Source organism: Rahnella sp. EDr1-12 (assembly GCF_049206505.1).
Classification (GTDB): Bacteria; Pseudomonadota; Gammaproteobacteria; order Enterobacterales; family Enterobacteriaceae; genus Rahnella; species Rahnella rivi.
The window spans coordinates 55,941-974,984 of record NZ_JBLZNY010000002.1 but is presented as its reverse complement, the minus strand read 5'-3'; the positions used below and the strand labels follow the sequence as shown (position 1 = coordinate 974,984).

At 53.7% G+C, this 919,044-nt stretch carries 800 protein-coding genes, 15 tRNA genes, 1 rRNA gene, 1 pseudogene, 1 riboswitch and 1 other annotated feature; of the genes and pseudogenes, 495 read left to right on the top strand and 322 right to left on the bottom strand.

The window, feature by feature from the left end:
- From rrf to ACO0U8_RS13755, 19 genes are all read left to right on the top strand, one after another.
- A 5S ribosomal RNA gene (gene rrf / locus ACO0U8_RS13845) occupies nucleotides 1–101 on the top strand; the annotation flags it as partial.
- A gap of 87 nt (nucleotides 102–188) precedes the next feature.
- A tRNA-Asp gene (locus tag ACO0U8_RS13840) sits at nucleotides 189–265 on the top strand.
- Between the two features lie 437 nt (nucleotides 266–702).
- On the top strand, nucleotides 703–1,428 hold the full coding sequence (locus ACO0U8_RS13835; RefSeq protein WP_421670987.1) for a beta-ketoacyl synthase chain length factor: 726 nt from the start codon (nucleotides 703–705) through the stop codon (nucleotides 1,426–1,428).
- On the top strand, nucleotides 1,425–2,240 hold the full coding sequence (locus ACO0U8_RS13830; protein WP_421670986.1) for a lysophospholipid acyltransferase family protein: 816 nt from the start codon (nucleotides 1,425–1,427) through the stop codon (nucleotides 2,238–2,240). Before ACO0U8_RS13835 ends, ACO0U8_RS13830 begins: the two co-directional genes overlap by 4 nt.
- Nucleotides 2,241–2,243: 3 nt before the next feature.
- Nucleotides 2,244–2,501, top strand: a complete 258-nt coding sequence (locus ACO0U8_RS13825; RefSeq protein WP_056781640.1) for a phosphopantetheine-binding protein — start codon at nucleotides 2,244–2,246, stop codon at nucleotides 2,499–2,501.
- Between the two features lie 10 nt (nucleotides 2,502–2,511).
- Entirely contained in the window at nucleotides 2,512–2,766 is a 255-nt protein-coding gene (locus ACO0U8_RS13820; protein ID WP_122097331.1) for an acyl carrier protein, read from the top strand.
- A 5-nt stretch (nucleotides 2,767–2,771) separates the two neighbouring features.
- On the top strand, nucleotides 2,772–3,350 hold the full coding sequence (locus tag ACO0U8_RS13815) for a hypothetical protein (protein WP_056781636.1): 579 nt from the start codon (nucleotides 2,772–2,774) through the stop codon (nucleotides 3,348–3,350).
- Nucleotides 3,347–4,684, top strand: a complete 1,338-nt coding sequence (locus tag ACO0U8_RS13810) for an AMP-binding protein (RefSeq protein WP_421670985.1) — start codon at nucleotides 3,347–3,349, stop codon at nucleotides 4,682–4,684. The genes ACO0U8_RS13815 and ACO0U8_RS13810 overlap by 4 nt, the downstream gene beginning before the upstream one ends.
- Complete coding sequence (locus ACO0U8_RS13805; RefSeq protein ID WP_056781631.1) at nucleotides 4,681–5,025, top strand: 3-hydroxyacyl-ACP dehydratase FabZ family protein; 345 nt, start codon at nucleotides 4,681–4,683, stop codon at nucleotides 5,023–5,025. Before ACO0U8_RS13810 ends, ACO0U8_RS13805 begins: the two co-directional genes overlap by 4 nt.
- Nucleotides 5,016–6,743, top strand: coding sequence for a glycosyltransferase family 2 protein (locus tag ACO0U8_RS13800; protein WP_421670984.1), 1,728 nt, complete (start codon nucleotides 5,016–5,018; stop codon nucleotides 6,741–6,743). The genes ACO0U8_RS13805 and ACO0U8_RS13800 overlap by 10 nt, the downstream gene beginning before the upstream one ends.
- 1 nt (nucleotide 6,744) lies before the next feature.
- Nucleotides 6,745–7,188, top strand: coding sequence for an acyl-CoA thioesterase (locus tag ACO0U8_RS13795; RefSeq protein WP_122097344.1), 444 nt, complete (start codon nucleotides 6,745–6,747; stop codon nucleotides 7,186–7,188).
- Nucleotides 7,185–7,790 carry a LolA family protein gene (locus ACO0U8_RS13790; RefSeq protein ID WP_421670983.1) on the top strand — a complete coding sequence of 202 codons (606 nt, stop codon included), beginning with the start codon at nucleotides 7,185–7,187 and terminating at the stop codon, nucleotides 7,788–7,790. Before ACO0U8_RS13795 ends, ACO0U8_RS13790 begins: the two co-directional genes overlap by 4 nt.
- Nucleotides 7,780–10,086 carry an MMPL family transporter gene (locus ACO0U8_RS13785; protein WP_421670982.1) on the top strand — a complete coding sequence of 769 codons (2,307 nt, stop codon included), beginning with the start codon at nucleotides 7,780–7,782 and terminating at the stop codon, nucleotides 10,084–10,086. The genes ACO0U8_RS13790 and ACO0U8_RS13785 overlap by 11 nt, the downstream gene beginning before the upstream one ends.
- On the top strand, nucleotides 10,083–10,658 hold the full coding sequence (locus tag ACO0U8_RS13780; RefSeq protein WP_056781621.1) for a DUF3261 domain-containing protein: 576 nt from the start codon (nucleotides 10,083–10,085) through the stop codon (nucleotides 10,656–10,658). The genes ACO0U8_RS13785 and ACO0U8_RS13780 overlap by 4 nt, the downstream gene beginning before the upstream one ends.
- 1 nt (nucleotide 10,659) lies before the next feature.
- Nucleotides 10,660–11,832: a beta-ketoacyl-[acyl-carrier-protein] synthase family protein gene (locus tag ACO0U8_RS13775; RefSeq protein WP_421670981.1), complete on the top strand. Its 1,173-nt coding sequence runs from the start codon at nucleotides 10,660–10,662 to the stop codon at nucleotides 11,830–11,832.
- Nucleotides 11,829–12,308, top strand: a complete 480-nt coding sequence (locus tag ACO0U8_RS13770) for a 3-hydroxy-fatty acyl-ACP dehydratase (RefSeq protein WP_136376874.1) — start codon at nucleotides 11,829–11,831, stop codon at nucleotides 12,306–12,308. The genes ACO0U8_RS13775 and ACO0U8_RS13770 overlap by 4 nt, the downstream gene beginning before the upstream one ends.
- Complete coding sequence (locus ACO0U8_RS13765) at nucleotides 12,305–13,036, top strand: 3-ketoacyl-ACP reductase FabG2 (protein ID WP_217204667.1); 732 nt, start codon at nucleotides 12,305–12,307, stop codon at nucleotides 13,034–13,036. The genes ACO0U8_RS13770 and ACO0U8_RS13765 overlap by 4 nt, the downstream gene beginning before the upstream one ends.
- Nucleotides 13,033–14,262, top strand: a complete 1,230-nt coding sequence (locus ACO0U8_RS13760; protein ID WP_421670980.1) for a beta-ketoacyl-ACP synthase — start codon at nucleotides 13,033–13,035, stop codon at nucleotides 14,260–14,262. Before ACO0U8_RS13765 ends, ACO0U8_RS13760 begins: the two co-directional genes overlap by 4 nt.
- A gap of 3 nt (nucleotides 14,263–14,265) precedes the next feature.
- Nucleotides 14,266–14,958: a 4'-phosphopantetheinyl transferase family protein gene (locus ACO0U8_RS13755; protein WP_421670979.1), complete on the top strand. Its 693-nt coding sequence runs from the start codon at nucleotides 14,266–14,268 to the stop codon at nucleotides 14,956–14,958.
- Between the two features lie 39 nt (nucleotides 14,959–14,997).
- Here the strand turns inward: ACO0U8_RS13755 and yafC are convergent, their stop codons facing one another.
- Nucleotides 14,998–15,897, bottom strand: a complete 900-nt coding sequence (gene yafC, locus ACO0U8_RS13750) for a DNA-binding transcriptional regulator YafC (protein WP_421670978.1) — start codon at nucleotides 15,895–15,897, stop codon at nucleotides 14,998–15,000.
- A 250-nt stretch (nucleotides 15,898–16,147) separates the two neighbouring features.
- On the opposite strand from yafC, the gene ACO0U8_RS13745 reads away from it, so the two are divergent.
- On the top strand, nucleotides 16,148–16,948 hold the full coding sequence (locus ACO0U8_RS13745) for an endonuclease/exonuclease/phosphatase family protein (RefSeq protein WP_072158198.1): 801 nt from the start codon (nucleotides 16,148–16,150) through the stop codon (nucleotides 16,946–16,948).
- A gap of 74 nt (nucleotides 16,949–17,022) precedes the next feature.
- On the opposite strand, the gene mltD is transcribed toward ACO0U8_RS13745, so the two are convergent.
- Nucleotides 17,023–18,411: a murein transglycosylase D gene (gene mltD, locus ACO0U8_RS13740; RefSeq protein ID WP_056781602.1), complete on the bottom strand. Its 1,389-nt coding sequence runs from the start codon at nucleotides 18,409–18,411 to the stop codon at nucleotides 17,023–17,025.
- Nucleotides 18,412–18,480: 69 nt separating this feature from the next.
- The gene (gene gloB / locus ACO0U8_RS13735) at nucleotides 18,481–19,236 is read right to left on the bottom strand and encodes a hydroxyacylglutathione hydrolase (protein WP_056781599.1); all 756 of its coding nucleotides are present in this window, start codon (nucleotides 19,234–19,236) and stop codon (nucleotides 18,481–18,483) included.
- A gap of 43 nt (nucleotides 19,237–19,279) precedes the next feature.
- Between gloB and ACO0U8_RS13730 the strand changes: the two genes are divergently transcribed.
- The gene (locus tag ACO0U8_RS13730) at nucleotides 19,280–20,005 is read left to right on the top strand and encodes a class I SAM-dependent methyltransferase (protein ID WP_122097352.1); all 726 of its coding nucleotides are present in this window, start codon (nucleotides 19,280–19,282) and stop codon (nucleotides 20,003–20,005) included.
- Nucleotides 20,006–20,063: 58 nt separating this feature from the next.
- Here ACO0U8_RS13730 and rnhA read toward each other — a convergent pair whose 3' ends face one another.
- Complete coding sequence (gene rnhA / locus ACO0U8_RS13725; protein WP_056781594.1) at nucleotides 20,064–20,531, bottom strand: ribonuclease HI; 468 nt, start codon at nucleotides 20,529–20,531, stop codon at nucleotides 20,064–20,066.
- A 69-nt stretch (nucleotides 20,532–20,600) separates the two neighbouring features.
- Here rnhA and dnaQ point away from each other — a divergent pair, with 69 nt between their 5' ends.
- Both dnaQ and ACO0U8_RS13715 read left to right on the top strand, forming a co-directional pair.
- Nucleotides 20,601–21,332: a DNA polymerase III subunit epsilon gene (gene dnaQ, locus ACO0U8_RS13720; RefSeq protein WP_056781591.1), complete on the top strand. Its 732-nt coding sequence runs from the start codon at nucleotides 20,601–20,603 to the stop codon at nucleotides 21,330–21,332.
- A gap of 140 nt (nucleotides 21,333–21,472) precedes the next feature.
- Nucleotides 21,473–21,549 (top strand) — tRNA-Asp (locus ACO0U8_RS13715).
- A gap of 83 nt (nucleotides 21,550–21,632) precedes the next feature.
- On the opposite strand, the gene ACO0U8_RS13710 is transcribed toward ACO0U8_RS13715, so the two are convergent.
- Nucleotides 21,633–23,135 (bottom strand): NCS1 family nucleobase:cation symporter-1, encoded by a 1,503-nt coding sequence (locus ACO0U8_RS13710; RefSeq protein WP_056781589.1) that lies wholly within the window; start codon nucleotides 23,133–23,135, stop codon nucleotides 21,633–21,635.
- Between the two features lie 176 nt (nucleotides 23,136–23,311).
- Here ACO0U8_RS13710 and ACO0U8_RS13705 point away from each other — a divergent pair, with 176 nt between their 5' ends.
- The 3 genes from ACO0U8_RS13705 to puuE are packed head-to-tail and all read left to right on the top strand — an operon-like array spanning nucleotide 23,312 to nucleotide 25,735.
- On the top strand, nucleotides 23,312–24,046 hold the full coding sequence (locus ACO0U8_RS13705; protein ID WP_056781586.1) for a GntR family transcriptional regulator: 735 nt from the start codon (nucleotides 23,312–23,314) through the stop codon (nucleotides 24,044–24,046).
- Nucleotides 24,046–24,804 carry an aspartate/glutamate racemase family protein gene (locus ACO0U8_RS13700; protein WP_421670977.1) on the top strand — a complete coding sequence of 253 codons (759 nt, stop codon included), beginning with the start codon at nucleotides 24,046–24,048 and terminating at the stop codon, nucleotides 24,802–24,804. Before ACO0U8_RS13705 ends, ACO0U8_RS13700 begins: the two co-directional genes overlap by 1 nt.
- Nucleotides 24,797–25,735, top strand: coding sequence for an allantoinase PuuE (gene puuE / locus ACO0U8_RS13695; RefSeq protein ID WP_056781581.1), 939 nt, complete (start codon nucleotides 24,797–24,799; stop codon nucleotides 25,733–25,735). Before ACO0U8_RS13700 ends, puuE begins: the two co-directional genes overlap by 8 nt.
- A 326-nt stretch (nucleotides 25,736–26,061) precedes the next feature.
- Here puuE and ACO0U8_RS13690 read toward each other — a convergent pair whose 3' ends face one another.
- The 5 genes from ACO0U8_RS13690 to ACO0U8_RS13670 form a co-directional block, all read right to left on the bottom strand.
- Nucleotides 26,062–26,217: a hypothetical protein gene (locus tag ACO0U8_RS13690; RefSeq protein ID WP_168734181.1), complete on the bottom strand. Its 156-nt coding sequence runs from the start codon at nucleotides 26,215–26,217 to the stop codon at nucleotides 26,062–26,064.
- A gap of 451 nt (nucleotides 26,218–26,668) precedes the next feature.
- Entirely contained in the window at nucleotides 26,669–27,052 is a 384-nt protein-coding gene (gene hpxZ / locus ACO0U8_RS13685; protein ID WP_056781578.1) for an oxalurate catabolism protein HpxZ, read from the bottom strand.
- Between the two features lie 39 nt (nucleotides 27,053–27,091).
- Nucleotides 27,092–28,495, bottom strand: coding sequence for an AtzE family amidohydrolase (locus ACO0U8_RS13680; RefSeq protein ID WP_421670976.1), 1,404 nt, complete (start codon nucleotides 28,493–28,495; stop codon nucleotides 27,092–27,094).
- Nucleotides 28,492–28,686 carry an oxalurate catabolism protein HpxX gene (hpxX, locus tag ACO0U8_RS13675; RefSeq protein WP_056781572.1) on the bottom strand — a complete coding sequence of 65 codons (195 nt, stop codon included), beginning with the start codon at nucleotides 28,684–28,686 and terminating at the stop codon, nucleotides 28,492–28,494. The genes ACO0U8_RS13680 and hpxX overlap by 4 nt, the downstream gene beginning before the upstream one ends.
- A 36-nt stretch (nucleotides 28,687–28,722) precedes the next feature.
- On the bottom strand, nucleotides 28,723–30,309 hold the full coding sequence (locus tag ACO0U8_RS13670; protein WP_122097356.1) for a gamma-glutamyltransferase family protein: 1,587 nt from the start codon (nucleotides 30,307–30,309) through the stop codon (nucleotides 28,723–28,725).
- 191 nt (nucleotides 30,310–30,500) lie between these two features.
- On the opposite strand from ACO0U8_RS13670, the gene ACO0U8_RS13665 reads away from it, so the two are divergent.
- The 9 genes from ACO0U8_RS13665 to uraH all read left to right on the top strand — a co-directional run bounded on the left by ACO0U8_RS13665 (nucleotide 30,501) and on the right by uraH (nucleotide 37,979).
- Entirely contained in the window at nucleotides 30,501–31,340 is an 840-nt protein-coding gene (locus ACO0U8_RS13665; protein ID WP_056781567.1) for a MurR/RpiR family transcriptional regulator, read from the top strand.
- 264 nt (nucleotides 31,341–31,604) lie between these two features.
- Nucleotides 31,605–32,390: a transporter substrate-binding domain-containing protein gene (locus ACO0U8_RS13660; protein ID WP_056781677.1), complete on the top strand. Its 786-nt coding sequence runs from the start codon at nucleotides 31,605–31,607 to the stop codon at nucleotides 32,388–32,390.
- Between the two features lie 24 nt (nucleotides 32,391–32,414).
- Nucleotides 32,415–33,080 (top strand): amino acid ABC transporter permease, encoded by a 666-nt coding sequence (locus ACO0U8_RS13655; protein WP_421670975.1) that lies wholly within the window; start codon nucleotides 32,415–32,417, stop codon nucleotides 33,078–33,080.
- A 2-nt stretch (nucleotides 33,081–33,082) separates the two neighbouring features.
- Complete coding sequence (locus ACO0U8_RS13650) at nucleotides 33,083–33,733, top strand: amino acid ABC transporter permease (RefSeq protein WP_122097357.1); 651 nt, start codon at nucleotides 33,083–33,085, stop codon at nucleotides 33,731–33,733.
- The gene (locus ACO0U8_RS13645) at nucleotides 33,733–34,494 is read left to right on the top strand and encodes an amino acid ABC transporter ATP-binding protein (protein ID WP_421670974.1); all 762 of its coding nucleotides are present in this window, start codon (nucleotides 33,733–33,735) and stop codon (nucleotides 34,492–34,494) included. The genes ACO0U8_RS13650 and ACO0U8_RS13645 overlap by 1 nt, the downstream gene beginning before the upstream one ends.
- A gap of 131 nt (nucleotides 34,495–34,625) precedes the next feature.
- Nucleotides 34,626–35,864, top strand: coding sequence for a pyridoxal-phosphate-dependent aminotransferase family protein (locus tag ACO0U8_RS13640; protein WP_217204661.1), 1,239 nt, complete (start codon nucleotides 34,626–34,628; stop codon nucleotides 35,862–35,864).
- Nucleotides 35,864–37,138, top strand: a complete 1,275-nt coding sequence (hpxK, locus tag ACO0U8_RS13635) for an allantoate amidohydrolase (protein WP_056781552.1) — start codon at nucleotides 35,864–35,866, stop codon at nucleotides 37,136–37,138. The genes ACO0U8_RS13640 and hpxK overlap by 1 nt, the downstream gene beginning before the upstream one ends.
- Entirely contained in the window at nucleotides 37,135–37,629 is a 495-nt protein-coding gene (gene uraD, locus ACO0U8_RS13630; protein WP_421670973.1) for a 2-oxo-4-hydroxy-4-carboxy-5-ureidoimidazoline decarboxylase, read from the top strand. The genes hpxK and uraD overlap by 4 nt, the downstream gene beginning before the upstream one ends.
- A complete protein-coding gene (gene uraH / locus ACO0U8_RS13625; RefSeq protein ID WP_421670972.1) occupies nucleotides 37,629–37,979 on the top strand; it encodes a hydroxyisourate hydrolase in 351 nt (116 codons plus the stop codon). Before uraD ends, uraH begins: the two co-directional genes overlap by 1 nt.
- Nucleotides 37,980–37,992: 13 nt before the next feature.
- On the opposite strand, the gene ACO0U8_RS13620 is transcribed toward uraH, so the two are convergent.
- Nucleotides 37,993–39,261, bottom strand: a complete 1,269-nt coding sequence (locus ACO0U8_RS13620; RefSeq protein ID WP_122097362.1) for a glutamine amidotransferase-related protein — start codon at nucleotides 39,259–39,261, stop codon at nucleotides 37,993–37,995.
- Between the two features lie 212 nt (nucleotides 39,262–39,473).
- On the opposite strand from ACO0U8_RS13620, the gene ACO0U8_RS13615 reads away from it, so the two are divergent.
- Together ACO0U8_RS13615 and ACO0U8_RS13610 are read left to right on the top strand one after the other, a co-directional pair.
- Nucleotides 39,474–39,980 carry a DUF1993 domain-containing protein gene (locus ACO0U8_RS13615; protein WP_421670971.1) on the top strand — a complete coding sequence of 169 codons (507 nt, stop codon included), beginning with the start codon at nucleotides 39,474–39,476 and terminating at the stop codon, nucleotides 39,978–39,980.
- A 397-nt stretch (nucleotides 39,981–40,377) separates the two neighbouring features.
- Nucleotides 40,378–41,664 carry a nucleoside deaminase gene (locus ACO0U8_RS13610; RefSeq protein ID WP_421670970.1) on the top strand — a complete coding sequence of 429 codons (1,287 nt, stop codon included), beginning with the start codon at nucleotides 40,378–40,380 and terminating at the stop codon, nucleotides 41,662–41,664.
- 125 nt (nucleotides 41,665–41,789) lie between these two features.
- Here ACO0U8_RS13610 and ACO0U8_RS13605 read toward each other — a convergent pair whose 3' ends face one another.
- The gene (locus tag ACO0U8_RS13605; RefSeq protein WP_056781534.1) at nucleotides 41,790–42,563 is read right to left on the bottom strand and encodes an amidohydrolase; all 774 of its coding nucleotides are present in this window, start codon (nucleotides 42,561–42,563) and stop codon (nucleotides 41,790–41,792) included.
- Nucleotides 42,551–43,711 carry a pyridoxal phosphate-dependent aminotransferase gene (locus ACO0U8_RS13600; protein WP_421670969.1) on the bottom strand — a complete coding sequence of 387 codons (1,161 nt, stop codon included), beginning with the start codon at nucleotides 43,709–43,711 and terminating at the stop codon, nucleotides 42,551–42,553. The genes ACO0U8_RS13605 and ACO0U8_RS13600 overlap by 13 nt, the downstream gene beginning before the upstream one ends.
- Nucleotides 43,712–43,915: 204 nt before the next feature.
- Between ACO0U8_RS13600 and ACO0U8_RS13595 the strand changes: the two genes are divergently transcribed.
- From ACO0U8_RS13595 to rbsK, 12 genes are all read left to right on the top strand, one after another.
- The gene (locus ACO0U8_RS13595) at nucleotides 43,916–44,530 is read left to right on the top strand and encodes a methylthioribulose 1-phosphate dehydratase (protein WP_421670968.1); all 615 of its coding nucleotides are present in this window, start codon (nucleotides 43,916–43,918) and stop codon (nucleotides 44,528–44,530) included.
- Nucleotides 44,527–45,213 carry an acireductone synthase gene (gene mtnC, locus ACO0U8_RS13590; protein ID WP_421670967.1) on the top strand — a complete coding sequence of 229 codons (687 nt, stop codon included), beginning with the start codon at nucleotides 44,527–44,529 and terminating at the stop codon, nucleotides 45,211–45,213. Before ACO0U8_RS13595 ends, mtnC begins: the two co-directional genes overlap by 4 nt.
- An 11-nt stretch (nucleotides 45,214–45,224) precedes the next feature.
- Nucleotides 45,225–45,770 (top strand): 1,2-dihydroxy-3-keto-5-methylthiopentene dioxygenase, encoded by a 546-nt coding sequence (locus ACO0U8_RS13585; RefSeq protein WP_056781525.1) that lies wholly within the window; start codon nucleotides 45,225–45,227, stop codon nucleotides 45,768–45,770.
- A gap of 95 nt (nucleotides 45,771–45,865) precedes the next feature.
- On the top strand, nucleotides 45,866–46,609 hold the full coding sequence (locus ACO0U8_RS13580; RefSeq protein WP_056781522.1) for an SDR family oxidoreductase: 744 nt from the start codon (nucleotides 45,866–45,868) through the stop codon (nucleotides 46,607–46,609).
- 440 nt (nucleotides 46,610–47,049) lie between these two features.
- Nucleotides 47,050–47,922: a DeoR/GlpR family DNA-binding transcription regulator gene (locus ACO0U8_RS13575; protein WP_056781519.1), complete on the top strand. Its 873-nt coding sequence runs from the start codon at nucleotides 47,050–47,052 to the stop codon at nucleotides 47,920–47,922.
- Nucleotides 47,923–47,924: 2 nt separating this feature from the next.
- Nucleotides 47,925–48,911: a substrate-binding domain-containing protein gene (locus ACO0U8_RS13570; protein ID WP_421670966.1), complete on the top strand. Its 987-nt coding sequence runs from the start codon at nucleotides 47,925–47,927 to the stop codon at nucleotides 48,909–48,911.
- 2 nt (nucleotides 48,912–48,913) lie between these two features.
- Entirely contained in the window at nucleotides 48,914–50,446 is a 1,533-nt protein-coding gene (locus ACO0U8_RS13565; protein ID WP_421670965.1) for a sugar ABC transporter ATP-binding protein, read from the top strand.
- Nucleotides 50,439–51,428: an ABC transporter permease gene (locus ACO0U8_RS13560; RefSeq protein ID WP_122097370.1), complete on the top strand. Its 990-nt coding sequence runs from the start codon at nucleotides 50,439–50,441 to the stop codon at nucleotides 51,426–51,428. The genes ACO0U8_RS13565 and ACO0U8_RS13560 overlap by 8 nt, the downstream gene beginning before the upstream one ends.
- 11 nt (nucleotides 51,429–51,439) lie before the next feature.
- Nucleotides 51,440–52,525, top strand: a complete 1,086-nt coding sequence (locus tag ACO0U8_RS13555) for an ABC transporter permease (RefSeq protein WP_421670964.1) — start codon at nucleotides 51,440–51,442, stop codon at nucleotides 52,523–52,525.
- Between the two features lie 38 nt (nucleotides 52,526–52,563).
- Nucleotides 52,564–53,244 carry a D-allulose 6-phosphate 3-epimerase gene (alsE, locus tag ACO0U8_RS13550; protein ID WP_183848033.1) on the top strand — a complete coding sequence of 227 codons (681 nt, stop codon included), beginning with the start codon at nucleotides 52,564–52,566 and terminating at the stop codon, nucleotides 53,242–53,244.
- A 15-nt stretch (nucleotides 53,245–53,259) separates the two neighbouring features.
- Nucleotides 53,260–54,204: an allose kinase gene (alsK, locus tag ACO0U8_RS13545; RefSeq protein ID WP_421670963.1), complete on the top strand. Its 945-nt coding sequence runs from the start codon at nucleotides 53,260–53,262 to the stop codon at nucleotides 54,202–54,204.
- A complete protein-coding gene (gene rbsK, locus ACO0U8_RS13540) occupies nucleotides 54,201–55,133 on the top strand; it encodes a ribokinase (protein ID WP_421670962.1) in 933 nt (310 codons plus the stop codon). Before alsK ends, rbsK begins: the two co-directional genes overlap by 4 nt.
- 75 nt (nucleotides 55,134–55,208) lie before the next feature.
- Here the strand turns inward: rbsK and mtnA are convergent, their stop codons facing one another.
- On the bottom strand, nucleotides 55,209–56,237 hold the full coding sequence (gene mtnA, locus ACO0U8_RS13535; RefSeq protein ID WP_421670961.1) for an S-methyl-5-thioribose-1-phosphate isomerase: 1,029 nt from the start codon (nucleotides 56,235–56,237) through the stop codon (nucleotides 55,209–55,211).
- 117 nt (nucleotides 56,238–56,354) lie between these two features.
- Here mtnA and mtnK point away from each other — a divergent pair, with 117 nt between their 5' ends.
- The 3 genes from mtnK (at nucleotide 56,355) to ACO0U8_RS13520 (ending at nucleotide 59,813) form a co-directional block, all read left to right on the top strand.
- Nucleotides 56,355–57,554 carry an S-methyl-5-thioribose kinase gene (gene mtnK / locus ACO0U8_RS13530; RefSeq protein WP_421670960.1) on the top strand — a complete coding sequence of 400 codons (1,200 nt, stop codon included), beginning with the start codon at nucleotides 56,355–56,357 and terminating at the stop codon, nucleotides 57,552–57,554.
- Between the two features lie 95 nt (nucleotides 57,555–57,649).
- Nucleotides 57,650–58,120 (top strand): DUF1456 family protein, encoded by a 471-nt coding sequence (locus ACO0U8_RS13525; RefSeq protein WP_056781497.1) that lies wholly within the window; start codon nucleotides 57,650–57,652, stop codon nucleotides 58,118–58,120.
- Between the two features lie 295 nt (nucleotides 58,121–58,415).
- Nucleotides 58,416–59,813, top strand: coding sequence for a carbohydrate porin (locus tag ACO0U8_RS13520; protein WP_122097376.1), 1,398 nt, complete (start codon nucleotides 58,416–58,418; stop codon nucleotides 59,811–59,813).
- Between the two features lie 81 nt (nucleotides 59,814–59,894).
- Here ACO0U8_RS13520 and fadE read toward each other — a convergent pair whose 3' ends face one another.
- Nucleotides 59,895–62,363, bottom strand: coding sequence for an acyl-CoA dehydrogenase FadE (gene fadE / locus ACO0U8_RS13515; protein WP_421670959.1), 2,469 nt, complete (start codon nucleotides 62,361–62,363; stop codon nucleotides 59,895–59,897).
- Nucleotides 62,364–62,631: 268 nt separating this feature from the next.
- Between fadE and lpcA the strand changes: the two genes are divergently transcribed.
- A complete protein-coding gene (gene lpcA, locus ACO0U8_RS13510; protein WP_122097592.1) occupies nucleotides 62,632–63,213 on the top strand; it encodes a D-sedoheptulose 7-phosphate isomerase in 582 nt (193 codons plus the stop codon).
- A 26-nt stretch (nucleotides 63,214–63,239) separates the two neighbouring features.
- Nucleotides 63,240–64,007, top strand: a complete 768-nt coding sequence (locus tag ACO0U8_RS13505; RefSeq protein WP_056781487.1) for a class II glutamine amidotransferase — start codon at nucleotides 63,240–63,242, stop codon at nucleotides 64,005–64,007.
- Here ACO0U8_RS13505 and dpaA read toward each other — a convergent pair.
- Nucleotides 63,978–64,703 (bottom strand): peptidoglycan meso-diaminopimelic acid protein amidase, encoded by a 726-nt coding sequence (dpaA, locus tag ACO0U8_RS13500; RefSeq protein ID WP_217204645.1) that lies wholly within the window; start codon nucleotides 64,701–64,703, stop codon nucleotides 63,978–63,980. The genes ACO0U8_RS13505 and dpaA overlap by 30 nt on opposite strands.
- Before the next feature lie 281 nt (nucleotides 64,704–64,984).
- Between dpaA and dinB the strand changes: the two genes are divergently transcribed.
- Nucleotides 64,985–66,043, top strand: a complete 1,059-nt coding sequence (gene dinB / locus ACO0U8_RS13495) for a DNA polymerase IV (protein ID WP_122097379.1) — start codon at nucleotides 64,985–64,987, stop codon at nucleotides 66,041–66,043.
- A gap of 130 nt (nucleotides 66,044–66,173) precedes the next feature.
- On the opposite strand, the gene pepD is transcribed toward dinB, so the two are convergent.
- Together pepD and ACO0U8_RS13485 are read right to left on the bottom strand one after the other, a co-directional pair.
- The gene (gene pepD / locus ACO0U8_RS13490) at nucleotides 66,174–67,634 is read right to left on the bottom strand and encodes a beta-Ala-His dipeptidase (protein ID WP_056781478.1); all 1,461 of its coding nucleotides are present in this window, start codon (nucleotides 67,632–67,634) and stop codon (nucleotides 66,174–66,176) included.
- A gap of 76 nt (nucleotides 67,635–67,710) precedes the next feature.
- The gene (locus ACO0U8_RS13485) at nucleotides 67,711–67,854 is read right to left on the bottom strand and encodes a hypothetical protein (protein ID WP_421670958.1); all 144 of its coding nucleotides are present in this window, start codon (nucleotides 67,852–67,854) and stop codon (nucleotides 67,711–67,713) included.
- A 72-nt stretch (nucleotides 67,855–67,926) separates the two neighbouring features.
- Here ACO0U8_RS13485 and gpt point away from each other — a divergent pair, with 72 nt between their 5' ends.
- From gpt to ACO0U8_RS13455, 6 genes are all read left to right on the top strand, one after another.
- On the top strand, nucleotides 67,927–68,385 hold the full coding sequence (gene gpt, locus ACO0U8_RS13480; protein ID WP_056781475.1) for a xanthine phosphoribosyltransferase: 459 nt from the start codon (nucleotides 67,927–67,929) through the stop codon (nucleotides 68,383–68,385).
- A 201-nt stretch (nucleotides 68,386–68,586) separates the two neighbouring features.
- On the top strand, nucleotides 68,587–69,837 hold the full coding sequence (gene frsA, locus ACO0U8_RS13475; RefSeq protein ID WP_056781472.1) for an esterase FrsA: 1,251 nt from the start codon (nucleotides 68,587–68,589) through the stop codon (nucleotides 69,835–69,837).
- Between the two features lie 63 nt (nucleotides 69,838–69,900).
- A complete protein-coding gene (gene crl, locus ACO0U8_RS13470) occupies nucleotides 69,901–70,302 on the top strand; it encodes a sigma factor-binding protein Crl (RefSeq protein ID WP_183848027.1) in 402 nt (133 codons plus the stop codon).
- A 151-nt stretch (nucleotides 70,303–70,453) separates the two neighbouring features.
- On the top strand, nucleotides 70,454–71,557 hold the full coding sequence (gene proB / locus ACO0U8_RS13465; RefSeq protein ID WP_056781467.1) for a glutamate 5-kinase: 1,104 nt from the start codon (nucleotides 70,454–70,456) through the stop codon (nucleotides 71,555–71,557).
- A 10-nt stretch (nucleotides 71,558–71,567) separates the two neighbouring features.
- Nucleotides 71,568–72,821, top strand: a complete 1,254-nt coding sequence (gene proA, locus ACO0U8_RS13460; protein ID WP_122097382.1) for a glutamate-5-semialdehyde dehydrogenase — start codon at nucleotides 71,568–71,570, stop codon at nucleotides 72,819–72,821.
- Nucleotides 72,822–72,980: 159 nt separating this feature from the next.
- Nucleotides 72,981–73,056: transfer RNA gene (locus tag ACO0U8_RS13455), tRNA-Thr, on the top strand.
- A 73-nt stretch (nucleotides 73,057–73,129) separates the two neighbouring features.
- On the opposite strand, the gene ACO0U8_RS13450 is transcribed toward ACO0U8_RS13455, so the two are convergent.
- Nucleotides 73,130–73,357, bottom strand: coding sequence for a hypothetical protein (locus tag ACO0U8_RS13450; RefSeq protein WP_421670957.1), 228 nt, complete (start codon nucleotides 73,355–73,357; stop codon nucleotides 73,130–73,132).
- A gap of 169 nt (nucleotides 73,358–73,526) precedes the next feature.
- On the opposite strand from ACO0U8_RS13450, the gene ACO0U8_RS13445 reads away from it, so the two are divergent.
- Nucleotides 73,527–73,763 (top strand): DUF333 domain-containing protein, encoded by a 237-nt coding sequence (locus tag ACO0U8_RS13445; protein ID WP_056781450.1) that lies wholly within the window; start codon nucleotides 73,527–73,529, stop codon nucleotides 73,761–73,763.
- A 107-nt stretch (nucleotides 73,764–73,870) separates the two neighbouring features.
- Here ACO0U8_RS13445 and fumA read toward each other — a convergent pair whose 3' ends face one another.
- A complete protein-coding gene (gene fumA / locus ACO0U8_RS13440; protein ID WP_183848023.1) occupies nucleotides 73,871–75,517 on the bottom strand; it encodes a class I fumarate hydratase FumA in 1,647 nt (548 codons plus the stop codon).
- Between the two features lie 191 nt (nucleotides 75,518–75,708).
- Nucleotides 75,709–77,220: an anion permease gene (locus ACO0U8_RS13435; protein WP_056781442.1), complete on the bottom strand. Its 1,512-nt coding sequence runs from the start codon at nucleotides 77,218–77,220 to the stop codon at nucleotides 75,709–75,711.
- A gap of 700 nt (nucleotides 77,221–77,920) precedes the next feature.
- On the opposite strand from ACO0U8_RS13435, the gene ACO0U8_RS13430 reads away from it, so the two are divergent.
- A complete protein-coding gene (locus ACO0U8_RS13430) occupies nucleotides 77,921–80,698 on the top strand; it encodes a flavocytochrome c (RefSeq protein WP_421670956.1) in 2,778 nt (925 codons plus the stop codon).
- A gap of 61 nt (nucleotides 80,699–80,759) precedes the next feature.
- Complete coding sequence (locus tag ACO0U8_RS13425) at nucleotides 80,760–81,719, top strand: FAD:protein FMN transferase (RefSeq protein ID WP_421670955.1); 960 nt, start codon at nucleotides 80,760–80,762, stop codon at nucleotides 81,717–81,719.
- Here ACO0U8_RS13425 and dcuR read toward each other — a convergent pair.
- Together dcuR and ACO0U8_RS13415 are read right to left on the bottom strand one after the other, a co-directional pair.
- The gene (dcuR, locus tag ACO0U8_RS13420) at nucleotides 81,713–82,432 is read right to left on the bottom strand and encodes a two-component system response regulator DcuR (RefSeq protein ID WP_122097384.1); all 720 of its coding nucleotides are present in this window, start codon (nucleotides 82,430–82,432) and stop codon (nucleotides 81,713–81,715) included. The two genes, ACO0U8_RS13425 and dcuR, sit on opposite strands and share 7 nt — an antisense overlap.
- Complete coding sequence (locus tag ACO0U8_RS13415; protein WP_421670954.1) at nucleotides 82,429–84,054, bottom strand: sensor histidine kinase; 1,626 nt, start codon at nucleotides 84,052–84,054, stop codon at nucleotides 82,429–82,431. The genes dcuR and ACO0U8_RS13415 overlap by 4 nt, the downstream gene beginning before the upstream one ends.
- 233 nt (nucleotides 84,055–84,287) lie before the next feature.
- Here ACO0U8_RS13415 and ACO0U8_RS13410 point away from each other — a divergent pair, with 233 nt between their 5' ends.
- Nucleotides 84,288–85,445: a M20 aminoacylase family protein gene (locus tag ACO0U8_RS13410; protein ID WP_421670953.1), complete on the top strand. Its 1,158-nt coding sequence runs from the start codon at nucleotides 84,288–84,290 to the stop codon at nucleotides 85,443–85,445.
- A gap of 170 nt (nucleotides 85,446–85,615) precedes the next feature.
- Here ACO0U8_RS13410 and ACO0U8_RS13405 read toward each other — a convergent pair whose 3' ends face one another.
- Both ACO0U8_RS13405 and ACO0U8_RS13400 read right to left on the bottom strand, forming a co-directional pair.
- Complete coding sequence (locus ACO0U8_RS13405; protein WP_122097387.1) at nucleotides 85,616–86,398, bottom strand: CatB-related O-acetyltransferase; 783 nt, start codon at nucleotides 86,396–86,398, stop codon at nucleotides 85,616–85,618.
- Between the two features lie 176 nt (nucleotides 86,399–86,574).
- Entirely contained in the window at nucleotides 86,575–88,362 is a 1,788-nt protein-coding gene (locus ACO0U8_RS13400; RefSeq protein ID WP_421670952.1) for a methyl-accepting chemotaxis protein, read from the bottom strand.
- Nucleotides 88,363–88,688: 326 nt separating this feature from the next.
- Here ACO0U8_RS13400 and ACO0U8_RS13395 point away from each other — a divergent pair, with 326 nt between their 5' ends.
- From ACO0U8_RS13395 to ACO0U8_RS13370, 6 genes are all read left to right on the top strand, one after another.
- Complete coding sequence (locus ACO0U8_RS13395) at nucleotides 88,689–89,669, top strand: TIM barrel protein (RefSeq protein WP_122097389.1); 981 nt, start codon at nucleotides 88,689–88,691, stop codon at nucleotides 89,667–89,669.
- 94 nt (nucleotides 89,670–89,763) lie between these two features.
- Nucleotides 89,764–90,807, top strand: a complete 1,044-nt coding sequence (locus tag ACO0U8_RS13390) for a substrate-binding domain-containing protein (RefSeq protein WP_056781419.1) — start codon at nucleotides 89,764–89,766, stop codon at nucleotides 90,805–90,807.
- Nucleotides 90,808–90,839: 32 nt separating this feature from the next.
- On the top strand, nucleotides 90,840–92,333 hold the full coding sequence (locus tag ACO0U8_RS13385; RefSeq protein ID WP_217204637.1) for a sugar ABC transporter ATP-binding protein: 1,494 nt from the start codon (nucleotides 90,840–90,842) through the stop codon (nucleotides 92,331–92,333).
- Nucleotides 92,334–92,379: 46 nt separating this feature from the next.
- Complete coding sequence (locus ACO0U8_RS13380; protein WP_056781414.1) at nucleotides 92,380–93,351, top strand: ABC transporter permease; 972 nt, start codon at nucleotides 92,380–92,382, stop codon at nucleotides 93,349–93,351.
- Entirely contained in the window at nucleotides 93,351–94,208 is an 858-nt protein-coding gene (locus tag ACO0U8_RS13375; RefSeq protein WP_056781410.1) for a MurR/RpiR family transcriptional regulator, read from the top strand. The genes ACO0U8_RS13380 and ACO0U8_RS13375 overlap by 1 nt, the downstream gene beginning before the upstream one ends.
- A gap of 1 nt (nucleotide 94,209) precedes the next feature.
- Nucleotides 94,210–95,070 (top strand): ribokinase, encoded by an 861-nt coding sequence (locus tag ACO0U8_RS13370; protein ID WP_414070575.1) that lies wholly within the window; start codon nucleotides 94,210–94,212, stop codon nucleotides 95,068–95,070.
- Between the two features lie 51 nt (nucleotides 95,071–95,121).
- Here ACO0U8_RS13370 and ACO0U8_RS13365 read toward each other — a convergent pair whose 3' ends face one another.
- Nucleotides 95,122–95,427 carry a SelT/SelW/SelH family protein gene (locus ACO0U8_RS13365; protein WP_056781404.1) on the bottom strand — a complete coding sequence of 102 codons (306 nt, stop codon included), beginning with the start codon at nucleotides 95,425–95,427 and terminating at the stop codon, nucleotides 95,122–95,124.
- 59 nt (nucleotides 95,428–95,486) lie between these two features.
- The gene (locus tag ACO0U8_RS13360) at nucleotides 95,487–96,389 is read right to left on the bottom strand and encodes a LysR family transcriptional regulator (protein ID WP_421670951.1); all 903 of its coding nucleotides are present in this window, start codon (nucleotides 96,387–96,389) and stop codon (nucleotides 95,487–95,489) included.
- A 122-nt stretch (nucleotides 96,390–96,511) separates the two neighbouring features.
- Here ACO0U8_RS13360 and ACO0U8_RS13355 point away from each other — a divergent pair, with 122 nt between their 5' ends.
- The 5 genes from ACO0U8_RS13355 (at nucleotide 96,512) to recD (ending at nucleotide 108,374) form a co-directional block, all read left to right on the top strand.
- Entirely contained in the window at nucleotides 96,512–97,609 is a 1,098-nt protein-coding gene (locus ACO0U8_RS13355) for an NADH:flavin oxidoreductase/NADH oxidase (protein WP_122097392.1), read from the top strand.
- Between the two features lie 190 nt (nucleotides 97,610–97,799).
- Nucleotides 97,800–98,303, top strand: a complete 504-nt coding sequence (locus tag ACO0U8_RS13350) for an SRPBCC domain-containing protein (RefSeq protein WP_183848001.1) — start codon at nucleotides 97,800–97,802, stop codon at nucleotides 98,301–98,303.
- A gap of 878 nt (nucleotides 98,304–99,181) precedes the next feature.
- On the top strand, nucleotides 99,182–102,628 hold the full coding sequence (gene recC, locus ACO0U8_RS13345) for an exodeoxyribonuclease V subunit gamma (protein WP_421670999.1): 3,447 nt from the start codon (nucleotides 99,182–99,184) through the stop codon (nucleotides 102,626–102,628).
- Nucleotides 102,625–106,323 carry an exodeoxyribonuclease V subunit beta gene (recB, locus tag ACO0U8_RS13340; protein WP_421670950.1) on the top strand — a complete coding sequence of 1,233 codons (3,699 nt, stop codon included), beginning with the start codon at nucleotides 102,625–102,627 and terminating at the stop codon, nucleotides 106,321–106,323. Before recC ends, recB begins: the two co-directional genes overlap by 4 nt.
- Complete coding sequence (gene recD / locus ACO0U8_RS13335) at nucleotides 106,320–108,374, top strand: exodeoxyribonuclease V subunit alpha (RefSeq protein ID WP_390972915.1); 2,055 nt, start codon at nucleotides 106,320–106,322, stop codon at nucleotides 108,372–108,374. Before recB ends, recD begins: the two co-directional genes overlap by 4 nt.
- Here the strand turns inward: recD and ACO0U8_RS13330 are convergent, their stop codons facing one another.
- The 3 genes from ACO0U8_RS13330 to ACO0U8_RS13320 form a co-directional block, all read right to left on the bottom strand.
- Nucleotides 108,375–108,617 (bottom strand): hypothetical protein, encoded by a 243-nt coding sequence (locus ACO0U8_RS13330; RefSeq protein ID WP_072158192.1) that lies wholly within the window; start codon nucleotides 108,615–108,617, stop codon nucleotides 108,375–108,377.
- 45 nt (nucleotides 108,618–108,662) lie between these two features.
- Nucleotides 108,663–108,770: a small membrane protein YniD gene (yniD, locus tag ACO0U8_RS13325; protein WP_112164783.1), complete on the bottom strand. Its 108-nt coding sequence runs from the start codon at nucleotides 108,768–108,770 to the stop codon at nucleotides 108,663–108,665.
- A gap of 305 nt (nucleotides 108,771–109,075) precedes the next feature.
- On the bottom strand, nucleotides 109,076–110,287 hold the full coding sequence (locus ACO0U8_RS13320; protein ID WP_421670949.1) for an MFS transporter: 1,212 nt from the start codon (nucleotides 110,285–110,287) through the stop codon (nucleotides 109,076–109,078).
- 114 nt (nucleotides 110,288–110,401) lie between these two features.
- Between ACO0U8_RS13320 and ACO0U8_RS13315 the strand changes: the two genes are divergently transcribed.
- Nucleotides 110,402–111,310, top strand: a complete 909-nt coding sequence (locus ACO0U8_RS13315) for a LysR family transcriptional regulator (RefSeq protein ID WP_421670948.1) — start codon at nucleotides 110,402–110,404, stop codon at nucleotides 111,308–111,310.
- 71 nt (nucleotides 111,311–111,381) lie between these two features.
- Here ACO0U8_RS13315 and ACO0U8_RS13310 read toward each other — a convergent pair whose 3' ends face one another.
- On the bottom strand, nucleotides 111,382–111,654 hold the full coding sequence (locus tag ACO0U8_RS13310) for a hypothetical protein (RefSeq protein ID WP_056781372.1): 273 nt from the start codon (nucleotides 111,652–111,654) through the stop codon (nucleotides 111,382–111,384).
- 91 nt (nucleotides 111,655–111,745) lie between these two features.
- Nucleotides 111,746–112,471 carry a DUF3053 domain-containing protein gene (locus ACO0U8_RS13305; protein ID WP_421670947.1) on the bottom strand — a complete coding sequence of 242 codons (726 nt, stop codon included), beginning with the start codon at nucleotides 112,469–112,471 and terminating at the stop codon, nucleotides 111,746–111,748.
- 133 nt (nucleotides 112,472–112,604) lie between these two features.
- Between ACO0U8_RS13305 and ACO0U8_RS13300 the strand changes: the two genes are divergently transcribed.
- Together ACO0U8_RS13300 and cspE (ACO0U8_RS13295) are read left to right on the top strand one after the other, a co-directional pair.
- Nucleotides 112,605–113,720 carry a DUF1615 domain-containing protein gene (locus tag ACO0U8_RS13300; protein ID WP_136375094.1) on the top strand — a complete coding sequence of 372 codons (1,116 nt, stop codon included), beginning with the start codon at nucleotides 112,605–112,607 and terminating at the stop codon, nucleotides 113,718–113,720.
- 377 nt (nucleotides 113,721–114,097) lie between these two features.
- The gene (cspE, locus tag ACO0U8_RS13295; protein WP_056781364.1) at nucleotides 114,098–114,310 is read left to right on the top strand and encodes a transcription antiterminator/RNA stability regulator CspE; all 213 of its coding nucleotides are present in this window, start codon (nucleotides 114,098–114,100) and stop codon (nucleotides 114,308–114,310) included.
- Between the two features lie 562 nt (nucleotides 114,311–114,872).
- On the opposite strand, the gene ACO0U8_RS13290 is transcribed toward cspE (ACO0U8_RS13295), so the two are convergent.
- Complete coding sequence (locus ACO0U8_RS13290) at nucleotides 114,873–115,010, bottom strand: hypothetical protein (RefSeq protein ID WP_162997923.1); 138 nt, start codon at nucleotides 115,008–115,010, stop codon at nucleotides 114,873–114,875.
- A gap of 696 nt (nucleotides 115,011–115,706) precedes the next feature.
- On the opposite strand from ACO0U8_RS13290, the gene ACO0U8_RS13285 reads away from it, so the two are divergent.
- Nucleotides 115,707–117,044, top strand: coding sequence for an MFS transporter (locus ACO0U8_RS13285; protein WP_056781358.1), 1,338 nt, complete (start codon nucleotides 115,707–115,709; stop codon nucleotides 117,042–117,044).
- On the top strand, nucleotides 117,037–118,383 hold the full coding sequence (locus tag ACO0U8_RS13280) for an enolase C-terminal domain-like protein (RefSeq protein WP_421670946.1): 1,347 nt from the start codon (nucleotides 117,037–117,039) through the stop codon (nucleotides 118,381–118,383). The genes ACO0U8_RS13285 and ACO0U8_RS13280 overlap by 8 nt, the downstream gene beginning before the upstream one ends.
- 10 nt (nucleotides 118,384–118,393) lie before the next feature.
- Here the strand turns inward: ACO0U8_RS13280 and ACO0U8_RS13275 are convergent, their stop codons facing one another.
- Together ACO0U8_RS13275 and ACO0U8_RS13270 are read right to left on the bottom strand one after the other, a co-directional pair.
- Entirely contained in the window at nucleotides 118,394–118,597 is a 204-nt protein-coding gene (locus ACO0U8_RS13275; protein WP_056781351.1) for a hypothetical protein, read from the bottom strand.
- Between the two features lie 135 nt (nucleotides 118,598–118,732).
- Nucleotides 118,733–119,983 carry an L-lactate MFS transporter gene (locus tag ACO0U8_RS13270; protein ID WP_056781348.1) on the bottom strand — a complete coding sequence of 417 codons (1,251 nt, stop codon included), beginning with the start codon at nucleotides 119,981–119,983 and terminating at the stop codon, nucleotides 118,733–118,735.
- A gap of 474 nt (nucleotides 119,984–120,457) precedes the next feature.
- On the opposite strand from ACO0U8_RS13270, the gene ACO0U8_RS13265 reads away from it, so the two are divergent.
- Nucleotides 120,458–120,688: a hypothetical protein gene (locus tag ACO0U8_RS13265; RefSeq protein ID WP_217204629.1), complete on the top strand. Its 231-nt coding sequence runs from the start codon at nucleotides 120,458–120,460 to the stop codon at nucleotides 120,686–120,688.
- Between the two features lie 49 nt (nucleotides 120,689–120,737).
- Nucleotides 120,738–121,301, top strand: a complete 564-nt coding sequence (locus ACO0U8_RS13260) for a helix-turn-helix transcriptional regulator (protein WP_056781342.1) — start codon at nucleotides 120,738–120,740, stop codon at nucleotides 121,299–121,301.
- A gap of 1 nt (nucleotide 121,302) precedes the next feature.
- Here ACO0U8_RS13260 and ACO0U8_RS13255 read toward each other — a convergent pair whose 3' ends face one another.
- Nucleotides 121,303–122,079 carry an alpha/beta fold hydrolase gene (locus ACO0U8_RS13255; protein ID WP_421670945.1) on the bottom strand — a complete coding sequence of 259 codons (777 nt, stop codon included), beginning with the start codon at nucleotides 122,077–122,079 and terminating at the stop codon, nucleotides 121,303–121,305.
- Nucleotides 122,080–122,304: 225 nt separating this feature from the next.
- Here ACO0U8_RS13255 and ACO0U8_RS13250 point away from each other — a divergent pair, with 225 nt between their 5' ends.
- From ACO0U8_RS13250 to glnB, 7 genes are all read left to right on the top strand, one after another.
- Nucleotides 122,305–122,670 (top strand): hypothetical protein, encoded by a 366-nt coding sequence (locus ACO0U8_RS13250; RefSeq protein ID WP_056781661.1) that lies wholly within the window; start codon nucleotides 122,305–122,307, stop codon nucleotides 122,668–122,670.
- A 225-nt stretch (nucleotides 122,671–122,895) separates the two neighbouring features.
- Entirely contained in the window at nucleotides 122,896–124,842 is a 1,947-nt protein-coding gene (mrdA, locus tag ACO0U8_RS13245; protein WP_136375088.1) for a penicillin-binding protein 2, read from the top strand.
- A gap of 85 nt (nucleotides 124,843–124,927) precedes the next feature.
- Entirely contained in the window at nucleotides 124,928–125,548 is a 621-nt protein-coding gene (locus ACO0U8_RS13240; RefSeq protein WP_421670944.1) for a GGDEF domain-containing protein, read from the top strand.
- A 576-nt stretch (nucleotides 125,549–126,124) separates the two neighbouring features.
- Nucleotides 126,125–127,561, top strand: coding sequence for a sensor histidine kinase (locus ACO0U8_RS13235; RefSeq protein ID WP_056781659.1), 1,437 nt, complete (start codon nucleotides 126,125–126,127; stop codon nucleotides 127,559–127,561).
- Nucleotides 127,562–127,592: 31 nt separating this feature from the next.
- Nucleotides 127,593–128,366, top strand: coding sequence for a two-component system QseEF-associated lipoprotein QseG (gene qseG / locus ACO0U8_RS13230; RefSeq protein WP_136375086.1), 774 nt, complete (start codon nucleotides 127,593–127,595; stop codon nucleotides 128,364–128,366).
- Nucleotides 128,363–129,700, top strand: coding sequence for a two-component system response regulator GlrR (gene glrR / locus ACO0U8_RS13225; RefSeq protein WP_122097407.1), 1,338 nt, complete (start codon nucleotides 128,363–128,365; stop codon nucleotides 129,698–129,700). The genes qseG and glrR overlap by 4 nt, the downstream gene beginning before the upstream one ends.
- A gap of 154 nt (nucleotides 129,701–129,854) precedes the next feature.
- Nucleotides 129,855–130,193, top strand: a complete 339-nt coding sequence (gene glnB / locus ACO0U8_RS13220; protein WP_013574351.1) for a nitrogen regulatory protein P-II — start codon at nucleotides 129,855–129,857, stop codon at nucleotides 130,191–130,193.
- 72 nt (nucleotides 130,194–130,265) lie between these two features.
- Here glnB and hmpA read toward each other — a convergent pair whose 3' ends face one another.
- On the bottom strand, nucleotides 130,266–131,507 hold the full coding sequence (hmpA, locus tag ACO0U8_RS13215) for an NO-inducible flavohemoprotein (protein ID WP_421670943.1): 1,242 nt from the start codon (nucleotides 131,505–131,507) through the stop codon (nucleotides 130,266–130,268).
- Nucleotides 131,508–131,785: 278 nt separating this feature from the next.
- Here hmpA and glyA point away from each other — a divergent pair, with 278 nt between their 5' ends.
- On the top strand, nucleotides 131,786–133,039 hold the full coding sequence (gene glyA / locus ACO0U8_RS13210) for a serine hydroxymethyltransferase (RefSeq protein ID WP_056781325.1): 1,254 nt from the start codon (nucleotides 131,786–131,788) through the stop codon (nucleotides 133,037–133,039).
- Nucleotides 133,040–133,202: 163 nt separating this feature from the next.
- Complete coding sequence (locus ACO0U8_RS13205; RefSeq protein ID WP_421670942.1) at nucleotides 133,203–134,357, top strand: 3-phenylpropionate MFS transporter; 1,155 nt, start codon at nucleotides 133,203–133,205, stop codon at nucleotides 134,355–134,357.
- Here ACO0U8_RS13205 and csiE read toward each other — a convergent pair.
- The gene (gene csiE, locus ACO0U8_RS13200; protein ID WP_421670941.1) at nucleotides 134,354–135,649 is read right to left on the bottom strand and encodes a stationary phase inducible protein CsiE; all 1,296 of its coding nucleotides are present in this window, start codon (nucleotides 135,647–135,649) and stop codon (nucleotides 134,354–134,356) included. The two genes, ACO0U8_RS13205 and csiE, sit on opposite strands and share 4 nt — an antisense overlap.
- A gap of 301 nt (nucleotides 135,650–135,950) precedes the next feature.
- Here csiE and ACO0U8_RS13195 point away from each other — a divergent pair, with 301 nt between their 5' ends.
- Together ACO0U8_RS13195 and ACO0U8_RS13190 are read left to right on the top strand one after the other, a co-directional pair.
- Nucleotides 135,951–136,502: a DUF1007 family protein gene (locus ACO0U8_RS13195; protein WP_390975682.1), complete on the top strand. Its 552-nt coding sequence runs from the start codon at nucleotides 135,951–135,953 to the stop codon at nucleotides 136,500–136,502.
- Complete coding sequence (locus ACO0U8_RS13190) at nucleotides 136,493–137,512, top strand: nickel/cobalt transporter (RefSeq protein ID WP_421670940.1); 1,020 nt, start codon at nucleotides 136,493–136,495, stop codon at nucleotides 137,510–137,512. The genes ACO0U8_RS13195 and ACO0U8_RS13190 overlap by 10 nt, the downstream gene beginning before the upstream one ends.
- Before the next feature lie 66 nt (nucleotides 137,513–137,578).
- Here ACO0U8_RS13190 and suhB read toward each other — a convergent pair whose 3' ends face one another.
- Entirely contained in the window at nucleotides 137,579–138,382 is an 804-nt protein-coding gene (gene suhB, locus ACO0U8_RS13185; RefSeq protein WP_056781311.1) for an inositol-1-monophosphatase, read from the bottom strand.
- 127 nt (nucleotides 138,383–138,509) lie between these two features.
- Here suhB and trmJ point away from each other — a divergent pair, with 127 nt between their 5' ends.
- The 16 genes from trmJ (at nucleotide 138,510) to ACO0U8_RS13105 (ending at nucleotide 154,928) form a co-directional block, all read left to right on the top strand.
- Nucleotides 138,510–139,247: a tRNA (cytosine(32)/uridine(32)-2'-O)-methyltransferase TrmJ gene (gene trmJ / locus ACO0U8_RS13180; RefSeq protein ID WP_056781309.1), complete on the top strand. Its 738-nt coding sequence runs from the start codon at nucleotides 138,510–138,512 to the stop codon at nucleotides 139,245–139,247.
- Between the two features lie 204 nt (nucleotides 139,248–139,451).
- Nucleotides 139,452–139,946, top strand: coding sequence for a Fe-S cluster assembly transcriptional regulator IscR (iscR, locus tag ACO0U8_RS13175; protein ID WP_056781306.1), 495 nt, complete (start codon nucleotides 139,452–139,454; stop codon nucleotides 139,944–139,946).
- Between the two features lie 207 nt (nucleotides 139,947–140,153).
- Complete coding sequence (locus ACO0U8_RS13170) at nucleotides 140,154–141,323, top strand: IscS subfamily cysteine desulfurase (protein ID WP_421670939.1); 1,170 nt, start codon at nucleotides 140,154–140,156, stop codon at nucleotides 141,321–141,323.
- 67 nt (nucleotides 141,324–141,390) lie between these two features.
- The gene (gene pepB / locus ACO0U8_RS13165; RefSeq protein WP_421670938.1) at nucleotides 141,391–142,701 is read left to right on the top strand and encodes an aminopeptidase PepB; all 1,311 of its coding nucleotides are present in this window, start codon (nucleotides 141,391–141,393) and stop codon (nucleotides 142,699–142,701) included.
- 77 nt (nucleotides 142,702–142,778) lie between these two features.
- Nucleotides 142,779–143,642, top strand: coding sequence for an enhanced serine sensitivity protein SseB (gene sseB, locus ACO0U8_RS13160; protein WP_421670937.1), 864 nt, complete (start codon nucleotides 142,779–142,781; stop codon nucleotides 143,640–143,642).
- A gap of 223 nt (nucleotides 143,643–143,865) precedes the next feature.
- A complete protein-coding gene (gene ndk / locus ACO0U8_RS13155) occupies nucleotides 143,866–144,291 on the top strand; it encodes a nucleoside-diphosphate kinase (RefSeq protein WP_056781291.1) in 426 nt (141 codons plus the stop codon).
- Nucleotides 144,292–144,528: 237 nt separating this feature from the next.
- Entirely contained in the window at nucleotides 144,529–145,728 is a 1,200-nt protein-coding gene (locus tag ACO0U8_RS13150) for a bifunctional tRNA (adenosine(37)-C2)-methyltransferase TrmG/ribosomal RNA large subunit methyltransferase RlmN (protein ID WP_056781288.1), read from the top strand.
- A 94-nt stretch (nucleotides 145,729–145,822) separates the two neighbouring features.
- Entirely contained in the window at nucleotides 145,823–146,584 is a 762-nt protein-coding gene (gene pilW, locus ACO0U8_RS13145; protein ID WP_056781284.1) for a type IV pilus biogenesis/stability protein PilW, read from the top strand.
- Nucleotides 146,574–147,572, top strand: coding sequence for a cytoskeleton protein RodZ (rodZ, locus tag ACO0U8_RS13140; RefSeq protein WP_056781282.1), 999 nt, complete (start codon nucleotides 146,574–146,576; stop codon nucleotides 147,570–147,572). The genes pilW and rodZ overlap by 11 nt, the downstream gene beginning before the upstream one ends.
- Before the next feature lie 42 nt (nucleotides 147,573–147,614).
- Nucleotides 147,615–148,736 carry a flavodoxin-dependent (E)-4-hydroxy-3-methylbut-2-enyl-diphosphate synthase gene (gene ispG, locus ACO0U8_RS13135; RefSeq protein ID WP_056781278.1) on the top strand — a complete coding sequence of 374 codons (1,122 nt, stop codon included), beginning with the start codon at nucleotides 147,615–147,617 and terminating at the stop codon, nucleotides 148,734–148,736.
- 132 nt (nucleotides 148,737–148,868) lie between these two features.
- The gene (gene hisS / locus ACO0U8_RS13130; RefSeq protein ID WP_217204622.1) at nucleotides 148,869–150,143 is read left to right on the top strand and encodes a histidine--tRNA ligase; all 1,275 of its coding nucleotides are present in this window, start codon (nucleotides 148,869–148,871) and stop codon (nucleotides 150,141–150,143) included.
- Between the two features lie 13 nt (nucleotides 150,144–150,156).
- Complete coding sequence (locus ACO0U8_RS13125) at nucleotides 150,157–150,777, top strand: YfgM family protein (protein WP_056781272.1); 621 nt, start codon at nucleotides 150,157–150,159, stop codon at nucleotides 150,775–150,777.
- A gap of 11 nt (nucleotides 150,778–150,788) precedes the next feature.
- Entirely contained in the window at nucleotides 150,789–151,970 is a 1,182-nt protein-coding gene (bamB, locus tag ACO0U8_RS13120) for an outer membrane protein assembly factor BamB (RefSeq protein WP_056781269.1), read from the top strand.
- A gap of 209 nt (nucleotides 151,971–152,179) precedes the next feature.
- On the top strand, nucleotides 152,180–153,664 hold the full coding sequence (der, locus tag ACO0U8_RS13115; RefSeq protein ID WP_122097413.1) for a ribosome biogenesis GTPase Der: 1,485 nt from the start codon (nucleotides 152,180–152,182) through the stop codon (nucleotides 153,662–153,664).
- A gap of 64 nt (nucleotides 153,665–153,728) precedes the next feature.
- Nucleotides 153,729–154,685 carry an AEC family transporter gene (locus ACO0U8_RS13110; RefSeq protein ID WP_056781265.1) on the top strand — a complete coding sequence of 319 codons (957 nt, stop codon included), beginning with the start codon at nucleotides 153,729–153,731 and terminating at the stop codon, nucleotides 154,683–154,685.
- A 12-nt stretch (nucleotides 154,686–154,697) separates the two neighbouring features.
- Nucleotides 154,698–154,928 carry a zinc ribbon domain-containing protein gene (locus ACO0U8_RS13105; RefSeq protein WP_421670936.1) on the top strand — a complete coding sequence of 77 codons (231 nt, stop codon included), beginning with the start codon at nucleotides 154,698–154,700 and terminating at the stop codon, nucleotides 154,926–154,928.
- Here ACO0U8_RS13105 and ACO0U8_RS13100 read toward each other — a convergent pair.
- From ACO0U8_RS13100 to ACO0U8_RS13090, 3 genes are all read right to left on the bottom strand, one after another.
- Nucleotides 154,913–155,257 (bottom strand): protealysin inhibitor emfourin, encoded by a 345-nt coding sequence (locus ACO0U8_RS13100; RefSeq protein WP_122097415.1) that lies wholly within the window; start codon nucleotides 155,255–155,257, stop codon nucleotides 154,913–154,915. The two genes, ACO0U8_RS13105 and ACO0U8_RS13100, sit on opposite strands and share 16 nt — an antisense overlap.
- Nucleotides 155,258–156,292: a M4 family metallopeptidase gene (locus tag ACO0U8_RS13095; protein WP_421670935.1), complete on the bottom strand. Its 1,035-nt coding sequence runs from the start codon at nucleotides 156,290–156,292 to the stop codon at nucleotides 155,258–155,260.
- Between the two features lie 171 nt (nucleotides 156,293–156,463).
- Nucleotides 156,464–157,543: a LacI family DNA-binding transcriptional regulator gene (locus ACO0U8_RS13090; protein ID WP_421670934.1), complete on the bottom strand. Its 1,080-nt coding sequence runs from the start codon at nucleotides 157,541–157,543 to the stop codon at nucleotides 156,464–156,466.
- A gap of 214 nt (nucleotides 157,544–157,757) precedes the next feature.
- Between ACO0U8_RS13090 and ACO0U8_RS13085 the strand changes: the two genes are divergently transcribed.
- The gene (locus ACO0U8_RS13085) at nucleotides 157,758–159,071 is read left to right on the top strand and encodes an MFS transporter (protein ID WP_056781257.1); all 1,314 of its coding nucleotides are present in this window, start codon (nucleotides 157,758–157,760) and stop codon (nucleotides 159,069–159,071) included.
- Nucleotides 159,068–161,431 carry a TIM-barrel domain-containing protein gene (locus tag ACO0U8_RS13080; RefSeq protein WP_421670933.1) on the top strand — a complete coding sequence of 788 codons (2,364 nt, stop codon included), beginning with the start codon at nucleotides 159,068–159,070 and terminating at the stop codon, nucleotides 161,429–161,431. The genes ACO0U8_RS13085 and ACO0U8_RS13080 overlap by 4 nt, the downstream gene beginning before the upstream one ends.
- A 50-nt stretch (nucleotides 161,432–161,481) precedes the next feature.
- Here ACO0U8_RS13080 and xseA read toward each other — a convergent pair whose 3' ends face one another.
- Nucleotides 161,482–162,855 carry an exodeoxyribonuclease VII large subunit gene (gene xseA, locus ACO0U8_RS13075; protein ID WP_421670932.1) on the bottom strand — a complete coding sequence of 458 codons (1,374 nt, stop codon included), beginning with the start codon at nucleotides 162,853–162,855 and terminating at the stop codon, nucleotides 161,482–161,484.
- A gap of 168 nt (nucleotides 162,856–163,023) precedes the next feature.
- Between xseA and guaB the strand changes: the two genes are divergently transcribed.
- Together guaB and guaA are read left to right on the top strand one after the other, a co-directional pair.
- Nucleotides 163,024–164,490 carry an IMP dehydrogenase gene (gene guaB / locus ACO0U8_RS13070; protein WP_421670931.1) on the top strand — a complete coding sequence of 489 codons (1,467 nt, stop codon included), beginning with the start codon at nucleotides 163,024–163,026 and terminating at the stop codon, nucleotides 164,488–164,490.
- Nucleotides 164,491–164,594: 104 nt separating this feature from the next.
- Nucleotides 164,595–166,172, top strand: coding sequence for a glutamine-hydrolyzing GMP synthase (gene guaA / locus ACO0U8_RS13065; RefSeq protein ID WP_056781247.1), 1,578 nt, complete (start codon nucleotides 164,595–164,597; stop codon nucleotides 166,170–166,172).
- A gap of 273 nt (nucleotides 166,173–166,445) precedes the next feature.
- Here the strand turns inward: guaA and ACO0U8_RS13060 are convergent, their stop codons facing one another.
- The 4 genes from ACO0U8_RS13060 to ACO0U8_RS13045 form a co-directional block, all read right to left on the bottom strand.
- Nucleotides 166,446–166,778, bottom strand: coding sequence for a type II toxin-antitoxin system HicB family antitoxin (locus ACO0U8_RS13060; protein ID WP_122097420.1), 333 nt, complete (start codon nucleotides 166,776–166,778; stop codon nucleotides 166,446–166,448).
- A complete protein-coding gene (locus tag ACO0U8_RS13055) occupies nucleotides 166,775–167,038 on the bottom strand; it encodes a type II toxin-antitoxin system HicA family toxin (RefSeq protein ID WP_122097421.1) in 264 nt (87 codons plus the stop codon). Before ACO0U8_RS13055 ends, ACO0U8_RS13060 begins: the two co-directional genes overlap by 4 nt.
- 136 nt (nucleotides 167,039–167,174) lie before the next feature.
- Nucleotides 167,175–167,834 carry a DUF3313 domain-containing protein gene (locus ACO0U8_RS13050; protein WP_122097422.1) on the bottom strand — a complete coding sequence of 220 codons (660 nt, stop codon included), beginning with the start codon at nucleotides 167,832–167,834 and terminating at the stop codon, nucleotides 167,175–167,177.
- Nucleotides 167,835–167,973: 139 nt separating this feature from the next.
- Nucleotides 167,974–168,411, bottom strand: a complete 438-nt coding sequence (locus ACO0U8_RS13045; RefSeq protein ID WP_183847949.1) for a GNAT family N-acetyltransferase — start codon at nucleotides 168,409–168,411, stop codon at nucleotides 167,974–167,976.
- A 77-nt stretch (nucleotides 168,412–168,488) separates the two neighbouring features.
- Between ACO0U8_RS13045 and ACO0U8_RS13040 the strand changes: the two genes are divergently transcribed.
- The 5 genes from ACO0U8_RS13040 to thiD all read left to right on the top strand — a co-directional run bounded on the left by ACO0U8_RS13040 (nucleotide 168,489) and on the right by thiD (nucleotide 174,642).
- Nucleotides 168,489–170,192, top strand: coding sequence for a LytS/YhcK type 5TM receptor domain-containing protein (locus ACO0U8_RS13040; RefSeq protein WP_421670930.1), 1,704 nt, complete (start codon nucleotides 168,489–168,491; stop codon nucleotides 170,190–170,192).
- On the top strand, nucleotides 170,170–170,889 hold the full coding sequence (btsR, locus tag ACO0U8_RS13035; RefSeq protein WP_414070606.1) for a two-component system response regulator BtsR: 720 nt from the start codon (nucleotides 170,170–170,172) through the stop codon (nucleotides 170,887–170,889). The genes ACO0U8_RS13040 and btsR overlap by 23 nt, the downstream gene beginning before the upstream one ends.
- Before the next feature lie 116 nt (nucleotides 170,890–171,005).
- The gene (locus ACO0U8_RS13030; protein WP_217204612.1) at nucleotides 171,006–172,811 is read left to right on the top strand and encodes a carbon starvation protein A; all 1,806 of its coding nucleotides are present in this window, start codon (nucleotides 171,006–171,008) and stop codon (nucleotides 172,809–172,811) included.
- Nucleotides 172,812–172,900: 89 nt separating this feature from the next.
- Nucleotides 172,901–173,002: riboswitch (TPP riboswitch) on the top strand.
- A gap of 34 nt (nucleotides 173,003–173,036) precedes the next feature.
- Complete coding sequence (thiM, locus tag ACO0U8_RS13025; protein WP_421670929.1) at nucleotides 173,037–173,855, top strand: hydroxyethylthiazole kinase; 819 nt, start codon at nucleotides 173,037–173,039, stop codon at nucleotides 173,853–173,855.
- Entirely contained in the window at nucleotides 173,842–174,642 is an 801-nt protein-coding gene (thiD, locus tag ACO0U8_RS13020) for a bifunctional hydroxymethylpyrimidine kinase/phosphomethylpyrimidine kinase (RefSeq protein ID WP_183847943.1), read from the top strand. The genes thiM and thiD overlap by 14 nt, the downstream gene beginning before the upstream one ends.
- Nucleotides 174,643–174,660: 18 nt before the next feature.
- On the opposite strand, the gene ACO0U8_RS13015 is transcribed toward thiD, so the two are convergent.
- From ACO0U8_RS13015 to ACO0U8_RS13005, 3 genes are all read right to left on the bottom strand, one after another.
- A complete protein-coding gene (locus tag ACO0U8_RS13015; protein ID WP_414070609.1) occupies nucleotides 174,661–175,509 on the bottom strand; it encodes a hypothetical protein in 849 nt (282 codons plus the stop codon).
- Nucleotides 175,510–175,643: 134 nt separating this feature from the next.
- Nucleotides 175,644–176,330 carry a GntR family transcriptional regulator gene (locus ACO0U8_RS13010; RefSeq protein ID WP_421670928.1) on the bottom strand — a complete coding sequence of 229 codons (687 nt, stop codon included), beginning with the start codon at nucleotides 176,328–176,330 and terminating at the stop codon, nucleotides 175,644–175,646.
- A 112-nt stretch (nucleotides 176,331–176,442) separates the two neighbouring features.
- On the bottom strand, nucleotides 176,443–177,270 hold the full coding sequence (locus tag ACO0U8_RS13005; RefSeq protein WP_421670998.1) for a helix-turn-helix domain-containing protein: 828 nt from the start codon (nucleotides 177,268–177,270) through the stop codon (nucleotides 176,443–176,445).
- A gap of 281 nt (nucleotides 177,271–177,551) precedes the next feature.
- Between ACO0U8_RS13005 and ACO0U8_RS13000 the strand changes: the two genes are divergently transcribed.
- A complete protein-coding gene (locus ACO0U8_RS13000; RefSeq protein ID WP_421670927.1) occupies nucleotides 177,552–178,961 on the top strand; it encodes an MFS transporter in 1,410 nt (469 codons plus the stop codon).
- A gap of 25 nt (nucleotides 178,962–178,986) precedes the next feature.
- Entirely contained in the window at nucleotides 178,987–180,963 is a 1,977-nt protein-coding gene (locus ACO0U8_RS12995) for a glycoside hydrolase family 127 protein (RefSeq protein ID WP_421670926.1), read from the top strand.
- A gap of 71 nt (nucleotides 180,964–181,034) precedes the next feature.
- Here the strand turns inward: ACO0U8_RS12995 and ACO0U8_RS12990 are convergent, their stop codons facing one another.
- The 11 genes from ACO0U8_RS12990 to mdtD all read right to left on the bottom strand — a co-directional run bounded on the left by ACO0U8_RS12990 (nucleotide 181,035) and on the right by mdtD (nucleotide 194,605).
- Entirely contained in the window at nucleotides 181,035–182,324 is a 1,290-nt protein-coding gene (locus ACO0U8_RS12990; RefSeq protein WP_056781197.1) for an MFS transporter, read from the bottom strand.
- Nucleotides 182,325–182,445: 121 nt separating this feature from the next.
- Complete coding sequence (locus tag ACO0U8_RS12985) at nucleotides 182,446–183,459, bottom strand: Zn-dependent oxidoreductase (protein WP_421670925.1); 1,014 nt, start codon at nucleotides 183,457–183,459, stop codon at nucleotides 182,446–182,448.
- Nucleotides 183,460–183,470: 11 nt separating this feature from the next.
- On the bottom strand, nucleotides 183,471–184,685 hold the full coding sequence (gene manD, locus ACO0U8_RS12980) for a D-mannonate dehydratase ManD (protein WP_056781191.1): 1,215 nt from the start codon (nucleotides 184,683–184,685) through the stop codon (nucleotides 183,471–183,473).
- A 202-nt stretch (nucleotides 184,686–184,887) separates the two neighbouring features.
- Nucleotides 184,888–185,901: a 3-dehydro-L-gulonate 2-dehydrogenase gene (gene yiaK / locus ACO0U8_RS12975; RefSeq protein WP_421670924.1), complete on the bottom strand. Its 1,014-nt coding sequence runs from the start codon at nucleotides 185,899–185,901 to the stop codon at nucleotides 184,888–184,890.
- On the bottom strand, nucleotides 185,888–187,450 hold the full coding sequence (locus ACO0U8_RS12970) for an MFS transporter (protein ID WP_056781651.1): 1,563 nt from the start codon (nucleotides 187,448–187,450) through the stop codon (nucleotides 185,888–185,890). Before ACO0U8_RS12970 ends, yiaK begins: the two co-directional genes overlap by 14 nt.
- 248 nt (nucleotides 187,451–187,698) lie before the next feature.
- Complete coding sequence (yegS, locus tag ACO0U8_RS12965) at nucleotides 187,699–188,586, bottom strand: lipid kinase YegS (RefSeq protein WP_122097436.1); 888 nt, start codon at nucleotides 188,584–188,586, stop codon at nucleotides 187,699–187,701.
- Nucleotides 188,587–188,955: 369 nt separating this feature from the next.
- A complete protein-coding gene (yegQ, locus tag ACO0U8_RS12960) occupies nucleotides 188,956–190,341 on the bottom strand; it encodes a tRNA 5-hydroxyuridine modification protein YegQ (protein ID WP_122097437.1) in 1,386 nt (461 codons plus the stop codon).
- A gap of 186 nt (nucleotides 190,342–190,527) precedes the next feature.
- Complete coding sequence (locus ACO0U8_RS12955; RefSeq protein WP_122097438.1) at nucleotides 190,528–190,875, bottom strand: YegP family protein; 348 nt, start codon at nucleotides 190,873–190,875, stop codon at nucleotides 190,528–190,530.
- A 156-nt stretch (nucleotides 190,876–191,031) separates the two neighbouring features.
- Nucleotides 191,032–191,751 carry a two-component system response regulator BaeR gene (gene baeR, locus ACO0U8_RS12950; RefSeq protein ID WP_056781176.1) on the bottom strand — a complete coding sequence of 240 codons (720 nt, stop codon included), beginning with the start codon at nucleotides 191,749–191,751 and terminating at the stop codon, nucleotides 191,032–191,034.
- Nucleotides 191,751–193,136: a two-component system sensor histidine kinase BaeS gene (baeS, locus tag ACO0U8_RS12945; RefSeq protein WP_217204604.1), complete on the bottom strand. Its 1,386-nt coding sequence runs from the start codon at nucleotides 193,134–193,136 to the stop codon at nucleotides 191,751–191,753. Before baeS ends, baeR begins: the two co-directional genes overlap by 1 nt.
- Nucleotides 193,133–194,605 (bottom strand): multidrug transporter subunit MdtD, encoded by a 1,473-nt coding sequence (mdtD, locus tag ACO0U8_RS12940; RefSeq protein ID WP_421670923.1) that lies wholly within the window; start codon nucleotides 194,603–194,605, stop codon nucleotides 193,133–193,135. Before mdtD ends, baeS begins: the two co-directional genes overlap by 4 nt.
- A gap of 263 nt (nucleotides 194,606–194,868) precedes the next feature.
- Between mdtD and ACO0U8_RS12935 the strand changes: the two genes are divergently transcribed.
- Complete coding sequence (locus ACO0U8_RS12935) at nucleotides 194,869–195,822, top strand: aldo/keto reductase (protein WP_136374774.1); 954 nt, start codon at nucleotides 194,869–194,871, stop codon at nucleotides 195,820–195,822.
- Between the two features lie 72 nt (nucleotides 195,823–195,894).
- Here ACO0U8_RS12935 and yegD read toward each other — a convergent pair whose 3' ends face one another.
- The 3 genes from yegD to tal form a co-directional block, all read right to left on the bottom strand.
- Nucleotides 195,895–197,247, bottom strand: a complete 1,353-nt coding sequence (gene yegD / locus ACO0U8_RS12930) for a molecular chaperone (RefSeq protein ID WP_136374775.1) — start codon at nucleotides 197,245–197,247, stop codon at nucleotides 195,895–195,897.
- Nucleotides 197,248–197,388: 141 nt separating this feature from the next.
- Nucleotides 197,389–199,383 (bottom strand): transketolase, encoded by a 1,995-nt coding sequence (gene tkt / locus ACO0U8_RS12925; RefSeq protein ID WP_056781162.1) that lies wholly within the window; start codon nucleotides 199,381–199,383, stop codon nucleotides 197,389–197,391.
- 62 nt (nucleotides 199,384–199,445) lie between these two features.
- The gene (gene tal / locus ACO0U8_RS12920; RefSeq protein ID WP_217204601.1) at nucleotides 199,446–200,396 is read right to left on the bottom strand and encodes a transaldolase; all 951 of its coding nucleotides are present in this window, start codon (nucleotides 200,394–200,396) and stop codon (nucleotides 199,446–199,448) included.
- Nucleotides 200,397–200,777: 381 nt separating this feature from the next.
- On the opposite strand from tal, the gene maeB reads away from it, so the two are divergent.
- Nucleotides 200,778–203,057 (top strand): NADP-dependent oxaloacetate-decarboxylating malate dehydrogenase, encoded by a 2,280-nt coding sequence (gene maeB / locus ACO0U8_RS12915; protein WP_056781154.1) that lies wholly within the window; start codon nucleotides 200,778–200,780, stop codon nucleotides 203,055–203,057.
- 59 nt (nucleotides 203,058–203,116) lie between these two features.
- On the opposite strand, the gene ACO0U8_RS12910 is transcribed toward maeB, so the two are convergent.
- The 4 genes from ACO0U8_RS12910 to amiA form a co-directional block, all read right to left on the bottom strand.
- Complete coding sequence (locus ACO0U8_RS12910) at nucleotides 203,117–204,064, bottom strand: nucleoside hydrolase (protein ID WP_421670922.1); 948 nt, start codon at nucleotides 204,062–204,064, stop codon at nucleotides 203,117–203,119.
- 47 nt (nucleotides 204,065–204,111) lie between these two features.
- Nucleotides 204,112–204,561: a YaiI/YqxD family protein gene (locus ACO0U8_RS12905; RefSeq protein ID WP_421670921.1), complete on the bottom strand. Its 450-nt coding sequence runs from the start codon at nucleotides 204,559–204,561 to the stop codon at nucleotides 204,112–204,114.
- A complete protein-coding gene (gene hemF / locus ACO0U8_RS12900) occupies nucleotides 204,545–205,540 on the bottom strand; it encodes an oxygen-dependent coproporphyrinogen oxidase (RefSeq protein ID WP_421670920.1) in 996 nt (331 codons plus the stop codon). Before hemF ends, ACO0U8_RS12905 begins: the two co-directional genes overlap by 17 nt.
- Before the next feature lie 140 nt (nucleotides 205,541–205,680).
- Nucleotides 205,681–206,565, bottom strand: a complete 885-nt coding sequence (amiA, locus tag ACO0U8_RS12895) for an N-acetylmuramoyl-L-alanine amidase AmiA (protein ID WP_056781140.1) — start codon at nucleotides 206,563–206,565, stop codon at nucleotides 205,681–205,683.
- 289 nt (nucleotides 206,566–206,854) lie between these two features.
- Here amiA and ACO0U8_RS12890 point away from each other — a divergent pair, with 289 nt between their 5' ends.
- Nucleotides 206,855–207,280 (top strand): GNAT family acetyltransferase, encoded by a 426-nt coding sequence (locus tag ACO0U8_RS12890; RefSeq protein WP_056781138.1) that lies wholly within the window; start codon nucleotides 206,855–206,857, stop codon nucleotides 207,278–207,280.
- 77 nt (nucleotides 207,281–207,357) lie between these two features.
- Here ACO0U8_RS12890 and ACO0U8_RS12885 read toward each other — a convergent pair whose 3' ends face one another.
- On the bottom strand, nucleotides 207,358–207,756 hold the full coding sequence (locus ACO0U8_RS12885; RefSeq protein WP_056781648.1) for a YgiW/YdeI family stress tolerance OB fold protein: 399 nt from the start codon (nucleotides 207,754–207,756) through the stop codon (nucleotides 207,358–207,360).
- A gap of 170 nt (nucleotides 207,757–207,926) precedes the next feature.
- Here ACO0U8_RS12885 and ACO0U8_RS12880 point away from each other — a divergent pair, with 170 nt between their 5' ends.
- From ACO0U8_RS12880 to ACO0U8_RS12770, 23 genes are all read left to right on the top strand, one after another.
- Nucleotides 207,927–208,370 (top strand): DUF2919 domain-containing protein, encoded by a 444-nt coding sequence (locus ACO0U8_RS12880; RefSeq protein ID WP_421670919.1) that lies wholly within the window; start codon nucleotides 207,927–207,929, stop codon nucleotides 208,368–208,370.
- A 157-nt stretch (nucleotides 208,371–208,527) separates the two neighbouring features.
- The gene (locus tag ACO0U8_RS12875) at nucleotides 208,528–209,157 is read left to right on the top strand and encodes an RpoE-regulated lipoprotein (RefSeq protein ID WP_136377195.1); all 630 of its coding nucleotides are present in this window, start codon (nucleotides 208,528–208,530) and stop codon (nucleotides 209,155–209,157) included.
- Between the two features lie 115 nt (nucleotides 209,158–209,272).
- Nucleotides 209,273–210,172: a Dyp-type peroxidase gene (locus tag ACO0U8_RS12870; protein WP_122097448.1), complete on the top strand. Its 900-nt coding sequence runs from the start codon at nucleotides 209,273–209,275 to the stop codon at nucleotides 210,170–210,172.
- 210 nt (nucleotides 210,173–210,382) lie between these two features.
- Nucleotides 210,383–211,405: a thiosulfate ABC transporter substrate-binding protein CysP gene (cysP, locus tag ACO0U8_RS12865; protein WP_421670918.1), complete on the top strand. Its 1,023-nt coding sequence runs from the start codon at nucleotides 210,383–210,385 to the stop codon at nucleotides 211,403–211,405.
- The gene (gene cysT, locus ACO0U8_RS12860) at nucleotides 211,405–212,235 is read left to right on the top strand and encodes a sulfate/thiosulfate ABC transporter permease CysT (protein ID WP_421670917.1); all 831 of its coding nucleotides are present in this window, start codon (nucleotides 211,405–211,407) and stop codon (nucleotides 212,233–212,235) included. Before cysP ends, cysT begins: the two co-directional genes overlap by 1 nt.
- Nucleotides 212,235–213,110 carry a sulfate/thiosulfate ABC transporter permease CysW gene (gene cysW / locus ACO0U8_RS12855; RefSeq protein ID WP_122097450.1) on the top strand — a complete coding sequence of 292 codons (876 nt, stop codon included), beginning with the start codon at nucleotides 212,235–212,237 and terminating at the stop codon, nucleotides 213,108–213,110. The genes cysT and cysW overlap by 1 nt, the downstream gene beginning before the upstream one ends.
- Nucleotides 213,100–214,194 carry a sulfate/thiosulfate ABC transporter ATP-binding protein CysA gene (gene cysA / locus ACO0U8_RS12850; protein WP_217204594.1) on the top strand — a complete coding sequence of 365 codons (1,095 nt, stop codon included), beginning with the start codon at nucleotides 213,100–213,102 and terminating at the stop codon, nucleotides 214,192–214,194. Before cysW ends, cysA begins: the two co-directional genes overlap by 11 nt.
- A gap of 685 nt (nucleotides 214,195–214,879) precedes the next feature.
- Nucleotides 214,880–215,236 (top strand): hypothetical protein, encoded by a 357-nt coding sequence (locus ACO0U8_RS12845; RefSeq protein WP_217204593.1) that lies wholly within the window; start codon nucleotides 214,880–214,882, stop codon nucleotides 215,234–215,236.
- Between the two features lie 260 nt (nucleotides 215,237–215,496).
- Entirely contained in the window at nucleotides 215,497–216,237 is a 741-nt protein-coding gene (locus ACO0U8_RS12840) for a type IV pilus major pilin (RefSeq protein ID WP_238485242.1), read from the top strand.
- Nucleotides 216,238–216,293: 56 nt separating this feature from the next.
- Nucleotides 216,294–217,916, top strand: a complete 1,623-nt coding sequence (locus ACO0U8_RS12835) for a type II secretion system protein (protein ID WP_421670916.1) — start codon at nucleotides 216,294–216,296, stop codon at nucleotides 217,914–217,916.
- Between the two features lie 63 nt (nucleotides 217,917–217,979).
- Nucleotides 217,980–218,510 carry a TcpQ domain-containing protein gene (locus tag ACO0U8_RS12830; protein ID WP_421670915.1) on the top strand — a complete coding sequence of 177 codons (531 nt, stop codon included), beginning with the start codon at nucleotides 217,980–217,982 and terminating at the stop codon, nucleotides 218,508–218,510.
- Nucleotide 218,511: 1 nt separating this feature from the next.
- A complete protein-coding gene (locus ACO0U8_RS12825) occupies nucleotides 218,512–220,005 on the top strand; it encodes a type II and III secretion system protein (protein WP_421670914.1) in 1,494 nt (497 codons plus the stop codon).
- A 3-nt stretch (nucleotides 220,006–220,008) separates the two neighbouring features.
- Entirely contained in the window at nucleotides 220,009–220,563 is a 555-nt protein-coding gene (locus tag ACO0U8_RS12820; RefSeq protein WP_421670913.1) for a hypothetical protein, read from the top strand.
- A gap of 6 nt (nucleotides 220,564–220,569) precedes the next feature.
- Nucleotides 220,570–221,394, top strand: coding sequence for a hypothetical protein (locus ACO0U8_RS12815; RefSeq protein WP_421670912.1), 825 nt, complete (start codon nucleotides 220,570–220,572; stop codon nucleotides 221,392–221,394).
- Nucleotides 221,376–221,888: a hypothetical protein gene (locus tag ACO0U8_RS12810; protein WP_421670911.1), complete on the top strand. Its 513-nt coding sequence runs from the start codon at nucleotides 221,376–221,378 to the stop codon at nucleotides 221,886–221,888. The genes ACO0U8_RS12815 and ACO0U8_RS12810 overlap by 19 nt, the downstream gene beginning before the upstream one ends.
- Nucleotides 221,885–223,411 (top strand): ATPase, T2SS/T4P/T4SS family, encoded by a 1,527-nt coding sequence (locus ACO0U8_RS12805; RefSeq protein ID WP_421670910.1) that lies wholly within the window; start codon nucleotides 221,885–221,887, stop codon nucleotides 223,409–223,411. Before ACO0U8_RS12810 ends, ACO0U8_RS12805 begins: the two co-directional genes overlap by 4 nt.
- On the top strand, nucleotides 223,398–224,426 hold the full coding sequence (locus ACO0U8_RS12800) for a type II secretion system F family protein (RefSeq protein WP_421670909.1): 1,029 nt from the start codon (nucleotides 223,398–223,400) through the stop codon (nucleotides 224,424–224,426). Before ACO0U8_RS12805 ends, ACO0U8_RS12800 begins: the two co-directional genes overlap by 14 nt.
- A 22-nt stretch (nucleotides 224,427–224,448) precedes the next feature.
- Nucleotides 224,449–225,546, top strand: a complete 1,098-nt coding sequence (locus tag ACO0U8_RS12795) for a hypothetical protein (protein ID WP_217204587.1) — start codon at nucleotides 224,449–224,451, stop codon at nucleotides 225,544–225,546.
- A 29-nt stretch (nucleotides 225,547–225,575) separates the two neighbouring features.
- Nucleotides 225,576–226,415 (top strand): prepilin peptidase, encoded by an 840-nt coding sequence (locus ACO0U8_RS12790; RefSeq protein WP_217204586.1) that lies wholly within the window; start codon nucleotides 225,576–225,578, stop codon nucleotides 226,413–226,415.
- Entirely contained in the window at nucleotides 226,415–227,170 is a 756-nt protein-coding gene (locus ACO0U8_RS12785) for a M23 family metallopeptidase (protein WP_421670908.1), read from the top strand. Before ACO0U8_RS12790 ends, ACO0U8_RS12785 begins: the two co-directional genes overlap by 1 nt.
- Nucleotides 227,171–227,310: 140 nt before the next feature.
- Entirely contained in the window at nucleotides 227,311–228,195 is an 885-nt protein-coding gene (gene cysM / locus ACO0U8_RS12780) for a cysteine synthase CysM (protein ID WP_421670907.1), read from the top strand.
- Nucleotides 228,196–228,295: 100 nt separating this feature from the next.
- Entirely contained in the window at nucleotides 228,296–228,979 is a 684-nt protein-coding gene (locus tag ACO0U8_RS12775; RefSeq protein ID WP_056774073.1) for a response regulator transcription factor, read from the top strand.
- A gap of 4 nt (nucleotides 228,980–228,983) precedes the next feature.
- Entirely contained in the window at nucleotides 228,984–230,309 is a 1,326-nt protein-coding gene (locus ACO0U8_RS12770; RefSeq protein ID WP_056774076.1) for a HAMP domain-containing sensor histidine kinase, read from the top strand.
- A 100-nt stretch (nucleotides 230,310–230,409) separates the two neighbouring features.
- Here ACO0U8_RS12770 and crr read toward each other — a convergent pair whose 3' ends face one another.
- The 5 genes from crr to cysZ all read right to left on the bottom strand — a co-directional run bounded on the left by crr (nucleotide 230,410) and on the right by cysZ (nucleotide 235,387).
- Nucleotides 230,410–230,919 carry a PTS glucose transporter subunit IIA gene (gene crr / locus ACO0U8_RS12765; RefSeq protein WP_056774079.1) on the bottom strand — a complete coding sequence of 170 codons (510 nt, stop codon included), beginning with the start codon at nucleotides 230,917–230,919 and terminating at the stop codon, nucleotides 230,410–230,412.
- Nucleotides 230,920–230,966: 47 nt separating this feature from the next.
- Nucleotides 230,967–232,694: a phosphoenolpyruvate-protein phosphotransferase PtsI gene (ptsI, locus tag ACO0U8_RS12760; protein ID WP_056774083.1), complete on the bottom strand. Its 1,728-nt coding sequence runs from the start codon at nucleotides 232,692–232,694 to the stop codon at nucleotides 230,967–230,969.
- 49 nt (nucleotides 232,695–232,743) lie between these two features.
- Nucleotides 232,744–233,001, bottom strand: a complete 258-nt coding sequence (gene ptsH, locus ACO0U8_RS12755) for a phosphocarrier protein Hpr (RefSeq protein ID WP_003038086.1) — start codon at nucleotides 232,999–233,001, stop codon at nucleotides 232,744–232,746.
- Nucleotides 233,002–233,401: 400 nt separating this feature from the next.
- Nucleotides 233,402–234,367, bottom strand: coding sequence for a cysteine synthase A (gene cysK, locus ACO0U8_RS12750; protein ID WP_056774087.1), 966 nt, complete (start codon nucleotides 234,365–234,367; stop codon nucleotides 233,402–233,404).
- 234 nt (nucleotides 234,368–234,601) lie between these two features.
- Nucleotides 234,602–235,387, bottom strand: a complete 786-nt coding sequence (cysZ, locus tag ACO0U8_RS12745) for a sulfate transporter CysZ (RefSeq protein ID WP_421670906.1) — start codon at nucleotides 235,385–235,387, stop codon at nucleotides 234,602–234,604.
- Between the two features lie 223 nt (nucleotides 235,388–235,610).
- Here cysZ and zipA point away from each other — a divergent pair, with 223 nt between their 5' ends.
- The 3 genes from zipA (at nucleotide 235,611) to ACO0U8_RS12730 (ending at nucleotide 238,941) form a co-directional block, all read left to right on the top strand.
- Entirely contained in the window at nucleotides 235,611–236,603 is a 993-nt protein-coding gene (zipA, locus tag ACO0U8_RS12740) for a cell division protein ZipA (protein WP_122097465.1), read from the top strand.
- Between the two features lie 70 nt (nucleotides 236,604–236,673).
- The gene (ligA, locus tag ACO0U8_RS12735; RefSeq protein WP_056774099.1) at nucleotides 236,674–238,695 is read left to right on the top strand and encodes an NAD-dependent DNA ligase LigA; all 2,022 of its coding nucleotides are present in this window, start codon (nucleotides 236,674–236,676) and stop codon (nucleotides 238,693–238,695) included.
- A 3-nt stretch (nucleotides 238,696–238,698) separates the two neighbouring features.
- The gene (locus ACO0U8_RS12730; RefSeq protein WP_421670905.1) at nucleotides 238,699–238,941 is read left to right on the top strand and encodes a DUF3820 family protein; all 243 of its coding nucleotides are present in this window, start codon (nucleotides 238,699–238,701) and stop codon (nucleotides 238,939–238,941) included.
- A 50-nt stretch (nucleotides 238,942–238,991) separates the two neighbouring features.
- Here the strand turns inward: ACO0U8_RS12730 and ACO0U8_RS12725 are convergent, their stop codons facing one another.
- Entirely contained in the window at nucleotides 238,992–239,984 is a 993-nt protein-coding gene (locus tag ACO0U8_RS12725; protein WP_421670904.1) for a bile acid:sodium symporter family protein, read from the bottom strand.
- 98 nt (nucleotides 239,985–240,082) lie between these two features.
- On the opposite strand from ACO0U8_RS12725, the gene ACO0U8_RS12720 reads away from it, so the two are divergent.
- A complete protein-coding gene (locus ACO0U8_RS12720; RefSeq protein WP_056774109.1) occupies nucleotides 240,083–241,009 on the top strand; it encodes a LysR family transcriptional regulator in 927 nt (308 codons plus the stop codon).
- 31 nt (nucleotides 241,010–241,040) lie between these two features.
- On the opposite strand, the gene ACO0U8_RS12715 is transcribed toward ACO0U8_RS12720, so the two are convergent.
- A complete protein-coding gene (locus ACO0U8_RS12715; RefSeq protein WP_217204582.1) occupies nucleotides 241,041–241,382 on the bottom strand; it encodes a FlxA-like family protein in 342 nt (113 codons plus the stop codon).
- A 103-nt stretch (nucleotides 241,383–241,485) separates the two neighbouring features.
- Nucleotides 241,486–242,034 carry a nucleotidyltransferase family protein gene (locus ACO0U8_RS12710; RefSeq protein ID WP_421670997.1) on the bottom strand — a complete coding sequence of 183 codons (549 nt, stop codon included), beginning with the start codon at nucleotides 242,032–242,034 and terminating at the stop codon, nucleotides 241,486–241,488.
- A gap of 269 nt (nucleotides 242,035–242,303) precedes the next feature.
- Between ACO0U8_RS12710 and eat the strand changes: the two genes are divergently transcribed.
- From eat to eutC, 3 genes are read left to right on the top strand one after another with little or no spacing between them, the layout of a single operon-like run.
- Nucleotides 242,304–243,713, top strand: coding sequence for an ethanolamine permease (gene eat / locus ACO0U8_RS12705; RefSeq protein WP_056774116.1), 1,410 nt, complete (start codon nucleotides 242,304–242,306; stop codon nucleotides 243,711–243,713).
- A gap of 21 nt (nucleotides 243,714–243,734) precedes the next feature.
- A complete protein-coding gene (locus tag ACO0U8_RS12700) occupies nucleotides 243,735–245,117 on the top strand; it encodes an ethanolamine ammonia-lyase subunit EutB (RefSeq protein ID WP_056774120.1) in 1,383 nt (460 codons plus the stop codon).
- Between the two features lie 9 nt (nucleotides 245,118–245,126).
- Nucleotides 245,127–245,939, top strand: coding sequence for an ethanolamine ammonia-lyase subunit EutC (gene eutC, locus ACO0U8_RS12695; protein WP_421670903.1), 813 nt, complete (start codon nucleotides 245,127–245,129; stop codon nucleotides 245,937–245,939).
- Between the two features lie 102 nt (nucleotides 245,940–246,041).
- Here eutC and ACO0U8_RS12690 read toward each other — a convergent pair.
- The 4 genes from ACO0U8_RS12690 to ACO0U8_RS12675 all read right to left on the bottom strand — a co-directional run bounded on the left by ACO0U8_RS12690 (nucleotide 246,042) and on the right by ACO0U8_RS12675 (nucleotide 246,439).
- Nucleotides 246,042–246,117 (bottom strand) — tRNA-Lys (locus ACO0U8_RS12690).
- A 7-nt stretch (nucleotides 246,118–246,124) separates the two neighbouring features.
- Nucleotides 246,125–246,200: transfer RNA gene (locus ACO0U8_RS12685), tRNA-Val, on the bottom strand.
- 43 nt (nucleotides 246,201–246,243) lie between these two features.
- Nucleotides 246,244–246,319 (bottom strand) — tRNA-Val (locus tag ACO0U8_RS12680).
- 44 nt (nucleotides 246,320–246,363) lie between these two features.
- Nucleotides 246,364–246,439, bottom strand: a tRNA-Val gene (locus ACO0U8_RS12675).
- 263 nt (nucleotides 246,440–246,702) lie between these two features.
- On the opposite strand from ACO0U8_RS12675, the gene gltX reads away from it, so the two are divergent.
- Complete coding sequence (gene gltX / locus ACO0U8_RS12670) at nucleotides 246,703–248,121, top strand: glutamate--tRNA ligase (RefSeq protein WP_056774124.1); 1,419 nt, start codon at nucleotides 246,703–246,705, stop codon at nucleotides 248,119–248,121.
- 88 nt (nucleotides 248,122–248,209) lie between these two features.
- On the opposite strand, the gene ACO0U8_RS12665 is transcribed toward gltX, so the two are convergent.
- Nucleotides 248,210–249,001 (bottom strand): formate/nitrite transporter family protein, encoded by a 792-nt coding sequence (locus ACO0U8_RS12665; RefSeq protein ID WP_056774127.1) that lies wholly within the window; start codon nucleotides 248,999–249,001, stop codon nucleotides 248,210–248,212.
- 352 nt (nucleotides 249,002–249,353) lie between these two features.
- On the opposite strand from ACO0U8_RS12665, the gene ACO0U8_RS12660 reads away from it, so the two are divergent.
- Both ACO0U8_RS12660 and ACO0U8_RS12655 read left to right on the top strand, forming a co-directional pair.
- Nucleotides 249,354–249,429, top strand: a tRNA-Ala gene (locus tag ACO0U8_RS12660).
- Nucleotides 249,430–249,500: 71 nt separating this feature from the next.
- Nucleotides 249,501–249,576 (top strand) — tRNA-Ala (locus ACO0U8_RS12655).
- Between the two features lie 137 nt (nucleotides 249,577–249,713).
- Here the strand turns inward: ACO0U8_RS12655 and ACO0U8_RS12650 are convergent.
- Nucleotides 249,714–250,901 (bottom strand): NupC/NupG family nucleoside CNT transporter, encoded by a 1,188-nt coding sequence (locus tag ACO0U8_RS12650; protein ID WP_056774132.1) that lies wholly within the window; start codon nucleotides 250,899–250,901, stop codon nucleotides 249,714–249,716.
- Between the two features lie 409 nt (nucleotides 250,902–251,310).
- Between ACO0U8_RS12650 and ACO0U8_RS12645 the strand changes: the two genes are divergently transcribed.
- A complete protein-coding gene (locus ACO0U8_RS12645) occupies nucleotides 251,311–252,540 on the top strand; it encodes an Nramp family divalent metal transporter (RefSeq protein ID WP_056774135.1) in 1,230 nt (409 codons plus the stop codon).
- Between the two features lie 70 nt (nucleotides 252,541–252,610).
- Here ACO0U8_RS12645 and ACO0U8_RS12640 read toward each other — a convergent pair whose 3' ends face one another.
- Nucleotides 252,611–253,036, bottom strand: a complete 426-nt coding sequence (locus tag ACO0U8_RS12640; protein WP_072158081.1) for a DUF2502 domain-containing protein — start codon at nucleotides 253,034–253,036, stop codon at nucleotides 252,611–252,613.
- Nucleotides 253,037–253,194: 158 nt separating this feature from the next.
- The gene (mgrA, locus tag ACO0U8_RS12635) at nucleotides 253,195–254,184 is read right to left on the bottom strand and encodes an L-glyceraldehyde 3-phosphate reductase (protein ID WP_217204580.1); all 990 of its coding nucleotides are present in this window, start codon (nucleotides 254,182–254,184) and stop codon (nucleotides 253,195–253,197) included.
- Nucleotides 254,185–254,506: 322 nt separating this feature from the next.
- Here mgrA and ACO0U8_RS12630 point away from each other — a divergent pair, with 322 nt between their 5' ends.
- Nucleotides 254,507–256,165, top strand: coding sequence for an alpha-keto acid decarboxylase family protein (locus ACO0U8_RS12630; protein ID WP_421670902.1), 1,659 nt, complete (start codon nucleotides 254,507–254,509; stop codon nucleotides 256,163–256,165).
- On the opposite strand, the gene ACO0U8_RS12625 is transcribed toward ACO0U8_RS12630, so the two are convergent.
- On the bottom strand, nucleotides 256,154–257,041 hold the full coding sequence (locus ACO0U8_RS12625) for a LysR family transcriptional regulator (RefSeq protein WP_122097472.1): 888 nt from the start codon (nucleotides 257,039–257,041) through the stop codon (nucleotides 256,154–256,156). The genes ACO0U8_RS12630 and ACO0U8_RS12625 overlap by 12 nt on opposite strands.
- A gap of 145 nt (nucleotides 257,042–257,186) precedes the next feature.
- Between ACO0U8_RS12625 and ACO0U8_RS12620 the strand changes: the two genes are divergently transcribed.
- Both ACO0U8_RS12620 and ACO0U8_RS12615 read left to right on the top strand, forming a co-directional pair.
- A complete protein-coding gene (locus ACO0U8_RS12620; RefSeq protein WP_136376826.1) occupies nucleotides 257,187–257,660 on the top strand; it encodes a multidrug/biocide efflux PACE transporter in 474 nt (157 codons plus the stop codon).
- A gap of 102 nt (nucleotides 257,661–257,762) precedes the next feature.
- On the top strand, nucleotides 257,763–258,461 hold the full coding sequence (locus ACO0U8_RS12615; RefSeq protein ID WP_421670901.1) for an aspartate/glutamate racemase family protein: 699 nt from the start codon (nucleotides 257,763–257,765) through the stop codon (nucleotides 258,459–258,461).
- On the opposite strand, the gene ACO0U8_RS12610 is transcribed toward ACO0U8_RS12615, so the two are convergent.
- Nucleotides 258,458–259,720, bottom strand: a complete 1,263-nt coding sequence (locus ACO0U8_RS12610; RefSeq protein WP_056774160.1) for an ion channel protein — start codon at nucleotides 259,718–259,720, stop codon at nucleotides 258,458–258,460. The genes ACO0U8_RS12615 and ACO0U8_RS12610 overlap by 4 nt on opposite strands.
- A gap of 319 nt (nucleotides 259,721–260,039) precedes the next feature.
- Between ACO0U8_RS12610 and glk the strand changes: the two genes are divergently transcribed.
- Nucleotides 260,040–261,005 carry a glucokinase gene (gene glk / locus ACO0U8_RS12605; RefSeq protein ID WP_056774369.1) on the top strand — a complete coding sequence of 322 codons (966 nt, stop codon included), beginning with the start codon at nucleotides 260,040–260,042 and terminating at the stop codon, nucleotides 261,003–261,005.
- 29 nt (nucleotides 261,006–261,034) lie between these two features.
- On the opposite strand, the gene ACO0U8_RS12600 is transcribed toward glk, so the two are convergent.
- Both ACO0U8_RS12600 and ACO0U8_RS12595 read right to left on the bottom strand, forming a co-directional pair.
- Complete coding sequence (locus ACO0U8_RS12600) at nucleotides 261,035–261,790, bottom strand: LytR/AlgR family response regulator transcription factor (RefSeq protein ID WP_056774163.1); 756 nt, start codon at nucleotides 261,788–261,790, stop codon at nucleotides 261,035–261,037.
- 72 nt (nucleotides 261,791–261,862) lie between these two features.
- Nucleotides 261,863–263,566 carry a sensor histidine kinase gene (locus ACO0U8_RS12595; RefSeq protein ID WP_056774166.1) on the bottom strand — a complete coding sequence of 568 codons (1,704 nt, stop codon included), beginning with the start codon at nucleotides 263,564–263,566 and terminating at the stop codon, nucleotides 261,863–261,865.
- 157 nt (nucleotides 263,567–263,723) lie between these two features.
- On the opposite strand from ACO0U8_RS12595, the gene ACO0U8_RS12590 reads away from it, so the two are divergent.
- Both ACO0U8_RS12590 and alaC read left to right on the top strand, forming a co-directional pair.
- Entirely contained in the window at nucleotides 263,724–264,257 is a 534-nt protein-coding gene (locus ACO0U8_RS12590) for a GNAT family N-acetyltransferase (protein WP_056774372.1), read from the top strand.
- A 132-nt stretch (nucleotides 264,258–264,389) separates the two neighbouring features.
- Complete coding sequence (gene alaC / locus ACO0U8_RS12585; RefSeq protein WP_421670900.1) at nucleotides 264,390–265,649, top strand: alanine transaminase; 1,260 nt, start codon at nucleotides 264,390–264,392, stop codon at nucleotides 265,647–265,649.
- Between the two features lie 100 nt (nucleotides 265,650–265,749).
- Here the strand turns inward: alaC and ACO0U8_RS12580 are convergent, their stop codons facing one another.
- Complete coding sequence (locus tag ACO0U8_RS12580; protein ID WP_421670899.1) at nucleotides 265,750–267,558, bottom strand: DUF4153 domain-containing protein; 1,809 nt, start codon at nucleotides 267,556–267,558, stop codon at nucleotides 265,750–265,752.
- Between the two features lie 187 nt (nucleotides 267,559–267,745).
- Here ACO0U8_RS12580 and ACO0U8_RS12575 point away from each other — a divergent pair, with 187 nt between their 5' ends.
- Nucleotides 267,746–268,204, top strand: coding sequence for a nuclear transport factor 2 family protein (locus ACO0U8_RS12575; protein WP_421670898.1), 459 nt, complete (start codon nucleotides 267,746–267,748; stop codon nucleotides 268,202–268,204).
- Nucleotides 268,205–268,270: 66 nt separating this feature from the next.
- Here the strand turns inward: ACO0U8_RS12575 and csgG are convergent, their stop codons facing one another.
- From csgG to csgD, 4 genes are all read right to left on the bottom strand, one after another.
- Entirely contained in the window at nucleotides 268,271–269,104 is an 834-nt protein-coding gene (gene csgG, locus ACO0U8_RS12570) for a curli production assembly/transport protein CsgG (protein ID WP_056774181.1), read from the bottom strand.
- 72 nt (nucleotides 269,105–269,176) lie between these two features.
- Nucleotides 269,177–269,569 carry a curli production assembly/transport protein CsgF gene (gene csgF, locus ACO0U8_RS12565; RefSeq protein WP_056774376.1) on the bottom strand — a complete coding sequence of 131 codons (393 nt, stop codon included), beginning with the start codon at nucleotides 269,567–269,569 and terminating at the stop codon, nucleotides 269,177–269,179.
- A 60-nt stretch (nucleotides 269,570–269,629) separates the two neighbouring features.
- On the bottom strand, nucleotides 269,630–270,025 hold the full coding sequence (gene csgE, locus ACO0U8_RS12560; RefSeq protein ID WP_056774379.1) for a curli production assembly/transport protein CsgE: 396 nt from the start codon (nucleotides 270,023–270,025) through the stop codon (nucleotides 269,630–269,632).
- 4 nt (nucleotides 270,026–270,029) lie between these two features.
- Nucleotides 270,030–270,680, bottom strand: a complete 651-nt coding sequence (csgD, locus tag ACO0U8_RS12555; protein ID WP_421670897.1) for a biofilm master transcriptional regulator CsgD — start codon at nucleotides 270,678–270,680, stop codon at nucleotides 270,030–270,032.
- Between the two features lie 878 nt (nucleotides 270,681–271,558).
- Between csgD and ACO0U8_RS12550 the strand changes: the two genes are divergently transcribed.
- The 3 genes from ACO0U8_RS12550 to csgC all read left to right on the top strand — a co-directional run bounded on the left by ACO0U8_RS12550 (nucleotide 271,559) and on the right by csgC (nucleotide 272,993).
- Nucleotides 271,559–272,047 (top strand): curlin, encoded by a 489-nt coding sequence (locus tag ACO0U8_RS12550; RefSeq protein ID WP_122097480.1) that lies wholly within the window; start codon nucleotides 271,559–271,561, stop codon nucleotides 272,045–272,047.
- 49 nt (nucleotides 272,048–272,096) lie between these two features.
- The gene (gene csgA / locus ACO0U8_RS12545; protein ID WP_056774191.1) at nucleotides 272,097–272,573 is read left to right on the top strand and encodes a curli major subunit CsgA; all 477 of its coding nucleotides are present in this window, start codon (nucleotides 272,097–272,099) and stop codon (nucleotides 272,571–272,573) included.
- A gap of 90 nt (nucleotides 272,574–272,663) precedes the next feature.
- Complete coding sequence (gene csgC / locus ACO0U8_RS12540; RefSeq protein ID WP_056774196.1) at nucleotides 272,664–272,993, top strand: curli assembly chaperone CsgC; 330 nt, start codon at nucleotides 272,664–272,666, stop codon at nucleotides 272,991–272,993.
- A 17-nt stretch (nucleotides 272,994–273,010) separates the two neighbouring features.
- Here the strand turns inward: csgC and ACO0U8_RS12535 are convergent, their stop codons facing one another.
- The 13 genes from ACO0U8_RS12535 to ACO0U8_RS12475 all read right to left on the bottom strand — a co-directional run bounded on the left by ACO0U8_RS12535 (nucleotide 273,011) and on the right by ACO0U8_RS12475 (nucleotide 287,673).
- The gene (locus ACO0U8_RS12535) at nucleotides 273,011–274,036 is read right to left on the bottom strand and encodes a HoxN/HupN/NixA family nickel/cobalt transporter (protein ID WP_217204574.1); all 1,026 of its coding nucleotides are present in this window, start codon (nucleotides 274,034–274,036) and stop codon (nucleotides 273,011–273,013) included.
- Nucleotides 274,037–274,050: 14 nt separating this feature from the next.
- Nucleotides 274,051–276,348 carry a carbamoyltransferase HypF gene (hypF, locus tag ACO0U8_RS12530; protein ID WP_421670896.1) on the bottom strand — a complete coding sequence of 766 codons (2,298 nt, stop codon included), beginning with the start codon at nucleotides 276,346–276,348 and terminating at the stop codon, nucleotides 274,051–274,053.
- A 146-nt stretch (nucleotides 276,349–276,494) separates the two neighbouring features.
- Entirely contained in the window at nucleotides 276,495–278,666 is a 2,172-nt protein-coding gene (gene fdhF, locus ACO0U8_RS12525; RefSeq protein ID WP_056774208.1) for a formate dehydrogenase subunit alpha, read from the bottom strand.
- A 23-nt stretch (nucleotides 278,667–278,689) separates the two neighbouring features.
- Nucleotides 278,690–279,235, bottom strand: a complete 546-nt coding sequence (gene hydN / locus ACO0U8_RS12520) for an electron transport protein HydN (RefSeq protein WP_056774212.1) — start codon at nucleotides 279,233–279,235, stop codon at nucleotides 278,690–278,692.
- A gap of 218 nt (nucleotides 279,236–279,453) precedes the next feature.
- On the bottom strand, nucleotides 279,454–279,939 hold the full coding sequence (gene hycI / locus ACO0U8_RS12515) for a hydrogenase maturation peptidase HycI (protein ID WP_122097486.1): 486 nt from the start codon (nucleotides 279,937–279,939) through the stop codon (nucleotides 279,454–279,456).
- The gene (locus tag ACO0U8_RS12510; protein WP_414070652.1) at nucleotides 279,932–280,411 is read right to left on the bottom strand and encodes a formate hydrogenlyase maturation HycH family protein; all 480 of its coding nucleotides are present in this window, start codon (nucleotides 280,409–280,411) and stop codon (nucleotides 279,932–279,934) included. Before ACO0U8_RS12510 ends, hycI begins: the two co-directional genes overlap by 8 nt.
- Nucleotides 280,411–281,208: an NADH-quinone oxidoreductase subunit B family protein gene (locus ACO0U8_RS12505; protein WP_183847861.1), complete on the bottom strand. Its 798-nt coding sequence runs from the start codon at nucleotides 281,206–281,208 to the stop codon at nucleotides 280,411–280,413. Before ACO0U8_RS12505 ends, ACO0U8_RS12510 begins: the two co-directional genes overlap by 1 nt.
- A complete protein-coding gene (locus ACO0U8_RS12500) occupies nucleotides 281,205–281,762 on the bottom strand; it encodes a formate hydrogenlyase complex iron-sulfur subunit (protein ID WP_122097488.1) in 558 nt (185 codons plus the stop codon). The genes ACO0U8_RS12505 and ACO0U8_RS12500 overlap by 4 nt, the downstream gene beginning before the upstream one ends.
- 14 nt (nucleotides 281,763–281,776) lie before the next feature.
- Nucleotides 281,777–283,501: an NADH-quinone oxidoreductase subunit C gene (locus ACO0U8_RS12495; protein ID WP_421670895.1), complete on the bottom strand. Its 1,725-nt coding sequence runs from the start codon at nucleotides 283,499–283,501 to the stop codon at nucleotides 281,777–281,779.
- 44 nt (nucleotides 283,502–283,545) lie between these two features.
- A complete protein-coding gene (locus tag ACO0U8_RS12490) occupies nucleotides 283,546–284,499 on the bottom strand; it encodes a respiratory chain complex I subunit 1 family protein (protein WP_421670894.1) in 954 nt (317 codons plus the stop codon).
- A 10-nt stretch (nucleotides 284,500–284,509) separates the two neighbouring features.
- Nucleotides 284,510–286,414, bottom strand: coding sequence for a proton-conducting transporter membrane subunit (locus tag ACO0U8_RS12485; protein WP_421670893.1), 1,905 nt, complete (start codon nucleotides 286,412–286,414; stop codon nucleotides 284,510–284,512).
- Entirely contained in the window at nucleotides 286,411–287,034 is a 624-nt protein-coding gene (locus ACO0U8_RS12480; RefSeq protein WP_421670996.1) for a 4Fe-4S dicluster domain-containing protein, read from the bottom strand. The genes ACO0U8_RS12485 and ACO0U8_RS12480 overlap by 4 nt, the downstream gene beginning before the upstream one ends.
- Before the next feature lie 168 nt (nucleotides 287,035–287,202).
- Nucleotides 287,203–287,673: a formate hydrogenlyase regulator HycA gene (locus ACO0U8_RS12475; protein ID WP_136375700.1), complete on the bottom strand. Its 471-nt coding sequence runs from the start codon at nucleotides 287,671–287,673 to the stop codon at nucleotides 287,203–287,205.
- A 334-nt stretch (nucleotides 287,674–288,007) separates the two neighbouring features.
- Between ACO0U8_RS12475 and hypA the strand changes: the two genes are divergently transcribed.
- The 7 genes from hypA (at nucleotide 288,008) to ACO0U8_RS12440 (ending at nucleotide 295,378) form a co-directional block, all read left to right on the top strand.
- The gene (gene hypA / locus ACO0U8_RS12470; protein ID WP_056774386.1) at nucleotides 288,008–288,352 is read left to right on the top strand and encodes a hydrogenase maturation nickel metallochaperone HypA; all 345 of its coding nucleotides are present in this window, start codon (nucleotides 288,008–288,010) and stop codon (nucleotides 288,350–288,352) included.
- A 28-nt stretch (nucleotides 288,353–288,380) separates the two neighbouring features.
- The gene (gene hypB / locus ACO0U8_RS12465) at nucleotides 288,381–289,184 is read left to right on the top strand and encodes a hydrogenase nickel incorporation protein HypB (protein WP_122097493.1); all 804 of its coding nucleotides are present in this window, start codon (nucleotides 288,381–288,383) and stop codon (nucleotides 289,182–289,184) included.
- Nucleotides 289,175–289,453, top strand: a complete 279-nt coding sequence (locus ACO0U8_RS12460; protein WP_056774253.1) for a HypC/HybG/HupF family hydrogenase formation chaperone — start codon at nucleotides 289,175–289,177, stop codon at nucleotides 289,451–289,453. Before hypB ends, ACO0U8_RS12460 begins: the two co-directional genes overlap by 10 nt.
- Nucleotides 289,453–290,607: a hydrogenase formation protein HypD gene (hypD, locus tag ACO0U8_RS12455; protein WP_421670892.1), complete on the top strand. Its 1,155-nt coding sequence runs from the start codon at nucleotides 289,453–289,455 to the stop codon at nucleotides 290,605–290,607. The genes ACO0U8_RS12460 and hypD overlap by 1 nt, the downstream gene beginning before the upstream one ends.
- Entirely contained in the window at nucleotides 290,604–291,626 is a 1,023-nt protein-coding gene (gene hypE / locus ACO0U8_RS12450) for a hydrogenase expression/formation protein HypE (protein WP_421670891.1), read from the top strand. The genes hypD and hypE overlap by 4 nt, the downstream gene beginning before the upstream one ends.
- A gap of 128 nt (nucleotides 291,627–291,754) precedes the next feature.
- The gene (gene flhA / locus ACO0U8_RS12445; RefSeq protein WP_421670890.1) at nucleotides 291,755–293,836 is read left to right on the top strand and encodes a formate hydrogenlyase transcriptional activator FlhA; all 2,082 of its coding nucleotides are present in this window, start codon (nucleotides 291,755–291,757) and stop codon (nucleotides 293,834–293,836) included.
- Between the two features lie 252 nt (nucleotides 293,837–294,088).
- Nucleotides 294,089–295,378, top strand: coding sequence for a glycoside hydrolase family 68 protein (locus tag ACO0U8_RS12440; RefSeq protein WP_122097495.1), 1,290 nt, complete (start codon nucleotides 294,089–294,091; stop codon nucleotides 295,376–295,378).
- A gap of 57 nt (nucleotides 295,379–295,435) precedes the next feature.
- On the opposite strand, the gene ACO0U8_RS12435 is transcribed toward ACO0U8_RS12440, so the two are convergent.
- Both ACO0U8_RS12435 and ACO0U8_RS12430 read right to left on the bottom strand, forming a co-directional pair.
- The gene (locus tag ACO0U8_RS12435) at nucleotides 295,436–295,834 is read right to left on the bottom strand and encodes a tautomerase family protein (RefSeq protein WP_421670889.1); all 399 of its coding nucleotides are present in this window, start codon (nucleotides 295,832–295,834) and stop codon (nucleotides 295,436–295,438) included.
- A 15-nt stretch (nucleotides 295,835–295,849) separates the two neighbouring features.
- Nucleotides 295,850–296,173: a carboxymuconolactone decarboxylase family protein gene (locus tag ACO0U8_RS12430; protein ID WP_421670888.1), complete on the bottom strand. Its 324-nt coding sequence runs from the start codon at nucleotides 296,171–296,173 to the stop codon at nucleotides 295,850–295,852.
- Between the two features lie 105 nt (nucleotides 296,174–296,278).
- On the opposite strand from ACO0U8_RS12430, the gene ACO0U8_RS12425 reads away from it, so the two are divergent.
- Complete coding sequence (locus ACO0U8_RS12425) at nucleotides 296,279–297,160, top strand: LysR substrate-binding domain-containing protein (protein ID WP_136375692.1); 882 nt, start codon at nucleotides 296,279–296,281, stop codon at nucleotides 297,158–297,160.
- A gap of 10 nt (nucleotides 297,161–297,170) precedes the next feature.
- On the opposite strand, the gene ACO0U8_RS12420 is transcribed toward ACO0U8_RS12425, so the two are convergent.
- Nucleotides 297,171–297,371, bottom strand: coding sequence for a DNA polymerase III subunit theta (locus ACO0U8_RS12420; RefSeq protein WP_056774278.1), 201 nt, complete (start codon nucleotides 297,369–297,371; stop codon nucleotides 297,171–297,173).
- Nucleotides 297,372–297,414: 43 nt separating this feature from the next.
- Nucleotides 297,415–298,353 carry a hypothetical protein gene (locus ACO0U8_RS12415; protein WP_421670887.1) on the bottom strand — a complete coding sequence of 313 codons (939 nt, stop codon included), beginning with the start codon at nucleotides 298,351–298,353 and terminating at the stop codon, nucleotides 297,415–297,417.
- A 221-nt stretch (nucleotides 298,354–298,574) separates the two neighbouring features.
- Here ACO0U8_RS12415 and yghX point away from each other — a divergent pair, with 221 nt between their 5' ends.
- Nucleotides 298,575–299,480, top strand: coding sequence for a YghX family hydrolase (gene yghX / locus ACO0U8_RS12410; protein ID WP_056774285.1), 906 nt, complete (start codon nucleotides 298,575–298,577; stop codon nucleotides 299,478–299,480).
- 68 nt (nucleotides 299,481–299,548) lie between these two features.
- On the opposite strand, the gene yghU is transcribed toward yghX, so the two are convergent.
- From yghU to ACO0U8_RS12360, 10 genes are all read right to left on the bottom strand, one after another.
- On the bottom strand, nucleotides 299,549–300,394 hold the full coding sequence (yghU, locus tag ACO0U8_RS12405) for a glutathione-dependent disulfide-bond oxidoreductase (RefSeq protein ID WP_056774288.1): 846 nt from the start codon (nucleotides 300,392–300,394) through the stop codon (nucleotides 299,549–299,551).
- Nucleotides 300,395–300,500: 106 nt separating this feature from the next.
- The gene (locus ACO0U8_RS12400; protein ID WP_122097501.1) at nucleotides 300,501–301,274 is read right to left on the bottom strand and encodes an SDR family NAD(P)-dependent oxidoreductase; all 774 of its coding nucleotides are present in this window, start codon (nucleotides 301,272–301,274) and stop codon (nucleotides 300,501–300,503) included.
- Between the two features lie 15 nt (nucleotides 301,275–301,289).
- On the bottom strand, nucleotides 301,290–302,186 hold the full coding sequence (locus ACO0U8_RS12395) for a dihydrodipicolinate synthase family protein (protein WP_183847835.1): 897 nt from the start codon (nucleotides 302,184–302,186) through the stop codon (nucleotides 301,290–301,292).
- 2 nt (nucleotides 302,187–302,188) lie between these two features.
- Nucleotides 302,189–303,898 carry a dihydroxy-acid dehydratase gene (ilvD, locus tag ACO0U8_RS12390; RefSeq protein WP_421670886.1) on the bottom strand — a complete coding sequence of 570 codons (1,710 nt, stop codon included), beginning with the start codon at nucleotides 303,896–303,898 and terminating at the stop codon, nucleotides 302,189–302,191.
- Complete coding sequence (locus ACO0U8_RS12385) at nucleotides 303,895–305,283, bottom strand: MFS transporter (RefSeq protein ID WP_235533424.1); 1,389 nt, start codon at nucleotides 305,281–305,283, stop codon at nucleotides 303,895–303,897. Before ACO0U8_RS12385 ends, ilvD begins: the two co-directional genes overlap by 4 nt.
- Before the next feature lie 30 nt (nucleotides 305,284–305,313).
- A complete protein-coding gene (locus tag ACO0U8_RS12380; protein ID WP_217204558.1) occupies nucleotides 305,314–306,717 on the bottom strand; it encodes a sugar porter family MFS transporter in 1,404 nt (467 codons plus the stop codon).
- A gap of 65 nt (nucleotides 306,718–306,782) precedes the next feature.
- Complete coding sequence (locus ACO0U8_RS12375) at nucleotides 306,783–307,454, bottom strand: 2-dehydro-3-deoxy-6-phosphogalactonate aldolase (RefSeq protein ID WP_421670885.1); 672 nt, start codon at nucleotides 307,452–307,454, stop codon at nucleotides 306,783–306,785.
- Nucleotides 307,451–308,350: a 2-dehydro-3-deoxygalactonokinase gene (locus ACO0U8_RS12370; RefSeq protein ID WP_217204556.1), complete on the bottom strand. Its 900-nt coding sequence runs from the start codon at nucleotides 308,348–308,350 to the stop codon at nucleotides 307,451–307,453. The genes ACO0U8_RS12375 and ACO0U8_RS12370 overlap by 4 nt, the downstream gene beginning before the upstream one ends.
- 117 nt (nucleotides 308,351–308,467) lie before the next feature.
- A complete protein-coding gene (locus tag ACO0U8_RS12365) occupies nucleotides 308,468–309,199 on the bottom strand; it encodes a FadR/GntR family transcriptional regulator (RefSeq protein WP_421670884.1) in 732 nt (243 codons plus the stop codon).
- Nucleotides 309,200–309,278: 79 nt separating this feature from the next.
- Nucleotides 309,279–310,346 (bottom strand): LacI family DNA-binding transcriptional regulator, encoded by a 1,068-nt coding sequence (locus tag ACO0U8_RS12360; protein WP_122097508.1) that lies wholly within the window; start codon nucleotides 310,344–310,346, stop codon nucleotides 309,279–309,281.
- 282 nt (nucleotides 310,347–310,628) lie between these two features.
- Here ACO0U8_RS12360 and ACO0U8_RS12355 point away from each other — a divergent pair, with 282 nt between their 5' ends.
- From ACO0U8_RS12355 to ACO0U8_RS12340, 4 genes are read left to right on the top strand one after another with little or no spacing between them, the layout of a single operon-like run.
- Nucleotides 310,629–311,804, top strand: a complete 1,176-nt coding sequence (locus ACO0U8_RS12355; RefSeq protein ID WP_421670883.1) for a Gfo/Idh/MocA family protein — start codon at nucleotides 310,629–310,631, stop codon at nucleotides 311,802–311,804.
- Nucleotides 311,805–311,806: 2 nt separating this feature from the next.
- Entirely contained in the window at nucleotides 311,807–312,883 is a 1,077-nt protein-coding gene (locus ACO0U8_RS12350; RefSeq protein ID WP_421670882.1) for a Gfo/Idh/MocA family protein, read from the top strand.
- 14 nt (nucleotides 312,884–312,897) lie between these two features.
- On the top strand, nucleotides 312,898–313,932 hold the full coding sequence (locus ACO0U8_RS12345; RefSeq protein WP_122097511.1) for a Gfo/Idh/MocA family protein: 1,035 nt from the start codon (nucleotides 312,898–312,900) through the stop codon (nucleotides 313,930–313,932).
- Nucleotides 313,933–313,972: 40 nt separating this feature from the next.
- Nucleotides 313,973–315,508: an MFS transporter gene (locus tag ACO0U8_RS12340; protein WP_421670881.1), complete on the top strand. Its 1,536-nt coding sequence runs from the start codon at nucleotides 313,973–313,975 to the stop codon at nucleotides 315,506–315,508.
- A 36-nt stretch (nucleotides 315,509–315,544) separates the two neighbouring features.
- Here ACO0U8_RS12340 and ACO0U8_RS12335 read toward each other — a convergent pair whose 3' ends face one another.
- On the bottom strand, nucleotides 315,545–316,066 hold the full coding sequence (locus ACO0U8_RS12335) for a GNAT family N-acetyltransferase (protein ID WP_056774342.1): 522 nt from the start codon (nucleotides 316,064–316,066) through the stop codon (nucleotides 315,545–315,547).
- Nucleotides 316,067–316,298: 232 nt separating this feature from the next.
- On the opposite strand from ACO0U8_RS12335, the gene nlpA reads away from it, so the two are divergent.
- Complete coding sequence (gene nlpA / locus ACO0U8_RS12330; RefSeq protein WP_421670880.1) at nucleotides 316,299–317,117, top strand: lipoprotein NlpA; 819 nt, start codon at nucleotides 316,299–316,301, stop codon at nucleotides 317,115–317,117.
- Nucleotides 317,118–317,188: 71 nt separating this feature from the next.
- Here nlpA and phoC read toward each other — a convergent pair whose 3' ends face one another.
- A complete protein-coding gene (gene phoC, locus ACO0U8_RS12325) occupies nucleotides 317,189–317,926 on the bottom strand; it encodes an acid phosphatase PhoC (protein ID WP_421670879.1) in 738 nt (245 codons plus the stop codon).
- Nucleotides 317,927–318,063: 137 nt separating this feature from the next.
- Nucleotides 318,064–318,342, bottom strand: coding sequence for a DUF3761 domain-containing protein (locus ACO0U8_RS12320; protein WP_072158082.1), 279 nt, complete (start codon nucleotides 318,340–318,342; stop codon nucleotides 318,064–318,066).
- Between the two features lie 802 nt (nucleotides 318,343–319,144).
- On the opposite strand from ACO0U8_RS12320, the gene ACO0U8_RS12315 reads away from it, so the two are divergent.
- The 3 genes from ACO0U8_RS12315 (at nucleotide 319,145) to ACO0U8_RS12305 (ending at nucleotide 320,916) form a co-directional block, all read left to right on the top strand.
- Nucleotides 319,145–319,903 carry a DUF2971 domain-containing protein gene (locus ACO0U8_RS12315; protein WP_421670878.1) on the top strand — a complete coding sequence of 253 codons (759 nt, stop codon included), beginning with the start codon at nucleotides 319,145–319,147 and terminating at the stop codon, nucleotides 319,901–319,903.
- A gap of 8 nt (nucleotides 319,904–319,911) precedes the next feature.
- Nucleotides 319,912–320,319 (top strand): hypothetical protein, encoded by a 408-nt coding sequence (locus ACO0U8_RS12310; RefSeq protein ID WP_421670877.1) that lies wholly within the window; start codon nucleotides 319,912–319,914, stop codon nucleotides 320,317–320,319.
- Nucleotides 320,320–320,541: 222 nt separating this feature from the next.
- Nucleotides 320,542–320,916 carry a hypothetical protein gene (locus tag ACO0U8_RS12305; protein ID WP_421670876.1) on the top strand — a complete coding sequence of 125 codons (375 nt, stop codon included), beginning with the start codon at nucleotides 320,542–320,544 and terminating at the stop codon, nucleotides 320,914–320,916.
- 181 nt (nucleotides 320,917–321,097) lie between these two features.
- On the opposite strand, the gene ACO0U8_RS12300 is transcribed toward ACO0U8_RS12305, so the two are convergent.
- Nucleotides 321,098–321,172, bottom strand: a tRNA-Arg gene (locus tag ACO0U8_RS12300).
- Nucleotides 321,173–321,283: 111 nt separating this feature from the next.
- Nucleotides 321,284–322,201, bottom strand: coding sequence for a formate/nitrite transporter family protein (locus ACO0U8_RS12295; RefSeq protein WP_421670875.1), 918 nt, complete (start codon nucleotides 322,199–322,201; stop codon nucleotides 321,284–321,286).
- A gap of 249 nt (nucleotides 322,202–322,450) precedes the next feature.
- Here ACO0U8_RS12295 and ccmA point away from each other — a divergent pair, with 249 nt between their 5' ends.
- The 10 genes from ccmA (at nucleotide 322,451) to mlaA (ending at nucleotide 330,489) form a co-directional block, all read left to right on the top strand.
- Nucleotides 322,451–323,092 carry a cytochrome c biogenesis heme-transporting ATPase CcmA gene (ccmA, locus tag ACO0U8_RS12290; RefSeq protein WP_421670874.1) on the top strand — a complete coding sequence of 214 codons (642 nt, stop codon included), beginning with the start codon at nucleotides 322,451–322,453 and terminating at the stop codon, nucleotides 323,090–323,092.
- A 21-nt stretch (nucleotides 323,093–323,113) separates the two neighbouring features.
- Nucleotides 323,114–323,773 carry a heme exporter protein CcmB gene (ccmB, locus tag ACO0U8_RS12285; protein ID WP_056782086.1) on the top strand — a complete coding sequence of 220 codons (660 nt, stop codon included), beginning with the start codon at nucleotides 323,114–323,116 and terminating at the stop codon, nucleotides 323,771–323,773.
- Nucleotides 323,774–323,989: 216 nt separating this feature from the next.
- Nucleotides 323,990–324,727 carry a heme ABC transporter permease gene (locus ACO0U8_RS12280; protein WP_421670873.1) on the top strand — a complete coding sequence of 246 codons (738 nt, stop codon included), beginning with the start codon at nucleotides 323,990–323,992 and terminating at the stop codon, nucleotides 324,725–324,727.
- Nucleotides 324,724–324,984: a heme exporter protein CcmD gene (gene ccmD, locus ACO0U8_RS12275; RefSeq protein ID WP_056782089.1), complete on the top strand. Its 261-nt coding sequence runs from the start codon at nucleotides 324,724–324,726 to the stop codon at nucleotides 324,982–324,984. The genes ACO0U8_RS12280 and ccmD overlap by 4 nt, the downstream gene beginning before the upstream one ends.
- Nucleotides 324,981–325,475: a cytochrome c maturation protein CcmE gene (gene ccmE / locus ACO0U8_RS12270; RefSeq protein WP_056782091.1), complete on the top strand. Its 495-nt coding sequence runs from the start codon at nucleotides 324,981–324,983 to the stop codon at nucleotides 325,473–325,475. Before ccmD ends, ccmE begins: the two co-directional genes overlap by 4 nt.
- Nucleotides 325,472–327,445 (top strand): heme lyase CcmF/NrfE family subunit, encoded by a 1,974-nt coding sequence (locus ACO0U8_RS12265; protein WP_421670872.1) that lies wholly within the window; start codon nucleotides 325,472–325,474, stop codon nucleotides 327,443–327,445. The genes ccmE and ACO0U8_RS12265 overlap by 4 nt, the downstream gene beginning before the upstream one ends.
- The gene (locus ACO0U8_RS12260; RefSeq protein WP_056782095.1) at nucleotides 327,442–327,993 is read left to right on the top strand and encodes a DsbE family thiol:disulfide interchange protein; all 552 of its coding nucleotides are present in this window, start codon (nucleotides 327,442–327,444) and stop codon (nucleotides 327,991–327,993) included. The genes ACO0U8_RS12265 and ACO0U8_RS12260 overlap by 4 nt, the downstream gene beginning before the upstream one ends.
- A complete protein-coding gene (locus ACO0U8_RS12255) occupies nucleotides 327,990–328,475 on the top strand; it encodes a cytochrome c-type biogenesis protein (protein ID WP_056782097.1) in 486 nt (161 codons plus the stop codon). The genes ACO0U8_RS12260 and ACO0U8_RS12255 overlap by 4 nt, the downstream gene beginning before the upstream one ends.
- Nucleotides 328,472–329,686: a c-type cytochrome biogenesis protein CcmI gene (ccmI, locus tag ACO0U8_RS12250; protein WP_421670871.1), complete on the top strand. Its 1,215-nt coding sequence runs from the start codon at nucleotides 328,472–328,474 to the stop codon at nucleotides 329,684–329,686. The genes ACO0U8_RS12255 and ccmI overlap by 4 nt, the downstream gene beginning before the upstream one ends.
- A 35-nt stretch (nucleotides 329,687–329,721) precedes the next feature.
- The gene (gene mlaA / locus ACO0U8_RS12245; protein ID WP_056782103.1) at nucleotides 329,722–330,489 is read left to right on the top strand and encodes a phospholipid-binding lipoprotein MlaA; all 768 of its coding nucleotides are present in this window, start codon (nucleotides 329,722–329,724) and stop codon (nucleotides 330,487–330,489) included.
- A 68-nt stretch (nucleotides 330,490–330,557) separates the two neighbouring features.
- On the opposite strand, the gene fadL is transcribed toward mlaA, so the two are convergent.
- The gene (fadL, locus tag ACO0U8_RS12240; protein WP_136376842.1) at nucleotides 330,558–331,835 is read right to left on the bottom strand and encodes a long-chain fatty acid transporter FadL; all 1,278 of its coding nucleotides are present in this window, start codon (nucleotides 331,833–331,835) and stop codon (nucleotides 330,558–330,560) included.
- Nucleotides 331,836–332,252: 417 nt separating this feature from the next.
- Between fadL and ACO0U8_RS12235 the strand changes: the two genes are divergently transcribed.
- From ACO0U8_RS12235 to sixA, 4 genes are all read left to right on the top strand, one after another.
- Nucleotides 332,253–332,585 carry a YfcZ/YiiS family protein gene (locus ACO0U8_RS12235; RefSeq protein WP_421670870.1) on the top strand — a complete coding sequence of 111 codons (333 nt, stop codon included), beginning with the start codon at nucleotides 332,253–332,255 and terminating at the stop codon, nucleotides 332,583–332,585.
- A gap of 211 nt (nucleotides 332,586–332,796) precedes the next feature.
- Nucleotides 332,797–334,110, top strand: a complete 1,314-nt coding sequence (fadI, locus tag ACO0U8_RS12230) for an acetyl-CoA C-acyltransferase FadI (protein WP_217204542.1) — start codon at nucleotides 332,797–332,799, stop codon at nucleotides 334,108–334,110.
- Complete coding sequence (fadJ, locus tag ACO0U8_RS12225) at nucleotides 334,107–336,290, top strand: fatty acid oxidation complex subunit alpha FadJ (RefSeq protein ID WP_421670869.1); 2,184 nt, start codon at nucleotides 334,107–334,109, stop codon at nucleotides 336,288–336,290. Before fadI ends, fadJ begins: the two co-directional genes overlap by 4 nt.
- 402 nt (nucleotides 336,291–336,692) lie before the next feature.
- A complete protein-coding gene (gene sixA / locus ACO0U8_RS12220; RefSeq protein WP_056782111.1) occupies nucleotides 336,693–337,181 on the top strand; it encodes a phosphohistidine phosphatase SixA in 489 nt (162 codons plus the stop codon).
- Between the two features lie 88 nt (nucleotides 337,182–337,269).
- On the opposite strand, the gene smrB is transcribed toward sixA, so the two are convergent.
- Nucleotides 337,270–337,809, bottom strand: coding sequence for an endonuclease SmrB (gene smrB / locus ACO0U8_RS12215; RefSeq protein WP_056782366.1), 540 nt, complete (start codon nucleotides 337,807–337,809; stop codon nucleotides 337,270–337,272).
- 202 nt (nucleotides 337,810–338,011) lie between these two features.
- Here smrB and prmB point away from each other — a divergent pair, with 202 nt between their 5' ends.
- From prmB to ACO0U8_RS12185, 6 genes are all read left to right on the top strand, one after another.
- Entirely contained in the window at nucleotides 338,012–338,944 is a 933-nt protein-coding gene (gene prmB / locus ACO0U8_RS12210) for a 50S ribosomal protein L3 N(5)-glutamine methyltransferase (protein ID WP_056782114.1), read from the top strand.
- Between the two features lie 70 nt (nucleotides 338,945–339,014).
- A complete protein-coding gene (aroC, locus tag ACO0U8_RS12205) occupies nucleotides 339,015–340,100 on the top strand; it encodes a chorismate synthase (protein ID WP_056782117.1) in 1,086 nt (361 codons plus the stop codon).
- Between the two features lie 7 nt (nucleotides 340,101–340,107).
- On the top strand, nucleotides 340,108–340,965 hold the full coding sequence (gene mepA / locus ACO0U8_RS12200; protein ID WP_421670868.1) for a penicillin-insensitive murein endopeptidase: 858 nt from the start codon (nucleotides 340,108–340,110) through the stop codon (nucleotides 340,963–340,965).
- 42 nt (nucleotides 340,966–341,007) lie between these two features.
- Nucleotides 341,008–341,808: a sulfite exporter TauE/SafE family protein gene (locus tag ACO0U8_RS12195; RefSeq protein ID WP_056782123.1), complete on the top strand. Its 801-nt coding sequence runs from the start codon at nucleotides 341,008–341,010 to the stop codon at nucleotides 341,806–341,808.
- Between the two features lie 102 nt (nucleotides 341,809–341,910).
- Nucleotides 341,911–342,468: an elongation factor P hydroxylase gene (locus tag ACO0U8_RS12190; protein WP_056782125.1), complete on the top strand. Its 558-nt coding sequence runs from the start codon at nucleotides 341,911–341,913 to the stop codon at nucleotides 342,466–342,468.
- Between the two features lie 32 nt (nucleotides 342,469–342,500).
- Complete coding sequence (locus ACO0U8_RS12185) at nucleotides 342,501–342,779, top strand: YfcL family protein (RefSeq protein WP_056782127.1); 279 nt, start codon at nucleotides 342,501–342,503, stop codon at nucleotides 342,777–342,779.
- An 81-nt stretch (nucleotides 342,780–342,860) separates the two neighbouring features.
- Here ACO0U8_RS12185 and mnmC read toward each other — a convergent pair whose 3' ends face one another.
- Nucleotides 342,861–344,891: a bifunctional tRNA (5-methylaminomethyl-2-thiouridine)(34)-methyltransferase MnmD/FAD-dependent 5-carboxymethylaminomethyl-2-thiouridine(34) oxidoreductase MnmC gene (gene mnmC / locus ACO0U8_RS12180; RefSeq protein ID WP_421670867.1), complete on the bottom strand. Its 2,031-nt coding sequence runs from the start codon at nucleotides 344,889–344,891 to the stop codon at nucleotides 342,861–342,863.
- A gap of 169 nt (nucleotides 344,892–345,060) precedes the next feature.
- On the opposite strand from mnmC, the gene fabB reads away from it, so the two are divergent.
- From fabB to ACO0U8_RS12150, 6 genes are all read left to right on the top strand, one after another.
- Nucleotides 345,061–346,281: a beta-ketoacyl-ACP synthase I gene (fabB, locus tag ACO0U8_RS12175; RefSeq protein WP_056782131.1), complete on the top strand. Its 1,221-nt coding sequence runs from the start codon at nucleotides 345,061–345,063 to the stop codon at nucleotides 346,279–346,281.
- 130 nt (nucleotides 346,282–346,411) lie between these two features.
- Nucleotides 346,412–346,888: a DUF2946 domain-containing protein gene (locus ACO0U8_RS12170; RefSeq protein WP_421670866.1), complete on the top strand. Its 477-nt coding sequence runs from the start codon at nucleotides 346,412–346,414 to the stop codon at nucleotides 346,886–346,888.
- Between the two features lie 93 nt (nucleotides 346,889–346,981).
- On the top strand, nucleotides 346,982–348,436 hold the full coding sequence (locus ACO0U8_RS12165; RefSeq protein ID WP_421670865.1) for a PepSY-associated TM helix domain-containing protein: 1,455 nt from the start codon (nucleotides 346,982–346,984) through the stop codon (nucleotides 348,434–348,436).
- 272 nt (nucleotides 348,437–348,708) lie between these two features.
- On the top strand, nucleotides 348,709–350,046 hold the full coding sequence (gene adiC, locus ACO0U8_RS12160) for an arginine/agmatine antiporter (protein WP_421670864.1): 1,338 nt from the start codon (nucleotides 348,709–348,711) through the stop codon (nucleotides 350,044–350,046).
- A gap of 49 nt (nucleotides 350,047–350,095) precedes the next feature.
- The gene (locus ACO0U8_RS12155; RefSeq protein ID WP_056782141.1) at nucleotides 350,096–352,402 is read left to right on the top strand and encodes an Orn/Lys/Arg decarboxylase N-terminal domain-containing protein; all 2,307 of its coding nucleotides are present in this window, start codon (nucleotides 350,096–350,098) and stop codon (nucleotides 352,400–352,402) included.
- A gap of 192 nt (nucleotides 352,403–352,594) precedes the next feature.
- On the top strand, nucleotides 352,595–353,722 hold the full coding sequence (locus tag ACO0U8_RS12150; protein ID WP_421670863.1) for an SLC13 family permease: 1,128 nt from the start codon (nucleotides 352,595–352,597) through the stop codon (nucleotides 353,720–353,722).
- Here the strand turns inward: ACO0U8_RS12150 and ACO0U8_RS12145 are convergent.
- On the bottom strand, nucleotides 353,676–355,202 hold the full coding sequence (locus ACO0U8_RS12145; RefSeq protein ID WP_421670862.1) for a PLP-dependent aminotransferase family protein: 1,527 nt from the start codon (nucleotides 355,200–355,202) through the stop codon (nucleotides 353,676–353,678). The genes ACO0U8_RS12150 and ACO0U8_RS12145 overlap by 47 nt on opposite strands.
- 99 nt (nucleotides 355,203–355,301) lie before the next feature.
- Here ACO0U8_RS12145 and ACO0U8_RS12140 point away from each other — a divergent pair, with 99 nt between their 5' ends.
- Nucleotides 355,302–355,757, top strand: a complete 456-nt coding sequence (locus ACO0U8_RS12140) for a rhodanese-like domain-containing protein (RefSeq protein WP_421670861.1) — start codon at nucleotides 355,302–355,304, stop codon at nucleotides 355,755–355,757.
- A gap of 36 nt (nucleotides 355,758–355,793) precedes the next feature.
- Here the strand turns inward: ACO0U8_RS12140 and flk are convergent, their stop codons facing one another.
- Nucleotides 355,794–356,843 (bottom strand): flagella biosynthesis regulator Flk, encoded by a 1,050-nt coding sequence (gene flk, locus ACO0U8_RS12135; RefSeq protein WP_122097525.1) that lies wholly within the window; start codon nucleotides 356,841–356,843, stop codon nucleotides 355,794–355,796.
- Between the two features lie 252 nt (nucleotides 356,844–357,095).
- Nucleotides 357,096–357,992: a DMT family transporter gene (locus ACO0U8_RS12130; RefSeq protein ID WP_421670860.1), complete on the bottom strand. Its 897-nt coding sequence runs from the start codon at nucleotides 357,990–357,992 to the stop codon at nucleotides 357,096–357,098.
- 137 nt (nucleotides 357,993–358,129) lie between these two features.
- Here ACO0U8_RS12130 and ACO0U8_RS12125 point away from each other — a divergent pair, with 137 nt between their 5' ends.
- The 15 genes from ACO0U8_RS12125 to hisP all read left to right on the top strand — a co-directional run bounded on the left by ACO0U8_RS12125 (nucleotide 358,130) and on the right by hisP (nucleotide 372,717).
- The gene (locus tag ACO0U8_RS12125; RefSeq protein ID WP_421670859.1) at nucleotides 358,130–358,939 is read left to right on the top strand and encodes an AraC family transcriptional regulator; all 810 of its coding nucleotides are present in this window, start codon (nucleotides 358,130–358,132) and stop codon (nucleotides 358,937–358,939) included.
- A gap of 100 nt (nucleotides 358,940–359,039) precedes the next feature.
- Entirely contained in the window at nucleotides 359,040–360,167 is a 1,128-nt protein-coding gene (pdxB, locus tag ACO0U8_RS12120) for a 4-phosphoerythronate dehydrogenase PdxB (RefSeq protein WP_217204535.1), read from the top strand.
- Between the two features lie 119 nt (nucleotides 360,168–360,286).
- A complete protein-coding gene (locus ACO0U8_RS12115; protein ID WP_056782155.1) occupies nucleotides 360,287–361,297 on the top strand; it encodes an aspartate-semialdehyde dehydrogenase in 1,011 nt (336 codons plus the stop codon).
- Nucleotides 361,298–361,299: 2 nt separating this feature from the next.
- Nucleotides 361,300–362,130 carry a tRNA pseudouridine(38-40) synthase TruA gene (gene truA, locus ACO0U8_RS12110; protein ID WP_056782156.1) on the top strand — a complete coding sequence of 277 codons (831 nt, stop codon included), beginning with the start codon at nucleotides 361,300–361,302 and terminating at the stop codon, nucleotides 362,128–362,130.
- Between the two features lie 35 nt (nucleotides 362,131–362,165).
- Complete coding sequence (locus ACO0U8_RS12105; protein ID WP_217204534.1) at nucleotides 362,166–362,834, top strand: DedA family protein; 669 nt, start codon at nucleotides 362,166–362,168, stop codon at nucleotides 362,832–362,834.
- A 262-nt stretch (nucleotides 362,835–363,096) separates the two neighbouring features.
- Entirely contained in the window at nucleotides 363,097–364,014 is a 918-nt protein-coding gene (accD, locus tag ACO0U8_RS12100) for an acetyl-CoA carboxylase, carboxyltransferase subunit beta (RefSeq protein WP_056782162.1), read from the top strand.
- Between the two features lie 205 nt (nucleotides 364,015–364,219).
- Nucleotides 364,220–365,506, top strand: a complete 1,287-nt coding sequence (gene folC, locus ACO0U8_RS12095; RefSeq protein ID WP_421670858.1) for a bifunctional tetrahydrofolate synthase/dihydrofolate synthase — start codon at nucleotides 364,220–364,222, stop codon at nucleotides 365,504–365,506.
- Nucleotides 365,496–366,293: a cell division protein DedD gene (gene dedD / locus ACO0U8_RS12090; protein ID WP_056782168.1), complete on the top strand. Its 798-nt coding sequence runs from the start codon at nucleotides 365,496–365,498 to the stop codon at nucleotides 366,291–366,293. Before folC ends, dedD begins: the two co-directional genes overlap by 11 nt.
- 264 nt (nucleotides 366,294–366,557) lie before the next feature.
- Nucleotides 366,558–367,049 carry a colicin V production protein gene (gene cvpA, locus ACO0U8_RS12085; protein WP_034791821.1) on the top strand — a complete coding sequence of 164 codons (492 nt, stop codon included), beginning with the start codon at nucleotides 366,558–366,560 and terminating at the stop codon, nucleotides 367,047–367,049.
- A gap of 30 nt (nucleotides 367,050–367,079) precedes the next feature.
- Nucleotides 367,080–368,597 (top strand): amidophosphoribosyltransferase, encoded by a 1,518-nt coding sequence (purF, locus tag ACO0U8_RS12080; protein WP_056782171.1) that lies wholly within the window; start codon nucleotides 367,080–367,082, stop codon nucleotides 368,595–368,597.
- A 127-nt stretch (nucleotides 368,598–368,724) separates the two neighbouring features.
- Nucleotides 368,725–369,297 carry a UbiX family flavin prenyltransferase gene (locus ACO0U8_RS12075; RefSeq protein ID WP_122097531.1) on the top strand — a complete coding sequence of 191 codons (573 nt, stop codon included), beginning with the start codon at nucleotides 368,725–368,727 and terminating at the stop codon, nucleotides 369,295–369,297.
- Nucleotides 369,298–369,620: 323 nt separating this feature from the next.
- The gene (gene argT, locus ACO0U8_RS12070) at nucleotides 369,621–370,403 is read left to right on the top strand and encodes a lysine/arginine/ornithine ABC transporter substrate-binding protein ArgT (protein ID WP_056782177.1); all 783 of its coding nucleotides are present in this window, start codon (nucleotides 369,621–369,623) and stop codon (nucleotides 370,401–370,403) included.
- A gap of 105 nt (nucleotides 370,404–370,508) precedes the next feature.
- Nucleotides 370,509–371,195 (top strand): histidine ABC transporter permease HisQ, encoded by a 687-nt coding sequence (locus ACO0U8_RS12065; RefSeq protein ID WP_421670857.1) that lies wholly within the window; start codon nucleotides 370,509–370,511, stop codon nucleotides 371,193–371,195.
- A complete protein-coding gene (locus tag ACO0U8_RS12060; RefSeq protein ID WP_056782183.1) occupies nucleotides 371,192–371,908 on the top strand; it encodes an ABC transporter permease in 717 nt (238 codons plus the stop codon). The genes ACO0U8_RS12065 and ACO0U8_RS12060 overlap by 4 nt, the downstream gene beginning before the upstream one ends.
- Before the next feature lie 35 nt (nucleotides 371,909–371,943).
- On the top strand, nucleotides 371,944–372,717 hold the full coding sequence (gene hisP / locus ACO0U8_RS12055) for a histidine ABC transporter ATP-binding protein HisP (RefSeq protein ID WP_056782185.1): 774 nt from the start codon (nucleotides 371,944–371,946) through the stop codon (nucleotides 372,715–372,717).
- A gap of 50 nt (nucleotides 372,718–372,767) precedes the next feature.
- Here the strand turns inward: hisP and pepT are convergent, their stop codons facing one another.
- A complete protein-coding gene (gene pepT, locus ACO0U8_RS12050) occupies nucleotides 372,768–374,000 on the bottom strand; it encodes a peptidase T (RefSeq protein WP_421670856.1) in 1,233 nt (410 codons plus the stop codon).
- A 158-nt stretch (nucleotides 374,001–374,158) separates the two neighbouring features.
- Here pepT and ACO0U8_RS12045 point away from each other — a divergent pair, with 158 nt between their 5' ends.
- Nucleotides 374,159–375,754: an ABC transporter substrate-binding protein gene (locus ACO0U8_RS12045; RefSeq protein ID WP_136376803.1), complete on the top strand. Its 1,596-nt coding sequence runs from the start codon at nucleotides 374,159–374,161 to the stop codon at nucleotides 375,752–375,754.
- Nucleotides 375,755–376,153: 399 nt separating this feature from the next.
- Here the strand turns inward: ACO0U8_RS12045 and ACO0U8_RS12040 are convergent, their stop codons facing one another.
- Together ACO0U8_RS12040 and ACO0U8_RS12035 are read right to left on the bottom strand one after the other, a co-directional pair.
- Entirely contained in the window at nucleotides 376,154–377,050 is an 897-nt protein-coding gene (locus ACO0U8_RS12040; protein WP_122097536.1) for a TIGR01777 family oxidoreductase, read from the bottom strand.
- Between the two features lie 155 nt (nucleotides 377,051–377,205).
- The gene (locus tag ACO0U8_RS12035) at nucleotides 377,206–377,850 is read right to left on the bottom strand and encodes a glutathione binding-like protein (protein ID WP_122097537.1); all 645 of its coding nucleotides are present in this window, start codon (nucleotides 377,848–377,850) and stop codon (nucleotides 377,206–377,208) included.
- 313 nt (nucleotides 377,851–378,163) lie between these two features.
- On the opposite strand from ACO0U8_RS12035, the gene yfcD reads away from it, so the two are divergent.
- On the top strand, nucleotides 378,164–378,775 hold the full coding sequence (yfcD, locus tag ACO0U8_RS12030) for an NUDIX hydrolase YfcD (RefSeq protein WP_056782198.1): 612 nt from the start codon (nucleotides 378,164–378,166) through the stop codon (nucleotides 378,773–378,775).
- A gap of 81 nt (nucleotides 378,776–378,856) precedes the next feature.
- Here the strand turns inward: yfcD and ACO0U8_RS12025 are convergent, their stop codons facing one another.
- Nucleotides 378,857–379,873, bottom strand: coding sequence for a LacI family DNA-binding transcriptional regulator (locus tag ACO0U8_RS12025; protein WP_122097538.1), 1,017 nt, complete (start codon nucleotides 379,871–379,873; stop codon nucleotides 378,857–378,859).
- A 332-nt stretch (nucleotides 379,874–380,205) separates the two neighbouring features.
- Between ACO0U8_RS12025 and ACO0U8_RS12020 the strand changes: the two genes are divergently transcribed.
- The 5 genes from ACO0U8_RS12020 (at nucleotide 380,206) to ACO0U8_RS12000 (ending at nucleotide 384,368) form a co-directional block, all read left to right on the top strand.
- Entirely contained in the window at nucleotides 380,206–380,649 is a 444-nt protein-coding gene (locus tag ACO0U8_RS12020) for a PTS sugar transporter subunit IIA (protein WP_217203172.1), read from the top strand.
- A 119-nt stretch (nucleotides 380,650–380,768) separates the two neighbouring features.
- Nucleotides 380,769–381,050: a PTS sugar transporter subunit IIB gene (locus tag ACO0U8_RS12015; RefSeq protein ID WP_056782206.1), complete on the top strand. Its 282-nt coding sequence runs from the start codon at nucleotides 380,769–380,771 to the stop codon at nucleotides 381,048–381,050.
- A 56-nt stretch (nucleotides 381,051–381,106) separates the two neighbouring features.
- Nucleotides 381,107–382,483, top strand: coding sequence for a PTS ascorbate transporter subunit IIC (locus tag ACO0U8_RS12010; RefSeq protein WP_056782209.1), 1,377 nt, complete (start codon nucleotides 381,107–381,109; stop codon nucleotides 382,481–382,483).
- Between the two features lie 105 nt (nucleotides 382,484–382,588).
- A complete protein-coding gene (locus tag ACO0U8_RS12005) occupies nucleotides 382,589–383,422 on the top strand; it encodes a transketolase (RefSeq protein WP_421670855.1) in 834 nt (277 codons plus the stop codon).
- Nucleotides 383,415–384,368: a transketolase family protein gene (locus ACO0U8_RS12000; RefSeq protein WP_056782214.1), complete on the top strand. Its 954-nt coding sequence runs from the start codon at nucleotides 383,415–383,417 to the stop codon at nucleotides 384,366–384,368. The genes ACO0U8_RS12005 and ACO0U8_RS12000 overlap by 8 nt, the downstream gene beginning before the upstream one ends.
- Nucleotides 384,369–384,446: 78 nt before the next feature.
- Here the strand turns inward: ACO0U8_RS12000 and pta are convergent, their stop codons facing one another.
- Together pta and ackA are read right to left on the bottom strand one after the other, a co-directional pair.
- Nucleotides 384,447–386,591 carry a phosphate acetyltransferase gene (gene pta / locus ACO0U8_RS11995; RefSeq protein ID WP_056782218.1) on the bottom strand — a complete coding sequence of 715 codons (2,145 nt, stop codon included), beginning with the start codon at nucleotides 386,589–386,591 and terminating at the stop codon, nucleotides 384,447–384,449.
- A gap of 183 nt (nucleotides 386,592–386,774) precedes the next feature.
- The gene (gene ackA / locus ACO0U8_RS11990; RefSeq protein WP_217203174.1) at nucleotides 386,775–387,977 is read right to left on the bottom strand and encodes an acetate kinase; all 1,203 of its coding nucleotides are present in this window, start codon (nucleotides 387,975–387,977) and stop codon (nucleotides 386,775–386,777) included.
- 463 nt (nucleotides 387,978–388,440) lie between these two features.
- On the opposite strand from ackA, the gene yfbV reads away from it, so the two are divergent.
- The 4 genes from yfbV (at nucleotide 388,441) to ACO0U8_RS11970 (ending at nucleotide 392,221) form a co-directional block, all read left to right on the top strand.
- Nucleotides 388,441–388,896, top strand: coding sequence for a terminus macrodomain insulation protein YfbV (gene yfbV, locus ACO0U8_RS11985; protein WP_056782222.1), 456 nt, complete (start codon nucleotides 388,441–388,443; stop codon nucleotides 388,894–388,896).
- Nucleotides 388,897–389,094: 198 nt separating this feature from the next.
- Complete coding sequence (locus ACO0U8_RS11980) at nucleotides 389,095–389,589, top strand: YfbU family protein (protein WP_421670854.1); 495 nt, start codon at nucleotides 389,095–389,097, stop codon at nucleotides 389,587–389,589.
- A gap of 27 nt (nucleotides 389,590–389,616) precedes the next feature.
- Nucleotides 389,617–390,270 carry a sugar phosphatase gene (locus ACO0U8_RS11975; protein WP_421670853.1) on the top strand — a complete coding sequence of 218 codons (654 nt, stop codon included), beginning with the start codon at nucleotides 389,617–389,619 and terminating at the stop codon, nucleotides 390,268–390,270.
- Nucleotides 390,271–390,388: 118 nt separating this feature from the next.
- Complete coding sequence (locus ACO0U8_RS11970; protein WP_072158211.1) at nucleotides 390,389–392,221, top strand: SLC13 family permease; 1,833 nt, start codon at nucleotides 390,389–390,391, stop codon at nucleotides 392,219–392,221.
- Between the two features lie 27 nt (nucleotides 392,222–392,248).
- Here the strand turns inward: ACO0U8_RS11970 and yfbR are convergent, their stop codons facing one another.
- Both yfbR and ACO0U8_RS11960 read right to left on the bottom strand, forming a co-directional pair.
- Complete coding sequence (gene yfbR, locus ACO0U8_RS11965) at nucleotides 392,249–392,848, bottom strand: 5'-deoxynucleotidase (protein ID WP_056782229.1); 600 nt, start codon at nucleotides 392,846–392,848, stop codon at nucleotides 392,249–392,251.
- Between the two features lie 111 nt (nucleotides 392,849–392,959).
- Complete coding sequence (locus ACO0U8_RS11960) at nucleotides 392,960–394,174, bottom strand: pyridoxal phosphate-dependent aminotransferase (RefSeq protein ID WP_136375755.1); 1,215 nt, start codon at nucleotides 394,172–394,174, stop codon at nucleotides 392,960–392,962.
- A gap of 983 nt (nucleotides 394,175–395,157) precedes the next feature.
- Here ACO0U8_RS11960 and lrhA point away from each other — a divergent pair.
- The 14 genes from lrhA (at nucleotide 395,158) to nuoN (ending at nucleotide 411,947) form a co-directional block, all read left to right on the top strand.
- A complete protein-coding gene (gene lrhA / locus ACO0U8_RS11955) occupies nucleotides 395,158–396,102 on the top strand; it encodes a transcriptional regulator LrhA (RefSeq protein ID WP_056782235.1) in 945 nt (314 codons plus the stop codon).
- A gap of 703 nt (nucleotides 396,103–396,805) precedes the next feature.
- Nucleotides 396,806–397,249 (top strand): NADH-quinone oxidoreductase subunit A, encoded by a 444-nt coding sequence (locus ACO0U8_RS11950; protein WP_072158212.1) that lies wholly within the window; start codon nucleotides 396,806–396,808, stop codon nucleotides 397,247–397,249.
- Between the two features lie 22 nt (nucleotides 397,250–397,271).
- A complete protein-coding gene (locus ACO0U8_RS11945; RefSeq protein ID WP_056782240.1) occupies nucleotides 397,272–397,946 on the top strand; it encodes a NuoB/complex I 20 kDa subunit family protein in 675 nt (224 codons plus the stop codon).
- 88 nt (nucleotides 397,947–398,034) lie between these two features.
- Complete coding sequence (gene nuoC / locus ACO0U8_RS11940) at nucleotides 398,035–399,834, top strand: NADH-quinone oxidoreductase subunit C/D (RefSeq protein ID WP_056782243.1); 1,800 nt, start codon at nucleotides 398,035–398,037, stop codon at nucleotides 399,832–399,834.
- Between the two features lie 2 nt (nucleotides 399,835–399,836).
- Complete coding sequence (gene nuoE, locus ACO0U8_RS11935; RefSeq protein WP_238485086.1) at nucleotides 399,837–400,373, top strand: NADH-quinone oxidoreductase subunit NuoE; 537 nt, start codon at nucleotides 399,837–399,839, stop codon at nucleotides 400,371–400,373.
- Nucleotides 400,370–401,740, top strand: a complete 1,371-nt coding sequence (gene nuoF / locus ACO0U8_RS11930) for an NADH-quinone oxidoreductase subunit NuoF (RefSeq protein WP_056782245.1) — start codon at nucleotides 400,370–400,372, stop codon at nucleotides 401,738–401,740. Before nuoE ends, nuoF begins: the two co-directional genes overlap by 4 nt.
- 143 nt (nucleotides 401,741–401,883) lie before the next feature.
- Nucleotides 401,884–404,610, top strand: coding sequence for an NADH-quinone oxidoreductase subunit NuoG (gene nuoG / locus ACO0U8_RS11925; protein WP_421670852.1), 2,727 nt, complete (start codon nucleotides 401,884–401,886; stop codon nucleotides 404,608–404,610).
- Nucleotides 404,607–405,584, top strand: a complete 978-nt coding sequence (gene nuoH / locus ACO0U8_RS11920; RefSeq protein WP_056782249.1) for an NADH-quinone oxidoreductase subunit NuoH — start codon at nucleotides 404,607–404,609, stop codon at nucleotides 405,582–405,584. Before nuoG ends, nuoH begins: the two co-directional genes overlap by 4 nt.
- 14 nt (nucleotides 405,585–405,598) lie before the next feature.
- A complete protein-coding gene (gene nuoI, locus ACO0U8_RS11915) occupies nucleotides 405,599–406,141 on the top strand; it encodes an NADH-quinone oxidoreductase subunit NuoI (protein WP_056782251.1) in 543 nt (180 codons plus the stop codon).
- Nucleotides 406,142–406,153: 12 nt separating this feature from the next.
- Nucleotides 406,154–406,711, top strand: a complete 558-nt coding sequence (gene nuoJ, locus ACO0U8_RS11910; protein ID WP_056782253.1) for an NADH-quinone oxidoreductase subunit J — start codon at nucleotides 406,154–406,156, stop codon at nucleotides 406,709–406,711.
- On the top strand, nucleotides 406,708–407,010 hold the full coding sequence (nuoK, locus tag ACO0U8_RS11905) for an NADH-quinone oxidoreductase subunit NuoK (protein ID WP_056782255.1): 303 nt from the start codon (nucleotides 406,708–406,710) through the stop codon (nucleotides 407,008–407,010). The genes nuoJ and nuoK overlap by 4 nt, the downstream gene beginning before the upstream one ends.
- Nucleotides 407,007–408,854: an NADH-quinone oxidoreductase subunit L gene (gene nuoL / locus ACO0U8_RS11900; RefSeq protein WP_122097549.1), complete on the top strand. Its 1,848-nt coding sequence runs from the start codon at nucleotides 407,007–407,009 to the stop codon at nucleotides 408,852–408,854. The genes nuoK and nuoL overlap by 4 nt, the downstream gene beginning before the upstream one ends.
- Nucleotides 408,855–408,950: 96 nt before the next feature.
- Complete coding sequence (gene nuoM, locus ACO0U8_RS11895) at nucleotides 408,951–410,480, top strand: NADH-quinone oxidoreductase subunit M (RefSeq protein ID WP_122097550.1); 1,530 nt, start codon at nucleotides 408,951–408,953, stop codon at nucleotides 410,478–410,480.
- A gap of 6 nt (nucleotides 410,481–410,486) precedes the next feature.
- Nucleotides 410,487–411,947 carry an NADH-quinone oxidoreductase subunit NuoN gene (gene nuoN / locus ACO0U8_RS11890; protein ID WP_056782262.1) on the top strand — a complete coding sequence of 487 codons (1,461 nt, stop codon included), beginning with the start codon at nucleotides 410,487–410,489 and terminating at the stop codon, nucleotides 411,945–411,947.
- A 65-nt stretch (nucleotides 411,948–412,012) separates the two neighbouring features.
- On the opposite strand, the gene ACO0U8_RS11885 is transcribed toward nuoN, so the two are convergent.
- Nucleotides 412,013–414,409: a putative mucin/carbohydrate-binding domain-containing protein gene (locus ACO0U8_RS11885; protein WP_421670851.1), complete on the bottom strand. Its 2,397-nt coding sequence runs from the start codon at nucleotides 414,407–414,409 to the stop codon at nucleotides 412,013–412,015.
- 422 nt (nucleotides 414,410–414,831) lie between these two features.
- Between ACO0U8_RS11885 and ACO0U8_RS11880 the strand changes: the two genes are divergently transcribed.
- The 8 genes from ACO0U8_RS11880 (at nucleotide 414,832) to menE (ending at nucleotide 423,045) form a co-directional block, all read left to right on the top strand.
- Nucleotides 414,832–415,347: a DUF1097 domain-containing protein gene (locus ACO0U8_RS11880; RefSeq protein ID WP_056782267.1), complete on the top strand. Its 516-nt coding sequence runs from the start codon at nucleotides 414,832–414,834 to the stop codon at nucleotides 415,345–415,347.
- Nucleotides 415,348–415,450: 103 nt separating this feature from the next.
- Complete coding sequence (locus ACO0U8_RS11875; protein ID WP_056782270.1) at nucleotides 415,451–415,759, top strand: DUF883 family protein; 309 nt, start codon at nucleotides 415,451–415,453, stop codon at nucleotides 415,757–415,759.
- Nucleotides 415,760–416,013: 254 nt separating this feature from the next.
- Complete coding sequence (gene menF, locus ACO0U8_RS11870; protein ID WP_122097553.1) at nucleotides 416,014–417,351, top strand: isochorismate synthase MenF; 1,338 nt, start codon at nucleotides 416,014–416,016, stop codon at nucleotides 417,349–417,351.
- Between the two features lie 23 nt (nucleotides 417,352–417,374).
- The gene (gene menD, locus ACO0U8_RS11865) at nucleotides 417,375–419,045 is read left to right on the top strand and encodes a 2-succinyl-5-enolpyruvyl-6-hydroxy-3-cyclohexene-1-carboxylic-acid synthase (protein ID WP_421670850.1); all 1,671 of its coding nucleotides are present in this window, start codon (nucleotides 417,375–417,377) and stop codon (nucleotides 419,043–419,045) included.
- Nucleotides 419,042–419,839 (top strand): 2-succinyl-6-hydroxy-2,4-cyclohexadiene-1-carboxylate synthase, encoded by a 798-nt coding sequence (gene menH, locus ACO0U8_RS11860; protein ID WP_421670849.1) that lies wholly within the window; start codon nucleotides 419,042–419,044, stop codon nucleotides 419,837–419,839. Before menD ends, menH begins: the two co-directional genes overlap by 4 nt.
- On the top strand, nucleotides 419,826–420,683 hold the full coding sequence (gene menB / locus ACO0U8_RS11855; protein ID WP_056782282.1) for a 1,4-dihydroxy-2-naphthoyl-CoA synthase: 858 nt from the start codon (nucleotides 419,826–419,828) through the stop codon (nucleotides 420,681–420,683). Before menH ends, menB begins: the two co-directional genes overlap by 14 nt.
- Nucleotides 420,683–421,684 carry an o-succinylbenzoate synthase gene (gene menC / locus ACO0U8_RS11850; RefSeq protein ID WP_421670848.1) on the top strand — a complete coding sequence of 334 codons (1,002 nt, stop codon included), beginning with the start codon at nucleotides 420,683–420,685 and terminating at the stop codon, nucleotides 421,682–421,684. The genes menB and menC overlap by 1 nt, the downstream gene beginning before the upstream one ends.
- Entirely contained in the window at nucleotides 421,669–423,045 is a 1,377-nt protein-coding gene (menE, locus tag ACO0U8_RS11845; RefSeq protein ID WP_421670847.1) for an o-succinylbenzoate--CoA ligase, read from the top strand. Before menC ends, menE begins: the two co-directional genes overlap by 16 nt.
- A 49-nt stretch (nucleotides 423,046–423,094) precedes the next feature.
- Here menE and ACO0U8_RS11840 read toward each other — a convergent pair whose 3' ends face one another.
- Nucleotides 423,095–424,528, bottom strand: coding sequence for a catalase (locus tag ACO0U8_RS11840; RefSeq protein ID WP_056782287.1), 1,434 nt, complete (start codon nucleotides 424,526–424,528; stop codon nucleotides 423,095–423,097).
- Nucleotides 424,529–424,864: 336 nt separating this feature from the next.
- Here ACO0U8_RS11840 and ACO0U8_RS11835 point away from each other — a divergent pair, with 336 nt between their 5' ends.
- Complete coding sequence (locus ACO0U8_RS11835; RefSeq protein ID WP_056782289.1) at nucleotides 424,865–425,410, top strand: YfaZ family outer membrane protein; 546 nt, start codon at nucleotides 424,865–424,867, stop codon at nucleotides 425,408–425,410.
- Nucleotides 425,411–425,539: 129 nt separating this feature from the next.
- The gene (locus tag ACO0U8_RS11830) at nucleotides 425,540–426,745 is read left to right on the top strand and encodes a nicotinamide mononucleotide deamidase-related protein YfaY (protein ID WP_421670846.1); all 1,206 of its coding nucleotides are present in this window, start codon (nucleotides 425,540–425,542) and stop codon (nucleotides 426,743–426,745) included.
- Between the two features lie 641 nt (nucleotides 426,746–427,386).
- On the opposite strand, the gene yfaE is transcribed toward ACO0U8_RS11830, so the two are convergent.
- The 4 genes from yfaE to ubiG all read right to left on the bottom strand — a co-directional run bounded on the left by yfaE (nucleotide 427,387) and on the right by ubiG (nucleotide 432,386).
- The gene (gene yfaE / locus ACO0U8_RS11825; protein ID WP_056782296.1) at nucleotides 427,387–427,647 is read right to left on the bottom strand and encodes a class I ribonucleotide reductase maintenance protein YfaE; all 261 of its coding nucleotides are present in this window, start codon (nucleotides 427,645–427,647) and stop codon (nucleotides 427,387–427,389) included.
- On the bottom strand, nucleotides 427,648–428,778 hold the full coding sequence (gene nrdB, locus ACO0U8_RS11820; protein WP_056782298.1) for a class Ia ribonucleoside-diphosphate reductase subunit beta: 1,131 nt from the start codon (nucleotides 428,776–428,778) through the stop codon (nucleotides 427,648–427,650). It lies immediately after the preceding gene.
- Nucleotides 428,779–428,850: 72 nt separating this feature from the next.
- On the bottom strand, nucleotides 428,851–431,133 hold the full coding sequence (gene nrdA, locus ACO0U8_RS11815; RefSeq protein ID WP_421670845.1) for a class 1a ribonucleoside-diphosphate reductase subunit alpha: 2,283 nt from the start codon (nucleotides 431,131–431,133) through the stop codon (nucleotides 428,851–428,853).
- A gap of 503 nt (nucleotides 431,134–431,636) precedes the next feature.
- Nucleotides 431,637–432,386: a bifunctional 2-polyprenyl-6-hydroxyphenol methylase/3-demethylubiquinol 3-O-methyltransferase UbiG gene (gene ubiG / locus ACO0U8_RS11810; protein WP_421670844.1), complete on the bottom strand. Its 750-nt coding sequence runs from the start codon at nucleotides 432,384–432,386 to the stop codon at nucleotides 431,637–431,639.
- A 260-nt stretch (nucleotides 432,387–432,646) separates the two neighbouring features.
- Between ubiG and gyrA the strand changes: the two genes are divergently transcribed.
- Both gyrA and rcsC read left to right on the top strand, forming a co-directional pair.
- Entirely contained in the window at nucleotides 432,647–435,298 is a 2,652-nt protein-coding gene (gene gyrA, locus ACO0U8_RS11805; protein WP_056782304.1) for a DNA topoisomerase (ATP-hydrolyzing) subunit A, read from the top strand.
- A 143-nt stretch (nucleotides 435,299–435,441) separates the two neighbouring features.
- On the top strand, nucleotides 435,442–438,318 hold the full coding sequence (gene rcsC / locus ACO0U8_RS11800; RefSeq protein ID WP_217203192.1) for a two-component system sensor histidine kinase RcsC: 2,877 nt from the start codon (nucleotides 435,442–435,444) through the stop codon (nucleotides 438,316–438,318).
- A 78-nt stretch (nucleotides 438,319–438,396) separates the two neighbouring features.
- On the opposite strand, the gene rcsB is transcribed toward rcsC, so the two are convergent.
- Nucleotides 438,397–439,047, bottom strand: a complete 651-nt coding sequence (rcsB, locus tag ACO0U8_RS11795; RefSeq protein WP_056782307.1) for a response regulator transcription factor RcsB — start codon at nucleotides 439,045–439,047, stop codon at nucleotides 438,397–438,399.
- A 4-nt stretch (nucleotides 439,048–439,051) separates the two neighbouring features.
- Nucleotides 439,052–441,742 (bottom strand): phosphotransferase RcsD, encoded by a 2,691-nt coding sequence (rcsD, locus tag ACO0U8_RS11790; protein ID WP_421670843.1) that lies wholly within the window; start codon nucleotides 441,740–441,742, stop codon nucleotides 439,052–439,054.
- A 623-nt stretch (nucleotides 441,743–442,365) separates the two neighbouring features.
- Here rcsD and ACO0U8_RS11785 point away from each other — a divergent pair.
- The 4 genes from ACO0U8_RS11785 to ACO0U8_RS11770 all read left to right on the top strand — a co-directional run bounded on the left by ACO0U8_RS11785 (nucleotide 442,366) and on the right by ACO0U8_RS11770 (nucleotide 461,173).
- Nucleotides 442,366–456,231, top strand: coding sequence for an Ig-like domain-containing protein (locus ACO0U8_RS11785; RefSeq protein WP_421670842.1), 13,866 nt, complete (start codon nucleotides 442,366–442,368; stop codon nucleotides 456,229–456,231).
- Nucleotides 456,232–456,381: 150 nt separating this feature from the next.
- Entirely contained in the window at nucleotides 456,382–457,758 is a 1,377-nt protein-coding gene (locus ACO0U8_RS11780) for a TolC family outer membrane protein (RefSeq protein ID WP_122097565.1), read from the top strand.
- 50 nt (nucleotides 457,759–457,808) lie between these two features.
- Nucleotides 457,809–459,986 carry a type I secretion system permease/ATPase gene (locus ACO0U8_RS11775; protein WP_421670841.1) on the top strand — a complete coding sequence of 726 codons (2,178 nt, stop codon included), beginning with the start codon at nucleotides 457,809–457,811 and terminating at the stop codon, nucleotides 459,984–459,986.
- A 17-nt stretch (nucleotides 459,987–460,003) separates the two neighbouring features.
- A complete protein-coding gene (locus ACO0U8_RS11770; RefSeq protein WP_421670840.1) occupies nucleotides 460,004–461,173 on the top strand; it encodes an HlyD family efflux transporter periplasmic adaptor subunit in 1,170 nt (389 codons plus the stop codon).
- Between the two features lie 205 nt (nucleotides 461,174–461,378).
- Here ACO0U8_RS11770 and ACO0U8_RS11765 read toward each other — a convergent pair whose 3' ends face one another.
- The 4 genes from ACO0U8_RS11765 to ACO0U8_RS11750 all read right to left on the bottom strand — a co-directional run bounded on the left by ACO0U8_RS11765 (nucleotide 461,379) and on the right by ACO0U8_RS11750 (nucleotide 466,849).
- Nucleotides 461,379–462,374, bottom strand: a complete 996-nt coding sequence (locus ACO0U8_RS11765) for an ABC transporter permease (RefSeq protein WP_056782371.1) — start codon at nucleotides 462,372–462,374, stop codon at nucleotides 461,379–461,381.
- Nucleotides 462,375–462,385: 11 nt separating this feature from the next.
- A complete protein-coding gene (locus ACO0U8_RS11760) occupies nucleotides 462,386–463,867 on the bottom strand; it encodes a sugar ABC transporter ATP-binding protein (protein ID WP_122097568.1) in 1,482 nt (493 codons plus the stop codon).
- 927 nt (nucleotides 463,868–464,794) lie between these two features.
- Nucleotides 464,795–465,661, bottom strand: coding sequence for a deoxyribonuclease IV (nfo, locus tag ACO0U8_RS11755; RefSeq protein ID WP_217203198.1), 867 nt, complete (start codon nucleotides 465,659–465,661; stop codon nucleotides 464,795–464,797).
- Nucleotides 465,662–465,745: 84 nt separating this feature from the next.
- Entirely contained in the window at nucleotides 465,746–466,849 is a 1,104-nt protein-coding gene (locus ACO0U8_RS11750) for a YeiH family protein (RefSeq protein ID WP_421670839.1), read from the bottom strand.
- A gap of 190 nt (nucleotides 466,850–467,039) precedes the next feature.
- On the opposite strand from ACO0U8_RS11750, the gene yieE reads away from it, so the two are divergent.
- The 6 genes from yieE (at nucleotide 467,040) to cirA (ending at nucleotide 475,055) form a co-directional block, all read left to right on the top strand.
- Nucleotides 467,040–467,912 (top strand): DNA-binding transcriptional regulator YeiE, encoded by an 873-nt coding sequence (gene yieE, locus ACO0U8_RS11745; RefSeq protein WP_056782324.1) that lies wholly within the window; start codon nucleotides 467,040–467,042, stop codon nucleotides 467,910–467,912.
- Nucleotides 467,913–468,043: 131 nt separating this feature from the next.
- Nucleotides 468,044–469,537, top strand: coding sequence for an amino acid permease (locus tag ACO0U8_RS11740; RefSeq protein ID WP_056782328.1), 1,494 nt, complete (start codon nucleotides 468,044–468,046; stop codon nucleotides 469,535–469,537).
- 229 nt (nucleotides 469,538–469,766) lie between these two features.
- A complete protein-coding gene (locus ACO0U8_RS11735; RefSeq protein WP_421670838.1) occupies nucleotides 469,767–470,930 on the top strand; it encodes an ABC transporter substrate-binding protein in 1,164 nt (387 codons plus the stop codon).
- 45 nt (nucleotides 470,931–470,975) lie between these two features.
- Complete coding sequence (locus tag ACO0U8_RS11730) at nucleotides 470,976–472,058, top strand: FecCD family ABC transporter permease (RefSeq protein WP_056782332.1); 1,083 nt, start codon at nucleotides 470,976–470,978, stop codon at nucleotides 472,056–472,058.
- Nucleotides 472,058–472,894 carry an ABC transporter ATP-binding protein gene (locus ACO0U8_RS11725; protein ID WP_421670837.1) on the top strand — a complete coding sequence of 279 codons (837 nt, stop codon included), beginning with the start codon at nucleotides 472,058–472,060 and terminating at the stop codon, nucleotides 472,892–472,894. Before ACO0U8_RS11730 ends, ACO0U8_RS11725 begins: the two co-directional genes overlap by 1 nt.
- A gap of 187 nt (nucleotides 472,895–473,081) precedes the next feature.
- Entirely contained in the window at nucleotides 473,082–475,055 is a 1,974-nt protein-coding gene (gene cirA, locus ACO0U8_RS11720) for a catecholate siderophore receptor CirA (RefSeq protein WP_183847723.1), read from the top strand.
- Nucleotides 475,056–475,220: 165 nt separating this feature from the next.
- Here the strand turns inward: cirA and ACO0U8_RS11715 are convergent, their stop codons facing one another.
- Together ACO0U8_RS11715 and ompC (ACO0U8_RS11710) are read right to left on the bottom strand one after the other, a co-directional pair.
- Nucleotides 475,221–476,027, bottom strand: coding sequence for a 5'-nucleotidase, lipoprotein e(P4) family (locus tag ACO0U8_RS11715; protein ID WP_056782339.1), 807 nt, complete (start codon nucleotides 476,025–476,027; stop codon nucleotides 475,221–475,223).
- 204 nt (nucleotides 476,028–476,231) lie between these two features.
- A complete protein-coding gene (gene ompC, locus ACO0U8_RS11710) occupies nucleotides 476,232–477,341 on the bottom strand; it encodes a porin OmpC (protein ID WP_217203208.1) in 1,110 nt (369 codons plus the stop codon).
- A gap of 302 nt (nucleotides 477,342–477,643) precedes the next feature.
- On the opposite strand from ompC (ACO0U8_RS11710), the gene dinG reads away from it, so the two are divergent.
- The 4 genes from dinG (at nucleotide 477,644) to ACO0U8_RS11690 (ending at nucleotide 483,426) form a co-directional block, all read left to right on the top strand.
- Entirely contained in the window at nucleotides 477,644–479,818 is a 2,175-nt protein-coding gene (gene dinG / locus ACO0U8_RS11705) for an ATP-dependent DNA helicase DinG (RefSeq protein WP_421670836.1), read from the top strand.
- A 44-nt stretch (nucleotides 479,819–479,862) separates the two neighbouring features.
- Nucleotides 479,863–480,825, top strand: coding sequence for a DNA-binding protein YbiB (gene ybiB, locus ACO0U8_RS11700; protein WP_421670835.1), 963 nt, complete (start codon nucleotides 479,863–479,865; stop codon nucleotides 480,823–480,825).
- A 285-nt stretch (nucleotides 480,826–481,110) separates the two neighbouring features.
- Complete coding sequence (locus tag ACO0U8_RS11695; RefSeq protein WP_390972630.1) at nucleotides 481,111–481,452, top strand: zinc ribbon domain-containing protein YjdM; 342 nt, start codon at nucleotides 481,111–481,113, stop codon at nucleotides 481,450–481,452.
- A gap of 111 nt (nucleotides 481,453–481,563) precedes the next feature.
- Nucleotides 481,564–483,426, top strand: coding sequence for a M3 family metallopeptidase (locus ACO0U8_RS11690; RefSeq protein WP_390972628.1), 1,863 nt, complete (start codon nucleotides 481,564–481,566; stop codon nucleotides 483,424–483,426).
- Nucleotides 483,427–483,498: 72 nt separating this feature from the next.
- Here the strand turns inward: ACO0U8_RS11690 and ACO0U8_RS11685 are convergent, their stop codons facing one another.
- A complete protein-coding gene (locus ACO0U8_RS11685; protein ID WP_122094634.1) occupies nucleotides 483,499–484,128 on the bottom strand; it encodes a flavin reductase family protein in 630 nt (209 codons plus the stop codon).
- Between the two features lie 205 nt (nucleotides 484,129–484,333).
- Here ACO0U8_RS11685 and rlmF point away from each other — a divergent pair, with 205 nt between their 5' ends.
- Together rlmF and ACO0U8_RS11675 are read left to right on the top strand one after the other, a co-directional pair.
- On the top strand, nucleotides 484,334–485,299 hold the full coding sequence (gene rlmF, locus ACO0U8_RS11680; protein WP_122094636.1) for a 23S rRNA (adenine(1618)-N(6))-methyltransferase RlmF: 966 nt from the start codon (nucleotides 484,334–484,336) through the stop codon (nucleotides 485,297–485,299).
- 336 nt (nucleotides 485,300–485,635) lie between these two features.
- On the top strand, nucleotides 485,636–486,940 hold the full coding sequence (locus ACO0U8_RS11675) for a methyl-accepting chemotaxis protein (RefSeq protein ID WP_421670834.1): 1,305 nt from the start codon (nucleotides 485,636–485,638) through the stop codon (nucleotides 486,938–486,940).
- A 155-nt stretch (nucleotides 486,941–487,095) separates the two neighbouring features.
- On the opposite strand, the gene ybiO is transcribed toward ACO0U8_RS11675, so the two are convergent.
- The 4 genes from ybiO to glnH form a co-directional block, all read right to left on the bottom strand.
- Nucleotides 487,096–489,294 carry a mechanosensitive channel protein gene (gene ybiO / locus ACO0U8_RS11670; RefSeq protein ID WP_421670833.1) on the bottom strand — a complete coding sequence of 733 codons (2,199 nt, stop codon included), beginning with the start codon at nucleotides 489,292–489,294 and terminating at the stop codon, nucleotides 487,096–487,098.
- 321 nt (nucleotides 489,295–489,615) lie between these two features.
- Nucleotides 489,616–490,338, bottom strand: a complete 723-nt coding sequence (gene glnQ / locus ACO0U8_RS11665; RefSeq protein WP_056782351.1) for a glutamine ABC transporter ATP-binding protein GlnQ — start codon at nucleotides 490,336–490,338, stop codon at nucleotides 489,616–489,618.
- A complete protein-coding gene (gene glnP / locus ACO0U8_RS11660; RefSeq protein ID WP_013574682.1) occupies nucleotides 490,335–490,994 on the bottom strand; it encodes a glutamine ABC transporter permease GlnP in 660 nt (219 codons plus the stop codon). The genes glnQ and glnP overlap by 4 nt, the downstream gene beginning before the upstream one ends.
- Before the next feature lie 110 nt (nucleotides 490,995–491,104).
- Nucleotides 491,105–491,848, bottom strand: coding sequence for a glutamine ABC transporter substrate-binding protein GlnH (gene glnH / locus ACO0U8_RS11655; RefSeq protein ID WP_056782352.1), 744 nt, complete (start codon nucleotides 491,846–491,848; stop codon nucleotides 491,105–491,107).
- A gap of 38 nt (nucleotides 491,849–491,886) precedes the next feature.
- On the opposite strand from glnH, the gene ACO0U8_RS11650 reads away from it, so the two are divergent.
- Nucleotides 491,887–492,222 (top strand): hypothetical protein, encoded by a 336-nt coding sequence (locus ACO0U8_RS11650; RefSeq protein WP_421670832.1) that lies wholly within the window; start codon nucleotides 491,887–491,889, stop codon nucleotides 492,220–492,222.
- Between the two features lie 44 nt (nucleotides 492,223–492,266).
- Here the strand turns inward: ACO0U8_RS11650 and ACO0U8_RS11645 are convergent, their stop codons facing one another.
- Nucleotides 492,267–492,533: a DksA/TraR family C4-type zinc finger protein gene (locus tag ACO0U8_RS11645; protein ID WP_421670831.1), complete on the bottom strand. Its 267-nt coding sequence runs from the start codon at nucleotides 492,531–492,533 to the stop codon at nucleotides 492,267–492,269.
- Nucleotides 492,534–493,041: 508 nt separating this feature from the next.
- Here ACO0U8_RS11645 and ACO0U8_RS11640 point away from each other — a divergent pair.
- The 7 genes from ACO0U8_RS11640 (at nucleotide 493,042) to ACO0U8_RS11610 (ending at nucleotide 502,403) form a co-directional block, all read left to right on the top strand.
- Nucleotides 493,042–494,010 carry a KpsF/GutQ family sugar-phosphate isomerase gene (locus ACO0U8_RS11640; protein ID WP_421670995.1) on the top strand — a complete coding sequence of 323 codons (969 nt, stop codon included), beginning with the start codon at nucleotides 493,042–493,044 and terminating at the stop codon, nucleotides 494,008–494,010.
- Nucleotides 494,011–494,116: 106 nt separating this feature from the next.
- On the top strand, nucleotides 494,117–495,280 hold the full coding sequence (locus ACO0U8_RS11635) for a capsule biosynthesis protein (protein WP_122094644.1): 1,164 nt from the start codon (nucleotides 494,117–494,119) through the stop codon (nucleotides 495,278–495,280).
- Between the two features lie 54 nt (nucleotides 495,281–495,334).
- Nucleotides 495,335–497,011, top strand: a complete 1,677-nt coding sequence (locus ACO0U8_RS11630; protein ID WP_421670830.1) for a polysaccharide biosynthesis/export family protein — start codon at nucleotides 495,335–495,337, stop codon at nucleotides 497,009–497,011.
- Complete coding sequence (locus tag ACO0U8_RS11625) at nucleotides 497,011–499,050, top strand: capsular polysaccharide biosynthesis protein (RefSeq protein WP_421670829.1); 2,040 nt, start codon at nucleotides 497,011–497,013, stop codon at nucleotides 499,048–499,050. Before ACO0U8_RS11630 ends, ACO0U8_RS11625 begins: the two co-directional genes overlap by 1 nt.
- A 37-nt stretch (nucleotides 499,051–499,087) precedes the next feature.
- Nucleotides 499,088–500,359 (top strand): capsule biosynthesis protein, encoded by a 1,272-nt coding sequence (locus ACO0U8_RS11620; RefSeq protein WP_421670828.1) that lies wholly within the window; start codon nucleotides 499,088–499,090, stop codon nucleotides 500,357–500,359.
- A gap of 37 nt (nucleotides 500,360–500,396) precedes the next feature.
- Entirely contained in the window at nucleotides 500,397–501,368 is a 972-nt protein-coding gene (locus ACO0U8_RS11615; RefSeq protein ID WP_421670827.1) for a right-handed parallel beta-helix repeat-containing protein, read from the top strand.
- Between the two features lie 252 nt (nucleotides 501,369–501,620).
- On the top strand, nucleotides 501,621–502,403 hold the full coding sequence (locus ACO0U8_RS11610; RefSeq protein ID WP_421670826.1) for a capsular polysaccharide synthesis protein: 783 nt from the start codon (nucleotides 501,621–501,623) through the stop codon (nucleotides 502,401–502,403).
- Nucleotides 502,404–502,470: 67 nt separating this feature from the next.
- Here ACO0U8_RS11610 and ACO0U8_RS11605 read toward each other — a convergent pair whose 3' ends face one another.
- The 9 genes from ACO0U8_RS11605 to rhtA all read right to left on the bottom strand — a co-directional run bounded on the left by ACO0U8_RS11605 (nucleotide 502,471) and on the right by rhtA (nucleotide 513,588).
- Nucleotides 502,471–506,277 carry a CDP-glycerol glycerophosphotransferase family protein gene (locus tag ACO0U8_RS11605; protein WP_421670825.1) on the bottom strand — a complete coding sequence of 1,269 codons (3,807 nt, stop codon included), beginning with the start codon at nucleotides 506,275–506,277 and terminating at the stop codon, nucleotides 502,471–502,473.
- 1 nt (nucleotide 506,278) lies between these two features.
- Complete coding sequence (locus tag ACO0U8_RS11600) at nucleotides 506,279–507,376, bottom strand: Stealth CR1 domain-containing protein (RefSeq protein WP_421670824.1); 1,098 nt, start codon at nucleotides 507,374–507,376, stop codon at nucleotides 506,279–506,281.
- Between the two features lie 144 nt (nucleotides 507,377–507,520).
- Nucleotides 507,521–508,186, bottom strand: a complete 666-nt coding sequence (locus tag ACO0U8_RS11595; protein ID WP_421670823.1) for an ABC transporter ATP-binding protein — start codon at nucleotides 508,184–508,186, stop codon at nucleotides 507,521–507,523.
- Nucleotides 508,183–508,959 carry an ABC transporter permease gene (locus tag ACO0U8_RS11590; protein WP_421670822.1) on the bottom strand — a complete coding sequence of 259 codons (777 nt, stop codon included), beginning with the start codon at nucleotides 508,957–508,959 and terminating at the stop codon, nucleotides 508,183–508,185. The genes ACO0U8_RS11595 and ACO0U8_RS11590 overlap by 4 nt, the downstream gene beginning before the upstream one ends.
- A 642-nt stretch (nucleotides 508,960–509,601) precedes the next feature.
- On the bottom strand, nucleotides 509,602–510,105 hold the full coding sequence (gene dps / locus ACO0U8_RS11585; protein WP_056769114.1) for a DNA starvation/stationary phase protection protein Dps: 504 nt from the start codon (nucleotides 510,103–510,105) through the stop codon (nucleotides 509,602–509,604).
- A gap of 412 nt (nucleotides 510,106–510,517) precedes the next feature.
- Nucleotides 510,518–511,195, bottom strand: a complete 678-nt coding sequence (locus tag ACO0U8_RS11580) for an anti-sigma factor (protein WP_421670821.1) — start codon at nucleotides 511,193–511,195, stop codon at nucleotides 510,518–510,520.
- Complete coding sequence (locus tag ACO0U8_RS11575; protein ID WP_056769116.1) at nucleotides 511,192–511,773, bottom strand: RNA polymerase sigma factor; 582 nt, start codon at nucleotides 511,771–511,773, stop codon at nucleotides 511,192–511,194. The genes ACO0U8_RS11580 and ACO0U8_RS11575 overlap by 4 nt, the downstream gene beginning before the upstream one ends.
- Nucleotides 511,774–511,927: 154 nt before the next feature.
- Nucleotides 511,928–512,491, bottom strand: a complete 564-nt coding sequence (locus ACO0U8_RS11570; protein ID WP_056769118.1) for a fasciclin domain-containing protein — start codon at nucleotides 512,489–512,491, stop codon at nucleotides 511,928–511,930.
- A 188-nt stretch (nucleotides 512,492–512,679) separates the two neighbouring features.
- Nucleotides 512,680–513,588 carry a threonine/homoserine exporter RhtA gene (gene rhtA / locus ACO0U8_RS11565; RefSeq protein WP_414071816.1) on the bottom strand — a complete coding sequence of 303 codons (909 nt, stop codon included), beginning with the start codon at nucleotides 513,586–513,588 and terminating at the stop codon, nucleotides 512,680–512,682.
- Between the two features lie 486 nt (nucleotides 513,589–514,074).
- Here rhtA and ompX point away from each other — a divergent pair, with 486 nt between their 5' ends.
- Nucleotides 514,075–514,608: an outer membrane protein OmpX gene (gene ompX / locus ACO0U8_RS11560; RefSeq protein WP_056769121.1), complete on the top strand. Its 534-nt coding sequence runs from the start codon at nucleotides 514,075–514,077 to the stop codon at nucleotides 514,606–514,608.
- A 113-nt stretch (nucleotides 514,609–514,721) separates the two neighbouring features.
- Here ompX and ACO0U8_RS11555 read toward each other — a convergent pair whose 3' ends face one another.
- From ACO0U8_RS11555 to ACO0U8_RS11545, 3 genes are all read right to left on the bottom strand, one after another.
- Entirely contained in the window at nucleotides 514,722–515,486 is a 765-nt protein-coding gene (locus tag ACO0U8_RS11555; RefSeq protein WP_056769123.1) for a molybdopterin-dependent oxidoreductase, read from the bottom strand.
- Entirely contained in the window at nucleotides 515,479–516,144 is a 666-nt protein-coding gene (locus ACO0U8_RS11550) for a cytochrome b/b6 domain-containing protein (protein ID WP_421670994.1), read from the bottom strand. The genes ACO0U8_RS11555 and ACO0U8_RS11550 overlap by 8 nt, the downstream gene beginning before the upstream one ends.
- A gap of 146 nt (nucleotides 516,145–516,290) precedes the next feature.
- Nucleotides 516,291–516,914 (bottom strand): hypothetical protein, encoded by a 624-nt coding sequence (locus ACO0U8_RS11545; RefSeq protein ID WP_056769125.1) that lies wholly within the window; start codon nucleotides 516,912–516,914, stop codon nucleotides 516,291–516,293.
- A 212-nt stretch (nucleotides 516,915–517,126) separates the two neighbouring features.
- On the opposite strand from ACO0U8_RS11545, the gene ACO0U8_RS11540 reads away from it, so the two are divergent.
- The 5 genes from ACO0U8_RS11540 to ACO0U8_RS11520 all read left to right on the top strand — a co-directional run bounded on the left by ACO0U8_RS11540 (nucleotide 517,127) and on the right by ACO0U8_RS11520 (nucleotide 523,315).
- Nucleotides 517,127–517,801: a heavy metal response regulator transcription factor gene (locus ACO0U8_RS11540; protein WP_056769126.1), complete on the top strand. Its 675-nt coding sequence runs from the start codon at nucleotides 517,127–517,129 to the stop codon at nucleotides 517,799–517,801.
- Complete coding sequence (locus ACO0U8_RS11535) at nucleotides 517,794–519,230, top strand: heavy metal sensor histidine kinase (RefSeq protein WP_238485161.1); 1,437 nt, start codon at nucleotides 517,794–517,796, stop codon at nucleotides 519,228–519,230. Before ACO0U8_RS11540 ends, ACO0U8_RS11535 begins: the two co-directional genes overlap by 8 nt.
- A 233-nt stretch (nucleotides 519,231–519,463) precedes the next feature.
- The gene (gene eptB / locus ACO0U8_RS11530; RefSeq protein WP_421670820.1) at nucleotides 519,464–521,140 is read left to right on the top strand and encodes a kdo(2)-lipid A phosphoethanolamine 7''-transferase; all 1,677 of its coding nucleotides are present in this window, start codon (nucleotides 519,464–519,466) and stop codon (nucleotides 521,138–521,140) included.
- 145 nt (nucleotides 521,141–521,285) lie between these two features.
- On the top strand, nucleotides 521,286–522,398 hold the full coding sequence (locus tag ACO0U8_RS11525) for an endonuclease/exonuclease/phosphatase family protein (protein ID WP_421670819.1): 1,113 nt from the start codon (nucleotides 521,286–521,288) through the stop codon (nucleotides 522,396–522,398).
- A gap of 2 nt (nucleotides 522,399–522,400) precedes the next feature.
- Complete coding sequence (locus tag ACO0U8_RS11520; protein ID WP_183847691.1) at nucleotides 522,401–523,315, top strand: LysR substrate-binding domain-containing protein; 915 nt, start codon at nucleotides 522,401–522,403, stop codon at nucleotides 523,313–523,315.
- Between the two features lie 21 nt (nucleotides 523,316–523,336).
- On the opposite strand, the gene leuD is transcribed toward ACO0U8_RS11520, so the two are convergent.
- Together leuD and leuC are read right to left on the bottom strand one after the other, a co-directional pair.
- The gene (leuD, locus tag ACO0U8_RS11515) at nucleotides 523,337–523,945 is read right to left on the bottom strand and encodes a 3-isopropylmalate dehydratase small subunit (protein WP_421670818.1); all 609 of its coding nucleotides are present in this window, start codon (nucleotides 523,943–523,945) and stop codon (nucleotides 523,337–523,339) included.
- A 9-nt stretch (nucleotides 523,946–523,954) separates the two neighbouring features.
- The gene (gene leuC, locus ACO0U8_RS11510) at nucleotides 523,955–525,361 is read right to left on the bottom strand and encodes a 3-isopropylmalate dehydratase large subunit (RefSeq protein ID WP_421670817.1); all 1,407 of its coding nucleotides are present in this window, start codon (nucleotides 525,359–525,361) and stop codon (nucleotides 523,955–523,957) included.
- A gap of 170 nt (nucleotides 525,362–525,531) precedes the next feature.
- On the opposite strand from leuC, the gene ACO0U8_RS11505 reads away from it, so the two are divergent.
- Complete coding sequence (locus ACO0U8_RS11505; protein WP_421670816.1) at nucleotides 525,532–526,407, top strand: alpha/beta fold hydrolase; 876 nt, start codon at nucleotides 525,532–525,534, stop codon at nucleotides 526,405–526,407.
- Between the two features lie 63 nt (nucleotides 526,408–526,470).
- Here the strand turns inward: ACO0U8_RS11505 and ACO0U8_RS11500 are convergent, their stop codons facing one another.
- On the bottom strand, nucleotides 526,471–528,525 hold the full coding sequence (locus ACO0U8_RS11500) for a choline transporter (protein ID WP_122094677.1): 2,055 nt from the start codon (nucleotides 528,523–528,525) through the stop codon (nucleotides 526,471–526,473).
- Between the two features lie 235 nt (nucleotides 528,526–528,760).
- Here ACO0U8_RS11500 and betI point away from each other — a divergent pair, with 235 nt between their 5' ends.
- The 4 genes from betI to ACO0U8_RS11480 all read left to right on the top strand — a co-directional run bounded on the left by betI (nucleotide 528,761) and on the right by ACO0U8_RS11480 (nucleotide 533,117).
- Entirely contained in the window at nucleotides 528,761–529,342 is a 582-nt protein-coding gene (betI, locus tag ACO0U8_RS11495; RefSeq protein ID WP_122094679.1) for a transcriptional regulator BetI, read from the top strand.
- Nucleotides 529,343–529,386: 44 nt separating this feature from the next.
- Nucleotides 529,387–530,856 carry a betaine-aldehyde dehydrogenase gene (betB, locus tag ACO0U8_RS11490; protein ID WP_421670815.1) on the top strand — a complete coding sequence of 490 codons (1,470 nt, stop codon included), beginning with the start codon at nucleotides 529,387–529,389 and terminating at the stop codon, nucleotides 530,854–530,856.
- Nucleotides 530,857–530,880: 24 nt separating this feature from the next.
- Nucleotides 530,881–532,566, top strand: coding sequence for a choline dehydrogenase (gene betA, locus ACO0U8_RS11485; protein WP_421670814.1), 1,686 nt, complete (start codon nucleotides 530,881–530,883; stop codon nucleotides 532,564–532,566).
- A gap of 89 nt (nucleotides 532,567–532,655) precedes the next feature.
- Entirely contained in the window at nucleotides 532,656–533,117 is a 462-nt protein-coding gene (locus tag ACO0U8_RS11480; protein WP_421670813.1) for a GNAT family N-acetyltransferase, read from the top strand.
- Between the two features lie 739 nt (nucleotides 533,118–533,856).
- Here the strand turns inward: ACO0U8_RS11480 and ACO0U8_RS11475 are convergent.
- A complete protein-coding gene (locus tag ACO0U8_RS11475) occupies nucleotides 533,857–534,786 on the bottom strand; it encodes a LysR family transcriptional regulator (protein WP_122095602.1) in 930 nt (309 codons plus the stop codon).
- A 102-nt stretch (nucleotides 534,787–534,888) separates the two neighbouring features.
- On the opposite strand from ACO0U8_RS11475, the gene ACO0U8_RS11470 reads away from it, so the two are divergent.
- Together ACO0U8_RS11470 and ACO0U8_RS11465 are read left to right on the top strand one after the other, a co-directional pair.
- A complete protein-coding gene (locus tag ACO0U8_RS11470) occupies nucleotides 534,889–535,323 on the top strand; it encodes a DMT family transporter (RefSeq protein ID WP_056769148.1) in 435 nt (144 codons plus the stop codon).
- A 3-nt stretch (nucleotides 535,324–535,326) separates the two neighbouring features.
- Nucleotides 535,327–535,779: a DMT family transporter gene (locus ACO0U8_RS11465; protein WP_136377113.1), complete on the top strand. Its 453-nt coding sequence runs from the start codon at nucleotides 535,327–535,329 to the stop codon at nucleotides 535,777–535,779.
- A gap of 33 nt (nucleotides 535,780–535,812) precedes the next feature.
- Here the strand turns inward: ACO0U8_RS11465 and ACO0U8_RS11460 are convergent, their stop codons facing one another.
- Together ACO0U8_RS11460 and parS are read right to left on the bottom strand one after the other, a co-directional pair.
- Nucleotides 535,813–536,271 carry an RES family NAD+ phosphorylase gene (locus tag ACO0U8_RS11460; protein WP_421670812.1) on the bottom strand — a complete coding sequence of 153 codons (459 nt, stop codon included), beginning with the start codon at nucleotides 536,269–536,271 and terminating at the stop codon, nucleotides 535,813–535,815.
- On the bottom strand, nucleotides 536,268–536,729 hold the full coding sequence (parS, locus tag ACO0U8_RS11455; protein ID WP_122094690.1) for a type II toxin-antitoxin system Xre/ParS family antitoxin: 462 nt from the start codon (nucleotides 536,727–536,729) through the stop codon (nucleotides 536,268–536,270). Before parS ends, ACO0U8_RS11460 begins: the two co-directional genes overlap by 4 nt.
- 349 nt (nucleotides 536,730–537,078) lie before the next feature.
- Between parS and ACO0U8_RS11450 the strand changes: the two genes are divergently transcribed.
- The 5 genes from ACO0U8_RS11450 (at nucleotide 537,079) to ACO0U8_RS11430 (ending at nucleotide 541,830) form a co-directional block, all read left to right on the top strand.
- Nucleotides 537,079–537,966 (top strand): nucleoside-specific channel-forming protein Tsx, encoded by an 888-nt coding sequence (locus ACO0U8_RS11450; RefSeq protein WP_056769154.1) that lies wholly within the window; start codon nucleotides 537,079–537,081, stop codon nucleotides 537,964–537,966.
- A gap of 186 nt (nucleotides 537,967–538,152) precedes the next feature.
- Nucleotides 538,153–539,748 carry an ABC-F family ATPase gene (locus ACO0U8_RS11445; protein ID WP_072158016.1) on the top strand — a complete coding sequence of 532 codons (1,596 nt, stop codon included), beginning with the start codon at nucleotides 538,153–538,155 and terminating at the stop codon, nucleotides 539,746–539,748.
- 245 nt (nucleotides 539,749–539,993) lie between these two features.
- Nucleotides 539,994–540,473: an Hcp family type VI secretion system effector gene (locus ACO0U8_RS11440; protein ID WP_421670811.1), complete on the top strand. Its 480-nt coding sequence runs from the start codon at nucleotides 539,994–539,996 to the stop codon at nucleotides 540,471–540,473.
- 13 nt (nucleotides 540,474–540,486) lie between these two features.
- Nucleotides 540,487–541,293, top strand: a complete 807-nt coding sequence (locus ACO0U8_RS11435; RefSeq protein ID WP_421670810.1) for a hypothetical protein — start codon at nucleotides 540,487–540,489, stop codon at nucleotides 541,291–541,293.
- 81 nt (nucleotides 541,294–541,374) lie between these two features.
- Entirely contained in the window at nucleotides 541,375–541,830 is a 456-nt protein-coding gene (locus tag ACO0U8_RS11430) for a DUF1240 domain-containing protein (RefSeq protein WP_421670809.1), read from the top strand.
- 529 nt (nucleotides 541,831–542,359) lie between these two features.
- Here ACO0U8_RS11430 and moeB read toward each other — a convergent pair.
- Together moeB and moeA are read right to left on the bottom strand one after the other, a co-directional pair.
- The gene (gene moeB / locus ACO0U8_RS11425) at nucleotides 542,360–543,121 is read right to left on the bottom strand and encodes a molybdopterin-synthase adenylyltransferase MoeB (RefSeq protein ID WP_421670808.1); all 762 of its coding nucleotides are present in this window, start codon (nucleotides 543,119–543,121) and stop codon (nucleotides 542,360–542,362) included.
- A gap of 2 nt (nucleotides 543,122–543,123) precedes the next feature.
- On the bottom strand, nucleotides 543,124–544,365 hold the full coding sequence (moeA, locus tag ACO0U8_RS11420) for a molybdopterin molybdotransferase MoeA (protein ID WP_421670807.1): 1,242 nt from the start codon (nucleotides 544,363–544,365) through the stop codon (nucleotides 543,124–543,126).
- A 245-nt stretch (nucleotides 544,366–544,610) separates the two neighbouring features.
- On the opposite strand from moeA, the gene ACO0U8_RS11415 reads away from it, so the two are divergent.
- Nucleotides 544,611–544,844, top strand: a complete 234-nt coding sequence (locus tag ACO0U8_RS11415; protein ID WP_056769160.1) for a DeoR family transcriptional regulator — start codon at nucleotides 544,611–544,613, stop codon at nucleotides 544,842–544,844.
- A gap of 69 nt (nucleotides 544,845–544,913) precedes the next feature.
- On the opposite strand, the gene tsgA (ACO0U8_RS11410) is transcribed toward ACO0U8_RS11415, so the two are convergent.
- Together tsgA (ACO0U8_RS11410) and xapA are read right to left on the bottom strand one after the other, a co-directional pair.
- Entirely contained in the window at nucleotides 544,914–546,110 is a 1,197-nt protein-coding gene (tsgA, locus tag ACO0U8_RS11410; RefSeq protein WP_421670806.1) for an MFS transporter TsgA, read from the bottom strand.
- Nucleotides 546,111–546,119: 9 nt separating this feature from the next.
- A complete protein-coding gene (gene xapA / locus ACO0U8_RS11405) occupies nucleotides 546,120–546,953 on the bottom strand; it encodes a xanthosine phosphorylase (protein ID WP_056769164.1) in 834 nt (277 codons plus the stop codon).
- 159 nt (nucleotides 546,954–547,112) lie between these two features.
- Between xapA and ACO0U8_RS11400 the strand changes: the two genes are divergently transcribed.
- A complete protein-coding gene (locus tag ACO0U8_RS11400) occupies nucleotides 547,113–548,033 on the top strand; it encodes a LysR family transcriptional regulator (RefSeq protein WP_136375748.1) in 921 nt (306 codons plus the stop codon).
- A gap of 36 nt (nucleotides 548,034–548,069) precedes the next feature.
- On the opposite strand, the gene tsgA (ACO0U8_RS11395) is transcribed toward ACO0U8_RS11400, so the two are convergent.
- Nucleotides 548,070–549,269 (bottom strand): MFS transporter TsgA, encoded by a 1,200-nt coding sequence (gene tsgA, locus ACO0U8_RS11395; RefSeq protein WP_056769167.1) that lies wholly within the window; start codon nucleotides 549,267–549,269, stop codon nucleotides 548,070–548,072.
- 278 nt (nucleotides 549,270–549,547) lie between these two features.
- Between tsgA (ACO0U8_RS11395) and ACO0U8_RS11390 the strand changes: the two genes are divergently transcribed.
- The 5 genes from ACO0U8_RS11390 to gsiD all read left to right on the top strand — a co-directional run bounded on the left by ACO0U8_RS11390 (nucleotide 549,548) and on the right by gsiD (nucleotide 556,015).
- Nucleotides 549,548–550,561, top strand: a complete 1,014-nt coding sequence (locus ACO0U8_RS11390) for an isoaspartyl peptidase/L-asparaginase family protein (RefSeq protein ID WP_421670805.1) — start codon at nucleotides 549,548–549,550, stop codon at nucleotides 550,559–550,561.
- A gap of 8 nt (nucleotides 550,562–550,569) precedes the next feature.
- Nucleotides 550,570–552,426, top strand: a complete 1,857-nt coding sequence (gene gsiA / locus ACO0U8_RS11385; RefSeq protein ID WP_421670804.1) for a glutathione ABC transporter ATP-binding protein GsiA — start codon at nucleotides 550,570–550,572, stop codon at nucleotides 552,424–552,426.
- 71 nt (nucleotides 552,427–552,497) lie between these two features.
- Complete coding sequence (gsiB, locus tag ACO0U8_RS11380) at nucleotides 552,498–554,054, top strand: glutathione ABC transporter substrate-binding protein GsiB (RefSeq protein ID WP_183847662.1); 1,557 nt, start codon at nucleotides 552,498–552,500, stop codon at nucleotides 554,052–554,054.
- A 111-nt stretch (nucleotides 554,055–554,165) separates the two neighbouring features.
- Nucleotides 554,166–555,086: a glutathione ABC transporter permease GsiC gene (gsiC, locus tag ACO0U8_RS11375; protein WP_056769173.1), complete on the top strand. Its 921-nt coding sequence runs from the start codon at nucleotides 554,166–554,168 to the stop codon at nucleotides 555,084–555,086.
- Nucleotides 555,087–555,094: 8 nt separating this feature from the next.
- A complete protein-coding gene (gene gsiD, locus ACO0U8_RS11370; protein ID WP_122094707.1) occupies nucleotides 555,095–556,015 on the top strand; it encodes a glutathione ABC transporter permease GsiD in 921 nt (306 codons plus the stop codon).
- Between the two features lie 147 nt (nucleotides 556,016–556,162).
- Here gsiD and fghA read toward each other — a convergent pair whose 3' ends face one another.
- From fghA to ptrR, 3 genes are read right to left on the bottom strand one after another with little or no spacing between them, the layout of a single operon-like run.
- Nucleotides 556,163–557,020: an S-formylglutathione hydrolase gene (fghA, locus tag ACO0U8_RS11365; RefSeq protein WP_421670803.1), complete on the bottom strand. Its 858-nt coding sequence runs from the start codon at nucleotides 557,018–557,020 to the stop codon at nucleotides 556,163–556,165.
- 10 nt (nucleotides 557,021–557,030) lie between these two features.
- Nucleotides 557,031–558,155 carry an S-(hydroxymethyl)glutathione dehydrogenase/class III alcohol dehydrogenase gene (locus ACO0U8_RS11360; protein WP_122094711.1) on the bottom strand — a complete coding sequence of 375 codons (1,125 nt, stop codon included), beginning with the start codon at nucleotides 558,153–558,155 and terminating at the stop codon, nucleotides 557,031–557,033.
- 27 nt (nucleotides 558,156–558,182) lie between these two features.
- The gene (gene ptrR / locus ACO0U8_RS11355; RefSeq protein WP_056769180.1) at nucleotides 558,183–559,112 is read right to left on the bottom strand and encodes a putrescine utilization regulator PtrR; all 930 of its coding nucleotides are present in this window, start codon (nucleotides 559,110–559,112) and stop codon (nucleotides 558,183–558,185) included.
- A 190-nt stretch (nucleotides 559,113–559,302) separates the two neighbouring features.
- Between ptrR and ACO0U8_RS11350 the strand changes: the two genes are divergently transcribed.
- The 7 genes from ACO0U8_RS11350 (at nucleotide 559,303) to mglC (ending at nucleotide 567,842) form a co-directional block, all read left to right on the top strand.
- The gene (locus ACO0U8_RS11350) at nucleotides 559,303–560,427 is read left to right on the top strand and encodes a YbfB/YjiJ family MFS transporter (protein WP_421670802.1); all 1,125 of its coding nucleotides are present in this window, start codon (nucleotides 559,303–559,305) and stop codon (nucleotides 560,425–560,427) included.
- A gap of 128 nt (nucleotides 560,428–560,555) precedes the next feature.
- A complete protein-coding gene (gene folE / locus ACO0U8_RS11345) occupies nucleotides 560,556–561,221 on the top strand; it encodes a GTP cyclohydrolase I FolE (protein WP_122094715.1) in 666 nt (221 codons plus the stop codon).
- 112 nt (nucleotides 561,222–561,333) lie between these two features.
- Nucleotides 561,334–562,488, top strand: coding sequence for a DUF418 domain-containing protein YeiB (yeiB, locus tag ACO0U8_RS11340; RefSeq protein ID WP_421670801.1), 1,155 nt, complete (start codon nucleotides 561,334–561,336; stop codon nucleotides 562,486–562,488).
- Between the two features lie 269 nt (nucleotides 562,489–562,757).
- Complete coding sequence (galS, locus tag ACO0U8_RS11335) at nucleotides 562,758–563,801, top strand: HTH-type transcriptional regulator GalS (protein WP_056769186.1); 1,044 nt, start codon at nucleotides 562,758–562,760, stop codon at nucleotides 563,799–563,801.
- A gap of 250 nt (nucleotides 563,802–564,051) precedes the next feature.
- Nucleotides 564,052–565,050, top strand: coding sequence for a galactose/glucose ABC transporter substrate-binding protein MglB (mglB, locus tag ACO0U8_RS11330; RefSeq protein WP_056769188.1), 999 nt, complete (start codon nucleotides 564,052–564,054; stop codon nucleotides 565,048–565,050).
- Between the two features lie 227 nt (nucleotides 565,051–565,277).
- Complete coding sequence (mglA, locus tag ACO0U8_RS11325; protein WP_056769190.1) at nucleotides 565,278–566,813, top strand: galactose/methyl galactoside ABC transporter ATP-binding protein MglA; 1,536 nt, start codon at nucleotides 565,278–565,280, stop codon at nucleotides 566,811–566,813.
- Nucleotides 566,814–566,831: 18 nt separating this feature from the next.
- Nucleotides 566,832–567,842: a galactose/methyl galactoside ABC transporter permease MglC gene (gene mglC / locus ACO0U8_RS11320; protein WP_056769191.1), complete on the top strand. Its 1,011-nt coding sequence runs from the start codon at nucleotides 566,832–566,834 to the stop codon at nucleotides 567,840–567,842.
- A 107-nt stretch (nucleotides 567,843–567,949) separates the two neighbouring features.
- On the opposite strand, the gene sanA is transcribed toward mglC, so the two are convergent.
- The 9 genes from sanA to ACO0U8_RS11275 all read right to left on the bottom strand — a co-directional run bounded on the left by sanA (nucleotide 567,950) and on the right by ACO0U8_RS11275 (nucleotide 576,664).
- Nucleotides 567,950–568,873, bottom strand: a complete 924-nt coding sequence (gene sanA, locus ACO0U8_RS11315) for an outer membrane permeability protein SanA (RefSeq protein WP_056769193.1) — start codon at nucleotides 568,871–568,873, stop codon at nucleotides 567,950–567,952.
- Nucleotides 568,874–569,091: 218 nt separating this feature from the next.
- On the bottom strand, nucleotides 569,092–570,789 hold the full coding sequence (locus ACO0U8_RS11310) for an NAD-dependent malic enzyme (RefSeq protein WP_421670800.1): 1,698 nt from the start codon (nucleotides 570,787–570,789) through the stop codon (nucleotides 569,092–569,094).
- A 150-nt stretch (nucleotides 570,790–570,939) separates the two neighbouring features.
- Complete coding sequence (cdd, locus tag ACO0U8_RS11305; RefSeq protein ID WP_056771803.1) at nucleotides 570,940–571,824, bottom strand: cytidine deaminase; 885 nt, start codon at nucleotides 571,822–571,824, stop codon at nucleotides 570,940–570,942.
- 174 nt (nucleotides 571,825–571,998) lie between these two features.
- Complete coding sequence (locus ACO0U8_RS11300; protein ID WP_122094725.1) at nucleotides 571,999–572,733, bottom strand: arginine ABC transporter substrate-binding protein; 735 nt, start codon at nucleotides 572,731–572,733, stop codon at nucleotides 571,999–572,001.
- A gap of 224 nt (nucleotides 572,734–572,957) precedes the next feature.
- Entirely contained in the window at nucleotides 572,958–573,626 is a 669-nt protein-coding gene (artM, locus tag ACO0U8_RS11295; protein WP_056769198.1) for an arginine ABC transporter permease ArtM, read from the bottom strand.
- A complete protein-coding gene (gene artQ / locus ACO0U8_RS11290; protein ID WP_056769200.1) occupies nucleotides 573,626–574,342 on the bottom strand; it encodes an arginine ABC transporter permease ArtQ in 717 nt (238 codons plus the stop codon). Before artQ ends, artM begins: the two co-directional genes overlap by 1 nt.
- A 12-nt stretch (nucleotides 574,343–574,354) precedes the next feature.
- Nucleotides 574,355–575,086 carry an arginine ABC transporter substrate-binding protein gene (gene artJ / locus ACO0U8_RS11285; RefSeq protein WP_056769202.1) on the bottom strand — a complete coding sequence of 244 codons (732 nt, stop codon included), beginning with the start codon at nucleotides 575,084–575,086 and terminating at the stop codon, nucleotides 574,355–574,357.
- A 48-nt stretch (nucleotides 575,087–575,134) separates the two neighbouring features.
- A complete protein-coding gene (gene artP, locus ACO0U8_RS11280; protein ID WP_122095604.1) occupies nucleotides 575,135–575,863 on the bottom strand; it encodes an arginine ABC transporter ATP-binding protein ArtP in 729 nt (242 codons plus the stop codon).
- 219 nt (nucleotides 575,864–576,082) lie between these two features.
- Nucleotides 576,083–576,664, bottom strand: coding sequence for a lipoprotein (locus tag ACO0U8_RS11275; protein ID WP_122094727.1), 582 nt, complete (start codon nucleotides 576,662–576,664; stop codon nucleotides 576,083–576,085).
- 177 nt (nucleotides 576,665–576,841) lie between these two features.
- Here ACO0U8_RS11275 and ACO0U8_RS11270 point away from each other — a divergent pair, with 177 nt between their 5' ends.
- Together ACO0U8_RS11270 and ACO0U8_RS11265 are read left to right on the top strand one after the other, a co-directional pair.
- Nucleotides 576,842–577,168, top strand: coding sequence for a heavy metal-binding domain-containing protein (locus ACO0U8_RS11270; protein ID WP_056769207.1), 327 nt, complete (start codon nucleotides 576,842–576,844; stop codon nucleotides 577,166–577,168).
- Complete coding sequence (locus tag ACO0U8_RS11265) at nucleotides 577,165–578,013, top strand: N-acetylmuramoyl-L-alanine amidase (RefSeq protein WP_421670799.1); 849 nt, start codon at nucleotides 577,165–577,167, stop codon at nucleotides 578,011–578,013. The genes ACO0U8_RS11270 and ACO0U8_RS11265 overlap by 4 nt, the downstream gene beginning before the upstream one ends.
- Nucleotides 578,014–578,035: 22 nt before the next feature.
- Here ACO0U8_RS11265 and ACO0U8_RS11260 read toward each other — a convergent pair whose 3' ends face one another.
- The 7 genes from ACO0U8_RS11260 to ACO0U8_RS11230 all read right to left on the bottom strand — a co-directional run bounded on the left by ACO0U8_RS11260 (nucleotide 578,036) and on the right by ACO0U8_RS11230 (nucleotide 587,495).
- Entirely contained in the window at nucleotides 578,036–579,070 is a 1,035-nt protein-coding gene (locus ACO0U8_RS11260; RefSeq protein WP_056769211.1) for an NAD-dependent epimerase/dehydratase family protein, read from the bottom strand.
- 154 nt (nucleotides 579,071–579,224) lie between these two features.
- A complete protein-coding gene (locus tag ACO0U8_RS11255; RefSeq protein ID WP_056769213.1) occupies nucleotides 579,225–580,667 on the bottom strand; it encodes a DUF2867 domain-containing protein in 1,443 nt (480 codons plus the stop codon).
- Nucleotides 580,668–580,745: 78 nt separating this feature from the next.
- The gene (gene ltaE, locus ACO0U8_RS11250; protein WP_072158017.1) at nucleotides 580,746–581,759 is read right to left on the bottom strand and encodes a low-specificity L-threonine aldolase; all 1,014 of its coding nucleotides are present in this window, start codon (nucleotides 581,757–581,759) and stop codon (nucleotides 580,746–580,748) included.
- Nucleotides 581,760–581,845: 86 nt separating this feature from the next.
- On the bottom strand, nucleotides 581,846–583,567 hold the full coding sequence (poxB, locus tag ACO0U8_RS11245) for a ubiquinone-dependent pyruvate dehydrogenase (RefSeq protein WP_421670798.1): 1,722 nt from the start codon (nucleotides 583,565–583,567) through the stop codon (nucleotides 581,846–581,848).
- Nucleotides 583,568–583,746: 179 nt separating this feature from the next.
- Entirely contained in the window at nucleotides 583,747–584,760 is a 1,014-nt protein-coding gene (hcr, locus tag ACO0U8_RS11240; RefSeq protein ID WP_421670797.1) for an NADH oxidoreductase, read from the bottom strand.
- Between the two features lie 6 nt (nucleotides 584,761–584,766).
- A complete protein-coding gene (gene hcp / locus ACO0U8_RS11235) occupies nucleotides 584,767–586,419 on the bottom strand; it encodes a hydroxylamine reductase (protein WP_217204034.1) in 1,653 nt (550 codons plus the stop codon).
- Between the two features lie 176 nt (nucleotides 586,420–586,595).
- A complete protein-coding gene (locus ACO0U8_RS11230) occupies nucleotides 586,596–587,495 on the bottom strand; it encodes a lysine exporter LysO family protein (RefSeq protein ID WP_122094736.1) in 900 nt (299 codons plus the stop codon).
- Between the two features lie 188 nt (nucleotides 587,496–587,683).
- Here ACO0U8_RS11230 and ACO0U8_RS11225 point away from each other — a divergent pair, with 188 nt between their 5' ends.
- On the top strand, nucleotides 587,684–589,417 hold the full coding sequence (locus ACO0U8_RS11225; RefSeq protein WP_390972563.1) for a DUF2813 domain-containing protein: 1,734 nt from the start codon (nucleotides 587,684–587,686) through the stop codon (nucleotides 589,415–589,417).
- Here the strand turns inward: ACO0U8_RS11225 and ACO0U8_RS11220 are convergent.
- A complete protein-coding gene (locus tag ACO0U8_RS11220) occupies nucleotides 589,414–590,403 on the bottom strand; it encodes a VirK/YbjX family protein (protein ID WP_390972562.1) in 990 nt (329 codons plus the stop codon). The genes ACO0U8_RS11225 and ACO0U8_RS11220 overlap by 4 nt on opposite strands.
- Nucleotides 590,404–590,690: 287 nt before the next feature.
- Nucleotides 590,691–590,912 carry a cold shock-like protein CspD gene (gene cspD / locus ACO0U8_RS11215; protein ID WP_056769224.1) on the bottom strand — a complete coding sequence of 74 codons (222 nt, stop codon included), beginning with the start codon at nucleotides 590,910–590,912 and terminating at the stop codon, nucleotides 590,691–590,693.
- A gap of 382 nt (nucleotides 590,913–591,294) precedes the next feature.
- On the opposite strand from cspD, the gene clpS reads away from it, so the two are divergent.
- Both clpS and clpA read left to right on the top strand, forming a co-directional pair.
- Nucleotides 591,295–591,615 (top strand): ATP-dependent Clp protease adapter ClpS, encoded by a 321-nt coding sequence (gene clpS, locus ACO0U8_RS11210; RefSeq protein ID WP_056769226.1) that lies wholly within the window; start codon nucleotides 591,295–591,297, stop codon nucleotides 591,613–591,615.
- Nucleotides 591,616–591,642: 27 nt separating this feature from the next.
- Nucleotides 591,643–593,925: an ATP-dependent Clp protease ATP-binding subunit ClpA gene (clpA, locus tag ACO0U8_RS11205; RefSeq protein WP_056769228.1), complete on the top strand. Its 2,283-nt coding sequence runs from the start codon at nucleotides 591,643–591,645 to the stop codon at nucleotides 593,923–593,925.
- Nucleotides 593,926–594,144: 219 nt separating this feature from the next.
- On the opposite strand, the gene infA is transcribed toward clpA, so the two are convergent.
- From infA to trxB, 5 genes are all read right to left on the bottom strand, one after another.
- Complete coding sequence (gene infA / locus ACO0U8_RS11200) at nucleotides 594,145–594,363, bottom strand: translation initiation factor IF-1 (RefSeq protein ID WP_002211347.1); 219 nt, start codon at nucleotides 594,361–594,363, stop codon at nucleotides 594,145–594,147.
- A 93-nt stretch (nucleotides 594,364–594,456) separates the two neighbouring features.
- Complete coding sequence (gene aat, locus ACO0U8_RS11195; protein ID WP_217203990.1) at nucleotides 594,457–595,191, bottom strand: leucyl/phenylalanyl-tRNA--protein transferase; 735 nt, start codon at nucleotides 595,189–595,191, stop codon at nucleotides 594,457–594,459.
- Nucleotides 595,192–595,243: 52 nt separating this feature from the next.
- Nucleotides 595,244–596,965, bottom strand: coding sequence for a heme ABC transporter ATP-binding protein/permease CydC (gene cydC / locus ACO0U8_RS11190; RefSeq protein ID WP_056769231.1), 1,722 nt, complete (start codon nucleotides 596,963–596,965; stop codon nucleotides 595,244–595,246).
- Nucleotides 596,966–596,967: 2 nt separating this feature from the next.
- Complete coding sequence (gene cydD / locus ACO0U8_RS11185) at nucleotides 596,968–598,734, bottom strand: heme ABC transporter permease/ATP-binding protein CydD (protein ID WP_421670796.1); 1,767 nt, start codon at nucleotides 598,732–598,734, stop codon at nucleotides 596,968–596,970.
- 137 nt (nucleotides 598,735–598,871) lie between these two features.
- The gene (gene trxB, locus ACO0U8_RS11180; RefSeq protein WP_122094749.1) at nucleotides 598,872–599,840 is read right to left on the bottom strand and encodes a thioredoxin-disulfide reductase; all 969 of its coding nucleotides are present in this window, start codon (nucleotides 599,838–599,840) and stop codon (nucleotides 598,872–598,874) included.
- A 729-nt stretch (nucleotides 599,841–600,569) separates the two neighbouring features.
- Here trxB and lrp point away from each other — a divergent pair.
- From lrp to ACO0U8_RS11120, 12 genes are all read left to right on the top strand, one after another.
- Nucleotides 600,570–601,064, top strand: coding sequence for a leucine-responsive transcriptional regulator Lrp (lrp, locus tag ACO0U8_RS11175; protein WP_013574775.1), 495 nt, complete (start codon nucleotides 600,570–600,572; stop codon nucleotides 601,062–601,064).
- Between the two features lie 122 nt (nucleotides 601,065–601,186).
- The gene (locus ACO0U8_RS11170) at nucleotides 601,187–604,684 is read left to right on the top strand and encodes a DNA translocase FtsK 4TM domain-containing protein (RefSeq protein WP_421670795.1); all 3,498 of its coding nucleotides are present in this window, start codon (nucleotides 601,187–601,189) and stop codon (nucleotides 604,682–604,684) included.
- A 195-nt stretch (nucleotides 604,685–604,879) separates the two neighbouring features.
- Nucleotides 604,880–605,491 carry an outer membrane lipoprotein chaperone LolA gene (gene lolA, locus ACO0U8_RS11165; RefSeq protein ID WP_122094753.1) on the top strand — a complete coding sequence of 204 codons (612 nt, stop codon included), beginning with the start codon at nucleotides 604,880–604,882 and terminating at the stop codon, nucleotides 605,489–605,491.
- A gap of 7 nt (nucleotides 605,492–605,498) precedes the next feature.
- Entirely contained in the window at nucleotides 605,499–606,842 is a 1,344-nt protein-coding gene (locus ACO0U8_RS11160) for a replication-associated recombination protein A (RefSeq protein ID WP_421670794.1), read from the top strand.
- 106 nt (nucleotides 606,843–606,948) lie between these two features.
- The gene (gene serS, locus ACO0U8_RS11155) at nucleotides 606,949–608,241 is read left to right on the top strand and encodes a serine--tRNA ligase (protein ID WP_122094757.1); all 1,293 of its coding nucleotides are present in this window, start codon (nucleotides 606,949–606,951) and stop codon (nucleotides 608,239–608,241) included.
- 285 nt (nucleotides 608,242–608,526) lie between these two features.
- The gene (ynfE, locus tag ACO0U8_RS11150; protein ID WP_421670793.1) at nucleotides 608,527–610,983 is read left to right on the top strand and encodes a selenate/tellurate reductase subunit YnfE; all 2,457 of its coding nucleotides are present in this window, start codon (nucleotides 608,527–608,529) and stop codon (nucleotides 610,981–610,983) included.
- A 104-nt stretch (nucleotides 610,984–611,087) separates the two neighbouring features.
- Nucleotides 611,088–613,523, top strand: coding sequence for a dimethylsulfoxide reductase subunit A (gene dmsA / locus ACO0U8_RS11145; RefSeq protein WP_421670993.1), 2,436 nt, complete (start codon nucleotides 611,088–611,090; stop codon nucleotides 613,521–613,523).
- Between the two features lie 11 nt (nucleotides 613,524–613,534).
- Nucleotides 613,535–614,152, top strand: coding sequence for a DMSO/selenate family reductase complex B subunit (locus ACO0U8_RS11140; RefSeq protein ID WP_056769245.1), 618 nt, complete (start codon nucleotides 613,535–613,537; stop codon nucleotides 614,150–614,152).
- 1 nt (nucleotide 614,153) lies between these two features.
- Complete coding sequence (locus tag ACO0U8_RS11135; RefSeq protein WP_421670792.1) at nucleotides 614,154–615,011, top strand: dimethyl sulfoxide reductase anchor subunit family protein; 858 nt, start codon at nucleotides 614,154–614,156, stop codon at nucleotides 615,009–615,011.
- Between the two features lie 73 nt (nucleotides 615,012–615,084).
- Nucleotides 615,085–615,693 (top strand): Tat proofreading chaperone DmsD, encoded by a 609-nt coding sequence (dmsD, locus tag ACO0U8_RS11130; protein WP_217203997.1) that lies wholly within the window; start codon nucleotides 615,085–615,087, stop codon nucleotides 615,691–615,693.
- Nucleotides 615,693–616,247: a ferredoxin-type protein NapF gene (gene napF / locus ACO0U8_RS11125; RefSeq protein WP_217203998.1), complete on the top strand. Its 555-nt coding sequence runs from the start codon at nucleotides 615,693–615,695 to the stop codon at nucleotides 616,245–616,247. The genes dmsD and napF overlap by 1 nt, the downstream gene beginning before the upstream one ends.
- A gap of 133 nt (nucleotides 616,248–616,380) precedes the next feature.
- The gene (locus ACO0U8_RS11120; protein WP_421670791.1) at nucleotides 616,381–617,526 is read left to right on the top strand and encodes an MFS transporter; all 1,146 of its coding nucleotides are present in this window, start codon (nucleotides 616,381–616,383) and stop codon (nucleotides 617,524–617,526) included.
- Between the two features lie 99 nt (nucleotides 617,527–617,625).
- Here ACO0U8_RS11120 and pflA read toward each other — a convergent pair whose 3' ends face one another.
- From pflA to ycaO, 4 genes are all read right to left on the bottom strand, one after another.
- A complete protein-coding gene (pflA, locus tag ACO0U8_RS11115) occupies nucleotides 617,626–618,366 on the bottom strand; it encodes a pyruvate formate lyase 1-activating protein (protein ID WP_056769253.1) in 741 nt (246 codons plus the stop codon).
- 269 nt (nucleotides 618,367–618,635) lie between these two features.
- Complete coding sequence (pflB, locus tag ACO0U8_RS11110; protein ID WP_122094770.1) at nucleotides 618,636–620,918, bottom strand: formate C-acetyltransferase; 2,283 nt, start codon at nucleotides 620,916–620,918, stop codon at nucleotides 618,636–618,638.
- 74 nt (nucleotides 620,919–620,992) lie between these two features.
- The gene (focA, locus tag ACO0U8_RS11105) at nucleotides 620,993–621,850 is read right to left on the bottom strand and encodes a formate transporter FocA (protein ID WP_056769256.1); all 858 of its coding nucleotides are present in this window, start codon (nucleotides 621,848–621,850) and stop codon (nucleotides 620,993–620,995) included.
- Between the two features lie 474 nt (nucleotides 621,851–622,324).
- Nucleotides 622,325–624,088, bottom strand: a complete 1,764-nt coding sequence (ycaO, locus tag ACO0U8_RS11100) for a 30S ribosomal protein S12 methylthiotransferase accessory factor YcaO (RefSeq protein ID WP_056771810.1) — start codon at nucleotides 624,086–624,088, stop codon at nucleotides 622,325–622,327.
- Between the two features lie 306 nt (nucleotides 624,089–624,394).
- Between ycaO and serC the strand changes: the two genes are divergently transcribed.
- From serC to ACO0U8_RS11030, 14 genes are all read left to right on the top strand, one after another.
- Nucleotides 624,395–625,480 (top strand): 3-phosphoserine/phosphohydroxythreonine transaminase, encoded by a 1,086-nt coding sequence (gene serC, locus ACO0U8_RS11095; RefSeq protein WP_056769258.1) that lies wholly within the window; start codon nucleotides 624,395–624,397, stop codon nucleotides 625,478–625,480.
- Between the two features lie 104 nt (nucleotides 625,481–625,584).
- The gene (gene aroA, locus ACO0U8_RS11090; RefSeq protein ID WP_421670992.1) at nucleotides 625,585–626,868 is read left to right on the top strand and encodes a 3-phosphoshikimate 1-carboxyvinyltransferase; all 1,284 of its coding nucleotides are present in this window, start codon (nucleotides 625,585–625,587) and stop codon (nucleotides 626,866–626,868) included.
- A 197-nt stretch (nucleotides 626,869–627,065) separates the two neighbouring features.
- The gene (gene cmk / locus ACO0U8_RS11085; protein WP_056769261.1) at nucleotides 627,066–627,764 is read left to right on the top strand and encodes a (d)CMP kinase; all 699 of its coding nucleotides are present in this window, start codon (nucleotides 627,066–627,068) and stop codon (nucleotides 627,762–627,764) included.
- A gap of 120 nt (nucleotides 627,765–627,884) precedes the next feature.
- Nucleotides 627,885–629,597: a 30S ribosomal protein S1 gene (gene rpsA, locus ACO0U8_RS11080; protein ID WP_056769263.1), complete on the top strand. Its 1,713-nt coding sequence runs from the start codon at nucleotides 627,885–627,887 to the stop codon at nucleotides 629,595–629,597.
- Between the two features lie 60 nt (nucleotides 629,598–629,657).
- Nucleotides 629,658–629,942: an integration host factor subunit beta gene (gene ihfB, locus ACO0U8_RS11075; protein WP_013574835.1), complete on the top strand. Its 285-nt coding sequence runs from the start codon at nucleotides 629,658–629,660 to the stop codon at nucleotides 629,940–629,942.
- A 244-nt stretch (nucleotides 629,943–630,186) separates the two neighbouring features.
- A complete protein-coding gene (locus ACO0U8_RS11070; protein ID WP_421670790.1) occupies nucleotides 630,187–632,466 on the top strand; it encodes a ComEC family protein in 2,280 nt (759 codons plus the stop codon).
- A 38-nt stretch (nucleotides 632,467–632,504) separates the two neighbouring features.
- Nucleotides 632,505–634,253: a lipid A ABC transporter ATP-binding protein/permease MsbA gene (msbA, locus tag ACO0U8_RS11065; RefSeq protein WP_056769265.1), complete on the top strand. Its 1,749-nt coding sequence runs from the start codon at nucleotides 632,505–632,507 to the stop codon at nucleotides 634,251–634,253.
- Nucleotides 634,250–635,239, top strand: a complete 990-nt coding sequence (lpxK, locus tag ACO0U8_RS11060; protein ID WP_421670789.1) for a tetraacyldisaccharide 4'-kinase — start codon at nucleotides 634,250–634,252, stop codon at nucleotides 635,237–635,239. Before msbA ends, lpxK begins: the two co-directional genes overlap by 4 nt.
- Nucleotides 635,240–635,580: 341 nt before the next feature.
- On the top strand, nucleotides 635,581–635,790 hold the full coding sequence (gene cspE / locus ACO0U8_RS11055; protein ID WP_056769269.1) for a transcription antiterminator/RNA stability regulator CspE: 210 nt from the start codon (nucleotides 635,581–635,583) through the stop codon (nucleotides 635,788–635,790).
- 261 nt (nucleotides 635,791–636,051) lie between these two features.
- Entirely contained in the window at nucleotides 636,052–636,264 is a 213-nt protein-coding gene (locus ACO0U8_RS11050) for a cold-shock protein (protein ID WP_056769270.1), read from the top strand.
- 96 nt (nucleotides 636,265–636,360) lie between these two features.
- Nucleotides 636,361–637,587, top strand: a complete 1,227-nt coding sequence (locus ACO0U8_RS11045) for a winged helix-turn-helix domain-containing protein (protein WP_421670788.1) — start codon at nucleotides 636,361–636,363, stop codon at nucleotides 637,585–637,587.
- A gap of 373 nt (nucleotides 637,588–637,960) precedes the next feature.
- On the top strand, nucleotides 637,961–638,143 hold the full coding sequence (locus tag ACO0U8_RS11040; RefSeq protein ID WP_056771818.1) for a Trm112 family protein: 183 nt from the start codon (nucleotides 637,961–637,963) through the stop codon (nucleotides 638,141–638,143).
- Nucleotides 638,140–638,889 carry a 3-deoxy-manno-octulosonate cytidylyltransferase gene (gene kdsB / locus ACO0U8_RS11035; protein ID WP_056769274.1) on the top strand — a complete coding sequence of 250 codons (750 nt, stop codon included), beginning with the start codon at nucleotides 638,140–638,142 and terminating at the stop codon, nucleotides 638,887–638,889. Before ACO0U8_RS11040 ends, kdsB begins: the two co-directional genes overlap by 4 nt.
- 189 nt (nucleotides 638,890–639,078) lie before the next feature.
- Nucleotides 639,079–639,972 (top strand): YcbJ family phosphotransferase, encoded by an 894-nt coding sequence (locus ACO0U8_RS11030; RefSeq protein ID WP_217204004.1) that lies wholly within the window; start codon nucleotides 639,079–639,081, stop codon nucleotides 639,970–639,972.
- A gap of 1 nt (nucleotide 639,973) precedes the next feature.
- Here ACO0U8_RS11030 and elyC read toward each other — a convergent pair whose 3' ends face one another.
- Nucleotides 639,974–640,753: an envelope biogenesis factor ElyC gene (gene elyC, locus ACO0U8_RS11025; RefSeq protein WP_421670787.1), complete on the bottom strand. Its 780-nt coding sequence runs from the start codon at nucleotides 640,751–640,753 to the stop codon at nucleotides 639,974–639,976.
- 169 nt (nucleotides 640,754–640,922) lie between these two features.
- Here elyC and cmoM point away from each other — a divergent pair, with 169 nt between their 5' ends.
- The 7 genes from cmoM (at nucleotide 640,923) to ACO0U8_RS10990 (ending at nucleotide 651,817) form a co-directional block, all read left to right on the top strand.
- Nucleotides 640,923–641,708 (top strand): tRNA uridine 5-oxyacetic acid(34) methyltransferase CmoM, encoded by a 786-nt coding sequence (gene cmoM / locus ACO0U8_RS11020; RefSeq protein ID WP_056769279.1) that lies wholly within the window; start codon nucleotides 640,923–640,925, stop codon nucleotides 641,706–641,708.
- Nucleotides 641,705–643,027 (top strand): chromosome partition protein MukF, encoded by a 1,323-nt coding sequence (gene mukF, locus ACO0U8_RS11015; protein WP_421670786.1) that lies wholly within the window; start codon nucleotides 641,705–641,707, stop codon nucleotides 643,025–643,027. The genes cmoM and mukF overlap by 4 nt, the downstream gene beginning before the upstream one ends.
- Nucleotides 643,008–643,739 carry a chromosome partition protein MukE gene (gene mukE / locus ACO0U8_RS11010; protein ID WP_056769283.1) on the top strand — a complete coding sequence of 244 codons (732 nt, stop codon included), beginning with the start codon at nucleotides 643,008–643,010 and terminating at the stop codon, nucleotides 643,737–643,739. The genes mukF and mukE overlap by 20 nt, the downstream gene beginning before the upstream one ends.
- Nucleotides 643,736–648,184, top strand: a complete 4,449-nt coding sequence (gene mukB / locus ACO0U8_RS11005; protein ID WP_421670785.1) for a chromosome partition protein MukB — start codon at nucleotides 643,736–643,738, stop codon at nucleotides 648,182–648,184. The genes mukE and mukB overlap by 4 nt, the downstream gene beginning before the upstream one ends.
- Before the next feature lie 352 nt (nucleotides 648,185–648,536).
- A complete protein-coding gene (gene ldtD / locus ACO0U8_RS11000) occupies nucleotides 648,537–650,387 on the top strand; it encodes a L,D-transpeptidase (RefSeq protein ID WP_421670784.1) in 1,851 nt (616 codons plus the stop codon).
- A 179-nt stretch (nucleotides 650,388–650,566) separates the two neighbouring features.
- Nucleotides 650,567–651,118 (top strand): YcbK family protein, encoded by a 552-nt coding sequence (locus ACO0U8_RS10995; RefSeq protein WP_056769288.1) that lies wholly within the window; start codon nucleotides 650,567–650,569, stop codon nucleotides 651,116–651,118.
- A gap of 51 nt (nucleotides 651,119–651,169) precedes the next feature.
- Entirely contained in the window at nucleotides 651,170–651,817 is a 648-nt protein-coding gene (locus ACO0U8_RS10990) for an MBL fold metallo-hydrolase (protein WP_056769290.1), read from the top strand.
- Nucleotides 651,818–651,897: 80 nt separating this feature from the next.
- Here ACO0U8_RS10990 and ACO0U8_RS10985 read toward each other — a convergent pair whose 3' ends face one another.
- From ACO0U8_RS10985 to pncB, 4 genes are all read right to left on the bottom strand, one after another.
- Entirely contained in the window at nucleotides 651,898–653,088 is a 1,191-nt protein-coding gene (locus ACO0U8_RS10985) for an amino acid aminotransferase (protein ID WP_217204007.1), read from the bottom strand.
- Between the two features lie 244 nt (nucleotides 653,089–653,332).
- The gene (gene ompC / locus ACO0U8_RS10980) at nucleotides 653,333–654,445 is read right to left on the bottom strand and encodes a porin OmpC (protein WP_390972529.1); all 1,113 of its coding nucleotides are present in this window, start codon (nucleotides 654,443–654,445) and stop codon (nucleotides 653,333–653,335) included.
- Between the two features lie 300 nt (nucleotides 654,446–654,745).
- The gene (gene asnS, locus ACO0U8_RS10975) at nucleotides 654,746–656,146 is read right to left on the bottom strand and encodes an asparagine--tRNA ligase (protein ID WP_056769297.1); all 1,401 of its coding nucleotides are present in this window, start codon (nucleotides 656,144–656,146) and stop codon (nucleotides 654,746–654,748) included.
- A gap of 276 nt (nucleotides 656,147–656,422) precedes the next feature.
- Complete coding sequence (gene pncB, locus ACO0U8_RS10970) at nucleotides 656,423–657,628, bottom strand: nicotinate phosphoribosyltransferase (RefSeq protein WP_390972528.1); 1,206 nt, start codon at nucleotides 657,626–657,628, stop codon at nucleotides 656,423–656,425.
- A 481-nt stretch (nucleotides 657,629–658,109) separates the two neighbouring features.
- Between pncB and pepN the strand changes: the two genes are divergently transcribed.
- The gene (gene pepN, locus ACO0U8_RS10965; RefSeq protein WP_136375740.1) at nucleotides 658,110–660,725 is read left to right on the top strand and encodes an aminopeptidase N; all 2,616 of its coding nucleotides are present in this window, start codon (nucleotides 658,110–658,112) and stop codon (nucleotides 660,723–660,725) included.
- 85 nt (nucleotides 660,726–660,810) lie between these two features.
- On the opposite strand, the gene ssuB is transcribed toward pepN, so the two are convergent.
- From ssuB to ssuE, 5 genes are read right to left on the bottom strand one after another with little or no spacing between them, the layout of a single operon-like run.
- Nucleotides 660,811–661,593, bottom strand: coding sequence for an aliphatic sulfonates ABC transporter ATP-binding protein (gene ssuB / locus ACO0U8_RS10960; RefSeq protein WP_421670783.1), 783 nt, complete (start codon nucleotides 661,591–661,593; stop codon nucleotides 660,811–660,813).
- On the bottom strand, nucleotides 661,590–662,381 hold the full coding sequence (gene ssuC, locus ACO0U8_RS10955; RefSeq protein ID WP_421670782.1) for an aliphatic sulfonate ABC transporter permease SsuC: 792 nt from the start codon (nucleotides 662,379–662,381) through the stop codon (nucleotides 661,590–661,592). Before ssuC ends, ssuB begins: the two co-directional genes overlap by 4 nt.
- A gap of 11 nt (nucleotides 662,382–662,392) precedes the next feature.
- Nucleotides 662,393–663,547, bottom strand: a complete 1,155-nt coding sequence (gene ssuD, locus ACO0U8_RS10950; protein WP_421670781.1) for an FMNH2-dependent alkanesulfonate monooxygenase — start codon at nucleotides 663,545–663,547, stop codon at nucleotides 662,393–662,395.
- 56 nt (nucleotides 663,548–663,603) lie between these two features.
- A complete protein-coding gene (locus ACO0U8_RS10945) occupies nucleotides 663,604–664,590 on the bottom strand; it encodes a sulfonate ABC transporter substrate-binding protein (RefSeq protein WP_136375742.1) in 987 nt (328 codons plus the stop codon).
- A gap of 16 nt (nucleotides 664,591–664,606) precedes the next feature.
- Nucleotides 664,607–665,188: an NADPH-dependent FMN reductase gene (gene ssuE / locus ACO0U8_RS10940; protein WP_056769309.1), complete on the bottom strand. Its 582-nt coding sequence runs from the start codon at nucleotides 665,186–665,188 to the stop codon at nucleotides 664,607–664,609.
- Nucleotides 665,189–665,500: 312 nt separating this feature from the next.
- On the opposite strand from ssuE, the gene pyrD reads away from it, so the two are divergent.
- Together pyrD and ACO0U8_RS10930 are read left to right on the top strand one after the other, a co-directional pair.
- Entirely contained in the window at nucleotides 665,501–666,511 is a 1,011-nt protein-coding gene (gene pyrD, locus ACO0U8_RS10935) for a quinone-dependent dihydroorotate dehydrogenase (RefSeq protein ID WP_056769311.1), read from the top strand.
- A 186-nt stretch (nucleotides 666,512–666,697) separates the two neighbouring features.
- Nucleotides 666,698–667,246 carry a cell division protein ZapC gene (locus ACO0U8_RS10930; protein WP_217204009.1) on the top strand — a complete coding sequence of 183 codons (549 nt, stop codon included), beginning with the start codon at nucleotides 666,698–666,700 and terminating at the stop codon, nucleotides 667,244–667,246.
- Between the two features lie 69 nt (nucleotides 667,247–667,315).
- Here ACO0U8_RS10930 and ACO0U8_RS10925 read toward each other — a convergent pair whose 3' ends face one another.
- Nucleotides 667,316–668,419: a YcbX family protein gene (locus tag ACO0U8_RS10925; protein ID WP_421670780.1), complete on the bottom strand. Its 1,104-nt coding sequence runs from the start codon at nucleotides 668,417–668,419 to the stop codon at nucleotides 667,316–667,318.
- A gap of 110 nt (nucleotides 668,420–668,529) precedes the next feature.
- Between ACO0U8_RS10925 and rlmKL the strand changes: the two genes are divergently transcribed.
- The 6 genes from rlmKL (at nucleotide 668,530) to rmf (ending at nucleotide 676,556) form a co-directional block, all read left to right on the top strand.
- The gene (rlmKL, locus tag ACO0U8_RS10920) at nucleotides 668,530–670,650 is read left to right on the top strand and encodes a bifunctional 23S rRNA (guanine(2069)-N(7))-methyltransferase RlmK/23S rRNA (guanine(2445)-N(2))-methyltransferase RlmL (RefSeq protein ID WP_122094804.1); all 2,121 of its coding nucleotides are present in this window, start codon (nucleotides 668,530–668,532) and stop codon (nucleotides 670,648–670,650) included.
- 5 nt (nucleotides 670,651–670,655) lie between these two features.
- Complete coding sequence (locus ACO0U8_RS10915) at nucleotides 670,656–672,560, top strand: ABC transporter ATP-binding protein (protein ID WP_421670779.1); 1,905 nt, start codon at nucleotides 670,656–670,658, stop codon at nucleotides 672,558–672,560.
- A gap of 81 nt (nucleotides 672,561–672,641) precedes the next feature.
- Nucleotides 672,642–673,907, top strand: a complete 1,266-nt coding sequence (pqiA, locus tag ACO0U8_RS10910) for a membrane integrity-associated transporter subunit PqiA (protein WP_421670778.1) — start codon at nucleotides 672,642–672,644, stop codon at nucleotides 673,905–673,907.
- Nucleotides 673,894–675,546, top strand: coding sequence for an intermembrane transport protein PqiB (gene pqiB / locus ACO0U8_RS10905; protein ID WP_082465669.1), 1,653 nt, complete (start codon nucleotides 673,894–673,896; stop codon nucleotides 675,544–675,546). Before pqiA ends, pqiB begins: the two co-directional genes overlap by 14 nt.
- Nucleotides 675,546–676,115 (top strand): membrane integrity-associated transporter subunit PqiC, encoded by a 570-nt coding sequence (pqiC, locus tag ACO0U8_RS10900; protein WP_056769326.1) that lies wholly within the window; start codon nucleotides 675,546–675,548, stop codon nucleotides 676,113–676,115. The genes pqiB and pqiC overlap by 1 nt, the downstream gene beginning before the upstream one ends.
- A gap of 273 nt (nucleotides 676,116–676,388) precedes the next feature.
- Nucleotides 676,389–676,556, top strand: a complete 168-nt coding sequence (gene rmf, locus ACO0U8_RS10895) for a ribosome modulation factor (RefSeq protein ID WP_072158021.1) — start codon at nucleotides 676,389–676,391, stop codon at nucleotides 676,554–676,556.
- A gap of 187 nt (nucleotides 676,557–676,743) precedes the next feature.
- Here the strand turns inward: rmf and fabA are convergent, their stop codons facing one another.
- The gene (gene fabA / locus ACO0U8_RS10890; RefSeq protein WP_056769330.1) at nucleotides 676,744–677,262 is read right to left on the bottom strand and encodes a bifunctional 3-hydroxydecanoyl-ACP dehydratase/trans-2-decenoyl-ACP isomerase; all 519 of its coding nucleotides are present in this window, start codon (nucleotides 677,260–677,262) and stop codon (nucleotides 676,744–676,746) included.
- Between the two features lie 68 nt (nucleotides 677,263–677,330).
- Complete coding sequence (locus ACO0U8_RS10885; RefSeq protein WP_421670777.1) at nucleotides 677,331–679,097, bottom strand: AAA family ATPase; 1,767 nt, start codon at nucleotides 679,095–679,097, stop codon at nucleotides 677,331–677,333.
- Nucleotides 679,098–679,306: 209 nt separating this feature from the next.
- Here ACO0U8_RS10885 and matP point away from each other — a divergent pair, with 209 nt between their 5' ends.
- A complete protein-coding gene (matP, locus tag ACO0U8_RS10880) occupies nucleotides 679,307–679,765 on the top strand; it encodes a macrodomain Ter protein MatP (protein WP_056769334.1) in 459 nt (152 codons plus the stop codon).
- Nucleotides 679,766–679,896: 131 nt separating this feature from the next.
- Here the strand turns inward: matP and ompA are convergent, their stop codons facing one another.
- The gene (gene ompA / locus ACO0U8_RS10875) at nucleotides 679,897–680,973 is read right to left on the bottom strand and encodes a porin OmpA (RefSeq protein WP_056769336.1); all 1,077 of its coding nucleotides are present in this window, start codon (nucleotides 680,971–680,973) and stop codon (nucleotides 679,897–679,899) included.
- Between the two features lie 356 nt (nucleotides 680,974–681,329).
- Complete coding sequence (sulA, locus tag ACO0U8_RS10870) at nucleotides 681,330–681,836, bottom strand: SOS-induced cell division inhibitor SulA (RefSeq protein WP_056769338.1); 507 nt, start codon at nucleotides 681,834–681,836, stop codon at nucleotides 681,330–681,332.
- A gap of 112 nt (nucleotides 681,837–681,948) precedes the next feature.
- Here sulA and ACO0U8_RS10865 point away from each other — a divergent pair, with 112 nt between their 5' ends.
- Nucleotides 681,949–682,692, top strand: coding sequence for a TfoX/Sxy family DNA transformation protein (locus tag ACO0U8_RS10865; protein WP_414070791.1), 744 nt, complete (start codon nucleotides 681,949–681,951; stop codon nucleotides 682,690–682,692).
- Nucleotides 682,693–682,726: 34 nt separating this feature from the next.
- Here ACO0U8_RS10865 and yccS read toward each other — a convergent pair whose 3' ends face one another.
- Nucleotides 682,727–684,868 carry a YccS family putative transporter gene (yccS, locus tag ACO0U8_RS10860; RefSeq protein ID WP_421670776.1) on the bottom strand — a complete coding sequence of 714 codons (2,142 nt, stop codon included), beginning with the start codon at nucleotides 684,866–684,868 and terminating at the stop codon, nucleotides 682,727–682,729.
- Nucleotides 684,869–684,923: 55 nt separating this feature from the next.
- Nucleotides 684,924–685,385, bottom strand: coding sequence for a YccF domain-containing protein (locus tag ACO0U8_RS10855; protein ID WP_056769344.1), 462 nt, complete (start codon nucleotides 685,383–685,385; stop codon nucleotides 684,924–684,926).
- Nucleotides 685,386–685,591: 206 nt separating this feature from the next.
- On the opposite strand from ACO0U8_RS10855, the gene helD reads away from it, so the two are divergent.
- Nucleotides 685,592–687,646, top strand: coding sequence for a DNA helicase IV (helD, locus tag ACO0U8_RS10850; RefSeq protein ID WP_421670775.1), 2,055 nt, complete (start codon nucleotides 685,592–685,594; stop codon nucleotides 687,644–687,646).
- Between the two features lie 39 nt (nucleotides 687,647–687,685).
- On the opposite strand, the gene mgsA is transcribed toward helD, so the two are convergent.
- Both mgsA and ACO0U8_RS10840 read right to left on the bottom strand, forming a co-directional pair.
- Nucleotides 687,686–688,147 (bottom strand): methylglyoxal synthase, encoded by a 462-nt coding sequence (gene mgsA, locus ACO0U8_RS10845; RefSeq protein WP_421670774.1) that lies wholly within the window; start codon nucleotides 688,145–688,147, stop codon nucleotides 687,686–687,688.
- A 121-nt stretch (nucleotides 688,148–688,268) separates the two neighbouring features.
- Nucleotides 688,269–688,925, bottom strand: coding sequence for a DUF2057 family protein (locus ACO0U8_RS10840; RefSeq protein ID WP_421670773.1), 657 nt, complete (start codon nucleotides 688,923–688,925; stop codon nucleotides 688,269–688,271).
- 191 nt (nucleotides 688,926–689,116) lie between these two features.
- On the opposite strand from ACO0U8_RS10840, the gene ACO0U8_RS10835 reads away from it, so the two are divergent.
- A complete protein-coding gene (locus ACO0U8_RS10835) occupies nucleotides 689,117–689,527 on the top strand; it encodes a CoA-binding protein (RefSeq protein ID WP_056769352.1) in 411 nt (136 codons plus the stop codon).
- 80 nt (nucleotides 689,528–689,607) lie between these two features.
- On the opposite strand, the gene hspQ is transcribed toward ACO0U8_RS10835, so the two are convergent.
- Complete coding sequence (hspQ, locus tag ACO0U8_RS10830) at nucleotides 689,608–689,925, bottom strand: heat shock protein HspQ (RefSeq protein WP_217204014.1); 318 nt, start codon at nucleotides 689,923–689,925, stop codon at nucleotides 689,608–689,610.
- 123 nt (nucleotides 689,926–690,048) lie between these two features.
- Entirely contained in the window at nucleotides 690,049–691,242 is a 1,194-nt protein-coding gene (gene rlmI / locus ACO0U8_RS10825; protein ID WP_421670772.1) for a 23S rRNA (cytosine(1962)-C(5))-methyltransferase RlmI, read from the bottom strand.
- A 98-nt stretch (nucleotides 691,243–691,340) separates the two neighbouring features.
- Here rlmI and yccX point away from each other — a divergent pair, with 98 nt between their 5' ends.
- Nucleotides 691,341–691,619, top strand: coding sequence for an acylphosphatase (gene yccX / locus ACO0U8_RS10820; RefSeq protein WP_056769357.1), 279 nt, complete (start codon nucleotides 691,341–691,343; stop codon nucleotides 691,617–691,619).
- Nucleotides 691,620–691,629: 10 nt separating this feature from the next.
- Here yccX and tusE read toward each other — a convergent pair whose 3' ends face one another.
- Nucleotides 691,630–691,959, bottom strand: a complete 330-nt coding sequence (tusE, locus tag ACO0U8_RS10815) for a sulfurtransferase TusE (RefSeq protein ID WP_056769359.1) — start codon at nucleotides 691,957–691,959, stop codon at nucleotides 691,630–691,632.
- A 122-nt stretch (nucleotides 691,960–692,081) separates the two neighbouring features.
- Complete coding sequence (gene yccA / locus ACO0U8_RS10810) at nucleotides 692,082–692,744, bottom strand: FtsH protease modulator YccA (protein WP_056769361.1); 663 nt, start codon at nucleotides 692,742–692,744, stop codon at nucleotides 692,082–692,084.
- 260 nt (nucleotides 692,745–693,004) lie between these two features.
- On the opposite strand from yccA, the gene ACO0U8_RS10805 reads away from it, so the two are divergent.
- Both ACO0U8_RS10805 and ACO0U8_RS10800 read left to right on the top strand, forming a co-directional pair.
- Nucleotides 693,005–693,092, top strand: a tRNA-Ser gene (locus tag ACO0U8_RS10805).
- A gap of 195 nt (nucleotides 693,093–693,287) precedes the next feature.
- Nucleotides 693,288–693,375, top strand: a tRNA-Ser gene (locus ACO0U8_RS10800).
- Between the two features lie 96 nt (nucleotides 693,376–693,471).
- On the opposite strand, the gene ACO0U8_RS10795 is transcribed toward ACO0U8_RS10800, so the two are convergent.
- A complete protein-coding gene (locus tag ACO0U8_RS10795; protein WP_421670771.1) occupies nucleotides 693,472–694,389 on the bottom strand; it encodes an AraC family transcriptional regulator in 918 nt (305 codons plus the stop codon).
- Nucleotides 694,390–694,526: 137 nt separating this feature from the next.
- Between ACO0U8_RS10795 and ACO0U8_RS10790 the strand changes: the two genes are divergently transcribed.
- From ACO0U8_RS10790 to ACO0U8_RS10770, 5 genes are all read left to right on the top strand, one after another.
- Nucleotides 694,527–695,417, top strand: a complete 891-nt coding sequence (locus tag ACO0U8_RS10790) for an SDR family oxidoreductase (RefSeq protein ID WP_421670770.1) — start codon at nucleotides 694,527–694,529, stop codon at nucleotides 695,415–695,417.
- Between the two features lie 196 nt (nucleotides 695,418–695,613).
- Complete coding sequence (locus ACO0U8_RS10785) at nucleotides 695,614–696,702, top strand: ABC transporter substrate-binding protein (RefSeq protein WP_056769367.1); 1,089 nt, start codon at nucleotides 695,614–695,616, stop codon at nucleotides 696,700–696,702.
- Nucleotides 696,703–696,777: 75 nt separating this feature from the next.
- Nucleotides 696,778–698,547: an ABC transporter permease gene (locus tag ACO0U8_RS10780; RefSeq protein ID WP_183847580.1), complete on the top strand. Its 1,770-nt coding sequence runs from the start codon at nucleotides 696,778–696,780 to the stop codon at nucleotides 698,545–698,547.
- The gene (locus ACO0U8_RS10775) at nucleotides 698,540–699,610 is read left to right on the top strand and encodes an ABC transporter ATP-binding protein (RefSeq protein ID WP_056769371.1); all 1,071 of its coding nucleotides are present in this window, start codon (nucleotides 698,540–698,542) and stop codon (nucleotides 699,608–699,610) included. Before ACO0U8_RS10780 ends, ACO0U8_RS10775 begins: the two co-directional genes overlap by 8 nt.
- Before the next feature lie 83 nt (nucleotides 699,611–699,693).
- The gene (locus ACO0U8_RS10770; RefSeq protein WP_082465670.1) at nucleotides 699,694–700,194 is read left to right on the top strand and encodes a GNAT family N-acetyltransferase; all 501 of its coding nucleotides are present in this window, start codon (nucleotides 699,694–699,696) and stop codon (nucleotides 700,192–700,194) included.
- Here ACO0U8_RS10770 and ACO0U8_RS10765 read toward each other — a convergent pair.
- Nucleotides 700,172–700,369 (bottom strand): hypothetical protein, encoded by a 198-nt coding sequence (locus ACO0U8_RS10765; RefSeq protein ID WP_217204040.1) that lies wholly within the window; start codon nucleotides 700,367–700,369, stop codon nucleotides 700,172–700,174. The genes ACO0U8_RS10770 and ACO0U8_RS10765 overlap by 23 nt on opposite strands.
- Here ACO0U8_RS10765 and ACO0U8_RS10760 point away from each other — a divergent pair.
- Nucleotides 700,302–701,930 carry a methyl-accepting chemotaxis protein gene (locus ACO0U8_RS10760; protein WP_421670769.1) on the top strand — a complete coding sequence of 543 codons (1,629 nt, stop codon included), beginning with the start codon at nucleotides 700,302–700,304 and terminating at the stop codon, nucleotides 701,928–701,930. The genes ACO0U8_RS10765 and ACO0U8_RS10760 overlap by 68 nt on opposite strands.
- 25 nt (nucleotides 701,931–701,955) lie before the next feature.
- On the opposite strand, the gene ACO0U8_RS10755 is transcribed toward ACO0U8_RS10760, so the two are convergent.
- On the bottom strand, nucleotides 701,956–702,555 hold the full coding sequence (locus tag ACO0U8_RS10755) for a cupin (protein WP_421670768.1): 600 nt from the start codon (nucleotides 702,553–702,555) through the stop codon (nucleotides 701,956–701,958).
- 237 nt (nucleotides 702,556–702,792) lie between these two features.
- Between ACO0U8_RS10755 and osmE the strand changes: the two genes are divergently transcribed.
- Nucleotides 702,793–703,125 (top strand): osmotically-inducible lipoprotein OsmE, encoded by a 333-nt coding sequence (gene osmE, locus ACO0U8_RS10750; RefSeq protein WP_056769377.1) that lies wholly within the window; start codon nucleotides 702,793–702,795, stop codon nucleotides 703,123–703,125.
- Nucleotides 703,126–703,199: 74 nt separating this feature from the next.
- Here the strand turns inward: osmE and ACO0U8_RS10745 are convergent, their stop codons facing one another.
- Nucleotides 703,200–704,927 carry a potassium/proton antiporter gene (locus ACO0U8_RS10745; protein ID WP_056769379.1) on the bottom strand — a complete coding sequence of 576 codons (1,728 nt, stop codon included), beginning with the start codon at nucleotides 704,925–704,927 and terminating at the stop codon, nucleotides 703,200–703,202.
- Nucleotides 704,928–705,121: 194 nt separating this feature from the next.
- Between ACO0U8_RS10745 and ACO0U8_RS10740 the strand changes: the two genes are divergently transcribed.
- Entirely contained in the window at nucleotides 705,122–705,316 is a 195-nt protein-coding gene (locus tag ACO0U8_RS10740; protein WP_056769381.1) for a hypothetical protein, read from the top strand.
- Between the two features lie 35 nt (nucleotides 705,317–705,351).
- On the opposite strand, the gene ACO0U8_RS10735 is transcribed toward ACO0U8_RS10740, so the two are convergent.
- From ACO0U8_RS10735 to puuD, 3 genes are read right to left on the bottom strand one after another with little or no spacing between them, the layout of a single operon-like run.
- The gene (locus ACO0U8_RS10735) at nucleotides 705,352–706,665 is read right to left on the bottom strand and encodes an NAD(P)/FAD-dependent oxidoreductase (protein WP_056769383.1); all 1,314 of its coding nucleotides are present in this window, start codon (nucleotides 706,663–706,665) and stop codon (nucleotides 705,352–705,354) included.
- A gap of 50 nt (nucleotides 706,666–706,715) precedes the next feature.
- Nucleotides 706,716–707,273: an HTH-type transcriptional regulator PuuR gene (gene puuR / locus ACO0U8_RS10730; RefSeq protein WP_056769385.1), complete on the bottom strand. Its 558-nt coding sequence runs from the start codon at nucleotides 707,271–707,273 to the stop codon at nucleotides 706,716–706,718.
- A gap of 4 nt (nucleotides 707,274–707,277) precedes the next feature.
- Nucleotides 707,278–708,081, bottom strand: a complete 804-nt coding sequence (puuD, locus tag ACO0U8_RS10725; RefSeq protein ID WP_056769388.1) for a gamma-glutamyl-gamma-aminobutyrate hydrolase — start codon at nucleotides 708,079–708,081, stop codon at nucleotides 707,278–707,280.
- Between the two features lie 369 nt (nucleotides 708,082–708,450).
- On the opposite strand from puuD, the gene ACO0U8_RS10720 reads away from it, so the two are divergent.
- Together ACO0U8_RS10720 and ACO0U8_RS10715 are read left to right on the top strand one after the other, a co-directional pair.
- Nucleotides 708,451–709,875: a glutamine synthetase family protein gene (locus ACO0U8_RS10720; protein ID WP_421670991.1), complete on the top strand. Its 1,425-nt coding sequence runs from the start codon at nucleotides 708,451–708,453 to the stop codon at nucleotides 709,873–709,875.
- A gap of 504 nt (nucleotides 709,876–710,379) precedes the next feature.
- On the top strand, nucleotides 710,380–711,756 hold the full coding sequence (locus tag ACO0U8_RS10715; RefSeq protein WP_056769390.1) for an APC family permease: 1,377 nt from the start codon (nucleotides 710,380–710,382) through the stop codon (nucleotides 711,754–711,756).
- Nucleotides 711,757–712,473: 717 nt separating this feature from the next.
- On the opposite strand, the gene sbcB is transcribed toward ACO0U8_RS10715, so the two are convergent.
- The gene (sbcB, locus tag ACO0U8_RS10710; protein WP_056771830.1) at nucleotides 712,474–713,901 is read right to left on the bottom strand and encodes an exodeoxyribonuclease I; all 1,428 of its coding nucleotides are present in this window, start codon (nucleotides 713,899–713,901) and stop codon (nucleotides 712,474–712,476) included.
- Between the two features lie 225 nt (nucleotides 713,902–714,126).
- On the opposite strand from sbcB, the gene ACO0U8_RS10705 reads away from it, so the two are divergent.
- The gene (locus ACO0U8_RS10705) at nucleotides 714,127–715,224 is read left to right on the top strand and encodes an FUSC family protein (RefSeq protein WP_056769392.1); all 1,098 of its coding nucleotides are present in this window, start codon (nucleotides 714,127–714,129) and stop codon (nucleotides 715,222–715,224) included.
- A 179-nt stretch (nucleotides 715,225–715,403) separates the two neighbouring features.
- Nucleotides 715,404–715,736, top strand: a complete 333-nt coding sequence (locus ACO0U8_RS10700) for a DUF496 family protein (protein WP_013574907.1) — start codon at nucleotides 715,404–715,406, stop codon at nucleotides 715,734–715,736.
- 72 nt (nucleotides 715,737–715,808) lie between these two features.
- Here the strand turns inward: ACO0U8_RS10700 and ACO0U8_RS10695 are convergent, their stop codons facing one another.
- Nucleotides 715,809–716,912, bottom strand: coding sequence for an ABC transporter ATP-binding protein (locus tag ACO0U8_RS10695; RefSeq protein ID WP_136376448.1), 1,104 nt, complete (start codon nucleotides 716,910–716,912; stop codon nucleotides 715,809–715,811).
- A gap of 275 nt (nucleotides 716,913–717,187) precedes the next feature.
- Here ACO0U8_RS10695 and ACO0U8_RS10690 point away from each other — a divergent pair, with 275 nt between their 5' ends.
- From ACO0U8_RS10690 to ACO0U8_RS10665, 6 genes and pseudogenes are all read left to right on the top strand, one after another.
- On the top strand, nucleotides 717,188–718,414 hold the full coding sequence (locus tag ACO0U8_RS10690) for an extracellular solute-binding protein (RefSeq protein WP_056769396.1): 1,227 nt from the start codon (nucleotides 717,188–717,190) through the stop codon (nucleotides 718,412–718,414).
- A gap of 78 nt (nucleotides 718,415–718,492) precedes the next feature.
- Nucleotides 718,493–719,794, top strand: coding sequence for a carbohydrate ABC transporter permease (locus tag ACO0U8_RS10685; protein WP_056769398.1), 1,302 nt, complete (start codon nucleotides 718,493–718,495; stop codon nucleotides 719,792–719,794).
- Nucleotides 719,795–719,808: 14 nt separating this feature from the next.
- A complete protein-coding gene (locus ACO0U8_RS10680; RefSeq protein ID WP_122094837.1) occupies nucleotides 719,809–720,660 on the top strand; it encodes a sugar ABC transporter permease in 852 nt (283 codons plus the stop codon).
- Between the two features lie 106 nt (nucleotides 720,661–720,766).
- Nucleotides 720,767–721,876, top strand: a pseudogene (locus ACO0U8_RS10675) (glycoside hydrolase family 53 protein); the annotation flags it as partial.
- A gap of 67 nt (nucleotides 721,877–721,943) precedes the next feature.
- On the top strand, nucleotides 721,944–724,007 hold the full coding sequence (locus ACO0U8_RS10670) for a beta-galactosidase (RefSeq protein ID WP_421670767.1): 2,064 nt from the start codon (nucleotides 721,944–721,946) through the stop codon (nucleotides 724,005–724,007).
- 73 nt (nucleotides 724,008–724,080) lie between these two features.
- Complete coding sequence (locus tag ACO0U8_RS10665) at nucleotides 724,081–724,398, top strand: glucose PTS transporter subunit EIIB (protein WP_056771833.1); 318 nt, start codon at nucleotides 724,081–724,083, stop codon at nucleotides 724,396–724,398.
- 263 nt (nucleotides 724,399–724,661) lie between these two features.
- Here the strand turns inward: ACO0U8_RS10665 and ACO0U8_RS10660 are convergent, their stop codons facing one another.
- A complete protein-coding gene (locus ACO0U8_RS10660; RefSeq protein ID WP_056769407.1) occupies nucleotides 724,662–725,918 on the bottom strand; it encodes a maltoporin in 1,257 nt (418 codons plus the stop codon).
- Nucleotides 725,919–726,198: 280 nt separating this feature from the next.
- Between ACO0U8_RS10660 and ACO0U8_RS10655 the strand changes: the two genes are divergently transcribed.
- Both ACO0U8_RS10655 and ACO0U8_RS10650 read left to right on the top strand, forming a co-directional pair.
- A complete protein-coding gene (locus ACO0U8_RS10655) occupies nucleotides 726,199–727,269 on the top strand; it encodes a LacI family DNA-binding transcriptional regulator (RefSeq protein ID WP_421670766.1) in 1,071 nt (356 codons plus the stop codon).
- Nucleotides 727,270–727,320: 51 nt separating this feature from the next.
- On the top strand, nucleotides 727,321–727,803 hold the full coding sequence (locus ACO0U8_RS10650) for a DUF805 domain-containing protein (protein ID WP_122094843.1): 483 nt from the start codon (nucleotides 727,321–727,323) through the stop codon (nucleotides 727,801–727,803).
- Between the two features lie 78 nt (nucleotides 727,804–727,881).
- Here ACO0U8_RS10650 and ACO0U8_RS10645 read toward each other — a convergent pair whose 3' ends face one another.
- The 3 genes from ACO0U8_RS10645 to ACO0U8_RS10635 form a co-directional block, all read right to left on the bottom strand.
- Nucleotides 727,882–728,592, bottom strand: coding sequence for a YopT-type cysteine protease domain-containing protein (locus ACO0U8_RS10645; RefSeq protein WP_421670765.1), 711 nt, complete (start codon nucleotides 728,590–728,592; stop codon nucleotides 727,882–727,884).
- Nucleotides 728,593–728,913: 321 nt separating this feature from the next.
- Nucleotides 728,914–730,344 (bottom strand): EmmdR/YeeO family multidrug/toxin efflux MATE transporter, encoded by a 1,431-nt coding sequence (locus tag ACO0U8_RS10640; protein ID WP_056769414.1) that lies wholly within the window; start codon nucleotides 730,342–730,344, stop codon nucleotides 728,914–728,916.
- 114 nt (nucleotides 730,345–730,458) lie between these two features.
- Entirely contained in the window at nucleotides 730,459–731,943 is a 1,485-nt protein-coding gene (locus tag ACO0U8_RS10635; RefSeq protein WP_256370263.1) for an AMP nucleosidase, read from the bottom strand.
- 91 nt (nucleotides 731,944–732,034) lie between these two features.
- Between ACO0U8_RS10635 and ACO0U8_RS10630 the strand changes: the two genes are divergently transcribed.
- The gene (locus ACO0U8_RS10630) at nucleotides 732,035–732,676 is read left to right on the top strand and encodes a glutathione S-transferase family protein (protein ID WP_421670764.1); all 642 of its coding nucleotides are present in this window, start codon (nucleotides 732,035–732,037) and stop codon (nucleotides 732,674–732,676) included.
- A gap of 65 nt (nucleotides 732,677–732,741) precedes the next feature.
- Here the strand turns inward: ACO0U8_RS10630 and shiA are convergent, their stop codons facing one another.
- From shiA to ACO0U8_RS10615, 3 genes are all read right to left on the bottom strand, one after another.
- Nucleotides 732,742–734,061: a shikimate transporter gene (gene shiA, locus ACO0U8_RS10625; RefSeq protein ID WP_421670763.1), complete on the bottom strand. Its 1,320-nt coding sequence runs from the start codon at nucleotides 734,059–734,061 to the stop codon at nucleotides 732,742–732,744.
- Nucleotides 734,062–734,279: 218 nt separating this feature from the next.
- On the bottom strand, nucleotides 734,280–736,970 hold the full coding sequence (locus ACO0U8_RS10620) for an AAA domain-containing protein (RefSeq protein ID WP_421670762.1): 2,691 nt from the start codon (nucleotides 736,968–736,970) through the stop codon (nucleotides 734,280–734,282).
- Between the two features lie 236 nt (nucleotides 736,971–737,206).
- Nucleotides 737,207–737,282: transfer RNA gene (locus ACO0U8_RS10615), tRNA-Asn, on the bottom strand.
- A gap of 469 nt (nucleotides 737,283–737,751) precedes the next feature.
- On the opposite strand from ACO0U8_RS10615, the gene nac reads away from it, so the two are divergent.
- Nucleotides 737,752–738,678: a nitrogen assimilation transcriptional regulator NAC gene (gene nac / locus ACO0U8_RS10610; protein ID WP_217204029.1), complete on the top strand. Its 927-nt coding sequence runs from the start codon at nucleotides 737,752–737,754 to the stop codon at nucleotides 738,676–738,678.
- Nucleotides 738,679–738,751: 73 nt separating this feature from the next.
- Here nac and ACO0U8_RS10605 read toward each other — a convergent pair whose 3' ends face one another.
- The 4 genes from ACO0U8_RS10605 to ACO0U8_RS10590 all read right to left on the bottom strand — a co-directional run bounded on the left by ACO0U8_RS10605 (nucleotide 738,752) and on the right by ACO0U8_RS10590 (nucleotide 742,906).
- Nucleotides 738,752–740,551, bottom strand: coding sequence for a glycoside hydrolase family 19 protein (locus tag ACO0U8_RS10605; protein WP_421670761.1), 1,800 nt, complete (start codon nucleotides 740,549–740,551; stop codon nucleotides 738,752–738,754).
- 191 nt (nucleotides 740,552–740,742) lie between these two features.
- Entirely contained in the window at nucleotides 740,743–741,687 is a 945-nt protein-coding gene (locus ACO0U8_RS10600; protein WP_122094854.1) for a LysR family transcriptional regulator, read from the bottom strand.
- Between the two features lie 198 nt (nucleotides 741,688–741,885).
- Nucleotides 741,886–742,437 carry a glycoside hydrolase family 108 protein gene (locus ACO0U8_RS10595; protein WP_056769422.1) on the bottom strand — a complete coding sequence of 184 codons (552 nt, stop codon included), beginning with the start codon at nucleotides 742,435–742,437 and terminating at the stop codon, nucleotides 741,886–741,888.
- A 28-nt stretch (nucleotides 742,438–742,465) separates the two neighbouring features.
- The gene (locus ACO0U8_RS10590) at nucleotides 742,466–742,906 is read right to left on the bottom strand and encodes a winged helix-turn-helix domain-containing protein (RefSeq protein ID WP_056769424.1); all 441 of its coding nucleotides are present in this window, start codon (nucleotides 742,904–742,906) and stop codon (nucleotides 742,466–742,468) included.
- Nucleotides 742,907–743,415: 509 nt separating this feature from the next.
- On the opposite strand from ACO0U8_RS10590, the gene ACO0U8_RS10585 reads away from it, so the two are divergent.
- Nucleotides 743,416–745,521, top strand: a complete 2,106-nt coding sequence (locus ACO0U8_RS10585; RefSeq protein WP_421670760.1) for a glycosyl hydrolase family 18 protein — start codon at nucleotides 743,416–743,418, stop codon at nucleotides 745,519–745,521.
- A 289-nt stretch (nucleotides 745,522–745,810) separates the two neighbouring features.
- Here ACO0U8_RS10585 and ACO0U8_RS10580 read toward each other — a convergent pair whose 3' ends face one another.
- The 4 genes from ACO0U8_RS10580 to spy all read right to left on the bottom strand — a co-directional run bounded on the left by ACO0U8_RS10580 (nucleotide 745,811) and on the right by spy (nucleotide 749,700).
- Entirely contained in the window at nucleotides 745,811–746,155 is a 345-nt protein-coding gene (locus ACO0U8_RS10580) for a phage holin family protein (protein WP_056769428.1), read from the bottom strand.
- A gap of 371 nt (nucleotides 746,156–746,526) precedes the next feature.
- Nucleotides 746,527–746,832, bottom strand: coding sequence for a YbdD/YjiX family protein (locus tag ACO0U8_RS10575; RefSeq protein WP_056769431.1), 306 nt, complete (start codon nucleotides 746,830–746,832; stop codon nucleotides 746,527–746,529).
- Nucleotides 746,825–748,909 (bottom strand): carbon starvation CstA family protein, encoded by a 2,085-nt coding sequence (locus tag ACO0U8_RS10570; RefSeq protein WP_056769432.1) that lies wholly within the window; start codon nucleotides 748,907–748,909, stop codon nucleotides 746,825–746,827. Before ACO0U8_RS10570 ends, ACO0U8_RS10575 begins: the two co-directional genes overlap by 8 nt.
- A 290-nt stretch (nucleotides 748,910–749,199) precedes the next feature.
- Nucleotides 749,200–749,700, bottom strand: coding sequence for an ATP-independent periplasmic protein-refolding chaperone Spy (gene spy, locus ACO0U8_RS10565; protein WP_122094860.1), 501 nt, complete (start codon nucleotides 749,698–749,700; stop codon nucleotides 749,200–749,202).
- 367 nt (nucleotides 749,701–750,067) lie between these two features.
- On the opposite strand from spy, the gene ACO0U8_RS10560 reads away from it, so the two are divergent.
- Nucleotides 750,068–751,489 carry a PLP-dependent aminotransferase family protein gene (locus tag ACO0U8_RS10560; protein ID WP_056769435.1) on the top strand — a complete coding sequence of 474 codons (1,422 nt, stop codon included), beginning with the start codon at nucleotides 750,068–750,070 and terminating at the stop codon, nucleotides 751,487–751,489.
- A gap of 11 nt (nucleotides 751,490–751,500) precedes the next feature.
- Here ACO0U8_RS10560 and ACO0U8_RS10555 read toward each other — a convergent pair whose 3' ends face one another.
- From ACO0U8_RS10555 to ACO0U8_RS10525, 7 genes are all read right to left on the bottom strand, one after another.
- A complete protein-coding gene (locus ACO0U8_RS10555) occupies nucleotides 751,501–752,109 on the bottom strand; it encodes an SIS domain-containing protein (RefSeq protein ID WP_421670759.1) in 609 nt (202 codons plus the stop codon).
- Nucleotides 752,106–753,746 (bottom strand): FGGY-family carbohydrate kinase, encoded by a 1,641-nt coding sequence (locus ACO0U8_RS10550; protein WP_056769439.1) that lies wholly within the window; start codon nucleotides 753,744–753,746, stop codon nucleotides 752,106–752,108. The genes ACO0U8_RS10555 and ACO0U8_RS10550 overlap by 4 nt, the downstream gene beginning before the upstream one ends.
- Before the next feature lie 29 nt (nucleotides 753,747–753,775).
- Entirely contained in the window at nucleotides 753,776–754,729 is a 954-nt protein-coding gene (locus ACO0U8_RS10545; protein ID WP_122094864.1) for an ABC transporter permease, read from the bottom strand.
- A gap of 1 nt (nucleotide 754,730) precedes the next feature.
- On the bottom strand, nucleotides 754,731–755,720 hold the full coding sequence (locus tag ACO0U8_RS10540; RefSeq protein WP_056769443.1) for an ABC transporter permease: 990 nt from the start codon (nucleotides 755,718–755,720) through the stop codon (nucleotides 754,731–754,733).
- On the bottom strand, nucleotides 755,713–757,251 hold the full coding sequence (locus ACO0U8_RS10535) for a sugar ABC transporter ATP-binding protein (RefSeq protein ID WP_421670758.1): 1,539 nt from the start codon (nucleotides 757,249–757,251) through the stop codon (nucleotides 755,713–755,715). Before ACO0U8_RS10535 ends, ACO0U8_RS10540 begins: the two co-directional genes overlap by 8 nt.
- A gap of 158 nt (nucleotides 757,252–757,409) precedes the next feature.
- The gene (locus tag ACO0U8_RS10530) at nucleotides 757,410–758,396 is read right to left on the bottom strand and encodes an autoinducer 2 ABC transporter substrate-binding protein (RefSeq protein WP_056769447.1); all 987 of its coding nucleotides are present in this window, start codon (nucleotides 758,394–758,396) and stop codon (nucleotides 757,410–757,412) included.
- 281 nt (nucleotides 758,397–758,677) lie between these two features.
- On the bottom strand, nucleotides 758,678–758,932 hold the full coding sequence (locus tag ACO0U8_RS10525) for a hypothetical protein (protein WP_421670757.1): 255 nt from the start codon (nucleotides 758,930–758,932) through the stop codon (nucleotides 758,678–758,680).
- Nucleotides 758,933–759,171: 239 nt separating this feature from the next.
- Here ACO0U8_RS10525 and ACO0U8_RS10520 point away from each other — a divergent pair, with 239 nt between their 5' ends.
- The 5 genes from ACO0U8_RS10520 to astE are packed head-to-tail and all read left to right on the top strand — an operon-like array spanning nucleotide 759,172 to nucleotide 765,324.
- On the top strand, nucleotides 759,172–760,392 hold the full coding sequence (locus tag ACO0U8_RS10520; RefSeq protein ID WP_056769450.1) for an aspartate aminotransferase family protein: 1,221 nt from the start codon (nucleotides 759,172–759,174) through the stop codon (nucleotides 760,390–760,392).
- Between the two features lie 28 nt (nucleotides 760,393–760,420).
- Nucleotides 760,421–761,494, top strand: a complete 1,074-nt coding sequence (gene astA / locus ACO0U8_RS10515; protein ID WP_390972456.1) for an arginine N-succinyltransferase — start codon at nucleotides 760,421–760,423, stop codon at nucleotides 761,492–761,494.
- Nucleotides 761,491–762,969, top strand: a complete 1,479-nt coding sequence (gene astD / locus ACO0U8_RS10510) for a succinylglutamate-semialdehyde dehydrogenase (protein WP_421670756.1) — start codon at nucleotides 761,491–761,493, stop codon at nucleotides 762,967–762,969. The genes astA and astD overlap by 4 nt, the downstream gene beginning before the upstream one ends.
- Nucleotides 762,970–762,979: 10 nt before the next feature.
- Nucleotides 762,980–764,323: an N-succinylarginine dihydrolase gene (astB, locus tag ACO0U8_RS10505; RefSeq protein WP_390972452.1), complete on the top strand. Its 1,344-nt coding sequence runs from the start codon at nucleotides 762,980–762,982 to the stop codon at nucleotides 764,321–764,323.
- Nucleotides 764,324–764,343: 20 nt separating this feature from the next.
- A complete protein-coding gene (gene astE, locus ACO0U8_RS10500; protein WP_421670755.1) occupies nucleotides 764,344–765,324 on the top strand; it encodes a succinylglutamate desuccinylase in 981 nt (326 codons plus the stop codon).
- Between the two features lie 317 nt (nucleotides 765,325–765,641).
- On the opposite strand, the gene ACO0U8_RS10495 is transcribed toward astE, so the two are convergent.
- The 3 genes from ACO0U8_RS10495 to ACO0U8_RS10485 all read right to left on the bottom strand — a co-directional run bounded on the left by ACO0U8_RS10495 (nucleotide 765,642) and on the right by ACO0U8_RS10485 (nucleotide 766,016).
- Nucleotides 765,642–765,731 (bottom strand) — tRNA-Ser (locus tag ACO0U8_RS10495).
- Between the two features lie 94 nt (nucleotides 765,732–765,825).
- Nucleotides 765,826–765,969, bottom strand: a complete 144-nt coding sequence (locus tag ACO0U8_RS10490; RefSeq protein ID WP_217203949.1) for a hypothetical protein — start codon at nucleotides 765,967–765,969, stop codon at nucleotides 765,826–765,828.
- A tRNA-Ser gene (locus tag ACO0U8_RS10485) sits at nucleotides 765,927–766,016 on the bottom strand. The genes ACO0U8_RS10490 and ACO0U8_RS10485 overlap by 43 nt, the downstream gene beginning before the upstream one ends.
- Nucleotides 766,017–766,409: 393 nt before the next feature.
- Between ACO0U8_RS10485 and ACO0U8_RS10480 the strand changes: the two genes are divergently transcribed.
- The 4 genes from ACO0U8_RS10480 (at nucleotide 766,410) to ACO0U8_RS10465 (ending at nucleotide 770,410) form a co-directional block, all read left to right on the top strand.
- On the top strand, nucleotides 766,410–767,891 hold the full coding sequence (locus tag ACO0U8_RS10480) for a peptide MFS transporter (RefSeq protein ID WP_056769461.1): 1,482 nt from the start codon (nucleotides 766,410–766,412) through the stop codon (nucleotides 767,889–767,891).
- Nucleotides 767,892–768,016: 125 nt separating this feature from the next.
- Nucleotides 768,017–768,958, top strand: coding sequence for a glyoxylate/hydroxypyruvate reductase GhrA (gene ghrA / locus ACO0U8_RS10475; RefSeq protein WP_421670754.1), 942 nt, complete (start codon nucleotides 768,017–768,019; stop codon nucleotides 768,956–768,958).
- A gap of 66 nt (nucleotides 768,959–769,024) precedes the next feature.
- Nucleotides 769,025–769,765: a phosphatase gene (locus tag ACO0U8_RS10470; protein WP_421670753.1), complete on the top strand. Its 741-nt coding sequence runs from the start codon at nucleotides 769,025–769,027 to the stop codon at nucleotides 769,763–769,765.
- Between the two features lie 60 nt (nucleotides 769,766–769,825).
- On the top strand, nucleotides 769,826–770,410 hold the full coding sequence (locus ACO0U8_RS10465; protein ID WP_122094880.1) for a TorD/DmsD family molecular chaperone: 585 nt from the start codon (nucleotides 769,826–769,828) through the stop codon (nucleotides 770,408–770,410).
- Between the two features lie 64 nt (nucleotides 770,411–770,474).
- Here ACO0U8_RS10465 and ACO0U8_RS10460 read toward each other — a convergent pair whose 3' ends face one another.
- From ACO0U8_RS10460 to mdtH, 3 genes are all read right to left on the bottom strand, one after another.
- The gene (locus ACO0U8_RS10460; RefSeq protein WP_056769470.1) at nucleotides 770,475–771,038 is read right to left on the bottom strand and encodes a lipoprotein; all 564 of its coding nucleotides are present in this window, start codon (nucleotides 771,036–771,038) and stop codon (nucleotides 770,475–770,477) included.
- Nucleotides 771,039–771,185: 147 nt separating this feature from the next.
- On the bottom strand, nucleotides 771,186–771,833 hold the full coding sequence (gene grxB, locus ACO0U8_RS10455) for a glutaredoxin 2 (RefSeq protein WP_056769471.1): 648 nt from the start codon (nucleotides 771,831–771,833) through the stop codon (nucleotides 771,186–771,188).
- A gap of 156 nt (nucleotides 771,834–771,989) precedes the next feature.
- Nucleotides 771,990–773,195 carry a multidrug efflux MFS transporter MdtH gene (gene mdtH, locus ACO0U8_RS10450; RefSeq protein ID WP_122094882.1) on the bottom strand — a complete coding sequence of 402 codons (1,206 nt, stop codon included), beginning with the start codon at nucleotides 773,193–773,195 and terminating at the stop codon, nucleotides 771,990–771,992.
- A 212-nt stretch (nucleotides 773,196–773,407) separates the two neighbouring features.
- Between mdtH and rimJ the strand changes: the two genes are divergently transcribed.
- From rimJ to murJ, 4 genes are all read left to right on the top strand, one after another.
- Nucleotides 773,408–773,995 (top strand): ribosomal protein S5-alanine N-acetyltransferase, encoded by a 588-nt coding sequence (rimJ, locus tag ACO0U8_RS10445; protein WP_056769474.1) that lies wholly within the window; start codon nucleotides 773,408–773,410, stop codon nucleotides 773,993–773,995.
- 9 nt (nucleotides 773,996–774,004) lie between these two features.
- Nucleotides 774,005–774,658 (top strand): YceH family protein, encoded by a 654-nt coding sequence (locus tag ACO0U8_RS10440; RefSeq protein WP_421670752.1) that lies wholly within the window; start codon nucleotides 774,005–774,007, stop codon nucleotides 774,656–774,658.
- Nucleotides 774,659–774,670: 12 nt separating this feature from the next.
- Nucleotides 774,671–775,582, top strand: a complete 912-nt coding sequence (locus ACO0U8_RS10435; RefSeq protein ID WP_421670751.1) for a Gfo/Idh/MocA family protein — start codon at nucleotides 774,671–774,673, stop codon at nucleotides 775,580–775,582.
- A 167-nt stretch (nucleotides 775,583–775,749) separates the two neighbouring features.
- A complete protein-coding gene (gene murJ, locus ACO0U8_RS10430) occupies nucleotides 775,750–777,285 on the top strand; it encodes a murein biosynthesis integral membrane protein MurJ (protein WP_056769481.1) in 1,536 nt (511 codons plus the stop codon).
- Nucleotides 777,286–777,351: 66 nt separating this feature from the next.
- On the opposite strand, the gene argS is transcribed toward murJ, so the two are convergent.
- Nucleotides 777,352–779,085 (bottom strand): arginine--tRNA ligase, encoded by a 1,734-nt coding sequence (gene argS / locus ACO0U8_RS10425; protein WP_056769482.1) that lies wholly within the window; start codon nucleotides 779,083–779,085, stop codon nucleotides 777,352–777,354.
- Nucleotides 779,086–779,303: 218 nt separating this feature from the next.
- On the opposite strand from argS, the gene ACO0U8_RS10420 reads away from it, so the two are divergent.
- Nucleotides 779,304–779,864 carry a VOC family protein gene (locus tag ACO0U8_RS10420; RefSeq protein WP_217203943.1) on the top strand — a complete coding sequence of 187 codons (561 nt, stop codon included), beginning with the start codon at nucleotides 779,304–779,306 and terminating at the stop codon, nucleotides 779,862–779,864.
- Here the strand turns inward: ACO0U8_RS10420 and ACO0U8_RS10415 are convergent.
- The gene (locus tag ACO0U8_RS10415) at nucleotides 779,861–781,009 is read right to left on the bottom strand and encodes a MalY/PatB family protein (RefSeq protein WP_421670750.1); all 1,149 of its coding nucleotides are present in this window, start codon (nucleotides 781,007–781,009) and stop codon (nucleotides 779,861–779,863) included. The genes ACO0U8_RS10420 and ACO0U8_RS10415 overlap by 4 nt on opposite strands.
- Nucleotides 781,010–781,130: 121 nt before the next feature.
- Here ACO0U8_RS10415 and cutC point away from each other — a divergent pair, with 121 nt between their 5' ends.
- On the top strand, nucleotides 781,131–781,889 hold the full coding sequence (gene cutC, locus ACO0U8_RS10410) for a copper homeostasis protein CutC (protein ID WP_421670749.1): 759 nt from the start codon (nucleotides 781,131–781,133) through the stop codon (nucleotides 781,887–781,889).
- 463 nt (nucleotides 781,890–782,352) lie between these two features.
- Here the strand turns inward: cutC and ACO0U8_RS10405 are convergent, their stop codons facing one another.
- The 6 genes from ACO0U8_RS10405 to ACO0U8_RS10380 all read right to left on the bottom strand — a co-directional run bounded on the left by ACO0U8_RS10405 (nucleotide 782,353) and on the right by ACO0U8_RS10380 (nucleotide 786,547).
- Nucleotides 782,353–782,496: a hypothetical protein gene (locus ACO0U8_RS10405; protein WP_421670748.1), complete on the bottom strand. Its 144-nt coding sequence runs from the start codon at nucleotides 782,494–782,496 to the stop codon at nucleotides 782,353–782,355.
- Between the two features lie 225 nt (nucleotides 782,497–782,721).
- A complete protein-coding gene (gene cmoB, locus ACO0U8_RS10400; RefSeq protein WP_421670747.1) occupies nucleotides 782,722–783,693 on the bottom strand; it encodes a tRNA 5-methoxyuridine(34)/uridine 5-oxyacetic acid(34) synthase CmoB in 972 nt (323 codons plus the stop codon).
- The gene (cmoA, locus tag ACO0U8_RS10395) at nucleotides 783,690–784,433 is read right to left on the bottom strand and encodes a carboxy-S-adenosyl-L-methionine synthase CmoA (protein WP_056769494.1); all 744 of its coding nucleotides are present in this window, start codon (nucleotides 784,431–784,433) and stop codon (nucleotides 783,690–783,692) included. Before cmoA ends, cmoB begins: the two co-directional genes overlap by 4 nt.
- Before the next feature lie 124 nt (nucleotides 784,434–784,557).
- On the bottom strand, nucleotides 784,558–784,953 hold the full coding sequence (locus ACO0U8_RS10390; RefSeq protein ID WP_122094898.1) for an MAPEG family protein: 396 nt from the start codon (nucleotides 784,951–784,953) through the stop codon (nucleotides 784,558–784,560).
- A gap of 110 nt (nucleotides 784,954–785,063) precedes the next feature.
- The gene (locus tag ACO0U8_RS10385; RefSeq protein WP_217203963.1) at nucleotides 785,064–785,882 is read right to left on the bottom strand and encodes a DUF72 domain-containing protein; all 819 of its coding nucleotides are present in this window, start codon (nucleotides 785,880–785,882) and stop codon (nucleotides 785,064–785,066) included.
- A gap of 89 nt (nucleotides 785,883–785,971) precedes the next feature.
- Entirely contained in the window at nucleotides 785,972–786,547 is a 576-nt protein-coding gene (locus ACO0U8_RS10380) for a hydrolase (protein ID WP_421670746.1), read from the bottom strand.
- A gap of 335 nt (nucleotides 786,548–786,882) precedes the next feature.
- Between ACO0U8_RS10380 and aspS the strand changes: the two genes are divergently transcribed.
- The 6 genes from aspS (at nucleotide 786,883) to ruvB (ending at nucleotide 792,242) form a co-directional block, all read left to right on the top strand.
- A complete protein-coding gene (aspS, locus tag ACO0U8_RS10375) occupies nucleotides 786,883–788,679 on the top strand; it encodes an aspartate--tRNA ligase (RefSeq protein ID WP_421670745.1) in 1,797 nt (598 codons plus the stop codon).
- The gene (nudB, locus tag ACO0U8_RS10370; RefSeq protein WP_056769502.1) at nucleotides 788,679–789,125 is read left to right on the top strand and encodes a dihydroneopterin triphosphate diphosphatase; all 447 of its coding nucleotides are present in this window, start codon (nucleotides 788,679–788,681) and stop codon (nucleotides 789,123–789,125) included. Before aspS ends, nudB begins: the two co-directional genes overlap by 1 nt.
- Nucleotides 789,126–789,150: 25 nt before the next feature.
- Nucleotides 789,151–789,894: a YebC/PmpR family DNA-binding transcriptional regulator gene (locus tag ACO0U8_RS10365; RefSeq protein WP_056769504.1), complete on the top strand. Its 744-nt coding sequence runs from the start codon at nucleotides 789,151–789,153 to the stop codon at nucleotides 789,892–789,894.
- Between the two features lie 108 nt (nucleotides 789,895–790,002).
- Nucleotides 790,003–790,524 (top strand): crossover junction endodeoxyribonuclease RuvC, encoded by a 522-nt coding sequence (gene ruvC, locus ACO0U8_RS10360; protein ID WP_056769506.1) that lies wholly within the window; start codon nucleotides 790,003–790,005, stop codon nucleotides 790,522–790,524.
- A gap of 87 nt (nucleotides 790,525–790,611) precedes the next feature.
- A complete protein-coding gene (gene ruvA / locus ACO0U8_RS10355; RefSeq protein WP_013575037.1) occupies nucleotides 790,612–791,226 on the top strand; it encodes a Holliday junction branch migration protein RuvA in 615 nt (204 codons plus the stop codon).
- A gap of 8 nt (nucleotides 791,227–791,234) precedes the next feature.
- Complete coding sequence (gene ruvB, locus ACO0U8_RS10350; protein WP_056769508.1) at nucleotides 791,235–792,242, top strand: Holliday junction branch migration DNA helicase RuvB; 1,008 nt, start codon at nucleotides 791,235–791,237, stop codon at nucleotides 792,240–792,242.
- 130 nt (nucleotides 792,243–792,372) lie between these two features.
- Here ruvB and ACO0U8_RS10345 read toward each other — a convergent pair whose 3' ends face one another.
- A complete protein-coding gene (locus tag ACO0U8_RS10345; protein ID WP_056769510.1) occupies nucleotides 792,373–792,639 on the bottom strand; it encodes a helix-turn-helix domain-containing protein in 267 nt (88 codons plus the stop codon).
- A gap of 732 nt (nucleotides 792,640–793,371) precedes the next feature.
- Between ACO0U8_RS10345 and bglF the strand changes: the two genes are divergently transcribed.
- The 6 genes from bglF (at nucleotide 793,372) to ACO0U8_RS10315 (ending at nucleotide 800,503) form a co-directional block, all read left to right on the top strand.
- A complete protein-coding gene (bglF, locus tag ACO0U8_RS10340; RefSeq protein ID WP_414070888.1) occupies nucleotides 793,372–795,246 on the top strand; it encodes a PTS beta-glucoside transporter subunit IIABC in 1,875 nt (624 codons plus the stop codon).
- 36 nt (nucleotides 795,247–795,282) lie between these two features.
- Nucleotides 795,283–796,680 (top strand): glycoside hydrolase family 1 protein, encoded by a 1,398-nt coding sequence (locus ACO0U8_RS10335; RefSeq protein WP_421670744.1) that lies wholly within the window; start codon nucleotides 795,283–795,285, stop codon nucleotides 796,678–796,680.
- 85 nt (nucleotides 796,681–796,765) lie between these two features.
- Nucleotides 796,766–797,614: a BglG family transcription antiterminator LicT gene (gene licT / locus ACO0U8_RS10330; RefSeq protein ID WP_421670743.1), complete on the top strand. Its 849-nt coding sequence runs from the start codon at nucleotides 796,766–796,768 to the stop codon at nucleotides 797,612–797,614.
- 230 nt (nucleotides 797,615–797,844) lie between these two features.
- Nucleotides 797,845–799,326, top strand: a complete 1,482-nt coding sequence (gene ansP / locus ACO0U8_RS10325; protein WP_056769517.1) for an L-asparagine permease — start codon at nucleotides 797,845–797,847, stop codon at nucleotides 799,324–799,326.
- Between the two features lie 173 nt (nucleotides 799,327–799,499).
- Nucleotides 799,500–799,697, top strand: coding sequence for a hypothetical protein (locus ACO0U8_RS10320; RefSeq protein WP_056769520.1), 198 nt, complete (start codon nucleotides 799,500–799,502; stop codon nucleotides 799,695–799,697).
- A complete protein-coding gene (locus tag ACO0U8_RS10315; RefSeq protein ID WP_122094910.1) occupies nucleotides 799,697–800,503 on the top strand; it encodes a hypothetical protein in 807 nt (268 codons plus the stop codon). The genes ACO0U8_RS10320 and ACO0U8_RS10315 overlap by 1 nt, the downstream gene beginning before the upstream one ends.
- Nucleotides 800,504–800,523: 20 nt before the next feature.
- Here ACO0U8_RS10315 and ACO0U8_RS10310 read toward each other — a convergent pair whose 3' ends face one another.
- From ACO0U8_RS10310 to ACO0U8_RS10300, 3 genes are all read right to left on the bottom strand, one after another.
- A complete protein-coding gene (locus ACO0U8_RS10310; RefSeq protein WP_421670742.1) occupies nucleotides 800,524–801,213 on the bottom strand; it encodes a fumarylacetoacetate hydrolase family protein in 690 nt (229 codons plus the stop codon).
- Between the two features lie 202 nt (nucleotides 801,214–801,415).
- Entirely contained in the window at nucleotides 801,416–802,348 is a 933-nt protein-coding gene (locus ACO0U8_RS10305) for a hypothetical protein (protein WP_421670741.1), read from the bottom strand.
- Between the two features lie 257 nt (nucleotides 802,349–802,605).
- Nucleotides 802,606–804,024, bottom strand: coding sequence for a PLP-dependent aminotransferase family protein (locus ACO0U8_RS10300; RefSeq protein ID WP_421670740.1), 1,419 nt, complete (start codon nucleotides 804,022–804,024; stop codon nucleotides 802,606–802,608).
- Between the two features lie 168 nt (nucleotides 804,025–804,192).
- Here ACO0U8_RS10300 and ACO0U8_RS10295 point away from each other — a divergent pair, with 168 nt between their 5' ends.
- Nucleotides 804,193–804,465 (top strand): DUF1127 domain-containing protein, encoded by a 273-nt coding sequence (locus tag ACO0U8_RS10295; protein ID WP_056769531.1) that lies wholly within the window; start codon nucleotides 804,193–804,195, stop codon nucleotides 804,463–804,465.
- Between the two features lie 43 nt (nucleotides 804,466–804,508).
- Here ACO0U8_RS10295 and metG read toward each other — a convergent pair whose 3' ends face one another.
- Complete coding sequence (gene metG, locus ACO0U8_RS10290; protein WP_421670739.1) at nucleotides 804,509–806,539, bottom strand: methionine--tRNA ligase; 2,031 nt, start codon at nucleotides 806,537–806,539, stop codon at nucleotides 804,509–804,511.
- A gap of 161 nt (nucleotides 806,540–806,700) precedes the next feature.
- Between metG and apbC the strand changes: the two genes are divergently transcribed.
- From apbC to asmA, 4 genes are all read left to right on the top strand, one after another.
- Nucleotides 806,701–807,813, top strand: coding sequence for an iron-sulfur cluster carrier protein ApbC (gene apbC, locus ACO0U8_RS10285; RefSeq protein WP_056769534.1), 1,113 nt, complete (start codon nucleotides 806,701–806,703; stop codon nucleotides 807,811–807,813).
- Nucleotides 807,814–807,959: 146 nt separating this feature from the next.
- The gene (udk, locus tag ACO0U8_RS10280; protein WP_056769536.1) at nucleotides 807,960–808,601 is read left to right on the top strand and encodes a uridine kinase; all 642 of its coding nucleotides are present in this window, start codon (nucleotides 807,960–807,962) and stop codon (nucleotides 808,599–808,601) included.
- Between the two features lie 38 nt (nucleotides 808,602–808,639).
- On the top strand, nucleotides 808,640–809,221 hold the full coding sequence (gene dcd, locus ACO0U8_RS10275) for a dCTP deaminase (protein ID WP_056769537.1): 582 nt from the start codon (nucleotides 808,640–808,642) through the stop codon (nucleotides 809,219–809,221).
- Between the two features lie 43 nt (nucleotides 809,222–809,264).
- Nucleotides 809,265–811,115, top strand: a complete 1,851-nt coding sequence (asmA, locus tag ACO0U8_RS10270) for an outer membrane assembly protein AsmA (protein ID WP_421670738.1) — start codon at nucleotides 809,265–809,267, stop codon at nucleotides 811,113–811,115.
- Between the two features lie 59 nt (nucleotides 811,116–811,174).
- Here asmA and ACO0U8_RS10265 read toward each other — a convergent pair whose 3' ends face one another.
- Complete coding sequence (locus ACO0U8_RS10265) at nucleotides 811,175–812,764, bottom strand: TerC family protein (protein ID WP_421670990.1); 1,590 nt, start codon at nucleotides 812,762–812,764, stop codon at nucleotides 811,175–811,177.
- Between the two features lie 462 nt (nucleotides 812,765–813,226).
- Between ACO0U8_RS10265 and galU the strand changes: the two genes are divergently transcribed.
- The 18 genes from galU to wzzB all read left to right on the top strand — a co-directional run bounded on the left by galU (nucleotide 813,227) and on the right by wzzB (nucleotide 832,806).
- Nucleotides 813,227–814,114 (top strand): UTP--glucose-1-phosphate uridylyltransferase GalU, encoded by an 888-nt coding sequence (gene galU, locus ACO0U8_RS10260; protein WP_421670737.1) that lies wholly within the window; start codon nucleotides 813,227–813,229, stop codon nucleotides 814,112–814,114.
- Between the two features lie 891 nt (nucleotides 814,115–815,005).
- The gene (wecA, locus tag ACO0U8_RS10255) at nucleotides 815,006–816,046 is read left to right on the top strand and encodes a UDP-N-acetylglucosamine--undecaprenyl-phosphate N-acetylglucosaminephosphotransferase (RefSeq protein ID WP_421670736.1); all 1,041 of its coding nucleotides are present in this window, start codon (nucleotides 815,006–815,008) and stop codon (nucleotides 816,044–816,046) included.
- 54 nt (nucleotides 816,047–816,100) lie between these two features.
- Nucleotides 816,101–817,186 (top strand): dTDP-glucose 4,6-dehydratase, encoded by a 1,086-nt coding sequence (rfbB, locus tag ACO0U8_RS10250; protein WP_421670735.1) that lies wholly within the window; start codon nucleotides 816,101–816,103, stop codon nucleotides 817,184–817,186.
- Nucleotides 817,186–818,085 carry a dTDP-4-dehydrorhamnose reductase gene (gene rfbD, locus ACO0U8_RS10245; RefSeq protein ID WP_421670734.1) on the top strand — a complete coding sequence of 300 codons (900 nt, stop codon included), beginning with the start codon at nucleotides 817,186–817,188 and terminating at the stop codon, nucleotides 818,083–818,085. The genes rfbB and rfbD overlap by 1 nt, the downstream gene beginning before the upstream one ends.
- A gap of 48 nt (nucleotides 818,086–818,133) precedes the next feature.
- Nucleotides 818,134–819,012 (top strand): glucose-1-phosphate thymidylyltransferase RfbA, encoded by an 879-nt coding sequence (gene rfbA / locus ACO0U8_RS10240; protein ID WP_122094931.1) that lies wholly within the window; start codon nucleotides 818,134–818,136, stop codon nucleotides 819,010–819,012.
- A 3-nt stretch (nucleotides 819,013–819,015) separates the two neighbouring features.
- Complete coding sequence (rfbC, locus tag ACO0U8_RS10235; RefSeq protein WP_122094933.1) at nucleotides 819,016–819,576, top strand: dTDP-4-dehydrorhamnose 3,5-epimerase; 561 nt, start codon at nucleotides 819,016–819,018, stop codon at nucleotides 819,574–819,576.
- A gap of 7 nt (nucleotides 819,577–819,583) precedes the next feature.
- Nucleotides 819,584–820,834 (top strand): flippase, encoded by a 1,251-nt coding sequence (locus ACO0U8_RS10230; protein ID WP_217203927.1) that lies wholly within the window; start codon nucleotides 819,584–819,586, stop codon nucleotides 820,832–820,834.
- A complete protein-coding gene (locus tag ACO0U8_RS10225; RefSeq protein WP_217203926.1) occupies nucleotides 820,821–821,732 on the top strand; it encodes a glycosyltransferase family 2 protein in 912 nt (303 codons plus the stop codon). Before ACO0U8_RS10230 ends, ACO0U8_RS10225 begins: the two co-directional genes overlap by 14 nt.
- Nucleotides 821,729–822,910 (top strand): EpsG family protein, encoded by a 1,182-nt coding sequence (locus tag ACO0U8_RS10220; protein ID WP_217203925.1) that lies wholly within the window; start codon nucleotides 821,729–821,731, stop codon nucleotides 822,908–822,910. Before ACO0U8_RS10225 ends, ACO0U8_RS10220 begins: the two co-directional genes overlap by 4 nt.
- A gap of 30 nt (nucleotides 822,911–822,940) precedes the next feature.
- Entirely contained in the window at nucleotides 822,941–823,987 is a 1,047-nt protein-coding gene (locus ACO0U8_RS10215) for a glycosyltransferase family 4 protein (protein WP_217203924.1), read from the top strand.
- Nucleotides 823,984–825,090, top strand: coding sequence for a GDP-mannose 4,6-dehydratase (gene gmd / locus ACO0U8_RS10210; RefSeq protein WP_122094942.1), 1,107 nt, complete (start codon nucleotides 823,984–823,986; stop codon nucleotides 825,088–825,090). Before ACO0U8_RS10215 ends, gmd begins: the two co-directional genes overlap by 4 nt.
- 2 nt (nucleotides 825,091–825,092) lie before the next feature.
- Entirely contained in the window at nucleotides 825,093–826,055 is a 963-nt protein-coding gene (fcl, locus tag ACO0U8_RS10205) for a GDP-L-fucose synthase (protein WP_217203923.1), read from the top strand.
- A 4-nt stretch (nucleotides 826,056–826,059) separates the two neighbouring features.
- The gene (locus ACO0U8_RS10200; RefSeq protein WP_217203922.1) at nucleotides 826,060–826,518 is read left to right on the top strand and encodes a GDP-mannose mannosyl hydrolase; all 459 of its coding nucleotides are present in this window, start codon (nucleotides 826,060–826,062) and stop codon (nucleotides 826,516–826,518) included.
- Nucleotides 826,519–826,525: 7 nt separating this feature from the next.
- Nucleotides 826,526–827,941 carry a mannose-1-phosphate guanylyltransferase/mannose-6-phosphate isomerase gene (locus ACO0U8_RS10195; protein WP_217203921.1) on the top strand — a complete coding sequence of 472 codons (1,416 nt, stop codon included), beginning with the start codon at nucleotides 826,526–826,528 and terminating at the stop codon, nucleotides 827,939–827,941.
- A gap of 2 nt (nucleotides 827,942–827,943) precedes the next feature.
- Complete coding sequence (locus tag ACO0U8_RS10190) at nucleotides 827,944–828,687, top strand: glycosyltransferase family 2 protein (protein WP_217203920.1); 744 nt, start codon at nucleotides 827,944–827,946, stop codon at nucleotides 828,685–828,687.
- A 4-nt stretch (nucleotides 828,688–828,691) separates the two neighbouring features.
- The gene (gene cpsG, locus ACO0U8_RS10185; protein ID WP_217203919.1) at nucleotides 828,692–830,062 is read left to right on the top strand and encodes a phosphomannomutase CpsG; all 1,371 of its coding nucleotides are present in this window, start codon (nucleotides 828,692–828,694) and stop codon (nucleotides 830,060–830,062) included.
- A gap of 146 nt (nucleotides 830,063–830,208) precedes the next feature.
- Nucleotides 830,209–831,618: an NADP-dependent phosphogluconate dehydrogenase gene (gene gndA, locus ACO0U8_RS10180; RefSeq protein WP_217203918.1), complete on the top strand. Its 1,410-nt coding sequence runs from the start codon at nucleotides 830,209–830,211 to the stop codon at nucleotides 831,616–831,618.
- A 195-nt stretch (nucleotides 831,619–831,813) separates the two neighbouring features.
- Complete coding sequence (gene wzzB, locus ACO0U8_RS10175) at nucleotides 831,814–832,806, top strand: LPS O-antigen chain length determinant protein WzzB (RefSeq protein WP_217203917.1); 993 nt, start codon at nucleotides 831,814–831,816, stop codon at nucleotides 832,804–832,806.
- Between the two features lie 71 nt (nucleotides 832,807–832,877).
- Here the strand turns inward: wzzB and hisIE are convergent, their stop codons facing one another.
- From hisIE to hisG, 8 genes are read right to left on the bottom strand one after another with little or no spacing between them, the layout of a single operon-like run.
- A complete protein-coding gene (hisIE, locus tag ACO0U8_RS10170) occupies nucleotides 832,878–833,492 on the bottom strand; it encodes a bifunctional phosphoribosyl-AMP cyclohydrolase/phosphoribosyl-ATP diphosphatase HisIE (RefSeq protein ID WP_421670989.1) in 615 nt (204 codons plus the stop codon).
- A 23-nt stretch (nucleotides 833,493–833,515) separates the two neighbouring features.
- On the bottom strand, nucleotides 833,516–834,289 hold the full coding sequence (hisF, locus tag ACO0U8_RS10165; protein ID WP_056769579.1) for an imidazole glycerol phosphate synthase subunit HisF: 774 nt from the start codon (nucleotides 834,287–834,289) through the stop codon (nucleotides 833,516–833,518).
- Nucleotides 834,271–835,008: a 1-(5-phosphoribosyl)-5-[(5-phosphoribosylamino)methylideneamino]imidazole-4-carboxamide isomerase gene (hisA, locus tag ACO0U8_RS10160; protein WP_122094958.1), complete on the bottom strand. Its 738-nt coding sequence runs from the start codon at nucleotides 835,006–835,008 to the stop codon at nucleotides 834,271–834,273. Before hisA ends, hisF begins: the two co-directional genes overlap by 19 nt.
- Nucleotides 835,009–835,013: 5 nt before the next feature.
- Nucleotides 835,014–835,604 carry an imidazole glycerol phosphate synthase subunit HisH gene (gene hisH, locus ACO0U8_RS10155; RefSeq protein ID WP_056769583.1) on the bottom strand — a complete coding sequence of 197 codons (591 nt, stop codon included), beginning with the start codon at nucleotides 835,602–835,604 and terminating at the stop codon, nucleotides 835,014–835,016.
- On the bottom strand, nucleotides 835,604–836,686 hold the full coding sequence (gene hisB, locus ACO0U8_RS10150; protein WP_056769584.1) for a bifunctional histidinol-phosphatase/imidazoleglycerol-phosphate dehydratase HisB: 1,083 nt from the start codon (nucleotides 836,684–836,686) through the stop codon (nucleotides 835,604–835,606). Before hisB ends, hisH begins: the two co-directional genes overlap by 1 nt.
- On the bottom strand, nucleotides 836,683–837,810 hold the full coding sequence (gene hisC, locus ACO0U8_RS10145; protein ID WP_421670733.1) for a histidinol-phosphate transaminase: 1,128 nt from the start codon (nucleotides 837,808–837,810) through the stop codon (nucleotides 836,683–836,685). The genes hisB and hisC overlap by 4 nt, the downstream gene beginning before the upstream one ends.
- Entirely contained in the window at nucleotides 837,807–839,123 is a 1,317-nt protein-coding gene (gene hisD, locus ACO0U8_RS10140) for a histidinol dehydrogenase (protein ID WP_217203914.1), read from the bottom strand. The genes hisC and hisD overlap by 4 nt, the downstream gene beginning before the upstream one ends.
- Nucleotides 839,124–839,127: 4 nt before the next feature.
- Entirely contained in the window at nucleotides 839,128–840,027 is a 900-nt protein-coding gene (hisG, locus tag ACO0U8_RS10135; RefSeq protein ID WP_056769589.1) for an ATP phosphoribosyltransferase, read from the bottom strand.
- A 95-nt stretch (nucleotides 840,028–840,122) separates the two neighbouring features.
- Nucleotides 840,123–840,244: a sequence feature (His leader region), on the bottom strand.
- Nucleotides 840,245–840,571: 327 nt separating this feature from the next.
- On the opposite strand from hisG, the gene ACO0U8_RS10130 reads away from it, so the two are divergent.
- From ACO0U8_RS10130 to cheW, 7 genes are all read left to right on the top strand, one after another.
- Entirely contained in the window at nucleotides 840,572–841,396 is an 825-nt protein-coding gene (locus ACO0U8_RS10130; protein ID WP_136377239.1) for an SDR family oxidoreductase, read from the top strand.
- Between the two features lie 1,263 nt (nucleotides 841,397–842,659).
- Nucleotides 842,660–843,004 carry a flagellar transcriptional regulator FlhD gene (gene flhD, locus ACO0U8_RS10125; protein ID WP_056769592.1) on the top strand — a complete coding sequence of 115 codons (345 nt, stop codon included), beginning with the start codon at nucleotides 842,660–842,662 and terminating at the stop codon, nucleotides 843,002–843,004.
- 22 nt (nucleotides 843,005–843,026) lie between these two features.
- Complete coding sequence (flhC, locus tag ACO0U8_RS10120; RefSeq protein ID WP_056769593.1) at nucleotides 843,027–843,635, top strand: flagellar transcriptional regulator FlhC; 609 nt, start codon at nucleotides 843,027–843,029, stop codon at nucleotides 843,633–843,635.
- Nucleotides 843,636–843,816: 181 nt separating this feature from the next.
- The gene (gene motA / locus ACO0U8_RS10115) at nucleotides 843,817–844,707 is read left to right on the top strand and encodes a flagellar motor stator protein MotA (protein ID WP_056769595.1); all 891 of its coding nucleotides are present in this window, start codon (nucleotides 843,817–843,819) and stop codon (nucleotides 844,705–844,707) included.
- Nucleotides 844,704–845,858 carry a flagellar motor protein MotB gene (gene motB, locus ACO0U8_RS10110; protein WP_421670732.1) on the top strand — a complete coding sequence of 385 codons (1,155 nt, stop codon included), beginning with the start codon at nucleotides 844,704–844,706 and terminating at the stop codon, nucleotides 845,856–845,858. Before motA ends, motB begins: the two co-directional genes overlap by 4 nt.
- 4 nt (nucleotides 845,859–845,862) lie before the next feature.
- The gene (cheA, locus tag ACO0U8_RS10105) at nucleotides 845,863–847,890 is read left to right on the top strand and encodes a chemotaxis protein CheA (protein WP_217203913.1); all 2,028 of its coding nucleotides are present in this window, start codon (nucleotides 845,863–845,865) and stop codon (nucleotides 847,888–847,890) included.
- Nucleotides 847,891–847,987: 97 nt separating this feature from the next.
- Nucleotides 847,988–848,485, top strand: a complete 498-nt coding sequence (gene cheW, locus ACO0U8_RS10100) for a chemotaxis protein CheW (RefSeq protein WP_056769601.1) — start codon at nucleotides 847,988–847,990, stop codon at nucleotides 848,483–848,485.
- Between the two features lie 547 nt (nucleotides 848,486–849,032).
- On the opposite strand, the gene ACO0U8_RS10095 is transcribed toward cheW, so the two are convergent.
- Nucleotides 849,033–850,043: a helix-turn-helix domain-containing protein gene (locus ACO0U8_RS10095; protein WP_421670731.1), complete on the bottom strand. Its 1,011-nt coding sequence runs from the start codon at nucleotides 850,041–850,043 to the stop codon at nucleotides 849,033–849,035.
- 116 nt (nucleotides 850,044–850,159) lie between these two features.
- Here ACO0U8_RS10095 and ACO0U8_RS10090 point away from each other — a divergent pair, with 116 nt between their 5' ends.
- The 12 genes from ACO0U8_RS10090 to ACO0U8_RS10035 all read left to right on the top strand — a co-directional run bounded on the left by ACO0U8_RS10090 (nucleotide 850,160) and on the right by ACO0U8_RS10035 (nucleotide 863,314).
- Complete coding sequence (locus tag ACO0U8_RS10090; RefSeq protein ID WP_421670730.1) at nucleotides 850,160–851,635, top strand: MFS transporter; 1,476 nt, start codon at nucleotides 850,160–850,162, stop codon at nucleotides 851,633–851,635.
- 197 nt (nucleotides 851,636–851,832) lie between these two features.
- Nucleotides 851,833–852,129, top strand: coding sequence for a hypothetical protein (locus ACO0U8_RS10085; protein WP_056769698.1), 297 nt, complete (start codon nucleotides 851,833–851,835; stop codon nucleotides 852,127–852,129).
- 8 nt (nucleotides 852,130–852,137) lie between these two features.
- Entirely contained in the window at nucleotides 852,138–852,731 is a 594-nt protein-coding gene (locus tag ACO0U8_RS10080) for a hypothetical protein (RefSeq protein ID WP_122094977.1), read from the top strand.
- A 192-nt stretch (nucleotides 852,732–852,923) separates the two neighbouring features.
- Nucleotides 852,924–854,618 (top strand): methyl-accepting chemotaxis protein, encoded by a 1,695-nt coding sequence (locus ACO0U8_RS10075; protein WP_183847410.1) that lies wholly within the window; start codon nucleotides 852,924–852,926, stop codon nucleotides 854,616–854,618.
- Nucleotides 854,619–854,686: 68 nt separating this feature from the next.
- Nucleotides 854,687–856,357, top strand: a complete 1,671-nt coding sequence (locus ACO0U8_RS10070; protein WP_122094981.1) for a methyl-accepting chemotaxis protein — start codon at nucleotides 854,687–854,689, stop codon at nucleotides 856,355–856,357.
- Between the two features lie 69 nt (nucleotides 856,358–856,426).
- On the top strand, nucleotides 856,427–857,299 hold the full coding sequence (gene cheR, locus ACO0U8_RS10065) for a protein-glutamate O-methyltransferase CheR (RefSeq protein ID WP_056769706.1): 873 nt from the start codon (nucleotides 856,427–856,429) through the stop codon (nucleotides 857,297–857,299).
- Entirely contained in the window at nucleotides 857,299–858,348 is a 1,050-nt protein-coding gene (locus ACO0U8_RS10060) for a protein-glutamate methylesterase/protein-glutamine glutaminase (RefSeq protein ID WP_056769709.1), read from the top strand. The genes cheR and ACO0U8_RS10060 overlap by 1 nt, the downstream gene beginning before the upstream one ends.
- A 46-nt stretch (nucleotides 858,349–858,394) precedes the next feature.
- On the top strand, nucleotides 858,395–858,784 hold the full coding sequence (gene cheY, locus ACO0U8_RS10055) for a chemotaxis response regulator CheY (protein WP_056769710.1): 390 nt from the start codon (nucleotides 858,395–858,397) through the stop codon (nucleotides 858,782–858,784).
- Nucleotides 858,785–858,792: 8 nt separating this feature from the next.
- Nucleotides 858,793–859,437: a protein phosphatase CheZ gene (gene cheZ, locus ACO0U8_RS10050; RefSeq protein WP_056769712.1), complete on the top strand. Its 645-nt coding sequence runs from the start codon at nucleotides 858,793–858,795 to the stop codon at nucleotides 859,435–859,437.
- A gap of 221 nt (nucleotides 859,438–859,658) precedes the next feature.
- Nucleotides 859,659–860,810, top strand: coding sequence for a flagellar biosynthesis protein FlhB (gene flhB, locus ACO0U8_RS10045; protein WP_056769714.1), 1,152 nt, complete (start codon nucleotides 859,659–859,661; stop codon nucleotides 860,808–860,810).
- Nucleotides 860,803–862,884 carry a flagellar biosynthesis protein FlhA gene (gene flhA / locus ACO0U8_RS10040; protein WP_056769715.1) on the top strand — a complete coding sequence of 694 codons (2,082 nt, stop codon included), beginning with the start codon at nucleotides 860,803–860,805 and terminating at the stop codon, nucleotides 862,882–862,884. Before flhB ends, flhA (ACO0U8_RS10040) begins: the two co-directional genes overlap by 8 nt.
- A gap of 4 nt (nucleotides 862,885–862,888) precedes the next feature.
- Entirely contained in the window at nucleotides 862,889–863,314 is a 426-nt protein-coding gene (locus tag ACO0U8_RS10035; RefSeq protein WP_205965071.1) for a flagellar protein FlhE, read from the top strand.
- Here the strand turns inward: ACO0U8_RS10035 and ACO0U8_RS10030 are convergent.
- Genes ACO0U8_RS10030 through ACO0U8_RS09995 form a run of 8 tightly spaced genes read right to left on the bottom strand, consistent with a single transcriptional unit; the run spans nucleotide 863,295 to nucleotide 871,374 of the window.
- Nucleotides 863,295–864,416 (bottom strand): fatty acid desaturase family protein, encoded by a 1,122-nt coding sequence (locus ACO0U8_RS10030; RefSeq protein WP_421670729.1) that lies wholly within the window; start codon nucleotides 864,414–864,416, stop codon nucleotides 863,295–863,297. The two genes, ACO0U8_RS10035 and ACO0U8_RS10030, sit on opposite strands and share 20 nt — an antisense overlap.
- Nucleotides 864,413–865,516: a fatty acid desaturase family protein gene (locus ACO0U8_RS10025; protein ID WP_421670988.1), complete on the bottom strand. Its 1,104-nt coding sequence runs from the start codon at nucleotides 865,514–865,516 to the stop codon at nucleotides 864,413–864,415. The genes ACO0U8_RS10030 and ACO0U8_RS10025 overlap by 4 nt, the downstream gene beginning before the upstream one ends.
- A 22-nt stretch (nucleotides 865,517–865,538) precedes the next feature.
- Entirely contained in the window at nucleotides 865,539–866,663 is a 1,125-nt protein-coding gene (locus tag ACO0U8_RS10020; RefSeq protein WP_122094987.1) for a sterol desaturase family protein, read from the bottom strand.
- Nucleotides 866,656–867,264 (bottom strand): phosphatase PAP2 family protein, encoded by a 609-nt coding sequence (locus tag ACO0U8_RS10015; protein WP_421670728.1) that lies wholly within the window; start codon nucleotides 867,262–867,264, stop codon nucleotides 866,656–866,658. Before ACO0U8_RS10015 ends, ACO0U8_RS10020 begins: the two co-directional genes overlap by 8 nt.
- Nucleotides 867,257–868,549, bottom strand: a complete 1,293-nt coding sequence (locus tag ACO0U8_RS10010) for a F390 synthetase-related protein (protein WP_421670727.1) — start codon at nucleotides 868,547–868,549, stop codon at nucleotides 867,257–867,259. The genes ACO0U8_RS10015 and ACO0U8_RS10010 overlap by 8 nt, the downstream gene beginning before the upstream one ends.
- Nucleotides 868,546–869,352, bottom strand: coding sequence for an MBL fold metallo-hydrolase (locus ACO0U8_RS10005; RefSeq protein ID WP_056769723.1), 807 nt, complete (start codon nucleotides 869,350–869,352; stop codon nucleotides 868,546–868,548). The genes ACO0U8_RS10010 and ACO0U8_RS10005 overlap by 4 nt, the downstream gene beginning before the upstream one ends.
- Complete coding sequence (locus ACO0U8_RS10000) at nucleotides 869,345–870,361, bottom strand: NAD-dependent epimerase/dehydratase family protein (protein WP_421670726.1); 1,017 nt, start codon at nucleotides 870,359–870,361, stop codon at nucleotides 869,345–869,347. The genes ACO0U8_RS10005 and ACO0U8_RS10000 overlap by 8 nt, the downstream gene beginning before the upstream one ends.
- Complete coding sequence (locus ACO0U8_RS09995) at nucleotides 870,358–871,374, bottom strand: 3-oxoacyl-[acyl-carrier-protein] synthase III C-terminal domain-containing protein (protein ID WP_421670725.1); 1,017 nt, start codon at nucleotides 871,372–871,374, stop codon at nucleotides 870,358–870,360. The genes ACO0U8_RS10000 and ACO0U8_RS09995 overlap by 4 nt, the downstream gene beginning before the upstream one ends.
- Nucleotides 871,375–871,796: 422 nt before the next feature.
- Between ACO0U8_RS09995 and ACO0U8_RS09990 the strand changes: the two genes are divergently transcribed.
- Nucleotides 871,797–872,000, top strand: a complete 204-nt coding sequence (locus ACO0U8_RS09990; RefSeq protein WP_056769729.1) for a helix-turn-helix domain-containing protein — start codon at nucleotides 871,797–871,799, stop codon at nucleotides 871,998–872,000.
- Between the two features lie 123 nt (nucleotides 872,001–872,123).
- Here ACO0U8_RS09990 and ACO0U8_RS09985 read toward each other — a convergent pair whose 3' ends face one another.
- From ACO0U8_RS09985 to flgA, 5 genes are all read right to left on the bottom strand, one after another.
- A complete protein-coding gene (locus tag ACO0U8_RS09985; RefSeq protein ID WP_217203901.1) occupies nucleotides 872,124–873,098 on the bottom strand; it encodes a GlxA family transcriptional regulator in 975 nt (324 codons plus the stop codon).
- Between the two features lie 129 nt (nucleotides 873,099–873,227).
- Nucleotides 873,228–874,007 carry an MBL fold metallo-hydrolase gene (locus ACO0U8_RS09980; RefSeq protein ID WP_421670724.1) on the bottom strand — a complete coding sequence of 260 codons (780 nt, stop codon included), beginning with the start codon at nucleotides 874,005–874,007 and terminating at the stop codon, nucleotides 873,228–873,230.
- Nucleotides 874,008–874,324: 317 nt separating this feature from the next.
- Entirely contained in the window at nucleotides 874,325–874,762 is a 438-nt protein-coding gene (locus tag ACO0U8_RS09975; protein ID WP_056769734.1) for a flagella synthesis protein FlgN, read from the bottom strand.
- A 21-nt stretch (nucleotides 874,763–874,783) separates the two neighbouring features.
- A complete protein-coding gene (gene flgM, locus ACO0U8_RS09970) occupies nucleotides 874,784–875,086 on the bottom strand; it encodes a flagellar biosynthesis anti-sigma factor FlgM (RefSeq protein WP_056769736.1) in 303 nt (100 codons plus the stop codon).
- Nucleotides 875,087–875,290: 204 nt separating this feature from the next.
- Nucleotides 875,291–876,016, bottom strand: a complete 726-nt coding sequence (gene flgA, locus ACO0U8_RS09965) for a flagellar basal body P-ring formation chaperone FlgA (RefSeq protein WP_421670723.1) — start codon at nucleotides 876,014–876,016, stop codon at nucleotides 875,291–875,293.
- Nucleotides 876,017–876,180: 164 nt separating this feature from the next.
- On the opposite strand from flgA, the gene flgB reads away from it, so the two are divergent.
- From flgB to flgL, 11 genes are all read left to right on the top strand, one after another.
- Nucleotides 876,181–876,591: a flagellar basal body rod protein FlgB gene (gene flgB / locus ACO0U8_RS09960; RefSeq protein ID WP_056769737.1), complete on the top strand. Its 411-nt coding sequence runs from the start codon at nucleotides 876,181–876,183 to the stop codon at nucleotides 876,589–876,591.
- Between the two features lie 6 nt (nucleotides 876,592–876,597).
- Nucleotides 876,598–877,002: a flagellar basal body rod protein FlgC gene (gene flgC, locus ACO0U8_RS09955; protein WP_056769739.1), complete on the top strand. Its 405-nt coding sequence runs from the start codon at nucleotides 876,598–876,600 to the stop codon at nucleotides 877,000–877,002.
- A gap of 11 nt (nucleotides 877,003–877,013) precedes the next feature.
- Entirely contained in the window at nucleotides 877,014–877,703 is a 690-nt protein-coding gene (gene flgD, locus ACO0U8_RS09950) for a flagellar hook assembly protein FlgD (protein ID WP_056769742.1), read from the top strand.
- Between the two features lie 177 nt (nucleotides 877,704–877,880).
- The gene (gene flgE, locus ACO0U8_RS09945) at nucleotides 877,881–879,128 is read left to right on the top strand and encodes a flagellar hook protein FlgE (RefSeq protein WP_183847389.1); all 1,248 of its coding nucleotides are present in this window, start codon (nucleotides 877,881–877,883) and stop codon (nucleotides 879,126–879,128) included.
- Between the two features lie 29 nt (nucleotides 879,129–879,157).
- Entirely contained in the window at nucleotides 879,158–879,913 is a 756-nt protein-coding gene (locus tag ACO0U8_RS09940) for a flagellar basal body rod protein FlgF (RefSeq protein WP_056769745.1), read from the top strand.
- A 21-nt stretch (nucleotides 879,914–879,934) separates the two neighbouring features.
- Nucleotides 879,935–880,717, top strand: coding sequence for a flagellar basal-body rod protein FlgG (flgG, locus tag ACO0U8_RS09935; protein WP_056769747.1), 783 nt, complete (start codon nucleotides 879,935–879,937; stop codon nucleotides 880,715–880,717).
- A gap of 138 nt (nucleotides 880,718–880,855) precedes the next feature.
- The gene (locus tag ACO0U8_RS09930; protein ID WP_122095614.1) at nucleotides 880,856–881,572 is read left to right on the top strand and encodes a flagellar basal body L-ring protein FlgH; all 717 of its coding nucleotides are present in this window, start codon (nucleotides 880,856–880,858) and stop codon (nucleotides 881,570–881,572) included.
- A gap of 10 nt (nucleotides 881,573–881,582) precedes the next feature.
- Entirely contained in the window at nucleotides 881,583–882,689 is a 1,107-nt protein-coding gene (locus tag ACO0U8_RS09925; protein WP_056769751.1) for a flagellar basal body P-ring protein FlgI, read from the top strand.
- A complete protein-coding gene (flgJ, locus tag ACO0U8_RS09920; RefSeq protein ID WP_056769753.1) occupies nucleotides 882,689–883,639 on the top strand; it encodes a flagellar assembly peptidoglycan hydrolase FlgJ in 951 nt (316 codons plus the stop codon). Before ACO0U8_RS09925 ends, flgJ begins: the two co-directional genes overlap by 1 nt.
- A 187-nt stretch (nucleotides 883,640–883,826) precedes the next feature.
- Nucleotides 883,827–885,482 carry a flagellar hook-associated protein FlgK gene (gene flgK, locus ACO0U8_RS09915; protein WP_056769754.1) on the top strand — a complete coding sequence of 552 codons (1,656 nt, stop codon included), beginning with the start codon at nucleotides 883,827–883,829 and terminating at the stop codon, nucleotides 885,480–885,482.
- Nucleotides 885,483–885,546: 64 nt separating this feature from the next.
- On the top strand, nucleotides 885,547–886,509 hold the full coding sequence (gene flgL / locus ACO0U8_RS09910) for a flagellar hook-associated protein FlgL (protein ID WP_421670722.1): 963 nt from the start codon (nucleotides 885,547–885,549) through the stop codon (nucleotides 886,507–886,509).
- 180 nt (nucleotides 886,510–886,689) lie between these two features.
- Here flgL and ACO0U8_RS09905 read toward each other — a convergent pair whose 3' ends face one another.
- The 4 genes from ACO0U8_RS09905 to xylA form a co-directional block, all read right to left on the bottom strand.
- Complete coding sequence (locus ACO0U8_RS09905) at nucleotides 886,690–887,382, bottom strand: CidB/LrgB family autolysis modulator (RefSeq protein WP_056769757.1); 693 nt, start codon at nucleotides 887,380–887,382, stop codon at nucleotides 886,690–886,692.
- The gene (locus ACO0U8_RS09900) at nucleotides 887,375–887,779 is read right to left on the bottom strand and encodes a CidA/LrgA family protein (RefSeq protein WP_122095003.1); all 405 of its coding nucleotides are present in this window, start codon (nucleotides 887,777–887,779) and stop codon (nucleotides 887,375–887,377) included. The genes ACO0U8_RS09905 and ACO0U8_RS09900 overlap by 8 nt, the downstream gene beginning before the upstream one ends.
- 822 nt (nucleotides 887,780–888,601) lie before the next feature.
- On the bottom strand, nucleotides 888,602–890,053 hold the full coding sequence (xylB, locus tag ACO0U8_RS09895) for a xylulokinase (protein ID WP_421670721.1): 1,452 nt from the start codon (nucleotides 890,051–890,053) through the stop codon (nucleotides 888,602–888,604).
- Between the two features lie 106 nt (nucleotides 890,054–890,159).
- The gene (xylA, locus tag ACO0U8_RS09890; protein ID WP_056769763.1) at nucleotides 890,160–891,479 is read right to left on the bottom strand and encodes a xylose isomerase; all 1,320 of its coding nucleotides are present in this window, start codon (nucleotides 891,477–891,479) and stop codon (nucleotides 890,160–890,162) included.
- A 381-nt stretch (nucleotides 891,480–891,860) separates the two neighbouring features.
- Between xylA and xylF the strand changes: the two genes are divergently transcribed.
- The 4 genes from xylF to xylR all read left to right on the top strand — a co-directional run bounded on the left by xylF (nucleotide 891,861) and on the right by xylR (nucleotide 897,023).
- Nucleotides 891,861–892,853 (top strand): D-xylose ABC transporter substrate-binding protein, encoded by a 993-nt coding sequence (gene xylF, locus ACO0U8_RS09885; protein WP_056769764.1) that lies wholly within the window; start codon nucleotides 891,861–891,863, stop codon nucleotides 892,851–892,853.
- A gap of 68 nt (nucleotides 892,854–892,921) precedes the next feature.
- Entirely contained in the window at nucleotides 892,922–894,463 is a 1,542-nt protein-coding gene (locus tag ACO0U8_RS09880; RefSeq protein ID WP_421670720.1) for a xylose ABC transporter ATP-binding protein, read from the top strand.
- On the top strand, nucleotides 894,456–895,655 hold the full coding sequence (gene xylH / locus ACO0U8_RS09875; RefSeq protein ID WP_122095009.1) for a xylose ABC transporter permease XylH: 1,200 nt from the start codon (nucleotides 894,456–894,458) through the stop codon (nucleotides 895,653–895,655). The genes ACO0U8_RS09880 and xylH overlap by 8 nt, the downstream gene beginning before the upstream one ends.
- A gap of 180 nt (nucleotides 895,656–895,835) precedes the next feature.
- Nucleotides 895,836–897,023, top strand: coding sequence for a D-xylose utilization transcriptional activator XylR (xylR, locus tag ACO0U8_RS09870; protein ID WP_421670719.1), 1,188 nt, complete (start codon nucleotides 895,836–895,838; stop codon nucleotides 897,021–897,023).
- A 62-nt stretch (nucleotides 897,024–897,085) separates the two neighbouring features.
- On the opposite strand, the gene yicI is transcribed toward xylR, so the two are convergent.
- The 3 genes from yicI to ACO0U8_RS09855 form a co-directional block, all read right to left on the bottom strand.
- Entirely contained in the window at nucleotides 897,086–899,410 is a 2,325-nt protein-coding gene (gene yicI, locus ACO0U8_RS09865; protein WP_421670718.1) for an alpha-xylosidase, read from the bottom strand.
- 31 nt (nucleotides 899,411–899,441) lie between these two features.
- The gene (locus ACO0U8_RS09860) at nucleotides 899,442–900,809 is read right to left on the bottom strand and encodes a glycoside-pentoside-hexuronide family transporter (protein ID WP_056769772.1); all 1,368 of its coding nucleotides are present in this window, start codon (nucleotides 900,807–900,809) and stop codon (nucleotides 899,442–899,444) included.
- A 180-nt stretch (nucleotides 900,810–900,989) separates the two neighbouring features.
- Complete coding sequence (locus tag ACO0U8_RS09855) at nucleotides 900,990–902,063, bottom strand: sugar ABC transporter substrate-binding protein (RefSeq protein ID WP_136376193.1); 1,074 nt, start codon at nucleotides 902,061–902,063, stop codon at nucleotides 900,990–900,992.
- A gap of 301 nt (nucleotides 902,064–902,364) precedes the next feature.
- On the opposite strand from ACO0U8_RS09855, the gene ACO0U8_RS09850 reads away from it, so the two are divergent.
- A complete protein-coding gene (locus ACO0U8_RS09850; RefSeq protein ID WP_421670717.1) occupies nucleotides 902,365–903,516 on the top strand; it encodes a PQQ-dependent sugar dehydrogenase in 1,152 nt (383 codons plus the stop codon).
- 50 nt (nucleotides 903,517–903,566) lie between these two features.
- On the opposite strand, the gene ACO0U8_RS09845 is transcribed toward ACO0U8_RS09850, so the two are convergent.
- From ACO0U8_RS09845 to ACO0U8_RS09835, 3 genes are all read right to left on the bottom strand, one after another.
- Nucleotides 903,567–904,187 (bottom strand): glutathione S-transferase family protein, encoded by a 621-nt coding sequence (locus ACO0U8_RS09845; protein ID WP_421670716.1) that lies wholly within the window; start codon nucleotides 904,185–904,187, stop codon nucleotides 903,567–903,569.
- A gap of 148 nt (nucleotides 904,188–904,335) precedes the next feature.
- Nucleotides 904,336–905,619, bottom strand: a complete 1,284-nt coding sequence (locus ACO0U8_RS09840) for an MFS transporter (protein ID WP_056769779.1) — start codon at nucleotides 905,617–905,619, stop codon at nucleotides 904,336–904,338.
- Nucleotides 905,616–907,049, bottom strand: a complete 1,434-nt coding sequence (locus ACO0U8_RS09835) for a M20 family metallopeptidase (RefSeq protein WP_136376195.1) — start codon at nucleotides 907,047–907,049, stop codon at nucleotides 905,616–905,618. The genes ACO0U8_RS09840 and ACO0U8_RS09835 overlap by 4 nt, the downstream gene beginning before the upstream one ends.
- A 156-nt stretch (nucleotides 907,050–907,205) precedes the next feature.
- Here ACO0U8_RS09835 and ACO0U8_RS09830 point away from each other — a divergent pair, with 156 nt between their 5' ends.
- Complete coding sequence (locus tag ACO0U8_RS09830; protein WP_056769786.1) at nucleotides 907,206–908,129, top strand: LysR family transcriptional regulator; 924 nt, start codon at nucleotides 907,206–907,208, stop codon at nucleotides 908,127–908,129.
- Nucleotides 908,130–908,433: 304 nt separating this feature from the next.
- Nucleotides 908,434–909,645, top strand: a complete 1,212-nt coding sequence (locus tag ACO0U8_RS09825) for a serine hydrolase (protein ID WP_056769787.1) — start codon at nucleotides 908,434–908,436, stop codon at nucleotides 909,643–909,645.
- Nucleotides 909,646–909,718: 73 nt separating this feature from the next.
- Here the strand turns inward: ACO0U8_RS09825 and ybjG are convergent, their stop codons facing one another.
- Nucleotides 909,719–910,324 carry an undecaprenyl-diphosphate phosphatase gene (gene ybjG / locus ACO0U8_RS09820; RefSeq protein WP_217203890.1) on the bottom strand — a complete coding sequence of 202 codons (606 nt, stop codon included), beginning with the start codon at nucleotides 910,322–910,324 and terminating at the stop codon, nucleotides 909,719–909,721.
- Between the two features lie 333 nt (nucleotides 910,325–910,657).
- Here ybjG and ACO0U8_RS09815 point away from each other — a divergent pair, with 333 nt between their 5' ends.
- From ACO0U8_RS09815 to ACO0U8_RS09780, 8 genes are all read left to right on the top strand, one after another.
- Nucleotides 910,658–911,173 (top strand): GNAT family N-acetyltransferase, encoded by a 516-nt coding sequence (locus tag ACO0U8_RS09815; protein ID WP_217203889.1) that lies wholly within the window; start codon nucleotides 910,658–910,660, stop codon nucleotides 911,171–911,173.
- Complete coding sequence (locus tag ACO0U8_RS09810) at nucleotides 911,166–911,453, top strand: hypothetical protein (RefSeq protein WP_056769791.1); 288 nt, start codon at nucleotides 911,166–911,168, stop codon at nucleotides 911,451–911,453. Before ACO0U8_RS09815 ends, ACO0U8_RS09810 begins: the two co-directional genes overlap by 8 nt.
- Nucleotides 911,454–912,053: 600 nt before the next feature.
- Entirely contained in the window at nucleotides 912,054–913,163 is a 1,110-nt protein-coding gene (ompC, locus tag ACO0U8_RS09805) for a porin OmpC (RefSeq protein ID WP_122095019.1), read from the top strand.
- 137 nt (nucleotides 913,164–913,300) lie between these two features.
- A complete protein-coding gene (locus ACO0U8_RS09800) occupies nucleotides 913,301–913,702 on the top strand; it encodes a bleomycin resistance protein (RefSeq protein ID WP_421670715.1) in 402 nt (133 codons plus the stop codon).
- A gap of 28 nt (nucleotides 913,703–913,730) precedes the next feature.
- Nucleotides 913,731–913,952, top strand: a complete 222-nt coding sequence (locus tag ACO0U8_RS09795) for a DUF6434 domain-containing protein (RefSeq protein WP_122095023.1) — start codon at nucleotides 913,731–913,733, stop codon at nucleotides 913,950–913,952.
- 258 nt (nucleotides 913,953–914,210) lie between these two features.
- The gene (locus tag ACO0U8_RS09790) at nucleotides 914,211–914,702 is read left to right on the top strand and encodes an Hcp family type VI secretion system effector (RefSeq protein ID WP_421670714.1); all 492 of its coding nucleotides are present in this window, start codon (nucleotides 914,211–914,213) and stop codon (nucleotides 914,700–914,702) included.
- An 11-nt stretch (nucleotides 914,703–914,713) separates the two neighbouring features.
- On the top strand, nucleotides 914,714–915,106 hold the full coding sequence (locus ACO0U8_RS09785) for a polymorphic toxin type 44 domain-containing protein (protein WP_421670713.1): 393 nt from the start codon (nucleotides 914,714–914,716) through the stop codon (nucleotides 915,104–915,106).
- Nucleotides 915,084–915,515 (top strand): hypothetical protein, encoded by a 432-nt coding sequence (locus tag ACO0U8_RS09780; protein ID WP_421670712.1) that lies wholly within the window; start codon nucleotides 915,084–915,086, stop codon nucleotides 915,513–915,515. The genes ACO0U8_RS09785 and ACO0U8_RS09780 overlap by 23 nt, the downstream gene beginning before the upstream one ends.
- A 585-nt stretch (nucleotides 915,516–916,100) precedes the next feature.
- Here the strand turns inward: ACO0U8_RS09780 and ACO0U8_RS09775 are convergent.
- A complete protein-coding gene (locus tag ACO0U8_RS09775; protein ID WP_056769816.1) occupies nucleotides 916,101–917,783 on the bottom strand; it encodes an aspartate:alanine antiporter in 1,683 nt (560 codons plus the stop codon).
- 327 nt (nucleotides 917,784–918,110) lie between these two features.
- On the opposite strand from ACO0U8_RS09775, the gene ybjM reads away from it, so the two are divergent.
- Nucleotides 918,111–918,482 (top strand): inner membrane protein YbjM, encoded by a 372-nt coding sequence (gene ybjM, locus ACO0U8_RS09770; protein ID WP_056769819.1) that lies wholly within the window; start codon nucleotides 918,111–918,113, stop codon nucleotides 918,480–918,482.
- Between the two features lie 106 nt (nucleotides 918,483–918,588).
- Here ybjM and ACO0U8_RS09765 read toward each other — a convergent pair whose 3' ends face one another.
- Nucleotides 918,589–918,855 carry a GrxA family glutaredoxin gene (locus ACO0U8_RS09765; RefSeq protein ID WP_056769821.1) on the bottom strand — a complete coding sequence of 89 codons (267 nt, stop codon included), beginning with the start codon at nucleotides 918,853–918,855 and terminating at the stop codon, nucleotides 918,589–918,591.
- Nucleotides 918,856–919,044 lie beyond the last annotated feature (189 nt).

Genomic DNA, 919,044 nt, shown 5'->3' with positions numbered 1-919,044 from the left:
GCGGTGGTCCCACCTGACCCCATGCCGAACTCAGAAGTGAAACGCCGTAGCGCCGATGGTAGTGTGGGGTCTCCCCATGCGAGAGTAGGGAACTGCCAGGCATAAAATTAGTTCCTTTTCCCCTGACAAGGAAAATAACAGGAACAAACACGCATCAGACGATTTCTGATGGGTGTGAAAGAACCGGTGGAGCGGTAGTTCAGTTGGTTAGAATACCTGCCTGTCACGCAGGGGGTCGCGGGTTCGAGCCCCGTCCGTTCCGCCACTTATTGCATAGACCCTGAATCGAAAGATTCAGGGTTTTTTTGCGTCTGCTTTCAGCGGATTGTGCGCATTTTGCTCGGAAATTTTAAGCTCGTATGCGCTTTTTAACCAATACTGACCTTAAACGTTTATTAAGTTAACCTCTGCGATTTATCTGATGCGGGAGTTAAGTGAAATTTAATATCAGTTTTGGCTAATAAACACTAAAAGAATAATAACCAATCTCGTTTATGTTTTGTTTGAGAAATACCCGTGGGTATTTTCTATATTAATGAACATGCTCGGTTTATTAAAACTGATATTAAATGCTAATATTTCTTACGTTTTAAAATATAAACCAAAATAAATTTAGCGATGACGATTTCATAGATTGCAGATGCCATCCTCAGTCAAATGTCATAGAATCTTAACCCGGCAAATTTATTAAGATAAGTCACCATGAAATTCTCACTGGATATACTTGACTGGCAGGCTCTCGCTCCGGGAAAAGACAGTTGTGAACATTGGATCCAGTGGGCTAATCAGTCTGATATTGTTCACTTTTCCGGTGAACATCCCAAGACGCCGCAGATCCCGATGATGGCTGCACGGCGTATGAGTATCGGAAGTCGATTTGCCGTTGAAACGGGCCTTTCGTTACTCGCTGCGCATGATATCGATGCGGCTATTTTTACCAGCCGTCATGGTGAGCTTGAGCGCTCAGGGCGAATTCTGAATGCCCTGGCCGAAAATCTCCCTACTTCGCCGACTGAATTCTCAATGTCAGTGCATAATACTGCCGCTGGCTGGCTGACCATTATCAGTAAAAAACCGCTGCCTGTGACGTCATTAGCGGCTGGCGGCAATAGTTTTCAGCAAGGAATAATCGAAGCACAATCAATGCTGGCTGGCGGGGCAGCGCGTGTCATGTTGATCGACTTTGACGGTGAAATACCTGCTATTTATGACAAATCGGTAAATTCTGAGTTTTTACCTTATGCTGTAGGAATATTATTAGCCGCTGGTGATGGCTGGCAATGTAGTGACATACTTTCCACGGGCAATGACTGTGTGCAGAACGTTCCTCAGAGTCTGCAATTCTTGCGCGGTTATCTCACTTCGTCTCCTTCCTTTTATGTTGATATGAATAATGGCCGACGCTGGCAATGGAAGCATAATTTGTGAGAAGAGTCTCTGGGTTGCCCTATGATGCGTTTTGTCTTGTGAACCGGGTGTGGCGATGGGGGGTAACAGGCCTCTTTTTTGCGCTTTTCGGAATCGGCGGACTGCTGCTTTCAATCATATGGTTTAACCTGTTGCGGCTCGTCATTCGTCAGCCTGAAACTTTGCACCGTATGACGCTAAACAGTATCCGTAACAGCTTCCGTTTTTTTCTGGGTGGATTACGGCTATTTGGAGTGATGGATTTTTGCTTCATCGGTGATGAGAAGTTTAAGCAGGATGCGGGCTGTCTGGTCGTGGCTAACCATCCAAGCCTTCTCGACTATGTGATCCTTGCGTCGCGAATGCCGCGCTGTGATTGCATCGTCAAGCAGGCTTTATTACAGAACCCGTTTTTGCGCGGCGTGATTAAAGCGGCGGGGTATCTGGTGAATGCCGGTTCGGAAACATTACTGCTTGCCTGTGAAGCCCGATTGCAAGCCGGTGGAACCCTGCTGATTTTCCCGGAAGGCACGCGATCTTTGCCAGGCCAGGAAATCACCTTGCAACGCGGGGCCGCAAATATTGCGGTGAGGGCGGGTTGTGATGTGCGGATTGTCCATATCTCCTGTCAGCCTCCGATGCTGACCAAGCAGGGGAAGTGGTATCAAATTCCGCGGGTCAAACCTCAATTTATTATTACGGTTGCCGATAAAGTTAACGTTATCGATTTTATGGATGACCATGATCTTTCGCCAGCGTTGGCAGCAAGACGCCTGACACAGCATTTACGCACCGAGCTGATGCGCAGCAATATTCAAAATAACGAGAAATAAGTCATGGATCCATTAAGCCACGAGATAAAAGAACTTATCATCACCACCCTCAATCTTGAGGGTATGACGCCTGATGAGATAGAGACTGAGGCGCCACTTTTCGGTGATGGTTTAGGACTAGACTCTATTGATGCCCTTGAATTAGGTTTGGCTTTCAAAAAGCAATACGGCGTGACCCTTTCGGCAGAAAGTCAGGAAATGCGTGAGCATTTTTATTCTGTTGAAACCCTCGCCCGGTTTATATCAGTGCAGCGTGGTTAAAGAGATTCCTATGCAGAAGCAAGAAATTTACAATCAAATTAGCGAGTTATTAATCAAGCTGTTTGAAGTGGATGAAAGTGATATCAAACCAGATGCAAAATTATATGAAGATCTGGAATTAGACAGCATTGATGCTGTGGATTTGGTTGTTCATTTGCAGAAGACCACCGGACGAAAGATTAAACCTGAAATGTTTAAATCGGTGCGCACCGTTCAGGATGTTGTGGATGCCATTGATGAATTACTTAACACGCCTGCGCAGTAATCGCCGTGTCTGAAGCCCGTAACAGGGTCGCCACGATTATCCGCTGGGTAACGATCGTGGCGATAGTTGCCTATCCCGTCGCGGTGTGGAGCGGTTTAAAAACCTGGGGGATCGGCATTCTTGCCCCGTTACTGGGGCTGGTTTTTATTCTGCGCCTGCTGACTTTTCGCGGTAAGCTCAGCCAGCTCACCTTCTTTGGTAAAGCGATTGCGGCGGCGGGCATTGTCCTGGTGGCGATCAGTGCGCTGTTACGCGAAACATCCTTGCTGTTGTATTACCCGGTTGCGGTAAATACCTTGCTGTTTATTCTGTTTTTCAGTTCATTACGCGCGCGGCAATCTGTTGTTGAGCGCCTGGCCAGACTCAGTGAACCGGATTTATCCCCTGCAGGTGTCATTTATACCCGGCGCGTCACGCAAGTCTGGTGCCTCTTTTTTGTGTGTAACGGTTTTCTCGCTTTATATACCTGCCTTAAAGGCGATGTGGCTCTTTGGGCGCTGTATAACGGCGGGGTAAGTTATCTGCTAATCGGCTTATTGATGGGTATTGAATGGATAGTCAGAAAGCGTCTGCAACGGTTATGACGCTCCCAATGGGCCAGTGGCTGAGTGCACAGAGAGCCGATGATCATCTGGTTGCCTGGAGCGAAACCCGGTCATGGCGCCAGGGTGAGTTACGCCACGATGTGCTCTCACTCATCAGTCAGATAACCGTCACCCCACATCAGCGCTGGGCGATTTGCCTGCAAGACAATTACGCCTTCGCCGTTGCTTTGCTGGCGGTGATTTACAGTGGAAGAACGCCGGTGTTGCCCGGCCATTTTCGTCAGGCCGTCCTGGCAGAGCAGTTGAAAGAATTCGACGCGCTGATCACCGATCTCCCGCTGTCACCCGGGTGCCCGACACTGACCTTTCCCTGTGATACCAGCCCCTCCTTTTCATCTTTACCGGCATGGCCGGAAAATGCATCGCTGATTTTATTTACCTCAGGCTCAACCGGCAAACCGCAAAAAATCATTAAACTGGTATCCTCTCTCGAATGTGAAAGCCGGTGGCTTGCTGCGCTTTGGGGTGACGATCTCCGGGGCAGTTATTTTGCGGCGACCGTTGCCCCGCATCATATGTATGGGCTGACTTTTGCCTTCATGTTGCCCCTGACGCTGGGGCTGCCTTTTTATGTGAAAAGTGTCGAATACCATGAGCAGTTGGTGACGCTTTCCCGCGTCCGCCCTTTAGTGCTGACCAGCAGCCCGGCGTTTCTTAAACGACTGGACCCTGCGCTGGAACCGGCCAGCCTGCGTTGCGTCTTTTCTGCCGGAGGTCCGCTGACCCGCCATGGTGCGCAATTAACAGCGACAACCTGTGGTGGTTTTCCGCGGGAGATTTACGGGACGACAGAAACGGGGGTGATCGCCCATCGCCAGTCTGATGAGCCCTGGACGCTGTTCAGCGACATCGCTTTCGAACACCGTCGGGATGGCCACGTTGCACTGATGTCTCCGCTAATCCCGCAACCTGAAGGCATGATTCTCAGTGATGAGGTGGACATTCTGCCAGACCAGCGGCATTTCCATTTGCTGGGACGCAAAGATCGGATTGTGAAAATTGCCGAGCAGCGAATCTCGCTCAGTGAAATAGAGCAACGCCTGTGCGCACTGGAGGCGGTGTCCGAAGCCTGTATCATGACCATAGAAAAGCAGGGCAGAGTTTGCATCGCGGCAGTGCTGGTTCTGAGCCCTGCGGGTGACCAACAACACAGGGCGCAGGGGCACAACCCTTTTATCGGCCAACTTCGGCAAGCGCTGCGTGACTGGTTGTCGCCGGTGTCTCTGCCGCGTTACTGGCGCATTGTCCCGGCCATCCCTCTCAACCAGCAAGGCAAGCGCGCTGCGGCTGAATTACAGGAAATGTTTTTATGAAGATGCCTGAAGTGCTCAGTCAGCAAAAAATCAGCGACAGCAGCCTGATCCTCGAATTACGGCTTCCGGCAGATTTATTCTGGTTCAAAGGTCATTTTCCCTCCTCGCCGATTTTGCCGGGCGTCACGCAGATAAACTGGGTGATGGAATACGCCAGTGCCGTTTTCGGGCTGGACAACAGGTTTTCCGGTATGGAAGTGGTGAAATTCCAGCGGCCTCTGTTGCCCGGTGAAACCGTCAGGGTGCAGATTGACTGGCTGAAAGAAAAACACCGGCTGGTTTTCCGATACAGTCTGGGCGACGTGGTCGCCAGCAGCGGGAAAATCAGCTTATGTCCCTGAATCAGCACCAGGCTTTTTCTCCCTGCCTGATTATTCCGTGCTACAACCACGGCGCAATGATGGCACGGGTGCTGGAAAATCTCCGGCCTTTGGGTTTGACCTGTCTCGTCGTCGATGACGGCAGTGATGCGGCGACTGCCGATGAGCTGCAACGGCTGGCTGCCGTGATGCCGTGGATGAGCCTGACGCGTTTGCCGTCGAATCAGGGCAAAGGGATGGCGGTCATGAAGGCGTTGCGGCTGGCAGCCGAAAAAGGCTTCACTCACGCCATTCAGGTTGATGCCGACGGTCAGCATCAGCTGTCAGACGTTCCCGCCATGCTGGACGAAGCCCGGCGTCATCCGGATTGTCTTATCTCCGGTCAGCCGGTTTACGATGACAGCGTGCCTAAATCGCGATTGTATGGCCGTTACATCACGCATTTTTGGGTGTGGGTCGAAACCTTGTCGTTTTCGCTCAAAGACAGCATGTGTGGTTTTCGTGTTTACCCTCTCAAACCCTGTCTGGCGCTGATGGACAGTCATGCCCTCGGGCAGCGGATGGATTTCGACACCGAGATTATGGTGCGCCTTTACTGGCAAGGCACCCGCAGCCGCTTCCTGCCGACGAAGGTGACCTATCCAGCTGACGGCCTTTCGCATTTCGATGCCGTAAAAGACAACATCAAGATTTCATGGATGCACACCCGGCTGTTTTTTGGCATGTTGCCGCGCGTGGGGTTTTTACTGCGTCAGCGACAAAATCTGCCGGCCGGTCAGCACTGGTCAGCCACGCCTGAACGTCAGGGGCTGTGGGGCATTCGCCTGATGATGAAGGTGTATCGCCTGCTGGGATACCGCGCATTTCGTCTGCTGCTTTACCCGGTAATCGCGTATTTCTGGCTGACCGGCCAGACTCAGCGCAGGGCATCAGCCCGTTACCTTGACCGTATCCGCCACACCGCCGCGCAGCGAAACCTGACCTTGCCTTATCCCACCGGCACGTTCCGTCATTTCATGCGTTTTGGTGAATCCTTGCTGAGCAAGCTGGCGAGCTGGCAGGGCGATAAAACCCTGACCGACGCCGTGCTGGTCAATCCTGAGGTTTGCGAGGCACACATCGCGTCGGGGCGTGGAACGCTTATTCTGGCCTCGCATCTGGGCGATATCGAATCCTGCCGCGCATTGGGTGCGCTCAACCACCGGATCATCGTCAATGCGCTGGTTTTCACCGACAATGCCGAGCGCTTTAATCAGGTGATGAAAGAGATCAATCCGCAGGCGGTGGTGAACCTGATCCAGGTGAGCAAGATGGGGCCGGATACGGCGATGCTGTTGCAGGAAAAGCTCGATGCAGGAGAATGGGTGGCGATCGTCGGCGATCGTACCTCCGCCAGCAGCCATCAGCGCGGTGAACACGCCCGCGTGATCTGGAGTGATTTTCTTGGCAAGCCGGCCGCGTTTCCGCAGGGGCCTTTTATTCTGGCGGCAGCGCTGCGTGCGCCGGTGATGCTGATGTTTGGCATCATGCAGCAACGGCAGCTGCACATTTACTGTGAAAATTTTGCCGACCCGCTGATCCTGCCACGCGCTCAGCGCCTGCCCGCGTTGCAGGACGCCGTCGATCGTTACGCCGCTCGTCTTGAGCATTACAGCCTGCTGGCGCCTCATGACTGGTTCAATTTTTATGATTTCTGGCAGCATCCAGCGGATGACGCCCCTGAAGGGAAACCTGACTGATATGACGTCCAAACTTGACCCACAATTTAACGATCCGCGATTTTCCACCCGCGTGGAAATCACCGTGCCTTTTCACGATGCTGATTCGATGGGCGTGGTGTGGCATGGCAACTATTTCCGTTATCTGGAAGTCGCGCGCGAGCAATTGCTGAAGCAGTTTGATTACGGTTACCGTCAGATGCTGGCGTCAGGCTATGTCTGGCCAATCGTCGATACCCGCCTGAAATACATCGCGCCGGTTGTCTTCGAGCAACGCATTGAAGTGCGCGCACAGCTGGAGGAGATCGAAAACCGTCTGCGGATCGGCTATCAGATTTTCGACATCGAAACCGGTAAGCGCACCACCACCGGTTACACCTTGCAGGTGGCGGTAGATGCCACCACCAAAGAGATGTGCTTTGTCTCGCCACAGGTGTTGTTCGATAAAACGGGAGTCAGCCTGTGAGATCACTGTTATTTATCCTGCTGGCGGTGTTCAGCGTGGCAGCTCAGGCCGTCACGCTGGAAGAGTTACAGCAGCGTTTTAGTCAGGTGCCGGTACTCAGAGCCGAGTTTGCCCAGCAGCGGACCATCAGCGGCATGGCGCAACCGCTCAATTCCAGCGGAAATCTGGTGATCGCCCAGCAGCAAGGGCTGTGGTGGCAGCAGGAGAAACCGTTCAGCCTGACGTTATTACTGACCGAAAATCGCATGGTGCAGATCATGGCGGGGCAGGATCCGCAGGTCGTCACCGCGCAAAGGAACCCGCAGATGTTTCAGTTCAACTCGCTGCTGAGCGCCTTATTTCATGCCGATCGCCGCGTGCTGGAGCAGAATTTCACGCTCGGTTTCACCGATCAGGGCAAGGGCGCCTGGACGCTTGTCCTGACGCCGAAAGTCTCGCCGCTTAACCGTCTTTTCCGCAGCATCACGCTGCATGGCGAAACTTACCTGAACAATATCGATATTAATGACATGCAGGGCGACGCCACGCATATCCGCTTCTTCAACCAGCAAACGGCGCCAGCCCAGCTGACTGACGCCGAGAAACGCCATTTTGCGTCCTGAACTTCATCGTCGCCTCGCACTAGGCTGGCTGCTGATCATCGCCTTGCTGGTCGCCGCCTTATTCTGGCTGCTGCCGCGCAGTCAGATTAACAGCAGCGTGCTGGCGCTCCTGCCGCAACAGCAGAACACCACCGTTCCGCCGGAGTTTGTAAAAGGTTTCACGCAGCGCCTCGATCGTCAGCTGATGTGGCTGGTCAGCCCGCCGCAGGGCGCAGGCATTGCGCCGCTTGACGACTGGCTGAAACAGCTGCGGGCGTTGCCTGAACTGAGTCAGGTGGAAGGGCCGATGGATGCTCAACGCCAGCAGGAGTGGGGCACGTTCTTTTTTCAACACCGTAACGCTTTGCTCGATGAAGCGACCCGCCAGCGGCTGACAACCGGGGCAGAGGCGCAAAGCCAGTGGATCCTCGGTCAGCTCTACTCGGCGTTTGCCGGCGTCAGTGGCAAAGAACTGGCTCACGACCCGCTGTTGCTGGTCCGCGCGTCCCAGATGGCGCAGCAGCAAAACAGCAGCGGCATGACGCTCGATCAAGGCTGGCTGATGGCCCGTGATAAGCAGGGGCGCAGCTGGTATTTAGTGCACGGTGAGCTGAAAGCCTCTTCGTATGACATCACCACCGGCAGGCAGACGGTCGCCAGCCTGAATGCGGTGAAACAGGCTTTTGAAACCCGCTGGCCGGGGGCGAAAGTGCTGGCGCGCGGCACAATTTTCTACAGCAACTATGCCAGCCAGCAGGCTGAACACGATCTTTCCACCATTGGCGCGGCGTCGGTGATCGGCGTATTCGTGCTGATTTTAGTGATGTTCCGCTCGGTGCTGCCGTTGTTGCTCAGCCTGCTTTCTATCGCCATTGGCGCATTATCCGGCACCGTCTTTACCTTATGGGTATTTGGCGAAATTCACATAATGACGCTGGTGCTGAGTACCAGCATTGTCGGGATCTCCGCTGACTACACCCTTTATTTCCTCACCGAGCGGCGGGTTCACGGCGACACGACCACGCCGCTGGACAGCCTGAAAAAACTGTTCCCGGCATTATCCATGGCCCTGCTGACCACGGTAGCCGCCTATCTGATGCTGCTGATCGCGCCCTTTCCGGGCCTGCAACAGCTGGCGGTATTCGCCGCGGCCGGGCTGAGCGCCGCCTGTATGACGGTGATGTGCTGGTATCCGTATTTATCAAAACGCCTGCCGGTAGGGCCGACACCGGGGCTTGCCCTGATTTTCCGCTGGTTGCTGGCGTGGCGCAGCCAGAAAGCGGTGCGCATCGGCTTACCCGTCCTGATTTTACTGGTGGCAGCGGGCGGAATAGCTCAGCTTAAAATCAATGATGATATTGCTGACTTACAATCGCTGCCCGCCGCGTTACAGCAGCAGGAACAGCAGATTGCCGCGCTGACCGGGCAAACTAACGATCAGAAATGGCTGGTGGTGTATGGCGAAAATGCCGAGCAAACGCTGCAACGCCTCGAAGCATTACGGCCAAAGCTGGCGCAGGCCAAGACGGGCGGCGTGATTGACGGCTACCGGATGCTCGGGCTGCCCTCCCAGGCACAGCAGCAGCGCGATTTAACCTTGCTCAGGCAGCGTGCGCCGCAGATTGTGGCTCAGTTAGAGCAGGCGGGTATCCGCGTTTCTGTGCCCGATTTACGTCCGCAAACGGTCGATGTTCCGATGTGGCTTAACAGCGTCATCAGTCAGGGCTGGCGGTTATTATGGTTGTCCCTGCCGGACGGGAGCAGCGCGACACTCATTCCTGTCAGTGGCGTTCACGACAGCGCCGCGATGGCAGCGCTGGCGGACTCCTCGCCGGGCGCGGGCTGGATTGACCGTAAAACGGAGTTCAGCGAGCTCTTTTCCCAGTACCGGGTTTATCTGACCGGCCTTCTGGCGCTGGCCGTGGCAGTGATTGCCGTCATGTATCTCTGGCGTTTCCGCCTGCCGCACGGGCTGATTTGTCTGGTGCCGACTGTTTTATCACTGGCGACGGGCATCGCGGCGCTCGGCTACAGCGGGCATAATCTCAATCTGTTTTCTTTGCTGGCGCTGATCCTGGTGCTGGGCATTGGCATTAACTACACGCTGTTTTTCACCAATCCGCACGGCACACCGACCACCTCGATGTTTGCGATATTTATGGCAGTAGTGACGACGCTGCTGACTTTCGGGATGCTGGTATTCAGCGCCACGCAGGCGATCAGCAGTTTTGGCATTGTGCTGAGTTTTGGCATTCTGACGGCCTTCCTGCTCTCACCGCTGACCCTGCCGGTTAAAAAACGAGGACGTAGAAAATGAGTCGATTCACGTTGCCACTTCTGGCCTGGCTGGTGCTTAGCCTCGGCGGGTGTGCCACGCAGCCTCCGGCCAGTACGCTGCCGCAAGCCTGGCTGAAACCCGGCGTTCAGGTGAAATTACCCTCGCCGCTGCTGGAAAAGCCGGTGAGTCAGCAACAGTTGCTGACGGCCACCGTGAAGGGCAAACAGCAGTCGCTGCTGGTCTTACTTAATGCCGATGGCAAATCGCTGCAACTGGCCGGGCTCTCTCCGCTGGGGATCCGTCTGTTCAAAGTGGTCTACGATCAACAAGGGATCCACACCGAGCAGGCCATAAAAATTGACGGTTTACCTCCTGCAAATCAGGTTCTGGCCGATATTATGCTGAGCTACTGGCCGGTCGAACGCTGGCAGCCGCTGCTTCCGGCAGGCTGGAGGCTGGACGATCAACCGCTGCGCCGCACGTTGCTGGATAACCACGGGGCGACGATCACCCGCATCGACTATCTGCCGAAAGGCGCGACCCGCCAGCCAGTGTCGATCACCCAGCAGGCTTTTCATTACCAGATAACTATCCAGAACGTCGGTGGCTAACATGATTTACTTTTCGGCCGTGGGCATGGTGAACGCGCTGGGCAACGATCTTGTCCAGATCGCACAAAACCTCACGGCGGGCGCTGCGCCTGGCATGTCATTGCAGGAAGGCTGGTTGACGGAAAACCGTCCGGTCTGGCTTGGCACCGTCACGGGCGACCTGCCGGCGATCCCTGGTGATCTGATGGCGCACCGCAGCCGGAATAATCAGCTGTTGCTGGCCGCCCTGGCGCAGATCGAATCTCAGGTCAGCGCGGCGATCGCGCAGTACGGCAAAGATCGCGTTGCGGTGATCATGGGCACCAGCACCTCTGGCATTGCTGAGGGCGAAGAGGCAGTGCGCTATTTACATCAGCACGGTGAATTCCCGCCGGGCTTCGATTACCGCCAGCAAGAGCTTGGCGATCCGTCGCAGTTTATGGCTGAATTGCTGGATCTGAGCGGCCCTGCGTACACGTTGTCTACCGCGTGTTCCTCCAGTGCGCGGGCGATCATCAGCGGCAAGCGACTGATCGAAGCCGGGCTGGTGGACGCGGCCATTGTCGGCGGTGCTGACAGCCTTTGCCGCATGCCCGTGAACGGCTTTAACAGTCTGGAATCGTTATCGCATGGGCGGTGCGCGCCATTCGGACAGAGGCGCGACGGCATCAATATCGGTGAAGCCTCCGCGCTGATTTTACTGACCCGCGAACCGGCAGAGGTCGCACTGCTCGGCGTCGGTGAATCTTCCGATGCGTGGCACATGTCTGCGCCACATCCGGAAGGGCTCGGGGCGGAAAGGGCGATCACGATGGCGCTGAAAATGGCCGGGCTGACCGCGAGTGACGTGGGGTACATCAACGCTCACGGCACGGCGACGCCGCTCAACGATCAGGTGGAGGCCGCTGTCATACATCGTCTGTTTGGCAACAACACGCCGTGCAGTTCGACCAAGCATCTCACCGGCCATACGCTGGGTGCCGCCGGCGCGACGGAAGCCGCGCTCAGCTGGCTGATCCTGACGCAGGCTCTTCATCTGCCGCATCAGGATTTTTCACAGATTTCGCGCGATGTCAGCCTGCCGGATATCTGGCTGGCCACGACCGGGCAACCGCTCGCCAGACCGGTGATCCTGTCTAATTCTTTTGCCTTTGGCGGCAACAATGCCAGCATTCTGATCGGGAGGCCGTCATGAGTTATCAAAACGCGGCGGATTTTTTACCTCACGCTGAGCCGATGGTCTTGCTGGAAAACGTGATTGAAGTGACCCGCGACACCGCGTTGTGCAGCGTTGTGGTGAGCCAGGACAGCGTACTGGCCCCCTTTCTGAATGCGGACGGTGCGTTGCCTGCGTGGTATTCCCTCGAGCTGATTGCGCAGACGATTGGCGTGTGGAGTGGCTGGCATGGCGCACAATCCGGCGAGCCGCCACAATTAGGCATGCTGCTGGGCGGACGTGGTCTTAAATGCGCCGTCCCGGAATTTGCGGCGGGCAGTGAATTATTAATCAGAGTATCGATGGTATTACGCGATGAAAAAATCGCGAGTTTTGAAGGTGTTATCAGTATTAAGGGTGAACAAGACAACCTACAGGTTGCACAGGGACGGCTGAATACTTATCAGCCAGACAAGGACGAAATAATAAAATTAACTCAGGGGATGCAGGCATGACGCGTTCAGTATTAGTCACCGGCGCCAGTAAAGGGATCGGTAAAGCCATTGCCATCCGGCTGGCGAAAGACGGTTTTGAGGTAGCGATTCACTACCACAGCGATAAAACAGGCGCTGAAGATACCTTGCAGCAGATCGCCGGATTCGGCGGCAGTGGCCGTATTGTGCAATTTGATATCAGCCACCGTGCGCAGTGCCGCGAGGTAATTGAGCGTGATATTGAGGCGCACGGCGCGTATTACGGCGTGGTTAATAACGCCGGTATTACCCGCGATGCGGCGTTTCCGGCACTCACCGATGAAGACTGGGATGGCGTGATCCATACCAATCTCGACAGTTTCTATAACGTGTTACATCCCTGCGTTATGCCGATGATCGGGCTGCGTCAGGGCGGGCGCATTATTGCGCTGTCCTCTGTTTCGGGTATCACCGGTAACCGCGGGCAGGTCAATTACAGCGCGGCCAAAGCGGGCATTATCGGTGCCTGTAAGGCGCTGTCGCTGGAGCTGGCAAAACGCAAAATCACCGTGAACTGCATTGCGCCGGGGCTTATCGATACAGGCATGCTGGAGATGGAAAAACCGGCGTTCGACGCGGCGATGAGTATGATCCCGCTCAAACGTATGGGCAATGCCGATGAAGTGGCGGGCCTGGCGAGCTATCTGATGTCAGATATTGCCGGCTATGTTACCCGTCAGGTGATTTCCATCAACGGAGGCATGGTATGACACACCGTGTAGTCGTCACCGGCATGAAAGGAATTACGGCGTTCGGTAATCACTGGCACGACGTCAGCGCCCGCCTGCTGCAAGGGCGTAACGCGGTTCGCCACATGGACGAATGGCTGATTTATCAGGGGCTGAATACGCATCTTGGTGCGCCGGTGGATGACTTTGTTATCCCGGCGCATTACACCCGCAAGCGTATCCGTTCAATGGGGCGCGTCTCGCTGCTGTCCACCCGTGCGGTGGAACTGGCCCTGGAACAGGCGGGTTTACTTGATGATCCGATCCTGACCAACGGCGAAACTGGCATTGCCTTCGGGTCTTCCACCGGCAGTACCGGGCCGGTCAGCGAATTCGCCACCATGCTGACGGAAAAGCACACCAACAACATCACCGGCACCACGTACGTGCAGATGATGCCGCACACCACGGCAGTGAATGCCGGTCTGTTCTTTGGTCTGAAAGGGCGGGTGATCCCGACGTCCAGTGCCTGCACATCGGGCAGCCAGGGCATCGGCTATGCGTATGAAGCGATCAAACACGGCTACCAGACCGTGATGGTGGCGGGCGGCGCGGAAGAGTTATGCCCGTCGGAAGCCGCGGTTTTTGACACGTTGTTCGCTACCAGCCAGCAAAACGATCACCCTGAATTATCTCCCCGTCCGTTCGATGCGCAGCGTGACGGGCTGGTGATTGGCGAAGGTGCTGGCGCGCTGATCCTTGAATCCCTCGAACACGCCAGCGCGCGGGGGGCGAAAATTTATGCCGAGATCGTCGGGTTCGCCACCAACTGCGACGCTGCGCACATCACTCAGCCGCAGCAATCCACCATGCAAATTTGCATTGAAAAAGCGCTGAAAAACGCCGGTATTTCTGCGGCGGAGATTGGCTACATCAGTGCGCATGGCACGGCGACCGATCGCGGGGATATCGCGGAAAGTCAGGCGACGGCGGCGGTCTTTGGCGACAGAACGCCGATTTCGTCGCTGAAAAGTTACTTCGGCCATACGCTCGGCGCCTGTGGCGCGCTGGAAGCCTGGATGTCGCTGGAAATGATGCGCGAAGACCGCTTTGTTCCAACCATCAACCTGACGCAGCCGGATCCGCTGTGCGGCGAACTGGACTACATCATGGGCGAATCGCGTCATATTCAGACCGAGTTTATTCAGTCGAATAACTTCGCGTTTGGCGGCATTAATACGTCGCTGGTTTTCCGTCGCTGGCCATAACTGATGACGTCTGCGTATTTCGTGACGGCACAGCTGAACGACCGCTTCCCGCTGTCGCGTTTGCCCGCAGACCTCCTCGCGCGAAGTGAAAGCATGAACCCCGCCCGCAGGCAGCAATGGCTTGCGGGAAGGGCGCTGCTGGCGCAAGCGATGTGGGCTTTTAAAGGCTGTGAGATGCTGCCCGCTATGCAGATTTCCGCCACGGGCAAACCGTCGTTTGTCGATCCCTCCCTGCCGCATTTTTCCCTCAGCCACAGTAAAAACTGTCTGCAACTGGTTCTGTGCGACGCCGGACAAACCGGATGCGACGTCGAGCAGATGCGCCCGCGTCCGCGTTATCTGGCTATCGCACAGGCGGCCTTCAGCGCTGGCGAATTCCGGTGGATGGTAGAGCAGACCGATCCGCAGACTGCCTTCTGGCAGCTCTGGTGTTTACGTGAGGCGTGGCTGAAACAGCAGGGCGCAAGCGTCTGGCAAATGGACCGCCTTCGTCTCGACCCCGCCGCAAGACGTTTTACCTCACAACCAGCGACCGGCAGCCGGTTATGGTGTGGAAGGCGGGGCACGGTGATGAGCGCGGTGGCCGTTCCGCAAGGCGCCGGGGCGCCGCAGGAATACCGGTTTGAACCCGCCAGCGAAATGCTTATTTCTCAGCGTCAGCGCGACTGGACTTCCTTTGATGCCGGGAGCCGGTGAACCGACATTTCCGCGAAACCGGCATCACCTGATCGCGAATTATTTCCTGTCAGAATCCCCGAGCTTCTCGCTTAAAAAATCAATGAAACTCCGAATCCGGGTACTGACCCGCTGGTCGCTGTAATACACCGCGTGCAGCGGCATCGCGATGCGCATGACATCCGGCACCAGCAGTTTGACTAAATCCCCGCGCTGCACATCTTCATCGGTCATGAAATCCGACAGACAGGCGATACCGTTGCCCTGCAAACACAGCCTGCGCAGCGTTTCGCCGCTGCCGGAACTGATAAACGGGGTGATCGTCAGTTGCTGGCCATCGGCGCACAGCAGCGGCCATTTGTTCAGCGCGACCACTTCGTTAAACCCCAGACAACGGTGCTTCAGTAACGCGTCGACGCTGTCCGGCGTTCCCCATTTTTTCAGGTATTCCGGCGAGGCCAGCACGCTGCGGTAGCTGAGCATCAGTTTGCGGGCGCGCAGGCTTGAATCCTCAAGCTCACCGACGCGGATCGCCACATCAACTTTGTGGTCGATCAGATTGATGTTGCTCTCGGAAGAAAACAGCGCCAGCGACATCTTCGGAAAGCGTTCGGTGAATTCAGCCACCAGCGGGGTAATGACGTGCAGGATCACCGGCGTGGCGGCGTCTACGCGCAGCAATCCCTGCGGATCGTCGCGGTTTTCCAGTAAGTCGTCTTCGGCGGCAGCCATGTCATGCAGGATTTTCTGCACGCGAAAAAAATACCGTTCGCCTTCATGCGTCAGGCTGATCTGGCGCGTAGTTCGGTTAAGCAGGGTGATCCCAAGCTTTTGCTCCAGCCGTTTCAGCGTCCGGCTGACGACTGAATTATCCTGCCCAAGCTGTTCCGCCGCACGGCTAAAACTGCCACTTTCCACCACGGTCACAAAGGTCATCAACTCTTCAGAACTGGCTCGCATTGATGTTACTCCAGCATAAATCATCTGATACTTTGGTTATTTCTGTCATTTAAGCACAAGCAGATCAACGCCGCCATCGAATCAGGTCCGGTGATGGGCGGGGCTTTTTTTATGCTAGCCTTTAGGGGAACAGGCGGGTTGTATACCCTTGTAAACAGATTTGGCCTGAGCGCCTGCGGGCGTATACTGAACTTTCGTTGAGAGATGATCTCTCACATAGCATCATTGAATGAGTGAACAGGCGATTAGCGTGCGAAAAAAAACATATGCAATGAGGTATGTGGCAGGTCAGCCCGCTGAGCAAATTTTCCCAGGCGCCCTCGCACATTTGGGGCCAGATTTGCCGCCGGGTGCCGCACTTCCCAACTCGAATATTTTGCGCGTCATGGTGTGGAATATCTTCAAACAGCAGCGTGCTGACTGGTTGTCAGTCCTGCGTGATTTCGGCAAAGATGCGCAACTGGTATTACTTCAGGAAGCGCAAACCACTCCGGAACTGATCCGTTATGCCACGTCCAACTATCTGGCCGCCGATCAGGTGCCTGCGTTTATGCTGCCTCAGCACCCCTCTGGCGTGATGACACTGTCTGCGGCACACCCGGTCTATTGTTGCCCTCTGCGTGAGCGTGAGCCGCTGCTCAGGCTGGCAAAATCGGCATTAGTCACCGTCTATCCGTTACTGGATGGCCGTCTGCTGATGGTTGTAAACATTCATGCGGTCAATTTCAGTATTGGGATCGACGTTTACAGCAAGCAACTTGACCCGATTGGTGAGCAGATTGCGAATCATAAAGGGCCGGTGATCATGGCGGGGGATTTCAATGCCTGGAGCAAACAACGTATCAACGCGCTGTTTGGTTTTGCGGGAAATATTCATCTGGAAGAAGTGCGTTTCCCGGCGGATTACCGCAAACGCGCCTTTGGCAGACCGCTCGATTTCATCTTCTATCGCGACCTGAGCGTGACTCACGCTTCCGTCATGGAAACCCGTGCGTCTGACCATAATCCGCTGCGCGTAGAGTTTCTGGCCGGTAAACCTCTGGTGCAGTAAAAAAGCCCTTCCCAAATTTTGGATAAAAAAAAGCACCCGGAATGTTCAGGGTGCTTTTTTATGGTCCAAACCTGTCAGGTTTCCGGGCTCATTTTGTTGCTAACAAACAGCGTTAGCTTTTTGCCTGGCTGAAGGTTGTCTGCTGACGCGTTCCAGCGCATGACATCTTTGATGTTCACGCCGTGACGCCTGGCAATGCTCGACAACGAATCGCCTTTACGTACCTGATAAGTGATGCTGCCACCGTTTACGCTGGTATCGCTGACGCTGTTATCCGCCACCTGCAGTGTTTGCCCAACTTTTAACGCGCCTGCTGAGCGCAAATTGTTCCAACGCTGTAGATCACGGGTTTTCACATTCAGTCGGGCTGCAATACCAGACAAGCTGTCGCCGGAGCGAACCTTGTACTGTTTTGCCCCTGACGGAGTGTTGCTGGCCAGTTGGGTTTGCTGCACTGCGGCGATATCGCCATCAGCCAGAGAATCCTTTAACTGGTCGGCATGCGCCTTCGGCAGAACAATGTAATGCGGGCCATTCGGCGCGGTCACATTCTTCTTGTAGCCAGTGTTAAACGACTTCAGCTTGGTCAGTGACATACCTGACATTTCAGCGGCCTGCGTTAATTGCATTTGCTGTCCGACTTCAACACGCGCCAGAGCACGGTCTTCACTCGGTTTCGGCAGGTTGATGCCATACTTCTTGCTGTTCTTTAAGAGGTCACTCAGCGCTAACATCTTCGGAACATAAATCGATGTTTCACGCGGCAGTGCCAAAGACCAGAAATCCGTAGGTCGACCTTTTGCTTTATTCGCTTTCACCGCTTGCATCACGCGGCCTTCACCACTGTTATACGCAGCCACGGTCAGTAACCAGTCGCCGCCAAACATCTTGTTCAGGCGTTGCATCATATCAAGCGCAGCAGTCGTCGAAGCAACAACATCGCGGCGTCCGTCATACCACTGGTTTTGTTTCAGACCATAGTTGCGACCCGTCTGCGGCACAATCTGCCACAACCCAGCAGCGTTAGCTGATGAGGTTGCTTTGGGGTCAAAAGCGCTCTCCACTATGGGTAGCAGTACCAGTTCCATCGGCATCTTACGTTTCTTAATCTGCTCGGTGATCCAGTACATGTACGGCTCTGCCCGTAATGTTACATCGTGGAGATAGCTCTTATGTTTTAAATATTTAACTCTTTGCTCGCGGATCCGGGGGTTATCCGGAACCTTCATCTTCAGCTCGTCGCCAATGAAGTTCCACAGGTTTTGCTGAGAGGCGGCGTCGTTTCCATCCAACCATCCCCCAGAGGCCGCTCGGCCATCACCTGTGAACTGTCCTGCTTCTTCACTTTGACTTGCTGAAGACAAACTCTGTGCATGTTGCTCGGGTACCTTCGCGCCCTGCCTGGACGCCTGGCAACCGGTGAGCAACATGGAGGCGATTATTAGGATCGCATATGCCTTCATGTGTGTGTCATAGTTGCTTAAAAGACGAGCGATAATACTTTGCTAAGAAGAAAAACACAACCTTTGGGTTCAGAAGCTATCCTTGAGAGCCCTTAAATGGGCGAAAACGTGCCAGGCGGGTTTTAAGGGATCGTTAAGGTTTAATTTGTTTTGTAAATCAAGATCATCACATCGTAAAAATAGGTTAATTTTCCGTTCAAGACCGAGGGTAGAAGGCAGGGAAGATTGTCCCTTTTCGCGCATTTGTTGCACTTTGTGCTCATGAGAATGAATATCATGATCCTCGGGCAAAATGGACCGCGCAAACTTAAGATTTGAGAGAGTATATTCATGCGCGGCACAGACGAATGTTTCGTCAGGCAGTGCAGCTAACCGTTGAAACGACTGGTACATTTGTTCGGGGGTCCCTTCGAACAAACGGCCGCATCCGGCTGAAAACATCGTGTCCCCGCAGAAAAGATAAGGTGCGCTATAGTATGAAATGTGACCGAGAGTGTGCCCGGGGGTAGCAAAGATTTGCCATTCCAGACCGCCAATTTCCAATTTGTCACCGTTTTTAAGACTAATCTGACTAAATTTGTTCTCAGTTTCGTGAGGTCCGTACACTTTCAGAGCAGGAAAATGGCTGCAAATCTCGTTTACTCCCCCCACATGGTCATGATGATGGTGGGTGAGAAGGATCGCATCAGGGGTTAAATTGTGCGATTTTAACGCGGCCAATACCGGCGCCGCTTCGCCCGGATCGACGATCAGACAATGCCCTTTCTGGTCATCCAGCAACCAAATGTAATTGTCCTGTAACGCAGGAATACTGATAAGATTCATGGCAACCTCTCTTTGGCAACTGCTTGAAAGAAGATAATAAAATATGCGACCCGCCCGCGCCCGTAAGAACATTGTTGCTCCGGCTTCATGGGATGAAATCCCGTGCGGCGACTACTACCGTGCCGCGCTTGAGCAACAACTGCAACCCTGGTGGGGAAAACTGTACGGTTTTCACCTGCTGAAAATCGGCGCATTGAGTGCCGAACTCAATGCCGAAGCCTGTCCTATTTCGCATCAGGTCAATTTCGCCTCGCAGGGAGAAGGGATGCACGTCAGAGGCGACCCTTACTCTCTGCCGTTCGCTGCAAAATCTGTCGATGCCTGCCTGCTCAGCCATACGCTGGCCTACGCCGAAGACCCGCACCGCATATTGCGTGAAGTGGATCGCGTGCTGATTGATGATGGCTGGATAGTGTTAAGCAGCTTCAATCCCCTGAGCCTGCTGGGGCTGGGCAAACTGATGCCGTTCTTTCGCAAACGTCAGCCCTACAGCAGCCGCCTGTTCACCCAAATGCGGTTACTTGACTGGCTGTCTTTACTGAATTACGAAGTGATGGTTCACCGGCGTTTTCATGTACTGCCGTGGAGAAAAAACGGGGGGAAACTGCTGAGTACGCATCTGCCCGCGCTGGGCTGTATGACGCTGATTATTGCGCGCAAGCGGACTTTCCCGCTGACGCCGATGGCGAAAAAAGTGCCCGCGCAGAAACAAAAAATACCCCAGGCGGTGGGGGCAACGAAGAGTTACCGGGAAGAACATCGGGACTAAAACACTACACCGTCCCTCTGATGAGGGGCGGCGGGGACAGGGTGTGGTTCCTGCGGCGTTAATTCTCGGCCTGATAACCGACATCTTCCAGCGTCGGATTGCCCGCCGCTTCTTTTGCCAGCACGTCACAGCGTTCGTTTTCCGGATGACCGGCGTGGCCTTTCACCCACATCCAGTTCAGCTGATGTGTCTGAATGGCGGCGTCGAGACGCTTCCACAAATCGACGTTTTTCACCGGTTTTTTATCCGCTGTTTTCCAGCCGCGTTTTTTCCAGTTATGGATCCAGGTGGTAATGCCCTGGCGCACATACTGGCTGTCAGTGCTCAGCGTGACTTCGCACGGCGTGGACAAGGCTTCCAGTGCCACAATTGCCGCCATCATTTCCATGCGGTTATTGGTGGTCAGCCGGAAACCGGCGCTGAACTCTTTTTCATGCTGCTTATAGCGTAAAATCGCACCGAAACCGCCGGGGCCGGGATTGCCCAGGCAGGAGCCGTCGGTGAAAATTTCTACCTGTTTGGTCATCTCTGGTAGACTCTTCCATCAAATGTAAAAGCCAAGTCTGACATAAACGAGCGCTGCGAGCACTGCAATATGATTTCTTCTCCTACCAGACAGATTGTTCTCGATACCGAAACCACCGGTATGAACAAACTCGGCGTCCATTACGAAGGGCACCGGATTATTGAAATCGGTGCCGTTGAGGTGGTGAACCGCCGCCTGACCGGCCGCAATTTTCACGTTTATCTCAAGCCCGATCGCCTGATCGACCCGGAAGCCTTTGGCGTTCACGGCATCAGCGATGAATTCCTCGCCGACAAACCGACGTTTGCCGAGGTCGCGGACGATTTTATCGAATACATTCGTGGCGGCGAACTGGTCATCCACAACGCGACGTTCGATATCGGCTTTATGGATTACGAGTTCGACATGCTGGGCCGTAACCTGCCGAAAACCGAGACGTTCTGTAAAATCACCGACAGTCTGGCGATGGCGCGTAAGCTGTTTCCCGGCAAACGTAATAACCTCGATGCCCTGAGCGATCGCTACCTGATCGACAACAGCAAACGTACGCTGCACGGCGCACTGCTTGACTCCGAAATCCTGGCCGAAGTGTATCTGATGATGACCGGCGGCCAGACCAGCATCAAGTTTACCCACGAAGGTGAGCAAAACACCGGTGCGGACGGGCAGGGGATCCAGCGGATCGCGCGTCCGGCGTCCGGCCTCAAAGTGATCAACGCCAGCGAGCAGGAGCTGGCGTGGCATGAAGAGCGTCTTGATCTGGTCGTGAAAAAAGGCGGCAGTTGTTTGTGGCGTTCCTGAGCCGAATTTTTCAGGCGGTTGCACTTAAAATATGCAGGATGCAGAAAAACTGTGCAGTTGTTTGAAAACGAGAGAAAAAGCATTGACGGCGTCGCGGGGATTCCTTACTATCCGCTCCGTTCTTAACCAGAACAAAACGCGGAGCGGTAGTTCAGTTGGTTAGAATACCTGCCTGTCACGCAGGGGGTCGCGGGTTCGAGCCCCGTCCGTTCCGCCACTATTCAGAAGCCCTGAGTGAGAAATCACTCAGGGCTTCGTCGTTTCTGCCGTCCTGGCATTTTCCTTCCTTCTCTGTTCTGTTTATTCCGCTTCGGCTTTCAGATACCCCAGCTCATGGCGGCTTACACGATCGTGACGTGCAATAAATCGGTAACAGCCACCGGACAACAGTGCGCCAATGAACCAGCTAAAGTTCGCCACCTGATGCAGGCCCGGTGTAAAGCTGATGACCAAACCAATCACCACAGCAGGCACCAGCGCCGCGATCGCTTTCGGGTTAAAGCCGTTGCGGTACCAGTAACGTCCGGAAGGTGTGGCGTTGAACAGCGCATCGACATCCATCTGGCCGCGTTTGATCAGGTAATAATCCACCAGCAAAATCCCGAAAAGTGGCCCGATAAACGCCCCCAACACGTCCAGCGTGTAGTGAATCAGTTCCGGTGACTGGAACAGGTTCCACGGCGTCAGCAGAACAGAGCCGACGGCCGCGATCATCCCGCCGGTGCGGAAGCTGATTTTTTGCGGCGAGCAGTTAGAGAAATCGAAAGCCGGCGAGACAAAGTTCGCAACGATATTGATCCCGATGGTAGCGATGATCATCGTCAGCAGGCCGAGCGCCACGGCCACGCTGTTGCCCACGCGGCTGACCGTTTCGATAGGATCGGTGATCATCTGGCCGAACAGAGATTGTGTCCCTGACACGATAACCACGGTCACAATGGAGAACAGCAGGAAGTTAAACGGCAGGCCCCAGCGGTTACCGCGACGGATTTCGCTCATACTTTTGCCATAACGCGAGAAGTCGCCGAAGTTCAGCAGCGGGCCGGAGAAGTAAGACACCACCAGCGCGGTGGCCGTCAGCATTTCCCAGCCCTGCTGGCCGACGGTCAGCGTTTTAGTCGACAGCGTGAAAGAGATATTGCTCAGGCCGGTTTTATACAAGATCCAGCCCGCGAGCATCAGCATGACGACATACACTGCCGGGCCCGCCACGTCGATGAAGCGTTTGATCGCGCTCATGCCGTGCCAGAACACCATGGCCTGTAACACCCACATAATGCCAAAGCAGATCCAGCCCAGCGCCGACAGCCCCAGCCAGTGCGGCACGGTCAGCGGAGTGATTGACGGGAAAAACTTCAGCAATACCAGCATCAGCGCGCTGGCGGCCAGATAGGTCTGAATGCCGTACCAGGCGAAGGCGATCAGCCCGCGGATCACCGCCGGAATGTTTGCCCCGAACACGCCAAACGCCTGACGGCAAATTACCGCGTAAGGCACACCGGCCTGCTGGCTCGGTTTCGCCACCAGGTTGGCGCAAATCTGCACAATACAAATCCCGCATAACAAACACAGCAGCACCTGCCAGCTGGTCAGCCCGAGTGTGAAGAAACTCGCCGCCACCACATAGCCTCCCATGCTGTGCACATCGGACATCCAGAAAGAAAAGATGTTGTACCAGCTCCAGTTTTGGTGACGCGTTGGCGCTAAATCATCATTGCACAGCCGCGGGCTGTAATAAGGCTTGATGATCCCGGCGCTCTGTTCAGAAGACGCCGTGGCGGAGGTGATTTCCTGATTTGGCATAAATCGTGCTCCTGTCATAAACAACATGTGAAAGTCGGAAGCCGGATCTCCGGCTGCCAAAAGATGAAAGCAGTCACAGGAGCACTGCATGAATCAGGCCAAACTTCACTTTTTGTATACAAAAAATCTATTTCATGTATACGATTAATACACGAACGGTATACGGAGTAACGGCAATGACCAGTTGGAACGGGCTGAATACGGCCTATTTTACCGAGGATAAGGACGACCATATTTATAACGCGCTGGTGAAATCGATCGTCGAACATCAGCTGTTACCGGGCAGTAAATTGCCGGAAGAAGCGCTGGCGGACGTGTTTTCCGTCAGCCGCACCGGCATTCGCCGTGTGTTGCAACGCCTTGCCGCAGTGCAACTGGTGACGTTATTGCCCAAGCGTGGTGCGCACGTCACCACGCCGGACGCTGAAGAATCCCGCGATGTTTTCGCCACCCGTAAAATTCTCGAATGCGCCAACCTGCCGCTGGTGATCGCCCGCTGTCAGTCCACCCATCTGGTGGCCATGAAAAAGCTGGTGCAGGAAGAAAAGCGTGCCCACGAAGAACGCAATGGTGAGGCCGCAATCCGCCTTTCTGCCGCCTTTCATGTCCAGCTGCAGGCCATTTCCGGCAATAAAGTGCTGACCGAATCTGTCTCCCAGCTGACGCTGCGGTCTTCCCTCGCCATTGCCGCCTGGGGCGCGCCGTGGCAGCAGGGATGCCGCTGTCACGATCACGACGATCTTCTCGACTTGCTGAAAAAGCGCGATGTCACCGCGCTGACCGCGAGCATGGCGCAGCACTTTGACAGCATTGTTTCCAGCCTGCGTTTTGAGCAGAACAAGGGGCAGATGCCCGATTTCGCGCAGATCTTTTCCTCGCAACGGACAGCCAACAATGAGGAGAAACGCTGATGTCGCGCGCGCTTTGTATACAACTGATCAACCCGAACACCAGCCAGGCGATGACCGCAGTGATGGCGCAAACGGCCCGCTCGGTGGCCGCGCCGGAGACACAGATTCTGGCCGTCTGCCCTGAAGAGGGGGCACCGTCTATAGAAGGGCATTTTGATGAGGCGATTGCCACGCTGGGCGTTTTACAACAGGTGAAGGCGGGGCGGGATGCCGGTGCTGACGGGCACATTATTGCCTGTTTCGGCGACCCCGGATTACTGGCCGCGCGCGAGCTGGCACGCGGGCCGGTGGTGGGTATTGCGGAGGCGGCGATGCACCTGGCGACCATGCTGGCGACACGGTTTTCCATCGTGACGACCCTGCCGCGCACGCTGACCATCGCCCGGCATTTGCTGCATCAGTACGGTTTTGAACGCCACTGCGCAGCGCTGCATGCCATCGATCTGCCGGTGTTATCACTGGAAGACGGCAGCGGTCTGGCGCAGGAAAAAGTGCGTGAACAGTGTATCGCGGCGAAAAAATCCGACGGCAGCGGGGCGATCGTGCTCGGTTGCGGCGGCATGGCCGATCTGGCGCAGGAACTGACGCTGGAGCTGAACATTCCGGTGATCGACGGCGTCAGCGCGGCAGTCAAAATGGTGGAGTCACTGGCCGCATTGCGCCTGACCACCAGTAAACACGGCGATCTGGATTATCCGCTGGAAAAAACCCTGTCTGGTCGATTTGCCGGACTGAATCTGAGAGATCACTATGTCTGATGTTGAGCACGGTTTTACCGACGCGTATCCGCGTGACCTGATCGGCTATGCCGGACGCCCGCCGCACGCCAACTGGCCGGGCAACGCCCGCATCGCGGTGCAGTTTGTCCTCAATTATGAAGAGGGCGCAGAGAACAACGTGTTGCATGGCGACGCCGGTTCCGAGCAATTTCTGTCTGATATCATCGGTGCTGCCAGTTTCCCTGCCCGGCATATGTCGATGGATTCGCTGTACGAATACGGCTCCCGCGCCGGTTTCTGGCGCATCCACAATGAGTTTCAAAAACGCGGCCTGCCGCTGACCGTTTTCGGCGTGGCGATGGCGCTGGCGCGTAACCCGGAAATCGTCAATGCCATCAAAGCGGCGGATTACGATGTCGTCAGCCACGGCTGGCGCTGGATCCACTATCAGGACATGAGCAAAGCCGAAGAGGCGCAGCACATGCAAAAAGCCGTCACCGTGCTGCGCGATTTATTCGGCAAAGCGCCGTCCGGCTGGTACACCGGCCGCGACAGCCCGAACACCCGCCAGCTGGTGGCCGAATCGGGCGGATTCCAGTATGACAGCGATTACTACGGCGATGACCTGCCGTTCTGGACACCGGTCAAACTGGAAAATGGTGAGACAAAACAGCATCTGGTGATCCCGTACACGCTGGAAACCAACGACATGCGCTTTGCCTCCCCGCAGGGTTTCAACACCGGCGAGCAGTTCTATACCTACCTGAAAGACACGTTTGACGTGCTGTATGAAGAGGGTGAAACCTCACCCAAAATGATGTCGATCGGGATGCACTGCCGGATACTTGGCCGACCGGGGCGGTTCAGGGCTTTGCAGCGGTTTCTGGATTACGTGGAATCGCATGAACGCGTTTGGGTTTGTAAGCGGCAGGAAATAGCGGATCACTGGGTTAAACATTTCGGTGTTTAATCTCGACATTCAATTTCAAATTCAAAACCTTGGGTTGCCACCCAAACTGGCCTTAAGGGGCGCCTATCGCCGCACCCCTTAAGAATCCCGGGCTCTTTCACTGTGCGCTGTCGCTCGCTGGCTATGTTTCAGCAGCCGCAGCGACAGGCTGGAAATCTTGCCGCTGCGCGGTGCCCTCTCTCGGTCCTGAAGCCTTAGGTCTTCAGGCCGCTCCGTTCGGCAAGATTTCTGAATCGGCCCGAAACCTTTACTTCGTAACCTCACCCACGATGAATTCATAAATTAAACAAAGTGAGTGGGATGTTAAGGTGATCGAAAATTAACAGTTAACGCTCTGTTTTTTGGCTGGTCACATGACGGGTTCGCAGCGTGCCGTTACGCTTAGCCTGGTCATACGATGCTTTTAACTGGCGCATCGTTTCAACTTTGTATTCTGTTATGGTCATTTTTTTAAGAACTGAAATATCGTGTTCTGAGTACATAACCCATTCCTTTTTCGCCGTGTCCATTGGTCGCTTTGTATAGGTTTCCCCGCAGCAAAAGAACTGTACACCGAAGAAAATTTTAAAAAAGAGGCTAATTATAAGACTGGAAGGCATTACGCAGGAAAAAAATGTAACGAATGTAAGTCGTAGAAAGGGAATGTTTTTGCCGACGAAATGTTTTAAAAAACCTTCAAAGCGCGCTCAACACCATTGCTGAATGAGAGTTTGCAGCCTGTCTCTGTGATCTCTGAAACATAGCCAGCGAACAGAGCGCGTGTTGAAAAAGCGGGGAGAGATCCAAGAGGGGCCCGTCCTGGCCCCTTTTGGGCGGTTTCGGCGCAGCGCGACAAGTGATCACCGCAATTGAGAAACCGAAACTTCCCCCGTCCAATCCTGGAAAAAGAACAGTTTCCTCAACTCTCCAAAGCTGAACCGCCCATTGGTTCGGTCAAACCATCAGACTCACATGGGCTGCCACAATCTTCCATCCACTTGCCATCTTCACCCAGGTTTGCTGCTGACGCCCCACACGGTCGGTCCCTTCGCGGCGAAACTCGGTGCTGGCGACCGCCATGTCATCGCCAAAGGTGGTGATGGTGGTGTTGATCAGTTCGCGATCCAGACCCTGCGCCGGGCGGGCGGCGCGAAATGCGCGGATGGAGTCGATGCCGTAAAGATTTTCCCCTGCGCCGTAGCGCACGGTGCGCGGATCGTGCCAGAACAGCTCGTCGAGAACCGCAGTGTCATTGGTGATCAGCGCCTGCTCATAACGATAAAATGCCGCGTTCATTTCGGCGAGGATCGCCGGGCGGTCAATATTGTCAGTTTTCATGTTTACTCTCTTTACCCTGGAAAACGGTGGCCTGTTAATTCAGGTATACATCACCGGAGAACTGCTGACGTTCACGATGCCCTGTTGCTCCAGCGCCCACGCAGCACGCAGGCACAGGTCTTCCCGCCACGGCGGTGCAATCAGTTGTAATCCTATCGGCAGGCCTGTTGCCGTCGTCACGGGAACGGTCACCACCGGCAGACCAAGGAACGAAACCGGCTGTGCCAGCATACCCATGCTGGCGCGCGTTGGCAGATCCTGACCGTTGATGTGAATCGTCTCCTGACCGATTAACGTCGCCGGACACGGCGTCGCTGGCGCAATCAAGATGTCCCAATGGTCAAACAATGGCAACACCTGTTGCTGAAACTGATGACGGAAACGCTGCGCCTGCACGTACCAGGCCGCCGGGATCATCGCCCCGGCCAGCAAACGCTCGCGGGAAAGCGGTTCAAACTGCTGCGCAATGCTGCGCAGTTTTGGCAAATACTGATTGCCCCCTTCCGAGGCGCTGATGATGAACGCGGCGGAACGGGCCAGTTCAGCCTGCGGCATATCAATTTCTTCCTGCGCCTCCAGCGCTTGGGCTATCTGACGCACCGCCTCTTTGGCGTGGCCGTCGCACCAGGTGGAGAAATAGCCGCCGAGGACCGCGGTGCGTAAACCTTGCTGGCCGCGTTTTAACTGAGAAAACGTCTCGGTGTTAGGTTTGTCTGCCTGAAAATGATCCTGCGGATCGGTGCCCTGAATGGCGTCATACACCTGTGATAAATCCTCGCTGCATCGCGCCATCGGGCCAAGATGATCGAGGCTGGCGACAAATGGCTGGCTGCCGCTGCGTGAGATCCGCCCGAAGGTGGGTTTCAGGCCGAGAATGCCGCTCAGGGAGGCGGGCACGCGGATCGAGCCGTTGGTGTCGCTGCCCAGCGTGAAATGCACCAGACCGGCGGCCACCGCGGCGGCAGAACCGCCGGACGAACCGCCCGCTACACGGGTCAGATCGCGCGGGTTGCGCGTCGCGCCGTAATGGCTGTTTTCCGTGGTGAAACCGTAGGCGTACGCATCCATGTTCAGCATGCCGGAAAGCATCGCGCCCTGTGCGGCGAGGCGTGAAACTGTCCACGCATCATGACGTGCGGCGGCGTTGCTGCTGTTAAGGCTCGCACCTGCCAGCGTCACCTCACCGGCCACGTCCAGCAGGTTTTTCACCGCGTAGGGAATGCCGGCCAGTGGCGATAAGGTTGCGCCGCTGGCACGGGTTTTATCCACTTTTGCTGCTTCACTCAACATGCGTTCGCGGGTGATATGCGTATACGCGTTGATGACAGGATTGGCCTGTTCAACGGCGCTGAGCGTCGCGGTGGCGATTTCCGTGGCGGAAAGCTCGCCCCGTGTGAGGGCCTGGTGCAGCTGGCTGATGGTGAAATGATCGAACGATTTCATGCGCGATACACCCCGGCGATTTCCAGACGCGAATCGAGCGGTAAATCCATCAGCGGTTGCGCCATCTGCGCGATGCGGCTGAACTGTATCAGCAATTCCTGACGACGCGCGTCGTCGAGATCCAGTGCCAGAACGGACTCCATCTGACGGACATAAGCGGCCCAGTCGGTCGCTGCGGGTGGCGTTTTCATGTTGCTTCCTTATCCATTCTTATGAGCGAACTCTGATTAAAATCCGGCGGCGCTGCCGTTGCTGCGCGGGTCGGAGGCACCTTCAAACATGCCGTTGGTGTGGCGCACAATCGCCCCAGCATGGCCGACGGCCTCGCTGAAATCCGGTAATAATTCGACGTCGTGGCCGCGCTGCCTCAGCCCGGCCTGTGTCAGATAGTCGAAGCGGCCTTCCAGTTTCAGGGAATCCGAACTTTCGCCCCAGGTCCGGCCCAGCAGCCAGCGCGGCCCGCTGATCGCCTGTTGTAAGGATTGCCCCTGCACCACGTGGCGGATAAACACTGCCGCCTGCGTTTGCGGTTGTCCGTCGCCGCCCATCGAGCCATACACCAGCGTGCGGCCATCGTATAAACGTGCGGCGGCGGGGTTCAGCGTGTGGAACGGTTGTTTGCCCGGCGCCAGCGCCAGCAGATGATCGGGATCGAGGCTGAAAGAGGCGCCGCGGTTTTGCCACAGCACGCCGCTTTCCGGCAGCACGACACCGCTGCCAAACTCGTGATAGATGCTCTGGATAAACGACACCGCCAGCCCGCTGCTGTCCATCACGCCCATCCAGACCGTATCGCCGGGGCCTTTACCTTTGCCCCAGTCGGCGGCGCTGTGGGGTTTGATTCGGGTTGCGAGAGCATCGAGATACTGCGGATCCAGCAGGCTCTGGGCGTCCTGCGTCATCATGCGCGGGTCGGTGATGAAACGATCGCGCAGGCCGAACGCCAGTTTGGTGGCCTCGACGATGCTGTGAATGGTGGCGCTTTCGTCCATGCCTTCCAGCGGCAGACGGTCAGTCAGGCCGAGGATCGCCAGTGAAACCAGCCCCTGCGTCGGCGGTGTCAGGTTGTAGATTTCGCCTTTGCTGTGTTTGAGGCGCAGCGGCACGCGGCGCTGTGGCTTATACGCCGCGAGATCGGCACGGGTGACCGGCATACCCAGTTTTTCCATGTCGGCGGCCATGCTGTCGGCCAGTTCGCCACGGTAAAAACTGCCCAGTCCGTCTTCGCACAACATGGAGAGCGTCTGCGCCAGCTGCGGCTGGGTAAAGCGGTTGCCGGCGCGCGGCACTTCGCCGTTTGGCAGAAAGACGTCGGTAAATGAGCGGATGTCTTTCAGTTCGTGTTGTTTGGCGCGGGTGGCGGCTTCCTGAGAGGCGGTGACCGGTATGCCGTCGGCCGCATAGCGAATGGCATCGCGCAGCAGGCGCGACAGGGGTTTTTGCTCGCCGCCAAATTCAGCGGAAATGTTCAGCGCTTCCTGCCAGCCGCCGACGGTGCCCGCGACGGTCAGGGCAGATTTCGGGCCTCGATGCGGAATATGCGTTTCACCGGCGTAGAACCCGATCGATGCCAGCGATCCGGCGGCACCGCTGGCGTCGATGGCCACCGGATTGCCCTGCGGTGGCACAATCAGCCAGAAACCGTCACCGCCGAGCCCGTTCATGTGCGGATACACCACGGCAATCGTGGCAGCGGCGGCGACCATGGCTTCAATGGCATTGCCGCCTTCACGTAATACCGCAAGCGCACTCTGGCTTGCCAGGTGATGAGGCGTCACCGCCATACCGAGCGGTGCGCTGTTACTGTTAATCATGCGATGTCCTTTTTGAGACGCTTTTTTATGCTGCCCGTGTTTGCAGGGTTTTGGGCGCGTAGGGATAACGTTAAGCAAGAGGTGTTCCACATCGGCAGATTTCTCACGCTTTCCTGCATAATTTCGCTTGCATTGGCAAGCATAGTGCATGCCATGATAGGTGCTGAAACATTGGTTACAGAGGCGGTGAGATGAAACAAATTGATGAGCGTCTGCGGGATCATTACGCAGAGCTGACGCCGCAGGAACAGCGCGTCGCCGACTTTATATTTGCCAGTATCGATGATCTGATGAGCTACAACAGCGCAGAGCTGGCGCGGCTTAGCGGCGTGTCGAAGGCCACGGTCAGCCGCCTGTTTAAGCGTCTCGGCTACCCGAGTTATCGCGATATGCGCGATGAAATGCGCACCCTGCGCCAGAGCGGGATGCCGCTGACCGACAGCCGCGACGCGGTGCAGGGCAACACCCTGTTATCCCGCCACTATAAGCAGGAAATGGCTAATCTGACCCAGTGGATTAACCAGATCGACGGCGCTCAGTTTGGCGCGCTGATCACCGCCCTGAGTCAGGCGCGGCAGGTGCGTCTGCTGGGCTTTCGCAACAGCTATCCGGTGGCGCTGCACCTGCGCCAGCAGCTGATTCAGGTGCGCGCAGGGGTGATGATGATGCCGCAACCAGGGCAAACGCTGGCGGAAGAACTGGTGGATCTCACCGCGCAGGACGTGGTGATTTTCGTCGCTTTCCGCCGCAGGCCGCGTATGGCGAAAGCGATTCTCACGCAGTTGCAGTCGCTTGGCGTGCCGGTGCTGCTGATTTGCGAGCCGCAGGCGCAGACGCTTATCCCGCTGGCCGCCTGGCATCTGGCCGCACCGCTCGACAGCGTCTCGGCGTTTGACAGCTATTCCTCCGCCATGAGTCTGGCGAATCTTCTCAGCAATGCGTTACTGCACGATACCCTGGCCTCGGGCCGTCAGCGCATTCATCAGATTAGCGATCTGTATACCGATCTGGATGAGCTGGAGCAGCGCTGATTCCCGTTTACAGAACAAATTGAGCGCTTTTCTGGTGCTTTCGCACAATTTCAGTGCATCCTGCTTTTCCGTATTACCTTCTTTTTGCCCTGATACAGGGCAAAAAAAACGCTTCTGAATGCCTCCGTATTCGTCTGATCCCTTGTCGTACCGTGACTTAGCGCACAATTTTTCCGCTGAAACGTTTTTGGCACATTCGTTGCAGAGTCATGTTTATAAGAATCTATCGTTCCAAAAACCTTTCACCGGAGATAATCTATGAACATGAACAAACGGCTGTTGGCGTGGGCAGGTGCTGCAATGCTGGTGCTTCAGGCATCCGGCGCGATGGCCGATCAGTTGCAGGATATTCAGAAACGCGGCGTGCTGCGCGTGGCCGTGCCTCAGGATTTCCCGCCGTTTGGTTCGGTGGGAAAAGATCTGCAACCTGAAGGTTATGACATCGATATGGCGCAATACCTGGCCGATAAAATGAAACTTAAGTTGCAACTGGTGCCGGTGACCAGCGCCAACCGTGTGCCTTATCTGCAAACCGATAAAGTGGATCTGGTGATTTCCAGCCTCGGTAAAAACGCCGAGCGTGAAAAAGTGATCGATTTCAGCAACGCCTACGCACCGTTCTTCCTCGGCGTATTTGGCGCGAAAGGCGACAAACTGGCGGATCTGAAAGCACTGTCCGGCAAAACCATCGGCGTGACCCGTGGCGCGGTGGAAGATCTGGCGCTGACCGATGTGGCACCTAAAGACGCCAAAATTCAGCGCTACGAAGATAACAACACCACGCTGTCGGCGTACCTGTCCGGTCAGGTGGAATACATTGCTACCGGTAACCTGGTGGTGGCGGCAATTGCGCGTATGAACCCGGCCAAAGCGCCTGAGTCGAAAGTGATGCTGAAAGATTCGCCGTGCTTCGTTGGCCTGCGTAAAGACGAACCGGCGCTGAAAGACAAAGTGAATGAACTGATTGCCGAAGGCGTGAAAGACAAGACGCTCAACGCGCTGTCCGAAAAATGGATGAAGGCTCCGCTTCCGGCGTCCATCGGCGCGTAATCCACGTTTTCACGGAGATCTTTCATGACCTATCAGCTTAACTTTAGCGCGCTGTGGCCTTATATGCCGGAGCTGTTGGCCGGCTTATGGATCACCATTGAGCTGACGGTGATGGCAACGATTGGCGGCGTCGCGATCGGTATCTGCGGCGCGGCCATTCGCTGCGGCAACCATAAAACCCTGCGGGCGGTGTGGGGCGTTTATGTCGAAGCCATCCGTAATACGCCGTTTGTGGTGCAGCTATTTTTCATTGTTTTTGGTCTGCCCGCCATCGGTCTGAAAATGACCGCCGGTGAGGCGGCACTGCTGGCGATGCTGATTAATCTCGGCGCGTACAGCACGGAAATCATCCGCGCCGGTATTCAGGTGACGCCGAAAGGCCAGTGGGAAGCCGGGCGCGTGCTCGGATTAACGCGCAGCCAGACCTTTCTGCGCATCGTGCTGCCGCCGTCGCTGAAACGTATTTATCCGTCGCTGGTCAGCCAGTGCATTATCGTGATGCTCGGATCGTCCGTGGTATCGCAGGTGTCTTATGAAGAACTGACGTTTGCGGCCAACTTAATTCAGTCACGCACTTTCCTCAGTTTCGAAGTGTATCTGGTCACCACGTTGTTCTATTTAATGCTGTCGGTCGCGATGCGTCAGCTGTTGCTGCTGGCCGGACGCCGCTTCTTTGGGAGTGAAAACTGATGATGACCTTCACTGACTGGGACATTGTGCGCAATCTGTTGCTGGCGGCGCGCTGGACGCTGTTGCTGTCGCTGACCGCGTTTGTCGGTGGCACGCTGGTCACGTTACCGCTGCTGCTGATGCGCCTGACCAAACGCCGCTGGCCGTCGCGTTTTGTGCGCTTATATTCCGAGCTTTTCCAGGGCACACCGCTGCTGATGCAGCTGTTTCTGGCATTCTTTGGCCTCGGGCTGTTTGGCATCAACGTCAGCCCGTGGACAGCAGCCGCGCTGGCGCTGACCCTCTACACCAGCGCGTATCTGGTGGATATCTGGAGTGGCAGCATTGCCGCGTTACCGAAAGGCCAGTGGGAAGCGTCGCGCTGCCTTGGCCTGAATTTCGGCCAGACATTATGGCGGGTGATCACCCCGCAGGCGCTGCGGATTGCCATCGCACCGACCGTCGGGTTTTCCGTTCAGGTGGTGAAAGGCACGGCGCTGGCGTCGATTATTGGTTTTGTCGAGCTGACCAAAGCGGGCACGATGCTCAACAACGTCACCTTCGAACCCTTCAAAGTGTTCGGACTCGTGGCGCTCGGCTACTTCCTGATGTGCTACCCGCTGTCGCGTTACAGCCAGCATTTAGAGAAATCGTTGCGTGGAGATAAACAGTAATGCCGTTGATCACAATTAATCAGGTTCAAAAATTTTACGGCCAGAACCACGTACTGAAAGGTGTGGATCTGGATATCGACAGCGGTGAAGTGATCTCCATCATTGGCCGCAGCGGCTCCGGGAAAAGCACGCTGTTGCGCTGCATAAACGGGCTGGAAGGCTATCAGGAAGGCAGCATCAAACTGGGTGGCATGACCATCACCGACCGCGATTCGCAGGCGCGTGATATCAGCCGTTCCGTCGGCATGGTGTTCCAGAGTTTCAATCTTTTCCCGCACATGACCGCGCTGGAAAACGTCATGCTGGCCCCGCGCCGCGTGCTGAAAAAGTCCGCCGCCGAATGCCGCGAACTGGCGGCACAGATGCTGGCGAAAGTCGGCCTGGCGGATCGCATGGATTATTACCCGTCGAACCTGTCCGGCGGCCAGCAGCAACGTGTGGCGATTGCCCGTGCGCTGGCGATGAACCCGAAAGTGCTGCTGTGTGATGAAATCACTTCGGCGCTGGATCCGGAATTAGTCGGCGAAGTATTGAAAGTGCTCGAGCAGCTGGCGAAAGAGGGCATGACGCTGGTGCTGGTGACGCACGAAATGAATTTTGCCCGTGAAGTGGGCGACCGCGTGGTGTTTATGCATCAGGGCACCGTGTGGGAACAGGGCGAAAGCCGGGCGCTGTTTTCCAATCCGCAAACTCCCGAGCTGAAACAGTTTATCGCCTCCGTACGCGGCTTAAATGAAGAGACGCTGCCTCTTTCAGTGTGAAGCGGCGTTGGCTGCTTTCTCTCACCCCGGTCACTGAGTGAGCAAAGTGAACGGGGATTCGTTCAATTGCCGCCTTGCTGCGCATTGAAATCTATTGGGTATCAGTTCTTAAAGAAATTAAAGGATCCACTATGTCAGATTTCATCTCTCCCGGACAAATCAACCCGCCGACCCGTCTGCTGATGGGGCCGGGGCCGATCAATGCCGATCCGCGCGTGCTGCGGGCGATGGCGAGCCAGCTGGTCGGGCAATATGATCCGGTGATGACCGGTTACATGAACGAAGTCATGGCGCTGTACCGTGCGCTGTATAAAACCGAAAACCAGTGGACGTTCCTGATCGACGGCACCTCGCGCGCCGGTATCGAAGCCGTGCTGCTTTCCGGTATCCGTCCGGGCGACAAAGTGCTGGTGCCGGTGTTTGGCCGTTTCGGTCATCTGCTGTGTGAAATTGCCCGCCGCTGCCGTGCCGAAGTGCACACCGTCGAAGTGCCGTGGGGCGAAGTGTTTGATCCGCAGCAAATCGAAGATGCGATTAAATCGGTGAAACCCCGCTGGCTGCTGACCGTGCAGGGCGATACCTCCACCACCATGTTGCAGCCGCTGGAACAGCTGGGCGAAATCTGCCGCCGCCACGGCGTACTGTTCTATTCAGACGCCACGGCGTCATTCTGCGGCAACCCGCTGGAAACCGACGCCTGGGGTTTAGACGCCGTGTCAGCCGGCTTGCAAAAATGCCTCGGCGGCCCGTCCGGCAGCTCACCGGTGACCATCAGTCCGCGCTTTGAAGAACAAATCCGCCGCCGTAAATGCGTGGAGGAAGGTATCCGTACCGCCGACCACGCCGACGGCGACGAAGAGATGATCTACTCCAACTATTTCGATCTGGGCATGATCATGGATTACTGGGGGCCGGAGCGTCTGAACCACCATACCGAAGCCACCAGTATGCTGTTCGCCTCGCGCGAATGCGCACGCATCATTCTGGAAGAAGGGCTGGATACCGGCATCGCCCGTCACAAACTGCACGGCGGCGCGCTGCTGGCCGGTATTCAGGGAATGGGGCTGGAGGTGTTCGGTGACCTCAATAACCGCATGAACAACGTGCTCGGCGTGGTCATTCCGCAGGGCGTGCATGGCGAACAGGTGCGTCAGATGATGCTTAACGATTTCAGTATCGAAATCGGCACCTCATTTGGCCCGCTGGCTGGGAAAATCTGGCGTATCGGCACCATGGGCTACAACGCCCGTAAAGACTGCGTATTGCAGACACTGGTGGCGCTGGAAGCGGTGCTTAACCGTCTGGGCTTTGCGTCGAAATACGGCGCAGGGGCGCAGGCTGCGTGGGATCACTACGCAGGAGGTCAGTAATGGCAGAAGCCTTTACGCTGGCTGCGGTTTCCGGCAGCGCAAAACTGGCCGCTGAACGGGTGATGGCGCGCTGCGACGCACTGGCCGCCATCAGTGAAACACCGGGGCAACTGACCCGCGTGTATCTCTCGGCAGAACATTTGCAGGCCAACCGTCTGGTGGGGGAGTGGATGGCGCTGGCCGGTATGCGCGTCTGGCAGGACAGCGTCGGCAATATTTGCGGGCGCTATGAAGGGCTTGATGCGTCAGCACCTGCTCTGCTGCTCGGCTCACATCTTGACAGCGTGCGCAACGCGGGGCGTTACGACGGCCCGCTCGGCGTGCTCACCGCGCTGGAAGTGGTGGCGCATTTGCATCAGAACGCCATCCGTTTGCCGATGGCGGTGGAAATTGTCGGCTTCTGCGATGAGGAAGGTACGCGTTTTGGCATCACGCTGCTGGGCAGCCGCGGGCTGACCGGCACCTGGCCCGCGCAGTGGCTGGAACGCGAGGATGCGCAGGGCATCACGGTGGCACAGGCGATGCACAACGCCGGGCTGGATCCGCTGAAAATCGGCGCGTCACAGCGTGCGGTCAGCGATTTTTGCGCTTATCTGGAACTGCATATCGAGCAGGGCCCGTGCCTGCAAACGGCCAATGTGCCGCTCGGTGTGGTCACGGCGATTAACGGCGCGCGTCGTCTTAATTGTGAATTTACCGGTCACGCCGGCCATGCCGGCACCGTGCCGATGGGGCAGCGTCAGGACGCCCTGACTGCCGCCGCCGAATGGACGCTGGCGATTGAAAGCATCACCACCGCCACAGGCCGCAATCTGGTGGCGACCGTCGGTACGCTGGAATGCCTGCCGGGCGCGGTCAACGTCATTGCGGGGCAGGTGAAACTGTCGCTGGATGTGCGCGGCCCCCGTGATGAGGATTTATCCGCTTTACTGGAAACGCTGCTGGCGAAAGGCCGGGATATCGCGGCGCGTCGCGGGCTGACCTTCGCGGCCGAACAGTTTTACGGCATCCGCGCCACCGCCTGCGACGCCGGTTTGCAGCATCGTCTTAATCAAAGTGTTTTACACTTACAGGGGCAGGCGATGTCGCTGCCAAGCGGCGCGGGGCACGACGCCATTGCTATCGCCGAATGCTGGCCGGTCGGCATGCTGTTTGTGCGCTGTAAAGACGGTATCAGCCATCATCCCGATGAATCCGTCACCACCGGCGACGTGGCTTATGCGGTGCAGGCGTATATCAACACCGTGCTGAGTTTTAAAGAAGGGCATTTATGACGCTGGATGAGTTTAACGCGCTGTCTGAATTCGAAGCCGTTGCGCTGCTGCGCCCGCTGGTGAATATTCCGTCCTGGGCGACGCAACTCACTGACGCACGGCCTTATTCTTCGACGCAACGCCTGATGCAATGCGCCGAAGCAGCCTGTCAGCATTGGCAGCCGGATGACATCGCCCGTGCACTGTCGGCGCACCCGCGCATTGGCGAGCGTGCCAGCGGTGCCAGTAAGGAAGCACAGCTTTCCCGTGGCGAACAGGCGACGCTCAATATCAGCCAGCAGGCGGTCATCGATGCGCTGCACGAGGGGAACCTGCGTTATGAACAACGTTTCGCACGGGTGTTTCTGATCCGCGCCAAAGGGCGCAGTTCTGAAGACATTCTGCATAATCTGCAACGCCGTCTTGAAAATTCGCCGGACGCTGAAGATCAGGAAACGGCGCAACAACTCCAAGAAATTACCCTGCTGCGCTTAAAGGAGATTTTCCAATAATGACCACGGTTTCTAAAACGAAAGTCACCACCCACATTCTCGATACCTCCTCAGGGCAGCCTGCGGCCAACGTGCGCGTCTGGCTGGAAAGCCTTGACGGGCAGAACGTAACGCTCATCAGCGAAACCCAAACCGATGCCGATGGCCGCGCCGCGAAATTAACGCCGGAACCTGTCGCCTCCGGGCATTACCGGCTGTGTGCGGATATCGGCGCGTATTTCGCCGCGACCGGCCGCGCGACGCTGTATCACTCGGCCATTATTGATGTGATGCTCGACGGCAGTCAGGATCATTACCATCTGCCGCTGTTGATCAGCCCGTATTCTTACTCGACCTATCGCGGCAGTTAGACCCGTGGCCCGATCAGCCCATCAGCAGGTGCGGTTGTTTTAAGCGCACGCTTTTGGTCAGCGCATCGTGGCTGACGTCGTGCTGGCGGTTGCTCTGGCGAACCTGTTGCAGGAAGGTCATCAGCAGCGGATGCGGGCGCTCGCGGCGTGACATCAGCTCCGGCTGCCCCTGGATCCCGATAAAACAGGCATGGTTGCTCAGCTCAACCGCCTGCGCCTGTTCCCCGCTTTCGTCATAACCAGAAACGCACAGCCCCGCGCTTTCCAGTTCCGCCAGTAATTGCGGATTCAGGTAGCGGCGCTGGTTGTAGCGCAGCGTAAACTCCTCGCCCATTTTATTCGCCAGCAGGCTGCCGCTGCGGCTGAACACCGGATGATTCCCCAGACGCGGCTGCGTATGTTCAGCCAGCGGCAGGCCGGTTTGCAGGCTGCCGAGCGGCGAGGGGCCGTGCATCACCACGCGCTCCTGTCCGAGCACTTTCTGCCCGAGCGCGGTCACCATCTGATGCATCCCCTGATTGATGCCCAGCACCGGCGTCTGATTCTCCAGCGCCCAGGTGGCGGTCGCCAGTTGCCCGGCCTGACAGTCTGTGTGGGTCAGCGTCATGCCCGGCAGAATAATACCGTCCACATCAAAGAGTGTGGAATCCAGCTGGCTGCCCAGCAGCGTTGGCGTCACCCAGACGACGTCGATGTTCATTGCCAGTGCATCGGCGGCGTCTCCCAGTGCAGCGAGCATCGCCGGATAGCTGTCGCGCTGCCCGGCAATATCCCCCACCAGCGCCACGCGCAAGGTTTTTCCTGCCCGCATGACCGGTTGTGACACGGAGCCTAAAGCCCAGCGGCCAAAGGCATCACGCCCCCAGCCGTTACTGCGAATTTTGCCGGTGGTGACGTCTTCCAGCTGGAATTTATCCTGATGGCGCACCACGGTTAATGATTCGATTTCAATGCCCTGTTCAGCGAGTTGCGCGGCCAGTTCTGCGGATAACGGTTCACGCAGTGGCACCACGATATCTTCTTTAAGTGCCCGATAAATCAGTGATTCCAGGCTGGATTCAGCACCCGCACCGCGCCCGGTCAGGCGCTCGAGCCATACCAGCCCGCTGGTCAGCGCATGCCCCTGCGCCGTCACGTGCTGGCGGGCATTCGGGTAACGTTGCGCATCATGACTGACGGGGAAGTGACACAGCGGCAACGCGCGCAATTCAGCAAGTATCGCTGCCATCGCGCCGTACAACGCAGGCTCGGGCGTGGTGTGTGCAATAAAGGTGATGGTCATCAGTGGTCCTCTGTCAGATGTTTTTGCGGGGGTAGTGAATGCAAGAATTGATCCACACAGGGGCCTGTTTACATGCGCTGACAAAAAGAGAGGCGAATGCCGTAAACCGGATTTGCGTCACACTCCACTGCTATAAAACGTCGCGTTGTTCAGACCGTAACGCGCTAAGGTAGCGCCAGTTGTTCTAACCCATCATTCACAGAGGAAGCATCATGTCAGCATCGCTTTATGGCAGTACGGCCGCACAGTTTGTTCGTGGTTTACAGAATCTCTCAGCCCTGCTGGAAAAGGGCGCGGCATGGGCAAAGGAAAACGGAAAATCGGAAGAAGAGGTGCTCAATACCCGCCTGGCCGATGACATGTATCCGCTGGCGCGTCAGGTGCAAATCACCAGTGATATGTCAAAAGGCGCGATCGCCCGCCTGTCAGGCACTGCTGCCCCTGCGATGGAAGATAACGAAGTGACGTTTGCCCAGTTACAGGAGCGTATTGCTAAAACGCTGCGTTTTATCGAAAGCGTGGATGTCGCAAAACTGGAAGGTTATGAATCCCGTGAGATCGTGGTGAAAGGCAAAAATCACGAACTGAAATTCACCGCGCACAGCTATGTGACCGCGTTTGCCGTGCCGAACTTCTATTTCCACATCACCACCGCCTACAACATTCTGCGCCACCTTGGCGTGAATATCGGTAAAGCAGACTTTATCGGCGCGATATAACAGTTAAGTTTGATCCGGCGTTTACCCTGCGGGCAGGCGCCGGAACAGGTACTTCTTCTTTGGCATTGAGACGTTCTCATAAAAATAGAAAGTCAGAACGGTTGCTGATGATATGACCTGAACCGCGCTTTGTTATTACGCCCTGTAATTTATTTATTCAGCTCGTAAATAAAACTTTTAATATTCACGAGGATTATGATTAAAGTAAAACAATTCTGAAATACCCTCTTTTTTATTTAATACCCCCGCTGCCACCGCTGGCACAACAGCTTCCATTATTTAATTAAAGATTAATTTGCCACGATAAAGCCTCTTTAATTCCGGCGTATTTATTCAATGACGTTTCGCGAATTAATGATCTTCAATTTATGCACTTAATCTAATGGAAGGATTTACTATGTGTAATTGCAATTGTAATTCATCAAATAAAACGGCATTAAAAGCGGGCGCAGTGAAAGACGTCACGTATGTTTCTGTCGAAGCGGCCGCCGCCGCTGCGGCAAATCAGGCCATGCTGGCTTATTGCCAGAATACTTTCAGCGTCGGCGGTGTAATGCTCGATGGCACAGGAAAAGTGCTGAATTCGATTCATAATAACGTCGTCATGAATAATAAGACCAACGATCCTACTGCTCACGGTGAAAGACAACTGATCGACTGGTATTACGCGCAGATTGCTCAGGGTGTTGAGATGCCACCTCCGTCCGAGATTACTATTGTGACCTCGCTGGATCCCTGCTGCATGTGTACCGGTTCGATTATTACCGGCGGCTTTAACGTGATTTCTGCGGCATTCGATACTTATTCCGGTATCAATTACGACACCCTGGCGGATTTCCCTTCGCTCTCTGACGATCTGGCTGTGGTGGCGCAGGAGACATTCAGTTATCCGGCCGTCAACGGCGATAACTGTTTTTCCCGGCCGGCAAGTTCTGCGCCGGTGGCGGAGTTCTTTACGCAAGACGTGATTGATGTGCAGACGCTGGCGCTGTGTGAGTCTATTTTTGACGCCACCCTGACGCAGGTGAAAGCCAGCATCAACTCAGATTTACCGCCGGATCAGTTGAAAGATATCAAAGCATTACCGACCGATGATCCGATCGTTGTGGCGTTGCAGGCCATCTATCCGGACGCTTTGCAATATACCGCCCCTTCACGTGGCGCACCGGATGCCGGGCTGGCTCCTTTCCTGATTGAAGCGGCGAATACGGATATTGCTCTGGGCGGTAAAGGTAACTCGGTCGCATTCCTCGATTACTTCGGTAATTTGCTGTTGTGTTTGTCCGGTAACGAAACAGCTTCATTGATTCAGACGGCGTTTTTACTGGTGACGCGCAATTATGCACAACTGCGTTATAACCTGCGGGATTCTCTCGGCGACGAAAAAGTATTGCCTTATCTCGGCCATCCTAAATACGGCACTTTTGTTTTTTCGCATGGTCCGGACGAGTCATCACACAGCCTGATTGAACTTGGTGCCTACGGTTCAACCATGGAAGGTGCATTGCCTGAGGAGAATCCGAATTCCTTCCAGTACGGTGTGCCGACCATCGCGCAATCCGAACTGGATGCGTATTGTCAGAAACTGCCGCCGTTATACAGCTCGGAAATTAAGGTTCACCCGCAACAGGTCGTGGATCAGGGGTTGATCGACGCGCTGGAGGCCGGTTTACCGACCGTTTAATGTCTGTCCGCCGCACTCAATCGTTGGCCGCCTGGTCATTTCACAGGCGGTTTTTTCGTTTGATCAAACAGCCCCGGCGTGACTGACGCGAGCTTTCCCTGACGAAAGGCTGAGTTTCTGGCCGATCACTCGTGCAGCAAAAACGTGTCGGCATCGCGCCAGGCGGGGAAGGCTTCCCGGTAATCCTGCAACGCTTCCAGCGACAGTTCGGCGTCAATAATCATCGCGGAGCCGGGCTCGGCCCGCGCGAGTTCTTCACCCTGCGGAGTAATGATCAGGCTGTCACCGCTGTAATGATGGCCGTTATCGTCATCACCGACGCGGTTACATCCGGCCACGTAAGCCTGATTTTCAATCGCGCGGGCGGTAAGCAGCGTCTGCCAGTGGTGGCTGCGGCGTGCCGGCCAGTTGGCGACGTAAAGCGCCAGGTCATAATCCTGATTATTGCGCGAGGCGACCGGGAAACGCAGGTCGTAACAAACCTGCGGCAGGATCCGCCAGCCGCGCCATTCGACGATTTCACGGCGTTTACCCGGCACATAATAATGGTGTTCACCGGCCATGCGGAACAGATGGCGCTTGTCATAAAAATGCACTTTCCCCTGAGGTTCAACCAGCAGGAAACGGTTGACGGCACCTTCTGTTGTACTCAGCGCGACGCTGCCGCCAATCATGGCGTTCAGTTGTTGCGCCCACTGTTGCAGCCATTGCACCACACGCGACTGCGGCAACGCGCTGCCCGGCGCCTGCATGGCGAAACCGGTGGTGAACATTTCAGGAAGAACAATCAGGTCGCGGCCGGTCAGCGCACCCAGCAGGCCATCGAAATGCGCGAGGTTGGCCTCGCCGTCCAGCCACACCAGCGGCTGTTGCAGTACGGACAGTTTTAAAGTTGACACAGGCGCTCCGCGGCAGCGTCCAGCGTGGCTTCCTGTTTGGCGAAGCACAGCCGGATCAGTTTATGTGGGAAAGGGGCGGCGCAGAATACCGACATCGGAATCGCCGCCACGCCCGCATGTTCAGTCAGCCAGTGGCAGAAGGCAACGTCGTCTAAATCGGACACGTCACTGTAATCGACCAGCAGGAAATAGGTGCCCTGGCCCGGTAACACTTTCAGGCGGCTGTTCGCCAGCCCCTGCGCCAGACGGTCGCGTTTGGCCTGATAAAAGGCCGGTAATTCCTGCCAGTGTTCCGGCGCTTCCCGCAGCATATCCGCCAGCGCCAGCTGCACCGGCGTGGTGATAGAGAAGGTCAGATACTGGTGAACCTTGCGCAGTTCCGCGCTGATGACCGCCGGTGCGATGCAATAGCCCACGCGCCAGCCGGTCATGTGATAGGTTTTGCCGAATGACGACACCGCGATGGCGCGCTGACGTAACTCGGGATGACGCAGTACGCTGGCGTGGCCTTCCGCTGCAAAGCAGATGTGCTCATACACTTCATCGCTCAGCACGAAAATGTGTTTATCCGCAATGGTCTGCCAGAGCTGCTCAACGTCGCTGTGGCGCCAGACGGTGGCCGACGGGTTGTGCGGCGTATTGATGATCACAAGTTTGGTGCGGTCGGTTATCTGATCGGCGAATTCCGCCCAGTTCACTTTGAATTCCGGCGGCTGCAACTGAATGCGTTTCATCACGCCGCCCGCCAGCTCTACCGCCGGGGCATAACAGTCATAGCTCGGATCAAAGGCGATCACTTCGTCACCTTGCGACACCAGCGCGGTGATGGCGATATACAGCGATTCTGTCGCGCCCGCCGTGATAGTGATGTCGGTGGTGGCATCCGGGGCAAAGCCGTAAATCTGTTCGGTTTTCGCGGCAATTGCTTCGCGCAGCGGCGCGGTGCCGGTCATAGGCGCGTACTGGTTCGCGCCCTGACTGACGTGATACGCCAGACGATCTCTCAGATATTGCGGGCCATCGAAATCAGGAAAACCCTGCGACAGGTTAATCGCATTGTGTTTCTGCGCCAGGGCACTCATTTGGGTGAAAATCGTGGTGCCCAGGGCAGGAAGTTTACTTTCGGGGATCAGTGCGGCTGTGCTCATGGCGGGTCAATACTCCTGGACCGGTGCAGATAGCGATGTTGCTCACAATATAACACGATGTTAATATTTGGCAATCGAGACGCTTAGATGGCTAAATGCCAATTTGGTCTAAGCGGCAACACATTGTGTATATCGCTATAAATCATAGATATCGCCATTTTCATCCCGAACTCCGTCCCTCAACGCACAGCTTTCAGGAATACGATGACAGAGAATTTGCAACTGGGCGCGCTGCTGGCGGCCTGTCACTGGATTGGTCAGAAGGGCTGGAGCCCGGCGACGGGCGGCAATATGTCGATCCGTGAAGGCGATGCACATTGCCTGATCACCGAATCAGGAAAAGACAAAGGATCGCTCACCGCAGAGGATTTCCTGCTGGTGGAACTGGAAAGCGGGCTGGCACCCAGTGGCCGCCGTCCGTCTGCGGAAACCGGTCTGCACACGATGCTGTATTCCCGCTATCCTGAAACAGGTGCGGTGCTGCATACCCATTCGGTGAACTCGACCGTGTTGTCGCGGGTTGAGCGCAGCGGCGCGCTGGTGCTGGAAGGCTATGAGATGCAGAAATCGCTCAGCGGCCAGACCTCGCACCTAGATCAGGTGGTGATCCCGATCTTCGACAACAGCCAGGATATTCCTGCGCTGGCGCAGAAGATCATGGCGTCGGCAGAGCGCGCGCCGTTGCAGTATGGTTTTCTGCTGCGCGGCCACGGCCTGACCTGCTGGGGCAAAGATGTGACCGAAGCGCGCCGCCACCTGGAAGGGCTGGAATTCTTATTCCAGTGTGAACTGCAACGTCGCCTGCTGGAGGCTAAATGATCCGCGCCATCGTCACTGATATTGAAGGTACCACCACGGATATCCGCTTTGTGCATCAGGTGTTATTCCCTTATGCCCGTCAGCGCCTCGCCGAATTCCTGCGTCATGAGCATGAGCAGCCGGACGTCGCGGGCGCGCTGAACGCCCTGCGCGCTGAAATCGACCGGCCACAGGCCAGCGTCGAAGCGCTGATCGAGCAGCTTTTCACTTACATGGATAACGACGTGAAATCGACGTCGCTGAAAGTGTTGCAGGGCATCATCTGGCGGACCGGTTATGAGAACTGTGATTTTCGCGGACATCTTTATGACGACGTTGCACCGCAGCTGGAAGCGTGGAAAGCCGAAGGCCTGCAACTGTGCGTGTATTCGTCCGGTTCGGTGGACGCGCAAAAATTACTGTTTGGCTACAGCGATGCGGGGGATTTAACGCCGCTGTTCAGCGGATATTTTGATACCCGCGTCGGTGCCAAGCGTGAAACGGAGTCGTATCAGAACATCGCCGAACAGCTGATATTGCCGCCGCAGGATCTGCTGTTTTTATCGGACATCCGTCAGGAACTGGACGCCGCGCGCTTAGCGGGCTGGCACACCTGTCAGTTGATCCGCGATGACGCTGACGAGCTCAGCGATCACCTGCAAGTAAATCGTTTTGATCAGATAGCCTTAGAAACATTCTTATAAGAGGGTTGACCATGAGTGCATTGACGATTTTTAGTGACCAGGATCCTTCGGCACCCGTCTGGGAAAGCCGTGACGGCGAGGCCATCGCCGCCGAACTGAGTAAAATTGATGTGCGTTTTGAACGCTGGCAGGCCGATCGCGATTTGGGCGAGAACCCGCAGCCGCAGGACGTGATTGCCGCGTATCAGCATGAAATCGACAAACTGGTGGCCGAGAAGGGCTATCAGAGCTGGGACGTGATCAGCATGCGCCCCGACCACGAACAGCGCGACGTGCTGCGCACCAAATTTCTCTCTGAGCATACCCACGGGGAAGACGAAGTGCGTTTCTTCGTGGAAGGCGCAGGGCTGTTTTGTCTGCACCTGAACGGAAAGATTTTTCAGATCCTGTGTGAGAAAAACGATCTGATTTCCGTGCCGGCCAATACCCGCCACTGGTTTGATATGGGCGGTTCGCCTTCTTTCACCGCGATCCGTGTATTCGATAATCAGGAAGGCTGGGTGGCGCACTTCACCGGGGATAAGATTGCGGATGCCTATCCGCGGCTGGGGGAATAAGCTTTTTCGCTTTTAAGAAAGTTTAAGGCCCGTAGCAAGGGCGTGGGCGTTGGCCCGCGCCGTCACTTTCCTCACTTCCCTGATGGAGCCTCCTTATGAAAATCGCCCTCGTCACCGGTGCCAGCCGCGGTATTGGTCGCGCAACGGCTCTTCTCCTTGCGCAGCAGGGTTACGCCGTCGGTGTGAATTACGTTAATAACGACATCGCCGCGCAGTCGGTCGTCGATGACATCCTTCAGGCTGGTGGCAAAGCCATCGCCCTGAAAGCCGATATTGCCGACGAAGAACAGGTTGTGGCGATGTTCAGACGGCTGAGCGCTGAACTCGGGCCGGTGACCGCGCTGGTGAATAACGCCGGGATTTTGTTCCAGCAGACAACCCTTGAAAATCTCTCCGCCGAACGTATCAACAAAGTGCTGTCTACCAACGTGACCGGTTATTTCCTGTGCTGCCGTGAGGCGGTGAAAATCATGTCGCACCGTCATGGCGGAAATGGCGGGGCGATTGTTAATGTCTCCTCCGCCGCTTCCCGTCTGGGCGCGCCGGGTGAATATGTGGATTACGCCGCGTCGAAAGGCGCGGTGGATACCCTGACCACCGGTCTGGCGCTGGAAGTGGCGGCGTACGGTATTCGCGTTAACGGCGTGCGGCCTGGGCTTATCTACACTGACATGCACGCCAGCGGCGGGGAGCCGGGGCGGGTGGATCGGGTGAAAGCCAACCTGCCGATGCAGCGTGGCGGCCAGCCGGAAGAAGTCGCTCAGGCCATTTCCTGGCTGCTATCGGATTCCGCCTCCTACGTCACCGGCAGCTTTCTCGAGCTGGCCGGCGGCAGATAACCGAAAACGGGGAACGCTCCCCGTTTTTCATCTGTTTTACCCCGCTTAAACCCACCTCCCTTGCCGCACCCGGCGCGCCAGTTAAAGGCGAATTTGTTGATCTGGTGAAACAGCGAATTTCCGGCGCAACGCCAGCGTTTTTTTCCACTGATCGCTGAAACGGTCAATTCCACACAAACGGTCATTAACGGTCAGCGGTAAGCGCGAGGAATTGTGACCGTTTGCAAATCTGTTGCTGTCTTGTTGCAACGCAAATGACGATTTAATGCCGTTCCCGCCACAGATCCAAACTTTAACATTTCATCTTTTCTCACCTTTTCGTGACAACTATCACAAGACGATTGTGGCAAAAAATGCGCACGGTCGCCTTTGAGGCACTGCGCATTCCGTGAGCATCCGGCTGCGTATCCTATTTGACATCGGGAAAGAGGAATCACCACATGCTGCCAGTAGAGCGACATCGTTATATCACCGAAATTCTCAGCCAGCGCGGACGCATTCTGGTGCAGGAAGTGGCGCAGTTATGCCGCATCTCGCTGGAAACGGCGCGGCGGGATCTGGCGCTGCTGGAAAAGCGCGGCGTGTTATTACGCAGCCACGGCGGCGCGGTGTTTATGGAGCATTCGGCGGGCGAAAAAACCTATGTGCCTTCGCAGATCGAGCAGGGCGAATCCTTTCGGGACCGCAGTAATCAGTCACCGGACAGCAAAACGCGCATCGCCAAACGGGCGTTACAACTGATCAATCCCGGCGATTGTCTGCTGCTCGACAGCAGTTCCAGCAGCTGGTTTCTGGCGCGCCAGTTGCCCGACATTCAGCTGGTGGTGCTGACCAACTCGGTACACATCATTCAGACGCTGGCGGTGAAAGCCAATGTGCGGGTGATCGGGCTGGGTGGCGAATATTCGGCGAAGTATGAAGATTTCGTCGGCGTGCTGGCCGAACAAATGCTGAAAGAGTTCGTCATCAACAAGCTGTTTTTCTCCTGTCACGGCATCAGCCACGAAGGCGGGATCCGTGAAAGTAACGAGCATCACGCGCGGCTGAAACAGCAAATGCTGTTGTCCTCCGAGCACAAAATTTTGCTGGCTGACGCCAGCAAATTCGGCCGCCGCTCTTTTGCGCGGATCTGCCACTACCGGGAAATCGACACACTGATAACAGACCATCTGGAGGATGAAGAATTCCGCCAGGAACTGGCCTGGAGCAACGTTAACGTGATTGAAGTTTCTCCGTCACCCCTACAGAAAAAAACTAAAACAGCCGCAACGGCGCGTCAGCTGCGGCACATAACTGACCTACCAGGAGAGTAAACATGATCAAGAAATCCGTTCTTGCCTGCCTGTTCGCCACAGCCATGTTGTCCCTGTCTGCGCACGCCGCCGACAAAATCCGCATGGGCGTGGTGGTGAAAGTGGGCGGTAACGCCTGGTTCAACGCGATGGAAGCCGGGATCAAAAGCGAAGCGGCCAAACGCGGGATCGACGCGTGGCAGGTCGGGCCGACCAGCGCGGATCCGGCATTGCAGGTGCGTGCGATTGAAGATCTGATCGCGCAGAAAGTGGATGTGATCGGCGTGGTGCCGAACGACGCCCGCGTGCTGGAGCCGGTGCTGAAACGCGCCCACGATGCCGGGATCAAAGTCATCGTGCATGAATCGCCGAATCAGAAATACGCCGACTGGGATTTCGAAATGGTCGATGCCACGCAGCACGGTATTACTCACATGGTCGCGCTGGCGCAGTGCATGAAAGAGAAGGGCGATTACGCGGTATACGTCGGCAGTCTGACCGTGCCGCTGCATCAGAAATGGGCTGATGCCGCCATCAATTACCAGAAAGAACACTATCCGGATATGCATCTGGTCGGTGACAAATTCGGCGTCGGTGAATCGCTCGATGACAGCATCCGCACCACCAACGATCTGATGTCCAAAGACGCCAACCTGAAAGGCATTCTGGCGATCGGCTCACAAGGCCCGATTGGCGCAGGCCGCGCGGTGCTTAACCGTGGCAAAACGGACGACATCTGCGTGTTCGGGCCATTCAGTCCGGGTCAGGGCGCAAGTCTGGTGAAAGCCGGCGCGATTAAGGGCGGCTTTATCTGGAACCCGATGGTCGCCGGTGAAGTCTTCGTGCGCATCGCCGAGAAGCTGGAAAAAGGCGAAAAAATCACTGACGGCATGACCATTGAAGGCATGGGCAAAGTGAAAGTGGACGAGGCAACGCGCACCATTCTGGGCAACGAAACCGAAAGCCTGGACAAAGCCAACCTGCCGAAACTGGTCAAAATGGGGCTGTAATCATGGCAATCTCCGAGATCATTCAAACAGACCACGCGCCGCTGATTGATGTGCAAAATCTGTCGGTAACCTTTGGCGGACAGCGTGCGCTCAACGACATTTCCCTGCGGCTGATGCAGGGCGAAGTTCACTGCCTGGCGGGCACCAACGGCTGCGGGAAAAGTACGTTGATCAAAGTGATCTCGGGGGTTTACCAGCCGGACAACGGTTGCCAGATCACGCTCACCTCGGCCTCGCAGGGCAGCCAGCGTTTCAGCAAACTGTCACCGGATCAGGCACGGCAGTTTGGCGTGCAGGTGATTTATCAGGATCTGTCGCTGTTCCCCAATCTCAGCGTGTTCGAGAACATCGCGTTTGACCACAACCTGCAAGGGCTGATGGGCTGGTACCGTCCGTCCCGCCTGCGGGTAACCGCACAGCGCATTCTGACTGAGCTGAATTACACGCTGGATCTCGACAGCAAAGTCTCGGCGTTGCCGATTGCCCAGCGTCAGCAGGTGGCGATTTGCCGCGCACTGGTGGCCGATGCGCGTTTGGTGATTATGGATGAACCGACCGCCTCGCTGACCCGCACCGAAGTGAATCAGCTGCTGCGCACCGTGCATTACCTGAAAAGCAAAGGCATCAGCGTGGTGTTCGTCAGCCATCGCCTCGATGAAGTGCTGGAGATTTCCGACAGCGTGACGGTGATCCGTGACGGCAAAAAAGTCGGCACCTTCCCCGCGTCCGAAGTCAGCAGCGAACGCCTGACCGAACTGATGACCGGCCTGAAACTCGATTACCGCCTGAAAGCCGCCAACATGAATGACGAACGCATCATGCTGGAAGCCGACAAACTCAGCCGCGCGGGCCAGTATCACGACGTCAGTTTCAAACTGCACGCCGGAGAAGTGCTCGGCCTGTGCGGCCTGCTCGGTTCGGGCCGCACCGAACTGGCGCTCAGCCTGTTCGGCATGACCAAACCGGACAGCGGCAAAATCTACCTCGACAGCAAACCGGTACGTTTTCGCAGCCATGAAGACGCGATCAAAGCCGGCGTCGGCTATGTCTCGGAAGATCGCCTGACGCTCGGTCTGATCCAGCAACAATCCGTCGGCGACAACACCGTGCTGGCGATCATGGATCAGCTGCGCAGCCGTTTTCATCTGATCGACGAATACCGCAAAAACAAGATCATCCAGCAGTGGATCGAAAAACTCGGCGTCAAAGTCGCTAACCCTGATCAGGCGATCTCCACGCTTTCCGGCGGCAATCAGCAAAAGATCGTGCTCGCGAAATGGGTGCTGACGCAGCCGAAAATCCTGATCCTCGATTCGCCAACGGTCGGCGTCGATGTCGGCGCAAAAGCCAGCATTTACCAGCTGATCCACCAGCTGGCAGAAGAGGGAATTTCCATCCTGCTGATTTCCGACGAAGTGCCGGAAGTCTATTTCAACTGCGACCGCGTGCTGCATTTCAGTGAAGGCACGGTGGTTGGCGAATATCTGCCGGGCGCGATCACCCAGCAACAACTTGCGGAGGCGGTCAATGCTTAAGCTCAGCCGGTTACGCCCGTCCAGCAACGAAGGTTATTTAGCCTGGGTTTTGCTGGTGGTTATCGTCACCTTTTCCTTACTCACCAGCCAGTTTCTGACCTTGCAGAACCTGCTGGATCTGACCGAAAGCTACGCCGTCAGCGGTATTTTCGCCCTCGGCCTGTTTGTGGTGCTGGTCACCGGCGGCATTGATATTTCGTTCGCCGCCGTGGCGTCGGTCGTGCAGTACACCATCGCTACGCTTGCGATCCACTACGGCCTGAGCAGCCCGACCGGCAGCATTTTACTGGCGGTCGCCATCGGCACGGTGCTCGGGATGATCAACGCCATTCTGATCTACTGCCTGCGCATCGTGTCGATCATCGTCACCATCAGTATGCAGTCGCTGCTGTTTGGCATGCTGATGTGGCTGACCAACGGCACCAGCTTGTACGACCTGCCGGACTGGCTGACCACGCCGATCCGCGTGCTGCCGTTCAGCGTCGGCGAGCAGCATTATCAGATTGGTTTGCCGGTACTGGTGATGCTGGCGGTGGCCGGACTGAGCTGGGTCCTGCTCAACAAAACCCATCTCGGACGCCAGCTGTTTGCGGTCGGCGGTGATCAGGAATCTGCGCGCCGTATCGGTATCCGCGTCGGATTATTGCATCTGTTTGCTTACGGGTATCTCGGCGCGATGGCAGCGATTGGCGGGCTGGTGCAGGTGTATCGCGTTGGTGAAGTGGTGCCGAATGCGCTGGTCGGCGGCGAGCTGGATGTGCTGGCCGCGGCGGTACTCGGCGGTGCCAGCCTCAACGGCGGCAAAGGCAGCGTGGTCGGCACGCTGATGGGCGTGTTCCTGATTGGCGTGCTGAAAAATGGCCTCAACCTGATCGGTGTGTCGAGTTACTTCATGAATATCGTCATCGGCGTGGTGATCGTCGCAGCCATCACCGTCACCCATTATAAGAAACGCAAAGAAACCGAAGTCGGCTTCGCCTGAGGAAAACCGCTATGTTCGCAAAAAGCAGAAATGTGAGTCTTAAAGCGAAGCCCGATGCGCGGCCTCGCCTGAAAATCGGCAAGCTGAAAGTCGACAACACTACGCTCGGGTTATCGCTGTTATTGCTGGTGGTGATCATCGGTTTCAGCCTGGCGATGCCGGGGCGCTTCTTCAGTGACGCCACCTTTATGAGCGTCGCCTTCCAGTTACCGGAGCTCGGTTTACTGACGCTGGCGATGTTTATCCCGATCCTCAGCGGCGGCCTGAACCTGTGCATTATCGCCACCGCGAACCTGACCAGCCTGCTGATGGCGTGGGTGTTTCTCACCTGGCTGCCGCCGGATGCCAGCATGGCGATGCAGGCGGTGTGGCTGACGCTGGCGCTGGTCTGCGCAATGATTCTGGCGCTGGTGATTGGCATGCTGACCGGCGCGCTGGTGGCCTATGTCGGCGCACATCCGATTCTGGTGACGCTGGCGACCATGACCATGGTGAACGGCGTCGGCATCTACCTTTCACGCGGTGCGGCGATTAGCGGCATGCCGGATATCGTGCGCTTTATCGGCGCGGAAACCCTGCTCGGCGTGCCGGTGCCGCTGATTATCTTCCTGCTGACGGCGGCCTTCGTCGCGGTGTTTTTAGAACGCACCCGCCTCGGTAAATACATCTACATGAGCGGCAGCAACATCAACGCCACCCATTTCAGCGGCGTGAATACCCACCGCGTGCTGATCGCCATCTACGTGATTTCCAGCATGTTATGCGTGATTGCCGGGCTGATCATGATGGCGCGCTTCAACTCGGCGCGCATGGGCTACGGCGATTCCTATCTGTTGCTGACGGTGCTGGCCATCATTCTCGGCGGCACAGATCCCAACGGCGGATTCGGCAAAGTGGCGGGCGTGGTGCTCTCGCTGATTGTCCTGCAGGTGATTTCCACCGGCCTGAACCTGATGAACGTCAGCCCGCATTTCAGCCTGGCGATGTGGGGCGCGGTACTGATTGTGGTGCTGGCGCTGAAATTCTTCCGCAGCCGTTTTCTGCAAAAAAGGGCGGGGCGAATGAGCGCTGCCAAAGCGCGGGCGGCTCAACCTTAAACACTTTTTTAACATTGCCTCTGACTTAGGAAAACATCATGGAATACAAAATTTCTCCGTCGCTGATGTGCATGAGCCTGATCGACATCAAACAGCAACTCGAAGTGCTGAACCGTCGTGCCGACATGCTGCACATCGACATCATGGACGGCCATTACGTCAAAAATATCACGCTGTCGCCGTTCTTTATCGAGCAGATCCGCCCGCACACGCCGCTGGTTCTGGACGTGCATATGATGGTGGAAAATCCGGCTGACTTTATCGAGCCGATTGCCCTTGCCGGAGCCGATTTTATCTGCCCGCACGCCGAAACCATTAACCGCGACGCGTTCCGCATCATCAATCAGATCCGCTCGCTGGGTAAAAAAGTCGGCGTGGTGCTCAACCCCGCGACGCCGGTGGAGTACATCCAGCATTACATTCATCTGCTGGATAAGATCACCGTGATGACCGTAGATCCGGGCTATGCCGGTCAGCCGTTCATTCCTGAAATGCTCGGCAAAATCGCCCAGCTGCGCGATCTCAAACAGCAAAAAGGTTACCGCTATCTGATCGAAATCGACGGTTCCTGCAATCTTCGCACCTATCAGGATCTGATGAGCGCGGGCGCGGAAGTGCTGATCGTCGGCAGTTCCGGCCTGTTCACGCTGGACAGCGATCTGGATGTTGCCTGGGACAAAATGCTCGATCAGATGCGTCAGGCGCGTCACGCAGCCTGAGGGCAGGAGAGCCGTATGCCGCACTTTCTTGGAGTGGATGTCGGGGGCACCAATACCCGTTTAATGCTGATGGACAGCCAGCAAAATTTTCGCGGCTACCACAAAACCCCGACCCAACGCTGGGCGGGGCAGACTGACCCGTTACAGGGGCTGGAAAACCTGATCACGGCGTATTTGCAGGAACATGATCCGCATCATCAGGTAGCGCAGGTGATGCTCGGGCTGCCGGGAATATTGTCCCGCGACCGCCAGACCGTACTGTCGCTGCCGTTTGTTTCCGCGCTGGATAACCAGCCGGTGGCGGCGCTGCTCTCACAGCGCCTGCATCTGCCGGTAGCGATGGACAAAGACGTTAACCATCTGATGTGGTGGGATTTAACGCAACACGGCGCGCTGCCGGATGTCGCCGTCGGGCTGTATCTCGGCACGGGTCTTGGCAACAGTTTGTGGATCAACGGGGATTTTTATCACGGCGCGCACGGCGGTGCCGGGGAGCTGGGGCACATTCCGCTGGCGGGGAATCCGCTACTCTGCCCTTGCGGTAAAACCGGCTGCGTCGAGACACTCACTTCCGGTAACTGGCTGACCGGCTGGGCGCGGCAACACGCGCCACAGACGCCGTTCGCCGAGCTGTTTGTACGTCACGCCGGGCATGTGGATTTAACCGAATTTGTGGCACGGCTGGCGCGCACTGTCGCCAGCGAAATGAACATTCTGGATCCCGGCTATTTAGTGCTGGGCGGCGGCGTGCTGGCGATGGAGAACTTCCCGCTGGCCGAACTCGAACGGCAGTTACGCAGCCATTTACGCAATCCGTATCCGGCCAGCGATCTCACGATTCATTTCAGCGCCGTGACCGACGAGACGGGCTGCCGTGGCGCGTGTTTAGCCGCACAGCGCGTTTTTCCGTCGCAGCCAGCTCTGGCTGCCGGAACATTTTCCTTCAGGAGAGAGGCATGAACAAAGGCAAGGTATGCGTATTTGGTTCTTTCAACCTCGATATCGTCGCCGGCATGGCGCGTTTCCCCAAACCGGGCGAGTCCCTGATTGCCCGTAACAGTATGATGGGCGCGGGCGGCAAGGGCGCAAACCAGGCGGTCGCCGCGCTGCGCGCCGGTGCGCGGGTGCATTACATCGGCAAAGTGGGGCGCGATGATTTCGGCATGTTTGCCCGCCGCCACCTCGACAGCGCCGGTTTCGACGCCGTCACGCTGTTTTCCACCAGCGAATGCCCGACCGGCAACGCGCTGATTTATGTCGCCGGCGCTGATGCCGAAAACATGATTGCCGTCGATCCGGGCGCAAACCTGACGGTCACCGATGAAGAAGTGGAACAGTGCCGCCCGGCGGTGGCCGCCGCCGATATCCTGCTGACTCAGCTCGAAAACAATCTGCCTGCGATTGAAAAACTGATCGGCATCGCGAAAGACAACGGCACCTACATTATCCTCAACCCCGCGCCGTTCCAGCCGGTATCCGACCATCTGCTGGCGCAGGTGGATTTACTCACGCCAAACGCCACGGAATGCACGCTGCTCACCGGCATCGACGTCTGCGATATTCCTTCCGCCGAACGCGCCGCTCACGCGCTGCACGCCAAAGGCATACAGGCGCTGATCATCACCTTGGGCACGCAGGGCGCGCTGCTTTCGGTGAACGGCGACACGCAGATTATCCATGCCTGCCCGGCCACCCCGGTTGATACCACCGGCGCAGGCGACGCTTTTAACGGTGCGCTGGCTTCGCAGCTGGCCGCCGGTGTCACCCTTCGCGAAGCGGCACAATTTGCTTCTGCCTATGCGTCTGTTTGTGTGGAACGGGCAGGCGCGGCAGCATCGATGCCGACGTATGAGGAAGCACGGGAAAGAATGCGGATGGCAGTGGTTTAACACTTCACGGCGACAGGAGGTTGCGGAGTTTTTCGTGCTCTTCCCCTGGCCGGGGAAGAGCAAAGCGAGCACTTGCTATTTCAGCGCCTGAGTCAATATCCCATCCCGCACCTGAACCGGCGTCACCACACCGACATCCAGCACCCATCCGCTGATCAGTTCAGCCGGAGTGACATCAAAGGCCGGGTTGTAAACCTGCGCGTCATCCGGTGCCCATTGCACGGCCCCAAAACTGCCTGAAACGCCGGTCACTTCAGTCGCTGCGCGTTGTTCGATGGGGATCGCGGCGCCGTTCGGGCAGTGCGGATCGTGGGTGGTGTGCGGCGCGGCGACATAGAACGGAATGCCATGGTATTTCGCCAGCACCGCCAGACTGTAAGTGCCAATTTTGTTGGCGACATCGCCGTTGGCGGCAATACGGTCAGCGCCGACCCAGATGGCATCCACGCGTTTTTGTGCCATCAGGCTGGCGGCCATTGAATCGCAAATCAGCTGGTAAGGAATGCCCAGTTCGCCGAGCTCCCAGGCCGTCAGACGCCCGCCCTGTAACAGCGGGCGGGTTTCATCCACCCACACCTGTTGCACATTGCCCAGCCCGTGCGCGCGGCGGATAACGCCAATCGCCGTGCCGACGCCCGCTGTTGCCAGCCCGCCGGTGTTGCAATGCGTCAGCAGGCGGCTGCCGGGCGTGACCAGCGCGGCACCGTGATCTGCAATGCTGTCGCACAGTGCCCGGTCTTCTTCCACCAGACGCAGGGCTTCTTCCGTTAACGCTTTCACGTAATCAGATTGATGCAATGCGGCTTTCATGCGGTCGAGATTGTTCATCAGGTTAACCGCCGTCGGGCGCGAGGCGCGCAGCGTTTCCAGTGAATCATGCAGGGCATCCTGAGACATTCCCTCCTCGGCCAGCAAGGCCAGCAGCAGGCTGGCGGACAAGCCAATCAGTGGCGCACCGCGCACGCGCAGGGTGCGGATGTGATCCACCAGCTCGCTGACGTTGCGACATTCACGCCAGTCAGCGCGCTGGGGCAGGGCCTGCTGATCGAGGATCCACAGCTGATTTTCGCGAATTCGTAAACTGGTAGTTGTGAGACTTTGCATGGTCGGTTAAATCCTTGTTGCCCAGTTGCATCTGATTACTTATTCTGCCAACATGTTTTATAGATGTATAGACGTCTAAACGCTTTTAAGGCTGAAAAAAGAATTCGAGAGGTCAGGATGTCGCGCTACTACACGTTTACCGCCACAGATGCCGTTGAATATGCCCGCCAGTTCGGCGGCGTGGCGGATCCACACTCCCTGGTCACCGCTGATGAAATCGGTGACGGAAACCTGAATCTGGTGTTCAAGATCCGCGATACGACGGGAAAAAGCCGGGTGATTGTCAAACAGGCGCTGCCTTATGTGCGCTGCGTGGGCGAGTCCTGGCCACTGACGTTAGATCGTGCGCGCATCGAAGCCGAAACCCTGATCATTCACGGTCAGTATTGCCCGCAACATACGGTCAAAGTGCTGCATCACGACGCGGAACTGGCGGTGATGGTTCAGGAAGATCTGTCGGATCATCAGATCTGGCGCAGCGAACTGGTGCAGGGAAACGACTACCCGCAGGCCGCCAGCCAGCTGGGCGAGTATCTGGCACAGACGCTGTTTCACACCTCCGATTTCTACCAGAATGCGCAAACCAAGAAAGCCGAAGTGTCGCGCTTTACTAACCCTGAACTCTGTCAGATCACCGAAGATCTGTTTTTCACCGATCCGTACGTCGATCACGAACGCAATAATGTGGATCCGCTGCTGCTGCCAGAAGTGACCGCGCTGCGCGCTGATAAACCGTTGCGGCTGGCCGTGGCCGCGCTGAAACACCGGTTCCTGACGAAAGCCGAAGCGCTGCTGCACGGGGATATTCACAGTGGTTCGATTTTCGTGGCTGAAGGTAAACTTAAAGCCATCGATGCAGAATTTGGTTATTACGGCCCGCTGGGATTTGATCCGGGCTCGGCTATCGGCAATTTGCTGCTCAATTACTGCGGTCTGCCGGGGCTGGTGGGCGTGCGCGAAGCGGCGGATGGCCGTGAACAGCGCCTGAAAGATGTGCGTGAGCTGTGGCTGAGTTTTTCCGAACGCTTCCTGCAACTGGCGCGTGAAAAATCTCAGGATCCGACGCTGGCGGAACCGGGTTATGCGGAAATCTACCTGCAAGATGTCTGGCACGATGCCGTGGGATATTGCGGCGCGGAGCTTATCCGCCGCACTATCGGGCTGGCGCACGTGGCGGATCTCGATACCATTAAAGATGCAGAGATGCGCGCCGATTGTCAGCGCCATGCGCTGAGCCTCGGCCAAAAACTGATCCTCACTGCACACCAAATCAGCGACGTGGAGTCACTTATTGCACGGATACGTCAGTTCAGCTAATCCTGTGAGTTTCTTGTATAATGCCCGCCTTCGAGGTGCGTAGGGGTAAACCCGGTGGCATTTCCTCGGTTTACTTTTAACAGGAATACAGAATTATGATGCATAACCACGTCTTACGCAGTGTCCGCTACATGCTGGATATGAGCGAAGGCCAGCTGATCGAGATCCTCAAGACAACCGGCACGCCGGTCAGCCCTGAAGTGATGTCCCGTTATCTGAAAAAAGAAGATGAAGAAGGTTACATGGAAGTGCCTGATGAAGTGATGGCGAACTTCCTTAACGGCCTGATCACCTTCAGACGCGGTAAAGACGATCGCTTCCCGGCACCGGAAGTTGAAAAACGCCTGACCAATAACATCATGCTGAAAAAACTGCGTGTGGCGTTTGAGCTGAAAACCGAAGACATGATCGCCGTGCTGACGGCGGCAGATTTTAAAGTCTCCGAAGGCGAACTGAGCGCATTCTTCCGCAAAGAAGGCCACAAGAACTACCGCCCGTGCGGTGATCAGGTGTTGCGTTACTTTCTGAAAGGCCTGACGGCCAGAGTTCGTCCTAAAAAAAGCTGAGCATTAACGAATTCAGCTGATAAATAAATTAAATGTATTTATTTAAATGACATATTAAACGGGGCGCTTTTAATAAAAGCGCCCCGTTTTACGTTTATTGGTTTTACAGGGATGAAATTTCGTTATTACAGTTCAACTTCACGTTTCACCGGTTTGTTTTTTGACAGTCCATTCCTCTGCCTATTATCTTCAGTCCTCGCCAAACCTCCACTGGCTTATATTTTAAAAAAATAATACAGCTGAATTTAATTCAACGCTGAATGTTAATCTGGGTATAAGAAAAGGACATCAACACATGAGAAAAATTAAGCCGATTGCTCTTTTGATGGGTCTTGCGGTGTCGGGTTCCGCGTTTGCTTCGGGGGCTCCCTCCAGTCTGGAAGCGCGTATGGCACTGCTTGAACAGCGCCTCCAGCAGGCTGAAGCACGGGCAGATACGGCAGAGAAACAGATCCAACAGTTGAAAAAACAGGATGTGCAGCGCGGGCAGGAAATAGCCAGCGTGAAAGAAGCCAATCCGGTAGAAGTGAAAACCGAAGGAATATCTAAAGACAAATTATTAACACTGAATGGTTTCGATAATTTGAAATTATACGGCGATGTGGAATTTAACGTCGATGGCGCCAGTCGCAGCGGACAATTAACGTCAATACGCACCAGTGATAATAAAAACTGGCGACCAGGCACCAATGAGCGCTGGGATGTGAACGGGCGTTTACTGATCGGCCTTGATGGTTATCGCCGAAATGATAACGGGCAGTTCTCCGGCTTCTCTGTTCAGCCGACCGCCGACCTCAACGGGTCAATGACCCTTGATGATGCCGCGTTCTTCTTCGGTGAAGAGAAAGACTGGATGGCCAAAATTGGCCGGTTCGAAGCTTACGATATGTTCCCGCTTAATCAGGATACCTTCATCGAGTACTCCGGTAATACGGCCAACGACCTGTATGCCGATGGTTACGGCTATGTGTATATGATGAAAGAAGGGCGCGGACGCAGCGACAGCGGCGGTAACATCCTGCTGAATAAAAATATCGGCAACTGGTATTTCGAGCTCAATACCTTGCTCGAAGACGGGACCTCGCTGTTCGCCGAGCAAAACTACCACGGTAACAAACTGGAACAGGATAAAAACGTGGCGTATCTGCGCCCTGTGATTGCCTGGAAAGGGGACGCGTTCTCGGTGGCGGCGGCGGCGGAAACCAACGTGGTGAATAATGCGTACGGTTACAAGAATGATCAGGGCGAAACCATCGATCAGTCTAAACGTAACGGTTACGGCATGACCATGACCTGGAACGGCCAGAAAGCGGACCCTGAAAATGGCATCGTGGCAAACCTCAGCACGGCGTACATGGATGCCAGTGACGAAAAAGATTTCACGGTCGGCGCGAATGCGTTGTGGAAACGTTTCGAACTGGGCTACATCTACGCGCATAACAAAATTGAAGACTTCAGCATGGATGGCGTTCGTGCGTCTGACTACGATGACGACTGGTTCAATGAGCCGGGCAGCTATGATATTCATACCATTCATGCCAGCTACCTGATCCCGAACGTGATGAATATGCAGAACTTTAACGTCTATCTCGGGGCGTATATGTCGATGCTGGATGGGGATAAAACCTATTCCAATGACGACGACAGCGAGCAACGTTACGGCGGGCGCGTGCGCTTCAAATACTTCTTCTGATTTCCGGTCTTACTTCGGCAATACAAAAGAAAAAGCCTGAGTGTTTTGCACTCAGGCTTTTTTATTGGTCAGAAAAGAGGATCAGGCAGCTTCAGTATGACGCGGTTTCGCTTCATCCTTTTTTAGCGTTTTTGCCTCTTCCTTTGGCTGATGTGCGGCCAGTTCGTGCGGTTCAAATTCATCAACGTTAATCGAACGCAGACGGCTTTCTTCCGCACGGCTGAGAATGCGCGCATCGTCAGCACTCAGGTGCCCGGCATCCAGAGCTTTTTGCGCCAGAATATCCAGGCGGGTGAACGGCAGTTTTTTACCCATCGCCTCACACAGACGTTTGTGAACCGGTTCGGCGGCCAGAATATCCTGCAACGCCTGTTCCAGCAGACCGACCGGGTTGTGCTCGCTTGGCGTCAGATACTGACCGCGACCGATACGGCTGCGGGTGGCGGAAGGCACCTGCAGAATCCGCGCCAGTTCGTGATCCAACTGGTCCGACGGTGCAGCGTGAGCGCCACCCAGCGGGAACACCACCAGACGCATGACGCCTGCGATGAAACGGTTCGGGAAGTTACGCAGCAGATCGTCAATCGCCACTTCCGCCTGATGCAGACAGTCCTGCACGCCCCAGTGGACCAGCGGTAAATCGGCCTCGTGACAGCCTTCTTCATCAAAACGTTTCAGCGTGGCTGTCGCCAGATACATCTGGCTGAGGATATCACCGAGACGGGCGGAAATGCGTTCGCGACGTTTCAGGCTGCCGCCCAGAACACCCATTGACACATCGGCCAGCAGCGCCAGATTGGCACTCAGGCGGTTAATGTGCTGATAGTAGCGGGCGGTGGCATCGTTCACCGGCGTATCGCTGGTGCGCCCGCCGGTCAGGCCGAGCCAGAAACTGCGCACGGTGTTGCCGCCGACGTGGCCGAGATGGCCGAACAGCGCCCGGTCGAAATCGACCAGATCATTTTTCTCCGCTGCCGCCATTTCACGCAGCACGTAAGGATGGCAGCGGATCGCGCCCTGGCCAAAGATGATCATACTGCGGGTGAGGATGTTGGCCCCTTCCACGGTGATGGCAATCGGCGCGCCCTGATAGGTGCGGGCAACAAAGTTGCTTTTACCGAGCATGATGCCTTTACCGCCGGTGATATCCATCGCATCCATTACGGCGCGCTGACCGCGGTGCGTACAGTGATATTTCACAATCGCCGACAGCACCGCCGGTTTTTCACCCAGCATAATGCCGTTGGTGATAAGCGTCGCCGCCGCGTCCATGACATAAGCGTTCCCCGCGATGCGTGCCAGCGGCTCTTCGATACCTTCCATTTTACCGATCGGCAGTTTGAACTGACGGCGGATATAGGCATAAGCGCCGGTCGCCATCGCCAGAGATTTCAGGCTGCCGGTGGAGTTTGACGGCAGCGTGATGCCACGGCCCACGGACAGACATTCCACCAGCATACGCCAGCCCTGACCGGCCATTTTCGGGCCGCCAATGATGTAGTCGATCGGGACAAAAATGTCGTTACCCCGCGTCGGACCGTTCTGGAAAGGCACGTTCAGCGGGAAGTGACGGTGGCCGATTTCCACACCCTGGGTATCCGTTGGGATCAGCGCACAGGTGATGCCTAAATCAGTTTCGTTGCCGAGCAGATGATCGGGGTCTTTCAGTTTGAATGCCAGACCGAGCACGGTGGCGATAGGTGCCAGCGTGATGTAACGCTTGTTCCAGGTCAGGCGCATACCGAGCACTTCTTTGCCCTGCCACTGGCCTTTACACACAATACCGAAATCCGGGATTGCGCCGGCATCAGAACCCGCTTCGGGGCTGGTCAGTGCGAAACACGGAATTTCCAGGCCTTCGGCCAGACGCGGCAGATAGTGATCTTTTTGCTCTTCGGTTCCGTAATGTTGCAGCAATTCGCCCGGACCGAGGGAGTTTGGTACGCCGACGGTGATCGCCAGGATCCCTGACACACCGGCCAGTTTCTGTAAAACACGAGCCTGAGCGTAAGCCGAGAATTCGAGGCCGCCGTACTCTTTCTTAATGATCATCGCGAAGAAGCGGTGCTCTTTCAGATACGCCCACAGCTCCGGCGGCAAATCAGCCAGTTCGTGAGTGATCTCAAAATCATTCGCCATGCGGCAGGCTTCTTCCACCGGGCCGTCAATAAAGCGCTGTTCTTCTTCTGTCAGGCGCTGCTCAGGATAATCCTGCAGCTTTTTCCAGTCCGGCTTGCCGCCAAACAGGTCGCCTTCCCACCAGGTGGTACCGGCTTCAATCGCTTCTTTTTCCGTGCGTGACATGGCTGGCATGACTTTGCGGAAGGTGCGAAGTGCCGGGCCGGAGAATAATGAACGGCGCAGGGCCGGGATGTTCAGTGGCAGCAACAGGATCGCCAGTGGCACTAACAGCCACAGCGTCCACAGATTGATCGCGCCCATCACGGCGGTGAACGCCAGTAAAATCAGGCTGCTAAGGGTGAGGTTGACGCGGTGATAAAACAGCGCACCAAGGATAACGACAAATGCAACAATGCTGAGAACCATCATAGTAATGCTCCTGAGTAGTAGGAGGTCTGACCTGTTGTAGGGATACAATGGTTTTAGTTCATGCTCATTTCTTTATCAATGTGTTTACATACTAATTACAACACAGCTCACAATCCGGCCGCACGAAGCGTCAAAAATGGAAACTATCGGAATCATTACCGCTTCATTGCTTCTCGCCGATCCGCCGATCCGTTACACTGCACAGCGGAAAGTTTTATTGCTATCGGCTGTGTTTCAACGGCTGCAAATGGACATAAAAGAGGCTGCTATGTACCAGGATATTATCCGTACTGAACTGAACGAAGCTGCTGAAACGCTGAATAAATTCATCAGCGATCCGGCAAATATTGAGTCTATTCAACGTGCAGCAGTGCTGCTGGCGGATTCATTCAAAGCGGGCGGGAAAGTGATTTCCTGCGGCAACGGCGGTTCCCACTGCGATGCCATGCATTTTGCGGAAGAACTGACCGGCCGCTACCGTGAGAACCGTCCGGGCTACCCGGCGATTGCGATTTCTGACGTCAGCCACATTTCCTGCGTGGGTAACGATTTCGGCTATGAGTATATTTTCTCTCGTTATCTGGAAGCGGTTGGCCAGAAAGGCGATGTGCTGCTGGGCATCTCCACGTCCGGGAATTCCGCAAACGTCATCAAAGCTATTGACGCTGCGCGTGCCAAAGGCATGAAAGTCATTACCCTGACCGGTAAAGACGGCGGCAAGATGGACGGATCTGCTGACGTGGAAATCCGCGTTCCACACTTCGGCTTCGCTGACCGTGTGCAGGAAATCCACATTAAAGTTATTCACATTTTGATTCTTCTGATCGAAAAAGAGATGGCGAAGGCATAAGCCCTTTGCAGTAAAGGAGGCTGGTGATGTGCGAATTGCTCGGGATGAGCGCTAACGTTCCAACTGATATTTGTTTTAGTTTCAGTGGACTGGTGCAGCGCGGTGGCGGGACTGGCCCGCATAAAGACGGCTGGGGCATTACCTTCTATGAGGGGAATGGCTGCCGTACTTTTAAAGATCCGCTGCCGAGTTTTAATTCGCCCATCGCCCGCCTGGTTCAGGAATACCCGATCAAATCCTGCGCGGTGATTTCCCATATTCGTCAGGCAAACCGTGGCGAAGTGGCGCTGGAAAATACCCATCCGTTTACCCGGGAACTGTGGGGACGCAACTGGACCTACGCACACAACGGTCAGCTGCGCGGTTACCGCCAGCTCGATACCGGCACACTGCGCCCGATAGGCCAGACTGACAGCGAATACGCTTTTTGCTGGCTGCTGCACAAACTCACTCAACGTTATCCGCGTCGCCCGGCAAGCTGGCCGCCGGTGTTCCGCTATATTGCGTCGCTGGCCAATGAGTTACGCGAAAAAGGGGTGTTTAATATGCTGCTGTCGGACGGGCATTTTGTGATGGCCTATTGTTCGACAAATTTGCACTGGATCACGCGCCGCGCGCCGTTTGGCAAGGCAACGTTGTTGGATCAGGATGTGGAAATTGATTTTCAGCAGCAGACGACACCTGATGATGTCGTCACCGTGATTGCCACGCAACCGCTGACCGCAAACGAAACCTGGAACAAAATTGCCCCAGGCGAGTTCGCGTTATTTCACCTGGGTGAACGCCAGCTGTGAGGAGAGCGGGGTATTAGACAGCGGCTGGAGCACTTCATATTTACCGTCAGTCACCACCACGTTGGGCGCCTGATGGTGTTTCTCAAAGTACGCATAGCCAGGCTGAAGCTGACGCCAGAAGTTGATGTAGCTTGAGTTTTTGTGCGCGGTCATGTTGGCATCGGTCATACGGAACGGGTAAATGCTGATTTGCAAATTACGCTGCCCGAACTGGAACGCTGCCTGAACATAGGTGAAGATCTCATCCATGTAACCGTCTGTCATTGCATAACACCCAATGGATTTACAGTTACCGTGGATCATCAGGTACTTACCTGAGTAACCCTGTGAGATGTCATAGGCGTTCGGGAAGCCGATGTTGATAGCACGATAAAAGCGGCTGTCAGGTTTCAGGTGGTGGATATCCACGTTATAAAAACCTTCCGGGCTTTTGAAATCGCCTTCACGACGTTTATTCCCCAAACCGCCGGAAAAATCGCAGATGCCATAGCTGCCGATCAGACGAAATTCGCCGTCGAGCTGGGCATACAATTCGAGTTTACGTTCTTGTTTGAAAATCTGGATATAAACTGGCGCGCCTAACAACTGCTTTTTAAGCGCAGCATTGACCGGGACAGGTTCACTGGCCACGGCGTAATTTGCTGTAAATAAAGGCAAACTGAGGAGCATCGCAAGGAACAGCGCGATTCTGATCATTCTAAATCCTGCTTGGTAATAATTCTGATGTTTTGTCTACAGATGGAACCATCTTTAAGACCGCCACTGATTGATTTCTTATCTACAACCTGTCTGAAACGTTGCCATATTAATACTGATTAATATTTTAGCAATCATCAAATATTGAATAATGAGTTTCGGTTTGTTAATTACTGGCGCTTGCCATTATTGGTGATTAATTAACCCAAATTTACCGCCATTTTCTGTGTTTGAAATTGCACCGGCTAACTGTATACTTATACAGTTATCAGGGGAGGGCTATGCGTAAAATCATTCACGTGGATATGGACTGCTTTTTCGCGGCCGTCGAGATGCGCGATGATCCTTCCCTGCGCGACATTCCTATCGCCATCGGCGGCAGCCGCGATCGCCGTGGTGTGATCAGCACCGCCAATTATCCTGCGCGTAAATTCGGTGTGCACAGCGCGATGCCCACCGGTATGGCGCTGAAACTCTGTCCGCATCTGAAAGTGATCCCCGGCAGAATGGAGGCTTATAAAGAAGCCTCAAACCATATCCGTGAAATCTTTGCGCGGTACACTCCGCTGATTGAACCCTTGTCACTGGACGAAGCTTATCTCGACGTCTCCGACGCCACCCAGTGCAACGGATCCGCCACGCTGATTGCTGCACAAATCCGCCAGGCGATCTCCGATGAAATCAATCTGACCGCCTCGGCGGGTATCGCGCCCATTAAGTTTCTGGCAAAAATAGCCTCTGATCTGAATAAACCTAACGGACAGTTTGTGATTACGCCGGATAAAGTCGATGCGTTTTTGCAAAATTTACCGCTGAGTAAAATCCCCGGCGTCGGCAAAGTCACCGCACAGCGTTTGCAGGAGCACGGCCTGAATACCTGTGGCGACGTGCAGCGCTATGATCTGGCAGCCTTGCTTAAAGGTTTCGGAAAGTTTGGCCGCGTGCTGTGGGAGCGCAGTCAGGGCATTGACGAACGTGAGATTTCCCCCGAGCGGCTGCGTAAATCCGTCGGCGTCGAGCGCACGCTGGCCGAAGATATTCACAGTTGGGAAGAGTGCGTGGCGCTGATCGAACGGTTGTACCCGGAATTACATACGCGCCTGAGCAAAGTCAGCCCGAGTCTGCGCATCGCCCGACAGGGCGTGAAACTTAAATTCCATGATTTCCAGCAGACCACGCAGGAACACGTCTGGCCGGTACTCAATAAAGACGATTTACTGAAAGTCGCACGGGAAGCCTGGGAACAACGGCGGGGCGGACGGGGCGTCAGGCTGGTGGGATTGCATGTGACGTTGCAGGATCCGCAGATAGAGCGGCAGCTTCTGCTTCCCTGGGAATGATCCCCGTCATCCTTCAAGCTGTCTCTGCGTGGGCTGCCTTCGCAAACGCCGGTCACATATTTGTGTATGTGACCGGGAATTTACTCAGTTGCCACCCAGATACAGCCCGGATGATTTCGGGGATCGGGTATTAACCGCGCTCAGGAATCGCTTTCAGCAGGGCGGTCAGCAGTTTCCAGTACAGCTCAACGCTTTCAATTTCAACCTGCTCATCCGGCGAGTGTGGCCCGGTGATGGTAGGCCCGATGGAAACCATGTCCATGTCCGGGTACGGTTTTTTGAACAGACCGCATTCCAGACCGGCGTGGATCACCATGATGTTTGGCGTCTTGCTGAACAGCGTTTCGTAGGTTTCACGCACCAGCGTCATCACCGGCGAGCTTGGCTCGGGTTTCCAGCCAGGGTAGCTGCCTTTCGCCAGACTTTTCGCGCCGGACAGCGCGCTCAGTGAGTTCAGCATGCTGACCACGTACTCTTTACCGCTGTCGATAAGAGAACGGATCAGGCTGTTGATCGCCACTTCATCGTCTTTCATGGTGACAACGCCGACGTTCAGGGAGGTTTCAACCACGCCTTTCACGTCATCGCTCATGCGGATCACACCGTTTGGTGTGGCATTCAGCAGTGCGAGGAATTTGCCCTGAGTTTCAGCAGTCAGTGCTTTCGCGTTGCTTTCAGCCGCTTCAACAACCAGTGCGATTTTCTTCTCAACCGCGGACAGTTCAAACTGAATCGTCGCCAGGAATTCCTCTGCGGCCGCTTTCAGCGCATCGGTTTTGTCCGTTGCGATAGAAAGCGTTGCAATGGCTTCACGCGGAATGGCGTTGCGCAGCGTACCGCCGGTGAAATCCAGCAGGCGCAGGCCCAGTGTGTCGGCGTTGTCTGCCAGGAAACGCGCCAGAAGTTTGCTGGCATTGCCCAGGCCAAGATGGATATCAGCGCCGGAGTGGCCGCCTTTCAGGCCTTTCAGCGTCACTTTCAGCGTGGTGAAACCAGCAGGTACCGCTTCGCGGCTGAGTGGCAGAGTGGCGGTAAAATCAATGCCGCCTGCGCAACCCATGTAGATTTCGCCTTCGGTTTCTGAATCGGTGTTGATCAGGATTTCAGACTGTAACCAGCCCGGTTGCAGGCCAAATGCACCCGCCATGCCCGTTTCTTCGGTCATGGTCAGCAACACTTCCAGCGGGCCGTGTTCGACGCTTTCATCCGCCAGAACCGCCAGCGCAGACGCCAGACCGATGCCGTTGTCCGCACCCAGCGTCGTGCCGCGTGCTTTTACCCAACCGTCTTCAATGAACGGCTGAATGGGATCTTTAGTGAAATCGTGAACGGTATCGTTGTTCTTCTGCGGCACCATGTCGAGGTGCGCCTGCAGGGCAACCGCTTTGCGATTTTCCATGCCTTTGGTGGCCGGTTTGCGCAGCAAGATATTACCCACTTCATCACGCTCAGCGTGGATACCTTTTTCCTGTGCCCATTCAACGATGTGTTTTGCCAGCGCTTCTTCATGATAAGAAGGGTGTGGAATCGAACATACTTTGGCAAAAATATCCCACAACGGTTGTGGCGAAAGCTGAGACAGTTCAGACACTATAAGTCTCCTGTGACAGTCAGCTCAGTCAGGCTCCATTAGCAGGGGAACTGATTGAGATGCTGTAGGTTTAGGGTTAAATAATCCCCGCCAGACGTTGTGGCGAGTGGCCTGACAGAATATCACTTAATCCGAAGCTGTGCGCGTGCGCCGGGATAAAATCCGGGGTGTTGCGACGGATGGAACCAGATAATCGCTGGTTTTTGTGAGCCGGACTCACTATAATCTCGCGCAACCTTTTTCCCCCCCAATAAATTTCAGAAGCCGTCAATTCACTGGCTGGGACACCTTTATGAGCGAAAAATACGTTGTAACCTGGGACATGCTGCAAATCCACGCCCGCACAATGGCGAAACGCCTGCTGCCGGCAGAACAATGGAAAGGCATTATTGCAGTCAGCCGTGGTGGCCTGGTTCCTGCAGCGTTGCTGGCTCGCGAGCTGTGCATCCGCCATGTGGATACCGTGTGTATCTCCAGCTACGACCATGATAATCAGCGCGAAATGCAGGTGCTGAAACGCGCAGAAGGCGACGGTGAAGGCTTCATCGTGATCGACGATCTGGTTGATACCGGCGGCACCGCGAAAGCGATCCGCGAAATGTACCCGAAAGCGCATTTCATCACGATCTTCGCCAAACCGGCTGGCGCACCGCTGGTCGATGACTACGTGGTAGACATCCCGCAGAACACCTGGATCGAGCAGCCGTGGGATATGGGCGTGGTGTTCGTTCCTCCTCTGGTCGGAAAATAACACTCGTCTTCCTTCGCGCTTACGGCGCGTGGGGCGCGCTTTAAACGCCTGGCTGATTGCCGGGCGTTTTGCTTTGGTTACCTTGAAATCCCTCTTGCTTGACCTCACTCCTGTCTTGTCGCACCTTTAACACGTTATAATCCCGTTCTGAAATGGTGGCTTGCGGGCGACCAACTGCTTGCTAACGGAGGATCATGCATCATGGCGCCAGTCAATCTCACGGAAAAGCTGTTTAAACCTTCCTTCAAATACCCGGAAACGTCGACGCTGGTTCATCGCGTTCATCACCATAATACCCACCCGCCAATGCATTCCGCGCTGGAAGGGGATACGGTCAATTGCTGGTACCGGACAATCAACCGTCTGATGTGGATGTGGCGCGGCGTGGATCCGCTCGAAGTGGAGGAAGTGCTGTCGCGCATTGCGGTGTCTACAGCCGAGCACAGCGATCCGTTGTTGCTGGATACCGTTATTGGCTATCGCAATGGCAACTGGATTTATGAATGGTCGAATCAGGCGATGATCTGGCAGAAAAAAGCCGCTGAAGAGCAGGATCCTGATCTCGCCAGCGAATACTGGCTGAACGCCGCTAACCTTTACAGCATTGCCGGTTATCCGCATCTGAAAGGCGATACGCTGGCCGAACAGGCTGAAGCGCTCGCCAACAAGGCGTTCGAGAAATCTTCTGAACATTCGCCTTACACGTTAAAAGAGCTGGATTTTGCTATTCCCGGCGGGGCGCCGATCACCGGTTTTCTGCATCTGCCGAACGAAGGGCAGGCGCCGTTCCCGACGGTCATGGTGTGCGGCGGTCTGGATACGTTGCAAAGTGACCATCAGCGTCTGTTCCGCACGTATCTTGCGCCGATGGGCATTGCAATGCTGACCATCGACATGCCGTCGATCGGTTTTTCCTCTAAGTGGAAACTGACGCAGGACACCAGCTTCCTGCATCAGCAGGTGTTGCAGCAGCTGTCAGATGTGCCGTGGGTCGATGCCGGTCGTGTCAGCCTGCTGGGTTATCGCTTTGGTGCCAACGTTGCCGTGCGGCTGGCTTATCTCGAGCCGCGCCGCGTGCGCGCGGTGGCCACCTTGGGTGCGCTGGTCCATTCGCTGCTCAGTGATCCTAAATGTCAGGAACAGGTGCCGGATATGTACATGGACGTGCTCGCCAGCCGCATTGGCATGTCCAGCGCGTCCGACTCCGCGCTCAAAACAGAACTTAATCGTTATTCTCTGAAAATGCAGGGCTTGCTGGGGCGCAGAACGCCGACGCCAATGCTGGCCGCTTATTGGGAGAATGATGTGTTCAGTCCGAAGAGCGAAGCGAGGCTGATTGCGGACTCTTCCGCCGATGGCAAGATTTTGGCGATCCAAAGTGAGCCGCTTTATGCTCATTTTGATCGTGCATTACATGAGATTTGCGAGTGGTTGCAAAAGAGAATGCGATAACTTAATGGTTGCTAATTCTTAACGTTTTGCTAAAAAGGATCGTCTTTATATGGAGGTTGTACTATGACGTTACCAAGTGGTCATCCTAAAAGCAGGCTAATGAAACGTTTCGGTACATTGGGGCCGTACATTAGAGAAGGGAAATGCGAAAACGACCGCTTTTTCTTTGACTGCTTAGCTGTCTGTGTGAACGTGAAACCCGCGCCAGAGAAGCGTGAATTCTGGGGCTGGTGGATTGAGTTACAAGCTGAAGCCGAACGTTTTACCTATGTTTATCAGTTCGGTTTGTTCGACAAAGACGGCAACTGGAAAGCACAAAACATTAAGGATGCTGAAGTTCGCGAGAAGCTTGAGACAACGCTTAAGGGGTTCCACAAAAACCTCAATAAGATGATCGAAGAGATGTCTCTCAAACTGGAACCTGCTGATGATTTCAGCGAAGAACCGGTGAAGCTTTCCGCCTGACCTTTCACAGCCTTGCGTACTACCCATTCCCATCATGAATGCTGCTATTATAGCGTTATGCCGGTTGGCATAACGCTTCTCTCCTGTTACAAAGACATCAGAAAGCTGATTTCTTCAATCTTATTTTCACTTCAATAACGGCAGAAAGACTATGAGTGGCAGCCAAACACTGGTTGTAAAACTGGGCACCAGCGTGCTCACTGGCGGATCCCGCCGCCTCAACCGGGCTCACATTGTTGAGCTTGTTCGCCAGTGCGCGCAGCAACATGCGGCAGGGCATCGGATTGTGATTGTGACGTCGGGCGCTATTGCCGCCGGGCGCGAACACCTTGGCTACCCCGAACTCCCCGCCACCATTGCTTCCAAACAGCTGCTGGCTGCCGTCGGGCAAAGCCGTTTAATCCAGCTCTGGGAGCAATTGTTTTCTATTTACGGCATCCATATTGGTCAGATGCTGTTAACCCGTGCGGATCTGGAAGACCGGGAGCGTTTTCTCAACGCCCGCGACACCATGAATGCGCTGCTCGATAACCATATTGTTCCGGTTATTAATGAGAACGATGCGGTGGCGACGGCGGAAATCAAAGTTGGCGATAACGATAATTTATCTGCGCTGGCGGCGATCCTGGCCGGTGCCGATAAACTGCTGTTGCTGACCGATCAGCGCGGCCTGTTTACCGCCGATCCGCGCACCAATCCCGAAGCGGAACTTATCCGTGAAATCACCACCATTGACGATGCGCTGCGCGGCATTGCCGGTGACAGCGTTTCCGGCCTGGGCACCGGCGGTATGGCCACCAAATTGCAGGCCGCTGACGTCGCCTGCCGTGCGGGTGTCGATACCATTATTGCCGCCGGTAATCTGCCGGGCGTGATCGCCGATGTGATCAACGGCGTTTCCGTTGGCACGCGTTTCCACGCCATGGAGACGCCGCTGGAGAACCGTAAACGCTGGATCTTTGGCGCACCGCCCGCCGGTGAAATCACCATCGATGACGGTGCGGTTTCTGCCATGATGGAGCGCGGCAGTTCGTTGCTGCCTAAAGGCATCCGCGAAGTGAAAGGTGATTTCTCCCGTGGCGAAGTGATCCGCATCCGCAATCTGAACGGACGCGATCTGGCGCACGGCGTCAGCCGCTATAACAGCGATGCGATGCGCATGATTGCCGGTCACCACTCGCAGCAGATCAGCGATATTCTCGGTTACGAGTACGGCCCGGTTGCCGTGCACCGTGACGACATGATTGTCAGTTAAGGAGTTTTCCATGCTTAACGAGATGGGCAAGGCCGCCAAAGCCGCGTCCTGGCAGCTTTCCACCCTCAGCACTGTGCAGAAAAACCGCGCACTGATGCTGATGGCCGATATGCTTGAGGCCAACAGCCAGAGCATCATTCTTGCCAATGAACTTGATATGTCCTCTGCCCGCGAAAGCGGCATGAGTGAAGCGCTATTAGATCGCCTGTTGCTGACGCCTGCCCGCTTATCGGCAATCGCCAGCGATGTGCGTGACGTCTGCCGCCTGAGCGATCCGGTGGGGCAGGTGATGGATGGTTCACAGCAGGACAGCGGTTTGCGCCTTGAGCGACGCCGTGTGCCGCTTGGCGTGATTGGCGTGATTTATGAAGCGCGCCCGAACGTCACCATCGACGTCGCCAGTCTGTGCCTGAAAACCGGTAATGCGGTGATCCTGCGCGGCGGAAAAGAGACGCACCACACCAATCAGGCGACGGTAAAAGTCATTCAGCAGGCGCTGGAAGAGTGCGGGCTGCCGAAAGCCGCGGTTCAGGCGATCGAAAGCCCGGATCGCGCGCTGGTGGCGGAACTGCTGCGTCTGGATAAATACGTCGACATGTTGATCCCTCGCGGCGGCGCGGCGTTGCATAAACTGTGCCGCGAACAGTCCACCATTCCGGTGATCACCGGCGGCATTGGTGTCTGCCATACGTTCGTGGATGAAAGCGTTGATTTCGATAAAGCGCTGACTGTCATTGAAAGTGCGAAAGTGCAGCGTCCGAGCGCCTGTAACAGCCTGGAAACCGTGCTGGTGCATCAGGCGATTGCGGCCCGTTTCCTGCCGGAACTGAGCGACAAAATGCACCGCGCAGGGGTTACCCTGCACGCCAGTGAATCCGCGATGCCGTATCTGCAAAATGGCCCGGCGAAAGTGCTGGCGGTGACCGAAGAAGATTATCAGGACGAATGGCTGTCGCTGGATCTGAACGTAACGATCGTGGCCGATCTGGATGCCGCCGTGGCGCATATCCGCACCTACGGCACCGAGCATTCCGATGCGATCCTCACCCGTTCCATCAGCAGCGCGGATCGTTTCGTGCGAGAAGTCGATTCCTCGGCGGTTTACGTCAACGCCAGCACCCGTTTCACCGACGGCGGGCAGTTCGGTTTAGGCGCAGAAGTGGCGGTCAGTACGCAAAAACTGCACGCCCGCGGCCCGATGGGATTAGAAGCCCTGACGACCTATAAATGGATTGGTTACGGCGATGATTTAGTGCGTCCGTAAAGCGGCTGCACCGGTGGATTTTTGTTCATGAAACCGGTGCAAATTCATAAAATTGCGCAGAGTGATGAGAAAACCAGCAAACGCACTGTCAGGGGCTTGACGGCGGCATCAGATTTCACTAATTTAGCACCCCGTAGTTCCCCGGTAACACTCCAAAATGCCGACTTAGCTCAGTAGGTAGAGCAACTGACTTGTAATCAGTAGGTCACCAGTTCGATTCCGGTAGTCGGCACCATTTCTGTTATAAAACCCCACATTATCAAACGCTTCATTCATTTAGCTTCTCTGCTTTCTGTCTTTATCATTTCTCAATGGTACTTGTGGAAATAATTATTGCGGATCTTGCGATTGATAAAGCCATGAAGTCCGCTGCCCGTTTTCGCCATCGCCTTCATCACGTCCACGTCTGCCTTTCCGGGGCGGATGGAATTATAGATATAATGCCAGCCATCTTTAAACTTCAGAGTCACTGAATCTTCCGTTATGGTGAACGCGACGATACCTGAATTTCCTCCCCTATTTTGGTACCTTTCCATATCACCCTCCCTCATTAATGATGCCGTAAAAACACTCTCATCATAGCCATTAACGGGCTGCGGGTTTGTGAGATGAGGTAACTTTTGCGGCGACTGATCTGAATGCACCCTCGCCGGAAAGCGATTAAAATGCCCCTGCGTTTTTAATTACGTTTCCAGGAAGGTCTTTATGAACAAACTCTTTGTCCTGCTGATGGCATCTTTGCTGGCAGGTTGCGCAGTGTCTCACCCGGCACCGGTGAAGCGTCCAACTATCGGCATGGCGAATCCTGCGGCAGTGTATTGTCAGCAAAAAGGCGGGACGTCGGTGAGCGTGCAAACGGCGCAGGGCGCGCGTGCAGATTGCGTATTGCCGGGCGGCGAACGCCTCGACGAGTGGGATTTATATCGCCGGGATCATAAGTAATTTTTCATTAGATTCGCGCCATCAATATGTAGCGTCAGCGCAATAGATCGCATAAAAAAGGCCCGCCGTTTCCGGCAGGCCTTTTATTTATTTCAAAGACGGAATTTTTACTTCACACACTTCGCGCAGGTACTTGCGTGAATTTGTTCGAAGAAATCGTTGCCTTTGTCATCCACCAGAATGAATGCCGGGAAGTTTTCCACTTCGATTTTCCAGATGGCTTCCATCCCTAACTCAGGGTATTCCACGCATTCCAGGCTCTTAATGCTTTGCTGCGCCAGAACCGCAGCCGGGCCGCCGATGCTGCCCAGATAGAAGCCGCCGTGTTTTTGGCACGCGTCTGTCACCTGTTTGCTGCGGTTGCCTTTCGCCAGCATGATCATGCTGCCGCCGTTAGATTGCAGAAGATCGACGTAGGAATCCATACGGCCAGCAGTGGTCGGGCCGAGGGAACCGGAGGCATAACCTTCCGGGGTTTTTGCCGGGCCTGCGTAATAAATCGGGTGATCTTTGATGTACTGCGGCAAACCTTCGCCGTTATCCAGACGCTCTTTCAGTTTGGCGTGAGCAATATCGCGCCCGACGATAATCGTGCCGCTCAGTGAGAGGCGGGTAGACACCGGATGCTCAGAAAGCTGCGCGAGGATTTCAGGCATCGGACGGTTCAGATCCACCTTCACCACACCCGCTTCGCCCTGCTGACGCAACGCTTCAGGGATGTACTGGCCTGGGTTGTCTTCCAGTTTTTCGATCCAGATACCGTCACGGTTGATTTTGGCTTTGATGTTACGGTCTGCGGAGCAGGAAACGCCCATGCCGACCGGGCAGGACGCGCCGTGGCGTGGCAGACGCACCACGCGGATGTCGTGCGCAAAGTATTTGCCACCGAACTGTGCGCCCAGGCCAAGATTGTTGGCTTCGACCAGCAGTTCCTGTTCCAGATTCACATCGCGGAATGCCTGACCGTGTTCGTTACCTTCGGTTGGCAGGCCGTCGTAATAATGCGTTGAGGCCAGTTTCACGGTTTTCAGCGTCGCTTCAGCGGAGGTTCCGCCGATCACAAACGCGATATGGTATGGCGGGCAGGCCGCCGTCCCCAGCGTACGCATTTTTTCGACCAGATAACCTTTCAGTTTCGCCGGTGTGATCAGCGCTTTGGTTTCCTGATACAGATAAGTTTTGTTGGCTGAACCGCCGCCTTTGGCGATACACAGGAACTTGTACTCATCGCCATCCACGCTGTAGAGGTCGATTTGCGCGGGCAGATTGGTCCCGGTGTTCACTTCTTTATACATATCCAGCGCGGCATTCTGCGAGTAGCGCAGGTTGTCTTCGATGAAAGTGTTGTAGACGCCTTTTGACAGGCTGGCTTCGTCGCCGCCGCCGGTCCAGACGCGCTGACCTTTTTTACCCATGATGATCGCGGTGCCGGTATCCTGGCAGGTAGGCAAAATGCCTTTCGCCGCGATCTCAGAGTTTCTCAGGAATTGCAGCGCCACGTATTTGTCGTTTTCGCTGGATTCCGCATCATGAAGAATGGAGGCCACCTGTTTCTGGTGCGCCGGGCGCAGCATGAATGACGCGTCGTGGAAAGCGTGTTGCGCCAGCAACGTCAGTGCTTCGGGTTCAACTTTTAAAATGTCTTCGCCGTCAAAGTTGCTCACAGAAACGTGATCTTTGGTCAGCAGGTAATATTCGGTTGTGTCTTTGGTAACGGGGAAGGGATCTTGATAATGGAAGGGTTTGTTCGACATTGTTTTCTCACTTTTTCCGTTATTGCCGCCACTAGCAGGACTTCTCGTTTCGGGTGAATCAGGGGTAATTCGGGCGACGTTTTTATGCTTTCTCTATGTTGCCAGCCTTATACACAGGCTGGCAACGGGGTTTATATGTTTTCTTCCAGTAAATGTACTGTTAATGCTTTGTAGAGGGGTTATCGCCCCTGTCAGAACATCATCATCATCCACGGATAGCCGATGAGCAGCAGCGCCGCCAGGAAGATGGCGCCAAAGATGGTGCCCAGACGCCAGTAATCTTTGGTTGGCAAATAGCCGCTGCCGTAGTAAATCGGGCTCGGGCCGGTGCCGTACGGTGTGATGATCCCCATGATACCCAGAGACGTCACCATCAGCAGACAGAACACTTGCATGTTGATGCCCGGAATGGCGGCGCCAATGGTCAGCATGGCTGGCAACAGGGCAGTGGTGTGTGCCGTGGTGCTGGCAAACAGGTAGTGCAGCAGATAGAACGCCAGCAGCAGCACGATAGTCGCGGTTCCGGGAGAGATACCGCCCATGGTGGCCGCGCCTTCTTTACCCAGCCAGGCGATGAAGCCGGTGCGGGACAAGCCATCAGCCAGTGCCACCAGCGTGGCGAACCAGGCGAAGGTGTTCCAGGCAGGTTTATTGCTGGTGATATCGTTCCAGTTCAGCACGCCAGTCCACAGCATCAGCACCACGACCAGCAGCGCCGCCATGGCCGGTTCAATGAAGCTGGCAGCAAAAATCCACATAGCTAATGCGCAGCATACGAAGACCAGCAGCAGGATCTCGTGGCGGGACATTCTGCCCAGTTTCGCCAGTTCTGCGGTGGCCCAACGCGGGACTTCATCATTGATTTTCACTTCCGGCGGATAGAACCAGTAAGCGAGCAGCGGCATGGTCAGCAGCAGCAGCAAACCTACCGGCAGGAAGGCGAAGAACCACGTTCCCCAGGAGATGTTGATGCCGGTGATGCTGTTCACAATACCCAGCGCCAGCAGGTTAGGCGCCAGCGCAGACAGGAACATGGAGCTGGTAATACAGGCTGCGGTGATTGCCACCCACATCAGATAGGAGCCGATTTTACGCGCGCTCGGATCATTCGGTTTGGAACCGTACAGCGGCGGCAGGTTGGCGATGATCGGGTAGATCGTGCCGCCGCTTCGTGCGGTGTTTGACGGAGTGAAAGGGGCCAGCAAAAGATCGGCAAAGGTGATGGCGTAGCCCAGCGTCAGGCTGCGGCGGCCAAGATATTTCACCAGAATCAGCGCCAGACGGCGGCCAAACTGGGTTTTATCGTAGCCTGCGGCAAACATGAATGCGCCGAAGATTAACCATACCGTTGAGTTCCCGAAACCGCTGACGGCCCATTTAAAGGACTGCGACGCCATTTTGAATTTCGGATCGGCGAGTTCCGCCGGGCTGAACAGCAACCACTGGCTGAACAACGCGATAACCACCACGCCGGTGAGGCCGATAACGGCACCGGGTAAAGGTTCGAAGATCAGACCCACGATGACGCCGACAAAGATGGCAAAGAAATGCCAGGCATGGGGCTCTAAACCATCAGGGACTGGCGTGAGTAACAACAACACTGCAACCAGCACAGGCAAAAACATCAGAAGCAGGCGGTTTTTTTTGCCACCCGCCGCTTTGTTCGCCTGCGGTGTAACCGTAGTTTTTGAAATATCTGTCATTTTATTTGTCTACAAGTAGTTGAGAATAGGTTTGCTGATACATAGGTAAGATGATTATGCTTTTTTTAGTTACTCAAGTTTCTTTAGTTATTTAATGGTGGCATGCGAACTGCTCCATTATTGTTATTTGAGTTAGGTATTACTTATTCCCCGTAAGAGGGAGGAAATGTTTATATAATGCGTTTTCTCCATTTATTACTGTTGATCTCGATCAAGAAAATACGGAGCTGTGTAAATTTAAGAAAAGAGAATGAGAATGGATGCTGGCGTTATTTTTATGGCGTTTATTTCTGCTACTGAGCAGGGTTATTTTTATCTTCTGCACCGGGTGAAAATAGGAGTAGTCAATCAGCCTTTTATCTGCCCCTTCCGATAGCACGAATCCATCAGTTCCAGTCCAGACGTGCCGTGCGTTGAAGCCTGATATCGGTCTGCAAATGTAATGTTTACGCCTTTAATTAAAGGCAAAAGAGCTCGTAATTTAAATTAATGTGATCGTTTAATAACATGGTTAACATTAATTTAATAATGGCTGCATTCTATTCATGGGTAAATAGTTAATAAACTAACGTTACACCTTTTGAAACTAAAGATATCGTTATATTACTCCTATGACATCGGGCGTAAATAAAATTAATATAATAAATCCGATAACGAATTCACAGATTATTAAACATTTTAAAGTTTGGAGCTGAATATTATGAGCCATAATTCGCAATTATTAAGTCCGTTCACTCTGCCAAATGGCACCGTCCTGAAAAACCGCGTGCTGATGGCACCCATGACCACCTGTACCGGCTTTTATGACGGCACCGTCACCAGCGAACTGGTGGAGTATTACCGCGCCCGCGCCGGCAGCATCGGTACAGTGATCGTCGAGTGCTGCTTTATCGATGACAAAGGCCTGGCATTCCCCGGTGCGATTGGCATCGACAACGACAGCAAAATCGATGGTCTGGCAAAAATCGCCGCAGCCGTAAAATCTCAGGGTTCCAAAGCGGTACTGCAAATTTATCACGGCGGCCGCATGAGTGAGCCGAAGCTGATTGGCGGCCAGACGCCGGTAGCGCCAAGCGCACTGGCCGCGCCCCGTGACGGCGCAGCTACGCCGGTCGCGCTGACCGCCGGTGAAGTGGACGCGATGATCACCAAATTCGGTGAAGGTGTTCGCCGTGCGATTGAAGCCGGTTTTGACGGTGTGGAAATCCACGGCGCTAACACTTACCTGATCCAGCAGTTCTTCTCACCTAACTCCAACCAGCGTGACGATCAGTGGGGCGGAAGCCGTGAAAATCGCGCTCGTTTCCCGCTGGCGATCCTCGATATCACGCACAGTATGGCGAAAAAATACGCCGATTCTTCCTTCATCATTGGCTACCGTTTCTCGCCGGAAGAGCTTGAAGAGCCGGGCATCCGCTTTGCCGACACGATGTATTTGCTGGAACAACTGGCGGCACGCGGGCTGGATTATCTGCACTTCTCGCTGGGCTATTCACTGCGTCCTTCTATCGTCGATACCACCGATCCGACGCCGCTCATCGACAAATATGTCGCGATGCGTTCAGACCGGCTGGCGAAAATTCCGGTAATGGGTGTGGGCGGTATCGTGAATAAAGCCGATGCTGAACGGGCGATGGAACATGGCTACGATATGATCGCCATCGGCAAAGCCTGCATTGCCTATCCCGACTGGACTGACCGGATTGCGGCTGACCAGAAACTCGAGCTGTTCATCGACAGCACGCAACGCGAAGCACTGACTATTCCTGAGCCGCTGTGGCGTTTCTCACTGGTTGACGCGATGATCCGCGACATGAGCATGACGTCTAAAAAATTCAAAGCCGGCGTATTCAGTGAAAAAGTACAAGATCCGCTTAACGAGCTGGCGATTAACGTCAGTCTGGAAACGGACCGCATCGCCGATATCGAACTGCAGGCCGCCGGTGATATTGACGTCGAATTTACCACCAGCTTCGACATCATCCGCACCCGGATCCTCGACGCCAACAGCCCGCACGTTGATGCGGTCACCGGCGCGACGGAACAAAGTGAAGCGGTGAAAAAAGCGGTCTCCAAGGCGATCGCCAAATCCTGTAAAGCACAGCTGCTGGAAGAGGGCGGCAGCTTGTCTGAACCACAAAGTTACGATGTGGTTGTCGTCGGCAGCGGCGGTGCCGGTCTGGCGGCGGCGATTCAGGCTTGTGACGAAGGTGCCAGGGTTCTGATCGTGGAAAAAATGTCCACTATCGGCGGCAACACCATTAAAGCGTCGGTGGGTATGAACGCCGCTGACACGCGCTATCAAAAACTCAAAGGCATTGAAGACAGCAAAGAATTGTTCTATCAGGAAACCCTCAAAGGCGGCCAGTTCAGAAACAACACCGTGCTGCTGAAAGAGTTCGTTGAGCGCGCACCGCAGGCAGTCGACTGGCTGGCTGAGCACAACATTGATCTGAGCGATATCACCATCACCGGCGGCATGAGCATCGACCGTACGCACCGTCCGGCCGATCGCAGCGCGGTCGGCGGCTTCCTGATCAGCGGTCTGGTGAAGAATCTCAACCAACGCAACATCGACGTGATGCTGGATACTTCAGTGACTGAAATCCGTTACCACGACGGCGCGGTGCAGGGTGTGGATCTGCTCAACGACGACAATGAAGTGCAGGTCATTAATGCCAAAAGCGTGATTGTGGCGACCGGTGGTTTCAGCGCCAACAGCGAAATGGTGGTGAAATACCGTCCTGAGCTGGAGGGGTTCGTGACCACTAACCACAAAGGTGCGACCGGCAGCGGCATTGCGATTTTGCAGAAAATCGGTGCGGGTACCGTGGATATGGGCGAAATTCAGATCCACCCGACCGTTGAGCAAACCACTTCTTATCTGATCTCTGAGGCGATTCGCGGCGGCGGTGCGATTCTGGTGAGCCAGGCGGGCAAGCGTTTCTTCAATGAGATGGAAACCCGTGACAAAGTGTCCGCCAACATTATCGGCCTGCCGGAGAAATTCGCTTATGTGGTGTTTGATGAGCAAATCCGCCTGAACAATAAAGCGGCCGATGAATACATCGCGCGCGGTTTTGTTATCAGCGCTGAAAACCCGCGCGAGCTGGCAGCCAAACTGGAGATGGATCATCACGCGCTGCTCGCCACGCTGGAAAGCTACAATGTGGCCGTTGATAAGCAAGACGACGTAGAATTTGGTCGTAAAACCGCGTTGCGCCACCCGATCAATCAGGGGCCGTTCTACGCGATCCGCATCGCACCGGGCGTTCATCACACCATGGGCGGCGTGACGATCAACACCGACACCAGCGTGCTGGATACTCAGGAGCAGGTGATCAGCGGCGCGTTTGCGGCCGGTGAAGTGGCTGGCGGCATCCACGGTGCTAACCGCATCGGCGGGAATGCCGTTGCAGATATCATCATCTTCGGTATTCTGGCGGGACGTAATGCCGCCAGACATGCGATGCGGTAACGGTATCCTCCTGCGTCGTTCGCTGCGGCGCAGGTTTCCCCCTTCAGTTCAGGTATTTTCTATGACGCCAGACACCCGTATTTATGCTTATTCCGCTGTTTTGATGGGCTCCCCCATTCTTCTCAAGCTGTTTGATCATAACGAGGGGCTGGCGTCGCGCGTTTTCCGCCTTATTAAACAGCAGGAAAATATCTTCACGGTTAACCGGCAAGATTCAGACGTCATGGCAATCAACCACGCGGCGGGCAGCCATGCGGTGGTGGTCAGCGCGCCGGTGTTTGATTTGATCCGTTGCGCCAAAGCGGTCAGCCAGCTGCCGGAAAGCAGTTTCAACTTCACCATCGGCCCGCTGGTGAAACGCTGGAAAATTGGCTTCAGCGGCCACAGCGTGCCTGACGCCAGCGATCTGCAGGCGCTGCTTGCGCTGACCGATCCGGATGACGTCATTCTCGATGAACCCTCACGCTCAGTTTTTTTGCAGAAAGCCGGAATGGAAATTGACCTCGGGGCGATTGCCAAGGGGTATATCGCCGACGTCGTGAGAGATTATCTGCGTCAGGAAAAGGTCACGGATGCGCTGATCAATCTGGGGGGGAATGTGCAGACGCTGGGCGCGGGTGCCGAAGGGGCCTGGGCGATAGGGCTAAAAAAGCCATTTTCAACGCCTGATGCGCTGATTGGTGTGATTAACGTGAAGGGCAAATCGGTGGTGACGTCCGGTATTTACGAACGTTATTTTGAATCTGAGGGGCAGCGCTACCATCACATCCTCGATCCTAAAACCGGCTATCCGCTGGATAACGAACTGCTCAGTGTGACCGTCATTTCGGATGATTCGATCGACGGCGACATCTACACCACGCTGCTGTACGGCATGGGCGTCGAAAAAAGCCTCGCCTGCCTGAAAAATATTCCGCAGATCGAGGCCATTTTTGTCACCAAAGATCAGCAGGTGATTTTCTCTTCACAGCGTCAGTTTACCTTCACGCTGCTGGATAACAGTTTCCGCACCCTTTACTGACAGTATTGTTTTAACAACGAATAGTGTTCCGCCTGCAGCCGGTAGCGATACACCGGCCGGCCTGTGACCCCGTAGTGAATGCTGGTGAACAAAATATGGCTGTCCGCCAGCCAGATGAGATATTTACGGCAGGAAACGCGCGAAATGTTCACCGAGTGCGCCAGCTCATCCGTTGAGAATTCCGTATCAGGATGGGCATCAATCCACAGGCACAGGGTGCGCAGTGTTTGCGGCGTTAAACCTTTTGGCAGTTTTTTGGTGTCCGCCGTCGCCGGGTTGTTGCCGTGAATTAACCGGTCAACGTCCGACTGCTCGTAATATTGCTGATTATCCATCAGCGCTTTCTTCTGCTGCCAGCCGGTCAGCGCCTCTTCAAAGCGGGAGAACTGGAACGGCTTAATCAGATAATCCACCACGCCGTAGTTCAGCGATTTCTTGATGGTCTTCGCGTCGGCGGCGGAAGAAATGACAATCACATCCACCGGGCGTCGGGCATTTCTCAGCTCCGGCAGCAGATCTAACCCGTTATCCTGCTGCATATACACATCCAGCAGGATCAGGTCGATCGGCAACTGACTGTTGAGTACCATCTCTTTGGCCTGCTGTAACGTCGAGGCTGTTCCGCAGCACGTAAACCCGGCGATCTGGCCCACGTAGCAGCGATTGAGCTCTGCGACCATGGCGTCATCATCGACTACCAGCACATTGATCATGCAGTTTTCCTCTCACCATCCCACGGAAGTTGAACAAAAAATTGAGTATAAACGTCGGGTTCAGACTCAACGGCAATCGTTCCGCCAAGGTTTTCTAATTGTTGTTTTGCCAGGAATAACCCGACGCCGCGCTCTTCGCCTTTCGACGAGAATCCTTTTTCAAAAATGGCCTCCAGTTTATCTGGCGGGATACCGGGGCCATCGTCGCTGACCACGCAGGCCAGCCAGCCATTTTGATAATGCAGTAACACGCTGACTTCGCCATCGGCCTGCCCGGCAAGGGCATCAAGCGCATTTTCAATCAAATTACCCAGTACGGTGATAAGCGCCGCGACCTGATTCTCATTGGTGTTATCGGGTAAAAAGCTGTCATCACTCAGCGTCAGCAGATGGCGCGTATCCGAAGCGCGGTTAATCTTACTTAACAGGAAACCCGCAATCACCGGTGATTTGATTTTCAACAGTAAGGAGCCAATTTCCGCCTGATAGTTATTGGCCGTTTTGAGAATGTAATCTTCAAGCTGCGTGTAACTTTTCATGTGCAGCAGCCCGAGAATAACATGCAGCTTATTCATGAATTCGTGTGAGCGTTCACGCAGCGAATCGGCGTAGTTTACCATGCCGCTCAGGCGCTGCATCAACTGGCTGACCTCGGTCTTATCCCTGAAAGTACAGATGGCGCCAATAATAACGTCATTGCTGCGCACGGGAACCGTGTTGCTCAGCAGAAAACGGCCTTTAAAATTGATCTCTTCATCGCGGCGGGCAATCCCGCTTCGCATCACATCGCAAAGCGTGGCGATAAGCGGTTGCGGCGGCTGATTGTGCTCAGGGCGGGGGTTGATCTCCGTGCCGGTTTCCAGAAACATCTGCCGGGCTTCCTGATTGATCAGGGTCACCTGCGCACGGTCATCGATGGCGATCACGCCTTCTTTGATCGACTGCAACATCGCCTGACGCTGCTCAAAGAGCGTCGAAATCTCGTAAGGCTCAAGCCCGAACAAAATACGCTTGAGCATTTTCACTAAAATCCAGGTGCCCAGTGCGCCGACCATCATGCCGAACAGCACCGTCCACAGAATACTCCAGCGACTTTTATCAACCTGCTCGGTCACTTTTACCAGCGAGATACCGATCGCCACGACGCCAATCTGGTGATGATCATCATCAAAGACGGGCGTAAATATCCGCAACGCTTTGTCCAGCGTCCCTTTATTGATGGAGACATTCTCTTTGCCCAGCAACGCAGGATCGATGTCGTTACCGATAAAATGGTGATTGATCACGTCCGGATTGGGGTGTGAATAACGGATGCCGTCCATATTGGTGACCACCACAAACAGCAGGTCGTTTCTTTTTTGCACCGCACTGGCGATCGGCTGAATGATTCCGCTGTCCGGCGGCAGGGTGAGGGCGTGCCTGATTTCGGGCACATCCGCCAGCGTGCGGGCCACGGCCAGCGCCTTATCTTTCACACCATCGCGCGCGGTGTCGCTGACCTGAACGAAATACAGCAGATGCACGACCAGCAGCACGGAAATAATCACGGCGCTTAACATCAGGCTGACGGAGGTGCTGAGTTTCATGGGGTGCTTACGCACGGGATGCGGCGAGTCGCTCATTGGAGCCCCGGTAACCATTATTGATGGCTTATGGTCTATGTTTGCGGCTGACACGTCTACCCCAATCCGGCATTTATCCTGCGGTTAATGCACTAAAATTCTCTCAGGGCGCGAGTTCCATGAAGGGCCGAATTTCACCTTTCTGCGTTCGCCCGCGAATGTGATACTTTGAACCAGCAAATGGCTGATGAGCGAATCTCAACGGCATGAATTCAGGTCAGTACAGAGGATCTATGGCAGTCATTTCCCCAGAAATTATTGAACAGGCGAAAATCTGGCGCAGGGATTTCCATACCCGCCCGGAGCTTGGTCTGAAAGAGTACGGCACGTCGAAAATCATCAGCGAATTGTTGCTGTCGTTCGGCCTTGATGTGCACACCGGAATTGCCGAAACCGGCATTGTGGCGACGCTGCGCAACGGCGAAGGCCCGTCCATTGGTTTGCGTGCCGACATTGATGCCTTGCCGATTCAGGAACTGAACGATTTCGAACACATCTCGCAAAACCCCGGTCTGATGCACGCCTGCGGCCACGATGGTCATACCGCTATTTTGCTCGGCGCGGCGCGCCATTTGAGTGAAAACCGGGATTTTCGCGGCACCGTACATTTCATTTTTCAGCCCGCGGAAGAGAATGTCGGCGGCGGTGAGATGATGGTGAAAGAAGGGCTGTTTGGCCGTTTTCCGATGCAGGCGGTTTACGCGCTGCACAACTGGCCGGGATTGCCGGTCGGGGAAGTCGCGGTCAGTCAGGGACCGATGATGGCCTCGCAGGATAACTTCTACATCACGCTGACCGGAAAAGGCTGTCACGCGGCGATGCCTGAACTGGGGGCCGATCCGGTGGTGGCGGGCGCTCAGCTTATCCTCTCACTGCAAAGTCTGATTTCTCGTCGTCTGTCGCCGCTGGAACAGACGGTGATCAGCCTGACGCAGCTTCAGGCGGGCGAAGCCATCAACGTCATTCCCGAAACGTTGCACATGTCCGGCACGCTGCGCTGCCTGAGCCGAGCGACGCGCGAAACCTGCAGGCGGTTGATCGAAGAATACGTCAACGCCGTGCCGCAGCCGTACGGGGTGAAAGGTGAGGTGCGCTGGGAGTTTGGTTATCCGGTCACGCAAAACCACCCGGCGCAGGCGGTGATTTTACGCGATGCGGCTGAAAACACGCCGGGCATCACCCAGGTGCATTTCAATAATGCCCCGTCGATGGCCGCTGAAGATTTTGCCTATTTGCTCGAAGCCTGTCCGGGCGCCTACTTCTGGCTGGGCGCCGATGGCGCCACGCCTTCCGCTTCGCTGCACAGCCCGCGTTATGATTTTAACGATGACATCATTCCTCTGGGCATCAGCGTGCTGACGACTCTGGTGGAACGGCAACTTAAAGCCTGATCGTCAGTAAGCCGGTTGCCGGTTAATGAGAACGGGCAACCCCTTCGGCAAGCCTATTGGCCGGGCCTGTAACGTACGCAAAATGGTGTTGAGAAGCCGGGATTGAGGGATTAAAAATCACCGGCTTTGAGGAATGGTCTGAAACAGATGCAATGAAAGTCTTGCTGTTTTTATAGCCTCGCCAGTTCCTGCGCGATATTCATGATTTTATACTCATATTTACTTATTTCACCACGGGCTATTTTTTCTTCCATCTGTTGGATGAAATAAAGAATGTCATCGGACTGGGTGACATCCGGCAGATCGGTAATTTTATAATCCCACCATTCCATTGCCTGAAGGCGCTCGATGATGTCTGGCGCAAAGCGGTATTTAATAATCTTAGCCGGAATGCCGCCGACGATGGCGTAAGGCGGTACATCGCCGGTGACCACTGCATTGGCCGCAACGATGGCGCCATTACCGATAGTGATACCGCCTTTTAATACGGCGTGTTCCCCCACCCAGACATCATGGCCTAATACCGTCGCGGGCGGCATATAGTCGAACCCCGCAATGTTCAGCGTTTCCCCGAATTGCTCCTGCGCCACCTTCGAGAAGAAATCATGGTACGTCAGCGGACTGGTCGTAAACCGGTGTATGGGGTGTTGTGGCCCCATAATCCGCACGCCTGCCGCCAGGCTGCAAAATCGCCCGGTGGTGAGGTTATTAGGTAATTTACTGCACGCGTAGGAATAGGCGCCCATCGAACAGAAACTTTTCCGCGGCATGGCGGCATATTCTTCGACCCAAACATCCGCGTTAAATTTTATTTTCTCCCCTTTTTTAAAAAGGAATATATTTCTCTTTTTATATATCCCTTCTACCATTTCCGGGAATTTAAGATGGACCTTATGTCGTAAACAATAATCCTCATGTTTTTGAGTCCATCGAAACTCAATGGGGTACTTCATTCCTTATTCCTCAAAGGTTAGACGCTGTTTTTATATATTCCTGACATAATCCTAGCATAAAACAGACATAACCCAAATCTGAGGCCGGCGGGAATAACCTGAGGAGTGCGCAGAAGGAAAGCCCCCGGAGGATGAGGTCCGGGGGCGGTGATGAACGTTTCAGTCAGGCGGGGTGATCAGACCCTGAAATGCCCGACCGCGACCGCCAGTCCGGTTGCCTGTTGCTGCAAGGCTGAGGCGGCACCGGCAGATTCCTGAACCATCGCGGCGTTCTGCTGCACCATGCCGTCCAGCTGTGTGATGGCGCGGTTAATCTCGTGAATACTTTGCATCTGTTCTTCGGAGGCATGGGTGATGTCGAGCATCACGCTGCTGACGTTAGACACGTTGCTGACAATCTCGCTCATGCTGCTGCTTGCCAGACGAACCTGCGCAGAGCCGGACGCCACGCTGCTGACGGTGGATTCGATCAGCTCTTTGATCTCTTTCGCTGCCTGCGCGCTGCGCTGTGCCAGGCTGCGCACTTCACTGGCGACCACGGCAAAACCGCGCCCCTGTTCGCCTGCCCGTGCGGCTTCCACCGCCGCGTTGAGCGCCAGAATATTGGTCTGGAACGCGATGCCGTCGATAACCCCGGTGATGTCACCGATTTTCGATGATGCGCTTTCAATGCTCTCCATTGTCGTCATGACTTTGTTCACCACGATGTCACCGCGTGACGCCGCTTCCGATGCCGATTTCGCCGTCTCGCTGGCCTGTCTGGCCGAACTGGCGGATTGCGAGACGGTCGCGGTGATCTGCTCAAGTGACGCCGCCGTCTGTTGCAGGCTGGCCGCTGCGGATTCCGTTCTGCCGGACAGATCGTTATTTCCGGCCGCAATTTCATCCGCCGCCACTTTCACCGATTCGCTGGTGGTGCGGATTTCAGCCATCACTTTGCTGAGCTTATCGACGAAGGTATTAAACGCATGTGCAATTTGCGTGACTTCGTCATGCCCGTCGGTGGGTAAGCGCTGCGTCAGATCGTCTTCGCCGGAGCTGATGGCGTTGAGCGTATCGCGCACGGCAGACAGGCGACGAAACGCTTTGGTGATGATAAGGCCAATAACCGCCGCCGAGAGCAGCACAATCACCATCAGCGCAATCACCGAGGAGGTCAGCAGGGATCGCATGCCCGCCGTCGATTCTTTCTTGTCTTCAATGACCAGCGTAAACCAGTCCGTACCTGCAACCGGCAGGGCGCGGACGCGTTTTACCGCCTTGTTCATGCGAATATCCGACGGCGCGCCGGCAGCAAACAGCCGTGGCAGGTCCACGCCTTCCGCCAGAGAAGTGAAGGGTTTCAGCGCCAGTTTTGCATCGGGATGCGCGATGATGGTGCCGGCACTGTCCACCAGCATGCCGAAGCTTTCCGGCGTCGGGTGAATGGTATTGACGTTATTGACCACGCTGTCCATGGAAACGTCCCCCGCCACAATCGCTTTCAGCGCGCCGTTTTCCATCACCGGCACCGCGAAAGTCACCACCAGATTGCCGGTGCCCGCATCGATGTACGGCGGGGTGACCACCGGATGTCCGGCGCTTTCGGCCTGTTTGTACCAGGGGCGGCCTGTCGGATCGTAATCGGCGGGTACGCCGGTCGGATCGGAGAATTTGGCGGTTTTATTGGCGTAGCCGACGTAGACGTTGGCGAAGTTTCCCGCCGTTGCGATCTGCTTCATTACCGGTATCGGATCCGCCGTCAGCGCCACGGGTTGCAGTGAAACAATCATCTGCGTTTTGGCGTTGACCCATTCGCTGATCCCTTGCGTATGGCTTGATGTCAGCGCGTTCAGCGTGCTGTCTGTCGCCTGACTGTTGTATTTATTGGCGACGGTGTAACTGAGGAACGTATTGATAGCCAGCGAGCAAATCACAATCGAGATGCAGGCCACGATGATGCGCGAACGAAGGGTCTTAAGCATGGGCATTTCCCTGAAAGGAATCTTAAGATCTGGGTATCGACAGTAAACGGAGAAACTTGAAGCAGGTCACAAAAAACGGGCGTTTGTAGGGCGCAGCAACACCTTCCTGCTATTTCAGCGGGGAAAGCTGCCGTATTCAGAGTCATTCCCTGTCCGCGTATGCCTAAGCCATATTGTTCATCTATTTCGTGAATCACCTCTCAAAACTGATCACAAATCCGGCAGGGGATCTTGCGGCTTTTTTCGCCTGATGATAGTAATGCACTACTTTACGAAATAATGTGAAGCAGGAAAGTACATTACGAATCGATTTTAAAGGACACCCCATGTCAGAACTTAAATTTGCCACACGTCTGAACTCGTTTGCCTCGGGGGCTTATCTTTACTGGCCGGAACTGAAAGGCAAACCTTCAGTGCTGCAAATGATCGAACGTGCAGCTACGGTTAAAGGATTGACGCATCTGGACCTCAACTATCCGCAGCATATGACCGATGATATCAAGACGATGCGTCAGAAAATCGAGGAAGTCGGGCTGGCGGTTAACGGGATGCAGATGCGCTGGGATGCTCCGCAATTCAAAATCGGCGCATTCACCCACCCGGACCCTAAGATCCGCCGTCAGGCGATTGAACTCACCAAACGCGGCATCGATGCCGGGCGCGAATTCGGTGCCAGCATCATGACGTTGTGGATGGGGCAGGACGGTTTTGATTACTGCTTCCAGGCCGATTACAAAAAAATGTGGGAAGACGCGGTCGGCGCGGTGCGCGAAGTGGCGGAATATGCCCCGGACATCGACGTCAGCATTGAGTACAAACCCAACGAACCGCGGGCTTACAGCATTTTCCCGAATGCCACGACCTGCCTGCTGGCCGTTGAAGAGGCCGGTTGCAAGAACTTAGGCATTACGCTGGATTTCGCACACGTGTTATTTGCCAACGAAATTCCGGCATTTGCCGCCGCCATGGTGGCACGCCGTTCACGCCTGCTGGGGCTTGATCTCAACGACGGCTGGGGAAAACGCGACGACGGCCTGATGGTCGGCTCGGTCAACCCGCGCGCCACGCTGGAGTTTCTGCTGCAGATGAAACGCGACGGCTATAAAGGCGCGTATTACTTCGATACCTTCCCGGACGCCAGCGGTCTGGATCCGGTACGCGAAGCGGAAACCAATATCGCCACGGTGATCCGTTTACTGAAACTGTGCGAAAAACTCGAAAACAATCCGGCGCTGAATGATGCCATCAGCAGGCAGGACGCCGTTGCCTCACAGCAGATCGTCAACGACGTGATGCTGGCGCAGTAAAAGATTTATTTAATCAAAACCAGCCGGAAAGCCAAAGTACCCGCCACAGCGCTTTGCTGTGACAACCATAAAAATAACAACCGAAGGTCAGATAATGAAAAAACTCTTACTGTCTGTACTCACCTCTACACTGCTTTGCACCAGCGTTTACGCCGCAGATTTAGCGCCGTTACAGTCCGACACCGAGCCCGATCGCACTGACTGGACGCAGCTCGGCGTTAAATACGGCCCGATGCCGGCGGTAGATAAAAACCTGAAAATTGGCGGCGTCTCTAAAACGCTGACCAACGAATACTGGCGCTCACTGGGCGAAGGCTACAAAAACGCGGCGAAGCAATACGGGTTTACCGTCGAATATCAGGCCGCCGCTAACGAAGACGATCAGCTCGGTCAGCTGTCTATCGCTGAAACGCTGATCTCGCAGGGCTTCAACGGCCTGCTGGTTTCCCCGCAAACCGATGCCAACCTGCAACCAGCGTATGAATCCGCCAAAAGCAAAGGCATCGCGGTGGTTAACGTCAACGATGCGGTTATGCCTAATGCGGAACATTACGTCGGTAATGTGCAAAAGGATAACGGCGTGCGCGTCGCCAACTGGTTTATCAAACAACATCCGCAAGGCGGGAAAGTGGCCGTCATCGAAGGGCAGCCTGGCGTATACGCCGCCGCTCAGCGTACGCGCGGCTTTAAAGAAACCCTTCAGCCCGGCGGAAAATTCACCGTGGTGGCCAGCGTACCTGCCAACTGGAGCCGCGAGAATGCCTACAACGCTGCCGCGACCATTTTGCAACAACATCCTGATTTAATTGGTTTCTACGCCAACAATGACGGCATGGCACTCGGGGTGGTCGAGGCGGTGGCCGCTGCCGGAAAATCCAAACAGGTCGCCGTATTTGGCACCGACGGGATTTCTGATGCCTATGCGTCGATTAAACGCGGCGAGCTGACCGGTACCGTGGACAGCTTCCCGGTGCTGACCGGTCAGGTGGCGATGGAAGTGGTGCTGCGTCTTATCAGCGGCCAGAAAATCTCCCGCGTGGTGTCTACGCCGCAGGCGTTAATCACCAAAGACAACGTTGATGCCTTCTCTACCAAAGACAACATCAAACTGCGCCAGCTGCTGGCACAGCAAAAATAAGTCAGGCGTCTGAAAACGGGTCGGGAGAGTTTATGGAACAGTACAGTTTGACGATGCGTGGCATCAGTAAAAGCTACAGCGGCGTGGCGGCGGTGCAGAATGTCGATTTCTCGGTCAGGCCGGGTGAAGTTCACGCGCTGATCGGTGAAAACGGTGCGGGGAAATCGACGTTGCTGAATATTCTGTCAGGCGTGCGTGCGGCAGATTCCGGCGAGATCCTGGTAGACGGGCAGGTGATTCAGATGAAGAACCCGCTTTCCGCCCGCCATGCTGGTATCGCGATGATCCATCAGGAGTTGCAGCACGTTCCTGAACTCTCCGTGGCCCAGAATATGTTCCTCGGGCGGCCTTTAACACGGTTCAAAGGGCTGTTTGTCGATAAGCAGGCGCAGTACAAAAGGGCGGTGTCGATTTTGCGCCGTCTTGATCCGAGCATCGATCCGGATGAGCCGATCAAAAACCTGAAAGTGTCGCAGCAGCAGATTGTCGAAATTGGCCGCGCGCTGCTGGATGAAGCCAAAATCATTGCGATGGACGAGCCGACTTCCAGCCTGACGCCCACTGAATTCGAGCGACTGGCTGAACTGATTTCGGATCTGAAATCAATGAACGTGGCGCTGATTTACGTCTCGCACAAAATGAACGAAATCTTCAAAGTCTGCGACCGCGCGACGATTTTACGAGATGGCAAACAGGTCGGCGTGGTGAATATCTGCGATGAAACGGAAGAAACCATCGTCACAAAAATGGTCGGGCGCAAAATCGAAAAAGTGCAGCATCATTCACACGCGACGCAACGTGAAGTGCTGCGCGTCGAGGGGCTTAGCCGTGACAGCGCGGTGCGGTCGGCGAGTTTCAGCGTCAAGGCGGGGGAAGTGCTGGGTATCGCCGGGCTGGTCGGGTCAGGGCGTACCGAGTTGCTCAAACTGATCGCCGGGATCGACGCGAAAACCGGCGGCAGTATTGAGGTCGAAGGCGTTGCCGTTAAAAATCATAACGTCAGCGCCGCCATACGCGCCGGGATCGGCCTGGTGCCGGAAGATCGTAAAAAAGAAGGCATCATCAAAGAACGCGCGGTGAAAATGAACATGGCATTGCCGTCAATGGGGCGTTTCACCCGTTTCGGATTGCTGAAAAGACATCAGCTGGATCAGACCGCGCTGGAGGTCATGACCGATCTGCGCCTGCGTCCGCTGAATATTGAAAAACCTATCGGTACGCTCAGTGGCGGTAATCAGCAAAAAGTGATTATCGGACGTTGGGTGGCCGCAGATAATAAAGTGTTTCTTTTTGACGAGCCAACACGGGGAATTGATATTGGTGCCAAGTCTGAAATTTATAATTTGATCGAAAAACTGGCGCAGCAGGGAAAAGCCATTGTGGTTGTCTCCTCTGAAATGCCGGAAATTATGCGAATTTCGGACAGAGTCCTGGTGATGCGTGAAGGGAAAATCACAAAAGAACTTAACGGCGACGAGATCACGGAAGAAAATATTGCCCGTTATGCGATAAGCGATCTGAATTAAGTGTGGATAAAGTCTGTCACCTCCCTATTTATTGAAGGCCATTATTATGACGACTCAAGGTAATGTTCAGCCCAAGGTTTTTTCTTCGGCATTATTTAAATTCAACGTGCGCGATGCCGGTACGCTGATTGGTTTATTAATCATTGTGATCACCTTCTCTTTTTTATCGCCGGTATTTTTTACCGTGCCTAATTTATTGAATATTTTGCAACAGTCTTCCATCAACGGCATTATTGCGCTGGGAATGACGCTGGTGATTATTTCCGGCGGTATCGATCTCTCCGTCGGGCCAACCGCGGCGCTTTCTGCGGTGCTCGGTGCGACGCTGATGGTGTCCGGCGTGCCCATTCCGCTGGCCATTATGGCGACGCTCGGCGTCGGCGCATTGTGTGGCGTGTTCAGCGGGATGTTAGTGGCCTACGCCGGTTTGCAGCCTTTCATCGTCACCCTCGGCGGCCTGTCGTTATTTCGCGCCCTGGCGCTGATTTTCACCAACGGTAACCCGATTTTCGGCATTCCGATGGAGTTTCGCACCGTCATCAACAGCACGGTCTTCGGCGTTCCGGCACCGATTGTTATCGTCATCGCCATTGCCGCTATTTTGTGGGTGGTGATGAATAAAACCCCGCTCGGCGAATACATTCTGGCGGTGGGCGGTAACGAAGAAGCGGCGCGTGTGGCCGGTGTGCCGGTCAAAAGAACCAAGGTGACAGTCTTTGTGATCTCCGGCGTGTTAGCCTCGCTGGCTTCGCTTATCCTGATTGGCCGGCTGGGCGCTGCCGAGCCGACGATGGGGAATTTGTGGGAGCTTGACGCCATTGCCGCGGCGGCCATTGGCGGGGCTTCGCTGATGGGCGGCAAAGGCAGTGTGATCGGTACGCTGATTGGTGCGGTTATTTTGGGTTCATTACGTAATGGCCTGACACTTCTGAATATTCAGGCGTTTTATCAATTGCTTGCTACTGGCCTTATAATTATCATAGCGATGTTGATTGACCGGGCGACACGAGGCAAGTAATGAATCAGGATCCGCGAGCTATTGGTGCTCAAATTCGTATGAAATTGCCACATCTGACGCCACTGGAAAGAAAAGTCGTCGAATCAATTACGTCTAAAACCGATTTTACCGAGCACACGTCTTTAAAAGAAATTGCGCTGGAAAATAATGTGTCTGAGGCGATGGTTGTAAAACTGACGAAAAAATTAAACTTTTCAGGGTTCAGAGATTTCAGAAGCAGTTTAATTTATTACAACTATTCTGAAGTGGCAAATTTACATGCTGAAATTGAACCGGGAGATTCGTCGGAGCAATTACTTGAAAAAGTATTCAGAACCTCTATTCAGGCCATCGAAGAAACATTATCGATTGTCGATATTTCTGAATTTAACCGTGCCGCTGACATTCTTTTTAAAGCCAGGCACATCGATTTATATGCCGTTGGCGGTTCTGCCGCCGTGGCACGAGATTTGTCGCACAAGCTCCTGAAAATAGGGATCAAAACGACGGTCTACGATGATGCTCATATTATGCTGATGTCAGCCGCCGTCTTATCGGACGATGATGCGGTGGTGGCGATCAGTCATTCCGGCGCGACCCGCGCAGTGAATGATCCGATCAAACTGGCGGCGCGCAACGGTGCCAAAGTTATCGCCATCACCAATTACGCCGAGTCGCCTATTGCGCGCAATGCGCATGTGGTTCTCAATTCAACCTCTCAGGGATCGCACTTGCTCGGGGAAAACGCCGCGTCGCGCATCGCCCAGTTAAATATTCTGGATGCCTTATTCGTGGCGATCGCACAGAAGGATCTGAAGACAGCGGAAAAGAACCTGATGAAAACCCAGCAGGCGGTTCAGGACCTTCGGGAATACTAGAATGGGTAAAATTTTAGTCACGGGCAGCCTCCATTACGACATCGTGATCCACGCGCATCACCGCCCTGAAAAAGGCGAGACGGTGATCGGCAGTGGCTGTTCGTACAAATTCGGCGGTAAAGGCGGCAATCAGGCCGTATCTGCCGCGAAAGCGGGCGCTCAGGTCAGTTTTGCCGGTGCGGTCGGTGCGGATACGCAGGGAGAATTCCTGCGTGGCGTACTTATTGAGCACGGCGTTGATACGGCGAGTATCGCGGTCACTGACGCCGTCCCGTCCGGCATGAGCGTTGCGCTGATGGATGCCGAAGGCGATTACGGTGCGGTGGTGGTGTCCAACGCCAACAACCTGATCGACCCGGCGCAGTTCAGCCATGATGTTCTGTGGCAGCAGGTGGACATGTTGCTGCTGCAAAATGAAGTGCCGGAAGCGGTCAACCTGAACGCGGCGAGAGAGGCGAAGCGGCGCGGCGTGCGCGTCTGCCTGAATGCCGCTCCGGCGCGTGAACTGTGCGCCGGGATGCGGGCTGCGGTGGATTTGCTGGTGGTCAACGGCGTTGAGGCCCGCGATCTGAGCTGCATCGTGGTGAATGATTTAGCCGGCGCCTGCGAAGCCGCGCAGTGGCTCAGTCAGCACTATCCGGCCGTGGTGGTCACCGCGGGCGAACACGGCGTTGCCTGGAGCGAAGCGGGCAACCCCGGCCAGTCGCTGCCCGCCGAGAAAATCACGCTGGTCAGTACCCACGGCGCGGGCGACTGTTTTATGGGCATGTTGTGCACTTCACTCCTGAACGGAAATACGCTGGCCGATGCTGTCGCGAAAGCCAACCGTGCAGCGGCGGAACACGTGTCACGCAAAGCCTGAGTCGTGCTTAACGGGCAGGATGCATTTCCTGCCTTTTCCCTTCCCGATGAATTACGCCTCGCCATCCTGTTCAATTTTCTTCTTATCGACATGCCCGAGTGAACGCTCCGGGAAGCAGATGTCGCGCACGCGCTGCTTGAGCGGCGCCGCATCAGGGAAGCCGCCGTCACGTTTACGCTCCCAGATGATCTCGTCATCGACTTTGATCTCGTAAATGCCGCCGGTGCCGGGGACCAGCGTTACCGACGCCAGATCGCTGCTGAACGAATTCAGCAGTTCCTGCGCCATCCACGCGGCGCGCAGCATCCAGTTGCACTGGGAACAGTAAGTGATGGTGATAGCAGGTAATTTTTCCATGGTTCAGACCCTTTAAGAGAATGTTTAAAAGCCGGTAATGCCCTGAAAATAGCACGATCCTACTGCCCGCTACAGACCTGCGCCAGTTGCTGCCTCAGCCACTGGTGCGCGGGGGAGAGATGCGAGCGTTCGTGCCATGCGGCGACTTTAGTAAAGCCGGGAATGTCCAGCGGCGGCGGTATCACTTCCAGCCCTGCGGCATCTCGCACCAGCCGTTCCGGCACCACGGCGATCAGATCCGTGGTCTGCAACACCGGCGGCAGCACCAGAAAACTGTTGACCGACAACACCACATTGCGTTTTTTGCCGAGCGCCCGGAGCGCGGTATCCGTCACTCCGGCAAAATTTTCGCCGCTCAGCGACACCAGCGCATGGTCGTAATGACAAAACGTCCCGAGGGAAATCGTTCCTTTGTCCAGCGCGGGGTGGCCTTTGCGCAGCGTGCAAACATAACGCTCATCGTACAAATGGCGGATATGCAGGTCGGGCGGCGTGGTTTCCGGTGTCAGCAGAGCGAGATCGACTTCACCGCGTTCCAGCCGCTCCTGAATGTTCGATGCCTCCGCCCGCTGAACCGACAGATGAATGCCCGGCGCCCGTTGCCGCAACAGGGAAAAGAACGGCACGATAATCACGCTCAGCGCGTAATCCGTGGCGGCCAGCGTAAACGTCATCTCGCATTCGGCGGGAACAAAGGCTTCCGGCTGCAACAGCGCGTCAATTTCCGCCATCACCCGTTTCACCGGTTTTGCCAGCGCCAGCGCACGCTCGGTCGGCACAATGCCGTAGCGCGCACGCACAAATAAAGGGTCATCAAAGCTTTCGCGCAGACGCGTCAACATGCTGCTCACGGCAGGCTGCGTCAGGGAAAGGCGCTCGGCGGCGCGGGTCACGCTGCGCTCGTCGAGCAGTGCATCGAACGTCTTTAGCAGATTCAGATCGAGACTTTTCAGATTGCGCATGGGCAGGGCACCGATTGAGTTATAACGAAATATAATAGGCACTATAATATTTTCAGACTTCTGCTTATAGCTCTTTGACGGCACGCTGGTTGCTGAATGATCCCATCCTTCGAGGAAAATATATGTCTGCACTTTTCACGCCTTTTACATTGAAAGACGTCACCTTAAAAAACCGTATCGCCGTTCCGCCGATGTGCCAGTATTCCGCCACTGATGGCGTGCCGAACGACTGGCATCAGGTGCATTACGCGACCCTCGCCCGCGGTGGCGCAAGCCTGGTCATTGTCGAAGCGACGGCGGTGTCACCTGAAGGCCGCATCACCCCAGGGTGCCTGGGGATCTGGAACGATGAACAGGCCGCTGAACTGGCGAAAATCGCCACATCCATCAAAGCCGCAGGCGCAGTACCGGGGATCCAGATCGGTCACGCAGGCCGTAAAGCCAGCGCCAATCTGCCGTGGGAAGGGGACGACCATATTGCCGAAGGCGACGCGCGCGGCTGGGCGACGATTGCGCCTTCCGCCGTTGCGTTTGGTAAGCATCTGCCAAAAGTGCCGAAAGAGATGACCAAAGCCGATATCCAGCGCGTGATGGCGGATTTTGTGGCCGCGGCAAAACGTGCGCGCGATGCCGGTTTTGAATGGCTGGAACTGCACTTTGCCCACGGCTATCTGGCGCAAAGCTTCTTCTCCGTGCATTCCAACACCCGCACCGACGAATACGGCGGTGATTTCGCCGGTCGCAGCCGTTTCCTGATTGAGACTTTCGACGCCGTTAACGCCGTCTGGCCGAAAAATCTGCCCATCACCGCGCGTTTCGGCGTAATTGAATACGATGGCCGCGACGAAGAAACCCTGGCGGAATCTATCGAACTGACCCGCATTCTGCGTGAGAAAGGGCTGGATATGCTGAACGTCAGCGTCGGTTTCTCCACCTGGGAAGCGCAGATCCCGTGGGGTGCCGGTTTCCTCGCGCCGGTGTCGCGCCGCGTGCGTGCAGAAGCCGGTTTGCCGGTGGCCAGCTCATGGGGCGTGGCTTCGGCGCAAATCGCCGAGCGCTGCATCAGCGAAGAAGATATGGATCTGGTGATGATTGGCCGCGCGATGCTCGCCAACCCGCATTATCCGTATGCGCTGGCGAAAGAGCTGGGCGAAGACAATCCGTCATGGGTCTTGCCTGCGCCTTACGCCCACTGGCTTGAGCGTTACAGCATTAACTGATCGCTGATTGACATCAGCGTCATTGTCGGCAGGCAGAAGTCTTCTTCTGCCTGTTTTTTTATCTGTCTCCAAGATATAAAAATAAGCCATGCTGGCTATCACGAGCCATGATTTCCGTAATATCTCAGCGGTGCGTATTCTTTGTGGACACCAGCCCGCGGGCTGTTTCCCGGACATAAAGGAATCACACATGAATGCGATCAACTGGCCGCAAGGCTACCTCCCCGGCGAAGCCGATAACTTCGCGTCTAACGAAATGATCATCACCGGCCTGACCGTTGAACAACTCTGGGCACAACTCGATAACACCGCCGCCTGGCCGGAGTATTACAGCAACGCGTCGGATATTGCGTTTCACGACGGCAGCGGACCGGGGCTGAGCGACGGCGCACGTTTTCGCTTCAGCACCTTCGGCTTTCCGGTGGAAGCGCAGGTGAATGAATACGTCCCGCCAGCCAACGGCCAGCCCGCGCGCATGGCGTGGCACGGCTGGGCAGAAGGCGACGCCGACACGCGTCTTGACGTGCATCACGCGTGGCTTATCGAAGAACTTTCCGGTGGCCGCGTACGCATCCTGACCCAGGAAACGCAGAATGGAAAACCGGCACGCGATCTCGCAGTGACGCGGCCGAATCCGATGATCAACGGCCATCAGGAATGGCTGGACGGGATGATTAAAGCGGCGCGCGGTTAAGTCGCGCGCTAAGCACCTCTTCCGTGCTGTGGGGGCTGGCCGTCAGCTCCAGTTTCTGCCGGCCAGCAATTGCCCACCCTGGTTGAGATGCAGGGTGTTGCTCGTGAAAATCAGATAATGCTAAACGCCGTCCTGGCGATTCAATTCACAATGGAATAACCCGGTTATTCGATGAGGAATATTTCGAACTGCACCTGCCGGGGAATTCTAAAAGTGACGTAGCATTTTCCGATAAAATATTTTTCTTACCTGTCATGATAGCTGAAATACAAATATACATGCTGAGTGGTATTGATAGTGTAAATAATAAATCACAGATGTCTTTCAGACCCGGTAATTTCTGGCGACCGCACAGAAACTGTCTGGATTTTTTACGTTTTTTCGTGATGCACTTGCTGTTTTTAAAGTGTAAAGAATTGTTTTTATTGTTTATTTTTCCGTGCCTTTCAGCAGGTATAGCGGCGAGAGCCAATAATGCTTACAAGAAAACACCACTATAGATAATTCTAATATTCACTGTAAATATTTTTATTAACTGATTCACTTGTATTTGTTATGCGGTAAATAACTAACGCTTCTTTATAACAGTTTACTTTTCACGACACAAAAGCTGTTTTCTGAATCTTCTAAAAAATGAGATTTTTACCTCTGATAAACAGAAAATTATTAGATAGCTGAATGTTACTGAAATGAATTTAATTAAAAACTAATTTATTGGCTAATGAAATTATCAGGGGAGTCATGATTAATGTCACCCTCTGACAGGATGACGGTGCCTGCAATCCCGGCCTCTTTTCCTTTCAATCCTTTCCAAATCAACGCAAAATCTCTCCCTTAAACCAGCGATAATAAGGGATGCGGGCGTGAATTCAGGTTTGATGGTGTTACACGGCAATCACTCAGAAGCCCTGAGGGACGTGCTGATCACGTGGATGGCGGCGCATCCGCTTTCGCCGCTGGAAAATGAAGTGATTCTGGTGCAGAGCAATGGCATCAACCAGTGGCTGAAACTGGCGCTGGCGCGCGATGCTGATGACGGCGGCTGCGGCATTGCGGCGGCGCTGGACATCAAACTTCCGGCGCGTTTTTTCTGGCAGGTGTACCGCGCCGTGCTCGGCAAAGAGCAGGTGCCGGAATCTTCACCGTTCGACCGGCCATTGCTCACCTGGCGGCTGATCCGGCTGTTACCGCAATTGCTCACCGAACCGGTGTTTGCACCGCTGGCGCGTTTCTTAAAAGACGACGGCGACATGCGCAAACTGCATCAGCTGGCACAGCGTCTGGCCGATTTGTTCGATCAGTATCAGGTGTATCGCGCCGACTGGCTGGAGGACTGGGGCAACGGACTGGACGTTCTGCGTACCAGCCGCAAGGGCAGCGATCCTTTACCGGAAAACCTGCTGTGGCAGCCTCAACTGTGGCGTGCACTGCTGGCGGATGTTCCTGAAAATCAGCGTAATACCAGTCGCGCCGCGCTGCATCAGCGTTTTCTGCACCACGCCCAAACGCTTTCTGAACATCAGCGCCCGGCCGGTCTGCCTGCGCGCCTGGTCGTTTTCGGCATCTCTTCACTGCCACAGCAGTCTCTCGAAGTGCTGGCGGTGCTTGGCCGCTGGACGCACATTTTTATGTGCGTGCATAACCCGTGCGAGCACGACTGGAGCGATATCATCGCCGATAAAGATCTGCTGCGCGCCGAACGGATGCGTCAGCAGCGCAAGCCGGGTATGCCGCCGGTGATGAACGATGATGAGCTTCATCAGCATGCCCATCCGCTGCTGGCGGCGTGGGGCAAACAGGGGCGCGATTATATCGGCCTGCTCAATGAATATGACAACCACGAATCCTATGCCTCGCAACTGGCGCCGGTGATCCCGCGTATTGATCTCTTTACCTCTAACGGCACCGACACGTTACTGCACCAGTTGCAGGAAGATATTTTGCAACTGCGCCCGCTGGCTGAAACCAAAGGATACTGGCCGCCGCTGAATGCGCAGGACGACTCTCTGCGCTTCTACATTACCCACAGCGCCCAGCGTGAAGTGGAAGTGCTGCATGACCGTCTGCTGGCCGCGCTGGCGGCAGATCCGACGCTCAGACCGCGCGATATTATTGTGATGGTGCCGGACATCAACGGCTACGCGCCGCATATTCAGGCGGTGTTCGGCCTGACCGCGCGCAGCGACCCGCGCTACATTCCGTTCACCGTCGCCGATCAGGGGCCGCGCCAAAATAATTCTCTGCTCGGCGCGCTGGAACGCCTGCTGAATTTGCCGCAGTCGCGGTTTGCCGTCAGTGATTTGCTGGATTTACTCGATGTGCCGTCGGTGCGTCAGCGCTTTGCCATCGAAGAAGAACAACTGCCGCTGTTGCACCGCTGGATACGCGCCGCCAACGTGCGCTGGGGGCTGCACGCCGAACAGCGTCAGAGCCTCGAACTGCCGTTATCGCCGGAGCAAAACAGCTGGTTCTTTGGCCTGCAACGGATGCTGCTGGGCTACGCAGTGGGCAGCGGCGAAGCCTGGGGGAATATCGAGCCGCTGGATGAAATCGGCGGGCTGGACGCGGCGCTGATCGGGCCGTTGTCGCATCTGCTGAGTTGCCTTGATGAAACCTGGCGTCAGCTGCGCGAGCCCGCCGCGCCGCAGGTCTGGGGCGAACGTCTGCGCGCGATCCTTTCACAGTATTTTGCACAGGACGACGAGGGAGAGGACGGCTTCATTTTAGTCCGTCTGCACACCGAACTGGACACCTGGCTGGAAGCCTGTGAAAGCGTTGATTTACAGGCCGAACTGCCGCTTTCTGTGGTGCGCGATCACTGGCTGGCGCAGTTTGACCAGTCCGGCCTGACGCAGCCGTTCTTCGGCGGTGCGGTGACCTTTGCCACGCTGATGCCGATGCGCGCCATTCCCTTCCGCCACGTTTACCTGCTCGGCATGAACGACGGCGATTATCCGCGTAACCGCGTGCCGATGGATTTCGATCTGATGGGACGCGATTACCGCCCCGGTGACCGTTCACGTCGGGAAGATGACCGCTACCTGTTCCTCGAAGCGCTGCTTTCTGCCCGCGAACGCCTACACATCAGCTGGGTGGGGCGCAGCATTCATGACAACACTGAGCGCCCGCCGTCGGTGCTGGTGGCGCAACTGCGTGACCATCTGGCGGCAGGCTGGACGCTCAGCAGCGGCGACGAGGTGCTGCCGGCGCTGACCGTTGAACATCGCCTTCAGCCGTTCAACCGCGACTATTTTGTTAAAGACAGCGCACTGTTCAGTTATGCCCACGAATGGCGTGCCGGGCTGGAAGCGGAAGCCGCTGACGTTGCTGCACAACCGCTGCAACCTGTTGAACAGGAAGGGGCGCTGACGCTGCGCCAGCTGTCGGATTTTCTGTCAGATCCGGTGCGCAGCTTCTTCCGCCAGCGGCTGAATATCTATTTTGAGCGGGAAGATCCGGGCAGCGAAGATCAGGAACCCTTCGATGTGAACGCGCTGGAAAACTGGCGATTACAGGATGAACTGATCCGCGCGCAGAAATGGGCGCTGGAAGCCGGGGTGTCGCGGCAGGATGTTTTGCGACAGCAGCTTGAACGCATCGAACGGCGCGGCGAGCTGGCACCGGGCGAATTTGCCAGAGTGCTGAGTGAAGATCTGGCGGAGCCGATGGAACAACTGTTTGCCAGCTATCAGCAGGTGCTCGACGCGTGGCCGCAGGCTCTGGGCAATGAATCGCTGAGCGTTGATACCGGCGGCGTCAGTTTCTCCGACTGGCTGGGCGATCTGCGCGCCAGTGAGGGCGGTGAACGGGCGCGCGTGGTGCTGGAAAGTGGCGGCCTGATGACCAAAGAGCGCAGCTACCGCTTCGACAAACTGCTGCCGTACTGGGTCGCTCATCTGGCCGGACACCTCGGCGGGCAGCCGATGCACAGCATTATTGTCAGCAAAAACGGCACCGCTGAACTGCCGCCGCTGGAGATTTCACAGGCCGAAGCATTGTGGCAAACGCTGGTGGAGACCTGGCAGCAGGGGCAGTTACGTCCGCTGCCGCTGGCGGTGAAAACCGCCTTCGTCTGGCTGAAAAAAGACGGCAATGAACAGAGCGCGCCGGACAGCGATGCCTGGTTTGCCGCCCGTGATGCCTATGAAAATCACGATCCGGCTAACAAAAAATTCGGTGAGCGCGACAGCAACCCTTATCTGGCCCGCGCGTGGCCTGATTTTGCCACATTGTGGTCCGACGGCGAATTCGCCGTGCTTGCGGATCTGCTTCTGGCTCCGCTGAAAAATCATCTTTCTCGCAGTAAGAAAGGAGGAAAGGAATGACGGATCGCACCCTGCCATCGGCCCTCAATGTGCTGAATTTCCCGCTGACCGGCAGCCGCCTGATTGAAGCCAGCGCCGGTACCGGGAAAACCTTCACCATCGCCGCGCTGTACGTGCGGCTGGTGCTCGGGCACGGTGGCGATAACGCCTTCAGCCGCCCGCTGACGCCGCCCGACATTCTGGTGGTGACCTTCACCGATGCGGCCACCAAAGAGCTGCGGGATCGTATTCGTGAACGTCTGTCCAAAGCAGCGGTTTGCTTTCAGGAAGATCCGCATGAGCCGTCATCGGGCGACGAATTTCTCTTAACACTGCGTGCGGAATATACGCCGGAGCAATGGCCGGGCTGTGCCCGTAAATTGCAACTGGCGGCCGAATGGATGGATGAGTCGGCGGTTTCCACCATCCACGGCTGGTGTAACCGGATGCTGGGCGAACACGCGTTCGACAGCGACAGCCTGTTTACGCAGACACTGGAAACCGATCAGAGCGAATTGCTGATGGACGTGGTGCGCGACTACTGGCGCAGCTTCTATTTCGCGCTGCCGGAGCCGGACATCCGCACCCTGCGCGGCTGGTGGCGCACGCCGGAAGCGTTACACCAGAGTGTGATGCCACTGCTGGACTATGCCGACGAACTGGGATCGGATGAACCGCCTGCGCAGGTGTGCGAAACGGTCAGTCAGCAGAAAGCCGACGAGCTGGCGGCGCTGAAACAGGGCTGGGCACAATGGACGCAGGAGCTGCGCACGATCCTCGAGGGCGCGGTGGCGGCGAAAGTGGTCGATGGCCGTAAAATTCAGGCGCGTTATTTCACGCCGTGGCTGGAAAAACTCCATACCTGGGCCACCACCGATGAAGTGATGCCGGATCTGAAAACCGGCTGGGAACGCCTGACGCCGGAAGGCCTGGCAGAGTGCTGGAAACAGGGCGAGCCGCCTGCGCACCCGGCGCTGACCGCGATGGAAACCCTGAAAGCGCGTCTCGAGAGTTTGCCTGATGCGCGCAGCGGTTTGCTGAAACACGCCTGCCGCTGGATAGAAAACCGCTTTGACGCCGAGCAGCAAAAGCGTGCGCAGATGGGCTTCAACGATTTACTGACCCGCCTCGACGCCGCGCTGCGCAGTGATAACGGTGAACGGCTGGCGGAGATCATCCGCACCCAGTTCCCGGTGGCGATGATCGACGAATTTCAGGACACCGACCCGCTGCAATACCGTATTTTCGATACCGTTTACCGGGTGGCAAAAAATGTACCGGAACAGGGGCTGATCCTGATCGGCGATCCGAAACAGGCGATTTATGCGTTTCGCGGGGCCGATATTTACACCTATCTGCGGGCGCGTCGCGATACCGGCGGACGTCACTACACGCTGGCGACCAACTTCCGTTCCACCCGCGCCATGGTCGCGGCCGTGAACGAAGTGTTCCAGCTGGCGGAATCCCGCGCATCCGGCGAGGGAGCTTTTCTGTTCCGTCGTGGTGATGACAATCAGGTGCCGTTCCTGTCTGTGGAAGCCAAAGGACGCGCCGATACGCTGGTGATTGACGACGCCGAAGCTGCCGCCATGACGCTGTGGTATCCGGAAGATCAGGCGGAAGCGTTGCCGAAACTTCAGTACGTTCAGCTGATGTCTGACGGATGTGCGACAGAAATTGTCCGTTTGCTGCGTCTCGGGCAACAGGGCACCGCCGGTTTCGGCCACCCCGGAGAACCGCTGAAACCGGTTATGCCGGGCGATATCGCGGTGCTGGTGAATACCGGCCGTGAGGCCGCGGCGATCCGCATGGCGCTGTCCAAACGCGGCGTGCGCAGCGTCTATCTGTCAGATAAAGAATCCATTTTCCAGAGCGCGCAGGCAGGCGAATTGCAGTTCTGGCTGGCGGCCTGTGCCGCGCCGGAAAACGATCGTCTGCTGCGTGCCGCCCTGGGGACGCCTTCGCTCAATCTCAGCTGGGAAGCGCTGGATCGTCTGAATCAGGATGAAAATGAGTGGGAGCGCTATGTCCGGCAGTTTCAGGAGTACCGTACCTGCTGGCGCAAACAGGGCATTTTACCGATGCTGCGCCGCCTGATGTGGGAGTTCGACGTGCCGCGCCGCCTGCTCGGGCGCGGTGATGAGCGGGCGCTGACCGATTTGCTGCATCTTTCAGAACTGCTGCAACAGGCGAGTGTGCAGCTCGACGGCGAACATGCGCTGATCCGCTATCTGGCGGAGCAGTGTCAGGATGAACATCAGGGCGGCGACGCACGGAAATTGCGTCTGGAAAGTGATGCCGAACTGGTGAAAGTAGTGACGGTGCATAAATCCAAAGGTCTGGAATATCCGCTGGTCTTCCTGCCGTTTGCCTGCGCATTCCGCGCGGTGAAAAAACAGGATTCACCGCTCAAATGGCATACGCCGGAAGGCGAACTGGAAGTGGCGTTAAGCGCCAGTGAAGACGAGCTGGCGCTGGCTGACCGTGAACGGCTGGGGGAAGATCTGCGTAAGTTTTACGTGGCGCTGACCCGCTCGTGTTACGCGCTGTGGCTGGGCATGGCACCGCTGAAAGAGTTTGAAAAGAGCGCGCCGGGTTATCTTTTTAACGGCGGCGAGGCGATCGATGCTGCCGCGTTGCCGGGCCGTTTGCAGGCGCTGGAAACCGACACTCTGCGCGCATGGCCGCTGCCGGTTCCTGACGGCGCCGTGTTTCGTCCGCAGCAGGCGCTGCCTGCGCTGGGGCCGCGCCCGCCGTTGCGGACGCAGAAAGCACCGCGCTGGTGGGTATCGAGTTTCTCGGGTCTGCAAATCGCGCCTGCCGGAACCTATATCGTCTCAGACGGGGTAACACACGAGCCGCAGGCGCAGGCCGAAAGCGCCGCTCAGGACACCTATTTTGAAAACAAGATCTCCGAAAGCCTCGGGCTGGAGGATCTGCGACTGACAGACGCATTATCGCAGCCGATGACCGGCGCGGATTTGTATGCGTTTCCGCGCGGCCCGTCGCCGGGCAATTTCCTGCATGGTTTACTGGAGTGGGCGGGGGACGAAGGTTTTGCTGCGCTGGCGGCTGAACCGGAGAAAATCGCCGATCAGATTGGCCGTCGCTGTCAGACCCGCGGCTGGGAGAAATGGATCCCCGCGCTGACCGGCTGGCTGACCGCGCTGCTGACGCAGCCGTTACCGCTGCCGGATGGCGGGGCGTTTACGCTGGCCGGTTTGCCGCCGTATCAGGTGGAGATGGAGTTCTGGTTCTCCCTGACGCAGGTGCCGACCCGTCGCCTGGACAAACTGGTTCAGCACTACACGCTCGGCGGGGCAGAACGCGCGCCACTGCTGGGGGAAGATCTTAACGGCATGCTGAAAGGCTTTATCGATCTGGTGTTCGAACACGACGGGCGTTATTACGTGCTGGATTACAAATCTAACTGGCTGGGCGCTGATGCCAGCGGCTATGACCAGACGGCAATGATGCAGTCGATGCGGGATCACCGCTACGATCTGCAATTCACGCTGTACCTTTTCGCCCTGCATCGTCTGCTGAAATCACGTCTGCCGGATTACGACTACGACCGGCACATCGGCGGTGCGGTGTATGTCTTCCTGCGCGGCAGCCATGCGCCGGGCAACGGGGTCTGCGTTCAGCGGCCGGATAAAGCGTTAATGGAAGAACTCGACATGCTGTTTAGTGGTAATCAGGAGAAAAGCGCATGAAAATCAACAGCCATGAAGATATCGCGCACCTGCTGGCAAGCTGGGTGGCGTGCGGCTGGCTGCGTGAGCTGGATCGTGCGCTGGTGACGTTTCTGGCGAAACAGGTGCCCGATGCGCATCCGCTGTTATTGCTGGCCACCGCGCTGACCAGCTATCAGCTCGGACGCGGCCACGTTTGTCTGGATTTACAGGCCACGCTGGCGGACAGCGCCTTTTCACTTTCCCTGCCGCCGGATGGCGATCACGCCGACGGTGCGGTGATCCGCCCCTCAGCGGTGCTGGATAATCTCACGCTCCGTCAATGGATGGATGCGCTGGTGCAGCCGCAACTGGTCGGCAACGGTGCGGGCAATACGCCGCTGGTGCTGGCCGGCCACCGGTTATATCTGCGCCGCTACTGGCAGTACGAACAGAACGTGCGCGGAGCGATTGAACAACGGCTGGCGCGCAGTCAGCCGCAGGCGTTGCCGGTGGACTCCCTGCGCACTGCGCTGGACGCGCTGTTCCCGGCGAAGCGCAATGCCGGGCACGTTAACTGGCAGAAACTGGCCTGTGCGCTGGCGGCGGGAAGTGCATTCAGCATTATTACCGGCGGCCCCGGCACCGGCAAAACCACCACCGTGGTCCGCCTTCTGGCGTTGCTGCAAACGCTGGCACTGGAAGACCGGGGCCAGCCGATGCGTATCCGGCTGGCCGCCCCGACCGGTAAAGCGGCGGCACGGCTGAATGAGTCGATTGCGGGGGCAGTTTCGAAGCTGGAACTCGGCGGGCTCGGCAACGGCGAGGCGGTGCGTGAAAGCATTAATACGGAAGTGGTGACGCTGCACCGCTTGCTGGGCAGCCGCCCGGATACGCGGCATTTCCGCCATCATCAGGGCAATCCGCTGATGCTGGACGTGCTGGTGGTGGATGAAGCCTCGATGGTCGATCTGGAAATGATGGCGGCACTGCTGGCGGCGTTGCCGGAGAGCGCACGCCTGATCCTGCTCGGTGATAAAGATCAGCTGGCGTCGGTGGAAGCGGGCGCGTTGCTCAGTGAACTCTGTCAGCGCGCCAGGGGTGGCCATTATCTGCCGCAAACCCGTGACTGGCTGCAAAGCGTGACCGGCGAGCAGATCCCCGATGCGCTGGTGGATCCGCAAGGTACGGCGATCGATCAGGCCGTGGTGATGCTGCGCCACAGCTACCGTTTTGATGCGCAAAGCGGTATCGGTCAGTTGGCGGAAGCGGTAAACGACGGGGATGTGAAAGCCCTTAAACAGGTCTGGAAGCACGGCTACGCTGACCTGGCGCAGCTGACATTGAGTGCCGACGATGATGCGGCGTTGCGCGACTGGGTGATCAACGGTGCGGCGGGGCAGTTTCCTGCGACAGAAAGCCGCGAGGGCATTTCGCCGCCAGCCGGTTATCGGCATTATCTGACGGTGGTGAATAATGAGCGACCGGCTGTGGATGAACCGCCGGAATCCTTCAACCGCTGGGCCACAAAAGTGTTGCTGGCCTACAGTCAGTTTCAGTTGTTGTGTGCTTTACGCGGCGGGCGCTGGGGCGTTGAAGGGTTGAATCTGCGCATTGCGGAATTACTGTATAAAGAGAAACTGATCCCGGCGTCGGTGGGCTGGTATCCGGGGCGTCCGGTGCTGGTGACGCGCAACGATTACGGCCAGCGGCTGATGAACGGCGACATCGGCATTACGTTGCCTTACCCGCAAACGCTGGCGGAGGGGACGACGGTATGGGGGATGCGCGTGGCATTTTTGTCCGGAGACGGTACGCAAAGTATCCGCTGGGTGATGCCTGGCCGGTTACAGGCGGTGGAAACCGTATTCGCCATGACGGTGCATAAATCGCAGGGTTCTGAATTTACCCACACCGCGCTGCTGTTGCCGGAGAATCTCAGCCCGATCCTCACGCGCGAGCTGATTTACACCGGGATCACCCGTGCGCGTCACTGGTTCAGTCTGGGGTGTGTCGGAGGTGTCAATGCGGTGCTGCCGGAAGCGGTACAGCGCAGGGTGCTGAGAGCCAGCGGATTGATCGAAACGGTGTGATCAGTATTCGTATTGCGGTGTTTTGAGGGTTTTGACCGTGGCCCGCGTTTTGGAAGCGGGCACTTTGGTCGCTTTCAGCGGGTCACCGGCAACAAACTCAAGCGTCGGGGAATAGTAAAACGGCAGCCAGCCGCCATAGCCATTCTCCCACTCCCAGCGAACCGGGCAGGGCCAGAGAATGTCTTCGTACATAATGTAATAGGTCCATCGCCCGTGAGGGCGACGTGGTTTGGGGGTCTTCATATGGGCGTCAACTTAACTCAAAATAGTATCGCTAACAATAAAAGCTCAACCCCAAATCATGGCCGCCCAGCGGAGTAACAGCAGGCCGCCGCAAATGCACAACAGCACGACGACCATCTTCCAGTGTTTACTCATCATCCTTTTTGTGACCATCGGAGCCTCCCTGTATTGAGCCCGTGTTAACTGGTGATTTGCCGGTCAATGTAGTGGACCACGTGTTCCTTTAATTCGGGAACTGACTGGTCGGCGAGCCACTCAAAAGCCACCAGTAATAAGGTTGTCAGGGTGAGTACAGTCAAAATTATAGCGGCTTTTTTATGGGCTTCCATTGTCTCATCGTCTTTGCATTGCCTGTTTTTTACTCTATCAGAAAGTGCTGCGTCTGAGGAACTTTCAGGCATTTGGTTCTGAAAGGGTTTAGGAAATTATACCCTTTCAGACAAAGTGAAACTTTGATCCTATCCCTTCGTGAGCGGATCCGCGCAAATGAGTGCATGCCGGCTGCCCGGTTTAAAGCCGTGTTGCCGTGCGCGCCACGCGATGCCCAGACCGGCCAGCAGCAGCAGAACCATCACCCACGGGAAAACGTCAATGCCGGTTGTGTTGAGCAGAATGCCACCCGATAAACCGCCACCGGCAATCGCCAGGTTCCATGATACGACCACCAGCGATTGCGCGATATCCCCCTGTTCCCCGGTGGCATCCGCGATGGCGGTTTGCAGTAACGTTGCCGCGCCACCGAACGTCAGCCCCCAGACCAGAACGCACAACGTGACCATGAACGGAGAGTGGCTGTCCAGCGCCAGCCCTACAGAAATCAGGGCGAACAGCGCCAGGCTGGTCAGCAGGGTGTGCCTGAGACGTTTATCCACCAGCATGCCGGTGATGCCAATTCCCGCCAGCGCGCCAATGCCGAACACCAGCAGGATCTGATCAGCCCGTCCGGCCAGACCGGAGAGTTTCAGGAACGGCACGATATAGGTGTAAAGCAGGTTGTGCGTCAGCATCCACAGAAGGATCACGGCCAGTATGCTGCGCACGCCGGGCATCATGATGACATGGCGCAGCGACTGCTGTTCCCCGGCTGCCTGCCCCGGATAATCCGGCACTTTACGCATTACCCATACCACCAGCAGCAGCGTGAGGGCGGACATGACCCCGAATGCCGTCCGCCAGCCGAGCAGGGTGCCCATCCACGTCCCCAGCGGTATGCCTATCGACAGCGCCACCGGTGCGCCCAGCATGGCCACCGATAGCGCCCGTCCCTGCTGGTGCACCGGCACCATACGCCGTGCATAGCCCGCCAGTAATCCCCACGCCAGACCGGCCGCGGCACCGGCCATCCAGCGGGCAAACAGCGTCAGCATGAAGTTTGTCGATATTGTCGTGATGGTGTTAAACACCAGAAAACCAAGGATCGCGGTCAGTAACGCGGTGCGGCGGTTCCAGCCGCGCGTCATCGCCGCAAGCGGGATCACCGCCATCAGAGATCCGGCGGCATAAAGCGTGATCAGCTGGCCGGCCATCGCCTGCGAAATATCAAGGCCGGCAGAAATTTGGGGCAATAAACCGGCGGGCAGGGTTTCAGTCATGATCCCGATGAAACCGGTCATCGCCATCGCCAGTAAAGCCGAAAGCGGCAGGGGGGATTTCAGTGCAGTGGAATTCATGGAGTCTCTCAGTGATGGAAAAGGTGAAATCACGATAGAGAATTCCTCAGTGCGGAAAAAGTAGGGTACATTTCCAGTGTATGCGGACTCTGTTGTCCGTAATCGGAGGTGGCAGTGGAAAGTCTGAGTAGCCTTAATGTGTTTGTGCACGTTGCTGAAACCCGAAGCTTCGTGGCCGCCGGGAGGATATTAGGGGTATCGGCGTCGGCGGTGGGCAAAAGCATCGCCCGGATGGAAACCAAGCTGAACGTCCGCCTGTTTCACCGCAGTACACGCAGCGTCACTCTCACGGCGGAAGGTGCGCTGTTTCTTGAGCGCAGCCGCCGGATTGTCGCCGAGCTCGAAGCGGCGGAAAGTGAGTTATCTCAGTTGTCAGAAAGTCCTCGTGGCAGGCTGCGCCTGAGTTTGCCGCAGGTGAGTACACTGTTGTTGCCGGTGCTGGGGGAATTTATGCGCCGCTATCCTGACATCGAACTGGATCTGGATTTTACCGATCGTATCGTTGATGTGGTGGAAGAAGGGTTTGATGCCGTGGTGCGTACCGGGCAGATGGCCGATTCACGGCTTTCGATGCGAAAACTCGGCACATTTCATCATCTGCTGGTCGGCGCTCCGGCCTATTTTGCCGCGCACGGCGTGCCGGGCGAACCGCAGGACTTGCTGAATCACCGTTGTCTGCATTTCCGGTTTCCCAACAGCGGAAAGCTTGAGCAGTGGCCATTCCCTGCGCATCAGGATCTGACGCTGCCGGTATCGATGGTTTGCAATAATATCGAAACGCGCCAGTGTTTTGCTCTGCAGGGGTTGGGTATTGCGTGTTTGCCGGATTTTAGCATCCGTAGGGAATTGGCGCGTGGACAGCTGGTGACGGTGCTGGATCAGTACGTTAAACGCAGTGCAGACTTCTTCATTTTATGGCCATCGGGCGGCTATATGACGCCAAAGTTGCGGGTGTTAATCGATTTTCTCAGCGAACGGGTATTTCCGGAAAGCCCTGAACTGGCGCTGATGTGTCCCAACTAAGCGGGCGGAGAAGCGTGGGGGGAAAATTAAAAGGCTCAAGTTTGCGTTGAGCCCTGACTGTGCATGGGGAATTAACGGCTTCCCGGCAACAGAGATTCGGTGCATTTGAAGACGTCTTCGCGGAATTTGCGTGAGGCCTCATCCAGATCGGTCTGATTGGCGACGTCTGCACGGTTGGCTTCCAGCGCCTGATTGACGGCGACGGTGAAAGCATTTTCCTGGCTGGCATTCAGCACATTGCCGACGCTGCCGAACAGCAGACGCATGGCGGAAATTTGAACCAGAAGTTCACGGTTTACGCGTTCAAGCTGATCCACGCGTTTGGCAAGAATTTCGTCACTCATAGGTGTCTCCTTAGTTAATTGCCGCACACCATAACAAAAGCGTCGCCATGAAAAAACCGCCTTTCGGCGGTCAGGGTGCACGAATGCGGGTTTAGCGTACCATTTGCTGCATCTGGCGGCTGTATTCCATCAGCTGCGCATTGAGCGGCACCAGCTGCTGCTGAATCGCGTTGTATTTATCGAGCTGTTTTTGGGTAGAAAATTGCAGGCGGTTACCGGTAATGGTGACGTTTTTGCCCTGGCTTTTGATGAAGTCGGCTTTTTCCACGATGAGATTCAGCACCTTCGGCAGTAAATCAAACACCTGTTCAGTGATTTCAGAAGGTTTCACCACGGTTTTATCGTAGGCCTGATCGTAAAGCTTTTTCAGGTCATCCGGCTGTTTCAGCGCACTGCGCTGGGTATCGGCCTGCGTTCTCAGCGTGATGATTTTTTCTTTCCAGTTCAGGCTGCTGTCGGCCATTTTCTTTAAATCATCGCGTTGCTCGACCAGCGCGTTGACGCTGTTCACACTGTTCATTCCGGCAAATACCGGCACCAGCGACGAGTTCAGCTCGGTATTCATCTGGTGATGGAAACCGGTGATGATCGCGTAATCTTTGCTGTATTCACCGAACTGTTTTTTCTGTTCTTCGGTCAGTTGCGGGACGGCCAGCACCTGTTTATCCAGAATGCGCGACTGGAGGAAATCCATAAACGCTTTGCGCTGTGCGGGCTCTTTGTCGCCACAGCCGCTGACGGCAAAAATCATCATCAGCAGCATAAAAGGCATCAGAAATGCGCGGTGAAAGTGAGAGGTTTTGGTGGCGTAATGCATGGATTCCTTGCTCCTTTTGCTCCATATTCAGAAGATTAACCTTAGCGTAAAAAGATGAAATTTTAACTAGAAAGCCGCGCTTATCTTGGTTAACGTCCCTGAGTTAACGGATAACTGCCTCTTCAGGAAATGTATGACTTTGAACGATAAGCCATTTTTAGTTCCCCGCACGCTCGGCCTGCTGGCAATAATGATCCTCGCCGGGTGTACCTCGAATAAGAAAGAAGAGGCGCCGCTGAAAAACCCGCAGGACACCAGGGCGGATATCGTTCGGCTTATGCCTTCCGGCGCCCCGGACAAGAAAGGCTGGGCAACGGACATCACGGCGGCATTTTCAGCGCAGGGCATCCCGGCAACGACCGACAATATTTGCTCCGTGCTGGCCGTGGCGCAGCAGGAATCCAATTTCAACGCGGACGCGCCGGTGCCGGGGCTCGGAAAAATTGCGTGGAAAGAGATCGACCGCCGCGCTGACGCGGTTCACGTGCCGAATTTCCTGGTGCACACCGCGTTGTTGTTGAAATCTCCTGACGGAAAATCTTACAGCGAGCGGCTGGATAAGGTGAAAACCGAAAAACAACTCAGCGCGATTTTCGATGATTTTATCAATATGGTGCCGATGGGGCAGAAGCTGTTTGGCAATCTGAATCCGGTGCATACCGGCGGGCCGATGCAGGTCAGCATTGCGTTTGCTGAGCAAAATGCCAAAGGCTATCCGTATAAAGTCGATGGCTCCATTCGTAATGAGGTGTTCAGCCGTCGCGGCGGTGTCTATTTCGGCGTGAAGCATTTGCTGGGCTATCCGGCGAATTATTCTCAGCCGCTTTACCGTTTTGCCGATTTCAATGCGGGCTGGTACGCCAGCCGCAACGCCGCGTTCCAGAGTGCGGTCAGTAAGGCCTCGGGCATTCCGCTGGCGCTGGACGGGGATCTGATCAACTACGGGACCGATAAACCGGGCAGCACGGAGCTGGCGGTGCGCACGCTAAGCAAGCGTCTGGATCTCAGCCAGTCTGCCATCCGCAAGGCGCTGGAGAAGGGGGATCAGCCTGAGTTTGAGGACACGAAGCTGTACAAGCAGGTGTTTGCGCTGGCAGATAAAACTACCGGCAAGCGTCAGCCGCGCGAAATCCTGCCGGGGATTACGCTGGAAAGTCCAAAAATTACCCGCACGCTGACCACGGCGTGGTTTGCAAAACGGGTAGACGGACGCCGCGCCGAGTGCGTCCGCCGGGCATCTGCACGCTAAACAACGCGAAGTGAGTCTGAGGAATCGTCTTAAAACCTGTTTTAACCGGCAGGTTTTATTCGTTTATTTTCGGGCTACAGCTACCGCCCTTCGTGGCCTGCGGGTTATTTGCCGCGGAAATATAATCAGCATCAATTGAAATGCGATGAAATAAAGGCTTGCTTAATAAATCCTGCTGTGTGTAAATAGCGTCAACGGTTTGTGGTTAAGACCTATTTATGTAAGACATTTTAGTAAAGCAGTTCCTGGTTCAAGTGATATAGCAAATCCTTTCTCCGACGAATTTCCTTCTCTGATGCATCCATAAGTATTTCAAATAAAAACAGACCTATATTGCCCTATGGCATCATAAAATAAAAACGAAGAAGGTATTTCCTATGTCTAATAAAATGACTGGTTTAGTAAAATGGTTTGACGCTGGTAAAGGTTTCGGTTTCATTTCTCCTGCAGACGGCAGCAAAGACGTGTTCGTACACTTCTCTGCAATCCAGAGCAATGATTTCAAAACCCTGGACGAAGGTCAGAACGTTGAGTTCACCATCGAACAAGGCCAGAAAGGCCCTTCAGCGGGTAACGTTGTCGTTCTGTAATGTCGCCTGATATTGAAGGCAAATCACCTGCAATAGCGAAGATGGGGTAAACCCGGAGCAGACAGGAATCATTGTTTCAATATCGACATGCTGAACCACAAAAATAAACCCTGGCCAAGGCCGGGGTTTATTATTTATAAGCTTCCAGAATTATTTCGGGAGCCACAACAGAAAAGCCGGTTTTCTTTATTTATCGGATTCTGCGTTAATCAACGATAAATAAATATGTCAGTCGTTTTTTCTGTTGTGACCAGGCCATGCTCAGGCTGCGTAATGTTGGAGTGTACGATGGACGCTTACGCCATAATATGACGGCCGGGAAAGCACCGGCAAATCCCCTTTCTCCTTTGGCTGGCTCTGCGTTAGCCGCCATCATTGACGTCAGTGACCTCCTTTTCGTCACGCTTCGGGCAAAAAAAAGCCCGCACGCGGCGGGCAAAATAACAGGGTTCTACAGGGGTATTACACAGGGACATCACACAACATTTGATGGATTTAAGATACCAAACGCTGTGTATGGTTTTGTCATCACCGGGTAAGGTTACTCCAGCAGATGTAAGCCTTATTTGTCTGCGTAATAACCAATGACCTGGTCGATTTTCGCATCCGCTAACGCAATTCCCTTCTGTATCAATGATTCTGAACCGATGCTGGCCAGCAGAATGACCACTGCAACAACCATTAATCCCTTGTAAGTCATGTTTTTCTCTCAGTGAGTGTGATGTTCATACGGGGTTTTGTTGCAGGCATTATGTGGCGATACCTGATGTATCACCACGTTTCCTTTCTCAGGGCAGGGGAGAAAGCGTTACAGCGCCATGTGCCCGACGCCAAAATAAGTCACCAGACCAATGATAACCAGCAACACGATGGCTGCGGCGGTGTAGAGGATGATGCGTTTGGGGCTGTAAAAAGCCATAGGTATGTCCTCATCGAAAAATAGTGTTCTGCAACGGGCGTTACAAAACCTCCATCATCAGCGCCATCACGTAGCCAATCGCTACGGAACCGCCTGCCATCATTAACCAAAAAGCTGTTGCTTTCATTTCACGCTCCTTGTGCCGGGACGGCGTGCCCCGGTCATCGATTTCAACGCCTGATTATAACAAACATGTAAATCATAGGAATAATGACATACTTTGATTTTAAGCCGTTGATCGGAAAAAATTTAACCGGAAATTGTGAAGCGCCTCGCTAATCCTCCCAAAAGGTCATTCCCTCTTTTAAAATTGACTGTGCTTATGCACATCACTCAATCCATTGATAATATGAATTAATCCACCGCGGCTGTCTTTGTTGACGATCAAACATTGGGCGAGTGCACAATGGCAATTCATCCCGTTCGCTTTTTAATGAGTGTTGCAGTTGCTCATTATTTCAACGCTAAGGGAACCTCATGAACGGTCATGAAAATAAAGCGGTAAGAAGTGCAAACCGCAAATTCTTTGTCCGCACCATTCCGATGCTCATCCTGATGCTGATCATTAACCAGATTGATCGCACCAATGTCGGATTCATTAAACACAGTCTGGAAACGGACGTCGGCATCAGCACCGCCGCCTTCGGTTTTGGCGCGGGTTTGTTCTTCGTCGGTTACGCGCTGTTCGAAATCCCCAGCAATATGCTGATGGACAAGTACGGCGCACGCGTCTGGCTGACCCGCATTATGATCACCTGGGGCGCCGTGGTCTTTGCCATGGGCTTTGTGACGACGCCGATGCAGTTTTACGTGCTGCGCTTTTTACTGGGCGTGGCCGAAGCCGGTTTCTTCCCTGGGATCCTGTTTTATTTTCGTAAATGGGTACCGAATGTGTACCGCGGACGCGCCACGGCGCTGATCCTGACCGGATCGGCGGCGGCGTACTTGTTATCCGGCCCTGTGACCGGCGGATTGCTGGAACTGCATGATTTCATGGGATTGCCGGGCTGGCAGTGGGTGCTGTTTATTGAAGGTGCGCTGTCGGTGCTGGTCGGGATCGTGGCGGCATTCTTCCTGGTCTCCAGACCGGAAGAAGCGAAATGGCTGACCGCCGCAGAGAAAGAGGCGCTGAGCACCGCGCTGACCGAAGAGGCCAGTTCGCGTGATGTGAACACTCAGGGCCAGTCACGCTGGAAGTTGATCACCGACGGCAAAATGGCCTACCTCTGTTTTCTGTTTTTCGTGATGTGCATGACGGGTTACACGCTGGTGTTCTGGCAGCCGGAGATTATTGGCCGGATCCCAGGACTGTCGCCGTTACAGATCGGTTTGCTCAACTCCGTGCCGTGGATTTGCGCCATTATCGCTATCAATATTCTCGGGCGTGTCAGTGACCGTTTCCGCGGCAATCGTGAAACCATTCTGGCGCTGGCGCTGATTGTTGCCGCCATCGGCACCTGTTTGTGTACCCTCGGTGGCCCGTGGTTTGGTCTGTTTGCGCTGTGCGTGGTGTGCGTCGGCACCAAATCCAGTGCGGTATTGTTCTGGCCTATCCCGCAAAGTCAGTTGCCGTCTTCCATCGTTGCGCCGGGCATAGCCTTGATCAATTCGCTGGGTAATCTGGGCGGATTCTTCGCACCGGCGGTCTTTGGTTATCTGCAACAAACTACCGGCAGCACGACGTCGGGGTTGTATATCCTCAGCGGCATTTCCGTGTTTGCCGCCATCACGTTGTTCTTCACCAAAACTCACCGCACGCCAACTCAACCTGACTATCACGCCCCGCAGGGACTGGAGCAAAAACGCCATGTCTGATACGCCAAAAATTGTCGAAATGCAGGTCATCCCGGTTGCCGGTCACGACAGCATGCTGCTGAACATCGCCGGTGCCCACCATTGCTATTTCACCCGCATTCTTCTGGTGCTCAAAGACAGCGCCGGGCACACCGGGGTGGGGGAATCGCCCGCGACGGGAGTGGTGCTGAAAATTCTTAACGACGCGATCCCGCATATCGTCGGCCAGGAAATTGGCAAAATGAATCAGCTGGTCAGTGATTTGCACAAACGCGATCTTGACGAACATAGCCGGCCTGCGCCGGTTCTGCCGGGCTTCCGGCCATGGGATCTCGAGCGGCATCACAATGCCGTGGCGGTGCTGGAAACTGCGCTGCTGGATCTGATGGGGAAACATCTCGGTCAGCCGGTGGCCCAGCTGCTCGGCCCCGGCAAACAGCGTGATGAAGTGCCGGTGCTGGGGTATCTGTTTTATATCGCCGATCGCCAGAAAACAGATTTAGCCTATCTGGAAGGGAAAGCGCAGGCGGGGCAACACCCGTGGTATCACCTGCGGCATCAGGAAGCCATGACGCACGAGAAAGTTGTGCAACTGGCCGAGGCCGCGCAGGACAAATACGGTTTCAGGGATTTCAAACTCAAAGGCGGCGTTCAGGCGGGAGAAATCGAAATCGACACGGTCAGGGCGCTGAAACAGCGCTTCCCGCAGGCGCGGATAACCGTTGACCCGAACGCCTCGTGGTCGCTGGATCAGGCGATTTCGCTGTGCAAAGGCATGCACGGAATTTTGTCTTACGTTGAAGATCCGTGCGGCGCGGAGCAGGGTTTTTCCGGGCGGGAAACGCTGGCGGAATTCAGGCGCGCCACCGGTTTGCCGGTCGCCACCAATATGATTGCCAATGACTGGCGGCAGATGAGCCATGCGCTGCAACTGAACGCGATAGATATCCCGCTGGCCGATCCCCATTACTGGTCGATGCGCGGGGCAAATACCATCGGGACGTTATGCAATGCGTGGGGACTGACGCTCGGTTGTCACTCGAATAATCATTTCGACGTATCGCTGGCGATGCTGGCGCATCTCGGTGCGGCAGCGCCGGGGGAGATTACGCCGTTTGATACGCACTGGATCTGGCAGGAAGGACAGCATCTGACTAAAAATCCGCTGCAAATCAGAGACGGCAAACTGGCGCTGAACGATCTGCCGGGGTTGGGTGTGGAGCTGGATATGGATGCCGTCGGCATTGCCCATCAGCGCTACAACAACCTGACGCAAAAAGACCGCGATGATGCGATCGCCATGCAATATCTGATACAGGGATGGAAGTTCGACGGCAAGCGCGCCACGCTGGTGCGCTGATTTTGCTGCCTTAATTCAGGTAGTCGCCTGCGGAGGTCAGTTTGCTGTGTGCGCTGGCATCAAGAGATGTTGCGGGCTGGGTGCTGCTTTCGCTGGCTTTGCGGCTCAGTTCTGCGGCAACTTCCTGCGCGCTGGAAGGGTAAGCGACGGCAACGCTGTTAAATGCGGTGAGGCTGAGCATCAGGCTGAAAAGAGCGAGGGTAGTGCGTTTCATTTACGGGTGTCCGGTGTATTCACATTTGGTCATAAGATTTGTGTGAGTCAGTCACTGAACGGATATGCTTTACTCATAAGAAACGGGAGCGAATTACGCTCCCGTTCATCATTTATTCTGCGCTCAAGTGCTGCCTTACACGTGCTGGAGCGTATTATGACCTGCTTCTGATTTATTCGGTAAGCGAATCGTGGCAGAAAGAACCAATGATACGATCAATAATGCGGTGATGATGCTGAAGGTCACCGCGAAGCCGCCGAACAGGGAAGCCACCAGCGAAGCGAAGATGCTGCCGATACCAAAGCCCAGATAAAGCAGACCGTAATTTTTGGTCATGTTGTTCAGCCCGAAGAAGTCGCTGACCAGTGACGGATACACGGTGATGGTACCGCCGAAGCTGAAGGCCACGCAGGCCACAGAGATAAAGAACATGGTTTCGTTCATGTGGGTGAACAGCATCATGCTCATACCGGCCAGAGATACGACCTGTGCGATGGAGATAACGCGGATACGCTGCATTTTGTCAGACAGCACACCCAGCACCAGACGGCCACTCAGGTTGGCAATCGCAATCACAGTGACGGCATTGGCCGCAGTCAGCGCATCCAGTTTTACCAGGCTCTGCCCGATATCTTTTGCTACGCCAATCACATACAAACCACTCATGCAGGCCGTCAGGAACATCAGCGCCAGCATCCAGTATTGCGGTGCGCGAACGGCTTCTGCCAGCGTAAATTCACGGCTGTCTTTGCTGTTATCGTTAAGAGAGTTTTCTTCGCGGGTCACGTCGGCTGTTTCTTGTTTCGGCGCATCTTTCATCATCAGCGCACCGGAAATCACCATCACCATCGCAACGCCACCCCAGATCATAAAGGTGTTTTGCAGACCTTCCGTCGCCAGCAGGTGGCCGCAGACAAATTTGAACAGCAGGCTGCCCAGACCGTAGGCGCCGATAGCGCAGGCGGAAATCATCCCCTTACGCTCAGGGAACCATTTCACGCAGTTAGACAGCGTAAGCAAATAACCCGCACCATCCGCCAGGCCGACCAGCACACCGGCGCTGATGTACAACATGATCACGTTATCGGAATGAGCGGTCAGGAAGAACCCGGCGGCCATCAGCACGCCTGCGGCGATGGTGACGTTACGCACACCGAAACGCTCCTGAAGTTTGCCGGCCACGGAAGAGGAGAGCGCCAGACACAGGCTGAGGATCCCAAAGGTCAGCGCGATGCGGCTGACCGGTTCGCCCAGTTTTTCAGAAAGCTGACCGTTGAACAGGCTCCAGGTATACACAGAACCCAGCGCAAGTTGAGTCAGAATGGTACCGGCCAGAGTCAGCCAGCGGGTACGGTTGTAGTTCGGCATGCCAGATTTGTCACTCATAATGGGTTCTCCCGAGCGAAGTAGATTCAATTAACTGTGGCTATGATAATCCTCGCGTATATATGCGGTTCATTTGCGGCGTGAGATGCATGAGTTGCGGAATGAAATGCATTGCTGGCGGTATGAGTCGCCATTTTCAGGCCAAAAACGCCTCAAAATTGGACTTAAAACGCCTCTGCAGCCCTTGCGGGGCGCGGGTTTTAGTTGATCTGGATCACTAATCCGGCGATTAGTTTTTTCATGAACGATGCCACATTTTGTCCCGAAGGCTTTTTTGTGACGTGGGAGCGATCAGCATGATTACGGAAGGTTGTTTTCTGCGCAAAACGGGCGGCCACATTTATTTTTGACGATGTCATTTTTTCAAGGTTTTAGTCCCTGTTGCGAGGTTACACTTCCGGCGTGCATGAGGACGTATGCATGTGGTCGTTGACGTGTGTCAACGGATTGATATACTACAGCAACAGGAGGCCAATGAAGGCACATCCTAATAAACATATTCACGCGGCCATTGAATATGCGATATCCAAAGGCTGGCATTTTGTCGCTGGCGGCGGCAGTTCTCACTGCTTTGGTCGGATCCGGTGCGGAATCCCTGCTCATCGTGAACATATGATGAGCATCTGGTCCACTCCCCGTAATCCGGAAAACCATGCTGCACAAATTATCAGGAAAGTAGATCATTGCCTGACTGATGAGACATAACACCAGGGCGGGAAACCGCCTTTTTGTCATACCTGAATAAGGAGATTCTTTGCCACTTTATAACTTCACGCTGACACTTTCCGGGGTGACGTCGGATACGGAAAATCTCGAAGATGCGCTTTTTGCGAGCGGTTGCGACGATGCTCTGATCGCTTTTTATGGCACCTCGGTGTATCTGGAATTTGACCGGGACAGTGCTTCTTTCGCCAGCGCTGTCATGACCGCTATCCGTGACATTGAATCAGCGGGTCTGAATGCCCGCGTGGAGTCGGTCGATTCGGCATTAGTCGGACTCAGCGATATTGCCGGGCTGGCCGGTCTGACCCGGCAATCGGTGGCGTTATTGAAAGATGGCGCAAGAGGGCCGCGTAATTTCCCGAATCCTGTCCAGCGGCTCAAAGGCAATTCCCCACTCTGGCGCTGGAAGGATGTGGCGGACTGGATGGTAAGGCAAGGGCGGCTGACAACGGACGATGCGCTGGTTGAAAACGCGGCAATACTGGAAAACATTAATCTGGCACTGCAATTGCGCTCTGTTCCTGAGCCCCAACAGGTCAGTCAGTTTGCGCACCTTCTTGAGCACCAGGAAGACATCACCACGTTTTCCTTTTGACCTACAACACTTCGGCATTCAGTGCGGCATTGATCGCAGCCGCTACGCCGGTCGGGTTTTCCCACATCATGGAATGACCGGCCTGCGGGACGACCGCGGTATGAATGCCGTGCTGCGGCAGCACGGCGACATCCGGCTCCGGGAGTGAAAACTCACCAAACAGTACGGTTGCCGGCATGCTTAGCTGGTAAAGCTGTTCGCGCCACGACACCGCTTCACCTTCCACCAGCCCGACGGCCTGACGGTGAATCGCTTTGGGTGAGGCAATCCCCATACAGCCCGCCCAGATGTGATTATTGCCGCGAACCGCGACGTCAATCAGACGCGCGTGCCCGCTGCGCAGATACTCTTCTTCCGTATATTCAGCGACCGAACGGCTAAACACGCCGCCTCCCGTATCCAGATTGGGTTCGGCGACGATCAGCCGCTGAATAAGATCTGGCCGCTGCGCCGCCACCATAATCGCAATGCTGCCGCCCATGCTGTGGCCGATCAAATTCACCTGCGGTACGCCAAGGCTTTCCAGCCAGGCAATCACGCAATCAGCGTGGGATTGCAGGCTGTAACTGAAATCATCAGGTTTATCGCTGTAGCCTGAACCGGCAAAATCAAGCAGGAGGGAGCGACGTGGTCGCAGTGAGGCATCGGTCGCCACGCGGGGAAAGTCGCAGGAAGCCGCACATCCCAGGCCGTGTAAAAACACCAGCGGCACGCCCAGCCCTGACAATTCGTGGAAACGCAGATAAAAGTCCGCACCGGGTACTTTGAAAGATTTCATCTCAATCCTTTCTTAACGGCATAAGTGCAATCTGCGGATTATAAGCAGGATTTTTCTCAATGACTGTATAAAAAACGAGTGATCGGACGGGCCGTCATTCCAGACATTATTTTTAAGAAGTAATTTGGCTTAATACATTCAACTTGTGAGTATTTTTGGCAAGCCCTTCCCACCGGGCGGGCAAGTGATAGCATGGCGCTCTTACTCATTTTAGGGATTTTTCTGATGGTCAGGTTAGGAGGTTGTGTAGCGGTGATGTTGGCGCTGGCGTCATTTTCTGCATCGGCTGTTACGCAGTATCAATGTGTTTTAACGCATCATACCCAGGCAGAAGATGGCAGCGATGTGTCGGAAGTCGTCAATAAAAATGCAGCAGTTTATGATGCGGGCAATACGTTCAGTTTTTCGCCGGACGGCAGCAAGCTTATCACCAGCCCGGAACTGACCGATATTATCGGTAAGGATAATCAGCCGATGAAAGCGGGCGCTCAGGATAACCTGATGTATATCCACACAAAAGACAGCTTTGTGGTGGCGACACAAACCGAGGGTTACGTTTACGGCGATTGTAAGCTTAACACCGCCCGCTGACGGATGGCCTGTTTCGAGCCCTTGCCTTGTGTTAACTCGAAGTCGTCAGGCCATCATCGTGCAATATCCTTTTCGTTAATAAATAGAAACACTCCTGCTACTTCATTAGCACACTTCTTATAGTCGCCTGTTTCTCTACGGGCTATCCTTGCGCACTTTTCCAGACCCCACTCTTTTTCATTTCGCCCGCTTTAAGAAGCAGACAATAAAGGTATTTGCCCGCTTATGGCCTTACTTAACGACGAAATTCGCGACCACACCGCCGAGTCCGTCCTTTTCGTCCGCCGCGCCGTGATTGCTTTTATGGTCGTGTTTCTGTTGTCCGCCGTTCTGGTGCTGAATCTGTATCATTTACAGGTGGGGATGCACGATTTTTACCAGACCCGATCGAATCAGAATGACATTAAAATGTTGCCGATCGCGCCAAGCCGCGGGCTTATCATGGATCGCAATGGCGTCATCCTGGCGCAAAATATCACGTTATATCAGTTGCAGATGATCCCCGGAAAAGTCCCGGATTTACAGGCCACGCTGAACGCGCTTAAGCCGATTGTCGATCTGACGCAGGACGATCTCGACAGCTTTCATGATGCGATGATCCACGGGCGTCGCTTTGCACAAATCCCGCTAAAACTGGCGCTGACCGATATCGAAGTCGCCCGCTTCTCCGTCAACCAGTTCAAATTTCCCGGCGTCTCGATCAGCACCTATCAGCAGCGCCGCTATCCGTATGGCGCCGAACTGGCACACGTGGTCGGGTATGTGTCGAAAATTAATGATAAAGATGAAAAACGCCTCGACGCCGAAGGCTTGTCAGAAAACTACGCCGCAGATCATGATATTGGTAAGCAGGGCGTTGAAAAGTATTATGAAAATATTTTGCATGGCCGTACCGGTTATCAGGAAGTGGAAGTGGATAACCACGGGCATGTGGTGCGTTTGCTGAAAGAAGTGCCGCCACAGGCCGGGCAAAATATCTACCTGACGTTAGATCTCGACTTGCAGCAATACATCGAGAAAGTGCTGAAAGGCCAGCGGGCGGCGGTGGTGGTAATGGATCCGCGTGACGGCGGGATTAAGGCGATGGTATCCAGCCCGAGTTACGATCCGAATCCGTTCGTGAACGGCATCTCCAGCAAACAATACAGTGCACTGCTGAAAAACCCCGATCTGCCGCTGATTAACCGCGTGACCCAGGGGCTTTATCCACCGGCCTCGACGGTAAAACCTTTCATGGCGACCTCGGCGCTGTTTGAAGGCGTGATCACCCCGCAGACCACCTTCTTCGGTGCGCCGACCTGGACGCTGCCGGGTACCCAGCGCCATTACCGTGACTGGCTGAAAACCGGCCACGGGATGCTCAACGTCACCAAAGCTATCGAGGAATCAGCGGATACCTTCTTCTATCAGGTGGCGTTTGAAATGGGGATCGACCGTATTCATACCTGGCTGAGTAAATTCGGTTACGGTAAATCCACCGGCATAGATCTGGATGAGCAGTACAACGGCGTGCTGCCAAGCCGTGAATGGAAATTGAAGGTGCACAAGAAGGGCTGGTATCAGGGCGATACGGTTTCTGTGGGCATCGGGCAGGGCTACTGGGTGGCGACGCCTATTCAGATGGTGCGTGCATTAAGTGCGCTGGTGAATAACGGTAAGCTGGAGACGCCGCATCTGCTGTATTCGTCAAAAAGTGGCAAAGTGATTACGCCGTATAAGATGCCGCCGACGCAGCAAATTGCCGATCCGAAATCTCCGATCTGGGGGATCGTCAAAAACGGTATGTTCGGCATGGCGAATCTGCCAAACGGCACCGGCTACAAACTTTTCCATACCGCGCCTTATCAGATAGCGGCGAAATCCGGGACATCTCAGGTGTTCAGCCTGCGTGAGAACCAGACCTATAACGCCAAAATGACGCCGGTACGGTTGCGTGATCATATCTTCTACACCGCTTTTGCTCCGTACAAACATCCGTCCGTGGTGATGGCGCTGATCCTTGAAAACGGCGGCGGTGATGGCGTGATTGCCGGGCCGACGGCGCGTGCGATTCTGGATCATATCTTTATTCCGCAGCAGGCCACCCAGTGCGATCCGGCGAAAGCCGATAATCCGATAGACTGCGAACAGCCGGTGCCGGTGCCAAATTCGCTCGGTTTTAGTGAGCATTAATTGGATATTGCGTGTTATTTTCACCCTATTTGCCCGCAAGACTGACTTTACGGACTTCTCTTAGTCTGCCGGTTGCCCGCTGGTGGTGCCAAACGGCAGTTCGCTCGGCACCTTGTGCCTGATTGACGTCAAGCCGCGCGATATGGATGCCGATGAGCGTCAGTTGCTGCGCGATTTAGCCAGAATGGCCGAACAGGAAATCGGGGCGCTGCAAATGGCGACCATGGATGAACTGACGCTGGTGGCTAATCGTCGCGGTTTCGAAGCGCAGGCGCAGCAAACGCTGAATGCCTGTCAGCGTCTGGGATTACCCGCCACGATGCTCTTCTTCGATTTGAATGATTTTAAAGAGATTAACGATAAATTCGGGCACGCCGAAGGTGACCGCGCGCTGACCGTTTTCGCCGGCATTCTCAGCGGATTATTGCGCGAAACGGACGTGGTGGGGCGGCTCGGCGGGGATGAGTTTGTCGCGCTGCTCACCAACGTCAGCCATCTCGAAGCCACTGAAATCATGCAGCGCCTGCACGAAGCCGTGGTCGGATGGAATCTTCAGGAACAGCGCGGATACAACATTAAATTCAGCGTCGGGCAGATCGAATATAACCCGCATAAACATGACTCCGTTCACAGCCTGCTGGCGGACTCCGATCAGGCGATGTACAGCCATAAACAACTGAACAAGCGGGCTGCTTTCAATCATTAATGCGTCTGTGTCATAAAATGACGACAAACCAGTAAAGGCCTGTCGTCATTTAACGACATTTATCCTGCTGTTTTTAAAGTCATTTAATTATCAGGCAGGTTTTTGTTGGGCAATGGCGACACTGTGACTGTTTTTTCAACGGCATATTCGGGCTTTACCCCGTGTAAATTACGTGCTGAAAAAATAAAACGTAGCCTATTCAATGCTATAAAAATGTTATTTTAATGTTGGCATGCATTGTGCTAGTATCCTGTCAGTTGCTCATTCACCTGATTATGATTGGCTCACGCGAAAGCGTTGATATGCTCATAATGCCCGAATGACGCCAAAGAAACGGTGCCTATCGTTCACCAGACCGATAATCGTTGCGCAAGCACGTTATCAAGCATCGAACGACACGTTGAGTGAGGCACCACCTCTTCCGGTTTGCTGAACGCCTGCAAAAGGCGTTCAGCAATACCTCCCTCTGAAAACTTCCTGTTTCACCCCTTTCGCGCTAAAACCTACGTTGCTTTGCTGTCGCACTGGCTGTTCAAACCGTTGTCAGCTAGCATGACGTCATCTGTTGAAAATGAGATGAATGCGTTGAAAAGAGGACGTTTATTCCCCGGCTCGTTACGTCAGCTGGTATTGATGGCTTTCCTGCTGGTGCTGCTGCCTTTACTGGTGCTGGCCTATCAGGCCTATGACAGCCTCGATCAGCTCAGCCGTCAGGCGGCGCGCATTAACCGCACCACGCTGAGCGACGCCCGCCGCAGCGAAGCGATGTCCAGCATCGCGCTGGAGATGGAGCGCAGTTACCGTCAGTATTGCGTCCTCGACGATCCCACTCTTTCCCGCCTTTATCAGAATCAACATAAACAATATTCCCAGATGCTGGATGCCCATGCTTCGGTGCTGCCGGATTTACGTTATTACCAGACGCTGCGCACGTTACTGACCCAGCTCACTACGCTGACCTGCCACAATAACGCCCCGGATGCTGACTCTTCTGCACGCCTGGAAAACTTCTCCCGCACGAATGCCGAAATGGTTCAGGCCACCCGTGAAGTGGTCTTTTCACGCGGCCAGCAGTTGCAGCGAGCTATCGCCGAACGTGGCCAGTTTTTCGGCTGGCAGGCGCTGGTTCTTTTCCTGCTTAGTGGTGCGCTGGTGCTGCTGTTTACCCGCATGATCATCGGTCCGGTTAAGGGCGTTGAGCGCATGATCAACCGGCTGGGCGAGGGGCGAAATCTGGGGGATGTCACACGCTTCAAAGGCCCGCGGGAAATCCGGTCACTGGTACAACGCATCGTCTGGCTGAGCGAGCGTCTGGCCTGGCTGGAATCGCAGCGTCATGAATTCCTCCGCCATATTTCTCATGAGCTGAAAACGCCCCTCGCCAGTATGCGCGAAGGCACCGAACTGCTGGCCGATGAAGTCGCCGGGCCTTTAACGCCGGATCAAAAAGAAGTGGTGGCGATCCTCAATAACAGCAGCCGCCATTTGCAAACGCTGATCGAACAACTGCTCGATTACAACCGTAAACTGGCCGATGCACCGACGCTCAGCGTGGCGGTTGATCTTAATGCGCTGGTGGCCGACGTGGTCGCGGCGAACTCTCTTCCTGCGCGTGCGAAGAAAATTCGCAGCGAAGTCCACATCGATGCGCCACAGTGTCTGGCTGAGCCGACGTTGCTGCGTCGCGTGCTGGATAATCTCTACTCCAATGCGGTGCACTACGGGGCTGAATCCGGTACTATTTGGGTCCGCAGCAGGCCGGGAGAAGGGCGGGTGATTATCGAAGTGGCGAACTCCGGCGCGCCGATCCCCGATGCCGAACGTGCGATGATTTTTGAACCTTTTTATCAGGGTAGCCAGCAGAGAAAAGGGGCTGTAAAAGGCAGCGGTCTGGGATTAAGCATTGCTCAGGACTGTATTCGCCGCATGCATGGAGAGCTGCAACTGGTTGCCGTTGAGGATGCGGACGTTTGTTTCCGTATCGAATTGCCCCTGACGGCTGAGAAGAATTAATAATGATGATATTTGCTGGCTGGTGCGCCCTATGAGCGCATTAACCTCACTGTTGAAATGTGCCGCTGCGCGCGTGCGCAGCGTGCTGAGCCGCCGGATATTTTTACTCGGCGCGCCGCTGGTGCTGATGGGCTGTGTGCCGCACACCGCCGATAACCGCTATTATCAGCAAGTCTCCGATCAGATCGTTCCGGAGAGTAAAGTCACCGATTTTCGTATTGCGCCCTGTGAAACCCTGTGGGCGCTGGACGATGACGATGCGCTGACCAATTCCCTTTACTGGCTGCGTGCGATGGATTGTGCCGATCGCATGAATGATGCGCAGGCGCGTTTTCAGGCGCAGCAGATCCCCGCCACCCGCTGGGATCAGGTCTTCAAACAAAGCATTCTGTTATCCGGTGCCGATCCGGATCAAACCCAGCGCCGCGCGTTATTAAATAAAGTCAGCCAGTATCGCGGGCAGATGCCTGGCTCGATCCGTCCGCTGGTGCAGTTGTGGCGTGAGCGTCAGAATCTGCAGGTGACGCTGGGGGATGAAAAAGCCCGCAACCTTCGCCAGCAGGCGGTCGGCCAGGAAAAACTTCAGGCGATGACCGCTCAGCAGCAGGTGCTGGAAGACAGCCTGGCGGATACGCGCCGTAAACTGGAGAACCTGACCGATATCGAACGTCAGCTCTCCTCGCGCAAACAAATTCAGGGTGATTTACCGGATAACGATCCGGCCACACCGGCAAAATCTAACGCTGACTCCTCTGTCAAACCGGCTGAGACCTACACGCCGCCAAAAGGGCTGAACGCAAAATGACGCTACGCAAAGCCGCCAGTTTATTGCTGGTTGATGACGATCCCAGCCTGTTAAAACTGCTGGGGATGCGCCTGACCAGCGAAGGTTTTCGTGTCACCACCGCGGAAAGCGGAGCTGAGGCGCTGCGCGTCCTGCACCGCGAACGTATTGATCTGGTGCTGAGCGATTTACGCATGGATGAAATGGACGGCATGGCGCTGTTCGCCGAGATCCAAAAATTTCAGCCTGGCATGCCGGTGATCATTCTCACCGCGCACGGCTCGATCCCCGATGCGGTCGCCGCCACCCAGCAGGGCGTCTTTGGATTCCTGACCAAGCCGGTTGACCGCGATGCGTTGTATAAAGCCATTGATGAAGCGCTTGCGCAGTCCAGCCCGTCGGTTGACGAAAGCTGGCGCGAGGCAATCGTCACGCGCAGCCCGATCATGCTGCGTCTGCTCGAGCAGGCCAATATGGTCGCGCAGTCTGACGTCAGTGTGCTGATCAACGGCCAGAGCGGCACCGGTAAAGAAGTGCTGGCGCAGGCTATCCACGGGGCCAGCCCGCGCGGTAAGAAAGCCTTTATCGCCATAAACTGTGGCGCACTGCCGGAGCAGTTGCTGGAATCAGAACTGTTTGGTCATGCCAAAGGAGCCTTTACCGGCGCGGTGAGCAGCCGTGAAGGGTTATTCCAGGCCGCCACCGGCGGGACATTATTTCTCGATGAAATCGGCGACATGCCGTTGTCATTGCAGGTGAAATTGCTGCGCGTATTGCAGGAACGCAAAGTGCGCCCGCTTGGCAGTAATCACGATATTGACGTGGATGTGCGGATCATTTCCGCCACGCACCGGGATTTGCCGAAAGCGATGGAGAAGGGCGAGTTTCGCGAGGACTTGTTCTACCGGCTGAACGTCGTGGGGCTGAAATTACCGACGCTGAGTGAAAGGGCGGAGGATATCCCGCTGCTCGCCAACCATTTGCTGCGCATTTCTGCACTGCGGCACAAACCTTTTGTGCGCAGTTTTTCCACCGATGCGCTCAAAGGCCTGATGGCGGCCAGTTGGCCGGGCAATGTGCGTCAGCTGGTCAACGTGATCGAACAATGCGTGGCGCTGACCTCGGCGCCGGTGATCAGTGAAGCGCTGGTCCGTCAGGCGCTCGAAGGTGAAAACACCGCGCTGCCCACTTTTGCGGATGCGCGTAACCAGTTCGAACTGAATTATCTGCGTAAGCTTTTGCAAATCACGAAAGGCAACGTCACTCAGGCGGCACGCATTGCCGGACGTAACCGCACCGAGTTTTATAAGTTGCTGTCCCGCCACGAGCTGGAAGCCACCGATTTTAAAGAGTAACGGGAATTTACTTTCAGAGGCTTGAGGTACATTCCTGCCGCTGAACTATGATACCTTTAGCGCCTTCGCGTGCCGCGCGCACCCGAAGCCAGACTGTGAACCATGCTGCCGCTCAGGAAGGCGGAGAGCAAACGAATGATTATAAGGGTCCGCCATGAAAAAGATTGATGCGATTATCAAGCCATTCAAACTCGACGACGTCCGTGAAGCGCTGGCAGAAGTCGGGATTACCGGGATGACCGTGACCGAAGTGAAAGGGTTTGGCCGTCAGAAAGGTCACACCGAGCTGTACCGTGGTGCGGAATACATGGTCGATTTCCTGCCAAAAGTAAAAATAGAAATTGTCGTGGCGGATGACATCGTGGATACCTGCGTGGAAACCATCATGACCACTGCGCAGACCGGTAAAATCGGCGACGGTAAAATCTTTGTGTTCGACGTGGCGCGGGTCGTGCGTATCCGTACCGGCGAGCAGGACGAAGAAGCCATTTAATTCCCGGTTGCGGCGAAAAAACGAAAAAGGCTGATATCTCATCAGCCTTTTTGCATTTCTGGTCTTTCTGCTTTAAATCACTTTATGCGGGCCGAAGCATTCGTAATGAATGTTGGCTTCACGGATGTTCATCGCCAGCAGCTGTTTCGCCGCAAACTGCATAAACCCGACCGGGCCGCACAGGTAGAAATGCATCGCCGGATCGCTCAGCTGTGTACTGACGCTGCTCAGATTCATCAGCCCTTCATACTGATAATCCTCACCCGGTAAATCATTCGCCTGTGGCTGGTTATACCAGACATGGCTTTCCAGCTGCGGCAGGTTTTTCTGTGCGCCTTTTACCTCTGAGGCAAACGCATGTACCGCACCGTTTTCAGCCGCGTGCAGCCACTGCACCGGCGCGTGATGTCCGCGCGCTGCCAGCGTATTGAGCATGCCTAACATCGGCGTCTGACCGACACCGGCAGAAATCAGCGCAACCGGCGTGGTATCGCTGATATCCATAAAGAAATCGCCGTGCGGGGCCGCCAGATGGATGATGTCGCCCGGCAGCGCAAAATTATGCAGGAAGTTAGATACGGCGCCTTCCCCTTCGCGTTTCACCGCAATCCGGTAGGTTTTGCCGTTCGGTGCCTGCGTCAGGGAATACTGACGGATTTCCTGATTTTCCAGTGACGCGTCGCGGATATACACCGCCAGATACTGCCCCGGCTGAAAGTCAGCAACTGGTTTGCCATCGACAGGTTCGAGCAGGAAGGACGTGATCAGTTCGCTCTGCGGCTGTTTTTCGGCGATGCGGAATTCACGCGTGCCGCGCCAGCCACCGGTTTTTTCTGCGCTGTCCTGATAAATCTCCGCTTCACGATTGATAAACACGTTCGCCAGTACGCCATAGGCTTTGCCCCAGGCATCCAGCACTTCCTGACCCGGACTGAACATTTCATCCAGCGTTGCCAGCAGGTGTGCGCCGACAATGTTGTATTGCTCAGGCTGAATGGTGAAACTGGTGTGTTTTTGCGCGATGCGTTCCACCGCGGGCAGCAGCGCCGCCAGATTTTCGATATTGGCTGCATAAGCGCAGATGGCATCAAACAGCGCCTGACGCTGATCGCCGTTGCGCTGGTTGCTCATATTGAAGATATCTTTGAGTTCGGGATTGTGTTCGAACATGCGGTCGTAGAAGTGTGCGGTCAGTTTCGGGCCGGTTGCCGCCAGTAATGGAATAGTGGATTTAACGGTCGCGATAGTGGCTGAATCAAGCATAGTGAACTCCGTGTCTTCGTCGATTTTATTAAACATGTATTTTAAATGCATCTTATATAAACCCACAATTTTTGTAAACACCCACTAAAGGGGTAAGGGCTTTACGTCAGGTGCCCAGGTCACAAAGCTGAAATATAGACATGTTCAGATGAATATTTATCCCTTGATTCCAGGCAGGGGTTCTTAGATCAAAGCCTTGCTGTATCTGGAGCCAATCGTTTGCCTAAAAACCTTAAACTGACCCTATCCGAAGGCCGCTTAAACATTTACACTGTGGCGCAGAACCCCGAGGGGCGTTTATTTTTAGTTTGTTGAGTCAGGAGATGCGGATGTTAAAGCGTGAAATGAACATTGCCGATTATGATGCTGAGCTGTGGGCAGCAATGGAAAAAGAAGTTGTTCGTCAGGAAGAACATATCGAGCTGATTGCGTCAGAAAACTACACCAGCCCGCGTGTCATGCAGGCTCAGGGTTCGCAACTGACCAACAAATATGCCGAAGGCTACCCGGGCAAACGTTATTACGGTGGTTGTGAGTACGTCGACATCGTTGAACAACTGGCTATCGACCGTGCAAAAGAATTGTTCGGTGCAGATTTCGCCAACGTTCAGCCACATTCCGGCTCACAGGCAAACTTCGCGGTGTATACCGCACTGCTGCAACCGGGCGACACCATTCTGGGGATGAACCTCGGCCATGGCGGTCACCTGACTCACGGTTCACCGGTTAACCTGTCCGGCAAACTGTACAACGTGGTGCCTTACGGCATCGACGAAAGCGGCGACATCGACTATGACGACGTAAAACGTCAGGCCGAACTGCACAAACCAAAAATGATCATCGGCGGCTTCTCAGCCTTCTCCGGTATCGTTGACTGGGCAAAAATGCGTGAAATCGCAGACAGCGTGGGCGCATACTTCTTCGTTGATATGGCACACGTTGCCGGTCTGATTGCGGCGGGCGTTTACCCTAACCCGGTTCCACACGCACACATCGTCACCACCACCACGCACAAAACGCTGGCTGGCCCACGCGGCGGTCTGATTCTGGCGAAAGGCGGCGACGAAGAGTTCTACAAAAAACTGAACTCCGCAGTATTCCCTGGCGGCCAGGGCGGCCCGCTGATGCACGTGATTGCCGGTAAAGCGGTCGCACTGAAAGAAGCGATGGAACCTGAGTTTAAAGTTTACCAGCAGCAAGTGGCTAAAAATGCCCAGGCGATGGTGGCGGTGGTTCTGGAACGCGGCTATAAAGTGGTGTCCGGCGGCACGCACAATCACCTGTTCCTGATGGATCTGGTTGAGAAAAACCTGACCGGTAAAGAAGCCGATGCTGCATTGGGTCGCGCTAACATCACCGTGAACAAAAACAGCGTACCTAACGATCCGAAGAGCCCGTTTGTGACTTCTGGCGTGCGTATCGGTACTCCGGCTATTACCCGTCGCGGCTTTAAAGAAGCTGAAGCGCGTGAACTGGCTGGCTGGATCTGTGACGTGCTGGACAACGTGAACGACGAAGCCACTATCGAACGCGTGAAAAACAAAGTCCTCGATATCTGCGCACGCTTCCCGGTTTACGCGTAATATTCGTGAAGCCGTAAAGCTGCTAAAACCCGCTCCGGCGGGTTTTTTTATACCTATGAATCAGAATTTGTGAGCTGGCAGACATTCTTTTGTGATGAAGAGGTTTGCGGATTGCTAGCGATTGTGAGCTCTGTCAAAGTATTGGTCTCACACCGGAGGATCTATGGAATTGCGTTCCACACGCTGGCTGGCACTCAGTTATTTCACCTATTTTTTCAGTTACGGTATTTTTCTTCCCTTCTGGGGTTTGTGGCTCAAGGGCGAGGGCATTTCATCCGAAAATATTGGCCTGCTGCTCGGCGCCGGATTAGTGGCGCGATTCCTTGGCACGCTGATCATCTCCCCATCAATTAAAGATCCCTCTCATCTGGTCACCGGGCTGCGCATTCTGGCGCTGCTTACGCTGGCGTTCGCGGTTGGCTTCTGGTTTGGCAATGGCTGGGCGTGGCTGATGATCAACATCGCCGGATTCAGTCTGTTCTTTGGCCCGCTGGTACCGCTGACCGATGCGATGGCAGGCACACTGCAACGTCAGATCAATATGGATTACGGCAAGGTACGCGTCTGGGGTTCCATTGCGTTTGTGATTGGTTCGGCGCTGACCGGCAAGCTGGTTGAAGTGTACGGGCATAACGCGATCCTCTACACACTGACCGCAGGTGTGGCGGCCATGCTGCTGGGAATGTTGCTGCGTCCGAGTGTGAAACCGGTGGGCGAACCGCGTCAAAGCGGTGCACCGACCATCTCCTGGAGAGCGCTGCTGGGCGAAAAGCCGGTGTGGCGCTTCCTGCTGTGCGTCACGCTGTTGCAGGGCGCACATGCGGCGTACTACGGTTTCAGCGCCATTTACTGGCAGGATGTCGGGTATTCTTCCACGACCATTGGTTATCTCTGGTCGCTGGGGGTGGTGGCGGAAGTGCTGGTCTTTACCTTCAGCAAACAGCTGTTCAGCCGCTGGTCTGCGCGTGATTTACTGCTGCTTTCCGCCGTCTGTGGCGTGGTGCGCTGGGCAATGATGGGGGCGTTCACCGCGCTGCCGTGGCTTATTGTGGTTCAGATCTTGCACTGCGGCACCTTCACGGTGTGTCATCTGGCGGGCATGCGCTTTATCGCGGCGCGTCCGCGTGATCAGGTCATTCGCCTGCAATCGGTGTATTCCGCACTGGCGATGGGGGGCGGCGTGGCGGTGATGACCATGGTGTCCGGCTTCCTGTTCGAACATCTCCACGCGGGCCTGTTCTGGGTGATGGCACTGCTGGCGGTACCGGCGATTTTCCTGCGTCCGCAGGTCGCGCCGTCAGCACCGGCAACGCGCTAAGGCGCCTCGAGCAGCGAGCGGATACGTTTTCGCTGCTCTTTCGCCAGTGGCAGTTGAGTGTGGATCACCAGCGGATCGGCATCGGTGCTGCGGGTGGCGTAGGGGGTGACAATCATCGCCACGCCGCTCGGCGCACCAAATTTGTAGAAATCCGTCAGCGTCTGATATTTGATGTTCAGCGGCAGCAGCGTTGCTTCGCGGATTTGCTGCTCGACCGCTTCTTCCAGCTGCGGATTGTCATGGGTCAGCAGCAGAATTTGTTTTTCCTGCAAGGCATTTCCCTGCATCAGCCATGCGCCGAACGTGATCGCCACCAGCCCGATTTCATCTTCGGAAAGCTGGATCAGATATTCGTGCTCAAAGCCTTCCAGTGCTTCGCGCGTTGTCCGCACCAGGCGCGGATACATGCGGTTCACTTCTTCCTGCATTAAATTGTCGATACCAATGCCGAAATGACAGCGTTCGATCGCCGGGCCGAGATGCGCGAACAGCTGACCGACCAGCCCTTCGTAGCTGCTGAATTTCATTCCGGCGACTTCCTGAAAACGCCCCACCAGACTTTCGATGTGCAGCAGTAAACGCTGGTCTTCGGTAGAACCGGAGCTCTGATAACTGTGAGTTTTCAACATCCGCAACATCAGCGTGAAAAATTCGCACTCACAGTCATCCAGCAGACCGTTACTCAGCGTTTGCAGCTGCATAAACAGCTCGCGCGCTGCCGTGTATTCGGCTTTCTCACGCAACCAGCGGCGCTGTTGTTCGGTGAAACGCAGCCCGGAGGAGGGGGCGTTTTTCCATGCGCCGTTCTGCCATAAACAATATTGAAGGCAGATGCGCATCAGCTTGCAGTCATGCTCGCTCAGCCCTTTTGGCAGCAGCGAGGAGCAGTCTTCAATCATCATTCCCAGAATGTCAGTCCTCAGCGCCGCCTTCGGGCAGGGCTGACTTTCGAAAGCAATGTGTAACCAGGGAAGAAAATAGCGGGGCACGAAATCGGGGGAAATACGTAATGTGCGGCGCAAACCGTGAAACAAACATAAGCGCTGGGCAAGCGTATCGCCTTCAATGCGGCACTCTTTTTCACTGTATTGCAGAACATCCAGATGATGGATCCGCTGAATTTCGCAGGTCACTTCTGCGAGATCGTCCCAGGTGGTGCGCAGATCAACACGGTTGATTTCACTGATGATTTCCAGTTGCACAGCCGTCAGCGGCGCGTACAGCATCAGCAACACGTGGCAGCGACGTTGCGAAGCGGAAAGCGCAGGAGTGGGTTGTGTTTCCAGAGTCATATCACCTTCTGTAATGGTGCCACATGAAATTATTAGTCAAGCATAGCAAACCGCCTGCCCGCGGCAGGGCATGGCTGGCGGGTTTTACTCCGGCTTACAACTCAGATCACAGATATTTTTGACGACCGCCTAAATGCACAGCAAAATACTGTTACTTAGTAACAATATAATGGCGCCTGATATGGAAATGACGTTACACCAGGCCCGGAACCGGCCTTTCTCCCGTTATGCCAAATGGCTGGGCACTGCGCTGTTCTGCCTGCCCGCAACGGTGCTGGCGCACCCGCACAGTTTTATCGATATGCAGACGACGCTGGTGGCGAATGAAACCTCGCTGACCGGGCTGAAAATGGTCTGGACGATGGATGAAATCACCTCAGCAGATTTGCTGTATGACGCGCAGAACGCCAAACCGGGTTCCGATATCTGGAAGAAACTCGCCGCCGAAGTGATGGCGCGGGTGCTGAGTCAGCACTACTTCACCAATTTCTACCGTGAAGGAAAACCGGTGAAATATCTGGATTTACCCAGCGAATATCAGCTTTCCCGCAAGGGCGATCAGGCGGTGCTGGAATTCGTTCTGCCGCTGGCAAAACCGCAACTGCTGGAGGGCAAACCCATGGAGTTTTCAACGTTCGATCCCTCGTACTTTGTCGATATGACCTATAAAGACAACGCTGCGCTGCATCTGCCGCCGTCGCTTGAAAAGCGCTGCACGCTGGCGCTGTTTACGCCGAAACCGGATGCTTCGCTGCAAAACTACGCGCTGTCTCTCGATAAGGCCGATGCCCCGCCGGAAGATATGGATCTCGGGCAGCAATTTGCACAAAAGGTCACGCTGGAATGTCATTAATCTCAACGCCGTCGAAAACACTCTCATGGCGTGATCTCTGGCCGCTGGCCATTTTCCTCATTTTGCTGGCGGGTGGCGGTGTGCTGCTGATGCACTACTGGCCGCGCATTTTGCTGAGCAGCATTATCTGGCAGCGCGAATTGCATCAGGAACTGGCCGGTCTGCTGCGTCAGGTGAAAGAAAATCCGATGCAGTCGGGCATGACGCTGGCAGGCTTCAGCCTTGTTTACGGGGTGATCCACGCCATCGGACCGGGGCACGGGAAAATCGTCATCACCACTTATCTGGCGACGCACCCCTCACGGCTTAAAAGCAGCCTGAAACTGACTTTTGCGTCGGCGATCGTGCAGGGGCTGGTGGCAATATTGCTGGTCAGCGTAGTGCTTGGCGTGCTGCAACTCTCTTCGCGTCAGCTGCATCAGAGCAGTTTCTGGATGGAGCGGGGGAGCTTTATTCTGGTGATGCTGCTGGGGCTTTTGCTCTGCTGGCGCGCACTGAAACGCGTGTGGCAGACGATCAAAAGTTTGCGCCCGGTACCGGCGATGCACATCCGCCGTCTTTCGCCGCTGGGAAACGAAACGCACATTCATGATGAGCATTGCGGTTGCGGGCATCAGCACGTTCCCAGCGATCAGCAGCTTCAGGCCGGCGGAGATTTACGCACCCAGGTGGCCATTGTACTGGCGATGGGACTGCGGCCCTGTTCCGGCGCGATCATGGTGTTACTGTTCGCGAAAGTTATCGGTGTTTACAGCTGGGGCGTGATCTCGGCGATCACCATGGCTGTCGGAACGTCCCTGACCGTATCGCTTATCGGCGTGCTGGTGTTTTACAGCCGTGCGCTGGCCGTAAAACTGAGCGCCACCCGGACGCCTGCGGCCTGGCAGCGGATCACCTGGTCGCTGCTGGCGCTGACCGGCGGAATTGTGCTGCTGGTGGCGGGCATGTTGCTCTACAGCTCCGGTGGCGGCGATGTCTCCCCGATAACCGGCGGTCCCTTCAGGGGGTAAACGGCAGGCATAAAAAAACGGACGCCCGATGGGACGTCCGTTTTTTTTAACTGACCGGCAGCGGAATTAACGCTTCAGCGCTTCGCTCAGTTCTTCACGCATGGTATTGAGAATACCTTTAACAACGCGCGGGTTACCGGCAACGATGTTGCCAGAAGAGTAATGGTTGTGACCGCCAACGAAGTCAGTGACCACGCCGCCTGATTCACGTACCAGCAGTTCGCCACCGGCGAAATCCCAAGGCTTCAGGGCAATTTCAAAAAAACCGTCAACGCGGCCAGCGGCCACATACGCCAGATCCAGCGCAGCAGAACCGGTGCGACGGAAATCTGCGCACTCAGTGAACAGTTTGCCAATCACATTGATGTAGCTGTTTGCGTGTTGTTTTGCTTTGAACGGGAAGCCGGTCGCCAGAATGGTGCCGTCGAGATCTTTCGCGTTAGTGCCGCGCAGACGGTAACCGTTCAGCTGTGCGCCCTGACCACGGGTCGCGGTGAACAGTTCGTTACGCATTGGATCGTAAACTACCGCAACTTCAGTGCGGCCTTTGATGCGCACGGCGATAGAAACAGCGAAATGTGGGAAGCGTTTAACGAAGTTGGTGGTGCCATCCAGCGGGTCGATAATCCATTGTACATCTTTGTCTTCGCCTTCCAGCTCGCCACACTCTTCACTGATGATGGTGTGTTTTGGATAGGATTTGCGAATGACGTCGATAATCATGTGTTCTGCTTCGCGGTCTACATTGGTAACAAAATCATTGGTACCTTTTTGAGTCGCTTCTACAGAATCTGGCGTTTCGTAATGTTTGGCAATCAGGTTACCGGCCTTGCGCGCAGCGCGCACGGCGATGGTGAGCATCGGATGCATGGATATCTTCCAACTAGGATGTTAAAGAACGGGAATACGGGAAACGGCGCGCAGTATAGCAGGGGTTCTGAAAATTAACTACCGTTGTGATAGGCTGTTGTGATTTTCCGCCACGCTCAGAGTTTGTATGCTGCCCAATATCCGTATTGTATTAGTTGAAACCTCCCACACCGGCAATATGGGCTCTACTGCCCGTGCCATGAAAACCATGGGATTATCCAGCCTTTATCTGGTGAATCCGCTGGTGAAACCTGACTCACAGGCCATCTCGTTGTCTGCCGGTGCCAGTGACGTGATCGGTAACGCCAGGATCGTTGATACGCTGGACGAAGCCCTGGCGGGTTGCAGTCTGGTGATCGGCACCAGTGCGCGTTCGCGAACGCTGCCGTGGCCGATGCTGGATCCGCGTGAATGCGGCGAGCACAGTGCGGCTGCGGCACAAACCGCACCGGTCGCACTGGTGTTTGGCCGTGAGCGCGTGGGGCTGACCAACGAAGAACTGCAAAAGTGTAATTATCATGTCTGCATCCCGGCGAATCCGGAATACAGCTCGCTGAATCTGGCCATGGCCGTGCAGATTATTGCCTATGAAGTTCGCGTCGCGCACCTCGCCCTGCTGGAAGCTGCCAAACCGCAGGTGGAATACGAAGAGTCACCGTATCCGCTGGTAGATGACCTCGAACGTTTCTATCAGCATCTGGAACATACGCTGCTGGAAACTGGCTTTATTCGCCAGGCACATCCGGGGCAGGTGATGAGTAAATTACGTCGATTATTCACCCGTGCGCGCCCTGAATCTCAGGAATTAAACATCCTGCGCGGCATCCTGACGTCGATTGAAAAGACTAAGAACGACAAAGAATAAGCCCTTCAGGCTGATAATAAAGACGACTTTATGTTTATTTATCAGCCTGTTAATCCCTTCTCTTACCCTCCGCTCTGACCGCTCTATAATACTTGAGTAAATTACTAGGTTAAATAGTTGACTGTTTTACTCGGGAATGGCAGACTCGTTTGCATATTGCGACCCATTGTACTTTTTAAGTTCTTCAACACAGGTAATCATGCTATGAGACTGACATCCAAAGGCCGTTATGCCGTGACCGCTATGCTTGACGTAGCGCTGCATTCACAGGAAGGACCGGTACCACTGGCTGACATTTCTGAGCGCCAGGGCATCTCTCTTTCGTATCTGGAACAGCTGTTCTCACGTTTGCGTAAAAACGGTCTGGTTGCCAGTGTTCGTGGTCCCGGCGGTGGTTATCTGTTAGGTAAAGATTCAGCTGATATCGCCGTGGGCGCAGTGATTACTGCTGTCGACGAATCGGTTGACGCTACCCGTTGTCAGGGTAAAGAAGGGTGCCAGAATGGCGAACGCTGCCTGACGCACACCTTATGGCGTGATCTGAGCGAGCGCATCAGCGGCTTCCTCAACAACATTACGCTGGCTGAACTGGTCAACAATCAGGAAATCCTGGAAGTGGCCGACCGTCAGAACGGTGAAGTCCGTCGTCAGCCTAACGGCCGCCAGATGGAAACCATCAATGTCAATTTAAGAGCCTGATCGCTTAATCCACATTGATAACCGCTTTAAAAAGCCCGCGGAAATGCATATTCCCGCGGGCTTTTGCTTTTCTGAAGCCAATTCTTACCGATAAGTGCCCGCAAAACGTCATTTCCCTTTTAAGAATCCGTGAAGCCGTTTTAAACTGGTTGTCGTTTTTTAATTCTTTCGTTCGCTGTCGAACGCGCAGTCCGGAGCTTGCCTGCCATGAAATTACCTATTTATCTCGATTACTCAGCCACGACGCCGGTCGATCCGCGCGTGGCCGGGAAAATGATGCAGTGTCTGACACTGGACGGTACTTTCGGCAATCCGGCTTCCCGCTCGCACCGCTTTGGCTGGCAGGCGGAAGAGGCGGTAGATGTGGCGCGTAACCAGATTGCCGAGCTGATTAATGCCGACCCGCGTGAGATTGTCTTCACGTCAGGCGCGACAGAATCAGACAATCTTGCGATCAAAGGCGCGGCTCACGCACAGCGTGAAAAAGGCAAACACATCATTACCAGCCAGACCGAACATAAAGCCGTGCTCGACACCTGCCTTCAGCTGGAAAGTGAAGGGTTTGAGGTCACCTTTCTTGCACCGCGCAGCGACGGTATTATCACCGCCGCCGCCATTGAAGCCGCGCTGCGCCCGGATACGATTCTGGTGTCGGTGATGCAGGTGAACAACGAAATCGGTGTGATTCAGGATATTGCGACCATCGGCGAACTGTGCCGCAGTCGCGGTATTGTGTTTCACGTGGATGGGACGCAGAGCGTGGGTAAAATCTCCATCGATCTCAGCGAGTTGCCGGTGGATCTGATGTCGTTTTCAGCGCATAAAATCTACGGGCCAAAAGGCATTGGTGCGCTGTATGTACGCCGTAAACCGAAAGTCCGCATCGAAGCCCAAATCCACGGTGGCGGTCACGAACGCGGTATGCGTTCCGGAACGTTGCCGGTGCATCAGATTGTCGGCATGGGCGAAGCGTATCGCATCGCCAAAGAAGAAATGCCCGCTGAAGTGGCGCGTCTGACTGTACTGCGCGACCGGTTGTGGAAAGGTATTCAGAAACTGGATCAGGTGCACCTCAATGGTTCCGCGCAGCACGCGGCGCCCAATATCCTGAACGTCAGTTTTGCCAACGTGGAAGGTGAATCTCTGATCATGGCACTGAAAGATCTTGCCGTTTCCTCCGGCTCAGCCTGCACCTCGGCAAGCCTTGAACCTTCCTACGTTTTACGTGCCATAGGATTGAGTGAAGAACTGGCGCACGGTTCGATCCGCTTCTCGCTGGGACGCTGGACAACCGAAGAAGAAATCGATTATGCCATCGCGCTGGTGGTGAAATCAGTCACCCGCCTGCGTGAGTTACCCCCGGTTTATACGAAATGAAGTGCCTCCCCGTGAAAGGGCGATTTACCTGTCATCATTGAAGATAAAAACAATCAGGAGTGCTGTTATGAGTTCCGAAGTAACGACCAATGAAGCCATGCACGTTTTCCTTTCCACTCAGCCTGCCGATGCACGCTGGGGCGAAAAAGCCACTTTGAGTACCGATTCAGCGGGCATGACCATTCATTTGAATGGCGGCGACGCGCTGACGGCAATCTCACGTGCAGCGCGCCGTATCGATGGTCAGGGCGTTAAAAACGTTAAGCTGGCCGGTGAAGGCTGGGATCTCGAAAACAGCTGGGCGTTCTGGCAAGGCTTCCGCGGCCCGAAAGGTGCGCGCAACGTTGAGTGGGCTGAATTATCAGAAGAAGACGCCACTACACTGAAACAACGCCTGAAAATCATCGACTGGGTACGTAACACCATCAATACTCCGGCGGAAGAGTTGTCACCTGAGCAACTGGCGACCCGCGCTGTGGATCTGATGTGCGAATTCGGCAACGATAAAGTCAGCTACCGCATTACTAAAGGTGACGATCTGCGTCAGCAGAATTATCAGGGGCTGCACATTGTTGGCCGGGGTTCTGATCGTCCGCCGGTATTGCTGGCACTTGATTACAACCCGAGCGGCGATGCTGAAGCACCGGTTTACGCCTGTCTGGTCGGCAAAGGTATCACCTTTGACACCGGCGGCTACAGCCTCAAGCCAAGCGCTTCCATGGACTCGATGAAAGCCGATATGGGCGGCGCTGCCACCTTGACCGGCGCTCTGGCACTGGCTGCGGCCAATGGCCTGAACAAACGTGTGAAACTGTACCTGTGCTGCGCCGACAACATGGTCAGCGGCAACGCATTGAAACTGGGCGACATTATTCGCTACCGCAACGGCAAAACCGTTGAAGTCATGAACACCGACGCCGAAGGCCGTCTGGTTCTGGCGGATGGGCTTATCGACGCATCTGCTCAGAATCCTGAACTGCTGATTGATGCGGCAACGCTGACGGGCGCTGCGAAAACGGCGCTGGGCAATGATTATCATGCGCTGTTCAGCTTTGACGATGCGCTGGCTGCCGAACTGCTGGAAAGCGCGAAAGCCGAACACGAACCGTTCTGGCGTTTGCCGCTGGAAGAGTTCCATCGCGCACATTTGCCGTCCAATTTTGCTGAACTGAATAATATCGCGGGCCCTTCTCATACCGCGGGTGCAAGCACGGCGGCAGCTTTCCTGTCTCATTTCGTCACTGAATATAAGAAAGGCTGGCTGCACATCGATTGCTCCGCCACTTACCGTAAAAGCGCGGCGGATCAGTGGTCTGCGGGCGCGACCGGCCTGGGCGTGCGGACCGTTGCCAACTTATTGTTAGCAAAAGCCAAATAAATAAAGACAGCATGGCAAGAAGCACAACGGGGCGCTTAACGGCGCCCCGTTTCATACCATTACCGGAGTCAAGAATCATGAGTGTCCCACACGATCATCTCCCTGCCGGCGCAGCGGCAACAGACGGTGAAAACGAGCTCGAGCGCCTGCTCCGCCTGTCTGTCACCGCGGCTGCCTGGCGCCCGGCGTTCTATCAAACGCTGCTGGAATCCACAGTTTTTGTGGTGGGTGACGCAGGGCAGGATGACGCTGAAAAGCAGGGCAGTGTGGCGATCACCGCTGGCAGTGAACTGAATATTTTGCACTGGGAAAAGCAGGACGGCAGCTCAATCATTCCTTTCTTTTCCTCTGTAGACATTCTGGAAAAAGCCAGTGCCGGCGAAAGCCCGGATGAGCAGGCGTTTGTCGCGCTGCCTGTCCGCGTGTTGTTTGAAATGACACAAGGGGAAGAATTATTTCTGAATCCGAAGTCAGAATACGGCAAAGAATTTTACCCAAGCGAAGTGACGCTGCTGCTGAGCAACGGCGGGTTGAATGCGCCTTCAGAACTGGTGCTGGATAAAGAAAGCCAGCTGCTGATTGGCCAGCCGGAGGAGTATCCGTCGGCGATGATCGACGCGCTGACCACGCTGTTTACTCAGAAAAAGCCGGTGCGCCGGGCGTTTATGGCCCTTATCCATGACAAAACCGTGGATGATCAACCTAACCTGCTGATCGGTGTAGAAGCAGACGGTGATGAACAGGAAATCGATGCACTGATCCGCGAAGCCGGCAATGTGGCGGCCGAAACGTCTCCCGATGACCGTCCGGTTGATTTCTGTATCGTTTGCGAAAAAGAGCGCGGGATCAGCCATTATCTGATCAGCCACACCCAGCCTTTCTATCAGCGCAAATGGGGAAGCTGGTTGCGTAACATCATCCCGTCGTCCGGGCAGGCATAAAACGATAAGGTAAACGGGGCACAAAACTCTTTATTGCCCCTGCTTTGTTTAAGGGAAATGGGGTGTTTGTGCTTGATCGTGAATCAATGCCGCATTTTTTTAATTAAATGTTGTGATTCGGGTAGGCAATTTTAACTTCGCTCCCTATAATCACCGCCATTTTACGGCAGGTATAACATTAAATTAACCGGCCCTACCTATAAAAGTCAGCCAGAGGTTTTTCATGACTATCCAACGTACTTTCTCCATCATCAAGCCAAACTCCGTTGCAAACAATGACATCGGCGCAATCTACGCGCGTTTCGAACGTGCAGGTTTCACCATCATTGCTTCTAAAATGCTGAAACTGACCAAAGAGCAGGCTGAAGGCTTCTACGCTGAGCACAAAGGTCGTCCATTCTTCGACGGTCTGGTTGAGTTCATGACCTCTGGCCCGATCATGGTTCAGGTTCTGGAAGGCGAAAACGCAGTTCAGCGTAACCGTGACATCATGGGTGCAACTAACCCGGAAAATGCCCTGGCCGGTACTCTGCGTGCAGACTTTGCTGACAGCTTCACCGCTAACGCTGTTCACGGTTCTGATGCTGTAGAATCAGCACAACGCGAAATCGCTTACTTCTTCGACGAAAGCGAAATCTGCCCGCGTTAAGATTTTGGGCGAAGCCTGATTGGAAGATGCGCCGCATATTCACAAGAATTTGCCCTGGTCACCTTCCAAACATGGCAACTCTGCCCTAAAATTTGTACAATGTTGCGCCCCGAATGAGCCAGCCTCTTCGGGGCGCAATTTATTGCAGGCCACCTGAATGCCGCTGACAGGCAGTAAAAGGTCAGGCTCTGCACTTCCCTGGCGCCATAACGTGTAACAACGAGGCCATATTTCATTATGTTAGAATCTACAACTCCCGAGCAAAACGTGTCTGAAACCTTCCCAATCTCTGCAGAGGAAGTGAAAACTGTTGCTCCTGCTGCCGCAAAAATTAACCTTCTTGACCTCAACCGCAAACAAATGCGCGAGTTCTTTATCAACATGGGCGAGAAACCGTTCCGTGCTGATCAGGTCATGAAGTGGATGTATCACTATTGCAGCGATGATTTCGAGCAAATGACCGATATCAACAAACCGCTGCGTGACAAACTGGCGCGTGTGGCTGAAATCCGTGCGCCGGAAGTCGCTTCCGAACAACGTTCTACCGATGGCACCATCAAATGGGCGATTCAGGTAGGCGGCCAGCTGGTCGAAACTGTGTATATACCGGATGGCGATCGTGCGACGCTCTGCGTTTCCTCTCAGGTTGGCTGCGCGCTGGAATGTACCTTCTGTTCTACCGCTCAGCAGGGTTTCAACCGTAACCTGCGTGTGTCCGAAATCATCGGCCAGGTGTGGCGTGCGGCTAAAATCATCGGTGCTGCGAAAGTCACCGGTACCCGACCTATCACCAACGTAGTGATGATGGGGATGGGCGAACCCTTGCTGAATCTGAATAACGTGGTGCCGGCCATGGAAATCATGCTGGATGACTTCGGTTTTGGTCTGTCTAAACGCCGCGTGACCTTGTCTACGTCCGGTGTGGTTCCTGCGCTGGATAAGCTGGGCGACATGATTGACGTTGCGCTGGCCATCTCCCTGCATGCGCCAAATGACACCATCCGCGACGAAATCGTGCCAATTAACCGCAAGTACAACATCGATACGTTCCTGGCCGCTGTTGAACGCTACATCAGCAAATCCAATGCTAACCAGGGCCGTGTAACCATCGAATACGTGATGCTTGACCACATTAACGACGGTACTGAGCATGCGCATGAGCTGGCTGAGCGTTTGAAAAATACGCCGTGCAAAATCAACCTCATCCCGTGGAACCCGTTCCCTGGCGCGCCGTATGGCCGCAGCTCAAACAGCCGGATCGATCGCTTCTCTAAAGTGCTGATGGAATACGGTTTTACCGTCATCGTGCGTAAAACCCGCGGCGACGATATTGATGCCGCTTGTGGTCAGCTTGCCGGTGATGTGATCGACCGTACCAAGCGTACGTTGAAGAAAAAAATGGCAGCTGAGCAGCAGATTTCCGTTAAAGCCGTTTAGTTGTCAGAAGTGTGAGTAGGTGCGTTCGGGCTGTGCAGATACCATTTCACAGCCCGTTTGTTTATTGTCGGTGGCAGAATAAAGGGAATTAAGCATGACAATGCAAGGCAGTGTGAAGGTGCTGATGGCGGCGGGTTTAGCCGCTTCTTTGCTCGCCGGGTGCTCAAGCTCTCCGAAGGAGACGCAGTCAGCTACCGGTGCCTCACAGACGCGTCTTGAACTGGGAATGGCCTATCTCTCCCAGGGAAATATGGACGCGGCGAAACAGAATTTGCAGAAAGCCGCGGACAGTGCGCCTGACGATTATCGCACTCAGCTGGGCATGGCGCTTTACGAGCAAAAAACCGGCGATCAAAAAGCTGCGCAAAGTCGCTACCAGCAAGCGCTGAAGCTGGCGCCGCAAAATGGGACCGTGTTGAATAATTACGGTGCGTTTTTGTGTAGTTTAGGGCAGTATGTACCGGCACAACAGCAGTTTAGCGCCGCAGCTAATGCGCCTGATTACGGTCAGGTTGCTGACAGTCTCGAAAATGCAGGCTACTGTTTTCTGAAGGCAAATCAGAATGAGGAAGCGCGAGTGTTACTGAGCCGGGCATTAAAAATCGATCCCGATAAAGGCGCACCCTTGCTGACAGAGGCAACCAAAGAATTTGGAGAAGGGAATCGCGCTCAGGCAAAACTTCTACTGGATGTATACCAGCATGTTCTGCCAGCCACGGCTGACAGCATTATGTTACAAATTCGATTCGCTGCGTTAGCGGGCAATCCGGACAGCGTTCAACGCTACGGTAAGCAGCTTGCGCGTAGTTATCCACAATCCCAACAGTACCAGCAGTTCTTAGCTAATGAATACTGAAGCCTCCCAAGAAAATAAAGTTAAACTGACCGCAGGCCAACGCCTGTGTCAGGCACGTGAAGAGTTAGGGCTAAGTCATCAGGCCGTTGCAGAACGCCTGTGTCTGAAAGTCTCAACGATTCGCCAAATCGAAGAAGAAACGACGCCGGGCGATCTCGCTCCGACTTTCCTGCGTGGCTATCTTCGTTCTTACGCCAAACTGGTTCATATCCCGGAAGAAGAACTGTTAGATCTGATCGGTAAGCAAGCCCCCATCAAAGTGCCGAAAGTCGCTTCAATGCAGGGTTTTTCTCTCGGCAAGTCTCGTAAAAAACGCGATGGCTGGCTGATGGGCTTTACCTGGTTGATCGTGTTTGTTGTGATTGGCCTGACCGGTGCATGGTGGTGGCAAAACCATCAGGCGCAGCAGGAAGAAATCGCGACAATGGCCGATCAGTCAACGGCTCAACTGAATCAGGATAACGGCCAGGGGCAAACTATTCCTCTGGGTGGTGGTGACAATGCCAATTCTGCACCGACGACAGAAGATTCCTCTTCTGCGCCTGACGCAGCGGCCGGGGCACCACAGGCACAGAACTCAATTCCGTTGAACACCACGTCAACGCCAACGGATAACAGCGCACCGGCCACCGCCGGCACGCCTGCAGCGCAAGCACCTGCTGCAGTGTCCACCAGCCAGCCAGCCACGGCTGAGAATGGTCTGCCAACCGGTGATGCACAAACTGCTGCGGCAGGTGCGGATCCACAAGCTGTCGCTTTGACATTCAAAGCTGACTGCTGGTTACAGATCGATGACGCGTCAGGTAAGACCCTGTTCAGCGGCATCAAAAAAGGCGGCGAAACCCTGAGCGTGAAGGGAACCGCACCTTATAAGCTGAAAATCGGTGCACCGGGTGCAGTGGATATTCAATTCCAGGGCAAGCCGGTTGATTTAAGTCGTTTCGTAAAATCAAGCCGTGTTGCGCGCCTGACTATCGCTGCCGAGTAATCGGCAGCTTGTCGGACGATTGCAACGATGGAGAGTGAAGTAATGCATAACCAAGCACCCATTACCCGTCGCAAATCAACCCGGATTTATGTCGGCAAGGTGCCTGTAGGTGACGGAGCACCGATTGCTGTGCAATCGATGACCAACACCCGCACCACAGATGTCGCGGCGACGGTCGCGCAGATCAAATCGCTGGAACGTGTCGGTGTCGATATTGTTCGCGTTTCCGTGCCTACCATGGATGCCGCTGAGGCGTTCAAGCTCATCAAGCAGCAGGTTAATGTCCCGCTGGTCGCTGACATCCATTTTGATTACCGTATCGCGCTCAAAGTAGCCGAATACGGCGTTGATTGCCTGCGTATTAATCCAGGTAACATTGGTAATGAATCCCGCATTCGCTCGGTGGTGGATTGCGCGCGTCATTACAATATTCCTATTCGTATCGGCGTGAATGGCGGCTCTCTGGAGAAAGATATCCAGGAAAAATTCGGCGAACCTACGCCGGAAGCGCTGCTGGAATCGGCGATGCGCCATGTTGATATTCTCGATCGCCTCAACTTTGATCAGTTCAAAGTGAGCGTTAAAGCCTCAGACGTGTTTCTTGCCGTTGAGTCTTATCGTCTGCTGGCGAAGCGTATCGATCAGCCTTTGCATCTTGGCATCACCGAAGCGGGCGGTTTGCGCGCCGGTTCCGTGAAATCGGCCATCGGCCTCGGTCTTTTGCTGTCCGAAGGTATCGGCGATACGCTGCGCATCTCGCTGGCTGCCGACCCTGTCGAAGAGGTGAAGGTAGGCTTTGATATTCTGAAGTCACTTCGCATTCGCTCGCGTGGCATCAACTTTATTGCCTGTCCGACCTGCTCGCGTCAGGAATTTGATGTCATCGGCACGGTTAACGCGTTAGAGCAGCGTCTGGAAGATCTGATCACCCCGATGGATGTCTCCATCATCGGTTGTGTGGTGAATGGGCCGGGCGAAGCGCTGGTGTCCACGATCGGCGTCACCGGAGGCCATAATAAAAGCGGCTTCTATGAAGACGGCGTACGTCAGAGAGATCGTTTTGACAACGAACAGATGATCGACCAGTTAGAAGCGAAGATCCGTGCTAAAGCGGCGATTATGGATGAGAGTAAACGTATCGTTATCAATCATCTTGAAAAGTAACATCGGTTGCGGGTGTCAGAGTACATCTGCATTATATTGAACCCGACAGGGGTGACGGCGTTGTGCGTTGAACCGCAGGACACAAACCCCCTATAATCGGGTTCATTTTTTATAAAACGATAGAGAACTGACGTGGCAAAGAATATCCAGGCCATTCGCGGCATGAACGACTACCTGCCGGAAGACACTGCGCTGTGGCAGCGTATCGAAGGTACTTTGAAACAGGTACTCAGTGGTTACGGCTACAGCGAAATCCGTATGCCGATTGTAGAGCAGACCCCATTGTTTAAACGCGCGATCGGCGAAGTGACCGATGTCGTGGAAAAAGAAATGTATACCTTTGAGGATCGCAACGGTGAAAGCCTGACGCTGCGCCCTGAAGGCACGGCGGGCTGTGTGCGCGCCGGTATCGAACATGGTCTGCTGTACAATCAGGAACAACGTCTGTGGTACATCGGCCCGATGTTCCGCTACGAGCGCCCGCAAAAAGGCCGCTATCGTCAGTTTAATCAGTTAGGTGTGGAAGTCTTTGGCCTGCAGGGCCCGGACATCGACGCGGAGCTGATCCTGCTGAGTGCGCGCTGGTGGCGTGCGCTGGGCATTTCTGAACACGTGACGCTTGAACTGAACTCAATTGGTTCACTGGAAGCCCGCGCCAACTATCGCGATGCGCTGGTGGCTTTCCTGGAGCAGCATAAAGACAAGCTGGATGAAGACTGCAAACGTCGCATGTACAGCAACCCGCTGCGCGTTCTGGACTCCAAAAATCCGGATATCCAGGCATTATTGAATGATGCTCCGCAACTGGGTGACTATCTTGATGAAGAATCAAGAGAACACTTTGCAGGTCTGTGTGAACTTTTAGAGCAGTCTGGTATCCCATATACGGTTAATCAGCGACTTGTGCGCGGTCTGGATTATTACAACCGCACCGTGTTCGAATGGGTAACCAGCAGCCTTGGCGCACAAGGTACTGTTTGTGCCGGTGGCCGTTACGACGGGCTGGTTGAACAATTAGGCGGGCGAGCAACCCCTGCTGTCGGTTTTGCGATGGGTCTGGAGCGTCTGGTGTTACTGGTTCAGGCCGTAAACCCGGACTTCAAAGCCCCTGCGACGGTGGATGCTTACGTCATTTCTTCGGGAGCAGGAACGCAAGGTGCAGCCATTAAACTGGCTGAGACACTGCGTGATGCGCTGCCGGAGCTGAAAGTGATGACTAACTACGGTGGCGGAAACTTTAAGAAGCAATTCGCCCGTGCAGATAAATGGGGTGCGCGAGTTGCCCTGGTATTAGGCGAAGATGAAGTCGCTAACCAGCAGGTTGTGATCAAAGACCTGCAGACTGGAACGCAAGAAACGCTGACGCAGAGTGATGTTGCTGTGCGTCTGGCCTCGATGTTGGGTTAAGGAGAAGGACACTGTGGAAGTCTATACCACTGAGAATGAACAGGTTGATGCTGTACGTCGCTTCTTTGCCGAGAACGGTAAAGCGCTGGCCATCGGCGTTGTTCTGGGTATTGTCGCCCTGGGCGGCTGGCGTGTCTGGCAGAGCCATCAGGATTCCGCTTTGACGGAAGCTTCTGCGTCTTTCCAGAAAGCGAATCAGGCGCTGACCAGCAAAAATCCGCAAGGCGTGGCTGAGCTGGAAAAGTTTGGTCAGAGCAATGACAATAACTACGGTGTGTTTGCCGCTCTGCAACTGGCCGATCACTTTGTCGAAATCAAAGATTTCGCGAATGCTGAGAAGCAGCTTCTTCAGGGGCAAAGTCAGGCCAAAGAAGACAATTTACGCTCGCTGGTGAACTTACGTCTGGCACGTGTCCAGATGCAGCAAGGCAAATTTGATGATGCACTCAAAACGTTAGATGGCGTGAAGGGTGAAGGCTGGACAGCAATGCAGCAAGGCATCCGCGGTGATGTTCTGCTCGCAAAAGGCGATGCGAAAGGGGCTCGTGAAGCCTTTAGCAAAGGTCTGGAATCTAAACCCTCTCAAACGCTGCAAACGATGCTGCGTATGAAATTGAACAACTTAGCCAGCTAAGGGGAACCCCGATGCAATTGCGTAAAACACTCTTGGTAGGATGGGTTTCTGTTGCCCTGCTGAGTGGCTGTTCATTGTTTAACAGCGAAGAAGATGTTGTCAAAATGTCCCCGCTGCCAAAAGTTGAAAATCAATTTACTCCGACTCAGGTCTGGAGCAAATCCGTAGGCGACGGCGTAGGCGATTTCTACTCCCACCTGCGTCCGGCCTGGCAGGACAGCACCATTTACGCAGCCGATCGTTTTGGCATCGTGAAAGCACTGGATGCTGACAGCGGTAAAGAAAAGTGGAGTGTTAACCTTTCTGAAAAAACAGGTTTCTTCTCCAGCAACCGTTCAGCACAACTGTCCGGCGGTCTGACTGTTTCTGGCGGCCATGTGTATGTCGGCAGTGAAAAAGCGGTTGTTTATGCGCTGAATACCGAAGACGGTACAGTGGCATGGCAGACCAAAGTGGCGGGCGAAGCACTGTCCCGGCCTGTGGTCAGCGATGGCTTAGTGCTGGTACATACCGGAAACGGGATGTTACAGGGGCTGAGCGAATCTGACGGTACCGTGCAGTGGACTGCTAACCTCGATATGCCAACCCTGTCCCTGCGCGGCGAGTCTGCCCCGGCAGTGGCGTTTGGCGCAGCGATTGTCGGCGGTGATAACGGCCGTGTCAGCGCAGTGCTGATGAAAGAAGGTCAGTTGATCTGGCAGCAACGTATTTCACAAACCACCGGGACGACTGAAATCGATCGTCTGAGTGACGTGGATACTACGCCGGTCATCGTTGATGGCGTTGTTTATGCGCTGGCTTACAACGGTAATCTGGTGGCCATGGATCTGCGTTCAGGTCAGGTCATGTGGAAACGTGATGTGGGTTCCGTCAATGACATCATCGTCGACAGCGGCCGTATCTACATGGTCGATCAGGATGACCGTGTGATGGCGCTTGATACGCAAGGCGGCGTTAGCCTGTGGCGTCAAAGTGATCTGTTGCACCGTAATCTCACCGCGCCAGTGCTGTATAATGGGTATATCGTGGTGGGTGATTCCGAAGGTTACCTGCACTGGATCAATACCACAGACGGTCGTTTCGTTGCTCAGCAGAAAGTCGACAGCGATGGCTTCCTGAGTGCGCCGATTGTGGCAAGTGACAAGCTGGTCGTGCAGGCGAAAGGTGGCGAAGTTTACTCCTTCACCCGCTAATATCGCGCCCGGCGTCTGGCCCTGAGATCGTTTGATCGCGGGCTTAAAAACGGCTCCTGAATTGCTCAGGGGCCGTTTCGTATTCTGAAAACCGTGCAATTTTTCGATCAGATTGCGCTGTAACAAATTGAATTATAGCTGTTTGTCCAGAAGTGAAGGGCTGCAGGCTATTTGCGTTTAGCTATAAATAAAAACACTGAGGCTTCAAAATGATACCTGTCGTTGCGCTTGTTGGGCGCCCGAATGTGGGTAAATCCACTTTATTTAACCGTTTGACCAAGACGCGCGACGCGCTGGTTGCGGATTTCCCGGGGCTAACGCGTGACCGCAAGTATGGTCGTGCTGAGATTGAGGGTAATGAATTCATCATCGTGGATACCGGCGGTATCGACGGTACCGAAGACGGCGTTGAAACCCGTATGGCTGGCCAGTCATTGCTGGCAATCGAAGAAGCGGACATCGTCCTTTTCATGGTCGATGCGCGCGCGGGCCTGATGCCTGCCGATCAGGGCATTGCCCAACACCTTCGCAGCCGTGAAAAATCCACTTTCCTGGTCGCGAACAAAACCGACGGTATTGACCCGGATAGCGCCGTCGGCGATTTCTACTCACTGGGTTTAGGCGAAGTCTACCCGATCGCGGCTTCTCATGGCCGTGGTGTGGCGCAGCTGATTGAACACGTGCTGATCCCGTTTGTCGGTGAAAAGCCGGAAGAAGTCGAACTGACGGAAGAAGAGGCTAACGCCGCTTACTGGGCAGAACAAGAAGCGACCGGTGATGAAATCCCGGAAGACGAAGAAGACGACTTTGATCCGCAGTCCCTGCCAATCAAACTGGCTATTGTCGGGCGTCCTAATGTAGGTAAGTCCACACTGACTAACCGTATTCTGGGGGAAGAGCGTGTCGTGGTTTACGACATGCCGGGGACCACCCGTGACAGTATTTATATTCCGATGGTGCGTGACGAGCGTGAATACGTTCTGATCGATACTGCCGGCGTGCGTAAGCGCGGTAAAGTTACTGAAACCGTTGAGAAATTCTCCGTCATCAAAACCCTGAAAGCGATTGAAGACGCGAACGTCGTGATGCTGGTGATTGATGCCCGCGACGGCATTTCCGATCAGGACCTGTCACTGCTGGGGTTCATCCTCAATAGTGGGCGCTCACTGCTGATTGTGGTGAACAAATGGGATGGCATGAGTGAAGATGCACGTGCACAGGTGAAAGACCAGCTGGATCTGCGCCTTGGTTTTGTCGACTTCGCCCGAATCCACTTCATCTCGGCCCTGCACGGCAGCGGCGTTGGCAATCTGTTTGAGTCAGTGATCGAGGCCTACACCTGTGCGACCACGCGAGTGAGCACTTCCATGCTGACCCGTATCATGCAGATGGCGGCGGACGATCATCAGCCACCGCTGGTTAATGGCCGTCGTGTGAAGCTGAAATATGCTCACGCCGGTGGGTATAACCCGCCGATCGTGGTAATCCACGGTAACCAGGTGAAAGATCTGGCTGACTCCTACAAACGCTATCTGATGAACTATTTCCGCCGTTCATTGAAAGTGATGGGAACGCCTATCCGCATCCAGTTTAAAGAGGGTGAGAACCCGTATGAAGGCAAGAAAAACACGCTGTCACCACATCAGCAGCGTAAACGTCGACGCCTTCTGCAGCATCTGAAAAACAAATCATAAACTGATGGGGTGCATGAAAATGTACCCCATTTTTTTGCCCCACTTTTCGCAAGGAACTGGCTGGATGTTTTGGCAGACCTGGAGTTTTGCATTTGGCGTGACGGTGCCAAATTTACTGATTTTATTGTTAGGCATGGTTTTGCGCCGTACCGGCCTGATGGACGACAGTTTTAATGAGAAAGCCAGCCGGCTTGTTTTCAATATCGCGTTACCTTGCCTGCTCTTTTTCAGTGTGGCGCAAGGGCATGATTCTTCGGGTTCTAACCTGCCGCTGGCGATTTATGGTGGTGTGGCGACAGTGGTGTCTTTCCTGCTGCTGGAACTGGTTGCGCTAAAGCTGGTGAAAGATCCGCGTGAGCGCGGCATATTTGTGCAGGGCGGATTTCGTGCGAATACCGGCATCGCTGGGCTGGCCTATGCGTCGCTGGCTTTTGGCAGTGAAGGCATTGCGCTCGGCTCGATGTATCTGGCAGTGACGGTGATCTTGTTCAACGTGCTGTCGGTGATTACATTGACCCGCAGTTTGCAGGGCGGGCAGGGTAAGCGCATCGGAATGCGGCCTGTGTTGCACGGTATCCTGACCAATCCGCTGATTATTGGCCTGGTGCTGGGGCTGGCATTCCAGCACAGCCATCTGCCGATGCCGGCAACGCTTGCCAGTACCGGTGCGTTCATCTCCGGCATGGCACTGCCGCTGGCGATGCTGTGCGCCGGTGCCAGCCTTGACTGGCGGGCGATGTTTCGCAGTTCGAATGTGGCCGCCTGGTCATCCGCCTCGCGTGTGGTATTTGTGCCTGCGCTGATGACGCTGGGTGCATGGGCTTTTGGTTTTCGCGGCGCGGCGCTTGGCGTCATTTTTCTTTTTTCCTGCACACCCACGGCCGCAGGCAGCTACGTAATGACCCGCGCCATGGGCGGAAATGCAACGCTGGCGGCGAACATTATTGCGGTCACGACGTTGGGATCATTTTTTACCACCGCGCTGGGCCTGTATTTATTACGGACGCTCGGTGTCATTTAAAGGAGAGGCATAATGGAAGCATATTGTCCGGCTTGTGAGCAGCCAATGAGTTGGGTGAGCGGTCACTTTCGCTGCGACGCCTGCGGCACAGAATATAATCAAACGGCGTTATGCCCGGATTGTCAGCAACCGTTGCAGGAGCTGAAAGCCTGCGGCGCGGTCGACTATTTCTGCCAAAACGGGCACGGAATGGTATCTAAAAAACGGGTGCTGTTTACGTATTCGCTTTATTCAGAGGGATGATCATCGGGCTGAGCCTGTTTCCATAAATTCACCAGCGCTTCCGGGGCTTCTGTTTCGGGAATAATCACCACCAGACTGGCAGAGTGCTCGGCCGATTCGACGTAAATCTCAATACGGAAATAACGCTGGTCACCGCGACCGGCGTTTTCTTTTTCCTGAGCGAAGGGCATGGCCTGGTTGATGAGCTGGCAAATTTGCTGCCGTTTGTCATCGCTCATTCCTGCAAGCTCGACCCTGCGCGGCCCGCTGAGTTTGGGGATAAACGCGATGCCGCCTTCGCGGTAAATCTCAATCACCGCATTACTTTCCAGCGAATCTAAAGGTTTCATTTACATCACTCCAACCTGCACCCAGGCTTCACGAACCGCCTGAGCGACAGAAGCGTCAAACCGTTTTTCCGCATGCTGAACCGTCAGTTGGGCGAAGGTCACAAAGTCTGCGTCTTTGGGCAGGGACTTATCGCAGATCGTGTCATACCAGACATAACCGGCGCGTTCCCACGCGTTACCGCCAAGTGTCGTCGCCGCCAGATAAAATGCGCGGTTAGGGATACCGGAATTGATGTGCACACCGCCGTTATCGTCGCGGGTGTTGACGTAGCCGCTCATGTCGGCAGGCTGCGGATCTTTGCCGAGCAGCGGATCATCATACGCAGTACCGGGATGCGACATCGACCGCAGGCCCGTGCCGTGAATGCCTTTTGCCAGTAATCCTTCACCAATGATCCAGTCGGCTTTATCGGCAGTCTGTTTCAGATGGAACTGTTTCACCAGCGAGCCAAACACATCCGACATCGATTCGTTCAGCGCGCCGGATTGCCCGTTATATTCCAGGCCGGCTTCGGTTTCAGTCACACCGTGGGAAAGTTCATGGCCAACCACGTCGATAGCAATGGTGAAGCGGTTAAATATTTCCCCGTCACCGTCGCCAAATACCATTTGCTGACCGTTCCAGAAGGCATTTTGATAGCCCTTGTCGTAATGAACGGTGCCGAGCAATGCCAGTCCTTTATTGTCGAGAGAGTTTCGCTGATACGCCTGCCAGAAAAAATCATAGGTTACGCCGAGATAATCATAGGCTTCATCCACCGAGACATCGCCGTTACTCGCCTGGCCTTCTTTTCGCACGGATTCGCCTGGCAGGCGGGTGGTGTTTTCGGCGTCGTAAATATCGCGCTCAACCAGACCCGCTTTGGCCGTCACCGTCTTTTGCGGTTTGGCGTAAGGCTGGGCCATCAGGGTATTAACATGCACCAGCGTCTGTTTTGCACATCTGCGCTGAGGTTCTGAGCCGTGTTCAATAATGCGGTTGAGCATATAAGGTGGGATGACGCTGTTGTAACGTTTCGCGGAACTGTGATTCATCGTGAATCTCCTTATCAAGGGTCACCCGAAGGTGAAAGAAAGGTGTTCTGACTGTCTGATACTGAAAAGCGGCTAATGTTTAGTCGTCACTTTTCAGTATAGAACCGCGCGACAACCTGCCCGTGAAAGATGAGATTTATCTGTCCGCCTGCGGGTCACACAATACCCCGGTCATAAAACAGGTTGATCATAAAGATGATGCGGACGGGGGATCACCGCGCGACCAGACGCCTTGCGTACCGATTCTCTCACCACAAGCTTCCCTTGTAACAGCTGGCTGGTATAAGGCGCGTCAGGGCGCAGCATGCGTCGCTGTAACAGCGCGATAGCCTCGGTTCCCAGCTCATCACGCGGCACGTGCACCGCAGTGAGCAGGACGTCGTGGATCTCCGCCAGATTAAACCCGTCGGTGCTGAGCACACTGATATCACCGGGTACCGAAATCCCTTTTTTACTCAACGCAGCCACCACGCCGGACGCCATGTAATCACCCCCGGCCAGAATCGCTGTCGGCAAGGGTTGTCCGATGGGTAATGTGTCCAGATATTCGAGTAACGCCTGTTCGCTTTCCTGCGCGCCAAAACCTGATGTGTTGATCAGATGATGGTTGTCGCTGAAGGTCTGATGATGGCGGCTGAAGGCCTGTTTGATGCCGCTCAGACGCAGTTCCATGGTATGTCGGCGCAGGCATTGCAGCGTGACGATGTGCTGATGGCCCTGTGAAAACAGGTAGTCACAGGCAAAATCCCCCATGCTCTGATGATCGGGGCTGACGCTATCATGGCGCATGTGCCGGTCATGACAGTTCACCAGCACGCAGGGTTTACCCATTTCCGCCGCCAGCAGATGAATATGCGGATCGTCGATACCGACCAGCAAGGCCGCCTCGGTCAGCGGATCGGTCATTTTGGCGATAAACAACGCCGCGTTGGCATTTTCTTCTTCCATCGCGCAATAGCGCACCCGCACTTCATGGTGAGCCGTCGCCGCCAGGATCCCCTGAACCACTTTGTAGTAAAAAATATCGCTGCGTACATCGAAAGCGCGGGCCGGGGCGAAAATCATGATGTTGTTGAGCATCAGGCGACCGGTTGAAAGCCCGTTAAAAACGCCCTGTGATTTCGCACATTCGAGCACGCGATCGCGTGCTTTGCTGCTGGTGTTATTTTTTCCGGCCAGAACCCGTGAAACGGTGCTGATTGAGAGCCCGGTCTGGTCGGCAATTTGCTGGATATTTAACTTTCCTTTCAAACTGTGATCTCCTTCAAAATCGCTCATGCAAAATTTTTCATCTGAGAAGCCCGCTCATCCATAAGCTTTTATCCGCTCTGATTTCGCTACGCAGTTATAGCGTGAAAGCTTTTGCAAAAAATCACGTTCCACTCACAAATCCGCCTGCCTACTCTGCAAAAGTACCTCACATAACACATCATCTGCGGCCAGGCCGACGGGTGGGAGAACGGACATGACAATTCAAATCAACACCGAAAATACGGCCGTTATCGGACGTCGAAAAATAAAAGCCTTGCGCTGGTGGATGCTGGCGCTGTTCCTGCTGGGTGTGACGGTCAACTACATCACCCGTAACTCTCTGGGGTTACTGGCTGCGGAACTTAAAACCAGCCTGAACATGACCACCGAACAATATTCCTACATCGTCGCCGCGTTTCAGGCGGCGTACACCATTTTCCAGCCCCTGTGCGGCTGGCTGATTGACGTGATCGGTCTGAAGCTTGGCTTCCTGATCTGCGCTTCCGTCTGGGCGGTGGTGTGTATGCTGCATGCCGGGGCAGGAAGCTGGATCCAGCTGGCGATTTTGCGTTTCTTCATGGGCAGCGCCGAAGCGGCGGCCACCCCGGCCAATGCCAAAGCGATTTCCGACTGGTTCCCGCGTAAAGAGCGGCCGGTTGCTGCCGGCTGGGCTGGCGTAGGCTTCTCGATAGGCGCGATGCTGGCGCCGCCCATTATTCTGGTGGCGCACCTGTCTTTTGGCTGGCGTGGTGCGTTTCTGTTTTGCGGTGTGCTCTCAATGCTGTGGGTGCTGCTGTGGTGGAAATTTTATCATTCACCGGAAACCCATCCGAACCTGAGCAAAGACGAACTGGCGCTGATCCGCTCTGATAACGAGCCGCAGCAAACGCGTTTGCCGTTCCTTAAGTCGCTGAAAATCGTCTGCAAAAACAAAAAATTCTACGGGATCGCCATTCCGGCATTTCTGGCCGAACCGGCATGGGCCGTGTTCAGTTTCTGGGTGCCGCTGTATCTGGCCAACGAACGCGGGATGGATTTGAAACACATCGTGATGTTCGCCTGGTTACCCTTCCTGGCCGCCGATCTGGGCAGTATCGCCAGCGGTTATCTCACCACGCTCTACCGCAAAGTATTTGGCTGCACGCGCATTAACTCCATCGTTGCCAGCTCGGTGACCGGCGCTTTCATGATGCTGTCTCTGGCTCTGGTTGCACTCACACAAAGTCCTTACGCGGCGATTGCGCTGATCTCCATCGGTGGCTTCGGGCACCAGGTGATTTCCTGCATGCTGAGCGCCGTGGTGGTAGAGACGTTTGACAAAAATCAGGTAGCGACCGTCAACGGCATGCGCGGTTCCTCCGCGTGGATCGCCAGCTTCCTGTTTTCACTGCTGATCGGCGCAGTTGCCGACACGATTGGTTTCAATCCGCTGTTTATCGCAATGGGATTCTTTGATTTGATTGGGGCAATATTCCTGATTGCGCTGATCGCTGAACGCCGCAATCCGGCAAAAAGGGAGCATGTATGAAGACGTTGAAACACTGGGAGCTGGCCGGACATCATGATGCAGGCGTGGATTTGCGTGTCGAAGGTAAGCATCTGTTTTGTCTGAGGGTGCTGGAGCAGGGGTTAATCCGTGTCTTTATTCAGCGCAATGGCGAACTGGCACTGGACCGCACCTGGAGCATTGCGCCGCAAAATGATGTGCCGTGGGAAGGGCGCGATCGTCTGAGCAATGAAGGTTTTACGTTGCCGGGTTATCAACTTGCGCACGGCGAAAATACCCTGACGGTGACCACCGAAATGTTACGTGTCACCGTGCATCAGCCTTTGTGGCTGGAGTGGGAACATAAAAATGAGGCGGGCGTCTGGTTACCGCTGGTCAGCGATCGAAAAACCGGCGCGTATATGCTGTCGGTGAAAGGCGATGCCTCGGCGCACTATCAGTTGCGTGAAGCACAGGATGGCGTGTACGGGCTGGGCGAAAAAGCCGGGGATCTTAACCGTGCAGGTCGTCGTTTTGAAATGCGCAATCTGGATGCGATGGGTTACAACGCCGCCAGCACCGATCCGTTATACAAACATATTCCGTTTACCCTGACCCGCCGTAACGACGTTAGTTTCGGCTTGTTCTACGACAATCTCAGCAATGTCTGGCTTGATCTTGGCAATGAGCTGGATAACTACCATCTGCCATACCGCCGTTTCAGCGCCGAAGCCGGGGATCTGGATTACTACCTGTTTATCGGCCCGACCGCGCTGGATGTCACCAAAAAACTGGTGAAGCTGACCGGTAAAACCACCTTTGGTCCGAAATGGAGCCTCGGTTACAGTGGCTCGACCATGTACTACACCGATGCGCCGGACGCCCAGCAGCAGCTGATGAAATTCATCACGCTGTGTCAGCAACATGACATTCCCTGCGACTCTTTCCAGCTTTCATCGGGTTATACCTCGATTGGCAACAAGCGTTATGTCTTCAACTGGAACTACGACAAAGTGCCGCAGCCTGAAGTGATGTCGCAGGCATTTCTTGATGCGGGTATTCGTCTGGCGGCCAACATTAAACCTTGTCTGTTGCAGGATCACCCGCAATACGGGCAGGTGGCGGAGCAGGGATTGTTCATTCGTGACAGCGAGAGCAATGTGCCGGAACGTTCTGTTTTCTGGGACGACGAAGGATCGCATCTCGATTTCACCCACCCGGCCGCGGTGCGCTGGTGGCAAAAAGGGGTGACGCAGCAGTTGCTGGAAAAGGGCATCGGCTCAACCTGGAACGACAACAACGAATACGAAGTCTGGGACAACGATGCGCGCTGTCACGGTTTCGGTAAGTCCATCGCCATTAAACATATCCGCCCGGTAATGCCGCTGCTGATGATGCGTGCGTCGTTTGAAGCGCAGCAAAGTTTCGCGCCGGAAACCCGTCCGTATCTGATTTCACGTTCCGGCTGTGCGGGGATGCAACGTTACGTGCAGACGTGGAGCGGCGACAATCGCACCAGCTGGCAGACGCTGCGTTACAACACGCGCATGGGCATTGGCATGAGTTTATCCGGTTTGTACAACGTCGGCCACGACGTCGGCGGCTTCTCTGGCGATAAGCCCGATGCCGAACTGTTTGTTCGTTGGGTGCAAAACGGCGTGATGCATCCGCGTTTTACCATTCACTCCTGGAATGACGATCACACGGTGAATGAGCCGTGGATGTACCCGCAGGTGACGCCGCTTATCCGCGACGCGATCCGTTTGCGCTACCGTCTGCTGCCGTATTTCTACACCTTGTTGTGGCAGGCACATGCCGACGATGAGCCGATGCTGCGACCGACATTCCTCGACCACGAGCACGACAAAAACACCTTCGTGGAAACCGATGATTTCCTGATGGGGCAGGATTTGCTGGTCGCCAGCGTGGTGGATGAAGGTCAGCGTGAACGTCAGGTTTATCTGCCGGATAACAGCATCGGCTGGTGTGATTTCTACACCGGGGAATGGTTTGCAGGCGGCCAGACAATCACCCTTGATGCACCGCTTGAGCGCCTGCCGCTGCTGGTCCGTGCCGGCGCTGCATTGCCGCAATCCGCACGGCTGGCCCATGTTGACAGCCATAAAGACCTGGAACGCGAGCTGCACGTTTATCCGGCACCGGGTGAGCTGACCTCAGCGGGAATGCTGTTTGAAGATGACGGCGAAAGCCACCGCTGGCAGCAAAATCAGGCGCTGTGGCTGAACTGGAATATTGTCACTGACGCGCAGCGCATCGATATCACAATCACTCAGCGCGGAGAATTCAAACCGGCGTGGAAAACCCTCAACATTGTGCTGCCGGCAGGCGAAGCGCGTGAGGTGTGGGTGAACGGTGTGAAAACAACTGGCTATAATCTTTAAGTATTTCAACCTCCTCCTCTGAAAAGGGGAGGAGGTGTTAAAACCCACGTTTATTTAACCGCCCGTTTCCGCGCCTTCTTCTCTACCACAATCGATTTCACTTCACTTTCAATCCAGCCATCGGCCAGACGTGTTTTTAGCGTATCGCCCGGTGCGGTCTGGGTGGTTTTCTTGAGTAACGCGCCTTGTGGCGTGGTGGTCACGCTATAACCGCGCGCCAGCGTTGCCAGCGGGCTGACGCCCTCCAGTTGTGCACAGGCCTTGCCGAAGCGCTCGCGATGTTCGCCCAGTTGCGCGGACATCGCCTGCTGCAAGCGGTACTGTAATTGCTGGACCCGTTGCTGGGCGCGGTGAATACGCGGTTGCGGCTGTTGCTGCGTCAGGCGTTGCTGTAAACGGTCGGTGCGGCGCAGCATCTGGCGCAGCTGGTTTTGCATGGCTTCATCAAGACGACGGCGCAGTTTGAACAGCGCCGTTTGCTGGCGCGCCAGACGTAAATGCGGATGCTGTTGTTGCAGGCGATGATTCAGACGCGTGAAACGCTGAGTGAGCTGCGCGAGATAATAATCCATCGCCATTTCAAGGCGCTGCTGCTGTGACTGGATCTGACGCAGCAATTCCAGCTGATTGCGGCTGATCAGTTCGGCGGCGGCAGACGGCGTCGGCGCGCGTAAATCAGCGACAAAATCGGCAATGGTGACGTCTGTTTCGTGGCCGACGGCGCTGACGATCGGAATGCGGCTGGCGAAAATCGCCCGTGCCACACGCTCATCATTAAAGCTCCACAAATCTTCCAGCGAACCGCCGCCGCGCCCGACAATCAGGACATCCACTTCTTCACGGGCATTCGCCAGCTGAATGGCACGGACGATTTGCCCCGGCGCATCCACGCCCTGAACGGAGGTCGGATAGATAATGACGGGTAATGACGGGTCACGACGCTTTAAGACATTTAAGACGTCATGCAGCGCAGCACCGCTGGCGGACGTGATCACACCGACGCATTTGGCAGGTGAGGGCAGCGGCTGTTTAAACTGCGCATCAAACAGACCTTCGGCGGCCAGTTGCTGTTTCAGCAGATCGAATTTCTGCTGCAACAGGCCGTCACCGGCTTCCTGCATACTTTCGGCAATCAGCTGATAATCGCCGCGCGGTTCGTACAAGGTTATGGTCGCGCGGACCAGAACCTGCTGACCGTTTTGCGGGCGGAACGTCGTGCGGCGATTGGTGTTGCGAAACATCGCGCATTTGACCTGAGCGCGGTCATCTTTGAGCGTGAAATACCAGTGGCCGGAGGACGGCTGAGAGAAGTTTGAAATCTCACCGGAGAGCCAGACCTGACCCATTTCGTTTTCCAGCAACTGTCGGACCGTCTGATTCAGGCGGCTTACGGTAAAAATAGGAGGCGAAGAAGGTAGTGACATGTGATCCAGATCAAATTCAAAAACAGAGACTTAATCGAACGATACTACATGCCCGCAAAAGGTAATCAAGAAGTTTTTGAAATAGTTCTGGTCGGAATGCCTACTCACCTGTATACTCCCGCTGCAATATTTTATCTTTTCCGCATCCACCTTGGTGAGATATTGCCCATGCTACGTATCGCAAAAGAAGCACTAACGTTCGACGACGTTCTCCTTGTTCCAGCCCACTCCACAGTTCTGCCCAATACTGCCGATCTCGGTACTCAACTGACCGCTAAAATCCGTCTGAATATCCCTATGCTGTCCGCAGCCATGGATACCGTGACTGAAGCGAATCTGGCGATTGCTCTGGCGCAGGAAGGCGGCCTCGGATTCATCCACAAGAACATGTCTATTGAGCGTCAGGCGGAAGAAGTCCGTCGCGTGAAGAAGCATGAAAGCGGCGTTGTTGCTGACCCTAGAACCGTCACACCTTCGACCACTCTGCGTCAGGTTAAAGCACTCACTGAAATTAACGGTTTTGCCGGTTATCCGGTCGTGACGGAAGAAAACGAACTGGTCGGTATTATTACCGGTCGTGACGTGCGCTTCGTGACCGATCTGGAACAGCCTGTCACGGCAGTCATGACGCCGAAAGAGCGTCTGGTCACCGTCAAAGAAGGCGAAGCCCGCGAAGTCGTGCTGCAAAAAATGCACGAAAAACGCGTAGAGAAAGCGCTGGTGGTTGACGCGCAATTCCATCTGCTCGGTATGATCACCGTAAAAGACTTCCAGAAAGCCGAACGTAAACCGAACGCCTGTAAAGATGAGCAGGGCAGCCTGCGCGTCGGTGCTGCGGTTGGCGCAGGTGCGGGCAACGAAGAGCGTATCGATGCGCTGGTCGCCGCCGGTGTTGACGTTCTGCTGATTGACTCCTCTCACGGCCACTCCGAAGGCGTTCTGGAACGTATCCGCGCAACCCGTGCTAAATACCCGGATCTGCAAATCATTGGCGGTAACGTCGCAACTGGCGCAGGTGCTCTGGCACTGGCGAAAGCGGGCGTGAGCGCGGTGAAAGTCGGTATCGGTCCTGGCTCCATCTGTACTACCCGTATCGTGACCGGCGTGGGTGTTCCGCAAATCACCGCCGTTTCTGACGCGGTTGAAGCGCTGGAAGGCACAGGCATTCCGGTTATCGCTGACGGCGGTATCCGCTTCTCCGGCGACATCGCTAAAGCTATCGCGGCTGGCGCAAGCTGCGTGATGGTTGGCGGGATGCTGGCAGGGACCGAAGAATCGCCGGGCGAAATCGAGCTGTATCAGGGCCGTTCATACAAATCTTACCGTGGTATGGGTTCTCTGGGCGCGATGTCCAAAGGCTCCTCTGACCGTTACTTCCAGACGGACAACGCCGCTGACAAACTGGTACCGGAAGGTATCGAAGGTCGCGTGGCCTATAAAGGCCGTCTGAAAGAAATCATCCACCAGCAAATGGGCGGTCTGCGCTCCTGTATGGGGCTGACCGGTTGTGCTACCATCGACGACCTGCGCACCAAGGCTGAGTTTGTCCGCATCAGCGGTGCAGGGATCCAGGAAAGCCACGTACATGACGTGACCATTACCAAAGAGTCACCGAACTACCGCATGGGTTCCTGACCCGAAAGACAGCGAGCTTAAGGCTCGCTGTCTGCTTTTAAGATTGTCAGAAAATTTAACCTGTTGTTTTAACGCTTTTATTGCTTTCTGGAAAACGCCCCCTCATGAGCGAAAATATTCACAAGCACCGTATCCTGATCCTCGATTTCGGCTCCCAGTACACCCAACTTGTTGCGCGCCGCGTGCGTGAACTGGGTGTCTATTGCGAACTCTGGGCCTGGGACGTAACCGAAGCCCAAATCCGCGAATTCAACCCGAACGGGATCATCCTGTCCGGCGGCCCGGAAAGTACCACCGAGCATGACAGCCCGCGCGCCCCTGATTACGTCTTCGAAGCCGGTGTGCCGGTTCTGGGCGTCTGCTACGGCATGCAAACCATGGCAATGCAGTTAGGCGGCCATGTTGAAGGCTCTAACGAGCGCGAATTTGGTTACGCGCAGGTTGAAGTTCAGACTGAAAGCGCGTTAATCCGCGACATTCAGGACGCCCTGAGCGAGAACAACAAACCGCTGCTCGACGTCTGGATGAGCCACGGCGACAAAGTGACGGCCATCCCGTCCGGTTTCGTGACCGTTGCCAGCACCGAGACTTGCCCGTTTGCCATTATGGCGAACGAAGAAAAACGCTTCTACGGTGTGCAGTTCCACCCGGAAGTGACGCACACCCGTCAGGGCCTGCGTATGCTGGAACGTTTCATCATGGACATCTGCGAGTGCGAAGCCCTGTGGACGCCAGCGAAAATCATCGAAGACGCGGTTGAGCGTCTGCGCGTGCAGATTGGCGACGACCACGTGATCCTCGGCCTGTCCGGCGGCGTTGATTCCTCTGTGACCGCGATGCTGCTGCACCGCGCGATTGGCGACCGTCTGACCTGCGTATTTGTGGATAACGGCCTGCTGCGTCTTAACGAAGCCGATCAGGTTCTGGAAATGTTCGGCGACCGTTTCGGCCTGAACATCGTTCACGTCGCTGCCGAAGAGCGTTTCCTGTCTGCGCTGGCAGGCGTTGATGAACCTGAAGCCAAACGTAAAATCATTGGCCGCGTCTTTGTTGAAGTGTTCGATGAAGAAGCCTGCAAGCAGGATGCGGTGAAATGGCTGGCGCAGGGCACGATCTACCCTGACGTGATCGAATCTGCGGCCTCTGCCACCGGCAAAGCGCACGTGATCAAATCCCACCACAACGTGGGCGGTCTGCCAAAAGAAATGAAACTGGGTCTGGTTGAGCCGCTGAAAGAGCTGTTCAAAGACGAAGTGCGTAAAATCGGTCTGGAACTCGGCCTGCCATACGACATGCTTTTCCGTCACCCGTTCCCGGGGCCAGGTCTGGGCGTTCGCGTGCTGGGCGAAGTGAAGAAAGAGTACTGCGACCTGTTGCGCCGCGCCGATGCTATCTTCATTGAAGAACTGCACAAAGCCGATCTGTACAACAAAGTCAGCCAGGCCTTCACCGTCTTCCTGCCAGTCCGCTCCGTTGGCGTGATGGGCGATGGCCGTAAATACGACTGGGTCGTTTCCCTGCGCGCAGTGGAAACCATCGACTTCATGACCGCGCACTGGGCGCACCTGCCGTACGATTTCCTCGGCCGCTGCTCCAACCGCATCATCAACGAAGTTGACGGCATTTCCCGCGTTGTTTACGACATCTCGGGTAAACCACCAGCGACGATTGAGTGGGAATAAGTTTTAGCAAAAGCTGAAGCCTGAAACCCGTAAAAACGCCAGTGCGATCGCAAGATCCGCTGGCGTTTTTTTATGTGTGAAATCCTCTCAGAGTTTAATTTTCTGTGCGCCGCAACCCCATTCTTCTCTGGCGCGGTGTCTGAGTTGAGCGTCAGGCGCGGATAACGGCGGAACTGCGGCATGGGTGCCAGGAGATTGAGTGCGCGGAAAATTATCGCGCAATCAATTTGAAATGAGGCAACCAACGGGCTGCCTCATTCCGGGTACATTTTTTTAACCGTGAACTGCCTGAATCAACATATCGTTAATCCATTGATTGACACTTTTACCGGAGATCTCTGCTGCAATATTGATAGCAGCATGGACTTCAGGCTGAATCCTCAGGCTGATTTTACCGCTTGCGGGACGTTGAGGAGCGCGACCTTGCTCAGCACAATAACTGAGATAGTCGTCAACGGCTTCTTCAAAAACAGCCCTGAGGTCTGAGACGTTATCTGCATGGAAACCTATTACGTCCTGAATACCCGCGATGTGCCCGATCAGACACTGATCCTCGTCGCTATATTCTATCCTGGCTGCATATCCCTGATAGGTCATGGTACTCATGGTTTTACTCCTGTCGCTTCAAGAAATGTTCTGGCATCCCGTACCTGATAAATTTTCGCTTCTTTTTCCGGGTGTGGCCGGTGAAATGAAGCAACAACCTGATTAATTTCAAAGCGTACCCGCGAACCTTTGCCTTCACTGACTTTGGCACCCAAAGCGATAAATAAAACCTCTATTTTTCGCCATTCGAGCGTTGAGGGGGTGGGTAAGGCAAAAATAAGATGTAACGTTTTCAGGTGTGCGGCATTTAGCATCTTCATAATTTATCGATCCTTCGAAAGTGATTGCCGCCAAATTTTGATGATATCACTATTTGATATCAAAAGTGAAAGTCGAAAAAAATAAAACAAAAAAGGCAGCCCTCAGGCCGCCTTGTTGTCATGCCACATGTGGGCGTTATTCGTTGAACAACCGGGTGTCGTTCGCCATGCTGTCGACGACGCTTTTCAGATCGTTTGCCGTCACTTTTTGTTTATCGTTGGAAACCTGTTTGCCGAATCCTTTACGAACAACTTTTATCACCGCTTTACCGGTGCTGGCATCGATCAGCTCGCCTTCAAAGTACACTTCGGTATCACGGGTACGATGGCCGGTCGCCGTTTCGGTACCTGCAATCACCAGCGCCACCGGAATAACTTCATAGAACTGCAAACCTTCAGCCGAAGTATTCACACCGGTAATGGCACCTTTGAAGATCAAAGTACGTGGCCCCGCGTGATCGGTCAGCGGCAGACGTTCAGACAGCGCAGTTTTCATGCGGCTGTTGGCATAATCCAGAGCCCCCTGAAGTGTCTCTTTGCTGATTTGCTCAGTAGGCTGAGGCTCAGGATAGAATTTAATCGGTTCGTATTTAATGTAGGAGTAATTCTCTTTCTTAAACGAAGGATCGATCCAGCGCAGAACCGGATTTCCTGAGGCGGTTTTCACTTCCTTGAGGCCCGAATAATCCCCCAGGAAGCCTGAGAATTTTTCAGTCTGCGTAACATGGCTTGTACAGCCCGCTAAAAACATCGTACCGGTCACAAGAGCAATCTGCAGCAGCTTTATTTTTTTCATTCGAACCCTCGAAATTTTTAAGGAAGACAAAGTATGTATAGCACCGCTGGGGAATTTAACCTCTTAACAACAAAGAAAAATTGATGAAGAACAGAGTATTGATATTTGTGAGAGGGGCGCATGATTGATCACGCTCGTCTCATTTATTTGGTGAATGAAAGAGATAGTACTCGCCTTTAGGGCTATCCCCCGTGGCGACGATGTCCCAGCCTTTTGATAAATAAAATGCGACCGATTTTTGACTCTTTACCAAACATTTCAGCGAACCGGTGCGGGTAAAGGTTTTTTCAGCGGCACGCAGTAAGGCGCTGCCGGCGCCGGTCCCCTGAAATTGCGGGTCGATAAACAGGTTATGCAGAAAGTTTTCCTGGGTAAAAATCGAGGCAAACCCGAGTAAATGCCCATCGCGCTCCGCGACAAGTATCGTCTCGCCGATCACCGCACGGTCAAAATCTTCCAGCTTGTAGTCAACCTCTGTCAGCCACGTCCAGGTATCTTTGCGTGCGGCCAGATACAGCGTGCGTAAAAAAGGACGATCGGCTTCTTCGTAAGCCCGGATGTGAAGTGGTGATACCAAAGAGTGAGACTCCTCAAAGACTGTGGGGTTATTTGTGCGTATGGTACGCAACTCACTTAACGATACTGCCAGCGACTATGTATGAGTTCAATTTGGTTTTGTTGCTGTTGCAGCAAATGTGCGTCTATTTAGTCATTGCGTATTTACTCAGCAAAACCCCTCTGTTTATCCCGCTGATGCACGTCACCGTGCGGCTTCCGCACAAATTGCTGTGTTATTTCATGTTCTCGATGTTCTGCGTTATGGGCACTTATTTTGGTCTGCATATTCAGGATTCTATCGCCAATACCCGGGCTATCGGCGCGGTGCTGGGCGGTTTACTCGGCGGGCCGGTCGTCGGTGTTCTGGTCGGTCTGACGGGCGGGTTACACCGGTATTCGCTGGGGGGCATGACAGCGCTGAGTTGCATGATTTCGACGGTTATCGAGGGATTGCTCGGCGGCATAGTGCATCGTGTGCTGATGCGGCGGGGACGTATTGACCGGCTGTTTAATCCGCTGACTGTCGCGGGCGTCACGCTGTTTGCTGAAGTGCTGCAAATGGCGATCATTTTGATGGTTGCGCGTCCTTTTGACGAAGCGCTGCGGCTGGTCAAAAGCATTGCCACGCCGATGATGGTGACCAATACCATCGGCGCGGCCATGTTTATGCGCATTCTGCTCGACCGGCGGGCGATGTTTGAACGTTACACCACGGCGTTCAGCGCCCGCGCGCTTAATATCGCCGCGTGTACCGAAGGCGTGCTGCGTCAGGGGTTTAACCAGGAGAATACCGCACGGGTGGCGCAGATCATTTATCAGGAGCTGGATATCGGCGCGGTGGCGATTACCGATCGTGAGAAACTGCTGGCGTTTGTCGGGATCGGCGACGATCACCATTTGCCGGGATCGCCGATATTGTCCGAACATTCGCACCGCGCCATCGAACATAATGAAGTGGTTTATGCAGACGGCAATGAGGTGGCCTATCAGTGCTCGCAAAGCCCGTCGTGTAAGCTGGGCTCGACGCTGGTGATCCCGCTGCGCGGTGAAAATCAGGAAGTGATCGGCACGATCAAACTGTATGAAGCGCGCAACCGGCTGTTCAGTTCGATCAACCGTACGTTGGGCGAAGGCATCGCCAGCCTGCTGTCGGCGCAGATCCTCGCCGGACAGTACGAACGGCACAAACAGTTGCTGATCCAGTCGGAAATTAAACTGCTGCACGCGCAGGTGAATCCTCACTTTCTGTTTAACGCGCTGAATACCCTGGTGGCGGTGATCCGTCGCGACAGCCAACAGGCCAGTGAACTGGTTCAGCATCTTTCTACGTTTTTTCGTAAAAACCTCAAACGCCCGCAGGAAGTGGTGACGCTGGCCGACGAAATCGAGCATGTGCAAGCCTATCTGCATATCGAACGAGCGCGGTTCAGCGACCGTCTGAATGTCACCTTTGATTTTCCCGAGGCGCTGCAACAGCTCTGTTTACCCGCTTTTACCCTGCAACCGCTGGTGGAAAACGCCATCAAACACGGGACATCGCAGTTGCTTGGTATCGGGCAGCTTCGTCTTTCTGCCATCGGGCAGGGAGAGTGTCTGGTGCTCACCGTGGAAGATAACGCCGGGCTGTATGCGCCGTCGGCGAACGGTAACGGGCTTGGGATGAGTCTGGTCGATCGCCGTCTGCGCGGGCGCTACGGCGACGAGTTCGGGTTACAGGTTGAATGCGAGCCGGAACGGTTCACCCGCGTCATTTTACGTTTGCCAGCCAGGAGCCGACATGCTGAAAATATTGATTGTTGATGACGAGCCGCTGGCGCGTGAAAACCTGTGTGTGCTGTTGCAGCCGGTCGCTGACGTCATCGTGGCTGGCGAATGTGAAAATGCGGTGGAAGCCCTTGGCGCGATCAACCGGCTGCGACCTGACGTGGTGTTTCTGGATATACACATGCCGCGCATCAGCGGTCTGGAACTGGTCGGTATGATCGACCCCGAGCGCATGCCTCATATCGTCTTTCTCACCGCATACGATGAGTATGCGCTGCAGGCGTTCGAAGAGAATGCGTTCGATTATCTGCTCAAACCGGTTCAGGCGTCACGGCTGGAGAAAACCCTTCATCGCCTGCGACAGCATCTTCCTGCGCAAAATGTCAGTGCGCTGATGGCGGGGGAACCGGATCTGGCCCTGATCCCCTGCTGCGGGCAGAACCGTATTTATCTGCTCTCCACAGATGAGGTGATTTTTGTCAGCTCACGGGTCAGCGGCGTATTCGTGAACCGCGCCGACGGCAGTGAATGCTTTACAGAGCTGACGCTGCGCACGCTGGAAAGTCGCACGCCGTTGCTGCGTTGCCACCGGCAGTATTTGATCAATATGCAGCATCTGCGCGAAATCCGTTTTGATGACTGCGGGCTGGCAGAGCTTGTGATGAAAAATGAGGTACGGGTGCCGGTCAGTCGTCGCTACCTGAAAGCCCTGAAGTCCCGGCTGGGCCTGTAACCCCGGCGTTTTAACCGTTTAAATCGCTATTACGCCACTCACGCCAACAGCCGGAGCGCTTTCATCGGCACTTTGTTACGTTGCGCCGGATTATTCCTTATCCGGAGAACAACAAGATGCAACACGCACTGACTTTTGTCATCGCGACTTTGTGTATTCTGACAATCTGTTACCGGCTTTACGGGGTGTTTTTCGTCCGTAAAGTGCTGAAAGCCGATGATGCTCAGGTCACACCGTCGCATTTACTGGAAGACGGGAAAGACTACGTCCCGACCAAAAAATGGGTGAACTTTGGCAGCCACTTCGCGGCCATCGCGGCGGCGGGGCCACTGGTCGGCCCGGTGCTGGCCGCGCAATACGGTTATCTGCCCGGCATGTTATGGCTGCTGATCGGCTGTGTGGTCGGCGGCGCGGTGCATGATACCGTCGTGCTGTTTGCCTCCATGAAACACAGAGGGAAATCGTTATCCGAGGTCGCTAAGCGAGAGCTTGGCCCGGTGGCAGGCTGGTGCACGGGGCTCGCGATGTTGTTCATCATCACTATCACCATGGCCGGTTTGTCGATGGTGGTTGTCCACGCTCTTGAGCGTAATCCGTGGGGGACGTTTGCCGTCTTCATGACCATCCCGGTGGCGATTTGCGTTGGCCTGTGGGAACGTCTGACCGGCAGTATGAAAGCCGCTTCGTGGGTGGGGATTATTGCCATCATGGCCTGCGTGGTGATCGGGCCGTACATTCAGGCATCGGCGTTTGGGGAATGGCTGAGCCTGCGTGCTTCGACGGTCAGCCTGGTGTTGCCGGTCTATGCATTCTTCGCGACCGCATTGCCGGTGTGGATGTTGCTGACACCGCGCGGTTATCTCTCCAGCTTCATGAAAATCGGCGTGTTCGGGGCGCTCATCGTCGGGGTGGTGTTCATTAACCCTGAGATCCAGTTTCCGGCGATCACGCCGTTTATCCACGGTGGCGGCCCTGTGCTGGCCGGGCCGGTCTGGCCGTTTATCTCAATCACTATCGCCTGTGGCGCGATCTCCGGCTTCCACGCATTTATCGGTTCCGGCACGACGCCGAAGCAAATCGATAAATGGAGCGACATCTTACCGGTCGGTTTTGGTGCGATGTTAGCGGAATGCGTGGTCGGCGTGATGGCGCTGATTGCCGCGACCGCGCTGCACCCGGCGGATTACTTTGCGATCAACTCGGCGCCCGAGGTTTTTGCCGGTCTGGGGATGCAGGTGGTGAATCTGCCGACACTCAGCCAGGAAATTGGTCTGGATCTCAGTGGCCGTACCGGCGGGGCGGTGACGCTGGCGGTCGGCATGGCGGATATCTTTACTCGCATCCCGTGGTTCAGCCATTTGTCTTCGTACTTCTTCCAGTTTGTGGTGATGTTCGAGGCGGTATTTATCCTGACGGCCGTGGATTCCGGAACCCGCGTGGCGCGCTATCTGTTACAGGATTTCTTCGGCGATCTGTGGGCGCCGCTCAAACGTACTGACTGGTGGCCGGGCGCAGTGGCGTGCAGCATCGTCGCCTGCCTGCTGTGGGGATACCTTCTTAACTCGGGCGACATCAACTCCGTTTGGGCGCTGTTTGGCGTTTCAAACCAGCTGATGGCCTCAATTGGCCTGATGATTGGCGCGACCATTATCTTGCGTCTGGCGGACAAACGCCGCTACATGCTGACCTGCCTGATCCCGCTGGCTTATCTCTATGTCACGGTCAACTATGCGGCGTACTGGATGGTCGCACATGTGTATTTCAATTCTGCGGCCAAAGGTTTCAACCTGTTCAACGGCACCATCTCAATCATCATGGTCGCCCTCGGCGCGGTGATTATGGTGGCATCAGTTCTGCGCTGGATAACGTTGTGGCAGGCGCGCAGCGAAGGCACGACTGGCGACGTGCCGGCTACGCTGTAAATTGCGGTTGTTTCATCAGCCCTGTCAATGGACAGGGCTTTTTTGTATCAATTGCTGATTGATCTTCCCGCCGTCCACACCAATAATGCTCCCTTGACTCGGGGTGCCGCGCTTGCAAAAGAACGGCTGAGATTTTACCCGTATTACCTGATCTGGATTATGCCAGCGTAGGGAAGTCAGGTATCTCTCCCGATGCCGCCTTCCTGAAAGCCGGTTGGGAGACTTATGAACGTCCGACCTTCCGTATTTCCCGGTGCTACTGCCGCCGGTTCTTTACATCAACTCCGCCATGCCTCACCGCTGGTCCATTGCCTGACCAACGATGTGGTGCAATCTTTTACTGCCAATGTCCTGCTGGCGCTGGGTGCCTCTCCGGCGATGGTGGTCGATCCCGATGAAGCGGCGCAGTTCAGCGCCATTGCCGATGCCTTACTGGTGAACGTCGGCACGCTCACACATCCCCACGCTAACGCGATGCTGGCGGCGATTCATGCCGCCAATCAGGCCGGGAAACCCTGGGTGTTAGATCCCGTCGCGGTCGGTGGCCTGAGCTTGCGAACCGAATTTTGCCTCAATATTCTTCCGTTAAAACCCGCCGCCATTCGTGGCAATGCGTCTGAAATCCGTGCCCTCAGTGGCCTGAGCGCGTCAGGCCGCGGCGTTGACAGCGGCGACGATTCGCTTTCCGCTCTGCCTGCCGCACAGCAACTGGCGCAGCAAACCGGGGCGATAGTGGCTGTGACCGGCGAAACGGATTACATCACCGACGGCAAACGCCATTGGGCTGTGCCGGGCGGGCATCCGATGATGACCCGCGTGGTCGGTACCGGCTGTGCATTATCTGCCGTGGTGGCGGCATTTTCGGCATTACCGGGCGACCGGCTGGACAACGTCGCGGCGGCGTGTCGCGTCATGTCATGTGCCGGTGAACGGGCTTGTGCGACAGCCCGCGGGCCCGGCAGCTTTACGCCAGCGTTCCTCGATAATCTGTATTTATTGAATGAAACATGGCTGAACGGGGAGGGCTGTCATGAAACGCATTAATGCGCTGACCATTGCCGGAACTGACCCGAGCGGCGGTGCGGGCATTCAGGCGGATTTAAAAACTTTCTCCGCCCTCGCCGCTTATGGCACCAGCGTGATCACGGCGCTGGTGGCGCAAAATACCCGTGGCGTTCAGTCGGTCTGTTACATCGCACCGGAGTTTGTGGCGGCGCAGCTTGATTCCGTCCTCAGCGATGTGCGTATCGACACCGCTAAAATTGGCATGCTGGCAAACAGTCAGATTGTGGAAACGGTGGCGGAGCGGCTTGGCCATTATCAGCCGCCGTTCGTGGTGCTCGATACTGTGATGCTGGCGAAAAGTGGCGATCCTTTATTGCAGCCGGAAGCGGTCGAGGCGTTGCGGCGGCTGCTTTTGCCTCAGGTGTCGATCATCACCCCAAACCTGCCCGAAGCAGCAGCGTTGCTTGAATGCGCCATCGCCACCAGTGAAGCGGAAATGCGTGAGCAGGGCGAAGCTTTACTGGCGATGGGGTGTGGCGCGGTGTTGATGAAAGGAGGGCATCTTAGCGACGAAGAGAGTCCGGACTGGTTATTTATGCGGGATACGCGTGAGCGTTTCACTGCGCCGAGGGTGAACACCCGCCATACACATGGCACCGGCTGTACGTTGTCAGCCGCCCTGGCGGCACTGCGCCCGCGCCACAGCGGCTGGGCAGACACTGTGCGCGAAGCCAAAGCCTATCTGCAACAGGCGCTGATACAGGCCGACTCGCTGGATGTCGGGCAGGGCATCGGGCCGGTGCATCATTTTCATCGCTGGTGGTAAGGCGAGAGTGAAGGGCAGTCAGGCGCTGCGCTGCGATTTTTCCAGTGCCTGTTCTGCCTGATGAAACATCATCAGCGCCCGCTGTAAATGCACGGCATCAAACGGATTGAGCGGATAGAATTTCTCGTCTTTACGCGGGCGCAGCATCACCCGGATCTGGCTGACAGAAATTCGCTCATACAGATAACTGGCGATGTCCTGATTCTCTTCATCTTTCCATGAAAGAACCAGCGCCGCGTGTTCGCCGCTGCGTCGGCCAATAAACTGCTCATGCAGCCACAAGCCTTCCAGTTCGCCATCTTTTTGCAGTTTTTTGCCGCTGAACCACGATGAATCTGCCAGCAACCACAGTGCCTGCGGGGTGATCTCTTCATGCAGTTGACGCCATAACGGGCGGTTATTGTCCATCTGCCAGCAGGCCATACCAAGATAATCATTCAGCTCGCGCCAGTCGTTTTCGAGGCGCTCTTTCAGCTCAGGATCCTGCACATGCATAAACTGTTGCAGGCCGGTCGCCTGTTCGCCCAGTTTGTTATAGGCAATGACGGTCATGGTGCGCGGCGTGCGGCGGAAAGTCACCCAAAGCAGCACCTTGGGAATGCGAAAAGTGATGGCCTGCACGGTCAGTTTGTAACGGTTACCCCGCGACATCACCAGGCCGTTCGCGGTGCCACGTTTATCCTGATAATTTCTTACCAGCACCACACTGTTCTGGCCCATCCAGCCGGTGAGATAATGCTCTTTCTCGCTTTCGGCCACGTCCAGATCGCGTGCAATCTGGCTGATCTTTTCTTCATCCAGCTGGGCGAGCGAGAGTGACTGTTCGGCACTGTAATAGCTTTTTTTCAGGGAGGCTGCGGCTGGCATAAGGGTATCCACGATATTGATGTGGTTTACAGCTTACACTAAGTTGTCATACAGATTTTGGCGCTAACCCGCAAAAATTGAACGCGGCAGACAGCGGGTCAGGGCGTGCAGCTTTACCACGCGGGAAGACAAACTCACTCGGCATCAAACCAGTCACTGTTCTGTTCGGCAATGGGCGTGATAGTGGAAATCATTTCCTGCAAATGAATGCGGATGGCTTTTTCTGCAGCATCCGGGTCATGTGCTTTCAGACCATCGAAAATCGCATAATGCTGTGCAATCAGATTCTCCGGCGGGGAGACTTTACTGAGCGTCAGGAACCGCACGCGATCCATGGTGGCTTTGATGTGTTCGACGGTTTCCCACGCCAGACGGCAGTCAATGATTTGCGCGATGGTGCGGTGGAAATCATCGTCAAGCAGCAGGAATTCCTGCGTTTGCTGGCTTTTGGCGGCCAGCGTCTGGCGTTCAAGATTGTGTTCCAGCAATGCCAGATCTTTCCCGGTGGCGACCATCGCCGCACGGCGCACCACGGCGGTTTCGACGGCTTCACGAATGAAACGGCCGTCAGCCACCCGCTTGGAGGAAATTTTCATCACATAGGTGCCGCGCTGTGGCAGTACCTGCACCAGTCCGGCTTCCGCCAGTTTGATAAAGGCTTCGCGCACCGGCTGGCGGGACACGTTAAAGCGTGCGGAAATCTCTTTCTCCGACAGGAATGCCCCCGGCGCAATGGCGCAGGTGACGATGTCCTGACGCAAGGTACGGTAAATCTGCTGATTAACCGGTACATTGCTGAGAAATTCAAAGGCGTCTGTCATGGGCAAAAGTTGTCTTCAGAATCGGGAGTCCATAATACTAACATGAGTTTTCTCAGGATTTTGAGATTGTTAGCGCAAGGTTTTCACAGATATTTGGCTTATTTCATCAAAGCTAATCCGAATTAATGTGCTCACGGCAATAGAGCTTTTTATACGCCGCTGGCGTGATCCCCAGCAGTTTGCGAAACACTCGTCGAAAATACGCCACGTCATTAAACCCGGTGAGGCGGGCCACATCCGCCACATTGCCGGTATTCGCCAGCAACAGTTTCTCTGCGGCGGCAACACGTTGTTTATGCAATGCTTCGGTCAGCGTCATCTGGAAAGTCAGGCGGAAAACCCGTCCGAGATAATCCGCGTTGCAGTGCAGCCGTTCCGCCAGTTCCGAAGCCCCCAGCGGCAGGTGAAACTGTGTCGTGATGAGCTGGCGGGCTTTATAAGCCAGCGCCACGCCGGGGCCGCCCGGTTCGACATTTTCCGGCCAGGCACGCGAGACTTCCTGTAACAGCAATATCAGAAACAGCTCGAGAGAGTTACCCCCGCGTTCCTGTTCATATAAAAATAATCTGAACAGCGTTAACAGGGTTTCGCTGTCTCTGACTTTACAGTGCTGTGGAATATTCAGCTGTAAAGAGGGACTGTTTGGTTGTATTTTCATTATTGCGCTATCTTTCACAATATCGAAATGCAGCCAGTAAAATTTTAAATCGGGATCGAATGTTGAGATCCCTTTATGTTCACGCCCTGGAAATAACAATAAACTTTCGCCTGCGTGTAAATCAAAACGGTTATTTTCTTCCTGCAAAGACAGCGAACCCCGCACAATATAAATTAACTCGTGAGAACTCAGGCGTCGGGTCGGATGTGTGCCAATCCCCCGTGAAATAAACAGACCGCCGTTTTGCACTTTTACCGGGTAATTAACGGGAAACGCAAGCATTTCAGGCATTTTCAGGCGCTCATCAGGCAGGTGTAGACTGACAGTAGCACAAGAAACACGCGCTACCCGCCGGGCGTAATGAGGTTTTGATCTGCTTCACAGATTCTGTTCGTGAGTCGGAATTGTCCCGTTTAACTACTTTATCCTCCTCTTGTTGGCAAGAAATCTCTATGCCAGATTTATGGCGTACCTTATTTCATCTCAGGGCTGATGCGAAAAATAAGCCTTATTCGTTGTGTTCCTACAGCTTATAAATAACGATATAAAAGCGAGGAAAAATAATGCCAACAGATTCAGCTAATACCGGTTCTGCGCCGGTAAGCGTTGAGGGGAAAATAATTTCTGTTAACGCTAAACTCTCCGTCAGCGAGAAAATCGGCTACGGATTAGGTGACGCCGGTGGCACGATAATAACCTGTCTGATCACCAGTTTTCTGACCTTCTTTTATACCGATGTCTTCGGGCTGACACCGGCGATTGTCGGCACATTGTTTATTTCCCTGCGGGTGATTGATGCGATTTCCGATCCGCTGATGGGCATTCTGGCTGACCGCACCCAAAGCCGCTGGGGGCGCTTTCGTCCATGGCAGTTGTGGATAGCGCTGCCGATTGGCGTAGTCGGTTTTCTCACCTTCACGGTGCCCGGCCTGAGCGGTGATGCCAAAATCGCGTACGCCTTCTTCACTTACTTCCTGCTTTCGGTGTCATACACGGCCATCAACGTGCCGTATTGCGCGCTGATTAACACCATGACCACCGATCACCGGGAGGTGATTTCCTGCCAGTCATGGCGCTTTGTTTTGTGCGGTGTGGCCGGATTTATGGTTTCCGTCGGGCTGCCGTGGCTGGTGCAACTCTTCGGCAAAGGTGATGCTGCGCGGGGGTATCAGCAGGGCGTCGGCTTGCTGTGCGCGGTGGCGGTGGTGATGTTCCTGTGGTGCTTCTTCACGGTTCGCGAGCGTCTGCCGCTGGCGCTGCTGGGGCAGTTCAGCATTAAAGAGCACATCCGCGGAATGCTGAAAAACGATCAGTTGCTGCTGGTTCTCCTCATGTCATTCCTGCTGATCAACGTGTTCAACCTGCGTGGTGGTGGCTATATGTATTTCATCACCTACGTGCTGAAAGGCGGCGCAGGGTACGCGTCGATTTTCTTCGGTATGGTGACGCTGGCGTCAATTCTCGGCGCGATCATCGTCAATCAGCTGACCAAATTTATCGACAGCGTGCGTCTCTACCTGATCACCAATCTGGTGCTGGCGGTGTTTTCCCTGCTGTTGTGGTTTGTGCCGGTGGGTGAACAATTCCAGACGCTGTGGCTTGGCATTATCTTCGTACATTGTGTGATCCTCGGCTTCACGCTGCCGCTGCACTTTTCCATCATGGCGTTTGCCGATGACTACGGACACTGGAAAAACGGTATCCGCTCTTCCGGCATGAACTTCGCCTTCAATCTTTTCTTTATCAAACTGGCCTGGGCCTCCAGCGCCGGGATCATCAGTCTGGTCTTTATTTGGGTGTCTTATCAGGCCGGTGCCGGGCACCAGACCGCGGCATCCCTTGGCGGGATCACGCTGCTGGAAACGCTGTTGCCCGCGGCGATGCATTTACTGCTGGCCGGAACGCTGATGTTCTGCAAGCTCAATAACACATTGCTGACCCGCATGTCCCGCGAGCTGGCGGCAAACGTTTAATGTTGATAACTGTTCAGGAGGTTGTATGTCTTTTTCTCCGGTTGAATCTTTAGAAGTGCCTTTGCACAAGGTGAATGTCTCCGACGCGTTCTGGCGGGAGTATCAGCGTCTGGTGAAAGATGTGGTGGTGCCGTATCAGTGGAAGGCGCTCAATGATGAGGTTGCCGATGCCGAACCGAGCCACGCGATAGAAAACTTCCGCATTGCCGCCGGGCAAAGTGACGGTGAGTTTTACGGCATGGTTTTTCAGGACAGCGACGTCGCCAAATGGCTGGAAGCGGTGGGTTATTTGCTGGCGAAAACGCCGGACCCGGCGCTGGAGGAAACCGCCGATCAGGTGATCGAACTGGTCGGCGCGGTGCAGCAGCCCGACGGGTATCTCAACACCTATTTCACCGTCAAAGAGCCGCAACACCGCTGGACCAATCTGGCGGAATGTCACGAGCTTTACTGCGCCGGACATCTGATCGAAGCCGGTGTGGCTTATGCGCAGGCTACGGGCAAAACCCGTTTGCTGGAGATCGTCTGCAAACTGGCTGATCACATTGCCGATGTCTTCGGGCCGGGCGAAAAGCAATTACACGGCTACCCTGGTCACCCTGAAATTGAACTGGCGCTGATGCGTTTGTATGAACAAACCGCCGAAACCCGTTATCTCGAACTGACACGGTATTTCGTTGAGCAGCGCGGGGCGCAACCGCATTTTTACGATATCGAATATGAAAAACGCGGCAAAACATCGCACTGGAACAACTACGGCCCGGCGTGGATGGTTAAGGATAAAGCCTACACGCAGGCGCATTTACCGATAGCACTACAGACCACGGCGGTCGGCCATGCAGTGCGATTCGTTTATCTGTACGCCGGTGTCGCGCACCTGGCGAGGCTGAGTCAGGATCAGGAAAAACGCGAAACCTGTCAGCGCTTATGGGAAAACATGACGCAAAAGCAGATGTACATCACCGGGGCGATTGGTTCGCAAAGCAGCGGCGAAGCGTTTTCATCGGATTACGATTTACCCAATGACACCGCCTATACCGAAACCTGTGCCTCGATTGGCCTGATGATGTTTGCCAACCGCATGTTGCAGATGGAGGCCGATAGCCGTTACAGCGACGTGATGGAACGTGCGCTTTACAACACCGTGCTGGCCGGTATGGCGCTCGACGGTAAACATTTCTTCTATGTGAATCCGCTGGAAGTGCACCCGAAAAGTATCCCGTTCAACCATATTTATGATCACGTAAAACCGGTGCGTCAGCGCTGGTTCGGCTGCGCCTGCTGCCCGCCCAATATCGCGCGGCTGCTGGCGTCACTCGGCCATTACATTTATACCCGGCGCCCGGACGGTGTGGATATCAATCTGTATATCGGCAGCGATGTGGAGACGGAAATCGGCGGAAAACCGCTGCGGCTGAAACAATCCGGCGGCTATCCGTGGGCTGAAAACGTAACGATTGACGTCGATACCGATGAACCGCTGGAAGCCACGCTGGCGCTGCGTTTACCTGACTGGTGCGCCAGCCCGCAGGTCAACATCAATGGTCATCCGCTTGAACTGACCAGCCTGACGCAGCGCGGGTATTTGCGTCTGACCAGGGAATGGCAGAAAGGCGATCGCATTGAAATGACCTTACCGATGCCGGTCACCCGCGTGAAAGGTAACGCACTGCTGCGCCATGTCGCCGGAAAAGTCGCCGTGCAGCGCGGGCCACTGGTGTATTGCCTGGAACAGGCGGATAACGGCAGTGAACTGCATAACATTCGTTTGCCGCACGATGCGCCGTTCCGCCTGATTTCAGGCAGCGGACTGTTCGCGGGTAAAACATTGCTGCAAACGCAGGGCGAGCGACGCCCGTCGGTACAGGCCGGGCAGCAGCCGTTGTACCGCTACAATCCGCCAGAGGAAGCAACTTTGCCGCAAACCATGACCTTTGTGCCGTATTTTGCCTGGGCGAACCGTGGGGAAGGGGAGATGCGGGTGTGGATTGATGAAGTGTAGAAAAGGCTGAACCGGTCTCCAAAAAATAAACCCGGCGCTGGTGGCCGGGTTTTGAATAACCTTTTACTGATTTAGCTGTGAGAGAGTGTTGTCTCGGCGGACTGTTTAGGCGGTTTGATCACGAAGAACACCAGAATTGCCCCCAGCGCGGCGACGCCGCCTGCGAGAATAAAGGCGCTGTCAAAACGACCGGTATTCTGGACAATAAATCCGGTGACTACGGGCCCGATGATGCCGGAGATGCTGCCGACCAGATGGATGAATCCGCTGGTGCCGCCGACGCGGGATTTGTGTACCACGTCCTGAATAATCGCCCAGTAAATTGCCCCGGTGGTATACAGGAAGAAAATAGACACCGACATCAGCACTACCGCAGGCACCACGCTGGTGACGATACCGGCGAGTGCGACGCAGATGGCAGCGGCTAACAGGCTGACCACCAATATAATTTTACGCGACAGCAATAAGCGGCCAGTAATATTGAAGATCTTATCTGAAATATAACCGCCCAGTGCCAGTCCGACGAAGCCGACAATCCACGGAATAACCGTTGTCAGGCTCATCTCTTTAATATTCAGGCCATGCGCCTGCACCAGATAAGCCGGGAACCAGCTGAGGAAGAAGAACAAAATATAGTTGTAGCAGAAGAATGCAAAGGCAGTGACCAGAATAATCGGTTGTTTTAAATAATACCCCAGCCCATGCGCAGCCTGTGCCAGATCTTCCTCTTCGCTGATATTTTCATTCTTCATTGCATCAATTAAACGTAATTCTTCCTGGGACACGCGCTTACTTTTCAGCGGATTATCGGCCACCGTAAAGAACCAGATCACCATCCACACAATACCAATCGCGGCAATGACCATAAACGCCGGACGCCAGCCAAAGGAGATTGCCAGATACCCGACAATAGGCCCGGCCACAGCGCCGCCGAGCGGCGAACCGGCGCTGAGCAGACCCATGGCGGTCGCCGCCTTTTTCTTCGGGAACCAGCCGTTGATCATCTTATTTGCTGAGGCACAGATCGGGCCTTCGGCCATGCCAAATAATACCCGCAGAATAAGCATGGAATAAAAGCCGGTGGCGATAGCGGTCATGCCACAAAATAGTGACCATAACCCCACGGCTAACCCCATCACGATGGTCGGGCCAAATTTATCGACAGCCAGACCGCCGAGGAAGTTAAATATCGCGTAACCAAAGAAGAAGCTGCCAAATATCATGCCGAACTGTTCAGGATTGATGGCCAGTTCTTTTTCTATCATCGGGACCGTGATCGATAGCGCAACGCGGTCGAGATAATTGATCATGTAAACCATAAACAGCAGGAATACGATTATCCAGCGTAGATTCTTAAACATAGATGCTCCACGTAGTGTTGTTTTAATAGTGTTACGTTTTTATAAGTAGAATATGAGGTACAACAGACGGGAGGATTGAATTCTCCTCCCGTTAAAGCCAAATCGTCAGATATCTCCGTGATCAGAATGCCAGCAGAACCTTGCAGCACGAACGCTGATCTTTCTCAAACAGCGTCAGCGCGGCTTCGACTTCGCTGGCAGGCATCCAGTGCGTCACCAGCTTTTCGGGCGCGATTTTCCCTTGCTCAATCCATTCAATCACCTGCGGGAACCGGTGGCTGTTCAGGCGTGAAGAGAACAACGAAATCTCTTTGCTGGTAATACTTTGCTGCGTCACCGAACTCGGTTCGCCGGAGAAACCCATCATGCCGATGCGTGCTGCCGGAGACGCCAGCAGAATGGCTTCCTGCAAGATCGCCGGATGGCAGGCGGCATCCACGATAAGCGTCGGGCGCACACCTTCTGCGGCCAGCACGTCGGCTACGCTGCGTTCTGCATTGTTGATGGTCCAGTCCGCGCCGCTTTCCTGTGCCATCTGAAGACGTTCTTCAATGCGATCGGTGACAATCACTTTCTGCACGCCGTAGACGCCTTTCAGTACCTGAATCACCGTCAGCCCCATCGGACCGGCACCGTACACCAGCGCGGTATCCTGCGGTGTCGGTTTGAGAAAGGCGGTGATATTGGCCGCGATAGTAAAGGGTTCGACCATGCTGGCGAGTTTGTCCGGAATGGCCGCAGGCACCACGTAGGCATTTTTCGCCGGTGCGCAGGCATAATCACTGAACCCCCCGTCACGGTGGACGCCGATCACCTGCAACTCGGCGCACACGTTCGGGCGGCCAATGGAGCAGGGATAACAATGGCCGCAGCTGACCACCGGATCAACAACCACGCGCTCGCCGATACGCGAGGTGTCTACGCCTTCTCCGACGCTGTCGATGTGCCCGAAGAACTCATGGCCGATCACCCGTGGGTATTTTGCGAACGGATTATGCCCGTGATAAATGTGCACATCCGAACCGCAAATCCCTGCGTAACTGACCCGAACTCGTACCTCACCGGCGGCAGGTACCGGCAAGGCACGTTGCTCGATCACCAGTTTTCCTGGTTCTTGTATAACGACACTGTTCATTATTCGCTCCCTTACCAGTTCCACAACGTACCGTCTTCCAGACGGGCCACCGGCAGATAGGCCGGTTCATACGGATATTTCGCTGCCAGCTTTTCGTCGAACTCAATGCCCAGACCCGGTTTTTCGCCAGGGTGCATGTAGCCGTTATCGAACGTCCAGTTATGCGGGAAGACTTCCAGCATTTGCTCGGAGTAACCCATATATTCCTGCACGCCAAAGTTTGGCACCCACAGGTCGAAGTGCAGCGCCGCCGCCATACAAACGGGTGAGAGGTCGGAAGGGCCGTGCGAGCCGGTACGCACCTGATACAGCGAGGCGAAATCAGCAATGCGGCGCATGCCGGTGATGCCGCCCGCGTGGGTAATGGTGGTGCGGATATAGTCGATCAGTTGCTCTTCGATCAGCTGTTTGCAATCCCAGATGCTGTTGAACACTTCCCCTACCGCGATTGGCGTCACCGTATGCTGGCGGATCAAACGGAAGCATTCCTGATTTTCCGCGGGTGTCGGATCCTCCATCCAGAACAGACGATAGTCTTCAATGCTTTTACCAAAGCGCGCCGCTTCGATTGGCGTCAGGCGGTGGTGCATGTCGTGCAGCAGGTGCTCGTCGAAGCCGAATTTGTTACGCACGGCTTCAAACAGTTTTGGTGTGAAATCGAGGTATTTCTCCGTCGACCACAGCTGTTCTTCTGGCCAGTTGCCTTTGGTGGCCGGTTCGTAGGCCAGCCCTTTGCCTTTCGCCATGCCGTAGGTGGTTTTCATGCCCGGTACGCCGCATTGCGCGCGGATCGCCTTGAAGCCCAGCTCTTTGTGTTTAGCGTAGTCATCAAGCACTTCATCCACCGAATGGCCGGTGGTGTGGCAGTAAACCATGACGCCGGTGCGCGATGCGCCACCGAGCAGTTGATACAGCGGCATATTGGCGGCTTTGGCCTTGATGTCCCACAGCGCGGTGTCCACGGCAGAAATCGCCGACATAGTGACCGGGCCACGACGCCAGTACGCGCCTTTGTAGAAGAACTGCCAGATATCCTCGATCTGATGCGCGTCACGCCCGATCAGTTGCGGGCAAACATGATCTTTCAGGTAGGACGCCACCGGCAGTTCGCGGCCATTCAGCGTGGCATCACCGATCCCGGTCAGCCCGCTGTCGGTAGTGATCTTCAACGTAACAAAGTTGCGCCCCGGACAAGTAACAAAGACTTCAGCATTCACGATTTTCATCGGTTATGACCTTCTGCAGTAAAGTAAGATGCATTTTCTTTGGCTATAAATACGCCACATGACAACTACCATACAAGTATGTTTATCGTTTTTTGCCGGGGAGGATCACACTTTGTTGCGGAAAAGTGAATATGAGGAGAGGCGGGAAACCGGCTGCGGGTGCGAATAAAAAAGCCTCCGCGGTGGGAGGCTTCGGGTGTTTCTATTGCGCCAGGCGCATCACTTCCTCCCATACCGCATCATCCACCGGGATCCCCTGGCTGCGGTTCTCACGGCGGTTTGATGCCGCCGTTTGCCCCGGATATCGCACATCGCGACTGTTTTCGGCGGGATCGGATCCATTCACGTAATCTGCCACGCTGTCGGCCATGCGTTCGGTGAACTCAGCGCCACCGAGTTGTTGCGGGTCGAACACCATGAAGATCTGACTGGCGCCGGTGCAGCTGCCTTTGCCTATTTTGTCGATCTCATTGGTGGGGGATCCGGCTGACAACAGTGCGGCCATGGCATCCAGCACAATCGCCAGACCGGAACCTTTCCAGTAACCGGTGGGCAAAATACGCATTGAGGCTTCGATCGGGCCCGGATCGTCGGTAAGATTTCCCTCTTTATCGTAGCCGCCGGGGAAAGGCAGTTTTTCGTTTTTCAGCCGGGTAACCTGTAATTTGCCGTAGGAATACTGTGACATCGCCATATCCAGCACGATCGGGCCTTTGGCGCGGGGCACCGCCATCACGAACGGGTTGTTGCCGACGCGGGTATTTTTACCGCCCCAGGCAGGCATGCAGGATTCAGTATTCGTCCAGCATATCGCGGCCATGCCATGTTCGGCTGCGTGCCAGCCATAACTTCCGCCGCGCATCCAGTGGGTGCTGTTTTTCAGTGCTACAATGCCGACGCCGTATTCCTTTGCCATCTCTGCGGCTTTTTCGACGGCGAACAGGGCGTTAGTGATGCCGATCCCCTGATGTCCGTTGTAAATAGCGATGGCACCCAGTGATTTTTCAAGCTCCGGTTTGGCATGAATATCAATCCAGCCCTTTTTGACATAATCCACAAAGCGCGCCACCCGGTTCAGGCCGTGTGAGGCAATGCCATCGCAGCTGGATTCGGTATGGATACGGGCGCAAACCCGCGCACTTTCATCATCCAGCCCGGCATTAAGCAGGGCGCGCTGGATTGTCTGTTGCATCAGGCTGAATTCAATTCTTTGCATGGTCGGCTCCGGTTGAGAGTTCAGGGGAAGTCGGGGAAGAAATGATGTCGGTTTGACTAAGAATATTATTATCGCCCCAGCATTTTTCGTAAGGCCAGCCGGTCAGTTGTTCGGCGATTAAACGGGTTTCAGGCGTGACGTCATATTTACTGCCACCGGCTTTCAGGCGTTCGATTTCATTAACCAGCAAGGCATGATTATGGCGGGTAAGTTTGAATTTCATTGAACTGTATAAACCGATCAGCAGGAAAATAACCGAACCGGCACCGAACACCAGCGTAATACCATAAACAGCTTCGGCAGGTTGAGTACTGCTTTTTGGGGTAAATCCATAATGCTGTAATAACAGCCCGACGCTGAATAACGCCACTGCCTGAACGGCTTTGCGCACGAAGGTCATTACCCCGGCGAATATACCTTCGCGACGTTTACCCGTGAGCATTTCATCCACATCAGGAATAAAGCTGTAGATATTCCAGCAAACATAACTGGTGCCGGAACGCCCGACGCCCATGAGAATAACGGACACATAAATCAGCGCCATATTATAAGGCAATTGCAGAAGATGAATGGCGATGAATAAGCCGACACTGGCTAACATAAACAGTTGAGCAATTCTGTACGATGCGCCATTTCCCCATTTCATACAGAGAAAAATAAACAGCGCGACACACACAAACTGAACCAGCGTCATTAATGTCATGGCGTTGGAGGCTGACACCGCATTCTGCCCGAGAACAAAAATGATGTAATAAGCGAGCACTGCACCGAGCACGTCGAGCGCGACATAGCCCCCCAGATACATGCCCACATGCTGGCGGAAAGTCCGCACTTTCATGGTGGAAACCAGGGATTTAAACAGGTGTTTCATGTCCCGTCGAAAAGAGAGCTTCGGCGCAGAAACATCCACAGGAATAGGGCGCTCCCAGGTGTAGAAGTACAACAGCAGGATCACCACGGCAAACAGCACGCCAAAAATGGCGCCCATAATCAGAAAAGAGGAAGAAGAGTCATCTCCGAGATACGCAATAATCCGTCCCGGTAACCATGCCGCTAATATTGCCGCGCCGGTAGAAAAGAACATTCTGACGCCGGTGAGTTTGGTGCGCATTTTAAAGCTGGAGGTCATTTCTGCTGCCAGCGTTTCATACGGCACAATGGCCAGCGTATAGGCAGCATAGAATAAAATATACGTGACCAGGTAATACCAGAATCCCATACCGCTGACCCACATAATAATGTAAGTCACCATAATTAACGGTGCGCCGAATAAGAAGAAGAATCCCCTCCGTCCGTATTTTTTACCCAGCGGGTTACGGTAGAAATTATCAGTGACATATCCCATCAGTGGATCAAAAAAAGCGTCAAGCAGACGTGCCGTCGCAATAACGGCTCCCGCCTCTGCGGGGCTTAATCCGGCATAAGTGGTATAGAAAAACATTATCCACAAACCCAATACCGCAAAACATCCGCCGCCGAAGAAATCACCTCCGCCGTACGCCAGCATATTTTTAAGCGATATCGGTCTTTCTTTATGATGATTAATCATGATGCCTCTGTATCCAATAAAATTGAGATAAATAAAAGTCATGAAAAGACACGAATAATAATGCCCGCAGAACTTCATCCGTGGACCTTCAGCGGCATAGGCAATGTAAACCTAGGTAATGCACAGCTACCATACAAGTATATTTATCGGGATTTAACAGGAGGGATCACAAAAACAGGGACGGATTTCCTCTGTACTGTAAGGCAGATCACAGTACAGAGAATGAACAAATGACAGGAGGGGAGAGGTTAGCCCAGCAACTCGCAATGGGGTGGCAACCGGCACTCGATGACTTCGGGCAGAACTTCAATGCGAAAATGTTTCCCGGTCAGCGGTTCGCCATCCAGATTGAAGGTCATGTCATGGGGGGCAGTGATTTCCAGCCACGGCAGATGGGCGGAGACGATATTTTTGTTTTCTTCGTTGTTGAGCAGGCTGCGAAGGAAAGACGGCAGAAGCTCTTCTGACGTCAGCAGACGCAGTTGCAGCAGGCCATCGTTGATCAGCGCTTCCGGGCAAATCTGCTGCCCGCCACCGGCCTGACGGCCATTACCAATGCCGATGACCAGGGCGTCGCCTTCCCAGCTGAAATCCGGGCCTTTGATCTCGCAGCGGTCAGCCTTCAGCGTATCCAGACGTAAAAGTCCGTGAATGAAGTACGAGACGCCGCCGAGTGCCGCTTTGAGTTTTTCCGGCGTTTCGGTGGTGATACGCGTACCAAAACCGCCCGTCGCCATATTGATGAAGAAATGTTTATCATTCACCTGAGCCAGATCGATGGCTTCTGCACGGCCTTTGATCGCCAGCAATAATGCCTGTTCAGGCGCCAGCGGAATATTACAAGCGGTCGCAAAATCATTGGCAGTGCCGAGTGGCACAATGCCCAGGATCGGACGCGGGCCTTCAAGTTGCGCCAGTGCGCCGGCCACTTCGTTGATGGTGCCATCGCCGCCACCTGCGATCACCGTGTCACACCCAAGGGCGACAGCTTCTGCGACGTAACGAAGGGCATCGCCGTATTCCCAGGTCACGCGGACAAACAGTTCGATCCCTTCTTTGCGCAGAGCACCGACGGCCTCACGCAGCTCTTCATTGCCTGCGCCTTTTCCATTCAAAATCAACAGTGCTGTGGTCATGTATGCTCCTCGTTTCTTTCTATAACTACCATAAATGATTAAGCGCATACTTGGCTATCAGATAAATGATCGAAAATCTCATTCATAAATGAAATGGTTGAAATTATATATATTTATTAAAGCTATTATTTCGGCGTCAATTTTATTTATTAATAGAAAGGAAAGAAAAAATAATGAGACAGGACGGCGAACATTCAGAGGGGATTGATTACCAAAAGAAAAGCCAGCTCAAGGGAGATTGAGCTGGCCAAGGAGGTGGTTCCTAGTGTAGTCCGGTGCTTTATTTTGCATTCGAAGTAAATTGCGAATGCATATTATCCAGCCCGGCAAGAAATAGATGTGATCAGTTTCTTGTTTTCAACAAAAGCCTTATTTCGCGTGCGGATTGCGCGTATCGGTTTCTTCCAGATTGCGCAACAAGATAGCGAATTCCAGGCTGACATCCTCCGGCAGCGCTGCATACACAATGTGCCCGTTGCCTGGCGCCACGTCGGTCGGTTGGCCTTTTTTGTTGCGCAGGGCCTCCAGTTTGAACTGGATGTTGCCCTGCGGCGTCATCATTTCCACGCTGTCACCGACGCTGAATTTATTCTTCACATCGATTTCCGCCCAGCCATCGACGCGGTTACCGGTGAATTCACCGACGAATTGCTGACGGTCGCTGACCGAGAAACCGTATTCATAGTTTTGCTGTGCGTCGTGCGTATGGCGGCGCAGAAAACCTTCGGTATAGCCGCGATGCGCCAGGCCTTCCAGCGTAGAGAGCAGCGTCGGGTCAAAGGGTTTTCCGGCAACGGCGTCATCAATGGCGCGGCGGTAAACCTGCGCGGTGCGGGCACAATAATAGAAAGATTTTGTACGGCCTTCGATTTTCAGAGAGTGCACGCCCATCCGGGTCAGGGTTTCAACGTGCTGAATAGCGCGCAGATCTTTTGAGTTCATGATGTAGGTGCCGTGTTCATCTTCGAACGCACTCATATATTCGCCAGGACGCATCGCTTCTTCCAGCATGAAGACTTTGTCCGTTGGCTGGCCGACGCCCAGCGTCGGTTCCACGGCATCCACCTGTTGTACCGGGATCGGTTCATGCTGATGCACGATACTGCCGATATCGTTCTCTTTGCCTTCCTGAACCTTATATTCCCAGCGGCAGGCGTTGGTGCAGGTTCCCTGATTCGGGTCGCGTTTGTTGATGTAACCGGAAAGCAGGCAGCGGCCGGAATACGCCATACACAGCGCGCCGTGAACGAAAATTTCGATTTCCATGTCCGGCACCTGGGTGCGGATTTCAGCGATCTCTTCCAGTGACAGTTCACGCGATAAAATGACCCGCGTCAGCCCCATTTGCTTCCAGAACTTCACCGTCGCCCAGTTCACTGCATTGGCCTGCACCGAGAGATGAATATCCATCTGCGGGAAGGCTTCGCGCACCATCATGATCAGCCCCGGATCGGACATGATCAGCGCGTCCGGCCCCATGTCGATCACCGGTTGCAGGTCACGCAGAAAGGTTTTCAGCTTGGCATTGTGCGGGGCGATGTTGACCACCACGTAGAACTTTTTACCCAGCGCATGGGCTTCATCGATGCCGGTTTGCAGGTTCTGATGGTTAAATTCGTTATTACGCACGCGCAGGCTGTAGCGCGGTTGGCCGGCATAGACCGCATCTGCGCCATAGGCGAAAGCGTAGCGCATGTTTTTGAGGGAACCGGCAGGGGAAAGCAGTTCAGGAACAAAAGAATCGGGGGTCAACATAGTCAATCTCAGTCTGATCACAAGTCAGGGCCGTCCCGTATGCGGGGCGACGAAAGGCCAGAATTGTAACGTCTGAGTTGATCAAAAGCAGCCGGTTAGTGTGGGTATTTGGGGTTTTACGGGGTCAGATCAATTTTTGGCGACTGAGGTTGCCGCAGGAACGTGACAACCTCAGGAAAAGGGCGATCAGGCAGTTTGCTGGGTCAGATCACGGATATCCGTGGTGCTCCCGTTTTTAACCACCGACTGCACGCCTTTTTTTGCTGCACTTTCGGTCGTGTACATTTCGCTCACGCCAATTACCTGATGGTTTTTGGCTTTCAGTACGAAGTAAAACTGACCGTCTTTTGACGGTTTCACTTCGTACTGCTCTTCGTGCGGGGCATTGTTTTGTACCGAGGTGATGCCGTTTTCCGCCGAAGCTTTACTGGCATACATTTCACTGGTGAGAATAATCTCTCCGTTCCCGGCCTTCAGGTTGAAGTGAAACTGTCCATTCTTTGCTTTTTTCAGATCATAGTGACCAGTTGCCATAAAAGTTATCTCCAGCAAGAGGGGGTGATTTTCCTGAGATAAGTGTAGTTAAAGAAGAATCTTTCGCGGCAATAAGAGGAAGTTATGGCATGAAATGTGAACCGGCCGACAGACTTTCAGTAACTTTACAAAACTGAAATGCCGGCCCGGAGTGCATCAGGCGAGGTGGCAGGGCTCCGCTTCCCAGCGATAACCGACGCCGTAAACCGCGCGGATAAAGGCTTTTTCCCCATCAAGGGATTCCAGCTTACGGCGAAGATTTTTGATGTGACTGTCGATGGTGCGGTCCGTCACCACGCGATAATCATCGTAGAGATTATTCAGCAGCACTTCGCGGGTAAACACGTAGCCCGGTTTCACCGAAAGCGTCTTCAGCAGCCGGAACTCCGCCGGTGTCAGCTCCAGTTCATGCCCCTGGAATGACGCCTGAAAACGCGCTTCATCAATGTGCAGCCCGTGGCTTTTCGTGAACGTTTCTTCAGGCCGCACGCAGCGTCGCAGGATCACTTTTACACGCGCCACCACTTCACGCGGGCTGTAAGGCTTGCAGATATAATCATCTGCGCCAATTTCCAGCCCCAGCAGGCGGTCAATTTCCTCGGTTTTCGCCGTGACCATCATGACGGGCACGTCAGAAAACTGGCGAATATCGCGACAGATTGACAGACCACTGCTGCCCGGCAACATCAGATCCAGCAAAATTAGCGCGGGTGGATGGGCCTTGACCTGGGCGATCACATCGTGGCCGTCCGCCAGCCACTGCGTGGCGTAACCTGCGGCCTCGAGATAGTCGATCAGCAACTGAGCGAGTTTCGGCTCATCTTCCACGATCATAATTTTTAACGGCGCAGGGCCGGACATTACAGAATCGTTCATCAGTTTCTCGGTCCATGTGGAACAGAAAGCGGCAGGACGACCGTGACACGCACGCCGCCTGCGGGAGAGTGGCTGGCGCTTATCTGCCCGCCGTGTGCTTCGACGATATTCTGGCAGATCGCCAGGCCTAAACCTGAGCCACCGCTGGCGCGATTGCGCGAGCCTTCGGTGCGGTAAAAGCGTTCAAAAATGCGCGTCAGCTGTTCATCGCTGATGCCGGGGGCGCTGTCCTGAAAGGTCAGACACAGCGATTTCTCACGGATTTCACCCAGGATTTCCAGCCCGCCATTGGGGTCAGTATAGCGCAGGCTGTTTTCCAGCAGATTATTGAAAAGCTGAGAAAGACGCTGCGGATCGCCGAACACCTCGGCGTGCTCCGGCAGCGTGCTGGTCAGGGTTAACTGTTTGCTGTGGAAACGATCGCGCGAACCGGCTTCTGCCAGCTGGACCAGATGCACGACATCGGTATCGACTTTGCGATAAGCCAGTGCGCCGGCATCAGAAAGGGAAAGCTGATGCAAATCATCCACCAGTTTGGTCAGGATCGACACCTCGGATTGCAGCGACTCCAGCGAGCCGAGGGTCATTTTACGCACGCCGTCCTGCATGGCTTCCAGCTCGCCGCGCAGCACCGCCAGCGGGGTGCGCAGTTCGTGGGAGATATCAGCCATAAATGCCCGCCGCATCTGTTCATTTTTTTCCAGCGTCATCGCCAGCTGGTTGAAATCCTGCGCCAGTTTGCCCAGCTCATCCTCGCTGTCAACTTCCACCCGGGTGCTGAAATTCCCCGCCGCAAGCTGATGAGTGCCGTTGACCAGCCGTTTGACCGGCGCGAGCATTCCACGGGATAAAAGCCAGGTCACGGCAGCAGCCAGCAAGGCGGTGAAGGCGACAATCATCCAGCTGGTGCGGCTTTGCTGGCGCTCGAAGTTAATATCGGCATCACGGGTCAGGCGTTCAGCCGGGGTGGAAATCACCGAACCTATCACCACGCCGTTGACCGTCATTACGCGGCGCGGCCCCTGCAGATCATGCGGAACCGGCTGATCGTAACCGCCGATGCGACGATCGTTACTGTCGAGGATCCAGAATTTAGTGCGCCAACCCTGTGGCGGCATTTTCGGGCTGCTGTTTTGTTCAAATGAACGCATGAGCTGATAAATCAGACGGTCATTTTTTTCCAGAAACTCCCAGTTGCCGTGCTGCCGGTACTGCTCCTGTAAAGTGTCTGCCAGCAACTCGACGCGCTGTTCGTTGCTCTGGCGAATGTAATCGATAAAGCCGCGCTCGAAGCTCATTCGCACGCCCCAGTTCATGGTAATAAGCACCAGCGCACAGGTGCAGAAGATGGCCATGAACAGTTTTGCGGTGATACCTGGTTTCATGATTTTCTCATTGGATCGGGAGAACCGGCCGCAGCGCGACGACGGTCAATAAGGGCATTTTTCTGCGCATCCAGCGGCACGCGTGAGAAGACCCAGGCGGGCAGGGCAATCACCAGCGCCATCGACATGTAGCAATACAAAAATGCGCTGTGCATTGCGCTGCTGCCGACGCTGACCTGCTGATGAGCAAACAGGCCGATGAGTATCCCCGCGACGCTGACGCCGAGGCTCATTGACAGTTGCATGATCATAGACAGCAAACTGTTACCGCTGCTGGCAAGGCGCGGCGGCAGATCTTTCAGCGTCAGTGTGTTCATCGACGAGAAGCGCAGTGAGTTCACCATTCCCTGGAAAAACAGCACCACGGGAATCATCCACACCGCGCCGTAAATCGCCACGAGCGGGAAGATAAGCGTAATCAGCGCCAGCAGCAGGGTGGCGATGACCAGCGCATGACGGTAGCCGAGCTGATTCACCAGCCGGACGACCACCCGTTTCATGCCCATACTGCCGAGCACCATCGGGATCATCATCAGCCCGGCGTGAAACGGCGTGAAGCCCATGCCGAGTTGCAGAAAAACGGGGGTCATAAACGGCAGCATCCCGCTGCCGATGCGGCCAAGAAAACTGCCGGTCAGGCCGATTTTAAACGTCGGCGTATGGAAAAGGCGCAGGGAAAACAGGGCGGATAAATTACCGCGGGCGTGCAGCCAGTAAATGCCCAGCGCGCCAAAGCCGACGACGGTCAGCAGCAGCAGTTCCGGCGGGGTCAGCCCGAGGCCACGGCTGCCGTCGAGCGCCAGCGTCAGGGTGGCCATGCACACGGCGAGCATCACAAACCCGCTGATATCAAAGCGGCGGGTCTGCATTTTGTAGTTCGGCATGATCATGAGTGTTGCGATACAACCGGCGATGCCCACCGGCAGGTTAATCAAAAATATCCAGTGCCAGCTGGCGTACTGCACCAGAAAACCGCCCAGCGCCGGGCCGAGCAGAGGGCCGACCTGACCCGGCAGCGTCACCATGGTCATGGCCGCCATATATTCACTGCGCGGCACGATTTTTAACACCGTCAGCCTGCCCACCGGCACCATCATCGCGCCGCCAACGCCCTGCACCACGCGGGACATCACCAGTTCGCGCAGGCTGTCGGACTGCGCGCACAGCAGCGAACCTAGGGTGAACAGGACGATGGCCGAAAAGAAAACCCACTTAACGCCGACTTTGTCCGCCAGCCAGCCACTGGCGGGCAGCATCACGGCCACGGTCAGGACATACGCGACCACCACCGAGTGCATGTGCAGCGGGTTTTCACCCAGGCTGTGGGCCATCGACGGCAGCGCGGTGTTAACGATGGTGGTATCGAGTGCCTGCATGAAGAAGCCAAAGGCGACGATCCACAACTGCCAGCGCACAGAGGGCGGCAGGGGGGCGGAGGGCAGTACGGTGTCAGTGTTTTCAGATTTCATCGGGTTATCGCATCAGCACAATCATTGTCGCGGCTTGCAGAGGGTCATCAGGCCAGACCTACAGTGTAGCCAGATTGCTCCGGCAGAAAATGGAGGAATTAAGGAGAGTCCCCCTCATTTCTCCCAACGATTTGGACATGACTTATGACAAAAAGGTCGGACTTTCAGCCACCCATTTTATATCAGAATGCTAAGGTAAACCCTGAATCACAAATCGTTCGCACGCGAAGAAAATCTACCCTGACCGTTTAGAGGAGTGAGTGATGAGTAAAAGAGAATTAGGCCGTTCAGGTATCCAGGTACCGGTACTGACTTTTGGTGGCAACGTGTTTGGCTGGACGGTCGATCAGACGGCCTCATTCAGCCTGCTCGATGCCTTGCTGGATCACAACCTGAACTTTATCGACACCGCCGACGTCTATTCCGCCTGGGTCGAGGGCAATCAGGGCGGCGAGTCCGAAACGATCATCGGCAACTGGCTGAAGAAAACCGGTAAACGCGATCAGATCGTTCTGGCGACTAAAGTCGGTAAACCCATGGGAGAGGGCAAAGTGGGCCTGTCCCCCCGCTACATTAAAGACGCGGTGGAAGCTTCGCTCAGACGGCTGCAAACGGACTATATCGATCTCTACCAGTCGCATGATGATGATGCCGATACGCCGCTGGCTGAAACCATGGCCGCGTTTGATGCGCTGATTAAAGAAGGCAAAGTGCGTGCCGTTGGCGCGTCGAACTACAGCGCGCCGCGTCTGGCCGAGGCGCTGAAAGTCAGCAAGGAGAACGGTCTGGCGCGGTATGAAACGCTGCAACCCTTGTACAACCTGTATGACCGCAAAGTGTATGAAGAAGCGCTGGAAAAGGTCGTGACGGACAACGGTCTGGGCGTCATTAACTTTTACGGGCTGGCCGCTGGCTTCCTGACCGGGAAATACCGCACTCAGGCTGACGCCAGTAAAAGTCTGCGCGGTGAAAGTGTGATCGCGCGTTATCTCGATGAACGCGGTCTGAAGGTGCTACGGGGGCTGGATCAGGTCGCTGAAAAGCACGGTGCGCAGCCTGGCCAGGTCGCGCTGGCATGGCAGATTGCCCGCCCCTCCATCACTTCCCCGATCGTCAGCGCGACATCCTTGCAGCAGCTGAACGAACTGGCGCAGGCCGCAACGCTGAAACTGGATGATGCAGATATTCAGACGCTGAATGACGCCAGCGCCTGGTAAATTTGCCATCTCAGAAATAAAAAAAACCGCCCGGATGTCTCAGGCGGTTTTTTTACATCTGGCGTTCAGCGATTAACGGAACAGCGTTTGTGCCCAGCGAGCCAGACCGGCGGTCACCGAGCCGAAATCATTGCCACCCACCAGCGGAATACCCGGCAACTGCGCCTGCAATGCCGCGCGCAGAAGCGGAGAACGCGCACTGCCACCGGTCAGATAAATCACGTCCGGTTTTATTTCGCTGCTTGCCAGCGCGAGATTGACCTGTTCCTGAATGCGCTCCAGCGGCTGTGCAATGGCTTCGCTCAGTTGCTGCTGGCTGATGGTTTCTGCCAGACCGGATTCGATGAAGTCCATGGCGGCCGTGACGTTCTCGCGTTGTGAAAGCGCTATCTTGCTCTCTTCCGCCGCACGCACCAGACGATAGCTCAGGCGCTGTTGCTGGACTTTCAGCAGGCGCTTAATCAGCTCCGGCTGGGCGGCGTCACGGATCAAGTCACGCAACATGCGGCCATTGGCGACGCTGTAAAAATCCAGCTGCGCCGGGACATCATTTGTCGCTACCGCATTCCAGTAAGGCAGCGCAGGGATCGCCGTGCCTTTTTGGGTTTCGCTGCCCATGCCGAACTGAGGCGTCAGTTGTTTGAACGCCGTCATAATATCCAGATCGTTACCGCCAACGCGGCAACCGCTGTGGCCGAGCAGGCTGTTCTGGCGTTCTGCTTTATCACGCCATTGCGGGCCCATCAGCAACACCGAGCAGTCCGTGGTTCCGCCGCCGATATCGACGACCAGCACCGTTTTCTCTTCAGTCAGCGTGGCTTCAAAATCCAGACCGGCAGCGACCGGCTCAAACTGGAAAGCGATATCACGGAAACCGGCACGTTCTGCGGCGCGTTGCAAAATACCCTGCGCCTGACGGTTTGCGTCATCTCCGCCCATGCCCTGGAAGTTAATTGGCCGGCCAATGACGGTCTGATGAATCGTCTCTTGCAGGACAGATTCTGCCTGACGCTTGATGTGGAACATCATGGCGCAGACCAGATCTTCGAACAGTGCAATTTGCTGTGGTTTCAGGCCGTTTGCGCCAAGGAAGGATTTCGGAGAGCGGACAAAATAAACCTCTTCCGGATCTTCCATATACGTCGCCAGCGCCTGCAAACCAAAGTGAACGCTGTTGGCGTTAACCGGAATATCTTCCTCACGGTTAAAGCTGACACTGCGGCGCAGCAGCGCCAGATTTTCATCACTGCCTGTCGGTACCTGTCCGTGACGGTTCAGCCATTCGCTGACCGCTTCACGCGATGGTGCACACAGCATGGAGGGTAAATAAGGATCGTTATTTTCTAACGCCAGCAGGTGGGCGTTATTGTCGCGCATCACCGCAACGGAGCAATTCGCTGTACCGTAGTCAAATCCAATAAACATTACTGTTCCCCATGCCAAAGAAGGGGCGGGACTTTACCGGAGCGGGCGACTTTCATCAAGCAGGAAGGGGACATGTTTTGAGATTTTTAGTATGAATTATTCCCTCTCTTTTCACGGAGAGGGAATAAAAACGGCCTGATTTTATTTCAGTAACGCCTGTGCTTTCGCGACAACGTTATCGACCGTAAAGCCGAACTCTTTGAACAACTGTTCAGCAGGGGCTGATTCGCCGAAGCTGGTCATGCCAACCACGCCGCCATTAAGGCCGACGTATTTGTACCAGTAATCCGCAATACCCGCTTCAACCGCCAGGCGTGCCGTGACTTCTTTTGGCAGCACCGATTCGCGGTATGCCGTGTCCTGTTTGTCATACACGTCAGTGGACGGCATGGAAACCACGCGCACTTTCGTGCCTGCTGCGGCGAGCTTGTCTGCGGCTTCAACCGTGATACCCACTTCAGAGCCGGTGGCAATCAGGATGACGTCAGGTGTGCCCTGGCAATCTTTCAGCACATAACCGCCGCGCGCCACGTTAGCCAGTTGCTCCGGTGTACGCGGTTGCTGGGTCAAGTTCTGACGGGAGAAAATCAGCGCAGCCGGGCCGTCGTTACGCTCGATGGCATATTTCCACGCAATCGCCGACTCGACCTGATCGGCCGGACGCCACAGACTCATGTTGGGGGTGACGCGCAGGCTGGCCATTTGCTCGACCGGCTGGTGCGTCGGGCCGTCTTCGCCCAGACCGATGGAGTCATGGGTGTAAACGAACACGTTGCGGATCTTCATCAGCGACGCCATTCGTACCGCATTACGGGCGTACTCAACGAACATCAGGAAAGTGGCTGAATAAGGCAGGAAACCGCCGTGCAGCGCGATGCCGTTGGAGATTGCCGTCATGCCGAACTCACGTACGCCATAGTGAATGTAGTTACCGGCCAGATCATCGCCCAGGGATTTCGAGCCGGACCACATGGTCAGGTTGCTAGGGGCAAGGTCAGCGGAGCCGCCGAGGAATTCAGGCAAGATTTTACCGAAGGCTTCCAGCGTATTTTGTGAAGCTTTACGGCTGGCAATATTGGCCGGGGCGGCCTGCAAACCTTCGATGAATTTCTGTGCGTCAGCTTCCCAGTTTTCAGGCAGCTCACCGTTCACACGACGTTTGAATTCTTTCGCCAGATCAGGGTAAGCACTGGCATAGGCGGCGAACTTTTCATCCCAGGCTTTTTCTTTCGCTTTACCCGCTTCTTTGGCATCCCAGGCAGCATAAATATCCTGCGGAATTTCAAAGGCAGGGTAGTTCCAGCCCAGCGCTTTACGGGTGGCAGCCACTTCATCCACACCCAGCGCAGCACCGTGCGCATCGTGCGTACCGGCTTTATTAGGTGAACCAAAACCGATGACTGTTTTGCACAGTAACAGGGAAGGCCTGTCGGTCACTTTATGGGATTCTTCGATGGCCGCTTTGATGGCGTCAGCATTCTGACCATCGACGCCACGGATCACGTGCCAGCCGTAGGCTTCGAAACGTTTGGCCGTGTCATCGGTGAACCAGCCTTCAACATGGCCGTCGATAGAAATGCCGTTGTCATCATAAAACGCGGTCAGTTTACCGAGTTTCATGGTGCCAGCCAGCGAGCAGGCTTCGTGGGAAATCCCTTCCATCATGCAACCGTCGCCCATAAAGGCATAAGTGTGGTGGTTAACGATGTCGTGGTTTTCACGGTTGAACTGTGCGGCCAGCGTGCGTTCTGCAATCGCAAAACCCACGGCATTGGCGATGCCCTGACCCAACGGCCCGGTGGTGGTTTCAACGCCCGGCGTATAGCCATATTCCGGGTGGCCCGGTGTTTTGGAGTGCAGCTGGCGGAAATTCTCCAGCTCTTTCATCGGCAGATCATAACCGGTGAGGTGCAGCAGGCTGTATATCAGCATCGAGCCGTGACCGTTGGACAGCACGAAGCGATCGCGGTCTGCCCAGTGCGGGTTGGTCGGGTTGTGATTCATGTAATCGCGCCACAACACTTCGGCGATATCCGCCATCCCCATGGGCGCGCCTGGGTGGCCGGAATTGGCTTTCTGCACCGCATCCATGCTTAAGGCACGGATAGCGTTCGCGAGTTCTCTACGAGAAGGCATATTTTTCTCCGGTGAATGGCCGCTGAACAGGTCAACGGCCATTGAAATAACAGTGAGTGGAATTACAGTTGAGCAGAAAGCATGTCTTCGAGTTTCTGCTGATCGACGGCGAACAGGCGGATACCTTCAGCCAGTTTCTCAACTGCCATGGCGTCCTGATGATGCTCCCAAAGGAATTCTGCCTGAGTCAGCGGTGCAGGCTGTTTGCTGCCCTGCGATGACGCTTGCAGCTTACGTTCCACCGGTGCCTCGCTGGCTTTCAGCTCTTCCAGCAGGGCCGGTGAAATGGTCAGGCGGTCGCAGCCCGCCAGTGCCAGAATCTGTTCAACTTTACGGAAGCTGGCCCCCATGATCACCGTCTCGTAGCCGTGTGATTTGTAGTATGTGTAGATCTCACGGACAGATTTCACGCCCGGATCTTTTTCTACGTCATAGGTGGCGTCAGGATCTTTGGCTTTGTACCAGTCATAAATGCGGCCAACGAACGGGGAAATCAGGTAGACATTGGCTTCGGCGCAGGCGCGTGCCTGAGCAAAGGAGAACAGCAGCGTCAGGTTACAGTTGATACCTTCTTTTTCCAGTTCTTCGGCGGCTTTGATGCCTTCCCACGTAGAGGCCAGTTTGATCAGAATACGGGATTTATCGATCCCCTGTTCCTGATATAAGCCGATGAGTTTGCGGGCTTTCGCGAGGCATTTTTCGCTGTCAAAAGACATACGCGCATCCACTTCTGTCGAGATGCGACCGGGCACGCTTTTGAGGATTTCGACACCGATATTGACCGCCAGTTTATCCGTGGCGTTGATCACCTGATCTTCTTTGCTGCCGCCTTGTTTGCGGGCGTAATCCACCGCGTCTTTGATCAAATTCTGATACTGCGGCAGGTCGGCGGCTTTCAGGATTAAGGATGGATTGGTGGTGGCATCCTGCGGTTCGAAATGACGGATAGATTCAATGTCACCGCTGTCGGCAACCACGGTAGTTAGCTTTTTGAGGGCGTCTAACTGGTTCATCTCTACATCTCCTTAGCTAAAAAACGATACAGCAACAGGTCGTGCGACTCTTTTTCACAGGGGGTCTACCCTGCATCATTCTGTTAACAATATGAATACGCTTTTTCTGATTGTTGTAATGGGTCAGAGCAATGAAAAAGCAAAAGCCTACGCAAGGCTGAGCTTTCAACCTGAGTTGCGCAAGGGGGAACCTTAAGCTTAGTTGAATTTTGCGAGACGTCTTCCGCGAACGAAAAGTAATCAATGTAACGCACAACTTTTGGTCGTGCTTCGGTCTGTGTCGTGGCAGGTTATCTATACTGTTGTGCGGGAAAACCGGATGTTGCGGCTTCCCTTGCTCTGTACCCCTGAAAAAAATAAGAAACAGAAAAGGACCCTACGATGGACGAACAACTCAAGCAAAGTGCGCTCGATTTCCACGAATTCCCGGTGCCCGGAAAGATTCAGGTTTCCCCGACAAAACCGCTCGCCACACAGCGGGATCTGGCGCTGGCGTACTCGCCGGGCGTGGCCGCGCCTTGTCTCGAAATTCAAAAAGATCCGCTGGCGGCGTACAAATACACGGCCAAGGGGAATCTGGTGGCCGTGATTTCTAACGGCACGGCGGTGCTCGGCCTCGGCAATATTGGTGCGCTGGCGGGTAAACCTGTGATGGAAGGCAAGGGCGTATTATTTAAAAAATTCGCCGGTATAGACGTGTTTGATATCGAAGTGGATGAGTTGGATCCCGACCGGTTAATCGACGTCATTGCTGCGCTGGAGCCAACGTTTGGCGGCATCAATCTTGAAGATATCAAAGCGCCGGAGTGTTTTTACATCGAGAAAAAACTGCGTGAGCGCATGAATATTCCGGTGTTCCACGACGATCAGCATGGCACCGCGATCATCTGTACCGCCGCTGTTCTGAATGGTTTGCGCGTGGTCGGGAAAAATATTTCAGATGTACGGCTGGTGGTGTCGGGGGCGGGAGCCTCGGCTATTGCCTGTCTGAATTTACTGGTGGCGCTGGGGCTGAAGCGCCACAACATTACGGCCTGTGATTCCCGCGGCGTGATTTATCAAGGCCGTGAAGAGAACATGGCTGAAACCAAAGCGGTGTATGCCATCGAAGACAACGGCCAGCGCACGCTGGCGGATGCTATCCCGCAAGCGGATATTTTCCTCGGTTGTTCCGGGCCTGGTGTGCTGACGCAGGACATGGTGAAAACCATGGCAAAAGATCCGCTGATCCTGGCGCTCGCTAACCCGGAACCGGAAATTCTGCCGCCGCTGGCAAAGGCCGTCCGCCCTGATGCCATTATCTGCACCGGCCGGTCTGACTACCCTAATCAGGTGAACAATGTTCTGTGTTTCCCGTTTATTTTTCGCGGGGCGCTGGACGTTGGCGCAACGACCATCAATGAAGAAATGAAGCTGGCCTGTGTCCATGCGATCGCCGATCTGGCAATGGCCGAGCAAAGCGATGTGGTGGCTTCGGCCTACGGTGAAGAGGAGCTGTCGTTTGGCCCTGACTACATCATTCCTAAGCCTTTTGATCCGCGATTGATCGTGAAAATTGCCCCGGCGGTGGCTAAGGCGGCGATGGATTCTGGCGTTGCCACGCGGCCCATTCTGGATTTCGATGCCTACGTCGAGAAGCTGTCGGAGTTCGTTTATAAAACCAATTTGTTTATGAAACCGATTTTCTCGCAGGCCAAAAAAGAAGCGAAGCGGGTAGTCATGGCCGAAGGTGAAGAGGAGCGCGTTTTGCAGGCCACGCAGGAACTGATCACTCTCGGGCTGGCAAAACCGATTCTGGTCGGGCGACCGAGCGTGATTGAAATGCGCATCAAGAAACTCGGTCTGCAACTCGAAGCGGGCAAAGATTTCGAAGTGGTCAATAACGAATCCGATCCGCGCTTTAACGAGTACTGGCGTGAATACTATGACCGCATGAAACGACGCGGCGTCTCGCAGGAGCAGGCCCGGCGGGCGGTGATCGGCAATCCGACGCTTATCGCGGCGATTATGCTGCTGCGCGGTGAAGCCGATGCGATGATTTGCGGCACGGTTGGTACCTACCATGAACATTACGATATCGTGGAAAAGGTGTTTGGTTTTCGCGAAGGCACCCACGTTGCCGGAGCAATGAATGCCTTGCTGTTGCCGAGCGGCAATACCTTTATTGCGGATACCTATGTCAATGATGACCCGACCGCAGAACAGCTGGCGGAAATTACCCTGATGGCGGCAGAAACGGTGCGGCGTTTTGGTATCGAGCCGAAAGTGGCGCTGTTATCCCATTCCAGTTTCGGCACGTCGGACAGCCCGGCGGCGCTTAAAATGCGCAGGACGCTGGAGCTGGTAAACGCGCGCGAGCCGGATCTCGAAATCGATGGTGAGATGCACGGTGACGCTGCGCTGGTGGAAAGCATTCGCCAGGACATCATGCCGGACAGCCCGCTGAAAGGGGCGGCCAATATTTTGATCATGCCGAATATGGAATCAGCCCGCATCAGCTATAACCTGTTGCGGGTATCCAGTTCGGAAGGGGTGACCGTCGGGCCGGTGCTGATGGGGGTTTCAAAACCGGTGCACATTCTCACGCCCATTGCCTCGGTACGCCGTATTGTGAATATGGTGGCGCTGGCCGTGGTAGAGGCGCAAACCGAACCTTTATAACGCGGGGATCCTGACGAAAACGGGCATCAGCAGGATGCCCGTTACGTCTGCCTGCGGCCTCAGTATTTGACTTCGCCGATGCGTTCGAGCGCATCGACGATCAGATCCCAGAAACGCTGATGATCCAGTTTTACCGCCACTTGTGTATGGCAGTCCGGCGGCGGCGGGGCGCGGAAATCAGCCACTGTCATGCCAAGTGTCAATGTGCCGGTCAGTTCGATATCCACCGGCACTTTGCGTACGGTCATTACGTTCGGATCAATGACGTAAGCGACGGCGCAGGGGTCATGAACCGGCGGGGAATCAAATCCCTGACGATCTTTGTAACTTAGTCCGAAGAAATCGAGCAGCTCGCCCACAAATTTTGCCGGTTGCGTGCCGACGGCGGCGATACGCGCCGCGACTTCCGGCGTTGCCAGCGCCTGATGAGTGAGATCCAGTCCGACCATGGTCAGCGGCCATTTCTCGTTGAAGACGATATGCGCGGCTTCCGGGTCGATTTTGATGTTGAACTCCGCGACGGCGCTCCAGTTACCGACGTGATAACCGCCGCCCATCAGCACGACTTCTTTGACGCGTTCAGCAATGCGCGGTTCCTTGCGCACCGCCATGGCGATGTTGGTCAGGCCGCCGGTGGGCACCAGCGTGATGGCTTTTGGCGGATGTGACATGATCAAATCAATGATCAGGTCGATGGCGTGAACGGGTTCCAGCGTGATGGCCGCTTCCGGCAATACCGGGCCATCCAGACCAGAATCGCCGTGGATTTCGTCGGCGATTTCCACCTGACGCACCAGCGGACGAGTGGCACCTGCGGCAAAGGGCACGCCGGTCAGGTTAATCACCCGCGCCACGGCAAGGGCGTTACGGGTGACTTTTTCCAGCGTCTGGTTACCGACTACGGTGGTGACTGCCAGCAGTTCGATTTCCGGATTACCGTGTGCCAGCAGCATGGCGATGGCATCGTCATGCCCCGGATCGCAATCCAGGATGATCTTTTTGACCATGTTTTATTCCTTTAAAGTGTAGGGATACATCGTTTTGCCTGACCGGATTATTTTTTAGCTTGTTGCAGCCACTTATCCAGTTCATTGGCGAATTGCTGGCGGTCGCGCTGATTGAGCGCGGGCGGTCCGCCGGTTTGCACGCCGCTGGCGCGCATGGTGTCCATAAAATCACGCATATTAAGGCGCTCTTTAATGGTTTCGGTGGTGTAGCGCTCGCCGCGCGGGTTGAGCGCCACGCCGCCTTTCTCGATGACTTCTGCGGCCAGCGGGATGTCGGCGGTGATCACTAAATCTCCCGGCTCAGTGCGCTTCACAATTTCGTTATCCGCCACGTCAAAGCCCGCCTCAACGCGCAGGGTGCGCAGAAATTTTGACGGCGGCGTGCAGATGATTTGGTTAGCCACTAACGTCACCATCATGCCGGTTCGTTCGGCGGCACGGAACAGGACGTCCTTGATGACATTCGGACAGGCATCGGCATCAACCCATATTTGCATCAGTGTCGCTCCCCGTAAGATCAGTGCGCAGATTCAGCCAGTCGCGTGGCGGCAGGAAATCACTGTACAGCGCCGCTTCCGGGCTGCCGGCTTCAGGCTGATAGCCGTATTCCCAGCGGACCAGCGGCGGCATTGACATCAGAATCGACTCCGTACGGCCACCGGTTTGCAGGCCAAACAGCGTTCCGCGATCCCACACCAGATTGAATTCGACATAGCGGCCACGGCGATAGAGCTGGAACTGGCGCTCACGTTCGCCCCACGGCAGCAATTTGCGCTTTTCAACAATGGGCAGATAAGCGTCGGTGAAACCGTTGCCCACAGCCTGCATAAAGTCAAAGCTGGTGGCGAAATCCGGGGTATTGAGATCGTCAAAGAACAGGCCGCCGATGCCGCGCGCCTCATTGCGGTGTTTAATAAAGAAGTAGTCGTCGCACCATTTTTTGTATTTCGGATAGACGTCGTCACCAAATGGCTGGCACAGCTGTTGCGCCGTGAGATGCCAGTGGCGGGCGTCTTCTTCAAATCCGTAATAAGGGGTGAGGTCAAACCCGCCGCCGAACCACCATACCGGGGCTTCACCGGCTTTTTCGGCAATGAAGAAACGCACGTTCGCGTGGCTGGTCGGGACATAAGGATTCAGCGGATGAATCACCAGAGAAACGCCCATCGCCTGAAAGCTGCGCCCTGCGAGTTCGGGGCGGTACGCGGTGGCGGAAGCGGGGAGCATGGCGCCGGAGACGTGGGAAAAATTAACGCCAGCCTGTTCGAAGACGGCGCCATTCGTTAACACCCGGCTCTGGCCGCCGCCGCCTTCTTCACGCACCCACTGATCCTCGGCGAACTGGCCCTGACCGTCGGCGGCAGCCAGTTGCTGAGTGATGTGCTCCTGCAGTGAAAGCAGGAAGGTTTTAACTTGCTGAATGTCGGGGATCGATTGGCTCACAGGCAAACTCGCAGACGTTGACTGAAAAGACATTCAGCGCCTTGCGGGCGCTGAATGAGAGAAAAGTGGACGCTATTATATACTCAAAATCATTCGAGTTGCAGGAAGGCGGCACTGTCCGTAATTCGCAGGAGTCAGAGCCGCCAGGGCATGTGCAGCCCGAAGAATGAAGATTAGCGTGGTTTACGCTCATTGGCATCGAAATAGCTGAAGAAGTTGATGATCCCCTGCGAAATCGCCTGTGCAATCTCTTTACGAAACGCGGTGGTGCTGAGCAGTTGCTCTTCCTGATGGTTGGTGATGAAAGACGTTTCTACCAAAATCGAGGGAATCGACGGCGATTTCAGCACGGCAAAAGCGGCCTGCTCCGTCTGCTGACTGTGTAAATGGTGAATAGGGCGGATTCTGTCGAGCACATGGTGGCCGAGTGTCAGGCTGTTTTTGATGGTGTCGGTTTGCACCAGGTCAAACAGCACCTGCTGCAGGTAATTGTTGTCTTCTTTGGCATATTTCGCCCCGGCAACCAAATCGGCGTCGTTCTCTTTTTTGGACATGTATCGCGCCATCGCACTGCTGGCACCCCGGTTAGAAAGTGCAAACACTGACGCGCCGGAAGCGCTCGGGCTGGTGTAACCATCGGCGTGAATTGAAACGAACAGATCGGCCTGATGCTGATGCGCCAGCTCAACACGCTGATACAGCGGGATAAAGTGGTCGGAATCTCTCGTCAGCCTGACCTCAATATGGCTCTGCGCGCCAAGGATTTCGCGCACATAGTTGGCAATCTCCAGCACCACATGTTTCTCTTCCGATCCTTCATGGCCGACGGCACCGGAATCGATCCCGCCGTGGCCAGGGTCGATCATCACCAGCTTTTTCGAACCCGGCGGTTTCGGCGCCGGAGCAGATTTGGTGATGTGTTCCTGCTGCGCTGCGCTGGCAGAACGGGAACCAAAGGCGGCAATGGCTAAACCCAGGCCGGATAACAGGAGCTGGCGACGGGTAGCGGAAGCGGGCAGAGGCTGGAAATGCAGAAATTTGTTCAGGGGGTTTAACATCAGTCCATTACCGTCATAAAAAAAGCAGAATGCCCTATGTTATAGAGTATCTTTTTTATAGTTTCGATCTGAGAACTATTACTGTTTATGAATTTTGTGTCGCGAATTAATATATTGGCGGACAAATATATCTCAAATTAATGATTCATGAGCTGACGGGCTGACAAACGGCCAGAGAAAAAACGCTTATAAAATGCACGATTTTTGATTTTGATGTTGCGTATCAAGCAGATCACGCGATAATTATAGAAACCTCTTTCCCCTTATTAACACAACAGTGGCGACAGTGATGGAAATTCGCGTATACCGGCAAGAAGATTTCGAAGAAGTACTGACCTTGTGGGAGCGCTGCGATCTGCTGCGTCCGTGGAATGATCCTGAACTGGATATTGAGCGCAAGATTAACCACAGCCCGGAGTTTTTCCTGGTGGCCGAAGTTGGCGGGGAAGTGGTCGGCACGCTGATGGGTGGCTATGACGGCCATCGTGGTTCGGTGGGCTATCTTGGCGTACACCCGGATTATCGCGGGCGCGGGATTGCCAATGCGCTGGTGAACCGGCTGGAAAAGAAACTGATTGCCCGTGGCTGCCCAAAAATCAATTTAATGGTGCGTGCTGAAAATGACGCGGTGGTCAGCATGTATGAAAAACTCGGCTACGAGATTTCAGATACGCTGCTGCTGGGTAAACGGCTTATCGAAGATCAGGAATATTAAGCCGGGTCTGCATAAATTAAAAAAGCCCCGACAGGCGATGGCCGTCGGGGCTTTTTACGTTTAAACGCCGGGTGTGATTACTTGATCACTTTTACGCTTTTGACGTCCACTTCCACTGAATTCCAGTCTTTATCGACTTTACCTTCAATGCGGATTTTGTCTTTTGGTGACACGTTCTGTCCCTGCCAGCGTTTGCCGTCAATTTCTACATTGAGGGTACCGGTGTTGTCGCGGAAAATGTATTTATCATGGTCGATACGCTGATCGATAAAACCTTCCAGCATAATCCATTGATCGTCTTTCATGGTTTGAGCATCTTTTACGGTGCTCAGTGCGGTGGTCCCGGTAAAGCCGCCCTGTGCCGCTGGCTGGGTTTGCGCTTCCTGAGCGGAAGGGCCGTTAAAACCGCCGGTTTGCTGGGCATAAACGGACGCTGAACTCAGTGCGATGAGGGCTGCCAGAGTGATTTTCTTCATCATAATAGGTCTTCCTTAATTAACTTTTCTGGTGTGTGTCAGCAACTATGGCATCTTTGCGATGTGTTGCCGCGTTGAGGTACAGTAAAGCAGACTGTTCTTAACGGTTTCTTAAGATGCTCTGATTATTGTTTAATTTCACTTAATTCGCAGGAATGTTGTCCTCTTTTATGAACCCGTATGATTATAACGACCACGGAATGTTGCGCCTGCCGCTGTGGTTCTGGACGATTTTGATGTTACAGGCGCGAACCTGGCTGTTGTTTGTCATGGCGGGTGCATCGCGGCAGCAGGGCAATGATTTACTGTCCCTTTTTTATCCCGATCGTCAGAGTTTCTGGTCCGGTATGTTGCTGGGGCTGCCCCCGGCGCTGGTGTTTCTGCTCAGCGGTCGCCGCCATTTATGGCCACGCATCTGGCAGGCCGGTTACTGGCTGTTGCTGGCGGGCATGTTTGTGACGTTTGCACTGCAGGCACTCGGGCTTTGGCAAAGTAACGATCTGATTTCCGGCGTGGATATTGCACTGGCGCTGCTCGACGCCGCCGCGCTGGCCTACTGGCTGCTGAGCCGTCGTCTGCGAGCCTGTTTTGATGCGGCGCGCCGTCTGGCGTGACGTCATTGAACTTTTTCGGAAAGAAAGCACTCGAACTGGCGCTGAACGCTAAAAGCAGCCGCAGGCTGTATAAAAGTTAATTATCCCTCATTATGCTGCCGGTTTGTCCGTCAGGCCGCACCGGCCAACGGAAACGGGGAGCCAAGGAGTACACTGAATGACTGTTCGCTTACGGGTTCGCCCGATGTTGCTGGCGCTTCCTTTGATCCTCACGGGCTGTTCGTCGATATCGAATATGTCGATGCCGGGCATTTCCTGGTCATCCATGAATCCTCTGAACTGGTTCGGCAGCAGCCTGACGGTGTCTGAAAAAGGTGTCGGTGATATCACCGCCAGCACGCCGCTGACTGAAGACGCGATCAAAGAGGCGCTGGACGGGGATTACACGCTGCGCAGTGGTATGTCGATGAGCAACGGTAAAATGCTCAGTTTCTTCCAGGCGATGGATGGCAAAGATGTGAAAATGTCGATCAGCGGCGAGCCGAAAGGCACTGTGCGGCGGGTTGATGTGACAGACGCCAAAGTCGAAAGCGAATGGGGCGTTAAAATAGGCACTTCCTTTAGCGATCTGTATACCAAAGCCTTTGATGTCTGTGTGAAAGGCGAAGGTGACGATGCACAGAGTATCGAGTGCAAAGCCCCGCAAAGTGCTCACGTGACTTACGTGTTCAGCGGGATCTGGCACGGCCCGGATTCACTGATGCCATCGGACGATTCGCTGAAAGACTGGAAAGTCAGCAAAATCATCTGGCGGGCGGATCCTGCTCAGGCAACTGCCGCGCAGTAAGCACGTAAAGCGCTTCTGTCTTCGTTTAAAAACGACGTAATGCCTTGCCTTCGCGCAAGGCATTTTTGTTGACATCCGGTATGATATCGCCGGTCAAATTAACGAGGATAAGATCATGACTCAGGTTCAGAGCGGCATTTTGCCCGAACATTGCCGTTTCGCCATTTATATTGAAGCGAAAGCTCAGGGCGACCTGGATGCGCTCCGGCAGGGCTGCCGGACATTTGTCGCTGCACTCGAAGAGATGCAGCAGAAATTCCCCCATGAACATCTTGGCGCGGTGGTGGCTTTTGGTCACGACGTCTGGCGCGATCTGTCGGGCAATCAGGGTGCGGACGAGCTGAAAGCGTTCGTGCCATTGGGTAAAGGCCTGGCTCCGGCCACGCAGCGCGATATGCTGTTGCACATTCAGTCTTTGCGCCATGACGTGAATTTTGCCGTTGCGCAGGCTGCACTGAAAGCCTTTGGTCAATCCATTGTGGTGGAAGAAGAAACGCACGGTTTCCGTGGAATCGAAGAGCGCGATCTCAGCGGTTTTGTTGATGGCACCGAAAACCCGAAAGCAGAAGCCCGCGCCCAGGTAGCGATTATTCCTGAAGGCAGCGTCGATGCCGGTGGCAGCTACGTGATGGTCCAGCGCTGGAAACATAATCTGGTGCAGTGGGAGCGCTTCTCCGTGCAGCAGCAGGAAGAGGTGATTGGCCGCACCAAAGACACGGATGAAGAGCTGGATTCAGAAACCCGTCCGGACACCTCACACGTCAGCCGTGTTGATCTGAAAGAAGAGGGCAAGGGCCTGAAAATCTTGCGTCAGAGCCTGCCTTACGGCACCGCCAGCGGCGAGCATGGCTTGTACTTCATCAGCTATTGCGCGCGTTTGTGGAACATTGAGAAACAACTGCTGAGCATGTTTGGCGATCTGGACGGCAAACGCGACGCCATGTTGCGCTTCACCCGCCCGGTCACCGGCAGCTATTATTTCGCGCCGTCCCTGACCCGTCTTTTAGCGCTTTAAGCTTTTCCGGCGCGCTCCGCTTTGGACGCGCTGTTTCCTCCCTCCTGCAATTTCCCCCGCGTTTGTTAATGCCTTATAGCTTTTCATGCTTGAAAATCACCAAATGGTATATAAAACCGTTACAGCCTGACCCTCAGTTATAAATACACTGTGTGATATTGAGCGGCATTTATCAGCGTCGCATATCGGTTCACTCACCTAAGGCTAAGCATGAAAACTACCGGATTGACAGGCAATGTGCTGAAAGGATCTGTGGCGGCATTGTTGCTGGCCAGCGGGGCGGCATCCGCAACCGAATTGCTCAACAGCTCGTATGACGTTTCCCGTGAACTTTTTGCAGCGCTGAACCCGCCGTTCCAGCAGCAGTGGGCCGATCAAAATAATGGCGACAAACTCGAGATCAAACAGTCTCATGCCGGCTCATCAAAGCAGGCACTGGCGATTTTGCAGGGGCTGAAAGCCGATGTGGTCACTTACAACCAGGTAACCGATGTGCAGATCCTGCACGATCGCGGAAATCTGCTCCCCGCTGACTGGCAAACCCGGTTGCCGAATAACAGCTCGCCGTTCTATTCCACCATGGCGTTTCTGGTGCGCAAGGGCAATCCCAAGAATATTCACAGCTGGGACGACTTAATCCGTCCGGACGTGAGCCTGATTTTCCCGAACCCGAAAACCTCCGGCAATGGCCGTTATACCTATCTGGCGGCGTGGGGCGCGTTCAATCTTGAAGATAAAAAAGATACCGCGCAGACCCGCGCCAAAATGGCCAGCTTTCTGAAGAACGTGCAGGTCTTTGATACCGGAGGCCGTGGCGCGACCACGACTTTTGTCGAGCGCGGTTTGGGTGATGTGCTGATCAGCTTCGAATCTGAAGTGAATAATATCCGCAAACAGTACGGCGACGATCAGTACGAAGTGATTGTTCCGCCGGTGGACATTCTGGCGGAGTTCCCGGTGGCCTGGGTCGATAAAAACGTCGAGAAAAATGGCACGGAGAAAGCCGCCAAAGATTACCTGAATTATCTGTGGAGCCCGCAGGCACAGAAAATTATCACCAGTTTTAACTACCGTGTGTATGACAAAACGGCCATGGCGGCGGCGAAAGATCAGTTCCCGGACACCAAACTCTTCAACGTTGAAGATCAGTTTGGCAGCTGGAAACAGGTTATGGACACCCATTTTGGTACCGGCGGTGAGCTGGATAAACTGTTAGAGCAAGGTCACAAGTAATGTTGTTGTCGAGCAAACGCGTATTACCCGGATTTACCCTGAGCCTCGGCAGCAGTTTGCTGTTCGTGTGTCTGGTGCTGCTTCTGCCGCTGAGCGCGCTGGTGATGCAGTTGTCGCAAATGACGCTGTCACAATACTGGGATGTGATCACCAACGGTCAGGTCGTGGCGGCCTACAAAGTCACGCTGCTGGCCGCGGGCGTGGCGAGTCTTTTCAACTGCGTTTTCGGCATGCTGATGGCGTGGATCCTCACCCGTTACGATTTTCCGGGGAAAAGCCTGATCGACGGCCTGATGGATTTACCCTTTGCGTTGCCGACTGCGGTGGCAGGGCTGACGCTGGCAGGACTGTTTTCCACCACCGGTTTTTACGGTCAGTGGCTGGCGCATTTTGATATCAAAGTCTCGTACACCTGGATCGGTATTGCGGTGGCGATGGCCTTCACCAGCATCCCGTTTGTGGTGCGAACCGTGCAGCCGGTGCTGGAAGAGTTAGGTCCGGAGTATGAAGAAGCGGCCGAAACGTTGGGCGCATCGCGCTGGCAGAGTTTTCGTCGTGTGGTGTTGCCGGAAGTGATGCCTTCGCTGATGGCGGGGACCGCCTTGTCTTTCACCCGCAGCCTCGGTGAATTCGGCGCGGTTATTTTCATCGCCGGTAACATTGCGTGGAAAACGGAAGTGACGTCACTGATGATTTTCATCCGCTTGCAGGAATTTGACTATCCGGCAGCCAGCGCGATTGCGTCGGTTATCCTTGCGGCATCGCTGGTGTTGCTGTTCGCCATTAACACCTTACAGAGCCGTTATGGCCGTCGTCTGGGAGGCCAATAATGTCTGATGTTCCGGATTTTGCAGGGGCTGCCCGCCAGCCTGTCGACTGGGTGAAGTGGGCGCTTATCGGCACTGGGGTGCTGATATGTATCCTGCTGCTGGTGATCCCGATGATCAGCATTTTTGTGCTGGCGTTTTCTGACGGTATTGCGGCTGTGTGGAAGAATCTGTCGGATTCCGACATGTTGCACTCCATCTGGCTGACAGTACTGATGGCGCTGATTACCGTGCCGGTGAACCTGATTTTCGGCACGCTGCTGGCGTGGCTTGTGGCGCGTTTTAATTTCCCAGGCCGTCAGCTGTTGCTGACGCTGATCGACATCCCGTTCGCCGTGTCTCCGGTGGTTGCCGGTCTGCTGTATTTACTGTTCTACGGCACCAACGGCCCGCTCGGTGGCTGGCTGGATGCGCACAATATTCAATTCATGTTCGCCTGGCCGGGTATGGTGATGGTCACGGTGTTCGTCACCTGTCCGTTTGTGATTCGCGAGCTGGTGCCGGTGATGCTGAGTCAGGGCAGCCACGAAGATGAAGCGGCCGTTCTGCTGGGGGCTTCCGGCTGGCAGATGTTCCGCCGCGTGACCTTGCCGAATATCCGCTGGGCATTGCTGTACGGCGTGGTGCTGACCAACGCCCGCGCGATTGGGGAATTCGGGGCAGTTTCTGTCGTTTCCGGTTCTATACGTGGCGAAACCTACACGCTGCCTTTACAAGTCGAATTACTGCATCAGGACTACAACACCGCTGGCGCGTTTACTGCCGCTGCGCTGTTAACCCTGATGGCCATCGTCACACTGTTTCTGAAAAGCGGCCTGCAATGGCGTCTGAAGCGTCACAACGACCGTCTTGAGCGGGAGGAAAGTCATGAGCATTGAAATTAACGGTATCAACAAATATTTTGGCCGCACGAAAGTGCTCAATGATATCTCGCTCGATATTGCTTCCGGAGAGATGGTTGCGCTGCTCGGGCCTTCCGGTTCAGGTAAAACCACGTTGCTGCGCATTATCGCCGGGCTGGAAAACCAGAGCGCCGGGCACATGAGCTTTCACGGTAAGGACGTAACCCGGCTGCACGCCCGCGACCGACAGGTCGGCTTCGTGTTCCAGCATTACGCGCTGTTCCGCCATATGACCGTGTTCGACAACATTGCGTTTGGCCTAACGGTGCTGCCACGCCGCGAGCGTCCGAACGCTGAGGCAATCAAACAGAAAGTCACCAAATTGCTGGAAATGGTGCAGTTAGGCCATCTGGCAAACCGCTATCCGGCTCAGCTTTCCGGTGGTCAGAAACAGCGTGTTGCACTGGCCCGTGCGCTGGCGGTGGAACCACAAATTCTGCTGCTGGATGAACCTTTTGGGGCGCTGGATGCGCAGGTGCGTAAAGAGCTGCGCCGCTGGCTGCGTCAGTTGCATGAAGAACTGAAATTCACCAGCGTGTTCGTGACGCACGATCAGGAAGAAGCGATGGAAGTCGCTGACCGCGTGGTGGTGATGAGCCAGGGGAATATCGAACAGGTGGGCGCACCGCAGGAAATCTGGCGCGAACCGGCGACCCGATTCGTGCTGGAATTCATGGGTGAAGTGAATAAAATCGGCGGCGAAATTCGTGGCTCACAGCTGTATGTCGGCGCACATCACTGGCCACTGGAGAACCCGCCACTGCATCAGGGCGCGGTGGATTTATTCCTGCGCCCGTGGGAAATGGAGATCACGCCGCAAAGTTCGGCACGTTGCCCTTTGCCGGTAAAAGTGCTGGAAGTCAGCCCGCGTGGTCATTTCTGGCAACTCATTGTTCAGGCCGAGGGCTGGCATGATGAACCGCTTGCTGTTGTGCTTTCTGAAACGCATGGCAGCCACGCCCCTGAGCGTGGCGACCGCTTCTACGTCGGCGGGCTGAATGGCCGCCTGTATGCTGGCGATCAGCCGCTGCAAGCCGTTGCACTGGCGAAATCTGCCTGAATACACATTCCCGACAGCCCACCTCAAAGCAGCATCAGGCTGCTTTGAGGTTCCCGATATCTTTTTTTGTGAACACCTTTCATCCGTCTGTCTCCCCGAACAAAGCCACGTAAACGCACACCTGCGCCTTATCATTGCATTGCGAAATGAGGTGGTGACTTTTAAAAACAACAGAGAATCATTAATCTTTCATGTAACAGGCTACTTTATAAGCAGTAATTAACGAGGGAATAATAAATAGTAAATAATGATGATTCATGATTTTTCTATTTAATTCTCGAATGCCATTTTTTGCAGGTTGCCTTGTTTTTTACTTAACTCTTTGAGTCGATAATTCTATTTTTCATGTCAATTTAAATATTTTAACTCCCCCGACACCCTGAGCGCATTTTTTATTTAGGACTATTTTTCTTTTTTTTCATGACGTTATGAGTTTTTCAAGCAACCGGTTATCTAGTTATTAATTAAGTCCATTTGAGAGAAGTGTTTTTAAAAACAAATCATCTAATTAATCTAATTTTTATATGTGTGCGATCTTTTAGATCATTTAAAAGAATATAAAAATATTGTTGCGGTGATAATTCTTATTGAATAGAATGCCCAGACTTGCAAATCAGCGCATTCTTATATTTTATTTTTGCATGTTTATTATGCGGAGTAGGTATTTTTTCTATTAGGGATTACTATGCGAATAATATGGAAATCATCTTTTATATTACTGCTAATGGTTGTTGTAACAGGATGCACTAACAAAGTGCTGCCGGTGCAACAACAGACTGGCCCAAGTAATAAAGCATGCTTGAAAGAATTTGAGGCCTTGGGGGATCTTGACCCAATTGGCTATGATTTATATGCGAAACAGTTTGCAGAAATTAATAAAAACTATGCAACGTACAAATCACAGGGTAACAATGTCAATAAAGATGCCAAAGAAATCCTGAGCCTGGAACTGGATGCAAAGTTACAACTCGTCTGCGCAAGAGTAAAAAACTCCGTATTTCATAGCATGCAAAAACGTTCGGTTGAATTGAACAGTATTTAACGCAATGATGCTTTAAATATACATGATTTATATATTTCACTGCTATCACACATGTCAGAATTATTTGTTTAATTCAAAGGCAGTGTCGCAGTGGAACTCTATTTGGATAGGTCTACGTCCTGTTGAATAACATAAAATATCAGTGCTGATATGTGTTATGTAGTGTAGTAAGTTGTAAACCCAAGAACTCAGTATTCTCTGTGAATTTACACAAAAGAATTCACTCAGCGAATCTGAGAAAAGAAATAATCTCTTATATTATGGAAAATATGATGAATAATTTTGTTAATAAATTAAAGACAAAGGCTAACCGTTACGCTGAGCTTAAAAAGCAACGCGGTATGAGCTTACTGGAAGTCATTATCGTACTGGGCATCATTGGTACAATGGCAGCTGCAGTCGTTATTCTTGCGCAGCGTGCATTCGATAGCCAGGACATTACCGATTTGGTGGATAATACGAACACGGTGCGTGTTGCTGCTGGTAATGCTTATAAAGATGCAGGTGTGTATCCAGCTGCTGCTGGTACAGTCATCGGTTTAGTCCCATCTTCTCTTGCTGGCCAGAAAGGTTCAACTGGTGCAATGGCTGCGGTCTTAGTAAACCTCGGTCAAGTTAGCGAACCTGAGATCAAGAACGGCATCTCTGGCGATTATTTCTATATGCGGGGTACTAAACTGACTGCAGCTGCCGGTGCTGCTGATACTAAAGGCTTTATTTTGGCAGTGAATGGGCTTGACGAAGGACAATGTCGTAGTCTTCTGCTACAGGTTGGTAACTCTTGGGACTACGTAGGGGTGGCTATTGCCGCTGCAGGTGCATTGCCAACAGTTCCTGCGGCTCTGGATGCACCTGTAACAGTTACTGGTACAAAAGGTGCACCGCAAGGTGTTTTACGTAGTCTTGATCCGGCCACAGGTATGGTTCAGATCTCTGCAGACGCTGCATCCCAGACTTGTGCTGCTAATAGCAGCAACGCCGTTGTCTTAGGCAGTAAATAATTTAACTTTAGCCCTCTCCTATTCAGGGGGGGCTTTTAATAAAAGGCTGCGATCACGTGCAAAAGAGAAATTCAGGTTTTTCACTTTTGGAAGTTATCATTGTTTTAGCATTAATCGGAATGATGTTAGTGATGTTAGCCAGTTATAAGAAAAAACAGGCAGAAGAACTCAGGAATGAAATAAATGCAAATGCTCTTGTACAAGAGATGTACGGATTACTCAAGTTTGTAAATGAAGACGAGGTAGCGTTGGACAACTCCACGACGCCAGAAATAAACCCTTTATATATTAGAGGGCAAGGTGCGATAGCTGCTTATGCAGATGTTTTTGATAAGCGTGTAAAAAACAGCGATTTATTAGATCAGATGCAGACGGATGATTATCTTTCCTGGAGTGGTAAAGATTCAAAACGACAATATTTTACAAATAAAAAATGTGATGGGAGCGGTAATGACCCCATAAATGGTCAGGTAAAAAGAAATTTTGATGATGATTATATTCTCTGCAAATTACCTGATATAGCCTTAAAAGGGAAAATGCAATTCGATAGGATTGACCTTGTTGGGAGCACAACAGAACCCCTGGCCATTAACCGGGTGGATTTCGTTGTAAGATATATCCCTGATGCAAAGGGTGAAGAGCTGCATTTCGAAAAATTAAAACCTGCATTTGATCAGGCGCTTTCACACTATAAAATTAGTTATAAGCAAGCCGCATTATTACGGCGTTCAACAGGCAGTTCAAACAAGTCATGGCAGGTGATTTTACTTAAACAAAATAATACCACCAGTGTGATTGAATTTGGCTCTGTTGTCAGCCATACAGCCGATCTGACGAATTCAAAAAATGAAGAGTATGCGATCAGATTTAGCTTTGAAATGGGCATCGGCAAGAATACTAAATCTGACGGTTCGGTTGGCGTAGATAAACAGTGCTGGAATATTAATTCACAGATGACCGGCCCCTGTATTGCGGCAGAAGACGCTGACAAACTCTCTATTTACAGCGGTACCGGCAGTACGTCGCATACACCAGGGCTGTGCTGGGATTCAAAAAGCAGCAAAAGTTTGCCTTGTCTCTCTGTGGCTGACGGGCAAGGGGTCAATAAGGATGATCAGGTGATGCGTTTAACCACGGAAAAAAATAATCAAACAGTTACCGGTACACTCATGGCCAATATTATCGTCGAGAATACCGGCAACCTTGATGCCAAAGGCCAACCTGAATTACTGACTATTCCTGTTGTCGAATACCGGGCATTTGGTAACGATTTTACTAATGGCAAAAAAGATAACACTTACATCGGCAATGTGAGCACAGAACCCGGCACGATGAAGGTCAATGTCCAGAAATGCCCTGTTGCTCCCGGAGGCAGAGAAATGTATCCGCGTCTGGTAGCTGCTATTTCCTCTGTGGCTGCGGATGTTGGGTTCGACATCAATAATCAGAGTCAAGAGAGTGATTTTGCGAATGTTGCGCAAAACCGAACACATCTTGGTGCGGTTGGCCGTTTAGCCGGGGTAGCTTTACAGGTGAATTTAAACAGTAAAGATACTGACTGGACGGTAAGTTCAACGTCAGCTGTTTACGATAACGCGACTGGATTGGGAGTTAATCTGATTAACTCGACCTCGGTTTCGGTCGTGCTGACTTCATGGTGCAGCACCATACCGCAATAGAAAATGAAAAATGGTACTTAGCCATGTCCATTAATATCAGAAATAAGATATTCAGAGGGAATTATGAACAAAGGGAACTTGAAAAAGAAACAACGGAACTTTTGTTGTTTTCTGATGCTGCTGTTTGTCTCTTGCGGTGTATTTGCAGAAGGAAGTTCTGATGCACAAAAACATAATCCCTTTAGCGGATCAGTAGGTAATGGTGACAACGGGGTTTATGGATCTATTTTAACGTCGTCTGAATTTGATAATAAAACACCACAGCAGGCTCCCAAAACGCTGGTGACTCCGGTACAGCCCATGGCCTCAGGGCCGTTAAATTCGGGCACACCAGCAGCCGCTTCCGCACGGGTATTGGTGCTTCATGAAAATATGCTTCTTAGTCAGGGGCTGAATGAATGGGCAAAGGATTCAGGCTATAAAATGCTCTGGAACAGTGCCAAAGATTATATTATCTACAGTACGATTTCGTTTACCGGTAAAACTCAGGATGAAGTGCTGGGTGAATTAGGTAAGCTTTTCGCTTCTGAAAATTATGGTTTGGTAATCAAGTTTTATCAAAAAAATAATGTACTCCTGGTTGATGAGCAATAATATGCAAAATAATCTTGTGAAGAATAAATTCATCTTTTTAACCTTGCTGCTTTCAATTCAGGGCTGTACAAATATTGATGATAAATATGATGTGGCAAAATTAACAGAGAATAAAGACGACAAAATCACTACTACGGATGATGTGAAGACCCGTCCTTATCAAAAGTTTGATACAGCTTTCCTGGGAAAAGAAGTTAATTACAACCCTAAAACTCAAGAGTTACTGGCTAAACACGTAAGTATCCAGTCCTATGAACAGATGGATCTGGATACCCTGATGAATGCGGTTGCAGAGCAAACAGGGATCAGTTTTCGTCTGAATTATTCAGTGCCAGGTACGGGTACAGCCAAAACGGATGAGACAAGCGACCCGAAAAAAGATACTCGCAGCGTGAATTTCTCCGGCAGTTTTGAAGAGTTTATGCGTTACATCGCAGCACTGTATGATGTAAATACTGTTCTTGATGATAATAACGTTCTTAAATTAGACCTCTATGGTTCTTATATTATCAAGATGGATTTTTATGGTGAAGACACCATATCAGAATCCGGCCTCGATCTTTCAGGAAACTCATCAACATCAGGTGGGGGTTTGAAAGGTAAAAGTGAGACAAAGTTTGAGTCATCCTACTGGGACGATATTGATGATATGGCTGAGAAATATGTATCCAGCGGTGTTTACACAGTATTTAAGGATGCTTCAATATTAACATTTGCAGGGCGTCCTTCGGAATACAATACATTGAACGAAGTATTGAAGAAATATCAATCTGATAATAATAAACAATTCGTTGTAACGTATAAAATCTATACCTTAGACAAAACAAAAATGAAGCAGTTGAGTGCCGGCGCCACCATGAAATATAAAGAGGGCGGGACGACGTTCAATATCGACAGCAATAAGGTTCTGACGAATATGGATGGTGGTATGTCGTTTGGCCGTAACTTCTATGCTGGCTCTGATCACACCCTCAATGTCAGTGCCCAGATGAATGCGCTGTATGAAATTACGGGTAATAAAGTTATTCAGAGTGGCTCATTTGTCACGCGCAATGGTGTACCGATTCCGTTGAATATGACCCAAACTCAGCATTATGTCTCCGGCAGAACGCTGACCACTAACGATCTGACGTCGACTGAAGATACCTCCATTGAGACCTCAGAGATCATCACCGGGACGAGTTTCATTATTACGCCACGTGTTCAAAATGATGGCCGCATCGAAGTCACCAGTGGTTTTACCAAACGCTATTTAAATGGCATCGATACGTTTGATTTAGTTCAGCTGCCTAATACGACAACAACAGAAATGTTCAACACCACGATGGTTTCTGCAGGCACGATGCTGATGGTCGGGAAATACGAGGCCCAGGAATCGAATGATGGCCATAGCTACGTGATGTTGGGAGCGGACGCCACTAATTCTGAAGACTCGGTCACCGTGGTCACGGTCGTCGGGATTGATTATTACCGGGCTCCGACGTCGGCTAAGTGAGTTATGATGATAAAGCATCTGCACGATAATAATCTTTTAACCGGTCTTATCTGGGAACCGGTTGATACTGTTACAAACAGTAAAAGTTATCAACAGTGGTTAAGTAAACTTCGCAAAACACAGAGTCAGTTAGTTTATACCACGAATAATGGTGGTCTGCTTAAAGGTTATTCAGATAGGAAGTTCTCAGATCTTGAACCTTTTGCTATTTATGTAAAGAATGAATTCGGTGATGGGGTTTATTATATCCGCGGGCCACTGGCGGATGATGAAATCTACTTTCTTATTATTACCGATGACCGGATCCTGAGTGGCAGTGACCGGGTGGTAAAAACGGGCTTCTTCGACACCCTTATTCAACAGATGAAAGAAAGTGAATATTCACATCTGAAAGTGAACGAACTGAGCCAGCAGTGGATTGACGCTGTTGCGGAAAAATGTCATCAGAAAAGAATTAATACGCAAAAGAAGAAAAGACTCTTTGCTCTCGGTGTCGGTCTTGCGGGTTCATTATTGCTCATTACAGTTATATTTATACTTAACATGTTGCTGGAATAAGGTTTTATGAAAAGCGGACTGTATTTTTGGAAGAACAGCAGAAAACCCAGTAAAACCATGGGGATTGTCATCGCGCTCATCATTCTTGTTTTATCAGGGGGCGCTGCCGGGTGGTATTACCTGATTTATACGCCTCATAAACAGCATGAGGAAGAACTCAAAAGAAAAGAACAGGCTATTCAGGATAATATATTACAAGTCGCGAGTTTCTATGATAGTAATTTATCTGGAGGGAGTATTGATCGCCTTGATCTTTTGCTTTTTGAAATATATAAAAGCAGGACGAAACTCAGCCTATCTGGGTACGACGAAAATTCTGTGAATTGTACAACTTCTGGTTGTACATTCAACTATGCCATTCATCAAGGTCATGTTTTTAGTCTTCAAAATAAAGAGTTTTGGGGAAGCGATTTTTCAGGTAGTTTTTCAGAAAAAGAAGTTAGTTTTTCAGATATACCTTCCAAGTTAAACAGTAATGTTTTGCTCGATAAATATAAAGCTAACGAAGATGTCAACGTGGCTGAATGTGGGAGAATGCTTAATTATATCTATTCTTTAAATTCTTCCGGAATAATTCCAGGGGTTTTTGAAATTGTAGCACCTCCAGCATCAAGCGTCATTGAAATTGAAAAAGAACTTGGTGTCAGGGGGAAATATTACGGTTTACTTTTTGGTTCATGGAAGATGGAAACTAAAGATAATAGTATCTCTCATTTGATCAGCATTTTTGACGGTCAGGCATTCCGTGACGATTTTCTTGTTAAAAATATCGAAATTAAATTGGGCACTGTCAGCATTTCAGGAGACTTTGTATGCAAAACTGGAAGTTAACTTTTTCTTTACTGCTGGTGATAAACCCAGTTTCATTTCAAATTTATGCCGCTGAATCTTCGGTGAATCCGGCAGAACCTGCGAATACGGCTGAAAGTATCCCAACGCCTGTACAGGAACATATTATTCAGATGATGCAGAATGATATTACCTTCGATGCACAAAAGAGGGAATTATCGAATGAGCTTGAGCTCGAAAAAATACGCAGCGAAATAAATAAGTTGAAAGAGGATAACGAACCTATATCCGTTGAGCCGGTGCTTGCTCCGGAGTCCGTTCAGCCCGATGTTCAACCTGTTGAAACTGTAGAAGCTGTGGCATTGCCAAAAGTCGTGCTGGTTTCTGAAATTGCCGGCGTGTCACGGGTGGCTGTGTCCTCTGGTGATGGCGTCAAAATGGTCAGGCTGAACGAGAAATTTACCCAGGAAGGGCATCAGTTTATCGTTTCCAATTCCGGACGAGGAATGCCAACTGTGAGGGAAATCACTAAGTGAGTTTAGGTGTTATTTATTTGGATAATGACGCTATTCTCAATGGTGAATGGCGTTTTACTGAGTATGCAGAAGATCTCATTACTGCTGAGAGTCAGGATGGGGAATATTTACTCACGCGTTCAACTTTACTTGAAAAACTCGCCACACTTGATAGTGATCTTTATCAGCTTAAAACGTTCTATGAGTGTGATGTTTGCGGCGTCGCTATCATCAGTGAGGACGATTACTTTATTGTCCTTGAGCAAACGTCGGTTAACCGTAGAAAGCTGACACTTATTGATAACAGTGATATTCAAAACTCACTGGAGAAGTTGTTACTGAACGCTGTTAATTTAGGCGCAAGCGACCTGCATATTACCCGTAACGATAATATTGCTCAGGTAGAGTTCAGAATAAATGGTGTGCTGAGCGTCTTCACCCAGATGAAATCTGACAGGTGCGATGAGCTGGTCTTCGTTTTATATAATGTGGAGGCCAGTACCAAAGATACCACCTGGAACCGGGCTATACCGCAAAGCGCAAACATTCTGTATACACTGGCGAATAAAAACTACCGTTTCCGCTATGCTCATTTCCCCATTTTCGGTGAAACGGCGGGTTGTTACCATGCGGTATTACGTATTATCCCTTCGGGTATACAAAAGGGCGCCATCGCCAGCCTGGATAAATTAGGTGTTAATAAAGAGGAGTTGACTGACCTCAAAAAAATTCTGAGCAATCCTTACGGTGCTTATATTATCGCAGGGACGACCGGTTCAGGTAAGTCAACCACGTTGAAGAATTTAATGGAGTGGCTGCAAATTAACCGGTATGACGACCGTGGTTGTTTTCTTACCGTCGAGGATCCGGTTGAGTATCAGATTTATGGCGCCAAGCAAAGCTCAGTGCTGAATGCTGAAGGCGGCGGTTTTCATCTGGCGATAAAATCCGCATTGCGTCGCGACCCTGATGTATTGATGGTCGGGGAAATACGCGACACCATTTCCGCTAACGCACTTGCCGGTGCAGTAGAAAGCGGACACTACTGTTTTACCACCGTACATGCAGGGAATATTGTTTCCTTATTGCAACGTTTATCCGCGTTAGGGATTACCAGCGATAAGCTTTCGACGCCAGGTTTTGTTGCAGGCTTGCAGTGTCAGAAACTGGTTCCGGTAATCTGTGAGCACTGTAAAGTCAGCCGCGAGATGATTCTTCTTGATCGCCATTTTAATGTTTTTTCGCGCAGTAATGATGGGTGTGTACGATGTAATCATACCGGTATTTCCGGGCGTCAGCTGGTTCTTGAATATATGCGCCCTGGCTATGAAGAACTTGAAGCCATTGCGAAGCAGGAGTGGTTAAGAGTTTATACAATCTGGCGTGAAAAGCGTAAAAGAAAAGCTTCGCTTTCAGAAGGTTTCGAAATTAAAGAAAAAGTCATGGCGAAAGTGCTTGCAGGTAAAGTCTGCGCTTCCTGGTTTGAAATGGAGTTCGGTGAGCTTGAAAGTGAAAGCCTGGAGGTGATCCTTGAGAAAATTTAGTAAAAAGCATCGTCTTTATTTATACCAGTTCTGCTCTGATATGATTAACGCGGACTTGCCCCTTTATGAGTCACTGTTAAAACTTCAGGTGGAAAGCCAGTTATTACTCGGGAAATCATTTGGTATCAAACTCCAGTTTTTAATTTCGAAAATGAAGGGCGGTATTTCGATTGCTTCGGTGTTTCAGGATCTTGTACCGCGCGATGAACTGAGTATTATTCATGCCTCCGAGCGCAGTGGCGGGTTAGCTGACGGATTTATGACGTTGGTGAATATTATTGAGTACAATGATTTGTTAATGAAAAAACTGATATCAGCCGTGACCTTTCCTATAATTATGATGGTATTGGCGCTGGGCGTAATTACCGGTTATGCGCTCAAGGTGTTTCCTGCTTTTGCCGATGTCGTGCCTATTGAGCACTGGCCGGTGATAACGCAGCGGTTATTTAATTTTGGTACGGCGTTATTTCACGGGTTATGGATTTTTATTATTTTGGGTTTTGTCGGTGTGTTTTTTTTGATGCGCTTTATGATGGCTAATTTCACCGGTGACTTGAGAAACAGATACCTCGATAAAATCATGCCCTTTTCAACATTTAAGCAAATATCGGCATCTGTTTTTCTGAACAACCTTGCCAGAATGTTGAAAAATAACATTCCGATTAATGACAGCCTCAACATACTGGCACTTAACGCTAACCGCTGGTTAAAGTCCCATGTGGATACCATGCTATTGAAAATGACCTCGGGGGAAAACTACGGTGACTCATTAAACACCGGCCTGTTCGGTGCAGAAGAACTACTCAATATTACACTGTATTCGAGCTTACCTTCTTTTAATGATGTATTGACTGCGGTATCTGACAAGTCGAGGGTGAAAATTCAGGAGTATATTGTCAAGGTTTCGGGGCTGTTAAAAGCGCTTTCAACATTAATTCTGGGTGGTTGTGTGATTTGGGTGTTTCTGTCGTTGTATGCGCTGACAGACGCAATTTCTAAAATGTCGCAATATTAATAATTTTATAAGGATATTTATTATGAAAATCAACAGACGTCTTAGTAAGAAAAAAACGCTGGCAGTTGTTATCTCTGCGCTAATAGGTATAAGTACTTCAGGTATGGCGTACTCAGCAAAGACAGATCCTGCAACCACTGAAAAAGGCGGAAGTTTTACCTACATCACGCCAGCAGGAGGGGCTATTAGTGAATGCGCAAGTCCTTATGAATCTTTTGCGATCACCTTTATAAATGAGACTGAAGAGTATAAACCCGGTCATGGGTTTGCAATGGCTTATAATATTTTTTATATGGTAGATGATAGCCGTCCTTATAGAGGAAATTATATCCGTGTAGAAAATGATCGGAACGTTTACCCATGGGAGGATAAAAAATATCCTGATGCAGAGTATGCGGCAGCAAATGGCAATAAAAACTATGTTGATTGGGGTGCAATTGGCGGGTTTAGAACTCAAAATAACAATGCATTTATGCCAGTCAGAGTTGGCGAAAATTCAAAGATGGACGCCTTCGGATCATTTGGTGAGATGTTTAAGCGAATTTATGGGACTGAAGCTAAAGTAATGACAGCTTATCTACCTAATGGCAAGGCTGATATCACCGGGAATTCAAGTAAAGTCACGGTGAGAATGCCTCTAAGAAGCTATAAACGACTCTATATTACTGGAAACCCCTCCTATGGTGCTGCGGTGTTAAATACCCCTAGCTCGTATTATTTAGACGAGCAACAAGACACTGTTCCTGGATCATCACAACTAAGTTTCTCGTTCGACTTCTGGGCACCTGAGCCTGGGGTTGGGAAAGGTTATCTTGGAGAGGTCATTGCGTTGACGCCTACTTCGGGTGGTATCTTTGATCGTTACCCGGGTAAAGGACAGTCCGGTGGGGGCACCCCGTGGCATCCCCTAAAAACTTTCCCAGATTTTTCAACTATAGATTTACGCACTGTTGATGAGATCGTTATAACCTCCCGCGGCTCAGATTTTTCTAAATGGGATAAAACTAATCCTGTATATTGGAGCGATTTAGGTAAATTAGATAAAGTTTTTGAAAATACTGATGTTGAAATAAAATATTTAAAACACCACTTTACCGGGAAAAATACTACTTGTAATTAATCATAAGAACTTATAGCACTGGAAATAGTATGGCTGAATTTATTTTGTTTTCAAGTTACCCGATATTTGCCTTGATCGTGGGGTTAGTGATTGGGAGTTTCCTCAATGTGGTGATTTATCGGCTGCCGCTGATGGTTCTTGCACACTATGAGGAAGAGACCACCACCGGCGTATTTAACCTCTGGTGGCCCCCTTCCCATTGCCCGGAATGTGATAAGCCAATATTGAAACGCGATAATATTCCTGTATTCAGCTGGCTATGGCTTAAAGGGAAATGCCGGTTCTGCGGAACCGGTATTTCCGTCCAGTATCCGATATCGGAAGCGATTGTGGGTATCTGGTTTACATTAATGGCATTGCACCTGGTTCCGCGTATCAGCGTGAGTGAGTTCGTCTTCTGTATGGGTTTCTTTTGTATTTTATATACGCTGGCGATGATAGATCTCAAAAGTATGCTTCTGCCCGACTCACTGGTCTTTATGTTGTTATGGGGCGGAGTGCTGGCTTCCGTGCTTGATATCATCCCGGTGAAACCGCAGCAGTCTGTGCTGGGCGTTATTACCGCCTGGGCGGTGATGTACGGTGTGATGACGTTATATAAAAAATTCCGCGGTCATGATGGGCTGGGTAACGGCGATGTAAAACTCTATGCGGCGGTATCCGCCTGGTTAGGATTAGATTTATTGCCGGAATTAATTTTAATTTCTTCTGTCGTCGGCGGATTTTTCTATCTGGCGGCATGGGGATATTACGAGAAAATCCTGCATGTTTCTGACAGCCCGTTTACCCAGGAGAATAAGTATATTCCCTTCGGCCCGGCGATTGCTCTGGCGGGTTTGATCCTTTTCCATATCTGCATTGTCCCCTGATGACATTGTGGAAAGGGTGCCTTTGGGGCGTGTTGATTTGTTCGCAGTGGGCGGTGGCGGGCCCGAAAGGGCATAAGCTTAAACCGGCTTCAGCCCAGCATGTCAGCAGACAAATTTCACTCGCCCCTCCTTTACTGATCCCTATGCAGGTGACTTCCGGGTTCGGGCGGCGTTTCCACCCGGTCACGGCGCGCTATGCTGAGCATCACGGCACGGATTTTCAGGCTCCGATGTTCAGCAAAGTGGCGTCCGTTCAGGATGGAACCGTGACACAGGTGGCCGGTGATCCGATTTCCGGGCGATATCTGGTGATTACCCATAAAAACGGCTGGGTCAGTAAGTATTTGCATCTGAGCAGCATTAAGGTGCATGCCCGGCAAAAAGTGTCGAAGGGCGATATTATTGCGCTTTCCGGCGCATCGGGGCGGACGACCGGCCCGCATCTGCATTTCGAATTAAGCTATAACGGAAAGCTTATCAACCCGGCAACGCTGTTATTCTCAGGAAAATCGGGTTCATCAGGCTTTACAGTCGCCCCGGCGAATGAAACCCAGCCAGCCGCTCCCGCCAAAATTCAGCCTCCGCCACTGCCGAGAATTGTGCTGGTTTCAGGAAAAGCAGGCAGAATGAAAATTGGCGTTAAAAAAGGCAATAAACTGATCTTCGCTCAACCCGGTGACAAAGTTTTTAATAACTTCAGAATAGTCAGCCGCGGCAAGCGTTATGCGCTGGAAAAAATTCTCAACGCCAGTTAACACGCCATTTCAAAATCGCTGATCTGGCCGTACAACTGTTTGCCAATCATTCTCCCTGCTGTTAATTTCCTTCTATTACAGATTTTAAAGAGTGGTTTATAACCGCTCTTTTTTCATATCCGCAAGATAAGGCAAGCACAGTGAGCACGCTCGAACACTATATCGGTAATACCCCTCTGGTCAGATTACAGCGGCTGACTGCCGGGCTGGATAGCGAGATTTGGGTCAAACTGGAAGGCAATAATCCTGCCGGCTCAGTCAAAGACCGCGCAGCACTGTTTATGATTGAGCAGGCAGAAAAGCGTGGTGAAATCCGCCCCGGCGATACGCTGATTGAAGCCACCAGCGGCAACACCGGTATTGCACTGGCGATGATTTCCGCACTTAAAGGCTACAAACTGACATTGCTGATGCCGGAAAACATGAGTCTTGAACGTCAGGCCTCTATGCGCGCTTACGGCGCTGAGTTGCTGCTGGTCAGCCGGGCGCAGGGCATGGAAGGCGCACGGGACCTCGCCCTGGAGATGGAGAAGCAGGGGCAGGGGAAAGTGCTGGATCAGTTCAATAATCCCGACAATCCCCTCGCGCACTTCACCACCACCGGCCCTGAAATCTGGCAGCAGACTCACGGGCGTGTGACGCATTTTGTTTCCAGCATGGGCACCACCGGCACCATCACCGGCGTCAGCCGCTATCTGCGCAGCCAGAGTGCCGCCGTCACGATTGTCGGGCTGCAACCGTCCGAGGGCAGCAGCATTCCGGGTATCCGCCGCTGGCCAGCTGAATATATGCCGGGCATTTTCAAACCTGATCTGGTTGATGACGTGATGGATATGGGCCAGACAGAGGCAGAAGAGACTATGCGGGCTCTGGCGCGTGAAGAGGGGCTTTTCTGCGGCGTCAGCTCCGGCGGTGCCGTGGCAGGCGCGTTGCGCGTGGCAAAAAGCCAGCCGGGCAGCGTAGTCGTTGCCATCATCTGCGATCGTGGCGACCGGTATTTATCTACTGGCGTTTTTGATGTCTGATTCTATATTCAGCTGATGAATGTAAAATTAGAGTAAAAGCGGCTGCGAATTGCAGGCTTAGTGGTAAAAATGACCAAAATTTTAGTCAGGCGGAAAAATAATGAAAATTTTGTTAGTCGATGACGATCTTGAACTGGGCACCATGCTCAGTGAATACCTGATTGCCGAAGGCTTTGATGCCTCTCTGGTTCTGACCGGTAAAGCGGGTGTGGAAGGCGCAATGTCTGGCGAATACACCGCGATGATCCTCGACATCATGTTACCGGACATGAGCGGTATCGATGTGCTGCGTCAGGTGCGCAAGAACAGCCGTCTGCCGATCATCATGCTGACCGCCAAGGGCGATAACATTGATCGCGTGATCGGCCTGGAAATGGGCGCGGATGATTACATGCCAAAACCGTGCTATCCGCGCGAACTGGTGGCCCGTCTGCGTGCGGTGCTGCGTCGTGTGGAAGAACAGCAGGAATCGCACTCTGATTCCTCTTCGGTCAACTACGGCGATCTGACGCTCAACCCTGCCACCCGCAGCAGTGAATGGCGCGGCGTGTCTTTCGACCTGACGGCCTCTGAGTTCAATCTTCTCGAACTGCTGTTACGTTCTCCGGAACGTGTGGTGTCAAAAGATGAATTGTCGGAAAAAGGTCTGGGGCGTCCCCGTGAAGCTTATGATCGCAGCATCGACGTGCACATCAGCAATATCCGTCAGAAACTCGGTTCACTGGACGGTGGCGACATTTTGACTATTGAGACGGTGCGCAGCATTGGTTACCGGATCCGATAAACGTATGCGCGGAAGGCTGTTCTGGAAAATCCTTTTAGGATTTTGGTTTACCTTCGTTGCCATCACCCAGGGCCTTTGGGTGGTTTTCGCCTTTTATAACCCGCATGAGCCGCCGGAAAGTGGTATCGCCCGGCGCTTTGTCAAACTGCAAATCAATTCGGCCGTCTCCACGCTGCATACAGGCGGAATGCCTGCACTCAATAATATGATGGCGAACTGGCCGGAGAGCGATCGCCAGTTGTTTTCGGTGACACCTTCGCTGCTGCCTGCGCAGGGCGACACCGTGGAGGATTTAGAGCCGGGGAAAATCCCTCACGAAGTGGTGGAATTCGTTCAGGGGCCGAACGGGCAGGGCTATCGCCTGCGTTATGATGTGCAGGGGTTGATGCACGAATACCGGCCGCAGCGCCACCGGGATTTACTGAATATGCCCCCGCCGCTGTTGTGGCTCGGCGGTCTGGGCGGGTTGCTGTTCAGCGCCGTGCTGGCCTGGAACCTGACGCGGCCGATGCTGCAAATGCGTAAAGCCTTTGGTCGGGTGGCGCAGGGCGATCTCTCGGTGCGTCTGTTCTCCAGTATGGGAAAACGCCACGATGAGCTTTCCGAAGTGGCGCGTGATTTCGATGCCATGGCCGAACGTTTGCAGGTGCTGGTCAAAGCGCGTGAAGAACTGCTGCATGATGTGTCGCACGAGCTGCGTTCTCCGCTGGCGCGTTTGCAACTGGCGATCGGGCTGGCGCGGCAAAATCCTTCCAACGTAGAAACATCGCTGAGCCGTATCGAACACGAAGCAGGGCGCCTGGATAAGATGATCGGCGAACTGCTGGCGTTATCGCGCACAGAAAGCAGTGAAATCCCTGATGAAGAGTATTTCGACCTGTACGGGCTGGTAGAGGCCGTGGTCAATGATGCGCGTTATGAAGCGCAGCTGCCGGGCGTGGAGATCGTGATGTCGCCTGAGACGCCGGACAGCGCGGATTACACGGTCAAAGGAAATGCGGAGCTGATGCGTCGCGCGGTCGATAATGTGGTGCGTAACGCGCTTCGTTTTTCGGCGCGGGGGCAAACCATCACGGTTTCTCTGGCGCATCTCGAAGAGTATTTGCAGATTGAAGTGGCCGATCAGGGGCCGGGCGTGGAAGAAGATAAGCTGTCGAGTATTTTTGACCCGTTCGTGCGCGTGAAGTCGCCGCTTTCAGGCAAAGGCTACGGGCTGGGGCTGGCGATCACCCGCAAGGTGATGGTTGCCCACGAAGGGAAGGTTGATGCGCGTAATGCGCACCCTCACGGGCTGGTGATCAGTCTGCAGGTACCGCACTGGAAGATCTGAAACGGCGGGTTGCGGGCGGGGACGTTCCGCCAGATTACAGAATTGCAGACATAAAAAAACGGCGCCTGAGCGCCGTTTTTCTTTCTTATCGCTAAGCGACTTACTTCTTGATGCGGATAATTGGGGTTTCGCCCACTGTCACGCTACCAGTCAGTTTAATCAGCTCTTTGATCTCGTCCATGTTAGAGATAACAACCGGAGTCAGGGTAGACTTCGCTTTCTCTTCCAGAAGAGCCAGATCAAACTCGATAATCAAATCACCTTTCTTCACACGTTGGCCTTCTTCAGCGATGCGTTTGAAGCCTTCGCCTTTCAGTTCCACCGTATCGATACCGAAGTGAACAAACAGTTCGATGCCACTGTCGGATTCGATTGAAAAAGCATGGTTAGTTTCAAAGATTTTACCGATAGTGCCGTCAACCGGAGCAACCATTTTGTTGCCAGTTGGTTTGATAGCAATACCGTCGCCGACGATTTTCTCAGCGAAAACAACGTCTGGCACATCTTCAATGTTGACAATTTCACCAGAAATTGGCGCTACGATTTCAATAGTGCCAACGTCTTTTTTATCATCAGAAACCAATGATTTCAGTTTATCGAACAAACCCATGATCTTCTCCTAAGCATTAATTTGGGCAGCTTTACAGCATCGCGCAATTAGCAGAGTGTTTTTTCTTCAATGAACTTGTTGACCAGGTTCATCAACTCTTGCGCCGTAGGTTGAGCCAGAGCCTCATCTGCCAGCGCTTTCACATCTTCGAAGTTTGTATTGCGAATAATTTTCTTGATGCGTGGGATAGAGATAGCACTCATGCTGAACTCATCTAACCCCATGCCCAATAGAAGAAGTGTAGCACGTTCGTCACCGGCTAGCTCGCCGCACATCCCTGTCCATTTACCGGCAGCATGAGATGCGTCAATAACTTGCTTGATTAAGCCAAGTACAGACGGAGACATTGGGTTGTAAAGATGAGAGATCAGCTCGTTACCGCGATCCACAGCCAAAGTATACTGGGTGAGGTCGTTTGTACCAATACTGAAGAAATCGACTTCTTTTGCCAGATGGTGAGCAATCACGGCCGCGGCCGGAGTTTCTACCATCACGCCAACTTCGATAGTTTCATCGAACGCCTGGCCTTTCTCGCGCAGCTGGACTTTCAGCATTTCGAGTTCTGCTTTCAGTTCACGCACTTCTTCAACAGAAATGATCATCGGGAACATGATGCGCAGTTTACCGAACGCAGAAGCACGCAGAATACCTTTCAGCTGGTCGTGAAGAATTTCTTTACGGTCCAGACAGATACGGATTGCACGCCAGCCCAGGAACGGGTTTTCTTCTTTTGGCAGGTTCATGTACGGCAGGTCTTTATCACCGCCGATGTCCATGGTACGTACGATAACAGCTTGTGAACCCATCGCTTCAGCAACGGCTTTATAGGCCTGGAATTGCTCTTCTTCGGTAGGCAGGCTGTCACGGTCCATGAACAGGAATTCGGTACGATACAGGCCGACACCTTCAGCGCCATTGCGCTCTGCACCGGCGACGTCGCGCACGGTACCGATGTTGGCACAGACTTCAACCTGATGACCGTCCAGCGTAATCGCAGGCAGATCTTTCAGCTTGGTCAGTTCGTCTTTTTCAGAGATGTACTGGTTCTGAACCGCTTTCAGCTGGTCAATAATATCCGCCGTCGGGTTGACGTAGATTTTATTGTTCACGGCATCAAGGATCAGATAGTCATCGTTTTTGACTTGTTTGGTCACGTCGCTGGTACCTACGATAGCAGGCAGTTCCAGTGAGCGGGCCATGATAGAGGTGTGAGAAGTACGGCCACCTAAATCAGTAATAAAGCCGAGCACCTTGTTCAGGTTCAGCTGTGCTGTTTCTGACGGCGTCAGATCGGTCGCAACCAGAATCACTTCGTCCTGGATGGAGCTCAGATCGACAATCGCCATGTCCAGAATGTTGCGCAGAAGACGTTTACCGATGTCACGCACGTCAGCCGCACGTTCTTTCAGGTATTCATCATCAAGCTCTTCCAGGGCTTTCGCCTGGCCTTCAATCACCGAGTAAGCCGCTGCGTCAGCAGAAGCGTGCTCGTCTTTGATGAGGGCTATGATTTCCTGCTCAAGCTCTTCGTCTTCCAACAACATGATGTGGCCTTCGAAGATGGCTTCTTTCTCTTCACCGAAGGTCTCACCGGCTTTGGTCTTGATCACTTCCAGCTGGGCAGATGCTTTCGCACGGCCAGTAAGGAAACGTTCAACTTCCTGATCAACGTGATCGGGAGAGATTTTTTTCCGGTTGATGACAATTTCATCTTCTTTCAACAGAAGTGCTTTGCCGAAAGCGATACCGGGAGATACTAAAATGCCTGAAATCATAACCCTACCTTTCTCTTGACTGGTTTAAACTATATAAGAGCGGCTGTTGTTACTCGAGCTCTGCCATCAGTTTTACCAAGTGTTCAACGGCTTTCTGCTCGTCTTCACCTTCAGCTGAGAGGGTCACAACGGTACCTTGGGTCAGGCCCAAAGTTTGCAGTTTGAACAGACTTTTAGCGCTGGCGCTTTTACCGTTTGAAGTCACGGTGATGTCAGAAGTGAAACCTTTCGCTTCTTTCACGAATTGTGCCGCCGGGCGAGTGTGCAGACCATTAGGTGCAGTGATAGTAACTTCTTGCTGGAACATTGTTGTTTCCCCAACTTATTAAAGTAATGTTGTGGAGCTAAAGTTTAGCGTACTGGCTTCACTTTGGCCTGAGAGATTCGCGCCTGACTATGGTTCAGGGGCAGGTTCTGATGCAACAGAAAAGAGAAAATAGCGCACTCTGCGATAAAACTCTTTGCCCTAGATCTAGGCTTTCCTGTTATCACCCCATTATGCCGTCTTTTTCCCCCTTGTAACAAATCGGTAAATCGATTCAGCGGGAGGCGGGGTGGAAGCGATTAATTTCGCGCACCGAAATAATTGTCCGGTTAAATACTAAACCTGGCGGGTAAAATCAATGGCAGAGTGGTGTAAAGTTTGACGTAGCCCACAAAAAAGCACCCGTTAAGGTGCTTTTTTAATCGATTTCAAGGATGTGGCATTATTGTTGCAATTCTTTTTCAGTGAACAAATCTGCAAATAATGCGGTACTCAGATAGCGCTCACCGGAAGACGGTAAAATCACCACGATGGTTTTATCGGCAAAGTCGGCTTCTTCAGATAATTTCACTGCGGCGGCGACGGCTGCACCGGAAGAAATCCCGGCCAGAATCCCTTCTTCTTCCATCAGGCGGCGTGCCATCTGAATGGATTCATCATTTGTGATCAGCGTCACACGGTCCAGCAGTTCTAAATCCAGATTTCCCGGAATAAAACCGGCACCAATGCCCTGGATTTTGTGCGGGCCTGGTTTCACTTCTTCGCCGTTAAGCGTCTGGGTGATAACAGGGGAATCGGTTGGCTCCACGGCCACCAGCGTCACGCTGCTTTTTTTGCTTTTCAGATAACGGCCCGTTCCGGTGATAGTACCGCCGGTGCCGACGCCAGCAATCAGTACATCCACGTCGCCATCGGTATCTTCCCAGATTTCAGGGCCGGTGGTTTGTTCGTGAATGGCCGGGTTCGCCGGGTTGCTGAACTGCTGAAGGATCAGATAACGTTGCGGATCGCTGGCCTGAATTTCTTCCGCTTTGGCGATCGCCCCTTTCATGCCTTTTGCGCCTTCGGTCAGCACCAGATTGGCACCGAGAGCTTTGAGCAACTTGCGGCGTTCCACGCTCATGGTTTCAGGCATGGTCAGCGTCAGTTTGTAGCCGCGCGCGGCGGCGACGTACGCGAGAGCGATACCCGTGTTACCGCTGGTAGGTTCAACCAGTTCGATATCTTTGGTCAAAATCCCGCGTTTTTCGGCGTCCCAAATCATGTTGGCACCGATACGGCACTTCACACTGAAGCTCGGGTTACGCGACTCGACCTTAGCCAGGATACGTCCATTACCGATACGGTTCAGGCGAACCAGTGGCGTATGGCCGATTGTTAATGAATTGTCTTCATAGATCTTGCTCATAACCCGTCCTTTAACTGTATGAAATATCCACGGTGTGAAGCTTTCAACACTCTGAAATTAGTGGGAATCAGAAAAGCATACGCGAACGGCTTTTCGAGTGAAGTAAGCTTTTGGTATTTGGTATATCGATAGGTTATTAAGAAATAAGTTTGACGCGCAAAAGTCAAGTGAAGCGAACAGCCGCGCAGGGCGGCTGTTGAAATAAAAGGCTGTTAAAACAAGTGCTGACGCGGCTCAGCCACGTGTCGGATTGACGTCGCGGTTATTTCGGACATACAGATCCCGGTAACGATCGCACCACATCGCCGTCGCACCGCACACGGCAACCGGCAGGATCACCAGATTCAGCACCGGTATCATGGTAAACAGGCTGACCAGCGCGCCAAACTGCATGTTGTCGATTTTGTTTTTGCCGAGCGACCGCCGCATATCGGCAAAACTGACTTTATGATTATCAAAAGGATAGTCACAGTATTGGATCACCACCATCCAGGCGCTGAACAGGAACCAAAGCACCGGTGCTGCGGTCTGACCTATCACCGGAATGAAATACAGTGCGAAAAGCAGCAAAGCACGCGGCAGGTAATACGCCAGCTTCTGCCATTCGCGTTTCATGATGCGTGGCAGATCTTTCATGATGTCCCAGATGCCGGTATCCGGTGGGGCTTTGCCGGTCAGGCGGGCTTCAAGTTGTTCGGAAAGCAGGCCGCTGAAGGGCGCGGCAATCAGGTTGGCCAGGGTGCTGAAGAAATAGCTGAACACCAGCACCACGGAAATCACCGCCACCGGCCAGATCAGATAATCCAGCCAGCTGAGCCAGCCGGGAATGCGGCTCATCATCGCGGGGATCCATTCTCCCAGTTTGCTGAACAGCCACCAGAAGGCTCCGCCCATCAAAATCACGTTGACGGCGAGGGGCAAAATCACAAAACGTCGGTTCCCTGGTAAGGAAATGAGCGTCCAGCCCTGTTTGAAATAATGCACGCCATTGTGTTGTCCGGCGCCTGGTGATGAAGTCATGGATGAAATTTTCTCTCTGAGTTGAATGACATGGACTATCATATCGGTATGATTTTCCACTGGCTAGCCGCGTATTGGCGGAAAAAACAGCAAAAAAAGGTGCGACTACCATGTTTATTAGCAGAAAGTAGAGTCCAGACTTGCACTTATCTACGTGGGCAAATAGAGTTAAACATGTGAATGTTTGCCGTGGTGGCAATGAATTAGAACAACAGAGATAGCAATGATGCAGGATTTGCGTCTGATATTAATCGTTGTTGGCGCGATCGCCATAATAGCGTTGTTATTGCACGGTTTGTGGACCAGCCGTAAAGAACGCTCTTCGCTGTTTCGTGATCGTCCAGCTAAACGAATGAAAAAAGAACGGGACCAGTCTCCGTCGGACGATTTTGTCGATGGAGTGGGGGAAGTGCGCGTGCGTCCTGCTTATCCTCAGGATGAACCGACTTTTGGTCAGTATGATGAGCCAGAACAGGCTGCACCGCCACGTCAGCCACAGGTTCAGCCTGTGCAGCCAGCGCCAGCCCCTGCTGCTCGTCAACCGCAACCCGCTCAGCCTCAACACACTGCTGTTCAGGAAGATCCGCTGTTAAGTGGTTATTCTGCCGCTGAGCCTGATGTCGCATCCCGCCGCGAACCTGCGGTCGATTTTGCGCCTTCAGCGCCAGTGAGAACGCAGGCACCGGTTCCTCCGCAGGAGATTCATGCGGATGCAGCCCCTGCGGCGAAGGCAGAGCCTCAGTCGTCAGCTTTTGCGCCTGCTGAGCCAGATGCACCGGCAGAAAAAGCGAAGCTGAAAGAGACGGTTCTGGTGCTGCACGTTGCTGCGCATCAGGGCGGCGTTATCGGCGGCGAAGTGTTGCTCAACAGCGTGCTTCAGTCGGGCTTCCAGTTTGGTGCCATGAATATTTTCCATCGTCACGTCAGCCCTGCGGGCAGTGGTCCGGTGTTGTTCAGTCTGGCAAATATGGTCAAACCGGGTTCATTCGACCCTGACAATATGTCCGACTTCTCCACACCAGGAATTACGTTGTTCATGATGGTGCCTTGCTTTGGCGATGCGCATCAGAACTTCAAACTGCTGTTGCAGTCTGCCCAACGCATTGCCGATGATGTCGGTGCGATGGTGCTTGACGATGAGCGTCGTATGATTACGCCGCAGAAGCTCGAAACCTATAAAGCGCGGATCCGTGAGGTCCTCGAGGCGACTGCCTGACTCAGGCGGTTGTGACATCCCCTATCTCCTGACCCCCGCTTGCGGGGGTTTTTTATCTCCACGGTGAGTCATGGCCACTATCGAAGAACAAATCCACCAATTACGCACTCAGCTGCGCCATCACGAATATCAGTATCACGTTCTTGATGCCCCTGAAGTGCCTGATGCAGAATACGATCGTCTGATGCGCGAACTGCGCGAGCTGGAAACGGCATACCCTGATCTGGTCACCGCCGATTCACCGACGCAGCGCGTCGGTGCCGCGCCGCTTTCTGAATTCGGGCAGGTTAAACATCAGGTACCGATGCTTTCTCTGGATAACGTCTTCGATGAAGAGAGCTATCTGGCATTTTATAAGCGCGTTCAGGACCGGCTGAAAACGGCTGAACCGCTGACCTTCTGCTGTGAACTGAAACTCGACGGGCTGGCGGTCAGTCTGTTGTATGAGAACGGTGAACTGGTGCAGGCGGCCACGCGCGGCGACGGCACCACGGGCGAGAACATTACCGCCAACGTGCGCACTATCCGCGCCATCCCGCTACGTCTGCACGGTGACAATATTCCTGCGCGTCTCGAAGTGCGCGGTGAAGTGTTTATGCCGCAGCCGGGTTTTGAAGCGATGAACGAAGAAGCGCGTCGCACCGGCGGCAAGGTGTTCGCCAATCCGCGTAACGCGGCGGCGGGATCCCTGCGCCAGCTTGATCCGCGCATTACGGCCAAACGCCCTCTGACGTTTCTCTGCTACGGCATAGGTGTGCTGGACGGCGGTGAATTACCCCGCAGCCATTATGAACGCCTGCAACAGCTGAAAGCCTGGGGCCTGCCGGTCAGCGATCGCGTGCGAGTCTGCACCGGCAGCGACGAAGTGGTGGCGTTTTACCGTCAGGTGGAAGCTGACCGCCCTGCGCTGGGCTTTGATATCGATGGCGTCGTTGTCAAAATTGATTCACTGGATATTCAGGAAACGCTGGGCTTTGTAGCGCGTGCGCCGCGCTGGGCGACGGCGTTTAAATTCCCCGCGCAGGAGCAAATCACGCTGGTGAAAGACGTCGAATTCCAGGTTGGCCGGACCGGTGCGATTACGCCGGTGGCGCGCCTGGAACCGGTGCTGGTGGCGGGCGTCATGGTCAGTAATGCGACGCTGCACAATGCCGATGAAATCGAGCGTCTGGGCCTGCGCATCGGCGATACAGTTATCGTTCGCCGTGCCGGTGATGTCATCCCGCAGGTCGTTGGCGTGGTGATGGAAGAGCGCCCTGAAAATGCCCGCGAAGTGGTATTTCCGGCACACTGCCCGGTCTGTCATTCAGACGTTGAACGTGTGGAAGGCGAAGCCGTTGCCCGTTGTACCGGCGGGCTTATCTGTGGCGCACAGCGCAAAGAGGCGCTGAAACATTTCGTTTCCCGCCGCGCGCTGGACGTTGACGGCATGGGCGATAAAATTATCGATCAGCTGGTGGAAAAAGAGTACGTCAAAAATCCGGCGGATCTGTTCCGTCTGACCGCGGGCAAACTTACCGGCCTGGATCGTATGGGGCCGAAATCCGCGCAAAATGTGGTCAGCGCGCTGGAGAAAGCCAAAGAAACCACGCTGGCGCGTTTCCTGTATGCGCTCGGTATCCGCGAAGTCGGCGAAGCGACGGCGTCCAATCTGGCTGCACATTATGGCTCAGTGGAAGCGCTGAAAGCGGCGGATATTGAATCCCTGAAAACCGTTCCGGATGTCGGTGACGTGGTGGCGAAACACGTGGTGAATTTCCTGTCGGAAGAGCATAACCAGCAGGTGATCGACGAGCTGCTCAGCCCGGAAATCAACATTCACTGGCCGGAAGTACAGGTGATCGTACCGGAAGAGATCGACAGTCCTTTCGCCGGTAAAACCGTGGTGCTGACAGGATCGCTTTCGATCCTCTCCCGTGACGAAGCCAAAGATCGTCTGACGGCGCTGGGCGCGAAAGTCTCCGGCAGCGTATCGAAGAAAACCGATCTGGTGATTGCCGGTGAAGCGGCGGGATCAAAGCTTGCGAAAGCGCAGGAGCTTGGGATCGCGGTTATCGATGAAGCGGAGATGATCCGCCTGCTGGGTGAATAAGCGATGGAAAAAGAAGATCTGATCCAGATTGCCAATATGGTGATGCCGTTCGGTAAATATGCCGGACGGGTGCTGATCGACTTACCGGAAGAATATTTGCTGTGGTTCGCCCGCAAAGACGAATTTCCGCAGGGAAAACTCGGTGAGCTGATGCAACTGACGCTGACAATCAAAAGCGAAGGGCTGCAAAGTCTGATTAACCCGCTGCGCCGTAGCGGGCCGGGTCTGGGTGGAACTGACGACTGAGGTCAGGAAATAAATGAACAAAGGCGCTGATTTCAGCGCCTTTGTTGTTTCTACGATGCCGTAATCTGCGCTGACTTCTGCGCCATGTCCTGCTGTTTTTTCTGATATCTCTTCGCCAGCACCGCACAGGTCATCAGCTGAACCTGATGGAAAATCATCAGTGGCAACACCATCATGCCAATCGCGCTGACCGGGAACAGAATGTTGGCCATCGGGATCCCGTTCGCCAGGCTTTTTTTCGAACCGCAGAACACAATGGTGATTTCATCCGCTTTGCTGAAACCCATCCAGCGTGCCATGTAAGTATTGATCACCAGAATGAAGGCCAGCAGCACCACACTGAACACCACGATAAACAGCAGTGAACCCAGGCCAACCTGATGCCAGATCCCCTGAGTGACCGCCTCACTGAAGGCGGTATACACCACCAGCAGGATGGAGGTCTGGTCAGTTTTGCCAATCATCTTACGGTGACGTTCAACAAACCCGCCAATCAGCGGGCGCAACAAATGGCCGGCGATAAAGGGTACCAGCAGTTGCAACACGATGTGGCCGACCTGCTCAAGCCCGTTACCGGTGGTGCCCTGCACATGCATCAGCAGGCTCACCAGCAACGGTGAAACGAAAATCCCCAGCAGGCTTGATGCCGAGGCGCTGCACACCGCCGCCGCCACGTTACCGCCAGCCAGTGAGGTGAACGCGATCGCTGATTGCACGGTAGCAGGCAGAATGCACAGATAAACAAAACCGCTGTAAATCTGCGGGCTGACGTCTACCGGATGCCACCACTGAAACAGCAGACCGAGCACCGGGAACAGGATAAAGGTGCTGAACATCACCCACAGATGCAGCCGCCAGTTATTGCTGCCCTGAAATATCGCCTCACGCGACAGCTTGGCACCGTGCATAAAGAACAGCAGGCCGATGGCGATAATCGTCAGGTTATTGAAAAAGGCGACAAACATGCCGCTTGCCGGGAAAAACGTCGCCAGCAGCACGGTGGCGATCAGCGTAAGAGTGAAACGGTCGGGTAAGAAACGCATTGTGGTGTCTCAGAAAGGGGTCATATCGTTCCGCTATTCTGAGCCTGTGGGTTACAATTAAAAAATTGATTTATTTAATCCATTAATGCGGAAAATTCATGAATTATTCTCTCCGGCAGCTACGCGTTTTCGTCGCCGTTTCCCGCTACGGCAGCTTCAGCCGGGCAGGGGAAGCCATCGGCCTGAGCCAGTCGGCAGTCAGTCACAGCATGAAAGAGCTGGAAGGGGAGGTGGGCGTGCGGCTGCTGGATCGCACCACGCGGGAAGTGGCGCTGACCGATGCCGGGCGGCGTCTCGCAAACCGTGCCGAGCCTCTGCTCGATGAGTTGCACGCGATGCTGCTTGATACGCGAAGTTTCGGCACTCAGCACAATGGTCGCGTGCGGATTGCATCCAGCCAGACCATTTCCGCACAACTGATGCCTCAGTGCATCGCCAGCGGCGAACAGCTTTATCCCGACATTCGTATTTTACTCCGCGATCAGGCGCAGCAACTGGTGCTCAACAGCGTACGTAATGCGGAAGTGGATTTCGGTATTGTGATCGACCCCGGTGCCAGTACGGATCTCGACTGCGAACCGGTACTGAATGAGCCATTTTTGCTGATGTGTCCTGAAGATCATCCGTTTGCCAGCCAGAGCGCCATCAAGTGGAAAGCGTTAAACGGCTGCAAGCTGGTCTTACAGGATTACGCCTCAGGCAGCCGCGTGCTGATTGATAAAGCGCTGAAGTCACAGGGCGTAAAGGCGGAAATCGTTCAGGAGATCGGCCATACCGCGACGCTGTTCCCGATGGTGGAGGCTGGCATTGGCATCAGCGTATTTCCGGCGCTGGCGCTGCCGGTGCCACAGGGGAGCAGGCTGGCTATCCGGCCGCTCGAGCCGGAAATTAACCGCGTGCTGATGCTGGCAAAACGCAAGAACCGCTCGCTGTCTCCCGCCGCGCAGGCCATCTGGCAGGTAGTAAAAGACCAGGCTTTACTGCTGAGTGAAAAACGCAGCCAGCAGGGCATGTTCAAACCCTGACACCATGCTGGCTGTTTCTGACTAACGTCGGTTACACGTAGATATCAATGGCATTGGTGTCAGTTGGCTTATTAACGCCTTCTTCTTTTTTGATGTCAGACGCTTCTTCGGCTTTTTGCTGCTGCTCGAGAGCTTTATCGGCCTGCTGCTGTTGGATCTCCGCAATTTGCTGTTGCAGCATTTCGATTTGTTGCTGTAACAGTTCCTGCTGTTGTTTTACCTGTTCCTTATCGCCCCCTGAACTGCTCAGACTTTTGACCTGCTCGGTCAGTTTCTGAATCTGTTTCGTCAGCTGCGCAATCTGGCTGCTGCTGCCCGCATCGCTGCTGGAGGACGAACTCACCGAACTGCCGGTGGCACTGATTGTGCTCATAATAGCCTCGCTTAGTGTGGATAATTTTTTGCACGTAAGGGTGCTTAAGCGTTATCGGCGGCGCTGAGCCGGGCTTTATTGTTTTCGCAGATTTCTTACCCTGTCAGCGCGGCGCTTGCACGACAAGTTCCGGCCACCGTGTCAGCCAGCCTTTGCTGCTGATGCGTTCGGCAAAGACCGCAGGGATGGCATGACGCGGATTGGGCGTGATAGTGAACGTAAAAAGGGCCTCCAGCCCGAGTGGCGCATTGAGCTCGATCTGCCCGGCAGGGGTCATGCGTGCGCCAATCGCCGTTTCCACTTCAACCCAGTAACTGATGGCCTGTGCGCTGGAAGTATAAGGCGCGTGGCCGTGCCGCTGATGCATCCGCGCCTGATTCTTCACAGACCAGGGCAGGTCGGGTGAGGACTGTAACAGGCGCTGTTCGAGGCGTTGATCCTCCAGGGACGAACAATTCTCTGGACTGAAATACACCACGTCGATGTCGTTGAGCGGCGTCGCCTGATCGTAACCGTGCAGCCGATCCCACACCAGATTGCGTACGAATCCAGCCGCCAGCCAGGCATCGTTAAGCCCCAGTTTACGCACCTCGGTCAGGGCCCGCAGATGCAGTGGCTCTTCTGCGAGCCAGGTGATAATTCGTTGTTCCATCTCTTTCACGCGTCAGTCTCCGGAAGGGGGCGCTTTATTGTAGCCGCATTACATGACAGCACTCCAACGCACCGTTTCGGATTTTACGGCCACACCGGCGCGCCAAAATGAAGCAAAACGGCGGGCTGAAAGGTGTCAGGCCGCTTCGGCGCGGGATGGCTTAAGTGGTACAGCCTTTGCAGGATCGGATGTGGGCAGAAAGACCGGGCAGCACTGCGGCATTTTCGCTTCCAACAAAAATTGAGTTATCACCGGGCAGGGGATCACACATGCAAACCACGAAAGTCACTCCCGTTTTAAAGCGGACGCTGGGCAGTTTTAAACTCTGGGGCATCGCCGTCGGATTGGTTATTTCCGGCGAGTATTTTGGCTGGAGTTACGGCTGGGCTCAGGCAGGAACTCTGGGTTTTCTCATCACCGCACTGGTGATTGCCGCGATGTATTGCGCCTTTATCTTTAGTTTTACCGAACTCACCACCTCCATTCCTCATGCCGGTGGGCCTTTTGCCTACGCTTACCGCGCCTTCGGACCCACCGGGGGATTTGTCGCCGGATTCGCCACGCTGGTGGAGTTCGTCTTCGCGCCACCCGCCATCGCGATGGCGATCGGGGCCTATCTCAACGTACAGTTTCCTGCCATCGAACCCAAATGGGTGGCGGTTGGCGCCTATATCGTCTTTATGGTGCTCAACATTCTTGGCGTGAGCATTGCCGCAACCTTCGAGTTACTGGTCACGCTGCTGGCGATTTTCGAATTGCTGGTGTTTATGGGCGTGGTGGCACCTGGCTTTGAAATGTCGAACTTTATGCACGGCGGCTGGGCGGGCAGCGATACGTTCAGCCCGGCGGCGTTCTCCGGTATTTTTGCCGCGATCCCTTTCGCGATCTGGTTTTTTCTTGCCATTGAGGGTGCATCAATGGCCGCTGAGGAAGCGAAAGATCCGCAGCGAACCATTCCGAAAGCCTTTATCGGCGGGATCCTGACGCTCACCGTGCTGGCGCTCGGCGTGATGCTGTTTGCGGGTGGTGTGGGCGACTGGACGAAGCTGTCCAATATTAATGACCCGTTACCGCAGGCGATGAAACTGATTGTCGGCAGCGACAGCGGCTGGCTGCACATGCTGGTGTGGCTGGGGCTGTTTGGGCTTATCGCATCATTCCACGGCATCATTATGGGGTATTCCCGCCAGATTTTTGCGCTGGCGCGCGCGGGGTATTTACCGAAACGGCTGGCGACGGTGAACGCCCGTTTTCAGACTCCGCATCTGGGCATTATTGCCGGTGGCGTGGTGGGCATTGCGGCAATTTTCTCGGATTCTCTGATTGTGATTGGCGGCCAGCCGCTGACGGCAAATATCGTCACCATGTCAGTATTTGGGGCGATTGTGATGTATATCATTTCGATGGCAGCCCTGTTCAAACTTCGCCGCAGCGAGCCGAACCTGATCCGTCCGTTTCGTGCGCCGCTCTATCCTTTCGCTCCCGCGCTGGCACTGGTGCTGGCGGTGGTCTGTCTGGGGGCTATGATCTATTACAACACGCTGCTGTTTTTAATCTTCGCCGCTATGATGTTGCTGGCTTACGCCTGGTTCCTTCTCACCCATCAGGCACGCCGTGACGCAGCGGAAGACCCGCAGTTACGTGGATTGCGACCGGCATCGGCCAAAATCGGCAAATAACCCGGTTCGCTAAGGAGCGTTATGTTTCAGACCACATTGAGCCACCGCAGCTACCGGTTTAAAGATTTACGCGAGCTGATGGCAAAAGCATCCCCCGCACGATCGGGGGATTATCTTGCCGAAGTGGCGGCGGCCAGCGCAGAAGAGCGCATGGCGGCGAAGATGGCACTGGCGGAGGTGCCGCTGAAAACCTTCCTGCAACAACTGCTGGTGCCCTATGAACAGGACGAAGTTACGCGGCTGATTGTTGATACTCATGATGTCGCGGCGTTTGCCGCGATTTCACATCTCACTGTTGGCGATTTTCGTGACTGGCTGCTGAGTGAAAAAACCGACAGCGCGGTGCTGGCGGCGGTCGCCTGGGGGATCACCCCGGAAATGGCGGCGGCGGTCAGTAAACTGATGCGTAATCAGGATCTGATTCTGGTCGCTAAAAAATGCCGCGTGATCACCCAGTTTCGCAATACCATCGGGCTGCCAGGACACATGAGCGTGCGCCTGCAACCGAACCATCCGACCGATAATTTACAGGGTATTGCCGCCAGTATGCTCGACGGCCTGCTGTACGGGTCCGGCGATGCGGTGATCGGCATCAATCCGGCCAGCGACAGTTTACCGCTGCTGGAAAATCTCAATTACATGCTCGACGACATCATCACGCGCTTTGAGATTCCCACGCAATCCTGCGTGCTGACACACGTCACCAACACCATCAAGCTGGTGGAACGTGGTGCGCCGGTCGATCTGGTGTTTCAGTCGATTGCGGGTACGCAAGCGGCTAACAGTGGTTTTGGTATCGATCTCGCCTTGCTGGAAGAAGCGCAACAGGCGGCACTCAGCCTGAAACGCGGCACGCTTGGCGACAACGTGATGTATTTCGAAACCGGGCAGGGCAGCTGTTTGTCTGCCAATGCGCATTTCGGCATGGATCAGCAAACCTGCGAGGCACGGGCTTACGCCATCGCCCGGCGTTTTTCACCGCTGCTGATCAATACGGTGGTCGGCTTTATCGGGCCGGAGTATCTGTATGACGGCAAGCAAATCATTCGTGCCGGGCTGGAGGACCATTTTTGCGGAAAACTGCTGGGTGTGCCGCTGGGCTGCGATGTGTGTTACACCAACCACGCCGAAGCCGATCAGGATGATATGGACACGCTGCTGACGCTGCTGGGCACCGCCGGGCTGACATTCCTGATTGGCGTACCGGGCGCGGACGACATCATGCTCAATTATCAGAGCACCTCTTTCCACGATGCACTCTATATCCGCGAACTGCTGGGGCTGAAACATGCGCCGGAGTTTGCAGTCTGGCTGGAGAAAATGAACATCATCGATCCGCAGGGCATTTTGCAGGATGCCCGCGCGTCGCATCCGTTGCTGCGTCAGTTGCCGCAGTTAAGCTGAGGGAAGCCTGTGACACATAATGAGAAAGCACCGGGGGAAATCCAGCTGGTGCACAACAATCCGTGGGAAACGCTGCGTCAGTTTACCGCCGCACGTATTGCACTGGGGCGCACCGGTTCAAGCTTACCCACACAAGAACTGCTGCGTTTCGGTTTAGCTCACGCCCAGGCGCGTGACGCTGTGCATCAACCCTTTGACAGTGAATCGCTGGAAACCGAACTTCAGCAACTCGGGCTGAAAACGCTCACCGTCGCCAGCGCTGCATCGGACAGAGCCACCTATCTGTGCCGCCCCGATCTGGGGCGTAAACTTTCGGAAGAAAGCCGTCAGTCGCTGCAAAGCCTTAATGTGAAGCCGTCAGATGTTGTTCTGATTGTGGCAGACGGTTTGTCTTCGAAGGCGGTGCACCGTCAGGCCGTTCCGCTTATTCGTGCATTGCTGCCTTATTTAAACACGCTGGAACTGGCATTAGGGCCGGTGGTGCTGGCGCATCAGTCGCGCGTGGCGCTGGGCGATGATATTGCGCAGGTGATGAATGCTAAGGCGGTGGCGATTCTGATTGGTGAACGCCCCGGCTTATCCTCGCCGGACAGTCTGGGGATTTACATGACGTGGGGGCCGCACACCAAAAGGCTGGAATCAGAAAGAAATTGTATTTCGAACGTGCGTCCGGAAGGGCTGAACTATCCGCAGGCGGCTTTTAAGCTGGCGTGGCTGCTCGAACAATCATTCCAGCGAAAATTGTCGGGGGTAAATCTGAAGGATGAGAGCGATAACCCGGCGCTGCACAACAAAGTCGTGCCGATGTTTAAGCTGGAGTAGAGGAGGGAAAAAATAGAACCAGCAGCTGGTTCGCCTCCATCACGGTTTGAGTTCCGGAGTACAGAAACGAAAAAAGCGCCTAAAAGGCGCTTTTCTCTGAATTGGTGGGCCGTGCTGGATTCGAACCAGCGACCAATTGATTAAAAGTCAACTGCTCTACCAACTGAGCTAACGGCCCGCAGAAGTGGTGGGCGATGACGGGTTCGAACCGCCGACCCCCTCCGTGTAAAGGAGATGCTCTACCAACTGAGCTAATCGCCCACTTCTGGGTACTCCACAACGTAAGTCAGAAACTGCTGAGAAATGGTGGGCGATGACGGGTTCGAACCGCCGACCCCCTCCGTGTAAAGGAGATGCTCTACCAACTGAGCTAATCGCCCATTTCTCATTCCTGCTTACTATCACAACGCGTCCACTCTAAGAGTGGTGGGCGATGACGGGTTCGAACCGCCGACCCCCTCCGTGTAAAGGAGATGCTCTACCAACTGAGCTAATCGCCCCCGTCGTGATGGAGTCGCATTATAGGGATACTTGAAATTACGTCAACGCTTTTTAAAAACAAAAATGATCGTTCGGCTTATTTTTAGACAACATGACGTCTTTCTCGCCCGCGTAGTCGATTCTTTACGCATTCATGGTCTTAAACCGGCGACCTTACCCTGTATCAGCGTTGAGGAATCAGGGCAGAGTGGTAGAATGTCAGCCACTTTTTGTTAATTAAGAGCAGCGTTTCTTGGCGTTGCGTGATTAAGGTTGCACCCGGATGAAAATCAAAACCCGTTTTGCCCCAAGCCCGACCGGCTATCTGCACGTCGGCGGCGCCCGTACCGCACTGTATTCCTGGCTCTTTGCCCGCAACCTTGGCGGTGAGTTTGTGCTGCGCATCGAAGACACCGATCTCGAGCGTTCCACTCAGGAAGCTATCGACGCGATTATGGATGGCATGAACTGGCTGAATCTGGACTGGGATGAAGGCCCGTATTTCCAGACCAAACGTTTTGACCGCTATAACGGCGTGATCGACGAAATGCTGGAAAACGGCACTGCGTATAAATGCTATTGCTCTAAAGAGCGTCTGGAAGCGCTGCGTGAACACCAGATGGCGAATAACGAAAAGCCACGTTATGACGGCCGCTGCCGTGACAGCCATGAACATCACGCCGCTGATGAGCCGTGTGTGGTGCGTTTTCGTAACCCTCAGGAAGGTTCCGTCATCTTTGATGACCAGATCCGTGGCCCGATCGAATTCAGCAATGATGAGCTCGATGATCTGATCATTCGCCGTACCGATGGTTCTCCTACTTATAACTTCTGCGTCGTGGTCGATGACTGGGATATGGAAATCACCCACGTTATCCGTGGCGAAGACCATATCAATAACACCCCGCGTCAGATCAACATCCTGAAAGCGCTGGGCGCGCCTGTACCGGTTTATGCCCACGTTTCTATGATTCTGGGTGACGACGGTAAAAAACTGTCCAAACGCCACGGTGCGGTCGGTGTGATGCAGTATCGTGACGATGGTTATCTGCCTGAAGCGCTGCTGAACTATCTGGTGCGTCTGGGCTGGTCCCATGGCGATCAGGAAATCTTCAGCCGCGACGAAATGAAAGCGCTGTTCTCACTGGAAAACGTCAGCAAATCTGCCAGCGCGTTTAACACTGAAAAACTGCAATGGCTGAACCATCATTACATCAACGCGATGGATCCGCAGTACGTGGCGACCCATCTGCTGTGGCACGTAGAGCAGGCTGGCATCGAAACCCGTAACGGACCGCAGCTGTTTGAGATCGTGACCCTGCTGGGTGAGCGCTGCAAGACGCTGAAAGAGATGGCGGAATCTTGCCGTTACTTCTACGAAGATTTTGCAGAGTTTGATGCCGATGCAGCGAAGAAACACCTGCGTCCGGTGGCACGTCAGCCGCTGGAAGTAGTGCGTGCGAAACTGGCTGCCATCACTGACTGGACGGCTGAAAACATTCACCATGCCATTCAGGGCACGGCAGATGAGCTGGAAGTCGGAATGGGTAAAGTCGGTATGCCGCTGCGTGTCGCCGTGACCGGCGCAGGCCAGTCACCGGGTGTTGACGTGACCGTCCATGCTATCGGCCAGAGCCGCGTGCTGGCGCGTATCGACATGGCGTTAGCCTTTATTGCTGAGCGCGAAACACAAGCTCAATAATCACAGCCGCTCGTCATAAAAAAAGCCAGCGCGGGAAACCGGCTGGCTTTTTTCTTTTTATAAATCCGACGCGTGAAAAACGCCTGAATTAACGTTGTTCGGTCGCCGGTGTTGCTACCGTCGGGCGATAAGCCAGGAAGTACATCAGACCGACAAAGCCTGCACCGCCTACGGCGTTACCGAGGAATACGGCAACGAAGTTCGGGAAGTACTGGGACCAGCTCAGTGCGCCGGCAAAGATTGCCGCAGGCACGATGAACATGTTCGCCACCACGTGCTGGAACCCGATTGCCACGAATGCCATGACCGGGAACCACATGCCGATCACTTTGCCGCCAACGTCTTTACTGGCGAATGCCAGCCAGATCGCCAGACACACCAGCCAGTTGCAGCCGATCCCTGAAATGAAGGCATGCATAAAGTCAGCATTCACTTTTGCGGTGGCAGTGGCGACGGTTTTGCTGAGGAATGCGCCTTCCGTCAGCCCTAACACGTGGCCGAAGAAGTACGCGACCGCCAGGCTACCTAACAGATTGGCCAGCGTGACCCAGAACCAGTTACGCAATACGGCAAACAGACTGATCTGACGTGCGAACCAGGCAATAGGTAAGGTCATCATGTTACCGGTCAGCAGTTCTCCCCCTGCTAACACAGTCAGAATGATGCCTACCGGGAATACAGCGGCGCCCAGTAAGTTACTGAAAGAGCCCCAGGATGCAGGTAACGTCCCTATTACATGCAGATCCAGCAGGAAGCCGGTGGCGATGAATGCGCCCGCCAGGAAACCCAAAATTAACAAATTCAACACGGAGGAATGACTTTTCGTCACGCCTGCCGAGACAGCGATGGATGCGATTTCTTTAGGTGAATACAAGGACATGAGATTGCTCGTCGTAATGGATTATGATTATTGCGCGAGCAGTCTATTCTGAGAGTTATCTCAAAACAAGACGATTTTAATAGTCTGCTAACATTTCATTAATCATTCAAACGTGCTTGTTAATAAAATGTGTTTGCCGATCATAAAGCTAGTGAAAATGCGGTCTGGAGAGACGATCGTAAAACAACGCATCCTGCTAAAAATTTGTTTAAGGGCAGGGCGGATTTCCCTGCGAAATGGGGTATTTGGCGGCTTTTTCAGCGCTTGATTGCAGAAACCGATTTAGCCGTTGACAGGGTAGACACGGTTTCATATGATGCGCCCCGTTCACCGGTTTTTACTGGTTTGAATTGGGGGTATAGCTCAGCTGGGAGAGCGCTTGCATGGCATGCAAGAGGTCAGCGGTTCGATCCCGCTTATCTCCACCAACTTCCTTTCCAGAGTAAGTTGGCTGTTTCCCTCCAGAGGAAACAAAAAGTAAATGTGTACGACCTCGTGTGGGGGTATAGCTCAGCTGGGAGAGCGCTTGCATGGCATGCAAGAGGTCAGCGGTTCGATCCCGCTTATCTCCACCAAATATTAAAGAAACCCGCTTCGGCGGGTTTTTTGCTTTCTGCGCGTTGTCATTTTTCCTTCATGGTTGCAGCACGGAATTGCAGCCATAAAAAAACCCGCCGAAGCGGGTTTCTTTGTCGTTCAGTCGTTTGCTTACTTACGCCAGTACCAGACCCGCGATAGAAGCAGACAACACGCTGACCAGCGTTGAGCCGTACAGCAATTTCAGGCCGAAGCGTGAAACCACGTTGCCCTGATGTTCGTTCAGGCCTTTGATAGCCCCTGCCACGATACCAATCGAGGAGAAGTTAGCGAAGGACACCAGGAACACGGACAGGATACCGACGCTGCGTGGTGACAATTCAGCCGCCACTTTCTGCAGATCCAGCATCGCCACGAACTCGTTGGAAACCAGTTTGGTTGCCATCATGCTGCCCACCTGCAAGGCTTCGTGGCTTGGAACGCCCATCATCCATGCAAACGGATAGAAGACATAACCCAGCACGCCCTGGAAGGTGATACCGAATACCACGTCGAACAGCGCATTCAGGCAGGAAATCAGTGCGATGAAACCAATCAACATGGCTGCAACGATGATCGCCACTTTGAAGCCGGCGAGGATATATTCACCCAGCATTTCAAAGAAGCTCTGACCCTGGTGCGTGTTACCGATCTGCAGGTCTTCTTCCGAATCAACTCTGTAAGGGTTGATAAGAGACAGTACGATAAAGGTACTGAACATGTTGAGCACCAGCGCAGCCACGACGAAACGCGGTTCCAGCATGGTCATATACGCACCCACAATCGACATAGAAACAGTCGACATTGCCGTAGCGGCCATGGTGTACATACGTTTTTCAGACATCTTGCCCAGAATATCTTTATACGCGATAAAGTTTTCTGACTGACCCAAAATCAGGGAACTGATGGCGTTGAAAGATTCCAGTTTTCCCATGCCATTAATTTTCGACAGTACCGTACCGATGATACGGATGACGAAAGGCAGTACGCGAATGTGTTGCAAAATACCGATCAGTGCGGAAATAAACACGATCGGACACAAGACTTTCAAGAAGAAGAACGCTAATCCCTTATCGCTCATGCCCCCAAATACGAAGCCGGTTCCTTCCGCAGCGAATCCTAATAATTTCTCAAACATATCTGAGAAGCCTTTCACAAAACCTAAACCAATAGATGAGTTCAGGAAGAAATAGGCTAAAAGGACTTCGATCACTAACAGCTGAACGATGAAACGCAAACGGATGCTTTTACGATCACGGCTCACCAGTAAAGCGAGTACTGCGACAACGGCCAACGCTAATACAAAGTGCAAAATGTTAGACATGGGTGCTCCAAATTAGAGGCAGGCTATATTTCGACGGACATTCTATGTAACGCGTACATTTAAAACGTGAAGTCGCTTGCAAATATAGAAATTGCAGACATGAATTGCAACAAATCCCATTCCACCACACAAAAAATCAAGATGTTAAGAAAAATAGGCACAATTTGCTTTCTTGTGCTAGCTTTATCATGTGCCGTAATGCGTTCTAAATCTGGTCAAACAGCCTCTGTTTTAGGAAAGCGCGCGCGCCCGGATTGAGAAAGCCGGGCGGGCGAATAACCACTCAGTTATCACGTCGTCGCTTACTGCCTATCAGAATCATCGCTCAAATTTTTCTAAATGCACTTGATAATCATTATCATTTAGACGATATTTGTGTAAGCGTAATAATTGTAGGGGTTAATCCATTATGTTTAACAGCCGGACCGAATCTTCAGGCCGCGCATCCAGAAAGATGAAATTTTCGCTGATGGGACCGGCCTTTATTGCCGCCATCGGTTACATCGATCCGGGTAACTTTGCGACAAACATCCAGGCCGGGGCTTCTTACGGTTATCAGCTGCTGTGGGTCGTGGTCTGGGCTAACGTCATGGCGATGTTGATCCAGCTTCTTTCTGCCAAACTGGGTATCGCCACCGGCAAAAACCTGGCTGAACATATCCGCGATCGTTTTCCCCGTCCGGCTGTCTGGGCTTACTGGGTGCAGGCTGAAATTATCGCCATGGCGACCGATCTGGCGGAATTCATCGGCGCGGCGATCGGTTTCAAATTACTGCTCGGCGTGTCGCTGTTGCAGGGCGCGGTGCTTACCGGTATTGCCACCTTTATTATCCTCGGTCTGCAAAAGCGTGGACAAAAACCGCTTGAGCTGGTGATTGCCGGTTTGCTGCTGTTTGTGGCTGCGGCGTATATCGTCGAACTCTTCTTCTCGCAGCCCAGCATGCTGGCGCTCGGCAAAGGGATGCTGATCCCTTCTCTGCCCACCAGTGATTCTGTTTATCTGGCTGCCGGTGTGCTCGGCGCGACCATCATGCCGCACGTCATATATTTACACTCCTCACTGACCCAGCGGGCCGGTAAGGCATCGAAAGAACAGCGTTACTCTGCTACTAAGCTGGATGTCGGGATCGCCATGACCATCGCCGGTTTTGTGAATCTGGCGATGATGGCGACCGCCGCTGCCGCGTTCCACTTCAGCGGTCACAGCGGTATCAGCGAGCTGGATCAGGCTTATCTGACACTGCAACCGTTACTCGGCCATGCCGCCGCTACCACTTTTGGCCTGAGTCTGGTGGCTGCCGGTTTGTCTTCAACGGTAGTGGGTACCCTGGCGGGGCAGGTGGTGATGCAGGGCTTCGTGAAGTTCTACATTCCGATCTGGGTGCGTCGCGTGGTCACCATGATGCCTTCCTTTATTGTGATCCTGATGGGGCTGGATGCGACGCGCATTCTGGTGATGAGCCAGGTCTTGCTGAGTTTCGGGATTGCGCTGGCGCTGTTGCCGCTGCTGGCGTTTACCGGTAACCGCCATCTGATGGGTGAGATGACCAACACCAAAACCGTGCAGTGGGCAGGGCGGGTGATCGTCCTGATTGTTGTCAGCCTGAATCTCTATCTGCTGTTCGGCATGCTGAAATAATCACTGCATCGCTGCAAAAAAAACGGGACAGCGCAAACTGTCCCGTTTTTTTATCTGTGATCTTCGCGGATTAATGGCGGTGATCGCCATGACCCCGGTGGTCACCGTGTCCGCGGTCCGGGCCGCGACCTCTGTCATGACCATGACCCCTATCCGGCCCGCGGCCAGGATGATCATAATGCGGACGCCCGTAATAGCGCGGCGGAGGCGGACGATGATGAGAGCGGTTATCCCACCAGCCGCGATCGCGCCAGCGGCCGCCATCCCAGTAATAGCCGCGATGGCTGCGTTCACCGTAGTAACGCCCGCGGTGATTGTTCCACCAGCCCGCATCACGCCAGTCATACCCATCCCAGTAATAACCACGACGGTCGCGGTCACCGATATTGATTGAAAGCCCAGGCGTGCTCAGGCTAAAGCTGCTGGCCTGCACAGCGGGCGCTGCGGCAGGAAGCAATGCGAACAATAATGTACCGAACAGTAAAGGCTTAATCATGATGCCCCCAGATTCCTTATAATTTATGCTGACAGTTATAAGGTGAAGGCACCCGCTATTCTATGGGGGCAATCCTGTTTTGATTGATTTACCCACCCTTAACGGAATCCTTACTCAGCCTCCATAAAGAGATGTTTTTTCACCGTCAGGGTAAACGCTTACACTAAAATTGCTTCGATGGCAGTCAGCTCTTCCTGAGTGAAGTGACGGTTTGCCACCATGCCCACCGCATCGTCAATCTGGCTGGTTTTACTGGCGCCAATCAGCACTGACGTCACGCGGTCGCCGCGCAACACCCACGCCAGCGCCATCTGCGACAGTTTTTGTCCACGGGCCTGCGCGATGTCATTCAGCTTACGGACTTTCGCCAGCTTTTCTTCGGTCAGCTGATCGGTGGTGAGGAATTTACTGCCGCTGGCGGCGCGGGAATCTTCCGGAATACCTGCCAGATAGCGGTCAGTCAGCACGCCACCGGCGAGCGGTGAGAAGGCGATGGAGCCTACGCCGTTATCTGCCAGCGTATCGAGCAAATCGGCTTCAACCCAGCGCTCGAACATGGAATATTTCGGCTGATGGATCAGGCACGGCGTTCCCAGCTGTTTGAGAATGTCGAATGCCGCTTTGGCGCGGTCAGCCGGATAATTCGATAACCCGACATACAACGCCTTACCCTGGCGCACGATCAAATCCAGCGCGGCCATGGTTTCTTCCAGCGGCGTATCAGGATCCGGGCGGTGATGATAGAAGACATCGACGTAGTCCAGCCCCATGCGTTTCAGGCTCTGGTTCAGGCTGGCGACCAGATATTTTTTCGAACCCCAGTCTCCGTACGGGCCGTCCCACATGGTGTAACCGGCTTTGGAGGAGATAATCAGTTCGTCGCGATAAGGCAGTAAATCTTCCTGCAAAATACGGCCAAAATGCTGTTCTGCCGAGCCCGGTGGTGGCCCGTAGTTGTTGGCGAGGTCGAAGTGGGTGATTCCGTGGTCAAAAGCATGACGGATAAGATTGCGGCCATTCTCAAAATGCGCGTTATCGCCGAAGTTATGCCACAGGCCGAGAGAAACGGCAGGCAGTTTCAGGCCGCTTTGGCCGCAGCGACGATATTCCATCTTTTCGTAACGGTTTGAACTAGCAAGATACGGCATAGGAACCTTTATTGTTTGAGGTAGGTGTCGTGTAAGGAATCAGATAAAAACCCTTTTAGTGTATGCGCTTTCACTAACAATTCCAGCTACCACGATCACAACCAGAACAATCCTTACGGCGCGTTACCGTTGAAAAACAGGGCTATTCCTTCCCGCTATTACTTATACTGTTCAGGGGCTGCCCGTACGAGATCGCAGTGCAGCACTGTAACTCTGCGTTGCCACGTCTTTTTTCGAATAAAAAATATCCTATTCCCCGGTTTGGCGTAATACTTACGCTAGTGGGATTAACTGTTTACTTTCTATTTAACAGAGGATCGTCATGGATAATATCTATACCGTAGGGGACTATCTCTTAGACCGCTTATCATTTAGCGGGATCTCGGAGCTGTTTGGCGTGCCGGGCGATTACAACCTGAAATTCCTCGACAGCGTCATCAGCCATCAGCAAATTACCTGGATCGGTTGTACCAACGAACTCAATGCCGCCTATGGTGCTGATGGGTACGCGCGCACCAAAGGTATCGCTGCGCTGCTGACCACCTTTGGCGTCGGTGAACTCAGTGCGCTGAACGGTATTGCGGGCAGTTATGCCGAATATGTGCCGGTTATCCATATCGTCGGCGCTCCGCCCCTCTCAGCGCAGCGCAAAGGCGAATTACTCCATCACACCCTGGGCGATGGCGATTTCAGCCATTTCATGCGCATGTCGCAGCCGGTGAGTGTGGCGCAGGCGTCACTGACGCCGGAAAATGCGCTGGCCGAAATTGACCGCGTCATTGAAGACGTCATCTATTTCTCGCGCCCCGGCTACCTCTTACTGCCGAGTGACGTGGCCGCCTTGCCCGTCAGTACCCGCGCCCATGCGATTCCTGCGCGGCAACCGGCGTTTTCCGCCTCGTCTCTTGAAGCCTTTGTGGCGGCGGCGGATGCCAAACTGCGCAGCGCCGGACGCGTTTCCCTGCTGGCCGATTTTCTGGCGGATCGCTTTGGCGTGAAGGCCGCGCTCGAGCAATGGATGGAGGAAGTGCCGCTGGCGCACTCCACGCTGCTGATGGGCAAAGGATTGTTCAACGAGCAGCAGCCGAATTTTGCCGGGACGTATTCCGGTGCCGCCAGCGCCGCCTCGACCAAAGAGGCCATTGAGGGCGCTGACGTGGTGATTAGCATCGGCGTGAAATTTACCGACACCATCACCGCCGGTTTTACCCAGCAACTTCCTGCCGAAAAATGTATCGATCTCCAGCCATTTTCCGCCCGCGTCGGCAATCAGATATTCCATCAGCTTCCGCTGGAAAAAACCGTCAGCGTGTTGCATCGCCTGACGGCGGAACGGGCCGATCAATGGCCGCCTTACGCGGTTAAACGCACCACACTCCCGCAGCCTGCGGATGACAGCCTGGATCAATATGCCTTCTGGCAACAAATTCAGGCCTTTCTGCAACCCGGCGACGTGCTGGTGGCGGAACAGGGCACCGCCTGTTTTGGTGCCGCGGCGCTGAACTTGCCGCAGGATTGCCAGTTCGTGGTCCAGCCTTTGTGGGGCTCAATCGGCTTTACGCTGCCCGCCGCATTTGGCGTGCAGATCGCCGCACCTGATCGCCGCGTGGTCTTGCTGATCGGCGACGGATCTGCGCAACTGACCCTTCAGGGCCTGGGCGCGGCGATCCGCTATGGTTTGCCGCCGGTGATTTTCGTCATTAATAATCAGGGTTACACCGTGGAAAGGGCGATCCACGGTGAGACTCAGCGCTATAACGATATTGCGCAATGGAACTGGACGCAGTTCCCGGCGGCGTTTGGCGGCAAAGAAGTGTTCAGCGCGCGGGCGGATTCGCCGCAGGCGTTGAAAGAGGCGATAGAACAGGCCGGTGCCAAACGGCGGATGGCCTGGATTGAAGTGATTTTGCCTAAAATGGATATCCCCGCGTTACTGGATTCTGTCACCCGATCTCTGGCGAAACGCAATTCAGGGGAGTAATTCTGCGTCCGGCGGTGGCGGGTCAATCAGCTGGTCGATGAACCAGCTTCCCGCCGGGCCGGGCTGATTATTTTTACTCCACACCGCATCCACCGAAATTCTCTTCGGCCAGCCCCGCAGCGGCAGGCTGACCAGCTTGTCATGCCCGAACTGCTTCACCAGCCAGTGGGGAAGTGTGGCCCAGCCAAACCCTTGCTCTGCCATTTCCAGCAGCATCAGGTAGCTCGGCGCAGACCAGATCTGCCCCTGCGCCCGTGGCATTTCACGGCGGCTGTAGGGTTGCAGACACAGCTGGCGGAAGGTGTGTAACTGTTCGGGTTGCAGAGAGGAAATACTCGCCAGCGGGTGTGCTTTACTGCAAAAAATCGACATATCCGTTTGCTCCGGAAGACGCGCCACACCAATATCCGGCGGATAGTGATCCTGCACTTCCACCATGCCGATATGCGCCCGGCCGGACTGCAACAGATCGATCACGTCCTGATCTTCCGCTATCTGACACTCAAATTCGATATCGGGATAGCGGCGCTCAAACCGGCGCAGCAACGCTTCGTGGTGTGTCGGCTGATAAGTATCGGAAAGCACAAACGTCAGCCGCGTTTCCACCTGAGTGGATAACCGGACGGCCAGTTCATCGAGACGCTCACTGGCCGCCAGAATGGCCTGAACATGGCTCAGCACGCGCTGCCCGGCAGGCGTCAGCACCGGATGTCGGCTCTGGCGATCAAACAGCGTGACGCCCAAATCCACTTCCAGATTGGCAATGGCGGTGCTGACGGTGGACTGACTTTTACGCAGTTTACGGGCGGCAGCGGAAAAAGATCCCGCGTCGGCGGCCTCCACAAAGGCCATCAGGGCTTCGGGTGAATAACGCATAATCAGGCTCCGTGAGTCTCTTTGAACGGCGATCTATCGATTTTATCAATACTTTCTATCTTTTACCTATCTCATTTTATAATGATAATGCCTGCCTGGTGACAACCGTCACCCCTTTTTAATTTCAGGAATCAGGCAGGTTTTTATGTCTAAGCAAACACGGAATATCTCTCAGAAAACGTTCGGCGAGCGCATTTTTCATGCGGTTGGCTTTGAAACGCTGGCGGTGCTGATTTCAGCCCCTGCGGCGGCGTGGCTACTCAATAAACCGGTCTGGGAAATGGGCGCACTGGCCATTATGCTGTCTACCACGGCGATGGTATGGAACATCGTTTATAACAGCATTTTTGACCGGTTCTGGCCTGTATCCCGTGTGGTGCGGACATTTAAAATCCGCGTGGCGCATGCGCTGGGCTTTGAAGGCGGATTTATCATGATTGGTCTGCCGATTGCCGCATTGTGGCTGGGTATCGGACTGCTGGATGCCTTCATGCTGGAAATCGGGTTCTTCCTGTTCTTCCTGCCGTATACCGTCGCCTACAACTGGATCTACGACACCCTGCGTCAGCGCTGGATGAACCGCCGACTGGCGGCCGAGCGTTGCGCGGCTAAACACTGATTTCACCTCGCTGAATGCCCGAAAAAGCCCGCAGACATTTTCTTTGTCTGCGGGCTTTTTGTCAGTTATGGTTTTGCTCAACACGTAACCTCAGGGGCGAAAATGAAGACGTTAGGGCTGATTGGTGGCATGAGCTGGGAATCCACGGTGCCGTATTACCGCATGATCAACGAACACGTAAAACAGCAGCTCGGCGGATTACATTCGGCCAAACTGTTTCTTTACAGCGTCGATTTCTATGAGATCGAAAAACTGCAAATGGCCGGCGACTGGCAGCAGGCGGGTGAAATCCTCGGCAATGCCGCCCGTTCTCTCGCGCGCGCAGGGGCGGAAGTGATTGTGGTCTGTACCAACACCATGCACAAAGTGGCCGGTGATATCGAACGCATCGGCGGTTTGCCGCTTCTGCATATCGCGGACGCCACGGCAGAAAAAATTAAAGGGCAGGGGCTGCGTAAAATCGGGCTGCTCGGCACACGTTTCACCATGGAGCAGGATTTCTATCGCGGGCGTTTGCAGGAAAAACATCAGATTGACGTGGTGACGCCGGATGACGCTGACCGCGCGATCGTTCATCGCATCATTTATGACGAGCTGTGTCTGGGCATCATCAAGGAAGATTCCCGCGAGGAATATCGCCGGATTATTGGCAAATTAGAACAGCAGGGCGTTGAAGGCATTATTTTGGGCTGCACGGAAATCACCCTGCTGGTGGGCGCGGAAGACGCGCGCGTCGCGGTCTTCGACACCACCGCCATTCATGCGCTGGCGGCGGCGGAGTTTGCCTTAACGCAGGATTAATCTTTTTCCGGATCCTGACGCCCCAGCCGCTGTTTAGCCACCTGCATCAGCGGTTTTCCTGCCAGCATCAGCCAGGCTGGCAGCATCACAATGCACAACAGCGGCAGCAATTTTAGCCCCGGCACCACGGCGGCGGCCATAAACAAACTGAGCCAGCCGTCGCGCGTGACCACCAGAACCATTCCCATCACGGCGCAGGATACGGTCACCGCCGCCGGTACGTCAGGCGCATACTGGTGCAGCATCAGCCCCAGCGAAACGCCGACGAACACCGCCGGGAAGATCCGCCCGCCGCGAAAACCGCAGGCCGCGGCCACCACGAGCGCCGCGAGTTTGGTCAGGGTGATCGCCAGTAGCGGCCCCATCTCAAAAAGCTGGTTCGAGTGGGCCAGCTCCTTCATTTCATCCAGCCCTTTGAACAGCGTGATTTCCCCGCCGATAAGCGCCAGCAATCCCAGAACAAACCCGCCAACCCCAAGCCGGATAATCGGATCATGAATGCTGTAAAACATCCGGTGCAGATGCGGGAACAGCCACACGGCAATCATCCCCAGCGCAATGGCAATCAGCACCACCACTGAACCGCTAAAAATATCGATCAGACGGGAGCTGTCATACGACGGAATGCTGAGTGAAAAATCAGGCTGGAAGAACTGATCGGTCGTCAGCGCGCCCGCACCGGCGGCGAGCAAAGGTGCGAACAGGCGATCCCACAAAGGCACATCTTTATTGGTGCCGAGGGTTTGCGAAAAAATCAGCGCCGCCGCCACCGGCGTGCCGAACAGCGCGCCGATAGTGCCAGCGGCAGCCAGAATAACCCAGTCGGTGGTCGGCACTTTCGGCAACAGACGCGAACCCAGCGCGACGACCAGCGCGATATTGATCACCGTGATCGGATGTTCCGGCCCGAGGCTGACGCCACCCGCCAGCCCGACCATCAGCGCCAGTGCCAGTCCCGGCAGCGCATTGACCGCCACCGGGGCGCCGATCAGCGATTCCGTCGCCGGATCCGGCCCGGCGTGGCCAGGCATATACTTGATCAACGCACCGACACCAATCCCGGTCAGCGTTAGCATGAACAGTGTCCAGGTGGCTGACTGGGTATTGACGTGCAGAACGTCAGGAATGTACTGCCACAGCAGATTTTGCAGCGCGCCTGACATCATCATGACCAAAACCAGGATCAGGCTGGACATGACACCAATAACGATTGCGGGCAGGGCAAAAGCCAGCATGATTCTGGCGCGAGGATGAAACATGCAATGATTTCCTTATTATATAATTTTGATTGCCCTGATAGCTTAGATGAATATCAGCAAGGTCAGTTTGCGGGTGGCCGACATTATTTTGTGTGACATGCCGCATAAATGTGCGTTGGTACAAAACTGCATTGCAGCGTATAGCAATTACCGCTATTTTGCCCACACGAATCTGTCAGCTCTGCCCCATTGCAGGCATTCGCCAGTCGCTTTTATTGATGACCACCCCTTACATCAGGGTGTCTGGCAGCGTACTCATGAGCACAGCATTTCTGGCGTGGATGCGCAGTATAACGAATTTACTTTTGCGGAGAATAACATGACTAAATACTCCCTGGTGGGCGATGTCGGGGGCACCAACTGTCGTCTGGCGCTGTGCGCCTTAGACAGCGGCGAGATTTCACAATCTCAGACCTTTTCCGGGCTGGATTACGACAGCCTCGAAGCCGCGGTACGTGAGTATCTCGCGCAGCAGCATCAGGAGGTTGAAGATGCCTGTATTGCGATCGCCTGCCCGATCACCGGCGACTGGGTGGCGATGACTAACCACACCTGGGCGTTCTCCATTGCCGAAATGAAACAAAGTCTCGGCCTGCAACATCTGGAAGTGATCAACGATTTCACCGCCGTTTCCATGGCGATCCCGATGCTCAAAGAGGCTGATCTGTTGCAGTTCGGCGGTAAGAAAGCGCTGGATGGCAAACCGGCAGTGATTTACGGTGCGGGCACCGGCCTGGGTGTGGCTCATCTGATCCATGCCAACAAACAGTGGCTGAGCCTGCCGGGCGAAGGCGGACATGTGGATTTCGCACCTAACAGCGAAGAAGAAGACATCATTCTTGAGCAGTTGCGTACTGAAATGGGTCACGTGTCTGCCGAACGCATTCTCTCGGGGCCGGGGCTGGTCAATCTGTACCGCGCGATCGTGAAATCTGATAACCGCGTGCCGGAGAGCTTCAAACCGAAAGACGTCACCGAGCTGGCGTTATCGGATGAAAACGTAGACTGCCGCCGCGCGCTGTCGCTGTTTTGCGTGATCATGGGGCGGTTCGGCGGGAATCTGGCGCTGAACATGGGCACATTTGGCGGGGTCTATATTGCCGGTGGCATCGTTCCGCGCTTCCTGGAATTCTTCAAAGCGTCAGGTTTTCGTGCCGCGTTTGAAGATAAAGGCCGCTTTAAAGATTACCTGATGGATATCCCGGTATTCCTGATCACACACGATCAGCCAGGATTGCTTGGCGCAGGCGCGTATTTGCGTCAGTCGATGGGTATGACGATCTAAAAAAAGCTCCCCCTGCGAAGGGGGAGTCATCAAAACCGCATTAACTGTCTGAATTCTTTCACCTTGCTCCGGCTTACCGGCACTTCAAAATCCAAATCACTCAACCGCAAAATATAGGTGTTGTTAAACCACGGCACGATCTCGCGGATCTTTGACAGGTTCACGCAATACGAACGATGGCAGCGGAAAAAATGCTCTTCCGGCAGGCGGTTGCAGAGTTCGGTGATGTTCATCGGCATGGTGAACTCTTCTTTGCGGGTATACACCTGCGTCACCTTTTCCTGCGCGGCGGCGTAGTAAATATCATTGATGTCGGTCACGATAATCCGCTCATCCTTGATCAGATTAATGCTGTGGCTGACGCGGTTAGCGCTGCCCTGCGCCGGATGGACATCTTCAGGCTTACTGCCGCTCTGCTTATCCCTCGCAAAGTGCGACTCCAGCTTTTGCAGCATGGTGACAATGCGTGACTCATGATACGGCTTGAGAATGTAATCAAAAGCCTCGATTTCAAAGGCTTCAGCGGCGTGTTCTTTATAGGCCGTAATGAACACGATGTAAGGCTTATGCGCGAACTTACTGATGTTTTGCGCCAGTAACACGCCGTCCAGCGAAGGGATGCTGATATCCAGAAAAATAGCATCCACTTCATGGGTTTGCAGATATTTAAGCACGTCCAGTCCGTCATCAAAGGTGGCTTCAATTTTGATGCTGCTGTGCGTATTAATGAGATAACTCAGCTCTTCCTGAGCCAGAACTTCATCTTCGACGATAATAGCTTTCACGGAATTATCCCCCGGTGCGAGCGCCCGAAAAGCGGGCGACAGAAATAAAGCAGAGAAATTCCCTCAACATGGTCAGGCTATAGTGCTCTCGGGGGCTGCCGTGATTTTTGCCGGGGATTGTGTGATCAAAAACGAAATATCCGTGCCGGGTTCGAGGCGGCGGATCACCAGCCCCTGACCATACAGTAAAGAGACGCGATGATGCACATTCAGCAGGCCGATTTTATTGCCGGGCATTTCATTGCGTGCCACACGATCGATGGTTTCCTGATTTATGCCGTGGCCGGTATCTTTCACCGAAACCCACACGCCATTGGCATGGTGCTTCACTGAAATCACCACCACGCCTTTACCGCTGCACTTTTGGATCCCATGCACGATGGCATTTTCCACCAGCGGCTGAATGAGCAGGCTGGGAATTTTTACCGAAATGTCGTCATCAATATCGTAGATCACCGTCAGTTTACTGCCAAAGCGGGCCTGTTCGATGGCGATATAATCCTGCACCTGATGCAACTCTTTGCGCAGATCGATCAGCTCGTCGTTCAGTTCCAGGTTGTAGCGCAAATAACGGGAGAGATTGATCACCAGCTGGCGCGCCACGTCAGGGCGGGCGCGGATCGAAGAGGAAATGGCATTGAGGGCATTAAACAGAAAGTGCGGGTTTATCTTGCTTTGCAATGCCCGCATTTCGGCTTTGTTGGCCATTTCGCGCAGTTGCTCGGTGCGCGACACTTCCATCTGGGTAGACATAATTTGCGACAGGCCGATCGCCATCACTTTCAGCGAATAGGTGATGCGGTGCGGATCGCAATAATAGATTTTCAGTGAGCCGGTAACTTCGCCCTTTTCCCACAGCGGAATAATTATCAGCGAGTGAATTTGCGGCGTGCGGTGCATTTCATCGTTGTTTTTCACCGTAATTTCACCGCTTTCCAGCGTGGCTTTGGTCATCTCACTGAGCGTTTCATGGCCAATATTGTATTCTTCTGCCCCCACGCCGACGTAGGCCAGAATATTTTTGTTATCGGTGATGGCGACCGCATCGGCATCGATATCATCACGGATAATGCTGCAAATACTGGCCAGGGATTCTGCATTAATATTTCGAAAATAGGGGAGCGTTTTATTGGCAATATCCAGTGCCAGCCGCGCCTGCCGGGCGGCAATCACCTCTTTTTCATCCTCGACGCTTTGCACCAGCAAGACAATCAGGCCGATAGAACTGGCCCCGAGGATCAGTGGTGCGGCGATATTCATCACGATATCCAGCCCGAGCGAAAAAGGCCGCGCCATCAGCAGGATCAGCACCATCGTCAGGGTTTCGCACAGCATTCCCGCCAGAATGCCGACTTTCCAGTGCAGCGCTTTTTTGACTTTTTTATTGATATAGCCCGAGAGAAAACCGGCGGTAATACTGGTGATCAGACAGGGAAGGGACGTCGGGCCGTGGATGTCGATCAAAAAGCGGTGAGTGCCGGAGATCACGCCAGTGATAATGCCGACCCACGGGCCGAACAGGATCCCGCCGGACATAATGGCAATGGTTCGCACGTTGATGAGCGACCCTTCCACGTTGATCCCCGAGAGCGTACCGAAAATGGCAAACAATGAGAAAATCGCCGTCACGGCGGTCAGTTCCAGTGCCGTATGGTTTTCATTTTCTTTGTGCAGCAGTTTGCGGAACAGCGGGGTACGCGTGAGGAAGAACAGGCAGATCAGCATCAGTGCCGCGCGGTCAAAGACCGCCAGCAGCATATCGAACATGAGTTGCATGGCAGGTTCTCTGCGCGACATTGTATAATCACGCTAAATTAAATCGTGGTTTATTATATGTAAAACACCCGTAATTGACCACCAGACAGACGGCGTTCAGCCTGTCATGGCACAATAAAAACAGGGATAATTTGCTGACAGCAAAGGAGTTCGGATGATGATTTCGCTTTCGACCGCAAGGCTTCACATGCAACCGCTCCAGGCCGATGACTGGGCTTTTTTCCTGCGGTTGTATCAGGATCCTGACGTCATGCGTTTTATTGGCAACCTTGATACCCCCGCTCAGATCCACAGTCGCTTTGAACAACGGCTCGGTAACTGGGATCGTTACAGCGATTTCTGGTTGTGTCTGCTGATCCGTGAAAAACAGACCGGTGCAGCGGTGGGGCTGACCGGATTCTTCCCTGACTGGCGGCCTTATCAGCAGGCGGAAGTCGGATTTATTCTGGCACCTGAGCATCAGGGCAAAGGCTACGCGGTGGAATCCCTGCGTGAAGTGCTGAATTTTGCTTTCGACCACTGTGATTTTCACCGGCTGCAAGCCAATGTGCTCGAAGGCAACGACGCCTCACGCCGCGTACTGGAGAAATGTGGTTTTCAGATGGAAGGTCTGTTGCGCGACAGTTATCGCATTGGCGATGAATGGAAGAATGACTGGCTGCTGGGGTTGCTGAAGCACGATCCACGCTGAGAACCGGGCAACGCTAAAAAAGAGCGTTCACACTCTCGACAGTTTTTTGAGTCTGCGTTATGTTCGTGGAAGGCCGCAATGCGGCCAGCGTCGCTCGGACGGTCCGGGCGCTTACGTATCCTCGAGGAAATTATGGCTGATTCCAGTTCACCACGTCGTTTTTCACGTATTGATCGTCTTCCCCCTTATGTTTTCAATATCACCGCTGAGCTGAAAATGGCGGCGCGCCATCGCGGCGAAGACATCATTGATTTCAGTATGGGCAACCCCGACGGCCCGACGCCGCCGCACATCGTTGAAAAACTGGTGCAGGTGGCGCAGCGCGAAGACACCCACGGCTATTCGACGTCACGCGGTATTCCACGTCTGCGCCGGGCGATTTCCCGCTGGTACGCCGATCGCTATCAGGTCGAGATTGATCCGGAAAGTGAAGCTATCGTCACTATCGGCTCGAAAGAAGGGCTGGCGCATCTGATGCTGGCGACGCTCGATCACGGTGACACCGTTCTGGTGCCCAACCCAAGTTATCCCATCCACATTTATGGCGCAGTGATCGCCGGTGCGCAGGTGCGTTCCGTGCCGCTGACCGAAGGTGTGGATTTCTTCGCTGAGCTGGAAAAAGCCATTCGCGAAACCATTCCGCGTCCGAAAATGATGATCCTCGGCTTCCCGTCCAATCCGACGGCGCAGTGCGTGGAACTGGATTTCTTCGAGCGCGTGGTGGCCCTGGCAAAACAATATGACGTGCTGGTGATCCACGATCTGGCGTATGCCGATATCGTGTATGACGGCTGGAAAGCGCCGTCAATCATGCAGGTGCCGGGCGCAAAAGACATCGCAGTGGAATTCTTCACGCTGTCAAAAAGCTACAACATGGCGGGCTGGCGCATCGGCTTTATGGTCGGTAACCCGGAGCTGGTCAGCGCGTTAGCACGCATCAAAAGCTATCACGATTACGGCACTTTCACGCCGTTGCAGGTCGCAGCCATCGCGGCACTCGAAGGCGATCAGCAATGTGTGAAAGACATCGCCGAGCAATACCGCCAGCGCCGTAATGTCCTGGTGCGCGGCCTGCATGAAGCGGGCTGGATGGTGGAAAATCCGAAGGCTTCCATGTACGTCTGGGCGAAAATTCCTCCGGCTTACGCACATTTAGGCTCGCTGGAGTTCGCCAAACGTCTGCTGGCCGATGCTAAAGTCTGCGTCTCTCCGGGGATTGGTTTTGGCGATTACGGTGATACGCACGTGCGTTTCGCGCTGATCGAAAATCAGGATCGTATTCGTCAGGCGGTTCGTGGGATCAAAGCGATGTTCCGCGCCGACGGTTTGCTGCCGCCGAAGAAAACCGCGGGTGATCCGCCCGTGGAGCAGGATCCGACCGTCACGCCGTAACAGGTTGCGTTGATATGATGTTAAACCGGCAGGCGCTGTGGCCTGCCGGTGAAGGACAAAGACGCGGGTTATTCACGACGCGTCATTCAGGATGTGTCACTTACTGCTCACTATCATTGTTGTAATGAATCACCCGCCGTTTGCCCTTAATCTGCACGTCTGACTCTCTGCGCGCTACCGGTTTGACCTCCCCGTTACGCAAAGCCTGAATGATCTCTTCTCTGTTTTTTTCATCATACAGATACAGTTCACCGGCTTCGGTCCATTTCCCCGCCTTTCTGGCGTACACCCGGCAATTAACCGATTTCGGATCCAGGGTATTACACAGGAAAACTTCTTTCTGTTTGTCGTTGTTCAGTTCAAGGGTGTTGACGATGCACACGCCTTGCAGGCTGAGGCAATCGCGCAGCGTACTGCGGTATTTTTCCAGCTCAGGCAGGCTGTTCCACCAGGCATCTTCAGGCTGAACCGATCCCTTCGCCAGCTGGATCATCTTCTTCGCATTTTCTGCACGGTAATCTTTAGCGGCCTGCGCGGCATCTTCCACGTCATAAGAACCCCAGCGCGACGTCTGTGAAAGGGTATTTTTCAACAGCACCAGCAGATGAGGATCGGCCACGAACGCCGGATTTTGCTGCAACGCCTTCAGCGCGTCGTTGCCCCGGCGGCCGGTATCGAAACGCAGCATATGCAAATCGAGATCTTTCGCCTGCGTTTTACCCTGGTCTAAACGGGCAATCTGATTGTTCACGCTGATACGGTACGGGTCGAGCAGCGGGCTGTTAACAGCGATCACCAGCAAAACCACCAGCAGCGAGAGCGGTTTGTTTAACTGGGTGATGCGCGGCAGCCAGTCCGGACGTTTGTCGATCACCGAAAGGCTGTAGCACAACGAGGCCACCAGCGTCACCCCGATGGTCAGCACCGCCCAGAGACGCTGAGGCGTCCAGCCGTACTGCGCAATACGTAAACCGGTCGCGTACATCGCCAGCGCGGCATACACCGGCAGCAGCAGAATGGCCGCATTGACCAGCAGACGGATGAATCGCGGATACGGCTTCGAGGCGTTATCCGCTTCGCGCACCACGTTCACCAGCACCAGCACACTCATCGCCATGATGGTCAGCAGGCTGGCCGCAGACCAGGCATCGGACAGCGCCTTCAGCCCGGTGAACGGCAGGGCGCACAGGAACAACAGCGCCACGAACGCCACCAGCGGCAGTAAGCCTTTCAGAATAAAACGAATAATGTTTTTGGTGGTGTTCATCAGCGACGGGTGGGTGCGGCAGGTGACGATACTGATGCCCAGCAGCAGCCCGTAAACCAGCCACATAAACAGCGGCGTATCGAAGAACAGCGTGTGGAAATACTCAATGCCAATCAGCCTGAACAGTGCCGCACACAGCGCCATCACGCCCAGGGTCAGCAGCATCAGCAGCACGGTGAGCATCAGGCACAGCGTATTTTGCGAATAGCATGCCGCCAGATTTGCGTAGCGGTAACGGGTGTCCGGCGGGAAAGACTGCACCTGCAACCACGGCAGCACAAAGTAAACCAGCAGAACCAAAGACTGACAGAAAGGAAACAGCACCGCCTCTGACGGCGCGCCGGTCATGTTGCTTTTCAGCCACGCCGCCATCCCCGCCAGCAGCAACGTCAGCACGGCTATGCCGCCCCAGAAACGGCGGGAATTCAGGTGCACGACCGATAACGAAATCAGGACCGGTAATGTAAATGCCATAGTCTGGCCGTAAATATTATGGCTCAGGGATTCGAGCGCGGGAGACGCTGGGTGCGAGAGGAAGAAATACAGCAGCAGTCCCTGCAACACGCATATGGCGATGATGACCGCCCGGGCGGAAGTCGGAACAGGCGGCATAACGCTGCCTGCGCGAGTGAACTGAGACATCCGTGACTCTCCAAAATGTAAGGGGAAATGAACGTAAACAATCCTGCAAGTGTAATGGGTTACGCCGCAGAGTGCAGAAATCTCTTTGAACTGGCGGCGTTTGGCTTTTGTGAGCCCGGCCACATAACTGGCAAATTCAGCGACAGTCACTAGGCTTGAGGGTGAGGGAGTGATTTCGAGGTGGAAAATGACAGAACAACCATTGAAAGAAAAGCGCATTGACGTTGTGAAGACTTTTTACGCCAAACTGGATCAGGCCGATGCTTCCTTATTAGATCTTTTTACGGAAGACGTCGAACTGTTCTTTCCTAAGTTTGGCACCGCGCAGGGCAAATCCTCACTGGGAGAACTGGGAAAACGTTTTGCGCTGGAGATCGACAAAATCCAGCATATTCAGGACGCATTTCACTTTCTGTGTGACGGCGACACTCTGGTGCTGGAAGGGCAGATGCGCGGCGTGATGCAAAACGGTGACCGCTGGCCAACGTCTCAGGCGGGGCGTCATCATTTTTGTACGGTGTTTGAATTTGACGCGTTGCTGATCAAACGGCTGAGCATTTATCTTGATCCCGATTTTAATCTTGAAGATAAAAAGCGCGTTAATAATTACCAGCAAGCCGTGAAAACTCAGGAGAACAAAACCTGAGGTTGGTCCTAAAAAAAGAAGGGAAGCGGCCTCAACCCGCCACTTCCCTTCGCCAACTGCCTCTCATCAGGATTCGGCAGGGACAATAGTGTTTTTGTAGCGTTGAAGTATCGGTGAATTGATATCCGACGGATTCTGCAACTGCCACAGATTGCGGTCGATACCGTCATTGACCAGATAAATTACCCCGGATTCAATGGCCGACATCAGGCACAGCATGACGGGCTCGTTGGTGGTATAGCCCAGTTCGCCTTCCAGCAGACGCTGATAGTCGATAAAGCGGAACACCCCGGCCTGCACTTCGTACGACAATATCGTCTTACTGGTATTCACTGACGACAGAACTTCCCCGGTATTGACGTCGACAGCACGCAGGTTCACGGCTATCTGGTCCAACTGGTACTGCGTGCTGGCGCCGATACCGAAGTAACGCGCACCAATCCCGCCTGATTTCACATTGCTTTCATAGCCGATAATCGAGCCTTCAATCAGGACATTCGCCGCCACCAGCGAGGAGAGCGGCCGCTGGTTGTTGATGGCGACGCTGCCATTTTCCTGCGCGGCGCGAATAATTTTGCGTTCGTTGAGCAGGTTTTGCAGCCCCTGACGTTCCAGCGGTATAAACCATTTCGAATCTTTCAGTGCGGACACCAGCATCGCCGTGGCGCTCTGCGGCACCGCCGTCGAGAAGTTACTGGCCGGATACGGCTTGAACTGACCGGTTTCATCCTGAATGTTGTACACCGACACAAATATCCGTCCCTGCGGAGGCGGCAGATGGGTCAGGTCGGTGTAGCTCGGCGCACGCGGTAATAATGTCGGTCTGGCGGCTTCTTTAGGTGCTGCTGTCAGGCACCCGCTCAACACAAAAACTGCGATGAGTAATAAATAATTGCGCATGATCTCATTCCCGTTTTTTCCCTTCTTATTTCGATTTCGTATCGAATTTTTTGGGGATTTTGTTCGTCGGAATCAGTTAGTCGTTGCTGACAAACCCTGAACCTGAATGGTGGACACTTTGCCGGTCTGACGGTCGGTGACATTCATCACCAGCTGCCCGTCGGTATTCTGGATATCCACAATAAAGTCCTGCGTCACCAGCCTGCCGGGTTTACCCTGATTGATGTTGCCCATCAGCGTGCCCAGCAGTTGCGACTGAATCGAGGCAGTGAAGTTATCCAGCGCCGACGTGCCGGACGTTCCAAAGTCATAGCTGTCCGGATCTTTGTACGAGTTTTGCGCCTGCGCCTCATTGAGCAGAAACGAGCCATTGTTCGGGTTGCCGCCGAAGTTCGGGTTAACAAACTGAAAGACCATACTGCCGCCCCAGGAAAGCGGGGATGCCGTCAGTAACGCCAGCAGCATCACCGAGCGGGGGACTGAGACTGGAATATTCACGATGCTCTCCTTAAAAGAGGCTGTGCATTAAAATTCATCATGGGCAAGATCCCCGGTGCCAAGTAACGCCTTGTCTAACTGGCGACGTGATAGCGCCTCGGTGACGCCATCTATGGCGGTGTCGACGTCCTTATTAAAATTGCGACGATTTGGGAACAACAGCGTCTGGTAGAGCGTGTCCTGGCCTATTTTGACGCTGATCCAGCTGCCCCAGCGTGCGCTGGGCCTTTCTGAAATGGTGATGGTTTCCGGGTAATTGCGGTCCCACTTATCGGTAAAACCGCGATAAAAATCATGGCCGACCGAGGTCACCGTGTGATCGATGACCAGGCCGGGATCTTTAATTTCCGCTGCATGAACATGCAGGCAGGCGCCGCAAAGCAATGCCAGCCACAGCCACAAGGTCTTGCTGTAAAGTCTCATGATGTCAGCGCTTGAGATTATCGTTGGCCCAGGACGCCGCCTGAGTGCGGTTTTTTACCGAGATTTTTCTAAATAAATTATAAAGATGCGTCTTGACGGTGTTTTCGCTGATAAACAACAGCCGCGCAATTTCCGTGTTCGACGCCCCCACACGTAATTTATTGAGGATCTCTTTCTCGCGATGGGTCAGTCCGGTGTCTTGCGAGTGAAGATGGCGAAAGGATCCCGACTGATTGATCAGGTAGCTGGCAAAGCCCTGCGAGAAATAGCATTCGCCACGGATCACGCTTTTGATCCCTTCCACCAGATTGCTTTCATCGGCTGAGAGATAAAACACGGCGCTTATCCGCGGCCAGGTTTCTATTTCACGAAAATGGTATTCGTCAGGCGTATTGAGTAACAACAGTTTCACGCTGTCGTGATAATGGTGTAATGCCGATTGCCACTGCTCAATGGTGCGGCGATCTGCCTCCATCATGTCGAAGAGAATTAATGTCTGATGAAGATATTGATCCTCTAAGGACTTTTGAATGTTATGGAGTCGGGTACTGACACAAAGTTGCTGTTTTAATTGCTGCAATAAAGCACTGGCCTGTAATGACGGTTTCGTCACTAATAAAAGAATATTATTATTGATCGCCGCTTCATTAAGCATAATCAAACCCTGCCTTGATTATTATAGCCACGGCCTTCTGTTGCCTGATTAAAGAAAGGCAATAATGAGGCTGTTAACTTATTTTGCTAAATCTATAGCTGTATGTTTGCTGTGTATATCTAAAAAGAGAAAATAAACACAACCTGGTGCACATAATATTTTCAGGTCGTTTCATGTGCGGTACTGACTCAATTTAGCGTTTGGCCTCTCTTACGCAAGGCCTATTTGTGTTTCAAAATGTAACGTAAAATGTATAAAGTTTTCCTAATGTATTGCCATGCGCAATGTAAATCCTGTTCAATAAAATTAAAGTAACGGGGTTTACATAATCTTAACGTTTGCCGTTGTTAACCCAGCGATTTTAATCATTCCCTCTCCGAAAATATTCTCCAAATTCTGCAATACACTTCATCATTCTGCTTTAATAACTCAAATACCACCCGCTCTAATAATCGATTTAACTTAGGTGGCAGGGGGCAGAACCCTATGGAAAGGTATAGGAAGTGGCTGGAATGGCGGTGTGGCGGCGTTTTTCGCCTAATTATAAGCAACGGAAATGTGCGGCAGATCGCTTTATTGCTGGAGGGAACGTTCCCGAGCCATTAAGAATAGTTGCATTTGTGTGATTAATGAAATGACTCTTTCCCGTTACTTTAGGATTAATGCCATGCACCAGATTAGCCGTATTGACCTTTAACCAGAATGTACTGGTCAATCCGCATGAGAAGGGGCAACTCATACTTTTTGATGAAGCCGGAAATTAAAATACGACGTGCGGGTGAGTTCCTTATTTTTCTTAAACTCCATAATCAATTCGTCAACAGCAATAAAACCGGTCAGCAAGAAATTGTTCTCCGGATTTAATACAGGGTGACGAAATGAAAAAGACTTTACTGACCCTGGCATTACTTTCAGCATCCTGGGTCGTTAACGCACAACAATATGATATGGCTTTTCCGGAGATAAGTGCCGGCAGCGCTGAAATCTATTATGCAGGTGCGGGAAATTCATCAGGGAATACATCGGCGATTTATCAGAATGGCAGTAGCAATATGGCCTACAGCAATCAAACAGGTAACGGCAGCACGAGCGTTATCCGGCAGTCTGGCTCAGAAAATACTGCGCTGATAAAACAAAGAGGTAATGGAAATAATGCGGATATTTCTCAAAGCGGCAGCGATAACTTTGCCTATATATCGCAAACCGGTGGCGGGAATTCATCCATTACGCAACAGAATTTTGGTAACACAGCTTACATTCTGCAAAAAGGCCGGAGTGTGACTGAGATACGCCAGAATGGAACGAACCAGAGTAGCGGCGTCGTGCAAAACTCGTCAGGAATGGCGATTAGAGTGACACAGCATTAAAAAACATACGTTCTTATGACATCCGATATTAAATCAATGGGGTAGCATCATGAAACTTTGGAAAATTGTGGCAGTCTCCGCTTTAGTCGTTAGTGGCAGTGCATTTGCAACGGGTCAAAATCATGGTGGCGGCGGCGGTGGTGGTGGTCCTTCTACACCTCCATCAACAGTGCCGACATTCACGGCCACCCAGTGGAATTCTGAAATTCAGATTTACCAGCAGGGTACTGCTAACCTGGCGAATGCCACTCAAACCGGTGCGCAGAAATCGCTGACTGCGGTAAATCAGGACGGGTTCAGAAACACCTCTGGCACGAATCAGACTGGCGACGGCAGCCTGATCAGTGTGGCGCAGAAAGGCGAATACAACACGGCTAACGTGTCGCAATCCGCTAACGGCAGTAAAGTGCTTGTTTCTCAAAACGGTTCAGGCAACTACGCGCAGGCTTCACAAGGCGCAAACGGTTCTCTGACCAGCATCACCCAGCTTGGTACAGCTAACCTGGCCTACGCCAGTCAAAACTGATTAACCATTCCTCCCCTGCGAAGGGGAGGAGCAAAGCAGAACAGGGCACTAGCCCTGTTTTTTTTCGACTGAACCCGGAGAATAAAGGCTATGCATTTACTCCTGATCGCCGCCGTCATGTCCAATCAGCTTTGGTTTGATACGCATAATGAGGCGCAGAATTACGTCATCACCCCGATGGTCAGCCTCACCAAAGCCTGCGCCTGCCAGGTAGCGGTGTCCGTTTCGCAACAAGGCAGCGCGGGCAACAGCACCAGCCGCCAGAGCAGCAACGTCAATCTTTCTGCCAATCAGCCACAGCCGCTCGGGCAGATGCGCTTTGCCGTGCAGCCGGGCAGTAAAACGCAAATCATGATCACGGTAACAGACGGCGGTACGCTGCGTCTGGAAAAGCAGATAACGTTGCCGGGTGATGCGTAACCGCAGGATCCGGGGTTTCAGACCGTCAGGGAGTCATAGCCTTTACGGCGATAATTCAGCGCCGAAATGCCCCAGAACAGGATGAAAATCGCTACCGCGGCGTAACCGACGCTGCCCATGTTGTCGTTGAGATGTTCCACTACCCGCCACAATCCGCCGTGCAGATTCAGCTTGTCGGCCATCAGCCCCAGCGCTTCCAGCCCGCCGATAAACAGCGCAATGAAGACGCTCGTGGCGGTAATGGTCATGTTGTAATAGAGCTTGCGAACCGGCTTGTCGAACGCCCAGCCATACGCGCCAACCATCACAAAATTATCCAGTGAATCAATCAGCGCCATGCCGCTGGCGAACAGCGCCGGAAACACCATAATGCTCCACACCGACATCCCGGAAGAGGCACCCGCCGCCGAGATGCCCAGCAGGCCGATCTCCGTGGCGGTGTCGAAACCCAGCCCGAACAGAAATCCCACCAGATACATCTGCCAGCTTTTATTCACCATATTGAAAGCGAAGCTGAACAACCGGCTCATCACGCCGCCCTGAACCTGATGCAGTTCCTCTTTACCGCTGAAGGTCTGACCGCGTTTTACTTTCTGAAAACGGCGGTAAACATCACGCAGGATCAGCGCATTCAGCAGCGCCATCATCAATAAAAACAGAGCAGAAACCAGCGTGCCGAGGGTGCTGCCGTAATCGTGCAGCCAGCCGATTTTATTGCCAAAGACCAGCGAGGTGGCCGCAATCGCCACGCAGGCCAGCACCACAATGCTCGAATGTCCCAGCGAGAAAAAAGCCCCGACGGCCACCGGCCGCTGACCCTGTTGCATCAGCTTGCGGGTGACGTTATCGATGGCCGCGATATGGTCAGCATCCACCGCATGACGCAACCCGTAACCGTACGCCAGCAGCGCTGCTGCAATCAGCGCGGCATTGTGGCGAAACGCCGCCAGCGCCCAGCCCCACGCCAGAAGATTGACGGCAATCAGGCCGATAAAAAGCCAGAAGGCGCGGCGATGCGTATGGAAAAAATCGCGGTTAATCATGGGGATCCTTATTGTTAATTCAGATTGAAACCAGAAACAGACTGAAGACGGGCGCAGGCGACAACCGCCTGACCCAGAGCCAGCCCGCCGTCACCTGCCGGATACTCCCGCGGCAACAGAACGTGCAGTGGCGATAAAGCCTGATGTAAAAGCTGGCGCAGCAGCCGGTTATGCAGCACGCCGCCGCTCAGCGCGACAGTGCGGGTACCGTTTTTCGCGCAGTAATAGCGGGCCAGGGCGGCAAAACCTTGTGCCAGTGCGTCATGAAAAGCGAACGCGCGTTCGGCAGGTGTCGCCTGCCAGCCGAGCCATTGCTGCCAGAAAACGGCCAAATCCAGAAAGGTGCCCTCAGCGGCGTGAATGAGCGGCAGGGTGACAGGATGTTTTACGCCGTACGCCTGATGTGCCAGCGCTTCCAGACGGCAGGCGGCCTCACCTTCCCAGCTCAGACTTTCCGGCGCGCAGCCGGTCGCGGCTGCCACGGCATCGAATAAACGCCCGCAGGAGGAGGCCAGCGGGGAATTGATGCCAGCCACCACCGCCTTCGACAGCGGCTGCCATGGCTGAGTAAGCAACGTTTGCGCTTCAGGAAGGTGCTGCCAGCCCGGCACAAACGCCATCCACTGCGCCAGAAGATTTCGCCAGGGTTCACGCGCGGCGCGGTCGCCGCCCGGCAGAGCCACCGGCGGTAATCCGCCCAGGTGTTCGCACCGGCGATAGTTCACCAGCAGGCATTCGCCGCCCCAAAGCTGGCCTTTCTGACCGTATCCCAGGCCATCCAGCACCAGCCCGATGACGTTTCCGCCCTCCAGCGGCCAGCGGTGTTCCGCCAGACAGGCGGCGATGTGGGCATGATGATGCAAAACATCCACCACCCGCGTGCCGGGCTTGTCCGCCTGAACATGGCTGACATAAGCGGGATGCGCATCGCGGGCGAGGGTCACGGGCGTACAGGCATAAAGATGCTGGAAATGTTCAATCGCCTGCTGCTGTTGCAGGGCAATATCGCGGTGCGCCAGCGAACCAAAGTGCGCGCTGAGTATCGCCTGCCCGCCGCGGACCAGACAAAACGTATTTTTCAGATCGCCCCCGAGCGCAAGCAACGTCGGCTGCACGAGAAAACCCGGCGGCAATGGCAGGGCGTCCGGCACATAACCCCTGGCACGACGCAGTATTTCAGTGCCCTGCGGGGTCAGGCGTACCAGTGAATCATCGGCACGCTGGACGATTTCACGGTTGTGCAGCAGCCACAAATCGGCGATGCCGTCGAGCTGGCGCAGCGCGTCGGTGTTGGATAACGCCGGTGCGCAACCCGCCGCATTTCCCGAGGTCATGACCAGCGGTGTCGGGTATGCCTGCATCAGTAAATGATGCAGCGGCGTAAATGGCAGCATCAGCCCGACCTCATCTAAATCAGGGGCGATGGCCTCACACAGCACAGAGCGGGTTTTTTTCTGCGTCAGCACGATGGGCGCGGCGGGGGACTGCAACACTTCCCGCAGCGCGGGCGATGCCGGGTCATCCGTGCAGCGCGCCAGCCAGCGGATGTCCGGCAGCATCACGGCCAGCGGTTTTGTCGGACGATGTTTTCGTTCCCGCAGCCGCATCACGGCGACCTGCTGCGTGGCGTCACAGGCCAGATGAAAACCGCCCAGCCCTTTGATGGCGACAATGTTACCGGCACGCAGCGCAATCACGGCCTGCGCGATGGCCGCCTGATCCTGTGCCAGCACCTCACCATTTTGTCCGGTGGCGCTGAGCCCCGGCCCGCAGTGAGGGCAGGCGACCGGCTGCGCATGAAACCGCCGGTCGGCGGGGTTGTGATATTCCTGTAAACACGCAGGGCACAGCGTAAATTCCGCCATGCTGGTGGAAGGGCGGTCGTAGGGCATTGAACGGATCAACGTAAAGCGCGGGCCGCAGTGGGTGCAGTTAGTGAAGGCATAGCCGAAGCGACGATCGCCGGGCTGCTGAATATCCTTCAGACAGGCCGGGCAGGTCGCAGCATCCGGCACCACCTGAGTGTCCATCTGACTTTTGCGACTGCCGGTGATCGTGAAACTGTGTGGCGGATCCTGCCAGTCGAAAGGACCCAGCGTAATGCTGTCAATGCGCGCCAGCGGCGGGCAGTGGCGTTGTAACTGTTCGACAAAAATGTCGATATTGACCGGTTTCAGCAGTCTGATTTCCACTCCTGCGCTGTCGTTACAGACTTCACCGCGAAGTTGTAAACGGTCAGCCAGTTGCCAGATAAAAGGCCGGAAACCGACGCCCTGGACTTTGCCACTGATGCGAATGAGTAAGCCAGACATAAAAACCCTTTTTAAATGGCGGGGAGGGGGGATTCATGGCCACGGCGGATCCCGCGTTGTCATTCATACCCCCTCCCAACCCCTCCCCGTTGCAGGGGAGGGAGCAAAACGACACCTCACACTTTGAGGTGCGGATTTCCATTAACCTAAACTTCAACCACCGGGATCACATCTTCAACGGCACGGCGCAGACGTGCTTTCATGTCGCTGTAGCTTTGCTGTGCATAGTCTTCCGCCCAGCGCTGATCGGCGATGTTTTCCACGTTGACCGCACAGTATTTGGTTTCCGGCGTTTTTGAGATCGGATCCAGATTTTCCTGCGTCAGCTCATTACAGGCACCGATCCACCACTGATAGGTCATGTACACCGCGCCAATATTGATACGCTCGTTAAAGTTGGCGCGGGAAATGACTTTGCCACGGCGGGAGGCGACCCAGACCAGTTGCTGATCGCGGATCCCCAGCGCCTGCGCGTCCTGCGGGTGCATCTGCACAAAGCCCGGCTCGTCGGCCAGCGTTTGCAGGGCAGCGCAGTTACCGGTCATTGAACGGCAGGAGTAGTGGCCGACTTCGCGCACGGTACACAACACCAGCGGATACTCGCCGTCCGGCACTTCAGCCGGGGCGCGCCACGGTGCAGCGAAAAGCTGGCCTTTGCCGGTTGGCGTGTCGAAATGATTGTCCTGATAAAGGTACTGAGTCCCCGGACTTTCCAGCGTGGTGCACGGCCACTGGATATGCCCGAGCGTGCCCATTTTTTCGTAGGTTGCGCCGTAAAACAGCGGGCACAGCTCGCGCATTTCGTCCCAGATTTCCTGGTTATCGTTGTAATGCATCGGATAGCCCAGTTCCGTTGCCAGCAGGCTGATGATTTCCCAGTCACGCTTGACGTTGTATTTTGGTTCGATGGCTTTCTCGAAACGCTGGAAACCGCGGTCGGCGCAGGAGAATACGCCGCCGTGCTCACCCCAGGAGGTGGCCGGCAGGATCACATCGGCCTGCTCGGCGGTTTTGGTCATGAAGATGTCCTGCACAACCACAAACTCCAGCGCTTCGAAGCCCTTACGCACCAGACTTAAATCGGCTTCGGTCTGCAACGGATCTTCGCCCATGATGTAATAGGCTTTTACCTGTCCTTCCAGCGCCAGATGGGGGATCTCGGTGATGCGGTGGCCGATCTGTGCATCCATCTGATTCACGTCGATACCCCAGGCATCGGCGAATTTTGCGCGGACTTTGGCATCGGTCACAGACTGATAGCCGGGGAATTCGTTTGGCAGCACGCCCATATCGCAGGCACCCTGCACATTATTCTGACCGCGCACCGGCCCGACGCCGACGTTTGCCCGGCCAAGGTTTCCGGTCAGCAATGCCAGCCCGGCCAGCCCTTTCACCACATCCACTGCCTGACCAAACTGCGTGACGCCCATGCCCCACATAATGGTGGCAGACGGCGCGGCGGCGTACGTGCGCATTGCCTGACGGATTTGCTGTGCACTGACGCCGGTCTGTTCGGCGACTTTTTCCGGCGAATAATCCGCGACGTTTTTGCGGTACTCCTCGAAGCCTTCGGTGTATTTGGCAACGTAGTCGTGGTCATACAAATTTTCTTCGATCAGCACATGGGCAAACGCATTCACCAGCGCCATGTTGCAGCCGTTTTTGATTTGCAGATGCTGATCGGCGATGCGCGCGGTTTCGATACGACGCGGATCGCACACAATGATTTGCGCGCCTTTCTCTTTGGCTTTGATCACCCGGCGGGCAACGATCGGGTGTGAATCGGCACAGTTATAGCCGATCACCAGCAGGCATTTGGAATTCTCAATATCGCCGATGGAATTACTCATCGCGCCGTTGCCGAGCGTGGCCTGCAAACCGGCAACCGACGGGCCGTGACACACGCGGGCGCAGCAGTCGACGTTGTTCGTGCCGATCACCGCACGGGCGAATTTCTGCATCACATAGTTGGTTTCATTGCCGGTTCCGCGGGAAGAACCGGTGTGCATGATCGAACGCGGGCCATGTTTTTGTTTGATCTCTTTCAGACGCTGCGCGGTGTAACGGATGGCTTCATCCCAGCTGACTGCTTCGAATTTCCCGCCCTTCTGGCGGCGGATCAGCGGCTGTGTCAGGCGCGGCGTCAGCAGTTTAGTGTCATTGAGAAAATCCCAGCCGTAATAGCCTTTCAGGCACAGTTCGCCCTGATTGGTCACGCCATTGGCAGCTTCTGCGCGGATAATTTTACCGTTATCCACAACCAGATTCATTTTGCATCCCGCCCCACAGTATGGGCAGACAGTGGTGACTTTTTTCATGATCTTCCTTCCTCTATCCGAGGTTAAAACAGCAGGGGGGAGGTGCTATCGAGCGCAGCGCGGCGGCGTTTTTCTGCGTTCATTTCCTGTAAGTGATTGCGGTCGATGGCGTACAGCGCCTTCGTCGGGCAAATTTCCATACAGGCCGGGCCGCCGGCACGGGCGTGGCACAAATCGCATTTATGCGCTTCGGCTTTGTCAGAGGTGGCGGTCATGGCCGCGCCGTTCTGGCGGAAAATCGGTTTGGTGACCACTTCCATCGCGCCGTACGGGCAGGCAACGACACAGGTTTTACAACCGATGCAGCGCTCCTGCATCACCTGAACGCGGTCGCCGACGCGGCTGATAGCGCCGTTCGGGCAGACATTGGCGCAGGGCGCGTCTTCACACTGGCGGCACATGACGGCGGTGCTCAGATTAACGCCTTTGATCACGTGCAGACGCGGCGCAAAGGTGGCGGCGTTGAGCAGCGAGATATCCTGCGATTCACTGTGAGCCATGACGCAGGCAATTTCACAGGTACGGCAGCCGATACATTTTTTAGGGTCGGCGATAATAAACCGGTTCATCTTCAACTCTCCTGATTCCGGATTTTCTTATGAAGCCGGATGACACCGGCCTGACGACATTGCTGCTCTGGCTATACATAAACCGTGCCAGTTCAGAGGGTTAATTTTTACGCTTTTGATTCAACGGGTTAGCGAATTGATTATTGACGGTGACGAAACAGGGCGCTGACGTCATGCCCGCTTCGTCACCGCCTCGACAGATGTGTCGATAGCCGATGTCAGGCGTCCCCGGCAGCATAAAGCGCGATACCTAAGCCGGTTTCCAGCGCCGGCAGCCGCTGATGCAGATGCCTGACCGCCTGTTCCACCACCGCGCTCATCGGGTAGTAAAACGCCACCACATCCGGTTGGATGCCAACAAACGTGATGTCCGGGATATCTTCACGCAGTTGCTGAATCAGAAACGTCAGCGGCAGGTTGTGGGTGGTCATCATGAACATCTCACCGATGTCCTCTTCATTGATGATGCGCATTTCACCGGGCGCCAGCCCCATGTCGGTGGCATCGACAATCACCAGATGCTGCGGGCGCAGTTCGCGTAAAAAACCGATATCGTTTTCGGGCGCGGCACCGCCGTCCACGACGGTCCAGCCGGGCAGTGGCCGTTCGGCGCACAGTTCGGCCAGCCGCGGGCCTGCGCCATCGTCACCCATCATGCTGTTGCCGACGCACAGCAGCGCGTAGCGGGAAGGTAAATCAGGCATCGTATCTCCTGACCATCAGGTACATGGCGGGGTCGTTTTCGATTTGCTGGAGCAGGGCGACCAGCGCATCGCTCCAGCCCTGTTGCTGCGGGGTCATCTGCTGGCGGGCCGCGCGCAGCGCCAGCGCCAGGCAGTGCGTGTGTGTGCTGTCGATATTGATTTCGCCGAAGCGTTGCACTCCGGCCAGTTTCCGGTGCGCCTCGCCGTTCTCCGGCAGAAGGTCTATCCACCGGCGATAATCATCAAGCGGGCATTCGAGGCGAGATTTCAGGCAGTCGATGACCCCAAGGTGATGGCCGATCGCCAGACTGTAATAAATGACTTCCTGCACTTTTTGCGAGTTGCGTTTCTGCGCGCGCTTCTCATCGACGAACTTGCTGCTCAGCGAATAGAAAATCACTTTGTTCTTTTCAGGCGTGATGCCCGCCGGGGTCTGATGCCGGGCATAACGGTTATCGTTGGCGGAGGTCATCACAGGCGTACCTCCCCGCGCAGCACCTGCTGGTAAATCTGTTGCAGGTTGCCGACGATTTCGTTGAGCCGCATATCCCCTTGTTCATCCAGATAGGCCGAGATGCGCTGTTCTGCCGGTTGCAGGCCGGGCGCGGCGACCAGCTCCATAAAGCGATCGGCAATCTGGCGGCCATAGCGGTAACCGGCCATGCGGCGGGCTTCGCGATCGAGCAATACGCGCAGCGGTTGCGGCAGGTCGGGATGCAATAACGCCGCCGGTTCGCGGGCGGCCTCGTCGTGTTGCTGGCCTTTGATTTTCTGATCCAGCAGGCCAAGCGCCATCGCAAAACCATAAATGGTGGCGGCAGGCGTGGGCGGGCAGCCGGGAATGTACACATCCACCGGCACGATCTTGTCAGTGCCGCCCCATACACAATAAAGGTCGTGGAAAATGCCGCCGCTGTTGCCGCAGGCCCCGTAGGAAATACTGATTTTAGGATCAGGCGCAGAATCCCAGGCACGCAGCGCAGGCACGCGCATGGCGCGGGTGACGGCACCGGTGAACAGTAAAATGTCGGCATGACGCGGTGAGGGCACCACTTTGATCCCAAAACGTTCGGCATCAAACAGCGGGGAGATCGCGGCGAAAATCTCGATTTCACAGCCGTTGCAGCCGCCGCAGTCCACGCGGTAGACGTAGGCAGAGCGGCGAATACTGGTGAGCAGGGTGGATTTCAGTTTGGCGATGCTTTCATCAAGGGTGACGGGCACCGGCAGGCCATGTTCGTCACGCGGGCCGATCAGCGTCTGGCTCATGACTGCGCCTCCGTGGTCATATGTCGGCCGATATCAATGCGGTCGGTGGAAGAAAGACAGTGCATTTTTTTGCACTCCGGACAGGTTTCATACTGGATGCGCCTGTCGGCGATTTGCCGCTCGCTCAGCGCGCCGTTTTCCTGTAACAGGCTGAGTGCAAAGTCGATTTCCTTTTGCACGGCGTAGGCTTTGCCACATTCCCGGCAGTGGCAGACGGGAAAATCTGCCGTTTCGAACAGATCTTCTTTGCGCCATACCGCCAGTTCAAATTCCTGTGAGAGCGTAATGGCCGCCGTCGGGCAGACCTCCTCGCAGCGGGCGCAGAAAATGCAGCGCCCTAAAAACAACTGCCAGCGGATCGTTTCGCCGTCTTCTGCCGTGGTCATGGTCAGCGCGTTGGACGGACAGGCGTTGGCGCAGGCGCCGCAGGCGATGCACTGCTGCGCGGTGTACTGCGGTTTACCCCGAAAGTTCGGTGCCAGATCCAGCGGTTTAAACGGATAGGCCACTGTCGCCGTGCCGGTTTTCAGCACTTTTTTTATCAGTTTCAGCATGAGTAAGCGGCTCCTTAAAGCGGCGAATTTTTGCGTTCGATGCCGTAACGTTCGATCTCTTTGTAAGGCACGACAATGGTCGTTTTCTTACGCACATCGACCACCGTCATGCGGTCAGTGCAGGAATAGCAGGGATCGAGACTGCCGATGATCAGCGGCGCATCGGACACCGTATTGCCACGCAGCATGTAGCGCAGTGTCGGCCAGTTGGCGTAGGTGGCCGCCCGGCAGCGCCAGCGGAACAGCTTCTGGTTATCGCCGGTCATGCTCCAGTGAATGTCGTCGCCGCGCGGTGCTTCGGCAAAACCCAGCGCAAAGCGGTGCGGAATATAGGTAAACCCTTCCACGGCCAGCGGGCCGCCCGGCAGGCTTTGCAGGCCAAACTCGATCATATTCAGGGAATTGAAAACTTCGTGGATGCGCACTTTCAGGCGGGAATAGACGTCGTTACCGGTTTCGCTGCACAGCTCAAACGGCAGTTTGGCGTAACCGGCGTAAGGGTGATCCTGACGCATATCGCGGCGATGGCCGCTGCCGCGCACCATCGGGCCGACGTTGCTGAAATCACGCGCCACCTGCGGATCCAGAATGCCGACGCCGACGCTGCGCTGTTCGGTATTCGGCGTGCTGAGCAGAATATCCACCAGCTCGTTGAGATCACGGCGCATGCTGCCCGCCAGCGCAATGGTGGCGATCATGTCGTCTTTTAAAATGTCACGACGCATGCCGCCAATCAGGTTCATGCCGTAGGTTTTCCGTGCGCCGGTGAGGATTTCCGCCATCTTCATGGACTGCTCGCGCACGCGGAAGAACTGCATAAAGCCGGAGTCAAAACCGACGAAATGACAGGCCAGGCCGAGGTTAAGCAGATGGCTGTGCAGGCGTTCCACTTCCAGCAGAATCGAGCGGATCATCTGCGCCCGTTCCGGCACGACGATCCCCATCGCATTTTCCACCGACGAGGTGTAGGCGACGCTGTGCGTGAAGCCGCAAATGCCGCAAACGCGGTCTGACAGGAACGTCACTTCGTTGTAACCCATGCGGGTTTCGGCCAGTTTTTCCATGCCGCGATGCACGTAAAACAGGCGGTAATCGGCATCGATAATGTCTTCGCCATCGACGAACAGACGAAAATGTCCGGGTTCGTCAGAGGTGACGTGCAGCGGGCCGATCGGCACAATTTTGCTGCCTTCTTTGGCCTCAGAAATAAACGGATAGGTTTCTTCGTCTGTGGTCGGCGCAGGGCGCTGGCGGTAATCCATGGCGTCTTTGCGCAGCGGATATAAATCGTCAGGCCAGTCATCGGGCAGCACCAGGCGGCGCTCATCCGGCAAACCCACCGGACGCAGGCCGTACATGTCGCGTACTTCGCGCTCGCCCCACACGGCCGCCGGTACGCGGGGCGTCACGGAAGGAAATTCCAGCGAAACGGGATCCACTTCGGTGCGCACGGTGATCCAGCATTTCACGCCCTGTTCCATCGACAGCACGTAGTACAGCGCATAGTTGCCGCACAGCGTGCGCTCGTCATTGCCGAATAAAACCGACAGCCATCCGCCCTGCTGGTAATACAACCACTCGACCACTTCCGGCAGGGCATTGAGTTTGATGGTCACGGTGGCCTGCGTATCGGTCTGCCATTCGCTGCCTAAAATTGCCGAAGGAAACTGCTTCGCCAGCGCCGCCAGATAATGCTTACCCACCGGATTTTGGTTTAACGCGGTATTGAAATCACTCATTACAAAGCCTCTTCCCGCCGCAGCGGGACACGAAAAATGTCAGGTCAGCCTGCGACCAGCCAGGACACCAGCGCCAGAAACGCCAGCCCGAAGCCCGCCCAGGTGGTGCGGGAGGTTTTAAGAAAGCGCAGACGGGCGACGCTGTTTTCAATCAGTGCCACCAGAAAAACGGCAACCAGCAGTTTCAGCAGGCAGACGATCACCGCCATCAGCAGCGTCAGTGGCGTGAGGTGTTCTGCCAGACCGAACGGGAAAAACAGACCGAGAAACAGTTGCAACACCACCAGCTGCTTCAGACTGATCCCCAGTTTCAGTACGCCGAGCGCCGCGCCGGAGTATTCGGTGAGCGGGCCCTCCTGCAATTCCTGCTCGGCTTCGGCCATATCAAACGGCAGCTTGCCCATTTCGATATAGGTGGCAAAAGCGCAGGCCAGCGCGGCCAGAATCAGCGTTAGCGAAGACGACACCGGCCAGTGCAGCACGCGTGCAGCAATCGCGCCGAGTGACGTGGAACCGGCCACCAGCGCCGCGACCCACAGGCCGAGCAGCAGAATCGGCTCGACCAGCACGCCGAGTACCGCCTCGCGGCTGGCACCCATGCCGGTGAACGGGCTGCCGGTATCCAGCCCGGCGATGGCGAACACGAAGCGCACGATGGCAAAAAGATAAATGACGGTGATCAGATCGCCCGCCGCTCCCAGCGGTGATGCCAGCGTCACCGCTGGCAGGGCGGTGGCGATGACCAGCAATCCGCCGGTCAGCAGATACGGCATACTGCGAAACGCCGCGCCCGATGCCGCCGGTGCCACGCTCTGGCGTGCCAGTAATTTGGCGATATCGCGATATTCCTGTAACACGCCCGGCCCTTGCCGGTTGTGCATCCGGGCGCGCATCACGCGGCTGAAACCGGCAAACAGCGGCGCGACAGCCAGCAGGGCCACCGCCTGGATCAGCGCCAGCGGCCACAGGGCGGTGTTTAACAAAACGGGAAAATTCATCTTCAGTTCCTCAGGCAAAAGCCATAACCAGCAACACGGCCAGTTCGATGAAAGCCAGGCGACGGCAGAACGCCCCGAGCCAGCCCCGGTGCAGGGCAGCCACCAGCGCGGCAGGCGTGGCGCGCAGGCGCAGGCGATACAACGGCGCAAACATCACGCGCAGAGGCTGGGCAAAACCGGTGGCGGTCACCACCATCTCAGCGGAATGTCCATAACCGCACGCCCAGGCGTCGCCGCGCACACGGTTCGGCAGACGCGCTCCGCGTAACAGGCTGGCAATCAGCCACGGCAGTAACGGCATCGCCAGAAGCAGCAGGGCAATCATCGGGGCACAGACGGCGGAGGTGCCGGACACTGCCGCGCCGTTTCGGGCAAACGGCATGAGCGGCGTATTCAGCACGGAAGCGGCCACGCCGGAAAAGTGCGGAATGATCCAGGGGGAGGCGACGCCAGACAGAATGCACAGCAGCGCCGGTAAGAGACTGCCGAGCGTCATCGCCAGCGGGGCGGGTGTGGCATCCGCCGCCGCCTGACTGCGCGGTGCGCCAAGGAAGGTGACGCCGAAAACTTTGGCAATACACATCAGCGCCAGTGCCCCGGTCAGCGCCAGACCGACCGCCAGCAGCGGCCCGAGCAGACGCGCGATAAACACCTTGCTGGTGCTCAGCTGGAACAGCGACTTATACAGCAGCCATTCGCTGGCAAAGCCGTTGAGCGGCGGCAGCGCCGCCATCGACATCAGGGCAATCAGCACCGCCACGGCGGTCCACGGCATCAGCCGCGCAATACCGCCGAGTTTTTCCATATCCCTGATGCCGGTCTGCATTTCGATTTCACCGGCACCGAGGAACAGCGCGGTTTTGAACAGGCCGTGGTTGAACAGATGGAACAGCCCGGCCAGCAGCGCAAGCGATGCCAGCACCGGCAGATCCAGCGCCACGCCCACCATCGCGCCTCCCACGCCGAGCAGGATAATCCCGACGTTTTCCAGCGTGTGATAAGCCAGCAGACGGCGGAGATCATGTTCCATCAGCGCGTACAGCCCGCCAATAAATGCGGTCAGGATCGCCAGAAGCAACACCATCAGGCCCCACCAGAGTGGCGGTGCGCCCAGCAGATCCAGACCGACTTTTACGATGCCGATAATGCCGATTTTCATCAGCGCGGCGGAGAACAGCGCGGCGGCGTGAGCGGGCGCGCTGGAATGTGACTGCGGCACCCAGGCGTGCAGCGGGATAATCCCGGCGTACAGCCCGAAACCTGCCAGCGCCAGCAGGAACGTCGCCGATTTAATGCCCGGCGTCAACGTTGCCTGGCGCAGCACCTCAAAATTCACGCTGCCGCTGGTGTGATGCAGCAGGGCAAAGGCCAGGATCAGGCACAGCGTGCCGAGGCGGCCCGAGAGAAACTGGTTCAGACCGGCGCGACGGCTTTTCACATCGTCGCTCTGTACGATCAGGAAATAGGCGCACAGCGCCGCCAGCTCCATCATCAGAATCAGCTGAACGGCATTGGCAGACACTGACGCGGCGGCCAGTGCGGCCAGCAGCAGATTGCACAACAGCCCGGTGCGTGCGCGCGTGCGCGAATTCACCGCGTTGAGCCATGCGCAGGCATACAGGCTGCAAAACAGCGCCGGAACGGACATCGCCAGCAGCAGCAGGCCGTTCAGCGCGCTGAACTCCGCCGCGAAATGCAGCAGCGGCAGCGTGATCGCCTGCGCAGGGCCGCCGTGCACTATCTGCAACGCTGCCATCATGGCGGCGAGGGAGCCCAGCATGCCGCCGAGGCCGGAAATCAGGCTGCTCAGGCGTGCAAAAACGGCCACCAGCCAGCTCAGGACACCGCTCAGTAACCAGAGCATCAGCGCCAGCGCCAGCAGGGACGCCGGAGTCAAAGCCAATAAAGACGTCATGATTTTGTCTCCGCGTCAGGTGCGGTGAAGGCGGTTAAATCGACCGGGAGATCGGCAGGAAAAACGGTCATGGCGTTCAGGCGTTTTTGCTGGCTGGCGCGGGCAGACAGACCGGCGGTCACCAGCGTGATCGCCTGCGTCGGGCAGGAGGTGATGCACGCCGGGCCTTGCGGGCTGAAGCTGCACAAATCGCATTTCACCGCCACGGCGCGAATGCCGGGAACGCAGTCAAGAAACGAGCTGACCGCACGGGGTGCGCGCGGGGCGGGCTGCGCTTTCCATGTGTTGCAGTCGCGCGGAATGTCCACGGGCGTACTGCCGGAAAAGGTGATCGCGCCAAACGGGCAGGCGATACCGCACAGTTTGCAGCTGACGCACAGACTTTCATTCAGATGAATGGCGTCATTTTCGCGGGTGATGGCATTCACCGGGCACACCTGCGCGCAGGGGGCATCTTCACACTGGTGACACATGACCGGCGCGGAATCCAGACGATTACGCATCACCTGCAAACGGGGAGCAGACTGTAAGCCGTGGCGCTGATGTTCCTGCGAGCAGCTGGCCATACAGGTATTGCAGCCGATACAACGTTTCGGGTCGGCTATCACATATTGATTCATGGCCGTTTTAACGCTCATGACCTCTCCTTTCTATTTCGTCAAAGATGACGAAATCGGCACTAAAAATGACATTTCGACACTTATGTCGGAATTAATCCCATTAAAGAAACGGCAGTTCAGCGAGGGGGTATTTATTTTCGCCACGCCGTGAAAATGAATTCCGGCGGATTATTTTTCCTGAATCAGCAATTTTTCTAATTGCGGTAAAACGGCCTGATTGTTATGCAGGGAATCGAACAGGCACTGATAAATAGCGGAAATCTTATTCAGGTAATGTTCCTGTACCGCATGTTTGTCACGGATATCCACCACATCGTCGAGATGGCCGTCTTCGCTCAGTCTGGCGTGGGCAAACGCTTTAAATTCCGGTTCTTCGCTGGCCGGTGCCATGTTCAGGCTGTAAATCACGTCCTGACTGTAAAAGTCATCGCTCAGATGAATGCTGACCGAGAAATGGTTAAACAGCGTGAAGCGAATGTCCTGCTCTTCGCTACAGGTAAATTCATGATTTATTTTCTTATTTGTTGTGGTGATCGCCTGAATCAGGCTGTTCTGATAGGTGTGCCAGTGTGATTTCAGCTGATTATTTTTGCTGGCAATGTAATCCGCTTTAGTGGTCAGTTCGCTGAGAGTGCTCATGGTGGTTACCCGTTGTTGAGTTCTGTAAGGGTGCCATTTCGAAATGTCAGATGACGACGAAAATACGGCGCATAGGGCTGTATTGGCATAAAGCGTGCCAGTTGCGGAATTTTTCTGTTAACTGCTTTAAATTCAGTTTGTTGGATGTTTTTCGTATTAACAGGGATGCGGAAGGGAAAATAAATGACATGTCGATGACACCTTATTTCGACATATATGACGGGGGCTGACCGCCGCCTGACAGACCGGCGGAAATATTCCCTTATCAGTTCATGAATACACTCTGGCATTAATATTGCAGCGCACTGTCATCATTTTTAAAAGAGCGGACGCTATGCACGAAATAACCCTGTGCCAGAATGCCGTCGAATTAATGCAGCAATTTGCCCGGCAAAATAATGCCCGCCGGATCACCGCCGTGTGGATGGAAGTGGGGGCATTTTCCTGCGTCGAGCCCGACGCGCTGACATTCTGTTTTGAACTGGCCTGCCGCGAAACGCTGGCCGAAGGCTGCGAGCTGCATCTCGCGACGCCTGCGGCAGAGTGCTGGTGCCACGATTGTCAGCTCGACATCCGCCTGCTCAGCCCCGGCGTACTGCTTTGCCCGCTGTGCGGAGGCCGTCATGTCCGCGTTGTTGCGGACGACGGCATGAAATTAAAACGTATTGAAATCGAATAACGGGCGCGTTTTGCCCCGGGAGAAAATTATGTGCAGTACCTGCGGTTGTGCCAGTGGCGAACTTCGGATTGAAGGCGTCAGCAGTGAACATCTCCATCAACATTCCCATCAGCACCCTCACGACGCGTCGCCACATTTCCACTCTCATGATGATCATTCCCACGGCCTGCCGTTTGCGCCGCGCCGCCTGATTGATATCGAAATGGACGTGCTGGCGAAGAATAATCACATTGCGGCGCATAACCGCGAGCACTTTGCCAGTGCGTCGATCCTGGCGCTGAATCTGGTGTCCAGCCCCGGATCCGGCAAAACAACGTTGCTGACCAGCACGCTGACCCGTCTGGCATCGCAGGTGAGCTGCGCGGTGGTGGAAGGCGATCAGCAAACCACCAATGATGCTGACCGCATTCGCGCCACCGGGGTGCCGGCGATTCAGGTGAATACCGGTAAAGGCTGCCATCTCGACGCGCAAATGGTGCACGACGCGGTACACCAGCTGGCACCTGAAAACGGCAGCTTGCTGTTTATCGAAAACGTCGGGAATCTGGTGTGCCCCGCCAGTTTCGATCTCGGCGAGCGTCATAAGGTAGCGGTGCTTTCTGTCACCGAAGGCGAAGACAAACCGCTGAAATATCCGCATATGTTTGCCGCTTCCCGGCTGATGATCCTCAATAAAATCGATCTGCTGCCTTACGTGACGTTCGACGTTGAGGTTTGCATTGCCAATGCGCGCCAGGTGAACCCGGACATTGAGGTGATTCAGCTCTCTGCGACCACCGGTGAGGGGATGGCGCGTTGGCTGGCGTGGCTGGAGCAACAGCGATGTGCATAGGCATTCCGGGGCAAATCGTTGCCCTGCACGATCAGCAACCCGACCACGCCTGGGCGCAGGTGTGCGGAATGCGCCGCGAGGTGAATATCGCGCTGGTCGGCGGTGAGAACCGGCAGGCGCTGATCGGCTGCTGGGTATTGATCCACGTCGGTTTCGCGCTGAGCAAACTCGACGAGCAGGAGGCGCAGGAAACGCTGGCGGCGCTGCACGCCATGGAGGAAGTGGAAGCCGACGTCGCGCTGTTCCTCGGCAGAGGGGAGGTCAGATAATGCGATTTGTCGATGAATTCCGCGATCCTAAACTTGCCAAAACGCTGATCGAACGGCTGCATCAGCGGGCGGCGCAACTGCCTTACAGCGCCGAAAAACCGATGCAGATTATGGAAGTCTGCGGTGGCCACACCCACGCGATTTTCAAATTCGGGCTGGATAAACTGCTGCCACCGCAGCTTGAGTTTATCCACGGGCCGGGGTGTCCGGTCTGCGTATTGCCAATGGGGCGCATCGACGCCTGCTGTGAAATCGCCGCGCATCCTGAAGTGATTTTCTGCACCTTCGGCGATGCGCTGCGGGTGCCGGGTAAACAGGGTTCGCTGTTACAGGCGCGCAAACGCGGCGCAGACGTGCGCGTGGTCTATTCGCCGCTCGATGCGCTGAAACTGGCGCGGGAAAACCCGGCGCGTCAGGTGGTGTTTTTCGCCCTTGGTTTTGAAACCACGCTGCCGGTGACCGCCGTAACGCTGCAACAGGCGCGGCGTGAAGGTCTGACCAACTTCAGCGTGTTCTGCCAGCACATCAGCCTGATCCCTACCTTGCGCAGCCTGCTGCAACAAGACGACGTGCGCATCGATGCGTTCCTCGCGCCCGGCCACGTCAGCATGGTGATCGGCACCTCGCCGTATCACTTTATCAATACGCAATTTGGTAAACCGCTGGTGATCAGCGGATTTGAACCCCTGGATATGCTGCAAAGCGTTCTGATGCTGGTGGAACAAGTTTGCGAGGCATCGTGTAAAACCGAAAACCAGTACCGCCGCGTGGTGCCGGAAGAGGGTAACCTGCTGGCACAGGACGCCATGCGCGAGGTGTTTGTGCTGTCGGGCAGCAGCGAATGGCGCGGTCTGGGGCTGATAGAAAATTCCGGTATTTCGCTGACGGCAGGCTACGCGGCATTCGATGCCGAGCGGCGCTTTAACCCGCAGGCGCAGTCGGTCGCCGACGATCCGCGTGCACGCTGCGGCGAAGTGCTGACCGGACGCTGCAAGCCGCATCAGTGCCCGCTGTTTGGCACCGGTTGCACGCCGCATAACGCATTCGGTGCGCTGATGGTGTCGTCCGAAGGGGCCTGCGCCGCGTGGTATCAGTACCGGCATCAGGAAACGCAACGCGTGCAGACGCATCAACGACAGAAGGTGGCAGGATGAGTAACCGTAATGACGTGGTGACCATGGCGCACGGCAGCGGCGGACGGGCGATGCAGCAGATGATCGAACGGACGTTTCGCGCCGCATTTGATAACCCCTGGCTTAACGAATGTGAAGACGGCGCGCGGCTGAACCTGGCCGATCTCACCCGTCAGGGCGACCGGCTGGCATTCACCACTGACAGCTACGTTATCGATCCGATTTTCTTTCCCGGCGGCAACATTGGCAAACTGGCGGTGTGCGGCACGGCGAACGATCTGGCCGTCAGCGGCGCAACACCGGCTTATCTCTCCTGCGGATTCATTCTTGAGGAGGGGTTGCCGCTGGCGGATTTGCAGAAAATCGTCGGCGCGATGGCGAAGACCGCCCGCGATGCGGGCATTGCCATCGTGACCGGCGACACCAAAGTGGTGCAGCGCGGCGCGGCGGACAAAATCTTTATCAATACCGCCGGGATTGGCGTGATCCCCACCTCAGTGAAGTGGGCGGCGAAAACCCTCGAGGCCGGAGACAAAGTGATTGTCAGCGGCACGCTCGGCGATCACGGTGCGGCGATCCTGAATCTGCGGGAACAGCTCGGTATGGATCTCGGGGTGGAAAGTGACTGCGCCGTGCTGGCCCCGATGATTGCGCCGCTGCGTGCGCTGGCCGGTGTCCACGCACTGCGGGATGCCACCCGCGGCGGGGTCAATGCCATTTTGCATGAGTTTTGTGAGGCCAGCGGTTTCGGGATCTGCATCGACGAAGATGCCCTGCCGGTGAAACCGGCGGTGCGCGGTATTTGCGAGCTGCTGGGGCTGGAGCCGCTCAATTTTGCCAACGAAGGCAAACTGGTGCTGGTGGTGTCCCCGCAGGTGGAAAAGGCGGTGCTGGATATCCTGCAGAGCCATCCTCTGGGCATCGATGCCCGGAGCATTGGCGAGGTGACGGAACATCCGCAGGTCTGTTTACGGGGTGCGCTGGGCGTCGTCCGCCAGCTGATGTTGCCCCATGCGGAGCCGTTACCCCGCATTTGTTGATCTCGGCAGGGAGTGGCCTGCCATGAAAGGGGTAGACTTTTGGTCTGCCCCTTCGGAGAAATTTTTGCAACCCAGTTATGCAACTGAAAGAACAGGTATCCAGAGCTAACGCTATGCAGAGTGCAACAATGAGCATCACAAAACATAAAGGGTTACTGGAACTGACGCGCACGCTGTTGCTGCAACAGACCATGGTTTCACTGCTGGAAACCCTGACGCAGGTGGTTCAGAGTGCCGGTATCGCCGAAGCGGTGACGCTGGTGCTGTTTGACAGCAACAGCGATCGCGTCAGTTTTTACGGTATCGATCCGCACCATCAGCCGGTCAGTTATGAAGATGAAACCCTGTTAGCCACCGGGCCGGTGCACGGCCTGCTGAACAACCCTAAAACGCAGGTGTGGCGCAGCGAAGCGCTGAACCTGCGCTATCCGCAACTGGCTGCGCTGAATCTCTATCCGCCGTTTACCGATTATTGTCTGGTGCCGCTGCTGGCCTCCACCGGCCTGCTCGGCGGCTGCGAGTTTACCCGCCAGCACGATCGTCCGTTCAGCGAGGAAGACAACGCGGGTCTGCATGAACTCTGTATGCTGGCTGCCATCGCCGTCGAACAGATCCGGTTGCGTGAAAATGCACAGTTTCAGCACTCCCTGCTGCGTCATGAACGTGACGATTTTCGCATTCTGGTGGATATCACCAACGCGGTGCTGTCCAAGCTGGATCTCGATGAACTGACCGGCGAAATCGCCAAAACCATTCACCATTTCTTTCACATCAACGCCATCAGCATTGTGTTATGCGATGCCGAAAAAGAGACGGAACCGGCCAGCGTCTATGCCACGCATTACGTGCAGGTGCACGTAGCGGAACGTGAACAATCACGGATGGCGCTGGAGGGCACCCTTGAACAGCAGGTAATGAAAAGCGGCGAGATGCTGCTGACTAACGTGCGGCCAGACGCAGAGCGGGAAAGCGAAGAAAGCACGCTGTTCCATTTGCTGTGGCGGGAGCAGACCAAAACGCTGTGTATTCTGCCGCTGCGTTTCGGCCATAAAACGCTGGGCGTACTCAAACTGGCGCAGTGCCAGCCGGACAATTTTAATTCAGCGAATCTGCGCCTGCTGCAACAAATAGCAGAACGTATCGCCATCGCGGTAGACAACGCACTGGCCTATCAGGAAATCAAAAGCCTGAAAGAAAAACTGCAACACGAAAACCTGTATCTCACCGAGCAGATCAACAGCAATAACCCGGATTTCAGCGATATTGTCGGGCGCAGTTCGAGTATGTCAGCGGTGCTGAAACAGGTGGAAATCGTCGCGAAAAGTGACTGCTCGGTGCTGATCCTCGGTGAAACCGGCACCGGTAAGGAGCTTATCGCCAGAGCGATCCACAATCTCGGCGATCGCCGTGACCAGCGTATGGTGAAAATGAACTGTGCGGCCATGCCCGCCGGGCTGATGGAAAGTGATTTGTTCGGCCATGAAAAAGGCTCTTTTACCGGCGCGACCGCACAACGTATGGGGCGCTTCGAGCTGGCGGACAAAGGTACGCTGTTTCTGGATGAGGTCGGAGAAATCCCTCTCGAGTTGCAACCTAAACTTTTGCGCATCCTCCAGGAACAGGAGTTTGAGCGGGTAGGCGGTAACAAACTGATTTCGGTCAACGTGCGGATGATCGCCGCCACCAACCGGGATTTGCAGCAGATGGTGGCTGACAAAGAATTTCGCAGCGATCTGTTTTACCGGCTGAACGTTTTTCCGATCATTATTCCGCCGCTGCGCGAGCGCCCGGAAGATATTCCGCAACTGGTGAAATTCCTCACTTATAAAATCGCTAAACGTATGAAGCGCACCATCGACAGTATTCCGGCGGAAACCCTGCGCCTGCTGAGCCGTATGCCGTGGCCGGGTAATGTGCGTGAGCTGGAAAATGTCATTGAACGCGCGGTGCTGCTGACGCGCGGCACGGTGTTAGATCTGCAACTTCCCGAGCTGAATTACCCGCTGACCACCTTGCCCGTGGTCGCGCCACAGGTGAAGACGGACGCGGTGGCACAACTCAGCGATCAGGATGAACGGGAACGCATCCTGGCCGTGCTGAAAGAAACCAATGGCGTGGTGGCCGGGCCGCGTGGTGCCGCACAGCGCCTCGGGCTAAAGCGCACCACGTTATTATCACGGATGAAAAAACTGGGTATTGCCGCCAGATAATAAACATCCTAATCATGTAAATACCGATAAAAAACCCTGACTCCGCCTCAGGGTTTTTTATTTTAAATCCACGGGTTAATTATTTGTACGTCCTGTGAGTCGCCACCGGACGCCAACTGCTTTATCAGAAAATCCTCAGGGTTCAGTATTCATTCTGTCGGCAACGCTTCGTGAATAAATATTATTGAGCGCAGCGAAACCGGCAAATTAATTAATTTGAATCTTTTGAATTTTATAATGATGAGGTGGTTTATGAGTAACGTAATCGAAAAAGGCTTACAGGAACAGGCGGCGAAAAAACCGAGTATCTGGACCCGTGCCGATGCCCTGAAAGTGAATGAAAATGACCCGACCACAACGCAACCACGCGTCAGCGGTGACTTCCCGGTCATGAGTGATGAAGTGTTTATCTGGGACACCATGCCGCTGCGCGACATTGACGGTAACGTACTGTCGGTCGATGGCTGGTCAGTCATCTTTACCCTGACGGCAGACCGTCAGCCACATGATCCGGCAAATATTGATGCCAATGGCAATTACGATATTACCCTCGACTGGAATAACCGACATGGCCGCGCCAAAATCTGCTACTGGTATTCCGCGACCGGGAAAGACTGGGTATTTGGTGGCCGCGTAATGGCTGAAGGTGTTTCTCCTACAGTGCGCGAATGGGCGGGTTCACCGGTATTATTAAATAATAAAGGGGAAGTGGATTTATATTATACGGCGGTAACACCGGGTGCGACGATTGTAAAAGTCCGCGGACGCGTGATCACCACTCAGCAGGGTGTTGAGGTGGCGGATTTTACTGCGGTGAAACCGCTGTTTGACGCCGACGGGAAAATCTATCAGACCGAAACCCAAAACCCTTACTGGGGCTTTCGTGACCCGTTCCCGTTCCGCGACCCGAAAAGCGGCAAGCTGTATATGTTGTTTGAAGGGAATGTGGCGGGCGATCGCGGTTCCCACGTGGTCGGGCCGGATGAAATCGGTGATGTGCCGCCGGGCTATGAAGACGTGGGCAATTCGCGCTATCAGACGGCGTGCATCGGTATCGCGCAAGCGGCAGATGAAAACGGCGACAGCTGGACATTGCTGCCCCCGTTGCTGACGGCGGTCGGGGTAAACGATCAGACAGAGCGCCCGCACTTTGTGTTCCAGGACGGGAAATATTATCTGTTCACCATCAGCCATAAATTCACCTATGGCGAAGGGGTGACCGGTCCGGACGGGGTTTACGGTTTTGTCAGTGACGCACTGTTCGGCCCGTATGTGCCGCTGAACGGCTCCGGCCTGGTGCTGGGTAACCCGCCTTCACAGCCTTACCAGACTTATTCCCACTATGTGATGCCTAACGGTCTGGTCACGTCGTTTATCGACAGCGTCCCGGTCGATAAAGCCACCACCGGTTTGGATTACCGCATCGGCGGCACGGAAGCGCCGACCGTGAAAATCAAGCTCAAAGGCGAACAGACGTTTGTGGTCGGTGAGTACGATTACGGTTACATCCCGCCAATGGCTGATGTGATTCTGCAGGCATAATTTTACGCTGACTGTTTCTCAGGCTGCCTTCGGGCAGCCTTTTCTGCGTGGCTGCGGTTATTTTCCTGCCAGCTGAAACATCTCTCCGTGGCTGAATGACCAGTCTTCCGGCTGGGTAAAAGTCACCACTACCATCACATCCGCCGCAGAAATGCCCAGCGCGGCATGTAATTTATCGGCCAGATGACGGAACAGCTGCTGTTTCTGATAACCATTGCGCGGTTTGCCTGCGGTGATGTGAAACAGCAAAAAATCGTCCGAGCGCCGGTCATTTTCTCCGGCTAAATAGGTCGGGTTGATCACCCGCTGGCCGCGGCTGGCGGGTTCGAACAGCTGAAAACAGTCATCTTTGGGGACAGAGAAATGATCGACCAGCGTCTCCTGTAAAATGGCAGAAATGGCGTCCTGCCACGCATCTGCACGGTGAGCGGGTAAAGAAATTCGGCTGAAAGGCATTGTCAGATCCTCCGGTTACTGATCGTTGAGAGCGGCGAAGCGGGTCAGGGCTGACGCGGCGGCGGGCCATCCGGCATAAAACGCCAGATGGGTGATCACTTCTGCCAGCTCGGCGTGGCCGACACCGTTTTTAACGGCCAGATCCAGATGAAAGGGCAGTTGTTCACTGCGGTTCAGGGCAATCAGCGCGGCCACGGTGATCAGGCTGCGGTCACGCGGGGAAAGTTCGTCTCTGTTCCAGAGATCGCCAAACAGCACCTGTTCGGTCAGTTCTGCCAGTTTGGGCGTCAGTCGCGCCATGTTTTCAGGCGGGCGCAGGGAAGGGGGCGTTGTGCTCATATCAGGCTCCATGTTTGTCGGTGTGAAAAGGAGCATAAGGCGTTATGATTATCCTGAATATCGAAAATATCAGCAGCATTAATTCATAAATACGGGATGGTTAGCGTGTCGAAAAGGCCAGTGACTTTTGATTCAGAGGCGTTGCGCAGTTTTGTGACCGGCATTGAGCTGGGAAGTTTTGTGCTGGCCGCTGACCGGCTGGGGCGTTCGACCTCCGCCGTCAGCGCACAGCTGAAAAAGCTGGAGCAACAGGCGGGGACGGATTTGGTGCAAAAATCCGGACGACACCTGATTTTGACCGAACGCGGCGAAGTGATGCTGAGCTATGCGCGACGGATCCTCAGCCTGAACGACGACGCCAGCGCGGCGCTGCGGGCGGGCGTGCCGGGTGGCAGCCTCAGCGTGGGCATGCAGGAAGATTTCGGCGAAATCCTGTTACCGGCCATTCTCGGGCAATTTACCCGCACCCATCCGCAGGTGCAGATTTCGGCCAGCATTACCCGTAACCGGCAGTTGCTTGAAGGGATCCGGCACAATGAATTCGATCTGGCCCTGTGCTGGCAGGCCGAAGAGACGCTGCTTTTCCCGTCCAGCCAGTCGCTGGGGCGGGTGCCTTTGCGCTGGATTGGCCCGGCGAATTTCCCCGTCAGCGAAATGTTGGCCTCCGGTGAACCGCTGCCGCTGCTGGTGTTTGACGCGCCATGCCTGATGCGCAGTGCGGCAACCGCGGCGCTGGATCGCGCCGGAATCCCCTGGCGGATCGCCTTTACCAGCCGCAGTCTGAGCGGAATTTGGGCGGCAACTTCGGCGGGGCTGGGGGTGACGTTGCGTACCGGTTTCGGTCTGCCGGCGTCGTTACATTGCCTGAGCGAACTGCCTGCGGCGGGGGATGTGGGCATCAGCCTCCACCAGAGCGAGACGCTGCCCGGCGAGGCGGCGAGGCATCTGAAAGAGGCGATTATCGCTTTCTTTGCGCACGCGGGCTGAGCCGCGCGGATCACTTTTTCGCTGGCTGCTGGCGGTAATGTTCCAGACGCTCGCGAAAATAGGCGCGCAGATGTTCCGGCTGCTCCATTTCCACTTCATCGGCATTCACCGGCAGATTATTGCGCTCGCGCACCGCGACAGTCCCGGCCGCGAGCCCGGCACTCACTTTGTCCATTTCTTCTTTACTGAGCCCTGCGAGTGATGTGTTCATGGTGTCTCCTTTAACTGAATGGTTACGTTGTCCCGCACTGTCTTTATTCTGCTGCCGTTCCGGCCAGGGTTTTCAGCATGCCGTCAGCGCAATACTTCTCCAGCAATGCCAGATCGGTTTCCTGATGCGCTGAGGAAAGAAAGCGGGCAATAGCGTCTTGATCGTCTTCTCCCCAGATAAAGATTTTGTCGGGATGATAAAAAGCATGATCTTTTATCGAGGCATTATTGGTTATCAGCTTTTTGTTGAATGCCATTGCTTCGAGCGCGCGCAGCGTTAAGCCGCGTTGGCCCGTCTTATTGATTTCGAGCACGACGGTGGAACGTTTGAGTTTTTCAATATTTTGCTGATAACTGAGTTTTTGATTGATGCAGAAGGCCGGATAATGGGGGTTTTCCGCATCACCGCCCACCAGATAAAAATCCGGCTGGCACTGATTTTCCTGCAACAACGGCGCCAGTTGGTTAATCAGACTGGCCCGGCCATCATCATAGCCACCGACATAAAAGCATGAGTGCGCAGACGGGGCGTTAGCCGGTTCAGCCCGCCACGCCGCGATGTCGTTGCGGGTGAAGGGTAAAAACTGATCGACATAGGCAAGTTGATATTTCAGGCAATCTTCCGGGTCGAAACTGTAGATAACGTCAAAAACAGTTTTCACTCTGTCCAGATAGTTTTCATTGTCGGAAAGCAATTTCAGGCGGCGGCGCTTAGAGGTCAGTGCCGCCACGGCGTCACGCAAAACCAGGATCTTTTTACAACGCAGCGGCGCAATCAGATCCAGCAACAGGAACGCGCTGTAACCATTGCAAATGATCACATCGTTATCAGCGACATGCCGAAATTTTATCGCACTTTGCCATCTGGCATGGCAGCGCCTGAGCGTGTTTCCTGGCAGGAGATTTTGCACAGACTTGAAATGCTGTTTGACGCGATAAATCTCACTGACGTTAAAGTCTTTTTTGAGGGCAGACGTCATCATCCTTTCGTATTCTGAGTTCCACTCAACGAAATGTATGTTGGCTGCTTTCCTTTGATGATTACCCATTACGCTCCCCTTTTTTATCCCGCAGTCTACCATTTCCGGTGCGCAAAGGGGGCGCGTAAGGCACCCGGATTCGCCTGGTATTTCACAATTGGTTTACAAAATCGCCAGAATCAGGTCATTATTCAGGCTTCTTTTGCACTGAACGGAGCCTCAAGATGACGCGAATGACGGCCAAAGATTTTCCCCCTGAACTCCTCGAATACTTTGATTTCTACGTGCATGGCAAGATGACCAAACGGGAATTTCTCGATCTCTCGGCGAAATTTGTAGTCGGCGGATTATCGGCGGCGGCCCTCACCACGCTGATGACACCGAATTATGCCTATGCCGAGCAGGTCGAATTTACCGATCCGGACATTGTGGCGGAATATATTCAGTATCCTTCGCCGCAGGGGCACGGCAGCGTGCGCGGGTATCTGGTGCGTCCGGCAAAAGCCACCGGCAAGGTGCCGGGCGTGGTGGTGGTGCATGAAAATCGCGGGCTGAATCCCTACATCGAAGACGTGGCGCGCCGCGTGGCGAAAGCCGGATACATCGCGCTGGCACCGGATGGCCTCAGCTCGGTGGGCGGTTATCCCGGTAACGATGAAAAGGGACGCGAGCTGCAAAAAGGCGTTGATCCGACCAAGCTGATGAATGATTTCTTCGCCGCCATCGAATTTCTGATGCACCACGACACGGCCACCGGCAAAGTCGGCATCACCGGTTTCTGTTACGGCGGCGGGGTGGCGAATGCCTCGGCGGTGGCCTATCCCGAACTGGCGGCGGCGGTGCCTTTTTACGGGCGTCAGCCAAAAGCAGAAGACGTGGCACGCATCAAAGCGCCGTTGCTGCTGCATTACGCCGAGCTGGATAAGCCGATCACCGAAGGCTGGCCCGCGTATGAAGCCGCGCTCAAAGCCAATAACAAGGTTTATGAAGGGTATGTCTATCCGGGCGTAAATCACGGGTTCCATAATGATTCGACGCCGCGTTATGACAAAGCGGCAGCCGATCTGGCGTGGGAAAGAACCCTGGCCTGGTTTAAAAAGTATCTCGATCCGCAGACGGAAACCGCCTGACGGCACGTGCGTAAAACAAAAGGGCGGGATCGCAAAATCCCGCCCTTTTTTTACGTGTCAGACGCCGGTCAGGATTTCAGAACGCCGTCGAAATCCGATGCATCATGACGTTCTTCCAGCTGCTCATCGCCCCAGGTGCGGTTGACAATGCGCCCGCGTTTCACCGCCGGACGGCTGGCAACCTCTTCGGCCCAGCGCTGGAAGTGCTTGTAGGACTGAATGTCGAGGAACTCAGCAGACTCATACAGCCCGCCCTGCGCCAGACTGCCGTACCAGGTGAAAATGGCGATATCGGCAATGGTGTACTCTTCACCGGCAATAAAACGGTGCTCCGCCAATTGGCGGTCTAACACGTCGAGCTGGCGTTTGGCTTCCATCGTAAAGCGGTTAATGGCGTATTCGATTTTGACCGGTGCGTAATGGTAGAAGTGGCCGAAACCGCCGCCCAGATAGGGCGCGGAGCCTTGCAGCCAGAACAACCAGTTCAGGGTTTCGGTGCGTCCGGCGAGGTCTTTTGGCAGGAATTTGCCGAACTTCTCTGCCAGATACAGCAGGATGTTGCCGGATTCAAACACGCGGATCGGCGGGGTGGTGGAGTTATCCAGCAGCGCCGGGATTTTCGAGTTCGGGTTGACGTCTACAAAGCCGCTGGAGAACTGATCGCCTTCGTTGATGCGGATGATAAACGCATCGTATTCTGCGCCGCTGATGCCCAGCGCCAGTAACTCTTCCAGCAGAATGGTCACTTTCTGGCCGTTCGGCGTGCCGAGGGAATAGAGCTGCAACGGATGCCTGCCAACCGGCAATGTTTTTTCATGAGTCGGGCCCGCTATCGGGCGGTTGATGTTCGAGAATTTACTGACTTCGTCTTTATTCCAGGTCCAGACTTTCGGTGGCTGATACTGTTCTGACATTGAAATCTCCGCATCTTTTTTTAGGTTAGGACAGAGAAGTCTAGCAGGAGATGAAAAAGCGCGACGCTGAGAATGTGCCCTGCCGGATGCAGGGCACGCACAGGGCTTAATCCTGCATTAATGCGCTGCGCCCGCCGTCCATGACGATGGTGGTACCGGCGATAAACCCGGCAGCCTGACTGGCTAAATACAGGCACAATTCGCCCACTTCTTCAGACGTACCGATGCGCCCGACCGGGTGTTTCCTGATGGTTTCCTCGCGCGAGGCTTCACCGTCTTCATGGGCGTCAAACCACAGCTGATTGCCCGCCGTATCAATAAAACCGGGGGCGATCCCTACCGTGCGGATCGCCGGGCCCCATTCGATGGTCAGGCTTTGCACCAGCGAAAGCAGGGCGCGTTTGGTGATGTTGTAGGGCGCGCAGCCGGGCATAGTGGAAAACGCGTGATTCGAGGTCATGATCAGGATCACGCCTTTGGATTTTTCCAGCAATGCGCGGCAGCATTTGGCGATATACCAGTGCGAACGCAGGTTGAGATCCAGATTGTGATGCCAGTCTTCCGGTTCGCAGTCGATGCCTTTGAAAACGTTTTTACCGGCATTCGACACCAGCACATCCAGCCGGCCAAAGCGTGTTTCTACCTCTCTGATGAAATTCGCGATGGCGTCCGTTTTGGTGATATCGACGGAATAATAAAAGAATTGCTCCGGGAACTGCGCCTGCAATTTCATGGCGTGCGGGGCGTTATCCGCAGAAGAAAATGCGCAGCCAATCACGATGTCACCGTGATCCAGGAAGGTGCGTGCGATGGCGTGACCGATGCCCTGACTGGCACCGGTGACGATCACAACGCGCGGGAATGTAAGCGTGGTAGTCATAAGAACTCCGCAACATTAAAGGGAAAAAGTGCTGATGAAGGTGTCGATCGACTGATGGTCTTCTGCCGTCAGTGTCCAGCCCGGATGGCGGCAGTAGTCGGTGGCGATGATCCCGCGTTTGTGCAAAATGGTTTTCTCCACCTGAATGATGTATTCACAGTGCGTCATCCAGCGGCGGATCCACGGTAAAAGCCGGGCGTGCAGTGCCCGCGCCTGATCGTGTTCGCCTGCCTGCCACAAACGGTAAATCTGCACGTAAATCTCGCTGAACGAACAGCCCGGCATCACGCCTTTGCCACCGGCGCTGAGCATCTCCGGCATGTATAAACCGGCGTAACCGTTGAGCACGCTGGCCTGCGGCGCGCGTTGCAGAAACTCACGGGTGTAATCCACCGGCGGATTGCATTCGATTTTAAACACCGCGTGCGGGTAGCGCCTGGCCACCTCGCTGAGCTTCTCCGGCGTAATCGACAAACCGGTTTCCCCCGGCGCGTACTGCACCATGACCGGAATCTCCACGGCTTCCAACACCGAGAAAATGTGGTGCGAAATCGCGGCGTTATCCGGTTGCAGGAAAAACGGAGGCAGCAGCATCAGGGCATCGGCACCGCGTTTCTGATAATCCCGCGCCCGTTTGACCGCCACTTCGGTGCTGTGATCGGTGACGGACAGGGCGCGGAAAATGCCGCTGCCGCTCAGTGTGGAAATAAACTGGTCGGCGAGACGCAGCCGTTCGCTGTCCTCGAGTTTGGGGAATTCGCTGGCAATACCAAACAGCGTAAGCCCCTGAATGCCGGTGTCGGCAAGGTGGCCGAGCAGGCGGTCAACACTCGCGTAGTCTGGTTCGCCCTGCGCGGTGAAAGGCAGCGCGGCAATCGGATTGACGCCGCAAATCTGTGAAGATGAATACATCATTACACCTCGTCACGGTCGGCTAAGACCGCGCCCTGTGCGGCCGGTAATGCCCATCGGCGGTATAAACGCAGGAAGCCGCGTGGGACCTGTTTTTCGACCGGCACCCAGTGTTGGCGGCGCACGGCCAGTACGTCTGCGCTGACGTTAAGCGTCAGCTCGCGGGTCGGAATATTGATGGTGATGATGTCGCCGTTTTCGACCAGCGCCAGATCGCCGCCGTCGCTGGCCTCCGGCGAAATATGGCCGACAAACAGCCCGCGGTTGGAGCCGGAGAAGCGCCCGTCGGTGATCAGCGCGCAGCTGTCAGACAGCCCCATGCCTTCGAGGCATTTCATCGGCTTGTACATTTCTGGCATTCCCGGCCCGCCTTTCGGCCCTTCGTAACGCAGCACCAGCGCACTGCCCGGCGGGATGTCGCCGGAAAGAATGGCGTCCACCGATTCCTGTTCGCTGTTAAACACCACCGCCGGGCCGCTGAAGATCATCAGGTCTTCCGGCACGGCCGCCGGTTTCACCACGCAGCCGAGCGGCGACAGATTGCCATGCAGCACCGCCACACCGGCTTCATTGCGCACCGGGATCGCCAGCGTATGAATGACTTCCGGGCGCGAAGTTTGAGGCTGCGTTTCCAGCCACTGGCGCTTGGTCTGGCCGCTGACGGTCAGTGCATCCAGATGCATCAGCGCGCTGATTTCTTTCTCGACCGCCGTCACGCCACCGGCTTCCCAGAAGTCGATCATGTCGTGTTCTGACGCCGGATACAGCGCGGCGACCAGCGGCACGTGATGGCTGAGTTTGTCGAAATCCGACAGCGGCAGATGACCGTATTCGGCTTCGTAATGAATGGCCTGTAAATGCAGGATGGCGTTGGTGGATCCGCCGGTCGCCAGCAGGTAAATCATGGCGTTGCGGATAGCGTCCGGCGTGATGATCTGGCGCGCATTCACGCCGCGTTTCACCAGATCTACCGCCGTCTGACCGGTGCGGAAGGCGCATTCCCGACGCAGTGGTGAAATGGCGGGCAGCGTGCTGCTGCCGGGTAAACTCATGCCCATCACTTCGGCGATGCAGCACATGGTATTGGCGGTGCCGTACATGGTGCAGGAGCCGGGGCCGGGCTCGGCGATATCTTCGATGTGACGGAATTCTGCCTCGTCGATTTCACCGCGCTTTTTCCAGCCGATGGCTTCGGTCACGATGTTGCCGTCCCAGTCTTTGCCGTGATAGCGCGCCGGATACATTGGCCCGCCGTTGACCAGAATCGCCGGAATATCCAGACGTGCCGCCGCCATCAGCATGGCGGGCACGATTTTGTCGCACGAGCCGAGCATCACCATGCCGTCGAAACGGTGGGCGCGCATCATCACTTCAATGGAGCTTGCGATCACTTCGCGGGCGGCCAGAATGTAGCGCATGCCCAGATGGCCTTCGGCGATGCCGTCGCACGGCGCAATGGTGCCAAATACCATGCCGACGCCACCGGCTTCGTCAATGCCTTTGAGGACTTCGGCGGTCAGCTCATTGAGGTTCACATGACCGGCGGTGGCGTTGGTGTAGCTGTTCACCACGGCGATCACCGGACGGCGCAGTTGCTCATCGGTATGCCCCATCGACTTGTACAGCGCGCGTTTCAGTGCGCCGTCGTCTCCGCTTAATACCGGGTTAAAGTGGTCACCACAGGTTCCACATCCGTTACTGCATCCGCTCATACACTGCCTCTTTTTAATGATGATTCAACGCCGCTTTCAGCCGCTGGTTCAGGGCTGCGACGGGGATTAACCAGCCGTGCTGGTAACAAAAATATCAATGGCGCACACAGCAGCAGGAAGGCGGCGAGAATATACAGGCCCATGTTGGTGCTGCCGGTGTTGTCTTTCAGCCAGCCGAGAACGGTCGGGCCGAAGAATCCGGCCAGGTTGCCGACCGAGTTGACCAGCGCGATACCGGCCGCCGCCGCGGTGCCGGAAAGCAGCGTGCCGGGCAGGCTGATGTAGGTGGGGATAAGCGCCAGCGTGCCGGACATGGCTAAGCAAATCCACGCCATCATCCATACCGTTGAGCCGCTGCAATAGGCGCTCAGGCTCAGGCCAACGGCGCCGATAATGGCGGGAATGGCGATATGCCAGCGGCGTTCACGGCGTAAATCTGAGTGGCGGCTGTTCCACACCATAAACACGGCGCCGAACACGTAAGGCAGGGCGGCGAGCAGGCCGATGTGAAAATCATCGGTCACGCCGGAGGTTTTGATGATCGACGGCAGCCAGAAATTAATGCCGTAGTAACCGATGTTAAAGCTGAAGAAAATCAGCGCCAGCAGCCAGACGTAGCCATTTTTAAACATCATTTTCAGGCTTTGCGGCGGTTTACCGGCGTTGGCTATCAGGCTGCGCTGACGGTCTGTTTCCAGATCCTCAGCGACAATCTGTTTCTCTTGTGCACTTAACCAGCGGGCGGCGTTGACGTCGTTATCAAGATATTTGAGTACCACAAAAGCCAGCAGGAAAGAGGGGATCGCTTCCACCACAAACAGCCATTGCCAGTTGTGCAGGCCATCGACGCCCTCAAAGGTTTTCAAAATCAAACCGGACAGCGGGCTGCCAATGATGGTGGACAGCGGAGTGACCAGAATGAACAGGCCGAGCGTGCGTGCCGAGCGCCACGACGGAAACCACAGCGTGAGATAAAAGACGATACCGGGGAAGAAACCGGCTTCGGCCACGCCGAGCAGGAAGCGCAGCACATAGAATTGCATCGGCGTAGTCACAAAGATCATCGCCGCTGACAGCACCGCCCAGCTGATCATGATCCGCGCTATCCAGAAGCGCGGGCCGTAGCGTTGCATCATCAGGTTGCTCGGCAGTTCAAACAGGAAATAGCCGATGAAAAAGATACCGGCACCCAGCCCGTACACCGTGTCGCTGAAGTTCAGCGCATCCTGCATATGCAGTTTGGCAAAACCGATATTGACGCGATCCAGATACGCGAAGAAGTAGCACAGAATTAAAAACGGAATCAGGCGACGGGTGATTTTGCTGTACACCGCGTCAGCTCTGTTTTCAGAATGAATAATCGCCATAGGTTCTGATCTCTTCATTTCCCCTCCGCCAGGAAGGGGAAAACGGGGTTAGTAAAGAGAGCTGCCGATATTTCTCAGAGGCAGGCCAGCCATCAGGTTTTTCTCGATATTTTCCAGCGAGATGTTTTTGGTTTCAGGCACGAAAAGCAGGGTGAGGATGATGCACAGGACGTTCAGCACGGCGTAGAGCCAGAAGGTGCCCGCGCTGCCCACCGAGTCGATAAGCGTCAGGAAGGTCGCGCCGATAATGGTGTTGGCGATCCAGTTCGCCATGGTGGAGCAGGTCACGCCGAAATCGCGCCCGGCCAGCGGCTGGATCTCTGAACACAGCACCCAGATCAGCGGCCCGGCGCTCATGGCAAAACCGGTGATGAAAATCAGCAACAGGATGACGGCGGTGTATTGCTGCACCGGGCTGGTGATGCCGATGAAGAACATGTAACCCAGTAACGCCATGCAAATCGCCATCACGCTGAAACCGAGTTTGAGGATCGGCTTGCGTCCCCAGCGGTCTACCAGACCAATCGCAATGAACGTCGCCAGCACGTTGGTTAAACCGGCGATCACCGTGCCCCACATCTGCTGTTGGGTGGAGGCAAAACCGGCAATGGCAAAGATTTTCGGTGCGTAATACATGATGACGGTCATGCCGGTGAACTGCTGCATGAACTGCAATAACACGCCGAGGCAGGTGGAGCGGCGAAAATGACTGCTGGCACGAAACAGCTGCCAGCCACGCTGGCTTACCTTCACGCTTTCGCGGATGGCGTCCAGCTCGGTGTGCGCTTCCCTTTCGCTGGAGCGCAACAGCAGCAGCACTTTCTGCGCCAGCGCATGTTTGTTTTTCATCATCAGCCAGCGCGGGCTTTCCGGCAGGGTGAGAACCCCGGCAAACAGCACCAGCGCCGGAAAGGTGATGATGCCCAGCATCCAGCGCCAGTTGCCGCTTTGGCTGAAGGCCGTGTCGGAGAGAAACGCCACCAGGATCCCGATGGTGATCATCAGCTGATACATGGAAATCATGCTGCCACGGATATGTTCCGGCGCGATTTCAGACAGATACAGCGGTGCGACGAACGAGGCGACGCCGACCGCCGCGCCGAGCAGGAAACGCGAGACGATCAGAGTCTGCAAATCAGGGGCAAAGGCGCAACCGACCGACCCTGCGACAAAAAGTGCTGCGCCAATCAGCAGCGTTTTTTTACGTCCGATACGGGTACACATCGGGCCGCTGCACAGCGCACCCAGCGCCGCGCCGACCATCATGACGCTGACCACCATTTCCTGCTGATGACTGCTCAGCCCGAATTCCTGTGCCAGAAACGGTAACGCGCCCGCGATCACGCCCATATCCAGCCCGAACAGCAGACCGGCCAGTGCGGCTAAAAAACACACCAGCAACGTTTGCCGGTTGGTGCGGGGAACAGAGTGTGGAATTGCATGTGTCGTCATACGAAACCTCGGAGGTCATTTTATGTTTTTACAGGGATGTGTAGGGAAAGCAGAGTGGCCCGTGGTCAGGTGGTTTTACGGCTCAGCAGCGCTTCATGCGCCTGATGCCATGCCGCCTGATAAGCCAGTGCGCGTTCGCGCAGTGCGGTCAGGGAAATGCCCGGCTGATAGAGGCCACCGCCCAGGCCGAAACCGCGGGCGCCAGATTGCAGATACCTGTGCATTTGTGCGGCATCGGCGCTGATCCCGCCGACCGGCAGGCAGACGGTTTTTTCCGGCAATACCACCAGCATCGCTTTGGTGATGGCCGGGGTGATCATCTCCGCCGGAAACAGCTTCAGGGCGCTGGCACCGGCATTCAGCGCGGCAAAGGCTTCGCCCGGCGTGGCGACGCCCGGCAGGCTGACTAAACCGAGCGCACAGGTGGCGCGGATAACCGAAAGATCGGGGTTCGGGGAGATAATCAGCTGACCCCCGGCTTCCGCCACCTGATGCACCTGACGTTCGCTGAGCACGGTACCCGCGCCGACAAAACCGTTATCACCGACGGTTTTCGCCATGATGGCGATCGACTCCAGCGGTTGCGGGCTGTTCAGCGGCACTTCCAGCCAGGTAAATCCGCATTCCAGCAGGGTACGCGCCACGCCTTCAGCTTCGGCGGGCGTCACACCCCGTAAAATGGCAATCAGCGGCAACCGGCATTGCTGCCAGCGGGTGGAAAAATTCAGTGCATTCATGTGCGTTCTCCGTTCAGGCTGCGGCAGATAGCGGCCATGCCTTCAATGAAACAGTCATTGCCGTCAGCCGGTTGCAGGCTGATGCCCATCTGGCTGGCAGCGCGGGTGTAGCGTTCGGTTAACGCCGGGGAACCGACGATCCACGCCTGCGTTTCCGGCAGGGCCAGCAGCTCTGCGCCAATGAGTAAACCGGAGAGGTAGCTGGCAACGTCTGCAGGAGGCAGCGTGCCGTCGAGCCGCAGGGTGCGCGCCGAGAACAGCGCATTGCTGAGAAACGGTGCTGCGGGCGCATGACTGACGCCAAGCGCAAAGGCGCTGGCATCGTCTGACGGCTCAGGCAAATCCCGGCCCAGCAGCGAATGGTTGAGCATCACGGCGTAGATTTCGCCGGTCATAAAGGTGCTGAAATGACGGATCTGGCCGTTCAGCAGGAAGGCATGTTTGCTGTGCGTACCCGGTAAAATCACACAGTGCTGCGCCTGCGGGTGCAGTGCCGCCAGCCCGGTCAGCTGGACTTCCTCTCCGCGCATCACGTCGGGCAGGCCGAACGCGTTTGGGCCGCTGACGCCCGCGATTATCTGGCACGGGCTTCCCCACGGCGTGTTCACCGTGGCGACCTGCGCGGCGAGCTGCTCACCTCCGGCGGGCAGGGCGACGTAAGGCACTTCCAGCCAGCCTTGCTGTGAGCCGACCATTCCCGCCATCAGCAGCGGCAGCCTGGGGTACTCGTCCAGCCACGGCTGAATCAGAGGCTGCAACGCCGCCGCAAACTGCCGGTCGGGTACGTTAAGCAGGCCGCAGGGGGCGTGAGTCGTGGCAACACAGAGGGAATCCTTCATCAGGAACGCCCGAAAATTCGAGGTTCCCCAGTCAATGGCAATCCAGTGTTTGTGCATGGCATTCTCATTCTTGAGTTACAACAATATAAATCTTGTATGACAAGAATGATGGGTGAGAAATAACCTTATTACTGTGAGGGAGATCGGAAGTTAGCGAATCAGGCGGGAAAAGCGTTAAAAGAAGTGCTGATACTTTTCGGGGATCTCACGCCAGATATGTTTGTGCGCGGCGCTGAGTAAGATGTGGCGCATGCACTGGCGCGCCTGATCAACTTGCTTGAGGCGAATGGCTTCGAACAGATCCCGGTGCTGCTGCACGGCATCCTGCGTCAGAGTGAGATCCTCTTCGAGGGTTTGCTTAAAAGAGAGCAGCATCGCCGCAGACAGCGCGCTACCGACGGAAGAGAGGAACGGGTTATGGCAGGCTTTGAGCACCGCCGTATGAAAAGCCAGATCGCCCTGTTCAAACTGGGCGGCAGAACCCTTTTGCTGCCCGGACTGCATGGCGTGCAGCGCATTTTCGATGGCGGCGAGATCGTTTCCGTTGGCATTGAGCGCCGCCATGGCCGCGACGTCCGGTTCGAAAATCAGGCGCGTGAGCATCAGTTGCTCAACCAGTTCGGATTCAATCCCGACGTCTTCCAGCCATGAGAGCACGTCGGCATCCAGAAAACTCCACTGCTCGCGCGGCGTGACGATACTGCGGCGCTTGGCCTGGATCAGTAACATGCCTTTTGCCCCCAGCACCTGAAGCGCGTTGCGAACCGACGTTCGCGACGCCTCGTACTGCTGCGCCAGCTCATTTTCTCCCGCAATCGGCATGCCAACGGCCAGCTCGCCACGAATAATACGCAGCGCTAAATCGCGGGTAATGGATTCTGAAACGGAAGCGGTGAGTTTGTTCATTAAGTTTCCGGTGAGGCAGCGGCAATAAGACGCCGGGAGATTAAGTCACTGTAATGGCGACATGTTACACCGCAATCTCTCATAACCCAACCGGCTGCGGATACAAGCCTTTGCGCTTCCATTTCACATCGACCACCGACTGGCCGCTGTGGATTTTTCCCTGCAACAGCAGATTAAATTTGGCGCTGGTGGCGCGCATTAAGCGGCTTTGCAGAATATACACCGCCTCCGTGCCGAGCTCGCGGCAGGGCAGCAGCATCGAGGTGAAATTCATCGGCGTCGCGGTTTTCATCTCATGGGCGAAATCCATGCTCATCAGTGAAATATCTTCCGGAACCCGGATGCCCATTGCGGTCAGCGCTTCCAGCGTGGCGTGGGCAATCGGCGTACTGCCGCAGACAATCGCCGAGGGCAGCGTTTCCCGTTTGTGTTCGCGCAGGTATTTATCAATGCTTTCCCGCGCCTGTTCCTTGCCGTTACCTTTATTGATCAGCAGATGAGTGGCTTCATCAAAAGCAATGTGATGTTCAAGACAGGCGCGTTTGAAGCCGTCCAGACGCTGCATCATGGTTTCCCGCCGCAGATCGGTGAACAGCAATACCGGCCTGTGCCCCTTCTGGAATAAATAATGTGCCGCGCTGTAGCCGATGGAATAGTGATCGGCGGAAACACAGTCGAGGCGCATTTCGCTGTCTTTCGCGTTGATCATCACCACCGGTTTATTCGATTCCGCCGCCAGCCGGTACAGCATCACATCATCAATGCCGATAATAATAATGCCATCCACATCCGACTGGCTGAGCGCCTGCATGAAACCGGCGATATCCGGATCATTCACCGTCAGCGCGCATTTTCGCACGTGAATGTCGAAACGGCTGACCTCCGCCGTTATTTCCTGAATGGCTTCATAATAATAGAGATCTTCATGGGGAGAGAATGCAGCCGGTGGCGCGCAAATTAACAGAGTATTCATTAACAGGCGGCTGGCGGGAATGTCGCGCAAAATACCCATATTTCTGGCATGGGTAAATACTTTTTCTTTTGCCTGCGGGCTGACATTCGCTTTGCCAGCTAATACCCGGGAAACAGTGCTGGGAGAAAGCCCTGTTAACTCGGCTATTTGCCTGATTTTTAATTTTCCTGTCATTTTGTGATCAACGCCTCATTAGCTTATGGACTTATTACCACGTGTAACTGTTTGTAATTCATCAGCTATTCATCATCATAGCAAATCCGAAATGCCGCGCTGCAATTCCTGTCACAAATACCGATTGTTGGAAAAAAATGCCATTACTATTCTCTCAGCAATAAGTGTTGCAGCAGATTTTAAGTATTTATCCGCGCCAGATGAAATGACGAAACACGTAAAATCAGTCATTAAATCAGCAAGGTGACGGCTGCCCATCAGTCTGAAATCAGGAATAAAATAATGCTGAAAATAGCGATCGTTGGTACCGGTAATATTTCACATAACCATATTCAGGGATATTTGCAGTTTGCTGACCGTTGTCAGATTGTCGCGCTGCTGGATATTTATCCTGAGAAAGCCGAAGAGAAGAAACGGCATTACGGCCTGACAGAGGCCAAAGTCTATGCCAGCCATCAGGATATTCTCGGCGACCCGGACATTGACGTTTTTGACATCTGTACACCGCCGTATGTGCATGCACAAATTTCAATTGATGCGCTGACCGCGGGCAAACATGTGCTTTGTGAAAAGCCGATGGCGGCATCATTACAGGAATGCGATGCGATGATAAGCGCGGCGCAGACGAGCGGCAAAACGTTGTCGATCATTGCCCAGAACCGCTTTACCGATGCGTTCTGGCGGCTGAAAAAAGTCATCGATTCCGGCGAAGCGGGCAAAGTCTGCCATGCGCAGGTGGACTCTTTCTGGTGGCGCGGCCACTCGTATTACGATTTGTGGTGGCGCGGCACCTGGGAAAAAGAGGCGGGTGGCTGCACGCTCAATCACGCTGTTCACCATATCGATGCGATTCAGTGGATGCTGGGTTTCCCGTCGGAAGTGGTCTCGATGATCACCAATGCCGCGCACGACAATGCCGAAGTGGAAGATCTCTCGGCGGCGATTTTCAAATATGACTCCGGTGCGCTGACCCAGCTGACTGCCTCGGTGGTGCATCACGGCGAAGATCAGAAGATGGTGATCCAGGGCGAGCGCGCGCGGATCTCGGCGCCGTGGGACACTTTTGCCAGCATTTCTGCACCTAACGGTTTCCCTGTCGAAGCACGTGATACGGCGCGGGAAAACCGTCTTGATGACATTTATCAGTCCATTCCTGCGTTGACCTACACGCTGCACACCGGTCAGATCGACAATTTCCTCACGGCGCTGGAAACCGAAACCGCACCGCTGGTCGACGGCGTGCAGGGCAAACGCTCGCTGGAGCTGATCGCCGCGATTTATAAATCCGCCATCACCCGCAGCATTGTGACGCTGCCGATTTTGCCGTCGGATCCTTTCTATCAGACCGGCGGGCTGGTGTCGCTGGCACCGCACTTTTATGAGAAATCCGCCTCCGTGGAAAACTTCGCCAATGAAGAGGCGATCCCGCTGGGCAAAAACATGGATAAAGGAGCCTGAAGATGAGCATTCAAGACGGGATGAACTATGCGCCGGTCGGGAAACCGCAGCCGGTGGTGAAGCCGGGCGAGTTTGTGATCGCGGCGGCGGCGCTGGATCACGGGCATATTTACGGCATGTGTAACGGGCTGATTGAAGCCGGTGCCAGCCTGAAATGGGTTTACGATCCGGATCCGGCAAAGGTGCAAAAATTTGTCAGCCAGTATCCGCAGGTGGCGGTGGCGGATTCGCTGGAAACGATCCTCGCCGACAGAGAAGTTCAGCTGGTGGCGGGCGCGGGCGTGCCTTCTGAACGCTGCGCCCTTGGGCTGAAAGTGATGGAGGCCGGTAAAGATTATTTCACCGATAAAGCACCGCTGACCACGCTGGAACAACTGGCCGCGGCGAAAGCCAAAGTGGCTGCCACCGGGCGAAAATATGCGGTTTATTACAGCGAACGGCTGCACGTTGAGAGCGCAGTTTTCGCCGGACAACTGGTGCAGGAAGGGGCGATCGGGCGGGTTATCCAGACGCTGGGTACCGGGCCACACCGCGAAGGCGAAGGCCGCCCGGACTGGTTTTACGAACGGGAAAAATTCGGCGGCATTCTGTGTGATATCGGCAGCCATCAGATCGAACAGTTCCTGTTTTACACCGGCAACCGCAACGCCCGCGTGGTCGCCGCGCAGGCGATGAATTTTAACCATCCGGCATCCCCGCGTTTTGAAGATTTCGGCGACGCGATGCTGGAAGGCGACAATGGCGCACGCGGTTATTTCCGCTGCGACTGGTTCACGCCAGACGGGCTGAGCACCTGGGGCGACGGACGTCTGACGCTGCTGGGTACCGAAGGCTACATCGAGATGCGCAAATATGTCGATATCACGCGCGGCGAGCAGGATGTGGTGTATCTGGTGAATCAGCAGGGCGAGTTCCGCTATCCGGTATCAGGAAAAGTGGGCTTCCCGTTCTTCGGCCAGCTGATTCTCGATTGCCTGAATCGCACCGAAAACGCCATGACCCAGGAGCATGCGTTTAAAGCCGCCGAGTTGTGCGTGCGTGCGCAGATGCTGGCAAATCAGGCGGGACAATCGGTGTAATCCGGAGGCGCGTCATGAAAACCATTAATGCGGCCATCATCGGTTGCGGGGCTATTCACACCTGCCATGCCGGGGCGATCCTGCAAAATCCGGCCAGCCGTTTACAGGCCATTGCCGAATGCGATGTTGAAAAAGGCCAGGCGCTGGCGCAGCAGTATCAGTGTGCGTTTTACGCCGATTATGCCGAAATGCTGCGCGATCCGCACATTGACGTGGTGCATATCTGCCTGCCGCATTATCTGCATCAGGAGGCCATTCTCGCCGCACTGGCGGCGGGAAAACACGTGTTTACCGAGAAACCGGCGGTACTCAATCCCGGCGAAATCAAGGCGGTTAAAAAAGCGCTGACCGATTCGGGAAGGCTGCTCGGGGTGTGTTATCAGAACCGGCTTAACCCGTCGAGCCAGAAAATCCACGCGCTGCTGGCAAGCGGCGCGCTGGGCAAAATGCTGAGCATTAAAGCCGTGCTGACCTGGTCACGCGGCGGAACCTACTACAGCCAGAGCCCGTGGCGCGGGCATTTCGCGACCGAAGGCGGCAGTCTGCTGATCAATCAGGCGATCCACACACTGGATCTGATGCAGTGGTTTGGCGGCGGCGTTCGGGCGATAAAAGGTGTGGTGGACAGCCATTTTCTGGGGGAGGTGACCGAGAACGAAGACACCGCCATGGCCAGCCTGATACTGGCGAATGGTGCACGCGGGCTGTTTTATGCCAGCAACTGTCACAGCACCGATTCCCCGCTGCTGCTGGAAATCCACTGTGAAAACGGGCTGCTGCAACTGCACCATAACGCGCTCTGGCTGATCTCAGGAGAAAATAAAACGCTGCTGGTCAGCGATCACAGCCCGGCAGGGCAGGGGAAAAGTTACTGGGGCGACAGCCATCGTCAGGCCATTAATAATTTCACGCACTCTGTCCGTTCTTTCGAGAACAGAAACCTTGAAGATGACAATTATACCTCTCTGGACGAGGCCGATATTTCCCTCAAGATGGTTGAGGCGATTTATCGTTCCTCACAATTAAGACAATGGATCACGCTTGAATAAATAATATTAATAATAACCCTACATTCACAGGATAATAAAAATGAAGCCTACTGAACGCAGAGTCGGTTACGGCACGGCCATAGGTTATGGCGTGACGGATTTATTTGGTGGCGGTGCATTCGCCGTTATTGGTACCTGGCTTTTATTCTTTTATACGACCTATTGTGGATTATCTGTATTAGAGGCCGGGTCAATATTCGCCATTGCCCGCGTCATCGACGCCATATTAAGTCCGATTATGGGCTACATCACCGATAATTTCGCCAACACCTGGCTTGGGAAAAAGTTTGGCCGCCGCCGGTTTTTCCTGCTGATCAGTTCCCCGCTGATGTTCCTGTATGCGCTGGTCTGGGTAACCGACATGAGCTACTGGTATTATCTCGGCACCTATCTGTCTATCGAGTTGCTTTCGGCCATGGTGCTGGTGCCGTGGGAAACGCTCTCTTCTGAAATGACCAACCGCTTCAGCGAACGCACCCGCCTGTCTGGCGTGCGTATGATCTGCTCCCAGCTCGGTGGCCTGCTGGCGGTGTCGATCCCCGGTGTGATCATGCAATTCACCGGTAAAGATAATCCGATGACGTACACGTATACCGGCATTATTTTCGCCTGTATTTTCTGCGTCGCGGTCTTTACCACCTGGATGTGTACCTGGGAAGCCAAAGACGTGCGGGAAGAGTTTGAGCCGGAACCGCTGGGCGCAAACAGCGGCGGGTTGCTGCACCATTTAAAAAGCCTGGCGCTGGATCTTCTTTCCTCCTTTAAAATACGTATGTTCCGCCAGCATATTATTATCTATATTTTCTCTTTTACCGCGCTGGACGTATTTGGTGCCGTCTTTACTTATTACGTGGTGTACGGATTACATCTGAGTGCATCGGCGGTATCGGGGTATTTAACCGTCGCGGCATTAGCCTCCGTGCCTTCCACCTTTATTTTTATGATGCTGCTGGAAAAAATCAATATGTCACCTTCCGGCGCATTAAGGCTGGCTTACGGCATTATTTTTTGCGTGCTGGCATTTCTGTTCTATGTGTATATCACCGAAATGACGGTGTCTGTTTTGCTGTTCTCGGCAGTGTTCGCGGTGTTCGGTTTTGCCCGCGCCGGGCTGTATTACATTCCGTGGAACATCTACAGCTTTATTCCCGACGTGGATGAAATCGTCACCAAAAAACGTCGCGAAGGGATATTCGCCGGTGTGATGGTACTGACCCGCAAAAGCACCGTGGCGCTGGCAATTATGCTGATCGGCATCGTGTTGCAGGAGAGCGGTTTCGTCAAAGGGCAGGGTATGCAACCGGTCAGCGCGCTGCATGCGATTATCGGGCTGATGATATTCGCCACCGCCGCACTGCTGGCCGTCAGTTTTTACATGACATTCAAATTTAAACTGACGCGTGACACCCACAAAACGCTGATCAAAGAGGTGGCGCGTCTGAAACTGGGCGGCGATCTTGCAGACTGCACGCCGGAGTGCCAGAAAGTGATCAAAGATCTGACCGGCTATGAGTACAGTGAAGTCTGGGGCGCAGGGGCCAGGGGAAAAGTGTTACACAGTGAAGTGGCGGGGTAGCGTTAAGGGGCGGGCAGCGTGGCTGCCCGCTCTCCGCTACTGCGCGGGCAGGGTCTGATTCCCGTCTCCCAGTGCGCGCTGCATAAATACGGTGTCCAGCCAGCGGCCATGCTTGAACCCCACCGAGTGCAGTGTCCCTTTTATCTGAAAACCGGCCGCGAGATGCAGGTTGATCGACGCGGTATTGTCGCTGTCGCCGACGTTTCCAATCAACTGACGAAAGCCGTGAGTTTCCGCCCAGTCGATGGCGCGGCGAAGCAGCGCTTTACCCGCTCCCCGTTTCTGAAAACCGGGATCAATATAAATAGAATCTTCCAGCGTGAACCGGTAAGCGAAACGCTCGCGGTAACGGCCAAGATAGCAAAATCCTTTCACTTCCCCTTCATGCAGCACCACCAGCCACAGCAGACCGGCCTCTTTGATTTTTTTCAGACGGGCGGAGATTTCACTTTGCTCAGGCGGTTGAGTCTCGAACGAGGCCGTTCCGTGAATGACGTGCCAGGCATAAATTTTTTGCATCGCGGGAACATGTTGTTCATCCGCCTCAATAATTTCCATTCTTACTGCTCCGCAGAGGGCGCCAAATCACTACTTTTTGCGTAAACAGGGCCCGAAGGCAAACTGTTTTTGACAGGTATAAGTAAAACGTCTGGATACCCCCTGCCGGCCGCTGTTCTGTGTTTATACTTTTTTCTTCTTATCGATATTTTTTTGGTTTTTAAATCACCGTCGGTCCTCCTGTTATAGTCAGTGTCTTTGCACATTAGCGCTTATTTTTTAAGGATAAAGAGTGAAACTGACAACCTCTCATTTTCGGGCCGGAGCCCTGGTTTTGCTGGCGGGTTTACTGCTGGCAGGCTGTGACCAAAAAAGCAGTGATGCGAAACATATTAAGGTGGGGGTGATTAACGGCGCCGAGCAGGATGTGGCGGAAGTGGCTAAAAAAGTCGCCATAGAGAAATACGGTCTGGAGGTCGAGCTGGTCGGTTTCAGCGGTTCCTTACTGCCGAACGATGCCACCGAGCATGGCGATCTGGATGCGAACGTCTTCCAGCATCGCCCGTTCCTTGAACAGGACAATAAAGCGCATAACTATCATCTGGTCGCCGTCGGCAATACCTTCGTTTTCCCGATGGCCGGTTATTCAAAGAAAATTAAAACCGTTGATCAACTCAGCGAAGGCGCGACGGTCGCGATCCCGAATGATCCGACCAATCTCGGGCGCGCGCTGTTGCTGCTGCAAAAAGAAAAACTGATCACCCTGAAAGAGGGAACCGGCCTGCTGCCGACGGCGCTGGATATCACTGCAAACCCGCATCACCTGAACATTATGCAGCTGGAAGGTGCGCAGTTACCGCGCGTACTGGACGACCCGAAAGTTGACGTGGCGATCATCAGCACCACCTACATTCAGCAAACCGGACTCTCGCCGGTGCATGACAGCGTGTTTATCGAAGATAAAAACTCTCCTTACGTCAATATTCTGGTCGCGCGGGAAGACAATAAAGATGCGCAGAACGTGAAGGAGTTTCTGAATTCTTACCAGTCGCCAGAAGTGGCGAAGGCGGCAGAGAAAATCTTTAACGGTGGCGCGGTGCCGGGGTGGTAACAGGCGGTTGAGGTGTCAGACAGGCGCTGAACCGCGCCTGTCTGACCAAAGCGTCACATCATGATGCCGCTTTATTTATGTTGATTCGCAAACTCTTCTTTGGCTTTCTTCAACTGCTGCTGGAAGGCGTCGTTGGTGTGAAGCGTGGCGACCACCGCGGAGCCGACGATGCGGGCGGCATCGACATCGCTCTGCCAGTGGTATCCGCAGATCACACGGCTCTGGCCCAGATCATAACCGCGCTGAAGGATTTGATCCTGACGTTGCGGGTTGATTTCAGTCAGTACCAGCGCGGTCGCCCAGCCGATAGAGGTGTGGCCGGAAGGATAGGATCCGTTCTTCGACAGCTTATCTTGCTCGGTGGTGTTACAGGTCGGCACGCCGTAGAACGCAAACGGACGAATGCGCATGTACTTCTCTTTGGCTGAGCGGGTCGCCAGATCGCCGGCATCTTCAATCATATTGGTCAAAAGCTTGTGCAACTCCGGCGTATCTTTGGCTGTGATCGGCGAGCCAAACGCACCGGAGAAGGCATTCGCCACGCCGCCGCCGCTCAGGTTAGCGTCTTCAGCAGCCTGTTTACCGCGCTCGGTTGAACGCAGCAACCGGCCTTGCTCATACATGGCCTGATCGTTGAGAAACGCGATGCTGCCAACGGCAGGTGGCGGCGGAAGCAACGTCAGGCTGTTGATCGCCTGATCGTTTTTCAGATAGTAAAGGTCTGGTTTGGTGGTCGCATCGTTGCCGGTGAGGGCGAATGCATTGACAGAAAACAGGCTGGCGAGGCAAAAAGTAGTCAAAGTCTTCATCAAAGTTTCCTTACTTACATCTTAGATTTCATTACGAACTCATTTCCGTAACATTTTTTAACATGTGTAAGTAAAACAAATTTTTTGCAGGAAAGTTTGCGTGAGATCTCAAAACTGGGAATTTGTGGAGATTGCTGTCAGTTGAGCCAGGCAGCGACACCCCCGTGTCTGGAACAGGTCCCTCGTCTATGCGTACTGAAACTGTAGGTACCATCCCTGCACTGAGCCGATGCGCCATCGGGCGCGTTACCCGATTTCGTATGCGCCGGACGGTGAATTTCCTGCCCGTCAGAGTTGGTGTAATCCCCTTGCTCGACAAGTTCATTATCCTGAGGCGGAGACTGTGTATGCTGCTTTGCTGTAGCAGTATTGAATAAAAGCGTGATCGCAAAAAGAACAAATCCGAGTAAGCGCATGATGGCACTGCATCCCTGTCGTTGCTTTATGGGTTGTAATTATTTGCGACGAGAATACACCTGAAAACCACATAAACAATGCTGATATTTGAACAGTAGTTGAGCGTCTAAAGAACGTGCATAAGGAGAAGGGGGGATATATTTTTTGGAGCAAGATGAACAGGACGGGAAGGGTTGGATGGTGTCCCTATACGCGCAGTCCCAACATATTTTAGGTTCTTAAGATGATTGCGCGGAGTATCTCTCGCTGAGCCCCTGCGGGAATAAATGCCCTCTCATATGACATTGTCTGTGAGTAACAACAGGCAAAGGTAAGGTGCATTAGTGAGACATAAGTATGGTAGTTCGCAGAAATTAGCTTGTTGATAGAAGTTCAAATATGGTGCCGCTGGTCTTAACCTTACATTTTTTCAGTTTTGATTTTATCCCTTGTGCATGCCAGAGCGCATGGCGCAAGGATTCTCATGTTTTACCCCAGCCATATACCACCCCCTTTTCGGTGACTCATTTTCACGTAAAACTGAAAAATACTGAAATTCATCTCAATCTTTTCAGTTTGGGATTTACGAGATAACCCCAGGCGCGGTGCGGTCTGGCGTATCGGTATGTAGAAAAGGAAAACTGAAAAACTTATGCATTACAAAAACTTCTGGTGGGTGCGGTGTAGTGCATTTTTCGACATTTGAGCGTCTTCATGCGTTAAGTTATAATAATGGACATTAAGAGCTTCAAAGTTAGAATAAGGATATCCGCTTTGTATATATACAAATATCGTAAATTTGAATAGAATAGTCTAAATGCTTTGAAGGAAAATAAAATATGGTTCTCGCAAGGTGTTAAATTTAATGATCCATTCGATTGCTCAGTTAATGTTCCAGTTAATTTAATGAGTAAAGGGTCATTGAAGGAGTTTATTTATAAAAACACAACCAATAGTAGCATGTTTGAGATTGCTAAGAATAACCATTACATTCTTGAAGAAGTCATCAATAAACAAATGGAGGATAGTCAGTTATTGATAGATACTTTAGGTGTACAATCTCATGAGTTAGCACCTGTATTTAATATTGTTGCGGCAACTCTACTTAGGAGTTTTGTATGTTGCTTCTCTACAACATCCACCAATCCATTGTTATGGTCTCATTATGCTGATTCACACACAGGATTTTGCATAAGATTTAAAAAAGAAATATTGCTCAGGGATTTATCAATTTCAGAATTTGGAAATGTAATTTACAATAATGAACCAGTAAATATTATGAAAGGAACGTATGACGGTAGTAATTTAGCTAAAAATATTATATTCAGTAAGTCAGAAGCATGGGCTTACGAAAAAGAATACCGTTTTATTCATAATGACTTAGCAATTTCCGAGACGGACTTTTATCGAGTTTGTACCTATTCTGATGAGGCTATTGATTGCATAATTCTAGGGTTTTCGGCAGATACAGAAGCCTTAAACAAGTTACTAGATGTGATTGAAGGGAAAAAAATCATTATTAAAAAAATAAAAAGGGCTCAACATGGTTTTGAGCTTTATGTAGATACGAAAAATTATTAGGATGCAGAGTGAAAGTATATAAATACAGAAGTGGAGAGGGTCTAGCATTAAAACGGGATTTGAGAAGTCTTATCAATAATGAAATATATAGTGCTCCTATTGATAGTTTAAACGATATCTTTGAAGCTAAGTATATTCTTGATGAAGGGGGCTTTAAACTCAACTTGATGGACAATTATCTTGAGGGTGATAATTTAAATGACATAAAAAATAATGCACTGGATGTTTTAAATAAATATATTGAATTATCCGGTAAATTTGGTGTGTATTCATTGAGTAAAAATTATGGTGATGAAATTTTATGGGCTTACTATGCTAATTCGCATAAAGGTTTCTGCCTAGAGTATGAGCTTGATGAATTAGTATCTTACAGGATGCGAGATGAACTTATCATAGATGTGATATATCAAAAATAAGTTCCCACTTTAACCTTCACTGATTTATTTGTTTTTCAAAAAACAAAAAGTTTACAAAGTGCTATCAACAAAAAGTTAATAGCAACGAAGTCAGAAAGATGGAGTCATGAACGCGAGTTGAGAATAGTGACAGCTGTGTCTGGGAAATATAAGTATGAATATAATAGTTTAAAAGCAATATATTTTGGTTGTAGGAGTCTTACATATTTGCATAAATTTGTTATGAAAGTAATGAAAGGAAGAGGTATTAAATACTATAAAATGCAAACTAGAAGTAATTCTTATGAGTTGGAGAGGGTTGAACTTAGAGATGAATATGCTGGTTATACATACAAGAAAATAGAACTGGCAGTTGTAGAGGATGGCATTCCCTATATTTCATTGGCTAATAAGAAATATGAAAATTATTTTCACGATGCAATTAAGATAGTGTCAGAGTTACCCAATAGTAAAATAATATCTGACGTAGATTTATCTGTTTTTAGAGGGAGTGCCTCCAATCCTATGATTTTCGTTATATATATATCAGACGATGATAAATATCAGAAGAAATATTTTTCTTTAGCGGAGATTGATGCTTATTTTAAAAGAAAATAATCATGATTTTGAACGATTTTTTAGATTATCCAAATTAAGTTATGCTCCTTTGACTCACTATCTTGCTTGCGTCATTAGAGGCGGCAAATGGGACTCGAACGTAGATAAGCATGAGCTGTTTAAATGAGTTGTCTGAGACAGTAGTCTTTTAGATTTAAAAAAACATAATGAGAACTAAAAATGGTGTCCCCTACAGGAATCGAACCTGTAACTAGCCCTTAGGAGGGGCTTGTTATATCCGTTTAACTAAGGAGACACGGGCGCCTGTGGAAAGCGCCCGCGTAGTATACCCGTTTTTCTCTCAATAATAAGGCGTTAGCCTGCCGTTTGGTCGTTTCCTCGCCAGTTGCGGCGGTTTTACTGACGTTTACGGCTTCGCGGCCTCTTTCTTCGCGGCTTCCTGTTCCTCTTTTTTGGCTTTGGCTTTCTTCTGGTTACTCATGTCGTTACGGATCTGCGCGTGGCTTATCAGTGCGAAGATAAAGGTGCCACCGGCGATGTTCCCCGCGAGCGTTGGCAGGGCGAACGGCCAGATGAATTCATACCAGGGGATCGCGCCGGAGAACACCAGGTAGAGAACCTCCACCGAACCGACCACGATGTGCGTCAGGTCGCCTATCGCCACCATGTAGGTCATCAGCATGATCACCCAGAGTTTGGCGGTACCGGCTGACGGGATCATCCACACCATCGTGGCAATCAGCCAGCCGGACACCATTCCGCCGACAAACATGGCTTCCGGACCTTTCTCCATGATCTCCAGACTGATGGTGCGGAAGGCTTCGTCAGTGGTGGTATCGAAGAATGGCACCAGATGGAACGCCAGCGCCGCAATCCCGCCGCCGAGGATGTTGCCGCCCAGCACCAGACCCCATAACCGCAGCAGCAGCAGGATATTTTTGCCGGTCAGTTTTTGCATCACCGGTAAAACCGCCGTCACGGTGTTCTCAGTGAACAGCTGCTGACGCGCCATGATCACAATAATGAACCCGACGGTATAACCGATGTTCTCGATGAAGAACCGTTCCGGGGAATCCGGCAGGCGTGCGTGCAGAATGCCTTTCGCCATTAATGACGCGCTGATGGAAAGCCCGGCGGCGATGGCTGACCACAATAAAGCCTGCCCGTCGCGCTCCAGCTCTTTCTCACCTTCCATGCGGATAACTTCGTGTACCGCTGCGGCTTTGGACGGCAAATTGTCCTCGCCGGTTTCGATCTCTTTGCCCTGTGCGTGCTCGTCGCTGTCGACGTCACTGCTGTCCTGTTTTTTGTGCTCTTGTTGCATGGTGATTCCTTCGGTGTGCCGCAAGGCGGCTTTAAAATGTGTTCAGGGATAAGCATAGGCGAGACAACGCGTTTATGAGCAAATATACATAAAAGTTACAAAGCATTAACCCATGAACCTTATGGGACAATTTGTGGATTGTGTGCTGGATTTCAGGGTTTTCAGCCATGTAAACTGTGGCACCTTGCGCTGCGTCGCCTCTGACGCCTGTGATATGATGCGTACTTGTGAAAAATAAGAGATATCCTCATGTTTGAAGCCCTTAATCTGAGTTGTGTTCGCGATGAGCGAACCTTGTTCAGCGGCTTAAGTTTCACCCTCGAACCGGGTGAAATCGTGCAGATTGAGGGGCGCAACGGCGCCGGTAAAACCAGCTTGATGCGCATTCTTGCCGGGCTTTCCTCTGCGGACGCCGGTGAAGTTCGCTGGCAGGGCGTGAATACCCGCCGTCAGCGCGACGTTTTTCATCAGCATCTGCTGTATCTCGGCCACCAGCCCGGCGTAAAGTCAGTGCTTACTGCGTTTGAAAACCTTGCCTTTTATCTGTCTGTTAACCGTCCGTCCGGAAAGGCTGAAGCCGATGCCGATGCGATTTATCAGGCATTAGACAATGTCGGGCTGCTGGGGTACGAGGATGTGACAGTGGCGCAAATGTCCGCCGGACAGCAGCGCCGTGTTGCCCTGGCGCGTTTATGGCTGAGCACCGCGCCGTTGTGGATCCTTGATGAACCGCTGACCGCCATTGATAAACAAGGCGTTGCAACGCTGATCAACCTGTTTGAACAACACGCAGAGCAGGGCGGTATGGTGCTGCTGACCACGCATCAGGATTTGCAGGGCGTGAGCCGTGACGTGCGAAAACTCCGTCTGACCAGCGAAGAGCTGGCGTGACGCCTGGGGAAATGAGACGGAATGTTTACTAAAGTCCTGCGACGCGAACTGAAAATTGCCTTTCGCAAAAGCGCCGAAATTATCAACCCGCTGTGGTTTTTCCTGATTGTGATCACTCTGTTTCCGTTAGGCATTGGCCCGGAGCCTAAACTGCTGGCGCGGATAGCACCCGGTATTGTCTGGGTCGCGGCGCTGTTGTCTTCGCTTCTGGCGCTGGAAAGGTTGTTCCGTGATGACTATCTCGATGGCACGCTCGAGCAACTGCTGTTACTGCCTTCGCCGCTGGCGCTCACGGTTGTAGGGAAAGTATGTGCTCACTGGGTGGTGACCGGTCTGCCTTTACTGCTCCTGTCACCGCTGATTGCTTTACTGCTTTCGCTGGATTTTGAAACCTGGAAAGCGGTGGCGCTGACCCTGTTACTGGGCACGCCGACGCTGAGTTTTATTGGCGCGATAGGCGTGGCGCTCACCGTCGGGCTGCGCAAAGGCGGCGTGCTGCTCAGCCTGCTGGTGCTGCCGCTGTATATTCCGGTACTGATATTTTCCACCGGCGCGATTGATGCGGCGTCGATGTCGATGCCGATCGACGGTTATCTGGCGATCCTCGGCGCGATGCTGGCGGGCAGTGCGACGTTAGCGCCCTTCGCCACGGCGGCGGCGCTGAGAGTGAGCGTCCACTGACAGTTGTGTCTGTGCGTCGCGCGAAGTGGAATTATTTTACCTGTCGTTACAATACGGAAGAAAAAACGCAACCTTTGACTAACATCACATTTCTCTATGATCAAAAATAGAGAGATTGCTAAGTAAGTGCGGAAGACCGCTGTCTGACCGCGCAAGAGCCCGATGAGGCTCCACGGCAACCCGCACAGTGACATTTTAGAGTGAGCAACGATAACAATGTGGAAATGGTTACATCAACTCGCAAGGCCTGAACGGCTTTACCACATCTGTGGCCGGTTCATTCCGTGGCTCGGGCTGCTTGGCATTGCCTGCCTGCTGATCGGCTGGGTATGGGGTTTTGGCTACGCGCCGCCGGATTATCAGCAAGGTAACAGTTACCGGATTATGTATATTCATGTCCCGGCGGCCATCTGGTCGATGGGAATATACAGCGGCATGGCTATCGCCGCCTTTATCGGGCTGGTGTGGCAGATGAAAATGTCCGATCTGGCCGTGGCTGCCATGGCACCGGTGGGAGCTGTTTTCACGTTCATTGCACTGGTCACCGGCTCTGCCTGGGGCAAACCGATGTGGGGCACCTGGTGGGTGTGGGACGCGCGTCTGACGTCCGAGCTGGTGTTACTGTTCCTCTATCTTGGCGTGATTGCGCTCTACAACGCGTTCGACGATCGCCGTCTGGCGGGGCGTGCGGCCGGTATTCTGGTGCTGGTCGGCGTGGTGAATATCCCGATCATTCATTATTCCGTGCAATGGTGGAACACCCTGCATCAGGGCTCGACCAATATGCAGCAAACCATCGACCCGAGTATGCGCTACCCGCTGCGCTGGGCGATCTTCGGTTATCTGTTCTTCTTTATTACCCTGACGCTGATGCGTTTACGTAACCTGATCCTGGTTCAGGAGCGTCTGCGTCCGTGGGTGGCTGGCCTGCTGAATAAGGAGCGTCGCGGATGAGCCCTGCATTCTCAAGCTGGCATGATTTCTTTGCGATGGGCGGCTATGCATTTTATGTCTGGCTGTCCGTTGCCGCCACGCTGATCTCCCTGATTGCGCTGGTGGCGCACACTTTCGTGCAGCACCGCCAGATCCTCAATGAGGTTCGCCGCCGTCAGGCCCGCGAAAAACGCATTATTCAGTCTCAGTCTAAAAAACAGCCTGGCGCACAGACGTCAGCGCTGGAACCGGACACCTCCCCGGAGAAGTTATTGTGAATCCACGTCGTAAAAAGCGCATGACGCTGGCGCTGCTGGTGCTGATCGGCCTTGGCCTGAGCATCACGCTGGTGATGTACGCGCTGCGCTCCAATATTGATTTGTTCTATACGCCGGGTGAAATTCTGCAGGGCAAAGGGGAAAACCACGAAATGCCGGAAGTTGGCCAGCGGTTGCGCATCGGCGGCATGGTGATGCCCGGTTCGGTAAAACGTGACCCGAAAAGTTTGCAGGTGAGTTTTAAAATTTATGATGCGCGCGGGGCGATTGCGGTGACCTACAACGGCATTCTGCCCGACCTGTTCCGTGAAGGGCAGGGCGTGGTGGCGCAGGGCGTGATGGAACCGGGAAACGTGGTGAATGCCATTCAGGTTCTGGCGAAACACGATGAAAACTATGTGCCGCCGGAAGTCGCCGACGCCATGAAAGAAAACCACAAAGGGCCGGCTTCGGCCTATGTGGGTAACGAGAAAGGAAACGACCGCTCATGATGCCGGAACTGGGAACATTTGCACTTTGTCTGGCGTTAGGTCTGGCGGTGTTACTGAGTATTTATCCGCAGTGGGGCGCGGCGCGCCAGGACAGCCGGATGATGGCGATGGCGCGTCCGCTGGCTTACGGGATGTTTGCCTGCATCACGCTGGCATTCATTATTCTGGTCCATGCGTTTGTGGTGAATGATTTCACCGTCGCTTATGTCGCGAACAATTCCAACACCCATCTTCCGGTGTATTACCGTGTGGCGGCCACCTGGGGCGCGCACGAAGGTTCCCTGCTGTTGTGGGTGCTGTTGCTCAGTTGCTGGACGCTGGCGGTGGCATTGTTCAGCCGCCAGATGCCGCAGGATGCCATCGCGCGCGTGCTGGCCGTGATGGGCATGATCACCGGCGGCTTCCTGCTGTTTATCCTGCTGACCTCGAATCCGTTTATCCGCTCATTGCCGAATTTCCCGGTGGACGGCAGTGACCTCAATCCGGTGTTGCAGGATATCGGCCTGATTTTCCATCCGCCGTTGCTGTACATGGGATATGTCGGTTTCTCCGTAGCATTTGCTTTCGCGATTGCTTCGCTGATGGCAGGGCGCCTGGATACCGCGTGGGCGCGCTGGTCACGTCCGTGGACGCAGGCCGCATGGGTATTTCTGACGATCGGTATCGTGCTCGGATCGGCGTGGGCGTATTACGAATTAGGCTGGGGCGGCTGGTGGTTCTGGGATCCGGTTGAAAACGCCTCCTTTATGCCGTGGCTGGCAGGGACGGCGCTGATCCACTCGCTCGCCGTCACGGAAAAACGCGGGACCTTCAAAGCCTGGACCGTGCTGCTGGCGATCACCGCCTTCTCGCTGTGTCTGCTCGGGACATTCCTGGTGCGCTCCGGCGTGCTGGTGTCGGTTCACTCGTTCGCCTCGGATCCGGCGCGCGGTATGTTTATTCTGGCTTATCTGGTGATTGTGATTGGCGGTTCGCTGCTGCTGTACGCCATCAAAGGTAATTCGGTGCGTGCGCCGAGCCGTCACGAACTGCATTCGCGCGAAACGTATTTGCTCAGCAATAACGTTCTGCTGGTGGCGGCGATGCTGGTGGTGCTGCTCGGCACGCTGTTGCCGCTTATCCATAAACAACTGGGTATGGGCAGTATTTCTATCGGCGAACCCTTCTTCAATACGATGTTTACCTGGCTGATGGCGCCGCTGGCGCTGCTGCTGGGCATCGGGCCGCTGGTGCGCTGGCGTCGTGATGAGCCGAGCAAACTGTGGCGTCGTCTGGGCGTGGCGCTGTTGGTCACGCTGGTCTTGTCGATTCTTCTGCCGTGGTTGTTGCAGGACAAGATCGTCGGCATGACCGTGGTCGGCATGCTGATGGCCGTGTGGGTGATTGTGCTTACCCTGATGGAATTGCACGAACGCGCCACGCATCGCCACTCGTTCTGGCGCGGCCTGACCAAACTTTCCCGCAGCCACTGGGGCATGGTGCTCGGCCATCTGGGCGTGGCGGTGACGGTGATCGGCATCGCGTTCAGCCAGAATTACAGCGTTGAGCGTGATGTGCGCATGAGAGCCGGTGATACCGTGGATATTCATGACTATCACTTTATCTTCCGCGACGTTCGCGATATTACCGGTCCGAACTATACCGGCGGTGAGGCGAATATTGACGTCACGCAGAACGGCAAAAAAATCACCACGCTGCATGCGGAAAAACGCTTCTACAGCGTGGCGCGCAGCATGATGACCGAGGCGGCCATTGACGGCAATCTGGCGCGCGACCTTTACGCCGCGCTGGGTGAAGAGATGGACGACGGTTCGTGGGCGGTGCGTTTGTACTACAAACCTTTTGTCCGCTGGATATGGCTGGGTGGTCTGTTTATGGCAGCCGGTGGCGTGATGTGTATTTTGGATCCGCGATACCGCATGAGTAAAAAACTCAAAAAACAAGGTCTGGCGGAGGCTGAAGACGCATGAACCGTAAACTCCTCTTTATTCCGCTGTTCTTGTTCCTGGCGCTGGCGGCGGCATTTCTGGTGCAGCTGACCCGCAATGCCAACGGCGATGATCCGACCCTGCTGGAATCCGCGCTTATCGGCAAACCGGTGCCGGTGTTTACACTGGAATCGCTGGCCGAGGCCGGGAAAACTTACGATCAGTCGGTACTGCGCGACGGCAAACCGATGCTGCTCAACGTCTGGGCGACCTGGTGCCCGACCTGCCGGGCTGAACATGATTATCTGAACCGGCTTGCCGCCACCGGCGTGCGTGTGGTCGGGCTAAATTACAAAGACAACCGGCAGAAAGCGGTGAACTGGCTGAATACGCTGGGCAATCCTTACATGCTGAGCCTGTACGACGGCGACGGCATGTTAGGCCTAGATCTCGGCGTTTACGGCGCACCGGAAACCTTCCTGATCGACGGTCAGGGCATCATCCGCTATCGCCATGCCGGTGACTTAAATGAGAAAGTCTGGCAGGCCGAAGTCTTGCCGCTGTACAAAAAGTACGGAGGTGGCGCATGAAAATGCTTTCGTCACTGCCTGCGTTAGTGCTCGGCCTGATGCTGAGTGTCAGCGCGTTTGCCGCCATCGACACTTACCAGTTTGCCTCGCCGGAGCAGGAACAGGCGTATCGCGACATCACGGCACAACTGCGCTGCCCGAAATGCCAGAACACCAACATCGCCGCGTCAGATTCGATCATCGCCGCTGACATGCGCACCAAAGTCTTTCAGTTGCTGAAAGAGGGGCAAGATCGCCAGCAAATCGTCGCCTACATGGTGGCGCGCTATGGCAATTTCGTCACATACGAACCGCCGGTCACGCCATCGACTCTGATTTTGTGGCTGGGACCGGTGCTGGTGGTGCTCATCGGCGGCGCAATGATTTTCATGCGCGCCCGCCGTGGCCCGGTAAGCAGCAGAACCGCCGCACAACAGATGCCTGAACAAGAGAGACAGCGCCTGGCGCAGTTACTTAAAGACAGCGACAGGAAAGGATCATGAGTATTTTTTGGCTGTGTATTTTAGTGATGCTGGTCATCGCGCTGGCGCTGTTTATCGTGCCGGTTCTGCGCGGCGACCGCCGCGAGCACACCTCGCGCGATGCGCTGAACAAAGCGTTTTATCATCACCGTTTAAGTGAGCTGGAAGAAGACGAAGCGCAGGGCGTGGTGGATGAACGTCCGGCGCATATTCAGGAATTACAGGAAAATCTGCTGACCGATATTCCGGCCGGTCAGGCACCGGCGGCGTCGCAGCCGATCGCGCGCTGGACGCTGGTACCGGGCGCACTGTTACTGGTGATCATCACGCTGGGTGTATATCTCTACGCCGGGGGGCTGGGGCAGGTGAGTGCGTGGAATCAGGTGATGCAGCGTATGCCAGATTTGCGTCACCGCATTGCAGACGATCGCGGCACACCGCTGACGATTATGGATGTACAGGATTTAGGATTAGGCCTGCGCACTGAGTTACAGGACGATCCGAAAAATGTGCAGGACTGGGTGATGCTTGGCCGCGTTGGTATGGCGCTCAATAATGGCGCAACGGCGACGCAGGCTTACGCTCATGCTTATGCCCTTGCGCCGGATGATGTGGCGGTAAAACTCGGGTATGCCGAAGTGTTAACCCGCTCTTCTGATCCGCAGGATAACCTTACCGGGGGAAATCTCCTGCGCGGTATGCTGGAAAAATCTCAGGGTGACCTGCGTGTATTAAGCCTGCTGGCCTATAATGAATTTGAACAGGGGCACTACCCGCAAGCGATTGGCGCGTGGGAAGTTATGCTGAAAATTCTGCCCGCCGGTGACAAGCGCCTTGAGATGGTGCGTGCCAGTATCGAACAGGCGAAACAAAAGTCCGGTGTCGATCAGGCGAAACTGGCCGTCAACGTCAGCCTTTCTGCCGCGGCTCAGCAGACACTGCCGCAGGATGGCACGGTCTTTATTTCGGTGACCGACGGCAGCAGCCCGGTGCCGGTGGCAGTGAAAAAACTGCCCCTGAGCCGCTTCCCGCTGGCGATCACCGTGGACGACAGTAATGCGATGATGCCGGAACGCTTGCTTTCTTCGCTGCATCAATTAAAAGTACGCGTTCGTATTTCACAGAATGGTCTGGCGACGCCAGCTTCGGGTGACTGGTACGGCGACAGTCCGCTGACAGATTTTGCCGGTAACGGTCAGGTCAGCATTGAAATTAATCAGCAGGTTCCGTAATCAGAGAGCCGAAGATCAATAACAGGGAGATATCCATGAACTTACGCCTGACTGGGCTGGCGTTTGCGACCGTTTTACTGGTCGGTTGTGCCGGCACGTCCGGATCCTCTGACAGCGAACAGCAGGGACGTTCTGATCCGCTGGAAGGTTTCAACCGGGTCATGTTCGACTTCAACTATAACTATATGGATCCGTATCTGGTGCGGCCTGTTGCCGTGGCGTGGCGTGATTATGTCCCGCAACCGGCGCGTAACGGCACCAGTAACTTCCTCAGCAACCTCGACGAACCGGCCAGCATGGTGAACTCCTTGCTTAAAGGCGACCCGTACCGCGCGGCGATCCACTTCAACCGCTTCTTCCTGAACACCTTGTTAGGGATGGGCGGTCTGATTGACGTGGCAGGAATGGCGAACCCGAAACTGGCGCGTGAAGAGGCGCAGGGCTTTGGCAGCACGCTGGGACATTATGGTGTCGGTTACGGCCCGTACGCCGTTCTGCCAGGTTATGGCAGCGCGACCCTGCGTGACGAGGGGGGCGATTTAGTCGATGATCTCTATCCGATGCTCAGCTATCTGACGTTCTGGATGTCAGCCGGTAAATGGGTGCTGGAAGGCGTCGAAACCCGTGCTGAATTGCTGGATTCTGATGGCATCATTCGTAACTCTTCTGATCCTTACCTGATGATCCGTGAAGCTTACTTCCAGCGTCACGACTTCCTGGCGAGAGGCGGTCAGCTGACGCCACAGGAAAACCCGAATGCGGCACTGATTCAGGGTGACCTGAAAGATATCGATTCGGAATAACCGTTTCGTCGCCATAAAAAAAAGCGCCTTTCGGCGCTTTTTTCATTTCAGTCGTCACACTCAACTCATCAGAAGCTGTAGTTAAAGTTCGCGCCGTACAACATGGCCGTCCCTTTCGCCTGGAATTCATACTTAGGCGCGTTGGCAGACACCTGCTCGCTGATGTTGACGGTCTGGCCATGCATATAAGAGACGCCGACATCCACTGAAGCATCTTTGGTGAATGCGTACGTGGTCCCCGCAGAGACCCAGAAGCGGTCCTGATCCGGAATCGAAATGGTGCGGTTATCCGCCGGAACCGGGCTGTCATCGAATGCCACACCGGTACGGAAGGTCCAGTTTTCGTCGTAGTAATAGGTGGTACCCAGCGCGATGCGGTAAGCATCGTGATAGCCTTCGTCTTTCTGGAACAGGGTCTGGCCGTTAGAACCGGTGGCTTTCAGCTCCTGGAACTGGCTCCAGCTGGTGTAAGCCAGGCTGTAGTGAACGGCCCATTTTGGCGCAACGCGGTTATAACCTGACACTTCCCACATTTCCGGCAGGTTAAGCGTCAGGGAGCCAGGCACGGTTTGACCGCCAGTGCCGCCCAGTGCTTGTGGAATGCCGTTACGGTATTCCCCGTCGAAATCAATTTTCACTTCTGAACGGTAAGTGAAGGCGTAGCGGTTGTTGTCATCGACTTCATACAGAATACCGGCGTTCCAGCCGTAGCCCCATTCGTTGCCTTTCAGCTTGGCCGCTTCGGTATCTTCAGAAATCAGACCACGGGTCGCCAGCGGGGCGAGTTCACCGGCGGTACGACGAATTTTTGCTTTCGCATAAACGGCATCAAAGCCCACGCCGAAGCTGAAGTTCTCGTTGAAACGATAAGCGACGCTTAAGTTATTATTGATGGTCATCAGATCGGTTTCGCCACCGATCGGGCCCGCCGGGTAATTATCGTTAAACTCGGTGGCCAGACCGTAGTTAGACGTCGCCGACGCACCTACTGCCCACTGTTCATTCAGCGGCATAATAAAGTGAATATTCGGCACCCACTGGTTCGGCGCAATGTTACCTGCATCGGTGCTGGCACCGGTGACCGGGGATTTGCCCGTCACGCTGACATCCGGGTCAACGTAAACCGCACCGATGGAAAATGCCGGACGATCAAACATCGTCATGGTCGCCGGGTTGCGGCTACCAGACGCCGCGGTGTCTGCAATCGCGCCTTCACCAGAGAAGGAACGACCTAAACCCGCAGCGGTATATTCGTTGAGCTGAAAACCTGCTGCATAAACGTTGGAAGAAACAATTGCCACTGCAGCTGCCAGAGCTGATCTTTTAAACAGGTTTTTCTGGTTCATGACCAAAACCTCAATTTTATGTTTTTTATCAAACAATGTTACATCGAGTAACAATGAGCGCGGGATTGTAGGGTCCGTTATCAGTCTGACAAATCAGACCAGTGAGCGAAGTATAGGTCTGACCTGTGGTGTAGTTGCAATCATGTTTCATTGATATTTCTTATTTGATGCAAGAAATCGGATCCACTTAACAAAAAACCAACATTAAAAGTTCAATTCAGAAACGTTAAACTGAGAAACCTGACTTAAATTTAATCTGTTCTTCGCCATTTTGTGATCTGAAGCACGATAAACACACATAAAAAGTAAGTGCTAGTCGAAGCGGGAGAGGGTGGCGTAAAATACGAAAGGAAAATAAATCTTAAATTCGCAAAAGGCCAGACGGTGGACGTTGCCGTTGATGCCGGGGAGAAAATTATGTCTGACGTAACCATGTCCTCTAAATCCACCCAACCTCTGCACTCCATCAACAAATGCGGCGCAGAAGAAACGGCAGCCTGCTGTTGTGTTGATGTGGGCACTATCATGGACAACACCGATTGCACCGCTTCTTACAGCCGCGTTTTCGAAAACGAAGCTCAGGCCAAAGAGATGCTGCAATCCCTGACCGAACGTGCGCGCGGTGTCGAATCTGAACCCTGCGAGATCACCAGCCGCATGGAAAAAGTGGGCGGTGGCGTTGAGCTGAATATCGATTTCACTTTTAGCTGCCAGGCTGAAACCATGATCTTCCAGCTGGCTTTAAGATAAGCCCACCTGAGCATTTCACATGCCGCTGCCCGCCCGCAGCGGTATTTTTTTGTCCGTCATCCTTTCCCGCCTGCTTTCCTTCTCATTCTAATTTCAGAAAAATTTGCTGTTGCTCGCACTTCGGCCGCTTTCGCTTTGCCAAATGTAAATACATGGTTAAAACTGAGTTATCAGGTCAGACCTCTTAGACCCTATTTACTCAGGAGCATGTATGAACAAGGTCATTCCACTGGTAACGCGTGAAGGCGATCGCATTGCGATTGTCGATGGTTTACGCACGCCATTCGCGAAACAGGCCACCGCCTACCACGGCATCCCCGCCGTGGATCTGGGCAAAATGGTGGTCAGCGAATTGCTGGCGAAAAGTGGGATTGACCCGAAAGTTATCGATCAGCTGGTGTTCGGACAGGTGGTACAAATGCCGGAAGCGCCGAACATTGCGCGCGAAATTGTGCTCGGCACCGGCATGAATGTCTCGACCGATGCTTACAGCGTCTCGCGCGCCTGCGCCACCAGTTTTCAGGCGGTGGCGAATGTGGCTGAAAGCATTCTCAGCGGAACGATCAGCGTCGGCATCGCCGGGGGCGCGGATTCTTCCTCGGTGCTGCCCATTGGCGTCAGTAAACGTCTCGCCCGCACGCTGGTTGACGTCAACAAAGCCCGCACACTGTCACAGCGTTTGTCGCTGTTCAGTAAACTTAAACTGCGTGACCTGATGCCGGTACCTCCGGCGGTTGCGGAGTATTCGACCGGCCTGCGCATGGGCGACACCGCCGAGCAGATGGCGAAAAGCCACGGCATTACCCGTCAGCAGCAGGATGAACTGGCGCACCGTTCCCACACGCTGGCGGCGCTGGCCTGGGAACAGGGCTACCTGAACAGTCAGGTAATGGCCGCGCAGATCCCGCCGTACCGTGAGGTGCTGCAAAAAGATAACAATATCCGCCTCAATTCTGAGATCGGGCAATATGCCAAACTGCGTCCGGCGTTTGACCGCAAACATGGCACCGTCACCGCCGCCACCAGTACGCCGCTGACGGACGGCGCCGCCGCGGTGCTGATGATGAGCGAGTCCCGCGCCCGTGAGCTTGGGCTGCAGCCGCTCGGCTATCTGAAAAGTTTTGCCTTTGCCGCCATCGATGTCTGGGAAGATATGCTCCTCGGCCCGGCGTACGCCACGCCGATTGCCCTTGACCGGGCGGGGCTGACGTTTGCCGATCTCGATCTGATCGACATGCATGAAGCTTTTGCGGCACAGACGCTGGCGAACATCAAAATGCTGGGCAGCGAGCAGTTTGCCCGTGAAAAACTGGGGCGCAGCGAAGCGGTGGGGGAAATCGACTGGGATAAGTTCAATGTGCTTGGCGGTTCGCTGGCTTACGGACATCCGTTTGCCGCCACTGGCGCCCGCATGATCACCCAGACACTGCATGAATTACGCCGCCGTGGCGGAAAATACGGCCTGACGACGGCCTGCGCCGCCGGGGGTTTAGGCGCGGCGATGATCCTGGAGGCGGCACAATGAAAGACAGCATGGAAAACTCAATCACAGCGTCGGATTCCGCGTTTTCACTGATGTTTACCAACGAACATATCGGCATCATCACCATTGATGTTCCCGGTGAAAAAGTGAATACCTTAAAGGCTGAATTTGCTGAGCAAATCTCCTCTATTTTGCATAAAGCGCAACAGTATCCGAATCTGAAGGGGCTGGTGCTGATTTCCGGCAAACCCGATTCTTTTATCGCCGGTGCTGATATCACCATGATTGCCGGCTGCAAAACCGCCGCAGAGGCCAGCCAGCTCGCGCTGAAAGGCCAGACGGTGATGTCGCAGATTGCCTCATTCTCCGTGCCGGTGGTGGCCGCTATTCACGGCGCCTGCCTCGGCGGCGGTCTGGAACTGGCGCTGGCCTGCCATGCCCGCATTTGTTCGCTGGATGATAAAACTCAGCTCGGCCTGCCGGAAGTGCAACTTGGCCTGTTGCCAGGCTCCGGCGGTACGCAGCGCCTGCCGCGTTTAATCGGTGCGCCGAAAGCGCTGGAACTGATGCTCACCGGCCGAAGCCTGCGGGCGAAACAGGCATTGAAACTGGGGCTGGTGGATGACGCTGTACCTTATTCGATCTTGCTGCAAACGGCGCTGGAGCGCGTAGCCAAAGGCCGCAGGGCGCGCCCTGTGCTGCCGTGGCAGGCAAGACTGGCGGGCGGACCGCTGGGGAAAAGTGTGCTGTTCCATTTTGTGCGCAAACAGACGCGCGCCAAAACTCACGGCAATTATCCGGCCACCGAAAAAATCATCGATGTGGTGAAAACCGGTCTGGATCAGGGCAGCGGTAACGGTTATCAGGCGGAAGCAAACGCCTTTGGCGAACTGGTGATGACGCCTGAATCCGCTGCGCTGCGCGGCTTATTCTTTGCGTCCACGGCGCTGAAAAAAGAGACAGGTGCGGACGCCCAACCGCTGCCGCTTCGCCGTGTCGGCATTCTTGGCGGCGGGCTGATGGGCGGGGGTATCGCTAACGTTACGGCCACCCGCGCCGGGCTGCCGGTGCGTATCAAAGACATCAATGTCGAGGGTATCCGCCATGCGCTGAAATACAGCTGGGATGTGCTGGAGAAAAAAGTGCGCAGCCGCAGACTGACGCGCAATGAACAGCAACGCCAGATGATGCTGATTTCAGGCACCACCGATTACAGCGGCTTTGCGCAGGTGGATCTGGTGGTTGAAGCCGTCTTCGAAGATCTGGCGCTGAAACAGGGCATGGTGGCGGAGATTGAGAAAAATGCCGCTCCGCACACTATTTTCGCTTCAAACACCTCTTCTTTACCTATTCATCAGATAGCCGCGCAGGCCAAAAGACCTGAACAGGTGATTGGTCTGCACTATTTCAGCCCGGTGGATAAAATGCCGCTGGTGGAAGTGATCCCGCATGCCGGAACCAGTGCGCAGACGATTTCCACAACAGTGTCGCTGGCGAAGAAACAGGGAAAAACAGCCATTGTGGTGGGTGACAGTGCCGGATTCTACGTTAACCGTATTCTTGCGCCTTACATCAACGAAGCGGCGCGCTGTGTTCTGGCTGGCGAACCCATCGATCACATCGACAAAGCGCTGGTCAGCTTTGGTTTCCCGGTCGGGCCGGTGCAGTTGCTTGATGAAGTAGGGATCGACGTCGGCACTAAAATCAGCCCGATTCTGGTGGATGCGTTTGGCGAACGATTTGCTGCGCCCGCCGGTTTTGATGCGGTGCTCAAAGACGATCGCAAAGGGCGTAAAAACGGCAAAGGCTTCTATCTTTATGCCCAGAAAGGGCGCATGGCTAAGAAAAAACAGGTCGATCCTGCCGTCTATCGCCTGCTCAACGTCACCCCGAAAGTGCAGCAGCCGGAGACGGAAATCGCACAGCGTTGTGTGATGCTGATGCTCAATGAGGCAGTGCGGTGTCTGGATGAAAAGGTGATCCGCAGCGCGCGAGATGGCGATTTGGGCGCGGTATTTGGCATCGGTTTCCCCCCGTTTCGCGGCGGGCCGTTCCGCTACATTGATACGCTGGGGGCGGCAAACGTGGTGAAAACCCTGGAGCAACTGGCACAGCGTTACGGTGAACACTTTACGCCGTGCGAAGGTCTGGTGCTTCGCGCGGCGAACGGCGGGCTTTTCTATCCGAAAGGCGAGGCGAAGGAAATTGCCGACGCAGTGTGACCTCCGTCACTGTGTGACGATGTATTTCGCGAGAGTGTGGAACAGATCCTGCTTGCAGCCATACTTAAGCCTGCGGGATCTTTTTTATGGGGAGGTCGGTTTTGTACAAGAACAAACCCAAACGATTGATCTACAACCCGAGTGGTTAAAAATTAGCCTGAATAGTTTACATGCGGTAAGGGTTGGTGTAAAAAACAGCGTTTTCTTTACGTGAACTTTCAGGCAAAATGCCCGACCGCTGATGCTGACCATGCAAAGCATGTGGCCAGGCGGGTTAAGTGGATGTACTGCCTTTCAGCTTTTTTGTTGTGAAACGACGATGAAAAAACGCTGGGCAATGGGTGATACAGCACGCAAAGCGTTTCTGTATAGCGCTATTTTTGTTAACAAAAGCGGTGCAATATGCAAGTTGTTATTATGCGTCACGGTGATGCGGTTCTTGAAGCTGCAAGCGACTCGGTTCGCCCGTTAAGCGAATGCGGATGTGACGAATCAGTACATATGGCAGCCTGGCTCAATGGCCGTGGCGTCAAAATTGATCGCGTTCTGGTCAGTCCGTATCTGCGTGCGCAGCAGACGCTTGAAAAAGTGCGGCTGAGCCTGGCGCTGCCAGACAACGTTGAAATCGATACGCTGAAAGAACTGACGCCGGGCGGCGATCCCGCACTGGTGGCCAGCGAGTTGCAACATCTGGCGCTGACCGGTGTGAATGCCGTGCTGGTGGTGTCTCACTTGCCGCTGGTGGGCTATCTGGTCGCGGAACTGTGTCCGGGTCTGTGCCCGCCAATGTTTGCCACTTCCGCGATGGCCAGTGTGGAACTGAATGGTGAAACCGGGCAGGGCACTTTCGAGTGGCAATTTAGTCCGTGCCAGGTGATGGCGAAGGTTTAATTTTCCGGGATGGAAAAGTAAACAAAAGAAAGGCACAGCCGTGTGAACGCGCTGTGCCTTTCTGCTTTCTGTGTTTCGCCAGCCGGGGTTAGCTGATTTTGTCATCCAGCTCAATCAGCACCAGCAGCGAGGCGGTGCCGCCGAACTCTTTCGGCGCCTGATGAAATGCCTCGACGTCAGGATGTTGCGCCAGCCACAGCGGCGTTTGCTGCTTGAGAATATGCTTGCCGTGCCCGTGCATCACGCAGGCACAATGGACGTGTTCGCGGCGACAGGCGGCAATCAGCGCGCCCAATTCCTGCTTGGCTTCCATTTGCGTTAACCCGTGCAAATCGAGAAACAGTTCCGGGGAATAATCCCCGCGGCGTAATTTTTTCAATTCAAAATGGCTGACATCAGGCCGGACATGACGTACCGGACCCTCTTCCTGCAACATCGGCTGGAATTCATCAGAAAAATAATAGCTTGCGTCCACCTGCTCCTGCAGCAGCTTTTGAGGCGACATTTGCGTCACTTTTTTTCGCCGCGGCGGATGGGTAATCGTGTCATTTTTCAGGCGCTTGACGCCGGGAACGGCCTCGCGAAATATCGCGGCTTCTTCCGGGCTCAGCAGGTGCTTTTTCTTCATTTTCGGGTCGTCTTTTTCGCACAATGCCGACAGTGTACCTGCGGGCGACCTGTGGTTTAAAGAAAACTCAGGGTTAAATTCTTCGAGACATCGCGCAAGTGCGTTGACTAGCTGCTGATTTGTGACGGGCTTCGTGGCAAACTATGCGGCAAATTATGGGTTAAACGTCTGTTAAAAACCCGTGCATGCCTGGAGAATAAAATTGGACAAAATTTTCGTCGACGAAGCGGTCAGTGAACTGCATACCATTCAGGATATGTTGCGCTGGACCGTCAGCCGCCTGAACGCAGCCAATGTCTATTACGGTCACGGCACCGATAACCCGTGGGACGAAGCCGTGCAACTGGTGTTACCGAGCGTGTTTTTGCCGCTGGATATCCCTGAAGATATGCACACTGCGCGTCTGACCTCCAGTGAGCGTCACCGCATCGTGGAGCGCGTGATCCGCCGCGTCAATGAACGTGTGCCGGTGGCTTACCTGACCAACAAAGCCTGGTTCTGTGACATGGAATTTTATGTCGATGAGCGCGTTCTGGTGCCACGCTCGCCGATTGGTGAGCTGATTACACACCGCTTCTCCGGCATTCTGCACGAGAAACCTGAGCATATTCTTGATATGTGCACCGGCAGCGGCTGTATTGCTATCGCATGTGCCTACGCGTTTCCGGAAACCGAAGTGGATGCGGTGGATATCTCTGCCGATGCGCTGGCCGTGGCTGAACGCAATATTGATACGCACGGCATCGAGAACTGGGTCACGCCGATCCGTTCTGATCTGTTCCGCGAATTACCGCCGCTGCAATACGACCTGATCGTCACTAATCCGCCGTATGTGGATGAAGAAGACATGTCTGATTTGCCACAGGAATACCGCCACGAACCTGTGCTGGGCCTGGCTTCCGGCACTGACGGCTTGAAACTGACCCGTCGTATTCTGGCCTGTGCGCCGGATTACCTGACGGACAACGGCGTGCTGATTTGTGAAGTAGGAAACAGCATGGTACATCTGATGGAACAATATCCTGAGATCCCGTTCACCTGGCTGGAGTTTGAAAACGGCGGTGATGGCGTCTTTATGCTGACCAAACAGCAGCTCGTTGAATGCGCCGAATACTTCACCGGCTACCGTGACTAATGACTTCTCATGACCGGCCTTTCGCCGGTCATTCCAGCATCAAACATCAACATAATGGTAAGGAGCCGTGATGGCAGGGAACAGTATTGGGCAGTTTTTCCGCGTCACCACGTTTGGCGAATCCCACGGTGTGGCACTGGGCTGTATTATTGACGGCGTGCCGCCGGGTATTGCGCTGACCGAAGCAGATCTGCAACACGATCTCGACAGGCGTCGCCCTGGCACCTCGCGTTACACCACGCAGCGCCGCGAAGCCGACGAAGTGAAAATTTTGTCCGGCGTGTTCGAAGGCGTGACCACCGGCACCAGCATCGGCCTGATCATCCAGAATACCGATCAGCGCTCGCAGGATTACAGCGCCATCAAGGACGTGTTCCGTCCGGGACATGCGGATTACACCTACGAACAAAAATACGGCGTGCGCGATTATCGTGGCGGTGGCCGTTCTTCTGCCCGCGAAACCGCAATGCGCGTGGCCGCAGGTGCCGTGGCGAAGAAATATCTGCTGGAAAAATTCGGCGTGAAGGTGCGCGGGTATATGTCCCAGATGGGCGATATCACCTGCGAACTGAAAGACTGGGATCTGGTCGAAACCAACCCTTTCTTCTGCCCGGATGAAAGCAAGCTCGAAGCACTGGACGAACTGATGCGCGCGCTGAAAAAAGAAGGCGATTCCATCGGTGCCAAAATTACCGTTGTGGCAGATCACGTACCGGTCGGCCTGGGCGAGCCGGTGTTTGACCGTCTGGATGCAGATCTGGCGCATGCGCTGATGAGCATCAACGCGGTGAAAGGCGTTGAAATTGGCGATGGGTTTGCCGTGGTTAACAAACGCGGCAGCGAAAACCGTGACGAAATTACGCCGACCGGTTTCGAAAGCAATCATGCGGGCGGTATTCTCGGCGGGATCAGCAGCGGCCAGCCGGTGGTTGCCCATCTGGCGCTGAAACCTACGTCCAGCATCACCGTTCCGGGGCGCACCATCAACCGTGAAGGCGAGCAGGTCGAGATGATCACCAAGGGGCGTCATGATCCGTGCGTCGGCATCCGTGCTGTACCCATTGCGGAAGCGATGATGGCGATTGTGCTGATGGATCACTTACTGCGTCAGCGCGCTCAGAACGGCGACGTTCATTCCACCGTGCCACGCTGGTAACCCTTCGATGAAACTTTTACGCCCTGTTCCTGCGTTGAAAGCCGCCTGCGCCAGTTTTCTGGTGCTCGCGCTTTGCGCGCCTGCTCTGGCGGCAACGCCCTGGCAGAAAATTACCCAACCGATTTCCGGCGTGCCTCAGGCCATAGGCAGCTACGCCAACGGATGTCAGATTGGTGCGCAGCCACTGCCGCTCAATTCACCGGATTATCAGGTGATGCGAACCGATCAGCGCCGCTATTTCGGGCAGCCGGATTTGCTGGCGTTTATCACCCGTCTGGGGACTCAGGCGCGTGAAAAAGGCCTGGGTACCATGCTGGTCGGCGATATGGCGATGCCCGCGGGCGGACGTTTCAGCAGCGGTCACGCCAGCCATCAGTCCGGGCTGGATGTGGATATCTGGCTGCAACTGCCGCGTCAGCGCTGGAGCGAACAGATGCTGCTCAAGCCGCAGCCTATCGATCTGGTCAGTGCTAACGGTAAATCCGTTGTGCCAGCCCAGTGGCAGCCGCGGATCGAAACGCTGATCAAGATGGCCGCGCAGGATAAAGAGGTGGTACGCATTTTCGTCAACCCGGCGATCAAGCAACAGCTTTGCCTCGATGCGGGAACCGATCGTGAATGGCTGCACAAAGTGCGTCCGTGGTTCGGCCATCGTGCGCATATGCATGTGCGCCTGAGCTGCCCGGCCGGAAGCCTGGAATGCGACAATCAGGCACCACCACCTCCGGGAGATGGCTGTGGCGCTGAGCTGCAAAGCTGGTTCCTGCCGCCAAAACCGGGAAGTGGCACTTCAGTGAAAAGCGAGCCGCCTCCGTTGCCGCCAACCTGTCAGGCGCTGCTGGATAAACATGTTGGTCAGCTTTAACTGGCCTGTACGATTTTGACTTCATCTTGCTGAGTGAAATGAATGGACTGGCTGATCGTTGCACCGTGGGTATTAATCGTCTTATTTTTCGTTGCACTGTTTGCCGGTTTCATTGATTCCATTGCCGGGGGCGGCGGGCTTATCAGCCTGCCCGCACTGCTGGCGGCGGGGGTTTCCCCCGCGCAGGCCATTGCCACCAACAAGCTGTCATCCATTGGCGGATCATTTTCCGCCAGCCTCTATTTTGTGCGGCGCGGGGTGGTGGATCTCAACGATCAAAAGCTCAATATCGCCTGCACCTTTGTCGGTTCGGTGATTGGTGCGATCCTGATTCAGCATCTGCGCGCCGACATGCTGCGTCAGATTCTGCCTCTGCTGATTATCTGCATTGGGTTGTATTTCCTGCTGACGCCCCGCCTGGGCGAAAGCGATCGCGCCAGACGCCTGAATGCGTTGCCGTATGCGCTGGTCGGCGGCGGTTGTGTCGGTTTTTATGATGGATTTTTCGGCCCCGGTGCGGGCTCGTTCTACGCGCTGGGTTTTGTGACTTTATGTGGGTTTAACCTCGCTAAAGCCACGGCACACGCAAAAGTCCTGAATTTCACCTCCAACTTCGGCGGCCTGCTGTTCTTCATACTCGGTGGCAAAGTGGTGTGGGTGCTGGGATTTGTGATGATGGCCGGGCAGTTTATCGGTGCGCGTCTTGGCGCGCGGATGGTGCTGAGCAAAGGGCAGAAGATGATCCGCCCGATGGTGGTGACCGTATCCGTGGTGATGAGTTGCAAGCTGATTTACGACAATCACGGTACCGAAATCATGCACTGGCTAAGTCTGCATTTATAATTTTACCAGCAGCAGAATGCTTGCCCGAAGTCATGAAATACGCCATTCAATCAGGGGTATATTGTCGCCCCTGATCTTACTTTAACGAGTTTCACAGCAATTATGTCTGATTCGACTGCAACACATAACTATCATCAATTGATCGACATTTTTGATTCCTGCTTCTTTGAGGAATTTAACGTGCGCCTGATTAAAGGCGATGACGAGCCGATCTATCTGCCTGCGGATGAGCAGGAGCCGTTTAACCGCATCGTTTTTGCCCACGGTTATTACGCCAGCGGAATGCATGAAATCTCTCACTGGTGCGTCGCGGGTGCTGAACGCCACAAACTGGTGGATTTCGGTTACTGGTACTGCCCGGACGGCCGTGATGCCCAGACGCAGAGCGAGTTTGAGAAAGTCGAAATCAAACCGCAATCCTATGAATGGTTGTTCTGCGCGGCAGCGGGTTTTGCGTTTAACGTCAGTTGCGACAACCTGAGCGGCGATTGCGAGCCTGACCGCGTCGGTTTCCAGAATAAAGTGCGTGCAGAAGTGCTGCGTATGCTGGAGCAGGGCATACCGGAAAGACCTTCGCGCTTTATTAAAGCGTTACAATCGTTTTACAATACCGCCCCTTTGACGCCTGCAGACTTCCCTGCGTTGCAGCCGATCGAATAAAAGACTCAATACCGGACACGAGAGGAAGAGTAATGATCGCAGAATTTGAAACGCGGATTTTAACGCTGATTGACGACATGGTCGAAAGCGCCAGCGACGACGAACTGTTTGCCAGTGGCTATCTGCGGGGCCATCTGACGGTCGCGGTAGCAGAAGCGGAAGAGAACGGTGAACACACCGCCGAAGCGCTGAAAATTCGTGTTCAGGACGGACTGGATAAGGCTATCCGCGCCGGCGAATTATCGCCGCGCGATCAGGCACTGGTTCAGGGCATGTGGGAAAATCTCTATCAGGCTTCCTTGCCACAATAATCCCCTTTCAGTAAAAAAAGCGCAGCCAGGGTGAACCGGCTGCGCTTTTTTATTTACCAAAAGTCAGGTCTGAAAACCTGCTTAGTGTGATTCCACCGGGCGGCCTTTCAGCAATTTTCTGACCCACATGCGGTTCGGATTGAGGGCCGCCAGCGTTTCGCTGTCGAGCGGCAGCGGTTCACCGGCAATCTGCGCCGCCAGTATTTCTGCCCCGAGCGGTGCAGAACTCAGCCCGCGTGAACCGAGCGCACCAAACAGAAACAGATTTTCATACACCGGCGCAGGCGCTACCGGGCGGTGGCGTTTAATGTCGAGATCTAACGTCTGATAACTCTCCAGCAGCGCATCATAATCAGCCACCGAGCCGATCATTGGCAGATGGTCACGGGTCGCGCAACGCACGCCGTTTCGCGCTTCGCCTTCACTGACATCCACGTCATGCGGCCATTGCTGATCCGGCAGACACCTGATGAGACGCTGGCGGTTTTCCTGCTGGTCGCCGTCACGGTAATCCGTGCATTTGTCGGCGCGGTGATAACTTGCACCAATGCAATGGTGCAGATTCTGCGGGCTGACCGGCGTCATGTAGCCGTCATAACACAACACCTGCGTCAGTTTGCTCAGCGCCGGTGTGGTCGGAATATGCGACACCTGGCCGCTGACGGCATAAACCGGCAGTTTTTCTGTCTGACTGAAATCAGTAATGTCTGCGCCGTTCGCCAGAACAACACCCTGATGTCGGGCGACATGGCCGTCAGCAAAGGTCAGCGCCCATTGCGAACCGGCGTCAAAATCTAATGCGGTCGCGCGCTGGCAATAATGCACCGTTAAGCCCTGGGTTTCGGCAAGAGAAATCAGCGATGCGGTCAGTTCTGCCGGGCACAGCCACGCGCCGAGCGGATAGGTCACGCCGCCGCTGCCGCACGGTAATCCGCACAACACTTCCACATCTTCTTCACTCAGCCCTTTTGCCAGTTCTTCCGGCCAGCCGCCTTTGAGTATGCCGTCAATTTTGCTCTGACTTTTTTCGTCATAACCGAGCTGCGTCACGCCGCTCCAGCCGTGGTCGAAAGGCACATTTAGCGTTTCAAGCTGCGCGTACTGGCGGCGGGCAAAGGTGAAGGCCTGGGCGAAAAAGTTTTCCAGCGTATCGCCACGGCCATTAAGCAACGGATAAACCGCGCCCTGACGGTTGCCGGAGGCCCCGAGCGCCGGTTTTTCATCGGCGCAGTAAAGCGTGACTGCATAGCCACGGCGCAAAAGTGCCAGTGAAAGCACTGCGCTGGCAACGCCGCCGCCTAAAACTGCAAACTCTGTGGCATTTTTCGCCGCAGGACGTAAATACCACGGGGCAGGATGAGGAACATCAATTTCTGCCGGTAAAACACCGGATAACATATGGCGCTTTTCACCGAAGCCCGGCACTTTGCTGATGTCAAAACCGGCTTCCTGCAGGCCACGGCGGACTATGCCCGCGACGGTGAAAGTGGCAAAGGTCCCTTGCGGACGGGTCATTTTTGCCATGGCGTTGAAGAGCTCAGGTGTCCACATGTCCGGGTTTTTCGAGGGCGCAAAGCCGTCGAGGAACCAGGCATCGACCTGCTGATTCATACTGGTGTCACATGCCGGAAGCAGGGTAGTCACGTCGCCGAACCAAAGGTCGAGCGTGATACGCCCACCGGCCAGCAGCAAACGGTGGCATCCGGCAAAGGGCATCGGCCATTGTTCGCAGAGTTCGGCGGAGTAGTCAGCCAGTTCCGGCCATTGTGCATGGGCAGCGATAAGGTCGCGGGCGGACAGCGGAAATTTTTCGTAGCTGATGAAATGCAGCCGTTGCAGGGTGGCCTCAGGGTTCTCAGAGTGGAACGCCTCGAAGGTCTGCCACAACGTCAGGAAATTCAGTCCGGTACCGAATCCGGTTTCTGCAATGATGCAAAGCGGGCGCGGGTGATCGGCAAAACGTGCCGGAAAATGATTGCCATTCAGGAAGACATGGCGTGTTTCCAGTAAGCCGTCCTGATTGGAAAAGTAGACGTCATCAAAATGTCGGGAAACAGGTGTACCCTGTTCGTTCCAGCTTAATTCAGCGGGTGTGATCGGGTTATGGCTCACGTGAAACTCTCTCAGTTCAAGGCGATGCCGGAGTTTACGCCTGCGTTTGACCCCGCGCAAATTTACCACGATTTACACAAGGAATTGCTGATCGGACTTGTTCGGCGTACAACTGTACGCTAGAGTGCGTGACGAAATCCCGAATGGTGAATAGTACAAGAGGTATTAAATGAAACGTGCAGTGATTACTGGCCTGGGTATCATCTCGAGCATCGGTAACAACAAGCAGGAAGTTCTTGCATCTCTGCAAGAGGGTCGCTCTGGGATCACCTTCTCGCAAGAGCTGAAAGATGCCGGCATGCGTAGTCACGTCTGGGGTGATGTCAAATTAGACACCGCAGGCCTTATCGATCGTAAGATTGTGCGTTTCATGAGTGATGCCTCGATCTACGCTTATCTTTCCATGCAACAGGCGATTGAAGATTCCGGTCTGACCCCTGAGATGGTGTCCAACGACCGCACCGGCCTTATCGCCGGTTCCGGCGGCGGCTCTCCGCGCAACCAGGTTGCGGGTTCCGACGGTATGCGTGCCAAAGGCCTGAAAGGCGTTGGCCCTTACATGGTGACCAAAGCGATGGCGTCCGGTGTTTCAGCCTGTCTGGCGACCCCGTTCAAAATCCGTGGCGTGAACTACTCCATCAGTTCTGCCTGCGCAACCTCTGCTCACTGCATTGGTAACGCGTTAGAAATGATTCAGCTTGGCAAACAGGACGTGGTCTTTGCCGGTGGCGGCGAAGAGCTGTGCTGGGAAATGGCCTGTGAATTCGATGCAATGGGCGCGCTGTCTACCCGTTACAACGAAACCCCTGAAAAAGCCTCCCGTACTTACGATCAGAACCGTGACGGTTTTGTTATCGCAGGCGGCGGCGGTATGGTTGTCGTGGAAGAGCTGGAACACGCTCTGGCCCGTGGCGCGCACATCTACGCAGAAATCGTTGGCTACGGCGCAACCTCTGACGGCGCAGACATGGTGGCTCCATCCGGTGAAGGCGCTGTGCGTTGCATGAAAATGGCAATGAACGGCGTGGATACGCCTATCGATTACGTTAACGTGCACGGGACTTCTACTCCGGTCGGCGACGTGAAAGAGCTGGGTGCGATCCGCGAAGTGTTCGGCGATAAAACGCCAGCGCTTTCTTCCACCAAAGCCATGACCGGTCACTCTCTGGGTGCCGCAGGCGTTCAGGAAGCGATTTACACCCTGCTGATGGCCGAGCACGGCTTCATCGCGCCAAGCATCAACATCGAAGACCTCGATGAGAAAGCGGAAGGCATGGATATCATCACTAAGCCAACTCAGCGCGAGCTGACGACCGTGATGTCCAACAGCTTCGGTTTCGGCGGCACTAACGCCACGCTGGTCATGCGCAAGATGAAAAACGACAAATAATTCCTGTCGTTAAGCACTAAAAAAAGCCCGTTTAACACGGGCTTTTTTACGTCTGTTGTTTATCCCTCCTGTTATCCCTCAACAATTCAGGTACAATTTCGCCGCTTCTTATTTTCACTTTGTTGACATAATGCTCTCACTCCGACACATCAATCATCGACATCTGCGCTTCCCGGCCTGGCTTGGGATCCTGGCGATCCTGATGTTGTTTATTGCTCCGGTGATTTCCAAATCACAGGGGGGTGAGGGTGCGCAGCACACAATGATGCCAGGGATGGTGATGTCCGACATGGACATGCCAGAGGGTGAGATGGCTGGCATGATGATGCCTGATCATCATGACTCGCCGGAACATTGTCAGAAGCTATCCTGTCAGTCTGCGCCGAAAGATATCGCCAAAAGGATGATGTTCGGTGACATGAGCGATGCCGCCTGCGGTTATTGCGTGTTGCTGGTGCATCTGCCGATGCTCGACTTACAGGCCATGCCGATGCTGTGGTCGCGGGCTTATTCCGGCCGCGCGCCTTCGCGTTCAGTAATACAACGTCTCTTTCCTTCGCTGTTCTTCACTGATTCCCAGCCCCGCGCGCCTCCTCATTTTCTTTAGCTTTTTCTCTTCACATGAAAATTATCGACATAACGGCGCTTAACCCGCGTAACCGTTGTGTGTTTGCTATGGAAAATTCAGGAAATCTGATTGATGAGCCAGCCTGCTGTTTCTCAAAAAATGACGGTCAAAGCCGCATCTCTTGCGCTGCTCAAGCGCATACACTTTTATATTGGCCTGTTCGTCGGCCCGTTTATTTTTGTCGCCGCTCTGACCGGCACGCTGTATGTCCTCACGCCGCAGTTTGAAAATTATCTGTACGCCGATGCGCTGTTCACCTCTTCTCAGGGGGAAGCGCAGCCGCTGTCGCAACAAATTGATGCTGCCGTGAAGGTGGCCGGTCCGGATCCTAAAATTTACGCCGTCCGCCCTGCGCCTCATGAGGGCGATACCACGCGGGTGATGTTCTCCGATCCGCAACTGGGTGCTTCCAAAAGCCGCGCCATCTTTATCGACCCCGCCACGCTGGCGGTAAAAGGCGATATGACGGTGTACGGCACCAGCGGGATTTTACCGTTTCGCACCTGGCTGGATGATTTACATCGCGGCCTGCTGCTGGGCGATGCCGGACGTATTTACAGTGAGCTTGCAGCTTCCTGGCTATGGGTTGCGGCAATCGGCGGCATAATCCTGTGGCTGACAGGCCGCCCGAAGCGCCGCTCGCCCCGAAAACTGAGCGAAAAAGTGGCGAAGCAGGAGCGCAGCCGTCGCTGGCACAGCACGCTGGGGCTGGCGCTGATGGTCGGTTTGCTGTTTTTCTCAGCCACGGGTCTGACCTGGTCGCAGTGGGCAGGGGATAATATTGGCGTGCTGCGCGCGCACATGGGCTGGCTGACGCCGGCGGTGAACACGTCCTTAGAGGCTGACGCTCCGGCCGCGCCTGCTGATGAGCACGCTGAGCATCACGCCACCATGGCGGATATGCCGGGCATGGAGATGTCTGGTCATCCGATGCACGAGAAACCTGAAACCGTGCCGGTTACCCCCGATACCTTTGATACTGTCGTTCAGGCCGCGCGGGCGTCAGGGATCGGGGCGAATAAAATTGAAATACGCCCGGCCTATACCCCCGGTAAAGCCTGGACGGTGACCGAAGTCGATCGCAGCTGGCCGACGCAGGTGGATGCCGTTTCTGTCGATCCGACCTCCCTGCGGATTGTCGATCACGTCCGTTTTGCCGATTTCCCTTTGCTGGCGAAACTGACCCGCTGGGGCGTGGATGCCCACATGGGTATTCTGTTTGGCCTGTGGAATCAGGTGATTCTGGCGGTGTTTGGTACCGGGCTTTGCGTGATGATTGCCTGGGGATATCGTCTGTGGTGGTTGCGCAGAAACGTGAGCAGCGGCGGGGTAAACCCGGTGGTCACGCTGATGCAAACCTGGAAATCGGTGCCTTTCAGCCTGCAATGCCCACTCTTTTTGATCACCCTGGGGCTTGCGATTTCATTGCCGGTGATGGGCGTCAGCCTGGTCATTTTCCTGCTGATTGATATCGCCCGCTGGGCAACCTCTGAGCGCAGGGTGTACCGCACCCGTAACCTGAACTAATCTTAAATTTTCCGGTGGTGCTGATGCGATGCACCACCGGCGTTACTCTCCTTCCTCTGAATCTCATTTTTTCATTTTCATATATCACACTGATAAAACTGATTTTTATATTTGTGATAATTAACCATTTATTTAAATTATCGCGCTATTTATTACGCCTGCCAAAAACTCTACTAGTCTTATTCTTGCATCAGAAAAGTCCGAAGAATGTCTTTGTTTTATTCAATATTTCCTTTGTAAATTAATGCATTACTTTATGTAGGGGTTTGTTCATGGCTATTGAATCAGATGATCACAAAGTGGGGTTAATTCCGGTCACCCTGATGGTGTCCGGGAATATCATGGGCTCGGGAGTTTTCCTCCTGCCGGCCAACCTGGCGTCCACTGGCGGGGTAGCGATATATGGCTGGCTGGTGACGATTATTGGCGCGCTGGCGCTGTCGATGGTGTACGCCAAAATGTCATCGCTTGATGACAGTGCAGGGGGCTCCTACGCCTATGCGCGCAGGGCATTTGGCCCCTATCTGGGTTATCAAACCAACCTGCTTTACTGGCTGGCGTGCTGGGTCGGTAACATCGCGATGGTGGTGATCGGCGTTGGTTATCTCAGCTACTTCTTCCCTATTTTAAAAGAGCCGCTGGTTCTGACCTTCACCTGCGTTGCCGTGCTTTGGTTGTTCGTCATTCTCAACATTGTCGGTGCGAAGATGATCACCCGTGTTCAGGCCGTCGCGACGGTGCTGGCGCTGATCCCGATTCTGGCGATCGCCATTTTTGGCTGGTTCTGGTTCAACAGTGATACTTACATGGAGGCCTGGAACGTCAGTGGAAAAAGCACCTTTGGCGCGATTCAAAGCACCCTGAGCGTGACGCTGTGGTCATTTATCGGCGTAGAGAGCGCCTCGGTCGCGGCGGCGGTGGTGAAAAACCCGAAACGCAACGTGCCGATTGCCACCATCGGCGGCGTGCTGATTGCTGCGGTCTGTTACGTGCTCTCGACCACCGCGATCATGGGCATGATCCCGAATGCGGCGCTGCGCCTCTCCACGTCGCCGTTCGGTGATGCCGCAAGGATGGCGATGGGCGAAACGGCAGGGGCCATCGTCACCTTCTGCGCCGCTGCGGGGTGTCTGGGCTCACTCGGTGGCTGGACGTTACTTGCCAGCCAGACCGCAAAAGCCGCCGCCGATGACGGATTGTTCCCGCCGATATTTGCCAAGGTCAACAAAGAGGGGGTGCCGGTCAAAGGTCTTATCGTGCTCGGTATCCTGATGACTATCTTCCAGGTATCGACCATTTCTCCTGATGCCACGGAACAGTTCGCACTGGTTTCCTCGGTTTCCGTCATTTTCACCTTAGTGCCGTATCTGTATACCTGCGCCGCGCTGATGCTGGTCGGGCATGGTCATCTGGGCAACCGCACCGGAATGTACAGCTTTATTACGCTGATCGCCTTTGTGTATTGCGTATGGGCCGTGGTCGGCTCCGGCGCGGAAGAGGTGATGTGGTCATTCATCGCGCTGATGGTGATTACCGCGCTGTACAGCTTCAACTATAACCGTCGTCATAAAAACCCGTATCCGTTGGGCAAACCGCTTGAACTGGACTGACCGTTTTTAGCTCCCTGACATTTTGGAATTCAAGAGGAAAGGAAAGGTTATGATCGATTTAAGTCGCCATAAAAAACGTAAAGTGCTGGTGGTTGACAGCAATATTTCCGAGGTTAATACCGCGAACGGTCGCGCCGTGCGCGAACTTATCGAAGCGCTGGAAGACACCAACCTGACGGTGATCCCCGCCGTCACTTTTGAAGACGGCATCGCGACCATCACGTCTGATGCCTCTATCTGCTGCGTGTTTGTCGACTGGACCTCCGGCGGCAACGACGATGTTTCGCACAGTCAGGCGTTTGCGCTGCTGCAGGAGATCCGCCGCCGCAACAAAGGCGTGCCGGTGCTGCTGATGGCGGAGCACTCCTGTATCGACACCCTGACCCTCGACACCATGAAAATGGTCAACGAATTTGTCTGGATGCACGAGGACACCGCAGAGTTTATCGCTGCGCGCTCCGTTGCCCTGATCGATAAATATTATGACCAGCTGTTGCCGCCGTTCACCAAAGCATTGTTTCACTACACCAAATATTCTCCGGAATATTCGTGGGCGGCACCCGGTCATCAGGGCGGTGTCGCCTTTACCAAAACAGCGGTAGGGCGCGAGTTTCTCGATTTCTTTGGTGAAAACCTGTTCCGCACCGATACCGGAATCGAGCGCGGTGCGCTGGGTTCGTTACTCGATCACAGCGGTCCGATTAAAGAATCTGAAACCTACGCCGCACGGGTCTTCGGCTCGCACCAGAGTTACTCGGTACTTAACGGCACATCGGGCTCTAACCGCGCGATCATGACGGCGGTGGTAGGCGATGGACAGTTCGCGCTGTGTGACCGTAACTGCCATAAGTCGATCGAGCAGGGGCTGGTAATGACCGGCGGTATACCGGTCTTTTTCATCCCGACGCGCAACCGCTTTGGTATCATCGGGCCGATCCCCAAATCGCAGTTTATGGCCGAGTCCATCCAGCAGAAAATGGATGAACATCCGCTGAAAAAACTCGCCTCAGATCCGAAACCGGTTTATGCCGTCGTCACCAACTGTACTTACGACGGCATGTGCTACAACGCCAAACAGGCGCAGGATTTACTGGCGAAGAGCGTCGATAATATTCACTTCGATGAAGCCTGGTATGCCTATGCACGCTTTAATCCGTTCTACCGCGATCGTTACGCCATGCGCGGTAATCCGGCCGATCACGACCCTGAAGGCCCGACGGTTTTCGCCACGCACTCCACCCACAAACTGCTGGCCGCACTTTCTCAGGCTTCTTACATCCACATCCGTAACGGTAAAAAACCGGTGGAGCATTCGCGCTTCAACGAGTCCTACATGTTGCAGGCCACCACGTCGCCGTTGTACGCCATTATTGCCGCCAATGAAGTGGGCGCGGCGATGATGGACGGCAAGCAGGGCGAATCGCTGACTCAGGAAGTGATCAACGAAGCGGTCGATTTCCGCATGGCGCTGGCAAAAGTTCATGCAGCGTTCTCCGCTCAGGGCGAATGGTTCTTCTCGCCGTGGAATGCGCCGGACGTGCTGGATGTGAAAACCGGTAAAAAAATTCCGTTCATTAATGCCTCCAAAGAACAACTGACGACAGACCCGTCCTGCTGGGTGCTCAGACCGGGCGAAAGCTGGCACGGTTTTGATCAGCTCGACGACGACTGGTGCATGCTCGACCCGATCAAAGCCGGTATTCTGGCGCCGGGTATGGGCGACGATGGCAAGATGCTGGAGAACGGCATTCCTGCGGCGATGGTGACGGCATTCCTTTCTCAGCACGGCATTGTCCCTTCGCGCACCACCGATTTTATGGTGCTGTGTCTGTTTTCGGTCGGCGTGACCAAAGGCAAGTGGGGCACACTGATCAACGTTCTGCTGGAGTTCAAACAGCATTACGACGACAACAGCCCGCTGACGCTGTGCCTGCCGGATCTGGCCTCCTCCAACGCCGCGCGCTATGCCGGTATGGGGCTGAAAGATCTCTGCGACGAGATGTTCGCCTACATGAAAACCAGCCAGATGGACAAACTGCAGTCCGACGCTTTCGGCAAGATCCCGACACCGGTCAAACTGCCGCGCGCTGCGTTTCAGGACCATATGGCCGGGCGCTGTGAGCATCTGACCCTCGACAAGCTGGCCGGTCGCGTCTCTGCGGTCGGCGTGATCCCTTATCCACCGGGGATCCCTATCGTCATGCCCGGTGAAAGTTTCGGTGCCAAAAACGACCCGTGGCTGAGTTATATTCGCAGCATCGCGCAATGGGGCGAGAAATTCCCCGGCTTCGAAAAAGAACTCGAAGGGGCAGAGTTCAAAGACGGCCAGTACCACATCTGGGTGCTGAAAGAGTAGCGTCTGTTTTTTCACCGGCAAGCGGAAAGTGGTATGACATAAACGCATTGCGGGATACGCCGCAATCCGATGACGAGGCTCTGTATGAGCCTCGTTTTTTTTTGCGCGACATCCCGGAGAAATCATTTTTGCGCTGGCAGGAGAGAATTTCTTCGGGTAACGTCAGCGCATCTTGTTCAGCGAAGAATAACCATGTTGATAGCAGCGTTCGGCACAGTCGTTAAACCTTTTTTACGTGACAGATTTTTGCATCTGTTAATTCTGCTTGGCGTCATTCTGACCGTGTTCCAGCCGGAGAAAATCACTCAGTTTCCGCAGTTTGTTGACTGGAACACCATCGTCACGTTGCTCGGTTTACTGATGCTGACCAAGGGCGTGGAGGTCAGCGGCTATTTTGATTTTGTGGGCCGAAAGATGATTAACGCCATCGACAATGAGCGGTGGCTGGCCCTGTTTCTGGTGATGGCCGCGGCGGTGCTTTCGACGTTTATGACCAATGACGTTGCGCTGTTCATCGTGATACCGCTGACGATTACGTTAAAAAAACTGACATCGCTGCCGGTGACCCGGCTGATCATTTTCGAAGCGCTGGCGGTGAATGCCGGATCCCTGCTCACGCCTATCGGCAATCCGCAAAACATCCTGTTGTGGAATAAGTCCGGGCAGTCATTTTTGCACTTTATCGGGCAGATGGCGCCGCTGGCGCTGGTGACGCTGGCTGCATTGTTGCTGGTGACGTGGTTTTGTTTTCCGTCGCACAGCCTGAAAAAGCTTGAAAGTAATCAGGGATATCCTTTCCGTAAACGGCTGCTTTTCAGCTGCGCAGTGCTGTATGTGGTGTTCATCGCCTGTGTGGATCTGGGGCTGGCACTTTACGGTTTACTGGCCGTGATTGCGTGCTTCCTGTTGCTGGCACGCAACGTTTTGCTGCGCATCGACTGGCCGCTGATTCTGGTGTTTATCGTGATGTTTATTGATGTGCGTTTGCTGGTCGGGCTGAATGCTTTGCAGCCCGCGTTTACTCACATCCACAGTTTGCCCGATTACGGACATTACCTGCTGAGCATCGGGCTTTCACAGGTGATCAGCAATGTGCCTGCGACGATCCTGATGATCAACTATCTGCCGTCCGGCCCGCTGCTGGCCTACGCCGTTAACGCGGGGGGCTTCGGGCTGGCAATAGGTTCGCTTGCCAATCTGATTGCCCTGCGTATGGCGAATGACAAAAAGATCTGGCTCAAATTTCATTACTACTCTTTCCCGTTCCTGCTGTTCAGCGGGCTGGCGGGGTGGTGGCTGCTGCCGCTGCTGGCGAAGTAACGGCAACGTTGATTGACGCCAGCCGGTTGACGGCTGCCGTGATTTCCGCAGGCGTCAGTGCGGAGAATCCCAGCAACCAGCCGTCCTGATGCCGGGCGGCAGAGCCTGGCACATCCATAAATAACGGCGACAGGCGGGGTGTTTCCACACCGGCGTGTGCAGCAAGCTTACTCAGGTGTAACTCCTGACCGGCAGGAAGGCGGGCAGCAAGCTGTAAACCGCCAGCGGCGACCTGCGGTGTCAGCCAGCTGATTTTTTGCTTAATGTGTTCAAGCAGATGATCACGACGGCTGTGGTACAGCTGGCGGGAAAAACGCAGGTGGGCGGCGAAATGCCCCGTTTGCATGAATTCAGCGGTCACCGCCTGCATCAGCTGTGAAGAGTGTCCGTCATTCACCGTGCGCATCGTGACCATTGGCGCGACGAGGGCTGGCGGCAGCACGGCGTAGGCCAGCCGCAAAGAAGGGAATAAAACCTTCGAAAACGTGCCGAGATAAATGACCTGCTGATGTTTATCCAGCCCCTGCATGGCCGGAAGAGGTCGTCCGTCGTAATGCAGCTCGCTGTCGTAGTCGTCCTCAATGATCCAGCTACCGTGACGCTTTGCGTAGTCAAGCAGATGCAGGCGGCGCGGCAAACTCAGGCTGACGCCGGTCGGGTAGTGATGTGACGGCGTCAGATACATCAGGCGCGGCACGGGTAAATTCGCCGCCGGCGCGATCCCTTCACCGTCAACCGCAACGGCACAAATATCCGCACCCGCACTGGCAAACGCGTTGCGCGCACCCGGATAGCCGGGCTGTTCCAGCCAGACACAATCTGCCGGGTCGATAAGCAGCATCGCCAGTAATTGCAGCGCCTGCTGCGAACTGGTGGTGATCAGGATCTGTTCTGCCGAACACACCACGCCGCGCGATTGTTGCAGATAGCTGGCGATGGCTTCGCGTAAGGGTAAATAGCCCTGCGGATCGCCATAACCCAGCAGACGCTCGCCGTGAACGCGCAATTGCCTGGCGGTCAGCTGTTTCCAGGTTTTGAGCGGGAATGCGCGCAGATCGGGCGAACCGGCGGCAAAAGCCAGCGGGAATTGCGGATCGCGGCACCCGCCGGTGGCCAAAATGGTTTGTCCACGTGCAGACAGTCTCGGAGGGCTTACGGCAATAACGGCCTGTTTGCGCGGTGCTGCGGGGCGGGGAAGGGATGCGCTGACAAAGGTGCCTTTTCCCGTCTGGCGATACAGATAACCTTCCGCTTCTGTCTGGGCATACGCCGCTTCCACGGTGATGCGCGACAGGTTCAGATCAGCGGCCAGCAGGCGGGATGACGGTAATCTCTCCCCGGCAATCAGCGCACCGCTGTGAATGGCGCTGCGCAGTGCGGCACACAGGCGGTCGCGCAGCCCGGCAGGCGCTGCATGACCCCGCTCAGCGGTATCTCCGAACAAAGTGATCAAGGCGGAAGGGCGATCCGTTTTGGGCATAATGGGTCTTATCATAGGGCTGAAATTGGCATCAATAATAAGACCAAAATTAGTGATGATGGAACGGCTTTCAACAAAGAAAATCTCACAGGAGAAGATATGTCGCATTCATCGTATGTTCTGGCTTTTGAGCCACCGTCACCGGAAGTCAGCGCTGCATATTTGCTGTCAAAACTGAGTTTTTACACCGACGCAGCCGATGTGGCCGCAGATTTGCAAAATGGCATCACCGGTATTGTGGTTATTGATACCCGTTCTGCTGAATATTATGTACGCGGGCACGTGCCGGGGGCGGTGAGTTTTCCACATAAACTGATGACCGCTGAGAGCACGGCTGCCCTTAGCAAAGAGGTGGTGTATGTGACTTATTGTGACGGGATTGGCTGTAACGGTTCTACACAGGGCGCGTACAAGCTGGCTAAGTTCGGATTTCGGGTAAAAGAGATGATTGGCGGGCTGGATTTCTGGATCCGCGACCGGCATCCGCTGGCAACGGGCGAGGAACGGGGAGACTATTCCCGTCACGTCGCCCGGAAAGATTGCGGCTGTGCCTGAGTGCTGAACCCTTGCAGGTTCAGGAGCGAAGCGGGCTTAAAACAGCGCCCAGAGTAAAAGCACAATCACCACAAAGGCGATAAACAGCAGCGGCTTGCCGCCGAGCGCCTGCATGGAAGGCGGCAACATCGCAACCAGCGGATTCATGATCGGCTGGGGATCGGTGCGCGTCGTGGTAGTGAAGTGATCATCAATCTCTTCACTGCGCGGCGTGCGATCCACGCGCTGGCTGAACAGTACGCCAATCAGGTCATTCACCTGCACCGGAGTGAGGGGCGATGATAACGTCGCGTTGAAGCGGTTTTCCACGTATTCGGTGAGCTGACGAATTTCCTGCGTTGTGGCGGGTTGTTTAAGCACGCTCAGCAGGGTCGTCAGCGTCGGTGGCGTTGTTTGCTGGCTCAGTGAGGCTTTCACCTGCATAAACTGGCTCAGCAGCTGGAAGTGTTTCGCCGGTATGGCATCACCGACTTTGACGCCCACCAGATTGAACAGCTCCTGCCACACTTTCACCGGCGCTTCACCGGTGGCCGCACTGAGACGGGTGACCAGTTGCTGCAGGTTATTGTGTTCGGCAGGCAGCAAAGGACGATCGGTGACCGGTGTTTGCTGCGGCTGCGGAATATTCATCTGGCGTGTCTGAATGAGATCCAACACCTGTTGCAACTGCGGGTGGGTCAGTTGGCTGAGCACGGTGTGGCCAAAACTTTGACGGATGAAATCGCTGACCGCCTGACGATTGTTGCCCTGCGGCAGCAGCTCGGTCAATTGCAGCATCAGCTGGCGCGAAGCGTGGCTGTCCTGTGCCTGCGTCAGTTTTCCCTGCAGCAGCGTCTGCGCCTGGGGAAATTGCGACGAGGTGATCTCTGCGTCATGCGGCAAAGCGAGGTCGTGGCGCAGGTTGGCCCAGATCTCCGCAGATTTAATCGGCGTCAGCGCCATCAGCTTTACGATCAGCTTTTCCAGCGTGGTTCGCTGCGCCGGGGTTAATGGCAGTTCGCCACCCGATTGAGCAGGAACGGTCTGACCCTGAGGCTGTGTTCTGTTGTCGCCAACCGGCATGCCCGGGCCGCTCAAAGGTTGCATATCACCGTCCTTCGCTGGAAATTAAAACGTCGCCTGAACCTGGAAGAAAAGTCAAAGCGCGGCGCAAGAGCGCAGAAGCGCCTCATCATACCTGCAAAGTTTATTAATCGACACCGTGAATGGCAGGCTGATGACTATTCTTAGAAATATTATTTATCAAAACGGGCGTTAAAAACGTCTGGCGGGGCGCGAAAGCGAAAAATCAGTCACTGCTCTGCTGATTTTCGCGCAGAGCAGTGACGTTCAGTGGCGTTATTTCTCTGCGGGAGGGCAGGCGCCGCCAAACAGCGGTTTGCGCAGCCGCTGGGCGATCACCACCCCGGCCAGCGTAATGCCGCCGCCGATAATGTGATAACTCTGCAAATGCTCATGCAGGAACAGCACCGCGATAATGGCGGTGAAAATCGGCGACAGGTTCATGAAAATGGACGCTTTGTTGGCACCGAGGCGAATAACGCCCTGGATCCACAAAAAGGGCGCAATGATCGAGGCCGGAATCCCCGCAAAAAGCACCAGCGGAATGTTGTGCACCGTCAGGCTGAAGTCGTTCGCCAGCAGGAAGTTGGGCAGCAGCAATAACACGCCAAAAATGATCTGTGCATACAGCGATTGCCAGTTAGGCAGCGGGATCGCCCAGCGCTTGGTCAGCACACCATACAGCGCGTAGGCCGCGGAGGCGCAAAACATCATCAGCTCGCCTTTGCCAATCCCATGTTGCAGCAGTTGCGCCGGATCGCCCGCACTGACCAGCCACACCAGACCGGCGAAAGAAATGATGCAGCCCAGTGCGATACCGACAGTGGGCACCACGCTCAGCAGGAACAGACTGATCACCACGGTCAGCAGCGGGATCAGCGAGTTCAGTATCCCCATGAACAACGCACTGACGCTGTGTGCGGCGTAATAGGCCAGGCTTTGATAAAGCACCATCCCCAGCAGGCCGAGGATCAGCAGTTTCCACCAGTATTGTTTCACCGCCTGAAAGTTACGCAGCAGGCCGGGCAAGACAAAAGGTGTCAGTGTCAGCAGCGCCAGCAGCCAGCGGTAAAAAGAAATGGCAGCAGGATCAATGGCGGTCGCGGAAGCCTTGCTGACCACGGCATTGAGTGACCAGATCAACACGGCCATCAGCGGAAAAAGTACATTCATGACAAATCATCCCTAAGTAAATCGTTGCGCCAGTGTACGATTGTCTTATTTGTTATATATAACGATAATCAGACAACCCTTCGCGTAATTCAGACAACCTGCTGGCGCGGGATTTCCGTCACAGACAAAAGGCTTTTATGGCATCACCACGCGGCACGGCTCAGCGCACATCACCGCCTCCACGTTACTATCCGCCGTTGCCGGAGAAAATGCCGACCACGCTGCTGTTTCGCGGCGAAGTCGTGGCAGGCAACTCGGAGTATGTGCGCCATTCGCATCCGTGGAGCCAGATTATCTGCGTCAAATCCGGTGTGCTCGCCATGCTGGTGGCCGGGCAGCGCTATCTGGCGCCGCGCGAATTTGCCATCTGGTTACCGGCGGGCACCGAGCACTCGAGTTATAACCGCAAAACGACGCGGTTTTGCGCCATCGATATCGCTCCCGAACTGGACCAAAATCTGCCGTCTGCGCCCTGTCTGTTAACGCCCACCGCGATTTTTAATGCGATTGCCGATGACTGTTTTTCGCGAAAACTCACGGCACCGGAGACGGAGACAGACCTGCGCATGTGCCGCGTATTGCTGGATCAAATCAGCCTGGCCCCCCGGCAAAACACCTATCTGCCGACGTCGGAAGACAAATTGTTGTCGCAGGTGTTGAGTGCACTGGAAAAGAATCCGGCTGACAGCACACCGCTGGCGCAATGGGCGGCAAAGATTTACACCACTGAACGGACGCTGTCGCGCCGCTGCCAGCAGGAACTGGGGATGAGTTTTGCAGAATGGCGTCAGCGGTTGCGTTTTTTACACGCTATCTCGTTACTTGAGCAGGGAAAAAATGTGCAGGACGTTGCTCACGATGTGGGGTACAGCTCGTCTTCGGCGTTCATCACCATGTTCCAGCAAATTTCCGGCACCACCCCGCAGCGTTTTCGTAACGACAGGTAAAGTTGTGCCCTGAAAGTTGGGATCAACGCCACGAACGTGGCAAAATCCCTGTCTTCTTTATTTTCTATTCTTTCTTTAGGCCGTGTTGCCGGAGTCAAACGTGAAAATCCTGGTTGATGAAAATATGCCGTATGCCGTTGAGCTGTTTAGCCGGCTGGGCACTGTGCAGGCTGTTCCCGGCCGTCCTGTTCCGCAGGATGCGCTCAACGATGCCGATGCGCTGATGGTGCGTTCGGTGACCAAGGTGAACGAAAGTTTACTGACGGGCAAACCGGTGAAATTTGTCGGTACAGCCACAGCGGGGACCGATCACGTTGATGATGCCTGGCTGGCTGCGCAGGGCATCGGTTTCTCAGCCGCTCCGGGCTGTAATGCCATTGCGGTGGTTGAATATGTGTTCTCCTCACTGCTGATCCTCGCAGAGCGCGATGGTTTCCAGCTGCGCGATAAAACCGTCGGGATTATCGGCGTGGGTAACGTCGGTTCACGCCTTAATGCCCGTCTGGAAGCGCTGGGTGTCCGCACCCTGTTATGCGACCCCCCGCGTGCCGATCGCGGTGATGAAGGGGAATTCTGGCCGCTGGAAAAACTGGTCACCGACGCTGATATTCTGACCTTCCACACGCCGCTCAACCCGTCCGGCCCTTACGCGACCCATCATCTGGTGGATGCCGATTTGCTGGCGCGCCTGCCGGCTGACCGTATTTTGATCAACGCCTGTCGTGGCGAAGTGGTGGATAACGCCGCGCTGCTCGATGCGCTGAACGGCACGAAAAAGCTGACCGCCGTGCTCGACGTCTGGGAGCCGGAGCCTGATTTATCGCTGGCGCTGCTTGAAAAAGTGGCTATCGGCACGGCACATATCGCAGGCTACAGCCTGGAAGGCAAGGCGCGCGGCACCACGCAGGTGTTTGAGGCATTCAGTCAGTTTATCGGTCAGCCGCAAACCGTGGCGCTGGCCTCGCTGTTACCGCCGCCAGAATTTGCTGAAGTCACGCTGCGCGGTGCACTGAGTGAAGCCAAACTGCTGCGTCTTATTCACTTAGTGTATGATGTGCGCCGCGATGACCGGCCTTTGCGCCGTGTCGCCGGAAAAGCGGGTGAATTCGACAAACTGCGTAAGTTCTATGAAGAGCGTCGCGAGTGGTCATCTTTACGGGTGATATGTGACGATCCGGCCACCGCGGAGATGCTGAAAAAGCTGGGCTTTACCACGCAGATGGGCTGAGGCTTAACGCGGCCTTAAGCTTTTTCACATACAGTAATCTGATAACGATTTCGAAAGCAGGGCGGTGATCATTCATCGCCCCTTTGTATTTTGCACTTTTATTTCTGGAGAAAACCAACATGTCTGATGGCTGGAATATTGCGCTGCTTGGCGCAACGGGCGCAGTCGGTGATGCGTTACTGGAATTATTGGCTGAACGTCAGTTCCCGGTTGGTGAGCTCTTCCCGCTGGCCAGTGAGCGCAGCGCCGGTCAGACCGTGCGTTTCAATGGCAAAAGCCTGCGCGTGCAGCTGGCGTCTGAATTCGACTGGTCGCAGGTTCAGCTGGCGTTTTTTGTCGCGGGCAGCGAAGCCTCGGCACTGTACGCTGAAGAAGCGGCGAATCAGGGATGTCTGGTTATCGACAGCAGCGGCCTGTTCTCGCTGGAAAACGACATTCCTCTGGTGGTGCCGGGCGTGAATCCGGACGCGCTGTCCCATTACCGTAACCGTAATATCGTGGCCGTGGCTGACAGCCTGACCAGTCAGTTGCTGACCGCCATCAAACCGCTGACCGAACAGGCTGGTTTATCGCGTCTGCATGTGACGTCACTGCTCTCCGTGTCTGCGCTGGGTAAAGCGGCGGTGGATGATTTAGCCGGGCAAAGTGCGCGCCTGCTGAACGGTATTCCGGCAGAGGAAGGCATCTTCAGTAAGCAACTGGCGTTTAACCTGTTGCCGCTGGTGAGTGATGCAGAGGGCAGCGTGTTGCAGGAACGTCGTCTGGTGGATCAGGTGCGTAAGGTCTTGCAGGACGACGGTTTGCCAATTTCTGTCAGCTGCGTGCAATCGCCGGTGTTTTACGGTCACGCGCAGGTAGTGCATCTGGAAGGTTTGCGCCCGCTCTCTGCAGACGAAGCACGCGCGGAACTTGAACGCATCGACGATATTTCCCTGAGCGATGAAGACGATTTCCCGACCCAGGTCAGTGATGCGTCCGGCAATGCCAATCTGAGCATTGGCTGTCTGCGTAATGACTATGGCGTGCCTGAATTACTGCAATTCTGGTCAGTGGCGGATAACGTGCGTTTCGGCGGTGCCCTGATGGCGGTGGAAACCGCAGAAAAACTGATCAATGAGTACTGGTACTGATTATGTCCGACGAGGTTATTTCTGACGTCAGTGCGGCCCCGGTAGTGGGGCGCATTGCGTTAGGTATTGAGTACAACGGCAGCGCATATTTCGGCTGGCAGCGTCAGCAGGGAGCCGCCAGCGTTCAGGAATGTCTGGAGAAATCACTGAGCCGTGTGGCGGATTCGCCGATTGTGGTGTTTTGCGCAGGGCGTACCGATGCGGGCGTCAGCGCCACCGGTCAGGTGGTCCATTTCGATACGCCGGTGATGCGTAACGATGCGGCCTGGACAATGGGCGTGAACACGCACCTGCCGAAAGACATTGCGGTACGCTGGTGTGCCAACGTCGGGGAAGATTTTCACGCCCGTTTCAGCGCCACCGCCCGCCGTTATCGTTATGTTATCTACAATCATCGCTACCGTTCGGCGATTTTGCACACCGGTGTGACGCACGTTCACATGCCGCTCGACGTGGAAAAAATGCAGCTCGCCGGTCAGGCGTTGCTGGGTGAAAACGACTTCACATCGTTTCGTGCGTCGCAGTGTCAGTCGCGTACGCCGTGGCGCTACATGGTGCACCTGAATGTCACACGCCACGGTAATTATGTTGTGGTGGACATCAAGGCGAACGCGTTTGTGCATCATATGGTGCGCAATATTGTCGGCAGTCTGGTGGAAATTGGTGCGGGGAATCAGCCGGTGAGCTGGATGGCAGAGCTGCTGGCGGCGAAAGATCGCAATCTGGCCGCGGCGACCGGAAAAGCCGAAGGTTTGTATCTGGTTTCTGTGGATTACCCCGAGAAATTTGCATTACCCCAGGTCAATATGGGGCCGCTGTTCTTAGAAGATTAAGAACCATTGATGGTGTAAAAAAGGACGGAAATCAAATGGGTTTCATTCAGTTTGTGATCGATTTTATTCTACATATTGATGTGCATTTAGCGGAGCTGGTCGCGCAGTATGGCGCCTGGGTGTACGGGATTTTGTTCCTGATCCTGTTCTGTGAAACCGGCCTGGTGGTGACACCTTTCCTGCCGGGCGATTCATTACTGTTTGTCGCAGGCGCGCTTGCCGCGTTGCCGGGCAATGACCTTAACGTCCATCTGATGGTGTTCCTGATGGCGATTGCTGCCATTGTGGGCGATGCGGTGAACTATACGATCGGGCGGGTGTTCGGTGAGCGTCTGTTCAGTAACCCGGATTCGAAGATTTTCCGTCGCAGTTATTTGGACAAGACGCATAAGTTTTACGAGAAACATGGCGGCAAAACGATTATTCTGGCGCGCTTCGTGCCGATCGTCCGGACATTTGCGCCGTTTGTCGCGGGCATGGGGCATATGTCTTATCGTCATTTCGCTGCGTATAACGTGATTGGTGCGTTAGTTTGGGTGCTGCTGTTTACCTATGCTGGATACCTTTTCGGCGATCTTCCGATTGTTCAGGAAAATCTGAAATTACTGATCGTCGGCATCATTGTGGTTTCCATCCTGCCGGGTGTGATTGAAATCTGGCGGCACAAACGCGCAGCGGCGAAAGAGAAACGTCATCAGGGGTGATCCCGTGACAATTTTTATCAATTAACAGGATATTGACGGTCATTAAACCCGCAGACTCACCAGTTTTTTATCCACAGTCTCTGGCTGTTATGGTTTAATGAGCGACAATTTATGGTCTGTTCCTGCGAACAACCCTTCTGTGATGCGGCGTGTGAGGTTTTTTATCACGCCGGACACAGACATTTTTGGGTAGGTTTCAGGGGACTTGTTACTGCATGAACAGCGGACTGGCTTTGGCCGGGTTCAAACAGAAAGGTTATCGATGAGCTGGATTGAACGAATTCTTAGTAAGAGCACTGACTCGCAAACCCGTAAGGCAAGCATTCCTGAGGGCGTCTGGACTAAATGTGACAGCTGCGGACAGGTACTTTACCGCGCCGAGCTCGAGCGCAACCTCATGGTTTGCCCTAAGTGCGACCACCATATGCGTATGTCTGCGCGTATGCGTCTGTCCACTTTCATGGACGAGGGCAGTGAGGTTGAATTAGGTAGCGAGCTTGAGCCTAAAGATGTTCTGAAGTTTAAAGATTCCAAAAAATACAAAGATCGTCTGGTTGCTGCACAAAAAGAAACCAACGAAAAAGACGCGATGGTTGTTATGAAAGGCACGCTGTTTGGTATGCCGATCGTGGTGGCGTCGTTTGAGTTTGCGTTCATGGGCGGTTCCATGGCGTCAGTGGTCGGGGCTCGTTTCGTCCGTGCCGTTGAACAGGCCATGGAAGATAACTGCCCGCTGGTGTGTTTCTCAGCCAGTGGCGGCGCACGTATGCAGGAAGCGCTGATGTCGCTGATGCAGATGGCGAAAACCAGTGCGGCGTTGGCGAAATTACAGGAACGCGGTTTGCCGTACATTTCTGTGCTGACTGACCCGACCATGGGCGGCGTTTCTGCCAGCCTGGCGATGCTGGGTGATATCAACGTGGCTGAGCCAAAAGCCCTGATTGGTTTTGCCGGCCCGCGCGTTATCGAGCAGACCGTACGTGAAAAACTGCCTGCTGGTTTCCAGCGCAGTGAATTCCTGATTGAGAAAGGCGCGATCGATATGATCGTCCGTCGCCCGGATCTGCGTGCCAAGTTGGGCAGCGTTCTGGCGAAGCTCACCGGACAACCTGAGCCACGTGTGGCTGAGGTGCCGGCAGCGGTCAACGGCTCTGCCGCTGACAATCATCAGGATGCCTGATCGATCAGAGTAAAAGCCGGTCAGTTATTCAGGGCGGCCACTCATCGTTGTGCCGCCCAAGCTGTCGCCGTCAAGCTGTTATCGCTCAGGACTGGCAGGCCGTGCTTTTACTCTTTCAGCAGTATCTGAAAAAGAGGGCATTGCCTGCTGTCACAGTCTGGTGATGTAGTGTCGAAGTGAACCTAATGCAGGTTGAACGGGGCTCATGCAAAATCAACTTATCCCTCAAGCCACGTCGCCTTTGGCCACGTGGCTTTATTATCTCGAACATCTCCATTCTCAGGCGATTGAACTCGGCCTTAGCCGCGTCAGCGCAGTCGCCACCAAACTCGATTTACTGACACCTGCGCCGCTGGTCTTTACCGTGGCCGGTACCAATGGCAAAGGCACCACCTGCGCCACGCTGGAATCGATTCTGATGGCGGCGGGTTACCGTGTCGGCGTTTACAGTTCTCCTCATCTGGTGCGATATACCGAGCGCGTGCGTATTCAGGGCGACGAGTTGCCCGAAGCGGCACACTGCGCCTCTTTCGCGCAGCTTGAAGCCGGGCGTGGCGATATCTCTCTGACCTATTTCGAGTACGGCACTTTATCTGCTTTGCAGCTGTTTAAGCAGGCTAAGCTGGATGTGGTGATCCTCGAAGTCGGGCTGGGCGGTCGTCTGGATGCCACCAATATTGTTGATGCCACGGTTGCCGTGGTGACCAGCATCGCGCTGGATCACACGGACTGGCTGGGGTCAGACCGCGAAAGCATTGGCCGCGAAAAGGCCGGCATTTTCCGTTCGGGTAAACCGGCGGTGGTCGGTGAGCCGGATATGCCGCAGTCGATTGCGGATGTGGCGCAGGAAAAAAATGCCGATCTCTTCCGTCGTGATAGCCAGTGGCATTTTACCGCCGGTTCTGACAGCTGGCGCTGGGCGGCGTTGCAGGAAGGGGCGGAAACCACCGTTCTGGAGGCTCTGCCGTTGCCAAACGTTCCCTTAGCCAACGCGGCGACGGCACTGGCAGCCCTGCATTATTCGCCGCTGGAGATCCCGGCTGAGGCGTTGCGCAGTGGCCTGACGCGTGCGGCGCTGCCGGGACGATTCCAGACCGTGAGCGAATCACCGCGCCTGATCCTCGACGTTGCGCATAACCCTCACGCTGCTGCCTATCTGGCCGGGCGTTTAGCTGAACAGCCACGCCATGGCGGGAAAGTACGGGCCGTCGTCGGCATGTTGTCAGATAAAGATATTGCCGGTACGCTGGCGTGTCTGTCCCCGCAGGTGGATGAATGGTATTGCGCGCCGCTTGAAGGCCCGCGCGGTGCCAGCGCTGAAGAACTGACGGCGCATCTGCCCGCGGCGCGTCAGTTTGCGGATGTGGAGTCAGCCTGGAAGCAGGCCATGCAGGAGGCGGCTCCTCAGGATATTGTGATCGTCTGCGGTTCGTTTCATACCGTCGCTCACGTAATGGATGCTTTAGATACGGGGAAAACCAGTGGCAAGTAAGTTTCAAAATCGCCTGGTCGGTACGGTCATTCTGGTGGCGCTGGGCGTCATCATTTTGCCCGGATTACTCGACGGCAAGAAAAAACATTACGAAGACGAATTTGCGTCGATCCCATTGGTGCCAAAAGCGGGTGATGTCGAGGAGCAGGATTCGGTACCGCCGGTGACGCAGTCGCTGCCTGCTCAGGCGCCTGAAGGTGCAGATCAGTCGATGCATGGCGCACCGGAATCTGACAATTCCGCGACCAACACCACGGCGGCCAATCGTGGCGCGGTGGCGCCGGGGAATACCACGGTAGAAACGCCACCGGCAACGACGCTGCCAGAGCAGAAAAAAACGGTGCAACCAACGCGTACCGAACCTGCGAAGCAGAAACCGGTTGAGCAAAAGCCAGTGGTTCAGAAGCCTAAGACGATCGAGCCTAAACCGATGGTCGAAGCACCGCCTGTCGTCAAACAGAAACCGGTTGAACAGCCTAAACCGGCAGAGCAACCGAAAGCCGCAGAACAGCCGAAGCCAGCGCAGGAAGAAAAAGCGCCAGCGGGGCAGTCGTATGTTGTGCAGCTGGGGGCGTTGAAAAATGCCGCCAAAGCCAATGAGATCGTGGCGAATCTGCGACTCTCCGGTTTCCGTGCCTACACGGTTCCGTCAACGCCGGTACAGGGGCAGATAACACGCCTCTACGTCGGGCCGGATGCCTCCAGGCAGAAGCTCGAAGCCTCGTTGCCGCAGTTGCAACAGCTCAGCGGATTAGGCGGCCAGGTTCGGGCTTACTCTGCACACTGACGTGACTCCTCCCCTTTGCCGGGGAGGGAACTGATAAAACATAAAAAATACCAGGGAGGGCACAAGCGATTTGTGCCCTTTTTCTATAAGATCCTCAGGTTGGGTTTTTATAGGGTTATGCTGCGATTGAGGTTTTTTTAATCGCTATTATTAATTTGTCTGACCGGCAGATTTCCCCTACGCAAACGTTTTCTTTTTCTGTTAGAATTCGCAGCGATTTGGATGCCGGGGTAGACGTGACTGGATTAGACACTGGAATAGTTAATGGTCTGGATTGATTACGTCATCATTGCGGTTATCGGATTTTCTGCATTAGTCAGTTTGATTCGTGGCTTTGTTCGTGAGGCTTTATCACTGGTAACCTGGGCTTGCGCCTTCTTCGTTGCCAGTCATTATTACCCTTACCTCGCCATCTACTTCACGCGTTTCGAAGATGAGTTAGTTCGAAACGGGATCGCAATTGCCATCTTGTTCATCGCGACGTTGATCGTAGGTGCAATTGTCAACTATGTGATTGGTTCGCTGGTGGAAAGAACCGGATTGTCCGGCACAGACAGGGTGTTAGGTGTGTGCTTCGGCGCGCTGCGCGGGGTGTTGATTGTCTCCGCGATGCTGTTCTTCCTGGATACTTTTACCGGCTTCTCACAAAGTGAAGACTGGAAGCAATCCCAGTTGATCCCACAGTTCAGTTATATCATCAGGTGGTTCTTTGACTACCTGCAGAGCACGTCGAGTTTCTTGCCAAAACATCTTTAGTTTTGGCAGCGCTGAAGAGGAAAAGACAACATGTGCGGTATTGTCGGTATCGCCGGTTTCATGCCGGTAAACCAGTCGATTTATGACGCGTTAACGGTGTTACAACACCGTGGGCAGGATGCCGCAGGCATCGTCACCATTGATGCCAATAATAACTTCCGTTTACGGAAAGCGAATGGCCTGGTGAAGGATGTTTTCGAAGCCCGCCATATGCAACGCTTGCAAGGCAACATGGGCATCGGCCATGTTCGCTACCCAACGGCTGGCAGTTCCAGCGCTTCAGAAGCTCAACCTTTTTACGTCAACTCTCCGTTCGGCATCACCCTGGCCCATAACGGTAACCTGACCAATGCCCATGAACTGAGAAGCAATCTGTTCGAAGGCCAGCGTCGCCATGTCAACACGACTTCAGATTCTGAAGTCCTGCTGAATATCCTGGCCAGCGAGCTGGATCGTTTCCAGCATTATCCGCTCGAAGCTGACAACATTTTCGCTGCCGTGTCGGCGGTGAACCTGAAAATCCGTGGTGCTTATGCCTGCGTGGCGATGATCATCGGCCACGGCATGTTAGCTTTCCGTGACCCGCACGGCATCCGCCCGCTGGTGATCGGCAAACGTACGCTGGAAGATGGCCGCAATGAGTACATGGTGGCGTCTGAGAGCGTGGCGTTAGATACACTCGGCTTTGAGTTCCTGCGTGATGTGGCGCCGGGCGAAGCGGTGTACATCACCGAAAAAGGCCAGCTGTTCACCCGCATGTGTGCTGAGAATCCGCAGTACAATCCGTGCCTGTTCGAGTACGTCTATTTCGCACGTCCTGACTCGTTCATTGACAAAATTTCCGTCTACAGCGCCCGTGTTCGTATGGGTGAAAAGCTGGGCGCGAAGATTGCCCGTGAATGGGAAGATCTGGATATCGACGTGGTGATCCCTATCCCGGAAACCTCATGTGATATCGCGCTGGAAATCGCGCGCATCCTGGATAAACCGTACCGTCAGGGTTTTGTTAAAAACCGTTATGTTGGCCGTACATTTATCATGCCGGGTCAGCAGGAACGTCGTAAATCTGTGCGTCGCAAACTTAATGCTAACCGCGCTGAGTTTCGTGATAAGAACGTGTTGCTGGTGGATGACTCCATCGTGCGCGGCACCACGTCCCAGCAAATCGTTGAGATGGCGCGTGAAGCGGGGGCGAGACGTGTGTATCTGGCTTCAGCGGCACCGGAAATTCGTTTCCCGAACGTCTACGGCATCGATATGCCAAGTGCTAACGAACTGATTGCGCATGGCCGCGAAGTCAGCGAAATCAACCAAATCATCGGTGCCGATGCCTTGATCTTCCAGGACCTGAGCGATTTGATCGCCGCAGTGAAAGAAGACAACAGCGATATCGAGAAATTTGAGTGTTCAGTATTCGACGGTATTTACGTCACGAAAGACGTTGACCAGAATTACCTGGAATACCTCGAAGCCCTGCGCAACGACGACGCTCAGGCGTTACGTGGTCAGCAGGAAGCTGAAAACCTCGAGATGCACAACGAAGGCTGATAAGCGCGTTGTTGCCATCATATAAAGCGCGCCCCTCCTGCGAACACACAGGTCGGGCGCGTTTTTTTATGCCTGAATGTATGTCAGTATTAGCACCGTCCGGCTTCATTCTTCTAAGGCAGTGTTCATGAAACGACTTATTGTCGGTATTTCAGGCGCCAGCGGCGCAATTTACGGTGTCCGGCTGTTGCAGGTGTTAAAAAGCGTACCGGATGTCGAAACCCATCTGGTGATGAGTAATGCCGCACGGCAGACGCTGACTCTGGAAACCGATCTGACGCTGCGCGACGTGCAGGCCATGGCCGATGTGGTTCATGATTCCCGCGATATCGCCGCCAGTATTTCTTCCGGATCCTTTAAAACTGCCGGAATGGTGATTTTACCCTGTTCGATCAAAACCTTGTCCGGCATCGTGAACAGCTATACCGACGGATTACTGACCCGCGCGGCAGATGTGGTGCTTAAAGAAAGCCGCCGCCTGGTGCTCTGTGTCCGCGAAACGCCGCTGCATCTTGGCCACCTGCGCCTGATGACTCAGGCCGCTGAGCTCGGAGCCATCATCATGCCGCCGGTTCCGGCGTTCTATCATCGCCCGGCATCGGTGGAAGATATCATCGATCAGACCGTTAACCGCGTCATCGATCAGTTCGATATTGAGCTGCCGGAAGACCTGTTTGTTCGATGGCAGGGCAGCCACTGAGATTTCCCCCCCCTGTACGCACTTATTTCTAGCATTTCACTAACAATGCACCAACGCTGATCACAATTTGATTCATTCTGGTGCATTGTTAACGAGCGCTTACGCTATCCTTTCCTCAGACCTCTGAATACTTTCATATTCCTGATGATTTTTTGACCGGTTTTCACTCTCTTAACGGGGAAATTGCCCTCGCTAAGAAACGGCACGAAACGTGCATGAGAGAATCTGGCAAAAAAGCCATTTGCATCGTTCAGCAAACTATAAAAAGACGTTCATTCACGCACACGCAACCACAACAGATGAATAATCACTGAGGCTAATGTATGAAAAAGTTGTTCAAGGTTCTTCCGCTGGTTTTGGTCTTAGCCAGCGCAGGTAGTGCGTTCGCTGCCGCACCTAAAGCAATTAATATCGGTACTGATCCGACGTATGCCCCATTTGAATCAAAGGATTCCAGCGGCAAGCTGGTAGGTTTTGATATCGATCTCGCTAATGAAATGTGTAAACGCGCTGCAATTAAATGCACGTATGTCGAAAGTGATTTCGACGCACTGATCCCTTCCCTGAAAGCCAAAAAAATTGATGCGATCATTTCCTCATTGTCCATCACTGAAAAACGCCAGCAGGAAATTGATTTCACTGAGAAATTGTACGCCGCCAACGCCCGTCTGATCGCGCCTAAAGGCTCTAAAGTTCTGCCTGAACTGGACGCGCTGAAAGGCAAAAACGTCGGTGTATTGCAGGGTTCCACACAGGAAGCCTATGCCAACGCCATGTGGCAGCCAAAAGGTATCAACGTTGTGGCCTACCAGAACCAGGATCTGATTTATGCGGATCTGGCTTCTGGCCGTCTTGATGCCGCGTTCCAGGACGAAGTGGCGGGCAGCGAAGGCTTCCTGAAACAGTCTGCAGGTAAAGAATACGCGTTCGCGGGTCCGTCTGTTAAAGACGATAAATTCTTCGGCGTGGGTACCGGCATGGGGCTGCGTAAGACCGATACGGATCTGAAAGCCGCGCTGAACAAGGCGTTTGACAGCATGCGTAAAGACGGTACTTACGACAAGCTGGCGAAGAAATACTTCGACTTTGACGTATACGGCGGCTAATTGCGCGCTGTGTGATGTGCCACAGGGGGCGGTGCGCTGCTCCCTGAGGTTCTGACGCGCGCCGTTTTCTGGCCGCGCCGGGATCCTTTCAGACAGGAAAAAACCATGCTGTATGGGTATTCCCAGGTAATCATCCAGGGCACGTTGGTGACACTGGAACTGGCGATTTCGTCAGTTGTTTTAGCGCTGGTGATAGGGCTTATCGGGGCGGGTGGGAAGCTGTCAAAAAGCCGGGTTATTTCTGGTTTCTTTGGGTGTTACACCACGCTTATCCGCGGCGTACCTGATCTGGTGTTGATGTTATTGATTTTTTACGGCTTGCAGATTGCACTCAACAGCGTCACCGAATCTCTCGGGATGACGCAAATTGATATTGACCCGATGAGCGCCGGTATCATCACGCTCGGTTTTATCTATGGTGCGTATTTCACCGAGACATTTCGCGGCGCGTTTATGGCCGTTCCTCGCGGGCAGATTGAAGCGGCCACCGCTTATGGTTTCTCAGGCTCACAAATTTTCCGCCGTATCCTCTTCCCGGCCATGATGCGTTTCGCGTTACCTGGTATCGGTAATAACTGGCAGGTGATTTTAAAAGCCACCGCGCTGGTGTCACTGCTCGGCCTGAATGATGTGGTGAAAGCCACGCAGCTGGCAGGAAAGGGCACCTATCAGCCGTTCTATTTTGCGATTGTGGCGGGGGTGGTGTATCTGGTCTTTACTACGCTTTCGAACGGCGTGCTGTTATGGCTTGAACGCCGTTATTCGCTGGGTGTGAAGAGGGCTGAGCTATGATCGAAATCCTCCAACAATATGGCTGGTCGCTGCTCTACAGCGATGGCTACCGTTTCACCGGGCTGGCGATCACCCTGTGGTTACTGATCAGCTCCGTGGTGATCGGCGGATTGCTGGCGGTGCCCATGGCCGTCGGGCGCGTGTCGTCTAATAAATTAATCCGCTATCCGATCTGGTTATACACCTACATTTTTCGCGGGACGCCGCTGTATGTGCAACTGCTGGTGTTCTACTCCGGCATGTACAGCCTGGAGATCGTGCGCGGTACGGACTTCCTGAACGCCTTCTTTCGCAGCGGTCTGAACTGTACGATCCTGGCGCTGACGCTCAACACCTGTGCGTACACCACTGAGATATTTGCCGGTGCCATCCGGTCAGTGCCTCACGGTGAAATCGAAGCCGCGAACGCCTACGGATTTTCGCGTTTTAAACTTTATACCTGCATTATTTTGCCTTCGGCTTTACGCACGGCGCTGCCGGCTTACAGCAACGAAGTCATTCTGATGCTGCACTCCACGGCTCTGGCGTTTACCGCCACCGTGCCGGATGTGCTGAAGATTGCCCGCGATATTAACTCGGCGACGTATCAGCCGTTTTACGCCTTCGGGATCGCGGCGGTGATTTATCTTTGTGTTTCTTTTGTTCTGATTGGTCTGTTCCGTAAGGCGGAAAAACGCTGGCTGGCGCATGTGAAGCCCCAGTCCGCTCATTAAAAAAGCCAACTATCGACACCATTGCGGGAAACGTTATGTCAGAAAACAAATTAGCCGTTCTCGATCTCCACAAACGCTACGGCGACCATGAGGTGCTCAAAGGCGTGTCGCTCTCCGCCAATGCGGGAGATGTGATCAGTATTATTGGTTCATCAGGTTCAGGGAAAAGTACATTTTTACGCTGCATTAACTTCCTGGAGAAGCCGAGCGAAGGGTCAATCAGCGTCAGCAATCAGGATATCCGCATGGTGCGCGACACCGACGGGCAACTGAAAGTGTTCGACAAAAAACAGCTGCAACTGCTGCGTACCAAACTGACGATGGTGTTCCAGCACTTCAATCTGTGGAGCCACATGACGGTGCTTGAAAACGTCATGGAAGCGCCGGTACAGGTGCTGGGGCTGAGCAAAGCCGAAGCGCGCGAGCGTGCGGTGAAATACCTCGATAAAGTCGGCATCGATGCACGTGCGCAGGGTAAATACCCGGTGAACTTGTCCGGTGGTCAGCAACAGCGTGTCTCTATCGCCCGTGCACTGGCAATGGAACCCGAAGTGCTGTTGTTTGATGAGCCTACTTCTGCGCTCGACCCTGAGCTGGTCGGTGAAGTGCTGCGCATCATGCAGAAACTGGCGGAAGAGGGGAAAACCATGGTGGTCGTCACGCATGAAATGGAGTTTGCCCGCCACGTGTCCAGCCATGTGATTTTTCTGCATCAGGGCGTGATTGAAGAGCAGGGCAACCCTGCCGACGTGTTCGGCAGCCCGAAAAGTGCCCGTCTGCAACAGTTTCTGTCAGGTGCGCTGAAGTAATATCGTTACGCAGCGTTCCCCTCTCATGAGGGGAACGCTGGATGACAGGGTTACCCTTTCGCTGCCAGCAGGCACAGCTGTACGGTCAGTTCGTAGGATTTCACAAACGAATTCACCGGCAGGAACTCAAACTTCGAATGGAAATTATGTGCGCCGGTGAAGTAGTTCGGTGTCAGCAAACCTTTGGCTGACAGCGCTGCGCCGTCGGTACCGCCGCGCATCGGGATCACTTTCGGCTCGACGCCGATCTCTTTCAGCCCGGCAAAAATCAGATCGATCGCCCGGCGGTCTTCGCCGATCGCGCTGCTGATATTGCTGTAGGTATCGCTGATATCCACCGAGACTTTCGCCGTCGGATACTGGGCTGCGATCTCTTTCGCGACATCCTGAATTTTCTGCTTACGGGCAGCAAAACTGGCGCTGTCGAAATCACGGATGGAAGCATGGAGCCGCGCACCCTGCTGGGAAGCGCTCATGCCGTTGAACCAGACGTAGCCTTCGCGGCCTTCGGTATTTTCCGGCGTTTCTGCACGGTCAAAGTGACTGATGAAATCCTGCGCCATCAGTAACGGATTGACCAGCACACCCTTGGCTGACATCGGATGCGCCGTCACACCGGTAAAGTCGATTTCCACGGCTGCCGCGTTGAAGTTTTCATACACCACTTCACCCAGTTCACAGCAGTCAATGGTGTAGGCAAAATCCACGTCAAAGCGGGCAAGATCCAGCGCTTTCGCACCGCGCAGCCCGATTTCTTCATCCGGCACAAACGCTACCACGATATCGCCATACTCCTGCGACGCGTTCAGATTCTCCAGCATGGTCATGACTACCGTCACGGCGGCTTTATTATCTGCGCCCAGCACGCTGGTACCGTCGCTGAAGATGATTTCTTCACCCTGATACGCCAGGATTTCCGGGCGCTCAGCAGGGCGCAGCCAGATATCTTTTTCTTTGTTCAGGCACAGGTCATCGCCGGTGAAGCGCAGCGTTTGCGGATGAATATCCGCGCTCAGGCCCACATCGACGGTATCAATGTGAGTGATAAAACCTATGCGCGGCCCGCCGGTTTTAGTGCCGGGTTTGACCGCGGTGACGGTCGCATATTCATCAATCTGAATGTTTTCTAAACCGAGCTGATGCAGCTCCTCAGCCAGTAACCGCGCCATGTCATGCTGGCCCGGCGTGCTCGGTAAGGTGTTCACGCTGGCGTCACTTTGTGACGTCACGAAGAGATAGCGGTAGAAACGTTCGGTAAGCTGTTTTGCGATTGTTGTCGACATCTTGACCTCTGAATGATCGCCAATGGGTTTACTTGTTATAAGATTTTCATATATAACAAAGTATTACTAGTTGTTATTCAGATGTTAATCTGTTTTTGCTTTGGGTTCCATGATGAAGAAGTTTTAAACACTCTCCGGACAGGGAAAAAAGGGAAAAAATGAAACACAACATTTTAAAAATAAGCACAGGGTTACTGGCGTTAGCGATCACGGGCGGCGTTTCGGCAAAAACGCTGGTGTATTGTTCAGAAGGTTCGCCGGAACAATTTAACCCGCAGCTTTACACATCGGGCACTTCCGTCGATGCCAGCGCTGTGCCGATTTATAACCGTCTGGTTGATTTCAAAACCGGCACCACTGAGCTGGTGCCAAGCCTGGCAGAAAGCTGGGACGTCAGCCCGGACGGTAAAACCTACACTTTCCACCTGCGTAAAGGCGTGAAATTCCAGAGCAGTAAACTGTTTAAACCCAGCCGTGATTTCAATGCGGATGACGTCATCTTCTCGTTCATGCGCCAGAAAGATGAAAACAACCCGTATCACAAGGTGTCCGGCGGCACTTATCTGAACTTCGACAGCCTGAAGCTGGGCGATCTGATCGGCAGCATTGATAAAGTGGATGATTACACCGTTCGCTTCAACCTGACCCGCCCCGAAGCGCCATTTGTTGCCGATCTGGCCTGGTATTTCGCGTCTATCCTCTCGGCAGAATATGCCGATCAGATGCTCAAAGCCGGTACTCCGGAGAAACTCGATCTGAATCCGGTCGGTACGGGGCCGTTCGAACTGGTTCAGTATCAGAAAGACACGCGTTTGCTGTACAAAGCCTTCCCGGAGTACTGGCAGGGTAAATCTAAAATCGACCGTCTGGTGTACACCATCACCCCGGATGCCTCGATGCGTCTCGCAAAACTGGAAAAAAATGAGTGTCAGGTGATGCCGTTCCCGAACCCGGCAGATCTCGACCGGATGCGCGCCAACAAAGACATCAATCTGATGAGTAAATCGGGTCTGAATACCGGCTTCCTGTCTTTTAATACGCAGAAGCCGCCGCTGGACAATGTGAAGGTGCGTCAGGCGCTGAGCATGGCGATCAACAAGCCACAAATCATTGAAGCGGTATTCCGTGGCACCGGCACCGCAGCGAAAACGCTGCTGCCAACCGGTGTCTGGGGATATAACGACAAGGTAGTGGATTACGATTATTCGCCGGAGAAAGCCAAAGCATTACTGGCTGAAGCAGGCATGCCAAACGGTTTTGATATCGATCTGTGGGCGATGCCGGTACAACGTCCGTATAACCCGAATGCCCGCCGTATGGCTGAAATGATTCAGGCGGACTGGGCAAAAATTGGCGTGAAAGCACACATCGTCAGTTTTGAGTGGGGTGAATACCAGACCCGCATCCGTAACGGCGAGCACATGGCCGCGCTGATGGGCTGGACGACAGCCAATGGCGATCCGGATAACTTCTTTGGCCCGTTATTTACCTGTAACGCAGCGAAGGGCGGTTCTAACTCTGCGAAATGGTGTTATGCACCTTTCGACCAGTTGATCACCGAAGCCAAAGAAACCACGGACCATGCCAAACGTGTTGCACTTTACGAGCAGGCGCAGCAAATGATGCACGACCAGGCGCCAGCAGTGATGATTGCACACTCGACCATCTTCGAGCCTGTTCGCAAAGAAGTGAGCGGCTATGAGATTGATCCCTTTGGCAAACATGTGTTTTATCAGGTGGATGTGAAGGAATAAGGCTATACCAATCAATACTTCCTAAAGATAAAACCACTCTGCTTTTGAATTTAAGATTGGGCGGGCGATTCAGACATCTTGCTGAACGGAGCGGCCTGGAGACCAAAGGCTCCAGGACCGAGAGAAGGCACCGCGCAGCGGCAAGATGTCCAGCCTGTCGCGGTGATACCTGAAACAAAGCCAGCATGCGAAGCGCTTGTTGAAAAAGCGAGGAGGAATCCAAAGGAGGAAAAGCACTTTCCTCCTTTGGGCGGTTTCGGCACTGAAAGAGAAGTGATCGCAGTCGTTAAGAAACCGAAAATTCTCGATCTTTTTTCGAAAAGCGTCAGTACAACGCAATTGTACCGCCAAGAAACCGAAACATTCTTGCTCCGGCTGAGCAGGGGCCTGCAAGTCCCTTCACTTCAGCAAATCCTCCAGCGCTTCCTTCAATTCCTGATGTGTAAACTCAAAGCCGGCGGCTTCCAGCCTGCGTGGCACGGCGCGCTGGCCGCCCAGCACCAGTATGGCTGACTCGCCCATCAGCAGACGTATGACGGGGGCCGGTGCCCGCATAAACGCCGGGCGATGCAGAACCTCACCGAGTAGAGCGCTGAACTGTTCGTTGCGTGCGGGATAAGGCGCCACCATGTTGAACGGTCCGCTGAGGGTTTCGTGCATCATCAGGAAAATGATGCCTTCGACCATATCGTCGATATGGATCCACGGCATGTATTGCTGGCCGTCACCCAGAGGGCCGCCGAGTCCGGCGCGGAAAGGCAATACGATTTTTGCCAGCGCGCCGCCTTTTTCTGCCAGCACAATGCCGGTGCGCAACAGGCACACGCGGGTGCGCGGGCTTTCAGCCGTCATCGCCAGGGCTTCCCAGCGTGCGCATAGCTGCCAGGTAAATTGCTTGTTTGGCGGCTCGTCTTCCGGCACCAGGGCCTGCCCCTGATCGCCGTAATAACCCACTGCTGAACCTGAAATAAAGACCTGAGGCGGCGTCTGGCTGGCGTTAATCAGCTGCGCCAGTTTCTCAGTTAACTGCCAGCGGCTTTCACACAGCAACGCTTTGTGATCTTTCGTCCAGCGTTTGTCCGCAATCGGCTCTCCCGCAAGATTGATCACCGCATCAAATCCATCCAGTGACGTTTTGCCGTCCAGCGTTTCCCACAGCTGAACCTGCGAGCCCAGCACTTTCGCGGCGCGTTCAGGCGCACGGGTAAGTACGGTAATCTGATGAGATTGCTCAACAAGTCGCCCGGTAAGCCTTCGGCCAATGAGCCCGGTCGCGCCGGTGATCAGGATTTTCATATCAGGTTCCTTAACTGTCTGAATATGCGAATGAACTGTCATTAATCATAGTTGAGTCGCCGCCTTTAGCGCGCGATATGGAGCACAGTTAATGGAAATTATTTACAGCGGAATGTGTTCAGCAGAACCCCCGGCAGACACCGGGGACAGCGCTGTCAGTGGTGGTTGATGTGCAGGGGATCGGCGAGGGCGTAGGCTTTTTGCGTGGAAGGACGGGCTTTAACGCGTTCAAACCAGTTTCGCACCGCCGGATACTCCGCCAAATCAATGCGCTGGCGCTCATGCGCTACCACCCACGGATAAGCGGCGATATCAGCAATGCTGTAGGTATCCCCGGCGATATAGGCATTTTTAGTCAGCTGGGTATTCAGCACGCCGTAAAGACGTTTGGTTTCCTGCTGATAGCGTTCGATGGCGTAAGGTACAGGCTGCGGGGCGTAGTGCGTGAAGTGATGATTTTGCCCGAGCATCGGGCCCATTCCGGCCACCTGCCAGGTCAGCCACTCCAGCGTTGTGGTGCGTTCGCGCAATTCCTTACTGAGTAATTTTCCCGTTTTCTCAGCCAGATACTGCAAAATGGCCCCGGACTCGAACACACCGATGGGCGCGCCGCTGTCTACCGGCTGACTGTCGACAATCGCCGGGATCTTATTGTTGGGGGAAATGGCGAGAAACTCGGGTTTAAACTGATCGCCTGCGCTGATATCAATGCGATGAAGACGGTAGGCCAGACCGGCTTCCTCCAGAAAAAGAGAAATCTTATGACCGTTGGGTGTGGGCGCGTAATAAAGATCAATCATATTGCCTCCTGCGTTATGTTAATCACTTAATGAAATCCGCCAGTGCGCGGTTGATAATCACAGTTTTTAAAATGATTGGGTAGGGTATCATAATGGTTGTGAATACTTGCCTGCGCCGGACCTTTGTCAGAGTTGTCTTATGGCGAAGTTTGTGGGGTAACATAACTTTTACCTGTCACCAACGCATCCATTGCTATTGAAGCCATGTGGCAGACCCAGATAGAATCTCCGGACATTATCGACGTGTTGCACCCATTACTGCGCACAGACCCATTGCGCACAGACCAGCGCTTAAAACAGAAGGTTTCAGCGGATGTCAGAACAAGAGCAAAACATCAGTACGGAAGAATGGGTTGATATCGTCAACGAAGATAACGAGGTCATTGCCCAGGCCAGCCGACAACAAATGCGTGCTCAGGTCCTGCGCCACCGTGCCAGCTATATCGTGGTGCATGACGGAATGGGCAATATTTTGGTTCAGCGTCGTACCGAAACCAAAGACTTTTATCCCGGCTGGCTGGATGCAACGGCAGGTGGCGTGGTGCAGAGTGGCGAAAATATTCTTGATTCAGCCCGCCGTGAAGCGGAAGAAGAGTTAGGGATCGCCGGTGTACCCTTTGCCGAACATGGTCAGTTCTACTTCGAAGAAGAGAACAAATGCCGCGTGTGGGGCGCGTTGTTTAGTTGCGTATCCCACGGTCCGTTCGCCTTGCAGGAAGAAGAAATTGATTCTGTACGCTGGATGACGCCGGAAGAGATCACCGCACGATGCGACGAATTTACGCCGGACTCGCTTAAAGCGCTGTCACTTTGGATGACGCGTAATAACGAGAAAGAGCATGGCAAGCCGCTAACCCGTGACTTGCTGAGTGATGAATCTGCCAAAGCGGATGATGAGCCGGATAACGAAAGCACCCCGATCTAAGCCTCAGCCTCTGAATCATTGAGCCTGGAAAACCCGCCGCACGCGTACTGATGTCGCCTGCGGCTTTTTGTTGTCGTGAATTTAGCAGCTGTCCCGCTTGCACAATGACGAGGCGATCGTCACCTCTTCCCACTCTTCATCATGGATCCTCGCCAGCAAGGCCTGAGCCGCACGCGTACCAATTTCCCTATGCGGGATGGCGATAGTGGTCAGCGGCGGCTGGCAGACTTTACTGACGTCCGAGTTGCCAAATCCCACCACCGCCAGATCGTCCGGCACTTTGATACGTCGGCGCTGGCATTCGTACAGCGCTCCGCACGCCAGATCGTCTGAGACGCACACCAGCGCGTCGATTTCCGGCCAGGCCAGCAGAAACTCAGGCAACTGCTGAGCGCCGGTGGAAAAGCTGGCGGGCTCGGCCGCGTTGATCACCCGATGCGGCGACATATGCGCTTTCAGCATGGCCTTTCGCCAGCCTTGCAAATGTTGCTGGAAAATCCACTGTTCCTGATTGGCGCACAGCATACCGATGTTTTGATATCCCTTCGCCACCACGGTCTGAGTGAGCTGAAACATCGCCTCGACGTAATCAATCCCGATATTCATATCAATGGGAGAGTCCGTCAGCGCACCGATTTCCAGCACCGGGATGGTCAGATTATCCAGCCACTGGCGAACGTTGGCCGAGTGCTCGACAGAGAGCAATATGGCCGCCGCCAGATTGTAAGATAGCAGCGTTTCCAGCAATTTTTCTTCCCGCTCAATGCGGTGCTGGGATTCGGCCAGCATGATCTGGTACCCGGCAGGTTGCAGCACTTTCTGAAGCCCGGCAAACATCTCAGCGCAGCCCGGTTCCGACAGACTTGGCACAATCATGGCGACAGTATTTGATGACGCAGAAGCCAGTGAACTGGCCGCCTGATTGGGTAAATAACCCAGCTGGCTGACGGCCTCTTCGATCTTTTCACGCAGCTTATCGGAGACTTGTTCCGGGGTACGCAGTGCGCGGGAAACGGTCATGCTGCCCACACCTGCAAGCTGCGCCACATCAGCCAGCGTCACTCTCCCTGTACTGCGCCTTTTCTTATTAATGGACATGCACAATCCTGACTCCTGCACCCGAAGATATAGCGAAAAAAGCAAGCCGCAGCAGGGCGATACCCGAAGGATCCACGGCGGAATTGGGTAAATTATCGGTCATTTCCGGACAAAGTATACCGTTATTTGTGTGAACTGCGGTGCAGTGGTACCGGCAGGGGACTATTTTTGATAGCGCTATCACAGAACGTAATGATAGACGCTTGGTAGCGCTATCTTTGTGAGATGTATCACAGATGTTAACGCTACCGGTGCGTAGAGTCAGGGCGTTGGTGTGGTTTGGGGGAAAGAGGCACACCAGCCATTAACACATCAAAACCGGAGTCACACCTATGCTGAATGATTGGCTGACCTCTGACAGGATTCAGATCAGAACGGATATCACGGACTGGCGGCAGGCGGTGCAAGTCAGCGCTGAGCCTTTGTTGAAAGAGGGCACGATTACCCCGGAATATCTGACGGCGATTTTTGCCCAGCGGGAAAAGTTAGGGCCGTATTTTGTTCTGGCGCCGGGCATTGCCATGCCGCATGCCAGACCGGAAGAGGGCGCGAAGGGGTTAGGATTGTCGCTGCTCACGCTGCCTCAGGGAGTGACATTTAATTCTGAGGACAATGACCCTGTTTATACCGTCGTCATGTTATCGGCACCCGATAAGCACAGTCATATTGAATTAATCTCTGAACTGGCTGAATTATTTTCCAGCGACGAAGATATGCAGAAAATACATCAGGCAAAAGATATAAAAACAATTCAGGATGTCATTACGAAATTCTGACCGTTTTACGATTAAATAACGGAATAACCTTAACGCACAACGGATGCATTAATGTGTATTGACATCAGAAATCATTCTGATGCGTAACCCTACAAACTTTTAAAACACAGGTAAATAACATGAAAATTATGGCGATTTGCGGTTCCGGTTTAGGCAGCAGCTTTATGGTCGAAATGAACATTAAAAAAGTGCTGAAAAAATTAAATATTCAGGCGGATGTTGAACACTCTGATTTATCTTCAGCCATTCCCGGCGAGGCAGACCTGTTCGTGATGGCGAAAGACATCGCCGCCAGCGCCAATATCCCGGACAATCAGCTGGTTGTCATCACGAATATTGTGGATATCAACGAGCTGGAAACCAAGCTGGTCGCACATTTTGAAAAGCATCCGGTGTCCTGAGCCAGACCGACACGGACTGACCCTACAATAAAAAACAATATACATCCGAGGTGGATATGTTTATCCAGGAAACGCTCAAGTTTGTGGTTGATATATTAAAAGTGCCATCTGTTCTGGTGGGGCTCATCGCCTTAATCGGTTTAGTGGCGCAAAAGAAAAACTTTTCTGATGTGGTAAAAGGTACAGTCAAAACAATACTGGGCTTTTTAGTTTTAGGCGGTGGTGCAACAGTATTAGTCGGCTCATTAAATCCTTTAGGCGGCATGTTCGAACACGCCTTTAATATCCAGGGTATTATTCCTAATAACGAAGCGATTGTTTCTATCGCGCTGGAGAAATTCGGTGCGCCGACCGCCTTAATTATGGCGTTCGGTATGGTGGCAAACCTGATCGTGGCGCGCTTTACCCGTCTGAAATACGTGTTCCTGACCGGACATCACACGTTCTATATGGCCTGCATGATCAGCGTCATCCTGACCGTAGCCGGTTTTGAAGGCGTGTCACTGGTGTTCACCGGTTCCCTGACGCTGGGCCTGATCATGGCGTTTTTCCCGGCGCTGGCACAACGTTATATGCGTAAGATCACCGGCAGCGACGATGTGGCCTTCGGCCATTTCGGCACCATCGGTTACGTGCTGTCAGGCTGGATCGGCAGCAAAGTCGGTAAAGGGTCACGCTCTACCGAAGAAATGAATCTGCCGAAAAACCTCAGTTTCCTGCGCGACAGCTCCATTTCTATTTCACTCACCATGATCATTATTTACCTGATTATGGCGGTGTTCGCCGGACAGGTGTTCGTCGAAGCCACCTATAGCGCAGGCCAGAACTATCTGGTGTACGCCATTATCATGGCGATCACTTTTGCGGCGGGCGTGTTCATCATCCTGCAAGGTGTGCGTCTTATTCTGGCGGAAATCGTACCGGCATTCGTTGGCTTCTCCGAGAAACTGGTGCCCAACGCACGTCCCGCGCTGGACTGCCCGGTGGTCTACCCGTACGCACCGAATGCCGTGCTGATTGGCTTCCTGTTCAGCTTCCTCGGCGGTCTGGTCGGTTTATTCCTGTTAGGCCAGATGCATCTGGTGCTGATCCTGCCGGGCGTGGTGCCGCACTTCTTCACCGGTGCGACGGCGGGTGTCTTCGGCAATGCGACCGGCGGTCGACGCGGTGCGATGGTCGGCGCGTTTGCTAACGGCGTGCTGATCACCTTCCTGCCGGTTCTGCTGCTGCCGGTGCTCGGCGCGCTGGGCTTCGCAAACGCCACCTTCTCAGATGCAGACTTTGGCGTCATCGGTATCCTGCTGGGCAATCTGGCTCGCTTCATGTCTAAAGAAGGCATCATGGCGCTGATTGTCGGCATCTTCGCGGTTCTGGTTGCTTACAACTATCTCGGCAAAAAACCTGCGGCTGAGAAAGCGGTCAGCGAAGAGTAATTCAGTCACTCACTCAGTCTCTTATCACCCACCGGGGATCACGGTTCAGGCCTGTTAGAAATAACAGGTCTGGATAAGTGCTCACTAAAATAAGGACCCTGCAAGATGAAAGATATCCATGAGGTTCATGATCTGGCGCGCCAAATCCGCATCGAGACGCTGAAAATGCTGACCGGTCTGGGCTTCGGACACTATGGCGGCAGCATGTCAGTGGTGGAAACGCTGGCAGTATTGTACGGCGATGTGATGCGCATCGACCCGAAAAATCCGGACTGGCAGGATCGCGATTATTTCGTGCTCTCCAAGGGGCATGCAGGCCCGGCGTTGTATGCCACGCTGGCGCTGAAAGGCTATTTCCCGGTTAGCCAGCTGAAAACCTTGAATGAGAACGGCACGCGCCTGCCGAGCCACCCCGACCGGCTGCGCACTACCGGCGTGGATGCCACGACCGGTTCGCTCGGGCAGGGCGTGTCCATCGCCGCAGGTATGGCGCTCTCGCACACACTGGCGGGGCGGGCTAACCGTGTCTTCTGCATTCTGGGTGACGGTGAGCTGAATGAAGGTCAGTGCTGGGAAGCCTTCCAGTTTATTGCTCACCACAATCTGCATAACCTCACGCTGTTCATCGATTACAACAAACAGCAGCTCGACGGCACGCTGGACGAAGTCATTAAACCTTTCGATCTGGCCGGGAAATTCAGCGCTTTTGGTTTTGATGTGCAGACGATTAAAGGCGATGACGTCGTGGCAATTCGCGATGCGGTAACGCCGGTGCGTGAGGGCGGGCAGCGTCCGCTGGTGGTGATCCTCGACAGCATTAAAGGGCAGGGCGTGAAGTATCTCGAGCAACTGGCGAACTCGCATCATCTGCGTTTAACGCCGGAAGTGAAACTGGAAATTGAACACGCAATCGCTGAGCTGGAGGCCGCCCATGTTTGAAGTCTCTCTGGAATTACAAAAAGACGCCGTGGAAATGCGTAAGGTTTATGCCAATACCGTGCGCGAAAAGATTGTTGAAAATACGCCGATCATTGCGCTCGAAGCGGATCTGATGAGTTCTATGGCGATGGATGGCGTGCACAAAGATCACCCGTCACACGTGATCAACTGCGGCATCATGGAAGCCAACGTTATCGGCGTGGCGGCGGGTTTATCGCTGACAGGCCGCGTCCCCTTTGTGCATACTTTTACCGCGTTCGCCAGCCGCCGCTGTTTTGATCAGTTGTTTATGTCACTGGATTATCAGAAGAATAACGTCAAAATCATTGCGTCCGATGCCGGTGTCAGTGCCTGTCACAACGGCGGCACGCACATGTCCTTCGAAGACATGGGGATTGTGCGCGGGCTGGCAAATTCCGTGGTGATGGAGGTCACCGACGCCGTGATGTTCCGCAATATTTTGCTGCAACTGATGGATCTGAAGGGATTTTACTGGGTGCGCACCATCCGTAAACAGGCGACTCAGATTTACCAGGAAGGCTCAACGTTCACCATCGGCAAAGCAAACGTGCTGCGAGACGGAAGCGACATCACGCTTATCGCCAACGGAATTATGGTCGCCGAAGCGCTGAAAGCGGCGCAGATGCTGGAACGTGAAGGCGTCAGTGCGGCGGTGATCGACATGTTTACCCTCAAGCCGATTGATAAAGACGTCATCATAAAATATGCCGCGAAAACCGGTAAAATCATCACCTGTGAAAATCACAGTATTCATAACGGGCTGGGATCGGCGGTGGCGGAAGTGCTGGTAGAAAATCAGCCGGTACCTATGCGGCGTGTTGGCGTGAAAGAACGTTACGGGCAGGTGGGGACGCAGGAGTTTTTACAGCAGGAATATGGCCTGACCGCTGAGCATATACTTGAAGCGGCTAAAACATTGCTCTGAGCGGCTGGCGACCCGCAAAAATGAGCCCAAAAAAACGCCGGACATAAAGCCCGGCGTTTTGCCTTCAGAGGGGTTGGCTTATTTAGCCGGAACCGCAGTTTCTGCCTGAGCAGACTGAATCGCTGTCAGAGCAACGGTGTAGACGATATCGTCTACCAGTGCGCCACGGGACAGATCGTTGACCGGTTTACGCATGCCCTGCAACATCGGCCCGATAGAAACCAGATCCGCAGAACGTTGTACCGCTTTGTACGTGGTGTTACCGGTGTTCAGGTCAGGGAAGATGAACACGGTCGCCTTACCCGCTACCGGCGAGTTTGGTGCTTTGGACAGCGCAACGTCAGCCATGATGGCTGCATCGTACTGCAGCGGGCCATCGATGATCAGGTCAGGGCGTTTTTCCTGCGCCAGACGGGTCGCTTCACGCACTTTCTCAACATCGCTACCCGCACCGGAGTTACCGGTGGAGTAAGAGATCATCGCAACGCGTGGTTCGATACCGAACGCCGCAGCGGAATCCGCAGACTGGATCGCGATTTCAGACAGCTGTTCAGCCGTTGGGTCCGGGTTGATCGCACAGTCGCCGTAAACCAGAACCTGGTCAGGCAGCAGCATGAAGAACACAGAAGAAACCAGTGAGCTACCCGGTGCAGTTTTGATCAGCTGCAACGGTGGGCGGATAGTGTTTGCGGTGGTGTGGACAGCACCGGAAACCAGACCGTCAACGTTACCTTGTTCCAGCATCAGGGTGCCCAGAACCACGTTGTCTTCCAGTTGTTCACGCGCAACCACTTCGGTCATGCCTTTGCTTTTACGCAGCTCAACCAGACGTGCGACGTATTCTTCACGCACAACGACCGGATCCACAATCTCGATGCCTTTACCCAGCACTACACCCTGCGCCGCAGCAACGCGCTTGATCTCTTCCGGGTTACCCAGCAACACACATTCCGCGATACCGCGTTCAGCACACAGTGCCGCCGCTTTAACGGTGCGTGGCTCGTCGCCTTCCGGCAGAACGATGCGTTTACCGGCTTTACGGGCCAGTTCGGTCAGCTGGTAGCGGAACGCTGGCGGAGACAGACGACGTGAACGCTCAGAATGCGCGCTCAGTGATTCAATCCAGTCAGCGTTGATGTGAGAAGCGACATACTGTTGCAGTTTCTCAACGCGCTGATGGTCGTCCGCAGGGACTTCCAGATTGAAGCTTTGCAGGCTGAGGGAGGTCTGCCAGGTGTTGGTGTCTACCATGAAGACAGGCAGGCCAGTCTGGAAAGCACGTGCGCACAGGCTGTTGATGCGCTCGTCGATTTCGTAACCGCCGGTCAGCAGAATTGCGCCAATTTCAACGCCATTCATCGCCGCCAGACAAGCTGAAACCAGAACGTCCGGACGGTCTGCGGAGGTAACCAGCAGGGAACCAGGGCGGAAGTGTTCGAGCATGTGAGGAATGCTGCGTGCGCAGAAAGTCACGGATTTCACGCGGCGGGTTTGCACGTCGCCTTCGTTGATGATGCGGGCGTTCAGGTGCTTAGCCATGTCGATTGCGCGGGTGGCAATCAGCTCGAAGCTCCATGGAATGCAGCCCAGCACCGGCAGCGGGCTGTTCGCGAACAGCTGAGTCGGATCGATATTGGCGACGCTGGCTTTGTTGGAGTCATCGAAGATTTCAGACAGGTCAGGACGTGTGCGTCCCTGATCGTCAACCGGCGCATTCAGTTTGTTGATGATGACGCCGGTGATGTTTTTGTTTTTACTGCCGCCGAAGCTGGAGCGGGCCAGTTCGATACGTTCTTTTAACTGCGCGGGAGAATCATTACCCAGTGCCAGAACGAAGACGATTTCTGCGTTCAGGGTTTTGGCGATTTCATAGTTGAGCGCATTCGCAAACTGGTGTTTACGGGTAGGGACTAAACCTTCAACCAGCACCACTTCCGCATCTTTGGTGTTTTCGTGATAACGGGCGATGATTTCTTCCATCAGCACGTCCTGCTGGTTTGAACTCAGCAGCGCTTCAACGTGGCTCATCTTCAGCGGTTCCGCTGCAGTCACGGAGGAGTTGGCACGAATGATGGTGGTGGTTTGATCGGGTGCATCACCGCCGGCACGTGGTTGTGCGATGGGTTTGAAGATGCTCAGGCTGACGCCTTTTTGTTCCATGGCACGGATCACACCGAGGCTGACGCTGGTCAGACCAACGCTGGTACCTGTGGGGATCAACATAATTGTACGAGACACGGCTAAACCTCTTTAACGGTTGCCAGGCAGAGACGGTCGCAGGTTTGTGCAGAGGGGATAATGATCAGCATGAGCGCGACGATTATCCTGCGCGGTGCGTCCAAACGGGCGGCGTTTGCCTTTGAGTGAAAAATCACTGCCAGCGAAAACTGGCAGTGTTGAATCGAATTATGCGGTCAGACGCGCAGCGTCTTGTGCAATAACCAGCTCTTCATTGGTTGGGATAACCAGCGCGGTACGGGTGCCTTCTTTGTTGATGGCACCGGATTTACCGAAACGAGCCGCGAGGTTGCGTTCGTGGTCAACTTCAAAGCCCAGCAGGCCCAGTTTAGCCAGAGATAATTCACGCACCATTGCTGCGTTTTCGCCGATACCGCCGGTGAAGACGACAGCGTCCAGACGGCCTTCCATCAGTGAGGCGTAGCTACCGATGTATTTCGCCAGACGGTGGCAGAATACGTCCATCGCACGTTTAGCATCTGCTTTAGTGGTGTAGTTATCTTCAACATAACGGCAGTCGCTGGTGACTTCAGTCAGACCCAGCAGGCCAGATTCTTTGGTCAGCATTTTGTTGATTTGATCAACGCTCATGCCCAGAGAATCGTGCAGGTGGAAGATGATGGCCGGGTCGATGTCACCGCTGCGGGTGCCCATCACCAGACCTTCCAGCGGGGTCAGACCCATGGAAGTATCAACGCATTTACCGTTACGGATTGCGCTGACGGAACCGCCGTTACCCAGGTGGCAAGTGATCAGATTCACTTCTTCCACCGGTTTGTTCAACATTTTCGCGGCTTCCTGAGTCACATAGAAGTGGCTGGTGCCGTGTGCGCCGTAACGACGGACGTGATGATCGCGGTACAGGCTGTACGGCAGTGCGTAAAGGTAAGATTCTTCTGGCATGGTCTGATGGAAGGCGGTGTCGAAAACAGCCACGTTCTTGTCAGCCAGTTTAGGGAAGGATTTCAGCGCTTCGTCGATACCGATCAGGTGAGCCGGGTTATGCAGCGGTGCAAACGGGATAGATTCTTTGATACCTTCGATAACAGCATCGTTGATCAGCATGGACTTGGTCAGCTTTTCGCCGCCATGAACGATGCGGTGGCCGATTGCAACCAGCTCTGCAGACAGTTCAGGTTTTTGGCTCAGGATGTTGTTCACGATGAATTTCAGCGCTTCGCTGTGTGCGGCACCCGCACCCAACGCGGCTTCTTCTTTGCCACCGTCCATTTTCCACTTAATGCGCGCTTCCGGCAGGTGGAAACATTCGGCTAAACCTGAAATGTGCTCTTCGCCGTTCACAGCATCAATGATTGCGAACTTAAGGGAAGAACTACCACAGTTAAGAACCAGTACAAGCTTACTCGACATGGAAGTACCTATTTATTGTTGGTGCTGTTTAAGGAAAAAAACAATACACGTGGTTAATAAATCGTCAGTCTGACATCAAGCGTAGCGCATAATGGCGGTGACAATTATGATTAACATCATGCCAGAGAGCCAAAACAGGCATGATAATGAAAAAGCTAAAGAATCGCAGGACGCTGGTTTTTTCTGTGCCCGCGGATAGCAAAAAAATGGGGGCGCAGTACACAAAATGTCTCTGTTATGCGTCTTTAGAATGTTATCTATTAGTGAAAACACTAACAAAAAATGCAATTACTAATTACAAAACACCTCGGCCCGAGGCACTATGCTTAGTGATATGGCTTTAAATGCTGCGACAGGATACCGGCACGTTTCAGCAAAAACAAAATATATTTTATCGTGGTAAACTCCAGTTTATGTTTCACAACTATTTTTTAATTATTACACGTGAAGTTGAGGTGCAATTATGACGAGTAAGCCAACAGGCTCTGTAAGCTGGTTCCAGGTTTTCCAGCGTGGGCAGCATTATATGAAAACATGGCCGTCTGATAAGCGCCTGGCTCCTGTGTTCCCCGAGAACCGGATTTCAACCGCCACCCGTTTTGCTGTCCGCTTCATGCCGCCGGTGGCGATCTTCACGCTGACCTGGCAAATCGCGCTGGGCGGACAACTCGGGCCGGCCGTTGCGACGGCGATATTTGCCTGTAGCTTGCCTATGCAAGGGTTATGGTGGCTTGGCCGCCGTTCACTGACGCCTTTGCCGCCGACGCTGCTGAGCTGGTTCCACGATGTGCGTAATAAACTCGCTGAATCGGGCCAGGCGCTTGCGCCGGTCGAAGGGACGCCGACCTATCAGGCGCTGGCTGATGTCCTCAAGCGTGCGTTCAAACAACTCGACAAAACCTTCCTCGACGATTTGTAAGCCTGTTTCCAGCGCTTTTCACATCATCTCCAATATTGCTAAGCTTCACTGCACCGCATTTTGACCGGAGGAACTTCTCCTCCGGTGATTATTTCACATGAGATCCGGACTCAAATCAAAGAATGGTGTGCTTGCGATTTCGCAGAAGTTTGCGCTATGCCATGCTTTGCTCATTATGCAGACATGAGGATTTTCACGATGGAAATGACTAACGCGCAACGCCTGATCTTGTCGAATCAATACAAAATGATGACCATGCTTGATCCCGATAACGCGGAACGCTACCGCCGTTTGCAAACGGTGATCGAACGCGGTTTCGGTTTGCAAATGCGTGAGCTGGACAGAGATTTCGGTGAGTTACCGGAAGAAACCTGTCGCACAGTGATTAACATTATGGAAATGCACCATGCGATGCAGGTGTCATGGACCAATCTGAAAGACACCCAGGGGCTGGATCGCCGTCGTATAGATTTCCTTGGCTTCGATGCGGCCACCGAATCCCGCTATTTAAGCTATGTGCGCTTTATGGTGAATACCGAAGGGCGTTACACTGACTTCGACGCCGGGACTCACGGGTTTAACTCGCAGACCAAAATGTGGGATAAATACCAGCGTATGCTGGCGATCTGGCAATCATGCCCGCGTCAGTATCATCTGAGCGCTGTAGAGATAGCGCAAATTATTAATGCCTGACTGGAATTAACTAAAGAGGAATTGCCTGTGGAGTGTAAAGGTTTCTTGTTCGACCTTGATGGAACGTTAGTGGATTCATTACCGGCAGTTGAGCGTGCATGGGTTAACTGGGCGCTCAGTTGGGGAGTCAGCCCGCAGGATGTTCTGGCCTTTATTCATGGCAAACAGGCGATCACCTCTTTACGTCATTTTATGCAAGGTGAAACAGAAGAGACGATTCAGCAAGAGTTTCTGAAGCTGGAAAAAATCGAAGCCACCGACACCGAAGGCGTCTCGGCGTTGCCGGGTGCACATTTACTGCTGAGCGAACTCAACCGTCAAAATATTCCGTGGGCCATTGTGACCTCCGGTTCTATGCCTGTCGCCAGTGCGCGCCATGCGGCAGCACATTTGCCTGCGCCGGAAGTGTTCATCACTGCGGAACAGGTTAAGCATGGCAAACCGCAGCCGGATGCCTATTTGCTGGGTGCAGAACGTTTAGGTCTGGCGCCGGAAGAGTGTGTTGTGGTGGAAGATGCCGCTGCAGGCGTAATGGCAGGGCTTGCCGCAGGATGTAAAGTGATCGCTGTGAATGCACCGGACGATACGCCAGGGATCGAAAATGTTGATTTTGAGCTGACGACGCTGGAAGTTCTGCTGGTGGAAAGCAACAAGCAGGGCGTGACGGTAAGTTTGCGCTAAGCCTGAAAAAAGCACAGTTTCGACATTTTACTTGATATAGACCTCGCTCCGGCGGGGTTTTTTTATGCCATTCTTACCACGTTCCTGCCTCTCAATCTTAACGCAAAGGGAGTGTGTTTTGACCGGTGAATTAATCTGGGTTGTGGTACTGCTGCTGGCCGCGATGGTGTTGTTTGCGCGCAATACGCTGCGCATGGACATTGTCGCTTTGCTGGTCATCATTGCTTTTGTGATGAGCGGTACGCTCACCCTCAATGAAGCTCTGGCCGGATTTAGCGATCCGAACGTGATTTTGATCGCCGCCTTGTTTGTGGTGGGCCACGGTCTGGTGAGGACCGGCGTGGCGTATCAGGTCGGTGACTGGCTGATGAAAGTGGCCGGGCAGAGTGAAACCCGGATGCTGATTTTACTGATGCTGACGGTCGCCGGTCTTGGTGCTTTTATGAGTTCTACCGGCGTGGTGGCGATTTTCATTCCGGTTGTGATCAGCGTTTCCGCGCGCATGAAAACCTCACCGGCGCGGCTGATGATGCCCCTGAGTTTTGCCGGGCTTATCAGCGGCATGATGACGCTGGTTGCCACGCCGCCGAACATGGTGGTGAACAGCGAGTTGCTGCGTGAAGGGTTCGACGGTTTTGGCTTCTTCGGCGTCACGCCGGTGGGGCTGGTGGTGCTGATCATGGGTGTCGGATACATGCTGATTGCCCGCCGCTGGTTGTCAGCGCAGGACACCTCGCAGGATAAACAACACTGGAAGCGCCGGACTTTCCGGGACTTGATCCGCGATTATCAGTTAAACGGTCGTGCGCGCAGGATGACGATCCGCCCCGGCTCACCGCTGGTTGGCCGTACACTGGACGATCTTCACCTGCGCTCCCGCTACGGTGCGAATGTGGTGGGTATTGAGCGCTGGCGTAAGTTCCGCCGGGTGATGGTCAGCGCCACGGGGAGCACCGGGCTGTGCGCGCGAGACGTACTGCTGCTGGACATGACCGATCCTGACATCTCAGTCAGACAAATGTGTGCCGATGAAATGCTTGAACCGATGGTGCTGCGCGGTGAATATTTTTCTGAACAGTCCCGCGACGTCGGAATGGCAGAAGTCTCTTTAATTCCTGATTCCGAATTATTGGGTAAAACCCTGCGCGAAGTCGCTTTCCGTTCTGCTTACGGGTTAAACGTGGTGGGGATCCGCCGTCAGGGGGAAGCGCTGCCGGGTAAACTGGTGGATGAGGAACTCCAGCTGGGCGACATGTTACTGGTGATAGGGGACTGGAAGCTGATCCGACAGCTTCAGCAGCAGATGCACGATTTTATTGTCCTCAGTCTGCCCGCCGAGGTGGATGAAGTCGCCCCCGCGCTCAGTCAGGCACCGCACGCGCTGTTTTGCCTGGCGCTCATGGTCGCACTGATGCTGACCGACGATGTGCCGAACGCCATTGCGGCCATTATTGCCTGTCTGCTGATGGGTAAATTCCGTTGCATCACCATGGACGGCGCGTACAAAGCGATTCACTGGCCGAGCTTGCTGCTGATTATCGGGATGATGCCGTTCGCGCTGGCGCTGCAGAAAACAGGCGGCGTGGCGTTGATCGTCGAAGGCCTGATGAAGGTCAGCGGGGGATATGGGCCGTACATGATGCTGCTGAGTTTGTTTGTTCTCTGCGCCAGTATCGGGCTGTTTATTTCCAATACCGCCACAGCGGTGTTAATGGCACCGATTGCCATCGCGGCGGCCCATCAGATGGGCGTGTCGCCGTACCCTTTCACAATGATTATCGCGATAGCCGCCTCGGCAGCGTTTATGACGCCAGTATCATCCCCGGTGAATACGCTGGTGATGGTGCCGGGGAATTACCGCTTCGGCGACTTTCTGCGTATCGGCGTGCCGTTCACCTTGCTGGTGATGGTCGTCAGCGTGTTTCTGGTGCCGGTTCTCTTTCCGTTCTGACCCTGGCCGTGCTGTATTTGGTTGCGGTCAGAGCGGTGAATCGAGGCTGATTTCATCCAGCGACAGGCTGAAGCTCGGCACAAAGATTTCCATAAAGTAATCCATCTCCGGGCTTTTACGATTCGCCAGCGTTTTTTCCAGACGCGCTTTAGCCAGGGTGAATTCGTTATTGCCCGCCGAGAGCTCCTCGAGACATTTCAGATAGGCGCATAACGCATCTGCCTGTTTGACCGTCAGTTTTTCGTCTTCGCTGTAATAATGTTCATCGATCAGCGGACGAAAATCTTCCTGCAAATCCTCCGGCAGCATCTCAATCAGTTTTTGCTGGGCGATTTTCTCGATTTTTTTGTACTCATGGGCGATTTGCGGATTGTAATACTTGATGGGCGTAGGCATGTCGCCGGTCAGCACTTCGCTGGCATCGTGATACATGGCGAGCAGGGCAACGCGTTCCACATTCAGGTTGCCATCAAATTTGCGGTTTTTAATCACGGCCAACGCGTGAGCCACGAAGGCGACCTGCAAACTGTGTTCCGACACATTTTCGGTACGCACGTTGCGCATCAGCGGCCAGCGGCTAATCAGTTTCAGGCGGGAAAGGTGGGCGAAGAAATGGCTCTGATTCATGGCACTCTCATTAATAACGGCAAATGAGTATCCATTGTGCGGAGTGTGGCGGAAATCGGCAAGTGTGATCAGAAAGATAAAACAGGGCGCAGAAATCTGCGCCCGCAGGGATTACTGGCGGTAAGTTTCGAGGAACCGGCCCAGTTTGCTGATCGCCATTTCCAGCTCATCAACGCGTGGCAGCGTCACGATACGGACGTGGTCCGGATACGGCCAGTTGAATGCTGTCCCCTGAACCAGCAGGACTTTTTGCTGCAACAGCAAATCCAGTACCAGTTTCTGATCGTCATGAATGTTAAAACGCTTGGCATCAATACGCGGGAACATATACAGCGCACCTTTCGGTTTCACGCATGATACGCCGGGGATCTGATTGATCAGTTCCCACGCGCTGTCGCGCTGCTGCACCAGACGGCCGCCCGGTTGAATGAATTCATTAATGCTCTGGTAACCGCCGAGAGCTGTCTGGATAGCATGCTGCATCGGAACGTTGGCACAAAGACGCATCGAGGCCAGCATTTCCAGCCCTTCAATGTAGCCTTTGGCATGTTTCTTCGGTCCGTTGAGTACCATCCAACCCTGGCGGAAACCGGCCACACGGTAGGTTTTTGACAGCCCGTTGAACGTCACGGTCAGCAGATCTGGCGCCAGCGACGCAATGGAAATGTGCTGGGCTTCGTCATACAAAATCTTGTCGTAAATCTCATCAGCAAAGATGATCAGATTGTGTTCGCGGGCGATATCCACAATCTGCATCAGCAACTCTTTGCTGTATACCGCGCCGGTCGGGTTGTTCGGGTTGATGATCACAATACCGCGGGTGCGCGGGGTGATTTTGTCGCGGATATCGGCGATATCCGGGAACCAGTCAGCGCCTTCATCACACATGTAATGCACCGCATTCCCGCCAGAAAGCGACACCGCCGCCGTCCATAACGGGTAATCCGGTGCTGGCACCAGCATTTCATCACCGGTATTCAGTAACGCCTGCATCGACTGAACAATCAGTTCCGACACGCCGTTACCGATATAAATGTCTTCCACCGTCATGTCACGCATGTCGCGCGCCTGATAGTGCTGCATGATGGCTTTACGTGCTGAGAACAGACCTTTGGAGTCACAGTACCCTTGCGCTGTAGGCAGGTTGCGAATGACGTCGAGCAGAATTTCATCAGGTGCATCAAAACCGAATGGCGCGGGGTTGCCGATGTTCAGTTTGAGGACTTTGTTACCTTCTTCTTCAAGACGTTTTGCTTCTTTGAGCACCGGGCCGCGAATGTCGTAGCAGACGTTGTCCAGTTTGCGGGATTTTTCAATCGGGGACATGTAAATGTGAGCCTTTTGCAGTAAAGCCTGTTCTTCCCTGGCGTTAATCGCCGTAGAACAGTGCGAAGCGGACAATTTACTCCCCCAAAGAGTGCATGAGAAGGGCTGCGCGCCCTTTTGGTGTAAAACAGCAGGAAAATCGCAGGGGGTGGGGGTTTCTGGTCATGTTGTGGATTTTGGTTGGTTTAATAATTTGCGTAAAGAGCAATGTGTAGTTTTATATTTTACCAATGCGGGTTTTTTAATCTAAAAATTCCCTGTTTTGACTGTCTGGCAGTGTTAAAGCCATCCTTTTGTTGCCGCGGTTTTGCAGACAACATCATTAAAACTTACCTAACCTCGACAAAATCTGAAAAAAAATAGCAGGAATTCTCCGTGCTGCGGCACGGGGGCAAGGTGAATTAGTTTTATTTATCTAATGATTAATAATAACTGCTGGATGAATGATCATAAGAAAATTTTGGAGAGGCCACTATTTTCATGGGTTTTACGAGGGCACCCTTTACGTATATTTAATAAAATCAGCACAAATAATAACGGGCGATTATGAAATTATCTTAATGCCCGCTAAACTGATTTTTTAGTCATGAGTTTGATATCCACGTGAGCTAATGAATTTGTTGAATTATATTGCCTTACAACTTATCTGAACGGTAAATTTAACTTATGTATCCGGCTTGCTGACAGGCTTCAACCTCAGGTATCGACAGGAAAAGCGCAAAGAAAATAGGTGAGTGGAGCAGGCGAAAATGGTTTATTCTTATTAATTAAGCCTGGCTAATCATTTAACTTTTGTGTGGAGATTTTTCACGGCATCTGAGGAGATGAAAACTGCTTCTATGAAATTTTTCAGGCACAAATATTTCTCAATTTTGCTTATCTAATGAGTGAGTACCTGACATATCTGGTATTCTGCGGATGCTGATACTTTGACGCAGCATCAGGGTAGCTTGTTATTAGATTCTATAAAGCGAAGAAAAACTATGACAAATGCAAATCGTCCAATCCTCAATCTCGATCTTGACCTGTTGAGGACATTTGTAGCTGTTGCGGATTTGAATACGTTCGCTGCAGCAGCTGCTGCTGTGTGTCGTACTCAGTCGGCAGTCAGTCAACAAATGCAACGTCTTGAACAACTCGTTGGAAAAGAACTGTTTGCCAGGCACGGACGCAATAAATTATTAACTGAACACGGCATTCAGTTATTGGGGTATGCACGCAAAATTCTTCGTTTTAACGATGAAGCCTGCACCTCTTTGATGTACAGCAATGTTCAGGGCGGAATTACCATCGGGGCATCCGATGATACCGCCGATACCATTTTGCCTTTTCTGCTCAGTCGCGTGACGTCTGTGTACCCGAAACTGTCAATCGATGTACGGGTAAAACGCAGTCCGTTTATGTTATCGATGCTGGAAAGCGAAGAGATCGATCTGGCCATCACTACGATGACGGGCACAGAACATCCTCATATCATTCTGCGGACGTCACCTACGCTCTGGTACTGCGCGGCGGATTTCGCGTATCCATCCGGGGACAGTGTGCCGCTCGTGGTACTTGATGAGCCAAGCCCGTACCGCCAGATGGCGACAGAATACCTGAATCAGGCCGGTATTCCGTGGCGTATCGCTTACGTGGCATCGACATTGTCGGCTATTCGCGCCGCCGTTCGCGCCGGGTTGGGCGTGACCGCAAGACCTATTGAAATGATGAGCCCTGAACTGCGCGTTCTGGGTGAACAGGATGGTCTGCCGCGTCTGCCTGACACGCAATATGTACTGTATAAAAATGCCAACTGTAACAATGAACTGGCGATGGCCATTTTCAACGCGGTTGAACAGGGCAATGATCCTTATTCTCTCAGCGCTTACGGTCCCCGGCCTGTAGTGGATGACGATCATGAGCTGCTGGCTGATTCAAAAAGTTAAGATTATCGCCTCTTTTTACCTCCCGCCCGGATACTGCAGGGCGGGGGTAAAGGCCTCTACTCCTTTCGGGTAGTAAAACGTCTCTTTTTGGGTGTTTTATTTAAAATCTCACGCCAAACTTGTTTTTTCCTCCCTTAGTGCTGCTTGTTCCCCGTCCTGACTGTTTCTGTTCTTCATTATCACCCTACTAAATCACGCAAAAATAGGCTTTTTTTCGCGTGAAAAAATCAGTGATTTTTTCTCGCCGTTGACTTGTTGTTTTCTGTTATTCAACAAAACTTGCTAAAAGTGCGGCTTTTTTTCTGTCGAAATTGACAGAACTCTGACCTGGATCAAAAAAATAACCCTAATAAGAGAGTGGAAGCGTTGTCTATTCCTGCGACAATAGCAAAGCAACAAAGATGTCATAACTCCCGTCACAGGCTCATGCTTTATCACCCTTTTTAACTGACACGATTTAGCTTAAGTGTTGTCGCATGTAATGTTAATTAAATGATAAGCATGTAAACTAATGTGGAGATACTTTTGTCAAAGTTGACAAAAGGTTATAGAAAAGGGTAAAAAGCCCACAACAAATCACTGGCTTAATCCTTTGTTGAGTCGTGAACTGTGTGGTTATTAATCCTTCCCTTGAATCGATGTGGTGCGCAAACTGCCGATCCCATAGAGCAGATGCCAAAGCGCCACTTTTGATGAGTAAGCAATGAGTATGTCAACAGCCACTGAAGTCATCGCTCAACACTGGGCGTTCGCCGTTTATCTTATCGTCGCAATGGGGCTTTGCTGCCTGATGTTACTGGGCGCCGCGTTCCTCGGCGGGAGAGCCAGAGCGCGTTACAAAAATACCCCTTATGAGTCTGGTATCGCATCCGTGGGCTCAGCCCGCCTGCGTCTCTCCGCCAAATTCTATCTGGTCGCGATGTTTTTCGTTATTTTCGACGTTGAAGCCTTGTATCTCTATGCATGGTCAACTTCTATCCGTGAAAGCGGCTGGACCGGTTTCGTCGAAGCCACCATTTTCATTTTGGTACTGCTGGCTGGTTTGTTTTATCTGGTGCGGATTGGCGCGCTGGACTGGACGCCAACACGTTCGAAAGGACCTGTTAAACCAAGCCCGGCGATTAATACCAACAGTCACCCTCAGTAGTAAGTCATAGCGAGGCAATAAGATGGACTATACGCTCACCCGCGTAGACCCGGACGGTGAGAACGACCGTTACCCCCTGCAGAATCAGGAGGTGGTCGGCGATCCACTTCAGGAGCAGGTTAAACGCAGCGTTTTCATGGGAAACCTTCAGGAATCACTGCACGGCATGGTGAACTGGGGACGCAAAAACTCCCTCTGGCCGTACAACTTCGGCCTTTCCTGCTGCTACGTCGAAATGGTGACGTCATTCACTGCGGTGCATGACGTCGCGCGTTTTGGTGCAGAAGTTCTGCGTGCATCGCCGCGTCAGGCCGACTTCATGGTCGTGGCAGGCACCTGCTTCACCAAAATGGCCCCGGTGATCCAACGTTTGTATGACCAGATGCTCGAGCCGAAATGGGTGATTTCGATGGGTGCCTGTGCGAACTCCGGCGGTATGTACGATATTTATTCCGTCGTGCAGGGTGTGGATAAATTCCTGCCTGTCGATGTGTATATCCCGGGGTGCCCGCCGCGTCCTGAGGCTTACATGCAGGCGCTGTTGCTGCTGCAGGAATCCATCGGTAAAGAACGCCGCCCATTGTCATGGGTCGTCGGCGATCAGGGTGTTTACCGCGCGAATATGCAGTCTGAAAAAGAGCGTAAACGTGCTGAACGCATAGCCGTGACAAATCTGCGTTCGCCGGACGAGATTTAACACTGCGATCTGAGAGTCAACCCTGAGGGGTGGTGCATGCATATCCCCCTTACGGCATAAATGACCATTTAGTGTGGTGAAAAAAATTATGACAGATTTGACGACGCAAAATACCGCCCTGCCAGCATGGCATACCCGTGATCATCTTGATGATCCGGTTATTGGCGAGTTGCGTAACCGTTTTGGGCCTGAGGCCTTTACTGTTCAGCCGACCCGTACCGGAATTCCCGTGGTGTGGTTCAAGCGTGAACAGGTACTGGAAGCGATTACCTTTCTACGAAAACAGCCAAAACCTTATGTTATGCTGTTCGACTTGCATGGCGTTGATGAGCGTTTACGTACTCACCGCGACGGTTTACCGGCCGCGGATTTTTCCGTTTTCTATCACCTGATCTCCGTCGAGCGTAACCGCGACATCATGATCAAGGTGGCGTTAGCGGAAAACGATCTCCATGTTCCGACCTTGACCAAGGTGTTCCCGAACGCCAACTGGTACGAGCGTGAAACTTGGGAAATGTTTGGTATTACCTTCGATGGCCACCCGCACCTGACGCGCATCATGATGCCGCAGACCTGGGAAGGGCACCCGTTGCGTAAAGATTATCCGGCGCGTGCCACCGAGTTCGATCCTTATGAGCTGACCAAGCAAAAAGAAGAGCTCGAGATGGAAGCGCTGACCTTCAAGCCGGAAGACTGGGGCATGAAGCGTGGCACCGAAAATGAGGACTTTATGTTCCTTAACCTCGGTCCAAACCACCCGTCATCACACGGTGCGTTCCGTATCATCCTGCAGCTTGATGGCGAAGAGATTGTCGACTGTGTACCGGATGTCGGTTACCACCACCGTGGTGCTGAAAAAATGGGCGAGCGCCAGTCATGGCACAGCTACATTCCGTACACGGACCGTATTGAATATCTCGGCGGTTGCGTTAACGAAATGCCTTACGTGCTGGCCGTTGAAAAACTTGCCGGTATCGTCACGCCGGATCGCGTCAACACCATTCGCGTGATGTTGTCTGAACTGTTCCGCATCAACAGCCACCTGCTGTACATCTCTACGTTTATTCAGGACGTGGGCGCGATGACGCCAGTGTTCTTCGCCTTTACCGATCGTCAGAAAATCTACGATCTGGTGGAAGCGATCACCGGTTTCCGTATGCACCCGGCCTGGTTCCGTATCGGTGGCGTTGCGCATGACCTGCCGAAAGGCTGGGATCGTCTGCTGCGTGAATTCCTTGACTGGATGCCAGCACGACTGGATTCCTACGTCAAAGCGGCGCTGAAAAACACGATTCTGATTGGCCGTTCCAAAGGCGTGGCTGCGTACAACGCGGATGACGCGCTGGCGTGGGGCACCACTGGCGCTGGCCTGCGTGCCACCGGCATCGACTTCGACGTGCGTAAATGGCGTCCGTATTCCGGTTACGAAAACTTTGACTTTGAAGTGCCGGTCGGCGACGGCGTCAGCGACTGCTATTCCCGTGTAATGCTGAAAGTGGAAGAGCTTCGCCAAAGCCTGCGCATTCTGGAACAGTGCTACAAAAACATGCCTGAAGGCCCGTTCAAGGCGGATCATCCGCTGACCACGCCGCCACCGAAAGAGCGCACCCTGCAACACATCGAAACCCTGATCACGCACTTCCTGCAAGTGTCGTGGGGGCCGATCATGCCTGCGCAAGAATCTTTCCAGATGGTTGAAGCCACCAAAGGGATCAACAGCTACTACCTGACCAGTGACGGCAGCACCATGAGCTACCGCACACGTGTCCGTACGCCAAGCTTCCCGCATTTGCAGCAGATCCCGTCCGTAATCCGTGGCAGCCTGGTATCCGACCTGATCGTGTATCTGGGCAGTATCGATTTTGTAATGTCAGATGTGGACCGCTAACGATGACAGATATCAATAAAAACTCAGAGGTTCAGTTCATCAACGTCAGCGAGCCGGTGATCACGCCGGTGTTTGAGCTGAGCGATGCTGAACGCGAAGCGATTGAACACGAGAAACATCACTACGAAGATGCCCGCGCGGCCTCTATCGAAGCGTTGAAGATCGTGCAAAAAGCGCGTGGCTGGGTGCCAGACGGCGCTATCTACGCGATCTCCGATGTTCTGGGCATTCCGGCCAGTGACGTTGAAGGTGTGGCGACGTTTTACAGCCAGATCTTCCGCCAGCCGGTTGGCCGCCATGTGATCCGTTACTGTGACAGCGTGGTGTGCCACATCACCGGTTATCAGGGGATCCAGGCTGCGCTGGAACAACAGTTGCACATCAAGCCGGGCGAAACGACGCAAGACGGTCGCTTTACTCTGCTGCCGACCTGTTGTCTCGGTAACTGTGACAAAGGCCCGTCGATGATGATCGACGAGGACACGCACAGCCGCCTGACACCAGAAGCCATCGGCCAGCTACTGGAGCGCTATGTATGACAATCAACGGTTATACGCCAAGACATATTGAACGCACGCCGGAAATGCATCCGCTGACATGGCGTATGCGTGACGATGAGCAGCCGGTCTGGATCGACGAATACCGCAGCAAAAACGGTTACGTCGGCGCAGAAAAGGCGCTCAAAAGCATGGCGCAGGAAGAGATCGTCAACCTGGTAAAAGACGCTGGCCTGAAAGGGCGCGGCGGTGCGGGTTTCTCCACCGGTTTGAAGTGGAGTCTGATGCCAAAAGACGAAAGCATGAACATCCGCTATCTGCTGTGTAACGCCGATGAGATGGAACCCGGTACTTACAAAGACCGCATGCTGATGGAACAAATGCCACACCTGCTGGTGGAAGGCATGTTGATTTCCGCGTTTGCACTGAAATCTTACCGTGGCTACATCTTCCTGCGTGGCGAATATATCGAAGCCGCCGTGAACCTGCGTCGCGCGATTGCTGAAGCCACTGAAGCGGGTCTGCTGGGTAAAAATATCCTCGGTACCGGTTTTGATTTCGAACTGATCGTGCATACCGGTGCGGGCCGCTACATCTGCGGTGAAGAGACAGCACTGATTAACTCGCTGGAAGGCCGCCGCGCTAACCCGCGTTCCAAACCACCGTTCCCGGCCTCTGCCGGTGCATGGGGTAAACCGACCTGTGTGAACAACGTCGAAACCCTGTGTAACGTGCCTGCCATTCTTGAGCACGGTGTGGATTGGTACAAAGGGATGTCTGCGGGCAAAAGCGAAGATGCAGGCACCAAACTGATGGGCTTCTCCGGTCGGGTGAAAAATCCGGGCGTCTGGGAACTGCCGTTTGGTACGACCGCACGTGAAATTCTTGAAGATTATGCCGGTGGTATGCGTGATGGCCTGAAATTCAAAGCCTGGCAACCGGGCGGCGCAGGGACTGACTTCCTGACTGCCGATCACCTGGATCTGCCTATGGATTTCGCCAGCATCGGTAAAGCTGGTAGCCGTCTGGGTACTGCGTTGGCGATGGCAGTCGATCATGAAATTGGCATGGTTCCGCTGGTTCGAAATCTGGAAGAGTTCTTCGCCCGTGAATCTTGTGGCTGGTGTACGCCGTGCCGAGACGGTTTGCCGTGGAGTGTGAAGATCCTGCGCGCGCTGGAACGTGGTGAAGGGCAGCCGGGAGACATTGAAACTCTCGAACAGCTTTGCCGCCAGCTTGGTCCGGGCAAAACCTTCTGCGCACACGCGCCGGGTGCCGTGGAGCCATTACAGAGTGCGATTAAATATTTCCGGGAAGAGTTTGAGGCGGGCATCGCCAAACAGCATTACAGCAACGCGCGGGCAATTGGCGGTATTCAGCCAAACAATCTGCTGAAACAGCGCTGGTAGTGAAGGCAACAGGCAGCGGACGTGAGCCCGCTGTGCGCGAAATCCCAATACAAGGGACGCGCTGTCGAGTGATAGACGCCAACCCGGCAAGAATTTTTGATTAACGCCCGCCGTCAGGTGGGCCACGTGGAAGCATGCTGACTATGGCTACGATTCATGTAGACGGCAAAGAATACGATGTAGACGGAGCGGACAACCTGTTACAGGCTTGCCTCTCTCTCGGCCTCGATATTCCTTATTTTTGCTGGCATCCGGCGCTGGGAAGCGTCGGCGCTTGCCGCCAATGTGCGGTTAAGCAATACCAAAACGCGGAAGATACGCGCGGTCGTCTGGTGATGTCATGTATGACACCAGCGTCTGATGGCACCTTCATTTCCATCGACGACGGCGAAGCGAAAGAGTTTCGCGAGAGCGTTGTGGAATGGTTGATGACCAACCATCCGCACGACTGTCCGGTGTGCGAGGAGGGCGGTAACTGTCACCTGCAGGATATGACAGTCATGACCGGCCACAGTATGCGCCGTTACCGTTTCACCAAGCGTACCCATAACAATCAGGATCTCGGCCCGTTCATCTCTCACGAAATGAACCGCTGTATCGCCTGTTATCGCTGTGTCCGTTACTACAAGGATTACGCGGACGGCACAGACCTGGGTGTATATGGCGCGCACGACAACGTCTATTTCGGTCGTCCGGAAGATGGCCCGCTGGAAAGCGAGTTCTCCGGTAACCTGGTAGAAGTGTGTCCGACCGGCGTATTCACCGATAAAACGCACTCCGAACGCTATAACCGTAAATGGGACATGCAGTTTGCGCCAAGCATCTGTCAGCAATGTTCTGTTGGCTGTAACACCAGCCCGGGTGAGCGTTATGGCGAACTGCGTCGTATCGAAAACCGTTATAACGGTACCGTAAACCACTACTTCCTCTGCGACCGTGGCCGTTTCGGCTATGGCTACGTGAACCTGAAAGATCGTCCTAAGAAGCCATTGCAGCTGCGTGGCAACGACTGGATTGAACTGAACGCTGAACAGGCGATGCAGGGCGCGGCAGACATCATCCGTCAGGCGAAGAAAACCATCGGTATCGGTTCTCCACGCGCCAGCCTCGAAAGCAACTTTGCCCTGCGTGAACTGGTGGGAGCCGAAAACTTCTACACCGGGATCAACGCCGCAGAGCAGGGTCGTCTGCAACTGATGCTCAACGTTTTGCGCAACAGCGGCGTACATACGCCAGCATTGCGTGAAATCGAAGAGTACGATGCCGTGCTGGTGCTGGGTGAAGATCTGACTCAGACCGGTGCCCGTATCGCTCTGTCTGTCCGTCAGGCCGTTAAAGGTAAAGCCCGTGCAATGGCCGCCGCTCAGCGTGTTGCTGACTGGCAGATTGCGGCGGTGCAAAACATCGGTCAGCACGCCAAACATCCGCTGTTTATTACCAACGTAGACAACACCAAACTCGACGATATCGCAGCGTACAATTACCGTGCGCCGGTGGATGAGCAGGCCCGTTTCGGCTTTGCAATCGCCCATGCACTGGATAATTCAGCGCCAGCGGTCAGCGATCTGGCTGATGGTCTGAACAAAAAAATCGACGTGATCGTGCAGGCGCTGACCGGTGCCCGTAAGCCTCTGATCATTACAGGTTCTAACGCCGGTTCTGATGCGATCATTGAAGCGGCAGCGAACATCGCCAAAGCATTGAAAGTGGCGGGCAGTGATGTCGGAATCACTTTCGTGGCTTCTGCGGCAAACAGCATCGGCCTGTCCATGATTGGCGGCGGTACGCTGGATGATGCGCTTGAGTTGCTGGCCAGCGGCGGCGCAGACAGCGCCATTGTGATGGAAAATGACCTTTATCGTCATGCTCCTGAAGCGAAGGTGGATGCGGCGCTTGCCAGTGTGCAAAACCTGGTGGTTGTTGACCATCAGCGCACGCGCATCATGGATAAAGCCAGTCTGATCCTGCCTGCGGCGAGTTTTGCCGAAAGCGACGGTACGCTGGTGAATCAGGAAGGCCGCGCTCAGCGCTTCTTCCAGGTTTACGATCCGGCTTACTACGACACTACTGTTTCCATGCTGGAAAGCTGGCGCTGGATGCACTCGCTGCATTCAACCGTCAACAGCCGCCACGTTGACTGGACTCAGCTCGATCACGTGATCGAAGCCTGCGTCGAGGCATTGCCTCAGCTGAAGGGCATGGTTGAAGCTGCGCCAAATGCCAGCTTCCGCATTCGTGGTCAGAAACTGGCGCGTTCTCCGAACCGCTCCAGTGGCCGTACTGCGATGCGCGCGAACATCAGCGTGCACGAACCGCGTCAGCCGCAAGATAAAGACACCATGTTTGCCTTCTCGATGGAAGGGAACAACAGCCCGACAGCCAACCGCAATCAGGTACCTTTTGCCTGGGCGCCTGGCTGGAACTCACCGCAAGCCTGGAACAAATTCCAGAGCGAAGTTGGCGGCAGTCTGCGCCACGGTGATCCGGGTGTGCGTCTCATCGAAGCGGGGGAGGGGAGTCTCGACTACTTCACCACCATCCCTGCTGCATTCACCACCACAGTGGGTAACTGGCGTGTCGCGCCTTACTACCACCTGTTCGGCAGTGAAGAGATGACCCAGCGTTCTTCCGTCATTCAGCAACGTATGCCAGCGCCTTATGTGATGGTTAACCCGGCAGATGCCGCGCAGCTAGGCGTGAATGCAGGTTCTCAGGTGGAATTCACCTGTGCCGGTCAGACACTGAAACTGCCGGTTCGCCTGAGTGAAACCCTGAATCAGGGTCAGCTTGGTTTACCGCTGGGCTTGCCGGGCATTCCGCCGATTCTGGTTGGCGCTATGGTTGAAAATCTGCGGGAGGCTGCACAATGAGCTGGTTTACACCTGTCGTAATCGACACGCTGATCGCCGTCCTGAAAGCTATCGTGATCCTGCTGATCGTCGTGACCTGCGGGGCTTTCATGAGCTTCGGCGAGCGTCGCCTGCTCGGCCTGTTCCAGAACCGCTACGGACCAAACCGTGTCGGCTGGGGCGGTTCCCTGCAGCTGGTTGCTGACATGATCAAGATGTTCTTCAAGGAAGACTGGGTACCTAAATTCACCGACAAAGCCATCTTTACGCTGGCCCCGATGATTGCGTTTACGTCCCTGCTGATCTCCTTTGCGATTGTTCCGGTCAGTCCGACCTGGTTCGCCGCAGATCTGAACATCGGTATTTTGTTCTTCCTGATGATGGCCGGTCTGACCGTCTATGCCGTGTTGTTCGCTGGCTGGTCCAGTAATAACAAATACTCGCTGCTGGGTGCGATGCGTGCCTCTGCTCAGACGCTGAGCTACGAAGTGTTCCTCGGTTTATCACTGATGGGCGTTGTGGCTCAGGCCGGTTCCTTCAATCTGCAGGACATCGTCATTTCTCAGTCGCACATGTGGAATATCATTCCGCAGTTCTTCGGTTTTGTGACCTTTGCCATCGCCGGTGTTGCTGTCTGTCACCGTCACCCGTTTGACCAGCCGGAAGCCGAGCAAGAACTGGCCGATGGTTACCACATTGAATATTCCGGTATGAAATTCGGTCTGTTCTTCGTGGGGGAATATATCGGTATCGTGACGGTTTCTGCGCTGATCGTGACCTTGTTCTTCGGTGGCTGGCAGGGTCCGTTCCTGTATCCGGTGATCTGGTTTGCACTGAAAACGGCGTTCTTCATGGTGATGTTCATTTTGATCCGTGCTGCTTTACCGCGTCCCCGCTACGACCAGGTGATGTCATTTGGCTGGAAAGTTTGCCTGCCATTGACCTTGCTTAATCTGCTGGCGACCGCTGCGGTCATCTTGTACAACGCGCAATAAGGGGTGATGAAACCATGACATTGAAAGACATAGTGGTCGGGTTCGGGACCCAGGTTCGCAGCTTGTGGATGATAGGCATGCATGCCTTCGCCAAGCGCGAAACCCAGATGTACCCGGAAGTGCCGGTCAATCCACCTCCGCGTTACCGTGGTCGTATCGTGCTGACGCGCGATCCCGACGGTGAAGAGCGCTGCGTTGCCTGTAACCTGTGTGCGGTAGCCTGTCCGGTCGGCTGTATTTCTCTGCAAAAAGCAGAGCATAAAGACGGTCGCTGGTACCCGGAGTTCTTCCGCATCAACTTCTCACGTTGCATTTTCTGCGGCCTGTGCGAAGAAGCGTGCCCGACAACAGCTATCCAGCTGACGCCGGACTTCGAAATGGGTGAATTCAAACGCCAGGATCTGGTGTACGAAAAAGAAGATTTGTTGATCTCTGGACCGGGTAAATATCCGGAATATAACTTCTACCGGATGTCCGGTATGGCCGTTGACGGCAAGCCGAAAGGCGATGCGGAAAACGAAGCCAAACCGATCAACGTCAAAGGTCTGTTGCCCTAAGGAGCCGCAAGCATGGAATTTGCATTTTATATTGCAGCCCTGGTGGCCGTGTTGGCGACATTGCGTGTTATCACGCATACCAACCCGGTACATGCACTGCTGTATCTGATCGTCTCTTTGCTGGCGATTGCTGCGGTGTTCTTCTCGCTCGGCGCGTACTTCGCCGGTGCGCTGGAGATCATTGTTTACGCCGGGGCCATCATGGTGCTGTTCGTGTTCGTGGTGATGATGCTGAACCTTGGCAACGTCCAGGAGCAGGAACGCGCATGGTTGCAACCTTCGACCTGGATCGGTCCTTCAATTCTGGCAGTTGTTCTGCTGGGCGTGATGATCGCATCAATTCTTGGTCTGCACGACCACGGCATCAAAGGCGAGATGGTTGACGCGAAAGCCGTCGGTATCGCGCTGTTTGGTCCTTACGTTCTGGCCGTGGAACTGGCGTCAATGCTGCTGCTGGCCGGTCTGGTCGTGGCGTTCCACATCGGTCGTGAACATAAAGCGGGTGAAGTCTTTGGTGACGCACCGGTCACGACGGAAATGGCGAAACGAAAAACGGAGGAGAGAGCATGATCCCTCTACAACATGGCCTGATCCTGGCCGCGATTCTCTTTGTGTTGGGGCTGACCGGGCTGATTGTCCGTCGTAACCTGCTGTTTATGCTGATCAGTCTGGAAGTGATGATCAACGCAGCGGCGCTGGCGTTCATTGTGGCTGGAAGCTATTGGGGTCAGGCAGACGGACAGGTGATGTACATCCTGGCGATCAGCCTGGCTGCGGCGGAGGCCAGTATTGGTCTGGCGTTGCTGCTGCAACTCTATCGCCGTCGCCACACTCTGAATATTGATACTGTCAGTGAGATGCGCGGATGAACTTATTATATTTAACAATTCTGTTCCCGCTGATTGGCTTCCTGTTACTGGCCTTCTCACGCGGTCGCTGGTCTGAAAATACGTCGGCTACCATTGGCGTCGGGTCGATTGGTCTGGCAGCGCTGACCACTGTCTACGTTGGCATCAACTTCCTCAGCCAGAAAGCGGCAGGCGTTGACGTCTTTAGTCAGACACTGTGGAACTGGATGCAGGTCGGGGATTTCAATATCTCCGCAACGCTTATCCTCGACGGCCTGTCAATGACCATGCTGTCTGTGGTCACCGGCGTCGGCTTCTTCATCCACATGTTCGCGTCCTGGTACATGCGTGGTGAAGAGGGTTACTCCCGCTTCTTCGCGTACACCAACCTGTTTATCGCCAGCATGGTCGTTTTGGTCCTGGCAGATAACCTGTTGCTGATGTACCTCGGCTGGGAAGGCGTGGGTCTTTGCAGCTACCTGTTGATCGGTTTCTACTACACCAACCCGGCCAACGGCGCGGCAGCGATGAAAGCGTTCATTGTGACCCGTGTCGGCGACGTGTTCCTGGCATTTGCGCTGTTCATTTTGTACCGCGAGCTGGGTACGCTGAATATCCGTGAACTGATGGTGCTGGCACCGCAGAAACTGGCGGTAGGTGACACGGCAATCACCTGGGCAACCCTGATGTTACTGGGTGGCGCAGTGGGTAAATCCGCACAGCTTCCGCTTCAGACCTGGCTGGCAGACGCCATGGCCGGTCCGACACCGGTTTCCGCGCTTATCCACGCCGCAACCATGGTTACCGCCGGTGTTTACCTGATTGCACGTACCCACGGCCTGTTCCTGATGGCGCCTGAGGTTCTGCATCTGGTGGGCATTATTGGTGCGGTAACGCTGGTGCTGGCAGGTTTTGCCGCCCTGGTGCAAACCGACATCAAACGCGTACTTGCTTACTCGACCATGAGCCAGATTGGTTACATGTTCCTGGCGCTGGGCGTACAGGCGTGGGATGCAGCAATCTTCCACCTGATGACGCATGCGTTCTTCAAAGCACTCCTGTTCCTTTCTTCCGGTTCGGTCATTTTGGCCTGCCACCACGAGCAGAACATCTTCAAAATGGGTGGATTGCGTAAATCCATTCCGCTGGTGTATGTCTGCTTCCTGGTCGGCGGCGCGGCGTTGTCAGCCTTGCCAATCATTACCGCGGGCTTCTTCAGTAAAGATGAAATCCTTGCCGGTGCGCTGGCTAACGGTCATCTCAATCTGATGGTCGCGGGTCTGGTGGGTGCGTTTATGACCTCGCTGTACACCTTCCGCATGATCTTCATCGTCTTCCATGGCGAAGAAAAAATTAAGGCCCATGCGGGTAAAGGCATCACTCATCACCTGCCGCTGCTGGTGTTACTGGTTCTGTCCACCTTCATTGGCGCGATGATTGTTCCGCCTCTGAAAGGCGTTCTGCCGGAAACCACTGAGCTGGCGCATGGCAGCGTGCTGACCCTGGAAATCACGTCAGGCGTGATTGCGATTGCCGGTATTCTGCTGGCGGCGGCCCTGTATCTGGGTAAACGCTCGCTGGTAAACAGCATCGCGAAAAGCGCACCGGGTCGTTTCTTCACGACCTGGTGGTTCCACGCCTGGGGCTTCGACTGGCTGTACAACATGATTTTCGTGAAACCGTATCTGGCTATCGCGAAACTCCTGCAGCGTGACCCGCTGAACTCGATGATGAATCTGCCTGCGATCTTTACCCGTCTGGGGAATCGCGGTCTGACGCTGAGCGAGAACGGTATGGTCCGCTGGTACGTCGCGTCAATGGGGCTGGGTGCAGTGGTTGTTCTTGCGCTGCTGCTGGTGATTTAAGCCTGTCTTACGGGTGTGATTATCAATGCCGGTTTGTCTGTCTGACGGCCGGCAAGTGAAATAGCCTACGGGCATAAAAGAAGGGAACGACACGCCATGCTATTACCTTGGCTAATATTTATCCCCTTTATCGGCGGGCTGCTGTGCTGGCAGACTGAGCGCTTTGGGAGCAAAGTACCGCGCTGGATCGCGTTGATTGCGATGGGGCTGACGCTGGCTCTTTCCGTGCAATTGTGGTTGCAGGGAGGATACTCATTAACATCACCTGCGGGTATTCCACAGTGGCAATCCGAATTCTCGGTGCCGTGGATCCCTCGTTTTGGTATCAGCTTCCATCTGGCGCTGGACGGTTTGTCCTTGCTGATGGTCGTGCTGACCGGTTTGCTCGGCGTACTGGCGATCCTCTGTTCGTGGCGTGAAATCCAGAAGTATCAGGGTTTCTTCCACCTGAACCTGTTGTGGATCCTCGGCGGCGTAATTGGCGTGTTCCTCGCCATCGACTTGTTCCTGTTCTTCTTCTTCTGGGAAATGATGTTGGTGCCGATGTACTTCCTGATTGCTCTGTGGGGTCACAAAGCGTCAGACGGTAAAACGCGTATCAGCGCAGCAACCAAGTTCTTCATCTACACGCAGTCCAGCGGTCTGGTGATGTTGATTGCCATCCTCGGTCTGGTGTTTGTGCATTACAACGCCACCGGCGTGTGGACATTCAACTACGCAGACTTGCTGAAAACACCTATGTCGAACGGTGTTGAATATCTGCTGATGCTCGGCTTCTTTATCGCGTTTGCGGTGAAAATGCCTGTGGTGCCGTTGCATGGCTGGTTGCCAGATGCGCACAGTCAGGCGCCAACCGCAGGTTCCGTTGACTTAGCCGGTATCTTGCTGAAAACCGCTGCTTACGGGATGTTGCGTTTCTGTCTGCCATTGTTCCCGAATGCATCACACGAGTTTGCCCCGATCGCCATGTGGCTGGGCGTGATTGGTATCTTCTACGGCGCATGGATGGCATTCGCGCAGACCGATATTAAGCGTCTGATTGCGTATACCTCTGTTTCGCACATGGGCTTCGTACTGATCGCTATCTACACCGGCAGCCAGCTGGCGTACCAGGGCGCAGTGATTCAGATGATTGCACACGGTCTGTCCGCAGCCGGTATGTTCATCATCTGTGGTCAGCTTTACGAACGTCTGCATACCCGCGATATGCGCCAGATGGGCGGATTGTGGGGCCGAATTAAATACCTGCCAGCGTTGTCGCTGTTCTTTGCAGTGGCGACCTTAGGGATGCCGGGTACCGGTAACTTTGTGGGCGAAATCATGATCCTGTTTGGCAGCTTCCCGGTTGTGCCGGTGATTACTGTCATCTCGACCTTCGGTCTGGTGTTTGCCTCAGTGTATTCTCTGGCGATGATGCAGCGCGCTTACTACGGTAAAGGAAAGTCTGACCAGCCGTTGCCGGGCATGACCGCACGCGAACTGTCGATCATTCTGTTACTGGTGGTATTGCTGGTGGCGCTGGGCTTCTTCCCGCAGCCCATTCTGGATACCTCAAGTGCAGCGATGACCAACATTCAGCACTGGTATGGGTCATCAGTTTCCACTATTTCAACGACAAGGCCGTAACTCGCCATGACATTTACACTTCAAAATCTGATCGCACTATTACCGCTGATGATCGTCGGATTGACGGTGGTGGTGGTGATGCTGTCCATTGCGTGGCGACGCGACCATTTTCTCAATGCCACACTGACAGTCATCGGGCTGAACGTTGCCTTACTTTCCCTCTACTATGTCGCGCAGGTCGGGCCACAGGACGTTACGCCGCTGCTGCGCGTTGACGGCTACTCGATGTTCTACATCGGGCTGGTGTTGCTGGCGAGTCTGGCAACCAGCACCTTTGCTTACCCATGGCTGGCCGGCTATCCGGACAACCGCGAAGAGTTCTATCTCTTAGTTCTCATCGCGGCAATGGGCGGCATTCTGCTGGCATGCTCTAACCATCTGGCGTCAATGTTCCTCGGAATCGAACTGATTTCGCTGCCATTGTTCGGCCTGATTGGTTACGCCTATCGTCAGAAACGCTCTCTCGAAGCGGCCATCAAATACATGCTGCTGTCGGCAGCTGCGTCCTCTTTCCTGCTGTTTGGTATGGCGCTGCTGTACGCACAGTCTGGCGATTTGTCCTTCGCGTCACTGGGCAAAAATCTGGGCGACGGCGTGATGCTGCACCAGCCGCTGTTGCTGGCTGGTCTGGGTATGATGATTGTCGGCCTGGGCTTCAAGCTGTCGCTGGTGCCTTTCCACCTGTGGACGCCGGATGTGTATCAGGGCGCGCCAGCACCGGTATCGACCTTCCTGGCAACCGCCAGCAAGATCGCTATCTTTGCGGTCGTGATGCGTTTGTTCCTCTACGCGCCGGTGGCTGACAGCGAAGCGATCCGCATCGTGCTGGGCATTATTGCCTTCTGCTCGATTCTGGTCGGTAACGTGATGGCCATCAGCCAGAGCAACATTAAACGTCTGCTCGGTTACTCCTCCATCGCCCACCTCGGTTATCTGCTGGTGGCGCTGATTGCAGTACAAACGCATCAGCTGTCGATGGAAACTGTCGGTGTTTATCTGGCCGGTTACCTGTTCAGCAGCCTCGGCGCGTTCGGTGTGGTCAGCCTGATGTCCAGCCCGTACAAAGGGCCGGATGCAGAATCACTGTTCTCCTACCGTGGTTTGTTCTGGCATAAGCCGATTCTGTCTGCGGTAATGACGGTGATGATGCTGTCACTGGCCGGTATCCCGATGACGCTGGGCTTTATCGGTAAGTTCTACGTGATTGCGACCGGTGTGACCGCGCATCTGTGGTGGCTGACCGGAGCCGTGGTGGTGGGGTCTGCGATTGGCCTTTACTACTATCTGCGCGTTACTGTCAGCCTGTATCTGAGTGCACCGGAAACACTGGTGCGTGATACCCCGAACAACTGGGCGCTGACGGCGGGTGGTGTGGTTGTGCTGATTTCCGCGATTCTGGTGCTGTTGCTGGGTATCTATCCGCAACCGCTGATTACGCTGGTTCAGATGGCGCAACCCATGCTCTGACCGACACTGTTATGAACAACAAAGCCGCTCATCTGAGCGGCTTTTTTTATAGCACGACTAAGAGATTACGGATTTTGATGAACATATTTAAACAGTGCTTTGCCGTTTTCATCAGAGACGGTCACCTGCAATGAAGGGTTTTTTCCCTCGGTGGCAATCAGCGTTTTGCTGGCCCCCGCTTCACAGCCGTTAGCCGTCACCGTCGCTTCATAAGTAAACTCAGAACCCTCCGCACTTCCCTGAAGATTGAGCGTGAATCCATTTGGTTGAATCACGGGTTCGGGAACAACGCTGTCATTTGAAGGAATAACGTCTTTATAGTCTTCCAGCAATTGCTCTTTTTGCGGGCTTGGGAACAGCGCAATCGCCATGTAAATGTCGTCTTTCGCGGAGGCAAATTTCGCCGCCAGCATGGCAGGAGTCGCTCTGATGATCTCAGCCTGCTTACTGATACTGGCAGCCAGAGACACAAAGGGATCGTTCTCTACCGCGACGTTGACCAGACCGGCCGGCGTGACAATAAAACTGTTATTGGACGATTTGGTATTCACCACGCCCGCGATATAAGGGCTCAGCTTGAGACGATTAGTGACTTCGGCGTGGAAAATGTTGATGCGATAGTTCGGTTCAAACGCAATGACATCGTGCGATGTCGTCGTCTTATCACCATTGATGGTGCGGTTGAAAACAATGTTGCCTGCCAGATCGTAAATTTCAATTTTGGCATAGGCCTGATTAACGAAGTAAGAATGCGGGGAAGTGTTGTTCACATCCACCCTGATGGTTTGCCTGGTATGATCGATTTTTAGGGTGCAGAACAAAGAATCCGAAAGCCCCAGGAAGTTGAAAGACTGGTTTGCCAGTAATGCACCGAGCTTAGTTTCATAAGTTGCTGTCTGGGTATTGCTGCCATTTTTAACGATGGCGTAATGACCATTGACGTAATACTTCTTACTTTTGCCAGTAGGAAGCTGCAATTTGTAGGCACCTATCGGCAGTTGTGACAGAGTCAGCTTGTCATCGGAAATCGGGATGGACAGCAACGGCTGGCTGGCATCTTCGCTCAGCAGAAATGCGCTTTCTCCGCTGATTTGGGTTGAATCCTCAATGTTCAACACAATGGTCAGATCGCCTTTTAATGACGTGGACGCAAGCTCTGTCGCGGTGACCAGAGACAATACCGAAGGCAGATTCAGGCTGGTTCTGAGGGTAGCAGCGTCAGTGCTGCTGACCAGTTCTGAAAGGGGATAAGCCGGTTCACCGTCATTAAACAGATTGATTTCGCGTTGTTTATCCGAGAGTGTTGCACCCGCACGATAGATATAAGGGGTGACATCCACTCCGCCAATTTGAAGGTAACTGTCAGACAATAAATCCAGCACCAGATAGTCAGAGGCCACAAAGCCGCTTTGATTGCTGATGACCCGGTAATTTTTGTAGAAATGGGTGAAGGCGTTGTCACCCCCACGGTCTTTCAACTGCATCATGAAGAACAGTTTGGAACGCAGATCCCAGCTTGCGACAGATTTGTTATCTTTGAGGTTTTTTTGAATGGTCGCGAGAACGGCGGCCTCTTTACCGTAGTTGTATAACCAGCCTTTCTTGTAAACCAGATCACCTAACACCAGGTTTTGGAAACTGGCGGCAAAAATGTTGTTCCAGACTTCGTGGGTAGAAAATTGGGGATCCGAGACAAATTTGCCTTCATACCCATGCCCGATTTCATGTAATGCTCCCCAGTTATCGATCATGGCGGCGAGCCAATACCCTGCGATGTTGGAACTTGATTCCGCCGTCCAGTTTGTACCGTAGTAAGCCCCGCCGGGACCGTTCAGATCTGCTTTAGCAAAATAGCGGTTAGGGATATTTTTATCCGTGGCGACGGTTGCATCAACGCTGATCCCCATAAGGGAATTATAGAATTCAAAGATTTGGGTATAATTATTAATTATCCCATTCAAATTATCCGCTGTCCCGGTGTTTTTCATTTTTGCTTTATCACTCTTGGGAACCAGGATCTGAATATATTGAGAATGAATTAAAGCAAACTCTGCATCGTGTCCGTCCCATAATTGGAAGAAGGCGCGTTCGTTATCATTTAAATTATAGACAGGCAGAGGTTTGGCGGTTGAAGAGAAACTGAATTTTACCACCGGTAATTCTGCTGAAGACGTATAGGGCGTGGTGATGAAGGGGACGGAAGTGGTCGTGAACGAGATATCGGTAGCTTTGCTGGTGACGGAGAAGGATTTTTCTGTCTCCGAGTCAGTGTTTAGTAACCAGAGCGTCAGAGGGGCGGTGAACTTGGGGTTCGTTTGCTGAACCGTCAGCGTGTCGCCAGCGGCGAGGATCAGGTCAATATGCTGACGGTCGTGGTTAATACCTTTATCGATGCCGGCTTTTTTCAGCCAGGTAGGATCCTGCAAGGTATAAAGTGTTTTCTCACGTGTAATAATAGTCATCTTTACAACTCCGGTATATTAATTCAGAGGTAATAAGCAGCATTCTTTTATAAATGCCGCTTATTAAAATTGACGGGTGTTTTCATATGAAGCCGGATGAATTATATAAACAGGACGTCGTGCGGGTGAAATAACAATGCCTAACAAAACCATCATCAATAAAAAGAGAAAAGTAAAAATTATGATTAATTATCTTCATGACTTTTATCAGGCGAAATATTCCCATCACATCCCTCCCGAATGCGCCATCACGCGTTCAGGAGTGGGGGAGTAAAGAGCAAAAGCGGCTCATTTTGTGATGCAAGTCACATTTATATGTACGTTCAGCATAAAATTACATTGGAAATGTGATCTTGCCCATTCCATTCTTGCCATCAATGAGTAAACTGCGCGCTTGTTCAACATTGCGCAGGTTTTAGACCATGAATGTTTTAGTGATGATCGCGATCACCACCGGCATCCTCTCCGGTGTCTGGGGCTGGGTAGCCATCAGTCTGGGACTCATCGGCTGGGCGGGTTTCCTCGGCTGTACGGCGTACTTCGCTTGCCCGCAAGGCGGCCTGCGCGGGCTGGTTATCAGCACGCTGACCTGTATGAGTGGCGTCTTCTGGGCGGTGGTTATCATGGCGGGCAGCGCCATGCGACCTGAGTGGAGCATTCTGGGTTATATGCTGACCGGCGTTGTGGCCTTCCTGATGTGTATTCAGGCGCGTCAGCAGTGGCTGGCGTTTGTGCCTGGCACCTTTATCGGCGCCTGCGCGACCTTTGCCGCTCAGGGGAACTGGCGTCTGGTGGTCGTCTCTTTGCTCGTTGGACTGGTTTTCGGTTACGCGATGAAAAACAGCGGATTATGGCTGGCAAAACAGCGTGAGAAACAGCAACTGGCCACGAAAAAAACGCCTGCGTTTACTCAGACCAAAGGGTCGGAAGGTTCTTAAAACCCCGTTTTTACGGAAGTTTATGTGAAATCTCACAGGCATTTCATCCCGATCTGCGCTACGGTTAATGACAAGTGAATGATCACATCATAAGGAGATATCCATGGCTGACCAATTTGAATCACAGCAGAATTCGTTAGATGACGATTTACGCATGCTGACTGAAACGCTGGAAGAAGTGCTGAAGTCTTCCGGTGATAAAGCTGACGAAAAATACGTTGAAATCAAGTCCCGCGCAGAATACGCGCTGAAGGACATCAAAAACCGCCTTGATCCGAAAGCCCGTTCCTACTGTCGCAAAGCGCGTGATGTTGCCGAGCAAACCGACAGCTATGTGCGCGAAAATCCGTGGCACGGTGTGGGTGTCGGTGCTGCAGTAGGTTTAGTTGTCGGCCTGTTGCTGCGCCGCTAAGTCTTCGGTAATCCGCAGGGCAGCCATCAGGCTGCCCTCATTTCATCCGCTTTTGCGCGTTCTGCCGCTTTGATAATCCTTTTTTCTCCTCCTATACTCCTTCGTAGCTTATAGCTCTCACTACAGCTTGATCTGTCGCATATTTTCATTTTTCGTAACGCCTCATAATTCATCCGTAATTGATCCAACCCGTTTTTTGATCCAGAAGGGTATTTCTGCCCGTCACAAAACATCCGGTATGGCCCGAGGTAGCGGTGAAACAGATATCAGCAATCATTGACCAGCTTGATGCAACGCTTGCAGGCGAATGGCCTGACGCTGCGGGTATCCGGCAGTTCAGTTATTCCCTGCAAAAACAGCCTGACACCGGCCTGCTCGAATGGCTGTCGGCGCAACCCTGCTACCCGAAATTCTACTGGCAACAGCGCGACGGTCATGACGAAGCGGCCGTGTGCGGCGATGCGTATGCCTTTGGCGATATGCAACAGGCGCAGGCCTTTATCCGCCAGCACCGTGATATTCCCGATCTGCACATCTGGGGGCTGAATGCCTTCAACGGCGCGGATGCAGGCGGGCGCGCAGCCAATGCGCTGTTTTTACCTCGCATCGAACTTTGCCGCAGCGGCACGACGTACTGGCTGCGCTGCACGCTGTTCAGCGCAGTATCCCTGCGGGAAGAGGCGCGTCGCACGCGGTTATTCCTGCGTTCGCTGGTCGCCAGCCATGCTTTACCGCCCATTATGTCCCGCGTCGTCCAGCATCAGCATCTGCCCGCCGAACCACAGTGGAACCAGCTCATTAACCGTGCGCTCAAAGGCATTGAGCAGCAGCAGTTTGACAAAGTCGTGCTGGCACGCAAAACCACCTTAACCCTCAGCCAGCCGCTTAATGCCTGTGCTTTTCTCGCCGCCAGCCGTGCGGTGAATCACCATTGTTACCACTTTATGCTGGCATTCACGCCGCAGCAGGCATTTCTCGGCTCTAGCCCCGAACGCCTGTTCCTGCGCGATCACACTGAGCTGTTCACCGAGGCGCTGGCTGGAACGGTCGCCAATCATCCTGATCTTCAGAAAGCCCGCGAACTTGGCGAATGGCTGCTCAACGATGGCAAAAATCAGCGCGAAAACCTGCTGGTGGTTGATGATATCTGCCAGCGTTTGCAGGGCGGGGCGCACTCTCTGGATGTGATGCCTGCGGAGATCCTGCGGCTGCGCAAAGTGCAGCATTTACGTCGCAGCATTCATGGTGAACTGACCGGCGCTGATGACGCGGGGTGTCTGCAACGTCTGCAACCGACCGCGGCCGTCGCCGGATTACCGCGCCAGGCTGCGCGGGAGTTTATCGCCGGGCATGAACCTTTTGACCGGGAGTGGTACGCCGGTTCGGCCGGTTATCTGAGCACAGAACAAAGTGAATTTACCGTGGCGCTGCGCTCGGCAGCCGTCAAAGGACATCATCTGGAACTCTACGCTGGCGCAGGTATTGTCGCCGGTTCAGATGCTGCACAGGAGTGGCAGGAGATCGAAAACAAAGCCGCAGGATTGCGGACTTTGCTGGAAGAACACTACACGCCTGCCGTTCAGGCCGGATAATCCTTTGCCGGAGTAAGCTGATCATGTCTGTTGCCGTTTTTAACCGCCGCTGGGCGACGCTGATTCTTGAGTCAGTGACCCGACATCAGGTGCAGCACGTCTGCATCGCGCCGGGCTCCCGTTCCACGCCGCTGACACTTGCGGCGGCCGCGCATCCGCACCTGATCTGCCACACCCATTTTGACGAACGTGGCCTCGGCCATCTGGCACTCGGGCTGGCGAAGGCCAGCGGAAAACCGGTCGCGGTGATCGTCACCTCGGGTACGGCGGTGGCGAATCTCTATCCGGCGCTGATCGAGGCCGGGCTGACCGGCGAAAAACTCATTTTGCTGACGGCCGATCGCCCGCCGGAGCTTATCGACTGTGGAGCCAATCAGGCCATACGCCAGACCGGCATGTTTGCCAGCCACGCGGTGCAGACGCTGGATTTACCGCGCCCGACGCCAGAAATCAGCGCGCGCTGGCTGGTTTCGGCGCTGGATAACGCTCTGGCGCAGCAAACTCATGGCGCGGTTCATATCAACTGCCCGTTTGCTGAACCGCTGTACGGCGAGGACAACGGCGAACATCAGGACTGGATGCAACAGCTCGGCGACTGGTGGCAGGGCCATCAGCCATGGCTGAGTTTTGCGCCGGTTGAGTATGCTCCGGCGCAGCCTGACTGGTTCTCGTGGCGGCAAAAACGCGGCGTGATCATCGCCGGTCGCCTTTCTGCCTGTGAAAGTGAGCTGCTGGCGCAATGGGCCGACCAGCTCGGCTGGCCGTTGCTCAGCGATGTACAGGCCGCGACCGGCAACCCTTTGCCATGCGCCGATTTGTGGCTGGCATCTGCGCAGGCGGAAAAACTGCTGGGACGCGCACAACTGGTGGTGCAGTTCGGTGGCGGGCTGACCGGCAAACGCTTGTTGCAATGGCAGGCGGCGTGTCAGCCGGAAGAGTACTGGCTGGTCGATCCTTTGCCTGGCCGGCAAGATCCCGCGCAACACCGTGGCCGGCGTATTCAGGCCAATATTGAGACGTGGCTCGCCCTGCATCCTGCGCAACATCAGCCTGACTGGGCGCCTGAGCTTGACGAATGTGCCGCGCGCGCGCGTCATGCCGTCGAGCTGCGCCTGGCAGGCACCTTCGGCGAAGCGGTCGCCGCCTGGCAATTACCGTCCTTGTTGCCGGAACACGGACAGCTGTTTCTCGGTAACAGCCTGATCGTCCGGCTCGTCGATGCTTTTGCACAACTCCCTTGCGGATACCCTGTTTTCGCGAATCGCGGTGCCAGCGGCATCGATGGCCTGCTCTCTACTGCCGCAGGGGTGCAGCGGGCCACCTGCAAACCGACGCTGGTGCTGCTCGGCGACATCTCCGCACTTTACGATTTGAATGCGCTTGCGCTGATGCGTCAGTGCTCTGCGCCGACGGTCATCATCGTGGTGAACAACAACGGCGGGCAGATTTTCTCGCTGCTGCCCACGCCAGAGGTGGAGCGCCAGCGTTTTTACTGCATGCCGCAAAACGTTGATTTCCGCCACGCCGCCGCGATGTTTGGACTCGATTACGCCAGCCCGAGCTCCATGCCTGAACTGTACGACGCGGTCACGCAATGCTGGCAACATGGCGGTGTAAAACTGGTGGAGCTGAAGGTCAATGACATCGATGGCGCGCACGCTCTGCGCGCGCTGGTCAGCGAGGTCAGTCAGTGACGCTGGCCTGTACGCGCCTGAATGCCGACGTGAAAGGGCGGCCATGGCTGGTTTTCCTGCACGGCCTGCTGGGCAGTGCCGATGACTGGCAGCCCTTGTTCGCTGAGCTTTCCGGCTGGCCTTGTCTGCTGGTGGATTTGCCGGGGCACGGGCGTTCCGCGTCGTTAACGGCCGCCGGATTTGCAGATGTCAGCCAGCTGTTAACCGATACCTTGCACGGGCGGGGCATTACCCGCTACTGGCTGATTGGCTATTCCCTAGGCGGGCGCATCAGCCTGTATCACGCCTGTCAGGGCGACGCCCGCGGGCTGCAAGGCGTACTGGTTGAGGGCGCTCATCCGGGGCTAACCTGCCAGACGGCGCGCGCGCAGCGCCGTCACCACGATCAGCAATGGGCAACGCGTTTTGTGCAGTTGCCCTGGAAACAGGCGCTCACCAACTGGTATCGCCAGCCGGTGTTTGACAGCCTGACCGATGCGCAGCGTCAGAAACTGATCCTGCTGCGCGACGCTAACTCTCCTCACGCCGTCGCTGCCATGCTGGCCGCCACCTCATTGTCGGTGCAGCCCGATTTGCGTTTGAAGCTGCATCAGCTTTCCCTGCCGCTGGTGTGGTTGTGCGGCAGCGCGGATACCAAATTTATTACTCTCGCGCAGCAGTCGGGTTTCGAACTGCGCACAGTTGCCAATGCCGGGCATAACGCCCATCGTGACAATCCGGCGGAATTTGCCCGTCAGGCGCTGGCATTCATTACTTCACCTGTCTTAAAGGACGTTGAGCATGATTTATCCTGATGAAAAAGAATTGTACGCGCCGGTTGAATGGCGGGATTGCACCGGTGATTTTGAAGATATCCGCTATCACAAATCCACCGACGGTATCGCTAAAATCACCATAAACCGTCCTCAGGTGCGTAATGCTTTCCGCCCGCTGACCGTGAAAGAAATGATCCGCGCTCTGGATGATGCCCGTTATGACGAAGGCATTGGCGTGATCGTGCTGACCGGCGAAGGGGATAAAGCGTTTTGCGCAGGCGGCGATCAGAAAGTGCGTGGTGACTACGGCGGCTATCAGGATGCCAGCGGCGTACACCATCTGAACGTGCTGGATTTCCAGCGCCAGATCCGCACCTGTCCGAAACCTGTGGTGGCGATGGTGGCCGGCTATTCCATCGGCGGTGGTCACGTACTGCATATGATGTGTGACCTGACCATTGCGGCGGATAACGCCATCTTCGGCCAGACCGGCCCGAAAGTCGGTTCGTTTGACGGCGGCTGGGGCGCGTCCTACATGGCGCGTATTGTCGGCCAGAAAAAAGCCCGTGAAATCTGGTTCCTGTGCCGTCAGTACGATGCGGCTGCGGCGCTGGATATGGGGCTGGTCAACACCGTTGTGCCGCTGGCGGATCTGGAAAAAGAAACCGTGCGCTGGTGTCGTGAAATGCTGGAAAACAGCCCGATGGCGCTGCGTTGTCTGAAAGCCGCACTCAACGCCGACTGCGACGGTCAGGCTGGTTTGCAGGAACTGGCGGGGAACGCCACCATGCTGTTCTACATGACCGATGAAGGTCAGGAAGGTCGCAACGCGTTTGTAGAAAAACGCCAGCCGGACTTCAGCAAATTTAAGCGGAATCCATAATGCGCCGCGCCACGGTGTACCGGTACAGCCTGCCTATGGACGCGGGCGTGGTGTTACGCAATCAGCGACTGAAAACCCGCGACGGGCTGCTGGTGTCATTGTGGCAGGACGAAAAAAACGGCTGGGGTGAAATCGCACCGCTGCCGGGATTCAGTGCGGAAGATTTGTCGCAGGCGCAGGAGGCGGTGCAGCACGGTCTGAGTCAGTGGATGCAGGGTGCATCACTGGCAGCGGTTGCCTCGGCGTTCAGCGCTTTGCCTTCTGTTGCCTTCGGCCTGAGCTGCGCCGATGCCGAACTTCGCGGCGAATTACCGCCCGTGGTGAGTACGCGCTGTGCGCCACTGTGCCACGGCGATCCGAATGAATTGTATGCGCGTCTCGGCGCGCTGCCCGGTGACGCTCATGGCCGGAAAGTGGCGAAGGTAAAAGTCGGTTTATACGAGTCGGTCGGCGACGGGCTGAACGTCAGTATGCTGCTGGAAGCCCTGCCGGATCTGCATTTGCGTCTCGACGCTAACCGCAGCTGGACGCAGGTGAAATCCGAAGGGTTCGCCCGTCACGTCGCACCTGAACTGCGGTCACGCATTACTTTTATTGAAGAACCTTGCCAGACCAGAGAGCAATCCCGCGCGTTTGCTCAGGCGACCGGCATTGCCATTGCCTGGGATGAAAGCGTGCGCGAAGCCGGTTTTACCGTGCAGGCAGAGCCGGGGCTGGCCGCGATAATCATCAAACCTACGCTCACCGGCAGCCTGATGCGCTGCCGACAGCTGATCGCTCAGGCGCATGCCGTCGGGCTTGAGGCGGTGATCAGTTCCTCTATCGAATCAAGTCTTGGTCTGACGCAACTGGCGCGTATCGCCCAGTGGCTGACGCCGGACGCCATTCCGGGGCTGGATACGCTGGATCTCATGCAGGCACAACTGGTTCGCCGCTGGCCGGGCTCTGAGTTACCGCTGACCGATGTGTCTGATCTGGAGTGTGTGTGGCAGAGCAAATGATCAAAGACTGGCCGTGGCGTGAAAGGGCAAACCTGTCGCCTTTTGCCGTGGCGCTGAAAGCCGGTGATATCACCTGGTGCTGGCGTGATTTGCAGCACCGCGTGGATACGCTGGCTGCCGGATTTATTCAGCAGGGCGTCGGCGAGGGCACCGGCGTGGTGCTGCGCAGTAAAAATACGCTGGATGCGGTACTCAGTTATCTGGCGTTGCTGCAAACCGGCGCGCGTCTGTTGCCGCTTAATCCGCAACTGCCGCAGGCGTTATGCGAAGCATTACTGCCGCAGCTCGATATCGGATTTGTGCTGGATCTGGCGCAATCGCCGTTGCCGCTGACTATGGCTTCGCTCACCCTGCAAAACGCGTATTGCGGCCAGGCTGTGCAGTGGCAGCCACAACGTCTCGCCACACTGACGCTGACATCCGGTTCCAGCGGCTTGCCGAAGGCCGCCGCGCACACCGCATCCGCGCATCTTGCCAGCGCGGCGGGCGTACTGAGCCTGATCCCTTTCACCCGCAATGACAGCTGGCTGCTTTCACTGCCGCTGTTTCACGTTTCCGGGCAAGGCATAATCTGGCGCTGGCTGACGGCGGGGGCCACGCTGGTGCTGGCCGAAGGGCAACCGCTGGAAGCTGCGCTGGCAGAATGCAGCCACGCCTCGCTGGTACCGACTCAGCTCTGGCGTTTACTCAGACAGCCTTCAGTGCCCGCAAAACTGCAACATGTCCTGCTCGGCGGCGCGCAAATTCCGCCGGAATTAACCGAACAGACTGAACGTCTGGGCATTCGTTGCTGGTGCGGATATGGCATGACGGAAACCGCATCCACCGTGACGGCCAAACGCGCAGAAGGCTCAGCGGGCGTCGGACAGGTGCTGGCCGGAAAAGAGGTCAGCATTGCCGGCGAGGAAGTGCTGATCCGCGCTGACAGTCTGGCAAGCGGTTACTGGCGAAACGGTCAGTTAACCCCGCTGACCGGCAGTGACGGCTGGTTTCATACCCGCGACCGCGGCATGTGGAGCGGGGATGAGCTGCATATCGCCGGACGGCTGGATAATTTGTTTTTCAGCGGCGGGGAAGGGATCCAGCCGGAAGATATCGAGAAAGTGCTGGTCAGTCACCCGCAGGTGTCCCAGGCGTTTGTGGTGCCGGTTGAAGATGCACAATTTGGTCATCGTCCGGTGGCGATCCTCGATGCACAGGACAGTTTGCCGTATGACGAACTCAATCTGTGGCTGAGCCGTCAGGTGCCCCGTTTTCAGCTGCCGGTGGCGTATCACGCACTCCCCGCAGCCCTCGCGCAGGGCGGGATAAAAATCTCCCGTGCCAGCGTCAGGCAATGGCTGGAAACGCTGAGCGCATAAGCAAAAAGGGCCGCACATTGCGGCCCTTGTCATTGATGATGGCAAAAAATCAGTCTTTCAGTGCCTTCTCAACCCCTGCTCCATAAGCCGGATCGACTTTATAGAACAGTGCAACCTGGCGTGCCTGCGTTTCCTGCGAGGCATGTTTCAGTTCGCCCGCGATACGCGCAAACATACGCTGGTGCTCTGCTTCGGACAGCAGGTTGAACAGCAAACGCGGCTGAGTGAAGTAATCATCATCTTCACGATGATTCCAGTGATCGGCTGCACCTTCAATGCTCAGTGGCGGTTCACTGAAATCAGGTTGCTCCTGGAACAGACCGGCGCTGTTTGGCTCATAGGTCACGCCATTGCCGCTGTTGCCGTCCACGCGCATGGCACCGTCACGGTGATAATTATGGAACGGGCATTTCGGGGCATTCACCGGGATCTGATGATGGTTCACGCCCAGGCGGTAGCGGTGTGCGTCGCCATACGAGAACAGACGGCCCTGCAACATGCGGTCAGGAGAAAAACCGATGCCGGGAACGACGTTAGCCGGGCTCATGGCAACCTGTTCGACTTCTGCAAAGTAGTTTTCAGGATTACGGTTCAGCTCGAACTCACCCACTTCAATCAGCGGATAATCACCGTGCAACCAGACTTTGGTCAGGTCAAACGGGTTGTAAGGCAGTTGTGAGGCTTCCGCTTCCGGCATGATTTGCACGAAGAGCTTCCAGCGCGGGAAATCACCGCGTTCAATTGCTTCATACAGATCACGCTGTGCGCTTTCGCGATCGGTTCCGACCAGTTTTTCTGCCTCGTCATCCATCAGGTTTTGAATGCCCTGCTGGCTGCGGAAGTGGAATTTCACCCAGAAGCGCTCATTTTCAGCATTGATAAAGCTGAAGGCATGGCTACCGAAACCGTGGATATGACGGTATGACGTGGGCAGACCACGGTCACTGACGTCGATAGTCAGCTGATGCAGCGATTCAGGAAGATGAGAGAAAAAGTCCCACTTGTAAGCAGGATTGCGCAGGTTAGTGCGCGGATCGCGTTTTACCACGTGATTGAGATCGGGGAATTTCAGCGGGTCGCGCAGGTAAAAAATCGGTGTATTGTTGCCGACTAAATCCCAGTTACCTTGCTCGGTGTAAAACTTCATCGAGAAGCCGCGGATATCACGTTCTGCATCCGCCGCGCCGCGTTCACCGGCGACGGTGGAGAAGCGGATAAACATCTCGGTTTGCTTGCCGATTTCTGAAAACAGACTGGCGCGGGTGTACTTCGTAATATCGTGCGTAACGGTGAAGACGCCATAAGCGCCGGAACCTTTAGCGTGCATGCGACGCTCGGGGATCACTTCGCGGTCAAAATGCGCCAGCTTTTCCAAAAACCAGACATCCTGCAGCAGTAACGGGCCGCGACGGCCTGCGGTAATGACATTGTTATTATCGACAACGGGCGCTCCGGCAGCGGTGGTCAGTCCTTTCTTTTCCATAACCATAATTTCCTTGTATCGCGTAGATCGGGTGTGACGTGCATGATCAATGATCACATTTAACGGCAAATCCTGTGCATCCAGGCAGGTGGGTCCCTGTCCCTGGGACAATTTACCTTAACGGCTAGTGTGTACCCATTCGTTGATCATGGGCAAATAGGTGAGGCTTATTATTCTGATTAGGGCAATATAAATAACGAATATATATGCGTTTCTTTACATTTTATTTGCACGCTAAGGGATTTTTAACGTTCTGAAAGATGTCACCTTTCGGCAAATTAATTTAGACTGCGCACTAAATATTTCCCCACTGTTATATGAATGTCAGGAATGATGATGAAAAAAATTATTGTAGCGGGCGCAGCCCTTGGCATGCTGCTGACGGCAACGTCTGCCAGTGCGATCAGCGTGAACGGCGAAGTGGGTGAGCACTATACCCATCTGGGCGTCGGTTTCGGCACCACGTCGCCTGGTCTGGCGCTGAGCGGCGATTACACCCACAACGATGATGATGGTGATGTGGCAGGTCTTGGCCTGGGTTACAACATTCCGCTGGGCCCATTCATGGCAACCGTTGGCGGTAAAGGTTTGTACACCAATCCGAAAGACGGCGACGAAGGGTACGCCGCGGCTGTGGGCGGCGGTTTACAGTTGCCAATCGCGAAACTGTTCACCCTTTACGGTGACTACTATTATTCTCCGGACTCCCTGTCCAGCGGCATCGGTAACTACAAAGAAGCCAATGCGGGCGTGCGTCTGACGGCGATTCCATTAGTGACCGTGAGCGTGGGTTACCGCTACATGGCGCTGGATGGTAAAGATGGCAACCGCGATAACATCGTTGCGGACGGCGCGTACGTGGGTGGCGCAGTTAATTTCTAAATCCCGTTCTGAATCAGAAAGCCTGCTTAGCAGGCTTTTTTTTCGTCTGCGCGATCACTTTGTGCCTGAGCGATTGTGTTTCTGCGTCAGCCTTTCTACAGTGGAAGGACAAAACGAGAGGAGAAAGTGATGCTTAGGGTTGAAATGCTCAGTACCGGCGAGGAAGTGCTTCACGGTCAGATCGTGGATTCAAACGCAGCGTGGCTCGCCAGCTATCTGTTTGATCAGGGTCTGCCAATGACCAGCCGTGAGACGGTAGGCGACAGCCTGGAAGAACTGGTCAGCGTGATGAAAGAGCGCAGCCATATCGCCGATGTGTTGATCGTAAACGGCGGGTTAGGCCCGACCACGGACGATCTGAGCGCGCTGGCCGCCGCTAAAGCCTGTGGCGTGGAGCTGGTGGAAGATGCCGGGTGGATCGCCACCATGCAGGCTTTCTTCAACGAACGTGGCCGCCCGATGGCGGAATCTAACCGCAAACAGGCGCAAATTCCTGCCAATGCCGAGCTGCTGGATAATCCGGTCGGCACCGCCTGCGGTTTCAGCGTTAAGCTCAACCGCTGCCAGATTTTCTTCACGCCGGGCGTGCCTTCTGAATTCAAAGTCATGGTGGAACAGCAAATTGTTCCGCGTTTACATCAGCAATTCCCCGCGCTGGAAGCACCGCTGTGTTTGCGCCTGACGACATTTGGCCGCGGTGAAAGCGATCTGGCGACCGAGCTGGATAAAATTGATATGCCGGAAGGCGTGGTGATGGGGTACCGTTCGTCGTCGCCGATCATTGAACTGAAAGTCACCGGACCGCGTTCGCAGGAAGCGTTGATGCATCAGATTTTCGAGCGGGTACGCGAAGTTGCCGGGGAGAGTACGATTTTCGAAGGTTTCGGCAGCTTGCCTGATCGTCTGGCAGAACGTCTGCTGACGCAAAATCTGCGGCTTGCGGTCAGTGAAAGTTTTACCGGTGGCCTGCTGAACTGGCGTCTGCAAAGCGCGGGCGTGCCGCTGGCAAACGGGGAGTTATTGCCGCAGGGCAACGAGGCTTCGCCGGATAAATCCCTTGAATGCCTGCTGGCGCGCGCGCAAACCCTGGCTGAAACCACGGGCGCGCAACTGGCACTGGCTGTCGGCGCGCTGTCGGGCGATCAACTCAGTCTGGCATTGCATACGCCGTCGGGCACCAGTGGCCTGACTATCCGCTATACCGCAACGCGTCACGGTCTGGCATTACGGCAGGAGACGATGGCGATGGTGGCGATGGATCTTCTCAGGCGTTACCTGAACGGGTGGGAGCCGGTGGCGGATTATCCGTGGCTGGATCGGGTGGCTAAGGTTTAGCTTTTACAAAAGCCAGGTCAACACCTTGGGCTGCCGCCCAAACCGGCCTTAAGAGGCGCCTGTCGCCGCGCCTCTTAAGAATCTCCGGCTCTTTAAAACACGTGCCATGCAGACGGGCTATGTTTCAGGTATTCCTGCTATTGCCGCAAAATCCCGCCGCTTCGCGGTGCCCTCCGGTCGGGTTACAACCCGCGCAAAAAAACGCGCGGTTTTCCACCTCTCCCTCCGGCGTGATTTTTGAAAGCGGCCACAGCCTTTTAGGTCACAACTTCTCCAACTCGGATCATTTCAGAAAACCAAAAACAAAACACTTTGCTGAGTCTCCAATTGTTTTGTCTTTAAAAAATGGTGAGGTGGCGCGATCAAAAAATCCTGCCAAACGAAGCGGCCTGAAGACCCTAGGCTTCAGGACCGAGAGAGGGCACCGCGCAGCGGCAGGGTTTTGCGCCACACTCCTTAGCTGCAGAACATGTCCACCGACCCAGCGATAGCGCGTGTTTAAAAAAACGCGGGAGTCCAGAGGGAGAAGGTTTATTCTCCCTCTGTTCGGTGTGGGCCGACGCCCACGACCTTGACGTTGAAGTTGATTTTGAAGTGGTTGTTAAAGCAGATCTGCACAGAGGAGAGCGGGCCAAACCCCACTAAAACTCAATCTCAATATCCCCGACCGGCATACAGCAACACGGCAAAATCTCGCCGTCAGAGATGAACGCTAAGGGTTTTTCACTGTATTCCACCGCACCGCTCACCAGTTTGACCCGGCATGATCCGCAATAACCTTCCCGGCACTGGTATTCGACGTCGACGTTGTTGTGTTCAAACACTTCCAGCAGATTGCGATGGCGGCTTTCGCACACCAGAGGGGGGCCACCGGCTGAAAGTGTGATGGTTCTGTCTGTCATTTACAGCTCGAAATCACTCAGGTCGTCGGCGTGCACTTCTGAGTCGATCTGGCCGACCAGATAGGAGCTGACTTCCACTTCCTGCGGCGCAACCTGCACGTTATCAGACACCAGCCAGGCGTTGATCCACGGGATTGGGTTCGAGCGGGTTTTGAACGGTGCGGTCAGGCCAACGGCCTGCATGCGGATATTCGTGATGTATTCCACGTACTGACACAGAATGTCTTTGTTCAGGCCGATCATCGAACCGTCTTTGAACAGATATTCCGCCCAGTCTTTTTCCTGCTGTGCCGCCAGTACAAACAGATCGTGGCATTCCTGCTCACATTCTTTGGCGATTTCAACCATTTCAGGATCATCCTGGCCTGAGCGCAGCAGGTTCAGCGCGTGCTGAGTACCGGTCAGATGCAGCGCTTCGTCACGGGCGATCATTTTGATGATTTTCGCGTTGCCTTCCATCAGTTCACGTTCAGCGAACGCAAAGGAACAGGCGAAGCTGACGTAGAAACGCACCGCTTCCAGCGCGTTGACGCTCATCAGGCAGATGTAGAGTTTTTTCTTCAGCTCGCGCAGATTCACCACCACCGTTTTGCCGTTGACGGTGTGCGTACCTTCACCCAGCAGATGGTAGTAACTGGTCATTTCGATCAGCGTGTCGTAATAACCGGAAATGTCTTTCGCACGCTTGAGGATCTCTTCGTTGGTCACGATGTCGTCAAACACAATCGCCGGATCGTTGACGATGTTACGGATGATGTGCGTGTAAGAGCGTGAGTGAATGGTTTCTGAAAACGCCCAGGTTTCGACCCAGGTTTCCAGTTCCGGAATGGAGATCAGCGGTAACAACGCCACGTTCGGGCTGCGGCCCTGGATGGAATCAAGCAGCGTCTGGTATTTCAGGTTACTGAGGAAGATGTGTTTTTCGTGGTCCGGGAGTGCCTGAAAATCGATACGGTCGCGGGACACGTCAATCTCTTCCGGACGCCAGAAGAAGGACAGCTGCTTTTCGATCAGTTTTTCAAAGATTTCATGCTTCTGCTGGTCGAAACGGGCAACGTTAACCGACTGGCCAAAAAACATTGGCTCAAGAAGCTGATCGTTTTTATTCTGGGAAAAAGTACTGTAGGCCATAACTTCCTCGACATTCTCGGCAAAAACCCCCTGACGGGGGTTTCAAATAATATAGTAATTTAAAACAGAGGATTAGATTTTGCAGGCACCGCTTTCGCAGTCGTCAGCTACCTCGGCTTTCATGTCTTCCTGCACATCATCCGCACCGTCACGGGTGTTCTGATAGTACAGAGTTTTCACGCCAAATTTGTAGGCTGTCACCAAGTCTTTCAACAATTGTTTCATCGGCACTTTGCTGTTCGGGAAGCGCGACGGGTCATAGTTGGTGTTAGACGAAATCGCCTGGTCGATGAATTTCTGCATCACGCCAACCAGTTGCAGGTAACCGTCGTTGTTTGGCATATCCCACAGCAGTTCGTACTGATCTTTCAGACGCTCATACTCCGGCACAACCTGACGCAGGATCCCGTCTTTCGACGCTTTGATGCTAATGTGGCCGCGCGGTGGTTCGATGCCGTTAGTGGCGTTGGAGATCTGCGACGACGTTTCTGAAGGCATCAGCGCGGACAGCGTAGAGTTACGCAGGCCGTGCGTTTTGATGTCTTCGCGCAGCTTATCCCAGTTCAGATGCAGAGGTTCGCTGCAAATCGCGTCCAGATCTTTCTTGTAAGTATCCACGGGCATCACGCCCTGAGAATAGGTGGTTTCGTTGAACCACTGGCATGCACCTTGCTCTTTCGCCAGTTCATTGGACGCTTTCAGCAGGTAATACTGAATGGCTTCGAAAGTTCTGTGCGTCAGGTTATTTGCACTGCCGTCAGAATAACGCACGCCGTTTTTCGCCAGATAGTACGCGTAGTTGATCACGCCAATACCCAGTGTACGACGGCCCATCGCGCCACGTTTTGCGGCTTTGATCGGGTAATCCTGATAATCGAGCAGGGCGTCGAGCGCACGAACCGCCAGCACTGCCAGCTCTTCCAGATCGTCGAGGCTTTCGATAGCGCCGAGGTTGAAGGCAGACAACGTACACAGCGCAATTTCGCCGTTTTCGTCGTTTACATCATCCAGCGGTTTGGTTGGCAGCGCGATTTCCAGACACAAGTTGGACTGGCGAACAGGAGCGATTGCCGGATCAAACGGGCTGTGGGTGTTGCAGTGGTCAACGTGCTGGATGTAGATACGGCCGGTAGACGCACGTTCCTGCATCATCAGGGAGAACAGCTCAACCGCTTTTACTTTCTGCTTACGGATGCTGGCGTCCTGCTCGTATTTCTCATACAGACGCTCGAACTCGTCCTGATCCGCAAAGAAGGCATCGTAGAGGCCAGGCACGTCAGACGGGCTGAACAGGGTGATGTCGCCGCCTTTTACCAGACGCTGATACATCAGTTTGTTGATCTGCACGCCGTAGTCCATATGACGGACGCGGTTGCCTTCAACACCACGGTTGTTTTTCAGCACCAGCAGGCTTTCCACTTCCAGATGCCACATCGGGTAGAACAGCGTCGCTGCGCCGCCACGAACGCCGCCCTGAGAACAGGATTTCACTGCGGTCTGGAAATGCTTATAGAACGGGATACAACCGGTGTGGAACGCTTCGCCGCCACGGATCGGGCTGCCCAGCGCACGGATGCGACCGGCGTTGATGCCGATACCGGCACGCTGAGAAACGTATTTCACGATGGCGCTGGAAGTCGCGTTAATCGAGTCCAGGCTGTCGCCACATTCGATCAGAACGCATGAGCTGAACTGACGGGTTGGGGTGCGCACGCCAGACATGATCGGCGTAGGCAGAGAAATTTTGAAGGTCGAAATCGCGTCGTAGAAACGTTTGATGTAATCCAGACGGGTTTCGCGCGGGTAGCCGGAGAACAGGCAGGCCGCGACCAGAATGTAGAGGAACTGCGCGCTCTCGTAGATATCGCCCGATACGCGGTTCTGCGCCAGATATTTCCCTTCCAGCTGTTTAACCGCCGCGTAAGAGAAATTCATGTCGCGCCAGTGGTCAATAAAACTGTCCATCTGCTCGAACTCTTCAGCCGTGTAGTCTTCCAGCAGATGTTTGTCGTATTTACCCATTTCAACCATGCGGGTCACCTGGTCGATCAGTTTTGGTGGTTCAAACTGGCCGTAGGCTTTTTTACGCAGATGGAAAATCGCCAGACGCGCAGCCAGATATTGATAATCCGGGGCATCTTTGGAGATCAGATCCGCAGCCGCTTTGATAATGGTTTCATGAATATCAGCGGTTTTGATCCCGTCATAGAACTGGATGTGTGAACGAAGTTCTACTTGAGAAACTGATACGTTTTGAAGACCTTCCGCAGCCCAGTCAATGACACGGTGGATTTTATCAAGATTGATGCGTTCAGTGCGGCCATCACGTTTAGTTACAAGCAGACTTTGGTTCATTCGGGACGATACCTCAAAGGTTTATAAAGGGTCCGACCTGGCCGCCAGAAACGGCGCGGCAGCACGACTCGATTCTAGTGTGCTGGTCAGGATATAAACACAATATATTGTGGGTTTGTTATTTTCTGATGACAAGATAGTGACTGAACCGTCCTTTGGCAAGTGAACAAAATCGTCAGATTTGTGGATAACTTGGGGAGAAATTTCTGGTCTGCGTCTGAGGAGTCCGTCATTGCTGGCGCGACAAACCTGTCAATATCTTCGATACGATTTTCTTATATTTTTGCGAAAAGTGATCGACTGCCGGTTTATTAAACGTTAGAAAAAAACGCTATATTGATCTGGATAACTATTCTAAAAAATCATGTTGCATCGCCGATGTCACCAACGCCCTAAAAACTAAGGTTTAAGTAAAATCCATCACGCTAAGCGCGGGCAGAATTGCACTTAATCTCGCCCGAAACACATTTTCCGGGCTTGACGTCGGCGTCATTTCCGGCAGGTCAGAGGGTGGTGCTCTCTTCCGACTGCGTATGAATCATGTAATTCACATCAACGTTCGGCCCGAGTTTGAAATGATCGGTCAGCGGGTTGTAATGCAGACCCATAATGTGACGTTCGGACAGCGACGTGCGATCGATCATGCCCAGTAATTCAGACGGCTTGATGAATTTTTTAATGTCGTGCGTGCCCTTTGGCACCATTTTCAGCACATATTCTGCGCCAAAAATTGCCATCAGCCAGGCTTTGTTATTGCGGTTGATGGTGGAGAAGAACACATGGCCGCCCGGTTTCACCAGATGCGCGCAGGCGGCAACCACAGAAGCCGGATCGGGAACGTGTTCCAGCATTTCCATGCACGTCACCACATCGTATTGCTGAGGATGTGCATCAGCGTGGGCTTCGACAGTTTCCTGCACGTAATCGACTTTCACGCCGCTTTCCAGCGCATGCAAACGCGCGACCTGTAACGGTTCGCCGCCCATGTCCAGACCGGTGACTTTCGCGCCGGCGATGGCCATGCTTTCACTCAGAATGCCACCGCCGCAGCCGACGTCGAGCACGTTCTTCCCGAACAGGCCGTCGGCACGCTCCAGAATGTAATTCAGGCGCAGCGGATTAATACGGTGCAGCGGTTTGAATTCGCCTTCCAGATCCCACCAGCGTGAGGCAACCGCCTCAAACTTGGCGATCTCTTCGTGGTCGATATTCTGTGGGGCAGCAGGGGCGGGTGTGGATGCGGTGTTTGTCATGAGCGTGATGGACTCCTTATATCTCGATAAAACCGATTATACCTATTTCGTCTGCTTTGGTTCAGTTTTGTGGTTCTGGCGAATCTTTATACGAAATGCGGTGCTTTGCGCAAAGGTTTGAAAGACGTTGGATAATACTCGCCAAAAGGGGGCGGTTGTTTTCCACGTTTCGCTGGTTTGTGGTATAGTTTTACACCTTTGCGCTATATATGCCTACGTGGGCAGCGGCCATGAATAATCAGTAGAGGGATAGCAGCTCCATGAGCGACCTTGCCAGAGAAATCACACCGATTAACATCGAAGAAGAGCTGAAAAACTCTTATTTGGATTATGCGATGTCCGTTATTGTCGGACGTGCGCTACCAGATGTGCGTGATGGTTTAAAACCGGTACACCGCCGCGTACTTTTCGCAATGAACGTCCTCGGTAACGACTGGAATAAAGCGTATAAAAAATCGGCCCGTGTGGTCGGTGACGTTATCGGTAAATATCACCCACACGGTGATACCGCAGTTTATGACACCATCGTTCGTATGGCTCAGCCTTTCTCACTTCGCTACATGCTGGTGGACGGGCAGGGCAACTTCGGTTCAGTGGATGGCGACTCCGCAGCTGCCATGCGTTATACCGAAATTCGCATGTCGAAAATTGCTCACGAATTGCTGGCTGACTTAGAAAAAGACACCGTCGATTTCGTGCCAAACTACGATGGCACCGAGCAGATCCCGGCGGTCATGCCAACCCGTATTCCTAACCTGCTGGTGAACGGCTCGTCAGGTATCGCAGTCGGTATGGCGACCAACATTCCGCCGCATAACCTCACCGAGGTGATCAACGGCTGTCTGGCGTTCATCGATGATGAAAACATCAGCATTGAAGGGCTGATGGAACACATCCCTGGGCCAGATTTCCCAACAGCGGCGATCATTAATGGCCGTCGCGGCATTGAAGAAGCTTACCGCACCGGCCGTGGCAAAATTTCCATCCGTGCCCGCGCAGAAGTGGAAGCGGACGCCAAAACCGGTCGCGAAACCATCATTGTTCACGAGATCCCGTATCAGGTGAACAAAGCCCGTCTGATCGAAAAGATCGCCGAGCTGGTGAAAGAAAAACGTGTTGAAGGCATCAGTGCGCTGCGCGATGAGTCTGATAAAGACGGTATGCGTATTGTCATTGAAATCAAACGTGACGCCGTGGGTGAAGTGGTTCTGAATAACCTTTACTCGCTGACTCAGTTGCAGACCTCTTTCGGTATCAACATGGTGGCATTACACCGTGGTCAGCCGAAAATTTTGGGTCTGAAAGAGATTCTGTCTGCGTTTGTTCGCCACCGCCGTGAAGTGGTGACGCGCCGTACTATCTTTGAACTGCGTAAAGCCCGCGACCGTGCTCATATCCTTGAAGCACTGGCTATCGCTCTGGCAAACATCGATCCGATCATTGAACTGATCCGTGCTGCACAATCTCCGGCTGAAGCGAAAGCGGGCCTGATTGCGCGTTCATGGGATCTGGGTAACGTGGCGGCGATGCTGGCCAGCGCCGGTGACGACGCAGCCCGTCCTGAGTGGCTGGAGCCTGAGTTTGGTATTCACGAGGGGAAATACTTCCTGACTGAACAACAGGCGCAAGCGATTCTGGATCTGCGTCTGCAGAAACTGACCGGTCTTGAGCACGAAAAACTGCTGGATGAATACAAAGAGCTGCTGGTGCAAATTGCCGAGCTGATGTACATCCTGTCCAACCCTGACCGTCTGATGGAAGTCATTCGTGAAGAGCTGGAAGCGATCCGCGATCAGTACAATGATCCGCGTCGCACTGAAATTACGGCAAACTCGTCTGACATCAACATCGAAGACCTGATCAACCAGGAAGACGTTGTGGTGACCTTGTCGCATCAGGGCTATGTGAAATATCAGCCACTGACCGATTACGAAGCGCAGCGTCGCGGCGGTAAAGGTAAATCAGCAGCCCGTATTAAAGAAGAAGACTTCATCGACCGTCTGCTGGTCGCCAATACCCATGACACCATTCTGATGTTCTCAAGCCGTGGTCGTCTGTACTGGATGAAAGTCTATCAGTTGCCGGAAGCCAGCCGCGGTGCCCGTGGTCGTCCTATCGTCAACCTGTTACCGCTCGAGCCGAACGAACGTATCACCGCCATTCTGCCTGTACGCGAGTACGAAGAAGGCCGTCATGTGTTCATGGCAACAGCCAGCGGTACCGTGAAGAAAACCGCACTGACCGATTTCAGCCGTCCGCGCAGCGCTGGCATCATCGCCATTAACCTCAACGAGGGTGATGAGCTGATTGGTGTTGACCTGACCGACGGTAAAAACGAAGTCATGCTGTTCTCTGCGGCCGGTAAAGTGGTGCGCTTCTCTGAAGAAGCGGTACGTTCGATGGGCCGTACGGCGACCGGTGTTCGCGGTATCCGTCTGGGCGAAGGCGACAGCGTTGTGTCGCTTATCATTCCTCGCGGCGAAGGGTGCATCCTGACCGTCACGCAGAATGGTTTCGGTAAACGTACTGAATCTGCTGAATACCCAACCAAATCCCGTGCAACACAGGGCGTTATCTCGATCAAAGTGAGCGAGCGTAACGGTCCGGTTGTCGGCGCGATCCAGGTTGATGAAGCCGATCAGATCATGATGATCACCGATGCCGGCACGCTGGTTCGTACCCGCGTTTCTGAAGTGAGTACCGTTGGCCGTAATACCCAGGGTGTTACGCTGATCCGTACCGCTGAACAAGAGCACGTGGTAGGTCTGCAACGTGTTGCAGAACCGGTTGAAGACGAAGAGCTGGATGGCGTTGCCACCGAAGCAGGTGAACTGGAAGCGGCGCAAGCAGCCGATCTGCCAGACGAAGCAGAAAGTGAAGACGAACAGCCTGCTGACGACGAAGAAGAATAAGTTTTCGTAGTCAGTTGTCAGAAAGGCATAACATGGCAACGTGTTATGCCTTTTTTATTTATTTGGGATTTTTTAGAAAGTCCTCCAATAGTGTATTCTGATTCACATTCCGCTCACCGAGCCGTTACACCGATGGTTACTCCTTGAAATATCTTGCTTCGTTCCGTACAACGCTGAGGATCTCCCGCTACCTGTTCCGGGTGCTGGCGCTTATGTTGTGGACTTTGGGTGTGCTGCTGACCACCTTTTATGTGCTGAATATCTTCCACAACAAAGAGTCGGAGATCCGTGATGAGGACAACCTCAATTACGATCTGGCGCAGAGCTATATCAAAAATTCCAATGACGTGATGCGCAGCATTAAGTTCATGGCGGAAAAGCGACTGAGCGATTCAATGAACGGCCTCGACATCATCAACGGGATGATCAGTACCAAGAATACGCCGCCGTCCTACCTTTCGCTTTTCCCTGAGTCTGACTGCTCACAGCTCAATGGCAGTTACCGCAATTCGCTGGCGTCGCTCGGCAATATGATCCACTACTGGAAAGACAACTTTTCCGATGCCTATGATCTCAACCGCGTGTTCTTTATCGGCGGTGAGAATCTGTGTCTGGTGGATTTCGGTATCAGCAGCGAGCCTTTTGAACGGGAAAGTCAGGATCAGCTGAAATCGCTGCATGAAAAAATCCTGCAATACCGTAACGGCAAGAATCCGGATAAAGAAAACAGCCTGTACTGGGTGTCGCAGTCCAGTAATAAAGAATCCGGTTATCTGTATGTTCTGACACCGATTTTTGTCGGTAATAAGCTGGAAGCGCTGATGGGCATCCAGCAGAATCTGCGTCTCGAAGATCTGGTCACGCCGAGCGCGCAACATACCGGCGTGACGCTGCTGGATGAGAACGATCAGCCGCTGCTGAGCCTGTCCGAAGGTGACCGCTATACCGCCGCGCTGGGCAATTACCCGCAGGAAAGCTCCTACTTCGGCTACATGAACGGCTACAAAGACCTGATCTACAAAAAGCCGCTGTCGCCGTCCTCGCTGAGCGTGGTGTATTCCATGCCGTTCAATATTGTGATTGAACGGTTCAAGATCATGATATTCAACGCCGTGCTGCTGAATATCTTCTCTGGCCTGTTGCTGTTCATTCTGGCGTGGGTGTTCGAGCGCAAGATGTTTTTACCCGCCGAACAGAATGCGTTCCGGCTGGAAGAGCACGAGCAGTTCAATCATAAAATTGTCGCGTCGGCGCCGGTGGGGATTTCGATTCTGCGTATCAGCGACGGCGTGAACATTCTGAGTAACGAGCTGGCGCACAATTACATCAGCATGTTGACGCAGGAAGACCGTCAGCGCATTACGCGCATCATCTGCGATCAGCAGGTGAACTTCGTCGATGTCATCACTAAAAACAACAACAATATCCAGCTGAGCTTTGTCCATTCCCGCTACCGTAACGAAGATGTGGCGATCTGCGTGCTGATTGACGTCAGTGCGCGCGTGAGAATGGAAGAGTCGTTGCAGGAAATGGCGAACGCCGCCGAGCAGGCCAGCCAGTCCAAATCCATGTTCCTGGCGACGGTCAGCCACGAATTGCGCACGCCATTGTACGGTATCATTGGTAACCTGGATTTACTGCAAACGCAGGGGCTGCCGCAGGGTGTTGACCGCCTGGTGACGGCGATGAACAACTCCTCGGCGCTGTTGCTGAAAATCATCAGCGACATTCTCGACTTTTCCAAAATTGAGTCCGAGCAGCTGAAAATCGAGCCTCAGGAGTTCTCCTGCCGGGAAGTTATCACCCATATCGCCGGTAACTATCTGCCGCTGGTGGTGAAAAAGCGCCTCGGGCTGTACTGCTTTATCGAGCATAACGTGCCGCTGTCGTTTAACGGCGATCCGGTGCGTTTGCAGCAGGTCATCTCCAACATCCTGAATAACGCCATCAAATTCACCGATACCGGCTGCATCGTTCTCAACGTCAGAACCTGCGGTAATTATCTTGAATTCCAGGTGCGCGACACCGGCGTCGGCATTCCGGAACGGGAAATTACCCGCCTGTTCGATCCCTTCTTCCAGGTGGGGACCGGCGTGCAGCGTCATTTCCAGGGCACCGGTTTGGGGCTGGCGATTTGTGAAAAACTGATCAACCTGATGGATGGCGATATTGATGTCGAATCCGAGCCGGGTCTGGGCAGCTCCTTCACGGTGAGAATTCCGCTGTACAGCGCGGTATTCCCGTCCGAAGCGCCGCTGGATCACTGGCAGGATAAAACCGTCCTGCTGGATGTGCGCAACGCCTACCTTGAAAGCTACCTGATGCAACTGCTGCGCTATCACGGCGCGAACATTCAGCGTTACGAACCTGAGCAGCAGACCGGCGCGGAAGACGTGCTGATCACCGATACGCCGTTTATTCACATGGGCACCTTGCGCGCGCAGATTGAATTCTCGATAGACCATATCGGGCCGCCAGTGGAAACCCGGCCAGGGTATTGGGTACACGGCACCTCGACACCGCTGGAAATCGCCTTGCTGCTTAACCGGATTTATCAGATTGAGGCGGCCGGGGAAGAGGGCGGATTACAGGCACCGGCGGCTGACAATGCCGTGGCGCAGGATTACAGCGACATCCGGCTGCTGGTGGTGGATGACCATCCGATCAACCGTCGTCTGCTCGCCGATCAGCTGGGCACCATGGGCTATATCGTGGTGACTGCCAACGACGGGGTCGATGCGCTGGATGCGATGCGGGCACATGAGATTGATATCGTGCTCAGCGATGTGAACATGCCGCGTCTCGATGGTTACGGCCTGACGCAAAAACTGCGCGAGCTGGGGCATACGCTGCCGGTCATCGGCGTAACGGCCAATGCGCTGGCCGAGCAACGTCAGCGTTGTCTGGAAGCGGGAATGGATAACTGCCTGTCGAAGCCGGTGACGCTGGAAACGCTGCGCGATACGCTCAGTTATTACAGTGATCGGGTGCGCAAAGCGCGGCCTGTACAGGAAAGCTGAGTCGAAAAAAACCATAAGAAAAGGCACCGGAAAGGTGCCTTTTTTTTGCTGTCAGTGTTGTCGCTGAAAGCCTGAAAACTAGTCTTTGTCGATCGGCATGGAGCTGATTGAGGACAGGTAGTTCAGCAGCGCAATATCGTTTTCCACACCCAGTTTCATCATCGCTGATTTCTTCTGGCTGCTGATGGTTTTGATGCTGCGGTTCAGTTTCTTAGCAATTTCAGTGACCAGGAAGCCTTCTGCAAACAGGCGCAGAACTTCGCTTTCTTTCGGAGACAGGCGTTTGTCGCCGTAACCGTTGGCACTGATTTTTTCCAGCAATTTTGCCACGCTGTCCGGCGTAAACTTCTTGCCTTTTTGCAGTGCGGCCAGCGCTTTAGGCAGATCCGTCGGCGCGCCTTGCTTAAGAACAATCCCTTCAATGTCCAGATCCAACACCGAGCTCAGGATTGCCGGGTTGTTGTTCATGGTCAGAACAATGATCGACAACTGAGGATAGTGACGCTTGATGTACTTAATCAGCGTGATGCCGTCGCCGAATTTATCGCCCGGCATGGAAAGGTCAGTGATCAGCACGTGCGCATCAAGTTTGCTTAAGCTGTTTACCAGTGCAGTCGAGTCTTCAAACTCGCCAACGACGTTCACCCATTCGATTTGTTCAAGTGACTTACGAATACCAAAAAGGACGATAGGATGATCATCAGCAATAATTACGTTCATAGTATTCATGTGATTAGCTACCTTGCTGCAGCAGTCTGGAGACAAAAGAATCAATAAGATTGATGGTTTCAGTAATCTGTAATGCATCGCCATCTGCGATGTACTTTTCTAACTCTTCACACAATTGCTTGCCTGGGGTCAGGTTCAGCATAGCGAACACTCCCTTAAGGCGGTGTGCAGTTTGGGAAAGTGATGTGAAATCACGACGTTGGTTTTCATTATACAGTTTCTCAAGATCTTCCGGTACTGTCTCGACAAAAAGCTGATAGTAATCGCTTGATTTTAGCTGATTTTCATAATGGTCGAGAGAGTCTTCACCGGTTTCTTCGGATGAAACACTGTCATCAGGCACAGCAAATTGCTGCTCAATTAACAGTAGGGTTGCGTCGATCAGCGCACTGCTGATGTTGTAATTGACGCGAATATAATGCTTTTCAAGCGACTGAAAACCGCACTCATCGTCGGTCAGCAGCAGCGTAAATTTGTCACTGTTCTGCGGGTTATCCGTCAGCAGCACGTCATATTCCCGCGTCAGCTGGCGTTCGTCAGCCACAATACACACGGCGCCATAGGCGTTCATGGTACGGGTGACGATCCCGCGCACTTCGTCAGACGTGATGTCCAGCAGCGCTGTCACATCCGTCAACAGTTTCTCGTGTTCCGCTTCAATTTCCTGCGCTTCCGGGCGCTGTTTGACGCGCACGGTATAACGTGTGCCGATATTCAGCTTACTGCGAATCTCCAGCTGACCGCCGAGCTTCTTACACAGCTGATTACACAGGAAGAACGTCAGGCCGGAGCCGTGATTAAAGCGATCAACTAACGTCTGACTCAGGAAAGGATAATTCAGATTGCTCAATTCTTCCTTCGAAATTCCGCTGCCGGTGTCAGTTATGTGAAACACCAGCTGATCCGGGCGATCTTCGTCCTGCTCGCTGGTCAGCGTGACCTTGCCGAGGGACGTCGTGACGATGGCGTAATCGAGCAGCAGCGACAGGATTTTTTTCACGGCCTGCATATCACCGACAAAGGTGGTTTCAGGCGCGATATGGAAATGATTCAGCAACCCGAGCCCTTTCTGACTTAAGCGGGGCAGGGCGTCGAGCAGCAGTTCATCGACCATCGCGGATAACACATAGGACTGACTGGCTGGCTGCCAGTCCTGCGTTTCCAGCCGCGTCAGCAGGGTGATGTTGTCCACCAGCGTCAGCGCATTGCGCGATTCGACCTGCAATTTGCCCTCAAGCATCTGGCGCTCGCGCGGTTCTTCAACCGCCACTAACGACTCGACCAGCCCGTTCAGTTCCTGCAACGGCTGATTCAGTTCGATGCCTAAATTGTGCAGCATCAGTTTGCGCGCCTGCAGATTCTTCTCGAACTCACGCTTCGCCTGTTGCAGCGTGCGGTTCACCATCACTTCTTTGTCCTGATCGTGCAGCAGGAACAGATAGGTTTCCGGCGAAATCTGGCTGCGGATCATGCGGATCTCATACACCTCATTATTGACGGTGGCCTGAATCGAGCCGTTGTGTTGCTCGGCCATATTGGCAATTTTATTCAGGCTGAGATGCGGCAGAAGCTGGTCGGCAATTTTATTACTGAGGATCACGCTGTGGTTGCTGAAATTGTAGACCAGCAAGCCAAGCGGCAGCCCGGATATGATTTCCTGGTTCAGCGCCTGCTGCATGTGCAACTGCGCCGCCATATTTTCACTCGGGCGGATGTACTGATGACGGATGAAGTAAATGCTGGTCATCGCCAGTGCGATCAGGAACAGATTGATGAGGATCAGCCAGAAGTTGTTTCTCGACAGATCAACCACCAGGCTAAACAGCGGCACGTGGTAAGTCAGCGACAGCGGCGAGTTGCTGAGCGGCACGTTAAACACCAGCGACCAGCCCTGCAGCGTGATGCTGCTGGTGGCGTTGTCGTCGCTCGGATCACCTTCATTGACGGCGGCCGTGCTGCCATTGAGCTGGAAGTTGTCCCGCGCCATGTTCAGCGGGATCAAATCACTCATCGGTATATCAAACGCGATGACCGTAGCCAGATGGCCGGGGTTATTGAAGGTGGTACGCAGGGAGAAGCTGTAGTCGCTGCTCTGCCGGGATTTACGCAGACCGGAATAGCTTTCGCGTTCGTCCAGCGTATTCGCCTGTTGCAGCATTTCAGCGCGTCGCGATTGCAGCGTGCTGGTGAAATAGTTTTCTTTGAGACGGGAATCCTGTTCCTCGAGCGCCACCGTCGTGATCAGCACCATGCTGTTATCCTGGCCGTTCAGATAATACAGCGAATAAGGCAGCGTTTTCGCGCCCCACTGTTCATCCAGGAAGGCGGATATTTTCAGGGTCAGATCCAGCGTGGAGCTGTCGTGAGTGCCGAAAATCAGGGCATCTGTTTTCTTGCGCGGTTTGGACACGTAGAACATGTCCTGACGCAGACGAATTTCCTGCGCAGACACGGCGTCCGGCGGCAGCGGCTGGCCGGTGAAATTGTCGTAAATCTGATAGGTCATGTAGCGATACTTATCGATACGTTTTTGCAACTGGTCGGCGGTGGTTTGCACCGTGCGCAGTTTGTCATTCAGATAAGCATTGGTGTAGTTATACCCGTAAAGACCCAGCCCCAGTGCCAGCAGCAAAATGAACAACCAAAAGAATCTCGTGATATTGGTTGAGGTCAGCGATAAATATTTACCTGACATGATGATGAGTCTTTTCCTTCATGAAAAAACACCTGAGATTAAACAGACCGCACAGTTTATCAGAAACGATAAGTTTCAGTGATTGCACGTAGTCTTAATTATTTTTGTACTCAATGCATTAAGCTCAAAAAAAACGATGTGTTCCCACAAAACTGGTAAGCCGTTTTGATGGTTTTTTTTATCTCTTTATGGTTGATTTTCTTGACAATGATCGCGCTTACCTTTTTGTAAATCCTCCATAAAATCATGTTAATTCAATAAATTAACAGAATAATCCCTCGCTAGGCCAGATTTTCACATCCGTCAAAAATTATATTTCATATCCATTTGATGAATAATTTTTATCTTTAAGATAACATTTTTTTAATACACTTAACTCAAATCATGCATATAACTTATGGAGTTTCCGGGATAAAAATGACGGAATCACCAAACAGAAACACATAAAAAGCATCACTATTATCATTATTTGTACGTTTTGCAGTCTGTGTACCACTCATCACCAGTTGGAAGTTAATCCATTACTTCAATGGTCTTCATGTTCGCCAATCGCTCTTCCCTGTGACGGGAGGGGTGGTTCGTGGCGGATATGAGCAACAACTGGATGCAGACAGGGGTACAACATGGCTCAGAACGGTAGCGTTGTTATTGATGTTCTTTCTCGTACAAATGGTGCGGTGATCTCCCAGGTTTCAAACGCCAGCCAGGACGTAACCCTCAATCAAATCAGCATAGTACGCGTGCATGCGACGCGTGACGCGGTCGTAAGCTACGAGCGCGTCGGGAACGATCTTGTCATCCACATGAAAGATGGCCGTACGGTCCGTTATCACAGCTTCTTCGATACCGATGGCAAGGGCCATCACAGCGAGCTGGTTTTCGATGATGGCGTGCATCCTATCGAACACGCGGCCTTTGTCGATACCGGCGCGACCGCAGGCGCTGTCCCGATCGTCCCTGCCTATGAAACCATTCCTGACGTCGGTGCCCTGGTCCTCGACTCTTCCAACTTTGACCCCGCTGTTTTAGGCGCCATTCTGGGCGTGGTTGCGCTCGGTGCCGGTATCGCGATTGCCGCAGGTGGTGGCGGTGGCGGCGGAGGGGGTAGCAGCAGCAATAACGGCGGCAGCGACGGTGGCGGTAATACCGGCGGTGGAAACACGGGCGGCGGCAATACCGGCGGTGGAAACACAGGCGGCGGCGATACCGGTGGTGGAAACACCGGTGGCGGCGATACCGGGGGTGGAAACAATGGCGGCGGTAACACCGGTCAGGCAGCAACCTTGTCGCTGAGCGCCTTTGCGGGCGATAACATCCTCAATGCGACGGAAGCGCGCATCGCGCAGATTTTCTCCGGTACCACAGGCAACGTGGCCGCAGGCCAGACGATTACCCTCACCATCAATGGCAAATCCTACACCAGCACCGTCGGTGCTGACGGCAAATGGGACATCAACCTGCCGTCGGTCGATCTGCAAAATCTGGCGGATGGCACCTATGTGATTTCGGTGACCGTCACCGGCACGGATGGCAATTCCGTTACGCAGGGCGTCACCGTGGTGGTCGACAGAACGCCGCCGGTGGTATCGCTTGACCCGATTGCCAATGACAACATTCTGGATGCCGTGGAGCATCAGCAACCGCTGACGGTCACCGGTACCGCTTCAGTGTCTGAAGCCGGGCGCACGCTGGTCGTCACCCTCAGCGGCGTCGATTACAACGCCATTGTGGGCGCGGACGGCAGCTGGTCGGTGACCATCCCGGCCAATGCCGTGTCTGCTCTGGCCAATGGCGACTACACGCTGACCGCTTCCCTGACGGATGCCGCGGGCAACCAGACCACCACTCCGGCTGAATTCTCGGTAAACGACAACGCCGGTATATTGACCGTTAACCCGATTTCCGGCGACGGACAGCTGAATGCGACGGAAGCACAGAGTGCGCTGGTGATCACCGGCACCACCTCCAATGTGCCTGCCGGTACGCAAATTACCGTGACGCTGGGGGGCGCGGAATATCGCACCACCACCACAGCGGATGGCGGATGGAGCCTGAGTATTTCTCCTGCCCAGTTGCAGGGGCTGACCGACGGTTCAACCACGGTGACCGTCAGCCTGGTTGATGCTCAGGGCAACCCTATCAGTCAGACCACGGATCTGACTGTGGCGATCCACGGCGTTCCGCCAACATTGGATCCTGCTTTTGGCGGTGACAACACGCTTAATGGCGCTGAATCTGCCACCAGCCAGACACTGACCGGGAATACCGGTCTGACAGGCGAGGGCCAGACCGTCACGGTGACGATTGGCGGCCAGCAAATTACCGGCACCGTCGCCTCTGACGGCACCTTCACGGTCACGGTTCCGCCATCCCTGCTCGGCACCCTGCCGCAGGGCAGCAATAATATCGTGGTCACCGTGACCGATCCGGCGGGTAACAACAATACCCTCACCACGCCGGTGAGCGTGGACACCGTCGCGCCAACCCTGACGGTCAATCCGCTGGAAGGCGACGGTTACATCAGCGTGGCGGAAGCTGCCACGCAAATGACCCTGACCGGTACGGCGTCGGTATCCGAAGCCGGTCGTCCGGTGGTCGTCACCATTAACGGCGTTGATTATACGGGCGCCATTGTTCAGCCGGATGGCAGCTGGAGCGTAAGCATTCCGGCGGGTTCGCTGAACAATCTTAATCAGGATGTCGTGGTCACCGCGACACTGACGGATGCGGCGGGGAACGCCATCACCAATACCAGCACCCTTCACGTCGCTTCTGATCCGACCCTCCCGCCGCTCATCACGGTGAATACCTTCGCGTCGGATAATATTGTCGATGGTGCTGAGCGCCAGACCGCGCAAACGTTGAGTGGTACCACCACGCGCGTTGAAGCCGGACAAATTGTCACCATCACCCTGAACGGCCACACCTATACGGCGACCGTGGGTGCCAGCGGCAACTGGAGCGTGATTGTTCCGGCGGCAGATATGATTGTGCTGGGTGACGGTTCGCAAACCATCACCGCGACTGTCTCTGATAAAGCCGGTAACGAGGCCGCGCCGGGCACTGACACCTTTAACGTGGATACCACGCAGGACGGTATCGCCATCGATCCGGTGACCGGCGATAACGTCATCAACGTCACTGAAACCAATGATGGCATTTTGATCACCGGGACCACGCTTGGCGTCGCGCCGTTTGCGCTGGTGACGGTGACTTTCGGTTCGCTGATCCGCCTTGCGCTGGTTCAGCCAGACGGCAAATGGTCACTGGCGCTGTCATCCGCTGATTTGCAATCACTGGGTGCTGACCCTGCTGGCCTGCCACTTTCTGCCAGCGTGCAGGCGCTGGATGGCTCCACGCTGAATAACAGCATCTCTGTTGGCCTGGATAATCAGGCTCCTGTGCCCACCCTTAACACGCCATTTGGCGACGGTTATCTGAATATTACCGAAGCGGCAACGGCTGAAACCCTCAGCGGCACCACCGGCAAAACCGGTGACGGGCAGACCGTCACCGTCACCCTTGGCGGGCATACCTATAACGCCACGGTGGATGGCGCCGGCGTTTGGTCGGTCAGCCTGCCGTCTGCTGATTTGCAGGCATTACCGGCAGGCAATAATGCGATTGTGGTGAATGTGACTGACAGCGCGGGCAACACCGCGACGCTCAGCGGTTCCGCCACTGTCGATTTCACCGCGCCAACCCTGACCCTCAATCCGGTTTCCGGCGACGGTTACGTCAACAGCGCCGAAGCGGCGGCTGATATTAACGTAACCGGCACCGCATCGATTTCTGAAGCCGGTAACACCGTGACCGTGACGATTAACGGCCAGCCTTACACCGGCATCGTGGCGGTAAACGGGCAGTGGACGGTGACCATTCCGGCAGGCGCTCTGGCAGGCGTGACGGACGGACAATATCCGGTGACCGTACAGCTTTCTGACGCAGCCGGTAACAGCACCACCATTACGTCCAATGTTCAGCTGGCAGCCGATCCGGCCTTAGCGCCGACCATCACCCTGAACGCCTTTGCTGGCGACAATATTCTTGATGGTGCAGAGCAGCAAACGGCTCAGACCCTCAGCGGGACGACGACGCATGTTGAAGCCGGGCAGGTCGTCAATATCACCCTGAATAACGTGGTGTACAACGCGACCGTGCAGGCGGATGGCAGCTGGAGCGTCAGCATTCCGTCTTCAGCGCTGGGCGCACTGACCAACGGCACATTACAAATTGATGTCGCGGTGCTGGATAAGGCCGGAAATCCGGCCACCGGCAGTGAATCGTTCACCGTGGATAACACGCTTAGCGGTCTGTCTGTGAATCCGGTCACCGGCGATAACCAGCTGAATGCTCAGGAAGCGGCAGCGGGCGTCACCATCAGCGGGACCTCCGTCAACGTGCCGGTCAACGGCATCGTGACGATTATCCTCAACGGCAAAACGTACACCGCGACGGTCGGCGTGGGCGGCGGCTGGAGCGCGCAGGTTTCTGCGGCAGATCTCGCTACCCTGAGCGACGGTCAACACACCATTACTGTCAGTGCCACCGATGCCGTCGGGCAACCGGTCACCGGCAGCAATGTGCTGAATGTCATCATTCACAATCTGCCAAACGCCACACTCGACACGCCATTTGGCGACAGCATTCTCAATGGCGCCGAAGCGGGCGTCAGCCAGACACTGACCGGGAATACCGGCGTTTCCGGCAGCGGCCAGACCGTTGTGGTGACCTTTGGCGGGCAGGATTACGCCGCCGTTGTCGCCGCCGACGGTTCGTTCTCGGTGTCTGTGCCGTCATCGGCACTCACTGCCGTCGGACAAGGCCCGACCGCCGTGCAGGTTGCGGTAACGGATGCGGCAGGCAACACCAGCAACATTTCTGTGGCGGTATCGGTTGATACCATTGCACCCGTTGTCACCATCACCACCCCGGTTGCAGGCGACGGCACCATCAATGCGGCCGAAGCCGGGGCGATTATTCCGGTCAGCGGTACGGCGGGCGCGGGTGAGACGGGCGATACCGTCACCATCGAGCTTGGCGGGCATACCTACAGCGGTACCGTGGGCGCAGGCGGCGCATGGACCGTTAACATTCCGGCTGATGCACTGGCGAATGTGGCGAACGGAACGTACACCCTGACCGCCACCGTCACTGATGCCGCAGGCAACGCAGGCACCGCGACCGCACCGGTCACCGTAAAAGCGGATCCGGCCTTACTGCCGACGCTGACTGTCTCGGTGTTTGCAGGCGACAACACGCTTGATGGCGCGGAGCAGCAGACAGCGCAAATCCTCAGCGGTACCACCACGAATGTGGAAGCGGGACAAACCGTTCTCATCACTATCGGCACACTTCAGTACAGCGCAATCGTGCAGGCCAGCGGCGCATGGAGCGTTTCTGTTCCGGCGGTTGATTTACAGACACTCGGCGACGGTCCGGCGACGATCAACGCCACCGTAACGGATGTGGCCGGGAACCCGGCGCAGGGCAGCGATGCGTTTACCGTCAACTCAACGCTCGGCGGTATTTCCATTGATACCATCGCCGGTGACAACAATATCAACGTGACGGAAGCCGCGGCGGGTGTGAGCATCAGCGGTTCGACGTCCAATGTGCCGCAGGGCACGATCGTCACGGTCAGTCTGGGTGGGAAAACCTACACCACCACGACCGACGCGCAGGGAAACTGGAGCGTGCCGATCCCGGCGAATGACCTTACCAGTCTGGCCGATGGCACCAGCCATGTGATTGCGACCACGGTGTCTACCGATCTGGGTACCGTGACCACGCAGCAGGATATTGGTATTTACACCCAACCGCCGGTACCTACCCTGAACCCGCCGTTCGGCGATGGTCAGTTAGGCACTGATGAAGCGGCTGCCGCACAGACTCTGACCGGTTCTACCGGGCTGACCGGCGACGGCCAGACGGTGACCGTGATCATTGACGGCATCCCCCTGACCGGTACCGTTGCGACAGACGGCACCTGGACTGTCACCGTTCCGGCAGGCACTTTAACGGGCGTAACGGAAGGCCCGACGCCGGTGGTGGTTAACGTCACCGACGCCGCAGGTAACCAGGGCACCATTACCGGTTCTGTGAATGTCGATTTCACACCGCCTCCGCTGACGCTTAATCCGATCGCGACAGACAACGTGATCAACGCCGCCGAAGCGGGCGCGCCGATCACCCTGAGCGGAAACACGGATGCAGCGGAAGCCGGGCAGACCGTGACCCTGACCTTTAACGGACAAACTTATACTGCAGAAGTACAGCCGGACGGGAGCTGGAGCACCACCATTCCGGCCAATACGCTCGACGGTGCGGCTGACGGCAGCTATCCGCTGACGGTTCAACTGACCGATGCCGCGGGCAACACCACCACGCTGCCGCCGGTCAATATTGAGCTCGCGACGCAGAACGTCCCGGTGCCGACCATCGAAACGCCGTTTGGCAATACTTTCCTCAATCAGCTGGAAGCGGGCGCCGAACAGACCCTCACCGGTACCACCGGCGTGACGGGCGCAGGTCAGACCGTCGTCGTGAATATCGGCGGTGTGGATCATGCGGCGACTGTCGATGCGACCGGGATCTGGACGGTTAACATCAGTGCGGCTGATTTGCAGGCGATAACGGAAGGCCCGCAAAACATCGTGGTGACAGCCACCGACAGCGCAGGTAATGAGGGCACAGTTAACAGTGCAATCACCGTGGACTACACGCCGCCGGTGCTGAACTTCGATCCGGTGGCGATCGACAACATCATTAATGCTGCCGAAACCTTGCAGCCGGTGGTGATCAGCGGCACATCTGACATCCCGGATGCCGGACAAACCGTTTCCGTGGTGCTCAATTTCAACAATGTGACTTACACCGCCGTCGTCCAGCCGGACGGCACCTGGAGCTTCACGCTGCCAAGTTCGGTGGTGCAGGCGCTGGCCGACACCACGTACACGCTGTCAGCGTCTATCACCGATGCGGCCGGTAACATCACCACAGGCAATCACAGCTTCAGCGTCGATGCGGCGGCGGCTGATTTGCCAACGCTGACCATCACGTCCGTGTCGGGCGATGATTACATTAATGCGGCAGAAAAAGGCGCGGATATTCCGATCACCGGGACCTCCACGAATCTTGAAGAAGGGCAGACGGTGGTCGTGACCTTTAACGGTAATGACTACAACGCCCTCGTGGGTGCGGATGGCACCTGGACGGCTACCGTTCCGTTCGCGGATCTGGCTACCTTGTCTGACGGACCGGTGACCGTGACGGCGACAAGTACCGATGTGAGCGGCAACCCGGCGTCTGCCACTCACAACGCCACGGTGATCGCTCAGCCGGGCGACCTGCCAACACTGACCATCAACGCGATTTCCGGCGATGACTACATCAATATCGTTGAGCACAATCAGGGGATGACCGTCAGCGGTACCTCCAGCCACGTGCCTGTGGGCGGCACGGTCACCGTGGTTATCACCGGCGAAGCCTATACGGCGACGTTTACTGCCACCGTGCAGGCCAATGGCACCTGGAGCTTCCCGATGACGGCGGCTGAGGTTCAGGCGATGCCGGCGGGTAATAACACCTTTACTGCCACCGCGAATGACGTGGCGCAAAACGTCGCCACGGCAACGCATGATGTGGCGGTTGATACCGTCGCACCGCTCCTGACCGTGACGGTGGATACCGGCGGTGATGACATCATCAATCTGGCAGAAGCGGCGCTGGGTATTCCGGTCAGCGGAACCACGGATCCAAACCTGACCGTGACCGTCACGCTTAACGGCAAAGACTACACCACCACCGCAGACGGCACGGGTGTCTGGAATCTGACCATTCCGGGCGTGGATGTGCAGGCCATCACCACCGATGGCACGAAAACCATCGATGTCAGCGTGACCGATGCGGCCGGGAACAACCTCACCACGTCGGCTGATTTCACGCTCTCCTCGCACGCGTTACCAACGCTGACGATTGGCGTGATTGCCGGTGACGGGATCCTGAATATCAGTGAAGCGGCCAACGGTTTCAACCTGAGCGGAAGCAGCTCAGGTCTGGCGCCGGGAACGGCTGTGCTGGTGACGGTGCCGGGGCTGCTTGATCCGATTTCCGGTACGGTGAACCCTGACGGACTCGGCTGGACGGCGATCGTGGCGCCGGGGCTGCTCAACGGGCTGACCACCGGTATCGTACAGGTGACCGTGACGGCACAGGATGTTGCCGGTAACCCGGCGTCTTCCAGCGCCAGTCTGGATATCGAACTGTCTCCGCTGCCGTTACCGACCATCAATACGCCGTTTGTGGATGGCGTTCTTAACGCCGCCGAAGCGGCAGGTAATCAGCTGATCACCGGTTCAACCGGCATTACCGGTGCGGGTCAGACCGTTCTGGTGACTGTCGATGGCACGCCGGTGCTGGCCACCGTCGCCAATGACGGCACCTGGACGGCGACCGTGCCTTCCGGCGTGCTTCAGGGGCTGACGGATGACACGCACACCATCAGCGTGACCGCCACCGACAGCGCGGGGAATACCAGTGCGCCGGGAACCCTTGATTTCACGTCGGTGACGCAGGTTCTGCCAGTGGCTGGCATTAACGTGCCATTCGGTGACGGTGTACTGAATCTGGATGAAGCGACCGCGGGCGGCAGCATTACCGGTACGACCGGTATCACCTCGCCGGGTCAAACCGTCACTGTGGTCATTAACGGTAACGCAGTGCCGGTGGTGGTGGATTCTGCTGCCGGAACCTGGACGGTTACCCTGACGCCAGCACAGTTGCTGGGCTTGCAGGATGGCACATGGCCGGTCGTGGTGACCGTGACCGACAGTGCGGGTAACGCCTCTGTGCTGCCGGCTTCGGTGGATGTGCGGATCAATAACATTCCGCAACCGACGATTGATCTGCCATTCGGTGACGGCACGCTGAACATTGCAGAATCTGCGGATGTTAACGGCCAGACGCTCACCGGATCCACCGGCGTAACGGGCGCAGGCCAAACCGTCAGTGTGGCGATCGCGGGCATGACCGACAGTCCGTTTACGGCAGCCGTCGATCCGGATACCGGAAACTGGACCCTGAACCTCACGCCTGTTCAGCTGGCATCGCTGGGGCAGACGACCGCGCTGCATGATATTACCGTGACGGCGACCGATTCTGTCGGTAACCATAACGATACGACCATCAGCTTCACGTCACATCTGTCCGGACCGGTACCGACTATCGACACGCCATTTGGCGACGGTAGCCTGAATATTCCCGAAGCGGCCGGTGTGAACGTCATCACCGGTAACACCGGGATTACCGGCGACAACCAGAACGTTAAATTAACCATCGATGTCGGCGGCACCACCTATACCGCCACCGTCGATCCGACCACAGGTGACTGGACGGTCAGTCTGCCTGCGGGCGTCCTGAATTCTCTGGGCAGTGGCGCGCATGATATTAACGTGACGGTGACCGATGCCGCAGGCAACAGTACGCCAGCGACGCTGCCGTTTACCAGCTACCTCACCGCACCGGATGTCACCATCAACACGCCGTTTGGCGATGGTTATCTGAGTGCCGCGGAAGCTGCGACAGCACAGACCATTACCGGAACGACCGGGCTGACAGGCGCGGGACAAACGGTGGTGGTCACCATAGGCGGTCTGACAATTCCGGGCGTGACGGTGGATGCGAACGGCAACTGGACGGCGCCTCTGTCAACCAGTGAAATCGCCGATCTGCCGCAGGGCGCACAGCAAATCTCGGTCACGGTGACGGACGGTGGCGGTAATACCGGTTCGGCTTCAACTGATATCGGTATCGCCGTGACCCAGTTGCCAGCCGTGGCAGTCACGTCATTCGCCGGTGCCGGTTTCGATCTGACCTACGCTGAAAGTCAGAATCCGCAAACCATCACCGGTTCGACAGTGAATGTGCAGGCCGGACAGCAGGTGACGGTTTCAGTTGGCGGCATCAGCCATCAGGCAACGGTGCTGGGCGACGGCACCTGGAGTGCCACCTTTACCCCTGCGGAACTGGCAACGCTGGACAGCGCGGACACGATCACCGCTTCTGTTAATGACCTGGCAGGTAACACGGCAAATCTGCCGCTGCCTCAGGCCATTACGGTCAACCTGACGCCGCCAACATTCGCCATCACCATTGATCCGGTGACCGGCGATAACATCATTAACGTGGCGGATGGCAATCCGGCGAACATTACCGTTTCGGGTAAATCAATCAACGTGCCTGACGGTACGCTGGTCAATATCACCGTCGGGGGTGTTCCGCATCTGGCGACAGTCACTGGAGGAACATGGTCGGTATCTGTGGCTGCCGCTGAATTTGTCAATGGCACCACCACTACCGTTACCGCTTCAACACTGATCCCGGCGACCAGTGCCACACAAGGCGTGCTGGTGGATACCACGGTGCCAACCCTGACCATCAATGCCTTCACCGGCGACGATGTTCTCAACAATACCGAGTCGAAATCTGCGCAGGTGATTACGGGTACGGCGGATACCGGCGACGTGGGGCGTGTGGTTGTCGTCACGCTGAATGGCAAAACCTACATCGGCACCGTGCAGACGGGCGGCACCTGGTCGGTTAGCGTGCCTGCCGCCGATTTGCAGGCATTGCCGCAAGGTAACGGCGCGACCAACGTCATCGCCGCGACCCTGACGGATGCGGCAGGTAACGTGGGCACGGCGGTTCCGCACACCGTGAACGTCGATACCACCGCGCCGTTGCTGGCGCTGGATGTGGTGGCCGGGAATAACGTCATTAATCTGGCGGAATCGCTGCTCAACGTACTGGTGGGCGGTACGTCCAGCGGGGCAGACGGTCAGACGGTGAACGTCACACTGGGCGGCGCCTCCATCGGTACGGCCGTTATTCAGCCGGGCGGGGCGTGGTCGCTCAACCTGACGCCAGCGCAGTTGCTGCTGCTTAACGACGGCACCCTGACACTGGCGGCGACGGTAACGGATCAGGCGGGTAACACCACCAGCGTCAGTACCGGTCTGGATATCTTCTTCAACAAACTGCTCGCGCTCAACGTCACCAGCGGTCTGGGGCTGACGGATGGCTTCCTCAATCTGGCGGAATCGCAGGTGGCGCAAACCATCAGCGGGACGGCGATTGGTGCGGGCGTGGGGTCGGTGGTGTCGACGGTTATCAACGGCACGCCGTTGTCGGCCATTGTCGGGGCGAACGGTGCGTGGTCACTGAATATTCCGGCGGCATTGCTCGGCGCGCTGGGTGACGGTCAGCAGGTGCTGAACCTGAACCTCACCGATGCCGCAGGCAACGTGACCGCGTCCGTGCTGAATCTGGACGTGATTAAAACGCTGCCGGTGCTGGGTACGCTGGATCCTCTGTTTGGTGGCAACGGTCTGCTGAATGCCACGGAAGCACTGCTGGCGCAAACCATCGGCGGCGTCGCGACAGCGGTTGACGGTACTCAGGTGACCGTGACGCTTGGCGGCAAAACCTACAACACTACCGTGACGGCGGGGACCTGGAATATTCAGATCCAGCCGGGCGATCTGGCGGCATTGCTGGATGGCAACCTGAGTCTGGGCATTACCCTGAAAGACCCGGCAGGCAACACGTCGACCACCACTATTCCGGTGGGGATTGCCATCCACAATCTGCCGGAGGTGGTGCTCAATACCGTGTTTGGCGACGGCGTGCTGAATATCGCCGATCTGCTGGTCAATCAGACCATCAGCGGTACCGTCTCGAATGTGGCGGCGGGTACGGCCATCGCGGTGCAGGTCGGTACACAAACCATTGATGGCGTAGTGGATGCAACGGGGCATTTCCTGGTCACCGTTCCGCCGTCCGTGCTCGGCTTGCTCAGTGGCACGACCGCGGCAGTCAGCGTCACCGTGGCGGATGCCGCGGGTAACGTCGGTTCGGCAGTGGCCAATGCGGTGCTGGATCTGGTGAAACCGGTCATTAACCTCACCTCGGTACTGGGCGATGGCTTGCTGAACGCAGCGGATGCGCTGACCACGCAGGTGATTGGCGGGACAGTCAGCGGCGTGACTGCGGGCACGCAGGTTCAGGTCACGCTGGGCGGGAAAACCTTCCTCGGCGCGACCGACGGTACCGGCGCATTCAGCATCACCCTGCAACCGGGTGACCTGACAGCGCTGGGCGACGGCACCTTCCCTGTGGTGGTTTCTGTCACTGACAGCGGCGGTAATACCAGCACCAGCAGCAGTACGCTCACTTCCATCATCAATGCTGTCCCGAAAATTGTGCTGGATCCTGTTTTCGGTGCAGATGGCATCCTGAACGCGGCGGAAGCCCTGCTGACGCAAACCATCAGCGGTACGGTCACTAACGGGCATGTTGGCGAAACGGTCAACATCAACGTCGGCGGCGGCCTGATTAACCTGACGGCCACCGTGGGCAGTGACGGCAAGTTCTCTGCTGCACTGACACCGCTTCAGCTGGCCGGATTGCTGGACGGCAATCTGACCATCGTCACCACCGTGACCGATGAAGTGGGCAACACGGCGTCGAATACCCTGGGGCTGAATGTCGGTATCCACAATCTGCCCTCGATTATTCTTAATCCGGTCTTTGGCGATGGCGTGCTGAACGTGGTTGATCTGCTGACCGGCCAGACCATCAGCGGTATCGCGACCAACGTTGCGCAGGGTACGCAGGTGCAGATTTCCCTGAACGGCAAAAACTACCTTGCCAATGTGGGCGTCGGCGGCGTGTTCAGCGTGACGGTGCCGGTGACCGATCTGGGCGCCATTCTCAATGGTTCACAGTCGGTCATCGCCAGCCTGGTGGATGGCTCCGGTAATACGGCGTCGGTCACCAATCTGCTGAACGTGGTATCGCAGTCGCTGCCAACCATTACGCTTAACCCGCTGTTTGGCGATGGCCTGCTGAACGCGGCGGATGCGCTGCTGACGCAAACCATCAGCGGTACCACCACCAACGCGCAGGGCTCAACCGTGACCCTGAACGTCGGCGGCAATACCCTGACGGCGCTGGTGAAAGCGGATGGCACCTTCAGCGTCGCGGTTCCGCAGCTGACGCTGGCGAGCCTGCTCGACGGCACGCTGAATGTCGGTGCGTCCATCACTAACGCCGCCGGTCATTCCACCAGCGGAAGCGCATCGGCAACGGTCGGTATTCACACTCTGCCAACGCTGTCGCTCGGTTCACTGTTTGGCGGTGACGGCTATCTGAACGCGGCTGAAGCGGGCGCTAACACCAACATTACCGGAACCTCCAACCTGCTCAACGGCACGGTGTCGGTCAGTATTGGTGGCGTGACGCACACCGGCACCATCACTAACGGCGCGTGGAGTGTGCCGTTTACCTCGGCAGAGCTGAAAGGGCTGGCGGATGGCTCGACGCAGGTTTCTGTGTCGGTGGCAGATACCGTGGGCAACACCGCCATCATCTCTAACCCGCTGAGCGTGCTGACACACGCCCTGCCGCTGGTGGCGCTCAATCCACTGCTCGGGCTGACGCTCGGTGTGGTGGGCGGCATTCTCGGTGGTCAGGGTCTGACCCTGAGCGGCACCAGCCGCAACATCGCGCAAGGGGGGCTGGTCAGCGTCACGCTGCTGGGCAATACGCTGGCGGGGACCGTGCAGGCGGACGGTTCGTGGACCGTTAAGTTCAGCAGTGCCTTACTGAGCAGTTACGGGCTGACCGGGTTGCTCGCCGCGTTGCTCGGGGCGGTGATTGATCTGAAAGCGGTCGATGCGGCCGGTAACGGATTCGATGCCCACGTCGGGCTGACGGTCGGTTCTACATTACCGGCTGAACCTGTAACGCTGATGGCAACGTCGCAGGCAGTGGACGATACCCATACGCTGGCGGCGGTTCACACCACCGATACCAGCACCACCACGGATACCTCAGAGACGCACGCCACCAGCACGCTGACCGCTCCGCTGGCAGCGACGGACACCAGTGCCTCAACGACGACCACGCACGATACCGCCACGGCCGACACCACCGCGCACGCGGACACAGTGTTCTCCATTGGCGGCGTGACCATCGACCTGACGGCAACTGACGGCGTGGCCATCGGCGGCGCGGGTGACGACACCATCTCGGTTCACACGCTGGACTTCGGTCTGATCGACGGCGGAACCGGTATCGATACCTTGCTGCTGGCAGGCACCAATCAGCATCTGGATCTGACGCTGCTCGGGCTGAAAGTCGAGCATATCGACATCTTCGATCTGGGTAATTCCGGCACCAACAGCATCTCGCTGAATCTGCATGAAGCGCTGAATGTGAAAGACAATCCGTCCGATGAAGTGGTGATTAAAGGCGGTGAGGGCAGTCTGGTGAATCTGCAAATGGGCACGGACGGCGCATGGAGTGAAACCGGGCAACGCACGGTGGATGGCCTGACGTTCGACGTTTACCACAACGCATCAATGGATGCCTCGAACACCCTGGGGGACGTTCTTGTGCAACACGGTCTGCACGTACAACAGAGTTAATGTCTGTCCGCCGCCCCCCGCAAAGGGGGCGGCGGGGGTGGGGGTTTACTGGCGACTGCGGTGCCATGAATTCCCCCCCCAACCCTCTCCTTCACCGGACAGGGAGCTGTACCCAAAATTATAAATCGGCGTAATTAAGTGGTGTCGGTAATGAAGAAAAAAACAGTGACACGGCGTATCGCCGTCATGTTGGGCACCTTGTGTCTGACGGGTTTAACAGGGAATTACGGGGTCATCGCGGCAGACAAACAGCCGGAATTTAACTGGAAAGCGGCGCCAACCGAGGAGATGCGCGCCAGCATGACATTACGGGATGCTATCTTGCGGGCGTTTGCGCGAAACCCGCAGATTTCAGAAGCATCGGCGCAAATCCGCGTGGGGAAAGGCAATCTGGATGAGGCGAAAAGCGCCTGGTATCCGCAGATTTCATTACAGGGCACGGCGGGAAAGTCGCATCAGACTGACTCGGCGGGCAGCCTGAGCAACAACGCGTCAGCCGGCGTGCAACTCAGCCAGCTGCTCTACGATTTTGGCCGCACCGGCGGCAGCATCAGTCAGCAGGAACATCTGTCTGACGCCTACCGCTATTCCCTTTACAGCACGATGACCGACGTGGCGCTGAGCACCATGCAGGCCTATCTCTCGGTGAAACGTTATCAGGCGCTCAGCGTCGCGGCCCGTGACAACATCGCCTCTCTTGAGCGCGTGCGGGACACCGCCAGACTGCGCGCCGATGCCGGGCTGAGCTCGCAGTCTGACGTTTTGCAGGCCGAAACCCGCATTGCGGGCATGCGGGCCACCGTCGAACAATACCGCGCCCAGCAACGTTCCGCGCAGGCACAGCTGACGGTGCTTACCGGCGTGGTCGCCGACAACTTACCGGATCTCCCTCAAAGCCTGCTCGATCAGAAAGTCACACTCGACAAAATCCCCTACGAAAACAGCACGCTGGTGCGCGCGGCGCAGGCCAAACAGCAGGCGGCGATCGAAGAAGTCAATCAGACCGAGGCGCAGCACTGGCCGACGCTGAAAGTTCAGGCAGGGCGCACGCGCTACGAAAACACCGGCGGCGGCGGATCTTACTGGGACGATCAGGTGCAGCTGGCGGTGGATGCGCCGGTGTATCAGGGCGGCGCGGTCAGCGCCAAAGTGCAGGCGGCGGAAGGCCAGCGGCAGGCGGCGCAGGCCGAAGTGGAAAAAGCCAAGCTGGACATCAACCAGAAAGCCTCAACGGCCTATGCCGACATGATCGGCGGGCAGCAGCGCAACGTGGCAGGCGAGGAACAGTTTGCCAGCGCGACGCACACCCGCAGCGTGTATCAGGACGAATACAAACTCAGCAAACGCAGCCTGAACGATTTACTCAGCGTCGAACAGGACGTGTTTCAGGCGGATACGTCGCGCATTGGCGCGCTCTACGACGGCTGGGACGCCACCGTGCGCTACGCCGCCGCCGTGGACAATCTGGTCGATATGCTGGGCATCGATCGTCAGAAACAAACAGGTGACACCATTCCGACCCTCTGACATCCGGGGCCGTCGGGAGTTAGCCAGAAGCATTCGATACCGAGGTTGAAATGAGCAATGAAGCAGCAACACCTTTGTCGATCGACGTCTGGATAAGCGCCATGGGGCGCGTGGCCGAATCATTCGGTAAGCCAGCCGATCCGCTTTATCTTCGCCAGCAAATGCGCTGGTTCGAACATCAGCCACTGCGCCGCCAGCTCGACCGCCTCAGCGGCCTGATGGGGTTGCAGGTGGGCATGGTCAGCTGGAATCAGGTGCGCTGGCGCCAGGAAGTGCTGCCCGCCGTGGTGACGCTGGCGCAGGGCGGTATCGCGATACTGGAAAATCTGCATGACGACGGCACGGTCGATTACTGGCTGAGCGACGGCGGGGATTTACTGCGTTCGGCGGAACTGGCGACGATGCTGGAACAAAGCAGCGGCCCGGTATTTTTAGTCGGCGTGGCACCGCGTGGCCGCGACCAGCGCATCGACCAGTTTGTCCAGCCGCACAAAAAACACTGGTTCTGGGCCAACTTCCGTGGCTCGGGGCGCAAAATCGCCGAAATCTCGCTGGCTTCTATTCTCGGCAACGTGCTGGCGCTGGCCGGGATTTTGTTCTCCATGCAGGTCTATGACCGCGTGATCCCGGCGCAATCTTACCCGACGCTGTGGGTACTGTTTTTCGGCGTGGTGCTGGCGGCGGGGCTGGAATATGTCATCCGCCTGATGCGTACGCTGGTGTCCGATTTAATGGGCAAGAAGGTCGATTTAAAAGTCTCCTCGCTGTTCTTTGTGCGGGCGATGAACATCAAAAACGATGACCGGCCTAAATCCACCGGTTCCTTTATCTCTCAGCTGCGCGAAATCGATCAGGTACGCGAACTGCTGACCTCCACCACCATCAGCGCGGCGGCAGACATGCCCTTCGTGCTGCTGTTCCTCGGCATTATGTTTTTCATCGGCGGCCCGCTGGTGATCATCCCGCTGCTGGCGATCCCGCTGATTGTCATTCCCGGCATTCTGATCCAGTGGCCGATGGCGAAACTGGCGAAAGAAGGCATGCGCGAAAGTGCGCTGCGCAACGCGGTGCTGGTGGAAACCATCGAAGGCATCGAAGACATCAAAGCCTTGCAGGCCGAAGCCTATTTTCAGCGTCAGTGGGAACAGACCCATGAAGTGAGCGCGGCGGTCGGCATGAAGCAAAGGGTATGGGGCGCGCGCCTGACCGGCTGGGCTTCCACCGTACAGCAACTGACTTACGGCGGCATGCTGGTGTTCGGCGTGTATCTGGTGCTCAGTGGCGATATCACGACCGGTACGCTGGTGGCGAGCAGCATGTTGTCCTCGCGCACCATCGCACCGCTGATGCAGCTGACCATGGTGTTCTCCCGCTGGCAGCACGCCAAAAGCGCCATGCACGGGCTGGATGAACTGCTGAAAAAGCCGGTGGATCGCCCGGCGGATGCCGAGCTGTCGCACTGCCCGACGCTCAGCGGTCACTTCAACGTGCGCAATCTGCAATACACCTACGACAAAGAAAATGCGCCAAACGTGCTCGGCATCGGCCAGCTGGAGATCAAACCGGGTGAGCGGGTGGCGATCCTCGGCAAAGTCGGCGCGGGGAAATCCACGCTGCTCAAACTGCTCTCCGGCCAGGCCAGCCCGTCGCAGGGCAAAATTCTCATCGACGGCGTAGACATGACCAAAGTCGAACCGGCGGATATCCGCCGTCAGCTCGGCTATCTGTCGCAGGACTCGCGGCTGTTCTTCGGCACGCTGCGCCAAAACCTGATGCTGGGGTATCCGCATGCTACTGACCAGGAGATGTTGCAGGCGTTGCGCATCAGCGGTGCGTTGTCGATGGTGCAGGCCGACGCCTCCAGCCTCGATAAAATCATTAATGAAGGCGGGCGCGGGCTGTCCGGCGGCCAGCGGCAAATGGTGATGCTGAGCCGGATGATCCTGCGCAATCCGCAGGTGGTGCTGATGGATGAACCGACCGCCTCCATGGACGAACAGCTGGAAGAGTACGTGATCCGCCAGCTGCACACCTGGCTGGTAGGAAGGACGCTCATCGTCGTTACGCACCGTCCGGCGCTGCTCAAGCTGGTGGACAGAATCGTGGTGATGGACAACGGGCGCGTGGTGGCCGACGGGCCGCGCGATAAAATTCTGGCGACCGCTGCCGGCAATACCCCCGCACCTGCCGTTGCGGCAGCCACCGATAACCGACAAGGCGCAGCCTGAGCTGCTGAGGATCCCGCATGGCACATTTAACATTGCATGATGAACTGGAAGCCGAAGGCCGCAAAGTCTCGTGGATTATCTGGGCGTCGCTTGCCAGCCTGCTGATTTTTTTCGTCTGGGCGCGCTTTGCGGTGCTGGATGAAGTGACGGTCGGCACCGGCAAAGTGACGCCGTCGAGCAAGGCGCAGCAAATTGATTCGCTCGACGGCGGGGTGATTTTAAAGCTGATGGTGCAGGAAGGATCGGTGGTGAACCGCGGGCAGTTGCTGGCGCGGCTCGACCCGACTCGTTCGCAGTCAAACTTTGGCGAGGCGGCCTCCCGCGTGCTGACACTGCGCGCCTCGTCTGAACGCCTGAGCGCAGAACTGACCGGCGCGCCGCTGAAATTCAGCCCGGAAACCATGAAATCACCGGAGCTGGTGGCCCGTGAGCGGCAGCTGTATTTATCACGCAAACAGAACCGCGATGAGACGGTCAGTAACCTTCAGCAGTCGCTGAAACTGGTCAACGACGAAATCAATATGACCCAGCCGCTGGTTTCTAAGGGCGCGGCGGGGCAGGTGGAAGTGATCCGCCTCAAGCGTCAGGCCAGCGAACTGCGCGGGAAAATCGACGATGCGACGAATCAGTACGCGGTGCGTGCCCGTGAAGAGCAGGTGAAAAACAACGCCGATCTCGACGCCGAAACGCAGGTGATGGCCGGTAAAGAAGATCAGGTCACCCGCTCCGAGCTGTATTCGCCGGTGCACGGCATCGTCAAAGATATTCAGGTGTCCACCGTGGGCGGCGTGTTACAGCCTGGCGGCAAACTGATGGAAATCGTACCGATTGAAGATCAGCTGCTGATTGAAACCCGCATCAACCCGCGTGACATCGCCTACATCCGCCCCGGTTTACCGGCAACGGTAAAAATTTCCGCCTACGATTCGTCGATTTATGGCGATCTGGAGGGCAAAGTCGAAGGCGTTTCGCCGGACACCTTGCAGGATGAAGTGAAGCGCGATCAGTATTATTACCGCGTCTATGTCCGCACCGACAAAGCCTTCCTGACCAATAAAGCAGGCCGCCAGTTCCCGATTGTGCCGGGGATGGTGGCGAACGTGGACATCAAAACCGGCCAGAAAAGCGTGCTGGATTATCTGATTAAACCGTTGAATAAGGTGAAGGAATCATTGAGGGAGAGGTAGGGCGCAGGGCGCTTAAGGTCGTGGGCGTCGGCCCACACCGACCGTAGGGAGAATAAACCTTCTCCCTACGGTCGCCCGCGTTTTTTAACACAGGTGATCTGCGCGGCCAGAGGCTTTTAAAGCGTAACCTCATCTTTTCAGATCTGAATAAACTGCCATTGGCCGGGCTTGATCAATTCAAGGTGTGGAGCACGTTCAAAAGCGTTTAACGCTTCTGTATATACGTCAGCGCCAGCGCCACGGCCAGCACCAGACCTTTGATGATATCCATCGCGTAATACGGCACCGACAGCATCACCAGCCCGTTCGACAGCACACCTAAAATCACCGCGCCCAGCAAGGTGCCCAGTGCATTCGGCTTGCCGGAACCGGCCAGCGAGAAACCGATGTAGGCGGCGGCGACGGCGTCCATCAGGTAGCCGCCCCCGGCGTTGACCTGCGAAGAGCCGATACGTGATGCCAGCAGGATCCCGCCAGCGCCCGCCAGCACGGAGGAAATCACATAAGCGATGACGCGGTAGCGCGCGGTGCGGATCCCCGCCAGACGCGCGGCCAGCGGGTTACCGCCGATGGCGTACATGCGGCGCCCATGTTTGGTCAGCGACATAAACAGTTGTACCGCCACCGTCACCACCGCCATCACGATCACAATCACCGGCACCTGGCCGAGCAGGCTGAACACTGCCGGTACCGTGCCTTCGGCCATGTCGCCGCTGGGCAGGACCATGTTTTCGGTGATTGAACCGCCGTAGCTGTAGGTCATCGCTGCACCCTGGATCACAAACAGGCTGGCGAGGGTGGCGAGCATGTCAGGGATTTTGAGGATGACGATCAGGAAGGCGTTGAACAGGCCGACCAGCGTACACAGCGCCAGCGTGATCAGAATGGCTTCGGTGGTGCCGAAACCGTGCCAGACGAACATCGAGATCACCAGCGCATTGGCGAGGGAGGCGGTTGAACCGACCGACAAATCGAAACCGCCGACTGCCAGAGAAATCGACACGCCAATCGCAATCACCGTCACGATGGCGATGGAGCGCAGAATATTAATGATGTTGGACGGTTCGAGGAAGTTGTCCGAGGCGATGCCAAAACCGGCGATCAGCAAAACCACGGTCAGCAACATGCCCCATTTATATAGAAATTCAAACAGCTGATGACGCCACGGCTGGCGGGCGTCGGGCAGGTTTTCTTTACTCACCACTGCTTTGTTCACGCGGGTGTTCCTCCGGTTGAATAGGTTAATAAGGTTTCTTCGTCGACGTTGGCGGCATCGAGTTCGGCCACAATGCGGCCGTCCCACAACACCAGAATGCGGTCGCATAAACCGACCAGTTCGGCGAACTCACCGGAAGCATAAATGATGCCTTTTCCCTGTTGCGCCAGGCCGTCGATCAGCCTGAACACGTCCGTTTTGGCCTTGATGTCTACGCCTTTGGTCGGTTCGTCGAAGATCAACACCTGACTCTCACTGCGCAGCCATTTCCCGATCGCCACCTTTTGCTGGTTGCCACCGGAAAGCCGTGCCAGCTTTTGCATGGGCCCGGAAGCGCGAATGCCCAGGCGGCTGATAATGTCTTTTGCCCACGACAACGCATGTTGCCGGTTGAAAATACTCCAGCGTGAGAAGGTGTCGTCGGCGGTGACGCTCAGGTTCATCGGAATATCTTCATCAATGAAAATGCCTTCCTTGCGCCTTTCTTCCGGCACCAGCGCCAGCCCCTGTTCTACGGACAGATGCGGTTCTTTCGGTTTCCAGGGTTTGCCGTTCAGCTCACCGCTTTCCACCTGACTCGGCGTCGCGCCAAACAGCGCCTTGCACAGTTCGGTTTTACCGGCACCGGCCAGCCCGGCGATCCCGAGAATTTCGCCACGATGCAGGCGCAGCGAGATATCCCGCAGTTTGTCTTTATCGTGCATGCCGTGGATATGCAGCAGCGTTTCACCGCTGTGCGGCGGGCGGCGTGGCGGATAAATATCGTCGAGCTGATGGCCGATCATTTTCTCAATAATGTGCTCATTGCTCAGGCCGTCCATGCTGTCATCACTGACCAGACGCCCGTCGCGCAGTACCGTCATGCGGTCACAGATATCGCGCAGTTCATGGATGCGGTGGGAAATAAACACAATCGCCATACCGGCGGCTTTCAGCTTACGCACCAGCGCAAACAGCCGCGCGCTTTCCGCCTGATCGAGCGGGGCGGTGGGTTCATCAAGGATCAGGAAGCGGCATTTATGCGATAACGCCCGCGCCAGCAAAATCAGCTGTTTCTCTGCCAGCGTGCAGCTTTCGATACGCGCACGCAGGCTGATGTTCAGCCCGAGCTGCTCAGTCAGCAACTGCGCCTGACGGTAAAGCTGCGGCCAGTTGTGCAGATGGCCCGGCTCGGAAAGGCGGTCGAGCATGATGTTTTCCGCGACATTCAGCGTTGGCACCAGCGCGACGTCCACTTCCTGTTGTACCAGATGAATGCCGTGCTCGCGGGCGTGATGCGGCAGGCGCAGGTTAACGGCTTCACCGTCAATGCTGATCTGCCCGGAATAATGGTCATGCGTGCCGGAAAGCACGGCCATCAGTGTCGATTTACCCGCTCCGTTTGCGCCGACTAACGCATGGACGGATCCGCCTTCCAGCGTGAAATCTACCTGGCGCAGGGCGGGGAAACCCGCAAATGAAATCGAGATATTACGCATCTCGAGAATAGAGGATCTCACGCTAGGGGTGCCTTTTCAGATGTCCGGGAGGATGCTTAGACGTTTAGCCGTCCAGATGCTTTTTTGATTGCAAATTTTTAACATATCGGGGGGATTAAGCAAGGGATTAAATGGGATAAGTAAGAGAGAAAAGTTCTAAACAGGTGGGATTGTGGGGTGGTGCCCATTTCGGCCTTAAGGTCAAAACCTTGGGCTCGCCGCCCAAACGGGCCTTAAGGTCAAGACCGTGGGTTGCCACCCATTTCGGCCTTAAGGTCAACACCGTGGGTTGCCACCCACACCGGCCTTAAGGGGGGCTTATCGCCGCCCCCCTTAAGAATCCCAGGCTCTTTCACTGCGCGCTACCGCTGGCAGGCTATATTCCAGCGGCTCCAGCTATTGCCGCAAACGCCGCCGCTGCGCGGTCCTCTCATTTCAGGTTCGGACCCGCTCGGAAAAACACCCTCGCGGTTTCTCACCGTTCATTCGACGTCGTTTTGAGCGCGGCCAGAGGCTTTTTAAAGCGCAACCTCACCTTTCAAAATCTGAATAAACTGCCTTTGACGTTGAAATGCCATTGGCCGCGCTCAAAAATCATGCTGGAGGGAGAGGCACCGTTTTCGACTTTTTAATTCAAAACTTAAGTCTCAATGATCTTTTGAATGACATAGCCATTGGCCGCGCTCAAAAATCACGCCGGAGGGAGAGGTGGAAAACCGCGCGTGTTTTTGCGCGGGTTGTAACCCGACAGGAGGGCACCGCGCAGCGGCGGGATTTTGCGGCAATAGGAGGAGTGTCTGAAACATAGCCCGCGAGCGGCAGCGCGCAGTGAAAGAGCCCGGGGGGTCTTGGGGGGCGGCGGCGATATGCCGCCCCCCAAGTCGGTGTGGGCCGACGCCCACGACCTTGAATTGGTTTTAAGCGCAACTAGGCCGCCGCCTCATCTGCCTCTGCGGTTTCCTGCGCTTTCAGCCAGGCGATTTCCTCGCCCCAGATCTCCGGTTCTACCGTTTCAAGGATCATCGGGATGCCGTCGAAACGCGGGTCGCGCATGATCCAGCCGAACACCGTTTTGCCGATGTTGCCTTCGCCCAGGCTGTGATGGCGGTCAACGCGGCTGTTGAATTCACTTTTGGCATCGTTGAGGTGCATGCCGCGCAGGTACTCAAATCCGACCACATCGCTGAAATGTTTAAAGGTGTTTTCACACGCTTCCACGGTGCGCAGATCGTAACCCGCCGCGAAGGCGTGGCAGGTGTCGATGCAGACGCCAACGCGGCTTTTGTCTTCCACACCTTCAATGATTTTCGCCAGATGCTCAAAGCGGAAGCCGAGATTACTGCCCTGACCGGCGGTGTTTTCGATGACCGCCGTGACGCCCTCAGTCTGCGACAGCGCAATGTTCAGCGATTCGGAAATGCGTTCGAGGCATTTGTCTTCGTCGATTTGCATCAGGTGGCTGCCCGGATGGAAGTTCAGCAGCGAAAGCCCCAGCTGTTCACAACGTTGTAGTTCGTCGAGGAACGCCTCGCGGGATTTCTCCAGCGCGTCGGTCACCGGATGGCCGAGATTAATCAGATAACTGTCGTGCGGCAAAATCTGATTGCTCTGGTAACCGTATTTCTGACAGGCCGCCTTGAATTTTTCGATCACGTCTTCCGGCAAAGGTGCGGCTTTCCACTGACGCTGATTCTTGGTGAAAAGCGCAAAAGCCGTGGCTTCCAGCTCGTGCGCCCTCAGTACGGCCTGATCAACACCGCCCGCCGCACTTACGTGTGCTCCCACAAACTTCATTTTTGCTCCTCAGTTATTCATCGCGTTAATGAAAGGATGATAGCGCCTTGGCGAAGGAGGCGCAGCACTGAAGTGTAAAAGCCGTCACATCCGCGCAAAAAGATGATGCACCAGCTGGTTAATGCCCGCGCCACCGACAATCAGCCAGATGAACAGTATCGCGGCCAGCAACATAGGTTTCAGCCCCGCCTGACGCAGTGCGCTCAGGTGCGTGGTCAGACCGAGTGCCGCCATCGCCATGGCCAGTAAAACCGTGTCGAGCGTAATCAGTGCCGGGATCCAGCTGTGCGGCAATATATCCAGTGAGTTAAACGCCGCCACCAGAATAAACAACAGCGCGAACCACGGAATGGTGATGTTACGCATGCCAGGGTTCTGGCCGCCTTGTTGCACCGCACTGCGGGATTTCCAGCCGGAGAGCAGCAGCAGGAAAGGGGCCAGCATCATCACGCGGATCATTTTGACGATCACGGCGGCGTTTTCAGCTTCCGGGCTGACGCCCTGACCGGCGGCGACCACCTGTGCCACTTCATGCACCGTTGAACCGGTGTAAATACCGAACTGCGATGCCGTGACATTCAGCCAGTGATAGTGCGCGTTAAGCTGCCACAACCACGGATACAGAAAGATAGCCGCCGTGCCGAAAATGACCACGGTGGCGACGGCGACCGTCACTTTTTCCGCTTTGGCGTTCAGCACCGGCTCCGTCGCCATCACGGCGGCGGCACCACAAATACTGCTGCCCGCGCCGATCAACATCGACGTATCGCGGTCTAATTTAAACACCCGCTGTCCCAGCCAGCAGGCAAGGGCAAAGGTGGAGCACAGCATCAGGGCGTCGATCACAATCCCGGTCGCCCCGACGTCGGCGATTTGCGCAAAGGTCAGCCGCAGGCCGTAGAGGATGATGCCGAGGCGCAGCAGCCGCTGTTTCGCCAGCGTCACCCCCTCTTCACACCAGGGTTTCGCCGCCGGGTACAGCGTATTGCCAATCACCATGCCAATGACAATCGCCAGGGTCAGCGCGCTCAGGCCAAGATGGCTCAGGGCGGGGAAATCGCTCAGCCAGACCGACAGCGCGGTAATAGCGCCGGTCAGCGCCAGGCCGGGTAACAGGCGGTTAAGCCGGGTGTGTTTCTCAATACCGGGCTTCGGGAAATGGGGGGTAAGCGTGTGGATTTTGTTCATCGTCCTTTCCTCGTTGAGGCGTGATGAGACAAGGCTACGCCGCCCTTATATAAAAATGAAATTGATTATAACTTTATAACCTATCGCTAAAACTGGTATAAGAAAGGCAGACGAACAGGGCGGGCTGACCGACGGTCTATACTGAATAAAGCAAGCGCGTTGTCAGGCGCGTGAGAAGAGCGGGACATTTATGCACATTACATTGCGACAACTTGAAGTGTTTGCCGAGGTGCTGAAAAGCGGCTCGACCACACAGGCATCGGTTGTGCTTTCACTTTCACAATCTGCCGTCAGCGCCTCGCTGGCCGATATCGAAAACCAGCTGGGCGTACAGTTATTTGACCGCGTCGGTAAGCGACTGGTGATTAACGAACATGGCCGCCTGCTCTATCCGAAGGCGCTGGCGTTGCTGGAACAGGCGGGCGAAATCGAGCGCCTGTTCAACCATGACAACGGGTCATTGCGCATCGGGGCCAGCAGCACCATCGGTAACTACATGCTGCCGGCGATGCTGGCGGAATATCGTCTGGACTTCCCGGCGACGCCGCTCGAACTCAACGTCGGCAATACCAATGATGTGATCAACGCCGTGGCGGATTTCCGAGTCGATCTGGGGCTTATCGAAGGCCCGTGCCAGATGCCGGAACTGATCACCCAGCCGTGGCTGGACGATGAACTGGTGGTGTTTGTTGCGCCGGAGAATCCGCTGGCAACGCATCCGGTGACGCTGGATGCGCTGGCCCGTGAGCCGTGGATTTTACGTGAACGCGGTTCCGGTACGCGTGAAGTGCTGGATCACCTGCTGCTGCCGCAACTGCCGGATTTTAATCTGGTGATGGAGCTGGGCAATTCCGAAGCGATCAAACACGCCGTGCGCCACGGTATCGGCATCAGCTGCCTCTCGCGGCGGGTGATTGCAGAGCAACTCAGCAGCGGGACGCTGGTGGAAATTCCGCTGCCGGTCGGGCCGCTGGTGCGCAAACTCTACCTGATCCACCACCGGCAGAAGCATATTTCCAGCGCGTTATCGCGGTTTTTAACGTATTGCCGCGAATCGCAATAACGGTCTTTCGCTAATGATCTGCGGCCTGTTATGAAGGTGTCTTATAACAGGTCGTTCCTGCTATTCAGAGCAGCAGGTTTTGCTACAATCCGCGCTTAAATTTTATAATGACGAGCGGATATAGGGAAAAAATGGCTCAACAACCTACAAAAACTACGCAGGTAGCACCTACACTGCGTCGCGAGCTGAAGGCACGTCACTTAACGATGATCGCCATTGGCGGCTCGATTGGTACAGGGTTATTCGTTGCCTCCGGCGCGACGGTTTCGCAGGCAGGCCCGGGCGGCGCACTGCTCTCCTACGCGTTAATCGGCATCATGGTGTACTTCCTGATGACCAGCCTCGGCGAGCTGGCGGCGTTTATGCCCGTTTCAGGCTCATTCTCCACCTACGGCTCCCGCTATGTAGAAGAAGGGTTCGGTTTCGCACTGGGCTGGAACTACTGGTACAACTGGGCGGTGACCATCGCCGTAGACCTCGTGGCCTCGCAGCTGGTGATGAACTACTGGTTCCCGGACACACCGGGCTGGATCTGGAGCGCCTTGTTCCTCAGCCTGATCTTCCTGCTGAACTACATCTCGGTGCGCGGTTTCGGTGAAGCCGAATACTGGTTCTCGCTGATTAAAGTGGTCACGGTCATCATCTTTATCGCCGTCGGCGTGTTGATGATCACCGGTATCATGCGCGGTGGCGAAACGGCGGGCTGGCACAACTGGGCCATCGGCGATGCGCCGTTTGCCGGTGGATTTGCCTCAATGATAGGCGTGGCGATGATCGTCGGTTTCTCCTTCCAGGGAACTGAGCTTATCGGCGTGGCGGCGGGCGAGTCTGAAAATCCTGCCAAAAATATTCCACGCGCGGTACGTCAGGTCTTCTGGCGCATTCTGCTGTTCTATATTCTGGCGATTCTGGTGATCAGCCTGATCATTCCTTACACCGACCCGAATCTGCTGCGCAATGAAGTGGGCGATATTTCCGTCAGCCCGTTCACGCTGGTATTCCGTAATGCCGGTCTGCTGTCAGCAGCGGCGGTGATGAACGCCGTGATCCTGACCGCCGTGCTCTCCGCCGGTAACTCAGGCATGTATGCGTCAACCCGTATGCTGTTCACGCTGGCCAGCGAAGGCAAAGCGCCGCGCATATTTGCTAAATTGTCCAAAGGCGGCGTGCCGCGCAACGCGCTGTATGCCACCACCATCGTGGCTGCGTTGTGCTTCCTCAGCTCGATGTTTGGTAATCAGACCGTTTACCTGTGGCTGCTGAATACCTCGGGGATGACCGGCTTTATCGCCTGGCTGGGTATCGCGATCAGCCATTATCGTTTCCGTCGTGGTTATGTGTCGCAAGGGCGTGATCTGAAAGATCTGCCGTATCTCTCCGGCTTCTTCCCGTTCGGACCGGTATTCGCCTTTGTGTTGTGTCTGATTATTACTCTCGGCCAGAACTATCAGGCATTCCTGAAAGACACCATCGACTGGTACGGCGTTGCCGCCACCTACATCGGGCTGCCGCTGTTCCTCATCATCTGGTTTGGTTATAAGCTGACCAAAGGCACCAAAGTGGTGAAATACAGCGAGATGGAATTCCCGAAATACGTCGAGCCACCGCGCAAAGACGCGAAGTGATATTCACCTCTTTCCTGCGGTGATCGAAGCGGAGCTCAGGCTCCGCTTTTTTTATGCCGCTTATCGCGCCCCCCTCGCCACATCACGTAATGCTTTGTTACCTCAGCATTGTTTCGTTTCGCACCAACTATAGGTAGGCTTGATAGGTTGTGTAAACTGCATTGATAATCGTTATCATTTCTTTTATTGTTAGCGCCTCTTCAGGGAAACGTAAAGGAATCGGAAGAAGATGAATTATCAGCAAAAATGGGTGAATGCCCGCGTTGCAGGCGGTCTTTTTGCACTAGCGATGGGCGTCATCAGCACAGGCGCACAGGCGGTCACCGTCACCGATATTGCCGGGCGAACCGTCACCGTGCCGGATGATGTTCAGCGTGTGGTTCTCGGAGAAGGGCGGTTGTTCTTTGCCGTTTCTCTGCTGGAAGGCCAGAAGCCTTTCGACCGCATTGTCGGCTGGCAGGGAGATTTCCGTAAGCTGGATCCGCAAACCTATGCCACCTATCAGGCTAAATTCCCGCAAATCGACAACATCCCGCTGATTGGTAACACCAGCGCCGACAGCATCAGCCCGGAAAAAGTGCTGACGCTGAATCCGCAGGTGGCGATCTTTGGTTTGTCGGGGCATGGTCCGGGCAAAGAAAGCGCACTGGTGACCCAGTTACAGAAAGCCGGTGTGCCGGTGGTCTTTGTTGATTTTCGCACCTCACCGCTGAAAAATACCCTGCCGAGCATGGAATTGCTGGGCAAAGTGCTAAACCGCGAAAAGCAGGCGCAGGACTACATCAGGTTCTATCAGGACAACATCAAACGCGTTACCGACATCACCCAACACATCCCTGAACAGGACAAACCGAAAGTCTTCATCGAACTGCGTGCGTCTACCGCCGATGAATGCTGCCGATCTGCCGGAAAGGGCAATATGGGTGATTTTATCGATCAGGCGGGTGGCGTAAACATTTCCAAACCGCTGCTGCCGGGGCCGCTGGGGCTGGTGAATCTGGAAAAAGTGATCGCCTCACAGCCTGATGTGTATCTGATAAGCGGCGGCGGCAAACCGGCCAAAGCAGGCGATCCGGCACCGACCGGTCTGGTGCTCGGCGCGCAGACCACGCCGGAGCAGGCCCGCGCCAGCATGACGCCGCTGTTGCAGCGTAAAGGCATCAGCACGCTGAAAGCCGTGGAAGAAGGGCGCAGTTTCGGCATCTGGCACAACTATTACAATTCGCCGTATAACGTGCTGGCGGTACAGGTGTTTGCCAAAGCCTTCTATCCGCAGAAATTTGCGGATCTCGATCCGCAGCAGACGCAGAATCAGCTTTATAAGCAGTTCCTCGCCGTTGAGCCAACGGGGACCTACTGGACGGATGCAGTTAAACCGGAAAGCGGGAAGTAAGTTATCCTGCTGTAAGTTTTTACGTTAATGAGATTGAAGCGAAACATGAGTGCAACTACCGAACCCGCGCTGACGGCAGATAACACCGCCGGGCACAGCGTCATGGGGCAATACCAAAATATTGTACGCCGCCGTTTGTTGATTATGCTGATCCTGGTGTTGGCGATCCTCGTCTCACTGGTGATTGATTTCATTATGGGGCCTTCGGGGTTGTCACTCTCCACGCTGTGGAAAACGCTGTTTGATGCGGCCGCGGCCGATCCCGGTACACGGGTGATCGTCTGGGATATCCGCCTGCCGTATGCGCTGATGGCGATCGCCGTCGGCATGTCCCTTGGCCTTGCCGGGGCGGAAATGCAGACCATCCTTAATAACCCGCTGGCAAGCCCGTTTACGCTTGGCGTGTCGTCTGCGGCGGCCTTCGGTGCCGCGCTGGCGATTGTGCTGGGCATCGGTATTCCGGGGGTGCCGGATCAGTGGTTTATCTCCGCCAACGCCTTCATTTTTGCCCTGCTGGCGGCGCTGATGCTTGACGGCATCACCCGCTGGACGCGCGTCGCCAGCTCCGGCGTGGTGCTGTTCGGTATCGCGCTGGTCTTTACCTTTAACGCACTGGTGTCACTCATGCAGTTCATTGCGACCGAAGACACCTTACAGGGGCTGGTTTTCTGGACGATGGGCAGCCTGGCGCGGGCATCCTGGGTGAAACTCGGCGTGATGATGTTCGCGTTTCTGATCCTGCTGCCGTGGTCAATGATGAGTGCGTGGAAGCTGACGGCGCTGCGTCTGGGTGAAGACCGTGCGGTCAGTTTTGGTATCGACGTGCGCCGTCTGCGCCTCGGCACCCTGCTGCGTATCAGTATCCTTTCCGCGCTTGCGGTGGCGTTTGTCGGCCCGATCGGCTTTATCGGTCTGGTTGCGCCGCACATTGCCCGTCTGATGTTTGGTGAAGATCACCGCTTCTATCTGCCGGCCAGTGCGCTGATCGGTGCGCTGGTGCTGTCGATGGCGTCGGTTGCCTCGAAAAATCTGGTGCCGGGTGTGATCATTCCTGTGGGTATCGTGACCTCGCTGGTCGGCGTGCCGTTCTTCCTGAGCATTATTCTTCGTCACCGGGGGAACGTCTGATGTCTGCCATGCTGGAAACGCGTCCTGAAGAATTCCTGAATGCCGACACGCAGGGGCTGCAAATCCGCGATTTTAACGCGGGGTATCCGAAGCGCCCGGTGATCCGCCATCTCAACGTGCCGATGCTGCCGCGTGGGAAAATTACCGTGTTGCTCGGGCCAAACGGCAGCGGGAAATCGACCCTGTTGCGCTCGCTGGCCGGGCTGAACCGGGCGGAAGGGCAGCTGATGCTCGACGGCCATGATCTGATGCCGATGCCGTTTGCGCGCCGTGCCGAGCAGGTGGTCTATCTGCCACAAACCCTGCCTGCCGGTGTGCATCTGCATGTGCTCGAGTCGATTATCGTGGCGCAGCGCGCATCCGGCGGCAAAAGCAAAGTGACCGATGGCACTGATAAGGTGATGACGCTGCTGCGTCAGCTGGGCATCGAACATCTGGCGCTCAGCTATCTCGATCAGCTTTCCGGTGGTCAGAAACAGCTGGTGGGTCTGGCGCAGTCGCTGATTCGTCAGCCCTCTTTGTTACTGCTCGATGAACCGCTCAGCGCGCTCGACCTTAATTATCAGTTCCACGTTATGGATCTGGTGCGTAAGGAAACGCAAAAACGCAATATTGTGACCGTGGTGGTGGTGCATGACATCAACATCGCGCTGCGCCACGGCGATCGTGTGCTGATGCTTAAAGACGGGCATCTGATCGCCGATGGTGAACCCGAAGCGGTGATCACCGCTGACAGTCTGGCGCGCGTTTACGGCGTGCGCGGACGTATTGAACGCTGCTCGCAGGGAACGCCGCAAATCCTCATCGACGGACTGGTTGGCGACCCCTCGATTTAAATACATGACGTAGTAAAAACGGACGCAGCCAACGTAGCGGCGTCCGCCTTTCACATTGTGAGCCTGAAACATAAAACAAAATCCTGATAAACCGGGCGATTCCGTTCGCACTTTTTTTGACGGTTTGATGGAAAAAAATACAACGTCCCGCCGTGCCGGGGTTGTTTTATCCTCATGGAGAGAAGAAATGGTTAAGGTTAAATTTACACCGGCACTGAAAGCCGGGTTATTCGCACAGCTGTTTGCCGCCGCGTTTCCGGTGATGGCAGAAGAGACGACCGACGTAAAAGAACGGGAAGACCAGATGGTGGTGACCGCCTCCGCCGTCGAGCAAAACCTCAAAGACGCCCCGGCAAGTATCAGCGTGATCACCCGCGAAGACCTGCAAAAGAAACCGGTTCAAAACCTCAAAGACGTGCTGAAAGACGTACCGGGCGTGCAAATCACTAACGAAAGCGACAACCGTCAGGGCGTCAGCATCCGTGGTCTGAGCAGCGGTTATACCCTGATTCTGGTGGACGGCAAACGCGTGAACTCCCGCAACGCCGTCTTCCGTCATAACGATTTCGATTTGAGCTGGATCCCCGCTGAATCCATCGAGCGTATCGAAGTGGTGCGTGGCCCGATGTCCTCGCTTTACGGCTCCGACGCGCTGGGCGGCGTGGTCAACATCATCACCCGTAAAGTCGGCAAAGCCTGGCACGGGACGCTGAGCGCCGATACCACCGTGCAGGAACATCGCGATCGCGGCGACAGCGGCAACGGCAACTTCTTCGCCAGCGGCCCGCTGGTTGATGACCTGTTAGGGGTGAAAGTCTACGGTGCGCTGGGTAAACGTGAAAAAGATCAGGCCAGTTCCTCCAGCGGCAGCACCGGCCAGCCGCGCATTGAGGGCTATACCTCGCGCAACGCCAACGTCGAGTTCTCCCTGACCCCGGACAAAGATCAGGATATCACCTTCGGTTACGGCCTTGATCGTCAGGATCGCGATTCCGACACGCTGGATAAGAACCGCATCGAACGTGAAAACTACTCGCTCGGCCACAATGGCCGCTGGGGGCTGGCGAATACCGAACTGCGTTTCTACGGCGAAAACATCGAGAATAAAAACGCCGAAACCATTACCTCGAAAAACAACTCTCTCGACGGCAAAGTTGTGATCCCGCTGGGCGATTACAACCAGTTGCTGACCTTCGGCGGTGAATACCGCAACGACAAGCTCGAAGACGGCGTGAACATGCAAAACGGCGGCAGCACGCAGGCCAATCAATATGCGCTGTTCCTCGAGGACGAGTGGCGTATTTTTGAAAACCTGGCGCTGACCGGCGGCGTGCGCATGGATGATCACCAGAACTACGGCGTCAACTGGAGCCCGCGTGCGTATCTGGTCTACAACGCCACCGACACCGTGACGGTGAAAGGCGGCTGGGCATCGGCCTTCAAAGCGCCTTCGTTGCTGCAACTCAGCCCGGACTGGCAAAGTGCGTCCTGCCGTGGCAGCTGTAATGTGGTGGGCAGCAAAGATCTGAAAGCAGAAACCAGCGAAAGCGTCGAATTCGGTCTGTATTACGCCGGAGAAGAAGGGTGGCTGGAAGATGTGAACGCCAGCGCGACGGTGTTCCAGAACGACATCGACGACATGATCACGGTTATCCGCACCGCGAACCGCAATCTGGCGCAGACGTATCAGAACTTCGTCGGCTTTGACGCCAGCGGTAACCCGATTTTCCGCTACTACAACGTCAATAAAGCGCGCATCCGTGGCCTGGAAACGGAGCTCAGCTTACCGGTCACTGACGTGCTGAACCTGAAGCTGAACTACACCTATAACGACGCCCGCGACCTGAGCAACGGCGGCAACAAACCGTTGTCCGAGTTACCGTTCCACACGTCGAATGCGACGCTGGACTGGAAACCGCTGGAGGACTGGAGCTTCTATATTTCCGCCAACTATAAAGGCAAAAGCCGCACCGTCACCGACGGAAACGCCACGCCGGGCGGATATACCGTCTGGAACACCGGCGGTTCCTATCAGGTCAATAAAGCCGTGAAACTGCGCGCAGGTGTGCTGAACCTCGGGGATAAAGATTTGAACCGCGATGATTACAGCTACAACGAAGACGGAAGAAGGTATTTCGCGGCGGTTGACTACAGTTTCTGACCGACGGTGCTGAGAGGGTGAGGCAGGGCGACTGACCCGCGCAGCCGACATGCAGGAGAGTGCCACGAGAGGGAAGAGGTTCCCTCTCGTGGCCGGTCAGGGTACAGAAAGGCGGGAGATCACAGCCATTGAGTCACTGAAAATTTCACCGCTTTCTGCCCGCTGTTACTTACCGTTCCACGCTTTCAAATTCTGATCACGCACGGACAGTTTCTGCTCCGGCGTTAACTTGTTGTAATCCTTCGCCAGTCCACTTTCCCAGTCGCCGTACAGCGGGTTTGGCAACACGATGTATTGGGTGCCGAACTGCTGATGGTTCTGATTCACAAAAGCGCGGCGCTGTTCGTTGCCTTTATGGTAGGTCGCGGCACCGAAATCGTTCAGGTTGTCACCGACGAACAAGACGATGTGGTAACCCGCGGCTTTAATGGAATCGAAACGCACCTGTTTGTTTGAGGTGTCTGAGCTCAGCAACATGGTTTTATCATTCGCGCCGGAGAAGCCCAGACGGTTCATGTTGTCCAGTGTGGCAGCGTATTCGCTGGTTTTACGGTTGGAGACATAGAACATCGTGCCGCCGTGCGAATTGACGTAATTAGCAAATTCCACTGCGCCCGGAATGGCGGTCGCCTGACGTGCGGCGGTCCACTGTGACCAGGTTTTGCTGTCGAATGGCTTGTTCGCTTTGACCTGCCACGCGCTGTAAGCGCTGTTATCGAGCATGGTTTCATCCAGATCCACCACCACGGCTTTCTTCTGACCCGCCAGCGGCTGCGCCTGATCAAAGGCCATTTTAGCCGCGTTGAATGCCTGATAGGTCAGGGCCTGATATTCACCGGATTGCTGGAACCAGTTCAGCGCCATCACGGACTGATCGTTCAGCGTTTGCTGGGCATCGTTCTTTTGCTGCGCACAGCCGCTCAGGGCCAGCATAATCAATGCACTGGTGGTACAAAGCGAAACTTTATTCATTGGGTATCCCTGTTTTTGTTAAGAGAAGTTCTCATTCGTAAAATTCCCTGAAACTTTAGCAGATTCAGCGGGCTGCGAAAGAAGAAAAGGCAAATTACGCGAGATGGCACGAAAAAGGACAAAAACAAAAAAGGCCGGAGGGTGAGTCCGGCCGAGAAAAATCAAGACAGAGAATAATAACAATGAGGTGGTATTTGACTTAAATCAGAACTGATAAACCAGGCCAACGGCAGTAACGTCGTCGTTATTCAGACCCAGTTTATTGTCGTCATCCAGCTGGTTGATTTTATAATCAACATAGGCTGACATGTTTTTGTTGAAATAATAGGTGGCGCCTACGTCGAAATATTTAACCAGGTCAACGTCGCCGATGCCTTCAATATCTTTCCCTTTGGTCTGCACATAACCCAGAGAAGGGCGCAGGCCGAAGTCGAACTGATATTGCGCGACCGCTTCAACAGTTTGTGTTTTATTTGCAAAGCCGCTGCCAGCCGGTGCGCTTGCAATACCTGCCGGAACGGTAATGGCAATCATATTACGGGTTTCAGCATACATCGCCGCTAAATAAACTCCGTTAGCGTCATATTTCATGCCGCCGGTCCATGCGTCAGCTTTATCACCTTTGCCGTAAGCGGAGGTGCTCTGGCCGATGGTGCGGTCAGAAGACGCGTAGGCACCGCCGACGCTCACGCCGGTATCACCCAGTGCGTAAGTGGTAGAAAGTGCATAACCGTCGCCGTTTGCTGTGCTGCTGCTGCGACCGTCGTTTTCGTTTTTGCCCTGGTACTGTAACGCCACGTTCAGGCCATCCACCAGACCGAAGAAGCCACGGTTACGGTAGGTCGCCACGCCGTTGGTACGGCCTGTCATGAAGCGGTCTGCTTTGGTGTAACCATCGCCACCGAACTCAGGGAACATATCGGTCCAGGCTTCGACGTCGTACAGTGCGCCGTAGTTACGACCGTAGTCGAATGAACCGTACTGACCAAATTTCAGACCGGCAAAGCCCAGACGGGTTTTGGTGCCGGTGGTGCTTGGGGATTTGCTGTCGGATTCGGCGTGGTTAGCCTGAACGTTATATTCCCACTGACCGTAACCGGTGATCAGATCGTTAATTTGTGTCTGACCTTTAAAACCGAAACGCACATAACTCTGGTCGCCGTCATTGCCGGGAGCATCAGAGAAATAATGCAGACCTTTTACTTTACCGTACAGGTCAAGTTTGTTGCCGTCTTTATTATAAACTTCTGCTGCGTGCGCGCCTGATGCAATCAATAAACCAGGAATTAAAAGTGCCAGAATATTACGTTTCATGAATTTTTACCCTGCATTCTTTATTAAAAGCTTTGGTTGGAAAGCTTTATATGAAGTCTTGTGGAAAGACGCTATTCATCATTTTTGCTATGCATTCCGTGTGTGCTCGGAATTTTCTCAGCGAGGGTTTTTTACCTTAGATATGTGATCAATTTATGACAATTGAAAATGAACTTTTACTTTATTTAATAAATGACTGACGTAAATTTGTGCAGTCACCCTGATTTCGGGCTGCGCCATCAGCCGGTCTGTGGGACAATAGCCGCCACACTTCGGTCCTGACCCCCAACAAAAAGAGATGCATGGCGCTTTCCCCCGCAGTAAAAAATCAGATCAGCCAGTGGTACAAAGCCCTGCAAGAGCAAATCCCGGATTTCATTCCCCGCGCCCCGCAACGTCAGATGATTGCAGAGGTGGCGAAGGCGTTCTCGGGTGACTCAGCGCGGCATCTGGCCATTGAGGCGCCGACCGGCGTCGGGAAAACGCTGTCCTATCTCATCCCCGGCATTGCCGTCAGCCGCGAAGAAGAAAAACCGCTGATTGTCAGCACGGCCAACGTCGCGTTGCAGGATCAGATTTACAGCAAAGATTTACCGTTGCTGAAAAAAATTATTCCCGACCTCAAATTTACCGGCGCATTTGGCCGCGGGCGTTATGTGTGTCCGCGTAATCTGGCGGCGATGAGCAACGAAAACGCGCAGGGCGATCTCGGGTTATTTCTGGGTGACGAACTGGCGCCCTCCAGCGGCGAAGAGCAGAAACTGGCGAAAACGCTGGAAACCGCGCTCTCGCGCTATGAGTGGGACGGACTGCGCGACCACTACAAGAAAACCATCGACGATCCTTTGTGGATCAAAATCAGCACCGATAAAGCCAACTGCCTGAGCCGTAACTGTCATTATTTTCGCGAATGCCCGTATTTCGTGGCGCGCAAAGAGATTGAAAGTGCCGATGTGGTGGTCACCAACCACGCTTTAGTGATGGCTGCGCTGGAGTCGGAATCGGTGCTGCCACCGGCGAAAGATCTGCTGCTGGTGCTCGATGAAGGGCATCACCTGCCGGAAGTGGCGCGTGATGCGCTGGAAGTTGATGCTGAAATCACGGCCATGTGGAACAGCCTGCAACTGGACAATTTTGTGCGCCAGATTGAGCAATGTCTGTCGCTGTTTACGCCGAAAAATGCGCCGCCGCTGACCAACGCCGAGCGCCTGCACAATCACTGCGCCGAGATGCGCGAGCTGCTGCTACTTATCGAACAATCGGTCAGTCAGTATCTGCCGCCGGACACCCCGGAAGCGGAGCACCGTTTTGAACTCGGCGCCTTGCCGCCGGAACTGACCGAACAGTGCAGTCGCCTGTTTAAACTGACCGACGGGCTGCGCAGTCTGGCGGAATACATGGTCAACGATCTCAGCGAGAAGACCGGCAAGCACGACATTATGCGTCTGCACCGCGCTATACTGCACATGAGCCGGATGCAAAGTTATCTGGAAACCATGAGCAAGCTGTGGCGGCTGGCGGCACTGGATAAAGCCTCGAACGCGCCGATCAGCAAATGGGTGACGCGGACGTATTTCGATAACCAGACGCATCTGGTGTTCCACTGCGCGGGGATCCGCGTGAGCGATCAGCTGGAAAAAATGCTGTGGCGCAAAGTGCCGCACGTCGTTATCACCTCCGCCACGCTGCGTTCGCTGAACAGTTTCTCCCGTTTGCAGGAGATGAGCGGCCTGAGCGAAAAAGCCGGTGACCGCTTTGTCAGCCTGGATTCGCCGTTTAACCACGTTTCGCAGGGCAAACTGGTGATCCCGCAGATGACCCTCGAGCCCCTGATGGCGAACGAAGCGGCACATTTGCAGGAGATGGCCGATTTTTTCCGCAGCGAACTGGCGAAAGGGCAACACACCGGCCAGCTGGTGCTGTTCGCCAGCAACCGCGCGATGCAACAGTTTGTCTCGCTGCTACCGGATTTGCGTCTGATGCTGCTGGTGCAGGGCGATCAGCCGCGCTACCGGCTGGTGGAAGAGCACCGTAAACGTGTTTCAGCGGGCACCACCAGTGTGCTGATTGGTCTGCAATCGTTCGCCGAAGGGCTGGATCTGAAAGGTGAGCTGCTGACGCAGGTGCATATCCATAAAATTGCGTTTCCGCCGGTCGACAGCCCGGTGATCCTCACCGAAGGCGAATGGCTGAAAACGCTTAAGCGCTATCCGTTCGAAGTGCAAAGCCTGCCGAGCGCGTCGTTTAACTTGATCCAACAGGTCGGACGGCTTATCCGAAGCCATGAATGCACCGGCGAAATCGTCATTTATGACCAGCGTTTGCTGACCAAAAGTTACGGTGCGCGCCTGCTGGCGGCGTTGCCGGTGTTCCCGATTGAACACCGCGAAATGCCTGCGCCCGGATCAGTGAAACGTCCTGATATTCTGAAAACGGCAAAGAAAGATCCGGTTCGCCGCCGCACCCGCCGGCGATAATTATTCCTGAAGAAAAGTCATTATACCGAGAAGGTAACGCTACGATGGATTACACCAAACTCATTAAAGAAGTGGGGCGCGGAAAAAATCACGCACGCGATCTGGACCGTGAGCAGTCGCTTGCGCTGTACCGCGAGATCCTGGCCGGTGACGTGCCGGATTTACAGCTCGGCGCGCTGCTGATTGCCTTTCGTATTAAAGGCGAAGCGGAAGAAGAGATGCTCGGCTTTTATCAGGCGATGGAAGAGCGCGTGATGCGCCTTCAGGCGCCCGCTGATCGCCCTCTGCCGGTGGTGATCCCAACCTATAACGGCGCGCGCAAACAGGCGAATCTCACGCCGTTGCTGGCGATGTTACTCAGCCGTCTTGGTTTGCCGGTGGTGGTGCACGGCGTTGATGAAGATCCGACCCGCATCACCAGCGCTGAGATTTTCCGTTCGCTGGGCATTGAGGCGGCACACACGCAGGCGCAGGCACAGCAGCAGCTCGACGCCGGTTCCGCTCCGGTGTTCATCCCGGTTTCAGTGCTGTGCCCGCCCATCGACAAACAGCTTTCACTGCGCTGGCAGATGGGCGTGCGTAACAGCAGCCACACGCTGGCGAAGTTAATTACGCCCTTCACCGGGCAGGATGCGTTGCGCTTATCGAGCGTTTCGCACCCGGAATATATCCAGCGCGTCTCTTCCTTCTTCCGCCAGATCGACGGGCGCGCCTTGCTGACCCAGGGCACGGAAGGCGAAGTCTATGCGAATCCGCAGCGGTTCCCGCAGACCCACTTTATCGCCGGGGGTGAGCTGAGTGTTCTGGCAGAAAAAGAAGAGATTTTTGCAGCGGATCTGCCCGCGACCAAGGACGTCGACACTACCGTGAACTACATTCAGCAATGTCTGAAGGGCGAACGCGCTATCCCGCAGGCAATCCTCAATCAAATGGCATGTTGTCTGGTGGCCACAGGGGTGTGTGCCGATATGCCCGAAGCCAGAATGATTGTGGAACAGGTGTTTTAACGCCCTTCCACGTGAAGGGGGGTATTAAGCGCAAAATCAGGTGTTAAAGCCCGCCTGAACATTCATTTCGTCTTTTATCCCCCGTCCCGGCCTCCCTCTTCGCAGGGGAGGCATTAAAAAAACACCCCCGCATCACGCTGTAAATCCTGCGTTTATATTCATCTCAGCGCCACAAAACCCCTCTTACCCTGTTCAATAGTGTGGTTAAAGGCTAAAATAGAGGAACTACGAAATCTATTTCATGATTTTATTGGTTTTTTTATAAACTTTTATGGAGATTTAACAATGGAAACTTTACCGGCTTGCCCGACGTGTCACTCTGAATTCACCTGGCAGGACGGTGAAATGCTCAATTGCCCTGAATGTGGACATGTGTGGTCCATGAGCGCTGATGCAGCCGGGGAAGATGACGTCCTGAAAGTGATCGATGCCAACGGCAATCTGCTGGCAGACGGTGATTCTGTTACGGTGATCAAAGACCTGAAAGTGAAGGGCAGCTCTTCCATGCTGAAGATCGGCACCAAAGTGAAAGGCATCCGTCTGGTTGAAGGCGACCACAACATCGACTGCAAAATTGACGGTTTTGGTCAGATGAAACTCAAATCCGAGTTCGTGAAGAAAAACTGATCCCCTCCCTGGTTGCCTGGCAGTGATGAGCGGTTTTGCCATATCGACAGAACCGCTGTCTGAACATACACTCAATGCATAATCTCGTTAACTTTCAGCAGAGAAGATTGCATGAAACAGGCTCAGGACTACTTTAACGCCCTCAACCGCGATTACCTTAAAGTGCATCAGGACAAAGAAAATTTGTTCTGGCAAAACTATATGGGCATCGGTGATGACAATGTCTCCGCGGCTTTCTCCGCCGCTGAAACCGCCTACAAACGTTTTATCGCCGAACCTTCCCGCCCGGCAGAATTACGCGAGTTAATCGCACAGCTCGATACTCAAAAACGCGATCAGGACGGCGAAGCACTGCTCCACGGCCTGCGCGGCTGGCTGAGTTTCTTCGACTGCAACGTGATTGAAGATCCCAAAGCGCAGGCGCTGCTCGATGAAATCATTCAGGCTGAATCCGTGCTGTTTGGTAAACGTAAGCAGTACCGGATGACGCACATCAACAGCAAAGGCGAGCGCGTCAGTGCATCGCTGGGTGAGCTGCTGACCAATCAGGCGAACAATGAAAACGAAACCTATCGCCGCAGTTCGCAAAATGCGCTGCGGGAACTGGAAGAGTGGCTGCTGCACAACGGCCTGCCGGAGCTGATTGGCCTGCGCAACCGCTTCGCCCGCCAGCTCGGTTACCGCAATTATTTCGATTATAAAGTGAATAAAACCGAGCGCATGACGCCGGAACAGTTATTCGCCATCCTCGATCGTTTCGAAGAACAAACCCGTGAAAGCAACACGCGCAGCCTGAATGAGCTGGTCGCGCGCGAAGGCGATGCCGCACTGCTGCCATGGAATATCCGTTTTGCCAGCGCCGGTGATGTCACCCGCCAGCTCGACCCTTACTTCCCGTTTGCCGATTCCCTGCGCCGCTGGATCGACAGCTTTAAGCGTCTGAATATCGGTTTTAACGGCGCGGATATGCAACTGGATCTGCTGGTGCGCGAAGGCAAATACGAAAACGGTTTTATGCATGGCCCGGTTCCGCCATTTTTCGACAACGGTCAATGGGTGCCTGCGGTGATCAACTTCACCAGTCTGGCGAAACCCGATCAGGTGGGCAGCGGGGCAGGTGGCCTGAATACGCTGTTCCACGAAGGCGGCCACGCAGCGCATTTCGCCAATATCCGCCAGAATGCGCCGTGCTTCTCGCAGGAATTCCCGCCGACGTCGATGGCCTATGCCGAAACCCAGTCAATGTTTTGCGACAGCCTGCTTGATGACGCGGACTGGCTGAAACGCTACGCGAAAAACGCCGCCGGAGAATCGGTTCCTGACGAACTGATCCGCGCCACCATCGAAGCCCGTCAGCCGATGCGCTCGTTCAATGAGCGCCATATCCTGCTGGTCCCGTATTTCGAATGGCAGCTCTATCAGTGGCCTGATGAAAAACGCACGCCGGAGGCGATGATCGCGCTGGCGCGTGATATCGAAACCCACATTCTGGGCGTGACCGGCAGCCCGCGTCCGACGCTGGCTATCCCGCATCTGCTGTCGATGGAATCAGCCTGTTCTTATCAGGGATATCTGCTGGCGATGATGGCGGTTGAGCAAACGCGCGCGTTCTTCCTTAAACGCGACGGCTACCTCACCGATAATCCGGCCATCGGCCCGGATCTGGCGAAGCATTACTGGACGCCGGGCAACAGCGTGAGCCATGACGATACGTTACGCAGCCTGACCGGTGAGGGATTCAATCCGGCGTATCTGGCGCAGGCGTGTAATCAGACCATCGATGCGGCCTGGCAGGATGCGCAACACACCATTGAACTGGCCTCAACACGCGAACAGCCGGAAGCGGATTTCGATCTCAATGTGCATATCCGGGTGATCGACGGCAAGCGCATTCTGGCCGACAGCGCAGACGGTGATGATGCCATGTGTCAGGATTTCGCAGATTTCGTGGAACAGAACTACCCGGTCAGATAATCCGGGCCGTTCAGCTTCAGACATAAAAAAACCGCCGCCGGGCAGAATTCCGGCGGCGGTTTTTTGTGTCGGTCAGCGGGCGTCGGGGCGGGTTAAATCGAAACGCAGCGCCTCAGAAATGCCGTAATAGGCGGAAGGCCCTCCGGCACGTAACACCGGCTCGGCGAGGGCGGTCTGGTAAACGCCCTCCACCAGTAAATGTTTCGCGATATGCACAGCCACCACTTCACCGAGCACCAGCCAGGTATCAATATCCCCGCCGGTGGCCGTTTTCAGCTGGATGCATTGCGTCAGTTTGCACTCAAAGTTCACCGGGCTTTCCAGCACGCGATCGGCGGCGACGATGTTGCCCGGCTGCGGCGTCAAACCGGCAAACGTAAACTCATCGTTACCGCGTTCCAGCGAGGCCGAACTTTCATTCATTTGCACCGCCAGCGCGCGCGTCGTCAGGTTCCAGACAAATTCGCCGGTTTCGACAATGTTTGCCACGCTGTCTTTCCAGCCGCTGCTGGCGAAACCAATGATCGGTGGACGATAATTGAAACAGTTGAAGAAGCTGTAGGGCGCGAGATTACGCTGGCCCGCCGCATTGCGTGAGGAAATCCAGCCAATCGGACGCGGGCCGACGATGGCATTCAGCGGGTCGTGCGGCAGGCCGTGACCGGCAGCGGGTTCGTAATAGTAGCGATCATCAGCGTTCATGGTATTCCTCGGTCAACATATTGATTTCAATTTTGAATGCCAGATTACCCATTTTGCGCGGGAAGTGACGGTTTTTATGTGCCCCGGCCAGTGAGCATCCGGCAGGCGGCGACGGTTTGTGGTATCTTGTGCGCCAATTCATGAACATCCAGCGTCCCCGCGCATGTTGTATGCGTCGCGCACACCTTTTCGGAGAGTCACTCAGGTGGAAAAAAAGAAAGTCTTCCCTCAGGAAAAAAGCGGTCTTCACCCGCGAAATCGTCATCGCAGCCGCTATGATTTCCCGGCCCTGATTGCCAATAACCCCGAACTGGCGCCATTCGTCACAGAAAACAAGTGGGGCGATTTGTCGGTAGATTTCGCCAATGCTCAGGCGGTAAAAGCGCTGAACCGTGCCTTGCTGCATGACTGCTATCAGATTGCTAACTGGGATATTCCTGCCGATTATCTCTGCCCGCCGATCCCTGGCCGTGCGGATTACGTGCATCATCTGGCGGATTTGCTGGCCAGCAGCAACAACGGCAACATTCCGCAGGGTAAAGACATTTCCGTGCTGGATATCGGCGTTGGCGCGAACTGTATTTACCCGATTATCGGCCTGCGCGAATACGGCTGGCGTTTTACTGCCAGTGAGATCGACCCGGTTTCCATGGCGGCAGCCAAGAAAATCGTTGCCACCAACCCGCAACTGACCAATCAGGTGCGTTTCCGTCTGCAGGCCAAACCGCAGCGTATTCTCGATACCATTATCCGCCACGACGAACGCTATGACGCCGTGCTGTGTAATCCGCCTTTCCATGCGTCAGCGGCCGATGCGGCCTCGGGCAGCCAGCGTAAACGCCAGAATCTGGGGTTAGATCGCCGTGGCACGACCGAGCTGAACTTTGGTGGTCAGCACAACGAACTGTGGTGCGAAGGCGGCGAAGAAGCCTTTGTGGTTCACATGGCCGAAGAGAGTGCGGGCAAAGCGCAGAACTGTTTCTGGTACACCGTGCTGGTTTCCAAAAAAACCACCTTGCCGCTGCTGTATGACGCGTTAAACGAAGAAGGTGCAACCGACATTCGCACCATCGAAATGGTGCACGGAAACAAAATCAGCCGCTTCGTGGCCTGGACTTTCCTGACGCCATCACAGCAAAAAAGCTGGGCAATTAAACGCTGGTCAGTCTGATCACGTCGTGAAATGAATGATTCCAGCGTGTTCATCTGTTGATGCGCACGCTGGAAAAATAGTCCGGTTGTCCCCTTTCTTTTTGAGTGGATTAAATTATGCTTAATTCACTATAAAAAAAGCTTATTCGTTTTCACTGTAATCATTATTTGCCTTATTTGTTTATCACAGCATTGTTGATTGTGTTTTGCTGCCTGCAACCCACCCAGGGGTCAGACTACGGTTTCGCTGTTTATTGGTTTTAACGCTAATAACCCGCGGGATGTAGCACGTGTTTATTTCAATTAATTGCGGTCACGCATTAATTCACGTTATCAGCCACAGGGTGTCTGTCCTATGCAATTATTTTCTCATCAGTTTAGTACGGCATGGCGTGAAAAATTCTCTGCGATCCAGCAGGCGGTTCCGATGATAGCCTTCACGCCAGACGGCGTGGTGCTTGAGGTGAACGATCTGTTTCTTACCGGCATGGGCTACAGCAGACAGGACGTCGTAGGCCAGCCACACCGGATGTTTTGTACGCCGGAGTTTGTCGTCAGCGATGCCTATCGTTTGCACTGGGAAGGTTTACGGCAAGGGAAATCCATCAGCGGGAATATTAAACGGGTGCATAAGAATGGCAGCATTCTCTGGCTTGAAGCGACTTATGTACCGGTGAGAAATAAACAAGGTAAAGTCACTGAAATAATTAAAATTGCCAGTGACGTCTCTGAACGGGTGAATGAATCTCACGAACATCACGGTATTTATCAGGCGCTCGAACGTTCGATGGCGCTCATCACCTTTACCCCTGACGGTCACGTCATTTCTGCAAACAATAACTTTCTGAAAGTCATGGGCTATTCCCTTCAGCAGATTCAGGGCCATTCCCACGGTATGTTTTGTTTACCCCACTATCGTGATTCTCATGAATACCGTAATCACTGGCAGCGTCTGAAAAACGGCGAATTTATTCTGGGGCGTTTTGAGCGCATGAATGGCCGGGGGCAGAGTATCTGGCTGGAAGCGAGTTACAACCCGGTGATGGATGACGACGGCAAAGTGCTTAAAGTGGTTAAAATCGCTCAGGACATTACCTGCCAGATGGACCAGCAGCGGCAGCAGGAAAGCATGATGACGCACGTCCACGCGTTGTCGCTGACCACCGATAAAACCGCCGCCGAGGGCGTCACTATCGTCCAGCAGGCTGTCGAAGACATGCAGGAGGTCGAGGCGTTAGCGCGCCGGACCTCAGACATCATCGGCCAGCTCGGCCAGACATCCGAACGCATTGGTGAAATGGTCGATACCATCCGCCGTATCTCCTCCCAGACCAATTTACTGGCGATCAACGCCACCATCGAAGCCGCGCACGCCGGTGAACAGGGCAGGGGATTTGCCGTGGTCGCCGGTGAAGTGCGATCGCTTGCCGATCAGTCCCGTAAAGCCGCGGTTGAGATTGACCAGCTGACGCAACACATCCGCGAAGGCGTCATGGCGGCCATTGACGGCATGGGTAACTGCGTCAACCGCGCAGGCGGCGGCGTCACACTCAGCCGTAACGCAGGCGAGGTCATCAATCAGGTTAATCTGGGGATGCAGGATCTGGTGCGGATGATGGCGGAGTTTTCGGTGATCGCGGGGGAGCGGACCAGACAGTAAAGCGTGGAGCCGGACGGGTTTCGCCATTTCGGAAATGGCGGAACTTGTAATGAAGTACGACTGAGTCACAGCGATCCCTTGCCCGGTTTCGGCGCGAAAGGCCAGGGATCGCTGCAATTACAAACCCAAAATATTTCCGGTCATTATTCAAGCCACTATGGCGCGATACCCGCATTGATCCCAGGCTGCGGCACGTCGCCGTTATAAATCTGTACTGCCTGCTTAGGCATTTCGATCCCCGCCTCAGCAAAGTGATTCTTCACCAGCCGGTCAAGCGCGTACTGCACCGTCCATTGTTCCAGCGCTTTGGTGCGCACCAGCACCCGCAGGGTGAAGAACTGATCTCCTAGTCCCACCACGCCCTGATAGGTTGGCTCGCCGAGCAGCAGCGGTTTGATGGCGTCATCCTGTTGCAGGGCTTCAACCGCTTTGCGCAGCACGGCGTTGGCCGCATCCACATCTTCCTCGCGGCTGACGTTATAGCTGGCGCGATACACCCCAAACTCGCGTTCATAATTTGAAAGCGTGGTGATCGAAGAATAGGGCACGATGTGATAGACGCCGTAAATGTCGCGCAGGCCAATCGAGCGGATCGTCATGCGCTCGACGGTGCCACTGATGCCCATCACCGTGACGTATTCCCCGGTATTCATGCCGTTTTCGAACTGGATGAAAATACCGGTGATCACATCTTTAACCAGCGTCTGGGCACCAAAGCTGACCGCCAGACCAAGCGCACCCGCGCCGGCCAGCAGCGGCGCGATGTTCAGCCCGACCTGCGACAGCATGATCATAATGGTGATAGTACAAATCACGATAGCCAGCACGTTGCGAAACAGCGTCAGCAGCGTGCGCTCACGGGCGCTGGGACGCGCACCGTTGCTGAGTTCCTGCGCCAGCCGGTGCTCAATCACGCTCGCCAGCAGCGTCCAGGCGACAATGGCAAAGCACAGAATAAACAGCATGTGGCCCAGCCCGCTTATCACTTTCTCGCCGGTTTCCGTCATAAACCATTTGTTCAGATTGAAAATCTGCCAGGCATCAAGCAGTGAGAGCGTCACGCTCAGGACCACCAGCACGCGGATGATTTTCAGACCTGCCGGAATGTAAGAGTTAATCCGCTTTTGCAGCAGCGGATAACGACGGTTGACGTCATCAGGCAGGGTGATCCTGCGGCTGATCCAGCGCGAGAGCAGGCCGGAAATCAGCGCGCCAAGGCCGATGATCACCAGACTTTTGATGGTCGCTGCCATCATAAACCGCAGGCTGCCGGCAAAATCAAACTGTGAGAGGAAAAACAGCACAACGAAATAACTGACGGCCAGTAAATGCCAGACGTGGCCGAGCGCGCGCAGGATGACGCTGAAGAACGCCATTGACCGCTCAGCCAGCTGGTTAAATTCATGGTGGATGGTGCGGCGGTTATGCAGGATCAGCCAGCTGGCGTAAACGGTCAGCGCCAGCATCACCACAAAATTGACCACGGCGGCGGTGGTGTAATTGATTTGTGTGGCGACGACCGGCACGCCCACCATCAGCGCATACCCGATCAGGCCGCTGACCCACGCCAGACGGGTGTTCCAGTAACGGGCGGTCACGTCTGCCAGCGGGAAAGGGCGCAGGTAGCTGAAACCGGGGGAAAAAATCAGGCGCAAAACCGCTTTAAAGAATTCAATCACCGCGAACGCGCTGAGAAATAGTGCCTGCAACCGGGCGATCAGCGGGCTGCCGCCGTTGACGTATTGCGCAAACAGGTTACCGGCAGCGACGGTCAGCAGCAAAATACCCAGATCGACGGCGAACGCGCCCAGGATGCTGGCGGGCAACTTGTACCAGTGCGTCTCCCGCATCCGCGCATGATTTCCCCAGCGGCCAAGGCGCAGATAGAGCGGCCCGATTAACCGACGGATCAGGTGGAAGAAAGCAAAAGTCACTGCCACGGTCAGCAGAAAATAACCGACCGCCGGGAAGAAACGGGCCGGGTTAAAGTGGCGTTCCGGCCCTGAATTGATGGTGTCTTTCAGCGTCTGAACGCGCTTCATGATCCCGGACGCTGTCTGCTGGGTGGTATCGACCAGTTGATCAATCAGCGACAACTGTTCGGCCTGCGGGGGGGTATTTTCGCTGGCCGTTTTAGCCGCCTGCGGGGCTGTGCGGGCAGCGTCACGCAGATGGGTAATCAGTTCGGCGCGGGCTTTATCATCCTGAAGAATATCGGCCAGTGCGGCGTATGAGGCTTTTTGCTGATCTGCCGCAGCGGGTTTCTCCTCAGCCGCGTGGCTGAAAGCGCTGAACATGGCGAGGGTGATAAACAGCAAAACCGAAAATAGATGTGTCTGGATGCGGTGAGCCAACGGAGTCCTGTCGTTATGCGGCATTGTTCCTCTCTCAAAATGGCGGTTAATGGGGGTGTGGCAGCCCTAAGGGTAAAACAAGAGTGACCGTATTGTAGATAATTTGTGGCAAAACGTTGTGGGGTGACGTGCCATAGGCGGTTGAGTGGAGCATAGCCAGCAAGCGACAGCACGGAGTAAAAAAGCGAGGGAAAATCCAAAAGGGGAAAAGCTTTTCCCCCTTCGGGCGGTTCGGCGCAGCGCGTTAAGGGATCAGCGCCCCTGAGAAACCGACATCATTCCGGTCAGAGATAAAAGCCGCGCTTGCCGCGGCCTTTGGCATCAGGAAACGTGTTGCAGGAACTCGCGCAGACGTTCGCTCGGCGGGTTATTAACCAGATCGGCGGGTTTCCCGTCTTCCGCAATACGGCCTTTATCGATGAAGATCAGACGTGATGCCACTTTTTCGGCGAAGCCGACTTCGTGAGTCACGATGACCATTGTCATGCCTTCGTCTGCCAGTTGCTTCATCACGGTCAGCACTTCATGACGCAGTTCCGGATCGAGCGCAGAGGTCGGCTCATCAAACAGCATCAGTTTAGGTTTGACCGCCAGCGCACGGGCAATCGCCACACGCTGTTGCTGACCACCGGATAGCTCGGAAGGGTAGTGATGTGCGCGCTCGGACAGGCCGACTTTCGCCAGCAGTTCTTTCGCCAGTTTATTGGCTTCTTCTTTCGACGCGCCACGCACGCGGATCGGGCCGAAGGCCACGTTTTCCAGCGCGGTCATGTGCGGGAACAGATAGAACTGCTGGAACACCATGCCGGCTTCCTGACGGATCAGGCGTTCATCGACTTTCGGGTCATTCACTTTCAGGCCATCAACGATCAAATCGCCGGAGGTGATCTCTTCCAGCTTATTGATGCAGCGCAGCAAGGTAGATTTGCCGGAGCCGGACGGCCCGATAATCACCACCACTTCACCCTGAGAAATGTTCAGATCGATGTCGTGGAGCACCTGGGTTTTGCCAAAGTGTTTTGAGACGTTCTTGAATTCAATCATATAATTTTCAGTTTGCGTTCTAAGCGGCGCAGAACAAAGCTCAGAGCCAGCGTAATGATCAGATAGATAACGGCAACCGCACTCCAGATTTCCATGGCGCGGAAGTTACCGGCGATGATTTCCTGGCCCTGACGGGTCAGCTCGGCGACACCGATGACGATAAACAGTGACGTATCTTTGATACTCACAATCCACTGGTTACCCAGCGGTGGCAACATGCGGCGCAGCGCCAGCGGCATGATGATGTAACGCAGGGTCGCACGACGGGACAGACCCAACGCCAGACCGGCTTCGCGAAAACCATTGTGGATGGACAACACCGCGCCACGCGTAATTTCAGCGATATAGGCACCGGAGTTAATGATAATGGTCACCACCGCCGCGCTGAACGGGTCGATACGCAGATCGGGAACCATCATTGGCAGGGCGAAGTAAATGAACATTACCTGTACGACAATAGGCGTACCGCGAATGAGCTCGATAAATACCAGTGCGACGTTGCTGCTAAACCAGCCACCAAACGCGCGGGCAAAACCCGCAATCACACCAATAATCAGACCGCCAACCAGACCGAGGACCGAGATCCACAATGTCATCTTGGCGCCTTCGAGCAGGATAGGCAGAGCGGGCCAAATTACGCTCCAGTCAAACTGCATGGATTATCTCCTGGTCAAACAACTTACTGCGCCTGCGCGGAATAAATCCCGGCAGGCGCATAATATCAAGTCAGCTTTCTCTAAAAGGGAACGACTTAAATGAACAACGCTTATTTAGGTTCGGTATCGAACCATTTTTTATAGATGGCGGCGTAGGTACCATTCTCTTTGATGGTTTTCAGCGCGGCGTTGGCTTTCTCACGCAGTTCGCTGCCCTGAGGGAAAGCGATACCGTATTGCTGGCCAGCCAGTGAATCGCCAACCGCTTTGAACTGACCTTTACCGGCCGTTTTGATGAAGTACAGGATGTTCGGGGTGTCATGCATCACCGCATCCGCACGGCCTGTACCCAGTTCCATGTAAGCGCTGTCGATGTTCGGGAACTGACGCAGATCTTTGGTCTGTACGTTGGCTTTCATGTAATCCACGGAGCTGGTGCCGCTTTTCACTGCCACGGTTTTGCCTTTCAGATCAGCCACGCTTTTGATGGCGTCGTTGTTGCTCTTGACCATGACCATCAGACCGCTGTTGTAATAGCCGTCAGAGAAGTCGATGGCTTTCTTGCGCTCAGGTGTGATGGTGATACCCGCCAGCGCCAGATCGATGTTGTGTGTTTGCAGGGCAGGGATGATGCCGCCGAAGTCCATTGGTTTCAGTTCATAAGAGACTTTCATCTCTTTGGCGACCGCGTCCCACAGGTCGATATCGAAGCCGACGTATTTGTCACCTTGTTTGAATTCAAACGGGACAAACGCTGTGTCAGTAGCAACGATCAGTTTTTTGTCTGCTGCGTGTGAGCTTACGGCAAAGGCCAGAGTCAACGCGGCCAGGGAAACTTTTAAGAGTGACTTCATCAGTGAATTTCCTTTGTACATATTATGGGAACGATCTTATGTTACGACGCTTCACTGCAAAATTCATGCCAAAGTTCATGCATGCTAAAATTCAATGGTTTAACGGCGTGCTGAACCGTTCAAGCAAAAAATTTAACATGGGGCGCACTGTGATGGTGCATTGTTACACTTTGCAATGTTCTCTCGTGGTGCAGCGCTTTATCATTAACCAGATGTTGTCTTTTAAACAATCATTAATTAACAACTACGCCGCGCAAATGATAACTCGCTCTAACTTTTGCGGAACGAAAACAAAACCTGTGCTCAATTTTGAAGCAGATGTAAAGAGGAGGAACCGGATATTCACCTGCGAAATGACTTTTATTGAACCATAATGGTGCAATGGGTCATAAGCATAAAAGAGGAGGGAGGAGAGGCGTTAACGAAGCTGACTGTCTTTACTGCCGCGACGATTATACCCGGCGTGATCCTGCTGTTTTTTATCCAGCGCGGCCTGGCAGGCGACACAATATTGCACGCCCTTAAGCGCCTTTCTGCGTGCCAGCGGAATAGGCTCACCACATTCGTGGCAGAACTCCGCACTTTCACCCTGGCCGAGAGACTGACGTGCGCGATCAACAGCATCATTCACCGTGGAATCTATCTGATCTTGTACTGCGCCATCTTGCGCCCATCCGCTTGCCATAAAACCTCACAATATGTCTGTCTTTATGATTAAGAATAATCCATGTTGATTGATTCTTCGCCGCCTCTGTCTTTGTCATATACAAATAACTATTTGTTATATAACAACCTATTGAAAACACGATGTGTCTTAGCCTTCATTGAGTATAGTCGGGATTTTGATAAGAAAACTCCGATACAGTTTGTGTTATATCGTGCTGTATGTTAAAAAATGCATCAATTGAATGAATGTGTTTCGATTGTTTATAGTTCGCGTGAATTTGTATATTTTTTCGCTAATGTGTAACTTTTTCAGCCCGCTGAAAATTGACTTTACCGGCGCTGATTTCCGGTCACTCCTCATTCAATTTCTCATACTGCGACGCAGTAGCGACCGGCCAGACCATGAAATGGACTTCTTCAGGGCACATTTTACTTGATCGGCTAACCATAATGAGTAACCACTTTGGCCGTGGCGTCTGAGTGTGTCTTACCCCAATCAGGGCATTAATGTGGCAGATAATCAGGTAATTGGCGGCACCACGGGCGCGTCTGTACAACCCGGTCTGATTGACTCAGTGCGCAGTACGCTTTCTGAACAGGCTGATGCACTGCATCACCTTTCTTCGCATCTCGACAGCGGACAATATCAGACAGCCCTCCGGCTTATCCTTGAATGCCAGGGTCACGTCATTTTGTCCGGTATGGGCAAATCCGGCCACGTGGGCAGAAAGATCTCCGCGACGCTGGCTTCCACCGGAACACCAAGCTTCTTTATTCATCCCGCCGAAGCCTTTCATGGCGATCTCGGCATGATCACCCCGTACGACTTGCTGATCCTCATTTCAGCCAGCGGGGAAACGGATGAAATCCTGAAATTAATTCCGTCACTGCGTCAGTTCGGTAATCGCATTATTGCGATCACCAATCACAACGCGTCGACGCTGGCAAAACACGCCGACGCCACGCTGGAACTGATGATGGAAAGCGAAAGCTGCCCGAACAATCTGGCACCGACCACCTCGACCACGCTGACCATGGCAATTGGCGACGCGCTGGCTGTGGCTTTGATCCGTCAGCGTAAATTCCTGCCTACCGATTTCGCCCGTTACCATCCGGGAGGTTCTCTCGGCCGTCGTCTGCTCACCCGCGTGTCAGATGTGATGCTGCCGGTTGTGCCGACCGTGCGTGAAGATACCGGATTCCGTCAGGTGATTTCTGCCATCACCTGCGGGTGTCAGGGCATGGTGGCGGTGAACAATCAGCAACAGCAACTGACGGGCATCATTACTGACGGGGATTTACGCCGGTATATGGAAAAAAGCACCCAGCTCGAGAGTGCCTGTGCTGCCGACATGATGACCCGTTCGCCGCTGACGTTACCGGCGGACATGATGATCACCGATGCCGAAACGCTGATGCAAAAGCACCGCGTTTCCGTGCTGCTGGTGACAGATAAAGAAAACAACGTTGCGGGTCTGGTTCGTATTTTCGACTGAAAACATTGCGCACCGTGATCTGATTGCAGGAGAAAGACACGCAGGATCACGGTACTTTTAATAAAGCACGATGATAAAAACGTGCGATTTGTCATGATGATAAGAAATGTTTATTGAAAAACTGAAGTCTGCATGGCCCGGCGAACACATTGCCCGGGTTCGTCGATCACCTTTTCTGAGTATGGCAACGCTCAATCAGAATCTGGGCAAAATCATCATCGGCCTGCCAATGGCCTTGCTGATCGTCTATCTGCTTATTTTCAGCCATCCGCGCTATCTCAGCGAATCAACGGTTGCGATCAAAAGTTCTAATGACATCAGCGGCAGCAGCCTGAATGTCGGCCTGCTGCTGGGTGCCGCCAATCCGAGCACCGCAGAAGACGCGATGTACCTGAAAGAGTATATCAATTCCCCCGATATGCTCGCGGTGCTCGATAAACAACTGAATTTCCACGAAGTCTTTGGTCAGAGCGGTCTGGATTTTTTCTACCATCTGCCGAAAGATGCCACGCGTGAGCAATTCCTCAATTATTACCGCGACCGTATCGCCGTCACCTACGACGACAAAACCGGCCTGCTGACCATCGGAACGCAGGGTTTTACCCCTGAATTTGCCGAGCAGTTCAACAAAGCGGTACTGAAAGAATCCGAGCGCTTCATCAATGAAATCTCGCACAAAATTGCGCGCGATCAGCAGGCGTTCGCCGAAAACGAAATGCTGCAGGCGCGGGCACGCCTGAACACCAGCAAAACTCAGTTACTCGCGTATCAGAACCAGAACAACATTCTGGATCCGGAAGCGCAGGCCATCGCGGCCACGACCCTGGTGAACACGCTGGTCGGTCAGAAAATCCAGATGGAAGCGGAGCTGCGTAACTTACTGACCTATCTGCGTGAAGACGCGCCGCAGGTGATCAGCGCGCAAAACGCCATTACCTCGCTGGGCAAACAGATTGATCAGGAAAAAAGCAAAATCACCGCGCCGGACGGCCACAAGCTCAACAGCATGGCGGTGGATTTTGAAGAGATTAAAGCCAAAGTTCAGTTTGATACCGATCTCTACAAGCTCACGCTGACCTCTATCGAAAAGACCCGCGTCGAAGCGGCGAGAAAACTCAAAGTGCTGTCGGTGATCAGTTCCCCGCAGCTGCCGCAAGAGTCCAAATTTCCCAATACGCCTTACATGATCGCGAGCTGGCTGCTGATTTGCTGCCTGCTGTTCGGCACCGTCAAATTATTGCTGGCGGTCATTGATGACCATAAAGATTAACGCGGTTTGTTCCGCTATCCCTTTTAGCCTGAAGAATCGCACACAGAGCTTGTTATGAAATTATTGAAGTCCGTTTTGATTTTGCTCGCCTGCCAGTTTACGCAGGCACATGCCATCGGGATTAATGCTGATCCTGAGATGACCGGCGCTGCGCCGTTGCCTGCATTTTTGTCCGGCCAGACTCAGCAAACCGGTTCTGACAGCGGTTTCGACGATACCCCGCGTCCGGCGGTTCAGGCCGTCATGAGCCGTATGTTTGGCGCACAGCTCTTCACCGGCGGCGCCGCGGCAGACAACGCCGCCAGCATCGGTTTCAACCCGAACTACATCATCGGGCTGGGCGATCAGGTGCAGATCCGCCTGTGGGGCGCGTTCAACTTTGATGGCGCACTGACCGTCGATCCGAAAGGCAATATCTTCCTGCCTAACGTCGGCCCGCTGAAAGTGGCAGGGATTTCCAACAGCCAGCTGAACAGCGTGATCACCACCAAAGTGAAACAGGTTTATCAGGCAAACGTGAATGTCTACGCCTCGCTGTTGCAGGCGCAGCCGGTGAAAGTGTTTGTGACCGGTTATGTCAGCAACCCCGGCCTTTACGGCGGCGTAGCCTCTGACTCGCTGCTCTCGTACCTGAGCAAAGCCGGTGGCGTGGATACCGAGCGCGGCAGCTACGTGGACATCGTGGTTAAGCACAACGATCGCGTGCGTTCACGCATCAATTTGTATGACTTCCTGCTCAACGGCGATCTGCGCCTCTCGCAGTTCTCTGATGGCGACACCATCGTGGTCGGGCCGCGTCAGCATACCTTCAGCGTGGATGGCGACGTCTTCAACAGCTATGACTTTGAATTTCGTGACAGCACGATCCCGGTCAGCGAAGCCCTGAGCTGGGCTCGTCCGAAACCGGGCGCGACGCACATGACCATTATCCGCCAGCAGGGCAGCATGAAGCGCAGCGAGTATTACCCGCTGAGCTCGGCACCGGGCCGGTCATTGCAGGACGGCGACAAGCTGATCATCAGTTCGGACCGCTACGCCGGTACGATTCAGGTTCGCATCGAAGGTGCGCATTCCGGCGAGCACGCGGTGGTGCTGCCTTACGGCGCAACCATGAGCCAGCTGTTGCCAAAAATTCGTACTAACAGCATGTCGCAGATTAACGCTATCCAGCTGTACCGCCGTTCTGTCGCCCTGCGACAGAAAGAGATGCTGGATCTGACATTGCAGAAACTCGAAGAAGCTTCACTTTCCGCGCAGTCTTCGACTCAGGAAGAGGCCCGTTTGCGTACTCAGGAAGCCCAGCTGGTCAGCCGCTTTGTCAATAAAGCGCGTCAGGTGGTGCCGAAAGGCGAAGTGGTGCTCAGCGAAGACAACCTTAATCAGGTGATCCTGGAAGATGGCGACGTCATCAATATTCCGGAGAAAACCTCGCTGGTCATGATCCACGGCGAAGTGCTGTTCCCGAATGCGGTGAGCTGGCAGAAAGGCCTCAGCCCGGAAGATTACATCGAGAAAGTGGGTGGCTTTACCCAAAAATCCGGCAATTCGAAAGTCATCCTGATCAGACAAAACGGCGAAGCGGTGAATGCCGAAGATGTCAAAACGCTGCAACCGGGCGACGAGCTGATGGTGCTGCCGAAGTATGAGTCGAAGAACATCGAAGTCACCCGTGGCATTTCGACCATTCTTTACCAGCTGGCCGTGGCCGCGAAAGTGGTGCTGACCCTGTAATGCTGGGGATTTTTTCTGGCGGGATCTACCGGATCCCGCATCTGACGGCGTTTCTCGGCGAGCCTTGCTGCAAGGTGTCGCTGGTGCGGCCGCTGCCGGATGACATCACGCGGGTTGCTGTCTGGGGCTATCGCCCGAGCGGCACCAAAGCGGTGGCGCTGGCAGAGAAAAAAGGCCTGCCGGTGCTGCGCCTCGAAGACGGTTTTATCCGCTCGCTGGGGTTAGGGGTGACCGGTTCGCCGCCGCTCTCCATGGTGCTGGACAGCGAAGGCATGTATTACGACGCTTCGCGTCCCAGTTCGCTTGAAGGGCTGATTCATCAGCACGAAGAGAATCAGTTACTGCATGACGATGCGCGCCAGGCGATGCAGATGATCGTCAGCGGGGATTTATCGAAATACAACCAGGCACCGGCGTGCACGCTCACGTCACCGCCGCAGGGCGCGGTGCTGGTGGTGGATCAGACCTTTGGTGATATGGCCGTGGTGTACGGCAACGCCGGCGCGGAACAGTTCGACAGCATGTTACAGGCTGCAATGGCGGAGAACCCGGAAGCGGAGATTTGGGTGAAAATTCATCCGGACGTGCTTCAGGGAAAAAAAGCGGGCTATTTCAGCCAGATAGCGCAACTGGCGAAGCAGAACCCGCGTATCAGACTGCTGGCGATGGACGTCAGCCCGCAGTCGCTGCTGCGCCGGGTGAGCCGCGTTTATGTGGTGACGTCGAATTACGGTTTTGAAGCGCTGATGGCCGGTAAGCCGGTCAGCGTATTTGGCCAACCGTGGTACGCAGGATGGGGGCTGACGGACGACCGCCACGCGCAGTCGGCATCCCTCAGCGCGCGACGCGGCAGTGCCACTCTGGAAGATTTGTTCAGCGCGGCCTGCCTGCGCTACACGCGGTATATCAATCCGGCAGACGGCAAACGCGGCACATTGTTTGACGTCCTCAGCTGGCTGCTGATGCAACGACAGCATCACCAGCAGCGCGCAGGACGTTTATGGTCGCCGGGACTGACGCTGTGGAAACGCACGATTTTGACGCCGTTTCTGCGCACCACCGGCAACAAAGTGAATTTCAGTAAGCGCTTCGCCGGTGAGTCTGCCTGCGTGGTGTGGGGCATTAAAGGTGAGGCTCGCTGGCAAAGTGCCGCCGCGCAACATCAGTTGCCGCAGTGGCGTATGGAAGACGGTTTTCTGCGCTCCGCCGGGCTGGGCTCAGATCTGCATCCGCCGCTTTCGCTGGTGCTGGATAAAACGGGCATCTACTACGATGCCACGCGCCCGAGCGATCTGGAGCATCTGCTCAGCCACTGCCACCTGACGGCGTATCAGCAGCAACGCGCCGCCGCGCTGCGTCACCGGCTGGTCGCCAGCAAAGTCAGTAAATATAACCTCGGCGCAGCGTTCACGCTGCCCGCCGACGCCGCCGGAAAGACGGTGATTCTGGTTCCGGGGCAGGTGGAAGATGACGCCTCGATCCTGACCGGCACGCTGTCGGTTTGTACCAACGGCGGGCTGTTACGGGCTGTGCGCGAACGCCATCCGGATGCATACATCATTTATAAACCGCACCCGGATGTTCTGGTGGGGAACCGGCAGGGGCAGATCCCCGCCGAAGATGTCAGCCGCTGGGCAGACAGTCAGGCATCAGATGCCGACATTATTCAATGCATTCAGGCCGCCGACGAGCTGCATACGCTGACCTCGTTGTCGGGATTTGAAGCCTTATTGCACGATAAAAAAGTGGTGTGTTACGGCATGCCTTTTTATGCCGGATGGGGGCTGACGCAGGATGAACACAGGTGTTCACGCCGTACGCGCCGCCTCACGTTAGACGATGTGGTTTATCAGGCGCTGATTGCCTACCCGTCGTATATCCACCCGCACAGTCGGGAGCCCATTTTAGCGGAGCAGGCGGTTGAACTTCTTGCTGCGACGCCGAGGGCAGAGTTGCAATTCACACGAGTTAAAGCGGGCAGGATAGTCCGGTATTACAGAAAATTGCTCATGCTGATTCGCGTGACCTTTTCCCGATGAATCAGATAATTACTCAAAGTTTGTAGCGTGGACGAAAATGGACAGTAAGGCGCTTACTACATTACTTTCTGGAAAAAAGTATCTGCTGTTGCAGGGGCCGATGGGGCCTTTCTTCAGCGATCTGGCACAGTGGCTTGAGTCTCTGGGGCGGGAAGCGGTGAACGTCGTTTTCAACGGCGGCGACAGGCGATATTCGCGTAAACGGGAATATCGCTTGTTTCAGCAGACCCCGAAAGAGTTTCCGACCTGGCTGAAAGAGACGTGGCAGGATTACGACTTCGACACCATTGTGTGTTTCGGGGATTGTCGTCCGTTGCATCAGGCAGCTAAGCGCTGGGCACAGGCCAAAGGTGTGCGCTTCCTCGCATTTGAGGAGGGCTACCTGCGCCCGCACTACATCACGCTGGAACAGAACGGCGTGAATGCCTATTCCAGTGTGCCGCGCGAGGCAGAGTTTTACCGTAACCTGCCACCAATGACCATGCCGGACATCGAGCAGCTCAAACCTTCGGCCTGGCAGCGCGTCCGTCATGCGATAACGTACTATCTGGTCGGGTGGGGCGCTCGCCATGATTTCCCGAAATACCGTCATCACAAATCCTTCTCGCCGTGGTATGAGGCGCGCTGCTGGACCCGTGCTGCCTGGCGCAAAAAGGTGTATGCCTTCCGTCAGCGCAATGTGTTGCAGCAACTTCAGACGGATCTGGATCAGCGCTACTTCCTGGCGATTTTGCAGGTCTACAACGACAGCCAGATCCGCAACCACAGCCCGTATAACGACGTGCGCGATTACATCAACGAAGTGATGCATTCCTTCGCCAAGAAAGCGCCGCCGACCGAGTTTCTGGTGATCAAACATCACCCGATGGACAGGGGGCACCGCTTATACGGGCCGCTTATCCGCCAGCTCGGTAAAAAATACCGCATCAATAACCGCGTGATTTACGTCCACGACCTGCCGATGCCGGAATTGCTGACCCATGCCAAAGCGGTAGTGACCATCAACAGCACGGCGGGGATATCCGCACTGATCCATAACAAGCCGCTGAAAGTGATGGGCAATGCGCTGTACGACATTAAAGGCATTACTTATCAGGGGCATCTGAACCAGTTCTGGACCTCAGGATTTAAGCCCGATATGAAGCTTTTCAAACAGTTCCGGCTATACTTGCTGCAGAATACGCAGATCAATGCGGTGTTTTATGGCGGGCATAAAAAAGACAAAGCTGCGATTGCCGATGCCCAGTACAAGCCGGTCTTCATCAGTCAAAAACTGGTGATGAACTACATTAAACGACAGCCTTCCTGAATGAATTGAGGACCATGCACAGATGCCAGCAAAACGGATGTTTACACCCTGTGCCTGTTTCTCTTTCATCATCCTTCTGCCTCTTTCCCTGACGGCCTGCGCGGTTGCTGATTCAGCATCCGCTTCCCACGAATGCCGGTTACCCGCCATGCGCGGTAACGTCTCGTTAGTGCCTTCCTGCGTTTATCACCAGGAGATGGTCATCACCGCCAGTCACACCACGGTCGATTGCCGTGGTGCGGTGCTCGACGGCGATAATGAGAAATCATTTGGGATATTCATCAACAGCAAAGGCAAACCCATGTCTGATGTGACGATCAGAAACTGCAAAGTGCGAAACTACACGCACAGCGGTATCCGCGTCACGTCTGACATAGCGGCAAACAAACTCAGCTCAGACCATGAAGAGAATTACCGCCGAACACCGACGCGCATCACGCTTGAGAACGTCGAGGTGAGCGGCAGCGGTCGGGTGGGGATCTACTTTGATGATTACGTCACCCACTCAACGCTGAAGAATTCCGTGGTTCGCGATTCGTATATGTCGGGCATTTATCTGGAACACTCATCGCGAAATAACGACATTGTGAATAACCAGATAATCAACAATGGGCATGAGAGCTTCGGCAAGGGAAAGCGTGAAGGATTAGCGGTGGATTCTTCGGCGTACAACCTGATCGAAGGCAACCGTTTCGAATCGAACGGGGCAGGGGGCGTGTTTCTGTATAAGAACTGCGGGGAACATTTCAGCACCGGCAAATCCGTGATCCGCTGGCAGCATAGTGACTACAACGTCATCCGCAATAATACGTTTGTGAATGAGCCAGTAGGCATCTGGCTGGCATCCCGGCAGAACCGGGATTTATCAGGATTTGACTGCGGGGATAAACCGAGAGAGGGATCGGGTAAATATTTTGCCGATTATGCCGATAACAATGTGGTGGAGGGGAATAGGTTTGATGGGGACGGGGTGAAGGTCAGGGATGAGGGGAATAATAAAATAAACTAGTATTTTATTGAATGCATGATAACGAGTTGCCTAAGACTCATTGATGAGAACCTTCATAAATAACACGTTATTTATAGTGAGTGATGGTGACATTAAAAATTAAAAACTGTGTATTTAAGTACTTTACACAAATCATTAACTCAAACTCATTTTTAAAATTAAAGACAAGCTGTATACTACATGTCTTTCTTTGTTTTGTGTGTTAATTTATCTAATTAGTAAATTCTAAAATAGAAAGTATCAGAGGTCAAAATGAAAGCTGTTAATCAAGTTTATACCTATTGGGAATCGAAAGAGCCTTTGCCTGCTTATTTAAAACTGTGCATGGATACCTGGTATAAAAACATACCAGATCTAAAAGTTGACATCATCAATCATAGTAATCTTTCTGCTTATATTGGCAACGATTATGATATCGAGAAGTTGAAAACCTTTTCTCTTCCAATGCAATCTGACGCAGTTTCTGCCTCTGTTCTTGCAAAAAGAGGAGGCATGTTTATTGATGCCGACACTATCATTACAAAAAATATTTTTGATGATTTCGTCAATTTTGCACCTAATAAATTTGTAGGTTTTGGAAAACCAAATTCAAAGGGTTTTCATCTTGCTGTAATAAAGTCATTGGATCCGAATAATCCGGTTGCAAAAAAATGGTCAAAAATAATAGCTGAAAGAATAAAAAATCGACCAGAAAATATTTCTTGGGCTTATCTGGGTAATGAACCTTTAGGTCAGGTTATGAATGACAAAGCCTTTTTTGAAGAATACCTCATAATGGATAGGTCCTCTTACGGTAATATTTTAGAAGCAACAATATTTAAAGAAGGAAATCCACAATCTGATTATTTTAATTTATATTTTAATGATAAAGTCAATGTTGACGAAGATTATGCTATATCCTGTGCTAAAAGTGGTCTAATTTCACTCCATAATTCATGGACACCTAGTTGGTATCGTTCGATTAAGGATGAGACAGAGGTCTTATCACAAAAATTATTAATTTCACGTATTTTAAAAAGAATTCTTTCAGTGTAAAAAAAAGTCCGGTGCATGAATGTATGCACCGGACTTTTATATGTTTAAAAATTAAATATGAACAAGATTAAGACAAAGATTCTAAAGTTAATTTTGACGATATCAATGTTTTCATCAGTTGTGCATCGTGCAAGCGATTCCAAATGTCTTCCCGATTAACTTCAGGATAACAACTCAGGATCGTTGACCAAGAATGCGAAGCCTCGGACCAGTTAGCTGACAAATGTGAAAGTTCTGCACGCAGAATCCATTCTTCTAATGTTATTGGCGGTCTAACACCATCGCGAAGTAAAATAGAAACTCCTTCTTCAACCATCCCTAACTTCCTGTAAGCCTCAGCTAAACGATAAGGAGACAACTCACATACATCAATTAAATCAAGCCAAGCCTCTGCCGCATTGGCCCAATTGTTTTCACTTGAGTGAAACTCTGCCATTTCAATTTTAAAAACAGAAGATTCGAGTATATCTATCGGCAGTCTGCCAAGAATATCTAAATAAAGAGATGCTTGTTTTGTGTGACGTAATGAAATCAAATAAGTAAGCACTAAATTACCAGGTAAGTGAATGATGTCTATTCCAGCATTATCTATCTGAGCGATAACTTTGGACCACTGACCATTTAGAAATGCAAGTTGTGCAATTTCATACCGATGTTGAATATCTTTCTTAGCGTAACTTTCGTATTTTATGAGTTGATGATGTGCATTAGATAAATCCTCAATTTCTCGATAGCATCTAGATAATATAAGGTCAAATTTATGTTCAACTATCTCTTCTCTAGAAAATGATTCATAATTTTCATTTATAAAATCTATTACACCTTGCCAATTACAAAAATTAATTTCCTGATAGATCTTAAATAAAACAGGTTCTTTTAGTTTTATATCAAGTCTATCGATTAACGTATTTTTTTCAGTTAATAATTCTAACTCAGCAATACATTGTAAAAGTAGTGCTTGGTGCTTAATACTATTTAATGAGGAGTTCAACCAAGAGTTCAAAGCATTAAGCCATTGATGACAAGCCATCGCTAGTTTAGCTTGCTCAATATAATAATCTTCATTTAAATAGATGTTTTTATCATTTGTAAGCTCGCCGAATTTTATAAGAGCTTCGTTTACCATGCCTCCCTCTCGTAATGCTTCAATAAGCTTCAAGATTCCAATTTGCTTATCATCAATTACTCCATGCTCTATAGCCTTTTTCCATCTGATAACTGCTGTCATCCAATCATTATGTGCTGATGCACTCAGAGCATAATCTAAAGCAATTTTAGGATTTAAAAATCCAATTGGTAATGGTTCATCCAGAGCCATTATTGCCCTAAAGGTTCTTTCGCAGTTTTTGCCGTCCCTTAATGGGAAGGTATTGTTAATTCTCTTGATTATTTCACCTGAAGGGACTGCCGAGTTATTAAGTAAAGTGTCAAGTTCATTAAATAGACCGGATTCTTCATTAACTACTGGTCCAAATCCATCCTCTCTATAATCGTAATACCCCTGAGAATAAGTATGTGCGCCATTAAATACTTCTTTTTCGTCAAACTGATAGTAGATAGTTGATTTATTCTGATAAGCCATATCAAAAGCTACAGAAGAATAATCAGTAATCATTAAAGATGATTTTTTAAATAAGTCTTGAATTCGGATATTGGCATGGTTCAGCACGTGAATATAATGTGGAGTATCGAACAGGTCTAAGTATGGAGAAACATTAACATGAGGGAAAAAAATCACTTTATAGTTGTATTTATCAGCTAAATCTTTAAGTCTTGATGAATGTAGAACTGATGACCATTTTTTATAATATACCGACTCTGAGAAATCAGGATTGATAGCCCTCTGTAATCCATCTTTAGCTGGCAAACCGACGATGTTTGACCGCCAGGTAGGCATTATAAGTATGATCTTATCATGAGTATTTTCAGTAGGAAGTAAATTGTCATGTCGAGGTAAGCCTGTCAAAACAACTTCTTTTTCAGAAAATTTATATTTTGTGTTGTCTCCTGATATTGATTTGTACTCTTCTGTAGAAGCCGTGATGAAACAATCGATATTTTCTTTTTGATTTAACCAGTTTGATAGATCATCTTTTATAACACCATGCTGTAAGAAAACGAAGTGTCTACCCTGTAACATATTTGGTCCAAGATAATTTGTAACACAGTGATCAGCATGTGAACTTATGACTTTTTCACAACTTTTAAGGGCATCTTCGTGTTCTTTTGTTCCAAAGGCTATGAGGTTGAATCCGCTGTCATTTAAGCGAGACCAATCATGTGAGTTAGATTGTAATATGAAAAATATACTTATATTTTTGTGATTTTCTTTTACATAGCGATAGAGGTGTTCTGCATTATCATCAGCCTGTATATCTCTATCCATAAATATCCAAGACCCAGAATATTTATCGGTGACCTCATATTTATTTTTTTTGTTCTCAAAATGTTGTGCAATGTTATAACCAGTTATACCATCGTTTTTTTGTTGTCCGCCTAATGAGATACTTGTCTTAAAATTAGATATTTTAACTGTCATCTTTTCTTTTGCACTTACAGGCACCCAAATCCTTCGTTCAAGAACAAAATTTTGGGATAGAAATTCATGACTTATTGTTTTAGCATAAACGGGAAAACAATCTTCACCGTCGATTTCAATACGTTCTAATTCAGGAGAACCTGAGAAATACCTTAACTGAACTAAGTTCTTTTTTGGATCAAATGATTCTATATAGACAATCTGAAATGTAGGAACAGTTTTTTTGAACTGAGAAAGAATACCAACCTTATGATAGAACCAACTCCCTGCTAAGCCAAATTCTAAAATAACTTTATCATCGATATAACTAAAAGTATTGTATACATTTTCAATAAATTCTTCTCTTAGTTCATCAGTTAAAAAGGATAGTTTATGCTCGTTATTAACCAGTCTTTTAATATACCATATTAAGTGATATAAAATGGTGACTTGTAGGGAGTATGGAATTTCTTGTCCTATCCTTACATATCTCATCATTGACTCAATACAACCCTTAGTTAGTACTGAACTATATAAACCAGGGTGCTCCCAAGCCTTATCAAGAGTTGATGTACCATCGCTACGTTTACGATAGTAATATTTAGAATTTTTCAAATAAGTTGCATATCCATCTGCATAGAATAGATAATTTGCTACGAAGGCTGCGTCTTCAAATGTTGGGCGTATTTCGTGATTAAATTCTAATTTTTCTTTTGTAATGATAGAGTGTTTAAAAAAGGCAGTGCTTGCTGATAATTGTATTTGCTTTCCTAAATTATTTATAGGGAAAAGCTTTTCGTCATGATTATAACGGTATTTTAATGGGTGATTGTCTTTATATTTTTTTGAATCCTCAAAATATGGTATTAAGTTACATGAAATCATATCCAGTTTTTTATTTTCATTTTTTGCAATGAAATTATCTATATTAGAAAAATATTCTCTATTCAAAAAATCATCAGGGTCGATAAATGTAACCCACTCGGTATTGACGTGTTGTAACCCCAGGTTTCTGGCTGAAGCTTGCCCACCATTTTCTTTATATAAATACTTAATGTTTTTAGGGTACTTTTTTTGCCATTTAAGAATTTTTTTAGCTGATGAATCTGTAGAACCGTCATCTACTAAAATTAGATAAATGTTATTTTTGAAATCCAGTTGTTGACTTATAATGGAGTCAAAAAACTCATCAAGATATTTCTCAACATTATAAACAGCTGACACAACTGTATAGTTTGATTTTCCATTTAATTTTTTTGGCTTAACTGAATTTATTTTTTTAATACGTTTAGAAGCCATATCCGAAAAGAAAAGTTTTGGATCACGAATCAGTTTTTTTAACTTTTTATTTAACATTTTATTTCTCTATTTCAAAATGATGTTTAAGTGCAGTGCTTAATATGATTTTGTAATTTTCAAGGGAGATTTTTTGCGTATTGAAATCATTGGCACAAAATGAATGGGGTAAGGTTCCTTCTTTTTTCGCTATTTTTAATGCTTTGAAATAACTTCTGGCTGCAGTAGAGCGAATATTAAAATAGTAGCAGACATCGCGAGTTTGAACTGACTTACCTTGAATATAAGACAGCCAAGGTGCAAAGAAAGTTGCTATATTCAAATCTTGGTCTGTTCTGAATTTATTAGAAAGAAAAGACTGTATTTCTTTAGAGTAGAGTTCCCACGTTTTCTCAAGAACACTTTTACGCAGCGGGACATAAGTATGAACAAGAGGTGTATCAATTTTAATGTTGTAGTCATCTTTGAATATTTCCACGGCACGAAGTGAAGCCGAGAGCGTTGGAGTATTCGCTCCTCTATCCTGCATGGTAATTAAACTTTTTCTTGAAAGGAACAGAGATGCGATACCGTTACTTTTGAAAAAATGCCCAGCAGGTAATGATCTCGCGACAAACACATCATCATTGAAATATATAAAGTGCTCAGCGAGGCCGGGGATTTTATGTAGATGAGCTTCGATTACGTGAGAATTAAACGTAGGGAGGAATTGACTTTCAATTATCTCATTATGATCTACTATTTTTATACGTTCGCTTGGAATTAACCATGATGGGCATTGGTTGTCAGTAATAATATAGATATTTCTCACCCATGGTAAAAATTTCTCAACACTTTTAATTGAGTAAAATAATTCGTCATGATTACTAAACCTCGCTTTATCAGTAGCGTGCTGTCCGATTTCAGAAAGATTAGTTTTAATTTTGTGCTCTTGATAACGTTCCTGCCATTCACTATCCGAATCATTTACCCAAGTGAAAACTACATCTATGGGGAAATTAATTTCTATCATTTCCTCGATAGCTAGATCGTGACGTATTAATATACTTTCCTCAATTTCAGAACATTGTATTTCATTTCTAATTATAGGATATTTTTTGTTCAAATAATCACGAAAGAAAACCCCAGGGCTTTTGAAAAATTTTTTAAGCTTTTTCATTGTAAAAAGTCTCATATGCTCAAGAGCAAGCATCAACTGATTTAATTAACTAAGTATTGTAAGAGTGTGGCATTTACAATTAATTAATGAGTTTGTGAAATATTAAGAATCACTAGTCTGCATCATTGTTGTTAGGAGGAAACGCTATATACCTTCGTCAATTTTATAATTTTCTATTGCTTCGTCCACCGATTCATAATATTTAACCTGATTGTCCCTGCCAATAAATAACGCAACATCACAGAATTCTTTTAGTGAACTGAGGCTATGAGAAACCATCAAGAAACTTGATTCATCATGTCTAGATTTGAATAGCTCTGCACATTTTTTTTTGAAACGAGCATCGCCAACAGCTGTGACTTCATCAACGAGATAGTAGTCAAATTTAAAAGCCATACTCAGACCGAAACCAAGGCGTGATTTCATCCCTGAAGAGTAAGTCTTAATAGGCATATCAAAGTATTTGCCCAGTTCAGCAAACTCTTGAACAAATGCTACTTTCTCACGCAATTCATCTTGTGAAGAGTACAATCTGGCAACAAATTTGACGTTCTCACGGCCTGTCAAGCTACCCTGAAATCCTCCGGCTAAACCAACGGGCCACGAGATTGTATTATTTGTAATTATTTTACCGCAGTCGGGGCGATCAATACCTCCAATTACACGAAGTAGTGTTGATTTACCGGCACCATTGCGGCCAATAAGGGCTACGCTTTTATTTGATGGTAACTCGACGTGTAGATTTTTGAAGACGTAATGGCGTCCTGCAGGAGTTCGATAAGATTTGGTAAGATTTTCGATTTTAATCATGAGGTCAACATAGCCTCTTCTCTATTCCGATAAAGAGCTAAACCTATAAATAAAGTCAATAAAGAGCAGAAAGCTAAATAGTATAAACTTACCCCATCACTGGAATAACCAGGAACGACAGATGCTCGGCTTAGTTCTACAATATGCACGATTGGATTCCAAAGAAGATAGGGCCAATATTCTTTTGGGATATTGTGTAGAGAAAACATTATGCATGAAATAAAATATAACGGTTTAATTAAAATAGGTAAGAACTTTTCAGTTTCAGGCATTGTTTTACTAATCACCATAAAAATAAGCCCAACACCGCTAGAAAGTATTATCAAGAAAAACCAGGTTAAAATTAACGTGATAACGTTTACAATTTCAAATTCTTCTCCTAACAGGCCTACGATCATCATAAGTAAAATATAGACGAATGCGTAGATGAGAGATTCTAATATTGCTCTAGCTATAATTGTATCAATTGGCCTTACAGGTCGATAGTTAAAGAGTCCTTGATTAGCCTCAATAGCTCCTATAGAGCGATTGCTTATATTGCTAAAAACAAAGAAGGGGATAATTCCATTAATTAAAAAAACGGGAAAAGAAATATCTGGCATAGTCCTATGCATAATGAAACCGATGATGCTTAGCAAGATAAGCATATGTGCCATAGGCTCTAATGCGGCCCAAAGGTAACCAAGTCTGAACTTACCAAAACGGGTCTTAATCTCTCTTAAAAAAAGCGCTTTTACGGCCGCTTTTTGTACTTCCAAGCCACTACGTGCCATCTTTTTTGTCCAGTTTTTATTCGATTTTCCACGCTACCGCCCCTGGCTTATGGCTACCAATGTGCTGAAATCAGGGTCAGATTGTGGGAAACGGCGTGGTATTTCACCTCAGTGAGGTAGCCGCAGAAGGAGTGTCACTTTTCCATAAGTTACTATTGGAGGGGCCATGCCGGAGTGAACGTCCATTGTAAGAATTCTCTTAACTTTCAGTGTCTTATTTCAATGCCTAATTTCACAAAAAAGTAAAGGTTACGACTAAATATTTCAGCAAGTTACAGGTCATATCGCATTCATGTAAAATTGCTTTGGTCTATTAATTTGCCTTTAAACATTCATCACACCTATTGATCTAAGAGCTTTCTGACACGTCTAATAAAACTCTTATTTATCAGTCGGCTAGTGGTACCGGTTTCAGGACTGATTAGTTCTGAATTAGTTTATATAGAAACTATTCATATAAGTTATTATTCAAAGTTCTTACAAAAAACGTTATGAGTCAGGGATTTCAGTGCAAAACGAGGTATCGGGAGGGGAGGGGGATGAAAATAGAAAAGGCCAGTCGCTTACGCCACTGGCCTTATTTTTTGCATTGATCCGATGATTAGCCGCAGCCTTGATCAGGCTGCGGTTACCGAGTCCTGATTACTCGATATTAGATTCGATGAACCACAGGAATTTATCCAAATCGCGTGATGCGGCGGTAAAGATATCTGCGGTGTCTTCGTCTTCCACTTCGCCGATGGCTTTACGCGTATCGTTGGCGACAACGGCAAAACGATCTGCCAGCGCTTTCAGGTGTTCCTGCACGGTATGGATGTTAGTCGGGTAGCTTTTCAGTGGGGTTTTATCGTTAACCACTTGCACGGTACCCAGCGCAACGCCACCTAACTGCACCACACGTTCTGCGATGGTGTCCTGGTGATCGATAACTGCGGTACGGAATCCATCAAGCATTTCGTGCACGGCGATGAAGTTTGCGCCACGCATGTTCCAGTGTGCCTGCTTGATGATCAGCGACAGATCGATGTATTCCGCCACCAGGCGGTTCAGCACTTTGATGGTGCTCAGTTTAACGTTTTCATCTAAATCGTTGCGTGTATAGATAAGTTCAGAAGATTTCGTTTTGACCAGTTTAGCGGTACTCATATTTATATCTCCTTGTTAGATTTACTTATTAGTTAATGCATATATCTCGTAACTGGATCCAGTATAGCAATAAATTTCAGTTTTGCAGGAAAGTCGTTCCTATCGTTCCGATAGCGTGTGCCATATATTGCCTGCCAGACGATGTTTATTAATTTATCATGTTGATTTTTAAGGTGGATAGGAATGTTCCTGAATTCACGTAAATAGTAGGTCAACCGGGATGTTGAATTATTCCTGAATGTAACATGACATGTTATGTCTATATTTATGACAGCAAAAACAGAGAATGATAAATATTCTCGCCTGAGAATGATGGCTAATTTAACACTATTTTCCGGTGAGAATAATCAACGGGGGAAATATTTCCCGCCGTTGATTATTAAGAGGTTTCACTGCCTGCTGAATACCCGTTTCACAGCGTCAGCGCACCGCTGTACAGCACGGCACCGGTCGGTTGCCCGGTAGGAGAGCCGCCGCGTGGTTCAACACTGATCGCAAGCTGGTAACCCGGATCCGGCATTTTTGCCGCCAGCGCCAGCTGAGTGGGTTGCCGGGTATTGAGTAAGCCCAGCGAACGCGGTTTGCCGCCCGGCGGGATGGCCCAGAGTTCCAGGCTGCGGTCATCCGCCACGCGCTGCGCATTGAGCGGGGTCAGCATCAGGCTGCGGGTGCTGGCATCCGCACTCACCACCCATTGCCCGCCCGGAGCGCCTTCACTGCTGGCGAGGATCGCCACCGGCATAGGCACGCCCGGTTGTACCAGCAGACGCGGGATCAGCAGCAGTGCCGCCAGCCCTGCGGCCAGTGCCCAGCCAAGATAACCGCGCAGCGGCGTTTTGGCGGGAGCCGCGCGTTTTGCAGGTTGCAGCGCAAGGTTATGCTGAATGCGCTTCCACACCGAAGCGGGTGGGATCACCGGGATGATCTGGTTATCCAGTTGTGTGAAGGCTTCCTGCCAGCGCGCCACTTCGGCCGCCAGTTCAGGGTCTTCCTGCATTTTTTGCTCGAATTGAATTTTTGCTGCGCCGCGCAACGTGCCGAGCGCATATTCAGCGGCGAGGGCAGCATGATAATGGCTTCTGCTTTTCATAGTCCCACGCAGCTCTTTAAGTGATCCAGGGCGCGACGGATCCAGCTTTTTATCGTCCCCAGGGGTTGTTGTAGATGAGATGAAACCTCGCCGTGAGACAGACCCTGATAATAGGCAAGGATCAGGCTTTGTCGTTGTTCGGCGGGAAGGTGCGCCAGACAGTTCGCCAGCACTTTGGCATCGCTGTCTTGTTGCAATCTTTGCAGGGGTTCATCACTTTCTTCGACGTAACGGTCCGCCACGCTGTCGTCCAGTTCGTCTGTCTGGTTATCGCTGCCGCGCATCCAGTCGATGGCGCGGTTGCGGACAATGTGGGTGAGCCAGGTCATCGGGGAACTGAGGGCGGGGTTATAAGACGCCGCCCGGTTCCACGCGGTGATGTAGCTGTCGTGCAAAACTTCCTCTGCCCAGGCGTGTCGTCGCAACATGCGTAATGCCACGGCGAAAAGTCTCGGGGAAGTCAGACGGTAGAGTTGCTCGAATGCCTGACGGTCGCCACTGGCCATGGCGCTCATCAGTTCACGCTGAACTTCCAGCGCTTTCTCTGGTGTCGTATTTTTCAATAAAGGGTCATGCATTCGCCCATCCTGACTTTCTGAGATACTGTTTCATAAGGAAATCCAGCTCTCAGTATAGTCCCCAAAATAATTCGTGTTGCAGTGCCTGGGCAGAAGCTGATCACAGCCTTCAGCGGACGCCTCTGCAACGCGAAGTATCAAGGGGCAGCCGGTATTATTTAGGCATCAGTACGGTATCGACCACGTCGATTACACCGTTTTTCTGTTGAACGTCATAGGTACTGATATTGGCGATATTCCCTTTGCCGTCTTTCAGCTGAATATTGTGCGGGCCGTTGTTGAGGATCCACAGTGGCTGGCCGTTAACGGTTTTCAGTTCCGCGGTGCCGTTCCCTTTTTTCAGCAGTTTTTCCAGATCTTTCATTTCATATTTACCGGCCACCACGTGGTAGGTGAGGATGCTGGTGAGTGTGGCTTTGTTTTCAGGTTTCACCAGATTCTCGACGGTGCCCGCCGGCAATTTAGCAAACGCGGCATTGGTCGGGGCAAACACGGTGAACGGACCTTTACCCTGCAACGTGTCCACCAGGCCGGCAGCTTTCACGGCGGCAACCAGTGTGGTGTGGTCTTTGGAGTTCAGGGCATTCTCTACGATATTTTTGGACGGATACATTTCAGCGCCACCCACCATGGTGGTGTTTTGAGACATCATTGCAGCCATTGACGCGGTGCTCAGCAGCAGCGAAGCACAGATAGCGGTACGGATTAATGTTTTCATGATGTAGTCCTTCGTAAGTTGAGTAGGTAAGGTCTTGCCTCACATCTATACATACGAACGACACCCCGCTTTTGGATGCAGGAAAAGATGAAAAAAAGTGAAATAAACCAACGTTATTTTCAACACATTGATTATCAATAAAAAAACCACGCGCATTGGCGTGGTTTTTTATTGGAATAACGCAGAGATTATTTCCCCGACGGATTATTTCCGGGCACATCCACCGTTTCGATTTTGGTTTTACGCTGGATCGTCAGCGTTGAACCGGCAGAAGCCGCGATAATCGCCGCCAGCCCCAGCCACTGTGACGCCGTCAGGAACTCGCCCAGGAAGATAATCCCGGAAAGCGCGGCCATGGCCGGTTCCATGCTCATCAGCGTGCCGAAGGTTTTGGCGGGCAGCTTGGTCAGCGCCATCATTTCCAGCGAATAAGGGATGGCAGAGGTGAGCAGGGCGATCAGCAAGCCTAGCGGCAAGATTTCCCAGCTGAAAATAGAGGTGTGCGCCTGCGCGATGCCAATCGGGAAGAAGATCAGGGCGGCGATAACCGAGCCCATCGCGGCAGTCCCCGGCCCGTAGCTGCTGCCTGCACGCTGCCCGGCAAGAATATAGATAGCCCAGCAGGCACCGGCGATCAGCGCAAAGCACGCCCCTTTGAGATCAACGCCACCGGCACTTTGTCCGAGCGGCAGCAAAAACAGTAATCCGGTCACGGCCAGCGCCACCCAGACAAAATCCACCGGGCGGCGGGAAGAGAACATCGCCACCGCCAGCGGCCCGGTGAACTCGAGCGCAACGGCAATCCCGAGCGGCACGGTGCGCAGCGCCAGATAGAAGCTGTAGTTCATACAACCCAGCGCAAGCCCGTACATCAACAGTGCGCGAAAATTACCGCCGCGCATTTTGAAGCGCCACGGTCGGAAATAGATCAGCAGCAGAATGGAACCCAGCCCGAGACGCAGTGCCGTTACGCCCTGCGGGCCGACGACCGGGAACAGCGTTTTCGCCAGTGACGCGCCGCCCTGTAAGGAAAGCATGGCGATGAGCAGCAGCAGGATGGCGACCAGAGGTGAGGCTTTCTTAGGTAATGCCGGCACCGGCGGGCTGTTGTTGTGTTCTTCTGCGGGCACGGCGGCCTGCATTTTTTTTCCTGACTGTGTCATCCATAGCGCCTTAGGAGGTGATCCGTTTTAACGATTATCTTGAGATTTATAGTTTTGAAAAGAAAGGTAAAGCACCGTCAGTGTAGAGGGAAATGGGGGAAGAAAAAATCAGTGAAAAAAGTTTTTTTCGGCAGCGGGTTTTCCGAAAAAAAATTTAAAAAGCCGAAAATGTTGCGAAAAAATGTCGATTTTTCGTCCAAAACTTTAGGAATTATCTGCTAATCTTAAAAAGTTCAATAAGTTTTTCTTATAGTTTTAGTGACGAAAATCACAGTAAAATTAATAAGATATAGCGTGTTGGAAACTTTATGTTACACGATAGAGTGCTTTGGACATCTATATTCAGGCAGAGTTTCACGCTGGTTTTTGTTATATTTTCAAACGTGAAGGTTACTTTGGTTTCCCATTTTGAGGTGGTTTATGAAAAAAATTGCATGTCTTTCCGCATTAGCTTGCGTAGTAGCACTGGGCGTTTCAACAAGCGCATTCGCTGACACCAGCACCGTAACCGCTGGTTACGCTCAGGGTGATATGCAAGGCGTTGCTAACAAAGCAAACGGCTTCAACTTGAAATACCGTTGGGAACAAGATAACAACCCACTGGGCGTTATCGGTTCTTTCACCTACATTGAAGACGACAGCACTCCGTCTTCTGGTGACTACCGTAAAGCACAATACTACGGTCTGACTGCGGGTCCTGCTTACCGTCTGGCTGACTGGGTTTCCATCTACGGTGTTGTAGGTGTGGGCTACGGTAAATTCCAGCAGAACGACAACGCAGCATCTACTGCAAACCGTCAGAAATTTGACAACAGCGACTACGGCGTATCTTACGGCGCAGGTCTGCAGTTCAACCCAATCCAGAACGTTGCTCTGGACGTTTCTTACGAACAGTCCCGTATCCGCAGTGTTGATGTTGGCACCTGGATCGCTGGCGTAGGTTACAGCTTCTAATTCTTCGCCGCAGCGTAACGCTTTGCCGTTACCCTCCCGCGAAAACAAAAACCGCTCATTGAGCGGTTTTTTTATGCCTTTTTTCCAGCCGGGGTGAGGGCAGTTATTGAGACTTAAATCCCGCTAAACCAGTTATACCCCTGATCTTCCCAGTATCCGCCCGGATATTCATTGGTAACGAAAATCGCGCCGATGTGTTTGGCATTTTTAAAGCCCAGTTTGGTCGGCATGCGCAGGCGTAACGGGTAACCGAAATCCGGCGGCAGCGGTTTGCCGCCAAAATCCAGTGCCAGAATGGTCTGCGGATGCAGCGCCGTCGCCATATCAATGCTGGAATAATAGCGGTCATCGCATTTAAACCCGACATATTTGGCGGTGAGATCCGCCCCGATATGTTGCAGGAAGGTTTTCAGCGGCACGCCTTTCCACTGGCCGATGGCGCTCCAGCCTTCAATGCAAATCAGACGGGTGATCTGGCTTTCCTGCGGCAGGCGCTGCAATTGTTCCAGCGTCCACGGCGCTTTTTTCTGCACCAGCCCGGAGACTTCCAGCCGGTAATTGGGGATATCTATCTCCGGAACGTTGTATTCCGGATAAAAAGCATTAAAGCGGAACGGCGTGGTTATCTGATCTTCGCGGTAGGTTTGCGCCAGTTTCTGACCGCTGAACAGCCAGCCCTGAACCCGATCGTTCCAGCGCGACATCGCCCACAGCACTTTGTCGACCTGATCGCCGTCCTGCAAATTACAGCCGGTCAGCATTGATACCGCGCCCAGCGTCAGGCCGGAACGCAGCAACAGACGGCGCTGAATATTCACCAGCTGTTTGCGCTGGTCGGGCTCAACAATGATTTTTGGCCGGTCTGATTTTTCACTCATCCGTGTTCTCCTGCGTACTGATTTTTTTGCCACCGGTGATCATGGCAACGAACGTTTTCGGCACCAGCAACACCATCACCACGTGAACCACCACGAACAGCATCACGCCGCTCATGGCAAAGAAATGGACATAACGGGCGATATCAAAACCGCCAAACAGCCACACCAGGCCGCTGAACTGAACCGGTTTCCAGATAGACAACCCTGAGAGCACCAGCAGCAGGCCGAGCAGCAGCACGCCGACGTACATCAGCTTTTGCACCGCGTTGTACTGGCCGGGTTTGTGCGGCAGCCTGAACGTCACGGCACGGACCGTATCCCGCCAGACAGAACGTGGGCTGAACGGGAAAAAGTCACGCCTGAAATGGCCTGTGAACAGCCCCCACAGCACATAAAACAGGGCATTGGCCGCCATCAGCCACATCACCGCCAGATGCCAGGCAATGTTGCCACCCAGCCAGCCGCCGAGGGTGGTGCTTTGCGGAAAGGTAAAAGAAAAAATCGGATCGGCGTTATAAATTCCCCAGCCGCTCATCACCATGCCGATCATCGCGAAAAGATTAATCCAGTGGCACAGACGAACCGGCCAGGGATGAATACGCTTTTTTTTCGGCAAAGAGGGCGGCGGGGAGGCACTTTGTGCAGAGGAGGTACGCAGCGGGGAGGGTTGAGATTTCACGGATAAACTCCTGCGTAATGAGAAACTGCGCAACGTGAATGAGGGAGGATTCACCCTGCGCAGTTCTTCAGGAACCACTGCTTGCGGCTGACAGACACGGCCCGCCGGAGCAGCGTGCTAAAGGGTTACATCGGCGGTGCGACGCCATCTTTACCGGCGGCGATACCACGGGCAACCAGTGCGCCTTTATCGTCTTTCATCGCAAACAGCACGATTTTAGTCCCAGGTTTCAGCAGGCTGCGGTCGCCCGGCGCCAGCAGAACCACCGGCACATCGTCAGGCACTACAACCGTTTTTTCTGCGTCATGGTATTTCACGGTCAGCGTGCGGCCATTGGTGTTCACCAGTTTGCCGACGGTACCGTTAGTCATGGTATTGATTTTGCCATCGGCGGATTCAAACGGGTTGAACCCTTCGCCGCTGCCGCGCAGGCTTGGCGCGAAGACGTGCACTTCCAGCGCTTTCAGGGTGCCGTTGGCCTGTGGAACGGCCGCGGTACCGATGAAGCTGTCCGCTTTGATGTCACTGATCTGGCCTTTCGTCACCGCGTTGATTTTGGTCTGATCGGTCAGTTTAACGTCCAGCTTATCGCCCTGACGGGTGGTGATCTGCATGGAGGAATCATTAACGGATTCAATGGTTCCGCGCGTAGGTTTGATGACGTTGTCCGCAGCAAAGGCAGATGTCATGCCGCTGCACATCAGCAATGAACCGAGTAACAGACCGGCCAGACGTGTTGGTGTGTTCATGTTTAACTCTCCAGTTTCTTACGTATTTTCATTCAGGTAGAGGTATCACTGCACGAGGCAGTGAGGAATGACTTCATTAAGAGTGGACGATAAACCGGGATTGGCAGATGACAAGTTGATGACAAAATTGTCATCAAAGGTGTCTGACGAAACTGATAAACTTCCCAGGAATCATTCTTTGGGTGAATGGTCATGCGGCGCTGAGGGCCTGAATGCGGATACTGGTGATAGAAGATGATGTCAGCACAGGCGATTACCTGAAAAAAGGGCTGACCGAAGCAGGTTACAGCGTGGATCTGGCGCGTAATGGCGCTGACGGGCTGTTTCTGGCGCTCGAGGACGGTTACGACGCGGTGATCCTTGACGTCATGCTGCCGGGGCTTGATGGCTGGCAGGTGATGGAAGTGCTGCGTAAAAAAAGCGACGTGCCGGTGCTGTTCCTGACCGCACGCGACGAAGTGCAGGATCGCATTCACGGTCTGGAGTTGGGCGCAGACGATTACCTCATCAAACCTTTCTCCTTCACCGAACTGGTGCTGCGTATTCGCACGCTGCTGCGCCGTCCCGCCGCCCGTGAGCCGGATATCTACAGCGTCGCCGATCTCAATCTCGATCTGCTTCGCCGCCGCGTCACCCGTCAGGATCAGACCATCGCGCTGACCAACAAAGAATTTATGCTGCTGCATTTGCTGATGCGCCGCGAAGGCGAAGTGCTGTCGCGCACCATGATCGCTTCTCAGGTGTGGGATATGAATTTTGACAGCGACACCAACGTGGTGGATGTGGCCATCAAACGCCTGCGCGCCAAAATCGACCGCGCCTTTGAGGTCAAACTGATCCATACCGTGCGCGGCATCGGCTATGTCTGCGAAGTGCGCCATGACTGAATTTGCTGCGAAATCAACACCACAACGCGCGATGTCCCTGACGCTACGGGCCACGCTGCTGTTTGCATTGTTAGCCTCTCTGGTGGTGAGCGCCGTCGGGGTGTACCTCTATTACTCGCTGGAAAAAGAGCTGGTGCGCCGCGCCGATTATCAGGTCAGCGGGCGCGTGCAGTATTTTCGTCATTTGCTGGCGAGCGAATTTCCGCTGTCACAGCTCAGCCACAACCCCGGCCTGTTCGAAAATATGCTCGGCAACGAGCGCGATATTCTGACCTTCCGCCTCAGCGGGCAGCCCGCGCTGATTAACGTCAATCCTTCGCGTTTACAGTTACCGGCAGTGGCACCGGTGCCGGACGGCCAGCCGTTAACCCTTGGCACCGTGCATAGCCTCTCTGCGCCCGACGGCACGCCGGTGCGTTTCGCCCGTGCCGCCGTCAGAATGCAGGATGGCAGCACGGTGGAGATCACCGCGGCGCACTTCATGACCGGCGAAGCGCGGATGCTGTCAACGTTCCGCTGGCAGATAACCGGCGCAGTGCTGTTTGCCTATTTTCTGATTGCTGCGCTGGGCTATGGCGTCATCCGCCGGGGGCTGCGTCCGCTGCGGCATATGGCGCAGGAGGCAACGAAAATTCATCCGGCCAGTTTATCCACCCGTCTGAGCAGTGAAAATGCGCCGCAGGAATTGCAGCAGTTGATCTTTTCTTTTAACGACATGCTGGAAAGGCTGGCGGAAGGTTATCAGCGTCTGACGCAGTTCTCCGCCGATCTGGCGCATGAGATCCGCACGCCGGTGGGCGCGCTGATGGGGCATTGTCAGGTGGCGCTGTATCAGCCGCGCAGCACCGAGGAATATGAAACGCTGCTGGCGAACAACATGGAAGAACTGGAGCGTATTTCGCGCATGGTGGAAAACATCCTGTTCCTGGCGCGCGCCACCGATGCGCGTTCGGTGCTGACCCTCACCAGTATTGATGTGTCGGCGGAAATGACCCGTATTCAGGAGTATTTCGAAGGACTGGCAGAAGAGCGCGAGATGACGTTGCACAGCGCGGGCGAGGGAATTGTTTACGCCGATGCCATTTTGTTCCAGCGTGCGCTCAGCAATCTGGTCGCCAATGCCGTGCGCTATGCGCATCAGGGAACGGCAATCTGCGTGCGCGCAGAGTCTCATGGGAAAGGCATGGATATCCATGTGATAAGCCAGGGTGACCCGATCCCGCCTGAAAAACTCGGCAAACTGTTTGACCGTTTCTATCGCGCCGATGCTTCGCGCAGCGAAGGCGGCAGCTCCAGCGGGCTGGGGTTGTCCATCGTGCAGGCCATTATGGCGCTGCATCAGGGCAGTGTCCGGGTGGTGAGTTCCGCGCAGGGAGAAACCCGCTTCACGCTCACTTTTCCGCGCGAAGAGCACAAGCTTTCTCAGTAGTTTCTCAATAAACGTAAGAAACGGGCAGCGGGTGTAAGAAAATTATCAACATTATCTCACTGAAAGATAAAGGTTTCGTTAATCCTGTTACATTATCACATTGGAAGAAACGAATGAATTTGAACGAAAATACGCGGCCCGGAGTCTGAATAGTCCTAAGGAGTGTTTTCAATCCTCCGGTACGAGCGGTCAACATGACGTAAACAGACTCACCAAAGAGCCATTTATTACTAATGCAAAAATTACGATTACTTTCGCAACAGAGCATTTTTCTGTTCATTGCGCTTTATCTTGGGATCCTGCTTAACCTTCCGATTTTCTTCCGACGTTACTCCCAGTTGCACTATGACAATGCGTTGTCGATCGCCGTTGAAATGCTGGCCGCCTTTGCGCTGGTCTATTTCCTGTGTGTGCTGCTGTCGTTTACCGGGAAAACGGTCTTCCGCATTCTGATGAGCGTGGTGGTGATCTCTTCCGCCGCGGCCAGCTACTACATGATCCTGTTCAACGTCGATATCGGTTACGGTATTTTGGCGGCGGCACTGGCGTCAGACTCCATTGATTTATCGAAAGAATCCATCGGTACGCATTTCATCGCCTGGACGGTGCTGGTCAGCCTGATCCCGGTACTGCTGTTGTGGCTGAGCACCATGCCCGGCGCGGCATTCAGAGAAACCACCCTGAAAAAATTGGCAGTGAAAATCGTTCTGCTGGTCGTCTCCGGTTTGCTCTGTTACCTGCCGCTGCAAATGATGGGCAAAGTGCAGGATCGTCATGATCTGGTGAATAACCGCATGATGGCAAGCTACGGTGGCGTGGTGGCGGGCACTTATTCGCCGTCCAACTGGCTTTCGGCGCTGGGGCTGTATGTCTACAGCAGCTACAGCCAGGCGGAAGACACCAAAAACCTGTTCGATCCGGCCAAACATTTCACCTATAACGAACCGGCAGATGCCAAAGACATGTACGTGGTGTTTGTGATTGGTGAAAGTGCACGCCGCGATCACATGGGCCTGTATGGCTACGATCGTGATAACACGCCGAATCTCGATAAAGAGAAGAATCTTGTGGCCTTGCAGGGCTATTCCTGCGACACCGCCACCAAGCTTTCCCTGCGCTGTATGTTTGTGCGCGAGGGCGGGGCGTCTGAAGCGCCGCAGCGTACGCTCAAGGAAGCCAACGTGTTCTCCGTGCTGAAAAGCAAAGGCTGGAGCTCAGAGTTGTATTCCATGCAAAGTGAAGCCTGGTTCTATAACAAAACCCGCGCCGACGATTATTCCCTGCGTGAAAACATTGCTTCTGAGAAGCGCAACGCCGGTAAGCCGGTCGATGACATGTTGCTGATCGATGAAATGAAAGATTCGCTGAATAACCATCCAAACGGTAAACATCTGATCATCCTGCACACCAAAGGGTCGCATTATCTCTATTCCGACCGCTATCCGCGTTCATTCGCCAAATATCAGCCGGAATGCATGGGCATTGACGATTCCTGTTCTACCCAGGAGATGATCAACGCCTACGACAACTCACTGCTGTATACCGATTATTTCCTGTCGCAGGTGTTTGACCAGTTGCGCGATAAAAATGCCATCGTGTTCTACGCATCCGATCACGGCGAGTCGATTTCAAAAAGTATGCACTTCCACGGCACACCGCGCGATCACGCGCCACCTGAGCAGCGTACCGTGCCGATTATGGTCTGGGCGTCGGACAAATTCCTCGCCAACGATCAGAACAGAGCCGGTTTCGAACAGCTGCAAAAAATGGCTGCGCAGAAGAAGCCTGCATTCCATGAAAAACTGTATGACACCCTGCTCGGTTGTATCGGCTACACGTCTCCGGACGGCGGGATTGTCCAGCAGCATAACTGGTGCCACGTAGCCGATCCGGTCGCACCGGCAAAATAACCCTCGCCCCACGTCGCCATCTTTTTCTTCAACCAGAAAAGGTGGCGACATCCTTCTGGTCGTTCCTCGTTTTTTAAGTCACAATCGCTTAACAAGGTATTGAGAGTATTCTCTTCTGCTATTTTTTTATCAGGGCTGATGACCGATGGAAGCACTTCGAATTACAGTTTGCGTACTGACGGTCATAATGACCCTTCTGACGCTGCTGCCCCTCTCCCGCAATCAACACTGGTGGGTGCGGGTATGGGATTTTCCCCGCCTGCAAATGGCGTCTTTATGCTTAGTTTTCCTGCTGACTGAGCTGTACATTCTGCCGTTTGGCGGCGTGCTCTCGACCATCACCATCGTGCTGACGGTGGCCTGCATGCTCTATCAGAGCTGGTGGATTTTGCCCTACACGCGTCTGCATCCGGTGCAGGTCAAAAAAGTCGCGCCGAACGGGCATTCCCGCATCAAAATTATCAACAGCAACGTGCTAACCACCAACCGTCAGGCCGGTAAATTACTGAGCCTTATCCAGCAAAATAAGCCCGATATCGTGGTCCTGCTGGAAACGGATCAGTGGTGGGAAGATCAGATGGCACCGCTTGAGCCGGATTACCCGCACAGCCTGCGCTGCCCGCTGGATAATCTCTACGGCATGCACGTTTACTCGCGCCTGCCGCTGCACGACGCACAGATTCAGTATCTGGTGGCCGACGATATTCCGTCGATGCATTTTCGCGCCGAACTGGCCTCCGGGGAACAGGTCGTACTGCACTGCCTGCACCCGATGCCGCCAAGCCCGACCGAAGCCGATGAATCCACTGACCGCGACGGTGAGCTTATCGCCGTCGGGCACACCGCGGCCAAAGCGACCTATCCGACCATTGTGACCGGCGACCTGAACGACGTTGCATGGTCGCGCACCACGCGCCTGTTCATGAAAGTCAGCGGTCTGCTCGATCCGCGTCGTGGCCGTGGCATGTACAACACGTTCCACGCCAGTTATCCGTTCCTGCGCTGGCCGCTGGATCACGTTTTCCACAGTAAACATTTCACGCTCATCGGCCTGCAACGCCTCGGATTCATGGGCTCGGATCACTTTCCCATCATGGTCGAACTGGCGCTGACGCCTCAGGAAGGGCAGGATCAGGAATCGCTGGAAATCGATAATGAAGACATTGAAGAAGCCGAGGAAAAAATGCAGATCGCGGGTGTGAAAACCAGCGACGTGCACAGGGCGGAAAAACTGAACCAGCCGGTCTTCGGTCTGTAATCATGACCAGCGAACGTGCGCGTTTGCCACTGGCCGAAGACTTACGGGTTTTTCTGGCTGTCGTGAATAAGCAGAGTTTTGCCGCCGCCGCCACGGAGCTCGGGCAGTCTCCGGCCTATGTCAGCAAACGCATTCAGATCCTCGAAGAGTCGCTGAATTGCCGTTTGCTGCACCGTTCGACCCGCGGCGTACGGCTGACTGAAGACGGCGAACGCACACAGCGCTGGGCACTGCAAATCCTCGATACGTTTGATCACTTCATCGGCGACCTGTCGGATTCGCGCAGTGAAGCGCGCGGCAACGTGCATATCTGCAGCTCGTTCGGTTTCGGACGCTGCCATGTGGCGCCGGCAGTGGCCGAGCTGGCCGAGCGTTATCCGCAACTGAATCTCCGCCTTGATCTGTTTGACCGCGTGGTCGATCTGGTTGCAGAAGGTATTGATCTGGAAATTCTGGTGGGCGATGACATTCCGGAGCAGCACATCGGTAAAAAACTGGCAGAGCATCAGCGGATCCTCTGCGCATCCCCGGAGTATCTGGCCGCCCACGGCGAGCCGGATTCGCCGGAAGCGCTCGCACAGCATCAGTGTCTGGTGCTCAAAGAGCGCGACAATCCTTTCGGACTCTGGTCGCTGACCGCAGAAGGCGAGGAGCACCGGGTCAGGGTGAAAGGGGCGCTGTCGTCTAACAGTGGCGAAGTGGTGTTGCAGTGGGCGCTCCGGCACCACGGCATCATTTTGCGCTCGCAGTGGGACGTGCAGCCTTACATTGCGCGGGGCGAGCTTGTGCAGGTGTTACCGCAATTCTCCCAGCCCGCCAGCGTCTGGGCGGTATATCCCACGCGGCTGGCGGACTCGGCAAAATTGCGGGTGTGCGTTGAGTTTCTGCATCAGCGTTTCAGCCAGTTACTGGGCTGACGCCGGTTTCGTGGTCAAGCGTTACGCCAGCCACGGATTGCGCTGCAAATGCCCTTGCTGAAACTCACGGATGTCATCGCGATATTGCAGTGTGGTGCCGATAGCATCCAGCCCGTTGAGCAGCGAAACCTTACTTAGCTCATCGATTGCAAAATCAATCACTTCACCGTTTTGCAGGCCAATCCGTTGCGCCGGAAGATACAGGGTAATTTTGTTTTTGTCGCCATGAACCACTTCCTGCGCAATCTGCGCCCACGGCTTGGGATCCAGCTGTACCGTCAGCACGCCGTTGCGCTGACAGTTATCAAAGAAAATCCCCGCAAACGTCGTGCCGATCAGCGCCCGGATCCCGAGCTGTTTCAGTCCCCACACCGCATGTTCACGGCTGGAGCCGCAGCCGAAATTCGGCCCGACCAGTAAGAATTTGGCATTCTGCCACTCAGGCTGATTGAGGATAAACGCCGGATCGGGCGAGCCGTCCGCCAGGAAACGCAAATCGAAAAATACCCCGCGATCCAGCCCGTTGCGGTCGATGCCCTTGAGAAACTGTTTCGGCATGATCACATCGGTATCTACGTTCGCCGCAGGCAACGGCGCGGCAATACCGGTCAGTACGTTAAAAGCTTCCATGATTTCTCCTTACAGGTCACGGACATCGGTCAGATGGCCGCAAATGGCCGCCGCTGCCACCATCGCCGGGCTCATCAGGTGGGTACGTGCGCCCGCGCCCTGACGGCCTTCAAAATTACGGTTTGTGCTGGATGCGCAGCGGTCGCCAGGGGCGAGCACGTCGTCATTCATCGCCAGACACATCGAGCACCCCGATTGCCGCCATTCGAAACCGGCCTGAATAAATATGTCTGCCAGACCTTCCTGCTCAGCCTGCGCGCGCACCTGGCTGGAGCCGGGCACGATCATTGCGCGTACGGTCGGTGCGACGGTTTTCCCGCGAACCACTTCGGCGGCAGCGCGTAAATCCTCGATGCGCGCGTTAGTGCAGGAACCGATAAACGCATGGCTGATGCGGATGCTGTTCAGCGGCTGACCGGCGCGCAGCCCCATGTACTGCAACGCACGCTGTAAATCCTTACGGCGTGAGGCATCTGATTCTGCCAGCGGATCCGGTACCTGGCCGTTAATCGCCTGCGCCTGATCGGGGCTGGTGCCCCAGCTGACCATCGGCGCAATTTCTGCGGCGCTCAGTTCAACTTCGCGGTCAAACACGGCGTCCGCATCGCTGTGCAATTCACGCCAGACATTCACGGCGTCCGCCCATTGCTGGCCTTTCGGCGCACGCGGCTTGTCTTTCAGGTAATCAAACACTTTGTCGTCGGGTGCCATAAACGCCCCGCGCGCCCCGGCTTCAACGGCCATATTGCATATCGTCATGCGGCCTTCCACGCTCAGCATGTCGATGCCCTGACCGCAGAATTCGATGGCATAACCGGTTGCGCCCGCCGCGCCGATTTTTGCCACCAGCGCCATCACCACGTCTTTGGCGGTGATGCCGGTTTTCAATTCACCGCTGACGGTGACGCGCATCGTTTTCAGGCGTTTATAGACCAGCGTCTGCGTGGCCAGCAGGTGCTCAATTTCGGACGTGCCGATACCAAAACCAAACGCGCCTAACGCGCCGTAGGTGGTGGTGTGGCTGTCTCCGGCGGCAATCACCATGCCGGGCAAAATAAAGCCCTGTTCCGGTGCCACCACGTGTTCGATGCCCTGACGCTTATCGAGAATATCAAACAGCTCGATGCCAAATTCGGCACAGTTTTCTGCCAGATAGGACACCTGACGCGCCCCCCCGGCATCCGGCATCTGGCGGGTGCGTAACGGCGTCGTCGGATTAACGTGATCGACCACCGCCAGCGAGGTTTCAGGCCGCCAGACGCGACGGTTCGCCTCGCGCAAACCGCTGAACGCCTGCGGGCTGGTGTATTCGTTAATCACCTGCCGGTCGATGTAAAGCAACACGTGGCCTTTATCATCCAGAGCGCGGACGCTGTGGCTGTCGATGTGTTTTTCATACAGCGTTTTTGGCTTCATTTTATTGCCCTGATAAACGTAACGGATAATGCCAGCGTCGCAACTTCGCGGTTATCGGGCAACGGCCTGAGTGTGGTGCGTCAAAACACAGATCGTAAACCGGCGATCTTCATTTGTGGCCTTGTTGCTGACCGGCCAGCGGCTAAGATGGGTAAAAAAGGAGAAAACCCATGTTTGAACATTTTACCCAAGGCCGGATGGCAGTCAGCGGAACGGAGATCGCTTACCGCATCGCCGGGCAGGGCGAGCCGCTGTTGTTGCTGCACGGACACCCGCAAACCCAGGCGATCTGGCATAGCGTTGCGCCGCACCTCACTTCTCATTTCACCGTAGTGCTGGCTGATTTACGCGGTTACGGCGACAGCGGTAAACCCGAACCGGACGCGGAGCATCTGCGTTACAGCAAGCGCGAAATGGCGCAGGATCAGCTCGAGCTGATGGCCGCGCTCGGTTTCAGCCAGTTCAGCGTGATCGCCCACGATCGCGGCGCGCGGGTCGCACACCGGCTGGCGCTCGATCATCCGCAGGCAGTGAAGCGGATGGCGTTGATGGACATCGCGCCGACGCTTGCGATGTATCAGCAAACCAGCGAGGCCTTTGCGCGCGCTTACTGGCACTGGTTCTTTCTGATCCGCCCGGCACCGCTGCCGGAAACCCTTATCCTGGCAGATCCTGATCTCTACCTGCGCAGCGTAATGGGCAGCCGCAGCGCCGGTATGCAACCTTTCACCGACGAAGCTTACGCAGATTATTTGCGTTGTCTGCAACTTGATGGGACGGCGCGCGGAATTTGCGAGGACTATCGGGCTTCTGCTGCGATAGACCTGCAACACGATCAGATTGACCGGAATGCATCCCGCAAAGTGCGTTGTCCGCTGTTGATCCTGTGGGGCGAAAAAGGCACTGTCGGCACCTGTTTTGCGCCGCTGGAGGAATGGGCAAAGGTGGCGGAAGACGTTCAGGGAGAGGCGTTGCCGTGCGGGCATTATCTTGCTGAAGAACAACCGCAACTGTTGCTGGAGAAAGTGCTGCCGTTTCTTCGCTGACGTGGCGGATGTTCTGACGCGTATAAAAAAACCCGCATTGCGCGGGTTTTTTGTGAGCTCAGATTATACCGGTTGTTCCGGGAAGGTGAGGGTGTTACCCGGCGCTTCACGGTTGATGTGCAGGAAGTTCAGATGACGTTCGTACTGATCAAGAATGTCATTGATCACCTGATGTTTGGTGAAGTCCATCAGGTCATTACCCTGCGTGCCTTCCAGCAGGAAGGTTTCCAGACGGTAATAATGCGATTTACCGGCGCGTGCGCGATAGGTAAAGGCGGGAACCGCATAGCGCACCGGCCAGATCTGATAGACAAAGTTTTGCTCTTCGCCCAGCGCGACCTGCAATTCCAGCGGCCCGATTTTCTCGTCTTCCTGAGGCTCGTGCTCGTTAAAGGTCACTTTTGCCCCGCGCAGTTCCAGTTCCTGCGCCACTTCCTGCATCGCAGGGCGGCACACGTTATCCATCATTTTCTGGGTATGGCGCGTGCCCGGATAATTCATCACCCGTGACAGACGCTGTTTCCAGTTCAGCGCGGCGTCACTGGTTGCGGGCAGCGGAGCCATTGTCTGCTGGCTGCTGGCGCGGCGGTAATCTTCCAGACGCAGTGATTTATACAAGCCGGCCATGATGAAGAAGATCACAAAACTGAACGGCAGCCCCATGATCACCGTGGTGTTTTGCAGCGCGGAAACCCCGTCGGTCATCAGCATGCCCAGCGTCAGCACGCCGATGGTGACCGACCAGAAGATCCGCAGCCAGTTAGGGGCATCGTTGTTAATGTCAGCCAGTTTTGAGGTGAAGTTCCCCAGCACCAGCGAGCCGGAATCCGCCGACGTGACATAAAACAGCAAGCCGGTAATGGTGGCGACAGAAGCACTCAGGGTAAAGCCCGGATACTGCGCCAGCAGGCTGTACACGCCGCGCTCAGGGTGTGCGATCACCTCGTTGGCGAAATCCAGATTGCCATGCAGGATCTGGTACAACGCGCTGTTACCGAAAATCGACAGCCACAGCAGGGTGAAGACAAACGGGATGATCAGCGTGCCGAGCACGAACTGACGGATGGTGCGCCCGCGCGAAATACGCGCCAGGAACAGGCCGACAAACGGCGACCATGCCACCCACCAGGCCCAGAAGAACAGGGTCCAGCTGTTCATCCATTCGGTCGGGCGGTCAAAGGCAAAGGTGTTGAGCGTCATGCCCATAAAGCGGTTGATGTAATCGCCGATATTGAGCACCAGCGCATTGAGCAGGAATTCGGTATTGCCGAAGAACAGCAGGAACAGAATCAGCCCCAGCGCCAGCAGCACGTTGAGTTCCGACAGAATACGGATGCCTTTGTTCACGCCGGAGGTCACCGACACCGTCGCCATAATCACCGAAAGCAGGATCAGTGCCGCCTGAACGGTCAGGTTTTCCGGGATCTGGAACAGCACTTTCAGCCCGTAATTCAGCTGAACCACGCCGATACCGAGCGTGGTGGCGATACCAAAAATGGTGCCGACCACGGCAGCGATATCCACGCTGTGGCCGATAGGCCCGTTAATGCGTTTGCCGAAAATGGGGTACAGCGCCGAACGGATGGTCAGCGGCAGGTTATAGCGGTAGCTGAAATAGCCGAGCGCAATCCCCATCAGCGCGTACATCGCCCAGCCAGTCAGGCCGTAGTGGAACAGCGTCCAGGTCATTGCCTGCCGCGCCGCTTCCAGCGTTTGCCCGTTGCCTTCCGGCGGCAGCATGTATTGCGTCACCGGTTCGGCGACCGAGAAGAACATCAGGTCGATCCCGATCCCGGCGGCAAACAGCATGGCCGCCCAGCTCATCATGCTGAATTCGGGTTTGGATTGTTCAGGACCGAGTTTGATCGAGCCGAAGCGCGAGCAGGCAATGAACACTACAAACACGATGTACAGCGTCGCCGCCAGCATGTAATACCAGCCGAAGGTGGCGGATACCCAGTTAAGGGTCAGGCTTATCCATTTTCCGGAAAAATCGGTGAAGAAAATGGTCATTAATGTGAAGGCTAAAATCAGACCGGCGGAGGTGAAGAACACCACCTTGTTCAGCTGGTCCCGAGGTTTCTCAGCATGTTTTTCTGTCGTATCGGCAGTCGCCATGTTTTCCCCTGATGTGTTAATTACTTTCTAATTTTCAATAAAATAGACGCTACTTCATCTCAAAATTCATACAAATTACTAACGTATTGGTAATAAAATATATGCATTTTTAATTGAACGTTCAATCAAAAAAAAGTTAAATAGGTGACGTCAGAGCGTTAACAAGGTTGAGCGACAGCGTAAAAAAAGGTTTTTTAAGCGCGTTTCAACCCGCTCATTTTCAGGAGCCGGAACCATGCCCAAAGTAGGAATGCAGCCCATAAGACGGCAGCAATTGATTGAGGCAACCCTGGCAGCGGTGAACGAAGTCGGCATGCACGATGCCTCGATTTCGCAAATCGCCCGCCGGGCTGGCGTCTCCAACGGCATCATCAGTCACTACTTTCGTGACAAGAATGGGCTGCTGGAAGCGACCATGCGTTATTTGCTCAGTCATCTGGGGGAAGGGGTGCAGTTGCGGTTATCGCAGCTGACGGATACCGCACCGACGGCGCGGCTGCATGCGATTGCAGAAGCCAATTTTGACGACAGTCAGACCAACAGCGCGGCGATGAAAACCTGGCTGGCCTTCTGGGCGAGCAGTATGCATCACCCGCAGTTGTACCGGCTGCAACAGGTCAACAGCCGCCGGCTCTATTCAAATTTATGTTCTGAATTCAGACGTTTTCTGCCGAAAAAAGAGGCGCGTCTTGCGGCACAAAGCACTGCCGCACTGATTGATGGCCTGTGGCTGCGCGGCGCACTCAGCGGTAAAGAGTTCAACCGCGCCGAGGCGATGCAAATCACCCGCCGCCACATTGAATCACAGCTCACCTGAGCACAGCAGAAAACATTCAGACCGCACAGACCGAGGAGAGATGTATGTCCCGCTACGGCAAGCAAAAACTTTATATCAACGGGCGTTTTCAGGACAGCACCGGTGATGAAACCTTCGATGCAGTGAACCCGGCCAACGGCGATGTGATTGCGACCCTGCCATCCGCCACGCAGGAAGATGTCGATCTGGCGGTGAAATCCGCGCAGAAAGGCCAGAAAGTCTGGGCAGCGATGACCGCCATGAGCCGCTCGCGCATCTTGCGCCGCGCCGTGGACATTCTGCGTGAGCGTAACGACGAACTGGCGGCCATCGAAACCGCCGACACCGGTAAACCGCTGTCTGAAACGCTGGCCGTCGATATCGTGACCGGCGCGGATGTGCTGGAGTATTACGCAGGCCTGATCCCGGCGATTGAAGGCCAGCAAATTCCGCTGCGCGATTCTTCCTTCGTCTACACCCGCCGCGAGCCGCTGGGCGTGGTCGCCGGGATCGGTGCCTGGAACTACCCGATTCAGATAGCGCTGTGGAAATCCGCTCCGGCGCTGGCAGCGGGTAACGCGATGGTGTTTAAACCGAGCGAAAATACCTCACTGACCGCCCTGAAACTGGCCGAAATTTACAGCGAAGCGGGCGTGCCGGATGGCGTGTTCAGCGTGGTGACAGGCGCGGCCAGCGTCGGGCAGGCGTTAACCGATCATCCGGATATCGCTAAAGTCTCTTTCACCGGCGGCATCAAAACCGGCAAAAAAGTCATGGCCAGCGCCTCGGCTTCCACGCTCAAAGAAGTGACCATGGAACTGGGCGGCAAGTCGCCGCTGATCATTTTTGACGATGCGGATCTCGATAAAGCCGCTGACATCGCGATGATGGCGAACTTCTACAGCTCCGGCCAGGTGTGCACCAACGGCACCCGCGTGTTTGTGCCAAAAACGTTAAATAAAGCCTTTGAAGCCAAAATACTGGAGCGCGTGAAACGCATCCGTGCGGGCGATCCGACTGACGAAAACGTCAACTTCGGCCCGCTGGTGAGCTTTGCGCACATGGAATCCGTGCTGCGTTACATCGAAAGCGGCAAACAGGAAGGCGCGACGCTGCTGACCGGCGGTGAGCGCATGACCGGCGGGGAATACGCCAAAGGCGCTTACGTTGCGCCGACGGTCTTTACCGACTGCCGCGATGACATGCCGATCGTCCGTGAAGAGATCTTCGGGCCGGTGATGAGCATTCTGACCTATGAAAGCGAAGAAGAAGTGATCCGCCGCGCCAATGATACCGAATACGGTCTGGCGGCCGGACTGGTGACGCAGGATCTCAACCGCGCGCACCGCGTGATCCACAAACTCGAAGCCGGGATTTGCTGGATCAACACCTGGGGCGAATCCGCCGCAGAAATGCCGGTGGGTGGCTATAAACATTCCGGCGTCGGGCGCGAAAATGGCATCACCACGCTTGAGCATTACACCCAAATCAAATCCGTGCAGGTCGAACTGGGCGAATTCAGCTCAGTCTTTTAATCCGCCGCAACAGAGGAGATTTTAATGGATTACGATTACATCATTATCGGTGCCGGTTCCGCCGGCAACGTACTCGCCACCCGCCTGACCGAAGACAGCAGCGTGAGCGTGCTGTTACTCGAAGCCGGTGGCCCGGATTACCGTCTGGATTTCCGCACGCAGATGCCTGCGGCGCTGGCGTTCCCGCTGCAGGGGCGTCGTTATAACTGGGCGTATGAAACGGACCCGGAACCGCACATGAACAACCGCCGTATGGAATGCGGGCGCGGGAAAGGTCTGGGCGGCTCATCGCTGATTAACGGCATGTGCTACATCCGCGGTAACGCGATGGATTTCGACAACTGGGCGAAAGCGCCGGGTCTGGAAGACTGGAGTTATCTGGATTGCCTGCCGTATTTCCGTAAAGCGGAAACCCGTGATATCGGCCCGAACGATTTCCACGGCGGTGAAGGGCCGGTGAGCGTCGCGACGCCAAAAAATGGCAACAATCCGTTGTTTGCAGCGATGATCGAAGCCGGTGCGCAGGCGGGCTATTCCCGTACTGACGATCTGAACGGCTACAAACAGGAAGGTTTCGGCCCGATGGACCGCACCGTGACGCCAAAAGGCCGCCGCGCCAGCACTGCCCGTGGCTATCTGGATCAGGCCAAACCGCGTGCCAATCTGACCATTGTGACGCACGCGCTGACCGACAGAATTCTGTTCGACGGCAAGCGTGCCGTGGGCGTCAGCTATTTCAAAGGCGACGATTACAACGCGAAAACGGCGAACGCGAAACGCGAAGTGCTGCTGTGCAGCGGCGCGATTGCCTCGCCGCAAATCCTGCAACGTTCCGGCGTCGGCGCGGCTGAACTGCTGAACCGCCTGGAGATCCCGCTGGTGCACGATCTGCCGGGTGTCGGCGAAAATCTGCAGGATCACCTGGAAATGTACCTGCAATACAGCTGCACCCAGCCGGTGTCTTTGTACCCGGCATTGCAGATGCATAACCAGCCCGCGATTGGGGCTGAGTGGCTGTTTAAAGGCACCGGCGTGGGGGCCAGTAATCAGTTTGAAGCGGGCGGTTTTATCCGCAGCCGTGAAGAATTTACCTGGCCGAATATTCAGTATCACTTCCTGCCGGTGGCGATCAATTACAACGGCAGCAACGCGGTGAAAGAGCACGGTTTCCAGGCACACGTCGGTTCCATGCGCTCACCAAGCCGTGGCCGCGTGCAGGTGAAATCAAAAGATCCGCGCCAGCACCCGAGCATTCTGTTCAACTATATGTCGACAGAGCAGGACTGGCATGAGTTCCGCGATGCCATCCGCATCACCCGTGAAATCATGAATCAGCCCGCGCTGGATAAATACCGTGGCCGGGAAATCAGTCCGGGCGAGAACGTGCAGACTGACGAAGAACTGGATGCGTTTATCCGCGAACATGCGGAAACTGCCTTCCATCCGTCGTGTACCTGTAAAATGGGCAGCGATGAGATGGCGGTCGTGGACGGCGAGGGGCGCGTTCACGGAATCGAAAACCTGCGCGTGGTGGATGCGTCCATCATGCCGCAGATCATTACCGGCAACCTGAACGCGACAACCATCATGATCGCCGAAAAGATTGCCGATAAAATCCGTGGCCGTCAGTCCCTGCCGCGCAGCACCGCGGAGTATTACACCGCAGGCGATGCACCGGTTCGCACCGAGCCGATGAAAAAAACCGCCTGATAATTTGGCTGTAAAATCTGTGTTAAAAAGAGATATTCTCAGGAATATCTCTTTTTTTTGGTTTTCAGAAACAGGCAGGGCACTTTTTCATGACCGACTCATCATCGCTTCACTGGCAGGATTATCATCACAGTGACCTGAACACGGCGCAGCTTTACGCCATTCTGGCGCTGAGAACGGAAGTTTTTATCGTGGAACAAACCTGTGTTTATCAGGATATCGACGGGCAGGATCTGGCCGGTGAAAACCGGCATATCGTCGCCTGGCTGGAGGGAAAACCTGCCGCCTACGCGCGGATCCTGCGCCATGCCGATGACGTGGCGATCGGGCGGGTGATTGTCGCCCCGTCAGCCCGCGGCCTGAAGCTGGGGTATCAGCTGATGGAACAGGCACTGGCAGCCTGCCATAAACACTGGCCGGATGCGCGCGTGGTGATTTCCGCACAGGCGCATTTACAGGGTTTCTACGGCAGGCTGGGGTTTGTGGCGAATACCGACATTTATGATGAAGATGGGATAGCGCATGTGGGGATGGTGTTGGGGGGCTTTTAGCTTTCAGCTTTCAGCTTTAAGCTTTAAGGTCAACACCGTGGGTTGCCACCCACACCGGCCTTAAGGGTGGCTTATCGCCGCCACCCTTAAGAATCCCGGGCTCTTTTTACTGCGCGCTTCGCTGGGACGATGGACATGTTCTGACGCATCAGTGAGTGGCGTAAATTCAGGTGCTTCGCACTGCCTTCTCTCGGTCTTCGAGCCATAGGTCTCGAAGCCGCTCCGTTCAGCTGAATTTTGAGCACGCCAATCAACTTTTTCTAAAAGATAAATCTGTTCTGTTCTTGAATTTAAGATCCTGCGGGCGATTCAGAAATTTTGCTCAACGGAGCGGCCTGAAGACCCAAGGCTTCAGGACCGGGAGAAGGCACCGCGCTGCCGCTCTGGTCAGCTGAATGTTGAGCACGCCAATCAACATTTTCTAAAAGATAAATCTGTTCTGTTCTTGAATTTAAGATCCTGCGGGCGATTCAGAAATCTTGCTGAACGGAGCGGCCTGAAGACCTAAGGCTTCAGGACCGAGAGAAGGCACCGCGCAGCGGCAAGATTTCCAGCCTGTCGCGGTGATACCTGAAACATAGCCAGCAGGCAGAGCGCGTGTTGAAAAAAGCGAGGGGAGTTCAGAGGGGAAAAGCCTTTCCCCTCTGGTCGGTTTCGCCGCGGTGAGTTAAGTGATCCCAGCACCTGAGAAACCGAAATATTCTCGATCTGTCTTTAAAAAAGCTTCAGTGCAACAGACTCACTCCCAGTATGCCGGGCTGCCAAACTTCTCCACCAGAAAATCAATCACCGCCCGCACTTTGATCGAGGCTTTTCGTGCATTCGGGTACAGCGCGGATATGGTCTGCGGCTCGGGCGAGGTGGATACCTGATGATCTTCCAGCACGCTGACCAGCCGCCCGTCGCGCAGGGCGTCGCCGATTAACCAGGTGGGGAATACCACCAGCCCCATGCCATCCACGGCTGCCTTTGTCAGGGTTTCCGCATTATTACTGGTCAGGACGCCGCGCAGGCTGTACGAACGCCATTCCTGTTCCGGCTGGCGGAAGTACCAGCGTTGCGAACCGGCAAATCCTTTAAATACCAGGCAGCTGTGAGCGGCTAACTCTTCCGGCGTTTGCGGTGTGCCTGTACGGGCAAGATAGGCAGGGCTGGCGGCGAGACGGAAGTTCTGCTGTCCGAGCGTGCGGGCCTGCAGGGTGGAATCTGCCATCACGCCGATTCGGATCAGCAGATCAACGCTGTCCTGTAACGGATCAATGAAATCGTCGGTCTGCATCAGCTCAATATTCAGACGCGGATAACGGGCGCTCAGCTCATGTAGCCAGGGGGCGATATGCCGCTGGCCAAAAACTACCGGCGCATTGATGCGTATCAGGCCACCCGGCTCGCTATCCTGCTCCTGCAAATCCAGTTCCGCCAGTTCAAGCTGAGCCAGTACCTGACGTGCGCGTTCAGCCAGCAATTTTCCGGATTCGGTCGGGCTGACTGCACGCGTATTCCGGTACAGCAACTGGGTTTGTAATGCCTGCTCCAGCTGTGAAATGACGCGCGATACCGTTGAGGGCGACATCGCTTCGCGGCGGGCCACTTCCGAGAAATTTCCCTGGTCGAGCACCGCAACAAACAGCCGTAAAGACTGGATGTTGATCTGATTGAAACTTTTCATCTGTGCAATATCCGCAAAGGTATTTTCCTTATTGTGCTGTTTTTCGCAAAGCAGTGCCACGCTATAGTCGCCGCTTCTTAAAATAATATGAGCACACTACTAATGAATCTGATGTTAATTCCGCTGGTCGTTCTGGCGGGGATGGGGCTATCGCTGGAGGCCGGTTTGATCGGGCCGTTAGGGACGGAAGTGGGGCACCTGTGGGCCACGCTGAGTATTTTTGGGGTCGGCGCAGTGCTGACCGGATTACTGGTGCTGTTTTTCAGCCCGCGCAATGCGCCGTCGTTTACCGAACAACCCGGCTGGACGCTGCTCGGTGGCTTGCTGGGGCCGGTGTATGTCGTGGTGCTGACGCTGGCGACGCCGGTGATTGGCATCGGCATGACCATGATCGCGATTTTGTCAGGGCAGGTGGCGAAAAGCGTCTTGATCGACCATTACGGCTGGTTTGGTACGCCACACAAGAAAGTCGGCAGGGAGCGTTTACTGGCTCTGCTGTTTATCGTTGCCGCCCTTGTTCTGATTGCCTGGAGTTAACCGATGACTGAACTGATTATGATTATTCTGGCGATTGTGGCGGGGGCCGCGCTGAGTATGCAGGCGGCGGTAAACGGTCAGCTGGGTGAAAAAGTGGGCGTCCTGAAAAGTGCCTTCCTGACCTTCAGCGTGGGCGCGGCGATCACGGCTGTGCTGATCCTGTTTCTGCAAACGCCGCAGCAGGCGACGTTACTGACCGTACCGAAATGGCAGCTGGCTGGCGCACTGTTTGGCGTGCCTTACATCATCATTATGGTGACGGCAGTACCGCGAGTGGGGACGGCGGTGGCGACGGTCGCGGTAATTCTGGGGCAACTGGCGATGGGCATGCTGATTGATAACTTCGGCTGGCTGGATAATCCGTCCATCCCGTTCTCATGGCACCGTCTGGCGGCGATACCTTGTCTGGTCATCGCGCTGGCCCTGATTTACCGCAGCAACAGAAAAACAGAGTGAGTGTCCGGCCCGCGTTGCAAGCAGACCAGCAGGTTATTGCAGGCGCGGGTCAAACATCATCGGCTCACGTTGTACTGAACTCAGTAAATCCGCAAACGCAGGATGCAGCGGATTGAGCAGCACGTTGTATTCCGTCGGGACAATGACCGACGGCACTTTCAGCCCGACGTAATCACCTTCCGCCAGCCAGGCGTCACCCTGACGTTGTGTGCTGTCCGGCGGAGATGCGCTTCGCCAGTCTGCGGCCAGTTCTGACACGTCCAGCCTGTCGAGCAATTCTTCCGGCACCTCAATACTCAGCAACGTGTAGGACCGCATCAGCATGCTGTTTTGTAAGTGCACCAGCATTTCCAGTATGGCCAGCGAAATGCTGGTGGTGACATAGACGACCGGCCTGCCCGGCGGATTCCAGCGCCCGCCATAAAGCTGCGCACCCGCGCCCGACCAGGCCGTTGCCAGATGGCGGTTCTGTACGATGCGAAACAGCTTCAACTGAAGACACCGTGTTGCAGACGACCAATCAGGCGACTCACTTCCACCGCGCCCGCTTCAGAAGACAGCAACTCCAGCGGACGTGAACCGTCCAGCGCCGGCGCAGGGCGGGTGAACCACTCGAGCGCGGAGATACGATCCCCTTCGAACAAATCCGTTGCGGCATCCACAATGCGCACCAGACGCGCCACACGCTCGCTCTCTTCACTTTTCAGTAATCCGTTTCCGGCCTTACGACGCGCATAGTTGCGTTCGTTAATGCCCATTATTTCCAGTAACACCATTTTCGGCCATCCCAGCTCAGTATTAAGACGGCTAATACTATCAACCGGAAAGCCCTTTTGTATGGCATTAACCAAACTGATTCCGCTGCTTGCGGGAAGCCCCGCAGACTGCCAGAGCGGCGTTGCAGAATCTTGCACAGAGCCGGAAGACAGCCCGGTATTTTTGATATTCATGATGTGTGCCTCCGCACCGTTATTTGTCATGATTATAGCATGACAAATAACGAATGGTCATTTTATCAGCACGGGATTATCACCGCTTCAGGCGGCTGAATGAATTCATCCTGAAACATATCTGTGATCGATATCACATTGAGGATGTATCAGGATGAAACACAAATTGACAAACCTTGACCAAATCTATTTATTAGCTAAGAAAAGTTAACTCTTGTAGGAAGTCACTGGTAATTGCATGTTTTTATACTATGTGCAGCAATCGGTTGCGGATCACAGTTTTAGGGTTTGATATATGCAGCGTCTGAAAGTGGCAAGGCGCTGTTCCTCCCCCGCTTCTGGTATAAATATGAAAAATAAAATTATTGCAGCAGGCGCTTTGATGGCTTTGTCCTACAGCGCGACCGTGCTCGCTGATGATAGCAAGGGCGAATTTGTTTCTGACTGGTGGCACCAGAGTGTAAACGTTGTAGGCAGCGCCGATACCCGTTTCGGACCGACCCTGCGTAACGACGTTTACCTTGAATATGAAGCGTTTGCGCACAAAGACTGGTTCGATTTCTACGGCTATATCGATATTCCTAAAACCTTCGGCGCCGGTAACGGCAACGACACCGGTATCTGGGACAAAAACGGTTCTCCGCTGTTTATGGAGATCGAACCGCGTTTCTCTATTGATAAGCTGACCGGCACCGATCTGAGCTTCGGTCCGTTCAAAGAATGGTACTTCGCCAACAACTATATCTACGATATGGGTCCGGACAGCGATAACCGTCAGAACACCTGGTACATGGGTCTGGGCACCGACATCGACACCCATCTGCCGATGAGCCTGTCTCTGAACGTGTATGCAAAATACCAGTGGGAAAACTACAGCGCGGCCAACGAAAACAGCTGGGACGGTTACCGTTTCAAAGTGAAATACTTCGTTCCGTTGACTGAAATGTGGGGCGGTAACCTGAGCTACATCGGGTTCACCAACTTCGACTGGGGTTCCTCACTGGGCGACGACGATTTCCGTGACCTGAACGGCAACAAAGCGCGTTCTAACAACTCTATCGCGTCCAGCCATATCCTCTCGCTGAACTACACACACTGGCATTACTCGTTTGTGGCGCGTTACTTCCACAACGGCGGCCAGTGGGCTGACGGCGCTGAGCTGAACTTCGGTAACGGTAATTTCGATGTGAAATCTACCGGCTGGGGTTACTACGGCGTGATCGGTTACAACTTCTGATTTCAGGCGTTGTACTGGAAAACCCGGCTGAGGCCGGGTTTTTTGTGTGTGTAATTCAAACATTTCCCCGCGCATGACGAATTTTTTTACTATCGAGTGAAATTTGTACACAACGAGAGGCGATCCCGACGCGCCGTTGTGGCATAATGCGCGCCAAATCACATTTCCCAATTAAGAGCGAGCGTTGTGCTAAGTACTTACAACATCACCATGCAATTCGGCAGCAAGCCGTTATTTGAAAACATTAACGTGAAATTTGGCGGCGGTAACCGTTATGGCCTTATCGGCGCGAACGGTTGTGGCAAGTCCACTTTCATGAAGATCCTCGGTGGCGACTTAGTGCCTTCAGCGGGTAACGTCGTACTCGACCCGAACGAGCGTCTGGGTAAATTACGTCAGGATCAGTTCGCCTTCGAAGAATTCACCGTGCTGGACACCGTGATCATGGGCCACAACGAATTGTGGGCTGTGAAAGAAGAGCGCGACCGCATTTACGCGATGGCGGAAATGAGCGAAGCCGACGGCTATAAAGTGGCAGATCTCGAAGTTGAATACGGCGAGATGGACGGTTACAGCGCCGAATCCCGTGCGGGCGAGCTGCTGCTCGGCGTGGGTATTCCGGTAGAGCAACATTATGGCCTGATGAGCGAAATCGCACCGGGCTTTAAACTGCGCGTATTGCTGGCGCAGGCGCTGTTCTCTGACCCGGAAATTCTGCTGCTCGACGAACCAACGAACAACCTGGACATCGATACTATTCGCTGGCTGGAGCAGGTGCTGAACGAACGTAACAGCACCATGATCATCATTTCGCATGACCGTCACTTCCTGAACATGGTGTGTACGCACATGGCGGATCTGGACTACGGCGAGCTGCGCGTTTATCCGGGCAACTACGACGAATACATGACGGCGGCAACGCAGGCTCGTGAACTTCTGAGCGCCAATAACGCCAAGAAGAAAGCGCAGATTGCTGAACTGCAATCTTTCGTCAGCCGCTTTAGCGCCAACGCCTCCAAATCTAAACAGGCGACTTCCCGTGCCCGTCAGATTGATAAAATTCAGCTCGACGAAATCAAAGCTTCAAGCCGTCAGAACCCTTACATGCGTTTTGAACAGGACAAGAAATTGTTCCGTAATGCGCTGGAAGTGGAAAAAATCACCAAAGGTTTCGATAACGGCCCGCTGTTTAAAAACCTCGGTCTGATGCTGGAAGTGGGCGAGAAAGTCGCCATTCTGGGCGCGAACGGTATCGGTAAATCGACGCTGCTGAAAACGCTGGTCGGCGAGCATGAGCCGGAAACCGGTTCAGTGAAATGGTCCGAAAACTCAAAAATCGGTTACTACGCGCAGGATCACGAATATGAATTCGATGACTCCATGAACGTATTCGACTGGATGAGCCAGTGGAAATCCGAGAAAGACGACGAGCAGGCCGTACGCGGCGTGCTGGGCCGTCTGCTGTTCGGTCAGGACGATATCAAGAAGAAAGTCAAAGTACTTTCCGGTGGTGAAAAAGGTCGTATGTTATTCGGGAAACTGATGATGCAGCGTCCTAACATCCTGATCATGGATGAACCAACAAACCACCTGGATATGGAATCTATCGAGTCACTGAACATGGCGCTGGAAATGTACGAAGGCACACTGATCTTCGTTTCCCACGACCGTGAATTCGTGAGCTCACTGGCAACCCGTATTCTGGAAATGACACCGACCCGTGTCATCGATTTCTCGGGTAACTACGAAGACTATCTCCGTAGCCAGGGCATTAATAGCTGATTATTGATGTCGATAAAAAGGCCGCACCGGTTAACGTTGCGGCCTTTTTTTATCTCGAAATTATATTTCATAAACTAATGCTTATTCTATTTTATATAGACGATATAAATGCTTTGAATGATTTAGTCAGATTTTAAAATAACAGGTCTTGTATTTAAAAACTCTCAGGAACAAAATTATGTCAGAAATAGTTGATTTATATTTTTCAAACTATTATCCATTCATATAACGTTTAAGAGACTATTTTGGCAAACTTGACGTATCTCACATTAAACGGACAAACACAGGGATTGATCTCTGGCGGATGTTCATCAAAGGATTCGATCGGTAATAAAGCGCAAATCGGACATATCGACCAGATCATGGTCTATAGCATGAAACACACATTATCCCGCACACAGAATGCCAATCATCACGTCGTCACCATTCTTAAACCGATAGATAAATCTACGCCGCTACTCGGAAAAGCGATTTCAGAAAATGAAATTATGGCCTGCGATTTAGAATTACACCGTATTAACAGAACCGGTATGGGCGAGTGTTATTTCAAAGTGAAGTTAACCGGTGCCCGTGTGACGAATATCGATTTTATTGTACCGCACAGTATTCTTGAAAGTGGGGCAGAGGCGCAGGAAAGAGTGAGCTTCAGTTATGAAACAATTACCTGGGAACACTGTATTGCGGGCACCAGCACTTACAGCCTGTGGAATGAACGCGTTTACTGATTAAGGATGAAAAATGACAGAACTCAGAGGTGCGGATTACTGGCGACGGGTAAATGAAGGCAAACGTTTATTGCGGGGAGAAGACACATTCAGTTCTTTCCCGAGCATGAACCCGCTGCAACGAGATATGGCATTAACGAATGGCACTTTCATTACCGAAAATCGTTACATCATGTTGCTAACGCTGGAGGAAGCACAGCAAGTCACCGAAGAATTACTCGGTGAAGTGGATGAGTTTTTTTCCTACAACCTTGCCCCTGGTAACATCAAGGATATTCTTGAAGGTGGCAGCAGTATCGGCAAGTTGATGACTTTCGAAAATTCCGCAGGGGATATTGCATTTCGTTTTAAGTCGCTGGGTATCAGAGCGATTGAATATCCTTTTAAGGGTAAGACTTACATAAAAATAACCGGCTATCCGGGGATGCGCCGCATTCTGGAAGGCACCCGATACGCAGTCGACCATCCGCAAATGCTGGAAATGGGTATAGGGATCCGCGGGCTGGGGAATGCGCTAATTAAAGGCACTAGATTCTGTATTTTCGCCTCAATGGCGTGGCGAGTCATCGAACTGATCTTTAAATCCGACTACGACCTGGTCGATTTTCTTGTCGATATTACGATGGATGCCGCGAAGGCGGTGGTGGCCAGTGTGGTTATTGGGGTTATTGCAGGGGCATTGACATTATGGAGTGTACCAATAATTATTATTGCAGGCATTGTCATCATCGCAGGAATATATCTAAATATCAATCTAAACGAATTAGATGATATGCAGGGATTGTCAGTAAGTTTAAAGGAAAACTGCGAATTGCATTAACCGAGTACCAAAGAGTTAATGATTGGAACTTTAGATACTCAGAACCATTGTTTAACTCTTCATTACGTATGAGGTATTGAAATGGATAAAAAACATATTCAACAATGGCTGGCTTTTAAAGGTGGGGCCGTTATTTTAATGACCGTTTGTGTGTATTATATTTATGGTGTTAATAATTTAATAGAGACGTTCAATACTAAGTCATTATTTATTTTGGCTGATACTATTGAATATAGTGGTAAGATCATAATTTGTATAAGTGGAATTCCTTTTTTTATATGGGTATTCTTTTTTTCATTAAAAGTGCTCTTTAAGAAAGGTATTCAACCCTTTAAGAAATACACTGCGATAGGATATATTTGGATGATCATTAGTGTAGCGTCTTTTGTTTTAGGGATTATCGCTTCCTTCGTTATCCCGTTTATCTTAATGGCATCTCCCTATACCTCATGTAATGTTGGGAAGTATAGTAACTACTATGTAATCAACCCGGCTTTATGCAAAGACATTGATCCTGATGAATGGAAGAAAAGATGAAAGAATACATATTGTCAAAATGGGTTTTTTATAAATTACTTGCAGTGCTTTTAGTAATTATTTCCTTGGGGTTTATATGTTTCGTTATTAACTTTGGAGAACTCTATCAGGTGCTTTCCTTGTTAAGGTATAAAGATATAATCATATTTGAGCGTGGTAGCCTTGCAGCAGTCGGCGGAATACCTATACTTATTTACATGTTATTTTTTTCATTGCGTACCCTGTTTTTCAAAAGATCTGCTAGCACCTAGAAAACCTACAGCCCTTGGGAAGGTTTCGATGTATTTGAGCATAGCTGTCTTTGCCTTTTCCTACATTGCTATGTGGGTAATCCACTTTGTACTGATGGCCTCACCGTATACAAATTGTCACGAGGAAAAACTCAGCGCTTACTATGTTCTCGACCCGCAACTCTGTGAAACTATTACCTCGAAATACTGGCAGTCGTATGATGAAAAGTAACATCAGTGTTTAACGGGCGGAAATAAACCGCCCGTTTTATCCAGGGCTTACAGAACCCGACTTCCTGTCAGCAATCTCCGCAGACTTCGCAGTGGGTGTCCTTCATCAGTTTCATTTCCCGAAACTGTAACGTCATGGCATCAAACATCAGCAGTTTGCCGCGCGGAGTTTCACCGAATTTTGTCAGCAGTTTGATGGTTTCCATGGCCTGTAAACTGCCGATGGTACCCACCAGGGGCGCCATCACGCCGGCTTCCACGCAGGTCAGGGCATTTTCACCAAATAAGCGGCTCAGGCAGCGGTAGCAGGGTTCATGCGGCTGATAGGTAAAGACGCTGAGCTGGCCTTCCATGCGGATGGCGGCACCGGACACCAGCGGTTTTTTCTGCGCGAAACATTCCCGGTTCAGCTGATTGCGCGTGGTAACGTTATCGGTGCAATCGACCACCACATCGCAGGCGGCGATCAGTTCGCTCAGCATGTCGTCGTCCGCCTGCGCATTGATCTGATTCAGACGGATGTGCGGGTTCATTGCGCAAAGCGCAATGGCGGCAGATTCCACTTTCGACATGCCGATGCGTGCGTCGGTGTGCAGCGTCTGGCGCTGCAGGTTAGACAGAGATACCTTGTCGAAATCCAGCAGCGTCAGCGTGCCGGTTCCTGCGGCGGCCAGATATTGCGCCGCCGCGCAGCCTAAACCGCCTAATCCGACAATCAGCGCATGGCTGGCTTTCAGCTGTTCCTGCGCGTCAAAATCAAACCCTTTCAGGACGATCTGGCGGTTATAACGCAGGGTTTCAGCGTCCGTCAGTTCCGGCAGAGTGGCCATATTCAGCTCCGTAAAAGGGCGTTGAATGGTTCGATTTCAACGAGTTCACCCGCCGCGACATTATCGCGTTCGCGCTCCAGCACGATAAAGCAATTCGCCTGGCTGAAAGAACTGAAGACGTGTGAACCCTGATGGCCGGTGGTACGGACTTCGAGCTGACCCTGCGCGTTGGTGCTGAAAATACCGCGCTGGAAATCGAGACGTCCCGCTGATTTTTTAAGCCCCGAAACCGAAACAGCCTGCAAACGCGGCGGGAACTGCCACGCGGTATGGCCTGCCAGTTGCGCAATAAACGGCTGCACCAGTTGATAAAACGTCAGCGCCGCAGACACCGGATTCCCCGGCAGACCGCAGAACCAGCTGTTTTTCAGTTTGCCGAAAGCGAAAGGTTTGCCGGGTTTCATGGCCAGTTTCCAGAAACCAATCTCGCCCAGTTCATCCAGCATTTGCCGGGTGTAATCCGCTTCTCCGACCGAGACACCGCCGCTGGAAATCACCAGATCGGCGAAGGCATTGGCTTCTTCAAAGGCGTTGCGCAGCGCCTGCGGATCATCGCGGATGATGCCCAGATCCAGCACGTTGCATCCCAGTTGTTCCAGCATCAGGCGTACGGCAAAACGGTTGGTGTCGTAAATTTGGCCTTCCTGCAAGGGCGTCCCCACCGGTTGCAGTTCGTCGCCTGTGGAGAAAACGGCAACGTTGAGGGGCTTCCAGACCTCAACGTGCGTGACACCGAGCGATGCCAGCAGCGGCAATTCCGCCGCACCCAGACGAACGCCCTGCGGCAACACGCTGTCGCCTTGTTTGATGTCGTCGCCCGTCAGGCGGATATTCAGGCCGTTCTCCGCTGCGTGAGTGAAACGCACGCCCGCATCGGTCACCTCGGCTTGTTCCTGCATGATCACAGCGTCGGCACCCCGGGGGACGGGCGCGCCGGTCATGATGCGGATACAGGTTCCGGCAGGCCATTCACCGTGGAAGGGCGCACCCGCGAAGGCTTTGCCCGCCACCGGTAACACGGCGTCGTCGTGCAGATCGCCACAGCGGACGGCATAACCGTCCATCGCCGCATTATCAAAAGGAGGCACGAACACCGGAGAACGTACCGGCGCGGCGGTAATGCGGCCAGCGGCCATATTCAGAGCAACTGATTCGGCGTCTTGTGCGTGTTTTGGCGGCACATGAGCGCGCATTTTGTCCAGCGCTTCCTGGAGTGAGATCAAACCGGCGGTATTGAATTCCATAAAAATTCCTCAGTGATACCGTCCCGGTGGTGCGGGTGTCTGCGCCGGAGCCGGGCGGTTATAAAAGCATGCGCACAGTATGACAGAGAATCGGGACGAACCAAAAATCGCGGCAGGCGGAAAAAATTTGAGGGTATTTTCGAAAAATTGAGATCGATCCCAAAATTAACAATGTAACGCAGGTATGATGTTTACCGTTATTTGTGACATACGTCACACAACTGTCATACAAACAGGAATAACCGGTGCTTAAAAAAAATCGCCATCAGGCCATCCTTCAACTGGTCGAACAGCATGAAGTGTTACAGGTAAGCGAACTGGCACAATCGCTGGATGTGAGTCTCGAAACCATTCGCCGCGATCTCAGTGAAATGCAGGATAAAGGTCTGATCCTGCGTCGTCACGGACGTGCACGCCGTCTGGTCGCGCAGCCTCAGACATCCTGGCTCAACAGTTTGCAGCGCTGTCCTCAGATGTGATCGGGCAGTGACAATAAGAAAAGGGAAGGCAATTCAATGCCTTCCCTTTTTTATGCGTCAGTTTTCATCTCAATGCGCGGATTGCTGCTCCAGCGCTTCGGCCTTGCTGCTCACCGAGGCAATAATCAGCGCGGCCAGCAGGCATACGTAGTCGAGAGTGGCGGTATTCAGCGCCCAGAACAAACCGTAACGGCTGTAGACCAGCGACGACAGCGTGGAGAAAATCAGCGTGCCTATCGTGCCGATAGTCAGCAGGGCAGATGTCAGCGTTGGCGGAGAATTCTTCACCTGCAGGCTGCCGTAACTCATGATGCCGGAGAACAGCCCGGAGTTGCAGAATCCGAACAGACCGGCGCAAATCAGGATAAGCGTCGGGTTTGCGCTGTTCGCCGCAGTGGCCAGGCAGGCCAGACCCACAATGGCGGAAAGCAGCAGGTAAGTCCGCAACTTCACAAAGCGCACCGTAAACTGATTCACAAACAGGCCGATGGATTTCACCGTCCAGTAAGTCGTGATGTAAAACGCCGCGCTGTCTGCCGCCATGCCGAAATGCTCTTTGAGCCAGCTTGGCAGCCACATGGTGAAAATCGGTTCCGCCAGCAGGAAAGCAAACAGGGCGAAACACAGCACCCACACGGAAACGCCCCAGTGATGTTGCTGGCTTTCAGACCCTGGCTTGCTATCTGCGACCTGCGGAATCGACGGGAATTTTTGCCCGATGCACAACACAATCATCGCCAGACTCAGCACCGCCATTACACCGTACATGGCCAGCCAGCTTGCGCCGTGCTGGAACAGGTAGCCCAGCAGCAGCGATAACACCACGCCCGCCAGCGCGAAGAAAAAGTCGGTGAGGATCAGGTTCGCCGAACGCTTTTTGGGATCTTCATTAATGCGCACCACCAGATAGCTGCCGATGGACATCATGATGCCGGAGGCGGCGCCAATCAGAAAAACGCCGATGCCGAACATGGTGATGGTCGGCATCAGGAAAAGTGCCACGCAGGTCAACACGGAAACCGCTGAGCCGGTGATCAGCTGTTTGCCCAGATTGAATCTGCGCATCAGCACACCGCTTATCATGATCGGCAGAAACAGGCCGATGTTCATCAGCGTAAACATCTGACCGATAAAGCCCGGATCTTTGCCAAAAGCCTGTGAAACCGGGCCGATCACGATGCCGAGTGTGGAAACCAGTGCACCGGTAAAGAAGTAACTGAGCCATGAGATCATATTGATCCGCTGGCGGTTGAATGTCTGTTCCATTGCCGTTCCTTATTTTGCAGTGGCTGACAGGCTGGCGAAGAACGCGCGGATCAGGCGGGTGAAATCGCCCACCGCCAGTCTGGCGCAGCTCAGGGTCTGTTCGTGTGAAAGCGGCGTATCGGAAAGGCCTTCGGCGAAGTTGGTCATGGCAGAAATCGCCAGTACTTTCAGGCCGCAGTGACGGGCGGAAATCACTTCCGGCACGATGGACATGCCGACCACGTCGCAGCCGAGAGTTTGCATCATGCGGATCTCAGCCGGCGTTTCAAAGTTCGGGCCGGTATAGGCCGCGAAGACGCCTTCGGCGACGTCGATGCCCAGCGTGCCCGCCACGGCGTGGAGTTGCGCACGCAGGTCTTTGTCATAGGCGTTAGCGAGGCTGAAGAAACGCGGGCCGAAACGATCGTCATTCGGGCCTGCCAGCGGGGATTCCGGCATAAAGCTGACATGGTCGGTCAGCGCAACCAGCCGACCGGGCGCCACGCTTTTACGCATCGAACCGGCGGCATTGGTCGCCAGCAGGAACTCGCAGCCGAGCAGTTTGAAGGTGCGAACCGCGCTGGTCATCACCGACATGCCGTGGCCTTCATACATATGGCCGCGACCTTTCATACACATCACCGGAATGCCTTCCAGCGTCCCGAGCACCAGTTCACCGGCGTGACCGGCGACGCTGCTCTGCGGGAATCCCGGCAGTTCGCTGTAGGGAAGGGTGATGGCATCGGTCATATCGTCACATAACGTCCCGAGGCCGGAGCCTAAAATCAGCGCAGCCTGAGGAATAAAGCCGGGCGCACGCTGGCGGATAATCGCTGCGCAGTCAAAAGCATGGTTATTGAGCATGATCACTTCTCTCATTGTTGACAGTAGGTGGGAGTTAACAGCAATGCTAGGGTGAGCGGCTGTTCAGGTCTAATACCGTTCTGCGCCGGGATTTATAGTCAAAATCTATAAATCGGATGCGCCATGAATGCGGGATAAACGGATGTTTTGGAGAGAAGTATGACGCGCCCCTTTACGGATTCGGTGTTCGATCTGGGTCAGATCAATCTGCGGCTTATGCACTATTTTCGCGTGGTGGCGGAGGAACTGAGTTTCAGCAAAGCCGCGGTGCGGCTGAATATGTCGCAACCGCCGCTCAGCCTGCACATTAAAGAGCTGGAAGTGATGCTCGGCACGCCGCTGTTTTTGCGCACCACGCGTTCGGTGGCGCTGACGCCTGCCGGTGCGGCGCTGATGCGTGAAGCCGGGCTGATGCTCGACGGCATCAACCGTTCGTTGCATCAGGTACGTAAAATCGGGCGCGGTGAGGTCGGCCATATTCAGTTCGGCACCGTGGGCACCGCGGCGTGGGGCCCGCTGATGCCCGCACTGAACCGGTTCGGTGAGAGTGCGCCGGAGATCACCTGGTCGATTACCGAACTGACGCCGTTGCAGCAAATTGATGCCCTGCAACTGCAAAGGATTGATATCGGTATCTGGCGCGAAGCTAAACTGACGCTGCCGCAGGGGTTATCCAGCAGGCTGATGGGGCGCGAAAACGTCGCTCTGGCGATTGCGGAAAATCATCCGCTGGCCGCAAAAAACAGCGTGGTGCTGGGCGAGCTGGCGCATGAAGATTTCATTCTGATGCCAATGAACACGTCCAGCCTCGGCGGTTATCTCTATTCGATGTGCCGTCAGCACGGCTTTTTGCCGCAGGTCAGGCATCAGGTGAACGAGCCACAAACCGCGCTGGCGCTGGTGGCGAACGGTTATGGCATCACGCTGCTGCCGGAAAGCTATGCGCGGATCCACTGGCCGGGCGTGCGTTTCTGCGCGCTGAGCGAACGGTTACCGGTAGATTTGTATGCCCTGTATCAGGCGGACTCGCTGACACCGGCGGCGGCACGTTTTCTGGATTCACTGGGGGAGGACGTCTGAAGCAGCAGGGCCGGAGCCCTGCTGTGAGGGAACATCTTAGTGCGCGGAAACGTCGTGGTTAATCTTTTCGGCCTTACTTTTCAGGCTGGCGAAAATCACCATCAGCACCAGTAACGCGTAGGAAATGGTCGCGATATTCAGCGCCCAGAACAAGCCGTATCGGTTGTAGATGAACGAAGAGAACGACGCAAAAATCAGCGTACCGACGGAGCTGGTGGTCAGCAGCGCAGAGGTCAGCGTTGGCGGAGAGTTTTTCACCTGCAGGCTGCCGTAGCTCATCAGGCCGGAGAACAGGCCGGAGTTACAGAAACCGAACAGACCGACCGCAAACAGCACCAGCGACGCCGAGTTGCTGGTGGTCAGCACGCTCAGGCTCGCCATGCCGACTACCACGGACACCAGCAGGAAGGTGCGCAGTTTGACGAAGCGAACGGTGAACTGGTTCAGGAACAGGCCAATCGCTTTCACCATCCAGTAGGTGGTGATGTAAATCGCGGCGCGATCGGTTTCCATGGCGAAATGCTCATGCAGCCAGCTTGGCATCCACAGCGTAAAGACCAGTTCGGTGAACACGAAGGCGAACAGTGCGATACACAGGAAAAACACCGCGATACCCCAGGGTTCCTGCGCGACACTGCTGTTTTTCTCGGTTTTCACCGGGCGCGCTACGGTCGGGAATTTCTGGCCTGCACACAGCAGGATCATCAGCAGGCTGAGTACGCCCATAATGCCGTACATCGCCAGCCAGCTTGCGCCGTGCTTGAACAGGAAACCGAGCACCAGCGACAGCGTCATTCCGGAGAGGGCAAAGAAGAAATCGGTGAAGATGAGGTTGGCCGAGCGCTTTTTCGGATCGTCATTAATGCGCACCACCAGATAGCTGCCGATAGACATCATCAGGCCCGCAGTGGCACCAATCAGGAAGACTCCCACACCAAACAGCGTGATAGACGGCATCACGAACAGCGCGATACACACCAGCACAGAAACCAGCGAGCCGGTCATCAGCTGTTTGCCGAGATCAAATTTCCGCATCAGGATGCCGCTGACCATAATCGGCAGGAACAAACCAATATTCATTAATGAGAACATTTGCCCGATAAAGCCCGGATCTTTGTTGAATGCGGTTGCCACTGGCCCGATAACGATACCGAGGGTGGAAACCAGTCCACCGGTAAAGAAGTAACTGAGCCAGGAGATCACATTGATCCGACGGCGGTTATAGACAGTTTCCATAACTGATTTCCTAAAAAGAAAAAATATAAAAAGGCCGCAGGAAGCTTAGCCAGAGGTGCTTTTATCCACGGTTAGGACGTTTATTATTCCCGTTCTTTAGTCATTTGTCTTGGATGTTTATTCGATCCCCTTATTTAATTTTCTTAAACAATCTAAGCAATTAGCGCGTTATCAGTGGTTTTACATTTCTGCTTTACATACTGTAGCGGGCTAAATATAGTCAAAAACAGGTCAGCATTTCTCTTTACATAAATACAACAACACAGGGTGCAGTGCTAATGAGTTCTTCTACTGATAATTCAGCGGCTTCCGTTTCGAACACGTTGTGTCCGGTCATTGCGATTCATGGCGGTGCAGGGGCGATCACCCGCGCGGCGATGAGTGCCGAAAAAGAACAACTTTATTTAGCCGAGCTGGAGCGCATTGTTGCCAGCGGGCAGGCCATTCTGGCTTCGGGAGGCAGCGCGCTGGATGCGGTGACCGAGGCGGTGCGTTTACTTGAAGAGTGCCCGCTGTTTAATGCCGGAAAGGGCGCGGTTTTCACCCATCAGGGCACCCACGAACTAGACGCCTGCATCATGGATGGCCGCACGCTGGATGCCGGTGCCATCAGCTGCGTCAATCACATCCGTAACCCTATCCTCACCGCCCGTAAAGTGCTGGAAGTCAGCCCGCACGTGATGTTCACCGGCGCGGGCGCCGAAGCCTTTGCCCGCGAACAGGGGCAGGAAATGGTCGGGGCGGACTACTTCTTTACGCAGGAACGCTACGACCAGCTGCAACGGGCCATCGCCGCAGACAGCGGCGTTATCCTCGATCACGATGGCGCATCGCAGAGCGCCACGCCGTCCGGCGATCCGCTCGATCCGGAACATAAATTTGGCACCGTGGGCGCGGTGGCGATGGACGCGCAGGGGAATCTGGCCGCCGCGACGTCCACCGGCGGCATGACCAACAAACAGGCTGGCCGCGTGGGGGATTCACCGATCATCGGCGCGGGCTGCTATGCCAGCAACAAAACAGTCGCCATTTCCAGCACCGGCACCGGCGAAGTGTTTATGCGCACGGTGGCGGCGTACGACGTGGCGGCGCTGATCGAATACGCCGGTTTATCCCTTGAAGAAGCGACGCACAAAGTGGTGCAGGAAAAGCTGCTGCCGCTCGGCGGTATCGGCGGCATGATCGCCATCGACCGTTTCGGCAACGTCGTTTTACCTTTTAACAGCGAAGGCATGTACCGCGGATTTGCCCGTGTGGGCGACGTGCCGAGCGTCAGTATCTACCGTTCATGAAGGATGCCATGAACCCTTCTCTGATCCTGCCGCCCGGCCAGGTTCTGGCGGTGAATAATCTCAGCGTACAGTTTTCGCACGAGGGGCAGGTGATCCCGGCGGTTAACCGTCTGAGCTTTGACGTCGGGCGCGGCGAAACGCTGGCGATTGTGGGCGAGTCCGGTTCCGGTAAATCGGTCACTTCGCTGGCGCTGATGCGTCTGGTGGAGCAGGGCGGCGGGCAGATTTCACAGGGCAACATGCAGTTTCGGCGTCGTAACGGCGAAGTGGTTGAACTGATGGCCGCGTCGCAGTCGCAGATGCGCAGCCTGCGCGGTGCCGATATGGCGATGATATTTCAGGAGCCGATGACGTCGCTCAATCCGGTATTTCCGGTGGGCGAACAAATTGCCGAATCCATCCGGCTGCACCAGGGAAAAGATCATCGCGCCGCCCGCGCCGAAGCGTTGCGGATGCTGGATCTGGTGCGCATTCCCGAAGCCAAAAATATTCTCGACTGCTTTCCTCATCAGCTTTCCGGCGGTATGCGCCAGCGGGTGATGATTGCGATGGCGCTGTCATGCAAACCTGCGTTGCTGATTGCCGACGAGCCGACTACCGCGCTGGATGTGACGATTCAGGCGCAAATCCTGCAACTCATCCGCGTGCTGCAAAAAGAGATGCAGATGGGTGTCATTTTCATCACCCACGACATGGGCGTGGTGGCTGAAATTGCCGACCGCGTGCTGGTGATGCATAAAGGCAACAGCGTGGAAACCGGCGACGTCACGGCAATTTTCCATGCCCCGCAGCAGCCGTATACCCAGGCGCTGCTGGCGGCGGTGCCGAAACTCGGTTCGATGCACGGCAAACCGCTCCCTGCGCGCTTTCCGCTGCCTGAGCAACAAGAGAGTGATCCGGCGCTGGTGCAAAATACCCTGACGCCGGGCGCCGCGCCGATTTTGCAGGTGAAAAATCTGGTCACCCGCTTTGATGTGCGCAGCGGTATTTTTAACCGCGTCACCCGGCGCATTCACGCAGTGGAAAAAGTCAGTTTCGATTTATACCCCGGCGAAACGCTGGCGCTGGTCGGTGAATCCGGCTGCGGAAAATCCACCACCGGCCGCTCGTTGCTGAAGCTGGTGAAAAGTCAGGGTGGAACGATCACCTTTAACGGCGAGCCGCTGACCCACGTCAGCGGCAGCGCGCTGCAGCATCTGCGCCGCGACATTCAGTTTATTTTTCAGGATCCCTACGCTTCGCTCGATCCGCGCCTGACGGTGGGGTATTCGATCATGGAACCCTTGCTGGTTCACCACATCGCGAAGGGGAAAGAGGCGGAGGCACGCGTTGCCTGGCTGCTGGAAAAAGTCGGGCTGCTGCCGGAGCACGCGCAGCGCTATCCTCACGAATTTTCCGGAGGGCAGCGGCAGCGCATTTGCATCGCCCGCGCGCTGGCGCTCAATCCTAAAGTGGTCATTGCTGATGAATCCGTGTCGGCGCTGGACGTGTCTATTCAGGCACAGATCATTAATTTACTGATGGATCTGCAGAAAGAGTTTGGCCTGGCCTTTCTGTTTATTTCGCACGACATGGCGGTGGTGGAGCGCATCAGTCACCGCGTGGCGGTGATGTATCTCGGGCAGATTGTTGAGATCGGCCCGCGCCGCGCGGTGTTTGAAAATCCGCAGCATGCTTACACCCGCAAACTGATGGCGGCTGTACCGGTGGCCGATCCTGCGCATAAACGAAAAGAGCAGGCGCTGCTGGTCGATGACATTCCCAGCCCGATCCATGATTTGCATGATGAGCCTTTGGTTGCGCCGCTGGTGCAGGTGGCGGAAGGGCATTTCGTGGCGCGGCATGCGATTGCTGGCGTGTATTGATTTTTGTGGCGGCTTATTTTGAGCCGCCAATCTTCGTAAGACAAACGGGTTAGACAGGAAAAGGAACTGAGATGAATCAGCAGAAACGTAAAGGTAAGAACGTTATTCGTCAGGCCGTGCTCGCTGCCGCTGTTTTCGGTTCGCTGGCGTCCGCTTCGGCGTGGGCAGCAAAAGACGTGGTGGTGGCGGTAGGCTCTAATTTTACCTCGCTCGATCCTTATGACGCCAACGACACGCTGTCTCAGGCGGTCGCCAAATCCTTCTATCAGGGTCTGTTTGGCTTTGATAAAAACATGAAACTGGAGAACGTGCTGGCAGACAGCTACACGGTCAGCCCGGACGGTCTGGTTTACACCGTTAAACTGCATCCGGGGATCAAATTCCAGGACGGCACGGATTTCAACGCGGCGGCGGTAAAAGTGAACTTCGACCGCGCCAGCAACCCGGACAGCCACCTCAAGCGTTATAACCTGTTCAAAAATATCGCCAGCACCGAAGCGGTGGATGACACCACGGTGAAAATCACGCTGAAAGAACCGTTCTCGGCGTTCATCAACATTCTGGCGCACCCGTCTGCAGTGATGATTTCCCCGGCGGCGCTGACCAAATACGGTAAAGAGATCGGTTTCCATCCGGTCGGTACCGGTCCGTATACGCTGGATCAGTGGAATCAGACTGACTTCGTGAAAGTGAAGAAATTTGATGGCTACTGGAAGAAAGACGAAACAAAACTCGACACCATCACCTGGCGTCCGGTGGTTGATAACAACACCCGTGCGGCGATGCTGCAAACCGGCGAAGCGGATTTCGCCTTCCCGGTGCCTTACGAGCAGGCGGCCCTGCTGGAGAAAAATCCAAAGCTGGATCTGGTGACCGCGCCGTCGATTCTGCATCGTTACATCAGTCTGAACGTCACGCAAAAACCGTTTGATAACGTGAAAGTGCGTGAGGCAATCAACTACGCCATCAATAAACAGGCGCTGATCAAAGTGGCGTTTGCCGGTTATGCCGTGCCTTCGGAAGGGCCGTTGCCACAGGGCATCGAATACGCTGCAAAATTCAAACCCTGGCCTTACGATCCGGCCAAAGCGAAAGCACTGCTGAAAGAAGCGGGCTACCCGGACGGTTTCACGACCACCCTGTGGTCGTCGCATAACAACAGCACCTCGCAGAAAGTCTTGCAGTTCACGCAGCAGCAGCTGGCGCAGGTGGGCATCAAAGTGAACGTCACCGCGATGGATGCCGCGCAGCGTGCGGCACAGGTCGAGAACGTCGGGCAGAAAGAAGCGGGTGTCCGCATGTTCTACACCGGCTGGTCGGCCTCTACCGGTGAAGCGGACTGGGCGTTATCGCCGCTGTTCTCCACGCAGGCGGCTCCGCCGAAACAGTTCGGCACGGCGTTTTACAGCAATGCGCAGGTCGATAAGGATTTGTCCGATGCCCTGAAAACCACCGACAAAGCCGAGAAAGCCAAACTGTATGCGGATGCTCAGAAACAAATCTGGACAGATGCACCCTGGGCATTCCTGGTGACCGAACGTCTGGTATCGGCTAAAAATAAACGTCTGACCGGGTTCTACGTGATGCCTGATACGGCATTCAGCTTTGATGAAGCTGATGTGAAATAATTCGCGATGGAGTTTTCAGGGCGTGCGGCGTGGTTGCCGTACGCCCTGAAGTCGTGTGTTCCGTGTGGCCGGAACATGGATGTCGTACCGTGAAATCACAGACAGCGAATCATGCTTAATTATTTTCTAAAACGACTGCTTGGATTGATCCCCACACTGCTGATCGTGGCCGTGCTGGTCTTTTTGTTTGTTCATCTTTTGCCCGGCGATCCGGCACGGCTGATGGCCGGTCAGGATGCGGATGCCAGCGTTGTGGCGCTGGTGCGTCAGGATCTGGGGCTGGATAAGCCGCTGTATCAGCAATTTCTCACTTTCTTCGGCAATGCGCTGACCGGCGATTTCGGCCACTCGATGGTGTCGAAGCGTCCGGTGATCGATGAAATCAGTTCCCGTTTTATGCCGACGTTCTGGCTGACGCTGACCAGCATGGTGTGGTCTGTCATTTTCGGGCTGGTGATTGGCGTGGTGTCAGCCGTCTGGCGCAACCGCTGGCCCGATCGTCTCGGTATGGCGCTGGCCGTCTCCGGTATTTCCTTTCCGGCTTTTGCTCTGGGCATGTTACTGATGCAGGTGTTCTCCGTCGAACTGGGCTGGCTGCCAACCGTGGGTGCCGACACCTGGCAACACTACATTCTGCCTTCCATTACGCTGGGGGCGGCGGTGGCGGCCATCATGGCGCGCTTTACCCGCGCCTCGTTCGTCGAAGTGATGCAGGAAGATTACATGCGCACCGCGCGCGCGAAGGGCGTCCACGAGGGGTTTGTGGTCGTCAAACACGGCTTGCGTAATGCGATGATCCCGGTGGTCACCATGATGGGGTTGCAGTTTGGTTTCCTGCTCGGCGGTTCGATTGTGGTAGAAAAAGTCTTCAACTGGCCGGGGTTAGGGCGGTTGCTGGTGGATTCGGTGGAGATGCGTGATTACCCGGTGATCCAGGCCGAAGTGTTGCTGTTCTCGCTGGAATTCATTTTGATCAATCTGCTGGTGGACATGTTGTACGCCGTGATTAACCCTTCCATCCGATACAAGTGAGCAAGCGCATGAAAAACTGGCGGCGAAATGCCGTACTCGCGGGTCTGCCGATGGTCACTGCACAAACGGCCAGCGCGCAATCTGTCAGGACGCCGTGGAAGGCGTTTTGGCGTCGTTTTCGCCGTCAGCATATCGCGATGATAGCGGGTGTTTTTATCCTGCTGCTGATTGCTGCGGCACTTCTTGCGCCGTGGCTGGTGCCCTTTGATCCGGAAAATTACTTTGATTACGACCGGCTGAACGAAGGCCCGTCAATGATTCACTGGCTGGGCGTCGATTCTCTCGGGCGCGATATTTTCAGCCGTATTCTGATGGGGACGCGAATTTCACTGACGGCGGGCGTACTTTCTGTGGTGCTCGGCGCGGCGATCGGCACGGTGTTCGGGCTGCTGGCGGGATATTACGAAGGCTGGTGGGATCGCATCACCATGCGAGTTTGCGACGTATTGTTCGCCTTTCCCGGCATTCTGCTGGCGATCGCCGTGGTGGCGGTGATGGGCAACGGCATGTCGAACGTCATCATTGCCGTGGCGATATTCAGCATCCCGGCGTTCGCGCGGCTGGTGCGTGGCAACACGCTGGTGCTTAAACAGCAGACCTACATTGAATCTGCACGCAGCATCGGCGCCTCAGACGCCACGATCCTCTTCCGCCACATTCTGCCCGGCACGCTTTCCTCGATCGTGGTCTATTTCACCATGCGTATCGGCACGTCGATTATCACCGCGGCCAGCCTGTCATTCCTCGGCATGGGTGCGCAACCGCCAACGCCGGAGTGGGGCGCGATGCTCAACGAAGCCCGCGCCGACATGGTCATGGCGCCGCACGTGGCCATATTCCCAAGCCTGGCAATATTCCTGACCGTGCTGGCGTTTAATTTATTGGGCGATGGATTACGGGATGCGCTGGATCCAAAACTGAAGAATTAAGGGGTTGCGCAGCGGGGAGATGAATTCGTGGAAATGCCAGAGAGGGCTGTCATCGCCCTCTCTGGCCGGTTGTGCACTCATTGCAACGTGGTAACCGTTATTGAGAAACCAAAAATTTCTCACTCAGCATCGAAAGGCATTACGCAATCACACCTTCGGATGCAAAAACTCCGCATGGAATCTCAGATGATCTTCCACAAATGACGCAATCGTAAAGTAACTGTGGTCATAACCCGGCTGCGCGCGCAGCTGTAACGGCCATCCGCGCTGACGGGCGATTTCTGCCAGTTTTGAGGGTTGCAGCTGATCCGCCAGGAACTGATCACCATCGCCCTGATCGACTAAAATCGGGAACGGGTACTGATTCGCTGGCAGTGAACTCAGCAGGTGGCAACTGTCGTATTGCAGCCACTGACTCTCGTCATCACCCAGATACGCGCTGAAAGCTTTACGCCCCCATGGCACCTGTGACGGATTCACGATCGGCGCAAAAGCAGACACTGAAAGGAAGCGCTGCGGATTACGCAATGCCAGCATCAATGCCCCGTGGCCGCCCATGGAGTGGCCGGAAATCGACTGACGATCGCTGACCTTAAAGTGGCTGTTAATCAGCGCAGGCAGTTCATCCACCAGATAATCGTACATCCGGTAATGGGCCGCCCAGGGCGCCTGCGTGGCGTTCAGATAGAAGCCGGCACCCTGACCGAGATCGTAACCCTCATCGTTGGCGACGCCTTCCCCGCGCGGGCTGGTATCCGGCATCACCAGCACCAGACCGAGTTCTGCCGCGACGCGCTGCGCCCCGGCTTTAACGGTAAAGTTTTCGTCATTACAGGTCAGGCCCGACAGCCAGTACAGCACCGGCGGCGGCGTGTCGTCCTTCGCCGGCGGCAGGTAAATGCTGAACGTCATGCTGCAATTCAGGCTCGCCGAGGTATGGCGGTAGCGCTGCTGCCAGCCGCCAAACATCCGGTGTTCTTCGAGGAGTTCAATTGAGCTGCTCATCGACATTTCCTTACTTGTTGAAATGAATCACCGTACGGATCGATTTACCTTCGTGCATCAAATCAAAGGCTTCATTGATGTCTTCCAGCGGCATGGTGTGCGTGATGAAATCGTTGAGGGCGAATTCGCCATCCAGATAACGCTGCACGATGCCCGGCAATTCGCTGCGGCCTTTGACGCCACCGAAAGCGGAACCGCGCCATACGCGGCCTGTCACCAGCTGGAACGGACGGGTGGAGATCTCTTCACCCGCACCGGCCACGCCGATGATGACGGATTCGCCCCAGCCTTTATGGCAGCATTCCAGCGCTGAACGCATCACGTTGACGTTACCGATGCATTCGAAGGAGAAGTCCACGCCGCCGTCGGTCATTTCGACGATCACTTCCTGAATCGGCTTATCAAAATCTTTCGGATTGATCAGGTCGGTTGCGCCAAGTTTGCGTGCCAGATCGAACTTACTGGTGTTCAGATCAACACCAATAATGCGGCCTGCGCCCGCCATCACGGCACCGATAACCGCAGAAAGACCGATACCGCCAAGGCCGAAGATCGCCACGGTGTCGCCTTTCTTCACTTTTGCGGTGTTCATGACCGCGCCCATACCGGTAGTGACGCCACAACCCAGCAGGCAGACCTCTTCCAGCGGCGCTTCTTTGTTGATTTTCGCCAGTGAAATTTCCGGTACTACGGTGTATTCGGAGAACGTTGACGTGCCCATGTAGTGGAAAATCGGCTTGCCATCTTTAGAGAAACGCGTGGTGCCATCCGGCATCAGGCCTTTGCCCTGCGTGGTGCGAATTGCCTGACACAGGTTAGTTTTACCGGATTTACAGTATTTACACTCGCCACATTCCGGCGTGTACAACGGGATCACATGGTCGCCCACCGCCAGAGTGGTGACGCCTTCGCCGACCGCTTCTACCACGCCGCCGCCTTCATGGCCGAGGATCGCCGGGAATACGCCTTCCGGATCTTTGCCGGACAGCGTGTAAGCATCAGTATGACAAACACCGGTGGCGACGATACGCACCAGCACTTCGCCTTTTTGCGGTGGCATCAAATCCACTTCTTCGATGGAAAGAGGTTGATTCGGGCCCCAGGCGACGGCCGCGCGCGTTTTGATCATTTTCATTATGTAGCTCCAGTCAGGTGTTTTTACTTAATAGGTGGGATGCAGTGCCGGGTCATGTTCACCGGCAAGCGGGTGTTTCAGTAACGGGACCACCCCGTCATTTTGTACGATGATCTGTTCTTTCAGCGCCCGCACGTTGGGGCTGAAAGCATCCCGCCGCCAGATAAGCCAGGTGGCGGTATCGGCGAATTCATCCGGGATTTCGTGAATATTTACGCGCTCGTGGCCGGGCAGTTGTTCCAGCACCGATCGCGGCACCATGGCGATGCCCGCACCGCTGGCAACGCACGCCATCATGGAATGGTAGGACTGAATTTCCAGCGTGTTCGCCACCGGCACATTCATCTGCTTAATCCACCCCTGTAAACGCTGGCGATACGAACAGCTCGGGCGGAAGGCGAAAACGGTATGGCCGCTGCGGCCTGCGGGGGCTTCAAGAGGCGATTCGCCCGGCGGGGTGATCACCACCATCCGTTCACGATACGAAATACAGCCGTTGAGATCGTCAAAGTCGATCGGGCCGTCGACCAGCGCCGCCGCAAGACGTCCTGCCCGCACGCTGTCGATGATTTCGCCGGACGTGCCGGTGACCAGCGAAAGGGCCACTTGCGGGTACGCCTGATGATAGGCCGCGAGCAGTGACGGCAGACGCGTGGCAGCAGTGCTTTCCATTGAGCCTAAAGCGAAGTTCCCGGCGGGTTCGCCTGCGTGCGTGATGCTCATCGCTTCTTCGCTCAGCGCCAGAATACGCTCGGCGTAATTAAGAAAGTTATGGCCCATCGCGGAAAGGCGGATGCGCTGCTTCTCACGGATAAACAAATCGGTACCCAGTTCGAGTTCGAGCTGGCGCAGACGGGTGGTCAGGTTTGACGGCACGCGGTGTAACTGCTCTGCCGCACGCGCCAGTGAGCCCGTTTCTGCCACGCAGCAAAACATTCGCAACTGGGTGAGATCCATGATGAGTTCCTGTGTTCTCTTATCGTAAACAACTTGGTTTGTATTATTCAGTTTTCGTGATTGTAACTTTACTGCATCATGCATGACAACTTTCTTTTTCAGAAAGGCACTGTTAACGGAGATCCGCTTTCAGTATGTTTACCCACTGTTTCTATAATGTTGCGTCGCGGTTTCACCTTTCGGAGCGGTTATGGCTTTTCGTATTGCGTTAAGTGGTTTTCTGGCCTTTGTGGTCGCGATGGGCATCGGGCGCTTTGCCTTTACGCCGCAGGTTCCTTTAATGATAGCTGAACATCAGTTCAGCCTGACCGGTGCGGGGCTGGTGGCCGCGTTCAATTATCTCGGTTATCTGTGTGGTGCTTTTGACGCCATGCGCGCGACCCGCCACCTTGAGCGTCGTCTCTGGCTCGGCGTGTGGGGCGGGGTGGTGCTGACGTTGCTGTCGGCGATGATTTCCGGCGAAGTGCTGCACAGCATTGTGCGGTTTATGATTGGCTGGACCAGCGGCTGGGCGATGGTGATGGTGTCGGCGTGGTGTAACGAGCGGCTGGCGCACTATGGCCGTCCGGCAATGAGCGCGGCGGTGTTTGCCGGGCCGGGCGCGGGGATTTTCCTCAGCGGCATGTTAGCCGTGGGCATTCACAGTTTGCAGCTCAGTTCGGCGCAGGCCTGGGGCGTATACGGCGTGCTGGCGTTGATTTTCGTGGCGATCATCACACCGAATCTGCCGCGTAAGGGAGATTTGCACCGTTCGCACGTGGCGACGGAACCGCTGGTGATGACGCCCGCGCTTAAACGCCTGGTGTGGAGCTACAGTCTGGCGGGATTCGGCTACATTTTGCCTGCCACTTTTCTTTCGCAGATGGCGAATGCCCGTTTTCCAGACAGCCTGTTTGCACAGTTTGTCTGGCCGGTGTTCGGCGGTGCGGCGGTCATTGGCATTGTAATAGGGATTTTGACGCGTCATTGCCTGACCACTCACCGGCGTCTGGCGCTGACATTGTGGATCCAGGCGCTGGGGATTTTATGTGCGGAAGTGGTGCCGGGCGTCAGCGGGCTGGTGCTGGGAGCGTTACTGACCGGCGGCGGGTTCCTGAGCGTGGTGCAACTGGCCTTGCAATGCAGCCGCGAACTGGCGCCGAATCATAGCCGTTACATGGCGGGGCTGCTGACCACCGGCTACGCCGTGGGGCAATTGTGTGGCCCGATATTGTCGGCCATTTCCACGGCGCTCACGCACCGTCTGGAACCTGCGCTGTATGTCGCCCTGGCAGGATTTATTATTGCAGGTGCTCTGGTGTTTCGCCGCCGCTGATAACTTGCGGCGATTTCATCCATCATGAAACACAATCACTGGATTCTGAATCCGCTCTCCACTACAGTAAGCCACCTCACTTTAGCGTGATCTGCGTCAAAGTGATTACATCTGCCGGAGAAGAAAGAATGCCTACCCTGAGTAAAGAAGCCATTTTAGTTCACGATGCCCTGTTAGCCCGTGGTCTGGAAACCCCTTTGCGTGAAGCGCTGCCGATCGACAATGAGACGCGCAAACAGCGTATTCAGGAACACATGACCGGCATCATGCAGCTTCTCAATCTGGATCTCTCCGACGACAGTCTGATGGAAACGCCAAGCCGCATCGCGAAAATGTATGTCGATGAAATCTTCTCCGGGCTGGATTACGCCAATTTCCCAAAAATCACCGTCATCGAAAATAAGATGAAAGTGGATGAAATGGTGACCGTGCGTGACATCACGCTGACCAGCACCTGTGAACATCATTTTGTGACCATCGACGGCAAAGCGACCGTGGCATATATCCCGAAAGAGACGGTGATCGGCCTGTCGAAAATCAACCGCATCGTGCAGTTCTTCTCCCAGCGCCCGCAGGTTCAGGAACGTCTGACCCAGCAAATTCTGGTGGCACTGCAAACGTTGCTTGGCACCACCAACGTGGCTGTCTCTATTGATGCCGTGCACTACTGCGTGAAAGCGCGTGGTGTGCGCGACGCGACCAGCGCCACCACCACCACATCGCTGGGCGGACTGTTCAAATCGAGCCAGAATACGCGTCAGGAATTCCTGCGTACCGTAAGACACGCCAGCTAAGCGGCGGCGCGTTAACCGGTCAGAAAGTTTGATATTGCGGCACCTTACGGGTGCCGTTAGTCTGTCTGAAGCCCGCAACTTTTTGCCCCCTTATCTAACAGGAACGTCTGGTATGCGCTCACGTATTGCCACGCTCGATTTTGCCCGTGGCCTCGCCATTTTTGGCATTCTTCTGCTCAATATCAGTGCCTTTGGCTTGCCGAAGGCCGCCTACCTGAATCCCGGTTTCGCCGGTGCACCTTCAACGTCAGACGTCTGGACCTGGGCGGTGCTCGACGCCGTAGCGCAGGGTAAATTCCTGATGATGTTCGCGATGCTGTTCGGCGGCGGCTTGTATTTACTGCTGCCGCGCGGCAAACACTGGATCCAGGCGCGATTATCGCTGTTGCTGTTATGCGGTTTTCTGCACGCCATTTTTCTCTGGGACGGCGACATTCTGCTTTCTTACGGCCTGATCGGTCTGGTGTGCTGGCGCATGGTGCGGGAAGGGCGCAGCAGCCAGTCGATGATTTCCACCGGCATCATTTTGTATCTGATTGGCGTGGCCGTGCTGGCGATGCTCGGCCTGATCACTTCACCTTCACCCGGCACATTCTGGATGCCCGGCCCGGCAGAGATTCAGTATGAACAGTTCTGGAAGCTGAAAGGCGGCTGGGAAGCGATTCAAAACCGGCTCGACTTGTTGTCTTCAAGCCTGCTGGCGATTGGCGCGCAATACGGCTGGGAGCTGGCGGGGGCGATGATGACAGGGGCAGGGCTGATGCGCAGTGGCTGGCTGAAAGGGGAATTTCGCGAGTCGCATTATCGTAAAGTGGCTGCGGCACTGTTACCGCTTTCATTGCTCATTCAGATCCCGGCGATTTATATGCAATGGAAGACCGGCTGGGACTATCGCTGGAGCGGTTTTCTGTTACAGGTGCCGCGTGAAATCGGCTCGCTGATGCAGGCTGTCAGCTATCTGGCGCTGTGCTACGGTTTCTGGTCGGTGATTTCCGGCTGGCGCATCACTCACTGGATCTCGCAGGTCGGGCGCATGGCGCTGAGCAACTATCTGTTACAGACCCTCATCTGCACCACGTTCTTCAATATGTTCGGCTTCTTTATGCACTTCGACAGGTTGCAACTGGTCGCGCTGGTACCGCTGGTGTGGGCGTGTAATCTGCTGGTGACGCTGCTGTGGTTACGGCATTTCCGTCAGGGTCCGGTCGAATGGCTGTGGCGTAAACTGACGCTTCGCGCATCGGGTACTGAACTCAAGGCTGATTGATTTTTGTACTGTCACATCATCCTAAATGATAGATTTGGGATGAACGTTGCATAATTGTATGTAAACGTTTTCTTTCCTGTGACGAGATTCACGCAGGCGTTTCCTCAAAATGATTAGGATAGCGGTCGTGCCAGTCTGACGACCACTACTCTAATAAGGAAACGCCATGAGCACTTCACCTCGCTTCTCTTTATCTGCATTACTTACCTCCTGGGTGATTAATTTCCGTATTCCTCCTTACCAAACCCTGGCAGATCACGGAGCGACGCATGGTCACCATTCGTGATGTCGCCCGGCTCGCGGGGGTGTCTGTCGCCACCGTGTCCCGCGTTCTGAACAATCCTTCTATTGCCAGTAAAGAGGCGCGTGAACAGGTGCTGCGCGCTGTTGAAACCTTAGGTTACCGGCCTAATGCCAATGCTCAGGCGCTGGCGACGCAAAGCAGCGATACCATCGGTGTGGTGGTCATGGACGTGTCCGATCCCTTTTTTGGTGCGCTGGTGAAAGCGGTGGATACCGTCGCGCAGTTACATCAAAAATATGTGTTGATAGGCAACAGCTATCATATTGCTGAAAAAGAAAGGCACGCCATTGAAGTGTTGATTCGTCAACGCTGTAACGCGCTGATCGTGCATTCCAAAGCGCTGGGCGATGACGAGCTGTCGCGCTTTATGGATCAGGTTTCCGGTATGGTGTTGATTAACAGAGTGATCCCCGGCTACGAGCACCGCTGCGTGTGGCTTAACAACGTCAGCGGCGCGGAAATGGCGACCCGTTTACTGCTTTCGCAGGGGCATCAGCGCATTGGTTACATCGGTTCCAGCCACGCCATTGAGGACGATGTGCAGCGTTATCAGGGGTATTTACAGGCGATGACGCAGCCGCTGACGCAGGCACATCAGACATCCGAGCCACCGCCGGCCATCTGGCGTGCGCAGGGTTCCCCGGATCTGCAGGGGGGCGAAGCGGCCATGGTGGAGCTGCTGGGGCGTAATCTGCACCTCAGCGCGGTGTTTACCTACAACGATTCAATGGCCGCCGGTGCCATGGCAGTGTTGAAAGAAAACGGAATTAATGTGCCGGCTGATTTTTCACTGGTGGGCTTTGATGATATCCCGATCGCCCGTTACACCAGCCCGAAAATGACCACAGTGCGCTATCCGATTGTTTCTATGGCGACCCTGGCGACAGAACTGGCGCTGAAAGGGGCGGCAGAACAGCTGTCAGAAGGCATTTCCCACTGTTTTATGCCGACGCTGGTCAGACGCCACTCGGTTGCGCCGTGGCAAAATGTGGCGCCCGTCACTTATTGATCAAATAACGCGATGTAACCGTTTTCAATCTGTGAGAACTTTCACAGTTTATTAACATCGCGCACATTATGATTCATTCGTTTTCAACATGATTCACTTTGAGTCCGGATCACCGGACTGGTTTCACAGCGAGTCAGGACGTGACAGGTCAAGGATGGCAGGCACCCACAAACATGATGTGGAACTGTACTGCTCCCGCATGGAGTTCCGGTGCCAAATTCTGTAACACCCTACATAACCGGAGATACAAATGAATAAGAAGGTCTTCACCCTGGCGACTCTGGCTGCAAGCATGATGTTTGGTTTTGCCGCGCATGCTGCTGACACTAAAATTGGCGTCACCATCTATAAATATGACGACAACTTCATGTCTGAAGTTCGTAAAGCCATCGAGAAAGATGCGAAAGCGACACCAGATGTGCAACTGCTGATGAATGACTCGCAAAACAGCCAGTCCACCCAGAATGACCAGGTAGACGTGATGCTGGCGAAGGGTGTGAAGGCGTTAGCCATCAACCTGGTTGACCCGGCTGCAGCCCCGGTCATCATCGAGAAAGCCCGCGGCGCTGGCATTCCGGTTGTTTTCTATAACAAAGAACCTTCCCGTAAAGATCTCGACAGCTACGATAAAGCTTACTACGTCGGTACTGACTCTAAAGAGTCTGGCGTTATCCAGGGCGAGCTGATTGCCAAACACTGGAAAGCGAACCCGGCCTGGGATCTGAACAAAGACGGCGTGATCCAATATGTGCTGATCAAAGGCGAGCCGGGCCACCCGGATGCTGAAGCGCGTACCAAATACGTCATCAGCACCCTGAATGGCAAAGAAGGCCTGAAAACTGACCAGCTGCAACTTGATACCGCAATGTGGGATACCGCACAGGCGAAAGACAAGATGGATGCATGGTTGTCTGGTCCGAATGCTAACAAAATCGAAGTGGTTATTGCCAACAACGACGCCATGGCAATGGGCGCAGTAGAAGCACTGAAATCTCATAACAAATCCAGCATTCCGGTCTTCGGTGTGGATGCCCTGGCAGAAGCGCTGGCGCTGGTGAAATCCGGTGCGATGGCCGGTACCGTGCTTAACGATGCCAACAACCAGGCGAAAGCCACGTTTGATCTGGCAAGAAATCTGGCAGCAGGTAAACCAGCCGCCGATGGCACCAACTGGAAGCTCGAAAATAAAGTGGTTCGTATTCCTTACGTAGCGGTAGATAAAGACAATCTGTCTTCTTTCGTGAAATAAAAAATACGGCACAAGCAGTAAAGACAGACAGCAATAAAAAACAAAGCTAAGCAGTGGCATAAATAATTGCGGTTAAGCCGTAAATAAAGACTAAGTGTTATTAGACGTTAATGCTTATCTGACAGGACGTCATGTCGCCCTGCGTGTGGTGAGTTTACTGACCGCACGCAGGGCTGACATCAGGTATTAATACACCCGTTTATTTTTATCTTTAGCCAGGTATAACTATGGCCGATAATTCGTTATCTGACACACCAACAGAAAAGCCGGACGAATTCCTGCTGGAAATGAGTGGTATCAATAAATCATTTCCTGGCGTCAGGGCGTTGGATAATGTGAATTTAAAAGTGCGCCCCAGCTCTATTCATGCCCTGATGGGTGAAAATGGCGCCGGTAAATCCACATTATTAAAATGCCTTTTTGGGATTTACAGCAAAGACTCCGGTACGATTCTTTTTCAGGGACAGGAAGTCAATTTTAAAAGTTCAAAAGAAGCGCTCGAAACGGGCGTGTCGATGGTGCATCAGGAATTAAACCTGGTGTTGCAACGTACCGTCATGGACAACATGTGGCTGGGACGTTACCCGACGAAAGGCATTTTTGTCGATCAGGACAAAATGTACAAAGACACTAAAGCGATTTTTGACGAGCTGGACATTGATATCGACCCGCGCGACAAGGTCGGTAAATTGTCCGTTTCGCAGATGCAGATGATCGAAATCGCCAAGGCGTTTTCCTACAATGCAAAAATCGTCATCATGGACGAACCCACTTCCTCGCTGACGGAAAAAGAGGTGAACCACCTGTTCACTATCATCCGTAAGCTGAAGGATCGCGGCTGCGGTATCGTGTATATCTCTCATAAGATGGAAGAAATTTTCCAGCTGTGCGATGAAATCACCATCCTGCGCGACGGCCAGTGGATCATCACGCAGCCGCTGGAAGGCCTCGACATGGATAAAATTATCTCCATGATGGTCGGTCGTTCACTGAGCCAGCGTTTCCCTGACCGACTGAATGTGCCGGGTGAAGTTATCCTCGAAGTGCGCAATCTGACCTCAATGCGCCAGCCGTCGATCCGTGATATTTCCTTTGATTTGCACAAAGGTGAAATTCTGGGGATCGCCGGATTAGTGGGTGCAAAGCGTACGGATATCGTCGAGACGTTATTTGGTATTCGTGAGAAAGTCTCCGGAACCATTAAACTGCACGGCAAAAAAATTAATAATCACAGTGCGAATGAAGCCATTAACCACGGCTTTGCGCTGGTGACGGAAGAACGACGTTCAACCGGTATCTATGCGTATCTGGATATTGGTTTTAACTCGCTGATTTCAAATATTCGTCAATATAAAAATAAAGTCGGCTTGCTCGATACCGCCCGAATGAAAAGCGATACCCAATGGGTTATCGACTCCATGCGGGTAAAAACGCCGGGGCATAAAACCAGTATTGGTTCATTGTCTGGCGGGAATCAGCAAAAAGTCATTATCGGGCGCTGGTTACTCACCAAGCCGGAAATATTGATGCTGGACGAACCGACGCGCGGGATTGACGTTGGGGCGAAATTTGAAATTTACCAGTTAATCACCGAGTTGGCGAAAAGAGAAAAGGGGATCATTATTATCTCCTCTGAAATGCCGGAGTTGCTGGGTATTACTGACAGAATATTGGTTATGAGTAATGGACAGGTTGCGGGTATTGTTGAAACCAAACATACCTCGCAGAACGAAATTTTACGCCTGGCTTCCTTGCATCTCTAATTTTTAAGGGTTCTTATTATGAAAGCATTAAATAAGAAAAGTGTGCTCACTTATTTAAAAGAGGGCGGGATTTATGTGGTGTTATTGGTCCTGCTGGCCATTATTATCATCCAGGATCCAAGTTTCCTCAGTCTGGTCAACTTAAGTAACATTCTGACGCAGTCTTCCGTGCGCGTTATTATCGCACTGGGCGTCGCGGGTCTGATTGTCACGCAGGGTACTGACCTGTCAGCCGGGCGTCAGGTGGGGTTAGCGGCCGTTGTCGCGGCCACCATGCTGCAGGCGATGGACAACGTAAACAAAGTCTTCCCGCATCTTGACGTGGTGCCGATCCCGCTGGTTATTCTGACCGTGTGTATCGTTGGCGCGCTGATTGGTTTGCTCAACGGCGTGATCATCGCCTACCTGAACGTGACCCCGTTTATTACCACCCTGGGCACCATGATTATCGTTTACGGGATTAACTCACTGTATTACGACTATGTGGGTTCCTCACCGGTGGCCGGTTTTGATCCGGGCTTCTCACAGTTTGCTCAGGGCTTTATCCATCTGGGGGGGCTGAAAATCTCCTACATCACCTTCTACGCGCTGATCGCTATCGGTTTCGTCTGGGTGCTGTGGAACAAAACCCGCTTTGGTAAAAACATCTTTGCTATCGGTGGTAACCCGGAAGCGGCCAAAGTTTCCGGCGTTAACGTTCCGTTAAACCTGATCATGATTTATGCGTTGTCTGGTGTGTTCTATGCGTTCGGCGGTTTGCTGGAAGCAGGGCGTATCGGCAGTGCGACCAACAACCTCGGCTTTATGTATGAACTGGATGCCATCGCAGCCTGTGTGGTCGGCGGCGTGTCATTCGCCGGTGGCGTAGGTTCTGTGGCAGGGGTGGTGACCGGGGTACTGATCTTCACCGTCATCAACTACGGCCTGACGTACATCGGCGTCAACCCGTACTGGCAGTACATCATCAAGGGCAGCATCATCATCTTCGCGGTAGCGCTGGATTCCCTGAAGTACGCCAAGAAGAAATAAGATATCAGGCAGTAAAAAGAAAGGCCGCTTATGCGGCCTTTTGTTTTGGCGAAGAAAGACGGTGTGTCACTCGCTCAGCCTTTGCTGGGGAGGGCGTGGTCCTGCGATCACTGCCTGAAAGGATTTCTGCCCACCGGTTTCGCCGGTTCGGGCTTCGCCGCTGGTTCAACCTCTTCGGTTTCATCCTGCGCCGCGTCATTCTCTTCCTGTTCCGTTTTCAGTCTTTGTGCTTCATCCGCCGCGGCTTTATCGGCTGCGGCTTTGTCAGCAGCGGCCTTTTCGGCTGCCGCTTTGGCGATGGCGGCTTTTTTCTCAGCTTCCAGTTGCTGCTGCAATGCCAGAACCTGCTCCGGCGTGACGGCAGGATAGCCCTGAGCATCATCGGGAACGTTGTGGATGGCAGGGATCGGGATCAGCGGGCCCAGGAAGCGCGGCTCGCGTTTGAGCAAATACAAATCCGTCAGCGCGCCGAGGCGGGCGAAGATCTCACGGCTGCGCACGCTGAGCATATTTTTCGGAGAAGGCACGGCGAAGCATTGCGCCTGAATGCCCATGTGCAGGGCGATAAACAGGGCGCGTTCGCAGTGGAAGCGCTGGGTGATAATGATGAAATCGTTGGTGTCGAACACCTTGCGGGTGCGCACGATGGAATCGAGGGTGCGGAAACCGGCGTAGTCGAGCACGATGTCGCTGGAAGGGATCCCGGCGGCGATCAGGTCACGACGCATGGTGCTCGGTTCGTTGTAACTTTGTTGTGCGTTATCACCGCTGAGCAGCAGATATTTTACTTTGCCGCTGTTGTAAGCGTTGATCGCGCCCTGGATCCGGTAGAGATAATACTGATTGATAACGCCGGTACGGTAGTATTTGGAGGTACCGAGCACCACGCCGACCTGACGGTGCGGTAACGACTGCACTTCGTCATAAATGTAGGGTTGCGTACGCAAACTGATCCACCGATCAAGCCCGATAGCGACCGCCAGCATCAGAATAAAGATGCCGGTAATGCCAGCTATAATTCGCTTAATCATAGTTATCCCTGTTTATGATCGGATGGAAATCGGATCCAAGGCTACTGTACCTGTCAGGGTGACGCAATACGTTGAAGTCTGCATCCTCGGGCTTCGCCGTTTTTTTCAGCGCTTTTCAGTGAATTACTTAGTGATATGCGTAGAGAGTTGCATTTTTCGCCAAAAAAAAGACCAATGCACAAGGCATTGGTCAGGATCAGGTCAGTCTGATTACTCCGTCAGAACGACGTACGTTTGTACGTGCGGTACTGAGGAGCCCAGAAGTTGTGTTCGATCGCTTTTGACAGCGTATCTTCTGAGGTTACCATCGCCACACCTTGCAGTTGCGCGGCTTTGGCGACTTCCATCGCGATACATTTTGAGACGCCCTGAATATCATCCACGTCCGGCAGCAGAGAACCCGTACCTTCGGTAGCGAGCGGGGAACACTCGGCCAGCGTGCGGCTGGCAGCCATCAGCATGCCATCGGTGACGCGGGTTGCGCCCGAGGCGATGACACCCAGCCCGATGCCAGGGAAGATGAAGGAGTTGTTGCACTGCGCGATAGGATAGAGTTTGCCTTTGTAATTGACCGGGGCAAACGGGCTGCCGGTGGCGACCAGTGCGGCACCGTCGGTCCAGTTGAGGATATCCGCCGGTGTGGCTTCCACGCGGGAAGTCGGGTTGCTCAGCGGCATGACCACCGGGCGCGCACAATGTTTGTGCATCTCGCGGATGATCTCTTCGGTGAACAGTCCCGGCTGGCCGGAGACGCCAATAAGCACGGTAGGTTTGGCGTGGCGCACCACATCCAGCAGTGAAATGCTGTCATTTTCCATTCCCCAGCCGGCCAGCGTGCTGCTTTTTTGCGTCAGCTTGCTCTGGAAATCCAGCAGGTTCGGCAGTTTGTCGGTCAGTAAACCGAAACGATCTACCATGAAGACTTTTCCGCGCGCTTCTTCTTCACTCAGACCTTCGGATTTCATCTGTGCGACGATTTGCTCGGCGATCCCGCAACCGGCAGAACCTGCACCGAGGAACGCAACGGTCTGGTCACTCAGCTTGCCACCGGCGGCTTTGCTGGCAGCAATCAGGCTGCCCAGCGCCACGGACGCGGTACCCTGAATGTCATCATTAAAGCAGCACAACTCATCGCGGTAACGGGTGAGGATCGGCATCGCATTTTTTTGGGCGAAATCTTCGAACTGCAGCAGCACATTTGGCCAGCGAATTTTCACCGCCTGAATGAACTGATCCACAAAGGCATCGTACTCTTCGCCGGTGATGCGCGGATGACGCCAGCCCATGTACAGCGGGTCATTGAGCAGTTGCGGGTTATTGGTACCGGCATCCAGCACCACCGGCAAGGTATAGGCCGGGCTGATGCCACCACAGGCGGTATACAGTGACAGTTTACCGATCGGAATGCCCATGCCGCCGATGCCCTGGTCGCCCAGGCCAAGAATGCGTTCGCCGTCGGTCACGACCACCACTTTAACGTGCTGTTTGGTGGCGTTTTGCAACATGTCGTCGATGTGCGCGCGGTTCGGGTAGGAGATGAACAGGCCACGGGCGCGACGATAAATATCAGAGAAATGCTCGCAGGCTTCACCCACGGTCGGCGTGTAAATGACCGGCATCATTTCGCTGAGATGACTGTCCAGCAGACGATAGAACAGCGTCTCGTTGGTGTCCTGAATGTTTCTCAGATAGATGTGTTTATCGATATCTGTTTTGAAATTCTGAAACTGACGGTAGGCGCGGTCTGCCTGCTCTTCAATGGTTTCCACCGCTTCAGGTAAAAGACCGTGGAGGTTGAAGTTGTTGCGTTCTTCTTCAGTGAACGCGCTGCCTTTATTCAGTAACGGAAATTCTAACAGGATAGGGCCGGCATGCGGGATATACAGGGGGCGTTTACTTTCGTATTCAAGTTCCATCGTTTTACTCTTCCGGTGCTCAGAATGTTAATTTTTATATTTTAGAGGCATGAGGGTAACAGAGAGGAAACGGGGAATTCAAATCTGGCACTGTTATGTAACTAATGACTACGGCGACGTAGTCATTAGTGTTATGCCGATCACGAATTATCAGCAGGTCAGGGTGGTGACGTCACCGCAGCCGATGGCGTTGAGCGTGGCGCGGGTGGCGTCTTTTTGCGTGATAAGCGCACCGGCGTTTTCCACCAGCACGGCGCGGCGTACTTTCAGGCAATCCTCACCGGACATATTCAGCAGGATCAGTGCCGCCTGGAGCGGAGGCAGGCCCGGGTTGAATGCGGCGTTTTCAGCGTAGCGGCCGCCAAACTGTTTGCCGCTGTGGGTTTCCAGCGCCACGCCGCTGTGCGACTGACTGTAAGGCGCATGGCTCTGATTGCAGGCATCCAGCGCCAGCTGAGCCAGTGAGTCAGCTCCTTCAAGCTGATAACCGTGATTGACCTTGTCCATCAGCAGGGTGGTGATGTCTAAATCTTTCGGCCCGAAAGAGTGCGGCAGATAATCGCCGAGTGTGGCGACATCACGATCGGGCAGATGGATATCCAGCGCCGTGCCGCTGGTCAGTTCATTCATAAACTGACGGCAGTGGCCGCAAGGCGTGTAATTCACCGTGATGGAAGCCAGACGTGTTTCGCCGCGCAGCCAGGCGTGCGTGACCGCAGACTGTTCCGCGTGAACGGTTTGCTGCATTGGCGCACCGGCGAACTCCATATTGGCACCGAAATAAAGGTTGCCGGAGATGCCGCGTGCAATCGCGCCGACGTGGAAATGCGATATCGGGGTAACGGAACAGGCCGCTGCCAGAGGTAACAGCGCAAAGGCCAGTGCGTCGTCGTCCAGTCCGGTCGCCTGTTTTACATGCGCAACGTCAGCCGCGGTGAGCATTGCCGGGAAGTCATCATGTCGCAAAAGCGGCTCAAGCGCGGAGGACAGATTTTCAGGGAGTGCCGCAAAGGCGGTGTGAAAACGTGCGTGCATAAACATTCGATCTCGAAGTAGTTACGGTTTCACAGTGTAGAAGTCATTTCATGAACTAAGTGTGACGGATGTCACTTTTTGAATGTAATAACTTTAGCTGGTTTGCATTTTTGAGAGATGTTACGCATAACAGCCGTCTTTTAAGACGGCTGTTAAAGAAGGATCAGACAGAAATCAGTGAGCGGGGAACCACTTGTCATTAATCTTCTGGAATTCGCCGTTCGCTTTAATGCCTTCGAGCGCCGTGTTCAGCTTCGCCAGCAGTTCCTTATTATCAGGACGCACTGCCATACCGACACCGGTACCAAAGTATTGCGGGTCTTTGATAAGCTCGCCAACTTCGCCTAAATTCGGGTTGGATTTCAGCCAGCCGTTCAGCACCGCCGTATCGCCCAGCAGGCCATCCAGACGACCACTTTTCAGATCCAGAATCGCATTCTGATAGCTGTCATAACCGACGGTGGTGATTTCAGGGTGTTTTTCCATCAGGTATTTCTGGTGTGTGGTGCCATTTTCCAGCCCGACACGTTTACCTTTCAGATCGGCCATTGAAGCGAATTTGCCCTTCGGCCCGATGATCATCGCGGTATTGGCGTAATACGGTTGAGTAAACGTCACCTGCTTGCTGCGCTCTTCGGTGATATCCATTCCGGAGATGATCACGTCAAAACGACGGAATTTCAGTGCCGGGATCAGGCCGTCAAAAGGCTGATTGGTAAAGGTGCAGGTTTCCTGCATCTGCTTGCACAGCGCGTTCGCCAGATCGATATCAAAACCAATAATCTGATTGTCAGCGCCGATCGATTCAAACGGCGGATAAGTCGCCGATGTGCCGAAACGAATCGTATCCGCAGCGGTGGCAGCAAAAGCAGTGGCAGACAAGAGGGCAGCGAGGATCAGCTTTTTCATGCAATACATTCCTGTTCAAAAAATGACATTCCCTTCATGATACAGTTTACTGATTTTATTAATGTAATCGGCTAACTGGCAGGAAGTGAGGCTTCGTTTAAAGTGCCATTAAATGAATTTATATGCAATAAATTTGATTAAAAAATTATAAAGCAGCATGTGCGCCGAAATTTGGATGTAAAAAAAGGGACGATTTCTCGTCCCTTTCGTTTTGCATATCAGAATCAGTTGCGGCGTTCAAAGGCCAGCGCGCGGCGTTCTATCAGACGCATCATCAGCGTCAGTAACCCGTTCACGCAAAGATAGACCAGGCCTGCGGCGCCAAACACCATCACATCGTAGGTGCGGCCATACATCAGCTGGCTGTGGCCCATCACATCCATCAGGGTGATGGTGTAAGCCAGTGAGGTACTTTTAAAGACCAGCACCACTTCGTTGGAATAGGACGAGAGTGCACGTTTAAACGCGTACGGCAGAAGAATGCGCAGGGTTTGCGGTTTCGACATGCCCAGCGCTTCACAGGATTGCCACTGGCCGGACGGGATCGCCCGCACCGCGCCGGTAAACAGCTGCGTGGTGTACGCCGCGCTGTTCAGCGCCAGCGCAAACATCGCGCAAAGCCACGGCTGTGACAGCACTTCCCACAACCAGGGAATTTCACGGATCGACGGAAACTGGCCCGGACCGTAGTAAATCAGGAAGATTTGTACCAGCAGCGGGGTACCGGTAAACAGCGTGATATAGGCTTTCACGATCTGGCTGACGACCGGCACTTTCAGCGTCAGGATCACGGTGAACAGCATGGCCAGTATCAGCGCCACCACTAATGCTGCCACGGTCAGCGTCAGGCTGGTGTGCAATCCTTTGAGGACTTCAGGTAAATATTCCCACATCACGAAGCACTCCGTTCAAAGCGGGTGGTACGCAGTTCGATGCGTTTAATCACGAACTGGCTGAACAGGGTGACAAGCAGATAAATGCACGCCGCAATCACATACCAGGTAAATGGCTCCTGAGTGCGGGTCGCAATGCTTTTGGTTTGCAGCATGAGATCGTTCACGCTGATAAGCGACACCAGCGCGGTGTCTTTCAACAGCACCAGCCACTGATTACTCAGGCCCGGTAACGCGTGACGCCACATTTGCGGCATGATCAGGCGAAAGAAAATCGCCGATTTTTTCATGCCCAGCACCTGACCGGATTCCCACTGGCCCTGCGGTACGGCTTTCAGCGCGCCACGCAATGTCTGCGAAGCATACGCGGAATAGAGCAGGGAAAGGGCGATCACGCCACAAACGAACGGGCTGACTTCGAAGTTCTCGATGGGCAACTTGATCGGAATGGCAAACAGGCCGAGATTGATGCTAAAGCCATCGGCCAGCACCATCAGCAACTGTGAGGAGCCGAAATAGATGAACAGCACCACCAGAATTTCCGGCAGGCCGCGCAGCACGGTGACCCACGCGGTGCCCAGCCAGCTGAGCGGCTTCCAGGGTGCGGATTCCCAGACAGCGAAAATCATCGCCAGCACCAGGCCGAGGATCAGCGCACAAACGGCAAGGCCGACGGTCATCCCGGCGGCGCTGGCTAAAGGTTGGAATTCATTCATTGATAGGCAAACTTATTGCTGGAACCATTTTGAATACAGCGTCTTGTAGGTGCCGTCAGCTTTGACTTTCGCCAGTGCATCATTCAGCTTCGTCAGCAATTCGGTATTGTTCTGACGGACAGCAACACCCAGACCGGTACCGAAGTAAGTCGCGTCAGTGATTTTGTCACCCACGGCGGCCAGGTTTTTGTTCTGCTTGAGCCACTCGTTGACCACGGCAGTATCACCGAACACCGCATCCAGACGACCATTTTTCAGATCCAGCACGGCATTCTGATAGCTGTCATAAGGCACAGCGGTGATTTCAGGGTGCTTATCCATCAGGTATTTCTGATGCGTGGTGCCGTTTTGCATACCGACACGTTTGCCTTTCAGCGCCGCGACGTCAGTGAACTGGCCGGAGTGCGCGATGAACAAGGCGGAGTTGTCGTAGTACGCGTTGGTGAATGCCACTTGTTTCTGGCGCTCAGGGGTGATGTCCATACCGGAGATCACGGCGTCAAAACGACGGAATTTCAGGCTTGGGATCAGGCTGTCGAATGCCTGGTTAGTAAAGGTACAGGTCGCCTGCATCTCTTTACACATGGCGTTCGCCAGATCGACATCAAAGCCCTGGATCTGGTTACTGGAGTCTACAAACTCAAACGGAGGATAAGACGCTTCCATCGCGAAACGGATGGTGTCAGCAGCGCTGGCTGACAAACTGACGGTAGCCAGAACCGCGGCAATTACTAATTTTTTCATCGCTAACTCCGTAGAAAACATCAATTAATGTATTTATAGACAACCAAATTAATGGGACAGGTAGCTGGCAAACTCTTTGGTTTGCGGCTGGGCGAAAACAGAGGCGTCGCCTTGTTCCACGATCCGTCCGTTTTCCATGTACACCACACGGCTCGCGGTTTTACGCGCGACTTCCACTTCGTGGGTCACGATAACCTGAGTAATGCCGGTGCCAGCCAGTTCACGAATAATGCTGACGATCTGGGCGGTGATTTCCGGGTCAAGCGCGGCGGTCGGTTCATCAAACAGCAGAACCTGAGGCTCCATCATCAGCGCACGGGCAATGGCCACACGCTGTTGCTGGCCACCGGAAAGATGCAGCGGAAAACGATCGGCATAATCAGTCAGTCGCAGACGGGTCAGCAATTTCTGAGCGCGTTGCATCGCCACCTCTTTGGTCAGACCCAATACACGCATCGGGGCTTCCAGTAAGTTGTCGAGCACGGTGCGGTGCGGCCACAGATTGTATTGCTGGAAAACCATGCCGACATTCTGACGCAGTTCGCGGATCGCTTTTTCATCCGGTTTGCGGGTGAAATCGAAGGTGTTACCGGCGATTTGCAGTGTGCCTGAACGGGGCATTTCCAGCAGGTTCAGAACACGTAACAGGGAGCTTTTGCCTGCACCACTTGGCCCAAGTAAAACCAGGGTTTCACCGGCGGGACAGTTGAGCTGGATGTCAAAAAGCGCCTGATGCACGCCGTAGAAGCAGTTGATGCTATTAAGTTGAATACTCATGCGCAAATAGTGAATAGCCATTGATGCCGCAGATGGTAACTTCCACAGCATAGTTATGCAACGATCGCGGCTTAAAAATTATCTGTAGCCGCAGGAATGCCAAAGTGTAGCACAAGATATTGTTGCACCACTGTGACGCAGATGTTGGTCAATGATGTTATTCACCCTTGACCAACATTATGCATACGCGTTATTGCGTTTATTCAGGAAAGGATAATGTTACTGATTTTCCAAAACCTGACGCAAAGTGCCGCTTGAGGCGAAGTCGAGATCGGCCATGTAACGGACGTCATCGACAGTCCAGCAGGTGCCTTCGCGCACCATCAGAACTTCATCTTTCCAGGTGCTGGAGGCGCCTTTGTCTTTCTCATGCGTGAAAGTCACGCGCAGAGGAATATTGCGGGCATCGGTATTAGGAATGGTCGAGGCGCTGTCTACAGAGGCGGAGGTCGGCCCGTCAAACAGGCTGGAGAACACGTCGCCATCACCAGAACCGGCACCGGCTTTCTCGTTCGGAGAGGCGGCGATATCCACTTTCGGCTGGGACTGCGCTTTTTGCAGCGCGTTATACAGTCCGGTGCTCAGGTAAGGGCGGTAGGCGGCCAGCTGGCTGGAATTGGGTACACCGCTGCCGCCTTGTTTGATGCGGAAATCGTAAAATTGCTGGGCAACGCTGTCCGGGCCGCCGTCGATGCAGGGAGCCGCGCGGCTGCCGATATCCTTATACGCAGGTTCGACCGTGGTACAGGCACTGAGCATCAGCACCAGCGGGATGGTGGCGGCAAGAATTTTCTTTTTCATTGTATTCCTTACTGAAAGATTGAACGTTTTCACCATGACTTTCTTTACCATACAGTATAAAACCGATTTGGCTTAATGCATGGCGAAGAGAAAATGATACGTTTTTTCCCTGCGCATACTTTATGCTATTCAGGCGCTTTTAAATGAACCCCGGACGACAACTGATAAGGAATACTCATGCAAATTTCAACGACCCCGACGCTGGAAGGTTTCATCATTGCGGAATACTGCGGCGTGGTGACCGGTGAGGCGATTTTAGGTGCCAATATTTTCCGTGATTTCTTCGCCGGTGTGCGCGATATCGTCGGCGGACGTTCCGGGGCTTATGAGAAAGAGCTGCGTAAAGCCCGTGAAATCGCGTTCAGCGAGCTGGAAGAACAGGCCAAAGAGCGCGGAGCGAATGCGGTGGTCGGCGTGGATATCGATTACGAAACCGTGGGTAAAAACGCCAGTATGCTGATGGTCAGCATCTCCGGCACCGCTGTGATTGTGCATCGCAAATGATGGGCCGTGGCCTGAAGGCCGGTGCGTGCGCGGCCTTGCTGCTCCTGCTGGCCGGTTGCCAGAGCACCAGCCAGTCAGCGGTGAACTCACCGTTCCGGCTGGAAACGACTCATCAGGCACAGGGCGCGGATCAGCGGATCCGCTTTCTGGTGATCCATTACACTGCTGAAGATTTCCACAACGCATTAACGACCCTTACCGATGAACACGTCAGCGCGCATTACCTGATCCCGGCCAAACCGCCGCTGGAACAGGGCAAGCCGGTGGCGTGGCAACTGGTGCCGGAAGAGATGCGCGCGTGGCATGCGGGGGCCAGCGGCTGGCGCGGGCGGACCAATTTGAACGATACGTCCGTCGGCATTGAGCTGGAGAATAAAGGCTACAGTAAACATTTGCTGGGCAAGAAGTTTTATCCTTTTCCGCCTGCACAAATCGATCTGCTGGCTAACCTGAGCAAAGAAATTGTTGCGCGCTATCAGATAGAGCCGCGCAATGTGGTGGCACACAGCGATATTGCACCGCAGCGTAAAGACGATCCCGGTCCGCTGTTCCCGTGGCAGGAAATGGCTCAGCGCGGAATTGGTGCATGGCCGGACGCCGGTATCGTGCAGGCCAGACTGGCCGGGCGCGATCCGCAGCAGCCGGTTGATCAGGCACAGCTGTTAGCCTTGCTGAAACAGTACGGTTATACGGTGACGGATGACATGACGCAGGCCCAGCAACGCCGGGTAATTGCCGCGTTTCAGATGCATTTCAGGCAGAGCGACTACCGCGGCAATGCCGATGCACAAACTCAGGCGATTGTGCAGACGTTATTGCAGCAGTTCCCGGATAAGAATGACTGAGAAAAGCGGCTGACGAGAAGGGTCAGTCGCGTTTCGGGCCGATGCCGTGCAGGCCCTGAAGTTTGCCGTGATCACGCAGCCAGTCGGCGGTGCGGATAATCCCCTGATCGAGCGAAATCACCGGTACATAGCCGAGTTCTTTCTGTGCGCGCCGGGTATCGAGTGTCAGATCAAAATTCAGTTTTGCCACGCTGTAATGCGTCAGCACCGGCTCTTTATGCGAGCTTTTGCTGATGCGCTCCATGCCACGCGCCATCACATCCAGCAGCGGGTAGGGCACAGAACGGATGCGGTATTTGATGTCCAGATTTTCCATCAGTTGCCTGACCAGCGTGCGCAATGGCCGCGGTTGCTGGTTGGTGATGTTGAATGCCCGCCCCGATTCTGTCGCGTCAGTCTGTGTTGCCAGCCACATAGCATGCACGGCATTTTCGACGTAGGTCATGTCAACCAGCGCTTCCCCCCCGCGTGGCAGCATCAGCGTGCCGCCGTATTTCAGCATTTGCAGCAGGCGCGGCAGCAGCACGTTATCGTGCGGCCCGAACAGGCCCTGCGGACGCAAAATGGTGAAATGGGTTTGCGGGTTGGAGAGCGCCAGTGTGTGGATCACCTGTTCTCCGGCCGCCTTACTGCGGGCGAAAGAGTTGGCGAAGCGGTGAGGGCGGAAGTCTTCCTGAATATCGCGGTGATGATGAAAATCGAAGTAGATGGCCGGGGACGAAATGTGAACGAAGTTTTCCACGCCATAAGCCGCTGACCACTCTCCCAGACGTCGCGTAGCGCGCACGTTTGCCAGTTCGAATTCCTTTTCACTGCCCCACGGCGACATCAGCCCGGAACAGTGCCAGACGGTATCGATGTCGGCGAGCAGCGCTTTAGCCTGCGAAGACACCAGGGTGGTGAGATCGGCATGAATAAATTCCGCGCCGATTTTCTGCAAAAGTGAGCCCATCGCGGCGTTGCGACCCGTCGCCCTGACGCTGATGCCTTTATTACGCAGAAACTCGACCGCGTTGCGCCCAAGGCCGCTGCTCGCGCCGGTGACCAATACCTTCATAAACAGGCCAATGCCTTCATAAATGGAGAAAAATTGTTGTCAGCTGTGAAGTGATGGCACCCCGCAGCAATAAGGGTGCCATTCTTTCGTGAATTTGTGCGGCTTGCAATGGGAAAGGGAGTGAGCAATGTCTGAAAGCGCGTTAAATAACCCTTTATCGCCCGCAACGATCTTTCTGTCGTGCAAGGCTGGCAATACGTTTTGCCATTCCCCGGAAAATAAACTGATGGGCGGGCATCATGCTGAACCAGTAGAGCAGGCCACGGAAACCGGCAGGATGCCACCAGGCACGCACATCCAGGCTGCGGCTTTCGCCGTTGTCAGTGATGGTAAAGGTCAGCCGCCCCAGCCCCGGTGCTTTCATACCAAAAAGCAGCACCAGTTCGCGCTGTGGTTTCAAACCAATCACTTTCCAGCCATCGATTTTGTCACCCGGCTTAAGGAAATCGCGTTCGGGGCGACCATATTTCACTTTGCCGCCGAGCAAATCATCCATTCTCGCCCGCGTTTTCCATAAACCGTTGGCATAAAAATACCCTTCGCTGCCACCCAGTTGCTGCACCACTTTCCACAATGCGGCTTTCGAGGCAGACGTTTCCAGAGTAAATCCGGCCTGTTTCGGGTAATAGCCGTAGCCTGCGCGCCAGCGTTCACGGGCGTCGGCGTCGTATCCCCAGTCGGGTGAATCCATCACCTGCTGCTGTTCTTTTTCGAGCGTAGTGCGGATCGCCTCATCAACAGGGATCAGTACCTGTGGGATCAGCTGTTGCAGCGGCGCGCTGTCGGCAGGGAGATCGTGCTTCAGCCCCTGAATAAGCGCTTTTGCCAGCGGCGTCGGTACCGAGGTAATCAGGCTGAGGAAATAGACGGAGACGAACGATGTCGGCATCGGCAGGGGGATCAGCCAGCGGCGCTTTCCGCTCATGGCGATAAAGCGTTCGAACAGCGTCTGATAGCTGATGTATTCCGGCCCGGCAGCCTCGAGAATGCGATTGCCCTGCGCAGGTAACGCCACCAGTTCGCGCAGATACACCAGCAGGTTTTCCAGTGCCAGGGGGGAAGATTTAGAGCGAACCCAGCGCGGCGGCGTAAGAACCGGCAGGTTATACACCATGTCGCGCATCACTTCGAACGCCGCCGACCCCGCGCCAATCACGATGCCCGCACGCAGTTCGGTTACCGGAATATGGCTCATACGCAGGAGATCGCCGGTGAGTTTACGTGCCTGTAAATGCGGAGAATCGCTGTCTTCAGGCTGCATCGAACCGAGGTAAACAATGTGTTTTATCGACGACTCTTTCAGCGCCAGCAAGGTGTGCTGGGCTGCCTGCCGCTCTTTTTCCAGCAGATCGTCGTCTTCCGTCATGGCGTGAACCAGATACACCAGTACGTCGGCCCCTTCAAAGGCCGCGGCCAGCGTTTTACTCTGGTAGACGTCGGCAAAACAACAGCGGACGTTTTGCCATTTCTGTTGTTGCAGCCATTCAATGCGGCGCGCGGCGGCTGTGACCTGAAAACCGTTCTGGCTCAGGTGGGCAGTCAGGTGTTGGCCGATGTATCCGCTGGCACCGAGTATGACGATCCGTGGCATGTGCATAATCCGTTTTGCTAGGGGTAAAAGGAATCATGGAAATGCGGCAATAACCCGGAGATTATCGCCGCAGGCTGGCAGTGGTCAGGCGTGCTGGTGCAGGAATTCCTGCCACAGTGCGACGACTTTTTGCAGATCTTCACGGCTGATGTTGATGTGGGTAAGCACGCGCGTCAGGGGGCCGGCGCTGATGATCACGCCGCGTTCACGCATCCACGGGCCCATTTTGGCCGCCAGCTCAGCGCTTTGTCTGATGTACAGCACGTTGGTTTGCGCACCCGGCTCGGCGATTTCCACGCCGATTTTGGTCAGCTCTTCTGCCAGCCACTGAGCGTTATCGTGATCGTCCTTGAGCCGCGCAACGTTATTTTCCAGCGCATAGATCGCCGCCGCTGCCAGAATGCCGGACTGGCGCATGCCGCCGCCGGTCATTTTACGCCAGCGGTTAGCGCGGTGGATGTACTCTTTGCTGCCGACCAGCAGCGAACCGATCGGCGCACCCAGACCTTTTGAAAGGCAGATGGTCAGGGTATCGCAATATTGGGTGATTTCGCGTAACTCAACGCCCTGAGCCACGGCGGCATTCATGATGCGTGCCCCGTCGATGTGCAGTGCCAGCCCTTTTTCACGGGTCAGCGCGTAGGCTTTTTGCAGATAATCGAGCGGAAGCACTTTCCCGCTGTGCGTATTTTCCAGGCTCAGCAGACGCGTGCGGGCGAAATGGATGTCATCAGGTTTGATGGCGGCGGCGATTTTATCCAGCGCAATGGAGCCATCGGCGGACATATCCAGCGGTTGCGGCTGGATGCTGCCGAGTACCGCAGCGCCACCGGCCTCATACATATAATTGTGGGCTTTCTGGCCGACGATATACTCTTCGCCGCGCTGACAGTGGGTCAGCAATGCCACCAGATTTGCCTGGGTGCCGGTTGGTAAAAACAGTGCGGCTTCTTTACCACACATTTTTGCCGCCAGCGCCTGTAAAGCATTTACCGTTGGGTCATCGCCGTAGACATCATCGCCGACTTCAGCATGGGCCATGGCCTGACGCATCGCTTCACTGGGGCGGGTTACGGTATCACTGCGTAAGTCGATCAACGTGGGCTTCCTTCTGCTGTGTTTTTAGAATGTAAGATCAGACGGGCTGAGAGCCCGCCTGACCTTCCACTATAGCCCTGTCAGGGTTATCGCAGCCAGTTGGTTTTTGCCAGTTCGACGACTTCATCACCCCGGCCACTTATCACCGCACGCAGCATGTACAGGCTGAAGCCCTTGGCTTGCTCGAATTTGATCTGTGGCGGCATCGCCAGTTCTTCGGTGGCGGTGATCACATCCACCAGCACCGGCCCTTCGTAAGCAAACGCATCCTGCAAGGCGGCGTCAATGTCCGACGCTTTCTCCACGCGGATCCCTTTGATGCCGGCGGCCTCGGCAATGGCGGCGAAATCCGGGTTTTTCAGCTCAGTGCCGTCCGTCAGATACCCGCCTGCTTTCATTTCCATCGCCACAAATCCCAGCACGCTGTTGTTAAAGATGACGATTTTCACCGGCAGCTTTTGCTGCGCCAGCGTCAGAAAATCCCCCATCAGCATGGCGAATCCGCCGTCGCCGCACAGCGCCACCACCTGCCGCGAACGGTCAATCGCCTGCGCACCAATGGCCTGCGGCATGGCGTTGGCCATCGAACCGTGGTTGAACGAACCGAGCAGACGGCGCTGGCCGTTCATTTGCAGATAACGGCACGCCCAGACGGTCGGCGTGCCGACGTCACAGGTAAAGATGGCATCCGATGCGGCGAACCGGCTGATCTGTTGCGCCAGATACTGCGGGTGAATAGCCTGCTTGTCATTCGGCGTCGCCAGTTTGTCGAGATCTTTACGCGCTTCTTCATAATGCTTCAGCGCTTTATCGAGGAACTTGCGTTCAGTTTTGGCCTGTAACTGCGGCAGTAGCGCGGTCAGCGTGGATTTGATGTCACCCACCAGCGCCATATCGACATGACAATGGGAGCCGATGCTGCCCGGATTGATATCAATCTGAATGATTTTCGCGTCCGTCGGATAGAAGGCGCGGTACGGGAATTGTGTGCCGAGCAGGATCAGCGTGTCCGCATTCATCATGGCGTGGAAGCCAGAAGAGAAGCCGATAAGCCCGGTCATGCCGACGCTGTAAGGGTTATCCCACTCGATATGCTCTTTGCCGCGCAGTGCATGCACCACCGGCGCTTTCAGCGTTTCAGCCAGCCTGATCACTTCGTCGTGCGCGCCCGCACAGCCGCTGCCGCACATCATCGTAATATTGGTCGCACCGTTGAGCAGTTCAGCCAGCTTTGCCAGTTCGGTTTGCTGCGGAATAACCCTTGGCAGCACCGGCGGATACCAGCTGATTTTGGCATCTTCAGGCGCGGGTTTAAGCGCGACGTCGCCAGGTAACACAATCACCGACACGCCACGGTTGAGAATGGCTTTGCGCATGGCGATCGCCAGCACCTGCGGCAACTGTTCAGGATTGGTCACCATTTCACAGTAGTGGCTGCATTCGCGGAAAAGCTCGGTCGGATGGGTTTCCTGAAAATAACCGCTGCCGATTTCGCTCGACGGAATATGAGCGGCAATGGCGACCACGGGAACGTGATTGCGGTGACAGTCGAACAGGCCGTTGATCAGGTGCAGGTTGCCCGGCCCGCAGGAACCGGCGCACACCACCAGTTCACCGGTGATTTGTGCTTCAGCACCGGCGGCAAACGCAGCCACTTCTTCATGACGCGTGCCCAGCCATTCAATGGTGCCCATACGGTTCAGGCTGTCACTCAGGCCGTTCAGTGAGTCACCGGTGACGCCCCAGATGCGTTTAACGCCCGCCGCTTCTAATGTTTTCGCCAGATATGACGCTACGCTTTGCTTCATCTTCAGTTCCCTCGGTGTATTTCATAAAAAAGACTGGGTTAAGCATAGTCCACTGATTACATCCTTGAATGTTCAGCCTTAAACCATACAAAATTATGCAGAGGAGGGGGGGGGAATTTTGTAAAACTGCCCGCTCAGACTGTAAAAAATCATGTGCGGGCAGCGAGTTAACGCGGGGATCAGACGAGGGTGACGTCGCCCTGAAGCTGACAACTGCAGGCCAGCACATATCCCTGAGCGACGTCTTCATCGGTCAGCGTCATGCGGCTGGTGGTCTGGTAATCGCCGCTGAGTATGCGGGTTTTACAACTGCCGCACACGCCTGCACGGCACGCGGCGGTGACCGGTATTTTATGCTGCTCCATCACGGCCAGCAGCGTGGAACCGACCGGTACGCGGTAATTCTGCAACGGCGTCAGGCGGGTCAGCGTCAGTTGCTGATCGGCAGACACCTCGGTTTCCGTCGCCTGAAACTGCTCTTTAACGATGTTATCCGCCGCCACACCGAGTTCTTTCGCCCAGTCGCCCGCCAGTTGCATATAAGGTGCAGGCCCGCAAATCATCACCCGACGTTCACGGATATCCGGCACCCGACTTTGCAGCAAATCCTGGCTCAGCCGTCCGGCGATGTGCCCGGATTCAGCGCCATTTTCCGCAAGAATGGTCAGATCCAGTTGCGGATAGGTTGCGCACAGGTGCTGCCATTCCTGCGCAAAGATAATGTCCTGCGGGCTGCGCACGCTGTAAAACACCTGCACACTTTGCGCAGGATGATGCACCAGAATATCGCGTGCGACAGACATCACCGGCGTCACGCCGCAACCGGCCGCCAGCAATAACAACGGCTGCCGGGTTTCGCAGGTAAATTCTCCGAGGGCATCACTCAGCCAGACGTAATCACCGGGTTTGATCTGCGCGGTCAGCCACTGTGAGCCTGCGCCGCCGTCGATGCGGCGCACTGTCAGCTGAATAAACGGGCTCTGCCCCGGCGTGGAGGAGAGCGTGTAAGCGCGCTGAACATCGCCGCGCTGGCCGATGTTCACCAGCGCAAACTGGCCGGGCTGATAATCATAAACATCATGATTGATCAGGGAAATTGTCCAGACATCAGGCGTTTCCTGTGCAACCGAATAGACCTGCATACGGTTCTGGCACAGCGCCGTTGGCTGATCGGGGAATAACGGAAAATTCATCTCGGTTTACTCCGGCAGCATGGTTTTCAGATCCTGCTCCACCGAAGTGATTGCACGCAGGCCAAATTTTTCATTGAGGATCGCCAGCAGGTTATCGGTCAGGAAGGCCGGCGCCGTCGGGCCGGTAGCGATGTTTTTCACACCGAGCGACAGCAGGGTCAGAAGGATCACAATGGCTTTTTGCTCGAACCACGACAGCACCAGACTCAGCGGTAACTCATTCACGCCACAACCTAATTTCTCGGCAAGATTCACAGCCAGAATAATGGCGGAATACGCATCGTTGCACTGACCGACGTCCAGCAGACGCGGCAATCCTTCAATGGTGCCGAAATCCAGTTTGTTGAAGCGGTATTTACCGCAGGCGAGGGTCATGATCAGGCAGTCTTTCGGTACGCTGACTGCCAGATCGGTGAAGTAACTGCGTTCGCCGCGGCTGCCGTCACAGCCGCCAATCAGGAAGATGTGGCGCAGTTTTTTGGTGGCGACCAGATCAATGACAGTATCTGCTGCACTGAGCAGGGTCTGGCGGCCAAATCCGACAGTGATTTCCTGTTCGATTTCACTGTAACGGAAACCCGGGAGCTGCAACGCCTGTGAGATGACCTGCGCAAAATCTTCGCCTTCCAGATGCTGCACGCCCGGCCAGCCGACGATGCTGCGGGTCCAGATGCGGTCGCCATAATTGCCGACGTTCGGATCAATAATACAGTTGGACGTCATGACCACCGGGCCGGGGAATTTCGCGAATTCCACCTGCTGATTTTGCCAGCCGCTGCCGTAGTTACCGGCCAGATGCGGGAATTTTTTCAGTTCCGGATAACCGTGCGCGGGCAGCATTTCGCCGTGGGTATAAACGTTGATGCCGGTACCGGCGGTTTGCTCGAGCAGCATCTGCAAATCTTTCAGATCGTGACCTGAAATCAGAATCGCTTTGCCTGCCAGCGGACGGACGTTTACCGCCGTAGGTTGCGGATGGCCGTAGGCATCGGTTTCACCTTTATCCAGGATGGCCATCACACCAAAGTTCATTTTGCCGATCGCCATCGCGTTGTCGAGCAGTTCGCCCATGTCGGCGGGTTGCGTACCGAGCCACGCCATCAGACGGTGATATTCGGCGTAAATGGCGGTATCAGACTCGCCCAGAACATGGGCGTGTTCCATGTATGCCGCCGCCCCTTTCAGGCCGTACAGACACAACATACGCAGGCCATGAATGTCATCGCCGATCTGCGCTTTATCACCGTTGAGCGCAAACTGCTGCGCCTGTTGTTGCAGTTCGCTGAGATTATCGCTGACCAGTTCCAGCGCGGCCAGCGGGTGACTGACGGTGATCTCCGGGTCCATCAGGCGACAGCGAACGGCCAGCGATTCACGGTAAAGAATGGCTTCACGGGCATAGCCGACGATACGATCAGAATCGAAGTTCACGTTGGTCAGGGTGGAGAAAAAGGCGCGGGGCGCGAAGCTGTCGATCTCTTCATCAATGATGCCGTAGCCGCGTGCCGTCAGTGCCCAGGCGGAAAGGCCTTCTAACACTGCGACCAGTAAGTCTTGTAAATCAGAGGTTTCTGCCGTTTTGCCACACATTCCCTGCGCATACGCGCAGCCATTGCCCGCCGGGGTACGGACTGTTTGTTCACATTGCACACAAAACATAATGAGGTCCTTTTTTAAAGTTGCATTTGAAATGCTTGTTTTAATGCAAGCCTAAGACCGGCAGGCTCAAAAATGAAGGGATTTTCAGAGGAAGTGAGCTGAACTTGATTTATCGCAAGTTTTGCAGGCAGGGAAGGACGTTTCCCGCCGCATCACGCAGCGGGAAAGCGGCGTCATCAGGCCGAGAAAAAGGCCATCAGTACCGGGGATAACAGGCTGAGCACGAAACCGTGAACCACCGCAGGCGGCACCATATCCAGCCCGCCGCTGCGCTGTAAGACCGGCAGGGTGAAATCCATCGACGTTGCGCCGCACAGCCCCAGCGCGGTGGAACGGCTGCTGCGTACCAGCGTCGGGATCAGCATGATTGCGCACAGCTCACGCGCCAGATCGTTAAAGAAGGCGGCGCTGCCGATGACCGGCCCGAAAGAGTCGGTGAGAACGATGCCGGAGAGCGAGTACCAGCCATACCCTGAGGCAAGCGCCAGCCCGGTTTTCAGTGGCAACCCGAGCAGCAGTGCGGCCAGCGCACCGCCGATCAACGCGCTGATCGCCACCACCACCGCCACTATCATGCCGCGGCGGTTAAGGATGATCTGGCGCAGGGTCATGCTGCTGTTGCGCAGCTGGATACCGACCAGCGCCAGCAGGAAGAGCAGGGCGAGTTCACTGGCCTGCGAGGCGAAAGTGAGCCAGTGCCATTGCGTCAGGCCGAGCGCGAAGCCACCGATCACCACGCCGCACAGTTTCAGAGACTCCAGCGCCATGTGTAAACGCGACGGTAACTTTTCCTGTTTATGCTGGGTTTTCCAGGGACGGCGGCGTTCGAGCAGCCAAAGCGCCGCGTAGTTCATCACAAAGATGCACAGGAAACAGACGGCGGCATATTTGAAAATCAGTAATAAATTGGTGCTGAGATTGTCGAGGAAGGCCAGGCTGATCCCCATAATGAACAGGATGACATACACCATCCAGCTCAACATCTGGTTCACAACGTGCAGCAGAGCGCGGTTTTTAACCGGAATAAGGTAACCGAGAATCAACGGCAAAAGAATAATCAACAAGCCGGAATACATGAGATCAAATCCCTGAAAAGTGAGGCTCCCTGAGAGGAGGGCGGCACAGAAAATACCGCCCGTCACGCTAACCAAAAGTTATCTGACTGTAAAGCAGCTTTGCGACACAGAGATCGTCGGGCAGCCTTGACGGAAACCGATTTTTAACGCCATGCTCAGCTAAGTACTGAGCGCACAGGAGGCGTCTGATGTATCTGGAACATATTGATATTGTCGGTTTTCGCGGTATTAACCGGCTCTCTTTGACCCTGACTCAGCCTGCGCAGCGGGGGGCATCGATCACCGGCCCGGCGCATCAGGGGCAGACCGAATCCTTTCTGACCAACACGGTTCTTATCGGCGAAAATGCCTGGGGGAAATCCAGCCTGCTGGATGCGTTGACGCTGCTGCTTTCGCCCGAAGCCAAACTGTATTGCTTCAAAGAAGAAGATTTTTATTTTCCGGCGGGCGAAAAAGAGTCGAAATCGCAGTATCTGCATATCGTGTTTACCTTCTGCGAAAATCAGGCCGGGCATCATATGTCGCCGCGCTTTAATACGCTGTCTCCGCTGTGGGTGAAATGCCCGGATCGTCTGAACCGCATTTATTACCGTCTGGAAGGTGAGCTGGAAGATGACGGCAGCGTGATGACGTTGCGCAGCTTTCTGTCATCCAACGGGCAGCCGCTGAATCTGACGACTATCGACCCGCTGGCGCTGGCGTTGATCCGCCTGAACCCGGTCTTACGCCTGCGGGATGCGCGCTTTATCCGCCGGCTGCGCAGTGACACGCTGGCACCGCGACTTTCCACCAATAATGAACAACTGGCGCAGCAACTCGATGAGCTGACGCGCGGGCTGGTGCGCAATCCGCAATCGCTGACCAACAGTGAACTGCGCAGCGGGCTGTCGGCCATGCAGCAACTGCTGGAACATTATTTTGCCGAGCAGGGCACGTCCAGCAGCGCGCCGTGGCAGCAGAAGCGTCATGGCCGTGCGGAAAGCCGCCGGGCATGGCGTTCACTGGATAATATCAACCGGATGATTGCCGAGCCGAACAGCCGCAGTATGCGCGTGATGCTGCTCGGCATGTTCTCCACGCTGTTGCAGGCGAAAGGCTCGGTGGTGCTGCATCCGGATGCGCGGCCACTGCTGCTGATCGAAGACCCCGAAACCCGTCTGCATCCGATTATGCTGTCCGTGGCGTGGGGATTACTGGATCAACTGCCGTTGCAGCGCATTACCACCACCAACTCCGGTGATTTACTTTCACTGGTGCCGGTTGAACAGATTTGTCGCCTGGTGCGCGAGTCATCCCGCGTGGCGGCTTATGCCATTGGCCCGGAAGGGCTGAGTATGGAGGACAGCCGCCGCATTGCGTTTCATATCCGTTTTAACCGCCCGTCGTCGCTTTTCGCCCGCTGCTGGTTGCTGGTGGAAGGGGAAACCGAAGTCTGGCTGCTCAATCAGCTGGCACGTCAGTGCGGCTATCATTTTGAGTCTGAAGGGATCAAGGTGATCGAGTTTGCCCAGTGCGGGTTAAAACCCTTGCTGCGCTTCGCCCGGCAGATGGGCATTGAGTGGCACACTCTGGTGGACGGCGATGAAGCAGGGCGTAAATATGCGGCGACGGTAAAGGCTAACGTTGAAAATCATGATGATAATCTGCGCTACCGCCTGACCGCACTGCCTTCTCAGGACATTGAATATTTTCTGTATCGGGAAGGTTTTGAAGACGTGTATCGCAAGCATTCCGCCATTGCGGAGAATGTGCCGATGTCGCCGAGACGCATCATCGACAAAGCCATTCACCGCAGCTCAAAGCCCGATCTGGCGATAGATGTGGCGCAGGCGGCTTCGTTGCGGGGAACCTCATCGATTCCCCCGTTGTTGCGGCAAATGTTTTCACGCGTCGCCTGGCTGGCACGCGGCAGGGCAGATTAAGCCGCGCGGCTCTCTTCAGTCAGCACTGCATGCCCATGTCCGCTGGAAAATGTCTGGCGGATTTGGGTTTCCAGCTCATCTAATAACTGGTAACGGCGGCGATACTCAGCGCGTCGTTTACTGGCAATTTCTTCCAGCGGACGGTGTGTTATCTGGCGTGGCAGATGGAAATAGCCGTCCTCGCCTTGTTTTGCGTCCATCGTTTCCCAGAAGCTGTCGTAATCCGCAAACACCATACCTTTACGTTTTTTGTAGCGCGGGTTTTCGTAAATGTGGGTGTGATTGCCTACCGCAACAATCTGCGTCATGCCCGCCAGCTCAGCCAGCGTGGTCAGCGCTTCAATGACCAGACGTTTCGGGAATAAACCGTGGCAGGCTTTGGTTGCCGTCTGTATTTCCTGATGGTCGACGTGCGCGCGGGGCCCCTGAAGCGCACCGATGAACAGCGTCGGTTGGCCCTGATAGTGGATAAACGAGAACGTCACTATGGCGATCGGTTCACCCTGCGGGTTGTTGAAGGTCAGCGTTGCTTCACCTTCTTTATCCAGACGGCTAACCGAATTGAAGGTGATCGCGAAACGTTGCTCATCTTTACCGGTCAGGGTGGCAATCGCCATCGGCTTTTTGCTGAGATAACCGTGGTTAATGGCGTCCGGCAGGCAGTGGCCGATCATGTCGTAATGATCGGTGATGCGTTTCATCGCCTGCTCCGGCGTGATATTGGCGGCCTGATAGACGCGGTGTAACTTGCAGGGCAGGCTCGGCTGCGCCGTCAGGATCTCATCACGCTGCGGATGCTGCGCCAGGTAATCCAGCATGCTAAAGGTTCGGCGCGGATGGGTCAGCGCGCGAAAAAGGAATTTAAAACGGTAGCGCGGCAATTTCCACGAAGGTCCCGGTACCAGACGACGGGAGAGCAGCGCCGTCATCAACTGAAGACCCGAAAGCGGAGCCTTTTCTTCGCATGGGTAACTGAATGTGGTCATGGTATTTACCTGTTGTGTCTGGCCGGATGTCAATAACGGCTATTTCAACAGGCCAACAATAAACAGGGGTGCAACGGGCAAAAAGAGGGAGAGATTGAACGCGATTTGTTGAGATTGTGTTTAGATTTAATTTGTTTTGTGTCGTGTCTTAGCAATCGGTGTCTAAAAAATGTACTTTATTTATCGTTCAGGGCTTGAAGCCTGACGCATTCTCCCCCATAAATAAAAAATGCCAGTCAGTGAGTGACAGGCATTATTTTTTATCCGAACCGCTGTAACAGAACAGGTCAGGCGACCGCTGCACTTTCCACTGGAATAATGAGGCTGGCATGATTCCCCTTCGGGCCTTCATGAACATCAAAGCTGACCTGCTGGCCTGCCTTTAATGTCCGGTAGCCCTCCATCTGAATGGTGGAGTAGTGAGCAAAAATGTCTTCTCCGCCACTTTCCGGGCAGATGAAGCCAAAACCTTTAGCATTATTGAACCATTTCACTGTACCCGTCAGCATGCTTCTTCATCCCTCTCATGACTAGTCTGGTCGTTAGCGTGAAAGCCAGTTGGGTGAGCGGGAAGACCAGAACCTGGCCAGTGATGGCCTGTTCAAAAGACGTTCAGCTCACGAATTTACACTCTAGTGGAAACGGTTTAGAGATCAAGGAAACGGCATTTGTCATAAGGGGGCAGATAACCAAACTTTGAAGCAGGTAACGCTATTGACATATTTTGTTAAATATATGCCAGCGGGGCTGATGGCAAAGAGGACATTTTGTGCAGCGGCACCGTGACGCAAGAGATGGTAAAATGGGGAAATAGCCGCGTGAAGCCCCGCAGAAAGCTTTCACGTCAGGTATTTAGCATCCAATACGATCTTCACAGGTGACGAGCAGGCAATGGGCGACAAACAAGACTGGCTAAATTTTGAACATTTGACGGCGAATAAGCAAAAGGATGAGGTAAAACCGCCATCTATGTATAAAGTTATATTAAACAACGACGATTACACTCCAATGGAATTTGTGATTGACGTTCTGCAAAAGTTCTTTTCTTATGATATTGAACGTGCAACGCAACTGATGCTCCAGGTGCACTATAGAGGCAAAGCGATATGCGGCGTTTATACCGCCGAAGTCGCCGAAACCAAGGTCGCACACGTAAATGAGTACGCCAAGGAGAATGAGCATCCGTTGCTGTGTACGCTGGAAAAAGCCTGATTAAGGCAATCTATTTGGGAGGTGCCTATGCTCAATCAAGAACTTGAACTCAGTCTCAACATGGCTTTCGCAAGAGCCCGTGAGCACCGGCATGAGTTTATGACCGTGGAGCACCTGTTGCTGGCGTTGCTCAGCAACCCTGCTGCCCGTGAAGCGCTTGAAGCTTGTACAGTCGATCTGGTGGCATTACGCCAGGAGCTGGAAGCCTTCATCGAGCAAACCACACCCACCTTACCCGCCAGTGAAGAGGAACGTGACACCCAGCCTACGCTGAGTTTCCAGCGCGTTCTGCAACGTGCGGTATTCCACGTGCAATCTTCTGGCCGCAGTGAAGTATCCGGCGCTAACGTTCTGGTCGCGATTTTCAGCGAACAGGAATCTCAGGCTGCCTATCTCCTGCGTAAACATGATGTCAGCCGCCTTGATGTGGTGAACTTTATTTCGCACGGTACCCGTAAAGATGAATCGGGTAGCCAGGCGCCAAACAATGCGGAAAACCCAGTTAACGAAGAGCAGTCGGCGGGGGAAGATCGTATGGAGAACTTCACCACTAATCTTAACCAGTTAGCGCGTGTAGGTGGCATCGATCCGCTGATTGGCCGTGACAAAGAACTGGAGCGCGCCATTCAGGTGCTCTGCCGTCGCCGTAAGAATAACCCGCTGCTGGTGGGGGAATCCGGCGTAGGTAAAACCGCAATTGCTGAAGGTCTGGCATGGCGAATCGAGCAGGGCGACGTGCCGGAAGTGATGGCCGACTGCACCCTGTATTCTCTGGATATCGGTTCTCTGCTGGCGGGCACGAAATACCGTGGTGATTTTGAAAAACGTTTCAAATCGCTGCTCAAACAGCTGGAACAGGATAAGAACAGCATTCTGTTTATTGATGAAATCCACACGATTATCGGTGCCGGTGCGGCGTCCGGCGGTCAGGTGGATGCGGCTAACCTGATCAAACCGTTGCTGTCGAGCGGGAAGATCCGGGTGATCGGTTCAACGACGTACCAGGAATTTAGCAATATCTTTGAGAAAGACCGTGCCCTGGCGCGTCGCTTCCAGAAAATTGATATTACTGAACCGACCGTCGAAGAAACCGTGCAGATCATCAATGGCCTGAAAACCAAATACGAAGCGCACCACGATGTACGTTATACCGCGAAAGCGGTGCGTGCGGCGGTGGAGCTGTCGGTCAAATATATCAATGACCGTCACCTGCCGGACAAAGCCATTGACGTTATTGATGAAGCAGGCGCGCGCAGCCGGTTAATGCCGGTCAGTAAACGCAAGAAAACCGTTAACGTCAGCGACATCGAAAGTGTGGTGGCGCGTATTGCCCGCATTCCGGAAAAAACCGTGTCAGCGACCGATCGCGATGTGCTGAAAAATCTCGGTGACCGCCTGAAAATGCTGGTCTTCGGGCAAGATCCTGCCATCGAAGCCCTGACAGAAGCGATCAAAATGAGCCGTGCGGGTCTGGGTCAGGATCGCAAACCGGTCGGTTCCTTCCTGTTCGCCGGTCCTACCGGTGTGGGTAAAACCGAAGTGACGGTTCAGCTGGCGAAAGCGATGGATATCGAACTGCTGCGCTTTGATATGTCGGAATACATGGAGCGTCATACGGTCAGCCGTTTGATCGGTGCACCTCCGGGGTACGTTGGCTTTGATCAGGGCGGCTTACTGACGGATGCTGTACTTAAACATCCTCACGCCGTGGTGCTGCTCGATGAAATCGAGAAGGCGCATCCGGATGTCTTCAACCTGCTGTTGCAGGTCATGGACAACGGTACGCTGACCGATAACAACGGGCGCAAAGCTGATTTCCGTAACGTGATTTTGGTGATGACCACAAACGCTGGTGTACGTGAAACTGAACGTAAATCGATTGGCCTTATCCATCAGGACAACAGCCCTGACGCTATGGAAGAGATCAAGAAGGTGTTTACACCAGAGTTCCGTAACCGTCTGGACAACGTGATCTGGTTCAACCATCTGTCTACCGATGTGATCCAGCTGGTGGTCGATAAGTTTATCGTCGAACTGCAGGCGCAACTGGATGCCAAAGGCGTCTCGCTGGAAGTCAGTGATGAAGCCCGTGACTGGCTGACCGTGAAAGGTTATGACCGTGCGATGGGCGCGCGTCCGATGACCCGCACCGTGCAGGAAAACCTGAAAAAACCGCTGGCCAACGAACTGCTGTTTGGTTCACTGGTAGACGGTGGCTCGGTGTCTGTGGCGCTGGACAAGGAAGCCGATAAGCTGACTTACCACTTCATGAGCGCGCAGAAGAAAAAGCCGGAAGGTGCGGTGCATTAATTTTCATCGGTGATGAAAAAACAAAAGGCGATGTGAAAACATCGCCTTTTTTCTTTCCGAAATTCTTTATTTAATTGCAGGAATCAGTGAGGGATTTCAGAAAGGATAGTGGAACACATGCCGAATTGCGGATACCACAAAACGCCCTTGCAAGTGCAGGAAGGGCGAAGAGGGTATCCTCGGGTATCGCCGGAAAATCAGCGATGAGTGAGCCGTTTATTAACGGCTACGGAAGACAATGCGGCCTTTGCTCAGGTCGTACGGGGTCAGCTCTACAGTGACTTTGTCGCCCGTCAGGATGCGGATATAGTTCTTACGCATTTTACCGGAGATGTGTGCGGTAACTACGTGTCCGTTTTCTAATTCTACGCGGAACATAGTGTTTGGCAGCGTATCAAGTACGGTGCCCTGCATTTCAATGTTGTCTTCTTTGGCCATCGAATCCTCTAGGTCTAACTACCATAGTTTTTAACCGGCAAGATAATGCCGAAAAACCCACATTATGTAAAGAAGTATGGTTCATGACCGCACCTATTCCCTATCCTTCGGAAATACCGGCAGGTCTTCATCATGTGGGGATAAGTCTTGTGGCAACCAGCAATCCGGTGCTAACGCGCGTTGCGAAAGTTCGGATAACTGCTGCAAAAATTGGCGGCGGGGGATCTCTCTCGCACCCAGCGACGCAGTGTGAGGGTTGAGCACCTGACAGTCAATCAGTTCTCCACCATTGCGGGAAAAATGTTGGCAAAACATCATGAGCGCGCACTTGGAGGCATTTTCACGGCGGCTAAACATCGATTCACCGCAAAACAGACTTCCGACGGATACGCCGTACAAACCGCCGACCAGCTCATCACCCTCCCAGACTTCGACTGAGTGGGCATGCCCGGCCTCGTGCAATTCCTGATAACCGCGCTGAACCAGCGGGCCGATCCAGGTGCCTTCTTCACGTTGCATCGCACAGGCGTGGATCACCTGCTCGAAACGTTGATTGAGCGTAAAACGAAAAGGCATTTTACGCATGAACCGTTGCAAACTCCGGCTGATGTGGCGCTCTTCAGGGACTAAAATTGCGCGCGGATCGGGTGACCACCAAAGGATCATCTCTCCGGGCTCAAACCAGGGGAAAATGCCATGCTGATACGCGGAAAGTAAACGCGGTGAGGTCAGGTCGCCACCGATAGCCAGGAGGCCGTTCGGGTCCTGTAACGCAGTATCAGGATCCGGAAAATGAACAGAACTGGCTTCGAGTTTAACTAACCGCATAGATCTCCTTATCCGGCGGCTGACAGGCCGCCACATAAATCAGTTACAGACATCAGCCGCGCGCAAGAAAACGGGCGTACCGGCCGTGTGAGGCGGCTAACGTCGGATGATCACCTTGTTCCACAATCTCGCCTTCTTCCATCACACAAATTCTGTCGAGGTTTTCAAGACCTTGTAAACGGTGCGTCACTAAGAGTAGCGTTTTATTTTCACAATGCTTGTGCAGCAAGGCCAGAATATGGTTTTCCGTTTCTGCATCCAGCCCTTCAGTGGGTTCGTCCAGCAACCACAGCGGGCCGTTATGCAGCAGGGCACGCGCCAGGCCTAAACGACGCTGTTCGCCGCCTGAAAGCTGACGGCCACCCTCTCCAAGCCATGCGTTCAGGCCTTCGTCTTCAAGCAGAACATGTAAATCCACCTGCCTGAGTGCCTGAGCAAGCTGGTCATCGGAGCGTTGGGGAGAGGCCATCCGCAGGTTTTCACGCAGCGTATTATTGAAAATATGCACGCGCTGACTGACGACGGTGATCATCTGACGCAGCGACGCTTCATCGTAGGTCGTTATCGCATGACCGTTAATGCTCAATGCGCCGCTGTTGATATCCCAGCCGCGCGTCAGCAGTTGCAACAGGGTCGATTTGCCACAGCCAGTCTGGCCGAGAAGGGCGATGTGCTCACCGGCAGCCACTTCCAGCGTAATATTTTTAAGCACCGGCAACGGCTGTCCGGGATAAGTGAAATTCACGTTTTTCAGTGACAGAGTGACGTGTTCTGCGGCCTGCGGACCTTGTGCCGGGAAAGTGACATCGGCAGGCTGATCGATGATCTGACTGACACGCTGCGCCGAGGCAATCACCTGACCCAGATGCTGGAAAGCCGCGGCGACGGGCCCCAGCGCTTCGAAAGCAGCCAGCGGGGTAAACACGAACAACGCAATCAGTGCGCCGGGATTTGCGATTGTCCCGATCCCGCCGGCAGCAAGCCACAGCATCAGCGTTACGGTCAGACCCGCCGCGGCAATGACCACCGCCTGTGACAGCCCGGTGAGCCTGGCTTGTTGCTGCTGGCGCAGCATCCAGCGCCGTTCGATATCATTCAGTTTCTGTCGGAACCGCGCTTGCGCGCCGAATACCACCAGTTCTGACTGGCCCTGTAACCATGACGTCAACTGCATCCGGTAATCACTGCGCAGAGCGGTCAGTTCGCGTCCGGCGGGTTTACCTGCGCGATAGAACATCACCGGCAGGAGCAGCATCAGAATCATCATAATGCCGCCGAGCGTCAGGGCCAGTTTCACGTCAAGGAAACTCAGCCCAAAGGTCACCAGCGCAATCACCACCAGAGCGCTGATCAATGGAGAGATAACACGCAGATACAGGTGATCCAGCGTATCCACATCGGCGACCAGCCGGTTCAGCAGATCAGCCTGACGAAACCGCGCAATGCCACCCGGCGACAGCGGCATAATTTTAGTGAAAGTGAACACGCGCAAATGCGCCAGTACGCGGAAGGTCGCATCGTGGCTGACCAGGCGTTCAGCGTAACGCCCCGCAGTACGAAAGATTGCGGCACCGCGCACCCCGGCTGCCGGAAGCATGTAATTGAACGTGTACAACCCGGCGATACCGGCGACGGCAGAGGCCGCCAGGAACCAGCCAGAGAGCGTCAGCAGGCCAATGCTGGCGAGCAGGGTCACAATCGCCAGAATGATACCCAGTGACAGACGGAACCAGTGACGGCGATACAGGGCGAGATAAGGCAGTAGAATTTTCATGATTACAGCTCCTTACTGCGCTGAGACAACAGGCTGGCAAATAATCCGCCCTGAGCAACCAGATCAGGGAAGGTGCCACGCTCAGCGATCTGACCTTTGTCCATTACCCAGATTTCATCGTAGTCACGGGTATCCTCTAACTGATGGGTGACCAGCAGGGATGTCTGAGCTTCAGACGCTTCGTTCAGCGCGCTCATCACGCGTTTTTCGCTGTGCGCATCGAGGCTGGCGGTAGGTTCGTCCAGCAACAATAATTCGCAGGGAGAGAGCAGGGCACGGGCCACGGCGACACGCTGTGCCTGACCGACCGACAAACGTGCCGCACTGTCGCCCAGTTCGGTTTCAAGCCCCTGAGGCAGCAATGGTAAAAATTCACTGACATACGCACGCTCTATGGCCGACTGGAGTTGCTCCTCGCTGACATCCTGCTGATTGAGCAGAATATTGTCACGCAGGGTATGTTCGGGCAGATGTGGATTCTGTCCGACCCAGCTGAGCCGCTTACGCCATTCCTCATTGCGCAAGGTTTTCAGTTCAATGCCGCTGACCGTCAGCGATCCCTGATAAGGCAAAAAGCCCAGCAGGGCATTGAGCAGCGAGCTTTTTCCGGCACCGCTCAGCCCTACAATCGCAATGCGTTGGCCAGGATGAATGTTGAACGTCAGCGGGCCGGCGAGCGTTTTACCCTGCGGCGACTGAATCAACATCTCACGGGCGTGCAGTGACACTTTCTCACCCTGTGGCCAGTTCTGGCTGCCGTCGCCCATCTCTGCACTTTCGGCTGTCAGGAACGTCACCAGACTTTCTGCTGCACCCACCGCCTGCGCTTTGGCATGATAAAAGGCACCCAAATCACGCAGCGGCTGGAAGAATTCAGGGGCGAGGATCAGCACCAGAAAACCAGCGAACAGGGTGACCGGCGTGCCATAGCTGCCGAAATTCAGTTCGCCGAGATAAGAGAAACCGAAGTAAACCGCCACAACGGCGATAGAGATTGAGGCGAAAAATTCCAGTACGGCAGAAGAGAGGAAAGCCAGGCGCAGTACGTCCATGGTGCGCGCACGAAAGCTTTCGGTAGAGCGTTTGATCTGATCGATTTCCGCAGTGCCGCGGTGGAAGAGGCGAAGGGTATCGAGGCCGCGCAGGCTGTCGAGGAAGTTGCCGCTAAGACGCGCGAGGGCGACAAAATTGCGACGATTCGCATCGGCAGCACCCATACCGACCAGCGCCATGAAAATCGGGATCAGCGGCGCAGTGACCAGCAGAATCATCCCTGCCGCCCAGTTGATCGGGAAAATGCTGACCAGAATCAGCAGCGGAATGATCCCCGCAAGAGCGATTTGTGGCAGATAGCGGGCATAGTAATCCTGCATATCTTCGATTTGTTCAAGAATGATGGTCGCCCAACTGCCCGCCGGTTTGCCCTGTATCCAGGCTGGCCCCAGTTTTTCCAGACGGTCGAGCACTAATTTACGCATCTCCTGACGAATGACACGTCCGCAAATAAAGCCCACCTGTTCCCGCAGCCAGCTCACCACGGCACGTAAAACAAAGGTCAGCGCCATCAGCAGGAAACTTTGCAGCAAGTCTTCACGGGGCGTGTGCTGGATAATCAGGTTGTGCAGCAGAACGGCCATCAGCCATGCCTGAGCCAAAATCAGTAAACCCGAGAGTAAACCCAGCATCATAGACAGACGGATCCAGCCTTTGGCGCGTGAGCTTTGTTGTTTTAACCAGCGGATAAGTTCTTGTTGTCGTGTTTTATTCATCAGGCATCAGTCTGTGCAGCTATCCGGTTCGGAGGCTGAACATGTTACATGCTGAGGGGAGAAAACAAAAAGAATAAGGCGGCCAGACAGCCGCCTTATTCATCAGGATGATGGAAAATAAATCGCAGAAAAGAGGATTACAAATCCGGTGCTTGCGATAAACCATCCAGATAACGCTCAGCATCCAGTGCGGCCATACAACCGGTTCCGGCGGACGTGATCGCCTGACGGTAGATATGGTCCATCACGTCACCCGCGGCAAAAACACCCGGGATGCTGGTTTGCGTGGCATTGCCGTGCGAGCCGGACTGCACTTTGATGTAGCCGTCTTTAAGCTCAAGCTGGCCTTCGAAAATGCCGGTATTCGGGCTGTGACCGATAGCGATAAATACGCCCGCGACGTCAACCTGAGATTTTTCATCGGTACGGACATCCATCAGGCTTGCGCCAGTCACGCCCATCTGATCGCCAACCACTTCGTCCAGCGTTTTGTGGGTGTGCAGAACAATGTTGCCGCTGGCGACTTTGTCATTCAGGCGATCAACCAGAATTTTTTCAGCACGGAAACTGTCGCGGCGGTGAATTAAATGGACTTCTGAGGCGATGTTAGCCAGATAAAGCGCTTCTTCCACAGCGGTATTCCCGCCGCCCACCACGGCCACTTTCTGATTGCGGTAGAAGAAACCATCGCAGGTGGCACAGGCTGAGACGCCACGGCCTTTAAACGCTTCTTCGGATGGCAAACCAATGTAACGGGCAGAGGCGCCGGTGGCGATGATCAACGCATCACAGGTGTATTCGCCGCTGTCGCCCGTCAGACGGAACGGACGATTTTGCAGATCCACCTTATTGATATGGTCGAAAATGATCTCGGTGTTGAATTTAGTGGCGTGCTCATGCATGCGATCCATCAATGCCGGACCGGTCAGACCTTCGGGATCTCCCGGCCAGTTTTCCACTTCGGTGGTTGTGGTCAGCTGACCGCCTTTTTCCACGCCGGTAATCAAAACAGGATTGAGGTTGGCGCGCGCTGCGTAAACCGCGGCGGTATAACCTGCCGGGCCAGAACCTAAAATCAATAATTTACTGTGTTTAACCGTACTCATGGGCAATCTAACTCCGCGATGGTGACTAGCGATAAGCGATTGTAGGGAAAACTGCGTGTTAAAAAAAGCAAACTCAGATGTTGTTAGCGATTTGTCTGATAGTTTTTACTGCGCAACCGGCGTAAAAAGGATTTCGCGCTTCACCATGTTTCAGGTAACTGATTGATGGTAAGCATAAAAAACCAGCATGTCTGAGTGTCGGGATAGTCTGGACGTTGTCTATAACACGCTAAAATAGCCACATATCACGGTAATTTGTAGGGATATGGCTGAAATAACGTGTGAACGGAATTGTTATTGTTCAAAGAGAAAAGATAGCTAAAAAGGGGGCGGTGGCTTTTCAATCTGGCACGTTCTTCTGATTTTGCTTCTTTTACTTTGACAATCCGCTGTGCATTTGCGAAAACATCAGGGTAAGAAGAAATTAACTGCCTGTCAGTGACTTGAATTTATCCAAATGGCTGCTACCCGACCCGTTCTGGTGTTGCTTTTGGGTTTTTGTGTTGCCTCAGGGTTTGGTGAATCAGATTGGTTGTTTCCAATCTATTAATTCCACAGAGTTATTTCTTTTGAGTGTCCGGTTTTGGCCGTGTTCCTTATGACAGGGGATAAACACGGCTTTTGGATGCGTAAACCTTAATAATCGGGTCTTCGCTTGGGACAACCCTTAGACATTGAAGTTGGCTGGGGTAGGCAGGTGCAGGGAAGGACAGCAGAGAGACAATAATAATGGTAGACAACAAAAAACGTCCGGGAAAAGATCTCGACCGTATTGACCGTAACATCCTCAACGAACTTCAAAAGGATGGCCGGATTTCAAACGTCGAGCTTTCCAAACGTGTGGGATTATCTCCAACGCCATGTCTGGAGCGCGTTCGTCGTCTGGAACGTCAGGGCTTCATTAATGGTTATACCGCACTGCTTAACCCACATTATCTTGATGCATCGCTGCTGGTTTTTGTTGAGATAACCCTCAACCGCGGTGCGCCGGATGTGTTTGAGCAGTTCAATGCGGCAGTACAAAAACTCGAAGATATTCAGGAGTGTCATTTGGTTTCAGGGGATTTCGACTATCTGTTGAAAACCCGCGTACCGGATATGTCTGCTTACCGTAAGCTGTTAGGTGAGACATTACTTCGTCTGCCGGGTGTTAATGACACCCGTACCTATGTGGTAATGGAAGAAGTGAAACAGACGAATCGCCTGGTCATCAAGACCCGGTAATTGTCAGGTGCAAAACCTTGTAACTTTAGCTACACTCCTGTGTATCTATACAGCTATGGCGCCGGGGTCAACTCTCGGCGCTGTTGCTTTTTCTCAGTTCACAGGAACCTGGAGAGCCTTTCTTGAGCCAGGAATATACAGAAGATAAAGACGTTACCCTCAAAAGACTGAGCAATGGCCGCCGTATTGTGGAGGCGTTGCTGGTTGTGGTGGCGATATTTGCTGCGTATTTGATAGCAGCACTGGTGAGTTTTAACCCCTCAGATCCAAGCTGGTCGCAAACCGCCTGGCATGGGCCTATTCATAACTGGGGTGGCGGCGTTGGCGCGTGGATGGCGGATACGCTGTTCTTCATCTTTGGCGTATTTGGTTACGCGATCCCCCCTATTATCCTGTGTTTGTGCTGGGCGGCTTTCCGTCAGCGCGATAATCAGGATTTCATCGACTATTTTGCCTGGTCGCTGCGTCTCATTGGGACGCTGGCGCTTATTGTCACGTCTTGCGGTCTGGCCTCAGTCAACATCGATGACCTCTATTATTTCGCCTCAGGCGGAGTGATCGGCAGTTTGCTGAGCACGGCGATGACACCCTACTTTAACAATGTCGGTGCCACGCTGGTTCTGCTGTGTGTCTGGGCTGCCGGACTGACGCTGTTTACCGGCTGGTCATGGCTGACCATCGCTGAGAAAATTGGTGGTGCAGTGCTCGGTGTCACTAACATTGTGACCAACCGTTCACGCCGTGACGACGATGAGTATTATGACGACGAACACGATGATCCGTTGCTGGAAGAAGAGGGCGATGCAAAACCGGTAGCGCATGCTGCTCCGGCAACTGCCGCAGCGACAGCGGCAGCCGCATCACCTGTGGCAGCCGCGCCTGCAGATGAAGAAGACGTGCTGTTCTCGGCCCCGTCAGTGAATGAATCTGCCCCTCAGCCCGCAATGGCTGATGCCGTGCCGGTGGCTGAAACGTCGCCCGTTGCACCTGAGGCCGTCAGTCGTTATGCCGCAGAGCCGCCGGTCGCGAATATTGCACCACCTCCTGCTGCCCATGAACCTGCCGCGCCGCCGTTATACAGCTTCGAAATTCCGGAAGAAACACCGGTGCCGCGCCATCCTCAGCCTGTTCAGCAATCGCCGTCACCGGTGCAACCTGAACACAATGAAGATGACGGGCCACGTATGGGTAACTGGCAGACCGCGGCGGAACACAACACCCGTTCGCCGTTTGACTTCAGTTCGCCAACACCTGACAGCGCTCACGCTGCGAGTGTGGCTGCCACGGCAGCGCTGGCAACCGGTCTGGCGCAAGCCGGGCAGTCTGCCGCATCCACTGCCGGTAATACTTTTATGCCTGCATTCAGCGCCGTCAGTGATGAAAATCCGCAGGTCAAAAAAGGTTTTGGCCCTGAATTGCCAAGACCGAACCCTGTGCGGATCCCAACGCGTCGCGAGCTGGCATCCTACGGGATAAAACTGCCTTCTCAGCGTATGGCTGAGCAGCAAGAGCAAACGGCGCAGCAGAGTACCACTCAGGAACCTGTCTATCAGGACGAGCAGTCTCTGGCGGATGAAGCTGCGATGCAGGAAGCCGCATTACGTCAGGCGTTTTCCGATCAGCAGCAACAGCGTTACGGCGAAACGGCTGCGCAAGATGAACCTGATGATGAGGCGGCCTTGCAGGAAGCGGAATTGCGTAACGCATTTGCTGCACGTGAACAGACCCGTTACCAGCAAGACGTTGAGCCGCAAAGTGGCGTAGTTCAGCATCATCATTCTCAGGCAAATGATCCACAGCAGCAGCGGGCAGAGTCCGCAACGTCTGCAGCGGATGATTTTGCCGCGGCGGCCATGAAGCTCAGCCAGCATGACGCATTCAGCTTCTCGCCAATGGCTGATCTGGTCGACGATACGCCTTCCGAGCCGCTGTTTACCTTGTCCGCGCAGGCAGAAGAAGAACCGCAGCCCGCAGCATTTGCACAGGAACCTTACCAACGGCCGCAATCGCCTCAGCCTGTGCAACATGCGCAAGAGTATGAAGCGCCGCGACAGTCACCGCCTGCCGCTAAACCGGATATGGACAGCCTGATCCACCCATTCCTGATGCGTCACGAGCAGCCGCTGGTAAAACCTACGACGCCATTGCCGTCACTGGATTTACTGACCTCTCCACCGGCAGAAGCTGAACCTGTGGATGAATTTGCGCTTGAGCAAATGGGTAACCTGATTGAAGCGCGACTGAACGATTATCGTATCAAAGCGGACGTCGTCGGCAAATTGCCGGGGCCGGTGATCACCCGATTCGAGTTGGATCTGGCACCGGGTGTAAAGGCAGCGCGCATTTCGAACCTCTCGCGTGACCTTGCGCGTTCGTTATCTGCTGTCGCAGTCCGCGTTGTGGAAGTCATTCCAGGCAAACCTTACGTGGGCCTTGAGTTACCGAATAAAAAGCGTCAGACCGTGTATCTGCGGGAAGTGTTGGACTGCGCTAAGTTCAAAGACAGTCCTTCGCCATTGACTATCGTATTGGGTAAAGACATTTCCGGTGAGCCTGTGGTGGCTGATCTGGCGAAAATGCCGCACTTACTGGTGGCGGGTACCACCGGTTCCGGTAAATCGGTAGGTGTGAACGCCATGATCCTCAGCATGCTCTATAAGGCTACGCCTGAAGAAGTGCGCTTCATCATGATTGACCCGAAAATGCTCGAGTTATCCGTGTATGAAGGCATCCCGCATTTGCTGACGGAAGTGGTTACCGACATGAAAGACGCCGCCAATGCGCTGCGTTGGTGTGTCGGTGAGATGGAACGCCGCTACAAACTGATGTCTGCGCTGGGTGTCCGTAATCTGGCCGGTTATAACGAACGTATTCAGGAAGCGGAAGCCATGGGCCGCCCGATTCCTGATCCATTCTGGAAGCCGGGCGACGGAATGGCTGCTGAGCCGCCATTCCTGGGCAAAGAGCCATTTATCGTCGTGCTGGTGGATGAGTTCGCTGATCTGATGATGACCGTGGGCAAAAAGGTGGAAGAGCTGATTGCCCGACTGGCCCAGAAAGCCCGTGCAGCAGGGATCCATCTGGTGCTTGCCACCCAGCGTCCGTCGGTTGACGTCATCACCGGCCTGATTAAGGCCAACATTCCGACCCGTATTGCGTTTACGGTATCAAGCAAAATTGACTCCCGTACCATCCTCGATCAGGGGGGAGCAGAGTCTCTGCTGGGAATGGGTGACATGTTATATATGGCACCTAACTCATCGATACCCGTACGTGTTCACGGTGCGTTTGTACGCGATCAGGAAGTGCACGCTGTTGTGCAGGACTGGAAAGCGCGCGGGCGGCCTAAATACATCGAAAGCATCATTTCCGGTGGCGATGATGGTGAAGGTGGTGGGCTGGGTCTGGGTGATGATGAAGAACTTGATGCATTGTTCGATCAGGCAGTCGCTTTCGTTGTTGATAAGCGTCGAGCTTCAATCTCCGGCGTACAGCGTCAGTTCCGTATCGGTTACAACCGTGCAGCGCGAATCGTTGAGCAAATGGAAGCGCAGGGGATCGTGAGTACGCCGGGCCATAACGGTAACCGTGAAGTACTGGCACCCCCTTCGCATGAATGAGCCTTGTCTGAACTGCTCGTATTAGGTTAAGAAGGGTCGCGAAAGCGGCCCTTGTGCAAAGATGCGTAAAACACATGTTTTTCAGATGATTGAGCTACCGCCGGGGCGTCGCCTCGGATAGAGTTCGCACCATACGTCTTTTGCCAGTGTGAAAGGCATCGTCTGAGTTTTTGGATCCCTGAGGTAATAATAAGAATGAAAAAATTGTTAATGGTAGGGTGTTTACTGACTGCATTTACCTCCGCTTCTGTTTTGGCGGATGCCAGCAGCGATCTTAAATCCCGCCTGGGCAAACTGAACACCTTCCACGCCAGCTTTACGCAGACCGTGACCAGTGATGATGGCGCCGCTGTTCAGCAGGGCGAAGGTCAACTGTGGGTAAAACGTCCGAACCTGTTCAACTGGCATATGACCACGCCAGATGAAAGCATTTTGGTTTCCGATGGTAAAACCCTGTGGTTTTACAATCCGTTTGTTGAGCAAGTGACTGCAACCTGGTTGAAAAATGCGACCGGTAACACGCCGTTTATGCTGATCACCCGTAACGACAGCAGTGACTGGGCGAAATATAACGTGAAGCAAAAAGGCGATGATTTCGAATTAACGCCTAAAGGCGCAACCGGTAATCTGAAACAATTCACCATCAACGTGACGCCGACCGGCACCATCAAGAGTTTCTCGGCTATCGAGCAGGACGGGCAGAAAAGCGCTTACGTTCTCAAAGGTGAGCAGAATGCGACCGTTGACGATGCCAAATTTAAATTTACTCCACCACAAGGTGTGACGGTGGACGACCAGCGTCAGTGAGGCCCCTTTGAGTAATATGTCACTCGATTTTTCCCAGAATGAATTTCAGCCACTGGCCGCCAGAATGCGGCCAGTCACTCTTGCAGAATATATCGGACAGCAACATCTGTTAGCGCCTGGCAAACCTTTGCCACGCGCGATTGAAGCAGGACAGTTGCATTCGATGATCTTGTGGGGGCCGCCGGGCACCGGGAAAACGACGCTGGCAGAACTGATTGGCCGCTATGCAAATGCTGACGTCGAGCGCATTTCAGCGGTCACTTCAGGCATCAAAGAGATCCGTGAAGCTATTGAACGCGCCCGTCAAAATCGTGATGCCGGGCGTCGTACTATTCTGTTTGTCGATGAAGTCCATCGTTTTAATAAAAGCCAGCAGGATGCATTCCTGCCGCATATCGAAGACGGCACCATTACGTTTATTGGTGCGACGACGGAAAATCCCTCGTTCGAACTCAATTCTGCATTGCTGTCACGCGTCCGCGTTTATCTGCTGAAATCCCTCACTGCGGAAGATATCGAAAAAGTCATCGACCAGGCACTCACCAATGCCGAGCGCGGATACGCCAATGAAAAAATTCGTGTTCCGCCAGATACGCGCAGGATGTTGTCGGAGCTGGTGAATGGCGATGCCCGCCGCGCGCTCAACAGCATCGAAATGATGGCCGATATGGCAGAAGTCGATGCAAAAGGTTTCCGGACACTCACGCCCGAATTATTGACCGAAATTTCCGGCGAGCGCAGCGCGCGATTTGATAACAAAGGCGATCGCTTCTATGACTTGATTTCTGCATTGCACAAATCGGTTCGTGGCTCATCTCCGGACGGCGCACTTTACTGGTATGCCCGTATTATCACCGCGGGAGGAGATCCTCTCTACGTAGCCCGCCGGTTATTAGCCATCGCGTCAGAAGATGTGGGCAATGCCGATCCTCGCGCAATGCAGGTGGCGATTGCAGCCTGGGATTGTTTCACCCGCGTCGGTCCCGCGGAAGGTGAACGGGCGATAGCTCAGGCGATTGTCTATCTGGCTTGCGCGCCAAAAAGTAATGCAGTTTACAGTGCGTTTAAAGCAGCAATGCGTGATGCGCGTGAAAAATCTGACTACGATGTGCCTGAACATTTGCGTAATGCTCCGACCAAGCTGATGAAAGAAATGGGGCTGGGTAAAGAATATCGTTATGCCCACGATGAGCCGAACGCGTACGCCGCCGGAGAAGATTATTTCCCACCGGAAATGGCCCGAACTCAGTATTATTATCCCACCTCCCGCGGTCTGGAAGGCAAGATCGGTGAAAAGCTGGCTTGGCTTGCTGAACAAGATCAAAATAGCCCGACAAAACGCTACCGCTAACTTTATCGTTGCGGTAAGGTTACCTGGATAACTCTTTGACACGCTGCCGTTTAACGCGGCGTGCTTCATCAAATTAACATTCAATAACGACACGTACAGGATTAGCATGCTCGATCCCAATCTGCTGCGTAATGAGCTAGACGCAGTTGCAGAAAAACTCGCTCGCAGAGGTTTTAAACTCGATGTGGAAAAGCTGCGTTCTCAGGAAGAGCGCCGCAAAGTCTTGCAGGTAGAAACGGAAACTCTCCAGGCTGAACGTAACGCACGATCGAAAACTATCGGTCAGGCTAAAGCCCGTGGCGAAGACATCGAACCCCTGCGTCAGGAAGTGTTTACGCTGGGTGAGAAGCTGGATGCAGCAAAAGCTGAACTGGACGCATTGCAAAATGATATCCGTGATGTCGCTTCTGCTATTCCTAACTTGCCAGATGATTCCGTACCTGCCGGTAAAGATGAAAACGATAATCAGGAAGTCAGCCGCTGGGGCACACCGCGCCAGTACGATTTCGCCGTACGCGATCACGTATCGCTGGGTGAAATGGCGGGCGGTCTGGATTTCGCCGCTGCGGTTAAGCTGACCGGTTCTCGTTTCGTTGTCATGAAAGGGCAAATTGCCCGCATGCATCGCGCACTTTCTCAGTTCATGCTTGACTTGCATACTGAGCAGCACGGTTATCTGGAAGCGTACGTTCCTTATCTGGTCAACCATGAAACGCTTTATGGTACCGGTCAGTTGCCTAAGTTTGGCGAAGACTTGTTCCATACCAAGCCTTTGGACGAAGAAGCGGGCAGCAGCAACTATGCGCTGATCCCAACGGCAGAAGTGCCTCTGACCAATCTGGTGCGTGACGAAATCCTCGATGAGGAATCACTGCCTCTGAAGATGACTGCGCATACGCCATGTTTCCGTTCAGAAGCCGGTTCCTACGGACGTGATACCCGTGGTCTGATCCGTATGCACCAGTTCGATAAAGTCGAGATGGTTCAGATTGTTCGTCCGGAAGATTCAATGCAGGCGCTTGAAGAACTGACTGGCCATGCCGAAAAAGTCCTTCAGCTGCTGAATCTGCCATACCGCAAAATGTTGCTGTGCACTGGCGATATGGGCTTTGGTTCAAGCAAAACCTATGATCTGGAAGTGTGGCTGCCCGCGCAGGATACGTACCGTGAAATCTCCTCGTGTTCTAACATGTGGGATTTCCAGGCGCGTCGCATGCAGGCTCGCTGCCGTAGCAAAACAGAGAAGAAGCCACGTCTGGTTCACACTCTGAACGGTTCCGGTCTGGCCGTTGGCCGTACACTGGTTGCCGTGCTGGAAAACTATCAGCAAGCAGATGGCCGTATCGAAGTGCCGGAAGTGCTGCGTCCTTACATGGGCGGTTTAGAATATATCGGCTAATGCCGCTATATACTTTACAATATAGCGAAAAGCGCCTCCGGGCGCTTTTTTTATGTCTGAAATCGTGCGTTGTACGAGGGTTCTGCTGTTCCGTCTCCCCCAATCCTTTCCAATCTTGATAGCAAACAAAGTTTCCTACCTCATGGTGAGTAATATCCATGCATTCCGAGTGGGTACCCTAATACTCCCTGTGCTTTGCATTTCTGCCCGCTCAATTCTTCGTCAAAGTCTGGTGTCATTGTAAGCACCGGTCCGGATGACGAAGCAACTTACCGGAGCGGAAATATGTCGGAAATAAAACCAGAAATTATTCCTGAAAATACAGGTATCAGCCGGCGGACGTTGATGAAAAACTCTTCACTGGCCGGGCTGGCTCTTGCTGCAGGAGGCGTCTCGCTGCCATTTGGACGAAGTGCTTTAGCCGCGGCGATAGGGGAAGGAAAACATCCCACGCCTGAAGATAAAGTGGTCTGGGGTGCCTGTTCCGTTAACTGCGGCAGCCGATGCGCATTGCGGCTACACGTTCGCCACGATGAAGTGTATTGGGTTGAAACGGATAATACCGGCAATGATATTTATGGCGATCACCAGGTGCGCGCCTGCCTGCGTGGACGCTCCATGCGCCGGCGTATGAATCACCCGGACCGGTTAAACTATCCGATGAAACGCGTGGGTAAGCGCGGAGAAGGTAAGTTTGTCCGCATCAGCTGGGAAGAGGCTTTTGACGAGATTGCCAATAATCTGAAACGTATCGTCGCTAAATACGGCAACGAAGCGGTATATATCAATTACACCTCTGGCGTGGTTGGCGGCAACATCACCCGTTCATCGCCTTACGCCTCACTGGTAGCCCGCCTGATGAACTGCTACGGCGGTTTTCTCAGTCATTACGGCACTTACAGCACCGCTCAAATTTCCTGCGCCATGCCCTACACCTATGGCAGCAACGACGGCAACAGCACGTCTGATATCGAAAACAGCAAACTGGTGGTGCTCTTCGGTAACAATCCTGCCGAGACGCGTATGAGTGGCGGCGGCATCACGTACTACCTCGAAGAGGCGCGTCAGCGTTCCAATGCTCGCATGATCGTGATCGACCCGCGTTATACCGATACTGCAGCAGGCCGCGAAGATGAATGGATCCCCATCCGTCCGGGCACGGATGCTGCGCTGGTCGCGGGCCTTGCGCATGTGATGATCAGCGAAAATTTGGTGGATCAGCCTTTCCTGGATACGTATTGCGTGGGCTATGACGAAAAAACACTGCCTGCCGATGCACCCGCCAATAGCCACTATAAAGCTTACATTCTGGGTCAGGGTGCGGATGCCACGCCCAAAACACCGGAATGGGCCTCGCACATCACCGGCATTCCGGCATCGCGAATCGTTAAGCTTGCGCGGGAAATCGGTCAGGCTAAGCCTGCGTACATTTCTCAGGGATGGGGGCCGCAGCGCCAGGCCAACGGTGAGCTGACGTCACGCGCCATTGCTATGCTGCCAATTTTAACCGGTAACGTGGGTATTAACGGCGGTAACAGCGGCGCGCGTGAGTCGACTTATACCCTCACCATTGAACGAATGCCTGTGCTGGAAAACCCGGTAGAAACGCAGATTTCCTGTTTCAGCTGGACCGACGCCATTGCGCGTGGCCCTGAAATGACGGCTAAAGCCGATGGTGTTCGCGGTAAAGACAAGCTGGATGTGCCGATCAAGTTCATCTGGAACTATGCCGGGAATACCATCACCAACCAGCATTCCGACATCAACAAAACTCACGATATTTTGCAGGACGATCAGGACTGCGAAATGATTGTCGTGATTGAAAACTTCATGACCTCCTCAGCTAAGTATGCCGACATCCTGCTGCCTGATCTGATGACCGTTGAGCAGGAAGATATCATCCCGAATGATTACGCCGGAAATATGGGCTATCTGATTTTCATCCAGCCAGCGACCTCGGCTAAGTTCGGGCGAAAAGGCATTTACGAGATGATGAGCGAAGTGGCGCGTCGCCTTGGGCCTGATGTTTACGACAAGTTCACAGAGGGCCGTACTCAGCGTGAGTGGTTGCAATATCTCTACGCCAAAATGCTGCTGAAAGACCCGGTGCTGCCTGCGTATGAAGCCTTGCGTGACATGGGAATTTATAAGCGCAAAGACCCTGCAGGGCATTTTGTTGCTTATAAAAAATTCCGTCAGGATCCGCAGGCTAACCCGCTTAAAACCCCGTCCGGAAAAATCGAAATTTACTCTTCTGCACTGGCAAAAATTGCCGGTGAATGGGAATTGAAAAAAGACGAAACCATCAGCCCGTTACCAGTGTATGCCTCGACCTTTGAAGGCTGGGACGATCCGAAACGCAGTCAGTTCCCGTTGCAGATGTTCGGTTTCCATTACAAAGCGCGCACTCACTCGACCTACGGCAATATTGATGTGCTGCAGGCCGCCTGCCGTCAGGAAGTGTGGATCAATCCACTGGATGCCAAAACCCGTGGCATTGAAAACGGCGACAAAGTGAAGGTCTTTAACGATCGCGGTGAAGTGCGTGTCGCGGCAAAAGTGACGCCACGGATCATGCCCGGCGTTGTGGCTATGGGGCAGGGCGCATGGCATCAGGCCAATATGAAAGGTGATCGTATTGACCATGGCGCGTGTATGAACACGCTGACCACCCAACGCCCGTCCCCGCTGGCGAAGGGAAATCCGCAACATACGAATCTCATTCAAATAGAAAAAATATAGAAATTAGCGAAGGCCGATAAGGCGTCGTACAGAAGTGGTCGTTAACGTTTCATCCCTTTGCTGTTTATGAAGGGATATTAAGGAGCAAGGATATGTCGAATAAAATGCAAGGAAATGCAGGGACAGCCGCAGGAATAAGTCGTCGAACGTTGATGAAAAATTCCGCATTGGTGGGACTGGTTGCCGCAGCCGGAGGGGTAACGATGCCTTTCAGGCACGCGCAGGCGGCCGGGACTGCCACCGACAGCAAACTTACCGACGAAAAAGTGGTATGGAGTGCCTGTACGGTTAACTGTGAAAGCCGCTGCCCGTTAAGAATGCATGTTGTTGATGGTGAAATTCGTTATGTCGAAACCGATAACACCGGCGATGACAATTACGAAGGATTACATCAGGTCAGGGCCTGTCTGCGCGGGCGCTCGATGCGTCGCCGAGTGTATAACCCTGATCGTTTGAAGTTTCCGATGAAGCGGGTGGGTGCGCGCGGAGAAGGAAAATTCATTCGTATTAGCTGGGAAGAAGCCTTCGAGACGATTTCTGGCAGCCTGAAAGACATCATCGGCAAATACGGTAATGAGGCGGTTTATCTCAATTACGGTACCGGAACGTTAGGCGGCACCATGACCCGTTCATGGCCGCCAGGCTCCACATTGATTGCCCGTCTGATGAATTGCTGTGGCGGTTATCTGAATCATTATGGTGATTACAGCTCGGCGCAGATCGCGGCAGGCCTTAATTATACCTATGGCGGATGGGCCGATGGTAACAGCCCGTCGGATATCGAAAACAGTAAACTGGTGGTGTTTTTCGGTAATAACCCCGGCGAAACCCGGCTCAGTGGCGGTGGTGTGACTTACTATCTGGCGCAGGCACGGGAAAAGTCCAATGCCCGCATGATCATCATCGACCCACGTTATACCGATACAGCTGCAGGGCGTGAAGATGAGTGGATCCCTATTCGCCCCGGAACAGACGCTGCGCTTGCTGCGGCCCTCGCTCACGTGATGATCACTGAAAATCTGGTCGATCAGCCGTTCCTTGATAAGTATTGCGTCGGCTACGATGAAAAAACCTTACCTGCAGGCGCGCCTGCCAACGGGCATTACAAAGCCTACATTTTGGGTAGCGGGGAAGACGGAACAGCCAAAACACCTGAATGGGCGTCAAAGATCACCGGCATCACCGTCGACAAAATTGTCAAACTTGCCCGCGAAATCGGTCAGGCAAAACCAGCGTTTATCGCACAGGGCTGGGGGCCGCAGCGTCATGCCAATGGTGAACTCGCGACCCGTGCAATCGCAATGCTGGCAATTCTTACCGGCAACGTAGGGATCAATGGCGGTAACTCCGGTGCCTGTGAAGGATTCTACAGCCTGCCCTTTGTTCGCATGCCTGCTTTTGAAAACCCGGTAACGACCAGCATTCCGTTTTTCCTGTGGACCGATGCGGTTAAACGCGGGCCGGAACTGACCGCTTTAAAAGACGGTATTCGCGGGAAAGATAAACTCAGCGTACCGATTAAGTTTATCTGGAATTATGCCGGTAACAGTCTGATAAACCAGCACTCTGAGATCAACCGCACGCACGACATCCTGCAGGATGACAAGCAGTGTGAAATGATCGTGGTCATCGACAATCACATGACGGCGTCTGCCCGATACGCGGATATTATCCTGCCCGACTGCACGGCCTCTGAGCAGATGGATTTCTGTCTCGATGCCTCATCCGGGAATATGGCGTATGTCATTTTTGCCGATCAGGTCATCAAACCTCGTTTTGAATGCAAAAATATTTATGAGATGACCAGCGAACTGGCGAAACGCATGGGCGTCGGGGAGAAATTTACGGAAGGCCGCACGCAGGAAGAGTGGATGCGTCACTTGTACCAGCAATCTGTGCAGGCCATTCCCGCGCTTCCTGATTTCGATACCTTCCGCCAGCAGGGGATTTTCAAGCAGCGTGATCCTGAGCAACACCACGTGGCGTACAAATCATTCCGTGAAGATCCGCTTGCCAATCCTCTGGAAACGCCTTCGGGGAAAATTGAAATCTATTCGGCCGCGCTGGCTGATATCGCAGCGAAATGGCAGCTGGAAAAAGAAGACATTATCGATCCGTTACCGGTTTATGCCGCCGGATTCGAAAACTATGACGATCCGCTGGCCAGCCGTTATCCCCTGCAACTGACAGGTTTCCATTTCAAAGGTCGGGTGCATTCAACTTACGGAAATGTGGATGTGCTGAAAGCCGCATGCCGTCAGGAAATGTGGATTAACCCCATGGATGCTGCGCAGCGTGGCATAAACAATGGCGACATGATCCGCATCTTTAACGATCGCGGAGAAGTGCAGATTGCCGCGAAAGTGACGCCGCGCATGATGCCGGGTGTCGTCGCGCTTGGCGAAGGTGCCTGGTACACCCCTGACAGCAAAAGAATCGACCGTGCGGGCAGCATCAACGTACTGACTTCTCAAAGACCTTCACCGCTGGCGAAAGGTAACCCCTCTCATACCAACCTTGTGCAAGTGGCTAAGGTTTAACGGAGCAATAAATGACAACTCAATATGGTTTTTATATTGATTCAAGCCGCTGCACAGGATGCAAAACCTGCGAACTGGCCTGTAAAGACTTCAAAAATTTAACGCCTGACGTTAATTTTCGCCGCATTTATGAATATGCCGGTGGCGACTGGCAGAAGGACGGTGATGGCTGGAATCAGAATGTGTTCGCTTATTATCTGTCGATTTCCTGCAACCACTGTGCAGATCCAGCCTGTACCAAAGTGTGCCCGAGCGGTGCAATGCACAAACGTGAAGACGGATTTGTTGTGGTCAACGAAGACGTCTGTATTGGCTGTCGCTACTGCCATATGGCCTGTCCTTATGGCGCGCCGCAATACAACGAAGCGAAAGGACATATGACCAAATGCGACGGCTGTTATGAGCGCGTTGCGGAAGGTAAAAAACCTATTTGCGTCGAGTCCTGCCCGCTGCGTGCGCTTGATATGGCACCGATCGAAGAACTGCGTGCGAAATATGGCGATCTGGCAGAAGTGGCACCCTTGCCGGCTGCGCATTTCACGCACCCAAATATCGTCATTAAACCCAATGCGAATTGCCGTCCTGTAGGCGATACAACGGGTTATCTGGCTAACCCGAAGGAGGTTTGAGATGGGAAACGGATGGCATGAATGGCCTTTAATGGTCTTTACCGTGTTGGGGCAGTGTGTTGTTGGGGCATTTATCGTGCTGGCTATAGCATTACTGACTCAGCGCTTTGCAGAAGAGCAACGTCGTATTCACCTGTCGATGTTTTTCCTTTGGGCACTGATGGCGGTGGCGTTTATTGCTTCGGTCTTGCATCTGGGCTCACCGCTGCGCGCATTTAACTCGCTCAACCGTCTCGGCGCTTCTCCGCTGAGTAACGAGATTGGCAGCGGTTCACTGTTCTTTGCTCTTGGTGGCATTTACTGGCTGCTGGCAATGATCAACAAAATGCCGCGCCTGTTGGGTAAAATTTGGCTGGTGGTCACTATGCTGGCGGGTATCGGGTTTGTTTACGCAATGTGCCGCGTTTATGAAATCAATACTGTGCCTACCTGGAATAACCTTTACACCGCATTCAGCTTCGGACTGACAGTTCTGATTGGTGGCCCGGTTCTCGGCTATCTGCTGCTGCGTGGTGCGAATATCCAGGGTTGTGGTCTGCGTCTGTTACCGGTCATCAGCCTGACAGGGCTGGTGATCAGTATGGTGCTGGTGGTGATGCAAAGTGCAGGTCTGGCGAATATCCACAGTTCGGTTCAGGCGGCATCTGCATTGATCCCGCAATATGGCAGCTTGTCTGCATGGCGGCTGGTGCTGATCATTCTGGGATTAGGCTGCTGGTTCTGTCCGTTGATCATGCGTAAACGTCCTGCGCTGCTCTCAATGATTCTGGCATTTGTGCTGGTCTTCTCGGGAGAACTGGTGGGACGCGCAATTTTCTACGGTCTGCATATGACCGTGGGTATGGCGGTAAGCGGTTAATTACAGAACTGTTATCTTTGTCTGGGGACGCCTCGCCGTCGGTGGCGCGTCCCCACGTAAAAATGAGTGAATTATGTCAGCAGAATCAATAAGTTTAACGAGTAAAGTATTGGGTGCGATGCTGTACTATCCGCCAGCGTCGGAAGAGGTTCAGCCGCTGATTGCGTTGTTGAAAACCAGCGACTGGGCCCCGTTATGGCCGTTTGCCACGGCAGAGATTAAGGCTCAGGCAGCCGAATTATTCGCACAAATCGATGAGGCTGAAGAAAGTGCCGGGCAGGCTTATCAGCGCTTATTTATCGGGCCGTACGCATTACCCGCTCCGCCGTGGGGTTCGGTCTATCTGGATAAAGAATCGGTAGTGTTTGGTGATTCAACCCTTGCACTGCGCCAGTGGATGCGTGAAAACCATATCGAACCGCTCCTGACGCAGGCCGAGCCGGAGGATCATATTGGCCTGTTACTGATGATGTGCGCATGGCTGGCTGAGAATTCCCCGTCATTGCTGAACGAGTTTATGGCGCAGCATTTATTGCCGTGGTCAGGCCGATACCTCGAATTGTTGCAGCAAAAATCCGAACATCCGCTTTATCAGGGGGTTGCCCTTCTTGCCGGGTCCACATTGTCAGGCTGGCAGCAGCAACTGGCGCTGAAAATCCCTTCAGCAGATCTCTATTTCTGATGAGCAATTCTGAAAGCGGAATGAGCGCTCGCCAGGTCAGCCGTCGCGGATTATTTCGCGGCTTGCTGGCTTCGGCGAAACAGACCAAAGAGCAGACCGCTGCACCAGCCGAATCACTCCCGCAGCGTCTGCTTCCCCGTCCTCCCCAGGCGGTGGCAGAATCCTTATTCCTCCAAAGATGTAGCGGGTGCGGAAACTGCACCCAGGCTTGTCCGGTCGGTATGCTGCACCTTCAGGAAGGTAAGCCAGCCTTGAGCATTGAGTATGCAGACTGTGATTTCTGCGGAGCCTGCACTCAGGCTTGTGAAACCGGCGCACTGGATGCCTCCGTCAGGGCGGATACCGGGTTACGACCTGTGCATTTGCCACAATGTCTCGGGCGAATGGATGATATGTGCAGGATGTGTGAAATTGCGTGTCCGCGCACGGCAATATTTTTTAATCAACAGAATCAGCCCTCCGTTGATGACGAAAAATGTGACGGCTGCGGGAAATGCAAACTTGTTTGTTATCATGGTGATATCAGATTGTCATTAAATCATCATGAAGCATAATCACACCGCTTGATTAACGATTTCAATCATCACCCTCCAGTTTGTGGGCAGACGGGTTTTTGCCAGATTGACATTTTATTCGCCGGTGGCATGATGCGCGCAATTTCTTCGTCTTTGTGGTCATCAACGCCTTATGTCCGCCTATTCCCGTCCCGTTTCACTGCTGCTTTGCGGACTTCTTCTGCTGACGATTTCTATCGCCGTTTTGAACACGCTTGTCCCTTTGTGGCTGAGCCACGAGCAATTGCCGACCTGGCAGGTTGGCCTCGTCAGCTCATCTTATTTTACCGGTAATTTACTCGGTACGCTGATCGCCGGTGGCCTGATAAAGCGTTTCGGTTTTAACCGCAGTTATTACTTGTCGTGCTTCCTGTTTGCCGGTGCTACCGCGGGTCTGGCGCTTTCCATGAGTTTCTGGAGCTGGATCGGTGCACGTTTTATTGCCGGTGTTGGCTGTGCGCTGATTTGGGTGGTAGTGGAAAGCGCGCTGATGCGCAGCGGTACGGTGAAGAACCGCGGGCAACTGCTGGCGGCATACATGATTATGTATTACATCGGTACTGTGGTTGGACAACTTCTGGTCGGCACTGTGCCAACGCAGATATTCAGCGTATTGCCATGGGTAACCTCGCTCATCGTTATCGCCATGTTACCGCTGCTGTTTGCTCATCTGGAAAATCAGGACAGCGAACAGCCTCGTCATTCTGTTTTACCCATGTTCCGTCGTCGTAATGCGCGCCTTGGAATTAACGGATGCATTATTTCCGGCATCGTTCTGGGATCGCTGTATGGGCTGATGCCGCTTTTCCTGACGCATCAGGGCATGAGCGATGCCAATGTCGGCTACTGGATGGCGCTGCTGGTCAGTGCGGGAATTATCGGGCAGTGGCCGGTAGGACGTCTTGCCGATCGCTATGGCCGTCTGATGGTTTTACGCATTCAGATTTTTTGTGTCATCCTCGGCAGCATTGCAATGCTCAGTGGTTATGCGATGGCTCCTACGCTATTTATTCTCGGATGCGCCGGTTTCACCCTTTATCCGGTTGCGATGTCGTGGGCGTGCGAAAAGGTCAGTTCTGAGGAGCTGGTGGCAATGAATCAGGCTCTGCTGATGAGCTACACCATCGGCAGTCTTGCCGGACCGACGATGACAGCGATGCTGATGCAGAGCTATTCCGACCGCCTGCTGTTTGTGATGATCGCGGTGGTTTCACTGGTCTATCTGGTGATGTTGATGCGTAAGGCCGATCAGAGCCACAACCCGGTGGCAGCCGCGTAATGCTTAAAAATGGTTAACCTGACCTGAAACCCGCCCAATAAAAAGACGCCGAAGATGGCGTCTTTTTGGTTTCAAAAGCCTGTTATTTAATCAGAAATATCAGTAGATAACTTTGTGCCCGTAGCTGGCAAGAATGTTTTTCACTCTATCCATAATTTCGGTCGTTGGCGGGTTTACGCCATCCAGGCCGTACTTTTCACCCATTGCCGTCCATTTATGTTTGCCAAGCTCATGGTAAGGCAGCAGCTCAATCTTTTCGATATTGGTCATGTCTTTGGTGAACTCGCCAAGTTTGTGCGCAGATTCGTCATCATCAGACCAGCCCGGCACCACAACGTAGCGGATCCAGGTGCGTTGATTACGTTTTGCCAGATAGCGCGCAAAGTCCAGCGTGCGATGGTTGGAGACGCCGACCAAATTCTGATGGATATCGTCGTTCATCTGTTTTAGATCGAGCATTACCAGATCAGAGGCATCGAGCAATTCATCTATCACCGGGTCATAGCGGCGGACAAAACCGTTGGTATCCAGACAGGTATTGATCCCTTCTTTCTGGCAGGCGCGGAACCAGTCACGCACGAATTCCGCCTGAAGGATCGCTTCACCGCCAGAGGCTGTTACACCGCCGCCGGAAGCATTCATAAAGTGGCGATAGGTCACGACTTCTTTCATCAAATCGTCGACATTGATTTCTTTGCCGCCATGAGTGTCCCAGGTATCGCGGTTGTGGCAATACATGCAACGCATCAGGCAACCTTGGAAGAAAACAATAAAGCGGATACCTGGGCCGTCTACGGTGCCACAGGATTCATATGAGTGGATTCGACCTTGAACTGACATTGCGGGTTATTCTCCATATTGACCAATGAATAGCAGTCTAAAAGTGCGGATGCTGGCCTGGCAGAGATAAACTGGGAACCATCTGTTTATGATACCAGACAATCAATAAGGTTGATTGCCAGCGATTGCCGGAACTGCTTTGCCAGAGATCCACAACCATAGCGCTCTGGCAAAACAGACTGTCATGAAGACAGTAAAGAGTAGGGCGGATGAAACAAAGGCTCCACGATGTGGAGCCTTTTTATCACACTAAACGAAAGGGTGAGTTATTACAGGGACTTAGTGAAAGTACGGGTAATAACGTCTTGTTGCTGTTCTTTAGTCAGTGAGTTGAAGCGTACCGCGTAACCTGAAACACGGATGGTCAGCTGAGGATAGTTCTCAGGGTGTTCCATCGCATCTAACAGCATCTCACGGTTCATGACGTTCACGTTCAGGTGTTGACCACCTTCGATGGACGCTTCGTGATGGAAGTAACCATCCATCAGACCCGCAAGGTTCGCTTTACGCACATCATCGTCTTTACCCAGCGCGTTAGGAACGATAGAGAAGGTATAAGAAATACCATCTTTCGCGTAAGCAAACGGCAGTTTAGCAACGGAAGTCAGGGAGGCAACGGCACCTTTCTGATCACGACCGTGCATTGGGTTTGCACCTGGACCGAATGGCGCACCAGCACGACGACCATCTGGAGTGTTACCGGTTTTCTTACCATAAACCACGTTAGAGGTGATGGTCAGAACAGACTGAGTTGCCACAGCGCCACGGTAGGTACGCAGTTTCTGAATTTTCTTCATGAAACGTTCTACCAGGTCACAAGCGATGTCATCTACGCGAGAATCGTTGTTACCGAACTGTGGATATTCGCCTTCAATTTTGAAGTCGACAGCCAGGCCGTCTTCGTCGCGGATGGTGCTTACTTTGGCATATTTGATAGCAGACAGGGAGTCAGCAGCAACAGACAGACCTGCGATACCACACGCCATGGTGCGATAAACATCGCGGTCATGCAGTGCCATCAATGCAGCTTCGTAGCTGTATTTATCATGCATGTAGTGAATGATGTTCAGTGCAGTCACGTACTGTTTTGCTAACCAGTCCATGAAGTGGTCCATGCGATCCATGACTTTGTCATAGTCCAGCACGGTATCCATCATTGGCGCTTCTTTCGGGCCAACCTGGATTTTCATTTTTTCATCAACGCCGCCGTTGATTGCGTACAACATGGTTTTCGCCAGGTTTGCACGAGCACCGAAGAACTGCATTTGTTTACCCACAACCATCGGGCTCACACAACAAGCGATAGCGTAGTCATCGTTGTTGAAGTCAGGACGCATCAGGTCATCGTTCTCATACTGTACAGATGAGGTATCGATAGACACTTTGGCTGCGTACTTTTTGAAGTTCATTGGCAGCTTTTCAGACCACAGAATGGTCATGTTCGGTTCTGGTGAAGGCCCCATGGTGTAAAGGGTATTCAGGAAACGATAGCTGTTTTTGGTCACCAGAGTACGGCCATCAACACCCATACCGGCCAGGGATTCTGTTGCCCAGATTGGGTCACCAGAGAACAGTTCATCATATTCAGGAGTACGCAGGAAACGTACCATACGCAGTTTCATAACCAGATGGTCAATCAGTTCCTGAGCTTGTTCTTCGTTCAGTTTGCCTGCTTTGATATCACGTTCGATGAACACGTCAAGGAAAGTAGATACGCGGCCGAAGGACATTGCTGCACCGTTCTGAGATTTAACCGCAGCCAGGTAGCCGAAGTAAGTCCACTGAACAGCTTCCTGCGCGCTGGTTGCAGGACCAGAAATGTCGTAGCCGTATTTAGCAGCCATTTCTTTAATCTGACCCAGAGCACGATGTTGTTCTGAGATTTCTTCACGCAGCTGGATGGTCATTTCCAGATTCACGCCATTTTCCAGGTCGTCTTGCAGAGACTGGAACTGTGCGAATTTGTCAGCCATCAGGAAGTCGATACCGTAAAGTGCAACGCGACGGTAGTCACCAATGATACGGCCACGGCCATAGGCATCGGGTAAACCGGTCAGCACGCCAGATTTACGGCAGTTCAGGATGTCTTTTGTGTAAACGTCGAACACACCCTGGTTATGCGTTTTGCGATAATCGGTGAAGATTTTTTTCAGCGCTGGATCCAGTTCACGGCCATAAACTTTACATGAACCTTCTACCATTTTGATGCCGCCGAATGGGATCAGGGCACGTTTCAATGGCGCGTCAGTTTGCAGACCAACGATGGTTTCCAGAGATTTATTGATGTAGCCAGCGTCATGAGAAGTGATGGTAGCCGCAACGTCAGTATCGAAGTCAACCGGAGCTTTGGTGCTGTTCTCCAGTTTGATACCGTCCATTACTTTATCCCACAGGGTGGTTGTCGCCTGAGTCGCGCCAGCCAGGAAGGACTCATCACCTTCATACGGGGTGTAGTTCTTCTGAATGAAGTCACGGACGTTTACGCCATTCTGCCATTCACCAGCACTAAAGCCTTGCCATGCGTTGGTCAATTTTTCATTGAGCTTGGACATCTTGCACCTACCTTCTAATTTGGATTTCTTTAAAAATCGCGTGTAAAACTGTCGTAACGAGAATCCACGTTGAATCAGTGATTTTTCTCATCGCGAAGATATATAACCCAGTACGTTAACCCTACCAGCAAGCCACCCCCGATGATGTTACCTATGGTCACAGGGATGAGATTATCGATGATAAAGTTACTGACGTTCAGTTCTGCGAATTGTGCCGGTGTTGCACCGACAGCCTGCCAGAATTCGGGTGTTGCAAAGTTCTTAACGACAATACCTAACGGGATCATGAACATGTTGGCGATGCTATGCTCGAAGCCGCTGGCGACAAACATGGCTACCGGCAGAATCATGGCAAACATCTTATCCATCAGGCTGCGGCCGGAGTAACTCATCCAGACAGCCAGGCAAACCATCAGGTTAGCCAGTATCCCGAGACACACAGCTTCGATAAAGGTGTGATGCATCTTATGGTCGGCTGTTTGCAGAACGTTGAGTCCCCACAAACCGTTATCCACCATATATTCACCGGAGAACCAAATCAGGGCGACAAAGAACAGACAGCCAATCAGGTTACCAATATAGACATTGGCCCAGTTGCGTGCCAGTTGCCCCCAGGTGATACGACCGCTGGCTTTCGCAATGACAATCAGCACCGTAGAGGTAAAGAGATCAGCACCACATACCACGACCAGCATAAGACCCAGAGAGAAGCATATGCCCCCGACAAGTTTTGCCAGACCGAAAGGAACGGTGCCGGTACCTGTGGTGGAAGTGATATAAAAAGCAAAGGCAATAGAAATAAAGACGCCAGCAGTAATGGCTAAAAAGAACGTTTTTAACGGCTGTTTGGTGGCTTTATAAACGCCGGCATCTTCAGCAACTTTAGCTGTAGCGGCGGGTAATATAAGATCGAAGGGGTTGTCAGTTTTCACATTAACTCTCTTATTCAGGGCTATGCACTGCGCAACGAGATACTAGCAAAGCAGTATAACGTAAAAATTGACGTGGATCATACGGGGAGGATTTCGATGCATTATTGTCTACTACTGCATAGGTACTTTTTGGCTTAACTTGTTGAAATTAATTAAATAAAAACATTTTAATTTTTACAAAAAAAGTTGATGAATACTTAAATTATTCTTCTTAATAGGTAAATAAAAAACATCGGCTGTTAATTATTGTCATTGATTTGAATTTGATTTCTTTACACCCAATTAACTTTTCAGGCTTCGGAATTTATTTATCCTTTAAAAATGCTAACCCGTCAGTATAGCGCGCGAAATTACACGCCATTTCCGGCCCCGAGTCAAATCCCGCTATCCAAATAAGGGAGCTCAGACGAACCAGAAATAAAAAAACCGGCAGAGTGCTCTGCCGGTTCAGGTTCAGTCAGGATGCCGTTTACATCAGGCTTTCGACCAGTGACGACGTTTAGCGACCTGCAGCTTTTCATAAGCACGGAGCAATGCCTGATGGGCGGGCAGCGCTTTGAGGTCAGGATCAACCGCAAACAGGCTGTGGAAGCGAACTTCGCCGCTGATTGCAGCAGAGGCATCTTCCACGGCTTTCTGGCCGTACATTTTTACGAAAGCGTTGTAATACTGCGCTGGCTCGCGATCTTCTTCCAGTGACAACTGCAATAAGGTTTGCAGGCAACGGTAGTAGTTATTGCGTTCGTCGCTGTAGACCGATGAGTTGAACTCGTGAGCCCACTCAGCCCAGGTCAGTGCCTGATCGAAATCGCCGCCCGCCAGTGCCAGCATAGATTTCAGTTCGCCAACGCGCAGGGTGTACCAGCCATTATCCTTGCCGCTGGCAATACCCAGCAGTTCACGCACACGTGTAAAGTCATCCAGACCTTCATCATCAAGTTGAGTAATCATCTCGAGATAGGTTTCTTTTGGCAGATCGCTGTCCGGCAGTGCCAGCAGTTGATCGCGCAAATGTGCACCCATACTGTTATTTGCCAGCAGTAAATCTTCAGCCGGATAAATATCAGACATGCCCGGAACGATGATGCGACAGGCATAAACGTCCAGATGTTCGTAATCGGCGATGTACACTTCAGCATCTTCTTTGTCGAAAATTGCCATCAGCGTCGCGAACTCTTCTTCAGTGCTGCCACTGAAGCTCCAGTCTGCAAACGGGTAGTCTGCATCTTGTTTGAACATATCCCATGAAATCAAACCACTTGAGTCGATGAAGTGGGTTTCGAGGTTTGCGTGCTCGGCAACTTCTTCGTCATCAAAGGTCGGGGCGGTGAACACGTCCAGATCTTTCAGGCTGCGGCCCTGTAGTAATTCGGTGACTGTGCGCTCAAGTGCCACACCGAAATCAGGGTGTGCGCCAAAGGAAGCGAAGCAGGTGCCGTTTGCAGGGTTGAACAGCACCACACAAATGACCGGGTAATTGCCGCCCAGTGACGCGTCATAAGAAAGGATCGGGAACCCTTCTTCTTCCAGTTTAGCGATTGCTTCCACCACGCCCGGGTAACGCGCCAGCACGTCAGCAGGAATTTCCGGCAGGCTGATGGATTCCGCGATGATACGATTTTTAACGTAACGCTCGAAGACTTCAGACAGCCCCTGAACACGCGCTTCATTAGCGGTATTACCGGCTGACATCCCGTTCGAAACATACAGGTTGCCGATGATATTCATGGGAATATAAACGGTTTGCAGATCTGACTGACGGGTGAACGGTAGCGCGCAGATCCCGCGATCCGGGTTGCCTGATTGCAGGTCGATCAGATCACTGGCAACCAGCTCTTTATCGGCATCGTAAAATTCATGCAGACGCTCGTCCAGAATTCCTTCCGGCAGGCTGTTATCTTCAGCCACAGGGAACCATTTTTCGTTCGGATAGTGAACGAAATCACCATTGGCAATTTCTTTACCCAGATAGAAATCGGCAAAGAAATAGTTCGTCGACAGACGCTCAAAATATTCACCCAGTGCAGACGCCAGAGCGGCTTTCTTGCTCGCACCTTTTCCGTTGGTGAAGCACAGCGGGCAGTCGCGGTCGCGAATATGCACTGACCAGACGTGCGGAACCGGGTTCAGCCAGGAGGCTTCTTCGATATTAAAACCGAGATCGGTGAGTTTTTGTTGGAAGCGGGAAATGGAGTCTTCCAGCGCCGCGTCTTTACCAGGAATAAAAGTTTGCGTCATTGAGTTCACTTTTGAGCGTGCTAAAAACGCGCAATGATACGGGGTTTTGCGATGCACCTCCATGTATTCGTGTTAAGAATGTAATCGCGTTGTAACTCGCCTGGTCAAAGGCGCGGAGCATGGTTCGGACATGAACAGATAATCCTGTTAAATCAGCTTTCCAGGGAGGAATGAACCTTGTGACCGAGATCTCATCGCTGTTTATCAGGTCGTAATCAATATCCGTTGCAGACTCCTTGTCTCGGATGATAAAACCGTTAAATTAGTGCTTACAATGTGGCTGTCTCAGAGAAGTGGTGAGGGGAAATGACTCAGGTTTATAATTTTAGTGCTGGCCCGGCAATGATCCCGGCTGAAGTATTGCGTCGTGCGGAACAGGAACTTTGTAACTGGCACGGACTGGGTACATCGGTGATGGAAATCAGTCACCGCAGTAAGGAGTTTATTCAGGTTGCTGAAGAGTCCGAGAAGGATATCCGTGACCTGCTGAATATTCCCCAGAACTATAAAGTGCTGTTCTGCCACGGTGGCGCACGTGCTCAATTCGCCGCGGTGCCCATGAACCTGCTGGGCGATAAATCCTCTGCTGATTACATCGATGGTGGTTACTGGGCACATAGCGCAGTCAATGAAGCCAAAAAATACTGCACCCCGAATGTGATTGATGTCACCACGAACCTTGACGGTAAGCGTGGCATTCTGCCGATGAGCGAATGGAAACTGAATGCAGATTCCGCTTACGTTCATTACTGCCCGAATGAAACAATCGACGGTGTTTCCATTGATGAAATGCCTGATTTCGGTGACAAGATTGTGGTCGCCGACTATTCCTCTTGTATCCTGTCCCGCCCGATTGATGTCAGCCGCTTTGGCGTGATTTACGCGGGCGCGCAGAAAAATATTGGCCCTGCAGGTCTGACGCTGGTGATCGTCCGCGAAGATTTGCTGGGGAAAGCCCGCACTGAACTGCCTTCCATCCTTGATTACACCGTGCTGGCTGAGAACGACTCTATGTTCAACACTCCGCCGACTTTCGCCTGGTACCTCTCTGGTATGGTCTTTAAGTGGCTGAAAGAGCAGGGCGGTTTACGCGAGATGGAGAAACGTAACCAGGCCAAAGCCGAATTACTTTATGGCGCTATCGATCGCACCGGCTTTTATCGCAACATGGTAGCGACGGCCAACCGTTCGTGGATGAACGTTCCTTTCCAGATGGCGGATGCTTCTTTGGACAAATTGTTCCTCGATCAGGCACAGGACGCTGGCCTGCATGCGCTTAAAGGTCACCGTGTTGCTGGCGGTATGCGCGCATCTATTTATAATGCAATGCCGATTGAAGGCGTAAAAGCCCTGACCGACTTTATGGCGGAGTTCGAAAAACGCCACGGTTAAGTGTGCTGGCTTTCAGGCCTGCAGAATGCTTTAGTAAGAAGCCTTAAAAATGACCCCGGCTCAATGTCCGGGGTCATTTTATGAAAAGAAGAATTGGAGAAAGAGTGGAATCCCTGACATTACAACCCGTTGCACTGGTTAACGGCAGCATCAATTTACCTGGATCAAAAAGTGTTTCTAACCGTGCACTGTTACTGGCTGCTTTTGCACAGGGCACTACCCGCCTGACTAACCTGCTCGACAGTGACGATGTGCGCCACATGCTAAATGCACTGACACAGCTGGGTGTGACTCATCGCCTGTCAGCCTCCCATACTGAGTGTGAAATCGAGGGGCTGGGCACCGCTTTCTCCAATGCTAAAGCCCTGGAATTGTTTCTCGGTAACGCAGGTACAGCAATGCGTCCGCTGGCTGCTGCGTTATGCCTGGGTGAACAGGATGTTGTGCTGACCGGTGAGCCACGCATGAAGGAGCGTCCGATCGGGCATCTGGTTGACGCGCTGCGTCAGGGCGGTGCGCAAATTGATTATCTCGAGCAACAAGATTATCCGCCATTGCGCCTGCGCGGTGGATTTACCGGCGGGGATGTCAGTGTCGATGGAAGTGTTTCCAGCCAATTCCTGACCGCGTTATTAATGACAGCTCCGCTGGCTGATAACGACACAACGATTCAGATTAAAGGTGATCTGGTTTCCAAACCTTATATTGATATCACGCTAAATCTGATGAAAACCTTTGGTATTGATGTAGAAAATCACCAGTACCAGAAATTTAGCATCAAAGGCCGTCAGCAGTATGTCTCTCCAGGTTCGTACCTCGTTGAAGGCGATGCGTCTTCTGCGTCCTACTTCCTGGCCGCTGCGGCTATCAAAGGCGGCACCGTTCGCGTCACCGGTATCGGCAAAAACAGCATGCAGGGTGATATCCGCTTTGCAGATGTGCTGGAAAAAATGGGTGCAACTATTCATTGGGCGGATGATTACATCGAATGTACCCGCGGCGAACTGAAAGGCATTGATATGGACATGAACCATATCCCGGATGCAGCCATGACCATCGCGACGGCAGCGCTGTTTGCTGAAGGGACCACTACGCTGCGCAACATTTATAACTGGCGCGTGAAAGAAACGGATCGACTGACGGCAATGGCGACCGAACTGCGTAAAGTCGGTGCAACGGTGGAAGAGGGTGAGGATTATATTCGCATTGAGTCACCGCAATCCCTTAAATTCGCAGAGATTGGCACCTATAACGATCACCGCATGGCGATGTGTTTCTCGCTGGTAGCGTTGTCCGATACGCCGGTAACGATCCTCGATCCTAAGTGTACCGCGAAGACCTTCCCTGATTATTTTGATCGTCTCGCCGCTATAAGTACGCTGGCATAGTCTATAACTAGGTGGGTCAGAGAGCGGACATCCTGGATGTCCGTTTTTTTTTGCTTTTTATCACTGAGAACCGTCCGCTTTTTAGACAACTGATAAATGTGGGGTAACAGTTGCCGCAAAGGCAGCGTATAATGCCGCTCCTGAATTAGTCCTATGAGGCTAATGAAGCGGGTATCACCCACCGAAAGGAGACAAAAATGACGGCTATAGCCCCGGTAATCACCGTTGATGGGCCAAGTGGTGCAGGTAAAGGTACATTGTGTAAAGCTTTGGCCGAAGCCCTTAACTGGCGTTTACTGGATTCCGGAGCAATCTACCGGGTTTTAGCGCTGGCAGCACTTCATCATCAGGTTGATATCGTCTCAGAAGAGGCGTTAGTTCCGCTTGCCGCACATCTCGACGTGCGTTTTGTCGCTCAGGATGGGCAGTTAAAGGTAATTTTAGAAGGTGAGGATGTCAGTAATGAGATCCGCACCGAAACGGTAGGTAATACCGCGTCTCAGGCGGCTGCTTTCCCTCGCGTTCGCGAAGCATTACTGCGTCGCCAGCGCGCGTTCCGTGAGGCGCCAGGCCTGATTGCCGACGGGCGAGACATGGGCACGGTGGTCTTTCCCGATGCGCCGGTCAAAATATTTCTCGACGCCAGCTCAGAAGAGCGTGCAAACAGAAGAATGCTACAGTTGCAGGAAAAGGGCTTTAGTGTTAACTTTGAACGGCTTTTAGCCGAGATCAAGGAACGTGATGACCGAGATCGTAACCGATCCATTGCGCCCTTAGTGGCTGCTTCCGATGCGTTATTACTGGATTCAACCAGTATGTCCATTGATGAAGTCATCGAAAAAGCGCTGGCTTATGCCACAGAAATTTTAGGATTGCCGCAAAAACAAACCCGGTAATCGAGCCTTAATTTGGCGCTGGAATCTATTCAGTGCCAATTTTGGCTATAGTTTTTTTTAACCTCGCCGCAAGGATCTGTAGCGGGGCATTTGAAACAACCCCATCCAGCAGGACGCCAGATGGACGTTAAACTTAAGAACCTAAAGATTAACAACATGACTGAATCTTTTGCTCAACTCTTTGAAGAATCCTTAAAAACAATCGAAACCCGTCCTGGTTCCATCGTTCGTGGTGTTGTTGTGTCCATCGACAAAGATATCGTACTGGTTGACGCCGGTCTGAAATCTGAGTCTGCAATCCCGGCAGAACAATTCAAAAACGCACAGGGCGAACTGGAAATCCAGGTTGGCGACGAAGTTGATGTTGCGCTGGACGCTGTCGAAGACGGCTTCGGTGAAACTCTGCTGTCCCGTGAAAAAGCTAAACGTCATGAAGCTTGGATCACGCTGGAAAAAGCTTACGAAGAATCTGCAACTGTTACCGGTGTTATCAACGGTAAAGTTAAAGGCGGTTTCACTGTTGAGCTGAACGGTATCCGTGCGTTCCTGCCAGGTTCACTGGTAGACGTTCGTCCTGTTCGCGACACGCTGCATCTTGAAGGCAAAGATCTTGAGTTCAAAGTCATCAAACTGGACCAGAAACGCAACAACGTTGTTGTTTCCCGTCGTGCAGTAATTGAGTCTGAGAACAGCGCAGAGCGCGATCAACTGCTGGAAAACCTGCAGGAAGGCATGGAAGTTAAAGGTATCGTTAAGAACCTTACTGACTACGGTGCATTCGTTGATCTGGGCGGCGTTGATGGCCTGCTGCACATCACTGATATGGCTTGGAAACGTGTTAAACACCCAAGCGAAATCGTCAATGTTGGCGATGAAATCACTGTTAAAGTGCTTAAATTCGACCGTGAACGTACACGTGTATCCCTTGGCTTGAAACAGCTGGGCGAAGATCCATGGGTCGCTATCGCTAAACGTTACCCAGAAGGTACTAAACTGACTGGTCGCGTTACCAACCTGACTGATTACGGCTGCTTCGTAGAAATCGAAGAAGGCGTTGAAGGTCTGGTTCACGTTTCTGAAATGGATTGGACTAACAAAAACATCCACCCATCTAAAGTTGTTAACGTGGGTGATGTTGTTGAAGTTATGGTTCTGGACATCGACGAAGAACGTCGTCGTATCTCCCTGGGCCTGAAACAATGCAAATCTAACCCATGGCAGCTGTTTGCAGAAACCCACAACAAAAATGACCGTGTTGAAGGTAAAATCAAGTCAATCACTGACTTCGGTATCTTCATTGGTCTGGACGGCGGCATCGACGGCCTGGTTCACCTGTCTGACATCTCCTGGAACGTTGCAGGCGAAGAAGCAGTACGTGAATACAAAAAAGGCGACGAAATCGCAGCTGTGGTCCTGCAGGTTGACGCAGAACGTGAACGTATCTCCCTGGGCGTGAAGCAACTGGCTGAAGATCCATTCAATAACTACCTGTCTGTTAACAAGAAAGGTACTATTGTTACTGGTAAAGTCACTGCAGTTGACGCCAAAGGTGCTACAGTTGAATTAGCTGGCGGCGTAGAAGGTTACCTGCGCGCTTCAGAAGCTTCTCGCGACCGTATTGAAGACGCAACTCTGGTTCTGAGCGTTGGTGATGAAGTTGAAGCTAAATTCACCGGTGTTGATCGTAAGAACCGCGTAGTAAGCCTGTCCGTCCGTGCTAAGGACGAAGCAGACGAGAAAGATGCAATCGCTGTGGTTAACAACAAACCAGCAGAAGAAAGCAACTTCTCTAACGCTATGGCTGAAGCGTTCAAAGCGGCAAAAGGCGAGTAATGACGGGGGGCGGTCCTGCCGCCCCGATACGGTAGTTTAGCTGCAAAGCTTGGAGGTACTATGACCAAGTCTGAACTTATTGAAAGACTTGCTGGCCAGCACTCTCATATCCCGGCGAAAGCTGTTGAGGATGCAGTGAAAGAGATGCTTGAACATATGGCTGCAACCTTGGCTGATGGTGAACGCATCGAGATCCGTGGGTTTGGCAGTTTTTCTCTTCACTACCGTGCTCCGCGTGTTGGGCGCAACCCTAAAACTGGCGACAAAGTTGAGCTGGATGGCAAGTATGTCCCTCACTTTAAACCAGGCAAAGAGCTGCGTGATCGCGCGAACATTTATGGCTAAGGTTTCGGCCTGAAACATACATGACTGCCTATAGCGAATGCTAAAACGGTGCCTTTAAGGCGCCGTTTTTTTTGCTTCAAATTCAGCCAACTCCTTTCTTTGATTTTCTTCTTACTTTTTGCGTAATACCTCGCACCGTATCAACCTGATGCTTGTTCCCTCATGTGCTGAATAACATACTCCAGCCAGAATCTGGCCAGGGTGGCTCTATGACTAACGCAGAGGGAATACTATTAAAATCTCATTGGACGAGGTCGCTGTTGCCATCATTGTCGGGATGGTGCCGCTGGTGTTTATTGCTCACCTTCCGTCGACACTGCAACTCATAGTTCTGGGATGTATCGACTGGGTGCTGCCGGGATTACAGCCAAAAATATTCACGCTGACTTCATTCGCTCTGCTGGCTTTCATTTGGGCAGCGATACAGGGCGGAACACTGGTGCAGCAAGCGCTTACACTGACGGGCCCTAATCGTGAAGTCGTCGCTCGCTTGCAAAGTATCAATCTGGGAGAAGAGGGCGCCTCCTCGCAGTTTTATAAAATAGAAAAGATAGAAGGAAAGTGGGTATTCCCACCTCTGCTGTTTCGTGCCAGGTGGGAAGGGGCACAAACCCCGCTGTTAGCAGGCCAACGATGGAAAATGACCGCCAACATTCGTCCTGTTCATAGCCTGTTAAATGAAGGCGGTTTTGACGCTCAACGCTGGGCACTGGCAGGCCATGCACCGCTGACGGCAACTATCCAGCATGGCGTGCTGCTTGATGCCGACAGCTCGTTTCGCCAGCAATTCATTCAGCGGGTACAACATGCGATGCCCGAACTTAAGAATACACCGGTTCTGATTGCATTAGCTTTTGGTGAGAAAGGGTTGATCGACGGCGAAGAAAAACTTCTGCTGCAACGAACGGGTATTGCCCATCTGGTGGCCATTTCAGGGTTGCACATCGGAATCGCGGCCTTGTTTGGTTGGTGGTTTGCACGCGGATTACAATTTATTTTGCCGGTAAGGCTGATTGACTATCGGTTCCCTCTGCTAATCAGTGAGCTTTTCCTCCTGACCTATACCTGGCTTTCAGGTTGTAATGCGCCGGCATTGCGCGCCGCGCTGGCTGTCTCGCTGTGGATATTATTGCGTTTGCTCCGCTTGCGTTGCCATCCGTGGCAGGTCTGGTTATGGGGTGTCGCTTTACTTTTACTGGCTGACCCGATGAATATTTTGTCAGACAGTTTCTGGCTATCCTGTTTTGCCGTGGCTTCATTAATTTTCTGGTTTCAATGGATGCCATTACCTGCAAATTTTCAGCGAGCCTGGTATTGGTCTTTTTTACGCTGGGGACATTTGCAGGCAGGCATGACGTTACTGCTGCTGCCCTTACAAATTGCCATTTTCCACGGTCTTAACATATCGTCCTTCATGGCTAACATGTGGGCTGTTCCGATTGTATCTCTGGTGACTGTGCCGCTGGTTTTGCTGGCACTCATGCTAAACATACCGCCTGCCGGATGGATGCATGAAGTACAGAATATAATCTGGGAGATGGCAGACCATACGCTCAGCCTGGCAATGTGGGGGGTTAAGTTGTTTTCTGAAGGCTGGCATCCGCTGGGGGAATCTTTCCTGCTCATCAGCCTTTCCGGGTGGCTGACCATTGTCTTTTGGCGACTGTGTTGCCTCAGGCATTACCTGTCGATGTTAATTTCACTCGGGCTGATCTCGTTCTGCTGGTGTACACGAACACCGCCTGAGCGCTGGAGGGTGGACATGCTGGATGTCGGGCACGGGCTTTCTGTACTTATCAGTAAGGACGGAAAAGGCGTTCTTTACGACACAGGCAACCGCTGGGAAGGGGGTTCCGCGGCAGAGCAAAATATCGCCCCATTTTTGCGCTGGAAAAATATTCAGCTTGAACAGATTATTATCAGCCACAATGACATGGACCACCGCGGCGGCTTTGAGTTTCTGCAAACGATGTATCCTGCTGCAAATCTTCGTGACAGTTCGATTTCCGGTGTACCTCATCTTCCCTGTATTGCGGGTCAGCAATGGCTGTGGCAGGGGCTGAATTTCACCGTGCTTTGGCCGGAGAAGCCCACTGCGGATGCGCGCAATGCGGACAGCTGTGTCATACGTGTTGATGACGGAAGATACAGTCTCCTGTTAACCGGCGATATCGAGTCGGCAAGCGAGAAAGCGCTCATCAAGAAATGGCGGGAGGGATTAAAGTCTACGTTCCTTCAGGTGCCGCATCATGGCAGCAATACTTCCTCGACGCCGCCTTTCCTGCGTGCCGTTCAGCCGGATATTGCCCTGGCATCGGCTGCCCGCTTCAATAAATGGCACCTTCCTGCCCGTAAAGTTGTTAGCAGATACAACAAAGCCCGCCATGACTGGCGCTCGACATCAATATCAGGCCAACTGAGTCTGTTCATTTATGATGATTATTGGGCAATTAAGGGCTTACGTGAGCAATTAATCCCACGTTGGTACCACCACCGGTTTGGAGTATCAGAAGATAATGAGTAGAATAGACCGCTATTTCTTTCGATGCTGGTTGATATTGCATGATGAACGATAAAGATCTCTCCACGTGGCAGACATTTCGTCGCTTATGGCCGATGATCACACCTTTTAAGGCCGGGCTTATCGCTGCGGCTATTGCACTGGTCGCTAACGCCGCCAGTGACACTTTCATGCTGTCTTTGCTGAAGCCGCTGCTTGATGATGGGTTTGGCAAAGCCGACCGCTCAATTTTACTCTGGATGCCACTGGTCGTTATCGGCCTGATGATTGTGCGTGGCGTGAGTGGCTATATTTCAAGTTACTGCATCTCGTGGGTGTCAGGCAAAGTGGTCATGCATATGCGTCGCCGCCTGTTCGGCCATATGATGAGAATGCCTGTTGCCTTCTTTGATCAACAGTCCACGGGTACTTTGCTCTCTCGTATTACCTATGATTCCGAACAGGTAGCATCTTCCTCCTCCAGCGCACTGGTGACAGTTGTGCGTGAAGGCGCGTCGATTATCGGTTTGTTCATCATGATGTTCTACTACAGCTGGCAGTTATCTGTGATCCTGCTGGTTATCGCGCCGATTGTGTCTGTGGTTATCCGCGTGGTGTCGAAACGCTTTCGTAACATCAGTAAATCGATGCAGAACACCATGGGGCAAGTCACGACCAGCGCTGAACAAATGCTGAAAGGTCACAAAGAAGTGCTTATCTTTGGTGGTCAGAAAGTCGAGACGCAGAGATTTGATAAAGTCAGTAACCGCATGCGTCAGCAAGGTATGCGGATGGTTTCTGCCTCTTCAATATCAGACCCGATTATTCAGCTGATTGCCTCACTTGCACTGGCCTTCGTGTTGTATGCCGCGAGCTTCCCGTCTGTTATGGAAACGCTGAGTGCCGGTACGATCACGGTAGTGTTCTCATCGATGATTGCACTTATGCGTCCGCTTAAGTCTCTGACCAACGTCAACTCACAGTTCCAGCGCGGTATGGCAGCTTGTCAGACTCTGTTCTCGATCCTCGATATGGAGCAGGAGAAGGACGAAGGTAAGCTGGAAGTTAAACGTGCCAAAGGCGATGTTGAGTTCAAAAATGTGACCTTCACGTACCCTGGCCGCGATATTCCTGCACTGCGTGATATTTCCTTCGACCTGCCTGAAGGGAAAACGATCGCGCTGGTAGGCCGCTCTGGTTCGGGTAAATCTACCATTGCCAACCTGCTGACGCGTTTTTACGACATCCAGGAAGGGCAAATCCTGATGGATGGGCATGATTTGCGTGAGTACACCTTGTCATCACTGCGTGATCAGGTCGCACTGGTATCGCAGAACGTTCATCTTTTTAACGATACGATCGCTAACAATATTGCGTATGCCCGTACGGATATGTATTCACGCGAAGAAATCGAAAAAGCCGCCACCATGGCGTATGCCATGGACTTCATCGGTAAAATGGACCAGGGCCTGGATACTGTTATTGGCGAGAACGGCGTGTTGCTTTCAGGTGGTCAGCGTCAGCGTATTGCTATCGCACGTGCATTGCTGCGTGACTCGCCAATCCTGATCCTTGATGAAGCAACATCCGCGCTGGATACAGAGTCTGAGCGAGCCATTCAGGCTGCACTCGACGAACTGCAGAAAAACCGAACCTCTCTTGTGATTGCACACCGCTTATCAACGATCGAAAAAGCCGATGAAATTCTGGTGATTGAAGATGGACGGATTGTTGAGCGTGGTTCGCATACTGCCTTGCTGGAAGAGCGCGGTGTTTACTCACAGCTTTACCGGATGCAGTTTGGCCAATGATTGAGCGCATCTGGTCAGGAAAATCACCGCTTTACTTGTTACTTTTGCCTCTGTCGTGGTTATACGGATTGATCGCAACGGTCATCCGTTATAGTTACACATCAGGGCTCAGAAAAAGCTGGCGTGCTCCGGTGCCAGTGGTGGTGGTCGGCAATCTGACCGCCGGAGGTAACGGTAAAACGCCTGTGGTGATCTGGCTGGTTGAAACACTGCAACAGCATGGATTTCGTGTTGGCGTAGTGTCACGTGGCTATGGTGGCAAATCAGCACACTATCCGCTGGTGCTCAATGAAAATACCTCGACGGTGCAGGCGGGTGATGAGCCTGTACTGATTTTTCAGCGAACAGGGGCGCCGGTTGCGGTATCCCCGGTTCGTTCTGAGGCAGTCAAAGCGTTATTGAGCGAGCACGAGCTCGATGTCATCGTCACGGACGATGGTTTACAGCATTACGCGCTTGAGCGGGATGTCGAAATTGTCGTTGTTGATGGTGTGAGGCGTTTCGGTAATGGTCACTGGTTACCTGCGGGCCCAATGCGGGAACGTGCTTCACGTTTGCTATCGGTCGATGCAGTGATTACCAACGGCGGAAACGCGCAGACAGGTGAACTGTCAATGATGTTGCAACCGGGAAAAGCAGTTAACCTGCTTACCGGCGAACAACGCGATGCTACAGCGTTGCAAAATATCGTCGCGATGGCCGGAATTGGACATCCGCCTCGTTTTTTTGCCACCCTTAAGCAATTGGGCGTCACGTTGCAAAAAGAGGTCACTTTTGCCGATCATCAGGCTTACCAGGCAGAACAACTTTCGGCCTTAGTACCGGGGGGAGGAACGCTTCTGATGACGGAGAAAGACGCGGTAAAATGTCGTGATTTTGCTCAGCAGAATTGGTGGTATTTACCTGTTGAAGCGAAGATTCAGGGTATTTCGGCTGAAAACCTGCTGCAAAAAATTACTGATCTTATTTTGAAAAAAGCACATTAAAAACGTCAGACTCAGGCTTTAACGAAAATATTTACTCGTGCAGGAAAACGTAAACACGCTGATTTCAAACAGATCTTTATGGTTTTGATTCAGCTCGTAAGAATAATAGTAACACAGTGCTTGCTATTCATTCTGGCGTGTGAGTTAATGCGTGCAGCCTGTGTTGCAGCGCTATTTATGTATGAGTGTTGAGTAAAGCAGTTCCTCCCAGACGTTATCTCTTTCCCGATGATTCCGCTTCCAAGACGAACCTTCTAAGTCCTCCCCATAAGTAATTGTCTGAACTATTGGCTAACATTGCCGAATGGCAGGATTTTATATTTCGTTAAAAGGTTTTAAATATGTCTAAGAAAAATGGTCAGGTTAAGTGGTTCAATGAAAGCAAAGGTTTTGGTTTTATTGAGCAGGCTGATGGCGAGAAAGATGTCTTCGTACATTTCTCTGCAATCGCAACCGATGGTTTCAAAACTCTGGCTGAAGGCCAGCGTGTAGAATACACCATTCAGGATAGCCCGCGCGGTCCTGCTGCTGCTAACGTTATTGCGCTCTGAGAAGAGGCTGACGTGATGATATGAAATAACGATAATCGCTAATCATATCAGCAGAGTAAAGCCCGCCGGATGGCGGGTTTTTCATACCTGAGAAGGTAAATGCGGCGTTAATAAAAACGTCGAAAAGTAGTAAAAATAATCGTTAAAACAAATTCGCTCATTAGAGGTTCTTTATAAAAAAATAACTTAGAAATGGGCAAACGCATCCGAACAATAATAAAAAAGTGTGTTCATGGATGCCCAAAAGAAAGGATAGAAATTATGATGTTAAAAATGGGTTTAGTTAAATGGTACAACCAGGCTAAAGGCTATGGTTTTATTTGCCCGCTCGATGGTTCTTCTGAAATTTACGTTCAGCGTACTTCGATCGCCAACACGGGAAATAAATCCCTGAGTGCCGGTCAGCGAGTTGAATTCACCACTTACCGCAGCGTCGCACACGGTCCTTCAGCGGCTGACGTTATCGGGTTCTGAATCTGATTTATGTTGTTCTCCGTTAAGCTGAATTTTACGCTTCGGTAAAAATATGCTATCGGTATCCGCAGTCTACCCGCTGCAATGGATACCGATATGTCTCACCCGGTTATATCTCTCGCTTCAGCCCGCACCTTGCATTTATCTGCACAAAATCTCTTAAAACCTGCCACCCAAAAACTCACTGCTGCTGATGTCATTCAGGCGATTCGTAAGATGGGATTGCTGCAAATCGACACGATCAGCGTGGTTGCACGTAGTCCATATCTGGTGTTGTTCAGCCGCCTCGGTAATTACCCGATGCAGTGGCTTGAAGAATCATTGTCGGCGGGAAAGATCTTCGAATATTGGGCGCATGAGGCCTGCTTTATTCCCAGTGAAGATTACGGACTGTTGCGTCACCGGATGTTGAACCCGGAAAAAATGGGCTGGAAATTCTCACAGTCGTGGTTTGATCAACATGAGCATGACATACAGGCTTTGCTGATACACATTGCTGAGAACGGGCCTGTTCGTTCCGCAGATTTCAGCGCGGAAAAGAAATCGAACAGTGGATGGTGGGACTGGAAACCGCATAAGAAGCACCTGGAAACGCTATTTACCTCAGGCAAACTTATGGTCGCTGAGCGACGTAATTTCCACCGGGTATACGATTTAGCCGAGCGCGTGATGCCGGGTTGGGATGATGCGACACAGGCGCTCACGAAAGAGGACGCAGAGTTTCAAATGCTCAGGCGTTCTGCCCAATGCCTCGGATTGTTCAGGCCCGAATGGCTGGCTGATTATTACCGGCTTAAGCGTGTTGATACCAAAAAGGTGATTGCTCAGTTGCTGGCAGACAACGAAATAACGCCGGTGGAAGTGGAAGGGTTGACCGGTGTTTTTTATGTCCATCAGCAGCAATGGCCTCTTTTGCAGCAGGCGCTGGAATCCGGTATTTCTTCGACGGTGACGACATTACTTTCGCCATTTGATCCGGTGGTATGGGATCGCAAACGTGCGTCGGTTTTGTTCAATTTTGACTACCGGATCGAATGCTATACGCCGGAGGCAAAACGGCAATATGGCTATTTTACCTTACCTGTTTTGCAGCGGGGTGAGCTGATCGGTCGGGTTGATGCCAAAATGCATCGCAAGAATAAAATTTTCGAGATCAAAAGCTTACATTTTGAACCGGGGGTTACACTGACTGCACGGCGGGTTCGGGATCTCACTGGTGCGATTAATCGTTTTGCGGTTTGGCAGGGGGCTGGCGAAGTCACAACGGGCAACATTCCTGACTCTTTAACCCGTCACTGGAATAAAAACTGGCAACTGAGCTAAGCAAAAGAAAACGGCTGCGCCAGGCAGCCGTTGATTCACGATGATGGCAGGTGTCAGGCACTATTAGTTGCTGAAGTTTGCGAACATTGCGATGATTTTGTTAATGGTTTTCATTTTAAGGCTCATATTTGAAGTTATTTATGTGACGCAGGTCACATAAATTCTACTCTGCCTCAATCTGCAACGCAATCATTACAACGTGAAATTTTATCGTCACATTACGAAGGTTCCACATCTGTATGACGCGAAGGTGTGAGGAGTAACGCTGGTGGGGCGGTTATGCTATCCTGATGCACCGTCGTATCGTGTTTTCCAATGCGTTTTTGCGCTGCACCACATTGATAATCTGGTGTATTTGCCTCCGGAGAAATTTATGGATCACCGTTTGCTTGAAATCGTTGCCTGCCCTGTCTGTAACGGGAAGTTGTATTTTAATAAAGAGTCTCAGGAATTGGTCTGCAAAGCGGACAGCCTCGCGTACCCGGTTCGTGACGGAATTCCCGTATTATTAGAAAATGAGGCCCGCCCGCTTTCTGTAGATGAGACACATCCATGAGTTTTATTGCCATTATTCCTGCCCGTTATGGCTCAAGTCGTTTGCCGGGTAAACCTCTGGCGGACATCAACGGTAAACCGATGGTTGTCCATGTCATGGAACGTGCGCTTGAATCTGGCGCGAAACGTGTGATCGTCGCAACCGATCATCCGGAAGTCGTAAAAGCGGTTGAAGCGGCCGGTGGCGAAGTCTGCATGACCCGTGCGGATCATCAATCCGGGACTGAGCGTCTGGCTGAAGTGATCGAGCTATGCCAGTTTGCTGATGACGAAATCATCGTTAACGTGCAGGGCGACGAACCCTTAATTCCGCCGGTGATTATCCGTCAGGTGGCTGAAAATCTGGCAAACAGCGAAGCTGGCATGTCCACGCTGGCCGTGCCGATTGAAACCGCAGAAGAAGCTTTCAATCCCAACGCCGTAAAAGTTGTGCGCAATGCTAAAGGCTATGCCATGTACTTCTCACGGGCGGCCATTCCCTGGGAGCGCGAACGTTTTGCCGTGTCTAAAGAAACAATTGGCGATGTCTTCCTGCGCCATATCGGCATTTACGCCTATCGTGCCGGATTTATCCGTCAGTATGTGAAATGGGAACCGAGCGAACTGGAGCACATCGAACTTCTCGAACAACTGCGGGTGCTGTGGTACGGTGAAAAAATCCATGTTGATGTGGCAAAAGCCATCCCTTCCGTCGGGGTCGATACTCCGGAAGATTTGGAACGCGTGCGCGCTATCCTGAGTCACTGATGTTTGCGAAAACGGAATGTTACGGCATTCCGTTTACTCATTTCTGATTTACATTATTTTCATGCCTTTTTGCGCACTTCCTTCCTTTTTCTCTTCCGATTATCCGGTTTTTGTTTGATCTGAAACGGGGTATTCCTGCATTGAAGCTTCCATCATAACCCTTACTCTTTTCGTCACTGCGAACACGTTATGGAACAGCTAAAAGCCGAATTAAGTATTGTGCTGGGTGAGCGTTTATCCCGCCTGGAATGCGTCAGTGAGCAGCCCTACGCCCATCTTTTTTCACTCTATGATGAGCAGGGCTATGCGATGCCTTTGATGGCGAAAAGTTTTACCTGTCAGGGGATCGCCGGGCAGGAGGCCTATAAACTTTCCATGCTGGCGCGAGAAGGGGTAGTCCGTGTGCCGACAGTTTATGGCATGGTCACCACCCATCAAAAACCCTACCAGGAGATCCTGCTGATTGAGCGGCTGCGTGGCGTTTCGGCAGAAGCGCCCACCCGAACGCCTGAACGCTGGCACGTTTTGCAGGAGCAAATGGTGGAGGCGATGCTGGCGTGGCATCGTATTGACAGTCACGGTTGCGTGGGTTCCGTTGACAGTACGCAGGAAAATCGCTGGGAAAACTGGTATCCGCAGCGGATAGAGGTGTTATGGGCGACGTTAACCCATTTGCAGGCGCCCGAACTCACCGCAGAAGACCGCACGATGCTGTTTCGTTCACGTCAGTGTCTGGGCGCCATGTTTAAAGACTTCGACGACACGCCGGTCCTGGTTCATGGCAATCTTTCCCTGCGAAGTATGCTCAAAGACCCGCGCAGCGATCAGTTGTTAGCGATGATCAATCCCGGCACCGTACTCTGGGCACCACGCGAATTTGAGCTTTTCCGGTTATGGGAAAAGGGCATGAGCGAGCAGCTGCTATTTACCTATTTACAGAAAGCGCCAGTTTCCGACTCATTCCTTTCCCGTCGTTGGATGTATCTGGTGTGGGAATCGGTGGCGCATCTGATTCATACCGGCAAGCTCGATCGTCGCCAGTTTGATTACGCACGGCAGCAGTTGCTGCCGTGGCTGGACTGAATCAGTTCGCCGCAGACTGCGACCCGGTAAACCATTGCCACAGGCGTCCCAGCGATTCATACCATACCCGTTCGCTGTGAGATAAATAAAACGCCTGCGGGAGGGCTTTTTCCCACGGATTAAGCGGGGAGTTGATCGCCAACTGATTGGCTGGCGCAGGTATTGGCGTCAGTCCTTGCTGCCGGAAGAAAATCATCGCGCGCGGGAGGTGATTGGCGGACGTTACCAGAGCGAAAGGTTGTTGCCCGATCAGTGCTTTGACCTGCTCAGATTCTTCATGAGTATCTTTCGGTTTATCAAGCAACAGGATATCGCTCTCAGGAACGCCTAAACTTTCTGCCACTTTTCCTGCTATTGACGCACTGCTGACCGGGTTCGTCATTGCCTTGCCGCCGGTAAAGACCAACCTGGCTCCCGGATTAGCACGATAAATACGGATCCCTTCGGTGACGCGCGGCAGACTGTTGCTGAGTAAATTCGAGCTCGGCGCCCACTCAGGATTGAAGGTGTAACCGCCTCCCAGTACCACCACAAATTTCACCGGCGGGTGCGCCTGCGCCTGATAAGTCGGGTATTCTGATTCAATCGGTCGCAGCAGGCTGTCAGCCACGGGTTGCAGGCTCAGAAGCAGCAACAGCAGCCAACTTAGCAAAAAACACACTTTTCCGGTTTTCTGCAAGCGGGTCATCCACAGCAACACCAGCGCGATTGCCATGATCAGCAAAATAAAGGGCAGGGGAAGCAGCAGGCCGCCAAGGGTCTTTTTTAGGATAAATAACATCTGAAACCGTTCCTTTTGGGTGAAAAAACGACATCCGGGCGTGATTCCGCGTCAGGATGATTTATTCTATGCCCGCCTGTGCCAAAATAGCAGCCAGATAGCTGCACACCAAATTATTCACGTGGACAGGTTTCCACCAAAATGCTCAACAGCGAACAGGTAAGACTTCATGCAGGATCGTAATTTTGACGATATGGCCGAAAAATTTTCGCGCAATATCTACGGCACAACGAAGGGACGTATCCGTCAGGCTGTGCTGGGTCAGGATCTGCAGGAATTGATGAAATCTTTACCGCAGCGGCCTCTGCGCATTTTAGATGCGGGCGGCGGCGAAGGACAAATGGCCTGCGAACTGGCCGCTTTAGGACATCAGGTCTTGTTGTGCGATCTGTCAGGTGAGATGATCCGCCGCGCTCAGGCCGCTGCGATTGAAAAAGGTGTGAGCGGTAACATGCAATTTGTACAATGCCCCGCTCAGCACATCGCAGAACATTTGGAACAGCCGGTTGATCTGATATTGTTCCATGCGGTCATCGAATGGCTGGCTGAACCGCAAGCGGCGCTAGCCGCGCTGGTCGATTGTCTGGCACCCGGTGGCGCGCTATCGCTGATGTTTTACAATATCCACGGCCTGGTCATGCGGCACATGATCCTCGGCAATTTTGGTCATGTCGATGCGGGCGTACCAAAAATCAAAAAAAGCTCCCTGTTACCTGATCACCCGCTGGAACCTGCGCAGGTCTATCAGTGGCTGGAAGAGCTTGGAATGCAGATCAGTGGCAAGACCGGTGTTAGAGTGTTCCACGATTATTTGCGAAACAGACAACAACATAAACAGGATTTTGACGAGCTTCTGGCGCTGGAACAGCGCTATTGCCGCCAGGAACCTTTTGTTAGTTTGGGACGTTACATCCACGTGATGGCGCACAAACCCATTCTGAAGGACGAATTATGAGTGAATTTTCCCAGACTGTACCCGAACTGGTCGCCTGGGCACGGAAAAATGATTTCTCAATTTCGCTGCCAACGGAGCGACTGGCTTTTCTTATGGCGATTGCCACATTAAACAGCGAGCGCCTTGATGGGGAAATGAGTGAAGGTGAACTGGTTGATGCGTTTCGTCATGTCAGTAAAGGTTTTGAGCAGACGAATGAAACGATTAACGTACGTGCCAATAACGCCATCAATGACATGGTGCGCCAGCGTTTGCTCAACCGTTTTGTCAGTGAAATGGCAGACGGCAATGCTATTTATCGCCTGACGCCTCTGGCGATCGGTATCTCCGATTATTATATCCGTCAGCGTGAGTTCTCCACGCTGCGTCTGTCTATGCAGCTGTCGATCGTGGCGCAGGAACTCAAGCGCGCCGCCGATGCAGCCGACGAAGGCGGTGATGATTTCCACTGGCATCGCAACGTTTACGCACCGCTGAAATATTCCGTTGCGGAAATCTTCGACAGCATAGATATGACTCAGCGCATCATGGATGAGCAGCAGCAGGGCGTGAAAGACGATATTGCCGGGCTGCTCAACAAAGACTGGCGCGCAGCTATTTCCAGCTGTGAACTTCTTCTGTCAGAAACCTCCGGTACACTGCGCGAATTGCAGGATACGCTGGAAGCGGCGGGTAACCTGCTGCAGGCGCACCTGATGCGTATTCAGGACGCCACCATGATCGACATGGATTTGGGATTCGTCGACAAACTGGTTTTCGACTTACAAAACAAACTCGATCGCATTACCAGTTGGGGTCAGCAGGCCATTGATCTGTGGATCGGTTATGACCGTCACGTACACAAATTTATCCGTACCGCGATCGACATGGATAAAAATCGCGTATTTGCTCAGCGTCTGCGTCAGTCGGTTCAGAACTATTTTGATCAGCCGTGGACACTGACTTTTGCCAATGCCGATCGTCTGCTGGACATGCGCGACGAAGAACTGGCGCTGCGCAGTGAGGAAGTGACGGGCGAACTTCCGCCAGATCTTGAATTCGAAGAATTTAACGAAATCCGTGAACAGCTTGCGGCATTGATTGAACAGGCATTACAAGTTTATCAACAACAGAAAACGCCGCTCAATCTGGGCATGGTGATGCGCGAATACCTCATACAGTATCCGCGAGCCCGACACTTTGATGTCGCGCGAATTGTGGTCGACCAGGCAGTGCGCCTTGGTGTGGCTGAAGCAGATTTTTCAGGGTTGCACGCCGAATGGCAGGCAATCAATGATTACGGAGCCAAGGTGCAGGCCCATGTCATCGACAAATATTGAACACATAATGCCAGCTAAGCTGGCGCAGGCACTGGCGAACTCAGTGTTTCCTGCTCTCGACAGCCAGTTACGTTCCGGCCGCCACATCGGCATTGATGAACTGGATAACCACGCTTTCCTGATGGACTATCAGGAAGAAATGGAACTCTTTTACAGCCGCTATCACGTGGAATTGATTCGGGCACCGGAAGGTTTCTTCTATTTACGCCCGCGTTCTACCACGCTTATCCCGCGCTCGGTTTTGTCTGAGCTGGACATGATGGTGGGGAAAATTCTTTGCTATCTGTATCTCAGCCCTGAACGTCTGGCGCATGAAGGCATTTTCACCCAGCAGGAACTTTATGATGAGTTGCTGAGCCTGGCTGATGAAAACAAATTGCTTAAATACGTGAACCAGCGCTCCACCGGCTCCGATCTCGACCGCCAGAAGTTACAGGACAAAGTCAGAACGTCACTGAACCGTCTGCGCCGTCTGGGTATGGTGTTTTTCATGGGCGTCGACAGCACGAAATTCCGCATCACCGAAGCTGTATTTCGTTTCGGTGCTGATGTCCGCAGCGGAGATGATGCCCGTGAAGCGCAGTTGCGGATGATCCGCGACGGCGAAGCGATGCCTGTTGACAGCGCATTGTCATTAAACGATGAGCCCGATGACAGTGAAGCCCAGACCGGGCAGCAAGGACACCAGAGCGCAGAGGATGAACAGGAATGATTGAACGCGGTAAATTTCGCTCACTGACGCTGGTTAACTGGAACGGCTTTTTTGCCCGTACTTTTGACCTCGATTCACTGGTGACTACGCTTTCCGGCGGCAACGGTGCGGGTAAATCCACCACCATGGCTGCCTTCGTCACGGCGCTTATCCCCGATCTGACGCTGCTGCATTTCCGTAACACCACTGAAGCGGGCGCGACTTCCGGTTCACGCGACAAAGGTCTGCACGGAAAATTACGTGCGGGCGTGTGTTATTCGGTACTGGACGTGGTGAACTCACGTCACCAGCGCATTGTGGTGGGCGTTCGCCTGCAACAAATTGCCGGTCGCGATCGCAAAGTCGATATCAAACCCTTCACCATTCAGGGGCTGCCGGTTGCGGTAAACCCGACGGAAATGCTGACTGAAACGGTCGGAGAACGCCAGGCGCGCGTGTTGTCTTTGCAGGAACTGAAAGATCGCGTCGAAGCAATGGAAGGCGTGCAATTTAAGCAGTTCAACTCGATTACTGATTATCATGCCCTGATGTTTGATCTGGGCGTGATCCCGCGCCGTTTACGTTCAGCGTCAGACCGCAGCAAGTTCTATCGTCTGATTGAGGCCTCGCTGTACGGCGGTATTTCCAGCGCCATCACCCGTTCCCTGCGTGACTACCTGTTACCGGAAAACAGCGGTGTGCGTAAAGCTTTCCAGGATATGGAAGCGGCGCTGCGCGAGAACCGCATGACGCTGGAAGCCATCCGCGTTACGCAATCTGACCGTGACCTGTTTAAGCATCTGATTTCTGAAGCGACTTCTTACGTGGCCGCCGACTACATGCGTCACGCCAACGAACGCCGTATCCATCTTGATGGTGCGCTGGTGCTGCGTAATGATTTGTTAACCAGCCGCAAACAGCTCTCCGGTGAACAATACCGCCATGTTGAAATGGCGCGTGAGCTGGCAGAACAAAGCGGTGCGCAAAGCGATCTGGAAACAGATTATCAGGCCGCCAGTGACCATCTGAGTCTGGTACAGACAGCGATGCGTCAGCAGGAAAAAATCGAGCGTTATGAAAGCGATCTCGAAGAGCTGACCTATCGTCTGGAAGAGCAGAACGAAGTCGTCGCTGAAGCCAGCGAACTGCACGCTGAGCATGAAGCCCGTGCTGAGGCCGCCGAGCTGGAAGTGGATGAACTGAAGAGCCAGCTGGCAGATTATCAGCAGGCGCTGGATGTTCAGCAGACCCGTGCTATCCAGTATCAGCAAGCCTTACAGGCGATCGAGCGCGCCCGTGAGCTGTGCCAGATCCCCGATCTGAGCACGCAAAACAGTGAACAATGGCTGGATACGTTCCAGAGCAAAGAGCAGGAAGCGACCGAAATCCTGCTAATGCTGGAACAAAAAATGAGTGTGGCCTCTGCCGCACACAGCCAGTTCGAAACGGCCTACCAGCTGGTCGTGAAAATCGCCGGAGAAGTCAGCCGCAGTGATGCCTGGAAGACGGCGCGTGAACTGTTGCGCGAGTGGTCCTCACAACTGCATCAGGCTGAGCGCGTTGAGCCGCTGCGTATGCGTTTGTCCGAGCTGGAAGGGCGTCTGCGCGAACAGCAGGACGCTGAGCGTCAGTTGCAGGAATTCTGTAAACGCACCGGGCAGGATGTGCAACCTGAAGATCTGGACGAAATGCAGCGCGAGCTGGACGTGCAGATTGAAGAATTACAGATTGTGGTATCACAGGCTGGTGAACGCCGCATGGAAATGCGTCAGGAACTTGAGCAGGTGCAGGCCCGCATCCGTGAACTGACCGCACGCGCACCCGTCTGGCTGGCCGCTCAGGAAGCCCTGAGTCAGTTAAGCGAGCAGAGCAAAGAGCCGCTGGAAAACAGCCAGCAGGTCACGGAGTACATGCAGCAGTTGCTGGAAAGTGAGCGTGATACCACCGTCGAACGTGACGAAGTGGCGGCACGTAAACGTCGAATCGAAGGCCAGATCACCCGTCTCAGCCAGCCAAGCGGTGCGGAAGATTCCCGCATGATTGCGCTGGCTGAGCGTTTTGGCGGCGTGCTGCTGTCAGAGATTTACGATGACGTCACCATCGACGATGCACCTTATTTCTCGGCGTTGTATGGCCCGTCGCGCCACGCAATTGTGGTGCCTGATTTATCGCTGATCCGCGATCAGCTGGACGGCCTGGACGATTGCCCTGAAGATCTCTATCTGATTGAAGGGGATCCGCAGTCCTTCGATGATAACGTTTTTGAAGTCGATGAAATGCAGGGCGCGGTGCTGGTGAAAACCGGTGACCGCCAGTGGCGTTATTCGCACTTCCCGCAGGTGCCGTTGTTTGGCCGTGCGGCCCGTGAAAACCGTCTGGAAACGCTGCATAAAGAACGCGAAAGTTTGTCTGAGCGTTACGCTACGCTGTCATTCGATGTGCAGAAAATTCAGCGTGCACATCAGGCTTTCAGCCGCTTTATCGGCAGCCATCTCGCCGTGGCGTTTGATGCCGATCCTGAGGCTGAGATTCGTAGTCTGAGCGGTCGCCGTGGTGAACTGGAGCGTGCACTTAATGCGCACGAAGGCCAGAATCAGCAGCAGCGTCAGCAGTACGAGCAGGCAAAAGATGCCATCGCGATGCTCAATAAACTTCAGCCGCGCGTAGGTTTGCTGTGCGATGAAACGTTGATCGATCGTGTGGAAGAAATTCGCGATGAAATGGAAGAGGCGCAGGATGCCGCCCGTTTCATTCAGCAACATGGTCTCTCTCTCAGCAAGCTGGAACCGCTGGTTTCCGTTCTGCAAAGCGACCCGGAACAACACGAACAGCTGAAAGAAGATTATGCACAGGCTCAGCACGCCCAGCGTCTGGCGAAACAACAGGCGTTTGCCCTGACTGAAGTCGTTCAGCGCCGTGCTCACTTCAGCTATACCGACTCTGCCGGAATGTTGAATGAGAATGCTGATCTGAACGACCAGTTGCGTCAGCGCCTCGAACATGCCGAAGCCGAACGTACCCGTGCCCGTGAACAAATGCGTCAGCATCAGGCGCAATATGCGCAATACAGTCAGGTGCTTGCCTCGCTGAAAAGCTCGTTCGACGCCAAGCGTGACATGCTTAAAGAACTGGGGCAGGAGTTGCAGGATATCGGCGTTCAGGCCGATCCGAATGCCGAAGCGCGCGCCAAAACGCGCCGCGATGAACTGCACTCGGCGCTCAGCACTAACCGGGCGCGCTGCAACCAACTTGAAAAACAGATCACCTTCTGCGAAGCCGAAATGGATAACCTGCAGAAGAAATTACGTAAGCTGGAACGTGATTATCATCAGAGCCGCGAGCAGGTTGTCTCCTCGAAAGCGGGCTGGTGCGCCGTCATGCGTCTGGTGAAAGATAACGGTGTTGAGCGTCGCTTACATCGCCGTGAGCTGGCCTATATGGACGGCGATGAGCTGCGTTCTATGTCGGATAAATCATTGGGTGCGCTGCGTCTGGCGGTGTCTGATAACGAACATCTGCGTGATGTGCTCCGTCTTTCAGAAGATCCAAAACGTCCTGAGCGTAAAATCCAGTTCTACATCGCGGTGTATCAGCATCTGCGCGAACGTATCCGGCAGGATATCATTCGTACTGATGATCCGGTTGAAGCCATCGAACAGATGGAAATTGAACTTGGGCGTTTGACGGAAGAACTGACTGCCCGCGAACAGCAACTGGCAATTAGCTCTAAGAGCGTGGCTAACATCATTCGCAAAACCATTCAGCGTGAGCAGAACCGTATTCGTCAGCTGAACCAGGGGCTGCAAGCCGTGGCATTTGGTCAGGTGAAGAGCGTGCGGCTGAACGTCAATGTGCGCGAGGCGCATGCCGGCTTGCTGGATGTGCTCTCCGAGCAACAGGAACAACATCAGGATCTGTTCAGCAGCAACCGTCTGACCTTCTCCGAAGCCCTGGCGAAGTTGTACCAGCGTCTGAACCCGCAAATCGATATGGGGCAACGCACGCCACAAACGATCGGCGAAGAGCTGCTCGACTACCGTAACTATCTCGAGATGGAAGTCGAGGTGAACCGCGGCTCTGACGGCTGGCTGCGTGCAGAGAGTGGCGCGCTGTCAACGGGTGAGGCGATCGGTACCGGTATGTCGATTCTGGTGATGGTCGTACAGAGCTGGGAAGACGAATCGAGCCGTATGCGCGGGAAAGATATTTCACCGTGCCGCCTGTTGTTCCTCGATGAAGCGGCGCGTCTGGATGCCAAATCTATCGCGACCCTTTTCGAGTTGTGCGATCGTCTGGAAATGCAGTTGATTATTGCCGCACCGGAAAACATCAGCCCTGAAAAGGGGACGACCTATAAGCTGGTGCGTAAAATGTTCGGTAACAATGAGCATGTTCACGTGGTGGGCTTACGTGGTTTTGCACCAGAAGTCCCTGCGCTGGCGAGCACGGAAGAAGACGTTTCCTGAGCATTTTTTAATATGAAAGTGTCTTGAATGTCTGAAAGCCCTGGCGAAGAATGCCGGGGCTTTTTACGTCTAATTATTCATTTTACTTATGCTTCCAGATAAAAAATAAGTGGTTTCAAATAGCAAAAAAAACAATCGTCCTGCCTTGCCTGAAATATAGGCGAATGAATTAAAAACGCCGTAATGAAGGCTTTATTTCGGCTGACGGCTGGCATAGAGTCATCACGTCAGACGCGGACTCTATTTAATTGAGTTTCTACGCAAAAAAAGAATTCTCTTTATATACTTAATCTCAGTATCGCTGGATTATTTCGGGGATGAAATTGATAAATTTACCGGGAGGCAAGGGAAGATGTTGATGAATCAAAGGTCTCTCAAGTTTTTAGTCGCCAGCTGCTTGCTGGCCAGCGGGTTATCGCCATGGTTTGCTGCCTGGGCGGCAGTACCGACCATGCCAGTGCGAACTACCACGCTTTCCAGCGTACAGAGTATGAGCCAGCTACAGGCTGAACTGTTACCGCGAGGTATCCGTCCGCTGTATCTGTCTTCTCTGTCGTCACTGTATGCGGCAAACCACATGCAGCCCATGTGGAAGGACAGGGAAACCGTCCAGATTTTCCAGCAACAACTCGCAGAACTGGCTATTTCAGGTATACAGCCTCAATTTACCCAATGGGTAAGGTGGCTGACAGATCCGCAAATCACCGGGATGGCGCGTGACGTCGTATTGTCTGACGCTATGCTTGGGTATTTGCAGTTCACCAGCAGCGTTGAAGCGAAAGGCGACACCTGGCTGTACAGCAATGTCCCTTACAAAATGACTACACCACCGCTCACCGTCATCAATCAGTGGCAGTTGGCGGTGCGCAAAGATACAACGGCGCAGTATTTATCGACACTGACTCCACAGCACCCTTACTACGCGAAAATGCACGAAGCACTGAAAATCATGCTGGCGGATAACCGCCCATGGCCTGCCATGACCGGAGTATCAAGCTTGCGTCCTGACCAGATCAGTGACGACATTCCTGCCCTGCGTGAAATTCTCGACCGCACCGGCATGATGGTTGCGGCCCCGGAAGAGATCAAAGCACCTAAGCCGACGGACGAAACCATCGCGCCAAATGTGCCGGGCAGCGCAGCCAATGACGATCTTTCCGTTGATGAAACAGCTGACAAAGCACAGAACGCAACGCCTGCGGTAAGTCCTTCTGCAACGTCAGTGCAGGATGTCCTGCCTACCGTGCAGTCTGCCGAAAGCCCGGCGCCGGTCGCGCCTGTTGTGGTATCCAATAACCAGTACACACCAGAGCTGGTGGAGGCGGTTAAACGTTTCCAGAAATGGCAAGGTTTGGAAGCTGACGGCATCATTGGTGCCCGTACGCGCCAGTGGCTTAATGCATCCCCGCAGCTGCGTGCGACGTTGCTGGCGTTGAACATTCAGCGTCTGCGAATTCTGCCGGGCAATGTTAACACCGGCATTATGGTGAACATCCCCAATTACCAGCTGACTTACTATCTCAACGGCAACGAAGTGTTGTCTTCAAGAGTGATTGTCGGGCGGCCGAGCCGTAAAACGCCACTGATGAGCAGTGCGTTGAATAATGTGGTGGTGAACCCGCCATGGAACGTGCCGACCACGCTGGTGCGCGAAGATATTGTGCCGAAAGCCAGGAACAACCCGACGTATTTCCAGCAACACGGCTATCAGGTTCTATCGGGCTGGAGCAATGATGCGGAAGTGATCGACCCGATGATGATTGACTGGGCCATGGTGTCACCGAGCCATTTCCCGTATCGCATTCGTCAGGCACCGGGTGCCAGTAATTCGCTGGGCCGCTATAAGTTTAATATGCCAAGTTCGGATGCTATCTATCTGCATGACACGCCGAATCACAACCTGTTTAGCAAAGACATTCGCGCATTAAGTTCAGGCTGTGTGCGGGTAAACAAAGCCTCAGAACTGGCGAATATGCTGTTGCAGGATGCCGGCTGGAATGACACGCGGATCTCCTCGGCCCTGCAGGGCGGGAATACGACGTATGTGTCAATTCGCCATCACATACCCGTTAAACTGTTTTATCTGACAGCCTGGGTTGCTGAAGATGGTAAGCCGCAATTCCGCACAGATATTTACAATTATGATTCAACCGTGAGATCTGGTGCACAAATATTGCCTCAGGCAGAGAAATTATTGCAATAAATGCAGTAAAACTAATCTGATAACGGTCTGAGTAGTTGGCCATACAACGAGCGTGAGCACCTGGCACGCTCGTTTTGCGTTTTAGGGTCCCTTGACTCGTTCTATTTAGGGCGTTAAGGTTCGAAACGGTGCTGGCATTGCACCTATTTTTGACACTCTTACCGGATAGTAAACTGTACATGAATGAAATCGACAAACATCGCCGTAAATGGCTGGCATTAGGCAGTGCCGCTATGGGGATTGCATTACTTCCGAGTCGTGCATTCGCCACTCTTTCCACTCCTCGTCCGCGTATTCTGGTCGTTAACAATCTAAATACCGGCGAAACCCTCAAAACTGAATTTTTTGATGGAAAGCGTTACAACAAGGATGAATTGGCCCGGTTAAATCATTTGTTCAGGGACTATCGCGCGGAAAAAGTGAAGTCCATTGATCCTGCTCTGTTCGATCATCTTTATCGTTTACAGGTCATGCTCGGTGGAACGAACAAGCCCGTTCAGCTGATTTCCGGTTACCGTTCGCTGGCCACCAACAACAGCATGCGCGAACCAGGAAGTGGGGTAGCGAAACACAGCTACCATACGCTTGGGCAGGCAATGGATTTCCACATCCAGGGCATTGAACTGAGTAATATCCGCAAAGCAGCATTAAAAATGCGGATGGGTGGTGTAGGATATTATCCACGAAGTAACTTTGTGCACATCGATACCGGCCCTGCCCGGACCTGGTGATGTGTGTCATTAGTGGCCTGCACAAACGGACAGGCCATTTTGTGGAGCACTATGAAAACCCATCTCATTACTGTCACGGCTTTCAGCCAAAATTGCTCATTGATCTGGTGTACTAAAACCAATCAGGCCGCGCTTGTCGATCCGGGCGGTGAAGCAGCCAAAATTATTCGCGAAGTTTCCGCTCAGGGCGTTCTGGTCACTCAGATCCTGTTGACTCACGGACATCTTGATCACGTCGGCGCCGCTGCTGAACTGGCAGAACATTATCAGGTGCCAGTGATCGGCCCGCAAAAAGAAGATCAATTCCTGCTGGATGGGCTGCCCGCTCAGAGCCAGATGTTCGGACTGGAACACTGTGACCCGTTAACGCCAGACACCTGGCTGGAAGAGGGCGACACCGTCAGCGTTGGCGAAGAAGCGCTCTCCGTCCTGCATTGTCCGGGTCATACGCCGGGGCATATTGTCTTCATCAATGACAAAGCGCGTTTAGCCGTTTCCGGTGACGTGATTTTCAAAGGTGGCGTAGGCCGCAGTGATTTCCCGCGCGGCGATCATCAGGCGCTGATCAACTCTATCAAAACCAAATTATTGCCACTGGGCGATGATATTGTTTTCATCCCCGGTCACGGCCCGATGTCTGATTTTGGTTATGAGCGTAAAACCAATCCGTTCCTGCAGGATGAATTGCCGGTCTGGTAATTTTTCTGCCATATTGGGAACAGCAAAAAGCCCGTCAGTCACCTGACGGGCTTTTTTAATGGAACAGCGCTGCTTATCTTTTAGATGACCGCGACAATGGCTTCACACAGAGGAGCCATGTTGTCCAGCGTAATACCAGCCACGTTAATACGGCCAGAATTCACCGCGTAAACGCCGAATTCATCACGCAGACGCAAAACCTGATCTTTGGTCAGGCCGCTGAAAGAGAACATGCCGTTCTGATTGATAATAAAACTAAAGTCCTGTTTAGCGCCTTTTTCCTGCAAGGTGGTGACGAACAACTGACGCATGCGGTGGATACGCTGGCGCATGTCGCTCAGTTCCTGCTCCCACAAGGTGCGCAGGGCAGGGTTACCCAATATGGTCGCCACAACGGCTGCGCCGTGTGCCGGTGGGTTAGAGTAGTTTGCACGGATAACGGATTTCACCTGACTGAAGGCGCGATCTGCAGTGTCGGCATCTGCGGCAACTAAAGTACAGGCGCCCACTCGTTCGTTATACAGGCCAAAGTTTTTGGAGTAGGAACTGGCGACCAGCAACTCTTTGTGTTTTTCCACGAACAAGCGCAGGCCACCCGCATCTTCTTCCAGACCTTTGGCAAAGCCCTGATAGGCGAAATCAAACAGCGGCAACCAGCCTTTACTGACGGAGAGTTCAGCCAGCTGCGCCCACTGCGCTTGCGTAGGATCGATACCTGTCGGGTTATGGCAGCAGCCGTGGAATAACACCACGTCACCGGCCTGGGCTTCGCTCAGGCTTTTCAGCATACCGTCGAAATCAAGGGTGTGATTCGGCGCGTCGTAATAATTGTATTCAGCGACTTCAAGACCGGCGGCATTAAACACGCCTTTATGGTTTGGCCAGCTCGGGTTACTGACCCACACGCGTTTAGCGCTGGTCTGCGTGGCAATGAAATCAGCAGCAATACGCAATGCGCCGGTGCCGCCTGGGGTCTGCGCGGTGCGGGCGCGTTTTTCCGCGATCACGGCACTGTCTTTTCCGAACAGCAATTCCTGCGTGCAGTGTGCGAAATCAGGCAACCCGTCGATGCTCAGATAGGTTTTCGTCGTTTCATTTTCCAACAGGAATTGCTCGGCTTTTTTCACGCTGGCCAGAACCGGCGTCTTACCGGTTTCATCTTTATAAACACCAATCCCAAGATTGATTTTATCAGAGCGGTCGTCAGCGCGGAAAAGATCGGAAAGACCCAGAATAGGATCGGCGGGTGCTGCTGTGATTTTTTCAAACATGTTGGAAATTTCCATTAGCCTGATAGTGCGAAAGAGGCTTTAAGGGTAACGCCAGAGAGGGTTATTTGCCAACCGTTTGCGGGAAAAAGTAAGCAGAGTTGTGAGGGCGAATCCGAGATTAAAATATTTTATGGCAAGCCGCGGGGAAAGAGGCTTTTCAGGAAGACATAAATGCAAAAGGCAGAGCCGAAGCTCTGCCTTGATATCCACTTTGATGCACCCGTAAGTGCATCGTTAAGTGATATTAGAACTGGTATTGCAAGCCAACACCCACAGTGTCGTCGGTGCTGCGACCGGCGGCTTTGGTGTAGCTGTTGTCGTCCAGCAGGTTGATTTTGTAGTCAACGTAGGTAGACATGTTTTTGTTGAAGTAGTAGTAAGTACCAACTTCTACGTATTTAACCAGGTCAGCATCGCCGCCGGTGTAAGTAGAGCCGTTGTCGGTGAAGCCGTTCAGCTGCTTGCCTTTAGACTGCAGGTAAGCGATTGATGGGCGCAGACCGAAGTCGAACTGGTACTGTGCAACCACTTCGAAGTTCTGAGTTTTGTTAGCAATTGCAGCTGGGTTGCCGTAATCGGTGGTGTTGCGTGATTCACCGTAGAAGGTTGCCAGGTACAGGTTGTTAGCGTCGTATTTCGCGCCGAATGCATATGCGTCAGCTTTGTCGCCGTTACCGTCTGCTTTCTGAGTAGAGGTACGGTTAGAAGAGAAGTAAGCACCTGTCAGGCTAACACCGGAGTTGCCCAGTGCGTATGCTGCAGAAGTACCCCAGCCGTCGCCATTGGAATCAATTGGGCCACGGCTATCACGACCTTCGTCGTTTTTGCCCTGGTACTGAACAGCGAAGCTCAGGCCATCAACCAGACCGAAGAAGTTGCTGTTACGGTAAGTTGCCATACCATTACCACGACCAACCATAAAGTTGTCGTTGTTCTGGTACATAGTGTCATCACCAAAGATTGGCAATTGGTCGGTGTAGGACATTACGTCGTAGATTACGCCGTAGTTACGACCGTAGTCGAATGAACCTGCATCGCCAAATTTCAGACCTGCGAAGCCCAGACGAGTTTTGTTGCCTTCGTCACCAGCGCTTTCTGCATGGTTAGCCTGAACGTTGTATTCCCACTGGCCGTAACCGGTCAGTTGGTCAGTAATTTGGGTTTCGCCTTTGAAGCCGAAACGAACATAAGTCTGGTCGCCATCATCGCTGGCGTTATCAGAGAAGTTGTGGCGTGCGTCAACTTTACCGTACAAATCCAGTTTGTTGCCGTCTTTGTTATAGATCTCTGCTGCATTAGCTGCGCCAGCTACTAACAATGCTGGGATTACTACTGCAAGAATGTTGCGCTTCATCATTATTATTACCCTCATTGGTTTTATTCGGACACCTGCCACTGCCGTCAATAATTCTTTGGGGAACTATTCATGAAAGTTTGGTGTCTCCTGTGTCTGAACGCACTATTCCATCCGAGGTTCGCTTAATCTACAGCGAAAATGCTACTAAATTACTAAATATGTTTCAGCGGGAAAGAATGTATTACAAAATGTGTATTTTAGGGAACTTTGTGACGGGGATCTATTTTTAAAAATGACTAAGGCCAGCAATGCTGGCCTTAGTTTTGTAATTATTCTGTAAATTAAAAATAGTTTAATTTATTAGAAGGTTGCATTACGTGGTGTGCGCGGGAACGGAATCACGTCACGAACGTTCTGAACCCCGGTGACATAGGCCACTAAACGTTCAAAGCCTAAACCGAAGCCGGAATGAGGCACTGTGCCGTAACGGCGAAGATCGCGATACCACCAATAATCTTCAGTTTTGAGTCCCATTTCGACCATTCGTGCGTCCAATACGTCCAGACGTTCTTCACGCTGTGAACCGCCGATGATTTCGCCGATACCCGGTGCTAACACGTCCATTGCGGCAACTGTTTTGCCATCATCGTTCAGGCGCATGTAGAAGGACTTGATATCTTTCGGATAGTTTTTCACGACCACCGGCGCTTTGAAATGTTGCTCAGCAAGATAACGTTCATGCTCGGAAGAAAGATCGACACCCCATGAAACCGCGTTTTCGAATTTCTGGCCGCAATTCATTAAGATTTCTACTGCTTCGGTGTAATCCACCTGCGCGAAATCGGAGGTTACAAAACGCTCAAGGCGGGCAACCGCATCTTTGTCTACGCGCTCAGCGAAGAAGGCCATATCGTCTGAACGTTCGTTCAATACTGCCTGGAAAACATATTTGAGCATGTTTTCAGCCAGAGAGGCGATGTCGTCCAGCGTGGCAAATGCCACTTCCGGTTCGACCATCCAGAACTCAGCGAGGTGACGGCTGGTGTTGGAGTTTTCTGCACGGAACGTCGGGCCAAAGGTGTACACCTTGGAGAGTGCGCAAGCGTAAGCTTCGCCATTCAGCTGACCGGATACGGTCAGGAAGGATTCTTTACCAAAGAAGTCTTCGCTGAAGTCGATTTCGCCTTTGTCAGTGCGCGGCAGGTTTTGCAGATCCAGTGTAGATACGCGGAACATCTCACCCGCACCTTCGGTATCGGATGCGGTAATCAGCGGAGTCGACACCCAGAAGTAGCCGTTTTCATGATAGAAACGGTGAATCGCCTGAGACAGGGTGTTACGCACACGAGCCACTGCGCCAATCAGGTTGGTGCGCGGACGCAGGTGAGCCACCTCACGCAGATACTCGATGCTGTGACGTTTCGCTGCCATCGGATAGGTATCAGGGTCATCCACCCAGCCTACAACTTTAATTGCGGTCGCCTGCAGTTCGAAACTCTGGCCTTCGCCAGGGGAGGCCACCACGTTGCCGGTCACTTCAACAGAACAACCGGTCGTCAGGTGCAGAACATCGTCCTGATAATTGGGCAGAGAATTATTGACGACGGCCTGTAATGGATTAAAGCAGGAGCCGTCATAAACGGCGAGGAATGAGATACCAGCTTTAGAATCTCTCCGGGTACGTACCCAACCGCGTACGGTGACTTCACTGTCAACCGCAGCACGGCCTTGCAGTACGTCGACTACAGGCACAACGCTCATAGATTTCTCTCTTTCTTTATATACAGATGTTGATTAAGAAATAATGGACACCCTGTAAAAAGGGATTTTGCTATGTTACTTAGCCTTTCTCAGGACACAAGCAGAAATCATCGTCGCGGGATAAGAATTATCAGGCCGGGCCTGCGATAAACAGAAATTATGGATGGAATGAATGAAAGCCGAGCGAATTAAATATCATCTATATAAAGGAAAGAATGAAGGAGAGGAAAAAAGCAGCAAAACGCCGGATGTTTGCGATCCGGCGTTGGGGGGAGATCAGGAGGCTTTTTTGACCAGAGGCAGATCAAATGCTTTGCGCAGCGCTTTCACGAACGCTTTATCCTGACAAATGGTTTTACCTGGGCTGTCGGATAATTTCGCCACCGGTTTACCATTACATTGCACCAGCTTGATCACAATATTCAGCGGTTTCACACCGGGAATATTACAGGTCAGCCGCGTTCCTATTCCGAAGACCAGATTCACACGCTTGTGAAAATGGCGATATAAATGCAGCGCTTTATCCAGATCGAGATTATCGGAGAACACCAGCGTCTTGGTCATCGGATCAATATCAAGTGCATGATAATGCGCGATAGCCTTTTCACCCCATTCAAACGGATCCCCGGAATCATGGCGCAGGCCCTGATAGGCGTTAGCAAATTTCGGCCCGAAATCCCGCAAAAAGGCATCCATGGTAATGCAGTCGGTCAGGGCGATGCCGAGTTGGTCAGGATATTCATCCAGCCAGGCCTGCAACGCTGCCCGCTGGCTGTTGGCCAGCACCGGACTTATCTGCTGATGCGCCTGGAACCATTCATGCGCCTGCGTACCGACCGGAGCCAGTTGCAATTTGTGGGCGACATCGTAATTGCTGGTGCCGACCAGGTAGGGGAATTCGTTTTTGAGGGTACTGACAATGGCTTCCTGCACCTCACCTGAAAAACGACGGCGTGTACCGAAATCCATCAGACGGAAAGCGGAAAGATCAACATCAGCGGCTTGTTCACTAAAGCTGGCCAGATTCATGCGCAGTTGTTCCACGGCCATCCCGGCGGTGATCTGCGGTGAACGATGACGATGCACCACTTCGCTGATCACGGCCAGCAGGGGCACTTCCCACATGATCACTTCGCGCCATGGCCCTTCGATGCGCACATGCAGATGCCCGTCGCGGTCAGAAACCGTGACATGTTGCGGATTATAGCGGAACGTTTTCAGCCAGCTGAGGTAGTCCTGCGTGAAGAACGGCAGCCCGGAGAGATAAGTAAACTCATCGTCTGTCAGCGCCAGTTCGCTCATCAACTGGATTTGCTGACGGATGTCGTCGGCGTATTCGCCCAGCAGTTCATCGCCACGGCACCGGAATTCGGCCACCACGTTGATATGATGATAGCGATGGAAAACCGCTTGCTGCATATGAAGCTTGTAGGCATCGGTATCTAACAGCGAAGTCAAAATCGGGGAGGCGTATGGAGTCATAGCGCTTTACAGCATCCTCGTCAGAAACTGAGTGTTTGAACACAAACAACCGTTCCGTAAAAAAACGTTCTGAATAAAACAGCAAAAGTCTGTGAAGTATACCGTAATATCCCGCTAAAGAACCCACATCACATCATAATTGTCCACGATCGGTCGAGGCTTAAATGTGCTCACAGGCGGCCTGAAAGGCTGTTTACGCCATTCTTCGCAATAAATAAGGCACAAATTGATTACATTCTTGCGCGCCAATCCGGGTTCTTTCCCTTCACTTTGTGGAAAACTCTGTGTTTTGGTTGAAAGGTGCGCATACGAACTCACAACCTTGCAACAATCTGGGATTTCCTGATGCCTGTGTTAGAGTTTAGAGAGAAAGCTGAAGGTCGTTTCAGGTTCTGTGCAGCCGTGCGCTGATGACAGGAACCTCCCTTCATCGCCATAAATTGTCATCATCCTTAACTATGAAAACGCTAAAAGGTTTTTTATGACTCAACTGCCGCAAGCCAAGTTTCGCCACGATTACCGTGCGCCGGACTTTACGATCACGGATATCGACCTTAATTTCGAACTTGATGCACAGAAGACGTTGGTGACCGCAGTCAGCCAGATCAAACGTCTTGGTGCCGAAGGCGCTTCCCTGGTGCTCAATGGTGAAGATCTGACGCTGATCAGCCTGAAAATTAACGGTCAGGACTGGCCGAAATATCAGCTGCAGGAAGGTGCGCTGGCGATCGACGGCCTGCCGGAAGCGTTTGAACTGACCATCGTCAACGAAATTCATCCGGCGAAAAACACCGCGCTGGAAGGGTTGTACCTGTCGGGTGAAGCACTGTGTACTCAGTGCGAAGCTGAAGGCTTCCGCCACATTACCTATTATCTTGACCGTCCGGATGTGCTGGCGCGTTTCTCGACCCGCATCGTGGCCGATAAAGCCCGTTATCCGTTCCTGCTGTCGAACGGTAACCGTATCGACCAGGGAGAACTGGAAGGCGGTAAACATTGGATCAAATGGCAGGATCCGTTCCCGAAACCTTGCTACCTGTTTGCGCTGGTGGCCGGTGATTTCGACGTTCTGCGCGACACCTTTAAAACCCGTTCAGGCCGTGATGTGGCGCTGGAATTGTTCGTCGACCGCGGCAATCTGGATCGTGCCGGCTGGGCGATGGAATCCCTGAAACAATCGATGAAATGGGACGAAACCCGTTTCAATCTGGAATACGACCTCGACATCTTTATGATTGTCGCCGTTGATTTCTTCAATATGGGCGCAATGGAAAACAAAGGCCTTAACGTCTTTAACTCCAAATATGTGCTGGCGAAAGCCGAAACCGCCACCGACAAAGATTATCTGGGTATCGAAGCGGTGATCGGCCACGAATACTTCCATAACTGGACCGGTAACCGCGTGACCTGTCGCGACTGGTTCCAGCTGAGCCTGAAAGAAGGCCTGACAGTTTTCCGTGATCAGGAATTCAGCTCAGATCTCGGTTCGCGCTCGGTCAACCGTATTGATAACGTCCGCGTTATGCGTGGCGCCCAGTTCTCGGAAGATGCCAGCCCGATGGCGCACCCGATCCGTCCCGATAAAGTCATTGAGATGAATAACTTCTACACCCTGACAGTGTATGAGAAAGGGTCTGAAGTCATCCGTATGCTGCATACGCTGCTTGGCGAAGAGAAATTCCAGGCCGGCATCCAGCTCTATTTCGAACGTCATGACGGCAGTGCGGCGACCTGTGACGATTTCGTACAGGCCATGGAAGATGCCTCCAATGTGGATTTATCGCTTTTCCGCCGCTGGTACAGCCAGTCTGGTACGCCGGTACTGACCGTGCGTGACGACTATGATGTGGAAAAACAGCAATACACCCTGACCGTCAGCCAGAAAACGCCGCCGACGCCAGATCAGACTGAAAAGCTGCCATTGCATATTCCTCTGGACATCGAATTGTACGATCCGCAGGGCAACGTGATTGCGCTGAAACAAAATGGTCAGACCGTCAGCAACGTGCTCAATGTCACTGAAGCTGAGCAGACGTTTGTGTTCGACGACGTCGAAGCGCCACCGGTGCCTTCTCTGTTACGTGAATTCTCCGCGCCAGTGAAACTTGATTACAAGTGGGGCGATCATCAGCTGACTTTCCTGATGAAACACGCACGCAACGATTTCGCCCGCTGGGATGCGGCGCAAAGCCTGCTGGCGATCTACATCAAGCTGAACGTCGCGCGTCATCAGCAGAAACAACCGCTGTCGTTGCCGCTGCACGTAGCTGACGCATTCCGCGCAGTACTGCTGGATGAGAGTATCGATCCGGGACTGGCGGCGCAGATCCTTACGCTGCCGACGGATAACGAAATCGCAGAGTTGTTTGAGATTATCGATCCCGAAGCGATCAGCGCCGTGCATGAAGCCATTACCCGTTGCCTGGCAACTGAAATGGCCGATGAGTTCCTGGCGGTTTACAACGCTAACCGTCTGCCAGCCTACCGCGTGGTGCACGAGGATATCGGTAAACGTACCCTGCGTAACACCTGCCTGCGTTATCTGGCCTTCGCCGATGTGACGCTGGCCGATCAGCTGGTGAAAACCCAGTTCGAACAGGCCGACAACATGACCGATTCTCTGGCAGCGATGTCGGCTGCTGTGTCTGCTCAGTTGCCTTGCCGTGAAGCGCTGATGGCGGCGTACGATGAGCGCTGGCACCACGACGGCCTGGTGATGGATAAATGGTTCATCCTGCAAGCGACCAGCCCGTCTGCGGATGTTCTGCAAAAAGTGCGTTCACTGCTTAACCACCGTTCATTCAGCATGGGCAACCCGAACCGTGTGCGTTCTTTAGTCGGTGCCTTCGCGTCTGCAAACCCTTCAGCGTTCCACGCTGCCGACGGCAGCGGTTATCAGTTCCTGACCGAAATGCTGACCGATTTGAATACGCGTAACCCGCAGGTGGCGGCACGCATGATTGAACCGCTGATCCGCCTGAAACGTTATGACGCAGGCCGTCAGGCGCAAATGCGCAAGGCGCTGGAACAGCTGAAAGGACTGGAAAACCTGTCCGGTGATTTGTTCGAGAAAATTACCAAAGCGTTAGATGCGTAATCACCGTTAACGGTAAATAGCGGGAATGCGAAAGGGCGATGGAAACATCGCCCTTTTTTCATTGTGAATTCACAGAATGCCAGGATCAGTGTTGTGCGCGTTTTGCCTGCGGCGTCACGATTTGCTGAGGTTGCGGCGTCAGTACGCGTTCCAGCACTTCGGCTTCCAGTTCAGCCAGTTTCGCCGAGCCTTTACGGCGCGGGCGTGGCAAATCCACCGTCAAATCCAGACCAATCTGCCCCTGATCGATCAGGATCACCCGGTCAGCGACAGTCACCGCTTCACTGACATCATGCGTCACCAGCAGCACGGTGAAATCATGTTGCTGCCACAGTCGTTCGATCAGACTTTGCATTTCGATGCGCGTCAGGGCGTCCAGCGCGCCCAGCGGTTCGTCGAGCAACAGCAGGCGTGGGCGATGGATCAACGCACGTGCCAGCGCCACCCGCTGTTTTTGTCCACCCGACAGCGCCGAGGGCCATTCGTCAGCGCGATCGGCCAGCCCGACTTCTTCCAGAGCCGCCAGCGCTGCATCGCGCCATTTACCTTTTAAGCCTAAGCCAACGTTATCAATCACCCGCTTCCACGGCAGCAGGCGGTCGTCCTGAAACATCAGACGGGTGTCGTCACGCACCTGACTGAGCGGGGCGCTGGCGCTGAGCAGTTCGCCCTGCGTGGTTTTTTCCAGTCCGGCAAGAAGACGCAACAGCGTACTTTTTCCGCAACCGCTGCGGCCCACAACCGCCACAAACTGGCCGGGAGGAATACGCAGGTTGATGTCATTGAGCACGGTGCGGGTGCCGTATTTTTTGGTGATGCCAGACAATGTGACCGGCGTGCCTTGCGGTATGCGTGCAGGTGCGCTCATGCGGCGTCTCCTTGTTTTTTCTGATAAGCGGGGTGCCAGCGCAACCAGACACTTTCCAGCTGACGGGCCAGAATATCGGCGAGTTTGCCGAGGATGGCATAAAGTACGATGGCGACGACCACAACGTCAGTTTGCAAAAATTCGCGCGCATTCATCGCCAGATAGCCGATGCCTGAGTTAGCAGAAATGGTTTCGGCGACAATCAGCGTCAGCCACATTAAACCCAGCGCAAAGCGCACACCGACCATAATGGACGGCAGTGCGCCCGGTAAAACCACCTGAATAAACAGCGGAAAACCGGACAACCCATAGCTGCGGGACATCTCCAGTAAACCACGGTCAATATTGCGGATGCCGTGATAGGTATTGAGATAGATCGGGAACAGCGTACCCAGTGCCACCAGGAAAATTTTGGCGGTTTCGTCGATGCCGAACCACAAAATCACCAGCGGGATCAGCGCCAGATGGGGAATGTTGCGCAGCATTTGCAGTGAACTGTCGAGCAGACGCTCGCCCCAGCGGGAGAGTCCGGTAATAAAGCCGAGCAGTAAACCCAGGCTGCCGCCAATGGCGAAACCGGTCAGCGCGCGAAACGTACTGATCTTCAGGTTTTGCCAAAGATCACCGCTTTTCGCTAAGGTCCAGAAGGCTTCGACCACGGCGCTGGGCGCAGGAAGGATGCGGTTGGATAACCAGCCCGCCTCGACCGCCACCTGCCAGCCCCCGATCAGCACCACCGGCACAATCCACGGCAAAATACGGTGCAGCCAGCGTTGTGATGCGTTCATGTCCGTTCTCCTTAATGCTGACGGGTGACGCTTTTATTGGCAAAGTCGTGAGCGACCAGTTCACCACGCGGCAAAATGGCTTTCTTCACCACGTTCTCGTCTTCCGGTTTCGCCAGATCCAGATGCGGGAACAGCAGTTCGCTGACGCGGTACGCTTCTTCCAGATGCGGATAGCCGGAGAAAATAAAGGTGTCGATGCCCAGATCGGCATATTCCTGCATCCGCGCCGCAACGGTCGGACCATCGCCGACCAGCGCAGTGCCTGCACCGGTACGCACCAGACCAATACCGGCCCAAAGATTCGGATAAATTTCCAGTTTATTGCGATCGCCGCCGTGCAAAGCCGCCATGCGGTGCTGGCCGACGGAGTCGGTTTTGGCAAACGCGGCCTGTGCGCGTTGAATGGTTTCATCATCAACGTTTGCGATCAGCTTGTCGGCGGCGCGCCACGCTTCCTCATTGGTTTCGCGCACAATCACATGCAGACGAATGCCGAAACGCACCGTGCGGCCTTTTGCGGCGGCCTTCGCGCGCACCTGCTCGATTTTCTCTTTCACTAACGCCGGCGGCTCGCCCCAGGTCAGGTACAGTTCCACCTGTTCTGCGGCCAGATCCTGTGCTTCGTCAGAAGAACCGCCGAAATACAACGGCGGGCGAGGGTACTGAACCGGCGGGTGCATCAGGCTCGCGCCTTTCACCTGAATATGTTTGCCTTCGTAATCCACCGTTTCGCCTTCCAGCACACGACGCCAGATGCGGGTGAATTCTGCCGAGGCTTCATAACGTTCTTTGTGATTGAGGTGCAGACCTTCGGCAGCCAGCTCGGCCGGGTCGCCTCCGGTAACCAGATTAAACAGTGCCCGGCCGCCGGAAAGCCGGTCAAGCGTCGCCGCCTGACGTGCGGCCAGTGTCGGGGAAATAATGCCAGGACGCAGCGCCACCAGGAATTTCAGGCGTTGCGTGACAGAAATCAGTGAAGCAGCCACTAACCATGAGTCTTCGCAGGAACGGCCGGTCGGCAGTAATACGCCGCCGAAACCGAGGCGGTCAGCCGCTTGCGCAATTTGTTGCAAATAACCGTGATCAACGACGCGTGCACCTTCTTCTGTGCCTAAGTAGCGACCGTCACCGTGGGTAGGTAAAAACCAGAATACGTTGAGACTCATGGGTTACTCCTCTCTCGTTTGTTTCCGCTCGTGATGGCGGTTAAGTCGTCAGATAATTAATTAGCCTGAACGGTCGGTTTCCAGATGCGGTCTTTGATCTCGACCTGCTTAGGTAAAATGTGATTCTCATAGAACAGATCGGCGGTTTGCTGCTGGCGCTTTTCTGTTTCAGCGCTGACCGGCGTAATCGGCAGATCCGGCAGATGATCCAGATATGACGCAACCACTTTTTCGGGCAGTCCCATCGACTGGGAAAGCAGTTTGATACTTTGCTCACGATCGGTTTTGGTCAGCGCATTCGCCTGCGTTAACACCGTCAGAACCTGTTGAATAAACTGCGGATTGGCTTCGGTATATTTCTTGGGTGCCAGATAGAACGAACCGGTCTGATGCAATGAGGAACCATCGGTCAGCACCCGGACATTTCCCTGTACCTGTGCGGCGGAATAATAGGGATCCCAGATGGCCCAGGCATCCACGTCATGTTGCTGGAAGGCGGCGCGGGCATCGGCTGGCGTCAGGTATACCGGCTGAATATCGCTGAGTTTTAGCCCGGCCTGTTGCAGGGCGCGGATCAGCAAATTATGCGAGCTGGAGCCTTTCTGAAACGCCACTTTGTGACCTTTCAGATCGGCGACGCTTTTGATCGGGCTGTTTTCATCAACCAGAATAACTTCGGCTTTCGGCTTCGGCGGTTCCGAACCGATATAGAGCAAATCGGCACCCGCCGCCTGAGCGAACAACGGGGGGAGATCACCGGTGCCGCCTAAATCGATACTGCCGACGTTAAGGGCTTCCAGAATTTGCGGCCCGGCCGGGAACTCAATCCAGGTGATTTTGGTATTCGGAAAACGTGTTTCCAGTAATTTGTGCGATTTTGCCAGCACCAGGCCAACCGAGCCTTTCTGATAGGCGATGCGAAGTTGCTCCGGCGCCTTTTCGTCAGCCACCGCGTGACCGCTGAGGAGCAGGCTGGTGAGCAAGCTGGCGACCACCGGCAGACGGCGAAGAGACGATAAAGAGAACGAAAATGACGCAGTCATGGCGAATTCCTTTTTGTCAGACGCGCAGAACTTGCGCTGAAAGAGAGGCTGCGGGCGTGGCAACCGGACGGCGGCGGCTGAGTGCCAGATAGAAGTTTTCCAGCGATTCGTTAAGACGCTCGGCCAGGGCCGGGTCCAGCGTGGCCGGGAACGTTTGATAATCAGTGATCAGGCTGTCATCGGCGAAAACACCTTGCAGAACTTCCTGCGCTTTCAGCGAAGCGAGCACCGGTTTGAGTGCGTAATCCACCGCCAGCATGTGGCCGATGGAACCCGCCGTGGCCAGGGGCAGAACGACTTTGTGATCCAGTGCGCGCTCCGGCAGCAGATCCAGCAGCGTTTTTAACGCACCTGAAAACGACGCTTTATAGACCGGCGTCGCGACAATCAAACCATCTGCACTAGCCAGCTCGGCAATCAGTTGTTTCAGCTGCGGGCTGGAGAAATTTGCAAACAGCAGGTCATCGGCGGAAAAATCCTGAAGATTGTAGGTGAAGACCTCCACGCCACGGCTCGCCAGCCACTGGTGACTGAGCGCCAGCAGGGAAGAAGAGCGGGAGGGTTGTCGCGGGCTGCCTGCCAGAGTTATAACGCGCATCTCTATTCCTTATAACAAATAGTTATAGAACCATTATTTTCATTAACAAAGTGAAATTAACGTAACAGGCAGAGGCGGCGGAGCGGAAATCTCAATTTTGGCTATCAATAGTCGCAAAACGGATAAAGCGCCCTCAGCGGGAGGGGCACCCTGAGGCAGGAACGGAGGAAAACGTGAATCAGAAGTAAATAAAAAGTAATCGTTTGCGCGCGTGGGCATTTATTACTGCAATTGGCCGGTTATCGTTTCCAATTGACCGGCGGTTAGTCGATAATACTGCCCCGTCTAGCCACCGGGAATCCAGGAGTCTCCATGTATTATCCTCTTGTCAGGAAAGCACTGTTTCAGCTCAATCCAGAGCGCGCCCACGAGTTAACCTTTCGTCAGCTGAGCCGTATTTCCGGCACACCGCTTGAATTTTTGATCCGCCAGTCAGTACCGACGAAACCGGTGAACTGTATGGGGCTGTCTTTTAAAAACCCGCTAGGGCTGGCCGCCGGTCTTGATAAAGATGGCGAATGTATTGATGCGTTTGGTGCCATGGGCTTTGGATTTATTGAGGTCGGAACCGTTACCCCGCGTGCGCAGGACGGCAATGATAAACCGCGTTTATTCCGTATAGTGGAAGCGGAAGGCCTGATTAACCGCATGGGCTTTAATAACCACGGTGTTGATAATCTGGTCAATAACGTCAAAAAATCCCATTTTGGCGGCATCATCGGCATTAATATCGGTAAGAATAAAGATACGCCGGTAGAGCAGGGCAAAGACGATTATCTGACCTGTATGGAGAAGGTATATCCGTATGCGGGCTATATCGCCGTGAATATTTCATCCCCCAACACACCGGGATTACGTTCGCTGCAATACGGCGAAGCGCTGGATGATTTACTGGCAGCGATCAAGAATAAACAGCTCGAACTCCAACAGCGTCATCAGAAATATGTTCCTGTTGCCGTGAAGATCGCGCCCGATCTTTCTCAGGAAGAATTGATCCAAATAGCTGACAGTCTGGTGCGTCATAATATGGATGGCGTAATTGCGACTAACACCACGCTCGATCGTAAACTCGTTCAGGGGCTTAATTATTGTGAGCAGGTCGGTGGCCTCAGCGGGCGTCCGGTGCAGCTTCGCAGTACAGAAATCATCCGCATGTTGTCGAATGAATTACAAGGTCGTCTGCCTATTATTGGCGTGGGCGGGATTGATTCATTAACCGCGGCGCGTGAAAAGATGGCTGCCGGGTCATCCTTAATTCAAATCTATTCCGGATTTATCTTCAAAGGCCCTGGTCTGATCAAAGATATTGTTACCCACATCTAATATTTTTCTTCCTCATGACGAGTCAGGGGTTTATTTATTAACCCGGCTCGTCTATATTTTGTCCACTGAGTTTAATTAAGGCTCAGGATTTGTCTGATTTCTTTTCATTATAAAAAAATCTATTCTTATCGGGATAGCAGGTAATGAAGTCAGATTGCGGGCATTGAGGGTGAACAGGATGACGAAATGAAAATCAAACCAGATGATAATTGGCGTTGGTATTTTGATGCTGAACATGACCGACTGATGTTGGATCTCGCCAATGGCATGATTTTCCGTTCCCGTTTTCCGGCTAAAATGCTCACGCCTGATGCTTTTGGCGAAATGACTTTTTGTGTCGATGATGCGGCGCTGTATTTCGATTTCGAAGAACAATGTAAACAGATTAAACTCGGGGCAGAACAGCGCGCCGAATTAGTATTAAATGCTCTGGTCGCTTTTCGTTTTTTAAAGCCGCTGATGCCCAAGAGCTGGCATTTCAGTCAGCAGGTGCGTCCGTTCCAGCCGGGTAACGGCCAGCTTGCACAAGTGCAGGTGATGGAAAGCGGCGAACAGGCCACGCTGCTGATTGTTGAATCAGGCGATAATGCGAGCTTGTGCTTACTGGCGCAGGAAAGGCTGACAGTGGCAGGGCGCGGCATGGTGCTGGGGGATGCGATTAAAATCATGCATGACCGTTTGATGCCCGCAACGATCAGGACCAGCAGCCGCGATGTGTATGACCAGGCGGTGTAATCCTTTATCAGCGACGCTCTGATAAAACCGCCTGTTCTTTCCGATCTCAAATTTCCGAACTCTACAATTCTAGCTGAGCACGATATCCGAGGCCGGAATACAACTGCACGCCAGAATCGTCCCGTCTTTACCTACCGCACTTTCTTTCAGCGGTGACACCTGCCCGTCTTTCAACGTCATTTTACAGGCTCCGCAAATTCCCGCCCTGCATGAATAAGGGATGCGTAACCCCTGTAACTCCAGCTGCTCGAGTAAAATCTGCTGATTGTTGCCGGTAAATTCGGTGCCCTGATAATTAATGGTCAGAGTCTGTACGCTGTTTTTAGGCGCTTCAACACTTTCAATCACTTGACCCGCGCCGTAAGGGCGGGGCGGTTTAGTCGTCAGGACCTGCACGCTGTCGCCGGCGCGGATCACACCGGAATTGCGGGCAATCATGTTCTGGCCGAAATCCACATCGCCATCGCTGGCCGTACGGTAGCTTTGCAGGGTTTTCAGCGGCTCCCCGCCCGGATGTTTACGCCCTCGCTCAATACTGACGGTAGTGAAAATACAGCGACTGCAAGGTTTAACCAGATCGAAGATCACTTCGCCGATACGGATCGTCTGCCACGTGTCCTCGGCGTAAGCTTCTGCGCCGCTCACAACGATATTAGGGCGGAACTGCTCCGTTCTGACGCCACCCGGACAGCGACGTTGTAAATCCTGCATCGAAGCTTCATTGATCAGTAAATACGGGAATCCGTCAGCAAACGAAAGCGGCACTTCAGGATGTTTTTTGACCCGGCGGGTCGGTTCGTCACCTACCCAGCGCAACTGAACATCACGCTTTAAATAACCACTCAACCAGCGATTTACCGGTTCTGGCGCGATGAGTGAGGTAAACTGATTGCCCCAGACTTCTGTCGGCTGATTCTGGCCGTTGAATTCACTGAATTTGACGCTGATGCTCTCACCTTCCGGCGGGACAATCATCAGGCCATCGGGTAACAGAACCGGGATGAACAACACCAGATTCGGATACTGGCGGGCGGTAATAAACATGCCCTGAGGGTCGGTCAGCATAAACTGGCGATCAAACGCCAGACCCGTTGCGGTGACCAGCGAATGAGACACTTGCAGGCCACGCATGGATTTTATCGGGTGAACAAATAAACGTGAAAGAATGGGCACTTAACATCGCCTCTCTGATTTTCGATCTTAAAAGAGAACCAGAGACTTTATGACAAGCGCCCGGGATTAGCTATAATGCGCAACAATTTTATTTTTGGTGATATGTCGATATGAACTCTTTGTTTGCCAGCACGGCGCGTGGACTGGAAGAACTGTTAAAAAGCGAACTGGAAACGCTGGGCGCGCAAGCCTGCAAAGTTGTGCAGGGAGGGGTGCATTTTGAAGGTGACGATCGCCTGATGTATAAAAGCTTGCTGTGGAGCCGCCTGGCTTCTCGCATCCTGCTGCCTCTGAACGAATTTAAAGTCCACAGTGACTTAGATCTTTATCTTGGCGTGATGGCCATCGACTGGCCTGAAATTTTCAGCGTTGATAAAACCTTCGCGGTGCATTTCAGCGGCCTGAACGACGAAATCCGCAACAGTCAGTACGGTGCGCTGAAAGTGAAAGACGCCATCGTTGACAGCTTTACCCGCAAAATGGATGAACGTCCGAATGTGGCGAAGCAGTTGCCTGACATCCGCGTTAACGTATTTCTGCAACGTGATACCGCCAGCGTCGCGCTGGATCTGAGCGGCGAAGGCCTGCATCAGCGTGGCTACCGTGACCTTGCCGGTCAGGCACCGCTGAAAGAAAATCTGGCTGCCGCTATCGTGATGCGCTCCGGCTGGCAGTCGGGCACACCGATGCTGGATCCGATGTGTGGTTCAGGCACCTTGCTGATTGAAGCCGCAATGATCGCCGCCGATCGTGCACCGGGTCTGCACCGTCCACACTGGGGTTTCACCGGGTGGAACAAATTCGATACCGAGCTGTGGCGTGAACTGACAACGGAAGCGCAGGTTCGTACCCGCCGCGCCGTGCAGGAAACGTCCTCTCGTTTCTTCGGTTCTGATATCGACCGCCGTGTGATCGAGATGGCGCGCTCCAACGCCCGTCGCGCCGGCGTGTCAGAAATTATCAGCTTCGAAGCAGCTGAAGTGGGCAAACTGGTTAATCCGTTGCCTGAAGGCCCGACCGGTACTGTCATCAGTAACCCGCCATACGGCGAGCGTCTGGAAAGTGAACCGGCGCTGATTGCCTTGCATAATCAGCTGGGCCGCATCATGAAGATGCAGTTTGGCGGCTGGCAGTTGTCCCTGTTCAGCGCATCGCCTGAGCTGCTGAGTTGTGTGCAGTTGCGCGCCGATCGCCAGTTCAAAGCGAAGAACGGCCCGCTGGAATGCGTGCAGAAAAACTATCAGTTGTCGGAAAACCCAACCGGTGCTGCGGGCGTGCAGATGGCAGAAGACTATGCCAACCGTCTGCGTAAAAACGTCAAAAAGCTGGAAAAATGGGCCAAACAGCAGGGGATAGAATGCTATCGCCTGTATGACGCTGATTTGCCGGATTACAACGTGGCGGTTGACCGCTATGGCAGTAAAGTCGTGGTGCAGGAATATGCGCCACCAAAAACCGTGGATGCGCAAAAAGCCCGTCAGCGTCTGTTCGACGTGATCAACGCTACGCTTGCGGTGCTGGATGTCTCCTCCAGCCAGCTGGTGTTGAAAACCCGTGAACGTCAGAAGGGCACTAACCAGTATGAGAAACTGGCGCAAAAAGGTGAGTTCCAGCTGGTAGAAGAATTTAACGCTAAGCTGTGGGTGAACCTGACCGATTATCTCGACACAGGTCTGTTCCTCGATCACCGCATCGCGCGCAAAATGCTGGGCGAAATGAGCAACGGTAAAGACTTCCTGAACCTGTTTGCTTATACCGGAACGGCCAGTGTTCATGCAGGTCTGGGCGGCGCACGCAGTACGACTACCGTAGATATGTCCCGAACCTATCTGGAGTGGGCTGAGAAAAACCTGCGCGTTAATGGCCTGACCGGTCGTCAGCATCGTCTGATTCAGGCGGATTGCCTGTCCTATCTCGGCATGTGCGACGAACAGTTCGATGTGATCTTTATCGATCCGCCGACATTCTCAAACTCCAAACGTATGGCTGAAAGTTTCGACGTGCAGCGCGATCACCTTTCATTAATGAAAGATTTGAAGCGTATCCTGCGTCGCAACGGTACCATCATGTTCTCCAACAACAAGCGCGGCTTCCAGATGGATCTCGACGGACTGAGCAAACTGGGTCTGAGCGCGAAAGAAATCACCAGCCAAACCCTGTCACAGGATTTCGCCCGTAATCGTCAAATTCATAACTGCTGGCTGCTCTCTCACGCTGGCGAGGAAAAATAAAGTTTATGTCGTTAATTAGTATGTCAGGTGCCTGGCTGTCATTCAGTGACTCGCCGCTGTTGGATAACACCGAATTGCACATCGAGCCGAACGAGCGCGTGTGTCTGGTTGGACGTAACGGCGCCGGTAAATCGACGCTGATGAAAATTCTCAACCGTGAAGTGCCGCTGGATGACGGGCGCATCGTGTACGAGCAGGATTTGATTGTGGCGCGTCTGCAACAGGATCCACCGCGTAACGTTGCCGGTACCGTATTTGACTTCGTCTCTGAAGGCGTCTTCGAGCAAGCCGAACATCTGAAGGCGTATCACGCTATTTCGCATCTGGTCGAAACCGATCCGAGCGAAAAGAACCTGAACAAACTGGCGCAGGTGATGGAGATCCTCGATCACCAGGGCCTGTGGCAGCTCGACAGCCGTATCAACGAAGTGCTCTTGAAACTGGGTCTGGATGCCGACACCGAACTGAAAGCGCTGTCTGGCGGCTGGCTGCGTAAAGCCGCGCTGGGACGTGCGCTGGTCAGCGCTCCCCAGATTTTGTTGCTCGATGAACCGACCAACCACCTGGATATCGAAAGTATCGCGTGGCTGGAAGAGTTCCTGAAAGAATTCCAGGGCAGCATAATCTTCATTTCCCATGACCGTTCTTTCATCCGCAATATGGCGACCCGCATTGTCGATCTCGACCGCGGCAAACTGGTTTCCTACCCGGGTAACTACGAAGCTTATCTGCTGGCGAAGGAAGAAGCGCTGCGCGTTGAAGAGCTGCAAAATGCCGAGTTTGATAAAAAACTGGCGCAGGAAGAAGTGTGGATCCGTCAGGGTATCAAAGCCCGACGTACCCGTAACGAAGGCCGCGTACGCGCCCTGAAAGCCCTGCGTAAAGAGCGCTCCGATCGCCGTGAAGTGATGGGCACCGCCAAGATGCAGGTGGTTGAAGCCGCAAGCTCCGGCAAGATCGTCTTTGAAATGGAAGACGTTAACTACAGCGTGGCCGGTAAACAACTGGTCAGCAACTTCTCTGCTCAGGTGATGCGCGGCGATAAAATTGCGCTGATCGGTCCGAACGGCTGTGGCAAAACGACGCTGCTGAAACTGATGTTAAGCCAGATTAAGGCTGACAGTGGCCGTGTTCACTGCGGTACCAAGCTGGAAGTGGCGTATTTCGATCAGCACCGTGCCGAGCTGGATCCTGAACGTACCGTGATGGATAACCTCGCAGAAGGTAAGCAGGAAGTGATGGTCAATGGCCGTTCACGCCATGTTCTGGGCTACCTGCAGGACTTCCTGTTCCATCCAAAACGTGCAATGACCCCGGTGAAAGCACTCTCGGGCGGCGAACGTAACCGTCTGCTGCTAGCAAAATTGTTCCTGCGCCCAAGCAACCTGTTGATTCTCGATGAACCAACCAATGACCTGGATGTGGAAACTCTCGAGCTGCTGGAAGAGATGATCGATTCCTATCAGGGCACCGTAATGCTGGTGAGCCATGACCGTGAATTTGTTGATAACTCGGCCACTGAATGCTGGATTTACGAAGGCAACGGCGTGATCAACAGCTATGTCGGCGGTTACCATGACGCGCAGCATCAACGCCGTCATCAGAAGCCAATCCGTCAGGTTGCGGCAGCTGAAAACAAAGCACCTTCACAGCCGAAAGCAGAACAGGCCAAACGCACGGCGAACAAGCTCAGCTATAATCAACAACGTGAGCTTGAACAATTGCCACTGCAAATCAGCACACTGGAAGAAAAAATTGAAGCACTGCAACAGCAGATGAGCGATGCGAATTTCTTCACACTTCCTCATGAAGAAACTCAGCAAGTGCTTGCGGCTTTCGCTGCTGCAGAGCAGGAGTTAGAGCAGGCGTTCGAACGTTGGGAAGCGCTGGAAGCGCAGAAAAACGGCTAACACTGCACGCTTATCGGCAACCGGCTATAGGGAATACCGGTTGCCGAAATCTTTGGCCTTTCCGCTATTGAGGAGTCGCTTGTGTGTTCTGATGCCCATGGTCCGCACATCTTATGCCCCCAATGCGACATGCTGGTGGCAATACCTGGTTTGAATATCGGGCAAAAGGCCGTTTGTCCACGTTGCCATACGACGCTGACAACCCGCTGGAATGAGCCTCGCAGACGTCCTGTCGGTTACGCAATCAGCGCGTTATTTATGCTGTTGCTCGCCAACCTTTTCCCCTTTGTGAATATGAACGTTGCCGGACTGAGCAGCGAAGTTACGCTGGTGCAAATCCCGCAGGTGCTGGTGTCAGAAGATTACGCCAGTATGGCCTCACTGTTTATGATCGTGGTGCAACTGCTCCCGGCCATCTGCATGGTGTCTATCATTATTCTCTATCAGGGCATAAACATCCCCGTTCACTGGAAAGTGAGTATCGCGCGTACCCTGTTCAGGCTGAAAAGCTGGTGCATGGTGGAGATATTTCTCGCCGGTGTTCTGGTCAGTTTCGTTAAGCTGATGGCCTACGGCGACGTTGGCGTCGGGACCAGTTTCATCCCCTATGTCCTGTTCTGTTTACTGCAATTACGCGCGTTCCAGTGCACTGACCGCTTCTGGTTATGGCAGCATATCGAGCCTGCTCCGGCGGTTAAACACCCTGTTCGCGTGGGCGAAAGTGGCCTGCGACAGGGGCTGCGCTCATGCCACTGCTGTATGGCGATTTTGCCCGTTGATCAAAAAGAGTGCGGCCGCTGCAAGAGCCAGGGCCATGCACGGCGTAAAAACAGCCTGCAATGGACGATGGCGCTTTTGGTCACCTCGGTTCTGCTTTATCTTCCGGCCAATCTGTTGCCGATCATGATCACTCAGGTGCTGGGAACCCCGATGCCTTCGACGATCATGGCCGGTGTGGTGCTGCTGTGGAGTGATGGTTCTTATCCGGTGGCGATGGTGATTTTTATCGCCAGTATTATGGTGCCGACGTTAAAAATGATCGCGATTGCCTGGCTGTGCTGGGATGCGAACAGCAATAAAGAAATTGACCGTGAAAGGTTGCATGTGATTTACGAACTTGTTGAATTTGTTGGCCGCTGGTCGATGATTGACGTGTTTGTGATTGCGGTACTTTCTGCACTGGTAAGAATGGGGCAGCTCATGAGTATTTATCCGGACATCGGCGCGCTGCTTTTTGCTGGTGTCGTCATCCTCACTATGTTCGCTGCAATGACGTTTGACCCAAGGCTCATTTGGGATCGTGCCGGAATGAAGTCTACAAAGGAGCCACAAGATGGCAGGAAATAACATGGCAGAGCATGACGGAACTGCCAAAGTAGAAAAGATTAAACGCTGGTCACCGGTGTGGATTGTCCCGATCGTTACTGCGCTGATCGGGGCATGGATCCTGTTTTATCATTACAGCCACCAGGGACCGGAAGTGACGCTGATCACCGCGACGGCCGAAGGCATTGAGGGCGGGAAAACCACCATCAAAAGCCGTAACGTGGACGTCGGCAAAGTTGAATCAGTCACCCTGAGCGATGACCTTCAGCAGGTGATTATCAAGGCGCGTCTTAACACCGGCATGGAAAAAATGCTGCACGATGACTCCGTCTTCTGGGTGGTGAAACCGCAAATCGGCCGTGAAGGCGTTTCTGGTTTGGGGACACTGTTATCCGGGGCGTATATCCAGCTTCAGCCGGGAAATAAAGGCGGCGAGAAAACGGAATATAAACTCGATGACTCCCCGCCACTGGCGTCACCGGATGCCAAAGGGATCCGTGTCGTCCTGGAAAGTGAACGCTCCGGTCAGCTAAGTCCGGGTGACCCGGTGCTGTTCCGTGGATTCCAGGTCGGTACAGTGGAAACCAGCCACTTCGATCCTAAAGCCCGCAATATCAAATATCAGCTGTTCATTCGTGCGCCTTACGACACGCTGGTATCCGACAATGTCCGCTTCTGGAAAGACAGCGGCGTGAATTTTGATATGTCTGCTGCCGGAATGCGTGTGGAAATGGGCTCTCTGACCACGCTGTTCAGCGGTGGCGTGAGTTTCGATATTCCTAATGGCTGGACGCAGGGGCAGGCGGCTAAAAACGGCGATAACTATCAGCTGTTTGACGACCAGAAAAGTATTCAGGAATCGCTGTATACCCGTCACATGGATTATGTGATGTTCTTCTCTGACTCCGTTCGTGGTCTGCAACCTGGCGCGCCGGTCGAATTCCGTGGCATACGTCTGGGGACAGTAGCAGAAGTTCCTTATCCGATGAATGTGCTGAATCAGCAGATGTCCGACGATTATCGTATTCCGGTACTGATCCGCATTGAACCCGATCGCTTTGTTCAACTGCTCGGCAGTAACTTCAATATTGAAGATCACATTCGTGATGGCATTGCTCATGGTCTTCGTGCGTCGATGAAATCCGCTAACCTGCTGACGGGCTCGATGTACATCGATCTTGATTTCTATCCTAATGAGAAACCGTGGAAAGGGCCGCTGGAACTGGCCGGGCACAAACTGCTGCCAACGGTGAGCGGTGGGTTCGCGCAGATCCAGCAGAAACTCATTGCCACACTGGATAAAATCAACAATCTGCCTATCGAACCGATGATGCGTGAAGCCACCAGCACGCTGGCGGAAAGTCAGAAAACGATGCGGGCAACGCAGAAAACGATCGAATCTCTTAATGCGATCGTTGGCAGCAAAGAGATGAAGAATCTGCCGAAAGACATGCAGCAGACGCTAATCCAGCTGAACCGCAGTCTGAAAGGATTCCAGCCTGGTTCTCCGGCGTACGGCAATCTGGTAGGCGATATGCAAAGTCTGGACAAGACCTTGCGCGAGCTACAGCCAGTCCTGAAAACGCTGAACCAGAAAAGTAACGCTCTGATTTTCGCAGCCCCTGGGCAAGATGATCCTCAGCCGAAGAAGGCCAAATAATGAAAAAATGGATACCTGTCGTCTTAGCATTATTCCTGACTGCCTGTAGCAGCAGTAATCAGAAGACCTACTACCAGCTGCCGCTGCTAAGCAGTACAACGGCCGCCGGTAGCGTAATGTCGTCCGGCATGACCGAGCAGCGTAAGCTGTGGGTAGAGCACGTGAGTGTCGCTGATTACCTGGCAGGTTCAGGGCTGGTGTATCAGACAAATGATGTGCAATACACGCTGACTCAAAATAACCTGTGGGCCAGCCCGCTGGATCAGCAGCTACAGCAGTCTCTGGTGACCTATCTGCGCCGTGATTTACCGGGGTATCTGGTTTCCGGTCAGCCCGCCAGCTCTGACGATCAGGACGTGTTGAACGTTAATGTCACCGGTTTCCATGGCCGGTACGATGGCATCGTGGTCGTGAGCGGCAGCTGGACGCTGAACCGTAACGGCCAGACAATTCAGCGTGATTTTGCGCTGAATCTGAAACAGGGTGAAGACGGTTATGACGCACTGGTCAGAACTCTGGCTACCGGCTGGCAGCAAGAAGCAAGCCAGATAGCGGCTCAGGTAAGATAAAAACTTTTTAAGCTTAATTTAATTTGAGCTAAATAATAAAAATCCCGGTTTCTGATTTTCAGATGCCGGGATTTTTTATTTGTGATCAGCCAGATGTGATTCTTAAGGCGCGATTCATTTGCGCGCAATCCGATAAAATATCTCATATTTATGACATTGGCGTGAATTTTGAGCATTGACCTCCTTGCTGATAGCCGCTATTTATTAGGGGTGGACGCAGAAGCGCACCACTGTTTTCTTTCCACCTGACCTGAATAATGAGGGATACAAGGCATGAAGAGACAAAAACGCGATCGCCTGGAACGGGCACAATCACGTGGATATCAAGCAGGTATTGGCGGGCGCTCAAAAGAGATTTGCCCCTACCAATCATTAGATGCCCGATCACATTGGCTCGGGGGTTGGCGACAAGCCATGGAGGTCAGGGCCGTAACCGCTTAAGCGGCGGCACTGGCAGAAAAAGGAACAACCTCCGCTACGCGCGGAGGTTTTCGTTTATGCGGGTAGTCATTACCGAGATTTTTATATCACTCACAATTATCTCTTATCAGAGATCAGAGATAAATCAGGCATAAAAAAACGGCGGATCCGAAGACCCGCCGTTCTGTTAATTGCAGTATTTGCCGAATCAGAACGCAGCAGCGTCCTTGAACAGACCTACTTTCAGATCTGTTGCGGTATAGATCACAACACCGTCAACCAGCACTTCACCATCGGCAACGCCCATGATCAGTTTACGGTTGATCACGCGTTTGAAGTTCAGGCGATAAGTCACCACTTTAGCCGTAGGCAGAACCTGACCGGTGAATTTCACCTCGCCGACGCCCAGTGCGCGGCCTTTGCCTTCGCCACCGAGCCAGCCCAGATAGAAGCCCACTAACTGCCACATAGCGTCCAGACCCAGACAACCAGGCATCACCGGGTCACCGATGAAGTGACAACCGAAGAACCACAGGTCCGGATTGATATCCAGTTCAGCTTCTACATAGCCTTTGCCATGGGTGCCGCCATCTTCTTGCATCTTGACGATGCGATCCATCATCAGCATGTTGCCTGACGGTAACGGAGGACCGCCTGCGCCGAAGAGTTCACTGCGGCCGGAAGCTATGAGGTCTTCTTTCGTATAGGAATCGCGTTTATCTACCATGTTCTATGTAAGCCTTATTTTAATGAAGGACGAAGATTAGCTTACAGCTGTAAGCTGAACAACTCCGATCAGCTGCGACTGAACCAGTTCAACCAACGAAGAGGCCAGGGATAACGCGGGCCACCTTGCGATGTTGCCAGCGCAATGCGCTGCTGAATCAACCCCAACAAACTCGGACGTTCTTCTTCAACTTCGCCTTCGTTTGAGTAAATCAGTCCGGTCAGGATAGGCAGCGCTTCGGCTGCGTTATCAACTGCCCATAAATGAAACTGGCCTTCGCGAACGGCGTCTATAACCTGCGGATGCAGGCACAAATTACGCACGTTGCTGGTGGGCAGAATGACCCCTTGTTTCCCGGTCAGACCACGGCGCTGACAAACTTCGAAGAAACCTTCGATTTTTTCATTTACGCCACCAATAGGTTGCACGTTCCCAAACTGATCAACAGAACCGGTCACAGCAATTTGCTGGTTGATCGGCTGCATTGAAAGCGCACTGACCAGTGCACAAAGTTCAGCCAGGGAGGCGCTGTCGCCGTCTACTTCTCCGTAAGATTGCTCAAACACAATAGACGCGGAGAAGGGCAGAGGCTGGTCGAGCTCCAGTTCAGAAATCAGAAAGGCCTGCATGATCATCATGCCTTTTGCATGAAGATTGCCGCCCAGTTCTGCTTTGCGCTCGACGTCAGTAAACTCACCGTCGCCGGTGTGTACGACACAACTAATACGTGAAGGTTCACCCAGTGCTCGCGGGTGGCCCGGATATTCAAGAACAGACAGCCCATTGATCTGCCCGACAACTTCGCCATCGGTTTCGATGAGAATTTGCCCAAGTTCGATTTCATCCTGCATGCGTTCTTGTAAATAACTCTCACGCCATGCGCGGGAACTGGTCGCAGCTTCAAATGCTTTCGCACTCAGCCATTCATCTTCATTGTAGAGGGCCGCTTCGCTAAGCTGCGTGTTCAGCCAGACCGGATCCAGAATCAGGCTACCTTGATCGGTGCTCTGGCGAATCGCTATCTTCAGGAACTCTGGCCATGCATCGGCGGCAAGACGCGGGACATCCAGCTCATCTGCCAGCGTATTGACGTAACCACACCAGGTTTCCATATCGCTGGTTTCAGTCAACGGCAGGTCGGCTTCAAATTCACCGTAGATGGAGGAATCCATCAGCTCAGGTTCCATGTCGCTGAGATCGCCAAGAGACAGGCGGTCACCCACCAGAATCAGGCGGATATCCAACGGCATTGGCGGAATGGTTGCCGGCAACGGGCGTGTTTCATCGGGAGAAACCCAGTGATATTGCCCTTCGGTAATCATCTGCTTGAGACGTAACCACATCAGAGGCTGCGCGAGCAGGCTGCGAATCGACAGAATCAGAACGCCACCGTTCAGATGATGGACCAATCCTGGTTCAAGCTGAATTTGGTCTTTATAGATCCGCACGCAGCCAAACAGCTGTTCCGGCTCAACCCACTCACGGTACTGACATGTATATTTGGCTGCAAAGGCATCTTCTGCCGATTTTGCCGCCAGCAGCGTCACTTTATTGCCTTCGATGTGATAGCGGTTACCGGCAATTTCTTGCGGCTCAGGGAGCAGTTCGCTGACCACATTCGAAATACGTGACAGATACTCACGGTTTTCCTGTGCTTTAAGGACCATAAAGCGGGGGCGCGAGCGGGGATGACAAAACAGCGTTAAACCATTTTCCAGCCGAGGCTGAGTTCCAGCGAAATCGACAGGGGCTAACTGGGCAGCCGTTGCAAAGATTGCCTCATAAGGCGCGGAGTCGGGCAGTAAAAGCTGCCAGTCAAGTCGGTTATTGGTCAATGTGTTAGCTGTTTTCTATAAAAAGGGAAAGTGCGATTATACAAGAATAAACACGGCTGCATACAATGAGAGTCACCCCCAAATCCGAGTTAACGCACATTGCTGAACGGGTGCGCAAAAAACAAACAAAGCGGCGGGTTTATTTGCAGTGAAAATTGAAATAAAACTGTTATGCTTAGTAAAGTTACGTGGTCACAGAAGAGTTCACGATGAAATATCAGCAACTGGAAAATCTCGAAAGCGGTTGGAAATGGAAGTATCTGGTGAAAAAACACCGGGAAGGTGAGCGGATCACCCGCCATTTAGAAAACAGCGCTGCGCATGAATCAGTGAATCAACTTCTTAGTCTGGAAAATGAACCGGTAAAGGTCATGGACTGGATTGCTAATAATATGAATCCGGCGCTGGAAAATCGTCTCAAGCAAACCATTCGCGCCCGTCGTAAACGCCATTTCAATGCTGAACATCAGCACACCCGTAAGAAGTCTATCGATCTGGAGTTTTTGGTCTGGCAGCGTCTTGCAGGGCTCGCACAACGTCGCGGGGCAACGTTGTCGGATACGATTATACAGTTGCTTGAAGATGCTGAACGTAAAGAGAAATATGCGAATCAGATGTCATCACTGAAGGAAGATTTACAGCAAATTCTGGGTAAACAAGATAGCTGACTTGTCGCTATATCCTTTCTGATTAGCAACGTTATCTGTTCCGGTTTGGCTTCTGATTTTTAAATCAGGACATAAAAAAACCCCGCCGAGGCGGGGTTTTTAGTATCTGTAGCAAAAGCTAAAGAGTGTTATTAAGCCTGTGGCTGAGTAACAGTATCTTTGTAGCCTTTAACTTCGATTTCTACACGACGGTCTGGTGCCAGGCAGTCGATCAGAGCAGCACGACCTTTAACGGAGTCACAGGTAGAACCAGTAACTGGGTTAGATTTACCTTGGCCTTGTGCAGAGATCTTGTTAGCAGGGATACCTTTAGATACCAGGTAATCTACTACGCTCTGTGCACGTTGCTCAGACAGTTTCTGGTTGTATTGTTCTGAACCGATACGGTCGGTGTAACCCAGAACGATAACAGAACCGTCTTTAGGATCGATTGAGCTCAACTGGCTGTACAGTTGATCCAGAGCTTGTTGGCCTTCTGGTTTCAGGGTCGATTTGTTGAAGTTGAAGAGAACGTCAGATTTCAGAGTGAATTTCTTAGTCTCTACAACTGGAGCTGGAGCTGGTGCTGGAGCAACAACTGGAGCAGCTGCTTCATCTTGACCGAAACGGTAAGAAACACCCACAGACAGCATGCCGTTATCAGGACGTGCGCCAACTGTAGCTGCGTCACCGATGTTGTTAACCCACTGGTAATCCAGACGGGTAGCCCAGTTTTTGGTTACTGCGTATTCAACACCAACGGCTGCCAGTGGAGAAACACCGGTGTCGTGGTCGCTGATGCGGCCAGCAGCGCCATTGTTGAAGTTACCTTTTGAATCTGCACGCCAAACCATACCACCCAGACGGGTGTACAGGTCCAGATCGTCAGTCAGTGGGTAGCTCAATTTAGCAGCCAGCTGAACGCCTTGTGCTTTGAACGCGCCGTTGTTTACGCTGCCTTTAGAAGGCATGCGACCAAGCCAGTCATATCCCATTTCAAAGCCCAGGTATTGGTTCGCTTGGTAACCCAAGAACGCACCTGCACCCAGTTGGCTTTCGTGGGTAGGGCCGTTGCCGATACCTTCGTAAGCATTTGCGAAACCAGTGTCATGGTATTGGGACCAGCCCAATTTACCACCGGTATACCAGGTGTTATCTTTAGGGGCGGCTTGCGCTACGGTAGCGAAACCTGCCAGTGCCACTGCTAATGCGATAGCTGTCTTTTTCATTTTTGCGCCTCGTTATCATCCAAATAGGCAATTGAGCTTTAAGCTGTAAGCCCTTGGTTAAAATCCTTGCGCCAAGGTTATTGCGTCAATTAAGAACTTGCCACTTTACGTTGGCATTATAGAGCAACCTTGGCGTTGTAAAGTCTACAACGTGGCGCGAAACTTACAAGCTTGAAGTGTTAACGCTGTGGAAAAAAAGGGAAAAATGTACACATTTCTTAACGTGTTTGACCTTTTGTTGACAAAACTTGGAGGATATCTGCGTCAGGAATGCCCATTTTTACTGGCTTTGGGGCCAGTTCCAGCACAAATCACTAAGTTCCGCATTATTTTCATCGGAACATTCCTAATTTGAACTAATGATATACAAATGAGTGAATTTTTACGGTTGAGTGATGTCCATTGGCTGAACTCTGCTCATTTGTCGGCTTCATCACGAACCCGTAAGCCTCCCCCTGACGGGCTGCAATTTGCAGTCTTTCCCTCTCAAGATCGTTCAATTCAGGTAGCCAACCTAATACCACACTGTAATTTCCGGTCTGTAATGCCTTCTCCATCGCGTCCACCGTCGACATCGCGGTGATCTGATTTACCTGCACCATCTTATCTACAGGCAAACCCGATTCTGATAACCAGATACGGCTCAATTTTTGCTGCGGCGTGAGCCATAACAACCAGCGGGATTGCGTGCCGAGATGTTGAAGCAGAGGCAGTAACAGTTGGGCAAACGCCGGTTGGCTCGCACTATAGACGAACTCAGTGATCAGACCATTATTCAGAGACGCAGACGTATTTACCTGTTGATGATCTACCGGCAAAGCAAGCTGACTAAAATGATGATTTGCATGGTGTTGAGTTCGCATAGTGATGTACCCCAGTAAGTTACTGTATGAATGTACAGTACTCTGGCGGTGCACAAAGATCAACCCAATTTTTCCAAGATATCTCGCAAATTTTGAAGGTAACTGACTGCAAATGCATTTTGTATTTGGCGCAGTGCTCCACATTGCGTATTTTGATTTTAGCTGTTTAGCTAACCCAGAAATGGTTCTATGGAATGATTATGAAAAGGATAACGCAATGATAAGCCAGTCAAAAAAACGGATTCTTCAATGTACGGAACTCTTTGCCTCATTGGGCAACATACGTGCACGCTCGCAGTTCGGCGGGTACAGTTTATCGGCTGACCGCGTGATGTTTGCTCTTGTGTCCGACGGCGAGTTGTACCTGCGCGCCAGTGATGAAACTGAGCAATATTTTTGCGAGCTAGGAATGGAAAGGCTGATTTATCGTAAACGCGGAATGCCCGTTTTTCTTCGTTATTTCAAAGTGAGCAAAGCTCAGTGGGAGAAACCCAGAAAACTGCGCCAGATGGCCATGCTTTCTCTCACAGGGATGCAGCATGATATCAATAAACGTAAAAAAAACGAGGCAGGGCGGTTAAAAGATCTCCCCAATTTGACGCTGGCGCTGGAAAAATTACTCTGGGAGGTGGGTATTGAAAATTCGGGCGATCTTAAATCGCTGGGATCATGTCTGACGTACAAAAAGCTCTGTACCGTGAAAAAAGATTTGGGTATTAACATATTAATGGCGCTGGAAGGGGCAATTCTTGGATTTCATGAGGCTGCTCTGCCGATGTCATCCCGTGAGTCGTTAATTCAATGGTACAGGCATCAGCAAGAGCAATCGGAACACCCACTCCAGGATCCACATTAATGGGACTGGAGTGAATGCCCGGAGGTTAACGGTATCAGGAGTGATGCTGTTCCGGCGAAATCTTGTTATTCAGGCTGGTGAGCTCAGGTAAATGAGCCACCAGCAATCCGATTTGCTGCAGTACAAGTTGCTCTTTACTGTCTGATTCTGTCGTACGCATCTGAATCCGCGAGGTCAGGTGATCAAGTGCGCGCTGTACCCGGGCTGTCTCGGTTGTCATATGATTCAGGGCGCCATCCACGCAGCATGCAGCATCATCCAGTAAGCGCAACGTTTCGGCATCCTGGAGTTTTTCGCGGTGGGCACCCAACGCTGAAATATAACTGAGCATAGTGTGATTGAGGCACAGCAGGCGAAAGGCTGCCTCAAGCGTCGCCGTCTCATTGTTTTTCTCCGAGCTCATATTGGAGACAACGGACGCCAGTTCAGCATCGCAGTTATGCGCATCACGTCGCGCAAGGCGATAATCAAGACTGTTGTCCTTGCCCTGATGATATTGCACCAGAATGGCATCAAGATAACGGCAGTTGGCCTGAAAGGTTTTACTGACTACCCGGTCAATCTGGCGGAATTTCCAGTCAGGCCAGATAAATGTCACGGCGGCCCAGGCAATGGCGCAGCCAATGAGCGTATCAATAATCCTCGGGATTGCCACTTCGAACCCTTCGCCCAGCAAATTGAAGCACAGCAAGACCAGCAAGGTGATAAACATGGTGGCCTGGGCGTATTGCACGGTGCGAAACGCGAAGAACAGCAACCCGCTGATTACGATCAGGATCATCTGACCATCCACTGAGGGAACGAAATACAGAATGGGTATGCCCAGCGCGATACCGGCCAGGGTCCCGATAATCCTCAGCGCTAACCGCCGGCGCGTTGCGCTGTAGTTAGGCTGGCATACGAACAGACTGGTCAGCAAAATCCAGTAACCGTGATTCAGCCCGCTGACCTGGATAAATACATATCCGACAAATAGCACGACGGACATGCGGATTGCGTGGCGGAATAATACCGATTGCGGCGTGAAGTGACGTGAGATCCGCAGCCAGATATCATCCAGGCCGGTGAGGCGGTCTTCAACAAACGGGCTTTTCCCGGCCTGATTTTCCGGCAACGATTGCTCGGATTCAATATTCGCCAGCTGCGCATCGATCGCATGCAGATTGCGCAAAAGGTGGCGCAACGCCTGCAACATCTCCCGGTGTTCCCCCTGAGTTTCCAGACGCTTAAGTGCCTCTTCAAGCCGTGCAAAGGCGCGTTCAAACTGGCTGTTATGCGTATAGGGTTGCCGATAAAGAATGCACTGAGAAAGCTGTAAACAGGCACGCGCCTGCATACTCATCAGGCGCTGGAAGCGGAATAAAATGTCGCTGTGATGGAACTGTTCACTGAGTTTCAGGTATTTCACGTGAGAGGAACTGGCCCGTTCGTGAATATCCTGTACGACAAAGTAGTAGTGCAGGGTGCGTCGCGTTCCTTTCTGACCCCGGTCGCCTTTAAGCCGGGTCTGCAGCGTATTCTTGGTCTGATTGAGCGTCGCAACCAGCTGACCGTTGGCCATTGCCAGTTCCACCAGTTGCTGATTGTTATCTTCCTGATCGGGGTCAAACAACGTTGCCTTGGCTTCCAGATAGGCGGCCAGTTGGGTGAAACAGCGGGAGATCTGGTCCTGAAGCGGGCGGATGGGGAAAATTAAATGCCCGGCAAGTGTCAGCACGTTGTACCAGATTGCCCCCGCCAGCAGCAGCAAGGGTTGCTGATACCAGATGTGATACATGCTGGTGCCGAGCATGGTATAAATCGCGATCAGCAACGCGCCGAACGCGATAGTGGCATAACGTTGTCCGAGTGCGCCAAGCAGAATGAATCCGCACGTCGAGAGCATAAGTCCTGGCGCAAACAGCCACGGATGGGGAAACAGCAACTCTATTGATGCCGAGGCAATGAAAAAGCACACCAGGGTGATCAGCAAATTACGCAGACGCCCTGCCAGCCGGTCATCAAGGTCGGCCAGCGCCGCGGCCACCACACCCAGCGTCAGCGGAATAGTCAGCGTTGTCTGGCCGAGCCACCACGGCACCGCAGCAGCACCGGTCAGCGCAATGAAAATCCTGATGTGATAAAGAACATTGCTGTTATAGGCATAACGCCTTAACCCTGGTGCAATAGAGAGCACGAAAACCCCACGTTAAACATAATCAGTGATTAAAAAATTGGCCGAACGAGGTTGCTCAGCGATTGCGACGGTCATTAAGTTGGCGCGCAGCATTGGATTCACGCATTTGTTTTGCCAGCTCAACGGAAACTACCCGACGGCCCACCGGCCAAAGTGCGATAGCGGCGATTTTAAAATTCGCGATGCCCACTGGAATACCAATAATACTGATACATTGAGCAATCCCCGCCACAATGTGGGAAATACATAACCACCAGCCGAAGAAAATTAGCCAGAAGATATTCAGCAGAGTACCGCCACCGGCAAGCAGCGCGTTACGTCTCTCAGGATATAAATCATCGACATGTACTGCTTCATTACCGAACGGCAGCAACGACAGACGGGTGATTTCCCAGCATGAACGGGTCAGAGGCAGGGTGAAAATCAGCACAATACTGACCAGCGTGGCAAACAGCCAGGCGAGAGTGGTGAAAAAGCCACCTAAAACAAAGTTAAGAATATTGAGCACTGTGCGCATGTTGGGATCTTCCCGAAGTTATTAAAAATGTTAAAAGATTTCATGTTCACTAAATGGAAACACCTGCTTTATTCTACCTTGTTTCGTGGGCCGGATCGCCTCTGGTTATCAAAGGTGAACTCCTAAATACTCTTTCGAATCCGAACATGTAAAATAACGCATACTATTTTTCCGTCAGGAATCAAGAAAAGACACGGTGTGATGATATGGAATTGAAATCGACCTCTTTCGGGAAACATCTGGCTCAGCACCCTTACAATCGGGTGCGCATGCTTAACGCGGGCGTTGAAGTCAGCGGCGACAAACATCACTACCTGATCCCTTTCAATCAGCTGATCCAGATCCGCTGCAAACGCGGCATTGTCTGGGGTGAGCTTGAATTCGAGCTTCCTGAAGAGAAAGTCGTGCGTCTGCATGGCACGGAGTGGCAGGAAACTCAGCGTTTTTATCAGCATTTGCTTAAAGCCTGGCAGAGCTGGAGCGATGAAATGAGCGACGTCAGTGCCGGCGTGTTGCACGGGCAGGTGGAAAAAATCGAGCGCATTGAAGAGCAGGACAAATGGTTCAAGCGTGTCGATCTGGCTGATGTGCAGAAAGACATCGCCGACGCTTTTGCCGCGATACCGGTTCCGGTTGAGCGCCTGAATGAATTTGAGAACTGCCGTGACGATTATCAAACCTGTCTGCGCTGGCTTGAGCAGGGGAAACGCAGCGTCGACAGACGAAATCTGGCGTGGACTGATCGGGTGATTGCCGATAATCGTGACTTCTTCGATACCGTCGAAGTGTCTCCGCTCAATGACAGTCAGTGCCGGGCGGTGGTCAACGGGGAAGATGCTGTACTGGTGCTGGCAGGTGCGGGCAGCGGCAAAACCTCGGTACTGGTGGCGCGCGCTGGCTGGCTGTTAAGGCGTCAGGAAGCGCAGCCGGAGCAAATCCTGCTTCTGGCGTTCGGACGTCAGGCCGCCGATGAAATGAACACCCGTATAAAAGAGCGTCTGCATACCGAGGGCATCAAAGCCAAGACTTTCCATGCGCTGGCATTACAGATTATTTCGGAAGGCAGCAAAAAAGCGCCGAAAATCAGCAAACTGGAGACGGATGCCAAAGCGCGCCGCAGTTTACTGATCAAAACCTGGCAGCAGCAATGTGCAGAGAAAAAAGTCCAGGCCAGCGGCTGGCGGCAGTGGATGACCGATGAGCTTGAATGGACTGTTCCGGAGGGGGATTACTGGAAGAACAAAGCGCTGGCCGAGCGACTGTGCAGCCGTCTTGAACGCTGGCTCGGCCTGATGCGTATGCATGGCGGCAGCCAGGCAGAGATGATCGACGCGGCCCCTGAAGAGGTAAAAGAACTTTTCCAGAAGCGTATTCGCCTGATGGCACCGTTTCTGAAAGCCTGGAAAACAGCGCTTAAAGAAGAGGGCGCAGTGGATTTCTCAGGGCTGATTCATCAGGCCGTCAATATTCTGGAGAAAGGGCGGTTTGTCAGCCCGTGGAAACACATTCTGGTGGATGAGTTTCAGGACATTTCGCCACAGCGTGCGCTGCTTCTTTCTGCCCTGCGTAAACTCAACAAGCACACCAGCCTGTTTGCCGTTGGCGATGACTGGCAGGCCATTTACCGGTTCAGTGGTGCTGAGCTTTCGCTGACTACCGCATTTGCTGAAAACTTCGGTGAAGGCGCGCAATGTGCGCTCGATACCACCTACCGTTTCAATGATCGTATTGGTGAAATCGCGAATAAATTTGTCCAGCAAAACCCTTATCAGCTGAAAAAACCGTTAAACAGCCTGACGAAGGGGAACAAGAAAAATGTCGTTATTCTTCCTGAGGATCAGCTGGAAAAATTACTGGATAAACTCAGCGGGTACGTCACGGCGCAGGAGCAGATTATGGTGCTGGCGCGTTATCACCATCTGCGTCCGCAAATACTGGAGAAAGCCGCCACGCGCTGGCCGAAACTCAATCTTGAGTTTATGACTATCCACGCCAGCAAAGGTCAGCAGGCAGATTATGTGATTATCGTCGGGTTGCATGAGGGCAATGATGGATTCCCTGCACCGGCCCGCGAATCGGTGCTGGAGCAGGTTTTACTGCCCGAACCTGAGAACTTCATGGACGCGGAAGAGCGGCGTCTGCTGTATGTGGCGATGACCCGCGCGAAACATCAGGTCTGGTTGCTGCAGGATAAAGCGCGTCCTTCGGTGTTTGTTGAGCAGCTTGAAGACATCGGCGTGCCGGTGCAGAGAAAGCCCTGAACAAAAGGCCCGGCGTACTGGCTCCGGGCCTTTTAACCTTCATTCTTTCAGGCGTGCCCACAAATAGCGCTGATAGTCAGGAATGGTGATTTCAATTTCCGACTGAAACATCGGCGACTGAATCAGAAAATCAGCGGTAGAAATGTTCGTCGCCACAGGAATATTCCATACCGTCGCCAGACGCAGCAGCGCCTTCACATCCGGGTCATGCGGAACGGCATTGAGCGGATCCCACAGGAAAATCAGCATATCAATTTTGCCTTCCGCGATCAGCGCGCCGACCTGCTGATCGCCACCCATCGGACCACTCAGCATACTTTTGACGTTAATTCCGGTGTTACGCTGAACCAGATTTCCGGTGGTACCAGTGGCATAAAGAATGTGCTTTGAAAGCTCAGCGACGTTTTTATCCACCCATTTCATCAGCGTATTTTTGCAGTGGTCATGGGCGACCAGCGCAATATGCTTTTGGCTGGCGATCGTGCGGGTTGTGAATTCCATCTAATTCCCTTCAACGCGAAAGTAAAAGTGGCTCACAGAATACTGAAACTGGGTTTTACTGCATAGCGCGGGGGCAAGAATTTGGCGTTAAGGAAGAAAATGCGTGATACAGATGACGTTACTACGCCCGTTCCTGTTTTTCTGGTTGTCTGAACCAGAGCAGAAACTGTTCGATACCCGCATTGGCGGCGAGACGGGTCCAGAGCGGATGAAGATAGGTCATTTCGATTTGTGAAGGGCGTTCGTGCGTCATTGCCGTTTTTCTGTCTGAATTATTTTTGGCAAAAGCAGGCACCGCCGCGCGTGCGCCGGAAAGGTTATAGGTCATCATCAATTTTTCAGCGTCAGCCAGGCGTTCTGCATTAAACATATTCAGCACATCACGCTGGGTTTTAATCTGACGTCCTTGTTCATTCACCAGCTGGTAGTTCATCGCGTGGCTAAACTGCGCCATCTCTTTTTCATTACTGAGCGATGGCAGAACAAAGGAGACTGAGCGGTTATCATGTGCGCTGAAGGTCACAATAAAGGCCGGAGAGTGATAAAACTGAGGTGGCTGCGGGCTGGCAGTATGAATGTTTTTACTGACCTGAAACAGGATCTGATGCTGTCCGCCGTCGAGTTCGAGGCTTTCCGCCCCCTTGAGAATGGCGCCTGACATCAGTTTGCCGTCGATCACCAGCACGTCAACGTCTGGGGAAAGTTTGAGTGAGGTCGCCGAAGCTGACGCCATCAGGCTGAGACTCGCTAATGCGACCAGCGCATGACAGACTTTCATTCTTCTCTCCTCAAACACAACGTTGTTCATCCTCTATTATTCAGTAACGGTGATTGTGTGTCAAAGTTTTACAAAATGTTTTAAATTCACACGGCGCGCCACGACGGTCTTCTGGCTTTTTTGTCCGCCAGCCTGCCGGAATAACAATGCTGAGTTACACTTAGCTCAGACAGGTCAAAGGAGAAAATCCCGTGCAAGATAATGATATTCGCAACATTCTGCAGGATGTGAAAACCATCGCGCTGGTCGGCGCCAGCGATAATCCGGGTCGTCCTAGTTATGGCGTCATGGCGTACTTACTTTCGCAGGGTTATCAGGTGACGCCTGTCAGCCCAAAACTCGCAGGGCAAGAGTTGCTGGGGCAGAAGGTGGTCGCCACGCTGGCTGACATTGCGCATCCGGTGGATATGGTCGATGTATTTCGCAATGCTGAAGCCGCTTACGGCGTCGCGCAGGAAGCGATTGCGATAAAAGCCAAAGTTCTCTGGCTGCAAATCGGCGTCATCAACGAACAGGCGGCGGTTCTGGCGAAAGAAGCCGGGCTGAAAGTGGTTATGGATCGTTGCCCGAAAATTGAAATCCCGCGACTGGGGATTAAATAAATTTTTTGCGGTAACGCACAAAAAATGGCGTAAAAAAACCGGCTGCAAAGGCCGGTTTTTCACATTTGTAATCGAAGAAATCAGTTACGCAGGCGAGGGGCCTGAAGCTGACTGCGCACCGAGGCAGCTAAATCATCCAGAGACGTCTGTTCCGGATGCGCCCGTGCCGCTTCGTGATCGATCTGTATTTCGGCCAGATACGTATGGATTGGCTGGCCTTCCTCATCTTCCATCACCACGTGGTACCAGGGGGCCGCACGCAGGGTGTCATCAGTGGCAAGTTCAGCGACGTCAGGTTTGTCCAGCGAATACTCCGCATCGACATCGATTACCACACCCAAATAGCCCAACATTCTGTGGCGGACCTGTTGGCCGATACCAAATTTACTGGCAATCATAGTCATCTCCTGAAATTAGCGTCTTATCTTCTATATGGAGATAAAACGCGCTGTTTCAAGTTTTGACCACTTAATCCGCTAAAGATTCTCCGGTGTGCGCCTGTCAGGGCACACCGTGATCAATCAGTGAGTCACCCGGCAGGCAAAACCTTTCAGGTACAGACCTTCCGGATAAGCACCTGTGACCGGGTGATCGGCCGCCTGTCGGAACTGCTCAACAAACTGAATTTCGCGATGCGCATCCAGCGCGGCATCGGCCAGGATTTTCTGGAACAGGTCAGTGGGCAGCAAACCGGAGCAGGAGAAGCTCAGCAAGATACCGCCAGGACGCAGCAGCTGCAGCGCCAGCATATTGATATCTTTATAGCCGCGACACGCGCTCGCCAGCTGATTTTTATTCTCTACGAATTTTGGCGGATCCATCACTATCATGTCGAACAGTCTGCCTTCGGTGCGGTATTTACGCAGCAGCTGGAAGACGTCTTCACGCACAAATTCTGCTTTCGACAGATCCAGGTTATTCAGCTCAACGTTCTGACGCGCCACATCAAGCGCTGCCTGCGAGGTATCAACGTTAGTGACTTTCGTGCATCCGCCCATCAGCGCTGACACGGCAAAGGCGCCGGTGTAGGAGAAGCAGTTCAGCACTTCACGGCCTGCCGCATAGTGGCGTGCAGCCAGGCGGCTGTCGCGCTGGTCGAGATAGAAACCGGTCTTATGACCTTCTTTGATGTCCACCAGCAGGCTCATGCCGTGCTCCTGGATAGGCAGCAGGGCAGGCGGCTCATCGCCAAGCACGTGACCCTGCACCATTTCCATGCCTTCTTTTTTACGCACCGCGACGTCGGAACGATCCCAGATGGCGCAGTCCGGGTAGCAGTGTTGCAGGGCAGCAATCAGCGGCGCGCGCTGATATTCAGCCCCGGCAGAAAGTAATTGCAACACCAGGAAATTCTGGAAGCGGTCAATCGTCACGCCCGGAAGGCCGTCAGACTCACCGGCAATCAGGCGGTAACCGTCAAGCCCGTCGCGTTTGGCGATATAATCACGCCAGCTTTGCGCTTGCTGCAGACGGCGGATAAAGAAATCGATGTCGATCTCTTCCTGCGGTTCGAAAGTCCAGACACGGGCGCGGATTTGCGACGAAGGTGAATAAGCGCCGCGCGCGAGCCATTTCCCCTGACTGTCTACAATATCAATAGTGTCGCCGGAATTGGCTTTACCTTCGATGCGTGAAACCGCACCGGAAAACACCCACGGATGGCGGCGCAGAAGAGATTTTTCGCGGCCTTTGGCCAGAATTAAACGTGCAGTCATAAAATTAGGTTCTGTCGGTTCGGAGACAAAAAAGAGCGACATTGTCCGGTCATGCAGGTGAAATTGCAACGAACCATACCGCTAACGGAGAGATAATTATGTCAACAGTCAGTATAGCCGCCTGGGTCTACGGCATGGTGCAGGGTGTCGGTTTTCGATTTTCAACACAACATCAGGCCACCGCGCTGGGGCTGACCGGATACGCCAAAAACCTTGATGACGGCAGCGTCGAAGTGGTGGCGTGCGGGGAGCAGGAAAAGGTGGAACAGCTGTTAGTCTGGCTGAAAGCCGGCGGGCCGACACATGCGCGGGTGGATCGTGTGCTCAGTGAGCCGACCGCACCCGGCGATTATAAAGAGTTCAAAATCAAATACTGAGGCGCGGGGGTTACAGGCACTTCACCGGTTTAGGCAGGCCCGCGATTTTTGTCGCCTGCTTGGCCGGGCCTTTCGGGAACAGCCGGAAGAGATAACGGCTGTTGCCTTTCTCTTCGCCATATTTTTGCGCCATGGCTTTGACCAGCATCCGCACGGCGGGCGAGGTATTAAACTCCAGGTAAAAGTCACGCACAAAACGCACGACTTCCCAGTGGGCATCTGTCAGCACGATCCCTTCTTCTTCTGCCAGCAGTGGCGCCATGCCTTCCTGCCAGTCTTTACTGTTTTTCAGGTAACCCTGAGCGTCGGTTTCAATAACCTGACCGTCAAACTCCAGCATAGAACCTCAAACCTGTAAAAATGCAGCAGGCAGTTTAGCAAAAAAGGTCTGCCTGAAAAAATAAAAAGCCCCGCCGGAAGGCGGGGCTGCAATTTACATCGGACCACAACAAAGAAAAGCAATCAGTTACGGGATGACAGACCCAGAATGCTCAGCAGGCTGACAAACACGTTATACAGCGAGACATACAAACTCACAGTAGCGCGAATGTAATTGGTTTCGCCGCCATGAATAATATTACTGGTTTCCCACAAAATCGCGCCTGCGGAGAACAGAATGAACAGGCAGCTGATCGCCAGAGACAGCGCCGGAATTTGCAGGAACAGGTTGGCGACAACCGCCACCAGCAGCACCACAAAGCCCGCCATCATCATGCCTGACAGGAACGACATGTCTTTGCGCGTGGTCAGCACGTAGGCCGAACAGCAGAAGAACACCAGCGCTGTACCGCCCAGGGCGAGCATAATAATGTCACCGGCACCGGCGGCCAGCAGTGAACTTAACAATGGCCCCAGCGTGTAACCCATAAAGCCGGTCAACGCGAAAGCGGAAAGAATACCTGCCGGGCTGTTAGCCGTGCGGTAGGTCAGGAACATCAGGCCATAAAACCCGACGATCGTCAGCAGAAAGCCGGGAGAAGGCAATCTCAGCACCGTACTCGCCGTCGCAGTGATCGCCGAAACGCCGAGAGTCAGGGCTAACAGGAAATAGGTGTTACGCAATACCCGGTGTGTGCTTAACAACGAGCCTGCGCGCGATGACGAAGAGGCAACGTAACGATCCATAATAAAATTCTCACTCTTATAAAAGGATTGGAGTCGGTGAAAATACAGTCAGATCGGAGTGTAAGTAGTTGCGCCGCGTCATTAAAGACGTTTTACCCTTCTTTACCTGCTCAGGGCGTGCGGGGCGCGGTTTCCTGACGTCAGAATCACCGAAATGATGCTTAAATCGCCGCTTATGAACAGAATGCCTGTTTTTCAGGCAAACGAACAGAATCAGGCTTTACAAGCGGATCGGCACTGTTTATAGTTCGCTTCGTTGCGGAGGGGTGGCCGAGCGGCTGAAGGCACCGGTCTTGAAAACCGGCGATGGGAAACCATTCGAGAGTTCGAATCTCTCCTCCTCCGCCATAAACAACACAAGAAAGCTGCTAAGCAATTAGCGGCTTTTTTTGTGCCTGTTATTCAGGCACGCGTCAGGGCATGCGTTTTAAATGCTCATAAAATCAACAAACTAGACTGAAAATAATGTTTGCATCTTTTTTCCGGTCTTGTATACTACGCCCCGTACTGAACGACTGACGTCGCAAAGTGCTTGTTGTTTACGGAGGGGTGGCCGAGCGGCTGAAGGCACCGGTCTTGAAAACCGGCGATGGGAAACCATTCGAGAGTTCGAATCTCTCCTCCTCCGCCATAAACAACACATCAAAGCTGCTAAGCAATTAGCGGCTTTTTTTGTGCCTGTCATTCGGCACATCCATTTGTCACTTCCCGTTGTCTTCGCAGTATGTCAGCCCGCTTGCTGCTGCCCGTACTGCCTTGGTGAACAACCAAGCGTGCGTTTGAACGCCGTACTGAAGGCGCTTTCTGATTCATAACCCAGCGACAACGCCACCGCCGATACCGGTTCTTTGCTGTTTGCCAGCCGGTCACCGGCCAGCAACATCCGCCAGCGGGTCAGGTATTCCAGCGGCGCGCTGCCGACGGCCAGCTTGAATTTCTGCGAGAACACCGAGCGCGACATGCCTGCCTGCTCCGCCAGCGTCTGCACCGTCCAGCGCTGCGCCGGGTTTTCATGCATTGCATTCAGCGCTTTGGAGAGTTGCCTGTCAGCCAGCGCGGCAAACCAGCCGCTGCTTTCCCCTTCCGCTGCGTTATCGACGTGCATCCGCAGCGCCTGCACCAGCATCATGTGCGCCATATGCTGCGCGATCAGCAATCCGCCTGGCCGCTGCTCACGCAACTCCTCCATCATCCGCTCAACCGCCCAGCGCAAACTGGCTTTGTCAGATTCTTTCGAGATGTGCACCACCGGCGGCAGCATTGCCAGCAGGGTAGAGGCGTGGGTGCCGCTGACCGCAAACCGGCTGCCGGTGAGGAAAAAATCCTTGCCGCCGTTGCAGGAAACCGTTCCGCCATCCCGCGCCTGCTGGAAAATTGGCCCGGCATCAACGGGCGGAATAGACAGATCGCTGGCGAGCCGGAACGGGCGGCCGGCCGGTAACACAAAGCAGTCTCCGGCTTTCAGATGCACGGCGCCTGGCACGGAATCGACCGCCAGCCAGCATTCACCGGTAATGATCGCGTTACATTTAATCGACTGATAGTGATCGGGGAATTGCACCGACCATGCGCCACCGGCTTCAAAACCTTTGGACATATAACTGCGTGGCTTCAGCAGTGACAACACATCAGAAAGAGGATCCATCAGCGGCTCCGGACGATTGCAAAGATAATGCGGACATTAGCGCATAGATCGTCTTTTCTCCAGCGCCTATAGTTTGCTCACTCAGGCATACCCATTTTCAGCCACAGCAAATTTAGTCAACAACAGGGGAATTCGAGATGCGTGTATTCGTTACAGGTGCAACAGGTTTTGTCGGTTCTGCGGTCGTGCAGGCATTGCTGCAGGCCGGTCATCAGGTGCTGGGGCTGGCGCGTTCAGAGGCCTCGGCGCAGGCGCTGACCGACGCGGGTGCCGACGTGCATCGCGGCAGTATTGAAGATTTGCAGAGTCTGGCCTCAGGCGCAGCACAGGCCGACGGCGTGATCCACACCGCGTTTATCCATGACTTTTCACAATTTCTGGAGAACTGCGAAAAAGACCGGCTGGCGATTGGCGCGTTAGGCGCCGCGCTGAAAGGCACAGATAAACCCCTGATCGTCACCTCGGGCACTGCGCTGGTGAGTAACGGTCACCTGGCGACGGAAAACGATTTACCCGATCCGCAGGGGCAAAACCCGCGCATAGCGTCAGATCAGGCGGCCGCAGCGCTGGCAGAGCAGGGCGTGCACGTCTCGCTGGTGCGTCTGCCGCCGTCGGTGCATGGCGCGGGTGACCACGGATTTGTGCCGATGATCATTGCCATGGCACGGGAAAAGGGCGAATCCGCCTATATCGATGCAGGGCAAAATCTCTGGCCAGCCGTTCACCGGCTGGATGCCGCCCGCGTGTTTGTGCTGGCGCTGGAAAAAGGCGCATCAAACGCCATTTATCACGCGAATTCAGAACAAGGCGTGCCTTTTCGTGAGATCGCCACCCTGATTGGCAAACACCTGAACCTGCCGGTGTTGAGTAAAAATGCGCAGGAGGCGGGAGAACATTTTGGCTGGTTTACCCATTTCGCCTCACTGAACAACCCGACTTCCAGCCAGATCACCCGCGAGGTTCTGGGCTGGAAACCTGAGCATCAGGATCTCCTGACCGATATCGACACCGCCGGCTATTTCAAATAATCGTATTTTACAGCCACGCAAACAGGTCACGCCGCTGACCTGTTTGCGTTTTTTGTCGTGGTGTTAATGGAGTTAATTGCCTAAAAAACGCCCCGAATCACACTTCGGGAAGATAAAAAATTTACCCTATTGCCTGCCAGATGTTATGCGCTATGTTGATTTTTAGTTTCTCAAATGTAACTAGAGGTTAACAATAATGACGAACAAATTACGATTCTCTCTGATTGCTGCGGCTGTAATGATGTCTTCCTCTGCCATGTCTGCATTACCTCAGGGCTATCCGGCCGACTATCAAAAAATCGTCGATGCGGCGACCAAAGAAGGCAAAGTCGTGGTGTATTCCACCACCGACACCAAAGCGGCAGGCCCGCTGATTCAGGGCTTTGAGGCCACCTATCCCGGCATTAAAGTTGAATATAACGACATGAACAGCACCGAACTGTACAACCGTTATATCAGCGAACAGGCGGCGGGCGGTACCAGCGGCGATGTGGTCTGGAGCTCCTCCATGGACACCGCGCTGAAACTGGCCACCGATTACGCGCAGGAATATAAATCGCCGGAACAGGGGCAGTTGCCGAAGTGGGCGGTGTGGAAAGACAAAGCCTACGGCACGACTTACGAACCTGTGGTGTTTATCTATAACAAGCGTCTGATCCCGGCCGGTGACGTGCCTGATTCTCACGCAGCGCTGGCGAAACTGATTGCCAGCCAGACCGATAAATTCAGGAAAAAGGTCACGACGTACGACATCGAGAAATCCGGCCTCGGCTTCATGCTCTCCGTGCAGGATTTCAAAGCCGATCCGAACTATTTCAAAACGCTGGCTGATGTCGCCAAAGGCGGTTTAGCGGTGCAGTCGTCCACCGGCACCATGATGGAACGTGTTTCTTCCGGCGAAAACCTGATCGGCTTTAACATCCTCGGTTCTTACGCTGAAGCCCGCGCCAAAACGGATCCGTCGCTCGGCATCTCTTATCCGAAGGATTACACCCTGGTGCTTTCCCGCGTTTCCTTCATCAGCCAGGAATCGAAAAACAGTAACGCCGCCAGACTGTGGCTGGATTATGTGCTGTCGGAAAAAGGCCAAAGCATTCTGGCGAACCAGGCCGACATTCCGTCCATCCGTAACGATATCGAAGGTAAAAACGACATCGACGGCATGACCAAAATGTTAGGCAACGCCCTCAAGCCTATTCCGGTGGACGAAACCCTGCTGGAATACCTGCAACAGAAAAAACGCCTCGATTACATCAAAGAGTGGCGCGCCGCTGCCCAAAAATAGCAGTTGGGGCGCGCATCAGCTCTGCGCGCCTCCCTTTCTCTTGCCTGATTTCGCTGCTAACCGAAGGGAAGTAACATGAATGCATTGCGCAGAAAGTGGCAAAGCCTGCCGCGTGGCATCGTGGTGCTGATAACCGCTCTGGTTATCTACATTCCGTTGTCGTTCATCGTGATACAAAGTTTTCTCTCCGCGCCGTTCTTTTCCCCGTCCAAAGAATGGAGCCTTGAGTCTTTTGAATTTATCTTCACCGATCCTGATTTCTATAAGGCACTGAAAAGTGGCTTTATTCTGGCGTTCGGGCTGGTGGTGATCGCCATTCCACTCGGCGGCATCCTGGCGTTTTTGATGGTGCGCACCGATCTCCCCGGCAGACGTCTGATTGAGCCGCTGATCCTGGTCCCTATTTTCGTTTCGCCGATGGTCCTGGGTTTCGGTTACGTGGTTGCCGCCGGGCCGGTCGGGTTCTTCTCGCTGTGGGCGCAGGCGATCCTCGGTTTCGTGCCGTGGAACATCTACGACATGTCGAGCATCGTGGTGATTGCGGGTCTGACGCACGTGCCGCACGCCTATCTCTATATTTCCTCGGCGCTGCGCAGCGTCGGGTCGGATGTTGAGGAAGCCGCGCGAACCGCCGGTGCTTCGCCGCTGCAGGTGATGACCGCGGTCAGTTTGCCGATGGTGCGCCCGTCGATTCTTTACGCCACCGTGTTGCTGTTTTTCCTCGGGCTGGAAGTGTTCGGCCTGATGCTGGTGCTGGGCGATCCGGAAGGCAACATGGTGCTGGCGACCTATCTGTATCAGCTGACCAACAAGCTCGGGACGCCGTCTTATCACCTGATGGCTGCCGTGGCGGTTGTGCTGATTTGCATCACTATCCCGCTGGTGATGTTGCAGCGCCGCCTGATGCGCACCGCCAACCGTTTTGTCACCGTGAAAGGTAAAGCGTCGCAGGCACGCGCGTTGCCGCTCGGCAAATGGCGCTGGGTGGCCGGTGCGGTGGTGGCGTTCTGGCTGACGGTCACCATTGGCGTGCCGTTGCTGGGTGTGGTTCTGCGCGCGTTTATCTCCAACTGGGGGGTTGGCGTGTCGCTGTGGGATGAGCTGTCGCTCAATACTTTCCGTACCATCTGGGAGCAGCCGAACCTGCTGCGCGCCATCGTCAACTCAATGGCAATTGGTGTTATCGGCGGCGCGCTGGCGGTGGCCTGTTACCTGTTTATCGGCATCGCCATGCACCGTAAACCGGACGGTGTCACCCGCTTCCTCGATTACAGCGTACTGGTGCCGCGTGCCGTACCGGGCCTGCTGGCCGGTCTGGCTTTCCTGTGGGTGTTCCTGTTCCTGCCGATGTGGCTCGATAACGCCCTCAAATCCGGCTGGCTTTCCGGTATGCCGTGGTCGCAGTGGTTGCGTGACAATCTGGTGGTCTGGCTGCGATCGCTGCGCAGCACCATTTTCAGCGTCTGGCTGGCCTACACCGTGGTGTGGATGGCATACGGATTGCGGCTGATCTCCTCGACGCTGTTGCAGGTCGGGCCGGAGCTGGAAGAGGCTGCGCGCAGTGCCGGTGCGACCCGCGGACAAATCACCCGCCACGTCACCATTCCGCTGTCGCGTTACGGGCTGATCGGCTCATGGTTGCTGATGTTCCTGATTTTTGAGCGTGAATATTCCACCGGTGTGTATCTGCTTTCGCCGGGTACCGAAACCATTGGCTCGATGCTGGTTTCCCTGTGGGCGGCCGGTGCCATTGATATCGTCGCCGCGCTCTCCTTTATTAACATCCTGCTGGTGGTGTTAGGTCTGGGTATTGCCCTTCGTTTTGGAGTCAAATTACATGATTGAATTATCGGTCGAGAATCTGCACTTAACCTACGGCGACAATCCGGTGCTCAAAGGCGTGTCGATGGATCTGAAACGTGGCGAAGTGGTCTCCTTGCTCGGGCCTTCCGGCAGTGGCAAAACCACCTTACTGCGTGCGGTTGCCGGGCTGGAAAAACCGACACAGGGCACCATTATCATCGGCAAAAACAGAGTCTACGACGGCACGCCGCGCAGCGAAATTCCCGCCGAAGAGCGCAATCTCGGGCTGGTCTTTCAGTCTTATGCGCTGTGGCCGCACAAAACCGTGTTTGAGAATGTGGCCTATCCGCTGAAGCTGCGCAAAGTCTCTGCCGGGGAAATTACCCGGCGCGTGCAGGCGGTACTGGATCAGCTCGGGCTGGGGCATCTGGGCAAACGCCATCCGCATCAGCTTTCCGGAGGGCAGCAGCAGCGGGTGGCGATTGGCCGCGCACTGGTTTACAACCCGCCGGTGATTTTGCTTGATGAACCGCTGTCGAATCTCGATGCCAAGCTGCGCGAAGAGGCACGGGTTTTCCTGCGCGAACTGATCATCAAACTCGGGCTGTCAGCGCTGATGGTGACTCACGATCAGAACGAAGCGATGGCAATTTCGGATCGCATTCTGCTGCTCAATAACGGCAAAATCGAACAGCAGGGCACACCGCAGGAAATGTACGGTTCGCCGAAAACGCTGTTTACCGCCGAGTTCATGGGCAGCAACAACCGTCTGCACGGCAAAGTGACCGAAGTCCGTGACGGCAAAGCGCGGATAGAAGGGAAAGGCTGGGTATTATGGGGGCAGGCGGGCGAAGGGGTGCAAAGCGGGCAGGAGGGGACGGCAGTGATCCGCGTCGAGCGCGTGGTGCTGGCGGGCGGGCCGGGGGATAATCAGCTGGAATTACCGCTGCTGACCAGCATGTATCTCGGTGACCGCTGGGAATATCTGTTCCGCACTGCCGGAGATGACTTCGTTATCCGTGCCTACGGTGCAGAAGTGCGCGATCCGCAGCATTGCCATCTGGCCTTACCGGAACAGCATGTGTGGATCTTCCCTAAAGTTTAATGAGTTAACTTAAGGCAACGACTTGACAGGCTCAGGGGGAATCCGCAAATTGGTTCCCCCTGATTGTTTAAAACGGTTTCTCCATGACTCAAAACACCTCTCCCGACGGCAACGACACCGTAAAAATCGCCAGCCTTGCCGATGTTCCGCATTACCTCGAGACGGTCACCGAATATCTGCACGGCGAATGGTCTGACTTCGCGCACTGGGCACAAAAAGATTATATCCGCCAACGCCTTGTGCAACGGATTGGCAGCCGTGGCCGTCAGTGCGTGCTGATCGCACTTGATGAGAAAGAGCAGGTGGTGGGCACGGCGGGCGTGATGCGTTATGAACTCAGCGATGTCGCGGAACGCAAATACTGGCTGGGCGAAGTGTTTACCTGTCATCATTTGCGCGGAAAAGGCATCGGCACGGCGCTGGTGAAAGCCTGCATTGCGCGTTCACGCGCGGCCGGCATTGATACGCTGTGGCTGTATACCCCCGATCAGCAGGGATTATACGGGCGTCTCGGCTGGCAGGAAGTGGAACAACGAGAAGTGAACGGCGAGCGGGTCAGTATTATGCAGCGCCCTCTGAACTGACGGCTGCCTCCTTTCTTCTGCGGACAGTCTCCTGCTGTCCGTGAAATATTTCTGTCATTTCCTGAGCGTAAAATTCTGCCACTTCCTTAAAATAATGCAGAATAATCATGATATTAACGCTCAGCTCCTTGCCTGGCAAAGCCAGATTCAGCAGATTATTTCGATCCGTTTTCACTCAGCGTCCGCGCGGCATACTTTTCGGGGTAATTTGCGTTATCGCCCTGTTTTCTGCTTTACAGATATTCTCCACGCTGGTGCTCACCAACATCCTCAGGGATGCCCGTAACAACGTCATTGCCACCGAAAGTCTGCGTCAGCAACAAGCCGTGATGGACAAAGCCCGTATGGAATTGCTGATGGCGAGCGACAAGCTGAACCGCGCCGGTATTTATTACATGCAGGATAAAGAAAGCGGCTCAGTGGGCAGCTGGAACAGCCTGCTGGAGGAATCGCTCGCGTCACTCAGCGCCTCGCGGACAGCCTTCGCCCGCTTCGGCAAGATGACGAAAGAGAGTGACAAGGCCGCCACAGAACTGAAAGCCAGCTATCAGATGTTCTACGACGGGCTGCGCGAACAGTCGGACGGACTGCAAAAAAACAACAATATTGATGCCTTCTTTGAAGTGCCGGTTCAGGCATTTCAGGACGATTTTAGCCAGAAGTATTACGCCTATTTGGCCGTGAACGAGCACACCGCCGTTTCACTCAGCGACCGGCTGCTTAACGCGCTGACTCAGGCGAAAACCCTGTTTATGGCTGCCCTTGCCGTGCTGGCGGTGATCGCCGTGCTGGTCTGGCGCGGTGTTTCCGCCTGGGTTATCCGCCCGTTACAGCGGATGATCGGCCACATCAGCGTGCTGGCCGCCGGGGATTTATCCCGCGAGGTGAAAGATGATCACTCGCGGGTCACCGAAATGCGCGAACTGGGCGTGAGCCTGCGCGATATGCAACGCGGCCTGCAAAAGCTGGTCAGCGAAGTGCGTGATGCCTCGGCGCATATTTTAGTGAACATCAATCAGATGGCCGAGGGTAACGAGGCGCTGTCGGCACAGGCGGCGATCCAGAGCCAGGAGCTGAATGCGGCCACCGAGCATATCACCCAGCTCAATGAACGGGTGAAAGAAAACGCCGCCCACGCACAACAGGCCAGCCAGCGGGCAGGGCAGGCCAAAAACGTGGCGACACGCGGCGGCGAGGTGATGGGGCAGGTGGACACGGCGATGAAACAGATCGTCAGCCAGTCTTCACAGATGAGTGAAATTGTCTCGATGATCGATAACGTGGCGTTTCAGACCAATATTCTGGCGCTGAACGCCGCAATTGAAGCGGCGCACGCCGGGCAGCACGGGCGCGGGTTTGCGGTGGTGGCGAAAGAAATTGGCCTGCTGGCGCAGAAAAGCAGCCATTCAACACGCGGCATTCATCAACTGATTGATGACTCCGTGCAGCAAATCGGGCGCGGTTCGGCCTCGGTGACGGTGCTGGGGAAAAGTCTGGAAGAAATTATCGCTATTTTTAACGGCCTGAGCGCGCTGGTGGAAGAGATCTCAGCCGCCACCCTGTATCAGGGGCAAAGTGTTCACGATGTCTCCGAACGCATTTCCGCGCTCAATCAGGTCACTTTGCAAAACGGTAAGCTGGCCGATCACGCCGCGGCCTCTTCGCGGCAACTGCTGAGTCAGTCGCAACGGCTGGAAAAAGCAGTGGCGCGCTTTGCGCTGGGGGCAGTCGGATAAGCCTCTGCCGCGCGCACATTCCCGCTTATTTCGTGTGCCAGGTGATCATGCTGCCTTCACTGTGCCCGGTCACCGGATCGGTGGCAGGCAGCGGTACGGCGCTGACCGCTTTGGTGCGCGCCGCCAGCTGTGACGGCTCATCATGGCAGAGATCGGCTTTCACCTGGGGCGGATAGGCGCCTACCAGCATAAAATCCTCGTCGGCGGAAATCTGTTTATGACCGATCCCCGCCGGTAGCAGCAACACATCGCCGGTTTTCACCTCAATCAGTTTTCCCTTTTCCCCGCCAAGTTGCAGCGTGGCGGAACCGGCGAACACGCCCAGCGCTTCGTGGGTATTCGAATGGAAGTGAGTGAAGGTGTAGACCGGGTAGCGCCACTGCGGTGGCCAGCCGTTGGAACGGAACAGGTGCTCGAGATAGTCGGCATTATCGGCAACGTTTGGCGGAATAACGCGATGATAAATCATCACCGGCAGCCGGTTGTTAGGCACGCCGCCTGACGGCTTATCAATCAGCAAAGTCTCCATCGCAACCTCCCGTGGGATGGCAAATCCAATACGCGGCAGTGGCATCAGAGCGATGACACCCAGCAACGTGACAAACCGACGTCGATCCACAGGCATCAGGCCGGGCTCCTTTTCTCTCAATGGCTTACCTCTTTCATGTATAGAACATAACTGTCTGAAAATCATCTTCGTCAGACAGATTTAAGAGGGGAAACCCGCAGGCGGCTTATCAGATAAAACTTAAAAACTGTAGCTTTCAACAAATAGAAGTCATATTCAGTGGATAAATGCCTTATCTCTTCTATGCTTAACTTGCTTATACAAAAATAGAAAAAGTACTCAGGAGGAGATGTTATGAATAAGAAAATGTTACTTGTGGTGGCGACAGCCGTTTCTGTACTGGCAGGGTGTCAGACTTACGACCGCGCAGCGAGCTACGTTAAAGAGCCTGTGGTCAGCGATGTGAAAGTCGGTATGACGAAAACGCAGGTTCGCGCTATTGCAGGGCCACCATCAACAGAAGCGACGCTTATCCATGCGAAAGGCACTTGCCAGACGTATGCAGTGGCTCCGCGTGATGGTAAAGCACAGACTTACTTCGTCAGCTACAACGACACCGGTCATGTCATGAACAAAGGCTACCAGTCTTGTTCTGACTACGACAAAGACCCGCAAGCTGCTCAGTAATCTGCTTTGAATTATCTGGGAAGGCTCACCGGCCATCCCGGCTTTCCCCTCGCAAGAGGGGAAAGAATCAGACCTCAGGCTTTCTCCGTCACAATCCTCACACCGACTTTACTCACCTGATGACCGTCCATTTCGGCAATCGTCCACGTCAGACCATCCCATTCAATATGGTCACCGATCACCGGCTCACCGCCCAGTAATCTGATCACGAAGTGCCCCAGCGACTGCGACTGATCCACCGTTTCTTCCAGATTCAGCCCGTAAAGCTGTGAAATCGCGTCCAGAGGGGCATCGGCCTGCAAGATGAAATCACCGAAGAACCGGTCGTCGAGCACCACTTTATTGCTGTCACTGAACAATTTACCCAGCTCCGGCAGGTGCTTTTCCTGACCAATGACACAGAGAATATCGCCCTCTTTCAGCCGCGTACTGCCGGTGGGGTGCAACATCTCTTTGCCACGGAACAGGGCGGCAATTCGCGTTTCCTTCGGCATTTGCAGATCACGCAGCGCTGCGCCGACGCACCACTTCTCCGAGCCCAGCTGATAAATAAACTGTTCCCAGTCGTTATACACATCGATATCCAGCCCGAGGCGGGAAATCGGCGTCGGCTGCGGCGGAACCAGTACCTTCGCTTTTTTCGCCGCAAACCCCAGCGACGTACCCTGCACCAGCAGAGAAACCAGCACGATGAAAAAGGCGACGTTGAAGAACAGCGTGGCGTTCGGTAATCCGGCCATCATCGGGAACACCGCCAGAATGATCGGCACCGCGCCGCGCAGGCCAACCCACGAGATAAAGAACCGTTCGCGCAGGGTGAAGTTTTTGAACGGGATCAGACTGACGAAAACCGACAGCGGCCGCGCGAGCAGGATCATCCACAGCGAGAGCGCCAGGGCAGCGACGGCGATGGGCAACAGATCGCTTGGCGTCAGCAGTAATCCCAGCACCAGGAACATGCCAATCTGGCTCAGCCACGCCAGCCCGTCGAAGGTTTGCATAATCCCGTGGCGGTTGCGGATCGGCATATTGCCCAGCATCAGCCCGCACAGGTAAACCGCCAGAATACCGCTGCCTTCCAGCGCCATGGTAGCGGCGTAAACCAGCAGGCCACCGCTGAAGGCCAGCAGCGGGTATAAACCGGCGGCCAGGGTGATTTTGTTGATGAGTTTGTGCAGCAGCCAGCCGCCGCCGAGGCCAAACACGATGCCGAGGCCAAACTGGCGCACCACATCCACGATAAACATCAGGCTCAGCCCGTGTTCACCTTTGGAAATCATGTCGATCAGGGTGATGGTCAGGAACACCGCCATCGGGTCATTACTGCCGGATTCTATCTCCAGCGTGGCGCTGACACGCTCGTTGAGGCCTTTACCGCCAATCAGTGAGAACACGGCGGCGGCATCGGTCGAGCCGATAATCGCGCCAATCAGCAGGCCCTGCATCAGATCGATGTGGAACAACCACGCCGCCGCCATGCCGGTCAGCCCTGCGGTGATCAGCACGCCGACGGTGGCCAGTGACAGGGCAGGCCACAGCGCGACACGAAACGACGAGGCCCGCGTGCGCATCCCGCCGTCGAGCAGGATCACCGCCAGCGCCAGGTTACTGACCAGATACGCTGCCGGATAATTATCGAATGCGATCCCGCCGATGCCGTCGACCCCCGCCAGCATACCGATGGCGAGGAAAATGACTAAAATAGGGATGCCAAGCTTAGAAGAGAACGAACTGAGCAAAATGCTCGCTGCGACTAACAGGGCGCCAATAAAGAAAAGTGTGTTGATCGTGCTGGCGTCCAAGAGTGTTCTCCTTGTAAAGCATGAGTGGCGCGGGGGAAGTGCGGTTTCATCATCAGTGACGAGGTGACTAATTTATCAGGAAAATGAGCCCCTTGCTGGGGTCATTTCGGATTTTTATTAGTTGCACTTAAGAATAAAAAACTATGCTTAATGATGAGAGAAGTCTATCTGCAATCAGTCAACAGGAGCAGCAAATGAGTGAATTTACCGGCGTACACCGTGAAGTGCTGGAAGATGGCAGCATCAAACATGTGGTTATCCGTGATGCAGCGGGCAATGAGCAGGCAATGGCCGCAAAAGATTACATTTCGCAAGGGATCCAGCCGGAACTCGATGAGTTGCCCGAAGTGGGCACCTCTGAGGAATTTCCGGTATCCGGCAAAGGCTGAATCCCCGCCCCGCGCACGCGCGGGGAACGCCTTTTTTACACGCCTAAACGGTCACGCAGTGAATAGTAAGCGGCACCAAGCATGGTGAACGGCACCTGGAAGTTGCGGCCACCGAAGAAGGGCATGTGCGGCAGACGGGCGAAGGCGTCAAACCGCTCGGCGTCGCCGCGCAACATCTCGGTGATGAGCTTTCCGGCCAGATGCGTGAGCGTCACCCCGTGCCCGCTGTCTCCCTGCATATAGTAGATATTATTTTCCAGCCGTCCGAACTGCGGCAGGCGCGAGAGCGTCAGCAGGAAATTGCCGCCCCAGCGGTAATCAATCTTCACGCCCTTAAGCTGCGGGAAGGTGCGGTTGAGCTTGGGCAGGATCACTGAATCAATATTCGGCGGATTTTTGCCGCCATAGGTCACGCCCCCGCCATATAACAGGCGGTTATCGGCAGTGAGGCGGAAATAATCCAGCAGATAATTGCAGTCCTCCACGCAATAATTATTGGGCAGCAGGGAGAGCGCCATATCGTCCGACAGGGGTTCGGTGGCAACAATCTGTGAACCGCACGGCATGCTGAGGCGCGTAAGGCGCGGGGCCAGTTGCTGGCTCAGATACGCATTGCCCGCCAGGATCACATATTTGGCTTTGACCTGACCTTTCGCCGTGTGGACCAACGCCGGGTCGCCGTGGTCGATGCGCGTCACCGCCGAGCCTTCATAAATACGCCCGCCGTGACGGCGCACCGCTTCGGCTTCGCCCAGCACCAGATTGAGCGGGTGAATATGGCCGCCATTTTTATCCAGCAGCCCGCCGACGTAACGGTCGGTGGCGATCTCGCGGCGGATGGCACTTTCATCCAGCAGGGTTAATTCGGTATGTCCGTAACGGTTCCACAGCTTTTGCTGGTCACGCAGTTTTGACAGCTGGCGTGAACTCAGCGCGGCAAACACGCAGCCGGGGCGATAGTCGCAGTCAATAGCGTACTGGTCGATGCGCTGACGGATAATGTTCGCGCCTTCAAACATCATGCTGCCGAGCATATCTGCGGTCTGCCGCCCGTAACGATCTTCAATCACATCAATATCACGGCTGTAGGAATTGACCACCTGGCCGCCGTTGCGCCCGCTGGCGCCCCAGCCGACGCGGGCGGCTTCTAACACCACCACGTCATAACCGGCTTCACAAAGGTATAAGGCGGAAGAGATGCCGGTGTAACCGGCGCCGACAATACAGACATCGCACTCAATATTGTCAGTCAGCTCCGGCCAGGGCGCATGCGCATTGACGGAGCTGGCGTAGTAGCTGTCGGTGTGAGGCGCACCGACGGCGCGGGGACTTCCTGTTTGAGCACTCATAATGACATCCTTCTTTGGGTTCCCGTTGCCACGCCCGGATCCGGTGACAACTAGAAGGTATTAGGGGTATGTGCACTGACTATCCTGCAAATCCGCGTAGAAATATTACTGAAGCTGTGGGGGTTAGCAGTGTTAATGGCATAGCTTTGCCCCGCACGCAGCGGATAACGTTGACCGTTGACGGTTAAAATGATTTCTCCTTCTAACAACGTACCGACTTCTTCTCCCTGATGTTTGATTTTGTCGCCAGTGGTACTGCCGGGCTGATAGGTTTCCAGCAGCATGGCGACCGCGTGGTTTGGCGTGCCGTTGTGCACCATTTTCATGGACACTCCCCGGCTGCCGATTTCAATCAATTCCGCCGAATCAATGACAATTCTCGGTTTGTCACTTTCCCGCGTTTCAGCAAAAAATTCCGATAACGACAGCCCATATACCCGTAATAACTTTTGCAGCGTACTCACAGCGGGGCTGACTTTATCCTGCTCGATGGTGCTGATGGCGCTGTGCGTCAGGCCAGACAACTCGGCGGCTTTACGTTGGGACATGCCGAGTTGCTGACGAATTTCAGAAAGCCGGCGACCAGGCGCCAGACTGACTTCGCTCATCCGTCTATTCCTCGCGAGCGCTCCGGGCCTGATGGCCTTTGCGGCAGGCATTGATAAATGCGTTGAACAACTGACGGGACACCGGGTCCGTCAGGCTGTGCCATTCAGGGTGCCATTGCACACCCAGAGCAAAGGGATGGTCGCGCACACTCACGGCTTCCACCAGATTATCCGGCGCACGGGCTTCCACATTCAGTTCTGCGCCCAGACTTTTCGCCCCCTGACCGTGCAGGGAATTCACCTGAAACTGCTGATAATCAGGTAACAATTCCGAAAGTAATCCCCCCGGCGCAATGTGAACCGGATGCACAACGTTGTATTGATCATCATGCGGCAGGGTGGTGTCTTCTCGGTGATCCATATATCCCGGCACCTCCTGTACCTTGCGATGCAGCGTGCCGCCGGTGGCCACCACTAACTCCTGCAAACCGCGGCAGGCCGCGAACAGCGGGATCTTCTTATCCAGTGTGGCGCGGATAAGTTGCAGACTCAGGCGATCCCGCCCCGGATCGGCAAGCTCCTCGACACCTTCTTCACCGTACTGATGAGGCTCAATATTACTGGGGCTGCCGGTGAGGAAGATGCCGTCAAGGCCTTGCAGGATCTGGTCTATCGCGCCTTCACGCGCTGCCAGCTCATGCGGCAGGCAGACGGGCAGGGCGTCGGCGTTGAAAATGGCGTCCAGATACTTTTCGTGAACGGTGAGTGCAGGGTTTTCATCAACAGAATTCTCACACATGACTACCCCAATGATCGGTCTGTAGCTGGTCTGTTTCCCCGCTGATGCCGTGGAAAATATATTGCCCATAGTCCCGCCTCGTTGAGTAAGTGAATGGAATAACAGGTCGTGCCTCCCCGCACGCTGTTTTAACGCATTTGATCAGTGATGATGGCCTTCTTCTGTCCAATTTAGCAGCGCCATGATGGCTTTTCAAACAGAGTTGTTACTGAATTGTATGTGTTGCAAAAAATTTATGTTAAGGCTAGGGTTAATCATATGGCCTATATTTTGAGCATGGCCGGGCGGGTAACAGACACACCAGAAGAAGATGACAAATGAGAAAACTGCGTTGAACAGAGCAACCAAACGGTAAGGCTTAACCGGCAGGCATCATGGTGGTGCCGTTGACGCCGGAATCCAGCAAATGGCGGAAAACCTATGCAAGCGACTGAACTGATGAATGAAATTAAGAAAGAGATTAGCGAGAACACCTCTCTTGCTAAGCACATTGAAGAGCGAAGTAGCGCGTTCCAGGATGAAGTAACCCACTACCTGGAGCGTCACCCGCAAACCCTTCACGTCGACGTCCTGCTCACTGATCTCAATGGTTCCTTCCGCGGCAAACGCGTTCCCATCTCCGCCCTGCGCAAACTTGAAAAAGGCTGTTACTTCCCGGCATCGGTTTTTGCCATGGACATTCTCGGGAATGTTGTGGAAGAAGCGGGTCTTGGGCAGGAGCTTGGCGAACCCGACCGTAACTGTATTCCCGTCCCCGGCACCTTAACGCCGTCAGCGTCTGACCCCGAACACACCGGCCAGCTGTTGCTGACCATGCTTGACGAAGATGGCACTCCCTTTGACGTTGAACCCCGCAATGTGCTGAATCATATCTGGCAAACATTGCGCCAGCGGGGATTATTCCCGGTGGTAGCGGTAGAGCTGGAGTTTTATCTGCTCGACAGGCAGCGCGATGCGGAAGGCTATATCCAGCCGCCGTGTACGCCCGGTACGCAAGAGCGCAGCATGCATACGCAGGTCTATTCCGTGGATAATCTTGATCACTTCGCCGATGTGCTGAGTGACATTGACCGTCTGGCACACATTCAGGGCTTGCCGGCCTCGGGTGCCGTGGCGGAGTCCTCACCGGGACAGTTTGAAATCAATTTGCAGCACAGCGAAAATATTCTGCGCGCCTGTGATTACGCCCTGATGCTTAAGCGTCTGGTGCGCCTTGTGGCGGAAAATCATGAGATGGACGCCACCTTCATGGCGAAACCATACGATGACTACGCGGGCAGCGGGATGCACATCCACCTCAGCGTGCTCGATGACAATGGCAAAAACCTGTTTGCCAATACGGATGGTCAGGATTCAGAACTGATGAAACGCTCACTGGCCGGGATGATCGCACTGATGCCCGCGTCGATGGCGATTTTAGCGCCGAACGTCAACGCGTTCCGCCGCTTCCAGCCGGGCATGTATGTGCCGACGCAGGCGTCATGGGGGCATAACAACCGCACCGTCGCGCTGCGCGTACCCTGCGGCGGCGTGGCCGATCATCGCGTTGAGTACCGCGTTGCCGGTGCGGATGCCAACCCTTATTTAGTGGTCGCCACCGTGCTGGCGGGCATGTTGTTCGGGCTTGATAACGATCTGCCGTTGCCGGAACCGGTCACCGGGAACGGTCTGGAGCAGGAGGGTATTCCGCTGCCCATCCGCCAGAGCGATGCCCTGTATGATTTTGATGAACAACCGGCGCTGAAAAAGTACCTCGGCGAACGTTTTTCGCAGGTCTATCACGCCTGTAAATCCGATGAGCTGTTGCAGTTTGAACGCCGTGTGACGGAAACCGAAATCGACTGGATGTTGCGTAACGCCTGATTTCCTTCGCAACGGGCGCCGTTTTTACGTTATCAGCGCCCGCACTTTGAGGAAATCCATGCACGAATGTTTAAATCTGGAAAAGAATTTGTAACTGAAAGCCTATGAATCTTGTCATTCATGCGTGATTTGTGCAAAATACGCCGCACTGCAGATAACCGACGCTTAAAGGCGCCGGTTATTTTTTTTGTATGTGCAGTACCCAAACTAATTCAACAGAGGCCGGACCCAGATCCGGATAGATAACAAGGTTCGTGTGCGATCCCAAATTAACAACGGTCGCCACTATGAGGAAATGTAACATGGGGCAATATTTCAAACCTGTACCGGTGCCTGCCGGTGCTTCTTTCCGCTGCGGCCACATTCGCTCAGCCTTCACTTGCGTCTCCAGCGATGTGAAGATCTATCCCCCGTTTACTGGTAATAACTCACGAAGTTTTCCCTGTACGTTGCGTTCAGAGGCGTTTAAGCGCCCGGTGTCTGCAATTCAGGGAGGACTGAGCCATGTCTGCTAATACATCTGCCGCTCCGGCCACTCAGCGCGTTCAACTGCGTAAAACCCTGACGCTGGTTCAGGTTGTGATGATGGGTCTTGCCTATCTGCAACCGATGACCATTTTCGATACCTTCGGCATCGTTTCCGGCCTGACCGATGGTCACGTCGCGACCGCGTACATCTTCGCGCTGATCGCCGTTCTGTTTACCGCCGTGAGCTACGGCAAACTGGTGCAGCGTTTCCCGTCTGCCGGTTCTGCTTATACTTACGCGCAAAAAGCCATCAGCCCGCACGTCGGCTTTATGGTGGGCTGGTCATCACTGCTGGACTACCTGTTCATGCCGATGATCAACATCCTGCTGGCGAAAATTTACCTGGAAGCGATCTTCCCCGGCGTGCCGTCGTGGATATTCGTTACCGCGCTGGTGGCGATGATGACTGCGTTCAACCTGCGCGGCATCAAAGTGGTGGCTAACCTCAACAGCATTATTGTGGTGGTGCAGGTGGCGATCATGGTGGTGTTCCTGGGGCTGTTAGTCCGTGGTGTTTACATGGGCGAGGGCATGGGGACGCTGGCGACCACCAAGCCGTTCTTCAGTGAAAACGCACACGTAGTGCCGATGATCACCGGTGCGACCATTTTGTGCTTCTCGTTCCTCGGCTTTGACGGCATCAGCTCGTTGTCAGAAGAAACGCCGAACGCGGGCAAGGTCATCCCGAAAGCGATTTTCCTGACCGCGCTTATCGGCGGGATCATCTTTGTTGTGGTGTCTTACTTCCTGCAACTGTACTTCCCGGACATTTCACGCTTTAAAGATCCGGACGCTTCACAGCCTGAAATCATGTTGTACGTGGCCGGTAAGTTCTTCCAGTCCGTCATTCTGTGCTTTAGCTGCGTAACCGTTCTGGCTTCCGGCATGGCGGCGCACGCCGGTGTTTCCCGTCTGCTGTACGTGATGGGCCGTGACGGCGTATTCCCGGAAAAACTGTTTGGTTATGTGCATCCGAAATGGCGTACCCCGACCTTCAACGTCTTGCTGGTTGGCGTGGTGGCGATGTCTGCGGTGACCTTTGATCTGGTCACGGCGACGGCGCTGATCAACTTCGGCGCGCTGGTGGCATTCACCTTTGTAAACCTGTCGGTGATTTCCCAGTTCTACATCCGTGAAAAACGTAACCGTACGCTGAAAGATCACATCAACTATCTGATCCTGCCGGTGATTGGTGCGCTGACCGTGGGTGCGTTGTGGCTGAACCTGGAATCCAGCTCCATGACGCTGGGTCTGGTGTGGGGCGCTATCGGGTTGGGTTATCTGGCGTTTATTACCAATGCTTTCAGGAAGCAGCCGCCGCAGATGAGCGGGGAGATCGCCCCCGAGGCGTAATTGCAGAGGGCCGCTGCAATGGGGGCTTTTATTGCTGACGCGGATTGAGGATATTTCGGTTTCTCACTGTCTGCGATTACCTGAACTTTTGCGCCGAAACCGAGCAGAGGGGAAAGACTTTTCCCCTCTGCACTCCCCTCGCTTTTTCAAACACGTGCCATGCAGACAGGCTATGTTTCAGCTATTCCTGCTATTGCCGCAAAATCCCGTCGCTGCGCGATTCCCTTCGGTCGGGTTACAACCCGCGCAAAAAACGCGGTTTTTCACCTCTCCCTCCGGCGTGATTTCTGAACGCGGCTAGTGGCTTCCGGGTCACAACTTCACCCGTTCGGATCACTTTAAAAGCAAAACGCGTTGCTCAACATTCATCTGATATTGCTTTTGAAATCATCATTCATCTGGTTTTGATTTTGAAAAAAGGTGAGAGGGCGCGATCAAAAAATCCTGCCGAACGGAGCGGCTTCGAGACCTTAGGCTCGAAGACCGGGAGAGGGCACCGCGCAGCGGCAGGGTTTTGCGCCACTCACTGTTGCCACAGGATATGTCCGCCATGCCAGCGATAGCGCGCAGTAAAAAGCGGGGAGGAATCCAAAGGAGGGAAAGCACTTCCCTCCTTTGGGCGGTTTCGGCGCAGCGCGTTAAGTGAACACTGCAATTAAGAAACCGAAATAACCTCGGTCAGGTTGGAAAGGCCGCCATTGCAGCGGCTTCTGCAATCTACGAGGCTAACCGTTTCCCATATTCAAACAGCGCCCCGAGAAGCGCCATCTTCTCCCCATCTCCCTCATGCAAGTTATAGAGCGCTTCAAGCTCTAATGCATAATTCTGAAAACGCTCGTCGGTGAGCTTGGTCTGACGATGTAACATCCAGCGCTTTTGTTCGGCATCCGTCAGCGTCTCGGGGTAGTTGCGTGCGCGGAAACGGAACAACAGCGGTTCGATGCGGGAATCATTAAACGTCAGATCCAGCGCAGGAAGATTCTCCGGGCGGGTTTCCAGAATGATGCGCATGGCGGCGCGATCGGCATCGCTGAAGAAACCGTCGTAAAGGCGGGCATCAACGTCGTCCGATGGCGTAAACGGCTCGGCTTCGGCGAACATCGTCACCACTTTCTCGCGCACCTGCGGGTTCTGGCGCAGCAGTTGCAGGTTTTCCAGACAGCGCTGACGATCAATCCCCAGCCGCTCGGCGTTTTCCGGCAGCAGCGTTTTGGCCGGCGCCAGCACCGGGCATTTATTGACGTGCACCAGTTTAATTGGCAAAGGCGATTGCCCCGCCTGCAACGCGTCGCGGCGGCTGTAGAGGCGCTCGCGCATCTCATCAGGAGTGAGATCCAGCAACGTCGACATATCACCGGCCAGATCGCACATGATCACGGCGTTTTTATTCTCAGGATGCCACGCCAGCGGTGCAACCCACGCGGTGTTACCGCGCGCGGCGCCGAACATGCCGGAGACGTGCACCAGCGGCGCCATCGAGGGAATGTCGATCAGCGTATTGAGTTTATGTTTGCTGCGATGCTCGAGCAGGAAGCTGAACAGGCGCGGTTGTGCCTGCCTCACCAGTTTCGCCATGGCGATGGTGGCGTAGACATCGGCCATCGCGTCGTGGGCATTTTCGTGTTCGATGCCGTTGGCTTTGGTCAGATGTTCGAGGCGGAAACTGGGGAAGCCTTCGTCGTTTTCCGGCCAGTTGATGCCTTCCGGGCGCAGCGCATAGCAGGCGCGCATCACGTCGAGGAGATCCCAGCGCGAATTGCCGTTCTGCCAGCTGTAGGCATAGGGGTCGTAAAAGTTGCGGTAAAGAATGTTGCGGCTGACTTCATCGTCGAAACGAATATTGTTATAGCCGACGATGCAGGTGGCCGGCACGCTGAACGCCTGGTGAATTTGCGCGGTAAACTCCGCTTCGCTCAGGCCGCGTTCCAGCGCAATCTGTGGCGTTATGCCGGTGATCATCACCGCTTCCGGTTCCGGCAGGTAATCATCAGAAGGGCGGCAATAAATCACTAACGGCTCTTCGATGATATTGAACTCTTCGTCAGTCCTCACCCCGGCAAATTGCGCAGGGCGATCCAGCGCCGGATTTTTACCGAATGTCTCGTAATCGTGGAAGTAGAATGTTTTTTGAGGCTTGTCTGACATGACGAAGATAACCTTATCAGTGCGGAATTGGGGGTGAATCGCCGGATAGGATACCATCCGACGCAACGATGTCATGACAAAATCCTCAGTCGCGCAACAGACCCCGCAAATCGCCGGCATTTCCCGCACGCATCCCGCAAAACCCTGACCAAACCGGGGTGATCCCCTTTACTAACTCGGCTAAACTAACGTTCTCATTGAATAATCGCCGATGGCAGGCCAAACGTGCGTCTCGACAAGAAAATTTCCCCGCTGGATAACGTCATATATCGCCACTACCGCATCACCCATGCGCTGCGTATTGCACTGGCGTTTATCCTGACATTCCTGATCGTCCGCCTGACTCACATCCCTGAAGGCACCTGGCCGCTTATCACGCTGGTGGTGGTGATGGGGCCGATTTCATTTTGGGGTAACGTGGTTCAGCGGGTGATGGAGCGCGTCAGCGGGACGGTACTGGGATCGGCGTCGGGCCTCATCGCCTTGTGGCTGGAACTCTATTCGCTGCCGCTGATGCTGGTCTGGTGTGCCATCGTGATGTTCGTCAGCGGTTATCTGACGCTCGGAAAACGTCCCTACATGGCGCTGCTGATCGGCATTACGCTGGCCGTGGTGTGCGGGGCAGGGCCGGGAGATATGGAAATGGCGCTGTGGCGTTCCGGTGATGTGATATTCGGCTCATTTTTGGCGCTGTTTTTTGCCAGCATTTATCCGCAGCGCGCCTTTATTCACTGGCGCATGCAGATGGCCGACTACCTGATGTCCCTCAACAAAATTTACAGCGCCTGGCTTTCCCCCAATCTGCTTGAACGCCCGCACCTGCATGGCAAGCTGAAATCGGCGATGAGTCAGATGGTGAAAATGCGTTCACTGTTTGCGCCCGCCAGCAAAGAATCGCACATTCCCCGCGAGGTGTTTGACGCTGTCCAGACCCTCAGCCGAAATCTGTTGTGTACGCTCGAACTGCTGGCCGATGCCTACTGGAGTTCGCGCGAAAGCCATTTCCTGATGCTCAACGCGCGCACCTTGCGCAGTGCGCAGTTGCTGATACTGGATACGCTTGAAAAACTGAGCCTGATGTTGCTTAACGGCACGCGGGGCGATGAACTGAAAATCAGCCATCAGCTGAATGAATCTGCAGAAGAGCTGAAAGCGCTGATGGCAGAAATGAATGCCGCCCACCATCTGGAAGCGCAAGTCTATGGTTACGTCTGGCTGAGCGCGCAGGTGGCGGAACAACTGAAGTCAATGGGAGATCTGATCACCCTGACCATGCAAAAAGAAGAAGCTCAAATAAGCAGCGGTAAAACGCCGAAAGCATGAAGGGATTTTTTTCTGCCGCCTAAAACGGGTAAGATGGCGGTATTGGACGATTATCTGAGCGCGCAGCACGCACTTTGCTCCTCTTTTTGCTAAGTTGTTATTCACTGTCAGTCACATGTGAATAAGCGGTTGCGACAAGTCAGTCACTGAATCTGTGTAACTTAATCGAAGGTGTTAAAATGGACAATATCAATAAGCCGAGTTTCCAGGACGTTCTGGAGTTTGTGCGCATTTTCCGTCGTAAAAACAAATTACAGCGTGAAATTGCAGACAACGAAAAGAAAATCCGCGACAACCAGAAGCGCGTTCTGCTCCTCGACAACCTGAGCGATTACATCAAACCAGGCATGAGCATCGACGAAATTCAGGCGATCATTGCCAGCATGCGCGGCGACTATGAAGATCGCGTTGATGATTACATCATCCGCAATGCAGACCTGTCGAAAGAACGTCGTGAAATGTCCAAAAAGCTGAAAGCGATGGGCGAAATCAAAGCCAACGAAACCAAGTAATTTCGTTGTCGCCAAAAGCAAAAAACCGGGCTTAAGCCCGGTTTTTTTATGTCCAGAATGCGTGAGTGACGATTAATGCAGATGAGACAGGCTGGCCGCGCTTATCCGCAAACCCTGATCGTTGAAGACCATGCACCGTTCGGCCTCAAACCAGGTGGTCAGGCTCTGGTACGGGTTGAACGCCATATCGCCCGGCAGCAACATTTTGAATCCGTCGGTGCCGTAACACTGGCCGAACAGATAGGTGCTGTTGCCCAGCCGCTCAACCACTTCGCAGTTAAATTCCAGCGCATTCTCTGTTTCTTTTGACAGCAAATGCTCGGGGCGAATGCCCAGGGTAATGCGGTCGCCGCTCGCCAGTTCGGGGGTGCGCAATGCCAGCGTCAGGGTTTTCTCCGGCGTAAGGCGCACTTCCAGCCGCTCCGGCTGCCAGCTCAGCACCTCGGCGGGCAGGAAATTCATTTTCGGTGAACCAATAAAACCGGCAACAAATTTATTGACCGGATTGTAGTAAAGGTCCATCGGCGCGCCCATCTGCTCTATTTTTCCATAATTCATCACCACGATTTTATCCGCCAGCGTCATGGCTTCGGTCTGATCGTGCGTCACGTACACCATGGTGGTTTTCAGTTCCTGATGCAGTTTGGAAATGTGTAAACGCATATCAACGCGCAGTTCGGCATCCAGGTTAGAAAGCGGTTCATCGAACATAAATACCTGCGGATTGCGCACAATCGCGCGGCCAATGGCGGTGCGCTGGCGCTGACCGCCGGAGAGTTGCTTCGGTTTTCTGTCCAGCAGATGGGAAAGTTGTAACGTCTTGGCGACCATCTCCACCTGATGGCGGATTTCCTCTTTCGGCACGCCGTTCACTTTCAGTCCGTAGCCCATGTTTTCGGCAATGGTCATGTGCGGGTAGAGCGCGTAAGACTGAAACACCATCGCCACGCCGCGGCGTGAAGGGTCAACGTCGTTCACCCGCTGCTCCCCAATGTAAACGTCCCCTTCGGTAATGTCTTCCAGCCCGGCAATCATGCGCAGCAATGTGGATTTCCCGCAGCCGGACGGCCCGACAAACACCGTAAATTCTCCGTCTTCAATATCAATATTGATGTCATGCAGCGTCACTGTTTTATCGAAACGCTTCACCACATTCTTAAGTCTGATGCTGGACATATTTGGCCTCTTAAAGATTCATACCGCTGATATTTCGGACTATAACCACCTTGTGTAAACGTTTGCACAGGTCGGTTCGAATTTTGGAGAGGAGATCACACAATACACATCTTTTGGTAGTGATTTTAGAATTCAAAGTTTAACGTATAACACGAATTCGGAAGCGACATTAATCACTGTGTTGTCAGGTTTTAAAGGGTTTTAAACACGGGTTATTGATTGGGTGTCGTCAGGTTCTACACAAAAATGTTATACCTTCACATCCAGGAGCAACAATGAAAATTACACACCTTACTGCCTTGGTACTGATGTCGTTAAGCCTGAGCAGCCAGGCTGTCCGGGCAGCCGAGGGACAGCTACTTATCTGGGAAGATATTAAGAAATCTTCCGGTATTTCCGACGCGGTGAAAGATTTTGAAAAAGAGAACAACGTCAAAGTCGTTGTGCAGGAAACGCCTTATGCACAACAAACGGAGAAATTACGTCTGGATGGTCCGGCAGGCATCGGCCCCGACGTCGTCGTGATCCCCAATGATCAGCTCGGTACGGCGGTTGTGCAGGGGTTACTGGCCCCGCTGACCCTCGACAAAGCGTTCACCGACAGCTTTACGCCTTCGGCGATCAACGCGTTCCAGCTGAAAGGCCAGACCTACGGCGTGCCAAAAGCGGTGGAAACGCTGGTGCTGATTTACAACAAAGACTTACTGCCGAAAGCACCGGCGACGCTTGACGAGTATTACACCTTCTCCAAAGAAGAGCGGGCGAAAGGCAAATACGGCCTGTTAGCCAAGTTCGACGAAGTCTATTACGCCTACGGCGCGATGGCATCGATGGGGGGGTACATTTTCGGTAAAGATGCGAAGGGCGAGATCAACGTCGAAGACATCGGCCTGAACAAACCGGGCAGCATTGAAGCGGTGACCTATCTGAAAAAATTCTATGCCGACGGGTTATTCCCGGCAGGGATCACCGGCGAAAACGGACTGAATGCCATTGATTCCCTGTTCACGGAGAAGAAAGCCGCCGCTGTCATCACCGGCCCGTGGGCGTTTCAGCCGTATGAAGCGGCGGGCATCCACTACGGCGTGATGCCGTTGCCGCTGTTACCTAATGGCAAACCGATGAGCTCTTTCCTCGGTGTGAAAGGCTACGCGGTATCCACTTACAGCAAGCAAAAACCGCTGGCAGAGAAATTCATCACCTTCATCAATCAGCCTAAATACGCCAAGGTGCGCTATGAAGTGACCAAAGAAATTCCGGCACTGACGGCGCTGGTCAACGATCCGATGATTAAAAATGATGAACGCGCCAACGCCGTGGCGCTGCAATCCACCCATGCCACGGCGATGCCGGGCGTGCCGGAAATGCAGGAAGTGTGGGGGCCGGCCAACAACGGTATTCAGCTGGGCGTGACCGGCAAGCAACCGGTGCAGGCCGCTATGAATGACGCGGTGAAAAATATCCAGATGCAAATCGAGGCGGCGAAAGCCAGCAACGAGTGATCCGGTAACACACTTTGTACGTCTGACAGGAGGGCGTGAATTCACGCCCTCACCAGTGAAAGGAACATCTTTGTGTCTATGCGTCTCCACGAGGAAAACCATGCGCCACACGCAGCCAGCCACCATGCACCGGTGGCTCTGGCGGCGGCGCTTATTCCCGGTTTTGGTCAGTTTTATAACCGACAATGGGCCAAGGGAAGTCTGTTTTTTGTCATTTTGTTTTGTTTCGCCGGTGTCTTTTATGATTTCCTGCAACAGGGATTTTGGGGCTTATATACGCTGGGCGAAGAAGTGCCGCGTGATAACTCCATCTTCTTATTAGCCAAAGGCATTATCAGCGTCCTGATTGCCGCCTTTGGTATCGGCTTTTATTATCTGAGCCTGCGCGATGCCTGGGTTAACGGCAAACGACGCGATCAGGGCGTGGAATTACCCGGCGTCAGAAAGCAATATCATTTATTGCTGCGCGAGGGTTTCCCTTATTTAATGATCACGCCGGGCTTTATATTGCTGGTGTTTGTGGTGGTGTTCCCGATTATTTTCGGTTTCTCCATCGCGTTCACCAATTACAATTTGTACCACACGCCACCGGCTAAATTAGTCGACTGGGTGGGGTTCAAAAACTTTATTAATATCTTCACGCTCAATATCTGGCGCTCCACATTGCTGGACGTATTGCAATGGACGGTGGTCTGGACGGTGCTGGCGACCACGCTGCAGTGCAGCGTCGGCGTTATGCTGGCCATCCTGGTCAATCAGAAAGATTTACGTTTCAAAGCGCTTATCCGCACCGTTCTGATTTTGCCGTGGGCGGTACCGGGCTTCGTGACTATTCTGGTGTTTGCCGGGATGTTCAACGACTCTTTCGGCGTGATCAACAACGGCATTCTGGCGGCGTTAGGCATTGAACCCAAGGCGTGGATGACGGATCCGTTCTGGACCAAAACGGCGCTCATCATGATGCAGACCTGGCTGGGTTTCCCGTTTGTATTTGCGATGACCACCGGCGTATTGCAGGCCATTCCGAATGATTTGTATGAGGCCGCCACCATGGACGGTGCCAGCACCTGGAAGAAATTAAAAACCATTACGCTGCCGCTGGTTTTATATTCCATTGCGCCGATCATTATCACGCAATACACCTTCAACTTTAATAACTTCAATATTATCTATCTGTTTAATAACGGTGGCCCGGCGGTAGCCGGATCGAATGCAGGCGGTACGGATATTCTGGTGTCATGGATATATAAACTCACCATGTCATCCTCGCAATATGCCATTGCCGCGACCATTACGATTTTGCTGTCGATATTTGTTGTCGGTATTGCGCTGTGGCAATTCCGTTCAACCAATTCATTTAAACAAGATGATATGGCGTAAGCGGGAGCAGGGTGATGAGTAAGAACAGCAGTATTAAAAGAAACCGGTTTATCCGCCTTTCGCTGAGTTATGTCCTGTTACTGATCGTGGCGGTCATTATTATTTATCCGCTGATCTGGACCGTCGGTGCGTCGCTGAATGCCGGTAACAGCCTGCTCAGTACTTCAATAATTCCGGAGAACGTGTCGTTCCAGCACTACAAAGACCTGTTTAGCGGCGACGTGAATTACGTTGGCTGGTACTGGAACTCGATGAAAATCAGCTTCCTGACCATGGTGCTGACCCTGATTTGCGTCAGTTTCACCGCCTATTCCTTCTCGCGTTTTCGCTTTAAGGGCCGCAAAGACGGGCTGATGCTGTTCCTGTTATTGCAGATGATCCCGCAGTTTTCGGCGCTGATCGCCATCTTTGTGCTGGCGCAGTTACTGGGGTTAATCAACAGCCATCTGGCGCTGGTGCTGATTTACGTCGGCGGCATGATCCCGATGAACACCTATCTGATGAAAGGCTATCTCGACGCCATTCCGAAAGATCTGGACGAGTCAGCGCGAATGGACGGGGCGGGGAATTTCCGTATTTTCATCGAAATCATCATGCCGCTCTCCAAACCGATACTGGCGGTGATCGCGCTGTTCTCCTTCACCGGCCCGCTGGGGGATTTCATTCTCTCCAGCACCATTTTGCGCACGCCCGATAAGTACACCTTGCCGATTGGCCTGTACAACCTGGTGGCGCAGAAAATGGGCGCGAATTACACCATGTACGCCGCAGGCGCGGTGCTGATCGCCGTGCCGGTCGCCATTTTCTATCTCGCCTTACAAAAATACTTCGTTTCCGGCCTGACGGCTGGCAGTACCAAAGGATAATCCGATGACTCTCTTTTCTAAAAAGATGTTCAATAAAAGCGCAATGGCCTGCGTGCTGCTGGCGATGTCATTTTCCGGCATGGCGCAGGACGTGGTGATCAAAAAAGTCGCCAACGTTCCGGCGGATTTCATCAAAGGCGCAGACATTTCGACGCTGATTGATGTGGAAAAGCACGGCGGCAAGTTCTTCGATCAAAACCATAAGCAAACCGATGCGATGGTGATCCTTAAACAGAACGGTTTCAACTATGTGCGCCTGCGCCTGTGGGTGGATCCGAAAGATGCGGATGGCAAACCTTACGGCGGCGGCAATAACGATCTGGCCACCACGCTGGAACTGGCGAAACGCGCCAAAGCGCAGGGTTTTAAAATCCTGCTCGATTTCCATTACAGCGATTTCTGGACCGACCCCGGTAAACAGTTCAAGCCGAAAAGCTGGGCGAAAATGGATTATCCGCAGCTGAAAACGGCCATTCATGATTACAGCCGTGAAGTGATCGCCAAATTCCGTGAACAGGGCACGGTGCCGGACATGGTGCAGGTCGGCAATGAAATGAACGGCGGAATTTTGTGGCCGGAAGGCAAAAGCTGGGGCGAGGGCGGCGGTGAGTTTGACCGTCTGGCCGGGCTGCTGAATGCGGCGATTGCCGGAGTGCGTGCCGATGAAAAAAATCCGTCGGACATCAAAATCATGCTGCATCTGGCTGAAGGCACCAAGAACGATACCTTCCGCTGGTGGTTCGATGAAATCAATCAGCGCAAGGTGCCTTACGACGTCATCGGCCTGTCGTTTTACACCTACTGGAACGGCCCGATCTCTGCGCTGCAAACCAACATGGACGACATCAGCAAGCGCTACAACAAAGACGTGATCGTGGTGGAAGTGGCGTATGGCTACAGCACCCAAAACTGTGATGCGGCTGAAAACAGCTTCACGGAAAAAGAAGCCAAAGACGGCGGCTATCCGGGCACGGTGCAGGGGCAGGCAGACTTCCTCAGCGACATGATCAAAAGTCTGGTGGCCGTGCCGGATCACCGTGGCAAAGGCCTGTTCTACTGGGAACCGACGTGGATCCCGGTCAGCGGTGCAGGCTGGGCAACGCCCGCGGGCATGACCTACATCAACGACCACTGGAAAGAGGGCAATGCCCGCGAAAATCAGGCGTTGTTCAGCTGTGACGGTCAGGTTCTGCCTTCCATTCAGGTATTCAAGTAATTTCCTTTTCCCCGGTCACATTGGCCGGGGAGCACTGACTTTTTCTTAAAGATTTAAAGGATTAAGCATGACGAAATTCCCTCTTCTGAGCAGTAAGATTTCCGGCCTGTTACACGGCGCGGACTACAACCCCGAGCAATGGCTGGACACGCCTGACGTGCTGATCCGCGACGTCGAAATGATGAAAGAAGCGCGCTGCAACGTGATGTCAGTGGGAATTTTCAGCTGGTCGGCGCTGGAGCCTGAAGAAGGGCGCTATACGTTTGACTGGATGGATCAGGTGCTCGACCGTCTGCATGAGAACGGCATTTTTGTCTATCTCGCCACGCCAAGCGGCGCACGTCCGGCATGGATGTCGCATAAATACCCGCAAGTGTTGCGCGTCGGGCGCGATCGCGTCAAAGCGTTGCACGGCGGGCGTCACAACCACTGTCTGAGTTCACCGGTTTATCGCGAAAAAGTCCAACTGATGAACGGCCAGCTGGCAAAACGTTATGCCCACCATCCGGCGGTGATCGGCTGGCACATCTCCAATGAGTACGGCGGCGAATGTCATTGTGACACCTGTCAGGAGCAGTTCCGTGACTGGCTGAAAGCGCGCTACGTCACCCTTGATGCGCTGAACCAGGCCTGGTGGAGCACGTTCTGGAGCCACACTTACACGGACTGGTCACAGCTGGAATCGCCGTCGCCGCAGGGTGAAAGTGGCGTTCACGGCCTGAATCTCGACTGGCGTCGTTTTAATACCGACCAGGTCACGCGTTTTTGCAGCGACGAGATCCGCCCGCTGAAAGCCGAAAACCCGGCGCTGCCGGCGACCACCAATTTCATGGAATATTTCTACGATTACGATTACTGGAAGCTCGCCGGGGTGCTGGATTTCATCTCCTGGGACAGCTACCCGATGTGGCACACCCGTCAGGATGATATCGGCCTCGCGGCGTACACCGCGATGTACCACGATCTGATGCGCACCCTCAAGCAGGGCAAACCTTTTGTGCTGATGGAATCAACGCCAAGCTTCACCAACTGGCAGCCGACCAGCAAACTGAAAAAGCCGGGAATGCACATTCTTTCCTCGCTGCAGGCGGTCGCGCACGGTGCGGATTCCGTACAGTATTTCCAGTGGCGTAAAAGCCGCGGCTCGTCTGAGAAATTCCACGGCGCCGTGGTCGATCACGTCGGGCATATTGATACCCGCGTGGGGCGCGAAGTGGCCGAGCTCGGCACGATTTTATCCGCCTTAGCGCCGGTGGCGGGCAGCCGCGTGGAAGCCAAAGTGGCGATCATTTTTGACTGGGAAAGCCGCTGGGCGATGGACGATGCCATGGGGCCGCGCAACGCCGGACTGCATTATGAAAACACCGTTGCCGAGCATTACCGGGCGCTGTGGTCACAAGGCATTGCCGTCGACGTGATCAACGCCGACTGCGATTTACAGGGCTACGATCTGGTGATCGCGCCGATGCTGTACATGGTGCGCGAAGGGGTCAGCGAGCGGATAAGTCATTTCGTGCAGAGCGGCGGGCGCTTTGTCGCCACCTACTGGAGCGGCATCGTCAACGAAACCGACCTGTGTTTCCTCGACGGATTCCCCGGACCGTTACGCCCTGTGCTCGGGATCTGGGCGGAAGAGATCGACAGCCTGACCGACGAGCAGCACAACAGCGTCGCCGGTGTCGAAGGTAATGCGCTGGGGTTGAGCGGGCCGTACCGTGCATCGCAGCTGTGTGAGGTGATCCATCTGGAAGGCGCGGCGGCGCTCGCCACCTATGGCGATGATTTCTATGCCGGTGCTCCGGCCGTTACCGTCAATTTGTACGGTAAAGGGCAGGCGTACTACGTGGCATCGCGCAACGACGCCCAGTTCCATGCCGATTTCTTCACCGCGCTGGCGAAAGAAATGCATCTGCCGCGCGCCATTAACACGCCGCTGCCGGAAGGCATGACCGCCGCAAGGCGTACCGACGGCGAAAGCGAGTTTATCTTCCTGCAAAACTACAGTGCGCAAAGTCAGAGTGTCACATTGCCGCTGGATTATCAGGATATCGTTCACGGCGGCAATTTACCGCGCAAACTGACGTTACCGGCATTTGGTTATCAGATCCTGACACGTAAAATCGCGCAATAAGAAGTATTACCGGCGTGCAACGGGGAATATTCCCTGTTGCACGTTTTTTCATTTCTGCAAGAGAGGATTAATGATGGTCAATATTAAAGACTTTATGCATGTGTTCTCGGCGAAGAATAAAAACCTGAAAGATGACGTACCACCGTCCACGGATGTGTCGTTATTAATTGAGGCGCTCGGTGGCCGCGATAATATTATTAATGTCGATGCCTGTATCACCAGGCTGCGCGTCAAGGTGAAAGCGCTTAAACCGGTTAACTCCGGTGCCATCCAGCAGGCCGGGGCGATAGGGGTGGTCATTATTGGTCAGGAAGTCCATGCCATATTTGGTAAGCAGTCCGACAGCCTGAAGAAATTAATGACAGAGAAATTTGGTTTAAACAGTAATTAACTCTTTTTAAATAACGCTAAAAATAAAGGCAGCCCGACACCAGGTTGCCTTTATTGTTTCTTATTTTAAATCAATAATAATGTTGCTGCTGTGCGGAGAAAAAACGTAATGATCCCCTACAAGAGAAATTAAGTTTTTATCTGTCGCTTTATAACAATGAGGATATGACTTTTTTGTACAACATGACTTCAACTTTCCAAAATCAGTGAAGTTGTGGCAAATCGGCAAGCCAACGCAGCGACAGCTTCAGAAATAAAGGAAATTTACCACCAGGCTTCAACCTGAACCCCAAAGTTCCAGGTATCGGATTTCGTGTGATCTTCAAAGGTATCGCCGTGCTCGGAATCATTCAGATACGAGGCAAACACACGCAGTTCCGGGCGCGACATAAACTCAGGACCGGCTGCCAGACCCATCGCCAGGGTGTATTTCTGGCCACCTTGTTTATAGTTCGAGCCGTTCTTGTAATCATCTTTCTGATAGAACGTACCCACTTCACCGATGGTACGCACGTAATCCGTCCACTGGTACTGCGCACGGCCCACCAGAGAAACCAGTTCAGTGGTGTCGGTGTACGCGGTGATATTGTCAGCGTGGCCGTAGGTCAGCACGTGGTTGAGGCTGAATTTACTGGTGATCGGGAACAACCCTGTGATGATGCCGCGATAACCGGTGGCGTCATTGGTGTAATTCCACATGTCATACCAGCCGCCGCCCTGGGAAATCATGTTCTGCGCCAGGCCTTTGTCTGCGTACTGTAGAACCAGTTTGTTATAGCCGCCCCACATATCCTGGCTGATTTCGCCGGTCAGCATCACGCCGTTATCCGCGTCATACAGGCCACCGTACTCTTTCTGATCGTGCGTCAGGTTTGGCATAGCGTAGTCGGCACCGATCTCCATCCACGCGCCGCTCCACGGTTTGATCCCGGCGTAGCGCACGTCAATGTAGTTGATGTTGACGTCGTTATCGCCGTCAACGCGGTAATCCACGTCATTGGCATCGCCACGGATCCAGGCCACCGACAGCGCGCCTTCGCCCAGTTTCAGGTTTTCCACCCCGGCACCGGCACCGGAAATATTCCAGTATTTGGTGTCGATGATGTGTAAATCATGGCGCTGGTAGTAACGCTTACCGCCCCAGATCACCGCATCTTTATCCCACGGCACCAGTCCTTTAATTTGCAAATTCAGCTGACGCAGCCCGAATTGCGCATCGTCATTGAGGGTGCTTTCATCATCATTTGAGCCGTCGGACACCATGCTGACCATCGAGTCGACATAAAAACTGACATCGTCTTTTTTGTAGACTTCACTGCCCAGTTCCACTTCTCCGTAAGTATCGTTTTCGTTGCCCAGACGACCGACTTTGTTTTTCTGGAATTGTTCTAAGCTGCCACTGCCGGAAACACCCAGCCCGGAGCGCAGATAACCATGAAAATCAATATCATTTGCCACTGCAGGGCCTGCCGTGAGGGCGAGGGAAACCGCCACAGCCAGAGTGCGTAAGTTGTGTTTCATTATTTTTCCTTATGATTGTATGACGTTCACATTTACGGAATCTATAAGATACCCAGAAACAACAATGATCAATTTTACACATTCTGAATTGTGAGTTAGATCCAGAACTTGTGTGTTATAAATAAACCGTTAGTGATTCAAATCACAAGATTATGCAATGTTAACGTATAACTTATGCAGTGCGGCGCGCCTCAGATTGAACTTTTATCTGAGATCCCGTAGTTTGACCCGAGGATTGTGGAGGTAAGCTACGTTCACAGGTTGCAGGCAGAGAAAAAGAATGAAATCGAAAAGTTCGACACTGGAAGATGTCGCCCGCTACGCCGGTGTCTCTTATCAGACCGTTTCACGGGTGTTAAACAAGTCAGCCAACGTTTCCGAAGCCACCCGCCTGAAGGTAGAACAGGCGATAGACGTGCTGCGCTATGTGCCCAACCGTCTGGCACAGCAGCTGGTGGGTAAACAGAGTTTCACGCTGGGGCTGGTGACCACGTCGCTGGCCTTACACGCGCCTTCGCAAATTGCAGCGTCAGTGAAAAAGTATGCTCATCAGGCCGGTTATCAGGTGCTGATCTCGATGATTGATGAAGATGTTAACCAGAGTATTCAGGACTCGATCAACGAACTGAAATCTCAGCGGGTCGATCGCGTCATCATCAACATTCCGCTGGAAAGCGCTGAAGCAGAGCACATCTACGAAAATAACCGCGATATTCTGTGTCTGTTCCTCGACGTGGATCCGGGCAGCCCGGTGTTTAACGTCTGCTTCAATCCCGCCGACGGCTCACGCGCCAGCGTGGAATATCTGCTGGAGTTAGGGCATCGCGATTTCGCGCTGCTGGCAGGGCCGGAGGATTCTGTGTCATCGCGCCTGCGCCTGCAAAGCTGGCAGGACACGCTCAGGGAGAAGGGGCTGGCACCGGTCACGGTGATCCACGGTGACTGGAGCGCCAAAAGCGGCTATTACAATGCGCTGCATATCCTGCGTGAAACGCCGCAGTTTACCGCCATGCTGGTGGGCAACGATCAGATGGCGCTGGGCGTTATCAGCGCGCTGCATCAGCATAACGTCGCCATTCCCGAACAGGTGTCGATCATCGGTTACGATGATACTTACGACAGCGCGTTTTTCCATCCGGCGCTGACCACGGTGTCGCTGGATCTGGATCTGCAAAGCAAAGAGGCGGTGGAACGCCTGCTGGCGACGAAAAATGACGTCACCGAGTCCACCCTGTTACCGGCGAAGCTGGTGGTGCGTAACTCCACCCGTGCGCCGCGAGAGCAGGACAAAGATCTGAACCAGATTGCCGATCAGCTGGATAAACTCGCTTCGCGGTTGCGCGGCCAGTAAGAAACGGTTTAAATCCCCGGACTCTTTGGGAAAGTAAAAGGAAGTGACGTAATGACCTTATGGCAGTGTTATTTGCAGGGCTGGAAAGGCTATGTAAAATTTTCGGGCAGGGCGACCCGAAAGGCGTTTTGGGTTTTCACCCTCGGCAATGTTTTGTTGATGATCCTGCTGGTCATGGGCGTGATTTCGTTCTTTTCCATGTCGGGCGACCCTTATATCGGCGTGCTGTATGCCGGAATGGCGTACAGCCTGTTTGCCCTGGTTCTGGCGTTGCCGCTGCTGGCCGTTGGCATCCGCCGCATGCATGACATCAACCGTTCAGGCTGGTGGTTTGGCGGTGTCTATCTGGCGGGCGTCGTCTCGCGGTTGCTGAATATGATCCTGATCCAGTTCGCTTCGCCGGAGACTTACGCCGTGCTGAATGTGGTGCTGGGCATTTTGCTGGGCTGGATCCCGCTGCTGGGGATCATCTACCTCTGCTGCCAGAAGTCGAAAACGCCGGTGGATTTACAAAAGCCAGCGGTTGCCGGATAAGACGTACTATGTGAGTCAGGAGTTTGCCGGGCGGCAAACTCCGCGGCGCCCATGATGTAAAGGATTTAAAAAATGAATTCATCTCAGTTTAAAACAAGAAACATCACATTTATTAAAATTCGGGTAACGGTCAACTATAAAGGTCAACAAGAAAAGTGCCATTAAATCCCCCTGACCATTCATAGTCGGAAAAATAAATTCACCATGGTTGGGGTCAAAAAATTTTAAAACGTTTACTCCTGCTCTTATTGCGAAAGCATGAAGTCCTGCCTGGCCACCTATGATAATAATATACCCGTTTTGGGAGGACATATTTTGAAGTATATCCGTTCTTATTGATTCTAATAGTTTGCTTGTCATCATATTGCCCCCTTTTATATAAGAAATTCCTTTATTTCTCAGGACGGTTGTCATGACATCTTTGGAATTAATATTTCCCTGGCATTTATATGTTGACAGGTTTTTTGGCCGGGAGAGAGTAAGCTCCTTCAGTAAATTCTGCACGCCGCGAATCTGAACTTTACCCAGCGGACTCGAAATATAGTTCATAAAATCTGGCCATGTCGTACCAGAAATTAAGTAAGCACTCGACAGCCCAAGGCAAACTCCGGCTCCAAGGCCGTGGTATTGAATATTTCCCTGCGAGTCATAATTATTGTTTGTCCATGCACCTTGACGTTGCATAGGATTAATATTATCCCATTGATTTCCTGAAATATAATCATCCTGCAAGAATTTATTTCTTTTTCCGTTAAGCGTAGTAACAAGATTGTCGATATCTGCTGGCATTTAAACCTTCTTATTTTAATGGGGAGGTATTATAAAAAACGCGACACGGAATATAATTTATTCGCCAGGTGGAAGCAATTTATAAAGATGACTATAAATCTTATTCTAATTTTATTTATAAAATACAGAGGGTTGCCGGATGTCGATGAGTTAAGTTGTTTTGTTTTTTTGTATAAAAAGTATGTTATTCACTGTGTTGATATATTAATTTCATATGCATTTGATTAATGCATATGAAATAATTATTTATATAGACCGTTTTCCGCCAACGTTCAGACTTACGCCCGCCGGATGCCTGAACTGACCTCTTAACGTTGGCCGTTATTCCGTTCTCTTCGATTTCGGGTATTTCCACAGCCAGCGGCCGCTGGCCATGCGCCAGTAGAAGAAAATACCGCGCACGATCCAGTCCAGGAACATGCCAAGCCAGATACCCACCACGCCAAAACCAAGCACGATACCCAGGAAATACCCCACCACAATACGACAACCCCACATGCCCACCATCGAGACATACATGGTGAAACGGGCGTCGCGTGCGCCTTTTAATCCGGCGGGGAGCACCCATGACGCCGCCCAGAAGGGCATAAACGCGGCGTTCAGCCAGATCAGTATTTTGACGACGTCGATGACGTCTTCTTCATTGGTGTAAAAGCGCGCCAGCACGCCGGCGAAGGGCACCGAGATGAATGCCAGAACGCACAGGCCAAACGTCGAGAGCCAGAAGATATGCCGCAGCTGGCGCTCAGACTGTGCGATTTGCCCTTTGCCCAGCCGCGTGCCGACAATAATGGTGGACGCGGAGCCCAGCGCGTTGCCCGGCAGGTTAATCAGTGCGGCAATGGAGAAGGCAATAAAGTTACCGGCGATAACGTTAGTGCCCATACCGGCGACGAAAACCTGCGTCAGCAGTTTACCGCCGTTAAACAGCACCGATTCAATGCTGGCCGGAATACCAATGCCCAGCACTTCGCGCAGAATATTGGTATTGAGCGGCAGGAAATAACTTTTAAGAGAGATTTTCAGCGACGGATTAAAACCGACCATCAGCACCGCAATGACGGCGATGGCACCGATATAGCGCGCGATGGTCAGCCCCAGCCCCGCACCGATAAAGCCCAGTCCATTCCAGCCAAAGCAGCCGTAAATCAGCACGCTGCTGATCACCAGATTGAGAATGTTCATGCCGCCATTGAGCAGCATCGGAATTTTGGTATTCCCGGCACCGCGCAGCGCACCGGAACCGATCAACGCAATGGCCGCCGCCGGATAGCTCCAGCTGCTCATTTGCAGGTAGGAGAGCGCCATCTCTTTGACTTCCGGCTCGGCATTACCGGCGATCATGTCGATGATCACATGCCCGGAAAATTGCAGAAGTATTGCCAGCAGTACGGCAAAAACGGTCATGATCGCCAGCGATTGTCGCGCAGCGGCACGCGCCCGTTCGTGATCGAGCTTACCCAGGCTGAAGGCCACCACCACCGTCGTGCCGAGATCGACTGCGGCAAAAAACGAAATGATCACCATGTTGAAGCTGTCTGCCAGCCCCACGCCCGCCATGGCTTCCTTGCCCAGCCAGCTGACCAGAAACGTGCTCAGCACGCCCATCAGCAGGACGCAGGCATTCTCGAAGAAGATGGGCACAGCGAGGGGCGTGATTTCACGCCAGAACAGAGTGCGGTAAGAACGCCGTTTCGGATACCAGGGCGTGCGCTCGATGGCTTTGCGCAAAGAGACGATGACGTTTTGCAAGAGAATTCCAGTGTGGCAGAAAGTAGAACAGCGTTTTAAATTATGATGGTAAAAGACTTCGCATTATGCAAAGTCTTTTTTAAGAAGGGGCTGAATTAAAGTGTTAAAAAACAATTATCGGAAAGGAGGCTCGTTAAAGGTGCGTAATTTTCGCGAATGCAGATGATCCCCTTCGGCACGCAGCAGATCGATGGCGCAGATGCCGATTTGCAAATGCTCTGAAATCGCCCCTTCATAAAACTTGTTTGCCTGACCGGGCAGTTTGATTTCACCGTGCAGCGGTTTATCGGAGACGCACAGTAACGTGCCGTACGGGACGCGGAAGCGGTAACCCTGCGCGGCAATGGTCGCACTTTCCATATCGACGGCCACGGCACGGCTGAGGTTAAAGCGCAGCGCCGAGGCGGCATAACGCAGCTCCCAGTTACGATCGTCCGTCGTGACCACCGTGCCGGTGCGCAGGCGCTGTTTCACTTCCTCGCCGGGCATTCCGCTCATCTTTTTGGTCGCGTCATACAGCGCGCGCTGCACTTCGGCAATGCTCGGGATAGGGATATCCGGCGGTAACACCGCGTCCAGCACGTGATCGTCACGCAGATACGCGTGCGCCAGCACGTAATCGCCAATGGACTGCGTTTCACGCAATCCGCCGCAGTGACCAATCATCAGCCAGACGTGCGGGCGCAGTACCGCGAGGTGATCACAAATCGTTTTGGCATTGGCCGGACCGACGCCGATGTTCACCAGCGTGATCCCCGCGCCGTCGCGGGCGATCAGGTGATAGGCCGGCATCTGGTGTTTTTTCCACGCCAGATCTGACACCGCCTGTTCCGGATAAAGGGTATCGGCAGTGATAAACACGCTGCCCGCGCAGGCCAGCGCTTCATACGGGCTGTCCGGATCGGCAATCTGCGCGCACGCCCAGCTGACAAATTCATCGACATAGCGCGTGTAGTTGGTGAACAACACGTAAGGCTGGAAATGTTCAATCAACGTGCCGGTGTAATGGCGCAGGCGCGCGAGGGAAAAATCAGCCCGCAGCGCGTTGAAATGAGAAAGCGGGAAGGTATCGCCGGGATAATACAGGCCGTCTGCCGTTTCATCGCCAATTTGCGACAGTTCCGTGGTGGGGAAATGTTTCGCAAGCCCGGCGCTCATTGAGCGGTCGAGCATCAGGTCCGAACCGTCGATCACGTAAGAGTAAGGAATTTCCTGTTGCGACGGCACGACTTCAATCACCGCATTGTACTCTTCCTCCAGCAATGACAGCTGCTCGGTCAGATAATGACGGAAAAGTTCAGGATGGGTGATGGTGGTGGAATAGCGTCCGGGGTGCGAGAAGCGGCCATAGGCGCGGGTCGGATTTTTGGCAGGCGTCACGCCATCCCAGCTGACACGCAGTTCAGGGTAAACAAATAATCCCGCCGCGCGGTCAGCCACGTCCGGCAGCGTGCCCTGAACAATGAAATCTTTAATCGCATCCCGCAGTGCGGCGACCGAGTTGTTGTACATTTCTTCGAGCTTCTCAATCGCCTGTACCGCGGTGAGGGACGTGTTATCCATACGCTTTTCCTTTGTGCTTTGTTCATCATCATTCAGTCTAAATATGGCTTGTCTGAAGAGCGCCGCCAATGTTTTATTAGGCTATGAAAACCGGATGACGCTTTTATGAACGAACAGGGGACAGTGAATGATTCGGGTATGGGGCAGAAAAACATCGTCTAATGTGCAGGCGCTGATGTGGTGTATCGGGGAATTGGGCCTGCAGTATGAAAGAACTGACATCGGCCATAAATACGGCGGCAATGACACGCCGGAATTTCTGGCGATGAACCCGAATGGCACCGTTCCGGTGATCCGCGATGGCGAAGGGGAGGCCCTGTGGGAAACCGGCGCCATTCTGCGCTATCTGGCCGGAAAATACGGTGATGAGACATTCTGGCCGAAGGATGCTGAACGGCGTGCGCACATCGATAAATGGACCGAATGGGCAAAAATCGGGGTGGCGATGAATTTCACCGCGCCGGTGTTCTGGATGGTAGTGAGAACGGCGGCGAAAGATCAGGATCATCAGGCACTGACAACATCATTGCAGAACCTGAACAAGAAACTGGCGATTGCTGAGGCGCAGATTGCCCGATATGGCTACCTTGCCGGGAGTGAATTCACGCTGGCCGATATTCAGTTTGGACACAGTTTGTATCGCTATTTTGATATCGCCATTGATCGGCCACCTTACCCGGCCATCGAACAATATTATGAAAAACTTAAACAGCGTCCGGCGTTTGCGGAGCATGTGATGGTGTCCTACGAAGAGTTGCGGGTGGTTTAACGCTGCCCCGGACGCAAAAAGCCCGCTTAACTTTCATTAAGCGGGCTTTTTTAATGGCTTACTTTTCAGTCCGGCTGAGGCGTTTTCATCACTATCGCTGTCAGGGCCGAGAGCAAACAGCCCGCCATCAGATAAATGGCGACGGAATGCCATTCACCGCCGGAGAAATTCAGTAATGCGGCGGCAATAAACGGCGTAAATCCGCCACCCACCACGCTGGCGACCTGATAACCCACACCTGCACCACTGTAGCGGTAGCCTGCGCCGAACATTTCCGTGAACATCGGTTGCTGCACGCACACCACCATATCGTGGGCGATATTAGCCAGCAGCAGTGAGAAAATCACCACGCCGACAAGGGAACGTGCTTCCAGCGCCATAAAGAACGGGAACGCACTCAGGGCACCGACGAATGCGCCGGTAATGTAGATGCGACGACGTCCGAAGCGATCTGCCAGCCAGGCGAACAGCGGGATCGTCAGACAGCTTATCCCGCCGACCAGCAATCCGATATTGAGAAACAGCTCACGCGACATCCCCAGGTTGTGCGTCGAATAGTTCAGTGCGAACGCGGTGACAATGTACATCGTCAGCAATTCGCACAGGCGCAGGAGGATGATTTTCAAAAATGCGCCGGGGTGGCGGTTCAGTGCTTCGAAGACCGGCAGGCGTTTTTTCGCCTCTTTGGGCTGCGCTTCCTGAGCACGTTCAAACTCGACCGACTCTTCCATGCCGTTGCGGATCCACAGCGCGCCCAGCACCAGCACAACGCTGAACAGAAACGGCAAACGCCAACCCCAGCTGAGGAACTGGGCGTCGGTGGTCAGATGGCTTATCAGTGACACCAGACCTGTAGCCAGCAGCAGACCGACGCCGTATCCCATCTGGATGCCGCTGCTGTAGAACGCCTTTTTGCCCGAAGGTGCACTTTCAACGGCGAGCAGCGCAGCGCCACCCCATTCGCCGCCGACCGCAAAACCCTGAATGGCGCGCAGGGTGACCAGCAGAGCCGGGGCCCACCAGCCAATGGTTGCGAAAGAGGGGAGGATACCGATGCATGCGGTGGCGATGCCCATGATCCAGACGGTCATCATCAGCATCCGTTTGCGACCCAGACGATCGCCAAAATGGCCGAAGACAATGCCGCCGAGCGGGCGGAAGAGGAAGCCTACGCCGAAGGTGGCAAACGCGGCGAGCGTGCCCATTGCCGGGTCAATTTGCGGAAAAAATTCACTGTTAAACACCAGCGCGGCGGTGATGCCGTAGAGTAAAAAATCAAACCAGTCGACGACTGCGCCGACGAAGCTCCCCCAGGCAGCCCGGCGGGCACGGTGATATGAAGGTATTTCCTCATCGGGGCGGGGGGCAGTGAGCATGGCGTCCATAATTGTCCTGTCTGTTCCTCAGATTTCTAAACTTTTTCGTTATTAAAATAGGCAAAAGGTTATTGAGTTATCAAAAAGCTTAACAAAAACCGCTACTGAGACTACAGCGTCAACCGCCAGGTTAAAACGCTTTTGCATTGAGCAGAGGAAATTAACCAGGGGGTGGGCACTCACGAAAGACAGGCCGGCAGAGCAACAGGCCCGGAAAACAGCACGTCCTAACCCGCCAGTTGTACGCTGTTTTCCTGCATGCTTGCCTGCAGAAACGCGGCTATTTTTGCTTCTATCTGGCTGTCAACGGTTCTGAGCCTCAGTAAAGTAATGCCACTCTTCTCCAGAATCGCTGCTTTCAAGGCATCTCTTTCACGTTGTTCAGGGGTGTCGTGATAATGGCCATCCACTTCAATGACGGCAAAAGGCTGCTTACCGACGCGAAAATAAAAAACGAAATCACAGCTGGCGCCTTGTGCCATAAATTCTTGCTGGCGCGGGTCAAAACGATCATCGAAATGGGTAACCAGTTGCCTCAGCAGGATCTGTTTGTGGACAACCATCGCGCGGTAAGTCGCCTGCCTGAGCACATCCCTGATGACCCGCATGGCGATTTGCTCTGACAGAAAAGTGGAATCCTCCGGATTCAGTCTGGCTTTCAAATTTTCTAAAGAGTGATCGTACTCTTCGTAGAGTAAATCGAAGGCGCTGACGACCGGGCTGTGGTGGATGTCCGGATCATCCGCGTAGTAGGTCATGTAACGCACAAGCGCAGCGATATGCTTATTGTTGCCCGCGAAAACATTCTCACCGGTGACTAAGGTGAACTGTTTTTGCGCCCGTGATACCGCCACATTGATGAGGTGCGGGTCATCCACAAAGTCGAGAGCTCTGGCGTCTGCTTTCTTGTCTATAACGGTGGAAAAAACGATCTGCTCACATTCACGCCCCTGAAACTTATGGACCGTCGAATTCACAAACTCAGCGGGAAGAAGGCGTTCAGACAGCGAGACTTGCGCATTATAAGGCGCGATAAAACCTCGCTTAGCGGCATCACCCCTCCCTGCTGACAGGAAGGATTCCAGCTCACGTTGATTGCTGTTATGCCGTTCATGATTGCCTCTGGCGGTAACAATCAAAGAAAGCGCGGCTTCTCCTTTGTCCTGCGTCATGACTACCAGTTGATTGTCATAAAATTGCTTATTACAGAAATGAATAATTTTAGGGTGACAGCGGTAATGCTCTTTAAGCAATGTCACGGGCAAGGCATCAGCATACAGGCTGAACAGTGAGTCGAGCAGGCTCTGACGGCTGCAGTCATAATGCGGTGTCGGCGCGATAATATCGGTCACTTCCGGGACGTGAGGCAGCTGCTTGCGATCGCCCACCACAATGATATTTCGCGCGCAGGCGAGGGCAAGAATGCCGGGAATAATATCTTGCTGTGACGCTTCATCGATGATGACATAGTCAAGTAAGGTGCCCGGTGTTAATGAATTAATGATGGAATGCGTACTGCTGCCAATAATTGGAAAACGTTGAATAAAATCGTTGAACTTGCTGTGATAGTTTTTCAGCGTGAAATCAGCATCTTTTCCAATGGAGTGGTCGAGATGATGTTTCAATAATGCCATTGACTCTGACGTCACACTTTTTAATAAGTCTTCCACATTATCGTTTTGCAATATCATTTCTTTTTCAGCCAATTCTCTGCGCGTCTGCTGCAAACGTGTTGAGTAATAATGGTGCTGAAGCGCAAAAAAAAGGATTTGCCGGTTCTGGGCGGAATTCATTAAGTCCGTCCTGATAATACCAAATCTGAAGAGCAGCGAGAGACGGTTGCGAAAGCCCGGTTTGCCTTGCGGGAGCGAGCGAAGAAACGCCATCAGATCGGTAATTTTTTCTTTTGTTAACCGGAGACGTCTTACATCAGGCAGGGCACCCAAGCCCTGAGTCTCAATCCAGCGGGTAAGGTATTTTTCTTCGATGTTTAATTCATCAATTTCAGCTCGCAGTTGCGCCACTTCATTTTGCGCCCTTAAATATTTTTTAAGATGCACTGTTTGCCCGGCGAGGGCAGCCATTTGTGGGGCAGGATCGGTCTGAGGGGTGGGTTTGCAAGGTTGTGCAAGGAAAAATTGCTCACGTTTCTCCGTACTGCCGAGCTTTGCGACCACATAATCCAGCCCCACTTTAGCGAGCTTTTCATACACATTTTCGACGGCGGTGTTGTTATTCGAGACAATCGCCACGCGCCCATTTTGCAGCAGGATATTGGCCAGGATATTAAGAATTGTTTGAGTTTTTCCGGTTCCGGGTGGGCCTTCAATCACTGATATTTGCGAACTAAAAGCCTTTTCAACCGCTTGCATCTGACTTTCGTTCAGTCCAAAGGGATAAATAAAACTGTCGGGAGCTGTACGTGGCGCATTTGTACCCCGGCAATAAGCCTCGAGAACCGTATCAGGATGGGCGATAATTTTATCTAATTGCCTGAGGGTATTTTGCGGAATATTTTCTTTGCCGGCGCTGGCCTGATGCGAGCGCTGTTCGGCGACGTTTCGCAAATATCCGAAAACGTTACCCTGTTTTAATGACGATTCGTCGAGTAATTCAACGTCTGCGCATTTATAGATCCACGGGCGCGCTGACTCAGCGTAGTGAATCAATACGTATTTATTGCCAATGATTTGCGCACTCTTGATACGCTGGGCATTTGGCTGCCCGCGGGTGATCAATATTTTATTAATCACATCGACAGTCGGCTCAACGCGACACTCACTTAGCGGGCGGTAATATTTTTTACCTGAAGGGAAATGGCAGGTGAGCAGAATACAGCTGCTTTTATCCGAATAGAAAAGTGTCCAGTCGGCTATTTTTGCCGTTTTGTCTTCCCCATCAACTACCACAGTAACCATGTCTCTGCTCCATGAGTTTCAGCAAGGAAAATACTATACACGCCAATGAGATAGGGGTGAAGTCAGGTATTAGTGGAGCAAGCGTCCCGCTTTCGAAAAGGGCTGACCTGGCAGGCGTAGATCTGCGCAGCATTGACCGGAATGGGGAGTGATAGCGGGTGATAACGAAGGCAACGACATCCAAAACACCAAAGCAAAACGCCCGCTTAAGTTTCCTTAAGCGGGCGTTTCTAATATGGCTCCTCTGACTGGACTCGAACCAGTGACATACGGATTAACAGTCCGCCGTTCTACCGACTGAACTACAGAGGAATCGTTGGAACGGGGCGAATAATAGCGACTGCCCCTGTGCATGTCAAAGGGGAAACTGCATAAATGTGTGCGTTTGCTGATACTTTGGTCAAGTTGTTGAGAATAGAGTCAAAAAGGCCGGTTTGAGCGGTCAGGGCTGCAATCGCGGAGCGTCTGATGCCCCTAAAAGCCGCCAGTTATTCATCCTGCTAATTGATAAGGCTGAACCATAAGAATGCATTATGTTGGTGCGCTCCCGATGAAATTATTGCGCGATCACACTGCATTTTTTTCTGCGCAGCCGTTTTCTGTGCGCGCCATCCGACCGTTTTTTCTTATGTTCCGGGGGACTGGCGGGGATGCGCCCGTTTTTTCATCTGGCCGCCGGAGATTGGCGCAGATCTTGCTTTTATCAGAGCTGCTTATAAATACGCTGTTCGTGCATTACGTCAGTTCAGGGTACCCCTTACCGCGCAAGATGGAGGCAGAGATGAATCTCAGGCGTTTAAAGTACTTCGTGAAAATCGTCGATATCGGCAGCCTGACGCAGGCCGCTGAGGTTCTGCATATCGCTCAACCGGCGCTGAGCCAACAGCTGGCGACGCTGGAAGGTGAATTGCAGCAACAATTGCTGATTCGCACCAAGCGCGGCGTCACGCCCACGGAAGCCGGTCACATTCTTTATTCCCATGCGCAGGCCATTTTGCGTCAGTGCGAGCAGGCGCAGTGCGCCGTAAGCAGCGCAGGGCAATCGCTCAGCGGGCAGGTATCGGTCGGCCTTGCGCCGGGCACGGCGGCTTCACAGCTGGCGCTGCCGCTGTTGCAGGCAGTGCGCGAGCAGCATCCCGGCATTCTGCTGTATCTCAATGAAAACTTTGGCACGGCGCTGGGTGAATGGGTGCTGGATGGCCGCATGGATATGGCCGTGCTGTACGGCGCCCGCCCGGAAGCCGGGCTGTGCAGTCAGCCGCTGATGAGGGAAGATCTGTATCTGGTGGGCACGCATGCTGTGCCGAATCCGGGAAAATACGTTGAGCTGAGCGAAGTGGCCAGGCTGAATCTGTTTATGCCGCGTGCTTATAACGTCATGCGCCGTCTGGTGGACGATGCCATGTCTTTGCGTCGCCTGAGCGCTAACATCATTGGTGAAATTGAATCTTCCGCTACGCTGACCGCTGCAGTAGCCAGCGGGCTGGGTGCGACGATCCTGCCGGAGTCCGCCGCCCGTGCCATGATCGGCCCGGCGAAAGCCTGGATGTCATGCATCAGCAGCCCGGCCATTCAGGTGCCGCTTTCATTATGTATCTCAGAAACGCGGGCACTGTCGCCGGAGGCGATGGCGGTGAAGAAAATCCTGCTGGGACTGGTTGCGGAGCAGAGCACGCCGGTTCCTGAACCGATGCTGGTGGCAAGCTGAACCATGAAAAAATGGGCGATCGTCGATCGCCCATTTGATTTTCCCCGGTCAGGAGTGACCATTAAAACAAGGTTTACTTACAGGCTTTAATTTCCTTCCATTGTGACCATTCGCCAGTGAACTCCGGGTTACCGGGTTCATTGTTCTGTGTCCAATAGTTAGCCAGATACTCCTTGCCTTTCCACACAACGCTTTCGCCTCCGTAGTAGATTTTTTGTGCGTCCCAGTTGTTCGCGCAGGTTTTACCCGTGCCGGTATCCGGCAATGGTTGCACCTGCGGCGTCACCGTCAGCGTATAAGAAGCCACATCGCTTTTCTTGCCGTCCGAAACGGTCAGTGTGAAGGTGTACTGTTTTTTCACCGTCACCGTCGGGGCAACAAAACTGATGCTGTCACGGTCGGTACCCTCCAGCGTGTTACCGTTTGGCAGCAGCCAGGAGTAAGACAGTTTGTCACCGTTCGCATCGCTGGACGCGGCTGCGTTAAGTGTCACGTTCGCCTGACTTTCCACATCACCAATCGGCCCGCTCAGTTTTGCCACTGGTGCCACGTTAGTGTCCGCCGGGGCAGGGGTTGGGTCCGGGGTTGGTGTGGGCGCTGGCGTCGGATCCGGCACTGGCGTGACCGGCTCGACCTTGCCGGAGTCATCAACAATCGACACATTAAAGAAGTGCTGAACGCAGCGTTTGTAGTCGCCTTCTTTAAACGCAGAGAATGGCGTCTGATAGCCGACTAACTGACAGGAATACGTCGAACCTGTCGGGGTACTCGGATCCCATCCCCAGTCCTGTTCCCAGTACTGTGGCAGTGCGCCTGAGCCACCTTCATCGAACTGTTTCATATTTTTACAGCCGAGCACTTCATTGGCAGGCACCGGCACTTTCAGGTATTCCGCTTCACTTTTGTAGTAGGAGATACGGTTTTCACCCTGAGCAATTTCGGTCGGACCGCCGCACTCCACGCCGCCGTTAATGATCTGGATGGTCACGCCGAACCCCGGCACCAGGCCATTTTCTTTATCATGGGCGTTGGGCTGCCAGGTTCCGTCGATCACGTGCAGCATGCTGGGTTTCGGTGCCTGCGGTGTGACGAAGAAGAACACGGCGCTGGCGAGGTTCAGCCAGGTGTCCGCGACCAGTTCCGGTTTATCGAGCAGCGTTCTGACCGTGCCAAACATCGCGTCTGAGAACGGACCGTAGTTGTAGTTATAGGAAAGTTGTTTTGCCCCGCGACCAAAATAGCTGACGAAATCACCCTGCGCGTCTTTACCGCAAGGCCAGGTTTGCCCCTGCCAGACATCCGGATTACATTCGCCGTTATAGCCGCCTTTCTGGCCTTCGGCCCAGCCCATTTCACGCAGCCACACCAGCCCCTGTCGCCATTCCGCCTCAGGGCGCCAGTTTTCATGTCCGCCGGTTTCCTGGGCGAAGTGCGCGAACATTGTTGCCAGGCCTTTACGGCAAATCGCGTCGGAATCACGGCCGTCAGTGTAAGTACCGCAAACTGCCGGGAATTTACCTATCGCTTTAATGAAGTTTTCATAACTGTATTCCGGCGCGCGGAGCGGGAAAATATAATCCCATTGCTCTTTGCTGAGGATTTTCTCAACGCGTTTTACGTTATCCGGGTTTGCCGCACGGCCCGGCGCAATTTTTTCAACGGAATCATTATCCAGCGTGCGGATGGAAGCTTTCACTTCCTGCATCAGCGGGTTTTGCGTTAATGAATTTTCTTTTTTGATCAGATCACTTTCTTTAATAACGTACGGTTCTGAAGGGGCAGGGGTTTCCTCCGCCAGCGCGGCAGAACTTGCAGCCAGCAAACAGGATGCGGTAATAAGATTTAAATAAAAGTGAGGCTTTAATCTATGCATAGTGAATACCCTTCATTCGTTGCAATAAGTACAAGAATAAAAACTCTGAGGAGTTTGTGTTTTCAATGTCAGTCTCAGACCAACATTGAAAGGGTAATCTTCACCAGGTTACTTCACTATTAAAATAAGAACATTGTCCATCATTAATTACGTGTGATTTTGCGTTGTGCCGTTGAGATAATCATTTATTTTCAGGAGCAGGTTTCAACGGCCTTGAGTGAAGAAATGATATTATTAACACCTCGGACTTTGGTCGTTCTGGTGACAAAGTTTGCATATGTTTTTAAAGTTTCATGATGAATGTCATCCGGCAATGTAAATGTCACTAATTTGCTGTGACGTTTTTCAATAAAATACTCTGCCACTTTTCTGGGAAAGATGGCGATCATATCACTGCGCTCAACGGCAGCAATGATGCCATTCATAGACGATGAGTTATAAATGACTTTGCGCATATTGGTTTTTTCATTCTGTATATGACGATTATTGACCGACACCAGTTTCATGGTCTGGCCTTCGCTGTGACAATACACGGCATGGGGTAACGTGTAATAGTGTGAAAGCGTAAAGGCGGGTTGTGACGCCAGTAAACTGCCGGAACTGCACACCACCACGAAATCATCCACGGAATCAATTTCAACAGAGGTGATGCTGTGGTGGTGAAGGGCAAAATTACTTAGCACGATGTCATTGCCAGATTGCAGCAGATTTCTCACACATTCATCATGGTTAAATATGGTGGAGTTAGTGAAGGCGAGAAGGGTTTCCTGTAAATCATCTTGCTGATGTAAACGTTGAAAGTAAAAACTTTCGATTAAGTCAGAACACATGACTTTAACTGAAGAGACGGTTTTTTCCTGATTTTTAGCTTTATGAACCACGTCATCAATTATACACATGGCATGTGAAAAAGATTCATGAATGTCCAGGGCTATTTGTGTTGGTTTCATGCCCTGAGCAGTTCTGATAAAAAGTTCGACGGCTAAGAAACGTTGTAATTTATTAATGGAAAGACTGACCGCGGAAACGGAGAGTTCAAGTTTTTCAGCTGCGCGCGAAAGGCTACCAGAGACTATCACTTCATTCATGATCTTGATCAGATTATAATCAAACTCATTTATTTTATCGTAAATCATTACTTTTCTCCGTCATCAAGATATGGAGCCTGCATCATTCACATTGTGATGCTACAAATAAAGTAAAAAAATCTCAAAATATCATGATATTTGTATGCATTAATGAGTGGGTTGAATTAATTCCTAATAGCTAAACGATGTTGTGCATCACAAGTGAAGTTATTGCAGCTCATTTATTTGTATAAGAAACACTTATGTTTAAAGCGTTATCAGGCGCACCCGGTTTCTCATCCAGCCGTAAATGAAGGATTCATTACTGGCCTTACTTTCGGCTAAATCAAGATACCGTTGTCCCTGGCTGCAATTGAGCGATGTGACCAGAACAGCGTCTCCTTCCTGCCCGCGCAGTCTCAGGAACCCGGCCAGCGCATTCAGCGTGGCAGGCCCAATTTTTCCGTCAACGGTGATATCGGGATAAACCTGGCCTTGCTGATTATATGCATTGAGCCAACGTTGTAGCCACTTAATACCCACGGAAGGCCCCATATTAGTCCCTGTATCACACAGCTCCAACGCCAGAGCCGGCGACAAGGCGTGGATTTTGTCAAACCCTGGCTGATACCAGTAGTTTTTCTCCAGAATGATATATGCCTGTTCACGGGTAAATGCTTTCATATCGCCGGTATAGCCATAATCACGTGCGGTCTTTTCGGTGATGCCCCAATGTGTCGCGCCGCCCGGATCGTCGGGATGGTTTATATAAGCACCTTCATTTTCCAGCACGGCATCAATAATAGGATTGCTTGGCATAGTGGAACCCTCTGTGAGTAAAGAGATCTCAGATAACTAAGGTAAGATATACACCTACTCCGATTAACAGCACTAATACAATCAGACTCAGTAAAATAGGGTTATATGATATTTTTGTTTTGGGTTTTTTTTCCTGAATTATATCGATTGTTATTGAAGTATTCACCCGAATGCCTGATTTAGGTACGGTGATAAACAATTCATCCAACCCTAAGGTTTTAAGATCGCGGCGAATTAAATAGAGTGTTTGGGTAAGGCTGGCGTCGCTGGTAAAGGTACTTCTGGCACCCCATAAAGCATAAGATATCGCTGACTTCTCTATCACTTCGTCTTTTGCGTGTTCAATGATAAAACTGAGGCATCGGGCTCGCATCGTGGTCAGTTTAATATTCATTCCATTATTCAGCGTCTTTAACTCTTTCGTTCCTTCGTTGAAAACGTACAGCCCATTAATAAGATAAACGCTCATCTTTCAACACTCTCCAGTCCGGTGGTAGAAAATTGCTGGCATTCATTTTTTGATAGGATTTATCGTATCTTCTTTTTTGAAATTCACCACATTCAATCAGAATATTGTGATTAATTTTAGATAAGTTGTGATCTGTTATAAAAGTTGACGGGTTTTTTGAGTGAAATTAAAAAGTCATTTGAGTTTAACTTGAAATAGAAAATATAAAAATTGAATGATTGACGTTGAATTATAGGATTTTATTTATATCATCGGTGGCACATAAAACCCGTATTGTGACTCATTGCTTAAACCGGCAGGTTGATGTTTTTGATTGCAAAACCCCGGCAGCTCATTACTTGTCCAGTTTCCTGCACTATCAGATAAAAAATTGATGCTCATTTCCTGAACATCATCGTTGTCAAAAATATTTATGCTGAATGATGATTTGAGAGAAAACGTCCTCTCACTAATTATAGTTTCAACAGCAAGACGCTGTTAGACCCTTAACTTCTATTCAGGAAACTATTATGGCTACCAGTAAATTGATTAAAACAGATTCTCTGACTGACAAATCTTATAAAGCGGACGGTTTTGACGCGTCGAAAGACACGGTGAAATATAGCTATACCTCTGCCCGCGTGGCTAAACCGGTGTACAACAAGTATGACACCACCAATAAACCTAAAGTCTTCGGTTACTACACTGACTGGTCGCAGTATGACAGCCGTCAGACCGACGGAGATGACACCCCGGCTAACCGCGGTCGCGGTTATGATTTAGCCAACGTCAGCCCGACGGCGTATGACAAAATCATTCTTGGCTTCCTGGGCATTGTCGGCGACAGCACCGGCGAAAAAGCGGAAGTTATCGCCCGCGCAGCAAGCAATCTGAACAAATCCACTAACGAACCCACCTTCCTCGACCCATGGGGCGACTTCCAGACCAGCAACAACGTTGGCCTGAAAGAGTCCGGCTGGGAAGAAATGGACGTGAACTCCGCCACTCAGGCGACAGTAAAAGGTATCGTCGGCGGCCTGCGTGATTTGCAAGCCAAAGCCAAAACCCAGGGGCATGACCTGGCACTGTCGATGAGTATCGGCGGCTGGACCATGAGCAGCGGTTTCCACAACATGTCGCAAACGTCTGCGGGTCGCAGCACCTTTGCAAAAGGCGTGGCAAAACTGTTTACCCGCTTCCCGATGTTCTCTGAAGTGGATATCGACTGGGAATATCCGGGCAACGCCGGTAACAACAATGCCTACAGCGATTCTGATGGTGCGAACTATGCATTGCTGCTGGCTGAAATCACCAAAGAGCTGAAAGCCATTAAACGCAGTGACGTCAAAATCAGTATCGCCAGTTCTGCGGTGGTAGCGATTTTGGAAAAATCAGATGTTGCCACACTGCTGAAAAACGGTCTGTACAGCATCAACGTGATGACTTACGACTTCTACGGTACGCCGTGGGCAGAGAAACTCGATCACCACACCAACCTGCACGCGCTGGTAGAAGGCGGCTGGGGCGTGGATACCATCGTTGATTACCTGCTGGCGAAAGGCTTCCCGGCTGACCGCATTAACGTAGGTTATGCGGGGTACTCACGTAACGGCCAGAATGCGGTTCTGGAAAGCTACTCACCGCTCAAAGGCACCTACTCACCGACACCCAATGCTGAAACCACCGGCACATTCGAAAGCGGTTGCAGCGAATGGTATGACCTGATCAATAACTATATCGATCTGGAAAACCAGAAAGGCCGTAACGGTTTCAGCGTGTACACCGACCAGGTCGCAGACGCTGATTACCTGTACAACAAAGACACCAAACTGTTCGTTTCCCTTGATACTCCGCGCAGCGTCAGGGCTAAAGGTCAGTATGTAGCGAAAAAAGGGCTCGGCGCACTGTTTACCTGGACTATCGATCAGGACAACGGCGTGCTGGTTAACGCCGCCCGTGAAGGTCTGGGTTGCACCGTGACTAATCAGGTTGTCGATATGGCACCGTTCTACTTCGAGGGAATCAATGTCGCCGGCGAAGTGCCTGATGGTGATAAACCTGCCACCAATACCACTCCGGTTGCGGATATCCAGTTGCAGGTGATCAGCGGTTCAAAAGTGCGTCTGAGCGGTGCTGCCTCCAGCGATGCCGATAACGAGGCGCTGACCTACAAGTGGAGCGTTCCGGCGGGCATTTCGCCAAACAGCACCACCACGTCAACCATTACCTTTATCGCGCCAACCGTGGTCAGCCGTGCAGAGTTCCAGTTCTCACTGACGGTCACTGACACCCATGCGGCCACTTCCGTTGCCAAAAACTACACACTGGTGGTCTTTGGTGAAGAAGTGATCGACCCGACGCCAACGCCTGAACCGACGCCTGAACCGACCCCGGAGCCGACGCCGGAACCTACCCCAGAGCCGACGCCTGAGCCTACGCCAGAACCAACTCCGGAACCGACACCAACGCCGACACCGGCAGGTAAATACGACGAGTGGGAATCCGGCAAGGTGTACAACACCGGCGATAAAGTCAGCCATAAAGGAAAAGATTACGTGGCTAACTACTGGACTCAGGCAAACGAGCCAGGTCTGGCAGAGTTCACCGGTGAATGGTCACAGTGGAAGTTACTCTGATTACACCACGCAGACGTCATGAGGTTCTGACCTCATGCTAATGAAAGCGCAAAGCGGGACACTTACGGGTGTCCCGCTTTTTTTGCTTCAACGGTGGGCTGTGCACCTTGCCGAACCCGCGTCAGACAAGCAGGTTCAGCAGGCTGTATCAGAGACAGCGCAGGGTGTGGCCTGGCGTACTGAGGGAGAGTGAGAGGTTGAGACAGTTAAAGCAGAACGAAGAGGGCGTAGAGTGCGGGAAGAGGGCAAAAAAAATCCCCCGCAGACGTGGGTCTGTCGGGGGAAGGGATTAACCTTGTTGTTTCGGCGCGGGGGTCATGGTGTCAATGAACGCCGAAATTTTCTTACCGAGCAGGGTGATAATCGGCCCGGCAAACACGCCGCCCAGCCCGGCGATGACCAGTAGCTTGTCATCGTTGGCATCGTGCGACAAAACGAAAATACTCAATATCATGCCGCTGAAACAGGAGACGATAACCTGCAAAAGACAGGCCTTGAGTTCATCCATGAAGGCCTTCTTCTGTCTCAGCATGATGTAGCGAACGACGCCACCCCACGCTGACATTCCCATAACGGCAAAAACAATACTGTGCTCTATGGTGACGATATCTCTGGCATGTGCTGCGCCAATCATGATGCTTTCCTCTAAGGTAAGAATAAAACCGGTTAACTTGTGTATGGTTAAATTATCACCAGAAGACGCGGGGCAAAAATCACATAGCCACACATTTTTGCGTGACGGTTTTTAGCCGCGCAATCGCGAAAAGTGAGAAGACGAAAGGGGAGCAGGCCGCAACCGGGCGAGGTTTTTTCTTAACCAGAAAGGCTTAGGCCGCAGAGTGAGTTTTTTATCCCACACACCGGCCGGCAATTTAAAAAAATAATAGCGTTTGAATTTCAGAAAGATAAAGCGCGTGATAATTTTGTTCGCACACTAAGCATATCAGCCCATCATCCGTGACGGGCTGCGCAAGGTTTTAGTTCACGGCACAGAAACTCTGCGCCTCAGCACGGACATTTCCCCATCTTCCCGCCTTCGCTGGGAAATCTTGCCTCAAGACAGCGGCGGTGAAACTCCCGCTCGGACATCGGCTCGTTATCCGGGTGTCGCACCTTCATATGCTGCACATAATTTTGGTAATCCTGCACGCCGACCATCAGCCGGAAACTCTGCGCAGTGCGCCGGATAGCCAGCTTCAGCCAGCCGGAAACGTTGTGCGGCTTCGGCTCGACGATAAACAGCGGCTGACAGCTGATGATGCGAAACGACGCCGGTCGCGGTGTTTTAAACAATGCGCGTGACTCAGACATGGCGCACCTCGCCAACCGGGCGGCCTTCACGGCGCAGCACCACGGCTGTTTCATGTACCGTCGGCGTGGCGGATTTCAGTGCGCGGCGGATAACAAAGAACGACGACACCAGCATCGTCACCGCCACCAGCATGAAGAAGCCGCACAGCACGGCGTTGATCTGATTATTGAGCACGATGGTATGCATATCAGCCAGCGTTTTGGCCGGTTTGATGATTTCACCACTGTCGATCCCGGCTGAGAATTTCTTCGCCTGCGCCAGGAATCCAATCGACGGTTTTTCGTGGAAAATCTTCTGCCAGCCTGCGGTCATTGAGGTGATGAACAGCCAGATGGTCGGCAAAATAGTCACCCAGGCATAACGCTGCTTTTTCATTTTGAACAGCACCACGGTGCCGAGGATCAGCGCCATTGAGGCCAGCATCTGATTGCCGATACCGAACAGCGGCCACAGAGTATTGATGCCCCCTAACGGATCGACCACGCCCTGATACACGAAGAAACCCCAGCCCGCGACCGCGACGGTAGTACCGGCGAACGTGCCGATCCACGAACGGTTATTGGCTAAAGAAGGGACGGCAACGCCTACCAGATCCTGCACCATAAAACGGCAGGCGCGGGTACCGGCATCCACGGCGGTCAGGATGAACAAGGCTTCGAACAGGATCGCGAAGTGATACCAGAAGGCCATCATCGCGCGGCTGTTAAACACCTCAGTAATGATGTGCGCCATGCCGACGGCGAAGGTCGGTGCGCCACCGGCGCGGGACAGGATTGACTGCTCGCCGACGTCTTTGGCTATTTGCGTCAGAATGTCCGGCGTGATGACAAAGCCCCAGCCGTTAATCACCTGCGAGGCACTTTCCACCGTGGTGCCAATCAGCGCCGCCGGTGAGTTCATCGCAAAATAGACGCCAGGGTCGATCACCGACGCACAAATCAACGCCATGATCGCCACAAACGATTCCATCAGCATCGCGCCGTAGCCGATAAAGCGGATGTGACTTTCACGCTCCACCAGTTTCGGCGTGGTGCCGCTGGAAACCAGCGCGTGGAAACCTGAAATCGACCCGCAGGCGATGGTGATAAACAGGAACGGGAACAGGCTGCCGGAGAATACCGGGCCGCTGCCGTCAATAAAACGCGATACGGCGGGCATTTTCATTTCCGGCATGGCGAAGACGATACCGACCGCCAGCCCGGCAATCACGCCGATTTTCAGAAACGTTGAGAGGTAATCGCGCGGTGCCAGCAGCAGCCAGACCGGCAATACCGAGGCAATAAAGCCATAAATCACCAGTACCCAGGTCAGCGTGGTGCCGTGCAGGGTAAAGAACGGCCCCCAGTAAGGATCCGCCGCCACGTTGCCGCCGTAAACAATCGCGAGCATCATCAGCACAAAGCCAATCACCGACACTTCAGCGATTTTCCCCGGACGCAGAAAGCGCATATAGATGCCCATAAACAGGGCAATCGGAATGGTCGCGGCAATGGTAAACAGCCCCCACGGACTGTCGGCCAGCGCTTTGACCACCACCAGCGCCAGCGCCGACAGAATAATGATCATCACGCCGAGCGCCCCGAGCATGGTGATGACGCCTGCGAAATTACCCAGCTCCTGCTTCGCCATTTCCCCCAGAGAACGGCCATCGCGGCGGGTAGAGATAAACAGGATCAGGAAATCCTGCACCGCACCGGCCAGCATGACGCCCACTAAAATCCAGATGGTGCCCGGCAAAAAGCCCATTTGCGCGGCGAGGATCGGGCCGACCAGCGGGCCTGCTCCGGCAATCGCCGCAAAGTGGTGGCCGAACAGCACCCATTTATTGGTTGGCACATAATCCAGCCCGTCGTTGTGGCGCTCGGCGGGGGTCATACGTTTATCGTCGAGTTCAAACACTTTTTCGGCGATAAACAGACTGTAAAAACGGTAGGCAATGCTGTAACAGGCAATGGCGGCAACCACCAGCCAGAGCGCGTTGACGTGTTCGCCACGACTTAACGCCAGCATGCAAAAAGCAAAGGCTCCGATGAACGCCACCACCAGCCAGGTTATCCCGGACTTGACGCTTTTCATGATTACAACTCCTTGTGAGTGGTCCTTTATCGTGCTGGCCACTTTTTTTGTGAGAGTGTGAGGTAGGGAGGTAAGGGTCGGCGCGCCAGCGGCACGTTGCGACTATGTTAAATTACTGGTCAAAAATAATGTTTTTGAATAGAAAAGTTTGAAGTTAAAAGCGGAAGTGTGATGCGGTTTACGCTTTGAACAGAGAGTACTGGTCGGATGACAATAAAGTTGTGGCGGGGCAGGAAAAAACCAAAAAAAAACCGGCCACGAAGGCCGGTCTATTTCTGTCAGGTCGGGGATTATTCTGCAGCAGCAGGTTTTTCCTGGCCTGGTTTGTGGTCACGCATCTGTTCCATTTTGGCAGAGCGTTTCTGGTAGTTCTCGTTGAACTGTTTTTTCTGCTCAGGTGTCAGCAGGTTATACATTTTGTTCTCTGCACGGGCACGGTCGAGCATACGGTCAGACTGTGCTTTGGTGATGGTATCAATCTGCGATTTCACCTTAGCTTCGTCGAAGCTGTCGGTCGCCACCAGGCTGTGCATCTGATCCATCTGAGCTTTCATGGCGGCACGGTCAGGGCGTGCGCCGCTGTCTTTCATGATGTCTTTCATCTGAGTTTTTTGCTGCTCAGTCAGGTTCAGGCCGGCAAACGGGTTCATGTGTTGCGGGCCTTTGTGATGCAGCATTTTGCCGTGAGCAGCATCAGGTGCAGGAGGTGCAGTCGTCTCAGCAGCAAACGCGAAAGAAGCAGAGCTCAGAGCCAGGGTTGAAGCCACAATCATTGCGGTAAGTTTACGCATAATAAAATTCCTTATTGAAGATTCAGGCACGTTGCCCGTTTTGTTTCGACGAAAGCAAGTCTACTGAATCCAATGAATAGTAATGCGAGGTAGATGTAAAATTCTGAAAGTCGGAGAGACACATTTCGCGCAATCATGGAGAAAATGTTTAGAAAGCGTAAGGTTAGGCGAACAGACGTGAATGGCGGTTCGGATAAATCCGAGTCATGCGAAGGATTCAAACATTAACATGATGAATGATTTGCCGCTATAGCCCGCGTGTAAAGAATGTTTGAAGTTTACTCACGGTTTACTTGGCGATGAACAGGCGAAAACAGGCATAATAGTTTTCATTTCGTTAACACCACCTGTAACAGTGATCCGCATTATGACTGAATCCCGCTATGCCCAACTGGCGCGCACGCTGCGCAAACAAATTGACACCCAGGTCTGGCTGCCCGGCGATCGCCTGCCTTCATTGCGTGACACCTGCAAGCAATCTGGCCTGAGCCTGATGACGGTCCTGCAGGCTTATCAGCTGCTGGAAAGTCAGGGAGTGATCGTCGCGCGGCCTCAGTCCGGTTACTACGTGGCTGCCGGATTGCAGCGTCCGGTGCGGCATCAGCCGGACGAGCGTCTGCATGCCGCCGAGCAGGTGGACGTCAACGATGCCATTTTTGATATTCTCAAAGCCGGACAAGATCCTGGCGTGGTGCCGCTTGGCTCGGCGTTCCCGGATCCGACGTTATTTCCCCAGCCGCGTCTGGCGCGATCGCTTGCCAGCGCTGTGCGCCGGATGTCCCCTCACAGCGCCACTGCCAACCTGCCGCCGGGTAACGAAGAGTTGCGCCGCAGCATTGCCCAGCGTTATGCGCAAAACGGTATCGAAGTCGCGCCGGATGAAATCGTCATTACGTCTGGCGCGATGGAGTCGCTCGGGCTGAGTTTGCAGATGGTGACCGAGCCGGGAGACTGGGTGGCGATTGAGTCTCCGGCTTTTTATGGTGTGTTGCAGGCCATTGAGCGGCGCAAACTCAAAGCGGTCGCCATTCCGACTGACGTGCGGTACGGCATGGATCCCGATGCTTTGGAAAAAGCGCTGGAAACCTACCCGATCAAAGCCTGCTGGCTGATGTCCAGCTATCAGAATCCGCTCGGCTGTACCTTGCCGCCGGAAAACAAGGCCCGGCTGGTGGAAATTTTGCAGGCGCACCAGGTCGCCATTATTGAAGATGACGTTTACAGCGAACTCTATTTCGGCAGTGAACGCGCGGTGCCGCTGAAGGCCTCGTCCTACCGCAGCGAGATCCTGCACTGTTCGTCATTTTCTAAATGTCTGGCACCGGGTTTTCGCGTCGGCTGGGTGGCGGCGGGGGCATACGCTGAGCGCATCCAGCGGTTACAGCTGATGAGCACTTTATCGGCCAGCGTGCCGGTGCAGCTGGCGCTGGCCGATTATTTACAGCAGGGAGGTTATGACACCCACCTGCGCCGCCTTCGCCGCGTACTCGAGCAGCGGCAAATGGCGATGTATCACGCCATTCTCGCCGAATTCCCCGCACAGGTTTCTGTCAGCCAGCCAAAGGGCGGCTATTTTTTATGGCTGGATCTGGGGGAAAACGTCGATGCGGCGCGGGTCTATCAGCTGGCGCTGGCGAAAGGCGTCAGTGTGGCGCCCGGCAGCATGTTTTCCGCCGATCAGCGTTTCAGCCACTGCATCCGTATCAACACGTCTTTCGAATGGGCACCGCACACCGCGCGCGCCATCTCGATTCTGGCGGCGCTGGTGGCGGAGGAGATTAAGCAGTGAAAAGCGCGTTGTCAGACATCCTGTTCCCGCAGCGTCTTACCGACGTTTCCGCCCGGATGCACTTTCAGTAAACGTTGCTGGTCAAAGCCGTTGCGCAGCATGATGTTGCCGCACAGCGCGTCAAACACCGCCAGCACCAGCACGATAGAAGTGGTCGCCAGCATATTCAGCGGATCGATCTCCCGCCGGATATGGGTTTTCACCACCAGCGTGGCGGCACGGGCAATGGCTGAATCCAGATTCTCGGTCACGCTTACGATCGCCACACCTTTGGCTTTCAGCGTCGGCAGCAGCCGCGTCAGCTCTTCGGAATTTCCGCCACGCGAAATCAGGATCATCAGGTCATCACTGCGCAGAAAACCTAAGTCGCCGTGCGCGGCATCGGTGGCGCTGAGGTACACCGCCGGTTGTTCAACGCACGCCAGCATATGGGCGATTTTGCGCGCCGCAATCCCCGACGTGCCCACGCCGGTCACCGCAATTTTGCCCTTACAGCCGGTCACCAGCGTCAGCAACTGCTGCCAGATATCGGCATCGAGATGGTGCTGCAATGCCAGTAATTCCTGGCTGTAGGTCTGCCAGCCCTGACACGCCAGAGCAAATTCTTCCTCTGCATTCATTCGGTTTCCCCCTGCATCAGGCGGCGGTACTTCATGCTGTCGTGGTACATCTCATGGAATACGCGGTATTTGCGGTCGTAATACTCTTTGATTTTGTTGGTTTGCGGCGTGACGGTTTTGCCGATGCGGCTCATGGCGGCCATGGCTTCCGGCAGCGAGTCATACGCGCCCGCCGCGACGGTGCCCATCATGGCGCTGCCGAGCAACATCGCTTCGCTTTCTTCCGGCAATAACATCGCGCAGCCGGTGGCGTTGGAATGCTCCTGCACAAATACCGGGTTTTTGGTGCCGCCGCCGCTTGCCATCATGGTATCGATGCGGTAACCGCTCTGGTTCATGGTTTCGATAATGTGACGGGTGCCGAGCGCCAGCGCCTGAATGGTCGCCAGATAATGCAGCGCCATATCTTCCGGCGTACGCGAGAGTTTCAGGCCGGTCAGCGTACCGGTCAGCGTCGGGTTGGCGCGCGGTGAACGGTTGCCGTGGAAGTAGGGCAGCATATGAATGTCTTTAGTCAGGAAGGCAATGTCTTCCGGCTCGCCTGCCATTTTACGCAGGATGCCGTTTAGCACTTCGTAAATGGTTTTGCCGCTGTCTTTGCCCTGTTTCAGCAGATCCTGATAGCACGGGTGCGACTGAATGACGTGATCGATCAGCGCGCCGGTGGTGGATTGACCACCTTCGTTCAGCCAGTAATCCGGCAAAATCGCCGAATAATACGGGCCCCAGATGCCGCCGATATAGCGCGCACTGCGTGACATCGCCATGTGTGCCGTCGAGGTGCCGCCGATCAGCGCGATGCGGTTGTCGAAATCTGCCGATTCACCGGATGCGCCGCTGGCGCCGAGAATGCCGAGACTGCCTGCGTGCGCATCAATGATCGAGACGCTGACCGCCGTGCCTGCCATCAGGCCCATTTCGGCGGCGGCGCGCTGGGTCAGACCATGCCCCAGCGGTTCGCCCATGGTTTTCACTTCGCTGCCGATTTTCGCTGCATTATTTTCCAGCAAATCTTCCAGCCCGATCTGGCGGAAATAGCTAGGATCCCAGCGGTCTTCGTGGCCGATGTAGGTCCATTTACAGACGGTGGAACACAGGGAGCGCGTGGCGTCCTGCGTGGCGCGCCAGGTCAGGAAATCCGGCAGATCGAACAGGTGCCCGACGTTGTTCCAGGTGGTGGGCATATGCTGTTTCAGCCACAGCAGTTTTGGCGTCTGCATTTCCGGCGAAATAATCCCGCCGACGAATTCCAGCACGCGGTGGCCGGTGGCGTTGATGCGTTCGGCCTGCGTAATGGCGCGGTGATCCATCCACACAATGATGTTCTGCTCGCTGCGCCCGGACGGGCTGACGGTCAGCGGTTTGCCTTCTTTATCCAGCACCACCAGCGAACAGGTGGCGTCGAAACCGATACCTTTCACCTGAATCGGGTTGATGTCGGCCTGATTCACCGCGTCTTTCACGGCGTTACAGACGGACTGCCAGATCTCATCGGAAGATTGCTCGACGAAATCGGCTTTCGGGCGGTACAACGTGATCTCACGGCTGGCCTGGCCGACCATGCGGCCGGTCATGTCGAAGACGCCCGCGCGGGCGCTGCCGGTTCCTACGTCAACTCCAATAAAATAACTCGCCATGTTCTTTCCCTTCGGTAAAAAGCTTTCGCTTAAGATTTTCTGTTTTGCAGAGCGATAAACAGGATCAGGACGCCGCCCCACAGGGCCATCGTCAGGTAACTGCTGACGCCCATCAGGTTGAGGCCGCTTTCCAGCATTTGCAGGACGATCAGCGCCAGCACCAGCCCGATGACCCGGCCAAAGCCGCCGTCGGGGTTTATCCCGCCGAGCACGGAGGCCAGAATGGTCACCAGCAAATAGGAGTCGCCGTAGCCTGCTTTCGCCGAGTTAAATTTGGACATCATCAGCAGTGCCGCGCCCCAGCCGAGCAGGGCGGAAAGCACGTACACCGCGATGGTCACTTTATGGGTGTTGACGCCGCTAAAGCGTGTGGCCTGTTCGTTGGAGCCCATCAGATACAGGCTGCGGCCAAGGGTGGTGTGTTCGAGCAACACCCATAACAGCAGCGCCACCAGCAGGAACAGCAGCAGGGCGACCGGAATGCCCAGCAGGCTGCCGTTGCTCAGATATTGGATGGCCGCCGGGAAGCCGGAAATCACCGCACCGCTGGTCAGCAGGATATTCAGCCCGGCAATCAGCGTCATGGTGCCGAGCGTCGCCAGAATCGGCGAGACACCCACATAGGCGATCAGCGCGCCGTTAAGCACACCAATAGCCACCGCCACGCCCAGACCGGCGAGCATCGCCAGCGCGAAATATTCCGGCTGATTCGGGTGCGCCACCATAATGGCCGCCATGGCCAGCGAGCAGGCATTCGCACCGGCAATCACCGAAAGGTTGATGCCGCCGGTAAGCATGGTGATGCCCATCCCCAGTGCCAGCATGCCCAGAATGGGCAACTGCGAAGAGATCGACTGGAAATTGCCGACGCTGTAAAAACTGCCGCCCAGCGTGAAGGAGAACAACACGGCCACGGCAACGATGATCAGCAACTGCAAACGGATAATGCGGTCGCCGGGGAAAAATCGGGTTAAGGTCGTCATGTCACATCCCCTTTGCCAGTTTGCGTTTTTCATTCCACGCCGTGCTGCTGATGCTGATCAGAATGATCAGGCCGCTGAACACCTGATGCCAGTAAGACGAGATACTCAGCAGCGTCAGGCCATTTTGCAGGAAGGCCAGCAGCATGACACCCAGAATGGTGCCGGTGAGCGAACCGCGCCCGCCGGTCATGCTGGTGCCGCCTAACACCACCGCCGCCAGCACCGTCAGCTCATAGCCGAGCAGGGAATTCGGTGCGACGGACTGAGTGATTTGCGCCTGAACCACCGCAGCAATACCCGCCAGTAATCCCATAAAGCCGTAGACGTAAAAATGCAGCCGCAGAATGTTCAGACCAAGGCGCGACGCGGCGTCACGGTTGCTGCCCATGGCGTAAATCTGCCGTCCGACGCGGGTGCGGTTCATCAGCACACCGGTGGCGATAATCACCCCGAGCAGGCTGAGTAACGGCAGCGTCAGGCCATAGTCGTAGCCGTCCGCGGCGGTAAAGGAGAACCAGTTAATGCCATTCATAAACCAGTCGGGGAAGCCGTACAGCCAGGTGCCGTTGGTCAGGTACACCAGCAACCCGTAGAACAGATTCAGCGTGGCAATGGTAATGATGATGGCCGGCACGCGCAGCCAGTACACCAGAAATCCATTGACCAGCCCGAGCAGCAAACCGGTGCCCATCGACATGGCAAACGCCAGCGGAAAACTGCCGCCGTGATGGAGGATGTAACTCGCCATCACGTACTGACCGATGGACGTCACCGCCGGGAAGGAGATGTCGATGCCCCCCGCAATCAGCACCACAAACAGGCCGCAGGCCAGAATGCCAAGAATGGCGTAACTGGTGGCAACGTCGGTCAGGTTGCCGAGCGTCATAAATTCACTGGTGCTGAGGCTCAGGCCGATGACCAGCAGCAGGACCAGTAATCCCAGCCAGAATTCGTGCCGGGAGAACAGTTTCGACAGTGCGTTGTTATCCATTGATCGCCTCCGCAATCTGCGCTTCGCTGCTCTGGTGCGGGGCGAATTCCGCCACCAGTTCGCCTTTACGCATTACCAGCACCCGGTGACTGTTGTAATAAGCTTCCGGAATTTCATCGCAAATCATCAGTACCGCCATGCCGGATTCCGCCAGGTCACGGGCAATACGGTAAATGCCTTCTTTATTGGCGATATCCACGCCGACGGTCGGCGAATCGAGGATCAGAATATGCGGCTGCGTCGCCACCCATTTGGCGATGGCGATACGCTGCGCATTGCCGCCGGAAAGCGTTTTCACCGGCAGGCCGCTGTCGGAGACTTTGATGTTCAGGTCACGGATCAGGTCTTTCACCACTGACGCCGCTTTGCGGTGATCCATCAGCCCGGTGGCGGTGTGCAGCTTGTCGAAAATCGACACCAGTGTGTTGTCGTAAATGGATTGCTCCATGATCAGCCCCTGCGTAAGACGGTCTTCCGAAACGTAAGCGATACCGTGACGGATGGCGTCGCGGTTGCTGTGAAATTTCACCGCCTTGCCGTTAACGCGGATTTCGCCGCTGTCCGGCTGGCTCATGCCGAATAAGCTCATACAGAGTTCAGTACGCCCTGAACCCAGCAGGCCGATAATCGAGGTGATTTCGCCCTGGCGCAGCGACAGCGAAATATCCTGATACTGGCCTTTGCGGCTCAGGTGGCTGACTTCCAGCAGCGGCGTGACGTTGGCCGGTGCGCGGTGTGGCAGGTGACTGTAGGTAAAACGCTGTCCGGTCATCAGGAACGCCAGCTCATTGCTGTCGAGTTCACTGGCCGGATAGGTGCCCACCAGTTTGCCGTCGCGCATCACGCTGATACGGTCGGCGACTTCCATCACTTCATCAAGGCGGTGGCTGACGAACACCACGCAGATACCCGCGGCTTTCAGCTCATTCACCACCCGCAGCAGGCCGTTCACTTCGGTGCGGGTCAGTGACGCGGTGGGTTCATCCATGATCACCAGGCTGGCGTCAGCGGCGATTGCGCGGCATATTGCCACTAACTGACGGTCGGCGATCGACAGCTTTTCGACTTTACGATCCGGATCCAGAGAAATTCCGACCCGTTGCATAGCGGCCACAGCTTTTTTGCGCATTGCCTCGCGATGTACCCAAAAATCGCCGCCCGGTAAATAACGGTGGATGGCAATATTTTCGGCAACCGATAAATTCGGAAATAAAGAGAGATCCTGATAAATAACCTGAATGCCGTAATAAGAAGAAAGTTGCGGCGTCAGGCTATGAAAAAGTTTTCCATCGAGCGTGATTGCCGCGCCTTTTTCCGGCTGATAGACGCCGGAAATGATTTTAATAATGGTGCTTTTACCGCAGCCATTCTGACCGGCGAGACAGTGCACTTCGCCCTTATTCAGCGTCAGGCTGACATTATCCAGCGCTAAAACGCCGGGGAATTTTTTACTGATTTTTTCGAGGCTGATAAAAGCCTCAGCAGGGGCAGGGGACGTGCGCGAACCGGACGACGGAGTGAGAGTGTTCATCACATTATCCTTACAACGTTCTATTTAGAATAAGTATTCAATGTCTGATTAGAAATTCAGATACGGCACAGCACACAACGCCGTATCTGTTTCTATTTGCCTGGTGTGGCGCTGGAGATAAATATGTCTCCGGTAAATTAAAGAATTAAAAAGCTAGATCAGAAGCCGAGTGATTTTGCATTCTCTGGCGTGACTTCCAGAATTTTATTAAAGCGGATCACGTGTTTATCCATATCCACATCCGCTTTGCCCAACCCTTCGATGCTCAGGTCTTTGGTGACTTCTTTACCCTGTAACAACTGGTCGGCGACGGTCACTAAGGCGTAACCGGCATCTTTCGGATCCCACAACAGGACTTTCTTGATATCACCGCGCATCAGGTATGGCGCAGCCTGAGCGGGCATGGCGATACCCACTACCGCGAGTTTGTTTTTCGCACGTTTCTGCTGAACGGCCTGACCGGCACCGATCGGGCCGAGGGAACCGAAACCGATAATCCCTTTCAGATCAGGATAGGTTTTCATGAGATCCAGCGTGGTGGAGTAAGACTTATCGATGTTTTCGGCCACCGGCAGGCGTGAGGTGACTTCATGCATATCGGGATATTTTTCTTTCTGATATTTAATGGCGGCGTCTGCCCAGGCGTTATGCAATGGCACGGTCAGGGAACCGACATAAATGGCGTATCCGCCTTTTCCGCCCATGTCTTTCGCCAGCTCATCCATATTGGCTTCGGCATATTTCTGGCTGTCGATGGTTTCGATATCCCACTGACCAATTTGCTGATCCGGCGATTCATGGGTTAATACCACGATGCCCTGATCGCGGGCTTTTTTCAGCACCGGCTCCAGCACTTTCGCGTCGTTGGGCACCACGATAATGGCGTCCACTTTTTTGGCGATCAGATCTTCAATCACTTTAACCTGCTGTGCCGGATCAGGCGTTGAACCGCCGACCTGATAGGCATTCACATTCAGTTTTTGCGCGGCTTCTTTTACGCCGACTTCCATGCGGGTGAACCAGGGAATGCCGGTGACTTTGGCGACCACGGCGATGTCGTAAGGCTTGGCGGCGAATGTCGGTGTCGTGAATAACATGCATGCTGAAACCACACATGCATTGACTAATGCGAGGTTAAATTTCATGTCTGTACCTTTCTTATGATGTTCTGTTCTGGTGTAGGGAACGGGCAGTGGTTATTTATTCCACACTCAGAGATTAACTTAACGGGAAAGCCGTTTTCTCTCGCTCGTAAACAGAATGTGATCAAAGCCCTTAATTGTTAAATCAAATAACTTTATATGTAAAATATTGGTTAATTAAATCTATCACCAGGTTCATGCGTGCGCGCTATGGCAGGTGTTACCGATAACAATGAAACAAAAAGAAATCAATTTATTAACAAATTAAATACATATGAAGCACCTCACGGGGGCTTTTCAGAAAGGATGCGTCTGTGTTTTTTTTTATTTGCGCAGAGTGTGAACAGGGTCACGGCAGCGGATGCGCCAAAACCGTGCGCGCCTGCCCCATTTTCTGGCAATGCACTGCGCGACAGCACAGGTGATACGCGCCGGATCACAATCCTGACGAAAACATTGCGCAAAAAATCAAAATATTTCCCTGCATACTCATTCTTTGCCCCTCGTTGCTGCGAAAGGGGATTTTTTTGTTTATTCATTTTTTATGCATTTAAAGTGAATAACGGTCGCGTTTAAGTGATTGTTTTTTCTGGTGCTGATTCTTTTTATTCACTTTTATCCTTTGCTGGCACGAAGCCTGCACTCTATGATGTGACTGAGTGAGATTATTTATTAACTTTTAAATAACAAACCAATAACCAGAAATCCTGCCGGTATGGGGGGCGGGCTCCTGCACCCTGAATTCAGCCAGTCACTGGCCTTACATTAAGAGGTTTATATGGAACACCAACAGCAGCCACAAAACGTCAGCCGCCAGAACTTTGATGACTGGATGGTGCCGGTGTATGCCCCTGCCGCGTTTATTCCGGTGCGCGGCGAAGGATCCTGGCTGTGGGATCAGGCGGGCAAAGATTATGTCGATTTTGCGGGCGGCATTGCCGTGAATGCACTGGGTCATGCACATCCGGAAATTCGTAAAACGCTGCTTGAGCAGGCGGATAAAGTCTGGCACCTGGGCAATGGCTATACCAACGAACCGGTATTGCGTCTGGCGAAACAACTGATCGACGCCACCTTTGCCGACAAGGTGTTTTTCTGTAACTCGGGGGCGGAAGCCAACGAAGCGGCGCTCAAACTGGCGCGCCTTTACGGCAACAAAGCCGGCGGCGAAAAGAATGAAATCATCGCCTTCAAAAACGCATTTCACGGGCGCACGTTGTTTACCGTTACCACCGGCGGTCAGCCGAAATACTCGGAAGATTTTGCGCCGTTACCGCAGGCGATTACCCATCTGCCGTTCAACGATCTGGCCGCGGTCGCCAGCCAGATTTCTTCCCGTACCTGCGCGGTGATTGTCGAGCCGATCCAGGGCGAAGGCGGCGTGGTGCCCGCGCAGGCTGAATTCCTGCAAGGCCTGCGTGAGTTGTGCGACAGGCATCAGGCCGTACTGATTTTTGATGAAGTGCAGACCGGCGTCGGGCGCACCGGCGAACTGTATGCGTATCAGCATTACGGCGTGGTGCCGGACATTCTGACCAGCGCCAAAGCGCTGGGCGGCGGTTTCCCTATTGGCGCAATGCTGACCACTGACCGCTACGCTGTGCTGTTCCAGCCGGGCACGCACGGCACCACTTACGGCGGCAACCCGCTGGCAACGGCGGTGGCTGGCAAAGTGTTTGAGATGATCAATACGCCGGACGTGCTGGCAGGCGTGCACAAGCGCCATCAGTGGTTTGCCGATGGTCTGAAACGCATCAATGAGCAATATCAGGTATTCAGCGAAGTGCGCGGGCAGGGCCTGCTGATCGGCGCCGTGATGAGCGAGCGTTATCAGGATCAGGCCAAACAGCTGAACACGCTGGCCGCAGAAGAGGGATTGATTGCGCTGATTGCCGGGCCGAATGTACTGCGCTTCGCGCCGTCCCTGATCATACCGGGGGCTGATATTGAAGAAGGGCTGAACCGCCTTGAGCGTGCCGTTGCGCGCCTGTGCGCGTGATTCTTTGGGATAAATGAGGTAGAGCATCATGATGTTGATTCGACCTGTGCGGCCCGGCGATCTCGCCGATATTCTGCAGTTGTCAGGCAAAACCGGCATCGGTTTAACGTCTTTGCCCAAGGATGAGGCGCAGTTGCGTGCGCGCATTGAGCGTTCAGTGGCGACCTGGGAAGGCCGTCTGGATAAACCCGATCAGGGCTATCTGTTTGTGCTCGAAGACACAGAACAGCCGAAAGTGGTGGGGGTAAGCGCCATCGAAGTGGCGGTGGGCCTGAGCGAGCCGTGGTACAACTTCCGCCTCGGCACGCTGGTGCACGCCTCCAAAAGTCTGAATATTTATAAGCCGGTGCCGACGCTGTTTCTCAGCAACGATCACACCGGGTATACCGAGCTTTGCACGCTGTTTCTCGATCCCGATTATCGCAATGGCAAGAACGGTCAGCTGCTGGCGAAAGTCCGTTTTCTGTTTCTGGCCGCGTTTCGTGAATATTTCTCCCGCAAGGTGATCGCCGAAATGCGCGGTGTTTCTGACGACAGCGGCCATTCGCCGTTCTGGGACAGCGTCGGGCGGCACTTCTTCGGGATGGAATTCGCCGAAGCCGACCGCCTGACCGGCATGGGGCAGAAATCCTTTATCGCCGAGCTGATGCCCAAACATCCTTTATATACCGACCTGCTCAGCCACGAAGCCCGTGAGGTGATCGGCGAAGTGCATCCGCATACCGCCCCGGCGCGTGCGGTGCTGGAAGGCGAAGGGCTGAGTTATCAGGGCTATGTGGATATTTTCGATGCCGGCCCGACGCTGGAAGGTGAAATTGACCAGCTGCGCGCGGTGAAAGAGAGCCGTCTGTGGCCGGTTCGCCTGGCAGACCACCGGGACGGCGATGATGAGCCGCTGTATCTGGTGGCCAATGAGCAGTATCAGAACTTCCGGGCGCTGCTGATTGCGGGCGAAGAATCGCCGCAGTCCCTGACGCTCAGTTCAGCCGAAGCTGACATTCTCGGGCTGCGTGAGGGCGACATGATGCGCGCCGTGGCGCTGTTTCCCGGCAGCAACCTGAACGCTCCCACGCAACCTCTCAAAAAGGAAACTCTCGCATGATGCAACCCGCACTCTTTATTCAGGGCCAGTGGCGCAGCGGACAGGGCGCGCAGCTGAACAAAATCAATCCGGCGGACAATACCCTGCTGTGGTCGGCGCTGAGCGCTGACGCGGAAGATGTTAATATGGCCTGCCGGGCTGCCCGCACGGCATTTCCCGCCTGGGCGCGCAAAACCGTGGCAGAACGCGCGGAGGTTATTCAGCGTTTTGCCGGTTTACTGACGGAGCATAAAACCCGGCTGGCGGAAATCATCAGCCAGGAAACCAGCAAACCGCGCTGGGAAACGCTGACCGAAATTCAGGCCATGATCGGCAAAGTGGCGATTTCGCTGGAAGCCAACCAGCAGCGTACCGGTGAAAAACATACCGCGATGCCGGACGGCGAAGCGGTGCTGCGCCACCGTCCGCACGGCGTGCTGGCGGTGTTCGGCCCGTATAATTTCCCCGGTCATCTGCCCAACGGCCATATCGTTCCGGCATTGCTGGCGGGCAATACCGTGATTTTCAAACCGAGTGAACTGACGCCTAAAACGGCGGAAGAAACCGTGAAGTTATGGCAACAGGCCGGTTTGCCCGACGGCGTGTTGAATCTGGTACAGGGCGGGCGCAGCACCGGTGAAGCGCTGGCGGCCTGCGCAGATATCGACGGGTTGCTGTTTACCGGCAGCGCGGGAACCGGTTATCAGTTGCACCGTCAGCTGGCCGGTCAGCCTGAAAAGATTCTGGCGCTGGAAATGGGCGGTAATAACGCGCTGATCGTTGAGCCGGTGGAAGACATTGATGCGGCAGTTAACCTGACCATTCAGTCGGCGTTTATTTCTGCCGGGCAGCGCTGCACGTGCGCGCGTCGTTTGCTGGTGAAAGAGGGCGCGGCAGGCGATGCGTTTATCGCGCGCCTGCTGGAGGTGACCCTGCAGCTGCGCATCGGCGGCTGGAATGATGAGCCCCAGCCGTTTATGGGCGGGGTGATTTCTGACGCAGCCGCACGCAATATGCTGAAAGCGCAGGACGAATTACTGGCGCTGGGCGGCAAACCGCTGCTGCTGCTGACCCGCCCTGATCCTCTTAATACCGTGCTGACGCCAGGGATTATCGATCTGACCGGCGTGGCGGGGGTGCCTGATGAAGAATACTTCGGGCCGTTGCTGAGTATTTACCGCTACAGCGATTTTGACAGCGCCATTGCCCTGGCGAATCAGACCCGCTTCGGGCTGGCGACCGGATTAATCTCCGCCGGGCGCGATCGGTTTGAGCAGCTATTATTGGAAGCACGGGCGGGAATTGTGAACTGGAACAAACCGCTCACCGGCGCGTCGAGTAATGCGCCATTTGGCGGGATCGGCGCGTCGGGGAATCATCGTCCGAGCGCGTATTACGCAGCGGATTATTGCGCGTGGCCAATGGCCTCGCTGGAAACAGACACGCTGGAACTCCCCGCGACGCTGTCGCCGGGTATTGATTTCCGCACAACCTGAGGAGACAGGCATGTCTGGATGTGAAGCAAATTTCGACGGTTTAGTCGGGCCGACGCACCATTATGCGGGGCTGTCGTTTGGCAACGAAGCCTCAACTAAAAATCAGAACGCGGTGGCGAACCCGCGTCTGGCGGCCAAACAGGGTCTGCTGAAAATGAAAGCGCTCGCCGATCTGGGCTTTGCGCAGGGCATTTTGCCGCCGCATGAACGCCCGCATCTGAGTACCTTACGGCAGATGGGATTTGGCGGCAGCGACCGTGAAGTGCTGACCAAAGCGCAGGCGTACTCGCCGCGTCTGCTGTCGTCACTGAGCTCGGCATCGGCTATGTGGGTGGCGAACGCCGCCACGGTGTCGCCTTCAGCCGACAGTGCCGATGGCCGTGTGCATTTCACGGTGGCGAATCTGAACAATAAATTTCATCGCGCGATCGAAGCCGACACCACATCGGCCATTTTGCGTGCGACCTTTCATGCTGACCGCTATTTTGCCCATCACGGGGCGCTGCCGCAGGTGGGCGCGCTGGGTGATGAAGGGGCGGCCAACCATAACCGGTTGTGCGGCGAATATGACAAGCCCGGCGTGCAGGTGTTTGTGTACGGACGTGACGGGCTGGTCACCGGCGAAAACGAACCGGTGCGCTATCCTGCGCGTCAGACCCGCTTAGCCAGTGACGCGGTGGCACGTCTGCATCAGCTGGATGCGCAACGCACGGTGTTTGTTCAGCAAAACCCGCAGGCCATCGACAGCGGTGTGTTTCATAACGACGTCATTTCTGTCAGCAACGGCAACGTGCTTTTCCATCACGAACAGGCGTTTGTGAATTCTGCCGTCGCACTGGAGGAAATTCGTCGCAAAATGGCCGCGCTGGATCTGGATTTCCAGCCCATTGAAGTGCCGCAGTCAAAAGTGTCTCTTGACGATGCGGTCGCGACATACCTGTTTAACAGCCAGTTACTGACCAAATCCGACGGCAAAATGCTGCTGGTGGTACCGGAAGAGTCTCGTCAGCATGTGGGGGTCTGGTCTTATTTATCGGCGCTGATCGAAAGCGGCGGGCCGGTGAATCAGATTGAAGTGTTTGATCTGCGCGAAAGCATGCGTAACGGCGGCGGACCAGCCTGTTTGCGTCTGCGCGTGGCACTTAATCGCAATGAACTGAACGCGGTCAATGTGGGCTCCCTGATGAGCGACACGCAGTTTATCAGCCTGAATACCTGGGTCGATAAACATTACCGTGACCGGATGCAGGCCAAAGATCTGGCCGATCCGCAACTGCTTACCGAAGTGCGCACCGCGCTTGATGAACTGACCAATATTCTCGGTCTGGGGCCGATTTATCCGTTCCAGCGCTGAGCCATCACAGGAGTGAACAGATGTTTGATTTTCTGGCGGTGACGCTTTCCGGCGAGCCGGTGTCTGAGCCTTCGGGACAAACGGAAACGCTGGACTGGCAGTGGCGCGGCGAGGGGATCCTCGAGCTTTCACCGCGCCAGCCTTGTGAGACGGCGGCGGTGATTTCTGCGGGCGTTCACGGTAACGAAACCGCGCCCATCGAGCTGCTCAGCCAGCTGGTCAGCGAGCTGTTGTCGGGCGAAAGGCTGCTGCGAACCCGGCTGCTGGTGTTGCTGGGTAATCCGCCGTCAATGCGCATCAAAAAACGTTATGTGGATACCGACATGAACCGCATGTTTGGTGGCCGTCACGCCCGTTATAAACCCAACGATGAAACCCGCCGCGCGCAGGAGCTGGAGCAGGTGATGGCGCTGTTCTACCGCAGCGCCTCCGCCGCCGGAGCCACGCAGCGGTTGCATTATGACTTGCACACGGCGATCCGCGGATCCCGGCATGTGCGTTTCGGCTTGCTGCCTTTTCAGGCGCGGCCACCCGCGGAGTCTATGCTCGAATGGCTCAACGCTGCCGGGCTGGACGCCCTGGTGCATCATCGCTCACCGGGCGGCACCTTTACCCATTTCAGCAGCGACGTTTTTCAGGCAGACAGCTGCACGCTGGAGCTGGGTAAGGCGCTGCCGTTTGGCAGTAACGATCATGCGCAGTTCACCGGCATCCGCCGCGCGCTTGAAACGCTGGTCAGCGGCGAACCCTTACCCGCCCGTGACGCCACCGCGCCGCTGGTGCATTACCGCGTGGTGCAGGACGTGATCCGCTCAAAAGAAGATTTCCAGCTGTTTGTCCCGACTGATGCTGTGAATTTCACCGTGTTCAGCCAGGGTTTTGTCCTTGCACAGGAAAACGGCAGGATCTATAAAGTGGAAGCAGACGAAGAAGCGGTGCTGTTCCCAAACCCGAATGTTGCACTGGGATTAAGGGCAGGGCTGATGCTGGTGAAGATGTGATTTTTGCGAGACGTCTTCCTGATTTGTTCATACAGTATTGCAAGATGGCGCTCTTATGAGTAATTTGTGTTCATCGAATTCGGCATGGCGTTGAATTCATTGCATGTTTTTGTTACGCGAAGATGTAATTAAACGGTTCAGGGAGGATCATATGAACATGATTTATGACGAATACGATGGGTTCTGAAAGAAACTGATCTCAATAAGGCGGGGGACACCCGCCTTTTTCATGGATGAAAATCATGAAATTTGGCGCGTTAGAATTGCACACCAAAAGAAAAGGGTCCTGATTTTCATCAGGACCCTTTTCTTTAATTTGGCGGTGAGAGAGGGGTTCGAACCCTCGATACGATTTCTCGTATACACACTTTCCAGGCGTGCTCCTTCAGCCACTCAGACACCTCACCGTGTTCGTTACAGCGCGAGCGTTGCAACGGGGCGCTACTATAGGGAGACAGCCGCGAGGGGTCAAGAAAATTTTCGGCGTTTTGTGTCAGGCGCTCAGAGTCTGTTCAGCGGGAATATTTCACGGGCAGCCGGATTTTTAGAGCGCCCAAAACAAAAAAGGTCCTGATTTTCATCAGAACCTTTTCCGTTTAATGTGGTGGAGAGAGAGGGGTTCGAACCCTCGATACGATTGCTCATATACACACTTTCCAGGCGTGCTCCTTCAGCCACTCAGACACCTCTCCAGCTGTCAGTTGCACCGCAGTGCTGCTGACCGGCGCTAATGTAGGGAAAAGTCGCTTCATCGTCAACATTCTTTTGCAGGTTCCGTGCCGATTAGCCAAACTTAGAGCAATTTGATGATTTACAGAGCAAATAACGCGTTAAGCCTGAACAACCGTGAGGGCGCTGCGCAGGAGATTAATTTTTCTAATCTCGCAGAGTCAATAATGAGTAAACCGCATAAGTGTGTGATTAACCCGCAAACACGTTTTGTTACGCTCAAATAGCAACATATGTTGTGAAAAGCGCCAGTCGTGGCGGTATAACATTGCCCTTCGAAAAATTGCTTCCTATAAGAACTGTACAAGTCGTCAGACGAAGCAGCGTTATTTCATAAACCGGGACAGGGGTTATTCTTGAGTCAGCCAAACAACGCGACCACGTCGCAACACCGGCCCGCGATACCCGCGGGTGCAGGCACTTTATTCTTCGTTCAGACCTTTGCGACGCTCGGCTTCGCCGTGCTGTATTCCACGCTGGTGCTGTATGCCACGAAAAAACTCGGCTTTAGTGAAGATAATGCTAACGCCATTATGGGCGTGTTTGGCGCGTTCAACTACGGTCTGCATATGTTCGGCGGCTATCTTGGCGGGCGCTATCTCAGCAACCGTAACCTGTTTGTGCTGGGCATGGTGTTGCAGGTATTTGGCTGCGCGCTGATTGCACTTGAAGGCGTGACCGGCCTTTACTGGGGGCTGGCGATGTTCCTCACCGGCAGCGGACTGAACGTCACCTGCCTGAACATGATGCTGACGCAGCGGTTTGCGCCGGACGACGATCGCCGCGAGTCGGCTTTCCTGTGGAACTACGCCGGGATGAACCTCGGTTTCTTCATCGGCTTTGCCGTGGCCGGGTATTTCCAGCTGAGCGAAAACTACCGTGCGCTGTTCCTGTTCGCCACACTGGGAAATGTTGCGGCGATCGTCGTGACGCTGTCCCGCTGGTCGATTCTGGCTGATATCAGCACACCGCTGAAAGAGGCCAGCCGCAGCCAGATGTTACGCCGGATGGCGGTCGGTATCGCCATTCTGATCGTGCTGGTGCCGGTTATCCGTATGCTGCTGACCCACGCCGAGTTCAGCAGTTATTTCGTGGTGGTGCTGGGCGTGATTATTTTTGCACTGATGGCGCTGGTGACGTTCCGTCATCGTGATACTGACGAACGCCGCCGGATGAAAGCTTATCTGCTGCTGGCGCTAGGTTCGCTGGTGTTCTGGACGCTCTATCAGCTGGCGCCGATGGGCCTGATGCTGTTCTCTGAGCACAATATTGATCTGAACGTGTACGGCATTCGTGTGGCACCGCAATGGATCCAGAACATCAATACGCTGGTGATTGTGATTGGCGGGCCGCTGATGGCGCTGTGGTTTAAAAACTTGCGTCAGCGCGGCTGGAACATTGATATCCCGACGCAGTTCTCCGCCTCCCTGTTCTGCATGGGGCTGGGTATGCTGGTGCTGCCGTTTGGTATTCATCTGGCAGGCGGCGACGGGCTGGTGGCGTTCAAATGGATTGCCATCAGCTACCTGCTGCAAAGTATCGGTGAGCTGCTGATTTCGCCGATAGGTTACGCCATGATCGGTAAACTGGCTCCGGCGCGCTATCAGGGTGTGATGATGGGCTGCTGGATGATGGTCACCGGCGTGGCCTCGGTACTGGCGAGTTATATCTCCGGGCTGATGCCGCAAAATGCGGGCAGCACGCCGTTAGTCACCAATCCGGGTTACAGCCAGGTGTTCAACGCGCTGGGCTGGGGTTCTGTCGCGACCGGTGTGGTACTGCTGGTGTTGATCCCGCTGCTGCGCCGGTTGATCAGCCGTGAGCCTGCTGCTGCCTGAGTTTTTTATCTCATCAATCATTTATTTCACAGGCTCCGATTTTCGGGGCCTGTTCTTTTTTCGGTCTCAGGGTTGCATCCCGATGATATTCAGGGAAATCTATCAGCACACCGGAGGTCACAAAGATGAACATAATTTTTTACCACCCTACATTTGATGCCAAACCCTGGATTGACGGAATAACCAAAAGATTACCGCAGGCCAACGTCCGCGTATGGAATGCGGCTGATGACGAACCGGCAGATTACGCGCTGGTTTGGCGTCCGCCTCATGCCATGCTGGCGCCGCGAACGCAGCTTAAAGGCATTTTCGCGCTGGGCGCGGGGGTCGATGCCATTCTCACCCAGGAAGCGCGTCAGCCCGGCACTCTGCCCGCCGGTGTGCCGCTGATCCGCCTCGAAGACACCGGCATGGCGTTGCAGATGCAGGAGTATGCGCTGGCGAGTGTGCTGCGCTATTTCCGCCGGATGGATGAATATCAGCTTTTCCAGCAACAAAAACAGTGGCGACCTCTTGCGCCGCATTCACGCAGTGATTTTACCGTCGGTATTCTCGGCGCCGGCGTGCTCGGCAGCAGCGTGGCGAAAACGCTGGCCGGCATGAAATTTACCGTGCGCAGCTGGAGCCGCAGTGCCAAGTCGCAGGAAGGCGTGCAGAGTTTCTTCGGCGACGACCAGCTGGAGGCATTTGCCACCGGTTGCAAAGTGCTGATCAATCTGTTGCCCAATACGCCGCACACCGCCGGTATTCTCGATCATCAACTGTTCACATATTTACATCATAATGCTTACCTGATTAACCTCGGCCGTGGCGGACATCTGGTGGAAGGCGATTTACTGCGCGCGCTCGACAGCGGGCAGATTGCCGCCGCCACGCTTGACGTCTTTGTCGAAGAACCGTTACCGGCTATGCATCCGTTCTGGACGCATCCGCGCGTGAGCATCACGCCGCACGTGGCGGCGGACACGCTGCCGGAAGAGGCGATGGACAGCATTGTGAATAATATTCTGGCGATAGAGGCGGGGCGTGAACCGGAAGGACGTGTCGATCTTGCGCGAGGTTACTGACGAGTCTGCTAACATGATTAAAGCTGTGGTCATTTAGCCACAGCGGAACATTCTCAAGGAGAGTACATGCCGTACCCGGTCGATTTACATATGCATACTGTGGCCAGCACGCATGCTTACAGCACGCTGCATGATTACATTGATGAAGCAGCGGAAAAGGGCATTAAGCTGTTTGCCATTACCGATCATGGCCCTGATATGGCCGATGCGCCGCACTACTGGCACTTTATGAATATGCGGGTCTGGCCGCGTCTGGTGAACGGCGTTGGCATCCTGCGCGGTATCGAATCAAATATTAAAAATATTCATGGCGATATCGACTGTACCGGCCCGATGCTCAGCGAGATCGACGTGATCATTGCCGGTTTCCACGAGCCGGTGATGCAACCTGTCGATAAAGAAACCCACACTGCGGCCATGATTGCCGCGATGGCAGGCGGAGACGTGCATATTATTTCGCATCCCGGTAACCCGAAATACCCGATAGACATTCCGGCCGTCGCCGCGGCTGCCGCGAAATATGACGTGGCGCTGGAGCTGAATAATTCGTCGTTTATTCACTCCCGCGTGGGCAGCGAGCCTAATTGCCGCGCCATTGCGCTGGCGGTGAAAGAAGCCGGTGGCTGGCTGGCGCTGGGGTCGGATTCGCATATCGCCTATTCACTCGGCGGATTTGAACATTGCGAGCGAATTCTGCGTGAAGTGGATTTCCCTGAAGACCGTATTCTGAACGTCAGCCCGCGCCGTTTCCTGGATTTTCTGGAGAAGCGTGGCCGTGCGCCAATTGCAGAACTCAGCGAACTGTGACATTGTCGCCGCCAAATCGCAGGGGTTTAGCCCTTTTCATTGTCTGATCAGGTTACTGTTATGAATGAGTTTTCTATTGTTTGCCGCGTACTCGGTACGCTGTTTTACCGCCAGCCGCAGGATCCGTTACTGGTTCCACTTTTTGGCCTGATTCAGGACGGAAAACTGCGTGAGCACTGGCCGCTGGAACAAAATGCGCTGCTGATACGTTTACAGGAAAGCGCCAACCCTGAAACGCTGGCGGCTGAATTTAATCATCTGTTTGTCGGTTCAGAATGCGCCGTTTCGCCTTTCCGCAGTGATTATGTGGAAGGCGCGAATGAAATGGATGTGCGCACTTTCCTGCAACAGCGCGGAATGCCGCTGGGCGAGGGGCCTGCCGACCATTTCGGCGCAATGCTGCTGGCGGCGTCATGGCTGGAAGATCAGTCGAAGGAAGATGAAGTCAGCGCGCAAATCACGCTGTTTGATGAATTCCTGTTCCCGTGGTGTGGCAAGTTCCTCGGTAAAGTGGAAGCGCATGCCACCAGCGGTTTCTACCGCACATTATCAGAAATCAGCCGTGAAGCCTTGCAGGCGATGCGCGACGAACTGGAAGAACAGCTGCCAGACGATCTGGAAGATGACGAGGAAGACGATCAGTAAATCGTCCCCTGAAATGACAAAAGCCCGGCCATGAAAATGCGCCGGGCTTTTTTACGGACGATGATTATTCAGTGAAAGGGATCACCAGTTCACCCGGTTTCACTTCAATGCCTTTCGCCAGTTTCTTCGCCATCGCTTCACCTTTACTGCGATCGCCGTTCAGCACGTAGGCCGGACGCTGATCAAAATAGGTTTTCAGCGAATTGTTCAGGTACGGCATCAGCCCTTTCATCACGCTGTCCATTTTTTCCGGCTTGATGGTGTAATCCACCACCTGCATATCTTTCAGGAAAATGGCGCTTTTCTCGCGATCGAACGAAGGATTAGCCTTGAGGGTCAGATGCATATCCGCTTTCTGAGGACCGAACAGTGAGGAAATATCCACACTGGCGTCACCGGTCAGGGTCACGACGCCCGGCTCAGCGCGGCCAATCTGGCTGCTGAGATGAGTCAGAACAATTTTCGCATCCACAAGCCCAGGTACACCGAGTTGCTTCTCGAAGTTATTGTTCTTTTGCAGGTAATCATTCACCTGTTGCTCGCTGATGGTGTACTGCGTGAGCTGGTTACACCCGGTCAGCACAGTGGCGCACAGCAAAAATGCGGCACCGAGAATTCGTTTTGTCATTCTTCCCTCATTACATGAACACTTTATTTGTCAGCATGACCGTAATACGGCATGGCTCCAATCAGACAACGCTGATTAGCCTAAGTGCTGAGGGCGCAGATGGAAAGTAAAAATAAGCCGGAGAACGATCTCCGGCTCAATGACGGGTTAGCTTGCGAGGCGGGTGAGCAAATTAACCTGCGTCTGCTTCGCCATATTGTCGCGGTAGGCTTGTACGCGGGAGGGCCATTCAACACCCTGAACAATGGACAGCGAGCGCAGCACCGGCCACAGATGAATGTCATCCTCAGAAAGCTCACCGTTCACGGCGTTAGGTTCGACGATCAGTTTGTCGAGGGCGCGTAAATCCTGGCTGACCTTCTTGATCAATCCGTCGGAGTGCTTCAGATGCTCCTGAAAATCTCCGCTGGCAGCCTGCTTTTTATCGGAAAAGTATTTACGCGCTTCGGGGGTGGAAAACTCTTCCAGTGGCGCGGTAGCAAAGCGGGGCAGGAACAGACGGCCAGTGTATTCGGAAACGTGGCGCAGCCAGGTGGCAATGGCTGCATTCGTCGGGCCGGTCAGCAGCGGTTTTCCGTCACTTTTATCGATGTAATTCACGATATCCATGCTCTCTGGCATAAAACTGCCGTCCTGTTTTTGCAGAATAGGCACCATCTTCTTGCCCACCATCGAAATCGGCGTCTGCTCGTCGTCATTCAGCAAAACTTTGAGTTCAACGGGAATGTTCTTCAAACCGAAAATCATGCGTGCTTTTACGCAGAAAGGGCAATGTTCGTAAACGTAAAGTTTCATATTTCATGGCTCCTGTTTTCGCCGGCGGTGACCTGTAGGGTGCGTGGAAAATGCCGGATGTAGGTTCGGATTTTATCTAACTATAAGATTCAGTATGGGTAATTAAGGCGGGGAGATCAAACCGCGCTCCGGGAAGCGCGGTGTAAAGCACAGAGATTAGCCGCCGCTGAGCATGGCTGGCTCAATGCGTCGGAGGTTGAATTGCCAGTACAGGCCAGTGAGGGTGATAAAGCCCACGACGCCGAGTAAAAACCACGGTAATTCAGGCAGTTCGAGAGCGCGCCCGGTGTCGTACATCCAGCCACCGCCGGTATAACCGATGACGCCGCCCAGCGCCAGCCCAAGGCGGCTGAAGCCCATGTAACTGCCGCGTGCGCGTGAATCGGCCAGCGACGCGCTGAGGGTTTCGCGCGCCGGTTCAGCAATGATCGAGCCGATATAGAAAAAGCCGATGAGCAGCAGCAGCGGATTGATTGAGGTGACCAGCCCGACCGGGAGCAGGCTCAGCGTCATGATCAGCAGGCCAAACATCAGGCGTTGTTCGAGGCGGAACCTTTTCTCGCTCCAGCGCGCAATCGGGTAGAGCAGGGTCAGGGACAGCACGGCTTCAATGGCGTACATCCATTTCACGGCTGCCGGGCTGCCCGCCACGTCATTAACCGCGATCGGCAGCATCAGCATCACCTGCACGGTCAGCATGTAATAACCGGTCAGCGTCAGCACGTAGGACAGAAAACGCCGGTCGCGCAGCACGCGCATCATGCCTTCACGCATCGGGGTGCGCATGGTGGAAATGCGGTAAGCCGGCAGCAGCCAGGCATTACAGGCCGCGGCCAGACAGAAGATGGCCGCACCGGCCCAGCAAACATAATGGAAATCATATTGCAGCAGCCAGCTGCCGATCAGCGCGCCGATCACCGCACCGGCGCTGTCCTGCATCATCATCAGCGAGAAAAAGCGGCTGCGCTCATGCGGGCGGGTGAGTTTGATGACCAGTGCCGTGCGGGGCGGATCAAACAGAGTGCCGCCCAGGCCGGAAAGAATGCAGGAGAAAATCAATATCCACGGCTGGTCGGCCATCGCCATGGTGGCGAAACCGGCGGCGCGTAACAACATGCCTGTGATGATCATCGGCTTGGCACCGAAACGGTCAGCAATGGCACCGCCGAATATCCCTAATCCCTGTTGCGTTAACTGCCGGACACCCAGCGCCAGACCTACGATCATCGCGGCCCATCCCAGTTGATCGACAAATCGGATCGAGATCAACGGAAACACCACGAAAAAGCCTAAAATAACCAGCGCGTTGTCTAATAACAGAAAATACTTACCCAAGCTCCGAGCTTGTGATACCAGAGACATGCTTCACCATGAGCGATTATTTGTATCCTGTCCGGCAGATACAGAAAGGAGAAAAGACCGTTCCAGTCTGAACCGGAAACAGGCATTTAGATAGGGCGCTATAGATAATATTTTTTTATCGTCAAGCCGCGTTCTGACTGGCAGAATTAGGCATGTTTTATGGTTTCCTATAAATTCTATTTATCGACCCATGCGGGATGTGGAGGGAAGGGATGTTTGGCTATAAATCTGCCGCGCCTAAGGTGCGGCTTACCACTGACCGGATGGTTCTGCGCCTGGTGCACGATCGTGATGCGCACCGGCTTGCGGAATACTATGCGGAGAACCGGGCGTTTCTCAAACCCTGGGAACCGGTCAGAGACGAAAGTCATTGTTATCCCTCCGGGTGGCAGGCTCGTCTGAGCCTGATTACCGAAATGCAGAAACAGGGCAGTGCGTACTATTTTATTTTGCTCGATCCTGACGAAAATCGCGTGATGGGCGTGGCGAATTTCAGCAACGTATTACGCGGCTCATTTCACGCCTGTTTTCTCGGTTATTCGCTGGGGCAGGAATGGCAGGGGCAGGGACTGATGCAGGAGGCATTGCAGTCGCTGATCCGTTATATGCAACGTCAGCAAAAAATGCACCGTATTATGGCCAACTATATGCCGCACAATAAACGCAGCGGTCAGTTGCTCGAGCGTCTTGGTTTCGAGCGCGAAGGCTATGCCAGCGACTATTTGCTGATCGACGGTAAATGGCAGGATCACGTACTGACTGCCCTGACCTGGCGAGAATGGACACCCCCGTCCCGATAAGGAAGCAAGATGAAACATGAACTCAGTGCCCGGGAGGCCCGCGTGGTGGGCTGTTTGCTGGAAAAACAGCTGACGACGCCAGAACAATATCCGATGACCCTCAACGGATTAACCACGGCCTGCAACCAGAAGACCAACCGTGAACCGGTGATGGAGCTTAGCGAAAGCGACGTTCAGCAAACGCTGGATTTGCTGTTGAGAAAGCACATCATCCGCACCCTGAGCGGTTCACGCACCATGAAATACGAGCATCGTTTCTGTAACTCCGAATTTGGCAATCTGAAGTTTTCCCCGCAGGAAGTGGCCGTGGTCACTACGCTGTTGCTGCGCGGCGCACAAACGCCGGGTGAACTGCGTACGCGCACCAATCGTCTGCATGATTTTTCTGACGTTGCCGAAGTTGAACAAACGCTGACAGAATTGACCCACCGCGAAGATGGCCCGTTCTGCGTGCGTCTGGCGCGTGAACCGGGTAAACGTGAAAGCCGTTATATGCATTTGTTCAGCGGCGAAGTCACCAATGTTGCCAGCGCTGCTGAAGAACCTCTGTTCAGCGCCGCACCGGAAAGCGCTGATCTGACTGCGCGTGTGGAAACCCTTGAAGCGGAAGTGGCAGAACTGAAGCAGCGTCTGGAAAATGTGTTGCAACATCTGGCCGATTAACAGGAGCGGGTTGTGAGTAAATTGCGTATTGGAGTTATCGGTCTGGGCGGCATCGCGCAAAAAGCGTATCTGCCGGTACTGAGCCATGCAGAAAAGTGGACGCTGGTGGGGGGCTTTTCTCCCAATCAGCAAAAAGCTCAGGCCATTTGCGACAGTTACCGCATGGCCTGTTTCTCCCGCATTGATGAACTGGCCAGCCAGTGTGACGCGGCGTTTGTTCACAGCAGCACGGCCAGCCATTTCGATGTCGTCGGGCAATTGCTGGCGCAGGGCGTGCATGTGTACGTCGATAAACCGCTGGCAGCGGAACTGTCGCAGGCTGAGCAGTTGGTTGAGCGGGCGCATAAAGCGGGTAAAACATTGATGGTGGGCTTTAACCGCCGCTATGCGCCGTTGTATCGCCAGCTGAAACAACAGATGGGCGAACCGGCCTCCGTGCGCATGGATAAGCATCGTACCGACAGCGTCGGGCCAAACGATCTGCGTTTCACTTTACTGGATGATTATCTGCATGTGGTTGATACCGCACTATGGCTGGCGGGCGGCAATGCCAGTCTGGAAAGCGGGCTGATTCAGGTGAATGAATCCAACCAAATGCTTTACGGCGAACACCATTTCCTGTGCGGTGAAACGCTGGTGACGACCTCAATGCACCGCCGCGCTGGAACTTCGCGTGAAAGCGTGCAGGCAGTGACCGACGGGGCTTTCTATCAGCTTGACGATATGCGGCTCTGGCGCGAAGAACAGCAAGATGTTCTGACGCAGCCACCGGTGCCGGGCTGGCAAAGCACGCTGACGCAGCGCGGATTCGTCGGGGCGATTGAACACTTTGTGGATTGTGTGACCAACCAGACCGCACCGGAAACCAGCGGCGAACAGGCGATTTATGCCCAGACCTTCATTGAGAAACTGCTGGAAAACTGACGCGTCGCGATAAAACGGCACCGGCTCAGATGGTTACAATATATAACAACTGCCGGTGGCTATTGCAGGGCGGATGCGTAGACTATGCGCATCTTCGAGACAGGCGGGTGGTTTTTGATGATTAACGCGTTGATTTACAAGTCCCACCGGCAATTAAGAAAAATGACATGAACCTACTTAAATCTCTGGCAGCCGTCAGTTCCATGACGATGTTTTCACGTGTATTGGGCTTTGCGCGCGACGCCATCGTGGCACGCGTTTTTGGTGCCGGCATGGTCACCGACGCCTTCTTTGTGGCGTTTAAACTTCCCAATCTGCTGCGCCGAATCTTTGCCGAAGGCGCATTCTCTCAGGCTTTTGTCCCGATCCTGGCTGAGTATAAAACCCAGCAGGGCGAAGAGGCGACCAGGACGTTTATCGCCTATGTCTCCGGTTTACTGACGCTGGTACTGGCGGTGGTGACGATACTGGGGATGTTCGCCGCGCCGTGGGTGATTTACATCACCGCGCCCGGTTTTGTTGATTCGCCGGATAAGTTTGCGCTGACCAGTTCGCTGTTACGCATTACGTTCCCTTATATCCTGTTGATTTCTCTGGCCTCACTGGCGGGGGCGATCCTTAATACCTGGAATCGCTTTTCGATTCCGGCTTTTGCGCCGACGTTCCTCAACGTCAGCATGATCGGTTTTGCTTTATTTGCCGCCCCGTACTTTCATCCGCCCGTGCTGGCGCTGGCCTGGGCGGTCGTCGCCGGTGGTGTGCTGCAACTGGGTTACCAGCTTCCGCACCTCAAGAAAATTGGCATGCTGGTACTCCCGCGCCTGAACCTGAAAGATGCGGGCGTCTGGCGCGTAATGCGCCAGATGGGACCGGCGATTCTGGGCGTTTCTGTAAGCCAGATTTCACTGATCATCAACACGATTTTTGCTTCATTCCTGGTTTCAGGTTCAGTTTCGTGGATGTATTACGCCGATCGCCTGATGGAGTTCCCGTCCGGTGTGCTGGGCGTGGCGCTGGGCACTATCCTGCTGCCTTCGCTGGCACGCAGTTTCTCCAGTGGTAATCATGCCGAATATAACCGCCTGATGGACTGGGGCCTGCGTCTGTGTTTCCTGCTGGCGTTACCGAGCTCTGTGGCGCTGGGCATTCTGGCGAAACCGCTGACCGTTGCGCTGTTCCAGTACGGTAAATTCAGTGCGTTTGATGCATCGATGACTCAACGTGCGCTGGTCGCCTACTCCGTCGGGCTGATGGGTTTAATCGTGGTAAAAGTGCTGGCACCGGGTTTCTATTCCCGTCAGGACATCAAAACGCCGGTGAAAATCGCCATGTTTACCTTGCTGATGACGCAGGTGATGAATCTGGCGTTTATCGGCCCGCTGAAACACGCAGGGCTTTCGCTGTCGATTGGTCTGGCCGCATGCCTGAATGCCTCATTGCTTTACTGGCAATTGCGTAAGCAGGATATTTTCCAGCCGCAACCGGGCTGGAAAGTCTTCCTGATTAAGCTGTTTGTGGCGGTGCTTGCGATGTCCGCTGCACTTATCGGCATGATGTGGCTGATGCCAGCCTGGGACGTGGGCGGAATGGCTTATCGCCTGGTGCGACTTGCGGCAGTGGTCGCTGCGGGTGTGGTGGCGTATTTCGCCGTACTCGGCCTGCTGGGTTTCCGGGTGAAGGAATTTGCGCGACGTCTGGATTGATTCCACGGATGACAGAAACAGAAAAGGGCGCCTGAGCGCCCTTTTTTAATCTCACAAAACCGCGAATTACATACGTTCTACGGTTTCGATACCCAGTGTATCCAGACCGGTTTTCAGCGTGCGCTGTGTCAGCAGTGCCAGCTTCAGGCGGCTGTTGCGGCTGGTTTCATCTTCTGCGTTCAGGATCGGGCAATGTTCGTAGAAGCTGGAGAACAGGCCGGCCACATCGTACAGGTAGGCGCACATGGTATGCGGCGTACCTTCGCGGGCAACAACGGTCAGCACTTCTTCGAACTGCAACAGGCGGGTGGCCAGCGCCGCTTCGCGTTCTTCGCGCAGCACAACCGGCTGAGTCAGGCTGTTCACGTCGATGTCCGCACGTTTAAAGATGGACGCTACGCGGGTATACGCATATTGCATATAAGGCGCGGTGTTACCCTCGAACGCCAGCATGTTATCCCAGTCGAAGATGTAGTCAGTGGTACGACTTTTCGATAAATCTGCGTATTTGATCGCGCCGATACCGACAGCGTTAACCAGCTTATCCAGCTCTTCTGCGTCTTTCAGTTCCGGGTTTTTCTCGGTAATAAGCTTACGTGCGCGATCGATCGCTTCATCCAGCAGATCGGACAGTTTCACCGTGCCGCCTGAACGGGTTTTGAACGGTTTGCCGTCTTTACCCAGCATCATGCCGAACATATGGTGTTCGAGTGCGACGGAATCCGGGACGTAACCGGCTTTGCGCGCGATAGTCCAGGCCTGCATCAGGTGCTGATGCTGACGGGAGTCGATGTAATACAGAACGCGATCGGCGCCCAACGTTTCGTAGCGGTACTTGGCACAGGCGATATCCGTGGTGGTGTAAAGGTAGCCGCCATCTTTTTTACGGATGATGACCCCCATTGGATCGCCTTCTTTATTCTTATACTCATCAAGATAGACAACCACAGCGCCTTCACTGTCCACGGCCAGACCTTTGGCCTGCAGATCAGAAACAATGCCTGGCAGCATGCTGTTATACAGGCTTTCACCCATGACATCGTCCTGAGTCAGAGTGACGTTAAGACGATTGTAGGTCAGCTGGTTTTGCTTCATGGTCACATCGACCAGCTTGCGCCACATCTGCAGGCAGTAGTCGTCGCCGCCCTGCAGTTTCACTACGTAGCCGCGCGCACGCTCGGCAAAGGCTTCGTCTTCGTCGTAGTTTTTCTTTGCCGCGCGGTAGAATTCTTCGAGGTCAGCCAGGTTCATGTCACCGGCATTTTCGTTTTGCACTTTCTCAAGGTAAGCAATCAGCATGCCGAACTGGGTGCCCCAGTCGCCAACGTGGTTAGCGCGGATCACTTTGTGGCCGAGGAATTCGTTGGTACGCACCGCCGCATCACCAATGATGGTGGAGCGGATGTGGCCAACGTGCATCTCTTTCGCCACGTTAGGGGCGGAGTAGTCGATGACGATAGTCTGCGGTTCCACCGGCGCGACGCCCAGTTTGGCGTCAGTAAGCGCGCTGTCGACGTGTGCACCGACAAAGGCTGGATCGAGGAAAATGTTGATGAAACCCGGCCCGGCGATTTCAACTTTATTGGCGATGCCGCTCAGATCCAACAGTTCAACCACTTTCTCTGCCAGTTGTCGCGGTGGCATGCCGAGTTTTTTTGCCACTGACATAACACCGTTAGCCTGATAGTCACCAAACTGGGCTTTGGCGGACTGACGGACTTGCGCTTCGCTGTCGGCAGATGCACCTGCTGCGATCAGCGCCTGGCTGACTTTTTCTGAAAGAAGTGACTGTATATTCACCGGATTACCTTATGTTTTGATTAACTGCCCGTTCTGTTTCGGATGAACCGAAAATGATGCGTGTTTATATCATATCAGGCCTGTGGAGTCAGTATTGGCGCACGTCTGTGGCGCAGTAAAGCGTGATTCTGCGGCGTGTCTCTGGCAACCGGATGAAAGCCTGTGTAAATTACCCGACCCTGAAGATTCGCAAACTGAAAAGAGTTAGGATGCCTGCCATGAAACATGTGCCTGAATTACAGGATTTAGCCGATGATTTACCGCGTTTTGTCAGCGTGTTAACAGCATTTGCGGCGAAGTTGCAGATCAATCTGGCAGATTTTCACGCCGATCACATTTCCGTGCGCTGTCATCAAAACACGACGGCCGACCGCTGGCGTGCCGGGCTGGCCCGCTGCGGCACACTGCTTAACGAGACAGAGATTAACGGGCGTCCTATCTGCCTGTTTACGCTGGATGAGCCCCTCACCGTCGGGCCGCTGCACATCGATCTGGTAGAATTACCTTACCCTGGCGAGAAGCGTTATCCGCATGAAGGCTGGGAACACATTGAGATTGTATTGCCGGGCGACGAAGAAGGGTTGTATACGCGTGCGCTGGCGCTGATTGCCGACGATGCCCTGATAATGCCGGGCATCAAGCTCAAACAAAGCGCCCCAAAAGGTGAACATGAGCGGCTGGCCAACCCGACGCTGGCGATCACCGACGGGTCTGTGACGATCAAATTTCACCCGCACAGCCTGCGCGAGATTGTTGCCAGCGAAAGGGAAGTGGATTAACGCGTCAGCTCTTGCAGGGCGGCATCCATGCGGTCCAGTGCCTTTTCAAGTAAAGCGCGCTGGCAGGCAAAGTTGATGCGAACGAAAGAAGGGGCACCAAATTCCGCCCCTGACGTAAAGCCCACGCCTGCGTCAACAAAGAAGCGGTAAGGGTCGGCCACCGGCAATGCGCTTGCGTCGATCCAGCCAAGGTAGGTGCCTTCCGGTGCCAGCATGGTTAAGCCAGGCATGGCGTTGATGCGGGTTGTCGCAAGCGTACGGTTAGCGCGTAAATAATCGAGTTGCGCCTCAAGCCACGCATCTCCGTCACGATAAGCAGCGGTAGCCGCGATGAAGGCCAGAATGTTGACGTGAGGAACGATGCCTTTGCTGGTTTCGAGGAATTTACGGCGTAATTCAGTATTCGGGATGATCGCCATTGAGGCGCCCAGCCCGGCAAGATTAAAGGTTTTTGACGGCGCAAGCAGCGTAATTGAACGTTGCGCGGCATCGTCATTTAGCGAGGCAAACGGAATGTGCTGAAGACCGGATTCGAGGATCAGGTCGCAGTGTATTTCGTCGGAGCACACCACGAGATCGTGACGTTGTGCGAACGCCTGCTGCTCCAGCAATTCTTCGCGGCGATACACCGTGCCGCCCGGATTGTACGGATTGCACAGCATCAACAGTTTTTCGCTGCCATCAAGCTGGCTTTCAACTGCGGCGAAGTCCGCCACCCAGCGTTGATGTTGCTGGATGACCGGTACGGCTTTGTAACCGCGGCCTTCTGACTGTGCGGCCTGTATAAATGGCGGATATATCGGCATGGGTAACAGGCTGGTTTGATGCTGAGTAACGTTGGCGCGCACTGCGACGTTCAGACCACAAACAAGGCCCGGCAGCCAGACAATCCACTCAGGTTTAATGTGCCAGTTGTGGCGCTCGCGCATGCGGTGAACCACGAGTTCAATCAGTTCAGGTGGGGTAAAACCGTACCCAAAAACGCCCTCGGCGACGCGTTGTTGTAATTCGGTGATCACCTGAGGCGGAGCGGTAAAATCGGAATCTGCTACCCAAAGCGGAATGACATCCTGATTATTGTATTTATGCCACTTAAGGCTATCGCTGTGACTGCGGTCTACCCATAAATCAAAATTGAGTGTCATAGTTAGTTTTCCTAAATAAGCAGTAAGCAATTGGGCGGGGATGCTCATCTGTAAGAGCCTACGCGACATGGTCGGTTACAAACAAGTGTTGTAGCATAATGCCGTTTTCAGGAGAGATCACATGACTAAGTTAGAAGTGTGTTGTTACAGCGTAGATTGTTCGTTAACGGCAGAGCAGGCCGGTGCAGATCGCGTCGAGTTGTGCGCGAGCCAGGCAGACGGGGGAATCACCCCGAGCTACGGTACCCTCAAACTGGCGAGGGAAAAAGTGACTATCCCGGTGCATCCGATTGTTCGGCCACGGGGTGGTGACTTTTGCTATAGCCAGAGTGAATTCGACGTGCTGAAAAGTGACGTTGCCTGTATGCGTGATATGGGTTTCCCCGGCATTGTGGTCGGGATGCTGGATGCGGAAGGGCATATCGATATGCCGCGCATGTGGGAAGTGATGGCGCTGTGCTCAGATATGGCGGTCACGTTCCATCGTGCCTTCGATATGTGCCTCAATCCGAAGGTCGCGCTCGAGCAGTTGACTCAGTTAGGGGTGGCGCGCATTCTGACTTCTGGCCAGCAACAGAATGCCGAAGTCGGATTGCCGATGCTTCGGGAACTGAATCAGCTAACGCGTGGTCCTATCATTATGGCAGGCGCAGGTGTGCGTCTGACCAATTTGCAAAAGTTCGTGGATATCGGGCTGACAGAATTGCACAGTTCGGCGGGGCGTCAGGTGAAATCAGCCATGCGCTACCGTAAAGCCGGTGTCACCATGAGTTCTGACACAGATTTTGATGAATTCAGTCGTTATTGCGTGGATGGCGATATTGTTGCCGCAATGAAAAGCACATTGCAGTTCGACGATGAAATATCCCGGTCCGCGTGATCGACGCAAGGTTTAAACAGATTTAATTGGGTCTTACGACCCTTATTGCGTCGCCCTGCGCAAGTACCAGGCCCCGTCATTTTGGCGGGGCTTTTTTTGTGCGCGAATTAGGGCAACGAGGCAGTCCTGCTACCGTGCTTTCAGCCCCAGGTCAGCAGCGCCACGCCAAACATGCCAGCTTTGACGACCAGACACATAATGAAAAGGCCAAAAACGATAAAGGCTCTGTCTAACAGGAAGCGGATTTTTCTGCGCATGACGTTCTCCGCGAGGCGGGGGGCATCGCGATCAGATGAAGGAGTTTGGACGATTTTATACACGAAACGGCATCCATCAATCCATTAATAAAGCGCAAAAAGCAGAAGCTTTACAAAGGCCTGTAACACAGCACGCGTTAACGTAAGATAAAAGCGATAAACCCGGCGGGTTTATCGCCAGTGACGGGGGATTATTTGCAGGCAGGTTACTTTTCGTAGAAATTTTTAATCCGGATTGCGACGTCAATATTGGCCCAGCGCAGCTCATTTTCCTGGTGCAGGCTGCTGGTTCCATCCCCCCACGTGACGTAGTACGACACCACTCCCTTTGCCGATTCAAAAGTATTCATGACGGAACCTTTGATGTCTCCGGATCTGTGTTTAACGATACTGCCATTAGGGAACTTCATATTTCCTCCCAACACGTAAACGACGATCTCTGTCAGAACAAACGGATAGCCAACCCTAAAAGGTTAGCCCTTTTTCACTTAAGTTGTTGCTGATGGTGTTACAGAACGTGTAGGAAAATGTCGTCATTAAAACTCCCGCCGGGCGACGGGAGGGAAGGGCAGGCGTTATGATTTGCGGGCGATAAGCAGGGCGCGGCGCGGTGCCGGATAGCCTTCAATGGTTTTGGTCGGATCGTTCGGGTCAAGAAACTCGGCCAGTGACTCACTGGTCATCCAGTCGGTTCGGCGCTGCTCTTCGACGGTGGTGACGCTGACATCGGCAATGCGCACATCAACAAAACCGCATTTCACCAGCCAGTCCTTTAACGCATCCGCGGAAGGAATGAAGTAGATATTGCCCATTTGCGCATAACGGTCGCCTGGCACCAGCACCTGCTGGCTGTCGCCTTCGACCACCAGGGTTTCCAGCACCAGTTCGCCGCCGCTGACCAGCTGGTTTTTTAACTGGTAAAGGTGATCCAACGGCGAGCGACGGTGATACAGCACACCCATTGAAAAAACGGTGTCAAAAGCGTTGAGTTCAGGCAGTTGTTCAATGCCCAGCGGCAATAAGTGTGCACGCTGGTCGCCACCGAGCAATTTACGCACCGCTTCGAACTGGCACAGGAACAACTGCATCGGGTCAATACCGACCGCCAGATGTGCGCCTGCGCCAATCATGCGCCACATGTGATAACCGCTGCCGCAGCCGACATCCAGAATGGTTCGTCCGGTCAGGGGGGAAATATGCGGCAGAACGCGATCCCATTTCCAGTCAGAACGCCATTCGGTATTGATTTCAACGTCATACAATGAGAACGGGCCTTTGCGCCATGGCATCATATTGCGCAGCAGGTTTTCAATGCCTTCGCGCTGACCGGCCGGTAAAGGCACTTCCATGTTAGCGCTGACGCTGTGCAGCAAATCCAGACGTTCTGGCTTGATCAGCGGCAGGCGATCGACGGAGTTGAACCACAGTTTGAACTTGCCGTGCAGCGACTCTTTTTGCCAGGCGGTCAGCTGGGAGGGCAGGGTATTGAGCCACGGACTTAACGGCCCTTTGGCGATAACGCGGTAAAAATCACCAAAATCGATCATTGTGCTTCTCCGGCTTTCAGCGCAATCAGTGAGCCGAAGTTAAAGCACTGGAACCAGACTTCCGTGTGCTGGAAACCGGCCTGACGCAGGCGGGTTTTATGTGTTTCGACAGAGTCGGTCAGCATCACGTTCTCGAGCATGCTGCGTTTCTGGCTGATTTCAAGTTCACTGTAGCCGTTCGCACGTTTGAAATCGTGATGCATATTGAACAGTAACTCGCCCACATCTTTATCTTCAAAGCTGAATTTTTCGGACAGCACCAGCGCCGCTCCCGGACGCATTCCCTCAAACACCTGATTGAGCAGGCGTTGACGATCGTCAGGTTCGAGGAATTGCAGTGTGAAGTTAAGCACCACCATCGAGGCATTTTTCAGCTCGATATTCAAAATATCCGATTCAATGACGGTTACCGGCGTCTCGGCGCGGAAAGCATCAATATGTCGGCGGCAGCGCTCTACCATGGCAGGGGAGTTATCGACAGCAATAATTTCGCAGCCCGGCACCTTAATGTTGCGACGCATCGACAGCGTGGCGGCACCCAGCGAACAACCGAGATCGTAGACATTCGTATCAGGCTGAACGAAGCGTTCGGCGAGCATACCAATCATCGAAATGATGTTGGAATATCCCGGTACTGAACGTTGGATCATATCGGGGAAAACTTCGGCCACACGTTCATCAAACGTCCAGTCGCCGAGCTTATCTATTGGTGCAGAAAAAAGCGTATCGTGGTTTGCCATAGTGGTGAGTCAGGCCAGAAAAGAGTGTGGGTAAAAAGTTGAGGGCAGATTTTAGCAGATACTGGCGCAGGCAGATACCTGCGCACCGGTGTTCACTGCAAACTGACGGGAAAAAGATCCAAAATCAGTTGAAGTTGAGGAACTGCGACCACGGCAGGTAAAAAATATTCACCATGACCATCACTACCAGCGAGATATAGGTGGCGGCCATGCCGTTGCGACGCCAGGCAAATTCGCGATTCTTTAGCCCGTAATAATGACATAAACGTCCGACTATCAGTAAAAGGCCGCAGGCGTGGATCATCCAGACGGCAGCACCGTTCATTTCCATAAACAGCAATAACAAACAACCAATCGGCAGATATTCGACGGCGTTACCGTGCACGCGAATGGCCGTTTGCAATTCGTAAGAGCCGCCGTCGCCGGTGGCAATGCGGTATTGGGTACGCAAACGGACAACATCGAAAGAGAGTTTGATCAAAAGTATGGCGGCAAGCACGACATATAACGCGCTAATCATGATGACTTCCTTGGTTATTCCAGGTAATCCGGCGGAGCCATTTTCTTCTCCGCTGCGCGGCTATGATAGCGGTCTGACTAAATACTGTCGTCATGAAAAAGAGAATTTTCTTAGAACAACGTGTCCTGCAAAGGCCAGTCGGGTTCCGGCGACACCGAAGGCATTTGCTGGCGCAGTTGCTGCCACAGGCTTCTTGCCTGCTGGGGAGCGTCGGTGCAATCCGGCGTGTGGATGAATAAATAGGGCGAAAGCCCTTGTGCGTCCCACGCCTGAAGTTTGGTTATCCACTGCGCAAACAAAGGCCGGTTATCTTCCAGCACGTCACCGCCAATAAAACGCACCAGCGGGCGCGATGCAGTGGCTACGGCGTGCAGTGGCAACACAGGCTTTTTACGTTTGGCCTCGAGTACCGCTTCTGTCACCGAGGCGGAACTGTGTACCGGACGGCTGTCCAGAATAGCGCGGTTGACGCCCCGCTGGCGTAACCCCTGATTCAGCCTCCGCTCGTCATCGCCTTTCGCAAAAAAATCCGGATGCCGGACCTCGACGCCGTAATCAAATCCGGCGGGCAGCGCATCGAGAAATTGCCATAAACGGTCAAGATGTTGCGGCGCAAAGGTTGCGGGCAGCTGAAGCCATAACTGGCCGATGCGTTCGCCGAGCGGCCCGAGCGTGCGGTAAAACGTATCGACATCTTCCTGGCAGTTTGCCAGTGCAGCTTTATGGCTGATGGCAGAAGGGAATTTGAAACAGAAACGGAAGGATCCCGGTGTCATGTCGCGCCAGCGCATCACCACTTCCTGCTTTGGCAGGGCATAAAAGGTGGTGTTGCCTTCGACACAGTTGAAATACCGCGCGTAATCAGCCAGATCGCGCAAACCAATCTTTGCCCAGGCGCTGTGATGCCATTGCGGTAAACCAATATACATGCCGAATTCTCCCGATTTTTCCATAACAAAACGCCGCCTCTGCGGGCGGCGTCAGGATAGCAAAATTAATGCGTCAGGGCAGGGTAACGTTACTCCGGCAGAGCGGCAAGCACTTCAGCGGTTGAACGTACGCGGCTGATGCGCGGGAAAATAAACTGTACGCTGGACTGATGATGATCGTTGTTATGCGCGCTGCACGCATCTTCTGCGATGACCAGTTCATAGCCGTGTTCCCAGGCGTTACGCGCGGTGGATTCCACACCGATATTGGTGGAAATACCCGCCAGCACGATGCTTTTAATGCGGCGACGGCGCAGTTGCAGATCCAGATCGGTGCCGTAGAACGCGCCCCACTGACGTTTGATCACCAGCAGATCGCTATCAGCCACGCCCAGTTGCTCCGGGAATTCCCACCAGCTGGCAGGCAGGCCGCCTTCGGGGGCTGCTGCGGGAATGTCCACCGGCTGTTTCAGCGCCTCGTCGAAAGAATCCGACCAGCCCACGCGCACCATGACTACCGGGGCACCCAGTTTACGGAAGCGGTTTGCCAGTTCAGTGGCATTATCCAGCACCTGCTGCGCCGTATGCGGGCCACCCGCGAAAGGTAAAATTCCTTTCTGTAAATCGATCAGTACCAGCGCGGTAGTGTTAGGGTCAAGTTTCATGGCGTTTAGCTCCCGGTTATCTCATTAATAGCGAAAGGAATTATGAACTGCGTGTACAAAGGGGATTGCGCGAGTCTATGCTAACGCGGGGATCGCATTGGGGATAATTTTGTTAAATTATGTGTAGCTTGCAACATGAGTGAATTTCCGCGCCCGCGTTGACGTGTTCGCACTTATCCTGCGAAGGAAATTCCTTTATAATAGCCGCCTTTTTTCGACCCGTATAAAACCTATTCCGCGCGCCGCAGCGTTTTGCGGGCGGGCGACCAGAGTGAATAACCGTTTCTGTACCTGTGCGCCATAAGGCCGGGTAGTGGGATCAAAAGGATACCGTTATGCGTACTGTATATTGTGGAAAACTGAATGCGTCCAATGTGGGCCAGGAAGTGACATTGTGTGGCTGGGTTAACCGTCGACGCGATTTGGGTGGTCTGATTTTCATCGATATGCGTGACCGCGAAGGCATCGTTCAGGTTTTCTTCGACCCCGATCAGGCAGAAGCCTACAAACTGGCGTCTGAACTGCGTAACGAGTTCTGCATTCAGCTTACCGGCACCGTGCGCGCGCGTCCTCAAAGCCAGTTCAACAAAGACATGGCGACCGGTGAAGTGGAAGTGTTTGCCAGCGGCCTGAACATCATCAACCGTTCCGAATCCCTGCCGCTTGACTCCAATCACGTCAACTCCGAAGAAGCGCGCCTGAAATACCGTTATCTGGATCTGCGCCGCCCTGAGATGGCGAACCGCCTGAAAGCGCGTGCAAAAATCACCAGCTTCGTGCGCCGTTTCATGGACAGCCATGATTTCCTCGACATCGAAACCCCGATGCTGACCAAAGCCACGCCGGAAGGTGCGCGTGACTATCTGGTGCCAAGCCGCGTGCACAAAGGCAAATTCTATGCCTTGCCACAGTCTCCTCAGCTGTTCAAACAGCTGCTGATGATGTCCGGCTTTGACCGTTATTATCAGATCGTAAAATGCTTCCGTGATGAAGATTTACGCGCTGACCGTCAGCCAGAATTTACCCAGATTGACGTCGAAACCTCTTTCATGAGCGCAGAACAGGTGCGTGAAGTGATGGAGAAACTGGCGCGCGAGCTGTGGCAGGAAATTAAAGGCGTGGATCTGGGCAACTTCCCGATCATGACCTATGCAGAAGCGATGCGTCGTTTCGGTTCCGACAAACCTGACCTGCGTAACCCGATGGAAATGGTTGACGTTGCGGACCTGATGAAAAATATCGAGTTCAAAGTGTTTGCCGATCCGGCCAACGATCCGAAAGGCCGCGTGGCTGCATTGCGTGTGCCGGGCGGTGCGTCCCTGAGCCGTAAGCAAATCGACGAATACGCAAAATTCATCGAAATCTACGGCGCGAAAGGTCTGGCTTACATCAAAGTGAATGAAGTGGCGAAAGGTCTGGAAGGTATCCAGAGCCCGGTCGCGAAATTCCTGAACGAAGAACTGCTGTCTGCCCTGACTGAACGCACCGGCGCTCAAGACGGCGACATGATCTTCTTCGGCGCAGCCAGCGCGAAAATCGTGACTGACGCTATCGGTGCACTGCGCCTGAAAGTGGGCCGCGACCTGAAAATTACTCAGGACGATGTGTGGGCGCCGCTGTGGGTGATCGACTTCCCGATGTTCGAAGACACCGACGAAGGCGGCCTGAGCGCTATGCACCACCCGTTCACTGCGCCGAAAGACATGACCGCAGAAGAGCTGGCGGCGGATCCGGTTTCCGCGATTGCGAATGCTTACGATATGGTCATCAACGGTTATGAAGTTGGCGGCGGTTCCGTGCGTATTCACCGCAGCGAAATGCAGCAGACCGTGTTCAGCATTCTGGGTATTAACGAACACGAACAGCGTGAGAAATTCGGCTTCCTGCTCGACGCCCTGAAATACGGCACGCCTCCGCACGCGGGTCTGGCATTTGGTCTGGATCGTCTGGTGATGCTGCTGACCGGTACGGACAACATCCGTGACGTGATCGCCTTCCCGAAAACCACGGCAGCGGCCTGTCTGATGACCGAAGCCCCAAGCTTTGCCAATCCGGCTTCCCTGCTGGAACTGGGCATTGCAGTCGTGGCGAAAAAAGAAGTGACGCCAGACACAAATACAGAGAATAACTAATGAGCTATAAGCGTCCTGAGTCGATACTGTGCGTCATCTACGCCAGAAACACCGGCAGGGTGCTGATGCTTCAACGAAAGGATGACCCGAATTTCTGGCAGTCGGTAACCGGCAGCCTGGAGGACGGGGAATCCCCGAATCAAACCACGCAGCGCGAAGTCATGGAAGAGGTCGGAATCGACATCGCAGGTGAAAACCTGACTCTTCAGGACTGCCATCGCTGTGAGGACTTTGAAATATTTGCGCATTTGCGCCATCGCTATGCTCCGGGCGTAACCCGCAACAAAGAACATTGGTTCTGTCTGGCGTTACCCGACGAGCGTGAGGTGCCTCTTACGGAACATCACGCGTACCGGTGGCTCGATAAGCCGGCAGCCGCAGCGCTGACGGTCTCCCCGAGCAACCAGCAGGCGATTGAAGAATTTGTAAACTATTCGGTCTGTTAAGACTTGAGACTTTTTGGAGATTTTTATGGCAGGTCACAGTAAGTGGGCCAACACCAAGCACCGCAAAGCGGCGCAAGATTCTAAACGTGGCAAGATTTTCACCAAAATCATTCGTGAGCTGGTAACGGCAGCAAAACTCGGCGGCGGCGATCCTGCGGCTAACCCGCGTCTGCGTGCGGCTATCGACAAAGCCCTGTCCAATAACATGACCCGTGACACCCTCAACCGTGCCGTGGCGCGTGGCGTGGGCGGTGATGACGACACCAACATGGAAACCATCATTTATGAAGGTTACGGTCCTGGTGGTTCGGCGGTGATGGTTGAATGTCTGAGTGATAACCGCAACCGTACCGTGGCGGAAGTGCGTCATGCTTTCAACAAAACCGGTGGCAATCTGGGGACAGACGGCTCCGTGGCTTACCTGTTCTCCAAAAAAGGTGTGATCACTTTCGCACCGGGTCTGGATGAAGATGTCGTGATGGAAGCCGCGCTGGAAGCGGGCGCAGAAGATATCGTGTCATACGATGACGGTGCTATCGACGTGTTCACTGCCTGGGAAAGTCTGGGCGATGTGAAAGATGCGCTGGAAGCTGCCGGTTTCAAAGCGGATTCCGCCGAAGTCACCATGATCCCATCGACCAAAGCAGACATGGATGCAGACACTGCACCTAAACTGTTGCGCCTGATCGACATGCTGGAAGATTGTGATGATGTTCAGGAGGTTTACCACAACGGTGAAATCTCTGACGAGATCGCAGAAACTCTGTAATCTCAGTGCCGCCGGTGGCTACCACCGGCTGGCTATCCTGTTGTCCCCCGGCAGTTTATACTCTCCCCAACTTTGCAAAAAAACGACAACACAAGGCGTTGACTGGCTATGGCTATTATTCTGGGGATCGACCCCGGTTCGCGTATCACCGGCTATGGCATTATTCGCCAGACAGGGCGTCAGCTGAGTTATCTCGGCAGCGGTTGTATCCGTACCGTGGTAGACGATATGCCGGGACGACTGAAACTGATTTATGCCGGTGTGTCGGAAATTATCACGCAATTCCAGCCTGATTTTTTTGCTATCGAATCCGTATTTATGGCGAAGAATGCCGACTCTGCTTTAAAGCTCGGTCAGGCGCGCGGAGCCGCCATTGTGGCCGCCGTGAATCAGGATTTGCCGGTGTTTGAATACGCCGCGAGGCAGGTGAAACAGACCGTCGTGGGTACCGGTGCTGCTGAGAAATCGCAGGTTCAGCACATGGTGCGTTCCTTGCTGAAGCTCCCTGCTAATCCGCAGGCCGATGCGGCCGATGCGCTGGCGATTGCCATCACTCACTGTCACATGAGCCAGAACGCTATCCGGCTCAGCACGGACAAATTACAGATGGCACGCGGACGTATGCGATAGACGCCGCAAGTCCCATAGGCTGGATATCCATCCAGCCTTTTTTATGATATAAACATCGCAGCTTTTGACCTGATAAGGAAAATGAACGTGATAGGCAGACTACGAGGCATTATTCTGGAAAAACAGCCCCCTTTGGTGCTGCTGGAAACCAACGGCGTGGGCTATGAAGTGCATATGCCGATGACCTGTTTTTACGAATTGCCGGAACTGGGTCAGGAAGCTATCATCTTCACGCAATTTATCGTCCGTGAAGATGCCCAGCTGCTCTACGGATTTAACGATAAACAAGAGCGCGCGCTGTTCCGTGAGCTGATTAAAGTTAACGGCGTCGGGCCAAAACTGGCGCTGGCTATCCTGTCAGGCATGTCGGCACAACAGTTCGTCAGTGCGGTAGAAAAGGAAGAAATCACCGCCTTAATCAAGTTACCTGGCGTCGGTAAGAAAACCGCAGAACGTCTGGTCGTCGAAATGAAAGACCGGTTTAAAGGATTAAACGGTGATTTGTTTAACAATCATACTGATATCACGCTACCTGCATCTGCGTCGAAAGCGAAAGAATCTGACGCTGAAGGCGAAGCCGTTGCAGCCCTGATATCCCTCGGGTACAAACCACCAGAAGCCAGCCGTATGATCAGCAAAGTCGCCAAACCCGGCGCTGAATCAGAAACGTTGATTAGAGAAGCGCTGCGCGCTGCGCTGTGAGGTAAGAGATGATCGAAGCTGACCGCCTGATTTCGTCCGAAGTGTTCACCGAAGAAGAAGTCATTGATCGTGCGATCCGCCCCAAGCTGCTGTCGGAATATGTTGGCCAGCCTCACGTGCGCTCGCAAATGGAAATCTTTATTCAGGCGGCTAAGCAACGCAAAGACGCGCTCGATCACCTGCTGATTTTCGGACCGCCCGGGCTGGGGAAAACCACTCTCGCCAATATCGTGGCAAACGAAATGGGCGTTAACCTGCGCACGACCTCCGGGCCGGTGCTGGAAAAGGCCGGCGATCTGGCCGCGATGCTCACCAACCTCGAGCCGCACGATGTGCTGTTCATCGATGAAATCCACCGCCTGTCGCCGGTTGTTGAAGAAATTCTCTATCCGGCGATGGAAGACTACCAGCTGGACATCATGATCGGCGAAGGCCCGGCCGCGCGCTCGATCAAACTCGATTTGCCGCCGTTCACTCTGATTGGCGCCACGACCCGCGCCGGTTCCCTGACCTCTCCTTTGCGCGACCGCTTCGGTATTGTGCAGCGCCTGGAGTTTTATCAGGTGGCGGATTTACAACACATCGTCGGGCGAAGTGCATTATGCTTGGGGCTGGAGTTGTCCGAAGAGGGGGCTCATCAGATTGCCCGCCGTTCACGCGGCACGCCGCGTATCGCTAACCGTCTGCTGCGCCGCGTGCGCGACTTTGCAGAAGTGAAAGGGGACGGAACGATCAACGGTGATGTCGCCAATGGCGCTTTGGATATGCTGGACGTGGATGCTGAAGGTTTCGATTATATGGACCGGAAGCTGCTGCTGGCGATTATAGATAAATTTTCCGGCGGACCTGTTGGCCTGGATAACTTAGCGGCGGCGATTGGTGAAGAACGTGAAACCATCGAAGATGTCATTGAACCGTTCCTGATCCAGCAGGGCTTTATTCAGCGTACGCCGCGCGGGCGAATGGCAACCAATCATGCCTATAAGCATTTCGGACTCTCTCGCGACGAAGAATAAGTCCGATATCAGACAAAATATCCTGCAACGGACGCATCAGCGTCCGTTTTGTTTTCTGCAATTCAGGAAAAGGCAGGTAAACGGCAGGGTTCAAAAGGCGGTGAAAGCGGGGCTCTCACCGCGTCACGGGCTAAACTTCCGCTTTAGGGGTACGCAACTTCGGCACAACTAACTCACCCTTGGCATTGTAGTAACGACTAGGCCAGATTTCCCAGGCCGGTACGCCAATCATTTGCGCGATGATCATTTCGCCTTTCGGCCAGCGTCGTGAAAGGGTATTTGAGAGTGTGGAAGAACCCAGTCCGGACTCCCGGGAGAGTGCCGTCAACGTTGAACCTTTTTTGCGAATTGCCGCGATAATATCGGCGGGATGCCAGTCTTCTCTGGAGTTAGTCATAATGCGGCCTCTGCGTATCTGGGGCACATAATGACCGGGAGAGGGGGAGTGCCTGCCTTGGCTTGTCTTTCATTTCACATTGTCCAGTAGATTAATGTTTGGCCGCCACTGGAGTTGAGAATCTCGCTGGTGGTAGCCCTGACGGGGTTCTCAACACCGGTTCTACTGGATACCGGCCTGACCTAAGTCAGCCCCGCCTGAGCCACCATTGAGATATTGCTTGTTGTTTGTACAGGCAATAGGTGTGCGCAGACTCAGACATAGAATGTGTGTGCATTCCATGTCGCCAGTGAACATTCAGGTTGAGAATCCCGGACGCGGATTTTGCCGCGACAAGGAATTATAGCGCAACGTGTAAACGGTTACCAAGGTTGCAATACACAGCTTACTAATTTTGTAGCCTTACGCCGCTTATTTAGCGCTTTATGCCCGCAACGAACTCCGGCCGGGGGCTTGTGAGGCAAGACTTCTGCACATAATCTGAGGCCGGTCACATTTTCACGATTTGTCCGGGATTACGACTTGTATCCGGAAGGGATTCACCAGAGAATCCCCTCAGAGAGCAGGATTGTTACTGTCTGACAGGCAAAACCTAAACTTCTTGTTTCTTCGCGTTGTGCGGAGAGACCGGACGTTTAGGTTTTTTTTTGGCCTGAATTCAGGGGCCGGCCGCCCCTGTGGAATATACCGGCAATGTCGTGCACGACGCCATTACTCTGATGAGATAACACCATGGAATACAAAACGTTAGCCGATGAAATTCTCCGCGGAGTGGGCGGAAAAGAGAACGTGAACAGCGTGGTGCATTGTGCAACCCGTTTACGCTTTAAATTAAAAGACACCACCAGGGCCGATGCGGAAGGGCTGAAAAAAAATCCCGGTGTGATCATGGTTGTGGAAAGTGGCGGCCAGTTTCAGGTGGTGATTGGCAATCACGTAGGCGCAGTCTACGAAGCGCTGGTGAAAACCAGCCCGCTTTCCGAAGGGGGTGACGAAGAGTCCGGCGACAAGGGCAGCCTGTTTGCGCGGGCAATTGATGTGATATCCGGTATCTTTACGCCGTTCATCGGCATCATGGCTGCCTCAGGGATCCTCAAAGGGTTTCTGGCACTGGCGCTTGCCTGCGGCTGGCTGGTGCCGGAAAGCGGTACGTATAAAGTCTGGTTTGCCGCCAGCGATGCGATGTTTTATTTCTTCCCGCTGGTGATTGGGTTTACAGCGGGGAAAAAATTCGGTGGTAATCCGTTTGTGACGATGATGATTGGCGCAGCCATGGTGCATCCGCTGATGATTGCCGCTTTTGACGCTCAACAGGCCGGTGCTCCGGCCGAGCATTTCTTTGGCATTCCGCTGATTTTCATTAACTATGCGTCATCGGTTATCCCGGTGATCCTCGCGGCCTGGGCATCCAGCTGGCTGGAAAAACGGGCGATGAAAATCCTGCCCGGTGCGCTGCGCAATTTTATTACCCCGCTGATTTGCCTGATGGTGATCGTTCCGCTGACATTCCTGGTGATCGGCCCGGTGGCGACGTGGGCGAGCCAGCAACTGGCAAACGGTTATCAGTTTATTTATCACGTCAGCCCGATGATCGCCGGTGCCTTTATGGGCGCGCTGTGGCAGGTTTGTGTGATATTCGGCCTGCACTGGGGGCTGGTGCCGCTGATGATCAATAACTTCAGTATTCTCGGTCACGACACCATGCTGCCGCTGTTACTTCCTGCGGTTATGGGGCAGGTCGGCGCGGTGATTGGCGTCATGCTGCGCGCCAAAGATGCCCGAACCAAAGCGCTGGCGGGGTCGGCCATCAGCGCCGGGATTTTCGGCATCACTGAACCTGCGGTGTATGGCATCAACCTCCCGCGCCGCAGGCCGTTTATCTTTGGCTGCGTCGGCGGTGCATTAGGGTCGGCAATCCTTGGCTATTTCCAGACCACGGCTTACTCCTTCGGTTTTGCCAGCATTTTCACATTCACTCAGGTGATCCCTCCGACAGGTTTTGACCAGACAGTCACCGCGGCCATTGTCGGTACGCTGATTGCCCTGGTGTTTGCTGCCCTGGCAACTTATCTCTTCGGCATGAAAGAAGAAGAGGTCGCAGCCGAACCCGATCCGAAAGTGGCGGCAGAATCCGCACAGGCACCGCGGGGTAAAACGCTGATCGCAAGCCCGATGACCGGCACCTGCGTGGCGCTGGAAGAGGTAAAAGATCCCACGTTTGCCAGCGGTCTGCTGGGTAAAGGTGTCGCCATTATACCGACAGCGGGGCGGGTGGTTTCACCGGTAAACGGCACGGTGGTTTCTCTGTTTAAAACGCATCATGCCATCGGAATTGAGGGCGAAGACGGCGCGGAAATTTTGATCCACGTCGGCATCGATACCGTGAAGCTCGACGGCAAATTCTTTACCCCACATGTTGCCGTCGATGCGGTGGTGAAGCAGGGCGATTTACTGCTCGAATTCGATATTCAGGGCATCACCGACGCCGGATACGATCTGACAACGCCGGTGCTGATGACCAACAGTGACGATTACCTTGACGTGATCCCGGCCAGTATTGGCCAGGACGTCAGTGAACAAACGCCACTGCTCACGCTTTTACGATAAGTTTTTTTCGATAACGACCAGAGCCAGGAGGTTCATATGAATAAGCAATTCCCAGACGGTTTTTTATGGGGCGGCGCAGTGGCAGCCAATCAGGTAGAAGGTGCATACCTGACCGACGGTAAAGGATTGTCTACCTCAGACTTGCAGCCGCAGGGCGTTTTCGGTCCGGTGCAGGAGCGTGTGGAGGGCGATTTCGGCGTCAAAGACGTGGCGATCGATTTTTATCACCGCTACCCGGAAGATATGAAGCTGTTTGCCGAAATGGGTTTTACCGTTCTGCGGACGTCAATTGCCTGGACGCGTATTTTTCCGCAGGGTGATGAAACGCAGCCAAACGAGGCCGGGCTGGCCTTTTACGACCGCCTGTTTGATGAAATGGCAAAATACGGCATTACGCCGCTGGTGACGCTTTCTCACTACGAAATGCCTTACGGGTTGGTAAAAAAACACGGTGGCTGGGGAAGCCGCGACACCATCGGCTTCTTTGAAAACTACGCCCGCACCGTATTCAGCCGTTACAAAGATAAGGTCAAATACTGGCTGACGTTCAACGAAATCAATATGTCGCTGCACGCACCCTTTACCGGCGTGGGCTTGCCGGAAGACAGCAGCAAACAGGAAATTTATCAGGCGATCCACCATCAGCTGGTTGCCAGCGCCAAAGCGGTAAAAGCCTGCCACGAGATTATTCCTGATGCCAAAATCGGTAACATGTTGCTGGGCGGCATGCTCTATCCGCTGACCTGCAAACCGGCAGACATGATGGAAACGCTGCAACAAAACCGCGACTGGTTATTCTTCGGTGACGTTCAGGTGCGCGGTGCGTACCCGGCCTATATGCCGCGTTTCTTTAAAGATCGCGGCATGGAAATCATCATCACCGCGGAAGACAAACAGGCGCTGAAAGAAACCGTCGACTTTATTTCTTTCAGTTACTACATGACCGGTTGCGTGACCACCGACGCAGAGCTGAATGTCAAAGCGCGCGCCAATATATTGAACATGGTGCCAAATCCGCATCTGGAAAGTTCAGAATGGGGCTGGCAGATTGACCCGGAAGGTTTGCGCTTCCTGATGAATGAGTTGTATGACCGCTATCAGAAACCGTTATTTATTGTTGAAAACGGCCTGGGTGCGCGCGATAAGCTCGAAGCAGACGGCAGTATCAACGATGATTACCGCATTCAGTACATCAACGACCATTTAGTTCAGGTGCGCGAAGCGATTGAGGACGGCGTGGAAGTGATGGGCTACACCAGCTGGGGGCCTATCGATCTGGTGAGCGCGTCGAAAGCTGAATTCTCCAAACGCTACGGGTATATCTACGTTGACCGCGACGATCAGGGTAATGGCTCGCTGGAACGTCGTCGTAAGAAAAGCTTCTTCTGGTATACCGAGGTGATTAAATCTCACGGTGCATCGTTGAAATCCTGATATTATCAGGCAGATCCGTAGACAGCGGCAGACAAAACCTGATCATCCGTACGGATGGTCAGGTTTTTCTTTTCAGGGAGTTAGAATGAAAATCGCCAAAATACTCAATAATAATGTGGTGGTTGTCGTTAACGAACAGCAACGCGAACAGGTGGTCATGGGCTGCGGGCTGGCGTTTATGAAAAAAACGGGAGATGAACTCGACGACAGTAAAATTGAGAAAATCTTTGCGCTGCAAAATGATGAACTGGTTGCCCGCCTGACCGAGCTTTTATCCCATATTCCGATGGAAGTGATGACCACCTGTGATCACATCATCACGCTGGCGCGCACCCGTCTGGGCAAATTACAGGAAAATCTGTACATCGCGCTGACCGATCACTGCAATTTTGCCATCGAACGGCAGAAAAAGGGTGTGCCGATCAGTAATGCGCTGCTGTGGGAAACCCGCCGTCTGTACCCGAAAGAATATGCGCTGGGGCTCGACGCGCTGGAGATCATTGACCGCCGCCTTGGCGTTCGCCTGCCGCCCGACGAGGCGGGATTTATTGCCCTCCATTTGGTGAATGCTCAGCTTAACGGCGAAATGCCGGAAGTGGCGCAGATCACCCGCGTCATGCAGGAAATTCTTAACCTGGTGAAATACCAGTTGCGGCTCGAATATGACGAAGAATCGCTCAGTTATCAGCGGTTTGTCACCCATCTCAAATTTTTCGCACAGCGTATGCTGAGCCGTACAGTAGTGGCTGACGACGACATGACGCTGCACGTGGCGGTGAAAGAAAATTACCCGCAGGCCTGGATCTGTGCCGAAAAGATTGGTGATTACCTGAGCGCGCAATATCAGCGTGAGCTGACCACGGAAGAGGTCATGTACCTGTCAATTAACATTGAGCGGGTCAGAAAAGAGAGCCTGCCAAAAGAGACATCCTGACCGCACGTATCCACAAAATTCGTCCTGCGAAATATGAGTGATAACAATTTTTAGTGACGTTTTTTTTGCCTCGGTAAGTGAGAACAGGTAGCATCCTTCGCCGTTATTGCTTGAAAACAGTTCCGGCTAAAAAAATACAGTGGGTAAACCACGTAAACGTCCAGGCTTGCAATCGGTTGCTTGCCCTATAAGACGTCCAGGCGAAGGTCATTTTTGGAGAACAAGATCGAATGAAGTCTCATAAAAAGTCGGCAGAGGCCAAACGCGCTGCTAAAAGACGCTGGTTGGATTCGCACGACGACGGGTATCACAAAAGCATGGGCAATCGTCAGGTTCAGATGATTGCTATCGGCGGCTCTATCGGTACCGGTTTGTTCCTCGGTGCAGGCGCACGTTTGCAGATGGCCGGTCCGGCATTGGCGATTGTTTACGCCGTGTGCGGTATTTTCTCTTTCTTTATCCTGCGTGCGCTTGGCGAACTGGTGTTACACCGTCCGACCAGCGGCAGTTTCGTTTCTTATGCACGTGAGTTTCTTGGCGAAAAAGCGTCTTACGTTGCTGGCTGGATGTATTTCCTTAACTGGGCGATGACCGGGATTGTCGATATCACCGCAGTGGCTCTGTATATGCACTATTGGGGAACCTTCGGTGATGTTCCGCAATGGATGTTCGCGCTGGGCGCACTGGCGATTGTCGCCACCATGAACATGATTGGTGTGAAGTGGTTCGCCGAAATGGAGTTCTGGTTCGCGCTGATCAAAGTCGCGGCCATCGCCATCTTCCTGGTGGTCGGCGTGGTATTCCTCGGTACCGGTAAGGAGCTTGATGGCAATTCGACCGGCCTGCATCTGATCACAGATAACGGCGGTATATTCCCGCACGGCCTCTTGCCGGCGCTGGTGCTTGTGCAGGGCGTGGTCTTCGCCTTCGCCGCGATCGAACTGGTCGGTACGGCGGCGGGCGAAACCAAAGATCCTGAGAAAGTGCTGCCAAAAGCCATCAACAGCGTGATCTGGCGTATCGCCTTATTCTACGTGGGCTCGGTGGTATTGCTTGTGCTGCTGCTGCCGTGGAATGCCTATCAGGCGGGGCAAAGTCCGTTCGTGACTTTCTTCAGCAAACTGGGCGTGCCTTACATCGGCACCATCATGAACATCGTGGTGCTGACGGCGGCGCTGTCGAGCCTGAACTCCGGGCTGTATTCCACTGGCCGTATCCTGCGTTCTCTGTCGATGGGCGGTTCTGCGCCGAAATTCATGTCGAAAATGAGTGCGCAGCAGGTGCCTTATGCGGGCATTCTGGTCACCGTTGGGATTTATATTATCGGCGTCGTGCTGAACTACTACGTGCCTTCGCAGGTGTTTGAGATTGTCCTGAACGTCGCCTCTCTGGGCATCCTCAGTTCATGGGCATTTATCATCGTCTGCCAGATGAAGCTGCGTACCGCGATTAAAGAAGGCCGTGCGAAAGACGTGTCCTTTAAAATGCCGTGGGCGCCGGTGACTTCCTGGCTGACGCTGGCCTTCCTGGCGAGTGTGCTGGTGCTGATGGCGTTTGACTACCCGAACGGTACCTACACCATTGCGACCATTCCGGTGCTGATCATTCTGCTGGTGCTGGGCTGGATAGGCCTGCGCAAACGCGCTGCAGAAGTTAAACAAGCACAGGACGCGCACGAAGAAGCACATCATGACGGCGCAGAAGTGAAGTAATTCCTTCCGGGTACTGCTGTGATAAACGACCAAGGGCTGCCCGCAAAGGCGGCCCTTTTAATCATTGCGGCTTTTTAAGCCAGCACAAGTAATTATTCCTAAACTGCCCGGCCTTTGTCCCTTTTCCCCATCAGTTGACTAGTCTTAGGTCTTTGCAAAGACAAGAGAGACGCATGTTTAAGATCCTGCTACAAATTTTTTCCAGCCCTGAAAAGTTTTTAGGGTTGTTCAGCGCTGCCGATATTGAAAATACGCTTGAAGAAGGGGAGCGCATTTTGATCGACGAAAATGGCACCGCTTCGGTTAATCCTGCCAATCAGGAGATGCAGGAAGACTTCGCCCGTCACGTCAAACGCATGAGCGTGTTGTAATGGCAACGGCGGTATTTATGGTGTTAATGGTCTGCGGGTACTGGTACACCACCCGCGACATCTCATCTCGTTTCAAACTCAAACGCACGTTCGGCTGGGATGTCTATTTCCTGGTGGCGCTGTACGGCTGCATATTTGTCTTACAGGGCGTACTGGTGATTGCACTGGTGTATCTGGCGCTGTGGGGCATTTCCACCGTTGTGAACTGGCTGCCTGAGCTGTCGCATCTACATCAGGATGTGCACTACCACCGTGATTTTATCAACTGGAGTTTCCTCGGGATCCAGGCGCCGGTGGTCATTATGCTCGCGGTGTCGGTGATGCTGTGTTTGATGCGCACGACCTGGTCGCAGGGGTTACGGCTCAACACCGCCGGACGCAAGGAGCTCTACAAGCAACTGACGCGCGCCAACGGTGTGGAAGGCATTTTGTACCAGTGCATGGAGCAGGGCGACATGGTGTTCATCACTTTGCAATCGCGCCGGGTTTATATCGGCATGGTGCATACTGCACGATGCGAAACGTCCTCCTCCGATAATGTCGTGGTGATCCCGATGGTCAGTGGCTATTGCGACAAGGACACGCTCGAACTTCGTGTGGAACACAATTACGCCCGCTATTACAGCGAACATGGCATCACGCCGGTATCGAAGCCGGTGGATGCCCTGAATTTTCGCAAAGTGATCCTGCTTAGCCAGATTGAGACATTGTCGTTGTTCGACCCGGCGAGTGCCTGTGCGTTTGAGAAGCTGATCCCGCTGATCGAAGAAGATATGCAGAAGAAAATCGGGGAAAAGGACGCCTGAGATCAGGCGTCCGGTTATCTTCAGGCCATCGTGAAGCTGAAATCGCTCAGGCCTTCAATGCCGCCGGTGATCACATCACCGCGCTGCACGGCACCGACGCCTGCTGGCGTTCCGGTGTAAATCAGATCGCCCGGCTGCAATTCAACGGCCTGCGACAAATAACTTATGACATCCGCCACTTGCCAGATTTGATCGCTCAGGTCACCGCGCTGGCGCTTCTCTCCGTTGACGTCCAGCCAGATTTTACCCGACGCCGGATGACCGGTCTGGCCGACCGGCAGCAGCGGGCTGGCGGGGGCTGAGGCATCAAATCCTTTTGCGAAATCCCACGGCCTGCCCATTTTCTTCGCCTGTGCCTGAAGATCACGGCGGGTCAGATCGACACCCACGGTATAACCCCAGACGTGCGAAAGAGCATCGGCGGCGGCGATATCTTTACCGCCTTTGGCAATGGCGACCACCAGCTCGACTTCGTAATGCAAATCTTCCGTCAGGCCTGGATAGGGAACGCTGCCGCTGGCAGGCACAACCGCATCGGCAGGTTTGGAGAAGAAGAAAGGCGGCTCGCGATCGGGGTCGTGACCCATTTCGCGGGCGTGCTCAGAATAGTTACGTCCAACGCAGTAGACGCGGCGTAGCGGGAAACGTGCACTCTGGCCTTCAACGGCCAGAGAAGGCGTTTGAGGTACGGCAATTACAAATTCGGTCATCGTATTCACTTCACAAAGTTAACGTATTGTTATATTTGCAAAGCACACCCCGGTTGACCAGCAAATTGTTGTTACTGGTCAATGTCTGACGGTCAGGATATGTAACGCGCCCCCGGCTCATCGTCATTAAAAACCATCAACTGCTGTGTATTTCTGAAAGCCGGTACAGGACGGGGAAGATCCCTGACGCGTGATTTGCGGTTTAACGGGATTTATTCACCATCAATTCATTTTCTCTCTGGAGTACCTTCAGGCAGTTTTCTCCCCGGCGATGCAGCCTGAGCAGTGCAGTTTGCGTTTTTTGATAGTACGCGGAGAGCGCATTTGTGCTGGCATCGGGGAAGGGCATGGCGCAGAGGATATCGGTTTCAATATTTCCTTCGGCCACTTTGAGGACATCGCCCGGATTCTGGCTGAGCGCTGTCGCCAGTGCGGGCATCAGCATCGCGTGGGTTTGCGGATCTGTCACATTGACCAGGGCATCGGCAATCATCAGCCATTCGCGATCCCCCTGAGAAATCCCATCCTGCAGGGTCTTTCGGCTGGCAACGGAGAGTGAACTGGCGACCTTTTCAGCACCGTTTTTCTCCATGGCAACCCACAGCAGGGCTGGCGTAATTTTCTGCCGGTTTAGTGAAAAATTCTGCTGATCCTGGGCGGTGGTTCTTATTTTCCCAAAGGCTTTATGTAACTCGTCGAGGCAGGACTTTCCCTTTTCACCCATTTTTTTCAGTGCCGGTTCAGTCAGACGATAATAGCGCGCGAGAGAAGCATCAGCTTCACCGGGGAAAGGCAGCGTACAGACCTTTTCTTTACCCGGCAAACTGGCGGATGCAGGATCGGACAGGGCGCTGATGACGTTTTTGGGATCCTTTGATAACGCCCTTGCCAGCGCTTCGACGAGGGCGCTGGCGTTGCCTCCCTCAAGCCCCGGTGCGATTTCCGGTACCAATTTTAGCCATTCAGGATCGGCCTTTGTAATACCGGACGTCAGTGTTTGAAATTCTTGTTCATTCAGATGGCTGATGGCCTGTGCAGCGCCGATTTTCTTGACGGAATCATGAAGTGTTTGTGGTGTTACTGATGAAGCATATGCCGTGGTGGCGAGAGGTGCGCACAGAATCAGCGCAGTCATGAGGTGTTTCATATCCAATTCCTTTGGAAGTTTTTATTGTTTTATTCGCTGTGCAACCCGTGCCGGGCGTTGGGCAAGATATAAGCTTCGGAGGAAACGCTTTATGCGCTATATCAACCTGAGGTGAGAAAAATCCGAGCCCGAGAAACAGGCCACGGATTTCGAGGGTGAGAAAATCACAAACGTCTTTTTATTGGGGGGCTCAGGGTTTCAGGGCTGACAGTCTCTGATGATCAGGCTTGGCGGAGTCATGACGTTCAGCTTTCTTCGAGCATCTGCGAAACCAACATCCCTACCCGCTGTACCGCACGTTCGGTTTTTGCCGTCAGGGGCTGGGCGTAATTCATCCGCAGGCAATTGCGGTATTTTCCCGATGCGGAGAATATCGAACCGATGGCGATCTGCACGTTATATTCTTCCAGCATTCGGTTTAGCCGCAGCGTATCAATACGCTCATCCAGTTCTATCCACAGCAAAAATCCCCCCTGAGGACGGCTGACCCGCGTTCCGCAGGGAAAATATTTCATGACCCAGTCGGTCATTACGCACAGGTTTCGCTGGTACTGATTGCGAATACGGCGCATATGTTGCAGATAGTGTCCCTGTTTGATGAAGTCGGCGATGGCAATTTGTGGCAGCGTCGCGGAGGCACCGGTGGTGATGTATTTCATGTGGATGGCGCGGTCATGATAGCGGCCCGGTGCAATCCAGCCGACACGCAAACCGGGCGCCAGCGTTTTCGAAAACGAACTGCACAGCAGAACACGGCCATCTTCATCGAAAGAGGTGATGGTGGCGGGGCGGGGATACTGATACGCCAGTTCGCCATAGACGTCGTCCTCGATAATCGCGAGATCGTAACGCTGCGCCAGACGCAGTAAGCCTTTTTTGCGCTCATCCGGCATGTTGTAGCCGAGCGGGTTATTGCAGTTAGGCGTCAGCTGTATCGCTTTGATGGGCCACTGTTCAAGCGCCATTTCCAGCGCTTCCAGGCTGATTCCGGTGACCGGGTCGGTAGGAATTTCCAGTGCTTTCATGCCGAAGCCTTTCAGGGTTTGCATTGCACCGTGAAAACTCGGGGAATCGACCGCGACGATATCGCCATGTTCGCACACGGAGCGGATGGCGATCGACAGCGCCTCATGACAGCCGGTGGTGATCAGGATATTGCTGGCATCCATATGACTGCCGCTGTCGATCATCAGCCGGGCGATCTGCTCGCGCAAATCTTCCGAGCCGTAGATGCTGTCGTAATGAAACGCGTTGAGATTCTGATGCTGACCGGCGCGCCCCATCAGGCGACTGAGCGGTTTGAGCGTCGGCGCGGTAACATCGGGAGAGCCGCGGCCGAGTTGCACCACGCCGGGACGATGCGGGGAAGTGATGAGATCCAGCACCTGATCCCACTGTGAGATCTCAACGGGTCGTTGCGCCGGGCGGCATCCCGAGGGCAGGGCGGCCTGTATCCGCGCGCCTTTCACGAAGTAGCCGGATTTAGGGCGCGCTTCCACCAGCTGTTTCTCTTCCAGCACGCGGTAAGCCTGCTGAACCGTACTCACGCTGACGCCATGCTCACTGCTCAATACACGCACGGAGGGCAGACGGATCCCGGCGGGATACAACCCCTGTTCGATGCGGTCACTCAATACGTTCGCCAGATTTTCATAACGGTTCATTATCTTTTCCTCAACCTCGGCGCAAAGAAAACAGTACAGATGCATACAATCTAACCCCGTATCTGTGATTGGATCCAGATCTGTATGGTTGAAATACTAAAAAACTGAATCTGTAATGTTTTTGCCGTTTATCCGATCCTGTTGTCAGGTCGTTAACGGGAGAAGAATATGAAAAATATCATTGAAGAACGTCAGTTTGCAGGGTGTGAGGCAAGGGTTTGTGCGGATGTCGGGGTGGCTGAGCGTGCAGTACAGATGCCGGTTAAAAAAGGCGGATGGTTAAAACAGTTGTTTGCCGTGGTACATGGCTGGAATGAGCGCCGGGTCAGCCGCAAAATTTTACACGGACTGAGTGCGGATCAGCTCAAAGATATCGGGCTGGCGAAATCGGATATCGACAGAGAATATCCACGCAGTGTATGGCCGAACTGGCCGAAGTGATTTAACGTCCTCCCCCTGACGGGGGAGGAGTCGTCATACGTTCTTATTTCACCTGCATACCAGGCTGTGCACCGGAGTCCGGGCTGAGCAGGAAGATCTCTTTCCCGCCAGGGCCAGCCGCCATCACCATTCCTTCAGAAATACCGAAGCGCATTTTACGCGGTGCGAGGTTAGCGACCATGATGGTCAGACGGCCTTCCAGCGCTTTTGGATCAGGATACGCAGAGCGAATGCCGGAGAAAATCTGACGCGTCTCGCCACCCAGATCCAGTTGCAGGCGCAGCAGTTTGTCCGAACCTTCCACGAAATCTGCGGTTTTGATCAGCGCAATCCGCATGTCCACTTTAGCGAAATCATCAAATGTGATGGTGTCCTGAATCGGGTCATCCGCCAGCGGACCTGTTGCCGGCGCTTTCGCTGCCGCAATGTCTTCTTTTGACGCATCAACCATCGCGGCCACTTTATCCAGCTCGATACGGTTAAACAGCGCTTTGAACGGATTGACCTGATGCGACAGTAAAGGCTGCGCAATGGAATCCCAGCTCAGTGTGGTGTTAAGGAAGGCTTCACTGCGCTCGGCCAGCGATGGCAGAACAGGTTTTAGATACGTCATCAGCACGCGGAACAGGTTGATACCCATTGAGCAGATAGCCTGCAGGTCGGCGTCGCGGCCTTCCTGTTTCGCCACAATCCACGGTGCCTGCTCATCGACGTAACGGTTTGCCAGATCGGCCAGCGCCATGATTTCACGGATAGCACGGCCAGATTCGCGACTGTCATACGCCTGCGCAATGCTCTCAGCGGCATCGGTGAAGGTTTTAAACAGGGCTTCGTCAGCCAGTGTATCCGCCAGTTTTCCGTCGAAACGTTTGGCGATGAAGCCAGCGTTACGGGAAGCCAGATTGACCACTTTATTGACGATGTCGGCGTTGACGCGCTGCACGAAATCTTCCAGATTCAGATCGATATCATCAATACGGGAAGACAGTTTGGCGGTGTAGTAATAACGCAGGCAATCGGCATCCAGATGGTTCAGATAGGTGCTGGCCTTGATGAACGTGCCGCGGGATTTGGACATCTTCGCGCCGTTCACCGTCACGTAACCGTGAACAAACAGATTGGTAGGCTTGCGGAAGTTGCTGCCTTCCAGCATGGCTGGCCAGAACAGGCTGTGGAAATAAACGATATCTTTACCGATGAAGTGATACAGCTCGGTCGTTGAATCTTTCTTCCAGAATTCGTCGAAGTTCAGATCGCCGCGACGGTCGCAAAGATTCTTAAAGGAACCCATGTAACCGATAGGCGCATCCAGCCAGACGTAGAAGAATTTGCCCGGCGCATCCGGAATTTCGAAACCGAAATATGGCGCATCACGGGAGATATCCCATTGTTGCAGACCGGACTCAAACCATTCCTGCATTTTGTTCGCGACCTGCTCCTGCAATGCACCTGAACGTGTCCACGCCTGTAACATCGCGCTGAATTCTGGCAGATCGAAGAAGTAGTGCTCGGAATCACGCATGACCGGCGTAGCGCCAGACACCACGGACTTCGGCTCGATCAGTTCGGTCGGGCTGTAGGTCGCACCGCAGACTTCACAGTTATCGCCGTACTGGTCGGGCGATTTACATTTCGGGCAGGTGCCTTTGACGAAACGGTCAGGCAGGAACATGCCTTTCTCCGGATCGTACAATTGAGAAATGGTGCGATTCTTGATGAAGCCGTTTTCTTTCAGACGACCATAAATCAGCTCGGACAGCTCACGGTTTTCATCGCTGTGCGTGGAGTGATAGTTGTCGTAGCTGATGCCAAAGCCGGCGAAATCTTTCTGATGCTCCTGGCTCATTTCGGCAATCATCTCTTCCGGCTTGATACCGAGTTGCTGTGCTTTCAGCATGATCGGCGTGCCGTGCGCATCGTCCGCACAGATGAAGTGCACCTCATGGCCGCGCATTCGCTGGAAACGAACCCAGACGTCAGCCTGGATGTGTTCGAGCATGTGACCGAGATGGATGGATCCGTTGGCGTACGGAAGTGCACAGGTTACCAAAATTTTTTTCGCGACTTGAGCCATAGTAAGAGCTTGCTTTCTGTTGTTGAAATCAGGGGTATTGATGTTAACCGAAAGCGCCGCCCCGCGTAAACAAACGGGGGATCTCTACATCTCTTCTGTTATGCTATTTAGAGAATAAGTCGTTTAATAAATAGTCTGACAACCCCTTTCAAGGAGCCGGGATGACATCTCAATCCCCACAGCAGACCACCCCCGCGGGGCTGCGCGCACTAGTGACCGGCGTACTGGCCACCTTCCGCCATTCCACTCTGCAAAAAGATCTCAACGCCATTAAAGCACTGCATCACTGCGTGTTAATGGATGAGGTTTTGCATATCGATCTGACGCTGCCCTTCGCCTGGAAAAGCGGTTTCGAAGTATTGAAAGATGAAACCAGCGGCGAACTGCTGCGCGTGACGGGCGCCTCCGCCATTCAGTGGAACCTGCGCCACGACATCGCCACCATGAAACGGGCCAACGAGCAGCCGGGCATTAAAGGTGTGCGTAATATTCTGGCGGTCAGTTCGGGGAAAGGCGGCGTAGGGAAGTCCACCACCGCGGTCAATCTGGCGCTGGCGCTGGCGGCCGAGGGTGGAAAGGTCGGGATTCTCGATGCCGATATCTATGGCCCCTCAGTACCAAACATGCTGGGTACCGAAGATGAGCGCCCGACATCGCCGGATGGTGTGCATATGTCGCCCATTATGGCGCACGGGCTGGCAACGAATTCAATTGGTTATCTGGTTACCGATGAGAACGCCATGGTCTGGCGTGGCCCGATGGCCAGCAAAGCGTTGATGCAGATGTTGCAGGATACGCTGTGGCCGGATCTGGATTATCTGGTCATCGACCTGCCACCGGGTACCGGTGATATACAGCTGACGCTGTCGCAAAATATTCCTGTTACCGGCGCGTTGGTTGTCACCACGCCGCAGGACATCGCGCTGCTCGACGCGATGAAAGGTATCGTGATGTTCGAGAAAGTGCATGTGCCGGTGTTAGGCATTATCGAAAATATGAGCATGCACGTTTGCAGCAATTGCGGTCACCACGAACCTATTTTTGGCACCGGCGGGGCACAACGGCTGGCAGAAAAATACCGTTGTGAATTGCTGGCGCAATTGCCGTTACACATCTCGCTTCGTGAGGATTTAGATCGCGGTGAACCGACGGTGGTGTCTAACCCGGAGAGTGAATTTACAACGATTTACCGTGAACTGGCGTCAAAAGTCGCATCACAGCTGTTCTGGAAAGGCGATGCAATTCCTACAGAAATCGCTTTCCGCGCAGTTTAATCTCTCAACTCTGCGATTTATTGCCTGATGTCAGCGATTACACAGCCTTAACGCTGGCATCAGGCGCTGTCTTGAACTTATAATTGGCGCGTTCAAAGCACACGTCTGTGCTTGCCTTCCAACTTCCAAATCAGGTCTTTAATTTTATGTCTGACAAATTCCATCAGTGTGTCATCGTAGGTATCGCTGGCGCATCTGCTTCGGGAAAAAGCCTTATCGCCAGTACGTTATACCGTGAACTTCGTGATCAGGTAGGCGATGAGCACATCGGGGTGATCCCTGAAGATTGCTACTATAAAGACCAAAGCCACATGACCATGGAAGAGCGGGTCAAAACCAACTACGACCATCCAAGTGCGATGGACCACAATTTGCTGTTTCAGCACTTACAGGCGCTGAAATCAGGCCAGGCAATCGAATTGCCGAGCTACAGCTTTATTGAGCACACACGGCTTGCCGAAACGGTGACGCTGAAACCTAAGAAAGTCATCATTCTGGAAGGGATCTTGCTGCTGACGGATGTGCGTCTGCGTCAGGAAATGAACTTCTCCATCTTCGTTGATACGCCGCTGGATATCTGCCTCATGCGCCGCATGAAGCGTGACGTCAATGAACGTGGCCGTTCAATGGATTCCGTGATGGCGCAGTATCAGAAAACCGTCCGCCCAATGTTCCTGCAATTTATCGAACCCTCCAAACAATACGCAGACATCATTGTGCCGCGCGGCGGCAAGAACCGGATTGCGATTGATATCCTCAAGGCGAAAATCAGCCAATTCTTTAACTAATCGCGGATGCAGCCGTAGAAAACCATACCGGAGAAACGATGAGACTTTGCGATCGAGATATAGAAGCCTGGCTAGACAGTGGCAAATTGGGAATTTCCCCGCGTCCGCCTGTTGAACGTATTAACGGTGCTACAGTAGATGTACGTCTGGGTAATGGATTTCGCGTTTTCCTCGGGCACAACGCAGGTTTTATCGATCTGAGTGGCCCGAAGGACGAAGTCAGTGCCTCTCTCGATAAAGTGATGAGTGATGAGATCGTCCTGCCTGAAGGCGAGGCGTTCTTCCTTCATCCGGGCGAACTTGCGCTGGCCGTGACGTTTGAAACCGTTTCTATTCCCGACGATCTGGTCGGCTGGCTGGACGGGCGTTCCTCCCTCGCACGTCTGGGGTTGATGGTTCACGTGACGGCACACCGTATCGATCCGGGCTGGCAGGGACGCATCGTGCTGGAGTTCTATAATTCAGGTAAATTGCCATTGGCGCTGCGCCCGGGCATGTTGATTGGTGCATTGAGCTTCGAGCCGCTTTCCGGACCGGCGGCACGCCCTTATAACAGCCGTCAGGATGCGAAATATCGCGACCAGCAAAGCGCGGTTGCCAGCCGTATTGATGAAGACTGATTCAGCTTTTTATCCGCAGGTCGGATAAAAACGTGAGGAAGGCATGAGAAGACTACTGACGACACTGGTTATTTTACTGGTGGTTATCATTGCCGGCATGACTTCGCTGGTATTTCTGATCAATCCAAACGACTTCCGCCAGTACATGGTGGAGAGGGTTGAGATGAAAAGCGGTTATCAGCTCGCGATTAACGGTCCGTTGCGCTGGCATGTCTGGCCTCAGATGAGCATTATTGCAGGGCAAACCTCCCTGACTGCGCCGGGTGCGAAAGCGCCGGTGGTCAGCGCGGAAAACATGCGGCTGGACGTCAAACTTTGGCCGCTGCTTTCTCATCAGCTTGCGGTAAAACAAGTGCTGCTGAAAAATGCGGTTGTCCGGTTAACACCTGACAGCGAAGAAAACCAGCCCGGCGCGCCGGTAGCTCCTTCCACCCCGACGCCAGTGGCGCCGGCAGCACCCGATCTTGAGGCTGGCTGGAAATTTGATATCGATAAATTGAGCATCGTCGACAGTTTGCTTATCTGGCAGCGTGGCAACGATGATCAAATTAATGTCCGTGACATCAACATGGAAATGGACAAGAACGATAACCGCCAGGCCACTCTTCAGGTTTCCAGCCGTATCAGCCGCAATCAGCGCGATCTGGCATTCACCATGACTGCCGAACTGGATATGCAGCATTATCCTCAGGCCTTCGCGGCGAACATCAGCAAATTTACCTATCAGCTCAGCGGTGCCGATATTCCGGTGAAGGGCGTTCAGGGTAGCGGTGCTATGCAGGCCAGTTATCAGCGCGATACGGATACCATCAAACTGAACCAGCTGAACTTAACGGCGAACGATAATCAGATCGCCGGAACCGCATCTGCCACGCTGGGCGATAGTCCTGATTATCAGCTGAATTTAACCGCCAATAAGCTCGATCTCGATGCCCTTAGCGGCTGGCAGCCTAAAACGGATGAGACATCCGGTGAAAGCACGCCTGCTGTTACCTCAGCACCGGTCATCGCCAGGGATGTGGACAATCAACCCAATGGTTTGAGTAATCTGCAAAACTTCGATGCCAGTCTGGCGTTGAAGGTGGCCGAGTTAACCTATCGCGGTTTAAAAATTCAAAATCTGGTACTGAATGCGGTTAATCAGCAGGGGCAGGTCGGTTTATCCACCTTTAGCGGCAACATGGGCACAGGTACCTTCTCTTTGCCTGGCGATATGGATGTCACCGGGAAACAGATTCAGGTTCATCTGGTGCCGGACGTGAACAAGATTGAGTTGGGTGATGTTCTGGCCGCCTATGGCCTGCCAAAAGCGCTGACCGGGAGCTTCTCGCTCAAAGGTGACGTAAATGGTAAAGGGCTTTCCGCCGCAGATTTTGCGCGACGCTGGCAGGGTGAAGGACAACTCTCAATGGATAATGCACATCTGAATGGCATTAATATTCAGCAGCTTATCCAGCAGGCCGTCGCCCGCAGCAGCGACAAAGTTCAGGGGCTTGAGCGTTATGACCATTACAGTCAGATCGATACGCTGAGAGCTCAGGGACAACTTGCCGCGGGTACCTTAACCCTGAAAAATCTTGAAGGTCAGTCGCCGATGGTGAAAGCGAAAGGTAACGGCACCATTAACATGGCAGATCAGCAGGTTGACATGAACTTGCTCATCCGTGTGACCGGTGGCTGGAAGGGTGACAGCAATCTGATTAATACACTGAAAACCACCGATATCCCCTTGCGGGTTTACGGGCCGTGGGCTCAGATGGGTTATCAGTTGCAGGTTGATCAGGTGCTGAGACAGACGCTGGAACAGAGCGCGCGCAGCGCGATTCAGAACTGGATAGATAAACGTAAAGACAGCAAAGGAAATGACGAAGTGCAAAAACTTCTGAATAAGTAATGTCTTACGAATAAAAACGGGTGCCTTAACAGGGCACCCGTTTTTTTTTACAACAATGATTAAACTTCGTAGTCGTTGTCGTTTTGCGGCTTCAGTGATGTGATTTTCACTTTCAGGATCCGGTGACTGCTGACTTCCAGTGGTTCGAACAAATAATCATAGATGGAGATCTGCGCGCCCACCTGCGGGATGCTTTGCGTATGCTCCATCAGCAGCCCCGCCAGCGTATGGTATTCACGTTTCTCGTCAACCGGCAGGGCGATATACATCACCAAATCTTCAAGCGGCATATAGCCGTTGGCGATCCAGGTGCCGTCTTCCAGTTGCTGAATGTCATGACGTGCGTCAGGGGTTTCATCCGACTCCGGCAGGTTCCCGGCGATGGTTTCCATCACATCCGTCAGCGTCACAATGCCTTCAACGGAACCGAATTCATCGACCACGAAAGCAAAGTGCGTTTTGGCCTGACGGAACTGTTCGAGGGCCATCAGCAAAGAAAGTTGTTCGGGGAAGATCAGCGGTTGACGGATCAGCGCCTTAAGATCGAGTTCATTTTGTAACAATTGCTGTTTCAGCAGATCAACCACGTGAACCACGCCCAGCGGTTCATCTGTTGAGCTATCTTCTGTCACCAGAATACGCGTGTGCTGATTGTTGGCAATTTGCTGCGTTAACACGTCAACCGGGTCATTAAGCTCCAGGTTCTCAACATCATGGCGTGAGGTCATCACGCTGCTGACGGTGCGCTGTCCGAGCCCCAGAACGCGTTCAATCATGTGACGTTCCTGCTGATTGAAAATCGCATCCTCTTCATTTGCGCTGTCGGCAATCATGCCCGAGGAATGTGCATCCAGTTCCGCTTCTTCATGCTTACCGCGCAGAACACGCAGAACCGTCTCGGCAGTGCGTTCACGCAATGAACGGCGAGAGGACAAAAAACGTCGACGGTTAAACTGTGCCAGTTGGTTCAGGCCTTCAATGATCACCGAAAAACCAATTGCAGCGTAAAGATAGCCCTTAGGGATCGCATAGCCGAAGCCTTCCGCAACCAGACTGAACCCGATCATCAGCAGGAAGCTAAGGCACAAAATCACAATAGTCGGATGCGCATTAACAAAGCGCGTCAGCGGACGGCTTGCCAGCAACATCAGACCCATGGCGATACATACCGCAACCATCATTACGGCGAGGTGATCGACCATCCCGACGGCCGTGATGACAGAGTCCAACGAGAAGACGGCATCGAGCACAACAATTTGCGCGACAACGGGCCAGAATTTTGCCCCACTATGTTGCTGAGTTTGCTCTTCGTCTTTCCCTTCAAGCCGCTCATTTAACTCCATAGTGGCTTTGAACAGCAGGAACACACCGCCGGTGAGCATGATCATGTCTCTGGCACTGAATGCATGGCCCAGCACCGTCAGAAGAGGGCGGGTGAGTGTAGACAGCCAGGAGATCGAGGCCAGCAACAGTAACCGCATCACTAATGCCAGTAAAAGCCCGGTGACACGCGCCTTGTCGCGTTGCTGACGAGGAAGTTTTTCCGCAAGAATGGCGATAAAAATGAGATTGTCTATGCCCAGAACAATTTCGAGTACTACCAGGGTAGCCAGCCCGGCCCAAATCGACGGATCGGCGATCCATTCCATATTACTTTTTTCACCTTTAGTCACACGGCGGTTGCCGCACGTTGAATAATGGGCGTCAGAGGAGGAAAATTCAAATCTAAAACAGTGGGGTACCCTGCCTGATGGGTGGATTAGCACATCAGGGACCGCTAAGTTAGAGTGGTTAAACCAAATGATTTGTAATGCAGCAAATTGTGATGATAAAACCGCCGAACAGGTTCAACATTCCTAATTTTGCGTCTTAGGCTTACCGTTTGGTGCTGCTTACTGGTATCGTAATCACATATACAGAATATGTATTTGATGTTCCGGGTGAGCAGTATGGTCCCCTAAATGACATCACAGGGTCTATACTCACGGAAGAAAATATCGTGCTGGGTAATAAGTTTGCATTTACATTTTCAGCCTGGTGAACTACCTGACGTACTTTGGTGCTAACTGACTGAATTTACACACAATAGGTTTCAAGGAGTATCCTTTACAATGTTAAAAGCTGTTATCCCTGTTGCCGGTCTGGGCACACGCATGTTGCCAGCGACGAAAGCCATTCCAAAAGAAATGCTGCCTATCGTCGATAAGCCTTTAATCCAGTACATCGTTAATGAATGTGCTGCAGCGGGCATCAAAGAAATTATTTTGGTTACGCATTCCTCAAAAAATGCGATCGAAAACCACTTCGATACCTCATTCGAACTGGAAAGCATGCTGGAAACACGCGTCAAGCGTCAGTTGTTGGAAGAGGTGCAGTCCATCTGTCCTAAAGGTGTGACCATCATGAACGTGCGTCAGGGGCAATCCAAAGGTCTTGGTCATGCTGTTCTGTGCGCCAAGCCATTGATTGGTAATTCACCTTTCGCAGTTATCCTGCCAGACGTTCTGATGGACGATTCCACCAGCGATCTGCGCAAAGATAACCTTGCCGCCATGCTGTCCCGTTTTAAAGAAACCGGTAACAGCCAGGTTATGGTTGAAGAAGTGCCGGAAGAAGACGTCTCTAAATATGGCGTTGTCGATTGTAACGGCGTTGAGGGTGAGCCAGGTAAAAGCACACCAATGACGGCAATCGTTGAAAAGCCAGAGCGTAAAGATGCGCCATCCAACCTCGCCGTAGTCGGGCGTTATGTTTTCTCCGAAGATATCTGGCCGCTGCTTGCGATCACACCTTACGGCGCAGGTAATGAAATTCAGCTTACAGATGCAATTGCACTGCTAATGAAGAAAAAAACCGTTGAAGCTTTCACTATGACCGGTCGTTCACATGACTGTGGCGATAAGCTGGGTTACATGAAAGCCTTTGTGGAGTACGGCGTGCGCCATAACTCACAAGGTGACGCTTTCAAAGCCTGGCTTAAAGAGTTTGCTGGCGAGTAATTTACTGACTTTTGTGGTTCTGAAAGCACCATTTTTATGGTGCTTTTTTATGAGCGAAGAGATCCTGCTTGTGAACATGACCGCACAGCTAAAAAGACTTTTATGAAAGAGTGATTTACGTCTTTATGCCTGGAAAATAGGCAAGCAGTCACTTATTTATTAATCGAAATCCTATTATAAAGTAATCATGACCGAAGCATTTATGCATCGATTACCTACAGTACGTTATCTATACAATGTTGTTGTTTAAATAGGCATTTATTCACAAAATAGGTGTGTTTAGGCTGCGTTAATCAGAGTATTGAGCTAGGCTATGTGCACAAACACAAATCAACATTAAATCGTGGCTGAAAATCATATTATCGCAACTCTGAAGTTTATATATTACTGAATTAGTGATGGAAAAGTAGAGTGACTGTTATTAACCGATTTGTGTACAGAGCTAACCGGTTACGTTTTTAAACAAAATCAATGTGTTCTGAAGATTATCGCGATGTCTTTTAAGATGATTAGGTCTTGCTATCGCATACGTTTAGGATAAAAATTACCGATTAAGTCAGTCAGGGGAGGTTCCCTGGTTAGTAAGAGTGGAAGATGTTACTCTTATAAGTGTTTGATATTTAGTTTTTTATCAAGATAAGCACATTGGTAGCTTCAAAGCCAGGGGCGGTAGCGTGGATTTTTACTGTGCCTTGTTTAACTGCAGTACAAATTTACTTCGCTTTTGTCTCCATTACCAAGACAGACAGGGTTGTACAGGTCGTCAGTTTACCGGAAGCAAAATTTATTAAATGGCTAAAAAACTACGTTCATGAAGTTTCATAAGTATTTATCATATATTAAAAATATTTAGGGTGTATAAAACATTAATCTATTGAACATGGTGCGGTCATGCAAGAATATATTATAATATTTTTTAGTGCGTTAGCTTCATTATTTGTTGCCCGTAAGGTTGCCCGGCGCGTAGGATTAGTAGATAAACCTAATGCAAGGAAACATCATAACGGGCATATTCCTCTTGTGGGCGGAGTTTCAATATATATATCTATTTGGGTGTTGTTTTTTTTACAACCAAATTGGTTTCCAAATTTTGAATACTACATTACTTGTGTAAGTCTTCTGTTATTTGTTGGTGTATTGGACGACAGGTTTGATTTGCCAGTTACGCCGCGAATTTTGCTCCAGGCTTTTGTCGCTATAGTCATGATGTTCAGTGGATTACATCTTTCTTCTTTAGGCGATATATTCCTGGGGTATGCCGTTGGGTTGGGCGTGCTAGGGTATCTGATTACTATTTTTGCGGTTATGTGTGCAATAAATGCATTCAATATGGTGGACGGTATTGATGGACTTTTGGGGGCATTATCATGCGTAAGCTTCGCCTCTCTAGGTATCGCCTTCACTTTACATGGAAAATATGAACTCGCACAGTGGTGTATTTGTTTAACCATCGCCTGTTTACCCTATATTCTTCTTAATCTTGGCATCCCGTGGGGACGTAAATTTAAAGTGTTCATGGGAGACGCCGGGAGTACATTAATTGGATTTACCGTAATCTGGTTAATTATTCTTGCAACGCAGGGGACAACTGCCATATTGCATCCGGTTACAGCATTATGGATTATCGCTGTTCCTTTGATGGACATGATTCGCGTTATGATTTCAAGGGTCAGACGAGGTGACAGTCCCTTCAAACCCGATCGTGAGCATTTACACCACATATTATTGAAATATGGTTTTACGCATTCAACTGCGTTAGGTGTTGTATTGGCCATAGCAATATCATTCTCTGCAGTAGGCATCTACGCTGATATGATGAATTATAACCAGCTTGGTGTTCTCATTTTGTTTATTGCTTGTTTTGGCGCTTTTGTGTTGTTTATAAATAAGCTGGCTAAGATAGGGTCGCTTAAAGAAAATAATAGATCATAGCGATATTTTAAAACTTAAAATTCAGATTTAAGATGGATAAAAAGAGAAAGTTAAATGAAGATATTAGTGACAGGTGGTGCTGGGTTCATAGGATCTGCGGTAGTTCGCCATATTATAAATAATACTCAAGATAGCGTGATTAATGTCGATAAGCTGACCTACGCAGGTAATCTTGAGTCTGTTTCCATGATCGCTCAAAATGACCGTTATGCTTTCGTCCAGGCTGATATCTGCAATAAAGAGGCAATTGATCAGATTTTTGCGGTGCACCAACCTGATGCCGTCATGCATCTGGCTGCCGAAAGTCATGTTGACCGTTCAATTACGGGGCCGGCTGAATTTATTGAAACCAATATTGTAGGGACTTATACCTTACTTGAAGCGACGCGTGCTTATTGGTCACAGCTGACGGGCAATAAAAAAGAGGCATTCCGTTTTCATCATATCTCTACCGATGAAGTGTATGGAGACTTGCCTCATCCGGATGAGTGGAATACTGAGGAAAAACTTCCTCTCTTTACTGAAAAAACGCCTTACGCACCAAGCAGCCCTTATTCAGCATCGAAGGCATCAAGCGATCATCTGGTTCGCGCCTGGCAGCGCACGTATGGCCTCCCTTGTATTGTCACCAACTGTTCTAACAATTACGGGCCGTATCATTTCCCGGAGAAACTCATTCCTTTAGTGATCTTAAATGCATTAGAAGGAAAGAGTTTGCCGATTTACGGTAAGGGCGATCAGATTCGCGACTGGTTATATGTAGAGGATCATGCTCGCGCGCTTTATACCGTGGTCACTAACGGCGAAGTTGGCGAGACATACAATATCGGAGGACATAATGAGAAGAAAAACTTCGATGTGGTTATAACTATTTGTGATCTGCTGGATGAACTGGTTCCTAAAGAAAAATCCTATCGCGAACAGATCACGTATGTGACTGACCGCCCGGGTCATGACCGTCGTTATGCGATTGATGCAGAGAAAATTAATCATGCACTTGGCTGGAAACCGGTCGAAACATTTGAAAGCGGTATCCGCAAAACTGTTCAGTGGTACTTAGATAATCAGTTGTGGGTGAACAACGTAAAAAGCGGGGCCTACAAGACCTGGGTTGAGCAGAATTATGGAGAGCGCAAATAATGAATATTCTTCTGTTCGGTAAAACGGGTCAGGTAGGTTGGGAATTACAGCGAGCACTCGCACCGTTGGGAACGGTTATTGCGCTTGACGTACATACGCAAGAATATTGCGGAGATTTCAGTAATCCTGAAGGTGTTGCAGAAACAGTCCGCCGTATTAAACCTGATGTGATTGTCAACGCTGCTGCCCATACAGCTGTTGATAAAGCGGAATCAGAACGGGATTTCGCACAGCTATTAAATGCAACAAGTGTTGAAGCTATTGCAAAAGAGGCTGCTGCCATCGGTGCTTGGTTAGTCCATTATTCCACAGATTACGTTTTCCCTGGTGATGGCGTAACCCCATGGACTGAGGATGATGCAACCGGGCCGTTAAATACTTACGGTGAGACGAAACTTGCCGGAGAAGTGGCCGTTCAGAAGTATTGCCCGAAACATCTGATTTTTCGTACAAGTTGGGTGTATGCCGGTAAAGGAAACAACTTTGCTAAGACTATGCTTCGACTTGCTAAAGACAGAGAAGAACTGTCAATCATCAATGATCAGTTTGGCGCGCCTACAGGTGCAGAACTGCTTGCCGATTGTACCGCTCATGCAATCAGAACAGCGCTTAGCAAGCCTGAAGTCGCGGGTCTTTACCATCTGGTAGCTTCAGGTTCAACTACCTGGTTTGACTACGCTAATTTGGTTTTTGCTGAAGCTCAGAATAACGACTTTAAACTGGCCTTAAAGAAAACGCTACCTGTTGCCACAAGCGCGTATCCAACACCCGCACGGCGCCCAAATAACTCCAGGCTCGATAACCGTAAATTCCAGCACACCTTTAATTTAACCTTGCCATCCTGGGATATCGGCGTTAAACGCATGCTTGCAGAGTTATTCACACCTTCAGGCCTATAAAATGATTGTACTGCCTCAAGCGGCAGATTAAAAAATTGAGAGCTTAATATGACCACTCGTAAAGGAATTATTCTCGCAGGCGGATCTGGCACACGTTTATATCCTGTAACAATGGCAGTGAGTAAACAACTCTTACCTATTTATGACAAGCCTATGATTTATTACCCGATCAGCACACTCATGCTGGCGGGTATTCGAGATATATTAATTATTAGTACCCCGCAGGATACACCTCGTTTTGAACAATTACTGGGAGACGGTAGCCAGTGGGGGTTGAACCTGCAATATAAAGTTCAAGAAACTCCGGATGGCCTGGCTCAGGCTTTTGTAATTGGTGAAGAGTTTATTGGTGACGATGATTGTGCGCTGGTGCTTGGTGACAATATTTTCTACGGGAATGATCTTCAAAAACAATTAGAAACAGCGGTGGCTAAAAAGTCTGGTGCAACGGTATTTGCATACCATGTTCATGATCCTGAGCGCTACGGTGTTGTTGAGTTTGATAAAGCAGGAGTAGCCATCTCTTTAGAAGAGAAACCTGTAGAGCCTAAAAGTAATTATGCAGTTACGGGTTTATATTTTTATGACAATAGCGTTGTTAAAATGGCAAAAGGATTAAAACCGTCTAAGCGTGGTGAGTATGAAATTACCGATATCAATCGTATCTATATGGAAGAAGGCCGACTTCAGGTTGCAATGATGGGCAGGGGCTATGCATGGTTGGATACAGGTACACATCAGAGCCTCATTGAGGCAAGTAACTTTATTCAAACAATTGAAATGCGCCAAGGACTGAAAGTTGCTTGCCCCGAAGAAATCGCTTTCCGCAAAGGTTTCATAACAGCTGAACAGGTTAGGGTATTAGCCGAACCACTATCAAAAAATAACTATGGTCAATATTTGCTGAAAATGGTCAAAGGTCATTGATTTATGAATGTTATAAAAACTGAAATTCCAGATGTATTAATTTTCGAGCCAAAAGTATTTGGTGATGACCGTGGGTTCTTCTTTGAAAGTTTTAACCAGAAGATATTTGAAGAAGCCGTTGGTGGTAAAGTGAATTTTGTCCAGGATAACCATTCCAAATCTTCAAAGGGTGTGCTTAGAGGATTGCATTACCAGCGTACACCGCATGCACAAGGTAAACTTGTTCGGTGCGCGCAAGGTGAGGTATATGACGTTGCCGTTGATATCAGGGAATCATCTCCGACATTTGGGAAGTGGGTAGGTGTTTACTTATCCGCTGAAAATAAACGTCAGCTTTGGATACCTGAAGGTTTTGCACATGGTTTTTATGCACTTAAAGATAATACAGAATTTTTATATAAAACGACGGATTACTATTCTCCAAAAGATGAATCATGCATCGCTTGGGATGACTCAACCCTAGCAATTGAATGGCCAATTGAAAATTCAAAACCTGAGCTATCTTCAAAAGATCTCTTAGGTAATAAATTTGCAGATATAAATACAAAAAATGTAAATTCTTAAGGCAGATATGAGCCTAATAAAACATAGTATATACAATCTAGCTGGTTTTGTTATCCCTACATTAGTAGCAATTCCTAGTCTAGGTATATTGGCTCGAACGCTGGGAACAGAGAGTTTTGGTTTATTTACCCTTGCGTTTGCTGTAGTGGGATATGCAAGCATATTCGATGCTGGTCTCACAAGAGCAGTGATTAGAGAAATCTCAATATTTAGAGAGGATTTGCAAGAAAGAAAAAATATAATATCGACAGCAACTATTACCGTAGCAATTCTTGGGCTATTTGCTGCTATATTAATATTTTTATCCGTAGGTAAAATAGCCGGTTTTCTAAACGTTTCGAATGATCTCACTAGCAATTTTGAAAAATCTTTTAAATTACTATCAATAGCAGTGCCTGTATTTTTGGTAAATCAGATTTGGCTTGCCTCCCTGGAAGGGATGGAACGCTTTGCTAATATAAACATTCAGAGAACTATAACCAGTTCAGCCCTTGCAATACTCCCTGCAATATTTGCATACTATAATCATACATTATATTCAGCAATTTTAGGTTTGGTAATCGGTAGAATTGCCTCACTAACAATTAGCTTTTTTTTCGCGCAAAAATTCATTGTCAGTGCAGGTATACGTTTCAATTATAAAACATTGCGACGTCTAATTATGTTTGGTGGTTGGATTACTATCAGTAATATTATTAGTCCTATTATGGTCTATTTCGATCGCTTTGTAATTTCTCACGTTTTAGGTGCGAGTAAAGTTGCATTTTATACGGCACCATCTGAGGCTGTGGCAAGACTCTTAAACATACCTGCGGCCTTGTCGAGAGCATTGTTTCCTAAGTTGAGCAGTAATAGTCTGGCGGCTGATAAAAACAAACTTGAGAAGCTGAGCTTTTATCTTATGCTCGGGGCGTGTTTACCTATAGTCATTGTAGGTTTTGTCTTCGCAAATACTATTATGACTGTTTGGATGGGGAGTGCTTATGCGGGTGAACCTGCTACTATATTAAGAATCCTTTTAATCGGCTTTATATTCAACGCATTAGCGCAAATACCATTTTCAAAAATTCAGGCAGCAGGGTACGCCAAAATTACTGCTACCCTTCACATGTGTGAGTTGGTCCCATATTTAATAGCGCTGTATTATCTTACGAACCATTTTTCGCTTATTGGGACGGCAATTGCCTGGACCTTAAGAGTTAGTTTGGATTTTTTTGCATTATATATTTTGTCTAGGAAGAAATATGTCTCACGTTGATATAGCTATGGCAACCTATAATGGAGAGTCTTATATTGAAGAGCAAATACTTTCTATTATTAATCAAACATACTCTTCATGGACTCTCTACATAAGTGATGATGCATCAACTGACAAAACACTCGACATTATTAACAAATACGAAAAAATAGATCCGCGAATAAAGCTGATTAATACTGAAAGGCAGGGAGGGGTTGTTAACAATTTCAACTGTGCACTCAGTGCGACTCGTGCAAACTATGTCCTTTTAGCCGACCAAGATGACTATTGGAATCATGATCGAGTTGAGAAACTGTTTTCTTATATCTCTGCAAGAGATACGTTTGATAAACCACTGATGGTTTTTAGTGACTTAGAAATTGTAGACGACAAGTTAGTCACGATATCTGAGAGCTTTTATAAAAGTAATTCTATCGATCCTCTGAAGAATTTAAACCCTGTGCAACTATTGTGGAAATGTAGCGTTTATGGTTGTACTACTATACTTAATAGAAGATTGTTAGATAAATGCCTGCCAATACCTGCAGGAATAACAATGCATGATAATTGGTTGGCACTAAACGCCGCCACTGAAAACGGTCTCGAATACCTCGACGTTAGAACTATTCGGTATAGGCAACATAGCAACAACGTCGTTGGTGGTGGAAATAAAGGCTTTATTAAAAAACTTTTATCATTAAATAAGAATATTACTAAGATGATAAAGTATCGTGGAAGTATAAACACTCTACTTGACGAAGCAAAAAATATACCATCGAATGATATTCTGCAGGGAGTAGACATCAAAGGTAAAAAAAGCGTTGATTTTGCTTTTAAAGAAATATTTCCAGCGATTTTTTTTCAAAGTAAAAAAGCTTATTCAATCTTAATTTTCATTATTTTCATGGTAAAACGATGATCTATTTTATCTATTTTACTTTGTTGTTATTCATAGCTGCTTATGGTTTTCAGAGACAAGGAAGAATATTATCTTTAATCATCACCTTTATAACATTTGCATGTACCTACCCAGCTGGAGGTGATTGGATAGGATATTTTCTGAATTATGACTGTATTGAAAATAGTATTTGTACTGTAAATACACCGACTTTCGAGTTCGGTTTTAATATATTTGTTTCAGCATTTGGTGGGCTTGGTTTTCTTGGGTATAACGCGCTAATTGTTGCCTTTAATGTTTATGCAATCAATCGATTCTCAAAGAAATTCGAAAATCCAGCATTTATATTTTTCGCGTTAATGAGTTTTTTTAGTTGGGTTATTTATATTGAGGCTATACGACAATCGATAGCTATTTCATTATTATTAATTGCCATTCCTTACTTGTTTAGTAAAGAAAAGTACAAGTACGCATTATTAATCATATTGGCAACAACATTTCATACGACTGCTTTAATTGGTTTGATTTTTCTAATTCCAATGATTTCAGTAAGATTATCTAAGCTGAGTTCATTCGGTGTGTTAATTGTATCAATTATATTTTTGGTAATGCCTGTTGTAACTTTAAATATGGTGTATATGCTTTTGCAGCCAGGTAGTATTGCGCAGCAAAAACTTAGTTACTATCTGAGTTCTGAAGCATACCAGCCACAATTTTCGGCGGGTATTGGTACTATTTTTGACTTTTTGTTATTATTTATAGTCATAAAAACATATCTCAATATTAACAAGCATAATGATTTCCAAAAATCCTCTCTAAATATAATAATACCTGGCGTGGTTTTGTATTTTAGCTTTAGCATCATTATTGGAAAGATGATGCCAGTAATGACTCGTATTGGTTGGTATGGTGTACCATTTTTAGTTATTTTTTTGAGTGCAAATATTTCTAATTCAATATTTATTGAAAAGATAAATTATAGGGCAAAAATACCACTTATTAGAATATGGTTGTACTTATTCTTAATATCTCAAATTGCACGCCCTTTGCTTTACGACCATTCAAGATACGGGATTTTAAATCAAACAACAATATTTCAGCAAGTTAACTATTTAGATGACCGTGGTCTTTACGCCCGTGCAGAGCAAAAATGTCAAGTACTGCATAAAATGGGGCTAACTTTTCTTTGTTCAATTTAAAGAATATCTGGCTAATTACTTGGAGAGCTTGTGATTATAATTGACGGTATTATTTTCTCCCTGCAACAGTCGGGTGGGATTTCTGTTTATTTCGATGAGTTGATAAAAGAAATTAAAAAAAATGATATTTCCTATAGTTTGATTGTTTACGATAATAATAATCCTTATGTTGAAGGGTTGCCTGTAAATACTAAGACTCGATTAAATATGAACATTGAACGGTTTCTTGATGTTGATCTGGGTTTTTTCGAAAAAGGAAGTTCTATTTTCCACTCAAGCTATTATCGCTTGCCGAATAAAAAAATCAGGAGCGAGTTAACTGTAATCACAACAGTTCATGACTTCACTGAAGAGATTTTTTCTCGTGGCGCTAAAAGTTATGTACATCATTGGCAAAAGAAGAGAGCTATCTTAGGGAGCGATGGTATTATTTGCATTTCAGAATGTACAAAAAAAGATTTATTAAAATTCATTCCAGAAGCAGCCAATATACCAATTAAAGTAATATATAACGGTGTGGGTGATTTTAAGCCTGCAGCAAACAAAAAATCTTCAGAGAAATATGTGCTTTTCGTCGGTGCACGAAATGGATATAAAAACTTTAGCGCCTGTGTCCAGTCATTGTCGACTCATTCTGACTTAAATCTTGTTGTTGTTGGTGGCGGGCAGTTTACTAATGACGAGATTAACTTTTTGGAAGGGAATGTTCCTGGAAGATATCGACATGCCGGTTATGTAACAGAAGTCCTTCTTAATGATTTATATTCACAAGCCTATTGTTTAATCTATCCGTCATTGTATGAAGGATTTGGTATTCCAGTTATTGAGGCTATGAAATCTGGTTGTCCGGTCATCGGTAGTAATAGTTCTTCAGTGAGTGAGATAGCTTCAGGCGCTGCAATTTTAATAGACGATATTACAAGTGATAAGATTAGTGATGCATTGGTGGTACTAAAAGATGATGTTTATCGCAGTAATTTGATCGCTACCGGATTTGAGCATTCTCAAAAATATTCATGGTCGAAGATGGCAGAGCAAACTTTAAATTTCTATAATGAAATAAGAGATCCAAAATGAAAAAAGCATTAATCACGGGTATTACTGGTCAAGACGGTTCTTATTTAGCTGAACTCTTATTAGAAAAGGGCTATGAGGTTCATGGTATCATTCGCAGGACTTCGTCTTTTAACACAGAACGTATTGATAGCGCGCTGAGCAATAGTAAAAATGTTCATCTGCATTATGGCGACCTCACAGACTCATCTAACTTGATCCGTTTAATGCAAGAAATTGAACCTGATGAAGTTTACAATCTGGGGGCTATGTCCCACGTTGCCGTCTCATTTGAGTCGCCAGAATATACCGCAGACGTCGACGCGATTGGCACTTTGAGACTTTTAGAGGCGATCCGTATTTGCAAATTAGAAAATAAAACTCGCTTCTACCAGGCTTCCACTTCTGAGTTATATGGCTTGGTGCAAGAAATTCCTCAAAAAGAGACAACCCCTTTCCATCCACGCTCACCCTATGCTGTCGCTAAAATGTATGCTTATTGGATCACTGTGAACTATCGTGAATCTTATGGGATGTATGCCTGCAATGGCATCCTCTTTAATCATGAGTCTCCGCGTCGTGGAGAAACATTTGTCACCCGAAAAATCACCCGTACGCTTTCTAATATTGCTCAAGGTTTAGAAACTACTCTCCAATTAGGCAACATGGATTCTTTGAGGGATTGGGGGCATGCAAAAGACTATGTCCGTATGCAGTGGATGATGCTGCAGCAAAATGAAGCCGATGATTTTGTAATCGCAACAGGCAAACAAATCTCTGTCCGAGAATTTGTCCGTATGTCAGCTGCTCAGCTCGGTATCGAGTTGCAATTTAGCGGCACCGGGATTGATGAAATTGCGACAGTAGTTTCGGTTGTTGGAGAAGATGCACCGGGTGTTAAAATTGGGGATACTATTGTTTCTGTTAATCCTCGATATTTCCGTCCTGCAGAAGTTGAAACCTTATTAGGTGACCCGAGTAAAGCTAAGAATGTCTTAGGATGGGAACCTCTTATTACTGTTGAGGAGATGTGTACAGAAATGATAAGACATGATCTCAGCAAGGCAAAACAGCATGCGTTACTGAAAGCAAATGGTTATGACGTTTCAATTTCTGTGGAAAGTTAAAGATGAAAAAAAGAATATTTATTGCAGGTCATCGTGGCATGGTAGGGTCGGCTATCTATAAAAAGTTGTCATCCATCTCAAATGTCGAATTAATTACCCGTACTCATCAGGAACTTGATCTTCTTTCACAAAAAGATGTAAGTGAATTCTTTTCAACTGAGAATATAGATGAGGTCTATTTGGCAGCCGCCAAAGTGGGTGGGATACATGCTAACAATGCTTTTCCCGCTGAATTCATATATGAAAATATGATGATCGAATGCAACGTTATAAATGCTGCTCACTTGTCAGGAGTTCAGAAATTATTATTTTTGGGGTCAAGTTGCATTTATCCTAAAAATGCTGATCAACCAATGGCAGAGAACGCTTTACTTACTGGTGTCCTTGAACCGACGAACGAGCCCTATGCAATAGCAAAGATAGCCGGAATAAAAATGTGTGAGTCATACAGCAGGCAATATGGCAGAGACTACCGCAGTGTAATGCCTACAAATTTGTATGGGGAGAATGATAATTTTCACTCTGAAAACTCGCACGTCGTTCCTGCTTTGTTACGTCGCTTTCATGAGGCAATGCTTAACGATGATGAAGAAGTTGTTGTCTGGGGGAGCGGACAGCCAATGAGAGAATTTTTGTATGTAGATGATATGGCTGACGCCAGCATTTTTGTAATGAATTTGTCCCAGTCTACCTATAATGAAAATACTCATGAAATGTTATCTCATATTAACGTAGGAACCGGAAAAGATTGCTCTATTAAAGAGCTGGCCTTGACCATTGCAGATGTTGTTAATTTCAAAGGAAAAGTATCCTTTGATAGCTCCAAACCTGATGGTACACCACGTAAATTGATGAATGTTGAGCGCTTGGCCGACATGGGTTGGACCTACACAACCGCTTTGAAAACAGGGTTGGAAAAAACCTACGCCTGGTTTTTGGAAAATCAGCAACTGATAAGAAAATAGTATTATGAATCTGTTAAGTGATGATGATTTTCTGAGAGTTATTCAAAATACACCTCTCGTTTCCATTGACTTCATTATACAAAATAGCTCCGGCGAGTTTCTTTTGGGGAAACGGCTTAATAAACCAGCAAAGAATTTTTGGTTTGTCCCTGGTGGTCGTATCCGTAAAAATGAAAAAATTGAAGATGCATTTCTTCGGTTGACATTCGATGAGTTAAAAACACCTCTTGAATTTAATGGTGCTGCTCTCCGAGGTGTATATCAGCATCATTATGAAGATAGCTATGCTAGTGACAACATCTCCACTCATTATGTTGTGCTCGCATATGATGTAAATGAAGATGTTAATTTAGAACGCTTGCCTTTAGAACAACATAATAGTTATAAATGGTTTGACATAAATGAACTCATGAAATCTGATGATGTTCATTTGTATACAAAAAACTATTTTCAGAATAGGTAATAATGATATGTCATCTAAATTGCTGCCAATAATTATGGCTGGTGGTGCTGGTAGTCGTTTGTGGCCTTTGTCACGTGCACTTTATCCCAAACAATTTCTTGCTTTAACCTCGGAAAGCACTATGTTGCAAAATACTATTTCGAGATTGGAAAATGTGTCACATCTACCCGCCTATTTCATCTGTAATGAAGAGCACCGCTTTATAGTTGCTGAACAGCTTCGTTCAAAAAATATATCATACGGTGGCATATTTTTAGAGCCTGTTGGTCGTAATACCGCTCCCGCAATTACACTTGCCGCACTACAGGCACAACAGAATCAAAATGATCCTCTTCTGCTTATCTTAGCAGCAGACCATGTCATTAAAGATGAGGATGCTTTTTTAAGGGCAGTTGAAGTTGCTTTGCCACATGCTGAAAATGGAAAGCTAGTTACTTTTGGGATTGTGCCATCATATCCTGAAACGGGTTACGGTTATATTAAGCAAGGCGAACCAGTGGGTAATTCTGCCTATGAGGTTGATGCTTTTGTTGAAAAACCAGATATGGATAAAGCGTGTGAATATTTATCCACAGGAAAATATTATTGGAACAGTGGCATGTTCCTTTTTAAAACATCAAAATACTTATCTGAAATCAAAAAGTTTCGCCCTGAAATTTACAACGCTTGCTTAAAGGCATTATCGGGGCAACATACTGATTTAGATTTTATCAGACTAGACGATGATGAATTCCTTCTCTGTCCTGAGGAGTCTGTCGATTACGCGGTAATGGAGCAGACAGAAGACGCTGTACTAGTGCCGATGGATGCAGAGTGGAGCGATGTGGGTTCTTGGTCTGCCCTTTGGGACGTGAATGCCAAAGATGATTCAAATAATGCAGTACGTGGCGATGTGATTACGTTTAACACGCATGACAGCTATATTTACTCGCAAAATAAATTAGTGGCGACTGTCGGCGTAGATAATTTAGTCATAGTAGAAACTAAAGATGCTCTTCTGGTTGCGAATAAAAGCCACGTACAAGATGTAAAGGAAATTGTTAATAAATTAAAAGCACTCAATCGCACAGAGTATCTCCAGCATCGTGAGGTTTACCGACCATGGGGATCGCATGATGCAGTTTCCGAGGGTGCCAGATTTCACGTAAAAAAAGTTACTGTTAATCCAGAACAACGCACCGCCACACAAATACATCACCACCGTGCCGAACATTGGATAGTTGTTAGCGGAACAGCCAAAGTTCGAAGAGGTAATGAAACATATTTAGTGACTGAAAACGAGTCTACATATATACCGATCGGAATCGCCCATTCAATTGAAAATCCAGGTAAGATTCCCCTTGAAATTATTGAAGTCAGGACAGGGATCTACTTATCTGAAGATGATGTTGTTCGTGTCGATGATCGAGGTGTGGGATATTGACCATGAAAGTTACTATTATTACGGCGACCTTTAATAGTTCGAAAACAATACAAGATACAATTTTATCACTTGAAAGTCAGACTTATAATAACATCGAGTATATTATTGTTGATGGGAATTCGAAAGATAATACACTTGAGATCATAAATGAGTACTCAACTCGTGTGTCAACTGTTATATGTGAACCCGATAAAGGTATTTATGATGCTCTGAATAAGGGAATATCTGCTGCTACTGGTGATGTAATAGGATTCTTACATTCTGATGATATTCTAGCTTATCCTGATGCTATAACTGATATTGTTTCAAAATTTTCAGAAGGTAACTTCGATGCTGTCTATGCGGATTTAGAATATGTTTCGCAGGACAATACAAATCTTGTGGTCAGAAAATGGAAAAGTGGGGATTATAACGTCAGTAAACTGAAATATGGGTGGATGCCACCTCACCCCAGTTTCTATATGAAGCGCTCTCGTTATATTGAATGGGGTGTTTTTAATTTAAACTATAAAATTTCTGCTGATTACGATTCCCTGCTTAGATATCTATGGGTTCACAAAGCAAAAGCTGTATATTTGCCAAGGGTGCTCACTAAAATGCGCGTTGGCGGTATAAGCAATCGTTCATTGAAAAACATAATTCAAAAGTCTAGAGAAGACGTAAACGTAATCAAAATGAATGGCCTTTTTTGGCCAATTGCACTTTTGTTTAAAAACTTATCTAAATTACCTCAATTTATAAAGTGATATTATGCCCCCTCTAACATGTTTTAAGGCCTACGATATCCGTGGCCGTTTGGGTGAAGAGCTCAATGAAGATATAGCATGGAGAATTGGCCGTGCTTTTGGTGAATATTTAAAACCTAAAACAATTGTTTTGGGTGGTGATGTGCGCCTTAGCAGTGAATCTTTGAAGTTGGCACTAGCGCGAGGTTTACAGGATGCAGGAGTAGATGTTCTGGACATTGGTTTATCCGGAACAGAAGAGATTTACTTTGCTACTTCTCATCTCAACGTTGATGGCGGCATAGAAGTTACCGCCAGTCATAACCCAATGGATTATAACGGCATGAAATTGGTTCGCCGCGATTCACGACCAATCAGCGGTGACTCAGGACTTCGAGATATTCAACGTTTAGCAGAGGAAAACAATTTCTCTCCAGTAGATGATTCCAATAGGGGACGTTACGAAAAAATATCTGTAGTCGACCAATATATCGATCACCTGTTTTCTTATGTAAATGTTGATAATATTACTCCGAAAAAGTTTGTTATTAACTCTGGCAACGGTGCTGCAGGGCCAATTATTGATGCAATCGAGAAGCGTTTCAAAAAGCTAAATATTCCACTGACATTAGTCAAAGTTCATCATAAACCTGATGGAACTTTCCCTAATGGTATCCCAAATCCATTATTGCCCGAGTGCCGTTCTGATACCAGTAATGCTGTAGTCAAGCATGGTGCCGATATGGGTATTGCTTTTGATGGAGATTTTGATAGGTGTTTCTTGTTCGATGAAAAAGGAGAGTTTATCGAAGGGTATTATATTGTCGGATTACTCGCAGCCGCATTTCTAGAAAAAAATCCAGGTTCGAAGATCATTCACGATCCTCGACTATCATGGAATACTATCGATATTGTGACTAAAGGCGGTGGTACGCCGATTATGTCGAAGACGGGGCATGCTTTCATCAAAGAACGTATGCGCGAAGAAGATGCTATTTATGGTGGTGAAATGAGTGCTCACCATTACTTCCGCGATTTTGCATATTGTGATAGTGGAATGATCCCTTGGCTGTTAGTGGCTGAGCTTTTATGTTTAAAGGGTCAGACACTTAGTCAACTGGTTGAAGATAGAGTGGCTGCATGGCCAGCGAGTGGGGAAATAAACAGTAAATTAGCTAATCCTAAAGTTTCTATAGACCATGTTTATCAACATTTTGCTCCTTTGGCTCAGGAGATTGATCATACTGATGGAATAAGTATGAGCTTTGAGAATTGGCGATTTAATCTTAGAAGTTCTAATACTGAGCCTGTTGTGCGGTTAAATGTTGAATCCCGCGGTGATGAGTTGCTGATGAAGCAAAAGACTGCAGAAATTATGAAACTTCTTTCTTCATAAGGTTTCACCTTTCTGAATGATAGTCCACCAACTGAATGCAATGCGGCATCTAACTCTATCCACTTCACATCTCCTGAGTTAACATCAGAAATGCATTCAGTACGGCATCGTAGTCGTAGCACCCATCCTAAAGACAGGAGTTTGTAATGTCCAAACAACAGATCGGCGTTGTCGGTATGGCGGTCATGGGCCGTAACCTCGCGCTTAACATCGAAAGCCGTGGTTATTCCGTTTCCATTTTTAACCGTTCCGGCGACAAGACTGATGAAGTCATCGCTGAAAACCCGGGTAAAAATCTGGTCCCGCACTACACCGTCGAAGAGTTTGTTGACTCGCTGGAAAAACCACGTCGTATCTTGCTGATGGTGAAAGCCGGTGAAGCAACTGACAAAACCATCGCATCCCTGACTCCGCATTTGGATAAAGGCGACATCCTCATCGATGGCGGCAACACTTACTATAAAGACACCATTCGTCGTAACCGTGAACTGTCCGAGCAGGGCTTCAACTTTATCGGTACTGGCGTTTCCGGCGGAGAAGAGGGCGCACTGAAAGGCCCATCTATCATGCCTGGTGGTCAGAAAGAAGCGTATGCACTGGTTGCTCCCATCCTCGAGAAAATCGCTGCACGTGCTGATGATGGTGATGCTTGTGTCGCTTACATTGGCGCAGATGGTGCAGGCCACTACGTCAAGATGGTTCACAACGGGATTGAATACGGTGACATGCAGCTGATTGCTGAAGCTTATTCTCTGCTGAAACAGTCTCTCAACCTGAACAATGAAGAACTTGCTGCTACTTTTGCTGACTGGAATAAAGGTGAGCTCAACAGCTACCTTATCGACATCACCAAAGATATCTTCACTAAGAAAGATGAAGAAGGTAAATACCTGGTTGACGTTATTCTTGATGAAGCGGCCAACAAAGGCACTGGTAAATGGACCAGCCAGAGCTCTCTGGATCTCGGCGAGCCACTGACTCTGATCACTGAATCAGTCTTTGCCCGTTACCTGTCTTCATTGAAAGATCAGCGTGTAGCTGCGTCAAAAGTATTGTCTGGCCCGGCGGTTAAACCTTTCGAGGGTGACAAAGCTGAGTTCATCGAGAAAGTGCGTCGCGCGTTGTATCTGGGCAAAATTGTTTCCTACGCTCAGGGCTTCTCACAGTTGAAAGCCTCTTCTGATGAAAACAACTGGGATCTGAACTACGGCGAAATCGCTAAGATCTTCCGTGCCGGTTGCATTATCCGCGCCCAGTTCCTGCAGAAAATTACCGATGCGTATACTGAGAATGCTTCCATTGCTAACCTGCTGCTCGCTCCGTACTTCAAAAATATCGCTGATGAATACCAGCAAGCGCTGCGTGATGTGGTGTCTTATGCTGTTCAGAACGGCATTCCAACGCCAACGTTCTCTGCTGCGATCAATTACTACGACAGCTACCGTTCAGCGGTTCTGCCAGCTAACCTGATTCAGGCACAGCGCGATTACTTCGGTGCACATACTTACAAACGTACTGATAAAGACGGCGTATTCCATACGGAATGGTTGGATTAATATAAGCTGTTTAATCTACTACGCCCCAGATCAGGGGCGTTTTTTTTGCATATCCCTCTATAAATACCCTAAGTTATTTTTTCGGGGGATTCTTAAGAAAATTATTACTTTTAATGGAAAATTTCGAAATAAATCTGTCTATAATCGATGGACACATATCACTGACCAAATGTGACTGTTTTCTGTAGGGTAATCATGAATCAAGATAATAAAATGACAAATAACCTGTCTTCGAAGCAAAATGAAGAGATTGACCTGATCGATGTTCTCATGCAGTTGTGGCGTGGGAAAGTTGTCATAATCTCTGTTATGGTACTTGCAATTATTTTAGCGACAGTTTATGTGCTGGTAGCCAAACAAAAATGGACTTCAGATGCAATTATAACTTATCCAGATTCTGGTCAAATAGCTAACTACAACAATGCGATGAGTGTGTTGTACAGCCAGAATCCTTCAAATGCTCCCACAGTAGTTGATGTTCAACAACGTTTTTTCAGCCGGTTCAATGCTTCAATTTCTGCTTTATCTGAACAGCTTGATAATCAGGCGGATCCGGAAAAGCTTATAATAACTCCGGCCGTTAAAGATCAACCTGTCCCTCTCAAAATCAGTTATACCGCTAAAACTGCTGGGGAGGCACAAAAAACCCTCACGACTTACATACAGCAGATTAACAAGCGGGTAGTTACTGAACTTGATAATGACTTGCAAATTAGCATCAATTCTAAAGTTGAAGACCTCAAAGAGGATTTAGCAACTCAGGAAAAGGTCGCTCTGGAGAAGAAAGATCTTCGTTTGAAAATGTTGAATCAGGCATTGCTGGTTGCCCAACAGGCCAATATTAAAGATACTCTGGTTCAGCAGGCTGAAACACTCTCCGAAGACACTCTTTTTGTTCTTGGTAGCGATGCATTGTCTGCCACCATTAAAAATGAAGCCACACGGCCATTGCCATTAGATGCTTCTTATTTTCAGGCTCGTCAAACATTGTTAGCTATCGCTGCGTTAAAATCTAAACCTGATTCAACTTATTCGCTTCGCTACGTTATGAAACCTGATCTGCCAATACATAGAGACAGCCCTAAGAAAGTGTTAATTTTACTGCTTGGTGCCGTTCTGGGTATTATTCTGGGTTCTGTGATTGTGCTGGGGCGAAACATGGTGAAGAGTTACAACCCCCGTAACTGACAGTTTGCCATACAAAAAAAAAGCCGCCAATGCATCTGCAAAGGCGGCTTTTTTGTGTCCGAAATCCAGCGTTACTTCTTATGGCGCTGACGTAAATTCTCAATCACAGCACTGAGGTTCAGATCCTGGTCCTGCAGTAAGACCAGCAGATGATAAACCAGATCCGATGCTTCATTTTTCAGTTCAAAGCGATCGTTGACCGTTGCCGCCAGCGCAACTTCGACGCCTTCTTCACCGACTTTCTGTGCAATACGCTTGGTGCCGCTGGCGTAGAGTTTCGCGGTGTAAGAGCTGTCCGGGTCGGCTGTTTTGCGTGAGGCGAGCAACTGTTCCAACTGATAGAGGAATGCCCAGTCGGTTTCTGCCGGATGGAAGCAGCTGTTATTGCCTTTGTGGCAGGTCGGGCCGACAGGATTTGCCAGAACCAGCAGGGTGTCGTTGTCGCAATCCGGGGTGATGCTGACAACATTCAGATAGTTTTCTGATGTCTCCCCTTTGGTCCACAGACGTTCTTTCGTGCGGGAATAAAAAGTCACTTTGCCGGAAGACTGTGTAACGCTCAGCGCTTCCTGATTCATATAGCCAAGCATTAGCACTTCACCCGACACGGCATGCTGGATAATAGCCGGCATCAGATTATCCACTTTTTCCCAGTCGAGCTGGCTGATTTGTTCTCCGGTCAGCAGACCGGTTTTTACATCCTGATTACTCACAAGCGGATCTCCACGCCATTTTCGGCCAAGAAGCTTTTCAGCTCGCCAATATTAATGATTTGTTTGTGGAACACTGAGGCTGCCAGTGCGCCATCGACGCGTGCTTCTGTAAAGGCATCGAGGAAGTGCGGCATGGTGCCCGCGCCACCGGAGGCGATCAGCGGAACGTGACACACTTCGCGGATCATCTTCAACTGCTCCAGATCGTAGCCGTTACGCACACCGTCCTGATTCATCATGTTCAGCACAATTTCACCGGCACCGCGCTCCTGAACTTCCTTCACCCAGTCGATGGTTTGCCAGGTAGTGATTTTGGTGCGCGCTTCATCACCGGTGAACTGATGAACCTGATAGGTTCCGGTCGCTGCGTCGTGCCAGGTATCGATGCCCACCACGATGCACTGTACACCATAACGGTCGGCGAGACGGCTGATCAACGTCGGGTCGGCCAGAGCAGGGGAGTTGATGGAGATTTTGTCTGCTCCGAACTGCAAAATACGTCCTGCATCTTCGAGGCTTTTAATGCCGCCAGCCACGCAGAATGGAATATCGATCACTTCTGCCACGCGTGACACCCAGCTTTTATCCACGACGCGCCCGTCACTGGATGCAGTGATGTCGTAGAACACCAGCTCGTCCGCGCCTTCCTGGGCATAACGCTGCGCCAGCGGCACGATATCGCCAATGATTTCGTGATTACGGAACTGCACGCCTTTCACTACCTGACCGTCTTTTACGTCGAGGCAGGGGATTATCCGTTTTGCCAGCATGAGATTGCCTCCGTCACATTAAATTTACCGTCGAGCAATGCGCGCCCGACAATCACGCCTTCAACGCCGCTGTCACGTAAAGCTGCAATATCATCCAGCGAGCCGATGCCGCCGGAGGCCTGAAATGCAACCTGCGGATAGCGTGCAGTCACTTCGCGATAAAGCTCGACGTTGGAACCGGCCAGTGTACCGTCGCGGGAGATATCCGTGCACAGCACATGTTTCAGCCCAAAGGGCAAATACTGTTCGACGATGTGCTCCAGGGTAGCATTTGAGTTTTCCTGCCAGCCGCTGATGGCAACGTTTTTGGTGCCGTTGCTGTCGATGCGAACATCCAGCGCCAGCACCAGCGCATCAGCGCCAAAACGGCTGAACCAGCCCTGAACCGTAGCCGGATCTTTGACCGCTGTTGAGCCGACGACCACGCGTGTGGCACCGGCGTTCAGCAACGCTTCGACGTCCTGCTCATTGCGGATGCCACCGCCGACCTGCACCGGCACGGAGACACCGGCCAGTAATGTCGTCAGCAGCGGGATCTGTCGTGCCGACGGATCTTTTGCGCCGGTTAAATCGACAAGGTGTAAAACCTGCGCACCCTGCTGCTGATAATCCTGCAATCGCGGCAGCGGATCGTTGCCGTAGTCACGTTGCTGACCGTAATCGCCCTGATGCAAACGCACCACACTGCCTTCGATCAAATCCAAAGCGGGAATAATCATGCTGTTTACATCTCCAGAAAGTTTTTCAGCAACTTCGCGCCCGCGGCACCGGAACGCTCGGGATGAAACTGCACGCCGAAGAAGTTGTCTTTTTGTACGGCGGCGCTGAAGGGCTCCCCGTAAAGTGTCTGAGCGACTGTGTTTTCGCATACCGGCATGGCAAATCCGTGGACGAAATAGAAGTAAGCATTTTCATCAATGCCGCGGAATAAATGGCTGTCGGCGTTGGCGATAACCTGGTTCCAGCCCATGTGCGGAAGAGGCAGCCCGAGATCTGGCATGCGCTGCACCGGCGTTTCAATGATGCCGAGAGTATCAATGCCGCCGTTTTCCTCACTCGAGGATGCCAGCAACTGCATACCCAGACAGATCCCGAGAACAGGCTGGGTACAGGCTTTGATCAGTTCGATTAACGAACGTTCTTCCAGCTGTTGCATCGCGGCCTGCGCAGTCCCGACGCCGGGTAAAAAAAGCTTATCAGCCTGCAACACGATCTCGGCTTCCCGGCTCACCGTTGGCTCGTAGCCCAGCCGCTGAACCGCGTATTTCACCGAAGAGAGGTTGGCACAGCCGGTATCGAGGATAACGACATTCATCACAGCACTCCTTTGGAACTCGGCAGGGTGTTGCCATCAACGCGAATTGCCTGGCGCAGTGTGCGGCCAAAGGCTTTGAACAGACTCTCGACGCGGTGATGATCGTTTTTACCTTTGGTACGCAGATGCAGGGTACAGGCCATAGCGTAGGACAGTGAGCGGAAGAAGTGCTCGACCATTTCGGTGCTCAGGTCGCCGACGCGCTGATAGTTAAACTCGGCTTTGTATTCGAGGTGCGGACGCCCGGAGATATCCAGCGCGCAGCGTGCCAGACATTCATCCATTGGCAGCACGAATCCGAAACGTCCAATGCCGCGCTTGTCGCCGAGGGCTTTGTTCAGGGCCTCGCCCAGCGCCAGAGCGGTGTCTTCCACGGTGTGGTGATCGTCGATATACAAATCGCCTTTCACTTCGATGTTCATACGGAAACCGCCGTGCGTGGCGATCTGATCCAACATGTGATCAAAGAAGCCTACGCCGGTGCGGATTTTGCTTTCGCCTTCGCGATCCAGCCAGACATCCACATCAATCGCCGTTTCGCGGGTCACGCGGTTCACCCTGGCGTGGCGGTCGCGTTTGGTGAGCTGATCGGCGATGGCCGCCCAGTTCAGCGTATCGCGCTGATAACGCAGCCCGGCGATGCCCATATTGGCCGCCAGCTGAATATCGGTGTCACGATCGCCGATCACATAACTGTTGGCTGTATCGAGCAGCCCGCTTTCTAGGTAGCCCTGCACCAGTTTGGTTTTAGGTTTACGGCAATCGCAGTGATCGGCCGGAAGGTGAGGGCAAATCAGCACCTCATCAAAAACGATGCCCTGAGAGGTCAGGATTTGCATCATCAGGTCATGGGGTGGATCGAAGGTTTCCTGCGGGAAACTGTCGGTACCCAGCCCGTCCTGATTGGTGATCATCACCAGTTTAAATCCCGCGGTTTGCAGTGCCAGCAGGGCAGGGATCACACCCGGTTCCAGTGCCAGTTTGTCCAGACGATCGACCTGGAAATCTTCTGGCGGCTCTGAAATCAGGGTACCGTCACGGTCGATGAAGAGCGTTTTTTGTAGTAAAGGACTCTGGCTCACATGTGCTCCTTGCGGGGGCTGTTCTGTTGAATAAGAGGGGCATTGGCGCCCGGTAGCGGTTGCAAAGCATCAATGACGCGCTGCAGTTCTTGCCGTGTACCGATAGTGATACGTAAGCAGCCGGAAAGCCCCGGTTGCTTGTTCTGGTCACGTAAGATAATGCCCTGATCCCAGAGGTTTTTAAATACTGCGCTTGATGCGGTAAAACGCGCGAGAACATAGTTCGTCTCACTGGTGAAGACCTGTTCAACGCAATCGCATTTTCTCAGCTCTGCCAGCAACCATTCGCGATTTTGGGTCACTTCGGTCACGCGCTGACGCATAATCGCCAGCCCTTCCGGGCTCAGTGCCTGTGCCGCGATATCTGCCACCGGCGTAGATAACGGATAGGGCGCGATCACTTTCATTAATAAGGCAATCAGTTCGCTGTTGGCAATCGTAAATCCGCAGCGCAGGCCGGCAAGTGCAAAGGCTTTGGAAAGCGTGCGCAAAACCGCGAGGTGCGGATATTCCTGCAACCAGCCGGTGACTGTCGCCTGCGGGCAAAACTCAATATAGGCTTCATCAATTGCCACGATGGCGCGGCCACGGGTCAGGTCTAATACAGCGCGAAGTTCATCCGGGCTGATAACATTGCCGGTCGGGTTATTCGGGCTACAGATATACACCAGCTTTACGCCGCCAAGAGCAGCTTCAATTGCCGGAAGATCCAAAGACCAGTCAGCTTTTGCCGCAACGGTACGGCCTTCCACGCCAATCGTCTCCGCGCTGACGCTGTACATGCCATAAGTTGGCGGACAATAAAGGATGGCATCTTTGCCCGGCTCACAGAATGCGCGGATCAAAAGCTCGATGCCTTCGTCAGCGCCCCGGCTGACCAGCACCTGTTCCGGATCAACACCGGCGTAAGCCGCATAGCGGTTGATCACCAGCGCAGGCTGACACTCCGGATACCGGTTGAAGGTCTGCGCGGTAAGTTCGAACTGCGGTGCAATGGCGTATTCGTTGGCGTTAAGCCAGACATCGCCGTTACCGCCGAGACGTCGGGCGGACTGATAGGGTGTCAGTTCGCGCACGTTCTGGCGTGCCAGAGACTGAATGCTCAGCGTGTTTTCATCGCTCATAATCCTTTCTCCTTCAGGGCATTGACCCGCAGTGTCACAGCATTTTTATGTGCAGTCAGTTGCTCCGCCTGCGCCAGGGTTTCGATGGTGGTCGCCAGACCGAGTAAACCTTCCGGCGTTAACTGCTGAACGGTCATCCGTTTCTGGAAATCCGCCAGACCGAGGCTGGAACAGGTGGCGGTGTATCCGTAAGTTGGCAAAACGTGGTTGGTGCCGGAAGCGTAATCGCCCGCCGATTCCGGTGACCAGTCGCCGAGGAACACCGAACCTGCACTGGTGATGCTGTCAACCAGCTGTTCCGGTTCCCGGGTTTGCAGAATCAAGTGTTCCGGACCGTAGGCGTTGCTGATTTCAATACACTGTGCGATGTCTTTCGCGACAATCAGACGGCTGCTGGCCAGTGCCTGACGGGCAATCTCGCTGCGGGACAGCGTTTGCAGCTGGCGCTCAACGGCTTCGCCAACGGCCTGCGCCATCTTAACGTCCGGCGTCAGCAAAATGACCTGTGAATCCGGGCCGTGTTCTGCCTGAGAAAGTAAATCAGAGGCGACAAAGTCAGGTGTTGCGCCGCTGTCGGCAATCACCAGCACTTCGGAAGGCCCGGCTGGCATATCAATTGCCGCGCCGTCCAGACTCTGGCTGACCTGACGTTTGGCTTCGGTCACATAGGCATTGCCCGGCCCGAAGATTTTCGCCACGCGTGGCACGCTTTCGGTGCCAAAGGCCAGGGCGGCAATTGCCTGCGCGCCGCCGAGCTGATACACCTCTTCCACGCCGCAGAGCTTCGCGGCATACAGAATTTCGTCAGCCACAGGTGGCGGCGAGCACAACACCACTTTCTGACATCCGGCAATCCGCGCGGGCGTCGCTAACATTAATACCGTGGATACCAGCGGCGCAGATCCGCCCGGAATGTACAAACCCACGGACTGGATCGGGCGGGTCAGTTGCTGGCAACGCACGCCCGGCTGAGTTTCGATATCCACAATGGACAGCTTTTGCGCCTGGTGGAACGTATCGATATTGCGAACGGCGTGCGCCATTGCCTGTTTAACGTCATCGCCTAAACGCGCTGATGCTGCCTCGATTTGTGCCGCAGTGACGCGCAGCTCTTGCACTTCAGTTTTATCAAAGCGGGCGCAAAACTCGCGCAACGCACTGTCGCCTTCACTGCGCACGCGGCGCAGGATTTCGCTGACAGATTCGGTAATACGGTCGGATGCCGAAATCGCCGGACGGGTCAGTAAATCGCGACGTTGTTGTTCGTCGCATTGCTGCCAGTCAATCGGGGTAGTGAACGCGTTAGGCTGCATGGCATTACTCCATCATTTTTTCGATTGGCAGAACCAGAATTGAGCTGGCGCCCAGCGCTTTCAGTTTTTCCATGGTTTCCCAGAACAGCGTTTCGCTGCTGACCATGTGCATCGCCACACGTTGCTGATCGCCGGCCAGCGGCAGAATGGTCGGGCGTTCAGCGCCTGGCAGCAGGGCAACGATTTCGTCCAGACGCTCACTTGGCGCGTGCAGCATAATGTACTTGGATTCACGGGCCTGAATGACGCCCTGAATACGGGTCATCATTTTGTCGATGAGTTGCTGTTTGGCTTCCGGCATTTCGCCGTCGCGCTGGATCAGACAGGCTTTAGAGCGGTAAATCACTTCCACTTCACGCAGGCCGTTGGCTTCAAGCGTGGCGCCGGTGGAAACCAGATCGCAAATTGCATCAGAAAGACCGGCGCGTGGCGCGACTTCAACAGAACCGTTCAGCAGACAGGATTTGAAATCGACGCCCTGTTTGTCGAGATATTGCTTGAGCAGGTGCGGATAGGAGGTGGCGATGCGGGAGTTTTGCAGGCTTTGCGGGCCGGTGTATTCTGCGTCAAGCGGGGTCGCGAGCGACAGACGGCAACCGCCGAAGTCCAGGCGACGCAGCGTGAAATAACGCGGATCTTCGCCCTGAGCGCGGCGTGCCAGCAACTCTTCTTCCAGCACGTTCTCACCGATGATGCCCAGATCAACCACACCGTCCATTACCAGCCCCGGAATGTCGTCATCACGGACACGCAGAATGTCGATCGGCATGTTTTCTGCGAAGGCGATCAGGCGTTGTTCCTGCAGATTGATTTTAATCCCGCAGCGTGCCAGCAATTCGCGTGACTCATCGCTCAGGCGACCCGATTTCTGCATTGCTATCCGTAAACGTGTTTTATCCAGCATGATGACCTCAATTTCTTTGTTTTCAGTTTTAATGTTTTGGTAAATGTTGTGTGCAGAGTTTTGTACAAATGCTTTTACTTCAATTCGTTAGGCCAAAAAAAAAGCCCCCGGAAGTGTTCTTCCGGGGGCTTTCTCTGCGTTCTGCTCCACTGGAAGATCTAGACAGTCTTCCAGCACCAATCGCCTGCAAGACTAGTCAGGGTGATGGTGATGATGGTGGTTAATCATAACGTTTGTCATGTCAGTCTCTCTGAGTGTTCATTCGGTGCGGCGTTATTCATAACGAAGTCTGCGCCACACAAATCAAATTCGGTTGCCAATAAAACTAAACTATCGGGCGGCAAGTGCGCAACCTTTTTTTCGGATGATGAGTTTTTCTTATCTTCAGGGGCTGTTTCATCGAAAAAATGAATGATCTGTTCACAGTCTCCTGGAAAAGCTTACGCATCTATAAGGAGAGAAAGGCTAGTATAAAGAGAAGCGAGAACGCGAACGGCAGATGGCGCAGTGGTGACCATCGGCCACCGAGCAGAGGGAGTAACAGATGAAAAAGGTTTCTATTATTGGATTGGGCTGGCTGGGAATGCCTCTGGCGATGGCGCTGGCGGGCAGAGGCTACGACGTGGTGGGCAGCAAAACCACGCCTGACGGTGTAGATGCCGCCAGAATGGTCGGCATTGACTGCTATCCGTTGGTGTTCACCCCGGAGATGGAATGCGAAGCGGAAGATTTGGATAAACTGCTGAACGTTGATGCGCTGATCATCACCTTACCGGCACGCAGAACCGTCGAAGGCAGCGAGCTTTACTTCCAGGCCGTGCAGCAGCTGACAGACAGCGCGCTGGCACACAACGTAAAACGCATCATCTTCACCAGTTCCACGTCTGTTTACGGTGAAAGGGACGACATCGTGCGCGAAGGTTCCGCCCTTGAGCCGGTGACCTCCAGTGGAAAAGTGCTGAAAGAATTAGAAAGCTGGTTACACAGCCTGCCGCATACCTCGGTGGATGTGTTACGGCTGGCCGGTCTGGTGGGGGGCGATCGTCATCCGGGGCGCTTCATGGCAGGCAAAACGGACGTGAAAGGGGGGCAGAATGGCGTCAACCTGGTGCATCAGGATGACGTTGTCGCCGCCATCACCTTATTGCTCAGTCTGCCAAAGGGTGGGCACACCTATAATCTGTGCGCCCCTAAACATCCGGCAAAAGCCGAGTTTTACCCGGCGCTGGCCCGCCAGATGGGGCTTGAGGCGCCGACGTTTGCTGAAGAAACTTCAGCAACCAAAGGAAAAATCGTCGACGGTGAGCGTATCTGCAAGGAGCTGGGGTTCGAGTATCAGTATCCCGACCCACGGACGATGCCTTTTTAATCGATTATCCATCATTACCCTGAGGGTAATAATAATATGTGATGACCTGCCGGATTTTGCGGCAGGTTTTTATTTGTGAACCTCGTTTTTGCTTTTGAATGAAAGTCTCCCGCCTCCAAAACCCTGTTTTTTGTTAAAGCAGTGCTTTCTTTATTTATAAAACCCCGCGAATAACCCTTTATTTCACTGGCTAATTAAATCCCCATGCTCATGGAGTAATGAAAGATGTTCTTTATGCTCTGTTAGCAGGTTTACGAGGAGCAGGCTGCTGATTAGGTAATAATATTCCTAATCACTCTCTTTTTATTTGCGATTGTCCGGAATAAACCACTTTTTTAAGCCCAATCACTAAAGTTTTCGTGAAGAGTTGCCGATAGAGAAGCACGGGACATTGTCCTCTTTTCATCATATCTGCTTATCAATCTGGTCTGCTGACCGGATGACTTCCCGTCCCTGAACACATTCCCTTACACTCATTGTCTTTTTACTTTTCAAATCGTGTAGTTGTTCACGTTTTCAAAACCTTTTGAATCAAATTTAACCAAAATCCCGCAACACACTTCCTCTGCAAACCGCGTAATGACTGGGTTTTAACGCGATAGCACATTGATCACACTATCGGAAATTACCAGCACATTTCACTGCACAAGCTATGCTTAATCACTGAATGTTCTTATCATTTGGCTTTAGCTGGTCTTTGTACAAATTGATCTCAAAAAGGCGAAAAAAGGCAGTCTGGGGAAGGGTTTTTAGATGCTTTTTTACTTTTGCGTTAAAACTGCGCAAATTTTTACGATAAAGTGCGCTTTTTAGGATAAAATAAATTTCTAAAGTGTGATGTGCGTCACACTTTATTCAAAATTTGTGATCAGTTAGATTGTATGTATAAAGGGAACAGGGGTAGAGTTGCGTCGTAGTAAGATTATTCCTAATAATGTATGTAAAAGCGTTTCACTGAATGAGATGCCATCACAGCAACGGACCCTGCCAGTACAACAAAACTGATATGTTTGAAGATTACTTAGCATTGCAATTGTCACACTTAATTTAGTTTACATCAGGAACAAACTTGTATTGGCGGTGAAGTAAATACCGCGGGATAAATCCATTTCTCATCGTGAGATTTATTAATCAGCCAATGAACTAATTGTTTTGATAGTGAAAAAATACTCCCTGACAGGCCGGGTAAAACTCTTGCTGCATGGAATATGTCTATCAATCAGCCACATTAAAAATGTGGCATCGGTAATGGGGTAGAACAGCATGTCCGAATTGCTTAAGCACATATATGATATCAACCTGTCATATTTACTTTTGGCACAGCGTTTGATTAATGACGAGAAGGCCTCCGCGATGTTCCGGCTGGGGATTGACGACGTGATGGCAGACGCCTTAGGCCAACTTACGTTGCCACAAATGGTTAAATTAGCTGAAACGAATCAGCTTCTTTGTCAGTTCCGCTTTGATGACAGTAAGACCATCGAACGCCTGACCCAGGAATCCCGTGTAGATGATTTGCAGCAAATCCACACCGGTATCCTGCTGTCGAGCCACCTGCTTAAAGGTCTGGCGGCGAGAGACAGCGGCGCCATGAAGAAAAGGGCGTAGCCATGTCTATTAAGGGCGCAACATGCTAATCAAAGAGACGCCAGCCAAACCGGCAGAAAAAAGTATTGTTCAGGAAGCCCGCGATATTCAGCTCGCCATGGAGCTGATTTCTTTGGGCGCAAGATTGCAGATGCTGGAAAGCGAGACGCAGTTAAGCCGTGGCCGTCTGATTAAACTGTACAAAGAATTACGTGGCAGCCCGCCACCGAAAGGCATGCTGCCATTCTCGACAGACTGGTTCATGACCTGGGAACAAAACATTCACTCTTCGATGTTTTACAACGCGTACTCTTTTCTGATGAAGAGCGGGCATTGTAATGGTGTCGAAGCGGTGATCAGCGCCTATCGTTTATATCTTGAGCAGTGTCCTGAACAGCCGGGAGAAGCGCCGATTTTAGCGTTGACCCGCGCCTGGACGCTGGTCCGGTTCGTGGACAGCGGTATGTTGCAGCTTTCTGCCTGTAACTGCTGTGACGGATCATTTATTACCCATGCACACCAGCCCCGTCACGGGTTTGTTTGCAGTCTCTGCCAACCCCCATCCCGCGCAGTAAAAAAACGTAAACTTTCCCCGCAGGTTGCCGATATAACATCTCAAGAGCTGGACGAAAAGGTCAAGCGCGCAGTCTGAGATGTCAGGGTCGCAGTAAGAATGCCCGGGCGGTGGTAACACCGCTCCCTATTTTCCCCCTCATCTCTCAGCCTTTGTCTGGCACTTTTTTATGCAAATCATCCGGGTTGCATAGAAAACGGCAGGCTCATGGCGGTGCGCTTTTCCTCGCCCTAAAACCACATCGAATTAAGGATTCATCGTGCTAGTGATAATAGGTTACATCGTGGTGCTGGGCTCAGTGTTTGGCGGTTTCATGCTCGTCGGCGGGGAACTGGGCGCGTTATACCAACCAGCAGAATTGCTGATTATCGGCGGTGCCGGTATCGGTGCCTTCTTTGTCGGTAACAACGGTAAAGCGATTAAATCCACCTTGCGCGCGCTGCCGCAGCTGTTCCGCGCGTCTAAATACAACAAAGCGTTGTATATGGATTTGATGGCCTTGCTTTACCGCTTGTTAGCCAAGTCGCGCCAACAGGGGATGCTGTCGCTGGAAAATGACATCGACAATCCCGCTGAAAGCGACATTTTTGCTAATTATCCGCGCATCCTTGCCGATAAACATTTAGTGGAATATCTGACTGACTACTTACGTCTGATGGTCAGCGGCAACATGAATGCGTTTGAAATCGAAGCGCTGATGGATGAAGAGATCGAAACCTACGAACACGAAAGCGAAGTGCCGGCCAACAGCCTGGCGCTGGTCGGGGATTCACTTCCGGCATTCGGGATCGTTGCTGCGGTGATGGGGATTGTTCATACCCTCGCCGCCGCCGACCGTCCGGCCGCAGAGCTGGGGGCGCTGATTGCCCATGCGATGGTCGGTACCTTCCTCGGCATCTTGCTGGCGTACGGGTTTATTTCACCACTGGCCAGCGTGTTACGTCAGAAAAGTGCTGAAAACACCAAAATGATGCAGTGCATCAAAGTGACATTGCTGTCGAGCCTCAACGGTTATGCCCCGCAGATCGCTGTCGAGTTTGGCCGTAAGACGCTCTACACCTCAGAACGCCCTTCGTTTATCGAACTGGAGGAGCACGTTCGTCAGGTTAAATCGCCTAACCAGCAACAAACTGAAGAAGAAAAAGTATGAAGCATCAGAGCCATCCCATCGTTGTTGTACGTAAGAAAAAGAGTAAGCACGGCGGCGGGCATCACGGCGGTTCATGGAAGATTGCTTACGCTGACTTTATGACAGCGATGATGGCCTTCTTCCTGGTGATGTGGCTGATTTCGATCTCCAGCCCTAAAGAATTGGTACAGATTGCCGAATACTTCCGTACGCCGCTGGCGGTGGCCATTACCGGCGGACCGCGCAGCAGCGATGCCACCAGTCCGATCCCTGGCGGCGGGGCAGACCCGACCATGCAGGACGGCGAAGTGCATAAGATGATCCAGTCACAGGGCGATGCCCGTGAACTGCGTGAAACCGGCGATCTGATGAAGTTGCAGGACAAACTCGAAGCGATGCTGGCATCGGATCCGCGTTTAAAAGATTTGCGCCCGCATCTGATGATTAACCTGACCGAACAGGGTTTGCGCATTCAGATTATCGACAGCAAGAATCGCCCGATGTTTCAGCTCGGCAGCGCCATCGTCGAGCCCTACATGCGCGATATTTTGCGGGCGATTGGTCCGGTACTGGATGATTTCCCTAACAAGATAAGCCTGGCGGGCCATACCGATGATATGCCGTATGCCCAGGGTGAACGTGGCTACAGCAACTGGGAATTGTCCACCGACCGCGCCAATGCGTCGCGCCGTGAAATGATTGTCGGCGGCCTGAGCGAAGGAAAAGTTCTGCGGGTGATGGGTATGGGGTCAACCATGCAACTCAAAAATCATCCGGCAGGCGATGCGATCAACCGTCGCATCAGCATTTTGGTCCTCAACAGACATGCTGAGGAAGCCATTGAGCGGGAAAACAGCGAGGGCGAAGCGATTACGATCAGTGACGCGGGCGAGCTGCAAAGACAAGTACCTGGCCGCAGTACCGCACCTGCGCTGGCACCGAAAGTTCAGGCACCGCAAGCTTCCGTGGCACCGACCCAGAGCCCGGCACCGGCCGTTGCCGCACCAGAATTATTAGCACCAACAGTAGTAGAAGTCCCTGCAACCAGGATTGAGACGCAGGTGCCTGTGACCACATCGGCAGACGCTCAACCTGCGACGACAGCTCCGGCTGCTGCCGCAGGTCCGGCACCTGCGACCACATCAACAAGCCGCGATTCACAGCAGAGGTGATCACGTGAGCATGGATATAACTGATTTTTATCAGACGTTTTTTGATGAAGCCGACGAGCTGCTGGCGGACATGGAGCAACACCTGTTGTTGCTTGATCCGCAAGCGCCCGACGTTGAGCAGCTCAACGCGATTTTCCGCGCAGCGCACTCAATTAAAGGCGGAGCAGCGACCTTTGGCTTTACGGTTCTGCAGGAAACCACCCATTTACTGGAAAACCTGCTCGACGGTGCGCGACGCGCAGAAATGAGCCTGAGCACCGACATCATCAACCTGTTTTTGGAAACGAAAGACATTATGCAGGAGCAACTGGACGCCTATAAATCTTCCCGGGATCCCGATGCAGACAGTTTTGAATACATCTGTGCGGCCCTGAGACAACTGGCGCTCGACGCGCAGCAAGCGCGGGAGCCGGCAGCGGATCTCCACGTCGTCACTGACGAACCTGCACAAACGGCAGCCCCTGCGACCTCCGCGGCGGGCAAAGGCGGGATGCGCGTTCGCCTGTCCGGTCTGAAGCCGCAGGAAGTGCCGGTGATGCTGGAAGAGCTGGGGAATCTGGGCGACATCGTCGATCCGGTACAGACCGAAGACAGCGTGGAAGCCACGCTTGTCACTACGGTGACCGAAGACGATATCATCGCGGTACTGTGTTTCGTGCTCGAACCGGAACAAATCAGCTTCACGCAGGCTTCTGTTCCGGCCACACCGGTTGCCGTTGCGGCATCGGCAGCGGTAGCGGTAGCAGAACCGGCAGCAACCGCTGTTGTGGCGCGTCCCGCTCCGGTCCTGACGGCAGTACCCAGCAGCGAACCGCCGAAAGCCCGCGCGCCAAAAGCACCGGAATCGACCAGCATCCGTGTGGCAGTCGAGAAAGTGGATCAGCTGATCAACCTGGTCGGCGAACTGGTGATCACCCAGTCGATGCTGGCGCAGCGTTCCGATCTGCTGGATCCGGTGGCGCACAGCGATCTGCTCAACAGCATGGGGCAGCTTGAGCGTAACGCCCGTGATTTGCAGGAATCGGTGATGTCGATTCGTATGATGCCGATGGAATACGTTTTCAGCCGCTTCCCGCGTCTGGTGCGTGATCTGGCGAGCAAACTGAATAAGCAAATCGAACTGACCCTGCTCGGCAGCTCTACCGAACTGGATAAGAGTCTGATCGAACGCATTATCGATCCGCTGACGCACCTGGTGCGCAACAGTCTCGATCACGGTGTCGAAACGCCGGAAACGCGTATTGCCAACGGCAAACCGCCAACCGGCAACCTGACGCTGTCTGCGGAGCATCAGGGCGGCAACATCTGCATCGAAGTGGTGGATGACGGTGCCGGTCTGAACCGCGAACGTATTCTGGCGAAAGCCCTGTCGCAAGGCATGAACGTCAGCGAAAGCATGAGTGACGAAGATGTCGGCATGCTGATCTTCGCACCGGGCTTCTCGACGGCGGAAAAAGTCACCGACGTCTCAGGCCGTGGCGTAGGCATGGACGTGGTGAAGCGAAATATTCAGGAAATGGGCGGTCACGTCGAAATCCATTCCCAGCAAGGCAAAGGCACCACCATCCGTATCCTGCTGCCACTGACGCTGGCGATCCTCGACGGCATGTCGGTGAAAGTGGGCAAAGAAGTCTTCATTCTGCCACTGAATGCGGTGATGGAATCGCTGCAACCGCTGGCGGAAGATTTGCACCCGCTGGCCGGTGGCGAGCGCGTTCTGCAGGTGCGCGGAGAATATCTGCCGCTGGTCGAGCTCTACAACGTGTTTGACGTTGAAGGCGCGAAAACTGAAGCCACTCAGGGCATCGTCGTGATCCTGCAAAGTGCAGGCCGCCGCTACGCCTTGCTGGTTGATCAGTTGATCGGTCAGCATCAGGTGGTGGTGAAGAATCTGGAAAGCAACTATCGCAAAGTGCCGGGCATTTCCGCCGCCACTATTTTGGGTGACGGCAGCGTGGCGCTGATTGTTGATGTGTCTGCATTGCAGGCACTGAACCGTGACAAGCGTGCAACTGGCGCATCTGCCGCCTGATGTGATTAACAATAAAAGCATGCAAAACCGCCGGTGGCTGGCCCGTCAGGTGACGGCCACCGGGCGTAAAAACTCAGGCTGATTTAAGGTGAACAACATGGCAGGACTTGCAACTGTGGCAAAAATTGCGGGCGAAACGGTAGGACAGGAGTTCCTGATCTTTACCCTGGGCGACGAAGAATACGGCATCGATATCCTGAAAGTGCAGGAAATCCGCGGTTACGATCAGGTCACCCGTATTGCGAACACCCCGGCGTTCATTAAAGGTGTCACCAACCTGCGTGGCGTCATCGTACCCATTCTCGACCTGCGGGTGAAGTTCGCGCAGGAAGACGTGATCTACAATGAAAACACCGTAGTGATCGTCCTCAACTTCGAAAACCGCGTGGTGGGTATTGTGGTTGACGGCGTATCCGACGTGCTGTCGTTAACGCAAGATCAGATCCGTCCCGCACCAGAATTTGCAGTGACCATGTCAACCGAATACCTGACCGGGTTAGGTTCTCTGGGTGACCGTATGTTGATTCTGGTGGATATTGAGAAGCTGCTGAGCAGTGAAGAGATGGCGTTAGTGGATAGCGTGACGAAAATTTGATTTTCGTTCATTAACGTCAAGGTCGTGGGCGCTGGCCCACACCGGGTTAAGGGGCGTAAACGCGCCCCTTAACAATCCTGCGTTTTTTCTGGTTCGCCCTGTCGCAGGCACGATGGTCATGTCCTGCAACTACCGCGTGTGGCGCAAAATCTTGCCGCTTCGCGGTTCCTTCTCCCGGCCCTGAAGCCTCTGGTCTTCAGGCCGCTCCGTTCAGCAAGATTTTTGAGCGCGCCAGTCGCGATCGAATAAAACCCTCTTTTCTGTACCTTTGCTAACTCATTGATTTTACTGAGTCATACATACCCTCAAAAAAGAGGGTATTTCTGCCCAAACAGGGATAATCTTTTGCGGTTCAAGAGATAACCCTCAACATTGAACGGTTCACTGCCGTACAGGCAGCTTAGAAAACGGCCCGAATGCGGCCTAAATACCCCATATTGTTCACTGCCGTACAGGCAGCTTAGAAAATCAGACCCCAGCCGTCAGGCCGGAACCCCGCCTTCACTGCCGCACAGGCAGCTCAAAAACTCCGGCACCGCCTGCCACGTTAGCCCGCCATGCGCCTTTCAATGAATGCTTTGCGCCACTTCGTCGGGGTGGTGTCGAGACGCTGGCGGAAGTGATGGCGCAGGGTTTCCGGTGATCCAAAACCGGCTTGTTCGGCGACGCGGTCAATGCTTAATGTGCCGTTTTCCAGCAGCGCACAGGCTTTTTCCAGCCGGACGCTCAGCATCCATTCGCCGGGCGTCGTGCCCGTTGCATCGTGAAAACGCCGCAGAAAAGTCCGGCGGCTCATACCGGCTTGTGCGGCGAGCTGTTCAATCACCAGCGGCGTATTGAGATGACTGCGTAAATCGTCCAGCAGCGGGGCGAGATTTTTGATCTGACGCCGTGGAACGGGTTGCTGAATCAGCTGCGCCTGATTGCCTTCACGCAGCGGCGGCGTCACCATGCGGCGCGCCGTGCGGTTGGCAACTTCAATACCGTAATCGCGACGGATCAGATGCAGACACAAATCGACACCCGCCGCGCCGCCGGCAGACGTAATAATGCTGCCTTCATCCACGTAAATCATCCCGTGTTCGACCTGCACCTCAGGAAAACGCTGCGCCAGAATTTCCGTACTGTTCCAGTGCGCGGTAGCGCGCTTGCCATCGAGCAGTCCGGCTGCGCCGAGCACAAAGCTGCCTGCGCAGATTGAGACAATGCGGGTGCCGTTGCTGTGCGCTTTTTGCAACGCGATGATGAGCGCCTCTGACGCCGGTTCGTGAACACTTCGCCAGCCGGGGATGACGATCGTACCTGCATCCTCCAGCAGTTCCAGCCCGCCATCGACCACCAGCCGGACGCCGCCCTGCGCGCCGAAAGTGCCTTCCTCCACCGAAGCGACACACAGGTCATACAAAGGCTCACCAAAAACATCGTCGGCCCGCCCGAAAGCTTCAACCGCAATACCGAACTCGAACGTACACAGGCACTCATAGGCCAGCAACACCAGACGCCGGTTCAGGGGCGCGGGCGAGCGGGCAGGGAGCGGAGAAGGGGAAGTAATGCGCATGATGGGTTACCGGTGATTTTGGCATGATCTTGACGATACATGGCATCCGGATGGATTTCCAGCACGCCGCCAATCTTCCATGCTGGCACTCTCTTAACGTTTTGCAGGGACCAGATATGAAAAACATGTTGGCACTGATGGCGGTTTGTCTTGCCGCGCTGATGTCAGGGCTGGAAATCTCCAGCGTGCCGGTGATTTTGCCGGTGCTCGAAAAGGAGATGCACGCGAGCTTCAGGGAGTTGCAGTGGATCATGAATGCCTACACGCTGGCCTGCACCACGGTGCTGATGGCCACCGGAACACTGGCGGACAAATACGGGCGTAAGCGCGTTTTCATCCTCAGCATTTTCGCCTTCGGGGTCACGTCTCTGATGTGCGGGCTGGCGTCCACTGCGCCGTGGCTTATCGTCGGGCGGTTTTTACAAGGGCTGAGCGGCGGCGCGATGCTGACCTGCCTGATTGCGATACTGTCATCCCAGTTTCCGCAAGGGAAAGCGCGCAGCCACGCTTTTGCCGCCTGGGGGATCACCTTCGGTTTCGGGCTGGGCTTCGGGCCGATCGTCGGCGGCATGTTAGTGGCGTGGCTGAGCTGGCAATGGGTGTTTCTGGTACACGGGTTTATCGCATTACTGACGCTGATTCTGGCGCTGAAAAACGTGGTGGAATCCCGCGACACGCAGGCTAAAAAACTGGATCTCGGCGGGCTTGTCACGTTATCGCTGACGGTGATGGGCGCGACGTATCTCATCACGCAGGGCGGCAGCCTGGGCTGGCACAGCGTCATCGCGCGCGCCGTGATGCTGATCACCGCGGTCAGCGCTGCCCTGTTCATCTGGATTGAAAAACGCCATGCGCATCCGATGTTCGATTTTTCAGTCTTCCGCGTGCGGGCATTTTCCGGGGCGCTGATGGGATCGGTGGGGATGAACTTCAGCTTCTGGCCGCTGATGATTTACCTGCCGGTGTACTACCAGGCCGGGCTGGGCTATGGCAGCGTTGCCACCGGCCTGGCACTGCTGGCTTACACGTTGCCCACGTTGCTGATGCCGCCGCTGGGTGAAAAGCTGACCACCCGTTTTGGCGCATCACGTCTGATCCCGCTGGGATTATTCGCCATCGGCGCAGGTTTTATTCTGATGCAAATCGCCGTGGTGCATCACATGAGTTTGATGCCAGGTGCGCTGCTGGCAGGTATCGCTCTCGGGCTGACCAATACGCCGGTAACCAACACCACCACCGGTTCCGTTGCGGCAAACCGGGCGGGAATGGCCTCGGGTATTGATATCAGCGCACGGCTTATCACGCTTTCCGTCAACATTGCCTTGATGGGCAGCCTGCTGGTGGCGGGAATTGCCGCGTGCCTGAAAGGAGCCATGCCAGCGGCAACAGATATCTCTTCACTGGCCGGGCGTATCGCAGGAGGTTCTGCCGTTGAAAACCTGCACCGCGGGCAGGTTGAACAGGCCCTGACGCAAGGGTTTGCAGGCATTCTGCTCTATGGCGCAGTCGGGGTCTGGGTGCTGGCAGTGGCGAGTTATGTGCTGTTTAACGTCAGGGGGCGGCGCAAAAGCGCATCCTGCGAGCCGTACTGACCCTAAACATCCGTGTTGCATTTCGTGCAGCACGTTTTTGCGTAATACCTTCCAGTTACCTGAAAATTCATCATTTTATCTGAGCATCTTTTTGCAAGTTATGGCGTGATAGCCCGGTGGGACGGGGCTTCACGCAAATATACGTGGGCAAAATGATAATTTGATTAAGTACGACACGTGGCGTACATTGAGGCGGCATGAGTTTCAAAGAGATCAAAGGGAAGGTGATCGCGTGTTTAAAGAATGGGCAAGTCAGGTTTGCGGTAAGACGTGAAATTCATCTCAAAAATCTTTTAAGCACGGGGGAGGTGACGTCACAGGAACTGGAGAGGGTGATCGGTCTGGCTACCGGGCAACACTACCAGAGTCGCCGCCACCATCTAGACAGCAGTCTTGATGTCCACATTATTACCCTCTGGTATGCCGGGGTTAACTGGTACATCAAATGGTATTTTGCAGAACCCAACAGTGTTTTCATCAGCGTTCATCATTAAGGGAAAATATGATTATTGTTAAAGTAGGGGATGAAGAAAGAGCCGCATGCGGAGTGTGTGAGGCTTTCAGGATGGTCAGCTATCAGTTGCGCGATGTGCCATTTGATGACGGCAGCGGCATCGTGAAAAACATTATCGCGGGCGTCTGTAAGACCTGCGACAGCGTCGCGGTGATCCCTTATCAGTCGGTGCCCGCGATCAAAAAGCAACTGCAGTTGCAGCGCAAAGCCGTGGAAAGCCGTGTTCCGGCGCACATGATTGATTTGTTAAATCTTGCCAGTGCGGAATTAGGGGCCACCCCCGATTTCGTGCCGTTACTGCTGAAATATTACATTCATCAGCTGGCGTCCAACCCGGAAGCCGCAGTGCAGCTGGTCACCTTGCTGACGTCAGAACTGGCGAGCGGTCCGGCCAATAAACGCCTGTCCCTGAAAGGGCGTGAAATCGGCAATGACATCGATAAGTTAAAATCGCTGTCGCACATCGACACCACCACTGAGTTATTAAAAGCCGTGGTGCTGATGATCCACCATGACCTGATGGTCAGCCCTGATGCGCATCGCATTGCCCTGTTAAAAAGTTTTGTCGCCACGGTGGCGTAATTCCCACAGACCACCGATTCACACTCTGTGCCGTGACGTCCTTTCTGATCTTATCGCTCGCGATGCCGGGCCTCTGAAGCCTGCCGGGAAGAGTGCCCTGCGTCAGCCAAAAAATCTGATCCCCTTCACATAAAGTTCCCCTCATTTCTGCCGATAACCCTTCCAGATAATTCTCATTTAAAAAGGAACAACATGTTTAACCGTATGAAAGTGGTCACGGGCATCGTGATCTTACTGATGGTCTTCGGTGCTTTACAGTTGGTATCCGGCGGCCTGTTCTTTAAATCCTTAAAGACGGACAAAGACAATTTCACCACCTCTCAGCAGATTCGTTTACAGCAGGCGGAATTCAACGCCAGCTGGATTTACCTTCTGCAAACCCGTAACACGCTCAACCGTGCCGGGATCCGTTTCATGCTCGATGCGAACCAGATGGGCAGCGGCGCGACGGTCAAAGAACTGATCGACACGGCGACTAAAGATCTGAAAATTGCTGACCAGCATTTTGCTAATTATCAAAAAATTCCTGCGGATGCCAGCCAGAACCCGGCTTTTGCTGAAGATGCTAAAAAACAATATCAGGTGCTTCACGACGCGCTCTCAGAACTTATCGAGCTTATCGGCCTTGGCCGTATCAACGATTTCTTCGAACAGCCGACGCAGCAGTATCAGGACAATTTCGAAAAAGCGTTCGTGACCTATATCGATCAGAACGACCATTTGTATGACCAGGCGGTTCACGTCAGCGAAACTTCCTTCACGCATGCGATGTGGATGCTGGGTACCGTACTGATTGTACTGGCGATTTTCATCATTCTGGCCTGGGTCGGCGTTCAGCGCATCCTGATCCATCCGCTGAAAAATATCGTCGTCACCATCCGTAAAATCGCCACCGGCGATCTGACGCACGAAATAGTGGTGAAAAGCCGTAATGAAATCGGCCAGCTTGCCGATAGTCTCAAGTACATGCAGGAAGAACTGATTCGAACTGTCTCCGGCGTGCGCCACGGTGCCGACGCGATTTACAGCGGCGCGAGCGAAATTTCTGCCGGTAACAGCGATCTCTCTTCGCGTACCGAAGAGCAGGCATCAGCACTGGAAGAAACCGCAGCCAGCATGGAGCAGTTGACCGCGACCGTGAAACAGAACGCCGAAAACGCCCGTCAGGCCAGCCAGCTGGCGCTGAGCGCATCGGAAACGGCGCTGAAGGGCGGCAAAGTGGTGGCCAACGTCGTCGATACCATGAACGACATCGCCAGCAGCTCGAAGAAAATCACTGACATTACCGGTGTGATCGACGGGATTGCCTTCCAGACCAATATTCTGGCACTGAACGCCGCGGTTGAAGCAGCGCGTGCCGGTGAGCAAGGGCGCGGTTTTGCGGTGGTGGCGGGAGAAGTTCGCAGCCTGGCACAGCGCAGCGCGCAGGCTGCCAAAGAGATTAAAGGGCTGATTGATGATTCTGTCAGCCGCATTAATACCGGCTCGGTACTGGCTGAAAGTGCCGGTGAAACCATGAATGACATGGTGAATGCGGTCACCCGCGTCACCGACATCATGGGCGAAATCACCTCGGCTTCTGACGAGCAGAGCCGCGGGATTGAGCAGGTCGCGCAGGCGATTACCGAAATGGATCGGGTGACGCAGCAGAACGCCTCACTGGTTGAAGAATCCGCGTCCGCCTCGGCGGCGCTGGAAGAGCAGGCGAGCCTGCTGACGCAATCTGTGGCGGTATTCACACTGAGTCAATCCGTCAATAACAGCGTGCGCCCGGTGACTTCGTCTTCGACGAGACTGCCTTTGTTGACTCCGAACCTGTCAGGTTCTCAGGCCGGTACAGGTGGAGCGGCACAGAGCAAGTTGTCTGAAAACTGGGAAACTTTTTAAGCCACGTACATCGCAATAATTATAAGAAATACTGTGCCGGTCAGGGCCGGCACATAAAGAGGTTATCCATGTTTAAGCACATCCGTGTGTCCACCTGCATGTTTTTACTGTTGTTAGTGTTTTTTGTGATGCAACTGGTCAACAGCGGTTTATCGCTGTACGCCGCCCACACGGATAAAACTAATTTCGAGCAGATTGCCAATACCACTGAGCAGCGGGATGCGCTCAACCAGACCTGGTCTTATCTGCTGCAAACCCGTAATACCCTGAACCGCGCGGCCACGCGTCTGGCGCTGAAACAGCCGCAGGAAAACATCACGCAGCTGATGGCAGATGCCAAAGCCAGCCTGAAAAATGCCGAAAATGCTTACGCAGCGTTTCTGGCGCTGCCCCGCAGAACCGAAAAAGCGGCTGAACTGACGGCGGTGAACAAGGCCAGCTACCAGCAGTTGCACGATATGTTGCAGTCACTGAACGACATGCTGTCCGCCGGTGATATGCAGGGCTTCCTTAACGGCCCGGCACAGAAATATCAGGATCAGTTCCAGAAAGACGTGGGCAATTACACCGCGTATGTCGGTGGCCGTTTTAACCAGGCTAAAGAGCAGACCGTGGCGTCTTACCAGAACGTGATGATCAACACCTCGGTGATTGTGGTTCTGCTGGTGCTGCTGACCGCCCTGGCGCTGGTGATCACCCGTCGTATTCTGTTCCAGCCGCTGACCGTGATGCGGGGTCATTTTGACCGCATCGGTGCGGGAGATATCTCAGCACCGATCACCGTCGAAGGCCGTTACGAAATTAAAGTGATGCTCGACAGCCTGCAACAGATGCAACAGTCGCTGGCCAATACCGTGCGCACCGTGCGTCACGGCGCAGACACCATGTTCTCCGGCCTGAAAGGCATTGCTGCGGGAAACACCGATTTATCGGCGCGTACTGAACAGCAGGCCTCCGCTCTGGAAGAAACGGCTGCCAGCATGGAGCAGCTCACCGCGACGGTGAAACAGAACGCCGAGAACGCCCGTCAGGCGACACAGCTGGCGCGCGATGCTTCAAATACCGCAGAAAAAGGCGGCGCACTGACCGGCAACGTGGTGAAAACCATGAATGACATTGCAGGCAGCTCGAAGAAAATCAGTGCCATCACCAGCGTGATTGACGGCATTGCTTTCCAGACCAACATTCTGGCACTGAACGCCGCCGTCGAAGCCGCCCGTGCGGGTGAGCAGGGGCGCGGGTTTGCCGTGGTGGCCGGCGAGGTGCGCAGTCTGGCACAACGCAGTGCGCAGGCCGCAAAAGAGATTAAAGCGCTGATCGACGAATCCGTCAGCCGCGTCAGTCAGGGTTCCGAACTGGTGGAATCTGCCGGCAACACCATGGATGACATCGTGCGTGCCGTGACCCGCGTCACCGACATCATGGGCGAAATCGCCTCGGCGTCGGATGAGCAAAGCCGTGGCATCGAGCAGGTATCGATTGCCGTGACGCAGATGGATCAGGTGACGCAGCAAAACGCCACGCTGGTTCAGCAGGCCGCGTCTTCCACCCATGCGCTGGAAGTGGAGTCTGAGAACCTGACCCGTGCTGTCTCTGTCTTCCGTCTCTCGACGTCAGAAAGCGGGCATGCACCGCGCAACACACCGGCGTCTGGTTTTGCGCCACGTTCGCTGACACCACCCGCGTTACTCCCTGCGACCGCGCGTGCAGGGTCGGCGGATAACTGGGAAACATTCTGACCAACCGGACGGCCATGAAGCGTCAACAAAGGTTTAGAAATACCACCTGTTCGTTACTGGAGCTGCACCATGAATCAACCAGGCTCGCCACTGAGTGCTGATAACACTTCGATCATGGCACAGATGATCCAGCGGTTACCGCTGTCAGATATCCATTTCCGCCGGATCAGTGAGCTGATTTATCAGCGCGCAGGTATCGTGCTGGCGGATCACAAACGGGAGATGGTCTACAACCGCCTGGTACGGCGGTTGCGGCTCCTCGGGCTGAACGATTTCGGCAGTTATCTGGCGATGCTGGAAAGTGATACCAGCAGCGCGGAATGGCAGGCGTTTATTAATGCGCTGACCACTAACCTCACGGCATTTTTCCGCGAAGCGCATCACTTCCCGATACTTGCGGAACATGCGCGTTCAAGGCCGAATAATTACAGCGTCTGGAGCACCGCCGCCTCAACGGGCGAAGAGCCGTACTCCATCGCCATGACCCTGAGCGAAGCGCTGGGGCCGCGTATGGCGAACTGCCGTATTCAGGCCAGCGACATCGATACTCAGGTGCTGGAAAAAGCCACGGCGGGCGTTTATCGCCAGGAAGAATTGCGCACGCTCAGCCCGCAGCAGTTGCAGAAGTTCTTCCTCAAGGGCACCGGCCCACACAGTGGTCTGGTGCGCGCCCGTCCGGAACTGACGCAAATGGTGGCCTTCCAGCAACTGAATTTACTGGCAAACCAGTGGCAGCTGAACGGACCCTTTGATGCAATTTTCTGCCGTAATGTGATGATTTATTTCGATAAAGAAACGCAGGAGAAAATTTTACGCCGATTTGTTCCGTTACTTAAGCCGGGTGGCCTGATGTTTGCCGGCCACTCCGAAAACTTCAGCCAGATCAGCCGGGAATTTTATTTGCGCGGCCAGACCGTCTATGGCCTCGCCAAGGAGAGGTAATGAATAAAATCAGAGTATTGAGCGTCGATGACTCGGCGTTAATGCGTCAGCTGATGACTGAAATCATTAACAGCCATCCCGACATGGAAATGGTGGCGACCGCGCCCGATCCGCTGGTCGCACGGGATCTGATCAAGAAATTCAACCCGGACGTGCTGACGCTGGATGTGGAAATGCCGCGCATGGACGGGCTGGATTTTCTGGAAAAACTGATGCGTCTGCGCCCGATGCCGGTGGTGATGGTGTCATCGCTGACCGGTAAAGGCTCGGAAATCACTCTGCGCGCGCTGGAACTGGGGGCGATAGATTTCGTCACCAAACCGCAGCTCGGGATCCGCGAAGGCATGCTGGCTTACAGCGAAATGATTGCTGACAAGATCCGCACCGCGTCGAAAGCACGCCTGAACAAAAGCGTAAATCTGGAACAGCCGCGCATTCTCAGCCATACGCCGCTGCTCAGCAGTGAAAAGCTGATCGCCATTGGCTCTTCCACTGGCGGAACCGAAGCAATTCGCCACGTTCTGCAACCGCTGCCACCGACCTGTCCGGCGCTGATGATCACGCAGCACATGCCGCCAGGCTTCACGCGCTCTTTTGCCGAACGTCTGAACAAACTGTGCCAGATCACCGTAAAAGAGGCCGAAGACGGCGAGCGCGTTTTACCGGGGCATGCGTACATTGCGCCGGGCGACAGACACATGGAACTGGCACGCAGCGGGGCCAACTATCAGGTTAAGTTGAACGACGGCCCGGCGGTAAACCGCCATCGTCCGTCGGTTGACGTGTTATTTCGTTCGGTGGCGCAGTTCGCCGGACGCAATGCCGTCGGGGTGATCCTGACGGGAATGGGCAATGACGGCGCCGCCGGCATGCTGGAGATGCACCGCGCAGGGGCGTATACCCTGGCACAAAACGAAGCCAGTTGTGTGGTTTTCGGTATGCCTCGTGAGGCTATCGCCACCGGTGGCGTCAATGAAGTGGTGGATCTCAGCCAAATCAGCCAGCGCATGCTGGCACAAATATCAGCCGGTCAGGCATTACGTATTTAATTTTTCAGCCTTGCGCTGGGTAGCAAACCTTAGGAGTAGATAAAACATGGCCGATCCAAATCTGAGATTCCTGGTAGTAGACGATTTCTCTACCATGCGTCGTATTGTTCGCAACCTGCTGAAAGAGCTGGGCTTCCAGAACGTGGAAGAAGCGGAAGATGGCGTTGATGCGCTGAACAAACTGCGCGCCGGGGGTTTTGACTTCGTGGTATCTGACTGGAACATGCCAAACATGGACGGTCTGGATTTACTCAAAACCATCCGCGCGGATGCCGCACTGGCAAAACTGCCGGTACTGATGGTCACCGCCGAAGCGAAAAAAGAGAACATTGTGGCCGCCGCGCAAGCCGGTGCCAGTGGTTACGTCGTTAAGCCATTTACCGCCGCCACGCTGGAAGAAAAGCTGGGCAAAATCTTCGAAAAACTGGGCATGTAGGAGCAGTTATGGCAGAGATACCAATGCCTGCAAATGATGCAGCAACCGCGGGCGATATTATCGCCCGCATTGGGCAACTGACCCGTATGTTACGCGACAGTATGCGTGAACTTGGCCTGGATCAGGCCATTGCACAGGCCGCGGAAGCGATCCCTGACGCGCGTGACCGTCTCGACTACGTCGTCACCATGACGGCGCAGGCCGCAGAACGCGCCCTGAACTGCGTGGAAGCGGCGCAGCCTCGTCAGAACAAACTGGAATCCGGTGCCAAAAAGCTCGACAAGCGCTGGGAGGAATGGTTTGAGAATCCTATCGAACTGTCTGACGCCCGCGAACTGGTTTCTGATACCCGCGGCTACCTGAAAGAAGTGCCTGAGCACACCGGTTTCACCAACGCACAGTTGATGGAAATCATGATGGCGCAGGATTTCCAGGATCTGACCGGTCAGGTGATCAAACGCATGATGACCGTGGTGCAGGAAATTGAAAATCAGCTGCTGATGGTGCTGATGGAAAACATTCCTGAGCAACAGGTCAGAGCGAAACGTGAAAACGACAGCCTGCTCAACGGCCCGCAGCTCGATACCAACGGTGTCGGCGTGGTGGCCTCGCAGGAACAGGTCGATGACCTGCTGGATTCATTAGGTTTCTGATGCGTCTGCCTGCCTCAAAAGAACACCTCTTTGTGCTATGCAAAGAGGTGTTTCTCTTATCCAAAATTTTTAAATATTTTCCCCCTCTGCCGCCATCTGTGGAATAACCCGCATTTATCCCCCTTGTTCCATCCATAAGACTTAGCCGCTTTTGTCATGCTATGCGTGAAATTGTGCCCGTTGCCTGTTGAGCGGCGGGTAAATGCTGACAGGAACCGCCGGTGGCTGAAGAAAGCGATCTCGAAAAAAGTGAGGCCCCCACAGCCCACAGGCTGGAAAAAGCCCGTGAAGAAGGGCAGATCCCGCGCTCGCGCGAACTGACCTCGATGCTGATGCTCGGCGGCGGATTGACGCTGTTGTGGATGTCCGGCGAATCCATGGCGCGCCAGCTTGGCGTGATGATCGCCCAGGGGCTGAATTTCGATCACAACATCATCGGCAACGACCGGGAGATGTTGCAGCAAATGGCCTCACTGCTCGGTCGAGCGGTGATGGCGTTGTTGCCGGTGATTGGCGGGCTGATCCTGATCGCGCTCGCCGCGCCCTTGTTGCTGGGCGGCCTGCTGTTCAGCGCCAAATCCTTTGAATTTAAGTTCAGCCGTATGGATCCGATTGCCGGATTCAAGCGGCTGTTTTCCGGTCAGGTGCTGGCGGAACTGCTGAAAGCGATATTGAAAGCGTCGCTGGTGGGCAGCGTCGCAGGCTTATACCTGTGGCATAAGTGGCCGGAAATGCTGCGCCTGATCGCCCAGCCGACCATTCCCGCGCTCGGCGAAGCGCTGAGCATGGTGGCATTTTGCGGGCTGATGGTGGTCTTCGGGCTGACGCCGATGGTCGCGTTCGACGTGTTCTGGCAAATCTGGAGCAACCTGAAGAAACTGCGCATGAGCAAGCAGGACATCCGCGACGAACATAAAAGTCAGGAAGGTGACCCGCACGTTAAAGGGCGTATCCGCCAGCAGCAACGTGCGATGGCCCGCCGCCGGATGATGGCCGATGTGCCGAAGGCCGACGTGATTGTCACCAACCCGACGCACTACGCGGTGGCGTTGCAGTACAGCGAAGACAAAATGAGTGCGCCAAAAGTGCTGGCGAAAGGTGCGGGCAACGTGGCGCTGCGCATCAAAGAGCTGGGTGCAGAACACAAAATTCCGATGCTGGAAGCGCCGCCTCTGGCACGTGCGCTTTACCGGCACAGTGATATTGGTCAGCAAATCCCGGCCGCGCTGTATGCCGCGGTCGCGGAAGTTCTGGCCTGGGTTTATCAGCTCAAACGCTGGAAGCGTGAAGGCGGACTGATCCCTAAAAAACCTCAACATTTACCGGTGCCTGACGCATTGGATTTTGCAGGAGAGAGTGATACCCATGGCTAATCTGGCCGCGATGCTGCGTTTACCCGCCAACTTTAAGTCCGGACAATGGCAGGTGCTGGCTGGCCCTATCCTGATTCTGATGATCCTGTCGATGATGGTGCTGCCGCTGCCACCGTTCCTGCTCGACTTACTGTTTACCTTTAACATCGCGCTTTCCATCATGGTGCTGCTGGTGGCGATGTTCACCCAGCGCACGCTGGATTTTGCCGCGTTCCCGACCATTCTGCTGTTTTCCACCTTGCTGCGTTTATCGCTCAACGTGGCCTCGACCCGTGTGATCTTACTCGAAGGTCACACCGGCGGCGCGGCGGCAGGGCGGGTGATCGAAGCTTTCGGCCACTTCCTGGTGGGCGGTAACTTCGCCATCGGTATCGTGGTGTTCATCATTCTGGTGCTGATCAACTTTATGGTCATAACCAAAGGTGCCGGGCGTATCGCCGAAGTCGGCGCGCGTTTCGTGCTCGACGGCATGCCCGGCAAACAGATGGCTATCGACGCCGATCTCAACGCCGGTCTGATTGGTGAAGATGAAGCCAAACAGCGCCGCAGCGACGTCACGCAGGAAGCGGACTTCTACGGTTCTATGGACGGTGCGAGTAAATTCGTGCGCGGTGACGCCGTTGCCGGTCTGATGATCATGATCATTAACGTGGTCGGCGGCCTGCTGGTCGGCGTACTGCAACATGATATGGATTTCGGCCACGCGGCGGAAAGCTACACCCTGCTGACCATCGGTGATGGTCTGGTGGCGCAGATCCCAGCACTTGTGATCTCCACGGCGGCCGGTGTCATCGTGACCCGCGTCGGTACCAATCAGGACGTCGGCGAGCAGATGGTGACCCAGCTGTTCCGTAACCCGCGCGTTATGATGCTGAGTGCGGGCGTGCTGGGGTTACTCGGCATGGTGCCGGGCATGCCGAACCTGGTCTTCCTGCTGTTCACGACCGGGCTGTTAGCGCTGGCGTGGTGGATCCGTGGTCAGGAGCAAAAAGCCCCGGTGGTAAAAGAAGCCGCGCCGGTCGAAGGGGAAAACAAACAGCTGGTGGAAGCGAGCTGGCAGGACGTTCAGCTGGAAGATCCGCTGGGCATGGAAGTCGGTTACCGTCTGATCCCGATGGTGGACTTCGCGCAAAATGGCGAACTGCTGGGGCGTATCCGCAGTATTCGTAAGAAATTCGCGCAGGAAATGGGCTATCTGCCGCCGGTTGTTCACATCCGCGATAACCTCGAATTACCGCCTGCGGGCTACCGGATTTTAATGAAAGGCGTCGAAATTGGCACCGGCACCGCGCATCCCGGCCGCTGGATGGCAATCAATCCGGGCAGTGCCATTGGCGAATTGCCGGGTGAAGCGACCGTGGATCCGGCCTTCGGGCTCTCGGCGGTGTGGATTGAACCGGCGATGCGTGAACAGGCGCAGATTCAGGGCTTTACGGTGGTGGAAGCCAGCACCGTGGTCGCCACGCACCTCAATCACCTGATCAGTCTGCATGCCAGAGAGCTGTTTGGCCGTCAGGAAACGCAGGAACTGATGGACAGGGTCAGCAAAGAAATGCCGAAGCTGACCGAAGATTTTATTCCGGGCGTCATCTCGCTGACCAACATGCACAAAGTGCTGCAAAACCTGCTGTCCGAGCGCGTCTCGATCCGCGATATGCGCACCATTATTGAAACCCTGGCGGAATACGCACCGACCCAGCCTGATCCGAATGAGCTCACTTCGGTGGTGCGCGTGGCGCTGGGCAGGGCGATCACCCAGCAATGGTTCCCTGGCACCGGTGAAGTGCAGGTTATCGGGCTGGATACCGCGCTGGAGCGTCTGCTGTTGCAGGCCTTGCAGAGCGGCGGCGGGCTGGAGCCGGGTCTGGCTGACCGTCTGCTGACGCAGTCTGAAGCGGCGTTGCAGCGTCAGGATATGCTCGGAGCGCCGCCGGTTCTGCTGGTGAACCACGCGCTGCGTCCGTTGCTTTCGCGCTTCCTGCGTCGTTCCCTGCCGCAGATTGTGGTGATGTCGAATCTGGAAATGAGCGACAGCCGCCAGATCCGCATGACCGCGACTATCGGCGGTGAATAAGAACATGAACAAGCTGTTGCGCGTGGCGATGGGGTCTCTGATGCTGATCAGCGCGCCGGTGCTGGCGGCGTCCGGCTCCTGGTCGGACACCCAGCGCGGTGTGACATTGCAAAACCGGGGCGTGATGGCCTCGTCTGCGCCGCTCGCGGCACCGCAGAGTTCCCCTTTGCGGCAGCGGGCGTCGGCGACCATCACCACGGTCAGCTGGAATTACCGGCTGACGGGGCCGCGTCCGGCGGGGCTTCAGGTGTCGTTATGCAATACGACCAACCGCTGCGTAGCGCTCGATGCAGACAGCGGTCAGACCCGATCTTTTTACGGTCAGGCGGCCATTTCGCCCATGAGGCTGGTGTACTTCGTACCCGGTAAAGGGGCGATGAATCCGCCGTTACGCGTGCTCAGTAATCAGGTTATTGTGAATTATCAGTAGGTTTGTCCATCAGCCCCTGCGCTGTTTCTCCTTTCCCCATGGCCCGCAAAAAACGCTGCTGGGCCACCAGAATATCTTTCAGTGAAACACAGTGGTACGTCACGCCGTGACGCTGCGTCACCTGCGCAATGATCGCCGACAGCGCCGGATAATGGCGGTGGTTCCAGGCAGGAAAAATGTGGTGCGTCAGATGCCGGTTCAGCTCACCCAGCCAGTAAGAGAGCCAGCGCGGATAAGGCACCCAGTCGATGGTGGTGGCAAACACGTGGCGATAACGGCCATGCTGAAAACGCCCGTCTTCCGGCACCTGATAAAACGTGCCCATCGCCCAGTGCGACCCCAATATCAGCACCACAAAAATCAGCGAAGAGAGCATCTGCCCGCCTAAATAGCACCACAGCAGAATGTCGCCGCCCATACCCTGCTGATGTAAAACCCAATACGGCAGCGCCAGCGCCAGCAGCAGATGCAACATTTTTGCGGTGAGGAACACGGCCCAGCCGCGGATGCCCTGATGGCGCATTTTAGGCTGCACGCGGGTTTTGCCCGCGCGGTCGATCCAGTCGAAAAACCAGATGATGCAGGGGAAGGTCAGTGCGGCGACAAACGGCCAGTAATAATGCTGCATCTGCATAAAGCCTTTGATGCGCTGGAACGGGGTCTGACGCAGCACGCCGTTTTCCTCAATATCCAGATCATAGCCCTGCACGTTCAGGTGGGCGTGGTGGCATTCCACATGCCGCACCCGCCAGCAATCGGCATCCAGCCCGAGCGGAATACAAATCACCAGGTTCAGCGCACGGTTCGCCCATGCCTGGCGGAAAAACGCATTGTGCGAGGCGTCGTGTACCGCATTGATCGCCAGTAACATTGCCGTAAAAATAAACGCGAAATAACCACAGGCAAATATAAGCCGGTTATCACTGAGCAGCGCCGTGGTGTAAAACAGCGCGCACAGGGCAAGCAGGCACAGCAATTTGGCGATCATCCGCCCGTCGGCAAAGCGATGATCCTGATGCTGCAACAGATACTGGTTCGCGGCTTTAGTCAGGTCGCGGTGAAGCGCCAGATCCTCACGCTGCTGATACCCTGGCGCCGTCATGGCTGGCTCCAGGGGTTGCCGCCTTCAGCCGTGCGCGGATCGTCACCGTTGCCCATTGCGCGCAAAAATGTCTGCTGTTCGCGCATCAGCTCGCGGTAGCTCAGACAGCGATACGGCATCCCGTGTTCTGCGGCCAGACCGGCAATGATCTTGGCCAGTGCCGGGTAGTGCCGGTGATGCCAGCCGGGAAAAAGATGGTGGGTCAGATGCAGATTGAGCATGCCAAACCATTTCTCCAGCCACAGCGGCGTCGGGTGCCAGTCGCAGGCGGTGGCAAAATTGTGTTTATACCAGCCCTGCGGCATTTTGCCCTGCGAGGGCGCGTCATAGAATTCCGCCTGCGCCCAGTGGGTGCCGAGCAGCAGAAACACCACGAACGTCGATGCGATCATCTGGCTTATCAGGTAACTGGCTATCACCACGCCCGCGCTGATGTGGTGGGCATGCGCGATGAACAGCGGGATCACCAGCACCAGCAGCAAATGCAGCAGCTTAAAACCGGTGAAAATAGCCCAGCCGCGTTTGCCGGGCAGCGCGCCGGTCAGTTTCAGCGGTGTCTTGCCCAGTCTGTCTGACCAGTCAAAAATCCACGCAATATAGGGCAGGGACAGCGCGGCGATCAGCGGCCAGTAAAGATGCTGATAGCGCATGTGCGGGCGATGTTTCTGATACGGACTTTGGCGGAAGATGCCATTTTCCTGGGTGTCGAGATCGTAATGCTCAACGTTGGCATAGCGGTGATGAAACCCGACGTGGCGGATGCGCCAGTAATCAGGATCGACACCCAGCGGCAGCGTCACCAGACGGCTGATGATCCGGTTGGCGCGCGTGCTGCGTAAGAACACGTTGTGCGACGCGTCGTGATTGACGTTGACGTTCAGCAACATGCCCGCCAGCACAAACAGCAGGTAGCCGCCGAAAAATCCCCAGCCGTAGTACTGCGTCAGGCAAATCGCATAACCCGCCACGCACAGCAAGGTCAGCGCCACGGCTTTCAGCAAACTGACGCCATCGGCGTAGCGGTGGTCGCCCCGCGCCTGCAAATACGCCAGCGCCTGCTGGTTCAGGGCGCGGTGAAACGCCTGTTCGCCATCGGGCATAAATAACGGCAGATCCGGTAATTTACTCACAGGCGGCCACCTCAGTCTGACGTCGGCCCACGCCCAGCGCCAGACTGACGCCGTGCAGGCTGATTAACGGCATCAGCCAGATCCAGAACCTGTCGTGCCAGCCCAGACCGAGGAGGAAAATCAGCGGGAGAGCGACGGTGATCAGCAGCCACGCGATGACGCCCCCTTTACGGCCTTCGGCAATTGCGCCCAGCGCCAGCGTACCGGCCATCAGCAACAGGAAAAGCGTGACCTGCGCCAGCGTGGTGCCCTGATAGCCGTAACCGTATTGCCAGACATAGCCAATCACCAGCGAGAACAGCAACAGCGCACCGGTAAGCAGGCTGGCCGTGGCACAGCGGAACTGCGGCGGTTTATGACGATAGCGCAAGGGCAGTTTCAGATACTGAAAGAACGGCTGATTGCTCGCCCAGAACGGATTTTGCGGGTGCGGCTGTTTACCTGAACCGTAGGTAAATTCGCCCTCCGGCAAACCCGGCCAGTAGGTGCCGAACATTTTGTCCCAGAAAATGAACGTGCCGCCGCAGTTTTTATCCGCGTAGAAACGGTCATTCACGTGATGCACGCGGTGATGGGAAGGGGTGACAAAAATTTTCTCGAGGAACCCGAGATTGGGCGTCAGTGCGTTGTGATTGAACAGCTGTACGCTGTAGTGCAGCAGCGACACGGCGATAAACACCGACAGCGGCACACCGGCAATTGCCAGCAGCATAAAGAACGGGATCGAGGTCAGCGACGAATACCAGGAATTACGCACGCCGAGCGACAGATTGAAGTGCTCCCCCTGATGATGCACCACGTGCACCGCCCACAGCGGGCCGAATTTATGATGCAACCGGTGCAGCCAGTAGAAACCGAAATCCCATGCCAGCAACGCGAAAAGCCACATCAGCGGCGCAGGCCAGCCGCTGACCCAGTTCAGGCTGAAATGCGTGACAACCAGCCCGTAACAGAAAATCTCCAGCCCGCGAAACAGCCACAACATCACATGACCGGAGTTGAGGTTAAACATCACATCGCGCCAGTTAACCGGCTCTTTGCGCAAATACTGCAACAGGCAGGCTTCGCCTAACACCACCACCAGCATAAAGATGATCGGAATAATTAAATCAACCATGAGCACTTTCCTTGTGACCAGACGGCGTAATCAACATGAACCGCCACAGCAGCGCGCCGACGCCAAGTGCCAGACCGGCACCGCTCAGCAGATCGACAAACAGATGGCGACGTAACTGTAAAATTGAGAACCCGATAGCCAGGCACCACAGCATATACAGGCCGGTTTTCCAGAGATGGCGGCTGCTCAGCGCCCAGACGGAGAGTACGGTCAGCGCCATGTGCAGCGAGGGCAGGCAGTTCTGGCGCGAGTCAACGGCGGCTAACGCCGAGAGCATCCGCGCACTGAGCGAGTCTTCTAAGAATGCGGGGTACACCAGGGTGGTCGGCCAGAGGAGATAAACCATCCCCGAGAGCAGCGCAGTGAGCATCATCGCATTACGCAACCAGCGCAGCCGGTGTGCCGGGCAGGTCAGGTAAGCCAGCGGGATGATGATGAAAAACGACAGATACAGCCAGATGCCGCCGGGGCTGAACGGGATCATCCGGTCAATCACCGAGGGCTTCAGCACGGTGCCCGCGGTCTGAAAAGTATCCGTCAGATGATAAACCACGCCGACTGCGCCCCAGCCCAGCAACATCTGCCATAAACGATTAACCATGAACGGTGTCCTTTAAGCGGGTGATCCGACGTTTTTTAAGCATGAAGTTGGCGGGAATGTTTCCTGCCCTTAGCGTCCACTGTAACTGAGAAAGGTCCACGCCCTGTACAGCGAAATGCTGCTCCAGCCGGGTTTTACACAGGGCCAGTTCGCTTTCGCTGCATTCGGCTTCCAGCAACAACGCGACGTCATTTTGCTGCGTCAGCCGGTAGTCTGCCGTCAGCGGCAGGGCGTTGGCGATCACCCGGTTGCAGGCATCAGCAAACATCACCTGCGGCTGCCTGTCTTTGCCCGGCAATGCCAGCCAGTCGTCGCAGCGGCCTTCGATGCGCTCGATGGACAGGGTCACGCGCCCGCACCCGCATGGCTGCTCGCGTTTCACCAGCACATCGTCCAGCCGGTAACGCACAATCGGCTGGGTATGGCGGGTAAAATCGGTAATCACCGGCACGAAGCGGCGGTCGTCTATCCACTCCGGTTCCACGTGGATAAACTCTTCATTAAGGTGCAGCGTCCCCCGCTCGCAGGTGGCGGCGAGAAAACCTTCGGTTGCCTGATAGACTTCACCCACCTGCGGGAAAACCTGCTCCAGCAGTTGACGATCCTGAGCGGTCAGCACTTCGGCAACGGAAATGACTTTGCTGACGTTGAGCGTCAGTTCGCGGTTGAGCACCGCCAGCGCCAGCTGCCGCAGTACCTGTGCCGGCGCGACAATAATGGTCGGCGCGACATTTTCCAGCCGCAGCAATTGCGGGTGAAAAGGCGCAAACAGATCGAAAAACTCAAGGGTCAGCCAGCGGTTATTCACGCTGTGGTAGAGGTTATTGTCTGCCCGCAAAAACATCGCGACGCGCTCACCGCGGCGTAACCCTTGCGGCAGCATTTTTGCCAGCATTCCGCCCGCCCAGACCTGCTGCTCATGCGGGCTGACGACGAAAATTCCGCGCTGGCCGGAGGTGCCCGACGAGAGCCCGACGCTGAACCCCTCAATCTGCGGCGTGAAATGGCGGTCGCGTTCCGCACGCTGCGCACAGGCCAGCAGCGCCTCTTTCTTCAGACCGGCCGTGTTCATCTGATCGAAATTCGCCATCATCAGGGCTTTATCCATCAGCGGCCACTGATTTTGCGGCAGGGTCGCGCAGGCCTTAAACCACGGGCTCTTTGCCAGCGTTTTGCGGGCAAACTGACGCAGTTTTTTCTGTTGCCACGCCAGCAACGCTTCGCGGTTGTCAAACACCAGCCGGCGGGTGCGCAGGTAGTGCCACAGGGTTTTCAGCGGGATCATAAATCCCCCTCGTGGCACAGGTGGATCTTCACATTGCCGCTCAGATAAAGCTGGTTCAGGCGGCGCAGCGTTTCGTAATACGCGGCGCTGTTGTCCATCACCAGATGCGCCATACGCGACGGCCCGCGCAGACTTTCGTAACTTTTCGGCGACCAGGCTGCGTCGCTGGCGAGCAGCTCCCAGCCGGAATCAGTGAGAACAAATGCGCCGATATGTCCGGCAGCATGTCCCGGCAGCGGCACCAGAATAATTTCATTGTCGCTGCCAGGCAGGCTGTATCCGCCCTCAAAGGGGGCGAGCGCGGCGGGCAGGGGCGTTTCCTCCATGGCTTCCATCCATTGCAGCCCGGTTTCGAAATCGTCCGGGATAAGCCCCGGTACGAACGCGTTTTTCAGGGCGGCCAGGCCACGAAGTTTACGGGTGCGGATCCAGCCGTCCATGCTGCTGATGGCAGGCACGCCGCTGAAGTCCCGCAGCCCGGCGATATGGTCCCCGTGAAAATGCGAAATGATCAGCGCCGTGATATCCGCGGGAGAAATTCCCCGATCCGCCAGCTGACGGAACAGCGCATCCCGTGAGTCGAAATGCACCGGCGTGGTCGCCCGGTACAGGCGGTAAATGCCTTTGGACGTGTAATGTTCAAAATGGTCGGCGTAGCCGGTATCCCACAGCCAGCGCTTGCCCTGCGCCTCTAACAGCCATGCCCGCGCGGGGAATTTACACACCCGCCAGCCCGCGCCTTTGAGGGCCATACAGCCGGGATGCAGGCAATAGCCCACGTCAAAAGCGGTGAGATTAGCCACGGTGCACTCCTTTATTTTCCCGCATCGCCTGCGCCGTCAGCCCGATGGCCTGTTGCATGGAATACACAGGCCGGTAGTGCAGCTCGCTAATCGCACGGGCCTGGCTCAGCGTCATATCATAATTCACCGCGCCGACGCTGTAGCGGGTCAGCAGCGGTTCGCGCCCGCGCGCCTGAGCCAGCAGCTCCATGCCGCTCGCCACGCCATAAAGCAGCCGGTAAGGCACAGGCCGGAGGGTGAAACGGATCCCGAGCTGTTCATTCAACAACTGATGCAACATGTCACCCAGGCGCTCAGGTTGCTGATTGGTAATGTTATAGACCGCCGCCGGGGGAAGATGTGGCTGAGCAGTGGCCTGCCACATGGCTTCGACGACGTTGAGCGAAAAGGTCAGGTCCAGCAGCGTTTCACCGCCGCGCGGCAAGCGCAGCACGCCTTTATTCAGGCGGATTTGCTCAAGAATGCGCGGAACGATCACCCGGTCATGTGCGCCGAACAATCCGCGCGGGCGAAGCACGGTAAAACGTGTTGCCGGAAATTGCTGCTGGCGCTGCGTGATGCAACCCTCCGCCAGAAATTTGCTGCGGGCGTAATGGTTAGCGAAGCGTTTCGCGCGATAACTTTCATCGATATCGGCGTGGTGCTTGAAATCAAAATAGACGGCGGGCGTGGAAATATGCACGAACCGCGGCACACCGGCCTGCCCGGCGGCCAGCGCCAGCCGGTCGGTGAGATCCACGTTGGTGCGCATAAAGTCAGACGCTTTGCCCCACGGCGACGATTTGGCCGCACAGTGCCAGACGGCGTCACAACCCTGCACCAGCGAGGTCAGCTGCGCCGGAGTCGCAGAGTCGAGATCGACAAAGCGGAAATCCGCCCCTGCGTCGGTGAGCATTTTCCCGACCACAAGATCACGGCCCGCCGCCACCGCCTGATGCCCGGCAGCCAGCAACCACTCAGTGGCATTGCGCCCGAGCCCGCTGGTGGAGCCTGTCACTAAAATTTTCATGGGATCAGCACCATGCCGCCGAGCGTCAGACCGGCCGCGGTGCCCACCAGCGCCACCGGTTTTCCCGGCGAAAAGCGATCGTGGGTGAGGGCATAATGCAGCGCGGTCGGGATAGACGCTGATACCTGATTGCCGTGATGACGGTAGATATCAATCAGCACGTCTTCCGGAATGTTCAGCCGGCGGCGCATGTGTTCGAGTGAAACATGGCTGGCCTGATGCGGCACCACGGCCGCCAGATCGCCCTGCGCGCACTGCGCGGCAGACAATAACCGCGCCCAATACTCTTCGATCAGTGCAGCGGCGAGGCGGAACAGGCGCTTGCCGTCCATATGAAATAAAAAGTCACTGTCGGCGATCCCCGCACGGGGATTGCGTCGGGTACCGCCTGCGCGGATATGGCACAGATCCACACCGGCCGGATAGGTTTCCATCAGGCAGGAGAGAATGCCGCTGCGACCATCGCCCCGTTCGACAATGGCGCAGGCTGCGCCGTCGCCCAGAATAATCGACGATTCTTCATGTGCCCAGTTGATGCCCCGCGACGCCAGTTCCGCACTGACAATCGCTATCCGCTGGTAAGCACCGGTATTGAGCAAACCGGCGGCGACCTGCAACGCTGAAATGAAGCTGACGCAGCTGGCGTTAACATCAAAGGTGCTGATGCCTTCACGCAGCGGCGAGGCTTTCAATACGTGCGCCGCGCTGTAAGGCAGCGCCTGCACCGGGATCGCGGAGGCGAAAATCAGCAAATCAACGGAGTCTGCCGCAATATTTCCGCGTTCAAGCGCATCGGTGATGGCGGCCACCGCAAGCTGAACCTGCGAGGCGCGGTCATCGCCATGGAAACGGTATTCCACGCCCGAACGCTGTTGCACATACCCTGCGGATTTCCCGAGCCGGACATCCAGTTCAGCCGATGTCACTTTATGCGCCGGGAGTGCCGCACCCGAGGAAATGATTTTAAGCGGCACCAGCGATGGCGCTGCAGGTAAATTCCTTAAAGAATCCACATATATCCTTATGTATTTTCGATTATTTTAGCCGGTGGTGAGTGCAAATAACCCCGGAAGGATGTGGCGGATATATTACCTGTTTTGCCCCTTTTGGGGTACATAAGCACACACGATTTAAGTGCCGCAAGTCAGCCAACGCTTCTCGCTGCAACGGACTGCAAACCCTAAAAACTCTCTGGAAGCAGTATCCCATTCTCGTTAATTGCCTGTTTATTCTGCAGGGATATCCCGTTAACGTCTGGTCGCGGCGGTAAAACCCGCCACCGTTGCCACTGTCGGGCTGGCCGGAGGAGACGTAAAGCGTCCTGCTCCCGCCTGAGTTCCTCTTAATAGTGTAGGAACTAAAAGGGCAACGTGTGCCGCAAACGGAGTTTCGACGTGCAGTGTGGTTCGCTTTACCACTTTCAGGAGAGAGCTGTATGAAAAAGGACTGGCATCAGGCAGACATCATCGCTGCGATTAAAAAGACGGGCACAACCATGTCCGCCGTTTCCCGCCACGCCGGGCTGAGTTCCACCACGCTGTCGAATGCTTTGACGCGCAGGTGGCCCAAAGGCGAAAGGTTGATTGCGGAAGCCATCGGCGTCAAAGCCGAAATCATCTGGCCGAGCCGTTACAGTTAAAGGAAATACGGCTGACGGCACAAACCGAAATATGCCTGGTTTGGTTTTGTGGGGGCTGAAGGTAGGACGAGGGTTCGATTCAGAAAGGGTGCTGAGCAAGACGGCGTTTCAACCGCCCGTCTTTCAGGCTTTTTCCTGTTCAACGGGGGCCGGGCCACGGAATGCCCGGCGCCATTCACTTGGGCTGATGCCGAATCTGGCCTTGAAACTCTGGCGGAAGGAGACAGGCGACTGAAAACCGGTCATGTCGGCCACGCTTTCAATACTGCTGTTCGTGGTTTCGAGCAGCTCCTGGCTTCTCTGAAGACGCTCGGCGTTCAGCCATTCTCCCAGCGTGGTGCCGGTTGCTTTGAGAAAATGACGGGTCAGCGTCCGCCTGCTCATGCTGACAAAGCTTGCCAGTGAATCGAGATCGTGAGGCTTGTTCAGATTGCGCCGCAGGTACTCTATCAGCTCGTTCATTTTGCCGTCCCGCGTAGAAACCGGGACCGGACGTTCAATAAACTGCGCCTGACCGCCTTCGCGGTAGGGAGGAACGACCATTCTTCGTGCCACCCGGTTAGCCACCGCGGAACCATAATGTTCACGGATAATGTTCAGGCAGCAGTCAATACCGGCGGCGGTTCCGGCAGAGGTAATAAGACGGTCATCCGTGGTGTACAGCGAGTTGCAGTCCAGATGAACGGCAGGGAAACGCCCGATGAAATCCTGTTCATACTCCCAGTGCGTGGCGGCACGGTGTTTATCAAGCAGGCCGGAATAAGCCAGTACGTAAGCGCCAAGACACAGCCCCACCACTTCAGCGCCGCGCTGCCATGCCTTTATCAGGGCATCGAGCAATGCCTGAGAAGGGCGTTCTTCCGGGTGACGCCAGAAAGGCACGATAACAATGTCTGCCACGTCCAGTAGCTCAAGGCCATGTTTTACATTCATGGACAGGCCAATATCAGACAGGACAATGCCCGGTTGTTCAGCACAGATTTCGAGGCAGAAAAGATCCGGCTGCGGCATAGACTGCCCGAAAATAATGCAGGGCACTGAAAAGTGAAACGGGCTGAATCCGGCCGTGGCAATCACGGCAACTGTCAGTGCAGACATAGCGTTAACCTTTGCGTAAATGAAAACCACCGGATGACCGGTGGCGAAAATGCTGATATTGGCTGACCAAAGGATAACAGCTGAACGGTCGCCATGGCGTTTTTCCCCTCAGTCAGGCGCAATGATCTGTCAGAAAACCAGTGTGTCACCGTCAGCAGGAATAAGAACCTTGTCCCCAATATTGTGCTCCAGGGAGAACGCTCTCAGCTCTGCACGGGTCAGAAGACAATGGTTAATCGATTCCATGTGAGACGCGACGATGGTCGCCGTCGGCAGCATGTTAAGCGTGCGCAGCGCATCCTCTTTGCCCATGATAATCGGGCCGTAAAGATCGTTAACCGCATAGCCGATGTTGAGCACCACAATCTCCGGCCTGAAGCGTTGCAGGCTTTTGGCATAAGGTTTTACCCAGACGGTATCCCCCGCGATATAAAGCGTTTTCTCTTTGTGGTGGGTGAAGACCAACCCGCACGCATCCCCCAGAAACTCACTCCATTGAGCATCAGCGTACAGTTCATTACTGCCGTGCTGACCGTCAGTTTTATAAATCGTCAGGCCATCAACGAAATGATTTTCATCATTCAGAACACGGATGTTAAGAAAGCCCTGAGAACGCACCAGCGCCGCGTCGCGCTCATCCTGCGTGTAAATAAGCATGTCCTTGGGAACGGCCTGCTGAGCCGCTTCATCCCAGTGGTCGGTATGGGTATGGGTCAGGATAACGGCATCAACGGCCAGCAAATCCTCAACGGCCACGGGCAAAGACACCATAGGATTACGCAGGTGAGGGCGCGCATTCCCCGCAAAACCCTCCCAGGCTTCTTTTTCTGCCAGCATCGGGTCGATAAGGAATTTTTTACCGGCATATTCCAGTACCAGAGTGGCGTTGCGGATTTGCGTTAATTTCATTGATTGCTCCTGTGATTCATCTGACGTTGAGGCTGAGCCACCGTCGTTGCGGGGCTTCGGAGGGATTTACTATAAGAGGAGGGAGGGGCTGGCTGTGACATGCCCACAGGTCATTCGTCGATGAAATCAGGTCAATCGTAAGGGGAAATGTGTTACCGGCACAATGCCGCAGCCAGAGGGCCGGTTTAAACGTCATCAGGGGGCGGTGTTGTTGCGTTGCGCTTTTCGCGTGCTATCAATGTCTGGCAGGGAGTGTGGTGAAGTGAAAAGCGGGGTGAGTGTTGAGGGGAAAGTGTTCCCCCCGACTCTGTTTCGGTCTACACGGAGATCTTACGGACACTTTGTCCTGTCACCGTTTCCAGACCGTTTGCACCGTAGAATTTCTGCGACTGGCTGGCGTTGAGGATCGCCAGAGCTTCGGTGTTGTAGTCGATCTGTTTACCCAGCAATAATCCATTGTGCCGGTTGATCTGACTCAGATTGGTGGTCATCTGCACCACCTGCTTCCACATTGCAGCGATTTCTGGCTGACGTGAGTAGGGGGCGGATTGTTTCAGGCGTTCGTCGTGCTGACGACGTTGTTTATCAAGATAGTCTACCGTGGCCAGTAATGAGCTTTTCTGCTCGGTAATGTGTTGCAGGGCCGCTCCGTTAACGCGGCCTGAGCACAGTATCGTTTGTTCGTGATTAATCACTTGATCCAGCGCCTGCAACGTTTCAACCAGGGTAGTCATGGTCTTGATAAAGTTCTTCATCGGGCCTAATTACCTTTCAACTTAAAAATCTTTGAGATAATCCTGTGTATCTTGCAACAGCGCATCGGCAATTTTGCCTGTGTCCATTGTCAGTTTACCATCACGGATCGCCTGCTTAAGCTCGTCTACACGGGCTGAATTGATATCTTGCGCGCTTGACTGCGTCAGCGAGGTTTGTGCTTCGCTGAGGGTCACTGCGGTACCGCTGGTTTTGGTGCCTGAAACGGTTTCTTCTTTACGCGTATTCTGCACGGCGTTTTCAGAAGGGTCGCGTTGCTGGATCGGGCTGAGAGGCGAAACGCCTTGAGTACGATCAATAGCCATAATTTTTTCTCCGGTAATTGCCTGTTCTGCCACGTTTATTCACTTCACAGGCCGATGATGCAGGCTTGTGTGTAACACGAGGCGGTCAGGGCAACAGTAGGGTCTCACCCTAAAAATGCCGTCGTGTGACGACTCTGATACGTGTGTTATCGACATGTGGCGCAATAACTTTAACCTTATTGCCGAAAAAGTGACAATTTATCACTAAATCTCCACGGTGACAGACCCGTCTGAACCCACAGTACCATTGACGATCACCCCTGACGGCATTCTGATCCGGACTGATTCATTCGCTGCGGCATTGTTCATCGCTTTACCGGCGCTGGATACGTTAAACCCGCTGCCCGTTGCCTGAACCTGTACCTCCTGCCCGGCGTGCACCATCCACGGACGGCGCAGCATCGAGAGCGTCAGCGGCTGGCCGATGTTGATGTTACGCAGGGTTACGCCGTTCAGCGCCAGTTTGCTGTCTAAAACTGCTTTCGGCGGCAGAAGATCCAGTCGTCCGGTCTTTTGCTGCATATCTGCTTCTGCCAGGTGCGCGCCGGCAGGCACGTTTTTGGCCGCCACCCAATAGGTTCCGCTCACCTGCACTTTCGTCTGTACGTAGCTTTTTTTGCCATTGCAGTTCACCGCCACCGACACATTGCCCCAGGTGCGGCTGTTCGGCGAAAGCATAAACTGCGGCGCGAGGCACTGCGGCTGCCGCGCGGCGGGCGTTGTCACCACCACCGTCACCTGCATTCCGCTTTCACTGAATTGCTGGCGGAAAAACTGCTGGATTTGCGACGTCAGCAAGGTGTCGCTGTTGGCTGAAACAGGCGCGCTTCTCACCGGTGCCGTCTGGGCAATGCTCATTTCACCGGACAGTGCCCCGAGAAGGATGCAACCCAGCGTGATACCCGTATGACGCAATGTCAGCCTGTTCATTCGCGATTCATCCTGATGGCAAAAAGTCTACTGGCGACAAGTCTACCCGCACTTTTCAATTCCTAAAGGGACAAATAGCGCCCGATTTTATGCTTATTCAGACGATAGGTTATTGACACCCGCAATTATGCTGTCCGCTCCAAAATCTCATTTGCGGAGGGCGCATGCTCGACAAATTGAACGCCGCACTACAGTTCCAACAGGAAGCGCTCAACCTGCGCGCCCAGCGGCAAGAAATACTTTCAGCCAATATCGCCAACGCCGATACCCCAGGTTATCAGGCGCGCGATATCGATTTCGCCAGTCAGTTACAGAAAGTGATGGAGCAGGGCCGCGCCAGTGGCAGCGGTATGTCTTTGTCACTGACCTCTGACCGCCACATTCCGGCATCGAACGTCCAGGCAGCCGATATGGATTTGATGTACCGGATCCCGGATCAACCTTCAGCGGACGGTAACACAGTCGATATGGACCGTGAACGTACCAACTTCGCCGATAACAGCGTGCGCTATCAGACCGATTTGACCGTCCTCGGCGGACAGGTCAAAGGAATGATGTCGGTGCTGCAAGGATAATTGCTCATGTCGATGCTTGGTATTTTTGATATCGCCGGTTCTGCGCTGGCTGCGCAGTCTCAGCGTCTGAACGTCAGCGCCAGTAACATGGCCAACGCCGACAGTGTCACCGGCCCTGATGGTCAGCCTTACAAGGCAAAACAGGTGGTCTTTCAGGTGGATGCTGCACCTGGACAGGAAACCGGTGGAGTGAAAGTGGCGCAGATCGTTGATGATCCTGCGCCGATGCGCATGGTGTACGAGCCGGGTAATCCGATGGCGGATGCCAAGGGTTACGTGCAGATGCCAAACGTAGATGTGGTCAGCGAAATGGTCAACACCATCTCCGCTTCCCGCAGTTATCAGGCCAACGTCGAGGTGCTCAATACCACCAAGTCGTTGATGATGAAAACTCTGACTCTGGGTCAATAGCGGAGCGCACCATGGCAATTACCACGTCGATTAACGACACCACGGATAACACCATCGCGGCCACCGCTGCGACGTCCACCACGGGAAGCTCGGCTGACGATCTCTCCAGCAGTTTTCTGACCCTGTTAGTGGCTCAGCTGAAAAACCAGGATCCCACCAATCCGATGGATAACAGCCAGCTGACCACCCAGTTAGCGCAAATCAGCACCGTGAGCGGCATTGAAAAACTGAACACGACGCTGGGCAGCATTTCCGGGCAAATCACCAACGGCACCTCAGTTCAGGCAAGTTCGCTGATCGGCCACGGAGTGATGGTTTCCGGCAGCACTATTTTGGTCGGCAGCGACACAGACGGCACCGTCAGCACCACGCCATTTGGCCTGGAGCTGGAAAGCGCGTCAGACAACGTGACCGCCACCATCACCGATTCTACGGGCAAAGCCGTGAAGACCATCAGCCTGGGTTCCCAGACTGCCGGTGTCCACAGCTACACCTGGGATGGCACGCAGGACGACGGCACCAAAGCCCCGAACGGCAGCTATTCCTTCAGCATCAATGCGCTGAATAACAATCAGCAAATGGTGGCAACACCGCTGAACTATGCACTGGTCAACGGCGTGATCAACAGCAAAACCGGCACCTCGCTGGATCTCGGTGTACGCGGAACGACGACAGTCGATCAGGTAAGACAGATTTTGTAATCGTTTTGCTCCTTCCTCTGCAAAGGGGGAGGCGGGGAGTGTGTATTGCGGGTCGCGCCTGCGCAGCCGTGATACCGCCCCCCAACCCTCACCGTTGCCGGAGAGGGAGCCAAAGACGCCTCTTCGCAGGGGAGGAGCTAAAGATGCATAAACACTACACAGTAAACTGGAGCTAACATGAGCTTTTCACAAGCAGTCAGCGGCCTGAGCGCAGCATCGTCCAACCTGGACGTGATCGGTAACAACATCGCCAACTCCGCGACCGTGGGTTTCAAAACCGCGACCGCTTCTTTTGCCGATATGTTCGCCGGTTCACAAACGGGGATGGGCGTTAAAGTCGCCGCAGTCACACAGAATTTCAATGACGGTACCACCACCACAACGTCCCGTGGTCTGGACGTTGCACTGAGCGGAAACGGGTTCTTCCGTCTGGCCGACAGCAGCGGCACCGTGTATTACTCGCGTAACGGCCAGCTGTCTCTCGACGCTAACCGTAATCTGGTGAACATGCAGGGTCTGAGCGTGACCGGTTATCCGGCCACCGGCACACCGCCGACTATCGCGGCCGGTGCGCAACCTGTTGCCCTGAGCGTGCCAACCACCATGATGAGCGCCAAATCGACCGTGGGTGGCACAATGGTAGCCAACCTGAACTCAACGGATACCGCGCCGAAAACCGCCACATTCAACAGCAGCGATGACACCAGCTACAACTACGTCAACAGCATCACGACGTATGACTCACTGGGTAACGCGCACGATAACAACGTCTACTTCGTGAAGTCGGCCACCCTGGCGAACAGCTGGGATGTCTACTCGCAGGACGGCAGCGTGGCAGGTTCAACCGCCGCCAAAATCGGCTCTCTGAACTTCACCACCAGCGGCGCACTGACCAGCACCAGCTCCGCCACTGGCGCTGCGCAAACCGGTCTGACCCTGACCTTACCGATGGACACCGCCACCAACGGCGCGGTCCCCGGGCAGACCGTTGCACTGGACTTCACCGGCAGTATCCAGCAGAGCACCGGCAGCAACAGCATCGGTTCCCTGACGCAGGATGGCTATGCCGCAGGCCAGATGACCGGTTACACCATCAATAACGACGGCACCATCACCGGCACTTACTCCAACCAGAAAACGCAGTTACTCGGCCAGATCGTGCTGAGCTCCTTCTCTAACCCGGAAGGCCTGAAATCTGAAGGCGATAACGTCTGGACTGCCACTTCCTCTTCCGGTCAGCCCGTAAACGGCATCGCCAGCGAAGGCGGTTTCGCCAGCATCACCAGTGGCGCGCTGGAATCTTCCAACGTCGATCTGAGTGCCGAACTGGTGAACATGATCGTTGCTCAGCGTAACTATCAGTCGAATGCGCAAACCATCAAAACTCAGGACTCCATCCTGAACACGCTGGTTAACCTGCGCTAACGCGCGATAAAACTCGATAGGGCAGCACTATGGATCACGCTATCTACACCGCGATGGGCGCAGCCAGCCAGACGCTGGTTCAGCAGTCGGTCACGTCAAGTAACCTGGCAAACGCCTCGACGCCGGGATTTCGTGCGCAGCTTTTAGCGATGCGCGCGGTACCGGTGGACGGCCAAAGTCTGGACACCCGCACACTGGTCACCGCGTCCACGCCGGGCGCAGACATGTCGCAGGGGAAACTTAACTACACGGGCCGTCCGCTGGATGTTGCCTTACAGCAGGACGGTTTCCTCGCGGTGCAGATGCCTGATGGCTCTGAAGCCTATACCCGTAACGGTGACATGCAGGTGTCTCCCACTAACCAGCTGACCGTTCAGGGTCATCCGGTGATGGGCGACAACGGGCCGATTGAAGTGCCGCCCAACTCGCAGCTGACCATCTCTGCGGACGGCACCATTGCCGTGCTGGAAGCCGGCGCTGATCCCAACACCATGGGGCAGCTCGGTAAACTGAAACTGGTAAAAGCCACCGGGAGCGAAGTGACGCGAGGCGATGACGGCATGTTCCGTCTGACGCCGGAAACGGCACAGGCCCGTGGGAATGCGCTTGCCGCCGACCCGACCATTCACGTGATGCCCGGAACCCTTGAAGGCAGCAACGTGAAACCGGTCGAAACCATGGTTGACATGATCGCCAACGCCCGTCGCTTTGAGATGCAGATGAAAGTCATCCACAGCGTCGATGAAAATGAACAACGCGCCAATAATCTGCTGTCACTGACCTGATGATGGCAGAGGAGTAACGACATGATCCCATCGCTTTATATCGCGAAAACCGGTCTGGATGCACAGCAGACCAATATGGACGTCATCGCCAACAACCTGGCGAACGTCAGCACCAACGGCTTTAAACGCCAGCGTGCGGTTTTTGAAGATTTGCTGTACCAGACAATCCGCCAGCCGGGTGCGCAGTCGTCTGAACAGACGAACCTGCCATCCGGTTTGCAGATCGGTACCGGTGTTCGCCCTGTCTCCACAGAACGTCTGTTCTCGCAGGGCAACCTGTCGCAGACCAGCAACAGTAAAGATATCGCCGTAAAAGGTGAGGGCTTCTTCCAGGTCCAGCTGCCTGACGGCACCACCGCCTATACCCGTGACGGCTCTTTCCAGGTGGATCAGAACGGTCAGCTGGTGACATCCAGCGGCTATCAGGTCATTCCTGCGATCACCATCCCGACCAACGCGCTCAGCATGACCGTTGGCCGTGACGGGATCGTCAGCGTCACCCAGCAGGGGCAGACGGCGGCCCAGCAGGTCGGTCAGCTGACGCTGAGCACCTTTATCAACAACAGCGGCCTGGAATCTATGGGTGAAAACCTGTACCAGGAAACCCAAAGCTCCGGCGCGCCGACAGAAAGCACGCCGGGTCTGAACGGCGCTGGCCTGTTGTATCAGGGCTATGTTGAAACCTCGAACGTTAACGTGGCGGAAGAACTGGTCAACATGATCCAGACGCAACGTGCGTACGAAATCAACAGTAAAGCGGTGTCCACATCGGACGAAATGCTGCAGAAACTTTCGCAGCTGTAATCTTTGCCGCCCTTACCGGCACTCTGCGGTCAGGGCGGGAAAAACAAGAGGACAGGGGCGGAAACGTGCCTGTCCTGTACGGTTTCTGATTCCTGTCAGGTCGATTTTTTTAAGGCGATAACTGTGGTGACCAAAAAAATAACGTCGGTAAAGACTTCTCTTGTAAACCGACCAGGCAAGCTGGCGCTGCCGCTGTTAGTGACGTTACTGGCGAACGGTTGCGCGTATTTTCCGCATACCCCGCTGGTCCCTGGCACAACCACAGCTCAGCCTGCGCCAGCCGCACCGCCGGTTCCTAACGGTTCGATTTTCCAGTCAGTTCAGCCGATGAACTACGGTTATCAGCCTTTGTTCGAAGACCGCCGTCCGCGCAATATCGGCGATACCCTGACCATTGTGTTGCAGGAAAACGTCAGTGCGAGCAAAAGCTCCTCGGCCAACGCCAGCCGCAACGGCTCCACCAAGTTTGGCTTTGATACCACACCGCGTTATCTGGAAGGCCTGTTCGGCAACGCCCGTGCGGCGGTGGATACCTCCGGCGATAACACCTTTGCGGGCAAAGGGGGCGCAGCGGCCAATAACAGCTTCACCGGCACATTGACCGTGACCGTCAGCGAAGTGCTGGCAAACGGCAACCTGAAAGTGGTCGGTGAGAAACAGATCGAAATTAATCAGGGAACTGAGTTCATCCGGTTCTCCGGTGTCGTCAACCCACGCACCATCAGCGGCGCGAATGCGGTGATCTCCACACAGGTGGCGGATGCGCGTATCGAGTACGTGGGCAATGGCTACATCAATGAAGCGCAGAACATGGGCTGGTTGCAGCGGTTCTTCCTAAACTTATCGCCGTTATAACGAGGCAATCATGCGAAAAATTCTTTCCGGTATCTTCTGTCTGGCGATGTCCGCCCTGGTGATACTGCCCGCATCAGCCGATCGTATTCGTGATTTGACCACGGTACAGGGCGTGCGTGATAACGCCCTGATCGGCTACGGCTTAGTTGTCGGCCTCGACGGTACCGGTGACCAGACCACGCAGACGCCTTTCACCACCCAAACGCTGACCAACATGCTCTCGCAGCTGGGGATCACCGTTCCCGCTGGCACCAACATGCAGCTGAAAAACGTTGCCGCGGTGATGGTAACCGCCAAGATGCCACCGTTCTCCCGCGCCGGTCAGGCCATCGACGTGGTGGTGTCCTCTATGGGTAACGCCAAAAGTATTCGCGGCGGCACCCTGCTGATGACCCCGATGAAAGGGGTGGATAATCAGGTTTACGCGCTGGCGCAGGGTAACGTGCTGGTCGGCGGTGCCGGGGCTTCTGCCGGGGGCAGCAGCGTGACGGTTAACCAGGTGTCCGGCGGACGTATCACCGGCGGCGCTACCATTGAACGCGAACTGCCAAGCACCTTCGGCACCGAAGGCGTGATCAGTCTGCAACTCAATGACGAAGATTTTAATCTGGCGCAGCAAGTCAGCGATGCCATCAACCGTCAGGGAATGGGCGTGGCCTCTGCGCTGGATTCTCGCAATATTCAGATTGTGGTGCCGCGCGGCAATGTCTCGCAGGTACGCATTCTGGCGCAGATTCAGAACATTGAAGTCAACGTCGGGCCGATGGATGCGAAAGTGATCATCAACTCCCGTACCGGCTCGGTGGTGATGAACCGCGACGTGACGCTGGACAGCTGTGCCGTCGCGCAGGGCAACCTTTCCGTGGTGGTGGATCGCCAGAACGACGTCAGCCAGCCGAATACGCCATTCGGTGGCGGTCAGACGGTGGTGACGCCAAACACCAATATTTCGGTGCGTCAGTCCGGCGGCTCAATCCAGCAGGTGCGTTCGAGCGCCAGCCTGAATAACGTGGTGCGTACCCTGAACGCGTTAGGCGCGACGCCTATCGATCTGATGTCTATTTTGCAGGCCATGAAAACAGCCGGTTGCCTGCGCGCTGATTTGGAAATTATCTGATGAGCGATCTGATGTCGATGTCCGGGGCCGCGTATGACGCGCAGTCCCTGAACAAACTGAAGCGGGATGTGGCGCAGGATCCTCAGGCGCACATCCGGGAAGTGGCGAAACAGTTTGAAGGGGTGTTCGTGCAGATGATGCTGAAAAGTATGCGTCAGGCCCTGCCCGAAGGCGGATTGCTCAGCAGTGAGCAAACCAAGCTTTATACATCGATGTACGATCAGCAAATTGCGCAGGACATGTCCAACAAAGGGTTGGGCATGGCAGACATGATGGTGGAACAGCTGAGCGGCGGCACCAAGCAACCCTCAGAACTGGCGGGCACCGTGCCGATGGCGCTGGACAACGAAGTGCTGAAAACCCTGCCGATTCAGGCGATGGAACAGTACCTGCGTAAAGCCATCCCGACGGCACCTGACCGCACCACCAGCGGCGCGCCGTTGTCTCAGGGCAGCGGCCAGTTCGTCTCAAACCTGAGCATTCCGGCGCAGGTGGCCAGTAAAGACAGCGGCATCCCGCATCAGCTGATCATGGCGCAGGCCGCGCTGGAGTCCGGCTGGGGGCAACGTGAAATTCCCACCAGCGACGGCAAACGCAGCTTTAACCTGTTCGGCATCAAAGCCGGCAGCAGCTGGGACGGCCCGACCACCCACATCACCACCACCGAATATTCCAACGGTGTGGCGAAAAAAGTCCAGGCCAGCTTCCGCGTTTACGGCTCTTATGTGGAAGCCATCAGCGATTACATTAAATTGCTGACCAATAACCCGCGCTATGCGCAGGTCGCCTCGGCCAGCACGCCTGAACAGGCGGCACATGCGCTGCAAAAAGCGGGCTATGCCACAGACCCGAATTACGCCGACAAACTGGTGAGTGTTATCCAGAAAATCAAAGGCGCGGGCGAGCAGGCAGTGAAAGCCTACAGCCATGATCTCAAAGATATTTTCTGATATGCACGTTCTAAATGGCAACCTCCTCTCAGACCTGGAAAAAGTTTGAAAGCGGTTGCCATTTTTTTCTCAAGTTTTCGCAGTCGAAGCCGATAACCAGATCAATATGGGAAAAGGGCCAGCCCCCGACCCGAACCCTTTAATTATCCGGCGGTAAAATTTTACACCGGCAGCCAAAAGGTCACTCATGTCCAGTAGCTTAATCAATACCGCAATGAGCGGACTGAACGCAGCGCAGGCTGCGCTCAGCACCACCGGTAATAACATCGCAAACGTCAGTGTGGCCGGTTATAACCGCCAGACAACGATCATCAATCAAAGCAACGGCACCGCGACGGGCGCAGGCTATATCGGTAACGGCGTCACCGTCACTGGCATCAACCGCGAGTACAACGCCTTTGTGGTGACGCAGTTACTGGGTTCCAGCGCCACCAGCAGCGCGTTATCGACCCAACTGGGCCAGGCAAGCTCCATTGATGACTTGCTGGGTGACAGCTCAACGGGCATTGATGCCACCATGGCGACCTTCTTCAAGGGCCTGCAAACCCTGACCAGCAACGCCAGCGACAGCTCCGCACGTCAGGCCGTGTTGGGCGAAGCACAAGGGCTGACCGCGCAGTTCAACAGTTCAGCAAAATACCTGAACGACATGAACACCGCCGTTAACCAGCAGATCTCGCAGAACGTTGACCAGATCAACACGTTCGCCTCGCAGATTGCCAAATTGAACACGCAGATCACCACCACTCGCGGCAGCACCGGGCAGGAGCCTAATGCGCTGCTCGATCAACGCGATCAGCTGGTCAGCAAGCTCAACGACATTACCGGTGTCACCGTCACCCAGCAGGATGGCGATACCTACAACGTCTCCTTTGCCAACGGCGTGCCACTGGTGAGCGGTGGAAATGCTAAAACTGTGGTGGCCGTCGCCTCCAGTGCAGATCCGACCAAAATGACCGTGGGCATGACGCAGCCGGATGGCTCCGTGTCACAGATCCAGGAAAGCCGCATGACCACCGGTTCTCTCGGTGGCGCGTTGTCTTTCCGCAAAGATAACCTGGAACCGGCCATCAACCAGTTAGGGCAGTTAGCGCTGACGATGGCTGACAGCTTCAACACCACCAACAAAGCCGGTTTCGACCTCAATGGCACCCAGGGAACGGATTTCTTCACCTTCACCGGCGCGACCACGGTAGGTAACACCAAAAACCAGGGTACAGCGGATGTGAGCGTGGCCTACACCGACACGTCAGCGGTTAAAGCCAGCGATTACACCATGGCTTATAACGGCAGCAGCTGGGATGTGACCCGCGTTTCCGACGGGGCGAAAATCACGCCGACCACTGGCCCGAATGACAGCAACGGTAACCCGACGATGGAATTCGACGGCCTGTCCGTTTCTGTCAGCGGCACCCCGTCAACCAAAGACAGTTTCACCATCAAAACGGTGAGTAATGTGGCGGGCAGTGTGAATGTCGCGATCAGCGATTCTTCACTGATCGCCGCTGCGGGCTCAGCAGACACCGGCGTCAGCGATAACACCAACGCGCAGAAAATGCTGAATCTGCAAACCGCCAAACTGGTGGAAGGTAAATCAACCTTGTCCGGCGCGTATGCCAGCCTGGTCAGCAACGTGGGGAACCAGGTCAGCACGCTGACTACCACCAACACCGCGCAGGCCAACATTGTGACCCAGCTGACCGCACAGCAGCAGTCTATCTCCGGGGTTAACCTCGATGAGGAATACGGCGATCTGCAACGCTACCAGCAATATTATCTGGCGAACGCGCAGGTCGTGCAGACGGCTTCGACGATTTTCGACGCGATCATCAACCTTCGCTGATACCGCCGCCTTCAGGCCGCTGGTGTTTAGAACGTATTATTTGAACTGATAAGGAACTGATGCCATGCGCCTTAGTACCAATATGATTTATCAACAAAACATGGATGCGGTTCTGGATGGTCAGAACCGTTTTCAGGCCACCGGTTTACAGCTGTCTACCGGTTCTAAAGTGAGCAAGCCTTCGGACGATCCGCTGGCGGCATCGCAGGCCGTATTGGTTCGTCAGGCTTCGGCTGAAAACAAACAGTTTTCAGTGGCGCGCACTTTCGCTAATCAGAGCATGAGTCAGGAAGAATCGATTCTCTCCAGCGTGACCAGCACGATTCAGGACGCGCAGACGCTGATCGTTCAGGCCGGTGACGGCTCGTTAAGCGATGACGACCGTTCTTCTCTGGCGACCAAACTCGAAAGCCTGAAGTCTCAGCTGCTCAACATGTCGAACAGCACCGACGGTAATGGCCGCTATATTTTTGCCGGTTATAAGAGTGATACACCGCCGTTTACGCAAGATGCGACCACGGGTGCGGTGTCTTATTCGGGCGGCAAGACGGCCATCACTCAGCAGGTGGATGCCAGCCGTACCATGACCATCAACCACACCGGTAATGAAGTTTTCCAGACCCTGACCGGTGATGCGAAAGCGGAACCCAACGGCGACCCCAGCGAACCCGATATCTTCAAAACCATTGATGGTGCGCTGAAAGCCCTGAAAACGCCGTCTGCGGATTACACCACCGACACCGAGTACACGGACGCGATTGGTAAAGCCAACCGTGGTCTGAGCAACTCGCTGAACAACGTGTTGTCTGTGCGTTCAGAGCTGGGTACGCAGATGAGTGAGCTGGACACGCTGGATACGCTCGGTGATAACCGTGAAGTCACCAACGCCAGCAAGCTGAGTGATTTAGTGGACACTGACTGGACGTCAGCAATTTCGACTTATACGCTGCAGCAGGTTGCGCTTCAGGCGTCTTATAAGACGTACAGCACCATGCAGGGCATGTCACTGTTTCAGATGAATTCGTAATCCCTCCTGCGCGGCTTCGCGCAAGACATCTCCTCTTCGTTATCGACTGCCTGCCCGTTTTAACGCGGGCAGGCAGGCTCTTTTCTGACTGTGCTTAAACCGGGTACTTTCAGTTTTGTATGTCACTTTTTCTAAGGTTGAAGTGACATACTCTTTTTCCTCGTCGTGCCTCTGGTCAGCTCATCCAAACAACGCTAACAGTACCGGGAACAGGAACGGGGCGAGCAGGGAAGTGATAATCCCGCAAATCACCAGTGCCAGTGAACTGAACGCGCCTTCCTGATAATCCATTTCCGCACAGCGTGCAGTGCCGAGTGCGTGCGACGCAGTACCCATCGCCAGGCCGCGTGACGCTTTAGTGGTGATCTTCAGCAGATTCAAAATACTGTGGCCGAAAACGGCGCCGAGGATCCCGACGAAGATCACGCACACGGCGCTGATAGCAGGAATACCGTTGATGGATTGCGCTGTCGCCATCGCAATCGGCGTGGTGACGGATTTCGGTAATACCGATGCGGCGATCTGCGGTGTTGCCCCCATCCACAAGGCAATGGCGGTGCCGGTAACCATCGCCACCACGCTGCCGATAAAGCAGATGCTGATAATGGATTTCCAGCGCGCGCGGATCTGGTGGAGCTGTTCGTAAAGCGGAAACGCCAGTGCCACCACGGCGGGTTGCAGCAAATCATTAAGGATCTTGCTGCCCGCAAAATAGCGTGCGTAAGGGATGTTGGTCACCAGCAGCAAAGGAATAATCACCACCATAGACATCAGCAACGGGTTAAGCAGCGGCATTTTGAGCCTGATCGCCAGTTTGCGGGTGGCGAAAAAGACCAGCAGCGTCAGCGGCAAAGACCAAAGAATATCAATCATTTTTTTCCTCCGCGCTTTCCTTAATTGTCCCGCGATCGCCGTGAATATAGTGGGAGCAATAGGCCACCACCAGCAGCACCACCAGCGTACTCACCAGGCAAGACACCACCAGCGGACCGAACTGCGTACGCAACTGCTCGTAATAATTCATCACCCCGACGCCGATAGGAACGAACAACAACGCCATGTAGCGGATCAGCACGTTGCAGCCGGGTTTGACCCATTTAAACGGCAGAATTTGTGTTGAGAGCAGGCAAAACAAAATCAGCATCCCGATAATGCTGCCGGGGATAGTGAGAGGCAAAAGAGAGGAAATGGCGTTACCGGCGAATAAACACAGGTAAATCAGAATAAACGCCCGAATATATTGAAATGCCAGAGAGACTGCGTTGCTCATGGTGTTTCACCCAGTTGAATGATGCATTCATCATACAATTAAGATGTGATCTGTGCCACATAACTCAGTATGAAATTTAGGAATGAAGTGTATTCCAAATGGGGGCGTCTTGGCGCGGGGAAAGTGTTAAGCAGGGAGGTGTTTAAATTCAACTTCAAGGTCAAGACCGTGGGTTGCCACCCACACCGGCCTTAGGGGTGGCTTATCGCCGCCACCCCTAAGAACCCCGGGCTCTTTTCACTGCGCGCTGCCGCTAGCAGGCTATATTCCAGCGGCTCCGGCTATTGCCGCAAACGCCGCCGCTGCGCGGTTCTCTCATTTCAGGTTCGGACCCGCTCGGAAAAATACCCTCGCGGTTTCTCACCGTTCATTCGACGTCGTTTTGAGCGCGGCCTAAGGCTATGTAAAACAAATATTTTTCTCCTTCTGCGATGTGGAAGGAGGAAAGCAGAATCAAACACATCGTTTTGACTTTAAAAATGCCATTGGCCGCGCTCAAAAATCACGCCGGAGGGAGTGGTGGAAAACCGCGCGTGTTTTTGCGCGTGTTGTAACCCGAGCGGAGGGCACCGCGCAGCGGCGGGATTTTGCGGCAATAACGGTGGCCACTGAAACATAGCCCGCGAGCGGCAGCGCGCAGTTAAAAAAAACGCGGGATTGTTAAGGGGCGCGTTTACGCCCCTTAACCCGGTGTGGGCCGGCGCCCACGACCTTGACCTTGATGCAGCGCGCAGCGGCCGGATTTTGCGGCAATAGCCGGAGCCACTGAACACAGCCAGCAAGCCCAAGGTTTTGACCTTGAAGAATTGGCTGAAGCCACTATCACATCAAGTCTTCAAGCCGCTTATACAACTCCCTGAATACCTCGCGGCGGGCGCCATACGCGGTATGTTTCTGCGCGTCGGGTTGATGCACCTGTTCAAGCGGCAGTTCCGGCAGGAAATGCTCCACCGGTTTGCCCGGATTTTCGGCGATTTGCGCCAGTCTTGCCGCGCCCAGCGCTGGCCCGACGTCGCCACCCGTGCGGTATTCCAGCGTCTGACCGCTGATATCCGCCAGCATTTGCCGCCAGTAAGGGCTGCGTGCGCCGCCGCCGATAAGCGTTATGCTTTTCGGCTTCAGGCCGGTGGCATGTAACACATCCATGCCGTCGGCGAGCGCGAAACCGACGCCTTCCAGAACCGCGCGGGCGATATCCGCCGGACCGTGCTGGTGGGTCAGGCCGAAGAGGGTGCCTTTGGCATTCGGGTTATTGTGCGGGGTGCGTTCGCCGGAAAGATACGGCAGGAACCAGACCGGGGAATCTGCCGGTGGCGTGTTCTCTGCCAGCGCGATAAGTTCTGCAACAGAAGCCGTGCCGGTGAGGTTTGCGGCCCAGTCAAGACAGGAGGCGGCGCTGAGCATCACTGACATCAGATGCCAGGTGTCGGGTAATGCATGACAGAAACTGTGAACGGCCTGCTGCGGATTACTCAGGAACCCGTCGCTGACCGCGAAATAGACGCCGGATGTACCGAGTGACAACATCGCTTGTCCGGTTTTATATAAACCGACGCCGACGGCACCTGCGGCATTATCCCCACCGCCTGCGATGACGGGCACGCAATCCATGCCCCAGCGAGCGGCCAGTTCAGGCAGCAGCTGGCCGGTGATCTCATTGCCTTCAAACAGTGCAGGCATATGCTGACGCGTCAGGCCGGTGGCGGCGAGCATACTGTCGCTCCAGTCACGGTTGGCAACGTCAAGCCACATTGTGCCAGCGGCATCAGACATGTCGCTGGCAAAAACGCCGGTCATTAACAGACGCAGGTAATCTTTTGGCAGTAATACTTTGTCGATTTTGGCAAACAAGGCCGGTTCGTTTTCACGCAGCCAAAGCAGTTTTGGTGCGGTGAAGCCCGGCATCATCAGGTTGCCGGTAATACGGCGCGAATCAGGAACGGCGGCTTCCAGTTGCTGGCACTGGCTGAAACTGCGGCCATCATTCCAGAGAATGGCCGGACGCAGGACGTTTTGCCCGGCATCCAGCACGGTTGCGCCATGCATCTGCCCGGTGATCCCGATCGCTTTAACCTGTTTTAACGGGTGACGCGTCGAGAGTGCTGAAATGGCGTTGCCGGTGGCTATCCACCAGTCGGCGGGATCTTGTTCTGACCATAACGGGTGCGGGCGGGAAAGGGTTAACGCCTCACTGTGGCTGGCAACCACCTGACCCTCTTCACTGAGTAAAATCACTTTAACGCCAGAGGTGCCGAGATCTATACCGAGATACATACCAGATTCCTTTTTATGTCAGTAGGGGGTAACCCATTCATGCCTGCATAAATAAATAACGCCCTGCGAACCGGAGGCAGGCAGGGCGTAAATCATTGCTTATGCATTAACCAAACAGATAACGGTTAACCAGATTTTCCAGACGTTCCTGCTGGCCGCTCTGGTGCTGAGGATTGATCTCATTTTGCTGCGCCATGCTGCTGAGGGATTCCAGGGACATCTTACCTTGCAGAATTTGCTGGCCCAGTTCGGTATTCCAGCCGGCGTAACGCTGCGCAACGTGTTTATCCAGTTCACGGCTTTCAATCATTCGTGCTGCCACTTTCAGCGCCAGCGCCATGGTGTCCATGCCGCCAATATGGCCGTAGAACAGATCATATTTATCGGTGCTTTGACGACGGACCTTAGAGTCAAAGTTCAGGCCGCCGGTCGTGAATCCGCCCGCTTTGATGATTTCATACATGACCAGCGCATTTTCTTCAACGCTGTTTGGGAACTGATCGGTATCCCAGCCACATTGGGGATCACCACGGTTAGCATCAACAGAACCAAAGATCCCCAGCGCAATGGCATTCGCAATTTCATGATGGAATGAGTGACCGGCAAGCGTTGCGTGGTTTGCTTCGATGTTAACTTTGATCTCTTTTTCCAGACCGAATTGTTTAAGGAAGCCGTACACCGTCGCCACATCATAATCGTACTGATGTTTGGTTGGCTCCTGCGGTTTTGGTTCGATGAGCAGCGTGCCCTGGAAGCCGATTTTGTGTTTGTGCTCAACCACCATCTGCATGAAGCGACCCAGTTGTTCGCGCTCCTGACGCAGATCGGTATTGAGCAGGGTTTCGTAACCTTCACGGCCGCCCCACAACACATAGTTTTCGCCGCCCAGTTTCTGGGTGGCATTCATTGCATTGACCACCTGCGTCGCGGCCCAGCTGTAGATTTCCGGGTTCGGGTTGGTCGCTGCACCGGCACCAAAGCGCGGGTTAGAGAAGCAGTTCGCCGTGCCCCACAGCAGTTTCACGCCGGTAGCTTCTTGTTTCTGTGCCAGAACGTCAGTCATTACCGCCAGGTTATTAACGTATTCTTTCAGGGATGCGCCTTCCGGCGACACGTCCACGTCATGGAAGCAGTAATAAGGCACGTTCAGTTTTTTGAAGAATTCGAACGCCACATCGGCTTTGGCCTTGGCCAGTTCCAGTTCGTTACCCGGCTGCTGCCATGGGCGAACAAATGAGCCCGGGCCAAACATGTCGTTGCCGTTCCAGCAGAATGTGTGCCAGTAACAGGCTGCGAAACGCAGATGCTCAGCCATGGTTTTGCCGAGGATCACTTCTTCAGGATTGTAGTGACGAAATGCCAGCGGGTTAGTGCTGTTAGCACCTTCGTAGCGAACTGCATCCAGCTTGTCGAAATATGCGTGCATTGAAAAACTCCTTGAAAACGGGCCCAGCGGGACTGGGAGGCTGAGGCCCTATCTTCGGAGTTGTGACTTCTTCTAACAATTACGTTATTTCACACTCAATTTAATAGAATTATTAAATGTGCAGTAGATCGCATAATTAACCCCATTCATCTTGCTTTTCTCTGACTTTCGCGTGATGCCTCGATAATAAAATTACTAATCAGTGTCGAATTACAATCAAACCATGATCTTCATCAAACTTCCGGAAATAAACAAAAAATCATAACGCGGTGATTAAAATCTGCAATTGCCGATTAATTATTCAGCGACAACAATCCCTGTGTCATTTCTGTACGGTTTCTCTGTATCTGCCTCTTCTTATTCTTATAAAAGGTCTGAAAAATGAAAATGAATAAAATGATTCTTTCTGCCTGTGCTGCGTTGATATTGTTCAGCCAGACAGGCATGGCGAAAGAAATAAAAATAGGTATGGCGATTGATGACTTACGTTTAGAACGCTGGCAAAAAGACCGTGATATTTTTGTGGCTAAAGCCAAAACGCTGGGCGCCGATGTTTTTGTTCAGTCGGCAAACGGTAACGAAGAAACGCAGATGGCGCAGATCGAAAATATGATCAACCGCGGCGTCGATGTGCTGGTCATCATTCCTTATAACGGCGAAGTGCTGAGTAATGTTATCGCCGAAGCCAAGCGCGAAGGCATCAAAGTGCTGGCGTACGATCGCATGATCAACAACGCTGATATCGATTTTTACATCTCCTTTGATAACGAAAAAGTCGGGGAGTTGCAGGCTCAAAGCCTGGTGGAGCGCGTTCCTCAGGGCAATTACTTCCTGATGGGCGGCTCGCCGGTGGACAATAACGCCAAGCTGTTCCGCGCCGGGCAGATGAAAGTGTTAAATCCGCTGATCAAAGACGGAAAAATCAAAATCGTCGGTGACCAGTGGGCTGACGGGTGGTTGCCGGAAAATGCGCTGAAGATCATGGAAAATGCCCTGACCGCCAACAACAACAAAATTGATGCGGTAGTGGCGTCCAACGATGCCACTGCCGGCGGAGCGGTACAGGCCTTGTCTGCGCAAGGGCTGGCGGGCAAAGTGGCGATTTCCGGTCAGGACGCCGATCTGGCGGCCATCAAACGTATCGAAGCCGGAACTCAAACCATGACGGTGTACAAACCGATCACCAAACTGGCCAATGATGCGGCAGAAATTGCCGTGCAGTTAGGTAAGGGCGAAGCACCTAAATCTAATGCCACTTTAAATAACGGGAAAAAAGAAGTGCCTTCATTTTTATTAACGCCTATTCCGGTGGATAAAAATAATATTGAAAGCACGGTAGTGGCTGACGGTTTCCATAAAAAATCAGATCTTTAATTTTTCAATATTATCTATGAAAACAACACCTCTCATTCGGTGGTGTTGTTTTTATCAGGATACTGACTATGCCAGAACAATTTGAAAAATCACCGTTGCTGGAAATGCGTAATATCACTAAAAAGTTCGGCGCGGTAAAAGCGGTCGATAATATTAGTCTTACTCTGTCTGCCGGGGAAGTGTTATCGCTGTGTGGCGAAAATGGCTCGGGGAAATCCACATTAATGAAAGTGTTATGCGGTATTTATCCCCAGGGCACTTATGAGGGCGAAATTTATTTCGCCGGTGAACGTCTGAGTGCAAAAGGCATCCGCGACACAGAACAAAAAGGTATTGCGATTATTCATCAGGAACTGGCGCTGGTGAAACAACTGAGCGTGCTGGAAAACATGTTTCTCGGCAACGAGTGGGGCCGTTATGGCCTGCTGGACACCGATAAAATGTATCTTCGCTGCCAGCGTATGCTGGCGCAGGTGAAGCTGGATATCGACCCTCATCAGCTGGTGGGCAATCTCGGATTAGGGCAGCGTCAGTTGGTGGAAATTGCCAAAGCGCTGAATAAACAGGTGCGCCTGCTGGTGCTTGATGAACCCACCGCATCGCTGACCGAAAGTGAAACGGCCATTCTGCTGGATATCATCCGGGATCTGCGTCATCACGATATTGCCTGTATTTATATCTCCCACAAACTGACTGAAGTGAAAGCCATTTCTGACAAGCTCTGTGTGATCCGCGACGGCAGGCACATTGCCACCTGCAACGCGGCCGGTACGTCAGAAAAGGAGATCATTTCCATGATGGTCGGCCGCGAATTAACGGAGCTGTTCCCGCCACGTCACCGGCAGATCGGCGCAGAGATTTTGCGTATTGAAAACCTGAACGCGTGGCATCCGGTTAACCGTCACATCAAAAGGGTCGATAACGCCGGATTCACGTTGCGTCAGGGCGAAGTGCTGGGCGTTGCCGGGCTGGTTGGGGCAGGCAGAACCGAAATGATGGAGTGTCTGTACGGTGTCTATCCGGGGCGCTGGTCGGGGGATGTCTGGCTGGAAGGCCATCAGGTGCAGATCACGGACTGTCGTGATGCTATGCGTCGCGGGCTGGCGATGGTGCCTGAAGATCGCAAACGCGATGGCATTGTGCCGGTCATGGCCGTGGGCAGCAATATTACGCTGGCAGCGCTCAGTCAGTTCAGCAGCGGCGGTGTTTTGCGCGAGGCGCAGGAGCAATTCACCATCAGCGAATCGGTGAAACAGCTAAAAATCAAAACGTCTTCATCCGAACTGGCGATTGGACGCCTGAGCGGCGGTAACCAGCAAAAAGCCATTCTGGCGCGCTGCCTGTTACTGAAACCCAAAATCCTGATCCTCGATGAACCCACGCGCGGTATCGACGTCGGGGCAAAGCATGAAATCTACAAACTCATTGGTCAGCTGGCGGCACAGGGAATGGCGATCATCGTGATTTCCTCGGAGTTACCTGAGGTGCTGGGGCTCAGCGACCGGGTGGTGGTGATGCATCTGGGACAGGTTAAAGCCTGTCTGGACAACAACAATTTAAGTCAGGAACAGGTCATGGAAGCCGCATTGAGGAGTGAAACGCATGTCTAAATTTCCCCAGCCAGGAACCCCCGCGGCTGCCACGCCGGTGGATAAGCCGGATGCCGTCTTTTCCCTGCAAAAGCTCAAAAATATTAACTTGCAGGTCTTTGTGATGCTGGCCGCCATTGCGGTGATTATTGTTTTTTTCAGCCTGACGACAGACGGCGCGTACATCAGCGCGCGAAACATTTCAAACCTGCTGCGCCAGACGGCGATCACCGGTATTTTGGCCGTCGGCATGGTTTTCGTCATTATCTCCGCAGAAATCGACCTTTCCGTCGGCTCAATGATGGGGCTGCTGGGCGGCGTGGCGGCCATTTTTGACGTCTGGCTCGGCTGGCCGCTTCCGCTGACCATTGCGGTCACACTGGTGCTTGGCCTGTTACTGGGGGCATGGAACGGTTGGTGGGTGGCCTATCGCAAAGTGCCGTCATTTATCGTTACGCTGGCAGGCATGCTGGCATTTCGCGGCATTCTGATTGGCATTACCAGCGGCACTACGGTGTCCCCGACCACGCCTGCGATGTCTTTAATCGGTCAGAGTTATCTGCCGGGTTCTTTTGGTTTTGGGATCGGTGCGGTGGCGCTGGCGCTGTTTATCGGCTGGCAGTGGCGCAGACGTAAACAACGCAGCGCGCTCGGGCTGCCGGTGGCGGCCGCCAGAACTGACGTGACCCGTCAGGCACTGACCGCCATTGTGGCACTGGGGGCGATTTATCTGCTCAACGATTACCGTGGCGTCCCTACACCGGTGCTGATCCTGGTCGCGCTGATGCTTGGCGGCATGTTTATGGCGTCACGCACGTCGTTCGGGCGTCGTATTTATGCTATTGGCGGCAACATTGAGGCGGCGCGGCTGTCGGGCGTGAACGTCGAACGCAGCAAGCTGGCGGTGTTTGCCATCAACGGGCTGATGGTGGCCATCGCCGGTCTTATCCTCAGTTCGCGTCTGGGTGCCGGTTCACCGTCGGCGGGTAATATCGCGGAGCTGGATGCGATCGCCGCGTGTGTTATCGGCGGTACCAGCCTGGCGGGCGGTGTCGGCAGCGTGGCCGGCGCGGTGATGGGCGCATTCATCATGGCCTCCCTGGATAATGGGATGAGCATGCTCGATGTTCCGACATTCTGGCAGTACATCGTCAAAGGCGCGATTTTGCTGCTGGCGGTATGGATGGATTCCGCGACCAAGCGTCGGGCATAAATACGGCGAGATATGCAGAATTTTCCGGCACTGACTAAGGGAAATCTGGTTTACCTCACATAATCACAATCCAGAATCCACAGATCTTCTGCCGTTGTGTTATTCAGCAACGCAATTAGCCTTGTTCCTCCGCGTGGGGAACAAGGCTTTAGTCAATGTAATCATCGGTGAGAAACAGGCATGTTTGAAAAACGCTACAGGATTACGCTGCTCTTTAACGCCAATAAAGTTTACGACCGTCAGGTTGTGGAAGGTGTGGGCGAATATTTGCAGGCCTCACAAAGCGACTGGGATATCTTCATCGAAGAAGATTTTCGCTGTCGTATAGATAACATCAAAGACTGGCTGGGCGACGGCGTTATTGCCGATTTCGACGATCGCGAAATAGAGACGCTGCTTGAAGATCTGAAGGTGCCCATCGTCGGCGTCGGCGGTTCGTATCACCGGGAAGAGGATTATCCGCCGGTGCATTACATCGCCACCGACAACTTTGCGCTGGTGGAAGCCGCGTTTATGCACCTGAAAGAAAAGGGCATTAATCGTTTTGCATTTTATGGTCTGCCCGATACCGGCGGGAAACGCTGGGCGCAGGAGCGCGAGTACGCGTTCAGAGCCCTGGTGGCCTCCGAGCAGTATCAGGGTGTGGTGTATCAGGGGATGGAAACCGCGCCGGAAAACTGGCAACACGCGCAGAACAGGCTGGCTGACTGGGTGCAAACCTTGCCGCAGCAAACCGGCATTATTGCGGTCACCGATGCCCGCGCCCGCCACTTATTGCAGGTCTGTGAGCACCTCAACATCCCGGTGCCGGAAAAACTCAGTGTGATCGGGATTGATAACGAAGAGCTGACGCGCTACCTCTCGCGGGTCGCGTTGTCTTCGGTGGTGCAGGGCACCCGCCAGATGGGGTACCGCGCAGCGAAGTTACTGCATCAGCTGCTTGATCAGCGCGATTTGCCGTTGCAGCGCATTTTAGTGCCGCCTGTAAAGGTGGTTGAACGCCGCTCTACCGATTTCCGATCACTGCGTGATCCGGCGGTGATCCAGGCGATGCATTACATCCGTTACCACGCCTGTAAAGGGATCAAAGTGGAACAGGTGCTGGATGCCATTGGCATGTCTCGCTCAAACCTTGAAAAGCGTTTCAAAGATGAAACGGGGCAGACGATCCACGGTGTTATCCACGAAGAGAAACTCGACCGCGCCCGTAATCTGCTGGCGACGACGTCGATCTCAATTAACGAAATCTCGCAAATGTGTGGTTATCCTTCACTGCAATATTTTTATTCGGTGTTCAGAAAAGGCTATGAAATGACGCCAAAAGAATACCGCAGCATTCATGGTGAAGGCGTTTATCAGGAGAGCTGAAACAGAAGGTTCGTATAAACTGCCCCGGTGCTGAATCAGCGCCGGGGCAGGGTAGCCGTGTTTTATAACGTAATCACGAACTGGCGGTTACCGTGTTCAGGGGTGATCATCATCCCTTGCGCGGTGTCAGAGGCGCTGGCGAGATCGCAATGCTCTACCTGATGAATATTGCGCAGGCACAGCGTCCAGTCAGTGGCCTTACCTTCGCTGTTCAGTGTCAGCGTGTTGCCCGTACGCTGAGCTTTCAGGGTAAAGACCACATTCCCTTGCAGATCCGTAATCTGACTTTCAGCAATCACACCGTCTTCCAGCTCGAACAGATGGAATTGCGGCTTCTCGCTGTAATCGTAATCCGGTTTCTGATCATTGCCGCCCAGCGCAAGCAGCGTGTTGGGACGCACATACAGCGGCAAACTGTCGAAACCATGCTGCTGACGATGCCAGCGCGAACCTTCCGCGACGTTGTTGTTCAGCAGGTGCGTCCAGCGGCCTTGCGGAAGATAGAAATCCACATCGCCTTCTTCGCTGAAGACCGGCGCAACCAGAACGTTATCGCCCAGCATGTATTGCCTGTCCAGATAGTCACACGCCGGATCGTCCGGGAACTCCAGCATCATGGCGCGCATAACCGGCGTACCGTGGCTGGCGGCCTGCGCTGACGCAGGGTAGAGATACGGCATCAGGCGGCATTTGAGCTGCGTGAACTGACGTACCACATCGCAGGCTTCATCATCGTAGACCCAGGGTACCCGATAGGATTTGCTGCCATGCAGGCGGCTGTGGCTCGACAGTAATCCGAACGCGCACCAGCGTTTGTAGATATGCGCCGGCGCGGTGTTTTCGAAACCGCCGATGTCATGGCTCCAGAAACCAAAACCGGACAGGCCGATCGACAGACCTCCGCGCAGGCTTTCCGCCATTGATTCGTAGGTGGCGTAGCAGTCGCCGCCCCAGTGCACAGGGAATTGCTGCGCGCCGACAGAAGCGGAGCGTGCAAACAACACAGCCTCGGATTCGCCGAGTTTTTCCTGCAGCGTTTCGTACACCAGTTTGTTGTACACAAACGCATAGTGGTTGTGCATTTTCTGCGGATCGCAACCGTCATGCCAGACGACGTCGGTCGGGATACGCTCGCCGAAATCGGTTTTAAAGCAATCGACGCCCATATCCACCAGGCGTTTCAGGTGCCCGGCGTACCATTCGCAGGCCTGCGGATTGGTGAAATCGACAATGCCCATGCCGGCTTGCCATTTGTCCCACTGCCAGACGCGGCCATCAGGACGTTTCAGCAGATAACCTTTCTCTTTGCCTTCATGGAACAGCGGGGATTTCTGGCCGATGTACGGGTTAATCCACACGCAGATTTTCAGCCCGCGCGCCTTAAGGCGTTGCAACATGCCCTGCGGGTCAGGGAAGGTTTGAGGATCCCATTCGAAATCACACCACTGGAAGGCTTTCATCCAGAAGCAGTCGAAGTGGAAGACATGCAGCGGCAGTTCACGCTCTGCCATGCCGTCGATGAAGCTGTTAACCGTGGCCTCATCATAGTTGGTGGTAAACGAGGTGGTCAGCCACAGACCGAACGACCAGGCTGGCGGCAGTGCAGGGCGGCCGGTCAGACGGGTATAACGGTCGAGAACGTTTTTCGGCGTCGGGCCGTCGATGACGAAATACTCGAGGTATTCGCCTTCCACGCTGAACTGAACTTTAGAGACTTTTTCTGAACCGACTTCAAAAGACACACATTCCGGATGATTCACCAGCACGCCGTAGCCACGGTTGGTCAGATAAAACGGAATGTTTTTGTAGGATTGCTCAGTGCTGGTGCCGCCATCGCGGTTCCAGGTTTCAACGGTTTGACCATTTTTGACCAGCGCGGTGAAGCGCTCGCCCAGCCCGTACACGGTTTCGCCGACGCCGAGATCCAGCCGCTCCATCATGTAGGTTTTCTGGCTGTTGCCGTCCTGAACGTAACCGTTAGATTTTGCCACGCTGCCGGTAATACGACGGCCATTGCGCAGGAAATCCAGCGTCCAGTTGTTGCCTTTGGTCACTCGCACCGACAGCGAACCGCTGTGTAACGCGGCAAACTCGTCGTTGTCTTCAAAGCGTAATTCCGGCGTATCCGACTGAATCAGCGGATAGTGCGGGCCTTTGTCTGCTTCGCCGTCAAAGTGAGTGATGCGCACGCCAATCACGCCGGTCTGCGGCGAGAAAAATCGCAGCGTAAACATTGGCGAATCAAGCTGGCTGGCGCGTTCAGACGCGTCTTTCGGCGCGGCATAAATCACCATCTCGTTACCCGTTCTCTGCACTTCAAACACCTGTAACGGGTGCGTGAGTGTGAGTCCGTCCTGGATTAACCAGTTACCGTCACTAATTTTCAAGGTAAAACCCTCCTTTTACACTGCTTCCAATTCATTTCATAAATTCTTGCTGATTGCGGCGGATGCCCTGCGCGACTTCGTCGATGATGCGACGTAACAGCGGGGTGCGCAGAATGTAATAGCGTTTACAGATGATGGCGCTCAGCAGGTAGCAGATTGCCGGAACCAGCGTGAACAGCGCGACAATGCTGGTCATGGTGGCGCTGTTTTGGATGGCAGCGCCGGACTGATAACCCGAGCCCGCCAGCATCCAGCCGATCATGGCGCCGGCCAGCGCCAGGCCCAATTTCAGGACGAACAGGGTGCCTGCGAAGCTGATGCCGGTCAGACGTTTGCCATCGTTCCATTCACCGTAATCGACGGTGTCGGACATCATTACCCATTGAATTGGCGTCACGAGTTGATGCAAAACGCCGATAACAAAGATGAAGATAAACATCAGGACGCTGCCGTTAACCGGCAGGAAGAACATGCACAGGCTGAGAACGGCCAGAATGGCATTGGTCCACCAGAAGACGCTGACTTTGCATTTCCAGTCGGTAAGCGGTTTTGCCAGCGCGCTGCCGAACAGGTTGCCGACGGAGTAAACGCCAAGGAACCAGGCGAACAGCACCGGATTGCCCAGAATGTAAGTCACGTAATACATCATTGCCCCGCCGCGGACGGCAACCGCCATGATGTTCAAAATGGTCAGCAGGCCGACAATACGCCACTGGTCGTTGTGCCAGATATCACGCAAATCTTCGCGCATGGTGCCGGTAGGTTTACCCGGATCGATACGTTCTTTCGTGGTGGCAAAGCAGATTGCCAGCATCACTGCCGCCACAATCGCCAGCACGGCGATGCCGCCCTGATAACCCACGGCCTGATTTTCCCCGCCGATGTAATTCACCAGCGGCATCATCAGTACGGTACTCAGCATGCCGCCTGCGGTAGCCAGTACAAAGCGGTAGGATTGCAGCGAGATGCGTTGTTCAGGATTGTTGGTGATCACCCCGCCCAGTGCGCAATACGGGATATTGACCACGGTATACATCAGGGTCAGCAGCGTGTAAGTGATGGCCGCGTAAATCATTTTGCCGGTCATGCTCAGTTCTGGCGTGGTGTAAGTAAACACGCAGACGATGCCAAACGGGATTGCGCCAAACAGCACGTATGGGCGGAATTTACCCCAGCGGGTGCGGGTACGGTCGGCCAGTAATCCCATGCAGGGGTCAGAGATCGCATCCAGTGCGCGTGCCAGCAGGAACATGGTGCCGACATAACCGGCCGGGATCCCGAAAATATCGGTGTAGAAAAACATCATGTACAACATGACATTATCAAAAATGATATGACTGGCAGCATCGCCTAATCCATAACCAATCTTTTCCTTGACTGAAAGGATTTCTGTACTCATTGCTTCAACGTCCATATGAAAAGGGAGAGTAAGGTTTTAACGGTTGGCGGGGGCAAGGGCTATTGAGATTTTTGCTTCTGAAATTATGTTTCTTTATTTCTGTGATCGCTGGGGGCAAAAGGCGGAAAGTTGAGCGGAGAACGGGTGAAAAAACCTCCCGTTTCGGGAGGTTTCAGAGGGTTATTTTTTGTACTTTGCTTCCAGCGTGGCAAACCACGGCGCGGTAAAATCTTCTGATTTTCCCCAGCCTGGAATAATTTTGCTCAATCCGGTCACGTTGATGCCGTCAGGCTGGCTCAGCAGCAGAGACTGCGCAATGGTCTGCGCCGGGAATTCATAGGTGGCTGGCGTTTTCTCACCGGCAATTTTGAGCGCCACGATGCGCAGGTTCACCGCACCAATCAGCTGCGTATCCACAGCAGCGGTCATCTGCCACGGGCTGCCTTTTTCGCGCATCAGTTGCAGGTCCTGATTCGAGACATCAATACTGTAGAGTTTTATTTCAGTACGGCCATTTTCTTTCAGCGCTTTATAGGCACCCTGGCTGAATGCATCCCACGCACCCCAGATGGCATCAATCTGGCCTTTCGGGTATTTCGCTAAAATAGCCCCGACTTTGTTGGCGGTGTCGCCTTGTACGTCTGAGGACACGGCGCCGATAGATTCCAGCTGATGAATCCCCGGATTTTCTTTCAGAATCGCTTCATAGGTTTTCTGACGGCGTTCCATCGGCGGGAAACCGGCCACCCACAGTTTGACGATGTTGGCTTTGCCGTTGAAATCTTTCACCAACTGGCCGACGGAGGCTTTCGCCAGGGATGCGTCGTCCTGACGGGTTACCGTGACGCCGGGAATATTTTCCGGTACTTCGGTATCAAATGCCGAAACGGCAATGCCCGCCGCCGCGATACGCTTGACCAGCGCCTCGGAATACGGGCCGCGGCCCTGCGAGAGAATGATGCCGTCGTATTTCTGGCTGATGGCCTGATTGACGAAATCCTGGAATTTGGCGTCGTCGCCGTTACTCAGAAATGTATCGACCTTGAAGCCGAGCGCGCGGCCTTGTTTGATCGCACCGGCCAGAAACTGGGTGGTGTTATCGTCAGAACCGAGGTTACGCACAATGGCGATACGCACCGGGCCATTATGTTGTGCAATCGCCGCCGGAACAGGGGCGGGCGTGGCATCCGCGGCGAATGCCGGGAGGGCGGAGAACAGGCTCAGTGCCAGTAAAGAGGCGGATATTCTTTTCATTATTTAACAACTCCGTCGGTGCGGCAGATGATCGCAGCGATGTCAGCATGACCCTGGGATAGTTTCGGCGCGCCAAATGGGCGTTCCGGAATGAGGATGTACAGAAGTCTGTCTGTCCAGACGTCTATTCTGTCGGAGCAGTCTACCGATATGTTAAGAAGGAGGGAATGCTTTGTTGTTATTATATTTCATCGCGGCGTTATTCCTGTTAGTTATAGGAGGAGGGCAGTCTTCGAGCAAAATCAGAGACATGGCCTAGACTAAAAGCACACACCTGAAAGATGCCCCCGGAGGAAGCCTGATGACTTATCCTTTCCGCGACACCTTACTGCCCGTTTTCGCACTGGCCCTGCTTGCCACCCATGTTAACGCGGCACCGAAAGCCCCCATCTCACCGGCGTCTGCGCGTGCAGAAGTCACTGAACTTGCCAGCGGACTGGATCACCCGTGGTCGCTGGCTTTTCTGCCCGATAATCAGGGCGCGCTGATCACCGAGCGCAGCGGGCAGATGCGTCTGTGGCAGCCTGACGGCGCAATGTCGGCCCCGCTCAAGGGTGTGCCGCGCGTGTGGGTCAGCGGGCAGGCCGGGTTATGGGACGTGCGCTTATCTCCTGACTTTGCTAAAAACCGGCGTGTCTATCTGACCTTCACTCAGCCCGGCGAGAAGGGCGAACCCCATGCGGCGCTGGGATATGGCACCTTGTCGTCTGACAATAAAAGTCTCGACGACTTTAAAGTGATCTTCGTCCAGCAGCCTGCGCTCAGCAGCGGCATCAATCTCGGCGGACGGATTGCCTTCGATGCGAAGGGCAATATCTTCATGTCCACCGGCGACAACAATCAGCGAATTAACGCCCAGCATCTCAGCCAGTTGCAGGGCAAGATTTTGCGTCTGACCCCGGAAGGGGGCGTGCCGCAGGACAACCCGTTTGTTAAGGATAAGAATGCAAGGCCGGAGATCTGGACTTATGGCAACCGTAATCCGCAGAGTCTGGCCGTCAATCCGTGGACCGGCGCCTTATGGGAATCGGAGCACGGCCCGCGCGGCGGGGACGAAGTGAATCTGCCGCAGCCCGGTAAAAACTATGGCTGGCCGCTGGCGACGTTTGGCATCAATTATTCCGGGCAGCCTATTCCGGAAGCGAAAGGCACCCGGATCGACGGTGCTGTTGATCCGATTTATTACTGGGAAGTCTCTCCTGCGCTGAGCGGGATGGCGTTTTATAACGCAGACCGTTTCCCGCAGTGGAAACATTCGCTGTTTATCGGCGCGCTGGCGGGGGAATCACTGATCCGTCTGACCGTAGACGGCGATAAAATCACCGGTGAAGAGCGGTTGCTGACAGACCGCAAGGAACGCATCAGGGAAGTGCAGACCGGGCCGGACGGCTTCGTGTATGTACTGACGGATGAGAGTGACGGCAAATTACTGAAGATTACGCCGGGTGCTTAACATGAAAAAGGCGGGTCGGATGACCCGCCGGTAACCCAGGAGAAACGGCCTTAACTCAGCGGGATCATCACGCGTTTGATAAAGGCCGGGCGCTGTGCCAGTTGCTGATACCAGCGCTCAACGTTCGGATGCGACTGACGCTCAATGTTCAGCGAGTACCAGGAATACGCATAAATCCCCAGCGGGATATCACCGATCCCGAACGTTTCGCCGGAGAGCCATTTTTGCTTTGCCAGTACGGCATCGGCAATTGCCCAGTATTTCTCAAACACCTTCATGCCCGAGGCAACCAGCGCCATATCGCGCTCCGGTTCCGGAATGCGCACCAGCGTCTGATAGACCTGACGATAGGGGGCGATCAGCGAGCTGCTCGCCCAGTCCAGCCATTTGTCGATACTGGCGCGATGCCGGGCATCGGCAGGCCAGAATTCCGGTTTGCCGGAACATTCGGCAAGGTAGCGAAGAATGGCATTCGATTCCCACAAGACAAAATCATCCTCCTGAAAGCAGGGCACCAGACCATTCGGGTTTAAAGCGAGATAAGCCGGGTCAGTATTCTTGCCAAACGCGCCGCCCGCGTTGACGATGTTATACGCCAGACTCAGTTCATCCAGCATCCACAGCACTTTTTTGACGTTGGTCGAGTTTTCACGTCCCCATACGGTAATCATTCAGAACCCCTTGTTTTCAATATGAAAATACGGACTTTTTTTGATGATGACTGGCTAGAACTATAGGCCACGGCGAAGAATTATGCGAAGGGAAAAAAGTAACACTCAGCGACAGGGTGTAGCCGCCGCTGAGTGCGGGAAGGGCAGATTAGCGTTGTAACTTCTGCGCTTTAAACAGGGAAATGACGCTGAGCAGTGCGACGACCATCAGGTAATAACCCGGTGCCAGGCTGCTGCCGGTGGCGGAAATCAGCAGCGTACAGATGAACGGTGCGAAGCCACCAAACACGGTTACGGCAACGTTGTAGCTGATAGCCATACCGCTTGCGCGGGTGGTGATCGGGAACAGATCCGCCATCATCGACGGGACGGCGGAGAAATACACCGATTTGAGCAGAGCCAGCCAGCTGATAAGCAACAGCAGTGACAGCGCGGAGGTGTATTCCAGCATCAGCCAGAATGCCGGATAAATGGTGATCAGCAACAGCACCAGTGAGCCCCACATCAGCGGCAAACGCCCCACTTTTTCAGCCCATAATCCCATCAGCGGCGTCACCACCGTCAGAATTATCCCGGCAGACAGCGTCGCGGTAAACCCGGCCGACGCGGGCAGATGCAGCGTTTTAGTGGCATACGTCGGCACATAGTTCAGCATGTAGTTAATGGCCGTTGACACGACCATCAGCCCGATGGCAATGAAAAACAGGCCTTTCTGCGCCCGGACGATCTCTTTCAGCGGAGACGCGGATTTCTCGGCAGTGCGGAAGCTTTCCGACTCTTTGATGTGACGGCGGATGTACAACCCGACCGGTCCAATCAGCAGGCCGAAGATAAACGGAATACGCCATCCCCAGTCCTGCAACTGAGTTTCGGTCAGAATGGCAGACAATCCCAGACCAAACGCCGACGCCAGTAACGTACTCGCGCCCTGGGTGGCAAACTGCCAGCTGGCGATGAAGGCTTTACGCTCGGGGAAATGTTCCACCAGAAATGCCGTGGAGCTGCCGAACTCACCGCCTGCAGAGAAGCCCTGAATCAGGCGTGCGGCCAGGATCAGCAGCGGTGCTGCCATGCCGATGGTGCCGTAAGACGGCGTGACCACAATGATCAGACCGCCGATCATCATCAGGCTGATGGACATCAGTAACGATGCTTTTCGCCCGTGTTTATCGGCGTAAGCCCCCAGCACAATTGCGCCCAGCGGGCGGATCAGGAAGGAAACGCCGAAACTGCCAAAGGTCAGCAGCAGCGAGACGGTCGGATCTGAGGTCGGAAAATAGGCGTGGGCGATATAGCTGGCGAAGAAGCCGTAAATCGCGATATCGAACCACTCCAGCGCATTGCCGATACAGGTGGCAAACAACGTTTTCATCAGGTTCGGCTTTTCTGCCGTTCCGTTAAGCGGGGTTGAAGATGCAGTTATCTGGCTCATTGAACAACTCCGGCTTGCGCGCTGTGATGTGCGTGATGTTGACTGAGCAGGGCTGTGCCCCTTTCGCCCAGATCCCATAACAGGTGGGTCATGATCGCCAGCCCTTCACGGGCAACCGAAATCAGCATGTGTTCGTTGACGCCGTGCTGCCCGCAGGCCGGATAGGAGTGTGGTACCCACAAGGTCGGCAGGCCGAGGATATCGGCGAACACATCGTTAGGCAGCGAGCCGCCCAGATTCGGTAACAGCGCCGGTTTTTTGCCGGTTGTCTGCTGCATGATGTCCAGCGCCCAGTCCACCAGCGGGTCAGTCGGATCAAAGCGCGTTGCCGGAGAGCCGCGCATAAATTCCACCTCTACCTGTGGAAAGCCCCGGGCGTCCAGATGCGCGCGAACGTGTTCCGCCAGATGCTGCCAGTCGGTACCGACCACAAAGCGCAGCTGACACACCGCGGTGGCATGGCCGGGAATGGCATTCATCGGGCGCTGTGGATTGCCGGTCAGGAATGACAACACTTCCAGCTGATTCCATGCGTAGAGGCGTTCGGTAGGCGTCAGCCCTTCTTCGCCCCAGTCAGGGTCGATCTGCGGATCGTTTTCGCCGCCACCGGCCTCAACGTCGCTGAGGATGTCGCGAATGGCTTCGCTGACCGCAGGCGGTTTCAGCGCCGCGACCTGTAACTGACCGTGCTGGTTCACCAGACACGCCAGCGCGTTGGCCAGTTGCGTTCCCGGATTGGTCAGCAGGCCGCCCCAGTTCCCGGAGTGATAGGCGTTGTCGCGCGCATTGATGGTCAGACGGAAATTGACGGCGCCGCGTGAGCCGAGGAACAGGGTCGGACGGACGGCGTTGAGACGCGGCCCGTCTGAGGCGAGGAAGATATCTGCGCTCAGTGGTTCTTTATAGTTGCGGCAAAGTTCTGCCAGACCCGGCGAACTGATTTCTTCGCCCATTTCGAACAGCAGCTTGCAGTTAAAGCCCAGACGCCCGCCGCGTGCTTTGAAGATTTGCTCCAGCGCCGCGATATTAATGCTGTGCTGGCCTTTGTTGTCGGCTGTGCCGCGCCCGTACCAGCGGTCGCCTTCTTCTTTCAGTGCCCAGGGCGAAAGATCGCTGCGCCAGTTTTCATCGTCCCCGAACACCACATCGCCATGACCGTAGCTGAGGACGGTGGGCAGCGCGCTGTCTTCAATACGGGTTGCGATAAGAAAAGGCCGGTTGGCGGCGTGAGGATTATCAACGCTGAGCAGCGTGAAGCCCATCGCAGATAACGCCGGTTTAATCTCTTCATCGAGGTAACGGGCCAGTTCATCATCCCGCTGATTACTCTGGCTTTCCGTGGCTATCGCCACTCTGCGCGCCAGAATGCGCTGGTATTCACCCTGATCAAACCAGGCTAACGCCTGTTCAACGATATTTTCCGCTGTCATGAGGAACCTGCTTATTGTGTGTTTGTGATCTTATTGTTGGTTTTTTTAGCAGTTTCACTCTAAGCGCTGCGTAAGCGTTGCCACAATAATAATAATTGCAAGTTAGCGTTGCTTTTATTGTAATGCTCGTCTGCACACTTATGAGGCAACCCCACCATGCAAAGCGCTGAGATCCGCTATTTTCTCGCCGTCGCCAATACCGGTTCGCTGAGTGGCGCCAGCAAACAACTTTTTGTGGCGGTGTCGGCCATCAGCCGCCAGATCCAGCGCCTTGAGGAGCGGATCGGTGCGCCGCTGTTTGAGCGGCACGCGCGCGGAATGGTGCTTAACGACGCCGGCCAGATCCTGGAAAACCATGTGCGCAAAAGCATGATGGATATGGAACACGCCATTGCCGAAATTCAGGGGCTGAATGCGGTGCGGCGCACGGTGATCCGCATGGCCTGTACCGACGGTCTGGCGTTTGATTTGCTGCCGCAGCTTTTTTCACGTTTTCGCGTTATTAATCCGGGCGTGATGTTTTATCTGAATGTGGGAACGGCGGGGGACGTCTCGGAGATGATCCATAGCGGTGACGTGGATCTGGCATTACAGTTCAGCCTGGTGGCGGAGCGGGGTGTGGATATCATGGCGTCCTTTCCCGCACCGGTGCGCATGGTGATGCGCCAGAACCACCCACTGGCCGGAGGCGACCTGCAACTGACCGATCTGCATCCTTACCCGCTGGCCATGAACGAGCAGGGCAGCACCATCCGCCAGCTGTTTGATCTGTCCTGCCGGATGAGCGGCATTTTCCTTGAGCCCGCGGTCAGCTGTAACCGGTTTTCGACGCTGTACGATTTTATGGTGCAAACGCCGGGCGCGATCGTGGCGTGCAGCCATTTTTCCATCATGTACAAAGCCCGGCGCGACAACCTGCGGGTTAAATCCGTCAACATCGAACAACTCAGCCAGCGGACATTGCAGCTGCAAACGCCGGCAGGGAAAAAACACTCTGCCGCTGTGGGTCAGTTTATCGATTTTATCCGGGATGAAGTGGCACGTGAGAGCGAGGCGTTTATTCGTGATTTTAATGTCTGATTTGCGAGGCTGCGCGCAAAACCCTGGCGCCCTGCTGGCAGTAAGGCGTTTATAGTTATAGATATTTTATATATTAGTATGTTTACAAATAGCCTCAGATAATGCGCCAGCGCATGCCAGGAGGCGCCTGAACCGGCCAGAAACGGAGAGGCGGGTGCCGGAAATCTCATCTAATCTTAAGATCTTTACACTATTTAGGTTTATTCCAGCCCCGGAAAGCAGTAGTTTTTACACCTGCAGACTTGCACAATCTGATTGAAAGATAAGATAAATTTCAGTTACCCGGACAAAAGCCCTGATACCTATGACAATTTCTTCCCAATTCAAACGGACTTTCATTTACGCGCTGGGCGGTGGAGTAATGCTGCTGGCGCTTCCCGCCGCTCAGGCGGACACCGCCCCGGTAGCCCCTCAGGTCAATGCAAAATCCTGGGTGCTGATGGATTACAACAGCGGGAAGATCCTCGCACAGTCTAATCCTGACGCACGTCTCGACCCGGCAAGCCTGAGTAAAATCATGGTCAGTTATGTGGTCGGGCAGGCGATTAAATCCGGAAAAATCAAATCAGACGATCTGGTTTCCGTCGGTAACGATGCCTGGGCGACCGGTAATCCGGTGCTGCGCGGCTCTTCCCTGATGTTCCTGAAACCGGGCGACCGCGTGCCGGTTTCAGAACTGAATAAAGGCATTGTGATCCAGTCCGGTAACGACGCCAGCATCGCGCTGGCGGATTACGTGGCGGGCAGTCAGGATTCCTTCGTTAACCTGATGAACCGGTACGCTGAGCAGCTGAAACTGCAAAATACCCATTTCAAAACGGTGCACGGGCTGGATGCTGACGGGCAATACACGTCGGCCACCGACATGGCGCTGCTCTCGCAGGCGCTGATCCGGGATACGCCGGAAGAATATGCGCTGCATAAAGAAAAAGAATTCACCTTCAATCACATCAAGCAGATTAACCGTAACCGCCTGCTGTGGAGCACCAACCTGAACGTGGACGGTATCAAAACCGGTTACACCTCCGGCGCGGGCTATAATCTGGTGTCTTCGGCGAGTGACGCTAACGGGATGCGCCTGATTGCCGTGGTGATGGGCGCGCCGAGCGACCGTATCCGCTTCAATGAAAGTGAAAGCCTGCTGACCTGGGGCTTCCGTTTTTATGAAACGCTGACGCCGATCAAAGCCGGCGATGCCTTTACCAGCCAGCGCGTCTGGTTCGGTGATGAAAAAATGGTGCCGCTGGGCGTCGCGGAAAATGCGTCACTGACCATGCCGAAGGGCCAGCTGAAAAACCTGAAAGCCAGCTTCCACCTGACCACGCCTCAGCTCGAAGCGCCGCTGGCGAAAAACCAGGTGGTCGGTACGGTTGATTTCAGTCTGGACGGAAAAGTCATCGATCAGCACCCGCTGGTTGCCTTGCAGGAAGTGAAAGAAGGCGGTTTCTTCAGCCGCATCTGGGACTTCGTGATGATGAAAATCAGCGGACTGTACAGCAGCGTTTTCGGTAAGTAATGACCGTAGCGCAATAAAAAAGCGAGGCTCACGTGGCCTCGCTTTTTTTTGTCCGTCGAACAGGATTTTTCTTTCAGCCGCGTACCCAGCCTTTGCGGATCGGGAAGGCAAAGCCGAAACGGTAAATTTTACACATCAGCGCGTTAATCTGTTCGCCGAACAGATTCCAGACCAGCTGTGAGAACAGGCAGCCGAGCATGCCGACCAGGAATCCACCGAGCATATCCAGCGGCCAGTGCACGCCCAGATACACCCGTGACCAGGCGATGCTGACCGCCGTGACCATCAGCAACGCGCCGGACCAGAGACGATGCCAGAACAGGAAGGCCAGCGCGAAGGTGAAGATCGCCGTCCCGTGATCGCTCGGGAAAGAGTCGTCAGGTGAGTGATGCAGGAAGTTATAGCCAAACCCTTCCACAAACGGGCGCGCGTGCGGGAAGAGTTCAGACAGCGCCTTGGCCGTCGACATAGCGAACAACAGCGCAATGGCGGTTTTGCTGACCAGCTGACGTTGCTGACCGATATGCTCGCGATGCCCCCACAGCCACAAACCTATAATCAACAGAGGGACGATCATAATCAGATCATCCGCCAGAAATATTGCCAGTTTAATCAGTGCTTCCGGCGAAGCCGGTGTGGCGTTAATCCATAAAAAAAGCAGATGGTTCAACTGCTCCATAAACATACCCTCATCAAAAAAAGGCCAAAAAAGCCCTAAAAATGTGCCAGTAAATCACTGACAACACATCTAAAAGTGGGTTCCACGATAGTTTATGCTGCCGTGAAGATATAGGGGGGATCGTCTGAATATCAAACTCATTGACGTGCCGTATAGTTTCCCGATGCCGGTGATTCTATGAGCGGGAACTTAATGAAACCTTAAGCAGGTCAGAAACCCTGACCAACGTAAATGTTTTGCGTCATGGGAATGACTCCTATAAAAATACGCCTTATTGCCCGTCAATTTTGGCGTGAACCGCATACAGACAAGCAGATAAGGGAGAGCAACCTGATGGAGATCCGCCAGGCGGGTATTGAGGATTTGATCACCCTGCAGACGCTGGGCAGGGAGACGTACCGCCACTATTTCGGCAGTTTGTGGCACAATAGCGACGAGCTGGAAGCCTTTCTGGCGCAGGATTTTGGCGATGAAGAGATGCTGGGCAGTTTAGACGACCCCGGCCACTGCTGGCTTATGGCGGTGGAAAAGGGCGCCGTTGCAGGTTTTGCGAAACTGCATTTCGATCAACCGCTGGATCAGGCAGAAGGCCGGGGAGCGAAACTCTGCAAACTTTATTTCACGCCGGACAGCCGTTCGCGGGGACTCGGTAGCCAGCTTTTTGCCGCGGCAGAAGCCGCTGCCAGAGCGCACCGGCAGCCGGTATTGTGGCTGGATGTATTGCAAAGCAATCTGCCCGCTATCGGGTTTTATCAGCGTCAGGGGATGCATCAGGTGACGGAGAATACCTATGTGACCGCCACGCAAACCACCCGGTTGTGGATCATGAAAAAGGAAATCAATGATTAAGTTACGTCTCGGCGGTCTGTTCATCACTCTGGAAGCAGGGGAAGATATTCCCTATGCGCCGGAGTTTTGTGAGCATTACACCTACCTTATTCGTCCGGTGGAAGGCGTGTATGAAATTTTACGCTACGACGCTTATTCTGGCTGGCACAAACGTCCCGATCAGAATTTTGAAGACGGACATCAGGCTTTTGTATTTGCCTATCAGGCGTATGAAAAAGAATGGAATCAGACTGACGGACGTTTAGGGGGCAAAGATAAGCACCTCGTTCGTATTATGTAATCTCTGACAGGGCAGAAAGAGTCTAAAAAACCACCGGCAAGGTGGTTTTTTTAATTCCGTAACCCTGGCGTTGAAAGTGAATAATGATTATTTCACCGGATCACTGTATTCATTTTGGTAAATTATTTTAGTTTGAATCGCAATAATAACGTTAAGGTCAGCCCCGGATCTATACAAAAACTTACACTTCTAATAAGTTGCCTGACAATACTTGTGGCAGGTAATAATAATCTGATTAAGATAATTAGCATTTATTTCGCCAGGTGTTTGCAAAATGTAATAATAAAAAAGAGGGACTTATTTGGTTTTATCTTACTGATAGTAAAGTGTTTTAATGGGTGGTTTGGAAAAGTCTTATATAAATTATCCACTCATATAACAGCCGATGTTAATAACATTGAGGTCAGTCGTTATATTTTTAAATCATTCCTAAACGGAATTTATTTCAAATATTTTCTGGTTGCAACGGAACTTATCCTCGTTTAATTTGACGTCCATCTGCTCAGGACCTGAAGAAGATATAAAGCTTCACAGTAGCGAGTAATTAATACTGCCCGATGGCAAAAATTATAGTTTATAAATTAATCAAGGATATTGATGATGAAATTACGCGTACTTTCTCTGGTTGTTCCCGCTCTGATGATGGCCGGCACTGCAGGCGCTGCAGAGATTTATAATAAAGACGGCAACAAACTTGACCTTTACGGCAAAATTGATGGCCTCCACTATTTCTCCAGCGATAATGGCTCAGACGGTGACCAGTCTTATATGCGTTTTGGTCTGCGTGGTGAGACACAAATTAACAACGAACTGACCGGTTACGGCCAGTGGGAATATCAGGCTGCACTGAACAAAGCAGAAAGCGAAGATGCTAATAACTACACACGTGTCGGCTTCGCGGGTCTGAAATTCGCCGAGTTTGGTTCACTGGATTATGGCCGCAACTACGGCGTGATGTATGACGTCGCAGCATGGACTGACGTTCTGCCAGAATTCGGTGGCGATACCTACGGCGCAGACAACTTCATGTTCCAGCGTGCGAACGGTGTGCTGACTTACCGTAACCAGAACTTCTTCGGCCTGGTCGATGGCCTGGATGTTGCAGTGCAATATCAGGGTAAAAACGGCAGCGCGACTGAAACCAACAATGGCCGTGATGTACTGGCACAAAACGGCGACGGCTACGGCATGTCCGTGACCTATGATCTGGGCGAAGGCTTCAGTGCTGCTGCAGCAATGATGGCGTCAGACCGTACTAACGAACAAAATGGCCGTAACAACCCGGCGATCCTCGGTGACGGCGATAAAGCAACGGCTTACAGCGGCGGCCTGAAATACGATGCCAACAACGTTTACCTGGCAGCGATGTACACCCAGAGCTACAACGCCAACCGTTTCGGTAAAGCAGGCAGCACCGCTTACGGTTATGCAGACAAAGCGCAGAACTTCGAAGCCGTTGCACAGTACCAGTTTGATTTCGGTCTGCGTCCATCCCTGGCATACGTGCAGTCTCACGCCAAAGACATCCAGGGTTATGGCAACCAGAACCTGACCAAATATGTTGATGTCGGCGCGTCTTACTTCTTCAACAAAAACATGCTCACTTACGTTGATTACAAAATCAACCTGATGGATGACACCCGCTTTACCCGCAACGCTGGCATCAACACCGATGACATTGTGGCGGTAGGTTTGGTTTATCAGTTCTGATAAACCCTTTTGCCCAGATTTAATTCGGGCCTGTTAGTCTGCTGTGTCTGATTCCCTTCCCGGTCGGGAAGGGTTTTTTGTTTTATGGCATTCAGCGTTTCTCTTAAGCGTTTAATTCCCGCGCGACCTGAGGCATCATGGCTTATCCTTTGATAAACCTGTCATTAGCCGAGGCCGCCATGACCGATCACGCGACACCCAATCTTCCTTCCCGTAACTTCGAACTCACCCAACAATTCTACGGCAGTGTGGGTTTTACCACGACCTACGTCGATGACAGCTGGCTTATCATGGTTCGCGGCGGCATCACGCTGGAGTTTTTCCTGCATACCGATCTTGATCCGCAAACCAGCTGGTTCAGTTGCTGCCTGCGTGTGGATAATGTCGATGAAATGTTTGCTGCCTTTAAGGCTGCCGGTATTGGCGAAGATCCCCATTCACGCCCGTGCGTTCATCTGCCAGAAACCCAGTCATGGGGCATGAAAATGGGCGTAATGATTGATATCGACGGTTCGCTTATCAGGGTGATCGAGAATTGAAAGGGAGCCACTCCCGCAGGAGACAAGCATGGTATTTGACTGGCACAGTGAGCCATTAACGCGTCAGACTCGCGTGAATGAGAGCTATAAGAACACCCAAAATGTCAGACGCTTTCTAAAAAAGGAATGCGGTGAGGATTTTACCTTTGATCGGGATTTTATGGCGTGGATCCGTAATGACACACCCAAAAGCCTGGGTGACGTGGCGGATGAATGGACGCGGCGACATAGTGAGCCAAAGAACGGCTGACGGAAAGAGATGAAATGCGGCATTTTTCTGCCGCCATTTAACCGGCTGCCAGGTATTCAGAAATTGATTTCGGGTGATTCAGAACAGAAAAATAAAAACCCTTCGCTCATAACAGCTCTCCCTTCTGTGCGACGCTCTGTTCAGTGAGTGCTCTGCTAATTGGCGCGCGGCAGTTTATTTTTCCCTGGAAAGTTTTAAAACTCATTAAATTGGATTTACAATAACCGCAGTTTTTTAAATGAAAAAGGATGTTCTATAATGGCTATTCCAGCTTATTTGTTTTTGAAAGATGATGGCGGAGCACGTATTAAAGGGTCTGTAGATGTCGTTGGGAGAGAAGGTAGCGTAGAGGTGATTGCATTCAGTCATCGGCTATATACCCCGACTGATAATAATACGGGAAAAATAACAGGCAATCGTATTCATGGTGCATTTATTCTTGAAAAGGGATTTGATAGTTCCTCAACATATTTGTATAAGGCTGTTGCTACCGGTCAGACGCTTAAATCTGCGGAACTCAAATGGTACAACATCAATGATGCAGGACAGGAGGTCGAATACTTCAACATGCTGTTAGAAAATGTACGTGTGGTATCAGTTGCGCCCGTGATGCACGATTGTAAAGACCCTGCTGCGCTCCATCAAAATCACTTAGAGCAGATAGAATTCCGTTACGAAAAAATCACATGGAAACACTGCGACGGAAATCTCATTTTTTCTGACTCATGGAATGAGCGTAAAACAGCGTAGGGAAACTCTTTATGGCTATTATTCCTATAATGCCAAATGCTGGGTTTAGTCTTCTGAATAAAAATATTATGGAAGCAAAAGCGCGTGGCATGAGCAAGAGAATGGCAACCCCGGCAACTTATTACTGGTTTTATCAAAAGGTAAGAAACCGAGGTCCATGGGACTATAAGCAACAGAACAGAAAACTGTCTGATTTTGGTAATTTTAATTATGGCGCTACAGGATATGTTGCAGGTATCCCGCCAGATATTTTACTAATGGGCGGTGGATTTGCACAAAGTATGGCGGGTACCTCCAGAAAAGAATGGAGCAGTTGGCATGGCGTAGCGCCATATGGAGATGATCCGGTTGATCAAAGATGGATTAAACAAGGTATTGATTATGCCAAACAGCATGGTTATTAAATGGGTTCATCGTGTAGTAACCGTTGTTTTATTACTGCTAGTGGCAAGCTATGTGGCTTATCAGCATTACACTGGTCCGCCCTATGACGATGCACTATTTAAAACGCAGAAACTAAACGAAAATACGTGGCTCTACGTAACGAAATATCAGAGTGGAGGTGCTACCGTTTCCGAAGTCTATCGCTACTACTTGTCGGGAAAGATAGCTGAGAATCCCTTAAAAGCCTTGGGGGAAATGTCTCCGTTTCTTACATCCGATAGCAGTGAAGCCAAAGTGACTAAAATTGGCCGTCTGGTAACAGTAAGAATCACTGGAAGAATTTACGACTTTACAAATTCAGTCTTATATACCTCTGATGGGATCGAATATATCCCCTCTATCGAATTGTTTGCGTATAGCCCTACTTAGAGCTTAACAACGTACGGTTTCCTCGACTGGAAGCCGTTTTTTGTTGCCTACACTAACCCGCGTTAGTCGCACACAGCGCTGTGTAGATTTATTGATGACAGAGCAGAAGCTGCCAAAGACGGATTTTATTCGTTCGTTGAAAATTTGCAGCGCGGAGATCTATTTCATGACGAGAGTTGTAAGCCTCAACATGAAAAAGGATTTTGGACAGCAGGGTATTCCAGTGTATCCAATCTGGCCGGTAGGGAGGAAAGAGGGTGTGGCTTATCTCAATGGTAAAAGAGGGGTATGACTGAGCGACGGGCCGTCATAGAAACGCCTGAAAGGCGAAGTTTTCCTCTCCCCAGGGCAACGAAGTGGGGCGCTATCTGATGGTTAATGAATGATTTTAAAGCAGAAAAGAAAAAACCCATCAATCTTGAACCTAACGAGGCGGGATTGACGGGCTCTCCAAATTTGGGGACTTCAAAGAAAAGCAGTGGCACTAATTAAGACTGCTTCCCACTATAAAAGTTCGTTTCATGTGGCAAAATTTTAAAAAAATTATTGATTTTCTTTTTCCACATTACGCATCAATAACTTACGTCACGCCCCCGGCCAGATGATGACAATCAGTGTCCCGGCCAGCGTCAGTAATACGTTAGCGATAGCATAGGTTCCGGCGTAACCCAGTGCAGGAATGTTGCTGCGGGCGGTGTCGCTGATGATTTCCATCGCAGGCGCACAGGTTCGCGCACCCATGATTGCGCCGAACAGCAATGCGCGGTTCATGCGCAGAACATACGCACCAAAGATAAAGCAGATAATCACCGGTACCAGGCTGACGATCAGCCCCGAAACCAGCATCTGCCCGCCGATAGCCCCCAGACCGTTGTTGATGCCCGCGCCTGCGCTCAGGCCGACGCCTGCCATAAACACCATCAGGCCAAACTCTTTCACCATGTTCAGCGCCCCCTGCGGGATGTAGCCGAAAGTCGGGTGGTTGGCGCGCAGGAAGCCGAGCAGGATCCCGGCGAACAGCAGACCTGCCGCGTTACCGATACCGAAGGTGAAGTTCTTAAACTGGAAAGTGATCAGGCCAATCATCAGGCCGACAATAAAGAATGCACAGAAGGCCAGCAAATCTGTGACCTGACTGTGTACCGAGATAAACCCGATGCGGTCTGCCACACTCTTCACACGGCGCGCATCGCCGCTGACCTGCAACACGTCACCCTTGTTAAGCACAATGCTGTCGTCTATCGGCATTTCTATCTGGCTGCGGATGACGCGGTTCAGGAAACAGCCCTGATCGGTCAGATTGAGCTGACTGAGGCGTTTACCGACCGCGTGGTTATTTTTCACCACCACTTCTTCGGTCACGATGCGCATATCCAGCAGATCGCGGTCGAAGACTTCTTTGCCGTTTCTGAAACTCGGATCGAGCCGGGAATGCGCGTCAGGGTAGCCGACCAGTGAGATTTCATCGCCGACCTGCAATACCGCGTCGCCGTCAGGTGTCGCCAAAATCCCGTTACGACGGATACGCTCGATGTAGCAACCGGTCTGGCGGTAGATCCCCAGTTCACGCAGATTTTTGCCATCCGCCCAGGCCACCAGCTCCTGCCCGACGCGATAGGCACGGATTACCGGTAAATACACTTTGCGTTTGCTGTCAGTATCCAGACCGCGTTCGCGGGCGATTTGCTGCGCGCTGGTCGGTAAATCCTGATGTTGCAGTTTTGGCAGATAACGTGCGCCGAAAATCAGGCTGACCAGCCCGATGAGATAGGTCAGTGCATAGCCAAGGCTCAGATTGTCGAGTTCCGGGCCGAGCATTTTGTTGCCGCCCATGGTATTGCGCAGCGTGTCTCCCGCACCCACCAGCACCGGCGTGGAGGTCATGGAGCCGGCGAGCATACCGGCGGTAAGGCCGATGTCCCAGCCAAACAACCGTCCAAGGCCGAGCGCAAGCAGCATCGCGGTGCCGACCATTACCAGCGCCAGCATGAAATAATTTTTGCCGTCGCGAAAGAAAATCGAAAAAAAGTTGGGTCCGGCTTCGACGCCCACGCAGAAAATAAACAGCATAAAACCAAGATTGAGCGCTTCGGTGTTAATGCTGAAATGCTGCTGACCTAAAAGCAGGGAAACCACTAATACGCCAATAGAATTTCCCAGCTGAACGGAGCCCAGACGCACTTTTCCGAGGCACAGACCGAGCGCCAAAACTACAAATAATAACAGGATGTAATTCCCGTTTAACAAACTAGCGACGTTTATATTCACAAGGATAACTTATTGTTTACCAACAAATTCTTGATATGGGAGAATGTAAAGGATAAATTCAGAAAGAGAACATTCCTGCGTGTTTACTCCGCGTGTGCGCAGTGCAGACGACGGGGAAAAGCAGGGTTCGGGCGTCATTTTAATCATAGAACGTCTCTTCAGCCAGAGAAAAGCCCGGATAAAATGAAGTAAACGCCTAATTTGTGTTACGCGGGATTGCGTGGCGCGTCAGGGAAGTGAGCCAGAAGGCTCTGTCAGGTAAAAAACCGCATCAAATGCAATTCATCAAAGCCTGTGAAAACTCGCCAACTTTATGGAGGAAGTAAAATGGCACTTTGGCGCAAGGTCAGAGCCCCGGTTCTGTGTTGTCTCTGTTTTATCGTGATTTTTATTTCTTTAAAAAATAGCTGGATCGTGGTCAGAAACACCGGGCCTGGTCCTGAATACGGCCTGCTTTTATTTTTGCTGCCCGGCATGTTAACGGCAATGATCGCCAGGGAGTCGCCGATATTCTCGTCTTTTGTCGGCGGACTGACTTCTATACCTTTATGTTTTCTGCTTCGCTGGGCGTTCTTCCCCCGCATACGCCCGCCGGTGCAGGAGCTGGCTTATGCCACCAGCGCCATTTTCTGGTGCGTGCTGGGTGCGATGTTGATCCATTTGCTGATGACGGCTTACCGCCAGTTCAGACATTCCTGAACGGGCGATAAGCAAAAGCCAAAAGCCAAAAGAAAAGGCGCTCAGAGAGCGCCTTTATGCTGTGTGTCATCTTATTTTTTTTGACTGAACGTCTGTTAACGCCGGATCAGTTGCTGAACAATGCCAGATGCTCTTTCGCATAAGCTTCGAAATCAGTGAAGCCGCCAATGTGTTGCTGGTCGAGGAAGATCTGTGGAACCGTTTCAACCGGTTTGCCGACAGTTTTTTCCAGATCGGCTTTGGTGATGCCTTCAGCATGGATGTCGATGTAGCGGAAGTTGAAATCATCACGTTCTTCAGTCAGTTTTTCAGCCAACTCTTTTGCACGGACACAATAAGGACAGCCAGGACGCCCGAAAATTACTGCAAACATGGAGACTCCTTTGTTTGATTTTAAAAATGAATGAAAAGGAAACGATTCGTTTTGTTAACTACATCACCTTTTTGATGTCGCTACTATGCCTGTTGCAAACCATAAAAAAAAGCAGGAATTACCTGTCAGTCCGATACCTTTGACCTATCCAAATGAACAGAAAGCCATTTTTTACGGCAGCACATTGTT

Coding starts and splice junctions, on each gene's coding strand:
- ACO0U8_RS13835 (WP_421670987.1), top strand. CDS start 703: ATGAAATTCTCACTGGATATACTTGACTGGCAGGCTCTCGCTCCGGGA.
- ACO0U8_RS13825 (WP_056781640.1), top strand. CDS start 2,244: ATGGATCCATTAAGCCACGAGATAAAAGAACTTATCATCACCACCCTC.
- ACO0U8_RS13820 (WP_122097331.1), top strand. CDS start 2,512: ATGCAGAAGCAAGAAATTTACAATCAAATTAGCGAGTTATTAATCAAG.
- ACO0U8_RS13810 (WP_421670985.1), top strand. CDS start 3,347: ATGACGCTCCCAATGGGCCAGTGGCTGAGTGCACAGAGAGCCGATGAT.
- ACO0U8_RS13805 (WP_056781631.1), top strand. CDS start 4,681: ATGAAGATGCCTGAAGTGCTCAGTCAGCAAAAAATCAGCGACAGCAGC.
- ACO0U8_RS13800 (WP_421670984.1), top strand. CDS start 5,016: ATGTCCCTGAATCAGCACCAGGCTTTTTCTCCCTGCCTGATTATTCCG.
- ACO0U8_RS13795 (WP_122097344.1), top strand. CDS start 6,745: ATGACGTCCAAACTTGACCCACAATTTAACGATCCGCGATTTTCCACC.
- ACO0U8_RS13780 (WP_056781621.1), top strand. CDS start 10,083: ATGAGTCGATTCACGTTGCCACTTCTGGCCTGGCTGGTGCTTAGCCTC.
- ACO0U8_RS13775 (WP_421670981.1), top strand. CDS start 10,660: ATGATTTACTTTTCGGCCGTGGGCATGGTGAACGCGCTGGGCAACGAT.
- ACO0U8_RS13770 (WP_136376874.1), top strand. CDS start 11,829: ATGAGTTATCAAAACGCGGCGGATTTTTTACCTCACGCTGAGCCGATG.
- ACO0U8_RS13765 (WP_217204667.1), top strand. CDS start 12,305: ATGACGCGTTCAGTATTAGTCACCGGCGCCAGTAAAGGGATCGGTAAA.
- ACO0U8_RS13760 (WP_421670980.1), top strand. CDS start 13,033: ATGACACACCGTGTAGTCGTCACCGGCATGAAAGGAATTACGGCGTTC.
- ACO0U8_RS13755 (WP_421670979.1), top strand. CDS start 14,266: ATGACGTCTGCGTATTTCGTGACGGCACAGCTGAACGACCGCTTCCCG.
- yafC (WP_421670978.1), bottom strand. CDS start 15,897: ATGCGAGCCAGTTCTGAAGAGTTGATGACCTTTGTGACCGTGGTGGAA.
- mltD (WP_056781602.1), bottom strand. CDS start 18,411: ATGAAGGCATATGCGATCCTAATAATCGCCTCCATGTTGCTCACCGGT.
- gloB (WP_056781599.1), bottom strand. CDS start 19,236: ATGAATCTTATCAGTATTCCTGCGTTACAGGACAATTACATTTGGTTG.
- ACO0U8_RS13730 (WP_122097352.1), top strand. CDS start 19,280: ATGCGACCCGCCCGCGCCCGTAAGAACATTGTTGCTCCGGCTTCATGG.
- rnhA (WP_056781594.1), bottom strand. CDS start 20,531: ATGACCAAACAGGTAGAAATTTTCACCGACGGCTCCTGCCTGGGCAAT.
- dnaQ (WP_056781591.1), top strand. CDS start 20,601: ATGATTTCTTCTCCTACCAGACAGATTGTTCTCGATACCGAAACCACC.
- ACO0U8_RS13710 (WP_056781589.1), bottom strand. CDS start 23,135: ATGCCAAATCAGGAAATCACCTCCGCCACGGCGTCTTCTGAACAGAGC.
- ACO0U8_RS13705 (WP_056781586.1), top strand. CDS start 23,312: ATGACCAGTTGGAACGGGCTGAATACGGCCTATTTTACCGAGGATAAG.
- ACO0U8_RS13700 (WP_421670977.1), top strand. CDS start 24,046: ATGTCGCGCGCGCTTTGTATACAACTGATCAACCCGAACACCAGCCAG.
- puuE (WP_056781581.1), top strand. CDS start 24,797: ATGTCTGATGTTGAGCACGGTTTTACCGACGCGTATCCGCGTGACCTG.
- ACO0U8_RS13690 (WP_168734181.1), bottom strand. CDS start 26,217: ATGTACTCAGAACACGATATTTCAGTTCTTAAAAAAATGACCATAACA.
- hpxZ (WP_056781578.1), bottom strand. CDS start 27,052: ATGAAAACTGACAATATTGACCGCCCGGCGATCCTCGCCGAAATGAAC.
- ACO0U8_RS13680 (WP_421670976.1), bottom strand. CDS start 28,495: ATGAAATCGTTCGATCATTTCACCATCAGCCAGCTGCACCAGGCCCTC.
- hpxX (WP_056781572.1), bottom strand. CDS start 28,686: ATGAAAACGCCACCCGCAGCGACCGACTGGGCCGCTTATGTCCGTCAG.
- ACO0U8_RS13670 (WP_122097356.1), bottom strand. CDS start 30,309: ATGATTAACAGTAACAGCGCACCGCTCGGTATGGCGGTGACGCCTCAT.
- ACO0U8_RS13665 (WP_056781567.1), top strand. CDS start 30,501: ATGAAACAAATTGATGAGCGTCTGCGGGATCATTACGCAGAGCTGACG.
- ACO0U8_RS13660 (WP_056781677.1), top strand. CDS start 31,605: ATGAACAAACGGCTGTTGGCGTGGGCAGGTGCTGCAATGCTGGTGCTT.
- ACO0U8_RS13655 (WP_421670975.1), top strand. CDS start 32,415: ATGACCTATCAGCTTAACTTTAGCGCGCTGTGGCCTTATATGCCGGAG.
- ACO0U8_RS13650 (WP_122097357.1), top strand. CDS start 33,083: ATGACCTTCACTGACTGGGACATTGTGCGCAATCTGTTGCTGGCGGCG.
- ACO0U8_RS13645 (WP_421670974.1), top strand. CDS start 33,733: ATGCCGTTGATCACAATTAATCAGGTTCAAAAATTTTACGGCCAGAAC.
- ACO0U8_RS13640 (WP_217204661.1), top strand. CDS start 34,626: ATGTCAGATTTCATCTCTCCCGGACAAATCAACCCGCCGACCCGTCTG.
- hpxK (WP_056781552.1), top strand. CDS start 35,864: ATGGCAGAAGCCTTTACGCTGGCTGCGGTTTCCGGCAGCGCAAAACTG.
- uraD (WP_421670973.1), top strand. CDS start 37,135: ATGACGCTGGATGAGTTTAACGCGCTGTCTGAATTCGAAGCCGTTGCG.
- uraH (WP_421670972.1), top strand. CDS start 37,629: ATGACCACGGTTTCTAAAACGAAAGTCACCACCCACATTCTCGATACC.
- ACO0U8_RS13620 (WP_122097362.1), bottom strand. CDS start 39,261: ATGACCATCACCTTTATTGCACACACCACGCCCGAGCCTGCGTTGTAC.
- ACO0U8_RS13615 (WP_421670971.1), top strand. CDS start 39,474: ATGTCAGCATCGCTTTATGGCAGTACGGCCGCACAGTTTGTTCGTGGT.
- ACO0U8_RS13610 (WP_421670970.1), top strand. CDS start 40,378: ATGTGTAATTGCAATTGTAATTCATCAAATAAAACGGCATTAAAAGCG.
- ACO0U8_RS13600 (WP_421670969.1), bottom strand. CDS start 43,711: ATGAGCACAGCCGCACTGATCCCCGAAAGTAAACTTCCTGCCCTGGGC.
- ACO0U8_RS13595 (WP_421670968.1), top strand. CDS start 43,916: ATGACAGAGAATTTGCAACTGGGCGCGCTGCTGGCGGCCTGTCACTGG.
- mtnC (WP_421670967.1), top strand. CDS start 44,527: ATGATCCGCGCCATCGTCACTGATATTGAAGGTACCACCACGGATATC.
- ACO0U8_RS13585 (WP_056781525.1), top strand. CDS start 45,225: ATGAGTGCATTGACGATTTTTAGTGACCAGGATCCTTCGGCACCCGTC.
- ACO0U8_RS13580 (WP_056781522.1), top strand. CDS start 45,866: ATGAAAATCGCCCTCGTCACCGGTGCCAGCCGCGGTATTGGTCGCGCA.
- ACO0U8_RS13575 (WP_056781519.1), top strand. CDS start 47,050: ATGCTGCCAGTAGAGCGACATCGTTATATCACCGAAATTCTCAGCCAG.
- ACO0U8_RS13570 (WP_421670966.1), top strand. CDS start 47,925: ATGATCAAGAAATCCGTTCTTGCCTGCCTGTTCGCCACAGCCATGTTG.
- ACO0U8_RS13565 (WP_421670965.1), top strand. CDS start 48,914: ATGGCAATCTCCGAGATCATTCAAACAGACCACGCGCCGCTGATTGAT.
- ACO0U8_RS13560 (WP_122097370.1), top strand. CDS start 50,439: ATGCTTAAGCTCAGCCGGTTACGCCCGTCCAGCAACGAAGGTTATTTA.
- ACO0U8_RS13555 (WP_421670964.1), top strand. CDS start 51,440: ATGTTCGCAAAAAGCAGAAATGTGAGTCTTAAAGCGAAGCCCGATGCG.
- alsE (WP_183848033.1), top strand. CDS start 52,564: ATGGAATACAAAATTTCTCCGTCGCTGATGTGCATGAGCCTGATCGAC.
- alsK (WP_421670963.1), top strand. CDS start 53,260: ATGCCGCACTTTCTTGGAGTGGATGTCGGGGGCACCAATACCCGTTTA.
- rbsK (WP_421670962.1), top strand. CDS start 54,201: ATGAACAAAGGCAAGGTATGCGTATTTGGTTCTTTCAACCTCGATATC.
- mtnA (WP_421670961.1), bottom strand. CDS start 56,237: ATGCAAAGTCTCACAACTACCAGTTTACGAATTCGCGAAAATCAGCTG.
- mtnK (WP_421670960.1), top strand. CDS start 56,355: ATGTCGCGCTACTACACGTTTACCGCCACAGATGCCGTTGAATATGCC.
- ACO0U8_RS13525 (WP_056781497.1), top strand. CDS start 57,650: ATGATGCATAACCACGTCTTACGCAGTGTCCGCTACATGCTGGATATG.
- ACO0U8_RS13520 (WP_122097376.1), top strand. CDS start 58,416: ATGAGAAAAATTAAGCCGATTGCTCTTTTGATGGGTCTTGCGGTGTCG.
- fadE (WP_421670959.1), bottom strand. CDS start 62,363: ATGATGGTTCTCAGCATTGTTGCATTTGTCGTTATCCTTGGTGCGCTG.
- lpcA (WP_122097592.1), top strand. CDS start 62,632: ATGTACCAGGATATTATCCGTACTGAACTGAACGAAGCTGCTGAAACG.
- ACO0U8_RS13505 (WP_056781487.1), top strand. CDS start 63,240: ATGTGCGAATTGCTCGGGATGAGCGCTAACGTTCCAACTGATATTTGT.
- dpaA (WP_217204645.1), bottom strand. CDS start 64,703: ATGATCAGAATCGCGCTGTTCCTTGCGATGCTCCTCAGTTTGCCTTTA.
- dinB (WP_122097379.1), top strand. CDS start 64,985: ATGCGTAAAATCATTCACGTGGATATGGACTGCTTTTTCGCGGCCGTC.
- gpt (WP_056781475.1), top strand. CDS start 67,927: ATGAGCGAAAAATACGTTGTAACCTGGGACATGCTGCAAATCCACGCC.
- frsA (WP_056781472.1), top strand. CDS start 68,587: ATGGCGCCAGTCAATCTCACGGAAAAGCTGTTTAAACCTTCCTTCAAA.
- crl (WP_183848027.1), top strand. CDS start 69,901: ATGACGTTACCAAGTGGTCATCCTAAAAGCAGGCTAATGAAACGTTTC.
- proB (WP_056781467.1), top strand. CDS start 70,454: ATGAGTGGCAGCCAAACACTGGTTGTAAAACTGGGCACCAGCGTGCTC.
- proA (WP_122097382.1), top strand. CDS start 71,568: ATGCTTAACGAGATGGGCAAGGCCGCCAAAGCCGCGTCCTGGCAGCTT.
- ACO0U8_RS13450 (WP_421670957.1), bottom strand. CDS start 73,357: ATGGAAAGGTACCAAAATAGGGGAGGAAATTCAGGTATCGTCGCGTTC.
- ACO0U8_RS13445 (WP_056781450.1), top strand. CDS start 73,527: ATGAACAAACTCTTTGTCCTGCTGATGGCATCTTTGCTGGCAGGTTGC.
- fumA (WP_183848023.1), bottom strand. CDS start 75,517: ATGTCGAACAAACCCTTCCATTATCAAGATCCCTTCCCCGTTACCAAA.
- ACO0U8_RS13435 (WP_056781442.1), bottom strand. CDS start 77,220: ATGACAGATATTTCAAAAACTACGGTTACACCGCAGGCGAACAAAGCG.
- ACO0U8_RS13430 (WP_421670956.1), top strand. CDS start 77,921: ATGAGCCATAATTCGCAATTATTAAGTCCGTTCACTCTGCCAAATGGC.
- ACO0U8_RS13425 (WP_421670955.1), top strand. CDS start 80,760: ATGACGCCAGACACCCGTATTTATGCTTATTCCGCTGTTTTGATGGGC.
- dcuR (WP_122097384.1), bottom strand. CDS start 82,432: ATGATCAATGTGCTGGTAGTCGATGATGACGCCATGGTCGCAGAGCTC.
- ACO0U8_RS13415 (WP_421670954.1), bottom strand. CDS start 84,054: ATGAGCGACTCGCCGCATCCCGTGCGTAAGCACCCCATGAAACTCAGC.
- ACO0U8_RS13410 (WP_421670953.1), top strand. CDS start 84,288: ATGGCAGTCATTTCCCCAGAAATTATTGAACAGGCGAAAATCTGGCGC.
- ACO0U8_RS13405 (WP_122097387.1), bottom strand. CDS start 86,398: ATGAAGTACCCCATTGAGTTTCGATGGACTCAAAAACATGAGGATTAT.
- ACO0U8_RS13400 (WP_421670952.1), bottom strand. CDS start 88,362: ATGCTTAAGACCCTTCGTTCGCGCATCATCGTGGCCTGCATCTCGATT.
- ACO0U8_RS13395 (WP_122097389.1), top strand. CDS start 88,689: ATGTCAGAACTTAAATTTGCCACACGTCTGAACTCGTTTGCCTCGGGG.
- ACO0U8_RS13390 (WP_056781419.1), top strand. CDS start 89,764: ATGAAAAAACTCTTACTGTCTGTACTCACCTCTACACTGCTTTGCACC.
- ACO0U8_RS13385 (WP_217204637.1), top strand. CDS start 90,840: ATGGAACAGTACAGTTTGACGATGCGTGGCATCAGTAAAAGCTACAGC.
- ACO0U8_RS13380 (WP_056781414.1), top strand. CDS start 92,380: ATGACGACTCAAGGTAATGTTCAGCCCAAGGTTTTTTCTTCGGCATTA.
- ACO0U8_RS13375 (WP_056781410.1), top strand. CDS start 93,351: ATGAATCAGGATCCGCGAGCTATTGGTGCTCAAATTCGTATGAAATTG.
- ACO0U8_RS13370 (WP_414070575.1), top strand. CDS start 94,210: ATGGGTAAAATTTTAGTCACGGGCAGCCTCCATTACGACATCGTGATC.
- ACO0U8_RS13365 (WP_056781404.1), bottom strand. CDS start 95,427: ATGGAAAAATTACCTGCTATCACCATCACTTACTGTTCCCAGTGCAAC.
- ACO0U8_RS13360 (WP_421670951.1), bottom strand. CDS start 96,389: ATGCGCAATCTGAAAAGTCTCGATCTGAATCTGCTAAAGACGTTCGAT.
- ACO0U8_RS13355 (WP_122097392.1), top strand. CDS start 96,512: ATGTCTGCACTTTTCACGCCTTTTACATTGAAAGACGTCACCTTAAAA.
- ACO0U8_RS13350 (WP_183848001.1), top strand. CDS start 97,800: ATGAATGCGATCAACTGGCCGCAAGGCTACCTCCCCGGCGAAGCCGAT.
- recC (WP_421670999.1), top strand. CDS start 99,182: ATGGTGTTACACGGCAATCACTCAGAAGCCCTGAGGGACGTGCTGATC.
- recB (WP_421670950.1), top strand. CDS start 102,625: ATGACGGATCGCACCCTGCCATCGGCCCTCAATGTGCTGAATTTCCCG.
- recD (WP_390972915.1), top strand. CDS start 106,320: ATGAAAATCAACAGCCATGAAGATATCGCGCACCTGCTGGCAAGCTGG.
- ACO0U8_RS13330 (WP_072158192.1), bottom strand. CDS start 108,617: ATGAAGACCCCCAAACCACGTCGCCCTCACGGGCGATGGACCTATTAC.
- yniD (WP_112164783.1), bottom strand. CDS start 108,770: ATGGTCACAAAAAGGATGATGAGTAAACACTGGAAGATGGTCGTCGTG.
- ACO0U8_RS13320 (WP_421670949.1), bottom strand. CDS start 110,287: ATGAATTCCACTGCACTGAAATCCCCCCTGCCGCTTTCGGCTTTACTG.
- ACO0U8_RS13310 (WP_056781372.1), bottom strand. CDS start 111,654: ATGAGTGACGAAATTCTTGCCAAACGCGTGGATCAGCTTGAACGCGTA.
- ACO0U8_RS13305 (WP_421670947.1), bottom strand. CDS start 112,471: ATGCATTACGCCACCAAAACCTCTCACTTTCACCGCGCATTTCTGATG.
- ACO0U8_RS13300 (WP_136375094.1), top strand. CDS start 112,605: ATGACTTTGAACGATAAGCCATTTTTAGTTCCCCGCACGCTCGGCCTG.
- cspE (WP_056781364.1), top strand. CDS start 114,098: ATGTCTAATAAAATGACTGGTTTAGTAAAATGGTTTGACGCTGGTAAA.
- ACO0U8_RS13290 (WP_162997923.1), bottom strand. CDS start 115,010: ATGACTTACAAGGGATTAATGGTTGTTGCAGTGGTCATTCTGCTGGCC.
- ACO0U8_RS13285 (WP_056781358.1), top strand. CDS start 115,707: ATGAACGGTCATGAAAATAAAGCGGTAAGAAGTGCAAACCGCAAATTC.
- ACO0U8_RS13280 (WP_421670946.1), top strand. CDS start 117,037: ATGTCTGATACGCCAAAAATTGTCGAAATGCAGGTCATCCCGGTTGCC.
- ACO0U8_RS13275 (WP_056781351.1), bottom strand. CDS start 118,597: ATGAAACGCACTACCCTCGCTCTTTTCAGCCTGATGCTCAGCCTCACC.
- ACO0U8_RS13270 (WP_056781348.1), bottom strand. CDS start 119,983: ATGAGTGACAAATCTGGCATGCCGAACTACAACCGTACCCGCTGGCTG.
- ACO0U8_RS13265 (WP_217204629.1), top strand. CDS start 120,458: ATGAAGGCACATCCTAATAAACATATTCACGCGGCCATTGAATATGCG.
- ACO0U8_RS13255 (WP_421670945.1), bottom strand. CDS start 122,079: ATGAAATCTTTCAAAGTACCCGGTGCGGACTTTTATCTGCGTTTCCAC.
- ACO0U8_RS13250 (WP_056781661.1), top strand. CDS start 122,305: ATGGTCAGGTTAGGAGGTTGTGTAGCGGTGATGTTGGCGCTGGCGTCA.
- mrdA (WP_136375088.1), top strand. CDS start 122,896: ATGGCCTTACTTAACGACGAAATTCGCGACCACACCGCCGAGTCCGTC.
- ACO0U8_RS13235 (WP_056781659.1), top strand. CDS start 126,125: ATGAATGCGTTGAAAAGAGGACGTTTATTCCCCGGCTCGTTACGTCAG.
- qseG (WP_136375086.1), top strand. CDS start 127,593: ATGAGCGCATTAACCTCACTGTTGAAATGTGCCGCTGCGCGCGTGCGC.
- glrR (WP_122097407.1), top strand. CDS start 128,363: ATGACGCTACGCAAAGCCGCCAGTTTATTGCTGGTTGATGACGATCCC.
- glnB (WP_013574351.1), top strand. CDS start 129,855: ATGAAAAAGATTGATGCGATTATCAAGCCATTCAAACTCGACGACGTC.
- hmpA (WP_421670943.1), bottom strand. CDS start 131,507: ATGCATTTAAAATACATGTTTAATAAAATCGACGAAGACACGGAGTTC.
- glyA (WP_056781325.1), top strand. CDS start 131,786: ATGTTAAAGCGTGAAATGAACATTGCCGATTATGATGCTGAGCTGTGG.
- ACO0U8_RS13205 (WP_421670942.1), top strand. CDS start 133,203: ATGGAATTGCGTTCCACACGCTGGCTGGCACTCAGTTATTTCACCTAT.
- csiE (WP_421670941.1), bottom strand. CDS start 135,649: ATGACTCTGGAAACACAACCCACTCCTGCGCTTTCCGCTTCGCAACGT.
- ACO0U8_RS13195 (WP_390975682.1), top strand. CDS start 135,951: ATGCAGACGACGCTGGTGGCGAATGAAACCTCGCTGACCGGGCTGAAA.
- ACO0U8_RS13190 (WP_421670940.1), top strand. CDS start 136,493: ATGTCATTAATCTCAACGCCGTCGAAAACACTCTCATGGCGTGATCTC.
- suhB (WP_056781311.1), bottom strand. CDS start 138,382: ATGCATCCGATGCTCACCATCGCCGTGCGCGCTGCGCGCAAGGCCGGT.
- trmJ (WP_056781309.1), top strand. CDS start 138,510: ATGCTGCCCAATATCCGTATTGTATTAGTTGAAACCTCCCACACCGGC.
- iscR (WP_056781306.1), top strand. CDS start 139,452: ATGAGACTGACATCCAAAGGCCGTTATGCCGTGACCGCTATGCTTGAC.
- ACO0U8_RS13170 (WP_421670939.1), top strand. CDS start 140,154: ATGAAATTACCTATTTATCTCGATTACTCAGCCACGACGCCGGTCGAT.
- pepB (WP_421670938.1), top strand. CDS start 141,391: ATGAGTTCCGAAGTAACGACCAATGAAGCCATGCACGTTTTCCTTTCC.
- sseB (WP_421670937.1), top strand. CDS start 142,779: ATGAGTGTCCCACACGATCATCTCCCTGCCGGCGCAGCGGCAACAGAC.
- ndk (WP_056781291.1), top strand. CDS start 143,866: ATGACTATCCAACGTACTTTCTCCATCATCAAGCCAAACTCCGTTGCA.
- ACO0U8_RS13150 (WP_056781288.1), top strand. CDS start 144,529: ATGTTAGAATCTACAACTCCCGAGCAAAACGTGTCTGAAACCTTCCCA.
- pilW (WP_056781284.1), top strand. CDS start 145,823: ATGACAATGCAAGGCAGTGTGAAGGTGCTGATGGCGGCGGGTTTAGCC.
- rodZ (WP_056781282.1), top strand. CDS start 146,574: ATGAATACTGAAGCCTCCCAAGAAAATAAAGTTAAACTGACCGCAGGC.
- ispG (WP_056781278.1), top strand. CDS start 147,615: ATGCATAACCAAGCACCCATTACCCGTCGCAAATCAACCCGGATTTAT.
- bamB (WP_056781269.1), top strand. CDS start 150,789: ATGCAATTGCGTAAAACACTCTTGGTAGGATGGGTTTCTGTTGCCCTG.
- der (WP_122097413.1), top strand. CDS start 152,180: ATGATACCTGTCGTTGCGCTTGTTGGGCGCCCGAATGTGGGTAAATCC.
- ACO0U8_RS13110 (WP_056781265.1), top strand. CDS start 153,729: ATGTTTTGGCAGACCTGGAGTTTTGCATTTGGCGTGACGGTGCCAAAT.
- ACO0U8_RS13105 (WP_421670936.1), top strand. CDS start 154,698: ATGGAAGCATATTGTCCGGCTTGTGAGCAGCCAATGAGTTGGGTGAGC.
- ACO0U8_RS13100 (WP_122097415.1), bottom strand. CDS start 155,257: ATGAAACCTTTAGATTCGCTGGAAAGTAATGCGGTGATTGAGATTTAC.
- ACO0U8_RS13095 (WP_421670935.1), bottom strand. CDS start 156,292: ATGAATCACAGTTCCGCGAAACGTTACAACAGCGTCATCCCACCTTAT.
- ACO0U8_RS13085 (WP_056781257.1), top strand. CDS start 157,758: ATGACAATTCAAATCAACACCGAAAATACGGCCGTTATCGGACGTCGA.
- ACO0U8_RS13080 (WP_421670933.1), top strand. CDS start 159,068: ATGAAGACGTTGAAACACTGGGAGCTGGCCGGACATCATGATGCAGGC.
- xseA (WP_421670932.1), bottom strand. CDS start 162,855: ATGTCACTACCTTCTTCGCCTCCTATTTTTACCGTAAGCCGCCTGAAT.
- guaB (WP_421670931.1), top strand. CDS start 163,024: ATGCTACGTATCGCAAAAGAAGCACTAACGTTCGACGACGTTCTCCTT.
- guaA (WP_056781247.1), top strand. CDS start 164,595: ATGAGCGAAAATATTCACAAGCACCGTATCCTGATCCTCGATTTCGGC.
- ACO0U8_RS13060 (WP_122097420.1), bottom strand. CDS start 166,778: ATGAGTACCATGACCTATCAGGGATATGCAGCCAGGATAGAATATAGC.
- ACO0U8_RS13055 (WP_122097421.1), bottom strand. CDS start 167,038: ATGAAGATGCTAAATGCCGCACACCTGAAAACGTTACATCTTATTTTT.
- ACO0U8_RS13050 (WP_122097422.1), bottom strand. CDS start 167,834: ATGAAAAAAATAAAGCTGCTGCAGATTGCTCTTGTGACCGGTACGATG.
- ACO0U8_RS13040 (WP_421670930.1), top strand. CDS start 168,489: ATGTATGAGTTCAATTTGGTTTTGTTGCTGTTGCAGCAAATGTGCGTC.
- btsR (WP_414070606.1), top strand. CDS start 170,170: ATGCTGAAAATATTGATTGTTGATGACGAGCCGCTGGCGCGTGAAAAC.
- ACO0U8_RS13030 (WP_217204612.1), top strand. CDS start 171,006: ATGCAACACGCACTGACTTTTGTCATCGCGACTTTGTGTATTCTGACA.
- thiM (WP_421670929.1), top strand. CDS start 173,037: ATGAACGTCCGACCTTCCGTATTTCCCGGTGCTACTGCCGCCGGTTCT.
- thiD (WP_183847943.1), top strand. CDS start 173,842: ATGAAACGCATTAATGCGCTGACCATTGCCGGAACTGACCCGAGCGGC.
- ACO0U8_RS13015 (WP_414070609.1), bottom strand. CDS start 175,509: ATGCCAGCCGCAGCCTCCCTGAAAAAAAGCTATTACAGTGCCGAACAG.
- ACO0U8_RS13010 (WP_421670928.1), bottom strand. CDS start 176,330: ATGACAGACGCCTTTGAATTTCTCAGCAATGTACCGGTTAATCAGCAG.
- ACO0U8_RS13005 (WP_421670998.1), bottom strand. CDS start 177,270: ATGCTTGCGTTTCCCGTTAATTACCCGGTAAAAGTGCAAAACGGCGGT.
- ACO0U8_RS13000 (WP_421670927.1), top strand. CDS start 177,552: ATGCCAACAGATTCAGCTAATACCGGTTCTGCGCCGGTAAGCGTTGAG.
- ACO0U8_RS12995 (WP_421670926.1), top strand. CDS start 178,987: ATGTCTTTTTCTCCGGTTGAATCTTTAGAAGTGCCTTTGCACAAGGTG.
- ACO0U8_RS12990 (WP_056781197.1), bottom strand. CDS start 182,324: ATGTTTAAGAATCTACGCTGGATAATCGTATTCCTGCTGTTTATGGTT.
- ACO0U8_RS12985 (WP_421670925.1), bottom strand. CDS start 183,459: ATGAACAGTGTCGTTATACAAGAACCAGGAAAACTGGTGATCGAGCAA.
- manD (WP_056781191.1), bottom strand. CDS start 184,685: ATGAAAATCGTGAATGCTGAAGTCTTTGTTACTTGTCCGGGGCGCAAC.
- yiaK (WP_421670924.1), bottom strand. CDS start 185,901: ATGCAAAGAATTGAATTCAGCCTGATGCAACAGACAATCCAGCGCGCC.
- ACO0U8_RS12970 (WP_056781651.1), bottom strand. CDS start 187,450: ATGATTAATCATCATAAAGAAAGACCGATATCGCTTAAAAATATGCTG.
- yegS (WP_122097436.1), bottom strand. CDS start 188,586: ATGACCACAGCACTGTTGATTTTGAATGGAAAAGGCGCAGGCAATGAA.
- yegQ (WP_122097437.1), bottom strand. CDS start 190,341: ATGTTGACCCCCGATTCTTTTGTTCCTGAACTGCTTTCCCCTGCCGGT.
- ACO0U8_RS12955 (WP_122097438.1), bottom strand. CDS start 190,875: ATGGCAACTGGTCACTATGATCTGAAAAAAGCAAAGAATGGACAGTTT.
- baeR (WP_056781176.1), bottom strand. CDS start 191,751: ATGAACGATTCTGTAATGTCCGGCCCTGCGCCGTTAAAAATTATGATC.
- baeS (WP_217204604.1), bottom strand. CDS start 193,136: ATGAAACCAGGTATCACCGCAAAACTGTTCATGGCCATCTTCTGCACC.
- mdtD (WP_421670923.1), bottom strand. CDS start 194,605: ATGAAATCTGAAAACACTGACACCGTACTGCCCTCCGCCCCCCTGCCG.
- ACO0U8_RS12935 (WP_136374774.1), top strand. CDS start 194,869: ATGAGTAAAAGAGAATTAGGCCGTTCAGGTATCCAGGTACCGGTACTG.
- yegD (WP_136374775.1), bottom strand. CDS start 197,247: ATGTTTATTGGATTTGACTACGGTACAGCGAATTGCTCCGTTGCGGTG.
- tkt (WP_056781162.1), bottom strand. CDS start 199,383: ATGCCTTCTCGTAGAGAACTCGCGAACGCTATCCGTGCCTTAAGCATG.
- tal (WP_217204601.1), bottom strand. CDS start 200,396: ATGAACCAGTTAGACGCCCTCAAAAAGCTAACTACCGTGGTTGCCGAC.
- maeB (WP_056781154.1), top strand. CDS start 200,778: ATGGACGAACAACTCAAGCAAAGTGCGCTCGATTTCCACGAATTCCCG.
- ACO0U8_RS12910 (WP_421670922.1), bottom strand. CDS start 204,064: ATGGTCAAAAAGATCATCCTGGATTGCGATCCGGGGCATGACGATGCC.
- ACO0U8_RS12905 (WP_421670921.1), bottom strand. CDS start 204,561: ATGCAAATATGGGTTGATGCCGATGCCTGTCCGAATGTCATCAAGGAC.
- hemF (WP_421670920.1), bottom strand. CDS start 205,540: ATGTCTTTTCAGTCAACGTCTGCGAGTTTGCCTGTGAGCCAATCGATC.
- amiA (WP_056781140.1), bottom strand. CDS start 206,565: ATGTTAAACCCCCTGAACAAATTTCTGCATTTCCAGCCTCTGCCCGCT.
- ACO0U8_RS12890 (WP_056781138.1), top strand. CDS start 206,855: ATGGAAATTCGCGTATACCGGCAAGAAGATTTCGAAGAAGTACTGACC.
- ACO0U8_RS12885 (WP_056781648.1), bottom strand. CDS start 207,756: ATGAAGAAAATCACTCTGGCAGCCCTCATCGCACTGAGTTCAGCGTCC.
- ACO0U8_RS12880 (WP_421670919.1), top strand. CDS start 207,927: ATGAACCCGTATGATTATAACGACCACGGAATGTTGCGCCTGCCGCTG.
- ACO0U8_RS12875 (WP_136377195.1), top strand. CDS start 208,528: ATGACTGTTCGCTTACGGGTTCGCCCGATGTTGCTGGCGCTTCCTTTG.
- ACO0U8_RS12870 (WP_122097448.1), top strand. CDS start 209,273: ATGACTCAGGTTCAGAGCGGCATTTTGCCCGAACATTGCCGTTTCGCC.
- cysP (WP_421670918.1), top strand. CDS start 210,383: ATGAAAACTACCGGATTGACAGGCAATGTGCTGAAAGGATCTGTGGCG.
- cysT (WP_421670917.1), top strand. CDS start 211,405: ATGTTGTTGTCGAGCAAACGCGTATTACCCGGATTTACCCTGAGCCTC.
- cysW (WP_122097450.1), top strand. CDS start 212,235: ATGTCTGATGTTCCGGATTTTGCAGGGGCTGCCCGCCAGCCTGTCGAC.
- cysA (WP_217204594.1), top strand. CDS start 213,100: ATGAGCATTGAAATTAACGGTATCAACAAATATTTTGGCCGCACGAAA.
- ACO0U8_RS12845 (WP_217204593.1), top strand. CDS start 214,880: ATGCGAATAATATGGAAATCATCTTTTATATTACTGCTAATGGTTGTT.
- ACO0U8_RS12840 (WP_238485242.1), top strand. CDS start 215,497: ATGGAAAATATGATGAATAATTTTGTTAATAAATTAAAGACAAAGGCT.
- ACO0U8_RS12830 (WP_421670915.1), top strand. CDS start 217,980: ATGAACAAAGGGAACTTGAAAAAGAAACAACGGAACTTTTGTTGTTTT.
- ACO0U8_RS12825 (WP_421670914.1), top strand. CDS start 218,512: ATGCAAAATAATCTTGTGAAGAATAAATTCATCTTTTTAACCTTGCTG.
- ACO0U8_RS12820 (WP_421670913.1), top strand. CDS start 220,009: ATGATGATAAAGCATCTGCACGATAATAATCTTTTAACCGGTCTTATC.
- ACO0U8_RS12815 (WP_421670912.1), top strand. CDS start 220,570: ATGAAAAGCGGACTGTATTTTTGGAAGAACAGCAGAAAACCCAGTAAA.
- ACO0U8_RS12810 (WP_421670911.1), top strand. CDS start 221,376: ATGCAAAACTGGAAGTTAACTTTTTCTTTACTGCTGGTGATAAACCCA.
- ACO0U8_RS12795 (WP_217204587.1), top strand. CDS start 224,449: ATGAAAATCAACAGACGTCTTAGTAAGAAAAAAACGCTGGCAGTTGTT.
- ACO0U8_RS12790 (WP_217204586.1), top strand. CDS start 225,576: ATGGCTGAATTTATTTTGTTTTCAAGTTACCCGATATTTGCCTTGATC.
- ACO0U8_RS12785 (WP_421670908.1), top strand. CDS start 226,415: ATGACATTGTGGAAAGGGTGCCTTTGGGGCGTGTTGATTTGTTCGCAG.
- ACO0U8_RS12775 (WP_056774073.1), top strand. CDS start 228,296: ATGAAAATTTTGTTAGTCGATGACGATCTTGAACTGGGCACCATGCTC.
- ACO0U8_RS12770 (WP_056774076.1), top strand. CDS start 228,984: ATGCGCGGAAGGCTGTTCTGGAAAATCCTTTTAGGATTTTGGTTTACC.
- crr (WP_056774079.1), bottom strand. CDS start 230,919: ATGGGTTTGTTCGATAAACTGAAATCATTGGTTTCTGATGATAAAAAA.
- ptsI (WP_056774083.1), bottom strand. CDS start 232,694: ATGATTTCAGGCATTTTAGTATCTCCCGGTATCGCTTTCGGCAAAGCA.
- ptsH (WP_003038086.1), bottom strand. CDS start 233,001: ATGTTCCAGCAAGAAGTTACTATCACTGCACCTAATGGTCTGCACACT.
- cysK (WP_056774087.1), bottom strand. CDS start 234,367: ATGAGCAAGATCTATGAAGACAATTCATTAACAATCGGCCATACGCCA.
- cysZ (WP_421670906.1), bottom strand. CDS start 235,387: ATGACTTCATCACCAGGCGCCGGACAACACAATGGCGTGCATTATTTC.
- zipA (WP_122097465.1), top strand. CDS start 235,611: ATGATGCAGGATTTGCGTCTGATATTAATCGTTGTTGGCGCGATCGCC.
- ligA (WP_056774099.1), top strand. CDS start 236,674: ATGGCCACTATCGAAGAACAAATCCACCAATTACGCACTCAGCTGCGC.
- ACO0U8_RS12730 (WP_421670905.1), top strand. CDS start 238,699: ATGGAAAAAGAAGATCTGATCCAGATTGCCAATATGGTGATGCCGTTC.
- ACO0U8_RS12725 (WP_421670904.1), bottom strand. CDS start 239,984: ATGCGTTTCTTACCCGACCGTTTCACTCTTACGCTGATCGCCACCGTG.
- ACO0U8_RS12720 (WP_056774109.1), top strand. CDS start 240,083: ATGAATTATTCTCTCCGGCAGCTACGCGTTTTCGTCGCCGTTTCCCGC.
- ACO0U8_RS12715 (WP_217204582.1), bottom strand. CDS start 241,382: ATGAGCACAATCAGTGCCACCGGCAGTTCGGTGAGTTCGTCCTCCAGC.
- ACO0U8_RS12710 (WP_421670997.1), bottom strand. CDS start 242,034: ATGGAACAACGAATTATCACCTGGCTCGCAGAAGAGCCACTGCATCTG.
- eat (WP_056774116.1), top strand. CDS start 242,304: ATGCAAACCACGAAAGTCACTCCCGTTTTAAAGCGGACGCTGGGCAGT.
- ACO0U8_RS12700 (WP_056774120.1), top strand. CDS start 243,735: ATGTTTCAGACCACATTGAGCCACCGCAGCTACCGGTTTAAAGATTTA.
- gltX (WP_056774124.1), top strand. CDS start 246,703: ATGAAAATCAAAACCCGTTTTGCCCCAAGCCCGACCGGCTATCTGCAC.
- ACO0U8_RS12665 (WP_056774127.1), bottom strand. CDS start 249,001: ATGTCCTTGTATTCACCTAAAGAAATCGCATCCATCGCTGTCTCGGCA.
- ACO0U8_RS12650 (WP_056774132.1), bottom strand. CDS start 250,901: ATGTCTAACATTTTGCACTTTGTATTAGCGTTGGCCGTTGTCGCAGTA.
- ACO0U8_RS12645 (WP_056774135.1), top strand. CDS start 251,311: ATGTTTAACAGCCGGACCGAATCTTCAGGCCGCGCATCCAGAAAGATG.
- ACO0U8_RS12640 (WP_072158081.1), bottom strand. CDS start 253,036: ATGATTAAGCCTTTACTGTTCGGTACATTATTGTTCGCATTGCTTCCT.
- mgrA (WP_217204580.1), bottom strand. CDS start 254,184: ATGCCGTATCTTGCTAGTTCAAACCGTTACGAAAAGATGGAATATCGT.
- ACO0U8_RS12630 (WP_421670902.1), top strand. CDS start 254,507: ATGGATAATATCTATACCGTAGGGGACTATCTCTTAGACCGCTTATCA.
- ACO0U8_RS12625 (WP_122097472.1), bottom strand. CDS start 257,041: ATGCGTTATTCACCCGAAGCCCTGATGGCCTTTGTGGAGGCCGCCGAC.
- ACO0U8_RS12620 (WP_136376826.1), top strand. CDS start 257,187: ATGTCTAAGCAAACACGGAATATCTCTCAGAAAACGTTCGGCGAGCGC.
- ACO0U8_RS12615 (WP_421670901.1), top strand. CDS start 257,763: ATGAAGACGTTAGGGCTGATTGGTGGCATGAGCTGGGAATCCACGGTG.
- ACO0U8_RS12610 (WP_056774160.1), bottom strand. CDS start 259,720: ATGTTTCATCCTCGCGCCAGAATCATGCTGGCTTTTGCCCTGCCCGCA.
- glk (WP_056774369.1), top strand. CDS start 260,040: ATGACTAAATACTCCCTGGTGGGCGATGTCGGGGGCACCAACTGTCGT.
- ACO0U8_RS12595 (WP_056774166.1), bottom strand. CDS start 263,566: ATGCAACTCATGTTCGATATGCTGCTGGCGGTCTTTGACCGCGCGGCA.
- ACO0U8_RS12590 (WP_056774372.1), top strand. CDS start 263,724: ATGATTTCGCTTTCGACCGCAAGGCTTCACATGCAACCGCTCCAGGCC.
- alaC (WP_421670900.1), top strand. CDS start 264,390: ATGGCTGATTCCAGTTCACCACGTCGTTTTTCACGTATTGATCGTCTT.
- ACO0U8_RS12580 (WP_421670899.1), bottom strand. CDS start 267,558: ATGTCTCAGTTCACTCGCGCAGGCAGCGTTATGCCGCCTGTTCCGACT.
- ACO0U8_RS12575 (WP_421670898.1), top strand. CDS start 267,746: ATGACAGAACAACCATTGAAAGAAAAGCGCATTGACGTTGTGAAGACT.
- csgG (WP_056774181.1), bottom strand. CDS start 269,104: ATGCGCAATTATTTATTACTCATCGCAGTTTTTGTGTTGAGCGGGTGC.
- csgF (WP_056774376.1), bottom strand. CDS start 269,569: ATGCTGCTGGCGTTACTGACGGCATCCCCGCTTTCCTGGGGCGGCAGT.
- csgE (WP_056774379.1), bottom strand. CDS start 270,025: ATGAGACTTTACAGCAAGACCTTGTGGCTGTGGCTGGCATTGCTTTGC.
- csgD (WP_421670897.1), bottom strand. CDS start 270,680: ATGCTTAATGAAGCGGCGATCAATAATAATATTCTTTTATTAGTGACG.
- ACO0U8_RS12550 (WP_122097480.1), top strand. CDS start 271,559: ATGAAAAAGACTTTACTGACCCTGGCATTACTTTCAGCATCCTGGGTC.
- csgA (WP_056774191.1), top strand. CDS start 272,097: ATGAAACTTTGGAAAATTGTGGCAGTCTCCGCTTTAGTCGTTAGTGGC.
- csgC (WP_056774196.1), top strand. CDS start 272,664: ATGCATTTACTCCTGATCGCCGCCGTCATGTCCAATCAGCTTTGGTTT.
- ACO0U8_RS12535 (WP_217204574.1), bottom strand. CDS start 274,036: ATGATTAACCGCGATTTTTTCCATACGCATCGCCGCGCCTTCTGGCTT.
- hypF (WP_421670896.1), bottom strand. CDS start 276,348: ATGTCTGGCTTACTCATTCGCATCAGTGGCAAAGTCCAGGGCGTCGGT.
- fdhF (WP_056774208.1), bottom strand. CDS start 278,666: ATGAAAAAAGTCACCACTGTCTGCCCATACTGTGGGGCGGGATGCAAA.
- hydN (WP_056774212.1), bottom strand. CDS start 279,235: ATGAACCGGTTTATTATCGCCGACCCTAAAAAATGTATCGGCTGCCGT.
- hycI (WP_122097486.1), bottom strand. CDS start 279,939: ATGCCTGATTTACCTTCCCGCTACGCGCTGCTGTGCGTCGGCAACAGC.
- ACO0U8_RS12510 (WP_414070652.1), bottom strand. CDS start 280,411: ATGACCTCCGCCAACGATAACCGTTATGCCCGGCATCAGACCCCGGCG.
- ACO0U8_RS12505 (WP_183847861.1), bottom strand. CDS start 281,208: ATGAGCCAGACGCTGATCGGCCCGCGTGACGAACATGGCCTGCCGGTG.
- ACO0U8_RS12500 (WP_122097488.1), bottom strand. CDS start 281,762: ATGCTGAAACTGATAAAAAAAGTGCTGAAAACCGGCACGGCGACAGTG.
- ACO0U8_RS12495 (WP_421670895.1), bottom strand. CDS start 283,501: ATGAGTGATTTCAATACCGCGTTAAACCAAAATCCGGTGGGTAAGCAT.
- ACO0U8_RS12490 (WP_421670894.1), bottom strand. CDS start 284,499: ATGAATTTTCCCGTTTTGTTAAACACCGCCCTGTGGCCGCTGGCGCTG.
- ACO0U8_RS12485 (WP_421670893.1), bottom strand. CDS start 286,414: ATGACGTCTTTATTGGCTTTGACTCCGGCGTCCCTGCTGGCGCTGGCG.
- ACO0U8_RS12480 (WP_421670996.1), bottom strand. CDS start 287,034: ATGAATCAATATGTGATAGCCGACCCGAAACGTTGTATCGGCTGCAAT.
- ACO0U8_RS12475 (WP_136375700.1), bottom strand. CDS start 287,673: ATGAGCACTCTCAGCGAACTGACCACTAAAGCGGATTACATTGCCAGC.
- hypA (WP_056774386.1), top strand. CDS start 288,008: ATGCACGAAATAACCCTGTGCCAGAATGCCGTCGAATTAATGCAGCAA.
- hypB (WP_122097493.1), top strand. CDS start 288,381: ATGTGCAGTACCTGCGGTTGTGCCAGTGGCGAACTTCGGATTGAAGGC.
- ACO0U8_RS12460 (WP_056774253.1), top strand. CDS start 289,175: ATGTGCATAGGCATTCCGGGGCAAATCGTTGCCCTGCACGATCAGCAA.
- hypD (WP_421670892.1), top strand. CDS start 289,453: ATGCGATTTGTCGATGAATTCCGCGATCCTAAACTTGCCAAAACGCTG.
- hypE (WP_421670891.1), top strand. CDS start 290,604: ATGAGTAACCGTAATGACGTGGTGACCATGGCGCACGGCAGCGGCGGA.
- flhA (WP_421670890.1), top strand. CDS start 291,755: ATGAGCATCACAAAACATAAAGGGTTACTGGAACTGACGCGCACGCTG.
- ACO0U8_RS12440 (WP_122097495.1), top strand. CDS start 294,089: ATGAGTAACGTAATCGAAAAAGGCTTACAGGAACAGGCGGCGAAAAAA.
- ACO0U8_RS12435 (WP_421670889.1), bottom strand. CDS start 295,834: ATGCCTTTCAGCCGAATTTCTTTACCCGCTCACCGTGCAGATGCGTGG.
- ACO0U8_RS12430 (WP_421670888.1), bottom strand. CDS start 296,173: ATGAGCACAACGCCCCCTTCCCTGCGCCCGCCTGAAAACATGGCGCGA.
- ACO0U8_RS12420 (WP_056774278.1), bottom strand. CDS start 297,371: ATGAACACATCACTCGCAGGGCTCAGTAAAGAAGAAATGGACAAAGTG.
- ACO0U8_RS12415 (WP_421670887.1), bottom strand. CDS start 298,353: ATGATGACGTCTGCCCTCAAAAAAGACTTTAACGTCAGTGAGATTTAT.
- yghX (WP_056774285.1), top strand. CDS start 298,575: ATGACGCGAATGACGGCCAAAGATTTTCCCCCTGAACTCCTCGAATAC.
- yghU (WP_056774288.1), bottom strand. CDS start 300,394: ATGTCAGAACAGTATCAGCCACCGAAAGTCTGGACCTGGAATAAAGAC.
- ACO0U8_RS12400 (WP_122097501.1), bottom strand. CDS start 301,274: ATGACTACCACGCTTACATTCCCGCGCGTTGTGATCGTCACCGGTGCC.
- ACO0U8_RS12395 (WP_183847835.1), bottom strand. CDS start 302,186: ATGTATTCATCTTCACAGATTTGCGGCGTCAATCCGATTGCCGCGCTG.
- ilvD (WP_421670886.1), bottom strand. CDS start 303,898: ATGAGCGGATGCAGTAACGGATGTGGAACCTGTGGTGACCACTTTAAC.
- ACO0U8_RS12385 (WP_235533424.1), bottom strand. CDS start 305,283: ATGAAGAGATCAGAACCTATGGCGATTATTCATTCTGAAAACAGAGCT.
- ACO0U8_RS12380 (WP_217204558.1), bottom strand. CDS start 306,717: ATGACGACACATGCAATTCCACACTCTGTTCCCCGCACCAACCGGCAA.
- ACO0U8_RS12375 (WP_421670885.1), bottom strand. CDS start 307,454: ATGAATGCACTGAATTTTTCCACCCGCTGGCAGCAATGCCGGTTGCCG.
- ACO0U8_RS12370 (WP_217204556.1), bottom strand. CDS start 308,350: ATGCACAAACACTGGATTGCCATTGACTGGGGAACCTCGAATTTTCGG.
- ACO0U8_RS12365 (WP_421670884.1), bottom strand. CDS start 309,199: ATGAACAAACTCACCGCTTCCGTTTCAGAATCCATTACCCGCGATTTA.
- ACO0U8_RS12360 (WP_122097508.1), bottom strand. CDS start 310,346: ATGACAGGAAAATTAAAAATCAGGCAAATAGCCGAGTTAACAGGGCTT.
- ACO0U8_RS12355 (WP_421670883.1), top strand. CDS start 310,629: ATGCTGAAAATAGCGATCGTTGGTACCGGTAATATTTCACATAACCAT.
- ACO0U8_RS12350 (WP_421670882.1), top strand. CDS start 311,807: ATGAGCATTCAAGACGGGATGAACTATGCGCCGGTCGGGAAACCGCAG.
- ACO0U8_RS12345 (WP_122097511.1), top strand. CDS start 312,898: ATGAAAACCATTAATGCGGCCATCATCGGTTGCGGGGCTATTCACACC.
- ACO0U8_RS12340 (WP_421670881.1), top strand. CDS start 313,973: ATGAAGCCTACTGAACGCAGAGTCGGTTACGGCACGGCCATAGGTTAT.
- ACO0U8_RS12335 (WP_056774342.1), bottom strand. CDS start 316,066: ATGGAAATTATTGAGGCGGATGAACAACATGTTCCCGCGATGCAAAAA.
- phoC (WP_421670879.1), bottom strand. CDS start 317,926: ATGAAGACTTTGACTACTTTTTGCCTCGCCAGCCTGTTTTCTGTCAAT.
- ACO0U8_RS12320 (WP_072158082.1), bottom strand. CDS start 318,342: ATGCGCTTACTCGGATTTGTTCTTTTTGCGATCACGCTTTTATTCAAT.
- ACO0U8_RS12305 (WP_421670876.1), top strand. CDS start 320,542: ATGAAAGTAATGAAAGGAAGAGGTATTAAATACTATAAAATGCAAACT.
- ACO0U8_RS12295 (WP_421670875.1), bottom strand. CDS start 322,201: ATGCAACAAGAGCACAAAAAACAGGACAGCAGTGACGTCGACAGCGAC.
- ccmA (WP_421670874.1), top strand. CDS start 322,451: ATGTTTGAAGCCCTTAATCTGAGTTGTGTTCGCGATGAGCGAACCTTG.
- ccmB (WP_056782086.1), top strand. CDS start 323,114: ATGTTTACTAAAGTCCTGCGACGCGAACTGAAAATTGCCTTTCGCAAA.
- ACO0U8_RS12280 (WP_421670873.1), top strand. CDS start 323,990: ATGTGGAAATGGTTACATCAACTCGCAAGGCCTGAACGGCTTTACCAC.
- ccmD (WP_056782089.1), top strand. CDS start 324,724: ATGAGCCCTGCATTCTCAAGCTGGCATGATTTCTTTGCGATGGGCGGC.
- ACO0U8_RS12265 (WP_421670872.1), top strand. CDS start 325,472: ATGATGCCGGAACTGGGAACATTTGCACTTTGTCTGGCGTTAGGTCTG.
- ACO0U8_RS12260 (WP_056782095.1), top strand. CDS start 327,442: ATGAACCGTAAACTCCTCTTTATTCCGCTGTTCTTGTTCCTGGCGCTG.
- ACO0U8_RS12255 (WP_056782097.1), top strand. CDS start 327,990: ATGAAAATGCTTTCGTCACTGCCTGCGTTAGTGCTCGGCCTGATGCTG.
- ccmI (WP_421670871.1), top strand. CDS start 328,472: ATGAGTATTTTTTGGCTGTGTATTTTAGTGATGCTGGTCATCGCGCTG.
- mlaA (WP_056782103.1), top strand. CDS start 329,722: ATGAACTTACGCCTGACTGGGCTGGCGTTTGCGACCGTTTTACTGGTC.
- fadL (WP_136376842.1), bottom strand. CDS start 331,835: ATGAACCAGAAAAACCTGTTTAAAAGATCAGCTCTGGCAGCTGCAGTG.
- ACO0U8_RS12235 (WP_421670870.1), top strand. CDS start 332,253: ATGTCTGACGTAACCATGTCCTCTAAATCCACCCAACCTCTGCACTCC.
- fadI (WP_217204542.1), top strand. CDS start 332,797: ATGAACAAGGTCATTCCACTGGTAACGCGTGAAGGCGATCGCATTGCG.
- fadJ (WP_421670869.1), top strand. CDS start 334,107: ATGAAAGACAGCATGGAAAACTCAATCACAGCGTCGGATTCCGCGTTT.
- sixA (WP_056782111.1), top strand. CDS start 336,693: ATGCAAGTTGTTATTATGCGTCACGGTGATGCGGTTCTTGAAGCTGCA.
- smrB (WP_056782366.1), bottom strand. CDS start 337,809: ATGAAGAAAAAGCACCTGCTGAGCCCGGAAGAAGCCGCGATATTTCGC.
- aroC (WP_056782117.1), top strand. CDS start 339,015: ATGGCAGGGAACAGTATTGGGCAGTTTTTCCGCGTCACCACGTTTGGC.
- mepA (WP_421670868.1), top strand. CDS start 340,108: ATGAAACTTTTACGCCCTGTTCCTGCGTTGAAAGCCGCCTGCGCCAGT.
- ACO0U8_RS12195 (WP_056782123.1), top strand. CDS start 341,008: ATGGACTGGCTGATCGTTGCACCGTGGGTATTAATCGTCTTATTTTTC.
- ACO0U8_RS12190 (WP_056782125.1), top strand. CDS start 341,911: ATGTCTGATTCGACTGCAACACATAACTATCATCAATTGATCGACATT.
- ACO0U8_RS12185 (WP_056782127.1), top strand. CDS start 342,501: ATGATCGCAGAATTTGAAACGCGGATTTTAACGCTGATTGACGACATG.
- fabB (WP_056782131.1), top strand. CDS start 345,061: ATGAAACGTGCAGTGATTACTGGCCTGGGTATCATCTCGAGCATCGGT.
- ACO0U8_RS12170 (WP_421670866.1), top strand. CDS start 346,412: ATGCTCTCACTCCGACACATCAATCATCGACATCTGCGCTTCCCGGCC.
- ACO0U8_RS12165 (WP_421670865.1), top strand. CDS start 346,982: ATGAGCCAGCCTGCTGTTTCTCAAAAAATGACGGTCAAAGCCGCATCT.
- adiC (WP_421670864.1), top strand. CDS start 348,709: ATGGCTATTGAATCAGATGATCACAAAGTGGGGTTAATTCCGGTCACC.
- ACO0U8_RS12155 (WP_056782141.1), top strand. CDS start 350,096: ATGATCGATTTAAGTCGCCATAAAAAACGTAAAGTGCTGGTGGTTGAC.
- ACO0U8_RS12150 (WP_421670863.1), top strand. CDS start 352,595: ATGTTGATAGCAGCGTTCGGCACAGTCGTTAAACCTTTTTTACGTGAC.
- ACO0U8_RS12145 (WP_421670862.1), bottom strand. CDS start 355,202: ATGCCCAAAACGGATCGCCCTTCCGCCTTGATCACTTTGTTCGGAGAT.
- ACO0U8_RS12140 (WP_421670861.1), top strand. CDS start 355,302: ATGTCGCATTCATCGTATGTTCTGGCTTTTGAGCCACCGTCACCGGAA.
- flk (WP_122097525.1), bottom strand. CDS start 356,843: ATGCAACCTTTGAGCGGCCCGGGCATGCCGGTTGGCGACAACAGAACA.
- ACO0U8_RS12130 (WP_421670860.1), bottom strand. CDS start 357,992: ATGAATGTACTTTTTCCGCTGATGGCCGTGTTGATCTGGTCACTCAAT.
- ACO0U8_RS12125 (WP_421670859.1), top strand. CDS start 358,130: ATGGCATCACCACGCGGCACGGCTCAGCGCACATCACCGCCTCCACGT.
- ACO0U8_RS12115 (WP_056782155.1), top strand. CDS start 360,287: ATGTCTGATGGCTGGAATATTGCGCTGCTTGGCGCAACGGGCGCAGTC.
- truA (WP_056782156.1), top strand. CDS start 361,300: ATGTCCGACGAGGTTATTTCTGACGTCAGTGCGGCCCCGGTAGTGGGG.
- ACO0U8_RS12105 (WP_217204534.1), top strand. CDS start 362,166: ATGGGTTTCATTCAGTTTGTGATCGATTTTATTCTACATATTGATGTG.
- accD (WP_056782162.1), top strand. CDS start 363,097: ATGAGCTGGATTGAACGAATTCTTAGTAAGAGCACTGACTCGCAAACC.
- folC (WP_421670858.1), top strand. CDS start 364,220: ATGCAAAATCAACTTATCCCTCAAGCCACGTCGCCTTTGGCCACGTGG.
- cvpA (WP_034791821.1), top strand. CDS start 366,558: ATGGTCTGGATTGATTACGTCATCATTGCGGTTATCGGATTTTCTGCA.
- purF (WP_056782171.1), top strand. CDS start 367,080: ATGTGCGGTATTGTCGGTATCGCCGGTTTCATGCCGGTAAACCAGTCG.
- ACO0U8_RS12075 (WP_122097531.1), top strand. CDS start 368,725: ATGAAACGACTTATTGTCGGTATTTCAGGCGCCAGCGGCGCAATTTAC.
- argT (WP_056782177.1), top strand. CDS start 369,621: ATGAAAAAGTTGTTCAAGGTTCTTCCGCTGGTTTTGGTCTTAGCCAGC.
- ACO0U8_RS12065 (WP_421670857.1), top strand. CDS start 370,509: ATGCTGTATGGGTATTCCCAGGTAATCATCCAGGGCACGTTGGTGACA.
- ACO0U8_RS12060 (WP_056782183.1), top strand. CDS start 371,192: ATGATCGAAATCCTCCAACAATATGGCTGGTCGCTGCTCTACAGCGAT.
- hisP (WP_056782185.1), top strand. CDS start 371,944: ATGTCAGAAAACAAATTAGCCGTTCTCGATCTCCACAAACGCTACGGC.
- pepT (WP_421670856.1), bottom strand. CDS start 374,000: ATGTCGACAACAATCGCAAAACAGCTTACCGAACGTTTCTACCGCTAT.
- ACO0U8_RS12045 (WP_136376803.1), top strand. CDS start 374,159: ATGAAACACAACATTTTAAAAATAAGCACAGGGTTACTGGCGTTAGCG.
- ACO0U8_RS12040 (WP_122097536.1), bottom strand. CDS start 377,050: ATGAAAATCCTGATCACCGGCGCGACCGGGCTCATTGGCCGAAGGCTT.
- ACO0U8_RS12035 (WP_122097537.1), bottom strand. CDS start 377,850: ATGATTGATCTTTATTACGCGCCCACACCCAACGGTCATAAGATTTCT.
- yfcD (WP_056782198.1), top strand. CDS start 378,164: ATGTCAGAACAAGAGCAAAACATCAGTACGGAAGAATGGGTTGATATC.
- ACO0U8_RS12025 (WP_122097538.1), bottom strand. CDS start 379,873: ATGTCCATTAATAAGAAAAGGCGCAGTACAGGGAGAGTGACGCTGGCT.
- ACO0U8_RS12020 (WP_217203172.1), top strand. CDS start 380,206: ATGCTGAATGATTGGCTGACCTCTGACAGGATTCAGATCAGAACGGAT.
- ACO0U8_RS12015 (WP_056782206.1), top strand. CDS start 380,769: ATGAAAATTATGGCGATTTGCGGTTCCGGTTTAGGCAGCAGCTTTATG.
- ACO0U8_RS12010 (WP_056782209.1), top strand. CDS start 381,107: ATGTTTATCCAGGAAACGCTCAAGTTTGTGGTTGATATATTAAAAGTG.
- ACO0U8_RS12005 (WP_421670855.1), top strand. CDS start 382,589: ATGAAAGATATCCATGAGGTTCATGATCTGGCGCGCCAAATCCGCATC.
- ACO0U8_RS12000 (WP_056782214.1), top strand. CDS start 383,415: ATGTTTGAAGTCTCTCTGGAATTACAAAAAGACGCCGTGGAAATGCGT.
- pta (WP_056782218.1), bottom strand. CDS start 386,591: ATGTTGATCCCCACAGGTACCAGCGTTGGTCTGACCAGCGTCAGCCTC.
- ackA (WP_217203174.1), bottom strand. CDS start 387,977: ATGTCGAGTAAGCTTGTACTGGTTCTTAACTGTGGTAGTTCTTCCCTT.
- yfbV (WP_056782222.1), top strand. CDS start 388,441: ATGACGAGTAAGCCAACAGGCTCTGTAAGCTGGTTCCAGGTTTTCCAG.
- ACO0U8_RS11980 (WP_421670854.1), top strand. CDS start 389,095: ATGGAAATGACTAACGCGCAACGCCTGATCTTGTCGAATCAATACAAA.
- yfbR (WP_056782229.1), bottom strand. CDS start 392,848: ATGAATCAGAGCCATTTCTTCGCCCACCTTTCCCGCCTGAAACTGATT.
- ACO0U8_RS11960 (WP_136375755.1), bottom strand. CDS start 394,174: ATGTCCCCGATTGAAAAATCCCGCAAACTGGACAACGTCTGCTACGAC.
- lrhA (WP_056782235.1), top strand. CDS start 395,158: ATGACAAATGCAAATCGTCCAATCCTCAATCTCGATCTTGACCTGTTG.
- ACO0U8_RS11950 (WP_072158212.1), top strand. CDS start 396,806: ATGAGTATGTCAACAGCCACTGAAGTCATCGCTCAACACTGGGCGTTC.
- ACO0U8_RS11945 (WP_056782240.1), top strand. CDS start 397,272: ATGGACTATACGCTCACCCGCGTAGACCCGGACGGTGAGAACGACCGT.
- nuoC (WP_056782243.1), top strand. CDS start 398,035: ATGACAGATTTGACGACGCAAAATACCGCCCTGCCAGCATGGCATACC.
- nuoE (WP_238485086.1), top strand. CDS start 399,837: ATGACAGATATCAATAAAAACTCAGAGGTTCAGTTCATCAACGTCAGC.
- nuoF (WP_056782245.1), top strand. CDS start 400,370: ATGACAATCAACGGTTATACGCCAAGACATATTGAACGCACGCCGGAA.
- nuoG (WP_421670852.1), top strand. CDS start 401,884: ATGGCTACGATTCATGTAGACGGCAAAGAATACGATGTAGACGGAGCG.
- nuoH (WP_056782249.1), top strand. CDS start 404,607: ATGAGCTGGTTTACACCTGTCGTAATCGACACGCTGATCGCCGTCCTG.
- nuoI (WP_056782251.1), top strand. CDS start 405,599: ATGACATTGAAAGACATAGTGGTCGGGTTCGGGACCCAGGTTCGCAGC.
- nuoJ (WP_056782253.1), top strand. CDS start 406,154: ATGGAATTTGCATTTTATATTGCAGCCCTGGTGGCCGTGTTGGCGACA.
- nuoK (WP_056782255.1), top strand. CDS start 406,708: ATGATCCCTCTACAACATGGCCTGATCCTGGCCGCGATTCTCTTTGTG.
- nuoL (WP_122097549.1), top strand. CDS start 407,007: ATGAACTTATTATATTTAACAATTCTGTTCCCGCTGATTGGCTTCCTG.
- nuoM (WP_122097550.1), top strand. CDS start 408,951: ATGCTATTACCTTGGCTAATATTTATCCCCTTTATCGGCGGGCTGCTG.
- nuoN (WP_056782262.1), top strand. CDS start 410,487: ATGACATTTACACTTCAAAATCTGATCGCACTATTACCGCTGATGATC.
- ACO0U8_RS11885 (WP_421670851.1), bottom strand. CDS start 414,409: ATGACTATTATTACACGTGAGAAAACACTTTATACCTTGCAGGATCCT.
- ACO0U8_RS11880 (WP_056782267.1), top strand. CDS start 414,832: ATGAATGTTTTAGTGATGATCGCGATCACCACCGGCATCCTCTCCGGT.
- ACO0U8_RS11875 (WP_056782270.1), top strand. CDS start 415,451: ATGGCTGACCAATTTGAATCACAGCAGAATTCGTTAGATGACGATTTA.
- menD (WP_421670850.1), top strand. CDS start 417,375: ATGTCTGTTGCCGTTTTTAACCGCCGCTGGGCGACGCTGATTCTTGAG.
- menB (WP_056782282.1), top strand. CDS start 419,826: ATGATTTATCCTGATGAAAAAGAATTGTACGCGCCGGTTGAATGGCGG.
- menC (WP_421670848.1), top strand. CDS start 420,683: ATGCGCCGCGCCACGGTGTACCGGTACAGCCTGCCTATGGACGCGGGC.
- ACO0U8_RS11840 (WP_056782287.1), bottom strand. CDS start 424,528: ATGGAAAAGAAAGGACTGACCACCGCTGCCGGAGCGCCCGTTGTCGAT.
- ACO0U8_RS11835 (WP_056782289.1), top strand. CDS start 424,865: ATGAAAAAAATTATTGTAGCGGGCGCAGCCCTTGGCATGCTGCTGACG.
- ACO0U8_RS11830 (WP_421670846.1), top strand. CDS start 425,540: ATGCTTAGGGTTGAAATGCTCAGTACCGGCGAGGAAGTGCTTCACGGT.
- yfaE (WP_056782296.1), bottom strand. CDS start 427,647: ATGACAGACAGAACCATCACACTTTCAGCCGGTGGCCCCCCTCTGGTG.
- nrdB (WP_056782298.1), bottom strand. CDS start 428,778: ATGGCCTACAGTACTTTTTCCCAGAATAAAAACGATCAGCTTCTTGAG.
- nrdA (WP_421670845.1), bottom strand. CDS start 431,133: ATGAACCAAAGTCTGCTTGTAACTAAACGTGATGGCCGCACTGAACGC.
- ubiG (WP_421670844.1), bottom strand. CDS start 432,386: ATGACAAACACCGCATCCACACCCGCCCCTGCTGCCCCACAGAATATC.
- gyrA (WP_056782304.1), top strand. CDS start 432,647: ATGAGCGACCTTGCCAGAGAAATCACACCGATTAACATCGAAGAAGAG.
- rcsB (WP_056782307.1), bottom strand. CDS start 439,047: ATGAATACTATGAACGTAATTATTGCTGATGATCATCCTATCGTCCTT.
- rcsD (WP_421670843.1), bottom strand. CDS start 441,742: ATGTCAGGTAAATATTTATCGCTGACCTCAACCAATATCACGAGATTC.
- ACO0U8_RS11785 (WP_421670842.1), top strand. CDS start 442,366: ATGGCTCAGAACGGTAGCGTTGTTATTGATGTTCTTTCTCGTACAAAT.
- ACO0U8_RS11780 (WP_122097565.1), top strand. CDS start 456,382: ATGAAGAAAAAAACAGTGACACGGCGTATCGCCGTCATGTTGGGCACC.
- ACO0U8_RS11775 (WP_421670841.1), top strand. CDS start 457,809: ATGAGCAATGAAGCAGCAACACCTTTGTCGATCGACGTCTGGATAAGC.
- ACO0U8_RS11770 (WP_421670840.1), top strand. CDS start 460,004: ATGGCACATTTAACATTGCATGATGAACTGGAAGCCGAAGGCCGCAAA.
- ACO0U8_RS11760 (WP_122097568.1), bottom strand. CDS start 463,867: ATGCGTAATATCTCGATTTCATTTGCGGGTTTCCCCGCCCTGCGCCAG.
- nfo (WP_217203198.1), bottom strand. CDS start 465,661: ATGAAGTTTGTGGGAGCACACGTAAGTGCGGCGGGCGGTGTTGATCAG.
- ACO0U8_RS11750 (WP_421670839.1), bottom strand. CDS start 466,849: ATGAACAAAATCCACACGCTTACCCCCCATTTCCCGAAGCCCGGTATT.
- yieE (WP_056782324.1), top strand. CDS start 467,040: ATGCACATTACATTGCGACAACTTGAAGTGTTTGCCGAGGTGCTGAAA.
- ACO0U8_RS11740 (WP_056782328.1), top strand. CDS start 468,044: ATGGCTCAACAACCTACAAAAACTACGCAGGTAGCACCTACACTGCGT.
- ACO0U8_RS11735 (WP_421670838.1), top strand. CDS start 469,767: ATGAATTATCAGCAAAAATGGGTGAATGCCCGCGTTGCAGGCGGTCTT.
- ACO0U8_RS11730 (WP_056782332.1), top strand. CDS start 470,976: ATGAGTGCAACTACCGAACCCGCGCTGACGGCAGATAACACCGCCGGG.
- ACO0U8_RS11725 (WP_421670837.1), top strand. CDS start 472,058: ATGTCTGCCATGCTGGAAACGCGTCCTGAAGAATTCCTGAATGCCGAC.
- cirA (WP_183847723.1), top strand. CDS start 473,082: ATGGTTAAGGTTAAATTTACACCGGCACTGAAAGCCGGGTTATTCGCA.
- ACO0U8_RS11715 (WP_056782339.1), bottom strand. CDS start 476,027: ATGAATAAAGTTTCGCTTTGTACCACCAGTGCATTGATTATGCTGGCC.
- ompC (WP_217203208.1), bottom strand. CDS start 477,341: ATGAAACGTAATATTCTGGCACTTTTAATTCCTGGTTTATTGATTGCA.
- dinG (WP_421670836.1), top strand. CDS start 477,644: ATGGCGCTTTCCCCCGCAGTAAAAAATCAGATCAGCCAGTGGTACAAA.
- ybiB (WP_421670835.1), top strand. CDS start 479,863: ATGGATTACACCAAACTCATTAAAGAAGTGGGGCGCGGAAAAAATCAC.
- ACO0U8_RS11695 (WP_390972630.1), top strand. CDS start 481,111: ATGGAAACTTTACCGGCTTGCCCGACGTGTCACTCTGAATTCACCTGG.
- ACO0U8_RS11690 (WP_390972628.1), top strand. CDS start 481,564: ATGAAACAGGCTCAGGACTACTTTAACGCCCTCAACCGCGATTACCTT.
- ACO0U8_RS11685 (WP_122094634.1), bottom strand. CDS start 484,128: ATGAACGCTGATGATCGCTACTATTACGAACCCGCTGCCGGTCACGGC.
- ACO0U8_RS11675 (WP_421670834.1), top strand. CDS start 485,636: ATGCAATTATTTTCTCATCAGTTTAGTACGGCATGGCGTGAAAAATTC.
- glnQ (WP_056782351.1), bottom strand. CDS start 490,338: ATGATTGAATTCAAGAACGTCTCAAAACACTTTGGCAAAACCCAGGTG.
- glnP (WP_013574682.1), bottom strand. CDS start 490,994: ATGCAGTTTGACTGGAGCGTAATTTGGCCCGCTCTGCCTATCCTGCTC.
- glnH (WP_056782352.1), bottom strand. CDS start 491,848: ATGAAGTCACTCTTAAAAGTTTCCCTGGCCGCGTTGACTCTGGCCTTT.
- ACO0U8_RS11650 (WP_421670832.1), top strand. CDS start 491,887: ATGTTACGACGCTTCACTGCAAAATTCATGCCAAAGTTCATGCATGCT.
- ACO0U8_RS11645 (WP_421670831.1), bottom strand. CDS start 492,533: ATGGCAAGCGGATGGGCGCAAGATGGCGCAGTACAAGATCAGATAGAT.
- ACO0U8_RS11635 (WP_122094644.1), top strand. CDS start 494,117: ATGTTTATTGAAAAACTGAAGTCTGCATGGCCCGGCGAACACATTGCC.
- ACO0U8_RS11630 (WP_421670830.1), top strand. CDS start 495,335: ATGAAATTATTGAAGTCCGTTTTGATTTTGCTCGCCTGCCAGTTTACG.
- ACO0U8_RS11625 (WP_421670829.1), top strand. CDS start 497,011: ATGCTGGGGATTTTTTCTGGCGGGATCTACCGGATCCCGCATCTGACG.
- ACO0U8_RS11620 (WP_421670828.1), top strand. CDS start 499,088: ATGGACAGTAAGGCGCTTACTACATTACTTTCTGGAAAAAAGTATCTG.
- ACO0U8_RS11615 (WP_421670827.1), top strand. CDS start 500,397: ATGTTTACACCCTGTGCCTGTTTCTCTTTCATCATCCTTCTGCCTCTT.
- ACO0U8_RS11610 (WP_421670826.1), top strand. CDS start 501,621: ATGAAAGCTGTTAATCAAGTTTATACCTATTGGGAATCGAAAGAGCCT.
- ACO0U8_RS11605 (WP_421670825.1), bottom strand. CDS start 506,277: ATGTTAAATAAAAAGTTAAAAAAACTGATTCGTGATCCAAAACTTTTC.
- ACO0U8_RS11600 (WP_421670824.1), bottom strand. CDS start 507,376: ATGAAAAAGCTTAAAAAATTTTTCAAAAGCCCTGGGGTTTTCTTTCGT.
- ACO0U8_RS11595 (WP_421670823.1), bottom strand. CDS start 508,186: ATGATTAAAATCGAAAATCTTACCAAATCTTATCGAACTCCTGCAGGA.
- ACO0U8_RS11590 (WP_421670822.1), bottom strand. CDS start 508,959: ATGGCACGTAGTGGCTTGGAAGTACAAAAAGCGGCCGTAAAAGCGCTT.
- dps (WP_056769114.1), bottom strand. CDS start 510,105: ATGAGTACCGCTAAACTGGTCAAAACGAAATCTTCTGAACTTATCTAT.
- ACO0U8_RS11580 (WP_421670821.1), bottom strand. CDS start 511,195: ATGAAAAGCAGAAGCCATTATCATGCTGCCCTCGCCGCTGAATATGCG.
- ACO0U8_RS11575 (WP_056769116.1), bottom strand. CDS start 511,773: ATGCATGACCCTTTATTGAAAAATACGACACCAGAGAAAGCGCTGGAA.
- ACO0U8_RS11570 (WP_056769118.1), bottom strand. CDS start 512,491: ATGAAAACATTAATCCGTACCGCTATCTGTGCTTCGCTGCTGCTGAGC.
- ompX (WP_056769121.1), top strand. CDS start 514,075: ATGAAAAAAATTGCATGTCTTTCCGCATTAGCTTGCGTAGTAGCACTG.
- ACO0U8_RS11555 (WP_056769123.1), bottom strand. CDS start 515,486: ATGAGTGAAAAATCAGACCGGCCAAAAATCATTGTTGAGCCCGACCAG.
- ACO0U8_RS11545 (WP_056769125.1), bottom strand. CDS start 516,914: ATGAACACACCAACACGTCTGGCCGGTCTGTTACTCGGTTCATTGCTG.
- ACO0U8_RS11540 (WP_056769126.1), top strand. CDS start 517,127: ATGCGGATACTGGTGATAGAAGATGATGTCAGCACAGGCGATTACCTG.
- ACO0U8_RS11535 (WP_238485161.1), top strand. CDS start 517,794: ATGACTGAATTTGCTGCGAAATCAACACCACAACGCGCGATGTCCCTG.
- eptB (WP_421670820.1), top strand. CDS start 519,464: ATGCAAAAATTACGATTACTTTCGCAACAGAGCATTTTTCTGTTCATT.
- ACO0U8_RS11525 (WP_421670819.1), top strand. CDS start 521,286: ATGGAAGCACTTCGAATTACAGTTTGCGTACTGACGGTCATAATGACC.
- ACO0U8_RS11520 (WP_183847691.1), top strand. CDS start 522,401: ATGACCAGCGAACGTGCGCGTTTGCCACTGGCCGAAGACTTACGGGTT.
- leuD (WP_421670818.1), bottom strand. CDS start 523,945: ATGGAAGCTTTTAACGTACTGACCGGTATTGCCGCGCCGTTGCCTGCG.
- leuC (WP_421670817.1), bottom strand. CDS start 525,361: ATGAAGCCAAAAACGCTGTATGAAAAACACATCGACAGCCACAGCGTC.
- ACO0U8_RS11505 (WP_421670816.1), top strand. CDS start 525,532: ATGTTTGAACATTTTACCCAAGGCCGGATGGCAGTCAGCGGAACGGAG.
- ACO0U8_RS11500 (WP_122094677.1), bottom strand. CDS start 528,525: ATGGCGACTGCCGATACGACAGAAAAACATGCTGAGAAACCTCGGGAC.
- betI (WP_122094679.1), top strand. CDS start 528,761: ATGCCCAAAGTAGGAATGCAGCCCATAAGACGGCAGCAATTGATTGAG.
- betB (WP_421670815.1), top strand. CDS start 529,387: ATGTCCCGCTACGGCAAGCAAAAACTTTATATCAACGGGCGTTTTCAG.
- betA (WP_421670814.1), top strand. CDS start 530,881: ATGGATTACGATTACATCATTATCGGTGCCGGTTCCGCCGGCAACGTA.
- ACO0U8_RS11480 (WP_421670813.1), top strand. CDS start 532,656: ATGACCGACTCATCATCGCTTCACTGGCAGGATTATCATCACAGTGAC.
- ACO0U8_RS11475 (WP_122095602.1), bottom strand. CDS start 534,786: ATGAAAAGTTTCAATCAGATCAACATCCAGTCTTTACGGCTGTTTGTT.
- ACO0U8_RS11470 (WP_056769148.1), top strand. CDS start 534,889: ATGAATCTGATGTTAATTCCGCTGGTCGTTCTGGCGGGGATGGGGCTA.
- ACO0U8_RS11465 (WP_136377113.1), top strand. CDS start 535,327: ATGACTGAACTGATTATGATTATTCTGGCGATTGTGGCGGGGGCCGCG.
- parS (WP_122094690.1), bottom strand. CDS start 536,729: ATGAATATCAAAAATACCGGGCTGTCTTCCGGCTCTGTGCAAGATTCT.
- ACO0U8_RS11450 (WP_056769154.1), top strand. CDS start 537,079: ATGAAAAATAAAATTATTGCAGCAGGCGCTTTGATGGCTTTGTCCTAC.
- ACO0U8_RS11435 (WP_421670810.1), top strand. CDS start 540,487: ATGACAGAACTCAGAGGTGCGGATTACTGGCGACGGGTAAATGAAGGC.
- ACO0U8_RS11430 (WP_421670809.1), top strand. CDS start 541,375: ATGGATAAAAAACATATTCAACAATGGCTGGCTTTTAAAGGTGGGGCC.
- moeB (WP_421670808.1), bottom strand. CDS start 543,121: ATGGCCACTCTGCCGGAACTGACGGACGCTGAAACCCTGCGTTATAAC.
- moeA (WP_421670807.1), bottom strand. CDS start 544,365: ATGGAATTCAATACCGCCGGTTTGATCTCACTCCAGGAAGCGCTGGAC.
- tsgA (WP_421670806.1), bottom strand. CDS start 546,110: ATGGAACAGACATTCAACCGCCAGCGGATCAATATGATCTCATGGCTC.
- xapA (WP_056769164.1), bottom strand. CDS start 546,953: ATGCTCAATAACCATGCTTTTGACTGCGCAGCGATTATCCGCCAGCGT.
- ACO0U8_RS11400 (WP_136375748.1), top strand. CDS start 547,113: ATGACGCGCCCCTTTACGGATTCGGTGTTCGATCTGGGTCAGATCAAT.
- tsgA (WP_056769167.1), bottom strand. CDS start 549,269: ATGGAAACTGTCTATAACCGCCGTCGGATCAATGTGATCTCCTGGCTC.
- ACO0U8_RS11390 (WP_421670805.1), top strand. CDS start 549,548: ATGAGTTCTTCTACTGATAATTCAGCGGCTTCCGTTTCGAACACGTTG.
- gsiA (WP_421670804.1), top strand. CDS start 550,570: ATGAACCCTTCTCTGATCCTGCCGCCCGGCCAGGTTCTGGCGGTGAAT.
- gsiB (WP_183847662.1), top strand. CDS start 552,498: ATGAATCAGCAGAAACGTAAAGGTAAGAACGTTATTCGTCAGGCCGTG.
- gsiC (WP_056769173.1), top strand. CDS start 554,166: ATGCTTAATTATTTTCTAAAACGACTGCTTGGATTGATCCCCACACTG.
- gsiD (WP_122094707.1), top strand. CDS start 555,095: ATGAAAAACTGGCGGCGAAATGCCGTACTCGCGGGTCTGCCGATGGTC.
- fghA (WP_421670803.1), bottom strand. CDS start 557,020: ATGAGCAGCTCAATTGAACTCCTCGAAGAACACCGGATGTTTGGCGGC.
- ACO0U8_RS11360 (WP_122094711.1), bottom strand. CDS start 558,155: ATGAAAATGATCAAAACGCGCGCGGCCGTCGCCTGGGGCCCGAATCAA.
- ptrR (WP_056769180.1), bottom strand. CDS start 559,112: ATGGATCTCACCCAGTTGCGAATGTTTTGCTGCGTGGCAGAAACGGGC.
- ACO0U8_RS11350 (WP_421670802.1), top strand. CDS start 559,303: ATGGCTTTTCGTATTGCGTTAAGTGGTTTTCTGGCCTTTGTGGTCGCG.
- folE (WP_122094715.1), top strand. CDS start 560,556: ATGCCTACCCTGAGTAAAGAAGCCATTTTAGTTCACGATGCCCTGTTA.
- yeiB (WP_421670801.1), top strand. CDS start 561,334: ATGCGCTCACGTATTGCCACGCTCGATTTTGCCCGTGGCCTCGCCATT.
- galS (WP_056769186.1), top strand. CDS start 562,758: ATGGTCACCATTCGTGATGTCGCCCGGCTCGCGGGGGTGTCTGTCGCC.
- mglB (WP_056769188.1), top strand. CDS start 564,052: ATGAATAAGAAGGTCTTCACCCTGGCGACTCTGGCTGCAAGCATGATG.
- mglA (WP_056769190.1), top strand. CDS start 565,278: ATGGCCGATAATTCGTTATCTGACACACCAACAGAAAAGCCGGACGAA.
- mglC (WP_056769191.1), top strand. CDS start 566,832: ATGAAAGCATTAAATAAGAAAAGTGTGCTCACTTATTTAAAAGAGGGC.
- sanA (WP_056769193.1), bottom strand. CDS start 568,873: ATGATTAAGCGAATTATAGCTGGCATTACCGGCATCTTTATTCTGATG.
- ACO0U8_RS11310 (WP_421670800.1), bottom strand. CDS start 570,789: ATGGAACTTGAATACGAAAGTAAACGCCCCCTGTATATCCCGCATGCC.
- cdd (WP_056771803.1), bottom strand. CDS start 571,824: ATGCACGCACGTTTTCACACCGCCTTTGCGGCACTCCCTGAAAATCTG.
- ACO0U8_RS11300 (WP_122094725.1), bottom strand. CDS start 572,733: ATGAAAAAGCTGATCCTCGCTGCCCTCTTGTCTGCCACTGCTTTTGCT.
- artM (WP_056769198.1), bottom strand. CDS start 573,626: ATGTGGGAATATTTACCTGAAGTCCTCAAAGGATTGCACACCAGCCTG.
- artQ (WP_056769200.1), bottom strand. CDS start 574,342: ATGAATGAATTCCAACCTTTAGCCAGCGCCGCCGGGATGACCGTCGGC.
- artJ (WP_056769202.1), bottom strand. CDS start 575,086: ATGAAAAAATTAGTAATTGCCGCGGTTCTGGCTACCGTCAGTTTGTCA.
- artP (WP_122095604.1), bottom strand. CDS start 575,863: ATGAGTATTCAACTTAATAGCATCAACTGCTTCTACGGCGTGCATCAG.
- ACO0U8_RS11275 (WP_122094727.1), bottom strand. CDS start 576,664: ATGAAAAAGAAAATTCTTGCCGCCACCATCCCGCTGGTGCTGATGCTC.
- ACO0U8_RS11270 (WP_056769207.1), top strand. CDS start 576,842: ATGCAAATTTCAACGACCCCGACGCTGGAAGGTTTCATCATTGCGGAA.
- ACO0U8_RS11265 (WP_421670799.1), top strand. CDS start 577,165: ATGATGGGCCGTGGCCTGAAGGCCGGTGCGTGCGCGGCCTTGCTGCTC.
- ACO0U8_RS11260 (WP_056769211.1), bottom strand. CDS start 579,070: ATGAAGGTATTGGTCACCGGCGCGAGCAGCGGCCTTGGGCGCAACGCG.
- ACO0U8_RS11255 (WP_056769213.1), bottom strand. CDS start 580,667: ATGCACATGCCACGGATCGTCATACTCGGTGCCAGCGGATACATCGGC.
- poxB (WP_421670798.1), bottom strand. CDS start 583,567: ATGAAGCAAAGCGTAGCGTCATATCTGGCGAAAACATTAGAAGCGGCG.
- hcr (WP_421670797.1), bottom strand. CDS start 584,760: ATGAATTTTCCGTTATTCCCCGATCAGCCAACGGCGCTGTGCCAGAAC.
- hcp (WP_217204034.1), bottom strand. CDS start 586,419: ATGTTTTGTGTGCAATGTGAACAAACAGTCCGTACCCCGGCGGGCAAT.
- ACO0U8_RS11230 (WP_122094736.1), bottom strand. CDS start 587,495: ATGTATTCCGGCTTGTTGATTATTCTTTTGCCGTTGATTCTCGGTTAC.
- ACO0U8_RS11225 (WP_390972563.1), top strand. CDS start 587,684: ATGTATCTGGAACATATTGATATTGTCGGTTTTCGCGGTATTAACCGG.
- ACO0U8_RS11220 (WP_390972562.1), bottom strand. CDS start 590,403: ATGACCACATTCAGTTACCCATGCGAAGAAAAGGCTCCGCTTTCGGGT.
- cspD (WP_056769224.1), bottom strand. CDS start 590,912: ATGCTGACGGGTACAGTGAAATGGTTCAATAATGCTAAAGGTTTTGGC.
- clpS (WP_056769226.1), top strand. CDS start 591,295: ATGGGCGACAAACAAGACTGGCTAAATTTTGAACATTTGACGGCGAAT.
- clpA (WP_056769228.1), top strand. CDS start 591,643: ATGCTCAATCAAGAACTTGAACTCAGTCTCAACATGGCTTTCGCAAGA.
- infA (WP_002211347.1), bottom strand. CDS start 594,363: ATGGCCAAAGAAGACAACATTGAAATGCAGGGCACCGTACTTGATACG.
- aat (WP_217203990.1), bottom strand. CDS start 595,191: ATGCGGTTAGTTAAACTCGAAGCCAGTTCTGTTCATTTTCCGGATCCT.
- cydC (WP_056769231.1), bottom strand. CDS start 596,965: ATGAAAATTCTACTGCCTTATCTCGCCCTGTATCGCCGTCACTGGTTC.
- cydD (WP_421670796.1), bottom strand. CDS start 598,734: ATGAATAAAACACGACAACAAGAACTTATCCGCTGGTTAAAACAACAA.
- trxB (WP_122094749.1), bottom strand. CDS start 599,840: ATGAGTACGGTTAAACACAGTAAATTATTGATTTTAGGTTCTGGCCCG.
- lrp (WP_013574775.1), top strand. CDS start 600,570: ATGGTAGACAACAAAAAACGTCCGGGAAAAGATCTCGACCGTATTGAC.
- lolA (WP_122094753.1), top strand. CDS start 604,880: ATGAAAAAATTGTTAATGGTAGGGTGTTTACTGACTGCATTTACCTCC.
- serS (WP_122094757.1), top strand. CDS start 606,949: ATGCTCGATCCCAATCTGCTGCGTAATGAGCTAGACGCAGTTGCAGAA.
- ynfE (WP_421670793.1), top strand. CDS start 608,527: ATGTCGGAAATAAAACCAGAAATTATTCCTGAAAATACAGGTATCAGC.
- dmsA (WP_421670993.1), top strand. CDS start 611,088: ATGCAAGGAAATGCAGGGACAGCCGCAGGAATAAGTCGTCGAACGTTG.
- ACO0U8_RS11140 (WP_056769245.1), top strand. CDS start 613,535: ATGACAACTCAATATGGTTTTTATATTGATTCAAGCCGCTGCACAGGA.
- ACO0U8_RS11135 (WP_421670792.1), top strand. CDS start 614,154: ATGGGAAACGGATGGCATGAATGGCCTTTAATGGTCTTTACCGTGTTG.
- dmsD (WP_217203997.1), top strand. CDS start 615,085: ATGTCAGCAGAATCAATAAGTTTAACGAGTAAAGTATTGGGTGCGATG.
- napF (WP_217203998.1), top strand. CDS start 615,693: ATGAGCAATTCTGAAAGCGGAATGAGCGCTCGCCAGGTCAGCCGTCGC.
- ACO0U8_RS11120 (WP_421670791.1), top strand. CDS start 616,381: ATGTCCGCCTATTCCCGTCCCGTTTCACTGCTGCTTTGCGGACTTCTT.
- pflA (WP_056769253.1), bottom strand. CDS start 618,366: ATGTCAGTTCAAGGTCGAATCCACTCATATGAATCCTGTGGCACCGTA.
- pflB (WP_122094770.1), bottom strand. CDS start 620,918: ATGTCCAAGCTCAATGAAAAATTGACCAACGCATGGCAAGGCTTTAGT.
- ycaO (WP_056771810.1), bottom strand. CDS start 624,088: ATGACGCAAACTTTTATTCCTGGTAAAGACGCGGCGCTGGAAGACTCC.
- serC (WP_056769258.1), top strand. CDS start 624,395: ATGACTCAGGTTTATAATTTTAGTGCTGGCCCGGCAATGATCCCGGCT.
- cmk (WP_056769261.1), top strand. CDS start 627,066: ATGACGGCTATAGCCCCGGTAATCACCGTTGATGGGCCAAGTGGTGCA.
- rpsA (WP_056769263.1), top strand. CDS start 627,885: ATGGACGTTAAACTTAAGAACCTAAAGATTAACAACATGACTGAATCT.
- ihfB (WP_013574835.1), top strand. CDS start 629,658: ATGACCAAGTCTGAACTTATTGAAAGACTTGCTGGCCAGCACTCTCAT.
- msbA (WP_056769265.1), top strand. CDS start 632,505: ATGATGAACGATAAAGATCTCTCCACGTGGCAGACATTTCGTCGCTTA.
- lpxK (WP_421670789.1), top strand. CDS start 634,250: ATGATTGAGCGCATCTGGTCAGGAAAATCACCGCTTTACTTGTTACTT.
- cspE (WP_056769269.1), top strand. CDS start 635,581: ATGTCTAAGAAAAATGGTCAGGTTAAGTGGTTCAATGAAAGCAAAGGT.
- ACO0U8_RS11050 (WP_056769270.1), top strand. CDS start 636,052: ATGATGTTAAAAATGGGTTTAGTTAAATGGTACAACCAGGCTAAAGGC.
- ACO0U8_RS11045 (WP_421670788.1), top strand. CDS start 636,361: ATGTCTCACCCGGTTATATCTCTCGCTTCAGCCCGCACCTTGCATTTA.
- ACO0U8_RS11040 (WP_056771818.1), top strand. CDS start 637,961: ATGGATCACCGTTTGCTTGAAATCGTTGCCTGCCCTGTCTGTAACGGG.
- kdsB (WP_056769274.1), top strand. CDS start 638,140: ATGAGTTTTATTGCCATTATTCCTGCCCGTTATGGCTCAAGTCGTTTG.
- ACO0U8_RS11030 (WP_217204004.1), top strand. CDS start 639,079: ATGGAACAGCTAAAAGCCGAATTAAGTATTGTGCTGGGTGAGCGTTTA.
- elyC (WP_421670787.1), bottom strand. CDS start 640,753: ATGTTATTTATCCTAAAAAAGACCCTTGGCGGCCTGCTGCTTCCCCTG.
- cmoM (WP_056769279.1), top strand. CDS start 640,923: ATGCAGGATCGTAATTTTGACGATATGGCCGAAAAATTTTCGCGCAAT.
- mukF (WP_421670786.1), top strand. CDS start 641,705: ATGAGTGAATTTTCCCAGACTGTACCCGAACTGGTCGCCTGGGCACGG.
- mukE (WP_056769283.1), top strand. CDS start 643,008: ATGTCATCGACAAATATTGAACACATAATGCCAGCTAAGCTGGCGCAG.
- mukB (WP_421670785.1), top strand. CDS start 643,736: ATGATTGAACGCGGTAAATTTCGCTCACTGACGCTGGTTAACTGGAAC.
- ldtD (WP_421670784.1), top strand. CDS start 648,537: ATGTTGATGAATCAAAGGTCTCTCAAGTTTTTAGTCGCCAGCTGCTTG.
- ACO0U8_RS10995 (WP_056769288.1), top strand. CDS start 650,567: ATGAATGAAATCGACAAACATCGCCGTAAATGGCTGGCATTAGGCAGT.
- ACO0U8_RS10990 (WP_056769290.1), top strand. CDS start 651,170: ATGAAAACCCATCTCATTACTGTCACGGCTTTCAGCCAAAATTGCTCA.
- ACO0U8_RS10985 (WP_217204007.1), bottom strand. CDS start 653,088: ATGTTTGAAAAAATCACAGCAGCACCCGCCGATCCTATTCTGGGTCTT.
- ompC (WP_390972529.1), bottom strand. CDS start 654,445: ATGATGAAGCGCAACATTCTTGCAGTAGTAATCCCAGCATTGTTAGTA.
- asnS (WP_056769297.1), bottom strand. CDS start 656,146: ATGAGCGTTGTGCCTGTAGTCGACGTACTGCAAGGCCGTGCTGCGGTT.
- pncB (WP_390972528.1), bottom strand. CDS start 657,628: ATGACTCCATACGCCTCCCCGATTTTGACTTCGCTGTTAGATACCGAT.
- pepN (WP_136375740.1), top strand. CDS start 658,110: ATGACTCAACTGCCGCAAGCCAAGTTTCGCCACGATTACCGTGCGCCG.
- ssuB (WP_421670783.1), bottom strand. CDS start 661,593: ATGAGCGCACCTGCACGCATACCGCAAGGCACGCCGGTCACATTGTCT.
- ssuC (WP_421670782.1), bottom strand. CDS start 662,381: ATGAACGCATCACAACGCTGGCTGCACCGTATTTTGCCGTGGATTGTG.
- ssuD (WP_421670781.1), bottom strand. CDS start 663,547: ATGAGTCTCAACGTATTCTGGTTTTTACCTACCCACGGTGACGGTCGC.
- ACO0U8_RS10945 (WP_136375742.1), bottom strand. CDS start 664,590: ATGACTGCGTCATTTTCGTTCTCTTTATCGTCTCTTCGCCGTCTGCCG.
- ssuE (WP_056769309.1), bottom strand. CDS start 665,188: ATGCGCGTTATAACTCTGGCAGGCAGCCCGCGACAACCCTCCCGCTCT.
- pyrD (WP_056769311.1), top strand. CDS start 665,501: ATGTATTATCCTCTTGTCAGGAAAGCACTGTTTCAGCTCAATCCAGAG.
- ACO0U8_RS10930 (WP_217204009.1), top strand. CDS start 666,698: ATGAAAATCAAACCAGATGATAATTGGCGTTGGTATTTTGATGCTGAA.
- rlmKL (WP_122094804.1), top strand. CDS start 668,530: ATGAACTCTTTGTTTGCCAGCACGGCGCGTGGACTGGAAGAACTGTTA.
- ACO0U8_RS10915 (WP_421670779.1), top strand. CDS start 670,656: ATGTCGTTAATTAGTATGTCAGGTGCCTGGCTGTCATTCAGTGACTCG.
- pqiB (WP_082465669.1), top strand. CDS start 673,894: ATGGCAGGAAATAACATGGCAGAGCATGACGGAACTGCCAAAGTAGAA.
- pqiC (WP_056769326.1), top strand. CDS start 675,546: ATGAAAAAATGGATACCTGTCGTCTTAGCATTATTCCTGACTGCCTGT.
- rmf (WP_072158021.1), top strand. CDS start 676,389: ATGAAGAGACAAAAACGCGATCGCCTGGAACGGGCACAATCACGTGGA.
- fabA (WP_056769330.1), bottom strand. CDS start 677,262: ATGGTAGATAAACGCGATTCCTATACGAAAGAAGACCTCATAGCTTCC.
- matP (WP_056769334.1), top strand. CDS start 679,307: ATGAAATATCAGCAACTGGAAAATCTCGAAAGCGGTTGGAAATGGAAG.
- ompA (WP_056769336.1), bottom strand. CDS start 680,973: ATGAAAAAGACAGCTATCGCATTAGCAGTGGCACTGGCAGGTTTCGCT.
- sulA (WP_056769338.1), bottom strand. CDS start 681,836: ATGCGAACTCAACACCATGCAAATCATCATTTTAGTCAGCTTGCTTTG.
- ACO0U8_RS10865 (WP_414070791.1), top strand. CDS start 681,949: ATGCATTTTGTATTTGGCGCAGTGCTCCACATTGCGTATTTTGATTTT.
- ACO0U8_RS10855 (WP_056769344.1), bottom strand. CDS start 685,385: ATGCGCACAGTGCTCAATATTCTTAACTTTGTTTTAGGTGGCTTTTTC.
- helD (WP_421670775.1), top strand. CDS start 685,592: ATGGAATTGAAATCGACCTCTTTCGGGAAACATCTGGCTCAGCACCCT.
- mgsA (WP_421670774.1), bottom strand. CDS start 688,147: ATGGAATTCACAACCCGCACGATCGCCAGCCAAAAGCATATTGCGCTG.
- ACO0U8_RS10840 (WP_421670773.1), bottom strand. CDS start 688,925: ATGAAAGTCTGTCATGCGCTGGTCGCATTAGCGAGTCTCAGCCTGATG.
- hspQ (WP_217204014.1), bottom strand. CDS start 689,925: ATGATTGCCAGTAAATTTGGTATCGGCCAACAGGTCCGCCACAGAATG.
- rlmI (WP_421670772.1), bottom strand. CDS start 691,242: ATGACTGCACGTTTAATTCTGGCCAAAGGCCGCGAAAAATCTCTTCTG.
- yccX (WP_056769357.1), top strand. CDS start 691,341: ATGTCAACAGTCAGTATAGCCGCCTGGGTCTACGGCATGGTGCAGGGT.
- tusE (WP_056769359.1), bottom strand. CDS start 691,959: ATGCTGGAGTTTGACGGTCAGGTTATTGAAACCGACGCTCAGGGTTAC.
- yccA (WP_056769361.1), bottom strand. CDS start 692,744: ATGGATCGTTACGTTGCCTCTTCGTCATCGCGCGCAGGCTCGTTGTTA.
- ACO0U8_RS10795 (WP_421670771.1), bottom strand. CDS start 694,389: ATGGATCCTCTTTCTGATGTGTTGTCACTGCTGAAGCCACGCAGTTAT.
- ACO0U8_RS10790 (WP_421670770.1), top strand. CDS start 694,527: ATGCGTGTATTCGTTACAGGTGCAACAGGTTTTGTCGGTTCTGCGGTC.
- ACO0U8_RS10785 (WP_056769367.1), top strand. CDS start 695,614: ATGACGAACAAATTACGATTCTCTCTGATTGCTGCGGCTGTAATGATG.
- ACO0U8_RS10780 (WP_183847580.1), top strand. CDS start 696,778: ATGAATGCATTGCGCAGAAAGTGGCAAAGCCTGCCGCGTGGCATCGTG.
- ACO0U8_RS10775 (WP_056769371.1), top strand. CDS start 698,540: ATGATTGAATTATCGGTCGAGAATCTGCACTTAACCTACGGCGACAAT.
- ACO0U8_RS10770 (WP_082465670.1), top strand. CDS start 699,694: ATGACTCAAAACACCTCTCCCGACGGCAACGACACCGTAAAAATCGCC.
- ACO0U8_RS10760 (WP_421670769.1), top strand. CDS start 700,302: ATGATATTAACGCTCAGCTCCTTGCCTGGCAAAGCCAGATTCAGCAGA.
- ACO0U8_RS10755 (WP_421670768.1), bottom strand. CDS start 702,555: ATGCCTGTGGATCGACGTCGGTTTGTCACGTTGCTGGGTGTCATCGCT.
- osmE (WP_056769377.1), top strand. CDS start 702,793: ATGAATAAGAAAATGTTACTTGTGGTGGCGACAGCCGTTTCTGTACTG.
- ACO0U8_RS10740 (WP_056769381.1), top strand. CDS start 705,122: ATGAGTGAATTTACCGGCGTACACCGTGAAGTGCTGGAAGATGGCAGC.
- ACO0U8_RS10735 (WP_056769383.1), bottom strand. CDS start 706,665: ATGAGTGCTCAAACAGGAAGTCCCCGCGCCGTCGGTGCGCCTCACACC.
- puuR (WP_056769385.1), bottom strand. CDS start 707,273: ATGAGCGAAGTCAGTCTGGCGCCTGGTCGCCGGCTTTCTGAAATTCGT.
- puuD (WP_056769388.1), bottom strand. CDS start 708,081: ATGGGCAATATATTTTCCACGGCATCAGCGGGGAAACAGACCAGCTAC.
- ACO0U8_RS10720 (WP_421670991.1), top strand. CDS start 708,451: ATGAATGAAATTAAGAAAGAGATTAGCGAGAACACCTCTCTTGCTAAG.
- ACO0U8_RS10715 (WP_056769390.1), top strand. CDS start 710,380: ATGTCTGCTAATACATCTGCCGCTCCGGCCACTCAGCGCGTTCAACTG.
- sbcB (WP_056771830.1), bottom strand. CDS start 713,901: ATGTCAGACAAGCCTCAAAAAACATTCTACTTCCACGATTACGAGACA.
- ACO0U8_RS10700 (WP_013574907.1), top strand. CDS start 715,404: ATGGACAATATCAATAAGCCGAGTTTCCAGGACGTTCTGGAGTTTGTG.
- ACO0U8_RS10695 (WP_136376448.1), bottom strand. CDS start 716,912: ATGTCCAGCATCAGACTTAAGAATGTGGTGAAGCGTTTCGATAAAACA.
- ACO0U8_RS10690 (WP_056769396.1), top strand. CDS start 717,188: ATGAAAATTACACACCTTACTGCCTTGGTACTGATGTCGTTAAGCCTG.
- ACO0U8_RS10685 (WP_056769398.1), top strand. CDS start 718,493: ATGCGTCTCCACGAGGAAAACCATGCGCCACACGCAGCCAGCCACCAT.
- ACO0U8_RS10680 (WP_122094837.1), top strand. CDS start 719,809: ATGAGTAAGAACAGCAGTATTAAAAGAAACCGGTTTATCCGCCTTTCG.
- ACO0U8_RS10670 (WP_421670767.1), top strand. CDS start 721,944: ATGACGAAATTCCCTCTTCTGAGCAGTAAGATTTCCGGCCTGTTACAC.
- ACO0U8_RS10665 (WP_056771833.1), top strand. CDS start 724,081: ATGGTCAATATTAAAGACTTTATGCATGTGTTCTCGGCGAAGAATAAA.
- ACO0U8_RS10660 (WP_056769407.1), bottom strand. CDS start 725,918: ATGAAACACAACTTACGCACTCTGGCTGTGGCGGTTTCCCTCGCCCTC.
- ACO0U8_RS10655 (WP_421670766.1), top strand. CDS start 726,199: ATGAAATCGAAAAGTTCGACACTGGAAGATGTCGCCCGCTACGCCGGT.
- ACO0U8_RS10650 (WP_122094843.1), top strand. CDS start 727,321: ATGACCTTATGGCAGTGTTATTTGCAGGGCTGGAAAGGCTATGTAAAA.
- ACO0U8_RS10645 (WP_421670765.1), bottom strand. CDS start 728,592: ATGCCAGCAGATATCGACAATCTTGTTACTACGCTTAACGGAAAAAGA.
- ACO0U8_RS10630 (WP_421670764.1), top strand. CDS start 732,035: ATGATTCGGGTATGGGGCAGAAAAACATCGTCTAATGTGCAGGCGCTG.
- shiA (WP_421670763.1), bottom strand. CDS start 734,061: ATGGACGCCATGCTCACTGCCCCCCGCCCCGATGAGGAAATACCTTCA.
- ACO0U8_RS10620 (WP_421670762.1), bottom strand. CDS start 736,970: ATGGTTACTGTGGTAGTTGATGGGGAAGACAAAACGGCAAAAATAGCC.
- nac (WP_217204029.1), top strand. CDS start 737,752: ATGAATCTCAGGCGTTTAAAGTACTTCGTGAAAATCGTCGATATCGGC.
- ACO0U8_RS10605 (WP_421670761.1), bottom strand. CDS start 740,551: ATGCATAGATTAAAGCCTCACTTTTATTTAAATCTTATTACCGCATCC.
- ACO0U8_RS10600 (WP_122094854.1), bottom strand. CDS start 741,687: ATGATTTACGATAAAATAAATGAGTTTGATTATAATCTGATCAAGATC.
- ACO0U8_RS10595 (WP_056769422.1), bottom strand. CDS start 742,437: ATGCCAAGCAATCCTATTATTGATGCCGTGCTGGAAAATGAAGGTGCT.
- ACO0U8_RS10590 (WP_056769424.1), bottom strand. CDS start 742,906: ATGAGCGTTTATCTTATTAATGGGCTGTACGTTTTCAACGAAGGAACG.
- ACO0U8_RS10585 (WP_421670760.1), top strand. CDS start 743,416: ATGGCTACCAGTAAATTGATTAAAACAGATTCTCTGACTGACAAATCT.
- ACO0U8_RS10580 (WP_056769428.1), bottom strand. CDS start 746,155: ATGATTGGCGCAGCACATGCCAGAGATATCGTCACCATAGAGCACAGT.
- ACO0U8_RS10575 (WP_056769431.1), bottom strand. CDS start 746,832: ATGTCTGAGTCACGCGCATTGTTTAAAACACCGCGACCGGCGTCGTTT.
- ACO0U8_RS10570 (WP_056769432.1), bottom strand. CDS start 748,909: ATGAAAAGCGTCAAGTCCGGGATAACCTGGCTGGTGGTGGCGTTCATC.
- spy (WP_122094860.1), bottom strand. CDS start 749,700: ATGCGTAAACTTACCGCAATGATTGTGGCTTCAACCCTGGCTCTGAGC.
- ACO0U8_RS10560 (WP_056769435.1), top strand. CDS start 750,068: ATGACTGAATCCCGCTATGCCCAACTGGCGCGCACGCTGCGCAAACAA.
- ACO0U8_RS10555 (WP_421670759.1), bottom strand. CDS start 752,109: ATGAATGCAGAGGAAGAATTTGCTCTGGCGTGTCAGGGCTGGCAGACC.
- ACO0U8_RS10550 (WP_056769439.1), bottom strand. CDS start 753,746: ATGGCGAGTTATTTTATTGGAGTTGACGTAGGAACCGGCAGCGCCCGC.
- ACO0U8_RS10545 (WP_122094864.1), bottom strand. CDS start 754,729: ATGACGACCTTAACCCGATTTTTCCCCGGCGACCGCATTATCCGTTTG.
- ACO0U8_RS10540 (WP_056769443.1), bottom strand. CDS start 755,720: ATGGATAACAACGCACTGTCGAAACTGTTCTCCCGGCACGAATTCTGG.
- ACO0U8_RS10535 (WP_421670758.1), bottom strand. CDS start 757,251: ATGAACACTCTCACTCCGTCGTCCGGTTCGCGCACGTCCCCTGCCCCT.
- ACO0U8_RS10530 (WP_056769447.1), bottom strand. CDS start 758,396: ATGAAATTTAACCTCGCATTAGTCAATGCATGTGTGGTTTCAGCATGC.
- ACO0U8_RS10525 (WP_421670757.1), bottom strand. CDS start 758,932: ATGAATAAACAAAAAAATCCCCTTTCGCAGCAACGAGGGGCAAAGAAT.
- ACO0U8_RS10520 (WP_056769450.1), top strand. CDS start 759,172: ATGGAACACCAACAGCAGCCACAAAACGTCAGCCGCCAGAACTTTGAT.
- astA (WP_390972456.1), top strand. CDS start 760,421: ATGATGTTGATTCGACCTGTGCGGCCCGGCGATCTCGCCGATATTCTG.
- astD (WP_421670756.1), top strand. CDS start 761,491: ATGATGCAACCCGCACTCTTTATTCAGGGCCAGTGGCGCAGCGGACAG.
- astB (WP_390972452.1), top strand. CDS start 762,980: ATGTCTGGATGTGAAGCAAATTTCGACGGTTTAGTCGGGCCGACGCAC.
- astE (WP_421670755.1), top strand. CDS start 764,344: ATGTTTGATTTTCTGGCGGTGACGCTTTCCGGCGAGCCGGTGTCTGAG.
- ACO0U8_RS10490 (WP_217203949.1), bottom strand. CDS start 765,969: ATGAGCAATCGTATCGAGGGTTCGAACCCCTCTCTCTCCACCACATTA.
- ghrA (WP_421670754.1), top strand. CDS start 768,017: ATGAACATAATTTTTTACCACCCTACATTTGATGCCAAACCCTGGATT.
- ACO0U8_RS10470 (WP_421670753.1), top strand. CDS start 769,025: ATGCCGTACCCGGTCGATTTACATATGCATACTGTGGCCAGCACGCAT.
- ACO0U8_RS10465 (WP_122094880.1), top strand. CDS start 769,826: ATGAATGAGTTTTCTATTGTTTGCCGCGTACTCGGTACGCTGTTTTAC.
- ACO0U8_RS10460 (WP_056769470.1), bottom strand. CDS start 771,038: ATGACAAAACGAATTCTCGGTGCCGCATTTTTGCTGTGCGCCACTGTG.
- grxB (WP_056769471.1), bottom strand. CDS start 771,833: ATGAAACTTTACGTTTACGAACATTGCCCTTTCTGCGTAAAAGCACGC.
- mdtH (WP_122094882.1), bottom strand. CDS start 773,195: ATGTCTCTGGTATCACAAGCTCGGAGCTTGGGTAAGTATTTTCTGTTA.
- rimJ (WP_056769474.1), top strand. CDS start 773,408: ATGTTTGGCTATAAATCTGCCGCGCCTAAGGTGCGGCTTACCACTGAC.
- ACO0U8_RS10440 (WP_421670752.1), top strand. CDS start 774,005: ATGAAACATGAACTCAGTGCCCGGGAGGCCCGCGTGGTGGGCTGTTTG.
- murJ (WP_056769481.1), top strand. CDS start 775,750: ATGAACCTACTTAAATCTCTGGCAGCCGTCAGTTCCATGACGATGTTT.
- ACO0U8_RS10420 (WP_217203943.1), top strand. CDS start 779,304: ATGAAACATGTGCCTGAATTACAGGATTTAGCCGATGATTTACCGCGT.
- ACO0U8_RS10415 (WP_421670750.1), bottom strand. CDS start 781,009: ATGACACTCAATTTTGATTTATGGGTAGACCGCAGTCACAGCGATAGC.
- cutC (WP_421670749.1), top strand. CDS start 781,131: ATGACTAAGTTAGAAGTGTGTTGTTACAGCGTAGATTGTTCGTTAACG.
- ACO0U8_RS10405 (WP_421670748.1), bottom strand. CDS start 782,496: ATGAATACTTTTGAATCGGCAAAGGGAGTGGTGTCGTACTACGTCACG.
- cmoB (WP_421670747.1), bottom strand. CDS start 783,693: ATGATCGATTTTGGTGATTTTTACCGCGTTATCGCCAAAGGGCCGTTA.
- cmoA (WP_056769494.1), bottom strand. CDS start 784,433: ATGGCAAACCACGATACGCTTTTTTCTGCACCAATAGATAAGCTCGGC.
- ACO0U8_RS10390 (WP_122094898.1), bottom strand. CDS start 784,953: ATGATTAGCGCGTTATATGTCGTGCTTGCCGCCATACTTTTGATCAAA.
- ACO0U8_RS10385 (WP_217203963.1), bottom strand. CDS start 785,882: ATGTATATTGGTTTACCGCAATGGCATCACAGCGCCTGGGCAAAGATT.
- ACO0U8_RS10380 (WP_421670746.1), bottom strand. CDS start 786,547: ATGAAACTTGACCCTAACACTACCGCGCTGGTACTGATCGATTTACAG.
- aspS (WP_421670745.1), top strand. CDS start 786,883: ATGCGTACTGTATATTGTGGAAAACTGAATGCGTCCAATGTGGGCCAG.
- nudB (WP_056769502.1), top strand. CDS start 788,679: ATGAGCTATAAGCGTCCTGAGTCGATACTGTGCGTCATCTACGCCAGA.
- ACO0U8_RS10365 (WP_056769504.1), top strand. CDS start 789,151: ATGGCAGGTCACAGTAAGTGGGCCAACACCAAGCACCGCAAAGCGGCG.
- ruvC (WP_056769506.1), top strand. CDS start 790,003: ATGGCTATTATTCTGGGGATCGACCCCGGTTCGCGTATCACCGGCTAT.
- ruvB (WP_056769508.1), top strand. CDS start 791,235: ATGATCGAAGCTGACCGCCTGATTTCGTCCGAAGTGTTCACCGAAGAA.
- ACO0U8_RS10345 (WP_056769510.1), bottom strand. CDS start 792,639: ATGACTAACTCCAGAGAAGACTGGCATCCCGCCGATATTATCGCGGCA.
- bglF (WP_414070888.1), top strand. CDS start 793,372: ATGGAATACAAAACGTTAGCCGATGAAATTCTCCGCGGAGTGGGCGGA.
- ACO0U8_RS10335 (WP_421670744.1), top strand. CDS start 795,283: ATGAATAAGCAATTCCCAGACGGTTTTTTATGGGGCGGCGCAGTGGCA.
- licT (WP_421670743.1), top strand. CDS start 796,766: ATGAAAATCGCCAAAATACTCAATAATAATGTGGTGGTTGTCGTTAAC.
- ansP (WP_056769517.1), top strand. CDS start 797,845: ATGAAGTCTCATAAAAAGTCGGCAGAGGCCAAACGCGCTGCTAAAAGA.
- ACO0U8_RS10320 (WP_056769520.1), top strand. CDS start 799,500: ATGTTTAAGATCCTGCTACAAATTTTTTCCAGCCCTGAAAAGTTTTTA.
- ACO0U8_RS10315 (WP_122094910.1), top strand. CDS start 799,697: ATGGCAACGGCGGTATTTATGGTGTTAATGGTCTGCGGGTACTGGTAC.
- ACO0U8_RS10310 (WP_421670742.1), bottom strand. CDS start 801,213: ATGACCGAATTTGTAATTGCCGTACCTCAAACGCCTTCTCTGGCCGTT.
- ACO0U8_RS10305 (WP_421670741.1), bottom strand. CDS start 802,348: ATGACTGCGCTGATTCTGTGCGCACCTCTCGCCACCACGGCATATGCT.
- ACO0U8_RS10300 (WP_421670740.1), bottom strand. CDS start 804,024: ATGAACCGTTATGAAAATCTGGCGAACGTATTGAGTGACCGCATCGAA.
- ACO0U8_RS10295 (WP_056769531.1), top strand. CDS start 804,193: ATGAAAAATATCATTGAAGAACGTCAGTTTGCAGGGTGTGAGGCAAGG.
- metG (WP_421670739.1), bottom strand. CDS start 806,539: ATGGCTCAAGTCGCGAAAAAAATTTTGGTAACCTGTGCACTTCCGTAC.
- apbC (WP_056769534.1), top strand. CDS start 806,701: ATGACATCTCAATCCCCACAGCAGACCACCCCCGCGGGGCTGCGCGCA.
- udk (WP_056769536.1), top strand. CDS start 807,960: ATGTCTGACAAATTCCATCAGTGTGTCATCGTAGGTATCGCTGGCGCA.
- dcd (WP_056769537.1), top strand. CDS start 808,640: ATGAGACTTTGCGATCGAGATATAGAAGCCTGGCTAGACAGTGGCAAA.
- asmA (WP_421670738.1), top strand. CDS start 809,265: ATGAGAAGACTACTGACGACACTGGTTATTTTACTGGTGGTTATCATT.
- ACO0U8_RS10265 (WP_421670990.1), bottom strand. CDS start 812,764: ATGGAATGGATCGCCGATCCGTCGATTTGGGCCGGGCTGGCTACCCTG.
- galU (WP_421670737.1), top strand. CDS start 813,227: ATGTTAAAAGCTGTTATCCCTGTTGCCGGTCTGGGCACACGCATGTTG.
- wecA (WP_421670736.1), top strand. CDS start 815,006: ATGCAAGAATATATTATAATATTTTTTAGTGCGTTAGCTTCATTATTT.
- rfbB (WP_421670735.1), top strand. CDS start 816,101: ATGAAGATATTAGTGACAGGTGGTGCTGGGTTCATAGGATCTGCGGTA.
- rfbD (WP_421670734.1), top strand. CDS start 817,186: ATGAATATTCTTCTGTTCGGTAAAACGGGTCAGGTAGGTTGGGAATTA.
- rfbA (WP_122094931.1), top strand. CDS start 818,134: ATGACCACTCGTAAAGGAATTATTCTCGCAGGCGGATCTGGCACACGT.
- rfbC (WP_122094933.1), top strand. CDS start 819,016: ATGAATGTTATAAAAACTGAAATTCCAGATGTATTAATTTTCGAGCCA.
- ACO0U8_RS10230 (WP_217203927.1), top strand. CDS start 819,584: ATGAGCCTAATAAAACATAGTATATACAATCTAGCTGGTTTTGTTATC.
- ACO0U8_RS10225 (WP_217203926.1), top strand. CDS start 820,821: ATGTCTCACGTTGATATAGCTATGGCAACCTATAATGGAGAGTCTTAT.
- ACO0U8_RS10220 (WP_217203925.1), top strand. CDS start 821,729: ATGATCTATTTTATCTATTTTACTTTGTTGTTATTCATAGCTGCTTAT.
- gmd (WP_122094942.1), top strand. CDS start 823,984: ATGAAAAAAGCATTAATCACGGGTATTACTGGTCAAGACGGTTCTTAT.
- fcl (WP_217203923.1), top strand. CDS start 825,093: ATGAAAAAAAGAATATTTATTGCAGGTCATCGTGGCATGGTAGGGTCG.
- ACO0U8_RS10200 (WP_217203922.1), top strand. CDS start 826,060: ATGAATCTGTTAAGTGATGATGATTTTCTGAGAGTTATTCAAAATACA.
- ACO0U8_RS10195 (WP_217203921.1), top strand. CDS start 826,526: ATGTCATCTAAATTGCTGCCAATAATTATGGCTGGTGGTGCTGGTAGT.
- ACO0U8_RS10190 (WP_217203920.1), top strand. CDS start 827,944: ATGAAAGTTACTATTATTACGGCGACCTTTAATAGTTCGAAAACAATA.
- cpsG (WP_217203919.1), top strand. CDS start 828,692: ATGCCCCCTCTAACATGTTTTAAGGCCTACGATATCCGTGGCCGTTTG.
- gndA (WP_217203918.1), top strand. CDS start 830,209: ATGTCCAAACAACAGATCGGCGTTGTCGGTATGGCGGTCATGGGCCGT.
- wzzB (WP_217203917.1), top strand. CDS start 831,814: ATGAATCAAGATAATAAAATGACAAATAACCTGTCTTCGAAGCAAAAT.
- hisF (WP_056769579.1), bottom strand. CDS start 834,289: ATGCTGGCAAAACGGATAATCCCCTGCCTCGACGTAAAAGACGGTCAG.
- hisA (WP_122094958.1), bottom strand. CDS start 835,008: ATGATTATTCCCGCTTTGGATTTGATCGAAGGCAGTGTGGTGCGTTTG.
- hisH (WP_056769583.1), bottom strand. CDS start 835,604: ATGAATGTCGTTATCCTCGATACCGGCTGTGCCAACCTCTCTTCGGTG.
- hisC (WP_421670733.1), bottom strand. CDS start 837,810: ATGAGCGATGAAAACACGCTGAGCATTCAGTCTCTGGCACGCCAGAAC.
- hisD (WP_217203914.1), bottom strand. CDS start 839,123: ATGCAGCCTAACGCGTTCACTACCCCGATTGACTGGCAGCAATGCGAC.
- hisG (WP_056769589.1), bottom strand. CDS start 840,027: ATGCTGGATAAAACACGTTTACGGATAGCAATGCAGAAATCGGGTCGC.
- ACO0U8_RS10130 (WP_136377239.1), top strand. CDS start 840,572: ATGAAAAAGGTTTCTATTATTGGATTGGGCTGGCTGGGAATGCCTCTG.
- flhD (WP_056769592.1), top strand. CDS start 842,660: ATGTCCGAATTGCTTAAGCACATATATGATATCAACCTGTCATATTTA.
- flhC (WP_056769593.1), top strand. CDS start 843,027: ATGCTAATCAAAGAGACGCCAGCCAAACCGGCAGAAAAAAGTATTGTT.
- motB (WP_421670732.1), top strand. CDS start 844,704: ATGAAGCATCAGAGCCATCCCATCGTTGTTGTACGTAAGAAAAAGAGT.
- cheW (WP_056769601.1), top strand. CDS start 847,988: ATGGCAGGACTTGCAACTGTGGCAAAAATTGCGGGCGAAACGGTAGGA.
- ACO0U8_RS10095 (WP_421670731.1), bottom strand. CDS start 850,043: ATGCGCATTACTTCCCCTTCTCCGCTCCCTGCCCGCTCGCCCGCGCCC.
- ACO0U8_RS10090 (WP_421670730.1), top strand. CDS start 850,160: ATGAAAAACATGTTGGCACTGATGGCGGTTTGTCTTGCCGCGCTGATG.
- ACO0U8_RS10085 (WP_056769698.1), top strand. CDS start 851,833: ATGAGTTTCAAAGAGATCAAAGGGAAGGTGATCGCGTGTTTAAAGAAT.
- ACO0U8_RS10080 (WP_122094977.1), top strand. CDS start 852,138: ATGATTATTGTTAAAGTAGGGGATGAAGAAAGAGCCGCATGCGGAGTG.
- ACO0U8_RS10075 (WP_183847410.1), top strand. CDS start 852,924: ATGTTTAACCGTATGAAAGTGGTCACGGGCATCGTGATCTTACTGATG.
- ACO0U8_RS10070 (WP_122094981.1), top strand. CDS start 854,687: ATGTTTAAGCACATCCGTGTGTCCACCTGCATGTTTTTACTGTTGTTA.
- cheR (WP_056769706.1), top strand. CDS start 856,427: ATGAATCAACCAGGCTCGCCACTGAGTGCTGATAACACTTCGATCATG.
- ACO0U8_RS10060 (WP_056769709.1), top strand. CDS start 857,299: ATGAATAAAATCAGAGTATTGAGCGTCGATGACTCGGCGTTAATGCGT.
- cheY (WP_056769710.1), top strand. CDS start 858,395: ATGGCCGATCCAAATCTGAGATTCCTGGTAGTAGACGATTTCTCTACC.
- cheZ (WP_056769712.1), top strand. CDS start 858,793: ATGGCAGAGATACCAATGCCTGCAAATGATGCAGCAACCGCGGGCGAT.
- flhA (WP_056769715.1), top strand. CDS start 860,803: ATGGCTAATCTGGCCGCGATGCTGCGTTTACCCGCCAACTTTAAGTCC.
- ACO0U8_RS10035 (WP_205965071.1), top strand. CDS start 862,889: ATGAACAAGCTGTTGCGCGTGGCGATGGGGTCTCTGATGCTGATCAGC.
- ACO0U8_RS10030 (WP_421670729.1), bottom strand. CDS start 864,416: ATGACGGCGCCAGGGTATCAGCAGCGTGAGGATCTGGCGCTTCACCGC.
- ACO0U8_RS10025 (WP_421670988.1), bottom strand. CDS start 865,516: ATGCCCGATGGCGAACAGGCGTTTCACCGCGCCCTGAACCAGCAGGCG.
- ACO0U8_RS10020 (WP_122094987.1), bottom strand. CDS start 866,663: ATGGTTGATTTAATTATTCCGATCATCTTTATGCTGGTGGTGGTGTTA.
- ACO0U8_RS10015 (WP_421670728.1), bottom strand. CDS start 867,264: ATGGTTAATCGTTTATGGCAGATGTTGCTGGGCTGGGGCGCAGTCGGC.
- ACO0U8_RS10010 (WP_421670727.1), bottom strand. CDS start 868,549: ATGATCCCGCTGAAAACCCTGTGGCACTACCTGCGCACCCGCCGGCTG.
- ACO0U8_RS10000 (WP_421670726.1), bottom strand. CDS start 870,361: ATGAAAATTTTAGTGACAGGCTCCACCAGCGGGCTCGGGCGCAATGCC.
- ACO0U8_RS09990 (WP_056769729.1), top strand. CDS start 871,797: ATGAAAAAGGACTGGCATCAGGCAGACATCATCGCTGCGATTAAAAAG.
- ACO0U8_RS09985 (WP_217203901.1), bottom strand. CDS start 873,098: ATGTCTGCACTGACAGTTGCCGTGATTGCCACGGCCGGATTCAGCCCG.
- ACO0U8_RS09980 (WP_421670724.1), bottom strand. CDS start 874,007: ATGAAATTAACGCAAATCCGCAACGCCACTCTGGTACTGGAATATGCC.
- ACO0U8_RS09975 (WP_056769734.1), bottom strand. CDS start 874,762: ATGAAGAACTTTATCAAGACCATGACTACCCTGGTTGAAACGTTGCAG.
- flgM (WP_056769736.1), bottom strand. CDS start 875,086: ATGGCTATTGATCGTACTCAAGGCGTTTCGCCTCTCAGCCCGATCCAG.
- flgA (WP_421670723.1), bottom strand. CDS start 876,016: ATGAACAGGCTGACATTGCGTCATACGGGTATCACGCTGGGTTGCATC.
- flgB (WP_056769737.1), top strand. CDS start 876,181: ATGCTCGACAAATTGAACGCCGCACTACAGTTCCAACAGGAAGCGCTC.
- flgC (WP_056769739.1), top strand. CDS start 876,598: ATGTCGATGCTTGGTATTTTTGATATCGCCGGTTCTGCGCTGGCTGCG.
- flgD (WP_056769742.1), top strand. CDS start 877,014: ATGGCAATTACCACGTCGATTAACGACACCACGGATAACACCATCGCG.
- flgE (WP_183847389.1), top strand. CDS start 877,881: ATGAGCTTTTCACAAGCAGTCAGCGGCCTGAGCGCAGCATCGTCCAAC.
- ACO0U8_RS09940 (WP_056769745.1), top strand. CDS start 879,158: ATGGATCACGCTATCTACACCGCGATGGGCGCAGCCAGCCAGACGCTG.
- flgG (WP_056769747.1), top strand. CDS start 879,935: ATGATCCCATCGCTTTATATCGCGAAAACCGGTCTGGATGCACAGCAG.
- ACO0U8_RS09925 (WP_056769751.1), top strand. CDS start 881,583: ATGCGAAAAATTCTTTCCGGTATCTTCTGTCTGGCGATGTCCGCCCTG.
- flgJ (WP_056769753.1), top strand. CDS start 882,689: ATGAGCGATCTGATGTCGATGTCCGGGGCCGCGTATGACGCGCAGTCC.
- flgK (WP_056769754.1), top strand. CDS start 883,827: ATGTCCAGTAGCTTAATCAATACCGCAATGAGCGGACTGAACGCAGCG.
- flgL (WP_421670722.1), top strand. CDS start 885,547: ATGCGCCTTAGTACCAATATGATTTATCAACAAAACATGGATGCGGTT.
- ACO0U8_RS09905 (WP_056769757.1), bottom strand. CDS start 887,382: ATGATTGATATTCTTTGGTCTTTGCCGCTGACGCTGCTGGTCTTTTTC.
- ACO0U8_RS09900 (WP_122095003.1), bottom strand. CDS start 887,779: ATGAGCAACGCAGTCTCTCTGGCATTTCAATATATTCGGGCGTTTATT.
- xylB (WP_421670721.1), bottom strand. CDS start 890,053: ATGTATCTCGGTATAGATCTCGGCACCTCTGGCGTTAAAGTGATTTTA.
- xylA (WP_056769763.1), bottom strand. CDS start 891,479: ATGCACGCATATTTCGACAAGCTGGATGCAGTTCGCTACGAAGGTGCT.
- xylF (WP_056769764.1), top strand. CDS start 891,861: ATGAAAATGAATAAAATGATTCTTTCTGCCTGTGCTGCGTTGATATTG.
- ACO0U8_RS09880 (WP_421670720.1), top strand. CDS start 892,922: ATGCCAGAACAATTTGAAAAATCACCGTTGCTGGAAATGCGTAATATC.
- xylH (WP_122095009.1), top strand. CDS start 894,456: ATGTCTAAATTTCCCCAGCCAGGAACCCCCGCGGCTGCCACGCCGGTG.
- xylR (WP_421670719.1), top strand. CDS start 895,836: ATGTTTGAAAAACGCTACAGGATTACGCTGCTCTTTAACGCCAATAAA.
- ACO0U8_RS09860 (WP_056769772.1), bottom strand. CDS start 900,809: ATGAGTACAGAAATCCTTTCAGTCAAGGAAAAGATTGGTTATGGATTA.
- ACO0U8_RS09855 (WP_136376193.1), bottom strand. CDS start 902,063: ATGAAAAGAATATCCGCCTCTTTACTGGCACTGAGCCTGTTCTCCGCC.
- ACO0U8_RS09850 (WP_421670717.1), top strand. CDS start 902,365: ATGACTTATCCTTTCCGCGACACCTTACTGCCCGTTTTCGCACTGGCC.
- ACO0U8_RS09845 (WP_421670716.1), bottom strand. CDS start 904,187: ATGATTACCGTATGGGGACGTGAAAACTCGACCAACGTCAAAAAAGTG.
- ACO0U8_RS09840 (WP_056769779.1), bottom strand. CDS start 905,619: ATGAGCCAGATAACTGCATCTTCAACCCCGCTTAACGGAACGGCAGAA.
- ACO0U8_RS09835 (WP_136376195.1), bottom strand. CDS start 907,049: ATGACAGCGGAAAATATCGTTGAACAGGCGTTAGCCTGGTTTGATCAG.
- ACO0U8_RS09830 (WP_056769786.1), top strand. CDS start 907,206: ATGCAAAGCGCTGAGATCCGCTATTTTCTCGCCGTCGCCAATACCGGT.
- ACO0U8_RS09825 (WP_056769787.1), top strand. CDS start 908,434: ATGACAATTTCTTCCCAATTCAAACGGACTTTCATTTACGCGCTGGGC.
- ybjG (WP_217203890.1), bottom strand. CDS start 910,324: ATGGAGCAGTTGAACCATCTGCTTTTTTTATGGATTAACGCCACACCG.
- ACO0U8_RS09815 (WP_217203889.1), top strand. CDS start 910,658: ATGGAGATCCGCCAGGCGGGTATTGAGGATTTGATCACCCTGCAGACG.
- ACO0U8_RS09810 (WP_056769791.1), top strand. CDS start 911,166: ATGATTAAGTTACGTCTCGGCGGTCTGTTCATCACTCTGGAAGCAGGG.
- ompC (WP_122095019.1), top strand. CDS start 912,054: ATGAAATTACGCGTACTTTCTCTGGTTGTTCCCGCTCTGATGATGGCC.
- ACO0U8_RS09800 (WP_421670715.1), top strand. CDS start 913,301: ATGGCTTATCCTTTGATAAACCTGTCATTAGCCGAGGCCGCCATGACC.
- ACO0U8_RS09795 (WP_122095023.1), top strand. CDS start 913,731: ATGGTATTTGACTGGCACAGTGAGCCATTAACGCGTCAGACTCGCGTG.
- ACO0U8_RS09790 (WP_421670714.1), top strand. CDS start 914,211: ATGGCTATTCCAGCTTATTTGTTTTTGAAAGATGATGGCGGAGCACGT.
- ACO0U8_RS09785 (WP_421670713.1), top strand. CDS start 914,714: ATGGCTATTATTCCTATAATGCCAAATGCTGGGTTTAGTCTTCTGAAT.
- ACO0U8_RS09780 (WP_421670712.1), top strand. CDS start 915,084: ATGCCAAACAGCATGGTTATTAAATGGGTTCATCGTGTAGTAACCGTT.
- ybjM (WP_056769819.1), top strand. CDS start 918,111: ATGGCACTTTGGCGCAAGGTCAGAGCCCCGGTTCTGTGTTGTCTCTGT.
- ACO0U8_RS09765 (WP_056769821.1), bottom strand. CDS start 918,855: ATGTTTGCAGTAATTTTCGGGCGTCCTGGCTGTCCTTATTGTGTCCGT.